Here is a 922,746-nt window from a genome sequence, read left to right as displayed (position 1 = left end):
AAAGCCACTTAAAAGGTGGTCGTCAGGATATTCCTGAAAATCTGTGTGACCTCGAATACGGAAAATCCGTGACCGATGGATGCATTGACTGGGAAACCACTGAAAAAGCCCTGCTTGAAATGCATGATGCCTTAAAAGACATACTGCCAAATCGCTAAACAGTGAAAAACGCCATCGTCATGATGGCGTTTTTATTTTATAGTGGAGGTTATTACTTTAGAACAACATGCCATGAATGAGATTGAAAACAGTCTTTGCCAGATTAAAAAATTCCAGTTTATACACGAACACCTGTTTACATCCGGTCAGCCAACAGCGGAACAGCTGAAACTGATTAAAGAATATGGTGTAAATACCATCATTAATCTGGCATTAACCGATGATGAAAATCATCTGCTCCACGAAGACCGTAATTGCCTTGAAGTCGGACTGCACTATATTCAGGTACCAATTTCATGGGATACCCCATCAGATGACCAGTGCCTGCTTGTACTGGATATGATAGACCATCTGGTTCAGGAACAGACCGTCTGGCTGCACTGTACAGAAAATCATCGTGTTGCCAGCCTCATGTATCTGTACCGACAGTATTACATGGATATAGAAATGCCGGACGCTCAGGAGCAACTGCATAAAATATGGGAACCTAATGAGACCTGGACAGGTTTAATCCATGCCGTATCCTTACAGTTACAGGGTCGTAAAGCCACACGTGAACTTCAGCATTCCTTAATGCATGCGGATCATTTTTCCTGAGAACTCTGGACGAGCTGAACAGATTTCCCAGCCACATTTCCGTTCAATAAAAACCCTTTACTTAAAAAGGGTTTTTATCATCAATCCAGCACAGCCCGAAAGTGACTCTCATGCATGCGAGATCAGAACGGTTGCTGTGGAGAGAATTCCTTCCTGACGTCCTGTAAAGCCCAGCTGTTCAGTCGTCGTTGCTTTTATACTGATCTGATTGATATTTACATTCAGCACATCCGCAATACTCTGTCTCATTTCAGCATTATGCTTTGCCAGCTTTGGGCGTTCACAAGCCACAGTAATATCAGCATTATTCAGCACATATCCTCTGTCCAGAATCAGCTGATACACATGTTTCAGCAATACCCGACTGTCCGCACCTTTAAAAGCAGCATCTGTATCTGGAAAATGCTGTCCGATATCTCCCAGTGCCAAAGCCCCCAGTAAAGCATCACACAGTGCATGCAGCACCACATCACCATCAGAATGTGCTTTTAAACCATGGGTATGCGGAATTTTCACGCCCGCAAGTGTGACGAAATCTCCTTCCTCAAAAGCATGAACATCAAGTCCCTGACCTATTCTTATCTGTGCGACCACTGTTATTTCCCTCAGAAATATATGATTGAAATCTTGTATTCAAGCTCGCTGATTCGCTATAGTTAGCTCAGCACAACGTAGTGAAAGTATAAGCGATCATGCTGTTGAAAACCGACTTTAAAATCATCAAATCTTTAGGTACTTTGTTCTTTCTGGGCTTTTTATGTACCAGCCAGGCGTACAGTCAGGAAATTGACTGCACAGATAAAACATCTTCTGCACTTAAAAAAATCTGTTCTTCAGAGTTTGATGAAATCCGTGAAAAACTTGCAACCCATTATCAGACTGCACTGTATGTCAGCGATGCGCCATTGCAACTTTTGCAGGACACTCACACTCTGTGGTTCAAGCGGCTTCAGCAATGTAAAAGTATGAGCTGCTTTAAAAATCAGTTCGAAATCCGTACCGATGATCTGAATTTTTATACCTCACTCAATCAGACACTGACTTCACACTATTTAAAGTTTGAACACGGACAGCTCGCGCCCTCACCTGTTCATATACAGGTACATCAGCTCAGTAAAGACAGCATTAAAATCGAAGGGCTCGCTTATCGCAGTCCCAACAACAAACTGGAAACACAGACTGTTTCCTTTCTTGCCTACACCACACCTGAAAAAAAGAACAATATTACAGACAATGAACATGACTGCGCTTATCAGTTCAATTACAGTAAAGCGATATTATCAATAAAAACAGAACAGAAAGGATGCGAGAGATTTGCAGGAGTCTACCGTCTGTATGACTAAGACCCAGGGAGACTGCAAATCATTGGTCAACTTTAATGGGGATGCCGTTCTCTATGGATGCTTTAACACATGAACTTTTCCATTTACTGAAACTTGAAAAAATAGACAGCTATCTTTTTAAAGCACCAAGCCTGCCCCTATTCGGTTCCCGTATTTTTGGAGGACAGCTCTTAGCCCAGTCTATTATTGCCTCATCCAGTACCTGCAATAAACCAGTACACTCACTGCATGCATACTTCCTCAAAGCCGGAGATGCAGACAGTACAGTCCTTTATGAAGTTCAGCAGCTCAGAAAAAGCCCGGCTTTTTATACTGCGCAGATCAGAGCATTTCAGCAGGGTGAAATCATTTTCTCAGCTTTTATTTCTCACTGTGATCCTGAGGATGCACCACATTATCAACAGGCTGAACCAGAAGCGGTTCCTCCAGAGGCTTTAAAAACAGAAGAAGAATGGAAAGCAGAATATGCAGATCAGGTTCCAGAGCCTTATCGCGAAATATTTCTGACACCATTCAATATTGAAATCAGACCTGTCAGTACAGCCGGTTTTGTTATTCTTCCACATGCGGTCACAGGGCATATCGAGTACTTAAAAACACTCGAAGATATACCACCAGAATTTAACCAGACCATGTTCCATCAGGCTATTGTTGCCTATATGTCTGACTATGAATTACTCACTGCCGCACTGAAACCACATGCAATGAGCTACCTGTCTCCTGGACTGATCAGTGCAAGCCTGGATCACAGTCTGTATTTTCATCAACCATTCGCTGCCGATCAATGGCTGAAATACAGTATTGAATCCACAATCAGTTCAAATGCACGGGGAATGAATTCAGGGCAGTTCTGGCAGAATGGTCTGCTTGTATGCAGCTGTACTCAAGAGAGTCTGATGCGTATTGCCATCACAAATAAATCCTGAAAAACATGATCTGATTCTGCAGAAAACATACGCAAATCGCTGTTTTCTGCATATCAGCTGAAATCAGACAGGATGATGACTGGCAACTTCCTGACTGATCATCACCGCTGTTGCTGCTGAAAGTGTCCATCCCAGATGACCGTGTCCTGTATTATAAAAAACCCGCTCCCGCTTTCCTCGTCTGACCACTGGCATCATATTGGGCATCATCGGTCTTAAACCTGCCCAGGGAACGCTGTGCTCAGTGGAAATATCAAAGTTTTTATTCACCCAGTCAATCAAAGGCTGGATACGGTCAGAACGGATATCTCTGTTATAACCATTAAATTCAGCAGTTCCTGCAACACGGAAACGGTTTTCACCGAGTCGTGAAGTGACAATTTTGGCACTTTCATCCAGCAGACTCACCCATGGAGCACCTTTTATACTTCGCTCATCATCAAGCTGGACAGTGATTGAATACCCTTTCACAGGATATACATTCACCCGATCTCCAAGTTTATTTGCCAGTTCATAACTACCAACACCACCACAGACGACAACAGCATCTGCCTGTAATTCTTCAAAAGCAGCAGCTCCACCCTGCATATTTTCCATACTTGCCCGATACTGAATGGTGACACCCTTTGAATGGTGCTGCACATCAACCACTTCCATACCAAATAAATATTTCACACCATATTTTTCGGTGGCTTTTGCAAGTCCCGTTGTAAATTTATGGATATCACCAGTGGCATCTCCTGGACAATAAAATCCACCATAATATTCCCCTGTCAGGGTCGGTTCGATCGATTTCATTTCTTCAGGAGTCACGGCATATCGCTCAAGCCCACCATCACAGAGCATATTGTTGACACTAGTCGCTACTGCATAATCCTGCTCGGTATGATAAAAATGCAAAATACCTTTTTTTTCCAGATTAAAATCAATCCCTTCCTGTTCAGCAATACTGAACAGACGCTCACGCGCTAACAGCGCCAGACGCACAGTTTCATGTGTGTTGGACTGATAATGTTTAATATTTCCAAGAAATTCCATTAACCATGCATATTTATGCAGATCAAAAGATGGGTTGAGCAAAAGTGGGGCATCTTTGCGCGACATCCATTTTATGCCTTTGAGCACCGTGGATTTCTGATTCCAGACTTCTGCATTACAGGCAGATAACTGCCCGCCATTGGCAAAAGAAGTCTCCATTGCAGGAAACAGATGTTTATCAATAACCGTAACCTGATAACCCAGCTGGGCAAGCTCATAAGCAGAAGTTACACCTGTAATTCCTGAACCAATAACGACCACATGACACATACGCACACTCCTTTGAAATGCATGGTTTTTATGCACTTTTTCAAGCATGCCCCATCTGTCATTGGTACCTGAGAGCTTCGGATGTTATTCAACTGATTTTGAATAACCCCATCCCCTTCGGTGAGCCATCTGTATGATTTACAGTGACTTCTCTCCAGATTTTTTGTAATTATTACAGTCCTTCTGCCTGAGAGTTTCCGGGGTCGTTGCTCCTTCGGCGAGTCTACAGAAGACTTCTCTCCTGCAATAATTCTTCCTTGTTGTATAGCAATGTATATGCCATATTTTGTACAAAGTGAAGTGTTATTTTCCGAAATGCAGATAATTCATCTGATCAGTTCTTAAGCCCTGCATCTTTTATCCTTTTCTTATTTCAATACGGCGGAATGTATTGATCTGATTTGAACAGAATATTCTGATCTGAACTCAATACTACAAATAAAAAAGCCTCATCAGAATGAGGCTTTAAAATATAACAGTCTACTACTTATGTGTATGTATGGACATCACAATCCCCATACTCGCCAGCATGGTTATCACCGCTGTTCCCCCATAACTCATCAGAGGCAATGGGTCACCAGTCACAGGTAAAATCCCACTGACCATACCTGAGTTTAAAAATACAAAGAAGAAAAATGTCAGACCAACTGCACCAGCATACAGACGTCCAAAATTATGAAAACAGTTCAATCCAATCATCAGACAACGGATAATAATGGCGGCAAACAGGCTGAATAAAATAAAAACACCAATAAATCCGAATTCTTCAGCATAGGTCGACATGATGAAGTCAGTATGATGTTCAGGTAAATACCCTAAATGTGACTGTGTACCGGACAGATATCCTTTACCCGAAATACCACCAGAACCAATTGCGATTTTGGACTGAATAATGTTCCAGCCCGCACCAAGTGCATCAGACTCAGGATCAAACAGTGTCAGCACACGCTTTTTCTGATATTCCTGTAAAAAGAAAATCCATAAAAATGGTGCTGCTACCGCAAGAGCAGAGAGCGAACCCAGAATCAGTGACCATGACATACCGCTTAAAAACAGTACAAAAATACCAGGAATAATCAAACCGATATTTAAGTCAGGCTGTAAAGCAACCAGTATAAACGGTACCAGCATCATGACCAAAGCAATAACAATATTGACAAACTTTGGTGGAAAAGCATATTTGGAAAAATACCATGCCATCATTAAGGGCAATGCAAATTTCATAAACTCACTGGGCTGCATACTGCCTATGCCGGGCAATGAAATCCAGCGTTTTGCCCCCATTCGTGTTTCACCGACAGCAAGAACCACGAGCAATAAAAATATCGCAATCATGTACAGATAAGGACAGATGGTCTGATAGACCTTGGGAGGTATCTGAGCGCAGATAAACAGCAGTGTAAAACCAACACCAAAGCTGATAGCCTGACGCATGACCATTGCAGTGTCGGCAGCTGTTGCGCTGTAGATCACCATCAATCCCAGTATCGAGTTCAAAATCAGAAAGCACAATAACCACGGGTCCAGGTGCAGTTTTGTCCACCGAGAAGAGTCTGTCTTTATGCTTCTTCCGTCACGCAAAGCCTGACGCAAAAAACGATACTGCTGTGAAGGGATCATCTGAAATATTTCAACAAAAACCAATCCGAAATTATAAAATTAAAATTACGGACTGAAAATCACAAAGCTTGATAATTTTGTGTCATCAAACAGGAAGAATCTGAGTCATACAACCTCAGTGCTGTGCACTGAGAATCAGATCCGCGAGTTCCAGATCATCTGGATAAGTAATTTTAATATTGTCTGACCGACCATGTACAATTTTTACAGGATGACCTGAAAACTCAAGCGCACTGGCTTCATCAGTAATATTTAAATCATTCTGCAATGCATGTTCAATCGCAGCTTTTAAAATACCAATTTTAGAAATCTGGGGCGTCTGTGCCTGCCATAAATGATCACGGCTCACGGTCTGCTGAATTTCATTCTGACTGGCAAGCTTAAGTGTATCACGGACAGGAATCGCAAGAATTGCACTGCTCTGCTCATGCTGTGCTGTCTGAACCATCTCTCTGAGACAGCTCTCGGTCACACAAGGACGGGCAGCATCATGAACAAAAACCAGATCATCGTCGGATGCAAACTGACTCAGATAATTCAAGGCATTCAGTACTGAATGAACTCTTTCCTGTCCACCTGAACAAAAATGAGCGCGCTCCTGATGACTGAATGCCAGCGTTTTTGCGAGCACATCATTTTCAGATATTGCAATCACATAACCCGTGAGTTCCAGAGTATTTAAACGCTCAATGGTATGTTCAAGAACAGTTTTACCCTGAATCTTCTGATATTGTTTTAACGCTGTAGCAGAGAAACGGCTTCCTGACCCTGCGGCAGGGACAATGCCCCAAAGATTACCACTCATCCAGTGGTGCCGCCAGTTCTGCCGAACCATCTTCATTGGTTCTTAAATCAACTTTGGAATTTGGATCTATATATATCGGTCGATACTGTGTACTGATCGTACTCATCTGAATAAATGTTTCATGTGGCTTAATCAAGCCGAGATCTAAACGGGCATGTTCCTCAATGGCTTCCACGCCATTTTTCAGATCATACACTTCTGCCGCCAGAACGCGGTTACGCTCCTTAAGCTCATTATTTAATTCTGTCTGTTGTTGTATTTTTTGAGAAAGTTGCTGGTGTTCGCGGTAACCACCTTCACCAAACCAGAAAAGGTACTGAAACCCTGCGATCAGAATGATCGCAAGGCCCAGTAACATTTTGCTCGCTGTGGAGCCGAAGACATTTAACATAAATGACATTCAATCGCTTAGTTCAAACCTTTGAACTCAGCTTTACCGCGATAAGCAGCATGAGTCAATTCTTCAATACGAAGTAATTGGTTATATTTTGCTACACGGTCAGAACGGCAAAGTGAACCAGTTTTGATCTGACCCGCTGCTGTACCTACTGCAAGATCTGCAATTGTAGAATCTTCAGTTTCACCAGAACGGTGAGAAATAACAGTAGAGTAACCATTTGCTTTCGCAAGATAGATTGCATCCAGAGTTTCAGTCAATGTACCGATCTGGTTGTATTTGATCAGGATGGAGTTACCCACTTTCTCATCAATACCGCGCTGTAAAATCTTAGGATTTGTAACGAACAGATCATCACCAACCAGCTGGATTTTATCGCCAAGAACAGATGTCAGATAAGACCATCCTTCCCAGTCAGATTCATCCAGACCATCTTCAATCGAGATGATTGGATACTGGTTTACCAGACCTGCAAGATAGTCTGCAAACTGGTTGCTTGTGAATGCTTTGTTGCCTTCACCTGCAAGGATGTACTGACCATTTTTGTAGAATTCTGAAGATGCACAGTCCAGTGCCAGCATGATATCAGAACCAGCTTTATAACCAGTCTGTGAAATCGCTTCAAGAATGACAGTGATTGCTTCTTCGTTTGAACGTAAGTTCGGAGCAAAACCACCTTCATCACCAACAGCAGTGTTTAAACCTTTTTTGTTTAAAACTGATTTTAATGAATGGAAAATTTCAGCGCCTGCACGTAAAGCTTCAGCAAATGATGTAAAACCTACTGGCTCAATCATGAATTCCTGAATATCAACGTTATTGTCCGCATGCGAACCACCATTGATGATGTTCATCATTGGTACAGGCATAAACAGAGTCGTCTGGCCACGTAAGTCGGCGATATACTGGAACAGTTCAGTTTTCTTTTCAGTTGCAGCAGCACGTGCAGCAGCTAAAGAAACCGCTAAAGTTGCGTTTGCACCTAATTTTTCTTTATTTTCAGTACCATCAAGCGCAATCATTTTGTCATCAAGCGCTTTCTGTTCAAATACGTTCTGACCTTTTAACAGGTCTTTGATTGAACCATTTACGTTTTGAACAGCAGTACGGACACCTTTACCTAAGTAACGTGATTTGTCGCCGTCACGAAGTTCCAAAGCTTCACGAGAACCAGTTGAAGCACCAGATGGTGCACATGCACGGCCAACAACGCCAGAGTCTAAGATTACGTCTGCTTCGATGGTTGGGTTACCACGAGAGTCCAAAATTTCACGTGCACGAATGTCAACGATTTGGCTCATGAACAATTCCTCGGTTGATTAATATAGACTGCGCAGTACGCAGCACAAGGTTAAATTTTTAGTGTGTATCCAGTTTTTTAAAGCCTTTGACCAACGTATCCAGTTCCTTGATCTGTGCCAGGAACGGTTCAAGCTGAGACAGGCGTAAAGCACAAGGACCATCACATTTTGCATGCTCAGGATCTGGATGTGCTTCAAGGAACAGACCCGCAAGTCCTGTTGCCATTCCTGCGCGTGCCAGTGTTGTAATCTGCGCACGACGGCCACCGGCAGAATCTGCACGACCACCTGGTGTCTGTAAAGCATGTGTTACATCAAAGAAAACCGGTACTTCCATTTCTTTCATGATGTCAAAGCCCAGCATGTCCACAACAAGATTGTTGTAGCCAAATGCAGAACCACGCTCACAAAGAATCAGCTTGTCATTGCCTGCTTCCAGACACTTATGCAGAATATGGCGCATTTCATGTGGTGCAAGAAACTGTGCTTTTTTGATGTTGATAATGGCTTGCGTTTTTGCCATTGCTTCAACAAGGTCAGTCTGACGGCTTAAAAAAGCAGGAAGCTGAATAATGTCAGCAACTTCAGCAACAGGAGCTGCCTGATATGGCTCATGTACATCCGTAATGATCGGTACATTAAAATGTTTTTTAATGTCCGCCAGCCACTCTAAACCTTTTTCAAGACCTGGACCCCGAAAGGAATGCAGGCTTGAACGGTTAGCTTTATCAAAGCTTGCTTTGAACACGTAAGGAATTCCTAAACGTGTGCAGATATCCACATAAGTTTCTGCAATTTCAAAAGCTAAATCTTTTGACTCGAGTACATTCATTCCGCCGAATAATACAAATGGCAAGTGGTTTGCCATCTGTATATCGCCTAAACGTACAATTTCCTGTGCTTTTAATTGTGACATTTAAACTTCCTGGTTTAATGGGCTAAAAGCTTATTTGCCTTTCTGATACTGTTTTTTCGCAGCATCAATAAAGCCTGCAAATAATGGATGTCCATCACGAGGTGAACTTGTAAATTCCGGATGGAATTGTACAGCAATAAACCATGGATGGTCAGGAATTTCTACTGTTTCAACAAGATGCTGCACAGGAGAATAACCTGAAATTTTCATGCCCACTGCTTCAAGCGCAGGAATGAAACGGTTGTTCATTTCATAGCGATGGCGATGGCGTTCAACAATTTCCGCTTTGCCGTAAACTTCAGCAGTTTTTGTACCTGCAACCAGTTCAGACTTCTGAGCACCCAGACGCATGGTTCCACCAAGGTCAGATTCTACTGAGCGCTGCTGTACTTCACCACGTTCATCCAGCCATTCTGTGATCAGACCAATCAATGGTGATTTGGTTGAACGGTTGAATTCCGTTGAAGTTGCATCCTTGATACCTGCAACATTACGTGCATATTCGATCACAGCCAGCTGCATACCTAAACAAATACCTAAAAACGGTACTTTGTTTTCACGTGCATACTGGATTGCCTGCATTTTACCTTCAGTACCACGTTCACCAAAGCCACCAGGTACAAGAATCGCATCAGCATCTTTCAATACTTCAGCAGGGTTCTGGCTTTCAAGTTCTTCAGCGTTGACATAATCAATCTGAACTTTCACACGGTTTTTAACGCCGGCATGTAAAAGTGCTTCATTGACAGATTTATAAGCATCTGGCAGTTCCACATATTTACCGACCATCGCAACACGAACGGTATATTCCGGGTTCAACAGTGCTTCTACAACATTGTCCCAGTCTGTAAGATCAGCTTCTGGTAAATCGTTATAGCCGAAACGTTCACAGATTAAATCGTCAACATTCTGCTCATAGAAAGTACGTGGAATCTGGTAGATTGAACGGGCATCTTTACAGACGACAACTGCACGCGCTTCAACATTGGTGAACAGTGCAATTTTACGGGTTGTGTCAGCATCAACATCGTGCTCAGTACGACAGATCAGAATATCTGGCTGAATACCGATAGACAGCAGTTCTTTTACAGAGTGCTGAGTTGGCTTGGTTTTAAGTTCCGCAGCAGATTTGATGTATGGAAGAAGTGTCAGATGCATAAGCATAGTACGCTTATGACCCAGTTCAACCATTAACTGACGTACAGATTCCATGAATGGGAGAGATTCAATGTCACCTACAGTACCACCGATTTCCACGATAGCCACGTCATAGCCTTCGCCTGCGCGAAGAACACGTTCTTTAATATTATCCGTAATATGGGGAATAACCTGAACTGTACCACCCAGATAGTCACCACGACGTTCTTTATTCAGAACATCCTGATACACACGACCTGATGTGAAGTTGTTCAGTTTGGTCATTTTCGCACGACGTAAGAAACGTTCGTAATAACCCAGGTCAAGATCTGTTTCAGCGCCATCTTCAGTGACGAATACTTCACCATGCTGGAATGGGCTCATAGTCCCAGGATCGACATTAATGTATGGATCCATTTTGACCATGGTTACTTTTAAACCACGGGCTTCTAAAAGTGCAGCAACAGAAGCAGCTGAAATACCTTTACCCAGCGATGATACAACACCACCAGTCACGAATATAAAATGGGTCATTAAGTTTCTCGTACAATGGAGCCTAAATTGGCCTACAATGTTGTGCGATTTTACTTTACCTTGTACCAGGAAAGCAAAGTCAATTCACATCAATTCATAGAACAATAAACAATTGGTTATTCTATCAGCATTTCCGATAAAAAAACTGCACAAGCTGTGATGATTTTCATATTCTATTTTGCTGTTATACTACGGACATCGTTTTACAGCTTTAGTTTAAGTGCAATTATGAATAAGAAACTTTTAATTTGTGGCGCAATTGCCACGGCTCTTCTTTTTACAGCATGTGTTAAGAAAGAGACACCTAAGGATGACGAACAGGAACAGGTTGAAAATCAACAGGCTGCTGCTTCTGAACCTGCTCAGTTTGAACCGCTTGAATCTGTAGACCCGGAACCTGCTGCTGAGATTCCTGAGCATGTAGAAGTGGAACGTCATGAAACTGAAAACACGACAACTGAAATCCGTCGTGAAACACGACCTGCACAAACAGAAGCCAATGCAGCTGAGCAGACAAGACCTACTGTAAAAGCTGAAGCTGTTAAAGCAGAAGACAAACCAACTCAGGCGATACAACCTAAACCAAACAATTCAGGTGCTCAGACTGAGGATGATGCTGTCGCTGCTGCAATTGCTGCTGCAACACCTGCACTGGATAACTGATCTTTATATATCCTGTAAAAAAACCGACAACTGTCGGTTTTTTTATCGGTCATAAAAATAACAGACCCTTACGTTACAGATAGGATTTCAGTTTTTCAGCGAGAAATTCAATAAACAACCGCACTCTTTTCGGTAAATGTTCACGCTGATAATACACAACATGTATTTTTTGATATTCAATTTTGATCTGATCTTCAAGCAATGCGACCAATCTGCCTGAGTTTAAGTCATCCTGTACCAGAAAGCGTGACAGACATGTGATCCCCAGTCCTTCCAAGGCAAGCTGACGTACTGTTTCACCATTTGAAGCTTTAATCGCAGGTCGTGCTGTATATGGCATACCGTTTAACTCAACAGGCCAGGTATTCAGATGCAGAGACTGACTGAAACCAATCAGAGAATGCTCAACAAGCTCTTCTGTTTTTGAAGGACGCCCATGCTGCTCTATATATTCAGCACTTGCAACCAGATAAAGTCTGCTTCTGCACAACAGCTTTGCATGTAAACTTGAATCATTCAGTTCACCAAAACGAATCGCAACGTCTGTTTTATGTTCCAGTAAATCAATGATCTGATCATGATTATTCAGTTCAATTTCAATTTTTGGATATTTCTGCATAAATTCATGCATCAGCGGCACAATGACATGCAGAATGAATGGCGTAGCGGAATCCACCCGAATCAGCCCTGAAATATCCTCATCCGATTTCTGCAATAAATCTTCAGCTTCTGCCAGATCATGTAAAATTTTACGTGCTTTTTCAAGAAACAGCTGCCCTTCCTGAGTCAGTTTCAGTTTTCGGGTTGTACGCTCAATCAGAGTCACTTTCAGTTTGGTTTCCAGTCGGCTTAAAGCACGACTTACACCAGAAGTTGTCTGGCTCAGATGCTCCGCAGCAGCAACAATCGAACCACTGTCCACGATAGTTACGAAAGCCTGTAATTCTTCAAATGTTGATTTCATTGATTCATTATTGAATTTTAGTCAACAATATTTTGCAGATTAACCCATTTTTAATCAAGTTAAGAAAATGCAGAATTGCGTCATTGAAAATTTGTACTGAGTTTAAAACATGATTCTTCCAAAAACTGGCGTTGGTACCTTCAGACTCACAGGACAGACTGTCATTGATTCTGTAAAAATGGCACTTGAAATGGGTTATAACGCCATTGATACCGCTCAGATTTATGGCAATGAAACTGAAGTTGGACAAGCCATTCAGCAAAGCCATATATCCCGTGAAAAGCTCTTTATCACCACAAAAATATGGACGGAAAATCTCTCAGCTGAAAAACTGATTCCGAGTTTAAAAGACAGCCTGCAAAAACTGCGTACAGATGCAGTCAATCTGACCTTAATCCACTGGCCGGCACCTAAGTCTGGAATTTCTGTTCATGACATGATGCAGAATCTGCTTGAGGCAAAAAAACTGGGACTGACTGAATATATTGGTATTTCGAATTTCAATATTGAACTGACACAACAGGCAATAAACAGTGTTGGAGCAGAAAATATTGCCACCAGTCAGATTGAACTGAGCCCTTATCTGCAGAATGAAAAACTGAGTCAGTTTCTGAAGTCACAGCAGATTGATGTAACTTCCTATATGACACTGGCGTATGGAAAAGTACTGAACGATCCTGTGCTTCACAGTATTGCACAACAGCATGAGGCATCCACAGCACAGATTGCCCTCGCCTGGGCCTTACAGAAAGGTTATGCCGTTATTCCTTCTTCAACCAGACGCGAACACCTGGCTGCAAATCTCAAAGCTGTGGACATTCAGCTGAGTACCGAAGAAATGCAGTTAATTGCACAACTGGAGCGTAATGGCCGGGAAGTCAATCCTGCCGAACTGGCACCTGAGCAGTGGGACTGATATGAAAATCAATTATCCACTTCTCGCGCTTGCCATTGGTGCATTTGCCATTGGAACCACTGAATTTTCACCAATGGGCTTTTTACCTGAAATTGCTTCAGATCTTTCCATTTCCATTCCTCAGGCAGGACTGCTGATCAGCGCATACGCTACAGGTGTGATGATTGCTGCACCTGTCATGACGTTATTACTGAACAGGTACTCCAAACGTACTGCTCTGATATTACTGATGGGTATTTTTACTGTCGGCAATATCTGTGCGACGTTTGCACCTGACTTTTTAAGTCTGATGGCAGCACGTATCCTGACCAGTCTGAATCATGGTGCATTTTTTGGAATTGGCTCCATTGTAGCCGCAAGTGTCGTTCCTAAAGACAAACAGGCATCGGCTGTTGCGACAATGTTTATGGGACTGACGATTGCCAATATTGGTGGTGTTCCACTTGCGACCTGGATAGGTCAGAATATCGGATGGCGCATATCATTTACAGCTATTTCCCTGTTGGGCGTACTGACTATGTTTTCAGTATGGAAAGCCATTCCAGAAGGTAAAAACACCGAAAAAACAGATATTCTGTCCGAGTTAAAAGTACTGGGACGTAAACCTGTTCTGCTGGCACTGCTGACTACGGTCATGAGTGCGGGTGCTATGTTTACTTTATACACCTACATTGCGCCCAGTCTGAAAACCTTTACTCATGCCTCTCCTTTGCTGATAACCCTGATGCTGGTATTGATCGGTATAGGTTTCAGTGTGGGTAATCACCTGGGTGGTAAGTTTGCAGATCTGTCTGTCAATAAAACCCTGATCGGTTTTCTGTTGATGCTCACTGCGATGATGCTGCTGTTTCCCTTACTGGCAACGACTGCAACTGGAGCTGCAATTGCACTGATCTTATGGGGTACAGCAGCATTTGCTGTGGTTCCACCGTTGCAGATTCGGGTAATGGCGGTTGCCCACGATGCTCCAGGTCTTGCATCTTCTGTCAATATCGGCGCATTTAATCTTGGAAATGCTTTAGGTGCTGTGGCAGGCGCATACGTGCTGAATCAGGGCTTTGGCTATCACATTGTTTCATTTACTGGTGCAGGACTCAGCCTGGCTGCATTGATCCTCGTTTTTATTCAGATGCAGCATGAAAATGTAAGTACAGCTTCATTACAAAAATGTACTGAATCATAAAAACACCACTGAACATTTATCCTAAAAAATAAAGTCTGTAGAAACAGACTTTATTTTTAACACTTTTGAATCAGTTTTAAATCAATATAACTTTAAAAAATCTGCCATTAACTTCGATGCCCATGAACGGGTATGTAAGCCCTCGTAAAAACCACAATGACTGCCTTTACGGGTGGTAACAACGACAATATTTTCCATCTGCTGTACGGTCTGCTTAAACGGCTCAAAATTTTTGATCGAACAGACAGGATCATCTTCAGCATTTAAAACCATTAAAGGAATTTTTACATTTTCAAAAACATAAATAGGGTTGGTCGCCTGAGAATACTGCTGATAATCAGTGAAACCTGCCATTTCATAATATTCATTCTGAAATTCTTCAAGCGTTGTTGTTTTCAGCACAGCCTGAACTGAACTGACCTTTTTCCAGGTCTGCTTATAGGGTTGAATAAATGCCTTGACCAGTTTTTTAGTCATAATTTTGGTATAAAAAGGATGAACATTTTTAAAGCCAAGCTCAGTGTCATAACCTGGACACATGGCAAAAGCAGCTTTAAACGGAGTATCGAGTCCCTCCTCACCGAGATAACGCACCAACAACCCCGTACCTGCCGATGAACCAACAGCATAAAGTTCTGACTGAGGGAATGTCTGCTGAATAAAATCAAGTTGTTCCCGTAAGTCTGACACTGAACCAAAAATCGACATCTGCGGCACAGGCATCGGCAAACCCGCATGACCACGGCGCAGGCAAAGCGCAATTCTCCATCCTGTATATTCGTGCAGATCTCTTACCAGTTCACGCATACTTTCAGGCGTCCCTGTAATGGTATGCATAATCACAATAGTCGGGACATTCTGCGGTAAGTCATAACCCAGCCAGGTGACTGCTGTAACACCACCATCCTGCATGGTCAGCTGGTCTGTACGGTCATACTTCAGTTTGATGGTTTTCTTTTTAATCACATCAAAATACAGCAAATGCACGTGAGAGTTGCTTAACCACGGTGTAGGTCGATATTTCTGGTGCAATTGTGGCAGATGATCAAGTACATGCTTAATCTGTCCATGCGTGTTGTAATAAAGTTTCGGTTGCTCTGCTCCTGTGATTTGATCCAGTACCGCCTGGGTAAATTGATTAAATTTATTCAAAATAGGCATAACAATATCTCTGACTTTGTACACAAACGCACGGTTTTAACTTGGTTTACAACGCTTCACCCTGACATGATGTACATATCAGGATGATACAGGTGAACCGTTCAGCCTGGACTTAACTTAGGCTATTTATTCAATAACAGCACTGTTAGGGCTGATACTTTGCTATACGTTCGCCCATCTGAGCCCCAAGTGCCTGTAAACCACTGAGTGGACGAATCATGACTTCAAATTCAACAATCTGCCCCTGTTCATTAAAACGAATCATATCAATGCCTTTCAGTTGCTTTTCTGAAACAACTGCTGAGAACTCAAGCACCACACTTTGCTCATCTTCGGTAAAAAATTCACGGTGATAAGTAAAGTTTTCAAAGACCTGAATTACGTTGGTCAAAATAAAGTAAACCACCTGTTTACCTTCATAAGGCTTAAATGCCACAGGTGAACGAAACACCACATCATCAGCAAGCAGTTCATTTAGGATCGACATGTCACGGTTGGCAATCATATCGTGCCATTTTTGAATGGCTGGTTTGGTATTTGGGTAGTTCATTTTAATGTCCTTTTAAATTTAGTTCCCTCTCCTTTCAGGAGATGAGATGTACTTCACAATGAAAGCTCCTTCTCCCTTTGGGAGAAGGTTTGAATGAGGGGATGCTAAGTTCAAAAGCACCTATCCCTAACCCTCTCCTTGAGCCATATATGGCGCAAGGAGAGGGAACATTCATTAAATAATTTAATATGTGAATATAATTAATTTTTAAATCACCATCGCCAGTTCAGCACCCTGACGGATGGCACGTTTTGCATCCAACTCGCCTGCTTCTTTCGCACCGCCAATCAGATGCACAGACTTACCATCGGCTTGAAGCTGATCAAACATTGCTGTAAACGGTTCCTGCCCTGCGCAGATCACCACATTATCGACATCTAAAATCATGGTTTTTTCACCAACCGTGATATGTAGACCCTGATCGTCAATTTTGTCGTAGCTTGCACCTGGAATCATATTGACATGACGATGTTTTAAGCCTGTACGGTGAATCCAACCTGTGGTCTTACCTAAGCCTGCACCAACGGAATTGGTTTTACGTTGCAGTAAATAAATTTCACGTGGTGACTGCTCAACTTCTGGTGCTTTTAGACCACCGACATGCTCATAAGTGGTATCAATACCCCATTCATCATAGAATTTCTGAGGATTTAGACTGCCACTTTCACCTTCATGTGATAAATATTCTGCGGTATCAAAACCAATACCACCCGCACCAATAATCGCGACTTTTTTACCGACTGGCTTACGGTCACGTAACACTTCGATATATGACAATACTTTTGGATGATCAATGCCTTCGATATTTAAATGGCGTGGTGTTACACCTGTTGCAACTACAATGTCATCAAAATTTTCAGCACTGAGTTGTTCATACGTTGCAGTATGATTCAGCACCAGTTTAATGTTTGGTTGCAGTTCAATTTTACGTTTGAAATAACGTAAAGTTTCATAGAACTCTTCTTTACCTGGAATGGTTTTGGCAATATTGAACTGACCACCGATTTGATTTGATGCTTCAAAAATCGTGACTTGATGACCACGATCTGCAGCATAGGTTGCAAAACTTAAACCCGCAGGTCCTGCGCCAATTACTGCAATATTTTTCACTGTTGCAGTATCTTTAAAGATCAGCTCCGTTTCATAACATGCACGTGGGTTAACCAGACAAGTGGCTATCTTCATAGAGAAAATATGATCCAGACACGCCTGGTTACAGCCGATACAGGTATTGATTTCGTCTGCACGACCTTGTTCAGCTTTCGCAACAAAGTGTGAATCTGCAAGCATTGGACGTGCCATTGAGATCATGTCCGCATCGCCCTGAGCGAGAACGTGTTCCGCCATTTCAGGAGTATTGATACGGTTAGAGGTGATTAAAGGCACACTGATAGAGCCTTTTAATTTCTTAGTGACCCATGTAAATGCTGCACGAGGAACTTTGGTCGCAATCGTCGGAATACGTGCTTCATGCCAGCCAATCCCTGTATTGATAATGGTTGCACCTGCTTTTTCAATCTCTTTAGCAAGTTGAATCACTTCTTCAAGCGTTGAACCACCCTCAACCAGATCAAGCATAGATAAACGATAGATAATGATGAAGTTTTCACCCACTTCTTCACGGGTACGGCGCACAATTTCAATCGGGAAACGGATACGGTTTTCGTAGCTACCGCCCCATTCATCATCACGATGATTGGTACGTGCAGCGATAAATTCATTGATCAGATAACCTTCTGAACCCATGATTTCCACGCCATCATAACCTGCAATCTGCGACATTTTTGCGCAATTGGCAAAGTCAGCAATGGTTTGCTGTACTTCCGCAGACGTTAACGCATGTGGTTTAGTTGGGTTAATCGGCGCTTGAATTGCAGATGGCGCAACGTTTTCAGGCTGATAAGAATAACGCCCTGTATGCAGAATCTGTAATGCAATTTTCCCACCCGCATCGTGTACCGCCTGGGTAATCACTTTATGTTTTTCTGCTTCTTCGACTGTATCCAGTTTAGAACCACCGAAAAATGTCACCCCATGATCATTCGGTGAGATACCCCCTGTCACGATTAAACCCACACCGCCTGCTGCACGTTCTGCATAGAAAGCAGCCATACGATCATAACCACCATCGACTTCTTCAAGCCCTACATGCATAGAACCCATTAACACTCTGTTTTTTAATGTGGTAAAGCCTAAATCTAAAGGCGCAAGTAAATGCGGATAATTTGACATGTGTACTCCCTTGGCTTGCGATACGCTTGCTCATGTTCAATTGTATTTTTGCTTAATGCAACTTGTTGCATAAATTCATGTGTTATTTATAAGCGAGATTTGATTTTTATGCAACATATTGCATAATGACTCAAGCTTCATTTTTTGTGAAATATTACAGCCATGTCTTTAGCCCATGTTTTACTGACCAGTCTGATGGAAAAACCGAGTACAGGTTTTGAACTTGCACGACGTTTTGACCGTTCCATGGGTTTCTTCTGGAATGCAACCCATCAGCAGATTTATCGTGAACTCAATGGCATGCAAAAAAAAGGATGGATTTCCACGCTGGAAGATGAAGCCGATACCGGACGTAAAAAAACATATCAGGTGGAACAACCAGGTCGTATCGAACTGACCGAATGGATGAGCAAACAGGGACAGCCTGCCCAGTTACGTGAAGAAATTATGGTGCGCCTGCGTGCTGAGGCACAACTGGGTGGAAACAGTATTTTGCCTGAACTGCACAGACACCTGAAAATTCATCGTGACAATTTAATTGTCTATGAACAGATTTTTGCCAAAGACTTTGCTCATGCAGATGAACAAAATAGAACATTATTTATTCATAAAATGATCTTACAATTAGGAATTGATCTGGAGAAAGGCTGGATTCACTGGCTTGAACAACTTATTCCTCCGCTTCAGAAATTCGCTGAAAATGACCCGAAATAGGTAAGCTATGCCATATTACAACATGCCTGATGGTGAAAAATTATTTGTCCGTGAAATTGGACAGGGAGAACCTGTACTTGTACTTTCTGGTTTAGGTATGCAGAGCTGGCAATGGATTCCATTTTTACTGCCTAACCAGAAATATAAATTTATTATTCCTGACTGGCGTGGTTTTGGCGGATCAAACCGCTGTGCGATTCCTGACATGGATGCAATTTCCAGCCACTGGCGTGATATTGACAGCCTGACCACACAGATGGAACTGCCATCTTTTGCCGTCATTGCTTATTCGATGGGCGCGACAACTGCCATGCACGGCATGCAGTATGGTAATTTTGGCAATAAAATTTCCCATTATCTGCATATTGACCAGACTCCAAAAATTCGTGTCGATGAAACATGGAATTATGGTCTTTTTGGTAAAAAGCAGTTTGAATTCCGTCACTTGCTTAAAGAAATATCTCAGCTACTCAACGCACACACAGACAAAAAACTGCTGAAGGAACTGGATGACACTGACCGCAGAAGTCTGGTTGAATTATGGCTCGATTTTATTAAACTTCAGGCGAGCAATAAAGTTGCTCCTTATCTGTTTGGTATCGCATTGAACCGTCCAAAACTTCAGCCTTACATTCTGCCTGTTCAACGTTTGGATTATTTAAAGTGGTATGTAAACAATTATTTACATCACAATGAAGATTATCGGAGTGCCATTTCCACCCTGACCTGCCCAACAACGTTTTTTACAGGACAGGAATCAGTTTTATATCCGGCAAAAGGACAGAAAATTATTGCTGACAGTATGCTGAATGCACGACAGGTGATCTTTAAAAAATCCGGACACACACCTTTGATTACTGAACCTGTAAAATTCCGTTTTGAAATCTCCAGGTTCTTAAAGTCAATTGCCTAATCCATCAGGACAAAAGGTGATCTTTAATTCAGTTTAAAGATCACTTATAAAATCACACGATCATATCTGATCGCCTCAAGATCATATACCTGATATACACAGTCCAGGAGCGCACGGATATCTTCGCTTTCATCCATATCCCTCATGGTCAGAAAAATAGGGCTGACCGCTGCATCTTCAAGCAACGGCACATAGCTTAAATGCCTGAAATGCATCATCTGGGCGCTTTCCGGAACAATACAGATTCCCTCTCCTGCAGCGGCAAGACCTAAGGCCAGCTGTATTTCCCTGACCTCCCGTAAATGCCTCGGTTCAAGACCATATTCTGTAAATAATGCTTTGACCTGAGAGGAATATCCCGGACCATTGGTTCGTGGATATAAAAACACACTTTCATTGATCAGTTGCTCAAGTGAGACACCGCCCTGCATTGAAGCCACTTCATGACTTGAATGCACAGCCACCATTAAGCGTTCTTCCCTTAACAGCACCCGCCGAATGGAGGGGTCGGAAAGGCGTGTCCGGCTGAACCCTACATCAATGATGCCCTCTTTAAGTGCCTGAATCTGTTCCCTTGCGGTCATTTCAACAAGTTCTGTCTGGATATTTGGACGCTGCTGTCTGAGTAAATGAATAATCCGTGGCAGTAATCCATACAGCAGTGAGCCCACAAAGCCTATGTTGACTGTGCGTTCCTGTAAGGCAACACGCTTTGCCATAGATTTGCTTTCTTCAGTCTGTGACAGGATTTTCAATGCCTGTTTATAAAAATAATGACCTGCTGCTGTGGTCTGTAAAGGTCTGCTTCCCCTTTCAAACAGCTGAATCCCCAGTTCACTTTCAAGGTTCTGAACCTGACGGCTTAAAGGTGGCTGAGCAATAAACAGTTTTTCTGCGGCACGTGTGAAACTCTGCTCTTCAACAACAGCAACAAAATATTTGAGATGCCTGAGTTCCATGCCTGTTTCCGCTTCATTTAATATGAACGCGACGTTAGCATGGATGCTGAATGCAGCAATTGTACTAAATGCTACAATTTTCCAGAAAAACTGAACTCATGGGTTTCCAAAAAAAAAAACGGATTCATTTGAATGAATCCGAAAACGGGAGCAACCATGATTGACCTTGTGTATTTAAAAAGTCATTAAACTTCTGCATTCTGAGCCAAACGCTCTATTACTCCCTGGTCATACAGATGCTGTACTTCCTGCTCATTACGGTATCTTGCCACTATCTGTTGTGTATGTTCACCCAGCTGAGGAGGAGCATTTTTATATTCCACCGGTGTATCTGAAAGCTTGATCGGCGAACCAATCACGGTAAATTCATCATTCAGCACATGGGGGACATTTGCCACCATGTTTCGATGCAAAACCTGAGGTTCATTCAGTGCATCTTCAATGGAATTGATAATACCGACTGGAACTTTGACTGCATGAATGGCATTGACCCAGGTTTCGGCTGTATCAGTTCTGAACCAGCCATCCAGCAACTGAATCAGAGTCTCACGATTACGTACTCTGTCCTGATTTCGGCTGTAACGCTCATCTGCTGCAATCTCAGTCAGACCGATTGCATGGCATAAGTCTTTAAACTGCTTATCGTTTCCACAAGCCAGTATAAACTCCTTATCTTTCGCCTTAAAGGTCTGATATGGCACAATATTAGGGTGTTTATTTCCCATTCTTTGCGGTGCTTTACCTGAAGTCAGATAATTCATCCCCTGGTTTGCAAGTGTTGCAACCTGGACATCCAGTAAAGACATATCAATATACTGTCCACGACCTGTATGCTGGCGAGCAAGCAATGCTGCCTGAATGGCAACCGTTGCATACAGCCCCGTCTGTATATCCACAACAGCCACACCAACTTTCTGCGAGCTACCTCCCTCGTTTTCAGGCTCACCGGTAATACTCATCAGTCCTGACATGCCCTGAATAATAAAGTCATAACCCGGTTCTGCCGCACGGGGTCCTGTCTGCCCAAATCCAGTGATGGAGCAATAAACCAATGATGGATTCAAAGCACTCAAAGACTCATAATCCAGTCCATATTTTTTTAATGAACCTGCTTTAAAGTTTTCTATAATGACATCTGAATCCTGAGCAATTTCACGGATCAGCTGCTGTCCCTCAGCCGTTGTAATATCAACTGCAACTGAGAGTTTATTTCGGTTGGCACACTGAAAATATCCAGATTCACGGGTTAAATCGCCATCGTTGCTTTTCATCCACGGCGGACCCCACATACGGGTATCATCACCCACCTGAGGTCTTTCAATTTTGATCACTTCAGCACCAAGATCTGCCAGTATCTGACCACACCATGGACCTGCAAGTACACGGCTCAAATCAAGCACTCTGATTCCTTTTAAAGCACCCATTGCCAAATCCCTATCCTTTCTGGTTTCTTAATGAAAAAAATTGTTCTATTGATATGAATGGCGGAAAACCACCATTCATTTTTCCTGAAAAATCAGTTCGCAAATGCAGCAATACCTGTCTGCGCACGCCCAAGAATCAAGGCATGAACATCATGTGTACCTTCATAAGTATTGACCACTTCAAGGTTAACGAGATGACGGGCAACCCCGAACTCATCACTGATGCCGTTTCCACCCATCATGTCACGGGCAACACGGGCAATATCCAGTGCTTTTCCACAGTTATTACGTTTGATCAGTGAAGTCCCCTCGACAGAGGCAATCCCCTCATCTTTCATACGACCAAAACGCAATGCCAGCTGTAAACCCAGGGCAATTTCAGTCTGCATATCGGCCAGTTTTTTCTGAATCAACTGATTTGCCGCCAGTGGTCGACCAAACTGTTTACGATCCATGGTGTACTGATGCGCTGTATGCCAGCAGAACTCAGCTGCTCCCATTGCTCCCCAGGCAATACCGTAACGGGCACTGTTCAGACAGGTAAATGGACCTCGGAGACCTCGGATTTCAGGAAAGGCGTTTTCTTCAGGGACAAAAACATTGTCCATGACAATTTCACCTGTAATCGAAGCCCGTAAGCCTACTTTTCCATGAATTGCAGGTGCTGAAAGCCCTTCCCAGCCTTTTTCCAGAATAAAACCACGGATCTCACCGACATTACCCTCAGCAGAGACCTCTTTTGCCCACACCACAAAAACATCTGCAACGGGACTGTTGGTAATCCACATTTTTGCGCCTGTCAGACGGTAGCCACCATCGACTTTTTTCGCACGTGTGATCATGCTGCCAGGATCAGAGCCGTGGTCTGGTTCAGTCAGCCCAAAACAACCGATATACTCACCCGTTGCCAGTTTCGGTAAGTACTTCTGCTTCTGTTCTTCTGACCCAAACTCATTGATAGGAACCATCACCAGAGAACTCTGTACACTCGCCATAGAGCGATAGCCTGAATCCACCCGTTCAATTTCACGTGCAATCAGACCATAACTGACATAATTCAGCCCCGCGCCACCATATTGCTCTGAGATAGTCGGACCAAGCAGTCCAAGCTCTCCCATTTCCCTGAAAATGGAAATATCTGTTTTTTCATGACGGAACTGATCCAGCACGCGTGGCATCAGCTTACCCTGACAATAAGCCTGAGCCGAATCACGGATCATGCGCTCTTCTTCTGTCAGCTGCTGTTCCAGCAGAAATGGGTCCTGCCAGTTAAACTGTACACGTGCTTTTTTTGCTGAATTAACCATTTGATTCATTGCTTCCTCTGCAATATCTTCTGTCATTTATTGAATCTGATGGTAAGTGTGATTATTCATTCTTTCAAACGATTAATTTGCATTCAGATATTCCATTTACGCATAGCTTAAATCTCCCGCCACTGTCAAACTCATACCCAAAACACTAAAAAACCTGAGTAGCTGAATTATTGATATGAAATCCACAATTGCTCTGCTAATCTTCATATGATCTTTTGAGATAGCATGTATAAAAGGACTCATGTCATGCGCCGTAATATTCCTTCACTGCAAAGCCTGATCTGCTTTGAGTCTGCTGCCCGTCACTCAAGCTATACACATGCTTCTTTAGAACTCTGCATTACACAGAGTGCAGTCTCCAGACAGATTCAGCAACTTGAAGATTTCCTGGGAATCAGCCTGTTTACCCGTACCCGTCACGGCGTTGAACTGACCTATGCAGGACAGCAATATGCAAAAAATGTCCGTCCTTATCTGACAGGTCTTGAAAAAATGACCTCCGATATGATTTCTCATAAAGGTCAGGGAGGAACACTGAAACTGGGCGTTGTTCCTACCTTCGCAACCCGCTGGCTGTTGCCCAGACTTCATCGTTTTAATGTCCGTCATCCTGAAATTACAGTTCACCTGGAAACCAGTACAAAACCGTTTTTATTTGATGATAATATTTTTGATGCTGCCATTTACACAGGGACTCAACAACAGATTGATCACTGGCCAGGAACACAGGCTCACTTTCTCATGCAGGAAGACCTGGTTGCAGTCTGTTCGCCTCAGCTGATTCAGCAACACTTTCCGGATGCAGTCATGAATGGTAACGGCAGTTTCAACCTGACGCCTTCAGAACTGATACATTTACCACTTTTACAGCAGACCACACGTCCTGCGATCTGGCAGGAATGGTTTCAGACACATCAGACTGAGCATCCCAGACCACATGATGGGCAACGTCATGAACTGTTTTCCATGCTCTCAGTCGCAGCCAGTCATGGGATGGGTATGGCGCTGATTCCACAGATGCTGATTGAACAGGAACTGACAACAGGTCAGCTTGTGATTGTATCTTCAGCGAAACTTCAGGGCAGCCGCTCTTATTATCTGGTTCACGCGGTACAGCAGTCTTCTCCTCTGATCCAGAAGTTTACAGCCTGGCTGAAGTCCGAATTACATCCATCCGATTCAGTCAATGATCTGACCGACTCTTGTTCCGCCTTAAAGGATTAAATCATGCAAAAACTTGTCGTATTTTCAGGTGCGGGAATGAGTGCTGAAAGTGGTATCAGTACGTTCCGTGACAGTAATGGCTTATGGGAAAATCACAATATTCATGATGTTGCCACCCCTGAAGCCTGGCAGAAAAATCCTGAGCTTGTTCAGCGTTTTTATAATGAAAGACGTAAAAATATTCTGACTGCAACACCCAATCCGGCACACAGGCTGATTGCTGAACTGGAAAAATATTTTGAAGTGCAGGTCATTACACAGAACATTGATGATCTGCATGAACGTGCCGGAAGTTCAGATGTGCTGCATCTGCATGGAAATATCAGGCTTGCCAAAAGCTCAGGTCCTACAGCTCAGTACACCACTGAATTTTATCCTGTTAAAGGTGACAGCCTGTTGCTGGATCAGAACTTTTGCAAAGATGGTTACCCACTTCGTCCACACGTTGTATGGTTTGGAGAAGCTGTTCCTGCATATGATGATGCACTTGAAATAATCCAGCAGGCAGATATTTTTATTGTGATCGGTACAAGCCTGGTCGTTTATCCTGTTGCAGGGCTGGTTCATGAAATACCGCCTGCATGTCAGGCATATTATATAGACCCTAAAGCAGATCAGCAGCAGATGCCCGCACAATACCAGTGTATTGCACAGACCGCTACTGAGGGCTTACAGGTACTGTTCTCAGAACTCTGCAAAACGCATAAAAACTGATGCTTACTGCTGCATGATTCCTGCTTTTCCATCAGTTACGAAAAAAGCAGGAATCACACCGTACTATTTAATTTTGCTCAGGAAAGGTTTCAGCACTCTGTACAGTACATATAAAATCAACACTATCAGATACAAAGGCCAGACTGTAATCAGAATCACCAGCAGATCCAGAACAAACTGCCAGCCATACTGAACACCATTCCATGCACGTTTCCAGAAACTGTCACCATTCAGTCTTGCAACAGCATCGACGTCTACATCTATTCTTTCTCTGACCGTTGAAGGCTGATTCACTATCAGGCTGATGGTACTGTAACGAACCCGATCCTGAACTTCCATCTGAGTCAGACGTGCAATTTCACTCAACTGCGAATTGCGCGTATCGGACGGAACACTCTGAGTCTGTGCAATTTTTTCTTCCAGCAGTTTCAGCTCATAGCGTTTTGCAGAATACTGCTGCTGATTGAGGAAGTACATCAGGGGCAACAGTTGATTGACAAAGCCTGCTGCCTTTTCGCTTGGCACTCTGACCACAATCTGAGCCACAGGATTTACTTTTTCAAATACTCTGATTTTTCCATCAGAAATACTTTGTGACTGTGTATCCAGCACCTGAAAATCAATATTCTTCTGCTCTACAAAACCACCAGCTTCATAGGTCAGTTTATCAATTGCCAGACCTGTTTTAATCACATCTGTTGCAGTAAAGTCCACACTCGCTTCACGCACCATACGACGTGCAGATTCAGCACTGTTAACCTGAGTATTCAGAATAACGTCAGGCTTCTGCTCAGTCTGTGGCGTTGTGTCAGGTTCATGCTGAGCTTTGGCTTCTGATTCCATACTCACAGCGCTGTCAGCCGCTACCGCTTCTGTCGATGCTTCAGCGGGAGCTTCTTCCATTTTTTTTGAACAGCCATTTAAAAGCAGGCTGCATAAAATAAGTGCTGATATTTTTTGATTCATGACATTTTCACTTTTTATTAAATTTAAAACATGTCTGTATATGGCTTGTTTTGATGTATTACTCAGACATCGACAAAATGATGGAAGAATAAAAATGAGTCAATATAAAAAAGGTAGCCAGCCTGTGCCTGCTACCTTTTTATAATGAATGTACCGCAACGAAATAATATTCAGATCTATCCTGCACGTTCAACTGACAGCACATCCCCACCTGGACGTTCAATTTCTGAAATCATATTTTCAAAAGAAAATATCTCATCCAGCTGAGCCTGAGTCAGTAAGTTCTGCTCCAGTACAACCTGCTGAATGGTTTTGTTCTGCTCTATACACAACTTACCGATTTCATCGCATTTAGCATGTCCAAGTAATGGATCAAGCAGGGTAATAATACCGACACTGCGCATTACAGCATTATAACAGGTCTGTGTATTTGCCTGAATTCCAGCAATACACTTGCTTTCGAGTGTATCCATGGCATGAGTCAACAGCTGAATGGATTCATTGATGGATACAGCAATGACCGGTTCCATCACATTTAACTGTAACTGCCCTGCTTCTGCCGCCATGGTCACGGTCAGATCATTTCCGATCACCTTAAAAGCAACCTGATTGACAACTTCCGGTATCACAGGATTGACTTTTGCCGGCATGATGGAAGAACCTGCCTGAAGCTCAGGTAAGCGGATTTCAGCCAGACCCGTCCGTGGACCTGAACTCAGTAAACGCAAGTCATTACATATTTTGGACAGCTTCACCGCCAGGCGTTTCAGCGTACTCGATAAAATAATGAAGACACCACAATCACTTGTGGCTTCAACATAATCCTCAGTTCCCTGCAAATCAAGCCCCGTAATTTCATGCAACACTTTAACCACTTCATGGGCATATCCTTCAGGTGAGTTTACCCCTGTACCAATTGCAGTCGCCCCCAGATTGATTTCAAGTAAAAGCTGACGGGTTCTGTCGATCAGTTTCAGATCTTCTTTGAGCAAAGTTGCAAAAGCACGAAACTCCTGTCCCATTGTCATCGGTACAGCATCCTGCAACTGTGTTCTTCCCATTTTCAGAACAGTCTGAAATTCGGTTGCTTTGGTATAAAAACTGTCAATCAGTTTTCTGAGCTGAACAAACAGATCATCCAGACTGTAATACGTTGCAAGTCTTAAAGCAGTTGGATATACATCATTGGTTGACTGTGATTTATTGACATGGTCATTCGGATGAATAACGCTGTACATTCCTTTCTCATAGCCCATCTGCTCAAGGGCAATATTTGCCAGCACCTCATTGGTATTCATATTAATGGAAGTACCCGCACCTCCCTGATAAACATCCAGAGGAAATGAGTCTCTCCAGCCCTCAGCACTCTGAATCAGTTCATCACAGGCACGCTGAATAGCCAGACTGATGTCCTCACTGATTTTAGAAAACTGAAGATTGGTCTGAGCCGAAGCTTTTTTTACCTGAGCAAGCGCACGTATAAAGTGCAGATTTTCTCCCACTTTCTGACCTGATATCTGAAAATTTTCCAGTGCCCGTAAAGTATGAATTCCATAATAACAATCTGAAGGTACTTCTTTCACACCCAGCAGGTCTTTTTCTATTCTTGTTTTAACCGTTTGAACCGTAGACACAATCTATACTCACCGTAATGCACTGAATCCGTGCACCATCATCATAGCTGTTTTATACAGAGCAACTACATGACAATTTATCATGTTTGGAAATGGTTTATTACGGTTTCAATACGCTCTGTTGCTTATGTAACTCTATGTAAATAAAGTTATGATTTCATCCATCATGTTTTTTATAATTCAGTAACTGCCCAGAACTGGCAGAATAAGTCAGGCACACTTTTTATGCGCTGGCGCAACGTTTTAATATCATGTTTTTATTCAATAAATTCTGATTGTATCTAAACGTACATTTAGATACACAAGATCATCATAAATTACTCTTAAATGTTACAGATGGTAATTTTATTTTTATGTTTGAATCAGCACCTTGCTGACAGTGCATAAAAATTAACCCTGGACAGGTTTATCCATAAGGACATAAGGATGGGCATATGAGTCAACTGAACCCCACATTAATCACTTTTATTTTCTATATCCTGGCAATGGTTGGTATTGGTTTATATGCCTATAAAGCAACCACTGACTTTTCCGACTACATTCTGGGCGGACGCAGTTTAGGGAGTGTCGTTACAGCCCTTTCCGCGGGCGCATCTGACATGAGTGGTTGGTTGCTCATGGGCTTACCTGGTGCAATTTACCTGGCAGGGTTATCTGAAGCCTGGATTGCCATTGGGCTAATTATTGGTGCCTGGCTGAACTGGCTGCTTGTTGCAGGTCGTTTGCGGGTACATACCGAAGTGCAGAATAATGCACTGACATTACCGGATTATTTCACCAGCCGTTTTGGTGACAGCAAAAAAATTCTGCGTATCATTTCAGCCATCGTTATTCTGGTTTTTTTCGCAATTTACTGTGCTTCAGGCATGGTTGCCGGTGCGCGTCTGTTCGAAAGCCTGTTTGGCTGGTCATATACAACAGCCTTATGGATCGGTGCTATAGCCACCATCAGTTATGTCTGTATCGGTGGCTTCCTGGCGATCAGCTGGACAGATACTTTTCAGGCAGGCTTAATGATTTTTGCCCTGCTGCTGACTCCAATCATGACGTATCTGGCACTGGGTGATAACAGCACTCACTTTGCAGGTCTGATTGAACAGGCCCGTCCACATGCCACCAATATGATTTCGGGTCTGAGTTTCCTTGCGATTATTTCATCCGCAGCATGGGGACTGGGTTATTTTGGACAGCCACACATTCTCGTCCGTTTTATGGCTGCTGACTCCGTCAAATCCATCCCTGCTGCCCGTAAAATTGGTATGAGCTGGATGATTCTCTGTCTGGGCGGTGCTGTAGGTACAGGTTTTATCGGTATTGCTTATTTCCAGCTGCATCCTGAGCTGGCTGCTGCTGTAACCCAGAACCCTGAAACCATTTTTATGGAACTGAATAAAATTTTATTCAATCCGTGGGTTGCTGGAATTATTCTTGCTGCAATTCTTGCGGCTGTCATGAGTACACTCAGCTGTCAGTTACTGGTTTGCTCAAGTGCGCTGACTGAAGATTTATACAAAGCATTCATCCGTAAAAATGCCTCTCAGAATGAGCTGGTATGGGTTGGACGTGTTATGGTACTGGCTATTTCTGTTCTGGCGATTGCGCTTGCCATGAACCCTGACAGTAAAGTTCTGGGTCTGGTTGCCTATGCCTGGGCAGGTTTTGGTGCTGCATTTGGACCATTGATTATTCTGTCTCTGTTCTGGAAACGCATGACGCTCAACGGTGCAATCATTGGTATGATCGTTGGTGCTGTAACTGTGATTCTCTGGAAAAACACGATGGCACATACAGGCTTATACGAAATTGTTCCTGGTTTTGTTCTATCTTTCATCAGTATCATTGTGGTGAGCCTGCTGGGCAAAGCGCCATCTGCTGAAGTAACTGAGCGTTTTGAAAAATCAGATGCACTGTATAAAAGTGAAATGGCAAAACTGAAATAAATCCTGACCACATTTTCAGTTCCACCATTCAAGTAAAGAGGGTTCATCCCTCTTTACTTTTTTGCAGATAAGTAGAAGCGAAATAACGAACCTCCTGCGTTCAAGCATTCCCACTCAGTTTAACCACTTATACCGCTTTGTTCTGATATTTCAGTTTGATCTGTGAGCTTTCCTTAATCACTTCCATAACAGGATAACTTCGGGTTTCTTTCACCCCTGGTAACTGCCACAGCACCTGCCCTGATATTTTCCTGAACTCTTCCATATTTGCACAGCGGATTTTTACAACAAAATCAAAGCCACCACTGATCATATGACACTCAACAATTTCAGGGTGCTGAAGAACTGCATCGCTGAATTCTTCAAGCACATTAGGCGTTGTTTTATCCAGCAGGATTTCAACAAAAACCACAAATGCAGCATTCAGCATTTCAGGGTTCAGGCGTGCTTCATACCCTGTAATGAACCCATCTTTAGACAGTTTCTGCACGCGAGCCAGTACAGCTGTAGCTGACAGATTCACCATTTCAGCAAGCCGTGTATTTGAAATGCGTCCATCTTTCTGAAGAATATCGAGAATTTTAATATCCGTTCGGTCAAGGCTAAGAATTGGGTTGCTCATCTGAATTATTCTCTAAATTTTAGGCATATTATAGTGAGATATTCGGCATTTATTCTGTAATGATTCATTAAATAAAGCTCCCCTAAAAAATCATCAGTCACAGGATGTTGGCATGAATACGATGAACACTGAAGCGCATTTCAGCGATAAAGAACTTACTTCTGAATATATTTCTGAATTCCGTGAAAAAAATGAATATGAAATTCAGATCAATACAGCATGGCGCCGTGCTGAGCCTGAATGCGTTGAAAACCTGCTAGAACACAGCCAGATTCCTGATGAACTGAATGACCAGATTCATAACACTGCATTTAACCTTGCTCACACCTTACGTGAACGGAAAAGCTCATCAGGTAAAGCGGGTATCGTACAGGGACTACTTCAGGAGTTTGCACTTTCCTCACAGGAAGGTATTGCTCTGATGTGCCTGGCAGAAGCGCTGCTTCGTATTCCAGATGCTGCAACCCGCGATCTGCTGATCAAAGACAAAATAAACCAGGGCAACTGGAAAGAACACATTGGTCAAAGCAGCCTGATGTTTGTCAATGCAGCAGCATGGGGACTCATGCTGACCGGCAAGCTGATGGAAACACCAAAACAGAACAGTCTGTCGGGTATGCTGACGTCTCTGCTCGCCCGCAGTGGTCGTGGTGTGATCCGTAAAGCTGTCGATGTTGCCATGCGTATGATGGGTGAACAGTTTGTAACAGGTGAAACCATTCAGGAGGCACTGAAACACGCTGAACCTCTTGAAGATAAAGGCTTTCGTTACTCCTACGACATGCTGGGTGAAGCTGCCCTGACTGAACATGATGCAGAACGCTATTATGAAGACTATACCAATGCCATTCATGCTATTGGCAAGGCTTCTGCTGAAAAAGATGTTTATGATGGTCCTGGTATTTCCATCAAATTATCTGCCTTGCACCCGCGTTATCAGCGTGCCCAGATCGGTCGTGTTCACAATGAACTTTATGGAAAAATTCTTCAGCTGGCACAGCTTGCAAAACAGTACAACATTGGTCTGAATATTGATGCCGAAGAGTCAGAGCGTCTGGAAATTTCACTGGAACTGCTGGAAAGACTCTGTTTTGAACCCTCACTGAATGACTGGAAAGGCATTGGCTTTGTGATTCAGGCTTATCAGAAACGCTGTTTTTACGTGGTCGATTATATTATTGACCTGGCAAAACGCAGTGAAAAAAGACTGATGATCCGCCTGGTCAAAGGCGCATACTGGGACAGTGAAATCAAAAAAGCCCAGATGGATGGCATGACTGATTATCCGGTATTTACCCGCAAGGTTCATACGGACCTGTCATACATTGCCTGTGCAAAAAAACTGCTTGCTGCTCCCGATCAGATTTATCCGCAGTTTGCGACGCATAATGCACAGACACTTGCCACGATTTATCAGCTTGCAGATCCTGCACAGTACTATACCGGTCAGTATGAATTTCAATGCCTGCATGGTATGGGCGAACCGCTTTATGAGCAGGTGGTCGGTAACCGAAGTGACAACAAACTGGGCGTTCCCTGCCGTATTTACGCACCTGTAGGTAACCATGAAACATTACTAGCTTACCTGGTCAGACGTTTACTTGAAAATGGTGCAAACACCTCATTCGTCAACCGTATTGCAGATAAAACCATAGAAATTGATGATCTGATTGAAAACCCTTACATTACCATCACTGAAACTGCACAGAAAGAACAGATCACTGGTCAGAAACACCCTGCCATTCCTCTACCTGTAGAGCTTTATGGTGATGTCCGTAAAAACTCAGCCGGTTTTGATCTTGCCAATGACCTGGATCTCAGTGTTCTGAATCAGACCGCTGTTCAGCTGGCACAGCACCAGTGGCATGCCACACCTATGGGCAAAAATCTGACTGTGACCGATGGTTCAACAGCCAATAAAATCCTCAATCCATCCAGTCATCAGGATGTTGTGGGCAGTGTTCAGGAAGCCACGGCGGAACAGGTCGATCAAGCCCTGGAAAATGCAGTACTTGCACAGCAGAACTGGTCTGAACTGAGTAAAAACAAACGCGCTGACTGCCTGCTTAAAGCCGCTGATCTGATGGAATCACGTCTTCAGGAACTGATGATCCTGCTCAGCCGTGAAAGTGGTAAAACCTATTCAAATGCAATTGCAGAAGTACGTGAAGCAGTAGACTTCCTGCGCTACTATGCAGCTCAGGTGATTGATCTGAGCGATGACTGTGTTCTTCAGCCATTAGGTACAGTACTGTGCATCAGTCCGTGGAATTTCCCGCTGGCTATTTTTACGGGTCAGATTGCTGCTGCCCTGGTTGCAGGAAACACAGTGATTGCTAAACCAGCTGAACAGACGCCCTTGATTGCCTCTGTTGCTGTCCAGATGTTATGGCAAGCCGGTGTTCCTGAAGATGTTATTCAGCTTCTGCCTGGTCGCGGTGAAACTGTAGGCGCACAGTTAAGTGCTGATGCCCGTATTCAAGGCATTATGTTTACAGGCTCGACTGAAGTTGCTGTGATTCTGAATAAAACCCTGGCAGCTCGTATCAGCGCGGATGGTCAGCCTGTGCCACTGATTGCTGAAACCGGTGGGCAGAACGCAATGATTGTTGATTCTTCTGCATTGACCGAACAGGTGATTCTGGATGCCGTCAGTTCAGCTTTTGACAGTGCCGGTCAGCGTTGTTCAGCTTTGCGTATTTTATGCGTTCAGGAAGACAATGCCGCCAGTGTCGTGAACATGCTCAAAGGTGCCATGCGTGAACTTCAGGTCGGTAACCCTGCGCTGTTGCAGACGGATATTGGTCCGGTCATTGACACCGATGCAAAGAACATTATTGAAGCACATATTCAGAAAATGAAAGACAAGGGCTATCCTGTTCACCAACTCATGATGGATCAGTCACAGGATCTCAGTCAGGGAACATTTATTGCTCCAACTTTAATTGAACTGCCTGATTTAAATGATCTGAAACGTGAAGTGTTCGGACCAGTGTTACATGTCATTACCTATAAGTATGGACAGCTGAACCAGCTGCTCGATCAGATCAACAGCAAAGGCTATGGTTTGACTATGGGGCTTCACACACGTATTGATGAGACGATCCATAGCGTTGTTTCCACAGCAGAAGTTGGAAACCTGTATATCAACAGAAATATTGTAGGTGCAGTGGTAGGCGTACAGCCTTTCGGTGGTGAGGGGCTTTCAGGCACAGGTCCAAAAGCTGGAGGTCCGTTATATCTGTACAGATTAATCAGACAATGTTCCGATAAAAAACTGCGTCAGCCATTTTCAGCTCAGGCACTGACTGAATACTCTGAAACTGAAACATTTATTCAGTTTAAACAATGGCTCAATACCCGTTTCAGCCAACTGAACATTACTCTGCCTGAGCCTGTATGCAGCCGACAGCAGTTCCTGCTGAAAGGTCCTACAGGTGAAAGTAATGAATATACCGTTCTGCCTCGTAAACATGTGCTCAGTCTTGCGACCTCCGAATCCGATCAGATCCAGCAATTACTGACTATCTTTTTAGTCGGCAGTCAGCCGGTTGTACTGGCGGAAAACCCCTTTGTTCAGAAATACCTGAAAAGCATGCCAAAAGAAGTATCGGACAGTTTTATCTTCATTAATGATGTCACTGAAGGTGAGTTTGATGCTGTACTTCATCATGGCACTGACGAGCAGTTACTGAAACTTCAGCAGCAGATGGCAAACCGAAACGGTCCTATTACAGGCATCAGTCACATGAAACCAGGCAATGCATTTATTCCTGCTGAACGCCTGCTGATTGAACGTGCCGTCAGTGTAAATACTGCAACAGCCGGTGGTAATGCCAGTCTGATGACACTGGACTGAAATCACAGCATGACTAAGCTTTTCCAGACACCTCTTTATCAGACTGACATCTCCCTTTCACTGTCAGTCTGATTTTTTATGTTCTGTATGTATCTGACTGCATTTAAAACTCTGCATCCCAGATTCACTGCTTCCTGCCTCAAAGCCACTATTTTTGCAGTTTTCAAATCAATAACTTTAGGCATATCCATCAAACTTTGTTACCATCCTTTCTTTCAGTGTGTTTGTGAAATTTTCGCTATATGACTTCATCCTATCAGCAGCAACTTAATGATAAAGTTGAACGTATTTCTGCCCAGTTTAACGAATTTAACCCTCCAGAACTGGAAGTATTTGAATCTCCAGCTTCCGGTTACCGCATGCGCGCTGAATTCCGCATATGGCACACTGAAAATGATATGTTTTATGCAATGTTTGAACGCAATGACGACCAGCAGAAACAGGTCGTTCGTGTAGATACATTTGATATTGCTGATCAGAGTATCAATGATTTAATGCCTGTCCTGCTGGATGCGCTGAAAACTACACCGCAGCTTTCAAACCGTCTTTTCGAAGCTGACTTTCTGGCAACCCTCAGCGGTGACATGCTGGTTACCCTGATTTATCATCGTAAGCTTGATGAAGAATGGGAAAAACATGCCCGCGCACTTGCTGAACGCCTGAATATTAAAATCTATGGTCGTAGCCGTGGACAGAAAGTAATTATAACGGACGACTACGTGGTCGAAAAACTGACTGTAAATGGTCAGCAATATGCTTATAAACAAATTGAAAGCAGTTTCACTCAGCCTAACGCAATCGTATGTCAGCACATGCTTGAATGGGCATGTAATGCAGTTCAGCCGACTACACGTGACCTGCTTGAACTGTATTGTGGTAATGGTAATTTCACATTACCGCTCTCTACACGGTTCAATAAAGTACTGGCAACAGAACTGGCAAAATCTTCGGTCTATGCCGCTCAGTGGAATATCGAAAAAAATGCGGTCAACAACATTCAGGTTGCCCGTCTTTCCGCTGAAGAATTTACTGAAGCATTCAATGGTGACCGAGAGTTCCGTCGCTTACAGGAAGCTGAAATTGATATTTCTGCATACGACTTTGAAACCGTTTTTGTCGATCCACCCCGTGCCGGTATTGATGCAGAAACACTGAAACTGTTACAGCGCTTTGAGAAAATTATCTATATTTCATGCAATCCAGACACGCTGTATGACAACCTGAAAACCCTGGCCCAGACACATAAAATTGTAAAATTTGCATTATTTGATCAATTTCCTTTTACACACCATGTTGAATCTGGTGTTTTACTGGAAAAGATTTAAACAAATTATTTCCAGTATTCAGTACATTTTAAAGAGCAGATTTTTCTGCTCTTTTTTTATTGGCTTTCAAATGAATGATTTATCTTCTTTTTAAACACATGCTTTTATAATACCGTTAAACCTGACAGTTACCATCGGAAAATATAAAGACTGAACGATGCTTTTATCACTCATACGGACTTGCATTATTTACAGGAATGGTTATATTTCGATCTATGTTAGGTTGCAAATGAAGGCTCTATGAGTTTTTGGCAAAAGCTGTTTTCTGCGAATCAACAGCTGAACGAGCATAAAAATCAAATTGCTTGTGTTGAAAATGATTGCTCCTGTAAAACTGATGATCAGCTTCTGGATTTACTTGTTAAAGAAACAGATGAAGACATCGTTGCAGGAATTAAAAAGGTTTTACTTTCCAGAGGGTATAGCCGTAAAGAGTTAAACGAACTTAAACATTTTCCTATGCAGTAGGAAAGAAAAAAGCATTCAGGAGACTGAGTGCTTTTTTAATGTCTGAACATCACCATTCATCTAAATCCCCTTCCGATTAAAATATGAAAATGCTTTACTGTATCTGAATACAACTCTAATAAATGCTCCTATAAAAAGTAAGAAAATGACGGGGAAAAATATGAAATATCATGCTCCACTCCTGATGGTTTTCTGTAGTGTTTTCACAGCCCACAGTTTTGCTGCCGCCATGGATCAATCCGGTCAGTCCATACTGCCTTTTCTGGAAAACGGTCACTATTTTGAAGCTTCAATATCTGCTGCTGACCCTGAAGTTTCTGGACGAACGCTTGATACACGTCCTGATTACGTTATTCCAGGCGTCACTGACTATTCAACAGATGATATTGCACAAAGTTTTCAGTATTACAGCGCGGCACTGAAACTGCAGCTTACACCCCTGTTGTCTTTTGGGATTTTATATGACCAGCCTTTTGGTGCTGATATACGCTATAAAGTCAAAGAAAACGGCAGTTTTTCCGATCCTGTCATTTCCAGTGAAGGGACGATAGCCAATGTGGATACTGAAAATCTGGCGATGCTTTTTGGTATTCAACCCACCAGAAATTTAAGTCTTTTTGCAGGTCCAGTCTACGAAACAGTGAAAGGTGAAGTTTCACTTCGCGGTCTGGTCTATCTGGATTTTAATGGTTATGACGCTCAGTTCAGTAAGGACAGCAGTCCTGGATGGCTTGCAGGTTTCGCATGGCAAATTCCAGATATCGCTTTAAAAGCCGCAGTAACATACCGTTCTGAAATCAAACATGAACTGGAAGCGACTGAAAGTATATTCGGCACACCGCTTGTATTTACAGATGAAAGTAAAACAAAAATCACTACACCACAGTCTGTCAATATCGATTTCCAGACCGGTGTTGCCGCTGATACGCTTTTATACAGCAACATCCGCTGGGTCAACTGGAAAGATTTTTCCATCCGTCCTGTGCAGTTTGGTGCAATGTCTGAAATGGCAACCACACTGATCAGTGGAGGGCTGTATACAGGTGGTTTCAATCTGGATGACTACAATAAAGACCAGTGGTCAGCCACTTTAGGGCTTGCCAGACAGTGGAACAGACAATGGGCAACTGCAATTGATGCAGGCTGGGACTCAGGTACCGGTGAACCTGCATCCATTTTAAATCCAACCAAAGGCTACTGGAGTGCAGGTCTGTCTTTTCAGTTTAATCCTGAACCCAGTTATTTCATCGCCGCCGGTGTAAAATATTATTGGCTGGGCGACACTGAATCTCAGGATGGAACCTACTATCTTCCTCTGCCAGGCGCAGCTGAAACTGCCCGGGTCGGTGATTTCGAAAATAACAATGCCATTGGTTACGGTTTAAAAATTGGCTACCATTTTTAACAGTTTAGCCGCCAGTATTTGAACCAGAAGCGGTTCAGCATTTTTTTCCGCTTCTGGCTCCACATATGTATTCAGTTTTACTCATTCCGAACTTTTAATATATCTAAACAAAATTAGCTGTTATTTCATAGCTTTAATTTTATTCAAATGATGATCCCGCATGAACTGCCTAGATTTTAATTAAAACGCATTCTTTCTCTGTTATCATTCTCAGCTCAAAACAAAATTATTTAAATTAAAATAAAGGTTTAATTCATGAGAACTATCAAAATTCTGAGTCTGATCACCGTCATACTAAGCCTGAATGCCTGCAGTAAAATTCCTGAAGAATGTGCAGATTCCTGGTCAAAAATGGAAAAACTTTCCAGACAGATGGGGCTGACAGATGAACAGATCAAAAGTCAGAAATCAAAATTTGAACATGAAATTAAACAGATGGATAAAGCCCAGGCCACTGAAATGTGTAAGTCACAAAGTACTTTACTGGGCGTGGTCGGTCAGTAAACCACCATTTTTATTCTCTGTTCAGAACCGGAAGAACACTCCTGTTTTTCCAGGGATAATCCAACATATCTACAGCTCTGCCCTGTTCAGTATTCAGCGTTGAACAGGGCTTCATATCAGCAGACTGATAAATCTGGTCACAATCGGAATAGCTGAAAATGTGACTTCAATTGGCTTATTTAACTTTAAGGCGTTAGAATAGATATAAAATACACTTGTTAGTTATTGGTCAAACGTCACAATGCAGCAGCAGAAAATACGGTTTCCTCTAGGCTCACATCTGATCGTCAAACACTTTGGATATTCACATCATGGTATCTATGTCGGACGTGGTCGTATCATTCACTATTCGGGTTTTGCACATCTGTTCAAAAAACGCCCCATCGAAATAACGTCTTTAGAAAAATTCAGTTATGGCAAAAACATCACGGTTCAGACCTACCATAATCCACGGTATTCTGGACGTAAAGTTGTGCGCCGTATGCGTTCCCGGATGAATGAAAACAACTATCATCTGATTGTAAACAACTGTGAACACCTATGTACCTGGGCAATTACAGGTGTTGAAAGCAGCCCACAGGTCATTCGTATGATGAACAGACTGACGACCATTGGTTATGTCAGCTCTATCATGAGTTATATGAACAGTATGCTGCTGACCATTACAACAACCAGTTTTGCACTGGTTCTGTACATCAAGAAAAAACTCAGGGATAAATCACGGACTCAGATGGCTGATGTTTTCCTTGAGAAAAAACAGCATAAAAACTGAATATTCAGTATTTACACTGTATTTCTTCATTTCATGCTTTAAAGGGTGGAAATTTATCTTCTACAAGGCTCAGCTGAATGCCCTGCTCAAGCCATGCCTTGGCTCCATCTACAACTGTTGTAAAACCGCCAGTACTGTCAATAATAAATGAAATAAGTTCCGCCCCCTGTAAAGGAATATCATAGTTTCTTATTTTTAAATAAGTCTGATTTTCAGATACTTTTTCAAATATAAAATCCACCGTCGTTTTAGGTGCACCCCATTTAATCTGAATCCGCTTATCAGTGACCACTTCAAGCACTTCAACCTGAGCTGTAAACTGGTACTTCTGCCATGTCCATTCAACCGTTGTTCCTTGCTCAAGTCTGCCCGTTGCAGAACTGAACCAGAATTTTGCTGTAATGGATGGATCAATAAACGCCTGAAAAACCTCTGTAACCGGCTTGCGGATCAGCATCTGAACTTCAATGGTTGGGTTCATAACAGTGCCCCTCGAATTGATCTTTTATGATTGTATTTAAATACAGATACCACAACTTTACAGATTGAGGCTATCTGTAAAGTGTGAGCAATTTTTAATTTTTCTTATAGCGTATACTGAGAATCCACCACAGATCTGAAGCGCTCTGAAAACTGCCCATTCCAGTAGGGATAACAGGGGTAAGGCGGATAAACTGCACTGACATCATTCAGTCTCTGAATCTGATCTGGACTGAGAACCAGCTGGCTGGACTGTAAGTTTTCAGCTAACTGCTGCTGATTCCTGGCACCAATCAATACCGTTGATACCGTTGGTCGCTGCAATAACCAGTTCAAAGCAATCTGAGGAATACTGTGTCCGGTTTCCTGTGAAATCTGCTGTAAAACATCAATCACCTGGTACAGATATTCTTCATTCACAGGCGGAGCAAACTGCGCAGTTTCATGTAAGCGGCTGTTTTCCGGTAATGAATGATTTCGGTCAAACCGACCCGTCAAACGCCCCCATCCTAAAGGACTCCATACAATGCCACCAATATTCTGATCATGATTCAGCTGCATCAACTCCCACTCATAATCCCGCCCAATTAAAGAATAATAAACCTGATGTGCAATAAATTTTTCATAGCCATAACGCTCAGCAACAGACTGAGCTTTCATCAGCTGCCATCCAGAGAAATTCGATGCCCCAATGTAGCGGACTTTACCACTCTGAATCAGGTGATCCAGTGATTTCATCAACTGTTCGGGTGCTGTAAAACTGTCAGACTGGTGCAATTGTAAAACGTCAATATAATCGGTATTTAAACGCTTCAAAGACTGCTCTACAGCATAAATAAGGTAATTACGTGAATAGCCCACATGATTGATCTGTTCACCCGTGCGAATGCCCACTTTGGTTGAAATAATGACATTCTGACGCTGCTGCAACAAAGCTTTACCGAGCATACGTTCAGACTCTCCATCTGAATAGACATCGGCAGTATCAAAAAAATTAATTCCAGCATCCATACATGATGCAATCATCTGGCTGGCTTCGGTCTGCCCCGCCTGCCCCCATGCAGAAAAAATCTGTCCTTTCCCACCAAAAGTGCCTGCACCAAAACCAAGCTCTGAAACGCGTAAACCAGAATTTCCTAGAAAGTTATATTTCATGATCTTCACTCGCAAATAAATATGATCACAAAATAACAATTTTGTTTTGTCTGAAAAATCAGGACAATCAAAAAACATTTTTTCGATTTTATGGATAATGAATACTGAAGATTTCCATTTTTTTCTGCGTGTTGCAGAGTCAGGCTCTATCACTCAGGCAGCAAAAGAAGAAAATATTGCGGTGTCGGTTGCCAGTCAACGGATTCAACGCCTTGAAAATCAATTAAAACTCAGGCTCTTTTACAGAACAACAAGACGTTTAAGTTTAACTGAAGAAGCAAGAGTCCTGATTGAGCAAGGACGACCCTTGCTTGATGGTTTTCACGCATTGACAGAAAACTTACAGCAGAACCATCCGATTTTATCAGGCACAATTCATATGACTGCCTCGGCCACCTTTGGTGCTCATATTCTTGTGCAGATTATTGCAGAGTTTTTAAAACTGCACCCTGAGCTTAAAATCAATTTAGATATGAATGATCAGAACGTCGATCTCGTTGCACATGGGCTTGATCTTGCGATACGCATTGGAAAACTGAAAGATTCTTCTTTGATTGCCAGACCTTTGTGTATAAACAGGCGCTTGCTGTGTGCGTCCTCTGAATATCTTCAGAAATATGGTCATCCAACGTCCCTGCAGGATTTAAAACAACACCGCTGTATTATTCAACGCCATCAACAGGGCATCAGTAATACATGGCATTTTGTAGATCAAGCAGGACGGAATACTGCTATTGAGCTTGAAGGAAATTTCATTACCAATTCAGGTGAAGGAATCCGTCAGGCATCGCTGGCAGGTCTTGGAATATCAAACCATTCTTTGTGGCATGTACAGCAGGATTTAAAGGATGGGAAACTTGTTCAGGTGTTACCTGATTTTACGGTTGAACCTACTGCTGTTTATGCTGTGACACCTGATAAAAAGTTTGTATCCAGCAAGGTAAAAGTACTGATCGAATTCTTACAGCATCATTTTCAGCAATCATTATAGGTTTTATCTGACACATCCCTATAAAACTGAGATTCAGAGCTCCAAATGACAGATATAATCAACAACCTCACTCGACTGCATACTGAAACGACAGTTTTCAGGAATATTCAGAATCTCACCTTCAACCAGGGTTTTAAATTCACCATCACCAACTCTGATCAGACATTTTCCTGAAATAATTTCAATACGCTCAGGTACATGGGTTTCAAAAGTCAGCGGTTTTTCAGTTGGCAGTAACACTCCCAGTGTTTTCTTTGAACCATCTTTAAATTCAACCAGATAACTGATGGAACGACCATTAAAATGAATATTTGGCTTTTTATGAATGGATACAGAATCAAGTTGCTGTGACATTATTACATCCCTGCTGTCATTCTGTTTTCCAGTATATCTGTTTTTATAAAAAGGAAGCATGACAGTTTGAAAAAATTTATTTCAGCCTGAAAATAAAAAACCCAGCCTAAGCTGGGTTTTTTAATGACATATTACTTACCAGGTTTAAAGCTGTCTCTTAAATCCAGAATGCGGTTAAACACAGGTTTTTCACTTGTGTGATCATACTGGTCAGCAACAAAATAGCCTTCACGTTCAAACTGGAAGCGATCTTCAGGTTTTGCATCTGCTAAAGCAGGTTCAATAATTGCCTGAACTACCTGTAAAGAATCCGGATTCAGATTTGCCAGGAAGTCATCGCCCACTTCTGGATCAGACTCAGTAAACAGACGGTCATAAATACGGACTTCAGCAGGAATACCTTTAGTCGCAGAAACCCAGTGAATGACACCTTTCACTTTACGACCTTCAGGGTTCTTACCTAAAGTTTCAGGGTCAATTGAACATTTCAGTTCAACCACTTCACCGTTTGCATCCTTAATCACTTCATCGCACTTGATCACGTAAGCATGGCGTAAACGTACTTCGCCCTCAGGGATCAAACGCTTAAAGCCTTTCGGTGGCACTTCTTCAAAGTCTTTACGGTCAATATAAATCTCAGAAGTCAAAGGAATAATACGATCGCCCATATCCACGTTTGGATGACGTGCATGCAGCATATCCATAGCTTCAGGTAAATTCGTCAACGTCACTTTTAATGGATTCAGTACAGCCATACCACGCGCTGCGGTATTTTCCAAAGACTGGCGGATACAGAACTCAAGCATTGCCACATCAACAATACCGTCTGTTTTGGAGACACCGACACGTTTACAGAAATCACGTAAACCTTCAGGCGTGAAACCACGACGACGCATACCAACCACTGTTGGCATACGTGGGTCATCCCAGCCATTCACATGATTGCCTTCAACCAGTTTACGCAATTTACGTTTAGAGGTAATGGTGTAATCAATATTCAGACGGCTGGATTCATACTGATGCGGTACTGATGGTGATTTAACCTTTTGCACAACCCAGTCATAAAATGGACGGTGATCCTGAAATTCCAGAGTACATAAAGAATGCGTAATGCCTTCGATTGCATCAGACAATGGATGAGCATAGTCATACATTGGATACATTTTCCATTTATCGCCAGTCTGATGATGTTCTGAATGCAGAACACGGTACAGAATTGGGTCACGCATGTGTACGTTAGGTGAAGTCATATCAATTCTGGCACGCAGAACCGCCTGACCTTCACCAAGTTCACCATTATTCATCTGTGCAAAACGGGCAAGGTTTTCTTCAATGGATGCATCACGGTATGGAGAGTTTTTACCTGGTTCCACAAAGTTACCGCGGTTCAGCTTAATTTCTTCAGGAGACTGTAGATCGACATAAGCATCGCCCTGTTCAATCAGCTGAATTGCCCAGGTATGTAACTGATCAAAATAGCTCGATGCATAACGTGGCACACCATCCCATTCAAAACCCAGCCATTTCACATCATTAGCAATACCATCCACATATTCCTGCTCTTCAGCATCAGGGTTGGTATCATCAAAACGCAGGTTACATAAACCTTTATATTCATTTGCAATACCAAAGTTCAGGCAGATTGCCTTTACATGACCAATATGCAGATAACCGTTCGGTTCTGGTGGGAAACGTGTTACAACAGACTGCACACGACCTTCTGCAAGATCGTCGGTAATCACCTGACGGATAAAGTCCAAGCCTGCCTGTTGTTCCTGCTGCACAGCATCGACCGATGTACTGGTTGTCGGGTTTTTTGGCAGGTCTGAAACAACATCATTTGGCTTCATGGTAGTAAAATCACTTCTATTGAATAAAAATCAGGAGAATAAAAATACGCTTTATACTTTTTTAACAAAAGTTTTTCGTATTTTTGCTTGCTATGTAGTTTACAGTTTGCTTATGCTTCTCTCAACCAAAAACCCATGGCTTTTTTGTCATGATCAGGAGATTACACAATGAGTTTTCCTCAAGTCGAATTAAACACCAATAAAGGGCGTATTGTTCTTGAACTGAATTCTGAAAAAGCACCTAAAACTGTTGCTAACTTTTTAGAATATGTTCGTGATGGTTTTTATGATGGCGTTATCTTCCACCGTGTGATTGATGGCTTCATGATCCAGGGCGGCGGCATGGACGAAAACTTCAAAGAAAAAGCAACACGTGATTCTATTGAAAACGAAGCAGACAACGGCTTAAGCAATGACGAAGGTACGATTGCAATGGCTCGTACACAAGCACCTCACTCTGCTTCTGCTCAGTTCTTCATTAACGTGAAAAACAACTCTTTCCTTAACCACACTGGTAAAACAGCACAAGGCTGGGGTTATGCAGTATTTGGTAAAGTGACTGAAGGTCTGGATATCGTTGAAGCAATCAAAGGTGTTCGCACTGGTAACCGTGGTTATCACGCTGATGTTCCTTTAGAAAATGTTGTCATCGAATCTGCTAAGATTATTTCTGAATAATTTTTAAATCCTCCCCAACCCTCCTTTAATAAAGGAGGGAGTAAAAGCCCAAATATAAATGGGTGGAAAGTCCCTCTTTCTCAAAGAGGGATTTAGGGAGATTCTAAAACAGGTAAATTAAAATTGTGACCCATCTGTTTATCGCCGATTTACATTTGTCACCTGATCACCCTCGACTCATTCGGGGGTTTTTAGCTTTATTGGAACAATATCAGAACAACCATGCCACAAAACCAACTCAGCTCTATATTTTAGGCGACTGGTTTAACGCCTGGATCGGAGATGACTACTCTGCACCATGGCTGGATGAAACAGTCAGTGCACTGAAACAGTTCACTGATGCAGGCAATCAGATTTTCTTTTTAGTGGGTAATCGTGATTTTGCCTTAGGTCAAAAATTCCTCAATCTATTCAATGGCAAACTCCTCCCTGATGTTTATACCTTAAACATTGGAAATAAAAAATTCAGAGTTGAACACGGCGATGCCCTGTGTACCGATGATGTGTCATATCAACGTTTCAAAAAAATCATCCGTAATCCCTTTATACTGGGTATTTTAAAAAGTACCCCGCTCAGTTTTAGACAAAAATTGGCTAATGGATTCCGTAAAAAAAGCCGTGAAGCCAGTCAGAGCAAAAGCTATACCATTATGGATGTCAATGAACAGGCAGTGGAAAATGCCTTATCTGATGTGGATGTACTGATTCACGGACATACACACCGCCCTGAAATTCATGATGTCAATGGTAAACCACGAATTGTATTGGGCGACTGGCGTGAACGTAGCTCCGAAGCAATGATCCTCGAAGTGGATGATAGAGCTCAATGCCACTTCTTTAAATGGCCTATTCACTGATCACACAAATCTGATTATCCGTCATGATCTGGATACAGTTACCTGATTCAAAAAAACGACCATTTTCATGTTTATTTACGTTTACTGGATTCACATTTTGTTTTTTAAGAATATAATAAATCGAAAATATTCGATATAAGAGTCACAGATATGGATTCGTTAAACGCTTCAAAATCAAGATATGCCACGAAAGCTTATAACCCTGAGAAAAAAATTCCTCAGGAACAGTTTGATCGCTTACTCGAAATCTTACGGCTTGCACCTTCTTCCATCAATATTCAACCATGGCATTTTTTTATTGCCGACAATCAGGCAGCAAAAGAACGTATTGCTAAAGCACTGGTCGGCAAATATGCCTACAATGCTCCCAAAGTCATGGATTCTTCGCACACCATTCTGTTCTGTACCCTTGAAGATATTACAGAGCAGCATCTTGAAGACCTGTTGAATCAGGATGATGTCAGCGGACGCTTTAAAGATGAAAAAGCAAAACAGGGACAGAAAGACACCCGCACAGGCTATATTGACTTTTATCGCAATGAAAAAGGCGATATTCAGCGCTGGGCTGAAAATCAGACCTTCATTGCACTGGGGCATTTACTGTATGCAGCGGGTCTTGAAGGCGTTGACGCAACTCCAATCGGTGGTTTTGATGAAGCAATCATCAGTGAAGAATTAGGACTGGCTGAGAAAGGACTCATTCCTTCTGTTATCATGACTTTAGGTTATCGCAGTGAAAGTGATTTCAACGCAAAACTTCCAAAATCACGTTTAAACAGCAAAGAAATCTTTACCAAGCTCTAATTTATAAATAAAACCGACGAAAGGGGTTAAAAACCCCTTTTTATGTCATTTTGGGACTTATTTAATGACAGAAAATCAGGTATATTTGCGCAAATTTTAAACGGTGCAATGACCATGCCTACTGTATCCAATATGCCTATTAAATTTGAATGCCATCACTGCCAAAAAATCTACATGCAGAAATATTCAGCTGAGGCGCTGGTCAATTATCCGCACTGCCCTGATTGTGATACCGCAGGTATGCTGCTGGGTTCGGTTGAAACTGAAGATATTTTAAAACACCCAGTGACTTTTATTAAATCATTTTTTAACCTGCCATTGCTGAAGCAAGGCACATAACACCCACAATTCCCATAATAAGACCTGCCACTGTTGCAGGTTTTATTTTCTCTTTAAAAAGCAGCATTCCACTGAGTACACCTAAAAGTACAACCAGAATATTCATACCTGCAAATACAACTGCAGGACTGTCTTTTAACAGCATATGCGCTTTTACATACAGTGCAATATTGGCAATATTCAGCACTCCAAGCAACAGACCTGCACTGATATTTTTAACGGAAGGCCATGTTTTCTGAACAAGAAAAGCATGCATTAAGGTTATAAAAAAAGCACAGACAAACATCAGATTCAACACCACGCTGAACTGCAATCCCAGACCGGTTGTATATTTAAGTAATACATCAATCAGTGCATACCCCGCCCAGACCAGGATCAGATAAAGAATCCCCCACTTATTTCTGGAAGCTGCTCCATCACCTTTCTGCGCATATAAAATACAGACCACAGCCATAAAGCCCAGTACAATCCCAATGATTTTAAGAGTACTGAACTGTTCATTGAAAATTAACCAGGCCGCACAAAGAGACAATACAACTGAAAGTCGCTGCGCTATTTCTGTTTTTAAAATACCTGCCGTCTGTAGTGCTTTTGAAAGACATACAAAAATAGTCGGCAGCAATATACCCAGACTGATGATCAGCCACCAGGGAGTCTGTTTCACTGAAACATGAATCAGATCAGGCTTGAACCATAGATAGCAAAGCACCGAAGCAGATGCATAATTCCAGGTGATCATCTGAATGATACTGAATCCACGGGTACTGCATATTTTGATCAGTACAGAAACCACTACGCTGCAAAGTGCAGCAGCAAAAATCAGTTCCATGAGCCACTCTTATCCATTTTTTGGTTTATTTTCCAGATATAGAAAAGCCCACAATAAAGTGGGCTTTCTTTTATAAATCATTCAATATGAATTATTTATAACGATCAACCATTTTCTCTAAAGAAACTGGACGGATCTTGTCTGCATGACCCGCTGTACCGAACTGTGTATAACGGTCAACACAGATCTGTTTCATTGCATCAACGGTTTTAGCAAAGAATTTACGTGGATCAAATTCGCTTGGCTGTTCTGCCATCATACGACGCATCGCACCGGTAGATGCTAAACGTAAATCTGTATCAATGTTGATTTTACGAACACCGTGTTTGATCGCTTCAACCAGCTGTTCAACAGGAACACCATAAGTTTCTTTGATGTCGCCGCCGTACTGGTTAATGATTGCAAGCCATTCCTGAGGAACAGAGCTTGAACCGTGCATAACAAGATGTGTATTCGGAAGTGCCGCATGGATTTCTTTAATGCGGTCAATCGCTAAAATATCACCTGTAGGTGGACGTGTGAACTTGTACGCACCGTGTGAAGTACCTACTGCAATTGCCAAAGCATCTACATTGGTGTCTTTTACAAACTGAGTTGCTTCTTCAACAGAGGTCAGCAGCTGAGAATGGTCCAGAACGCCTTCAGCGCCTACGCCATCTTCTTCACCAGCCATACCAGTTTCAAGACTGCCTAAACAGCCGATTTCACCTTCAACAGAAACACCACATGCATGCGCCATCTGAACTGTACGACGAGTCACATCAACGTTATATTCATAAGTCGTTGGTGTTTTACCGTCTGCACCTAATGAACCATCCATCATTACAGATGAAAAGCCCAACTGGATAGAACGCTGACATACGTCTGGGTCTGTACCATGATCCTGGTGCATTACCACAGGAATGTGTGGCCATTCTTCAATTGCAGCTAAAATTAAATGACGAAGGAATGGTGCACCTGCATACTTACGTGCGCCTGCCGAAGCCTGCACAATTACAGGTGAATTGGTTTCGTCTGCGGCTAACATAATTGCGCGCATTTGTTCTAAATTGTTTACGTTAAACGCTGGAACGCCGTAATTGTATTCACCGGCATGATCCAAGAGCTGGCGCAATGAAATAAGAGCCATAATATCCTCCCAGGTAATGCCCCATATTCTACATGCCTAATTATTTCAATTCAGCAACAATATGTAGTATTTCAAAAAAAATCCCTGCAAGTGCAGGGATTTTTAAATAAAAAACAAAATCAGTGAGCTGTTTCAGCCGCAGCCTCTGCTTCAGTTGCTGGAGTGGCAGCATCTGCAGGTGCATTTGCGATATCCGCAGGTACGTCAGTATTTTTTTCATCCAGAACAGGTTTATCAATGGCGTCGATTGCTGCCTGCTGTTCAGGAGTTACTTTCTCTTCCACAACAGCTTCTGATGCTGCACCTTCAGTTTTAGCCGCATCATCTTTCTTTGCACAAGCTGTTAAAGCTAATGGAGCAATCAGTAAAGCTGCCAGTGTCAGTTTTAAGTTCATCACATTTTTCCTACAACGGGTGATTTATTATTTTTAAGTTTATTGCAGATATATTTCATTTTAATGACGCAAAAATGAAAAGGGCTGGCTTCATGCCAACCCCTTTCATTATTCTGAAATCTGATGCTTATTCAGCACGTTCCAGTAACACAGCAACTGCCGGTAAAGTCTTACCTTCTACAAATTCAAGGAATGCACCACCACCTGTAGAGATATAACCGATTTTGTCTGCAACTTCATATTTATCAATTGCAGCTAAAGTATCACCACCACCTGCGATCGAGAAGCCTTCAGATTCTGCAATTGCCAGTGAAAGTGCTTTTGTTCCTTCACCGAACTGATCAACCTCAAACACACCTACAGGACCATTCCATAAAATGGTTTTAGAAGTTTTTAAAATTTCTGCAAATGCTTTTGCAGTTTCTGGACCTACATCCAGAATCATATCGTTGTCAGTCACATCTGCCACGTTTTTCACAACGGCTTTAGCCGCAGCAAGTGAACCCAGGAAATCATCAAAGTTGATTTCTGAAGCATCTGCAACAACAACATCTGTCGGAAGTGGAACAGAAACTTTTGCTGCAATTGCTTTTGCAGTATCAATCAGATCATGTTCACACAGAGATTTACCTACATTGAAACCTGCTGCAGCAAGGAATGTATTGGCAATACCACCGCCCACAATCAACTGATCACAGATATCAGAAAGTGAAGTTAAAACATCAAGCTTAGTCGATACTTTTGAACCGGCAACAATTGCAACCATTGGTTTTTCAGGTGTCTGCAATGCACGACCTAAAGCATCCAGTTCAGCAGCAAGTAAAGGACCTGCCGCAGCTACTTTTGCTAAACGTGCAACACCTTCAGTCGATGCTTCTGCCCGGTGTGCAGTACCGAAAGCATCCATAACAAACACATCACAAAGTGCTGCGTATTTTGCAGCAAGCTCAGGATTGTTTTTCTTTTCACCCGCATTGAAACGGCAGTTTTCAAGCAGTACAACCTGACCAGGCTGAACTTCAACACCATCCAGATAATCTGTAAACAGTTTTACTTCCTGTCCCAACGCTTCTGTCAGATAATCAGCAACTGGAGCAAGAGACTGTTCAGGTTTTGGCTCACCTTCAACAGGACGACCCAGATGTGAATACACCATCACAGCTGCACCTTTCTCAACTGCAGCTTTAATTGTCGGTAATGCAGCACGTAAACGTGCATCACTGGTAATCACACCGTTTTTAACAGGAACGTTTAAATCTTCACGGATAAGTACACGTTTGCCTGCTAAATCGAGGTCAGTCATACGCTGAAAGTTCATGTATAGCTCACTTTATAGATATAAAAATCGCCCTGATTTTAAATGATTATGCAGAAAAAGGTTAGCTTCTTTTGCATAAAAGCTGTCGAAACCGAAAGTTTTGATTATGATAGTGAAAAGACTTCACAATGATTCAGTACTATGTCCATTCATCCTGATCCTAAAATCAATCGTTTAAATGTTTTAGGCGAACCTCTGGCAAGCTGCTGCTTTGACCCGATCACGGGATATTTCCGAAACGGCTTCTGCCATACAGCAGCATCAGATATTGGTCAGCACACTATGTGCGCGCAGATGACCTCTGAGTTCCTTAACTTTTCCCAGAAAGTGGGGAATGATCTGATCACACCAGTCCCTGAAGTTGGCTTTCCCGGTTTACAGCCTGGTGATTTCTGGTGCATCTGTGTCACCCGCTGGGTTGAAGCTTACCAGGCTGATCAGGCACCTCCGGTTAAAATTCAGGCATGTCATCAGGCAGTTCTGTCTTATGTCCCACTTGATGTACTGATGGAATACGCAGTCTGAATATGTCTACTTCAAATAACCACCCACAGATCATTCTGGCATCCAGCAGTCAGACCCGCAAAGATCTGATGGATCGTCTGCATCTTCCTTATATCTCCGTTGTTCCTGATGTTGATGAATCGCCTCAGGGTGAAAATCATGCAGATATTCTTGCACAGCGGCTGGCTTATGAAAAAGCTCGGATCATCTCTGAACAGTATCCTGATGCCATTGTGATCGGTTCAGATCAGGTTGCCTGGCGTGAAGGTGCGCCTGATATTTTTATTGGAAAACCACTGACTGCTGAAAAAGCGGTTCGGCAGCTTCAGGCTAATTCCGATAAAATTGTCTACTTCAGCACAGCGCTGAGTGTGCAACAGAAGTCTACAGGCTTTGAAAGCACCCTGGTCGAACATTACAAAGTAAAATTCCGCAAACTGACACTGGCTGAATCAGAGCGCTATGTTCAGGTGGAACAGCCCCTGCACTGTGCCGGCAGCTTTAAATGTGAAAGCCTCGGGATCAGCCTGTTTGAAGAAATGAATGGACTGGATCAGACCACACTGATGGGTATGCCCATGATCAAGCTCTGTCATATTCTGCGTGAATTAAAAATACTTGTGCCATAATTACTGGAAGTGTTTTTAGTTGATTCCCAACAAATTGAACGGCAGCCGATGTTGCCGTTCAATACTGAATATTAAATTTAACAACAGCATTAATATAATATACGACCAATCGCTCAAAGCTTTTTAGACTAATTTGCTGAGAGATAAGCTTGAATGAGTCGTTTAAAGTACATTCGAATTAATAAACTACGGTATAGCGTAATCAACATAAAAAGAATAAGAAAGAAAAATAGACTAATATTATTAGGGTCAAAGCTACTCACACTTTCCCTGTGTCTAAAGAGATATTTGACAAATAACAATGCCAATACCAAATAGCCATACCACATTTATTATATAGCGGATGATCTTCAGCAAGGCTTCTGGCTTGTCTAAAAAGTAAGATATGCTGATATTGCGGTACCTTAGCCAAGTTTTTTGTTTTATATATCCTATCAATTGAGGATGATTGTTTCGCTAATCTGGACTGACTTTTCTCTCTTTCTTTTTGCAATACCTCATTTCAGCATCTTCTTCACTTAACATTATTTTTCTTCGCCATATTTTAAACTCTTTATGCTAAAAAAATTTTGATGTATGCAACCATAACGACTCAGACAAATTCAACCCATTTAAATCAGCCAAGCCATTTAAATAAATCTCACGATACTTGCACTTAGGCTTTCGATCATAAGACAATAGTCACAATATTGTTTTAAATTTGCTTAGGCTATTTTCATGTCCCAATCCCTAGATGTTTTAGGCGGTATTACCGCTGAACAGTTTCTTAATGAATACTGGCAAAAAAAACCGCTGCTGGTTCGTAATGCCCTGCCTGAAATAGCCAGTCTGCTTGTTCCTGATGATGTTATGGAACTGGCAATGGATGAAAATATCACGGCGCGTCTGATCAAACAGCGGGATAAAAATCCAGATCAATGGTCAGTCAAGTCTTCACCGTTAAATAAAAGTGACTTCCAGAAAATGCCTAAACTCTGGACACTGCTGGTTCAGGCTGTGGATCATTACTCATTTGACCTTGCTGAATTATGGAAAAAATTTCCATTTATTCCACAATGGCGCCGTGATGACATTATGGTGTCCTATGCGCCACAGGGTGGTTCAGTCGGTAAGCATTTTGATTTCTACGATGTATTCCTGGTTCAGGGTTATGGTCAACGCAGATGGCAACTGGGACAGATGTGCGATGAAAACACTGATTTTGTTGCAGGACAGCCATTAAAGCTGCTTGCTGAAATGGACGTTCATTTTGATGAGGTTCTGTCTCCAGGTGACCTGCTCTATGTCCCACCAGGTCTTTCACATTATGGTGTTGCTGAAAATGACTGTCTGACCTATTCATTTGGTTTCCGCATGCCAAATGTTTCAGACATGATGGATCGTGTTGGCGATAAATTTTCCGACAATCCTGTCTTAAGAAATCCTTTGGTCGATATTGTAAGAGATACGGTATCACGTGCGGGTGAAGTTACAGTTGATGAGCTTGAATACCTCAAAGCAGAAATCATGGCACAGTTGCAACAGACCAATGTTCTTGAAGATGCCATTATGAGCCTGCTGTCTGAGCCTAAATATCCTGATAGTATTCCAGAAGCAGATGAAATTGGTACGGGTGATCTCGAAGAAGCGCTTGAAGCGGGTTATCTGCTCATGCTTGAACCTGCATCACGTCTGCTTTACAGCGAACAGGACGGTGATGTGATGTTCTGGGCAAATGGTGAAGGCATCTGTATATCCGAACAGTTTACAGACAGCTTGAAAAAACTTGCAGATGGGCAAACTGTGCCCCTGGATCTTTCACTGATGGATGATGAAATTCTGGAAGATATTGCAGAATTACTGAATGACTCAGTACTGATGCTGGTTCCAGCATCGTCTGACTGAGCCAAATGCTTATAAAAAAGAAGGCTGTATGCCTTCTTTTTTATTGTCTGTAATTTTTTCAGTTCTTCACAGTCTGACTGGCATAATGGCGCAGATTACTGTCCGACCTGCCTGCGAAGACATCTGAAGTGAAGCACCTATCTTTTCCAGACGGAGCTGCATGCTTCGCATTCCAACACTCATCCCCTGCTGCAGTACACAGTCCACATCAAATCCAACACCATTGTCCACCACAATCAACACAATCTGAGTGGAATCAGGTATATCCATGACCACCTTAACTTCTGTTGCATAACTGTGTTTCACAATATTGGTCAGGCTTTCCTCAAGTACCCGAATAAGGGTAAGGCACTGCAGTGCTGTTGGCTGAATCTTCCACTGAGAGGGCAATGACCAGCTGGAATTTATATCCATTTCATCCATCAGCTGACTGAAACGGTGACGTACAGGTGCGATCCACAGTAAAGGATTTTCAGGAACAGCAACCCCTGCCGATGAGCCACTGTCTATAATCTGCCTTAAGTCATCACGAAGTAACTTCAGCATCGACAGAAAATGCTGGTTTGAGAAATTTTCTTTACTTTGGTCAACCATAATCATGGAGCGGACAATGGATGCTCCGAGCACATCATGTAAATCATGAGACAGATGTATTCTTTCCTGTAAACGTACATTTTTCAGCTCAAGCCCGTGTTTTTCCATCAGACTCGACTTTAAATCATCGCTCACATGTTCAATTTTCACTTCCAGTTCATGATTAAACAACTCAATACGCTTAATACTCCGGGTCAGGCGCATGGATAAAACCACCACAATAAACAGTGTGATCACCGAAGATGTATATGGCACCAATGGTGGTAAATTTTTAAAATGATTCAGGGTGAAAATTCCCACATCCACACAACCAATAATCAGAATCACCAGCATCGCCAGCGACAGCAGTATGTATTCCAGTTTTCGTGTTCTGATTGTTATATAGAAAACATACAAAATGCAGAGCAACAACAGCACTAAATAACATAAAAAAATCAGACTGTGAAAACTCGCTGTATTATCCATATCTGTAAAAAGCAGCCCTAGAATACTAAGACCTGTCAGTACAGCTATACCTATTTCAATGCGGGGGAATTTTTTATCTATAAAACGCATAAGATACAGGCAAAATGAACAGATATAACAGACAAGCACTATCATGGTGAACTGTGCATCCTGTAGCGTTGTCATCAAAGGCAGTGTTTCAGTCCTCAGGACACTTGAAATAAATAAAATCCACAGAAATGAACTCAGTGCAAACAGCGCAAATGTATGATCTTCCCGTCTGAACAGCCATATCACAAAACAGAAGACCCCAAGTGTTGCAGACATGATGATGCTGATCAGAAACATCGTCCGCTGGTTCCACACCCGATCCTTATGGATTTCATAATTTTTCTGGACGTTATTAAATTCAACCACACCAAGACCGGGCCGCTGAAATGCGTAGCCCTTTATAAATATCAGAACCTCATTCTTCCCCTGATTCAGTCCTGCAATCGGTAAAATCCAGTAACGAGGCATATTCCAGCTTCTGGATAAAGACCCACTCAGATATTTATCTGACCACAGCAGATCACCATTCAGAAATACTGCTCCAGCCGAATTGATTGATTTTACTGAAAAAACAACAGGCTCCTGCAGATGTGCATCATGATCACAATGCCAGTCCCATTTAATCCGATACCACACAGCACCATTATAATTATGCCATCGCTCACTCCATGTGTCTGGTAAGCTGACTTTTTCCCAGCCTGAAGCAGGCACATGCTGTATTGAATCTGTACGGACCGCGTCCATTGCATGAACACTGACACGGCACTGTTCATTAACAGGGAACTGCTGTGCAAAGACAGAACTGTAAATCCCTGAAAAAAAATAAAACAGAAACGCACAGACAAAACGCATTCAGATCAGACCCAAAGACCGGGCTGTGCTTACTGCTTTCGTCCGCTTGGTCACAGAAAGTTTTCGATAGATATGTTTGATATGACTTTCCACGGTATATCTGGACACAAACAGCATTTCAGCAATTTCACGGTTACTCAAACCCTGAGCAACCAGTGTCAGAATTTCCCTCTCTCTGTTGGTCAGCGCTTCAATGTATTCTTCACTGCCGGTTTCTTTATCTGAAGGATTCTGTGTGTCTTCAACCGGCAGCCTGCTTAAAATTTCACGTGCAATAAATGGATCAATTGGTGCACCGCCACGTAAAATACTGCGTATGGCAATCATCACTTCTGCATCGTCACGCTCCTTAAGCACATAACCTGTTGCACCCGCCCGTATTGCTTTAAACAGGCTCTCCTGGGTACTCCATGCAGAAATCACCAGAATCACAGCCGAAGGATCTTTGCAGCGTAACGCTTCAATCAGTTCAATGCCATTACCATCAGGTAGCCCAAGATCGACCAGTGCAAGAGAGACTGGATGATCTTCAATTAAACTCAGTGACTCTTTTAAAGTACTTGTAAAAATCAGCATATCATCCTGATATCCCAATTCCTGCAAAATACACTTCAGGCGACTTTGTATAATGGACTCATCTTCAAGTATCAGTACTGGAACAGGTAAAATAATATCTTTGTCTGCCACCGTTTTTCCCCATTCAATACACTAAAGAAATAATATAGATTTACAGTCGATGAATTACTATCACTAAAAATAAGGAATTTAAGGATTTTTCCTGTTTTCTGTTCAAATCTACAATGAAATTTAATGACTGAAACAGATTATTCAAGCCGATTAATCATTATACCGTGCTGTTTACTTTTAAAACCCATATCGAATCACACTTTTATACTTGTACTGACTGACCAATCCTGAGACATTTAAAACTGTACTTCCAAGGAAATATATTAAGAATGCCAGGTCCAGCCCAATCAGTCAGACATAAACTCTTAAATACCTTCTTTTCACGTCACTCTGTCTGGTTTTTATGTATTATCATTGCGGTCTCTCTTGCGTGGTTCCGTTTTTATCATGCACCGCATTATATCTATTATTTTATTTCAGATACGCTTTTAAACACACTGTTGTTAATCAGCACACTGTTAAGCCTGGTCGGGTTATATGACATTGTTCAAAACAAACATTCCATATTAAAAAACTACCCGATCATGGGTCATTTCCGCTTTATTTTCGAAGATTTCCGACCAGAAATACGTCAGTATTTTATTGAATCTGACCAGGATGCTTTACCATTTTCAAGAATGCAGCGCAGCCTGGTTTATCAACGTGCAAAAAATGAAAATGCCGATAAACCTTTTGGCTCAATTATTGATGTCTATCAGGAAGACTATCGTTTTATCACTCACTCTCTCACCCCCTGCAAACCAGCTGATCCCGAATTATTCCGTATCACTATCGGAAATGAACAATGCAGACAGCCATACAGTGCCTCAATTTTCAATATTTCTGCAATGAGTTTTGGAAGTTTAAGTGCAAATGCAATCCGCGCACTGAACAAAGGAGCACAGAGTGGCAATTTTTATCATGATACCGGTGAAGGAAGCATCAGCCCTTATCACCTGGAAAATGGTGGCGATATTGTCTGGGAACTGGGCAGTGGTTATTTTGGCTGTCGGACTTTAGACGGAAAATTTGATCCTGAAAAGTTTGCTCAACAGGCAGTATTACCTCAGATTAAAATGATTGAAATAAAACTGTCCCAGGGAGCTAAACCCGGACACGGCGGTATATTACCCAAAGATAAAATTTCTGAAGAAATATCACAGATCAGAGGTGTGAGCCGTGATCAGGACTGCATTTCCCCTGCACAGCACTCTGCATTCAGCACTCCTGTGGAAATGATGCATTTTATCCAGCAGTTACGTGATTTATCCGGTGGGAAACCGGTAGGCTTTAAACTCTGTATTGGTCAGCCATGGCAGTTTATGAGCATAGTCAAAGCAATGCTTCAGACCAAAATCATTCCGGATTTTATAGTGGTCGATGGTTCAGAAGGTGGCACAGGAGCTGCACCGGTTGAACTGATCAACCACGTCGGCACACCGCTGCGTGAAGGATTACTGTTTGTACACAACACCCTGGTCGGTGCAGGATTAAGAGGCAGAATTCGTATAGGTGCCAGTGGCAAACTGGTCAGTGCCTTTGACATTGCAAGTACTATGGCAATCGGTGCAGACTGGGTCAACTCAGCCCGTGGCTTTATGTTTGCCGTCGGCTGTATTCAGGCACAGAGCTGCCATACCAATCAGTGCCCTGTTGGAGTAGCCACACAGGACAAGGAAAGACAGAAAGCGCTTCATGTTCCAACCAAAGCAGATCGGGTTTATCACTATCACAGGAATACCCTGCATGCCCTTTCTGAGCTGATCGCTGCGGCTGGTTTACAACACCCAGAAGACATTAAAGCTCACCATCTGGCTCAGCGTGTCAATGACCGTGAAATCAAGAACTATGCTCAGCTTCATTTCTGGCTGAAACCGGGAGAGCTGCTCAACTGTGAAAACAAAGATGACGAAAACTTCTATTTCCGCATGTGGAATATGTCGAATGTAGAATATTTTTAAGTCTGATCATCATAAAAAGAGGCGTCATGCCTCTTTTTTTACATGAGCATCAAAAAAATATAAATAGCTGTTTTTAATCATAATAAAAATAAATTTCTCATTATACTTTACCCTTTATTTTATTTTTTTACATAAAAAAACGTCATTGCTCAAAATCAGCTCAATTCAGCCCTTTAAAAATATCTCCACCATCCCTATTTATTATTTAAGCGTGATTAAGGAGTATTTCCGTGAAAAAAGTCGTAAAAGCTAAAAATTTAATTGCTTTCCGTATCTGGCTGGAAAATATTGGCTATTCAGTCAAAACACTTGCCGATAATAAAGGTTTTACATTCAGCTTTAAAAAAGAATATGGCTTAGTCACCTGCGATCTTTCTGGCAACCATCTGGCAATGCAGTTAGGCGAAGAGTTTGAAGATCACCTGAAAGCTTAAGTATAAAAATCCATGCACAGTATCACCCACATGACAGGCATCAGTAAGGATCACTGCATGCCTGTAAGATCAAATATGTGCAACCGTATGAGCTCAAAACAACCTGGCTGACTTTTATTCAGAATGATGTAATTTCAGGTTGGTGTCATTGGAATGAAATATCGTTCAGATATAAAAAGATAAAGCCAGGACATAGCCTGGCTTTATAAAATATGGTGGGGATGAAGAGACTCGAACTCTTACGCTTTGTGGGCGCTGCGACCTGAACACAGTGCGTCTACCAATTCCGCCACATCCCCGGTCATGTGTAATAATTCAACTGTTAAAGCTAAACTCTAACAATCAAGCAGGTTACACACCTGCTTAAATATGGTGGGGATGAAGAGACTCGAACTCTTACGCTTTGTGGGCGCTGCGACCTGAACACAGTGCGTCTACCAATTCCGCCACATCCCCGGTCAGTGTAACAATCTAAATAAATTTTTAAGTCTTAAAAGACAAGTAAGTTACACGCTTACTTATGATGGTGGGGACGGAGAGACTCGAACTCTCACACCTCGCGGCGCTGGAACCTAAATCCAGTGCGTCTACCAATTTCGCCACGTCCCCATCAGGGTACTGACCTGAGTCAGATTTTTTAAAACTGGCAGAGGATCAAGGATTCGAACCTTGACGAACGGTTTTGGAGACCGTCATGCTACCATTACACCAATCCTCTGTTACCTTATCTTCAAATATATTTGAAGAATCAGTGGTGGGGACGGAGAGACTCGAACTCTCACACCTCGCGGCGCTGGAACCTAAATCCAGTGCGTCTACCAATTTCGCCACGTCCCCGATGGCTGTGTATATTATAGAGATCACTTAATCATGACAAGCCCTTTTTATTAAAAATCCACTTGTTTGTTTAAATAAGAAACAAAACCCGCTTTTCTGTATTTTTCTTAAACGTTTTCAAGCATTAAGCTGTATTTAATCTGTTCAAAACATACAAATCTGTGATCTTTTTTCTTTGAAAGCATTTTTTTAATAATCTCTGAATAAACTTGAAATTGCACAGGAAGTTCAACCTTGAGTGTCTGACAGTGCAAAACAGCCCATTCCTGATAGGTTTTTGCACTTAGCCTTTGCTGTGTCAGCCATTCAAGCAGGATAATTCCTAAAGCATAAATTTCACTCTGCGCACTTTTAACGTCACCATGAAAGAGTTCGGGTGCCATATACCGGGGAGTTGCCGTCAGTTTCAGGGATTGCTGTTCAAATTGAGGGATGATCTGTTCAAAATCGATCAATGCATTTTTTCCAGCATAATGAACAAAATGTTCTGCTTTTAAATCCGCATGCAGATAGCCCCGTTTATACAAACCATCCAACAGTTCAAGCACACTCAGAATATGGAAGTGAATTTCACTGGCACTGAGCTTTTCAGGATGCGGGTCAAAAGTTGAAATAGCATGGGGTAAAATCAGAACACCAGGATAATAATGCTCCTGATACCTCTGAAATAATGCATCGCCCCACTCCATTTGGCTGAAAGGCAGTGAAAAGTCTCCAGCAACTGCTATCTGCTGATAGAAATCCATTTCACGCAGAAAACCCTGTTCCACATCTTTATGTGTATTTCTGATCTGTGCCTTGAGCCAGTACTGTTGCTCATCAAAACTGAATGTATAGAGTCGCCGACCAAACATCTGGCTGCGTGGCTTGGTGACCAGTTTCAGATCCAGTGATGTGATCTGCTCCTGGCTAAACTGAAATATGCTCGGCTTTGACATGTTCAGCTTTATTTTGCTGGTAATTTAGAAGCTCAAGACAGTGCTGTATGGTTTTCCCAACCCTGGCATGTGTTTCAATGGCTGATATTTTTGGCCAGGTTGCACGTTCGCCTTCACGTTGCAGCAATTTAAACAGAAATGGTCGCGGGTTCTGAAGCATATAACCATAATGTTTAAAACTGTAATTACCGACGATATTCAGGTCACCATAATATCGCTGATCTACAATGCCGTAGCCATGATCCATTAACCTGCGCAGTGCATTGACGTTGCCCATTCTCTGCCGCGTAAAGTCCATCACTCCTTTGGAAATAACTTTCCCCTGCCTTCTGGCAATTCTTTCAGGCCAGCTGAGCATGTCGCTTCTGTAACGCTGCTCATCGGTCTGCATAAAAGGAACGATATGAGGGTTGACCTGGCTTGCGATGGTGTAGTTGATATTGTACAGTCTCGCCATTTTTTCCTGAGGGAAGTCACTGCGTACACTTCCATCCACCCATCGCGTTGTTGCCATATAAGGTGTCTGCTCACCATCATAGCGTTTACTGGTGAGTCTGACCGGTGGAAACAGGACAGGCACTGCACATGAAGCCAGTACAGCACTCCATACCAGTAAATCAGGAGAAGTATAGGCATTCATAATCCGTGCATCCTGAGATGCATCATAAGGTGCCACGGCGACATTGATATGCAGACCCGAAGTTTTGAATGCCTCTGCAAAAGTGACATCCCCCAGGTTTTCCACCAGAAATTTTTTCAGATAGCGAACATCTGCGATACCGCCATCACCTTTCAGAATCTGTCCAATTTTCCTGAAATGAAATGCTTCACTGAAAAAATTCTCACCACTCAGAATCCCAGTCACATCTGAGGGCTTTGAAACACCCAGCATGGCGGTCATGATCGCACCTGCACTGGAACCCGAAAGAACCTTAGGCATCAGATCCTGTTCCATGAGTGCTTTACATACCCCTGTATGAAACAGCCCCAGTGTTGCCCCACCGGAAAACATAATGGCTGGCTGACCGTAAGCTGTTCTGCACTGCTCAAAAAAATCCAGTTTTTCCTGCGCAGAAAGTGACTGACATTCATTGGATGCCACAAAAGCAAGACTCTTACTGACTTCATCAATATAGTCTTCAATAATTTTTTTTGTTCCCACATAGGTGGCAGTAAACAGCAATGGATGTGCAATATTGGCAATATCGTAGGTCAGACCTTCCCGTAATATATACATCAGGTCACGGGTACGCTCAGACGTTCTGTAACGCCTGAGCAGGTTTAAACGGTGTGAAATAATTTCTGCATCAAAATAAGCTGAACTGTTGTCCAGTTTCCATTCCTGAGCACCCGACTCTTCATCTATTTTAAGTGCTGTGAATTTCCATTCTTCATACGACTCAGCACGTTCAAGCTGACGCTTCAGTTTCTTTATACGGTATGCCTGATGTGGATTCATATCCTGGGTCAAATCTTTGAACAGCATAAGCACATCTTCCTTATTACATAAATTTTTTATACGCAGTACAGATCTAAAGAAACTTTTAAACTATGCAGAAAACTTTATCTGTCTTTCAATTGCAAAAGCAATGAATATATTGGCAAATACTGACTGAGTGGTATAGAGTTCTATATCAGCACAAAACAGAACCAACATTTTGCAATCATAAGCTGAACATCATGGCCAATATAGATTTACCTGATAACATTCTGCAATCTCTCTCCACTGTACTACAACAGCTACAGCAAAGTCTCCCAGCCGTCAGACAGGAGACAGATTTTTCTGCTGTTGCCTATAAATGGCAGAATAAACAGTTAATCCCTATTTTAAATCCTAAGGATATTTTCCTGGATGATTTAAGGGGTATTGAACGACAAAAAGAAAAAGTCATACAGAATACCTTACAGTTCCTGAAAGGCTTACCTGCAAATGACGTACTGCTGACAGGCTCACGCGGTACCGGCAAATCCTCCATTGTCCGTGCTTTACTCACCAGGTATGCAAAAGATGGTCTGCGTCTGATTGAAATTGAACGTGATGATCTTTCTGAACTTCCTGAAATTCAGAAACAGATTGCGCATCGTCCTGAAAAATTCATTGTTTACTGTGACGATCTTGCTTTCAATGCCGAAGACGAAAATTACCGCAGTCTGAAAAGCGTGCTGGATGGTTCATTACAGTCAGGTTCAAGCAATTTTATTATCTATGCGACCAGTAACCGACGCCATCTGTTACCTGAATTCATGCACGAAAATACACCCGTCACCAAAGTTGATGTTCCTCAGTACAAAGAACTGCATCCTCAGGAAGCGATTGAGGAAAAAATTTCGCTTTCAGACCGTTTCGGTCTGTGGCTGTCTTTCTATCCAATGGATCAGCAGCTTTACCTGGAAATTGTGGAAAGTTATCTGAATAAATCTGACATGCCTATGACAGATGAAGCTCGCGCTGAAGCATTAAGATGGTGTCAGTCCCGTGGTCAGCGTTCTGGGCGGGCAGCTTATCAGTTCTCTAAACACTGGGTCGGATCACAGCAACTGAATCAACTCTAAGCCTCGCTCCGAACAGAGTAAAAGACAGTCTATTTCTTTTACTCTGATGACCAAAGCTCAGAACCAAACATTTTCAATACAGTTCTGAGCTTTTATTTTCCTGTATCAATACCACCAATAATATATAAGGTATTGGCATCAATCACTTTTTTATCTTTATCCAGATACTTCTGCTGCATAACACCATCTGTTTCTGAAAAAGAATAATCATCGTCATTCAGTACAGCCAGATGATGTTCATCAATGACCCACAGACCTTCAACTTTATCGTGTGGATAATGCAGCTTCTCTATAAGATCAACCACCAGTGTTTTTGCTACAGGAACAATGCCAACATCCTGAAGCCCTTGCCATCCCGCCTGAAGAACGAACTGCTCCAGAGTTAAACCATCTATCAGTAAGCCTGTTTTTTCATCCTGTTCAAACTGATCACTGTTTTCAATCTGTTCCAGATCGGTTGCATCGGTCAGATTAATTTTATAGACCCGTTTAAAAGCCTGCGGATTATCCATATAAAAATCATCATCCCGCTCTGCAACCAGAAACTGCTGCTGATTTAACGCCACAATCGCGGTACAGGAATAGACCTGATCTCCTCCCTCCTGTCGGTACAGATACTGGGATACCGCTTTTGTTTCCAGATCAATCATCACTATACGAACAAGGTCAGACTTTGTAACAGAAGGATCTGGATTACTCATTGTAGACTGTATAATACCCACCAGTTTTTTCTGATCGGGCGTTATGGTCAACCCCTCCATCCCTCTGTTCTGACGACGGTTAGCATATTCCAGTGGCAATAAATATCCGGACTTTCTGCGCTCATCATGCTCATAAGCATTGATCCGATCAATCTCCACACCGGATGCATCAAAGTGAACAATATGAGGACCATATTCATCACTTACCCAGAAGGTTCCATCCTGTAATGCCACCAACCCTTCAGAATCCAGTCCGAATTCATCTGTCCCTTTTTCAAGGACTTTGCCATGCTGATCATAAGCAATTTCTTTGGTTGCACCAAAATGCTGATTGGGCAATCCTGTAATGGGTTCACCATCCGGATTTTTCAGTAAGATTTCTTTTAGTTTGCTGATCGTTCCATCTGAGTTCAGCTGAAACAATCCAATTTTTGGCGTGTAATCAGGTTTCAGGAAAATTTTTCCTTTATCGCCGTTCACATCGTATGTCGTATTGGGACCACGGTCAGTCAGCGCGTAAAACTGATGCTTTTCTGTTGGATTTGGCGATATTTCCGAACCGAATCCTCCACAGTGGATCTCAATAAAATGCCCTTCTTTTGCACCATCTGGAATGTCATGAATATCCAGTATGTCATAAGGAAGCTGAACGCCCCGAGAAAATTTCTGATAAACAGTACTGCTCAGTATTTCTGATTTATTTGACATTTTATTCTCTCATTCCGACTTTTTTAATTTTCTGATATCACTCCGCATTGCAGATAAATATCCATTTCCAGTTTACATACTGAATCAATCTAACATGTAAACACCTCTGAAGACAGAATCCCTTTTTCCGTGTTTTTATGCTTATAATCCCTCCAGGATTTACTTTCATAATGTTGATATAAAGATGTATACAGGAATTGTTTCAGGAACTGAACGTATTCATTCCATCACTCATGGCAATGGTTACGACACTATTTTCATCACGAATCAGCATGGCTTTATGGACGATGTTTTTACAGGTGCAAGCGTTGCTGTTGATGGAACCTGTCTGACGGTTACACAGATTCTCAAAGACAAAAATCTGGTCGCTTTTGATGTCGCAGATCAGACTAAAAAACTGACTACATTAGGACATCTGAATCCCGATCAGATGGTCAATATTGAGCGTTCTTTCAAAATGGGACATGAAAACGGTGGTCATAATATTTATGGGCACATTGAAGGAACTGCACAGATCAGCGCACTGGAGCATATTGGTGAAACACTGCACCTTGACATCCGGATTCCCTCAGAAAAAATGAAATATTTTTTCCTTAAAGGTTTTATTGGTCTACATGGATGCAGCCTGACCATCAACCATGTCGATAAACAGCGTAATGAAATATCCGTGGATTTAATCCCTGAAACCTTACGCCTGACCAATTTTAAAAATGTTAAACAGGGTGATCTGCTGAATTTTGAAATTGATCAGACCACACGGACACTTGTAGATACCATTGAAGGTATTTACCAGAACCGACTAACTGAGCAATAAAAACAGCAAATAAAAAAGAGGCAGAAGCCTCTTTTTTATTTCACACAGACTGTTCTGACAATTACTCAGGTTTTGTCAGTTCAGTCATAGGCCAGCGCGGGGTTGTAGTCACAGACAAACCATCCTGCTGCCCTGCTTTTAAGCGCTGATAACCTGCAAATGCAATCATTGCACCATTATCTGTACAGAGTGCAGGTTCCGCATAATAAACCGTAGCCTTAATTTTCGCCAGATCTGCCTCCAGACGCTCACGCAGACGTTTATTTGCACTCACGCCACCTGCGATCACAAGACGTTTCAAACCTGTCTGCTTCAGTGCCTTGACCGATTTTTTGACCAGAGTCTCAACCAGCGCTTCTTGGAAAGATGCAGCGATATCGGCTTCATAGTTTTCCGGTGCGATATTTTCATTTTCAAGCTTTTTCAACTGAACGGAAACAGCAGTTTTCAGTCCGCTGAATGAAAAATCCAGTCCCACGTGCAACATTGGACGAGGAAAAGCAAAAGCTTCACGGTTGCCCTTATCTGCAAGTTTAGAAATATTCGGTCCACCCGGATAAGGCAGCCCCATCATTTTTGCAACTTTATCAAAAGCTTCACCCGCAGCATCATCAATTGACTCGCCCAGAATTTCATATTCACCAATGCTGTGCGCAGCCATGAGCTGTGTATGTCCACCTGACACCAGTAAAGCAACAAACGGAAATTCCGGTGGTGTTTCCGATAAAAGCGGTGCCAGCATATGACCTTCCATATGATGCACACCAATAGCGGGTTTATTTAACGCAAATGCCAGTGTACGGCCAAACAGCGCACCGGTCATCAGTGCTCCCATTAAACCTGGACCACGTGTATAAGCGATCGCATCAATCTCGGACTTTCCAACCTGACTTTCTTCAAGCAACTGATTAATCAAAGGAATCATTTTCCGGACATGATCCCGCGAAGCCAGTTCAGGCACCACACCGCCATATTCTGCATGAAGTTTAATCTGACTGTATAACACCTGTCCTCTTAAGCCGACTTCACTGTCATAAAGTGCCAGACCTGTTTCATCACAGGAAGTTTCCAAGCCAAGAACGATCATTAAACTGCCTTTTACCCGTTTCAAATTATTGCTGAGGCTATTATAGACTTGTGATATGAGATGTAAATGAGTAAAATACTGCACTTCACTTGTGATCAAAGGCAATTCAGCCCAGATCTTATCCATAACTTATGAGGATTCTTCATGCCACAAGTTAAATTGAAAGAAGGCGAACCAGTTGACGTAGCTATCCGTCGTTTCAAACGTTCATGCGAAAAAGCAGGTGTTCTTGCTGACGTTCGTAAACGTGAATTCTACGAAAAACCTACTCAGGAACGTAAACGTAAAAAAGCTGCTGCTGTTAAACGCTACCAGAAGAAACTGGCTCGCGAATCAGTACGTACAACTCGCCTTTACTAAGATTAATTTGTGATTGATTGACTACCGGACAATATAAATGACTACTTTAAAAAACCAGATTACAGACATTCTGAAAGCCGCTATGCGTGCTAAAGAAATGGATAAGTTGACGGTAATTCGTGGTCTCCAGGCAGCAATCAAGCAAATCGAAGTCGATGAACGCATAGAGCTTGACGATAATCAGGTTCTTGCGGTCATTGAAAAGCAAATCAAACAACGTAAAGAATCGGTCAAAGCCTTTGAAGGTGCTGGCCGGGAAGATTTAGCTGGTAAGGAACAAGCTGAAATTGAAGTTTTATCTCAATTTCTACCAGAAGCTATGACTGAGGAAGAGCTTGATTCCATCATTGCACAGACAATTACTGCGCAAGAAGCTACCAGCATGAAAGATATGGGTAAGGTGATGAACTCTCTGCGTCCGCTCATAGCCGGGCGCGCCGATCCTGCTCAGGTTTCTGCTAAAATTAAAGCGAAACTTTTTTAATATAAAGTTTATTTTTCAGATCACATCTTTAGCGTTGAACTGCCTTTCATAAAAGACAGTTCAAACCTGTTCATTATTTCAAATCACATTTCACGTTGTATTTTTTCAGCATCTGCATTTCTTTAGATGTTTCCACCTGCTGAATAACATCCTGCTTTGTCAATCCACTGTACTGTTTATCCAGAAAAGCTCTGTTTTCATCAGCAGCCTGATAAAGCCCATCAACATATTTTCGTACAATTCCACAGAACTGTTCCTGCTGAACCTGGCTGAACCCTTTCTGATATGGATCAAGACCATTAAAAAATGCACGGGTTTCCTGTCTGTAAGTATCTTTGATTGCTTCCACAGACTGAACATACTGCTCAATACTGCCCGCATGAGCACTCTGATAAACCGCAAAACTTCCCGCAAATAAAATAAATAACAGCTTTTTTCTCATGGACAATTTCATTTGATCTTTAAAGTTATAGCGCCACAACATTGTAGCATTGAAAAATCACAGCACATATCCATCAGCCTTCCACTTTCATAAATACTGGTCTGTATTGTATAAATGCCTGCTCAACCGGAGCAGGAATATGTCCTTGCGTCACTGTCCCGAGTCTAAGCCGAACGATATCAGGCAAATCCACCCGATATGAATAGATTGGACTTCCGCATTCCTGACAGAACACACGTGCTTTATTGGGACTATGAAAATATTCTTTCAGATATTTTATACCACGTACAATTTCAAATTTATTTTTATCTACAGGACTGTTCCAGCCACACATTGTTCCCTGCGCCCGCTGACAGTGCTGACAGTAGCACAGAATGGTTTTTTCAAGTTCGGCATGATAAATGTAACTGACTGAACCACAAAGACATTGTCCTTCTATCACTTTACTCTCCTTATTTTTATGACAGAAAAGGGAGTGCTGAACAACCAATCATCTTTTGTTATATTTTCAGCTGTCGCTCATTCTGCATTTCTGTTAATCGTACTTTTACCTGCGATGATACAACATCATCATTTTTTGCCAGTCTTTGTGCATGCAATAAAGATTTAATCGCATTTTCTTCATTACCCGACCAGTACTCTGCCTCCGCACGATAGCGCAAGACGTTGACTACTCTTAGTGAAGACTGCTTCTCAAGGTTTGCTGCCTGCTGCATCAACCGCCAGGCACTGATGTCCCTGGAGTTTCTATCAACAAATCGCTGAACAATATTTTTCGCAGCCTGCGGTTCACCACGTCGAATATAGACTTCAGCCAGCTTCAAATTCAAAGCTCTGTTTTCCGGCATGATCTGTGCATTTGAAACCACTGTTTTTAATGCATCATCAAGCTTATTCTGACCTAAATATATGTCAGTTTGAGTCAAGGTCAATAGATTATGTGAATTATTTTTTATTTTCGCCCGATCCAGTGCCTGCTGAGCAAGCACATAATCACCCTGACGGACATAGAAAACAGCCAATCCCAGCAATGCAGCAAAGTCCCCTCGGTCAGCAAGTATTTTCAGTTGCTGTTCAGACATCTGGGAAGAAATGACTTTTGAATACATCTTCAGCACTTCAAACCCTTCGTCCCTTAAGCTGGATTTGACCTGTGGCAGCTGATTTGCCCTTAAACGTGCTTCACTCATACGCTCTGTGGTCAAAGGATGGGTATACCAGAAGTCCGGTAAAAAACTGACCCGACTGGTCGCTCTGTTCATTACCTCAAAAAAGTCAGCCATGCTCTGTGGGTTGTATCCTGCTGCATACATATACTGCATACCTATACGGTCAGCTTCCCGCTCCTGATTCCTGCTGTAGGACAACTGCTTATCAAGCAGTGCTGCCTGAGAGCCCAGCATCACCGCTGCACCCGCATCTCCGTCTGCCTGTGAAGCGACCAGCGCACCCACCAGAATACCCGCAAGCGCAAGCAAACCCTGCCCCTTAAATTCTTCCTGTGATCGACTGTAATGACGCTGTGATACATGGGCAATTTCATGCGCCATCACCCCTGCCACTTCGTCCATATTTCTGGCTGAAATCAGAAGTCCAGTATTCAGTGCAAACAGACCACCAGGAACAGCAAAAGCATTGATCTGAGGGTCGTTGATGACCACCAGTCCAACGGGCTGACCAAGCTGAGTCTGACTTAATATATGAGAGAAAATCCCTGACAGCTGATCTTCAAGCCAGGGATTCTGAATAACCGGCATCTGCTTCTGAACTTCGCGAAAAACCTTTTCACCAATCAAGCGTTCTTTCTGCTGATCTAGTAAACCGATTCCCCTGCCAATTTCAGGCACACTGAACTGTGGTGATACGGTATATGCTTCAGATCGTGCCTGGTTCATGATTGTAATGATGCTCAGACTGCACGCAAAAATAAGCCTTTTCAAATCTGTTTTCCAGCAGTGAGTGGTTCAGTCATATCGAATATACCACTGAAAAAAGGAGAAATTTGCAATGATGTGTTATCAATTATGATCAAATAAAGGATTAACCGTCGCTTCAGCCAAAGTCCCATCCAACACTGAAACAAGGTTATCATAAGCAAGTTGCGCCATCTTTTTACGGGTTTCTGCTGTAGCTGAACCTATATGTGGCAATGTCACGACATTTGACAGGTCAAACAGCTCAGATTCCTGCAATGGCTCCTTTGCATACACATCCAGCCCAGCTGCAAATATCTGTTCTGTTTTCAGAGCCTGAACGAGCGCATTTTCATCAACGACCGAACCTCGGGCGATATTGACAAAAACAGCATGCGGCTGCATAAGTGCAAACTCATCTTCCCCAATCAGTGCTTTGGAGTCAGTATTCAGGTCAACTGCTACTACAATAAAATCAGACTTTTTCAGCAACTCTGGCAATGTACAGTACTGGGCATTAAATACCTGAGCCGACTCAGGCTTTTCATGTCTGTTGTGATACAGAATATTCATGCCAAATCCATAGTACCCACGTTTTGCAATCGCCGCACCAATATTCCCCAGACCAATAATTCCCAGTGTTTTCGCATGGATATCCTGTCCGAACTGCGCAGCCGCAACTGTACGCTTCCATTGCCCACCTTTGGTCCACCGATCAAGCTCAGACACCCGTCGTGCCGCACTCAACATCAGGGTAAATGCCAGATCTGCTGTCGTCTCAGTCAGCACGTGAGGGGTATTACACAACCATATTTTCTTACTATTGAGATAGTTCAGGTCGTAATTGTCATATCCAACACTGACACTGGAAATCACTTTTAAACGTTCAGCCGTATGCAGATTGGTTTCATTCAGCAAACGCCCTGCTCCAATCATTCCATCAGCATTTTCAACCAGTTTTAAAATCTGCTGATTCACATCACCCTGTCTGGGATCAACCAATGCGACTTCATATTTCTGCTCGAGCTGAGTTAATATTTCCCGATCCAGCTGACTGAAAACAACCACTTTTTTATCCATGACTCATCCATGATCTGATACTGATTTCTGCATAAACTGCCACAACCGTTTTTTCAGTAACGGACGTTCCAGCATACTCTGCAGATCCGCCAACTGAATTACTTTCGATGCAGAACAATGCGGAATTTCTCCGAGCGAAAGCAGATTTTTATCTGAAGATACTGCATCCAGGAAACCCTGAACATAACTGGCAACCCCACGACCATCCTGAATTTCCACCAGAGGAAATGGCCATTTCAACTCATAAAACTGAGCACTGCATGCATTCTGAATATTTACCCATAACTGCTGTTCAGCCTGAGAAAGCACAGTTGCATTCAATACCACCGCACAATGCTCCAGACTGATCGCCTGAAGGCAAAACGGAGGAATATGAACAGGTTCAGCTATAGAAATAACCTGTGGCAGATTTTCCTGTACCGCAGTGTCTAACTTAGGCGTCAAAACCACATCAGGCTTTTCTGTTTCACGTGATTTTACAACTGATTCAGGAATGTCTGAACGACCAGGTTTAGGTAAAGAAATCTGAGGAAATTCAATCATCTGATCAACAGCAACAGGTTCGGACTGATCACGCCAAAGACTGAATTCCGGCATTTGCTGACATGCATTCTCCCGTGGAATCCATACATCTATTCCAAGGTTTGCAAGTATTTCACGCGTTTGCCCTATCATCATTCTTTCATCACAATCTATTCAAAGAATATTCTAACTGTATAAAGAACTTTTGCCGAGCTTAATTCATACATTCGCTCAGGCTTCATTCAATATGCATTAACCTTATACGATCATAATGCTGTTTTTCTTCTGCATCTGCTCCACAATATCATCGCTTTCAAAACCCAGCCGCCAGTACAGCAACTCAAGCACATCCAGCTCATCCTGCGTAATGATACGGTCATTCCATAAACATATTTCAGCAATCCCCAATATGCTCAAACGGTCACGCAACAGTAAGCCTGCCATATCATTCAGTATTTCCGAAAGATCAATTGGCTCATCAGAAATTTCTTCATATATTTCCAGTTCCTCAACACTCAGAACCCGCTTAAGGATCAGTTCACGGACTTCCAACTGGTTTGCCGAGTTGATCTGCTGTACATGCAGTAAAGCATCTATAAGACGTACAATCTGAGGCTTAACCTCATCCAGTGCGGTCGGTGTATGTAAAGGCAGCAGATGCAGCTCTGCTTTTACCCGCTCAAGCAATAATGCATCAAGCAATCCAATCTCACCATCTTCCTGGATAATTCGGGCAAGTTTAGTCAGAAACTGTCTGGCGATTGTGGCTGGCATTCCACCAATATTTTTACAGGCTTCATGAAAAATTGAAATATGGACACGACCATCCATATTCAGCAAAGAGTCTACAATTGCACGACTGACTTCTGCCTCAGGCGGAATAAACTCCCGATACTGGCGAATCATCAGAATAGCAACCATGACCTCCCGTGATCCTGTAGCAGTCTGCAATGCACGCTGAATCAGCTCAGGTCGCTGCATATTCCCTCTGACTTCAGAATTCAGTGGTTTGATCGCATCATTGATTGCAAAACTGATTGGTGAAAGCCGCAACAAAGGTAATGGCTGTGGCGAACTCCACGGATAGTGATACTCACTGTTCACTTCCTCCAGTGAACGAAAAAGACTGAACAAGGGCTGATTACGGAGTTTTTTCAGATTTTCCAGCTGAAGATCCTGAACCAGCGCCGGATTCAGCTCAAAGATGCGTCGCTCAATACTCGGATGAATATTCATCCAGCTTTGCGGGCTTAAAGAGTTTGCAAAACACATATGAGAAATGGATTCTGAGTACTCACTGTGAATCTGAGAACCCGCATGGTGTACATATATTCGCAACAGTGTCTGAATATTGGCATTGTTCTGAATCAGACGACGGGTTTTCAGATCATTTTTAAAAGTTCGCCCACCGAGTGTCAGATATTTAATAAAACGGGTAATCAATATCCCAAGACTTCCTATCAGCCAAATTACCCCACCAACAGCTACAAATGATGTCGCAAACTTATGTTCCTGATTCTGTCCATGTTTATTGAAACCCAGTTTGGAAATTTTACTGCCCCACTGACTGAAAGTGGTCAAGCCGCTGTACAGAATTTTTAATCGGGTATTTTCAGTCGTCTCACCACTTAAAATCTGATTGAACTCATGACTGAGTAAACCATAAAGCTCCTGCTCATCCAGGTTCTGCAGAGCCCCCCAGGTCAGAATAATCACAATATCCTTTGGATAAAACCCAGCTGTCAGTGCATTTACACCCACTTCATCCGGCAGAACATAAACAGCAGGTGTGTCAATCAGAAAAGTTTCAGCCAGATATTCAGTAATTTTCAGAGCCGCACTTTCCTCAGGCGTACTCTCAATCAGACTTAAACGCCTGGCTCTGAGCTGTTTTGCCAAAGAATGTCCACCTGAGCGGAATACATAAAACTCTATCAGTACGGAAGCACCCATAACAGAAAGCAGGAGTACGATTAGATAAGGACTGAGCGCATGCCACAAAATAGATTGTGTCTGATCAACATAAAAGACAAGCAAACCCAGCAAGGTATTCAATATAAATACCGAAAGTATGACCGCAAGCAGACAGATACTCGCAGACCAAAGCATATTTTTGTTTTTAATAAATGAATAGCGCATTTGTCTAAATGTAATATCCCTGACTTACATTGTATTTCATGTCCCTGCCATCATAAATGAAAAAAGCGGGAATTACCCGCTTTTCACATTGAATCGAAGATGTTTATTACTCTTCTTTCAGACCGGTCAGATCTACTGATGATGCGTCAATATTGACATCAATATAACCATCTTTTTTCTTTTTAGCAGATTCACTTCGACTCTGCTCCAAAGCTTCAAGATACTGCTCATCAATATCACCTGTCACATACTGACCATCAAATACAGAACAGTCAAACTCAGCAACTTCAGGTACTTTACTTGTACGTACCGCATTTTTAAGATCTTCCAGATCCTGGAAAATCAAACGGTCAGCACCGATAATTTCACGAATTTCTTCAACACTGCGATGAGAAGCAATCAGCTCAGCCTTTGCAGGCATATCAATACCGTATACGTTTGGATATTTCACCATTGGCGCGGCGGAAGCAAAAAATACTTTTTTCGCACCAGCATCACGTGCCATCTGAATAATTTCATTACATGTTGTACCACGGACAATGGAGTCATCCACAAGCAGTACATTTTTACCTTTAAATTCAAGCTCAACAGGGTTCAGCTTCTGGCGTACTGATTTTTTACGCTGTTGCTGACCCGGCATGATGAATGTACGTCCGATATAACGGTTTTTCATAAAACCTTCACGGAATTTCACACCCAGAATACCTGCAAGCTCAACAGCAGAAGTACGGCTGGTATCTGGAATTGGAATCACAACATCGATATCATGATCTTCACCCCAGTCTTTCAGGATTTTATTTGCCAGTTTCTCACCCATTTTCAGACGGGCTTTATATACTGAAATTCCATCAATCGTCGCATCTGGACGGGCAAAATAAACATACTCAAAAATACATGGATTGTATTGAGGAGCAGCAGCGCACTGCTGTGAAAACAGCTCACCATTTGAGTTGATAAAAATCGCTTCGCCAGGTTTAATGTCACGCTCAACTTTAAAGCCCAGTGCTGTAATCGCTACAGATTCTGAAGCAATAATATATTCAGTACCAGCTTCAGTTTCACGGGAACCGTAAATCAAAGGACGAATACCGTTCGGGTCACGGAATCCCACCAGACCATGCCCGGTAATCATCGTAACAACACCGTAAGCACCTTTACAACGCTCATGTACACGACTTACAACATGAAAAACATCTTCTGGCATTGGCTCAAGTTTGCCACGCTTTTGCAGCTCATGTGCAAAGACGTTCAGCAGCACTTCTGTATCTGAATCCGTATTCATATGACGTAAATCTGTTTTGAACAGATCATCATGAATTTCTTCAGCGTTTGTCAGGTTACCGTTATGTGCCAGAGTAATACCATAAGGAGAGTTCACATAAAAAGGCTGTGCTTCAGCACTGCTTGAAGAACCTGCTGTAGGATAACGCACATGACCTATACCGAAATTTCCAAGCAGAGCACGCATATGACGCGTATGAAAAACATCACGCACCATGCCGTTGTCTTTACGAAGAAACAAACGCCCATTATGGCAAGTCACTATCCCAGCTGCATCCTGTCCACGATGCTGCAACATCGTTAACGCATCAAACAACATTTGGTTAACAGGTGATTTACCAGCTATACCAACTACTCCACACATAGCAACCTCGCAAACAAGCTAGGATTAATAAAAAGGATTATTTGTTGATTCATCTGCATGCTTTCGATTTTTCTGCACGGCGTCAGATGAAGGTTCAACAGAAGGCTGTGCATCTGTCGAGCGAATATGATCAAGTGCTTCATGAGCTGCATCTTTAGACAGCTCACTCGCCAGTGGCGCATAAGGCAGCAGCGTCTGAACTGCTTTTGAGTTTTTCCAGTGCGGAGAACTTTCCACAAATGGACCAATGCCCTGCATACCAATCAGAACCACCATCAACCCTTTGAGTGTGCCAAATGCACCTCCCGCCAGACGGTTTAAAGGGCCGAGTTTCAATGTCTTCAATATACTGTTCAGTAATGCTGTTACCAGCCAGGTCAGCACAACAATAATCAGAACAATAAATGCAAATGCTGCAATTTTCTGTACCACAGGATCTTCACTGAGCGTGACCATCAGAGGTGCCATTGCTGTAGCGTATTTTGCAGCAACAATCAGTGCAAAAATCCATCCTACAAGATTGGCAAAGGCTTTCACAAATCCATGTCTCAAGCCGTTCAACCCTCCGATCAGCAATAATATCAGTATGAAGATATCAAGGGCGTTCATGTCGAAAATGCGTCTACGCAGTCTTTTACAAGAGTCGGTCCTGTATATATGAGGCCACTGTAGATCTGTACAAGGTCAGCACCTGCTTTTTGTTTTGCCGCAGCCTGATCACCTGACAAAATCCCGCCAACACCGATCAAAGGTATTTCACCTTTTAATTCAGCAGAAAATGCTGCAAGACATGCGGTACTTTTTTCAAATACCGGCGCACCCGAAAGACCACCCGCTTCATTGCCATGTTTCAGGTTTTCCACACCTTCACGGGACAGTGTCGTATTGGTAACAATCAGACCATCGATTTTAAACTCAATCAGCTGAGCTGAAATAAACTGAATATCTTCTGCTGTCAGGTCAGGCGCAACTTTGAGAACCAAAGGAACATAATGCTGAAACTCTTCAGCCAGTTCCAGCTGACGCTTTTTCAGGGTCTGCAATAATTCAGTCAGCGCATCACCACTTTGTAGGCTACGCAGATTTTTAGTATTTGGTGAGGAAATATTGACTGTAATATAAGAAGCGTAGTTATAAACTTTTTCAAGACAGATCAGATAGTCAGAAACTGCATCTTCAACCGCTGTATCCGCATTTTTACCGATGTTGATACCCAGTACACCCTTAAATTTTGCAGCTTTTACATTTTCAATCAGCTGATCAACACCGTCATTGTTAAAACCCATACGATTGATGATCGCTTTGGCTTCAGGTAAACGGAAAAGACGTGGATGAGGGTTTCCAGCCTGTGGACGCGGGGTAATGGTACCAATTTCAATAAAACCGAAACCCAAACCTGAAAGTGCATCAATATATGCACCATTTTTATCAAGTCCTGCTGCCAGTCCAACCGGATTTGGAAATTCAATTCCCATACAGGTGACAGGCTTAGGTTCAACATTCTGTCGCATCATACCCATTTTATGGGCAGATTTCAGCATGGACAATGTCAGCTCATGTGCACGCTCTGGTGCTAAACTAAACAACAAAGGGCGAGCAAGAGAATACAACATATCTGGAAAAGTCTACTGCTTTTTAAGTCGCCACATTATAGGCATAGCCCACACAAAACACCATGCCTGAAACAGGATAATTTCCTGACTTTATTGTACAGTCGCCGTTAATTTAATCTGACCGGCTTCAGAAATTAATTCCATTTTTTCTATACTTAAGCCCATCTGCGCCAACTGAGTCAAAAAAACAGCCAGTACTGAGTAATTCTGATGCGTCACCACCAGCTGGATCTGATCGCCCTGCTGCTGAGATGCTACAGACAATCCCTGCTGTTGCGCTATACGCTGTACCTTATCTGAAGCACTTAATTCAAGATCTGTAGCCGGTTTCATCGTGACTGCATTACTCTGCATCCACACCACGGTATCCTTCAGCTCACGAACTCTGTCCTGTTGCTTTTCTGCAGCTGTATACATTGCCCAGATAGCAGACCCCACACCTACCACCACAACAAAAATACAGGTGAATATGACAAGCAGGCGTTCACGCGTGGATAAGCTATCCAGATAATCGCTTATTTTTTCAGACCAGCTGCCCAACTGCTGCTGTAATTTATCAGTTGCTTCCATTACTGTATTTTCACCAATCCTATAACACCTGCACCATCAGGCTGAATATTTCCAAGTTCAACCTTAAATCCCTGCTGATTCAACTGCTGTGTCAGATTCTGAAGAACTGTCGATGAACCTGCTTTCAGTTCCATACTGAGCATGGATGCATCATAATTCACTCTTTGAGCCACGATCTGATTCTGCATCAGAACAGGGCCTATTCTACTGAGCAACTGTAAAGCCTGAGTATTTGCAGCCTTACTTTTCTCAAGCTGCGCCTTAAACTGACTTTTAATATTCTGCTCAGTCACAGGATAATTCTGCCCAAACCAGTACTTAAACTGATCAGTTGCCTGTAGCGCAGTCTGATCTGCAACTTTTTTCAGCTTAAACCATCGCACAGCATCATAACTGAACTGTATTGCCAGCACGCTCAACAGAACAGCTGCACAGGCTTTCCAGTAACCAGAAACACCTCCCTCACGCGTTGCTTTAGGCAGAAAATTAAAAGGATGATTTTTACTTTTTTTCAGCACCACAAACTCATACTGAAAACTTTCCAGTAATTCCTGTGTCGCTGCTGCTTCAACTGTACTCAGCTGTTCATCTGTAAAGCCTGAAATTCGGTATTTTTTTGATTTCGGCTGGTAATCCAGAAACAAGGAAAGATCATCTATGGAATTACCCAGAAATTCATTTTCACGAACCAACAGACGACCGTTTATGTTGACAATAACTGTTTCATCCTGCGCAGGAACTGGCAGTATAAGAAAATCAGGCAATAACGAAACAATTTTAACAGGGATCAGATTCAGCGCATGCTGCATCGTTTCAACCGCACCCTTTGAGACACCGAGCACAGTTAACTGATCAGGGCTCTGAAAGTGATTCAGCACTTTCATTGCATCCATAGGGAAAATTACAAATTCCTCCAGCAGATATTTAACACCATCCGCGCCCAGCTGTTTATACTGCGCTTTAGGCAACTGCTGTTGCAGAATCTGCAAATTTCGGGATGGAAAAAACACGATCGCCTCTTCCCCATGGTAGCCCTGGATATCCTGAATCAGCTGTTCAAGCGATACAGCCTGATTCCAGTGCTCTCCAACAGACCAGTGCCAGGCCCCGCTTGTCTCTGGCATCCATAAATGCAACATTGTTATTCTTCTGCCATTTTAAAAATTGAAATTAAGATTCTGGTATAAATGCAGTGGTTTTTACAGACAGACCAGGTGCAATAACAGCCTGCTCATACAGTCGTGCTTCTGCCAGTGCAAAAGGATGGAAAGATTCTTCAATCAGTACAGATTCCATATATGCCACAACATTCATATGACATACAACCACAACTGACTCATACGGCAAATAAGACAGCCATTCCACTGCAACCCGCCCATCATCATCTGGTTTCACCGCATTGCAGACAACCACAGGAACATCAGGAAAATTTTTCTGAATATAACTTAAGGTTTCCTGTGCCCGCAAAAGTGGGCTGACAACAAATACATCTGGCTGAATTCTGTTTTTTAAAAACTCAGCTGTTTCAGCAGCCTGCAAATGTCCACGCTCTGTCAGAGGACGCTTGATATCATTACCGTCCACAGGCGGAACTGCCTCACCATGACGAACCAGTGTCAGTTGCATAAAATTTCCTTATCCGTTTTACAGCCATAATAAACAGGCTTTATGACAGTTCAGATTCTTTAAACCATCATAAATGATCAATATTTTATAAATCAGACAGCATGATGAGGAAGTACAAACTCTACATCACTGCGATGCCCATTTTTCATCAGAGAAACTGCAATGGACATGGGTGGCGCACCATCAAAAATCACATCGTATAAAGCACAGGTGATTGGCATGTATACATCCAGATCCGCTGAGCGTTTCTTTACCTGAACAATGGTGTTGATCCCTTCAGCAGTCTGCCCCAGTTCTTTAGTCGCCTGCTCCAGACTTTTACCTTTGCCTAAAGCATATCCAACCTGATAATTACGACTTAATGGACTGTTACAGGTTGCAAAAAGATCACCCACACCTGACAACCCAAGGAAAGTCAGAGGATTCGCACCAAGTTTGACAGCAAAACGACTCATTTCGGCCAGTGCCCGGGTCAGAATCATACTTTTTGTATTTTCACCCACATTATAAGCAGCAGCCATCCCCATCGCGACAGCATAAATATTTTTCAGCGCGCCGCCCAGTTCCACACCATGAACATCATCACTGCCAAATACACGAAACAATGCACTATGCAGTGCCTGCTGTACCGCATAACGAACCAGTTCAGAATCACTGGCAATCACTGTACCCGCAGGTTGACCTGCAACAATTTCTTTTGCCAGATTTGGACCCGACAGTACCCCATAAGGGATTTCAGGCAATTCTGCACGAATGATATCACTCATAAAACTGAAGGTTTCCGCTTCAATACCTTTGGTCAGTGAAACAACAGCCTGAGATGTAATGAACGGTTTTATCTGTTTCAGAACATCGCGGAAAGAATGACTCGGAATCGCAACCAGAATAATATCCCGGTTACATACAGCAGTTTCAATATCAGAAACCGCTTTCAGTGCAGGCTCCAGTGGAAAATCCGGTAAATAGCGTTTGTTGATATGCGTCTGATTGATTTCATTTGCCGTTTTTTCATCACGGATCCAGATCATGGTATCGCAGCCGTTTCTAACAGCAGTATTAGCCATCGCTGTTCCGAAACTTCCACCACCAAGTACAGTAACTCTTAAAGCTGTTTTCTCATTGACAGCAACAGGCTCGACCAGATCTGAAAACTTTAACTCTGACATTATTTTTATATCCCAATCACAAATTTAAAAACTATTTCTTCCAGTCTGATACATAATCCTGGATATTGATTTCACCACGTGGAGGAATTGCTTTAGCCGCAGTACCGACATAAATAATGCCAGAAACAAGATCCTTTTCCTCAAGCCCCAGTGCTTTCTTAAACAATCCAGACTCCACAACAGCCCCACTGCGCCACATCGTTGCAAACCCCTGAGCCTGCAATGCCAGCAGAAAATTCTGTACAGCAGCACCTGTACTTAAAGTCTGTTCAAAATCAGGAACTTTTGCATGCTCCTGAAATTTAGTCATTACCACCACCAGCATAGGCGCGCGAAATGGATGCTGCTTTACTCTTTCAAGCTGTGCAGCCTCAGTTTCACCTAAGTCTGCCATCGCTTCAGATAACAGACTGCCAAAAGCTTCCCGCTGATCTCCGGCAATCACAACAAATCTGGTTGGCTTTAAACGATGGTGATCCGGTGCTGTTAATGCAGCATGAAACGCAAGCTCCAGCTGTTCAGCATCAGGTGCAGGTTCAATCAGATGACCAACCGACTGACGATGGTGAATATTTTGAAGTACTGTATCTACTGCTGTATCCGTCATTGACTTGTAAATTTTAAAATTCCAGTTGAGTGCAAGATTAGCATACTCATGAAACTGAACTCTATTACTATTTACAAGCACAACATCCCCCATAACAGGCATTTCACACTCAGCAACCATGAACCACTAAAAAACCAGCATAAGATGAATTATCAGAAAGCTCACCCTGCACATGTAATGTCACTCTCAACTCTGATGATCTTCACAAAGTGACAATACAAAACTGCATTTTGCATACACCGCCTACCAGGTTAAACTGAAAAAATATGTTTAATTAAATTAAATACATCCTCAACAGGAATACTATGAAAAAATTATTATCTCTGACAGCAGTTTTAACCACTGCCTTAGTTTTGACTGCCTGTGCATCAAATCCAACCAGCTCTCTGGCGATCCAGAAAGAAAACAATCAGTTTGAAGTTACAGGGGTAGGCAAAAGCAATCTGATTGCAAAAAACAATGCAGTTGAAGCTGCCAATAAAACCTGTGGCAACAAAGCAACAGCTGTAATTACTGATGAAAAAACTGAATACAATGGCGCCCTGAAAGGCGTGGTTGATGAAAAAACCGGACAGATGATTCAGGCTGCAGCGGGTGTACTTGGCTCAATTACTGGCAAAAGCACAGGCTTAAACAGTGATGAAGACTATCAGACCGTTCTGAACTTTTACTGCAAAGCAAAATAAAAACTGCCTGATACAAAAAAAGCCCTTTCAAAAGGGCTTTTTACTTCAGATCAAATATCAGCAATAACCATCCAGACGGGTCAATGGTAATTTTTGTCCGATTGCTTTTTCAATTTCCGGCAGATAAAAAGCATCATCCTCAGAAAGAAAACTAATACTGACTCCACGAGTTCCTGCACGACCAGTACGACCAATACGGTGTACATAATCATCGGACTGCTCTGGCAAAGTGAAATTCACAACATGTGACACACCATCCACATGAATACCACGACCAGCCACATCTGTTGCGATCATAATATTGTGCTGACCGTTTTTGAACTGATCAAGCATTTTCAGGCGTTTGTCCTGAGCTATTTCACCCGAAAGCATAACAACCTTATAACCATCTCTTTTCAGATGATCATAGAGCTTACGCACCTGATCACGACGGTTGGCGAAGATCATCACTTTTTCAATCGGTTCATCACGTAAAATATCACGCAAAAGTCTGTATTTATCTGAACCTGCAACCATATAAACCCGCTGTTCTACGTCAGCATTGGTTTTTTTCTCAGGTTCAATTTCCACTGTAACCGGCTCAAACAGCCATTGCTGCGCAAGATTCAGTACGTCATAGCTGAACGTTGCAGAGAACATCAGTGTCTGGCGCTGTTCTTTTCTTGGAGAGAAACGAACAATACGCTTAACCGATGGAATGAATCCCATATCCAGTAAACGGTCTGCTTCATCAATAACCAGAAATTCGATACGATCCAACCAGACTTCTTTCTGCTCAACAAAGTCAATCAGTCGACCAGGGGTTGCAACCATAATATCGACGAATTTTTTGTCCAGCTGAGCTTTCTGTTTATCGAAGTCAACACCACCCAGTAAAGTGACCAGATGCAGATCTGTAAATTTTGTCAGATCCTTTGCATCACTTTCGATCTGTAATGCAAGCTCCCTTGTTGGCGCAAGAATCAAAGCCCGAGGTTCTCCTCTGAAGCGTTGATCTGTAATGGGATTATTCAAAAGATCATTAATGACACTGACAAGGAATGCAGCTGTTTTTCCCGTACCAGTCTGTGCACGACCAATTGCATCATGTCCAGCCAGAGTAAATTTCAAAACCTTCTGCTGAATCGGAGTCATTTCCTTGAAACCGAGAGCATCAATAGCCTGTTTCAGTTTCGGGTGTAAATTTAAGGTTTCAAAACCAGATGACATAAAAATGTGCTCTAACTTAAATCATCACAAAAAGATGCGCCATTATAAACGAAAAACGCCCCAATATACATTGGGGCGTTTTTCAGGAAACTTCAGAATTAGTCTAAAGGTTGAACTTCTTCAGCCTGGAAACCTTTCTGACCTTTCACTACGCTGAATTCAACGCGTTGACCATCACGAAGTGAACGGTGGCCATCACCCATAATTGCACGGAAATGAACGAATACGTCATCGCCGCCATTACGTTGAATAAAACCAAAACCTTTAGTGTCATTGAACCATTTAACAACGCCTTGTTCGCGAGCTGTCATAAGTTAATCCTCATTGTTTAAAAAAGAAGGACCACCCGGTGTTGCAAACAGCAGAGCAAACAAGAATTGAAATTATTATTTCTAAGCTTGTAATCATTCTGTATTACTATTAACAAAATCCCGGTTACATCCATTTGTAGCATAGGATTTTAAAACAAAATTGTAGTAAATCCGCAGTACGCAACGAGCTTAACACGGGTTGCTCACAAATAATAGATTTTTTTTAACATATCGTCTGTAAAGTTAATCTTATTTTCAGAAATGCTTATATCTCCTTTAATATCAGCAAGTCTGGTTAAAAATTAAGTTTGGGTTAACGGCATGTCTTTGTTAAAATAGACCAGAAATGAATGCTTCCAGAACAGACTGCTTTATGAATGAGCAACCGCTTCCCCCTGTTATTGATGCCATGGGTAAACCCTGCCCTATGCCACTGCTGATGCTGAAACGCGCTTTAAAAAATGAGCAGCATCAGATACTGTTATTAAAATCATCTGACCCACACAGCCAGCAGGATGTTCTGCGTTATTGTCAGATTCATCAGATTAAATGTGAACTGCTGAAAATTTCTGAAACTGAATACCATTACTTAATTGAATCTTAATTATTTTCATTTAATATATTATTTTTCAAATCTGCATAATTTTTTACATTTCTCTACCCAATTTTCCTTAATTCCCAGGAACATTGGCTTTAAGATGAAAAAACCTGGTAAAAAAACCATTATCCCTATATTAAGGAGTACACATGAGTGACAGCAGCAATCAGTTGATGCCCCTGTCATTATCGGCACCTGGCGTAAATCTTGGTGCCTATATCAGTACTGTCAATCAGATTCCCATTTTAACTGCTGAACAGGAAAAAGAGCTGGCCGAACGCTATTATTATGACCAGGATCTTGATGCAGCCAAAATGCTCGTAATGTCGCATTTGCGCTTTGTTGTACATATTGCCCGCAGCTATGCAGGTTATGGCTTACCTCAGGGCGATCTGATCCAGGAAGGTAACCTGGGGCTGATGAAAGCCGTTAAACGTTTCGACCCAAACATGGGCGTACGCCTGGTGTCTTTTGCGGTTCACTGGATCAAAGCTGAAATTCATGAATATGTGATCCGGAACTGGCGGATTGTCAAAATCGCAACCACCAAAGCACAGCGTAAACTGTTCTTTAATCTGCGCAGCTTAAAAAAATCCAGTAAAAAACTGACACTCGAAGAAGCAAAGTCCATCGCTAGAGACCTGAATGTCACACCAGAACAGGTTCTTGAGATGGAGGGTCGTCTGACTGCCTATGATGCAGCTTTTGAGGCTCAGGGCGACGATGATGATGAAGGTTCAACTCATGTTGCACCGGCACTGTATCTTGAAGATAACCGCTACGATCCTGCTGTTCTGGTTGAAAATGAAGACTATGAAGAACAGAGCACCTCTGCACTTCATGAAGCAATGGATCAGCTGGATGACCGTTCACGCAACATTCTTCAGCGCAGATGGCTGGATGATGACAAATCCACACTGCATGAACTTGCAGCAGAATATAATGTTTCAGCTGAACGTATCCGTCAGCTTGAAAAAAATGCCATGGAAAAAATTAAAGTTGCCATGTCTTCCAACTGATGTCATACATACGAAAATAAAAGGGCGATTTCTGCCCTTTTATTTTGCCTGTAGTTCAGGTGCAATTCAGCATTAACCTGCCATAAAAACTATGATAAGGTAATGCGCAATTTTCAACAGTTCATCTTTGCTATGTTCATTGCCATTTCAGCGCTTAACCTTGCTCTTGCAGTCATTCTTGGTGCTTTTGGTGCACATGGTCTGAAAGCTCACGCAACAGCAGCACAATTAAACTGGTGGCAAACTGCTACTGACTATTTTTTCTGGCATGCACTTGGCTTAATGGCACTTTCCATTATTGCCCGGGTCAGCCCTCAGATACCTGTCAGAAACAGTTTTATCCTTATTCAGTTGGGTATACTGCTGTTCTCAGGCTCTCTGTATATTATGGCGCTCGGACTTCCACGCGGACTGGGTGCAATCACACCTATGGGTGGTGCTCTGATGATTGCAGGCTGGTTATTACTGGCATGGAATGCTGCGAAACACGGTAAATAAAGAGAAATTCTGTATGCTGATTTATCTGAATGGGGAAGCAAAAGAAACCCATTGCTCCAACCTGCTTGAATTAATCCAGGAAATGTCCCTCGAAGGCAAGCGTTTTGCAGTGGAAAAAAATGAAATGATTATTTCCAAAAGCAAACTTGAACAAACCCCTGTCTGTGATGCAGACCGAATTGAAATCATTCAGGCCGTTGGTGGCGGCTGAACTGGAGCTCCCATGGAAGACACCCCCCTCATTATTGGTTCACGTACTTTTAAATCCCGCTTACTGGTGGGCACAGGCAAATACAAAGACCTTCAGGAAACAGATCTGGCTATTCAGGCAAGTGGTGCTGAAATCGTGACGGTTGCAATCCGTCGTGTCAACATTGGTCAGCATCCAGACCAGCCGAATTTACTCTCTGTGATTCCTCCTGAGAAATACACCATTCTTCCGAATACTGCCGGCTGCTTCGATGCAAACAGCGCAGTGCGCACCTGTATGCTTGCACGTGAACTGCTGGATGGACACAACCTCGTCAAACTGGAAGTTCTTGGGGATGAAAAAACACTGTATCCTAATGTTGTAGAGACACTCAAAGCAGCAAAAACTTTGATTGATGATGGTTTTGAAGTGATGGTCTATACCTCAGACGATCCGATTGTTGCTCAGGAACTTGAGAGCATGGGCTGTGTTGCCATCATGCCATTAGGCAGTCTGATCGGTTCTGGTTTAGGTATTCTGAATCCTCACACAGTTTCCATTATTAAAGAAAATGCAAAAGTTCCTGTCCTTGTAGATGCTGGTGTCGGTACAGCAAGTGATGCTGCGATTGCAATGGAACTGGGCTGTGATGGTGTTCTGATGAACACAGCGATTGCAGCAGCTCAAAATCCTGTATTGATGGCTTCTGCAATGAAAAAAGCAATTGAAGCTGGTCGTGAGGCTTTCCTTGCAGGTCGTATGCCACGCAAACGCATGGCCAGTGCAAGCTCACCTGAAACTGGTTATTTCTTCAAATAAGAAAACAGATTCAATAAAAAAGCAGGCAATCATGCCTGCTTTTTTATTACATAAGTCAGTCGATTCTTTAAGGAATCAGTCCTTCATCACGCATGGCAATCTGTACAGACTGACGCGAACCTACTTTTTCACGCAGTGCATTAATATTTTTATACGCGCTGAGATCATGACCAATCATAGAAGACCAGTTGGTCAGTACAAACAGATAAGCATCTGCAGGACCAAAGTGATCATTGACCAGATAATCATAATCTGACTCCTGAAGATACTTTTCGGTATATTTCAGAATTTTATCTATAGTTGCATAAGCACGCTGTTTTTCTTCAGCGGATAACTCAGGACCAAAAAATACCGCATAGGCATCATGCAGTTCAGAGTTCAGGTAACCAAGCCATTCAAGAACTTTAGCACGCCCAAGACCCGATGGTGGGATTAGATCCTGTTTAGGGTCATGTTGTGCAAGAAAAGGAAGAACCGCCACATTTTCTGTCAGAATCAGACCTGGATTAATTTCCAGTGCCGGCACATAACCCTTTGGGTTAATTTCGTAATAATCCACACCTTTTTCTGTTGTATGTGTTTTTAAATCTACCCGAACCAGGTCAAAGTCCACATTGATTTCATTTAAAATAATATGAGAAGCCAGTGAGCACGCACCTGGAGAATAATACAACTTCATAAATAATCCTTGTTATATAACTCATACTGTTTTAAATGGCTTCAGCACGTTTTGCAAGATGTGAACTGCGCAAAATTGCAAGCAAGCGTAAAAATAAAAACAGACCCACTGTTGTTTGCTGAAATTTAATCCACTTTTCATTGAAAAAATCTCATGCGCTTTTATTTATGAATGGATTAACATAGCCGCTTTCAAAAAAGCGATAAGGTCAGTTGTGATTCACCTGAAAAAAGAACAGTGGTTTTCCAATATCAGAACAGATGTACTAGCAGGTTTAGTGGTCGGTTTGGCGCTGATTCCTGAGTCCATTGCATTTTCAGCAATTGCAGGTGTCGATCCACAGGTGGGTTTATACGCTTCTTTCTGTATTGCAGTCAGTATTGCTTTTTTTGGTGGTCGCCCTGCCATGATTTCAGCAGCAACCGGTGCAATGGCTTTACTGATGATCACCCTTGTTAAAGAACATGGCTTACAGTACCTGCTTGCTGCAACAGTGTTAACAGGAATAATTCAGCTTGTTGCCGGTTATTTTAAAATTGCAAAGCTGATGCGTTTTGTATCGCAGGCTGTGGTTTACGGATTTTTAAATGCACTCGCGATTTTGATTTTTGCAGCGCAGCTCCCTGAAATAAACAAAATGAATGGCTTAGGCTATTTATTTATCGCAGCAGGCTTAGCCATCATTTACCTGTTTCCTTATATCCCTAAAATCGGAAAGCTTCTGCCCTCACCGTTGATCTGCATTATTGTGCTGAGTACTCTGACTCTTTTACTGAATGCTGATATGCGTACAGTCAGCGACCTGGGACAGCTTCCTGATACATTGCCTGTTTTTCTGATCCCTCAGATTCCACTAAGTTTTGAGACTTTACAGATCATTTTTCCTTATTCCATCACTTTAGCCACTGTGGGTTTACTTGAAACCATGATGACCACAACCGTGATTGATGAGATCACGCAAAGCGAAGGTGACCGTCATCAGGAATGCCGTGGTCAAGGGATTGCCAACATCATCAGTGGTTTTATGGGAGGAATGGCGGGCTGCGCCATGATTGGTCAGTCCATGATCAATGTATCATCTGGAGCGCGTACACGCCTGTCCACACTGATTGCAGGTGTCTTCCTGCTCTGTCTTGTTGTTTTTCTGAAAGACTGGCTGGCTTATGTTCCAATGGCAGCACTGGTTGCCATTATGATCATGGTGTCCTTTACAACGTTTCAATGGGCATCTGTCAGACAGTTCAGACAGCACACGACCTCCTTTAATATTGTGATGATTACTGTTGTCATTATTGTACTGAGTACTCACAATCTTGCTTTAGGCGTACTTTCCGGTGTGCTGCTCTCTGCGCTGTTTATGATCAACAAACTTGAAAGCAGTGTCAGAGTTGAGTCTTCACTGAATCAGAACACCCGTAAATATATTGTTTATGGACAGATATTTTTCAGCAGTTCAGAAAAATTTTATCAGTTTTTTGATTTCAAAGAAGCGATTCTGTCTGTTGTCATAGACCTGACGCATGCACACATCTGGGATATCACCTCAGTCAATATGCCGAACACTGTCGTACAGAAATTTGAATCTCAGGGTATTCAGGTCAAAGTCATCGGTTTGAATGAAGCCAGCAGTCTGCTGATTGAGCGTATCAACACTTAGGTAAAAACACAGGTTTTTCAGTAATACAAAGGCGATATACAAGGTTTATGCTGATTGTACATACGCTATGAATCTTGTCTGAATTTTCACAGAAATTTCATTAAATATCGCTGTATATCTGTTCATAAAAAAACTATAATTTTTAGATTAGTCTTTGATATTAAATATTTATTTTCGACTCACCAGTATAGTCATGATGTAGCGGGAAACACGTGTAATGATGCAGAAATCCACTCAATATTCATTTAAGTTCAGTACAGATACTGTTATGACGGTACTCTTCATGTGCTTTATGGTGTTCAGTGGACTTTGCAGTACAGCGTCTGCATCCATTCCCTCACAGAATCCAGCTGATTCGTGCCAGATAAGAGTACAGCAGATTGAAGTGGCAAAAGGCAACCTGAATCAGCCGATGCAGAAGCCTACAGATGGGTGGATCAAGCTTGAAAAACTGCCTGACCGATGGGAAAAACGCTGGCCCGACTTTCATGATATGGCATGGTACAAAGTCCAGTTTGATTATGCATGTAAAGACCCGATCCAGGCTCCGCTGAGTTTCGCCCTTGAAAATATAACCCAGAGCGGCAGAATTTTTATCAATGATGCATTGCTCTGGAGTGATTTATCCTTACAGGAACCTGCTTCACGTAGTCAGTATATGCCTCGCCAGTGGAACATCGCTTCTTCCAGCATAAAGGAAGGTCGAAACATTTTATGGATACAGGTTTATGGCAGTCTTACACAAAAATCTGGCTTAGGTCGCCTGGAGATGGGAATAAACCAGCATGTTTATCCCATTTATAAAAACTGGGTATTAGAAAAACGCACCCTGGCAATCTTCAACGTCATGATCTGTTTTGTGGTCGGTATTTTCTATTTATTGGCATGGTTCACCAACCGAGAAGAACGAAGTTTTTTCTGGTATGGCATTATTAATTTCTGCTGGATTCTATACAGCACATGCTATTTATTGTCCGATCCATTGTTATTTTCAACTACAACACTGGACCGCATTCAGAATATTATTTTCTGTTTTTATACCGTAGCTGGCTGTGTTGCAGCCTGGACCTTTGTACATCTCAGTTTTGCCCGCCTGGAAAAGATTTTATGGAGTTTTTTCTTATGTGCTTCAGTCTGCCTGAGCCTTTCACCACTGTCTCAGCTAAATAGCGTTATACAGATATTTTTTGCGATTGCCATGCTGATTTTTTTAGCAAAATGCATCTGTTTTCCGTTCCTTGCCTATCGTTCAAAACTTCCTGAAAGTTATTTAATGGCAGGTGTGTATTTAATATTTATACCTATTGCTCTACATGATGCACACTTTGTCATTACAATGGAAGGACACCCTCTTTCTCCATATACAGGTCCTTTTACAACTTTAGCTTTAGGTGCGGTTTTAGCATTACGTTTAGCGCGTAACAGTCGTCAGATCAAACAGTTTAATAAAACCCTTTCGGAAAATGTATATCGCGCCAGAGCTGAACTGACTGAATCCTTAGAAAAACAGCATCAGCTTGCACTTGAAAATGTTCGCCTGCAGGAACGTATACATCTTTCCCACGATCTGCATGATGGCTTAGGCGGTTCAATTGTCCGTTCCATGCTGACCCTGGAACATAATGAAAAAATAGAAAAGCCTCAGGTTATGTCCATTCTGAAACTGCTCCGTAACGATTTACGGCAAGTCATTGATTCAGGCTCAAGTCTGACCTCCAAAATTCCGGCCACACCAGTGGAATGGGCAGCACCAATCCGCCACAGATTTGTACAGCTGTTTGAAGAAACAGATATCCGTTCAAAATGGCATTTTGAACAGCAGTGGCAGACTCAACCCAGTGCACTGTACTGCATTACCCTTACACGTATTGCCGAAGAAGCCCTGACCAATATTTTAAAACACAGCAAAGCCACACAGGTTTACGTCACACTGCGTGAAAATGAAAATGGCTGGCTGGTGCTTCAGATTGAAGACAATGGCATCGGCTTTTCTCCTGCTGAAGTGGACTCAGGACTGCATGTCGGACTGCAAAGTATGCGTGCGCGTATAGAACGTATCGGTGGTCAGTTCCAGGTTGAATCACAGCCTGGGCGTACAGTCATTGAAGTTATGCTGCCATTCATACCCGATATTCAACAGACCTGATAATCACTGCTGAATTTCAGTTTCAGTTGCTGTAACAAAGCTTAAAACAGAAGATCCACTGAACTGTTTTATACATAAATTCAGGGCAAAAGGTTTGACTTGTTCAGCTCAGGACTTAAAATACCGCATTCTGAATTTTTAGATTTGCCAAAGTTATGTCAAATGATCAATTAGACCAGCAGGTCGTGGAACTGGATAATCTGAACGAGCACCGTGAAATTGTGACGTTTATGCGCCGTTCTTCTCCACTGAATACTTCACAGCGTACTGCTCTGGAACAATATGGTCATATGATTCTGGAATACCCAGTGGGTGATCTGCGCCAGTACTTTGAGCACCCTGAACGACCACTAACTGTTGAAATCGGTTTTGGTATGGGTCGTTCGCTGGTACTGATGGCAAAAGCCAACCCTGAACGTAACTATGTCGGTATTGAAGTTCATGTTCCAGGTATTGCACAGTGTGTCTATGAGGCTGGCATAGCAGAACTGAAAAACCTGCGTTTACTGGATGCTGATGCGATTCAGGTTCTACGTGAAATGCCTGATAACAGTATTAATGCTGTTCAGCTGTATTTCCCGGATCCGTGGCAGAAAAAGCGCCATTTCAAACGCCGTTTTGTTTCGCATGACCGCATGCCTCTGGTTGAACAGAAACTTGAAATGGGTGGAACATTCCATTCAGCAACGGACTGGGAACCTTATGCAGAGTGGATGCTGGATGTACTAGACAACCGCCCTCGCCTGGAAAATATGGCAGGCAAAGGTAACAGCTATCCTCGCCCTGAATGGCGTCCTCAGACTAAATTTGAACGTCGTGGTCTTGAAGAAGGTCACAAAATCAATGATTTTCTTTTCAAAAAAATTCAGTAATCCTGCTTCTTAAAAATAAAAAAAGCGTTAACTCAGTTTAACGCTTTTTTTATTGGTCACGGATTCAGTTCTATTTCTGAAGCTTTTTTACCGTACCGATAAAGAGCTTATAAATCCACTGCTGTATGGCTGTGCCATAAGGTGGATAAACCAGTTTCATCATGCTGAATTTTGGTCGTTCAAATACAGATTTAGCATGACTGAATGTCTTAAAGCCTTCCACCCCATGATAATGCCCCATACCTGATGGACCAATGCCACCAAAAGGCATATCTTCCTGTCCAACATGCAGCAGCGTTTCATTCAGACATACCCCACCACTGTGTGTATGGTTCAGAACCCGTTGCTGTTCTGCTCGATTATATCCAAAATAATACAGCGCCAGTGGTCTGTCATGTCCATTAATGTACTCAATCACCTCATCCATGGACTGATACGCCACAACAGGTAAAACCGGTCCAAAAATTTCATTCTGCATGAGCAACATATCATCAGAAACTCCTGTCACAATCCTGTGTGCCATACGCCGCTGACTGTCTTCACCTTTTAACAGAATGACATTTGCTCCTTTCTGCTCGGCATCAGTCAGATAACTCTGTAAACGCAAAAACTGCCGCTCACTGATAATGGCAGTGTAATCAGGATTGTTCTGAATATCTCCAGGATAAAACTGCTCAAGTGCCGCTTTGTAAGCAGTAATAAACTGCTCCACCTGAGAGCTGTGAACAAATGCATAATCCGGTGCAACACAGGTCTGCCCTGCATTCATTGCCTTACCAAAAACAATCCGTTTAGCCGTTTCAACCAGTTCAGCATCCGAAGCAACGACTGCAGGAGACTTCCCGCCCAGCTCCAGCGTGACTGGTGTCATATTTTCCGCAGCTGCACGCAACACATGCTTGCCAATGGACGTTGCTCCCGTAAACAGTAAATGATCAAAACCCAGTGCCGTAAAACTCTGAGCAACCTGCGCATCACCAGTAACCACACAGATCTGATCATCAGCAAAATTTTCTGCAATCAGACGCTTAAACAGTGCTGAAAATACAGGAGTAAATTCACTCATTTTCAGCATGACACGATTACCCGCTGCAATCGCCTGTGCCAAAGGACCCACCGCTAGGAACAATGGATAGTTCCAGGGAACCACAACGCCGACAACACCTACAGGCTGATAACAGATATAGGCTTTTGCAGGCTGAAACAGTATCCCCACATCCCTTTTTTCAGGTTTCATCCATTTCTTTAAGTTCTTCAGACTGTGCTTGATACCCGAAATACTGGTCATCAGTTCAAATAGCAAAGTTTCATCTTTACTGCGGTTTGAAAAGTCCCGACTGATTGCCTCAGCGATTTCGTCCTGGTGTCTGACCAGCAGTTCCTTTAAAGTCAGAAGCTGTGCCTTACGTTGCTCAAGCGATGGATAAGGCTGCTGACTGTATGCTTCTTTCTGCTGATGAAAAATCCTTTCCAGCTCAAGTGCCTGATCATCCATGGGAAGTATGGTATTCATATGCATTTCCTTTATTTGATGAAACATGCGTTCAGCGGAGCATATTATTTTTCTCAGCTCCTGCCGAACATCAGCTTCAACTTCAGTATCACTTTATATGCAGTATTTTCAGATTATGCCGATTCTGCCTGCTGTACTGCAAGCTGTTGAGTTTTTCTGATCATATCGACAGCTTTCTCAGCAATCATGATCACCGGTGCATTTGTATTGCCATTTACAACGGTCGGCATAATGGATGCATCCACCACACGCAGATTTTTTATGCCATGCACCCTGAGCTGTGGATCAACCACGGCCATTTCATCCATACCCATCCGACAGCTACCCACAGGATGATAGACCGTATCCGTCCGCTCTCTGAGAATCTGCCTGATTTCATCATCTGTCTGAACATTTTCGGTAAACAGATCTTTTTTACAGTGTTCCGCAATGGATTTTGAGTTTAAAAGCTGACGGGTGATTTTATACGCTTTCACCATCTCCTCCAGATCCTGCTCCTCCGCCAGAAATGCAGGATCAATCAACAGCGGATCTTCAACCTTAGAACCGCTCAGTCTGACTGTTCCGCGACTCAGAGGATTCAACAGGCAGACATGGCAGGAAATACCATGACTGGCGTGAAATTTTCGGGCATGGTCTTCCACAATTGCCACAACAAAATGCAGCTGCAGATTAGGCACTTTCTGTTCTGGAGAGCTTTTAATAAAACCACCGCATTCAGCAAAATTGGATGTCAGCTTACCTGCCTTTTCTTTACGGTATCTGCCAATCTGCTTGAACATATCCAGTGTGCCAGGTATGGAAATTCCAAAAGTGTCCTGCGTATCTTTAGCAGTAAATCCAAAAATAAAATCCGGATGATCATGAAAATTTTTACCCACACCAGGCAGATGTTTTTTGACTTCGATCTGATGCTGATTCAGCTCTTCTTTATCACCAATACCCGACAGCATTAAAATCTGGGGCGACTGAATCGCACCGGCACTGAGCAGAACTTCCTGGCGAGCTTTAATCTGCACAACGCTGCCACCCTGTTTAAACTCAACCCCAGTGGCAGTATTATTTTCAATGATGATTTTCTGAGTCAGAGCTTCAGTAATGACGGTCAGATTTTCACGTTCAAGATGAGGAAACAGATAGGCTTTTGCCACAGTACAACGTTCTCCGTTGACCTGAGTCACCTGATAAACACCCAGTCCTTCCTGTTCTTCACCGTTGAAATCATCCAGAATCTTATAACCTTGCTCTCTTGCAGCCGCAACATAACGCTCATGCCAGATATTGTCCGTTCTTAAATCTGAAACGGACAGCGGACCATCATTGCCATGAAATGCATTGCGTATCCGTTCATTGTTTTCAGATTTTATAAAATAAGGAAGAACATCATCGTATGACCAGCCTGGATTACCTAAAGATGCCCAGTCATCATAATCAGCTTTATTCCCCCGCACATAAACCATCGCATTGATATTGGATGAACCACCAAGCCCTTTTCCACGAGGCTGATAACCCTTGCGACCATTTAAACCTTTCTGAGGAACGGTTTCAAAAGCCCAGTTATTAATTTTAGTGGGTATACTCACGACTGCTGCTGAAGGCACATTGACCGTCCAGCTGTTACCCTTTCCACCTGCTTCAAGCAGACATACAGTGACATCAGGGTTTTCACTCAGCCGACCTGCCAGCACACTTCCTGCACTGCCACCACCAATGACAATATAATCAAATTCTTTTTGTTCCATATTGACCTTATTTGTATTTTTATTTGTGCAGGATCAGTATTGCACTTTCATGCTGTCTATAAAATAGCTTCAGTGATAATTAAAGCAAAGAATGTGAAATAAAAAGCCATCACTTTTATCTAAATAATCCAGATGTGATCTTTTATCTGTATACGTAGAATGTCATGAAGTATATATGAAATGAAAAATCCGGATCTGTACCCGATACAGCTACATTATTTTTTTATTTGAATAAAACGGTACTACTTTTACATCAGACGGATATCCGAAAATGAGTAACAGTAAATCAATACTGTTACTCACGCCATGATCAGAAACGGTAACCTACACCGACATAAGTGATCACTGGGTCAATATCAATTTTAGTCGTTGCATGAATCAGTTTTTCACTGGTGTTTTTATTCATCACATCAATGGTCACTTTATTGTTCAGTTTTGCGTAGGACACAGATGCTGTTGTAAACCATGATGGTGTAATATCATAAGTGAAACCAGCAGTTACAATTGGTGCAATGGCATCACTGGCATCCACTTTGACACGCATATCACCTGAGGATATTTTACCATCCAGTGCAGCACCTGCTTTGCCATCATGAATGTTCTGAATCATATGACCAGCCGCAATCAGATCTGATTCAATACCTTTATTCAACTCGATATCATTAAAATAAGCATACATTAAACCTGCGCCCACAAAAGGTCTGAACTTGTCTATGCCTGGCTTACCAAACTGATACTGTGCTTCAAGTGCAGGTGTCCAGGCACGTGCAGTTGCAGCTTTACTATATGAGTTCAGATTGGTAATTGGTACTGCATAATTCAAGGGTAAATCCTTGTAAAGGATACCTGCTATTCCACCGGGTTTTGCACTTCCAGTCAATGGTGCCGTAATTTCACCTTTTCCTTTAATATCAACTTTAGGTGGAATACCACCTATCAACTGTAGAGACACTTTATCATTTAGATAATAGTTAAACATCAAACCCAATGTATCTATATCTTCAGCCTCAAGCCCAGTACCCTTCGCTCCCCATGATTCCAAACCATCAATAATCGCAGTACCCGCAATATTTTCCCTGATATTACCCTCAGCATCCTTTAATGATCCACCATTACTCCCTAAAGGACCGTTCAATAGTCCCTCCAGCTGATTTTTCAAGTTAGAACCTGTCCCAGTTACAGCATCAGAATCAATTGCTTTAAGAAATCCATCCTGAGAAATTAGACCTACTTTAGCATTGGTACCACCTTTCACTGCTGTATTAATATTAAATGGATTGGCTTTCCCCTGAGGCATGACATGCAACCAACCCGCCGATACAGAAAAACGTTTACCATTTTCTGGGGCAGCTGCTGCATTCTGCATTGCACATACGAGTGCCAGAGGTACTGCTAAATATCCAGGTTTCATCGTCCAACTCCTTGTCTGACTTTTAATTTATGTTACGAATTTTTATTTATAACCACACTTATTAAGTGATTTGTATACATTCAACGTATGTTTGTTTGCAAGTTTTTTTACCACGCAGTAAACATATTTTTGTAATTTTAGTCATTAAAGGTCAATATTTATCACAACAAAGGGAATGCATCACAGTTTTGTTCTTAAATAAATAAAATAATATTAAATATATTATTAGCTTTATTTAACAAATAATTAATTCACTTTTCTCCTATATATTTCAATCTTTCACTATAACTATTAAGATCAGATAAATTCTTTTAAATAATCTGATAAGTTAATGAACATTAATCAGGAACAGTTATCCATTTTTAAGACTGTCATGGAAACAGGCTCATTTTCAGCTGCCGCAAGAAAGATCGGAAAAGTACCTTCAGCTGTCAGTATGTCCATTGCCAATATGGAAATAGATTTAAATCTGACACTGTTTATCCGCCAGGGTCGTGAACCTGTGCCGACTGCACAGGCAATTGCACTGTATGAACGCACACAGAATCTGCTGATTGAAATCAATGAATGGAGACAATATGCACTTTCACTCAGCTCAGGGCTGGAGTCATCACTGAATATTGTGGTCGTATCTGAATTACTGCATACCAACTGGACTGATTATATTGCCCTGCTGGAAAAACAGTTTCCTGAACTTCAGATCAATATTTATTCTGCTCCACAGGAAGATGCCCAGAAAATGCTGACAAATCAGTCAGCTCAGTTTGCCTTGATGTTTGAACGTGAGCAGCTGGAAAGCAGTGAACAGTTTGTTGAGTTAAAACGTGAAGCACTGGTTCCCGTTGCATCTGTTCACCATCCGCTTGCTGCATATGATCAGGTCAGTTTTGAACAGATTCATCAAAGCAGACAGATTGCCGTTGCCAGTCGTGATAAAAGCATCAAACCTGAACTTCTGTTTTCAAAACATCACTGGCGAACTGACAATCATCATTCCGCCTGCAGCATGATTATGCAGAATCTAGGCTGGGGAGTTCTCCCCCTGGAAATGTTTAATGAAAACCCTGAACTTCAGCAACACTTAAAAGTACTGAATTTTCTGGATTTCACACCCAAATTTGAATATTTTGTCGATCTGGTCTGGAACAGGGAAAGTGAACTGGGTTCAGCTGCTCGTTTTTTGATTAATCACCTCCGAAATTTACGAAAAGACGCAATTTAAGCTGCTTAGAATGCATACAGATACTTGGGTTGAGTAAACTTTGTGATATAACTGAATTACAGGCAATAACTTTAAGAATCTGATTTAAATGACACAAACAGCTTTAGACCAACTAAAAAAACTGACTACCATTGTTGCTGACAGCAGTGATCTGACTGCCATTGAAAAATTCCGTCCTCTTGATGCAACAACAAATCCTTCATTGATTACCGCTGCTGCAAGTCAGCCTGAAAGTCGTGAGCTGATCGAAGAAGCTTACGAACAGGCACTCAGCGAAGGATATACTTCAGATCTTCTGGTCGAACGCACGATTGATATTCTGACTGTTAAACTGGGTGTTGAAATCCTTAAACTGATTGATGGTCGGGTCTCAACCGAAGTCGATGCAGCACTTTCATACGACACTGAAGCCACTGTTGCGAAAGCAAAAGAGCTGCTTGCTCTGTATAAAGAATATGGGGTGGATCAGAACCGTATTCTGATTAAAATTGCATCCACCTGGGATGGTATTCAGGCAGCTAGACAGCTTGAAGCTGAAGGTATTCACTGTAATCTGACACTTTTATTCGGTCTGCATCAGGCTCAGGCATGTGCAGATGCAGGTGTTACGCTGATTTCACCATTTGTAGGTCGTATTCTGGACTGGTTTAAAAAAGCTGAAAATGTTGACCATTATCCAGTAGATAAAGATCCTGGTGTATTGTCTGTCAAACAGATCTATCACTTTTACAAACAGCACCAGATCAAAACCGAAATTATGGGTGCAAGTTTCAGAAGTGTTGAACAGGTTCTTGGGCTGGCAGGTTGTGACTTACTTACCGTTTCTCCAAATCTGCTTGCAGAACTTGAAACGGATGATCGTGAAGTTCAGGCTCAACTTTCTCCAGAACATGCTCAGGCGCATGTACAGCATTTTGTAGAGGTTCTGAATCACGACACTTTCAAAACTCAGCTTGAAAATGACCTGATGGCTTTTCAGCTGCTCCAGGGTGGAATTGATGGATTTATCAAAGCACGTCAGCAACTGAACAGCTTATTGCGTCAGTCCTTCGGTCTGGATGCAGAAATTCAGGATTAATGCACTCCAACAGTGCACCTTTAAGGCTGATATTGTTATAATTCTATATCAGCCTTTTTATTTGAGAGTGTCCCGTGTTTGGCATTACAGACGTCACCACTTATATTATTGGGACTATTTTAATTGTCATTCTACCAGGACCTAACTCACTATATGTGATGTCCATTGCCTCCCGTTTTGGTATTAAAACAGGTTATCTGGGGGCACTGGGCGTTTTTACCGGCGATCTGATCCTGATTCTGTGTACAGTATTGGGCGCAGCGTCCCTGCTGCATGCTTTTCCCTGGCTTTTTACCATCCTTAAAGTTTTTGGTGCTGCTTATCTTTCATGGCTGGGCATTAAACTCCTGATTGCCAGTGTCCGTACATGGTCAAATACACCTCAGAAAATGACTTCAGATACAGCTTCTGAAGCCTCTACTGAAGTACATGCCTATCGGACAGCACTGACCATCAGCGTGCTGAATCCCAAAGCAATCTTCTTTTATCTGTCTTTTTTCGTACAGTTTGTTGATCCTGCCTATCCTTATCCTGCGATCAGTTTTGCCATGCTTTCTTTTATTCTGCAGATCATCAGTATGGGCTATCTAACCATTCTGATATTTTCCGGTGTAAAACTGGCAAGCTTTTTTAACAGCAGATACAAATTTGCTGCAATCTGCGTTGCCTGCGTAGGATTCCTTTTCTGTGGATTTGGACTGAAACTTGCTACATCCACGTTATAAAAAAGGAAGATTTATCTGTATATGAGAATATTCATACATTATGTTTATTTCCGATCAACGCTTTTCGCTTACCACAGGAAAGCGTATGATTCACATATTTCTCCAACATCTGGTCAAATAAAAGCAAAGGATCATGCAAAAATTTCTACAGGACTTTTCCATTCCTGCTGTATTCGCAGGTTTTATTACATTTCTGATTGGTATCAGTGTTTCAGCGGTACTGGTGATTCAGGCTGCGCAGATTCTTGGTGCATCTGCTGAACAGATCACTTCATGGTTCTGGGCACTGGGACTCGGTATTGGTCTTTCAGGCTTAATTCTGTCATGGAAATTTAAATATCCCGTTGCAACTTCCTGGTCCACGGCGGGTCTTGCTCTGATTATTGCAACCGGCAGTGGTTACAGCCTGTATGAAGCAATAGGTGCATTTCTGGTCTGTGGTGCAGTCACTGCTGTACTTGGATTTTTAGGAATCTTTGAAAAAGTCCTTTCCTATATTCCACAAAGCCTGACCAGTGCCATGCTTGCAGGTGTATTGCTCAAGTTTGGAATTACGCTGTTTGCGAGCCTGCAGAATGACTGGGGCTTTATTCTGTCATTACTGGCAGTCTATATTTTTTCAAAGCGTCTTTCACCGCGCTACAGTATTGTCATCACTGTGATTGCAGGTCTTATACTCTGTCCATTGTTTATGGACTTTCATACGCCTGCCATTCAGTGGCATCTTGCTGCTCCCGTATGGATGACGCCGGATTTCACCTGGTCTGCACTGTTTGGTCTGGCACTTCCTTTATTTGTGATTAATATGGCATCGCAGTATCTGCCAGGTCTTGCCATGATTAAAAGCTATGGTTATGAACCCCATGTGAACCAGCTGATAGGATGGACGGGAACCATACAGGCAATTCTTGCCCCATTTGGCTGTTATACCGTCAATATCGCTGCAATCAGTGCTGCTGTCAGCCTGGATGATCAGGTACATCCTGATTCATCAAAACGCTACATTGCTGGGATGAGCTGTGGCTTTTTCTATATTCTGATGGGGCTGTTTGCAGCAACGCTGACCAGCCTGCTGATGTCATTTCCACACATTTTCATTGTTGCGCTTGCGGGTATCGCTCTGTTCGGTACCATTAGCCACAATATTGCATTGGCGTTTCACAATGTCGGCGATCGTGAAGCCGCATTGATGACGTTTCTGTTCAGTGCTTCGGGTGTCCAGTTTTTTGGTATAGGCTCTGCTTTCTGGGGGCTTCTGTTTGGTTTTGCTGTCTCTGCTGTTTTAAAATTCAGAGCCCGTTAAATGATTGCGATGAAGCAGGATAAGTTCTTGAAATCAGTTCCTGCTTCATTTTTATAAAATCTTCTGCCAGTTTCATTTCTGCAAATCCGGTCAGCCAGACCCCATCTGCTGCATAGCGCAATATCTTCAACTGCACAGACTGATCCGTATCTGCATGAATGGACAGTCTTTTCTCAAGCCACTGTGCCCAGATTGCGTTTAAATCCGGTTCAGTCAGCATGGTCATGGAAATTGCATCCCAGTATCGGCTTACAGCTGTCGCATTGGCATTCAGCGTAATCTCGATATATGCACGGGTAAAACAGCCATAGCTTTCAGTATCGGCACAGATCAGTTTTTCTGTCTCTGCATCAATCTGACTCATGACAAAATGAAGCATGGCTTCCAGTAATGCCTTTTTATTTGGAAAATGGTGAAAAACACCACCTTTGGTGACTCCGGCCATTTCAGCCACTATCTGTATTGAAACCCCACTGACACCTTTTTCAGCTGCAAGAATCATGGTGTTTTCAAGGATCAGTTTACGGATATGTTCCGGATCTTTTTTCCGCTGATATGCATTGACCATCTTAATGTCCTGAAGAAGCTGAAAACAGATTGATGACCATCACACCCGCGACAATCAGCCCAATACCCGCCATTGCGGGTAAATCCAGCTGCTGGCGGAAAAAAATGAATCCTACAACAGCAGTCAGAACAATGCCAACCCCTGCCCATATCGCATAGGCAATTCCCAGCGGTATAACCTTGATCACCTGAGCAAGCAGATAAAATGCAATCACATAAAGTACAACAACAACAAGCGTCGGTACAGGTTTAGTAAACCCTTCGGATTTGACCAGAAAAGCCGAACCGATCACTTCAGTGACGATAGCACAGGCCAGCAATGCATATGCTGTATAAACAGGATTCATTTTCTCATCCGGAATAAAGATACCAATCGGTTGGTATCTTATAGATTCCAACATAAAAGACAAGGTGTTCAGCTGAAAATCTACAAAAAATATATTTTTAAACCTGGAGTCCCCCCTGCCCCCCCCTGAAAATTGACTGAATCAGGCATGACTCAGACTTAATCAATCAACTACTCTTTAGAAATGTAATCAATAGTATGAAAAACAGAATTTCGGCAATCAAACCTTTATATCGACTGAATCAAAATAGCTTTCATAAATAAAAAAACACACTGCATCACCTGGAATTATCTGTGTCTGCAGACACACTTTTTTAATGAATTTTACGGAATTAAGAGGGCTTAAATTGAACTTGGCAAGGCTCTGTGCTATCAATGAATTGAAAGGCAATGTATATAAATGATAAAGGAGACACCCATGTCCTATAACCATATTCTAGTTCCTGTCGATGGTTCACAAATCTCCTTTTCTGCTGTCCGCCACGCTGCAGAGATCGCAAAACAGTTCAATGCTCAACTCAGTTTAATCAGCCTGGTCGCTGAAGACCCATTCACAGACGTCGATTTCTATTATTCTTCCGCTATTATGAAAGAGTACTTTGTGCAGGCATATCAAAATGCTGAAAAAGCTCTTCAGGAAGCATTGAAAATTGCAGATGATGCAGGCGTCAGCGCACAATCTAAAATTACCAAAGGCGAAGTCTCTGCTGAAGGGATTGTTGATGCAGCAAAAGATCTCAAGGCTGACCTGATCGTGATTGGTTCACATGGTAATAAAGGTTTCAAAAAGTTTCTTCTTGGCAGCTTTGCACAGGATGTACTGGGTTCAACTGAACTTCCGGTTATGGTCATTAAAGCATAACGCTTCAGCCTTACACTTTTCTGAACACTGTTACAGCTCAGTGTTCAGAACCTGATCATGATATTAAAGAATACAAAAGCATAACTTTCACAGGAATATCACCATGACTTATAAACATATTTTAGTACCTGTAGATGAATCCCCTATTTCTTATGCCGCAGTTGAACAGGCTCTTTCCCTTGCTCAGGAACTGAAAAGCACGGTCACTGTTATGAGTGTCATTGCTGTAGACCCATTTGTCGGGGTGGATTTTTATAAAGTTGCTCCCGCAATTACAGACTATTTTATGCAGGCAGAAAAAAATGCTCAGGACCGACTGGCAGAAATTAAGCTGTCTTTTGACCGTGATGGCATTACTGTAAATACACGAGTGGTTCGTGGTGTTGTGCCTTCTGAAGGTATTATTCAGGTTGCTGATGAAGTGGGAGCTGATTTAATTATTATGGGCTCACATGGCAGAACCGGCTTCAAAAAGCTCATGCTTGGAAGTGTAGCTCAGAATGTTCTGACTCAGTCCCCTGTTCCGGTACTGATCGTCAAAGTCTGATCAGCCAGAACTGTAATAAAAAATCCCTCTGTACCGAGGGTTTTTTTATGCATTTATTTTCGGTAACAGATCAGCCCATTTGCCTGTATACATCAGACACCACTGACTATCCACCAATCGCCTTATTCAGGGTAAACAGATAACTTTCTGCTTCAATTCCATTATCAAATTCTTTCTGATACAGACCTGTGGTCTGTACACTGTTTGGTGTGTATTCAACCTGAACATTGAATCGACCATTGGCTGCACTTTTTTTAATTTTGACAGCGATAATATGCTGAGAATTTAAATAAAACCCATCTTCAATTTTTACTAACATATCAAGCTCCAAACAGATTTCATTTCAGATATTTAATGCTCATATATTGGATACAACACCATTGAGCCAAGTCAGTCATATCTGAATTTATGTGATAATTTTAACTTACTTATTGTGTTTAATTGCGGTAAATAAACATTTATTCATTTTCTTTGATTAATTTAACAACAAAACAAAAATAAGATCTTTTAAGTTTTGTTAATCAATACTGTTTGTCACGGATATAAGAATCATTTCATTGCAAAAATTGAAGGACTGAAAATAAAACAGCCTGCATAAGCAGGCTGTTTTTATACTGAACCAGTAAGAGTAAATTAAATACTCAGCATACTGTTCAGTGTTTCACTGACATTCTTTGATTTAACCTGAGGCTTCAATGCTTCAAGTGCTGTTTTCACTTCACTGCGCTGAGGTTCAGCCAGTGTATACCAACGGCTCAGAACCTGAAGTAAACGTGAACCTACGATTGGATTTTTCTCATCCAGGTATTTTGCCAGCTGAATAAAATGCTGAACACCAAAACTCCAGGTATTTACAGGATTGGCATTCAGGCCACCACTGACAGAACGGATACGGTTCGGTGTACTCAGATCATAATCAGCATGAGAAGTTAAATACTGAACCGTCTCTGCTGTTGCCTTTGGATGTGCTGCCTGAATCATAAACCACTGATCCAGAGACAGTGCTTCATCTTTGAAACGGGTATAGAAATCCTGCAATGCATCTTTAGCCTGAGCCGCATCATTCCATACCAGTACTTTCAATGCACCCAGGCGTTCCGACATATTGCCTGTCTGCTGATATTGCTGATAAGCCAGATCAAAGACTTCCGCATCACCCTGACGAGCCATTAAACTGAGCATGATATTTTTCAGCGCACGAACGCCCATTGCCTGTGAAAACTCTTTCTGTTCTTCAGGCTGAAGTGACAGATACGTTTCTTTCACAAAATCACCCAGATTTTTTGCCAGCTGATTCAGCAGTGCTTCCCGAGCTTCATTTACGACTGCCGGATTATAATTCTGGTCAATACGGCTGCCTAAATAGCCCTCAGCTGGCACATCAAACAGACGTGAAGCCAGTAACGGATCTTTTGCAATCACTGCCGGTAAAGTCTGCTGAATTGCATTCAGATAAATCTGTGCATCATGGCCATTCAGTAAAATGCGCTCAAGTAAGGTCTGTGTTGCCTGCCACTGGTTAAAACCGTTGGTTTCATACTGCAACAGAAATGCCAGTTCTTCATCAGAATAATTAAACTCAAGATTTACAGGTGCAGAGAAATTACGTAACAGTGAGGCAACAGGTTTTGCAGACACACCTGTAAACTCAATCGTTACTTCTGGCTGATCAAACAGATAAACACCATCTTTCACATTATTTTCCACAATAGCTGTGGAGTGCAGTGTTTCCTGCTCGCCTGTCTGTGCATTGAACAATGCCAAAGCCACAGGAACAGGTAATGCTTTTAAGTCTGGATATTTTGGATGTGTTTTCAGACTTTGTTTTAAATGAAGACGATACGTCTGATTTTCAGCATCATATTCACCTTTGGCTTCCAGTTTTGGTGTACCCGGCTGGTTATACCAAAGCAGAAACTCAGATAAGTCCACACCAGAACCTGCAGTCAGAGCAGCAACCCAGTCTTCAACTGTAACCGCCTGACCATCATGGCGTTTAAAATATTCATCCGTTCCCTTACGGAATTTTTCCTTGCCCAGTAAGGTCGCCATCATACGGTTAATTTCTGCGCCTTTTTCATAAACAGTCGCTGTATAGAAATTATTGATTTCAACAAAATGATCCGGACGTGGTGGATGCGACAGAGGCCCTGCATCTTCAGGGAACTGATGCGCTTTTAATACCGCAACATCATCAATGCGCTGAACCGCTGCTGACTGTAAATCTTCAGAGAACGACTGATCACGGAAAACAGTTAAACCTTCTTTCAGACACAGCTGGAACCAGTCACGGCAGGTAATACGGTTACCTGTCCAGTTATGGAAATATTCATGGGCAATTACAGACTGTACACGCATGATCGCTGCATCTGTGGTGTATTCCTCATCTGCAAGTACGCATGAAGTATTGAAAATATTCAGCCCTTTATTTTCCATTGCACCCATGTTGAACTGACTGGTTGCCACAATCATGTAGTTGTCCAGGTCATAAGGACGACCATAATGCTCCTCATCCCAGCGCATGGAATGTTTTAAGGCTTCCATAGCAATATGGCATTTTGGAATGTCTTTTTCTTCTGCATAAATTTCCAGCGCCACGTCACGACCTTCAGAAGTCGTATAACGGTCTTTCAGCACAGCCAGGTCACCGATCACACAAGCAAACAGATAAGATGGCTTTTTAGTCGGATCTTCCCAGATCGTATAGTGACGTCCTTCACCCGCTTCACCCGCTTCAATCAGGTTACCGTTGGCAAGCAGAACCGGATATTTTTTATCTGCTTCCACACGCGTGGTAAAAACAGACAGTACATCTGGGCGGTCTGGGTAGAAGGTAATTTTACGGAAGCCCTCAGGTTCATTCTGAGTCACAAATAAATCACCACCTGCCAGATACAGTCCTTCCAGCTGAGTATTGGTCTCAGGATGAATCACCACTTCTGTTTCAACAACAGCTTCATCCGGTGCATCACTGATGCTGAGCTGTTCAGCATCGAGCTTATACTCACTTTCAGACAGTTGCTTACCATTGATACTGATGGATTTCAGTTCCAGATCACGACCCAGTAATACCAGGTCTCCAGGGGTCTGACGCTGCATTTTCAGTGTTGCAGTAACGAGTGTCTGCTCCGCAAAAACACGGATATCCAGCTGAATGGATTCAACACTGAATGTCGGCTTCTGATAATCTTTTAAATAAACAGTCTGATCTGCTTCAACCACTGGATGTGCTGCAATATTCATATAATGTCCTGATTCTTCCGTCTGACGCAGACTGAGTGTTGTGAAATGAACCGATCAAAGATCAGATTCCACAATTTGTCTGTTCTGTTGCTTTACCTTTCAATATGGGTCTTTATGCAACGGTTTTCAATCCATGCCTGTAAAAAACCACTCAGGCAGATGAATATTTGCACAATACTTAAAGCGATATTGATAAATGAATGATTAAGCAGGCTATATGTACTGAACCGAAAAAATAAGCTCTTGATTGATATCTGTTTGGCATTGTTGCTGTACAGATTTAAAAATTTTTCTTCAAAACAGATACATTTTGAGCACATTTTTTGCTTGTTATCTTCTGTGCAAAGCGCACTATAAAAATCTACCTATATAAATGAGGTGCAGCATGTATTTAAAAGAACATATCGTCCGTGTTGAAAACATCAGGACCATGAAAGCACTGGATGCAGCAAACATTGATCACAAAGTGATTGCACTTTTTATGAGCTGCGAAGGAATTCCAATGAAACCTGGTGAAGTCAGTGCCATTCTGAACAGTTATGACACACTCGGTTCCAGAAAAATTCTTCAGAAAAAAGTCCGTGCTCTACTCAATGCAAAACATGATGGACTGGAGGATGAATCATTACCCTGTCCTGCCGCCTATTGATTCAGCTCATTTATTCTTCATCTACACGAGCAGCTCAGGCTGCTCTTTTCATATTTCAATACCACTGCATTTATCATGGCAGACATGTGTATAATCAATCCTGTGCTTCAGATTTTTCAGGAAAAAGCTCCATGCTTCCATTACATATTCTGCAAAAACAGCTCGATGAAAGTGCATTTTGCCCATTATGTAAAGGTTCGATGTACTGGATTGAAGCAGAACAATACGACCGCGAACTGAATTTTCATGAATGCAGTTACTGTGAACACCGTATTTATGCAGATCAGAAACAGAGCTGCCATTGCGAAAGCTGTGAGAAAAATAAACGCAAACTCATCAAGGAAGCGCTGTCCAAAGAAAGCTACAACCTGAAAAACAAAGGTAAAGATAAAGACATGGTTGAGCATAAACTCAATCAGCTCAGTTTTATTCAAAAACTGTTTTTACTTTCCATACTGGATGATCAGGTTTCTGAAAGTTCACATCACCATGAATACATTGACTGGGAAAAGATTAAATACGTTCCTTTTTCTCCCAACTATCAGTATCAGAAAAGACTGATCAATCAGATGCTCGACCAGCAGATACTGATCTCAAGAGATTCTGCTGACACGGCGGGTCAGTACTATATTAATGTACGTCTCGATGGTTATTCAGAACCGAGTCTATACAGCATCACCTTCCGCTTAAGACAATGGTTTTACGAAAATCTGTCACAGGGCATTCCCTTTAAAAGTGCCGATGAAGTAAAAGATGCGATTTATGAACTGCTGTATGAAAAAATTGTTCAGTTCATGCAGTACTACTGTCGCTTATGGCAGGTACAGATTTCTGGAAACAACAGCTTTAAAGCCTTGTGTTACCGCCTGCTGGACAGCCTTGCCTGTGGACAGATTTTCTATCTGGTTCAGACCGCTCTGGATTATCTGCATTCCAAAAAACTTCTGCAGCTCCGTAACGAAAAATTCATCAATACCAATCTGCTGAAAAAAACAGTGGAACAATACCGTGAACGTGGACTGCAGGAAAAATGGATCACGACAACCTTGCCTCACCCTCCGCAGATTCCATTCAGTGGTATGGCAGAAATCCTGTTCTTCAGATTTCTGGGCTATGATGAAATGATTTTTGTACAGCCCGTCTGGAAAATCTGGGAAAAAATAGAACCACGGCTTAAGTTCTATGCACTGAAACGCTGTATGCATTGTGGTTCAGATGAACTTGATATTGAATATGATGCACATAACCATATTTCGCTGTTCTGCAGAACCTGTAAACAGCAGGATCATTATTTTACACGATAGGTCTGCACATGAATCATCCTGAACATTTAGAAAATATCCTGACAGATACCTTAGTGACAGAACCCGATGCTTTACTGCAAAAAGTTACAGAGGCATGGCGACAGCTTCAGATTCAGCAGCCTTTAGTGCAGTGTATAACCAATTCTGTTGCAGCCAACTATGTTGCCAATATTTTACTGGCAGCAGGTGCATCTCCTGCCATGATTGATAACCCTTTTGAAGCAGAAGCATTTGCACAGGTGGCTGCTGCCGTCAGCCTGAATACAGGCACACCGACATCTGAACAGATGGAGGCCATGCGCATTGCTGCACGTACTGCTCACCAGACGGGTACGCCCTGGGTTATTGACCCTGTAGGTTACAGCCCTTTACTCAAATGGCGTTCTGATCTGGTCAATGAAGTTTTACAGTACAAACCTGCCGTTATTCGTGGGAATGCTTCCGAAATCAGTACGCTGGCAGGGAATCAGGTCAACAGCAAAGGTGTGGACAGCACGCTCAGCAGTAATGAAGTCTACAGCCAGGCAAAAGTTCTTTTGAACCATGCCGAATGTATCGCAATTTCTGGCGAATCCGATTATATACTGTGCAGAAGTACTGAGCAGATTATCAAAATTAATGGCGGTTCACATTTACAGCCTAAAGTAACGGCTACAGGCTGTGCACTGGGGGCATTGATTGCAGCCTATACCGCCATCACTTCAGTTGAGATTGCGACCATTGCTGCGCATGTCCATTTTGCCATAGCAGGCAAACTGGCTTATGAAACGTCTCAAAAAACTGGAAGTTTCAATGTTGCATTTATGGATTATATCAACGGAATGAATGCTGAACTGATTCAGCAATATGCGGATATCGAACTGGTATCCTGATGAGTCCTTAAAAGATGCTTCAGCTCTGAACAGGCTTTTGGGACTCAGCTCAGGCGTCTGTCCAGAAACACATTCATTGCGGTTTCTGTCAATGTTCTGCCATCGAGTTTACACAGACAAATCATTCCCTTTCCATAAAACCAGTCTGGAGCATGTTTCGTAAAAAAAGCACTGTGACTGTCAGGAACAATACCGCAATGCATCAGCTCATCGGCAGAAGGTACCGGTAAATTACAGTCCTGAATATAAATATCCTCGCCCCGCTGTTCTACATCAGGCTGTCTTTGGGCAATAAAATTCAGCATTTCCCTGTATTCCCTAGGGCTGTTCTTATCTTTGCGTGGAAAAAAATGTGATGATCGTGAAGCAAACAGCCCATACAGTCTGGGTTGAGCCAGTGTCGTAACAAACCAGTAAGGCGTAAATGGATATTTCATTCTATGGTTCATAATGAGCCGTACAGCCCCATTCAGTGTCTGATCCAGTTTTCTGTAGTCAGGCAGAAAACCTGCACGTGATGACACAATCAGAACCATACCCGTTTCTGTTTCAAGCTTCAGAATCGGAATAATATTCTGCCCGATCAGCCTGTCTTCGCAGAAATACTGAATCACATAAACTGAAATTGCTGCGGGATCATAAACAAAGTCCATGAAGCTCTGATCTGTCGTTTCAGGAAAAATCTGCTTATCCAGTTTCAGCATATCCTGAAATACGCAGTTTTGTTTTAATAAGGATATTTTCTTTAAATCAAATACAACTTCTGAAACATACATGATGGTTATTCCATTTCAGAAAATGGCATCTTATTTTTTTTGAATCCCTGTGAATATCCCTGAAATCAGGTATTTGTACTCAATGGTAAAGTGGTGGAATCCCACTGTAAATCATAACATTTACGATAAAATACTGATTATTTAAAGAAATTCAGCCCATCCATTTTATATAAACATACATTTCATAAAAATAATTTTATGAAATCATAATTTTTTATTATAATTATAATTCCTCCTTTCTTCTCATCTCCCCTTTCAGAATTGGTTTTCAATGTCAGCACGCAACAACAGCCAGCTTAAACATGGACTGAGCAACCGTCATATTCAGCTTATTGCTTTAGGTGGTTCCATTGGAACTGGATTGTTCCTTGGTATTTCTCAGACCATTAACCTGGCAGGTCCTTCCGTTATTTTAGGTTATGCCATTGCCGGTTTAATTGCATTTTTTATGATGCGCCAGCTCGGTGAAATGGTGGTGGAAGAGCCTGTCAGTGGTTCATTCAGTTATTTTGCTTATAAATTCTGGAGTCCCTTTGCCGGCTTTATGTCGGGCTGGAACTACTGGGTGCTGAATGTGCTGGTATGTATGGCTGAACTGAGTGCAATCGGTTTATATATTCATTACTGGTGGCCTGAGATTCCGACCTGGGTTTCTGCACTGGGATTTTTTATTCTGATCAATGTCATTAATCTGACGCATGTGAAAGTCTTTGGCGAAATGGAGTTTCTGTTTTCCATCGTTAAAATTGCAGCCATTATCGGCATGATCGGATTTGGTGCCTGGTTACTTGCCAACGGTCAGGCAGGTGAAACCGCTTCTGTCAGTAACTTATGGGCTTTAGGTGGATTTTTTCCACATGGTCTTTCTGGACTGGTGATGGCTATGGCCATTATCATGTTTTCTTTCGGAGGGATTGAACTCGTTGGTATAGCCGCAGCTGAAACCAAGAATCCGACTCAGACCATTCCTAAAGCGGTTAATCAGATTGTCTATCGGGTGTTACTGTTTTATGTGCTGACTATTTTTATTCTGCTGTCTTTATTTCCATGGAATCAGATTGCAGAAGGCGGTAGCCCATTTGTACTGATTTTTGACTCACTGGGCAGTCAGGGCGTTGCCACTGTTTTAAACTTTGTGGTACTGACGGCAGCCATTTCTGTCTATAACGGCACCAGTTACGGCACCAGTCGTATGCTGCTTGGGCTGGCAGAACAAGGCAATGCACCCGCATTTTTAAGCAGAATCAATAAACGTGGAATCCCTTATGCGGCAATTTTATGTTCTGCTGCAATTACACTGATCTGTGTGGTACTGAATTATATCTTTCCGGACAAAGCCTTCAAACTGCTGATGAGCCTGGTTGTATCAGCAATTGTGATTAACTGGATGGTGCTGTCACTGACTCATCTTAAGTTTAAGCGGCATCAGCTGAATTTAAATAAAAAGACACTGTTTCCAGCAATTGCTTATCCGTGGACAAATTATATCTGTGTCGCCTTTATGCTCGGCATTCTTGTTATTATGTGGAATACACCTGATATGCAGATTGCAGTGATACTGATTCCTGTATGGATTGCGTGTTTAAGCCTGGCTTACTGGTTTAAACAGAAAAAAGGTAAAACGGCTGCAGAAAAATAGTCGTGGCTGTATTTATAGGTCTAAGATAAGTGCATGGACAGCATCTTTAATGGCACCCTTCCGCTAAAGATGCTGTCCATAGAATCAAAGCCAGTCTCCCAAATGTCTTTGATTCAATAAGATTATTTTAACTTGGTTTAAAATAAAATGTTTCCCGTAATAAAACGAATTGTTGTTTGTTTATGGAATAATATTTCAGAACTTCACTACTTTTCGGAATTTTTTCCTGTGGTATAGCTTATGAACGATAGTCACTACACATTAGATAAGATTGACCGCAAAATTTTATCTGCACTCCGTAAGGATGGTCGTCTTACCGTTGCACAGCTTGCAGATCTGGTGGGGCTGTCTTCTTCTCCCTGCTGGACTCGGGTCAAGCGTCTGGAAAATCTGAATATTATTGAAGGCTATACCGCAAATATCAATCCTAAAGCCATTGGTATCAATGAGCTGTTTTTCATCGAAATCACTCTGGAAAGACACGATGATGATATTTTACAGCAGTTCAGTGAAGCCCTTGCAGAAATGCCTGAAGTTGTAGAGGCTCATCTGGTCACAGGTGATTATGATTATCTGGTAAAAATAGCGGTAAAAAATGCTGAACACTATGAACGCTTTTTAAGAAAGAACCTCTATTCAATGAAAGCTGTACGCCATACCCGGTCTATTTTTGCTCTGCGTTCGCTGAAACTGGCAAACACAGCTGACCTGCTGCTGATAGAGTGAATCGGGTTATTCCTTTGATTATCCATACCCTTGCTGAATCATGTGAAAACTTCATGTGCAAAGACAACAGACACATAAATGAAAAAGGCTGAACAATCAGCCTTTTTCATATTTTAAACAGTCAAAGATCAACTTTAAATATTTCAAAACAGCTGAAATGCTCCTGAAGCCCAGCCACGTGCAGACTTACTGCCCACCGATGGCAATGGCTGCCCACCATAAATAACCCGCCCCTGTCTATCCTGATAACTCAACCATGCCTCAGTCTGACTGAAACCAACAGGTGCTTTTGTATAATCACAAACGCCATCAGGGAAAACAGCTTTAAGACGTTGCAGCTGAGCATCTGTAAAGCGGACTTTATTGCCATAATCAGAGGTATTGAGCGGTTTCAACTGACATTTATTTGCATAGGTCGTCATGCTGTCGCCTGCAACCATCCGAGGGGTTCTATGAACAGGTAACAGTGTGGTTGAACACAGTTTTGAACGGTCAATACCACCCACTCCATTCATACACGAGTCTTTTATATCGGCTGGTTTATTTCTGGTCAGCTTTTCAGCCAGAGGAACTGCGCTGTTATCCTTTTCCACCTGAGCCAACCAGCGGTCCATATCGGTAAAGCTGACTTCCAGACACTTCGGATCTGCAACCAGCGCCAGAATTCCACCATAAATAACATGGTTGTTATAATTTCCATGTGCTTTTTCAAGTCGTGCCCGTACAGCAAAGGCTCTGTAGGCATCATGGAATAAACCTTCATCTGGACCACGACAGTCAATAATTGCCACTTTATCCAGGTGATTGGCAACATTGATCAGACCGGTACGGTAAGCATTTCTTAGTGCACCTTCGTTTGCTTCCAGGCGCTGAGGTACATCTTTGATGTCAATATTGACTCCACCCAGACGCTCATTCAGCAGTACAAATTTTTCCGCACTGATCACGCCATTCATCACACTGTCCAGTCCGTACTGCACTCCGACATTGTCGATCGGTAAACCTGCAAAACCACGTCCGAGCCTTTTTTCATTGTCCGACCAGATCTGCTCTGGGCGTGGCGCCAGCATATTGATGGCAGCATCTGTAATGGAACAGCGAACACCCGCAGGATGATTCACAGGATGATAACGCTGACTTTCAGAAATTCCATTACATACTCCATCAGGGCGGGCAACTTCAAACTGTGCAAGTTCACTGATATAACTGTTTAACTGAGATACATGTCCTTCAACATGGGCAATTTCCCATTCAGCCCATAACGCACCGGTCTGTAAGGGTTTTGAAAAATAATTGATCATCAGATGGTAGTCAGCAAACTGTGATGCTGTGCTCCAGGCATCAGGGAATGAACAGGTCGGTAATATTCCCTGATAAATTCCAGGATATGCATTTGCAACCCACTGAGCTGCCAGCGAACCGCCTGAACAGCCCTGCCCAATGGTATATCGCAGTTTTCCATACTGCTCAACAAAACGTTCTTTTGCCATGATCAGTGATTCTGCCTGAACAGCTAAATTACAGTTATGTCCACTGTTGGAAAGTGCTGTAGACATGACAGCAAAGCCTCGTCCCAGCGCAGTTACCGTTATGTCCGGTAAAATAGCTGCAGAAGTTGCAATCACGGTTGGAGATGTTCCACTTTGATAATCTGTTCCACAGCTGGAACCATGCGTCACCACCAGTTTATGATTGAACTGTGCCTGGGGTTGCAGGGCTGTCCACGGTCTAGATGGATCAAAAAGCACCGCATAGCGGTATTCATCACGGTTCTGATAACCTACTTCTTCGCGGATAATAAAAGGAACCGTTACACCTGCATCCGTTGTTGCCGTAGCAATCAGACCTGCTGCCGGCGGTTTTGCAGTATTGTATTCCTGAATCAGACCGACCTTGTCTTTATAGTAATAATTGTACTGCACTGGCTTATTGCAGGATGCATCCGTTGACCCATTTGTACATGTCCACGGATTTAACTGAGGTCCTGATAAAACTGGTCCATCTGTACTGTGATTGGTCAGCACCAGATTCTGAAAGTGTTTAGCGGTACTGACATTCAGCTGATTGTCCCCTTGCCTCAGCCCCTGAAGCAAAGCAGCTTTGTCAGAATTATTAAAAAGTGATGTGATGTCTTTACCGTTTAATATGACCTGATACTCAGATGAAGCCACATCAACAGGCAGATCCAGTGCTATCAGCACATCATTGTCTGTGACCAGATCAGGACGCGTAGATAAAACTTCCACCATTTCTTTTTCAGTTTTTCCATTTTCAGCAGCAGAATTTCCCTGACCAGAACCACCGCCGCCCCCTCCACCACAGGCACTCAATAAAACTCCACAGACTGCCAGATTTAAGGCATGTAATGTATATTTACTGCTCATAACTCAACCATCCATTGCTTTATTTGTTTTAAATTAATTATTTATATTGTTCGCTTATTAAGCATAATAAGTGCGTTAAGCAATCGTGCTTTTTTATTGTTATTTAATGTAATAACTCATTTTTTATTTAATAGGCAAAATAAATCACATTTATGATCACTTTTAACGCTGTGACTGAGCAAATCGGACAATTCAGACCGCCCCAAAAAATTAGAATTATTAAGTGAAAAATAATATATGCAAAATAATTATGTTTTTCTTTATTACAGTTCTGTTACTTTGGTTGTTTTTTAATCCAGATAATTATCAGATCCGTTTTCTCTAAGCGTAAATCCTCAGCCTGATCAAAATTATGCAGCAGGAAGTTAAATAAACCACCTGCTGAAAAACTGCTCCTGATGACTTACTGGAACAATTGTGCTTTAATATACTCAGTATGAGATGAGCCTTATATGAGTATCACGCGAGTGGTACGATCAGCCCCTGAAATATGGGGCTTTTTAATGCCTGAAATTTATAATCTGCAAATCAGAAAGTTAAAAAAACAGATATTGTATTTTCAACACAATATCTGTTCTGAAGTCCTGACAGTACAGTTTATTCTTCTGTTTCCAGTTCCCTGGAAACACTGTTTAAATCATCCATACTGATTTTAATATTCTCAATATCATCACCATCCATCATTGCACGACTTACTGCCTTACGTGTCGCACGTGTCACCAGTGAACTCAGATCACGACCTGACAACCCTGCTGTGATAGCAGCCAGATTTTCTGCCTCAGTTACAACATCAAAATCCACAGGCTTGTTTTGCAACAATAAAGCTAAAATTTTAGCGCGTGAACTTTCATCCGGCAGACCGATTTCAATTTTTCGCTCAAAGCGGGAAAGCAAAGCAGAATCAATATTGTCAGGGTGATTACTCGCTGCCAGTAAGAAAACTTGCCCAGCTTTGCTGGCTACTCCATCAATTTCCTGAAGCAACTGCCCAACGATCTCCTGAACAAATCCGTCCGAACTGCCGCCTCTTGAACCTGCAACGATATCAATTTCATCAATAAATACGATACAAGGTGCCTGCGAACGTGCACGCTCAAACAGTGCTTTCACTTTTGAACCAGACTGCCCCGTATAATTTGCTTTTAAGTCTGAAGTTGCTGCTGCAATAAATGAAAGACCAGACTGACCTGCTAGAACACGTGCGATCTGAGTTTTACCTGTTCCTGGCGGACCATAAAGTAAAATACCTTTAGGCGTGGAAATCCCCATTTTTTCCAAACGTTCTGAGTTGCGTAATTCTTTGCCGAGGTTCATAAACTCATTTAATGACTGCTCCGGCAAAATGATATCTTCCCAGGATAAAGTCTTGATCTGCGTTGAAGACTTGCCTCTCAGCTTGCGCACCTGCTCAACAATTTTATCGGTATCCAGGTCTGAATTGAAATTTTCAGCAACCAGGGTCGCAACCAGCGTATGAATATCCCGTCCAGACATTCCGGTCGTTTCTGTTACAAGCTCATCGGATACTTCAAGCTTGAAATCAGCCTGGTTGAATTCATTTTCCAGAATTTTTCGACGCTCTTTATCACTTGGTAGGCCAATTTCAACAGTTGATGTGAAACGGGACAATACCGCGGTATCCAGAATATCAAAACGGTTGGTTGCACCAATGACAAAAACCTGACCTGCTGCCTGATTAAAACCATCCCATTCAGAAATAAAAGTCTGAACCAGTTCATTACCGAAGCTGTCATTATCGACACCGCCACGTTTTGCAAATGCACTTTCACATTCATCTACAAACAATATAGTCGGCGCATTTTCACGACAGCGCTTCCAAAGCTCTTTCACTTTTGGTGCAGTCTGACCAATGTGCCCGGCTTTTAAATCTGCAATATTGACAGCTTCAAAATGACAGTCTGCATGTTTTGCCAGCTTACGGGCAATCAGGGTTTTACCTGTTCCAGGTGGACCATACAGCAATACACCTTTAGGCGATGGCTTACGCCCTGAAATAAATAAATCAACCAGTTTTAAAATACGGTCCAGTGTTTCTTCTTCAATTGAAACATCTGACCAGTTTATTTCAACTTCTTTTAAAGTTTTAATACGCTGCAATAAAGCATCAACCTGCTGCCCTGCGCGACCACTTTCTTCGGCATGTTCAGCATAGCTCTGAATCGCTTTGATCTCATCTCTGGCCTGAGTACCCAACTGCTCCATAAGCTCACAGTATAAAGACCAGTCCCAGCCATCCGTGTTGGCTCTAACACCAATAACCTGTGGTTTCCCCTGATTTTCAGGTATATGAACAAAAGCAAATTCACTGTTTACGGATGCTGAAGAATTGATCACAAGAAAATCTGCATTTTTCAGATCGCCATACTGTTTGTCCATTTTCCAGGTCGTCGTATTACTCTCACCCTCCTTTACCGGTGCGCGAACAGCCAGATATGGAAATGTGCTGTCACTGCTTTCTTTATCAGAAAAATGCATCAGTAAAACTGGAAACGTACTCAGTTTTTGAATAGATTCACGTTGCTTCGCTGTATTTAAGAGTCCCTGTTTTTTCATTCCAGTTCTTACAAGCCAGACATATATACCAATGCTTACAATCAGTCCGAAAAATTTACCCAGAAAATAAGGGATTCCGAAAAGCAGAATCAGTCCGACTACAAAGGCTACAAATGGATATTTGCATGCAGGTACCAGAGTCAGAGATTTTGTTAAACTTTCACTGCTGGCCTGTTTAACCAGATCAGCACTTTTTTGTTCGCATAAATTTTTCAGCTTATGCTCAGCACTGCGTGCTGCCTGCTCAACTGCCGGTAAATACTCTTTTGCTTTAGCTTCAAGTTCATAGTATTTTTTTGTCTGTACTTCCAGTTCAGCGACAGCTTTATCGTACTGCTGAGTCAGATATCCCGTCTTTTCCGTATCTAAATTTGTCATTTTTCAACCGATAAAATATTATTCCCCATTGTAATAATATGTGAAAATTTACGCTTTTCACAGCTTAATATACTTATTTTTCAATTATTTAATTTATCTAAATCATCGATTAAAAATATTTAATCACTCTTTTAAAAAGAGGCCATCCTTTCCCCTTTTTATAAAAAACAGGGTTTATATTCTGCATAAAGTGAGCTGTATACTTTCCTGCATCAGCAGTTTTTCAATATTTCTCTTGTTCAAAAATAACCTATATATTCCAATTATTTAGTTTAACTTAAACACATTGCCTACATAAGTTCACAATTTATACGCTTTCTGTTTATTATTATTTACAAACTATACTCAGTCACTAGCTGCCATAAAAATGAAGAAATTTTTAAAATACCTGATCATTTTGATCGTTATTTTTCTCCTGCTCGGTCTTGTCTTCCTGTTTCGCCCTATTGCCTCGAAAACCGTTACAACTAAAAATGATGAACCAATTGTAGATGTGGTTCTGATTGGTGGCGGGATCATGAGTGCAACCTTAGGGACTTATCTGAATGAGCTGGAACCTGATTGGAAAATCCAGATGTATGAACGACTGGACCAGGTCGCTCAGGAAAGTTCTGCAGGTTTAAATAATGCGGGTACGGGTCACTCTGGCTTTATGGAAATGAACTACACGCCTGAAAAAGACGGTAAAGTCGATATTAAAAAAGCCATTGATACTGCATCACAGTTTGAAGTCAGTAAGCAGTTCTGGTCTTATCAGGTTAAAAATGGCGTTTTAGATGAGCCTAAAAGCTTTATCAACCCTGTTCCTCATATTGCATTTGTTTGGGGTGACAGCGTTCCTTATATGAAAAAACGCCACGAAGCGATGCTTCAAAGCCCGATGTTTGAGGGTTTAAAGTATACTGAAAACCCTGCTGAGATTAAGCAATGGGCACCTTTGGTCATGCAAGGTCGTGATCCAAATCAGAAAGTTGCTGCAACACGTATGGAAGTCGGTTCAGATGTAAACTATGGTGCGATTACCTCTCAGTTAATTAACCATTTACAAAAACAGTCTAACTTTAAAGTTGAAACTTCAACTGAAGTAACCGGTATCAGTCCAAATGCGGATAAGACCTGGACAGTTTCATTTAAAAATCTAAAAGATAAAACAGAAAGTCACGTGAAAACCCGTCATGTATTTATTGGCGCGGGTGGTGCTGCGATCAGACTTCTACAGATGACGGGTCTGGAAGAAACCAAACAATATGCGGGCTTCCCGATTGGCGGTATTTTCCTGATGACGGATAATCCAGCGGTGACTTCACAACATACTGCAAAAGTTTATGGTAAGCCTGAATTAGGCGCGCCTCCTATGTCAGTTCCACATATTGATACACGTTATATTGATGGCAAAAAATATGTTCTGTTTGGACCATTTGCAACTTATTCAAACAAGTTCCTTAAAAATGGTTCTCAGTTTGATTTGATGGATGCAACCAATAAAAATAACGTGATTCCAATGGCAACGATTGGTATGGAAAATCTTGATCTGGTGAAATATTTAGTCAGCCAGGTTGCGATGTCTCAAAAAGATCAGTTTAATGAGTTGAAGAAATATTATCCTGATGCGAAGTTTGAAGACTGGAAATTAAACCAGGGTGGTCAACGTGTTCAGATCATTAAGAAAGTTCCAGGTAAGGATGCAACCTTACAGTTTGGTACTGAGATTTTTGCTTCTAAAGATGGTTCAATCACTGCGTTGTTAGGTGCTTCACCTGGTGCTTCAACTTCTCCATATATTATGTTGAATTTGATGGAAAAAGCTTTCCCTGAACAGGTTAAAGGTAAGTGGAATCCTAAGTTGCATGAGATTGTAAAATCGTATCAACAGGATTTAAATGCAAACCCTGCTCTGCTTGATCAGGTTCGTACTTATACCAGTTCTACACTTGGTTTGAATTATACGCCTGCGCGTAAAGCTGCCAATGATGCAACTGTCAGTACTCCTGCTGTGGCAAATGCTCAGTAATATATAAGCCTTTCAATAAAAAAGATGAGCAATTTGCTCATCTTTTTTTACTTCTTAAGTTCACTTTTAAAATTTGCTTTTAAAATGCTTACTCTATGTCATAGACCCATTTTTTAGCGTCTAAATCACTGGTTGTTTCACAGACATAGTAATCATGATCCCAAGCATCCTGATTGAAAATTTCTTTTTTGAAATAAGTGATTTGTTTACCATTTTCGATACAGACAAAGCTGTCGCCTTGGTCTTTGACTTGTGTTCCGTTGAGGAAACCGCCTATACAGAGGAATCGAGATTGTTTGGGCACTTGATTTATTCCAAGTTAAAATCTAAGGATAATTCTTTATATGGATATTACTGATTAATTCACCTGTTTTTAACATAATGATATGCTTCAACCGAATCTAAAGCCTGAAAAGTTTTTTTTGAAATATCATATATACATACTTTCTTAATCCATTTGATAGGAATATCCTCAAGAAAAGCTGCTTCCACTTTGGGTATAAATTTAGCACTATCTCGATTTTTCTCATTCCATTTTTCATAAAGTTTATTTCGATTTAAATATTTTCCACTTTTTAGCGCATCAATAATAATCCAAATAGAGATACCATCATTACTTTCATGACTTGGTATAAATTTATATAAATCAGCAGACAATACATCCCATGATTCTTTTGTATAAGTATCATAATCCACTTGTGAAAAATTTTTAAAATCAAAAACACTTATGCCTTCTAACTCTTGAACATAAGTTTGCTTAGTTTCACCTACTCTAATCCCGTGTCTAGAATATTTTTGATTACATGAATCAGGATTAACCAAAATAAATCCAGTTTCATAGATATTAATAAAAGAGTGGGCAGTTGTGGTGTGGCAAACTTCATTCAATAATTCTTTTGGTATCTCTATCTCATCCATAAAATAGTAACCAGTTAATACATTCTTGTTTTTAACTCAAGTTAATTTATTTATCAATAAATTAAAACCTTAACCTCTATAAAAATTCTCACGTCCAACCAAACCACCCCATTCTTCTAAACTATAAATTTTTAAATTTTCCACTTTGGTGCCGACCAATAAAAAGCGATCATCCCACGTCAAAACTTCATTTAAATCATTCGGTTCGATCTTCGAAAAGACAGGAAACATTTCTGGCTTAAACACCATCAAACCACTTTCAAGCAAAATCTTCACTTCTCTTGGATTTTCAGGAATTAAATGAAAAATTGGAATTCTAGCTAAAATCTGTTCTGTAATTTCATTAATATCATCATATAAATCATCTAAATACCATTTTTGATCTGCACATTTCCATAAATATAAATCACATTTTCCCTGATGAATACTTAATGTTTCAGTGATTGCATCAGGATCTTGATACCAAGCTGAAAATTTCAAACTCTCAGTGAGCACAATTTTAAATTCGGGCAAAGACATATAAGAATAATTCTTTAAAATATCTAAGAATAATTTTCTTAAACTTTCTTTTAATAATTCAACATCTTTTGTATTACTCAATATTTGTAGGAGTTCAATTTTATAGTCTTGTAAATTTGGGATACTTTTCATTTTATTATCAAAAAATAAGGGCCGAATAATCAGCCCTTATTTTAACTACTTAATCAATTAAGACAATTGAGCAGCAGCAATTTTCTTAGTATCAACGTCTTTAGAAGCGTCAGTATACGTTTCCATTTTGTCGAAGCTTAAGTATTGATAGATGTCAGCAGACATGCTGTCAATCTGAGCTGCATACTGTTGATATTCTTCTGGAGTTGGTAATTTACCAAGTACAGCAGCAACAGAAGCAAGTTCAGCAGAAGCTAAGTAAACGTTCGCACCTTGACCTAAACGGTTCGGGAAGTTACGGGTAGAAGTCGATACACAAGTAGTGTTCGGAGCTACACGTGCCTGGTTACCCATACATAATGAACAACCTGGCATTTCAGTACGCGCGCCAGCTTTACCATAAGTATTGTAGAAACCTTCTTCCATCAACTGGCGTTCGTCCATACGAGTTGGAGGAGCTAACCAAAGACGGGTAGATAAAGAACCACCAGGAACTTTCTCTAAAAGTTTACCCGCTGCACGGAAGTGACCGATGTTAGTCATACAAGAACCAACGAATACTTCGTCAATTTTCACGCCCTGAACGTCAGATAACAGTTTCGCATCATCTGGATCGTTTGGACAGCAAAGAACTGGCTCAGTGATTGTAGCAAGGTCAATTTCATACACTTTAGTGTATTCAGCATCAGCATCAGCTTTAAGAAGTGATGGATTCGCTAACCATTTTTCCATGTTCTCAACACGACGAGCCATAGTACGCGCATCGCCATAACCTTCAGAAATCATCCATTTCAACATTGTAATGTTTGATTTAAGGTATTCAGCAACTTTCTCTTCAGAAAGCGTGATAGAACAACCAGCAGCAGAACGTTCAGCAGAAGCATCAGAAAGTTCGAATGCTTGCTCAACAGTTAAGTCAGTTTCCATTTCTGTTAAGTCGATCTCAAGGATACGACCAGAGAAGATGTTTTTCTTACCTTTCTTCTCTACAGTTAAGTCACCTTGTTGAATCGCAACATAAGGGATTGCATGTACAAGGTCACGTAGAGTGATACCAGGTTGCATTTTACCCTTGAACTTAACAAGAATAGATTCGGGCATATCAAGTGGCATAACACCAGTTGCTGCAGCGAACGCTACAAGACCAGAACCTGCTGGGAAAGAAATACCGATTGGGAAACGAGTATGTGAGTCACCACCAGTACCAACTGTATCTGGAAGAAGCATACGGTTTAACCAGGAGTGGATAATACCGTCACCTGGGCGTAGTGATACACCACCACGGTTCATGATGAAATCAGGAAGCGAGTGTTGCATTTGAACGTCAACTGGCTTTGGATAAGCAGCTGTGTGACAGAAAGATTGCATAACCAGGTCAGCAGAGAAACCTAAGCAAGCTAAGTCTTTCAGTTCGTCACGAGTCATCGGACCAGTTGTATCCTGAGAACCAACAGTCGTCATCTTAGGTTCACAGTAAGTACCTGGAAGTACACCTTGACCTTCAGGAAGACCACAAGCGCGACCAACCATTTTCTGAGCTTGAGTAAAGCCTTTGCCAGTCGCAGCAGGCTGAACTGGTGTACGGAACAGAGTAGATACTGGCAGACCTAAAGCTTCACGCGCTTTAGTCGTCAAACCACGACCAACGATCAGGTTAATACGACCACCCGCACGTACTTCGTCTAAAAGTACTGGAGTTTTCAGTTCAGCTTCTGCAATCACAGCACCGTTTTTAGATGCAGTTACTTTTGCAGCAGCGTGATCGATATTCAGAACGATTTCGTCACCCATGTTCATGTTCTGAACATCGATTTCGATTGGTAACGCGCCTGCATCTTCCATAGTGTTGAAGAAAATCGGAGCGATTTTAGAACCTAAGCAGTAACCACCGTCTTTTTTGTTCGGGATGTGAGCAATGTCATCACCAAAGAACCAAAGAACAGAGTTAGTTGCTGATTTACGGCTTGAACCTGTACCAACAACGTCACCAACGTAAGCAACCTGATTACCTTTAGCAACAAGGTCTTTAATCTGGTTTAACGGACCAACTTCACCAGGAACTTCTGGGTTGATACCGTCTCGTACGTTTTTCAGCATTGCATTTGCATGTAATGGAATATCTGGACGGCTCCAAGCGTCCTGTGCAGGTGACAGGTCGTCTGTGTTTGTTTCGCCAGTTACTTTGAAAACAGTAAGTTTGATTTCAGTTGGAACGTCTTTACGGCTAGTGAACCATTCAGCATCAGCCCAGGATTGCATAACTGCCTGTGCATTTGCATTACCCGCTTTTGCTTTTTCAGCAACGTCATGGAACGCATCAAATACAAGAAGAGTTTTCTTTAACGCTTCTGCAGCAAGACCCGCCAGTGCAGCATCGTCAAGTAATGCAACTAAAGGAGCTACGTTATAACCACCAAGCATAGTACCCAGTAAGTAAACAGCACGTTCTTTAGATACTAATGGAGATGCAGCTTCGCCTTTTGCGACAGCAGCCAGGAATGCAGCTTTAACATAAGCAGCCTGGTCAACACCTGCAGGAACACGGTTTTCAAGCAAATCAACTAAAAATGCTTCTTCGCCTGCTGGTGGATTTTTTAATAATTCAACCAGGTCAGCAGTCTGAGCATCGTCAAGTGGCTTCGGTGGGACTCCGAGTGCGGCACGTTCTTCAACGTGTTGGCGGTAAGCTTCTAGCACGGTGTTATTCCTCTTTTTTAAAAAATTGCCTGTAAATTCCAGCTTAGTAAAAGCTTTACATGCAATATGGACTGTCAAATTTTACTAAAAATCCAGTCAAAAGTTAATGCACAGAAAGTGTTTCTTTGTGATGCCCATTATTTTCTAACTAAATGATGCTCATCATAATTGCTGAATCTTAAGCAATTTCACCAAAACGGTCTTAACTTTTGACTGTATTTTTCATTCATTAAAAAAGGCAACCCATGTTGCCCTTTTTCTTCAGTTTAAGATATTCAACCTTAGTGTACTGTGCTTGCCTGAATGTACTGTTGTAATTTGTCTTTACAGCCTTCAAATTTTATTAAAATTTCATCATCGTGCAACATACTGTGCTCTGCACCTGCAAATGAAATCTGTACCTGATAGATATGTGCATCCTGATCTATGCACTGTCTGATCATGACTTTATCACCCAGACTCAGTACATAACTGCTGCCACCGATAATTGCCATACCCTGCTCACCCTCAAGAATAAGGTCAGCATTGTGTAAATATCCTATCACTTCCATAGCACTACTCCCTTTCACTCTGTATTGATTATTTTATGAGCACATCCACTGTATCACAATTACACTGGTGCGCAATATCAATATAAAAGGCGTGCATTTTCAGTTCAGCAATATGAATCCTGCATAAAAAAACCGTTCATCAGAACGGTTTATAATCAGGCATTTTTTTCGGATCATGTGGCGACTTAAGACACTGTTCAAATGCCTGCGCACGGAATTTTTCCTGTATCGCATTTCTGTCAGCTTTAAGCTCTGCTTCTGGTACAGCATAAATTTTTTCAAGATATTCTGTTACAAAACCTTTGGTGGTCGGGTCGGTAACTTTTGCTGCATAGTCAGCCGCTTCTTTGTACAGGATGCCATTCTGACGGTCCAGTACAATCGTACGTGCTGCATTGCCAATACTGGTACAGTAACCTTTCCAGATTTCTTCTGGTGTTGCAGGCTTTTTCTCAGCACACCCAGCAACCAGCACTAAGGCTGCCACCGTACTCAAGCTAATCAACTTTTTCATATATCTCTCCTGTTGCGCACTATCTTACTCAAAATAACGGGCAAATGAAGAATCATTATCAACTTTAAATACAATAAAAGCCCAGATCTGGGGTTTTATCACTGAAAAAATTAACCGCAACTGGCATGAACCACTTTACCAGTTTCAGGGTCAACCGTCACAGTGACACGGTCTTCGCGGTAATCCATGGTTACAGGCTGTCCTGGCTGTACTAAGCGTACTGTCTTCGCACCCGTTTTTTTCTGAATCTGAGCTTCTGTTAACTTTGGCTGACCAATCAGAGCTGTCGCCTGTTCAGAGACGCATTTACTCTGTGCTGCACGGAACAGTGTCCACTCTTCAACGACCTGACCATCTGGTAAATGACAATAACCTGTTTCACCCCTGGCTTCTTTTCTGATTTCCAGCTTACCACCCTGTTCAACACAGTATGTACTGGCAGGATTTGCCATCCCTAAAGCAGGCTTGTCTTCACTTTTCTGCACAGTACTGCAACCTGTAACAGCTGCAATCATCAATCCAAGCATTACGATTTTTTTCATAAAATATTTCTTATACTAAAATATTGACATAGCCAATATACTTTAAAAAAACCGCACAGGTTTTGCAAAATTCAATGTCATATAAAAAAGCCCATCTATTGATGGGCTTTATTGCATTGAAAACTGTTTTCCAAGTCATTTCAGTTAACGGAATGAATATCCAGTTCTTCATTCTTAGTTAAAACTACAGATGCTAAAATTGGAGCACCTAAAATGAATGGCATGGCAAAAATCCAAAAGACCACGGTATAGTGCGGATCAAAATAAAACTGAATAGCAAGAGCCACTAAAATTAGAACTGAAAATAAAATCGCTGCGAAACGCATTACAAATTTAACCGGCATGGTGAACATCACTCTGAATTTACATGTCCATTTACTATACACATACTTTTAGTATGGTTTTATTGATTTTAGGTATCCTGTCGCTGTTATTCATAGGTTTTCTTCATCCTGACAGATCGAATACTTCTCATCAATTGCTGTATTCGCTCCACTTTTAAGCCCCATGTTCTCAAAAAAATACAGCATCCTGACAATGTACAGCTAAGTATTCGCTGCAACATGTGATACAAAAGCATCTGCAACTGGGTTGTTATATTCTGGCATAAGTTCAGTTTCACTTCCGACATACGATCAATAATTTCCTCAAACTCAGCCTGCTGTACTGTGTTGATGCTTACTCAGATATCAATCTGTTGCAGAACTTCTTTTTCCAGTACATCGGGTATCCATATCCATTGATGGAATTCTTTGGCGATTGGTATGCGAGTCAATATGTATCCTCCAAATTCCAATAGAATCAGAAGAAAAAAATCTGTTTCAGATACAATTTCATTTATCGACTGTATTTTAATCAATTAAGCTTAAATATTATCCTATATATTTAATTCGTAACATTTTTTGAGTAAATTATACTCACCGAAAATTAAGATTAAATTTAGACATACATAATGCAAATTAAACCACTTTTATTGTTAGGATTGTCCGGCATATTAACTGGATGTCAGGTTGTAGAAACGGCAGATAATAAAAAATCCGTCTCCATGTTACCCCTGTATATCCCTAAAGAAACCAGATACCTCAATATTCCAGCAAATGCTCCTCTTACTGAAAAGCGTGAAGCATACGCAAATCAGCTGATCAGCCCAGAGCAAAAATTTGCCACAATCAAAACTGTTCCATACGAGTTTTTTCAAGGCTCAGGCTCACTGAGTGCATATCCTTATACTGTATATACTTTTGATCAAAAACGAGTAAAGTTTGTCGAAAACGCGCTGTTAAGCCCATCCACAGTTTTAACCAGATTTGACCACTCACAGGTCAAACTTAAACTACCTGTTGGTCAACACGACATTGTTTTCGTAAGTGGTGCTGGCAGTCACAGTTATTTTACAGAAATTAAAAACGTGACACTGGAAGAAAATAAGGATTATGTGATTGGCATAGATAAAATTCCAAATGCCAAATCACGGGTATTTATTGCTGAATATGAAGTCGATCCAAAATTTAAAGCGACTGAGCCAGAATCCATTGTCATTAAAAAACGTATTGTTGAAGGTGTTGAGCATGCAAATCTTAAAAAAGTCAAAGTCTATTAAAACTGCTACCACCTTAGGGTTATTCACTTCGCTGTTATTACTCCAGGGTTGCGTAAGAATGATCCTTCCAACGTCCGATGCTGAACTGATGACCAAGTCAATTAATGGTGGTGGTTCAATAGAAGTACCTGTGGATTATGTACAAGCTTATGCAAATCTAAAGCAAGCATACCTCAAATGTATGGCATACCGAACTGTTAATGATTCCCTGAAAATTGATTCCAGTCTGGATCGTGAAAATAATATCGGGACTTTTTACGGTAGACCACCATACGGAACTTATACTTTCAAAACAACCATTACCCCAATAAATTCAAATACATCAAAACTTACACTCTATACAATCAGAGCCGGTTTATTAACAGATAATGCTAATCAAAATCTATTAAATAAACGTTTAGAGCAGGATAAAGTTCGTGCTTTGGGTCAGGACGCTAAATGCAATAAAGACTGATCATTTCAGACTTAAACTAAGAATACAGAGCGTCGCACGGCGCTCAGTTTATACATCATTTTGAACCAGTTTCTTTATTACTGGCACTGATACCATCCTGTAATTCATAGATCATACTGCATCTGTAAACTCCCCCTGCACTCAGTTGAACCACCCCTTAAACGAATTGCCATATCGGCGATACCCTTCCCCATTTAAGATACGGAACAGACAGGCATAAAAAAACCGCCTGGAAGGCGGTATAAATTTTAAATCTGGACTACGGTCAGCTAAGCACTAAGCCATCTGCCAAAGCTCATAATATTCCTGAATATCTGAGTTTAAAAACTCATCATTTTCAGCGTCATAGTTAAATGGCTTGTTTTCCAGAATATCTGTGCTGTTCACTGAGCTTAAGTATTTCTTTAAGAACTTCTTAAAAGACTCAATCTTTTCAGGAAAAGTATTTTCTTCATCCCATAAAATTGTATCCATCTCAAAATCCTCAATACATAACAAAGTTTGCGCATTATATTGACAACAAACAAACTAATCAACACTTAAAAGTGAATTAAATCACAATATTAACTGTATGCAAATTCATCTCACCTTTCTTATCTCATTAGCCGACAACAACTTCAGTATTCACTTCCCCCTTATATTTATTAATAAAAATTAAACATGAAACTTATAATCACTTAACCAACCGGCTGTACAGGCAAACATAAACCACATGGATATCTACACCCCAGTTCAGTAACGAAAAACTTCAGTGGATACCCCACTCTGACCGGATAGCCTGTAATATGCATACAGTCTAAAATCATTCTTAAAGAAAAATATCCCATCCTCCCTGAAGATTTGCATATTCCTGATGGCAGAATGTTGTACCGTTTTTAATTGTTATTCTGCTGAACATATCCCCAGTTCAGCACTACCAGGAACACCACGGCATGCATCTTCCCATGATGGCATAATGATTCCGCTCGCAACTTACGCTAAACTGTTCATCTTTCTGAATAAAAAATATATAGATTTAAAATGTTTGCTATATTTTGCATTATTGCTGTGATTGCAGTGTTTTTCTTCGACCTGTATCTCCGTAGAAACTACATGAATATAGGAACTGGCGAGTGGTTAATTTACCTTGTTATATTCATATTTTTATTCATCGGTTTAACTGAAGATGGTTTTCTCACCCGATTATTAAATTTCGAACAGCAAACTAATGGATAGTTTTTGAAAATTTATTAACGACCGACGATCAAATTACGTTCAGATCTCAGACATTAAAAAAGCTCCATAGAGATCTACGGAGCTTCGCCTTTATCATTTGCGCTGATACAGGATGCTGTTAAGCAGGCTATAATTATATATACCTTCAATAAAAATGTATATAAAATATATCTTATATTGTTACTCATGCATAAAACCACCCAAGGTGGTTTTATATTCAGTATCCAATAAAGTATTTATCCACCCTGTTTGCGATTGTCCAGTCATCCGGTAAAGATGCTGCAGAATTTGTTAAGGAACCTAAATATTTTTTAGCTACTGTAATTTTACAGGCAGCTTCATTACCAAAACCATCAAAACTCAGATTCTGGAAATTTTCACAAGCCTTAAAAACATTCACATAAATTTTTCTGTTCTTTATCAGATTATCCTTTTCATACTCATTCGCTTTTTTGTACGCCAACTTATACTCGATATCTGCTTTACCAATAAAATCATCTGCCGCCTTGAGCAAACAGGCATTGTATGCAGCAGAAAATTTATTATTTTCAGGATCTTCCAGACATTCAACCAATTGATTACGTACTTGTACTTTATACTGCTCATATGACGAATCTGCCACTGCATTTAAAGAAAATGCGGTCAGCAAACAGCCTGATAATATTGCCTTCATATCTTTTCTCAACTATCAGATATCAAAAAGATGGTGTTTCAAAGGCTTTGCATGATTTTTCTAAAATTGATTCACCAATGGAGTTCGGGATAACGTCTTTCATCGTGACATAAGAATTATGATCTGAATTCAGCAACTTGCCGCTCTTTTTATATTCATTGTATGACTTCATGCCTATAGTCAATTCATTACAATTTATATGCCACAACGATATTGAATAATCATCCACACTTAAACCATCTTTGCTAATATCATTATAGATAACCTGCTTCCCCCAGACTTTCAGGTAGCTTTTCCCATACTCTGAGGCTTTCCGGGTTTTATCCGTATCAACATAATAATAATATTCATCACTGCTTCCGACTCTTTCCCAGTCAGCATTTACATTCGTCGAAAGAATACCCGCTACTAGCACACCCAAAAAAAATTTCAACACAACAACCCCTGAAAAAGTATTTTATTAAAAAATACAAAGGATTATACAACACAAAATCCAACCTAACCAATTCCGGTTCAACAAAAAAGCCCATCTTTCAATAAACTTTAAGACTATTGACAGCTAAACCAGGACGCTTAGCTGTACTTATTTTTATAATATTTTTCAAGTTTCTTCTGTCATGCATACCAAAGTGAATTCTTCACTGAACTGTTATATGGCTTGTTTAAACTGTTCAGTAAATCTGCTCACCTTCGCTTAGTGAAAAATCAATAACGACCTGGACTCACTTTGCTCACTCATACAGCAGCATCAACATTCGTCATGTCGAATCTCATATCAATTTTAACCTACAGATTCGACACCTGTTTTTTAAATCAGAACGCTTTCAACAGCCTGTATTCAGGCTACATAAACTTTACTTATGCAGACTGAATATGCTTCAAAGACCTGAATAAAAATGACTTATATCAGAGCCTTGTTCTACACGACTGGAATTTCCAGTTATAAAAGCTGTATTTCATTAAATACTATTTCCCCATGCATAGGCTTACTGTCTTTATATAGATCTATAATAACATCGGCATAACCAGCACCAATTTCTGATGTCTTAACATCAAGTCGCATCTACAGACCTTCAACCACACTTTTTATGAGCGCTATAAAAAACAGCAGCATTTATGCTAGGTTATTCAGCAGTTAAAACACAAAAAGGACTGAAAATTGAGAACATGGCAAGAGTCGCTGAATATTTTACGGAAAGGCAATGCACGCTTTATTCAGCATAAAATGAATAATGTTTTGCACCATGACCTCCAGACGCTTTCGGAAGCTCAGAATCCTTATGCTGTTATCCTTTGCTGTTCAGATTCCAGAGTTTCTCCAGACATCATTTTTGACCAGAGCCTGGGGAGTCTGTTCGTCATACAGAACGCCGGTAATGTCAGTGATACCTCTGTGCTGGGAAGTATTCAGTATGCGATACAGCATCTGAAAACACCTTTGATTATTGTTCTTGGTCATACCTGCTGTGGTGCGGTGACAGCTGCTCATGAAAATAAAAAAATGAAAGGTCCATTACAGGATCTGATCACCCAGATTGATGAAAATCTGATCCTTAATGGTACAGCTGAAGATTCCATCAGAAACCATACATTAGCTACAGCGCGGCTCCTGAATACTGCCCTCGAAACACATCAGGCTAAAATTGAACAGGATGCTCAGGTTCTTCCTGCCATCTATGACATTGCCAGTGGCTACATTACATGGATGGATTTAGAAAAAGATATTATAGCTACACCCCAGCCAATTACACTGTAAATTCAGTAAGATCACTTAAAATTGATGAATTAAATCCTGTTCATAATATTCAACGTATGGTAAAAAATATACAAATGGGGAGAATTTAATGCATTTTAAATCTTATTTATTTTTTTCAATGGCTGTCATTTTCAGCCAGGTTACCACCGCCGGCAGCTTTTCAGACACATTTCAGGGCTCACCAAAACTGTATATCAACCTGTATGCATTTGCAGCGGATGTGGATGGTTCAATTAACCAGGGTCATATCAGATATGATGTGGATCAGCCATTTAAAGAAACTGTAAAAGAACTGGACAGTGCTTTTATGGTTCATGCAGATATCAGTAAAGGATTATGGGGATTTTATACCGATAAGCAGACTGTTAAAACATCACAGAATAAACATGCCCTGCAATTACCTGTCGCATTGAATACAAAGCTCAATCAGGACAGATACGGTATTTATTATCAGGCCTATATATCTCCAGAAACAGCACAGAATAATCAGCCGAGACTGATCGTTGAACCCACAGCAGGGATTCACCACACAGAGGCTAAAGCAACACTCTCCGTTTCAAATCAGTCCGTAAAAGCGGATCAGTCATGGGATGAATTTTTCTGGGGTACACGTTTTAAATATAATTTTAACAGTCCATGGAATCTGGCATCTGAGATTACATTCGGCACTGAAAACACAGTTTCTGCTCATGCTTACGTCGGATACCGTATTCCTGTCATGAACAGGCATATCAATCTGAGAGCAGGTTACCGTTACCTGGAGCAGGATTATAAGTCAGGTAATTTTCACTGGGACATTATTCAGAAAGGGCCTGTCATAGGCATTAACTTACCAATTTTTTAATAAAGGGTTAAATAATGAATAAATCTTTAAAAAAAACACTCCTTGCAGCGGGGCTTCTTATTGCAGCAGAGCTGACCATGGCATGTACACGTGTTGTCTATCTGGGCAATAACGATATCATGACAGCCCGATCCATGGACTGGAAAAGTGATGTCGGAACCAGTTTATGGATATTGCCAAACAACGTGAAACGTACAGGTATGGCTGGTCCAAAATCCATTCAGTGGACGTCAAAATATGGCAGTGTCGTTGCGACCGGTTATGACATATCCACCACAGATGGAGTCAATGAGAAAGGTCTGGCTGCAAACCTGCTGTGGCTGGTTGAATCAGAATATCCAGATGTAAAGAATAATAAAAAACCACCTCTGAGCATTTCCCTCTGGGCACAGTATGTACTGGATAACTTTGCAACAGTCGACGAAGCGATTAAAGCGCTGGAAAAAGAACCCTTCATGGTTGTAACTGATCAGGTTCCTGGTGAAAAACGTCTGGCAACACTTCATCTGTCCATTTCAGATGCAAGCGGTGACAGTGCAATTATTGAATATATCAGCGGTAAACAGGTCATTCACCATAACCGTAAATACCAGGTGATGACCAACTCCCCGACTTTTGACCAGCAGCTCGCTCTGAATACTTACTGGGGGCAGATTGGTGGAACAACCATGCTGCCAGGAACAAACCGTGCGGCAGACCGTTTTGCCCGTGCATCTTTTTATATCAATGCCATTCCAAAAGATGCGACACCTGAACACTCACTTGCCAGTGTATTCAGTGTGATACGTAACACTTCAGTTCCTTTTGGTCTGAACACTGAAGAAGAACCCAATATTTCCTCTACCCGCTGGCGTACAGTCGTCGATCACAAAAGACAGCTTTATTTCTTTGAGTCTGCGGTATCACCGAATGTTTTCTGGGTTGATTTAAAAGACATCAATTTCAGTGATGGCCAGACGAAAAAGCTTGAACTTGGCCCAGATCAGGCTAAAGTATATGCAGGTAAGGCGAATGCTTCTTTCAAAACAGCTCAGCCATTTCAATTCCTGGGTATACAGTAGAACTTAATTATGATGAATAAACTATGGTACTTACCAGTCAGTATGCTGCTCATTACAGGCTGTGCGACCACTCATGTTCAGGACAGCAACAATCTGGGGACTAAAGGACTGCTGATCTGTCAGCCAGCTGAACTCTGCCCTGTATTGACAGTCGTGTGGAACGAAACCCACAAAGATGTGCTGAAAGTGAAAATAAGCCTGAATGATGCACATACTTCCTACAATATTCAGAAAGTGGTATTTACCAATGGTGAGAAGAGCCTGCCATTTAATGTGACAGGTCCTACTGAGATTGATCGGCCATTTAAAGCGAACAGATCACGCAACAGTGTTCTGGTTCCAGTCAACCTGGTTGCACAGCTTGGTGGTTCTTCCAGCATCTTAATGAACATTCATACTGATAAAGGTGTAATTTCAAGACATATTGTTAAAGATGATGTCAAAGCACCAGTCTTTCAGGAACTGGTCAAATACTATAAAGCCGACTGATCCCTGATAAAAAAACCCTCATATTGATGAGGGTTTTTTTATATCAGATGCCTACTGTCTTCTTTTTTTTCCTGATGGCTTTAAAAAACCGATTCCTCATCATTAACAAAGTTTCATGTCTGAGAATCTGTACTCGCTATTTTCTTCAGGACTTTGCATGGATTCCCTACAGCAACCACACCTGATGGTATGGATCGGGTGACCACGCTACCCGCACCAATCACAGTATCATCACCAATCGTTACACCTGGCATGATGGATACGCCTGCACCGATCCAGACATTGTTACCGATATGAACCGGTTTTACATACTCGAGTCCCTGATTACGCAAGTCTTTTTCAAGTGGATGCCCCGCAGTATAGATACCTGTGTTTGGAGCAATAAATACATTATCCCCTATCGTAACTTTTGCACCGTCCAGGATTACCAGATTGACATTGGCATAGAAGTTATCCCCTATTTCAATATTGAAACCATAATCACAATGAACTGGACCTTCTATCACAAAACTGCTGCCAATTTTCCCAAACAGACTTTTCAAAATGCTGTTTCGTTCTTCCTGCTTCTCAGGGGGAGTCTGATTAAACTCAAACAAAGTCTGTTTTTTTTTAACCGCATTTTCAGAATTTCAGGGTCAAAATTTGCATCATATAAAAGCCCCACAGCAGCTTTCTGTATTTCGTTCATTTCCACTCAATCTCTGACTTAATCAGGCTCATACTCATGAATCTGCTGATAAGTAAAATGGAGAAAAATCATAAAATATAACCGTCACTGATTAAAGTTAGGGTTATATCCCATCAGAATTTCCAGTTATAGAACACATCAATCGCACGTTCCAGAGACTGACTTGCCTCCAGGTACATCCGTTTGTTCATCTGATAACGCAGCGTCAGTTTATTTACCGGAGTAAAGACACCCACACCGTAACGGATAAACAGATCAGGCGTGATATATCCTGTCACGCTGACCTGAGTATCATTGCCTGTTCCCTGTGCATCCAGTGCAAGCCCACTCAGACCAAAAGTCCGACCAATCTGATTGGTCAGTGCCCTTGTTCCACCGAGCCCCATACTGATACCGGCAGCAGCAATTGTATTATTTACATCAGACTTAAAGCCTTCTGTCTGACTGATACCGCTGGTTCCTTCATTAATACGACCGGTCAGCATGGCATTTAAGGCTTCCTGTTCTGACAGTCCTGCATCGTTATAAATCTGGATATTTGGACCCGATGCAGTTCCTGTAACACGAACACCAATCGTACTGCCCTGAACATTTTTATTGGCTTCAATATCCAGTGTCGGATTTTCCAGTGGCCCATTGAAACGGGCAATTGCGCGGTTCAGATCAAGACTCTGACCATAAGCTTCAATTTTGACTTTCTGACTGACACCTATGGCACCATTGGCACGCATAGCGGTTTCCAGTCCCCGCTGAGATAAGTACAAACGCCCAATCAATGGAATACGACTGTCAAAGCCCTGAAAAATCACCTGATTTCCTAAGCTAACGTCTACATCTGCCCGAATATCCCAGGGTTTCGCCGATTTCAGAATCGCTAACTGATTCTGACCTTCCTGGACAATACGGACATCTGAAGAAACGTTGACCACGGGTGCAGATGCTTCTGGCATTGAAATAAGCGCACGAGGTACATCCACTTTACCCTTCAGAACCAGTTTTTTACTCAGCGGTAAGGCTTCAAGTGTGAGATCCGGTTTGATTACAGCTGTGATCAAAGGTGCCTGACGAATCAGCATATCTTCACCTTTCAGAGACAACTGAATACGTGGATCACCTTTCCAGTCTATATTACCGGTCAGATGCCCAACACCCCGACCACTGTTGAATGCACCATTAATGGTTGCGCTGTCCTGACGGATGGATGAGTAAATCTGTAAATTTGTCAGATTCACAGGCAGGGAAATCATACTGATCGCACCATCTTTCAGGCGCATTTCACCATTGAGCAATGGCTGTGTCAGTGTACCGCTGACCTTACCGGCAAATGACAGCGTACCACCCAGTGAACGGACGTCCTGAATAAAAGGCTTGAATACTTTCAGCTGTATTTCATTAAAGGCGATTTCCCCACGCATAGGCTTGCTGTCTTTGTAGGGGTCTATAATAACGTTGGCATAACCTGCACCGATTTCTGGTGTTTTAACATCAAGTCGCATCTGCAGACCTTCAGCTACACTTTTTGCAACAACCGCAATCTGGTTATAAGTCAGAGCCGATGCTTTTTCCTGTGGATCATCTGCCGCAAGACCAATTACACCATCACGGGTCACCAGTCTTGCATCAATTTTAGGTTTTGAACCCTGTGCCCAGGATGCTTTTGCATAGCCATTCACTTTACCTGTCACCGCAAGTCCTTCCGGCATAAATGCAGCAAAGTCATTCAGATCAAGGTTCTGTGTGACAAAAGAAACATTTCCTTTGGTTTTACTGACTGTTATTGGCTGATCAAAACACAACTGACTCTGCATGCTCATCCAGCAGTGTGCACCAACAAAAAGCTCAGTTCGGGCAGAATTATAAATAACGGAAGCATTCTGACGCTGAACCAGACGGGTTCTTAATGAGTCAAAATCACCTTTCTGGATCTGCCCAAGCCAGTCATTGCTGTTATTGAATCCACCTGCAAGCTGGACATAAAATTTGGTCAGACTGTTTTCTGCCTGGACTTTGAGTAAATGGGCTTTACGTGTACCAGCCAGGGAAATTTCCCCCTTACGGATTTCACGGTTACCATTCATCAAACCTTCCATACTTGCTGTCATCAGCGTCGGTGTTGTTTCAGATGTTGGCAACTCACCTTTGAGGCGCATTTTACGGATACTGACCAGATCATTAAATCTGAAATCATCCACAGCAAGATTGGCTGTCGCTTTGAGACGTGGCTGTGCCTGCAGGTTTAAATAACCATACACCCGACCACGTAACCCACCATACAGCTCATACAGCGCAGGTGCATTGACTTTTACTCTCAGGTTCTGGGCATTTCCAGTTGCCTGAATCTGATTTGCGGCATAAGACAGAAACAGATTGTTTGCCTCAAACTGCTGAGGAATGAAACCCTGCTGATCTGAATTGAGAATAACCGCCAGATTACCTGTCCCACGTACTGGTTTATTATTCAGCATACCTGCAAGGTTCAGTTTCTGAATATTGATCCGTTTCAGTTTGTCCGACCATACACCCTGTGTTTTTACATTACCGGACAGTTCACCCCGCACACTTGATACAAAATAATGCGGTTTAAAACGAATGAGAGATGCATTGATATCCCATCCCAGTCCATTTTTAAGATCCACCGCACCACTGGCAAGAATCTGACCCGCAGCACCATTATGTTTTAACTCTGAAATTCGGATAAGTTCAGGTGTTCCGGAAATACCGAGTTTCAGCACACCCTGACTGGCAGGTACAGCCGAAGCATTTAATGCACCATCATAATTCACAGCAAAACTTTTAAAACCACCACCCTGCGCAGAATTATGGAACAGCACAGCTGCGGTACTCTTTCCTGTCAGATGGATAGTTTCATTCTGTCCCGCCATTTTTCCTGTCAGATTGATCGCATTCAGCTGAATGATCTGTTTATCCGGCTCTGCATAACCGCTGGCATTGATCTGACCATTCAACAGATTGACTGGTGCTGCTGTTGCAACAGTCTGTGGATTGAAATCTTTGGCAGTTAACAGTGCTGACCATTTCAGCAGACGCTTTTCATGAGGTAACTCAACTTTCGCATGCCCACTCAGACTGCCTTTATCAGCCATGTAGCTGAAAGAAGGAACATTTAAGTTGTTGTTTTTCAGATTTAACTGAGCCTGATACAGACCGGCAGGCAGGCTGCTTTTTTCATGACGGGTAATTTTTGTTACAACATGGATATTCTGCTGACCTTCAACCAGTGCCATTTTGACATTACCAGCATCACTGGTCAGCCACCCCACATACGGAACAGCCCGATCGATCTTCTGCCAGCTGACATCCATCAGCATAGGTGCAGCTTTTTCAGCTTCAGGCTGATTCTGATCCAGTTTGACATTCCAGCTTTCATAGCGGTCAAAATCAACCTGTGCATTTAAATGCATCCCATCTTTCAGCTCGCCTTTAGACGCAAGCGCTGCATCAAGTGCTGGAGGTAAAAAGTCCTGAACCACCTGAGGAATGAGCTTATCTTTCGGGTCAATACCATCCATACGCCCCTTGATATCCCAGTGAACTTTTTCATTCCATCCTACCAGCCCACTCAGGTTGACTGAACCTTTCATTAACTGACCATTCAGACTGGAAATATTCAGCTGATTGACCAGGTCCGTGTCCATCACTGCGTTATACTGTCCCTGCGGGATATTTTTACCACTTAAGTCCGTCACAATATTCAGATTCAGTTTCTGAATATTGCCATCAAATCTGGCTGTACCTTCTTTGGAAAGCAGTTCCTGGTCCTGCATTAAAGGCCAGTGATAATTATTAAATTTTAAAGCGCCTGACATAGGTACGTGAGGACGTACAGGATGAACCACCGCCCACCCCATCAGCAGGTCAGGCGTATTTGTTGCCACACCGGCCTGAATGGTATCGAGCGTACCTTTGGCAACAACTGAAATATCATGGACATTCAGACTTTCACGTAAAGCAGGTAAATTAACCGTCGCTTTGATGTCCAATGGATATTTACCTTCAAACTTCATGGTTCCTGTGGCATTACGTACGCCCAGATAGCCCATATCGACATGCGAGTCTTCAAACTCCAGCTCTGTACCTGACCACAATGCATTGTTCAGCTGAATATCGTAAAAATCCACACCTGCACTGGAAGTTTTAATCGCCAGATGATCAATTGCAGCATCATCCACTCTTAAAATAAAAGGCAGTTTAATCGGGCTGAATTTAAAGGGTTCATCAGAAGGAGGCGATTTACTGATCACCTGAACATTATTAATATCGGCGTGATTCAGATGGATTTCTTTATTGAGAATAGCCCGCCAGCCCAGTGTTACATCAGCCCGGTCAATTTTTACATCTACAGGAGCCAAAGTGACCAGCACATTCTTCAGAATAATGCCTTTGAGCAGATTGCCACCCTCATACTCATATTTAATAATACTCTGAGTCTGCAACACCCGATCCAACAGAAATTTACTGCCTTTGTCAGTCGAAAACATCAGAGCCAGTGCAGCTACAAGCGTCAGAACTGCGAAAAGCAAAGTCAGCAGTATACTTTTCAGCACCTTCCTTTTTTTCGGAGGCTGTTCTGGAATCTGTTCCTGAGGTGCCTGTTGCTGTTCTGTTTCAGCCATAACTCTTCCAACGCCCGAATTTTATAATTGTGAACCAATAAAGAAATGTAATCGTATAGGATGATTTTCGTCTGAAAGACCCGATGCGACATCTATACGGATTGGACCAATCGGTGATGCCCATCGAATCCCGATACCGGCACTGTATTCCAGATCATTACTGAATTTTTCATCATACGCATTACCAAAGTCACTGAATACAGCTGCGCGCCAGCCTTCCTTGAACTGATAATTATATTCAAGTGAACCTACAGCCAGAGCCTGACCACCCACTTTAAATCCATCCACTTCAGGCGAAAGACTCTTATAGTCAAAACCACGTAATGACTGATCACCACCTGTAAAGTAGCGTAGATTATACGGAACCTTATTGAAATCCTGAGTAAAGATATAACCAGCCTGAGTACTTCCGACAAACTGATGATTATTGTTCTCGCCCAGTGAGTAAATAAAATGCCATGCAGCATTTACAATTGCCATATCTGCATCAGACAGTAATGATTCACTGCCCAGTTCCAGCTTATAGGTCTGTTTAAAACCACGTGTCGGGTTGACCCGTTTATCACTGTCAGTACGTGAAATTTCATAACCTAACAGTAAGGATTCCTGCTCTGAATTACGGTTTGCCAGGAATGCATCCGGTATATCTTCTACAGCTACAACTGTTCCACTCTGTGTTAAACGATCCAGACGGTAACGCAAACCAAATGTATGCTGCCAGCTGCCACGAGGGTTTTTAATCACCCGGTCAGCACCTGCAACAGCAGATTCAATCATCAGATTGACACCCTGACCGACATCATCACGTTCTTCACGTTCATAACCACCTACCAGGCTGATGTAGTCATTCAATGGGTGGTTATAAGGAATATTATAACGACCATCAATGGACTGCCTGATCTGTGACAGTTCCATATTGGCATCAAATGAGTGTCCACGACGGTTTACAATGGCACGGCGATATTGTCCACGCAGACGTGCGCCAGTATCTGTACCATAACCGACACCCACTTCAGCATTGTTCAGCTTGTCCGCATTCAGCGTCACAATAACGGGAATTTTCTTTTCTTCACGTGCCTGCTCTTTACGCAGATCTTCTTCACTTAGTTTATTCTGCTGTTCAGCCTGCATGGTTCTTAATTTTTCACTGTCCTGTACCGAAGCATTTGCACCGGCAAACTGTTTTTCATCCACGACATTCTGAGTGACTTCCGTTCTGGATGCCACCGTTTTTCCTGCATTTTCAGTCTGTGGCATGACGTCCGAACGTGACAGTTTATCCTGATCCACAAGCTCCTGCAGGTCAGGTGGCAGCTCTCCAGGAACTTCAATCGGATCTGGTTTTACAGCATCCACCAGTGTGTAGTTGAAATAGCGGGAGTTGGTCAGGTTGTTTGCTAAAGAATTTACCCGCCAGAATGCATAATCTGCACCATCTTTCCATGACACCATGCTTTGCAGTACATCCAAATCAATGGGCAGCTCTTTGGATGGATCACTCATTCTGAATTCTACAGCACCCAGTTTATAGCGCTCACCTGTTGCATAACGCAGGTTAATGTCTGCCGTGTTCTGAGGCTGAGCCACCTTAACATCATGCAAGCGCCAGTAACCATCAAAAAATCCGTTATTGGATGCCGCTTCATTAATCCGGCTTTTGGTCTTTTCATATTCACCGTGATTCAGAATATCCCCAACCTCAAGATCGGGCAGAACGCCAATCACCTGGAACTGTGGCTGATTTTCACCACCGCCACTAAATTCGATATTCTGCGTTTTCACTAAAACTGGAGCATTTGGGGTTACGTTGACACGCACCTTACTTTCACTGATTTTTTCAAAGCGGAAAACTGCATTATAAAAACCCAGTGCCTGAGCTGCCTGGTTAGACATCGTTCTTAACTGAGGCAAAGCCGAAGGAAAATCTGAATAAGATTCCTGAGTAAAACTGGACAGTTTACCCTGTATATTTGCTTTCAGGCTCTCCAGTGCTGCGGCATAGTCCTTATCAGAAATTTCCTTACTATTCTGAGTGGTCGATGTAAAAACCACCTCCGCTTTGATTCGGGGTACTTTCGAAACAGTGGCTTCACGTGGCGGTCTGATTTTATAATACCAGCGTTTGAATAAACCAGGCTCTTCCTTATTTTCAGGCTCTGTAACCAGTCCAAGTTCTGGTAAGGAGCGCCCCGTTTCATTGGCTTCCACTACAATTTTACTGTCAGCCTGAATCGAACTCATCAGCTGATCCACATTTACAGGTGCCTGGTTAATTTCTGCCAGTTCCTGCTGACTGGCATCAGTGACAACTATTTCCTGTGTCTGACCTGCACGGTACTGTTCTGCTTCCTGTTTTGCTACAGATGCTTCTTTGAAAATTTCATCTGCTATAGTCTGATCGACAGGGGCAATGGGTAAGTCCTGAAGGTCTTCAAATTCTATCGGTTTAAACTCTGCCAGTGGCTGTACCGAAGTTTCCTGCTGTTGCAACATCGCCATACTGTCAGGCTGAGCAGGCTGTTCTGACTGGGACAGTTCTATTTTCTGTAACTGTTCAGCACTGTCCATGCCCTGTTTAACAGCTTCGCTCTTGAGTTGTTCTGTTATTTCTGTTTGAGTAGGCTCAGGTTGTGTCTGCGCCAGTTCAGTCAGGTTATTCTGTGCAAAACCATGTTGAGCAAGTACACTTAAAAAGACCCCCATGCAGATACTGCGATGATTCCACAGACTGATGGAACTCATACTCAGACAAAGCACTGACTTTTTAAAATTCTTTCTGGCAAGCATGGATAACTCTGAACAATATAATATTTTTGATGGAAATATCCCAACAAAAGGTTTGCTAACAAACTCAAATGTATTGGATTTTTCACTGAAATACAGGCTAAAAATATCATACATGATTTTGCTTGCTGTTTTACCAAATGAACACATTTCTTAATAAAACTTTATGAAGTCCCGAACTATGAAGAAAAATGAACATCTGTTAGGTACACGGCGGTTTTTACCGATGTTTATCACGCAGTTTTTTGGTGCTTTAAACGACAACGTTTATAAACAGGCACTGCTGCTCGTGATGACATACGGATGGATTCATCAGCAAGGGGTAAACATCAGCACACTGAACAACCTGGCTGCGTTGCTGTTCATTTTACCTTACTTCATTTTTTCTGCGACAGCCGGACAGATTGCAGATAAGTTTGAACGCTCAAAACTCATCCGTGGCATCAAACTTCTTGAAATTATCATCATGCTGATCGGTACAGCAGGCTTTTTACTCGGTAATTTATGGCTGCTGTTACTGGCACTGTTCATGATGGGGACACACTCCACCTTCTTTGGTCCAATCAAATATGCAGTACTGCCTGAAATACTGAAACCCAGTGAACTGATGTCTGGAAACGCACTGTTTCAGTCAGGCACATCCATGGCAATTCTGATCGGTATGATCCTGGGGGGTGCTGTGATTTCAGCCTCTCAGGGAAACCTGATCTGGATCAGTCTGACCGTTGTCACCATTGCTGTACTGGGTTATATCTCAAGTACTTTTGTTCTGAAGCAGAAAGTTACCGCACCCGACATTAAAATTGACTGGAACTTTTTCAGAACCAGTTATCAGACCATCTGCTATGCGAAAAGCCTGCCTGCTGTTTTTCTGATTTTACTGGGCAATTCATGGTACTGGTTTTATGGAGCAACTTATCTGACTCAGATTCCTCAACTGACTCAGCAGAATCTGCATGCATCAGAAAACGTAGTCAGTCTGCTGCTGACCTTTTTTTCAGTCGGTATAGGTGTTGGATCTCTGCTGTGCAGACGTTTTGGCGGTTCTGAAGTCAATCTGAAAATGGTTCCCATTGGAGCTGTCGGTCTGACACTGTTTGCTTTATATCTGGCAGCAAGCCTGAGTTTTGTTCCAGAAAAAACAGGTGCCTTGATTGGTCTGTCTGAGATATTCCATCAGGGATGGAGTTATTATCATGTCATGATTGCTGTGACGCTGCTCGGAATCAGTGGCGGTTTTTATATTGTTCCGCTGTACGCCATGATGCAGGCTTATTCTCCACGTTCACACCGTGCGCGGGTCGTAGCAGCAAATAATATCCTGAATGCTGTTTTTATGGTGTCATCTGCAGTTTTTTCCATTATCATCTTGAGCGTACTGAAGATTGATATCAAAATACTTTTCTGTATGACTGCTGTACTCAGTGCAATATTTACCACCTGGTTACTGATCAGGCTGAAACCTGCACTTCACTCTGCCAAAGACTCACTGGAGGAATAATTTCATGCGCCAATATTCAGGTATGGACAAACTCATTCATTCATTTGATCAGGCATTACGCAGTCTTGTTCCCGGAGTCACCACTGCTCAGCGCAGTAACCCAGGAAACACCTCTGAGACTCAGCTGGCAGTCAGTGAAGCCCGTCATGTGGCGGGTCTGATGCGTGTAAACCACAGTGGTGAAGTCTGTGCCCAGGCGCTTTATCATGGACAGGCACTGACCGCAAAACTGCCCAATGTCCGCAAGGAAATGGAACAGGCTGCTGTAGAGGAACAGGATCACCTGGCATGGTGTGAAGACCGCTTAAAAGAACTGGACAGCCACACCAGCCTGCTGAACCCTGTCTGGTACGGACTGTCTTTTGGTATGGGTGCACTTGCAGGGATTGCTGGTGATAAATACAGCCTGGGTTTTGTTGCTGAAACAGAACGTCAGGTCAGCCTTCACCTTGAGCACCATATCAGTCAGTTACCTCCTCAGGATGACCGTTCACGCAAAATTCTGGTACAGATGAATGAAGATGAACTGCATCATCGTGATACGGCTTTAAACGCAGGTGGTGTTGATTTACCTTTACCGGTACGGATCACTATGACCGCTATTTCTAAACTGATGACAAAAACCAGTTACTATATCTGAGTCAACAGGTTCAGTTCTGTTTTCATAAAAAGCCCCTGAATATTTTCCCAGGGGCTTTTTTAATAACTCAGCCAGAGCTTACAACCACAGACCAATGACAATAAAGCAGAACTAGTAACGGAATCAGACTCAGAGTCCAAGGGCTGATTTTCCTGTAAACCTGAGACCAACCCCAGGTTCGGTCACAATATAACGGGGATGCACAGCATCATCTCCCAGTTTACTTCTCAGCTTCGCCACCAGTATCCGTAAATAATGCGTATCTTCCTGATGTGTTGGTCCCCACAGGTCTTTTAAAATCTGAGGCTGAGTCAGTAACTGCCCCTGGTGCATTGCCAGCATATTTAACAGCTGAAACTCTTTTCGGGTCAAAGAAATCAGTTCTTTATTCAGATAAACCTGTCTCTGTGCAAAATCTATTTTCAGCTCACCATCATCATATACTGCCGACTCAGTCGTAACAGGCGTGTTTCTGAGCATGACACGGATCCGTGCCATCAACTCCTGAACACTGAAAGGTTTGGTCACATAGTCATTTGCTCCTGCATCCAGCAATGTCACTTTTTCTTCTTCGTCTGCACGTACTGAAAGTACAATCACCGGAACATGAGACCACTGCCGTAATTCAGTCAGCACTTCACGACCATCCAGATCAGGCAACCCTAAATCAAGAATAACAAGATCAGCTCCATGTAAAGCCAGTGCTTCCAGTCCCTGCTGACCGGTTTCTGTCAGTTCTGTTCGGTAACCCTGAGCCCGTAAAGCAATATCCAGGAATTTTCTGATCTGATTTTCATCATCAATGATCAGGATGTTCGCTGCATTACTCTGTAATTTTACATATTCCAAAACGCAGTCCTCTGTTATGCACCGTGGCTGATCGGCAAAGTCATTCTGATACAGGTGCCTTTACTGTTTTGTGCTGATTCAGCAGAAATCTGTCCCATATGCGCACCAACAATTGCTTTCACGATAGTCAGCCCAAGACCTGTTCCATACTGCCCACGGTCACCGCGCTGCATGGTATAGAACATATCAAAAATACGGTTACGCTCATCTTCAGGAATACCTTCACCCTGATCTGATATGACAATCTGTATCTGCTCCTGATTGAGCTGAAGCACTTCAACTTCTACAGGTACACCTTGTGGCGAAAATTTTGCAGCATTTTCAAGCACATTAAAAACAGCCTGTTCAATCAGTGCCGCATGAACAAACAAACTGACGGGTTCTGCTGGTAAAGTCACGCTGACCAGCGTCTCAGGCATATAGCGTTTCAAACGACGGACAGCAGATCCAACCAGTTCATCTGCTCCGATCCAGTCCCGTTTCAGACTTAAGCCTTCATGTCCCAGACGGGTCATATCCAGCAGATTCTGAATATAACGGTCCAGTCGTTCACCCTCAATATGTATCGCCTGCAGAAGACTGTTCTGGTCTTCATCATTCATGTTTTGACGATAATGCATCAGTGTATCTGCCGAACCAATCATGGAAGCCAGTGGCGATCTTAAATCATGAGAAACTGAAGACAGCAGTGCCGAACGTAATTTTTCTGTTTCAGAATTTACATTGGCAATTTCAAGCTCTTTGGTCAACTGCGTCCGATAAACCGCCTGAGCAATATAATCGACCATGGATTCCATCAGATGCTTCTGTTCACTGTTCAGTGCAGTAACTGCGGCAGGATATTTTATACCTGCGACTCCCAGTGATTCCCTTGAAGTCAGCAAAGGAAGAAACATCCATTCATTTTCCATGAGTGTCTGAGTAAAACGACCCGATGGCTGATGATTCTTACGTGTCCATTCTGCCGAGATTTTTTCTTTTTCTGTCAGAAGTGATAAATCACTGCCTGTTTCCGTACTGTCTGAAAGACTGATCCAGATCTGTGCATGGAGATGCTGTTCGAGACTTTGCTGTCCATGCTGTATCACCTGCTCCAGATTTACAGCCATAGACAGCTTCTGTCCAAGATCCTGCATGATACTGTTATGACTGTTGGCAGTTTTTAAGGCAACCACCTGCTCCCTTAAACGCGATGCCAGCCGACTGGCTATCAGAGCAGCGGCTAAAAATGCAATGACTGTCACCACACCCTGATGTGCTGATATCTGTAAGGTAAATTCAGGACTGATAAAGAAAAAATTATAAGCCAGAAAAAACAGCAGTGCAGAACTGACAGCAGCCAGCATTCGGGTCTTTGACGCAACGAACACTACAGCGGTGATAAAAATAACCGACAGTTCTTCTATTCCCAGAAAATATTCTCCGACCCATGCAATCGCAATACTCACACATGTTGTCAGCACAACTAACAGGCTTTCTTTCACATTCAAAAATGAACCTTTTAAGTGCTGTTTGTCCGCACTTCTGTCTTTCTGCCGAACAGGAACAATACTCAACTCATAAGAAGGCTGTTTTTTCATCAGCTGCTGAGCAATGGATGGATTCAGATGGTTCAGAACAGTTGTTTTCTGTTGTGGCAACATTAGGGTCGCAATACCTTTAGTCACCGCAAAATCATTTAAAATTCGGGCTTTTTCCTGACCATACAATGTTTCGGTCATTCCTCCCATCTGTCGGGCAAGATTAAAAGCATCGTCCACGGCTTTTACGTGTGCTGAACCATTGCGCTTATCTGCTGCAAATGCAACCACAGTCCATTGAGCTGCTCTTTTTTCAGCAAGCCGACAACCTGCTCTGACCATTGCCTCGGGCTGAACTGTTTCCTCAAGCAGAATCAGTACATGGTTATTTAAAGGGACAGGCATCTGTCCCTGCACCATGAAGTTTTCACGGACATCCACATCTACGTAACCGGCAACCGTCTGAATCGCAAGTTCACGCAAAGCAGTCAGATTGGAAATATTGAAAAAACCCTGCAGTGCCTGTGCTGTCTGCTCAGGCACATAAACTTTGCCCTGATTCAGCCGTTCAAGCAGTTCATTGACCGGCAAATCTATCAGACGAATATCCCTGATGCGCTCAAGCACCCGATCTGGTACGGTTTCTTTAACCCTGACACCTGTAATCTGATAAACCACATCATTCAGACTTTCAAGATGCTGAATATTCATGGTGGTAAAAACATCTATGCCTGCATCCAGCAGTTCACTGACGTCCTGCCAGCGTTTACTGTGTCTGCTGCCAGAGACATTCTGATGGGCAAATTCATCTACAAGTACAATCGCAGGTTTACGTTTCAGAACAGCATCTATATCCATTTCAACCAGTGAATGCCCCCGATAGCTGATCTGTTTAAGCGGAATTTCGGACAGACCATCTCTCAGACTTTCAGTTTCAGTCCGACCATGCGCCTCAACATAACCAATAACAATATCCTGCCCCTGATGGTGCAGATCACGCGCCCGCATCAGCATGGCATAGGTTTTACCGACACCCGGTGCTGCACCCAGAAAAACCGTCAGACGACCTGACTGATAACGCTGCACGTGCTGTAATAAGGTATCTGCTTTTATATTTCGATGTTCTGTCATTGTTCTGCCATTTCTCATGACTGGCATGAAAGTATTTTAGTTCTGCTTATATCCGACAGGATATCCTATTCAGATACGGTTCAACAATTGTCATAAAATTTGTGATCAGGGCAGATTCTGCAGATACAGAATCCACCCATTCAAGCTCTAGACTTTGCCATACTGCTGATCAAGCAACAGATTCAGTTTCAGTACATTGATCCGCGCAGTGCCCAGCAACCCAGCCGTTGGATACCGTGTATGCTGAGCAATCAAAGTCAGAATATCCTGCTCCGAAACATTGCGTCTGGCAGCAATTCTTTTTGCCTGAATCATTGCAGCCTGCACACTGATTTCAGGATCCAGTCCGCTACCCGATGCGGTGACCAGATCCTTAGGAATCTGATGCGGTGACACGACATTTAAAGTTGCCTGCTCTGCAACACGCTGCTGAATGGTCTTTTGCAGTTCTGGATTGGTTCGTGCCATATTACTTCCTGCTGCAGCCATTGGATCATAAGCTGAAGCTGATGGACGTGAATGAAAATACTCCATTCCCTGAAAAGGCTGTGCAATCAGCTCAGAACCTACAATCTGTTCATTCTGCACGATCAGACTGCCATTTGCCTGATGTGGAAAAATCAACTGTCCTGCACCCGTGGCAACAGCACTGTATAAAAAACCACAGATTCCCAGGCTGATCACTGTCAATCCCAGCGATGCTCTGACAACTGTACCCAGAGCACCTGTTTCAACGGTCTGTACATTCTGTATATTCATGTGTCTGCTCCTGTATTTATACAGACATAATCTGAGTAATCACCATATCAATGGCTTTAATGGCTATGAACGGTAAAATCACACCGCCGACACCATAGATCAGCATATTTTTTCTGAGCAGCTGAGTTGATGTGGAGGGTTTAAATTTCACACCTCGCAGTGCAACTGGAATAAGTAAAGGAATCACAATGGCATTGAATATCAGTGCAGACAGAACTGCACTCTGTGAACTGCCCAGCTGCATCACATTCAACACCTGCATTTCTGGAATCGCCACCACAAACAAGGCAGGTAAAATGGCAAAGTATTTTGAAATGTCATTTGCCAGGGAAAAAGTGGTTAATGCGCCACGGGTAATCAGCTGCTGTTTCCCAATTTCCACAACCGCCAGCAGTTTGGTTGGATCAGAATCCAGATCCACCATATTGCCCGCTTCTTTAGCAGCCTGGGTGCCTGAGTTCATTGCCAGTCCGATATCTGCCTGTGCAAGTGCCGGTGCATCATTGGTACCATCACCCACCATGGCAACCAGATGCCCACTTTGCTGCTCTTTACGGATACATTCGAGTTTGTCTTCAGGTTTTGCTTCAGCAATATAATCATCAACACCTGCTTCAGCAGCAATTGCCGCAGCGGTTAATGGGTTATCACCTGTCACCATGACTGTTTTAATACCCATTTCACGTAAACGGGCAAACTTTTCCTTAATACCGTGTTTAATCACATCGGACAGTTCTATCACACCCAGTAAAGTCTGATTTCTTGCCACAACCAGCGGAGTTGCACCTTTTGATGCGACCTGTTCCACACGGGTTATCAGCTCAGTATGATCTTCTTTCTGACCGACAAATTTAAGAATGGCATCCATCGCCCCTTTACGGATCTGCTGTCCTTCCTGAAGATTTACCCCTGAAATCCGTGTTGCAGCATTAAAGGCAATAAATTCAGCATTTACAGGCTCATTTATACGATCTCCAAGCTCTTTCGCCAAAGCAACAATAGATTTCCCTTCAGGTGTCGGGTCTGCCAGTGAAGTCATGACCGCTGCCTGACGAAGCTCAGATTCAGATACTCCTGCAACCGGATAAAATGCTGTTGCCTGGCGGTCACCATAGGTAATCGTGCCTGTTTTATCCAGCAGCAACACATCAACGTCCCCAGCCACCTCCACTGCCTTACCTGATTTTGCAATAACATTGGCTTTTAAAGCCCTGTTCATACCAGCAATACCAATTGCAGGCAATAAACCACCAATCGTTGTCGGAATCAGACAGACCAGCAAAGCAACCAGTAAGACGGGATCAATGCGGATACCTAGAAAGTGGCTGATAAACGGTAAGGTCACAACCACCAGTATAAAAGTCACTGTCATTACGGTCAGCAGGATTCCCAGTGCAATTTCATTGGGTGTTTTCTGACGGTTTGAACCTTCCACCAGTGCAATCATACGATCCAGAAAACTGTTCCCTGCTTCTGCTGTGACCTGAACCACAATGCGGTCTGTCAGAACTTTTGTCCCTCCTATCACCCCAGAGTGATCAGTACCAGCCTCACGTAAAACAGGTGCAGATTCACCTGTCACTGCTGCTTCATTGATGGTAGCAAAACCCTCAATGATTTCACCATCGGACGGAATAATTTCCCCAGCACGGACTTCGATCAGATCATTCTTTTTCAGATCTGTTGCTGCAATCTGAACAGCCTGAGTATCATGAACTGATGAAAGTCTTCGGGCAGTCAGATTCTGACGGGCTGCACGCAGTGAAGATGCCTGTCCCCGACCTTTGGCTTCAGCAACAGCTTCTGCATAATTGGCAAACAGTACGGTAATGAACAGAATCAGTGTCACTGACAGTCCAAACAGTAAATTTACCGCGCCCATCAATGTGCTGAAAAATGTAATCAGCGTACCCAACCATACTATCGCCATTACGGGATTTTTGAACGCATGCTGGGGCAATAATTTAATACAGGCATTTTTCCAGGCTTCAGGCTGTAAAAATGCAGAGGTATTTTCTGAACGGATCTGTTTATTCATTTTTCTGCTCCTTAACCCTGAACAAGCAACAAGTGATCTGCAATTGGACCGAGAACCAGCACAGGCATGAACTGAAGTAATGTCAGCATGACTACAATGGCAATCAGTGTCAGAGCAAAGGTTGGAGTTTCAATTTTCAGACTGCCTGAACTTTCAGGTGCCTGTCTTTTAGTTGCCAGTCGTGCGGCGATGAACAGCGGAATAATCAGTGCAGGGAAACGTCCCAGCAGTAATGCCGCCGAACAGCTGACATTCCACCAGATGGTGTTATCCGCCAGTCCCTCAAACCCTGAACCGTTATTGGCATAGGCAGAAACATATTCGTACAGTACCTGACTGATTCCGTGATAACCTGGATTACTGTTTCCTGTCAGGGACGGAACAGCCAGTGTAATTGCTGTAAAGCCCAGAATCACCAATGGCTGAAGTAAAATCAGTACCGCTAGCAGTTTAATTTCGGCAGCTTCAATTTTCCGCCCAAAAATTTCAGGTGTTCGTCCTGTCATTAATCCTGCAATAAATACCGCCAGGAACAGATACACCAGAAACTGCTGTAACCCACAACCCACACCACCCCAGATAGCATTGATCATCATGTCTGACAGGCTCACAAGTCCCGTCAGCGGTGCAGATGAATCGTGCATCATGCCCACAGAGCCGTTGTTGACCTGAGTGGTTACCGCTGCCCACAGTGCAGAAGATGATTCACCAAAACGGACTTCTTTTCCTTCCATTGAGGACAGCTGATTTGCAGTAGATGAAAGACTTTCTGACCAGATCGCTGCTGTTGCAGAAACTACAGACATAAACAGCATGGAACCAAACACCAGTCCTGCAAATTTTGCACGCCGTGTGAAAAAACCAAGCATGAAAATCACACTGACTGGAATCAGTAAAATCGCCATCATTTCCAGGAAATTGGATAATGGGGTTGGATTTTCCAGCGGAACAGTACTGTTCGGTCCATACCAGCCGCCACCATTACTGCCAAGCTGTTTTATGGCAACCATGGAAGCAACCGGACCTAAAGGTATTTTCTGTGTCTGCATTTCTGAAGTCGGTTCAAGTACCTGTACTTCAGGACCGCCCTGAAAAGTGGATGGTACACCCTGACCTGCCAACAGCACTGACCATACCAGGCAAAGTGGCAGTAAGAAACGGAAGGTTGGACGGATGACATCAGCCCAGTAGTTTCCGACATTAATTTCACTCAGGCTTTTTTTCTCAGCAGACTGCGGTTCTGGTTTATAAAACAGCGCACGGACTGTAGCCACCACCATTGCCAGTCCCATCATTGGGGTAATCACCTGCATACCGACTATCCCGACCATCTGTGACAGATAGGAAAGTTGAGCCTGACCTGAATAATGCTGCTGGTTGGTGTTGGTCAGAAACGAGATCATGGTGTGCAGTGCCAGATCCCATGACATATTGGGTGCATTATTGGGATTGAGGGGTAATGCTGCCTGAACCATAAACAGTAGCCAGGTCACCAGTCCCAGAAATACACAGCTGACAGCAAAACTTAAGGCATAAGTTCTGGCATTCATTCCTCGTGAGGGATCAGTTCCAAGTAAGGCATATAACGGCTTTTCAAACCAGCTGAACAGCAGATCTGTTTTCATGGGTCTGTTCTGCATGACGGCAGCAAGATATTTCCCCAATGGAACAGCAAGCACTATGACTACTGTCAGGAGCAGTATCATTTCAGTCATGATGCACCTCACACAATGAAGGTGTATTCAGGACATTCAGGTTATAGACAACCTGATCTGTATTATTTGTTTTAAGCGTAATTAAGCATGATTGATGCTGTATCAGCAATTGATGCGCTTGTAATTCAGCAGACATCTTTTTTATCCTTTACATCGGAGATATTCCACATGCAAGTATGAAAAAGACAGGCGTAAACTCTCTATGCGGGAAAACTGGATTGCCGTAAATATGCCGTAAATTTTTTATTTTAATCTTTAATCAGAATCTGTAAGTCGGACTGTTCTTTATTCTGCTGAATCATGGATGGATTTCCTGGATAGGTGTGTCCATCAAATTTTAACAGGACATTCCCTGTACCTTTACTGTAAACACTCAGCGACTTCCATCCATTGATAGGTTTATCTGAAACATCAACAGGTGTATTCACCAAAGTCGTTTTACTGACCAAGTCAAAGCCCAAAGCCGTTCCTTTAAATATCAGCAATGTACATCCACCTGAACCACACCAGTCCATACCTTTCAATAGAACTGCAGCGTCATCCACAGCATCTGCATTCAGGTCAGTCAGTGCAAAGTCGTATTGCGCAGTCGTTTGAGTATAGGCATAGACCGCCTGCTGTAACTGTTGTTCCTGTATCTTGATTTTCTGTTCAGGCTGATTTGCCTGCCCCCTAAACTGGATATTTCCCAACCCAGTATTTGTAGTGCCGCATCCAGAGAGAAATATGACTGTTGAAACCACACTGTAAAATAAGGTTCTGACCATTCAATTTATTTCTCACTGAATGTTCAATGAAACCTGTGGAAAATCATGTTCAGCATGTCTGAACTGATCATCCTGCCAGATCTCCATCATTGGGATTTTGACATCCAGCGCCAGGGGAAGTTTTTTAGGATTAAACGTCATGGCAGTTAAATCCGCCCCCCAGGCAATCAGATCAATATCCAGTGAAATATGATGCGATGGACGCACCCGCCCAGAATCTGCTTCCATTTTTTTCAGAATGGCAGTCATTTCATCTACCGTTAACTGACTTTTCAGCAGACAGGCAGCATTCCAGTAATCTGCACCGATGCCATCCCGACAGGGAATCAGATATACAGCTGAAAATACGGATGTGCCCATACGCTGAATCTGTGCAAATGTTTTCTGAAAATTAGGTTGTGAATTGCAATTACTCGCCAGAGCTAGGGCGAAAATCGTTTCGGTGGCGTTCAAGACGAATTCCTACAGAATTTGCTTGCGCGATAATGGCAGGCTTACGGATGGTTATGATAATGGATTCAACAGCAGGAAAGGTAGTAAAAAGAACCTTTAATACAAGGTGTGCTGCATGTTCAATCAATTCTGGCTGTGCCTGCTGGATAACCTGAGCCGACAGCTCACAGATTTCTGCATAATTCAGTGTATCGTTCAACAGATCAGACTCTGCCGCATTTTTCAGACAGGTATTGACCGTCAGATCCAGCATCAAAGGCTGAATAATCTGTCGTTCCCAGTCAAAACAGCCAATCACTGTCTCAACTTTTAAACCTTCAATAAGAATTGAATCCATGTTTTGCCCTATCAGAATCTTTCATTTGAATATTCCGCATTTTAATGAAAGAAATACAGCAGGGATAACCCTGCTGATCATTATATATAAATACGGAATGACTTAATGCTTCAGCCCAGGAAGACTGTTCTGTACCATCTGTAAACGCTGGTCTGCATAGATATCTGTATATGGTGCCAGAATGCGCATAAAACGGTCGAAATAAAGCATCTGTTTAAACAGTAAAGCAAAGTCACGCGGGAAACGGATACCATGACGCTCACCAACACCCACCATATCCATCATGATGTCATTCAGATCAGCTGGGTTTGAAGACAGAATTTGCTGAGGATCAGCCATCAGCACTCCACTGAACAGCCTTTCCAGATCTTCTGCCAGAACTTTGGTATCAATCTTCTGACTGGTTGCCCCCATGTGCAGCATATTTTCAGCCATAGCTGTATAATCAGTCCGCTGTAAAGCATCCATAAATGCCATACATGCCTGCCATACCTCAGGTTTCAGCTGTCCAACAATTCCAAAATCAATAAATCCAACACGACCATCTTCAAGCAGCATCAGGTTGCCGGCATGCAGATCAGCGTGAAATGATTTACAGAGCATTAAGCTGCCAAACCATGTGTTCATTGCTGTAATCAGAACCTGAGACGGATCTTTAGACACTTTTTTGACCACTTCAAAATCTGTCAGTGGTACACCATACAGACGCTGCATGGTCAGTACACGGCGGGTTGAATGCTGGTGATAAACCTTTGGCGCAGTTGCTGCTGTATTCTGAGAAACATTCAGATAATTCACAAAATCATCCAGATTCTGTGCTTCCTCAATGAAATCCACTTCACGCACCATACGCGTTTTGATTTCTTCCACAATATCGGCAAGTGATGCAAATTTAACTTTAGGAACAGCACGTTCCAGCAGTTTTGTTGCCCAGTGCAGAACATTCAGGTCAGTGTAGAGAATCGTTTCCACCCCTGGTTTCTGCACTTTGATCACCACATCTTCACCTGTGACCAGTCGGGCTGCATGAACCTGAGCAATAGAAGCTGAAGCCAGTGGCTTTTCATCAATGGATGCAAAAATTTCACCCAGATCACGCCCTGCAAACTCAGAAGCCAGCACACCCTGCACATAGCTGAAAGGCAAAGTTGGCGTCTGATCCAGGCATCCCTGAAATTCTTCTACATATTCGCGAGGAAACAGGGATGGCGTGCTGGCAATAAACTGCCCAAGTTTGATATAGGTAGATCCCAGGGACTCAAAAGTCTCACGCATCAGTTTTGCGTTGCTGGGTTTCTCTGTGGCATATTTAATACCTGCTTTTGCAGCAATGACTGCCGTTTCCCCAACACGGGCAACCGACCGCAAGCCGTCCAGCCAAATATTGTTTTTCATAATATCGTTGTATCTTAAAATTTTCACAAGTTTAGCAAAAAAAGCTGCTCAGAGGCATTATCCTGCCTGACAACAGCTGCAAGCCTCATCTTTTTCAAAGGAAAGAATGCGCTGTTTCATATTCAGCCCATCCCATAACAACAGTTTCTGTCTGAGCGGTGTTTTGCCCAGTCCCAGATACAGTAAGGCATGATGTGCCTGAAGAGTTGCCATGACATTTGGTGTTGTTGCAAGAACTCCCGAATCTGCACATCTGAATCCTTCATTGTCATGGGCTTCTTTAGGAAACAGGCATTCATAACACGCAGTTGTAGCATCCACCATCAGTAACTGCCCCTGAAAACCGATAGCCGAAGCACTGATCAAAGGAACTGCATATCGGTTACAGATACGGTTAACCAGGTAACGGGTACTAAAATTATCACACCCATCCAGCACCAGATCCTGTCTTTCAACAAACTGATCAGCGTTTTGCTCAGTCAGATGGCAGCTATGGCTTTCCACCTGAATATAAGGATTGATCTGTCTGAGTTTTTCTGCGAGTTTTTCCGCTTTGTAAAACCCGACATGCTCATAACTGAAAGCGGTCTGTCTCTGTAAATTACTGATTTCAACTGTATCTGCATCGAGCAGCGTAATTTTGCCGACACCTGCCCGAGCCAGTAATTCTGCTGCTGTACAACCGATACCACCACAGCCGACTATCAGGACATTTGCCAGTTTAAGTTTTTCCTGTGCATCAATATCCCAGCCATCCAGCAGAATCTGTCGGCTATACAGATGCATTTCATCATCACTCAGTTCAAAATCTGCATCAGACGGTATACTCAATTGCGTTCCTGCATCCAGTTTTACATTTGCATCGATTATAGTAAAAAACTCAACATCAGTTCATTGAATCCTGGCAAATTTTCCTGTTTTACACTGCCTTTGCATCTTTTTCATCAAAATTAAGTTTAAACATCGGACTGACACTGAAATCTGTCATTTAAAACTTGAGTGCAGTCATCTTGCTCATTTAAAATATATAAAACAAAAATTTACAGGTTTTTTATGTGGGGAAAATTATTTTTACTTTCATTCATAACAATCATGATCAATACATCGGTACAGGCGGTTGAAGTCAACTCCATGCGGATCAATGGCAGTATTATCAGTATTGGAGATTCCGAATCATCATTACTGAAAAAAGCTGGAAAAACCTCCATCAGGCACTCAGTTCATATCAACAGAAATAACCAGTCCTGCTCTGCCCGTGAATATAACTATCGGATTGATTTACAGGAATATCGTGTCTATATCTGCTACAGCAAAGTGTTTCAGATAGACCGTATTAATCTTTAAATCCATATTTAACTTTATTCAAAATAAACATGCCATTTTATTCAGGGGATCCAATGCATAAATTTCTTATTCCATTTTCTTTACTGGCACTGTCCAGTAGCACTATGGCAAATCAACCACTGAATCCTGTGCCACTTTCGGCTCAATCCAGTTATTCAGCAACTCCTGCTGTGTCACTTCCAGGCAGACAGACTCCTGGCTTAGGACTTTCAGTATCTGCGGAATATTCAAATTTTGAAGCCACTCTGGATGACCGCTCTAAAATTGATCTGGATGGTGTTGCCCTGGCTGTTTCAATTAACCCACATCTGACCGGTTTTTATGGAAAGTTTGAAGCGCTGAAAAATACCGAATTTGATGCCGATTATTACGAATTTATCATGGGCGCACAGATCAATTTCATCAACTATCTGGGACTGTATGTACTTGGACAGGTCGGGGTGGGATATGCATGGGCAGAAACACCTGAAATGTACAATACCGTCAACTTTATGTCTTTGCCTGTAGGGCTTGAAGTCGGGCTTTCCCTTACACCTGAACTGTCAGTTTATGGTGGTGTCGGATATAAATGGTTATGGGATACAACATCTGAAAGTGTCTGTAACGATGGCAGTCCAAGTAACAGCACAGGAAATGGCACATGCTACTGGCATGGTGGTGTAGCATACTATAATGATACTTTCGGGGATGCTGAAGGTCTGACTTATAAAGCGGGTCTGCGTTTTAACTTCTAAAATGTAATGACAACAACAGCTCACAACTTCTGCTCAGACAACCAAGCTCAGGCTCGATATTCAGTATTAAAAATGCAAAAAAAAAGCACCCTTTCGGGTGCAAGAGCATAAACGTTTAAATCTATCAGAAACAGTTCAGTTTACTTTTTCAGTTTCCTGTGCTTTGGCGATCTCCTGCTGTTTCAGAAGATTACGCTGAATTTTACCGCTTGAGGTTTTTGGCAGACTCTCAACAAATTCGATCTCTCTTGGATAGGCATGCTTTGAAAGACGTGAACGCACATAGTCCTGGAGTTTCTGCATTAAGGCTTCAGAGGCAGATGGCTGATACTGTGGCTTGAGTACCACAAAGGCTTTCACCAGTTCTGTGCGTTCAGCATCCGGTTTCCCGATAACCGCAGACTCAAGTACTTCTTCACATTCAAGCAAAGTACTTTCCACATCAAATGGTCCGATCCGATATCCGGATGTTGTAATGACATCGTCAGCACGCCCTACAAAATCCACACCTCCATGTTCATTTAATCTGACTGTATCCCCTGTCAGATAATACTTTCCAGCAAATGACTTACGGTTACCACCACCATAACCTTTAAACCAGGTCAGCGGTGATTCTGAAAAATCAATCGCCAGTGTTCCAATTCCACCCTTTTCCAGTTCCTGATGATTCTGATCCAGAACAGCAAAACGGTGACCTGGATTTGCAAACCCAGCCGAACCGACTTTAATCGGATGCTCAAGTGCATGATGATTACCAATCACCATACCAAGTTCAGTCTGTCCATACTGATCAAAAATATTGACATTCAGATCATGATTGAACCAGTGAATCACTTCAGGGGTTAATGGTTCACCTGCACTGCTGACCGCACGTAAATGTTCTTTAATGGATTCATCAAACTTTTCTTTAAAGCCAAAAAACATACGGAATGCTGTCGGAGAACCTGTCAGATTACTGACCTTATATTTTTTAATCAGATGTACTGCATTGTCCACACTGAAGGCGCATTCATTCATGATAATGCTGTGCCCAAGTCCAAGTGGTCCTGTGATTCCGTAATATAGACCATAAGCCCAGCCTGGATCAGCAAGATTCCAGAATGAATCATTGTCACGCAGATCCACAGCGTGACGCATATATTCCTTAAATGCCAGTATCGCCTTTAAAGGAACCTGTACCGATTTTGCAAGACCTGTGGTTCCTGAAGTAAACATCATCAGGAAATCATCTTCAAAAGTCAGCATGACAGGTTCAAATTCCGTCTGATATTTTTCCAGTTCAGTCCAGAAGTCATTATCCTTTTTTTCAGCATTCTGCGCTGAATGAACCGTCAATATATGAGGAACAGCAATACTGTTCAGTTTCGGTCTCTGTTCTTCACAGGTCACGATCAGTTGCGTAGCCGCTGTCTGCACACGGTGCTCAATCGCTTTGGATTCAAATGCTGTAAACAGTGGCTGATAAACCGCACCGATTCGCCATGTTGCCAGAATCGTAATCAGCAGCTCAGGAGTTCTTGGCAGTAAACCTGCAATGCAGTCACCCTTTTTGATGCCTATGGACTGTAAATAATGAGCCATCTGAGCGGATGCCGCAGCAAGCTGATCAAAACTCCACTGCTGAAACTCTCCGTTTTTTCCTTCCCAGATCAGTGCTGTTCTGTCCTGCCCTGTATAACGTCCGCAACATTCCACATAGGCATTGATTGCCTGAGGTGAACCGCTTAACTGTTCTTCAATCAACTGCTCAAGATTAAAATCCTGGTGTGCCTGTTCCAGTGTCTTCATCACGATGAACTCCTATCCCTTGTACAAAACGTCACTGTTCTGTCTGTCCATTTTTCACTTTGTTGTTGTTCCGGAACATTCACTGTATGCAATGTTCATTTTTCTGTTGCTTTAGATAACCATGAATATCTGCGATCGACAATTTCCAAAAACCTCAGCTGTACTGCTTTTTTTGGGTATAAATCCATCAGCCTTTTTAAACACCATACTTACCCATAGTATGTTTATTACTTTTAGTTTGTTTGAAAAATAAAATCATGCCTAGAACCACTAGATTCAATCTTTTTGGCTGACTACTTGCCATTCACGCCTTAGGGATCAGTTATATTCGGGACATGATCAGACAGACACCATTTAACCCGAGCTGGTTTTTTAATATGTTGAAGTTTCGTGTATAACCGTTCAGGCAAAATACCGTCTGCAATTTTTATTTCCTGTGTCGTTTTATAATTTTCGACTTTTCAAAAAAAAATGGTACTGCACAAGATGATTTCCCTGTGCAGTACCATTTGTATTTTTCAGAAATAAAAGAAACTGCCAGTTGTCAGCTTAACTGATACACATAGCTGTCTTAGAGCATGATCTATGGAAAATCAGTCCGATTTATCCATGAATGACTTCACGGGCAATCACCAGACGCTGAATATCAGATGCGCCCTCATAAATCTGACTGACCCGCACATCCCTGTAAATACGCTCCACAGGAAAGTCGGATACATAACCATAACCACCATGAATCTGAATGGCATCTGAACAGACTTTTTCTGCAATTTCAGAGGCAAACAGTTTTGCCATGGAGGCTTCTTTCAGACATGGCAATCCTGCGTCTTTCAGTTCAGCAGCATGGTAAATCAGCTGTCGGGCAGCCTCAATCTGAGTCGCCATATCTGCAAGGCGGAATGCAACAGCCTGATGCTGTACCAGTTCAACACCAAAAGCCTTTCTTTCTCTGGCATATTCCACGGCGGCATCGAGTGCGGCCCTAGCCATGCCTACGCACTGCGTTGCAATACCTATTCTGCCGGACTCCAGATTTGCCAGTGCAATTTTATATCCTGCACCCTCTGTTCCTAGCAGGTTTTCTACGGGTATTCTGCACTGATCAAAAACGATGGTCGCAGTATCAGAACAGTGCTGACCCATTTTGTCCTCAATACGTGAAACCACATAGCCTTCTGTGTCTGTTGGTACAAGAAAACAGGAAATTCCTTTTTTCCCAGCCGATCTGTCCGTCACTGCAAATACAATTGCAAGCTGTGCATTCTGTCCTGATGTAATGAACTGCTTGGTTCCGTTCAGTACCCATTCATTACCATCTTTTTCTGCACGGCACAGAAGTGCGCCTGCATCAGATCCTGCCTGCGGCTCAGTCAGACAGAAACAGCCCAGCCATTCTCCCGTTGCCAGCAGGCCCAGATATTTCTGTTTTTGCTGTTCCGATCCATATTTCTGAATAATTCCACATGGCAGAGAATTCTGAACACTGACAATGGTGGAAATGGCTCCATCGCCCGCAGCAATTTCCTCTATAGCTGCCACAAGTGACACATAATCCAGTCCTGCACCGCCCCATTCCGCAGCAACGGTCATGCCCAGTGCTCCCAGTTCGCCAAGCTCTTTGAGTTCCTGGGCAGGGAAGCGTGAAGTTTTATCACGCTCAGAAGCTGTAGGCTTAAGCCTGCTTTGCGAATAATTCCGCAGCATGTCCTGAACCATTTTCTGTTCTTCATTTAAAATCATAAAAGTTCCTTTTTTATTCAGTTGCAGGATGTCAGGTTGACTGAATGATATGACTTCCCCTCAGAACCTGTTTACAGGCTCTGAAAGAAGTTAAAACTGTATATTTGTGGAATAAAAGTCTGATCAGACAGCCTGATTATTTTGGCTGCATACGGATTGCGCCATCCAGACGGATGGTTTCACCATTTAAATACGCATTTTCAAAAATATGCCCCACCAGATGCGCAAATTCTTCAGGTTTTGCAAGGCGTGGAGGAAACGGTACCATCGCTCCCAGTGCATCCTGAACTTTTTCAGGCAGTGCTTTAAGCATAGGCGTTTCCATAATGCCTGGCGCAACAGTCATCACACGGATTTTTTCACGTGCAAGTTCCCGTGCCAGAGGTAAGGTCATCGCCACCACTGCACCTTTAGAGGCAGAATAAGCAGTCTGTCCGATCTGACCATCAAATGCAGCCACAGAAGCAGTATTGACAATAACCCCACGTTCTTCTTCGCCTGCTTTCAGCTCATATTTTGCAATCACACTGGATGCAAAGCGCAGCATATTAAATGTACCGGTCACATTAATATTTAAAACTTTCTGAAACAGCGCCAGTTCATGAATACCATCCTTACCCAGCACTTTTGCTGAAGGACCGATACCTGCACAGTTCACCAACCCATTCAGCTGACCGTATTTTGCTTCAACCTGTTCAAAAAATGCCTGTACAGCTGCTTCATCAGTCACATCCAGCTGAACAAATTCAGAATGCTCCCCCAGTATTTTCTGAAGTTCTTCACCCATCTGCTGGTTCATATCCACCATAATGACTTTCGCGCCCTGCCCCACAAAATGCGTGGCGGTAGCAGCACCGAGACCCGAAGCTCCACCAGTGACAACGATAACTTTTCCTTTAATATTCATTTTATTTTCCTGTTCGTTATATATAGGACATCCGACTTAAGATGCAGAGTAATTGCAGTCCTGCTCAAGTACAATTTCCAAATATTGCATTTTTAATGATGTATTTGGACAATGACCGTCTTCCACAAATTAATGGATTAAGATGTGAATAATCAACTGCTGCAATACAGTAAAGGAACCATTTCCATTGCGCTGGTGCATGAAGCCCTGAAACCTGCACAGCTCAAAGGCTTCAGTATTACGGATATTCTGCACAAAGCAGGTATTGCAGAAGAAATCCTGCATTCTCCCCTTGCCCGTGTTTCAGTTGAAGCCTATGCGCAGCTGTGGATTGAAATCGCCAACAGTATGAATGATGAATTTTTTGGTATGGATACACATGCCATGCGCCGGGGCAGCTACAAGCTGTTATCCAGAATGGTGATGCATGCAGAAAACATGGAAACCGCTTTAATTCAGATTTTACAGTTCATGAATGTTGTGCTGGACGATTTTCAGAGCAATCTTTTTTCTGAAGAAAACTACAGTTATATCGTCATACATGATCAACAACCCAAAGGCATGTTCTGCTATGCCACATACCTGATGCTGATTCATGGTCTGATGTGCTGGCTGACCGGTCAGCGTGTGCCGATTAACCACATTGAACTGAAATGCGCACCTCCAGCAGATGATACCGACTATAAAGTACGCTTCTGTGAGAAAATCAGTTATCTGTCTGAGCGTAATTACATTCAGTTTGATGCCACATGGTTAAAAACTACCATTAAACAGGATGAAAGCTCATGGCGTCAGTTTATTCGTCAGACACCTCACAATCTGCTTGTCCGTTTCAAAAATCCTTTCGCACTCAGCTCCATCATCCGTAAACATCTGATCAACCGCCATCCTTCCGAATGGCATGAACTGAGTGAACTGCCACAGTATCTGAACATTTCTGAAGCAACCATACAGCGTCGCCTGAAAAATGAAGGCAGCAGTTATCAGCAGCTTAAAAATGAAATCCGCAGAGATACAGCCATTGAACTGCTGACCCGAACAGATCAGTCACTGCAGGAAATCAGTGATGAGCTGAATTTTCAGGACCCAAGTGCTTTCCATCGCGCTTTTAAAAAATGGACGGGGGTCAGCCCTGGCATTTATCGGAACAAGAGTGAAAGCTGAACGACTCAGTCATTTTAGACATTTATGTCATAGCTCCATGATTTAAATCACAATAATAAGATATTTTACAAATCATGACTGATGCTGCGCCTGCATTACATCTGAATCCATTTGCCATTCATTATAAAAAAGGTTACTTTTCAATCAATTTATGAGCATTTTTGCTCCTGCAGTTACAGCACCCTCTCCTGAATCACCTTATAGGTAATGACATGCTTAAGATGATTGATGTATTCGGACCCCGTCTGGTACAACATTTTTCCAGTTCTGTTTCAACCCAGCCCGAACAGTTTACTGAACTGTTGACTCAAAGCATCAACAATGCTGAAGATGCAGATCTACACAAGGCCGTGTCCCATTTTTTCAACCAGCAGGATGCTGTCAGTATTGCAGATGCACTGGATATCAACCCAGAACGTGTTCAGACTTTACTGTCTGCCACTTCACTGAAAGATGAGATGTATCTTGAAGATACAACCCGTATCATTACACTTTGCCTGGCACTGGAAACAGATGTTCTCCACCAGCTGGAAGTCTCAGATTTACTGGAAGATTATCCAGTTTAATTCACAAAAAAAGCGATCATGACATGATCGCTTTTTTTACATCTGGATTACCAGTTTTCACCCTGTTCCAGAGCAACATCCATCCACTGAGCCAGTGTGACACGGTCATTGCCGCCATAGTCCTGAATGGTCTGAATTTCACAGAAACCTGCATTCAGAAAAATATCACGGACTGCCTGTCCCTGATCATAACCATGCTCAAGTGCGATCCATCCATTTGGATTCAGCCAGTCCCGTCCCTGATAAATAATAATTTCAATATCAGACAGTCCTTTACCCGCAGCGACTAAAGCACGCTCAGGCTCAGATACAAGTGCAGGCATATGTTCATCATCTGCATCTATATATGGCGGATTGGATACAATCAGGTCAAAGCGCTGATCTGCAAAATCCTGCTGAAGCGCACTGAACCAGGCACCACAAGCAAATTTCACTCTGGACAGTTCATATTTTGCTGCATTTTCCTGAGCAACCTGCAAAGTCGGCAAATATATATCGGTTGCTGTCACCTGCCACAATGGTCTTTCACTGCTCAGAGACAATGCAATGGCACCTGTTCCAGTCCCCAGATCTATTACAGATGCCTGTTCCGGCAATTCAAGATTCAGACACTGTTCCACCAGTACTTCAGTATCCGGTCTTGGCACCAGTGTATCACGGGTCACTTTCAGATCAAGCGTCCAGAAAGGCTGTGAGCCGGTTACATAAGCAAGCGGTTCACCTTTTTCAAGCTGTGCCAGTCCTGCCAGAAAAGCCTGTTCCTGTTCGACTGACAGCTCTTTTTCACTCTGAAAACGCAGTTCCAGCGCACTCAGTTTTAAAAGGTGTTCGAGTAACCAGTTGGTTTCCTGGCGTTCATAGCTGTCAGCTTCACCGCGTATACAAAGCGCCTGTGCAATATTCATCAGCCACCATTCTGCTGAGCAAGCATCGCCAGCTGATCTGCCTGATATTCACGTTGCAGACTGTCCAGCAGTTCCGTCAGATCACCTTCCATCACCGCATCCAGTTTATATAAAGTCAGATTGATACGGTGATCTGTCATACGCCCCTGCGGGTAGTTATAGGTACGGATACGTTCAGAACGGTCGCCTGAACCCACCAGATCACGGCGCATTTCAGAAGTGGCTGCATCAGCTGCTGCACGTTTGGCATTTTCCAGTCTTGAAACCAGTAAAGCCATCGCTTTGGCTTTGTTTTTGTGCTGCGAGCGTTCATCCTGACATTCCACCACTGTTCCTGTCGGTAAGTGGGTAATACGTACAGCCGAATCAGTTTTGTTAATGTGCTGACCACCAGCACCTGATGCACGGTAAGTATCAATGCGTAAATCTGCAGGGTTGATATCCACTGTGGTGTCTACATCTATTTCAGGAAGAATTGCCACTGTACAGGCAGAAGTATGTACCCGCCCCTGTGACTCAGTTGCTGGCACACGCTGTACACGATGCGCACCACTTTCAAATTTCAGGCGTCCATAAACAGCTTCACCACTGACCAGACAGATAATTTCCTTATAACCGCCATGTTCCCCTTCATTTTCAGAAAGGATTTCTACACGCCAGCCCTGTGTCTCTGCGTATTTGCTGTACATACGGAACAGATCACCTGAGAAAATCGCGGCTTCGTCACCACCTGTTCCTGCACGGATTTCCAGATAAGCCGAATTTCCATCATTCGGATCTTTAGGAATCATGAGAATGTTCAGACGTTCTTCAAGCTGCTCAATCAGTGCTTTATTGTCCTTGATTTCTTCCTGAGCCATTTCCTTAAAGTCAGGATCTGTCAACATGGCTTCAGCAGTTTCAATGTCTTCTTCAGCCTGTCTGTACTTTGTCCATACTTCTGTAATTTCGGACAGGTCGCTATGCTCACGTGACAACTGACGGAAACGCTTATTATCAGAAATGACTTCAACATCAGCCAGAAGTGCATTTAATTCTTCGTGACGGTCAGAAAGTTGATCCAATCGTAAACGTAACGATTCTTTCATTTTACAAAATATCTCTAATACATGGTCAGCCAACGGGACTGACTCAAAAAATTGCCTGTAGTTTACCGTTTTAAGCATTTAATTGACATCATTATTCTTCATCAGCCACGGAGCCATACGCTACAGACGCCCTGTCTTACCCACTTTTAAAATTCTGCTTTCCCCACTTTCTCTTCACAATTCAGTTCATGCTTTAGCCAAAGCAGCTCTTTTGTACACAGTATTATTAAATACCGTACAAAGCAGACACATAAACAATAAATTAAGCAGAAATCTCTCCATATTTAGCCGCAACATTTTTGTTACATTTGCCTCAACGAAACTGATATATAACAGTCCCAGTTTTTTGGCGACATGGAGAATCATTATGAAACTTAATACAGTTCTGTTCAGTGCAGTGCTTGCGGCATCATCCATGATGGCCGTCAGCACACATGCAGACAGTACAACCCGTGTTGCAGCGGCAAGTGCTTTAGGCAGCGTAGTCGGTACTGCTGTTGGTAAAAACATGGGGGGAACTACTGGTGCAACCGTTGGTGCAGCTTTAGGTGGCGCAGGTGGTACAGCAGTTGCAAGTAACAAACGCAACCGTACCGAATCTGCCATTGGTGGTGCATTAGGTGGTGGAGCTGGCTATACCGTAGGTAAAAGCATGGGCGGAACCAATGGTGGTTATATCGGTTCCGCACTAGGTGCAGCTGGTGGTGCAGCACTGGGAAATAAGATTTCCAAAGATAAAGACTATGACCGTTCTCAGGAACGTAAATGGAAAAAACACCGTCGTCATCGCCACTGAACTGATCAGATATTCAGTGATAAAAAGCACCTTTTAAGGTGCTTTTTTATTTCCAGATCAAAGCTGATCCATCACCGGTTTATTTCTCAATAAAAACAGAACGGTTTTACTGATTCACTCAGATGCCCTGCTGTCTTTAACAGAACTGACTCAGCAACGGTAACATTTTCAGCCACTGAGCCATGCATAATCATGAAGAAAAATGGCAGATCATTAAACAATACAGCAACAGCCATATCCATATTTAAATCGCAGTCATGCAGTACATTAACCCTAAGACAGATAAATCAAAGAAACTTCAAAAAGGAGTTTGATATGAAATACCGTAATTTACTCATGACTGCCCTGATCACTACATCAGTATTAGGCGTTGCAAATGTTCAGGCAAACAGTGATACCCGCGTAGCGATTACTTCAGCACTGGGTGGTGTTGTCGGTGCAGCCATCGGTCAGCAAATGGGTGGTTCTACAGGTGCCATGATTGGATCTGCAATTGGTGGCGCAGGTGGCGCAGCAGCATCTGCCAGCAAACGTGACCGTAATGGCGCAGCGATTGGTGCAGCCCTGGGCAGTGCCGGTGGTTATACTGTAGGTCGTAATATGGCTGGCAGCAATGGTGGTTATATTGGTGCTGCTGTTGGTGGTGCAGGTGGTTCAGTCCTCGGACGCCAGGTCAGCGATGACCGCCGTTATGATGACGAACGTTATGACCGATATGACCGTTACGACAACCGCTATGGCTACCGTAACAACAATTACCGCTATAACAACCGTAACTACCGTCATAACAATGGCAATCATTATGGTCAGTATAAGAAAAACCGCTGGAATGATTAATCCATATTTCTGATTCATCCCTTTAAGCACCTTCGGGTGCTTTTTTTACGTCTGTATACAAATATCGAAATTATTCGATATACAACTGATTTAATATATCGTATTATTTCGATATATAGATTGTAGAGAATTTTAATGCGTAATCTTCAGGATATAAGTTTTTCCATTCTTGAACTGGCGCCTGTACGTGAAGATCAGGATGTAAACTTCTCCCTTCAACATGCGCTGGAACTCACCCAGCATGCAGAAAAACTGGGTTATGAACGCCTATGGCTGGCTGAACACCATAACATGGATGGTATTGCCAGTTCTGCAACCGCTGTCCTGCTGGGCTATTTACTGGCAAATACCCAAAAAATCCGCCTGGGTTCTGGCGGTATCATGCTCCCCAATCATGCGCCACTGGTTGTCGCTGAACAGTTCGGTACACTGGAAACACTTTATCCTGGACGTCTGGAACTCGGATTAGGTCGGGCACCTGGCACCGATCCTGTCACCATGCGGGCTTTAAGACGTGGCCGTCAGGAAACCGAAGATCAGTTCCCTCAGGATGTTCTGGAAATTCTTCAGTATTTTGGAGACAGACAGCCTGGTCAGCGTATCAGTGCAACCCCTGGTCAAGGTACACATATCCCTGTGTGGTTACTCGGCTCAAGCCTGTTCAGTGCGCAGCTTGCAGCACGACTGGGACTGCCTTATTCATTTGCTTCACACTTTGCCCCACGTATGCTTGGACAGGCAATTCAGCTGTACCGTGAAAACTTCCAGCCCTCTGAATACCTGGACAGACCTTATGTCTCCATGGGCGTACCGACTGTGGTCGCTCAGACAGATGAAGAAGCTGAATACCTCGCAACCAGTGTTTATCAACGTATTCAGGCTCTGCTGACAGGTCAGAGTCTGAAACTGAAACCGCCTGTAGATGGTATGGATGGACGATGGACAGCTTCAGAAAAAATTGCGGTGCAGAATTTCCTTGCAATGGCACAGATCGGCTCTCCTGAAACCGTTAAACAGGGACTGAATAAAATACTGTTGAACTATGATGTTGATGAATTCATCTTTACCTGTGATATTTATGACACAGATAAGCGCCTTGAAAATTTCAGCTTATTGATGGATATCAAACAGTCTGACTAAGCTATACAACCTGTTCAAAAGCCGCAATTAAATACTGCGGCTTTTTCATTATTAACCACTGTATATTGATTCAAATTGCCATCCTGTTCTGAACATGCATAATGGAAAATACAGAAATCGAATTTAAAAGAACAAAGGCAAATAATGAATCATTTAATGAATAAGCCGACCCCTGCTTTTATTGCTGCCAGCTGGGTCGCTTTACTTGCTGGAGCAGCAGCTTACTGTGTCGGTCTGTTTAATGCTCAGATGGCACTGAATGAAAAAGGTTACTATCTGATCCTGATTCTTTACGGCCTGTTTTCCGCTGTTTCATTACAGAAAGTGGTTCGGGATAAAATTGAAGGGGTTCACGTTACGCCAATCTACTTTGGTCTTTGCTGGGCTTCTGTAGTCATCTGTCTGGTTTTGCTGAGCATCGGACTATGGAACGCATCCCTGGATTTAAGTGAAAAAGGCTTCTATATCATGGCCTTTCTATTAAGTCTGTTTGGTGCTGTTGCTGTACAGAAAAATATCCGTGATATGGACTATTTAAGAAAGCACCATGTCTCCAGCAATGATCCTATGCCTGCTATTTCCAGTGAACCGTTTGATGATAATCAATCCTGATACAATCCTGTAAAAGCATCGCTGCTGCATTATATTTATGGTTAATCCGTCAGTTAACCATAAATTCTGCACACCTTTTTTCAGTGTGAATAATCTGCTGTATCTCTGTGATAAATTTTGTCCTGAACTGATATTGGGACTAAAGTTATTTTCAACACCTCTTTATTTTTCACTTTATAAATCAGCTAATTAATAAATTGACAAAATACATCATTTTAGTTTGAGCATTCCAGCAAGTCACAACATTCTGCAAACTCATAAACTGTTTCAGACAAACATAATCCTGCTGGATGTAAATTATGGCTTCTATTGATCTTGAACGTATGCTGGATAAAGTCAAAAACTCCCAATGGACTTTATCTGACATTGACTGGGATGCTCCAGGTCGTGAGCTGGTCACTGCTGAACAATGGCCGAAACTGAAAGACTTCATGGCAGATCTGATGTGGATTGAACATGAGGAGCCCGTGCATTTTCCGCAATGTCAAAAAAAGCACCGACTGAAACACTCCGTGAAATGTATGCCATTTTCCATGCTGAAGAACAGCGTCATGCCAATGCTGAAATGGCACTGATGAAACGCTGGGGCATGCTTGAAGGTGACATTCCCAGACCCAATAAAAATCTGCGTTTAATTATTGAATGGCTGGATACCTATGCAGATGATATGCCCTTTTATGTATTAGGTGCTGTGATTCCTATGCTGGAAGTTGCCCTCGATGGCGCGCTGTGTACATTCCTGCTTGATACCGTTGACGATCCGGTCTGTCACCAGGCTTTTGAATTGATCAATGGTGATGAAGCACGACATTTAGGTGTTGGTTTCAGTGTCATGGAAACACAGGGCATCAATAAAACCGTGATAGAACTGGGACAGATGGCAGCCCGTGTACTTGATCCACGCATGCTGTTGGGTATTCTGGCGTATCTTCCTCTCATTAATAAAATGCGCGATAACGTGATTAAACTTGGCTTACCAGAAGAAAAACTGTACGCCGCGATGAATAAATTTTCCCGCATCGGTGGTCGTACTGCTGAAGGACGCCGTAACCCCTGGTTCCAGATTATTCAGTTCCACGGTAAAAATGTCGTTGACCGTAATAAAAAATGGTTCCACATGCCAATTGATGCAATGGTAAAAGTGACTGACCAGATTCCAGAAAAATCTTTACCTGAGATACCATCCTGGATATATGAATTAACAGCTGAACCAAAAGCAACGCAATAAAACAAAAATGATGACAGGAACGATCATGGCCATAAAAAAACAGGAAGTAAATGTGCACGGAATATTTCAGAACACTGCCGAATTTTTTGAGCAGTTCAGAGGTAAAATCATTCCCTCACATGACATCAAACAGACGGACTTTAAAGATAAAAAAGTTGCCGTCATTGGTGCTGACCAGCATACAGTCACTCACCTGGAACTGATCAGCCAGTCTGCTCAGTTCATCAAAGTGTTTCAGATCACACCACATTTTGTGCTGCCCAATACCGAACGGGGACTGCAAAAACTGATCAATCATCCTTTAGTGATCAAAAACCGAAGACTGTTCAACAGCCGTGTCAAAAGTCTGCTCGCTTTACGCTATCTGGATTCACAGGTTCAGGATGCCTGGACCAGACGTCAGTTGACGCCAAATGTCGCAGCTGCAAATAAGGTTTTTCTTAAATCGGACAGCTATTACACCGCTCTGCAAAAGGAAAACTGTAAACTGATCACCTGGCCTGTGGTTAAAATCAGCGCAGATGCAGTACAGAGCATGGAAGGCATTGAGCACCTGGTTGATATTATTATCACCACCTATTGATTCAACCACTTGCCAGTATCTCAGTGGAACAATAAAAAAGAGGCAGATAAATGCCTCTTTTTTAATACCATCAATACCTGATTTTTTAATACAGCAGCAGATCAACTGAACTGCCCTTTTCGGACTTTATGTCATTTTTATAATGATCAATCTGAATCATTCAGAGCTTCAATATTAAAATTTCGCTTAATGATTTAAATAAAAAATGAGCAACCATCTACAGAATTATTATTCCACTGTTCACAAATCAGACAGACTTTTTTAAAGCCATTTTTTACGGTGCAAATTTCAGACAGTTTTTTATACATTATTTATCTGACTGATGAATATTTTATTAATCAATCTGCCAGGACAAAATAAATTTTGCCCTGACACCGAAAGCCATCCTGACAATCAAAACAGGCTTATCCAATACGACGTTTCAGACCTGTCATCTGTAAAATACGGGTTGAAATTTCTTCAATCGACATCTCAGACACATTCAGATATTTAATACCTTCTGAAATATAAATACCCTCAATCGCTCTCAATTCCATCTGGCACTGGCTGAAACTGGCATAACGGCTGTTCGCTTTACGTTCAGTACGGATTGCCACAAGACGCTCAGCATCAATCATTAAGCCAAAAAGTTTATGCTTGTGTGCCTTCAGAACGGCTGGCAGACGGTTATCGTCCAGATCTTCTTCAGTCAGAGGATAGTTCGCCACACGGATACCGAACTGTAATGACAGATAAATTGAAGTCGGAGTTTTACCCGAACGTGATACCCCAATCAGAATCAGATCGGCTTTGTCATAATGACGTGTACGGGCACCGTCATCATTATCCAGTGCAAAATGAACAGCATCAATTCTTGATTTATAAGACTCAGAGTCAGTCACTGCATGCGTCTGTCCGACTAAAGTTGTAGGAGCAGTGCCCAGAACATCAGACAATTTACTAATAAGACCTTCAAAAACATCAAGATTTACCGCTTTTGCCGTATTGATGATTTCACGGACATCGGGGTCTACCAGGGTATCAAATACAAGGGGTAACTGACCATCTTTTTCAGCCCGCTGATTGATCTCTGCAACCACGTTCATTGCAGCCTCTTCCGAGCTGATATAAGGGATAATATGAATGTCAAAATTAACATTTGGAAACTGTGCTAACAGCGAGTGTCCAAGGGTTTCAGCGGTAATGGCAGTACCATCGGAAACAAAAAATACACTTCGCTGAATCTGTTTACCTTCTGACATTAAAATTCTCCTTAAATATTTGTCTAAGTGCTATATAATCTTTATAGTAAACTGATCTTAGATAACTGTCCCCTGGTAAAAGCAAAAAGCCGGGCGAATTTGTTATAATTTAATGCCAAGATAGTGATTAATACTGCAAAAGTGGAGTAACAACTTTGGAAGCGCGCGTAATTGGTCTGGAAAAATTAGGGAAACACGACGTTGAACTCGTAGGTGGGAAAAACTCATCACTGGGTGAAATGATCAGTCACCTGTCAAATGCCGGTGTATCAGTACCAGGTGGTTTTGCTACCACTGCTGATGCGTATCGTGAATTTCTCGAGCAAAGTGGCCTGAACGCTAAAATTAATGCTGAACTTGCTGCACTTGACGTTGAAGATGTCAACGCACTTGCAGAAACCGGCGCAAAAATTCGTAAATGGATTGTAGACACTCCACTTACAGCAGAACTGGAAAAAGAAGTTCGCGAAGCTTTCACTGCGCTTTCAAGTGGCAACGCTGACATTGCGGTTGCTGTACGTTCTTCTGCAACTGCAGAAGATTTACCTGATGCTTCTTTTGCAGGGCAACAGGAAACCTTCCTGAACATCCGTGGTATTGATAACGTATTAATCGCGATCAAGGAAGTTTTTGCATCACTGTATAATGACCGCGCCATTGCATACCGTGTGCACCAGAATTTTGCACATGACATCGTTGCCCTTTCTGCTGGTATTCAGCGTATGGTTCGCTCTGAAACAGGTGCGGCTGGTGTAATGTTCACACTGGATACAGAATCAGGCTTCCGTGATGCTGTATTCATTACCGCTTCTTATGGTCTCGGTGAAATGGTTGTACAGGGCGCTGTCAACCCAGACGAATTCTATATTTCAAAACCACTTTTAAAAGCTGGCAGACACTCGATCCTGCGCCGTAACCTTGGCTCCAAACATCAGAAAATGATTTATGGCGAAGAAGGTTCAGCAGGTAAATCTGTTGTAGTTGTTGACGTTGAAAAAGCTGATCGTCAGCAGTTTGCATTAAACGATCATGAACTTCAGGAACTGGCTAAACAGGCACTGATTATTGAAGAACATTACCAGGCTCCGATGGATATCGAATGGGCAAAAGATGGTGATGATGGTCTGATCTATATTGTTCAGGCTCGTCCTGAAACTGTAAAAAGCCGTGAAAATGTCGGCACAATGGAACGCTACCTGCTGAAACAGAAAGGTACTGTTCTGTGTGAAGGTCGTTCAATCGGTCAGCGTATCGGTTCTGGTAAAGTCCGTATTGTGACTTCCATTAAAGAAATGGACAAAGTACAGCCGGGTGACGTTCTTGTATCAGATATGACTGACCCAGACTGGGAACCAGTGATGAAACGTGCCGCAGCAATCGTCACTAACCGTGGTGGTCGTACCTGTCACGCTGCAATTATTGCACGTGAATTAGGCGTACCTGCAATCGTTGGTTGCGGTAATGCAACTGAAGTACTGACTGATGGTCAGGAAGTGACTGTATCCTGTGCTGAAGGTGACACAGGCTTTATTTATGAAGGTTCTCTGGATTTTGAAATCCAGCGCAACTCTATTGAATCCATGCCTAAACTACCGTTCAAAATCATGATGAACGTGGGTAACCCTGACCGTGCATTCGATTTCGCTCAGATTCCTAACGAAGGGATTGGTCTTGCACGTCTTGAGTTCATCATTAACCGCATGATCGGTGTTCACCCTAAAGCATTGCTGAACATTGACAGCCTGCCACGTGAAACACGTGCTGCTGTTCTTGCCCGTACTGCTGGCTATGCATCTCCAATCGAATTCTATGTAGAAAAACTGGTTGAAGGTATTTCAACTCTGGCTGCTGCATTTGCTGACAAACCCGTCATTGTCCGTATGTCTGACTTCAAGTCAAATGAATATGCGAACCTGATTGGCGGTAAACTGTACGAACCTGAAGAAGAAAACCCAATGCTGGGCTTCCGTGGTGCGAGCCGTTATGTATCAGATAACTTCCGTGACTGCTTCGAACTTGAATGCCGTGCACTGAAAAAATCACGTGATGAAATGGGTCTGACCAACATTCAGATCATGATTCCATTTGTACGTACTGTTTCTGAAGCTAAACGTGTCATTGAATTACTTGGTCAGAACGGTCTTAAACGTGGCGAAAATGGCCTTAAAGTAATCATGATGTGTGAACTGCCAACCAACGCGTTACTTGCTGAACAGTTCCTTGAACACTTCGATGGTTTCTCTATCGGTTCTAACGACCTGACTCAGTTAACACTTGGTCTGGACCGTGACTCTGGTATCGTTTCCCACCTGTTTGACGAGCGTGATGCTGCTGTTAAAGCATTACTTTCCATGGCAATTCATGCATGCCGTAAAGCAGGAAAATATGTAGGTATCTGTGGTCAAGGTCCTTCTGACCATCCTGATCTTGCAAAATGGTTAATGGAACAGGGTATTGAATCTGTTTCACTGAACCCAGACTCAGTTTTAGACACATGGTTCTTCCTGTCTGAAGAAAAAGCTCAACAAGCTTAAGAATCTGTGTTAAAAAAAGACCCACATCTGGGTCTTTTTTTTCATCTATACTCTTATTTACGTTTTTGAGATTTTAGTTTTATGCATATTTACCTGGCACGTAACAATCAACAAGCTGGACCATATACCCTTGAGCAGTTAAATCAGATGCTGGCAAGTCAGCAGATTCTGTTAACTGATCTTGCATGGCACCAGGGGATGACTGAATGGAAGGCGCTGGGTGAACTCACTCAGGGTAAACTGGTCTATGAACCTGTCATGCAGACAACTACTGATATTTTCAGCCAGCAGAATATTCCATCAAACAGCGAAACTGCACAAACCAGTTCAACCACAGGCAGATTCAGTAACAGACCAGCAGCAGAAAGCTCTGAACTGGCATCCATCAACTCCAGAGTACTGGCAAAAATTATAGACCTGTTTCTCTGGTTCCCTGCCTTTGCTATTCCGTCATTCTTTTTCAAGCCCGAACAGCTTGAACAGTTAACTGCTCTGCAAAAACAGATGCAGTCAGCAACAAACTCCGAACAGGCTGTACAGTTTCAGCATCAGCTGATTGCCATGATTCCGAATGAAGCTTTCATCATGATAGGTATTTATCTGTTCATCATGCTGGCTTTACAGGCTTTTTTACTTGCCCGTCAGGGACAAAGCATCGGGAAAAAGATGCTGCGCATTAAAATTGTAGATGCAGATACAGCCGGTCAGGTCAGCCTGATGCGGGTATTTACCATCCGGACAGTTCTGTTTATTGTACTGAACCTGTTCCTGGTACCCTTTATCACAATTGCAGATTATGCATTTGGACTTGGGCAAAAACGTCAGACGCTGCATGACCGACTGGCTAAAACAAAAGTTATAAAACAATAAAAACACAGCTGTATTTCAGGAGAAAAGCCATCTCCTGAAATACACACTTAATTGATATTACAATAAAATTCTCATAAAAATTTTTAATTCCGAGTAAAAAAATCAGGTTTTATAACAGTTATTTAAAGCGTCTTTATGTATAGCTTAGTTTGTCGATATAAGGCATAATCCCCTACAACGTAGCGGTGTCTCATGATTGGGAAGGTTTTTCCGTGTTTACAGAAAATACATTTCCAATCATGCGACACTTTAATCGCTATCCCATATTTATATAGGGAATGGGACTCTTCACCGAGGTTGTAAAATGAGACAAACGATTTTAGCTGTATTGTCTTTATCTACGATTGCTGCACTCTTAACTGGGTGTGGTGGTGATATGGTACTTCTAAACTCTAAAGGTCCAGTTGCTGAAGGTCAAAGTAACCTCATGATGACTGCGATCTACCTGATGCTATTGGTCGTAATTCCGTCAATACTCATGGCTGTTTGGTTTGGTTGGAAATATCGCGCGTCGAATAAAGATGCAGACTATAAACCTACCTGGGCACACTCAACTACTATTGAAATCGTAGTTTGGGGTATTCCCGTCATTATTATTGCTATTCTTGCTTACTTAACATGGAAAGGTTCACATGAATATGATCCTTACCGTCCGATTGAGTCAGAGAAAGCACCACTAACCGTTCAGGTTGTTGCTGAGCAGTTCAAATGGATCTTTATCTATCCTGAACAGCAGATCGCAACTGTTAACGAAGTTCGTTTCCCTGAGCAGACTCCTGTCAATTTCCAGATCACTTCCAACTTTACAATGAACTCATTCTTCATTCCTAAGCTGGCAGGTCAGGTCTATGCAATGGCAGGCATGAAAACTCAGCTGCACATGCTGGCAGATGAAACCGGTGTATACCGTGGTTTCTCTTCCAACTACAGTGGTTACGGTTTCACGCAGATGCGCTTTAAAGCACACAGCGTCACTGAAGCCGACTTCAACAACTGGGTTGCAGCTGTTAAAGCAGGTAACGGTACTACTGTAAATGCAGAAGCAGTACAGAAACCTGTTTTGGATCAAGCAGAGTTGGCTGCGCTTAAAGATGGTGACCGTTCTAAGCACCAGATTGAAGCTATGGTCAAAAATGCTCACACCCCAGAAGAAAAAGCCCTTGCAGAAGAAGCTGAACGTAAAGGTCCATTCCCTACTAAGCCTCATCCTGTAACTTATTATTCTTCAGTTGAGCCTAACCTGTTCGATGGCATTATCAGAACATACATGAGTAACTACCATGGTGATGACCATGCTGCTCATGGAACTGCCAATGCTGCTGAACATGCAACTGCTTCAGTAGAGGAATAAGACATGTCAGTATTATTCGGTAAACTAAACTGGGACTCTATCCCATACCAGGAACCTATTGTACTTATTACCATGATCATCATGGCAATTGGTGCGATTGCAATTCTTGGTGGTATCACCTATTTCAAAAAATGGGGATACCTATGGAACGAATGGTTTACTTCTGTAGACCATAAAAAAATCGGTATCATGTATATCCTTGTTTCTGTAGTCATGCTTGTGCGTGGTTTTGCAGATGCAATCATGATGCGTCTTCAGCTGTTCCTTGCTAAAGGTGGCGGCGAAGGTTACTTACACCCTGACCATTACGATCAGATCTTCACTGCGCATGGCGTAATCATGATCTTCTTCGTGGCAATGGGTCTTGTTGTAGGTTTGATGAACATCTCTGTACCTCTTCAGATTGGTGCACGTGATGTAGCATTCCCATTACTGAACTCCCTGAGCTTCTGGCTGTTTGCCGGCGCTGCGGGTCTGATGATGGCTTCTCTTGTACTGGGTGAATTCGCTGCAACTGGCTGGATGGCATATCCTCCTCTTTCAGGTATTCAGTATTCTCCTGGTGTGGGTGTGGACTACTACATCTGGGCACTTCAGGTTTCAGGTCTTGGTACGCTTCTGACTGGTGTTAACTTCTTCGTTACCATCATTAAAATGCGTGCGCCTGGCATGGGTCTTATGGACATGCCTATCTTTACCTGGACTGCTTTATGTACAGCGGTACTGATCATTGCATCATTCCCTGTTCTGACAGCAACGCTTGCAATGCTGACTCTGGACCGTTACTTCGACTTCCACTTCTTCACAAATGACCTGGGCGGTAGCCCAATGCTGTATGTGAACCTGATCTGGACATGGGGTCACCCAGAAGTATATATCCTTGTATTGCCTGCATTTGGTCTATACTCTGAAATCGTTTCAACTTTTGCACGCAAAACGTTGTTCGGTTACAAATCAATGGTGTATGCAACCATCGCGATCACAGTACTTGCGTTCGTAGTATGGGTTCACCACTTCTTTACAATGGGTGCTGGTGCCAACGTTAACGCGTTCTTCGGTATCATGACCATGGTTATTGCGATTCCTACTGGTGTGAAAATCTTCTCATGGTTATTCACTATGTATAAGGGTCGTATTACATTCACATCACCAATGTACTGGACACTGGGCTTCCTTGTGACTTTCGGTATCGGTGGTTTGACTGGTGTATTAATGGCTGTTCCGCCTGCGGACTTCCTGGTACACAACTCTTTATTCCTGATCGCTCACTTCCATAACGTTATTATTGGTGGTGTAGTATTTGCAATGTTTGCAGGTATCACTTTCTACTGGCCGAAAATGTTTGGCTGGAAACTGAATGAGACCTGGGGTAAAGCATCTTTCTGGTTCTGGTTCTTCGGTTTCTACTTTGCATTCATGCCGCTTTATATCCTTGGTTTCATGGGTATGACCCGTCGTCTGAATACATATGACAACCCAGAATGGGATCCGTACCTTGCTATTGCACTCTTCGGTTCTGTCCTTGTTGCAATTGGTATCTTCTGCTTCATCATGCAGGTTGTTGTAGGCTTCTTACAACGCGAACAAAACATGGATCACACAGGTGACCCGTGGGATGGCCGTGTACTTGAATGGGCTACTTCATCCCCTGCTCCATTCTATAACTTTGCTGAACTTCCAAAAATCAATGGTATTGATACTTTCTGGAACGACAAAGAGAATGGTGTAGCATACGCTCGTCCAACGAAGTATGAAGATATTCATATGCCGACTGACCGTGCTGCTGGCTTCGTAATTGCAATGTTCATTACTGTAATGGGTCTTGCTTTAGTATGGCATGTGTGGTGGTTGGTTATCGCTACGTTCATTGGTGCTATCATCAGCTTCATCGTGAGTTCTTTCACGAAAAAAGTGGACTACTATGTTCCTGCAGCTGAAGTGGAACGCATCGAAAACGAACGTTATGCTTTACTTGAAAAACACTTGAAGAAGGACTAAGGATATGGCTGAAGTACTTCATCACGACAACCATGGACATGACGATCATCATCACGATGATACTGATCTGACCGTCTTTGGTTTCTGGACCTACTTGATGAGTGACTTGATTTTATTCGGTACACTCTTCATCGCGTTCGCTGTATTAAGTGGTCATGTTCCACCAGGTACGCCAAGTGCAAAAGAATTATTTGGTGAGTCTTTAGGTTTCGTTCTTGTAGAAACTTTTGCACTCCTGATTTCTTCTGTAACATTTGGTTTTGCAGTTCTTGCTTCATATAAGAAAAATGTCAGCCAGGTGATTATGTGGCTGGCAATTACATGGGTATTCGGTGCAACCTTTATCGGTATGGAACTTTATGAATTCAATCATTTAGTTCACGCTGGTCACGGTCCTAGCACAAGTGCATTCCTGTCTTCGTTCTTTGCGTTGGTAGGTACACACGGTATTCACGTAACTTCAGGTCTTGTATGGATGCTGGTATTGATGTATCAGATCAAGAAAAATGGTCTGACACTTCCTAATACCCGCCGTCTTGCTTGCCTGAGCTTATTCTGGCACTTCCTTGACATCGTTTGGATCTGTGTATTCAGCGTAGTTTACCTGATGGGAGTTCTCTAATGAGTCATGAACATAACGCAGCTGGTGCTTCGCACGGCAATGTAAAGCAATACACTATTGGTTTCATCCTATCTGTCCTGTTAACCATCATCCCTTTCGGGATGGTGATGGCAGGTGGTATTGACCGCGGTGTTGTAGTTGCAGCGATTGCAATTACTGCTGTTGCTCAGGTTCTTGTACAGTTGGTTTTCTTCCTGCACATGAACTCATCATCCGAACAGCGCTGGAACGTAATTGCATTCGTTTATACGATCATGTGTATTGCGGTTCTACTGATTGGTTCTGTATGGATCATGAACTACCTACATTCAAACATGATGCTCTAGGGTGTCATGTTGAAAAAATATCTATTCCTGACTAAGCCAGGAATTCTCTTTGGTAACTTCGTTACCACTCTGGGCGGCTTCTTCTTAGCCGCTCAGGGGTCTGTAGATTTCCTTCTTCTCCTTATCACACTACTGGGTACAACCTTAGTTGTTGCATCAGGCTGTGTCGTCAATAACGTCATTGATCAGGATATTGATCAAAAGATGGAACGGACGATGAATCGCGCCCTGGTCAAAAAAACCATCAGCCCATCTGTTGCTTTGACTTTCTCAGCAATACTTGGAATTGCAGGCTTTGCCCTGCTGTGGTTTTTTGTCAATGCATACGCTTTTGGTTTTGCTGCTCTTGGTTTTGTGGTTTACGTTATTTTTTATAGCCTGTGGAGCAAGCGCACCACCATTCACCAGACAGTGATTGGCAGTATTTCTGGTGCAAGCCCACCTGTCATCGGTTATACCGCTGTTTCCAATGAATTTGATGTTGCTGCACTGCTGATTTTCTTAGCTTATGCACTATGGCAAATGCCACATTCATGGGGAATTGCTGTTTACCGTTTCAATGACTATAAAAATGCAGGAATTCCTATTCTGCCTGTTGCCCGCTCCATCCATCGGACCAAAGTTGAAAGTCTGATTTATGTTGTGCTTTTTGCAGCAGTGTTGAATGGTCTATATTGTTTTGGCTATACCAATATATTTTTTCTGATTATTTTTAACCTGATGTGTGCATACTGGGTCTATCTGTCCATCATTGGCTTCAAAGCTGAAAATGATCAGATCTGGGCTAAACGCTATTTCTTATACTCTGTCATTTTAATTACAGCACTAAGTTTCAGCTTCAGCTTCAGTTATGTCTCCCCTGCACCACACTTACCTATTTTTTAAAAAAAGATAGAGTCCGCTCTATCTTTTTTATTTACAATCCAGTTTTCAGCTCAAAATAACTCAAACACTGCACTTACTTTTCCGATCACTCCACATGAACCTCTCCATATAATCGGCTGCTTCTATCTGTACAATGCCATCAGAATTTGAGATATACATTTTTGAAACCAATGGCTCTGAGTTAATGCATACTCAAACCTGCAATAACTTCCAGATGCTCATAAAAAGTTTAAACATGTGATCAAATCCCCCCAGATACAGTACAAGCTACAGGTACTTCACTCAAAGAAATAAAATCATCAGATCCCCCTTCAGTGAAAATCTGAATATCCTGCTTAAAATACAGATATCACATTATTTATCTGATAAAAAAATACCAGATCCCATGTGTAATTGCTGGCGAAATTAAGACAGAAATCCAAAGCCACATTAAGCCTTTCTTATTAAGAGCCTCAATGATTACAATATAAAAAGAAAAGACAAACATAATATAAAAAATGATTGCAAACCATTTGACGAAAAAGAACCAGACACCCAGTTCATTGAGCTGATCCACCTCGGTTAAGTACGAATGAATACTGGTGCTGAAATAAAGTGGTTTATAAAAAATATAGTGGAATATAAGTAAAATATGGCGCGTAACAGGCTCAAATTCATCCCATCTCTTTATTACTTCCCATACAAAGTAACCAGCAGTACCTATTACTATCAGCTCTATAGGAATCGCGGGTTGAGCCCCGCCAGAATGATAATTTCCAGCATCTGAATTACGGTTCGACCTTAAACTCTCCTGATCTGCAGCCTGTTGCCGTTTATAATTTATATGACTTGAGGCACAATTTGCTGCACAATAGTTATCATTCATACTGACCGAATAGAAATGCTTTCCACAACCCTTACAATAATGAGAATACATAAATCACGTTAAGTTTTTGATACAAAATCAATTTTATACAAATTCAGTTTAAGAATTAATTGTAAAAAGTGACTATTCCAGTAATTCCCCCCACATAAAATTATGATTTTTTAAGGAGTTACTCTTATTTTTTTCTTATGTAGCCGATCAAATATATGTGCCTTAATTTAAAAACCGGCGACATTTATGCTGACAAACAGCAAAAATTAAAATCCTGTCACCTGACCGGTTTTATTTCTCTCCATAACTCACACAGTACTGACTGATCATCAGATGTATCCTGCACAAATACCTGACAATAATTTACACACAAAAAAGCTGAAATAAAAAAACCCACTAATAATTAGTGGGTTTTAATATACTGATATACCATCAAATTCTGGTAGGTTTAACCAGATTCGAACTGGTGACCTCTACGATGTCAACGTAGCGCTCTAACCAACTGAGCTATAAACCTAATGTGAGAAGCATGATATTCAGTTTTATTTTTTAAAACAAGCTTTTTCCTGACTTTTCAGAACGTATGTGCATCTTTTAATCAAAATCTTAAATTTCTTTTCTTTTCTGATGCTTATATCACCAAATTTGTTTTCAGCATAAACAGATGCTGCTTCAGCAAATATAGCTTTATCACTTTCTACGACCTCTTGTGCCAGTCTGGTCAGCCATTGTGTCACCGTTTCAGCTGGCAACCGCTGGTATGGCTCAGACAATGCATTGGACAGATTCTGCACCTGCAGATCATCTGAACTCAACTGTACCCGACTTTTAAAAAAAATAAATGCTGCGTAAATTAATGCGAGTAAAGCAACTGCTGTTACTAAAATACCGGCTAATGAATAAGATGAATGCAGTCCAAACCGCTGTAACCAGCTTTGTTGAGCTGCTGCATCATACCCGACAACTTTGCTCTGCCACTGATAGCTCGCATAATCACTCCAGATTCTGATATTCCGTAAAATTTGAAGCTGCCGATATTTCCATTCAGCCGTTCCTTCTCCCAGTATCTGTCTCTGATCACTGATTAAATTCTGCATGCCCTGATCTATACGCTGCGGAGCAATAATAGCGGTTGGATCAAATCGCACCCATTTCCCATGCAACCAGACTTCAGTCCATGCATGAGCATCCATCTGTCTCACCTCCCAGCTTTTCAGATCTGGTGCTGCTTCACCGCCCTGGTACCCAACCACAATCCTGGATGGAATACCTGCATAACGCAGCAACATTGCAAAACTGGATGCATAATGCTCGCAAAAACCCTGTTTAGTTTTAAACAGAAACTCATCCACACGGTTCTGTCCCAGTCGCCCTGGACTCAATGTATAGACAAACCTCTGCGTCTGATACCATTTCAACACATTGCTGATATAAACCTCAGGATCATTTCCACTTTGCTTAAACAGTTTTAATGCAAACTGTCTGGACTGCTCATCACCAGCAACAGGTACTGCAGTAGCAGTTCTAAGCATCATGGCATTGGCAGTTTCACGTGATGCAGTATTATTTCCCTGTGTACCAATCCAGATCAGAGGAATAGATTTTGTGGCACCCCGCAGTCCTGACGGGCTGATACTCCAGTCCTGCTTCAACTGATATCTGTCCGTAGCCGGTAATGATTTTTCCAGCCCCATAACCCAGTTCTGCTGTGGGTCTGCGGGAATATACTGATACTGCAACAGATTCTGGGTCGGCTGTTCAATCAGTCTCATGGGCTGCTGATTGATAAACCCCGATGTCCAGGTCACTCCATCATATTCGTCCAGTACCATTGCCCGCCAGTACAGCTCATGTCGAGGCGGCAGTTTCTGAATATTTCCACTGATACGGAATGCAAGCTCACTCGACTGAGAGAGTTCTGCAATATCTCCAGGTGACATTCTGTCACTCAGACCCGTCACCCCTTTGGAATCTGGAACGGGGATATACCACAGCGGCGGAAGTCGAGGGAAAAACAGAAAAAGCAGTAAAAAAAATGGAAATGCAAAGCCAATAAATTTAAGGATATCTTTCAGATCCTGGTGAAATGTATGAGTCCCCTTTTTTAGCTGAATAAATTCCGTGGTCTGAATTCTGTACAGACCGATCAGACAGCTGACCAGGCACAACACCACCATAACAGCCATCCACATCGACTGACTGTATAGAAAATAACTGGCACAGACAAAAAGTGCGAAATTAAACAGAATAATCAGATCCCGTCTATTCCTTGTTTCCAGTGCCTTTGCAAAAAGAAAAGTGGTTAAGGTCGCAACACCGGCATCGACACCTAAAAAGCTTTTATAACTGAAAAAAATACTCAGCAATGCCAGTACAGTCAGCAGATAGGTCCATTTTTTTGAAATATGGCTATCCTGTTTACGCTGGCTGTAGTAGAAATACAGACTCATCAGCACCAGTATCAGGCTGAATATCCAGGGACTGAACATGACCTGAGCCAGCAGAATAAGCACTAAAGTCAGAGTCGCGGAGTTTCTTATTGATAAATTCATGTTTAAGCCTGCGCCAGTAGCAGCTTTGCCTGATTCAGCTGATTCAGTCCCACACCTGCAGCAAGCTCTGCTTTCGGCAGATACATGGCATAAGCATGCTGCTCCTGCTCGCATTGCTCTACTATACCCATCATCATACTGAGCTTTTCTTCATGTGAAAAAGCCGGCATCTGCGAATAATGAATTTCTATTTTTCTCTGATCCTCATACTGCTCAAATACCTTGATGTACAGCCCCTGACCACGTGCCGCCTGTTTCCAGGAAACAGCCTGTAATGAGTCGCCATCCTGAAAAGCACGCAACTCACGAAATTCATCCATATCTGGCTGAAAGCTCTGACGGTACTTTTTATTTTCAGTACTGTGACTGAGTGGTTTCGGAGCAACCCATGTTTCAGCCTGTATAAACAGATAGGTCCATGCCCTCACCAGTCCGAGTGGATACAGTGAATACAGACGGATATCCGGATATTGAAACAGACCTCTGTCTGCTGCATGAAAATGAAGTTCTATATGCTCACTCAGCTCGGATATTTTTATTTTTTCAAGCTGTTCACCTGCCTGTATCCACAGATAACGCTGCTGTAAGCGTGGCTGTTTAAAATAGAGTGTCATTATCACTGGCTGACCGACCTGACTGACATCCATTGCTTTCAGTTCTATCTGAAGCTCATGCAACTGTTTAAAAGTCAGATAGAAACTGACACATAAAACAGCACTGATCAGAAAGCAAAAGCCTAGAATCAGGTTATTGGCATAATTTACACCTGCAATAAAAGTAATCAGAATCAGTACCAGGTATAAAAACCCCTGCTGCCAGATAAAAACAAAAATATCATTCTGCTTTAAAACTTTATGATCCTGTACCTGAAACCGGCCTGAGATCCACTTTTGCCATCTGCGCTTTAACATGACTGCACCCTAGCTGACCGAAACCCGCTGCATCAGCATTTTTGCTTCATCATCTGACAATCCTGTTCTATGTGCAGTCACTGCAACAAATACTGCCTGAATATCATCTGCTGTCACAAAGGTTCTCTGCTCAATCAATGCATGCGCCTGAGCTGCCCTCTTCAGTGCCAGCACACCTCGGGTCGATAAGCCATGTCTGTTCTTACGACTCTCCTCGACAAGATTCAGCAGATAATCCAGTGCGGCATCGCCGGTATAAATCTGTTCAGTCAGTGTCTGAAGTTCAAGTATTTCCTGCTCATTAAATACATGAGCCAATGCAGGAATTAAATCATGGCGTTTACCCTGCTGAAGAAGCTGTTTCTCTGCGGCTCGGGATGGATAACCCAGTGATAAACGCATCAGAAATCTGTCCAGCTGAGACTCGGGCAAAGCATAAGTTCCACTTTGAAATAATGGATTCTGAGTGGCAACCACCCAGAATGGTTTTGGCAGGACATGCCGTTCACCATCAACAGTCACAAAACCTTCTTCCATTGCTTCAAGCAAAGCACTCTGAGTTTTCGGGCTGCAACGGTTAATTTCATCAGCCAGTAGAATCTGGGTAAACACAGGGCCATTTCTGAACTCAAACTCATGCGCTTTCTGATTAAACATATTTACCCCAATGACATCACTGGCAAGCATGTCATTGGTGAACTGAATCCGCTGGAACTTCAGCCCAGCCAGACGAGCCAGCGCACTGGATAATGTTGTTTTCCCTAAACCCGGTAAATCTTCAAACAGAATATGACCACCAGCAAACAGACAGCACAATGAAAGTCTGGTCTGCTTTTCCTTATCCAGAATAATGGTGTTGATTTGCTGAAGAAACTGCTGAATACGAGGTGCATATTGATCTACCTGCTGTTGCAGCAGATGCTGCCCATCTATGGATTCCTCTTTATGAACCCTGTTTGCGCCCCAGATCACAATATTCCCCAATAAAAAAACAGTGCATGTTCAACATACACTGTTTTCTGTTTTTTCCAAAGAAATCAGTTAATTTACAGACTGATTCCCAGGCTTAACAAGGGCATTTTTTTAATGTCCCACCAGCTGAAGGATATCTGGCATCAACACAATAGCGGTGGAAAGTTTTTTCATCCATCGGGCTTAAATCAGGATGATGCTTTTTCATATGCTCAACATAGTTGGCATAATCAGGCACACCCACCATCAGTCGGAAGCTCTGCTGTAAACGCTGCCATATCAACTGAATTGTTCGGATGCCATTCAGCATTAAAAACTTTTTCGGTTGTGCAAGCAGTGTAAATTTAATGATTTTACCTACAGCCAGTTTCTGACGGATCTGCTCTTTCAGTTTCATTTCACTTCTCCAGCAACAGGTATTTCATCGCTGTATATTGCTTCAGCTTCATTTACCGTAGGCTCTGGATTTGCCAGTGCACGGCGAATGACACCAATTGCAGCCAACAGCATAACAACCGCAACAATCATGAAGAATGCACAAAGTACCGCATTGATCTGGTTGGAAATCACAATCGTATGCATTTCCTCAAGTGTTTTCGCAGGTTTTAAAATTTCGCCTTTAGCAATTGCATCGGAAAATCTGTTTGCCTGAGCCAGGAAACCGATTTTAGGATTTTCGTGAAAAATCTTCTGCCAGCCAGCCGTCATACAGGTGATGAAAAGGAAAACTGTAGGCACAATAGTAACCCAGACATATTTTTCTTTTTTCATCTTGAACAGAATGACTGTACCCAGAATCAGTGCCATTGCTGCGAGCATCTGGTTACCGATACCAAACAGTGGCCATAGGCTGTTAATACCGCCCAATGGATCGACCACACCCTGGTAGACGAAGAATCCCCACCCTGAAACAGCGACCGCAGTCCCGATCATATTCCCCACAAAATTGTGTGAATTTTTCAGTGCAGGTACAACAATACCAACAGTATCCTGAACCATAAAACGACATGCACGTGTGCCTGCATCCACAGCAGTCAGAATGAACAGTGCTTCAAACAGAATTGCGAAGTGATACCAGAATGCCATCATTTCACGGCTGTTAAAGATTTCTGTAATGATATGCGCCATACCGATTGCAAACGTCGGAGCACCACCTGTACGGGACAGAATAGTCGATTCACCCACTTCTTTTGCAAGTAAAGTCAGCGCTTCAGGGGTCACAACAAAGCCTAAATTTCTGACTGCTTCTGCTGCGCTTTCCACCGTTGTACCCAGTACTGCGGCTGGCGCATTGATTGCAAAATAAACACCAGGCTCAAGCACGGTCGCACAGATCATTGCCATGATGGCAACAAATGATTCCATTAACATGCCGCCATAACCGATGACACGAATGTTTTTCTCATTATCAACAAGTTTAGGTGTGGTTCCAGAAGATACCAGCGCATGGAAACCGGAAATCGCACCACAGGCAATGGTAATGAACAGGAATGGGAACATTGAGCCTGCAAATACAGGGCCTGTACCATCAATAAAATGCGTGACTGCCGGCATTTTCATTTCAGGCAGTGCAACAACAATACCGATCGCCAGTCCAACAATGACACCAATTTTCAGGAAGGTTGACAGATAATCACGCGGTGCCAGTAACAGCCAGACCGGTAAAACTGAAGCAACAAAACCGTAAATAATCAGACACCAGGTCAGCTGTGTACCTGTCAGTGTGAAGAATGGTCCCCAGTAAGGATGCTGTGCAATATCACCACCAAAAATAATGGCTGCCATCATCAGAACAAAACCGATAATGGAAACTTCTGCAATTTTACCTGGACGGATAAATCGCATATAAATTCCCATAAACAGCGCAATCGGAATGGTTGCGGCAATACTGAACACACCCCATGGGCTGTTTGTCAGTGCTTTGACAACCACAAGTGCCAATACCGCCAGGATGATAATCATCACACCTAAAGCACCCAGCATGACCACTACACCGGCAAATGACCCCAGTTCCTGCTTCGCCATTTCACCCAGTGAACGTCCATCACGACGGGTTGAAATAAACAGAACCAGGAAATCCTGTACCGCACCAGCCAGCACTACGCCCACCAGTAACCAGATCGTTCCTGGCAGATAACCCATCTGAGCTGCCAGAATTGGACCAACCAGTGGACCTGCTCCTGCAATTGCAGCAAAGTGATGTCCAAAAAGTACATACTTATTGGTCGGTACATAATCCAGACCATCCGCCAGACGCTGCGCAGGCGTCAGTCTTCTTGAATTCAGTTCAAAAACGCGGGTTGCAATAAACAGACTGTAAAAACGATAAGCAATACTGTAGACACAGGCTGCCGCTAAAACCAGCCAGACCGCATTTACATGTTCACCACGGCTGAGAGCGAGAATCCCGAACGACACTGCTCCCACAATTGCGACTAAAAACCAGATGATTTTGGCTGTCATACTGGATTTTGTTTGAATAGATTCCATCTCAATCCCTCATATCTGTTGCATCAAATCAGCTTGAAATTCTTATTGTTCGAGGTACCGCTGTTTTTCCTTTGCGAATGTACTCCTTATACTTTACTTTTCACCCAATACTTTGGTATGAAAATCTTCTGAATGCTTATAATTAACACAATCTCCACATGATAATTTCAATATATTTCTTGTTGTTTACATTTTATTAAACAGATCATTCCTTCTCGAAATTATCTTATCCCACACATTATTCATCTAATACTTTAGTATTAAAAAAGGGATGATTTTCATCATCCCTTCTGTCTTACCTGAATCAGCATGCATTAAGCACGTTCAAGGTAATCACCTGTACGGGTATCAACACGCACACTTTCTTCCTGCTGAACAAAAAGTGGGACACGGACAACCGCACCAGTTTCAAGTTTTGCAGGTTTACCGCCACCGCCAGAAGTATCACCACGGACACCTGGATCAGTTTCAACAATTTTCAGTACAACAAAGTTTGGTGCACTTACGTTTAATGGAACGCCATTAAACAGCATAATTGTACATTTTTCATTGGAGTCGTCTTTCAGCCATTTAGCAGCATCGCCCATTGCAGTTTTATCTGCTGCAATCTGTTCAAAGCTTTCTGGATCCATGAAGTTCCACAGCTCGCCATCGTTATAAAGATAATCCATCTCTACTTCAACAATATCTGCTGCTTCTAAAGATTCGCCAGATTTAAATGTTTTTTCTAAAACTTTACCTGAACGAAGGTTACGCAATTTTACGCGGTTGAACGCTTGACCTTTACCAGGTTTTACGTATTCATTTTCCATGATTGAACATGGGTTTCCGTCAAGCATTACTTTAAGGCCTGACTTGAAATCATTTGTAGAATAATAGGCCATGAATGGCACACTCCAAACTTACTGGTTTAATCTATGGACGCGAAGGAATATTGCTGATTTACCAGCTGAGCGACAGAGAGCATCTGTGCTGAAACCACCGCGTGAGCAATGTTTAGTATTCTAAATAAGCAACACACAGCAAAGCAATATAAAAAATGCCCCTGAGCCTTCGGCTTACAGGTAAAATGTCTGAGCAAGGTTCGCAATTTCTGACCATGGTAACATCAATGGCAGGTTTCACACCTTGTTCTGAACAATTTTTCCAACAACGCATCAGGTTTCAGAAATTGCCTGCAATCCCTGACCCAACATTATTTAACACGTGGCATGATAAACTATTTGTACCAAGAGCAAAACTGGCAATCTCAACTCAGTGATCTGATCACAGACCCTCTCGAATTGCTTGAACAGCTCAGACTCTCCCCTGAGCAACTATTATCAGGTGCAATTCTTGCTTCTGAACAGTTTAAATTACGTGTACCGCGAGCGTTTGTCGGAAAAATGGTCACAGGTGACCCACTTGACCCACTGCTCCTCCAGGTTCTCCCTCATCATCTTGAGCTGGAGGAACATCCTGACTTTGTCACAGACCCACTTGCTGAAGAAAATGCAAACCAGCAACCAGGTGTTCTGCACAAATATAAATCCAGATTTTTACTGACATTAACAGGTGCATGTGCCGTACATTGCCGTTACTGTTTCCGCAGACATTTCCCCTACCAGGAAAACCTGCCAAAAAATGAAGACTGGCTTAATATTAAAGCTTATCTTGAAAGTCAGCCCGACATAAATGAAGTGATTCTGAGCGGTGGAGACCCACTGACACTCTCAAACCGGAAACTTGCGTTGTGGATAGAGCGACTTGAGTCCATTCCTCAGTTAAAATTTTTGAGAATTCATTCACGGGTTCCTGTTGTAATCCCCAACAGAGTCGATGAAGCACTGATTTCCATTTTAAAAAACAGTAGGCTACGCATAATTCTGGTGATACACTCAAATCATGCATCAGAGCTGGATGATTTTACCTGTTCCAGACTGAAGGAGCTGACTCAGCAACAGATCACTGTACTGAATCAGGCTGTTTTATTGAAAGGGGTAAATAATTCAGCTCAGGTCCTGACCGACTTAAGTTACCGACTCTTTGATGCGGGTGTAATGCCTTATTATCTTCATGTGTTAGATAAAGTAAAAGGTGCTCACCATTTTGATCTGATGCCTGACAGCATTGATCTTATTTATAAAGACGTTTTAGCGAACCTGCCAGGCTATCTGGTTCCTAAACTCGTCAGGGAAATTGCGGGCGAAAAAAACAAGACACCGCTTTTTGGGGTTTCAACTTATTGAGTTAAATAACAACGATGACTACGAATCCTTCAGACATCTTCCAGATTCCAACCGAATTACGGCGTGAGAAACTGAGTTTCTGTCAGAATACCGTCAAAAGTGTGCAGGAATGGTCTGCGGGTCTTTCCATTCTGCAGCTTGGTGATTCTTCAAAAACACTGTTCAATGCTCTGCTCGAAATATCTGAACTGCAATGCCAGGAAACCTTACGTTTTGATCTGATTCAGTCCATCCATCCTATTATTGAAAATATTCTGAGCAGCCTTGAAAAGCATTTTTTCAATCAAGGCTTGATTACCAATGACCGTAATGAACATATCATTGAACTTGCTCTGTTGCTCAGATGCTATTTTGCAAAGATTTATATTGATATAGCCCGTCGCAGCAATTATCAGCTGAATAACAATAAGTTTTTATTTTTTGCATTTAATCAGAAAAAAAATCTGCACACAGCCCGTATCGTTTCTTCATACTATGCTCTTCAGCAGCTGGCGCTCTTACTGTATCAACAGCAGATTCAGTACAGCGCACCCTTACCTGGACAGTGGCTGACCATCAATCAGCTCATGGACTGTGCTCTGCAGAACCACTATGACCATACCAATATTAATCAGTTACTGGGGACACAGCATCAGCTTCAGTCTGTCAATCAATCCTATGCCCAGCTGATTTTACTTGAAATTTTCAATACCCATCAGATCCGCCCTTCTGAAATTCAGGGACTGTATCTATGCAGTTTTGACTGGGCTAAACTGGTACAGGTACTTCCAAAAGAAACCACGCTTTCACGTTATATTGTCGATACATCAAAAGATCATCCTCCCATTTATAACGCTCACCAGTCAGGTAATTTCCAGCCTGGAATTTATATCTCCACACAGGATCTGCTTGAGCACCTGAACAATGCTCAGGGTAAAAATGGCGAATACCTGTCCAGAAATGAAAAACTGTTCCTGACTCCAGCACTGCATTTTCACATCCATAACCTTCTGACCAACAGCGCTGAGCGACGTCATGAACGTTATGAATATTCTGCACAGCTGAAAATCTGCTTTGGCTTAACTGTTGCACATTTTTATCTATCCAAAGGTAAAAATTTCAAAGAAACTTTAGAGCTCGATGCAGGAAACTATCAGTTCCAGAATGAAAGTCATTTCATTAATTCAATGAGTGCCAATATTCCTGTTGAAATGAACACGTCCAGAACACTGGACCGTGAAACCAAACAGATTTACTCCACAGAAGTACTGGATATCAGTGTCAATGGTTACCGTATCAAATGGACAGGCGCAACACCTAAGAACCTGAAAACCGGTGAATTTATTCTTGTCCAGGAAAATGCGCAGAGTCAGTGGCGAGGTGGTGTCATCCGCTGGATTAAACAGTCTGCAGAGAAGAGCCTTGAGCTTGGACTTGAAATGCTGGCTCAGGATATTTACCCATGCTCAATCTACGTCAAATCTGATCGTAATCATGGCAATTATCACCCTGCTTTGCTGGTTCAGACCACTCAGCTCGATGAAGTCAGCAGCAGCCTGATTCTTCCTGGGCTACAGATGCTTCGCGACAAACAGACCGTAATGCTCAGACTGGGGACAGAAGAACTGAAAGTTTACCTTGTAAAACCCTTACTTATTACTCAAAGCTTTATGCGCTTTGACTTTGAGCTACTGAATGATCAGAAACAATCTGTGATTGATGCTTACATCAGCAAACAAGCCAGTGAAATTAAAAATCAAGATTTATGGGAATCATTGAAGTGAGAAATCCATTACTATCCAAAAAACTGAAACGTACTGAAACACGTTTACTCATTATCGACGATAACCAGATCCGTTATAACAAAATCTGTGAACTGCTACAGGAAAGTGATCATCAGGTACATGCTTATCTGCTTGATGATCTTAAAAATTTTGAAAAACAGCTTCATCTGAACTGGGATTTAATTCTGTTTGGTCAGGCCTATGACCTGAAAGTTGAACAGGCATTACCACTGATACGCTCATCAAAACAGCCTAATTTACCTTTATTATTATTAAAACCAAGCGACTATGAAGCTGAAAAATACACCTCATATATCAGAAAAGGTGTGTTTGACATTCTGAACCTGGAGTACACAGACCGCTTTTATCTGGGATTGATCCGCGCACTGTCTTTCAGCCGCCTGCAACAGGCTCAGGAACACCTGATGGAAGAACTGGAAACGGCTCAGACTCAGGCACAGTCACTTGTTGAAGACAGCCATAAAGCAGTTGCTATCATTCAGGAAGGGATTCATGTCAATGCAAATCCTGAATACCTGGAGCTTTTCGGTTTTAAAAATGAAGATGAAATTATTGGCCTGCCATTACTGGATCTTTTACAGCCCAATGATCTGAATGACTTCAAATTACGCTTTAAAAAGATTTCTCAGGGTCAGTTCGATTTAGGTCGCTTTGATATCAGTACTGCAAATGAACTGGTTGCAAGCCATAATCCTCTGAAACTTGAATTTTTACCGTCTTCTGATGATGATGCCTTACAGATCACTATTGATACTGCCAGCAGTACAGAGTCTGCCTCAGGCACTTCTTCTCCTGATCATGCACAACAGAAACCTGTCATCTTCCAGCAGATCAACCGAACCGTAACAAAACAGCCATCTGATATCAATGCACTGGTTATTTTTTCATTAAACTCATGTCCTGATGAAATTTTTAAGAGTGACTGGCTCACTTCTAAAAACTATTTCAAAAACATGAAAGAGTTTATCAAAGAACAGACCAATGTTCCTTTGTTCAGCATAGATACCTCGGTTGTTGCAGGACTTTTCCAGGCGGAAAGCAAAGCCCGTCTGGAATCAAAACTGATCGGTCTCAGCTCACTGGGCAAGCCACAACTTCTCAATGTCAATCAGGCAACCTACCCCTTAAATTTAAGAATTGGTTATACCCTGCTGGAATCTGAAATAAAGGATGAACATCAGTTTGAACAACTGATTGCAAAAGCCTACACCACCGCATTACCGCAGAATCAAGGGTCTGAAGAAACACTGAAAATTTCCCTGGATACTTCAGATATTGAACTGTTTGCTCCTCAGATTCAGCTTACTCCTGCTTCACAGGATTCAACCCTGATCAAATCTTTACGCAGCTGTCTTGAAAAAGGTGATATTCACCTGAAATATCAACAGCTGTATGATAAAGAAGATAGCAATTTATACACCTATGAAGTAACCAGTGGCTTTATTTTTGAAAATACACTAAAACCACTTTCAAGCTTGATGGAGCTTGCTGAAGACCCAGAACTGTCCATTAAACTTGATCGCTGGATACTGGTGGAATCCTGTAAGCAGCTGCATAACTTCATCACTCAGTATCCTGATGCCAAACTGATCGTCAACCTGAACAAACATGTGTTGTTACAGGACAAAACTTTCCCTGAATTTATCGCAAAACTGATTACGATTATCGGAAGTAAACAAAGCCATCCGCTGATTTTACAGTTTGCTGAAGAAGATATTAATCAGCATCAGATTGAAGCACAGAAACAGATTATTCAGTTGAGACAGCATGGTGCTGAAATTGCTATCCGTGATTTTGGGAACTCCATGTACAGTGAGACTATTCTTCAGCAGATCGAAGTAAATTCTCTGACTCTGCACAATGCACTGACAAAAATGCTGCAAAGTGAAAAGACAACGGAAGAGTTACAGGAAAAACTGACCCGTTTCAATGAAATTAAACCTGTTCAGATTATGCTGCGCGAGCTGAATGACATGACTTTATTCGCCAATGCATGGAACGTCGATGCTCGCTTCATCCAGGGTGATTATTTCCAGAAGAAACTGGATCATTTAATTGATGTACAGGACCAGTAAGGTTCTGTACTTCTGACACTGAAATTTTTAAATATCTGCGTACATCAGGCACTGTTTAAAAATTTCAGACATAAAAAAACGGGCAATTGCCCGTTTTTTACATCCTGATGGATCAGTCGCGTTTGATAGAACGAGACATACCAGCAAAACGCTGTTTGAATTTGTCGATACGACCGCCAGTGTCAACATTCTTCTGTTTACCAGTATAGAATGGGTGGCAAGCTGAACATACGTCAAGATAAATAGTTTCTTTACCTAACGCAGAACGAGTTTCAATTACGTTACCACATGAACAAGTAGCAACCAGTGTTTCATATTTTGGGTGAATATCGGCGCGCATGGTCGATTCTCCTAAGTTAAGAAAGGTTTCGCTGTCATCGCAATTGATCACTCTCATAAATATGAGGAAATAAGCGCATTATTCAGATGATAAATCCAGAACAATGTGCAGACCAACACCACAACAGACCATTTCTTTTGGCCCACCGAGACGGCTTCCGTCAGAGCTAAGCACAACAAGTGGACAGTATTATACAGCCAATTCCAACAATATGCGAGTAAAACTCACCATCCGCCATCATCACTCTGTTCAGTATTCTGCTTTGACCAGTAATTGGCAATAATGCCGCAAACCATCAACTGAATCTGATGGAAAATCATAATAGGCAGAACAATCATACCCAAAGGCTGTCCGGCAAATAAAATCTGAGCCATAGGCACACCACTGGCGAGTGTCTTTTTAGACCCACAGAAAAATACCGTAATCTGATCTTCTCTGTTAAAGCCCAGCCATTTTGGAATATACAATGCAAGCAACATAATCACGGTCAGGAACAGCGAACAGATGACCGTTAACAACAGCAGTGTCTGCCAGCTGACCTGATGCCACAAACCTGCCACAACAGCACCACTGAATGCTCCATAGACCACCATCAGAATGGTGCCCTGATCAAATGCTTTTACAATACCCGGAATTTTCACCATATAAGGGAAAACCAGCGGTCTTAACAGCTGACCTGCTATAAACGGCAACAGTAACAGCAAGGCAATTTCCAGGATGGAAGATGTTGCATCGTATTCATGTTTACTCTGTCCAAAAATAAACAGACTGACCAGTACTGGGGTAATAAACATACCCACAAGATTTGAAAAAGATGCACTGCATACTGCCGCTGCCACATTACCCTTAGCAACTGAAGTAAAGGCAATGGAAGACTGAACTGTTGATGGCAAAAAGCACATGAACAGAAAACCCCAGTAAAGTTGTTGTCCCAGTAAAGGTTCAATGACAGGTTTCAGCAGTAAACCTATAATGGGGAACACAGCAAAGGTGATGGCAAAGACCACACCATGCAGTCGCCAGTGCAGTATCCCCTGCACAATGGCTTCCCGCGAAAGTTTTGCCCCATGCAGGAAAAACAGTATGGCAATAGCAATATTGGTCACAACCCCAAAAATACTGGCTGCCTGTCCATACACAGGTAAAAATGTTGCCAGTATGACCATCACGATCAACAGAATTGTGAAACGATCAAGTGCAAGTAATTTTAATATATTCATATTCAACATCCTGTCGTGTTTCTGATTTTTCTGAGCAGTAAAAAGCCCAGAAGATGGTTTTACCACAGGGTAAATATTCATCATACTGGGCTGTTTCAATTAAGCTAGTTTCTGAGAAAAATGTTCACTATTTATTTCAGACACTTAAACTTTTACTTAATTGTTCACTTAAATTTAAATCAGACATGCTTAACAGCTGACCTTTTTCAGATCAGTTATTGCGTGCATCCTGATCCTGCTGGATCAATTCCACTTTATATCCATCCGGATCTTCAACAAAGGCGATAACTGTTACACCGCCTTTCATAGGACCCGCTTCACGAACGACATTGCCACCACGTGCTTTGATTTCTTCACAGGCTTTATAGGCGTCATCCACACCGACTGCAATATGACCATAAGCATTTCCCAGCTCATAATGATCTGTATCCCAGTTATGCGTCAGCTCCAGCACTGTATTGTTTTCTTCATCACCATAACCCACAAATGCCAGGGTAAAGCGACCTTCTTCATAATCACGTTTACGAAGTAAAGTCATACCAAGGACTTCAGTATAGAACGCCAGTGAGCGTTCCAGATTGCCTACACGTAACATGGTATGCAGCATACGCATAATATTCACCTATCTTGGGTTTAATATTTTAAATTATGGTGTTTTGTGATCACTTAACAGCTTAGCAACCCAAAGCACCAGCAGGAAGATTGGAATTCCCATCAAAAAAGTGATGAAGAAAAAGTTTGAATATCCAAAACTGGTCACAATTGTACCCGAATATCCACCAATCATTTTAGGTAAAAGCAACATTAATGAACTGAAAATTGCATACTGCATCGCTGTAAAAGACACACTGGTCAGACTGGACAGAAAGGCAATAAAGACTGCACCAGCAAGCCCCGATGCCAGATTATCAAAAATAATCCCCATCACCAGCCAGACTTTACTGTAGGGCACAATCACTTTACCTTTCAGTTCCACCTGTTCCCGCTGATCTATATTGACCGATGGAATATCTGCCACAGATAAACGGTACTTTGGCTGCAGCTTATTGCTCAGATTCTGATACGCATGCATCTGGGTCAAAGTCTGAACCTGTCCCGCATGCTGATATTCTGCCTGAACGCTGATTTTATCCTGCTGTGCCAGTTGTGCTCCAGGAATGACCGCACTCCATGAACCATTTTCAATTTTAGCATCTACAGCTTCTGCACCCTGAACACTGACCTGAACTTTTTGAACGGTAGCCTGCTGTGGCAAATTCACCAGTGAACCCAGAACAATCACATCTTTTTTCAGTTCATCCTGATGTAACTGATCATCTCCACCAATCGCGCGAACGATGAGCTGTGGCTGAGCACCAGCATGATATACAGAAACCGGAACTGTCAGCGCCATTGCCTGATCTGTATCTGAAGGATGTGCCTGAATTTTCAACTGAGGAGATGCCGCAAAATCTTTTGCATCCACTTTAATATTCCAGTTCCCTACCTCATCAGGATGAACCGTATACTGCCTGGTTCCTACAGAAAGCTGAACATCATTGATCGTGGAACCCGATTTGACCAACCCGACAAAAATCAGGTTCGTACTACTGGCAAGAACAGCCCCCAGCAACATCATTTTCATGACATTGTAGCGCTGCGCCAGTAAACCACCTAAAAAGCCACCGAGTATCACAAAAAAGATTGCAAAAAACTTATTGAACCAGGCGATTTCTTCTTTATCAAAGTTCAGATCCAGATAAAAAAGATTTGCCATGACACCTGCAACAATATCTGAAATACGATAAAAACCGATCAACAACAGGATTGCCAGGGCTACTTTCAGCCCATAGCGTTTAAAGAAATCCAGAAATGGAGCAACCCATGTATCAACAACAATTTTGCTGTCGACCAAAGGAGTCTGAACCAGCAGCATAACCACTGCCACGGCGCAAAGTACACTTCCTACAAATCGTATGACCTGAATGACAAAACTCAGAAATGCATCTTCAACAGCCAACAGACTCAGCCATTGTCCCAGATAAATGAATGCTGTAACAAAAATCCCCGTTGAGACAACAAATACTAAAAATAACTGAAGATATTGCGTGCTTTTATAATGATCGCTCTGGCGTTTTACCACAGGTTCATGAATGACAAAAGTTGTAATGACACCCACAATCATCAGACCCGCCATGACCAGATAAGTGGTCTGCCATGCCTGATAAATATAGTTCCCAACAGCAGTTCCAAGCGAGGCTGCAAACAGCAAAGCGCCCAGCTGGGTGATAATAGTGGCAATCCGATAACCTGCGTTATAGGTGGATGCCAGTACTGTCTGCACATCAGGATCATCTGCCAGTTCAATCCGGTAGGCATCCACAATAATGTCCTGAGTTGCGGATGAAAAACCCAGAAATACAGCTGCCATTGCCATAAAAGTCAGGCTGCTGACTGAACCAAAAGCCATCGTATTCGGATCTGGATTGGTCATTGCCATTAAGCAGATTGCACAGATGACCAGCAACTGGGAAATCAGTAACCAGCTACGGCGTTGCCCCATCATTTTAGTCAGAAGTGGTATAGGTAATTTATCTATCAGAGGCGCCCAGATAAACTTAAATGCATAGGCCAGTGCCGCCCATGAAAACATGGTAATGGTACTGCGGCTGATACCTGCCTCAGTCAACCAGAAAGACAGCGTAGAGAAGATCAGAAAAATGGGGATCCCCGATGAGAACCCCAGGAAAAGCATAATTAATGCTCTACGATCCAGAAATGCAGTAAAGGCACTTTTCCATCCTTTGGAATGGTCTTTAGATTGAGTTGTCATTACATTATTTTTGTCTAAAAATGAATATGGTTATTCAAACGCTTAATGCAACTGGTTTCAACAATATTTATGAAATGATTATTTTAAATTGCAGATAAATGCAGCATATCGGCTTGAAATTTTCCTTTAAACCTGTATACCTTTAAACTTCAGTCAAAAGCATGTTCCGGATTATCAAACAGTGACCCAAAAACTCGATCAGATTAACTCTTCTTTATCATCCACCACTCAAACATCAGAAAACTCAAAAGATATACAGAACAGTTTACTTTCAGCATTTGATCAAACAGAAATTCAGGCAACGCTGACCAAAACAGGACTTCAGGCTTCTCAACTGACTCATATCCCTGCACTGGATAAAATTCCTGCGTCCACAAAGCGCATTAAACCACTGAATAATTTCCTGGGTCAGGATCGTGCCCGTGCTTCTGTTGAGGCTGGGATCGCCCTGCCTTATTCAGGTTATAATATTTTTGCAGTAGGCACGGCTGGACTGGGCAAACGTACAATGGTGAAGCGCCTGTTACAGCAGCACGCTAAAACCATGCCTACACCAGATGACTGGGTGTATGTCAATAATTTTAAAAACCCAAGGAAGCCAATTGCGCTGCAACTCCCTGCCGGTCAGGCAGCCAAATTTCAGGCACTGCTTCAGCAGTCATGGCAAACCATTCTTAAACAGCTTGAACGTCGCTTTACAGCAGAAATCTATCACAACCGTATAGAGATGATCCGTCAGCAGACAGGTGACGAACAGCAACTCGCACTGGCGGAACTGACCCGTGAAGGTGAAGAACTTGACCTTAAACTGATTTCCAGTAATGAAGAACACTGTTTTATACCTGTACATCTGAAAGACGATAAATTTCAGGAAATGTCTCAGGATGAAATCAATGCACTGAACAGCAAAGAGCGTGCAGAAATTGCATCCAACATGCGGTATATGGACAAAAAACTGGAACGTCTTGGGTTACACCTTGGTGACCTGGAAGATGATGCCCGTGACAAAGTTCAGTTGCTGAACCGTGATATTGCCAAACAGGTGGTCCTGCCTCGGACAGAAGCCATTCTGAACAAATTCAGTGAAGTCAGTGGGCTGAGTGAATATTTAAAACATTATGCAGAAGACATTATCAATAATGTTGAAATGGTTCTGGAACAGGAAGAAGATGACTTTACTCCTGGTCTGTTCAGCCGTGTCCCATCGAGATACCAGGCCAACATTGTGGTCACTCATAAGCCAAACTCCGGTGCGCCTGTTATTTTTGAAGACTTTCCAACGCACTACAACCTTTTGGGTCATGTAGAGCAGTTAACTCAGAATGGTACTATTACAACGGATTTTTCTCTGATCCGCTCAGGCACACTGCATAAAGCCAATGGTGGTTTTATGATGCTCGAAGTTGAACAGTTGCTTGAACAGCCTTATGCCTGGCAGGGTCTTAAACGGGCACTTAAATCAGGGCATCTAAAGCTGTCTTCTCTTGAACATATGCTGACGCTGACGGGCAGTATTTCGATTGAACCAGAATCCATTCCACTGAATATAAAAGTGATTTTACTGGCTGAACCAGAAATTTATTATGACATTCTGGAACTTGAACCAGAACTGGGCAGTATTTTTAAAATCCGCGCTGATTTTACAGACACTCTGCAACGTAATGATGCCAATGAACAGGCATATATGCAGCTGATCGCAGATTATGTCCAGCAGGATAAGCTGCTGCCATTTGACCGTTCAGCACTGGCAGCGCTGCTGACGGATTCAAGCCGTCAGGCGGAAGACCAAAGCTCACTGTCACTGCATGCATTAACACTCGGCGATCTGATCCGTGAGGCACACCATCATGCGGTTCAGGCAAATGATAAAATTGTGTCCGACCGTCATATTGATACTGCCCTCGACCATCGTAAATACCGTCTTGGATATCTGCGTGAACTGTACTGGCAGGATCTGTCCCGTGGCACCCAGCTCATTGAGACTCAGGGACACCGCCTGGGACAGATCAATGCCCTGTCCGTCATCCATTATGCAGATGTTGAATTCGGTCTGCCTTCCAGACTGACTGCATCGGTTTATCAGGGGGGTGGCGACATTCTGGATATTGAACGCTCTGTGGAGCTTGGTGGCTCACTGCATGCCAAAGGTGTGCTGCTGATGTCCAGTTTCTTAAAAGCACACTTTGGGCGTGAACAGATGCTGCATTTTTCTGCGGCACTTGCCTTTGAACAAAGCTATGGTCAGGTCGATGGTGACAGCGCAACAGTCGCTGAACTTTCGGCTTTAATCTCTGCCATCAGTCAGTTACCGATTGACCAGTCCTGGGCTATTACAGGTTCCATGAATCAGCTGGGTCAGGTTCAGCCTATCGGTGGTGTAAATGCTAAAATTGAAGGTTTCTACGATGCCTGCAAACTGCAGGGACTGACCGGCAAACAAGGGGTGATTATTCCCCGTCAGAACATGCAGCACCTGATGTTACGCAAAGATATCACTGAAATGGTGGAAGCTGGCAAGTTCCATATTCATGCCATTGAAACCATTGATCAGGCGCTTGAAATTCTGATGGCTCGTCCGGTCGGCACTCTGGATAAAAAAGGACGCTATACCAAAGGTTCTGTTTATGCAGCAGTTATGGCGCAGCTGGACTACTGGCAGGCACTTGAAGATGGTGCTGAGATTACAGTCGAGCCTAAGAAAAAGAAGAAGAAAAAGAAAAAAAGTGCAAAGTCAGTGAAAGAAAAAGCTGAAACCACAGATCAGCCTGAACTGTCTGCAAAAGCGCATAAAAACAGATAACTCAAATCGGCAGCATTTAGATTTTCAGGTGCTGCCGAAATGCTCATGTTATTTCAGTCATAAAAAAAGCACCTCATAAAAGGTGCTTTTTTACATCATCTGTTACATGACTTATGCTTCAGGCGCTGGGCTATACTGCTCAACCAATGGTTTTAACTCACCATTCTGGAACATTTCAAGCATGATGTCGCTACCGCCGATCAACTCACCATTGATCCACAGTTGTGGGAAAGTTGGCCAGTTTGCAATCTGCGGTAAAATAGCGCGGATATCCTGATTTTCCAGAATATTCACATAAGCAAAAGGACGACCAATCTGACTGAGTGCTTCTACTGCGCGCGCAGAGAAACCACATTGTGGGAATTGCGGTGTACCTTTCATGTAAAGTAATACAGCATGTTTAGCAATTTGGTCACGAATTAACGCTTCAGTATCACGTGCTTGTTCAGTCATTGAAAAATCCTCAACTAATCTGTCGTGCATTATACCCAAAACTCGACAAAACAGTATCTCTAAAGCAATATTTCCAGTTTTATTTACAATCGGACTTTTATTCCTGGGTATATTTTGCTTATATAGAGTTTGCTGAGCAGACCTGTAAAATATGGCGCTCAGTTCTTTTTTCAATCCCACTGACAGATAAGAGTTAGTCATGAACAACATTACCCTTGCCCCTGTACAAACTGATCAACCATCACATTTGATGCCTGTATTTGGCCGTCAGCCGATCAGCTTTGTCCGAGGACGAGGATCTTATCTCTACACAGCAGACGGTACAGAATATCTGGATGCACTGACCGGTATTGCGGTCTGTGGTCTGGGTCATGCACATCCTGCTGTGACTGAAGCAATTGCTGATCAGGCTGCAACCCTGATTCACACCAGCAACCTTTTTGAAGTTCCATGGCAGACGGCTGCGGCTCAGAAACTGGCAGAAGTTGCCGGCATGGAAGAAGTCTTCTTTTCAAACAGTGGTGCTGAATCAAATGAAGGTGCAATCAAAATTGCCCGCAAATTCGGTCATCTTCAAGGTGTTGCCAACCCTAAAATTATTGTCGCTGACCATTCTTTCCACGGTCGTACCCTGGCAACACTGTCAGCTACAGGCAATAAAAAAGTTCAGGAAGGTTTTGCACCGCTTGTTGAAGGATTTATCCGTGTTCCGTTTGGCGATATCGAAGCCATTGAAGAAGCTGCAATCAACCATCCAGACATTGTTGCCATTCTGATTGAACCGATTCAGGGCGAAGGTGGTGTAAATACTGCACCTCAGGGCTTCAGCTATCTGGAAGACATCCGTCGTATCTGTAATCAGCACAACTGGTTAATGATGCTGGATGAAGTTCAGACCGGTAATGGCCGTACAGGTAAATTTTTTGCCTACCAGCACACCAGTATTGTTCCTGATGTAATCTCTACAGCCAAAGGACTGGGAAATGGTTTCCCGATTGGTGCTGTCATGACTCAGGGACGTGGTGTTGGTGTACTGACTGCCGGAAATCACGGTTCCACCTACAGCGGTACAGCACTGGGTTCACGTGTGGTTTACACTGTAATTAATACCATTCAGAAAGAACAGCTGGTTGAAAATGCAGCCTCAATGGGTGCTTATATCGTAAATCAGTTTAAAGAACAGCTGGCTGATCAGAATGTTACTGTCCGTGGCTTTGGTCTGATGATCGGCATTGAATTGCCAAAAGCATGCGGTGAACTGGTCAATATTGCCCGTGACGAATACAGACTGATTCTGAACGTAACTGCTGGCTCAGTCATCCGTCTGTTGCCACCACTGAATATTGATAAGGCTCAGGCTGATCAGCTCATTGAACGCGTTGTTAAAATGGTGAAAAAGTTTCTTGCCTGAAACTTTTTCCTGGTTTAAAAACACGAAAAGCCGCTTTTAGCGGCTTTTTTTCATATACAGGCTTTTATGAAGCTTCTTGGTATATTCTGCCACCTGGTAGCTGGCAAAAATATTGTTTTAATGCATCCAGGCAACGATGCACTTTCATCGGTTGCTGTTCGCTTTTTGAAGTAATGGCGTACAAAGTGAAAGTTGGCAGTTTCCACTCAGGCAGGACTTCCATCAAAGATCCATTGACTAAATCTTTCTGTACATCCAGATATAAAATACGGGCTATACCATGTCCATGCAGACATAATGACTTTGCAACCAGTACATTATTTGTGGTCAAACGTGTATTCATTTCCAGTGAAACCGCTTCAGCTGTTACACCGTGAGTAAATGAAAAATGTTGATAATTTTTCATCAGGTTCACAGGAATCAGATCATGATTTTTTAAATCTTCCGGACGCGAAACCGGAGCTGACTGATTCAGATAACTTGGTGAAGCGACCAACACCTGCTCCACTCTCGCAAGCGGAATAACATTCAGGTTACTGTCTTCAATTTTTGAACTCATTCTCAGTGCAATATCAATGCGTCCTTCAATCAGGTCAATATACTGATTGTCTGCTTCGATCTGTACTGAAAGACCACGATGAGCCTGCATCCAGTGAGACAGTGCAGGTATAACATGATTTGCACCAAGTTCCGGGGTCGTTGCAATCCGTAGATCACCTACAAGGTCATCACGTAATTCATTAATGCGTATTTTTCCACGCTCAGCAGCAGCCAGCATTTCCTTGCAGCTATGAAAAAAGGCCTGTCCTGCTTCTGTCAGACTCAGCTTACGCGTGGAACGATGCAGAAGTGTGACTTCCATCTCCTGTTCCAGTGAACGTATCTGCTGACTTACAGCACTTGTAGTAATACCCAGTTCGCGGGCAGCACCACTGAACGAACTTTTTTCAACTACACAGGCAAATACTCCCATTGCCCGAAGTTGATCTAACATAAATTTCCCTCTGAACTTATGAGTGCTCTTATCTCCCAATAAAAGCAACTCATTGTATTATACGGTGAAATTCGTGTTTTGTATCAGCTAAATTCAGTTTATTGGTAAAACATTCGCAGGATTGATCGGTTTCCCGTTCAAACGTACCTGAAACTCAAGCATTGTCCGGCTTGCGCCCGTCGAACCCATCTCAGCAATTTTTTGACCAGCCGTTACATTTTGACCACTACTGACCAGCATTTTACTGTTATGGGCATAAGCCGTAATATAACCATCAATATGTTTAATCAGAACCAGATTGCCGTATTCCTTTAAGCCATCTGCAGCATATACAACCTGCCCATTCGCTGCTGCAAAGACTGGATCCCCCTGGTTGCCACCATATCGGATACCTTTCACATTTGCTGCAGCATTGAAACTTTCAACAACCGCACCACTGGATGGTTTAACCCATTTCAGACTTGAAGCTGCGGATACTCCAGCCGGTGCTGCAGGAGAAACAGGTGTCACAGGAACAACTGGCGCTGTCTGACCAGCAGGCAATGCAATTGTCTGGCGCTGAATAGGTGCAGTCTGAGTAACCGCAGCCGTCGATGCTGTTTTACGGGCACCTGAGCTTTTCAGTCGAATGGATTGCCCCACATAGATTCTATAAGGTGCAGCAATATCATTCATATCTGCAACACTGGTATAGCTCAATCCGTAACGGGCAGCAATTCCACTTAATGTATCCCCTGAGCGTACTGTGTAGTAATCAGGTGCTTTAGCGTAACGGGTTGGATTATTGACCTGCGGCTTCGAAGCACAACCGCTCAAAATGACGGTTGAAATCACAGCAGAAGACAGTACAACAGTCTTGAGCATAGCCGAAGATACTGTAAATAAGCGATATTGTGACACCAAAGGCATTCAGCTTCCTCTCTGCATTTCTGTATATTTAGGTTTTGCGGTTAGATTAGCAAAAAACATTCATAAAATAGCGTCAACATGCGTATTTTCACAAAGTTATAACATTAATTGGCGTTATTTACTCAGCTGAGCACTCAATGTATTCAGAATTTCATAATTTGTGGCATCCATCTGTATAGGCGTTATACTGACAAAGCCATTTGCCACAGCAAAAAAGTCTGACTCAATTCCGTTCAGCCCTTCTTTCTGCTCTGCAACAGACTCTCCCGAAAGACCGATCCAGTACACCTGACGACCACGTGGGTCTACATGACTGGTGATGGGTTTTGACTGACTTTTACGTCCCTGATAAGTCACTTTTGCACCTTTGATTTCCGCAATATCCGGAATATTGATATTGAGAATATGACGCTGTGGCAGTACAGGGAGTCCTGCAGCAATAAAATCATGTACCCATTGTGCAGCAACGGCATACTGTTCAGGCTGGGTATATGAACGGACATCAGGTCCTGACATGGAAACCGCAACCGCCGGCAGTTTCATTAACCGTCCTTCAAATGCCGCCCCGACAGTTCCTGAATAAAGCACATCATCACCCAGGTTTGCACCACTGTTAATACCGCTGACCACTAGATCAAACTCAAAATCAAACAGCCCGTTCATGGAAAGATAAACACAGTCTGCAGGTGTTCCATTGATTGCCCAGATATCTTCTGCAATCTGTACAGGTTTTAATGGACGGTCCAAGGTCAGTGCGCTGGAAAATCCACTGCGTTCACTCTCTGGCGCGACGATGACAACCCGCCCTAAAGGACGCAATGCCTGTGCAAGTGCCTGAATACCAGGAGCAAGCACCCCATCATCATTTGCAATTAAAATATTCACTATACAAAAATCCTGCTGTAAAAAACCATGACTGATCAGATCATTCAATTGAAATATATGAGAAATTATATATATTTAGCATCAACTTCCATCATAAAAAGTGATTCGCATGAAATACACAACTTTCTTCCGCAGTTTATCGGGGTTCATCTTTGCTGCTGTACTGACTCAGGCGGTTTCAGCCAGTGAGGGTCTCAGCCAGGAAGAAGCAAACACTATTGCCAAAGAAGATATTGCGGCTGCACAGATTATGAATGAAGTTTGCCCTGCCGTTACAGGAAACAGTGCAAAAATTGCAACAAATGTAAAAAGTCTGATCGACAGCTACCTGAAAGAATACTCAGATAAGTCCATGACCTATGAAAAACTGCAAAATGACACTGAGTACAAAACCATTTTGCAGGAAGCCCGCAAAGATGCTCAGGATACATCTAAAGATGAGCAAAAATCTGTCTGTGATGATGTTCTGAACTATTCAGAATAATCCTCCACACAATTCAGATCCTTTGATTAAAAAAGAATTTCCTAACTGAAGTTCTTTTTTTATTTTCTACATATCTTCTTCACGATTCAGCACTCCCTATACATTTTTACTGTTTTATTTACATAAATTCAGGTTACCCTTAAATCCGCTTATGTTTTATCAGTAATTATTCAGGTTTATATTGAAATGACTTTATCTGTTCTAAAATCTTTTGCATTGACAGCACTGACAGCATGTTCAGTCATCTCCACTTCTGTTTCTGCAAACAGCCCAGCCGATGAAAATATTGAAGTTACACCTGTACAGAAAATCACACAGGAAGAACTGGCTGCTATTTATGTGCTTTCTGAAGTCTGCCCATCCATTGTAGACAACAAAGAAAAATTTGCAGCGGGCTATCAAAAACTGACCAAAGAATATCTTCCGCAGGAAAAAGATTCTGTTTCAGCCCTGGCTGACCTGAGCAAACAGAAAAAATTTCAGAGCTTTCTGAAAGAAGCCCGTTCAGATGCTAAAAACGCTGGCAATGCCGGCAACCTTAAAATCTGTCAGGAACTGACCAATTACAGCAAATAAAACGAATTGGTTACAAATACTTTTAAAATAAGCCGATTTCTACCGTGGAAGTCGGCTTTGCTTTATCCTAAAATGCTAGGCTCTTTGTGCTATATCAAAATATTGGAACCACCCAGCATGATCCGAAAAAGCGCCCTTGCTGCCGCATTACTATTACCATGTTTTTCCCATGCAGCAACTGTCCTGGCTTCTCCACCAGAACTTAATAATAAATCCTATGTACTGATGGATTATGAAACAGGACAGATACTGGCTTCAAAAAACGAAAATGAAAAACTGGCCCCTGCTTCAATGACTAAAATGATGACCAGCTACATCATTGAACAAAAGTTACTGAAGGGTGAACTCACGGAAGATGAAAAAGTACGGATGAATGAATCTGCATGGTGTCGTGGCAGCAGCACCGAATCATGCATGTATGTTCCTCTGAATGGAACAGCAACCGCACTTGAGATGCTTCGTGGCATTATTGTTCAGTCTGGTAACGATGCTTCCAAAGCAATGGCTGAGCATATTGCCGGAAATGAAGGTACTTTTGCACACATGATGAATGAAGAAGCAAAGCGTATTGGCATGATCAATACCAGCTTCATCAACTCAACAGGTATGCCTGCTGAAGGTCATTATTCTACAGCTAAAGATATGGCGACACTTGCTCAGCACATTATCCATGACAGCTCTAAATATTACCCGATCTATTCTGAAAAAGAATTCACCTTTAACGGCATCAGACAAGGTAACCGAAATGCATTGCTCTACACTGACCCAAGTGTGGATGGTTTAAAAACAGGTCATACTGAAGAAGCAGGTTTCTGCCTGACCACCTCTTCAAAACGTGGTCCAATGCGCTTGATTTCGGTTATTTTTGGTGCGCCAAGCATGAATCAACGTGCTTCTCAGACACGCGAAATTCTGGCATGGGGCTATGCAAACTTTGAAACAGTCAAAGTACAACCTGCAAACCAGGTACTGGCTAAAGCCAAAGTTTACTTCGGTAAAGAGAATGACGTACAGATCGGTCTTCCTGAAGCGTTTAATGTCACTATGCCTAAAGGTCAGGCAAATGCCATTAAAACTCAGCTGGTTGTTCAGCCTAAGCTGACTGCTCCGTTAAAAGCAGGTCAGGTTGTAGGTAAATACGTTGCCACATTCAATGGTAAAGTTATTGCTGAAAAACCACTGGTTGCATTAAAAGCAGTTGAAGAAGCCGGTTTCTTTGCCCGTATGATTGATCATATCAAGCAGTTCTTTGCTAACCTGTTCTAAAATCTTTCCAGGCTGATTTTCAGCTTAGACTAAAGCATCCCAGCCTCGGCTCGGATGCTTTTTTATTTTATACTCTACGCTATATAAAGTTTTGCAATGGAATGTCATGAAAAAGAATATCCGCCCATATCTGCATCATCATCCTAAAATTGATTCAACCTGTTACATAGACGAACTTTCTGTCGTCATTGGTGAAGTGACCCTTGCCGAAAATGTGTCGGTGTGGCCCTTCGCAGTCATCCGCGGTGATGTCAACCATATTAAGATCGGGCGAAATTCCAATGTCCAGGATCACTGTATGTTGCACGTGAGCCATAAAAATGATGCAAAACCCAATGGTTCACCTTTGATTATTGGTGAAGATGTGACGATTGGTCATCATGTGACTTTGCATGGCTGTACCATTGGCAACCGTGTTTTGGTCGGTATCAATGCCATTATTTTAGATGATGCTGTGATTGAAGATGATGTAATGATTGGTGCGGGTTCACTTGTTCCACCACGGAAAGTGCTGGAAAGCGGTTACCTGTATGTGGGCAGTCCTGTACAGAAAGTCCGTCCTTTAACCGATAAGGAAAAAGAGTTTTTGCCCTACTCTGCTCAGAACTATGTAAAAGTGTCGAATAATTATATGGAACAGGCTTAAGTCTGTTTCATATAAAAAATTTAAGCTAAGCATAAATATACTGTACGCAAGGCATCCTTATTTAAATATCTATGATTGTCAGATTTTAATGATATTTACTATTTAGTTGCTTGTAAAAAGTACTTAAACGAATAATAAGATACAGTCTTACTTTTGTCATAAACATCAGTGCTGTCGTATACTGATTGTCAATCATGCTAAATTATGCAGCTTTGTAAATGTGTGTGATGTTTATTTTATATCTCAAGAAAACTTAGTAATTTTATTATGATCGAAATACGTGAAATTGATAAAGACAACTGCTTTGATGTCTGCGAACTTACAGGAAATAAAGATGGTATAGGAACAATCTTTGAAGATTTTCTTTGTTGTAATGCTATTTCTTTAACAGAATCAAAATTCTATCCGGAGTGTAAGCCAAAAGCCTTATACAGTAACGATACTCTGATTGGATTTTTTATGTATAAGCAGTTCTCTCCCGAAGATACGGAAGTAGAAGTTTGCCGCTTTATGATTGACCATAAATATCTTGGAAAAGGATATGGCCGACAATCATTTGCAGCCATTTTGGAATTTTTTAAGTCTAATGGTATTAAAACCGTGAACATCATGATTGATGATGACAATATCATTGCTAAAAAATTATATACTTCTTTTGGATTTACCTTTACAGGTAAAATTCTAAAAGAAGAACTCTACTATCAACTAAATTTATAAGTGTGAACATGTATAAAGTTGATGATTTTGTCAATTCTGAATTAAACCGCCAAAAGATACCAGGAATTGCTGCTGGTATCTTTAAAAATGGTAAGCCATTACATTTGAAAGGTTATGGCTTATCGAATATTGAACACAATGTTCCCGTACTAACCAATACAGTTTTTCAAACCGCATCCATTGGTAAAATGTTTACTGCAATGGCTGTGATGATTCTTGTAGAAGATAAAAAATTAATTCTTGATGAATCTATTAAAAATTACTTACCGAACGCTCCTGCTGATTGGCAACCAATAACTCTGCGACATTTGCTCACCCATACTGCCGGTTTAGGCGCTACTGATATAGATGTGAAACAAGAATATTCTGACGAAGAGTACCTTGAACAACACTACTCCACCCCTATTGATTTCCCTGCAGGTACACGCTGGTCGTATAGTAATACTGGTTACTCAATATTAGGTTTCATTGTTAACAATGTTGCCAATTTAAAGTATTGGCAAATTCTTGAAGAGCGGATTTTTAAACCTGCAAGTATGCATACGGCTCGAATATTGAGTGATACCGATATTGTTATGAATCGTTCAGCTGGCTACGAGAGCATTGATGGCGAATTAAAAAATCAACAGTGGACATCAGCTTCAGCAAATACATTAGCTGAAGGATCTCTCTATATGTCTTTAGAAGACTACCTGAAATGGAATGCAATAATTTCTACTCGAGGAATATTATCTCAACAATCATGGGATCAAATATTGACACCAGTGCAGCTAAATAATGGACAGAGTTATCCCTACGGATTCGGATGGGATATTCAAAGCATAAATAACCAGTTAGTAATCGGGCACGAAGGATCATGGCAAGGTTTTCGTACTGCATTTCTACGATATGAAAAAGACAATATAGCTTTTACTGTTCTTGCAAATTCAAGTAATGCAAATGTTGGAGAAATCTTGAATGGTATCGCTGAACGTTATGATTCCAACTTTAAACGAAATAATGACTGCTTAATTTATGATGAATTCCCTTTACTGACCTTGGAGTTGGTAACAGAAATTGAAAAAATTGCTGATCATGGTGTTTCCGATAAAGTTGAAACAAATATTGATGGTATCTCTTTAGTCAAAGCCGCGATTTTATTGAAGAAACAAGGAATACTGAACCAGTTAAAATTAATCCAAAATCAACCGAATGGAAATCATTTCGATCGAGTTTACAAAGCTAATTGCGTTAATAATGTCATGACAATTTATGCAAGCTTCGATAAGGATTTGATGCAAGTTCATTCTATTTTCATTTATACGGAGGAACGTCAGATATAGCTATCAATAGGAATAGTCTATTAAAGACCACAAGAGAGTATATTCTAAAAGAGGAAATTTCTACTCGGAATAATTTAATTATCTTTAAGCTACCATTTTATTATTACACATTAATCAAAGATATTTTAAACCAACTGTAGCTAACATCATACTTATTATGGAGAGTCTTAAATTTCACCCTCAACATCTTACGTAAATCCATTCCACTAAATCATGCACTGGAACGGATTTTCATTGATTTTTTACATTCCACACCCTGTATTCAGACATTGTTTCATAGCTCTACTTCATTATTCCAGATCCAATACCAGTTCACTTCCATATTAGACCGCATTATGAAATTTCAGCCGATGACTCAAATAATCACATCCATCGATTCAATAAAACATCAAGCAAAGAAGCTTTAAACATCTCACCGTGTTTTAAGTCAGGATAAATTAAAAATTTCGCATCTACACCCTGAACTTTAAACTTCGACAAAACTTTCCGATTATTATTAATACTAGACGTATCAAAGTTACTGCTTTGTACCGTTCCCACTTGCGTTGTTATATCCCCCTCCATCAGTAACAGCTGCTTTTTTTCAGGAAATGGAACTGCTGTCGTTTCTATTTTCTGTATCATCCGCTGATCTGCCCACGATAAAGATGGACTCGCTGCAAAATAATGACTGAAATAGGTTGTTGTCAACAGACTGTCCAGCACAAACAATCCGCCATAAGAATGCCCCCAGAGCGCACGGCGTGAAGAATCAAGTTTGATCTGTTGCTCAACCCACGGTGAAATTTTCTCGGTTATTATCTTTTTAAATTCTGAACTTCCACCACTCATTCTCTGAGGAGAACGTGGATCTGCCGCAGGTAGTCCTGTCCTTAAATCTGCCGGAGTATAATCTAGAGCACGTGAAACGGTTTCGAAAGGAAGATTAGTTTCATACCCTATAGCAACAAGCACAGGTGCATCCCGCTCGCTTAATTTTTTCAGTATCTGATCATCCAGGTGAGACATTGCAGCATTACCATCCAGCATAAATACTGATCTGTACAGATAACCCTCTTTTTGTTGTAAAGGATTCAGCTGAGTCGGTATACCCAACCAGACTCTGTACTTCCGTTTTTTATCAGTAGATTCAAAAGTCTTTATACTGAAACGGTAATACTCAGAACCAGTCTCAGCGATATTAGGTGCAAGTGGCTTAATCTCAGGTTTGGCGAAAGTAATATTCGGAGAAGCTGAAATCAAAACTGCTCCCAGTACAGACAAAAAAAGCTTTTTCACGGACTCATCTCTATTCATTTCTGCATTGCAGTTTATTTAAATAAGAATTATTTCCATTTACAAGAAAAATTATCAGTTATTCATATTCACTTTAAAATCCGCCAGACAGTATCTGAGCACAAAATCAAAGAAAAAATAGAGCGTCATAGCCACCACCTCCAAAATTTTGTAGAATAGCGCTTTACTTCCCACGGTGCTGGTTATGACCTCCTGGACGCCTCACGTTACTGTCGCAACTGTTGTTGAAAGAGATGGAAAATTTCTTTTTGTAGAAGAACATACAGAAGGTGTGACGCATACTGTATTTAATCAGCCGGCAGGTCATGTTGAATGTGGTGAATCCGTTATTCAGGCTGCAATCCGTGAAACGATGGAAGAAACGGGACATGCGGTAGAAATAGATTCACTGCTTGGTATTTATACCTATACCCCGCCTATGTTTCCTGACCGTACCTATTTCAGATTCTGTTTTCTGGCTCATGTTCTGGAATATTTTCCGGAAGCTGAACTCGATACAGGAATCGTAGGTCCAAAGTGGATGACACTCGAAGAATTACTTGAAACAGCCCGTGCCCGCAGTCCATTGGTGATTAAGGCTGTACAAGATGCACTTTCTGGGCAAAAATACCCGCTTTCGCTCGTTTATGAGCACCAAAACTCTCCTTTAATTTCAAATCTGGATGCCTGATCCTATGCAACAACGTGTCATCGTCGGTATGTCTGGTGGTGTAGATTCGTCTGTTTCTGCTGCACTTTTACTTCAACAGGGTTATCACGTTGAAGGTCTTTTCATGAAAAACTGGGAAGAAGATGACGGCACGGAATACTGCACGGCAATGGATGACCTTGCCGATGCACAGGCTGTCTGCGATAAGATCGGTATTAAACTGCATACTGCAAATTTTGCGATGGAATACTGGGATCGTGTATTCGAGCACTTCCTTGCAGAATATGCCGCTGGTCGTACACCTAACCCTGATATCCTCTGTAACAAAGAAATCAAATTCCGTGCTTTCCTGGATCACGCTGTGAACTTAGGTGCAGATTTTATTGCGACTGGTCACTACTGCCGCCGTGGTGAAACTGCGACCAATTCACGTGATGAAGAGTATGCACCTTTACTGCGTGGCGTAGACAATAACAAAGACCAAACCTATTTCCTGCATGCCGTACATGGTCGTGAAATCAATAAAACGCTGTTCCCTGTCGGTGAAATTGAAAAACCTCAGGTACGGAAAATAGCTGAAGAACTCGGGTTAGTCACTGCTAAGAAAAAAGACTCAACGGGTATCTGTTTTATTGGTGAACGTCGCTTTAATGATTTCTTAAAACAGTATCTGCCCGCTCAACCTGGTAAAATCGTACTGGATACAGGTAAAGTCATTGGTGATCATCACGGTTTAATGTACTATACGCTCGGTCAGCGTGGTGGTATTGGTATTGGCGGTTTAAAAGGTGCTGAAGAAGGCGCCTGGTTTGTACTGCATAAAGATATCGAAGGTAACCGTTTAGTTGTCGGTCAGGGGCATGAACACCCGCTTATGCAAAGTACTATTTTATGGTCAGAAGCCATCGACTGGGTTGCTGGTGAACAGGACATTTCTGAAGCAGGTTTCCGATGCACGGCAAAAACCCGTTACCGCCAGGATGATCAGCGTTGTACAATTTATAAAGATGCAGATACCCCAAATGGTGTCCGTGTAGAATTTGATGAACCGCAACGTGCTGTCACACCAGGTCAGAGTGTTGTGTTTTATGATGGTGAAGTCTGTCTGGGTGGTGGTGTGATTCATCATACCAATGCTCCAAAACCAGACTTTCTTGAATAATCTGCAATCCATTTTCTAAAGGAATCCAGGCATGGTTGAGTTGCCCTTTCAACAGCCTCAGACTTTAAACCCGCGTCAGAATCGGGCGCTGGCACTGGCAGGTGTATTTCAGGCCACTCAACTGACTCATATGACTGCACTGACAGGCAGACAAAGTATTGGTGAAAGTGGAAATTTTTATCTGGAACAGCTGATCAAAGCCAGCCTGAATATCCGTCCAGCAGGCAAATGCTCCTGCCAGACCCTGGATTTCTTTACCCAGTTAGCCGATATTTCCCTTGGATTAAAAACACTGGAAAGCAGCATTAACGAACCATTTACCGTATCACCAAAATCCAGACTGCCTAAACTTGCAAACACCAAACTGCCAATGTCATATGCCATGGCTTTGCTGCAGCTTGAAAAGAAAGTCTACAGCAATCCGGAATTTGTCAAAATCATTGAACAGTCTCAACAAAAAATTCTGAAGCAGCTGTCTTTTTTTGATAATAATTATTTACATCCAAGCATTATTGCCAATCTGGCTCAGACTTATGTCGAGACTGCTGGACAGATTAACCCTCGGATTATGGTTCGGGGGAATGCAGAAGCCTTTAAAGACAGCTCTCATACCAACCGGATTCGCGCATCTCTTTTCACTGGTCTGCAAATGGCGCATTTATGGCGTCAGCTGGGAGGAAGCTCCTGGGGCATGATTTTCAGTAAGCGCAAACTTCTTCAGGATATTCAGGATTTAGCTCGCCTGCAGTATCAGGTGGTCTGACCACCATGACACAAATTACTTTACGTTTAATTCCAATGTTTAAGGAATCGCTATGAACGCTTTAACCGCACTTTCGCCATTAGATGGACGCTACGCAAGCAAATGTGATGCGCTGCGCCCTTTCCTCTCTGAGTTTGGTCTGATCCATGCTCGTGTGACTGTTGAAGTACGCTGGTTACAGGCACTGGCTAACCATCCTGAAATTACAGAAGTTCCTGCATTTTCTGCTGCAACCAATGCTGCACTGGATGCAATTGTTGCAGACTTTTCTGAAGACAATGCAAACCGCATTAAAGAAATTGAACGCACAACCAACCACGATGTAAAAGCAGTTGAATACTTTTTAAAAGAACAGATTGCTGATATTGAAGAATTAAAAAATGCCGGTGAATTCATTCACTTTGCATGTACTTCTGAAGACATCAACAACTTATCTCATGCATTAATGCTGAAAAATGGTCGTGCTGTTCTGGTTGAGTCCATGCAACAGATCGTTGATGCGATTGCTGCACTGGCTGAAACTCATGCAGAACAACCAATGCTGTCCCGTACACACGGTCAGACTGCAAGCCCTACAACACTGGGTAAAGAAATGGCAAACGTGGCATATCGCCTTGCTCGCCAGATCAAACAGTTCAACCAGGTTGAATTACTCGGTAAAATCAACGGTGCTGTAGGTAACTACAATGCGCACTACTCTGCTTACCCAGAAATCAACTGGCCTGCGCACTCACAGGCATTTGTTGAATCTTTAGGTTTAACATTCAACCCGTATACCACTCAGATCGAGCCACACGATTATATCGCTGAAATGTTCGATGCTTTACGTCGTTTCAACACAGTACTGATCGACTTTAACCGTGACGTCTGGGGTTATATCTCTTTAGGTTTCTTCAAGCAACGTTTGAAAGATGGCGAAGTTGGTTCTTCAACTATGCCACATAAGGTAAACCCTATCGACTTTGAAAATTCTGAAGGTAACCTGGGTATCGCAAATGCTGTACTTGCACACTTAGGTGAAAAACTTCCAATTTCCCGCTGGCAGCGTGACCTTACTGACTCTACTGTTCTTCGTAACATGGGTGTTGGTCTGGCGCAAAGCTTAATCGCTTTTGAAGCTTGCTTAAAAGGTATTGGTAAACTTGAACTGAATGCTGCACGTATTCTTGAAGATCTTGATCATGCTCAGGAAGTTCTAGCTGAACCGATTCAAACTGTTATGCGTCGTTATAACGTTGAAAAACCATACGAAAAATTAAAAGCATTAACTCGTGGTCAAGCAATGACACGTGACATGATGGTTGATTTCGTCAATGGTAATGAGCTTGAAGCTGTACCTGCTACGGATCGCGCACGTTTAGCTGAAATGACACCTGCTACATATACAGGTAATGCTGCTGAACAAGCAAAACAAATTAAAGATTTGATTTCTAAAATCTAATCTAAATTTGCTTAAAGTAAAAAAACGAAGCTTAGGCTTCGTTTTTTATTGGCTTTTTAAATCCTCCCCTTGCGGAACATGTTCCTCACCTTTTCCAAAGGAGGGGGCTTTTCAATACTAAAAATTATTTTAGTTACAAGAAGTTCCCCTCTTTTTCAAAGATGAGAAGCTAGCTTCACAAGAGGGGAGATTTAGGAATCTATCCAATCATTTTGCTTAACTGATCAGCATCAAAGCTTAGGCTTCGTTTTTTTACATCTATAATTTTTATTCAGATATCGGACAATAACGCTTCCAATCCGCCTTCATTTTCTTAAGCTCCTCACCCGTCAAAATATCACTGAAATAAATATAATACGTCGTATCAGGATATTGAATCTCATGCCGATACAGCATTCCACGTAAGGACACATAAAGCTCTTCAGGAAAGTCATCTGTCAATTGATACAGTTCTTCAAAATCATAATTAAAATAACAATTTTGCTTCGCCTCAAATGCCTCAATCACCGCCATGCCTGATCTCTAAAATTTTAAAAATACAGTTTAGCGGATTTAATCTGTAAATATCCTGATTTATCAGTTAAAACACCTGATCCATTTACTGCTCAGCTCTGAAATGATCATCTGTCTGGAATTAAATCAAGCATCAGTCACAGTGTTTTGACTTCGCATTTTTTTGCATTTTGATTACAATATCTGTAATAAATTTAAGAAAAAAGACTTAATGATTTATCATTCTCTCACTCAAAAACACTGGCTGGTTCTTGCCGTACTCGCAATCGCGATTATTTTAGCCAGCATCAATCCCCTGGAATTTCAATCTTATCTGTTGCATCAAGTCGGCACAGTACTGATGCTCATTGCCCTGTTTTACTGCTTAAAAAAAATCGGACTGAGTTTTTCTTCATTTGCACTGTATACTGGTTTTTTACTCATTCACGTCATCGCAGCGCATTACCTGTATTCCTATGTGCCTTATAATGACTGGGCAATCAAATACTTCGGTTTTGATTTAAATCAAGCCATGGGCTGGACACGCAATATGTTCGACCGCTTTGTCCATTTCTTCTACGGGCTATTCCTTTACCCATTTTTCTATCGCCTGTTCCAGGTCTGGCTGCCCAGTTTAAAACCCAAAGTATTATTTTTATTAATTATTCAGTTTGTCATGGCAAGCAGTTTGTTTTATGAATGGATTGAATGGTGGATCGCCATTGGTTTATCCCCTGAAGAAGCTGAAAACTATAACGGTCAGCAAGGTGATATCTGGGATGCTCATAAAGATATGTTCCTGGCAACCATTGGTGCAATCATTACAGGCATTTATATGCTCATAAAAAAAGCACCTACAGAGTAAGTGCTTTTCTGTGTTTCCGCTTATATCAGAGGGATATTCTGATTCAGCAACTCATTCAGATCAATCCTGATACTGACCGTCACAGGCTCTGTCTGAGTCGGTGCTGACTGACCCTGACTGGCTGCCATTGCATTTTCCGGCAATACAGTCGATAAATCTATCGTACCTGCATCTGAACCAGAAGCAGTGTCTTTAAATAACTGCTGTATCTGGAGCGTCTCAGAATTAAGTGGGCTCTGATCTTCCGCGATGCTGAATGAGTCCATAACAGGAACGGGAGCATTAAGTAGTTTGGCAAGACTCTGATCATTTACAGTGTCGGCAGTCTGGTCAGAGGACACAGCTGAATCATGACTTTCAAGTGCAGCTGTTTTAACAGTAGATTCCACAGTAAATTTAAACGGATCACTTTCCTGACCATTCAAACCTGATTTATCTACCTGTCTGAATGTATAACTATAACTGCCAGGCGCCAATTCATCTGTCGTATACGTCCATTTACCATTTTCATCGACTTTTACAGAAGCAACAGGTTTTCCATCCTGATAAATGTATACCGTTGCACCCGCTTCACCCTTGCCTTCAAAAACTGGCGTACTGTCTTTGGTTTTTCCATCATTTCCAATATTTAATTTTGTTGAACCTGTATCATCATACGCCTTTACTTCTTCCACTTTACCAGGAGGAATTGTATCTTTGGTGCCTTTAATTTCAGTTGCTGAAGACTGATTTCCAGACTTATCTGAAGCATAGACTTTTGCCAGTGTATTATCCGTCAGAGCTTTGGATAAGGTAAGCGTATAAGTACCATCATCTTTAACTTCTGCATAACCCAGTAAAGTACCATCTGCACTGCTTCGCACCTCAATCTTGCTACCTGGCTCTGCCTTACCCGTTACAATTGTTCCTTCATCATTCAGCACAGCTACTGGCGCATCAGGGGCAATATTATCCTTACCTGCAATCACTTCCATTGATTTGGACTGATTACCTGCTGCATCCTCAACAACAACTGTACCTTTTGCTTTATCGGTCAGTGGCGGATTCAGTGTCACTGTAAAATTACCCTGGTTATCCGCTGTTGCCTCCCCAATGACTTTACCCGCTGCATCCATTACTTTTACTTTTGCTCCAGCCTCCACAATCCCTTTAATCAGATCACCTTTGTCACTGACGGTCACTTTTGGCTGATCGGGTGGTAAAGTATCCTTTCCAACTTCCACTTCAGCAGCCTCAGATCTGTTACCAGCGCCATCTTCTACGACCACCGTTCCTTTTTCACCGGCTTTCAGTGCAGGAGTTACCGTTACGGAAAACTTTCCATCACTCGCCACTGTGACAGGTCCACCAATCACAGTTTTACCATCTGGACCATAGACATATATTTTTGCCCCAACTTCAGCTTTACCTGTGACAATTGAACCACTGTCACTCGCCTGCGCCTGGGCTTTATCTGGACTGACAGTATCTTTAGTGCCTGTCACAACAGTTTGTTTTGACTCATTTCCTGCCTGGTCTTTAGCTGTAACAATAACCTTAGCGCCATCTGTAACAGCCTTATCCAGCTTAATTTCATATTTGCCGGTACTGTCTGCAACCGCCTGACCAAGAATATTTCCCTGCAGATCTTTTACATAGACTGTTGAACCCACCTCTGCTGTACCAGACATTACTTTTCCATCAGTATCCAGAGCAGCGACAGGAGCAGCAGGTGGTGTCAGATCTACATTTGTGTTGTCTTTATCTTTGTCATCATCTTTATCAAATGCAACAAGGTAAACCGCTTCTGCCCCCAGTACAGCCAGTCCTGTTTTTAATACCGACGACCACGCGATTCCACCGTCATCCACACCATCAGTGACAACAGCGGTCTGCTGAGTTTCAGTCAATCCTGTACTGTTTATCGAGCTGCCCAGCTGACTCAGATGATCTACAGGATTATATTTAATCAGCTTGCCTGCTTCATCAAACTCCGCAACCAAAAATTTCCCTGATTTATCAGGGAATGCCAGTGAGTGAGGACTTCCATTTTCAGTAAAGAAATTTTCCAGGACAATTTTTTCACCATTTTTCAGGGTAATCTGAAGACTGTTACCTGAACGAACCATTGAGGAAATATTTTCTTTTGCTATTCCAATCTGAATAATGGATGGCTGTTCCAGAACCACGCTTCCAGCCTGTGTATCCTGCAACAGACTCATTTTTTGCTTGGAAGCCACTACAATTCTTGTCATGTAATCCTCATTAAGAATATTTTTTATATGCTTTTTAAAATAAAAAGTGTTTGAATTAGAATTATTTTTAAATTACCAAAACATGAAGCTTCATACAATGAGCAAATTGTGTGATTTTTTTCACAATAACTTACAGAACTGCTTCTCATAAAAAAAACCAGCCGAAGCTGGTTTCTGATATTCACAATCAATTTAAAATTTTGGGTCTCGCACCTGTACCAGGTCAGCATTTTTCTGACTCAGTACATCCACTAGTTTATTCACCAGAGACGGCACAAGACTGTCTGCAATCTGAGCAGCCTGCAAGCCAAGTTTTTCGCCCAGTGACGGTTTACGGCGCGTTGTGATGACATATACATCATGCTGAGGCAATAAACCCAGCAGGTATTCATCTGAAGTCTGAATTTTGTCAATCAGATTCAGGCTCTGTGCATCCTGACCATACCAGTGTTCCCCTGTTGCAACACTTTCAATATTCAGCTTTGGTCGGTACTTTTCCACAAAATGTTTGAATAACCGATGTGTCTGCTGAAGTTCTTCTTCAAATTTAGCTTTGCCCTCAGGTGTGTTTTCACCGAACATGGTGACTGTCCGTTTAAACTGACCCGCTGTATACAGTTCAAAATCCACATGATGCTCTTTCAGCAGGCGGTTAAAATTTGGAACCTGAGCGACAACACCAATTGATCCGACCACAGCAAATGGCGCAGATACAATTTCACTGCCTATACACGCCATCATATATCCACCGCTGGCAGCAACTTTATCGATACAAATGGTCAGATGAAAGCCTGCATCACGCAGACGTACCAGCTGCGCAGCAGCAAGCCCATATCCATGAACCATACCACCTGGGCTTTCAAGACGCACCACTACACGGTCACGACCTGACTTTGCAGTTGCAAGAATTAAAGTAATTTCTTCACGTAACTGCTCTACAGCTGATGCTGCTGTATCACCCTTAAAATCAAGAACAAATATCTTCTGATTATTTTTTTTACGGCTTCTTGCTTCTTTTGCCAGCTGCTGTGCAAGCTGTAGCAGCTCCAGTCGGGATGCAGTCGTCTGAGCGATTTTCTTTCTTTGTTCGTTGATGCGTGCATTTAAATGGCTGATACGGATTTCAGCAGGCAGCTTAGGATTATGAAACAGCATAAAGGCATAAACTCATATAATTCATATTTATGCTGTATAAGATGTGGGTTATATTCCAGAAATTCAATGGAATATTTGCAAATAACACTCATTGCTTGATAAAAACAGCTAAATCTTTGATTAAATTACAAATCATGATTTGAATCATTTTCCTGCGGCTTTTCTTTTGATATGGTTTTTTGTGCCAGACCTGCTTTCAACGGCCTTTCTGCTTTAAGTTTCATTTTCAGAAAATGCACACTCATATCTTCAACAATGAAAATAGAAAGAAAAACATAAATCCGGCTGCAATACAAACATGCAATCATCACGGCATTAATCGGCCATCAGGTTAAAATCCAGTAACATGTTCCGTACCGAATAATGCAGTATATCTAAGTTTTTTAATGTCTTCGGACGAATGCTGGATTTTTGAATTTTCCATTCTGTTTTTTTAATATCGCCTCATAAGCACAATAAAAAAACAGAGCATTAAAGCTCTGTTTTTATTAATTTTTAAATTGATACTGAAATCAACCAAAACGACCTGTAATATATGCTTCTGTCAGCTGATGATCAGGTTGAGTAAAGACTTTTTCAGTCGAGTTCACTTCAATCAGATCACCCAGATGGAAGTAAGCTGTACGGTCAGAAACACGTGCCGCCTGTTGCATCGAGTGAGTTACAATCGCAATGGTGTACTGGTTGGACAGCTCAGAAATCAGTTCTTCCACTTTTGCTGTTGCAATAGGGTCAAGTGCTGAACAAGGCTCATCCATCAGAATCACTTCTGGCGAAACAGCAATGGTACGTGCAATACACAGACGCTGCTGCTGACCACCTGACAGACCTGTACCAGGCTGATTCAGACGGTCTTTCACTTCATCCCACAGACCTGCTTTACGCAGACTGTTTTCCACAATTTCTTCCATGTCATATTTATCACGCGCCAGTCCATGCAGTTTAGGACCATAAGCCACGTTATCAAAAATAGACTTTGGAAATGGATTCGGCTTCTGGAACACCATACCAACCTGTGCGCGTAGTAATACGACATCCAGGTTCGGGTCATAAATATCCTGGTTATCCAGCGTCACTTTACCCGTAACACGACATGATTCAATCGTATCGTTCATCCGGTTCAGTGTCCGCAGGAAAGTTGACTTACCGCAACCCGATGGTCCAATAAAAGCAATTACTTCATTTTCATAAATATTTAAATCAATGCCTTTGATCGCTTCAGATTCACCATAGTACACATGTACATCGGAAGTACTGATTTTAACATCTGCTGTCTGCTTTTGATTTTTTGCAGATGGCTGCGTATCAAACTGAGAAACAAAAGAAGTGCTGCGTTTCTGCTCAGTTTCAGGCGTTGTGGATTGTGTTTGTTGTTCTGAATTCACTGACTTATCCTGTTTCTGGGTGTTTGTAACTACTGTGTTCATATTGTGCCCTCTATTACCAGCGAACTTCAAATTTCTTACGTAACCAGATTGCAAGACTGTTCAGTCCCACCATCAAGGCAAGTAAAACGATAATGGCTGCAGCTGTACGCCCTTCGAAGAAGTTACGCAGCTCATTGCCCTGCCACAGATAAACCTGAACAGGTAATGCTGTAGACTGATCCAGAGGAGACATCGGAATATTCGCAACGAATGCACTCATACCAATCAGTAATAATGGCGCAGTTTCACCTAATGCATGTGCAATACCAATGATCGCACCTGTCATGATACCTGGCAGCGCCAAAGGTAATACATGGTGAAATACAGTCTGAATACGTGATGCGCCAATACCCAGTGCTGCCTGACGGATCGAAGGTGGTACCGCTTTCAAAGAAGCACGTGTGGTAATAATAACCGTTGGTAAAGTCATCAGACTGAGGACCAGACCACCGACCAGGGGTGCTGAAATCGGTAAATGCATCCATCCGATAAAAATAGCCGCACCAAGCAAACCAAAGACAATCGAAGGTACAGCAGCCAGGTTGTTGATGTTGACTTCAATAATGTCTGTAATAAAGTTCTTTGGTGCAAACTCTTCCAGATAGATCGCACTTGCCACACCCAAAGGAATGGAAATTACAATAACAATCAGCATCATAAACAGTGAACCCATGAATGCACCTGCCAGACCCGCCGTTGCTGGCGAACTGCGTGAATCAGGGTTGGTAAATAACTGAGTGTTGAATGTTCTTTCAAGCACACCTTTGGCTGCAAGATCATCTGAAAGCTGACGGACTTCAGGACTTAACTGCTGTTGATCATCAGGCAAGGTACGGTCAATATTACCTGAGAGCCAGACATCAATATTGGCATCCGCAAGAAGATTCAGCTCAACTTTTTTACCTACAAGAGCAGGATCTTTAAATACCATGTCACGGATACGATAAGCTTCTGAACTGGTGTAAAGACTGCTCAGTTCATCACGTTTACTTTCCAGTGATGGATCTTTAGCAATCAGACCATTTGCAATCAGTGCATCCCAGTCCACCATACCCATCTTCGTCTGCCACTCGACAAACCGTTCTTCAAAATGCGCTGGAGACTCACCGGTAGTCTGAACAGGTCGAGGTCCTGCATCAATGATTTTAGGATCAAAGAAGACCGGAACAGTCATACTTGCCTGCCAGAAAGCAGGCATACCTTTGTACATGATGCTGCCAAACAGTAAGGCTACAAATGCAAGACCAACAATCACTGAACTGAAACCAAAGAAACGGAATGCCTTTTCTGTGCGGTGTCTTTTCGCAAGTGAACTTGCGACTTTCTGTTTACGTTTTTCACGTAATTCTGCTGCAACCTGAGGATCAAATACATTTTGATCCGCTGGAGATGTATTTGATGTACTCATTCGTATTGCTCACGATATTTACGCACAATGTAGAGTGCAATAATGTTCAGACACAGCGTAATGACAAACAGTGTCAGACCCAGTGCAAAGGCAACCAGTGCCTGCGGACTTGCGAAATCAGTATCACCTGTTAACTGTTTGACAATGGTCACCGTCACTGTTGAAACTGCTTCAAGCGGGTTCGCATGCAGTAATGGACTGTTCCCTGCTGCCAGTACCACAATCATAGTTTCGCCTACTGCACGGGACACCGCCAGCAGGAATGCACCTGTAATACCAGGCAAAGCTGCCGGTAAAACCACACGGCGGATCGTTTCAGACTTGGTTGCGCCCAGACCCAACGAACCATCACGTAATGAACGAGGAACCTGAGTAATAATGTCATCAGACAATGAAGATACAAAAGGAATAATCATAATCCCCATTGCAAAACCTGCTGTTAAAGCACTGGTCGCATTGACTTCAAGACCGATGGCATCGCCAATAGACTTGAAAAATGGACCAATCACCATGATGGCGAAAACACCATAAACAATGGTTGGAATACCCGCAAGCACTTCAATGGTCGGTTTTGCCCATGAACGAAAGCGCGGTGAGGCATACTCAGCCAGATAGATCGCAATCATCAGACCCAATGGAACTGCAACAAGTAAGGCAATACCACTGACCATGAGTGTTCCCCACAGTAACGGTAACAGACCATAACTTCCTTCTGCATTTCCTGATGTACTGAAACCTGGATTCCACTCAGTACCAAAGAAAAAGCTCGCTGGACTGACAAACTGGAAAAAGCGGAGTGCTTCGCTGAACATTGACATCACAATGCCGACAGTTGTCAGGATCGCGACACTTGAACACAGGATCAATGCAACATTAATTGATTTTTCAACCTGATTACGGGCACGATATTGTTGAGATACTTTTTTTCTCGCCCAGATCAGACCCAGAATTGCAACACAGATAACGATTGCAAATTTAGCAAAAGAAGCAATCCTCTCGAATCCAGCAAGCTGTTCAGCTGCTGCGACTTCATAAGCAGTCGGTATATCTGTTACCCCAAAGCCTGATGCAATAGCCTGCACCCGGTCTACAAGTACATCTACGCCTGCTTCATCAAGACCACCTACAACACTGGCAGGTACATTCTGTAATATAAAGTGCTGTAAAACGCTCGGTTCAACAAGATTCCAGACAATCAAAATAAAAAATGCAGGAATACCACACCATAAAGCCACCAGCGAACCATAATAGCCCGGGCGGGAATGTAATATCGCTGAATTGTTTCCATCACCTGCCAAATTTCTGCTTTTACGCAGACCAATTTGATATGCGATTGCGATCAGTGCCAACAGGATGCCTACAAGAAGCAGATTCATGTTATCTCCATCGTTTTTTCTGCTTTATTCTTAGAAAAAACTTTACTGAACAAAAAGACTGATGGCAGTTTACCGCCATCAGTTTTTTAAATGACTGTCAGATTATTTACCAGCTTTAAATGTAGCCAGTACTTTTGCACGTTCTGTATCAGACAGAGAAATCAGACCTGCTTTATCCAGTTTTGAACCTTTACCAGATACTTTCTTGCTCAGGAAGTATTCAGTAAATTCTTTCAGACCCTTGATTGATTTAATGTGCTCACCTTTCACGTAGAAGTACAGTGGACGCGATACAGGATAAGAACCATTTAAAATCGTCTGTTCAGAAGGAACAACGTTATTTACTGTTGCAACACGTAACTTGTCACGGTTCTGATCATAGAAACCTAAACCAAATACACCTACCGCATTCGGTGAAGTTTTCAGACGTGCCAGTGTTTCTGTATAGTCGCCTGCAATTTCAATCACTTTTCCATCTTTACGGAAAGTTGAACATGCTTTTTTCTGAGCATCTTTATCTAACTTTTTATAATAATCGTAAGCTTCACAGCCTGCTTCAACCATTTTTTCCTGGAACACTTCACGAGTACCGTGGTTAGATGCAGGAATCACCAGAGTAATTGCTTCATTCGGCAGTGATTTGTCAATCTGATTCCAGCGGGTATAAGGGTTTGGAACCAGTTTACCATTTGATGGCAATTCAGCTGAAAGTGCTGCAAAAACGTGCTGTGGACGTAATTTATAAGCCGCTTTAGTCGAGTTGGAAGCGAAAACAATACCGTCATAACCGATTTTGATTTCCTGGACTTTATTTACACCAGCTTTTTTACACGCTGCAATTTCTGTATCTTTAATTTTACGTGAAGCATTTGCGATGTCGATCGTGTTATCACCCACGCCTGAACAGAACTGTTTCAGACCTGCTGAACTACCGCCTGAACCAACAACCGGTGCTTTAAACTGTGGGAAAGTATTACCAAACTCTTCAGCAACAATACTTGAAAAAGGCAGTACAGTTGAAGAACCAGCAATCTGGATAGTATCACGAGCTGCATTAGCTGTAGTCGCTACAGCTGCCCCTGAAACCGCTAAAGCAAGTGCAATATGATTAAAGCGCATTCTTTTCTCTCTTAAATAAAGCCGTTATTTTGAAGCACGCCACTTTTGTTTGTTGTGTTGTACTTTTCGGATAACTGCATTTTGATTTTAAAATATGACAAAGAAGTTACAGCTTTATGACGCTTTAATGATAATTAATGTCTGGTATTTGATTTATTTAAATTTCTTTAAAATTCAATATGTAAAATACTGTGAAAAAACATCTTCAAACTTAGGCAGGAAGATTTTAAATGTAATATTTCATTTAAATGTCATAATTACTGAACATCGGTATTACCTTGCCCTCAGTAAAACACATTATTTCAGGCTGACTGTCACAATAATCACAGATCAAAAAAGAGGTCACCAGGACCTCTTTTTATGTTTGATGCTGTCTGTTCAACCAAACGGTTGATCAGTCAATCGCAGGCGTATACGTACCATCCGCGATTGCATCTTTGATACGGTCAGCTTCAGCAAGCACGAGTGCAAGCAAATTCTGTACGTTTTCCAAAGTTGCAACAGGGCTTAAAGTGGTCATTTTCAATGACTGAACATTGCCGACTTTAGTCACGCCGATATTCGCTTCACCACGGGCAAACAGTTCATCTGCCACATTCTGGTTCAGGGTATCAAGCAATTCCACAGGATAGCCTTGCGGAATCACACGGAACAATACTGATGCAAACTGTGGATCAACCAGCATTTCAAGACCATCTGTTGCATTGATATAATCTGCAACTTCACGTGTCAGTTTCACACCGTGATCGATCATTGAACCGTAAAGCTCTTCACCTAAGTTCTCAATCGTCATCCACAGTTTCAACGCATCAAAACGACGTGTTGTTTGTAGAGATTTAGATACCAGGTTCGGTACACCATGCTCTTCATCATAAGCTGAGTTTAAATACTCTGCTTCATAATGCATGAAACGATAGTTCGCTTCATCTTTGAGCAGGAATGCACCACAGGAAATGCTCTGGAAATAATGCTTATGGAAATCCAGTGTGATCGAATCTGACAATTCAATACCATCCAGCATTGAACGGTAATCATTCGACAGAATCAATGCCCCACCCCATGCCGCGTCGATATGCATCCACGCGCCAAATTTAGTGGTAATTTCACGGATTTTTTTCAATGGATCAATTGCACCTGCATCAGTTGTACCCGCAGTTGCAACCACACATGCCACGATTTTGCCTTCAGCTTGAAGGTGTGCCATGGTTTTTTCCAGTGCATCAACGTCCATCTGTGCATTTTCATTCACAGGAACCGTCACAACAGACTGGAAGCCCATACCCATCATTGCCATGTTCTTTTGCACCGAGAAATGTGCATTTTCAGAACAGATGACTTTGACATTACGCATTGCTTCATTTGGCACGCCATCACGCTGTACAGACCACGGATTACCGTTTTCGTCTTTCCAGTTTTTCGCAATACACCAGTCACGTGCAAGCAGTACACCCATCAGGTTCGACTGTGTACCACCTGAAGTGAACACGCCTGCCTGACCTGCACCATAACCGACTTTCTGGCGAAGCCAGTCAATCAGTTGCACTTCCATCAAAGAACCCGCTGGGCTTTGATCCCATGAATCCATTGATTGGTTAGTAGCATTAATCAACACTTCAGCGATCTGGCTTGTCACCATGGTTGGGCAGTGCAAATGTGCTAAAGAATGCGGATGATGTACTTTTAAACTTTTATTGAGGAAAAGTTCCACCATACGCTCAAGCGACTGATGTAAACCTAAACCTTCTTTCGATGGGTTAAAAGAAATCGCCTGGCGAAGTTCTTTAATACTGCCACCTGTATACATTTTATCGTTCTGCAACCATGCTGCGACCGCTTTGGTCGCCTCACCCATTGCTGACTCATAGTCAGCAATTGACTCAGCATCATTGCAGAGTAACGCTTTACGGTGTTCTGCAAAATCTACCATATTTTATGCGCCTCGAACCGCAACAAGAGCTTCAGCAAGTGCTTTCTTAAAGCGTGCAACTGCTTCCACACATTCGTCCTGAGTAATAATCAGTGGACAAAGCAGACGGATTACCGTACCACCACGACCACCTTTTTCAAGCAATAATTTATTGTTGAAACATGCTGTCTGAATCGCAGCTGCAAGCTGAGAATCGGCAGGTAATGAACCCATATGATCTGCTGGCTGACGCTCATCAACAATTTCAACACCAATCATTAAGCCACGACCACGCACATTACCAATACATGGGAATTCAGCAGCTAATTTTTTCAGTTCAGCCTGTAAAAATTCACCACGGTCATGTGCATTTTGCGCAAGATTCTGTTCTTTAATGGTTCTGATCGTTGCAAGACCTGTGCCCATTGCAAGCTGGTTACCACGGAAAGTACCCGTGTGACCTGCTGGCTGCCATGCATCAAACTTACGCTTAATTGCAAGTACGGCCAGTGGCAGGCTACCACCCACCGCTTTAGACATTACGACTACATCTGGCTCAATACCGGCATGCTCAAAAGCAAACATTTTGCCTGAACGGGCAAAACCAGCCTGAACTTCATCCAGAATCAGCACAATGTTATGACGCTCAGTCACTTCGCGGATTTTTTGCAGCCATTTTGCAGGAGCTGTAACAACACCGCCTTCACCCTGAATCGCTTCAAGAATCACGGCAGCAGGTTTTGTAACACCACTTTCTACGTCTTCGATGAAGTTTTCAAAGAAATAAGTCAGTGCATTTACACCAGCTTCACCACCAAGACCTAATGGGCAACGGTATTCATGCGGATATGGCATGAACTGTACGCCTGGCATCAAGCCATTGACTGCATTTTTCGCAGACAGGTTACCTGTCATTGCAAGCGAACCATGAGTCATACCGTGATAGCCACCAGAAAAACTGATAACTGTACTGCGACCCGTATATGTTTTCGCCAGTTTAATTGCTGCTTCTGTACCATCTGCACCAGATGGACCACAGAACTGTAGACAGTACTCTTCTTTGCCACCAGGCAATTGCTCGAGTAATGCTTCAGTAAAAGCATCTTTTAAAGGAGTTGTTAAATCCAGAGTATGTAAAGGTAAACCACTTGCTAAAGTGTCCTGGATACTTTGAATCACCGCAGGATGATTATGGCCTAATGCCAGTGTTCCTGCCCCAGCCAGACAATCAAGGTACTCAGTACCTTCTACATCAGTAACCCAACACCCTGAAGCTTTGGCTATCGCTAACGGCAATTTGCGTGGATAGCTACGAACATTTGACTCCATCTGACTTTGGCGAGTCAGGTAGTATTCGTTAGTAGAATTAGGGGCAGGATTTACAGAAGAAACGCTCATATCGAATTACCATCTCTGATATGGGTTGAAAGAAATAAGTCGGGTGACTTGCGGTCCTTTGACTCGGTGCTTTATAGAGTTTCTGGTCAGAAAATCGCTTTATTTATTCATAACCAGGAGCGCGATAATACAGTTTTTTTTAAGAAAATAAATATCTTTTATGTACTTATCGACAATCTGTTGATTGAAAAAAACATTCATCTGACCACAAACCTGAATTATTATCATACTATGTGACAAAGAGAAGAAAATCATGAATTTTTCGCTTTGTTCATATTTTACTGAAATTTTACTTCAGCCGGACTTAACCGATTCCAATATCACAAATAAGAATTTAATATTTAATTGTATTTTGGGAGGTTATAGATTACGTCTTTTGTACAGATATTACAAATGCACCACAATTTATCCCTCAGAAATCCCAGTCCCGCATTTAGTATCAATTTATGTCAATCAAATGCTCAATCTCTTCATTAAAGGAAATCTCATGCGTTATTTCACTCTACCTTCCATTATATTAGGAACAGCGATCAGCACCATGACCTTTGCAGCAGAAACCGAAACCTTGAATTACAATCTTGTCAACGTTCAGGCGGAAGCCACCCGCCAGGTATCCAATGATGAAATGCATGCTGTTTTATATATAGAAAAGAGCAATAAACAGCCGGCTGAACTTGCAGCGCAGATCACTCAACTGATGAATCAGGCGATTGCAACCGCAAAAAAATATCCTGATGTGAAAATTGAAACGGGTTCACAGACCACCTACCCTGTCTACGATAATGATAGCCGTAAACTTAAAGAATGGCGTGGCCGTGCTGAAATCAATATTGAAAGTACCAACTTTAAATCGGCAAGCCAGTTGGTCAGCGAACTGCAACAGAATTTCCAGACACAATCCATCAATTTCAGTGTGTCCGATGCACAGCGCAAAAAAGTGGAAAATGAGCTGATGATTGAGGCTTCAAAAAACTTTCAGCAACGCGCACAGATGCTGACTCAGGCATGGAGTAAAACAGGCTACAACCTGGTCAATCTGAACCTGAATACAAGCAGCAACTATCCGCAGCCTGTTATGATGCGGGCAAGCATGGCTAAATTTGCAGCTGAAGACTCTGCTGCACAGAATGTCGCTTCAGGCGAATCCAAAATCACTGTAAATGCAAACGGTACAATCCAGTTCAAATAATATTTGCACATGCAACACGTAAAATTTTCGTAAAAAGACTGTTTCCGGACAGTCTTTTGCATTTACTCCATCCCATTTTATTTCTACAGTAAGCTTCCTTCATTTACTTCCTGTCTTCAAAATGATGACGCTTTCTGAACTGAATCTATATCTTTTTAAAATAATAAATGCCTCACCACAGGCTTCAGATTTTATGATTAACCTTGCCATTTTCATCGCAAATGATCTGCTCTATATCATGATTGCAGTATTTGCCTGGTTCTGGCTCAGAGGTGGTTATACTGTCAAAAAATATATTCTGAAGGCTTTCATTTTTACTGTGATGGCTGTACTGATCAGCCAGTGTATTTCACAGTTTTTTTATCATCCAAGACCTTTTGTTATGGATGTTGGTCGAACTCTGATATATCACGTTCCCAATGGTTCATTTCCCAGCGACCACATGTTGATATTCAGCAGTATCGCATTTTCTTATTTCTTTTCCATTCAGCGCAGAACAGGCATTTTCCTGATCGGACTTGCCTGGCTGGTTGCCTGGTCACGTGTCTACTTAGGTGTACACTTCCCGCTGGACATGCTTGGAGGCTTCCTTCTGGCATTCTCATTGAACCTTCTGGGTCTCTCAGTATGGAACCGTTATAAAAACAGTCTTCTGCATTACGTACTGTATATGTACGAATACCTGTTCAGAAAACTGATTGAAAAAGGTTTTGTCAGATAAAAAATGCCCACATCATGGTGGGCATTTTTTATAAATCAGGCTTTACAGATTTTGTGGTTCAGTAAATTACAATATATAAAAAACTTAAGCAGTTGCTTTAATCCAATTATTTTAATTGATATAAGTGTCAGCTTCCTGTTTAAGCTCTCTATATATTTCTACCACATCCTGTTATAGGCATGATCATTTCCACTGCGCCCAAAATTAAATGCCCTTACTGACATATCATTAAAAAAGTAAAAAAAGCTTGATATCCCGTCATCATTTTATGTGCGTATTTATTCTATTTCCCGACTATCGCAGAACTCACAATTCTTGTAAATGACAGGGAAATCACTCAACGCTATATTTTCTTATCAAAGATGAAGTATTTTATTACACACGTTACCCAAAGGTTTCTCCCTCATAAAAATCATATCTTTTTTCAACAATTTAACTTAAATTAAATAACTTTGATTTTTAAATTACTCACATTTTATTTACCTTCAATGGGGCGCTAATATGTCATGGATACAAAATCTTTTAAGCGAACTATCCATAAACTCGGCTTCAAATTTCTGGACTATTTTCATTCTATTGGGCGGTGCGGCATATGCCGGTAAATTCTTCTTTAAAAACCATAATCCCACCTTTAGTGATGACCAGGCAAAAATCGTACTTGGCGCAATATTGTCCCTGTTGGGTTTACTTATAGGCTTTGTACTCTCGATCTCTATTAATGGATACAACGACAGGCAAAAAACAGAAGAAAATGAAATGCTCGTTATCGGCTCAGCACTGCAGCGTACTCAACTTTTAAATTCACCTCAGAAAGATCAAGCTGAAAAACTTTTGCATGAATATTTAGATGCCAGAATTGAATTTTTTAATGCTGATAACCTTCTTGAAAATAAAAAGTGGCGAACAACCTCTACAGAAAAGCAAAAACAACTTTGGGAAATCGCTGTTACTGAGGCAAGAGAAGCACCTAATCCTGTCATTAACTCTGTTCTAAGCTCATACAGTGATTTATACCTTGCTCAGGAAAAAACAAGCGTCAGCTGGCGTGATCAGATTCCTAAGATCGTATGGGCTTTACTTATCTTCTTTGCAGTCGTATCCAATATTTTGATTGGCTACAATGCCCGACAGGAGCAGAAAATGAATCTGATGATCCTGGTTTTACCATTTTTAATTACTCTATCCTTATTTATCATTTCAGAAATTGATGTACCAGGAAAAGGGGTTATCCACGTAACCCCTGATGATCTTTTATCATTAAAAGAAACATTGGTTCCTGTTGCGAAAAAATAATATTTTTATTCCGAGAACAACCTTACAGATAATTTTCGACAGCTCATAGCACAGTAAAAAGGCTCAACTCCTTACGGAATCAAGCTTTGGTGCTATGTTCAGTTATGATACGTAATTACTAATAGATCGCCATATGATTTCGGTGAATCATTTCAAGAGAACGGGCTTCTCCAAGTACCTGATGCACTTTGTCAGATGCCAGACCTTTAACGATTTCTGCAGAACGGGAACTGAAATTGACCCGCCCCACAGCAACACGATGTCCATCCTGATCCACACATTCAACCACATCACCACGCTCAAAGTGACCTTCAACCGCTTTCACACCCACAGGTAAAAGGCTGCGGTGATTTTCTTTGATTGCTTTTACAGCACCTTGATCAATCACCAGACGTCCAGCGGTCTGCAGATGTGCAGCAAGCCACTGCTGATGAGCTGTCATTCTGTCATTGTCTGTGATAAACAGCGTACCCAGCATCTCACCACCCATCAGACGGGAGAGCACGTGATCACTGTCACCACTGGCAATCAAAGTTGGACAGCCTGACTTGGCGGCCAGACGGGCAGCACGAACTTTGGTCAGCATACCGCCACGTCCAAATTTTCCACCGCCACCTGCCATATCAAACAGGCTTTCATCAAGCGCACGAACGGTATGGAACAGTTTAGCGTCAGGGTTGGAACGTGGATCTGAATCAAACATTCCCTGCTGATCTGTAAGAATAATCAGCAGATCGGCATGCACCTGCCCTGCAACCATCGCAGCCAATGTGTCATTATCACCAAAGCGGATTTCATCTGTAGATACAGTGTCATTTTCATTGATCACAGGTATAACCCGCCATTCAATTAAATGCTGCAAGGCATCACATGAGTTCAGATAGCGACGACGGTCAGCCAGATCATCATGAGTCAGTAAAACCTGAGCTGTCTGAATGCTGTGTTTATCCAGCACACTGGACCAGGTGTGGATTAACCCCATCTGACCAATGGCAGCACAGGCCTGAAGACTGGGTAGATCGGTGGGTCGGTTTTCCAGCTTCATTCTGACCATCCCTTCCGCGACAGCCCCTGATGAAACCAGAATGATTTCATGACCTGCACTGTGCAGGTCTGCAATCTGTCTGGCCCAGTGCGAAATCGCATCCAGGTCCAGACCTTTGCCATTTGCTGTCAGTAAAGATGATCCGATCTTAACTACGATCCTTTTACAATCCTTAAGCTGACGCTGCCCATCCACCACTTCTATCATCTTGTCCTCAGTGACTTTTTTTATACCAGGAGATTAACGTACGTAATGTACTTCCACTTCGCCGTCATCTTCATCATCGAAGTCATCATCATCATCCTGCCCTGCAAGGCGTTGCTGACGACGCATTTCACGATACGCTTCTTTTGCAGCAATCGTCTGTTCACGCGTTTCAACTTCAAGCTGATCACGGAATGCTTTCACTTCTGCTGCGTATTCCGGATCTTCCTCTTCACGCTCACGCTGCTGTTCAATCTGATCCATCAGGTAGTAAACAACCTGTTTGGTTCCTTCTTCGAGCAGACCAGATGTTTTAAATACAGGTCCATCCCATTGAAGTTCATCCAGAATATGCTTACACCACTCTTCACGGCTTTCTTCTGCAATCTGATCCAGCTTATTCAGCACCAGTACAACAGGCAGTTTCGCCAGTGTCGGAGAGAATTTTGCCAGCTCAGCAACAATTGCCTTAGCATTGTAAGCGGAGTCTGAACCATCAATTGGCTGAACATCCACAATATGCAGAAGAATACGGGTACGCGCCAGATGTTTAAGGAAACGGATTCCAAGACCAGCACCCTCAGCTGCACCTTCAATCAGCCCTGGAATATCAGCCATAACAAATGAACGGTGACGGTCCGCATCCACCACACCCAGATTTGGTACCATGGTTGTAAATGGATAATCTGCAACTTTAGGTTTTGCAGCCGAAACAGCACGGATAAATGTGGATTTACCGGCATTCGGCATACCCAGAAGACCAACATCTGCCAGAACTTTCAGCTCCAGGCGAATTTCACGGAATTCACCTTTAAAGCCATGTGTACATTTACGTGGAGAACGGTTTGTGGATGATTTGAAATGAGTATTACCCAATCCACCATCACCGCCCGCAGCGACCAGAACTTTCTGACCATCTTCAATCAGGTCACCAATAATGTCGCCAGATTCTGTATCTACGATGGTTGTTCCTACTGGAACTTTCAGAATCACGGATTCACCACCACGACCAGCACAGTTTGCGCCTGCACCATTTTTACCACGTTCAGCGCGGAATTTACGGGTATAACGATAATCTACCAGTGTACTGGTGTCGTCTTCAGCCTGAATATAAATGCTGCCACCACGACCACCATCACCACCATCTGGACCACCAAACGGTACGAACTTCTCTCGGCGAAAACTGGCTACGCCATTGCCACCGTCGCCAGCCTCTACGGTAATGACTGCTTCATCAACAAAGCGCATATTGCCAATCCTCTAAAAACTTTAAAAACCGCCTATTCTGCCATATTTTAAAGTTTTTCTCGAATAGATTTATTCAGCTCAGACTGAAATATGATTCATTTTATTTATTTTTATCTGTTTTAAATTTTTATGAACGCCATTTGACTGAACAAAAGTTCACTCTGACTTTTTGAAAATGCCCCACCTGATGATAAAACAGTCTCTTTGCAGTAAAAATCATTCGAATAATATTCAGAAGCAGTCATCCAGCTGCCCATACTGTTCAGTCATGCAACCTAAACAGCTGTTTTATTTCATTAACTGCGCTTTATTATTTAATATTTCAGGTAAATTCCGTTCTATCCAGCTGATCAGAATATTCACTTTTTCTGCCGTCTGAGAACCGGTAAACGTCAGCTGATACTCTACTTTTGGTGGAACAACGGGATACACTGTTCGCAGCACCAGTCCATCCTGTTCAAGTACTTTCAGGGTCTGCGACAACATTTTTTCACTGACACCATCAATTTTCTGTTTCAGCTCACTGAAACGATGAACCCCCTGACTTAAACAATGTAAAACCAGCAATGACCACTTACTGGTAATATGTTCAAGCAACTCTCTCGATGGACACTCACTGGACAAGACCTGCCCAAGTACCTGACTTGTTGCATACTGGCTCATAAACTGATTCTCATTTGATTAAAATGCTTACTTTTAAATATAAACTTTCAATAAGTAAGTTAAATGATTATTTTTTAAACATCAAGCTGAATTATGATTATTTTTCCTACTGTTTAAGGATGGATATTACGCACAGGTAATGCCATCTTCATCTCCAGTGCAGCAACAGTATCCCGTACATCATTTGTCATTACAGCATTAAAACCTGCAATATTATGCATACTGACAGGATCATTGAGAGTCAGACGCGGCGCAAATTTATGCAGCACCGTTAAACTTACAGGCTCATCGAACTCCAGATCAACCGGACCATCAAATGCAATTCTGATCGGAACCTGATAGGTTTTCTTTAACTCAAACGGCACGTCCAGTCTGACTGGAATATCGAGATTTAAAGGAAACTCAGGTAAAAGCCTGTTTTGATAAATCAGGTCCGTCGTTGTGTTCAGTGGCATACTCTGATTGATATGAATGGTCGTCTGATAATCAATCTGCACAGAAACAGGAACTTCCACTTCAAAGCCCAGTTTTGCCCTGTATTTTCCTTTTAAAGGCAACAGTAACTTTTTATCCACCGTCAGTTGAGTATCCACCTGTCCAAGCGAAGTTGCCTGTAAATGATTAGCCACATTGATTCTGACCGGTAAGGAATGCGGTAACTGAATATCTGCCTGCTGAGCACTGACATGCATGGAAGCCACAACATTCAGATACAGCCAGAATAAAAAAGCAATCAGCAATCCTGTCAGAATAAAACTGATCATCCACAGCTTCGGAGAAGAAAATATTCGCATATCACTTTACCTGTACAGGTTCAGTTTCAGCATTTTTTAATGTTGCTATACGCACTGAATTTAATGGAATACGCAGCTCACCCTGCCTGATTTTGACTGGAAGTGTATTCTGAACATCAACCGAAGCATTCAAGGCAGATTTCACCGGCACATTCAAATGACCACTCACAGGAACTATGGTTTTCAGTGTCGTCTTTAAGGGAATATGCAGATTTTCCTTTAGCTCCACTCTGACAGGTGCATCAAACTTCAAATGTACTTTTTGTGCCAGAGGGACATTCAGCTCAATCGGAACATCCAGCTGGATCGGAATGGTTCCTTTCAGTGGCAAAGTAATCTCTTTACCCAGCACTGTCGTCTGTACTTTGGTATTGACTGCCATATCCTGCCTGATTTTTAAGACCTCACGGACTGGTATCGTGGTTTTAATCGGCACCTGATTATCAAAATATACACGAGGAGTCAGAGTCTGCTTCAGTGGAATATTCAGTTTTTCATCAATCGGAATTTCTGCATTGATCCGACCTGATATATCCACATCCAGTGCATCTTTGACATGAACCTGAGCCTGGAGAGGTTCCTGTAAATCAATATTGACCTGCTGATTCTCTAAAGGAATATAAATATTGAAATGCTTAAAAGCCCAGATTCCCAGCACAATTCCACAGATACTGGTCAGCAGAATAAATACAATAATGCTCAATACATTTTTCAGTTGCAAAACTTATCCTTAAGTTCCATTTCCTTTCATTATTTTAATTATTATTGTGAATTGAATCGCTTTTTTATGTATAAGAGTCTATTACATTTGTACACTCCTCTGTTTTACTCTGAATAACTGATTTTCTGAATCTCCCTGTCTCAGCCCGTATACCTCAGACATACGCCATATTTTTATTCATAAAAAACGGGCAAAAAAAAGAGCCTCCGAAGAAGCTCTTTTTTATTTAAAGATTATGCAGTTTTTTCTGCAGGAATCTTAGGATAGCTTACACCGCCCATCTGTTCTGCAATACGCAGTACCTGGCAGCTGTAACCTACTTCATTGTCATACCATACATAAGCAGTCAGACGGTTGCCTGAAGTGATTGTTGCCTGAGCATCAAATACACCTGCTGTACGTGAACCAATAAAGTCAGAAGATACAACTTCAGTTGAGTTGGTATAACCAATCTGACCCTGAAGGCTTGAGCTGATAGAAATCTGACGGATGTATTCGTTCACTTCATCACGATCAACTTCTTTATCCAAAGTTAAGTTCAGAATAGCAAGAGATACGTTAGGTGTTGGAACACGTACTGAGTTACCAGTCAGTTTGCCCTGAAGTGCAGGAAGTGCTTTAGCAACTGCTTTAGCCGCACCTGTTTCAGTGATTACCATATTCAGTGTTGCAGCACGGCCACGACGATCAGCTTTATGATAGTTATCAATTAAGTTCTGATCGTTTGTGAACGAGTGAACTGTTTCAACATGACCATTCAATACTGTGTATTTATCATGTAAAACTTTCAGAGTTGGAGTGATAGCATTGGTTGTACAGCTTGCTGCTGAAATAATCGCATCTTCATCCAGGATGTCTGTCTGGTTTACGCCATATACAACGTTCTTCATATCACCTTTACCAGGTGCAGTCAGAATAACGCGTGCAGCGCCAGGACATTTCAGATGCTGTGCAAGACCTTCTGAATCACGCCATTTACCTGTGTTATCAATCACAAGTGCATTTTCAATACCGTAAGCTGTGTAATCAACTTCAGTCGGGTTGGATGCATAAATCACTTTAATGAACTGACCGTTAGCAATAATTGCTTCGTTTTCTTCATCAACAGAAATAGTGCCTGAGAATGGACCGTGAATTGAGTCACGACGTAACAGTGAAGCACGTTTTTCCAGGTCACCATCAGATGACTTACGAACAACGATTGCTTTCAGGTTTAAGCCACGACCAAGACCAGACTGACCAATCATCAGACGAGCCAGAATACGACCGATACGACCAAAACCGTAAAGTACAACATCACGACCTTCTACAGAAGTCGCACGACCTTCAACTGATTTAACTGAAGTTGCAACAAAGGCATCAACATCGCCACCTTGCTCTTTGAAAGCAACGGCTAATTTGCCCAGATCAATCTCAGCAGTGCCAATATTTTCAATTTTAGCCAGCGCTTCAAGAATCGGGAATGTATGTACAACTGAAAGTTCAACATCCATCATACGGGTGAAACGATGCGCTTTAAGAATCTGGATTACTGAACGGTTAACCAAAGAGCGTCCAAACACTGAAACCACAATATTTTTTTCACGGTAAAGCTGACCAATCAAAGCGATCATTTGTTCCGCGATTTCTTCACGGTTTTTCCAACGACCCTGGTGCTCTGCGTGTAGGGCGATGATAGTCTCTTTGCTCACAGAAACGTCCTCTAATTAATTGTAAATCTAGGCATAAAATTCAAAACCCGACAATTGTAATGGAATTATCGAAAAGTTTGAATCAAAAGCTGTTCAAGCGGTGCTTATTTTCCCATATATTCACTATAAATTTTAAAAATACTTGTAATTATTTTTATGATTTTCATATACCAATCATTTTACTGTTTTTTTCATACTTCCATGTCATCAAAAAAAATCTGATCCAACAGAACCAGGAATCTATCAGGACATCATGCTGTCTGACTGATTCTGTATTTCTTTTTCAACCTTTGAGCCTTCAGAAAAATTCAGTTCATAATTAAATTTTGCATTGAAGACTTCTACATCAAAATCCAGGAAAGATTCAGGCAGTTTAATCACAACCGGCAAACGACTCAGCCCATTCTCCCCACATGGAAATGCAAAATGACGCGCAGTTTCAGTAAAGCTCAGCATACTCTCTGTTTCCAGATGAATCATGTTACGTCGTGTGGCTTCAAGCAACCGACGTATGTCGGTGAATATCTGCCTTTTCAGTAACTGCATTTCCTCACTGATCTGCTGTATATCTTTTTCATACTGGTCGCTTTTAATCATTCTTTTAAACAGAGAATTTCTAGCTTCTGAAAGCTCTCTCCGCAATTTATTCAGGCGGATTTTCAGTTCTCTGTATTCTGGCAAGCAGATATTCATGATCTGAATCATGCCCTGAACAGGTCCGGTTGATTCGCTGTGAGCATTCTGCCATTCAGATGCAGTCGCAACAGAAAAAATCTGCGCACGGCGCTTTTGCAGTAAACGCACCAATGAGACAAACTTATATTCAAATGCTTTTATTCCCTGACTGGACTTTAAAGCAGGCTGGGCACAGAACACCCGATAATAAGCATACATTTCTGTAAACAGGCGGTTCAGATTCCAGTAAAGCACGGCTGATTCTTCAGCAGAAAATATATTTTCTTTCAGCTGATCTGCCAGTGGAATCAGCAATTTTTCAGTCAAAGTGTTTTCCAGCTCTTTCAGATGCTGCTGTACGAAAACATCCGAACTTTTTTCTTCCAGATGTACCGACTCAGTCAGTAAAGGAAAAATGGTCTGTTCGCATATTTCATTCATCTGCTGAATCTGCTCAAAAGCTTTCGGGCTCAGTTTTGCAACACTTTCTGGGATCATCTGCAATAATGACTGAAATCTCTCCATATAATCATTTTCAAGTGATTTTTCGAGATCCAGCACAAGTACACAACATTCCATACCTTTTGTTCTGTCTGTTTCCCTGAGAAAACGGCTGATTGAATAAGGGTTCTGTTCAATATCGGTACTCGGTGCAATGACAAAAATATAGTCGGCGGATCTGATCAGTTCTACAGGTTTCAGCTCCTGTTTTCTGTTCAGGGAATAACGGAAAAAAGGGTGCTTTTTCAGCTCCTGAATTTCTTTGAACTGTGGTTTTATAGAGGGTACCGGCAGCTGGTAGCGCAGAAAAACATCAACAATAAAATGCCTGATCTGATCTTCGGTCAGCTCTCTCAGACCTGTAGGTGGTACTATTGTCATGGCAAGAACAATCTGTGCTGCCTGAATCAGGTATGTTTTCAGCAACAGGTTTTTTTCCCGCCATCCTGACTGATCTTCCTTCATCTGCAATTGTCTGATTGCTGCAACGCCCTGTTCCAGACACGATGCAACTGCCATAGCATCTGAACTGAGTTTCATTGCCTCAAGATCCTGGTTCAGCTGATCCGCGAGCAATTGTAACTCTGTATTATTGACACAATGTTTAAGAATATTTAAGGCAGTCGTAAAACTGTAACTGAAACTGTTGTCTTCCCTGTCCCAGACAATTTCCTTAGCCTTTAAAAACTGCTGATTCAGCATATCCTGAATGGCTGAATCCTGTTCTGAAAAAACACTTTCAAGCACACTTTGCCAGCCAGGTTCAAAACCTGGCTCAAGTTGTAATAATTTTTCCCGGATATGAAATGGGATCATTGCTGGCTGCATATTAATTTATCCCCGGCTGAATTATTTTTAGATTATCTTTTTTAAATATATTCATCATGTTAGTGAATCAATTGCTTATTTTCAATAAGCAATAAAACACAGATTCTTCTATCCAATCAAATAGCACAATGAATGGCTTTTTGCTTTATTTTTACGACAGAATGCATTTTCCTGACGACACAAGGTATTTCAGCTAAACCCTTAATTTATTTATGACTTTTCATTTACTGTTCAGTTCTGTTTATCCAGATACTTAACCGCTTTGCATTCCAGTTCCTGTGATTTCTGTCTTTGCCTGAAAATGTGCAGAACACCCTCAATAACCAGCAGTAAAACAGCAAACCAGATTGGAATATACGTCAGCCACTCACCTGCTTCCACCCGCTCACCCAGAACGATTGAAGCCAGTGCAAGTAACACAGGTTCCAGATAACTCAACAATCCAAAAATGACAAATGGCAGATAACGACTGGCGAGGATATAACTTCCCAGTCCCAGCGCACTTAAGAAACCAAGCACAATAATTGCCCAGATCAGATGTGGAAAGGCAGCAATCAGTCCGGTTGAATCACTCAGGCTGAACCCAAGATAGACCGCTACGGGCAGAATCAGAAACAGATCCCACCAGAAACCACCTAAATGATCTGTTTTAAAATAACGTCTTAAAAAGAAATACAAAGGATATGCCAAAGCCACATAAACCGTTTCCCAGGCAATACTGCCAATACGCCATATTTCATGCGCAACGCCAAGCACTGCAAAAACCACAGCCGCAAGCTGCCATCTGGACAGTTTTTCTTTGTAAACCAGGCAACCGACCAGCACCATAACTAAGGGCAATAAAAAATAGCCCAAAGATACCTGAAGCCCCCGTCCATTGATGGGACCCCATAAAAAAAGCCACAACTGAGTCGTACAAAGCAACGAGCTGAAAAGCAACCAGATTAAAAAGACCGGCTGATCCAGTATCCGCCTGAAAATGGACTGGATATTTTTAAGATCGCCTGACCACCACATAAACAGGGTCAGAAAAGGAATTGTTGCAAACATTCGCCAGGCAAAGGTCTGCTCACTGTCCATCGGTTTCAGGTACGTTGTAAAAAAATACAGAATCCCAAAAGTTACAGATGCCAATACAGACAGCGCTACGCCTTTATACATCTTTGACTCCTGAGATATGGGGCAGATCAGTATAATGGCTTTAAAGCAACTAAAACATGAATATTCAATTTAAATTATATTCCAGGCAATAAAAGCACCTGAATATAAATCAATCAATTATTAAAACTACTGCTCTGTTTCCTTCAACAGTTTCAGTGACTGTTTTGTCCTGATCAGATCTTTGATGTTATAACCCAGCGACTGAGCATACTGCAGGTATTCGTTGAGCCTGGCTTCATTCAGATCCGGTGTTCTGGACAGCACCCACATGTATTTACGCTTAGGCTCTCCCACCAGTACAGTCTGATAATCATCATCAATCTTCAGAATCCAGTAATCCCCTCTGGCAACCGGCAACCAGCGAACCACTTCGGGCAGAAAGCTGACTTTTAGCTTACTGTTAAACGGTGCATTCTGAATAAAAGCTTCACCTTTGACCTGGTTGACTGTGCCATCCTCACTCAGACAACGATTCAGCACATCCACATTACCATTTTCGTTTAAGGTATAGGTTGCCGTGACATGACGGTCACACTGTTTCTGAAAATACATGGGTTTACGGGCAATTTCATACCACACCCCTAAATAGCGGTCTATTTCAATTTTATCCACGGTTGTTAAAGGTCTGGACTGTGCATAACTCACTGCAGCTATTCCAAGCCCCGCTAGCAGCACGCCACCAACCGCAATTTTTGCCAATGTATAACCTGCACGAGGAATATTTTTCGTTATCATGATATTACCTGTCTGATCCCAGCTTATTTAAACTGATGTAACTATCATTAAAATAACGATTATTTTTTCCTCATACTGTATTGTTATGTAAGATGTCTGACAATCTGAAAATTATTGCAGCATCTGTGCTTTCAGGCGGACAATTTCATCCCTGAGTTGAGCTGCCTGTTCAAACTGCAGCTCTCTGGATGCTTTAAGCATATCTTTTTCAAGTTTTGCAATATGCTTCGCAAGCAGTTTAGGATCTGAAAGCAAGTGTCGTTCATCTGCAGTGAGCACATTGTTCTGCTCTAAAGCCCCAACTTCGATCTGTTCATCAGTCAACACTTCGCCCGTATCAATTTCCTTAATAGCCTGCCGTTTTGCACTGCGTGGAATGATGCCATGCTCTTCGTTGAACTGAATCTGTTTCGCTCTGCGACGGTCAGTTTCATCAATTGCTTTCTGCATCGAATCCGTCACACGATCTGCATACAGAATCGCTTTACCTTTCACATGACGTGCGGCACGACCAATGGTCTGAATCAGTGAGCGTTCCGAACGTAAAAACCCCTCTTTATCTGCATCCAGAATAGCAACCAGGGATACTTCAGGCATATCCAGACCTTCTCTTAACAGGTTAATGCCAACCAGCACATCATGCACACCTGTCCGAAGTTCATGAATAATTTTGACACGTTCAACAGTATCAATATCTGAATGTAAATAAGCTACTTTTACACCGTATTCCTTTAAATACGAGGTCAAATCTTCAGCCATACGTTTGGTTAAAGTTGTAACCAGTACACGTTCATCCAGTTCTTTACGGATATTAATTTCTGAAAGTACGTCATCGACCTGAGTAAGTACCGGGCGAATTTCAATAACAGGATCAACCAGACCTGTTGGACGTACCACCTGCTCTGCGACCTGCTCGGACTTTTCCAGTTCATAAAGGGCAGGCGTTGCACTGACATAAATCGTTGACGGTACAATCCGCTCCCATTCTTCAAATTTCATTGGACGGTTATCCAGAGCACTGGGCAGACGGAATCCATAATTGACTAAGTTTTCTTTACGTGAACGGTCACCTTTATACATAGCACCAATCTGAGGAACCGTCACATGCGATTCATCAATTATCAGTAAAGCATCATCAGGAATATAGTCAAACAGCGTTGGCGGTGCTTCACCAGCCGGTCGTCCAGACAGATGTCTTGAATAGTTTTCAATCCCGTTGGTATAACCCAACTGTTGCATCATTTCCAGATCATAGCGGGTTCGCTGTTCAATACGCTGCAATTCAATCAGTTTGTCATGTTCTTTAAAAAATACCTGACGCTCTTTCAGTTCTTCTTTAATTGTGCCTATTGCCCGTTCAAGATTATCTTTGGGCGTGACATAGTGACTTTTAGGATAAATCGTCACTCTTGGCACTTTACGTACCAGTTTACCGGTTAAAGGATCAAACCAGCGGATCGAATCCACTTCATCATCAAACAGTTCAATCCTGATGGCATACTGGTCAGATTCAGCAGGAAAAACATCCAGTATTTCTCCACGGATTCGATAAGTACCCCGCAAAAATTCCAGTTCATTCCGTGTGTACTGCATTTCCACAAGCCGACGGATCAGATCATCACGGTTGATTCTGTCTCCTTGAACCACATGCAGCAGCATGCTCATATAAGCATTCGGATCGCCCAGACCATAAATGGCTGAAACCGATGCGACAATAATGGCATCCCGTCGTTCCAGCAGTGACCGGGTCGCTGAAAGACGCATCTGGTCTATATGATCATTAATGGCTGAATCTTTTTCGATAAATGTATCTGAAGATGGCACGTAGGCTTCAGGCTGATAATAGTCATAATAACTGACAAAATATTCAACAGCGTTATTTGGAAAAAATGCTTTAAATTCACCATAAAGCTGAGCTGCCAGGGTTTTATTATGCGCCATGATAATGGTTGGTCGCTGTGTTTGCGCAATGACATTTGCCATGGTGTAAGTCTTACCGGATCCTGTCACACCCAATAACAATTGATCGTGTAAACCTCTGTTTACCCCATCAACCAGTTTTGCAATCGCCTGTGGCTGATCCCCTGCGGGTTGATAATTTGTCACAAGTTCAAAAGGTTGGTTTTCACTCACAATAATTCACTCTTTGACCAGGCTAAGAAGCACAGGATAGTTTAACAGAATGTCACGCAAACTACGGTTTACACTGTTTTTTAATGGGGCTTTTTACACAATATTCAACAAATACCCTTGACCCTTTTTTATTTCGATAGCAACATTGAAACAAGCCGGCTAAAAGATTGAAAACATGACTTATCAATATCATGATGAAAGCATAATCAAAGATTTACCTGAAGATACAGTCTTTGTCTTTGGAAGCAATATGGCGGGTACTCACCAGGGGGGGGCTGCAAAAACAGCACTGTTACACTTTGGTGCGACCAAAGGTGTCGGACGGGGCTGGGCAGGACAAAGCTTTGCCATTCCAACCATGAATGAACATCTTCAGCAGATGCCGCTTTCGCAAATTCAGCATTATATTGATGATTTTAAAATCTATACCAGAAACCATCTCAAAATGAAGTATTTCATTACTTCAGTTGGTTGTGGTGTTGCAGGCTACAAAGTTGAAGAAATCGCTCCAATGTTTAAAGGAATTTCACGTAACGTAATCTTCCCTGTTTCCTTTCGTCCATTCGTGGAAAAAACCTTACCGAAACTGACTCAGAAATTTCTGCAAAGTATTCTCAGCAATGAAGTGATCTTTCATGCAGATGTCGAAGAAAAAATTCAGACTTTAGATTTAAGCGATGCAGAAAAAACCCTTGCAACGATTGTGATCAATATCCCGATGTATCCAACGGACAGTAATGGTCGGGATCGCAGTTACGAAATCAGCGATATTTTAAATACACTCAAAAGCAAAAATGTTTTAACAGATGACATTCAGAGTGATGAAACCAAGACTTTAGGTGGTGTGATTTTAGCAATTTTAGAGTTGTATAATATCAACGAGCATGATTTTATAGAAACGTGGAATGCTCAAAAAGAAGTGATGCCACCAAAAGCTGCACATCGTGCAAAAAAATAACTGATACTGATAAAACGGTTTGAACAAAGCAGTTTTAACAATAAACAATACTGGTGAGAAGGAAGAATATTATGGAGGAAGTCGATTTATCCATTTTTCACCTATCTCCCATGGCGATGTGGATTCAGGACTTCAGTGCTGTCAAAAAAATCTTTCAGCAATGGACAGATGAAGGCATTGAAGACCTGGAGCAATATCTGCTTGAAGACCCCGAACGCTTACAGCCCTGTTTAATGGCAATCCAGACCATACAGATCAATCAAAGTACCCTTGATCTGTATGAAGCTTCAGATTTAAATGAAATATTACAAAGCTTTGCAAGCTTACATGCAGAAAAAGTCAGTATAGAAAAAGTTAATTTTTTTATTGCCTTATGGAACCGAAAAACCCAGTACATTTGCCCTTCAGTCAATTACACTTGCAAAGGCAAACAAATTGATATTCAGCTTAAAGCCAGTTTTATGCCTGGACATGAAGATGACTGGGAACGTCTGTTACTCACGACTGAAAATATTTCCGATTATCAGAATGCCCGTAGATTTGCGGAGTCCTTATTTTTACACTCCCCTACAGCATTGTGGGTCAGAGATTACAGTCAGATCAAACTGATATTTGATCGTTTAAAGCAACAAGGAATCAATGATTTAGACAATTATATGATCCGACATCCTGACTTTGTCAGAATGTGCTTTGAAAGTGTTCAGAATATTGGTGTAAATCAGGCACTTTTAGAACTGTTTAAAGCCGACAGTAAGCAAAGTTTCCTGCAAAATTTATGGCAGATTTTACGTGAATCAAGTCAGCAGAATTTCCATACCCAATTACTGGCACTCTGGAATGGTGAACACCAGCAAACTCGTGAGTGTGAATATCAAACCCTTGACGGTGATATTCTCAATATACGCGAGCAACTGGTGATCTTTCCTCATTCTCACCATAACTGGGATACAGTGCAGATCGCCTTTACAGATTTCTCAGAACGTAAAAAATTAGAAAATCATTTACTTCATGTCAGTAAACATGATCATTTGACCCAACTCTATAATCGTACTTTTTTTAATGATGAAGTCATTAATATTCAGGCGAAAAAGGATCATCCTGTTTCCTGTATATTTTTAGACATTAATGGCTTAAAAGAAATTAATGATGTCTATGGGCATGACCAGGGCGATCAGATATTAAGACGGTTTGGTAAAATTTTAAAAACATCACTTACACAGACAACTTTTTCAGCTTCACGACTGGGCGGTGATGAATTTGTCATTCTGATGCCCAAAGCGAAACAGACTCAAATCATTCGATTATTAGATCGGATTCGCTGTGAACTTGAAATTGACCAGATCAAACATCCTGATTTTCCAATTCATGTTGCGATGGGTTATGCAACTACACAACAGGATGAAAGCATAGAGGAATTACTCAAAAGAGCTGATGCAATTATGTATCGCAATAAACAGGCTTTCTATAACGCATCTTTAAAAGATTAATTTTGAAATTAAGAGCTACTCTTAAAAACTCAGATATCCAATAAATCATTTAAATAAGAGTCAATTCAAAATTAAAGCAAAAGACGCCAATTTGTAATTATATGACAACCTGAAAATATTTTAGCTCCAGACTTATAGATCTTCTTTGCATAAAAATAGGCGCATTCAGCACCTATTTTTAATTCGCGTCTAAATTAACGCTTGCCCATCGAACGACGTGTACCTCTTGGAGGCATCCATGTCCGGTCTGCATAACGCTGTGGCTTTGGACGCATATCTTCAATTTCCTCGTCCGCAGGTGTAGCATCATTCACTTTCTGCACTGGAAAAGGTAAGTTAACCAATGGCTTTTTCTTGGGAGTATTTTGGGTGGTCATGTGATTCACTCAATTTCAGCTCGCTGTATTGTACGTAAATTTGCATCCTGATGCGAGTCAGGCGTGCAGTAATGGATAAATTGATTTTTTGAAACAGATTTTTTCCATTTTGATTCATTTTTTTAAACATTTCTTCATATATTGGGCGACGTAACACACCGTTTTAGGCTAAGATAGTGTGCTTTTATTTTTTTATCCCTATAAGAAGGAATATTGCCGTGGACGTACGTCTCTCTGATCGTGTAAATGCCATCAAACCGTCCCCAACACTTGCTGTTACCAACAAAGCTGCTGAATTAAAAGCAGCTGGTAAGAACGTAATTGGCTTGGGCGCCGGCGAACCAGATTTTGACACTCCGCAACACATCAAAGATGCTGCTATTCAAGCAATTAACAACGGTTTTACAAAGTACACCGCTGTAGATGGTACGCCAGGCCTTAAAAAAGCAATTATTGCTAAATTAAAACGTGACAACAATCTTGAATATGCTGCAAACCAGATCCTGGTTTCATGCGGTGGTAAACAGTCATTCTTTAACCTGGCACTTGCTCTGTTAAACAAAGGTGATGAAGTCATCATTCCTGCACCGTATTGGGTAAGCTATCCAGATATGGTGATCATCGCTGAAGGCGTACCGGTTGTTGTGAAATGTGGTGAAGAACAGCGTTTCAAAATTACTCCTGCGCAACTTGAAGCTGCAATCACTGACAAAACCCGTTTAGTAGTGTTAAACAGCCCTTCTAACCCTACAGGTATGATCTACACCAAAGCTGAACTTGAAGCTCTGGCTGAAGTACTTCGTAAATATCCTGAAGTATTTATTGCTTCTGACGATATGTATGAGCCAATCCGTTGGGATGATGAGTTCTACAACATCGCAACTGTTGCTCCTGACCTTTATGACCGCACGATCGTTTTAAATGGTGTGTCTAAAGCGTATGCAATGACTGGCTGGCGTATTGGCTATGCAGCGGGTCCTGCTAAACTGATTGGCGCAATGAAAAAAATCCAGTCTCAATCAACTTCAAACCCAACTTCTATTTCACAGGTTGCTGCTGAAGCTGCATTGAATGGTCCACAGGACGTTCTTCAACCTATGATCGAAGCGTTCCACCGTCGTCATGACTTAGTGGTAAATGGCTTGAATGACATTAAAGGCATTACTTGTCTTCCTGCTGATGGTGCATTCTATGCATATGCGAACATCCGTCCATTGATCCGTGCAAAAGGTTTAAAATCCTGCACAGAATTCTCTGCATGGTTACTGGAAGAAACTGGTGTTGCTGTTGTTCCTGGTGATGCATTCGGTTTAGGCGGTTATATGCGTATTTCTTATGCAACTGCTGATGAAGTTCTTGTAGATGCACTTGCACGTATCAAGAAAGCTGCTGATTCAATCGAAGGCGTTGATGCTGCAATTGCTTCAATTGCTGCTGAAAAATAATCTGATTTAAATATCAGATTTAAAAAACCCGCGAATATCGCGGGTTTTTTATTAACAGACCTGAGATAACCTTACTTCAACTTCTTTTACAAACCTGTCGAATCAGCCGAAACCGTTTTGTTCAAATGCTGACTGTCGGATGAAGACCTGATCACCAAAGCAATCCCAGCCAGAACAATGACTGCAGAAATAACAACTCTGAAACTCAGTGCTTCGCCAATAAACAAGGCTCCCCCCAGAATAGCCAGACATGGTACTGACAGTTGCACACTGCTGGCTGTCACACGATCAATCTGCTTCACTATGGCGTACCAGAGTACATAGGCACCACTGGAAGCCAGACCGCCCGACAACAGTGCTAAAAGCACACCCTGCGGTTTGATAAAGCTCTGTGTGTAAAAAACCAGATATACCAGCAATACAAAAGGAATCGCAAGTACAAAATTCCCCAGGCTGCTTGCCAGTGGGTTATGCATATTTTTTCCTGCGATACTGTACATTGCCCATCCTATACCCGAAAGTACCATCATTGCAGCATAGCCCAGATGAGGTGCGGATGCTCCAGGCAATAACAAAATCAGAATCCCCGTAATCGCAATGACCAGTCCCGTACCGCGACGCAGATTTATCCTCTCACCGTGGCACAAACCATAGCCGACCATGCTGAGCTGAACTGTACCAAAGAGAAGTAATGCCCCCACACCCGCATCAATATGTAAATAAGCAAGAGAAAAAGCGGTGATATATAAGGCGAGAAAAAATCCATTTTTCACGCTCCATTCGATCTTTGCCTGGTTTGAAGAAAACTGATAAAGTCCCCACAATACTGCTGCACCACTGCATACACGGATCAGACTGAAACTCATAGGATCAATCTGCTGTTCAGCCAGTGCTAAACGGCACAATACAGAGTTTGCAGCAAATGCCAGCATGGCAATCACTATTTTAAGCAGCATGTCTGAGCATCCTTATTCAACAGTCTGCTTTAGATATATCGAATATATCTTATTAAATCTATAGCATTTTTCTCATCAAACTTATCAATAGTACTGATGTAAAACACGGCTTTAGCATCACCATCAACTCCTTCTCTTATTGATCCGAAGAAAACAGCGCAACCACCTCCGCCTCAGTCATCTTTTGAGTTCTGTTTGAAAATGAATAAAACTCAGGTTTATTGTCAATATAAATTTCCATATCAAGCCTCAGATCCTCAGGTGCTTCTTCTAAAGAAAACACATTAATATTGCAGTAACTGTGATCTTTTGTCCGCCAGAAAAGATTAGTACCACAGGCATTACAAAATCCGCGCTCACCCCAATCAGAAGAACTGTATACAGACAAATATTTCTGTTTGTCAAAATTCAGACTGCCCTGAACCGTATCCACAGTCATAATGACACCACTGGTCTGCCTGCGACAGATTGAACAGTGACATACATGCACATTATGGTCTTTCAGCGTAACGGTAAATGCAGTCTCACCACAGACACACTGTCCTTTCATTTTTATTCTCAACTGTTTGATATTCATATCAGTAAATTACAACAACTATGCTCATCCTCCAACAAATTAAATTTGCTGAATAAACAAAAGTAGATTTCATTCCATTTCGCTGAAAATATATTCCTGTTGTAAATAAAGGATTCAGCCTAAAGCTTAGGCTATTTAAAATTCAGCTTAACCATGAATCTGCACTTTTAAAATACTGGCTTTTTAAGTCTGCTGAAACCCATACAATCCTCCTATATACAGCCCTTTCTGTCAGTAAATAATCAAACAGGCTTTTTGATTCATTTTTTATTTGAAAAATAAAATAATTTGCTTTCTAATAAAATTACAATAACTTAATTATAATATCTGGAAAAAATATGCGTTATAAAATTATTGATGTGTATCCTTTAAATAATATCCACCGCTATATTGCCAGATGCCTGAAAAATCAGACACCGCAGTTCATTGTGATAGAGACATCAAGGACGCTGTGCAAAGAGCTGGATATTATTGATGTTGATCTCAGCGATTCGAGTGCAACCTGGGCTACAGGTGAAAAAATTGAGTTAAAAATTATTCATCGCTCAGATCATATCGAAAAATTTTATCAGATGAATCACTGACCTATTTTCCATCATAATGGAAACAGTTTTACGATATAAATCAATGTATTTTTCATTTTTAATATAAGCAGCACTCACAAAATAAATTGACAGACAGATCTGTATCTCCTATTTTTGTTAAAAGGTTCCTTTTTAGAACTTGCATAAGGATAGCAGCATGAAACACCCAAAAGAAATGACTGGACTTGAGTTTTTACAGGCAATGATTGATGGTCATATCCCCAGAGCCAGTATCAGCGAAACCATCCCCATGGATTTGCACTCTATTTCAAAAGGTGGAGCAAGCTTTAACGTCAAGGCTGACCAGCGACATTTAAATCCGCTCGGTGGGGTGCATGGTGGCTTTGCTGCCACCGTGCTTGATTCTGTAACCGGTTGTGCTGTACATACCACACTTGAAGCCGGTGTCGGATATGGCACGATTGATCTGAATGTAAAAATGTGTCGCCCAGTACCCAAAGACAAAACGCTGCTGGCAGTCGGTAAAGTCATTAATTTAAGTAAAAATCTGGCAATTTCAGAAGGTCAGCTGATTGATGAAGATGGCAAACTGTATGCACATGCCACTGCAACCTGCATGATTATCCATCCATAAATTTACTGTTATAAAGGGAAGGATAATACTTCCCTTTTCCCCTTGGAAAACTAAGCAATACCGTTTAAAAATTGCTGTATATACTGAAGAACTTCTGCTGTTTTTTCTTTATGCGGCATATGAAATGCCCCTTCAACTATCCGTACTTCAGTCTGAACCGGAATCAGTTCTGCATATCTTTGTGGATGCAGCAATGAACCATACTCGTCATGCTCCCCATGTATGACTAAAGCGGGACATTGAACCTGCTGTAACTCAGTATCTATCGTCCACTCTGCAAACGGCTCAGACAGCCAGGTATCCACCCATGCACTCAGTACCCACTGAGCTTGTCCGCCATGGTGTTTTTCCAGTCTGGAGAACTGTTGCTGATCCTGAAATGCTTCATTTGCCAGAATAATGCCTTTACGTGTCCTGTCTTCTACAAAAGCCTGCGCTGACATCGTCACTAAAGCCATACAGCGATCCGGATACTGTGCCGCACAGCAGACAGACATTCCACCACCAACGCTATGCCCCATGACAATAAATTTTTCAATTTCAAAAAACTGACAGACCGCATGAAATGCTTCAGATGCTTCAGTCCTTACAAAGTCGGTTCGTAATGGCTCCTGGCAGGCACTTGAACGCCCAAAACCATAACGGTCATAAGCCACTACATTTCTACCCGTTGCCTGTGCAAGCTGTTCTGGAAAATCACGCCACAATGCTACACAGCCAAGTGAATCATGCATTAATACAATCGGAACTGTAGTCAGATCTGTAACCTGCCATCTCCTGGCAAACAACTGACCTGACTGAAAAGGAATCTGAAAATCTGTAACTGACATATCCATGTCGATGTATTCCCCGCAATAAATTTAAAGGCTCAAACCAGCTTAATCAGTTGTCTGCTCTGTTTCAAGCTGACTTTCTGTACCGTTGGTTCACGCTGTCAAACTGACTGCAGACAAAATAAAAAGAGACTATCTGATATGCTGAAGTTTTTCAGTTTTAAATAAGCCATGCTGAACAGATACTTCAGGTCGTTTTAAAGCTTTATATTCACATAGCGTTCTGAATATAGATGCATGAGATTCTGATATCAGCTGCTGATCCTGCCATGCATCGGCACGCCCTTCTCCCGTGAGGAGATTGCCCGTGATTTTAAACAGCAGACCATCCTGTTTTGAAAACCTAGCAAGATAATCCTGTTGATGAACAGCTTCAAAAAAGTGAATTTCAGGAACATTCAGGCACCACTTTCTGGAAAACCATAACTGAAGCAGATCACCAAGAAACAACTGTTGCTTTTTCAAAGGCCATAAATTGATATATGCATCTTCAACAGGTGTAAAATACCACTCTGAAGTTGCAATGATTTCAAGATACTGGGATTGATAAATATGAAGATTTTTAATAATAGACGAAATAGTCAGCGCATTCATTCGCTTTCTCCTGTTTAGCCATTTTAGTGCTGGCAAGTTGGTTTAAATCCACACTGTCTGAAGTTACTCAGATACTATTTATGAATTAAATCTAACAAGCCTGACAGGACTGTGCAAGTTTTTTTAACAATTTCACCATTCCTGCTCAAATAAAAAGCATATGCAACAAAAATGAAGTCCTGATGACACTTTTAACTTGACCCCTCCCAAAATCTGCTTATAATCGCATGCAGATTCTCCAATAGCTCAGTCGGTAGAGCGACGGACTGTTAATCCGCAGGTCCCTGGTTCGAGCCCAGGTTGGAGAGCCATATTTTAAAAAGCCCACTCATAATGAAGTGGGCTTTTTTATGCCTGGAATTTATCATGTTATCGGTATCTGAAAAATAAGATAAATCACATCAATGCGGTATTTGCTGACTGATGAATTGCAGTCAATGCAAGTTCGCAACTCCTGAAAATATCCCATAAAAAAAGGCTGAATATTAATTCAGCCTTTTAAAATACAAGAATAACTTAAACAGGCACACCGCTGTGAAAACGGAAAGTCTCATCAGGGCTTTGAATCAGATTTTTTTCAACTTCACGGATATGTTCAATCCGCTGCTGGATATCTTCTTCAGGATTTTTGAGTTTTGCTGTTTTAGCAACATCCAGTGCCAAAGCAAGATAATCCTCATAGTGCCGTGATTCAGACTTCAGCAGATAACGGTAATAACGTCCCAACTCATCATCAACCACAGGAGCAAGTGCGTAAAAACGCTCACAGGAACGCGCCTCCACAAATGCACCGATTACCAGCACATCAATCAGCGCTTCAGGTTCGTAAGTACGGATTTCCTTACGTAATCCACCTGCATAACGCCCTGCACTCAGCCCTTTCCATTCCTGACCACGTTTGGTCATAAATTCAAGAACCTGCTCATAATGCAGCATTTCTTCGCGCACCAGTTGCGCCAGTTTAACCTGCAGATCAGTAAAAAAGCTGTATCTGAACATCAGGTTCATTGCTGTACCTGCTGCTTTTTTCTCACAGTTGGCATGATCCTGCATCAGAATATCAAGATTCTTCAATGCTTCATCAAGCCACGCCTGGGGAGTTTCACAACCGAGGAAACCTTTGACAGGTTTCATCAGTTCATCATAATCAATCGTAGACATAATCTAAAAACAAAATTAAAAAATTAACGTGCAGCCTGAATAGCTGCTTTCATTTGCTGAACTGCCTGAGCAAGCCCCACAAACACAGCATCTGCAATAATAGAATGACCAATGTTTAACTCGTGGATCTGTTTGATCTGAGCCACTGGTGTCACATTTTCCAGATTCAGCCCGTGACCTGCATTCACCACAAGCCCTTTGGATGCAGCATATTCAGCTCCCTTAATAATGCGCTCAAGTTCATGCTGCTGTGCTTCTGCTGTTTCAGCATCCGCATATGCACCAGTGTGCAGTTCAATCGTAGGTGCGCCACACGCAACCGCAGCATCAATCTGAGCAATATCAGCATCAATAAACAGCGATACATCACAGCCAATCGCTGTCAGCGCCTGAGTCGCCGCTTTGACATCTTCAAAATGCCCAACAACATCCAGACCGCCTTCAGTGGTGATTTCCTGGCGTTTTTCTGGAACAAAGCAGACATGATGCGGTTTGATTTCTTTTGCAAACTCAATCATTTCAGCTGTAACCGCTATTTCCAGATTCATACGTGTTTTCAGCAATGGACGCATACGGCGCACATCATCATCCTGAATATGACGACGGTCTTCACGTAAATGCAAAGTGATGCCTTCAGCACCTGCCTGTTCACAGATCAATGCTGCATTTACAGGATCTGGATAAGCAGTCCCGCGCGCCTGACGCAATGTCGCAACATGATCAATATTTACACCCAGTAAAGCAGCCATAACAATTTCCTGATTAAGATTGAGTATTCTGAATCCATAATTGCCGACTTTTCAGTGGACGGTCACCCAGTAAGGAGCTGATCATCTGTCTGTACAGTCGGGACAATAATTGTAACTGTTCCTGATTGAAATCAGTACCCTTTTCATATTTAAGCATGGACAGAATCAATGCTCCCGAAAAAGCAGATCGGTTTTGCTGAATAACAGGAATGAATCCCTCATCCATCTGAAATACATAATACTGAGCAGGATCTATTTCCTGCTGAGCAGTATCCGAAGCAAAGTCCAGATAAAATCCAAGCTCTTGCAGTAATTCATGTTCAAATTTTCTTAAAATCTGCCGGAGAAATAAAGCTGGATTTTCCTGTTCAGACATCCGCTGCAAATCAGACAAGGTTGAAGCATACTGGAGAAAAGTCTGCGGCATTTCCACTTCCGCAGGACATAATCTCAGCACAATTTCATTCAGATAAAAACCTGAAAAAAAAGCATCACCAAAGAAAAATACAGGCTGATTCACAATTTCCAGCTGGCTGAAATTTTTCAGCTCAGACTTTCCTGATGCCTGCACACAAACTGGCTGATACTGAGGAGGAGGTGTCTGACGCAAAATACCGTCAACACGGCCATATTCCTGAGTAAACAGATGTACAATATGACTGCGTTCACGGTATTTACGATGATGAATCAGATAACCATGCAAAATTTCATTGCGCATGATTCAGATAATCAATCCTTTTTCTGATCTTTGTCTTCATTTTCTTCGTCATCCCCATCTGGAATGACAGCCCCAACGACAGCAGCAGTACCTTTCACCACGCCTTTCGTTGTTTTATAGGCAACTTTAACAGGAACGGTCACAATTTTATGAATGCAGCCCTGTAAAAACACGACACACGCAATTACAGCCAGAACTTTAATCATTTCCGCTCCTGTTTAAGATCATCAGATATCGCTGTACCCAAGGCTTTTCAAAGCACGCTCGTCATCAGACCAGCCACCTTTTACTTTCACCCAAAGTGTCAGCATAATTTTCTGTTCAAACATTTTTTCCATATCAACACGAGCATCCATACCGATTTTTTTCAGCTTGGCACCCTTTTCACCAATCACAATTGCTTTCTGTCCAGGACGGTCAACAAAGATGGTGGCATCAATATACGTACAGGCTGCTTTAGGGCGACCCGTTTTTTCGTTGATTGTCGCTTCTTCAGTTTTAAACGATTCAATCTGCACGGTCAGATCATAAGGTAATTCCTCACCTAACTGACGCATGATTTTTTCACGGATAATTTCAGAAGCCAGGAATCTTTCAGAGCGGTCAGTGACCTGATCAAGTGAATACAATGGTGGTTGGAATGGCAGATACTTTTCAATGGTATTGCGTAAATGATCCAGATTTGCACCACGTAAAGCAGATACAGGAACAATTTCAGCAAAATTCATTAATTTTGCACGTTCCTGAATCAATGGCAAAGCATGGTTTTTATTTTCCAGTGTATCAATTTTATTGATCACAAGAATCACTGGCATCTCTGCATTTTTCAGTTTTTCCAATACCAGTTCATCATTCTGTGTCCACTTGTCTGCATCAAGTACAAACAGAACCAGGTTGACATCACGCAACGCCGAATGTGCCGCTTTGTTCATCATTTTATTGATGGCACGCACTTCTTTTTTGTGCATACCTGGGGTATCCACAAATACAGCCTGAGATGTTTCTCGACTGTCAATTCCCACAATTTTATGGCGGGTCGTTTGTGGCTTACGTGAAGTGATGGATAACTTCTGTCCCAGCAGGTGGTTCATCAATGTCGATTTGCCGACATTTGGACGACCTACAATTGCAACAAAACCACTTTTATAGTCCGCAGGAATTTCTGTTCCCTGTGAACTGAAGAATTGATTAATTAAGTCATTGCCACTGTTTGTCTGTGGCTCGTGATCAGCATCGTTGTGATCGGAATTTGTGGTCATGCAGATTACTGCTCCAGTAATTTTAAAATATCTGCCGCAGCTGCCTGTTCAGCAAATCTACGACTTAAACCTTCACCTTTAAAGACCGGCATCCCCTCAACCGCACATTCAACTTTGAAATGCTGGTTTGGAGCATCGCCCTGAATATCCACCACTTCATAAACTGGAAGAGGTTTTTTACGCGCCTGCAAATATTCCTGTAGACGCGATTTCGGATCTTTCAGCTGGTCCGTTGGTTCCATATTGTCCAGATAAGGCTCGTACCATTTTAACACGATTGGTCTTAAAACCGTGAGGTCTTCACAATCGACAAAAATAGCACCAATGATTGCCTCAACAGTATCAGCCAGGATGGATTCACGGTGATGTCCGCCAGACTTCAGTTCACCTGTACTCAGAATCAGATTCTGACTGAGTTTCAGGTCATTGGCAATTTTACCCAATGCTTCCTGACGGACTAACGTTGCACGCATTCGCGTTAAACGTCCTTCATTTTCATGCGGATATGCATGATAAAGATGGTTGGCAATAATCATGCCCAACAATGAGTCACCCAGAAATTCCAGACGTTCATAATTGTATTTATGGCTCACCGATCGGTGTGTCAGCGCAAGCTGCAATAATTCAGGCTGTTTGAACTGATAACCGATACGACTTGCCAAGCGAGCATCACTTAGCCGGGAGTGAGCTTTGATCAAAACTTTTCTCGAACTTTAACACTAAATCAATATTCAATAAGAAAGGTTTTCTTATTTCATATGCTTTTTTAACCTGTAAGCCCTCAACATTTGTGACCTGAGCAATTTCCTCGAATTTTAGATCGCGGACATTGTTCATATCCAGACGCTGACTCATCTGACCTACAAACTTAGAAGGAGCGATATTTTTCGGACTACTTTGCATAAGCTCTGTAATCTGAGTATCCACCACTCGATCATCCCAATATGGTCCCCAAACTGCAATTGCGATTTTTGCAAGAAACGCAAAACCAATAATTGCAATTAAAATAGCAATATACGATGCACCTTTTTGATGTTGACGCATTTATTATTTTCCTGATTCGCTATTAATCAATTTTTCCGTTACGACTGAATGATGGTATCCGGAATCCAGGTTCCTTGTGCATCCATACATAGAACGCACGACCAGTCAGATTTTCTTCAGGAACAAATCCCCAGAAACGACTGTCAGCACTTTGATCACGATTATCCCCCATCGCAAAATAGTGCCCTTTTGGAACGGTCACTTCCCAGTATAAACCATTTTCAGTTGAGTATTTACCATTTTCAACATAATTGATAAATGGCGCCTGACGGGCAATATTCATACCTTCCAGCTCACGCATGGTAAAAGTATGCTTACCCAGTGTTTCCTTATGATAAATAGAAGTCGGTGTATCCTGACTGTCTTTTTCACGACTGAACTGAACAGGTGCTTTTGGCACTTTCTGACCATTGATACTTAACTGACCATGATCATAAACAATGTGATCCCCAGGTAAACCAACCACACGTTTAATATAACTGATGGTTGGTTGTGGTGGATAACGGAATACGATCACCTCACCACGCTCCGGCTCACCCACATCAATAATTTTTTTATTGATAATCGGTAAGCGGACACCATAGTCAAACTTATTGACCAGAATAAAATCCCCGGTTTCAAGGGTCGGAACCATTGAATCTGAAGGGATGTTGAACGGCTCATACAGAAAAGAACGCAGCACTAACACAACAGCCAGTACTGGCCAGAAGTCATATGCCCAGGTAATGATAAAATTTTCATTTCCTCTGCCTTTGGTCTGTCTTTGTTTAAAAACAAACTTATCCAGCAACCACACCAGAAAGAATACCAGCGTGACGGGTACGAGGATTAAATTAAAATCAAAATCCATGAGCTATGAGCCCTCCAGTTTTTTTATCTGTCTACTTTCAATACAGCAAGGAACGCTTCCTGTGGGATTTCAACACTACCCACCTGCTTCATGCGCTTCTTACCTTCTTTTTGTTTCGCCAACAGTTTCTTCTTACGTGAAACGTCACCACCATAACACTTCGCCAGTACGTTTTTACGCATCGCTTTTACAGTTGAACGTGCAATCACCTGTGCACCAATGGCAGCCTGAATCGCGACGTCAAACATCTGGCGGGGAATCAGGTCTTTCATTTTTTCAACGAGGGCAATACCACGATGACGGGCATCCTGACGGTGACAGATCATGGCTAAGGCATCGACCTTATCGCCATTAATTAACACGTCAACCTTAACCAAAGATGAACTCTCGAAACGTACAAAATTGTAATCCAGTGATGCAAAACCACGCGAACAGGATTTCAGCTTATCAAAGAAATCCATGACTACTTCCGCCATTGGAATTTCAAAGGTAATGGAAACCTGATTTGCCATAAACTTCATGTCTTTCTGCACACCACGGCGCTCTACGCACAATGTCATGACATTACCCAGGTATTCCTGAGGAACAAGAATGTGACATTCAGCAATTGGTTCACGCAGGTCTTCAACAGTCGAACCATCAGGCATTTTTGACGGGCTATCAATATATTTCGTCTCACCGTTTTTCATGAATGCTTCATAAATTACGGTTGGAGCAGAACTGATCAGGTCAAGATCGTACTCACGTTCTAGACGTTCCTGTACAATTTCCATGTGCAGCATGCCCAGGAAGCCACAACGAAAACCAAAACCTAAAGCATCAGAGCTTTCAGGTTCAAAGAACAATGCCGAATCGTTAATCTGCAGTTTGTGTAAAGCTTCACGGAATGGTTCAAAATCACTGGCATCAATTGGGAACAAACCAGCATAAACCTGCGGTTTAACCTTTTTAAAACCAGGTAATGTTTCAACTTCTGGCGTAGTGGATAAGGTAATGGTATCACCCACTGGCGCACCAAAAATGTCTTTAATCCCTGCAATCACAAAGCCAACTTCGCCCGCTTCAAGCATGCCGGTTTCAGTATGTTTTGGATTAAAAATACCCACAGAAGTAATGATGTGCGTCTGACCTGTTGATTTGACCAGCATTTTATCGCCTTTACGCACGCGCCCCTGTTTAACACGTACTAAAGACACAACGCCTAAGTAGTTATCAAACCACGAGTCCACGATCAGTGCCTGTAAAGGCGCGTCACGATCACCTTCAGGTGCAGGAATGACATTGACCAGTGTTTCCAATACACCTTCAATGCCCAAACCGGTTTTTGCAGAACACGTCGGCGCTTCAGTTGCTTCGATCCCGATAATGTCTTCAATTTCCTGAATCACACGCTCAGGCTCTGCCTGCGGTAAATCAATTTTATTTAAAATCGGAAGAACTTCCAGACCCTGTTCAATCGCGGTATAGCAGTTAGCAACAGACTGTGCTTCCACACCCTGTGCGGCATCCACAACCAGCAATGCACCTTCACACGCCGCCAGAGAACGTGACACTTCATAAGAAAAGTCCACGTGTCCTGGGGTATCAATGAAGTTCAGCTGATATTCCTGACCATCTGGATGTGTGTAGTATAAAGTCACAGAAGTGGCTTTAATGGTAATCCCACGCTCACGTTCCAGTTCCATTGAGTCGAGAACCTGAGCCTGCATTTCACGATCCTGTAAACCACCACAGGTCTGAATAAAACGGTCAGCAAGTGTCGACTTACCGTGGTCGATGTGAGCAATAATCGAGAAGTTTCGGATATTTTTAATATCGACAGATTTTTTAGCTTGCGCCATGGGCTACCTTGAACAAATAAAGTGCGCTATGTATGAAACTGCATTACATAGCAAAAGCATTTAAGAAATTGCCGTGGATTATAGCAGATGGTATTTTCAATGTATTCATATTAATGAATCCACCCAAGAAAATATCTTCCATGCAAAAAAGTGACCGCATGCTGTTTCTGAAGCATTCAGAGCACAGCATCAGGGATTGTTTTCACAGCAATTGCAGTCGTTTTAAGCCATCATATTTTAATATGCTCTGATACCGCATGGCATCTTTATAGATACACTAAGAAGTTTAGAGCTGAAACGGGTCAATATCTGAATTCAGTGGCTGATACGCCTGCATAAAAGTCGGTGACATCCGTTTTGCTCTTCCTGTAGAAATTTCCACACATGCCCATTTTGTCGTTGCGGTAAACAGCAGGCTTTTGTCTTCCTCCTTAAAAAAAGCATACTGTCTGAATGAATACAGCGCATTGATATCATAAAACCAGGTCCTAAGAATAATTTCATCTCCCAGCACAGCTGCCTTACGGTACTGCACATGATGTTCCACAGCAACCATAGCATGATTCATTTCCAGATACTGCTCCAGCCCCAGACCTGTTTCGCTGATATGAGCAGTTGCTACATCCTGCATCCAGCCAACATAGACCACGTTATTTACATGACCCAGTACATCAATATGTTCAGGCTGAACAGTGATCTTCATATCAAAAACAGTACTCATTTCATTCCACTTCTTTTGTTTCGCTATACAGTATGATGGGGTGTTCTATTAAGTCCTGCTGATCAGCTCTGTCAGAACTGAGTCTTATAAAAGTACCGCCATTTAAAGTACAGTCTACGCATTTACAGCCAGGCTGCAAATTGCAAAATATAAAAAACCACTCTGAATCGAGTGGTTTTTTACTGATGTTTCATTTACTCAGGAATACGCATACCCAACATGGCACGCTGCCCCTGACGCACAATGGTCACTCTGGCAACTGTGCCCTTTTTCAGCTCAGAAACAACGCTGACAAACTCATTGGTATTATTGATTGCTTTGTTGTTGATCTGAATAATAACATCGCCAGGCAGGATTTTAGACTGAGATGCCAGTCCACCACGGCTGACTTCCTGAATCAGGATTCCACCTTTAAGATCCAGCTGACTCAGTTCAGCAGCAGTCAGATTACGGATTGCAACACCCAGTACCGGTCCTTTGGTTTTTGCAGGACTGACTGTTTTAGCTGGCGTATCATCTGGTGCTGTTTCAAGGGTTGCAGAGATAGAGCGGACTTTATCGTCACGTAAAATTTCCAGCTGAATGGACTGTTTAGGTACAGTTCTGTTCAGATAGTTCAACAGATCTGAAGTTCTGGAAATAGCGGCGCCATTAAATTTCAGAACAACATCACCAGAACGGAAGCCGGCTTTATCGGCTGGAGAACCCGGTGTGACCTGAGTAATCAGCGCACCTTCAGGTTTTGGCAGTTTATATGAATCTGCCAGATTTCTGTCAATATCCTGAAGCATAACGCCCAGATAAGAACGGGTGACTTTACCGTTTTTCTTTAACTGATCAGCTACATCCATCGCAACATCAATCGGAATAGAGAACGAAAGCCCCATATAACCGCCTGTACCACTGAAGATACGGGAGTTCACACCCACCACTTCACCTTTCTGGTTGAACAGTGGACCACCTGAGTTACCTGGGTTCAGTGCAACATCGGTCTGAATGAATGGCACTGATGTCTCACCCATCATATTCCGCATTTTCGCACTGACAATACCTGCAGAAGCAGAATAATCAAAACCGAATGGCGAACCAATGGCAAGAACAGGTTCACCTACACGCAGACGATCAACATTACCTGTGGTCAGCGCAGGAAAGTTATTTCCATTCACTTTCAGCAGTGCAACATCTGTACGCTCATCACTACCTACAACAGTTGCGTCTATTTCACGGCGGTCATTCAGTACAATCGTAACTTTGGAAGCATCTTCAACAACATGGTGGTTGGTCAGCAGATAACCGTCTTTAGTAATAAAAAATGCACTGCCGTAGCCCGTTTTTTCCTGTGGGACCTGCTGCTGTGGAACAATCACCTGATTTCCAAAAAAGCGTCTTAAGATTTCAGGCACCTGTTGCTGCAGTAACTCTTCCTGAGTCATTTTTTTCACAACATTGACACTGACCACAGCTGGACTGACCTGCTCAACCAGGTTGGAAAAATCCACCGAGGAAGCCTGTGTCTGTACCGCAGCCATGGTGAATACAGCTGCATATAAGCCCTGTTGTAAATAGCGATTTTTCATTTAATGCATTCACTCAATTGTTTTAAAATTTGAACAATCTTTTTTTATCACAATCCAGGTATATCTTGCGTAATAATATGTTTGATTATGTTCTGTCAAAACAACCGTTTAAATATTTTATTAAAATAATGTGACTTATTTGCTTTTTATCATAAATACACTGCTTTTTGGCTATTGCCTTTTTTATAAAAAAGGGGTGTCATTATCGGACTTTTTTCAAATTAGCTGATGGACATGTCTAATTTAAGCACAACTCATCATTTTGATGTGATCATTGTGGGTAGTGGTGGCGCTGGTCTCAGTCTGGCTTTATCTTTGCCACAGCATTTCAATATTGCCGTTCTTGCAAAATCAACCCTGACGGATGCCAGTACATACTTCGCTCAGGGTGGTGTTGCCGCTGTACTGGATGAAACAGATTCCATTGAACAGCATATTGATGACACAATAATTGCAGGGGCACATCTATGTGAGCTTGATGCGGTTAAACATACAGTGGAAGGTGGGAAACCCTCAGTCGATTTCCTGTTGAAACATGGTGTTCAGTTCACTTTGGATGAACAGGAACAGTTGCACCTGACGCGTGAAGGCGGGCATTCTCAGCGCCGTATCATTCATTCAGCTGATGCAACAGGTAAAGCCATTTCAACAACCCTGGTTCAAAGAGCTCAGGAAAAGAACAATATTCATATCTTTGAAAATTACATCGCGATTGATCTGATCACATCGCATAAACTGGGACTTAAGCAACAGGATAACCGTGCGGTTGGTCTCTATGCTTTAGATGAAACAACTGAAACAGTCCATACTTTCCTGGCACCCTCTACAGCACTGGCCTGTGGTGGTGCAATGAAAGCCTACCTTTATACCTCCAATCCTGATATTGCAACCGGTGATGGTATTGCCATGGCGTACCGTGCAGGTTGCCGTGTTGCAAATATGGAATTCAATCAGTTCCACCCGACCTGTCTTTATCATCCGCAGGCAAGATCATTTCTGATTACTGAAGCCATGCGCGGTGAAGGTGCATATCTGCGACTTCCTGATGGTGAACGTTTCATGCTGCGCTTTGATGAGCGTGCTGAGCTTGCACCACGTGATATCGTTGCCCGTGCAATTGACTTTGAAATCAAACGCCTCGGCATCCGTCATGTATGGCTGGACATTACCCACAAATCGCCTGAGTTCGTGAAAGAGCACTTCCCTACACTGTATGCACGCCTGCTCGAACTTGGCATTGATATTACCAAAGACATGATTCCTGTTGTACCTGCTGCACATTACACATGTGGCGGTGTCATGGTTGATGCAAACAGTCAGACCGACATTGATGGACTGTATGCGATTGGTGAAACCTCATATACAGGTCTGCACGGTGCGAACCGGATGGCGAGCAATTCTCTGCTGGAGTGCTTTGTGTATGGTATGAGTGCAGCCCGACATATTGAACAGAATTTCAGTGCAGATTATAAATCCCCTGCTGTTCCTGCATGGGATGACACTCAGGTTACAAACCCGGATGAAGATGTCGTCATTTTACAGAACTGGGATGAACTGCGTGCCACCATGTGGAACTATGTCGGAATTGTCCGTACCACCAAGCGCCTGGAACGTGCCCTGCACCGTATAGAAATGCTGAAACGGGAAATTACTGAGTATTACCAGGACTATCAGGTCAGTAAAAACCTGATTGAACTGCGTAACCTTGTCCTTGTTTCAGAAATGATTGTGCGCTGTGCCATGCAGCGTAAAGAGTCCCGAGGACTGCACTTCACTCTGGACTATCCTGAACTCTCAGGTGAACTGCGCAAAACTGTACTGACCCCACCTGACTTTAAAGTCGAACAGCCACTGGTCAATACCGATCAGGCTGAATACAGCATGAATTAAATCAAAAAGCCGGATGCACTGTCATTCGGCTTTTTTTATACGGCGTAAAAGACATCCAGAGCTGCATCAAAGGTCTGTAAATGCAGACGGACCAGGTCTTCCAGTGGCTGATAGCCCCCTGCCAGAACAAACATGATGGGAATATCATGCTTTTTTGCCAGACTGAAAACCATTTCATCACGTTTGTGCAGTAATTCAGAGCTGAACCATGCCGATCCAAAAGGATCAGCCTGATGGCAGTCCATTCCCGCCTGATAAATAATCAGATCAGCCTGCCACAGTGAAGCTGTTCTGAATGCTTCATGAATTGCCATGGTATAGCGTGCAAAATTTCCCTGTTCACGGTGAATGTGTCGGGTTTCTGAACGTTCATAAGTGGCACAGTCACATGCAAGCCCATAGATACTGAAATTAAAAAGATTTTCGAGTCTGCGGGTAAATTCTGCCGTGCCATCTCCTCCATGCTGATCGCAGTCCAGTACAAAGATACGTTTATCTGGATATTTCTGAGCCACCAGTGCCAGCCCGTTAAAAGTACAGAATGATCCGCCATATTCATACTGTGCATGATGAAAGCCCTGTGCAATATTGCCTGAAATGCCATATTCCAGAGCCAGTTCTGCGGCAAGAAGCTGCCCTCCATTGATCTTCAGCACCGCATTTTTCAGCTGTTCATTCCACGGTCTGAACCCTGCAAAGGTGGCAAGTTTTTCAGGATAGCCTGTTAAAAAAGCATCGACATAAGCGGGGTCATGCAACACGTACAGCAGTTCGGTACTGACGGCTTCAGGCTCATTCCATAAAATTACAGAAGATTTTTTAAGTGCATCAGCAACTGCTTTTAATTTTTCCATACTATTGGTATGTGTCTGAGCAAAATAGTCAGGTGAATAACAGACATTGAGCATATTTCATCACCTTATCTGAGCCTGAGCCACATCTATCAGCTGCTGGAGCTGAGTCACACCTGGACTGAACAGTCCGTTTGCGACCTGCTGCTCAAAATGTGTGGTAAACGCACGTTTTCGGTTTTCAGGTGAAATTGCCAGCGTTGTAAAACGCAAAAACCAGAATCCACTTATTTCTGAAAATGGCATTACAAACCCTGTATACTCTCTGTTCGGTATTTTGTTCTGTATCAGATCACGGTCATAATCCACTGAAAACAGTGACCCAGGTGGCAACTGTACGCCATTCATTAACAGAGGTTGCAGACTGATACATGAATGATTATCACCCATATTCATTTTTTCAAGCAGTAAAGGTCGCTGCTCAGCATCGACAAATACATTCAGCTCGCCCTGACGTAATACCCGTCTATGTGCAATTTTCAGAAAAAACTGTTCAGCCATTGGGCAGGAACCGACTTTCGGTTTTTCATCCAGCGGTTTAAGTTCTACAAGACCTGAACTTTGTGATGTTTTAGGTAAAATAACATCCTGAATCAGACCACATAACAGTTTACTTTCTTCGAGACTGACTTCTAATGCAGTCTGTCTGAGCAAAGACTGAAAATCCGACTGCTGTTGCAACAGGTTTTTCAGCTCACCGTCTCCTATGCTGTGAATAAATGCCTGGACTTCACTGTTGATATCCAGGTTATGCCAGTCCTGTAAACTTAAGCCTGAAACACGGGACAGCTCCACTATCCGTTTTAAGGGACGGATGTCGTAATCCAGGAAAAGTTTCAGGTCTGAATAATCATCTGCGTTTCGGGAAACATTGATATAGCCTGCAAGCAGTCGGGTTGACTGAGTATAGCCACACCCTCTGCGCTCAGTCCGATGTATATACAGTTCATTCAGCATATCTGTGAGTGTGGCAGACAGCGCAAAGCCCTTTGCCTTATACAGGCTGATAATTTCATGATCCTGTGTCATTCCCCTACCCCTGTCATTTTTTATAGAAATAAAGCTTCTTTTTTCTGATTTTTTTAATTTTATAATACGGTTTTGCAGCACAGATGCTTTTGCCCTGTACTGCATAAAAAAACTAGCGCGGTGGAATGGAATATGTCCCGACCACATGCGCAATCGGTTCATCACTGCCTAGCGAGTAAAGCCAGACATCACCCACTGCCAGAGCCTTGCCAACTTTCATCAGGGTACATACGCCCTTGATATCCTGATTGGCTGTCGGTTTTCTTAAAAAGTTGATACTGAGATTGGTTGTTACCGCAAGACCCACAATGCCAATTTCACCCAAAATAGCGATATACAAAGCATAATCAGCAACTGTCATCATGGAAGGTCCTGAAACTGTTCCGCCTGGTCTCAGATCATGTTCATCCACATGATAAATAACCGTTGCTTCCCGATCTGACACAGATTCAATTTCACATTTTTTTAAACTTTGTGGAAATTCCTTTTCCAGGAAAGCATTGATTTCATCTTTTGAACTTTTCATAAATCCTTTTATCTACGCTCATATGATTGACTTAATATAAATCGCTGACCTGACAAATAACAAGCACCTTATTGTTTTAGATACTTTTTAGGTGGGCTTTTCATAATTTTTTTAAACATGGCAATAAAACTCGAATCGCTTTCATAACCGAGTAACTGAGCCACGATCTGAACAGGCTTGCCTTCATGCAGCCATTGCAGCGCAAGCAGGATATGCAGCCGCCTTTTCCAGTCATTCAGTGACAACCCAGTTTCCTTCAGAAACAGTCGGGTCAGTGTCCGCTGACTGATATGACACAGGTCAGCTGCAAGTTCCAGACGCAGCTCCATATCCGGCATTCGGATTAATTCATCAGTCAGTTTTTTCAGACGTTTGTCTTTAGGAACTGGTAAATAAAACCACTGCTGCTGTGCCTGAGCAATTTCATCAACAACGACCTGCATCAAACGAATATCTTCTTCAGTCTCATACAGCTGCGGTATATCAATGACCCGCTCCAGCAGCACATTCAAAAATGTACTGACCTCAAGCACGGTACACAAGCGCAGATGTTCAAAAACAATCTCAGAATCAAGAAAAACCACAATCCCTTTAGACAGACCAAAACTGGTGACCGAGTGACTCACACCCGCAGGTATCCAGATGGCTGTCCGTGGTGGAACGACCCACATGCCTTCCGCTGTACCCACTGTCAGCATACCGGACTGAGTCACCATAAGCTGAGATTTAAGATGAGTATGCGCCCCCATTTCCCAGTCAGGAATTTCACCACCCATTGCCATCACTGCCACAGGTCGCGCAATCGAATCCGGTTCTGTAACACTGAAGGGTGGATGGATTTGACTCATTTTATAATTCGGAACTCAGGCAGATAATAAGCTTTGAACAGTCTGGTTCGCCTGCTCTGCATTTTCAACCATGATCATGGGATAACCCGAAAATTTTTCATAGTTTTCTGCAAATTGTCTCAAAACAGCCTGGATGGCTTTATCAGGCTGAATATAAATCATTGCCTGAACAAATGCTGTCAGTTCCGCTTTATGCGCTTTCACCCATAAAGCGACTTTTTTACGGTCTTCATGGCTGTTCTGTTCGTCCTGAAATGAACCCGAACCGATAAAGACAAATGGCTGCTTACGCAAAAGCAACTCTGAAAAAACAGCCAGTGACTCATCGACAGGCATAGACCTGGAACAGTCGATTTCAACAACAGGAAAATTTTCAACGCGATGAATGTACATGAATCCCACCTTTATCAATAATAATTCTCATTTATTGTATCAATGTAGAAAACTCATGATTGATTGATTCAGCCATAAAATATCGCAAACAAGCCAGTTCAAATAAAAAAAGCTGACTCAGGTCAGCTTTTTTTATTCAGTTATCTTCAGAGCTTAAGTTGAATCAGCTCAAGGGCATCCTTAAACACCTGTTCAGGTGTCTGAGTTGCATCCAGACGCTTCATTCTTAAAGGCTCATTCTGATAAATCTCTGCAAAGCCTGAACGGACTTTTTCAAAAAAGCTGACTTTTTCCTGTTCAAAACGATCCAGTGCACCTCGCTCACGTGCCCGACTCATGCCAAGCTCAGTAGGTGCATCAAGCCAGAAGGTAATATCAGGCATTTTCACCACAAAATTATTGTTCAATAACTGCAGTTTTTCACGACTGAGACCACGACCTGCACACTGATATGCAAAACTGGAATCGGTAAAACGATCACAGAGAACCACTTTTCCTGCCTGCAAAGCAGGAAGAATCACCTGCTCAAGATGCTGTGCACGTGCCGCATACATCAGCAGCAATTCGGTATCATTGCTCATCTGTTCATCATGATTGACTGAAAGCAACAGAGAGCGGATCTGTTCAGCCATAGGTGTTCCACCTGGCTCACGTGTCAGCACCACATCCTGTCCCTGCTGCTGAAAATATTCATACAGACTGCGAATGAGCGTTGTTTTTCCTACACCTTCAGTGCCTTCAAAACTGATAAACATGCAGATTCCTTAATTTTTTGAACGAATGACTGAAAGATAATCCTGAACCGCCTTATTATGCTCTGCTAAACTGGCGCTGAATTTGTGTCCACCGTTTCCTGTGGCTACAAAATAAATATTGTCTGAGCTGTCCGGATGCATAGCAGCCTGAATTGCTTTTGCACCAGGCAACGCAATCGGTGTAGGCGGAAGTCCATTTATAGTGTAGGTGTTATAAGGCGTTGGTGTCCTTAAATCCTTCCGCGTGATATTACCGTTATAACGTTCACCCATGCCGTAAATCACGGTTGGGTCTGTCTGTAAACGCATCCCCATTTTCAGACGACGGACAAACACACCCGAAACCTGTTCCAGTTCACTGTCCAGGCTGGTTTCTTTTTCAATAATGGAAGCCATAATCAGCGCTTCATATTTATCTTTATAAGGCAGATCTGAGGCACGGTTTTCCCATGCTTCATCCAGTGCTTTCATCTGACGTTTATACAGATCTGTCAGAATCTTACGGTCAGATTCACCTTTGGCAAAAAAATATGTATCCGGTGCAAAGAGTCCTTCAGGATGACTGTATGGAATATCCAGTGCTTTCAGCATCTGATCATAAGGCAAGCTGATCACTTCTTTTTTGACCAGATCATCTTTTTTCAGTGCATCGACCAGCTGTCTGAATGTTGTCCCTTCAATGATCAGTACCCGATTCATCTGAGCATTATTTACATCTGAGATCATTTCCAGTACCTGGCGGATACTCATGCCTGCACGGACTTCATAGACCCCGGCTTTCATCGTGTCATGAATCATCAGCTTTCGATAAAGCTTAAGCACCGCAGGAAAACTGACTTTATTTTCCTTTGCCAGCCGGTCAATAAAGCCTGTATAGGTATCTCCCGCACCCACTGCAAGCATCTGTTTTTTACCCTCTACAGGATAGTCCTTAAACAGACTCAGCTTTAAAATCACAATGATCATCACTGAAAATATTGCACAGGCAATCAGCACACCTTTCATACTGAAAGGAAGACCTGCTGCTTTTTTCTGAGCGTTCTTTCTGGTTTTCTTTTTGGGTGTGGACATATCAATGAATCTGATTCAGTTGTAAAACATTAAAAAGGTCAATACACGGCTGTACTTCCAGCTGGCGCTGATTCAGTTCCGCTGCAATTTTCATGGGGTGAAGCGCATTACAGAAAAACAGACTCTGTATCTGGCGGATTTCATCCATATCGACATAACGCTGTTCACAGACAATCGAAGACTGTTGCATCCGCTCCAGTATTTCTGCACGCATCACGCCATGTACGCCATTATAGCGGAGTTCTGGTGTAATCCATGTATCGTTTATACGCATGAAACAATTACTGCTCACACCTTCAACAACCGCACCCTGTACATCTGTGACCAGTGCTTCCTGCCATCCGTGCAGGTCTGCTTCTGTTTTAAGCATCACCTGTTCCAGGCGGTTTAAAGATTTCAGTCCCACCAGTGCTGGCATGCTTAAGCCCAGGGACTGTTTCAGCACACCCGTCGTCATACTGTCATGAGTAAATTCAAGCATCTGAGCCGGATAATAATAAACCCATACATCAGCCGGATGATCAGGCAGGCTGTAACCTCTTTGCCCCTGACCACGACTGATCAGAATTTTCAGCGTTCCAGTAACACTTTCCTGTGTCTGCGCCAGTAATTCAAGGGTCTGTGTGATGTGTTTCAGATCTGCTTTCAGAGCGAGCCGGCTGCAACTGTCTCCAAGGCGGGTAAAATGCCGTTGCTGCATTTCAATCAGACCATTACGTATCCTTGCTGTTGTAAAACAGCCATCACCATAATGAAATGCCCGATCAAGCACATGAATGTCACTGACCTCTTTACCATTTCTGAAACATCGCATACCGGAAAGCTCCTGCTGAATCCGCCCATAGTGTAAAAGAAAATCATGAAATCTTATATTTCATTTTTATTCATATAAAATTCATTTTTTATTATTTTTTATGCAAAGTAAGCAGATGTATTCTTGCCTCACGTTACAAAACATTTAAAAAATTTAAAATTTCCGAGGTATGAACATGCAATTCAAAACATTAAGAACCGGGGTTCTGGCAGCAGTGATTTCAGCGGTATCTTTTGGCGCAGTGGCTAAAGATTTCCTGAATGTATCTTATGACCCAACACGTGAGCTTTATGACAACTTCAACAAACAGTTTGCAAGCTACTGGAAATCAAAAACCGGTCAGGACATTGATTTCAAACAGTCTCACGGCGGCTCAGGCAAACAGGCACGTGCTGTCATTGATGGTCTGAATGCCGATGTTGTAACACTGGCACTGGCTGCTGATATTGATGCGATTGCAGAAAACAGTAACCTGCTTCTAAAAGACTGGCAAAAGAAATTTCCACAGAACTCGACACCATATACGTCCACCATTGTATTTTTAGTGCGTAAAGGCAACCCAAAAGGGATTAAAGACTGGGGCGATTTAGTTAAACCAGGTGTGGAAATTGTAACTCCCAACCCTAAAACTTCAGGCGGTGCGCGCTGGAACTATTTAGGCGCATGGGCATGGGCTAAACATAAGTATGGTTCAGATGCAAAAGCACAGGACTTTGTACGTCAGATTTATAAACAGACAAAAGTCCTTGACTCAGGTGCCCGTGGTTCAACCACCACTTTTGCAGAGCGTGGCATTGGTGATGTTCTGTTGGCATGGGAAAATGAAGCATTCCTGGCAACCCGCGAACAACCGGGTAAATTTGAAATCATTACCCCGTCTCTGTCCATTCTGGCTGAACCGCCTGTTGCGATTGTAGAAAAAAATGCGCAGAAAGACGGAACACTGAATCTTGCCAAAGCCTATCTGAACTATCTGTATTCACCGGCAGGTCAGGAAATTGCGGCAAAGAATTTCTACCGTCCACGTAATGCAGCTGTTCTGAAAAAATATTCAGCAACGTTCAAGCCTTTAAAACTCGTCACAATTGATAAAGAGTTTGGTGGCTGGGCAAAAGTTCAGAAACAGCATTTTGAAAACGGTGGTGTTTTTGACCAGATCGTCAAAGCCAACAGTGCCAGCAAATAATCTGACCTGAGATCAGCAAAGGAGTCATGGACATGATACATACCGTAATTGTACCTGGTGTAGGTGGTAGTGAACACGATCACTGGCAGTCAGTTTTACAGCGTCAGCTTGTGTCCTGCTCCCGTGTTGAACAGAAGGACTGGAATCTTCCTGTTCTGAAAGACTGGATCGCAGAGTTTGTAAATACTGTAGATGCCGTTCAACAGAATATCCAGATTGTTGCACACAGTTTTGGCTGTCTGACCACAGTTGCCGCACTGGCACAGCATCCACGCTTAGCAAAAAAAATTAAGAGTGTCATCCTGGTTGCACCTGCAAATCCTGCAAGATTTGGAGAAGCAGGTTTTGCCAGACTGAGTCGGACGGATTATCAGGCTTATTTTCATAATCTGAAGATTCATGTTCCGACCACCCTGATCATCAGTGAAAACGATCCCTGGCTGAATTTTTCAGATGCACTGCAACTGGCTGACGCCTGGGATCTGACCCCTGTAAATATTGGGCTGGCAGGTCATATCAATGTGGCTTCTGGTTTTGGAACATTCCCGCAACTTCAGAATTTCCTGATTTCAGAAAATTTTCTGCCTTATATCAGCAATACTGATGATAGGAAGTATTTATTTAAATTTGCAATTTAAGAGCTGCAAATTATGCTTGTGCCGAAATTGAATTTTATCTTCACTGACCGACTTCGGTCAGTATTCTCTCTCTGAGGAGTAATCATGTCGCAGCGATCCCGAGTGCTGCCTGGATTTGGTCTTTCACTGGGCTTTACCCTTGCGTATTTATCATTAATTGTTCTGATTCCTTTATCTGCGGTTTTTATTAAATCTTTAGGTATCGGATGGGATGGTTTATGGGAAATTCTCAGCTCAGAACGTATTTTAAAATCTTTGCAGTTAAGTTTCAGTGCAGCACTTATTGCTGCGTTTATTAACGTCATTTTCGGCCTGCTGCTGGCATGGTGTCTGGTTCGTTACAGTTTTCCCGGAAAACGTATTGTAGATGCACTGGTGGATTTACCCTTTGCCCTGCCTACAGCCGTAGCCGGTATTGCTTTAACGTCTCTTTACGCACCGACAGGCTGGCTGGGTCAGTATCTGGAACCGATCGGAATCAAAGTTGCCTATACACCTATCGGGATTACCCTTGCTCTGATTTTTATTGGTATTCCTTTTGTGGTTCGGACAGTTCAGCCTGTTCTGAGTGACTTTGAAACAGAACTTGAAGAAGCTGCATCTGCCTTAGGTGCCAACCGCTTCCAGATTATTACCAAAGTCATTCTGCCTGTACTTTTTCCGGCACTGCTGACAGGTTTTGCCCTGGCATTTGCTCGTGGCGTTGGTGAATACGGTTCTGTAATTTTCATTGCCGGTAACCAGCCTTTTGAAACAGAGATTGCTCCTCTCATGATTATTTCCCGACTGGAAGAATATGACTATGCAGGTGCAACCACAATTGCTGTGGTTATGCTGGTCATCTCCTTTGCCATTCTGTTCCTGATTAACCTGGTTCAGGCATGGGCAAGCCGTCGCACAGGGAGGACTGTAAAATGAGTCTGAATACAAACAGCAATGCATTAGCCCAGAAACTGCAATCCCGTGATGCAACACGTGAACCGGCATGGGTACGCAATACTCTGATTATCATTGCACTGATCTTCTTTATCAGCTGCCTGATTCTGCCATTGGTACTGGTTTTTGTTGAAGCATTTAAACAGGGTGTCGGTGTTTATTTTCAGGCACTGGTTCATCCAGATACACTGTCCGCAGTGAAACTGACTCTGCTGACCGCTGTGATTGCCGTTCCACTGAACGTTGTTTTTGGTGTTGCCGCTGCATGGTGTGTTGCAAAGTTCAACTTCCGTGGCAAATCCATTCTGACCACAATCATTGATATGCCCTTTTCTGTTTCTCCAGTCATTGCAGGCTTAATGCTGGTGCTGATTTTCGGTACGCAAGGCTGGTTTGGCGGATGGCTCATGGACAATGACATTAAAATTCTGTACGCCGTTCCTGCTATTGTTCTTGCAACTGTGTTTATTACCGTTCCTTTTGTTGCCCGTGAACTGATTCCTTTAATGGAAGCACAGGGAACTGAAGAAGAAGAAGCTGCCATTGTACTGGGTGCTTCAGGCTGGCAGACTTTCTGGAAAGTTACCCTGCCAAATATTAAATGGGGTCTCATTTACGGTGTCATTCTGTGTAATGCACGTGCAATGGGTGAATTCGGTGCTGTTTCTGTTGTTTCAGGACATATTCGTGGCGAAACCAACACCCTGCCACTGCATGTAGAAATTCTCTACAACGAATATACCTTCAGCGCAGCATTTGCCGTGTCTTCACTGCTTGCATTACTTGCAATTGTGACACTGATTCTGAAAACCTGGGTTGAGTTACGCCAGGAAAAACAGAACGCCCGTAATGATGATTCAACAGCTTCTTAAGGAATGACCTCATGAGTATTCAAGTTAAAAATATTGAAAAACACTTTGGTGCATTCCATGCACTGAAAAACATCTCTCTGGATTTTCCAGATGGACAGCTAGTTGCCCTGCTTGGACCATCGGGTTGTGGAAAAACCACACTGCTACGCATCATCGCAGGTCTTGAATCTGCTGATGGTGGTCAGGTTATTCTGGAAGGCGAAGATGCAACCAATGTTCATGTCCGTGAACGTGAAGTCGGTTTCGTATTTCAGCACTATGCGCTGTTCCGCCACATGACCGTTTTCGACAATATTGCTTTTGGTCTGCGTGTACGCCCACGTGCAACCCGCCCAAACGAAGCTGAAATTAAAAAACGTGTCACCCGTCTGCTGGACCTGGTTCAGTTAGGCTTCCTGGCTGACAGATACCCTGCACAGCTTTCCGGTGGTCAGCGTCAGCGTATTGCACTGGCACGCGCCCTGGCTGTAGAACCACGGGTATTACTGCTGGATGAACCGTTTGGTGCTCTGGATGCCAAAGTCCGTAAAGAATTACGCCGCTGGTTACGTACACTGCACGATGAACTGCATATTACCTCTATTTTTGTGACTCACGATCAGGAAGAAGCGCTCGAAGTTGCTGACCAGATCATCGTAATGAATAAAGGAAATGTAGAACAGATTGGTTCGCCACGTGAAGTTTATGAAAAACCGGCAACACCGTTTGTTTTTGACTTTTTAGGTCAGGCAAACCGTTTTGAGGGACAGAATAACTCCGGCACTGTTCAGATTGGTCAGGACACCATTCAGCTCGCTTCAGCTAAAAATGCAGCTCAGGGTTCCGTGATTGCTTTTGCCCGTCCTGATGAAATGCAGATTCATGCTCAGCCTCAGGAAAATGCCATTCAGGCGACCTTCCTGCGTGAAGTCTGGATTGCAGGAAAGGTACTGGCTGAACTGACTGACCGTCAGGGCAATCTGATTGAAATCAATCTGTCGGCTGAAGAAGCAAAACTGCATCAGTTCCGTCCGAATCAGACCGTCTGGATCAGTCTTTCTGCATTACATTTATTCGCAAATGAAGTAGCATAAAAATATGCCGATGGGGGCAACTCCCCCATCCAACCAGAGTAATAAAATTATGAATTTCCAACAACTAAGAATTATACGGGAAACAGTGCGTCAGAATTTTAACCTGACAGAAGCATCGGCAGCACTCTATACATCTCAGTCAGGCGTCAGTAAACATATCAAAGACCTCGAAGATGAACTGGGCGTACAGCTGTTTGTCCGTAAAGGTAAACGCTTACTGGGTCTGACAGAACCAGGACAGTCGCTGCTCGGCATAGTTGAACGCATGCTGGTCGATGCAGACAACATCAAACGCCTGGCAGATGACTTCAACAAAGTGGATGAAGGTACACTGACCATTGCCACGACACATACGCAGGCACGTTATGTGCTTCCACCTATTGTCAATGCATTCAAAAAACTGTTTCCAAAAGTTCATCTGATTTTACAACAGGCAAGCCCTGTGGAAATCACAGAAATGCTGTTACTGGGTGAGGCCGATCTGGGGATTGCAACCGAATCATTAACCACAGAAGAAAATCTTGCCAGTGTGCCTTATTATCAATGGCAGCACAGCATCATTACTCCTGAACACCACCCTCTGGCGACCAAAGACAATATCAGCTTGGAAGATCTCGCTGAACACCCAATTATTACCTACCATGGTGGTTTTACAGGACGTTCCAAAATTGATAAAGCATTTGAAGACGCGGGCGTAGATGCAGATATTGTCATGTCTGCTCTGGATGCCGATGTCATCAAAACCTATGTCGAACTTGGCATGGGTGTGGGTATTGTCAATGCTGTCGCCTATGACAAAGAGCGTGACTACCGTCTGAAACAGATTCCAACAGATATTTTTGGGGTCAATACAACCTGGATTGCAGTCCGTAAAGGTCATCTGCTGCGTGGCTATGGCTATGAATTTATCTCTCTGTGCTCACCAGAAGCAGATATTAAAGCCCTGAAAAAAGTCGCATATCCTGAAGACTAAAAACTTAAGGACAATAATGAACAGCATTATTGTCCTTTTTTATAATATTAATAAAATCAATCATATTCACCAGTAAATCCAATCATGCTTCATCTTGTACCGAAATGAGAATTACAATACATTACATTCGGATTTATCAAAATTCCTCCAAAAATAATTAATTAATCACATCGCCGGGGTCTACACATGAATATTTCAGCACTTGCTGTGTCTGGAGTTTTACTGTTGTTCGCACAGACTTCGTTTTCAGCGGGTATGGAAAAATCAAGCCAGACAATCATGCCTTTTCTTGAGTCAGAGAATTATGCAGAACTTGGGATTGCACAGCTTAAAGCTGACATTTCAGGTCAGGTGCAAAATCAGGATTCCCTCGCACAGATTGGTATTTCAGACTTTTCCACTGGAAACCTTGTCAACAAAAACTATCTTTTCATTACAGGGGCAGTAAAACTACAACTACGTCCTGATCTATCCGTCGGATTCCTGTTTGACAAACCTTTTGGAACTGATCTGGACTATCGTTACCGCCCAGAAACTGTCATCGGGCCTTTAGATATTGAATCCGTCAGGGTCAAATTTGACAGTAACAATATCAGCATTCCTGTTGGGTATCAGCCAGATGCTCACTGGAACTTTTTTGCAGGTCCAGTCTTACAGACGCTGAAAGGAGAGGTTGAACTGGGCGGACAGAACTATTATTTACTGAACGGATACACCTCTGACCTGAAGCAGGATTTTTCAATGGGCTGGCTGGCTGGGCTCAGTTATCAGATTCCTGAAATTGCATTCAGAACCAGTCTCAGTTACCGCTCTCCTGTCAAACATACTTTTGATGTTCAGGAACAGCTGCCCATAGCCACACCAGTGACACTGACAGGTAAGACCACCGTCAAAACACCTCAATCCGTCAATTTTGATATTCAGACTGCGGTCAGTACAACCGATCTCATTTATGCATCACTAAGATGGGTGGAATGGAAAGACTTTTATGTTCAGCCACCAACCTTTCAAGAGGTTCTGAATGCTTACTCAGTCTACGATTCCTCATTAAAAAACGTCAGCATGATTCAGTACAATCAGAATCAGCTGTCTGCCAAAGCAGGTCTGATACACAAGTGGAATTCAGACTGGTCCACTGCACACGAGCTGTCATGGGATTCTGGGACAGATGATTCATTATCCACACTCAACCCAAGTAATGGCTATCTGGGCATTGGAGGAGGATTGATCTATCATTACAATGAAAAAATCTTTCTCGCAGCTGGACTGCATTACATCAGATTCAGAAAAGCTTCCAGACAAAAAAGTACAGATTCAAATGTAATCGCCTCTTTATCTGAAGCTGAAAATAACCACGCCATTATTTATGGTTTTAAAACAGGCTTTCATTTTTAATAAACTGCAGACATAAAAAAACGAGCCAAAGCCCGTTTTTTATACTGAATGAATCAGTGTTGAACTTACCAGTGGTAGCTCACACCAACTTTACCAACTGGTAACCATTCATATTTATCTTTGTTACGGATTTTATCTTCAAGACGATCCGCTGCTTCAGCACCAGTACCAGTACCACCAACTTCTTTCAAGCCAGTTGCAGTCAGATTTACAGATGGATTACCTGTATAGTATGCGCCAATTTCACCGAATAAACCGAAGTTTTTGTTGATTTTAGGTGCAAAACCTAAACCAACGTATGGAGCAAACTGGTTATCATAGTTCATTGAGCCCTGGATGCTACCGCTACCAGATGGAGCATTGTAGTTTTTGCCATCAATTTTAATCACGTCATTTGAATTGTGCAGTGATTTTTTCAGGCCGTATTCGTTATCAACATAACCAACACCTGCTGCAACATACAGACCTTGAGCCAATACATTGTCGCTGGCACCCCAAGGACGAATCTCAGCATTTAAATATGCAAGTTTGTTGTCCATATCCATGTCATATTTAGTGCCGTCAATAGACAGATCGTCAGACCATGAAATGTCGCCACCATTATAACCAAGCGCAAGACCTACGTATGGGTTAGCAGTCCAAAGGAATGCAGCACCATAACCTGTTGTACCAACTTCAGCACGTACACCTGTTGGAACAAGCTGGTTTGGTGCAAACTGATAACCATCTTTCACTACAGATGAATCAGCCATTGCTGTGCCAGCTGCTGTTAAAGCGGATACAACTAAAAGAGTACGTAAAGCTTTCATTGTGTTTCTCCTCAAAAAAGGTTTTTAAACTTATTACTGGTTTTTCTATATGGCGAACTATAATGCAGAACCTGATCACTGTTTATTCAAATTTTGCTTAGTTTTTGTTATTTTTTGATACAATTTCACTTTTCCGCTTGAAAAATCACCTGTTTTTTAGAACAGGTTTTAAATAATGAAGAAAAAACATGCTGTAAATACAGGATAAATCAACCTGGCTTGATTATATTTTTTCGATCTTCTGTGGTTTTTTCATCTATCTCCGTCACAATTTAGTGTAAAATCTTGAAAATTTTTTTGGAAGGACGACCATGACTCAGCTTTCTACTATCATCGAACAGGCGTTTGAAGACCGTGCAAATTTCACAGCGGCTGATTGCCCTGCTGAAATCCGTCAGGCAGTTGAGCAGGCTATTGCTGGACTTGATAACGGTGCACTTCGTGTAGCAGAAAAAATTGATGGTGAATGGATTGTTCATCAATGGCTTAAAAAAGCAGTGCTGCTGTCTTTTAAGTTAAATGACAATAAGCCGATCGAATCATGTGATCTTCAGTTCTATGATAAAGTAGACACTAAATTCACCGGTTGGACTGAAGAACAGTTTAAAGCCGCAGGCGTGCGTGTAGTACCGCCAGCTGTTGCCCGTAAAGGTTCTTTCCAGGCGAAAAATGTGGTGCTGATGCCTTCTTATGTGAACATTGGCGCATATGTAGACGAAGGCACTATGGTTGACACATGGGCAACTGTTGGTTCATGCGCACAGATCGGTAAAAATGTTCACCTGTCTGGTGGTGTAGGTATCGGTGGTGTTCTTGAACCACTTCAGGCAAACCCGACCATTATTGAAGATAACTGCTTCATCGGTGCGCGTTCTGAAATTGTTGAAGGTGTTATTGTCGAAGAAGGTTCTGTGATTTCAATGGGTGTGTTCATTGGTCAGTCCACTAAAATCTTTGACCGTGAAACTGGTGAAATCCACTACGGCCGTGTACCTGCCGGTTCTGTGGTTGTTTCTGGCAGCCTGCCTTCCAAAGACGGTACCTGCAATCTTTATGCAGCTATTATTGTTAAAAAAGTTGATGCTAAAACACGTGCTAAAACCAGCCTGAACGAACTTCTTCGTGAAGACTGATTGATTTCACCCTTTTCTGCGGAACTGTAAAGTTCTCATCTCTACGGTCAGTCATGGCCGTGGGGATTTTTGTTTTTAAGAAGTATGGTAAATATTGCTATGAATTCGCTCCGATCTTCCGCTATTCCTGTTTCTGATCCGTCTGCGGGGTTACGCATTACGGAGATTTTTTATTCGTTGCAAGGTGAAGCCAACGCTGCCGGCTTACCCACTGTTTTTATCCGTCTGACGGGCTGTCCCTTACGTTGTACATACTGCGACACGACGTATTCATTTGAAGGTGGTGAACGGCAGTCCCTCGATCAGATTATTGAAACTGCGCTGAATTTCAAAACACCTTATATCTGTGTAACAGGTGGTGAACCCTTAGCTCAACCCAATGCCCTGCCTCTGATGCAGCGACTGGTAGATGCCGGCTGCGAAGTTTCCTTAGAAACAAGTGGAGCACTTGATGTGTCCCGGGTTGACCCGCGAGTGTCTAAGGTCTTAGACTTAAAGACACCAACCTCTGGCGAAGATCACCGTAATCTGTTGAGTAATCTGGATTATCTGACACAGCATGATCAGATCAAATTTGTGATCTGCAACCGTCAGGACTATGAATGGTCCAGACAGCAGCTCGAACAGTATCAACTGAATGAAAAAGTAAGCACAGTGTGGTTTTCCCCTGCTTTTGCTGTCGAAAAAGGTGCTGTAAAACTGCCTCAGCTTGCCCGTGATCTTGCACAGTGGATTCTTGAAGACCATCTCCCTGTTCGCTTCCAGTTACAGTTACATAAACTGTTGTGGAATGACGAAACTGGTCGTTAAACCCTTTTGATTTCAATTTTCTGGAGATTTCAGTATGCGCCCACGTGCCATCGTTTTATTATCTGGCGGCCTTGACTCAACCACCTGTCTGGCATGGGCGCAGGCTCGTTACGAATGTATTGCTCTGAGTTTCATGTACGGTCAGCGTTCAACAACTGAACTGGATGCTGCACGCGCACTGACAAAACAGGCTGGTGTAGAACATCGTGTCATTAATATAGATTTAGGTAACCTGGGTGGCTCTGCATTAACAGACCATAACATTGAAGTACCTGATCACGAGCAGGAAGGCATTCCTGTTACTTATGTTCCGGCCCGTAACACCATCTTTTTATCTTATGCCCTGGCAGCGGCAGAAGTATTTGATGCACAAGCAATTGTTATTGGTATTAATGCTGTGGACTATTCGGGTTATCCGGACTGCCGTCCAGAATTTATTGACGCTTTTGCCAACATGGCACGCCTCGCAACCAAGGTCGGTGTTGAAGGAAAACCTCTTAAATTTGAAACACCTCTGTTACATTTATCCAAAGCAAATATCATTCGCTTAGGTATGGAACATGGCGTAGACTATGCCAATACAGTGTCCTGCTATCAGGCAGATGACCAGGGGCGAGCCTGTGGTAAATGCGACAGCTGTCGTTTACGTAAGCAAGGTTTTGCTGATGCAGATGTTGCGGACCCGACTCGTTACATACCGAATTAATAAGGTAGTTTTTATGAATATTTTAAAATCAAACATTATTATGTCTGCTTGTTTTTCAACTGTCGCTCTGTTTGCAACTGCGACTCATGCAGCAGAATCCAATAAACTGCAGGAAGCTTATAAAAGCTCCAATGTAAAAGCAGCGCTGATTAATGTTTGTAAAGATGAAACAGCTAAAGGCAAAAAACTTTCTGCTGCTGAAGTCAGTAAATACTGTTCATGTGCTGTTGAAGCGGATGGCCGTCTGACCAATGCTCAGAAATGGGAAATTCAAAGCACAATCAATCAGAAGAAAAGCCCTGCAACTTTAGCTTTTGTACAGAAACAGAATAAAGATTTACAGGCATGCTTTGGTCCTCAGTTAACAGGTAAACTGAAAAACCTGACTGAAGAAGCAATGAAAGCTGCTCAGGCTGCACAAGCGAAAAACTAAGTGTTCAAATATAAAAAAGCCTGCAGAATGCGGGCTTTTTTATGCTCAAGCACATGGTATTCACTGCCTATCCGTTTAAACCTGAATAAACTCAAAATACATCATGTATGAACAATGCCACTTCAAAGCAATTTTTCATATAAAGATGATATTCTTGGTTCTGAAAAATACTTTTAGCATTCATTCATCGTCAAAATGAACATGAAGGATTATTTATATGTCTGACAGCATTCAACTTCCAGATCAAATTTTTCCAACAACAAATGGAGAAATCAATCTAGCAACATCAGCTGCCGAATGGTTGATTATTTATTTTTACCCCAAAGACAATACCCCAGGCTGCACCACTCAGGCAGTTGGTTTTTCATGTCTGAAAGATCAGTTTGAAGCACTGAACTGCCATATTTATGGTGTATCCCGTGACTCTGTCAAAGCTCATCAGAACTTCACTGAAAAGCAGAACCTGAGCATTGATCTGATCAGTGATAAAGAAGAAGTTCTGTGTAAGCACTTTGATGTGATTAAAGAAAAAAATATGTATGGCAAAAAAGTCATGGGCATCGAACGCTCAACTTTCATTTTCCATCAAGGTCAGCTGGTGAAAGAATACCGTAAAGTTAAAGCAGCAGGTCATGCTGAAGCAGTACTGGAAGATCTAAAAGCTCTGCAAAACGCATAAGCCCTACAGTTCTGAAAAAAGCGAAAAATATCTTTCGCTTTTTTTGTGTCTGTTCAGCAGATGTACCGTTCCCTTCCATACAGGTACTGAGTTTATATAAGCAGTGAAACTGCGATTGACCACATCACAACACCTATCAGAAAATCCAGTATTTTCCATGCTTCTGGATGTGTAAATACAGGTTGCAACCACCTGGCGGCATAACCCAGACTGAAAAAGAACAACCAGGAAGCCGTGATTGCTCCTGCTGCAAAAGCCATCTCCTGCCCTACAAACTGAGTGGACACCGTACCAATTAAAACAACTGTATCCAGATAGACATGCGGATTCAGCCAGGTTAAAGCCAGACAGATCAGTAACAACTCACTTAAATGCTGCTTGTGAATACCACTTTCCTGCATCACAGCACTATGCTTAAACGAATGATAAAAATGCTGTGCGCCATATACGATCAGAAACAAAGCACCTGCAAATTTACTGATCTGCACAACCGCAGGATACTGAATCATGATCCGAGCAAAGCCCATAACCCCTGATAAAATCAGTAATGAGTCTGACAGCGCACAGACCAGACAGATCCAGAAAATATGCTGCTTTTTCAGCCCCTGTTTGAGTACAAAAGCATTCTGTGCCCCTATCGCTACAATCAGGCTGAGCCCCACCAGAAAGCCTTGAGTCACTGCATTTAACATGATTAATTCATCAATTTTACAATGCAGCCATTATCCGTAAATTTTCATCATATTAAATATTTTTAAATAAATATCAGTTAAACTAAATTTTTTTTAGTTTAAAACCCGTCATGTCTATATTACAAAGCAGGCAAAGTGAAGCCTTTCTGGCACTTGCAGAGTGTGGCAGTTTTGAGCAGGCGGCAGACAAACTGCATATCACAGCTTCCGCAGTGACTTTACGTATCCAGAATCTGGAAAAACAGCTGGGACAGGTACTGATCGTGCGGGATCGTCCCTGCCGTGTAACTGCTGCCGGACAGGAACTGTTGCAGCATCTGCAACAGATACAACTGATGGAACAGCACCTGACTCAGCAGTTACAGGGAAAGTCTTCAGACTCTGCTTTTTATCAGCTGAAAATTGCCAGTAATGCAGATTCATTGGCCACCTGGTTACTCCCTCTGCTGAAGCAGACACTTATCCAGGAAAAAATCACATTGCATTTTCATGTGGATGATCAGTCTGAAACACATCACCTGCTGGAAGCCGGTCTGGTCAATGCCTGTGTCAGTGCTGAAGCCAGTGCCATGAAAGGCTGTGTCGCGAGTCCATTGGGCACCATGCATTATCATTTTTGCTGTACACCTGAATTTGCACAGCAATGGTTTAGCCACGGCGTACACAGGGAGACTCTCCGCGATGCTCCAGCCGTTATTTTCAATGCAAAGGATCAAATGCATACCGAATACATACAGCGCGAGTTTGGATTGCATTCATCGCAATACCCACATTTTTTTGTACCGTCATCCACTGCTTTTGTTGATGCAGTTACAATGGGACTGGGTTATGGCTGGTTGCCTTTTCACCAGGCAAAATCATATTTTCAGGATAAAACATTACTGGAAATTGCCCCTGAACTTTGCATTGATCTGCCTTTATACTGGCATCACTGGAAACAGCAGTCTGCACCATTACAAAGCCTGACTCAGTTACTGACCACGCAAGCCAGGTATTTCTTAAATGGCTGATGGTTTATTTCCATCAGATCAGTCAAAACCTGTAGACAGAAAAAATGGCGAACAGATTCATTCGCCATTTTCAGGTTTTTCATTGAAAATTACTGAGCTTTCCATTGTCCTGAAACATCAATACTGACTTTTTCACCAACACCACCCACTGCTTTTTTCATACCGAAATCACTGCGCTTAATCGTGGTGGAAGATTTAAAATCCATCACACTGGCATCTGCCACAACAGGTTTAATGGTTGCAGTAAAAGTAACCGGTCGGGTAACTCCCCTTAAAGTCAGATAACCCTGAATGTTGTAATGATGACCACCGAGGGGCTGAAATACAGTACTTTTAAAACTGACGGTTTTGTATTTCGCAGCATAAAACAGATCCTGCCCCATAATCATATTTTTCAGAGATGGTTTGTTCACACTCAGACTGTTTACATCCATGACAAAAGAGGTTGAAGCATTCTGTGGCGCTTTCACATCAAAATTCAAAGATGACTGAACTTTACTGAACTGGGCTTTCACAATATTGACACCCATGGATTCAATGTGAAAGCCAACATGACTGTTTTGAGCCAGTGTATAAGTCCCGGCATTTGCTGATGTTAGCAGGCTCAGCACCATCAGAGTTACAGCACTGTTCAATAACATATTTTTTTTCAAAAACTGAATCTTCCGCATAAACAATTCATTTCTTCATGAATGAAAATCAATAAAATACCTTAATTGTCTACTGAAAATGAGTCTGTATCTGTTCATTGAATATTTTGTAATGAAACACTTTGGAAATAATCCACCATTGCCGATCCATATAAATCAATGTCAGCACATCATAAAAATATCTGGGTGCAATCACACATTCAAGCGTTATCACAGCAGTGGTTTCACTTAAAATCTGAATAGAGGTGATTTGATCCTGTCTCTCCTGCCCTAAAGACTCAGGAGAGGTTCTCTGTTCAACAATTTTAAAATATTCAGGAACAGACAGAATCAAAGGAGGTGTTTCAGTCGCCGTGACATAGCGTGCATCGGGATGAAAAATCTGACTGAGCAATGCAACATCACAACGATACAGACCATCAAAATAATGCTGTATCAACTGCTGAATTTCTGAAATGCTGTTGTTCATATCATTTTACTCACGGCATGTAATTCCACACATCATGAATGATTTTAACAACCCGTTCTGTTAATTCTGATGATACAGATACAAATTTTACTGACCGCTATTTGAGTCTTTATAAATTTGAAGCATCACCGCTCATAAACTTATTTTTAAGTTCAAGATAAGTCTCAGTTTTCTGAAATTGCTCCAAAAAACTGATCGTTCCCTGCGGAAATTCTGCCCGCATGATTTCACCGCGATAATACGCTTCGCGTAACGGTGTCGCTGAAATTGAGCCTTTCAGACTGTCCAGTTCAACCAAAGGCCATTCTGGAAACAGCGCAAGATAATAAGAGGAATCATCTTTGAAATGTCCAATCAATCCTACCCGATCAGAGGGTTGAACCACCTCTGCAATCAGCGATTTAACCTGTCTGACCCATTTCACATCGTTATAGACATCAATCACATGAACAAAATGAATACGTTTCTGCATATCTTCAGAAAAATTTGAAAGAATCATCTGTTCCCGTTCAGATGCCGAAAATGGATTTTTGACATTACGTTCATCCTGAGCGGAACCCAGTGCCAGAATAATATGCTGCCCCTGTTGCAATGCAATATTGATGGTCTGCATATGCGCCAGGTGAAAAGGCTGGAAGCGTCCAATATAAACAAGATAATCAAATGTATAGTTCATGGATTCATTTTTTATGAACTCACCAGTTGTGCCACGTTATAAAATATGCGACATAATGAGGGCATAAAATCTAATTAAGATTGAAGCAAGGATAGTACGATGACACTCAGTTGTATTCAACAACCACATCAACATTTAAACGCAAATCTTGAAAATGGCATTCTTACACTCGCCATTAACCGTCCAGAAGCTAAAAATGCTCTGTATGGTGAATTATACTTATGGATTGCTAAAGCACTTGATGAAGCCGATCAGGATCGTGATGTCCGTGTCGTCATTTTACGTGGTGCAGATGCTGATTTCAGTGCCGGCAATGACATGAAAGATTTTATGGCATTCATCTCCCAGCCTTTAGTGGGCAAAGAAGGTGATGGTCCTCCTTTTGTACTGTTGAAATCTGCTGCACGACTGTCCAAGCCACTCATCTGTGCGATCCGTGGTGTTGCAATTGGCATTGGGGTGACGATTCTTCTTCATGCAGATCTTGTTTACAGTGACTCAACCGCACTGTTCCAGATTCCGTTTGTCAGCTTAGGGCTGTCACCCGAAGGTGCTTCCAGTAAACTGCTGATTCAGCAGGCTGGCTACCATAAAGCAGCTGAACTGTTACTGACAGCTCAGAAGTTCAACAGTGAAAAAGCACTGGCAGCAGGTCTGATCAACAGCATTGAAGATGATGTCTATGGTCATGCACTGCGTCAGGCTCAGACTCTGGCTGCACTACCACTGGCATCTCTGGTACAGACCAAAAAGATGATGAAACATAATCTGGAAGAAATCATTCAGTGTGTTGATGATGAAGCTGTCATTTTCATGCAGCGTGTCAAGTCACCTGAAATGGCTGAAGCCGTTGCTGCATTTATGCAAAAACGGAAACCTGATTTTGCTCAGTTCAACTGATTCTGTTCATTGAGATAAAAACCACTTAGCAGTACGTGTTAAGTGGTTTTTTCATGTTTGATCCCCATTAAAACTTCAAATCCTTTCGTGAATATATAAACCATGACTGAACAAGCTAAAACCGAAAAGAAACGCTATTTTGAAGCAGCACCGACAGACATAGATGTTGAAAATTTCAAAAAAGTCATTCAAAGCCGCCGCTCTGTACGTAAATTTACTGACAAAGCAATTCCTGCTGAAATTCTGGATGAATGTCTGGACCTTGCCCTGCTGGCACCCAATTCATCCAACTTACAGCCATGGACATTTTATGTGGTGCAAAACCCTGCTAAAAAGAAGCTGCTCGTAAAAGCATGTCTAGGACAGCTGGCTGCAAAAACTGCGGCTGAACTGATCGTCTGTGTAGCACGTACCGACCGTGTCGATGAAATGGCAAAGCGTAATATTTCAGAATTTCCCTTTCCTGAAGCTCCTGCTGCAGTGCAGAAGTATTACAGGTTTATTCCATATAATTATAAAACAGGTTACTTCAACTCACTTGGTAACTTTAAGAAAGTAGCTTTCAAAGTTGCACGTACACTTGATAAACAATTGCCTGTGACTGCTTTTAATCAGGCTGATGCTAAATTATGGGCAAGCAAAACCACTGCGCTTGCCTGTGAAAACCTGGTTCTGGCTTTACGTGCTTACGGTTTTGACAGCTGTATGATGGAAGGTTTTGATTAACCACTGGTGCAAAAGATTTTAAATCTGAATGATCAGCAATATCCTGTGATGGTGATTGGAGCTGGTGAACGTGCAACTGATGGTGTGTTCTTTCCGCAGTATCGTTTTGACCGTGATTTATTTATTCAGAAGGTTTGATTTAACATTTCCGCCTATCAACATAATTGGATACGCGTAAGGCGACATGGATGTCGCCCGTTAGACTGTGGGACAGGACGTCCCATCAGTCTAATAAAGGGCTTTTGTTACTTTTCGCCCGTGAAAAGTAAAAATCATCTACACTCAAATAGGAAATTAGAGCAGCAGAATCAATGATATTGGCTTAAATCATTAAAAATGAACTTCCACGGTTTGAATAAACTCAAAAGCAGGTTCCTCATAAGGATGACTCGCCTTTAGAGCCCTTGCCACATCACCTGCTTTATTTTCAGGGACTATCGTTTCCACCCGCCATTCAGGAACACTCTCCAAAGTATCCAGTTCACCTATAAACGGATTGGCTCCTTTTACAGGTTTAAACTGCCCTGTACCTAAAACCTGCCAGGCACAGTGTTCATAATTACCGATTCCACCTGCACCCGCTGCAAATATCGCAAGTTTGGTGGGTTCAAGATGTGATTCAGGAACATAGTAAATGAGTTTAAGCATATTTACCCTCTGTAACAGCATGATCCTGTTTTAAGGCTTTTATGATCAGATTCAGCGCGGTATTTCTGGTATTTTTAGCATAGCCTGCATATAAACCAAGCTCAGGTAAAACTGTATCGGTCTGAATAATTTTAACCTGAGGATTTAAAAATTTTAATAAATATTCAGGTACAAAACTAAAGCCCATTCCCATATTAATCAGGTTTAAATGCTGCATCACATTGGTCACCCACAACATCTGATCATGGCTTTGCTGATCAAATGGAATAATGTCATTCAGTTCTTCATAAAAAACTGGTGAAGCATTTTGCTCACACATGATCAGGGTATGATTTTTCAGTTCCTGGAGTTTCAAAGGACGGTCTGCTGGATGCAAACTGTCCAAAGCGACCAGATAAATCTGCTCACTCATTAAGTGAATATTTTCATAATCAGGATGCCTCAACTCATAACGGGTAAAGCTTAAATCCAGTTCCGCATTTTTCAGTCCCTGGATTTGCTCTGAACAGGTCAGACTGTGCAGATGAATTTTTAAATCAGGAATGGTTGTTTTCAGCTGTGCCAGAATACCTGGCATCAGTTTAATTTCCGCAACATTTAAAAAGCCAATATGAATCTGATTATTCTTTTGTTGTGCCACTTGCCTGGCAGCTGCCACAGCCAGTTTACTGCTCTCCAGAGCCTGTTTTGCATGTATGAGAAAAGCCTGCCCTTCATCCGTCAATATAACTTTCCGTGCTGAACGTTCAAACAGCGCGACACCCACTTCCTGCTCCAGATCTTTAATCTGCTGACTCAGAGATGGCTGAGCCGTAAACAGTTTTTCCGCAGCTCTGGTGAAGCTTTGCTCTTCAGCAACCGTTAAAAAGTAACGTAAATGACGCAGTTCCATCGTACAACCTATTCATTATTTCCCTCATCATCAAACGTATGCAGAGGAAATCCATATACACCCAGACTTAAAACCAATACGCATTTCATAACCCGAAGTTCTTGCATAGACTCAGGTGCTGCACCAGTCAAAGACTGCACTGGATTTTAAAAAGACGGATTTAAGTATGACACAAGCATATGATACCGATGTATTAGTCATTGGTACGGGACCTGCGGGCTCAACCCTGGGCTTAGCACTGGCAGGTTATGGAGTGAGGGTTCAGCTTTTTACTCAGTTTAACTGGTTAGCCAACAGCCCACGTGCGCATATTACCAACCAGCGTGCCATGGAAGTATTACGTGATTTAGGCATTGAAGAACAGGTTAAGGAAATTGCCACTCCCTGGGAACAGATGGGGGAAAGTCTGGTAACCACTAGTCTGGTTGGTGAAGAAATTGCCCGTTTAAGTGCCTGGGGTACTGGAGATGAACGTCACGGGGATTATATTAAGGGCAGTCCTTGTCCATTGGTGGATTTAATCCAGCCCAAAATGGAAGCATTACTGGTCAAAAATGCGGGTGAACGAGGCGCAATCTATAACTTCAACACTGAATATTTATCGCATGTCCAGGATGAAAATGGTGTTACTGCAACCTTTTTAAATCATATCACCAATACCGAATTCAGCTTGCGTGCCAGATATTTAGTGGGCATGGATGGGGCTAAGTCACGTGTTCTTGAACAGCTTGATTTACCACTTGAAGGCGTGATGTCCCGTGCAGGTACAGTTTATGTGACTTTTAAAGCAGATCTATCCAGATACGTTCAGCATCGCCCTGCTATTCTGCAATGGATTGTCAATCCTGAAGCAAGTTTTGGTGACTTAGGAATGGGCTTGCTGCGTGCCATAACGCCATGGAATGAGTGGATTATGGGTTGGGGTTTTGACATATCCAAAGGCGAACCACAAGTCACAGAAGCGCAGGTTCGTGCTCGTCTCAATACTTTTGTGGGTACTGAAGTTGAAGATGTCGAAATCCAGAAACTGTCATACTGGTACGTTAACCAGACCTGGGCAACCGAATATTCCAAAGGTCGTGTATTCTGTGGCGGTGATGCAGTACACCGTCATCCACCCTCCAGTGGTTTAGGTTCAAATACCTGTATGCAGGATGCCTTTAACCTGGGCTGGAAACTCGCATACGCAGTGAAAGGCTGGGCTCAACCTGCTCTGCTTGACTCTTATACACTGGAGCGTGCTCCTGTTGGCAAACAGATTGTAGCGCGTGCCAACCAGTCACGCTTTGACTACAAACATCTCAAAGAAGTTTTTGGCTTTGACCAGGGTGTGACCACGCAAAAACAAATGCTGGAACGTATCTTCGCTGAAAATGAACAAGGTGCTGAAATCCGTCAGAAACTGTATCAGGCACTGGAAATTAAAAACTTTGAGTTTAATGCTCAGGGTGTAGAGCTGAATCAGCGTTATGCTTCAAATGCAGTGATTGTTGAGTCTGAACCTGAAGTGTTTGAAAAAGATCAACAACTGTACTTACAGGCAACCACACGTCCAGGTGCAAAAGTACCGCATGCCTGGCTGGTTAATGCCGGAGGTCAGAAACTTTCAACACTGGATATCAGCGGTAAAGGGCATTTTACCTTAATCACAGGACTGTCAGGTAAAGGCTGGGAAAAAGCAGTTGAAGCATTGGATTTACCTTATATGAATGTCATTCAGATTGGCTCACGTGACTACCGTGATGTTTATGGCACATGGAATGCAATATCTGAAATTCATGAATCTGGTGCAGTACTGGTGCGCCCTGATGGCTATGTCGCATGGCGTTATCAGGACAGCACAAATGATGCTTTTGACTATGCAAATACATTGAAGGCTGTATTGGGGCAGATTCAATTATCTGTTTGATCAATTTAAACCACCTTCGGGTGGTTTTTTTATTAAAGTACAAAATTTAGCTGTCTTTTTGCTAATCCATACAACAAATCTATGCAAACAAATAAGCCGTTAAAATCATAAATATTTGTAAACACATGATAATCCCAAACCACAACCAACCTTTTTGGCGTAATGCGACCCGATCTATACTTTGATAATTGACTGTTTTTATCATTTTAGCACCCTCATTTATTCTTCACTGAATTGATAAGATATGGAGCAAAAAATCTATCCTTATCTAAACAATTTAAATGAAGCAAAAAATAAACCAAGGTTTCAAATGTAACAATATTTATTCATTTTTTAAATTTCACGATGAAAAAAGAAAAACTGCCATAGTGCCTGCCAAGTTCACAGCTAATTCTGCATGTCTTGCAGATGGTTTAAAATTTTTCTTTCCTTGACCATGTGCATCCCCTACTTTATTTCTTAAAGCACCTAAACCTTCCACAACAGAATTACAACCACCTAGAATTTGTTTAAAAACTTTTTCTGTATGCTGCGATGGAGCAAGATTTAATTCATTACTAACTAAACGGTAAAGATGATTTATTTCAGGTGCATTACCATAATCAATTTGCATATCATCAAGGATATGTTTACATGTAGATTCTAATAGTGAACGAGCTATAGTAATTGCCCCCTCAGGATCAGAGTTCCTACGCTCTAGTGCTTTTTGCCATATCTGATGAATATAATCTGAACTAAGTTTATCTAAAGTACTTATTACCAGTTGATCCAGAGGAGTAGTATCTAAGTTTTCAAGCACATCAAATAGTTCATTAAATTCGTTATAAATTAGATTTTTACAATCTTGATAACTATTAAAATTATATTTTAAATACTCAGAAAATTGATCTAATGAACGTGAATTTTTTAGTATGCTAGGTATATATTGACTTAAGCTTTTAATTGCAATTATCTCATTACGCAGTTCTAAAAATGTGTCATTCGCTCCCTGATGATGTTCATCCATAGCACGAGCAATAAGAAGTTCTTGTATTGACAATACTTTTTCAATTAATTCACTCATATTTTTAAAACCATATTTCATATTAAATAGTTTAAGCTAATCACATACAAAAAAGCCCCTTTCGGGGCTTCTTCAAATCAATTGATAACTAAATCAATCAACCAATAAACTTACGTGCATTACGGAACATACGTAACCATGCACCATCTTCAGTCCATTCTTCAGGTTTCCACGAATGCTGAATCGCACGGAAATTACGCTCAGGATGCGGCATCATAATCGTTGCACGACCATCTTTTGAAGTCACACCAGAAATCGCTTCAGGCGAACCATTCGGGTTCATCGGATACTGTTGAGTTGCATTACCCTGACTGTCTACATAACGTAAGATCACCTGATTACCCGCATTCAACGATGCAAAGTTTTCAGCAGAAGTATCTGCACGACCTTCACCATGCGCCACAGCGATTGGTAAAATTGAACCTTCCATACCTTCTAAAAGAATAGATGGAGATTTTTCAACTTTAACGTTCACAACACGCGCTTCAAACATTTCAGACGTATTGCGACGGAAACGAGGCCAGTTGTCTGCACCTGGAATCAGTGGAGCAAGCTGTGCAAGCATCTGACAACCATTACAGATACCGACAGAGAAAGTATTGTCACGGTTAAAGAATTTTTCAAACTGATCACGCAGTTTTGGATTGAACAAGACTGATTTAGCCCAACCTCCGCCTGCGCCCAATACGTCACCGTAAGAGAAACCACCACACGCCACTAAACCTTCAAAGTCGTCTAAATCAATACGACCTGAAAGTAAATCACTCATGTGAACATCGACAGTGTTAAAGCCAACTTTATCAAATGCAGCAGCCATTTCTACATGACCGTTTACGCCTTGTTCACGTAAAATCATCATGTTCGGACGACGTTCATTGATATACGGCGCTTCTACAGGCTCATTCAAATCGAATGTTGGTAATGCAATGATACCTTTATGATTTTTATCAGCAATCAATGAATATTCAGAATCAGCTGTTTCAACGTTATCACGTAAGCGTTGGATTTGATGTGAAACTTCAGTCCAAGCTTGTTGTAATTCAGCACGTTCAAGTACTAAACCATTCACAGACAATGTGTCTGAATCACTCACTGTACCGACAACAGCAATCGCATCTTTCAAGCTTGAAGCAGCAACTTCATCAGCCAATGTTGCCCAGTCTGCTTTAGAAATCTGCAATACTGCACCAATTTCTTCTGCAAATAAGCTTTCAGTCGATTGATTTTCAAGTGCTACACCTAAGCGTGAAGCAAACATCATTTCTGCAACAGTTGCGAGTAAACCACCATCACCAATGTCATGGTACGCTTTAATCAAGCCACGGTTGTTCCAGTCCTGAACCAGTGCAAAAAATGCTTTGAAATCGTCAAAACTGTCGACATCAGGTGTCACTGAACCGATTGCTTTATAAACCTGTGCAAGGATCGAACCGCCTAAACGGAACTGACCTTTAGATAAATCAATGCGAACCAGTACTGAATCTTCATTTTTCAATTCAGGTGTTAATGTTTTACGTACATCTAAAACAGGTGCAAATGCAGTGATCACGCCAGACATTGGTGAAGTTACAGATTTGTCTTCGCCTTCGTCATTCCAGGTGGTACGCATAGACAATGAGTCTTTACCGACTGGAATTGCGATACCCAGTGCAGGACACATTTCCATACCGATGGCTTTTACGCCCTCGAATAATGCCTGATCTTCACCTTTCTGACCCGCAGCCGCCATCCAGTTTGCAGACAGTTTAATGTCACTGATCTGTTCGATGTTGGCACACATGATGTTAGAAATGGATTCAGCAACTGATAAACGAGCAGAAGCCGCAGGATTCAACAATGCAACAGGTGGACGTTCACCCATTGCCATTGCTTCACCTGTATAGCCTTGTAAGCTTGTGGTTGTTACAGCAGCATCCGCCACCGGAACCTGCCAGCGACCCACCATCTGATCACGTGCAACCATACCTGTGATTGAACGGTCACCAATGGTGATCAGGAATGATTTAGATGCAACCGTTGGATTTTTTAAGACACGGAAAATCGCATCTTTTAAATCAGTTACTTGTGCAGCAGTAAAATCATCGCCTTTACGTTCAACAGTTTCATATGAACGGCTCATACGTGGAGTACCACCAAGCATTACCTGCATTGGCATATCCACAGCTTTGTTATCAAACAATGGATCGTTTACAGTCAACTGACGTGCTTCAGTTGCTTCACCAAGAACGGCAAATGGGCAACGTTCACGCGCACAGATGGATTCAAACAATTCTAAAGATTCTGGTTTGATCGCAAGGACATAACGTTCCTGAGCTTCGTTTGACCAGATTTCCATTGGAGACATGCCAGGCTCTAAGGATGGAATCTTACGAAGATCAAGAATTGCGCCTAACTCGTGATCATTAACAAGTTCAGGCATTGCATTGGAAATACCACCCGCGCCGACATCATGTACAGATACGATTGGGTTGAAATCTTCCATTCTCCAGCAGGCATCAATCACTTCCTGGCAACGGCGTTCCATTTCTGGGTTTTCACGCTGAACTGAAGCAAAATCAAGGTTTTCACCGAGTTTACCGCTGTCTACAGAAGACGCTGCACCACCACCTAAACCGATAAGCATTGCAGGACCACCGAGTACGATCAGTAAATCGCCTGGTTGAATTGCATCTTTTTCGACATGATCAGGACGGATGTTACCGTAACCACCTGCAATCATGATTGGTTTATGGAAACCTTTCACATCACCATTGACATTTTGTTCAAATGTACGGAAGTAACCGTTCAGTGCAGGACGACCAAATTCGTTGTTAAATGCTGCACCACCTAAAGGACCATCTATCATGATCTGTAAAGGTGAAGCCATACGGGATGGTTTACCGTAGTTGTCTTCCCAAGGTTGTTCAAAACCAGGAATGTTCAGGTTAGAAACAGTGAAACCTGTTAAACCCGCTTTTGGCTTACCACCACGACCTGTTGCGCCTTCATCACGGATTTCACCGCCTGAACCTGTCGCAGCGCCTGCAAATGGTGCAATCGCTGTTGGATGGTTGTGGGTTTCCACTTTCATCAGGATGTGAGCGGCTTGGCTCTTGTATTTATAAACGTGGTGACCTGTCGCTTCGTCTTTTTTCGGATAGAAACGTTGAGTATCAAAGCCCACGATTACAGAAGCGTTGTCTTTATATGCTGACAATACGTCAGTAGGAGATTCTTTATACGTATTTTTAATCATCTGGAACAATGACAATGGCTGAACTTCGCCATCAATTGTCCATTCAGAACCAAAGATTTTATGACGGCAATGTTCAGAGTTTGCCTGAGCAAACATCATCAGTTCGATGTCATGTGGGTTACGACCCAGTTTATTGAATGCCGCAACTAAATAATCAATTTCTTCGTCAGACAACGCAAAACCAAACTCAGAGTTTGCTTTGACTAATGCATCTTTACCTTGACCTAAAATATCAATTGAATTTAAAGGTTTTGGTGCAGTTTCAGAGAATAATGCAGCAGCATCATCAATCTGAGCAAAAACACTTTCCGTCATACGGTCATGTAAAACCTGTTTAACTTCATCAGATACGTCAGAAATACCCTTTAAAGTAAACAAAACACCGCGTTCTAGGCGGTGTACAGGTGTATTACAGTTGGCAAAAATATCAGTTGCCTTTGATGACCACGGTGAAATTGTACCGACACGAGGTGTCACTAAAATCTGGACTTCATCACTTGCAGCCTGACGAACTTCAAACGATGCGCCATCGTTTAAAAGCTGTAAAGCAGATTGCTGTTGTTGCTCGTTGAGCGCTTGGTCGAAAAGGTAAACCCATTGGCTTTCTATTGATTGAACAGAACTGATTGACGCCAGGCGTGCTAATAGTTGTGTTTGCTTAAAAGAAGAGTGTGCAGGTGCACCGGCAACGATAAACATGCTGTTTTTGGCTCCACGGGCAGGTCGAAAAGATCCCACCGCAATGTGACTTGAAGAGAGCGCATATTCTACTGTGTATTACTCAAATCAGCTAGATGGAAAATCACGAATCTGCAAGCTAATCGTATAATAGTTCAAAGAACTGCTTTGTTTTCAGATAAAAGTTTTGAATCTACAGCAATAGAAAGGCTCAGACTGTTTGTATCCAGATAATTCAGGAACACCGGCTGCATATCTGAATGAAACCGTCTTTATGAAATATGATCTATTGCATAAAAAGCAGGACTGAAACATCTGCTGGATGATTCAGTCCTGTCCTATTGAAAATCAGATTAAAAATTTCAGTACTAAGCTATATTTTTACGGTCTTCGAGATCAATTTCTTTCAGTGATTTATGCTTGGATTCTTTCAGCAGGAAAATAGCAATCATCGACATCACACTGATACTCATAATATAAATAATAACCGGTAAAGTGCTGCCGAACTCTTTCCACAGCATTGTAGCAATCATTGGTGCAATTGAACCTGCCAGAATACCGGCAACCTGATAGCAGAACGAAACACCTGAATAACGCATGCGGGTCGGGAAAATTTCCGCCAGTACTGCGCCCTGTCCTGAATACGTCACGCCCTGGAAAAATAAACCGACACACATTGCAAACAGAGTGACCGCAAAACTTCCCTGATCCAGTCCATGAAAATAGAATGGCATCCACAGTAAAATACCGACATAGCCAAACATCATGATATTTTTACGACCAAACTTATCAGACAGATGACCACCAAAAATCATGGCAAAAAAATGGAAGGTATTGGCACACAGGAGCAGCAAAAGCATGGTGGTATAACCAATATGATGCTGAACCGACAGATAGGTGATCGAGAAAACCACAATAATATAATAAGCCGAGTTTTCACCCACACGCATCAGCATGCCGCAGACTGCCTGCTTTGGATAATATTTCAGTACTTCTTTAAGACCGGCTGAGGATTTTCGGGTCGCTTCCTGCTTTTCAAGTGAAGCTTTAAAGACGTCCGATTCTTCTACATTCTTACGGATATAATAACCAATGATAATAATGACTGCTGAAAGCCAGAAAGCAACCCGCCAACCCCATGCCAGGAATGATTCTTCTGGAAGTGTCATAGAGAGTGTCAGCAGTACCAGACTGGCTGCAACACTTCCCGCAGGTGCAGCTGCCTGTAGAAAACTGGAGTAAAAACCACGACGCTTTTCATCGCTGTGCTCACTGACCAGCAGCATTGCACCCCCCCATTCACCACCGACAGCAAAGCCCTGTATAAATCTTAAAATGACCAGCAGTACGGGTGCCATATAACCAATCGAGGCATAACCTGGTATACAGCCAATCAGAAATGTTGAAGCCCCAACCAGGATCAGACTGATCTGCAAAAGTTTTTTACGACCGTATTTATCACCAAAATGACCAAAGACCAGACCACCGATTGGTCGTGCAAGAAAGCCCACGGCATAGGTTGCAAACGCGGCAATAATCCCGTCAAATACAGAAACCCCAACCCCACTGGATGGGAAGAAAAGTTTGGAAAATACAAGCGTACTTGCAATCCCGTAAATAAAAAACTCATACCACTCAGCCACTGTGCCTGCCATTGAGGCGCCAACCACTTTCCGAATGGATGCTTTATCCTTTGCTGCACTTTCCAGTGCAGCAGACTTATCTGTTGTCAATTCCATTTTATTTTTCCCTTCTTCATTTCCATAAAACAGCAGCTGAATTTTTTAGAACCGTTTTCAGCAAAAACTGTTGATTTTTATGTGATATTCCCTACACATACATATTTAATTTCCAGATAGTCTTCCAGACCGTATTTTGCTCCCTCACGTCCCAGTCCTGATGCCTTAACACCACCAAATGGCGCAGCTTCATTGGATAAAATGCCTGTATTTACACCAACCATGCCGTATTCCAGTGCTCTTGAAACCCGAATAAACCGGTTCAGATCCTGAGTAAAGACATAAGAAGCCAGTCCAAACTCAGTATCATTTGCGTACTGCACTGCTTCATCTTCAGTTTCAAATACAAAAACCGGTGCCAAAGGTCCAAAGGTTTCTTCTTTTGCACACAGCATGTCCTGACTGACATTTTTCAGTACAGTCGGTACGCACCAGTTCCCAGGCTGCTGCACAACTGTACCAGTAACCAGCTCTGCTCCTTTTGCCAGTGCATCATCGATCTGCTCCTGAACTTTCAGTGTGGCTTTGGCATTAATCAGAGGTCCAACTGTTGTTGATTCATCCAGTCCATTACCCACTTTTAACTGCGAAACTTTCTGTGCCAGTTTTTCCAGAAATTCATCATAAATTCCACTTTGCACATAAATACGGTTGGCACAGACACAGGTCTGACCTGCATTTCTGAATTTACAGTCCAGTACCTGCTGAACTGCCAGCTCAAGATTGCAGTCATTAAAAACAAGTACCGGTGCATTCCCCCCCAGTTCAAGTGACAGTTTTTTAATGGTCGGTGCAGACTGTTCCATCAGTTTTGCGCCAATCGGTGTAGACCCTGTAAAACTCAGCTTTTTAACCACAGGACTTTCAGTCAGGATTTTTCCAATCAATGTCGAAGAACCTGTCACCACATTCAGAACACCTGCAGGCACCCCTGCTTCAGTGGCCAGTTTTGCCAAAGCCAGTGCGGTTAAAGGTGTTTCAGATGCCGGTTTTAAAATCATGGTGCAGCCCGCAGCCAATGCAGGCGCGACCTTACGGGTAATCATGCCCGCAGGGAAATTCCACGGTGTAATTGCTGCACAGACCCCGATTGGCTCTTTAAAAACAAGGACTTCTGAGCTGTCCGCAGAAGGAATAATGTCCCCATACGCTCGCTTGCCTTCTTCTGCATACCATTCCAGATAACTGGCAGCGTAGGTCATCTCACCTCTGGACTCTTTCAAAGGCTTACCCTGCTCAAGAGTCAGTAAAGTCGCCAATTCGTCCTTATGATCATGCATCAGGTTGAACCATTTCTTCAGAATATCCGCACGCTGCTGTGGAGAATATTTTTTCCACAGCACCTGAGCTGCCTGTGCCGTCAGAACACTCTCATGAATCTGAGCTTCAGACAGTACAGGCACAGAACTGATCAATTCCCCTGTGGCAGGGTTTGTAACGTCTATTCGCTGCCCAGAAGCTGTTTCCCCTGTTTCAATCCATTGACCATTAATCAGACAGCGGTTTTCAAATACCGATAACGCCGTAACATCCATTTTCTTACTCCTGAAACTGTATTTCCCTGTTTCCCTGCTCAGTGATGCTTAGGGTTCATGCTTATAACGGGCTATTTTTTTCACCAGGGTGGACTGATCCACCCCAAGTGCCATCGCTGCCTGACGCATTGAAGAAAACTTACTCATGGCTTCAATAATCAGGCTCTTTTCATAGGCAACCATGCGATCTTTCAAGGATGTGGATACTGCTTTTTTTAATCCAAATTCAGTAAATTCTTTCGGCAGATGATTCAGTGTAATCATCCGGTCTGTACTGGATACGAGCAGCCGTTCCACAAGATTAATCAGCTCTCTGATGTTACCGGGCCAGTTCCAGCAGGAAAGAAACTCCAGTACTTCAAGTTCAATCTCCGTATTCAGCCCATATTTCTGATTAACGTGATTTTTATAAAACTGTATGAGTGGAATAATTTCTGTCCGTCTTTCTCTTAAAGGTGCAAGCTCCAGCTCCACCACATTTAAGCGATAATACAGATCTTCCCTGAACTCACCTTTAGAAATCTGAGTTTTCAGATGCTTATGTGTGGCTGAAATAACCCGGATATCAATAGTTTTATATTCCGTCGCACCGACCGGTATAAACCTTTGTTCTTCAATAACCTTTAAGATTTTGACCTGTAATGGCAACGGCAGATCACCTATTTCATCCAGAAAAAGTGTGCCTTTGTGTGCAATTTCAAGCAGACCTTTTTTGCCTTTGGCAGATGCTCCTGTAAATGCACCTGCGACATAACCAAAAAGTTCTATTTCAAGTAAATTTTCAGGAATACCGGAACAGTTCAGCTCCATAAACACTTCAGAAGCCCGAGGACTGCAACTGTGTATATAGCGAGCCAGTTTACTTTTCCCTGTTCCTGTTTCGCCCTGAATCAGTACTTTGCAGTCAAACTGAGCAATATGCGTTGCCTGGTCAAAAACAGCCTGTGACTGTCGGGAAATAATAAAATCAGTGTCACTGCACTGCACTTTATGCTGAGACTTGGTTTTATAAAGATTTTCCAGCTGTTCCTGAGCATGTTTTGCAGCAACAAGTTCGGTTACATCCCGCACACTGCTGATGATGTAACTGACATTTCCCTGTTCATCAAAAAGCGGACTCCCTGTTACCAGTATTTTCTGATTCTGATTGATGGTCTGGACAGTGGTGACCACTTCCTTTTTTCTCAGAACATCCGCACTGATCGAGTTGGTCAGATACCCCTGGGTCACAATTTCATCCATACTGCGACCGATCAGCAGTTTCCTGTCCAGACCTGTAATCCGCTCATATGCTTTATTCACAGTAACCGTGATTGCATTTTTATCAGTGATGTACAGACCATCCTGAATAGCTTCAAGAATCGAGTTCACCGGTTCAGAAACAAAGGCATCATCAGACTTACAGAAACGAATCAGTTTTTGCCCTAATTCCTGCACAGAATCAGTTGAAAGTTGTTGCATATAAAGTTCCTTTTAATATGCTTCGCGGTAAATTTCCTCAATATCTGAAAGACTCAAAACTCGGGGATTATTCTTTAAAAGCCTTTTAACATTGATAGCTTCTTCTGCCAGATATGGAATATCTTCAAAAGGAATATTTAGAGTTTTCAGACCTGAAGGGATATTTAAATTACGACAAAAATCATGCAAATAAGCAACTACTTTCTGAACGTTTTCTGCATGATCTGCTGAAACTTCCAGCCGCATTGCAACCGCAATATCTGTAAAGCGTTCTTCACATCCCTGAGCATTCCACTTCATGACATAAGGCAGCATTAATGCATTACTGACCCCATGAGACATTTTATATTTTCCACCCAGTGGATAAGCCAGTGCATGTACTGCACCTACACCACCATTACCAAAAGCCAGCCCTGCTATCAGACTTGCCGTTGCCATTTTTTCCCGGGCTGTCAGGTCTTCAGGGTTGGTATAAGCCTGCGGCAAAAACTCACAGATCAGTTGAATGGCTTTCAATGCCAGACCATCGGTAATTTCTGATCGGTTCAGTGAAATATAGGACTCAACTGCGTGTACCAGAGCATCGACACCACTTGCAGCCGTCACAGATGCTGGACAGGTTAAAGACATATAAGGAGAAACAATCGCAATATCCGGCAGCAGTGCTTCAGAAACAAAGCCTTCTTTCGTCTGTTTTGCGGTATCTGAAAGGATTGCCACATTGGTCACTTCGGAACCTGTACCTGATGTGGTTGGAATTGCAATCAAAGGAATATTGCGTGAACTGATGGTGTCCAGACCAATATAATCCCTGACCGTCCCAGGCTTGTCTGACAGTGAAGCAGTACATTTTGCAACGTCCATTGCACTGCCACCGCCCACGGCGATCAGCACATCATTTTTCTGCTGATGAAACAACTCAATACAGCGTTCAACCTGTTCCAGCTCAGGCTCTGGATTGACCTGATCATAAATATCAAAAGGAATATTCAGCTTTTCCAGCACTCTGTTGATCGTTCCAGAGTTCATAACACCCTGATCAGTAATAATAAATGCACGTTTTGCATTCATTTTTTCAAGCACACTCTGTAGACTGTCCAGCGCATCCCGTCCTGTCACCAGTCTTCCGGCACTTTTAAAAATAGATAAATTTGGCATGCTGTACTTCCCTTCACATATTCAAAAATCTTCAAGACCGCTGATGGATTTCCTGTCCATCTTTCTTTAATCAGTCTCCGACCTTTCATATATCAAAATGCATGCCAACCATTAAAATCAAAACAACCAACTGTTTTTATTCATTTATTTTGTTTAACACTCAAAAAGCAATGATGATATTCAAACGGAATGATGAAAAAATTCATCATCAGTCCCCTAGGAGTCAGCACATCTGCTGAATCACACCGAAAAACATCCCTGGAAAGCCTGAATGTCGCCCGACAGCATCCGCAAATGACTAAAAATGAAGAAAAGACATGACAACTGATGTCGCACTCCACTGGTGCTTTACAGTGAAATTTGGCATGATGCAAAGCAGTAACAGAAACATTCAGTGAATAACGATAAATGACTCAGATGCGTTGGTTAGAACTGCTGTCCACAGTTCGTTTAGGCAGTAAAAAACAAAGTACAGAACAGGCACGCAGCCCATTTCACAAAGATTATGACCGCATTATATTTTCACAAAGTTTCCGGCAACTGAACCGTAAAACTCAGGTTCACCCTCTGACGCAACATGACGGTATTCACACACGTTTAACCCATTCCCTTGAAGTGTCCTGTATTGGGCGATCACTCGGGATGCTTGCTGCCGAAAAAATTCAGGATGAATTACCCGTATGGATTTCCCCTGCCGATGTTGGGGCAATCATTCAGGCAGCCTGCCTGGCACATGATATTGGCAATCCACCTTTTGGACATGCAGGTGAATATGCAATCCGTGAATGGTTTGATGATGCTTCACATACCGATTTTCTGAAAGATTTAAGCCCTGAACAACAGGCTGATGTCCGCCAGTTTGAAGGCAATGCCCAGGGTTTAAGACTGCTTACTAAAATTGATTACCATCCCAATGATGGTGGTATGCGTCTGACTTACGCAACCTTAGGGGCTTACTTAAAGTACCCATGGTTATCCAGAACCATTGAATCTCAGGGTAATACGCCTGCAAGCAAACGAGCCAAATTTGGCTGTTACCAGGCTGAAAAAGACATTCTTGAACAGATTGCCCAGCAGCTGGGGCTGATACAGCTGGGTGACTTCCACTGGTGTCGCCATCCACTGACTTATCTGCTCGAAGCAGCTGATGACATCTGTTATGCGCTGATTGACCTTGAAGATGGCATTATTCTAAACATGCTGTCCTATGAAGAAGTGGAACCGATATTCCTTGATCTGCTGGGCGATTTTGGTGTTCCTGCTGAACTCAATATGCCTTACACCACCTGGCAGCAAAAAATTGCAGCCCTGCGTGGTCGTGTAATGAAACGCCTGGTGGATGAGGTAACCACAGCATTTGCCAGACAGCATTTTCAGATTTTATCCGGTCAGCTCAAAGGCTCTTTACTTCAGTACTGCTCCGAAGATATTGAAAATGGCATCAACCGTGCAAAAAACCTGGCGCGTGAAAAAATATTTGAACATCCGCAAAAGTCTGGTCTGGAAATTATTGCACATCAAAGCCTGCAACATATTCTGGATGCCTTCATTCCACTCACCACACCCCATAAAACCCTGAGCTTCAAAGATGGGCGTCTGTTATCCATACTGGAGCGTTTTGGCGCACGATTCAGCCATGATCACTATGACAATATTATGCAGGTGCTGGATATTGTCAGTAAATTTTCAGATCATCAGGCGTATCAGCTTGCTCAGGAATTACAAGGCAATAAAGCTGGATTTTTTTAAAACGATCAAGTCCTGAATGATTGGTAATTTTTCAGGCTTCGTTATACTCTCAACCCATTTGAACACATAAAGACCCTGCTTTGTATCCATACGAAATCAAAGCATAAAGAACTAACTGCATAGAAGTGAATATACATAATGATCGGATGTCTGATTGGTGAAGTCTTAGCTCTGGAAGCACCGACTGTACTTTTAAATGTAAATGGCGTGGGCTATGAAATTGACACCCCACTTTCAACCTTCTGCCAGCTGCAAAAAGGTCAGAAAATCACGCTATGGACGCATTTAGCCGTTCGTGAAGATGCCCAGCTTCTGTACGGTTTCTTAAATCAGCAGGAAAAAATCATTTTCCGCACCTTACTCAAAGTGAATGGTGTCGGCCCTAAAATGGCTTTAGGTATTCTTTCCACTTTAAGCGTGGAAATGCTGATTCATACTGTTGAAAATGGTGATGTTAAAACACTGGTCAAAGTTCCTGGTGTCGGTGCAAAAACTGCTGAACGCCTGATGATAGAATTACGTGATCGTTTTAAAGCATTTTCTGCGGGAACATCATCCACTTCAACTGCATCACAGATCCAGTTTACTGGGAACTCTGCGGTTGCTGAAGCTGAAGCAGCACTACAGTCATTAGGTTACAAACCTTTGGAAGCTCAGAAACTGGTCAATGCTGCCAAAGGTGATTTTACTGAAGCCAGTGATATTATCCGTGCAGCACTTAAATCGATGAATAAGTAGTTTAAACTATAAACTTCTAGCAAATATTTGATACGCGTAAAAGTCATCCGCAACTGTCTGAGGCATGAGCCAGTAAAGGCGCAAGTTTTGAAATAACATGTTTCTGCGATATATTTGAAACAGTTCGGTAGTTGACGAGTTTTGCGGTGAGGAGCATCGCTCCGCAAGGTGCTTTTCTTGCGAAGCTTCGCTTCTCATTTTGGCGAATGAGAAATATATTTCGCAAGGTAAGGTGAACCGCAGGTTTAACCTAAAATTTAAACTTTATCGATAAGACTCCTCAGTAATGACCATTATCAAAATTCATAATGGCATTATTATCAAAACAATTCCGGAAATTAGATTTATAAACGCTATGCAAGACCGTTTAATCAGTGGTTCTGAAAAACCCGAAGATCACTTTGATCGTGCCATCCGTCCTACCTCACTCGATGACTATATCGGTCAGCCGGTCGTCCGTGAACAGATGGAAATCTTCATTGGTGCAGCCCGTGGTCGTGCCGAAGCACTGGATCATACACTTATCTTTGGACCACCAGGTTTAGGTAAAACCACACTCGCCAATATTATTGCCCGTGAAATGGGTGGAAATCTCAAATCCACTTCAGGTCCAGTACTGGAACGTGCAGGCGATCTGGCAGCTATGCTGACTAATCTTGAAGAAGGCGATGTACTGTTTATTGATGAAATTCATCGTCTTTCACCGGTAATTGAAGAAATTCTCTATCCAGCTATGGAAGATTACCAGCTGGATATTATGATCGGTGAAGGTCCTGCTGCTCGCTCCATCAAACTGGATTTACCTCCATTTACACTGGTTGCAGCGACCACACGTGCTGGTCTGCTGACTTCACCTTTACGTGACCGTTTTGGGATTGTACAGCGTCTCGAATTTTATTCAGTTGAAGACCTGACGCATATCGTAGCGCGTTCAGCATCACTCATGGATGTTCCAACCACACCGGATGGTGCTTTGGAAATTGCCCGTCGTGCCCGTGGGACACCGCGTATTGCCAACCGTTTATTACGTCGCGTACGTGACTATGCTCAGGTCAAAGGGACTGGTGAAGTCACTCAGGAAATGGCTCAGCGTGCGCTGGATATGCTCAATGTTGATAAAGATGGTCTAGACACGCTAGATCGCCGTTATCTGAGTATGTTACTGGAACGCTTTGATGGTGGTCCTGCTGGTGTTGAGGCTTTAGCTGCTGCAATGGCAGAAGATTCAGGTACACTGGAAGATGTGATTGAGCCTTATCTGATCCAGCAGGGTTATGCCATGCGGACTGCCCGTGGACGTATTGCAACCAATCAGGCCTATTTACAGTTTGGAATGACTCCGCCTGAACCTAAAGCCTGAAGCACGGACACTCAAAAAAAAGAGCATTGAATATAAAATTCCATGCTCTTTTTACATCCAGATGATCTATCTTAAAGTCTGAAAAACCTTACTGGAAATGCTTTGCCACCAGACTCTGGAAATATGCAATGCCGTGTTCAGAAATGCCTGAACGCTGCTTGTCAGTCATGATACGTCCCTGACCACGGTAGCCTCGTGATTTCAGACCACGCTGTACACTTTCCACAAGATTAAGGTCTTCTGGACGGAAAACATGGCGGTACCATTCGATCAGATCTTTCTGTTCCTGAGTCAGTTCTTCATTTAAGAAGTAAATATCATAATGTTGCAGTGTAGTTTCTTCATCTACAGGAAACTCATAAATCACCGTCATGAAATCTGCACCTGGTGGTACATTAAACATGGTGCTTGGCCAGGTCCAGAAACCATTGAAAGACGGATCAACCACTGAAGGGTCGAGCTTGAAAGATTTCTCAGAAGAACGTGCATAACCAAACTGCAAAGTCCAGTTTTCATGCAATGTATGCCAGTATTTATCCACCTGCACGGAGTCTGAAAAACCTGGATGAGCAGGTCCACAGTGATAACATTCCATATAGTTATCAACAATGACTTTCCAGTTGGCAGGCGTTTCCGTGATAAAACGGGCTGCCAGTTTCAGGTCTTTAACCACCTTACACGCTTCACCGAGTTTTTCTGCAAAACCTGGAAGCTGATCTGCAACACAGGTCGCCTCTGGATCCATATTGATAAAGATAAAACCTCCATGCTCTTCAGCTTTCAGTGCTGCCAGGTTTGAGTTTTCTTTATCAAAATTTGCAACATTTTCACAGTTACGTGCAAGCGCCAGGCTGCCATCAAGTTTGAATGTCCATGCATGGTATGGGCAGGTAATTACATTTTTGGACTTCCCTGCTCCTGTCAGCAACTCATGACCACGGTGTGGACATACATTGTAAAATGCCCGAAGAACATTATCCTTACCACGGATGACTATAATATTTTCACCAATCACCTTGCGGGTAAAATACTGATTGGCACTGGCAGCTTCGCTGTAATGACCTACACAGATCCAGCTTTTAGAAAAAATTTCTTCTTTCTCACGTTCAAATACACTGCCGGAGGTATAAAAAACTTTTGGCAAGGTCCATGCATTTTCCGGGTCTGTACAAAAGTTTTCAGGTACTTTTTCCATCTGTCTCACAACTGTTTTCTCCAATTTTTAAATTTTTACTTTTATCCTGATGTTAATCAAGCATTTTACCAATTGCCTGTACCATCTTTTGGTATAAGGTCTGAACTTCAGGACACTCAGTCAGTGACCTTAATCCACCATGCAAAAGTCCTTTTGCTTCAAAATAGCTGTATTCGATGCCAGCCTGCTGCAGATGTTCCGCCAGTACTTTGCCATCATCACGCAGGGGGTCATATTCTGCGACAGAGATAAAACTGGCGGGCATATCTGAAAAGTCTGCTGCATTCAGCGGTGCAAGTCGGGTGTCCTTCCAGTCCTTTTCATCCGGTGCATAGGTTTTCAGGTAAAAATGAACATCTTCAGTACTGAGCAATGGCGCATGGGCATGCTCAACATAAGAAGGAAGATCACACCCCGTGTTCAGACCTGGATAAATCAGTGCCAGTCCCTGAGCCTGCTGACCTGTATGCTGCAGGTTGACCGCCAGAGCTGTGGACAGATTTCCACCGGCACTGTCACCTGCAAGAATCACTTTTTCAGGGTTAATCTGCCACTGCGCGGACTGAGTTTTGATCCACTGATAGACCGCCATGCAGTCATTGTAGGCAGCAGGAAAAACATGCTCAGGTGCCAGTCTGTAGTCCACACTGACCACTGAAACTTTCAGGTCTGCACACAAATGGCGGATAAAAAACTCATGTGAATCCAGCCCACCCACAACATACCCACCGCCATGCATATACAGAATACAGGGCCATCCCTGCTCAGGCACACTCTGCTGTTCAGGGAAATACAGACGTACTGGAACATCATATTCTGCAGTATGCACAACATGATCCTGAATTTTAACCAGCCCATCCCGCTCAGGCGTGTAGTATTCACACATTGCATCATAGGCAGCACGTACAGACTCAATATCCTGACCGGCAGGGGTATAAACCCCACTCCAGTAAACCAGATTCTGCATTGCTGGACTCAGCTCATAAGATTTCATGTTCATGAAGCATCTCCTTTTACAGATGGTGCAACCGATTCAAAGACCTGTTCATTGGCAGGCTGAGAGCTTTCAGTTCTGTGCTGTAACGCCTGCATATTGTCAGACATCTCTACAGGATCAGCATGCTGCTGTTCAATCAGATGTGCAGGTATATTGGAATAGTCTTCTTTTAACCACTTAATCAATCCATAGGTCTGAACCAGAATGATCACAATAAAAGGCAGTGCCGTCACAATGGTCGCTGTTTTCATGGTATCCAGCGGTGCATGAGAGAAAATCATCGCAATCGGGACCAGTGTCAGCATGACACACCAGAACAGACGTGCATTCGGTGACGGATCCTGCCCTTCTTCCAGTCCGCGTGTACAGGTTGCTGTAACAGCATAACCAACAGCATCCATATGGGCAGCAAGGAAAATAACCATCACGATCAGGAAGAACCACATAACCAGTTTACCCATTGGCAACAGATTGAGCAGCTGTCCTATCGCAACTTCTCCACCCTGAGTACTGAGAATATTCGGAACATTGACCAGTCCGTGGATGAAACTGTAAACACTGTAATTTTCAAAAACACCGAAAATAAACCATAAACCTGCACTTCCGCCCAGTACCATGGCAAAAATAACTTCTTTAATGGTTCTGCCTTTTGAAACCCGTGTAACGAACAACGCAACACCAGGTGCATAAGAAATCCACCACAACCAGTAGAAAACAGTCCATTCACGAGTGAACTTTCCATCGCCCATAGGATCTGTAAACAGGCTCATTTCAACAAAGTGTGAAGCCATCAGCCCCAGGCTCATCATCGTATTGTTCAGAATAAATTCAGTTGGACCAAAACACAGTACATATACAGCAAACAGCAACACGCCAAGGCAGACCATATGGCTCAGACGCTTCATGCCGTTTTCCATCCCGACATAGGAACTCAGCGCAAACACCACTGAAACAGCCAGAATAATAATGACCTTGGTCATAAAGGTATTTGGAATACCTGTCAGCAAAGACAGAATATTGGTAAATGTGACGGCGGTCAGTACCAGTGAAATTGTCAGTGCACCAAACATACACAACAGGAACAGTACATCGACAACACGACCGACCACTCCGGTTGCTTTATAGCCTGTCACAGCTTCCACAATGGCAGCCAAACTCAGACCTTTATTTTTCCGGACATGAAAACTGTAGCACAATGAAATGGAGGCAAGTGCATAGATGGACCATGCGCTGACACCTGAGTGAAAGAATGAGTATGCAACACTGTATTTCAGTGCATCCTGAGATTCAGGTGCAAGTCCCAGCCCTGGTGTCTGATAATAATAAGCCCAGTCCAGGAACCCCCAGTAAAGACTGGATGAGCCAATACCTGAGAGGATAAACATAAAGATCCAGCTCATGGTGCTGTATTCAGGTTTACCTTCACCGAGTCTGATTTTTCCATATTTACTGAATGCCAGTGCAATCGTAAAAATAATGGACAGAAAGGTAAATAACAGCACAGGCGTTGTAAAAACTGATGTCGTCCAGTGCATCAGTTTTGCAGCAAATTCAATAGATGCCGATGGAAACATCGCCAGTCCAGCAACAAGGATAAAGACAAACGAGAGACTCGTGACTGCCAGTACCTTGTCTGTATAGATTTTTGTTGTTTTGCTATCCATATCCACAAATCCATATAGAAAAGGGATACTTCTTCATGAAGTATCCCTTGATTGTCAAAGTTGAGTAATCAATGTTGCGATTGCCTCACCCATTTCAGTTGTTCCCGCGCTTCCACCTACATCAGCCGTTTTCGGACCATGAACAAGTACATATTCAATAGCCTGCATAATGTCCTGACTGGCTGCATCAAACTGCGGATTTCCATCCCCCAGGAAATCAAGCATCATGGCGCCTGACCATATTACTGCCACAGGATTTGCAATATTTTTCCCATAAATATCCGGTGCAGAACCATGTACAGGTTCAAACAGTGATGGAAATTTACGCTCAGGATTCAGGTTGGCAGATGCTGCCAGTCCAATCGTACCGGTACATGCCGGACCAAGATCGGACAGAATGTCACCAAAAAGATTGGATGCTACAACAACATCAAAACGCTCTGGCTGAAGCACAAAACGTGCTGCCAGAATATCCACATGCTGTTTATCCGCCTGAATGTCAGGATACTGCTTTGCCATGGCATCTACGCGGTCATCCCAGTACGGCATACTGACGGCCAGACCATTGGATTTGGTGGCAGCGGTAATTTTTTTAGCATCACGCTCGCGGGCAAGCTCAAAAGCATATTTCAGAATACGGTCTACGCCATGACGGGTAAATACCGCTTCCTGCAATACAAATTCACGCTCAGTCCCCTCAAAAGCTTTTCCTCCAATAGCAGAATACTCACCTTCACTGTTTTCACGGACTACGTAAAAATCAATATCCCCAGGCTGTTTGTCTGCAAGTGGTGACTTTACCCCTGGCATCAGACGTACAGGTCGCAAATTGACATACTGATCAAAACGGCGACGGAACTGTAACAGTGAACCCCATAAAGAAATATGGTCAGGCACTTTGTCAGGCCATCCGACCGCACCAAAGTAAATGGCATCGTACTGCTGTAAGGTTTCAAACCAGTCATCCGGCATCATTTTTCCATGCTCGAGATAATAATCACAGCTCGCCCAGTCAAAAGCATCAAACTGAAGATCAATGCCGTGCTTTTCGGCTGCAGCCTTTACTACCCGAATGCCTTGTGGTAAAACCTCTAAACCAATGCCATCGCCTGCAATTGTCGCAATCTTAAATTTCTGTGTCATCACTTGTATCTACGCATCCAGTTGTTTTTCCCTAACCTGTTTAAGATGCTTTTCCCGACACGGTTGATCAACCAGCAAACTATCAAGCCATTGGACACAGAGTGTGAAGAATCTACCTAATCTTGCGGATTTAAAAGTTTTTTATGAAGTTGCTCTGAACCGAAGTTTCGGTAAATCAGCTGAAGAACTGGGCACTTCACCTGCCTATATCAGTAAACGTATTCATATTCTGGAACAGACCCTCAACTGCAAACTGTTTCACCGCAATACACGGCATGTCAGTCTGACTGACAACGGCAAACTGATTCTGGATAAAGTAGCTGAGTTATTAGGATGTTATGATGACATCAGTGATCTGCTGACCAGTACAGCGGAACATCCGTCCGGACACCTGGATATCGTCTGCAGCTTTGGGTTTGGCAGAAAACATATTGCTCCCATTCTTTCTGAACTGTTACAGATTCACCCTGGACTGTCAGTAAATTTTGATCTGCTCGACAACACCCGAAATCTGATTGAACACAGTATTGATCTGGATATCCGCATTGGTAATGACATTGCACATAACATGATTGCACGTAAGCTGATGTCCAACTTCAGAATACTGTGTGCATCCCCTGCCTATCTACAACATTACGGTCAGCCTGAATCCATTCATGATCTGAAAAATTATCACTATCTTGGGATCAGTGAACGTGATCAGGCTTCAGTGGTTCTGAAATTAAAATCCCGCACAGATGAAAGCATCACACACATTGAGCCGCACTTTATTTCCAATAACGGTGAAATCATCCGTCAGCTCGCACTGGATGGAAAAGGTATTATTTTACGTTCCATCTGGGATGTCGCAGAAGATCTTAAAACTGGAAAACTACAGCATATTTTAACGGATTACTGGCAGGATGCAGATATCTGGGCAGTCTATCCATCACGCCTGCAAAGTTCCTCCCGCCTGCAGGTCTGTATAGAATTTATCCGTGAGCAACTACAAAACCGTCTTGAACCATTAACCAGTATAAAACCAGGCACACCCATTCCTTAAAAATCAGTACAACACTGAAGCATAACTCTCTGCATTTCATCTGATATTTCATTGAGTTCAGCCTGCGGATGCCTTGCAGCACTGCATTTTCAATCAATCGTAAACAGTGTATTTCTGCTTAGGATATTGATCGTTCTACCTCATCCAGGTCATTTTCCAGGCTCTGACAACAAGGAAGCTCAGGATGAGAAAAATTATTGCATTGATTGGACTTAGCACGGCGCTGATCAGCACACTTACACCCGCGGGGACTCTCCATATTGGAAATGCAGACACAGCAACAGGAAAACTGGATATTTCCGGTGCTGTACGGACACGTTATCTCTATAAGGATTATGCAGATTCTGCAAACGAAGGCTCTGCCAATGGGGACTGGAAACTTGCCGATATCAAACTGGTGGTTGCTTATGAAAATCCAGACTGGATTGCCTCAATGGACACCCGCTGCTACCAGTATGAACGTCTGTGTGATGCAATCTTTCTGAAAGATGCCTGGCTGGGTTATAAATTTTCTGATCAGCACCGACTGAATGTGGGGTTACAGTCTGTAGATTTTGGTTATGCCAGACTATGGGGCAACAGTTATTATGAAACTATTCTCAATACTGTCGGTATCGAAGACATCCAGAACACCGGTATAAAATATCAGTACAACGATGATAAAAATCATATTACGTTGGGGTTTTATCCACGGGATGGAGGAAATTATAAAGGTCCAACCAAAGATTCCAGCCGCTATTCAGGCAATTTTGTTCAGGCAGATGATCTGTCCACAGGCACTGACATAGAAGAAAAAAATATGTGGATTGGACGTATTTCAAGGAATATTTCCATCAATTCTGAACAGAATTTTAAAACAGAAATAGGGGCTTCCTACTGGTACTCAGAACTTGAAAATCAGATCGGCCCTCAGGATGGACACCGCAAAACATGGAATGCCTTTGCTGTTACAGACTATCAGAACTGGCAATGGATGCTGAGTATTGGGGAACAGGATATTCAGACCAATGATCCCAATCATCCTTTTGACTCAACCATCGGTGCTTTTGACTACCCTTATCAGGTGGCAAACAAAGCCCGTTTTGCTGCAACTGAAATCAGTTACTCCATCAAAGAACCTTTTAAAAATATCAGTGAAATTAAGCCTTATCTGACTTACAGTACCTATAACAAGCAACAGTCTGGTTTTATTGACTCAGATCGTCTGAATGCCGGTTTTTACTTTTTTTATAAAAATTTAGGCATACAGGCAGAATATATACGCAGTAAAAATGACCCTATGACAGGAGGCAGCAGTCTGTCACTTGGACAGGGAGATCACAACAAAGCCAGTCAACTGTTCTTTGTATCTGCCGGTTATTATTTTTAAATCCTGATGTCTTTATCTTTGAGACACTGATATTTGTTATATATTTCACTGTAATTTAACCTTAAATTACAGTGATTTTTTATCTATAAAACAATATTCTTTCTTTATCCTTCAAAATCCGTCTGAAAATATCATTCTGTTGGACTTCCCCTCACCCATTCACACTAGAAACATCTATTGATTTTTCACACAATATTACAACACCCGTCCGAATAAGATCCTGAGTATTGATCTGTTGTGCCATAGGCGTCAAAAGGCGTTATGGTAAACTGCACACTTGCAGAAACCTGACCTTCCACTGAATTCTGAGTCATAGTCATGACCTCTTTCAGTATGAAACAGGACTCAAAACTTCAAAACAGAAACACAGTGGAACAGCATCATGGCGAATAAGTTTGAATTTCAGATCCGTGTATATATTGAAGATACCGATGCAGGTGGTATTGTCTATCACGCCAACCATATTCGCTTTATGGAACGTACCCGTACCGAATGGCTGAGAGCATCAGGTATTGACCATTACTGGCACCAGAAAGATTATAATTTTGTCGTACATAAAATAAATGTGAAATATTCACGCCCTATATTGATGGATGATCTCATCACTGTTACTGCACGTGTAGTTTCATGTAAAGCTACGTCATTTGTATTGCAACAAAATATTTATCGTGGTGAAATTATGCTAGCTTCTGGCGAGGTTGAACTGGCTTGCATCAGCAATGAAATGAGACCGAGCCGAATTCCTGATGAAATCCGTGATCTGATTCAGCGAGAACTCGATCACGAATAAAAATTACTACTGGCACATGTAACTATGGCAACTCAAATAGAATCCACGCTTCACATTTCAGATCTTATTTTACAGGCAAGTCCTGTGGTTCAGCTGGTTATGCTGATTTTACTTCTGGCATCACTCTACAGCTGGTATCTGATTGCCAGGTTACATATGAGTTATAAAAAAGCCCAGACCGATGATGATCATTTTCAGAAAATGTTCTGGTCTGGCGCTGAACTGAATACTCTTTACAACAATGCTCAACTCAATTCAAAACGTCGTGGACTGGAAGATATTTTCTATCAGGGACTGGGTGAGTTTCTTAAACTGAAAAAACGTAATGCACCACAGACTCAGACTATTGAAGGAACTGAGCGTATTTTACGTGTGGGTCTCAGCCGTGATCAGTCCGGTCTTGAACAGGGTCTGGGGGCACTTGCAAGTATCGGTTCAGTTGCTCCTTATATCGGTCTGTTCGGTACTGTCTGGGGGATTATGAATGCGTTCATTGGTCTGGCAGATGTAGAACAGGTTACCCTTGCAACTGTAGCCCCTGGTATTGCAGAAGCGCTGATTGCCACAGCAATCGGTCTGTTTGCTGCTATTCCAGCTGTACTGGCATTTAACCATTTCACATCTAAAGGTGAAGGTGTTTATTCTGACCGTGCCCTGTTTGCCGAAGAAATGGTTGCACTGCTGCAACGTCAGTCCCTGGACAGCACAAAGGAACAGGACTGATGGCTATTCAGCGTTCAGGACGCTTTGAGCGTATAAAAAAACCACTGAAAAGTGATATGAACGTCGTACCCTATATTGACGTTATGCTGGTTCTGCTCGTCATTTTCATGGTGACAGCCCCAATGATTACCACTGGGGTCAAAGTTGACCTGCCTCAGGCAAACAACAATCCGATTCAGTCTGAAGACCGCCCTGCTATAGTCACTTTAAAAGACGATGGCACGCTTCTTCTTGAAGATAAAAACCACCCAAATGACGTCATGACACTGGATGAACTGAAAACAGTTCTGTCCGAAAGTCAGGAACAGGCTCAAGCGAGTAAAAAGCAGCTGACTGTACTGATCAACGGCAGTGAATCACGCCCATACGGTGAAGTCATGCAACTCATGTCTGCATTACAGGATGCTGGTTTAGGCCAGGTAGGTTTACTGACCAAGTCAGAAAAGTAATATGAAATATTCCAAAAAACCGCCGTTTAAACAAAATGCTGTTGCCATCGGATTTACCCTCGGGGTACATCTGATTGCAGTCGTGGGTTTTCTGTATCTCGGCATGAGTAAACCTCCAGTTCCACCCAAACAGATCAAAACTGTGCTGGTGAAACCTGAAGATTTACCGCCACCTGAACCCAAAGTACTGGAACAGACTGACTCTGCGGAAACAACACATACCAATACAGCTCCTGAAATTACTCAGACAGCCGAACCTGTAGAAACACCTGCACCTCAGGTTCCTGTGACGACTCCAACCGAATCAGCTGCGGCACTGAATGCACAAAAAGCGGCACTGGCTGCAAAAGCTGCTGCCGAAGCTCAGGAAAAAGCGGAGAAACTTGCAGCAGAACAGGCTAAACAGCGTGCTCAGGCAAGTGCTGCTGAAAAAGCGAAGGCAGATACCAAAGCAAAAGCGGATGCTCAGGCCAAAGCCCGTACAGAAGCAGATGAAAAACGCAAAGCGGAAGCTGCTGAAAAGGCTAAAGCAGATGCCAAAGCTAAAACGGATGCTCAGGCTAAAGCCCGTGCGGAAGCGGGTTCAAAACGTAAAGCGGAAGCTGCTGAAAAAGCCAAAATAGATGCCAAAACAAAAGCGGACGCTCAGGCTAAAACCCGTGCTGAAGCAGATTCAAAACGTAAAGCAGAAGCTGCTGAAAAAGCCAAAGCAGATGCCAAAGCTAAAGCGGACGCTCAGGCTAAAGCCCGTGCCGAAGCGGATGCTAAACGTAAAGCGGATGCAGCTGAAAAAGCCAAAGCAGATGCCAAAGCTAAAGCAGACGCTCAGGCCAAAGCCCGGAGTGAGGCGGATACTAAACGTAAAGCTGAAGCTGCTGAAAAAGCGAAGGCAGATGCCAAAGCTAAAGCAGACGCTCAGGTTAAAGCCCGTAGTGAGGCAGAAGCAAAACGTAAAGCAGATGCAGCTGAAAAAGCGAAGGCAGATGCCAAAGCTAAAGCAGACGCTCAGGCTAAAGCCCGTAGTGAGGCAGAAGCAAAACGTAAAGCAGATGCAGCTGAAAAAGCAAAAGCTGCTGCAGAAGAAGAAGCCCGTGCATCTTCTGCTAAAAAAGCTGCTGAGGAAGCAGCCAACAAAAAGGCTGAAGCTAAAAAAATTGCATCCTCTGCAAAGCGTGATTTTCAAAAACGTATTTACAGCGTCTGGGAAGTTCCTCCAGCTTCACGCGGTCAACAGGCTACCGTACGTGTTACTTTAAGTGACAGTGGTGCTGTATTATCCGTTGTAGCTACATCAAATGATCCTGACCTGAAAGCCAGTATAGAGGCGGCTGTCCGAGCTGCTGCGCCGTACCCAATGCCTTCAGATCCGGATGCGCGACGCGAGGCACGTTCCTATACATCTGTAATGAATGCTGCGAAGTAATTTTTTGAACCACAGTTAATCCATTTGCTGTGGTTCTTTATTTAAGAATTCAGAATTTAAATAAATTTTCGGTACAATCAGCTTATTTATTCACTTTTTCACAGTGTTATAACAGTTCAGTCATATTTTGGTGCTTTAAATAATCCATAATCATGCCATTATGTGACCCAATGACACAGACAATAACTCACAGCTTCAGAGTGAACAGCGAATGATGGAAATGACGCGCAAACATCTACTTTGTTTAACCATTTTAACTGCACTGAGCCCAGTACTGATCACTCAGTCATATGCTCATCTGTACCTGGAAATCACCAAAGCGCCAGAAGAAGCGCCTAAAATTGCAATTTTGCCTTTCAGTGGTGATCAGAACATTTATCCAATTGTAGAAAATGACCTGAACCGTTCTGGTAAATTTACAAGTTCATCAAAAAACCTGCCAGCAACTGCTGATATGAACAACCCAAATGCTGCTGCATGGCAAGCTGCGGGAGTTCCTTACGTTGTTACAGGTAATGTAAAACCGGCAGCCGGTGGTGGTTTTGAAGTTCATTATCAGCTGTACGATGTGCAAAAACAGCAGTATTTACTGAATGAACTGCTGACTGTTCCAGCATCCCGCGTCCGCCAGGCAGGACATATGATCAGTGATGCTATTTTTGAAGCTTTGACGGGTATCAAAGGCGATTTCAGTGGTCGTATTGCATATGTACTGCGTAACCCTGCTACCCCCGAACAACGTTATACCCTTCAGATTGCGGATACTGACGGTGAACAGCCTAAAACCATTCTGACCTCACGTGATCCTATCCTGTCCCCTGCATGGACACCTGATGCCAAAAAAATTGCCTATGTTTCTTTCGAAACCAAACGCCCAGCAATTTACATCCAGGATCTTGCCAGTGGCAGTCGTGAAAAAGTAGCCAGTTTCCGTGGTCTGAATGGCGCACCAGGTTTCTCTCCTGATGGCAAAAAAATGCTGTTTACGGCTTCCATACACGGCAACCCTGAAGTTTATGAAATGGATCTGGAAACCCGTAAACTGGAGCGTATGACCAATGACAGTGCAATTGACACTGAAGCCCGTTATGCCCCAAATGGTAAATCCTTTATCTTCACTTCTGACCGTGGTGGTTCTCCGCAGATTTATACTTACAGCTTTGCTGATGGCAGTGTAAAGCGACTGACTTTCCGTGGAGCATTCAATGCCCGTGGAGCACTCAGTGCAGATGGTAAAAAGATTGCACTGGTTCATCGTCCGAGTGGCAGCAACTATAAAGTTGCCATCCAGGACATCAACACCGGTATTACCAATATTCTGACCCCAACCAGTCTGGACGAATCTCCAAGTTTCTCTCCAAATGGACAGATGGTGGTTTATGCAACACGTGAAGGAAACCGTGGACTGTTGTCCATCATGTCACTGGATGGTCGTTTCCGTATGAATCTTCCGAGTGAACAGGGTGAAGTCCGCGAACCTGCATGGGCACCAAAATAATTTCAACAGATCAATCAATAATTAACTTTCATGGAGATAATAATGAAAGCAATCAAACTGTTTGTACTACCCGTTCTGGCAACAGCACTGGTAATGACCGGTTGTGCCAGCCGTAAACCGGCTGGTGTTGTTGAAGCTGCTCAGAACCCATCAGGTTCAGGCACAGTCAACACTGAAGGTCTGAGCGAAGATGCCGCAATCAACGCACAAAATCTTGCAGGTGCTTCATCCAAGGGTGTTACCGCTGCAAATAAAGCATTTCTTGCTAAACGTGTTGTTCATTTTGATTATGACAGCAGTGATCTGTCCAATGACGACTATCAGACTTTACAGGCACATGCTCAGTTCCTGATTGCAAACGCCAACTCTAAAGTTGCGCTGACTGGTCACACCGACGAACGTGGTACCCGTGAATACAACATGGCTTTAGGTGAGCGTCGTGCTAAAGCTGTTGAAAGCTTCCTTGTGACCAACGGTGTGAAACCACAACAGCTCGAAGCTGTCAGTTATGGTAAAGAAATGCCTGTCAATGCCGGTCATAATGAAAGTGCATGGAAAGAGAACCGTCGCGTAGAAATCAACTATGAAGCTGTTCCGCCGCTGTTGAAATAATTCACAGGCATTCTCTTCACTCTGATTAAAGTGTTGAGATAAAAAAAGCACCCACTTCAGGGTGCTTTTTTTATCAGACTTTTTCTGATTCTACCGGTTGAGTCTGTAAAGACTCAATCAGATCATGTTTGTTGAAATCTTTGTATTCTGCTTTGGATTCGTACCCTTTCCAGGCTTCTTTCACCTTATCATCAGAAATTTCATCAAAGTTGATCCCCTCATTCGGGGTTGGAGTCGCATCAAATTTCTTCGTAGTCATTTCTGTGCTCCTGACTGAAAATTAAATCCTTTCCATCAACATAGCATTTTCCACAGGACTTGCAAGGGTAAAATCACGACAAATAGTCCAGTTTAATTTTTCTTTTAGCTCGTTCTCATCTAAAATAGAGCGCATTGATTTTTTATTCATTTTGATTCGTTTTGACCTCGGAGCCATCCAGTTATGTCTAACCTCAGCCTTTCCCAGTTTCTACAACAACAAAGCGGGAACTTAACGCCTGAACTTTCTCAAGTAATTGAAACAATTGCAGATACTTGCAAGACGATTGATCAGGCTCTGCAAAAAGGCGCACTGGCAGGCGTACTGGGAAGTGCTGAACATGAAAATGTTCAGGGTGAAACCCAGAAAAAGCTCGATGTCATTTCCAACGATTATCTTATTGATGCGCTGAAAGTACATCCACACGTTGGTGGTCTTGCTTCTGAAGAGCTCGATGATTTTACCCCTGCTCAGGAAAATGGTCAGTATCTGGTTCTGTTTGATCCACTTGATGGTTCAAGCAACATCGACATCAACATGTGTGTAGGTACGATTTTCTCTGTTTTACCTGCTAAAAATGCAGTTACTCAGGCAGATGACTTCATGCAGGCAGGCACTCAACAGGTTGCTGCAGGTTATGTACTGTATGGTCCATCAACCATGATGGCGCTGACAGTGGGTGCCGGCACAGTGTTTTTCACCTTCGATCCTGAAACTCAGCAGTTCCTTCTGACAACTGAAAACATTCAGGTAGCCACTGACACGAAAGAATATGCCATCAATGCATCTAACGCACGTCACTGGGAAGCACCGGTTAAACGTTATATTGATGAACTTGAAGCGGGTAAAACAGGTCCTCGTGAAAAAGATTTCAATATGCGCTGGGTGGCATGTATGGTAGGCGATATTCACCGTATTCTTTGTCGCAGCGGTATTTTCATGTACCCATATGACACAAAAGATCCACAGAAAGCAGGTCGTCTGCGTTTAATGTACGAAGCAAATCCTATGAGTATGCTGATGGAACAGGCTGGAGGTTCATCCACCACAGGTCGTATCCGTATCATGGACATTCAGCCTACTGAATTACACCAGCGTGTACCTGTTGTGATTGGTTCAAAAAATGAAGTCGAACTGGTCACTTCATACCATCACTGAATCAGACTCTGAAGCTGAGTCACCAATACACTGAACACGGCATTATTCAGCAATGTTCATATTCGGGGTTGTGTCATGCACAGCCCCGACTTACTTAAGATGGATACCTTTCCCATGCCCACGATTTTTTTAGAATCACGTGATAACCCTAAAATTAAGCATCTACGAGGCTTGATTGAGCAGAACACTTACCGCAAAAAACAGGGACAGACCGTTCTTGAAGGTACTCACCTGGTGATGGCGTGGCTTGAAAAAGACCGTAAAATCAATTCCATATTTACAACCGAGCATGCGCTTGCACATCCTGATTTTGAGGAAATTTTCTCTCATTATCCAGGGACTGTTTTTGTACTGAGTGAATCCCTGTACAAAGATTTAAGCACACTGGGTACATCACTCGCCTGCCTTGCTATTGTAGACCTGCCAACCAATACACCTGCCCTGAACTTCACTGAAGATACGCTGATTCTGGAAAACATTCAGGACCCTGGAAATGTTGGAACACTGCTCCGCTCTGCGGCTGCGGCTGGAATTGAACAGGTTGTCTGTACCAAAGGTTCTGCATCACTATGGTCACCTCGTGTTCTACGTGCTGCAATGGGTGCGCATTTTTCATTGCATACCTATGAAAACATTGAGCTGGAAGACTTTCTGAAACAGTTCAAAATACCGGTCTATGTCACCAGTTCCCACGAAGCCGAAAGCCTGTACTCTAAAAATCTGCGTAAACAATGCGTATGGATTTTAGGAAATGAAGGTCAAGGCGTATCCGATTTTGCACTGAAACACGCCGATGCGGTCTGTATTCCTCAACCAGGTGGACAGGAATCACTCAATGTAGCCGTTGCAGGTTCAGTCTGTTTCTTTGAAATGGTCAGACAACGTCTTTAAATCGTTATTTTATTTTAAACAGGCTCGCCTTGCCTAAAAAATAGATTACACTAGAAAAATAATCACAAATATTGTCAACCCAACCATTATTTTCAACGTTATATGTATATGAAAATGGAAATAATGGTGGGTATCCGATGACAGGATTTTCCATCTCTATGGATTTAGCGCCAAAACAGTCAAAATCAGAAGATTTGAGTGCTCTTAAGAGTACGGCTGAACAACGCCTGAAAAATTTCATGCAGGATGTGACTGGACGTGCCCTGGTGATGATGGAAAGTGCAACCCAGGGTCAACAGGGTATTTCCATGGATCTGGTGCAGGAAGCCTTTATTTCCCTGCACAAATCCTACTCAGACAAAACCACTGAAGAATGGTACCCCCTTTTCTATACCATACTGAACAACAAACTGCAGGACTGGCGCAGAAAGGAAGTTCGCAGAGCTCAACCTCTGTCATTTTTCCGAAAAGTCAGTCTTGATGACGATGACATTGAACTGAACGATGTTATTGATGAATCCACACCTGACCCATCTTCCTTCCTGGATCAGGCTGTAACCGCAGAAGAAATACAGGAAGCGATTGCAAAGCTCCCTGTCCGACAGCAGCAGGCATTTATGCTGAGAGCATGGGAAGGTTTTGATACACAGACCACGGCACAGATTATGAACTGTACTGAAGGCAGCGTAAAAACACATTATCACCGCGCCATTCAAGGTCTTCGAACTTATTTAGCACATTTAAACCCATATTTGGGAGGGTCATCAGAATGAAACAGGATGATTTCTTGAAACAGGTTACTTCCAGACTTGACGGACTGGCACACAGTCATAAAGGCAAGCCTGTCGTGATGAACCACGTTCTGGACAAAATCCAGGACCGACAGACTTCACGTTATGGTCTATGGAAAATGTCTGGATTTGCATTGGCTGCCGCAATTGCAGGTTTTGTTGTACTGCCAAATTCTGCAGAAATGACGGTTAAACCACAGAATCAGGTCACATTAACACCAAAACTTTCACCTCAGATGGTGGAAGACATGGAAATGCTGATGGTTCTGGGTGAGGACAAAAATCCACATGGCAGCTAAAAGATTAGCACTCGCTTTTTGTGCTTTAGGTTTTCTACAGACCAGTTTTGCTGGTTTTGAACGTTTCTGGATTTTCTCCAAAGATGCCGATACTCAGATCTCTGAAACATGGGACTCTCTTTCGGATGCGGAACAGGCTGCTCTGATTAAACGCTATCAGTCTTTAAAAGAAATACCCGATGAGCAAAGCAGTGCCTTACAGCAACGTATGGACTGGTTTACTCAGCTGCCTGATCAGGAAAAACAGAAAATGCGTGAAACCTGGCAGAAAATGAGCAGTATGGAACGTAAAGATTTACGTACCCGTATGCTCAAAGCGGCCCCAGAAGACCGTGCAGCAATCCGCGAAGAATATATCAACAAATATATACAGCCAGGTACTGCAAGCCACTGAAAGTCATGATGTAACAGTCAAATCAGCTGCTGCGTACCAGCATGATCTCAATAAAAAGCCTCCAGACTGGAGGCTTTTTATTGTCAGTTACTTCTGTTTACGCCGGAATGTCCTGAATGCTGCCATTCCGATCAAACCGAACACACCTAGCACTCCAGCACTGCCTCCACCACCACCATCTGCTTTGGTATTTGAGTCAACAGAGGTATTGTTCAGATAAATCTTCGCCGTCTTGGTTGACTGTAATCCTTCAGAATCAAAAATATCGTATTCAATTGCATAACTGAATGGACTGAAATTATTTTTAACCTGAATATTCAGATTTCCACCATAACAGGTATCACGTATATAGTCCGTTGGACATGGACCACTACGATCAGCCTTAATCACAATACTGGATGGCTGATTCACAATTCGGATCGCAAGATCTTTACCATCTGCACCTTTGAAAAATGGTGGCTTATCTGGATTCAGCAGTGCTGAAACCGGACCATCACCATCATCACTGTCATTTTCCAAAGGATTTACACTTACAGCAAGATCAGAACCATATTTTATGACATAGGAATCATCTTTCGCTATAGGTGCAATATTGACAAAGTCTGCCTTTAATATACCCGTCGAAGTCTGATGACCCACTTTTGAGGTAATGGTGTATTTACAGTATGAAGAACCCAGACCGCCTGTAAGTTCATCGTCCAGTCTGTAAATCATAATCCGTTTAACTGCTGGAACCCACTCACACTTCATGTTTGGATCTTTGGTTCCTGTAAACTTAAACTCTTTCCCTTCTCCCGAAATACTGCCAACACCAATCGCTTCAGCAGTAATTGTATAATTATCAGTATTCAGTTCTTCAGGTTTTGCAATCACATTTCCCTGACTGTCGGTACTCAGAACTGCATTTGGCAGTGCCTGCGCAAATGGATCCAGATAAATCGCTCTGTATTTGGCATTTGCTTTTGTAGCAGCAAGTAATTCTGTATTTTCCTTAAGAATTTCAGTATATGCTGCTATCAGATCCTTATTTTCTACAGGATATTTTAAAATCTGAGTCGCATAGTCAATTTCAGCCTGATAATAATCTAATAAAGTCACATAAGAAGTATTCTTAAGACTTTTTAAGTCTGCAGCTGTCAGACGCATATTTTCGATTGAACCGATATCACAGGTATTCTTATCATCTGGATTAAGCGTTAAAGTACCGTTAGTCACACGCTCAAGGCCACGCTGATCAATACCACAGGTATCTCCACCAACATCCACCAGATCCGTTTCTGTTGAATGATTCACTGGATAGTACATTGGAAGATATGCATTGTATTCATTTGGAACAAGCATTGGAGTCAGGACATCACTCAACGACATTCCATTCAGCTTAATGTGCCTGAATTTCTTCTCTTTCGTTGATGTATCTGTATCGTAGAGCTGTGCATCAGGTAAATCACAGGCACCTTCAACACCATCAGTCTGAAATGCATTCTTAACCGCGCTTATACCTGCAGTGGTAATTTCTGCAACATCCCCACCATTCAGTGCATAGCGACAGGATTTTCCTGTATTAAATGCCAGTACATTATATACCAGTGCTTTAGACCCATTATCATCATACAACAATGTGCTGAATGCTTTATTGCTGACAATGGTATTACTCAGCAATTCCATTTTTGACGATGAACTTAAAGTATGTCCATCTGTTGAAATTGCTTTAATGATGCTCCCGGACTGAGGGTTAACTGTATTTTCAGCAATTGTACTGGAGCTGATTCTAACAGTCGCTTGTCCACAGATATCCATAATACTTGGATCTGCAGCCGAACCGTTGCGTATAATACTGCTGGCTGAAATGGTAATCGCTGATTGAGTATTCATTAAATCAGCACCGCACTCCATGGCAAGTACGCTACCCGCCTGATCTGCCTTATTCCCTTCCAGACGCGAACCTGAAATACTGATTTCTTTTTCAGTCTGTCTTGCAAATGAATAAACTGCACCGCCATTTTTTGCACGGGAGTTCAGGATTGCACCATCAATTACTGAAAACGGCCCTGCAGCAAAGACAGCACCACCATAGTCAGCTGAGTAGCCATCCGTAAGGGTAATATGTGTAAGCTCAACGCTTGTACCAGAGTTCGCTGTATTGAATATACGGCTTTTTCCACCACCACTGATGATTGTTTTCGTTTCCGTAAAAGCCGGATATTCGTGTGTAATAGGATCTTTACGCGTAAAGTCAACGGGCGCTTTGCCCCATATTCTGATTGTAGACTGAGGTTTCAACTCTTCATTCAGCAGATACGTTCCTGCTTCCAGCTGAATAATGTCAGTTTGTCCATTCGCTGTATTACCAGGAGTACAGCCACCAAAAGATTTATTATCTTTTGCTGTCTGTATTGCCTCCCGCAAAGAACAGTTTGCTGGGTTTTCACCATTTTCATCAGCAAAAGTATTGACATAAATAGTCTTATCCTGGGCTGCAATCAACGGCATTGCTGCCAGCACCGCCAGACATAATATTCCTTTTTTATAATTTTTCATGATCTTTCCCTGCTTATTTCTTAAAGCGGCGCAATCCTGCCAAAGCAAACATTCCTAACACTCCCAGCCACCCAAAAGAGCCACCGGAAGTTTTTACTTTGCTGCTTTCCATTACATTATCCGGCTCAACCAGAATATTGACATTTACGGGTACATATTTATCTGTCAGGTTAAATCGGGTTGCCGTGGTAATAACTTTAATTTTGAAGGTATCTGCACCTTTCCATGCAGAATTTGGGACATAAGTGATATTGCCATCATTATCAATACTGACTCGGCCTTTAGATGCAGTATGAGTTTGCTCAACCTGCATACAGCCCGCCTGCCATGCTTCGCCATCTGGTCTTTTCCCAACCAGTGCATCGCATTGATCCGCTGGTAGCAGATCTATATCACCCAAAGCTTCTGCAATACTCAGCTTAATGGTCTGTCCAGGTAAAAACTCATCGCCCAACGTGCCGAGACTTTCAGGAACAACAACTTCGATGGCACCACGGTCACATAACATATAATCAGCCTGTCTGTTGACTGAACGCTGATCAGTTCCCATGCAGGTGATAAGCGAATCCGTACCAATCTGAGCTTTTCCTTTATCAATAATGACGGATTCAGCAAGTGTTTTATAAATTAAAGGAATCCGTGGACGTAAGTAGCCAAGAAACATTTTGTCATTACGCACTAAAGGACATAACAGGCTTTCTTTATCTGTATAGACAGGATTACAGCTGCCTTCCAGTTCATCACCAGCGATCAGCTTAGTCCCTGACCAGATTTCATTTGGATATTTTGAACTGCCTGTTCCACAGCTTGCACCTGCAAGGTTGTTCTGAAGAATACTTTTATCACCGGAGACAACTGTACAGTCCACAGACTGTTTGACAGGATAAGGATTGCCCACAACAATACTGTTTGCCATGTATGCTTTACCGAATGGAGCATCCAGTAAAATCCCCCCGGTATTGGCGACAACTGTCAGGTTGTTCAGTCCCATTTCATCGCGGAGACGGATCAGATTTCCTTTATTGCGCATAAACGTTGTGTTTAGCACGTAATATTTCATTTTAGGGAAATCTTCAGTTTTATCATCGGCAGGCGATTTTTCAGTTTCAATTGCTGCACTGGCAGTACTGGTCGTTTCATTATCAATGACCAATGCACGCTGCATAATAAACAGAGGCACCATGGAGTAAAGAACTGCCCCCTGGTCTGCTGTGTTTTTTTCAAACAGGCTATCATTGATAGAAACCCGACTGAGAGTGCCGCCCTCTTTATAAGGTACAGCTACATTATAAATCGCACCACCTTTAGCCGCCTGTCCACCACTGAGTTTGACATATTCAAGTGTAAGCAGTTCATCATTATAAATCAGACCACCTTTATCCTGCTTGCACTTGCTGTCACCACATCCTTGCAGATTGACTTCAGTTAAATTGACCGACAGAATATTGTCGTAATCAATTTCGTTACCTTCTTTGTCTTCTGCTTTTTTAGTGTCTTCAATCTGAAAAATACGGTCTGTCCCCACCATCTGAAGTGTCGCATTCAGCAAGCCTTTAACCGGTTCTTCACCATTTTCAGTCGTGGAGGAATACACTGTCCGTATGCTCAGACTTTTTGAAATCCGAATCTGGCTGTTCAGTCTGTAAACTGTTCTGCTTTTAAGCTCAATGATATTTGCAGCGTCTTTTCCGCCACAGCCATAGTAGCCTTCCTCTTTCATTCCCTGATTAATATATTCAATCGCTTCGCGTAAAGAACACTCTTTATCATCCTTAACGACATCTTCAGTTGAGGTTACTGTGATATTGGCACTGTAAGCATGTCCCGCTATAAAAAGCGAACCGATAGCTATGCTCCGTTTGAGCATCTCCTTCTCCTTGATTTTTTAATGTTCTTTTTTTTCTTCAGTTGCAAAGTCCGTGCAACATGGAACAATTTTCCGTGTACTTTGTCATAGCTTGAGTAATTACTCAAGATTTTTTATGTTTTAATGATATTCATCAATCAAGGCATAAATCTGGCGGATTGTGGCTGTACTCAGCTTTGTTTTTTCACCTTTTAACAACTGTATCAGCTGTTCTAAAGACTGCAACAGAACAGATGCCTGATGCGGACCATGTAACAGCAGATAATCAGTTATCTGCTGATCAATGTGAATCCCTCTACGGTTCAGCACTGAAGTCACCAATGCATGTCTGTCTGCATACAAACTACCGTTCGGAACCTTAACACTGACAGCCTGAGTCAGGCGTGACTGAAGGTCCGGAAGTTCCAATTTCAGCTCAATTGGTGCAACCCGTGACGAAAACACAAGCTGTCCACCTTCTTCATTGTTATAATTAATGAGATGAAAAACTGCCTTTTGCCAATGCGGAACACCACTGATTGCTTCTATATCGTCCAGTGCAACAAGGTCATAACGCTCAAGTGAAGTAATGGCTTCCGTCGGAGCATCAAGCAACTCAAGTAATGAAACCTGAATTGCTGATTTACCAATTTCCAGATAGGAATCACAAATTGCTGAAAGCAGATGACTTTTGCCTGTACCTGCCCCACCATAAACGTAGAACCTGTTCATTAACCCGGCATGTAACTGGCGGATTGCATCGATGACATGTCCCCATCCTGGACCTGAGAAATCACTGATCCGGGCATCAAGTTGTGGTTCAATATCAAGCTGCAGTTGACGCATATATTCTGAATAGCCCTATTTATCTTTTTCATCCAATGGGTCAATCTTACTCGATTTTTCAGTATCTTTCAGACTTTTTACAGGTTCGGGTGTAATTTCAATATCCACATTCACCTTTTCAGTTTCCACACTGATACTTCCTGTTTCAGCATCCTGAGTAACAGCAAGTAAAGGCACTGAGTACAGACGACTCTGTTCATAACAGTCACGGGCATGTCTGAGCAGAACGACGATCACCGCTGCAACAGGAAGTGCAATCAGCATACCGAGGAAACCGGCAAGCTGCGCCCCGGCAAGGACAGCAAATACGACTGCAACAGGTGACAGACCAATTTTATCCCCCAGCAGAAACGGCTGAAGAATATAGCCTTCAACTGCCTGACCAATCATAAATACCACACCGACCAATACCAGCTGCATCCAGTCAATACCGAACTGAAACAGAGTAGCAATGACAGCAGCAATAATACCGACACCAAATCCGAGATAAGGAATGATACTGCACAGACCCGCCACCATGCCAATAATCAAACCAACTTCCAGACCAATCAGCTGTAAACCCACTGCATATACCACACCAAGCAGGAACATCACTAGAAGCTGACCTTTTACAAAAGCCCCCAGTACGCTGTGGCATTCACCTACAATATTTAAAGTATTTTTTTCATAACGACGGGGAATCAGACGACGCATACTGTCCAGCATACGCTCCCAGTCCAGCAGGAAGTAAAACGCAATCACAGGAATCAGTACAACCACACCGCCAATCTGAATGAAATTCAGACCAGACTGTGCAATTTTCAGTGCCATGGTCTGGATACTGTCTGCACTGTAGTTCGTCTGGACATAATCCATAACGACTTTAGAAATCTGATCCACATCAATTTCCATAGGTTGCAGGTTAAATGTATGCGATGCCCACGGTAAAAAAGTATAGTTGATCCAGTGAATACCGGCAGGAATACTGTCACGCGCATATATCAGCTGTTTCCATACCAGCGGCACAACGAACCATACCGCCCAGGTCAGTACAACACCAATGGCAACAAAGACAGTAGAAATAGCCAGCCAGCGCGGTAAGAGCTTACTCAGTTTCTGTACCAGGGGGCTGAACAGATAGGCAAGCAGGAAAGCCCCTATAAAAGGAATAACTACAGGCTTAAGTAAATATAAAATCCACAGAATCAGAGCAATGCCTGCCAGGATGAAAACGCGCTGTAAACTGCGGTCAACCATAAGAATCCGCCTTTTTTAAGTGTAATCGTTATGGAACATAAAATATTTTAGTAAAGATAGCATTTTAGCGCATAAATAACATAAGAGTTTCGTATATTCGGGTTATAATCCCCGCGCAAATGCGGAGACTTCATTATGAGCAACTCAACTTCTTCCCCAAACACTGGTTTAAGCTATAAAGACGCTGGTGTCGATATTGAAGCGGGCGACGCACTTGTCGATCGAATCAAATCTGTAGCGAAACGTACTTCCCGTCCTGAAGTGATGGGTGGATTAGGCGGCTTCGGCGCACTTTGTAAAATTCCTAAAGGTTATGAAGAACCTGTTCTCGTATCTGGCACAGATGGTGTTGGTACTAAATTACGTCTGGCACTGAATCTGAACCGCCATGACACCATTGGTCAGGATCTGGTTGCAATGTGTGTGAACGACCTGCTGGTCTGTGGCGCAGAACCATTGTTCTTCCTGGACTACTATGCAACTGGTCACTTAAATGTTGATGTTGCTGCCAATGTTGTTACTGGCATCGGCGCTGGTTGTGAACTCGCCAACTGTGCACTGGTCGGTGGTGAAACTGCTGAAATGCCTGGTATGTACGAAGGCGAAGACTACGATCTTGCTGGCTTCTGTGTCGGTGTTGTTGAGCAAAGCAAAATTATTGATGGCTCTAAAGTGAAAGCTGGTGATGTACTGGTTGGTGTTGCTTCTTCAGGCGCACACTCAAACGGTTACTCTCTTCTTCGTAAAATTTTAGACGTGAAAAACGTTGATCTGACTCAGATCGTTGACGGTCGCCCACTTGCAGATGTTGCAATGGAACCGACACGTATTTATGTCAAACCTATTCTTCAGTTACTGAAAGAAGTTGATGTTCACGCAATGGCTCACATCACAGGTGGCGGCTTACCGGGCAACCTGCCTCGCGTACTTCCAAACGGTGCTCAGGCTGTTGTTAATGAAGCATCATGGGAATGGCCAGAACTGTTCAAACTGCTTCAACGTGAAGGTGGTGTTGAACAGTTTGAAATGTACCGCACATTTAACTGTGGCGTAGGTATGGTTCTTGTGGTTGATGCAGCAGATGCTGACAAAACTGTTGAACTGCTGAACAGCCTGGGTGAAAAAGCTTTCACAATGGGTCACATTGCAGACAATGCTGAATCCGTTGAAGGTGCTGACGAAAAAATCCGTGTGATTTTTGCGTAAAACCTGATGATCAAAATTGCGGTACTGGTTTCAGGCAGTGGAAGTAACCTGCAGGCACTGATTGATGCAAATCTTTCTGGTGAAATCGTCGGGGTTATTTCCAACAGACCTGAAGCCTATGCACTTCAGCGTGCTGAACAGGCTGGCATTCAGACCACCGTTATTGAACATAAGCAGTATCCAAGCCGTCAGGCTTTTGATGATGTCATGCATCAGCAATTACTTGAATGGAATGTGGACCTGGTGATTCTCGCCGGTTTCATGCGGATTTTAAGCCCTGAATTTGTTCAGGCATGGGAAGGAAAAATGGTCAACATTCACCCTTCTCTGCTGCCTGCATACAAAGGCATGCACACTCATCTGCGTGTGCTGAAAACAGGTGATACACTGCATGGCTGTACGGTTCATTTCGTCACAGCTGAACTTGATGCAGGACAGGCACTGACTCAGGGTGTACTCAGCGTCAGTCATAAAGATACTGCTGAGACCCTGGCAGAACGTGTTCATGTACTTGAACATCTGATTTACCCTCAGGCTGTTGAATGGATCTGTAATGGAACCATTCAGCATCTGAACAACGGTCAGGTGCTCTATAAAGGACAGCCTTTAACCAGCCCTGTTCAGTTCTGTAACTTTTGATTCAGCCAACTTAAAAGCAAGATTTAAAACGCATCCCTGGATGCGTTTTTTATTTTCAGGCGCTCCTCCACCAAGCCACTGTTAATTGAAAACCTGAATATCTGTAAAAAAACAAACCATAAAAAAATGCATCCTGAGATGCATTTTTATAAGTTTCAGCTGAAACTCAGATCAGTTAAGACTGAATCAGACTTTTAATCAAAGCTACTGTTTCCACAGGATGTTCCAGCGGGAACATATGACTGCCTGGAACGACAGTATAAGGAACATTAAACTTTTTCTTCATCTGCTGTGGATAACGACGCCCGATAAAAGGACCTTTTTCAGCTGCAACCAGATGAACCGGAACTTTCAGTTCAGACTGAGGCAACCACCACAGTGATGGATTGGTTCTGAAAATACTGACTTCATCCATTTTAGGAATGGTCAGTTCCACACCACCACGCGCATAATCATCTGTCAGTGCAAAATCAATATAGGCCTGAAAACAGTCCGCATCAAAATCTTTATAAAAGCCCTTTGGGCGCAGTAATTCTGCTGCCTGTTCCCGACTGTCCCAGTGATCACGGCGACGAAGCGAAAGTGATGCAGGAGACATGGTATCGACCATTTTCAGTTTCAGCAGTTTTGCGATATGCAAGGCAACTGAATCCTTCCCCATAATCATAGGTGGATCGAGCATGATGACCTGAGAAAACAGCTCTGGACGCTGTTGTGCCGCTTTAAATGACAGCACAGCTCCCAGTGAATGTCCAAGCCCAATCACTTTACGTCCCTGAGCCTGCCGAACAATACTGTCAATGACCTGTCTGGTCAGGCTTTCCCAGTGATTATCCACTGGGTAGTTTTTATCAGGTCCAAGTAATGGCACATCAATCACATCATAATCATCACTCAGCAGATCAAACAGCTTCTGATAAACTTTTGATGGCACACCATTGGCATGGGCAAAATGAATTAATGGTTTCATCGTAACTCTGTTGCCTGTTCAGACTTGATCTGCTGTGAAACTGATGATGCAAAACCCTGACCTATGCTGCTTCCCATACGTCCAAGTACAGAATCCAATGGGTTATATTCAATGGTATAGTTGAGGGCTTTGTCTGTTTTCAGCTCACGTTTCAGTGTCTGTAAACTGCCGGTACGGTCTGCAATACCCAGTTTTACAGCCTGTTCACCAGTCCAGAACAGACCTGAGAAAATAGCTGGATCTGTAGATTTCAGTTTACTGCCACGACCTTTTTTCACAGCATTGATAAAATGCTCATGAACATTATCCAGTACACCCTGTACATGCGCTTTTTGAGCTGGATCGACCGGCTGAGTCATGGAGAGTAATGCTTTATTTTCACCAGAAGTCATGGTTCTGTCTTCTACGCCCAGTTTCTGCATCAGTCCATTTACCCCATAATTTGGCATAATGACACCGATTGAACCCACAAGACTTGATGGATTAACAATAATTTCATCCGCTGCAGAAGCAATATAATATGCACCCGAAGCCCCAGTATCACCAATAATTGCATACAGTTTTTTATCTTTATGCTGCTGTTTCAGATACTGAATTTCCTGCCATATTTCATCAGACTGAATCGGTGAACCTCCAGGTGAATTAATATTCAGCACCACAGCTTTACTGTTGCTGTTTTCATACGCTTTTTTCAGCGATTTAATCGTGTCTCTACTGTTTACACTCTGCTTATCGGCAGCAATTGTCCCAATAATATCCACGACCGCAATATGCGAACCTGCGGTTGAAGTCGCATCTGTAGTTGCTGTACTGCAACCTTTACCCAGCATCACCAGTACAAAAAGCACATAAGCAAAGGTCAGCAGTTTAAAAAAGATTCCCCAGCGGCGCGCTCTACGCTGTTCCTCAACCGAAGCGAGTACAGCTTTTTCAAGAATCTGCCATTCTTTGCCTGTAGGTTGCTGTCCATGGTTCTGGGCAGATGGCGTTTCGTTTTGTGGTTTTGGTGGCCAGTCGGACATAAAAACAATCCATTAATCAGTAAATTTGCTCTCATTATATACACAGGAATTGCCCAAACTGTTTAAACAGAATATTTTCACCTATAATATTTTCTCTTTTTTGCAATTTTTTTACTTCGACACAGCATAATGACAGATAAAAACCAACAGAGCTTAATCTATCATGTACTGAATTTCATCAGTCGCCAGCCTATTCAGATTTGCCGTTTTATTGCCCGCAACCTTGCGGGTCTCGTCAATGTCCTCAGAATTACAAAAACTTCTGAGATCATCCGTCTGAATTTAAGAATTGCCCTGCCTGATCTGACAGAGTCTGAACATGAACGGATCACAGCACAGACCATCCGTAATGAACTGACCTCGTACTTCGAGTTTTTCAGCATCTGGGGATCATCCAACGAGAAAAATATTTCCCGTGTTCACAGCATTACAGGTGAACAGCTGGTACACGATGCGCTGGCTGAAAAAAAAGGACTGGTACTGATTGTTCCTCATTTTGGAACCTGGGAAGTTATGAATTCTGTCATTGCCCAGCATACCAATATGACGATCATGTACAAACCTGTCAAAAATGCTGATGCCGATCAGTTTGTACGCAATGCCCGCAGCCGTGAAAATGCAACCCTGGTTCCTACCGATGAATCAGGCGTCCGCCAGATTTTTAAAGCATTGAAACAGGGTAGTACAACGGTCATTCTTCCTGATCATACGCCTCATCATGGCGGTGAACCCGTGCCGTATTTCGGCATTCCACTCGAATCGAGTAATTTAAGTGCCAAACTGATTCAGAAAACCAAAGCCCGTGCCCTGTTCCTGTATGCACTGAGAAATGACAACCATGGCTTTGATATGTTTATTGAACCCATGGATGAAAGCATCTATCAGGGAACAGCAAATGACGGCACACTGGTGATACATCAGGCAATTGAAAACCTGATTCAGCGTTTTCCTGAGCATTATCACTGGAGCTACAAACGCTTCAGAGCACATCCTGACTTAAGAAAAATTTATGATATTGATCGTGATACTGCACTTGCACAGGTCAATCAGGTCAGGAATACGGCTAAGGATCATTCTGGCTGATCATCCAGGGCAAGCTATCTCTGTAAAAATTCATCTGCATGGCTTTTCCTGGGACTGCTCTAAAACTGACTGTCCCCTTTTCAACAGTACTGTATAAGGGAATATTCAAGGCTTTCAGGCGCTGTATCACTTCCTGAGTCGGATGACCATAGCGATTATCCTTGCCTGCGGAAACAACTGCCACAGCAGGCTGATAATGCTTTAAAAAAGCATAGGCTGAACTGTGACGACTGCCATGATGCCCAAGTACCAGTACATCCACTTTCAGTTCAGGATACTGCTGTAAAAGCTGAAACTCTGTAGGCCAGCCAGCATCGCCCATCAGCAGAAAATTTTGTACCCCTATTGCCTGTCTGACCTGTACATACAGCACACATGAAGTTTCATTACGTTCCTGTGCAGCCTGAGCCAGCTGTTCACCTAAGGGCAATAAAACCTGTACGGTCACCCCCTCACCCATTTGCCACTGCTGTCCCTGACTGCAATATTCAAACTGTGTCTTTACAGGGACAGAAAGTTGCTCACTGGAGAGCAACTTTGTCACCAGAAGCCTGTCTTTAATATGTTCATAGGCACCACTGTGATCCTGATCCAGATGAGTCAGCACCATATAATCCAAAGTACGGATCCCCTTTACAGACAGAAACGGCAGAATGATCTGCTCACCAATACTGAACTGGGTTTCGTCCATACTCCCACCAGTATCCACCATAAGACTCTGATCCTGATTGCGGATAAACACCGACTGCCCCTGCCCTACATCCAGAATACTGAGTTCAAAACCATGCCGTGTATCATCATTCAAAAACACAGCCAGAAAGCACAAAGCTGCCCAGGTTTTAGGTAAAACACCCAATGGCAGGAAAAGTAGAATCAGCCCCAGGATCAGGCAGAACAACACCGAAGTATCCATGGCAATGGGAATCAGAGATGGATGAAACAGCATATCCAGCAGGTTCAGACACCAGAGTAACAATGCAATGCATTGATCATTCAGCCAGAAAACCGCACTGGTCAAAGGCTCACAGACAAAAAAACTCAGACCTGCAATGACATCAAGTGGCACAATCACCAGCCCAATCCATGGAATAGCAAACAGATTACTGAACGGTGTAATCCAGGCAATCTGCTTAAAGAAAATAATCATAAACGGCAGCAATGCAAAAAATATTTTCCATTGCGATATAAACAGAATGCCCAACATCCGCCTGATCTGTGACAATCCTGTATCTGACACTTCATGCTGTATTTTTTCTGAACGCTGCACCGTCTGATAAATTCTTAACAGTACAAAACATGCGCCATAGGACAACCAGAATGCTGCTGACAGAATACTGAATGGATCCATCAATAACAGAACAGACGCACTGAACAACAGAATACTCAGTGGTTTCAGCTTCTGCCTGAGCAACAGTACCACTCCAATAATCAGGCTGCTGAATAATGTCCTGAGAGCCGGTATTTCAAAACCGACAAAAGCACAGTACAGCACTACACAGCTGAGAAAAGGAACAATCACAAAATAGGGTCTGGGAATACGAAGATAGACAGTCACTTTATAACGGTTGATCAGCCAGATCAGACACCAGCAGACCATACTTGCCAGGATCAGCACATGAGGTCCCGAGATCGCAAGCAGATGGCTCATACCAAAACGCTGAAACTGAGTTTTAGTACTATCATCCAGCAGGCTTTCATCACCAGTCAGCAGTGCAAGTAATAATCCCTTGTTGCCAAATGAATGTTCCAGAATAAATTCACGTATTTCCAGTCGCTTCAGTTCAAACCATAGCAGCACACGGGAAGAGACTGAGCGTTGCTGATGCAGAAAATCTGCATGACCTGCCCTGTAAACATCCTGCTCAGTCAGCTCCTGAACAGCATGGATACTGAATCCCGACATGATGTTCTGTTGCAGATACCATTTTTCTACATCAAATGCGCCAGGCACGGCAAAACTGTGTGCCGGTCTGACAGTTCCTGTCAGATGATAATACCTGCCAGGATGCAGTGAGACAGAATCCTGTCCTTCTGATACCTCCCGTTTTCTGAAAGAAATCCACTGCACAGGCTGAGGGTGCCGCCCAAGTACTGTAATTTTCTGACTGACTGATTTTTCTTTCAATTCATTCAGGCGGTTTACATAGACAATTACATCTGTCTGTTCAGGCTTTTCTTCTTTAAATTTCAGTCTTTCTGTCAGTCTGTTTTCAGCATACTGATATCCTGCCAGCAGACTGCTGACCAGTATCATGCATGAGCAGACATATTTCAGTCCGAGATTTGCTTTATAGCGATGTGTAATTACCAGGGACAATACCAGTATGGTCAAAGATGCAGGTACAGGTAAGGCAGACAGACCAAAATCTGTCATGGATGTCCCCATGAAAGCAATTCCCAGTATCCACCCGATACAGATAAGCTGAACCATATCATTATTATCATTTTTATTTTGCGCAATAATAAAGCCCACCGAGGTGAGCTTCAATCAAGGATTACTTATCCACTATCAATGCATCAGCATCTCAGTCATCAATCCAGATACCATCCTGCATGTGTTTAATAACATCGGCCGCCTGCGCAAGCTGTTCATCATGCGTCACGATCAGCATTGCCATATTGAATTCTTTACGCAGTTCAGCGAGCAGCTCATAAATTTTGACAGCCGTTTTACGGTCCAGGTTTCCTGTCGGCTCATCTGCCAGCATCAATGCCGGTTTCGCAACAAGCGCACGTGCAAGTGCAACACGCTGACGCTCACCACCTGACAGTTCACCAGGCTTATGAGTCAGACGATGAGACAATCCTACACGATCCAGTAAAAACTCTGCCTGCTCCCTGACCTGTTTATAATGCGTGCCCTCTCTTAACATCAGAGGCATGGCGACATTTTCAAGTGCAGTAAACTCAGGCAGCAGATGATGGAACTGATACACAAATCCAAGATGCAGATTACGCTGATAACCCCGTTCTGCTTCGCTCAGATTATCAAATCGCTGTCCGTTTAAAAAAACCTGACCTTCAGTTGGACGATCGAGCCCCCCCAGTACATGCAACAGGGTACTTTTTCCCGAACCACTTGACCCTACTATGGATACAAACTGCCCAGCTTCCACCTCTAAATTCAGCCCCCGGATCACTTCGACAGTTGTTTTTCCATCGGTAAAATGCTTTGAAACATTTTTGGCTTCAAGTACATATTTACTCATAACGCAGTGCCTCCGCCGGCTGAATTTTTGCAGCACGTAATGCCGGATACACAGTTGCCAGGAAGCTCAATACCAGTGAAACCATCACGATCAGTGTGACATCCTGCCATCTTAAATATGAAGGTAAATAGTTAATAAAGTAAGCATCAAACAGATTCAGCCCAAGTACCGTGTTCAACCAGTCAATAATCGTACTGATACTTGAGGCAAAGATAATTCCAAGAATTGCACCTGAAACAGTCCCAATCACGCCAATCACGGTTCCCTGAACCATAAAGATACGGGTAATCGTGGCTGGTGAAGCACCCAGTGTCCGTAAAATTGCAATATCAGATTTTTTATCTGTCACCACCATCACCAGTGATGAAACAATATTAAATGCAGCGACAAGTACGATCAGGAACAGTAACAGGCTGACCATCGCTTTTTCCATTTGAATGGCACTGAACAGATTACCGTGAGTAAACGTCCAGTCAGATGCATAAAAGTTTCCAGGCAGATCTTTTACAATATCGTTGGCAACCTGAGGGGCAGCAAAAATATCATCCAGTTTCATCCGCACACCTTGCGCACCGTCCGGAAGTCGCAGCAGTGTCGAAGCATCATTCAGCGCAATATAGCCCATCATGGAATCAACTTCTGCACCAATACTGAAAATACCGACAATTTTAAAACGCTTGAAACGGGGTACAACACCTGCTGGAGATGGCGTCGCCTCAGGAAGGACCAGGGTAATGTTGTCATTCAGCCCTAAACCCATTGACTCTGCCATCTGCTTGCCCAGCACAATACCAAACTCACCTTTTTTCAGATTGTCGATACTGCCTTCAACCATATGATTCTGGATAATTGAAACCTTTTTCTCATATTCTGGTTCAATCCCCGTGACCATGATTCCAGCCACCTGCCCCTGCGCAGTCAGCATTCCCTGAAGCTGGGTAAAAGGTGCTGCACCTGTCACGTGTTCGTGCTGTTCAACTTTTTTTGCAAGTTGCGGCCAATCTGTTAAAATTTGTGTTGAAGAAACAGTGGCTTGAGGTATCATTCCCAATACACGGTTTTTCAGCTCCCGGTCAAATCCATTCATAACAGAAAGGACTGTAATCAATACAGCGACACCAAGGGTGAGGCCGATCATGGAAACGAGAGCAATAAAAGAAATAAAGTGGTTACTGCGCCGAGCGCGAGTATATCTCAACCCTATGTAAAGCGAGATTGGTTTAAACATACCATCTAGTCCGAGGTAATACATTATGGAAAATTTACAGCATCAAAACGCGGCGACTGAACGACGTGTGATGTCCAGAATCGATGCTGCCTTAAGAATCAACTATCAGATTATCTCTGATGAAGTTGCTCTGAATGATCCTTACGATCCTAACTTTGTTTTACCACGTTATTTTCTACTACTCGCAGAATTAGATCAATTTGATCATGCACTAAACTACGAATTAGAACAATTAACTGAAAAAGATCAACAAATTGCTCGAATCTTATCCTTATTCAACCAGAAATTAAACCTTATCACTGGGTCTTTATACGATGCAATTGTACAATCCATGTTACCAGTCCCTGAACAGGTCAACTTTTCAGAGAGCGGTTTAAGCTTTTACAGCGACCGTCTGATTGCTGAAGGAACCTATATTCACCTCACCCTCAGCCATCCTGAAAACTTTTTCCACATCGCTGCAACAGCTCAGGTTGTTTACAGCCGTGAGGAAGAAAACGGAAAATACCGAACCGGTGCATATTTCATCACGCTGCATCCGCAGGACCGTTCAAAATTAGGTGAATGTGTAGAACTGACTCAGAATAAACAGTAACAGTGCTGTTTATTTCCGGGCAGTTCTGCGTGCCAGTTCTCTGCTGGCTTTCAGATCACGGTAAAAATAAACAAACAGACCGAACAACAGCACAAACGCACCAGCAAATACCATGACCGATAACTGCTCATTATTCAACACAGCACCAATAAACAGTGCAATCATGGGAGTCATGACCGTTGTCAGCGAAAGTGTGGTTGCCTGAATATTCTGTACCAGTTTGAAATAACAGAACATTGCAATCAGTGATGCCATGATCACAGCATAGAACAGTGCCATTAAAGATTTAGCAGATGGAATATGGTCTGGAATATGCTGCCAGATAAACGGCAGCAGACAGATTGCAGCCACTGTCGAGACTAAAATTGAACCTGTTGCCTGCGCCATGGGCTCAACATCTGCATTAACTTTTTTGACCCAGAAGATGGACAGTGAATAAGTAAAAACACTCATCAGCATCAACCCAATACCAAAGGGCTGAATATGCTGATTTTCCCCACCAAAACAGATAATGCTCAGACCGGCAACTGCAATCAGCATCCCTGTCCACTGCATTCGGCTCAGATGTTGCTGAAATCCAAAACGACCGATTAAGCCTGCCATAATCGGTGCCAGACCAAACATCAGAGCAATAATGCCTGAACTGAGATAATCCGTCGCAATATAAGTAAAAATCTGTGAACCGATCAGACTGAAAGAACCTGCCAGATAACTGTGCAATGAAACTTTATCGACAGGAAAATGTATTTTTAAAATAACCAGAAGTACAGCAGCAATCGGCAATGCAATAAAAAAGCGCAATACCAGTGCCCACATCAGATGCAGGTCAGAAACACTCCATACAATGGCAAGTGGCGTAGTCGCCCATATAAATATTAACAGGATATAGGTGAACAGAATGTTCGATCTGGATGGCATGACTGACCTGATGAATTAAGCTGTTTTACGTTTCTGTTTCTGAATGGTCTGATCAAGAGAACCTGAAAACTCGCGTTTATCACGTTCAGAAATTGGAGGAGGTCCACCTGTCTGCACGCCCGCACCTCTTAATGTTTCCATAAAATCACGCAAATGCAGGCGGGCTTTAATATTTGCATCCGTATAAATTTCACCACGGGGATGAATTGCGATTCCGCCTTTTTCGATGACCTGAGCCGCCAGTGGAATATCCTGAGTAATCACGATGTCATGTTCCTGCATACGGTTCACGATTTCCTGATCCGCAGCATCCGCACCATGCATCACCTGAATGGAATTGATTCTGACTGATGGGGTGACACCCACATTCTGATTTGCCACAAAAGTCACTTCCAGCTGATAACGGTCAGAAGCACGTAAAATCACATCACGGAGAATTCTGGGCAGTGCGTCTGCATCCACCCATAATTTAAATGGCAGCACCTGAGTCTGATATCCTGTTTCAATATGCACCTATTCTATCAAATCCAGCCATCAGTCTGTATGACTAAATGATAAAGTCAGGCTTCCTGTCCCTTTTTCAGCCTCTGTTTTCATATCTAAGTCATGAAATTTACGCACAGGGACTTGAAATCTGACATTAACCCTCGATTTAATATATACATATAACCCAACATCAATTGTGCATATGAAAAATCAGAACAGACCAGAAGTTATCACCATTGAAGATCAGCACTTTGGCAGTCATGTAGAGCACTGGAGCCTTCTGACAGATCAACCCACACAGGATGTTCCCAAATGGTTAAGTCTGGCACTGGATGAACCCGTCATGCCAATGGGGTTATGCTCTGAAGAATGCGATATGGATGAAAGCAGCTGGTTTATTCAGGGACCAGGCAAATCTCCTGTCCAGCTCTCACAGGTCATTGCTGTTGAGAACAACCGTCCAAAATCAGTAAAAACTGCATTTCCGTGCTTTGAAAGCCCTTATAAAACCGTTGCAAGTATAGATCGTATCATTACCTGTCACACCAACACCCAGGCTGTGCTACAGCTGAATCTCGGCTCAAATACAGTGGTTTATGCATTTGACAGCTTATACAGCGTCAATCACGATCACTATGAAAAAAATCAGCAGTATACAGTTCATCTGAATGCATGGGCTTATGAGCTTGAAACAGTCGCAGAGCATGAACAGCTGGTTGTGGATGATCCGGCTTCCATTAAACACCATCGGGCACTCAATGATATTCTCGCTGCCAACAATGGTATTGCGCCTGAAAACCTTCAGGAACAGATTGATGCATGGGAACCGACATCTGAAGATGACAAAGCACCTGTAACCGTCGATTTTTCAAAAATGGTTGCTTACCTTTATGGAGAAACCCTCGGACAGGAAGATGAAGCCTGGTTTCAGGGCAATATCGTGGGTAAAACATCCATGCAGTTTATGAATGAGCAATACACGCTGTATGATGTCGCCCTGATTCATGAACACGATCAGGAAGCTGTGCTGATCCGTATAGCAACACGTGACCCTGCTTATGCAGACTTTGAGATTGGTCAGTTCATTCGAGGTAACATCTGGATTCAGGCTTATATCTACGCTAAAAAATCCTGATTTAAATTTAAAAGAATCCATTTCACAGCTCAGATTTATTTTAACTCTGAGCTGTTTTTTTATTATTTTTCCAGCAGTTCCCTTACCTCACCATATAAGTTATCCACAGAAATACGATTATTCAAATTTATTAAATTCATAATAAGCTACACTTATCCACAGTTTAAATTCAAAAAAGCCCGGATTTTATAATCTTTATCCACTGCCTGTTAAACCAGATGATTTTCAGTATAAATAAATAAAATTTTATATTTTCAATAGCTTATAAAATAAATAAAATAACCAGAATAAAAATGTATGTTTTATTATATTTAATTGCATTAGTACTTTATTTAATCAATTTTTTATGCATATAATATGTCCAAGAAATAGGATTTAACGATAAATAGATCGGAAAAGAGATATCTATGAAAATCGTACAAGAAGAAAACATGCAACAGGTTGAACATCATTTAATCAAGCGTTATCCGCTTGATCTACACTCCTGTCTGTTTTTTATATTAGGCATGATGATCTCAGGCTTTATTGCTCATCATTTTATTTTCTGAATATAACCAATAAAAAAAAGCCCATCTATAGATGGGCTTTTTTTTGACTGTCTGAATTAACCGTTGCGTTTTGCAAAGTCATCCATAAAGTTCACAAGTGCCTGTACACCTTCAAGTGGAACAGCATTGTAAATACTTGCACGCATACCACCAACTGAACGGTGACCAGCAAGATTTAGCAGATGATTTTCTTCCGCTTCTTTCAGGAACAGTTTATCCAGCGCTTCATCAGCCAGAGTAAACGGTACATTCATAATCGAACGGTTCTGTACAGCAATTGGGTTATTATAGAAATCGCTTCCATCAATATAACCATAAAGCAGTTCTGATTTCTGAAGATTGGTTTTGTGCATTGCATCCACACCACCATTTTCCAGTAACCATTCAAATACCAGACCAGATAAATACCATGCATAAGTTGCTGGTGTATTGACCATGGAATCGTTTTTAGCCTGCGAACCATATTTCAATAAACTTGGAATTTCAGGTTTTGCCTGATCCAGTAAATCGTCACGGACAATCACTAAAGTTAAGCCAGCTGGACCGATATTCTTTTGCGCACCTGCATAAATCAGACCAAATTTTGATACATCCAATGGCGTAGATAAAATGCTTGAAGAAAAATCTGAAACTAAAGGTTTATCTGTTTCAGGGATACCGGCAAACTGAATGCCACCAATAGTTTCATTATCAGCATAATGCACATAAGCTGCATCATTCGACAGGTTCCAGTTACTTTGATCGCTGATCGCTAATTTACCATCGATACTTGTGCCTGCTTCGATGATATTGATATCACCATAACGCTGAGCTTCTTTGGTTGCTTTTTCAGACCAGATACCCGTATGGATATAATCCGCTTTAGGATTTTTACCCAGCAGGTTTAAAGGAATAGCAGAAAACTGTAAGGATGCACCACCCTGTAAAAACAGAACTTTGTAGTTTTCAGGAATGTTCATCAGTTTACGAAGATCAGCTTCTGCCTTTTCAGCGACAGCCACATAGTCTTTGCTACGATGGCTCATTTCCATGATGGATAAGCCTTTACCCTGCCAATCCAGCATTTCAGCCTGAGCTTTTTCTAAAACGGCAGTAGGTAATGCAGCAGGACCAGCACAGAAATTGTACGCGCGCATGATTTTTCCCTTTTGTGAAGTGAAACGAATGAAATAGGCGCATTTAACCACAAATCAGCTATTCTTGCAGTAGCTTTGTCAGTCAATATTTTCAATATGAATGCTGAAATAGAGCTGATATTTCAATAAGAAAAACTGAATCAAAGAAGATTTTTCTCTGTATTTTTAGAATATTATGAACTGATTATTTCTGTATCCTGCACTGAAAATCTGAGTTTTCAGAATAAAATTCCATGACGTTTCACAGCTTCAAGCACAGAAAAATATGACAATCTGAATTTTTCGATGCTAAAAGCATGGCATACTACAAAATATATACATTTCAGTCCGAACCTTTAGATTATTTGCACTACATTTTTAAAGGTAAAATAATTTTAAATTTAATCAGATGCCGACAGCTTTCCGATGAAGATAAAAAGAGCAAATCATAAAAAAGTCTTATCAACTGCCGTACAGTTCTGCTTCTGTCTTGGAATCATTCCCTGCCTGTTGCTCAGCAGTTCCCTGCATGCTGAAAGTCTGAGTTATGTTCAGGCAGAACAACAGATTCTACAGGACTCCTATACCAGTCAGGCAAATCAGGCTTTACAGAAAGCTTCCGAACTTGAGGCTGATGCAGTCAAAGGACTGGGACTGCCCCGTGTAGACTTAAATGTCCGTGCTTATGCTTTTCATAATGAAGTCGATATTCCACTCGATTCATTTAAAAACAATCTGGAACATACGCTCTCTCAAGGGGTCAATGACAAAGTCAATCAATGGCAAACTGAACAGAATTTACCTTCAGGTATCGCTGATCCACTTAAACAGGGACTGAACCAGACCATCCACAGTGGTATGGGTTTATTTCCTGATTCAGCAAATGTCGTACTTGAAGACGAAGTGATCCGTCCCACTGTTTCTGTACTGATGCCCCTTTATACAGGAGGACTGACCACATCCGCCAAAGAAATTGCTGGAATTAAAGCCCAGAGAAGTCAGCTGACCACGAAACAGCAACAGGATGTACAGCGATTTGAACTGATTCAGGTATATTTTGGTGTACAGCTGAAAAAACAGTTGCTGCATTCAGCTCAGTTCAATATGAATGCAATGCAGAAACATTATAACAATGCTTTAAAATTGGAAAATCAGGGTTTCATCAGTAAAGGACAGCGGATGCAGTTTGAAGTTGCAAAAAACAATGCCGAACGAAATCTACAAAATACCCAGGCTGATCTGAAAGCCGGTCTGTTCCAGCTGAATAACTTAATGCAAAGCAGTCAGATCACCGATCTGAACACCCCTTTATTTATTAACTCAACTCAGAATCAGTCTTTAAACACTTTACTGAAAACCTATCAGGATCAATCTTCACTGATCCGTAAAATGCAGCTGGATACTGAACTTGCCAGTGCCAATGTAAAAGCGCAGAGTGCAGCCAAAAAACCGAATCTGTTCGCATTTGGTGAATACAGCCTCGATGAAAAACAGAACTGGATTGTAGGCGTTGTTGCACGCTATAACCTGTTCTCGGGTGTTGATAAAAACAAAAACATTCAGGCTGCTGAGCTGCAACGCTATGCCTCTCAGTTACTGACAGCACGCACCCGACAGGAAACTGAAAACATTATTTTTAAATCCTATACTGAAATCGCTACAGCACAGCAAAGTAACCTTTTGATTCAACAGAATATAAAAGCAGCTCAGGAAAATTTAAGAATTCAGGAGCTGTCATTTAAAGAAGACATGGGAACAGCAACACAGGTGGTTGATGCGCAGAACTCACTGACAGTTCTTCAGTCTGAACAGGCTTTAAATGCCTATAAATACATTCTTTCGCTCGCTGCGCTTTTACAGAGCCATGGTTCCATAGATCAGTTTCAGAGCTATGTGAATCAGACCAATACGATTTATATTCGCTGACCTGGAGAAGAAACATCATGACAAATGACTCAGCATCATCTGATCTGGACAACACTTCCTCCACTTCAGATCAACCGAATGAAAATTTAGAAACTGAAAATACTGAAACTGTGAATGAACCACCTTCAACAGAAAATGGACAGGCAGTTTCAGAAACAACCGAAGACAATCCAGGGTCCCCGCTGAAAAAAGTTGTCATTGCAATCATCATTATTGCCTTGCTGGGACTGATTGCCTTTGGACTGTGGAAAAGCTATCAGCCTAAAACCGTAGAATTACAGGGTCGGGTGGAAGCTGAAACAGTTCATGTCAGCACAAAAATACCCAGCCGTATTGAAGAACTTTATGTACATGACGGTCAGAAAGTGACTAAGAACCAGCCTCTTGTACGTCTGTTCAGTCCTGAAGTTGATGCAAAAAAACAACAGGCACTTGCTGCGCTTCAGTCTGCGCTCGCCCTTCAATCCACCGCAGAACGTGGCTCACAACAGGAAAATATAGATACACTGTATGCCAACTGGCAAAGCATGAAAGCGCAGGAACATCTGGCTGTCACAACCTTCCAGCGTGGAGAAAAACTGTTTAAGGAAGGTGTCATTTCACGGCAACGTAAAGATGAAATGCAGGCAGCTGCTCAGTCTGCAGCTCAGTTGACCGAAGCATCCTATCAGCAGTATGCCCGTGCAAAACGTGGAAGCACCCCTGAACAGCAGTCAGGAGCAGATGCTCAGGTTGCCATAGCCAATGCAGCTGTTGCGGAAGCAAATGCTCTGGAAGCAGAAACACGGCTGCTTTCACCTGTGAATGGAACCGTATCCAAAACGTATGGCAAAGTGTCTGAACTGGTCGCTACTGCTGTACCTGTGGTCAGTATTCTGCTTGACGATGATTTATGGGTCAGTCTGAATGTCCGAGAAGATCAGTATGCTCAGGTGTATAAAACAAAGACAATGGAAGGTTATATTCCTGCCCTGAAGAAAAACGTCAGTTTTAAAATTAAGCATATCGAAGCTGAAGGTGAATTTGCCACCATCAAAACCACCAGACAGACTGGGGGTTACGATATCCGCAGTTTTAAAATCCATCTTGAACCTGTCCAAGCTCTTCCAGATCTGAAAGTCGGCATGAGTGTACTCTTCAAAGTGCAGGAGTCCCGCTAGTGTTTGCTGCACTGTGGTCAGGAATTCTGCGTGAATTAAAATATTTGCGCAGTCATAAATGGGATCTCAGCCTGGTCACAGTTGTACCTGCATTCATTATTGTTTTATTCAGCTGTATGTTTTATCAGGGAAAACCTGATCACTTGCCCATTGCACTGATTGATCAGGATCACAGTGCCTTAAGTCAGACTGTTCAGAAATATATCAGTCATAACAACACACTGAGTATCTATATACAGACTGATAATTTAAAAGAAGCTGAACAGTTACTGAATCAGACCCGAATCTGGGGCTATGTCCTGATTCCACCTGGTGCGGAACAGCGTCTTGTTCAGGCAAAAGATGCTGAGATTGCAATTGCATTCAATCAGAGTTATTTCAGTGTGGGCAACACTATTTCATCTGCCATGCTGGTCAGTACATTACAGGCAACATCAGATTTTATGGGAAGCAGTTTTCTTGAACAGAAAATTCCTTTTATTCAAGCCCCTACCCCGCATGTCAAAATTTCAGCACTGTATAACCCAGGTTTAAGTTATGAGTTTTATCTTGAACCTTTTATGATTCCAGCCATCTTACATCTGTTGCTCTGCTGCTGTGTTGCTTTTGCTGTAGGACAGGAATTCAAATTTTCCACTCAGCATCAGTGGACAGCAGGTCAACCCCACTGGGGAGCTTTATTTTCCAAATGTATGACCTATGTGGTGATCTTTACACTATGGACCTGGTTATGGATGATCTGGCTGATCGAGTTTCGTGGGTGGTTCACCGCAGGTAGCTTATGGCTGATCATGCTGGCTCAGATTCTGTTTTACAGTGCTTACGCCTTTATCAGTGCGACTGTTGTACTGGTAACAGGAAATTTAGCTAAAACTTTCGGCTTTATTGCGGTTTATGGTGGTTCTTCCCTCAGTTTTGCAGGTGTTACCCTTCCCTTAAATAATGCACCCTTATTCACAAAATTCTGGGCGAATATTATTCCTTATACCCCTTATGCAAAACTGCAGACTGAACAATGGGTGATTGGCAGTCCGCTGAATATCTCTGTCATTCCTTTTACTGTTTTACTGTTTTACTGCCTGTTTTATTTTGCAGTCGCAAGCTTGGTTCTGAAAAAGAAAACTGAGGTGTAAGCAATGAAAAAAACAACCTCTTTCTTACACTTTTATATCAGAACATTTAAAGACATAGCCGCCAACAGTTCCATTCTGACGACTCTTATTCTTTCAGTTTTTTTCTACAGTTTTTTTTATCCCACCGCCTATAAAGCAGAACATGCAGAATCACTGCCGATCGTGATTGTTGATGAAGAACAAAGCCTGATGACTTCCACGATTATTCAGGAAGTCTCAAAAAGTCCCAATGTCCGTATTCAGTCCATTACAGGAAACTTTGCTGCTGCTGAGCAGCTGATCCGTGAGCAGAAAGCCGATGGCATACTGCTGCTGCCACATAACCTGTCCAACAGTATTTATCGTGGAGAAACCGGAGGAATAGGACTTTATCTGAGTGCCGCCTATTTTTTAAAAACCAAGCAGATTGGTCTCGGACTGGCAGGTTCAATTGAAAATGCAGTTGCAGAACAGGCTGCAAAATTTGGAAATATTTCCCACTTTTCGCCCGCTCTGTCCATCCATCAGATTCCATTATTCAATGTGCTTTCTGGCTATGGCAGCTATATTTTTCCTGCGATTGCTCCTCTGATTATCCATCAGACGATTGTGCTTGGCTTAAGTATGCTGATCGCAGGTTACCGTGAAAAAAAATGGCGACCGTCTCACACTGAACTGATAGGGATTTTTACAGCAATACTCACTATCGGCTGTCTGGGGTGCTTCTATTTATTTGGATTTACATTCTGGTTTTATGATTATCCGCATGGAGGAAACTTCTGGGGTATGCTGCTTGCTGTACCTGTCTTTATCAGCTGTATTATAGCCCTGACCCTGCTCATAGCTTCTTTTCTGGATATGCCCGAACGTGCAGGTCATGTCATTGTCTTCAGTTCCATTCCGCTGTTTTTACTGTCAGGCACCGCGTGGCCCCATGCTGCCATGCCCCAGTGGATGCAATGGTTGGGCAATATTCTGCCATCCACACAGGGCATACAGATGTTTATCCAGTTAAATCAGATGGGTGTGTCCACCAGTACCGTGATTCCCAAACTGATTTATTTACTGTGCTTTACAGCCTTTTGCCTGCTATGGGCAAACTATAGATTGCGACATAAATAATCATGGTCTGAGACCCAGACTGGTATTTCAAAATCAATGACATAAAAAAAAAGAGCACCGAAGCGCTCTTTTTTTACGTCTCTGAAAATCAGTCTTCTTCTGACTCTCTCAGATCTGACTCATTTTCAGTTGTATCGACAATGGTCTCATCATCCACGATATGCTCAGATACTTCTGTATTTTCATCTACAATAATATCTTCTTCCACCGCTTCAATTGCTTCCACGCCAACCAGTATTTCGTCCTGACCTAAACGGATCAGACGGACACCCTGTGCATTACGACCTGTTTCTGCGACTTCAGAAGCACGTGTACGAACCAGTGTTCCACCGTCAGAAATCAGCATCAGCTCTTTGCTTGCATCAATTGCAACAGCTCCAACAAGCGCACCGTTACGTTCTGATGTTTTAATTGCAATAACGCCTTTACCGCCACGTTTCTTGGTTGGGAAGTTGTCTACAGGGGTACGTTTACCGTAACCATTTTCAGAAGCACACAGTACTTCACCTGTTTCAGGAACAACAACCAGGGAAACAATACGACTGATAAATGCAGAATCGGAAGTATCTTCATCATCTGATTCAGTATCGTCAGCCTCTTCGACCTGAGCTGCTCCAACCGTTACCCGCATACCACGGACACCTTTTGCAGAACGACCCATCGCACGGACATCAGTTTCAGCAAAGCGGATTGCTTTACCTTCATTTGAGAACAGCATGATCTGCTGTTCACCGTCTGTGATCGCTACACCAATCAAGGTATCGCCTTCGTTCAGCTCAATTGCACGTAAACCGTTTGAACGTACATTGCTGAACTGTTCCAGTTCAACACGCTTAATCGTACCGAATTCAGTTGCCATAAAGACATAGAAGTTTTTACGGACATTTTCAGCACGTTCTGCAAACTCAGCAACCAGACTGTCATCACTGTCAGAAGCCGTCAGTTCAGCACTGAGTTCTTTCAGCTGGGTACGTAAAGCCGGAGAAAGATCATCCGGATTTTCACCCAGTTCTGCAAATGCAGATTTCAGCGCTTCATAATGTCCATCAATGATGGCATTTTCACGCAGTTTTTCAACATTGCTACGGACAAAACTACGGAATTCAACCAGGCGCTCAGTGAATTTCTTCGGCGCTTCAATCATCGGCAGAATCGCGGTGATGGTTTCTTCTGCATCCAGTGGCAACAGGTTCACCATCGGACGACCTTTCGCACCGCGGGAAGCCTGAGGTACTTCAAATACACGTAAACGGTAGACTTTACCGACATTGGTAAAGCAAAGTACGGTTGCATGGCTTGAAGTTACGATCAGATGCTGAATGTAATCATCTTCTTTCATTGAAGTTGCAGATTTACCACGACCACCACGACGTTGCGCTGCATAGTCAGACAATGGCTGAGTTTTAGCATAACCGGTTTTAGATACGGTCAGTACCATCTGCTCTTCTGGAATTAAATCTTCACGAGAGAAATCAATACGCGATTCAACAATTTCAGTTTTACGGGCATCGCCATACTGTTGCAGAACCAGTGAAAGTTCTTCTTTAATCACACCCATCAATAAATTGAAATCATTCAGGATTGCTGTCAGTTCCGCAATCTGACCTAAGATTTCAGTATATTCTGCGTGTAATTTATCCTGTTCCAGACCTGTTAAACGGTGTAAACGCAATTCTAAAATTGCACCAACCTGTGCTGGAGACAAACGGTAAATATCGCCATTCAGACCAAATGGTTTAGACGGATCTTCACCCTCAATTTCATCAGGACGAACTGAAACAGAACCTGCCGCAGCAAGCAAAGCAACCACTCCACCGCCTGCCCATTCACCCGCCTGTAAGCGTTCACGCGCTTCCTGAGGATTTGCAGAAGTTTTAATGGTTTCAATAATTGCATCAATATTTGCTAAAGCAACCGTCAGACCTTCTAAAATATGTCCACGCTCACGTGCTTTACGCAGCTCAAACATGGTACGACGGGTCACAACTTCCTGACGGTGACGGATAAATGCAGCAATAATATCCTTCAGATTCATTAATTTAGGCTGACCATTATCCAGGCAGACCATGTTAATGCTGAATGAGTTTTCAAGCTGAGTATTCAGGAACAGATTATTGACAATGACTTCAGCGTTTTCACCACGCTTCAGATCAATCGCAATACGCATTCCTTCTTTATCAGATTCGTCACGAAGCTCAGAGATACCTTCAAGTTTCTTTTCTTTCACCAGTTCAGCGATACGCTCAATGGTTTTAGCTTTGTTGACCTGATAAGGAATTTCAGTAAAGACAATCGTGCTGCGACCAGACTTCTGATCTTCTTCAATATGGTATTTACCACGGATATGCAGACGACCTTTACCGGTACGGTATGCATCGACAATACCCGATTTACCGTAAATAATACCGCCAGTCGGGAAATCCGGACCCGAAATATGTTCCATCAGACCTTCGATGGCAATATTTGGGTTTTCAGCATATGCAAGGCAGGCATGAATGACTTCAGTCATGTTGTGCGGCGCCATATTGGTCGCCATACCCACTGCAATACCTGTTACACCATTGACCAGCAGGTTGGGAATACGGGTCGGCATAACCTGAGGAATGCGCTCTGAACCGTCATAGTTGTCTTCCCACTCAACGGTATCTTTTTCAAGATCTGCAAGCATTTCATGCGTCAGTTTGCGCATCCGGACTTCGGTATAACGCATTGCTGCTGCACTGTCGCCATCGACCGAACCGAAGTTCCCCTGACCATCCACCAGCTGGTAACGCAAGCTGAAGTCCTGCGCCATACGGACGATGGTTTCGTAAACAGCATAATCACCATGAGGGTGATATTTACCGATGACATCACCGACAACACGGGCAGACTTTTTGTACGCTTTGTTGTAGTCATTGCCCAGTTCGTGCATTGCGAAAAGCACACGACGATGAACAGGTTTTAGACCGTCCCGAACATCTGGCAATGCACGTGATACGATCACGCTCATTGCATAATCCAGATACGAGTGCTTGAGTTCATCCTCAATGGCAATCGGTCTAATTTCCGATACGCTCATGCATACTCCTTGTTATACAAGCAGAATTCTGCCCGCATTTTATATCGTAAATTCAGTGAAAATTCAGCTCTTAAATCTGAGAGCCAAAATCAAAAATACAGTCGCACAGTATAGCATGGAACAGCGGTTTTTTGTGAGAAGAAGTCCCAACTATAACCATGATTTTTGTGTTTATTTCGACCAGAACAATAGATTGGACACATAAAAAACCTCTCTGCTGAGAGGTTAAAGAAAAACTGAATTTTACGTTGCTGCACAGAATAATTTTTTAAGCTTTACCTGCAGGTTTCATTTCCTGCTGCTGTTCATTCACAACAGAATGAGCAGCCTGCACCTCATTTTTCATCAGCTGAAAGGTCACCATGAATAACCCAAGAATGAGAGGAAATTCATAGAGTTCCTCTATCAGATCTTTATAACTCAGATCATGCAGAAAAACAGAATGAAAGAATCTGCCATGCTCCACGCCGTCAGAAATGATCAATCCCGCAACTGCCAGCATAAATGCCCACACTGGAACAGCCGAAGTTCTGAATTTGATGGCTATTTCTGAGCGTAATGCGCTTGAAAAAAGCATAAACACAACAGGTGCAATAAACAGTACCGAAAGTATATGGAAATATATCCGGGGCACTTCTGGGAAATAATCACGCCCCCAGCTTGTACTGCGGCCAAAAAGTAAAACCCACCACAGCACCGCCCAAAGCCAGAACTGTTTTTTACCTTCGGCTAAAGCAAATGGCTTTATATAAAAAAAACTGAATCCTGCAAAAAACAACAGCAGGATTGCCTGTATATCTTCCACAGAACGTACAAGCATGCCATCAAATAATGGAATATGCCAATCTGCAAGAAATGGAAATATAAAGCAAAAGACAATAATGACCACTACAGGCCAGGACAGTCGGGTATCAACCAGCACAGCGAACTCCTTACCCGTAGAACAGGGCATGCCTGATGAGTAAAGCCAAAAAAACTTCGCGGATAATATCACAAATAAATCAAATGCATAAGATTAGCATTTTTGTTAATAATAATTGACAATCTCATCACTTTTCTTGTTTTTTATCAGACTTTTATTAATAAAATCTCAACTTAACCCATGATGAGTAACAGTTTTTTAACTGAATATTTTCATTTTAAATAAGTATTTTGATGCATATTTCATGCATTTTTCAGACATTTAAATGATTATCTCATCAATGGAACACTCCGTTTCATATTTATCACTGTACAGACCATTCCCTTAAATTTTTCAACAAAAAAACGCCTCAGATCAATCTCTGAGACGTTTTTTGAAACGTTATTACAGAATTACAGTTTAGAAACCAGTTCTGGAACAACAGTATTCAGATCGCCAACTAACCAGTAGTCAGCTACAGCATTGATTGGTGCTTCTTCATCTTTGTTGATCGCAACGATCACTTTAGAATCTTTCATACCCGCCAGATGCTGAATCGCACCAGAGATACCTACAGCGATGTACAAGTCTGGTGCAACGATTTTACCAGTCTGACCAACCTGCATATCGTTTGGAACGAAGCCAGCATCAACCGCAGCACGTGAAGCGCCTTGAGCAGCACCAAGCTTGTCAGCAAGTGGATCAAGTACTTTGTGGTAGTTTTCACCAGAAGCTACACCACGACCACCAGATACAACGATACGCGCAGCAGTTAATTCTGGGCGTTCTGATTTCACGATTTCTTCAGAAATGAACTTGGAAATACCTGTATCACCTGTAGAAGCAGCAGCTTCAACCGCAGCAGAACCACCTTCAGCAGCAACCGCATCAAATGCAGTACCACGAACAGTTGCAACAACAACTGATTCGCCAGATTCTACAGTTGCAATCGCGTTACCTGCATAGATTGGACGTTTGAAAGTCTTAGGACCGTCAACAGCGATGATATCAGTGATCATGCTTACGTCTAAAAGTGCAGCAGCGCGAGGTAAAATGTTTTTACCTGTCGTAGTAGAAGCAGCAAGGATGTGAGAATAACCCGCACCGATAGAAGCAACTAATTTTGCAACGTTTTCAGCCAGCTGATTTGCATAAGCAGCATCATCAGCAAGTAATACTTTGCTTACGCCAGCAACTTTAGCAGCAGCATCTGCAACTGCCTGAGCACCAGAACCTGCAACCAATACAGTGATATCACCACCGATTTTCTGAGCAGCAGCTACAACGTTTAATGTTGCACCGTTCAGTGCTTTATTGTCGTGCTCAGCGATAACTAAAATACTCATGATTTTATCCTTCTGTATTAGATCACTTTCGCTTCATTTTTAAGTTTTTCAACAAGCTCGTCTACAGACTTCACCTGTACGCCAGCTTTACGCTCTGCAGGTGGCTCAACTTTAACTGTTTTCAGTTTAGAAGTTGCAGTCACGCCGTAATCTGCTGGAGATTTAGTATCAAGCGGTTTCTTACGTGCTTTCATGATGTTTGGAAGTGCCGCATAACGTGGCTCGTTCAAACGTAAGTCAGTCGTGATGATCGCAGGAGTGTTCAGCTCTACAGTCTGTAAACCACCGTCAACTTCACGTGTAACCTGTACTTTATCGCCATTTACAGTCACAACTGAAGCGAATGTACCCTGACCTGCGCCAAGTAAAGCACCAAGCATCTGACCAACCTGGTTTGAGTCGTCATCAATTGCCTGTTTACCCAGAAGAACCAGCTGAGGCTGTTCAGCTTCAACGATTCCTTTCAGGATTTTAGCAATTTCAAGCGCACCCAGCTGGCTGTCGTCAGCTTCAACCAGAATACCGCGGTCAGCACCAAGCGCCATAGCAGAACGGATCTGTTCCTGCGCTTCTTTAGGACCAATAGAAACAACAACGATTTCTGAAACAGTTCCTTTTTCTTTTAAGCGAACCGCTTCTTCCACTGCGATTTCATCGAATGGGTTAATTGACATCTTAACGTTAGTAAGGTCTACCCCACTATTGTCCGGTTTAACGCGAACTTTAACGTTGGCATCAACCACACGTTTTACAGCAACAAGAGCCTTCATGTAATCCTCGGCTGTTTTAGCAAATGTAAATGTTGAGAAAAGTTATAATAACTCTTCACTTAAAATTTTTTAGGTGTCCTATCTTGCAATGTGTATGGCATTTCGGTCAAGTCACAATTATCGAATACGCTGTAAAAATGCGTAATTTTCCCTGAACGATGCGTTCACACTTTTTAATTCGTGTTGTACTGATAAGAATTAAAGCATGATTCATTAAATTATTAAACATTGATTTATATTGTTTTTCAGTCAGATTTAAAACAAAAAAAGGCTGTTTTTAAGATTTGTTTCCAATAAGTAAATACACTCTTTCCTAATACCAGTATGTGTCAACATGGTGTTTACGAACTGTCATTTGAGATAGCTCTTTGCCCTTTTCAGGATGTTTTACTCACAAAAAATAACTATTCATTCCTCGATTCTGTAACAAATTACTTTTTTAAGCACATGAAGCACTTATGAGTTACTCGATACCGACTTTATTTCTTATCGTGATCCAGTCATTTATATCTGAATTTCTATCCCTTTTCAGGGCATTATTACGCAATTGATAACGGTAAAAGACACCATGAATTACAGTATTGAAACCCCACGACTTATTTTACGTCAGTGGAAGGACTGCGATTATGCTTATTTTTACAGAATGGGACAGTGCACAGATGTGATGAAATATTTCCCAGGCTTATTGAACAATGAGCAAAACAAAGCGCTGGCGGATAAATTCAGAACCATCATAGATACACAGGGCTGGGGGGTCTGGGCAATCGAGTTAAAAGCCAGTCGACAGTTTATTGGGTTTAGCGGTTTGCATGATCAGCCTGAACAGTTTTCATTTTCTCCATGTACGGAAACAGGCTGGCGCTTAAGTGCAGACTGCTGGGGACAAGGTTTTGCAACAGAAGCTGCAATAGCGTCTTTGCATTTTGCATTTGAAATTCTGAGAAAAACAGAAATGGTGGCTTTTACCGCCAGCCAGAATAAGCCTTCTCTGGCTGTCATGCACCGTTTAGGAATGGATTATGTTCAGGATTTTGATCATCCTGCATTACAGCAGGATCATCCATTAAGAAAACACTTACTGTATAAAATTACGCGTGAAGCGTTTCAAGAAAATCACGGTGAATATGGCTTAAATCAATCAGTTCGTATTGTGCAAGGTTAAAAATTTCCCAGACTTTCTGAAAATCTTCTTTGGTATCAATATGCATGACAGCAACCTTACGCAACTGCCACTGTAAGTCCGAAATCCAGATGTAGTTCTGTTGTGTACCTGCATTGACAGCCTGAAGTTTTCCTTCAGCATTTACACCCTGTACCTGAGTATGTTCAGGCAATACCGATTTAACCTTCGGCAAACTGATTTCAACGAAGTGTTTAATCTGTCTGAGACCATAACCGGCAAAAATGTCTTTTTGTGCCTGAGTAAGCTGATCGTATTTTTCCTGAATATCTGAAATCATTTTCTGCCTGCGCAATCTTCATTCTGTTACAGCGGGGCTGACAGGTTGAACGTCGTGACTGATACTCCGTTCTGAACTCATCACACCCTGTTTATGTTTATTGTTTATACCCTAAAAATGCTGTTTGTCTTATTCTACAATAGTTCAAAAAGCCATCTGATTTAATCATTTTCCAAGTCATTTAAACAAAAAATTGCTTGAATTATGTCCTTTTTACACAAAAATTCTAAAACAAGCAATTTTTGCTGACGGATATTTGTTATGTTTTTTTGTGCAGCTGTGCTCGGGGATGTGCCTGATCATAGACCTGCGCAAGATGGTCAAAATCGACATGAGTATAGATTTGTGTCGTACTCAGGTTACTATGTCCCAGCATTTCCTGAACAGCCCGCAGATCACGACTGCCCGACAGCATATGACTGGCAAAGCAGTGTCTTAAAAGATGTGGATGCAGGTCTACATTGACACCGGCTCTGAGAGCCTGATATTTCACACGGTTTTCAATCTGCCTCGCACCCAGCGGATTCCCTTTTTGTGTGATAAAAACATGAGCTGTTTTAACAAAGTCACCATTCCATAAAGGATAGACTTTCAGCCAGTGCATCACTGCATCTTTGGCTTTGCTGCCAAATGGAACTATACGGGTCTTGTTCCCTTTACCTGTGATACGCAGCAGCTGTCGGTTAAAGTCAATATCACCTATTTTAAGCCCCTGCACTTCTGCCAAACGCAATCCACTGGAGTACAACAGCTCCAGAATGGCTTTATCGCGGTACCACATCTGTTTCGGAATCTCGGCTTCAGGCTCAGCCTGATCCAGGATCTGATTCACTGTTTCAATATCAATCATGCCGGGTAATGGACGGGACTGCCTTTTCAGTTTGAAATCATCCGCTGGATTAAAGGCCAGATACCCACTTTCTTCCGCCCATTTCATAAACTGACGGATGGCAGACAACAGTCTTTGCAGGCTGCCTGGACTGAGTTGCTGATACTCTACTTTGTGCGCAAGATACTCACGTAAATCCGTACTTTCAACATCAGCAAGCTGAAGTTTCCGATCATCGCAGAATTTCAGAAAATCTGAGACATCACGGGTGTAGGCGTGCAAAGTATGAGGAGACTGGTTCTGTACCTCCCGCTCTTTCAGCCACATTGTTAAAAGTTCAGATGGGTTGATCTGCATATTCTGGTATTTAAAAAGATATTTCTGTCTTTATCATAACGCAGTACTGACCAAATCACGAATACAGATATACATGCCTGAAACTTAAATTTTATCTGTTCTGTATCAACTAATTACTTTTCATAATCCACTCATTCACTGTCATCAAAATCAAAAAAGCCCTGAACAGTCAGGGCTTTTAGAACACATTAAAATCAGCTCTGGAAATAACGCAGATCGAGACGACCTTCGTAAACGGTTGCTGTTGGTCCAGTCATCCAGACCACATCACCCTCTTTCCATTCAATCTGAAGTTTGCCACCTGCCAGCTCAATTTCAACACTGGAAGCCAGCAAGCCACGGCGCATACCTGAAACAGCTGCTGCACATGCACCTGTACCACACGCCATTGTTTCACCGACGCCACGCTCGAACACACGAAGTCGGGCATGTTTGTCATCCACAATCTGCATAAAACCAGCGTTTACACGTTCTGGGAATCGGGCATGGGATTCAACCTGAGGACCAATTTTTGCGACATCAGCTGTCAGTACATCTGACACGATGGTCACTGCATGAGGATTACCCATGTTAACGACATCAATCGTCAGTTTTTCATTGTCCTGAAGATCAATGTCATACAGAGACTCAGGTTCATCGGCTGTAAATGGAATTTCTTCGGGCAGAAATTTCGGGTAGCCCATATTCACACGTACCCAGCCGTTTGCACCCAGTTCTGGTTCCACAATGCCTGAACAGGTCTGAACCCGCAGTTTTGTTTTGGTTGTCAGCTGATGTTCATAAACAAAACGTGCGAAACAGCGGACACCATTACCGCACTGCTGAACTTCAGAACCATCTGCATTAAAAATGCGGTATTTAAAGTCTACATTTGGAAAATCAGGTGGTTCAACAATCAGCAACTGATCAAACCCGATCCCAAAATGACGGTCCGCCAACCGACGGATAGTCATTGCATCAAAGTAAGCCCGCTGGCTGATCAGATCGACAACCATAAAGTCATTGCCCAGACCATGCATTTTTGTAAATTCAAGCAGCATCTGTATTACTCCTCAGGCAATAAACTTTCTTTTTCCCACAGTGATTCAATCGTCTCACGCTGACGGATCAGATGTGCCTTTTCACCATCCACCATAACTTCAGCAGCACGACCACGGCTGTTGTAGTTTGAACTCATAACAAATCCGTAAGCACCTGCACCAAGTACAGCAAGGTGATCATTGACCTGAAGTGCAAGCTCGCGCTCTTTACCCAGGAAGTCACCTGTTTCACAGATTGCACCCACAATATCCCAGGTTTCAGTCTGCACGTCAGCTTTTGGTGCAACAACCTGGATATCCATCCATGCCTGATATAAAGATGGACGGATCAGGTCATTCATTGCAGCATCAATAATGGCAAAGTTACGGTGACTGGTCGGTTTCAGTAAATCCACTTTAGTCACCAGTACACCTGCATTTGCAGAAATGCTGCGACCAGGTTCCATATAAACTTTTAAACCCAGTTTTTCCAATGCAGGACGCATGGCATTTGCATATTCAACGACACTCGGTGGAGTTTCATCTTTATAGGTCACACCTAAACCACCACCGATATCAATATGTTTCAGCTGAATACCCATCTCTTTGAGACGGTCAATCATACTGATCACACGGTCAAGTGCGTCCACAAAAGGCTGAGTTTCAGTCAGCTGAGATCCGATGTGGCAGTCAATACCGACTACATCCAGATTTGCCAGTGATGCCGCATACTGATAAGTCTCAAATACGGCATCAGAAGGGATACCAAATTTGTTTTCTTTAAGACCTGTTGAAATATACGGATGTGTTTTTGCATCAACATCTGGATTGACACGCAGAGAAACTGGCGCTTTTTTATTCATCTGCGCTGCAACTTTCTGAATCCGGTCAAGCTCTGCATAGGACTCAACGTTAAAACAGGCAATACCGACTTCCAAGGCTTTCTGAATATCTGCTTCTGTTTTCCCAAGACCTGAAAATACAATTTTCGATGCATCGCCACCGGCAGCCAGCACACGTGCAAGCTCACCTCCGGTCACAATATCAAAACCAGAGCCCATTTTTGCAAGAACATTCAGTACCGCAATATTGGAGTTGGATTTCACCGCAAAACAGATCTGATGATCAATAAATTCAAATGCCTTATCCATATCTGAATAATGCTGTTCAAATTTAGCTTTCGAATAAACGTATAGCGGTGTACCAAATTGCTGTGCGAGCTGATCCAGTGAACACTGCTCTGCATGCAATACCCCATTAATGCGGGAGAAACTCATGAATGTATCCTTTCAATAAAAATTTAAAGCGAATTATTCAGTCACTGCTTCAGATGCAGCAACAACGTCAGCCTGACCGGCAGACTCACTGTTTTGAGGAGCCTTTTCTGCTGAGTCTGAATGTAGCAGGTATTTTGCCCGCTTATCATAATCAGGATCTGAAGGCAGTTGTAATGCACCTGTCTGACCACAACCTGCCAGGGCTGAAATCACAGTAATAAGACTCATACAGCAAATAACTGAACGCATCTGACCACCTATTAGTTAATTTTCAGGAAGTATAACCTGATCGGCTGTCTGACCAAAGTGCTAAACACAGTATTAGCTTATCGTGGGAATACAAAAAACGCCAGACTACAGCTGGCGTTTTATATTGGAATTAATACTGATGCTTATGATTATTTTTTCTTATAAAAGCAGACATAACCTATCGCCAGTATCAGTAACCATAATGGACTCACCATTAATGCCTGCATTGTGTCTTCCTGAAGTGACAGCACATAAATCACACCAATAAAGAATGTAATCACAACATAACAGGTCAATGGTCCACCAGGCAGCTTAAAGGTCGATTTTGCATGCAGTTCTGGACGGGTTTTATAGTAGACCAGGTAGCTCCACAGAATAATGATCCAGACCAGAATAAACAGAATCGTGGATAATGTGGTGGCCAGCGTAAATGCCTTTACTGTATCAGGTACAAAATACTGTAATGCAGCGCCTAACAGCAGACAGACCGCTGAGAAATACAGTGCATTTGCCGGTACTGCACGACGGTTCAGACGACCAAAAGGTTTTGGTGCCTGTTCTTCGCGGGACAGACCAAACAGCATACGGCTGGTAGAAAATACACCACTGTTCATGGATGACATCACCGAAGACAGCACCACCAGATTCATGATGATCGCTGCTGCTGCAATACCTGCCTGACTGAACAGATTTACAAAGGGACTGATATTTGGATCAATTTTATTCCACGGCGTAACAGACATCACGATCAGCAGTGCCAGTACATAGAAGATAATGATACGGATTGGAATTGAGTTGACTGCCTTAGGCAAATTCTTTTCAGGATCTTTAGTTTCCGCAGCCGTTGTACCGACCAGTTCCACCCCGACAAAAGCAAAAATCGCAATCTGGAACCCTGCCAGGAAGCCATCAGCTCCAGTTGGGAACATCCCCCCGTGATTCCATAAGTTTGTAAAGGAGGCAACCTGTCCCGCTTCTGAGGTAAATCCTGTAAAAATCATCCAGAGTCCGGCTAAAATCAGTACAACAATGGCGATGATCTTGATTAAAGCAAACCAGAACTCCAGCTCACCAAACAGTTTTACTGTCATGAGGTTTAAACCCATGATGAAAACAATGGAGGCGATACTGATCATGACCCCTTCCATAGGACTGAAAGGAACACCATGGTTAAAGAACTGCAGGTAATAAATAATCGCTGACAGATCCGCAATACCAATCGTAATCCAGCACAGCCAGTAGGTCCAACCGACAAAATATCCTGCCCATGGACCAATCAGATCAGTTGAAAAATCAATAAATGATTTGTATTGAAGATTGGAAAGCAGTAATTCGCCCAGCGCACGCATCACGAAAAAAACCATCAGACCAATAATCATATAAATAAACAGTATGGATGGTCCTGCCAGGCTGATGGTTTTTCCTGACCCCATAAACAGCCCTGTTCCAATTGCACCACCAATGGCAATTAACTGAAGGTGCCGATTGGACAGACTCCGCTTTAGATCCTCACCCTCTTCCTGGAGAGTAATATTTTCATTTGACATTATTTAATTCATCTAAGGAATTGATGACAACAAATTATCTTAAAACAATCAAAAATGACAAAACATTTTTATGACTATCAATTTTTCCTAACAGATCATTCAGATTTATTTATTTTTCTTATCTTTTATTACCCATCTGGGTGATTGACTATTTCAGGAAAATCATAATTCCACCGCATTTCTTCTTGTAATCGCCTCTTTTTCTGTGTCATAAATAGTGATCATTCACAGAAAAATGATGTGAATTAAAGGTCAGGAAGACCTGTTGTGGCACTGATTTTGCTTTTTGCATAAACATCAGCATTAAGCTGCTTTATAAACCGGAATATAAGAAGAATTTATTATGCAAAACATACAAAGTATTATGGAAACCTTAAGTGGATGGGTCTGGGGACCTTATATGCTGGTACTGCTGGTTGGTACGGGCGTATTCCTGACTCTTCGATTGATGTTTCTTCAGTTCAGATTACTGCCATTTGCCTTTAAACAGGTCTTTGGTAAACATGAAAATTCCAAGTCAAATGATGGTGACATTTCACACTTTGCAGCACTAATGACAGCACTTTCAGCCACCATTGGTACCGGTAACATTGCAGGTGTTGCAACTGCCTGTGTCCTGGGTGGTCCCGGTGCTGTGTTCTGGATGTGGATGACTGCACTTGCGGGTATGGCAACCAAATATGGTGAAGCTGTACTGGCCGTTAAATACCGTGTCAACAATGAAAATGGGCAAAAATCCGGTGGTCCGATGTACTACATTGAACACGGACTGAAATGGAAGTGGCTGGCTGTTCTTTTTGCGCTGTTCGGTACGATTGCTTCATTTGGTATTGGCAGTTCCGTTCAGTCCAATACTGTTGCGCTTGCCGTCCAGAACAGTATGGGTATAGAAACATGGATTACCGGCATTGTCATTACTGCTTTTTCCGCACTGGTGATTTTAGGTGGGATCAAATCCATTGCGAAAGCTTCATCCTTTATTGTACCAATCATGGCGATTGGTTATGTACTCGGTGGTCTGGCCATTATTCTGACCAACCTTGAACTTGTTGTTCCTGCACTGAAACTGATCTTTGTTGATGCATTTACAGGTCAGGCAGTTGCTGGTGGTGCAATCGGTGCAGTGATCCGTTACGGTGTAGCCCGTGGTGTATTCTCCAATGAAGCCGGTATGGGTTCGGCTCCAATTGCTGCTGCTGCTGCAAAAACTGACCACCCTGTGCGTCAGGGTCTGGTCTCTATGACAGGTACTTTCATTGACACTATTATTGTCTGCAGCATTACCGGTATCGTACTGGTGATGGGCTATCTGGTGGCGGGTAACACCTTTGGTACAGAAACAGGCGCTGTTCTGACCACACATATTTTTGACCGTCTGCTACCAGGTATCGGGGGCTGGGTCGTGACCTTCGGTATTATTTTCTTTGCTTATTCGACCATTTTAGGCTGGTGTTACTACGGTGAAAAATGTGCGACTTATCTGCTGGGTGAAAAGTTTGTTCTGATCTACCGTATTATCTATATCGCTACAGTGTTTATTGGCACAGTGGCTACGCTGGATCTAGTGTGGCTGTTTGCAGACACCTTCAATGGTCTGATGGCTGTACCCAACCTGATTGCTTTATTACTGCTGTCAGGGGTTATTGTCAAAGAGACCAAAGACTTCCTGGCAAAAAGGAAATCTGGCGAACTTTACTGATATTTTCCAGCCAGAAATTCAATCCGTCACCTTCGGGTGGCTTTTTTATGGGCAGATCATTCGGGTCTGCATGCTGAGGTTTCATTTCAGTTTAAATATTCTGTATGCTGTAGCCTGCTTACCAGACAACCAGACTCAGAAATATGGCCAAAGTCAAAACTGCTTACCACTGCGAACAGTGTGGAACTGAACATCCAAAATGGTCAGGTCAGTGTTCTGACTGCGGTGAATGGAACTGTCTGACTGAAGTCAGTATTCAACCTGCCGTCAGCCATCGTGCTGTTCCTAAAATGGGCGGCGGCTATGCGGGTCAGGCTGCTGCCATCACAACGCTCAATAAAATTTCAGTCTCCACTGAAACACGTCTAGCGACAGGTATCGGTGAGTTTGACCGAGTACTGGGTGGGGGTCTTGTGACAGGTTCAGTTGTGCTGATTGGTGGTGACCCTGGTATTGGCAAATCCACTATTCTTTTACAGACTGCAACCTATATGGCTGCTGCCAGCAGCTCAGCGCTGTATGTGACGGGTGAGGAATCACTTTCCCAGGTGGCATTACGTGCCAACCGACTTGATTTGCCGACAGATAAACTGAAAGTCATGGCAGAAACCTGTGTGGAACGGATCTGTGAGGTACTTGCACACGAACGCCCGGCAGTTGCCATTCTGGACTCTATTCAGACACTCTATACAGAAACTTTGCAGTCAGCTCCAGGTGGTGTATCACAGATCCGTGAATCTGCTGCTCTACTGACCCGATTTGCAAAAAACAGCGGCACTGCACTGTTTATTGTTGGTCATGTCACCAAAGAAGGTTCACTTGCAGGTCCCCGTGTACTAGAACATATGGTGGACTGCGTGCTGTATTTTGAAGGTCAGGCAGATTCCAGATTCCGTATGATCAGAGCTGTGAAAAACCGCTTTGGTGCGGTCAATGAACTCGGTGTCTTTGGCATGACCGATAAAGGACTGCGCGAAGTTGCCAATCCATCTGCCATTTTTCTCAGTCGTTATGATGAAGCCATTCCAGGTTCGATTGTCATGATCAGTCGTGAAGGTACACGCCCTCTGTTGGTTGAGGTACAGGCACTTGTGGATGATGCGCATGGTCAGCCCCGACGTGTGGCTTTAGGTCTGGAACAGAACCGTCTGAATATGCTGCTTGCTGTAATGCATCGTCATGGCGGTGTACAGACCGCCGGACAGGATGTTTATGTCAATGTCGTGGGTGGACTCAAAATTACTGAAACAGGTTCCGACCTGGCTGTCCTGCTGGCATGTGCATCCAGTCTGCGGGGGAAAGCCCTACCACAGCAACTGGCTGTATTTGGTGAAGTCGGACTGTCAGGTGAAATACGTCCTGTACCCAATGGACAGGAACGCCTCAAAGAAGCCATTAAGCACGGCTTTAAATATATTATTGTTCCCCGTGGTAATGCACCTCAAAAAGCCATTCCGGGAGTACAGATCATCTCGGTTGCCCGTCTGCACGAAGCACTCACTGAAGCCAGTCAGCTCAGTGATGAACTGAATTAGTGTCAGGAGATCATTTTTTACTCACCATCTGACCACATGAGAATACAGCAGTTTTATGAGGTCATTTCTACCGAATAACCCAAGCTATTCCCAATATACGAAAATCCTCAACACACCCATTTACATGAGTATTTTCATACAGTTATAACACGCTGATCAAAATTAAAAAAACATGCCGGATATTCGTTATTTTATGTGAATTTCTGGGCAAATAATTCGCAAAGCAATTGAAATTTACCTGAAAAGACTGCATATATATACCTGACATTTTATCTCTATACAGGAAATTTCAATGGAAGTTCGACAGCGCAGCTGGGTTGCAGGTCTTTTGATGGCTACACTGGTCATTGCACCAATGGCTGAAGCAAAACGTGCAGGTGGCGGTAAAAGCCATGGCATGAGCCGTTCAGCGACATCCAGCCAGTCTTATCAACAACCGCGTCAGGCTACGCCTGCTCAGCAGCCAGCTGCTCCTGCTACAACTCCACAGAAATCAGGTCCTGGTGTAGGTGGTATGGTTGCTGCGGGTGTTGCAGGTGCGGCTATTGGTGCAGTAGCAGCAAATGCCATGGCGGATGACCGTCCTGCCAGCGCTGCTGAAACAGCACAGGAAGAAAAAGGTGGAATCCCCGGATGGATCTGGATTCTTCTTGCAGCAGCTGTCGCCTTCTTCATTTTCCGTAAGTTAGGCGCAAAAAAAAAATTAGCAGCTAACAATCCTTTTGCACCAAACAATGGAGCAAATAATGCTCCGTTTGGTCAGAATGCAGCACCACGCTCTACCGGTGGTGACAATACCAATATTTTTGGTCAGTCAGTCGGTGGTTCGAATAATGGTTCAAATGCACCATTCGGTGCTGCGCCTGCGGGTGGAACAGCCTATACCAACAGTGGCAATCAGTTACCTGACGGTACTGAGCCAGCAGCATTCCTGCGTGTAGCACGTCAACGCTTCAACCATATTCAGTCCATGAACACTGCAAGTAACATCAGTGAAATTCAGCGTTATCTGACGCCTGATCTGTATCAGTCCATGTATAACGACATCATGGCAAATCAGGATCAGGACGTAGCAGAGTTTTCCAACCTGAATGCCATGATTGCAGATTCAGCAACTGAAAATGGTCAGTATGTTGTCAGTGTCCGCTTCACAGGAACTGTCAGCGAAGACCTGAACAGTCTGCCTCAGCCTTTTGCTGAAATCTGGCATTTTGTAAAACCTGCGGGTTCAAGCCAGGACTGGCTGGTTGCAGGTATTCAGCAAGCTGCTTAATACACGCATTTCAGGTTAAATAAAAAATGGAGCTTAATGCTCCATTTTTTTATTTGCATACATTCATGAACAATAATCTTTCCGCTGATCCCTGATCAGACTTAAAGCGGCATGCCATGCTGCCTGAATAATCGGTTCAGCAGCATCACTTTCAAACTGCTTCACCGTATATTCACAGACCTCTTTAGATGGTGTATGTAATTCAGCACTGCTCATTGCTTTAATCTGAATCTGACAGGCTCTTTCCAGAAAGTAAATTTCATGAAATGCGCGAGCAACACTGTTTCCCGTCGCCAGTAATCCATGATTGCGTAAAATCATACAGCGATAATTACCCATATCCTGAACCAGCCGCTCACGCTCATCCGTGGAAAATGCAATGCCTTCATACTCATGATAAGCAATATTGTTATAAAACTTCAGTGCATGCTGGGATAAAGGCAGCAATCCTTTTTCCTGAGCTGAAACAGCAACACCATCGGCAGTATGTGTATGAATGACACAGTGAATATTATCCCGTGCATGATGTAAGGCTGAATGAATGACAAAACCTGCGACATTGACCATTTTGCCCTGATCATATTTTTCAACAATATTGCCTTCATGGTCTATTTTGACCAGATCTGAGGCTTTCATCTGATCAAAAGTGACACCGTAACGGTTAATCAGAAAATGTTCAGGCTCACCAGGTACTCTCAGACTGATATGCGTATCAATTAAATCTGTCATGCAGTACCAGGCAATCAAGCGATATAAAGCAGCCAGTTCACAGCGGGCTTGCCATTCTGTTTTACTGATTTTTGCTGGTCGTTTTTTCACAGTACTTTCCTTGTCTGACTCATTATTAAAATTATTTCGTGCTTGCTTATACATTACTGAAAATTTATAAACTTTCAAACAGATGCTGATATAAATACGCCACTGTTGCGACCAGTCTTTACTGAATAAAAAAACACTCTGTTTATACAGAGTGTTTTAAGTCACTTTTGAATACCTGAACTTTATAAAGTCCGATCATACATCATATGGTTTGTCTTTAAAGATAAGTAAACTGCTATACATCACATCCAGAGAAACCCGTACTTAAATCGGCTGTTCAATTCAGATACGAAACAGATTAAAGCTTTATCAGCTCAACCCGTCTGTTTTTCGCTTTACCCTCAGGCGTATTATTATCTGCAACAGGCTGACTGTTTCCAAAACCCTGTGCCTTTAAACGCTTTGGAGCAATACCTGCCTGAGTCAGCAACTGGACAATACTCTTTGCACGTCGCTCTGAGAGCTGCTGATTGTACTGGACATCCCCGATATCATCTGTATGCCCATGAATTTGCAGAGCAAGATCAGGATGATCTTTTAACAGCTGAGTGATCTGATCAATCTGTCCACGGGATTCCGGCAAAACCTCTGCCGAGTTTGTTGCAAAATTGATGTCCAGGCGTACACGGTCATTGTTATCCAGCTGCTTTTTCATTTCTTCAGCAGCAATCGCCTGAGCTGTAATCTGAATTTTTTTGGTTTCGAGTACCATTAAACCTGCATTTTTATGGCTTGAATAATTTACCTGTACCCAAAGCTCCCGATCATGTAAAGGAACTTTATAGGTTGTGACTGGATGCTTCGTGATACCGCTGTAATTAGTATTGTATTTCATACGTAGATCTTCAGGCAGCTGTTCAGCAATATTTTGTGGAACAATACTTTGCGTGACCAGAACACCATTCAGCTTTTTAACGACCCCATCAATATTTTTCTGAATTTCCAGATAACTCGCCTGATCTTTATAATCTCGGGTTCCTGTGACATAGGAAGCCATCAGCCTCCCTTCAATCCACTCAAACTGCTGCCCTGTCCAGACAGGAATCCGGGCAAAACCTGTTTCTTCTTTTCGATGATATTCATAACCCCGAGGTAGACTCAGATAAGGAAATTCTTTCAGGACATCTGAGGTCTGCTCTACAGGCCTGGTTTCCAGAATCATCAGACTAGCCTGATTTTCTCCATCTTTGACAAGATGAACCCAGATACTTCTATCAGCCTGACGAATGATAAATGTCTGGGCAGGCTCGCCATAAATATTTCCCATCGCCTGGTAATAATCAATTTTGAATTGCCCATAATCCTGATCCACTGTTTCCTTAGGAATCGAGCTGTTTGTAATTTCAACACCGCCCATAGACTGAATCAGTGCTTCAAAATTACGCTGTATTTCCAGGAAACTCCCTTCATAGCCTTGCTGAGGCTGAATTTTCCCACTGAATAACCGTCCCTCAACCCATTCCACATGTGTACCCGTCCAAAAAGGTACTTTTTCATGCTCTGGCGTCTGTGACTGATTTTTAGTGAACTCATAGCCCTGTGGCAATCCCAGATAAGGAAATGCACCCAGGACATATTCTGACAATGGAATTTTGTTCAGATCAAAGGTCTGAACCTGAGCAATTTTTTTTTCTTCAGCCACAGGTTCATTGGTCTGAACCTGTTCTGCTGGTTCACTTTCAGGCTTTTTAGAACAGGCACTCAATACGAGTAACAAAGCCAGACTGTATAAGTATGTTCTTTTTGACATGATTTATCCTTATGCACGAGGGGCAAATTCATTGCTGAAACAGGAGTTTATGAAGTAATACAGAGTGCTTTCACAAAGGTATAAACGGCATCAGCATTTTTATGTGCAATACAATAAATGCACAGCTGTTAACCGCCTTTTTCATCCAGCACAATAAAAAATGATCCAGCTAAATTAAAATGCGAAAAAATCGCATTTAAAATATTATATATAAAATCCATATAAAAACAATGTTCAGACAAATACAGAATATTGAGCAGAATGTGCTGTACACATTATTTATGCAGTGATTTCAGAAATGATTCACACCAATCCATCAGTACAGTATTTAAAAAAACAGTTGTGGGAGCATAAAAAACAGATATTCCTGAAATTTTTAATTATTTTTAACAATGTTATTTATTATGTAAGTATCAATCTGTCTTTGCACAACCATTTCAGCCCTTAAACCTGTTTTTCATAGCGATAAAAAGGCTGAAATTATAATGCTCTGCTGAATGGATTTCTGTCTGACAGCTTAGGCTTGCCGATCAGTTGGTTTCCATGCGCATCTGAAAATCGATTTTTAAGGCAGCGCACTGGCTCTTTTGCCCATTTTCAATGAACATAGATTCCTCTCCATATGCCCAGTAACCATCCATTGCAAATATCGGCTCATAATTAACCTGATAAGGCTTAGATACACCAGGCAAATACCTCACTTCTGAGTTTTTTTCACAGATCGGACCAAATGGATACAACCTGCCTGGCGAATCCTTTTTATACAATACAGCAGGTATGTAACAAGCTGGCTGATGCTCAATCACTTCATCTGAGCCTGTATTTGTAATTGTCACCTGTACCCGCATCACATTTCTGATATCGGTCAGCTTTTTCCCCAACGCATAAGTTCTCGGTTCGTTGATCGGATCACCGTTAAAATCCAGAAAACGTATTTCCCGTGTCAAAGAACCACACTGATCAATAACTGGTGCTGGAACGGATAACATTAGATATTCATTCGGCAATCCAGGCTTCATTCCATCACCACCAGGCAGCGTATCAGGTGGATTACCCGTTCCCTCAAGGCTGACACCACCTACACTGAAATCACTGCCACATCCCGATAAAACAAGGCTTATTCCCGCTAAACAAATAAAGCCAGCATTTTTATTCATAATATTGATATACCCCAAAACGAAACTCCTTAACAGCATCTGCCTTGCCGTCATCCTGCTCGCATCGTTCCATTGCTAATTTCAAAAGCTGAAATGAAAATTCTTTCCATAGAATCAAACTTTTTTCATGCAGTAATTGAACTGATTCGACGGTCAGTTCATCGGCTCTTACGGCCTGTTCCAGATACGGTATTTCTTCGGGTTTAAACAGATTATGCAGTCCTGCCTGTAAATGACTGTGGACATTACGCGTCAGGATTTTACGTGCCTCATGCATGGCAGTATCAGGCACAAAACTGTATTGCTGTAAGGAAACCACGCCTTCATTTTCACTGACAATATTCAGTCTTTCCAGTTCACTTAAGACTGAACGTGGATGTCTTTCCACTGAAACACGGCGGACTAAATCTTCAAAACTGAACTGATCCTTATCACTGAAAGGTAACTGTTTTTCAAGTCCTTCAGCAATCCACAGCCCCACGACTCTTGAAGGTACACTAATCGGTTCTGAAACACTCGCCTGTGTCAGTGTCTGACCGGATTCGAGTGCTTTTTTGAATGCTGTGACATCTTTACGGTGTAATCCCGAAAGCAGACTGATTGAGGAAACTGTCTGTTTCTGTTCAATACGTTCAAGCTCATGTATGGCCTGCTGGTAAAAAACGGACTTTAAAGCTGCAGAAAAATCGTTATATCCCACACCTGAACGAATTAACCACTGCACAAGATCATCCATTAGCAGCAATACCTGCTGTAAATTAAATTCAGCATTACCTGTAGATAAATGATTCATTGGTTAAAACCCATGATTAGAGAACACAACTGATTTAAATGTAATCACCTCAGACTGAGTGATACTGATTACATTTAACGACCACCTTAGTGCAAAAAATCAGATAAGTGTAAATATTTATTTATATGAAATAAGTATTGAATAACACTGAAACCTTATAAGCTGCCTGTGAAAATTCTAACATTTTATCTGCTGAATTGCACAAAACCTCATACAGTCCAATGATTCAGGCTCTCTTTGTTCAGCTCTGCCCGGACAAAAAATACAAGTGTTCCTATCCATAAAAATAACAGGCTTTGTTTACTTTAAAGGATGATCACAGCATCCAGAACAGGAAAACAGCTTCCCCTTCTTGCATTTCCAGAATACTCAGTATACTTTATATGAAAATATTTATGCGAATTTTTCGCATTTTTAACAAAGCATCCACGGATAAATAACTCATGAATACATTATTTCAAAGTGGCCTTTTAGTGGCATCCGCCCTGCTTCTGACTGCCTGTGGCGGTGGCGGAGACAGCCAGACCCAATCTGCTCCACCAGATTCCCATACTCCTGTACCTGATCCAGGACCAGACCCTGATCCTGGTCCACCCCCTGCCCCAGAAACCGCAGATCTGTTTGTCGGTTCATGGTTACAGGGAAAAAGTACTTTAGGCTCTACAAACTGTATTTTGGATCAGATCGTACTCACCAAAACGGCAAAAAATGCCCTCCAGGGTTCCCTTGAAAGAACCCGTTTTGAGACACATAACAAACCGGACTGTACAGGCGGACTGGTCTCTGAGCGTAAATATGCAATTGATAATCTGAACTTAAAGAACATTCAGGCTGCTGAAACAGCGGATGGCTATACTTATCATCATGTGACGGCACAGCGACAGCCTTCACTTGATCCTGCTGCATATTTATTAGTCAAAACAGGCTCTGACTCTTTTTGTTTAATGCAGGGAAATCAGCCATCAAATATTAAAACCTGGATAGAAACCCAGAATACTCCACTTAAAAGCTATAATTGCTATACCCGCTCCAGTGAGGCTTTTACCGCCATAAAACCTGGTAAAAAAATTGATCAGCCCTTATATCTGTTTGAAAAAACTATAAATACTGACAATAAAACTCTTTTTGTAAACCAGCTGAATGAACTGGGTCGCAAAGGTTATGTCATGCTTGCTCATAACTGGCAGGGACTTCGGGAAAATTTTGGAACAGTATTTATTAAAGCTCAATCCAGCCAGGACACCTTCACATACGTTGCCAGTGATCTTACCCCTGCCGACAGTGCCAGCTATTATTTCGACTGGTTCAATCTACTGACTGCACAGGGTAAACAGGGATATGCATTTAATTATGGTGTGAACGTCAGCACTTTAAAATATATAGAATATTTTATAAAAAATGACCAGAAGCCAGCAACGTACAGCTATGAACGGACTTACTTCCAGCCGGTTACTGATGCAAATGACCTGATTGCACAGCTCAATGCACTTGGCTCAAAAGGGTGTCGTCTCATTGACTTCGGTCGTTACTATACTGGATCACATCCCGATATTTTCGATGGAAAACAGAATCAACCCAAAATTGCAACCTGTATGAACAGCAGTACCCATCATGGAAAATATAATTACCGGTTTTTCTCTTCCAGAACAAATACTCAACTGGACAGTCTGATCAATCAGCAAAGCAAAGAAGGTTATCGCCTGATCAGCAGCAAAATTTCACTCTCCAGTACGAGCAACGATAACCATTTATTTATGAAAGACAGTGAAGATACCTTTCTGCCTGAATATAAAGTGTTCAGTGACAGCATTGTCTCACCGGATCTCAACAGCTCAGAGCCTGTTCTGGCTGACATTAAAAATCGTTTGTCTGCGCAAAGTCAGCACGGTTGGTTTATGACCCAGAACCCGAATGTTTACAGTAACTCAGCTGTAGCCATTCAAACTGAACTCAATGCATCTATTTATCCTTAATTTTGATTCACTTATATTCCCAAGGGGCAAACTTATGAAAAAATATCAAACTCTTCTGATCGGCAGTCTATTTTTATTCACCACCTCCAGCCATGCAGGCTTTGCAGACTCAATACGTGAATTACGTAATACCATCGGGCAGCTTTCTGATACCACCAAAGAAATTACAGGTGTAACCAAAGAAGTGGGAGCACTGAGTGGAAGTGGTTCTGAGCAGGCAACCAGTGCTCAGTATTCATCTGGACAGACGCTTTATCCTAAGCTGAACAATGTTTCCCTGTATGAGTCAGCATCAAAATCTGCACCTGTCATTAAAAAACTGACCAAATCTACAGACCTGGTATTTACAGGAAAAACCCACAAAAGTGGATTTATTCAGGTGACTACTGAGTATGGTGATGGCTGGGTGGAATCGCACCTGATTCGCTGATTACTCTTTTCAGTCTGTCACCACATTTTGCTCATATTTTACACACTGAAGTATGGGCTTTTTTATTTTCTGAATGAAAAGCTGATATGTGCTGATAAAAACCTGGTAAACCCTGATTACATCTCATGTATCTACCATAAGCAAAAGCCTTACACCGTCGATTTTAAAACCGAAGCAATCAAAGTAATTAACAGCAATATTTCAAAAATACAAAATCAAATAGCTAAAGATTTTTACAAGTTAACTGCCTGAATAAAACTTCCCAAGTGAAAGATTCCGGTTAATTAAGAAAACATCAACCGGTTTACAAAGCTCGTCTCAATTTAAATATTCATTCAATAAAATTAACTTTCAATACGATACTGGAAAGTATTTTTAACATTCGATACGCTTGTCGGTTTACCATCGACTAAACGAGGCTGATATTTAAAAGCGAGTGCAGCCTGAATCGAAGGTCGTACAAACATCGGATGGCAGTCACCTTGTGCCTTTGGATTTTCTACCCGCCCTTTTTCATTCACACTGTACACCACCGTACAATCCCCCTCCAGCTTACGATCCAGTGCCGATTCAGGATAGGCAGGTGCAATTTTTGAAACAGGTTGATAATTTTTAACATCAAATGATTCAGGCTGAGTTTGTGTTTTAGATTCTACCGCTTTCTGAGTCTTCGTCTGAGTGGACGTTTCAGTCTTCACCTGGCTCTCAACAGCTTTCTTTGTTTCAATCGTTGTACTTTGCTCTTCCGTCACAACTTGCTGTGATTGTTTTTTTGCTGTAGTTGCAGTCTTATTACTCTGCGACTCTACAAATTTTTTTTGGGTTTTCTGCTGGGCTTCGGCAGGCATTTCTTTCTGTTTATGGGGGACAGGCGTATTTACAACTTTCTCTTCAACCATTGGTTCAGGCTTTTCAGGTTCAGGTTGTGGTTTGGCCGGAGGTGGTATTTGCACAAATTGTAATTGAATGGTTTTCGGTTTAGGTTCAACCAATGTTTCATGCATCTCAACCGTACATAACCATGCAATTAACGCAATATGCAATCCAGCCGTGACCGAAAGTGCCAGACCTTGATCGAGGAACCTGATTCTGGAGATAGTTGCCATCATGATTGTGGTTCCTCTGTCACCAGCCCCAGGTTCGTTACACCACTTTTTTGCAAGGATGCAATCACCTGAGCAACCAGTTGATAATCAGCATCCTGATCAGCACGTATATAAAACTGCAGGCTTTTATCTTTTTGAATCATTGGAATCAGCTTTTGTTGCATACTGGCTAAATCAATGGCTTGATCTGTGACTTTCTCGGTGTTCACTTCTGTACCAATATTCCAGTAATACTGACCATTGGCCTGGATCGACAATGTCACGATACGCTGCTGTTGTGACGCAGGCATGACACTGGCATCGACTTTAGGTAAGTCAATCTGAATACCTTGTGTCAGCATTGGTGCAGTCACCATAAAAATCACCAACAGCACCAACATGACATCAATATAAGGAACGACATTCATTTCAGCATTGAGTTTTAATTTTTGAGGACGCTTAATCATGGCTTTTGCTCCTTAACGCGAAGTGCGCTCAGTGTGCCCCAGCAAGCGATAAATACGTGTCTGCAACTCATTGGCAAAACCGTAATAACGGCTGGAAAGCTTGTCAGCACGTGCCGAAAAACGGTTATACGCCACCACCGCAGGAATAGCGGCAAATAAACCAATGGCTGTTGCAATCAGCGCTTCTGCAATCCCTGGTGCAACTGTATTTAAAGTCGCCTGTTCAACACCAGACAGTCCAATGAAAGCATTCATAATGCCCCAGACTGTTCCAAACAGACCAATATAAGGGCTGACTGAACCGACTGTTGCAAGAAAGGTCAGATTCTGCTGAAGCTTTTCTTCTTCTTCACTGATGCTGCTGAGTAAGCGTCGCTCTACTCCATCAATTACATCACTTGTGGTGAGTTGTTCATCTTTGATCAATTGGTTGTACTCATCCAGACCATGATGAAAAATGCTGACAACACCTTTTTGCTGTTCAGGCTGCTGGTAGTCCTGATGTAAAAGATTAAGATCTTTTTGCTGTCTAAAATTCTTTAAAAAGCGGTTCCAAAGCTGTTCCTGTCCACGAAGTAACATGCCATGACGCACGATTAAATACCAGCTTACGACTGAGGATAAAACCAAAATCAACATCACCACTTTAACCAATACACTGGCATGGCTGATCAACATCCAGACTGACATTTGATCCATTGTTGCTTGCATAACGCACTCCAATTTTTTTACTGCATTGTGCAGCACATATATTTTTAAAATGGGCTGGATTTTTTAGCAGCCCATGTACTCACCCAGGTACTGAAGCGTTATTCAGTCCAGGTTCAGGGCTTGAGCGATTTTGTCCCACGGCACATATTTGAAGTTCTGATTGGTTTCAGGCATGCGTTTACGTCCATCCTGTACCACCAATATGCCTTGCTTCCATTTGCCACCAAAATTCTGTGAACTCACATCCAGCCCATCTGTTTCAGACACAGCATCAATGCCTTTGTCGGTATTAATCCCGATACGAAATACACCGCGAACTGTATAAGGCGCATCAGCCTCCATCACCACAAAACTGTCATTGCCCTGGCTTGAAACCACCAGATAACTTTGATTTTTACCGTGATAAAGCCCCATGCCTTCAATGTCATCATGCATCACGTCTCCGACGCCAATCACCTGCTGCATAGGAAGCTGAGTTTTTGGATTGAGATCTTTTACCCACACCGCGACATCTTCTTCACCCAAGAAAATGCGTCCTGTAGCATCATCTACAACACAGCCTTCTGGTTGGGTTTTCACTGAAAAGCGTTGCACTTCTTCAGCGCTTAATTTTTGTTGTGTTGCCGTAATATGGTACTGAATGAAAGTCCCGTTTTTATCGTTTGGAATCGCATAGATTTCACCCTGAGCATCGCGGTACATGCAAATGCCATAGATATCTTCCAAAGTGGTTGGAAGCTCGCCTAGCACAGACACCTTGCCCGTTTTCGGTTGAATCGCAAAAACATGCAGGCTGTTATGATCTCGGTTTGATGCCACCGCCAGATCGACGGTTTGATTACCCCATTTAAAACCGTGGCGTACATCGACATTATTCAAGCGTCCTACAGGCAAGTACTGTACGGTTTTACCTTCTAAATCATTCACCTGTAAGCCACCTTGTTTATCTGTGGCTAAAATGCGCGATTGACTCGGCTGTGCTGCGTTATGCCAGATCGCAGGATCATCAGCTGCGTCACCTGTACTCGGCACACCTTCTGTCTGCACTTCTGCAGGAATGGTGATGATATTTTTAGACTTCGTATTTGCCTGTGTTTCCCACTCTGCCTCTGTCACTTTTACAGTTTTATCATCTAAAATCAGCAAGGATTTATTGCTAAAATCACCTCGGATACTGAGCGTCTCTGCTTCTTTTAAATGATCCAGTTGTAAAGGAGTTAAAGCTTTCCAGTGCTGATCCTGCTTTTGATAACGGTAAAGCAAAGGTTTTTCTGCATCCAGTACTGCGATCTGATTATCTGTGATTGCAATTGCAGACGGTGAACCCTGAATCGAACCAAAGGGTTGCACGAGATCCACTGCTTGGCGCACCATGTCAGCCTCAGAATGCGCTGGATATGCCCAGATGCCAGTATTCTCTTCATTAATGAACAGCTCCGCAGTGGCATCATTCACTTTGCACACAGTACTGGCAGGTGGAAAACTGAGACGACGTACCAACTGTGGTTGAGCCAGAACTTTTCCCTGCTTTGCCACAAGCCACTGTTCTCCAATGCCTTCTTCACCCACCAGAAAAGCAAAACTCAGCCCCTGAGCATCGGTATACAGACAGACATCTTCAGACTTAAATGAACGTTTTGGGATGAAGCCTGGTTTATCCCATGCTTTATTTTTTAAATTCATGCTCATCAATTGAATTTGCTGTTGTTGCAAATCCGATGCAGCAATCAATAAATGCTCCGAACCGATCCGATAATCAAAGCGTCCGAACTGACCCTGAATCTGATGAAGTACATTCTGTTCACTATCTAAAAACTGTAGTCCTTTGTTCTTACTACTCAGTAAAACTGAAACTTCTGGCCATTCACTCAAGTTCAACCATTGCACATCCTCAGTTTTCGCCCCATTCGTGTCGATTTCACGCAATTGCAGCTTAGGTTCGCTCGGCAGGTCAATCTGTACTTCTGCCGATGTGAGCGGATGACTGCTCTGCGTAGCTTGGGGCATATTGTGTTGACTACATGCAGTCAACAGCAGCAAACAACTGCTTAAAATGGACAATTTAAACAATGAAACATTCATAGAGATACTCAAAATCTGGCAAAAAATCCTCAAGGCTTTCTGCTGGAGAGAAAACCTGAGTACTGAAATTTAATTCGGTTTAAAAGTGGGTATAAGTCAGTGCCAGTTTGTAGGCTGGACCATACTCTTCGTATTGCGAGTTATGGGCTTTAGAACCCGCATAGTTGTAATAGCGTTCATCCGTGATATTTTGCACATCAAACTTGAGCTGTAAGTTTTTCGATAAATTCACATGACTGCTTAAATCGAGGAATACCTGATCATCGGTATAGATGTCTTTTTCAGGTGTATCAATGTCACCCAGTTCATATAAATAATTTGATTTATAGTTTGCTGAAAGACGGACACCAAAGCGTTCATTTTCCCAGCCAATCATGGCATTGCCCACAATATCTGATTGATTTGGCATATGAATACGACGGCTCAACAACTCACCATCTTTCATTGAATCAATATCTGCTTCTGACTTACTGAATGTGGTATTGAAACCTAACAGAAGACCATTCCATGGCGCGCTTAAATGCTCAAACTTTTGCGAGTAAGCAAACTCCATCCCATACAGTTTGGCTTGATTGCCATTTTTATAGGTAATCGCCTCATCAAAGTCAGCCCACTGCCCCGTGCCTGCAATATTGGTACTGTAAATAAAGTGATCAATATCTTTATAGAATGCATAGAAGCTCACCATGCTGGCTTTGCCAAAATACTTTTCTACCCCCAGGTCAAAATTGGAAGACTCAAGTGGTTTCAACATTGGATTACCAAATTCTGCTTCATCACCATCTATATAAACACCTGGCGCACTTTGTGCGAAATTTGGTCGCACGACACTGTTTGTCCATGCCGCACGAAGATAGGCGTTATCTACCAGCTGATAGCGTAAATGTAAGCTCGGCAACCAATGATCATAGTCATTTTCATATCTGGTTGCAGTAATCACATCACCATTAAATTCAAACCCACGTGCTTCAAAACTGGTGTTTTCATAACGCAGCCCCGCAATTACGCGCAGTTGATCAAAATCAACCGTATTCATGACATAAGCCGCCTGAATATCTTCATTCGACTTAAAATCGTTAATGATTGAGCCGTCTGCAACGACATAGTCGTTCGGCTTTAATCCGCTGATTTTGTCTTTGATGGCATTTTCGTTGATCGTGGGACCAAACTGACCCAGTTCATAATGACTGTTGTGATTAAAGTCTGAACCGGATGTACTTAGATCTTCATACTCCCACTCATCAGTATTACTGGTTTTTTCACGCTGACTGATCTTGCCACCGAACTTCAATGCAGCAGCATAATTTCCCAGCATATAGTCTTTTAAAAAATCTAATTTACCGTTGTATTCTTTATCGGTGGTTTTAGACTTTTCCCACGACACCGAATCCAGCTCATAGTTGGCAGCATCATAAAAATCCTGATCTGCGGTAATGACAGGTTTTTGGGTATTGTTAAAACCGACATTGCTGAATTCACCTTTATATTTTGCTCCAGAAATACCACCTGGATTTTCTTCCGATGCTTCGCTATAACCAAGCTGACCTTCTACCGTCCAGGTACCAAAACCTTGTTTTCCGCCTAGAACAAAAGACTGTATTTCCTGCGTTTCGACACGGCTTTTTAAAGCGCGAGCGGCTTCGGCATCACCCTGTTGCCCTGCAAGTTGTGGATCGGCAAATTCAGCAGACACTTCCTGACGCGATTCTGTATCTTTAAAACGGCTGTATAATGTTCTTAAATAGTATTCGCCTGTGTCATTCGGGCGGTAGTCAAAGTTTAAACCCGCACCGATACGTTCACGCTCGATGTCATACTGACGCATTGCGGTTTCTTCAAGTGCATCACCATCCCAGGCACCACCTGTCTCGACATTGTCTGAGCCAAATTTTCGGTTTTGATAACTGAGTGCCAATGCTACCCCAAGATTATCTTTTCCCTCACCGACACTGAAATGGTTACTGATAGCACCAGATGCTTTCGGGCTATATTTTTCCCGTTTTTCATCATAACCACCTTCAACCGTTCCTGTGTAAAACAAACCGTCATGGTCAAAAGCCGATAAACTTTCGACCTGAACCGTACCGCCTAATGAACTGGCATCCATGTCTGGTGTCAGCGTTTTCACCACAGCCAAAGACTGCACCAGCTCTGATGGTAAGACATCCAGTGCCACGCCACGGCGGTCACTTTCAGGTGCAGGAACCAAAGTACCATTGATGGTCACTGCATTCAGGTCTGCCCCTAAACCACGAACCGAAACAAAACGTCCTTCACCCTGATCACGTTCTGTAGATACACCAGGTATCCGTTGCAGTGCTTCTGCAGCATTGTCATCAGGTAACTGTCCAATGCCATCAGCATGAACCACACTACTGATCTGGTCAGCACGTTTCTGTTCTTTGAGTGCTTTATCCATACTTGCAGCTTGACCAATGACCTGTACATATTCCACCGCGTTATCTTCGGCATACAGTTGAGTCATGCTGAGCATTGACAGGACCAGTGTGCTGAGCTGGAAAGCCGCACGTTTATTTCTCACTGAACGGTTATTCGCATTTTTCATTTTGTGTATCCCCTCAAGCCAAAGTGGCATGGTTTGGAGGCACAATAAAAACTGAATATGAATATGATGTGACAGTCAAAATTTAAACCCTTCAATTTGCAGGTTTTCGAGGCTTTCTTCTGGGTAAATGAGCTGATTTGATCTGTACAGAGAAAAATTTGAGCTGACTGAATGCTGCATATTTACCGTAAAGGCAGGGTTTTTCAGCATTTCTCCCGACCAGAATTAAAAATAGTCTGATCTGTTTTGACTCCATCCCTTGCCATGAAACTGTCATCTGAATCTGTTTAGCTTGGGCGAAAATAAATCATTTCCCAAATGCTATGCCTAAATACTTTGCTTACTACCGTTGGCCTCTATGCTGTATAGCGATTGCCTGTAGTTTATCGCTATGGCTATTTATTCTGCTTGGTCAGGTCAAATCATTCGCTGAATGGAACTGGGTCGATATTTTAGGTGAAGGAGGGGCAACTGTTTTTATTGGCATCTGGATTTTCTTTATTATTAAAAGCCGTCCTTTGGGTCGTGTAACTAATTATATCTTTTATGGATTATGTTTTATTTTTTTCCATATGTGGATGGACAGTTTAGATGAATTTATTCGCATGCCCAAAGAAATCATGTGGGATGCATGGCTTGAGTCCATCCCTTTTCCAATTGGACTGTGCCTGTTTACCCTTGGGATTTATTTCTGGCATCAGGAAGAACTGGCAATTTCCAGACACATGCAGAAACGGGAGCGCATCTATCGGGATCACCGCCTGTTCGATGCACTTACGCCTTTGGCAGATGCACATTATTTTAAAACCCAGCTCAAAGTGGCAATCGAACACAATCTGCAAGAACCAGGCGATATGTCCGTTGTATTGCTGGACATGCGTAATTTTAATCATATTAATCAAACACATGGATTTAAGGAAGGCACATCCATTTTACAGCACGTTTCACAATTGATCAGTCTGAACTTACGCCCACATGATCTGCTCTGCCGCTTCGCTGGAGATCGTTTCATTATGCTTTTACCTGAGACCAGCCTCCAGCAAGCTGAAAAAATTGCTGCACAGCTTGAACGCATGCTGATGGCAAGTGCTTATTATCAACAGGATTTATCAGTACAGATTCCTTTAAAAGCGGTCACGACCAGTTGTTCAGTCGGGCAATATCAGTCTGTTCAGCAATTGTTAAGTACCTTAAATCAGCAATTAATCCAGAAGAAACAATACTACTCACCTAAGCGAGCGATGGTATGAACTTCGAATGCGACTACAGCTACATTCCTGCACATCATCAATTATCTATTTTAATTGATTTAGCAGCCAGCCATGAAGTCGATCATCACGTTCTACTCAGCGGTAGTGGTATTTTTCTGGAAGATATACTTTCAGGACAAAAGCTGATCAGTCAGCAACAGTTACAGCAGGTTTTAAAAAATGCAGAACTGTATTTCCGCAATCAGGACATCAGTTTTTTATTCGGTCAGCGCAGCTTGACCACCCCCTTTAATGATGCGATTAAATCCATGCTTTATGCATCGACCTTTGATGAAGCACTCAGCCGTTATTTAACATTTTCCGCATCTGTTTCACCGTGGTTATGCCCTCGACTCATGTATAGTCAAAGCCATATTCATATTTATTGGTTAGATGAAAACAAACCTGAAAATCGCTTTTTAATCGAAAGCGCAATGAGTGCAATACAAGCATTTAGCCGTCAACTGTACCAGGCCAGGTTAGCGTGGAAATTTGAATTTAACTTTTCTGAACCGGATTATATTGAACAGTACTGGACGCACTTAGGCAGTGCTTTAGAGTTTAATCGTCCTATCAATATGATGAGTCTTCCCCGTGACATCATCCATGAAAAACTTCCCAATGCTTCTTCAACGCTAGCAGCCATCAGCTATCAACACGCGCTGCAAGAAATGACAGCCCAGAATATTCAACAGAGTTTTTTACTCAGTCTGCATCAATACTTAATGCAGAATATCCAGAATAATATTCAACTCGAACAAACCGCTGACTATTTTCAGATGAGTTCAGCCACCTTAAAGCGCAAACTGAAAAAGCATCAGACCCATTTCCAGGCCCAGCTCGATCAAAGCCGTTTGCATACCGCTATCATTTTATATCGTGTGCATGGTTTTAAAACGGAACAGATTTCTCAGCATTTACAAATTAACGATGCCACCAATTTTCGACGTGCTTTTAAACGCTGGAGTGGCTTAACAGTACAAGCGGCTCAATCCTGAGCACTTATTTCCCCCCAAAAAAATCACGGATATTCCTGTTGTAACGCCTAAATTAAAAGTAAAAGCTAATCACTAAAGTCCGCATAGTCACGTTCGCTGTATTTTTCTGTTTGCGTCCAGGGTGCAGCAACCTGTTGGTCAATTTTTCGCACAGTAAAGGTTTTGGTATAGCCCGATGCTGGTTTAAGCAATTCATATTTTTGAACCAGCTGATCCTGTTCATTCCATATTATATTCAACGTTTGACCCGCACTGCGTACCTGATAATGCGCTGATTCTGGATCACGTTGAATCAGTTGTGCCCGCTTTAAAATGTCAGGATGAATCAAACTGTATTCACAGCGCCAACAGCTTTTCAGCCCAAGCATTTCCTGGTCAACCTCCTGCAATTGCACCCGCATTTTTTCATCTGGCAAAATATAAAAACGCTGAAAGAGGCTTGCTGTGTTTGCTTGCCCGACAGCATCTTTGCGCTGCATCCACTGAATTGCACTGTCAAAACTTGCATGCTCATGGGGTGCTGTTCTGGCAGATTCCTGAGCATTGCCATGTGTATGGGCTTTGTCAGCATGCGTTTGAGTGTTTAAGCGTTCAATCCAAATATTTTGCGCATCCCGAATCATTTTCTCACTGTATTTTTGAATGGTCGTGACCCCATTGGCATCCTGCCGTTCAATCTGATAATCAATACGATATTCATCTGCCGACCATACCCATGGACTGAGCAGACTGAAAGACAACACTGAGAACTTCATTCTGAATCTGAACGGCCGTATTAATCCTGTATCCATTAAAATCCAAACGCCTTTTTCAATTGCTCAAATACCCATGTATTTTCCTGTGTGCCTTTGAACAGATTTGAATTCTTTCCTTCAGCAAACAGCATCACATCTCCGCCACCATGCGTTTCGCTTTTCGCCAGTTGCACCCCAACTTCCTGTTTATAGTCGTCGGCAAAGGCTTGCTCGTTGCTGATACTGTCACGAATATCCAAACGCTTGCCCGTACCATTTCCAAAAACGAGTGTCGTTCCTGTTGCCCCATTTACATCGCGGTATGGATTATGTACCTGACCATCAGCCAGCACTTTGCTGTAAGCATTTTGCTCTTTTGCAATATTATAGTCATAGCTCAGCCCCAGAATACCCGGATTAGTTTCCGTCGTTTGACCCGTTCGTGCGGCATAACCATTAAACGTCATCACATGGTCATGGTCTGCCGTCACTACAATCAAGGTATTACTCAAGTCCACTTTATCCAGTGCAGTTTGAATTGCATCATTAAATGCCTTGGTTTCCTGCAATGCCCGTTTGGCATTATTGGCATGTAGCGCATGGTCAATACGCCCACCCTCAACCATCAAAAAATAGCCTTGTCCATTACTCTGCGCTTGCAGTGCATCAATCGCTTTACTGGTCATCGCCGCCAGACTCGGTTCAGTCTCTATATTCTTCTTGAGTCGATCCAGATCATAATTTAAATGCGACTGTGTAGAGAATACGCCAAAAATTTTCTGAGTATTGACCGTCTGTGCCAAATCACTTTGGCTTAAAACGGTTTGATAACCCTGCTGTTTAAACTCTGCCAATAAATCACGGCCATCCAGGCGCCCTTTGGGGTTAGAGACTGCATCATAAGGCGTCCAGTGATTTAAGCCGCCTCCCATAAGGACATTAATGCCATCCAATAAGTCTGGATTATAAGCTTTACCTTTTGGAACCGCTTGAAGCGCGATATCGTACTGTGCATCACGATGACAGATATGTGCATAGGTTGCCGCAGGTGTGGCATGGGTGAGTTCAGTCGTCGTCACTACGCCAACCGCTTTTCCCTTCTTTTTTGCCAGTTCTAAAATACTTAACGCAGGCATCCCCGCAGCCAGACTACTGCCCTGTGCTGGACAACGGTTGATGGCTTTCGCTAAGCTTTTGCCATTCGGCAATTTTCCATCTTCAGGTTCGACCGCAACCGTTCCTGTTGTCATGGCAATCACTTCATTTTTATTTTTCTGCCCAGTCATATAGGCACCCATAGAGGGAGCGCTATCTGTGGTTTGACCATCCTCAGAATAGGTTTTAATCCGTGCTGCATGCTTCATGCTGTCCATGGCCAGTTTGCCATTTTCCCCCACAGCATAAATACGACTTGCCGTCACTGTGGTTGGTCCCATGCCATCGCCTAAAAAGAATATAACGTTTTTGGTCGGTGTAAGTGTGGTGTCAGCAGCATACAAAGTACTTGAAGAAATCGAAGCTGTAAGCAGAAGCATCATGTACGGGATGGTTTTTAAAGTAGGTTTCATGTGATATCCCTCTGCTATAAGCCTGTGATCTTACGAATGAGGTGATTGACCTCAATATTTTCAAGGCTACCTGAGAACTGATCGGCTCCCTGACCAATCGCACCTAAAAACACATCTGCACCGCCATGCGTTTCTTTATCTTTATAGCCCGTTTGAATCACAGCTTCCTGTTGGAAATCATCCGCAGCGGTGCCCGTACACCAACCCGTTTCAGCCAAAGGATAAGTGAAACTATATTTTTCGCCCTGTGGTGCTTTAGGTCCCTGTACAGGATGACAGACATCACTGTCTTTTAAGTTCTGCACCAGGTCATCCATACGGTTTTGAGTGGGGCGTTTTTTGCCTGTACCAAAACCGATAATCGGATAAGGTTGGCCATGAATGTCCTGAGCAAAGCCCGCCTGGTCATAGTTTTTTACCAATCCAAGCACACTGGTTTCCTGACCTTCGATATATTTTCCTGTGCGCTTGGCATAGCCATTTAAAACCATGGTGTGATCATGGTCAGCCGTGATGACAATCAGGGTATTTTTAAGTTCAGGATCACTTTGTTTAAGCTTTTGAATGGTTGCCTCTAAAGCATCATTTAAAGCAATCGTGTCCTGTAATGCGCGCTTGGCATTGGTGTCATGCAGGGCATGATCTATACGCCCGCCCTCCACCATCAGAAAAAAACCTTTTTTATTTTGCATCAAAATGTCTAAAGCAGACAGCGTCATTTGCTTGAGACTCGGTTCCACCAGGTTTTTCTTGGTGCGATCCAGGTCGTAATTTAAATGGCTGTGATTAAATAAACCCAATAATTTTTCATTTTTCGCCAGTTGCACTTGGGACAGCTGGTTTTCATCAAAAACCACGCGGTAGCCTGCCTTTTGCATCTCGGAAATCAGATTGCGCCCATCAGTACGTTCCCCACCTACATCTTTAGGCAAAAACTGACGCTTACCTCCACCTAAAACCACATCGACCCCATCTTTAAGTTTGAGGTTATAGCGTTGATAAGCATCACCTTTTGAACTCGGAACCAACTGTGATGCAATGTCATTTTCAGCATCACGGTGGCAAATATGCGCATAAGTCGATGCTGGTGTGGCATGCGTGATCCGCGTCGTGGTTACAACCCCGGTTCCCCAACCCTTTGCTTTGGCTAATTCGAGTAAGGTCTGTGTGTTTTGCTTATTTTTGTTTTGTGGGTCAGTCGCGCACTGGTTATTTCCTGCTGAGTCAGGTTCAACCGCAATCGTGCCTGTCTGCATCGAGATCACCTCGTTTTTCATCTTCACACCGGTCATGTACGCGCCCATCGAAGGTGCGCTATCCGTGACTTGGGCATCTTCAGAAAAAGTACGAACAAAAGCAGACTCAGGCAGCCGATCAATCGCCAGCTGACCATCTTCACCAACAGCATAAATACGTGAAGCGGTAAGCGTGGTGATACCCATACCATCCCCCAGAAAAAAGACCACACGTTTCGGTTGTTGTTCTTTTTGTTGTGTTGTATGAGTCGGCTGAGCTTGCATAACAGCAGTACTTTGACAGGCTGTGACCAATAAAGTACTGAAACTGATACATACCACACTGATTATTTTTAACTGGAATTTTTCAAGAAAACCGAGCATGGCTTCACCCCATCTAAAGATGGCTGAACCTTACACTTCGGATATTTAAATAAGATGACATATGAGAATTAACAGCGACTTATCAGAGTCTGTATTACACAAAAACACTTATGACAGTTTATTAAAAACTTAGATTTTGAGGTGAAGCACAACAAAGATTAATTTAGCAGAGAAGCAAGGAAATAGCATTTTTCTTCCAGGTTCACCCAGGTCGATGATTATATTGCTGTGATCATTACTGATTGAATCCACCAGGAAAAGACTCGGCTTTAGAAGACGAGGTCAGGTATTATTCCAGAAACATGGTGTTGCACTGTAAATATCTGTCCAGAATTTTATTTTTCATCACTGCTCTTTGATCAACCCAATACTTCATTACTGATATTAAAATAATCATATCAATATAAAATAATACTTCGATAAAATGAAACTTATACAAAACTCTGAACAGCGCCATTTTCTGCTCTAAAGCTGATCCTGTATTGCGTGTTCGGCTTGCTCCACAGTATTTCCAGTGAATCAAAAAATTATCATTTAATTTATAAACTTACATTCAAAACAATATTAAAATTAAATTCAGGAATATCTGTACTATAACAAGCATTTAAGCCAAAGCTTTTCAACATCAAAAGCGGTAATCCAGTTTTAAACTCAGGCTATGTTTGTCATAAGAATACAACCAGTCGATATTGCTTTTATTCTGATTAAACTGATAGCTTAAATTTGGTGTTATACCGTACTTTGTCCATCGAGGTGCACTCAGCACCAACGTATAATTCTGTTCTATATCCTGTCGCCGATCTTCCAGTATTGCATTGAATTTGTCATACTGGCGCCAGCGCAATGAGCTGAATACAGTAGTGCTAAAGCCTGCATCAAACTGTTTGCTTAATCCTAAACGCAGTCCTGTTTGCTGGTAAGCCGTGAAATATTGTTCCTGGCTGTTATGATCTACAAAATCCAGACCGCCAAAGACTGTCCAGCGCTGCGCTAAATTTTTCCATGCTGTGCCAAAAACAGCGTACTCCATACCGCTTTGATTGGTATATAAAACATTTTTAATATCTTTGACTTCTGTTTCCAGTTTAAAAGCTGTTTTTGGGTCAAGTACATGCATCCACTCAGCGCGACCACCCCAGGCATTGGAAAGGCTGGCATTCTGATATCTGCGGTGTTCAAAAACCGGTGCAAGCAAAAGTTGATTATTCTGGCTTTGATAACTGTAGCCAGCATTCAGACTGAGTGTCATTTCATTGTAATTTTTATAGTCATCATAAGCGCGCCCATAGCCAAAGGCTTTTAAAGCGATACCATGCTGTCCATTCACAGACCAGCGCTTATTTAAAGCTGCTTCATAATCCAGCGCTTTTGCATTGATGGCATCTTCTGTCTGTCTGGTAATCTGCTCCACAGGTATTTTATTGCCATCCTGGTCTTCTGCATACTTAATCCAGGTTGTACTTTGCTCAGATGTACTGTTGATATTTGAAGCATAGCGTGTGCCTATGCTGACTGACCCTTGCCATGCATCACGCTGTTTTAAACCGTTTAAATAGACATCGACTGTTTTTTGAATATTTTTAGCAATAGGGTCACTCCTTTGCTGCAGTTGCGCTTTGACTTGTCTAAATAACTGCAGTGCCTCTTTATTCTTCTGCCGTTCGGTCAGCAATCGGGCCAGTTCCAGTTGAACCATGGTATTTTCCGGTTGCATGCCCAGTGCATCTTTAAATAACTCTTCTGCTGCATCAGCCTGTCCATTTACCCGAGCAAGCGCGCCTTGTGCAAACCTTGCCAGTGTCACATCATACCCATCCAGCTTTATATATTGTTCTAAATAAATTCCGGCAGCCTGCCATTGTTTCTGCATGACTGCCAGATAAAGTGCCTGACCTAAATCATTTAAATTATTATTTATATTTATTTTTTCACCATCAATGATCATGACAGGCAATTGATCATTTTTTTGTTGCTGCTTAAGAGACTGCTGCTGTTCGCTGTTCTGCTGCAGTAAATTTTGTTCTAACCTAAGCCTCGTATCATTGTCATCTGCCGCATAAAGCAAAGATGGAATGAGCATAAAGATACTGAGAACTTTTATTTTTTGCACGGCGTTGTTATCCCGTCAGTCGTTCAAGGTGAAAGACTCGCCTAAGCGAGTCCTTTTTTTACAGGATTCAGTTTTTCACGCCGCCAAATGCAGTATCAAATTTGCTGTCCGCAAATTGTGAAATACCTGCTAACGTATCTGCATTCGCCCCAAAGAAATGCCCTGAAGTCACCCCAGGTTCAGTAGCATTCGCTGTTGCTGTCCCTGAAAAAGCTCCTGTACTGCTGGAAATTGCAGCATTCACTGCCAATGAAGTGACTGTGCCAGTAGCAGCTGTCAGTGTTCCATTTAAAGTACCTGTACTAAAATCCGCGTCAAATTTGCCAGCAAGAGTTACACCGTTATTAATACCTGCAACTGTATATACAGCCGTGCCGCTGGTCGGTACAGTACGACCTGTATTATCACCTGCATAATAAACTGTATGTGTTGAGCCAGTTACTGTATCCGCACTTCCCCACCATTCACCAAAATAAGTTGCAGGCAGACTGCCTTGACTACCTGAGGTTTCAAGCACTTGAGCAAAATTAAAATTACCCAAAACACTATGACTACCCGGCATAGCTGTTACTGGAATTGAGCTGACTTTTAAATGCAGGTCATCTGCACCTGTAACAGACACCGTAGTGTTGGTATTGGATGTACCAGAGCCTGTAAATGCGTTTGCCAACCCTTGCAGCGCACTGAAACCTAAATACCCATCATACGGTGTGCCAGCAGATACAACAGATAAAGCCGCTGTTCCACCTTGATGATTTTCAGGTGCATTTGCTCCTGCCTGCGCCGTACCAATTGCAATGTTAGATGGGTTGCTTGAAACACCATCAACGCCAGCATGTGCTGCTGCAATTAAACCAAGTGAAAGAAAAAGCGCTGAAGTAGTTTTCTTGAATTGCATATTTAACCTCATGATCGATTTTAATACAGTATTTAAGTTTTATGATCAAGATCAAAAAAATGATTCATTGACCTCTATAAAATGCATTCAATAATTAAAATAAATTGTTTTAAATTTATTTTCTTTTATTCATTCATCGTATTAAAAAGAAAATATATTTATTAAAAACAACTTAATAATAAATATTTAAGAAGCATTTAAAACCATCAAATACAAATGATAATCATTTTCATTTGATGGTTTTAAAATACAACAGAAATTATCAGTATGCAAGATTTTTTTAGTGAAAAATAAAATAATTAATTATTATAAAAAAGACATAGCGCATTATTACCTTAACAATGCGCTAAAATATTATAGTATTTTTTAATTATATAAATTTTATTTAAAATTTATAAGTCAGTCCCATTTTAATCGTCCTTCCTGGTGCAGCCATTGCACTACGCGTCAACGGATCAATATAATATTGATTAGTAATATTATTACTAACCAGTTCAACTGTGGCCTGCTCATTAATTCTATAATTTGCATAAGCATCAAACAACCAGGTATCATCCCAAGCCAAAGGTACATTTAAATAATATCCGGCGTTTAAATCCAGATCGCCATTTTTTCTTAAATAGCTTTCATAACCTTTATAATAAGTTGCCCGTGCGCCCAGCTCTAATTGCTCATCCAAAAGACGAACACCAAACAGTCCATTAAAACTTAGCTCTGGCGTTGCCATAGTGACCAGATAGCCATTGGGAAAACCATCATCTACACACTTTTTATAAACACCTGATGAAAAATATTGCTTGACTGCATTATCCTCATCACAGACTTTATTTTTTAAATTATATGCAAGACTTAAATCAGTAAAGAAACGCCCATTATCAAAACGGCTTTGTAACTCCAGCCCAGATAAAGTTTGCTGCTCCATATTAGTAAAAATTAAGTTTTTATCACGCTCAATTACATTTTCAGTCCTATGATGAAAATAGGCCAGTTTAATATCTGCATAGCGTGCTGTTTTAAAAAAATTACGAGCATCATAAATATAACCAAATTCAGTATTAAATGTATGTTCAGGTTTTAATCCAGAATATGGTAAGTTTGCAGAAAATCCAACCGTACTTTCAAATAAACTTGGCATCCGATATTCTTCTGCATAACGCAGATAAATACGATTATGGTCATTTAAACGAATCGCCGCACTCAATTGCGGTGCCCATGCGCTATCTTTTGTTTTAGTGACTTCAGTTATAGGAATGCTCTGTGTTAACGATCGCCCAGGGTTATTCAAAAGAATATAATCTTTGCCTTCCACACCTAAATTACTACTATTAATAACATTATCACTCCAATGCATTTTTCCATTTTCATCGGCAGACCAGTTTAATGTATTTTTTTGACTCCAAATTGCGTTATATAACGCTGAAGAACTAGCTGGTACTGACGTATAATCACCATTCCAGTCTGGATTGGATTTTTTATAGGCATTTCCAAATATTTGCAATTGTAATTGATTAAATGAACTGCGTACTTCAGGCATTGTGTAATAATCATAGGTATAGCCCAATAGCTGAGTTTTGTGCTTTAATTGATTTGATAAATTGGATGCGCCTAAGTTTTTATTCAAAAAATCATCAAATGCCCAGTAATTTCTGTAGCGCATTCCAGCTTCAAAAGTCAGCCAGTCTGTCGGCCGATAGTTAAAATTAAAGTCAAAATTCTTTTCCTCTCTGCGCCCAGCACGTGGTAGCGCCTGAAAAGTTGTGACATTTGTGCCATGTTCCTTATATATGTCATCTGAGCTTAACTTTTCCTTCAGTAAACTGGCACCTAAACTTAGATCCAGATTATTCAGAAGGTTTATTTTATTACTCAGATTCACACCCTTTCGCGTATTGTCCGAGTGCGCCACAGCTGTATTAGCAATAATTTTGGTTTCAGGTAAAATAACAGTCGGCCAGCCACCACGTGTATACGTATTGCTTTCGGTATCGGTTTGCCAAAGACTGGCAGCAAAATCAACCCAGCGGTTATCCTCAGGGTTATATTTATAATCAAGACTGTAAGCTTTTGAATCCACCACGCTTAAAGGCCATTGCGGCACACCAGTTTCTGGTGTTACAAACCATTGAATCCTTGATGGCAAAATTTCACCATATTCATTTTTAGTCTGACGATAGGTTAATTTCACACTTTGATCGTCTGTTGGACGGTATGTTCCTTTTAACAGCCATGATGTCATATGACTGGAGGTATTGGTGACTTCTCCGCCAGGCACATAGACATGCGCAAAATATGGAATATAGTCCATACTCGATGTTGGTTCTGCTTTATTATAAAAATCGCTGTTATGCGTACCTGAGAAATAATTGCCACGTTCGCGTTCTGCATATACCGCTAAAAGGTCAAATTTATCCTGCTTAGCTGCCAGTGCTATGCGTCCAGCAACATCATTGCCGGAGAAAAGCTTATTATCACTTTTTGTTTTCGTTTGTTTATAAATATCAGGATCATATAGCGCCCCGCCTATATTTGTCCAAGGCGGTATATCATTATAGTTCTGGCCTACATACTGCAATGTCGGTAAACTCGGTTTAACCGAATTATTTGAACCTTCAAGCTTAATCTCAGCGCCAAATGTCTTGCCTGAACGAACGATATCGTCTGCTTCAAGTGTCTTGACCAACACCCCGCCACCGACGGAAGTGGTTGCACCGCGTTCCAGTGAGGGCCCTTTAATCACTTCAATTCCACCAATCAGGTTGGGATCGATGTAGTTCCGGTTATTGACACCATTATAACCACGCCAGACGGCAATCGACTGCTCTGTTCCATCAATGGTTAATGGCACCCGTCCAACACCCTGAACACCACGTACACTCGGATCAAGCGCACCACTGTTGCGGGCATCGCCACTGTAGACACCAACCATGCCTTTGACCACATCTGCTGGATTTGTCCCTTTAAAGCGCTCTACATATTCTTTTCCGGCATAGACTGATGAGCGGTTTTTATCATAAACATTGTCATAACCCTGTGTATCGCGGTCTTTATCACCATACACAGTAATGGCTTCCATCTGCACGGCAGCCTGCCCATCAGGTACCTCTGATATTGAGGATGAAGCAGGATTTGCAGAAGCCAGAGGCACAGCTGTATTTTTCTCAACAATCACATAAATATTGGCTTGTTTTTTTACTGTGAGGCCAGAACCTTGCAGCATGGTTTCAAGCGCTTGATCTACAGACATATTGCCTTTAATTTTTGGCGCAGTCCTGGTTTGAACCTGTTGTGCAGCTGCAATAATTTCAATGCCACTTTGCCGCGCCAGCTGCTGAATCGACTGCTGTAAAGGCTGGCTGGGCAGATCCAGAACTACATTTTGTGCATGCAAAGCGCTGGAATACAACATAGCTGCCACCACAAAACTTAAACTGGTTTTTCTAAATTCTGGAGGATTTATTAACCGCTTTTTCTGCTGTTCCTTCAAAGCCATTGCCTAACGCCTTAATAAATATGATTCTTATTTACAAAGACGCCTCAGCTGTATGAAATGTAAACCTGAAGTTTTAATTTTTTTTGATAATCCATTGCTTCTCTGCAATTTGTTCAACTTTTACTGCTGCAATAGCCGGTAAAACCTGCATAAATTGCTGATAATTTTTTGTTTTAAACTGTCCTGTCACCTGCAACTGCGCCAGTTCTGGCTGCTGTATCTGCACCTCAAAATCAGCATAGCGCTGAAAATTTTCAATCACGGTGCCTAAAGGCATCTGGTTCAGCACCAGTTCACCCGACTGCCAGGCCTGGATGGCATACAAATCGGCTTGCCTGATCTGCCCTAACTGCTCACGGTAATTGCTCAAAGTTTGCCCATGAAGCAAATGAATCATCGCGTTCTGCGAACCGCGGATTTTCACTGCAACTTCACCCTCTTCCACCGCCACAGTTGCATCTGTTGCATTATGCTTTTGCACATTAAAGACTGTACCAATATCAATGATGTCCATTTTTCCTGCTGTGACGATAAAACTTCGTTCAAATAGTTTTTGCCATGCAGATGCAGAATGAGCCACACGAAAGCTGGCTTCGCCTTGTTTGAGTACAATTTCACGACTGCGCAAACGCTCTGAAACCTGTATCTGAGTATTGCTGTTCAGCCGAATAAGTGAGCCGTCTTTTAAAGATAACTGATCCTGTTGACCCTTCACCGTAAATGCATCAAATTGCTGGTACACTGGATTATACCAGTACAGACTGATACTCAGCCCCAATACGGATAAAATCGAAGCACCAAACGTTTTTTTCTTTAACTGACGCTGTTTAGCCCGCGCTAAAATTGCTTCTTTTGATGGCAAAAAAGGTAAAATATCGTCTTCAAAACAGGCCAGCTTACGCTGTACTTCCTGCAGATTTCCTGTTTCATTGCATTTATATGTTTTTTTCAAATTCATCCTGCTGTTATTCATTTGCAAATATCGGTACAAAACTTTGCAGCGCGCGCGTAAAATGCTTAATCACCATCGTGCGGGAAATGCCCAGCTGCTGCGCGGTTTCCACCTGTGTCATGCCATAAAACTGCAGCAATAAAAAAACATCCTGACAGGCTGGCGGCAGTGTGGAAATGGTACCTAAAATGATTTTCGCATACTGCTCACGTGCAAGACTTAACTCCTGTTCAGAAATATCCTGCATAGTGCTGTACAGCTCCAGTTCCTCTGCTTCGACAGCTTCAAAATATTTACCGTAATTTTTATCTTTTCTTAAATAATTAAAAGCAATATTGGCACTGACCGTTTTTAAAAACGCCACAGGATTAATCAGATTCATAAACTGTTCTGGACGCTGAAAAACCCGTATATACGTTTCCTGCACCACTTCCAGGGCAATCTGCCGGTTGCCGATTTTCATACTGATATAATCCACAAGCTCATCATAATGCTGAACCAGCTGACTGGTACTGGATTGTGCAGAATTCCCCATGTTAAACACCAGGTAAATAAAATGATTATCATTATCATTTAAATCCATATGTTTTACAAACTAATTCTGCATCTCAAACACAATCACAGGATTTCTTAAACACAAACCACAAGACAAAATGATAAAAGAAACTTCATATAAATCCTCTGCCTCTTGCGCGTAATAATACTTCTCTTTGTAAACAGAGAAAGAACGTTCATTGTGAATTCTGTACTGCTCAAAACATGACTTTGACAAAAGGTCTATTTATGCTTTGAACCACAGCCAAAGCTGTACTGCCAGCATGATCAATACAATACCGCCGACTGCCCAAGGATGCGGCACAGTAAAAATTAAAAGTGCAGCACCAATGCTCATACTGATTAAGGAAAAAACTTTTAGCTTCACAGGCAAAGTTCTGCTTTCGCCCCACTGTTTTAAAACAGGTGCAATGACTTTATGCTGCACAATCCAGCTGTGTAAACGCTTAGAACCCTTGGCGGCAAACAACGCCGCCAGAAAATAGAAATCAAAAGCAGGGAGACCAGGCAAAATAAGCCCGACAGTACCAAGCACTAAACACAGGCAGGCTAAACAGATGCAAATTAACCTCACAATCCAGGACCTGGCTAACTGAGGTGCTGCATGTACGCTTTCAGATGACTGTTTCGCTACTGATTCAGCATGTTTCATTGCTCTTGATCCCAGTTCCTTAAAGTCTTATTTAAGATTGTGTAAGTCCGCCAATAAGTCGCCAAAGCGTTTGAAACCCTGCAAAGCACCTTCAATAATCAGCTCCTGCTCTGCATCATTGAAGCCTGCTTCATCAATCGCCTGTTTAAAGCGCTTCCACACCACTGCACGTCCTTCTGGATAGGCAGCCAGATTGCGTGCAGCAAAATCAGCGCTGAAACCAAACTGAGCCTGTGCTTCTTTAAATAAAAATGCTGCACCCAGCGTTGAACCTTCTGACACATAAATCCAGCCCAAAGACTGTGGATACTCAATCGCATCCGTTACAATTACCTGCTGCTGTGGCTGCAACTTTAAATCAGCCAGATCCTGTAAAGCTGCTTCTGAACGGCCACGTATATCCAGATCAGGAATCAGCGCACTGACTTGCGGGTTCTGATAAAGATGCTCAACATCTTTTTGAAAGTAATATTGCGACAAAGTAAATTGCGCATAATTTTTTTCACTGGCAAAGACCTGCGACTGCTGCATCAGTTGCTCCATACGGTCGTGCTCAGCTGCCGTCGCCTGCTTTAGACGCAGCATCAAACTGTTTTGCAGCTGTTTTTCAGTTGAAGCGTTCATAAAAATTCCTTATACGAGGTTTAAAAAATTCAGTTTAAATAATGCCACTGGCTCAACGGTTTCTGCTGAGCTTGAGCTGAATAGGAAAGTCCACAATTACAGCAACTGCTTCGCCATTCATCTTATGTGGTTTAAATTTTGATTTCCGTATAGCAGCCATAGCCCTTTCATCCAGACTCTCCAGACCAGAACTCTGTTTGACGTGAATATTTACCGGCAGACCTTTAGCATTAATATGAATGGTCAAAACCACCAATCTTTGCTGGTTTTGCAGTTCACGGTCATCGTAAGTCAGTTTGCCTAAACTCAGTACATCAACCCGGTTAATCGGTATCGGCACTTTATCACTGGCTGCGGATACTGCACTGCTTTCAGATTGATGTCCGGAGTTTTGCACCGATGCTTTACTTTCTGATGCAGTACTACCAGTAGACTTTGTCGCTGTCGAAGTGCTCATGGATGACTCAGACATCTGCACGTTTTTTTCAGGGTTATCCTTTGTCTTTACAGCTTCTTTTTCCACCTGAACTGTACTGTTCTGTTGAGCTTGCTGTTTAGACGCATTTTTTTGAATCGGTATAACTGTTTTTCGTAAAGTATCCGTACTGATCACAGATACGTTGCTTTCCTGCTTTTTACTGACTTCTAAAGCAGTAGTCGGTTCTACAGTTTTTTGCGTATTTTTTAGAGCAGACTGACCGGATGACAAATCAGCAACCGGACGGACATCATTTTTTTGCGGTGCTATAAAGCGAATATTTATCGTATTCTTCGGGACTGCTGTGGCTATAGGCACCTGCACATCCGCACTCCAGATGACATATAAAACCAATAAATGTCCTAAACAAACTGTAGAAAGCGTGAAATACTTTCTGTAATCGTTTCGAAGTTCTATATCTGACAAAACATCCATATCATTTATACATCACGTTTTCGCAGAAGCAGCCTATAAAACTATGTTACTTTTGCGCTCAAAATATAATTTGAATCTGTACTGAAGCCATCATGCTGATGCTGCATAAATCAAATTCAGCGGTGTAAAAGAATTCATCTTTCTCCTATATAGACGTTTAAGCGTGACCAAATGTTCACTGCAGAATGTAATTTTTTTTGTAACTTCAAAAAAGTTCTTATAAGAGAAAATTTATGCTGAAGGTTTACAAGCCTGTTTTGAGAGCTTATTCGATCCCTCCTCCCTTTCCACCTCAAAGCCAGTATTTTACTACAGCCTGATCATGTCACATGATCCAGAGCCTCCTGAAGAATCCTGCAGCTTTCCTCTGTTGATCAATCCGTTTGACTGATGTAATTACTTTTTGCGAGTTGATGTTATGGTGGCTTTGTACACAAAGATTTTAAAATTAAGATGCCTCATATCCACTCAAATTTAAGTGACAAGCCAGCTATGTATATGGTCGACCTGATTCAATATTTCTTTCTATTCGTTGTACATTAATTTTTTTGGGGTAGGCTTCTTCATTTGGAAATTATATTGCTAAAGAAACCCTTAAAAATAATTTGTGCACAATGCCTTCCTGACATTCCCTATGAATACTCCTTAGGTTCAACCACTGCTCGAAGTTTATGCAGGATAAACCCATAGGCAATAAAAAAGCCCTTGTTTTCACAAGGGCTTTTTACATATCTGGCGGAAGCGGTGAGATTCGAACTCACGGAGGACTCGCGCCCTCGTCGGTTTTCAAGACCGGTGCATTAAACCGCTCTGCCACGCTTCCATGTGCGCAAGAATACTAAGCTTTTCCAACTCTGACAAGAGAAATATTGGCTTAAATCATTCAAACGCATATTGTTTCATCAAATGCCAGGTATTTGCTTAAAGTTTAGCTGCTATTTCAGCACCTTCACGGATTGCACGTTTTGCATCAAGCTCACCTGCCAGTTTTGCACCACCAATAATATGATACTGCGCCAGTGTTGTTTCACCCTCAGCAGGCATTAAATCTTTTACAGACTCCTGCCCTGCACACACCACAATCGTATCCACACGAAGCAATTGATCATGACCGTTGGTCTCAATCCACAGGCCTTCATTGGTCACAGCTTTATACTGCACACCACGCATCATACGCACAGCATGCTTTTTCAACTGTGCACGATGCACCCAGCCTGAAGTTTTCCCTAAACCAATGCCCAATGGCGTAGTTTTACGTTGCATCAGATAAATCTGACGAACTGGAGTTTCAACTTCTGCAGGTATCGAGCCACCTTCAGTCATATAGTTAGGATTTGGATCAACACCCCATTCACGCATCCAGTCAGCCAAAGGTTGCGGTTGTGGCTGATGTTCAGGCTTCAATAAAAACTCTGATACGTCAAAACCAATCCCGCCTGCACCGATCACAGCAACACTGTAACCTACAGGCTCACCACGCAATACTTCTGCATAAGACAACACTTGTGGTGCATCACTACCCTCGATTTTCAGTCCACGAGGTACAACACCTGTTGCAATCACAACTTCATCAAAGCCTTCACGCTCCAGCTGCTCACGGTTCACTTTGGTATTTAAACGTAAATCCACACCTGTTTTTTCAATCTGAACTTTGAAATAACGGATGGTTTCGTGGAATTCTTCTTTACCAGGGACGACTTTTGCCAGATTAAACTGACCACCGACTTCACTGGATGCTTCAAATAAAGTAACCTGATGACCGCGTCCTGCTGCAACTGTAGCAGCTGACATTCCAGCCACACCGCCACCTACGACCGCAATTTTCTTCGGCTTTTTCGTTTTCACATAAACCAGCTCAGTTTCATATCCTGCACGAGGATTCACTAAGCAACTTGCACGTTTATTCTGGAATGTATGATCCAGACATGCCTGATTACACGCAATACAGGTATTGATTTCATCGACACGATTGGTTGCCGTTTTATTTACCCAGTATGCATCGGCAAGTAAAGGACGTGCCATCTGTACCATATCCGCTTTACCGGATGCCAGGATCTCTTCAGCTGTATCTGGCATATTGATACGGTTCGATGCAATCACAGGCACCGACACATGCTTTTTCACTTCTGCGGTATAGTCCACAAAAGCCGCACGTGGTACTGATGTCACAATCGTTGGAATACGTGCTTCATGCCAGCCGATCCCTGTATTCAACAGCGTAATACCTGCTTTTTCCAATGCAATTGCAACGGTAATCACTTCATCCATGGTATTGCCATCATGGACTAAATCCAGCATGGACAAACGGAAACAGATAATAAATTTCTCGCCAACTTTTTCGCGGATCGCTTTCACAATTTCAACTGCAAAACGCATCCGGTTTTCAATCGGACCACCCCAGCGGTCTTCACGCTGATTGACATGACGGCTTAAAAACTGGTTCAGCAAATAACCTTCTGAACCCATAATTTCCACACCGTCATAGCCCGCTTTTTTTGCTAGGCTTGCTGTATCGGCATAGTCCTTAATGGTTTCAAGAATCAGTTTATCGCTCATTTCCCGTGGCTTGAACAGAGAAATCGGTGATTTGATCGGGCTTGCAGACACCACAAATGGCTGATAGCCATAACGCCCAGAATGCAGAATCTGCATCAGAATTTTGGCACCATGTTTATGTACAGCATGCGTAACCAGACGATGCGGAGCAACATCGCCCAGCGTATTCATGGTACCACCCGCAGGCAACAGCCAACCCTGTCTGTTTGGTGAAATACCACCTGTAATCAGCAGCCCCACACCACCTTTGGCACGTTCACCAAAATAGGCTGCAAGTTTTGGATAATTATAAAAACGATCTTCCAGACCTGTATGCATGGAACCCATGACTACACGGTTTTTAATGGTCGTGAAACCCAGATGAAGTGGTTTTAGAATATTTGCATAGCTGGTTGTCATGGCTAATCCTTAATTTATTGGCTTTGCAACTTGTTGCATAATACTTTATATACTTTTGATTATTTTTGGATGACTGTTCCAAATATTTTCAGCGTAAAAAAAGTCAATTCAGTAATCCCCAGACACTCCATTCCTGCCCGTTTTACGTGTTTACTATGGAACTCTCTGTTCAATATGCCTATGTTAATACCAACATTCCACTATAAATATGAGAATAACTGAATGAGCCATCCTGTATTTTTGACCAGCTCTCAACTCGGACATATGCCCATAGGCAGTCTGAATCAATGGCATGACTTTTATTGCTCTGCATCTTATGAACTGGAAGCAGATGGGTTTATTCCACTTTTATGGCTACTTTTGTTCAGTCGAGAAAATATTCAGTGGGCAAAATATTCAGATGACTTTGATACTGATCATGTAAATGCAGAGACTGATTTTACTGAAGTTCAGGATAATTCTGAAGAAAGTCAGTTCGCCTATCTCGTCATTTCCCAACAGCATGCCCTGGCAAATTTAGAATCGAGAAAGCATGAATTATTAAACGTGATGGGGAATGATTACGCATCAGAATTTCTCAACTTTCAGTCACTGATCAAGCAACATTTTCCTGCGTACATTTTGCTTCGTACCAGTGGTTTGCCATTAGATCTTGATGATGCCGAGTTTCTGGAAGTTCCCCTGTTTCACATAGAGACTCTGAGTCGTCCACAATCTTCCCTGACTGAAGATACCCAAGCATTCTGGGAATTTATCCGACAGGACATGCAACGCTATGAAGATAAAAAATATTTCCTCTATGGCAGTAATTCTGTCATGCTCACTCACCCAAATATGATGCCACATGAAGAATCCGCTATGACTGATCTGAACACATCTGAAACACCATCCATTCAAAACGCCCATTCCAGCCATATCAATGAACAAAATTCTGAACCTCAGTCAGCACTCTCGTCCTGGATGGTGTGGATCTGCACAGCAATTGTTGTTTTAGCCACTTTAGCCGTTTATTTTACGACACAATCAGCACTGTATTCAGCAGTTGTATTTTTTGTCAGTGCATTTATTTTAGGTTTTATTTCATCGAAAATGGGACTAAAAAATACAAAGTAGCCTGATTAATCAGACTGCTTCGACTTTCATACAAGCGTGTCTTAATGAACGATTATTTCCAGTTTTTTAACTTGGATGTATGCCCAATCCCGACATTAAAACTATTGGTCGGATCAAGTTTTTGATAATGATTTTTCAGTGCAGGTTTTGCCACATATAAATGCCCCACATTATGCTCCGCAGGATATTCCGCACCGCGATCATCGAGTAAATGCCACATTTCATGTTCCATTGCCAAAGGATCAACACCTTTTTGCACAATATAATCCTGATGAAACACATGACACAGGAAATGTCCGTAATACAATTTATGAATGATTTTTTCATCCATCGCTTTAGGCAAAGTTTCTACCCATTCACGGTCATTACGGCGTAGCGCAATATCAAGCGCGACAATATCTTCCACTTCTGAACGATGCGTATCACGATAACGAATCGCAGCGCCTGCTACCGCAAAACGGTGTAAAAAGGCTTTGCGCCCTTCTTCATCGGTACATTTAAAATAATTACCCGAAGTTTTATCTGAAAAATAGATTTTTAAATACTGCTCGACCTGATCAACATCCTGATTTTCAATACGAATCATCAAGTGATGTTCATACAAATCTCGAAATTCATTCATGCGCTGTGGTAAATGATTCGGTAACATTTTAGTGACTATCTGCAAAACCTTATCAGATAAACCACGTAAACCAACTTTTTCCAGATAACCATCGACTTTATCTTTCATCGCAAATGCAGCAGGTACTTTTGCCGTACCGAATTTTTCAATAAACATAAAACTGTCTTTGCCATATTCTGCACCAATATCATAAGCAACGCGGTGAATGTACTCGCCTGCAATTGGCAAACGTGGCAAATCTTTCAATAAAAAACGACGAATTTCAGTTAAATCATCCTGTGAATTTGTACCTACATAAAACACCTGACTTGGAATCTTTTCAAAGGTATCTAAACGTACCGCAAAGACACAAACTTTCCCTGCCGAACCTGATGCTTCAAATAGGCGTGATGGATCAGCATTAAAACGTGCAGGGGTATTTTCATCGACCTGTTTCACATCATGTGAATAGCGCTGATCGGAAGCACAGCAACTTGAATTATTGATAATGTCATTGCTTTGATAATTTTTATTTTCAAGCGCAGTCAAAATCTGTTCAGGTGTTTCACCCAGATTCACGCCTAAATGATTTACTAACTCCAGTTCACCTGAATCATTGACTCGTGCATATAACGCCAGTTCTGTATAAGCAGGACCACGGCGCACCAATGCACCGCCTGAGTTATTACACACACCGCCCAACACCGATGCACCAATACATGAAGAACCAATCACTGAATGCGGTTCACGGTTAAACGGTGCTAAATCTTTTTCAAGTTTATCCAGTGTCGCACCTGGTAAACAAATCACTTGCTTACCATCATTAATCACCTGAATCCCCACCAATCTTCGGGTACTGATCAACACCACAGGACGATCATAGTCATCACCAAATGGCGTTGAACCACCGGTCAGCCCTGTATTGGCAGCCTGCATGATCACCACACAATCCGCTTCAACAGCCGTTTTCAAAACCTGCCATTGCTCCAGTAAACTGCCTGGTGCAACAACAGCAAGCACTTGTCCTGCACCATAACGACGACCTTGTCGGTATAGACGTGTATCAGCATCGTCAGTTAGAACATGCTGTTTTCCAACGATGTGAATGAGGTTTTGAATGGGGTTTGAAGCTGATTGGGTTTGCATAGTCGATTCATTCCATTAAATGATAGATCGAAAATTTTCAATTAATAACGGCAGTTCCCTCTCCTCTTAGGAGAGGGTTAGGGAGAGGTCTTTTTAAATTAAATGAAGGAATAACTCCCTCCCCTCATCCCAACCTTCTCCCAAAGGGAGAAGGAGTATTGCCATTTGAATCAAATGGCATTTCCCACTTTTACAAAGGGAAGGATTCACTATCAAAAGTCATCACCTCACCAACTCTTTCTCTAACTTCACCAAACAATCCTCAGTAATATCTGCAATTGTTTTAGCACCTGTTAAAGTCATGGCTACACGCATTTCTTTATCAATCAAATCAAGCAGATTTGAAACACCTGCTCCACCTGCTGCACCTAAAGCATAGACAAATGCACGACCCAGCATACAAGTATCCGCACCTAAAGCAAGCATACGCACAACATCCAAACCATTACGGATACCCGAATCGGCTAAGATTTTAATGTCGCCTTTGACTGCATCCGCAATTGGAGGAAGCGCACGTGCTGAAGATAAAACACCATCCAACTGACGACCACCGTGGTTCGACACCACAATACCATCCGCACCAAAACGTACTGCATCTTTCGCATCTTCAGGATCAAGAATCCCTTTGATCACCATTGGACCATCCCAGAACTCACGGATCCACTCAAGGTCTTTCCATGAAATAGATGGGTCAAAGTTATTGCCTAACCAGCCAATATAATCTTCTAAACCTGTCGGTTTACCGAGGTATTTAGAAATATTACCCAAGTCATGTGGACGCCCCATCATGCCGACATTCCATGCCCAATGCGGATGGAAACATGACTGCATATAACGGCGCATAGCGGCATTCGGACCACTCATACCAGAGTGAGCATCACGATAACGCGCGCCAGGCACAGGCATATCCACGGTAAATACAAGTGTCGAACAACCCGCAGCTTTAGCACGTTCCAAGGCATTTTTCATAAAGCCACGGTCACGCAGTACATATAACTGAAACCACATCGGACGGTTAATTGCAGGGGCAACTTCTTCGATTGGACATACAGATACAGTGGATAAAGTAAATGGAATACCCTTTTTATCTGCTGCAACTGCCGCTTGCACTTCGCCACGACGTGCATACATGCCTGTCAAACCAACTGGTGATAACGCAACAGGCATCGATAAAGTTTCATCAAACAGTTTGGTTTCCAGACTGAGCTGTGACATGTCATTTAAAACACGCTGTCTTAACGCAATTTTTGATAAATCTTCTACATTACGCTTCAAGGTATATTCAGCGTACGCACCACCATCAATATAGTGGAATAAAAATGGCGGTAAACGACGACGCGCGGCTTCACGGTAATCATTCGCAGAAGAAATAATCATAACTATATCCTGTTCAATCGGCTGGCACGCTGACGACGGGCTTCTTCCTCATCAATCATCCGCACCTGCTGTACTACAAATTCTATATGTCCACAGACTGCATTCCGCGCAGCTTCTGGATCATGACGTTCAATTGCATCCATCACCTGAAAGTGTTGATCACGCAACTGATCATAGCGACGTGCTTCGGTATAAACTTTTCGTCGTCCCAAAACCACGTTGAATTGCAACAAATCAAATAAACCACGCATCATCTGAATCAGCACCAGATTATGCGATGCCTCAGCAATGGCAAGGTGGAACTCAGCATCTGCCATTGAGGCTTTATCATCATCACCCAGAGATTGAAAATGGGTAATCTGATCATAACAATAGCGAATTTTTTCCAGATCCTGCTCAGTTGCCCGTTCGGCTGCATACCATGCCGTTCCACCTTCCAGCACCATTCGAGCTTCCTGTACATCAAAGCGATAAGCAGGGTCTTCATCAATCAAATTACTTAATGGTTCAACAATCTGATTCTGCGACCAGTTCACAGGCAATTGCTGTAAAAAAGTCCCCGCTCCGACTTTGCTGACCAGCATGCCCGTACTGGTCAGTTGCGAAATGGCCTCTCTCAAAGAGGAACGGGATACACCGAGTTGCTCACACAACTTACGTTCTGCTGGCAGACGATCTCCGACTTGCATGCTTTTTTCTTCAATTAACATGCGAAGGTTCTGTACCACTTTGTCGGAGACTTTCATCTGCTGTCCTCAGTTTTTCATCAGGTCTGTGCAATACCGTGAAAATTCATCATCATCAAGATCATGGAATCATCCACGGGAACACATAGGCTTGTAGAGTAATGATAATACCAATCATCACGGTAAATGAAATACTGTGTTTTACCGTAAACCTGAATAAATCAGACTCTTTACCCACCAAACCCACTGCCGCGCAGGCAATTGCAATTGACTGAGGTGAAATCATTTTTCCTGTTACCCCACCACTGGTATTGGCAGCAACCAGTAACACTTCTGGCACACCAATTTGCTGTGCAGTGGTTGCCTGTAATGCTGAGAACAACGCATTGGCAGACGTATCAGAACCTGTCAGGAACACCCCTAACCATCCTAAGAATGGTGAGAAGAAAGTAAATGCCTGACCCGTATGTGCAAGTGCTAATGCAAGTGTTGCAGACATACCTGAATAGTTTGCGATGAAAGCAAAAGCCAGCACCATACCAATCGAATAAATTGGAATTTTTAACTCATTTACAGTTTCGCCAAATGTCACAATTGCTTCTTTTGGCTTCATTTTTAGGAAAATAATCGTAATGATCGCTGCAATGACAATCGCAGTCCCTGTTGCAGAGAACCAATCAAATTTATAGATCGCATCGTAGTCCTTAATTTCAGGAACGACAGGCGGCATCTTTTGCACCATCTGATGCAAAAATGGCACTTTGATCGAAATCACCAAGTCAGCTAATGCACCATCTTTAGCAAATAAATCTTTAAATGGCTTAATACTCCAGACCGTCACCATTGCTGTTAAAATTGCAAATGGAGACCATGCTTTCGCGATTTGTGCGATGGTGAATTTCTTCTTACGTTCTTCAGCTAAATCAATCGTTGGTGTACCTTCTTCATTTTCAAAACGGAAAATGTGTTTAGGCTGCCAGTATTTTAAAAGAATCGTTAAAGATACCAAGGATGCAATCGCAGCAGTAATATCTGGAAGTTCAGGACCTACAAAGTTTGAGGTTAAATACTGTGCCAATGCGAAAGAACCACCGCCCACAATCACTGCTGGCCACGTTTCTTTTACACCACGCCAACCGTCCATAATCGCCATGATCCAGAACAATACGATCGGCACCATGAATGGCAACTGACGACCCACCATCTGGCTGATTTCCATGGTGTCTACACCTGAAACCTGCCCTGCCACAATAATTGGAATACCCATTGCACCAAAGGCAACTGGCGCTGTGTTCACAATCAGACAAAGACCCGCAGCATAAAGTGGCTTAAATCCAAGTCCGACCAATAATGCAGCCGTAATCGCAACTGGTGCGCCAAAACCTGCCGCACCTTCAAGGAAAGTACCGAAAGCAAAACCCACGAACAGCATCTGTAAACGCTGATCTTCAGTAATCGACATGATCGAAGAACGAATAATATCGAACTGCCCTGTTTTGACTGAAACTTTATACAGGAATACAGCGCCAATGATGATCCAAGCAATTGGCCAAAGACCATAAAGAAAGCCATAGACCATTGAAGCAAATGCCATTGCGATTGGCATTTGATAAGCAAAAAGCGATACCAGTAAAGCCAGTACAACTGTAATTGTTCCCGCAACGCTTCCTTTCATGCGGAACACAGCGAGAGCTAAAAAGAAAAATACAATAGGAATGAGCGCGATGGCACTGGATACCCAGATATTGCCCATCGGATCATAAATCTGCTGCCAATGTTGAAGCATTGTCATCTCCTTGAAATGCTTTCAGGAATGTGGTCTGAGCGCATACCATTTTCATCTAAATTGGTATGACCAATTTTGGTTTAATTTCAAAAATATCGCTTAAAATCGACTTTATAGTAAATAAATAAAAATAAAAGAGCAATAATGGTCTGAATAACTTAATATTGGTATGACCAATATTAATGTGTTTTTGATTAAATAAATCACATTTCCACAAGTTAAAAATGTTCATTTTTCTTATAAAATTTATGTTTTTATTGAATATTTAAACGGATCATTTCAGAAAAATACAACTTTAGTCGTAATTCTGGTGTGATTTTTAAAAAGCAGATGAGATTCAGCTTGAGCTGTGGCTGGAACAAGCCGAAAAAGTGCGGATTCAGTCCACATAAAAAGTGTCCGGTCAGCATAACGAATAAGCATTTCAGAGCAAAAAAATACCCAGGAATGGATGAGCCCATTCCCAGGATTGATAGATTTACAGGTTCACTGCATCCTTTAATTAACTGATGACATCTGATGTTTTGAATGACCTGATTTTGACCGAACTGCAAACAATGCCTGAAAGGATCAGAACAGCACCAATTAAAATATTGACAGTCAGTGGCTCATGCCAGAATACATAACCAAAAATCAGACTCAGAACAGGAATACTCATAATGGAAATAGATGCAACAAAGGTATCCACCTGACTGACAATCCAGTTCCACATCACAAATGAAGCCCCTGTTCCAATCACCGAAATATAAAACAGAATGGAAACATTAAACGGAGTGGTCCAGACATTCAGATGAACAGGTTCCAGGATTAAAGCCCCGATCAGAATCAACCCACCACCGAGTAACATTTGCCAGATGGTCAGTTTCAACTTGTCATAGCTGGCAAAGTGCTTTTTCATATAGACCGTGGTCAATGCCCACATAAATCCAACACCGATCAGCATCCCCTGCCCCAGTAAAGCAAGATTCATGTGAATATGATGTAACTGCGGCCATAAAATTGAAATCAGTCCCAGTGCTCCAAAGACCAGTCCCAGTATTTTTTGTCTACTCAGATGCTCATTCAAAATGTAATGTGCCAGTACAGCAATAAAAATAGGCATGGTAAAAACCAGTACTGCCGATAAGCCTGAATCTACAAACTGCATTGCGAAAGTCTGAGCTGCATAGAACCCGACACAAAGCATCAGACTGGAAATAATCAGCTTATTCCAGTCCTCTCTGGCAGGAAGAATCGACTTTCCTAACATCCGCTGTACCACCAGCAATGTTAATCCTGCCAGAATCAAACGCGCAGCGATAAACAGAAAAGGTGGGAAAATCTGTAAGCTGAATTTCACCAGTCCCCACAAAGATCCCCAGATCAGGCATAGCACAGCAATGGCGCCGACTGTTTTCATATTCATTTTCTGTACTCAACAGATGCAATGTAGAGCGAGTTTAAAAAATAAATAACATCATGAATAATGTTATGTTTTAATATATCCATCATTATTTTTGATGTTAAATGTATTATTCCCCTGTCCTGTGCCATAGCTCAGTCTGAAATAATATATAAAGCTGAACAGCCTGCACCCTCCTGGAGTCGTAATGAATATTGATATCAGTGATATCCGGTCTTTTGTGAATGTGGCTGAAATGAAAAGCATAACAGCCGCGGCAAACAAACTGAATTATTTACAGTCCAACATGACTGCAAAAATCAAAAAAATAGAAAACCACTATAAACGTCAACTGTTTATACGAAAGCCCAAAGGTGTAGAACTGACAAATACCGGCATGCAGGTATATACACAATATAAAAAAATGCTGTTCACCTGGGAAGAAACTGAAAATAAAATCAATCAGCATGATCTGACTTTAAGATTCGGTACCAATACCAGCCTGGGCGGAATGCGTTTTTATCCTTCATTCAGTCAACTTTCAAGTACTTATCCTGAACTGTCCATTACCATGAAAACAGGTGCGACAGGCTTTCTGGAACAGGAAATTTTACAGGGACATATCGACTTTGCTTATGCACTGGGTCATCCTGAACAAAAAAATCTACAGTACATCCAGAAAGGTAAGGATGAACTGGTGCTGATCGGTAAAGACCTGATCAATCATGAACACATCAATCATGCACTGAATCAGCAAAACTTATTATTTACTTCGATGGAATGCTGTTATTCGTCCGTCCTTGAGCAGATGTATCAGGACAATCATCTGATCAAAGGCGAAATGACCCACATCAATGACTATGAGGCACTGATTCATTTTACGCAGCTGGGCATGGGTGTTTCCATGGTGACCCGATCCCTGGCTCAAAAATATGACGTGCAGTATCTGATGGAAATTCCGGAGCAATACAGACATATTGGCTTATATCTGATTGCACGGAGTGATCATATTTTCACACCGGTTGAAAAACAGTTTATTGCACTAAATGATGCACTGTAACAGTGGGATTGATTACTGTATCCATGACTTCATCAAGTATCTGAAAATTTTTATCACTTCAGATGATTGTCCGTTTCAATTGAGAGCTGTATTTCAATACCTTTATTCCATCCAAAACCTGTGAATATTTTCAAATGCGCTTTTGAACTGGGAAAAAAGTTTAATTAAAAGTGCTATAATACTGCGTTATAGAATTCTCCTTGGCCACCACATTTTATGGTGCCTATATTTGAAATAGTGAAAAGTTAGGACGAGCAATGACTGATAATGCAACCATCTTGCAGAATGTACCAGTAGGCAAAAAAGTAGGTATCGCCTTTTCTGGTGGTCTGGACACTTCAGCTGCACTTTTGTGGATGAAGCAAAAAGGCGCTGAACCTTATGCGTATACTGCAAATCTTGGACAGCCTGATGAAGATGATTACGATGCGATTCCTCGTAAAGCAGAAGCTTATGGTGCTGTAAAAGCACGTCTAGTTGACTGCCGTTTACAGCTTGCATTGGAAGGTATTGCTGCGATTCAGTGTGGCGCATTCCACATCAGCACTGGTGGCGTTCCTTACTTCAACACGACTCCTTTAGGTCGTGCAGTAACAGGTACGATGCTTGTTACCGCAATGAAAGAAGATGATGTAAACATCTGGGGTGACGGTTCAACCTATAAAGGGAACGATATTGAACGTTTCTACCGTTACGGTTTACTGACAAACCCTGCGCTTAAAATTTACAAACCATGGTTAGACCAGACTTTCATTGATGAGTTAGGTGGTCGTGCGGAAATGTCACAATTCCTCATCGACAATGGTTTTGACTATAAAATGTCGAAAGAGAAAGCATATTCAACTGACTCGAATATGTTAGGTGCAACGCACGAAGCAAAAGATCTTGAATACCTCGATGCAGGTATCAAGATTGTTGATCCAATCATGGGCGTTGCATTCTGGAAAGATGATGTAAAAGTTGAAGCTGAAGAAGTTTCTGTGACTTTCGAAGAAGGCTTCCCTGTTGCTCTGAACGGCAAACGTATCGAAGATCCAGTTGAGTTCATTCTTGAAGCGAACCGTATCGGTGGTCGTCATGGTCTAGGTATGTCTGACCAGATTGAAAACCGTATCATTGAAGCAAAATCCCGCGGTATCTATGAAGCTCCAGGTATGGCACTTCTTCATATTGCTTATGAACGCCTTGTAACCGGTATTCATAACGAAGATACCATTGAACAATACCGTATCAACGGTTTACGTTTAGGTCGTCTGCTTTATCAAGGTCGCTGGTTCGATTCTCAGGCATTGATGCTGCGTGAAACTGCACAACGCTGGGTTGCTAAAGCAGTTACTGGTACTGTGACTTTAGAACTTCGTCGTGGTAATGACTACACCATCATGAACACTGAATCTGAAAACCTCACTTATGAAGCTGAGCGTTTGACCATGGAGAAAGGTGATTCAGTCTTTACTCCAATGGATCGTATCGGTCAGTTAACCATGCGTAACCTGGACATTACAGATACCCGTGCAAAACTGGGTATCTATACAGGTGCAGGTTTACTTGCTGTAGGTACAGGTTCTGCTGTTCCTCAGTTAAAAGACAAAAACAAATAAGTTTCGACTTAAAAAAAAGCCACTGTAATCAGTGGCTTTTTTTATTGCAGCTTAGACAGGATTTCAGTAGTGAGCAGCCATCACCCGATCCCGTCCCTGCCGTTTAGCCTGATACAATGCATTATCGGCCTGATTTAAAAGATCATATTCACTGATATTTTCAGCCCCGGTATACACCGCCACACCAATACTTAAAGTCAGATACTCAGAAACACTTGAGTCTGCATGAGGAATACACTGTTCACGGATATCAGTCAGAATGCCTTCAGCCATCAGAACAGCATTCTGCATATCTGTATTTTTCAATACCAATAAAAACTCTTCGCCACCAAAACGAACTGCCACTCCCTGCTCACCACTGAAACGCTTCAGGGTCTGAGCAACACGGATTAAAGCAATATCACCATTCTGATGCCCATAAAAATCATTATAAAGTTTGAAAAAATCCACATCGATAAACAATAAAGCCAGTGGAGTCTGCTGTTCCTGTGCCTCCCTAAACAGCAGACTAAAGCGGTCTTCAAACCCACGACGGTTCATCAGTGCAGTCAGTGTATCCTGATGACTTAATGTATATAAATGCTGTCCAAGTAACTCATAAATCTGGCTGTCGAGTTTAATAATGATTGACTGTAAAAAACGGATTCTTTCGGTTGATATGGTTAAAACGGACAAACCCAGTCCAACCAGATTTCCAAGTAAAAATACATTGGAAAGTACAAGCGATGAAACATGCGTAGATACTGTTTTCAGATAGATCAATGTCAGCACAGCTGACAGCAGCCCTGCAAAAAGCATATTACGTGGGCGCAGACCAGAACAGAGATAAGCAAACATCAGTGCAATGATAATAATCAGCGTACCACGCCAGCTCATCTCAACCGACTGTACTGACAACAGTACACTCTGAACAACGGTCAGGCTGATACAGATCACGGTCGTTACAACGACAGAATAATATTTCTTCCATTGATCATTTCTGGACATGATAAAAATGGAAAATAACGCCAGCCACCCTGTTGTATATGAGGTCATAATCAATGAAATATCATGTCGACGAAACTCAACAGCCATACTGAAATAATTCAATGGCAAGCTGATCAATTCAAAAATCAGATAAAATACAGTCGCAGGAAAAAACGCCCTGACGATCAGGCGTGTAAGTCTGTCTTCCCTGTCTTTCCAGAACTTCTGCTCAAGCTCCACGGAAAAGATGGACTGCATACGATTGTGCTGTTGCTGCAACACGGCTTCTATTTTCTGCTTATCCCGCTGAAGCTCTGTGACTTGCTGTTCAATATCCATAATAAAAGCAAAATACCCACATCAGTCAGATGCTGCTGACCCAGTGCTGAAAAAACACATCATCAGGCAACCTGTTCAGTCTGCATGGACTGAAAATAAATCTGATTTCTTCCCAGTTGCTTGGCTCGGTACAGCGCCTGATCGGCTACTGATAAAAACTCATGTTCAGTTAAATCTGCTTCGCCACGGTAAACTGTAAACCCCAGACTGATCGTGACATGCTTTGACACAAGTGACTTTGCATGTGGAATAGCGAGCCTGTCTATCCCTTTATAAATATTGGATGCAACCGCATAAGCACCATGTGCATCGGTTTCGGGTAAAAGCACCACAAACTCCTCACCGCCATATCGCGCCACAAAATCCATATGGCGAATCGCATCTTTAATTGCACGTGCTATGGAGGAAATGACATCATCACCTTTCTGGTGCCCATAATAATCATTATAGTTTTTGAAATGATCGACATCTATAAACAGCAATGACAGAGCAGTTTTATTACGCTTTGCCTGATCGTAAAGAACATTCAGCATTTCATCAAAATTACGGCGGTTTGATATTTTGGTCAGTTCATCATGCTGACTTAAATGCAGTAATTCATTGGTATGAATAATATTGATCCGTTCACTGATTTTTGCCTGATGCATGATCAGGAAAATCATACGTTCACGGGTACACAGCATTTTACTGATCAGAAAACCCATCACACAGCTGCCAACCAGTACTCTGGACATGACCATGACATCAATCTTTACGAATGAAACCATCAGGATAATCAGTGCAATAATGGCAGCCATAAGCCCTGTCAGCAGCATATGAAACGGTTTAACACCTGTTAGCACATAGCCCATGATATAAATGGTACAGATAATCATCATCGCCTGATGTTTCAGTGCTTCAGTATGAACCGTCATGGTCAGCCAGGTCATGCTGATGACTGCCCACAGGACAATAGCCATGGACGCCCAGGGAAAAAACGGTTTCAGTTTTTTATAATGTGCGAAGAAGAACAATGCCAATAGACAGAGTGCTCCATTGACCAGTCCAAGCAGGCTATGAATAAAGTCATATCTGAAGTGTGTTTTATCAATAATCCAGTAATCACCCGGAACGATCAATAAAATAAAAATGAAATACGTCAGCACTCCTGACCAGAAGTACTGATTAATATTGTCCCGTGCCCTTTCCAGGTATTGCTCCCAGAACTCAAGTTCAAGCTGCTTTGGAAAAACCTGACCTGCCCGTCTTTTCTGACGTGAGATCAACCCCTCAATTTTTTCCTTGTCATACTGTAACTTGGCAAGTTTATATTTATATTCCATTCAGATAAAAATATAATTTTTATAATGGCTTAAAAATAGCACAGTTTATCTGGCTTAATTTAGCTTTATGACACCATTTATCTTTATTTAACGTTATCATTTTCACATTTATGCATTATCATTTGTTTTATTTCTAAGATCGGCATGACCTTGAACTCAATTACTCTTCTTCAGCCAGATGACTGGCATGCGCATTTACGCGATGGACTTTCCCTGCAACGTACTGTTCCGGACCTGGCAAATCAGTTTGCGCGGGCGATCTGCATGCCGAACCTGGTTCCACCGGTAAAAACCGTTGAAGAAGCCAATGCATACCGTGAACGGATCATGCAGCATGTTCCTGAAGGTGTAAATTTTGACCCACGCATGGTGCTTTATTTTACAGATCTGACCTCACCGGCAGAAGTTCTGAAAATCAGGAACTCTGAACATGTGAATGCCATTAAACTTTATCCTGCCGGGGCGACTACAAACTCAGATAGTGGTGTCAGTGACATCAGTAAAGTGTATGCTGTCATTGAGCAGATGGAAGAACATCAGGTTCCTTTATTGCTGCACGGTGAAGTCACTCATCATCATGTTGATATTTTTGACCGTGAAAAGCGTTTTGTCGATGAAGTACTGTCTCCTTTACTGCAACAGTTCCCGAAACTGAAACTGGTGCTAGAGCATATCACCACCAGTGAAGCGGCTCATTTTGTCCTGGAACAGGACCGGAATGTTGCAGCAACCATCACGCCACAGCATTTACTGTTCAACCGCAACGACTTACTGGTCGGTGGTGTTAAGCCTCACTTCTACTGTCTGCCTATTCTGAAACGGCAGTCTCATCAACAGACACTGCTTGAAGTGGCGACCAGTGGTAATCCTAAATTTTTCCTTGGTACAGACAGTGCGCCGCATTCAAAAAATGCCAAAGAAAATGCATGTGGCTGTGCTGGGTGCTACAGTGCTCCGACTGCAATTGAATTATATGCGCAAGCATTTGATCAGGTGGGTCGAATTGAACGCCTTGAGGGCTTTGCCAGTCATTTCGGTGCAGACTTCTATGGTTTGCCACGCAATACAAATACGATTACCCTTGTAAAAGAAGATCAGGTCATTCCTGAAAGTTTAGACTATCTGGATGGTGAACAGATTATTCCGCTGTATGCGGGTAAAACCATCCAATGGAGAAAAGTGTGACAGATGAAACCTTGCCAGTGATTGGTCAGCGTTTTCGTGGATTTCTGCCTGTAGTTGTCGATGTCGAAACTGCGGGCTTTAATGCTCAGACAGATGCCTTACTGGAAATTGCGGCAATTCCAATAGTATATGATGAATCTGGTCAGTTTGTTCCAGGTCAGGCTTATCATGCACATATCAATCCTTTTGAAGGTGCAAACCTGGATCGTCGCTCACTGGATTTTATTGGTGTAGACCCATTCAACCCTATGCGTATGGCAATGGCAGAAGATGAAAAATCCGCACTGAAACGTATTTTCAAAGCAGTTAATGAAGTACGCCGTCAGCAGAACTGCACTCATGCGGTTTTAGTCGGGCATAATGCACACTTTGATCTGGGCTTTGTACAGGCAGCTATTACGCGTACCGGTACCAAAAACCAGAACCCGTTTCACAGCTTTTCAGTTTTTGACACAGTGACTTTAAGTGCTGTCATGTTTGGGCAAACGGTACTGGCAAAATCCTGTATCCAGGCTGGAATCGAGTTTGATGGTAAAGAAGCGCACTCTGCACTTTATGACACGCAGAAAACAGCTGAACTGTTCTGCTACATTTTGAACAAACTCGCACCCCACTTACTTGACACAATGGTGGCGGATCAATAAGATACCGCCATCCTCAAAACGTCCCTATCGTCTAGAGGCCTAGGACATCGCCCTTTCACGGCGGTAACCGGGGTTCGAATCCCCGTAGGGACGCCATTATCTATACACCACTCCTTCTGTTATGTCTTTTTCAGACACTTCATTTTTTTCAATTGAATTCTGAATTTTAATTATATATTTTTATTGAAAATAATTCTCATTACTATTGATTACAATATTAAAGTTAATGATAATCGCTAGCATTAATATTTACACATTCTATACACTATGCGCCCTGCTCTATCTCCGCTCGCCTTTGCCATACTCTCCGTCATCAGCGCATCCATTTCTGCAACAACTGAAATACCCGCACCAGAACAAACCGTAGAAGTCCCACAGTTACAACCCATCAAAACCCAGGCAGAAAAGAGAAATACGGTCGGCAAAACCACGTATACCGAAGAAGAAATAAAAAATACGCCCAACAGCAGTAAGAACATCACTGATTTATTAAAAGTAAATCCAAATGTTCAGTTCGACAGAAAACAGCGCTCAGGTCGCCAGCAAGGTGAACTGTCCCCTGCTGAAATCAGCATTAATGGTTCATTGCCTTATGAAAATAAATTTCTGATTAATGGACTGAGTATCAACGACAATATCAACCCTGCCAGCAGCGCCTCGTCCAACAGTAATACCGACCTGATGGGTTCCAGTCAGACGGTCGCTGTCAACACCGACCTGCTGTGCAACGTGACTGTTCTGGACAGCAATGTCAGTGCCGAATACGGTGAGTTCACAGGCGGTGTCGTTTCAGCTGAAACCTGCGCACCACAGACCGCTGTTAACCAGTTTCATGGAAGTCTGTCCTATGACTACACTTCAGATAAATGGGCAACGCAGAATTATGCCAGTCAGGAAGAAGAATCAAAGTATGAAAACTCTGTGTCAGAGTCATACCAGAAGCGTTATACCAAACAGGGTCTCAGCGGAACACTCTATGGAAACTTAACAGACAGACTCGGTTTTAATCTCGCAGGTTCTCATCGCTGGTCGGATATTCCGCTGAAAACATCTCTCAACGATCCAACTCATGCCGAACAGGAGCGACAAGCCAGCAACTTCGCCCTGGAAACCTTTTACGCGCTCACTGATCAGACCCAGTTAAAATTTGGCATGCTTCTTTTTGAAGATAGCGGGGATTATTTTCAGGACAATGTAAAAAATTCGGCAACAACTCATACTTCAGACAGCCAGGCTTTTTATATCCAGATGAAAAATGAGCTGGATGCAGTGAAAATTGAACAGCAGCTGAACTATCAGACTCAGAACAGAGCACGGGATGGAAAGGATCATCTCTACAGCTGGTTAAGATCCGAATCCAAAAACTGGATCAATACCGGCACACTGGCACAGGAAGGCAGCTTTGGGCAGTTTGAACAGGAAGAACAAAAGCTGGAATATACCTTTAAAACCAGTTTTGCACCGATCAGCTTTGGCAAACTCCAGAACACCTTCAAAATGGGCGCGGGTTATGGTCATTATGAAGCATTCAATCATAGAGAAAATGACAGCTACTGGTATGTCAGCACTACCAATTTGAAAGGAGCATCCTGTTATTCGACAGAAGGTATCCGTTACGATGCATGTGATGAAGCAACCACAAATGCAGCAAAATACGATGGACAATATGCCAAAACGAGAACTGTCTATGGCGCAGGTGATATTGAAGTACGGCAGGATCGCTGGCATGCCTACCTGGAAAACAGAATGGACTACGACCGCTATTTTTCAGCGACACTGGGACTGCGCGCAGATTATGACTCACTCTCAAAAAATAATAATTTTGCTCCGCGAAGTTCTTTCAGCTATATGCCTTTTGGTGACAGTTCCCTGCGTTTTACCACAGGATGGAACCGCTATTATGGTCTGAATGCATTTGCCAATGAACTGCAGAACAGAAAAAGAATGCTGCAGTCCACTCAGACACGGAACAGTGTCAGCGATGCATGGACAGAGACAGCAGGCTCAAGATATGGAGCAATGCAGCTCAGCAATCAGCTGGATACCCCTTTCAGTGATGAGACTGTTTTTGCCATCAATGGGCAACATGCAAATATTGACTGGTCATTAAAATGGGTAAACCGTGATACTCAAGATATATTACGACAGACCCTCTATCAGACCGTACCTAAACCGACAGGATCAGGAACGTACAGTATTTATGAACTCGATAATTCAGGTTTTTCAAAGTCTGATATCTTCACGCTAAGCCTTAAAAATATTGAGGCTCTGCCATTTAAAAATACACTGCACCATTTCAGTCTGGGAGTGGATTACACTGACACACAGCGTAACTTCAGCTCTTATAATGATCGTTATGAAGATCCAAACAGCCTGATTTATTATGATGGAAAAACCATGCAATCCGGCAACCGTCCAGCCGACAATTTTAATCAGCCCTGGACTGTCCGTACAGGCTGGGACATTGCTCTGACTGATCTGCCCGTCCGAATCAGTAACTTCATGACTTATAAATATCATTATGATGCCATGAAATTGAAAGCCAATGGATACACAGATACTGACGGCAACATCTATGACAGTTACACCCCAGTAAAAAATGCCAGTACTTTTGCCTGGGACATGCGTGGAACCTACACACTGCCTGTTTCCAAAAACTACAGCACGGTCTTTGGACTGACCATCAACAATATAACCAATAAAAACAATGAATATATTGATTCAACTGGACAGGTAAATGCCGAATATGGTCGTCAGTTCATTGCAGATGTGACTTTTAAATTTTAAACAGTCCACTGACTTCAGTATATATTCACAATATACACAGGCAGATATTGTCTCCGGATGATATCTGCTGCAGCTCACTGTAATAAGCACTGCAGGATCACCATAAAAAATGAAGCCATCCTTTTAAATATTCACAACAATGATCGAAAACTGTTGTTGTTTTAAATTTATTTGAAATTTCATGTAATCAGCACTTAAAATACTGCTTTAAAATTCAGTTCATCTTGTTATGCATTCTCCCTCTCAACCTTCGCAGACAGATACTGCCGAGGAGCAAAGCCCTTCCCTGAAACGTGCCATGAGCAAACGGCATCTGATTATGCTTTCTTTGGGAGGGGCAATTGGTACAGGACTGTTTATGGGTTCTGGCGAAGTCATTTCACAGGCTGGACCGCTGGGTGCTGTGACTGCGTATATTATTGGTGGTCTGATCGCCTATATGGTCATGCTCTGTCTGGGCGAACTGGCTGTACATTTACCTGTATCAGGTTCTTTCGGTGCATTTGCCACCCAGTATATCGGTCCAGGTACAGGCTATATGGTGTCCTGGATGTACTGGCTGGGCTGGTCCGCAACACTGGGAACCGAGTTTACTGCTGCTGCAATACTAATGCAGGAATGGTTCCCCACCACATCCATCTGGTTATGGACACTTATTTTTGCAGCTGGGGTTTTACTCTCCAACCTGAGCTCCACTCGGACATTTGCAGAGTCTGAATTCTGGCTGTCCATGATTAAGGTTGCAACGGTACTGATTTTCATTTTGCTGGGTGCGGGTGCAATCTTTGGATTTATTCCATTTCAGGGCTACAGTTCTGCTCCACTTTTCAGTAATCTGACTGAACATGGCTGGCTGCCAAATGGTCTGATTCCACTGTTTACCACTCTGCTGATTGTAAATTTCGCCTTTAACGGTACAGAAATGATCGGTATTGCAGCAGGCGAGACAGAAAATCCTGAACAGAATGTACCGAAAGCCATTCATGCTGCCGTATGGCGCCTCATGATTTTCTTTGTCGGGACGATTATTGTCATCAGCTCCCTGTTACCCTACCAGGATGCAGGAATCAATGCACCAGCACATGGTGATGGCATCAGCAGCAGCCCTTTCGTTTCTGTCTTTAACCTGATGGGGATTCCTTATGCTGAAGACATCATGCGCTTTGTCATTATCACAGCCTTACTGTCGACTGCCAACTCAGGTCTGTATGCAGCTTCACGTATGATGTGGGCTTTATCTGCACAAGGGCAGCTGCCTAAAGTTTTCAGTAGAATTACACGATCTGGTATTCCGTATATAGCGGTACTGGTGACCATGATCGGTGGTCTGCCTGGTTTATTGTCAGAACAGTTCGGTGCCGATGTTATTTTCAAAAACCTGCTGGGTGTGGCTGCGTTCACCATGGTGATTGTCTGGATGAGTATCTGCTGGAGTCAGTTTAATTTCCGTCGTCAGTGGTTAAAGCAGGGGCATCAGCTCAGTGAATTAAAATTCAGAACGCCCTGGTATCCACTCGTGCCCATACTCGGTTTTGTCTGCTGTACCGCGACAGGTTTAAGTATGGCTGCTGACCCTGAAATGCTGTCTGGATTTATTGGATGTCTGTTGTTTATGGCTGCATGTTATGCCAGCTATTACTGGCTTTATCATCCAAAAAAATAATCTGATGATTGCCATAAATAAAAAAGGTACAGACTTTTTTCTGTACCTTTTTTTATGAAATAACACATTTTTTATCCATTTAAATCAGCATTATAAAAATAACATTCAGTTTGGTTTGACACTCTGTAAAAAAATCCATAATATACGCATCACCTCGCAACGTCCCTATCGTCTAGAGGCCTAGGACATCGCCCTTTCACGGCGGTAACCGGGGTTCGAATCCCCGTAGGGACGCCATCTATATCTTCTTTATTTTCTTTCGCTATTTATCATTATTACATTGCAGTATTGGCATTTTTCACTACAATAGCGCGCTTCATTACACATTTTCATTTTTTCAGTTATGCAGACAAGTCATAATACGGAAGATTCTGTATCACAGGACAGTTCCGCGCCATTAAAGCGTGCCATGAGCACCCGGCATCTGGTTATGATTTCACTGGGTGGGGCAATCGGAACAGGTTTATTCCTGGGTTCTGGTGAGGTAATTGCACAGACTGGTCCTGTTGGCGCTATCATTTCATACATTCTGGGCGGTGTCATTGCTTACATGGTTATGCTCTGCCTGGGTGAACTGGCTGTCCATATGCCAGTCTCAGGCTCATTTGGTGCATATGCCAGACAATATATCGGACCTGGCACCGGATATACCATCACCTGGTTATACTGGCTGACCTGGGCTGCCACACTGGGCACAGAATTTACCGCAGCTGCTTTATTGATGCAGGAATGGTTTCCCCATATTTCCGTATGGATCTGGACCATTATTTTTGCAGCATTTGTCTTTGCAATGAATATGAGTTCGACCCGCTGGTTTGCAGAGTCTGAGTTCTGGCTGGCGTTGGTCAAAGTTGTGACTGTGATTGCTTTCATCCTGCTGGGCTTGCTTGCCATTACAGGTGTACTGAGCTATCAGGATTATGAATCTGCGCCACTGTTCAGCAATCTGACTGCTCAAGGCTGGTTCCCTGAAGGTCTGTTTCCAATTTTTGCCACCATGCTGATTGTAAATTTTGCATTTTCAGGGACAGAACTGATTGGTGTTGCTGCAGGTGAAACTCAGGACCCCGCCAAAAATGTGCCTAAAGCAATCAATACTGCCATCTGGCGCCTGCTGATTTTCTTTGTAGGAACGATTGTTGTGATCAGTGCACTGTTGCCACATCAGATGGCAGGACTGGATGCAGAAGGTGTCAGCAGCAGTCCTTTCGTGACGGTGTTTGACCATATCGGTATTCCTTATGCAGAAGATATTATCCGTTTTGTCATTATCACGGCGCTGTTGTCAGCTGCAAACTCAGGGTTGTTTGCTGCATCCCGTATGATGTGGTCTTTATCTTATCAGAAGCAGTTACCTGCCATATTTTCCCGCGTAAACACGCGCGGCATCCCTTATGTGGCAGTTATCGTAACTATGCTGGGTGGATTACCTGGCTTACTTTCAGAAAAATTTGCACCGGAAACCATCTTTAAAAATCTGTTGGGAATTGCGGCTTTTACCATGGTGGTGGTGTGGATGAGTATCTGTCTGAGCCAGTTCAACTTCCGTCGCCAATGGTATAAACAGGGTAAAACTGCCAAAGACTTAGGGTTTGCAGCACCGCTGTTCCCTGTTGTTCCTGTTCTGGGTTTCCTGTTCTGTCTGATCACCTGTATCAGCATGGTTTTTGATCCAGAAATGCTGCCAGGTTTTATTGGCTGTCTGATTTTTATTGCAGGATGCTATATCAGTTACTACCTGCTTTATCACAAAAAATCCTAAAACAGTCCCGATACTTAAAAAGAGCAATTTTGACTGCTCTTTTTTTTATTTATAAAGTTCAATTCGCATCATTTGCCGATCTCAGAAAATGAAGTTAGAAGTACGAAAGAACTCTTAAATTGCTGTATTTTTATTCCATTTTTGCATAAGTGATTTATTTTCATACATCCAGTCATTTTTTTAAGTTTTATTCCCTGAAATGATTTGACACCCCCGTATTTTCAACCTAATATACGCCCACCTCTGAAACGTCCCTATCGTCTAGAGGCCTAGGACATCGCCCTTTCACGGCGGTAACCGGGGTTCGAATCCCCGTAGGGACGCCATTAATTGTTTCAGAAGTATTGCCTCATATAAGTCCCTATCGTCTAGAGGCCTAGGACATCGCCCTTTCACGGCGGTAACCGGGGTTCGAATCCCCGTAGGGACGCCATTTTCTCCAAAGCTCTGCATTCTTGATGTCGATTTCTTCCATCACTAAGCAGAGTGTTTGGTACTGATCAAACCCAACAAATTCAGCCATTTGCATGACTTGAATTGTGTTGGGTTTTCTTCTTTTTGCTCGCCAATCTGAAACAACTGATGGGGTTAATTCTAATTCCCATGCTAATTTTTCGTAACTCCCAAATCGTTCCTTGCACTTCTCAATAAGTTCGTTCAGCATTTTTCACCTCTTGATTTTTCGCAATTATGCGAAGTATATTCACTTCGCATAATTGTAAAGATTTTTTTTGCTTCCATCTTCGCATTTTTGCGAAGTTTGTTAAAAAAAATAGGATATCCCTGCATGCTAAAAATAATTTCTAAGATTTTTAATAGTAAATATTCATATGCAATACAGGGTTATGTTTTTGGGGTAATTACGGTTTTCTTAATCTGGTTTTATTTTGGTTCATTGGTCTGATTATTTCATTCTGACTTTTATGATTAATACGATCATTCCTATCAATATTAATAACCAATTTTTAGTTAAGAAACTTAGAAAAGAATTTGTAGCTACTTCATTTAAAACTTCGGGTGTCATATTCATCTCCACTCACTATGACATTTGAATGACTTAACAGGCTGTAACCTGTTAAGTCAATCTAATTGATTTTAGTCAAAAAATATACAAGGGGCTTTTATGGCTGATCTGAGTTTTAAAACTAAATCTGAATTTATTCAGGCTGCTTTTGATCAGGTCGCTAAGATTATCTCTGATCATGCTCAACCTTGCTTTGAAGCATTAACCCCTGCGATTTCTACTGAGAAGTGCCTTTCTCATCTTTCTACAGTTGCTCAAGATTGGTCCTACGATGCTTCAAAAATTGAGGCTTATTACCATATTACTAAGGCAACCAATTCAGAACTTATTGAAGCTTTTGGGGAAGATTAATGTCTGATTTTAATTACGTTTCCTATGGTCTTGGCGTTGTTCTTGGTTTTATCTCGGGCTACTTATTTGGTATGGGGGTTTGAATGAATACAATCCTTTCTCAAATTCAAGCTTTTGATTCAGCATCCTTATCGCTCGCTGAAATATTTGATCAAGAAAAAGAAATTTCTCATGAGCTTTATGCTCGTGCTGCATTTGGCGATCTCACACTTGCGGATTCTCAGATTTTAAGAAACATGCTTGATGGCATTACACGTAACAAGCTTTGTGCTTTTGAAAACACGTTGGTTAAACCGAAGAAAAAAGATGATCAATCCATTGCAGAAATATTTGTACAAAAAATAGCCATACCTGCACAAAAGACGGCAGAAAGCTCCCCTTTTTATAATATAGGGGTAGCGGATACGCAAAAAGCATCTGATTCATGGGCTTTTCCTCGGAACTTAGATAATTACAAACTGATTTCTACGCCACAAGGTGTTTTACCTGTTCTGCGTGCTGTTCCAATTGATAACTCTATTTGTGGTTTAGATTGGATTACCTTCAGTTTTTGTCAGAGTACATTCGGTGATAAATACGTAATGCTTACTCCAGAGCAGGTTAATGAATCTGTTGGTGATGCTATTGAGACTTGGCTTGATCAGCTTCTTTTTGAAATTTTTGGCTTTGGCATTTCACAGAAACGTGAAAAAGGAATGCACTGGAATAAATTTGGATATGACTTGCAAGATAACCTCGGCATTGTGCTTTATGGTCATAACAATAAACGTGTAACTGTTCAAATTAACGGTACTGGCTGTGCTTTAGCTCGTAAAGGTTGGAATGAACAGCTTTATAAATTTCTAACTGTACAGGCTGTATCTCCGAAGCTTAACAGGGTTGATATTGCATTTGATGACTTTGATAGCGAATGGGTCTCTGTTGATCTTGCCTATGAATGGGATTCTCAGAACCTTTTCTGGTGTGGTGGCTGTAATCCTGAGATAAATTGTCTAGGTGATTGGAAACGTATTAATGGTAAAGGGCGTACTTTAACTGTCGGTAATCGTTCAAGTTCAAAATTCTTACGTTTTTATGAACGTGGCAAAAAGGAAGGGGATTCTCTTAGTCTCTGGACACGTGCAGAGCTGGAGCTTAAGTCAACTGATCGGTATTTGCCACTTGATATTCTTTTGTCTCCGAGCACTTATTTTAAAGGTGCTTACCCTGCGCTTGAGATTCTTGCAAATCAACTAAATGATTTTGTTGTACCTGAAAAATGTGAGCTTATCGAAAAACAAGCGACTATCAATGTAGATAAAGCTTTAGATGTTCTTAAGCATCAATTCGGTAAATACATTCGTCAATTTCGTAAATTTATTAATGATGAAGATTTATTAAATCTTATTTCATCTGATAAGGACGTTGTTCCTAAACGCCTTGTTTTTTCACATTCTGCTGTTATGCAAGCTTTGCGTATCGGTGAACCTATTCGAAACAAAACCATTAATGAGACACCTTTATTTGAGGGTGTGCCTTTTCTTACGTCTAAACATAACTTCTATGAGGGATTAACTCATGCAATTTAAATCAACAATGGTTGTACTTGGGGCTAAATCATCAAAAGGTGAGTTTCAGGGTCGCCCTTATGACTCGACTGTCATCTTTTACAAGGCTGATTTACAGGCTGGTGACAACTTCGTAGGTGAAGTTGGCGAACAAATTAAATGGGGTACGTCTGCAAATTTTGAAAAAATCAAATCACTCGATTTCCCATTGGTAGCTGATGTGACTATGGAGCAGGTATCGAACGGTAAAACTTCAGCACTTATTTTGCTTGACCTTTTGCCACAAAAATCTGCATCTCCAAAACCTGCTTGATTTGCTTAGGCTATTTATAGGGATAATAATCTCATGACCTACTACTTTGTACTTATCTTTTTTATATACGGTCTGGGTCGTTTCATCTTTTTTGATATTAAAAGTTTCTTCACTGTTCTGACAAAGTTCAGAAGGGGGAAAAATGAAAGTCTGCGAAACGATTCAACAGAATGCTGACACAGTTGTCAGATGTTTTGAATATGAATTATTGCCGACCTTCACTGGTGATATCCGTGATTCACTGCTGTATTTCACGATCTGCTGTTTTATCACGGTGTTCATTGTAAAAATGCTCAAACATTTATTTTTGGGCGCATAACTTAACTAAGGGGTAAAACCATGAAAAAAATCACTGCAATTACAGCACTTGGAAGTGCTTCACTTTTCACACAGTCTGCTTTTGCTTTGACTCCAGCTGATTTAACTACTGCTTATGCTGATGCAGGTGCTGAGGGTTTAATGGATCAGGGTTCATTAATCGTGATCGGTGCTGTCGTCTTTTTGATGTGTATCGGTCTGGTGATTCGTCTGTTTAAAAAAGGTTAATCGGGAGCTGAGAGCATGGATTTAATAAATTTGATCATTTATGTGGTTCTTGCTCTCAGTTTTTACAAAATGTTTTTAGATTAAATATCTGGAGTATTTTAATGAGATTTTTCAGATATTTAATTTTCGTAATATTCAGCATTTTTTCAGTTAATTCTTATGCTGAAGAATATATTTATTATTACTCTCATCTTGAAGCAAGGTCACCAAGTGGCGTTTGTGATCTACTTATTTCTGCTAATAATGCTTCAACGAAATATTCAGTTTTTTATCCTAATTCTGGTCCAGATCATTATGGTTATTGTCAGACTAAGAATAGCGGTAATTACGTGATGAATGGTTACTACATTTATAGAAAATTAGCACCGGCAGAGTGTTGGCATCCAGACTACAAAGTTGTTCAACAGTCTGTGAACACAAAAATTAAAAAAACGATTTGTGTTCCGAATAATGGAGTGCTTTGTAAATATACTGGTAATGTTGCAAATGCTCCTGTAATTAACGGCTATATAACGTCTACCTTCAGTTCGGTTTCAAAAACACCTGATCCTAACTGTAAAGAAGAGCTTTTGAATCCTCCATGTGATCCGAAAGATCCGTATGGTGGCTGTTATACCCCTCCTGATGACAATTGTACTCGTCAGCATGATGGCTCAATTCTTTGTCCAGATGATGAAGTGCCTCCGATAAAACAGGGTTGTAGTAATGGTGCTACATACTGCAAAAGACCTCCACAAGGCTGTGGTCCTGGCTATGTTTCTGGAAACTGGAATGGTGAGGAGATTTGTATTAAATCATCCCCTCCACCAGAAACAGGTGGCGGTGCTTCTGAACCTGAGACTGGAGGTGGTGACGGTGGTGGTGACAATCCCCCGACTGGTGGCGGTGCTTCTGAACCTACTGGCGGCAATCCCCCGACTGGTGGCGGTGGCGTCGATTTAAAAGGCGTTATTTCTGCAATCAATCAAGTTACTTCAGCTGTTAACCATGCTCGTTCTGAATTGAATACAACTTTGAATACTATTAGCAGGAAGATTGATGTTTCAAATGAAAATTTAAAAGATATCAATAAATCAACTGAATCTATTGATTCAAAAATGACGACTTCAAATAACAGACTTTCAGAGATTAGTTCTGATACAGCTCGTATTAATGACTCATTGAATGCCATTTCTGATTTATTGACTTCAATTAAAAATAATACTGCAGCCGGTTCTGGATCTGGTGGGAATGGTACAGGCAATGGTGACGGTTCAGGCACATCACTTAATCGTTGTAAAGAAACTGATTTTACTGATGACAATCTTTCAGACTTGTTTGCTCCTGGTGAGTGTCGTGGTGAATATCACAAGGCTTTAAACGACATTAATAAAAAAATGGATGACCAGGCTGAATTCGATAAGAAATATATGGAATGGCTTCAGAGTGATGGGAAAGTCAAATCTGATAACGATTCTGTTTTTAAAGAACAGGATGCTGGTGCTTTATCAAATATGCTCGATGGCAGCTTATTCGGTTCATCAAATGCACAATGCCCTGCCCCTTGGGTTGTTCAAACTAAGTTAGGTTCGATCACTCTTACTTTTAAATATATATGTCAGTTCGCTGTTCAAATTCATTTTGTATTCATTTTCATCGGTACTTTCTTTGGAATTCGTGAATTTCTTTCTTATGGCGTTACGGGGAAATAAATATGCCTGCATTAATCGCTGTTTTACAGTTTTTTGCATTTAACCTGGTTGGTTGGGTTCTAGCAGGTCTCGGTCTTGCATTGATCTCATACACTGGTGTCGATTTTTTAACACAGAAAATCATTCAATCGATAAATGAACAGTTTCAATCATTACCTCCGGACGCTTTGCAGGTCATTAGGATGATGGGTATACCTACTGCGCTCTCTCTTTGGCTCTCTGGCTCATTAACAGGGATGGCTGTAGGTATGGCACAACTCAGATTAGTTAAGCGTTAAAACAAGCCTGTTTCGCTTCGGAGGAGGCGGAGGAGGTGCGACGACAACGACGACATTGGCGAAACAGGCTAGAAAAACATGACACAGACTCTTATATCTGCACCACCACGTACTGGTAAAACTCAATACGCTGTATATTTGATTGATCAGCTTTCAAAAAAATATCCTGATCGCATCATTTTTACAAACATCATCGGTATGAATTACCCTGGTGTTGTTTCAATTAGGTCGACAACACATAAACCTTTTGACTGGAGAGATTTGCCAAATGGTTCTATTCTCTTTTACGATGAATGTCATGAGCATCCTGCTTTTTCTGATGAAGATCTTCTTAAAGATATGACAGTTGATGTCTCAGAATATGATTCATTGATCAATAAAGTCGGCAATGGAATTGTTGATAATTATGTACTTCAATTACTCACTGATTATCTTTCATATAATGATTTTGATGACGATTCTAAATCAAAACTTAAATCTCAGATTTTGCATGAAAAATCAGTTCCAAGAGAAATACGGAAAAGCTTGATTGATCATGTCAACGTCTGGAAAAAAAGAAAACTGATCAGAGCTAAAGAAGCTATTTTGGATATTGGTAGATCATTAACGCTTCACGGTCATTTTGGTATCGATATCTATATGATCACTCAGGATGTTAAACGTGTGAACTCAGCTATCAAATCAGCAACTTCTTTGCATCTTGTTTTACGTCGCATGTATGGCTGGCAATGTTGTTTTATTTTTGAATATCCTGAAGTCCAGACTTATTTTGGTTCATCAAATCGAAAAAATGCTACGTCATGGCGTGTTTTCAGATATAGAAAAAATCTTTATAAATACTATATTTCAGCTGAACAGCATCATACAAAAGCACGTATTCCCCTCGGATTGGCTTCTGTAGCAGCTATTCCTTTTGCACTCTGGGGTTATGCTTATTACGATGCTAAACAAAAAAATACCCTGGGCATTTTTGGAGAAAAAGAACCCATATCAGCAACTTCAAAAGATCAGTCTCCAGGGGGCTATTCTGTCCATTCAGAAGAAACTAAAACAAAAATGATTGTTGAAAAATGTATCGAAGATAAACAAATGACAGCTGAACAATGTCGTGTCTCATTTGATCCTGCATATTCAGCACAAAGAAACAATGCTTTGCAACAACAGACGGGCAATTCAATGCAACAGGTTGTATTTGACTATAATCCGAATAAGCCTTATGACGCTAATTTCACTGCAAACTATAACCCTACTGATTTTCCTCGTTTGTCAGCTACGATTATCTACAATGGAAAATGCCATGCTTATAATCAGCAAGGGACACAAATGTATGATATATCCGATGCTGATTGTATGCGTTTTGCTTCTGGTGATCGTCCATTTGATTACTTTAAACAGCAGAATCTAAATACTCAAAATAACAATACGATGAATCAACAGAATGTTAATCAGAATATTTCTACTGTTTCACTATCTCGTGAAGAATTAGCTAAATATCAGCTCGCTAAAGAACAAGGCTTAATATGAATCTAAATGAACATCGCTATATCATTATTACGGCTTTTATCTTATTCCTCATGGTTCTTTCAATCTTAATTGATCTCTTTCAAAAAACTTCTTGAGCTTAAGTTAATGATTATTTTAAAGATAAGTCATATTTTAGAAAATTAGTAAATAACTATGTCATATCTTTGATATGTCATAGTTAATTAATCTGATTTACGTTAAGAAATATGTCTTAGCTTTTAAAAATAATTTAGACATTTGAAAAATATTTTCCAAAATCTGACTGTCAATATTTTTCAGACTGAACGGTGAGCTTAAGCTCATCGGCTCATCTGAAAACATATTGATCAGCAGACATTGAAAAGCACACTAATTCAAGGGGGGTGTTCACAAAGTGACATCCCCCCTTGCCACTCTGGCGAAGAGATATGAGGTTTCCAAAGGGGGTCACCCCCTTTGGTGGGGTTTGGGGCAAAGCCCCATTAATCAATATAATTCAATGCCTTATTTTAATTAGTTGATATATTTTAATTTCCATTATATTTAGGTGTGTGTATTTATGAATATTAAAGAAATTATAGATTTTTATGTGCGAAATGGTCTTTTTGACTCTAAATATATCTATTCAGATAAAATAATGCATCTTCAATGGTTCTATGAGTATGATGATATTACAATTGAAATTGTAAATGATTATTGTGCTTATCGAAAATTATGCGGTGTTAAAAACAGCACTATTAATAGAGAATTAAATGTAATTAAGTCTGCTTTCAATTACTATTTAAAACATAAAAACGTCAATTTTAAAAATGTATTTAATGGGTTTAAATTATTCGAAGAGGATTATATACCTAAATTTCTAAATGCAACTGAATGTCAAAAATTATTATCATCTGCTAAGCGTTATAATAACTATGTTTTACATGATTTTATATTATTAGCATTAAATACTGGTTGTCGTGCTTCTGAATTAACCACATTAACATGGGATAATGTTTCATTAAATGATCGCTTTATAATTATAAGGAACTCATTGTCAAAGAATAAAAAGACAATTTATAAACCTCTCAATGATACTTCATTTGATGCATTGCTTAGACTTAAATTGCATCGTAAATATGTCTTTTATAATCCTAAGACTAATCATCATATAAAGAGTTTTCGTCGTGGCTTTCAGTGTTCAGCCGATCGTGCTGACTTGGCTCCGCTTCGAATTCATGATTTACGTCATACATTTGCAAGTTTTTTAGTTAAACAAGGTGTACCCATTTATCATGTTTCAACATTATTGGGACATTCTGATACTCGTATCACTCAACGTTATGCACATTTAGCACCTGAGAATTTACATGAAGTTTTAAAATGTTTACCCTCCTTAGTATAACTTTACAAATATTTACAATTATTTTCATAAATTGGATGCTCGCCCTTTCACGGCGGTAACCGGGGTTCGAATCCCCGTAGGGACGCCATATTCTGAAAGTATTTATCTTTCATAAAAAAGCCTGAGCATTAAGCATCAGGCTTTTTTATTTTCTTAAATCTGTATATGAAAACCGAAACATCTTTTCAGTTATTTACACTTACCGACCGTTCCATTAATACTGCTCATATTTGCCTGTAACCTGGTTGCAGAAGAACAGTAAAGTTTTCCTTCAACAGACGATTTATCCACTTTCAGTAAACCCGTAACACCTGCTGTTCTGACATCGCCTTCAACTGCAGAATTGATCAGTTGAACCGACTTTGCTGCATCAGCCTGAATACTGCCACTGACCGAAGAATTATGCAGTACCAGTGAACCGCCTTTCTGTACATTCACATTACCATCGACAGCAGTACCATTGATAATACAGGTCGCATTTGCAGGGACACTCAATCCCCCCACTGCATTGTTTTGAATCTGACTGTTACAGACTGCTGCCATACTCAAACCTGAATACAGTCCAAGTGAGATCATCAACATCCATTGCTTTGCTGTTATTTTCATTTTTGCTCCATTTTTTACAATTATTATTTTGCCTGCTTATCATAAGAAACTCCGGCATCTGCATGTGTGACTATTTATTATTACTTTAATAAGCTTGAACAGGCTTCTGTTGCAGTTGTGTAATTCTTCAATCATCTTTCACAGAGTCATGCTTTAGCCTCAACACCTTTCTCTCTTTAAATTTTCATTCAACCCGATTCAGTCTTTTTTGACTGAATTTTCTATATCACTGATTCAATATATTTTTTTAAAATCAGCCCTGTTAATTATTAATGATAATTGATATCATTTGCATTATGTTTCAACAAATCTTCTCCGCTCATGAACAATCCGACTGGACTTGATGTCAGTACATCCGTTCCTATTCATTCTCAGCCGAAAAAAACCGTGACCACTCTCAATCAGTACCGAATCATGATTTTCTACAGATTTGTACTCGCTTTTGCAGGTGGTTATGCACTTTCTGCACTTTCTGCCATCGTGATTGCACAATACTTTGCTGAATATCGGGCTGCTGCTGTCATGTCTGCAACCTTAATTGCATTCTGCGTTTATTGCGCTACTTTTATCTGGATCTTCATGGTCAAAAAAACCATGAAAGCAACTTTAGGTATTGTGCTGCCCTGCCTCATTTTATTTGCACTCTATAAAATGATGGGGAACTGATATGCGCATAGATGACAAAACAGAAGGGCCACGCCAGTCCATGTCCTGGCTGCATACCTGGGCAAGTCTGATTTTAGGATGGTTACTGTATGCGATTTTTCTGACAGGTACACTGAGTTTTTTTCAGTCTGAAATTTCAGTCTGGATGAAACCCGAAAGCCATCAGTCCATTCCAGCAAAATCACAGATTGAGCAGACTCAGGTGGCGCTGAACTATTTACAGAAAAACTATCCTGATGCTGGCAGCTGGACTGTTCAACTGCCCAACTCACGCCAGACCACAACAGAACTGAACATCCGTAAACAGGGGGAAGATCTGCAGGCACGCCGTGGTGGGGAACGCATTACCATAGACAGTGCGACAGGTGAAAAAATCGAAAACCGCGAAACACGCGGGGGAAGTTTCCTGTACCGTTTCCATTTTGAACTGTATGGAATGGATCGTATTTGGGCACGCTGGATTGTGGGGCTTGCAACCATGCTGATGCTGGTGGCAATTATCAGCGGTATCATTACCCACAAAAAAATCTTTAAGGACTTCTTTACTTTCCGTCCTGGCAAGGGACAGCGCTCATGGCTCGATGCACACAATGCAACGGCAGTCTTTGCCCTGCCTTTTCACATCATGATCACATTCAGTGGACTGCTGTTGCTGATGTTCACTCTGATGCCCTGGGGGATCAATCAGGTCTACGAAAGCCGTCAGGAGTTTCTCCAGGATCAGCGGGCGGGTTTAATTCAGCAGAATCCTGACAATGCACAAAAAAATCATACAGCGCAGTCTGAGCTGAAAGGCAGATCAGAACGCCGCAGCGGCGGCCGTGGCGAAGGTCGCAAGCGAAAGAAAGAAGAAATTGGTCAACCGGCAGCACTGACAGATCTTGCTCCTGTTATCCGCTATACCCAGTCGCAGTGGAAAAACAACCCGATTGCATCTATCAGTATCATTGCACCCAATACCAGTCAGGCAAAAATTGAACTGCGTGCATTACATGCGGAAAGTGTGGCACATCGTAACGTTTATGCCAGTCTGAAATTTGATGGCGTTACAGGTCACAAAACCAGTAAAGACGGTGAAAGCCTTGCCAACCCATCCATTCCTGCCGGAATTTATAATGTTGTAACCGTCCTGCATGAAGCACGTGGAGTCGATCTGGCTCTGCGCTGGTTACTGTTCCTGTCTGGCGTTGTAGGTACATTAATGATCGCAACCGGTCTGATTCTGTGGTGTGTTAAAAGAGCACCACAACAACAGAAACAGGGCTATAAATCTTTGGGTTACCGTGTGGTGGAAGTGACCAATATTGCAGCCATCATTGGTCTACCGATTGCCTGTGCAGCCTATTTTTACGCAAACCGCCTGATTCCTGCTGAAATGGACATGCGTCTGAACTGGGAAATCCGCAGTTTCTTCACTGTCTGGCTCATCACACTGCTCTACGCCATGATCCGCAGTCACCGTCAGGCATGGCTTGAACTGCTGGCATGTGCAACTCTCCTTTTCGCTTTACTGCCCGTCCTGAACTTTATGACAGGTGGTCAAGCCATATGGAACAGTATCGCCAATGCTCAGTGGATGATTGCCTCATTTGACCTCATCATGTGGGTACTTGCCCTGCTGTTTGCATACAGTTTTTATAAAGTAAAAAATCACACTGGACTACCTGTTAAAAAAACCAGAGCTAAAATAGAAACAGCACAGGAGGCTCAGACATGATGTGGTTTTTATTGATCTGGTCGCTGTCCTGTCTTGGATTTACAGCGCTGGCCTGTTCCATGTCAAAACATCAGAAGCAGTTTTTTGGGGCGGAATTAACACCATTTCAGACCAGGTCTGCCAGCTGGGCAGGATGGAGTCTGTTACTGTTTTCATTGATTCCCTGTCTGCTAAAAGATCACTGGAGTACAGCGATCAGTTACTGGGTCGTTGTGCTGACCTTCTCTGCTTTATCTGTTGGACTGGTCACCAGTTATCTGGCAACCCGTCTGAAATGGTTTGCTATTGTCATGATTATCATCAGCCTGATCAGTGCAGTGTTCAGTTTTATGTAAATGCAGAAGTTACTTTAGCCATGATGCATTCCTGAATCCGATTCTGTCCTATCCCATACAGACCGGATTCAGGCTATAATCAGCAACCATTCAAGGTCAGTCCATGGACTGATTTTTTCATTGCTGATCTTCCTTTTATTATCTTGTGGATTTTTTATGGCTTCAATCATCATTTCTGCTGAACTTCTCAATCGTGCAGCTATGGGAAACCCAGCAGCTCAATTTGAACTTGCTGAAATTTACATGGAAAGTGATGACGAAGATGATAATCAGCTGGCAGAAGAATGGGCACTGAAAGCAGCTCAACTCGGTCATGTAGAAGCCATGTACTGGCTTGGTGAAGGCTATCATGCTTATGCAAAAGACTTACGTGAAGAAGACCCTGAAGAAGCCAAAGTCTGGTTTGAACATGCACATCGTTGGTTAGGGCAAGCAGTTAAGCATCGCCACCCTGCTGCTATTCTGGAGCTTTCCAGTTTTTATCGTCGTGGTGATGTCGTTGAAAAAGATATAGAGAAATCTGTACAAATGGTGATTCAGTCTGCTGAGTTAGGCGAAGTGCAAGCCATGCGTGATCTTGTTGCAATCTATGAACATGGTTTAGGTGTCGACGTAGATGAAGACAAAGCAGACTTTTGGGCGGAAAAAGCAAATGCTGCTGAAGACTCTGCCGAATAAAGCAAAGCATCAAACTCATACCATATGAGTTTGATGCTCACTTTCTTTAATTGCGTAAATATACATAAATAATATCCAAGTCCTGCTTAGGAACAAAGTTCTTCTCCACCATCTGAAACTGTGTTGGACTAATTTTGCTGACTTTCCCTTTCCAACAAAATGACACCAGTTCTTTTGGATCACGTTCAATGGTTAATTTAAAATTTTCAATCGGTTTTGCCCAATTCGCCCCTGTCGTTAAAATATAGCCCAATGCACTGAATGAAGAATTTTCTGACTTCGCCTTTTTCAAACCTTTTTTAAAGTTAGCATCCATACAAAATTGATGATTATATTCATCTTCATACAGTGCAACTGAACCACCAACCAATGGTTTATATTGGTGCTTCACTTGTGTAACTGAATTGGCTTTAAAAGTTTGCTTCCAGCTATAAATAACTTGCCCTGTCCAGTAAATTTCCTGATCTTTTGTATAACCTTGTACAAGTTTTTGAGTTTTTGGCATTTTACAATTATAAATTTTGGATGAAAAAAACTTACTCTCAGAAGCATCCATCCAAGGCGTCAATAAATCTTTTTCAGAAAAACCACAACGCTTAAACTCTTCTGTCACATCTATTTCTTTTGCACGCTCATCGACTTCACCATTTTTTAATGGTTTCATAAACGCTCGGACATGCATTTGAGGCACTACAGTTTTCCCATTCACCTGAACTCTAAAACTTTTTAATAATTCTTCGGTATGAGCAAAGTCACCATCACGATAATTATCTAATTGAGGTAAAGGAAATAAGATAGTTTCAGTAATATCCTGCTTGCTGAGATTTTTAAACTGATAATCGACTTTAATAATTTTTTTACTGATAAATAAGTCTTCGCTTTGCATCGCGATATTTTTATTCTTTAAATATTCAATTCCCCCTGTTCCCACATAGCCTGTAGAATCATTGGCATATGTCAGAGTTGAAACACACAAGCTCATGAATATCGTTAATTTTTTCATTATCATGTTCCAATTTTTTATAAGCTCAGAATTTTATAATCTCAGATATTAAGGTACGGTTAAATACTAAATTCAAGGTGAATTTTTGATATACATAAATAAAATCCAACCCGCAAATAATACACTCCATGCAATGATAAAGAATACAGCAATGAATAAATATCTTTTAGGTTTAGACCATGTTTGAACCGTATTGTGCGGATTAATGATCTTTTTCACTCCAATACCAATAACAGCTAATACACTCAAGCCCAGTAAAACTTGCAAAATCACTAAAAACTCAGAAATCCACGAACCTCTAATATCAATGATGTCCTGACTGTAAAAAAAGATGGACTGTGATGGGTCTTTTGAATTTATCAATACAACATTCTGCTCTTGTGGAAATGACTGCCGAATTTTAGATTCAGTCAGCTGATACAGTTCCGAAGCATCATCACTCATCCACAAAGTATACTGCCGAGCTACATCACTCTGTTCAGTACTATAAATTTGCCCATCAAACTGATACTGATAAATCAGAATCCCGTAAGTTGAATTAATACGTCTTGAACCTCGATGAGCATCCAGTTCAAGTGAGACCAACTGAACATCGCTCCCTCGTTGCCAGCCAGGATGCGTCCATTCAAATTCTTTTAACTGCAACAAAGGCGAAGATCGGAAAATGATCTGCAAAAAAATATAAAGCACAAATGGCAATACCAAGTACAGATACCAAGCTACTTTCTTCTTAAAATAAAATTGACTGCTCAATAAAATAATCAAAGAAAGTACAATACTATAAGGAACAATCCGAAGATTTTCGTTATCAAATAAGCTCAACCAAAGCCCAAAAGCAACAAGAGGGACACCCAAAAATATCACTAGATTGTCTTTTAATTTATGTATGAATTTACTCAATTTTTATTTTCCAATACTCATTTAATTCATTTTTTTAATCCTTGTTCTAAGTTTAAAGCATTTAAAATACCTTAAACCTTAGTTGATACGTTTTTATACAATCTACATTGGAACAAAATTAAAATATCGGTACAATAGTCGCCAGTCGAGGGATGCTGCGACTTTCTTACGGGCTGATTTTTCTAGATTGGTCAAATAGTCATGTAAGATCGCTAGGCTCGACCATCGGTATTCTGCTCAGAGTTATCAACTCAGAACCACCAACAACGGCATCCGCGAGCATAATGATCAATTATTTATTTTAAGGAGATCGTGATGAACGCGGTTAATGCTTCATTTACAGATTATAAAGTTGCCGATATTTCACTTGCTGACTACGGCCGTAAAGAAATCAAACTTGCTGAAGCAGAAATGCCTGCTTTGATGGGTCTTCGTAAACGTTATTCTGCTGCGAAACCACTTGCTGGTGCAAAAATTTTGGGTTGTATTCACATGACAATCCAGACTGCAGTTCTTATTGAAACTTTGGTTGAATTAGGCGCAGAAGTTCGTTGGACATCTTGTAACATCTTCTCTACTCAAGACCACGCTGCTGCTGCAATCGCTGCTGCGGGTATTCCAGTATTTGCCTGGAAAGGTGAAACTGAAGAAGAATACAACTGGTGTTTAGAACAACAGATCAATGTAAATGGCACACCTTGGGATGCCAACATGATTCTGGATGATGGCGGTGACTTAACTGCACTTGTTCACGAAAAATATCCTCAAGTAATTGCTAAAATTCACGGTATTACTGAAGAAACAACGACTGGTGTTCAACGTCTGTATGAAATGCACCGTGATGGTACTTTAAAAGTTCCTGCAATCAACGTAAACGACTCAGTAACGAAATCTAAAAACGACAACAAATACGGTTGCCGTCACTCACTGAATGATGCCATCAAACGTGGCACAGATATGCTTTTATCTGGTCGTCGTGCGCTTGTAATCGGTTATGGTGATGTAGGTAAAGGTTCTGCTCAATCACTTCGTCAGGAAGGCATGATTGTACGTGTAACTGAAATTGACCCAATCTGTGCAATGCAAGCATGCATGGACGGTTATGAAGTTGTTTCTCCATACAAAAATGGCGTACAAACTGGTAAGAAAGAAGACATCAATCTTGACCTTCTTCAAAGTACTGACTTGATCGTAACAACGACTGGTAACTATCACGTATGTGATTCTGCAATGCTTGATTCATTAAAAGCGGGTGCGGTTGTTTGTAACATCGGTCACTTTGACACTGAAATCGATACTAACTACTTACGTGGTTACAAATGGGTTGAAGTTAAGCCACAAGTACACCAAGTGTATCGTACAGAAAATGAAAACGATTATTTAATCCTTCTTTCAGAAGGCCGTTTAGTGAACCTAGGTAATGCGACTGGTCACCCTTCACGTATTATGGATGGTTCATTTGCCAACCAGGTATTGGGTCAAATGCATTTATTCGCTGAGAAATTTGCTGATCTTCCTGAAGATCAAAAACAAGCTGCGATCCGTGTAGAACTTATTCCTAAGAAACTGGATGAAGAAGTTGCTGCTGCAATGGTTGTTGGTTTTGGCGGTGTCTTGACTCAATTGACTCAAGTTCAAGCAGATTACTTAGGTGTAACTGTTGAAGGTCCGTTTAAGTCCGAGTCTTATAAATATTAATTGATATTAACCCTCTCCCTAACCCTCTCCCATAGGGAGAGGGAACATTCATTATCAAATGTATGTCATCGAGGGTAAGTCCTCTCCTTTCAGGAGAGGATTTAGGAGAGGTAAAATCAATCAAAAAATATTGATAAAAAAGGATTTAACCATGACCAAACGTGTCCCGATTTCTTTTGAGTTTTTCCCGACCAAAACCGATGCAGGTGCGGAAAAGCTCAAAGTTGTTCATCAAGAACTTCAGCTACTGAATCCTGAATTTTTCTCTGTAACTTATGGTGCGGGTGGTTCTACCCGTGAACGCACCTTGTCTACACTGGATGATTTCAACGGCAAAGGCACGCCTGTTGCCCCTCACCTTTCCTGTATTGGTGACAGCAAACAACGTATTGCTGAATTGCTGGATTTATATAAATCACAAGGCATTGACCGTATTGTTGCACTGCGTGGTGATTTACCATCAGGTCAAGTCGGTTTAGGTGAACTGCCTTATGCAACTGATCTGGTTCGCTTCATTCGTGAACATTCAGGTGATCATTTTCATATCGAAGTTGCCGCATATCCTGAAATGCATCCGCAAGCAGACAGCTTTGACAAAGACATTCAACGTTTTTGTGATAAAGCCCGTGCAGGTGCAAATGCAGCACTGACTCAATTCTTCTTCAATCCAGATGCGTATTTCTACTTTGTAGACCGTATTCAAAAAGAAGGAATTGATATTCCAGTTGCACCAGGGATTATGCCGATTAACAATGCTAGTAATCTGATTCGCTTTGCTGATGGTACAGGTGCAGAGATTCCACGCTGGATTCGTAAGCAACTGGCAACTTATGGTGATGATTCTGCGAGTATCAAAGCCTTTGGTCATGAAGTGGTCGTGAAGCTATGTGAACGCCTGATTGCAGGTGGTGCGCCAAGTCTGCACTTCTATACCATGAACCATACCGAACCAAACCGTCAGCTTGTACTTGACCTTGGTTTAGCATAATTCAAAATTAAATCACCTATTTTGCGAGTAAGACTGAATGCCCCGTTTTTATATTGAAACTGATTTAGCTGTTGATACTACGGTTGAACTGACTGAAACAGTTTTCCATCACTGGGTAAAAGTCTTACGTGCGCAAGTCGGTGAAAAAGCCACTTTGTTCAATGGACAAGGTGGTGAATATTCAGTGACATTAGTTGATGTTGCGAAAAAATCTGCTTCTGTTTCAGTTGACGCATTTAATCCTGACAACCGTACACCACACTTCACCGCGCTACTTGGCCAAGTGATGAGTAAAGGTGACCGTATGGATTATGCGATTCAAAAGGCTGTTGAACTTGGTGTTTCCAGAATCCAGCTGTTGACTTCTGAACGCTGTGAAATGCGTTTAAAGTATGACCGTGACCAGAAGAAAATTGATCACTGGCAAGGGATCGCAATTGCTGCCTGTGAACAATGCGGAATGAATATTGTTCCTGAAATACTTGCACCACTCAGTCTTGAGCAATGGTTACAAACAGAATTACCTGCAACAAAATTAGTTCTCGCACCTGAAAAAGAACAGACGGATGTGCTCAAAGATGCAAGCAAAGATATTGTGTTGCTGATTGGTCCAGAAGGTGGTCTGAGTGAAGCTGAAATCAGCCAGGCAAATGACCACGGATTTAAAAACTGGTGTATTGGAAACCGTGTTTTAAGGACTGAAACTGCTCCAGTCGTCGCATTATCCATTCTTAATTACAACTTAAACATGTAACTCATCTATATTTTTAAAAAACCTGTCTTAATTTATTGATTTTTATCATTGACATGATTAATCTCTATACATTAATTCAACAGATTATCTGTTGATTTAGCACCTTAGCAAAATATTTGGAATTGCTGTTTTCTTTACTACAGAAAAAAAATAAGGTTTTTGGGGATTCATGTCAGACATTAAAGATGAGCTATTGGAGCAGCATATCCGTGCGGCTCAAATAACCAATACCATTCGGTTTATCCGCTTGTATCTGGTCAGTATTTTTATTGCCTGTATTTATACATTCTGTCTCTATCAGTTTTATTTTTCTCAGACTTCGGTCTATTTCAATTCCTGGTTTATCATTACTGCTGTTTCAGTCAGCTCCATGCTGATGATCACCACACTGTATTTCAAAAAAGGACAGTTCAGCCCGCAGACAGGGAATTACTGGCTGAAGTTTGTCTGTCTGATGACAGGTATCCTCATCGCCATCGGCATCGCCCTGCTGTACTACTATCTGCCGAGTATCAACCCTGATTTCAGTGAATTCCACGCCTTAATTCTTTCAGGCTTGCTGATTCTGGTGTCACAGACATTTGCACTGACTTATCTGACGCAACGCCTCAGCTTCTTTTTACTGGTTGCCGTTCCTACGGTCTTACCTTATGTGGCTTCTCAGATATTTATGACCAGTCAGTCTGATCCGCTGTTTCATCTGGTGACCAACTTTATTCTGATCATACTGCTCTTATGTGCCAATGCCATCATGAATATGCACAGTCGTCTGACCGGCATGTACTATCGGAACAATGTACTGAAAAAGAATGCAGAGCAACAGGCAAGCTGGTCTGATGAGCTGTGTCAGCAACTCCAGTCGGAAATGAATAAATCCAAAGACATCGAGTTACAGCTACAGCTGAATAACCAGTTACTGGAACAGAAAGTCCGAGAGCGTATCTATGATATTGAACTGATGCATAAAAATCTTCAGGAACAGCAGGACAATTTAAACCTCGCTCATGAAATTGCGGGGCTGAATCCCTGGGACTGGAACATCAAAGAACGGCATTTTTCCATTACCAACGAACAGCAACAGACCCGAAAAATTGATGCCCGCTCACATCAGCTGTTACTCCAGAATAAAATCCATCCAGATGATATTACACACCTGAAAACTTCCATGAAGCACCATCTTCGTGGAAAAACCGAACGCTATGAAACAACATACCGTCTTCAGAACACCAAGGAAAAATGGTATTGGGTGCATGATACCGGGAGAGTCATTGAACGTGACCCACAGTCTGGAAAACCGCTTCGCATGGTGGGTATCCGACGCAATATTCATCAGGAGCGTACAGATCAGGAACGTCTGCGTCTTGCTGCAAGTGTCCTTGAACAGGCTGCCGAGGGCATATTCATACTCAATGAAGATCTGTGTTATATCGACACCAATCCATTTTATGAAAAAATCAGCGGTTTCAACCGTGAGCAGATTCTGGGTAAGCATCTGTTTGACATCACTGCAAATTACAAATCACAACAGCGCTCAAAACATAATGAAATTGTACAGCAACTGCTTGAAACACATAAATATGATGCTGAATTTAATGAAAAGTTCCTTTCGGGCAAAGAGCTTTCCATCAGACTTCATATCAGTGCGATTAAAGATGAGCAGGATCGTATCATTCATTATATTGGTATCGTCACAGATCTGACCGAACGAAAACTTCAGGAACAGCGTCTATCCTACCTGGAAAACTATGATCCACTGACTGATCTGCCTAACCGTTTTTATTATAACTACCAGCTGCACCAGTATCTGGTCAGTCAGGAAGATTCAATCAATCAGTTTGCCATTATCCGGTTGAATATAGACCGCTTCAGACCACTGAATGAATACCTGACCAATAATGGCGGTGATGAACTTCTCCGTCAGGTTGCACAAAGATTACGTCTGACAAATACAGAAGCACTGTTCCTCGCGCATCTCAATGGTGATGATTTTGCAATCGTCTATGAAATCTCACATATCAGAACATCGGTTCAGCAGCACTGTGAAAGAATAGCAAAAGCATTTTCCATGCCTTTTAACATTTCTGGACAGGATCATATTATTACACTGTCCATGGGGGTATCGTTCTATCCTGAACATGGTCGCCAACTGGATTATCTGAATAACTGTGCTGAACAGGCATTGTCAGAAGCAAAACGCCTGGGTGGCAATACCATCAAATACTATTCCAAAGAAAATACAAAATTACTCGAACAGGGTATTTATCTGGAACGGGATTTACGCCATGCCATTCAGAACAATGAACTGATTGTCTATTATCAGCCAAAAATCAATTTCCGTGATCAGCAGATTTACGGTTTTGAAGCCCTGGTCAGATGGAATCATCCCGTCAAAGGTATTATTCCACCTAATATGTTTATTCCTTTAGCTGAACAGACCAGTCTGATTTCTGATATTGGCAGAATCGTTATTCAGCAGACTGCAAAACAGATTCAGGAATGGAATAAAAAAGGTTTTAAGAATATCTGCGTCTCAGTCAATATTGTTGCTCAGCAGCTTCAGCGTGGTCAGCTTATTGAAGACCTCGATGCCGCCATCAGCACCTACAACATTTCAGGTGAAAGCCTGGAACTGGAAATTACAGAGTCATCCCTGGTTGAAAACTCTGAATCAGTCAAAGATGTTTTACAGAGTATCAAACAACGGAAAATTCATATTTCACTGGATGATTTTGGTACAGGCTATTCTTCATTATCCTACCTGGCAGACTTTCCAATTGATATTCTGAAAATTGACCGCAGTTTTGTTTCCAAAATCGGACAAGCCAAACAGGAAGCTATTGTCAGTGCTATGGTGGCAATGGGTAAAGCCATGGGCATGACCGTTGTTGCAGAAGGCATTGAAACACAGCAGCAACTGAACTATCTGCAATCACTGGAATGTGACATTGCTCAGGGCTATCTGTTCTCCCGCCCACTCCCCGAACAGGATGCAACCATTTACCTTGAACAGAATATGCAAAGCCCTACTTATACATAACACCTATAAGTCCATTGACCTGAAATCTAAGTTTGTTTGAAAAAGAGTCATGTCTGACTGTGATAAGCAGGCAACTAATGGTATATTCGATCAAATTTAGCAAAAACTATCAGCGTCGCTGGTAACTTAAGTAACAATCGAGATTCAGATGGACGATCAATCATTAAAGCAGCAAGCCCTTTACTACCATGAATTTCCAACACCGGGGAAAATCAGCGTCACACCAAGCAAGCAGCTGGTCAACCAGCACGACCTTGCTCTTGCCTACTCTCCTGGGGTCGCAGCACCTTGTTTAGAAATTGAAAAAGACCCATCAAAAGCAGCATTGTATACTGCGCGTGGAAACCTCGTCGCAGTGGTCAGTAACGGTACAGCCGTTCTGGGTCTGGGCAATATTGGTCCTTTAGCATCAAAACCGGTTATGGAAGGTAAAGGCGTACTGTTCAAGAAGTTTGCAGGCGTTGATGTATTTGACATCGAGATTGCTGAAAATGATCCAGATAAAATTGTTGATATCGTTGCAGCATTAGAACCTACTTTTGGTGGTATCAACCTGGAAGATATTAAAGCGCCAGAATGTTTCTACATTGAGCAGAAACTTCGTGAACGCATGAATATTCCTGTATTCCACGATGACCAGCATGGTACATCCATCATTGTAGGTTCAGCACTGATCAATGCTTTACAGCTGAACGGCAAAAAAATTGATGAAATCAAAATTGTCGCTTCAGGTGCAGGTGCTGCTGCCCTTTCCTGCCTCGATCTGCTGTGTGCAATCGGTGCGAAAAAAGAAAACATCGTTGTTGCTGACTCACGTGGTTTATTAACCACAAAACGTGAAGGTCTGGACGAATCCAAAAAACGCTATGTACAGGATATTGAAGGCTCGCAGATTGCAGATGTGATCGCTGGCGCGGATATGTTCCTGGGGCTTTCTGCGGCAGGTATTCTGACCAAAGAAATGGTTAAAGTGATGGCGGCTGATCCAATCATCTTTGCATTGGCAAACCCGGATCCAGAAATTTTACCTGAACACGCACATGAAGTTCGCCCTGATGTGATTATGGCGACTGGTCGTTCAGACTACCCTAACCAGGTAAACAACGCACTTTGCTTCCCGTACATTTTCCGTGGTGCTCTGGATGTTGGTGCAACCACCATTAACGAAGAAATGAAGATTGCCTGCGTACATGCGATTGCTCGTATGGCGCACGTGGAGGCAGATGCCGCTTCTTATGGTGAAAAATCTGCGTCTTTTGGTCGTGACTACCTAATTCCACGTCCACTTGATCAGCGTCTGATTCTTGAAATTGCTCCTGCTGTTGCTCAGGCTGCAATGGATTCAGGTGTTGCAAGCCGTCCTATCACTGATTTCTCTGCGTACCGTCAGCGTCTGTCTGAGTTTGTTTATAACTCTGCACTGATGATGAAACCAATTTTTGCTCAGGCAAAATCAGATCCAAAACGTATTGCATACGCTGAAGGTGAAGATCTTCGTGTACTTCGTGCAGTACAGATTGCGGTGGATGAAGGTTTAGCCCTGCCAATCCTAGTTGGTCGTACAGCAGTCATTGAAGCGAACATCAAAAAACTGGGCTTACGTTTGGAAAATGGTGTGAACATCACTATTGTTGATCAGGAAAATAACCCTGATTATGAAACTTTTGCAGATGATTACTACACCATCATGCAGCGCAAAGGTGTTACTCCAGAATACGCTCAGCGTGAATCACGCCGCCGTTCAACCCTGATCGCTGCAATGCTGGTCCGTCATGGTTCGGCTGATGGTATGTTGTGTGGTACTTATTCAAGCTATGACATCCATCTGGATTTCGTGCGCAATATCATTGGACTGAAAGAAGGTCGTAATAACTTCTTTACTCTCAACGCGCTGATGCTTGAAGACCGTAACCTGTTCATTGCCGACACGTATGTAAATACTAATCCTACTGCTGAACAGCTTGCTGAAATGACCATTTTAGCAGCTGAAGAAGTTCGCCGTTTCGGTATGACACCTCGTGTTGCTTTACTGTCTCACTCAAGTTTTGGTTCTGACCAGACTGACCCAAGCGCACAGAAAATGCGTAAAGTATTTGAGATCCTGACTGAGATTGCACCTGAACTTGAAGTGGAAGGTGAAATGCATGCAGATGCTGCGCTGGACGAAAACATCCGTCACTTTGCATTCCCGAACTCGCGTTTCAAAGGTTCTGCGAACTTACTGATCATGCCAAATCTGGATGCTGCAAATATTTCGTTTAACCTTTTAAAATCCACTTCTGGTAACAATGTGACCATTGGTCCTATTTTACTCGGTGCAGCGAAACCTGTGCATATTCTGACACCTACAGCAACAACCCGTCGTGTAGTCAACATGACTGCGCTGACAGTTGCTGAAATTCAGGAAACGGAGAAAGATGCTCTTTAAGCACTTGCTTAATTTGCAGACTTGATCACATCTTGTCACTTGAGAAAACCTCTGTTCTGTTGCATGATGGCAATAAGAATAGAGGTTTTTTCATGCGAGTTTATTTAGTAGGTGGTGCCGTCAGAGATCAGTTGCTCGGACACCCCTATCACGAAAAAGATTATGTCGTTGTCGGCGCTACGCCAGAACAGCTGATTGCACAGGGCTATATGCCTGTGGGGAAAGATTTTCCTGTTTTTCTACATCCTGAAACCAAAGATGAATATGCTCTCGCCCGTACTGAACGTAAGTCTGGGCATGGTTATCATGGTTTTGAGTTCTATACCGCCCCTTCTGTCACACTTGAAGATGACCTGATCCGACGTGACCTGACCATCAATGCCATAGCAATGGATGATGATGGCAATATCTATGACCCTTATAATGGGCAGACAGATTTAAAACAGAAAATTTTACGTCATGTTTCTGATGCTTTTGCAGAAGATCCTCTGCGCGTCTTGCGTGTTGCACGTTTTGCTGCCCGCTATGCAGCTTATGGTTTCAGTGTTGCTGAAGAAACCGTTGCCCTGATGCGCCAGCTGGCAGAATCTGGCGAATTACAGGCACTGACAGCAGAACGGGTCTGGAAAGAAACAGCACGGGCACTGATGGAAAATCATGCCAATGTGTATTTTGAAGTATTGCGCAGTTGTGGTGCTTTAAAAATTTTATTTCCTGAAATTGATGCGCTGTACGGTGTACCACAACGCCCAGAATATCATCCAGAAATAGACTGCGGCATTCATACCATGATGTCACTTCAGCAGGCATGTAAAGCCGGTTATTCACTGGATGTACGTTTTGCAGTACTTGTACACGACCTCGGGAAAGCTTTAACTCCTGTCGATGAATTACCCCGTCACATCATGCATGAAGAGCGTGGGATTGCCCCTGTGACTGAAGTCTGTGACCGTTTGCGTGTGCCTACAAATACAAAACAGCTGGCTCTTGCTGTATGTAAGGAGCATTTAAAGTGTCATCAGGCATTTACATTGAAAGCTGGTACTGTATGGCGTTTACTGCAACGTCTGGATGTACTGCGTCGTCCTGAGCGTGTAGAGGCTTTTGTTCAGGCATGTGAATGTGATGCGCGTGGTCGTCTGGGACTGGAAGAACGTGCTTATCCTCAGGCTCAGTATCTGCTGGATGTCATGCAGAAAGTCCGCAGTATTAAAGCATCAGACTTACCTTCTGATGTGAAAGGTCCTGATATTGGAGAGATGCTGATTCAGAAACGGATTGAAGCGATTGCGCACTTAAAACACGAACTGGGATATCACAGTCATACAGCATAAATGAAGAATCCTCTCAGTGATGGGAGGATTACATTCATTATTGGCAATGATTTATAACTACCTAATGTTGGTTTACGTGAAACAATGAAATTTCATATAAAAATACCCAACTTTTCCAAGTCAGGCACTTTATCAACTTCAAGTTATTGAAATTATTTAACTCATACAATACCTTTCTTATAAGGTGTATTATGTTAATTTTAGAAAGTCTCTATTGCTTATTGAAGTCCTCTACAAGCATTAATTTTGCTTGGGCATGCCCATTATTTGCTGCTTTTTTTAACCAGTTCAGGGCTTGTGTACGGTTTTTCTGTAACCCACCACTACCATTTAAATAATTTATACCAATATTAAATTGTGCCATCGCACTTCCATTGTTTGCTGCTTTTAAATACCATTCATTTGCTAAAGTATTATTTTGGCTCACACCCTGTCCGTTTTTATACATCGTTCCAAGATTATTTTGAGCAGCAGCATCTCCCCGAGAGGCGGCTTTGCTGAACCATTCAAAGGCTTTGGCATCGTTCTGTGGCACACCCTGACCTTTTTTATACATCAGTCCAAGACTATTTTTAGCAGCAGCATATCCTTGGGAGGCTGCTTTACTGAACCATTCAACGGCTTTGACATCATCCTGTGGCACGCCCTGTCCTTTGTAATACATCACTCCAAGATTATATTGAGCAGCCGCATCTCCCTGATCCGCGGCTTTGCTGTACCATTCAAAGGCTTTGGCATCATTCTGTGGCACGCCTTGTCCTTTCTTATACATTAATCCAAGATTATATTGAGCAGCCACACCTCCCTGATCCGCGGCTTTGCTGTACCATTCAGCAGCCTTGGCATCGTTCTGTGGCACACCCTGTCCTTTGTCATACATTAGTCCAAGGTTATATTGAGCTTGAGCTTGCCCTTGTGATGCAGCTTTGTTATACCATTCAACAGCTTTAATATAGCTTTGTGGAATGCCCTGTCCTTTCTTATACATTAATCCAAGGTTAAATTGTGCACCAGCTTGCCCTTGCTCAGCGGCTTTACTGAACCACTCAATAGCTTCAGCATAGTTCTGTGAAACGCCTAGTCCTTTGTAATACATCCATCCAAGGTTAGTTTGTGCAGGAACACCCCCCTGATTCGCGGCTTTGCTAAGCCACTCAGCAGCTTTGTCATAGCTCTGTGGAATGCCTTGTCCGTTGTAATACATCATGCCAAGATGAAATTGTGCACTAGCTTGCCCTTGCTTAGCAGCTTTACTGAACCACTCGATAGCTTCAGCATAGTTCTGTGGAACGCTCAGTCCTTTGTAATACATCCATCCAAGGTTATTTCGTGCCTCTGCATTTCCCTGAAAGGCGGCTTGCTGTGTCTGATTAAAATCAGGTGCCTGAGCAAATGAGGCATGAACTAAAAACAACAACATCAAAGGTAAAAAAATATTTTTATTAAGCTTCATAATTAAAATTTAAATATAATAAATATAGCTTAATTTACTTTATAAATAGTAAGAATTAAATAGACTCTATTCTTACAAGTTTCTGCTTAATTAAATATGATGACCGTTATGTAAAATAAAAAATATTTAAATAAAATTCTTAATTATTTAACAATCATTATTCATCCTTAAAAAAAGCGATTTGGCAATAAATCGCTTGGTTTTTTAGTAGATTGGATATATTTCGCCAATCAAATTGAGCAGTATACGATCAAAATTTAATTCCCCCCTGATTTCTCAACAAAGAGATGGATCCGTAAATTTGAACAACTCCTATAAGTGATATTCTGCTCCTCAAATGATGTTATAAACATCAATATATGGAGTATTTTATGGCACGTAGACCAAGAAGAAATCATTCAAATGATTTTAAAGCTAAGGTAGCACTTGCTGCGATTAAAGCAGAAAAAACACTTGCTGAATTGAGTGCTGAGTTTGATGTTCATCAAAACCAAATTATTGACTGGAAAAATCAATTGATCTCAGCTTCCTCGCAAGCTTTCGATCAATCAAAAGCTCCAACAGAACCACCCATCGATCTAAAAAAACTACATGCAAAAATCGGTGAGCAGGCATTAGAAATTGATTTTTTAGAAGGTGTGTTGAAGAAACTGGGCCGCTTCAACCACAAAAGTTAATCGACGACTCACTTCAGATTTCAGTATCTAAGCAAGCTAAGCTGCTGAAAGTCTCCCGTGGTTGTTATTACTATCGCCCAAAACCTGTGAGTGCATCAGATCTGAAGCTGATGCGATGTATTGATGAATTACATATGCAATATCCTTTTGCAGGCAGTCGTATGATGCGTGATTTGTTGAATCGTCAAGGACATCATATAGGACGACGTCATACACGTACTTTAATGAAGAAAATGGGTATTCAGGCGTTATATTGCAAACCAAATTTAAGCCAGGCTAATCAAGCTCACCGTAAATATCCATATCTGCTCAAAGGGTTGGCTATTCAGCGCAGTAATCAAGTGTGGTCTACGGATATAACGTATATCCCTATGGCAAAAGGCTTTGTTTATTTATGTGCTGTGATTGATTGGCATAGCCGCAAGGTACTTGCGCATAGGGTATCGATTAGTATGGAGGTGGATTTTTGTATTTCGGCTTTAAATGAAGCGATTGAAAAATATGGTCGACCTGAAATATTTAATACAGACCAAGGCAGCCAGTTTACCAGTGATGCATTTATTGATGTATTGAAATCAAATGGCATTCAAATCAGTATGGATGGTAAAGGTCGATGGGTAGATAATGTGATGGTTGAACGATTATGGCGGAGCGTTAAATATGAAGAGGTGTATCTCAAAGCTTATAGCAGTGTCACAGATGCGAAAAAGCAATTAAGTGCATATTTTGAGTTTTATAATTTGAAACGACCTCATTCGAGTCTAGACAAAATGACACCAAATGAGTTTTACTATGATCAGCTACCCCAACAAAACAAGGTGGCTTAACTAGAGCGGAATATCACTTATAAATACGCTTTTAGTTGTTCAAACAAGTGGGACCACCTCTACAATCACATTTCCGAAACCATCCGCATTTTCTACAAATGAAGCTAAAGATAATTTTTCTGCAATTTTATGTACTTAAATGTAACCCGATTTAAACTTTTTCGAACAGATTCTCTATCAAACACTGTCATAAAGTGGCTTCCAGTAGGATTCATTAGAGAGTAGGCAATTGAAATAACGAGGTATATTAAAAAATATAATCGGTATTTTACCTCAAGTGTTAAACAAGAAAATGGCAGACTTTTTATTCACATCTATTCATAGATTCTCAGATAAAGTATAAAAAACCCTCAAGAACTGAGGGCTTTTTTGATCTGAACAGCTTTAAAATAGATTAAGCAGATTTTCTGGAGTTCACACGCCCCTGAATAACCGCTTTGACATTATTTTTTGCATAATGGAAGAACACTTTTAATGGCGAAAGTTTAGGGTTTGGCTTTTTACCTTCACCGATCGCTTTGAACTGAGCGGCATACCATAAAATTTCCATAATGGCCATTTTGTCCACCATTGGAATTCCTGTTTTAATCTGTTCAACCGCATAACGGACATCCTGACCTGCAATCAGACGGTCAGTCAGATCAGTTTCTACTGCCAGCGGACGGGCAATCCCGATAAACTCACAGGCACCACTGTCCAGCGCAGCATTCATGCCCGAAACTGTACGGAAACCACCTGTCACCATAATGTGGCATTTAACTTCCTTACGGACTTTTTCTGCAAAATCGAGGAAATATGCTTCACGTGCAATGGTACTGACTTTACGTTTATCTGCTTTTGCACCCGCCATTGCCGGTGCTTCATAAGTACCACCTGAGACTTCAATCAGATCAATGCCTGCATCATCAATTGCTTTAAAGACCTGAATCACTTCTTCTTCTGTAATACCACCACGCTGGAAATCTGCCGAATTCAGTTTGACTGAAACAATAAAGCTTTCTGAAGTTGCTGCACGGACTGCTTTATAAATCTCCAGCAGAAAACGCATACGGTTTTCTATGGAACCGCCCCACTGATCCTGACGCTTATTGGTCAAAGGAGACAGGAACTGACTGATCAGATAACCATGCGCACCATGAAGCTGAACACCTTCAAAACCGGCTTTTTCACAGATACGAGCAGCTTCAGCAAAACGATGGATAATATCCAGAATTTCTTCTTCACGAAGTTCACGTGGTGTACCAAAAGTCGTTGCCAGTAATGGACTGAATGGCACAGCAGATGCAGAAACAGTTTCTTTATTCAGCCCTTTTGGACACTGTCGTCCTGGATGAGACAACTGTATCAGCTGCACCATGCCATATTGTTTACCAATATCAGCCCATTTTTTCAGTGCAGGCAAATCACGCTCTGTCTCTACGACAACAACACCAGGTTCATTTTTCGCACGGAAATCCACCATGACATTGCCTGTAATGGCGCAGCCCAGTCCACCTTTTGCCCATGCCTCATATAACCCGAAGTGCAGATGGTTGGGTTGCCCTTCGTAGTTCGCCAGTGCCTCACTCATTGCACCTTTTATGATTCGGTTCTTGAATGTGACATTACGCACTGATATCGCTTCAGCAAGATGGCTCATGATGTATTCCTGTTTTTTATTTCTATAGAGTATTTACTCTAAATATTTTATTCGGTACGTCAAGTTATTTTTGACAATATATTATGTCAAGTTTGCGACTTTAAGTATACTGACTCGCCTCAATCAGCTTCTGGACATATTCAGTCTCAGGTGAACTGAACAGTTTTTCAGTTTCCTGGAACTCAATAACCTGGGCATGCCTCAGTACCAGTACCTTTTGGCACAGCGCACGAACCACCTGAAAATCATGACTGATAAACAGATAGGCAATATTGTGCTGTTCCTGCAGTTTTCGCAGCAACTGAACAATTGCACCCTGTGTAGTCCTATCCAGTGCAGATGTCGGTTCATCCAGAATCAGTAAATCAGGTTGCAGTACCAGTGCTCTTGCCAGAGCAATCCGCTGTCTCTGCCCACCCGAAAGTTCATGCGGGTAACGATGCAGAAAACTGACAGGCAGTTCAACTTCACCGAGAGCAACAGTCACAGCCTGTCTGATTTCTTCTACGGTCAGATTTTTCAGCCCGAGACCTTCACCAATAATCTGCTCCACGTTCATTCGGGGGTTCAGACTGCTGAACGGATCCTGAAAAACAATCTGGAAATTTTCTCTGAGTGGTCTTAACTCTTTTTCAGACAAACTGTTCAGTGAATGTCCTTTCAGAATGATCTCTCCCTGGCTTTTGATCAGTCTGGCAACAGCCAGTGCCAGTGATGATTTACCTGAGCCGCTTTCGCCCACAATTCCAATGGATTCTCCACGTGAAAGAGACAGATCAAGGGGTTCTACTGCTGTGAAATAATCCTGAACCCGATTCAGCCATCCACTTTTTAAAGGATACTTCACCTCAAGCTGATGCAATTCCAGTAAAGGCTCTGCATTGATCTGGGCCAGTGCAGAACCAAAGTTCTGATCAAGCAGATCCTGGGTATATGCCTGCTCTGGTGATGTAAATACCTGCTGGACTCTTCCCTGCTCAACCACTTCACCCTGACGCATGACAATCACCTGACTTGCATAACGCTTCACAAGTCTAAGATCATGACTGATCAGAATCATTGCCATATTACGGCTCTGTTGCAGGCTTTTCAGCAGATCAAGAATCTGTGCCTGTAAGGTTACATCCAGTGCAGTTGTCGGCTCATCTGCGATGAGAATTTCCGGATCCTGTGCCAGTGCCATAGCAATCATCACACGCTGACGCTGTCCGCCTGACAGCTCATGCGGATAGCAGCGTAATTTTGTTTCAGGCTTTACTATGCCGACATCTTCCAGCAGCTGTATCACTTTCTGTCTGACCTGCTGTCTGCTCATTCCCTGTAACAAAAGCATTTCACCGACAATTTTTTCAACTCGGTGCAAAGGATTAAGTGCCGTCATCGGCTCCTGGAAAATCATGGCAATTTTCTGTCCACGAATTTTCTCCAGTTCACGGGCTGACAGCTGAAGTAAATCCTGTTGCTCAAAAACAGCTGATCCCTCTATCTGTAAGTCCTCTGGAAGCAACCCCAGCAATGCCAGACTGCTGACAGATTTCCCTGAACCGCTTTCTCCAACCACAGCAACCGTTTCACCAGCCTTAAGCTGAAAACTCAGATCATGCACCAGAAATTGTTGCAGATGCTGAACGCTCAGATGTTCAACTTTCAGTAAAATCTCATTACTGACGTCGTGGGTCGAATGCATCACGTGTCGCCTCCCCAATATAAATCAATAATGACAGGACAATTGCCAGTGTAAAAAACCCGGATAATGCAAGCCACGGCGCGGTCAGGTTCTCTTTCCCCTGAAGCAACAGTTCCCCAAGTGAGGCAGCATCTGGAGGCAATCCATAACCTAGAAAATCCAGAGCAGTCAGTGCCGTGATATTTGCCGTTAGCATGAATGGCAACTGAGACAGACTGGAACTCATGGCATTGGGCAAAATATGCCTGAATATAATCTTCTGATTACTGACACCCAGTCCTTTTGCAGCGCGGACATAATCCAGATTCCTGGCACGTAAAAACTCAGCTCGAACCAGTCCAACCAACGCAGGCCAGCCAAACAGCAACATAATCAGAAACAGCCAGTAAACGCTGGGCGTAAACATACTGACCAGCACCATGACCATAAACAGCATGGGTAAACCACCCCATACTTCAATGATCCGCTGACCGATCAGATCCAGCCATCCACCATAATAGCCCTGCAAAGCACCAATGATCACACCCACCGTTGCAGATGCCAGTGTCAGTGCAAACCCAAACAGCAAAGACACCCGCAGACCATAAATAATCCTGGCAAGAACATCACGCCCCTGATCATCTGTTCCCAGCCAGTTCTGTGATGTGGGTTCAGAGGGTACAGGCACTGCTAGTTCCAGATTCGGTGTATTATAGGAAAAGCGGATCAGAGGCCAGACCGCCCAGCCATTGTCACTGATCAACTGCTGCACCACTGGATCTTTATAATCGGCTTCAGTTTCAAACACACCGCCAAAAGCCGTTTCAGGATAAGTTTTCAGAACTGGTACGTACCATGAGTTTTTATAACTCACCAGTAAAGGCTTATCATTGGCGATAAACTCTGCTGCCAGCGAAACGGTAAAAATAATACTGAACAGGATAAAACACAAATATCCAAGTCGGTTCTGTTTAAAACGCTGTAGACGACGCTGCATTAAAGGAGACATTATTTCATCTCCTGTGATTCAAAATTAATCCGTGGGTCAATGACCTGATACAGCACATCACTGACCAGTCGTAAAATTAAACCCAACAGTGTAAACAGAAATAATGTTCCAAAAATAACAGGATAATCACGCTGAGTAATCGCTTCAAAACCCAGCAGTGCCAAACCATCCAGATTGAAAATCACTTCAATGAACAGATTGCCGACAAAGAAAATTCCAACCAGTGCTTCAGGTAAACTTGCTATAACAATCAGCATGGCATTTCTGAATACATGCCCATACAGCACCCTGGATTCTGACAGACCTTTAGAGCGGGCAGCCAGGACATACTGACGGCTCAGTTCTTCCATAAATGAATATTTGGTCAGATAGGTCAAACCTGCAAAACCACCAATAACCATGGCAAATAAAGGCAAAGCCATATGCCAGAAATAATCAGCCACTTTACCCGACCAGCTCAGCTCATGAAAATTTTCTGAAACCAGTCCCTGTAAAGGAAACCACTGAAAATATGAACCGCCTGCAAAAAAAACAATCAGCAGTACTGCAAATACAAAAGAAGGAACCGCATATCCCACTGCAATCAACAGGGATGTGGATTTATCTGAGAAACTGCCGTGCTTTCTTGCCTTATGAATCCCCAAAGGAATAGAAATCATATAAATCAGCAAGGTACTCCATAACCCCAGTGATAATGACACAGGCAGTTTTTCCAACAACAGCTGAGTCACCGGCTTATCTTTAAAAAAACTGCTTCCAAAATCCAGGCTGAGATAGCTTTTCAGCATGATCCAGAAACGTTCATGAGCAGGTTTGTCAAAACCATACTGGGCTTTAATTTTTTCCACCATTTCAGGACTTAGCCCAATCGCACCCTGATAAGGTCCCTGAGGTGCAGATTCAGCACCTGTCCCCACACCCATTCCCTGAAATGCTTCTGCCTGCTGTATCGCCTGCTCCACTGGTCCACCAGGGGCAATCTGAACCACAATAAAATTGATCAGCAGAATAAAAAAAAGAGTCGGAATAATCAGCAGTAACCGCTTTAGAATGTATTTTCCCATCAACTTCCCCTGTTCTGCTGATTATTGTTTTCTTAAGTATGCAGAAACCCGCTTTGCCTGAGCTTCATCAACCCACCAGTAATCTATACCTGCATTCAGTTTTGGTCTGACTGCTGGCATACGGTACATATCCCAGTAAGCATACCAGTTTTCACCTTTGCCATAAGTCAGAATCTGGTAGTATCCGGCACGTAACAGTCGGTCCAGTACATGTGTTCTCTGTACAAGCTGCTGACGGTCTGGCGCACGGATCACCATCTGAATCACATCATCAATAACCGGGTTTTTAATTCCGGCATAATTGTAGTTACCTGGCTGATCTGCGGCAGAACTTCCCCAGAACTGTGCCTGTTCGTTACCTGGATTGAGCGACTGTGGCATCGCATCGGTGGTCATATCAAAATCAGCTTTACGTTTACGCTCAATATACTGAGGTACATCAACCTGACGTATGGACACCTGCACACCAAGACGCTTCATATTGCGGATGAAAGGCATCAGCGTTCGGGTCAGCCCATCCTGATGAATCAGAAACTCAAGTTTTACAGGTCGTTTCTTTTTATCCAGCAGTAGTCCCTGATGATAGGAATAACCCGCTGTCAGCAAAATCTGACGGGCTTTTAACAGACTGTTCCGATTAAACCCACTGGCATCAGACACTGGATACTGCCACTGACTGAGCACTCCCTGTCGCTGTAAGGGATGCAGTCTGTTCAGATACGGTTTCAGAATATTCAGCTCGCCTGCGGATGGCTTTCCTCTTGCTTCCAGCTCACTGTTACTGAAAACACTCTGCAAACGTTTGTACTGACCATAAAACAGAGCTTTATTCTGCCATTCGAAATCATAAGCAAGTGTCGCTGCCTGTCTGAAATAAATATCATCCATTGGCGCACGACGGGTATTGAAGACAAAACTCTGTGTGGTCACAGGATTCTGATGCTGAAACTTATATTTCACCACCATACCTGCTTTCACAGCAGGGAAATTATATTCAGTCACCCACTTTCGGGCAGTAAACTCTTCATGCAGCGTATACTGACCTGACTTAAACCCCTCAAAAGCAATATCCAGACTGCGGTAATAAACAAATTTCAGTCGGTCAAAATTATATTTACCTTGATTGACTGCCAGATGACGTCCCCAATAGGTAGGATTGCGCTTATAGGTAATACTGCGACCTGCATCAATCCGATCAATCAGATAGGGACCAGAACCCAGAATCGGAACCAAAGTCACTCTGGTAAAATCTTTCGTCTGCCAGTCCCGTTTCGAATAAATCGGCATCTGAGACAGAATCAGAGGCATTTCGGTATTATTGTCTGACTTAAATGTCATTTTGACCTGATGTCGGGACAATACTTCGGTTTTTTCCAGATCAGCCAGATACATCTGTAAACCAGGATTGGCTTTTGTCTGATAGGTATCAAAAGAAAATTTAACGTCTTCTGCGGTCAGGGCTGTTCCATCACTGAATTTTGCAGCAGGATTCAGATGAAAAATAACGAACTTGGTCTGTTCAGGATCATAAGTCACCTTTTCAGCCAGCAATGGATACATCACTGCTGCCTCATCCAGCGAACTGCTCATGAGTGTATCAAACAGATAATTCACCCCTTCTGTCGCAGTTCCTTTGCCATTCATGCTGTTCAGGTTATCAAAAGTTCCGACACCTGTCTGGCTGAGTAACCCACCCTTCGGTGCAACAGGGTTGGCATAAGGCATATGTGCCCTGCCTGAATACTGTGGGGTGGCATGGATGGCAATATACGGTGTGGTCTGTAAAGCTCCCCACCCCGTAACTGACAACAAAGGTAATCCCAACAGCAAGCTCAGTCTTGCTGCACTGGACAATGACATGAATGCGCTACTCCCTGCGGACTCAGAATAAAGGTTACAGGTTTGGAACTTTAATGACATCACCTATACGCAGTTGCGTATCTGTTTTTAAATCATTCATTTCCGCAAGCTGACCTGCATTGAGACCATATTTACCTGCCAGACCAATCAAGGTGTCTCCACGTTTGACCTTATATTCTTTCACTGTTTTAGGCAGTACGATGGACTGACCCACCTGTAAACCGGCACGTGGACTTAATCCGTTCAGTTCAGCCAGTGCCGCAACGCTCATTCCCGCACGGGCAGCAATCACATTCAGAGACTCACCAGACTTCACTGTATATTTATCCGTCTCGCGTGAAGATACCGCTGCTTTTTTAGGTGCAGACTCAGCTTTGTTTTCAGCTGATGGCACATCACCTTCAGTTTTCAGCTTCTGACCCACACGTACAGAGGCATTACGGGCTAAACCGTTCAGATCAGCCAGATAGCTCAGTTGCAGATGATATTTACGTGCAATACTGCCCAGGGTCTCACCTGATTTCACGGTATGAATCTCTGAACTGACTTTTTCATCGCTTTTATCGGCTTTACTGTCAGTTCTGGCATTCTGTTCTGGTACATCACCTGTCAGTTTCAGCTTCTGACCCACACGCAGACCTGCGTTACGGTTTATGCTGTTAAGACCGGCAATATCATCCATACTCAGATTGTATTTGGCTGACAGAGAAGTCAGGGTATCTCCTGACTGTACCGTATAAGTATCCGGTACAGTTGCGCCTGCCGGAACTTTCAGCACCTGACCTGCCTGTAAACCTTTTGCAGCTGAAAGACGATTCAGTTCAGTCAACTCAGAAACTGAAATTTTTGACTGACTGGCAATACTGTATAAGGTATCGCCACGCTGAACTCTGTAGCTCTCTGTTTTATAAGCAGGTTCAGATTTAGCTGTATCCACTCTGGATGTAACTTTTTCATCTGCTTTAGGTTCAGCTTCAACTTCATTCAACGGAACATTGATTTTTTGCCCCACCATAAGGCTGCTGCCTGCACTTAAACCAGGGGTCAGATCAGCAAGTTCCTGATTTGAAAGTGCATAACGGTCTGCAATCAGTTTCAGATATTCGCCACGCTTCACCACATAACTTTTCGTTTTGATTTTTGCAGTTTTTTCAGCAGGCTTCACTGAGTCAGCTTTCACTGAACGGCTGTCAGCAGCAGGCTCTTTCAGTGTCAGTTTCTGCCCGACATTAATCCCACTGGTTACAGAAAGATTATTATAGTCTGCAAGCTGTTTAACGCTCAGTCCAAACTGGCTGGCTACTCCGGTCAGACTGTCATTTGCCTGAACCACATAACTGTCCGGAACAGTTTTTTTAGCCGATGCTTCTGCACTGACCTGAGGTTTAGCATCATACAGATAAATACTGGTACCGACATACAGCGTCGAAGAAGGATCAATCTGGTTCCATTTCGCCACATCACGCCAGTTCACGCCATTTTTCATGGCAATCACCGCCAGCGTATCACCAGGCAATACAGTATAGGTACTGCGCTTGCCTTTCGGTGGAACCACCACAACTTCTGAATCTGTTTTTACAAAGTTTTTACCCTGATTACGTTTTGCCTCATCCGAGTCTGACTGGGTATTTTCTGCCACACCTTTAGGATATGAGAAACCTTTGGTCAACTCTTTACCCTGCTGATCTGCCACGGACTGACTGGTCTGAATAGCCGTCAGTTTAATTTTTCCATCGAATGGATCAACAATTTCAGTGCCCTGTGGTGCAATCTGTTTCAGTTCTGCCACCACCTGCTCCTGTTCTGCTTTTGAAGCAACAGGACGCAACACTTCGTCTACGGATTTAGTCTGTCCTTCTGCACGAACAGCAGCCTGAATCTGCTCACGCTCTGCCACCGAAATTGGAGGTTCAACCTTAACCGGCTGGACATTTGTTGCCTGTGTAACAGCAACAGGAATACGTGGTGCGCTCGGCACATCAGAACCTGAAGCAAATGCAGCCAGTGCAGCTGAACCCTGCGGTGTCTGCACAGGACGTGAAGACGCTGTGAGCGCTTTGCCAGGTTCAGTTTTAGCAGTAACTGCAACAGCTGGTTTAGTATTGGTTGCTGCAATGGCAGGCGGTGTTGTTTTAGATGGTAAAATCACTGCACCACCCATTGCAGGTGGTGTGGATGCAGATGGATTTACAGTGGTACTTGCCCACAGACTGCCTGACGATGACGACTTCAGACCTTTCAGTTTTGCATCAGTGGCTGGACTTAAATCAGCAGGAATCAGAATACGCATTGGACTTGCAGCATCAATCTGTTCACCACGGTGTCCAGGGTTCAGTGCGTACAGTTCTGCACGACTCAGACCTGTTACAGCCGAAATATCATTCAGACTGACAGCTCCAACAGAAATTTCCCTGAAGTGAGGACGGTTGGCAATCGGCGGTAAACTTACGCCATAAGCATTCGGATTTTTAATAATCTGAGCCACTGCAAGGAAACGCGGCACATAGTTCATGGTTTCCTGAGGCAATTTCAGTGACCAGTAATCGGTAGGCAGTCCTGCCGCACGGTTACGGTTGATTGCCTGCTGAATCCGACCAGGCCCTGCATTATAGGCAGCTAAAGCTAGCTCCCATGAACCAAACTGGTTGTACAGACTGCCCAGAAACTCATAAGCTGCACGGGTAGATTCAACCACATCACGACGTCCATCGTATGAACCTGTCTGGCGCAGACCATAAATACGACCCGTACTTGGAATAAACTGCCAGAGACCTGCTGCGGCTGCGCTACTTGTTGCCGCAGGGTCATAAGAACTTTCAATCACCGGTAACAGTGCCAGTTCAGTCGGCATACCACGGCGTTCAGCTTCTTTTACAGTATGATAAAGATAGCGTGATGCACGCGCACTCAAACGTTCGATGTAAGGCTGACGTGAAGCAAACCAGCCACGTTGCGCTTCAATTCGCGGATCCCAGTGATTCAGATCCATTTTAAAACCAACCGTCATCCGTTTCCAGACATCACCATGTTTCAGAATCTGAAGGCGGTCTCCTTCCACTGCACGCATATCGGTTGCAGACAGCAGATCTTCCAGTCCATCCAGACCACTGGCGTCCATCATGCCTGAGCCAGCCATTTTTGATTTGGAAGTTTTAGATGCGCCAGGTGAGGATGTACATCCCGTCGTGAGCCCCAGAGCAGCAATTGCAGACCCTAATACAGTAATTTTAAAAAGTGCAGAGACTGAAGGCTGCCACAGAAGCGTGGTTGGTTTATACATAAGAAATCCAGACAACTCGTATAAATTTATTTTTTAGATATGCCATTGTAGTGAAGCATGTCGGAGACACAAGGCAATAATTCAGCCCTATTTCAGTATAAATGTTACAAGAAATTAAAAAATAAGCACTCGATACACTTCCTGAGTGCAATTGCGTTATACAATACAGCACTCTTTTTTGTTTCAGCAGATCCTCTGGAAAATAAAATATGTCTCAGACCATCACACTTTATGTTGACGGCGCATGTCGTGGCAATCCTGGCTTAGGTGGCTGGGGAGCTTACATCATTACGGAAACAGAAGAACACAAACTGTGTGGTGGCGAGCCTGAAACAACCAATAACCGTATGGAGCTGACCGCTGCCATTGAAGGTATCCGTTTCTGCCCTGCCGATGCCAGCCTGATTATGTGGACGGACTCCAGTTATGTGCAGAAAGGCATTACCGAATGGATTCATGGCTGGAAAAAGAAAAACTGGAAAGATGTTAAAAACCCTGATTTGTGGAAAGAGCTTGATGCCCTCTGCCAGGGTCGTCAGATTGAATGGAACTGGATCAAAGGTCATGCAGGTCATGCAGGCAACGAAATGGCTGACCAGCTTGCCAATCTGGGAGCTGATAAAACCCAGGCGCAGATGCAGACTGACTCAAAAAAAAAATCTGAACCCGACTGGTTACTGGACGACCCCTTCGGACTTGATCTGACCGATACCGATGACTCTGCTGAATCAGAAATACCTGAAGACATTGAAGAACAGGATGAAATCAGTGAAGTCCTGTCTGCTGATGCTGAAGAAACATCTGAAACCAATCCATCAGTTGCAGCACACCCTCACATTGTCATTACACCTGCCAGAACCGATCTAAGCGGTCCACGGCAGCTGATTCTGGATACAGAGACAACAGGTTTTTATTTTCAGGACACTGACCGGATCATTGAGGTGGGTGCCATTGAAATGATTAACCGGAAACTGACCGGTAGCTCTATTCATATTTATATCAATCCTGAAAAACCGGTCGGTGACTCTGAAGCCATTCACGGTATTACAGATGATTTCCTGAAAGATAAACCGAAATATGCAGAAATTTCAGATGTTCTGTTTGACTATCTGAAAGGTGCGGAAATTATTGCCCATAACGCCACCTTCGATATGAACTTCCTGGATATGGAGTTCAGACGTGCAGGTTTACAGGCTTTATCAGAAGTCTGTGAAGTGACCGACACATTGGCAATGGCAAAATCCAAGCATCCAGGACAGAAAAATTCACTCGATGCCTTAGTCCGTCGTTATGAGATTCCTCAGCGCGACCGTACTTTCCACGGCGCATTACTGGATGCCGAAATTCTCTCCGATGTCTATCTGGCAATGACCGGTGGACAGGTCTTACTGGATATTGATGCATCTTCCTCCGAAGAAAATAATGGATCAGGTCACCGCAGACAGGTGGAAATTGAATTACCCGTGATCCTGCCATCTGCAGATGAACTGGAGGCACATGAGAACTGGGTCAAACAATATGAAGAAAAGCATGGAGAACCCTGCTTTTTTGCCAAATAAAATCTGCACTTTTTGTGTTTTTTTGTATTTAAACATCCGACAGTTAAGTTATAGTTGAATGCAAACCGTCATGCCTGAATTTCAGGCGACAGTAAAACAGATAAAACACTAGGAAAGGTGCAGATACATGTCTTACCAAACCTCAATTCATTTTGATCCGACTGCATTGCTGATAATAAAAAATGAGGTTGATAACTCAATCAAGCTGGTGGAATCAGCTGTGAGTGCCCTGGCAGAAGACCAGACCTTACCTTTCGGAATTGATGACGCATTAAACCAGTTTGAACAGTGTGCTCAGGTTCTTGCATTGATTGACATGCAAAGCCTGGCAAAAATTGCACAGTATTCAGCTGAACTCATGCGCAGAATCATGGCAAACCCGACTCAGATCAACACCGATGAAGTGGTTGCGCTCAGTGAAGGTACAACCATGCTGCGTCGCTATATCGAATTCATCTGTCTGCGCGAAGTCAAGATTCCACAGTTTCTGCTAGATACCCTGAACCGCCTGGAACGCACGCTTGGTAAACCGATCACCTCTGAAGGTCAGCATATCGAATCACTGCTGGACTGTATCACTCCAGAATTCTCACTGCCGACGCCACCAGTACTGGAAAAATCACAGTATGTACACCGTCTGTATAAACTGTCTTTGAACCGACTGATCAAACAGGAAGAGTCCGAGTTCGATCTACAGGCACTTAAAGTGGTTGGTGCTTACCTGGCAGCTGTTTCAACTGAACATACTTCAGGTAAATACTGGAACCTTGTTTATGTTGCATTTGAACAGATTGAAAATTTACTGCTGAATGAACCCCGTCTGCGCACGCTGATCAGTATTGAACGGAATATCGCAGAATATTTCAGCGCACCTGAAACATTCAAAGCAGAAATTCAGGATTTAGCCAACATCCTCAGTCTGTGCATCAGCCAGGAAGACAGTATTTCTGAACATATCCGTCAGCAGCTGAACATTGGCGATGACATGCTGACAGACACACAGTTACAGGTCTTCAGCCGTCAGCTGTATGGTCCTGATTTTGATACCATGCATACCATCAGCAATCTTGTGACTGATGAAATGGCTCAGATCAGAAATGATATTGAATACAACTATCAGAACATGTCTCCTGAAAAAACAGTTGAACTTCAGGACAAACTGAAAGGCATGGCCAATATTTTCCGTGTCCTCAACCTGAATGAAGCCTGCAATGACCTTTTCCGTCAGGCAGAATCATTGAATCAGGCTGAAGTGCTCAAAGATGAAGGCTTCGCACAGCAGCTGATGAACTGCATCCTGTCTGCAATGAACTCCATTGGTGTTCTTGAGCGCCACCATACGTCCAGCCGTTTACAGTTACGTGTAAACAACATGAATATTTCACTGGATCGCCTGGATGATGCTCATGCCACATTACTGACGGAAACAAAAACCCAGATCGAAAACAGCAGTCAGCAACTTGTACAGTACCTTCAGGACCACAACCTGAAAGCTCTGGAGCAGATGCCTGCACAGCTGGCTGAAGTCAGTGGAGCACTGTTGTTCCTGAACGCTCAGGATGGACAGAAAGCTCTGAAAACTGCATCAAATTTTGTTCAGGACAAAATTGCAGCTGAAGCTGTTATTTCTGCTGAAGAAATCAATCATCTGCTCGACACGCTTGCCAGTGCCGACATGTTAATTGACAATTTAAAGAACAAACAGCCTGTCCTGCGCTCGATGTTTGATGTAGCATTGGTCAGTAGCGAAAAACTGAAAACTGTAGCCTGATGACTGAACTCTCACTTGCTTATCTGTTCCAACAACAACAACTGCTGGTCGATGAAAACTTTCAACTCCCTAGAGTTGAAAGACTGGCAAGTGATTTAAATCTTAATACGGGTGATCAGGTGATTGCCCGTGATCTTCAGGAACATGAACCCATCCCTGAGGGTTTTCAGCTAGTTCCTATCCGACAGCTCCTTCCACTCTGGAACACACAGCAGTTTGAACATGCCAGCCGTGCCATTCAGTTACTGGAATGGCGTCGCAATCATAAATTCTGTAGTCACTGTGGTCATGAGACCGAAGTACATCCCACCGAATATGCCATGGTCTGCCCTGCATGCAGATATCATCAGTACCCACGGGTTCAGCCTTGTGTCATAACAGTCATTACCCGCGGTGATAATGAAATCTTACTGGCAAAAAATGCCCGTAATAAAAGCAATATGTATGGTCTGATCGCAGGTTTCGTTGAGGTCGGTGAAACACTTGAAGAAGCAGTGCGCCGTGAAACTGAAGAAGAAGTCGGTTTAAAACTGAAAAATATTCAGTACCTGGCAAGTCAGCCCTGGCCTTTTCCAAGTAACCTGATGCTGGCTTTTAAAGCAGAGTATGCTGCGGGTGAAATCGTGCTTCAGGAAGATGAAATCAGTGAAGCACAGTTCTTTAAATTTGATGAACTGCCTGAAATTCCATTTAAAGGCAGTATTGCTTATGCCATGATCATGCATGTCACTCAGGGGCATCCTGTTGCAGATGACACCCGTGAATGGCTGTAATCAATCCATCTGACGCAGTTCTGTTAAAACATCCATAAGCATTTTTCGGGTCTGAAAATAACGGCTGAACAGCGTCGAAACAGACCCCATCACTGTCAGATGTCCAGTTTTGGGTACATCCAGAATCTGACTGTGATTACCCTTTTCTTTCAGCATCTGATCCAGATCGACCGCATTGCTGCGATGAACAATTCTGTCATTTTCAGCAGTGAACAGATAATGTCTGATGGTATTGCTTTCAACAAAATAAAAAGGCATAACCTGCTGAAACGGCACCTGCTGATCAAATGCATCTTCACACAAAGGATCACCTTTATAGTCAAAATGATAAGGTCCTGCCAATCCAATCACAGCACGGATTTCAGTTTTACAGATCAACTCATAAGGCTTTGGGTTGTACAGCGCAGACATAATATTGAAAGCACCCGCTGAATGCCCCATCAATACAATTTTCTGTGCACTGATTTTCAGACGCTGTTTTTGCTGTGCCAGATAGTTCAGAGCCAGAGTCAGGTCATCCACAGAACTTGGAAAAATATGCTGTGGCGCTAGATGATAATTAATGACTGCCACATCAAAACCTTCACGGGCAAAAGACTCACCGACAAAGCGGTAATCCTTTTTGTCACCATGTGACCACGCACCGCCATGCACAAAAACAATCAGAGGATTTTCACCTTTCTGCTCTGACGCATACAGATCAAGACGGTGTCGGGCTTTCAGTCCATAAGCAACATTGTGCTGTACACTGTATCCTCTACGCGGAGTCAGCCTGTTCAGCGCATAACTGCCTGCATCATACAGACGAAAATCCCTGTACAGGGATTTTGCCTTTTCTACACGATTTTTCAGTAATGCTGCAATCTGTTGAATCTTATTGAACATTGCTTGGTTCAGCCTGATCAGGATCAATGGCAACAGGCGTCTGCACATCAGGTACCGCGTTCATCATCGGTGTTGCTACAGTCCCAGACACAGTTGACTGTCGCTGATCAATATTATCCACTAAAGTTACAATGCGGGTGACATTGCCAACCCGCTGCAGGACCTGATTCAGATCATCCACTTCAGCATTGTTCAGTCGTCCCATCACATAAAGTACACCATCTTCAGTATGTACACGGACTTTACTGTCAGAAACAACCGCAGCTTTCATAATCAGACCACGTGTGTTTGCTGTTACTGTTGTGTCCTGCATAATGGTTGAATAACCAATCTGATCGCCAACCGTTATATAATTATGTACGGTCTTTACATCACTCATTGCACGAACATTATCTTCTGCCAGCTGCTTCAGATGCGCATCAGGCACCTGCCCGGTCAGCAGAACATTACCGTGAAAACTTTCAATATTGATACGCGACTGTTTGAATCTTGCATCCAGTTTATACAGATTGATTTTCGCAGTTCTTTCAATGGAAGAATCAATAAAAACCTGCCCCAGCGAACGTGCGCCACTTTCTGTCCCTACAGGTGCAGAACCAGTACCACCGGAAATAAAACTTGCACAGCCTGATAAACCTGCTACGCACAACACTGTCATTGCAATATGCTTAAACACTCAGCAAGACTCCTAATGATTTAAACCAAATTATTTTATATTTCAGACTTTGGTCTGGATGATGATTAGAGATTAATAAACTCCAGATCAAAAGTAAAAGCATTTTCAATCCATTGCAGATCATAAGGGAAACTGGAAAAGTGATACTGTACTGTTTTTGCAAATTGTTGAGAAAAATCAAAACAAATCACATCAAATCGACAATAAAAGTCAGCATATTGTGGATTTTTCTGTAGAAAGTACAATGCCGTTTTCATCAGTTTACGCTGTTTTGATAAAGTCACCACCTCAGATGCATGACCATAAGCCGTTGCTGACCTTGCTTTGACTTCCACAAAAATCAGATCCTGCTGCTGCTCAACAATAAGATCCACTTCGCCATTTCGTGAATGATAATTTACAGCGACGACCTGAAAGCCTTTTGCTTCAAGAAATTTACGGGCTTCCAGTTCAGCCCATTGCCCCATTTGCATTTTCATTGGAATTTTACAGCTCATTATTTATTTTAATTTTTTCACAACAGCTTCATGATAAAGCCTCAAGCAACGGGATTCATTTCCCATGATACAGTCCAATTCAGGTAGAATAACCCTTTTACGGTCAGTTAAAAATCAACTGACTGAAATACCATCCTGTGCAGGGAGAAATTGCATGAATGCCCAGTTGTTTGTTGTGTCCACCCCCATCGGGCATCTTGATGATATCACCTATCGCGCAGTCGAAGTCCTTAAATCTGTACAGATTATTGCTGCTGAAGACACCCGTACTTCTGCTCAGTTGCTGAAGCATTTTAATATTTCCACACCACTGACTGCCTGCCATGATCACAATGAAAGCAACAAAACAGATCAGCTGATCCAGCGTATTTTAAACGGTGAAAATATGGCACTGATCAGTGATGCAGGTACTCCTCTGATCAGTGATCCTGGGTTTAAACTGGTCCGTGCAGCTCAACAGCACCAGATTCGTGTCGTTCCTGTACCTGGAGCCTGTGCTGCAATCGCTGCACTGAGTTCTGTGGGACTTCCAAGTGACCGCTTCAGCTTTGAAGGATTTCTACCCTCCCGACAGTCACAGCGCATTGCAGCCCTTGAAAAACTCAAAGATGAAACTCAGACGCTGATTTTCTATGAAGCACCGCACCGTATTCTTGAATGTGTAAAAGATATGGCAACCGTTTTTGGCGCTGAACGCCCTGTCGGTTTTGCCCGTGAAATTACCAAGACCTTTGAAACCATAAAAAAAATGTCACTGTCTGAACTGGTCAGCTTTATCGAAAATGATCATCATCAGCAAAAAGGTGAAATTGTGCTGGTGATTGGTGGTGCAACTGAACAGAAAGACCTTGAACAGGAAGCACTGGATAAACTGCTGCTTCGCCTGTTACAGGATTTATCGGTTAAAGCAGCATCACAACTTGCAGCAGACCTGACAGGTATTAAAAAGAAAGTGGCTTACCAGCGTGCGCTTGAACTGACAGACAAAAAACAGGACTGATTTTTTATATCTGAACTTCAACCTGTTTACTTTACCTATTGACTAACTTTCAGTAAGAGGCTGTAGATATATCACTCAACGTTGTTTTTCAAACAGCAAACTGTTCCTGAAACAAAAAAATAAAAAAGCATCACCGTAGTGATGCTTTTTTATTAATCCTCAGCAGATGCGTCTGGAGGAACTTCAGTAATCTTGCCGCCTCTGGCAAGAAAAGCAGCCACTTCATCTTCGAGTGCCTGACGCTGCTTCAGCTTTGCTGTTACAGTCAGTGTTTCAGCTTCTGCCATATCACCTTCAGCAGCGCTATCTTCAGCGCTACCAGCGCCTTTTTCAGCAGCCTGTGCTTCATCCTCATCTACAGTTGAGTCTTCTGCGTCATCGTAATCGTTCATATCCGTCATCTTTCATTTCCCCTCAGACTTGCCCAGTATAAAACTGGTTCCGAATTACGAAGAAATTTATCAATCTCTTTGCATTTCGCATAGAGTAAAATGCAAAAAAAACGTATTTTTTTTGATCAAAAACGTAATTAAAGTTAAATGAATGGCTAAAATTCAACAATTTCAGGAAATCGCATAGCGTGTATGACTCAGTGAAGACAGTCCATTTGCCTGAGCCATAAACGTATCCTTGAGAATTTCATGCTGTTCAACCTGCTTCAAAGCAAAATTACGTGCCCAGACCACAGGAAAAATTTGTGCAGTTTCCGTCCAGCCAATGATGGACATACTGTGCATCATGGCATCGTTCTGACCTTTGCGCTGATGCTCATAACGCTTCAGTGTCTGTTCATGTGCCCACACACCACGCTTTAAGTCATGCAGCAGAACATCACACAGCACAGCAGCATCCAGACAGCCTATATTGACCCCCTGACCTGCAAGTGGGTGAATCACGTGAGCTGCATCACCAACCAGTGCCAGACCTTCTGCAATATACCGTTTTGCAGCGCGAGCCTTTAATGGAAATCTTACTTTGGAAGTGGCTTCAACGACTCCCCCCAGCATGTGGTGGCTCTGTTCAGTAATCAGCTGACAGAATGCTTCATCACTTAAAGCGGCATATTCTTCTGCAAAGTCATCCGGCAAAGTCCACACAATGGATTGCCAGTAACCATTCTCAGCAGCATCAAGACCTGCCATAGGCAAATAAGCCAGTGGACCTGTTTCAAGAAATATCTGTCTGGCTACGTGTAAATTTGGTTCGCGGGTGCGGATGGCACAGGTCAGACCCGCCTGTTGATAATCCAGTACATCCAGTTCAATAAACGCCTGATCACGTACAAATGAGTTAGCGCCGTCTGCACCGATCAGCAGTTTTGTTCTGAGTTCAGTGCCATCAGCCAGCACTATATGCCAGACACCGACACCTCTCTCAACACGGATAACTTTTACCTGCGTTCTGTAATCACGGATCTGCTCCAGCAGCTGTTGCTGTATCGCAAGATTCAGAATACTCGGTTCAACCATTGAACCGAGTGTCTGCTCAGGTGCGGGTGTCAGTTCAGATGACTGACCAAAATTAATCTCACCGTAGCCGTTTTTATTCCACACCTGCATACCGCTGTATGGCATCTGGCGTTTCAGACCTTCCCAGACTTTTGCTGTTTTTAACAGATGGATTGTTGCCTGACTCAGTGCAAGCACTCGTGGATTTGAAACTGACAGTACACTTTGCTCATCCAGTACAGGGGCAGCATCCAGTACCGTGACCTCTACTCCACCCTGAGCAAGCAACAATGCAGTCAGACCACCCACAAGTCCACCACCAATTACCACTGCATCCAGTATATCCTGACTCATGCTTTCAACCCCATCGCATAGTTTGCCACCAGAGGTTTAATCCCTGGAATCACGTCAAAAGCCACCAGTCCTGTATTTCTGATCAGTTTAAGGACTGGGTTCTGATTACTGAATCCACGTACCACAGAATCACAGAACTTAATCACACGCTGCTGGTCGGTCAGTCTTGATTTTTCATAATCGAGGAGCATTGATGCATCACCTAAATCAGCACCAGCATTCACCTTCTCTTTTAAATAACGCAGTAATACATGAGCATCACGCATACACAGATTAAAACCCTGACCTGCGACCGGATGAATGGTATGAGCTGCATTACCCATTAAAACCACACGTCCTACCGCCTGTTTCTCAGCAAGAACCTGAGACAGTGGGAAACTGAACCGTTTACCGGTTTTCTGGAATTTACCCGCACGGTCTCCATAGGTTTGCTGTAAAGCATCCAGAAAATGCTGATCATTTTCATCCCCCAGCCATTCACCTTCTGTCCCTTTAGGCACAGGCCAGACCACCGAGCGACGGTATTCTCCCGGCAATGGCAACAGAGCCAATGGTCCTAAATGGCTGAACCGTTCAAAACCGACATGATGATGCGGCTTCGAAGTCTGTACTGTGGTGACAATCGCTACCTGATCATAGTCATGTACCGAAGCACCAATACCCAAAGCTTTACGACAGAATGAATCACGACCATCAGCTGCGATCACAATTTTAGCCTGCAGTCGGAGTGCTTTTTCACCACGCTGAGCTTCAATAAAGGCATGATCTGTATCCTGCGTTAATGATGTGACCTGTACACCATCAATCAGTTCAATCAAAGATTCTTTTTTTACTTCAGTCAGCAGTACCCGTCCCAACCAGGCGTTTTCAATCACCTGTCCAAAACTTTCAACTTTTTCCTGTTCTGCTTTTAAACGTGCCTTACCAAAACTGTCCTGTTCAGTAATATTGACTTCCAGGATAGGCGTTGCATGTTCCTGTAAAGCATCCCACAGACCCAGCTCCTGATAAATCTGTACCGTACGGCGTGACAGCGCACTGTTTCGAGCATCAAAACTTGAGTGATAAGGAGCAAGATCTGCATCATCATAATCAGGGTATCTGATCGCTTCGAGTAGCTTTACGCCAATTTTTGCTTTTGCCAGCATCAGTGCCAGACTGAGTCCGACCATACCACCACCCACAATGATGACTTCTTGTTGCATGCCTTGATCCTTCCATACGTATCCAGTCGGGCTGGACACTGATAATCTTGATTGAATTTATCTTACCGCAAAGTCATTTATTTTTATAATGAAATAGCACTGATGCTCTTAAGATGATGAAATCCTGATACTTTGAATAAAAACCGGACTGAAAAAACTGTTTTTTATCAAAAAGCCAGTGCAGCTTTTATAATCTGAAATAAACTGTGAATCGAACCACAACGACCCAATATGATATTTCATATTCAATCCTCATTTTCCTCAAGAATAAAAACAAACAACCAATTGATAATATTAAAAATAAAATCCATTTAGATTATATTGCACTGCTTTCAGACAATGTTCAGTGATTAACTGAAAGTGCATCATCTTTATTTGATAAAATCACGACAGTAATCAAAAAAGACCAGGACGATTTTTAATGAATATTCTCATTCGGGATGAACAACCAGCAGATATTCAAAGCATTGAAGAACTGACCAGAGCTGCATTTTTAAATGAAGAACACTCCAGTCATACTGAACAGTTTATTGTGAACAGTCTTCGTAAGAACGGGCAGCTCAGCATTTCCTTAGTCGCAGTTGAAAATGACGTTATTGTTGGTCATGTTGCCATTTCTCCCGTAAGTATTTCTTCAGGTGAAACAGGATGGTACGGTTTAGGTCCCATCTCTGTCTGTCCTGATAAACAAGGTCAGGGAATTGGATCACTTTTGATGCATGCATCACTGGATAAATTAAAACAATCCGGTGGAAAAGGCTGTGTTTTACTGGGAGATCCTGCTTATTACAGCCGTTTTGGTTTTAAATCCTATCCTGATCTTAATTTACCTGGTGTACCCCCTGAGTATTTTCAGGCACTCAGTTTTACTGACCATATCCCCCAGGGCAATGTCACTTATCATAAAGCCTTTGAGGCAACTGAATAGAACTTAAGCGAAGACTTCCGTACTGAAAACATCTGACACAGAGATCTTAGTCAATAAAACAGTAAGAAAATGATGGGAAATCAAGAATTTTTACTCTGCTCCCAGATAAAACCCAGTCAGTTTTGTACGCCTGGACGTACAGCGATTCAGGACTTTGGCGAATATACAGATCAACATCAATTTTCTATCATGGGGATATAGAGAGCAGGATGCTCCAGACAAAAATAAGAAAAGACAGCAATGGACATGCAGGTTCGACAGGAGTCAGACCAAAGCATCAAATACGTAAAAAAGCCTGACAGGATGTCAGGCTTTTTTATTGATGATTATGCTGAAAAATTATGCTGAATCAGACTTTTAAATATTTTCTGCGACAAAAATAACTGACTCGACACATAACCACTGACTTTCGGCAGACCATCATACATTTCATTAACATGCCGATGATAAAACACATGCCCTACAGCTTCAGGAAGCTGAGTTGAATCCGCTAAATTCATCGCGGGGACAAATGCAAATCGAGTAAATGGCGCAACCCACATCACACCAAATACAGGCTTTGCACAGGACTTACAAATCCCGCGATTCACCGCAGGTGGCGCACGAAATTTTTTAAATTCAACAGAGTCTGCTTCAAGCAATTTGACCGATTTTTCAGGGAAAATCACCACATCGGCAAAAGGCTTTTTATAAATGTCCTGACAAATCTGGCAGTGACAGATGAACCGAACTAATGGCGTACCCTCAACGCTAAAAGTAGATTGTCCACATGTGCAACTGCCTTGCTGAATGATAGGCGTATTTTTCATCATATTTCTTTACACTCCTTTATTCAGTATCCAGGTCTGCTTGATTCACCCAGTTCGAATGAAAACCTAAAGGAATATGCGTTGGTAGCTCAATGATTGCTACAGGTTCTTGTGTAATATCTTTTGCATCCAGAATCACCACTTTACTGTTTTTGCAGTCGATTGAATGTACATAAGACATTAACCAACCATCATCTTCAGTTTGAGCATGATCATTTGGAATAAAAATTACTTCACCTGTCACATAACTATCACCATAGTAATGTTGAGTGGTTTTTGAAGATTCTAAATCATGCTTTAACAGGTAATTCTCATGAATATCTGTCGGATTGCCCGGCTTACCTTCTTCACCTAAAGTAATCGTATAGGCATAACGGTATGGTTTTCCTGACAAACATTCATTAAAACGTGGGAATTCCTGAGGTGTGGTCGAAATAACCGTACGCTTGATTTCACCTGTTGCATATTGCAAATGCCAGCGTTCAAAACGTACCACTTGACCATCCGATGGACCTTGAATGGTGTTTTTAAAGGTTTCGTCATGCACCGCAGCATCTAAAATCACATCGCCATTTTCCAGATCATAAGCATTACAGCTGTGGAAAATAAAACATGGATCGACATTGAACCAACGGATTTCATCCGCATTACTGTTTTTAGGCAATAAGCCAATTCTTGCCTGATGTTGCTCATTCCATTTATATGGAAAATCAGCGCCACGCATGATATTTGACATTGAGAATGTAATCGGTAAATCAAAAATCACCATTTTACTCGCCGTCATATTGCAGTCATGCATCATTGGACCATGCTGTACAGGAATGCTGACACGGTTTTTCAGTTTTCCATCTTGATCAATCACGTGATAATGAATTTGATTCATCACCAATGCATCGTAGCAAATCGCATGCAAGTCACCTGTTTCATGGTCTTTATGCGGATGCGCTGAAAATGCAAATTTTTCGTCATCATTAAATAAACGATAACGCACACTGTTCAGCTCAGCATCCATTTCCACAGGAAGCGGTCCTGCTTCAACGATCGTCCAGATTTTCCCTGCATGCCCAATAATATTGGTATTGGTAATGTCTGCTACGCCACGTGGGTTGCCCTCGATGCGAGGACGTTTTAATTTGTCATGAACTTGATGCGTGCCAACATAGCGACTTTTACACCACAGTGCTTGACCATCTTTAAGGCGCAATCCATGTACCATGCCATCGCCAATAAACCAGTTATACAGCGTTGGATTTTTCACTTCCAATGGGTTTGGCCCCATGCGCAAGAAGAGACCATCAAGCTGTTTTGGAATCGTCCCAATCACGTTGAAATCATGATGAACGGATTCAGCGACAGGTGCAAAAGGGCCTTTTAGAAAGGGGTTATCATCCGCATAAGGGATGCGTTTTTTTGCAAGTTCGGCAAAGAAATTCAGAGTTCCCATGGCGAATCTGTTATTGGCTAGGTTATTCATGAAACTTGACATAATCAGACAATCCTTTTTGAGTTTTTATTGCTTGTTTCGTATAATTACTTCAATGTGTACAGCAGTCACATTTAATTTATAACATTAATGTTCACGGTGTCAACATTGAATAAAAAAATCGTCGATTCAATTTCAACGTATCATCATGGCAATCTGCGTGAAACTTTATTGACGCAAGGCTTGATTTTATTGGAGTCTTCTCAGGGAACTGAGTTCAGTATGCGTGAATTGACCCGAATTATTGGCGTTTCTGCAAATTCCGTTTATCGGCATTTTGCCAATAAAGAAGAATTATTGATCGCGATGGCGATTCATGGTTTTGAAAAATTATTAACTTTACAAGGGCAATCCATCCAACAGGCGCAGGATGCTAAGCAAGGATTTATTCTGTCTGGGAAACAATATATTTATTTTGCGATCAAGCATCCTGCGCTGTTTCGTTTAATGTATGGTCGTTTTGCTGTGACTCAAGCCGATGAGAATTTAAAAGCGATGGCAAATCTGGCTTATACAGGGATGCTATATGCGATTGCCAACACCTTAAATGTATCTGTAGATGATGCCAGAGCCAAAGTGCTTGCAGTTAAATCATGGAGTGTGGTGCATGGTTTAAGTCATTTACTGGTCGATGGTCAGTTTGATGACCTGTCTGAGATTGACCGTGAAAATATGATTGATCAGGTTTTGGCGACACTGGAAACGGGTTGATTTTTAAAAAACTGAGCTGACATGAAAAATTTTATAAATAAAAAGCCGGTCATCTGACCGGCTTTTTATTTCATTTCAGATTATTTCGCCATTAAGGCTTCAATCTCTTCTACAGATTTCACTACCGCAGCTGTTAAAACACGTGGACCATTTTCTGTCGCCACCACATCATCTTCAATACGGATACCGATACCACGCCATTTCACATCCACCGTTTCATCATCCGGTGCGATATACAGACCTGGCTCCACGGTGACAACCATACCCTCTTCATAGGCACGCCATTCACCATCCAGTTTGTATGTACCTACATCATGCACATCCATGCCAAGCCAGTGCCCTGTACCATGCATATAAAACTGACGATAAGCTTCTTTTTCAATAATTTCATCGATGTTGCCCTGCATAATACCAAGATCAAGCAAGCCCTGAACCAGGATACGTACAGCTACGTTATGCGGCTCTTTATATGAATTTCCAATCTGAACCGCATTGATCGCAGCAATCTGCGAATCCAGAACCACGTTATACAGCGCTTTCTGTTCAGAACTGAACTTACCGTTGACCGGAAAAGTACGGGTAATGTCAGAGGCATACAGCTGATACTCGCAGGCTGCATCAATCAGTACCAGATCACCGTCTTTCAGCACTTTATCATTTTCAACATAATGCAGAATGCAGGCATTTTCCCCACCACCCACAATGCTGTTATAAGACGGTACACAGCCGTTTTTACCAAAAATATAATTGAGTTCAGCTTCCAGAGCATATTCCATCATGCCTGGTTTTACAGTCTGCATCGCACGGGTATGCGCTTCTGCGGAAATATCAGATGCAATCTGCATCAGTTCCAGTTCCTGCTCGGTTTTATGCAGGCGAAGCTCATCAATAATACGGTCCAGCTGTACAATCTTAGCAGGTGCTGAAGTACCACGTCTGGATTCACCACTGGCTTTTGCAATCCATCCTGCGACACGCGCATCAAAGGCAGCCTGCTGACCAATACGATAAAAAAGTTTCGCCTTGTTCTGAAGTTTTTCCTGAATTTCCTCATCCAGCAGATCTATCGCATAGGCTTCATCTGCTTCAAAGTCATCCACAGCACCATCCACACCGGCACGGTAGCCATTCCAGATTTCCATTTCACGGTTACGTTCACGGCAGAACAGACTGTAGGTATAACCCTCATCTATGGATTCGTAAGTTTCAATGACAGCAACTGCCTCAGGTTCTGCAAATCCCGTCAGCCAGAAAAAACTGCTGTCAGCACGGAATTTATAATCGGCATCGCGGTTACGCATGGCAACAGGACTGGTTGCAATGACGGCAATACTGTGGGGACCCATTTCTTCAGCAAGGCGGTCGCGACGTTCCTTAAAATCTGCCTGAGTCAGTTTCTTCATTAAAGCACTTCATCATTTTTAAAAATTTAATATATATAGAGGAATAACCGGCCATATTGCAGACAGGTTATTCCATTCAGTTTCAGCTTGGTCGATGTGGCGTAAACATTTCCACCACTGCTGCTTTATCTTCAACAGCAACTTTAGATCTTGCAGAAAAGTTTTTCAGCAAAGAGCTTTCATCGACAGGAATTTTCTTGCGCCCCAAAGAAAGACTGACAGGAATCAGGCGTACAAACTCATACAGTTCCTGATAGCTTTCTTCGCCTTCTTCATCATTGTCACTTTCTTCAAATTCAACCGCTGCAACGTCCTGCAGATGTTCAATCAGTTCCATTTCATCCTGACGGATATGTCCTGAGGCCAGTCCAAATCCCAGCACTACGCCTGCACACCAGTCAGCAAGTGCCTGGACACGGTCAGCGAGCACATGTTCATCATCAGGTAACAACGGCAGATAATCCAGTTCATCTTCCGACAGTGCATGAGCAACATCTTCCGCTTCATCACTAAGGATATCCAGAGCTTCTTCATTCAGTTCCGGAACTTCAAGCGTATTTAATATCTGTTGCCACTCTTCTCTTGAAGGTGTATTTGTCACACAAACTATACCTGTTAACAGACCATGTAACTCACTTGGGCTTGAAATCTCCTCAATTGAGGAAAAATTGCGGTTCCATTCGGACCAACCTGAAATATCGTCTTGCATTCGCTTATCCAATCTCTATACTTCTTATATATTACCTTTGTTTGCAATACTGTGCGACCACGATATGTTAGAAGAATTACAGCGTCTACAGGCGCACATTGGCGTTTTAAAAACGCGACTTTCTCAGTATGAGAATGAAAACCGTACACTTCTGAACGATAAAGATACGTCTGCTGAGCAGCACCACAGCCAGATCGCTCAAAAGAACAGTATCATCACCCATAAACAGGAAGAAGTTGATACGCTGTCTGATCAGCTGAAAACCTCTCAGGATCAGCTGAAACAGCTCAATACAGATGCGACTGCGCTTGCAGACCGTTACAGTCGGCTTGAGAAAAGCTGCACTGACCTGAAAAACCGTTTCCAGGAAATTCTTGCTGAACGCAATGAACTGCGCATGCTTAAAGAGCAGATGCAGAATGAACAGCGTCATGCTCAACAGGAAATTCAGAATCTGAAACTGGAACGTGAAAGATTGTTACAAAAAAATGAACATGCCAAAGCGAAAGTTGAAGCCATTATTCAGCGCTTATCTATTTTAGGTACTGCTCAGGATCAGCATGCTCAGGAAATTCAGCAACTTGCCCATCCTGCCGAAGCCAATGAAGAGATAGAATCATGAGTGAACAGATTCCTGTAGAACTGCGTGTGCTTGGACACAGTTTCCGCCTTGCCACCACAGAAGATAAAAAACCTGAACTGGAACGTGCAGCGCAGTTACTGAATGAAAAATACGATGATTTTCGCCAGAAAGCACCTCGCATGGAACCAAGTAAGCTGATCATCATGGTTGCCCTGGAAATGATGCAGGACGTGTTATCCATGAATAAAACCATTCAGGAATACGAGCATTGCGAACGCCTGCTGAACACCATTCTTGAAGATGTAGAACAACTGACCTGAAACTGATCAAAGCATGTTCACATGAACATGCGACAGATAAATCATTTCCTCCAGGGATTTGCCTCCTGCTCAATACAGGTTATACTGAATGCAACTCTGGGGTGTTTGCCAGCGCGTCTATATCCCTGCCGATACTTAAACTTACGGATGTGTTCTGTATATTTAGAGCGTATGCCCATCTTCGTGTGGGAAACCCAGCAAGTATACGTCGCGTCCCCCTTGAACTTCTTCGGGTTCAGGGTAACGACATGCAGCGGCATCTCCGGAGTGCTTTTAAGTGATTGTCTTATAACAATCATGATCAAAATTTATCAAATCCCCACCCAATCAATTTTCATTTTTTAGACTTTTGTATACTCCATGTATACCGAAGTTCGCATCGCTTAATCCAGCTTGAAATTTTCGGACTGTATGACACGTGGTTGTAAGTCACGTATTAAATTATCCCTTTGTCCTCTTTAAACAGGGCATCTTCTTCTTTAAGTACAATTGATAACTCAATTTGACTATTGGTTTTAGTACCAACAAAGCCAGAAGTAGTCATTTCATGATACACACCTGATTGCTTTAAACCAGTTGCAGTTCCATCAAATCTGTTAGTTACCTGAGTTCCAACAAACCCACCATTTCTATAGATTTATGGATATTTACTTTTTAACCACACTACCATTCCTTGTGGTACTTTTGTTGCTATAGGAATATTGTGAAGAACATCTTTATACGCTTACTTCAATGCAATATCATCACCAATCAACTGTATATCCAATTCACACTTTGTCAAAAAGTGTACCGCAGGTATCAGTATCGTTAGGCTCTAATCGCTCAGATTTCAATGTTCCATCTTAGCGTATTTAATCAATCGTACCAGAAATGCCGGCGGTACAGTTGGTATTATGTACCCAAATCCCATTACGACCGATAAAATAGGTATGATTTTCCTCAACCTCTATATTATAAACAGGTACTTTTAACTCCCTATCCCAAACCCTGTTATTTTTATAATTATCAAAAAATTTCTCTGAAACTTCTAAATCATACTTGATTCGATTAGATTCCGAAATTTCATAATTTGACATATAATTTTTTTCAATCAATAAATTATCTTTATCAAACTGAATCAGCATGTCCAATAGTTGCTGTTCTCCCCCATAAGAAAGTTCATGACAACAACCTACTACAATATTTTCATCTTTATAACTTTTATAGACAGGCTCTATCGACAGAATTCGTAAATTATCCAGATTATCAATGCTCGATAATAACGTTCCAATTTCAAGATCGGAAGCGGGAATCCATTCTTTTAAAGATTCCACCCAAATCGGATGATTTGGTGTCATAAACTCAATATAAATAGGTGCATCCCACCCATCATATTCGCTGTCACGCTGACAACTTAATCTTATTAACTCATCTTCCCCTGAACAAAAAGCTCTTGTCACACGTTTATATTCCGTTGGCGCATCTTTCCCACCCCATTCAGGACGAGATAAAACCATATCTCCAACTTTAATATTTTGAATTGGAACTAAACCTTTATCAGTGTGTACCAAAGTTCCTGCTGGGAAGCATCGAATATGCTTGGTCTCTAATCTTAATTCGCTCATATTAAGTGCATCATCAATCATTTTCTATTAAGTGCATCACCGCTATATCCTTGTTTTGGTAACTATTTCTTTAACTACCTGCTGACAATTGGCATTGTGTACCCAATATCCATATTCCCCAACAAAATAAGTGTGATAGTCCTCTACTTCAATATTATAGACATAATCAGAAAATGGCTCACCAACTCCCTCCCCTGATAATGCATCATAAAAAATATGACTATAAATATCCTTTGCAACTTCACTATATTTATCAGGACTCAACTCATATAAATCACTAAATCCTTCATCAGAATATATATATTGTTGTTGGCCATTTCTAAAATCTATCAATGAAGCATGATTTTCACTTCTAATATTATAGTCATTTGATTCCAGACAAACAGCTACACCCTCTATAGGGGTAGGTAATAGATAAAGCCCGCCTATCTCATATAGATCTCGCCAATAACCTTTTCCATTTGTTACATACTGCGGATAATCATAACAGCCTGCACAATCCATACCAAGCGCATACACTAGATCTGTATTCATGTCTAGAATCTTAGCAGCTTTCCACCCTTCATCTTTTGTCCCAAATGGATGGTTATCCGTACAATAGATATCACCTACTGGCGACATAATTAGTTGTTTTTGTTTTGATTTAAAGGTTTTAACGACACGTTTATAGGCCTTGTCTTTAGTAGACCCACTTTCTAGCATAGACAATACCATATCGCCTACTTTAAGTTGCTCAATTGGTACCAAACCTTTATCAGTATGTACCACTGTGCCAGCAACAAAACATGATGTGGCATAAGGTATTTTTTGTTCTAATTGATTTCTATCAAATACATCATCAATCATCTTTTTCCACATTGGGTCGCCAAATAAATCATCCCTACTATGTTTGGTTATCAACTCTTCCAGACTTTCAATATTATTTTTAATATCCAGTGCAATCGAGGCTTTCTTATCATAAATACTATTTCGTGCAACCATTAAAATATCATTAAACAAAGTAACAGTATTTTTAGCCTGTTCCTCTAAAGACTTTGTTATATCAATGATAAATTTTGTTTTTTCAGTAACGATAAATTCATATTGCTTCTGCTCACCAGATTTTTCAATATTTCCTGTTATTTCATGTTTTCCTGACATTAAGTCAGCTGATAATAGTAACTTTGGTTCCAGCTGCTTAATTGTCCACATTTGTTCATTAACTGCATGTTTATTATTGCGACTCATCCCCCCATATTTTTAAAAATTTGTTTTAAAACAATGGTTTTATTAATATTATTGTAATTACCGTCTATTTATCAATCAATTTATTTTTAAGTATAATTATATCTATACGACTTTGTTACATAACCCTTTCTTGAAGTCTTACTTCAACAAAGCCCTTCCGATCCATAATTTTCATAACTGAAAATATATGCAGTACAACTGTGTCTGATCATTTCAGAATGTTTTACAATCAGGTCTGAGCTGAAATCAGCTCGTACATTATTTTTATACAGACACAGGCCAAACAGCTTCAATTATGGAAAGAACAGGAGTTTTATTTTGAACCGTAAATTGCTGACCGCTGAAGGTTATCAACGCTTACAGAATGAATTGAATGACCTGGTCCGTAAAGAACGCCCTGAGATCACCAAAATCGTGTCCTGGGCTGCAAGCCTCGGAGACCGTTCAGAAAACGCTGACTACCACTATAATAAAAGAAAACTCCGTGAAATTGACCGTAGAATCAGATTCTTAACCAAACTCTTTGAAGTCGCTCATAAAGTTGAATACAGCCCTGAACAGGATGGAAAAGCCTATTTTGGTGCATGGGTTGAGCTTGAAAACGATGATGGCGAAACTGTCAAATTCCGCATTGTGGGTGATGAAGAAATTTATGGGCGTAAAGACTATATTTCTTTACAGTCTCCTATAGCAAAAGCATGTCTGGGCAAAGCAGTTGATGATGAAATACAGGTTCATACCCCTCATGGCAAAAAAAACTGGTATCTGACTCAGATCATCTATGAAAAAACGTCATAAACAAGATTTGAAGCACTTATTTCAAAAAATATTTTTCTGTTTTATTTTTATCCCTGACCGCTCAGTCAACAGCATATTCAGTGAATAAAAAACACCCGTTTTCAGCAACCATTATCAGATCTACCAGATGCAGAATCATGGGGTGAAAATTATTTTTATCACCCCATCGCATCTTTTATGACACCCTTTAAATACAGTCTTTCCATACACTTTTCCAATATTCTTCTGCCTGTACTTAAGATGGATTACATGATGCATATTCCCTATCACTTCTCGGGCTTTTACAGGAAAAATAAACAACGTTCTTCGTTTATTCACAACCACCCTGTATAAACCTGTTTTATTATTATTTTTAATCGATTAAGTTACATGTTTCTCATAAATTATGTACAAAATTTGACAGAGAGTTTTTTCATCTTTATTATGCACTCACTATTTACTCTGAAATAACCTTTCATCTGTGTAGATTTACTACACAATCATCTTTCAACCCCATGTCATTCAGAATGACGTCATGACTGCCCACCCCTAATACTGGATTTATTCAACTTGAAAAAGATCAGACATGTTGTCTGCGCTTTTTAGGGCATAAATTACTTGTAGCGGAGACAACATGCACAGTAGTTCAACAACTGGGTCGAGGCTTTGCCTTAATACCTTTTCTTCTTCGATCGCGTTAAAAGCACTTGCTTTAAGTACTGTACTTTTTCCATTTCACAGCTTGAATGCAAGCAAGACAGCACATCAGTTTGATACTGTTGTGAACAGCAATAAACTGACTGTTGTTGCTGTTGAATCACCCACCACAGTATTTCGTGAAGGTCAGCACTTACACGGTTTTGGTTACGACCTGGTCCGTAACTATGCAGACAGCCTGAATGTTCAGCTGGACTTTCAGACGGTAGAAACCAATGCAGCCGCGCTGAAACTGGTTTCACAGGGTAAAGCCAGTTTTGCCATGACCACTGCCAGCATCCAGAGTATTGAACAGAAGCATCTGTCTTCTTTCTCTGCAACATGCGGTGAGTTTGTTACACTGGAAAAAAATGGTCTGAATACCGGATTAAACTGGGTATTCAAAAATGCTGACGATCCTTTATCTCAGACAGCCAATGCTTTCATCTGCCGTGGTAAACAGAATGGTTCAATCAACCAGCTGGCTTCTTTCTACAACCGTAACGTTGTAAAAGAAGAAGCATGGGACACTATTCAACAGGATCTGAAAAAGCGTATGCCTGTTTATAAGGCAAGCTTTAAACGTACTGCCAAGCAATATGATCTTGACTGGCATTTACTGGCAGCGATTGGTTATCAGGAATCCTATCTTAAACCCGACTCCATTTCTCCCACTGGTGTCCGTGGTCTAATGATGCTGACCAACAATACCGCCAAAGCAATGGGTGTCACAGACCGTAATGATCCATCCCAGAGTATTCAGGGTGGTGCAAAATACTATGATCTGATGCTGGACAGGTATGAGAACATTCCTTTCCCTGACCGTAACTGGTACGCCCTGGTTGCTTACAACATGGGTCCTGGTGCCGTTGGTCAGATTCAGAAGCGTCTGAAAGCTCAGGGGAAAAATCCTGATCAGTGGGTAAATATGTATGCTTACCTTGAACGTAACAAGGTCAGTAACTCACGTTACCGCCAGGCGCTCCAGTATGTAACCCGTATCAGGGCTTACCTGGAACATATTAAAACCACGCCTCAACTGGTCAATATCTAAAGCTGCAGGCACAAAAAAAGCTTACCGAATGGTAAGCTTTTTTAAATTCAGCAACTGAAAATTATGCAGTTGTCTGTTCCAGTACTTTTTTGAACAGGTCTTTCTGTTCCTGACTTGGTTTAGCAGTCTGTAATGCCATCAACTGAGACATATCACCCTGAACTTTTATTTTACCTGTCATGAATGCCTGCATAGCAGCAGCCATATCAAACTCAAGGAATACTTTACGAAGTGTTTCTGCATCCATATTCAGTGTTGTTTTCGCATTTGAAGACAAACCTTTTTTAATTGCACCGCCATCCAGTGCTAATTCTGTATTTCCAGATGCATCTGCTACAACAAGGTTAATTGCAAGGCCTGAAAGTGCTGGTGGCAGGTTCAGATCGCCCGCCTGAGCAGTTAAAGTTTCTACAGTTGAAAACCAGTCATCAGTTAAAAAAGCAGGCATGTTCTTTCCTCAATTTTTAGTTCGTTTTGTGTCGTCTCTCCAGACAACATCTGAGTAAGCAGTTGGCTCGTGACTTGTTATAGCATGTAAAGCCCGTTTAGGCATAAAGTTTTTTGTACGGAGCGTTCAATTTTTAATAATATTGTTTTAATTCAGTAAAATAATACAGAAACTGCCCTGCCGGCAGCTTCTGTACAGACAGATTACTCAGCAGCAAAGCCTAAATTGACCATATTGATCCGCTTGTCCTGTTCTGGATTTTCAGTTGAACAGCTTTCATTGAAATCAAACTCACGCTGTTCATCCAGTCTTTCAAAATCGAACAGTTCACGGTCAGCCAACTGTGATGGTGACACATTCTGCAGCGCACCAAAGATGCTGTGCAGACGTTTCGGATACTGTTTATCCCAGTCCCGTAACATGTCATTTAAAATGGCACGCTGCAGATTTTCCTGCGAACCACACAGGTTACATGGAATGATCGGGAACTTACGCATTTCTGCATATTTGATAATGTCTTTTTCTTCCACATAAGCCAGTGGTCGGATCAGAATGTTTTTCTTATCTGAAGACAGCAGTTTAGGCGGCATCGCTTTCAGACTGCCACCATGAAACAGATTCAGGAAAAAAGTTGCCAGAATGTCGTCACGGTGATGACCAAGCGCAACTTTAGTTGCCCCGATTTCCTGAGCAAAACCATAAAGCGAACCACGGCGCAGTCGTGAACATACGGCACAGTATGTCTTGCCTTCTGGTGTCAGACGTTTGGTAATGCTGTAAGTATCTTTTTCCAGAATATAATAAGGAATATTATTTTCTTCCAGATAACGGGGTAAAACATCTTCAGGAAAGCCCGGCTGCTTCTGATCCAGGTTGACCGCAACCACATCAAAGTTAATCGGAGCAATCCGTTTGAACTGAAGCATGATATCCAGCAGGGTATAACTGTCTTTCCCCCCGGAAATACAAACCATGACTTTGTCACCTTCCTCAATCATTTTAAAGTCACGGATAGCGTGACCCACCTGGCGACGCAGCTTTTTCAGCAGACGGTAATAGGCAGAGCTTGTAGGCAGTTCCGGTTTAAAATTAAATCCCTGAGTGGATTCAACTGGCGAATACATAGACGCGATTAACCCATAAAAAAATTACTGCGCAATTTTAGCCGATTCATCTTCGCTGCGCACCAAAAGAATGTAATTTTGAAAATGACAATTCATTTGTCATATAGCTGTATTTTTTGAAATGATAAAATGGACTTTCGCGTTCATTTTTTGCCCCAGATGCTTATCTTTTGGACTTTTCCACAGTTGTCCACAAAAGCTGTGGATAACTTTGTGGATTCTAAATCACTTGACAAGTTGCTGCCCCCTGCAAGTAAGGGTTTTATTTAAATTGATCATTTTTTGATCAATTTATTTTTGATTAAATATCAGCAACTTAAATGTGTCAAGTTATGCCGATTAAAAAAAATATTAATTTTTTTTTGATTAATTAGAAGACAAACAGACTTGATTTTTTCAAAGCAAGGGTTGACTTGGTGTGGATATATTTTTCATCCCCAGTTTTTCTGATACACTCCTTTTTAATGTTCGGGGACAGAATTTTATTCTTACTACAATGAAAAAAATTTTTGACTTTTCTTGTCTGTTTTTACTGGGTGCCAGTTCAGTTCTGTTTGTAACTGAAAATACGCATGCCGGTCAGATTTACATTTATAAAGATAAAAACGGCAGTACCCTGCTGACAAACCGTAAAAGTGCTGATCAGTCCTTAAAAAGGGTGAAAGTCACTTATTATCCGGACAGCAATATTCATTCTTACAGTAACTGGGGCTCAAGCGAAGCTTCTGTACTGCCCAGTTACAGCCGCAATAAAAATGCTTTTGATTCCATTATTAAGCAGGCAGCTTTACAGCACGGTGTTTCTGAGGGTCTGATCAAAGCTGTGATGCATACAGAATCTGGCTTTAACAGTAATGCACGCTCTCCAGTCGGTGCCCAGGGGCTGATGCAGCTGATGCCTGCAACTGCACGACGTTTTAATGTTTCAAATGCATACGACCCTCATCAGAATATTATGGGGGGAGCACGTTATCTCAGCTGGTTACTGAAACGATTCAACAACAACACTTCACTCGCTCTTGCTGCATATAATGCTGGCGAAGGCAATGTCGATAAATACGGTGGCATTCCCCCTTTCCGTGAAACTCAGGATTATGTACGCCGGGTGTCCAGCCGTTTAAGCAATCTGTATTCAGGCGGTATCATTTCCGCTTCAGGCGGCACAGCATCTCCTCAGATCATTGCTCAGTCCAGTCATAACTCGGAGAACACCAAAGCAGCCAGCTCATCACGAAATTCATCACAGCGTCAGATTATCGTTTCTGAAGATGGCAGTTTTACAGATGCGCCTGCAGGTTCTTATGCAACAGCAAATGCGATGGCATCTGCTAAAATTTCCATTACAGACTGATCCAGATTTTTATATTTTTCTGCTTGAATTTTTGGGTTTTACACCGCATATTGACCTTTATGATTTGTAATTAATAAATCAGATTATTTTTTTATCATAAGAGGGTTTTCTCAATGATGCGGATTGGTTTGTTTTTGCTAACCAACCTCGCGGTACTGGTTGTAGCTGGCATTATTCTGTCGCTCTTCGGTGTCGGTAGTTATCATGGCGCTGGTGGTCTGAATCTGGGCAACCTGTTAGTCATCTGTTTTGTTTTTGGTATGGTTGGCTCTTTAATTTCCCTGTTCATGTCTAAATGGATGGCGAAAAAATCAACTGGCACTGAACTCATTGACCCGAATGCTCCACGCAACCAGGCAGAAGCATGGCTCGTGCAGGAAGTTGCCCAGCTGGCGCAACGTTCAGGTATCAATATGCCTGAAGTCGGTATTTTCCCTTCATATCAGTCCAATGCCTTTGCAACAGGGTGGAATAAAAACGATGCACTCGTTGCCGTTTCCACAGGACTGCTTGAGCGCATGAACAAAGATGAACTGCGTGCAGTACTTGCCCACGAAATCGGGCACGTTGCAAACGGTGATATGGTGACACTTGCCCTGGTTCAGGGTGTGGTCAACGCCTTTGTAATGTTCTTTGCACGTGTAGTCGGTGACTTTATTGACCGTAACGTATTTGGTCGTGAAGATGGTGAAGCACCAGGACTGGCTTATTTCGGTATTACCATTGTCCTTGATATCGTATTCGGTATTCTGGCGTCAGCAATTGTGATGTGGTTCTCACGCTACCGTGAATACCGTGCAGATGAGGCAGGTGCACGTCTGGCAGGTAAACAGGCCATGATTTCTGCATTATTGCGTTTACAGGCAGAATCAGAAATGCCTGATCAGATGCCTAAAGAAATGAAAGCCTTTGCGATTGCGGAAGGTAAGGAACAGGGTTTCAGCCTGGCTGCTCTTTTCCAGACCCACCCTACAATTGAGCAGCGTGTTGCCGCTCTGCAGCAACTGAACTGCCCTTAAGTTATTATTCTGTTTGAAATAATAAAAAAAGCCTCAGTCTGAGGCTTTTTTTATTGCTGAATGCAGCGCAAAAGACTGCCATTCATATCTATAACACAGAACAGGCTGATTTCATCCAGATGTTCAATCTCTGTAATGGCTGCACCTGAAAAATTCTGCCACGCCACAGTTTTCCATTCCTGAAAATAATGTTCCATATTTTCCACACGGATACAGGCACTGTGCCATGACTGTTTCGGGTCAAGCTCTGGATGATGGAAAAATTCAAGCAACATGCCATCGCGGTTCATAATCATCCATTCATCTGAACGATAGTCACATTCAAATCCTAAGTGTTCATAAAAACGCTGTGTCTGCTCAAAATCTATTGCCGGTAAATTTGCTGTAATCATTTTCTTCCCTGTTTTTTAATTTTTGGAGATGCCTTCCATGACTGTCTGACTGTTTCAACACAGGATCTGTTCAGTTTATTTCACTCCCTGGTACCATTCCCATAACATGGAAATTCCAAACCATGCAGCCGCAGCTATACACACCAGTACAATCAGCCCCAGCAGATCCGGGATATGAAGCCAACACCATGCAACCACGGGGTTGCGCCAGAAGGCAGAATTCTGCTGTTTCTGTTCCAGTTTTTCATGCAGAAATGGATGAACAACATGGTCTTCGCTTTGAATCTGATATTCAGTCCGGATATGTTCATGAACAACATCCAGTGCTTTGCGGCTTGGACGGATAAAAATATCAAATATGGTTCCAACAAAGGGAATAAACCCAACCACAGCATCCATTGCTGCCAGTTTCATCACACCATTCAGTTTCGCCTGTGGCACACCGATCTGCTTTGCCTTGAACACGGCATAACAGGTCAGGGCAAAACCTGCGACATCACCGGCAACAGGTATCGTACTGAGTGCTGCATCTGCCCCTACTCCCTGTTTAGTAAATGGAATGCGGACTACGGAGTCCATCATATTGGCAAATTTTGCAAGATCCCGTTCAAGCCTGATCACTTCCTGGGTTGATAATTTTTTTTGCTGTAAAGGCTCTGGCATTCTTTTATTTCTCTGCATATTTCCTGTTAATTTTACTGAAAATTCAATAAATATCTGTATAAAAAAAATAATTCAGACAGAAACGCCTGAAAGAATCTGGGAAGCAATAAAGAGATAGACGAGTACGCCTGTTGCATCACAGATGGAAGTGACCAGCGGTGCAGAGGCACTGGCAGGATCAAGCCCGATTTTATTCAGCACAAAAGGCAGACTCATCCCAATCAGACAACCCAGCATAACGATTCCCATCATACTTAAAGCCAGAACCAGGGCGACCATTTCATCGCCACGGATATAACCGAGTACAGAGACTGCAAATGCCATTGTGCCACCTAAGCACAGTGCAACCAGGCTTTCTCTGCCCAGTAAATAGAACCAGTCTTTAAACTGAACATCACCTGTGGCTAGTGCTCTGACCATCAGGGTTGCAGACTGAGAGCCGGCGTTACCGCCACTGCCCACCAGTAAGGGCAGAAAAAACACCAGTACGATGTGCGCCGCAATAATATCTTCAAAGTGAGCAATCCCGATCCCTGACAGCAGACTGCCAAAAACCAGAATCACCAGCCAGTAAACCCGTTTCTGATACAGCTGAAACACAGGTGCAGTTTTCAGACTCAGCTTATCATCTGCCTGAATTGCCCCTGATTTTAAAAAGTCTTCTGTTGCTTCATCACTTGCAACATCCATTGCATCATCATAGGTTACAATTCCAAGCATAATGCCTGCATCATCAACCACAGGCAGTGCAAGCAGATCGTAACGGGCAATCAGTTTTGCCACATCATCCTGATCATCACTGACCTTTGCCTGAAGAATATCTGTGGTCATCAGTTCATTGATGTTCTGATCTTCCCGTCCCAGGATCAGTTCCTTTAAGGACAGTACGCCCAGCAGTCTGCGTAAATCGTCCAGCACATAAGCAAAGTAAATGGTTTCAGTATCGGGTGCTTCTTCCCGCAACATTCTGATTGCTTCCATCACGGTCATACCAGGTTTCAGCGTGGCGTATTCAGAGCTCATGATTGCACCAGCTGTCCCTTCTTTATAGGCAGCCAGTTTACGGATATCTTCACGTTCTGCCTGAGCCAGGACAGGTAACAGGGTGTTCTGCTGTTCGGTATTCAGCCGTTTAAAAACATCGACACGGCGGTCGGAGGGCATGTCTTCAAACAGGGACACAAGCAGTTTATGATCAAGCACTGCCATAAACCGAGCCTGTTCCACAGGTTTTAAATAACTGAAAATATAAGCCCGATCTGGCAAATGCTGAAGCAGCAGCAATCCGCTTTGCTGTGGCAGTTGTGTCAGTACATCTGCAAGGTCTGCAGCTTTAAATGTTTTAACAGCATCCAGTGCTCGCTGAATGTGCTGATGTTCCAATGCATCATTTAATAGAAATATGAAGTTGTTGTAGCTCATCATGTGTCCTTATTTTTGATCAACCAATCATAAGAACACTGTGATAATGGTTATACAGAGAATTCTTTGACGGTTGTCTTTATGGAATTTATGTTTGAAAAATCAGTTAAATAACTAAAATTACGACTATGACTGTCCATTTGCTGATGGAATCCTCTGTTTACCGTTTATACGGCGTGGCAATACTACAAAGATCAGACCGGTTACTCAACCTGAACTACAAAACTTTACTCAGCGTTCAGACAGATCAGTCATGATCTGTTGCCCGTCCAGCTTTAAATACTGTCCGAACCAAAACATACATAAATGGAATAAAAATCAGGACCAGTACGGTACCAAAAATCACCCCACCCAGCACACTGACCCCAATTTCCTGACGGCTTGCAGCACCCGCCCCAGATGCAATGACCAAAGGAATAACGCCTGCACCAAATGCCAGTGAAGTCATCAGAATTGGGCGTAAACGTAATCCCGCACCTTCAACTGCAGCCTGCAGAGCAGTTTTGCCCTGCTCCTGAGCCATTGCAGCAAACTCCACAATTAATATGGCATTTTTACAGGACAGTCCAATCGTGGTCAGCAATGCAATCTGGAAATAAATGTCATTTGGAAATCCAGCCACATGACTGAACAGGATATTACCGCCAATCCCCAGTGGAATTGAGGCAATCACTGCTGTTGGAATGGACCAGCTTTCATACAGTGCCGCCAGACACAGGAAAATAAACCCAACGGATATCAGATACAGCCAGATTGCCTGACTGCTGGATTTCTGTTCCTGATAGGACAGCCCACTCCAGGCGACATCTATGCCCTCGTGCGTGGCAACCATATTCTGGATATCCTTCATGGCAGTCCCTGAACTGGTATGTTTTGCAGTATCAGCTTCCATCTGCAAAGCAGAATAGCCCTGAAAACGGTTAACAACATCCGGTCCACCCTCCCAGTCTATCGTGGCAAAATTACTGAACGGAATCATCTGACCTGCGCTGTTACGTACAGTCCAGTACTGTAAATCTTCCGGTTTTGAGCGAAATTCTGCATCCCCCTGCATCATCACCCTTTTGATCCGACCACGGTCAATGAAGTCATTGACGTAATTTCCGCCCCATGCCGCAGACAGCGTACTGTTGATTGCCGCCTGATTTAAACCGTTAGCCATCGCCTGTTTCTGATTGACATGGATTTTCAGTTTCGCTTTATCTGGATTGGATTTTTTGTCCAGGTTTTCAAAACTTTTAAACTGTGCAGACTGTTTCTGTAATGCATTGAACTGCTGATCCAGGAACTGACGCCCCTGTCCATTGATATCCTGAATCCAGAATTCCAGACTGTTACTGTCACCCAGACCACTGACCGAAGAAGGCAGCATGACAGTAATGGTGGCATTACGGTTCTGTCTGAAATATTTTACAGCCCGTTCACGGATTGCCTGAGCAGAATTCTGACTGTCCGGACGCTCATCCCAGTGTTTCAGTGCAACAAATCCTGTGCCTAAGTTCTGTCCTGTTCCTGAGAAATTTCGTCCATAACGAATCAGTACAATTTCAACATTCTGCTTTTCCTGTTCCAGAAAATATTTACGGATGTCTTCACCCACTATCCGGCTGCTGGACATAGGAGCACCTTCAGCCAGCCTGAACTGCACACTCAGCACACCCTGATCTTCACTGGGAATAAAACTGGTCGGTAAGCCTCTATAGAACAGTGCAAAAACGGCAATCAATCCTGCAAACAGCACCAGGATCACCCATTTTAACTGCAAGGTTTTCTGTATAAGCGTCAGATAACGCTGTTTCAGACATTCAAGTTGCTGATTGAACCATACTGCCCATCTGGCAGGTTTAGGATCGGGTTTCAGAATCAAAGCACACAGAGCCGGTGTCAGCACCAGTGCCACCATTAAAGACAGGCTCATGGTTGTTACCAGCGTGATGGAAAACTGACGGTAAATCACTCCGGTTGACCCTGTAAAAAAAGCCATTGGAATAAAAACTGCAGTCAAAACCACGGTAATCCCAATCAGCGCACCCGTCATTTCCTGCATTGAAGCAATTGAAGCCTGCTTTGCAGTCATCTGCTGCTCATGCATCAGCCGTTCAACATTTTCCACCACCACAATCGCATCATCCACCAGCAGACCGATTGCCAGCACCAGAGCAAACAGCGTCAGTGTATTGATACTCATGCCTAAAGCGAACAGCACTGCAAATGTTCCCAGTATGACAATGGGTACGGTAATGGCCGGAATTAAGGTTGCACGCCAGCTTTGCAGAAAAACAAACATGACAATAACCACCAGCAGGATTGCTTCAAACAGGGTCTTTACGACCTCCTTGATGGATTCCTGAACAAAGGGCGTATTGTCTCGTGGATAAACAATTTTATAACCTTGCGGCAGTTTCTCAGAAATTCGGGTCAGTTCAGCTTTTATCTGAGCGGAGGTTGCCAGTGCATTGGCACCCGACGACAGTGAAATCCCCATACCTGAAGATGGATAACCGTTGATGGTGTTGAATGTCTGATAATTTTCTGCACCGAGTTCAACCCGAGCCACATCTTTTAAATAAACGTACTGTCCGCCTGTTGAAGACTTAATAATAATATTCTGAAATTCTTCGACTGTTTTTAAACGTGAACCTGCTGTGACTTTAGCATTCAGATACTGATCCTGCACGACGGGTAAATCACCGACTCCCCCTGCTGCCACCTGAGTATTCTGAGCTTCAATGGCTGCCCGGACATCTGAAGGCATTAACTGATACTGGCGTAGCAGATTCGGATTCAGCCAGATACGCATTGCATACTGTGAACCAAAAACATCCACCTCGCCCACGCCTTCAATCCGTGAAATCTCCTGCTCTATATGATCAGCAAGATAATCCCCCAGCTCAATATTGTTACTTTTACCTGTCTGGTCATACAGACCCACCACCATAAAAGTATCACCGAGCGATTTATTCACCGTCACACCCTGACGCTGTACATCATCCGGCAAACGGTTCATGACACCATTAATACTGTTCTGGACCTGAACCTGAGCGGTGTCCGGATCTGTTCCATTTTCAAAGCTCAGGCTGATACGGGCACGCCCTGATGAATCACTGCTGGAACTGAAATACAGCAGATGATCAATTCCTTTAATCTGCTGTTCCAGCACCTGCGTGACACTTTCTTCGACCGTAGCTGCATCTGCACCCGTATAAGTCGTGGAAACCGTAATCCGGGGAGGAGCAATATCTGGATAACGCTCTACAGGTAAATTCAGTACAGCAAAGATACCCAGTGCCATGACGATAATCGCCAGAACACCTGCAAAAATGGGTCGTTGGATAAAAAATTTAGACAGCATATGTCCCGTCGCAGTATAAGGTTCTGGAGAAAAATCAGATCAGCTCTATCCAGGAAAGCTTAACAAATTTTTAAGAAGATTCAGTGACTAAAGTTAAAAATAATAAGAATCACTTACATAATCACAGAAATATATTCAGATTATGGAGACAATATGAAGAAACTGCGTGACGTTGAACAGTAACGCTTTGTGTCTTTTTGCGAATTGTCATCTAAATGCAGTCTGCTCACATAAAACTGACTCAGGAATCAACACCAAACTTCCTGAAAACATTTTATGGACAGCACAATAATCATGAAAAAAAGAATTGCTTTAACTGTATTCAGCCTGGTCTGTCTGTCAGGCTGCAATGATGATGACAAAAGCGTAAAGGTCACCACCCCTGGTCAGAAATCTGAACTGCTGATCATTGGGCATCGTGGTGCCAGTGCCTTACGCCCAGAACATACTCTGGCAGCCTATCAGCAGGCGATTGATGATGGCGCAGACTTCATTGAACCGGATCTGGTCTCCACCAAAGATGGTTACCTGGTTGCACGACATGAAAATGAAATTGGTGGAACCAGCAATGTCAGTACACTTTCTCAGTTTGCTGACCGGAAACAGACAAAATCCATTGATGGTGTACCACTCACCGGCTGGTTTACTGAAGACTTCACGCTCAGCGAGCTGAATCAGATTAAAGCCCGCGAACGGATTCCTGAGCTCCGCCCTGACAATGTCAGATACAATGACCAGTTCAACATCCCGACACTTGATCAGATTATTGATCTGGCAGAAGCTCACTATAAAAAAACAGGAAAAATTGTTGGCTTATATATTGAAACAAAACATCCGAGTTATTTTCAGCAAAAGAAACTGGGGCTGGAAGATCCACTGTTAAAAACACTGGCACAGCATGCCTATACCCGTGATATTGCTCCTGTGTACCTTCAGTCCTTTGAAGTCTCCAATCTGAAATATCTGAAAGACCAGCTTGCCCTGCATAAGTCCATTAAAAATGCCAGAATTATTCAGCTGTTTGACAGCAAACTGTTACGCCCTGCCGACTTTGTGCTGAACGGTACTCCCCTGACCTATGGAGAAATGGCAACTGCTCAGGGACTGAAAGATATTGCAAAATATGCAGATGGTGCAGGACCGGCAAAATCCTATATTTTTAATGCAACCTATACCGCACCGTCTGATTTTGTCAAAGATGCTCATGCCGCTGGTTTAAAAGTACATCCTTATACTTTCCGCCCTGAAAATAACTTTCTTGCACCAGACCTGAAGTGCAGTACAGCACTTGCAGATGCATCAAAACGCTGTGAAGCAGGAGCCATGAAAGAGCTTGAGATGTATTTTAAAGCAGGTGTGGATGGGGTCTTTACCGATGATCCAGGACTGGGACGTAAGGCACTGAATAATTTTCAGAAAACTGCTCAGTGAGCCAGATACAGCTTTTCATCTTTAAATATGTCTAAAAACATTGAAAAATAAACTAAATTTAAGCCTTAATTAAGTTTAAAATACGACAGTATTTTAAACTTTTACTTTTTGGCTTATGAGCAACTATTCTCCCTACAAAGGCACAACGGGTTTTAAACGTATTCTGAATGCAACAGGTTATTCTCTTGCCGGTTTCAAAGCAGCCTATCAGAATGAAGCCGCTTTCCGTCAGATTGTCTGGCTCAATATTATATTGATTCCAATTACTTTTTTCGTTGATGTCACATCAGTTGAACAGGCTTTGATGATTGGTGTCTGTTTACTTGCAATCATCGTGGAACTGTTCAACTCTGCACTGGAAGCTGTGGTTGACCGTGTCTCTCTGGAACGCCACCCACTTTCTAAAAATGCAAAAGATATGGGGAGTGCTGCTCAGTTTGTGGCTCAGGCCATTATATTTTTTACCTGGTTGATCATTCTGTTGAAATAACAGCATTTCAAAATTAATGAATATGTTCAAAATTGGTTGTCGTGCCCATCAGTAAATGAATCAGCTGCGTCTGAGAACTACAGCCTGTTTTCGCATATATATACTTCATATAGGTTCTGACTGTGCTCAAAGTAATTTTTGCTGTATCTGCAATTTCCTCTATGCTATAACCATTAACCAGGTATTCACACAGTTCCATTTCACGCCTGGCAAGACCAAACATCTGTTTTAAATATGCTTTTTCAAGTGAATAACAGCGATCCACTTCAGTAAAAAAGATAGCAGCATGTTTCTCTGAGGTATCCATAACGGTATCTGTCAGATTCTGTGAATCATTAAATGGAAGAACACTGATCATTAAAGATCGCTCCACGCCATCAGAAATCGCGATGACTCCTCCAACTTCTCTGCCTGCATTCACCGGATTTATAAAGATTCCATTCACCAGCTGATCAAACTTTTCCTGCTGATGTTTAGGTACGATCAGTCGATTAAACCGATCCAGTGACAGAAGGTTGTATTTTTGCAGAATATTCTGAGCACACTGATTTGAATAAGTCAGACTGCGCTGTTCATCCAGCAACATGACACCTGTTCTCATATGATCAAGGAGCTTCTGTAAACTGTGATTCTGCTGCTTAACGATACTCAGCTGACGATGAATCTGAAGACCACGGCGCAAATGTTTGGAAATCCTATGAATAAATTCTACATTCTGCCGTTCAAAAGCAGGAGCATCCTTTGCACGATGCACACCGAGCACTGACCACCGCGAATGACCATGTTCCAGCAATACAGCACAAAACTGCCCAATTCCTGAAGGCCGCATACAACGTTCATAAAACAGATATTCATCAGTACCAGGCATCTCTGCATAATGCATCAGATTGAACTGCTCAGGCTCTCCCACCCCAACATCAAGCAGTTTCTGTGCATGAAGCCGCATATCAATCACACTGATGCGCTCATCCTGATAGGCAAGAATACTTTCAGCAGGAAGGTTGTTGCTGTAAACAAAATCATAATCTGAATACATCTGATCAACTGCGGTCAAAATGGCAGCTTTGCTCTGAGTATGCTCAACAATACGATCAATGACCTGCTGCCATACCGCAGCATTCATTGATGCATCATAAATCAAGCCAATAATTTCATTTTCACTTTCAGCATTCATGTTAACTGAATCACACAATCTCAATATTATTCACACAATAATATTATTTTAAATGCCTTGTCAAAATCATTATATATATTCATTTATATTTCATATAACAATAATTATATTTATAATTTTTTATTTTAAATTTATTATAAAAATACATTTAATTACAATAGTTTAAATTATATATTTTTTAATTTTTGTTTTAATTTTATTTCAAAACAATATAAATAAAAAATTTAATCGCCATAAAAATATATGCGCTTTTTTATTATATTAAACTCTATTTAAATATTTTTTATAAAAAGCAGACCAAAATAATTCATTCATTCATTCATTCAGTCTGCTCTGGTACATGATCATTCAGTCTGTTCAGGCTTTATTTACCACCAAAAACGTAGGAAACACCGACTCGACCACCCACTTCACCGCCACCAGCAACACTGAATGCACCACTGACTGAAGTCTGTCCATCAGCAAAGACACTGGCGACGCCTAAAGCACCTGCCGATTCACCCTCATAATGTCCAATGCCACCAAATACTGCATATTGCCCTGCTTTAATATTTGGCACAGGCTGCTGAGAAGCCATAGCAATGGCAACACCTCTGTATGCCGTTTTTTCGATATTATTCAGTTTATTGTTTAACTGTACAGCCCGGGAATCTGCATACGATCTTGCTGATGCCAAAGTATTTGCATCGGCGTCTTTCATCTGCTTCACGTTGACCGCATCTGTACTGGCCGTACCCGCTGCAACGTTGATCACCTGTCTTTCACTGCCACTTGCACCCACTGAAACGGTGTTATCACGGTCACTTGCCGAGCCATTGCCTAGGACAACTGCATTTTTTGCTTTTGTATTGACGTTATTTCCCATCACAAAAGTATTGTCCTGACTGATGGTATTATTATTACCAAAAGCATAACTTGCATTTCCTGTGACATTGTTTGGATCACCAAATGCACCTGAGTTATTTCCTTTAACAATGTTTCCTGTTCCAATGCTGATGGACTGTCTTCCTAAAGCCTGTGCATTTTTACCAATCGCAATGGCTTCATCTCCACCTGCTAAAGTATTAACCCCAATTGCAAGTGAATCTGCGCCCTGTGCTGTTGCTTTGGCAGTTTTATCTGCAGCATTGATCTGAACGTTGACCGAACCATTTGCATTGGCATCTGTATAAGCCTTTGCCTGAGCAATAATGGATGCACCCGTCTGATCTGTATGCTGTCTGGCAGCTGCAATTGCTGACTGCTCACTGTCTGTAATAGCTTTGTTGACTCTGGCTGTTTCTTTTGCGGCATCTGCTTTCAGCGCTGTTGCAGTATCTGCCGTGGTTTTATTTGCCGCAGCCAGTGTTGCTTTATCTCCATCTGAAACTGCTTTGTTGACACGGGTCGTTTCTGTTGCGGCTTCTGTACGGATCGCTGCTGCGGTGTCTGCTGTAGTCTCGTTTGCAGATGCAAGTGTTGCTTTATCTCCGTCTGAAATTGCCTGATTGACTTTCGTTGTTTCTGATGCAATTTCTGCACGGATGGCTGTTGCAGTGTCTGCTGTGGTTTTATTGGCTGATGCCAGGGTCGCTTTATCACCATCAGAAATTGCTTTATTGACACGGATTGTTTCTGTTGCCGCTTCTGATCGGATCGCGGCTGCTGTATCTGCTGTGGTTTTATTGGCTGATGCCAGTGTTGCAGCATCTCCATCTGCGATGGCTTTATTGACACGGGCTGTTTCTGTTGCAGCTTCTGATCGGATCGTGGTTGCAGTATCAGCTGTGGTTTTGTTGGCTGATGCAAGGGTCGCAGCATCTCCATCTGCGATCGCTTTATTGACACGGGTTGTTTCTGTTGCAGCTTCTGTACGGATGGCTGCTGCTGTATCTGCTGTGGTTTTATTGGCTGATGCAAGGGTCGCAGCATCTCCATCTGCAATCGCTTTATTGACACGCGTTGTTTCTGTTGCCGCTTCTGATCGGATCGCAGCTGCCGTATCAACTGTGGTTTTATTGGCTGATGCAAGGGTCGCAGCATCCCCATCTGCTATGGCTTTATTGACACGGGTGGTTTCTGTTGCGGCTTCTGTTCTTAATGTTGTAGCTGTTGACGTAGTGAACGCTTTTGCATCTGTCAGTGTCTGTGTAGCCGTGTCATTCATCTGTGTTAAATTGACAGCCTGATGCCCCTGATTTGCAGCGGCTACATTACTGATCTGAGTATTCTGAGCATCAATATTTTTCAACTGTAACAATCCCAGAACTTCCAGATCCTGAACCGTCACTTTCCCACTTACAGACAAATTACCATTAAAATTACTCAGCCCATTAAAGTTAAACAAACCTTGCCCATTTCCAGCATTTTGAGCACTGAATAGAACCGCCCCTGCCGGATCATTGACTGCAAACGCCTGGGTCTTAATGTCTGCGCTGACAATCTGATTTAAACCAGTCAGCGTTCCATTCACCTGAAGATCCGTAGTGGTCAGCTTTCCGCCCACTGTGGTATCACCGTAAATCGATGCATTACCCGTAGTAACACTGTCACCATTAACAGAAAAATGAGCTTTACCATTTCCCTGATCTGAAATAGAAACAAGATTACTGGTACCTGCCGCATTATTAATATTCAGACCACCATCCAGATGAGTCAGACCTGTAATCGTGCCATTCACCTGCAGTTCATTCGCTGTCAGCTTTCCACCCACTGTGGTATCACCATAAATCGATGCATTACCTGTGGTAACACTGTCACCATTAACCGAAAAATGAGCTTTACCATTTCCCTGATCTGAAATAGAAACAAGATTACTGGTACCTGCAGCATCCCTGATATCCAGACCACCATCCAAATGCGTCAGACCTGTAATCGTACCATTCACCTGCAGTTCATTCGCTGTCAGTTTCCCACCCACTGCAGTATCACCATGAATCCATGCATTACCCGTAGTTACACTGTCACCATTCAGCTGTAAATAACCCTTACCATTTCCCTGATCCTGGATAGAGAACAGTTGGGCAGTTCCCGCTATATCATTAACAGTCAGTCCACCATTTAAATATGAAAGCCCTGTAATCGTGCCATACACCTGAAGCTCACTAGCTGTCAGTTTTCCACCGACAATTGAATCTCCCTGGACTAATGAATCCCCCACCGTATGACTATTACCATTGAGATATAATGCACCTTTACCATTTCCCTGATCTGAAATGGAAAAAAGGTTAGCTGTTCCCGCTGCATCATTAACAGTCAGCCCACCATTTAAATATGAAAGCCCTGTAATCGTGCCGTTTACCTGAAGCTCACTGGCTGTCAACTTTCCATTAACTGTTGAATTTCCCTGGACTGTAGAATCTCCCGATGTATAACTATCGCCAGTAAGCTGCAAATACCCTTCGCCACTTCCCTGATCCTGTATAGAAAACAGTTGGGCAGTTCCCGCTGCATCATTAACAGTCAGCCCACCATTTAAATATGAAAGCCCTGTAATCGTACCATTCACCTGAAGCTCACTGGCTGTCAGCTTTCCATTAACGGTTGAATTTCCCTGGACTGTAGAATCTCCCGATGTATAACTATCGCCAGTAAGCTGCAAATACCCTTCACCATTTCCCTGATCCTGTATGGACATCAGGTTATATGTACCTGCTGCATCATTAACAGTCAGCCCACCATTAAGCTGTGATAAACCTGTAACAGCACCATTCACTTGAAGTTCATTAGTGGTCAGCTTTCCATTCACAATCGAGTTTCCACTGACACTGGAATCTCCATTTATATTGGCGTTACCATTTACAGTCAGGTTTGGTGTGGTTATATAATTCGGTGCATCGACATCATCAGTTATTGCGGCTTTTACTGCTCCAGCCTGCATGATTGTGCATATTGCCAGAGCCAGTGACGAATATTTTTTGTTCATTTTAGAATCCTTAATGTTATTTACTTATTGTTTTTAAATCTCCTGAACTATAATTTTTCAAAAACGCCAATTCCATCCCACAATTTAGGGATTGCTTTTAACTATTCATTAGAATAACTAAAATATCTGGTAAAAACCTTGACCACTTATAAAATTTAAATACATGAAAATTTTAAATAAAATACTTCGCACACCGACTTACACAGTATCAGTTCAATAAAAAAGGCCGCTCATTGAGCGACCTTTTTCATCGGAAATAAATGTGAGTAAAGGAATGAGTAAATGCAGATCAGATCAGCACATTATCATTCCGTCACAGACACTTATTTTGATACAGTGCAGATTACATCATTCCGCCCATACCACCCATGCCGCCCATATCAGGCATTGCTGGTTTGTCTTCTGGGATATCAGTAATCATACATTCAGTTGTTAACATCAAACCTGCTACAGATGCAGCATGCTCAAGTGCAGAACGTGTTACTTTCGCTGGGTCAAGAATACCCATTTCAAGCATGTCGCCATACTGTGAAGTTGCAGCGTTATAACCAAAGTTACCTTCACCGTTTTTCACAGCGTTGATCACAACTGAAGGCTCATCACCTGCGTTAGCTACGATCTGACGTAAAGGCGCTTCAATCGCACGACGTAAAATGTTGATACCAACGTTCTGATCATCATTTACACCAGTGACGCCATCAAGCGCTTTCGCTGCACGAACCAGTGCAACACCACCACCTGCGACCACACCTTCTTCAACCGCAGCACGAGTTGCATGAAGCGCATCGTCAACACGGTCTTTCTTCTCTTTCATTTCAACTTCAGTTGCAGCACCAATTTTGATAACCGCTACACCGCCTGCCAGTTTAGCAACACGTTCCTGAAGTTTTTCTTTGTCATATTCAGAAGTTGATTCTTCAATCTGAGCACGAATCTGAGTCACACGTTCAGCAATCTGGTTTGCATCGCCTGCACCATCAACGATTACAGTATTTTCTTTAGATACTGTAATTTTATGCGCAGTACCTAAGTCCTGAAGAGATGCAGTTTCCAGAGACATACCTACTTCTTCAGAAATTACAGTTGCACCAGTCAGGATTGCGATATCCTGAAGCATTGCTTTACGACGGTCACCAAAACCAGGCGCTTTAACCGCACATACTTTAATGATACCGCGCATGTTGTTCACAACAAGTGTAGCCAGTGCTTCGCCTTCAACATCTTCAGCGATGATAAGAAGTGGTTTACCTGTTTTAGCAACAGCTTCAAGCACAGTAATCAGTTCACGGATGTTGCTGATTTTTTTGTCAACAAGAAGAATGAACGGGTTTTCAAGTTCAGCAGTCAGCGTGTCCTGCTTGTTTGCAAAGTACGGGCTGATATAACCACGGTCAAACTGCATACCCTCAACAACGTCCAGCGCATCTTCAAAGCCTGAACCTTCTTCAACAGTGATCACGCCTTCTTTGCCGACTTTTTCCATTGCCTGAGCGATCAGTTTACCTACAGTCTCATCAGAGTTTGCAGAGATAGAACCGACCTGTTCAATGGCTTTGGTATCTGATGCAGGTTTTGCAGTCGCTTTGATTTCAGCAACCAGTGCTTTTACAGCAAGATCAATACCGCGTTTCAGATCCATTGGGTTCATACCTGCAGTTACAGATTTGATCCCTTCGTTCAGAATTGCCTGAGCAAGAACAGTTGCAGTTGTTGTACCGTCACCTGCGATGTCATTGGTTTTGCTTGATACTTCACGAACCAGCTGAGCGCCCATGTTTTCAAATTTGTCTTTCAAAGAAATTTCTTTGGCAACAGTTACACCATCTTTAGTGATGTGCGGCGCACCGAAAGAACGGTCGATCACAACGTTACGGCCTTTAGGACCTAAAGTTACTTTTACAGCATCTGCAAGTGTGTTTACACCAGCGATCATTTTTGAACGCGCTGAATCACCAAATTTTACGTCTTTAGCTGACATGCTAAACTCCTGAATCTTTTAAATTTTACAAATATAACCAGATGTATTAAGTCTCAACGGTAAAAGGATTAACCTTCCAGTACCGCTAAAATGTCAGACTCTTTCATAACAAGAAGTTCTTCACCTTCAACTTTTACTTTAGTACCAGCATAAGCACCAAACAGTACGTTATCGCCCACTTTAACATCCAGAGCACGTACACCGTTGTCAGTTACTTTACCGTTACCGACAGCAATCACTTCACCCTGAGCCGGTTGTTCAGCAGCAGAAGTACTCAGAATCAGACCACCAGCTGTCTTGGTTTCTTTTTCAACACGACGGATAACAACGTTGTCATGTAAAGGACGGATCTTGCTCATTTCTAACTCCATGGACATTGTTTCAATGTCATTCAATTGCACTGTGAAGATGACTTCTTATTCCTGGTCATCAACAAAATTTTTGATATGCCACTTTTGTGGGGATGGAAAAAAAGGTTTAAAGGGCTAACTGAAAAAATAATTCATTTTTTGTATTTTTTTCAGGCAAAATCATGATCTCTGCTGTTTTATAATTCATCGAGTACATTTGTCCGAAAGCGCTTCGTTCTGTCATCGAAATAATAATACTGAACCGTGCCATCATTCTGAATGACATTAAAGCTGTTACCGAACCCATGATGCAGACGATATGAAGTTGCTGTTCCTGCATGAATTTCAAGTACAGGATGCATGGCATTCAACTGATAAATATAATTCAGGTCATAAACTGCTGACTGATGCAGATGCCCATGCAATAAAGCAAAAAGTCCGTTTTTAGACCAGCTTTCCAGAGCAATCCGCCCCTGTACAGGACAATCCTTCACAGCGTGAGCATGCTGGCTGTCCACATAAAAAGGCTGATGAGTGACTACTATTTTTAGCTTATCTGCGGGAGCTTCAGCCAGCCTGTTGCTGACCCACTGAATCTGCTCCATGGAAATGTGTCCACGTGTGTGATATCTGCGGCGGATGCTGTTCAGACCAATCAGATAAAAATGTTCTGTTTCAAAAACAGAATCGGTATTTCCAAAAAAAAGTCTGTAACGGGTAAAAGGTTTAAACACCCTGTTCCACAGATCAAACAGAGAAATGTCGTGATTGCCTGGCACGGTCAGATAAGGAAGCTCCAGACTATCCAGAAATTTTTTACAATGCAGAAACTCAATGTATTTTGCCCGCTGGGTCAGGTCTCCGCTGACCACAACAGCTTCAGGCTGATGAGCCTGACAGAACTGGCGGATGGCATCCATACAGTCTTTATTCTCAGTACCAAAATGCAGGTCAGACAGATGCAGAATCATCAGGAACCATGACCTCCAGTGCATTTTTCAGAACGGATATCTTTAAAGGTGGTTTCATCTCCACCAGTTCTCCATCTATTGCCACGGTCAGTTTTTTACTTTTTGAATCAATCATGACCTGATCAGCTGAAAAACTGTAAACATCAGGGGCTTTGTCTATTTTCCCACGGATCAGTTGCCATAACAGTCTGAACAGCGTCCGTTTATCACTTTTGGCGACCACTACTCCCGCGACTTTACCCAGTGCAGCACATTCCGCAATTCTCAGTTTAAAGTCAGCAAGCTGTAGCTGATTATTTCCAAAAAAAATCAAAGGTGTTTTGACAGGATAGGTCTTTCCATCCACAGAAATCTCAAGTTTCAGCTCTTTTCTGTCCCTGATCAGCACATCCAGACCTGAACTGTAAGCAAACAGTGGAAAACGTCCAAACTTACTGTTCAGTTGCTCTCTTTTCTGAATAAATAAAGGATATAAGCCCAGACTGGCATTGTTCATATAAATCTGATCATTCAACTGAGCCAGATGTACAGCCCGCCTCTTTCCAGTTGCGATCACTTTTGCAGCCTGCATCAGTTCCAGTGGAATATCGAGCGCCCGAGCTACATAATTGAAAGTACCCAAAGGTAAAATCCCCATCGGAATATTCTGCCCTTTCAACCTTAAAGCAACGGCATTCAAGGTCCCATCACCGCCAGCTGCAACAATAATCCCTCTGTTTTGATGCTGAAGATGCCTGGTGATCACTTTCTGGAAAAGAACATCAAAATCAGGCTCAGAACTGATCTCATAAGACTGAATTTCAAAACCATAACGGGTCAGTTCAGCCACCAGCTGTTCGTAAATATCCTCTTTTCCCGATGCATGGAAACCCGATTTTTCATTATAAATGATGGAAAGAGGTTTAAGCTGTTCAGCCATTTTTTATACATCTTTAAAGTGTTTATTCTAATTTTGTCCAAATATCCGACAATTAAAAGCACCTTTATGTAAAATTCGAATTACCACCATTTATTTAATCAATAATAATTCTCATAAAAACATTAGCTCTAATATATTGTTTTTAAATAATATTATTAAAAAAAATAATCCTCATAAAAACAGTAAATATAAATAATAAACTTTATTTAAATACATAAATGATTGATTAAAAACAATATTATTAGAAATAAGCACAATATTCCATAAAAAGTCCATACTTCCTTTAGTCTTATTTTTTTTATGATTTTATGCTTTAATACAGCCACTTTTTTTTATATTTCATCTGGACAATGTATCACGTTGTTCAGATCATACTTTGTACAGCTTTAATGTACACATTTAGATAGGCCTCACCATGACCCAAGTGAACGCACCAGAATTCGTTCGTCATCCCAAGCTTATTGCATGGGTTGAAGAAATTGCTAAATTAACCAAACCTGCAAAAATTGAATGGTGTGACGGAAGCGACGAAGAAAATCAGCGTTATATCGACCTGATGATCGCTAACGGCACTATGCAAGCTTTGAATCAGGAAAAACACCCTGGTTCATATTTAGCGAATTCTGATCCGTCCGACGTTGCTCGTGTTGAAGGTCGTACATATATCTGTTCTGAAAACCAGGCAGATGCCGGTGCGACCAACAACTGGGAAGCTCCTGCAGAAATGCGTGCCCGTCTTAACGGTTTATTTGATGGCGCAATGGAAGGCCGTACCATGTACGTGGTTCCATTCTCTATGGGCCCTCTTGGTTCACACATTGCACACATCGGTATCGAAATCACTGACTCTCCTTATGTTGCTGTCAGCATGCGTAAAATGGCTCGTATGGGCAAAGCTGTTTACGATGTACTGGGTACAGATGGCGAATACATTCCTTGCGTACACACTGTTGGTGCTCCGCTTGCTGAAGGTCAGAAAGACGTTGCATGGCCTTGCAACCCTGAAAAATATATCGTGCATTATCCAGAAACCCGTGAAATCTGGTCTTACGGTTCAGGTTACGGCGGTAACGCACTGTTAGGTAAAAAATGCCTGGCTTTACGTATTGCATCCTCTATGGGTCGTCAACAGGGCTGGTTAGCTGAACACATGCTGATCCTTGGTGTAACGAACCCACAAGGTGAAAAACACTATATCGCTGCTGCGTTCCCATCTGCATGTGGTAAAACCAACTTTGCAATGCTGATTCCACCAGCGGGCTACGAAGGCTGGAAAATTGAAACTGTAGGTGATGACATTGCCTGGATCAAACCAGGTGAAGATGGTCGCTTATATGCAATTAACCCAGAAGCTGGTTTCTTCGGTGTTGCGCCTGGTACAAACACCAAGACCAACCCGAACTGTATGGCTACACTGACTAAAGATGTAATCTATACAAACGTTGCTGTCACTGACAACGGTGAAGTATGGTGGGAAGGTCTTTCTAAAGAAGTACCTGCTAACCTGACTAACTGGAAAGGTCAGCCGCACGTTGCTGGTGAAAAAGCTGCACATCCAAATGCGCGTTTCACTGTTTCAGCGGGTCAATGTCCTTCGATTGATGCAGACTGGGAAAATCCAGCGGGTGTTCCAATTTCTGCGTTCATCTTCGGTGGTCGCCGTGCAGACACAGTGCCTCTGATTTCAGAAGCATTTGACTGGGTTGATGGTGTTTACAAAGCTGCAACTATGGGCTCTGAAACAACTGCTGCGGCTGTTGGTCAACAAGGTATCGTTCGTCGTGACCCATTCGCAATGCTTCCATTTGCGGGCTATAACATGGCTGACTACTTCTCTCACTGGTTGGAACTGGGTGAAGAAGTTGGTGCAAAAGCTGCGGCTAACGGCAACAAATTACCAGGTATCTACAACGTGAACTGGTTCCGTCGTGATGCTGAAGGTAACTTCGTATGGCCTGGTTTCGGTCAGAACATGCGTGTTCTTGAGTGGATCATTGACCGTTGCGAAGGTCGTGCTACTGCAATTGATACACCAATCGGTCGTGTACCAACTTACGAACAGCTGAACTGGACTGGTTCTGACTTCACTAAAGAACAGTTTGATCTGGTAACTTCACAGGACAAAGATCAGTGGATCAAAGAACTTGAAAGCCACACTGAACTGTTCAACAAATTAGGTGACCGTTTACCTAAAGCACTTAAAGCTCGTCAGGACGAACTCTTAGAAGCTGTTAAAAAATCTGCTTAATCCCCTTTCAGATCCCTCTTTTATAAAGAGGGAATCAGGGAGATTTAAAAAAAGACCGCGATATCGCGGTCTTTTTTTATTGCTCTTAAACAGATATTTAAAATCTTTCAAAATACTTTAAGCCACATCCCGCTGGAATCTACGCTCATGCAATTCAGCCAGATATTGATCCAGCAGCAAAATTTCATCCAGACTGAATTCAAGATACAGTTTAGAGCGACGTTTTAAAATATCATCACTGTCCACTGCCCACTCTACATCTACAAGATAATCAACTTCCTGAGCATACAAACCATGCCCAAAATGCTGCCCCAGTTCATGTACAGAACCTGTGTGTTTCAGAAAGTTCCACACCCGACTCCCGTATGCATGTGCCCAACGCTGTGCTGTGCCTGTATCCACACCCTTTATTTTATTCTCAATCTCCGTGATCAGCTCATCCACAGATTTCAAGTTCTCAGCTCCAGGCAACAGTGCCTGTTCAGTCCATGGTTGTTTTATTTCAGGAAAGAACTTCTGTAAATGCTCCATCGCAGACTCAGCCAGCTTACGATAGGTCGTTAATTTTCCGCCAAATACAGACAGCAACGGCGCATCTGAAACATTTTCCTGCGAAAGCGCCAGAGTATAATCACGGGTCACCGCAGCTGGATTGTCTGACTCATCATCACACAGTGGACGCACACCTGAAAAAGTACTGACAATATCCTTTTCACTCAACTGAGTTTTAAAATGATTATTGGACACATCAAGCAGATATGCTGTTTCATCTGCTGAGATTTCCACTTTGTTCGGATCACCGGCATATTCCCTGTCTGTTGTCCCAATCATGGTATATTTTTCTAAATAAGGAATAGCAAAAACAATGCGCTGATCATCATTTTGCATGATAAATGCTTTATCACCCTCATACAGTTTCGGAACAATAATATGACTACCCTGAATCAGGCGGATTCCATAGGGTGACTGTAACTTCAGATCTTCACGAATGAACTGCGCAACCCACGGACCTGCGGCATTGACCAGTACTTTTGCCTGAATCTGAAAACGCCCCTGCTGGTTTTCCATATCCAGTATCCAGACCGAATTCATTCGCTGTGCTGAAATACAACGTGTTTGCGTCACAATCTGAGCACCTTGCTCACGCGCCTGCATTGCATTCAGAACAACCAGTCGTGAATCATCCACAGCACAGTCTGAATACTCAAATCCACGGGTAATATCTTTATTTAAAGGACTGTCCACAGGCTGAAAAGTCACATTATTTGAGCCTGCCAGTTTCTCACGCTTCCCCAGGTGATCATAGAAAAACAGACCTGTGCGAATGAGCCATGCAGGACGTAAATGTGGTCGATGTGGCATGATAAAGCGCATAGGGCGGATGACATGTGGTGCTTTAGCAAGCAATACTTCACGCTCGGCCAGTGCTTCACGAACCAGACGAAATTCTTTATGTTCCAGGTAACGTAAGCCACCATGAATCAGCTTACTGCTGGCAGATGAGGTATGGCTTGCCAGGTCATCCTTTTCGCAAAGGAAAACAGACAGACCACGACCTGCAGCATCATTGGCAATGCCTACACCGTTGATACCACCGCCAATGACCGCAACATCATAACATTTCAGAGTTTCATTCGGATTTGTCATACACATTTCACCTGTTCAGCCTGGATCACTCTTCACCCAAAGAATGATTAAATATTTTCTATTATTTTCGTATACGAACATAATAGGGTAAATATTAGTCATTTTCCATGACTGAACGATGAAATAATCATCTGTTTTGTAAATGTAACAAACATTTGAAGGTATAAACTGACTCAGTCAGCCACAACCAGTTTTACCTGATTATGCTGCATGATCTGCTGAAAATGCTGATCTGGTAAAACATCGGTATAAACACGCTCAACCGCATCCAGCTGTGCCAGGCGCATCATGGCATGTCGTCCAAACTTACTGTGATCTGCTGCAAGCCAGACACGTTTGGAATTTTCAATAATGGTCTGCGAAACCTTTACTTCCTGAAAATCAAAATCGAGTAATGTTCCATCTTCATCAATTCCACTGATTCCGATCAAAGCATAATCTGCCTTGAACTGGCTGAAAAATGCCGATGTTGCCTGTCCGATCACCCCACCATCGGGTCTGACCCGACCACTGGCAATCAGTACCTCAAAATCCTCCCTGGCACTTAAAATACCGGCAACATTCAGATTATTGGTAATCACCTTTAATCCCTGATGTTTCAGCAAAGCATGTGCAATCGCCTCTGTGGTTGTCCCGATATTGATAAAAATTGAGGCATGATCAGGAATATCCTGTGCCATTTTCTCTGCAATTTTTTGCTTTTCAGTCAGGTGCTGCCCTGTCCGCTGGCTGTATTCTGTATTAATCACACTTGAATCAAGTGCTGCACCGCCATGATAGCGCATCTGCCAGCTGATTGATATCACGGCGTAAAGTCTGCGGTGTGACCTCAAAATGCTGTGCCAGCTCATCAATACTGATATAACCACGCTGCCTGACGAGCTCTACAATCTGCTGATGGCGGATGATCATATTCATACATCAAACCCTGAAATTTTCGTATTCGAACATTTTAGATATAACATGATTAATTCCCCGAATTCCATAGCTGTTCATCTGTCTAAGCCCCGTTTTCAGGTTCTGTAAAGATTATTTTTCAGACAAACAGTATTTTTCACATAAAAAATAACAATGTTTAAGGGTTTCTCATTTTTTATTTCTATAACATAAACTTAAATTTAATATTCAAAAATTACAACAAAAACTTAACTATCAAACAGAGCTGAATAGATAATAATTTAACCATACACAAGACTAAAGTCTAATAAGTCATGCTGTAATGCAGGCGTATAAGGTGTTTTAAATTTTATTTAATTCATCTCCCATCTTCCCTGGTGAAACAATCTTTTAAATTTTCTACAGAATAAAGCTTGCCGAAAATTTAAAGGATGTGTTAATCAACTTTTCCTGGAGAATCGTTGTGTCTGATTCATCTGTTCAAACTGCCGCCCCTCAAGTGGACCGTAAAACACGAGTTAAATCCATTTTAGGCGGTTCAGCGGGTAACCTCGTTGAATGGTACGACTGGTATGTATATGCCGCCTTTACCCTTTATTTTGCACCACAGTTTTTCCCTGATGGTGACAACACTGTAAAACTTCTTCAGGCTGCGGCTGTCTTTGCCCTCGGGTTCCTCATGCGTCCGATTGGTGCATGGATCATGGGTATCTATGCTGACAGAAAAGGACGTAAATCTGGTCTTACCCTATCAGTATCACTCATGTGTGCCGGTTCACTGATTATTGCCTGCGCCCCGACGTATGCAAGTGTTGGTATGCTTGCACCTGCATTGCTGTTATTTGCCCGCTTACTTCAGGGTCTGAGTGTCGGCGGTGAATATGGCGCGAGTGCAACCTATTTAACGGAAATGGCAGGTAAAAACCACCGTGGTTTCTTCTCCAGCTTCCAGTATGTCACGCTTATTTCGGGTCAGTTACTTGCGCTTTGCGTACTAATTATTTTACAGCGCACGTTAACCGAAGGTCAGTTATCTGAATGGGGTTGGCGTATTCCATTCTTTATTGGCGCACTGCTTGCTGTGGTTGTGTTCTGGATCCGTCGTGGTCTGGTTGAAACTGAATCATCCAAACAGGCTCAGGAACAGGCAAAAAATGGGGGTGAAAAATCAGGAGCCCTGGCTTTATTCACCAAATACCCTAAACAGGCCTTTACTGTCATCATGCTGACAGCGGGTGGTACGCTTGCTTTCAACACATTTACCACTTATCTGCAAAAATATCTTGTAAACACCTCAGGCTTTGAAAAAACCACAGCAACTGAAATCACCACTGCTGCGATTTTTGTCTTTATGCTGCTGCAACCGGCTGTTGGTGCTTTATCAGATAAAATTGGCCGTAAACCGATTATGATCACCTTTGGTGTGCTTGGTGTGCTGTTTACTATTCCTATTTTTAATGGTCTTGGCTCCACTACCAACCCTACAACTGCATTCATGCTGTGTATGAGTGGTATGGTGATTGTGACTGGCTATACCGCAATTAATGCTGTGGTGAAAGCAGAACTGTTCCCTGCGCATATCCGCGCACTGGGTGTTGCATTGCCTTATGCTATTGCCAATACGCTCTTTGGTGGTACTGCCGAACTGGTTGCATTGAGCTTTAAAAATGCAGGACATGAAAACTATTTCTTCTACTACATTACATTTATGATTGGTCTGTCTCTGCTCACTTATGTATTTATGAAAGATACGAAAAAACATAGTCTGATTACTGACAATTAATCTTAAGCAATCCAAAAAGCCCTCTGAACAGAGGGCTTTTTATTGGAAATTTACATTTTGTAGCAAGCGACAAGATACAGCTTTGATGGCATACTCAATACAGATAACAACACCAGGAAATTTTAAAATGCAGAATTTATATAAAATCACTGGACTGATTCTGATTGCAGCAGGGCTTTCTGCCTGTCAAAGCGCACCAAGACAGTTTAATGGTCAAGTGGGGTATCAGATTGAAAGTAAGTCCGCAGACACGGCAACCCTCGCCTATACACTTGCAGGACGTCAGAATCAGCAGCTGGACAAAAATAAATTACAGCGTGCCTGTCAGAAAGTTCTTGGTACATCAAAACAGTACAAACTGTCGATATTAAGCGTTAATGAAATTATCAACCCTGCTGTGCAATCAGAACAGTTTGGTAAAACCCTGGGGAACTCCAGAACCAGTGTCGGTTTAAGCAACACCCCCAGTCTTCATGGCGGTGAAGACTATGCAACCCGACAATCCCTGGATACCCGTCCTGCAACACTGCGTGTAGTCCGCTACACCTGCTCTTAACTGATTATATTTATTTTTTTAAATGTCAGGCTCTGTTTTCAGAGCCTTTCAACGTTATCGCATCAGCCATAATCATATGAATATAAAAATGCATGCTGTCCGCTTCATCATCAGAAATAAAACAAAAATCATTCCGCATGATGACTATCATCGCCATGGATGTTGTCTGATTCATTACCAGACGCCTTTACTGAAGGATTGTTTTATTCTGTGTCAGGATACTCACCCACCCAAAGTGAGTGAAGATGATTTCATGCAGTTCACGCTATGCGAAGCTCAAAGACTCTCGAAGTAAATCACAAACTCACCTCAGAACTTTATCCTGATCATGAGTGGAGTAAATATCCGTAAAAGAGAAAACTGGCATGCTCACATTTTTATCGTAAAAAACCGCTGGCAAAAAGCATATGCGTATCAGCTGCTTGCAGTTAAAAACCTTTCACTTTCCCTTTACAGTTTTTTAACTAAAAAATAGATCATAAGGTCTTATAAAAACTGACATTTCTGAACTCTCTGGCTTCATCCAGGTCAGGCCAGGTCGTCGCACTACGCTCATCCAGTTTTTGATAATGCGGATGACTGAAGTTTTTCACACGACTGTCTGCAACCCACACTTCTGGAGCAAATTTTAAAAACTCATCCAGAAAGAAACGGTTGCACTGATCATAGAGAACATCAGCAGCAAGCAGAACATCAACCTGTTCTGCCTTATACAGATCATCCAGATATTCAAGTTCGACGTCATTCAGCAAGGCATTTTCACGACAGGCATCCAGACTGACCTGATCAATATCACAGCAGATCACCCGTTTCGCACCTGCCATTTTTGCCGCAATCGCAACCACACCTGAACCTGCACCAAAATCAAGTACAACTTTATCTTTCACATGATGCGGTTCAGCCAGTAACCATTGTGCCATCGCCAGACCTGAAGCCCAGCAGAAAATCCAGTACGGCGTATCATTCCAGATACGGCGGATCACTTCATCATCTAAACGGTCAGTTGGAAATACAGGCGGAACCAGCCATAAGGAGATCGGTGTTTCGGGTAACTGCTGTGCAAGCAGATCACAGCCTGGAATCACTTCATGTAAAGCATCAAGTAAGTGTTGCGGGGCTTTTTGAAGTTGGAATGTACAGCTCATATTTTTTTAATTCATTTTAATATTGAGAGTCCCCTCTCCTTTCAGGAGAGGGTTAGGGAGAGGTCTAACACCCCCTCATCCCAACCTTCTCCCAAAGGGAGAAGGAGCAAAAGCATTAACCCAGTTCTTTCTCAGCAGCTTCTACAGTCTGACGGATCAAAGTCGTAATCGTCATTGGACCTACACCACCTGGAACAGGTGTATAAGCAGATGCGATATCTTCAATACCAACCAATTGAATATCACCCACACCGCCTCCATCACGTGGATGGAAACCAGCATCAACCACCACTGCACCCTGTTTAATCCAGTCTTTCTGGATCAGCTCAGCTTTACCTACAGCACCAACGATAATGTCAGCCTGCTTCACAAAGCTTGCCAGATCCTGCGTACGGCTATGACAGATTGTCACTGTTGCATTTGCTTCAAGCAGCATTGCAGCCATAGGTTTACCTAAAATCGCAGAACGACCGACAACAACCGCATGCTTACCAGCGATTTCAATATTGTTTTCTTTCAGAATCGTCATAATACCAGCTGGAGTCGCTGAACCATAAGCGGCCTCACCCATCGCCATACGACCAAAACCAAGGCAGGTTACACCATCCACGTCTTTAGCCAGTGAAATCGCATCAAAACATGCACGCTCATCAATCTGTGCAGGAACTGGATGCTGCAGCAGAATACCGTGTACATCTGGATTGGCATTTAATTTTTCAATTTCAGCCAGTAACTGTTCAGTTGTCGTCTCTTTTGACAATTCAACTTTTAAAGAATCCATACCCACACGACGGCATGCATTACCCTTCATACGTACATAAGTTGCAGATGCACCATCATCACCGACCAGAATTGTCGCTAAAATTGGGGTACGACCTGTTTTTGCTTTTAAAGCTTCAACACGGGTCAACAAGTCTGCTTCAATTTGTTTCGCTAATGCGCGACCATCCAATACCAATGCCACGGCACATCTCCAAAGTAGATATGAATCAATTTCGCAAATAATACATGATTATTTAGACAATTTTATTCTATATGCCGAATTTATGTGCATCTGCATGAAAACTAGTATTGTTTTTTTTTCAGAGCTTGCTAATATGTGCATCACCAAGAGATGGTGGGATGGCAGAATGGTGATGCAGCGGACTGCAACTCCGTAAATGCCGGTTCGATTCCGGCTCCTACCTCCATATCTTGTAAAGCCCGAGTGGTGAAATCGGTAGACACAGGGGATTTAAAATCCCCCGCCCACAAAGCGTGCCAGTTCGAGTCTGGCCTCGGGCACCATTTAGTTACACAATTAAATGGTGTAATAAAAATTCTAGCATTATGCTGGTTTTTTTATGTCTTAATTTTAATAAATGAATAATAAATCCATATCTGCATACACCTCTTATATCTCTATATTTCTTTCATCTGCCATTCTACTTTCAGCCTGTGCACAAATATCTGTCAAATCAACAACATCCCAACCCCCAGCCACACAGAAACATATTTTTGACATAGATAACTTTAAGGAAGATTTTCCAGGTAAAACAGTGAATGATAATTTAGTTCCTCTTTTACCCAAAAGCCAATGGAATGCCTTATATAAAAAAGAGCTGGGACACATACTCATGATCAACATCAATCCCGATCTTTCCCGCATAAGTATGGCTTTGAATTGTAAAGATACAGATAAAATCTCCTTTTTCCTGATTGAAGACAGCGATGGGCTCGATATTCTATCTTCCTCACCTGACACTTCATATCAGGTGGATTTTATCCTGGATAACAAAACCATTAAGCAGCCTTTTAAGCATTCATCTTCTGCAAACTTTGAACGGTTTAAGCAGTTATTCTATACCGCCAGAGTGATTCAGATTAAAGCCTATGTATCTGAAGAATACTCAACAGACTCAGAACAGCAAAAGCACAGTCCAGTGCATGGCTTAAGGTTCCAGAACCGGTATGCCGAAATTCAAAAAGAACCATCCCCCATCTGCTCATCAAAAGATCACACTTAATTCAAATGCATTCAGAAAGTTGAGCGTTCCTGTACTTGCTGGCTGGTCAGTTTCACACGTACAATGCACCCCGTAGATGGCTCGCAACCCGAGCCCTATCCAGCCAGAACAGATATTGAATTTTCATACATGATTAAAACCCAGCAAGCGACCCTTTTTCTGCAACAACTGGAACAGCAGTATCCGCGTATTTTTAAACGCAACTTTCTGCTGTACGGGCAGATCAAAGCCAAAGGCATGCTTGACGATTACAAAGAATTCATTCCCTGGGGACTGGCTGTCATGATTTTTGTCAGCACAGCCTTTGCTCTGGATGAACTGATTTCAATGACATTCCCTCAGTTTGAGGGTGTGCAGTCTTTTGGAATTGGCATACTGATCATTATGCTGTTTCTGATGACGGCCGTTCCTTTCATTATCAAACAGATTAAACACAGCTCTACCCATCTGTATCAGCAGTTAAGCAACACACCGCTCAAACTGGCGGTTCTGATTATTCTACAAACGGTCAATATTGCTTTTGTACAAAGCAGCCTGTTGCAGAGTGTGCTGTTTTTCCTCACTTTAAGCTTTGGCTTCGTCAAGTTTTATAAAGAAAATATGTTCCGTGAAGCATCTTCAGATATGGATTATTATAATTTGCAGCAGGTGCGCAGAGCCTGTCTATGGAGTTATAAACAAACCCTGAAAGCACGTGCTGCGATGAAATTCATTCCAAAAGATTCTGATAAATTCAGCATTGCAGAACAGCATCTGGCAGAGTTTCTGGAACTGCATTTAAAACTGATCAAATACGAAAATGAACTTTCCAGAACCAACAAGTTTACGGATCTGGATGAATATGTTGACAGTCTGATGTAAACCTTTCGATATTTTCATATGGGCGACTGCCCGTTTTTATTTGTCTCACAGCCTGTTGCTGTTTTAACCTGTATTTTCCCCTGCGTTTTTTACTCATGAACATTAGAGTAAGCAGATGACCACTTCATTAAACGCTAATGACAGAATCATGAAATCGGTTTTGCTTCAGGAAAATCATTTTTATTTTTGAATATATGAATAACTGCATGAAAAGACAGCAAACTCACCAATTCCACCTTGCCAAGTGAATTATCGTCCTTTATTATTGCGCACATGCCCGAGTGGTGAAATCGGTAGACACAGGGGATTTAAAATCCCCCGCCCACAAAGCGTGCCAGTTCGAGTCTGGCCTCGGGCACCATTTATTTATATAATTAAATGGTGCAATAAAACTTCCAGCGATCGTTGGTTTTTTTATGTCTGTATTTTCAATACCTTTCTTTCAGACCCTATATAAAAAGCAAAATACAGCTCAGCATAATCATATATGCTCAGGTATTACAATATTTAAAAAATTCACCATGAAGCCCATAACAATATATTCAGCACTCCTGATCTGCCTGAGCTTTTCATCCTACAGCCTTGCTCAGAACACCGATACCAGCCCTGCAGACCTTTATACCGAAAATACTGCTTCACACCGTACTGAAAGCATAAGCAATACAAATGATGAAATTTTTGATTTATTTACAGGTACAGTCAGTCTTAAAAACTCACAAATACTCTTACATCGCTGTAGCCTGACAGCAGATGACTATGTGCTGAATTTCATAGATCCCGCTCAGAAACAGAAAGTTAAAAAACTCCTGTCATCTGGAGATAAGTTCTGGATCACGGTGTTGGGGAGTTTCAGTGAGAAAAATGCTGAATATCATCTGAAAGTCAGTGAAGTGACAGATATAAAAACAGGTTCATCCTGTCATTTAAAAGATCTGCTGGGAGAATAAAAACGTTAAGCAATCCAGCTTTGAAAACGAAACAGAGAGTGTTACCACTCTCTGTTTGATACAAGCTCTTCCATTTCAATATCCATATAGCCCAGATCCTGCACCACCATCATCATGGCTTCAGCAATATAATCTGCAGCCGTGTCATCCAGTGAAGAATCAAGGTCTTCAAACTGCGGTTTCATCTCATTGATTTCAACCACAGTCTGACCAGCGATATGATAAATTTCATGTTCAGAACATTCGTTTTTTGCGATTTTTTTCGCAAACAGTTCAATGTGTTGCTTAACTTCAGCAACAAGAATATCGGGATAATATTCATCATCGAACATAGGGAGAAGTAAATCTGCAAACATACAGTCACTCAAAGTTCATCAATTTAAGCACTGCGTATATAACATAAATTATACATTTCAACAAATAGATCGCTGAAAATTTATCATTTCACATCAGGCCTGCTTCATCGCCATCCACACATGAACCGCATCACTCATGGCTTTTACATCATGCGCCCGTACCATGCATGCACCCTGCTGAATACTCAACAAATGCCCTGCAACAGAGCCTACTGCGCGATGCTGAGCATCTGCACCATTCAAAGCCTCGCCAATAAACCGCTTGCGTGACAATGCCGAAAGAATGGGATATCCCATGTCATTCAGCTTATAAAGCTCCTGAAGCAGTTTTAAATTTTGCTGCGCATTTTTCGCAAAACCAAAACCTGGATCAATCATGATATTTTCAGCTTTTACACCTGCATTTAATGCATCTGCCACCCTTTGCTGTAATTCTGAAATCACATCCTGAGTCACATCATGATACTGATCAAGCTGATTCATCGTGGTCGGTTCACCACGCATATGCATAATGATCACAGGAACCTGTAGCTGCGCCGCCATCTGCAATGCCCCGGGTCGGGTCAATGCACGGACATCATTCCAGATATGCGCACCAGCCTTAACTGCGGCCTGCATAACCAGCGGTTCTGAAGTATCAACCGACAGAATCACATCATAGGCTGACAATGCCTCCACCACAGGTATTACACGGCGGATTTCTTCCTCTACAGTTACGGCTGAAGCGCCCGGACGGGTTGACTCCCCACCAATATCTATTACTGTTGCTCCATCAGCCATCATATCCAGAGCATGTGCAACAGCCTGATCCTTAGCATTATGCTTCCCACCATCACTGAATGAATCAGGGGTAACATTTAAAATTCCCATAATATGTGGTCGCGATAAATCCAGTGCCAATCGTCCACATTTTAATGAGCGCTGAGGTAATTCCATCAGTTGCATCTTACTGCCTATCATCCACAATTGCTGAACCGCTAGTTTAACCTGAGCGATGTTTTTATCCCTCAATTATTTTGGCATCATTATTTTTAAGCACAAAAAAAGAGCCTCATTTGAGACTCTTTTTTACATTACCCTGATCCTGATCTTCGCTTAATATAAAGCTTTAGCTCAGGTCGCCGGTAATGGCGGTGGAGTTGATGGACCATCAGTCGGAGTCACATCAATCACAGGGTTTTCTGCCACATACACCTTAGGTGGTTGTGGCTCACGCCCTTCCATAATGTCACGGATCTGATCACGATCAATCGTTTCCCATTCCATCAGCGCTTTAACCATGGCATGTGCGATATCTTTGTTATTTTCAAGAATATCACGGGCAACACGGTACTGTTCGTCCAGAATACGGCGAACTTCCTGATCAACCTGCTGCTGCGTTGCTTCAGAAATAGTGCGATTGCCCATATTTCCAAAGAAACCATTCTGGTTATCTTCTTCATAGACCATCACGCCCATTGCGTCAGACATACCATACTTGGTCACCATCGCACGCGCCATTTTAGTTGCACGTTCGAAGTCATTTGAAGCACCCGTCGACATCTGGTTAATGAAGACTTCTTCTGCAATACGACCACCAAACAGGATTGAAAGTTCATTCAACATTTTTGATTTGTAGTGACTGATCGCATCCTGCTCAGGAAGCTGCCAGGTCACACCCAACGCCCAGCCACGTGGCATAATCGTTACTTTATGCACAGGGTCTGTACCTGGAAGAATTTCAGCAACAATGGCATGACCCGCTTCATGATAAGCAGTCGCACGACGCTCTTCGTCACGGATGACCATTGATTTACGCTCAGGTCCCATATAAAGCTTGTCTTTCGCATCTTCAAAGTCATGCATATCGACAGTGTTTTTGTTACGACGAGCAGCAAACAACGCAGCTTCATTCACAAGGTTTGCAAGTTGTGCACCAGAGAAACCAGGTGTACCACGTGCAAGAACTTTTACATCCACACCTGTTACTGAAGGTAATTTTTTCAGGTGTACATTTAAAATCTGTTCACGGCCTTTAATGTCCGGCAGACCAACCATCACCTGACGATCAAAACGTCCAGGACGAAGTAATGCTTTATCCAGTACATCTGCACGGTTTGTCGCAGCAATGACAATAATACCTTCATTCCCTTCAAAACCGTCCATCTCGACAAGCATCTGGTTCAGCGTCTGTTCACGCTCATCGTGACCACCACCCGTACCTGAACCACGGTGACGACCGACCGCATCAATCTCATCAATAAAGATGATACAAGGTGCGTGACGTTTCGCCTGTTCGAACATATCACGGACACGGGACGCACCCACACCCACGAACATTTCAACAAAGTCAGAACCCGAAATACTGAAAAACGGAACTTTTGCTTCACCGGCAATCGCTTTAGCCAGTAATGTTTTACCCGTACCAGGAGGACCAACCATCAGTACGCCTTTAGGAATCGTTGCACCGAGACGTTTGAATTTAGCAGGATCTTTCAGGAAATCCACGATCTCCACAACTTCCTGTTTCGCTTCATCACAACCCGCAACATCCTGAAACGTCACTTTGATCTGATCTTCCGACAGCATTTTCGCTTTGGATTTACCAAAACTCATCGGACCATTTTTACCACCAGCTCCGCCACCCATGTTACGCATAAAGAACATAAACAGCAGAATGATTAGAAGTACAGGAAAACTTGCGATGAGTAGTTGCATCAACAAACCCTGACGCTGAGGTGCAGTACCTTCAACGACAACGTTATTCTTGATCAGGTTAGGCATAAGCTCAGGGTCCTGAACAGCAGGACGAATGCTTTCAAACTCAGTTCCGTTTGCTTTTTTGCCAATGATTTTTTCACCATCAATTGTGACTTGCTTAATCTGGCCTGAATTCACCGCTGTAACGAACTCGGAATAGTTCATTGCAGTTGGCTTCTCACTGCCATTGATGTTACTGAAAATAAGAATCAGCACACCAAGTATAATGAGCCACAATACGGCATTCTTGAAGAGATCGCTCAAAGCTTTATTCCCATATCAATCTAATTTGATCATTGCCCTGTTACGGGTGACCCTAATATTAACGCTGAAGAACAGCTGTTCATTAAATTTTAAAAATGTACAAAATGCACAATTTTTAACGGCTTGGCAAGTAAACTTTATTTCGAAGCCTTTTTCCGCCCCTGCCCGACCAGAAATACCTCTTTGGAACGTGCACGGGATGCAGCCGGTTTGATTGTTTTCATGACATCAAAACTGTCCACCACCTGCTTACGGAACTCGTCAAAGCCTGTTCCCTGGAACACTTTAACAACGAACTGTCCATTTGGTCCCAGTACCCTGTTGGCAAAATCGACTGCCAGCTCGCACAGATAAATCTGTCGAGGCTGATCTACAGCCTTATTACCTGATGTATTGGGGGCCATATCAGAAATTACAACGTCTACAGTACGTCCATTTAAAATATTTAACAATTTTTCGAAAACTTCTTCTTCACGAAAATCGCCCTGAAGGAAAGTCACGTCAGGCAATGCATCCATTTCAAGAATATCAGATGCGATCACCAGTCCTTTGTCGCCCACCAGTTTACCTGCGATCTGCGACCAGCTGCCCGGGGCTGCACCCAGGTCAACAACTGTCATTCCAGGCTTAATAATTTTATATTTTTCCTGTATTTCAAGAAGCTTATAAGCTGCACGTGCACGATAACCCTCTTTTTGTGCTTTTTTCACAAAATGGTCATCGAGATGCTCTCTCATCCACGCACGACTACTTTTGGACAATTTCTGGTTGGTAATGCGTGTAGCCATAACTCTCTAAATAAAAAAAACTTCTAATTTACAATTGTACGTGAAAAACACACTTTTTGCAGTATACAAGTGTATCCTTATCGCACCCTGACACTGTTTTTTTCAATGATCTGTATCGGAACTTTTCGCATACCATACAAAGCTTCTGCATGTCCTCCTGGAAAATATCTCAGTCTGCTTCATTTATTTTACAAACCAGATCAAAGATGCTGAATTTATCAATATCAACTGGGCATGCAAATTTGCTATAATAGGTCGTTTTTAAAATCAGGTTATCTTTAATATGGCGGCTTTATCTATTCAGGAACGTAAGCGTTTACGTCAAATCGGTCATGCTTTAAACCCAGTTGTTATGATTGGTGATAAAGGTTTGTCTGAAAACGTCGTTGAAGAAACCAACCGCGCACTGACAGATCATGAACTGATCAAAATCAAAGTTTCCGGTGAAGACCGCGAAGCCCGTGCCGCTGTCATTGCTGAAATTGCAGATACAACTGCATCTGAAGTCGTACAGACCATTGGTAAAATTGCATTGCTTTATAAAAAGGCTGCAAAACAAAATCCAAAACTGTCCAATCTTGTTCGTCACGCTCATCTGTCCAACTGATTTTTAAGATTATTCAATTATGGCCAGTTACGAGCTCAGCGATTCTGATCGTCGTTTTCAAAGTATTTCAGTGGTCGGTGCAATTGAACAGCAGGCACCTTACACTTTAAATGTAGGCTATTGGGTACGTGATCCGAATCAGCTGATTGAATATCCTGCTCCTATTTCCTCACATCCCCGTCAGGACTTTCTGTGGGAACAGACTTGCTTTGAAATCTTCATCGGTGTACAGAATGAAGATTTTTATCGGGAAATCAATCTCTCCCCGTCTGAAGCATGGCAGGTCTATCAGTTCGAAGAATACCGTTACCCAGAAAGCATGCCACCTCTGACTGCAGATGATATTGAGCTGAACCAGCTGAAACGGATGCATTATGGATTGAATGTCAGCCTGGACTTAACAGAATTTATGCTGAAACATAAACTCAAATGGTCTGATCTGTTTATTGGGCTGACCGCAGTGCTGAAAACATCCCAGGGGGAACGTTTTTATGCCATGCAACACAGCGGACAACAGGCAGACTTTCATAACAAACGTGACTGGCTGCATACCTTCTAGCATTTGATCCGTTCCATATCCTGTATTCCAAAAAAAGTGAGACCATCTGTCTCACTTTTTTATGCCTGAACCGAACAAAGCTGTTCAAAACAGGCTATGAATCCTGCAGGATTATTATTTTGCAGAAACTTTGTTCCATGCTTCAACGGTATTTTCTTTTGAGCGTTTAAAAGTTTCTGTGAGCTGATCTTTATGCTTCACAGTAATCTGTCCAACGTCATCACGAATTTCTTTTGACAGGCGGGTCAGTTCTTCAAGCACACTGCTCAGCTCATTTTTAACAAATTCACTGATCTCAGCCAGATCACCCTGTGAACTGTTAATCTGCTTTTTGATCACTTCAATACGACCCACTACTTCCTGCTTCAACTGACGAAGCTGTTCCTGAATACCGGCATTCAACTGTTTCGCTTCCTGTTCAATCTTCTCACAGCTCTCAGTGACAGCATCAATCGCCTGATGCTGTGCCTGATGAACAGCTTCCACTACCTGCTGTCCGGCATCTTTAACATGCTGTCCAGCCTCCTGAACGGCTTCAACTGCTTTCTGCTTTACACTCTCAACGGTTTCAACAGAATCAGTACCGGCATCTGCTGCATGAACGGTACTTTTTACGGTCTTAACAGGTTTTGCTGTCACGCTTTCTTTTTGCTCAGTCGTCATGAAATTCCCCTTAGCTGTTTATATATAATAGTTATGTTGTTACATTTTTAAGTTTAATCAATTTTGATAAAATTTAAGTTCTGATTTGTCAGACAATTCTTAAATGCTTACATTTCTCACTCAGATTTTAAAAGCAAAGTTATTTGCAAAAATCAAGGCATTTATCTTACATATTCTCAGCTTTCTGAATGGACTTTTCCTGTATGCATGCGTATAATGCTCTGTTAAGTTACAAGCGAACAGACACGAGGAGGGTAGGATTTAATTAACCTTCCTTTTTTTTCGTCTGTTCGCTTTTTTACAGCCCTATTTTTGTGGTTTTAGATCAGGAGCTTTGGTTTGAGCACCCCCGCCATTTTAGCCCTTGCTGACGGTACTATCTTTAAAGGTACATCGATCGGCGCTACGGGAAGTACGACTGGTGAAGTCGTTTTTAACACAGCAATGACTGGTTATCAGGAAATTTTAACTGACCCGAGTTATGCACAGCAGCTTGTGACGCTAACGTACCCGCACATCGGGAACACAGGTTGTAATGATGAAGATGCAGAATCAGGTCGAATTCATAAAGTATGGGCAAATGGTCTGATCATCCGTGATCTGCCGTTATTACACAGCAACTTCCGTGCAACTCAGTCTCTGGGCGAATATCTACAACAGCACAATGTGGTTGCCATTGCAGATATCGATACCCGTAAACTGACCCGTATTCTGCGTGACAAAGGTGCACAGAATGGTTGCATCCTTGCCGGTGAAAATATTACAGAAGAAAAAGCACTGGAAAAAGCGCGTGCATTTGGCGGGCTGAACGGTCTGGACCTAGCGAAAGAATGCTGTGATCCAAAAGGCTTTGAATGGACTGAAGGTTCATGGACTTTAGGCAAAGGCTTCTCCCAGCCTGAAGCGAAATTCCATGTTGTTGCATATGATTACGGTGTCAAAACCAACATCTTACGTATGCTTGCAGACCGCGGTTGTAAACTGACCGTTGTTCCTGCTCAGACTCCTGCAGCTGACGTGCTTGCACTGAATCCAGATGGCGTGTTCCTGTCAAATGGTCCTGGCGATCCAGCAGCATGTGATTATGCGATTGAAGCAGTGAAAACCATTGTTGAAGATGCGCGTAATATGCCTGTATTTGGGATCTGCTTAGGTCACCAGATTCTTGCACTCGCATCTGGTGCTAAAACGGTGAAAATGCCGCATGGTCACCACGGTGCAAACCACCCTGTTCAGAACATTGAAACAGGGACTGTGATGATTACTTCTCAGAACCACGGCTTCGCTGTAGATGCAGATACATTACCTGCAAACTTAAAAGCGACGCATAAATCATTGTTCGATCAGACTCTTCAAGGGATTCATCGCACAGACAAACCAGCCTTCAGCTTCCAGGGTCACCCTGAAGCAAGTCCTGGTCCACATGATTGCGCACTGTTGTTCGATCATTTCATCGAACTTATTGAAGCATCTAAGAAGTAATTGAGGAGCGATCATGGCTAAACGTACAGACATTAAAAGCATCTTAATTATTGGTGCAGGTCCGATTGTCATCGGTCAGGCATGTGAGTTTGACTACTCAGGTGCGCAAGCGTGTAAAGCCCTTCGTGAAGAAGGCTACCGTGTTATTTTGGTGAACTCTAACCCAGCGACCATTATGACTGACCCTGCAATGGCAGATGCAACGTATATCGAACCGATTACTTGGCAAACTGTTGCTGCAATCATTGAGAAAGAACGCCCAGACGCTGTTCTTCCGACAATGGGTGGTCAAACCGCATTGAACTGTGCGCTTGCACTTGATGCCAACGGTATTTTGAAAAAATACAATGTTGAATTGATTGGCGCGACCAAAGAAGCAATCGAAAAAGCGGAAGACCGTAAACTTTTCGATATTGCAATGCGCAAAATCGGTCTGGAATGTCCACGTGCTGACGTTGCAGAAAGCATGGAACACGCGCTTGAAATTCAAGCTCGCTTCGGCTTCCCTGTGATTATCCGTCCATCATTCACTATGGGTGGTTCAGGCGGTGGTATCGCTTACAACCGTGAAGAATTCATTGAAATCTGTGAACGTGGTTTCGATCTTTCTCCAACCAAACAATTATTGATCGATGAATCTTTAATTGGTTGGAAAGAATACGAAATGGAAGTTGTTCGTGACAAAAACGACAACTGTATCATTGTATGTACCATCGAAAACTTTGACCCAATGGGTGTACACACAGGTGACTCAATCACTGTTGCTCCTGCGCAAACATTGACAGACAAAGAATTCCAACTGTTACGTAATGCATCTTTAGCGGTTCTTCGTGAAATCGGTGTGGAAACAGGTGGTTCGAACGTTCAATTCGGTATTAACCCGAAAGACGGTCGTATGGTTGTGATCGAGATGAACCCACGTGTTTCTCGTTCATCTGCGCTTGCTTCTAAAGCAACTGGTTTCCCGATTGCAAAAATCGCTGCGAAACTGGCTGTTGGTTATACCCTTGATGAGTTGAAAAACGACATCACTGGCGGTACAACTCCTGCGTCATTCGAACCTGCAATCGACTACGTTGTAACCAAGATTCCTCGTTTTAACTTCGAGAAATTCCCACAAGCTGATGCAACTTTGACTACACAGATGAAATCTGTGGGTGAAGTGATGGCGATTGGTCGTAACTTCCAAGAATCTGTGCAAAAAGCACTTCGTGGTCTTGAAGTTGGCGCATGTGGTTTTGACGAAAAAATTGCTGTTGGTACTGAAGGCGCGCGTGAAAAGATCTTGGTTGAACTTAAAGTTCCAGGTCCAGAGCGTATTTGGTATGTCGGCGATGCATTCCGTCATGGTTTCACTTTAGACGAAGTTTTTGCTGCAACGAATATCGACCGTTGGTTCTTGATCCAAATCGAAGACATTATCAAATCTGAAAATGAAATCAAAGCTTTAGGTTTTGGTGATTTGAATGCGGACAATATCCGTTCATTCAAACGTAAAGGTTTATCAGATCTTCGCATTGCGAACTTGATGGGCATTTCACAAAAACAATTCCGTAAACATCGTTGGAACTTGGGTGTAACCCCAGTTTACAAACGTGTAGATACATGTGCTGCTGAGTTTGAATCAGATACAGCGTATATGTACTCAACTTACGATGAAGAATGTGAAGCGAATCCATCCAGCCGTGACAAGATCATGGTGATCGGTGGTGGCCCTAACCGTATTGGTCAAGGTATCGAATTCGATTACTGCTGTGTACACGCTGCTCTTGCAATGCGTGAAGACGGCTATGAAACAATCATGGTGAACTGTAACCCTGAAACTGTTTCAACGGATTATGACACTTCAGATCGTTTGTACTTCGAACCGATTACACTTGAAGATGTTTTAGAAATCGTACGTATCGAAAAACCAAAAGGTATTATCGTACAGTACGGTGGTCAAACTCCGCTTAAATTGGCTCGTGCGCTTGAAGAAGCGGGTGCGCCAATTATCGGTACATCCCCGGATGCAATCGACCGTGCAGAAGACCGTGAACGTTTCCAGCAAATGATTCAACGTCTACAACTTCGTCAACCAAACAACAGCATTGTTAAATCTGCTGAAGAAGGTATGGCTGAAGCCGCGAAAGTTGGCTATCCATTAGTTGTACGCCCTTCTTATGTATTGGGCGGTCGTGCGATGGAAATCGTCTATAACGACGAAGAACTTAAACGCTACTTACGTGATGCTGTACAAGCGTCTAACGAAGCACCTGTACTGCTTGACCGTTTCCTCGATGATGCGATCGAAGTTGACGTGGACTGCGTATCTGACGGTAAAGACGTTGTGATCGGCGGTATCATGCAGCACATCGAACAAGCGGGTATTCACTCAGGTGACTCAGCATGTTCAATTCCTCCTTATTCTTTATCTAAAGAAATTCAGGACGAAATGCGTCGTCAAACCATCGCAATGGCGAAAGAACTTGGCGTTGTTGGTTTGATGAACGTTCAATATGCTGTAAAAGGTAATGACGTTTACATCTTAGAAGTGAACCCACGTGCATCTCGTACAGTGCCATTTGTTTCTAAATGTATCGGTGAGTCTTTAGCGAAAGTTGCTGCACGTTGTATGGCGGGTCAATCTTTAGAATCTCAAGGATTCACAAAAGAAATTATCCCGACTCACTTCGCAGTGAAAGAAGCAGTATTCCCATTCAACAAATTCCCAGGTGTTGACCCAATCCTTGGCCCAGAGATGAAATCTACAGGCGAAGTGATGGGTGTAGGTACTACTTTTGGTGAAGCGTTCTATAAAGCTGTATTAGGCTCAAATGATCGTTTACCTGGTAAACCAACTGAAGGTGAAATCAAACACGTATTTATTTCTGTACGTGATTCTGATAAACCTCGTGTTGTACCTATCGCACAACAACTTGTTGATCTAGGCTTTAAAATTATCGCAACTGGTGGTACTTTTGATGTTATTCAACAAGCGGGTATTGAAGTTGAACGTGTGAATAAAGTCACTGAGGGTCGTCCAAATATTGTCGACCGCTTGAAAAATGGCGAAATTCACCTCATTATCAATACAACTGAAGGCAAACAAGCTCAGCAGGATTCATTCTCAATCCGTCGCTCAGCGCTTCAAGGTAAAGTGTATTACACCACTACCCTGAACGGTGCTGATGCTGTATGCCAAGCTTTAGCAATTAAATTGCCAATGGATGTATATCGCTTGCAAGATTTGCAAACACTAGGTTAATTCGTTTCCGAGAAGTCCCGTCACCTCTCGGTGGCGGGCTTTTTTTCATTTTATAAACCTGTATTTTTTAATACATCACAATTTTAGAGGGACAACAATGCAACGTTATCCTATGACTCCAGCAGGCAAAGTTGCACTGGAAAAAGAATTATATCAATTGAAATCAATTGATCGTCCACGTATTACTGCGGCTATTGCTGAAGCGCGTGAACATGGGGACTTAAAAGAAAACGCAGAATATCATGCTGCGCGTGAGCAACAGGGTTTCTGTGAAGGCCGTATTCAGGACATCGAAGGTAAACTTGGTGCTTGCCAGGTGATCGATGTTAAAGAGCTTGAACAGACTGGTCGTGTTGTTTTTGGTGTGACTGTGACCATCGAAAACTTAGATACCGAAGAAAAGAAAACTTACCAGATCGTTGGCGATGATGAAGCAGATTTTAAAATTAATAAAATCTCTGTGAACTCACCGATTGCACGTGGTCTTTTGGGTAAAAATGAAGGCGATGATGCCAAAATCACGACACCTCAAGGTGAAGTGGAATATGAAGTTGTGAGTGTTGAATATCTTTAATCTCTTAAAGATTCAATTCCAACCCCTCTTTTGAGGGGTTTTTTTTACCTGCTATAAGCGTTTGCCCTCTTAGTTTGACGATTGATGCACAGCCTCAGTATTCAGCGAATTTTTCATATTTCTGAGTCGCATATTTTGCCAGTACACTCAGCTTTTCTGTCATTGCTAATTTTTCCAGTTCCCTTAGAGTAAGAAAAAACAGGAAAGAGTTCCCATATATTATGAAAGCAGGACAAGCCAGCAGAACCGCAGAAGCCGCAGCTGCATTACGTGCAAATCATCATCTCCATGCTCAGAATCCTGTATTTTCTGACCCATATGCCCTGCAAATGACCAGTGCTGAATGGCGTAGATTATTGTCCATTCCCCTGCTGCATAAAGCTATGAACTCAAAGTCACTGATCCGGATACTCGGCTTACTGACGGCACAGGTGGTTGCCCGCTCCCGATTCACTGAAGATTTACTTATTGAAGCCATTGGACGTGGATTACAGCAATATGTACTCGTAGGTGCGGGACTGGATTCATTTGTTCTAAGACTCGCACACCAATATCCTCAATTAAAAATTTATGAAGTGGATCATCCTGATACGCAACGACTAAAAATAAACAAACTGAAAAGAATAAGTTTAAGCAGTGAACTTCCTTCAAATGTTGAGTTTGTCTCTATAGACTTTGAAAAAGAACAGCTCTCCGATGCTTTGAATCGCAGCAGTTATCAGCAGCATCTGCCCGCATTTTTTTCATGGTTGGGCACAACTCACTATCTCGCACCAGAGACCACTCTGACAACCCTGCGTAACATTGCCAGTTTTGCCGCTCAGAACAGTGAACTGGCAATGGATTATTCTGTTGACTTCAGAGAACTGCAAGGCATAGAGAAAATTGGCAGTTATGCTGTCTCACAATTTACCCGCCTGTTAAAAGAGCCTTTGATGGGTGCATTCAGCTCACAGCAATTACATTGTGAGGTTGAAGCAATGGGCTATGCCGTAGTGGAAGATCTGTCAGGTGATGATATTACGGAACGCTATTTGAAACACCGTACTGATCTGATTCGTCACACAGCAGCGACACACCTGATTCAGCTTAAAATTGCTTAGGCTATTTGATTCATCTTTTAGCTTAAGTCATATAAAATGGTGAAACCACTCGCCTGTTGCTTTTTATATGACTGATTCCATTAACTCACCTGTGAAACACTGGTGTGAATTTGAGTTTATTTCCAAAACTGTGAACAATCCAAATATTCATATCAAAGGGAATTATTCTTATTATTCAGCATACTGGGATCAAGGTTTTGAGCGTTGTGTGGTGCGCTATTTGCATGATAAGCCATCGACGCCTGAAAAGCCGATTGATCAGCTGTATATTGGTAATTTTGTCTGTTTTGGTGCTGAATGCGTCATCATGATGGGTGGCAATCAGTTACATCGTCCTGACTGGATTTCGACCTTTCCTTTTGATACACGTAGTTTTTTACCTGCGGGTGATACAATTATTGGTGATGGTTGCTGGATTGGCAGTCGTGCCATGATCATGCAAGGTGTGACTTTAGGTGAAGGTGCTGTGGTGGCAACAGGTGCTGTGGTTACGAAGGATGTTCCGCCTTATGCCATCGTCGGTGGTGTTCCTGCCAAAGTGATTAAGTATCGTTTTTCTGAGGAAGATATAGAAAAACTGCTTTCCCTCAAACTCTATGAGATGGATGAAAAGCAGTTTTTAAAAATGCGGGAAGATTTGCAGACTAATAATGTAGCTGATTTATTGAATTTTAACTCTCAATAAGAATACAATCCCCATTATTTCAAACCCCATCAAATAGTTATCAGTTATAGAGTTATTGAATTTTTCTCCCAAAAGGCATCAACACTACACTATGCTTTTTGACTTTCTTGAATTTTTCAGTCTTACCAGCATCCCAGGTAAAATCCGTATAGTTCAACGTCCATTGATAATACGGCTTTCCAACATCCTTAAACTGAATCGACAGGGTTGAACCACTTTCATCATGACAGTGCGGTGAGGTTTTATAATCTTTCTCAGAAAAACATGCTCTGATCCTTTCGGACAATGAAAACGGAATGGAAGACATAGCTGGTTGATATTTCCCATTTGATTCCAATGCAACAAAGTCTGCAATGGATTCCTCTCTTCCTCCACCAGAATATCCTGCATACCATTGACTCACCAAAGCTATAGCATCAATGTCAGCACTTATCGGATAAAATGCAGGATAAACAGACATTCCTCCAGAATTAAATTCATCATCTCCATATTCAGTTATCGAATGAGAATAATTTTTAAATTTCCAATGATTAAGAACTGCTAATTTTTCTCCAACCTTTTTTAACTGAACCAGTTCCAGTCGATCTGTCAATAAATACAAAATCTGATCGTGCGTATTTTTTACTTTCCATAAGCTACTGCCCATATCATTGCATCGGACTGATGCTTCACGGCAGATTCGGCTCAATTCTTCTTTTTCTATTTTAATTTTGATCCAAGGTCGAGCCACAATATTTTCCTTAGCTTCACATAGCGAAACACAAAACAAGCTAATGGTGGAAAATAAAATATATCAATTTATTCATTATAATATCCATTCATTTGTATTTATTGAATAAGTGAAAGGTCACTCCAGTTGAAATTCAGTTGATTAACTTTATTATTTTATGTACTGACCTATATTTTTTAAAAATATAAATTTTTCAATATTTTAATTGATGCTATTCATATAAATTATTATAACTTAGAAAAAATAAAATAACTTTAATCATCACAGCCCTGACCAGTCAAAAATTGTTCAAAAATAATATGTATCCAAAACTTTCAGATACCGCAATCCTGTTGAAATCCGTACTCAGACTTTAGTGTATAGGTGCATATTAAATAAACAATTTGTGCTAAGTTAAACCTCAGCACATGAGTATTTTTAAAAATTATCCCTATGAAATTACTATGTTTTATTTGTTGAAGAACAGCAGTATGATAAAGAGAGGCTGTAAAGTACTCCGTAATTCATAGTGATAAATACTACATCTTTGAAATAATGTTAATGGAGAGAAAAAATGTCCTATCAAAATATTTTAGTCCCTGTGGATGGTTCAGAAACTTCTTATTCAGCAGTCGCAAAAGCTGTTGAATTTTCAAAAGCTTTTGGCAGTAAAATCACAGTTGTCCAGGTTCTTGCCCTTGACCCTTACATTGCTGCTGAATACATCACATCCACTCAGACAAATGAGCTGATTGAACGTGCTCGCTCATCCATCATTAAAACACTAGAAGAAGCTGCTGAAAAATTCAAAGCAGAAGGTGTTAATGTTGAATCAAAACTGATCGAAGGTCAGGTTATTCATCGTGAAATTGTAAATGCAGCTAAAGAAATCAATGCTGATCTGATTGTCATTGGCTCGCATGGCCGTACAGGTATCAAAAAACTGTTCCTGGGCAGCGTTGCTCAAAGTGTACTTGGTGAAACAGAAATTCCAGTACTGGTAGTACGTCAGTAAACTGTTCAGAACTTCGCTCCTCACTGCAGATGCAGTGAGGAGTTATTTCAGTAATTTCACTGCATCCATCCATATTTTTTTAAATCTACTTTTCCATTGATCACAGGCACATTTTCCTGCATCAATTTTATCTGCTGTAGATTTTCACCTGTTTCATTTTCCTTAGGCAAACTGATCTTTCCTTGTGAATTAATCACTCTATACCAGGGAATATCTGAAGCATTGTCCAGATTTTTCAGCACAAAACCAACCAGTCTTGCATGCCGGGGTAAACCTGCCAGTTTTGCAATCTGCCCATAGCTTGCAACTTTTCCATAAGGGATCTGTGTAATCACTGAAAGAATCTGCACTGCCAGTTCATTTGTACTTTTACTAAAATTGTCTGCCATATTGACTCAAAAATTAACCATTATTCATTTTAGGCAAATGAAATTAATACCAGCTTAATCTAAGCTTAAACAGGACACTAACAACAAAAACTGAGAATATCAATGAAAGGAATCTTCAAAAAACTATTACTTTCCACAGCACTGGCTGTCGGTACAGTAAGTGCATTCAGCCTGCCCTCAATAGCGCTTGCAGGTTCCATAGATATACAGAGTGTACTGCAACAGGAAAGAGCCTGGGCAGGTATGCAGAGTAAAAAACTTAAAGTTGGCGATATAGAATGGGCTTACAGTGAAGGTGGACAAGCTGGTAAACCGACATTGATGCTTGTACACGGTTTAGCTGGCAGCCGTGATAACTGGAACCGCTTAGCCCGATATCTGACACCGTATTATCACGTTATTATTCCAGATTTACCTGGGCAGGGTGACAGCAAAGTTGCAGCGGACTTTGATTATTCCATTCCCAATATGACTGAAAAACTGCGTCGTTTTGCTGAAGCGGCAAAGTTTGAAAATGGATTACATGTTGCAGGACATTCGATGGGGGGAGCTATTGCCCTGCTCTATACTGCTCAATATCCTGTAGATACAAAATCACTGTTCCTTATAGATAGCGCAGGTGTGTTTAAATCTGCTAATACGCCCTATCTGAAAGATCCAACAACACTCAGAAATATGCTGGTTGCAAAACCAGGTGATCTGGACAGAATCTTAAAAATTGCGACGAACTTACCTCCATTTATTCCGAAAGAACTGAAAGAGTCTCAGGAAAAAATGATGATTTCACAATCAGCCAATACCTCAAAGCTGATTGAACAGCTGATTGTAATGGCAAAAGTTTATACACCTGATACTTTTGCTTTGGCTGCCCGATCTGTAGATCAACCGGTACTGATCGCGTGGGGAGACAAAGACCAGGTCATAAATGTTGAAGCTGCTGCTGAACTGAAAGGATTACTCAAAAATGCGCAGGAACCTGTCATTTTAAAAGGTGTGGGTCATATGCCAATTATGGAGCAGGAACAGTTACTGGTGAAACCATATATGGATTTCTTAAATAAAGCGAAATAAAACCGAAAAGGCAACAGCTGATGAGCTATTGCCTTAACCCTATTCATCAACTGAGTGTTTCAATCATATAATTATAGAACTTATTCAACTGCCCTTTTTCCTCATCAGACAATGCACTGAAATCCTCTAAAAATTCACTTTTAAGAGGAATTTCTCCTAAATTGTCAGACTCAATAAACTCCTCTCTTTGACAGTGTACATACCGTGTTTTAATGCCACAGGCGACAATGTGTGAGCTCATCAAATGCTCTGCTGCTCTGAGATGTGTATAGTCATCAAAAAAATCAGCATAAATCAGTTTATTGAAATGAAGTGCAGTTTCCCAGATCATCCCTATTTTTTTAATTGAAGCCTGGCTACCTAATGAAAAACGGTCACAAAATCCGAGATTATGATCAAAATAATTGATATATAGGTAGTTATCATGTTTGGACAGCACTTTGAAATGGTCAGACATATCAAACTTAATATGATTTTTCATATCAGGTCGTTTTCTCAAAACCACACGCGCACCAGAAAATGATGGAATAGAATGATAAAAATGATAAAACATTTTTGCCTGATGCAATCTTGAGCCTATCAGAAACCCCTGCTGTGACTCATACAATGTATTAAATGCTTTCTCATCAACAATACGATATTCAACATCTGCATTTATTTTATTCAGGGTTTCAAGGTTAAGCTCAATACCTTCAGAAGAAAATATTTTTTTTGACAGCACAGGAAACTTTTGCTGGAAAAATCCAAAATGCCTGAACGGTTCAGGGAGTAATCTAACAGCAGAAAAACCAAGAATGCGTCCTAAAGAATATAACCTTGGTGGAAACACAGGCTGAATGTTCCATGTCGAGAAGAAAACTTTTTTGAAATTGTAATTTGATATCAGTTCATTTATATCATTGATAGAGTTCAATCCACCACGCATCTGCCCAGCCAGATTCAAATCAACAAATTCATTCTTACCATCAGATACGATCTGTGAAACTTTAAAAACAATAAAATTAATAACTTCCTGTGTCTTTTCTGAAAAATCCTGTATTTTTTGTTCAAAATCAGCTGTTGAAACTCCTGCTTTTAAAGCAAGTGAATATTGTCTACAGAAATCAAGACTATAAGGCTTTATCAGATTAAATTTTAAAGCCTGATCATAGGTGATTAAGCACTTATCTTCGTCCTGAACAAGTGAGTTCAGCTTGATTATAAAATAATACAGCCTGTTTCTCTGATATTCATTTACGAAAGGATCACAGATAATATTCGTAACATCGATATTTTTAAAGAAATAAAAAACATGTTCATAAAATTTACGAAATATCAGATTATGGGCATATTCCAACAAAAAGTTGGCATCATTCCGAAAGTGTAAATATGCCTGCTGATTAAAAAAAATCTGCCTCAAACCTGTATAAACTTCACCTTCATAAGTTTTACATGCATACTGGAAATATAACATCGACCGCTCACCTTGATGATACAGTCTCCATATAATATCCATTATTTTTTCAAAATCAGCTTTTGTATATATTGAATGCAAATAAATCAAGTCAGAAATTTTATATTTTTTATAATCAAAAAAAACACGCTTTATAGAGTTCTTTAAAATTGCAAGGAGTTTTTCCTCAAAGTTATCGAATAAAAAGTCATACCATTCATAATTTCTGGTTCGAATTAAAAAATCAATATATTGTTTTGATGCACGTTCACTGTTTAAAAGAATTGGAATATTCGCCTGGCAAAGATCAATTAATTTATTATATTCAGCCAATCTAAGATACAACTCAAAAATTCTTTCAAAAACCAAGATATTTCGACTACGTTCCATGTAAAAAACTTTTTCTATTGCCAACTGTGCATCAAGAAAGAAACCCAGTCTCAGTAATGCATCAAAATTTAAAAGCTTAATTTTTAAATTATTAGGAAAAACCTCTATCCCTTTTAAAGTACATGCAGAAACTTCAACAATTTTATTATCAGAAAACAGTTTTTTTATTTTAGATATAAAATCCTCTTCTGAATCATTAAATTCAGATAAATTATTATAATAACCTCTGATTTCTTCTACTATCGGGTCATCTCTTAATAAGTGCATAATTCCCTCCAGATCAATTCAGCATATAGACTTTATATAACCTCAAAGCATTTATAAGCATTGCTTTCTGCCTGTCCGGCCTATCTGCATGTAATGGAAGCATTGACATAAACAAAAGAATAACCAAGGGAATGATATCCTGAACTGACAAGCCACTAACCTTAAAATTCTGCATATATTGAGATATAACTTTTTCAATGCGCTCATCTATATCAAAAACAATTTCTATAGATCCATTTGCTGATTCTTCAATTTTATAATAACCTGAAATAATATAATCATAAAGACCAACTATTGAATGTGTCAGCTTTGCAAAATCATATTTAAGGTCACCAAATACTGTAAATTCAGCTTTATAATTTAACCCACGAGGATCAATAACTTTAATCCGATCGCCTCGTGAATCGTATAAAATATTACTAAAGCAAAGATCTCCATGCATAACACCATGAACAATTTCTATCCGTAATACTTTTTCTATACATTCTTCCATAATCTGGTGTACAGAAGGCAACTTATTATTCTTATAAATAAAACTTTTTTGCAGATCAAAATTCATTTCTTCAGAATATTCTTTTAATCGATCACGTGTTTTATCTGTAATAAGTTTAAATGCATCCTGATTAATATCTCTTTTACTGTTTTCATCCATATCATTCTGTATGGAAATATTAATATACTCATCAAGTTTACGTATAATTTTATTCCATTGCAGTATTTCATTTTTACCATGAACAAACAATTCATTCAGTGGAATATATGGAAGATACTCAAGTTCATAATAATATCCTTCATTACGCTCACCGTGATTTAATAAAACAGGTGTAAATTTTTTAAGTGCTGATGGAATATTTTCAAACCATAGTGCTTCAGCCTGAATCTTGACATCAGGTTTTCCTTGCTTACTGACTATACCATCAATAATTTTAAGATCATTAAATGCACGTTGTGTCGTTATATTTGCCCTGGAATTGAAATAGGTATTTGAATGTCCTAAATCATGCCATTTATCGGTTTCAATCAGAGATAATTCGTGTTGAGTGCTGTAATATTTTACTGCATTGACATAATCATTACGGTTTAATGTTAGTGATTTCAGTAAATAACTGATTGATGAAAAAGAAAAAAAACCACTCCAGACCAAAGCATGTTCATTATTCTGTTTAACAACTTCCCAGGTATAACTATCATAAGAGCGTGATACTGAAATAATATTTTTATCTTTTAAATTATCAAAATCAGAGATGAAGGTATCACCATGCAACAGATAAAACACTTCATCGGCATTTATTTTTTCATTTGTATTTAATACATATAATAAAGAGTCACACAGATTAAATTGATCCGGAGTTTTAACCACTGTCAGGTTCAGAGCATCTATAATTTTATTTTCAGATGAAGAGAGTTCATAACTTTCAGGTAATGACAGATAAATATCCTGATTATTAAATGTCTTTCTAATTGCAGATACCTGCAGCTCAAGTAACTTTTTATTCCCTATAGGTAACAGACATGGTGGAATTTTTCCAAGCTCCACCTGAAATTCAGATATAACATATGCGCCTGATGCAATCAGAATCATCACTTTACTCCCAGAATTTTATTTAAAGTTTCCTTATACTCAGCTGGAGTTCCACAAAAACTGATATCTGTTTCATTAACAAGTTTATATTTAATATTCAAACCATCTTCAATGTAATTATTGTACAAAGGAGCAATATAAATTTCATTTCCACTAAAACCATCAACTTCTTCTTTCACATATTTTTTAAAAATACTGGATGATTTAAAATAATATAATCCATTACTGCACAAACTGGAAATTCTATCTTTTTCTGTTGTTTTCAATACCTGGTTATTTTCACCAGGTAAAACAAAAGACCAATGCTCACCATCTCCATTAAATACTTCAAGGTAGCCATCAAGATTTTCATAATCTGTAAATTTAGTAAACTTTTCCAGTCGTGAGTCAATATTGAAGATATAAATATCTTCATCCTGATCCACTTCTTTCAGTCCCTGAAATACAGTATCTGCCTGTCCAAGTGTATGTTCAGTCAGGGTAACAATTTGATAATTGGAAATACCCATTTTTTTAACCTGATTTTTAACGAAATCAGCTGTATTAAAATGATCAAAAACAATGAACAGAAACAAGTCGGATGAATAATATTCCTTAAATGAACTGACAGACCATTCAAAAACAGTTATCCCATTTAAATCAAGCATATACTTAGGCATTGTATACCCTTCTTTAAAGAATCTGGAACTTAATCCTGCCATTGGAATTACAATCATTTTATACCTGTTCTTTAGTTGTAAGTTTAATTATTTCTTCATATGATAAGTTCACAAACTCATCTGGTCTTATTGCTTTATCATCCACATAAAACCCTTCAAAACCACACCATGGTTTAGCTATATAGATTTCATCATATGGAACATTATGTTTATTTAGCCATTCAATCAGAATCGGCAATGTATTTGCTGCAATTTTACCGCTGTTTCCACTATAGGTTTTCATATTTCTACTTGTAGAAAGACAGATTTCAAAACCTTGCTGCTTATAATCCCACATTTTTTCTATTACTGAAGTAATAGGTTTTGAGTTCTTATAATCACCATTGACAGTCGTACAGATCGTTTCATCAACATCAAATATTAATCTTTTCATTATAATCCCTGCTTCGCGAATGAATGATAATAATGAACTCTGACAACAGAATCTTCAATATCAAGAAAATTTGAACCAGGATAAGTATTTACTTCAAAAAGCTTTAAATTACCCTCTTTATCCAACCCTATATCAATACCTAAAGCATCAAGATCATAATTATAAAACTTCTGAAAATATGGAGGAAAATCTCTTGCAAACTTATTTAATTTTTTCTGAATTTCTTCATAATCTTCATAATTATTTTTCAAAAAACCTACAAGTTTTGAAATAGAACCACCTTGACTGATATTAGATGTTACATTCTGATTAATTCCAATTCTTGGATAAACCTTAACTACATTCCATTTTTTATTTAAACCTCTTCGCACATGGATACGTATATCAAATGGAAGATTATTCTTACTCAATGAATTTACATATTCCTGTTGAATATAGCCCCTAAAATCATGTTCATCAAACCATTTTTTCAAATTAGATAAATTTATTATCTCACCATCCGTTTCAACTTTATAATCATTTCCAATTTTAGAAATTTTTATAATATTACGCCCCATGTTTCCGCCATTAGGTTTTAAAATTACGCTTTTCATTCGATTTAAAAAATGATCAAATTTTTCAAAACCTTCGACCTCCTCTGTTTCAATCAAAATATGAGAAAATTCTCCATCTTTTTCAAGAATGTTCTGTACCTTTTGTTTATTCCCTATTCTAAAGCACATAAAAGGTACATATTTTGTCATTTCATCATAAAAACTACGATACTTAGCTATAGAAGGTGCATTATCAATCAAATCAGGAAAATCTGTTTCTCTGTATTCCCAATTTTCATTAATAAAAAAACGACCATTAATTTTCTTTTTCTCAAAATCAACGTCTTCAGGTTGAAAGTAAAAAAAATCAATATTATGGTAATGACATATATATGCAATTGCTCGAACTTTTATTGTCGGATTTTGATCAAACCTTAAAAAACCTACTTTCATATTCCACCTTAATTTATATAATCTTTTAAAACCACTTTCTCATCCATTTTTAAATTATTTTCTGAATAAAATTTTAGTATATTATCTTTACTAAGTGAACTTTTTTCATTCATATCAATCAAAATAGAATTCAACAAATTAATATCCAAATCTCGTAAATCATTTTTTCCATTTAAGACAGATTCAAGGCTTCCTATATAATCTGATTGATTTTCAAAAAACACCACACCATAATCTCGTAATACAGATGAGAAAAGTCTATTTAAATTTATTTTTGGATTTAAAATCTTACCCTCTTGAATTAATTGAAAATATTTATATGCTATTCTTGTTGTGTTTTTTGTACTTAATTCTTTTGTTACAGATATGTTTAAATAAAATTCAACAATTCTGATTACTTCAGCAATATTTACTTCAGAAATTCTATTATTATACAACATATCCAATAATACATACGTAGCATATTCTATACCTGTTTTTGCAACCGGTAATAACATTTTTTCAGTTGTTATTGATTTTGGACATTGAATAACAAGCCATTTCCTCCATAATTCTTTTTCAATTGATAAAGTATCAGATAACTCACTCCATAATTCAATATCACATTCGATGCAATTCAATACTTTAACATCATAATCTTCTTTATAATTTATTTCTATTTCAAGTGGTTTTGTTTTTAATGCTTTATACCATTTTACTTCATTATTATCACAATATATTTTTTGATTAACAAAATCTTCAAGATTTTTCAAATCTTCAAAATTATATTCAAAATATACTGTATTCCCATTACTTCTAAGTAAATTAATTTTCTCCATAAAAACAGAATAACTTTCTGATGGTTTCAATTTACCTTCGACTGCATACTTCAGTACATTTTCATTTCTTATTGAAGTCCCCAACCCTGTTGAATATAAATTATTTCCAGGCGATGTACTAAAAAACTGATAAAAACTTGTATTTTCCAATGTACTATCATCCACCCTCCCCATGTATAATATTTTAAAATGTGTATGCATAATCAATAGATATATAGCATATACTTTATAGTATATTTCAGGAAAAATAGACTCTTCTTTTTTTTCATCTACATATTTCTTTAATACCTGAATCGTATTTTTAAATACTGTAAAACGCATATAATCACGAATTACAGGAAATTCCTGAATGAATGGCTTCATAAACCATTGAGCATTTGCAACAATCTGCTTCTGGAACATCAATTCATTTACATCAAAATTGATCAACTTATATAAATCTTTATGGTATCCCAAAAAAACAAAATCGATCATATGCATAAGCCTGACCATTTTAGGTGCAAATACAAAAAGCTTATACTGAAAAACTCTTGGAAATTGTCCGAATTGAATAGATTCAACTTCATAATTATCAAAAACACCCAGTTTTTCCATCTGATTAATATAATTCAGACTTCGATCTGTTCTAACTCTCAGAATAAAGCTGTCTTTGGGTATTAAATCAAGTGCACCTATCAGTTGCCTTGACTGTCTCCAAAAATTTACTGCATCAGTTGCTGCTGTCTGTAAGTCATCAGAAACAGGGAAACTTTCAAGTAAATAGACATCAAGATTTTTAAGTGCTGTGCGTAATCCATTATATTTATCAATTTCTCCACGCCATGTTGAAAGCATAATATGCTGTATTTTTTTTTCAGAACGAAGTTTTATCAATTTACTTAATGTTAGTTTGAAATCCAGTTCATCACGTATATTTCCACAGATAACAGCCCACAGATCTTTTTTCATTCAGCACCACCATTTCGATGAAAATGATTGATATACGCCACATAACCTGAAAGATTATGTTCCTGATCATCAATCCTTGTCCGAAGTCTGTCATGCCGAACATTAAACGCATTCAGAATGCGTTCGGGTTTAGCCAGATACATAGCAACCTCTGGATAGAAAAATCCTGAACGCTGATACTCGGTACGATATTCGATCAGGTCTTCAAGCTCTTCAAATTTAGCCTGCGCAAACAGTTCGGTATAACCCTGATCACGCATACGAACGACCATCTTATAAGCTGACATCATCATTTCCAGGAATGTTGCATAAGCCGTTTTTCGATTTCTGATAAAGTCCATATGCTTTAAATAGTTATTCATGCCAAACTGAAAATATTTTTCTTCAGGACAGATTTTTGTCAGCTCATTGCTGCAGTAACTTAACCAGTGATCATGATATTTATCGTAATCTTTCTCTATAAAATGCTCAAACATCAGCTTTACCGTATCCAGTAAAGCTGGATTGTCATTCAGTTGATACAGGCGCAGCAATCCAAGCGCAGCTTCACCATCATAGTAGACAATACGAAACTGTTCTTTTACATCCAGTGATGGATAACTTAAAACATGTGTTGTTTCGCCTTTATCATCCACCATATAGCGGATACCTTCGGCCAGCTTTTCTGCATAAGCAATATACTGACTGTCTTTGGTAATTTCCTGATATTTCGCCAACATGAAAATAGCAGCAGCATTTGAACCCAGTTTAATTTCCTGATCAGGTTCATTGCCATCAATCAAAAATGCTTTACCATCCATTTCTTTATAGAATGTATTAATTGCATACTGAATGGATGTTTTTATTTTTGGCAAATAGGCATCATTGTATTCAACTTCCAGTGTTTCGAGCAGTGCATAAACTGCTGTACAGTGCCGGACGGTGTTATAGCTTTTAATTTCACGGTCAAATGCAGGGAAATAACCATAGATAAAGCGTCCATTTTCCTGAATTTGCCCATGCAGAAATTCTGCGTTTTTAAGTACAATTTCTTTAATATGCGCTTTTTTATCACCTTCAATAAACCTTATACCGTTGAAAGCCCCACCACTCTGTAATGCCAGAAACTTTTTATTTTCATAAATTGCAGAGATGGTATCAAACACCCAGGCCGTCTTTAATTTTGAAAGTTGTATATTCCCTTTAAAGTTTGGATTTTTTTTCTTTAATGTATCGTTCAGATTTTTTTCATCAAAAAAATTGGGTTCATTATAAACCACACCTTTGATAATGGACTTTCCATAAATTTCCTGTTCGAGGAAGCACTGACCGAAACTACTGTCAAAGCTGATACCTTTTCTGTAATGGTTATTATGTATCTGTCCTATCACTTCTGCATTGATATTAGTCCAGTCTCTCTTTTCAATATTGACCGCAATATCAAACTTTAAATATTCTGGTAAACCACGGTTCTTATCAAAAAGCTGTTCACAGAATTTAAAGGTTCTTTTGATGATAGTCTGAGCATCTTTGTCTGCTGTGGACCAAACATTACACCTGTTTTTACGAGTACCGTAAGAGAAAAAAACCACATAAATATCCTGAGCTTTTTCACTCAGCTCACTATTTAACCATTTCCCTAAATTTTCTTTAAATTCAGTAAGTTCCGAAAAAGTATTAACTGTCATTTTTTCACACGTTATATAAAAATTGTTATGTAGTTCACAACAAATATAGCATAAGTTTTCTTTCTGTTAAGACCTTATTTATATGTTTTTAGTAATTGATTTATATAAAAAAGAGGACCCTGGGGTCCTCTTTCTTTTACTGAATTATGTATTCAGATCAGAATAACAGCTGGTTGTTCTGCAGCAGCTCAGCCAGTGTCGTGTTGGTATTTTTCAGTGTCAGCAGATCCGCTGAACTGTAATTTGCTCCTGTGCCGTCACGGTCAATACTGATCACAGTATCTGTGCCGTTATAAGCCACTTTCACATAATTACCGATATTACCCGCATTGACGCCTGTCTGGTCAGACAGCAGACCCTTGATATCAACGATGCTGTGCTGTTCCGAAGCACCTGCAACCGTGAATTCAGAGACAGTATCATGACCATTACCACCTGTTGCATCTGCTGCATCAAGTAAGTTGTAGATCACAGTATCTGTACCATTACCAAGAGTAATCTGGTCATCATTTTCTGTAGAAGTTACAGTATTTCCAGCATCGGCATCTACAGAATCAAAATCAGCTACCGCAGAAGCCATTTTGAGCGAAGCTACCGTTGCTCCTGAAGTTGTACCAATATCAATGGTCAGATCTGCAGTATCTTCTTTGCCTGTGACCGGATCGGTTACAGTGTAAGAGAACACATCAGACTTACCTATATTGGCAAGATTTGCATCTGGTTTATACGTATAACTACCATCTGCATTAATCGTCAGTTTACCGTAAAGTCCAGTAATCACTGTTGCACCTGAAACTGTATCACCATTCACTTTGGTCACTACAGAACCTGCTGCCAGGTTGTCTTTACCTGTTGAAGGATCAACATCAGTAATCACATTACCAGTTGCTTCACCTACTGTCGTGATAATAGGTGTCTGAGAAGTATGATGCTCTGTAATCGCAATGTCAGTTTCAACATAACCTGGCAAGGTAAGCATGTTAAAGCTGGACATATCGATCTTATAACGACCAGCAGACAAATCATCCAGATTCACCTTGGCAACTTCACCAAAGACACCAATGAAGTCAAAGATCCCTGTTGAACTGTTATCAGCTATCTTATCCCACTGACCAGTAGATGGATTGTATTTGGATAATACAATACTTACCTGATCAAGGAAGGATGCCCACGAACCGGACTTGATCTGCAATTGAACATCTGCAGTTACACCCTGACCAACTGTAAATTCAGTTGAGCCTTTAGTAGTACCAAGCACAATACCAAATGCACCCAGTAACCAACTGTATGTAATGGCATTATCAAGGAACTTCTCTGTCACTGGATAATCGTATTCGATATTCACTGTGTCTGAGTTGTCCTGAGCATCCATTGGAACATTTGGAGCTGTTACATTTGTTGGTACAGACTCGTTACCTGCTGAGTCAGTCTGAGTAACTGCTAATGACTCACCATCCGTAAATGGTTTTGTCAGATCAGCAGTATAGTTACCACTTGCGTCAACAACCGCTGAACCAACCGTGTTACCGCCCTGGTCTTTCACAAGAACTGTCGCACCAGGTTCGCCTGTGCCGGTCACTTTATTGCCCAGTGTCTGATCAATTGCTGCTGTCGGTGCATCAGGTGGAGTCTGATCAGAAGCCTTAGCATTTGCAGGAGCAGATTCGCCACCTGGATCTTTCGCCGTCACCTTCACATCTTCGCCATTCAACAGCGGAGTAGCCAGATTCACTGTGTAGTTACCGCTTGCATCTGCTGTTGCAGAACCAAGTACAGTAACGCCATCAGCTGCGTAAACAGTCACTGTGGAGCCAGGCTCAGTTGCACCTGTTACTTTGTCACCAGCCGTCTGATCAACAGTCGCTGTCGGTGCATCAGGTGCAAACAGGTCAGGAGCTGTTGCCTCAACCGGAGTTGATTCGTTGCCCGCTGCATCGGTTGCAGTCACATCCACTTTCTCACCATCTACAAGAGGTGTATCCAGCGGTGCACTGTAGTTGCCGCTTGCATCAACCACGGCTGAACCGATGGTGTTGCCGTCCTTGTCTTTCACAAGAATGGTTGCGCCAGGTTCGCCCGTACCCGTCACTGCTGTGCCGTCCGGTGTCACTGTGGCTGTCGGTGCATCAGGTGCGGTGCTGTCAGGAGCTGTTGCTTCAACCGGAGTTGATTCATTGCCCGCTGTATCCGTTGCAGTCACATCCACTTTCTCACCGTTGGTCAACGGAGTATCTAGCGGTGCACTGTAGTTGCCGCTCGCATCAACCACGGCTGAACCGATGGTGTTGCCGTCCTTGTCTTTCACAAGAATGGTTGCGCCAGGCTCACCTGTGCCGGTCACTGCTGTGCCGTCCGGTGTCACTGTGGCTGTCGGTGCATCAGGTGCGGTGGTGTCAGGAGCTGTTGCCTCAACCGGAGTTGATTCATTGCCCGCTGCATCGGTTGCAGTCACATCCACTTTCTCACCGTTGGTCAACGGGGTATCCAGCGGTGCACTGTAGTTGCCGCTTGCATCAACCACGGCTGAACCGATGGTGTTGCCGTCCTTGTCTTTCACAAGAATGGTTGCGCCAGGTTCACCTGTGCCGGTCACTTCTGTGCCATCCGGAGAGATGGTCGCAGCAGGAGAGTCAGGAGCTGTCAGGTCAGGAGCTGTTGCCTCTGTCGGTAAGGATTCATTACCGGCAGCATCTGTTGCCGTTACATCAACCTTCTCACCATTTTTCAGGGCAGGATTCAGATCTGCTGAGTAGTTACCCGATGCATCTGTAGTTGCAGAACCGATGACATTGCCATCTTTGTCTTTAACTTTAACAAGAGAACCAGGTTCAGCTGTACCCGTGACTTTGGAACCATCGGCATTGAACTGTGCAGTAGGTTCATCAGGTGCATCTGTATCACTGTCAGAGCCATCAGAATCGCTGTCAGAGTCGGAATCGCTGTCAGAGTCAGAATCGCTGTCAGAGTCAGAGTCGCTGTCGGAATCAGAGTCGCTGTCAGAGTCAGAATCGCTGTCAGAGTCAGAATCGCTGTCGGAGTCTGAATCGCTGTCAGAGTCAGAATCGCTGTCAGAGTCTGAGTCGCTGTCAGAGTCTGAGTCGCTGTCAGAGTCTGAGTCGCTGTCAGAGTCTGAGTCGCTATCAGAGTCAGAATCGCTGTCGGAATCAGAATCACTGTCAGAGTCTGAGTCGCTGTCAGAGTCAGAATCGCTGTCAGAGTCAGAATCGCTGTCGGAGTCTGAATCGCTGTCAGAGTCAGAATCGCTGTCAGAGTCTGAGTCGCTGTCAGAGTCTGAGTCGCTGTCAGAGTCTGAGTCGCTATCAGAGTCAGAATCGCTGTCGGAATCAGAATCACTGTCAGAGTCTGAGTCGCTGTCAGAGTCAGAATCGCTGTCGCTATCAGAGTCGCTGTCGCTGTCAGAATCACTGTCGCTATCAGAATCGCTGTCGGAGTCAGAATCGCTGTCAGAGTCAGAATCGCTGTCAGAGTCAGAATCACTGTCAGAGTCAGAATCGCTGTCGGAATCAGAATCGCTGTCGGAGTCAGAATCAGAGTCGCTGTCAGAGTCTGAATCGCTGTCAGAATCAGAATCGCTGTCGGAATCAGAATCGCTATCAGAGTCAGAATCGCTGTCGCTATCAGAGTCGCTGTCAGAGTCAGAATCGCTGTCAGAGTCAGAATCGGAGTCGCTGTCGGAATCAGAATCGCTGTCGCTATCAGAATCACTGTCGCTATCAGAATCGCTGTCGGAGTCAGAATCGCTGTCAGAGTCAGAATCGCTGTCAGAGTCAGAATCACTGTCAGAGTCTGAATCGCTGTCGGAATCAGAGTCGCTGTCGGAATCAGAATCGCTGTCGCTGTCAGAGTCTGAGTCGCTGTCAGAGTCAGAATCACTGTCAGAGTCAGAATCGCTGTCGCTGTCAGAGTCTGAGTCGCTGTCAGAGTCAGAATCACTGTCAGAGTCAGAATCGCTGTCGCTGTCAGAGTCAGAATCGCTGTCGCTGTCAGAGTCAGAATCGCTGTCAGAGTCAGAGTCGCTGTCGCTATCAGAGTCGCTGTCAGAGTCAGAATCACTGTCAGAGTCAGAATCGCTGTCGCTGTCAGAGTCACTATCGCTGTCGGAATCAGAGTCGCTGTCAGAGTCAGAATCGCTGTCGCTGTCAGAATCGCTGTCGGAATCAGAGTCGCTGTCAGAATCGCTGTCGGAGTCAGAATCGCTGTCAGAGTCTGAGTCGCTGTCGGAATCAGAATCGCTGTCGGAGTCAGAATCGCTGTCAGAGTCTGAGTCGCTGTCGGAATCAGAATCGCTGTCGGAGTCAGAATCACTGTCGCTGTCAGAGTCAGAATCGCTGTCAGAGTCAGAGTCAGAATCACTGTCGCTGTCAGAGTCGGAATCGCTGTCAGAGTCAGAATCGCTGTCGGAATCAGAATCGCTGTCAGAGTCTGTCAGAGAATCGCTGTCAGAGTCAGAATCGCTGTCAGAGTCAGAATCGCTGTCGCTGTCAGAGTCAGAATCACTGTCGGAGTCAGAATCGCTGTCAGAGTCAGAATCGCTGTCAGAGTCAGAATCGCTGTCGCTGTCGCTGTCAGAGTCAGAATCACTGTCGCTGTCAGAGTCGGAATCGCTGTCGCTGTCAGAGTCAGAATCACTGTCGCTGTCAGAGTCGGAATCGCTGTCGCTATCAGAATCGCTGTCGGAATCAGAATCGCTGTCAGAGTCTGAGTCGCTGTCAGAGTCTGAGTCGCTGTCGCTGTCAGAGTCTGAGTCGCTGTCAGAGTCAGAATCGCTGTCAGAATCAGAGTCGCTGTCGGAGTCAGAATCGCTGTCGGAGTCAGAATCGCTGTCGGAATCAGAGTCGCTGTCAGAGAGTCAGAATCGCTATCAGAGTCGCTGTCTGTCGCTGTCGCAGAGTCAGAATCGCTGTCAGAGTGTCGGAGAATCGCTGTCAGAGAGTCAGAATCGCTGTCAGAGTCAGAATCGCTGTCAGAGTCGCTGTCGTCAGAATCGCTGTGTCGCTGTCAGAATCAGAATCGCTGTCAGAGTCTGTCAGAAGTCAGAATCGCTGTCAGAATCAGAAGTCAGAGTCAGAATCAGAGTCGCTGAATCGTCTGTCGGAATCAGAATCGCTGTGTCGTCTGAATCGCTGTCAGAAGTCGGAATCGCTGTGTCGCTGTCAGAATCAGAATCGCTGAATCAGATCAGAGTCGCAGAGTCAGAATGTCAGAGAGAATCGCTGTCAGAGTCAGAAGAGTCGCTGTCAGAATCGCTGTCAGAATCGCTGTCGGAATCAGAATCGCTGTCAGAGTCAGAATCACTGTCAGAGTCTCAGAGTCGCTGTCAGAGTCGGAATCGCTGTCAGAGTCAGAATCGCTGTCAGAGTCAGAATCACTGTCGGAGTCGGAATCGCTGTCGGAATCAGAATCGCTGTCGGAATCAGAATCGCTGTCAGAGTCAGAATCACTGTCAGAGTCTGAATCACTGTCGCTGTCAGAGTCGGAATCGCTGTCGGAATCAGAATCGCTGTCAGAATCAGAATCGCTGTCGCTGTCAGAGTCTGAGTCGCTGTCAGAGTCTGAGTCGCTGTCGCTATCAGAATCGCTGTCGCTATCAGAGTCGCTGTCAGAGTCAGAATCGCTGTCGCTGTCAGAGTCAGAGTCGCTGTCCGAGTCAGAATCGCTGTCGCTGTCAGAGTCGCTGTCGCTGTCAGAATCGCTGTCGGAATCAGAGTCACTGTCAGAGTCTGAATCGCTGTCGGAATCAGAGTCGCTGTCAGAGTCAGAATCGCTGTCAGAGTCAGAATCAGAGTCGCTGTCGGAATCTGAGAGAGTCTCGCTGTCAGAGTCAGAATCAGAGTCGCTGTCGGAATCAGAATCGCTGTCAGAGTCAGAATCGCTGTCAGAGTCAGAGTCGCTGTCGGAATCAGAATCGCTGTCAGAGTCAGAATCAGAGTCGCTGTCGGAGTCAGAATCGCTGTCAGAGTCAGAATCGGAGTCGCTGTCGGAATCAGAATCGCTGTCGGAATCAGAATCGCTGTCAGAGTCAGAATCGCTGTCAGAGTCAGAATCGGAGTCGCTGTCGGAATCAGAATCGCTGTCCGAGTCTGAATCGCTGTCGCTATCAGAGTCACTGTCGCTGTCAGAGTCTGAGTCGCTGTCGCTATCAGAATCGCTGTCAGAGTCAGAATCGCTGTCAGAATCACTGTCAGAGTCAGAATCAGAATCGCTGTCCGAGTCAGAATCGCTGTCGGAGTCAGAATCGCTGTCGCTGTCAGAGTCAGAGTCGCTGTCTGAGTCAGAATCGCTGTCTGAGTCAGAATCGCTGTCGGAATCAGAGTCGCTGTCGGAATCAGAATCGCTGTCGCTGTCAGAGTCAGAGTCGCTGTCAGAGTCAGAGTCGCTGTCTGAGTCAGAATCGCTGTCTGAGTCAGAATCGCTGTCTGAGTCAGAGTCGCTGTCGCTGTCGCTGTCAGAGTCTGAGTCGCTGTCAGAATCAGAGTCGCTGTCGCTATCAGAATCACTGTCAGAGTCAGAATCACTGTCAGAGTCAGAATCAGAGTCGCTGTCGGAATCAGAGTCTGAGTCGCTGTCAGAGTCTGAGTCGCTGTCAGAGTCTGAGTCGCTGTCAGAATCAGAATCGCTGTCGGAATCAGAGTCGCTGTCAGAGTCAGAATCACTGTCGGAATCAGAGTCACTGTCAGAGTCGGAATCGCTGTCGGAATCAGAATCACTGTCAGAGTCAGAATCACTGTCGGAGTCGGAATCGCTGTCGGAATCAGAATCGCTGTCAGAGTCAGAATCACTGTCGGAGTCGGAATCGCTGTCGGAATCAGAATCGCTGTCGGAATCAGAATCGCTGTCGGAATCAGAATCGCTGTCAGAGTCAGAATCACTGTCAGAGTCTGAATCACTGTCGCTGTCAGAGTCGGAATCGCTGTCGGAATCAGAATCGCTGTCAGAGTCTGAGTCGCTGTCAGAGTCAGAATCGGAGTCGCTGTCAGAATCAGAATCGCTGTCGGAATCAGAGTCGCTGTCGGAATCAGAGTCGCTGTCAGAGTCAGAATCACTGTCGGAATCAGAGTCACTGTCAGAGTCGGAATCGCTGTCAGAGTCGGAATCGCTGTCAGAGTCAGAATCACTGTCAGAGTCAGAATCACTGTCAGAGTCAGAATCACTGTCGGAGTCGGAATCGCTGTCGGAATCAGAATCGCTGTCAGAATCGCTGTCAGAATCAGAGTCAGAATCACTGTCAGAGTCTGAATCGCTGTCGCTGTCAGAATCGCTGTCAGAGTCAGTTTCCGGCTTACGATCATCATCGTCATTATTTGCAGCAGCTGCAATAATACCTACACCACCCGCACCCGCAACCCATGGCAATAAAATGCCTGCCAGATTGTCGTGATACAGCAGTGGTTCAATTTCTTCTATAGCCTGGTATTTTATTGTTTCAGCTATTGTGCCATCGGCATTTGTGAAGTTGGCCCAAAACAATGAACCATCATCACCTTCAAACACGAGACTGTTGTCCGGGGTCTGTTCACTGAAGAACCCTTCTACTACAACAACTTCGCCATTTTTCAAGGTAATAATTGCATTATTACCATCACGTGTGATTGAAGCAACATCCTCTTTCGGGATTTTGACTACAATGACCGAGTTTTCTGTCACACCCACCTTATCTGCATTGACCTGCGATAATAACTGATGCGTTTCTTTTGATATAACCGATATCTGCGGCATGCGGCACGCCCTCTTATCTTTAAGATTTTGGCATTTTTTGTAATGATTTGTATCTACAATTCATTAAATAAAGCTCTGAATAGTGACTTTTATCACACTTTTTAATCTTTATGCTTAATAAAACATGACGAAAAGAGAGAGGCTCTTTGAAATTTCAGCCTAATCGGTAAATATCCACTGAATAACATCAACTTATTTTCAGCAATTCTTAAAAAAATTTTTGTAACCATCCTCCTGTTATATATTTGATTTTTTCACAATTATTTCATAAAAAAGACAAAGGGGCATTTTCGCCCCTTTTTGATGCATTCAGCTCAAAATCAGAAACTTTGAGGGTTTTCGAAACTCTTGACTTGCTGAACTTTTTCAGGATCATGCAATACCGCGACCCCATCTTCTGTCTTTTTGTCTATCAGTAATTCAGGTTTATAGACTGTAATGGTCTCATTACCATTGACATCCTCCCCGACAATATACTGATAACCCTTTCTGTTCATCCTGTGACATAAACGCTGATACCATCCTTTGAACCCTTCTTTTTCTTCATTTGGATTGTAATAAAAAGCATTCATCACAGCCGGCAGTCCCAGCCCACAGACCACACCGGATAAAAGTACACTGATAAATGTATAACCAATCAGGATACTACTGTACTGACTCAGCTGAGGAATATTCGCGACAGCCAGAATCAGTGCCAAGGAAATACCTCCCCGAACGCCACCCCAGGACAGTATGGTCAGACTGCCGTTATAACTTTTGTGTCTGAAACTTGGAAAAAATGAAAAAGACAGATAATTTGCCGCAAATCTTGAAACATGCAGAATCACAAATGCAACCATTCCCCCAAGAATGAGGCTGATACTTAAATCCAAAATAAACAGTTCAAGCCCGATCAGGGTAAACAGAAAAGAATTGATAATTCCTTCAACTGTATGCCAGAAGTGATTCACTTCTCTGATTTCACGTTCCTGTAAAATCTCTTTCCATTTATTACCGACAATCAGTCCACCAATTACACAGGCAATTGGAGCAGAAGCATGAGCGAACAGTGCAACCAGATAAGAACCACAGGCAAGTAAAGCCGTCGTCAGAATCAGTGATTCCATCTCATGCTTTCCACGAAGTATGCGCAGAATGCCCAGACCAAATGCCCAGCCAATAATCACAGCTACAACAATTTCGTAAAGTAAGGTTTCCAGCGTCCCAATCAGAGAAAAATGCTCACCCTGCAGTACATTCAGTAAAGTCATGAACACGGCGATACACATCGCATCATTGAACAGAGATTCACCTTCCAGTTTTACAATCAGATGATGCGGTGCTCTGACAGAACTTAAAACACCTTTAATACCGATCGGATCTGTTGCACCCAGTGCAGCCCCTAACAGTAAAAGCACGAGCAGATCCACCTGCTGACCAATCAGGAACTGATAGCCATACAGCGTCACACCAAAAAATACTGCACACAATACAAGCGCAATACTGGCGAGAATACTGATCGGCTTCCAGTGGTACTTTAAATCAGAGACTTTAAATTTCAGCGCAGAAGATGTCAGAATAAAACAGATCACACCATTGATCAGGAAGTCATAAAAATCAATATGCCGGACTGCTTCTTCAATATTATGAATATTGATGGTAATAAACTGATTACCACTTAAAAGGCTGGCACCCCACTGAAGTAAAAATACGAAAACGGCTGAAACAAGCGGAACGCCGATTGCCTGAGGAAAGCCCAGTATCCGTTTATTAAAAATTGTTGTTGCAATGGATAAGGCAAAAATGACCGTCAGCACTTGCAGAAAAAAATAATTTCCCATGAAACTTCCTGGTGTTCGTTTAAACATGGAATAAATGCAGATATATGAACTATTTGATTAGAAATAAAAACAGGGAAAGCATTTATCTTCTCAGTAAACTTTCAGCATACGGATTCTCCTGATCTGACAATACAGAGCAAAGAAAATGCGGAAAGTCAGATAATTCTAAACTTATTTAATTTAAGTCCCTATAAAAAATAATTTTTCTTAACATAAAAATTGCCTGGAAATAAAAATAATCCTGTATCACCCAAAACTCACATCAAAAAAAAGGAGCCTTGAAAGACTCCTGATGAATAAGAACAGCTGTATTGCTTCAGATTGCGTTATTAAAAGTATCACAATCGTTAATGTTGCCTGAATTCAGTCCCAGACTGAACCACTTCATACGCTGCTGACTGGAACCATGCGTGAAGCTGTCCGGTACAACCTGCCCTGTGGCTCTTTTCTGTAAATAGTCATCACCGATTTTATGGGCAGCATCCATTGCTTCCTCGATATCCCCTTTTTCAAGAAACTGTGTACGCTGCTGAGTGTGATTTGCCCAGATACCTGCCAGACAGTCGGCCTGTAATTCCTGACGAACTGACAGCTGATTACCCTCTGTCTGACTCGACTGTGAACGTGCTTTATGCACCTGATCAGAAATTCCAAGCAGGGTCTGAATATGATGACCCACTTCATGCGCAATCACATAAGCCTGAGCAAAATCTCCAGCCTGATCCTGACGGGTCAGCTCAGTCTGGTTCTGTTCCCCAGAAATCCCCATCTGCTGACGCATATCTTTAAAAAATGCGGTATCAATATAAACTTTTCTGTCAGCAGGACAATAAAACGGTCCCATTGCAGACTGCGCAGTTCCACAACCTGAATTGACCACTCCGCTGAACATCACAAGTTTGGGTGGCTGATACTGGGTATTCAGCTGTTCCTGAAAAACTTTATTCCAGGTATCTTCTGTATCGCCCAGTACAGTTCCTACAAATTCCATCGCTTCCTGCTGTTCAGGCGTTGGATTGTCCAGACCTGAGGTTTCCGCAGACTGAGTATGCGATGTCACCTGTTTGGTAGCCTGATACGCCTGCTGCGGATCGACACCAAAAAACTTCCACGCCACAAAAGCAACCACTATCCCCAGAATACTGATACCACCTGCTTTTGCACCACCACCGCCACCACGGCGGTCTTCCACATTCGCACTGACGCGACGTCCTTTCCAACGCATAGTGATGTTCCTTCAGTTTTTATATTTACATTAATCAATCTGCAGGTCGTACTGATTCCAGTACTACTGACCAGCTTCAGACTTCGGCCAGAATTTCTGAATAACAGAAACCACAACCACAACCAGCAACCCTGCTATTAAGCCCGTCAACAGGTTAATAAACGTTGGTGTCACAGCACCAATGATACTGCCTACATTTGGAATAAGCTCTGCCTGATGGACTGTATCTTCAGTGAAGTGATGAAAAAATGGAATGGCATGATTAATAATACCGCCACCCACCAGAAACATCGCCAGTGTTCCAACCACAGTCAGTGTTTTCATCAGTTTGGGGGCAAATGCCAGTAAACCACGTCCGATTTTCTGTTTCAGCGCGGATGCCTGTTCAGTCAGATACAGCCCAAGATCATCAATTTTCACAATCATGGCAACAAACCCATAGACCCCAACCGTCATCAGAATAGCAATGACTGACAGTACCATGACTTTTGTGCCAAAGCTTGCCGCTGCGACCGTACCTAGAGAAATCACCACAATTTCAGCTGAAAGAATAAAATCGGTGCGTACAGCACCTTTAATTTTATCTTTTTCAAATGTTTCCATATCTGTTTCTATTTCTTTCAGTTCTGTCTGAGCTTCTTCCGCAGTTCTGGCTTTTTTATGATGCAGACTGTGGATGACTTTCTCTACGCCCTCATAACATAGAAACAGACCACCCAGCATCAGTAAAGGATTGATTAACCACGGTGCAAATACACTGATCAAAAGTGCCAGTGGAACCAGAATCAGTTTATTGACAAATGACCCTTTTGCCACACTCCAGACAACCGGCAATTCTCTGTCGGTACGAACACCGCTGACCTGCTGCGCATTCAGTGCTAGGTCATCACCCAGTACTCCTGCTGTTTTTTTTGCTGCCATTTTACTCATGACTGCGACATCGTCCAGAACTGCTGCAATATCATCAAGTAATATTAATAGGCTACTCGCCATTATTATTTTCCTTTTATCAGTAATCTGTGCATTCTAAATGTGTCTGCAAAAAAATTCTGTACTTGCTTCATTAATAGCAGCAATATTTTTAAATTACGACATTTCATTTTTATTGTGCTGACATAAAAAAAAATTATGCCGTACAATAACAGCCAATTTAAAACACAGTCATAGTGCGATTACTGCTGGAAAAGATAATGAGCAATCAAGACAATCGCCCTGTTATTCTGACAGGCGACCGTCCGACAGGACAACTTCACTTAGGTCATTTCGTTGGTTCTTTACGTTCCCGAGTCGGTTTACAGGATTCTCACCACCAGCATCTGTTGCTGGCAGATGCTCAGGCACTGACAGATAATGCCGACAACTTCGAAAAAGTCCGTCGCAACATTCTGGAAGTTGCAACAGATTATCTGGCTGTCGGTATTGATCCGACCAGAACCACCATCTGTGTTCAGTCCTGCCTGCCTGCGCTGAATGAGCTGACCATGCTCTATCTGAACTTTGTTACTGTTTCCCGCCTGGAACGTAATCCAACCATTAAATCTGAAATCCAGATGCGTGGTTTTGAACGTGATATTCCTGCGGGATTCCTGTGCTACCCAGTTGCTCAGGCTGCTGACATTACCGCATTTAAAGCGACTGTCGTTCCTGTGGGTGAAGATCAGATTCCAATGATTGAACAGACCAATGAAATTGTGCGTCGTATCAACCGTCAGATTGGTCAGGATCTGCTGCCTGAATGTAAAGCACTGCTGTCAAATATGAGTCGTTTACCAGGCTTTGACGGCAAAGCAAAAATGTCAAAATCACTGGGTAACACCATTGTGCTGGATGCCACTGACAAAGATATCAAAAAAGCGGTCAATGCCATGTATACTGATCCTAATCACCTCCGTGTGGAAGATCCGGGTCAGGTGGAAGGTAATGTCGTGTTTACCTATCTGGATGCTTTTGATACCAATAAAGAAGAACTTGAAGAACTCAAAGCTCATTACCGCCGCGGTGGACTGGGTGATGGAACTGTCAAAAAACGCCTTGAAGGTGTGCTGAAAGAGCTGATCGGTCCTATCCGTGAACGTCGTATTGAACTGGCTAAAGATCCTGATTACATCATGGATATTCTTAAGGCTGGAACAGACAAGTGCCGTGATATCACTCAGCAGACACTCGATGAAGTTAAATCAGGTTTAGGTGTATTCCACTTCTGATTGAATTTGCGTTGCTGAAAAGAAAAAAGCTCTTAATATTTTAAGAGCTTTTTTCTATATAAAAGTCTGAAAATTTTAAACTAACATATTGTTAGTAACGTGATCTTACATGTCTTTACGTGAAATATCATGAAGTAATGCCCCCATTCATTTTATGATGATCAGCAATGAGAGCTGAAGCAATTCTTCATTCATTTCTCCTTTTCCATGTCTGTGTAAGCAGACCGCTGGTTCAACGCAATGATCACCCCAGTCATTGCGTATTTTTTTGTCTGAAGAAAAGTAGATTATTACCCGGTATTTTTAGACTTAATTACAGACATCATGTTATCTTTAAAGCTGTTTACTTTTACAACAAATTTTTCAACGAAATAACAATAGAGAAAATATGCAATGTGGGAACTGATTACCCATCCGTCCAATTATGCCTTCAGTATCAGTCTAAGCCTGATGTTCATGCTAGGTATTCTGGAATTAATGCTGCTGATTGCTGGTGGAGGCTCTCAGGGTCTGCTGGATCAGTTTTTACCTGATGACCTGTCCTCTTCTCCTCAGCATGCTGATACTGGCATGGATGGCAGCCCAAACCTGTTTATTCAGTTGCTGGACTGGTTGTATATCGGTCGTGTGCCCCTGCTGATCTGGCTGATTATTTTCCTGACCATCTATGGTCTGACAGGTCTGATCGCACAGACAGTTTTTTATCAGTTTACATCACATTATTTTTCTGCCTGGATTATTGCTCCTGCCTGCCTGTTTATCTGCATGCCTCTGGTCAGATACAGCAGTATGCTGATTGCAAAAATTTTACCCAAAGATGAAACGACTGCTATTTTCAGTGAAGAGCTGATTGGCCGGACAGCCGTTATTATTCTTGGTGAAGCAAAACAGCACTCCCCTGCACAGGCCAAAGTCAAAGATCAGTTTGGTCAGATCCATTACATACTCGTCGAACCTGAAGAAGATGAAATCTTCAGTCAGGGACAATCCGTTATTTTATCTGAAAAGACCAGTATAGGCTTTCTTGCAGTATCTGTATAAATTTTTATTAAAACCTTTGGAATAATAAACAATGCTGAACTCAAACCTCATGAATATTTTAATTATTGCAGGTGTCATCCTTGTCGCCTTTGTGGTTATTGGAATAGTAATCGCCAGACTCTATCGCCGCTCAAGTAAAGAAATTTCTTTTGTCAGAACCGGTTTCGGTGGTGAAAAAGTCATTCTGGGCGGTGGTGCAATCGTTCTCCCTGTTTTACATGAAACCATCCCTGTCAACATGAATACTTTACGTCTCGAAGTCAGACGTGCAGATGATCAGGCATTAATTACCCGTGACCGTATGCGTGTTGATGTCATGGCAGAATTTTATGTCCGTGTAAAACCAACCGCAGAATCCATTGCAACCGCAGCTCAGACTCTCGGTCAGAAAACCATGTCACCCAATGAACTAAAAAACCTGGTTGAAGGTAAGTTTGTAGACTCACTGCGTGCCGTTGCTGCCGAAATGGCGATGGAAGAACTGCATGAAAAACGCGTCGATTTTGTCCAGAAAGTTCAGCAGGTTGTATCCGAAGATCTGTTTAAAAATGGTCTGGAACTTGAAACTGTTTCACTGACCGGTCTGGATCAGACTGGATTTAAATATTTTAACCCTCAGAATGCTTTTGATGCTGAAGGTCTGACCAAACTGACTGAAACTATTGAAGACCGCCGTCGTAAACGTAATCATATTGAACAGGATACGGATCTGGCGATTAAAACTAAAAATCTTGAAGCAGAACAGGCTCGCTTACAGATTTTACGTGAAGAAGAATATGCAAAATTACAGCAGGAACGTGAAATTGCTGTCCGTCGTGCTGAACAGTTATCTGAAATTGCAGCGCAGGAAGCAGCAAAAAAACGTGAAGCAGAAGAAGCTCAGATTGCAGCTGAACGTGAAGTTGAACTGAAACGGATTGCTTCTGCCCGTGATGTTGAAAATGAAAATATTCAGAAAGCCCAGCTTATTCAGAAAGCTCAGGTTGAGCAGAAAAAAACCATTGAGCTGGCTGAACAGGATCGTGCAATTGCCATTGCAGAAAAATCCCGTGCCGAGTCTGAAGCCAAAGCTCAGGCTGACCAGGCACGTGCTCAGGCGGTAAAAGCAGAAGAAGAAGTTCAGACCGTTCGTGATACCCAACGTGCAGAGCGTGAAAAAGCGGTTGAACTGGTCGCTGCAAAACAGGCTGCAGAAAAAGATGCCATTGCCATCACAGTTGCCGCAGATGCAGGTAAAAAAGCTGCTGCAGATGAGGCTGAAGCCATCCGTATTTCTGCCGAAGCTGAAGCTGAAAAAGTCCGTTTGAAAGCCAAAGGTGAAGCAGATGCCAAAGTCCTGCTGGCTCAGGCGATGGAAAAACAGTATCAGGTCGATGCAGAGGGTACACGTGCGGTCAATGAAGCCAACAACGTACTTTCAAGCGAACAGGTTGAAATGCAGATCCGTCTTGCCCTGCTTAAATACTTACCTGAAATTATCCGTGAAAGTGTTAAGCCTATGGAAAACATTGACGATATTAAGATTTTGCAGGTCAATGGTCTGCATGGTGCAGGTATTGCATCTTCAGGAGAGGCTCAGTCTGATAACAGCAATATTCCGCTGTCCGATCAGGTGGTGAACAGTGCATTACGTTATCGCTCTCAGGCACCTTTGATTGACAGCCTGATGAATGAACTGGGCATTCAGGGCGGAGACATTAATGGACTGACCCAAAGTCTGAAGCCACTGCATAAACCTGAGTAATCACATACCAATAAAAAAGCCCTCTTATGAGGGCTTTTTTTACAACTTAAGATTAAGCCAATCCTTGCTTTTTCAGAACTTCAAGCATGGTGGAACCCAGCTCTGCTGGACTGCGTGTATATGCCATACCCGCTTTTTCAAATGCAGCAAACTTCTCTTCTGCTGTACCTTTACCACCAGAAATAATCGCACCTGCGTGACCCATACGCTTACCTTTCGGTGCAGTCACACCTGCAATATAACCCACTACAGGTTTAGTCACATTGGACTGAATATATTCAGCAGCTTCTTCTTCCGCAGTACCACCAATTTCACCGATCATAATGATGGCTTCAGTCTGTGGATCTTCCTGGAACAGTTTCAGACAGTCAATCTGGTTCATCCCTGGAATTGGATCACCACCAATACCAATACATGTAGACTGACCTAAACCAAGCTTGGTCGTCTGGGCAACCGCTTCATAGGTCAATGTACCTGAACGTGAAATAATCCCGATTTTACCGGACTGATGAATATGCCCAGGCATAATTCCGATCTTACATTCACCCGGTGTGATAATCCCTGGACAGTTAGGACCAATCAAACGTGCGCCATTACCATAGGTTTCCAGGTAACGCTTAGCTTTCAGCATGTCTAAAGTCGGCACACCCTCAGTAATCACCACAATCAGTTCAATACCAGAATCAATCGCTTCAACGATTGAATCCAGCACAAATGGTGCAGGTACATAAATAGAGGTTGCATTTGCGCCAGTTGCTTTTACAGCTTCACGCATGGTGTTGAATACAGGTAAATCCAGATGAGTTGTTCCACCCTTGCCTGGCGTTACCCCACCCACCACTTTTGTTCCATAATCCAGTGCCTGTGCTGAATGGAAAGTACCATTTTTACCCGTAAAGCCCTGTACCAATACTTTAGTGTCTTTATTAATTAATACGCTCATGATTGATACTCCTTACGCTTTCACTGCAGCAACAACTTTTTCTGCAGCATCGGCCAGACCGTTCGCAGAAATCAATTTCAAACCTGATTCATCCAGTAATTTTGCACCTAACTCTGCATTGTTCCCTTCCAAACGGACAACTACAGGTACAGTTACATTTACTTCCTGAACCGCTGCAATAATGGCTTCAGCAATCATGTCACAACGTACAATACCACCGAAGATATTGATCAATACACCCTGTACAGATGTATCTGAAAGAATGATTTTAAATGCTTCAATCACACGGTCTTTGGTTGCACCACCGCCAACGTCCAGGAAGTTTGCAGGCTGACCACCATACAGTTTAATGATATCCATGGTTGCCATTGCAAGACCTGCACCATTCACCATACAACCAATGTTACCTTCGAGAGCAACATAGTTCAGGTCAAATTCAGATGCTTTCAGCTCACGTTCATTTTCCTGAGATTTATCACGCATCGCTGAAATTTCAGGAAGGCGGTATAACGCATTTGAGTCGATGCCGATTTTTGCATCCACACACAGAATTTCACCATTTTCACGAACAGATAATGGGTTGATTTCAAACAAGGCAAAATCATTTTCAACAAATGCCTGATATGCACCTGTCATAATCGTGACAAACTGAGCAATCTGTTTATCTTTCAAGCCCAGCTGGAATGCAACATCACGTGCCTGGAACGGCAATAAACCGACCAGTGGATCTACTTCTACTTTAATAATTTTTTCAGGAGTTTCTTCTGCAACTTTTTCAATTTCAACACCGCCTTCAGTCGATGCCATAAACGTTACACGACGGCTTGAACGGTCTACCACTGCACCTAAATAAAGCTCACGCTCCACAGGATAAACATCTTCACACACCAGAATACTGTTTACAGGCTGACCATTAGCATCGGTCTGATAGGTCACTAAATTTGTACCAATCAAGTTTCTGGCATATTCAGCTGCTTCATCGGCAGATTTTACAACTTTAACACCACCTGCTTTACCACGTCCGCCTGCATGAACCTGAGCTTTCATGACTGCAAATTTGCCACCGATCTGGTCAAATGCTTTCGATGCTTCATCGGGTGTTGTGATTAAAATGCCTTCCTGCACTGGCATACCATATTTTTTTAACAGCGCTTTCGATTGATACTCATGTAAATTCATTTTTTACCTTTTACTACTTTTCACGTTGTTATTACCTGCCAATATTTAGGCATACGCCATGTCAAACCATTGGCAATTATTAAAATTTGTTCTTTTATTTTTAGATGATTGTTCTTTTAAAAACAACCACCATTACGTAAAAAAGAGCGGTATAAACCGCTCTTTTTGTGATCTTATTTGCGTTTACGCTGAATCGCGTGAATCGCACGTCCATCCACTGCAAGTGCAGCCTCATGAACCACTTCTGAATACGTTGGGTGACCAAAAGTCATCAGCTGTAAGTCTTCAACAGAAGATACAAACTCAAGCGCAATCATACCCTGGTGAACGATGTCAGATGCGCCAGGACCAATGATGTGCATACCCAGTAAACGATCCGTTTTCGCATCAGCAACAAACTTCACGAAACCAGCAGATTCATTGGCAGCTAAAGCACGACCATTCACCGCAAATGGGAATTGACCTGTTTTAACTTCATGACCTTTTTCTTTGGCTTGTTCTTCAGTTAAACCTACCCACGCCGCTTCTGGGTGTGTGTAAATTACGCTGATGATGGTGTCATAGTTGATCTGAGCCGCATGACCATGCATACGTTCAACAGCCATTACACCTTCTTCCATTGCTTTATGTGCAAGCATTGGACCACGAACCAGGTCACCAATTGCATATACGCCTTCAACAGAAGTTGCACACCAGTCGTTGACTTCAACAAGACCACGTTCAGTGAGTTTAATACCTGAATCGTCGCTCAATAGACCTTCTGCATACGCTTTACGACCTACACAAACGATCAATTTATCGAAAGTCTGAGTTTTGTCTTCGCCGCCTTGAGTATATTGAACAGTCACTTCACGACCGTTAATCTCAGTACCCGCAACTTTAGCGCCTACACGAATGTCTAAACCCTGTTTAGTCAAAAGTTTCTGGTAGTCTTTTGCCAAAGCTTTGTCTGCCATTGGTAAAAATGCATCCAGTGCTTCAAACACAACAACTTCAGAACCCAGACGACGCCATACAGAACCAAGCTCCAGACCAATAACACCTGCACCGATTACGCCAAGACGTTTAGGCACTTCCTGGAATTCTAATGCGCCAGTTGAATCAACGATTAAGTCTTCATCAACTTTTGCTACAGGAATGTTTACAGGTACAGAACCTGTCGCAAGAATTACGAATTTAGGTTCTAAAACCTGAACATCACTACCTTCTAATGGTGTGAATTCAACTTTTTTACCTGCAAGTAATTTACCAGTACCCTGTAACCACTCAATGCCGTTGCCTTTTAATAATTGAGCAACACCACCAGTTAAGTTATCAACAACTTTGTCTTTACGCGCAAGAAGTTTTTGAAGGTCTAATTGAACATTTTCAACTGAGATTCCGTGTACATCCAAGCCATGAAGTGTATCTTCATAGTGATGTGAAGAATCAAGCAATGCTTTAGAAGGGATACAACCTACGTTTAAGCAAGTACCACCCAGAGATGGTTTACCTTTGTGTACACGTTTTTCGATACACGCAACTTTGAAACCAAGCTGTGCAGCACGGATCGCTGCTTCATAACCACCTGGCCCACCGCCGATTACTACTAAATCAAACTGAGACATGCTATCTCCAGAAACGGGCTAGAGGATCACCCTAAGCCCGTATTGTTATTCGTAAGAATTAAAGATCAAGGATTAAACGAGCTGGCTCTTCAAGCAATTCTTTAATTGCAACAAGGAAACCTACTGCTTCTTTACCATCGATTAAACGGTGGTCATAAGAAAGTGCCAGATACATCATCGGCAGAATTTCAACCTGACCATTTACAGCCATTGGACGATCCTGGATTTTATGCATACCCAGAATAGCTGTCTGTGGTGTGTTCAGAATAGGCGTAGAAAGTAATGAACCGAAAGTACCACCATTAGTAATAGTGAATGTACCGCCAGTCATATCTTCGATACCCAGTTTACCGTCACGCGCTTTACCAGCATATGCACGGATACCGTTTTCAACTTCTGCATAGTTCATGCGATCAGTATCACGAAGTACAGGTACAACCAGACCACGCTCAGAAGAAACCGCTACACCGATGTCATAGAAACCGTGATAAACGATATCTTCGCCATCAATGGAAGCATTTACAGCTGGGTAGCGTTTCAGTGCTTCAGTCGCTGCTTTAACAAAGAAAGACATGAAACCTAAACGAGCGCCATGGCGTTTTTCAAACGCATCTTTGTACTGTGCGCGCATTTCCATGATTGGCTTCATGTTGACTTCGTTGAACGTAGTCAGCATTGCAGTTTCCTGAGTCGCTGCAAGCAGACGCTCAGCAACACGCTTACGAAGACGTGTCATAGGAACACGTTTTTCAATACGCTCACCAACAGCAACGCTTAAAGGTGCAGCAGCTGGTTTAGCCTGATGATTTGCAACATCTTCTTTAGTGATGCGACCACCACGACCTGTACCCGCTACGTCAGCAGCTGCAATACCGGTTTCAGTTAATGCTTTACGTACCGCTGGTGCCTGATCAGCAACTGGCTGAGCACGCTCAACAACAGGTGCAGCACCTGCCTGAGTATTTGAAGCAGCCTGTTCAACTTTCTGTTCAGACTGAACAGCTTCAGTTGCAGCAGCGCCAGAAACAGCACCTTCTTCAAACTGTGCAATCACTTCAGATGAAAGAACTGTATCGCCTTCATTTTTGATGATTGCAGAAATAGTACCATCAGCAGGAGCAACCACTTCCAGAACAACTTTATCAGTTTCAATATCACAGATTACTTCATCGCGTGATACAGCTTCACCTGGTTGTTTGTGCCAGGTCGCAATCGTACCGTCAGCAACTGACTCTGGAAATACCGGTGCTTTAATTTCGGTTGCCATTATTTAGTTTCTCCTGATTGATCAGCTACGATCGCAAGTGCGTCAAATACGAGCTGAGCTTGTTGTTTTGCGTGCAAGTAAGGTGAGCCACAAGCAGGTGCAGCTGAAGCTTCACGACCTGCGTAGCTGATTTTAATTTGTTGACCGGATTTCATTACGCCTTCGTATAAACGAGGTGCGATAAACAGCCATGCGCCCTGGTTCTTCGGCTCTTCCTGACACCATACAAGTTCTTTGATGTTTGGATAAGTAGCCAGTACTTCTGCAAGACGCTGTTCTGGATATGGATACAACTGTTCAACACGGACAATTGCAATATTCAGATTTTCTTCACGACGTTTTTCAAGCAGATCGTAATAAACCTTACCACCACACAGAACCAGACGTGTTACGTCAGCTTTGTTAATGTTATCCACTTCATCAATCACAGTCTGGAATGTACCTGTCGCCAGTTCATCCAGAGTGGATGTCGCAAGTTTGTGACGAAGTAATGACTTCGGTGAAGTCACGATCATTGGCTTACGGATTGGGCGGATTGCCTGACGACGCATCGCATGGAAAATCTGAGCTGGCGTAGTCGGAGTGATCACCTGCATATTTTCTTCAGCACATAACTGAAGGAAACGTTCAAGACGTGCAGATGAATGCTCTGGACCCTGACCTTCAAAACCATGTGGAAGAAGCAGTGTTAAACCACACACACGTTCCCATTTGGTTTCACCAGAAGAAATGAACTGATCGATCACAACCTGCGCACAGTTTGCAAAGTCACCGAACTGCGCTTCCCAGATAATTAAACTGTGTGGCAGTGTCGTTGCATAACCATATTCAAACGCAAGTACAGCCATTTCTGACAACAGAGAGTCATAGATTGCAGTACGTGGCTGATTTTCTTTGATGTGGCAAAGTGGGATATAAACCGAACCATCCACCTGGTTATGCAGTTTTGCATGACGGTGTGAGAATGTACCACGACCAACGTCTTCACCAGTCAGACGTACAAGGTAACCATCGTCCAGAATGGAAGCATAAGCTAAAGTTTCAGCTGCGCCCCAGTTCAGTGGCATTTCGCCTGTCTGCATTTTTAAACGGTCATCAATGACTTTTGAAACTTGACGCTGCATCACGAAGCCTTCTGGCAACTCACGCATTTTTGTGCCAAGTTCTTTCAGGCGTTCGATCGGGAATGTTGTATCCCATACATCTGTATATTCGTGACCTAAATACGGTGTCCAGTCCACGAACATTTTCGTATTTGGCTCAAGAACAAGTGCATTGGCAACATGGTTGCCTGCTTCAAGGTCTTCACGGTATTTTTCAACCATTGCATCAGCAGCAGCACGGTCAAGTACATTCTGCTGTACAAGCTGATCTGCATAAAGCGTACGTGTTGTCGCTTTTTTGTTGATCACCTGATACATCATTGGCTGAGTTGCAGCTGGCTCGTCTGCTTCGTTGTGACCACGACGACGGTAACAGAACATATCAATCACAACATCCTTACGGAATGTGTGACGGAAGTCGTGAGCAAGCTGAGAAACAAACAGAACAGATTCAGGATCATCACCGTTCACATGGAAAATCGGTGCCTGGATCATTTTTGCGATATCTGTACAGTATTCTGTAGAACGTGCATCGCGTGGATCAGATGTTGTGAAACCAACCTGGTTATTGACAACAATATGAACCGTACCACCGACTGTGTAACCACGAGTCTGTGACATCTGGAAAGTTTCCTGGTTCACGCCCTGACCTGCAAAAGCAGCATCACCGTGTACAATCACCGGTAATACGTCATCACCACCGATGTCTTTACGACGAACCTGACGTGCACGTACAGAACCTTCAACTACAGGTCCAACGATTTCAAGATGCGATGGGTTGAATGCCAGTGCCAGGTGAACTTCGCCGCCTGGTGTCATTACGTTTGAAGAGAAACCCTGGTGATACTTAACGTCACCAGAACCTTTTTTATGCAGTGATTTACCTTCAAATTCACCAAAAAGGTCTGCCGGGTTTTTACCCATGATATTTACAAGCAGGTTCAGACGACCACGGTGTGGCATCCCGATCACAACTTCTTTACAGCCTACAGAACCTGCACGCTGAATCAATTCGTTCACCATAGGAATGAAAGATTCACCACCTTCCACACCAAAGCGTTTAGCACCAACGTATTTATTGCCCAGGAATTTTTCCAGGCCTTCAGCAGCTGTCAGACGCTCAAGTACGTGTTTCTTCTGCTCTGCAGAAAAACCAAACTGACCACGAGCACCTTCAAGGCGTTGCTGAATCCAGCGTTTTTCTTTGGTATCAACAATGTGCATGTATTCAACACCAATAGAAGCACAATATGTTGCTTCCATCGCGTTAACCATTTCACCTAAAGTTGCTTCAGTTTTACCAATTGCAAGATTACCGGCATTAAATACAGTATCAAGATCAGATTTAGTCAAACCATGTGCAGCAAGATCAAGATCAGGCACGTCTTCACGTTTAGCCAGACCTAATGGATCCAGTTTTGCTTTTTGATGACCACGGTTACGATATGCTGCAATTAACTGCAATACACCAATCTGGCGACGTTCATGTTCAGAACTGACTGCGCTTTGAACAACTGGCTGGACACGGCTTGAATTACGACCCAGTAAAAGGAATTGCTCACGTACATTGCTGTGTGGCTGGTCGCCTTTCGGGAATTTATCGAAGTATTCACGCCAGTCAGCACCTACTGAGTCTGGAGCCGTCAAATACTGCTCATAAAGTTCTTCAATATACGCTGCACTATCAGCGGAAAGTTCAGTGTCAAGACGCAGTGCGTCAGCAACTTCTTGCATTTGTGGACCCATTTCCTATTGCAAAAACATTTTTCAGGATGCTTTTTAAGCACAACCCATGATTAATAATGTCAAATTGGTAATATGACATTAGTCCTCATCTGACATAAGCCATGAGGCGTTATCACCACACTGGCGTTACCCAGTATGAATAATGAATCATAACGCCCTCAATGGCATCATCACTCATCAATACCCAACCCAGGCTGGGCAATTTTTTGCAAATCGACTTAGAAAAAGTAACTGTTCTGATTTACCTTTTCTAAAGCGATTACTGAATATTTATATACTGTTTGCTGATTTGCAAATGTTGAGAAAATGTACATATAACGGGCACATTTTTCACATACAGCGATATGTCAAATCGTAACATGTTCTCAACTCTCAATTGATTTAATTGACACATACCTCCCATAAACCAGCTAAATACATACATCATATTTTAATCTAACATATGGTGCTTTATTCAAAAACTGCTTGCAAGAGAGACTAAAGTACAATTAACCATCAAATTTTCCATAATAAAAAAGGACACTGCTCGAACTGTCCCCTGATATCGTTACATCATAACATTTTTATTCAGAATTTTCAGACAATCTAACCGTCTTACAACACATAAAAAAAGCACATCCTGAGATGTGCTTTTTTTGATCCGGAAAAATTAACCAGCCATATCAAGCAGCATGCTGCGGATGTGACCAATTGCTTTTGTAGGATTCAGACCTTTAGGGCAAACTGACACGCAGTTCATAATACCCTTACAGCGGAACAGAGAGAACGGGTCATCAAGACGGGATAAACGATCCTGAGTTGCTGTATCACGCGAATCAATAATGAAACGGTATGCATTTAACAATGCTGATGGACCCAGGAATTTGTCCGGGTTCCACCAGAATGATGGGCATGAAGTTGAACAACATGCACAAAGAATACATTCATACAGACCATCAAGATGTTCACGGTCTTCAGGAGACTGTAAACGCTCTCTAGCAGGCGCTGGCTGGTTATTGATCAGGAATGGCTGAATTTTGTCATACTGATCGTAGAACTGATTCATATCCACAACAAGATCTTTTACAACAGGAAGACCTGGTAAAGGACGGATTGTGATTTCATTCGGTAAATCATTCAGGTTCCAGAGACAAGCCAGACCATTTTTACCGTTAATGTTCACACCATCAGAACCACAGATACCTTCACGGCAAGAACGACGGAACGTTAAAGATTCATCTTCAACTTTCAGTGCCAGAAGAGCATCAAGCAACATACGGTGCTTATCTGTCAGTTCCAGTTTAAAAGTCTGCATGTACGGTGCTTTATCCTTATCAGGATCGTAGCGGTAGATATTAAATGTACGAGTACCTCTACTCATCTTACTTCTCCTAATTAGAATGTACGTGGTTTAGGTGGAATTGGTTCAACAGACAGCGGGTTATAACGCACTGGCTTGTACTCAAGATGGTTATCAGCAGAGAACCATAATGTGTGTTTCATCCATTCATCATCACGACGGCCATAAGGATAAGCTGGGTGATCTGGTGATTCTTCAAAATCAACCACTGTATGCGCACCACGACATTCTTTACGGGCAGCTGCTGAAATCAGAGTAGCTTTCGCAACTTCATACAGGTTTTCAACTTCAAGTGCTTCAACACGTGCAGTGTTGAATACTTTGGATTTGTCTTTCAGATGGATGTTACGAACACGCGGCTCAATTGCAAGAATCTGCTTAACACCCTCTTCAAGCAATGCAGATGTACGGAATACACCAGCGTGATCCTGAACGATGTCACGGATTGCATCTGCAACTTCCTGAGCATTTTCACCTGAAGTCGAATCATCAAGATGACGGATACGTTTCAGCGTGTTTTCAAGCACAGTTGTTGGCAGTGGCGTATATTCATCACCATGATGCTTGGTTACATAATCAATGATGTGTTCACCAGCAGCTTTACCAAATACAACAAGGTCAAGCAGTGAGTTTGTACCTAAACGGTTTGCACCATGTACAGATACACATGAACATTCACCGATCGCATAGAAACCTTTTACAGGCTTAGTGAAGTTACGTTCACCCGCATTGTGTGAATAAACACCGGTATCTTTATCGTAGTTCGCTTCAAATGCTACAGTTTCAGGGCTTTCAGGCAGAACAACCTGACCATGAATGTTTGTAGGAATACCACCCATCTGATAATGGATTGTAGGAACAACTGGAATCGGCTCTTTAGTGATGTCCACGTTCGCAAATTTCTTACCGATCTCAAATACAGACGGCAGACGTTTCATGATCGTGTCAGCACCCAGGTGCGTCATATCAAGCAGAATGTAGTCTTTCTTAGGACCACAGCCACGACCTTCTTTAATTTCCTGGTCCATTGAACGTGATACGAAGTCACGCGGTGCCAGATCTTTTAAAGTCGGCGCATAACGTTCCATGAACGGTTCACCAGAATCGTTACGAAGGATCGCACCTTCACCACGACAGCCTTCAGTCAGCAGTACACCTGCGCCTGCAACACCTGTCGGGTGGAACTGCCAGAATTCCATATCCTGTAATGGAATACCAGCACGGGCTGCCATACCAAGACCGTCACCAGTGTTGATATAAGCATTTGTAGATGCACGGTAAACACGACCTGCACCGCCTGTAGCGAACAGTGTAGCTTTACCCTGGAATACAGCAATATTACCAGTTTCCTGGTCAATCGCAGTTACACCCAGTACATCACCAGCTTCGTTACGGATCAGATCAAGCGCAATCCATTCAACAAAGAACTGTGTACCCATTTTCACGTTGCTTTGATAAAGCGTGTGAAGAAGCGCGTGACCTGTACGGTCAGCAGCTGCACAGGCACGTGGAACTGGCTTTTCACCGTAGTTTGCAGCGTGTCCACCGAATGGACGCTGGTAAATCGTACCATCTGCGTTACGGTCAAAAGGCATACCCAGGTGCTCAAGCTCATAAACAACCTGAGGAGCTTCACGAGTCATATACTCGATCGCGTCCTGATCACCTAACCAGTCTGAACCTTTTACAGTGTCATAGAAGTGGTAGTGCCAGTTGTCTTCCTGCATGTTACCCAGGGAAGCACCAATACCACCCTGCGCCGCAACAGTATGAGAACGTGTTGGGAATACTTTGGTTAATACTGCAACTTTTAAACCAGCTTGAGCAAGTTGGTACGAAGCACGCATACCTGAACCACCACCACCAACGATGACTGCATCGAAAGTCTGGTGTGGAATATTTGTGTAATCTTCTTTAGGGGTTATAGCGCCCATGATTTTTTCCTATCAATTCGCCCAAAAAATCTGGATTGCCCAGATTGCGTATGCAAACACAGCAAGAATAACTGCTGAAGTCAGAACAAGACGCAAGCCTGATGCTGAAGGACCCATCTGACGGGTAGTCACGTAGTCAGTGAATACCTGCCACATACCAATCCATGCGTGTGCAACAAGTGATAAGACTGCCAATAAAGATAAAATCTTCATTGGAACTGTCATCATGAAGCCAAACCATTGCTCGTAGTTGAAACCACCATTACAAAGGATCCAACCCAGAACAACAACCGTATAAACTGCCAGAACGACAGCACTTACACGCTGGATAAACCAATCGCGGGAACCTGAACCGGTTAAACCTGTAGCACTTTTCATCAGAGAACAATCCATACAAATGATGCGATAACAGAAATCGCAGCCAGGATCAGTGCAACAGTAGATGCTACACGACCGCTTTGCAGTTCCTCTGCAAAACCAAGGTCTGCAAGAAGATGCTTAATACCCATAATGAAATGGAACAGTAAGCCGGCTACGAATACCCATACGATGAAACGTACTATAAAGCCACCGAAGATTGCCTGAACCTGAGCAAAACCTTCAGGCGAAGACAATGACTTATCCAGAAGCCACAGAAGTACAGGTACGAGTAAAAATACGATGACACCAGAAAGACGGTGTAGAATTGATGCAATAGCCACAGGGGATTTTAAGTTTACATCTAAAACTTGACCCATGGACAAATTGACAGGTCTGTTGCTTTTCACAGCGGGCATCCTGTAAGTAAAAACTCCATCCGGAGTTTGTTGGAATTAATTCGAAGGAAAGCTGGCATTGTTCGGGCTACTGCACCTACTTCAGCAGTACCTGAACTTAAAACGACACTGAATTATAAAACGTGAACTGTCAAAATACAAACAATGACAAATCTGTTTTCAATAAAAAGTCTTTAAATAAGAATCATTAACAATTAAAACAACACAAAAGCACGCACTCAGTCTCAGGCTAAACCTACCTATACCATTGGTTTTTATGGATTAAAGACTTCACAAGTTCAACACATAAATGATAAAAAAAGAGATATACAATAGACTAAAGGCGAACAAAAAAGAAATTTCATCACGCATCAGCACGCTACATTTATTGTTATTTTTCAGGATGCTGTATTTAGTAATTAAATACAGACCATCACAAAATTCAAATAATATCTCAATATCACCAAATGAAATAATAACTTAGTATGTGAATAACTTTAAAACAGTCCAGGCTTGCGATTAATCTTTAGTCGAATATATTTGTTTCACAACCACTCATGATTATTTCTTAATCAACAGATGCAGTTCAATCAGTCATTTTTTAATCAGTCAGTTCACATTAAAAATTATTATTAATGATAAAACTCCAGTATTTTCCGAGCCACACAGAATCACTCACCTGTCTCTAAGTTATGAATAATATATAAATTTAATTTAATTTTTCTGTCTTTTAGCTGCAAAGTTAATATAAAAGCCCCTGTTTAAAATTACTTACAATTAAAACGATACTTATATTTTTTTATGCACCTGTAACCCTATTTAACTTATTATAATGCGTCGGTGCTGTGATTTTATTCATTTTTTATGTGAATATTTTATGACAAAACTTCTTTTGATAGTGTCATTTTTATCCATAAGTATAATTGACAAAATTTCAGTACTCACTAATCTAGTAGCAAATTTTCGATCCGTCTGATTCGCGCATTAAAAGATTAGTACTACGAGTCAGATATACATTCACCGGGACAGGAGATCTATTGAATGTCTGAAGCAACTGGCAAGAAAGCCGTTTTACAGCTTGATGGCAAAGAAATTGAATTACCAATTTACAGCGGCACATTGGGCCCAGATGTAATCGACGTTAAAGATGTGTTGGCCGCAGGTCACTTCACTTTTGATCCTGGTTTTATGGCTACTGCTGCGTGCGAGTCTAAAATCACTTTCATCGATGGTGGTAAAGGTGTTCTTCTGCACCGTGGTTATCCAATTGACCAGCTTGCAACTAAAGCAGATTACCTTGAAACCTGCTACCTGTTGTTAAACGGTGAACTTCCTACTGCTGAACAGAAAGTAGAGTTTGACGCTAAAGTACGCAACCACACTATGGTTCACGATCAGGTTAGCCGTTTCTTCAATGGTTTCCGTCGTGATGCTCACCCAATGGCGATCATGGTTGGTGTTGTAGGCGCACTTTCTGCGTTCTATCACAACAACTTAGACATTGAAAATGTTGATCACCGCGAAATTACAGCAATTCGCTTAATTGCTAAAGTTCCTACGCTTGCTGCGTGGAGCTACAAGTACACTGTTGGTCAACCATTCATGTATCCGCGTAACGACTTAAGCTACGCTGAAAACTTCCTGTATATGATGTTTGCTACACCTGCAGACAAAGACTACAAAGTTGACCCAATTCTTGCTAAAGCAATGGACCGTATCTTTACGCTTCATGCTGACCATGAACAGAACGCATCTACGTCTACAGTACGTTTAGCTGGTTCTACTGGCGCTAACCCTTATGCATGTATCGCAGCTGGTATCTCTGCACTTTGGGGCCCTGCTCATGGCGGCGCGAACGAAGCTGTTCTTAAGATGCTTGATGAAATCGGCACTGTAGAAAACGTTGCTGACTTCATGGAAAAAGTGAAGACTAAAGAAGTTAAACTGATGGGCTTCGGTCACCGCGTTTATAAAAACTTCGATCCACGTGCGAAAGTAATGAAAGAGACTTGCGACGAAGTGCTTAGCGCGCTTGGTATCAACGATCCACAACTTGCTCTTGCAATGGAACTTGAACGTATTGCGCTTTCTGATGAATACTTCATCAAACGTAACTTATACCCTAACGTAGACTTCTACTCAGGTATCATCCTTAAAGCGATTGGTATCCCAACAGAAATGTTTACTGTAATCTTCGCTCTTGCACGTACAGTTGGCTGGATCAGCCATTGGTTAGAAATGCACAGCGGTCCTTACAAAATCGGTCGTCCACGTCAGCTTTACACTGGTGAAGTTCAGCGTGACATCCAGGGTCGTTAATTCCTCGGAATGATCTGATCTGAAAAGCCGCCCTTTTTGGGCGGTTTTTTTATTGGATTGACGGAACAGCTTCTGATTTTATGCACGCAATCATTGATGAATCATCAAAGCTGCGACCATAAAAAAGCCCTGAATCATGTCAGGGCTTTAAAAGATTGCGCTTTTTCAGTTATGAACCAATATTGTACTGGTTCAGATCCATTTCTTTCAGACGGTTTTTCAACTCAGTCAATGACCACGGCCAGGCTGCAAAGTTACGACCATTCTGATCCAGATAATAAGACTTACAGCCACCCGCATTAAATACGGTCGTTTTCAGGTGTTTCTGAACTTTCAGGTTGTGGTAACGCACTACATCACGTTTAATTTCAAAACGGGTGAATTTCTGTGCTTTCATTTTCAGCAGACCATTGACGATATAATCAACCTGCGCCTCTGCAATTCCAATAAACGAGTCATATACAAGAATATTTGGACCCAGTACCAGGAATGCATTCGGTACATTTTCAATGCTCGCACCCAGGTATGCTTCAGGTGAACTGTCTTTCCAGCGGTCTGCCAGGACTTGACCATCTGCATCGTAAACACGCTTACCGATTGGAGGATGTGATACTTCAAAGCCTGTCCCCAGGATAATCACATCAACTTCATGACGCTCACCATTGGCAGCAATGACAGTATTACCATCAATCTCAACCAGACCATGTGGAATCAGGCTGACATTGTCCTGCTGTAAAGCCGGATAATAGTTGTTTGCAAACAGCAGACGCTTACAGCCAATATCAAAATTCGGAGTTACATTTTTACGTAATTCATCATCACTGATCTGAAGTTTCAGAAGCTGACGGCTCAGGAAATTTACCGGTTTCAGCACTTTTGGATGACGCAGACCAAAGTTAATGCCATTTAAAATCTGCACAATACTCTGACGCCATGTTTCCTGAATGACCGGAAATTTGCCAATCACACTTTTCGCGGTCTCATTCAGATCCATATCTGCTTTTGGCAATACCCACGGCGCAGTCCGCTGGAACACCAGCAGCTGTTTTGCCAAAGGCTGTACCTGAGGAACAAACTGGATCGCTGAAGCCCCTGTTCCAATCACAGCAATACGCTTACCGCTTAGATCATAATCATGGTTCCAGCGGGCTGAATGGAACATTTCCCCTTTAAAGGTTTCTATTCCTTTAATTTTTGGTGTGGATGGCTCAGTAATTGGCCCCGTTGTAAAGACAACTGTTTTCGCCTGATACGGACCTTTGGATGTTTCCAAAGTCCAGATATGTTTCGATTCATCCCATCGGGCACTGATCAGCTCGTTGTTCAGTTCAATTTTTCCGCCTAAATCAAACTTCTCCACAACTTCTTCAAGGTAGCTCAGAATTTCCGGCTGCTTGGCAAAAAGATGGCTCCATTTGTGACTCGGCGAAAAAGAAAATGAATAAACAGCAGAAGGGACATCACAGCCACAACCCGGATAGTTGTTATCACGCCATGTACCACCGACACGTGCGGCTTTTTCCAGTACGATATAGTCGTGATAACCCGCCTGATTCATTTTATAAGCAGCAGCAATCCCTGAAATACCTGCACCGACAACAATAGTGTCATAGACATGCACAGGAACCTGTTTAGCTTCGGTGGCTGTCTGCTTTGGCTCAGCGACTTTTTTAGCAGTTACTTCAGGTGCAGCATCCGCTTTTTTCTCTGGCTGTGCTTCCTGTTTCACTTCAGCTTTGACTGGTGCTTTTTTTGGCTCTACAGGAGCTTTGTCAGCTTTTACCACTGGTTTTTCCTGAACAGGCTTTACTGCTTTTTCTTCAGCAGCAGGCTGAGTCACCTGTTTTACTTCTTCAAGTGTGGTCTGAGTCGATTTTTTTGTTGCCTTTTCTTCTTCTGGCAAAACGTCCAATGTGGTTTCAGTTGTCATCTTCTTAATCTCAATCCATATTTTATTTCATAAATTTATTAAAAACGGGATACCCGATACCCAGCATTTTGGTATACATCCCAGGCGAAGCACGTTTCATTAACCAGAACAGTTTGGCATCAGGCTGCGGAATGGTATAAAGCTTTCCAGCATCCAGATTATTCAGCGTTTTGATCACAACTTTTTCACTGGTCGTGAAAGCATGATTCATGAGTAAATCATCTGCGATGCCTGCATACTGACCCGGTAACCGACCATTTTTCATAATATTGGTTGGAACCAGTGTCGGGCACAGCACATTGACACGGATTTTATCTTTGCGCAGTTCAGCTGACAGCGTTTCAGACAGTGCAAGCACACTCGACTTGGTGACGTTATATGCTGTCATTTCAGGTGCAGCGGTATAACCTGCTGCTGAAGCAACATTGATAATCGCGCCATAACCCTGTTTTTTAAATTTAGGCACGAAGTAATGACAACCGTGGATCACTCCCCACAGGTTGACATTCATACACCACTTCCAGTCATCCAGGGACACTTCATCAAACTTCCCACCCAGACCGACACCTGCGTTATTAATCATAAGTGTCACAGGATGCCCCATCAGCTGTTCAGCCTGTTCTGACAATGCCTCGACCTGCTCTTTAACACCCACATCACATTTCAGTGCATAAGCCTTTGCAGAAGTCTGAGACTCAATCTGCTGTACAGTTTCCTTCGCTGCATCCAGGTTAATGTCCGCACAGACTATAGTTCCACCCCGTTTTGCCAGCTCCATGGCAAAACTGCGACCAATTCCGCTTCCTGCACCTGTTACAACTGCATAAGCATTTTGCGACGGTTTAATTTTTTTTGTAAAAAGTCCCATTTACTACATCCATTTAATTAATTTTTTAAATACGTAAAGAATTTTTAAATACGTAAAGCAGGAATAAATTCCTTGGTCATATAAGGCGTCAACAAGCCCGTTTCCGGATGCAGCAATTTTTCCTTATAGTATTCAAGAAAATCTGTTGTATCGTGGTCATTTGGATGGAAGTCAGGACGTAAATAATCAAAGATATGTTTAAAGCTACTGCCATAAACACCATCTTTCAGTCCAAAAATAAGTCTGAAGTTATACGGAATTTCCTTCCAGTATTTCAGGCTGATCAGATTTTTTGGGTTACGGTAAAACGGCACAATAAATGAAGCCGCAGAAATCAGGACAAGAATGGTGATCAATGCCGGGAAGAATCCTGCTATACGCAATGCATAGTTGTTGGACAGATGCTGAAACACATCAAAGGCAATATCTTTATGTTCAGACTCTTCAAGCATGTGCCACATCCAGATGGCGCGCTGTTTTTCATCGGTTGAACGGAAGAATATTTCTTCGTGATTCATCATGTATTCTGCAAGTACCGCAGTAAAATGCTCAATCCCTGCCATCAGTGACAGTTTCATTGGCTGAGGCAGACGCTCAAACCCATATTTAAAAACATAGCCCGCCAGAAAACGGAACAGCTCGACCGGCAGATCACGCTCTCTATAGGCATCATTCATTTCTTCATGCATTTTTGAATGAATCGCTTCCTGACCAATCAGAGATGTTACCCGCTGCTTTAACAGTGGATCATTAATAAAGTCACGATGATAACGCGCTGTATCAATCACAAGGTCTTCACCACGGGTCAAAAAAATGGATAAAGATGCAAAATAGGCACTTGCCAGCTCAGCATTCATATAAAACTTTGGATCCAGTTTCTCTGGTTCAAAGTCAAATTTCATATGACGGATTGGAATAATAGGAGACTGCTTATCCAGACTGAATGGTGCTGCTGCAAAAACTTTTGCTGCTGCTTTTTTTAAAGGTTTGGCTAATAACATGGCGCATACTCTTCATTTAATTTATGGAAATCCGTTCCTGCAAAATGAGTCTCAGATCACCTTTTTTTGAGTAAAACTCTACTTTGATGAAATCAAATTAAAGGATGTTTTGTCCATTTCCATTAGCAATAAAAGCCATTCAACTTGCAATTTATGACATCCCAACATTCCTGTCAGACAATTTTTATCGCAACAAACCTCTATTAACAAGAAATGTCCCTTATGCACATATCTGTTGTTTTTATTCATTTAAAATTTCATTTTTATTGTGTATTTCTTTCCAAAAACTACAGTGAAAATAAGTCAGTTTTATGAAGATTATCAGGCACAGCCTCATGCTCAAAGAGCAGCTGATATCAGAAAAATCAACGAAGCGATCCTATAAAATCAGCATTGAAAACCTGCCTGCGCAACCAAACAGAATGACATAAAAAAGACCGAAGCACTTCTGCTTCAGTCTCACGTAACAACAGTCAAAACCCTAAAGTTTAAGAGCGCAGTGCCGGAGTAAATTCCTTAATAAAATATTCAGCCAGTAAACCATTTTCAGGATTCAACAGCTTTTCTTTATAGTACTCCAGGTACTCTGTCGTATCATGATCGTTCGGATGAAAGTCAGGACGTAAATAATCAAAAATATGTCCTAAAGAGCTGCCAAATACCCCATTTTTCAGACCAAACAGCAAATCCCAGCTGCCTTTAGCTTCTATCCAGAAATCGGGGCTGACTACATTGAATGGACGACGCAGAAAAGGTAAAAACAGTGCCCCTGCTCCAACTCCCAGCCCTAAGGTCACCAGAGCAATAAAGAAGCCTGCGACACGCAATGGATAATTGGCTGACAGCACCTGATAGGTATCATAAGCAATATCTTTATGCTCAGATTCTTCCATCATATGCCATAACCACAGCGCACGGGTTTTATCATCAAGTGAGTGATTGAATATCTCTTCATGCGTCATTGCATATTCAGCAAATACAGCCGTGAAATGTTCAATTCCTGCCATCATGGATAATTTAAGTGGCTGTGGAAATTTTAAAAATGTCCGGTTGAACACCTGCTCAGCCAAAAAGCGGTACAGGCGCACAGGGATATTGTTGGGAATCATAATCTCGTTATATTCATTATGAATCTTTGAGTGAATCGCCTCCTGACCAATCAGACTCGTCAGCCGCTGTTTCAGAACAGGGTCCTGGATCTGATCACGGTGATGCCGTGCGGTCTCAATCACCAGATCTTCGCCATACGTCAAAAAAATGGATAAAGCCGCAAAGTATGCAGTCGCCCATTCTTTCTGCATGAAAAATTTCACATCCAGTTCTCTGGGCGTAAAATTAAATTTAAAATGACGGATAGGTACAACAGGTGTCTGTTTTTCCAGATCAACAGATACACCCGCATGTACAACTCTGGATATAAGCGATTTAATCGGCTTTGCTAACAACATGTCTGCATACTCATTTTTTAAATCATGGTTCAGACCCGAATAAATCAAAATAAATAATGAAAATTAACTGATTCATTGAAGTCAAATTTATTAGAAAAATTACACTATGCACTGATCTGCTCAGTTAGCAAAACTGATCATTTCACTGGCATCTTGTGCCTTTACGCGGGTATTTTGAGCTGTTATTCCCTGAACTTTCTTCTATTGATACATTCTGTCCTTAAATGACTTTTTAAGATTTTTTTATGAAATTCAATACATTTATCCAACCGATAAATACAGCTCCAAAAAATGAACTGGAAACAGACTCCATAAAACTGAAAGTGCTAAAATACCCAGCGTGCAGAATCAGTTTTTGAATGGTGAATTGCTGAATGTTAAAAATTTATAGCTTGCTGTTCAGGCTGTTCAGAATGGAACAGTTCAAGGTTCGTCATCTCACGCCAGGTGAAATTGAAATCAGTCAGCAGGTTTTTGGCAATCTGATTGATTATGCTCAGGTCAGAGTCATGAATCACCCATATTTACCCTGGCAACCCGTCGGTATATTTATGGCTCCAGATGGATATATTCACTTAAAAGATGCTGATTTCTGTGAGGATTTTTCCTGCTTAAGCCTAGGCTCTCAAGCAGTGTTCATTCATGAAATGGCGCATGTCTATCAGTATCAGCGTCAGATCAATGTGCTGCTTAAGGGTGCTTTTTTACAGTCTGCACTCTACCTCAGTTTAGGCAAATACAACCCTTATCACTACACCCTGAAAAAAGGGAAAGATTATTTTGACTACAACATTGAACAACAGGGCGATATTGCGAAAGATATTTATTTAAAACGGATTGAAAATATTATTCTGAATAAAGATAAATCACCCCATTCATCATGAAATAATCCAGGCTTAAAAACACAAAATGTGACTTGATTCACACAAATATCTCAAAGCTTTTCTTTTCTGATACATACGCAAAAATTATTGAAAAATCAAAAGTTTCCATCAAAAAAATCACCAGATTCATGAGAGCTTTGACGCTATCAGGAATAAACTTGATGAACCACTGGATTATCATGTTTTTTTAGTTAAAATACTCATTGTCTGAAATTTTTGCCTTGCAAGAAAATAGAGATTTTCTAATCATTCTTTGATGATTTTATAGATTCGCCTTTTGGCAATATATGTGATGTCTGTATATGCTTTTGTTGGATAACTATATTACATAAATCAACAGATTGTATATAAATCAACCTATTGGAACAGGATCCTGTTTAAATGAAAAGTTTTAAAATTGCTCTCTCGCAATTCTCTCCATACACTGGTGATATCGACGCTAATGTTCAGAAAATGATTGGACTAGCTAATGATGCAAAAAAACAGAATGCTGATCTGATTATTTTTCCTGAGCTGTCCACGGTAGGTTATCCAGCAGAAGATCTGCTGCTGCGCCCAAGTCTAGCTCAACGTACGCAACTGGCTTTTGATCAGCTGAAAACGGTAAAAGACATTGTCATGGTATTCGGTTTTGTCAATCAGACTGAAGATGGTCAGCGTTATAATGCGGCAGCCGTGATGAAAGATGGACGGATCCTGGGTGTGTATAACAAACAGAATCTTCCAAACTATGGCGTATTTGATGAAAAACGCTATTTTTCAGAAGGTCATCAGCACCTGGTTTTTGAATATCTGGGACATAAATTTGGTGTCCTCATCTGTGAAGATGTCTGGTCCTTAAAAACAGTTCAGCAACTTGCGCAACTGAATGTGGAAACAGCACTGGTTCTGAATGCATCACCTTATGAAGTCGGTAAACCTCAGCACCGTATTGACACGATGTCAGCACTGGCAAAAGAGCTGAACATCAATGTCGTCTACACCAACCAGGTAGGTGGACAGGATGACCTTGTATTTGATGGCACAAGCTTTGTAATCAATCAGAACGGTCAGGTGGCTGTACAGGCACCCTGCTTTGCTGAAAGCCTGTATTTCGCTGAATATGATGCTGAACAGAAAGCATATAAAACAGGTGAAATCACTGCTGTACCTGGCACCATGGCAGAAATTTACCAGAGCCTGGTGCTGGCAACCCGTGACTATGTTCAGCGCTCTGGATTTCCAGGTGTGATATTAGGTCTGTCTGGGGGGATCGACTCAGCTCTGACACTGGCAATTGCAGTGGATGCGATTGGGGCAGATAAAGTTCAGGCAGTCATGATGCCATACACCTATACAGCTCAGATCAGCGTTGAAGATGCTGCTGAACAGGCTAAAAGTTTAGGCATCACTTTTGGTATTGCCGAAATTAATCCTGTGGTCAACAGCTTCATGCAGACGCTTTATCCATTTTTTGGAAACAGCCCTGCGGACGCAACAGAAGAAAATCTGCAGGCGCGTACCCGTGGCACACTGCTGATGGGTTTATCCAATAAATTTGGCAACCTGGTTCTGTCCACAGGAAACAAATCAGAACTGTCCGTCGGTTACTGCACGCTCTATGGCGATATGGTCGGTGGCTTTGCGGTACTGAAAGATGTCTATAAAACCATTGTGTTTGAACTGGCTAAATACCGTAACAGCATTTCAGAGACTCCTGTAATTCCTGAGCGTGTCATAACCCGCCCGCCTTCTGCTGAGCTTCGCCCAGATCAGAAAGATCAGGACTCATTACCGCCTTATGACGTACTCGATGCCATTCTTTATGCTTATATCGAAGAAGATCAGAGCCAGGATGACATTATTGCCAAAGGTTTTGAACGTGAGATTGTTGAGAAAGTCATTAAACTCGTTGACCGTAACGAATATAAACGCCGTCAGGGAGCAATTGGTCCACGTATCACTTCCCGCGCATTCAGCCGTGAACGTCGTTATCCAATCGTAAATGGATGGAAACCAGGTGTCTGAGGCCCAGGGCTTCGCTCAGAAACTTGCTCAGGCACTTTTGCTTGAGCAGGTTCGTTTCAGCCGTGAAAAACTGCTGAATTCGAATGATCCTGCATATATTCATCAGTTTATAAAGCAGATCTATACACATTCAGATCAGATACAGCTGAATCAGATCATTCAGGTCAAAACCCTGCATCAGGTTGTTCAGAAATATGCTTTTGAACTGAATCTGGGTGCAGATATTCTTGAATTTATCGGTGCAGTAGCACAGAAAATTCACCATTACGCCAGCAACAGCCCCAAAGAATTCAATGACTTTCTTTCTGATGAAGTCTTTGAACTGTGGATGCATAAAATTCTGGAATTACACCAGGTACGCCACTATATTCAGGAAAACTTACAAACCAATCCTCAGGTACAACAGGTCAGCCTGCAACTCGCCAATCAGATTCTGGAAAGTAATACCCCCTGGCTGGACTATTTACGCAAACTGAATATCAAAGAAAAAGGACTGGGTTCCAGAGTCATCAGTTTTATTCAGGACCAGCAGCAGCAGTTTGAAATTAAACTCGAACAGCAACTGGCGCATACCCTGGTGAAACAACTCGGGAAAATCATTCTGCTCCCTGAAGAAGAACTGGCAGACATTACACTGCATATCTGGTCGGATATCAAAAAGCGCACGCTGAAGGAAACATTTTCTCAGTTTCAGCCCATCGACTTTGAAGAGTTTTTCATTCTGGTCTATGAAACATGGAAAGAATTACGTGAAACGGAATACATGCAGCAGTTAATTCTGAACATTGTCGATGCGTTTTATGAATATTTTGGAGAATACACACTACAGGAAATGCTGCATGCAGTCGGTCTGACACTGGATGATCTGTATGCTGAGGCAGAGCGTTTTTTACCGTACAGCTTAAAAGCACTGCATGACAAAAACCTGCTGGACGGTATTATTCAGACACTGATTCAGCCCTTTTATATGGATGAGCAGACACATAAATTCATTGAAAGATTTATGGCTGAAAACTCAAAATAAACGCCTGATTTTTTTATATTTATATTAAGCACAAAAAAAGAGACCAAGCTGAGAGCTTGGTCTTTTAAAATGGTGGCTATGACGGGACTTGAACCTGTGACCCCCGCATTATGAGTGCGGTGCTCTAACCAACTGAGCTACATAGCCATAAACTGTGTGCGCATTATCTTAAGTTACAGCACTATCGTCAAGCCAGTTTTTACTTCAATGCTCAGACTTTAAACAAAAACCATTCTTTTGATGAAAAATAAAACACATTTCATTAATTTTATTAGGCAATATAAACATTTAGCCTGAGGGGTCTGTATGAAACTTAAATTCCTGTCTTTGCTGCTTATGTTGCCACTGGTGACAGCCTGCCAGCTCATCAGCCCAGTATTTGTTGACTATAACGGTGTCCGTATGGATGTTGCCCGATGGATCAACACTCAGACCCTGCTGAGTATGCAGCAGAAAAGAAGCCTGGTTCAGCTCAGTAAGGCGCAACAGCGGCTTTACCGTATAAACGAAGCATCTGAAAGCATACAGCAGGAAATCGCCATACAGAATGCTGTCGCATTTCAATGCGCACGGCGAAACGTATCAGAGCGGAAAATCAGACAACTGCAGGATCAGGTACTGGATGAAAACAGACAGCAATACCTGAAAGTTCTGAATCAGCAACTGGATGGATTAAAACTCGACCCGACTACGGTTCATTGTGAATAATTTTTTATTCTGTCCATCTGATCAGGCCGTAAATGCCATCCATTACAGTATTCATCAACAGGTATAGCCCAATAAGTGATAATCACCGTTAGAAACCAAAAGGAAAATATGGTATCTGGAATACAGACTCAAAGTTGTGTTCGATGAGCCTGCCCTTCATCATAAACAACATGGATTTTACAAATGTATGCATATTGAGCTGATCACAAAAGATAGAGCTGTACGCATACTCAGTATTTTTAAACCCCTGAAAATCACTTTCAATGATGATCACCAGGAAGACTATCAGATCAACTCAGCCCTGATTTTGAATGGCTATACAATTTACTGAAACTGAAAGATATGAAGAACGAAGACATTCATTTTAAACAGCTTTGCTATGATGTAAGTGCAGAATAACTTATAAAAAGTAAGTGCAAAAAAGGCGAAAACTTACACATAAATCAGATACTCAAAGAGAAACTGAATTTAAAGATAAAAAAAGACCACGTTTAGGAACGTGGTCTGAAAAATGGTGGCTATGACGGGACTTGAACCTGTGACCCCCGCATTATGAGTGCGGTGCTCTAACCAACTGAGCTACATAGCCAAAAACTGTGGGCGCATTATCTGCTGATATTAAATCAACGTCAAGCATTATCACGCAGTATTTGTATAAAATTTAGTGAAGTGAACCGATAAGCCGGGTTCTGTCGAGAACGATCATTCCTCTAGGCGTACAATCACTCATACGCTCAAGCAACCTACCCGGATCCAGCATGGGCCATGCCTATAGGATCCCTATTTGGTCTTGCTTCCGGTGGGGTTTACCATGCCATGAACTGTTACCAGCCATGCGGTGCGCTCTTACCGCACCCTTTCACCCTTACCTCCCATTTCTCCGAAAAGAAACGATATGAAGGCGGTCTACTCTCTGCTGCACTTTCCGTCGGCTCACGCCGCCCAGGCGTTACCTGGCACCTTGCCCTATGAAGCCCGGACTTTCCTCCCCTGCTTCAATCACGGAGATTTCCACAGCAGCGATCGTCTAGCTCACTTCGGGGCGTATCCTAACAAATTTTCCAGCTAATTGCTTGCGCTTTTTTGAGCAATCAGTCTTTTGTACTTTTCCATCAGGTCATCCTGACTTTCCACATGATCAGGATCAAGCGGAATACAATCGACTGGACAGAAAATCTGACACTGGGGTTTATCATGATGTCCAACACATTCTGTACATAAGTCAGGATGGATCTCATAGATCACATCCCCCATAAAAATGGCCTCATTGGGACATACAGGTTCACAGACATCACAATTGATACATTCATCAGTTATATATAAAGACACTCTACCAACCTTGTTGATGCTTACGCTTAAAGGCTTCGACCACCCCCGGTGGTACAAATTTAGCAACATTACCGTTTAAGCGTGCAATTTCCCTGACCATTGTAGAGGAAATAAAGGAAAACTGCTCAGATGGTGTCAAAAACACCGTTTCAAAATGATGATCCAGCTGTCGGTTCATGTTCGCAAGCTGAAACTCATATTCAAAGTCAGAAACAGCCCGCAGACCACGTAATACTGCTGTTGCATTCTGTTCACGGAAAAAATTGACCAGCAGTCCATCAAAACCGACAAATTCAACATTGGGTAAATGGATGAGGGATTCTTTCGCGAGACTCACCCGTTCTTCCAGACTGAATACAGGATTTTTATGATGACCAATCGCAATAGCCACAACCACTTCATCAAACATTTTTGAAGCACGTGCCACCAGATCTACGTGTCCATTGGTAATCGGGTCAAAAGTTCCCGGATATATCACACGAGTTTTAGACATCCATTTGTACTCAGATTTATTTTGTCAGCGCTCATTTTAACAAAAACTTGTTTTTTTGGTGAATAAACTCCATAAATTTGAAAAATCTTCACTATTAAGCCTTTATATCTGATTTACAGTGCGCTCAGACACAGCCTGTACATTTTTAGAGCAACATCCTGATAATTGAATTGTCAGTATGAGCTGTCTGAGGCACAATAGTCTCAATACTGGAATTGATTGATTATGGCGAAAGCAACTGTAGTTAAAAAAAATAATGGCGGCACGATCGCACTGAATAAACGTGCTCGTCATGATTATTTTATCGAAGAAAAATTTGAAGCAGGACTGTCTTTGCAGGGCTGGGAAGTCAAATCCCTGCGTGCAGGACGCATGACACTGGTCGAAAGCTATATTCTGTTAAAAAATGGTGAAGCTTTCCTCTTTGGTGCTCAGATTCAGCCTTTACTGTCGGCATCCACACACATTGTGCCAGAGGCAACCCGAACCCGTAAATTATTGCTGAACCGCAGAGAAATTGAAAAACTGATGGGTGCAGTCAACCAGAAAGGTTATTCCTGTGTGCCACTGGCATGTTACTGGAAAGGTCCTCTGGTTAAACTTGAAATTGCCTTAGTGAAAGGGAAACAGCTGCATGACAAACGTGCGACTGAAAAAGACCGTGACTGGCAACGTGATAAAGCGCGTATTTTTCACAAATAAAATCATTAAAAAAACCTCCTTTTCAGGAGGTTTTTTTAATTCAGACTTCAGCTCAGCAGAACCTCATTCCTCCAGAGCAGTTAGGTGCAAAAGACTGTCCGTTCAGAGTCAGGTTTTTGACATTGAGCTTTAGCGGTGTACTACTCAGATTTAAAGTTCCTACATTGGCTGTCAAGGCTCCAATCCCCAGAAGACCACCAAGATCGTTTGTCTTGGCAGGATTTTTATCCAGGTACTGACTGACTGCCGTAGCGATCTGAGGAAAAAGCTGGTCAATCACGATCAGATCCTGAGGAATAACATCACCAATCTCCACAGGATCTTTTGCAGAAAGCCACCAGCCCCGCTGTGCTGTATCAGCCGCATCTGTTCCTGCCCATTTCACAGCCTGCTTCTGCAGACTTAAGGACATGGCAGAGCTGATCGGGAGGTTATGTATCAGACCCAGTGACTGCTCAAGGGTCAGATCAGCAGTAATACCGGTAATTTTTCCACTCATATAGACATTTTTGAACTGCGAGCCTTTCCCCGCAATAGCACAGGCAAACCATTTACAGGAGGTTACTTCAGCGGTTACTTTGCCTCCTAAACTGTTGATCCCGGTTGGATTACCTGTAACAGGGTCATAAGCTACTGTACCACTTTCCGAAAACCCACTCGAATCATCTCCCAGAATAATATCTGGTACTTTGACCTGAGTAGTCAGCGTGGTGGAAGTCTGGCGTTTACCGTTTACAGCGATTGCAGCAGTAGTGAAAGGATTGTGGAGGATTTCTGGAATATTAAAACCACCAGCTGTGGTCTTAAATGATACTTCAGCAGCTCCCCCAAGTCCTAATGCCTGTAACCTCCCTGTGACAGCGAGATTTCCATACTGGCTGGAACCAAACAGGTTATATCGTGTAGCGGCTGTACTGGCGAGACCATTGATTTTCTGGCTGTTGTCAGACTGTACTTTCATAAATCCAGACAGACTGTTTATACCATTAGGTGTTGAAGTGTTTTCAGTACCTATGGTCAGTAAACCGACCACTTTATCAGCACTTAAGCGAAATCCTACAATTTCCCGGGTTGCTGCGCTGCCCGGATTTTTAACAGCAAACTCCACAAAAGGATTGGTTAACTGAGCAGAAGAACCCACCCGCCCATCACTGGTATTGCTCAGTCCACTCAGGCTGACATTTTCAAGATCAATGTCACACCCTCCTGCACCATTTACCCCTCCACATCCCAACTGAATACGCTTGATATTGGCATTCAGCTCCATCACAGCATCCAGTCCCATTTTATAAAAGCCGATATTTTCAGCTTTCATGGAAGCATGTGCATTTGCAGGATCTGTATAAGTCAGGTTCATCAGTGCAGCGCCATTTATTTCTGACAGCTCTGTATCATTTAACCTGACCAACCCCTCACTGGCATGCACGTGTGCATAAGACATACAGGCTAAACCCAATGTCATGATTACTTTTTTCATTGTTTTATTCCCAACTCAAGTGGACGTCCTTCCTGGATATCTCACTGTTGAAGAATAAAACAATCATTCAATTGAAAAATATAGTTTTTCTGACAGCAACTTAAGAAAACAGGTCAATTACTGCTCAATTGATTAAAAAACATACTGTTTCTTTATTTTTAACAGAATCTCATCCCACCACTACAGTTCGGTGCAAATGACTGTCCATTTAAAGTCAGGTTTTTAACGTTCAGTTTTAACGGCGTATTGCTCAGATTTAAAGTCCCGACATTGGCTGTCAAAGCTCCGAGCTTTAACAATCCTCCGAGGTCATTGGTCTTGGCTGGATTGGTCTCCAGATACTGACTGACCGCTGTAGCGATCTGAGGAAACAGCTGATCAATCACGATCAGATCCTGTGGAATAACATCCCCAATATTTACAGGGTCTTTGGCTGAAAGCCACCAGCCCCGCTGTGCCGTATCAGCAGCATCAGTTCCTGCCCATTTTACAGCCTGCTTCTGCAGACTGAGGGACATTGCAGAGTTGATAGGTAAATTATGAATCAGGCCTAAAGACTGCTGCAGGGTCAGATCGGCGGTGATACCGGTAATTTTCCCACTCATATAGACATTTTCAAACTTGGAACCTTTACCAGCAATCAGACAGGCAAGCCAGCTGCATGAAGTTACCTCAGCGGTCACTTTACCCCCCAATGCCTGAATACCTGTCGGATAGCCTGTCGCTGGATCATAAGTAACCACTCCTCCTTCAGGATAACCACTGGAATCATCTCCTAAAAGAATATCAGGTACTTTCACCTGAGTTGTCAGTATTGTAGAGGTCTGGCGTTTACCATTGACTGCAATCGCAGGTGTTGTAAATGGGTTACGTAAAATTTCAGGAATATTGAAACCACCGGCTGTGGTTTTAAAATCAACTTCAGCAAAACCACCCAGTCCCAACGCCTGTAACCGACCTGTAACGGCAAGATTTCCATATTCGTTTGAACCATACAGGTTATAACGTGTGGCAGCAGTATTCGCGAGACCATTGATTTTCTGACTTTTGTCGTCCGACTGTACTTTCATGAAACCTGAAAGACTATTGATTCCGTTTGGTTTTGACGAATTTTCTGTTCCAATGGTTAACAGCCCCACCACTTTATCCGCACTTAAACGAAAGCCGACAATTTCACGGGCTGCTGCACTGTTCGGATTTTTAATTGCAAATTCCACAAAAGGATTGGTCAATTGTGCCGAGGAGGCAACTCGTCCTGCGCTGGTATCACTGATTCCACTTAAGCTGACATTTTCAAGATCAATATCACAACCACCTGCACCATTGGCTCCACCACAACCCAACTGAATCTTTTTAATATTGGCATTCAGATCCACTACTGCATCGAGACCGAGCTTATAAAATCCAATATTTTCAGCTTTCATTGTCGAGTGTGCATTGGCAGGAGCGGTATAGGCAAGATTCAACAATCCCTTACCCACAACACTGGAAAGCTCAGAGTCATCCATGCTGATTAAGCCTGTCTCTGCATGAGCATATCCAGTCAATGCCAGACAGCATGCAACAAGAGTTGTTTTTTTCATTTTATTATTTAGCCCTTCTACCTGACAACCATCTTCCTGATGGTATATTTCAGCTAAAGACTAAACCACTAAAAAACCACATTCAACAAAATATATGTGACATAAAACACACAATAACTCGGTAAAAATTTCTAAATATCACTTTTACTATACTTTTATACTTATAAATCAGAATACTTATCTGTTTCTACACACCTTTAAAACCTTACTTTTATTTAAAAAATATTAACAATAATACAACAATGGAAGAATTTCAGATTTTCCTGATTTCACTCAATGTGAGTCGAGATGTTTAAGCATTAACAGTACCTGAGTCCACCATAGCAGTTAGGGGCAAAATTCTGAGTTGCCAACTGTAAGTCTTTAATTGGGAAATACAGTGGTTTTGCGGATGAAAGGTCAACCTGTCCTATACTCAAACCTGTAATGAGACAGGTGAACAGCGTACAGGACGGAGCATTTTGTGTTAAATAATCACTGATCTGCGGCACAACCTGCTTCAGGATATCATTGGTCACATCAATGGGATTGGATGGAGTCACCTGACCAATATCAATTTCATCCTCGATTGCCATCCACCAACCACGCTGTGCGGCAACCTCAGCACCAGTCCAGTGAATCTGCTGTTTCTGTAATGACAGCGAGAACGGGTTATTCAGTGGTAATTTATGAATAAAGCCCAGGTCTTCATCAATATCAAGATTTGCTTTCAGGCCTGAAATATAACCTGTTGCATTAATATTGACAGGCAACCAGGATAACAAAGGGTTCTGTACCCTTGCTGTAATTGAACCTCCAAAATTCAGATCTTTAATATCTGCAGTACCCGTCAGTTTGGCTGAAGTCATACGGTTACCAGACAAGGTTGTTCCATTTACTTTTAACGTTGCCTGCGCTGCATCAAGTTGTAAATTATAATTATCCGTTTCAAAGCCATCACGCCATAAATTTCCAATAAATTTAATTTCACCCTTAATTTTCATATTTGTATCAGCATATGACATACCACGTGCTTTTGTTGTGGCAGCACCAGTAGTCTCTTTTATTTTAATTGCACCACTTAAGGTATTGATCCCATTTGGCTGATCAGAGTTTTCTGTACCTGCGGTCAAGAGTCCCATCGCTTTTTCTGCACTTAAACGGAAACCCATAATTTCCCGGGTTGCAGCAGACTGGGGATTTTTAATGGCAAACTGAATAAAAGGATTGGTCAGTTGAGCTGAGGAGTTTACCCTATCGGCACTGGTCTCACCAGGACCACTTAAACTTAAGTTATCAATATCAATGTCACAGTTGCCTGCGCCATTGATACCGCCACAACCCAGTTTCAGACTTTTAATATTGGCATTCAGCTCTACAACAGCATCCAGCCCAAGTTTATAAAAACCGATATTCTGACTCGTCATTGTAGAATGTGCCTGAGCTGGAGTTGTGTATTCAAGCTTAAATAAAGCGGCACCTTCGACCTGAGAAAGCTCACTGTCACTGAGTCCAATTAAACCTGTACCAGTACTTATATCTGCATAAGAATAACCTGAAATAGCCATGCAGCATGCTAACAATGCTTTTTTCATTCCTGCTCAGTCCTTTTTATTTTATATATTCACCATCATCCCGACAGTGCTCAAAAAACAAACTAGACCAATATGAAATCACATGCAACATTCAGTTAAGTGACTAAAATCACTAAATATTGGTATTTTTTGCCAATAAATCTTTTTTTAATCATTAAAAACAATGGAGTAGAATTGCACTAAAACAGCGCAACAATGTTAACTAATTTACTCTTCTTAACAATAGCGCAACATATTCCCCAAACCATTGCGCTGTTTCCAGATCACCAGAAGGTGGTGTGATATCCACAGGTGCATTATCAGACTGCGTCATCAATCCCAGGTAACCTGCCATGCGGTTCAGGTCGGTGGGCTTAATTCCAGTTGGCATCAAGGGTAACCCACTCCACAGCATGCCATGTTGCATAGCAAAGATATTGATCTGCTGAAGAACGGAGAGCTTGTCACCACTCAAACCACCTGAGTTGGTAAAAGCGGCAGCCAGTTTGCCTTGCCAGTCTCTATTTTTCCATCGTCTGGAAGTGGAATCCATGAACATTTTAAAAGGACCAGTCACACTTCCCATATAGGTTGGACTGCCAAAAATAATTGCATCTGCCTGATCCAGGGCATCCCAGTCAATGTGCTCAATATCCATTACAGACACCTGGATACCTGTTTTTTCTGCACCCTGTGCAATAAAGGAAGCAACTTTAGCGGTATGCCCATAAGGACTGTGGTAAACAATGGCAAGAGATTTTGCAGACAATGACATATCAGTTAAAACAGACAAATTTTGTCAAGTTTAACATCTATTCATATTTAAACAATTCCTGAAGTCGCTGTGTATTTCAGTACTAAGTAATTCAATTTTCAGTCTTTCATGATCTTAGGAGTCGTTCAGTTTTTATTTCCCATAAAAACAAAGGTTGCCATACGTCCAGTTTTTGCATGTCTGCGATAGGAAAAATACTCATCAGACTGACGGTATGAACACTGATCACCACCAAGTACAGTCTGTACTCCATGTGCCTTCAGGATAAAACGGGCAATTGCATACAGGTCAGCATAATATTTGCCTGCCTGATCACCCGGTTCAAAGGCACTTTCAAGTTCGGCGTATTTTGAACAGAATGCTGTTTTGACTTCAGTTCCAACTTCAAAACAGGGCTGACTGATGGCAGCTCCCAGCCATGCCCAGTCTGGAGCTGACTTCATTTCAGCAATGGTATTTTCAATAATTCCACCTGCCAGTCCACGCCATCCTGCATGAAGATTGGCAATTTCACTGCCTTCAGTATTCCCCAGAACAACAGGCAGACAGTCTGCGGTCATCATCATCAAGGCATGACCTGCGGTCTGAGTGACCAGTCCATCCCCCTCAGGTGCATCAAAGTAAATATTATTGTTCACAGTACGGCAAATGGTACTGTGTGTCTGAGTCATCCATGTAATTTTTGTGACGCCATAACCGGCAAAGTCTTTGAGCAGTGTCATTCTGTGCTGCTGAACCCGAAGTGCATTGTCACTGACATGCAAGGCAAGATTAAAACCCTCAAGTTCAGGCTGTTCTGAAGGACATGTTTCAGGATGATGCACCCGAGTCTGACCGACATAGATGCCTGCTGGTAATCCCTGCACAAACTGCATATTCAACTCCATTTACCGTCATTTTTACTTTTACACTGGCTGACAGAAAAGGCTGAGCTTCCCTGTCAGTACTGTCTGGTTTTTTGCGCAATCAATACGCTGCATTTTCTGAACGAAGTACATTGACCAGTTCAGCAAAATCTTCAGACCACGGCGCTTCAAACATCATTTCTTCACCTGTACGCGGGTGAATCAAGCCAAGTTTTGCAGCATGTAAAGCCTGCCGTTTAAAGCCACGTAAAGTATCACTCAACAGCTCAGATGCCCCTGCTGGCACCCGTACACGTGACATATAAACAGGGTCACCAACCAGACCAAAGCCGATATAACTGAAATGAACACGGATCTGATGTGTACGTCCTGTTTCAAGACGCGCCTGAACACGGGTAAAATGCTGGAAGCGTTCTTTTACATTGTAATGTGTTACTGCATCACGTCCGCCTGGCAGAATTGCCATTTTTACGCGATCTACAGGATGACGCTTGATGGGTTCATCAATCGTTCCACCTGCAATCATATTGCCATAAACCACCAGGTCATAGACACGGTACACGGACTTACGTGCCAGCTGTTTACTTAAAGAAAACTGGGATTCAAGATTTTTAGCCACCACCAGCAGACCACTGGTGTCTTTATCAATACGGTGTACAAGCCCGGCACGGGTCAGCTCCGCAGATTTCGGATAATGATGCAGCAGTGCATTCACCAGCGTACCGGTATGATTACCTGCACCTGGGTGAACCACCATACCAACCGGTTTATTAATCACAATAATATCATTGTCTTCATAGACAATATTCAGTGGAATATCTTCCGGCTGACTGGCAGTCTGCACTTCCAGTTCAGTTTCAAGTGTCAGCAGTTCATGCCCTTCACACTTATATTTAGGCTTAACAGTGTTACCATTTACCAACAAATGACCTTCTTTCAGCCACTGTTTCAGTTTTTCCCTGGAAAAATCACTCCATACGATGGCAGCGACCTGGTCGATCCGCTGGCCAAGAAAGCTTTCATCCAGTTGAAATTGCAACGATAAACGTGTTGCAGTTGCCTCTGAATTATGATTATCTGCATCCTCAGAATCTTCAAATACATTCAGATCAGTTTCAGGGATAATGGAATTGGAAGATTGTGCTTGGGTCATTTGATCATTCAGACAAAAGTGGTTTAATAGCGCAATTGTAGCTCATTGCCCATATTAACAGAGGAATTTTTATGTCGCTGCCACATTATAAAATTACAATGCTGGTCCTGTCTTTAGGCATTGCATCTGCAATGGTGGGCTGTAGCAGTAATCCAAAAAAAGAAGTGGTGGATACAGGACCGCAGTCCAGTGAACAGGTTTATATGCAGAAAGCAGAAAAAGCCCTGGAACGTGGACAATATACAGATGCTGCAAAATATCTGGAATCGGTGGATACGTATTATCCGACTGGGGACTCTGCACAACAGGCTCAGCTTGAACTGCTGTATGTCAAATTCCAGCAAAAAGATTATGAGGGTGCTGTTGCACTGGCTGACCGTTTTATCCGTCTGAACCCTCAGCATCCAAATGTGGACTATGCTTACTATGTCCGTGGTGTAGCCAATATGGAACAGAATTATGATGCCATTCTGCGTTATACCTCGCTGAAACAGGCTCACCGTGATGTCAGCTACATGAAACTGGCGTATCAGAATTTTGTCGATTTCATTCGCCGTTATCCATCCAGTACCTATGCTGTAGATGCAGCACAGCGTATGAAGTTTATTGGAAATGAACTGGCAGAAAGTGAAATGAATGCTGCCCGTTTCGCCATTAAACGAAAAGCCTTTGTTGCTGCGATTGAGCGTTCACAATGGGTGATCGAACATTTCCCACAGACACCGCAGATTCCTGAAGCACTGGCAACCATTTCTTATGGTTACAGCAAACTCGGAGATCAGGCAATGGCTCAGCAATATGCTGATGTACTGAAACTGAACTATCCGAACCTGGTCAAATCTGATGGAACGGTAAATTTACGTGCAGCCCGTAAAGAAGGCAGCTGGTTCAACCGTGCAACACTGGGAATTTTTGGTCGTGAGGCAAAAAACTCATCTGAAGCTGAAGCAGAGCAACAGTCCGTAACAGAAGAACGCAGTCTGACCAACCGCCTGAGTTTTGGTCTGCTTGACCGTCCTGAAAAGTCAAAAAGTATTCCAGCGCCTGTAGAGGATGCTGCACCAACTGATGCGGCAGCACCTGCGCAATAAATTCAGCTGTACAGTGCATTTTAAGCAAGGGCAAGTTATCATACTTGCCCTTGCTGTTTCTGTACTTTCAATTCTTTTTAAGGTAGCTTAAAAGTTGTACTGAACTGAGAGTAACAGTCTCTCACAGCACCCAGATTTTCAGTTTTCATGCAGCGCGACAGAACTATGGCCATTCCTCAGCACACCATTGATCAGATTCTGGATCGGACCGATATCGTCGATCTGATCGGTCAGCGTGTGAAACTGAAAAAAACAGGACGGACCTGGTCAGGCTGCTGCCCTTTTCATCAGGAAAAATCACCGTCTTTTCACGTCTACCGTGATAAACAGTATTTTCACTGTTTCGGTTGTCAGGCAAACGGTAACGCCATCCGTTTTTTAATGGATATCGACAACCGTAACTTTATTGATGTCATGAAGGATCTTTCCAGTCAGACTGGAATTGAGCTGCCCAAAGACAATCAGGACTCCAAGCGTCTCAGCTATAAAAAAGAAGCCCAGAAACCTGTCAGCACTCCTGCCGCTCTGAACAATCCTGCTCAACAGAAAACTCAGCCGACAGTATCTGTACCAGACACATCCATAGATCCTTTTGCAGAAATTCTCCCGCCGTCTTTCGATGACAGTGCCTATCATTTCAATGATCCTTTCATGCAGTTTGATATCGCTGCTGCTGAAGATACTGCTCAGGAAGGAAACCTGTACGATCTGCTGGAAAGTGTGGCTCAGTATTATGAATCACAGCTTCCAGGCAGTAAAACCGCGCAGCATTATTTTAAGCAACGTGGTCTCAGTGCTGAAACCATTCAGTTCTGGCGTTTAGGCTATGCACCTGAAGACTGGCAGCATCTTGAAAAAAAATTCCCACAGGATGTTGAGGGTTTAAAACTGCTGGGACTGATACGGACCAGTGACAATGGTCGGGCTTTTGACCTGCTGAGAGACCGTGTTATTTTCCCGATTCGGGACAGTAAAGGTCGTGTGGTAGGTTTTGGTGGTCGTGCGCTGAATGATGAAATCAAACCTAAATACATCAACTCCCCTGATTCCGAAGTCTTTCATAAAAATCAGCTACTGTACGGTCTGTATGAGGGACGTAAGCTCAAAGCCCATGACTGGCTAATGGTTGAGGGCTATATGGATGTCATTGCCTTACAGCAGTATGGCATCAATGGTGCTGTTGCAACTCTCGGAACAGCCAGTAACACCGAACATCTGAATATTCTGTTTAAACAGAATAACCGCATTACCCTTGCATTTGATGGTGATGCTGCAGGACAGAAAGCTGCCCGCAGAACACTGGAAATTGCTCTGCCGTTGCTGAATGACGGTCGTGAACTGAAATTTTTTGTTCTGCCCAAAGAACATGATCCTGACTCACTGATCCGCCAGGAAGGCATAGAAAACTTCCAGCGTTTACTTCAACAGGCACCGCTACTGTCAGATTTTATCTTTGCGTATTTAACACAGAATCATGACATCACCACCCCAGAAGGCAAAAGCCTGGTTATGGCTGAACTGCGCCAGTTGACTGAACTGTTGCCTAAAACAGGCTCATTCCGCTATCTGCTGAGTCAGTCTTTTAAAGAAAAACTGGGCTATGGTCGTCGCTGGACCCCACAGGTCAGCAATGATGCATCGCTTTCTTTCAGTATCCGTACCCGTGATGAAGATTTTGCACTTGCAATTCTGATGCACCATCCATTTTTATATATACATTTTGAGACTTTAAGAGCTGTCGTTCCGCAAAATGAACTGCTGGCTGAAGTTCTTCGACTGATGAATATTGTGTTTGAAGAACTGCCGGATGACCAGGAACTGGCAACCTATTATGTGCTGGGTGCCTGCAGCAGTTATGCACAGGAAATCGCCGATATTATTCAGCGCACAAATATTGAAGCCCTGACTCAGGCACCAGAAATGGCGGATAAACTGGCAACCGAATATGCCTTAGCTTTGCAGGAAAAATATTTAAGAAACAAAATGAAATCCCCTGGTTCGTTGATTGAATCCAGAAATTTACGACAACAGCTGAATGAGCTGACCAAAAAAATCAGTTTAAGACTGGTGTCCTGAACTGATTTTTCTTTCTGCTTATTTTTTACTTTTGCGCCGCTTTTTGTAGACGTCATCCAGATTGTTTTTAATGGATTCAAAAATGGAAGGATCTTCTTCTTTTGCTGTTTCACGCAACAGAATAGAAGCAGGATGCAGCAGTTTCTGAGTCAGTCTGTGTGAAAACTCCTGCATGACCTGTTCAGGATTTTCACCTTTAGCAATACGCTGCATCGCTAAAGCAAGCTCTTCCTCTCTCAAAGTTTCACCATGCTGACGATATGCATGAATGGTCTGACCGGCCTGATTCACTTTCTGCTGTGTCACCAGTTCCGTCGCCAGCTGGTTGACCATGATCTCAGCTTCAACCGCTGCCTGTCGGCGCTGCGCCAGATTATCGTCAATTACAGACTGAAGATCATCCACACCATACAGATACACACCATCCAGGCTTTCAACCTTAGGGTCTATATCACGCGGAACAGCCAGATCCACCATCAGCATCTGCTGATAACGGCGCTTCTTCAATGCCGACTTTACATCTGAAAATGCAATGACCTGATGCAGACTGCCTGTACAGCTGGAAATCACATCTGCACGATGTAAGTTTTCAGCCAGTGCAGAAAAAGGAACAATTTCAACATCCACACGATGTGCAATTTCACGGGCAAGTGTTTCCGCACGTTCCTGTCCACGATTACAGATCAAGACCTTTGCAACTCCCATTTCCGCCAGGTGTTTTGCCACCAGACTGTTCATCTCACCTGCGGCAACCACCATTACGGTCAGTTTTTCAGGCTTACTGAATACCTGCTGTGCCAGCTGCGCCACGGCATATCCCATGGATACAGCATGACTGCCAACCGCAGTTTCAGAACGTACACGTTTAGCCGCATAGAAAGCATATTCAAATATTCTGTTCAGATCAGGAGAAACTGTTGCTGCATCTTTGGCCAGTGACAGTGCCGATTTGACCTGCCCTAAAATCTGTGGCTCTCCCAGCATCAGGGAGTCGAGTCCACTGGACACCCGCATCAGGTGAGTAACAGCCTGAGCATTTTCATAACGGTATACATGATTCAACAATTGTTTTACATCAATACCATTGGCACGGGCGAGCCAATCCAATACCTTATCCGCATCTTCGGACATGGCATAGACTTCTGTACGGTTACATGTAGAAACGACCACCATATCATTCAGATCATGATGTTCGCTTTGCTGTGCGAGTATTTCACTTAACTTTTCAGGGTTAAATGCAATCTGCTCACGCAGTTCTACAGACGCGGTTTGATGGTTGACACCCAATGCAAAGAAAGACATATCAGATCATCATTTCGCTAAATTTATGCTATTGTGCAACATCGGTGTCATAAAAAGCATTACTTGGATTCAGAAAAATTGCGTCAAACAAACAGCCGACTCAACGGCGCGACAATTAAGCAATATTCTACCACATTCTTACTGGTCGGTAGCATGGCTTCCTCAGCACAAGTTCGTGCTGCTGGAGAAATATACCATGCCGATTCAAACTATAATGCCATAAAACAAAGCATGATTGCCGAATTTGCCCTGGCTTATCATGATTTTCCAACTGCTTTGCACAATTACACCGTTCTTGCCATCAAAAGCAATTCAACCGCGGTCAAACAAAGAGCCTTAAATATTGCAATTGAACAGGACAACCTGCAGGCAGCACTGGATATTGCAACACACTGGGTAGTTCAGGAACCCTCAGATGTTCCAGCCCTGTTTTATCTGTCGCATATTGCGCTTAAAACACATGAATATGAACTTGCAGCTGAAACACTGGATAAAATTTTAAAGATTGATCCAACCGCTGACCTGGAAGAGATTCTAGCTGGCATTTCACCCGAATCCGAAGAAGACCGTCAGTATCTGACCAGTGCTCTCAGTTCAAGCAGTGAACGTGAAAATCCATCCATCCTTGTGCTGATTGCAGGTCTTGAAGCGCAGAACGGTCAGCTGAAACAGGCACTTGAAACAGTCAATAAAGCCTTAAAAAAGCGTCCTAAAGCAACCAGTTATATTTTAATGAAAGCCAATCTCCTGAATGCAATGGGAGATGATAATGCGACACGGGCATGGTACGAAAGAGCCAGCCGAAAAAACCGCAACAATCTTGAAATACGGCTCGCTGAAGTCAAATACCTAATCAAGAAAAATGAATCTGAACTGGCACTCGAGCACCTGGAAACCATTCTGAAAAAATGGCCTGATGCCGAAGAAGCACTGTTCATTACAGGTCTGACTGCGATTGATCTTGAGAAATATGAAATTGCAGAAAAATACCTGGTCGAACTGCGTTATTCAGCTCAGTATCAGAATGAAGCCTATTATTACCTGGCGGTCAATGCTGAAAGAAAACAGCATTTTGAAACAGCCAAAGCCTACTATCGACTTGTAGATGGAAGCCTGTATACGGTTTCCAGACGCAATATGATCTCAATCTTTGCACAGCAGAACCGTCTGAATGATGCACTGCGTTTTCTGACACAGGAACGGGTCAACTATCCACAGCATGCCAGTTTTCTCTATCTTGCACAGGCTGAGATCTTAAAACGAACCAACAATAAAAAAGCAGCATTGCGCATTCTGGATGAAGCCATCAAAAACCTGCCCGATGATCCAGAACTGATCTATGCTGAAGTCCTGTTACTCGACCCTTATGAATCCAGAGACAAACTGGACAGACTGCTGAAAAAACTGCTTGAGATTGAACCCAACAGTCCTACCTACCTGAATGCTTACGCCTATACCCTGGCATTACAGAACAGACGGCTGGATGAAGCACGGAAGTACGCAGAGCAGGCACTGGATAATGCACCCGAGCAGGCATCCATCCTGGACACACTGGGCTACATCACTTTTTTACAGAATGACTTCAAAACATCTGCCCAGGTACTGCAAAAAGCCTATTCCATCAGTAAAAGCATAAAAATTGGTGTCCGATATGCACGCGCCCTGTACATGCAGGGTGAACTGAATCAGTTCAACACAGTGTTACATCAGTTACAACAAAATCATCCAGATGATCCACAACTGGATCAACTGACTTCATTACTGTTACCTCAACAGACTAAAAAGAGTTAACCCGATTCATGCAATTATTCTCACGTTTCAGCACTGTTCTTGTGACCTCAGGATTACTGATGCTGACTGGTTGTCAGCAGTACACCAAACCTCAGTTACCCCCTGAAGCACAGCTACCGGAAGCACCGAGCCAGTTCAGCCTTCAGGGTAAAATCGGTGTCCGCACACCTCAGCAGAGTGGCAGTGCATTTTTTACATGGATACAGCAGCAGCAGGAATTTGACATAGAGCTGAGCGGTATCCTGGGTGTGGGTAAAACCCAGATCACAGGAAAACCAGGTGAAGTGTCTTTAAACAGCGCTAAAACTGGTCTGATTACTGCTGAAACACCTGAAGAACTGCTGGAAAGAGCAACGGGCTGGCAAGCACCGATTACACATTTAGTCAGCTGGGTTCAGGCAAAACCTGCAACGACTTCTGCTGAAATTAAAAAAGATGAACAGGGACGGATTGAACAGCTGAATGAAGATGGCTGGGCTGTCAGTCTCAGCTACAATGAAGCTACCCTTCTTCCCAACAAACTGATTCTTAAACAATCACTTGAATCTGGTCAGGAAAACCGTATTACAATGATTATTCAGAACCGTTAATTCATACCACTTATGATCCGAGTACAGTCCCCTTCCAAATTAAATCTGTTTCTGCATATCACCGGTCGCCGTGAAAACGGTTACCACGAACTGCAGAGTATTTTTCAGTTGACTGACCTGTCTGACTGGCTGGAGTTCACCCAGACAGATACTCAGGATGTTTCAATTGACGGATTAAACAGCGTTGATTTACAGCAGAATCTGATCTTCAGAGCGACTGAAATCTTAAAACCATATGCTCAACAGCCAGGTGGTCTGCATATCCGTATTGAAAAAAATATTCCCATGGGTGCAGGTTTAGGTGGTGGTTCCTCCAATGCAGCAACCACCCTGATTGTGGTCAATCAATTATGGAAATGCGGTTTAAACACTGAGCAGCTGGCAGAACTGGGTCTGAGACTTGGCGCTGATGTCCCGATTTTTGTTCATGGACGGAACGCATGGGCTGAAGGTATTGGCGAACACTTAACATTCATAGACTTAGATCAAAAACAGTACATTGTGTTAAAACCTGACTGTTTTATCAGCACTCAACTGCTTTTTTCACAAAAAACATTGACAAGAGACACTAAGCCTACTAAATTTTGCGCCTATCAGCTTAAGCCATCCGATTTCATAAATAACTTTGAGCCAATAGCAAGAAGTCTATATCCTGAAGTCGATGAAGCGATGCGGTATCTGAATCAGTTCGGAACTGCAAAACTTACAGGTACAGGTGCCTGTGTTTTTGTTGAAGTCACTGAAGATATGAATACTGATGAGATTTTAAAACATTCACCATGTAAATCCTACATTGTGAACAGCTTAAAAGAATCACCACTCATTCATTTCAAAGTGTAATGATAGGGGCGTCGCCAAGTGGTAAGGCACCGGGTTTTGATCTCGGCATCCGTTGGTTCGAATCCAGCCGCCCCTGCCATCATTTTCATCTGTAAGATGTTTGTTCATCTAAGTAACAGGGGCGTCGCCAAGTGGTAAGGCACCGGGTTTTGATCTCGGCATCCGTTGGTTCGAATCCAGCCGCCCCTGCCATTACTTAGCATACTGAACAACACATCAATTAGGGGCGTCGCCAAGTGGTAAGGCACCGGGTTTTGATCTCGGCATCCGTTGGTTCGAATCCAGCCGCCCCTGCCATTTTCTCAAAAAAGACAGAACATGGTATTCACTGTTTTTTGCCAGTTTACCTTGACAAAAACAGTTGGAAACACTAAAATTCTGCCGCATTAGGGGCGTCGCCAAGTGGTAAGGCACCGGGTTTTGATCTCGGCATCCGTTGGTTCGAATCCAGCCGCCCCTGCCATATACTTTCAAATCTGCCAACCGCCAAGGGTGCTTCATGCCCAATCTTGTCGTTTTTAGTGGGTCTGCGCATCCACAATTCGCCCAAAAAGTCGTTAGCCACTTGCATATCCCTCTGGGTGCTGCCGCTGTAGGTAAATTTTCTGACGGTGAAATCACTGTTGAAATTACTGAAAACGTGCGTGGTAAAGACGTATTTATCGTACAGCCTACTTGTGCCCCTACAAATGATAACCTGATGGAAATCTTAGTAATGGCTGATGCTTTGCGTCGCGCAAGTGCTGGTCGTATTACTGCTGTGATTCCTTACTTCGGTTATGCCCGTCAGGATCGTCGTCCTCGTTCAACCCGTGTTCCAATTACTGCTAAAGTTGTTGCAGATATGCTGACAACTGTAGGGATTGACCGTGTTGTAATGATCGACCTGCATGCTGACCAGATTCAGGGTTTCTTCGATATCCCTGTAGATAACATCTACGGTACTCCTGCATTGCTTGCTGACTTACGTCAACAATCACATGACAACTTGATGGTGGTTTCACCTGACGTTGGTGGTGTAGTTCGTGCACGTGCTGTTGCTAAACAAATGGGTGATATTGACCTGGCAATCATTGATAAACGTCGCCAGAAAGCGAATGAATCACAAGTGATGCATTTGATTGGTGATGTGAAAGATCGTGATTGTGTCATCGTCGATGATATGGTTGATACAGCTGGTACATTGTGTAAAGCTGCTGATGCATTGAAAAAATTCGGTGCACGTAAAGTTGTAGCTTATGCAACTCACCCAGTACTTTCAGGTAAGGCACTTGAAAACCTTAAAAATTCTGTGATTGATGAATTAGTTGTAACAGATACGATTCCTCTTTCTGATGAAGCTTTAAATCTTGGTAAGATTCGCCAGGTTTCAGTAGCAAGTATGGTTGCTGAAACAATTCGTCGTATTAACAACGAAGAATCTATTAGCGCAATGTTCGATTCTTATCTATAATATAGCGCTGAATTTAAAAGCCCTGCCTTTTGGTGGGGCTTTCTATCACTGAACTGGTCGAAGGTTCAGTCAATTAAACTTAAATTAGGAATGTCTGTCATGGCAAACTTCGTATTAAATGCAGTAGCACGTGAAGAAGCAGTTCAAGGGAAAGGTTCGAGCCGCCGCCTTCGTCTTCAGAACAAAGTACCAGCGATCATCTACGGTGGTGAAGCTGCTCCTGTTGCTGTAACTTTAGAACTTCGTGAGCTTGTTAAAGCTTTAGAAAGCAACGCTTTCTTTGAAGAAGTTGTTGAAATCAACATCGACGGTAAAGCTGAAAGCGTTAAAATCCAGGCTTTACAGCGTCACCCAGCTAAAAACACGCCTATGCACGCTGACTTCAAACGCGCATAAGTGTTAATGGTGTAAATTAGTGTCAGATATTTCACTGATTGTAGGTCTGGGTAATCCTGGAAAGGAATATGCCCAGACCCGCCATAATGCAGGCTTCTGGTTCGTTGAACGCCTTGCAGATCAATATGGCATTTCCCTCAAAGCTGACCCAAAATTCAACGGAATCAGCGGTCGCGGTAATATTGAAGGTCAGGACGTTCGTCTGCTGTTACCTACAACCTTTATGAATGCCTCTGGTAAAAGTGTTGTTCCCTTCGCAAAATTCTATAACATTGCCCCATCATCCATGCTGATAGCCCATGATGAACTGGATATGAATCCAGGTGTCATTCGCCTGAAAACAGGTGGCGGTCATGGTGGACACAATGGTTTAAAAGATATTGTTCCCCACATCGGTCCTGATTTCCATCGTTTACGTATAGGAATCGGTCATCCAGGTTCAAAAGAACGCGTATCTGGACATGTCCTTGGCAAAGCACCTTCCTCAGAACAGACTCTGATGGACGATGCGCTTCATCATGCATTATCCCGCATTAAACTGCTGGTCAATGGTGATGTACAGCAAGCCATGAATCAGATCAATGCTTACAAACCGAACTGATAAATTCACGAATTGTTGAACAATAGCGCTTGCCTTGACGTTTATTTCAGAGCAAAATGCGTTTGCGCTGAACCCTGTCCAGGACGAAGCTATTTGATTCAACCATAAGATAAAACATCTTAGGTCCACTAAGGAGACGCTAGCCATGCTATCTCGTTTATTAAAATGTAAAATTCACCGCGCTTTCGTTACTCATGCAGAACTTCATTATGAAGGCTCCTGTGCGATTGATGGCGTTCTGATGGATTTAGCTGGCATCCGTGAATATGAAGAAATTCATGTCTGGAACGTGACAAATGGTAAACGCTTCACAACTTACGCGATTCGTGGTGAAGATAACTCAGGCATTATTTCTGTCAATGGCGGTGCTGCACACCAGGCAGATGTTGGCGATATCGTGATTATTGCAACATTTGGTGACTTTACCAATGCAGAAGCGGATGCACATAAACCGCGTCTTGTGTATGCAAATCCAGACAATACTGTGAACCACACAGCGAACTGTATTCCTGTCCAGGTGGCTTAATTCAGTATCAAAGATTCTAAAAAACCCGCTTAATGCGGGTTTTTTCTATTCAGACTTAACCTTTATATGAAGATAGGTCAATTAGCACCCCACCACTTCTTATGATTCTCACAACCTAAAGCATTTAAATCACCGCCACGCAACGAAGCAAGAATAGCATTGCCCTTTTCATCGACTTTAAATTCGGCATACTGAGCCTCTTGATAACACTCAGCCAAGCCCTCTGCAAACAGAAAGCTGTTCGAAGCAGGATAAAGCCGATCCAGACGATTATCAGGATTTTTAAGCACGATACGATGACTGGCGGATGGAGACATTTCCAGTAATTGTGGATCCAGACTGGTTTTCACCAGACGACGCTGTGCATCGAGTGCGACATAAGCAACAACCGAAGACTTATTTTTAATTGCAGTAGCATTCATGGGAATATGTGGATCACCCTTTTGCACAGCCACATCAGAAAAGCTTAGATCATAATTGAGCACCATGTAGTCCCCCTGGATTAAAGAGCGCGGATCTACGGGTGCAAGCTGAATATAAATACTGTCACTGTGTTTTAAATGTTGCTCATTTTTCAGGATCAGGCCAAGAAAAAATACAACACTCAGAATGGCGATAACCAAAGGGATATTTTTTTTCATTGTGCTATCCCCTCTTTATTTTTTAAAACGCACTAAACATAGACTCAGCAATAACAGCGTGATGCCTGAAATAAAGATACTCAGGCTTTTCACCAGAAAAGTCACTTCCAGTGAATAATATAAGCACCATAAAATAACCGTAAAGGTCAACAATGCAAAAGCAGAGATGAATTTATCATGCTTCATCAAAGCCCATGAAAGTACAGCTAATACGTTAAATATTTCAAAACAACCATAATAAATCAGCACAGCGCCAAAGATAGCTAAAACACATTGTGCTAAAAAATTGAACTGATTCTGTATATGCAGAATTAAAAATAATACACACCACAAAATCGGAAGACCAAATGTAAAGGCTGGAATAAGCTGAATATCAGCGAATTCACTTTTTCCTAAAAAAGCGTAAAAACCAACAGAAAAAACAGTAATCACTAAATTAGAAAGCATCAAACTTCTTTGATATTGTTGCGGTTGAATTTTCTGAACCCACAGCAGCGCCGTATAAAAAACATAAGTCAGCAGCGTCAGATAAGCAAAATTTTCAACATTTCCCATCCAGAAATGTGCTGCATTGTCATGCCAGATCATCGCAACACCCAAAGCATAGAGCGCAGACAATTGAACAAAAACAAAGAACCAGTGCGTTCTGACCCAATATGCGACGATCAGCCCAACAGCCTGAATCAACAACAGTGGATAAATCTTCTCCGTTAAATCATAAGTATGAAACAGGATTGCGACCTGCCCTGCGACAAATAAACAGTAAGCAAGCTGTCTTAAAAATAAATTCTGCTTTATTTTGAGCATATAGGCTGCGAAAGCCACAAAAATGATGCCCATAATTAAGGAAAAATTCCCCCAGAATGTCAGCATTAATGAAGACAGTACAATCCCTGAAATCCACGCACCAACAGCCAGAGGAATATTATTGAATCGGCTGTTCGGAATAAACTTAATCAGTAAAAAAGTAATCAATGCAAACCATGCAAAAATAATTACCGCAATGATCAGCAGCCCCAAGATTTCAGACTGTCTGAATAAATTATCAAGCCATTTCACAATGATTAAGGTGAAAGTAATCCCTAAAGCGACCGCAGACAGTACACTGCACAACTGATCATTTTTCTTATAGAAATAAATAAATGCGATGCTCAATAAAATCAATGAACAAATAAAATAGAGCAGTCCCTTATCCATATATAAGAACATCACCATGCACCATACAGAAAGCATAGCGAACCAGATGATGAATAAATACCTTATTTTTGGATAATATCTGATACAGAATAAAAACTGTAACAGTGCCAGGAGATGGACTGACAGTAAAAAAACGGTTGGAGATTCATCTCCCCAGAAAGTTTGAATAAAGAATAAAAATAAAGCAATCTGACTCACAATACACAGCAGAAAAAAAATGCCAATACTGGAGCGGTACAGCCAGGGCAACAGCAGCACAGACCAGATGAAAAACAGTAAATAACTGTCTGCACCTGTCTGATAAACCTGTCCAATAACTGCCATACACAGCCCAGTCATCAAGCCACAAACAGCATGTAAACACTGGACTAAAGAATCATTTTTGACCAGGAAAACACTGGACAGCGCACTCAGTAACAATAAAATTTGTGGGATCACTAACTGTACAGACTGAGGCAACATAAACCAGTTAGCTGCAATCAGATATAAAACACTGACCGCAATCAATGTAAAACCAAAGATCTGTAAATGCTGTATAAATTTCTGATCCTGCCATGAAAATACTGTCTGCTGAGTTCTGATCAATGCCTATACCCCATCTTTATTTTTCATTATTCAACATTTTATCCACTATGCTTTAGCACAGATTGTTCTATTCATAGTACTGATCATTCTAAACAAAAAACATATCTACACTGTAAAACAGTCTATAATGATCTTACATCGCTTCAGGGCGGGGTGTAATTCCCCACCGGTGGTAATCTGAATCATCATTCTACCTTGATGTTTCAGTAGCCCACGAGCCAGTCACTTCTCCAGTGATTCGCAGATTTGGTGAGATCCCAAAGCCGACGGTATAGTCCGGATGAAAGAAGACGACGTCACAGTAAAAATTCCAGTGCCCTGCATTGGAAAATGTTTTGTAGCGCCACTATTTCACATGTCCTGAAATGTTCAACCGTATTTATTTTTTACGAGAGCGTTTCAATGTCCAGTTTAATTCAACCTGAAATTTTCTTTTCGGCACTTTCCCCTGCTGAGCAACGTATTCAACAAGCTTTAGAAGATATGCGCCAGGGCAAACCTGTCCTGGTCATGGACGATTTTGATCGTGAAAATGAAGCTGATCTGATCGTTGCTGCCGAAACCCTCAATGTCGAAACCATGGCACGTATGATCCGTGACGGTTCTGGAATAGTCTGTTTAACACTGACTGATGAACTTGCCGATCATCTTGAATTGCCATCAATGGTTCAGGATAACTCCAGTCAGTTTAAAACGGCATTTACCATCACCATTGAAGCTGCTGAAGGCGTAACCACTGGCGTATCGGCAAAAGACCGTACCACAACGATTCATGCTGCAATTAAAGATGGTGCCGTTGCCAGTGATCTAAACCGTCCTGGGCATGTCTTTCCTTTACGTGGTCGCAGTGGTGGTGTACTTACTCGTCGTGGACATACTGAAGGTTCAATTGATCTGGCACGTTTAGCTGGTTTAAAACCCGCAGGTGTGCTGTGTGAAGTGACCAATCCAGATGGCACAATGGCATCAGGTATCCAGGTCCTGGCTTATGCTCAGACACATGATCTGACTTTGATCACCATTGAAGAACTGGTTCAGTACCGACTGACTCACAACATATAATTTTTTGCTGTTTCTAGTTTAATTTAAGCAACAGGAAAAACTCCCAAAGATTCAATCTATGGGAGTTTTTTAGATTCATTAATGTTTAACAACCACTGAACATCAGAAGTTTTTTAATCCTGAATACAGTCCAAAAACTGCAACAGCCATCAAAATACAGCCACAGGCAAGCAACAGATAACGATAAATACTAGAGCCTGACAGTTTATTAAACCCAAGATAAACCACCGAAAGCGTGGCAAAATCCAGAACAATCCAGCTGAAAGTCAGAATCATAAGACTGATATTGAGATCTGATGTGATATGAATGAACTGTGGAAAAAATGAAGCAAAGAAAATAATGTCTTTAGGATTTGAAATCCCAACCATAAAACCCTGGACAAAACCGCCATCTGAACTCTGAACATCCCCAACAGCAGGATGCACTTCCGTCCGTGCTTCTCTTATGATCTGAATACCAAGCCAGGCAATATAAGAACTTCCCAGAATCTGCACAGTACTGAGCCATTGTTCATTAATATGAACCGCGCCTTTAATAATCAGTACAGACAATGTAATCAGAACCAGGGACGCAAGATTGGTTCCAGTAATGGTTTTGAATGCCTGAGCATAACCACCCTTCAGACCTGCACTCGCCACCAGCATCATTACAGGACCTGGTGTGGCAATCATAATCACCACAGCAAAACAATACAGCAGATACTCAGCCACTTTTATGTCCAGCAACAGTATGTTGTTCAGAATAAAATCCATTGATGATCATTAAAGCTCCTGCTCTTCATCCATCTGCAACAGATGATGACTGATCCCATCCGCTCTTAAAAAAGCCAGATCATAACTTGCTGTTGCCAGTGCCAGTACACGCCGTTCAAACTCCTGCCAGATCGGTTTGACCTGCTTCTGAGTGATTCCAAGACCGCTGTCTTCAGTAAAATTTTTATTCTTTTCACATATTTTTAACGCATGATAAAGTTTTCGTCCTTTAGACGCATCATCACGCAAACGGACTCTGCGTGAAAGTACAAAACCTTCTACATGACGTAAGTCCGCCAATGGCAACATCGGTATCAGAATCTGATCCAGCTGTGCATCCAGCCGTTTCCAGACGGCACTGTGTTGCTCTTCCGTATAAGTATTCCATTTAATCACTTCGTGATTAAAGCGGCGGCAACCACGACATACTGAATCACCAAATACCGTTGAACAACGCCCTGCACATGGGGTTAATGAGGCAATTCGACGATCAGTACTCAAAACAGACTCCTGTAAAAATAATTCATCCTGTAATACTGACATTAACGTCCATACACAGTTCATTCAAAATATGACAGCATCATACCCATACTGCAAAGATTTGAAAAACCCATTTTTTCAATAAGGTTTTCTCGCAAACCTGAGCAAATCACGTTAAAATGTGCGCCTTAAATTTTATCCTGTATTTACACATTTGGAGTACTCCATGAACGCTACTGTAGAACAGCTTGCACCTGTAGAACAGCAAGCGACCTCTGGTTGGGTTGTTGCCGCACTTTATCAATTCAAAGAAGTTCAAGATTCTGCCGATCTTCAACAACGTCTTTTAGACCTGGTAAAAACCATCAACCTGTGCGGTACTCTGATTGTTGCAGATGAAGGTATTAATGGAACAGTTGCGGGCGACCGTAAAGCGATTGATGTGATTCATCAGTTCCTTTTAGATGAAGGCTTCACGACGATGGAATATAAAGAATCGCACAGTGAAGAAAAACCGTTCCGTAAAATGAAAATTAAACATAAAAAAGAAATCGTGACTTTAGGCGTTGAAGTTAAACCACGTGACCTGGTTGGACACTATCTTGATCCTAAAGAATGGAATGACCTGATTGCACGTGACGATGTGATCCTGATCGATACACGTAATGATTATGAATATAAAGCAGGGACTTTTAAGGGTGCGATTGACCCTAAAACTGAAACTTTCCGTGAATTTCCAGATTACGTGAAAAAAGAGCTGGAACAGCATAAAGATAAAAAAATCGCGATGTTCTGTACCGGCGGTATCCGTTGTGAAAAATCGACTTCATTACTTCTTCAGGAAGGCTTTAATGAGGTTTATCACCTAAAAGGCGGTATTTTAAAATACCTCGAAGAAACCCCTGCTGAGGAAAGCATGTGGGAAGGTGAATGCTTCGTCTTTGATGGTCGTACTGCGGTAACGCATGGTATGGAAGAAGGCGAAAATACCAAATGTCACGCATGTGGTTGGCCTTTGGTTCCTGAAGAAGTGGCTTTACCTAGCTATGAGCATGGCGTGTCTTGTAAGTACTGCATCGACAAAACTTCTGAGAAGCAAAAAGAAGGTTTCCGTATGCGTCAGTCACAGATTACAGCAGCTAAACGTAAACGCCTGTAAACTGGAAATATTATTTTAAGTAAAAAAGGGAGATTCAGATGAATCTCCTTTTTTGTCGCATAAAATTAATACAATTTATATATACATAATAATCCGCTCAATTAAACTGTTAAAAAATCTGACTGAACTTCAAATATGACTGAATGGATTATTTCCATTATGGAGCAACTTGGCTACTTCGGTATTGCCTTGCTCATGTTCCTGGATAATGTATTTCCCCCAATCCCTTCTGAAATTATTATGCCTTCAGCGGGCTATACCGCTTCCAAAGGACAGCTTCTTCTGACAGGTGTGATTATCGCAGGCAGTCTCGGCTCACTGATTGCTGCCGCAGTGCTGTACTGGGCTGGAAGAAAAATTTCACATGACAAACTGTTTGGTCTGGTTGACCGTTTCGGTAAATATCTGTTCATCAAAAAAGAAGATGTGGAAAAAGCCCTGGAATGGTTTGAACGCTACGGACACCGTATCGTTTTCTTCGGTAGGATGATTCCCGCTGTACGCTCACTGATCAGTATACCCGCAGGCATGAGTCACATGCCCTTCTGGAAATTCATGCTGTACAGTGGATCAGGCACCATTATCTGGACGACTTTTTTAGCTACTGTTGGTTATTACTTTGGTGAAAATCAGGCACTGATGCATCAGATTTTCAGTCGGGTCGGCTATATCATTGTGGCAATCTGTATTGCATTTTCTGCTGTATGGCTATACCGTAAATACAGTCATAAGCCACTAAAATGAATAAAAAAATTATTCATAGAGTAACCTGAACGTGAAACATTATCTGCTTTATTTCGCATCCGTCTACAGCATTGCACTGGTGCTGCTGACCACCATACTGATCATTGCTTTAAATTTAAGTGGTATTACCCTGTTGCCTGCTTTGATTGCCTCAGCCTTCATTGCAGCAGGACATTTTGTAAAACGGGAAAAACGCCTGCCAACTCCTGAGGAAAAAGTACAGCTGATCTGGGGATCATCTGCTGTTGCTATTATTATTGGCAGTCTGTTTGTCTTTTTTCTTGTGATGCTGAATCCTGATGCTGAACAGATTTTACAGGCAGCTGATCAGGCAGGAATAGGTCTGTCTGCTGTGATCATGCTCTGCCTGATTGCCATTCATGGTGCAGTTTTTCATGTTGCATATCACTGGTATGCCAAGCGCTGTCTGAACCGAATCAATATCTCAGACTGATCACCCAGACACGTTTCATCAAGGCAATAAAAAAGCACCATAAGTAAGGTGCTTTTTTATTGCTGAACAGATTATTTAGCTGGTGTATGGAACATCAGATAAATTTCATTCAGATTTTCAGGAATTTCTTCTGCAATTTCGTCCATTAACTGACCATTGCGACGGAAAGACTCCATTTGCGGATCTTCATCATCGACACCACTGAAAACCATCATTGGTAAGGTCAGATCAACCACCTGCTCTTCAAATTCAGGTGTGAACCATCCATCTTCATTCAGGAACATTGCATCCACAAAACCGACTGCCCAGTCGCCCAGACTCGATTCAACATCCGCTTCTTCAATTTCAAAAGGAAATTCAATCCCTTCTTCATTTGAAAGTTTCTGACGCAGGTCTTCAAGCCACAGTTTAATCTGCGCTACGATTTCTTTCGGTGCTTTGCTCTGATTTCCCTCAAACAGCTCTTCAAGCCATTTGTCGAACTGAGGACCAACTGCTATGGCACATAAAAAGCCATGTGTCGCAGCAAAATCGAGACCATATTCATTCTGGTCCCCATCAAGATAATCACTTAACAGATCTAAATCCAAAGCACTCATGTTATTTCCAGGCGGTTTTCATCAGTGTGAAAGCATAGCATCGAAAGCCAGCTTGCCCAATGACTTTTTACTCGTCGTCAAAATCGTCGTCATCAATATCATAATCGAAATCTTTCAGCTCACGTTCAAGGCGACGCTTTGCGAGAAGGTCATCAATCAGACGGCGCTTTTCGAGTGATTCTTTAGCACTGATTTTACTTGATGCCTCTTCGAAATTAACATCATCATCACCGTAGCTATCATCCAGTTCGAAATCTGTAGAAGACACTAAAACTACCTCATAATGAAAAAATTTGAATGGGTCTAGGCGCTATTTATCTTTCTTACAGTTTCCTGTCAAGTTTTATTTGATTTTTTATACCAATTGCATATTATCCTCTTGCATACACCTAATAAAATTGTGTATTTATAATCGGTTATTTTTCAGTTTAAACCACCCTGTAAACATCAAAGTGTGAAGCTCGAACAGGGACAGGACTTGAAAGTTTTTATATTGCCCCAATACTGTTAAGCAGTTGTTAAATCAAACTACATAAATTCACTGCTGACTGATCAAATCAGAAAGTATTTTGAGCGAATTGTGCTATCATGCACGGTTTTTTACCGCCACAGATTCAATGAAGAGTAAGCAAAGATGAGCGATATGACTTCCCCTACTTCACAGGTAGCGGCGCTGATTAGCCGAGGCAAGGAACAGGGTTACTTAACTTACGCTGAAGTTAACGATCATCTGCCGGACTCAATCACAGAAAGCGAGCAGATTGAAGACATTATTCAGATGCTTCAGGACGTTGGTATTCCTGTACACGAACGTGCGCCTGAATCTGACGATACGATGTTCGGTGACAACGCGGAAGCAGCCGATGAGGTTGCAGAAGAAGAAGCCGCTGCGGTACTTGCATCTGTTGAAAATGAACCTGGTCGAACCACAGACCCTGTCCGTATGTATATGCGTGAAATGGGTACCGTTGAACTGTTGACCCGTGAAGGCGAAATCAGTATTGCAAAACGTATCGAGGAAGGTATCCGCGACGTTCTGAACTCGATTGCCTACTGGCCAAATGCAGTGGAAGTGGTTCTTCAGGAATACAAAGAATACGAAACCGGTGAGCGCCGTCTTGCCGATATTTTATCAGGTTATTTAGACCCTGAAACAGATGAAGATATTCCAGAAGTACTGGAAGACAGCGCAGAAGAACTTGAAGACGAAGAAGATTCATCTAAAAAGCCAACCAAGGATGTAAAACTGGATGACGATGATGAAGAGGAAGAGTCTGAGGGTGATGATGACTCTGAAGGCGAATCAGGTCCGGATCCTGAAATTGCAAAAGCACGTTTTGAAGAACTGGAAAATGCCTGGAACACTGCGAAACAGGCAATTGCACAGCATGGACGAAACAGCGCTCAGGGTACTGAAGCGATGGAGGCACTTGCCGCTGTCTTTATGATGTTCAAATTCACTCCACGTCTTTTCGATATTATTTCAGAAATGATCCGTGGCACACATGAACAGATCCGTACTTCTGAACGTGAAGTGATGCGTTATGCGGTCCGTCGTGGCCGTATGGACCGTACTCAGTTCCGTACTTCTTTCCCAGGTCAGGAATCAAATCCTGCATGGCTGGATGAGCAGATTGCCAAAGCGCCTGCTGAACTGAAAGGCTATCTTGAAAAAGTTCGCCCTGATGTACTGGCATTCCAGCAGAAAATTGCAGATCTTGAGAAAGAACTTGGCTTAAATGTAAAAGACATTAAAGACATTTCCAAACGTATGGCGGTTGGTGAAGCAAAAGCCCGTCGTGCGAAAAAAGAAATGGTCGAAGCCAACTTACGTCTGGTGATCTCAATTGCGAAAAAATACACCAACCGTGGCTTGCAGTTCCTGGATCTGATTCAGGAAGGTAACATCGGTCTGATGAAAGCCGTGGATAAGTTTGAATACCGTCGTGGTTATAAGTTCTCAACTTATGCAACATGGTGGATCCGTCAGGCAATCACGCGTTCAATCGCGGATCAGGCACGTACAATCCGTATTCCAGTACACATGATCGAAACGATCAACAAGATCAACCGTGTATCCCGTCAGCTGCTTCAGGAAATGGGTCGTGAGCCTACCCCTGAAGAACTGGGCGAACGCCTGGAAATGGACGAAGTGAAAGTACGTAAAGTGCTTAAAATTGCCAAAGAACCGATTTCCATGGAAACGCCAATCGGTGATGATGAAGATTCGCATCTTGGTGACTTCATTGAAGACAGCAACATTACATCTCCTGTAGATGCTGCGACTTCAGAAGGCTTAAAAGAAGCAACCCGTGAAGTCCTGGAAAACCTGACTGAACGTGAAGCAAAAGTTCTGAAAATGCGTTTCGGTATTGATATGCCAACTGACCATACTCTCGAAGAAGTAGGTAAACAGTTTGATGTGACCCGTGAACGTATCCGTCAGATCGAAGCGAAAGCGCTGCGTAAATTACGTCACCCTTCCCGCTCAGAACACTTACGTTCTTTCCTGGAAAACGACTGATTTCTGATACTCCGATGGAGGCTTGAAAAATTATTGAAAGTCTCCATTAAGTAATCAAGAGAACCACAACAGCGCCTGCACTCATGCAGGCGTTTGATATAAGGGGGACTGACTCTCATGACTATGCCAGATCGCACACCATCCCGCGAATTACAGGAACATCTCTGGGTTTTTCCAATGGACTACCCAATTAAACTCATTGGTAATGCTGGTACAGAACTGCACGTTGCAGTCCTGGAAATTTTAGTGAAACATTTCCCTGAGTTTGATGGAGCGACTTTATCAGTTCAGCCTTCGCGTACAGGTAAATATCACTCCATTACTGCGCAGCTCCGTTTTGAAGAACTGGAACAGGTACATCAGCTTTATGCCGATCTTGCAGCCTGCCCTCTGATTAAAACAGCACTGTAATCTGCTTTAAAAACACGCCTGCTGGCGTGTTTTTTTATGTCTCCACAGTCTTTTTCAGCTCCACAGTTCAGTTGAAAAGTCTATAATTGGACAAACAGTTTTGACGAAAAGGATACCTGTTCTGTGAATGATACTGTTCTGAAACCCAAGCTGATTATTCGACACTTTGAAACAGCGGTTGAATATGCTGACCGTTTTCAGGCAATGAAAAACCTGACAGAAAACCGTGATGAAAATACACCCGATGAACTGTGGATTTTGCAACATCATGATGTACTGACACAGGGACAGGCAGGAAAACCTGAACATATCCTGACACATACGGATATTCCTGTGGTTCAGAGCGACCGCGGCGGTCAGATTACATGGCATGGTCCTGGTCAGATGGTGGTCTATTTCATGTTTGATTTAAACCGACTGAAATGGAATGTCCGCAGTCTGGTGTCCTATGCTGAAAATCTGATGATTGAACTGCTGAAAAAATATGGCATCACGGCATATGCTAAAGCAGATGCACCAGGTGTATATGTTGATGAACGTAAAATTGGGTCTCTGGGTTTTAAAATCCGTAAAGGACGTAGTTATCACGGCTTAGCGTTAAATATTGACTGCGATCTGACCGGATTTCACACGATTAATCCATGTGGTTATGCAGGACTTGAAATGGTCAGAGTCATGGATCTTATTCCTGAAACTTATCCACGTTTTGAAAACTTCTGTGCAGATGTGATTGAATCTTTAAAAGACAGCGGTTACTTTAATGACGTAGAAGTCATAGAACAATAAAAGACTTTGCATTTCACACAAAAACAAATTAGAGTATTTGCTCTAATTTATAATTATTTTTACAATAGGGACTCGCGAGTGATTACAAGTAAATCTGTAAAACCCGCTCTGCAACAGGCTTATGTCAAACTCATGATGGATGTGATTGGCAGAGGTCTGGTTATGGCGAGCCAGGTCGATGAAGAAATTAAACAGGAAGTTGCAAAATTTCCTACAGGTTTCGTTCTGTCCATGAATGTATTTCTAGATGGTCCTGCATTCATTGCCAGAGTCAGTGAACAGAAACAGCTGGAGCTGCTTGATACTGCACAGCAGAAACCGGATCTGACCATTACGTTCAAACATCTGAGCCATGCATTTCTGGTCTTTTCATTTCAGGAAAGTACGGCTTTGGCATTTGCACATGACCGTATGATTGCAGATGGCGATTTAGCCCATGCGATCCGGCTCGTCCGCTGCCTCAATAAAATGGAAGCGCTGATTCTGCCGAAACTGGTTGCAGAACTGGCAGTAAAACAGTACCCAGGCGATTTAAGCCTGAAAGAAAAATTAACAGGAGCTGCCAGTATTTATCTGAAAGTAGCTCAGTCCTATCTGAAACGGAGTGCATAACATGGCTAAGCCTTATTACGAATTTTTCTGTCCAGTCAAAGTCATTGCTGGTCATGCTGCACTCGAGCACATTCCGTTTGAACTTGCTTCACTGGGTTCAAAACGTCCAATGATCATTACAGACAAGGGTGTCCGCGCAAATAACCTGCTGGCACCTCTTGAAGCTGCTTTTGAATCCACCAATGTAGAAATTGGTTTTGTCTTTGATGATGTTCCACCAGATTCAAGTCTTGAAACAGTCCGCGCTGCAGCTCAGGCATATCGTACCAACAACTGTGATGCGATCATTGCAGTAGGCGGTGGTTCTGTTATTGATACATCAAAAGCAACCAACATCCTGGTGACTGAAGGTGGAGATGATCTGCTGAAATATTCAGGTGCGCATAACCTGCCTAAACCGCTGAAACCTTTCTTTGTGATCCCAACCACTTCAGGTACAGGCTCAGAAGTGACCATGGTTGCCGTGGTTTCAGATAATCAGAAGCACGTCAAAATACCTTTTGCATCCAATTACCTGATGCCAAATGCTGCCATTCTTGACCCGCGCATGACACTGACCCTTCCACCACACCTGACAGCAATGACAGCGATGGATGCACTGACACATGCCGTTGAAGCCTATACCTGTATGGCTGCCAACCCAATTTCTGATGCCTATGCAACAGCTGCAATCAAAAAAGTATGTGGCAGCCTGTTCGATGTGCTGGATAATCCAGCTGATGAACACGGTCGTCTGGAACTGGCTCAGGCTTCCACTATGGCAGGCATTGCATTTTCAAACTCCATGGTCGGGCTTGTCCACTCACTGGGTCATGCATTAGGTGCTGTTGCCCATCTGCCCCATGGCTTATGTATGAACCTGTTCCTGCCGTATGTACTTGAATACAACAAAGAAGTAAATGGCGATAAAATCGGTGACTTACTGTTGCCACTGGCAGGACCTGACATTTATGCTCAGACCCCTGCTCATTTACGTGCAGACAAAGCCGTATCCACCATCCTGGCCATGCGTGACCGCCTGTTTACTCTGACTAAACTGCCCCGCACTTTAAGCGAGACTGGAAAAGTAACTGAAGCTCAGCTGGATGATGTCGCTGAAAAAGCGCTGAATGATGGTTCGATTATTTATAACCCTAAAGAAGCGAACCTGGAAGACCTGAAAAACATTCTGAAAAAGGCTTGGTAATACACTTTAAATAAGCCAATATAGATCCACACAGAGCCTGGTGATTTTATATACACCAGGCTTTTATCATATCAATAACCCTGTAAGACATTTTTTCAGCAGACTGGCTTAAGTTCTGCTAAAAAAAATCACAAAGTTACTGACAAAAGGTACCAATCTGGTATAGATTGGCGCACTTTTGTTTTATTCGTAGGGGGGATCGTTCGTCTCAAACGATCCTTGGTATATATGACTGATCCTTGATCAACGATTAAGAGGATAACGCCGTTGACAAATATCTCTGGGACTCAATCGGCAGCTAAACTGCAAAAAACGCTGGGCTTCTGGCACATTATCATTATTGGTTTAGCTTATATTCAACCTATGACCCTGTTTGATACTTTTGGTTTAGTATCTGAAGAAAGTCATTTTCACGTTCCAACATCTTATATTATTGCGCTGATCGCAATTTTATTCACTTCCATCAGTTATGGGCACATGATCCGCCGTTATCCGTCTTCGGGTTCTGCGTACACCTATGCTCAGAAATCCATTCACCCAAATGTCGGGTTTATGGTGGGATGGTCATCCTGGCTGGATTATTTATTGTCCCCAATGGTCAATATTATTCTTGCTGTGATTTATCTGGAAGCACTGTTCCCTGACGTGAATCACTGGGTATGGGTTGTCGGCTTAACTGCGGTCATGACCGGGGTTAACCTCCGTGGTGCCAAGTTTGTTGCCAACTTTAACAGTCTGATTGTTCTGGTTCAGCTTGCAGTGATTGCATACTTTACCTGGATGGTTTACCAGCTGCTTGCAGGTGGTGTAAATGCTGACGGTACACTGGTCAATGCAAAATACCAGTTATGGAGTCTGGAGCCGTTCTGGAATGAAATGACAAGTCTGGGTGCACTGATTACTGGTGCGACCTTACTGTGCTTCTCTTTCACAGGATTTGACTCTTTAAGTTCACTAGCAGAAGAAACAAAAGACACTGAAAAGACCTTGCCTCGTGCAATTTTCATGACTGCGTTATTTGCAGGGATAATTTTTATTATCAGTACTTACTTCATGCAGATTTACTTCCCGAACGATCCAAAAACTTATTTTGAAGATGTTGCTGCAACTCAGCCCGATATTTTACAGGCTGTAGGTGGTGTCGCATTCAAAACTGTGGTGCTGTATTTTGCAATTATCACAGTGATGGCTTCGGGTATTTCAGCGCATGCAGGTGTATCACGCCTGATGTATGTCATGGGTCGTGATGGCGTAATCAACAAAAAGATTTTCGGTCATATCAGTCCAAAGAACTTTACACCTTCTTATAACATTCTGATTGTTGGTGTTGTTGCCCTGACTGCCGGTTTCATGGACCTGGACATTGTGATTTCAATGATCAGCTTTGGTGCGCTGACTGCATTTACTTTTGTGAATCTGTCGGTTATTTCACGCTATGCTTTACGTGATGGACGTACCAAGAGCTTCAAAGAGATTCTCAGCTTTGTCATTATTCCACTGCTTGGTTTTATCAGTATCTTTGCCATGTGGCTTGAAATTGAAGAAACTGCACTGAAATTCGGTTTATGGTGGGCAATGTTCGGTATCCTTTATCTGGGATACAAAACCAAGGGCTTTAAGCACCCTGCGCCACAGCATAATGAGTTTGATGACAGACTCTGATACCTCGGTACACAGACTGCTTTCATCATCAGTAAAAAAGACGCTTCAGCGTCTTTTTTACTTTTAACAGAAATTCTGAAACATATAGCTTTAAAGTTTCATTTAAAAGATTCTGCAATCAAAACCCATTTCAGTTTTTATAATGCCACCCTCAAATCCAAGCTTCTGAATAAACAGTGGTCTGTCTGCAACAATTTTGCTTTCTTCCTCATTCAGCCTGTGTCTGTTATTCAATGCCAGCTGGTAAGTTTCATCCACCACGAACTGAAAAATATTACAGACTTCCTGCTGTTTGGCTGGTTTTAAAGAGGCCTTACCTCGAACAACATTAAAATCATCGCGTTTTAAATTGTTGCCCCACTGGTCTATCCTCTGACTGAAATTATTATTCATATTTTTCAAAGCCACTCTGATTTCTTCAGGACTGACTTTCTCTACAGCATCTACAGGTTTTGCCACCTGTTCAGCAAAAACAGGCATGACCATACTGCATGACAACAGCAGCATGAGTCCCTTTACACAGGTTTTCAGATTCAGTTGAACAGACATAGGCTAATAATAAATTGATTTACTTAACTTACTTTATACAGGCTGAGTTTTAGATCATAAAGCCGCATTAAAATACGCTTACATAATTCTGTTGCCACAGAACTGATCTGCATAAAAAAACCATCCTGACGGATGGCTGTTTAGATTTTTATTTCAATTCCTGAAAACCCTGCTGACGCCAGGCTTCATACAGAATAACTGCCGTCGCATTGGATAAATTCAAACTACGGGAATTCGGTGCCATTGGCAGACGGATCCAGTGTTCCTGAGGGAACATCATGCGCACATCTTCAGGCAGACCACGGGTTTCAGGACCCATCAGTAAAGCCACAGGACGATTTAAATTCGAGGTATGGGGTGTTTCTGAACCTTTGGTAGTTAAAGGATAGATTGCTTCCAGATCAATCCCTTGCGCTTTTAAATGCACAAGACATTCTGCAAAGTTTTCCCACACTTTCATGTGTGCCCATTCATGATAATCCAGTCCGGCACGGCGCAATTTTTTATCATCCAGTTCAAAACCTAAAGGTTTAACCAGATGCAACTGCGCACCTGTATTGGCACATAAACGGATGATATTCCCTGTATTTGCAGGAATTTCAGGTTCAAATAAAACAACATGTATCACGTATTTTCTCTACTGCCCTTAATCTCTCCTATCCTCCCTTTTCAAAGGGAGGAACTCCCCTCTTTTAAAGAAGGGGTTGGGGAGATTTTATCGCCATCTTAACTGTTCACGTAAACTGACCACTTCACCAATAATGGTTAAAGTCGGTGCCTGAATATGATTTTCTTCAACTTTTGAAGCGATATCTGCCAAAGTACCCACCACGACTTTCTGATCAGGTGTTGTCCCTTTGGAAATCAATGCCACTGGCATATCAGGACGCTGACCATGCGCGATGAGTTTTTCACAGATTTTTTCCAATCCAACCAAGCCCATATACAGAACCAGTGTCTGATTTTCATAGACCAGTTCATGCCACGGCAACTCAGGAGAACCTTCTTTTAGATGCCCAGTAAGGAAGCGGACGCTTTGTGCATAATCACGATGGGTTAACGGAATACCTGCATAAGCAGAACAGCCTGATGCTGCGGTAATTCCAGGCACAACCTGAAAAGTAACACCTGCTGCAAACAGTTCCTGAATTTCTTCACCACCGCGCCCAAAGATAAATGGATCACCACCTTTCAGACGGCAGACACGTTTACCCTGCGAGGCATATTCAACCAGTAAAGCGTTTATACCATCCTGTGGCACAGAATGATTGGAACGCGCTTTGCCCACATAGACTTTTTCAGCATCACGGCGACAGAGTTCCATAATCGCAGGTGACACCAGACGATCATATATGACCACATCAGCCTGCTGCATTAAACGCAGGGCTTTTAGGGTCAGTAGCTCAGGATCACCAGGTCCTGCACCCACCAGATAGACTTCACCTTTCGGTTTTTGCCATTCTGTCAAAGCCTGTTCAATCAAACGGTCAGCTTCAGCCAGACGATCATTGAACACCTGTTCTTTCAGCGGACTTGCATACAGATCTTCCCAAAAGATACGGCGCTCATCAGGATTACTGATCTGCTCCTTCACCACTTTACGCCATTTACCGGAAAAATCAGCCAGCTTACCCATCCCATGTGGAACAGCAGCTTCAAGTTGAGTACGGATCTGACGCGCCAGTACAGGCGAAGCACCATTGGTTGCAACCGAGATCACCAATGGCGAACGGTCAATAATTGCAGGCACCATAAAGCGACAATGCGGAGGATCATCCACACTGTTGACCAAAACATTCAAATCTTCACAGGCTTCAAAAACTGACTGATTGACTGCTTTATCATTGGTCGCTGCAATCACCAGACGATAGCCGCTCAGACCGATGTCGGTATTGAATTTTTCAGCATGAAACTGCCCATGTGTAGAATGAACAATATCCAGCAGGCCTTCTTCAATTTCAGGTGCAACCACATGAATGACTGCACCCGCTTTGGCAAGTAAAGTTGCCTTGCGCAAGGCAATGCTTCCACCACCGACAATCAGACACGGTTGCTGTTGCAACTTTAAAGAGACTGGAAAAATATCCATGGGAACCTCAATTGTTTATTTCTGATTGTCTAAAGCAATTTTCATGCTCAAATGAGATCAATAAACGTCTTTCATCTGTAATCAGATGAGGACATGATACTGTCTGATTCAAAAAGCCTGCGCTATATGACTACAGAGCAGGCTTTTTAACTTAGTCGATGTACGTTGTACCCGCCATATACGGACGCAGCACTTCAGGAATTTCAATCGAACCATCTGCACGCTGATAGTTTTCCATCACAGCAAGCAAGGTACGACCAACCGCCAGACCTGAACCATTCAAAGTATGAACGAATTCAGTTTTCTTCTGGTCTGCACGGTAACGTGCTTTCATACGGCGTGCCTGGAAATCCCACATGTTTGAACATGAAGAAATTTCACGATAAGTTTCCTGGCTTGGCACCCAGACTTCCAGATCGTAAGTTTTGCATGCGCCAAAGCCCATGTCGCCACCACATAACACGATTTTACGGTATGGCAAACCGAGTGCCTGCAGGATACCTTCTGCATGACCTGTTAAATCTTCCAGAGCCTGCATAGAGTCTTCAGGTTTTACAATCTGAACCATTTCAACTTTGTCGAACTGGTGCTGACGGATCAGACCACGGGTATCACGACCATAAGAACCTGCTTCACTGCGGAAACACGGCGTATGTGCTGCATATTTCAGTGGCAGACGTTCAGGATCAACAATTTCATCACGCACGAAATTGGTGACTGGAACTTCAGCTGTAGGAATCAGGTAATATTCTTTTTCACCCTGTAATTTGAATAAATCTTCTTCAAATTTAGGCAGCTGACCTGTACCACGCAGTGAATCTGCATTGACCAGATACGGTACATAGGCTTCTGTATAGCCATTTTTAAGGGTGTGGGTATCGAGCATGAACTGAGTCAATGCACGTTGTAAACGCGCCAATGGACCTTTCAATACGCTGAATCGTGTACCTGTCAGTTTGGTCGCAGTTTCAAACTCCAGACCACCCATCATTTCGCCCAGGTCAGTATGATCTTTGATTTCAAAATCAAACTGGCGAGGTGTGCCCCATTTTAAAACTTCAACGTTGTCACTTTCGTCTTTACCTTCAGGTACCGACTCATGTGGCATGTTTGGAATAGACATCAGTTTTGCATCAAGCTCTGCCTGAAGTTCATTCAGTTCAGTTTCAGCAGCTTTAATTTCATCACCAATGGCAGACATACGCGCCATGATCTCAGAGGCATCTCCGCCAGATTTTTTAATCTGACCTACCTGTTTAGCGCCACTGTTACGCTCTGCCTGAAGATTTTCAGTGCGGGACTGAATTTCCTTACGACGTGCTTCCAGTGATGCCCATTCTTCTACGTTGAGTTGCACACCACGTTTTGCTAAGGCTAAATTTACAGCCTCAATATTATTTCTGATTAATTTAGGGTCGATCATAGCCAGTCTTTTAAAGGGAAAAACTGGCTATAGTGTAAGCTCTTCACTGTAAAAAATACAGTGACAGACTTTGCAGCTGAATCTTAATAAAGCAATATTGATATAAATTTAAATTAAGAAGCTGCGTACTGAGGTAATTCAGGCAGATATTCCGGCTTGATCAGTTTCTTAACAATATGATAAGGCAAAGTCAGTTCAGACATTCCTTCTGCATAGCTGGCCAGTTCATATAATGGATACACAAATACAAGACCGTTTACACCATAGTAATAATTATCACTGAGCTGTAATTTTGATTTTTCAATATTGTGTTCACTCAGCCACATCGTATTGGACTCATAGATTGCATCACGTATTTTCTGCTCTGCTCCTTTAACCAGAATATCCTGCAATGCAAGTCGTTGCTGGCTGATCAGGTCAAAATTCACATATTCCACATGGTACATACCATGTGCTGCGCCTGCGCTGTAGTTATACGTACTGAGAGCAAACGTTGCAATATTATAGTGCTGCCCGATATAACGGATATCGGCTGAACTGCTGCTCAGCCCCTGCTCATCTGTTTTATCTTTTTCTTCAGCCGGGTTCTGTACAGCAGCATCCTGATTGAATACAACAGGGTCTGCTTTTTTCAGCCGATCCATAAAATAGTCGTTGATCCAGCTGACATTGGTTTCAACAGTCTGCAGGTCATAACGGGTACAGCCCTGATTGTCGCAGATTTCTGATTTCGCAAGTTTTACAGGAATGATTTTTGACTGAATCAATGGTACACCTGTGGCTTCCACTGCTGCCTTCTGTTCAACCGCAGGTTTTTCCTGGCACCCTGAAAAAATCATAACAGATGCAACAACTGGGACTGCCACCATCCACTTTTTATACTTTTTCTGTGTCATGCCTGATACCCCCGAGTATTCAACTTTTAATGTCTTTCACTATACAAAGTAGGACTTTATAATAAAATTTTAAAATGTATCTGACGTTTGTTTTTCACCCACTCGCAAGAAAAAGATCAATAAAACAGCACTGACTGAGCTGATTTTTTTATTCCGTCGACAGATCAACCACGTTGCCATGAAAACAGCACCTGATGCAAAAACCTGTGCCTGTCTCCCTCCATGGATACACTGCTCCATTAATTCTTCAGAAGAATCACGGTTACTGACTCCGTAAAATGCCTTATGAGCCTTTGTGCTCAATGCGAGATAGATCTCCACACAGCAGTTTTCCATGCAAAAAAGAGCAACTTCCGTTGCTCTTTTCCGACCTCATATAGCTGTAACAGATCTTTTACTGATCAATAATATCCGTGCCCTTAGGTGGCGCAAAATTAAATGTTGCTGCCGGGATAGCAGGGTTCACTTTTACATTGGCAAAACGCACATAGGTTGTCTGACCCAGTGAGTCTTCAAGAATCATCAGATTAGGTGCTTTATTTGTACCGAAGCTGATGGTCAGGCTTTGAAATGCCCCCTCACTGTCTTTAGGGAACAGCGTGTAATACGTTTTCGCACTGTTTGGCTGTGTTACACGATAAGACTTCATGATCTGACTGGTATTTCCTGACAGTAACAGTGCAGGTGTGTTTGCCACCTGATCATCCAGACTCTGACGCACTGCCTGTTGCAGATCCGGATCATAAATCCAGACTGTTTTACCTGTGGTCACAATGGTCTGTTTTGCAGGACTGGTGGTTTCCCAGAAAAACTTACCAGGTCTTTCCACCTTCATTGTACCTTTGAAAGTCTGATTCATATGCTGAGCGGTTAAACCTTTCTTTGGCGCAGCTTTACCACCGGTTGCCTTAGTCGTCTGTTCAAACGATGCTGACAGACTGCGGATACCGCTGAGCTGCTTAACCAGGTTTGACGTCGCCTGTTGCTCCGATGCAGCTGCAGCTGCAAAAACCGTTGTGCTCATTGCAGGTGCGAGCACAGCTGCACTGATTGCTACGACACCCATCGTTTTACGAAGCATATTCATGTATTCACCTTTTATATTTGCTTAAGTGCAATTTTTCAGATTTCTCATCTTAAACCAGTTTAAAGACTCAAAAACTGAGAAAATAAGAAGTTTTGTATTGTTATTTATGCTTATTTATCCAAAGTATCCATCATGATGGAGAACTCTGTTTATTTTTCAGCCAGTCTTTGGGTATAAAAAAGCCCGCAATTAAGCGGGCTTTTCCGAACTGTTAAAACTTACACTTCAACAGATACATAGCGACGGCCAAACTGACCCTTCACTTCAAATTTGATTACGCCGTCAGCAGTAGCGAACAAAGTATGGTCACGGCCCATACCTACGTTTGCACCAGCGTGGAATTCTGTACCACGTTGACGAACGATAATGTTACCAGCAGTCACAGCTTGACCACCGTACATTTTAACACCTAACATTTTAGGATTCGAGTCACGACCGTTTTTAGTCGAACCACCGGCTTTTTTAGTTGCCATGTCTATTTACTCCTAGTGGATTAGCCTGCAATCGCAGTAATTTTCAACTCAGTGAACCATTGACGGTGACCTTGTTGTTTACGGTAATGTTTACGACGACGCATTTTGATGATGCGGATTTTGTCGTGACGACCGTGACTAACCACTTCTGCAGTTACTTTAGCGCCAGCTACAACTGGAGCACCGATCTGAATGCTTTCACCGTTAACAACCATTAATACATCATCAAATGTAATAGTTGCGCCAGTTTCAGCTTTCAACAATTCTACTTTAAGGGTTTCACCCTCAACTACACGGTGCTGTTTACCACCGCTCTGGATTACTGCGTACATAACGTACTCCATCATACCCGTGTTGTCGTGCCGGTAAAGGGATATACCGATCTTAAAACGATCGCCACTGGGGTCACACATAAGGGGACATATTTTAGGTGAAAATCATAAAAACAACAAGCATATCCCCTAAAATTTATACAGGATAGCCCCGATTATTTTTTCAGCACTGAAAAATATGAACAATAATGCAACCATATACCTTTGATTTAATCCTTCGGGATAGATTTTCAAATACAATTCGCTACTATAGACTACGTAAAACCGAACCATACCTACATCTTTTACAGGACTTAGGCATGCGTTCCATGGAAAACCATGCAGATGCAGAGAGCTGTAGACATAACCGCCCTGTACAGCAGGTCCTCCCGAAAGTATAAACAGCCAGCATTGCTGTATCTGAAACGGTCAGCAATATACAGATAAAGGGGTTTCTCTTCACATGACCATCGATTTTAAGCAAGACATTCTCGCTCCGGTTGCTACAGACTTCGCCGCGATGGACAAATTTATCAATGAAGGGATTACTTCCAAAGTTGCACTGGTTATGGCGGTCAGCAAGCATGTGGTTGAAGCAGGCGGTAAACGTATGCGCCCGATCATGTGCCTGCTTGCTGCCAGAGCCTGTGGTGCGGATGAAATGGAACCCTACCGTAAACTTGCTGCCATTATTGAAATGCTGCATACCGCAACCCTGGTGCATGATGACGTTGTCGATGAATCCGGTCTCAGACGTGGACGCCCAACTGCCAATGCAACCTGGAACAATCAGACGGCTGTTTTAGTCGGTGACTTTTTGATTTCCCGCGCATTTGATCTGCTGGTTGATCTGGATAACATGACTCTGCTGAAAGACTTTTCCACTGGAACCTGTGAAATTGCTGAAGGTGAAGTGCTCCAGCTTCAGGCTCAGCATCAGCCTGATACAAATGAACAAACATACCTGGATATTATTCATGGTAAAACATCCCGACTGTTTGAACTGGCTACCGAAGGTGCTGCCATTCTTGCGGGCAAACCTGAGTACCGTGAACCGCTGAGACTCTTTGCAGGACACTTTGGTAATGCTTTTCAGATTATTGACGATATTCTGGATTACACCTCAGATGCAGAAACATTAGGTAAAAATATTGGTGATGATCTGATGGAAGGTAAACCGACTTTACCTTTAATCTCTGCTTTAGCGAACACCACAGGTCATGAACATGAAATCATCCGTCGCAGTATTGCAACCGGTGGAACATCAGATCTGGAACAGGTCATCAGCATCGTTCAGTCTTCTGGCGCACTGGACTACTGCCGTAAACGGGCACACGAAGAAACCGAGTCAGCTGTTTCGGCTTTGCAGAAACTGCCTGAGAGTGAATACACACAGGCACTGTATAATCTGGCACAGCTTGCATTACACCGAATTCAATAAAATTATATTTTGCCTATGCAGTTACAATTTAACGATCTTTTCCTGAAAATGCAGCAACAGCTTGAGACTTCTCAGGCTGTTCTGTCTGATGAGTTACTGATTGAGCTGGTGAATCGAATCCGCCCTGGTGACATTAAAAACAATGAAGAAATACATCAGAAATTTCAGGCACTGATTCAGGCCCTCCTGCTGACACCCAATGCTGTTTCAACTCTGCAACGTTTTTTACTTCAGCTGATCAGCCGATACAAACAGTCTTCTTTATATGCCGATACAGGCATTCTGTCTCTGGATGGTTTCTGGAATCAGCTGTTTCAGCGTTTAGGGGCACATTTCCTGCCTATGATCAACGATGAAACCCAGCTGCAGGATCTGGTGCGTCGGGTATTCCATCAGCGCAGTGATAAAGACTGGCTGATCTGCATTCACAGTTCTGAATGGCAACAGCTGTTCAGCCTGCTGAACACAGGGCATGGATATCAGCATGAAAAACTGGAAATCAAACGTGAACTGATCAAAGCCATTACTGTCCTGTCCTATCGGATCAGTGGTATTGGTCTGTATCCTGAGTTTATCAGTGCCTATCCTGAGCTGACCGAATATGAATCTCCATTCCTGGTTCAGAACCGGGAAATTATTGAGTTTATCGAAGCCTATAAAAAGCTGCACCGCAATGCAGACGAAATCAATGTTCAACCTCAGCCTGATGCCTCACAGGCACTGGTGATGATTGAGCAGTGCCGCGATGTGGTTTTAAAAATCCGTCGTGCAACCCGACGCATTGGTGTCAGTATCAGCCTGACTTATCTGCTGTCCCTGCTGGAACAGTGTCTGGATCGGATTGAAATACTGCTGAACCTGATCACAGAAGAAGATGAAATCCGGTATGAGTCTCTGGGCACGCTGCTGGAAGATGTAACCGAAGCCATTTACAGTGAACAGAGCGTCCGCTCACTGCTGACCACCAACAGTGAACTGATTGCTTTACAGGTCACAGAAAATGCCAGTAAAACCGGTGAACATTATGTAAGTACAGATAAGCAGGGTTTCCTGGGCATGTACAAAGCAGCAGCAGGTGCAGGTGTCATCATTGCACTGATGGCCACCTTTAAAATTCTGGCTGCCAGACTGACCCTTGCCCCGATGATGCATGCATTTATTTACAGCATGAACTACTCACTGGGCTTTATGCTGATCCATGTTCTGCATTTTACGGTTGCAACCAAACAGCCAGCCATGACCGCTGCTGCACTTGCTTCAACCGTTCAACAGCGCAGAGGCTCCAAAACTGCTCAGATTGCAGAACTGGCTGCCTTGATTATCAATATTATCCGTACTCAGTTTGTGGCGATTCTTGGCAATATATCCATTGCCATTCCTACAGCTGCAGTGGTTACATGGCTCTGGCAAGTGACCATGCACGAACCTTTACTTGCACATACCAAAGCCGCTGCCCTCCTGCACAGTCTGAATCCATTTACATCACTGGCAGTTCCACATGCAGCCATAGCAGGCGTATGCCTGTTTCTGTCTGGCTTAATTGCTGGATATTTTGACAATATGGCGGTTTACAGAAAAGTGGGACCACGCTTAAAAGCCCATGTCCGACTGAAAAATCTGATGGGACAGGAACGTCTGAATAAGTTTGCCGGCTATATAGAAACCAATCTGGGCGCACTGGCAGGTAATTTCCTGTTCGGTATCATGCTTGGAAGTATGGGAACCATTGGTTTTATTCTGGGATTGCCACTTGATATCCGCCATATTGCTTTTGCTTCGGCAAACTTCATACAGGGCTTGATGAGTATCAATGGTACACCTGAAATTGGCTTGATTATTGTGTCCTTTTTAGGGGTACTGATGATTGGGATGACCAACCTGTTCGTGAGTTTCAGCCTGACCATTATTGTGGCTTTACGTGCCCGCCGTGTCCGTTTCGAACAGTGGAAACCGCTTGCAAAACTGGTTCTGACTCACTTCCTGACCCGCCCAAGTGATTTTTTCTGGCCGCCTAAAGACCCTTTGGTTGTGAACGATTCTTCACAAAACCACAAGAATACCCACTGATTTTTTTGTTATATTTATATTGTTTTATGTTACAGATACACAAAAACAAATCAGCATAATTTACACGCACTTGAAATAAAGTGTACTGATGAGTACACTTTAGTCCATTAAATAACCGTGCTCTGATCGGTTAAAATGACAAGGATTCCGACATGCCTTATCTGCTGTTATCGGTCGGTTGTTTTTTGTTTATTATCAGTATGTTGCTTTTGTTTATTCCTGCTTTTCATGTCCATGATCTGAATGCAGTGATATGGATGAGTCAGCATCGCACTGATTCGATGAACAATTTTGCAACTGTATTGTCGACAATAGGCGGCATGCCAGGTGTATTATTTTTAGCCACTCTATGGTGTTTGTGCCTGACCTGGTATAAAAAGTATACGAACATTGTTTTTATCGTTACAGGACTGTCAGGAAGTTTTGCAACTGCATGGCTGCTTAAATTCGTATTTTCAAGACCCCGTCCTCCTGAAATGTACCACCTGGTTGAAAGTTACGGTGCGTCATTTCCAAGTGCTCATAGTTTCTATGCAGCAACGCTCGGATGTCTTGCAATTTACCTCAGCATGAAACATACAGCACATAAACTGATTTTCCTGTGTGCATTGATATGGATACTGATGATGGGTGTTTCAAGAGTTTATCTTGGTGTTCATTACCCTACGGATGTCCTGTCGGGCTGGAGCATTAGCTTCATTTGGATTTCGCTGCTTTATCTGCTGTTTACCCAAAACAGTAAAGTGCAAACAAATGATTAAAATTTTAGATATAAATCTAACTGAGGTGGAATAATGATGTCTGCAAAGCTTTGGGCTCCGACCCTTACTGCTTGCGCATTAGCAACAAGTATCGCACTTGTTGGTTGTAGCAAAGATCCAAAAGATGCACAGCAAGCTGCTGCTGCTCAACAGATGCCTCCCACAGAAGTAGGTATTATTGTTGCGCAGCCACAGAGTGTGGAACAGTCTGTCGAACTGTCAGGCCGTACCACCGCATTTGAAGTTTCAGAAGTTCGTCCACAGACCAGTGGTGTGATTCTGAAGCGTCTGTTTACTGAAGGCAGCTATGTTCGCGAAGGTCAGGCACTCTATGAAGTTGATGCCCGTACCAACCGTGCAAGTGCCGACAGTGCTCGTGCTGCTTTGGCTCGTCAGCAAGCAAATCTGAATGTATTACGTGTGAAAGAAGGTCGTTACCGTCAGCTGGTTGGCAGTAATGCAATTTCAAAACAGGAATATGATGACATCGTGGCTCAGGTAAAACTGGCTGAAGCTGATCTTGCAGCGACTCAGGCAGAACTGAAAAATGCTGAAATCAACTTAGGTTATTCAACTGTCCGCGCCCCAATTTCAGGTCAGACCAACCGTTCTACTGTGACGGCTGGTGCTTTGGTGACAGCAAATCAGGCTGATCCACTGGTGACAATTCAGCGTCTTGATCCAATTTATGTAGACATGAATCAGTCAAGTGCTGAACTGCTCCGTCTGCGTCAGCAGCTGAGTAAAGGCAGCCTGGACAGCAGTAACAACACTAAAGTCAAACTGAAACTTGAAGATGGCAGCTACTATCCTGTTGAAGGACGTCTTGCCTTTTCTGATGCCAGTGTAAATCCTGAAACAGGTACTGTGACTTTACGTGCGGTCTTCCCTAACCCGAATCATCTGTTACTGCCTGGTATGTTTGCCAATGCTCAGATTGTTCAGGGTGTGATTCCAAATGCATTCCTGATTCCTCAGGCAGCAATCACCCGCACACCAACAGGTCAGGCAATGGCTATGCTGGTCAATGCAAAAGGTCAGGTTGAAACACGTCCTGTGACGACTGTCGGTGTTCAGGGCAAAGACTGGATCGTGACTGAAGGTCTGCAGGCCGGTGACAAAGTCATTGTGGATGGTATTGCTAAAGTAAAACCTGAACAGCCGGTGACTGCAAAGCCTTATCAAGCTCAGCCTGAAGCACAACCAGGTCAGCCTGCTTCGAAACAGGCTCAGTCAGCTCAACCTGCTCCTGCGAGCAAAACGACTGAAGAAAAAGCTACTTCACACGCATAAGGGGTAGACTTCAATGGCTCAATTTTTTATTCATCGCCCGATTTTTGCATGGGTGATTGCATTGGTCATCATGCTGGCGGGTGTACTCACGCTGTCAAAAATGCCAATTGCACAGTATCCGACCATTGCTCCACCAACAGTTTCCATTTCGGCAACTTATCCTGGTGCATCTGCTGAAACTGTAGAAAATACAGTGACTCAGATTATTGAGCAGCAAATGAACGGTCTGGATGGCTTACGTTATATTTCATCCAACAGTGCCGGTAACGGTCAGGCTTCCATTACCCTGAACTTCGAACAGGGTGTTGATCCTGATATTGCACAGGTTCAGGTGCAGAACAAACTTCAGTCAGCGACAGCGCTGTTACCTGAAGATGTTCAGCGTCAGGGTGTGAAAGTCACTAAATCAGGTGCCAGCTTCTTACAGGTACTTGCATTTTATTCACCTGATGGCAACCTTTCAGCAGATGACATTAAAGACTATGTAAACTCCAATATTTCTGAACCCCTCAGCCGTGTGGCAGGTGTGGGTGAAGTACAGGTGTTTGGTGGTTCTTATGCAATGCGTATCTGGCTTGATCCTGCAAAAATGACCAGCTTTGGTGTTACACCAAGTGATATTGCTGCAGCGATCCGCTCGCAGAACTCTCAGGTTGCAGTCGGTCAGTTAGGTGGCGCACCAGCAGTTGAAGGTCAGGTTCTGAATGCAACTGTCAATGCACAGAGCATGCTGACTACACCTGAACAGTTTAAAAATATTTTCCTTCGTAATACTTCAGATGGTGCTCAGGTACGCCTGGGTGATGTAGCCCGTGTTGAACTGGGTGCAGATACCTATCAGTTTGATTCAAAATACAACGGCAAACCTGCCGGTGGTGTTGCAATTAAACTCGCAACCGGTGCAAACGCACTGGATACAGCTGAAGCAGTTGAAGCCCGTCTGGTTGAACTTCGTAAGAACTATCCGACAGGAATGAAAGATGATCTTGCATTCGATACAACGCCATTTATTAAACTTTCAATTGAAAGTGTAGTACATACGCTGATTGAAGCTGTCATCCTTGTATTCTTTGTGATGTTCCTGTTCCTTCAGAACTGGCGTGCAACCATTATTCCAACCATGGCAGTACCGGTTGTTGTACTGGGAACATTTGCTGTCATCAACATGTTCGGTTTCTCGATCAATACGCTCACCATGTTCGCCATGGTACTCGCCATCGGTCTGTTAGTGGATGACGCAATTGTTGTCGTGGAAAACGTTGAACGTGTGATGGTCGAAGATCATCTTGATCCTGTTGAAGCCACTGAAATCTCCATGAAACAGATTTCTGGTGCCTTGATTGGTATTACCTCTGTACTGACTGCGGTATTCGTACCAATGGCTTTCTTTGGTGGTACAACAGGCGTAATTTACCGTCAGTTCTCCATCACGCTTGTGACAGCCATGATTCTGTCACTGATTGTGGCTCTGACCTTCACCCCTGCCCTGTGTGCAACGATTCTGAAACAGCATGAACCAGGCAAAGAAGAAAGCAACGGTGTTTTTGCCCGCTTCTTCCGCTGGTTCAACAATGCCTTTGACCGCACTGCTGATAAATATCAGAACGGCGTAAACCGCATGACACATCACAAACTGTTCTCAGGCGTGATTTATGCAGTCGTTATTGCGCTGCTGGTGGGTGTGTTCATCAAAATGCCGAAATCATTCCTTCCTGATGAAGATCAGGGTGTGGTAATGACGCTGGTACAGTTACCGCCAAACGCAACGCTTGACCGTACAGGTAAAGTCGTTGATACCATGACGGACTTCTTCCTGCATGACAAAGCCAATGCTGTACAGTCTGTGTTCAGTGTTGCCGGCTTCTCATTTACAGGTATTGGTCAGAACGCAGGTCTTGCTTTCATTAAACTGAAAGACTGGAGTGAGCGTACAACGCCAGAACAGCAGATCGGTGCTGTGATCCAGCGTGGTATGGCACTGAACATGATTGCAAAAGATGCCTCTTATGTAATGCCGTTACAGTTACCTGCAATGCCTGAACTGGGTGTAACCGCTGGTTTTAACCTTCAGCTGAAAGATCCAGGTGGTCAGGGTCATGACAAACTGATTGCTGCACGAAATGCAATTCTGGGTATGGCATCTCAGGACAAGCGCCTGGTGGGTGTACGTCCGAACGGTCAGGAAGATACACCTCAGTATCAGATTGAAATTGATCAGGCTCAGGCGGGTGCAATGGGTGTCAGTATTGCTGATATCAATTCAACCATGAGCATGGCGTGGGGTGGTTCATACATCAATGACTTCGTAGACCGTGGTCGTGTGAAGAAAGTTTATGTCCAGGGTGAAGCGGATGCACGCATGATGCCGGAAGACCTGAACAAATGGTATGTCCGTAACAACAAAGGCGTGATGGTTCCATTCTCTGCATTTGCAACAGGCAAATGGACATATGGTTCACCTCGTCTTGAACGTTATAACGGCGTTTCATCTGTGAACCTTCAGGGTACTCCAGCACCTGGTATCAGCTCTGGTGATGCAATGAAAGCAATGGAAGAAATTGTTGCCAAACTGCCATCCATGGGCTTACAGGGCTTCGATTATGAGTGGACAGGTCTGTCACTTGAAGAACGTGAATCTGGTGATCAGGCTCCATTCCTCTATGCACTGTCTCTGCTGATTGTATTCCTGTGTCTTGCTGCACTGTATGAAAGCTGGTCTATTCCATTCTCAGTCCTGCTGGTTGTTCCATTAGGTATTCTGGGTGCTGTGTTGCTGACTTATCTGGGTATGATCATTAAAGGTGACCCAAATCTGTCCAACAACATCTACTTCCAGGTCGCAATGATTGCCGTAATTGGTCTGTCTGCGAAAAACGCGATTCTGATTGTGGAATTTGCCAAAGAACTTCAGGAAAAAGGCGAAGATCTGTTTGATGCAACGCTTCATGCTGCAAGAATGCGTTTACGTCCTATTATCATGACTACACTTGCTTTCGGTTTTGGTGTACTGCCTCTTGCGCTTGCAAGCGGTGCAGGCGCAGGAAGCCAGCACTCTGTAGGTTATGGTGTACTGGGTGGCGTAATCAGTTCAACACTGCTGGGTATTTTCTTTATCCCTGTGTTCTTCGTATGGATCCGCAGTATCTTTAAATATAAACCTAAAAAAATTAACACTCAGGAGCAATCATCGTGATGCAGAATATATGGTCTGTTTCAGGTCGTAGCATTGCGGTATCTGCACTTGCGCTTGCTTTGACTGCATGTCAAAGCATGCGTGGCCCAGAACCCGTAGCGCAGACAAATCTGCCAACAAGTTATATCAGTAATGCATCGGGTACATCTGTTGCAGAACAGGGTTATAAAGATTTCTTCTCTGACCCTCGTCTCATTCAGACGCTTGATCTGGCACTTCAGAATAACCGTGATCTGCGTGTAGCAGCACTGAATATTGAAAAAGCGCAGGAGCAATACCAGATTACGAAAACTGCGCTGTTACCCTCTATCGGTGCAAGCGGCAGTGTATTGCGTCAGGTATCCCCTACCCGTGATCCAAACAACCCATATTCAACCTATCAGGTTGGATTGGGGATCACGGCTTATGAGCTGGACTTCTGGGGACGTATCCGTAGCTTACGTGACAACATCCTGGACACATACTTAGCAACTGCCAGTGCCAAAGATTCCACTCAGATTGCACTGATTGGACAAGTGACACAGGCATGGCTGAACTATTCTTTTGCCAGCTCTCAGTTGAAACTTGCAGACCAGACACTGAAAGCTCAGCTTGAATCCTACAATCTGAACAAAAAGCGTTTTGATGTTGGTATCGACAGTGAAGTTCCTGTCCGTCAGGCACAGATTTCTGTTGAAACAGCACGTAATGATGTTGCCAACTATAAAACACAGGTTGCACAGGCTCAGAACCTGTTAAATCTGCTGGTTGGCCAGCAGCTGCCTGCAAATTTATTGCCTGCACAGCGTGTCACAAAAATTACCAATACCACGGTACTCCAGTCAGGTCTTCCAAGTGATCTGCTGAATAACCGTCCTGATGTTAAAGCTGCAGAATACAAACTGTCTGCTGCCGGTGCGAATATTGGTGCTGCGAAAGCCAAAATGTTCCCGACCATCAGCCTGACTGGTAACTTAGGTTATGCTTCCACTGATCTCAGCGATCTGTTCAAATCAGGTTCATTCCTTTGGTCTGTTGGACCAAGTCTGGATGTGCCTTTGTTTGACTGGGGCGTGCGTAAAGCAAATGTAAAAGTTTCAGAAATTGACCAGAAAATTGCTCTGGCTGATTATGAAAAATCCATTCAGTCTGCTTTCCGTGAAGTCAATGATGCACTGGCTGTCCGTCAGAATATCGGTGACCGTCTCTCTGCACAAAAACGCTTAGTCGAAGCAACAAATACAACCTATAAACTGTCCAATGCCCGCTTCCGTGCCGGTATTGACAGTTATTTGACTGTACTGGATGCACAGCGTGCGTCTTATGCAGCTGAACAGGGCTTACTGTTGCTGGAGCAGGCAAACTTAAACAACCAGGTTGAAGTTTATAAATCCCTCGGTGGTGGCGTAAAAGTCAATACAGGCGATGCGACACTGCAGCAGCCTTCTACAGCTCAGCGTCAGGCTGACAGCAAATAATATCAGCACTGATTTAAAAGCTCACTTCGGTGGGCTTTTTTATTGCTTTTTAAACAGGCTTTGCCTATCTTCAGAGACAGTTTCCTTATGAATACAGACTATGCAACTCAGTAATTTAGAAAGCGTTCCAGGGCATCACATCACTAGACAGCTGGATGTCGTCTATGGCAGTACAGTCCGCAGTAAGCACGTTGGTCGTGATTTTATGGCAGGGCTGAAAAATATCGTGGGCGGTGAACTGAAAGGTTATACCGAACTGCTGGAGGAATCCCGTCAGGAAGCAATGGACCGTATGATTCAAAAAGCACAGAGCATGGGTGCAAATGCAATTGTCGGTATCCGTTTTTCAACCTCCAATATTGCTCAGGGTGCATCAGAACTGTTTGTTTACGGCACAGCGGTCATTGTAGAACCCAGCAGACCACACTTACCCGATCCATTTCCAGCAGGATAATACAACATGGATGGGTTAATTTTTAAAATCGTCCTGACGCTTGTTCTGTTCATCATCGGGTGGGCTTTTGGTCGTCATATCGAACACAAACATCTGAATGAGCTTGAACACAAAGAACAGGCGCTGGCGCACATCCGTATTGATACCAATAAATTTCAGACCTCAGAGCACCCAGGTCTGCTGATCGAAAGCAATGTGGTCATTTCGCATGATTATTTCAAATATATCATTGCTCAGATACAGAATTTCTTTGGTGGTCGTTTGACGACTTATGAAAGTGTGGTTGATCGGGCACGGCGAGAGGCCGTTGTACGTTTAAAACAGAAAGCAATGGATGCAGGCGCGACACAGATTATGGGCTTACGTTTAAGTACCACTGAACTGGGCATGCAGGGCGGAATGGTAGAGGTCTTTGCTTATGGCACAGCCATCCAGAAACCGTACTCCTGAACATATACAGCCCTGGAGCATGCAGATATCCACACTGAAATGAATGAATCACTTTCGCTCAGGTATGGATAAGCTGCCAATATCAGGAAATATTCGGGGTTAAAATGAAATGGTTGCTGATTAACGAGCCATTTCACATACCCATTTTCCTTTTTTCTCAGTACAGCTTTGCATAGTCAAAGGATAAGGTGTCAGTTCTGTCTGGTGAAAACCCTTCTGATCAAAACGGATTACCGACTGGTAAGTCCCATCATCCATTTTTACTTCCAGACCCTGATCGTAAATGCGATACATGGTATTACCAACAGCTTTTCTGAAACCATCAAAATAATGGAAGTTGATCTGATTGTTCTGAATGCTTAGAAAACCAATCCCACCATAATACTGTGACTGATGATTACGCATGTCGATGATATGTACACTGTGGTCAGCGTAAATAAAACGCCCCACTTCTTTTAACCAGCTGCTGTTTAAGATGGTCAGCTGATCAGAAAAAATATGACCATTGAGCAGAATACAGCGTACAGGACACTTAGCTGCATCTGCCGAAGGTGTTTTTAAGTACTGTTGATGGTTCAGTATTTCAAAGCGATAAGGAATCTGACGGGTATCCAGCTGTGCAGTCGGTAAACGCTGATCAGTGCTTTTAGCAGAAGTCCTGGCTGATTTCTTAGTATCGTAAAATTCAGTTTTCAGCCATTTTTCCGCATCAAAAAAATGCTCACGGGGTCGCCAGCCCTGCTTCTCTTCGTCCGATGGTTCTGCATAAGCCCATGCCTGCGCAGCCTGTTGCTGTACCTGTCTGGCATGGGAACTGACTGAAAATATCAGAATGCACAGGCAAAGAACCAGATGCTGAGATAATCTGAACTGATGCTGAATCAACACTGCCTGTCCACCCTGCGCAATGTGCTAAAAATAAAGACTGAAATAAAATAACTTACAAAGACTTATTTAACTTTCATTTTTCGGATCATTTTATATAAGGTCGTTGGTGATAAACGGGAAACCAGTACACCCAGTTTTTCTTTGCGACCACCAATCACGATATATTCCTCACCTTTCATCAGGGCTGCAACCGTCTGTTGAGCGAAGTCCTCAGCATCCAGACCATTTTCAATAGCTTCGTCCTGATGCCCCTGTGGTTTACCCTCACCATCCAGCGCATTGAATGACACATTGGTACGTACAAAACCTGGAAATATAACCGAGACATTGACACCATTCTGTGCCACTTCAGCCCGCAGACTGTTTGCCCACATGTGGATCGCGGCTTTGGCTGCTGAATAGGATGCCCGATACTGTGTTCCAAGCAACCCTGCCACGCTTGAGACAAATGCAATACGACCAGATTTCTGAGTCAGGAATGTCGGCAGAACCAGTTTTGTTAAAAAAACCTGTGAAAAATAATCCACTTCCATAATGGCACGTTCAGTCTGCATGGTCGTGTCAGCAATCAGTGCCCGCTGGCTTAATCCCGCATTATTGATCAGCAGATCAATACGCCCCTTCTGAGCCAGCACCTGTTCATAAGCATGTCTGACCTGACTTTCACTGGTGATATCTGCCGCTACAGATATATGACGTTCAGGATGCATTAATGTCACACGGACATTTTCCAGCTCATCCAGACGACGGGCTGTCAGTACAACCTGTGCGCCCTGCAAGGCACATTCCTTTGCCAGTGCTTTACCCAGTCCCGAAGATGCACCCGTAATCCAGACAACCTGTCCTTCCATCATCTTAATTTCCTTATATTTTACCGTTAAACCTGATGAATGAATTTAACAAAGTGTTCAGCATAATGCTTCGTTTTTTCTATATTTTTCGCGTCAAATTCATCGGCAACTTTTTCAAGCCGTTTATAACCTGTACTGGTCACCATATTGATGACACCGTTCAGCGTTTTATCGACCACAAAATTAAACTTCAGTAATGTTTTGGGATCACGGATAAACTCAGAAACCCCTAAGTCCACAATCTGAATCAGATTTTTAATTGTAGCCGGAAACACCTGTGCATTTCCCTCAATCAGCTTCTGAATATTAGTGTACGCCTGCTCACCCAGCTGATTGTCCAGCTGATAATACATCACCACCTGCTCGGCATCAGAAGGTTCAAACTTTTTCAGGATATGATTGGCAACCGGTTTTAAACGGTCATTGCTGAAAAATGAAATTGACCACGGCATGTATTTCTTGAGTGCGCCCTCAATCTGGTCAAAAATCTGTTCTGCTTCTTTAAGTTTTTTCAGGCTTTCAGGCGTCAGATCCTTGTTACTGCGCTGTTCATTCAGCAGCTTACCGAACACCTGATCCAGCACCTGACAGGACATATCTGTAAATGCCTTGCCCAGACGTTTTGCCACGTCCTGCTTTTCACCATGATTAAGATGCTGGGTTATTTCCACCAGCTCGCGATATGTATTCTGATTTATCAGCAGATCAATTTTATATGTCATTTATATGTACAACCCTTTGACTGATTTTATTTGAATAATTGTTCCATGCTCAGCATCTTAGCAAAGCACTCTTATGGCTTCATTGTCTTTTTCAACCTATTACATAAATTAATATTTTTTATAAAAACACTCTGAATCAACTGCATGCCCATTCCTGTTGTAATTCTGCCCTCATGATGATGCACTGGTGTAATTCACAAAGCCTGGAACAGACAGAATACCGGCACAGACTGAGACATGATTAAAAATCAGTACTGGAGCTGTCCGGAACAACATCGTCTGCAAATATTTTGCTACAATAGATGCAATTTTTTACTCACTTTTGAACTGTTTTTACTATGACTGATTCAGCGCAAAATATTGCTACGACCTACGATCCGACTGAGATCGAAAAAAAATGGTACCAGACCTGGGAAGAGAAAGGCTACTTCAAGCCATCCGGTGAAGGTGATTCATTCTGTATCATGATTCCGCCGCCGAACGTCACTGGCAGCCTGCACATGGGTCATGGTTTTAACAATGCCATTATGGATGCGCTGACCCGTTATAACCGTATGTCTGGCAAAAATACCTTATGGCAACCAGGGACAGACCATGCGGGTATCGCAACCCAAATGGTGGTTGAACGTCAGCTTGGTGCGCAAGGTGTCAGCCGTCATGATCTTGGTCGTGAAAAATTCATCGAAAAAATCTGGGAATGGAAAGAACAGTCAGGTGGCAATATTACCAACCAGATCCGTCGTCTGGGTTCTTCTGTAGACTGGTCACGTGAACGCTTCACCATGGATGAAGGTTTATCAAATGCAGTAAAAGAAGTCTTCGTTAAATTACACGAAGATGGTCTGATCTACCGTGGTAAACGTCTTGTAAACTGGGATCCTAAACTACAGACCGCCCTTTCTGACTTAGAAGTTGAGTCTGATAAAGAAGAACAAGGTTCACTGTGGCATTTCAAATATTTCTTTGAAGATAAATCACTGCGTACCCACGATGGTAAAGATTACATCGTAGTTGCAACCACTCGTCCTGAAACTCTGTTAGGTGATACTGCTGTTGCAGTTGCACCTGATGATGAACGCTATGCACCATTGGTCGGTAAAAATATTATCCTGCCAATCACAGGTCGTGCAGTTGCGATTGTCAAAGATGAGTATGTAGACAAAGAATTCGGTACAGGCTGTGTAAAAATTACCCCTGCTCATGACTTCAATGACTATGAAGTGGGTAAACGCTGTGAATTGCCAATTATCAACATTTTCAACAAAAATGCTGAAATTCTGGCTGAATTTGAATACATCGCGAAAGCGGGCGAACAGATTTCTAAAACCATCGCAGCACCTGCTGATTATGTTGGTTTAGAGCGTTTTGCTGCACGTAAAAAACTGGTTGAACAAGCTGAAGCTGAAGGCTGGCTGGATCAAATCCAACCGTACACATTGAAGCCACCTCGTGGTGACCGTTCAGGTGTAATCGTTGAGCCGTTATTGACAGACCAGTGGTATGTAAAAATTGCGCCACTTGCTGAACCTGCAATCAAAGCGGTGAAAGATGGCGACATCAAATTTGTACCTGAGCAATACAGCAACATGTACATGGCTTGGATGAATAACATTCAGGACTGGTGTATTTCACGTCAATTGTGGTGGGGTCACCGTATCCCTGCTTGGTACGATGCTGAAGGCAATATCTATGTCGGTCGTAACGAAGAGGAAGTTCGTGCGAAGAACGACATCGCTACTGATGTTGAACTGAAACAGGACGAAGACGTTCTGGATACATGGTTCTCATCTGCACTTTGGACATTCTCAACTTTAGGCTGGACTGGCGATGCTGAGAAAGATAAAGAAAACTATTTCTTAAATACGTTCCACCCAACTGACGTACTTGTGACTGGTTTTGACATCATTTTCTTCTGGGTTGCACGTATGATTATGTTTACGCTGCACTTCATGAAAAATGAAGATGGTACACCACAAGTTCCGTTCAAAACTGTGTATGTACATGGTTTAGTCCGTGATGGCGAAGGTCAGAAAATGTCTAAGTCTAAAGGTAACGTCCTTGACCCATTAGATTTGATTGATGGTGTTGATCTTGAAACTTTGGTACAGAAACGTACCACTGGTTTGATGAACCCGAAAACTGCGCCAAAAATCGAAAAAGCGACCCGTAAAGAATTCCCTGAAGGGATTCAGGCTTATGGTACAGATGCGGTTCGTTTCACATTCTGTGCATTGGCAAACACTGGTCGTGACATCAAATTCGACATGAAACGTGTTGAAGGCTACCGTAACTTTGCCAATAAAATCTGGAATGGTACACGTTTCGTTCTGATGAATGTTGAAGGTCAGACTGTTGGTCAGACTGCACGTCCTGATCTTTGGGAATTGCCTGAACAATGGATCGTGAGCCGTTTACAGAAAGCGGAAGCTGCGGTTCAAACTGCATTTGCAACTTATCGTTTGGACCTGGCTGCACAAGCGATTTATGAATTCATCTGGAATGAATACTGTGACTGGTATGTAGAGCTGACTAAGCCTGTTCTGAATGATGAAAATGTCGCTGAAGAACGTAAAGCTGAAGTACGTCGTGTGCTTTTATCTGTCATGGAAGCTGCGTTACGTCTTGCTCACCCGTTAATGCCGTATTTGACTGAAGAAATCTGGCAGACGCTTGCGCCTATGATCGGTATTCAAGGCGAAACCATCATGTTGGCGAAGTACCCTGTTGCTGACGAAGCGAAGATCAATGATCAAGCGGAAGCAGATATGCAATGGCTTCAAGGTTTGATTGGTGCGGTACGTAATATCCGTGGTGAAATGGGCTTAGGTAATGCACGTTTATTGCCTGTGTTGCTTCAAAACACCACTGATGCTGAAAAAGCACAGATTGCTCGTATTGAACCGTTGTTTAAAGCATTGGCTAAAGTTGAAAGCATTACTTTCCTTGCAAATGCTGAGCAACCGCCATTGTCATCATCGAGTGTAGTTGGTCACGTGTCTGTATTCGTTCCGATTAAAGGCTTGATTGATCCTAAAGCTGAATTGGGTCGTCTACAAAAAGACTTTGATAAGGTTCAAAAGCAACATGACCAGATTGCCACTAAACTAGGTAATGAAGGTTTTGTAGCAAAAGCTCCTGCTGCTGTGGTTGAGGGCGAGAAAGTGAAACTTGCTGAGTTTGCTGATCAGTTAGCGAAGATTAAAGCGAATATGGAGCAGATTGCGGCGCTTTAATTAATTAAACTATAAAAAAAGCCCATCATTGGGCTTTTTTTATGCAAAAAAACAACCTATATTAAAATAAACCTAAATAATATTGAGTTTTTAAATATGATAATACTTAATCACAGTAATAATATAGCCGATAAATATTTTGAAAGATTAAATCACTTTGGTTTGAGTATCATTGTCCCTGTAACAATAGGTCTATTTTTTGCAAAAGGCTCACATTTTAGCGCACAAGATATACAACTTGTTAGCCAGTTTTTTTTAATCATTAGCATTATTTATCTTGTAATTGACTCATCAGAATGCACAAAAAATTATAAGCGAATAGCCAAAGTATATTTTGAGAAAAATAGCCATTTAAGACTAACCCTAAAAACACTAGTTTTTCTAATTAGTTACTGCTTTTTAGGGTCATTAGCCGTTGGGTTAATTTAAAGATATGTTTTAATAGTTCGATCTAATTTGGTTGAAGACGAGAAAGTAGAACTTTCTGAGTTTACTGACCAATTAGCGCAAATTAAAGCGAATATGGAGCAGATTACGGCGCTTTAAGGTGTTGATAGAGAGATGGATCCGTAAATTTGAACAACTCCTATAAGTGATATTCTGCTCCTCAAATGATGTTATAAACATCAATATATGGAGTATTTTATGGCACGTAGACCAAGAAGAAATCATTCAAATGATTTTAAAGCTAAGGTAGCACTTGCTGCGATTAAAGCAGAAAAAACACTTGCTGAATTGAGTGCTGAGTTTGATGTTCATCAAAACCAAATTATTGACTGGAAAAATCAATTGATCTCAGCTTCCTCGCAAGCTTTCGATCAATCAAAAGCTCCAACAGAACCACCCATCGATCTAAAAAAACTACATGCAAAAATCGGTGAGCAGGCATTAGAAATTGATTTTTTAGAAGGTGTGTTGAAGAAACTGGGCCGCTTCAACCACAAAAGTTAATCGACGACTCACTTCAGATTTCAGTATCTAAGCAAGCTAAGCTGCTGAAAGTCTCCCGTGGTTGTTATTACTATCGCCCAAAACCTGTGAGTGCATCAGATCTGAAGCTGATGCGATGTATTGATGAATTACATATGCAATATCCTTTTGCAGGCAGTCGTATGATGCGTGATTTGTTGAATCGTCAAGGACATCATATAGGACGACGTCATACACGTACTTTAATGAAGAAAATGGGTATTCAGGCGTTATATTGCAAACCAAATTTAAGCCAGGCTAATCAAGCTCACCGTAAATATCCATATCTGCTCAAAGGGTTGGCTATTCAGCGCAGTAATCAAGTGTGGTCTACGGATATAACGTATATCCCTATGGCAAAAGGCTTTGTTTATTTATGTGCTGTGATTGATTGGCATAGCCGCAAGGTACTTGCGCATAGGGTATCGATTAGTATGGAGGTGGATTTTTGTATTTCGGCTTTAAATGAAGCGATTGAAAAATATGGTCGACCTGAAATATTTAATACAGACCAAGGCAGCCAGTTTACCAGTGATGCATTTATTGATGTATTGAAATCAAATGGCATTCAAATCAGTATGGATGGTAAAGGTCGATGGGTAGATAATGTGATGGTTGAACGATTATGGCGGAGCGTTAAATATGAAGAGGTGTATCTCAAAGCTTATAGCAGTGTCACAGATGCGAAAAAGCAATTAAGTGCATATTTTGAGTTTTATAATTTGAAACGACCTCATTCGAGTCTAGACAAAATGACACCAAATGAGTTTTACTATGATCAGCTACCCCAACAAAACAAGGTGGCTTAACTAGAGCGGAATATCACTTATAAATACGCTTTTAGTTGTTCAAACAAGTGGGACCACCTCTATAGTTTGATGCAAAAAATCCCCTCAGTTGAGGGGATTTTTTATAAAATTTTCCATTTTTTTTTGATAGTCTTTAAATTCTTGATTATCATTTTCTACACTTAACACATAATTTATTTTTCCTAACAAAGATAATAAATATGTAGGGTTTTTATTTCGTATTTTAGATAAATGCGACATCAAACCATATTTATTAATATAATAAATTTCTTGTCTAATTTTTTTCTTATAAGTTTTCGGAATTTTTATTCCATCATTTACGACAACAATACCAGTAATAATATTTTGAGTTTTATTTTTTCTCAATTGAGTTTTAGACTCATTTAAAGTCAAACCGAAATCACCAACAATTGATTCTACTAAACTATAAAAACCCTTTGTAATTTTTTCACCTGAAAATACTATATCATCAGCATACCTTGTATAAGTAGATTCATTTTTTTTAGCCAAATTATTTAAACGCTTATCTAAAGAAAAAAGTAGTAAGTTTGACAAAAAAGGACTGGTAGGCGCGCCTTGACCTAACCCTTCCTCATAGCAACATAGCCTTGCAAGATAAAAAGAAATTTTTTTAGGATAACCAAGTTCATTAAAATACCGAACAACCCAATTCAATGAAATACTAGGAAAGAAATTTTGCAAATCTAATTTTAAAAAATCGCGTCCTCCTATATGTGCTTTAGCATTAGTAATAATTGATTTTTTTTGTATAAAACCGTGAATATTACTATGGCAAGTACACTTCAAAAGTATATTTTTATATATCCATCTTTGGATTAATAAAAGTGAAGGGAATGGTACAACAATTTTTCTACGCCCACCTTTTTTCTTCTTAATATAAAATTCATGATAAAAACTCTCAGGCGAGAATATCATTTTATATAAAATATTTAACTCAATACCTACAAGCTTTGAAAACTGTTCAATTTCAAAAATAATAGGTAATTTTTTTTTTGACAATTTGGAAATTATTTCAAGATACTCATCAATATATTGTTCAGAAATACCAATATCTTGAAAGTAAGTTTCCCATTGTGATAATTGCATAAGATAAAAACCTATAGAGATTACTTTCTTTACTTGCTCTGTGATAAACAAAATTGATTTTGCGTAGAGCAAAAGCTATTTTGTTTATCACTGTGAATCAGCGATAGCTGTTCACGACTTAAACGAGAAAATTGATAAATTTTCGAGATTAAGTCCAGGTCATTGAGACCTTAACACTAGAAGCGACTTCACTTCAATTTGCTAATCTCTATAGGCGTATAGAGTATACAACATTACATAAGACTTCTTCTAGGTACATAAAACTCATTTAATGAAATCTTTCCTTCCCTTAAAAAATCTTTAGGTATTTGTCTGATAATAGTCTTATGTTTTTTTTGAGATAAAATCAGATAGAAACCCGATTGTGTTAACTCAATAACAGCTCCATTTGTTTTTAGTAAGTTCATTTCAGATAGTACAGATATAGTGTCTAAGAATTTTGAAAACGGTAGTATTACCCTTTGACTTAAAGAAAAAGCCTGTAATCTATAGTTAGAAGCTTTAAATAATTCAATCAAAACTCTATGCTCGATTTGTGAAAGTTTTTTCATTATGCATCCACCATAGCCCGATGAAGAATAACTGGGCGTTTAGACGTATTTTTATAATATTTCCACCAAAAAATTGGTAGGACATTATTTGGGGTATTTACATCCTGAATAGCTAAAGCAACTTGCCCATCACTGTATCCAAGACTATGAAGAGGTCTGCCTTCAAAATTTTCTAAAAATTTTGACTCTATATTCCGAATTTTTTCTTTGAAAAAATTCGCCTCGTTAACATCATAAAAACCATCTATTACTTTTTTCAAAAGTTCATGGACAACGAAAACCTCTACTTCCTCACTTTCTAGACGAGTTTTTCCAAACTCAGTACAAAAAAGCACTTTGACACATATTTCTATTTCCTGTGCACTATACTGTGACTTAATCCTTTGGATACGTCCTAGAACAGTATCCCCTGACCCTATAAAATTATCGACTAGAATAATTTTTTTATGATTAAATCCTTTTTTTGATGCCTCTTTATAAGAATGGTCATAGCGATTTACGAATAAATATCCATCCCAATCCTTTTGAGCTAAAATTGATTTCAAACTATAAATTACTGCCTGTGCGCTATCTGCACCAGAATCACCTGTCATTGCCACAATCTGTACTTTAGAGGGATCAGACTCCGTTTGTATTATATTTTCTGCCAAATCCTTCAATAACACATTATATTCAACATCTTTTATATACTTTATTTTATCAATTAGTTGCATTACTATATTTCTTGTTTCAACATCTTCACAATCAACAAATAGTAAATGTGATAAAGCTTCCTTCTTCTCACTTAACCACTGATGCTTCATGCAAATATCAAATAAGATATTAAATTCGGATCGTTCCATATAGTAACTAACCAAGAAAATAATTTTTTGTATCCAACTAAGCCAAAGATAATACAATAAAATTTTATGATTTTCATTCTAACTTTTTATTTCTTGCTCACTAAAAATATTTATATAGCGATCAAATCAATTTCATGACAGAAAAAATCCACAATATACGGTGCAATCACATGCTGTCGACGGAATTTTAGATTCATAAATTGTTTATTACGGAGGATTTTCCACATCAAGTTTTCAGCATCTGTAGCTGTGTGGTGCATAGATTTGGCAAAGACATAGAGTTACAGGTCTATCATTTTTCTTATTACCTCTCCCTAGCCCTCTCCTACAAGGAGAAGGAATATTCATTATTAAGCTGATTGACGGTATTTAATTAGATGCAACTCCCTCTCCCTTTGGGAGAGGGTTGGGGTGAGGGAAAGGTGATTTTAAGGGAGAAAAGCAAACCTTATAGCACCCCATTATTCCCCAACAACATCTCCAATCCTTTCACTTTCCCCATGTATTTCAATCGTTCTTTTTCCCACTTCACCTGCTGTTTCAACGCAGAAGTATCTTCATCAATCTGTGCATACAGATCAGAAATCTGTAGCCTCCCTTGCGCTTTACCTACCTTTATTTTGGCTTTTTCAGACCAAACCAAAGCATCAATCAGTTCAGCCAGTTGATCTGCCAGTTTCTGACTTTGACTGTCCAGTGCCATTTTATAAAACTTAAGCTGTTCATCACCTAAGCCCTTTTTATTTGAGCCATTACCCTGCTCAATCTGTATTTGTAATTTTAGTAAAGCAAACAAATCCTGCTGTTCATAGGCAGCGTTTACATGTTGAAAAATTTCTGTTTTTTCCTGTTTTTTAGCTTCATCAGGTTCACGGTCAGGGTGAATAGTTGAAGCTAATTTTAGATAGACTGTTTTTAAAGACTGCTCCGCCATTTTTTCAGCATGCTGTTTTTTATCCTGCTGTCTTTTGAGTTTAGCTTGCTCACGAAGTTGCTGATATTGCTCCTGATCCCAGTCCTCAGTTTCAACAAATACTTCATGATCATTTTGAGTGTTCAAATCAACAATATTCGTTTGATCTGCTGAGGCTTTCTTTTTCTTAGATTTATGATGTTCTAGTGATTGCTGATAGTACTGATACAGTGTATTTACTTTATCCTGCTGTTCACTGGCAAGTGATTGTGAGCTTTTTAAATACTGTGCAAGTGACTGAATTTTATTATCCAGTAACAGAGCATCTGCTTTGGAAAAGTCGCCGTGACTGAGGTGTTCCCAAAGCTGTTGTAACTGACTAAATAAAATGTTGTGTAATTCCTGATAGACTGGAATTAAATGTTTACGGGTATATTCTAAAACTTCATCTTTTGCCTGTTGCCACTTTGCCAGTTCAAGCTTCTGCTGTTCAATTTTTTCAATCAGGCGATACAGTTTTTTCTGCTGTAGACTGGACACTGTATCTGGCTGAAGAATGGTTTTTAACTCGAAAGACATAACGCATCAAAACTGAAAAAAAGGCAATCATCCCAATCTTAACCTGTTCAGCAGAAAAATAGTTGATGTACCTGGCTCAGAAGTGTTGCACCCCATGCTCCATAACTGAACTTCAGGTTAAAAATGACCACGTTTTGCATCCATCTGGAACAGAAAAAACAGCAGTTCATTTTTTACTGCCAGATACGTTCTGCTTAAACTTCTAATTCTTAATATGATATTTCAGGCAGCTTAAGCTTTTGTCCAGTCATGCATCATTTTCCGGCTGTATGGCATACATTATGCTTAATTATTCATGTGCATTAACATGTATTTTTTGAAATAAAAACTGTTTAATTCATAACCATTTAGCATTAACAAAACCCTAAAAAATATTGCTTGAGGAAATGAGTGAATCTCTATTAAGATGAAATATGACGTGTTTTTACACCTATAAAAGATGTCATTATTTTCATAAAAACTGACGGTTCAAAAAGCAATAATATTTGCAGACATAACGATACAAAAGGAGTTTTGTACATGACACATAAACGCACCATGACTTCCCTGCTTTGCGCAAGTGCCCTGATGTTAGGATTAAGTGCCTGTAGTGACAACAAAGCACCTGCTGCTGGCGAAAAAGCCCAAAGCGGCGCAGCGGCTTCGGGTACATTAGATAAGATCAAGAGCTCAGGTACGATTGTACTGGGCTACCGTGACTCCTCCATTCCATTTTCCTATATTGCAGACAACCCAAACCAGCCTGTGGGCTATGCACATGACTTACAGTTAAAAGTCGTCGAAGCGGTGAAGAAAAAACTGGAACTGCCAGACCTGAAAGTTCGCTATAACCTTGTAACCAGTCAGAACCGTATTCCTCTGGTTTCAAACGGTACGGTAGACTTAGAATGTGGTTCAACCACAAATAACAAAGAGCGTCAGCAACAGGTTGATTTCTCTTTAGGTTTCTTTGAAGTCGGTTCAAGACTGCTGACGGCAAAAGACTCTGGTGTGAAAGATTTTGCTGATTTAAAAGGCAAAAAACTGGTCACGACCGCAGGTACAACATCTGAGCGTTATATCCGTCAGCACCAGCAGGAACTGGGGATTGGAGAAATCATTTCTGCCAAAGACCATGCTGAGTCTTTCCTGATGCTGCAAAACGGACGCGCTGCTGCATTTATGATGGATGATATTTTACTTGCAGGTGAAAAATCCAAAGCCAAAGATCCGAACAAATGGGAGATTGTAGGTACTGCTCCAATCCATGAAATTTATGGCTGTATGATGCGTAAAGGCGATACTGGCTTTAAACAGGTTGTGGATGATGCAATTAAAGCAACTTACGGTTCTGGTGAAATCAATAAAATGTATGAAAAATGGTTCCAGCAGCCAATTCCACCTAAAAACATTAACCTGAATTTTGCCATGTCTGACCAGCTGAAAGCACTGATCAGTACTCCACATGACCGGGATCAGTAATTTTTTAGTCTTAATAACAATAATATAACCGCAGACAAGGGAAACGATGGATGTTTCCCTGACTCTGCCCAGGAGTTGCTATGACATATAGTTGGAACTGGGGAGTTTTGTGGCAGTCCACAGGTGTTGGAGATACCATTTACCTGAACTGGATTTTAACAGGCATCGGATGGCTTGTTGTCATTGCTGTTGTGGCATGGTCAATTGCCATGGTTCTCGGCAGCATCCTCGGTATTATGCGCACACTCCCCAACCAGACTGCCAGAGCCATCGGCACAGCCTATGTGACCGTTTTCAGGAATATTCCTCTGCTGGTTCAGCTGTTTATCTGGTTTTATGTTGTCCCGAATTTTCTGCCTGGACCCATCAAAAACTGGTGGATGAATGATCTGGGTGCAAACACCACTGCTCTGATTTCTGCAAGTGTCGGTCTTGGGCTGTTTACCGCTGCCCGCGTCTGTGAACAGGTGCGTACCGGTATTGAAGCTCTGCCTAAAGGTCAGATCAATGCAGGCTATGCAATGGGTTTTTCGACTGCGCAGCTGTACCGCTATGTTATTTTACCGCAGTCATTCCGCACGATTTTACCGCCATTGAGTTCTGAGCTGACCAACTGTGTAAAAAACACTTCCATTGCCTCGCTGGTGGGTGTTGCAGAAATTATTTCTCAGATGAAAACCATCAGTGAATATACCCAGAACACCATCGAAATTTATACCTATGTCACTGTCATTTTTATTGTGATCAATATCTGTCTGATCAGTGCCATGAATCTGCTGGAAAAAAGGCTGCGGGTTCCTGGATTAATGAGTGGAGGTAAATAATATGGAATGGATTACCTCTTTTCTTCAGGACTTACAACAGTCTGGTCCTGCACTGTGGCATGGTTTCAGCATTACCTTGAAGGTCGTGGTCATTGCGACTGTAGGTGGTATTTTTATCGGCACACTGCTTGCACTGATGCGTCTGTCTTCAAGCCGTATTTTAAATACGCTGGCACAGGCCTATGTCAATCTGTTCCGCTCCATTCCCCTGCTGCTGGTGCTGATGTGGTTCTATTTTGCTGTTCCGTTTATTTATACGGGTATCACTGGAAAATATCTGACCATTGATACTGCACTCGTTTCAAGTATTGTGGCTTTCATGCTGTTTGAAGCTGCCTATTTCTCTGAAATTGTCCGTGCGGGTATTCAGTCCATTCCCAAAGGACAGAGTGCAGCTGCCTACGCACTGGGTATGAGTTACAGCCAGTCTATGCGACTGATTATTCTGCCTCAGGCATTCAGGAAAATGACACCTCTGTTACTGCAACAGACCATTATTCTGTTCCAGGACTCCACGATGGTTTATGCCATTGGACTGCTGGATTTCTTCCGAACCAATTACGTCCGTGGAGACCTGATGTCTTTACTGACTCAGTATATTCTTTTTGCAGGACTGGTCTATTTCACCATCAGTGCCATCGCTACATTTTCAGTTAAACGGTTACAACGGAGGTTTCGTGTATGAGCGACAATAAAGTAATGATAGACCTCCAGAATGTCAGTAAGTGGTATGAAAAGTTTCAGGTTCTGACCGACTGCACCACTCAGATCTGCCAGGGTGAAGTCGTGGTGGTCTGTGGACCGTCCGGTTCAGGTAAATCGACTCTGATTAAAACGGTCAATGGACTGGAACCTTTTCAGCAGGGCAAAATTTTTGTGGATGGCATTGCAATCCATGACCCTAAAACGGACATGACCAAACTGCGCAGTCGTGTAGGGATGGTGTTTCAGCACTTTGAGCTGTTTCCGCATCTCAGCATTACGGAAAATCTGACCATTGCACAGGTCAAGGTACTGGGACGTTCTGAAGCAGAAGCCAGAAAAAAAGGACTGGCTTACCTGGATCGGGTCGGTCTGAGCGCACATGCAGACAAGTTTCCAGCGCAGCTGTCCGGTGGTCAGCAGCAGCGAGTTGCGATTGCCCGTGCGCTGAGTATGGACCCTATTGCCATGCTGTTTGATGAACCGACTTCAGCACTTGACCCTGAAATGATCAATGAAGTACTGGATGTGATGGTCGGACTGGCAAAAGAAGGGATGACCATGATGTGTGTGACTCATGAAATGGGCTTTGCCCGCCAGGTTGCCAACCGTATTATCTTTATGGATCAGGGCAAAATTGTAGAAGACTGCTCCAAAGATGAGTTTTTTGGAACACCCCGTGGTGAACGTGCCCAGCAGTTCCTGGATAAAATTCTGCATTGAGACAGTGCAAAACAGAAATACAGCAAAGGGCAGATCGCAGTATCTGCCCTTTCTCTTTTCCCCTTGGTCATTTCAGCAGACTGAAAAAAGTGCATGTTCTTCAGGCAGATTCAGAAATAGAAGAAGTCTTTCAGACCTCAGATCATTTCCATTTTCAGTCAAAGGACTGTATGCACTGAAAAATCATCAGTATCTGAATATTTTCGATGAACTGATAAAATGTATATTCATTTAAAATTAAAATACAAACGTATTTTAAATAAATTATAATTATTATTTTTCATATATTTACATTATTTAAAGCATTCTTTATGTGCGCTACTCCTGTGCATAAATTCCATAATGGTGCAGTGCTGTGCTTTATATCGGGTCTTGTTATATTTTGTCCTGAGTTGATCAATATTTCCCTCTTTGCACCCTCTTTTAGAAATCAGTGACATCGCTATACTGAATTTCATTTTGTGACACAGTGCACCTAAATGGAGCCAACACATGCAGAATATTGATTTGTTATTTCTTCTTATTGGTGCAGTCCTGGTGCTTTCCATGCATGCAGGTTTTGCATTTCTTGAACTGGGAACAGTCCGACATAAAAACCAGGTCAATGCCTTAAGTAAAATTCTGACCGACTTCTCGCTGTCTGCGATTGCCTACTTTTTTGTGGGTTATTATATTTCCTATGGTCATCATTTCTTCCAGACAGGTGCAGAGCTTGCACAGGATCATGGCTACAATCTGATGCGCTGTTTTTTCCTGCTGACTTTTGCAGCAGCTATTCCTGCCATTATTTCAGGGGGAATTGCTGAACGGGCAAAAATGCGTTCGCAAGCCATCGCAACGTTATTACTGGTCGCACTGATCTATCCTTTCTTTGAGGGCATCGTCTGGAACGGCAACCTCGGTTTACAGAAATGGCTGGAAAGTACTTTTGGTGCACCATTCCATGATTTTGCAGGTTCTGTCGTTGTCCATGCTATGGGCGGATGGATTGCCCTTGCTGCTGTATTACTGCTGGGTGCGCGTAATGGTCGCTATAAAAAAGATGGTCGTGTCAGCGCACACCCGCCCTCTTCCATTCCATTTCTGGCTTTAGGCTCATGGGTGCTGATTGTGGGTTGGTTCGGTTTTAATGTCATGAGTGCGCAGCGGCTGGATGCCATATCGGGTCTGGTTGCAATCAACTCACTGATGGCACTGGTGGGTGGAACACTGGCAGCCAACTTTGTCGGTAAAGATGACCCTGGCTTCCTGCACAATGGTCCGCTGGCAGGACTGGTGGCAATCTGCGCTGGCTCTGATGTTGTTCATCCTGTGGGGGCATTGGTGATCGGTGCAACCGCCGGTATGATCTTTGTCAGGCTGTTCACTTATACCCAGAATAAACTGAAAATTGATGATGTACTGGGTGTGTGGCCATTACATGGTGTCTGTGGTGCTTTTGGAGGCATTGCTGTCGGTATTTTTGGGCAGTCCTGGCTGGGTGGTTTAGGCGGTATTTCCATGATTTCACAGTTAGTCGGGACATTGCTTGCCATTCTGATTGCGGTTTCAGGTGGTTTCATTGTCTATGGTCTGTTGAAATGTACCCTGGGAATCCGACTTTCTCAGGAAGATGAGTTTCGTGGTGCTGACCTTTCCATTCATAAAATTTCTGCCAACTCTGAAGAAAATATGTTTTAACAGCCCTCAAGCAGGAAATTTCAACATAGGCGGCTCAAACTGAGCCGCTTTTTTATGTCCGTTGTAAATTTCATCCATTCTGTACTCAGTAAACTGACGTTCAGCATCGATGTTTAAGTCTTTTTTAAGCTGATATTGCTCAAATAACATGAATTTTCATTTCGAATAACACCATGTATGAACAACAGCGTTTTTTTCTGATTCAGGTCTGCTTATTACTGATCAGCTTTTGTGTACTTTGGGTATTTTTTCCAGTGGGTGGCAGTATTGACCTTGCTCTGATTCATCCGTGGATTAATGAAACAGGTCTGTTTCCTCTTAAAAATGACTGGTTTCTTGCAAAACTGAATCACAGCTATGTCAAAACCATGATTATTGGAGTTTACAGCCTGTTTTTTCTTTGCTGGCTGGCGTCTTTCAAAATGGAGCAGTTAAAGCCACGGCGTACAGAGTTCGGATATTTTTTCTGGGTTTCCATGCTGTGTACCATCAGTATTGGTGTACTCAAATCGCATTCTGCACATGCCTGCCCGTGGAGCATGATACTCCCCTCAGCTGAAGGATTTTACTGGGACTTTCATTCCACACAGGGACACTGTTTTCCTGGAGGACATGCTTCTGCCGGTTTTGCATTAATGACAGGATATTTTGTCTACAGGCAGAAACAGCCTGCACGTGCCGTCTTTTTTCTGATCTCAGGTCTGATACTTGGTTTTTTGATGGGATGGGCACAGATGATGCGTGGAGCTCACTTCCTGAGTCATAACTTATGGACAGGCTGGGTCACCTGGCTGATTAACTGTGTGGTTTATGCCGTTATGCTTAAAATGGGATATACAGGTGCAGCACCTGCCACGTTTATGAAAAAAATCCTATAGGAATCAAACACTGTAACAATCATCAGGATCACTATGGCTTGCTGCATCTGACAAAGAGGTACAAATAGTATACAATTCACGTTTATTGTATCTTTTAACGGTGAAACTATGCACAGTAATTTCACTGATCTGCTGAATCAGTTCTCCTCCAGTCAAAACCGGACAGTTCAGTCCTACATCATCAAAAACCAGAAAGTCTGGTTGAAAAAAGCATCCGAACGCCATTCAGGCTGGATTTATATCCCTCTAAGATGGGTCGCTGCTTTGTTTCGTCTGCACATGCTTGCTCCTGTACCGAACAGAGGAGGTATGGAAGCTATTTTATGTGAAATCAGCCGAATCAAAGAACTGCAGAAACTTGGCATACGGGTTCCACAAATCCTGGCAGAGAGTAAGTCTGCCATATTACTGGAAGATGCCGCCAATAATGGTCAGTCCAGACAGCTGGATCAGGCTCTGATGACTGCAAAAGATAAAGAATGCCGCCTTGAAATATTCAATCAGGCCGTAGCAGCAATACAGGATGTACACAGTAAAAATGCTTACTTAAGTGAAGCTTTTTCCAGAAACATTCTGGTCGATCAGAAGCTCCAGTTCAGTTTTATTGACTTTGAAACAGACCCAGGCGAAGTGCTGTCTTTACGCAACTGTCAGATCCGTGACTGGTTATGTTTTATCTTTTCAACAGCCTATCGCCTTGAAGAAAATGAACTGCAGGAAGCCAGTCAGTTTCTTTATGAACAGCTCAGCGATAAACCAAAAATTTATCATGAAATTTGCCGTGTCGGACATAAACTTCACTGGTCGATGTTCTTTAAAGTCGAAAAACTTGGCAATGATGGTCAGCGTGTCAAAAAATGCATGCTGTTTCTTCAGAAACTGGCATTACATCAACCGCTTCCAATGATTTAATCTGCTGTTGATTTAAATACTGCTGATTTAACCGTCTGTTCTGCTGCTGTCCTGTGGCAGACTGACATTCACCTGTAATCCCCCCAGCGTTTCACTGCGCTGAAAGTCAAGTGTTCCCCCTAGCCGTTCAGTAGCTTTATCCACAATGGACAATCCCAGTCCGCTGCCAATCTCAGCATGATTTAAAATACGGTAAAAACGTTTTTTGATCTGTCCATACTGGGACTCATCTATGCCAGGACCACTGTCTTCCACCTGGATGATGATCCGACTGTTTTCCTGAAATACGGACACATTGATCACCCCATTTTCAGGCGTGTACTTAATGGCATTGTCTATCAGATTGGAGATAATGGACTGCACAGCAGACTCCTGTCCCATCATCTGCACCTCTTCGGCACGTACCATGCCCAGGTCTATATTTTTCTGCATGGCAAGATGAATCAGCTGTTCAACACAGTTCACTGCAATCTGCCGGATATCTATACTTTTTGAAGTTTCAGTTTCCAGAATGGAGGCATCCTGTTTTGCCATACTCAGTAACTGACTGACCAGATGCTGAATCCTGATCAGACCTTTACTCAGATTCTGTAAGGAATCATCCTGCGGAAAATTCTGTAATAAAATACGGGTCTGTAAATTCAGTGCGGTGATCGGTGTTCTCAGCTCGTGAGCTGCATCAGCGACAAACTGCCGCTGTTCCTGCTGGGCATGGGAAATACGCTCAAATAAATGATTCATTTCCTGAATGGTCGGCACAATTTCTTCGGGATAATCTCTGGACTCTATCGCCCGAAGCTCATTTGCACCCCGGTTTGCCAGTTCCTCCCTGAAATCTTCAAGAGGCTGAAGATTCCTGCTGATGACCCAGCCAAGTCCCCACAGCGCAAAAGGCATAAACAGCAGATAGGGAATAAACATGTTGGCAGCAAGTTCCAGTGCCAGACTCTGACGCACTGAATTCTGCTGACTGATCTGAATCTGATAATCTTCCAGTGGCAAAACATAGGTATGCCAGACATCTGTCGCTGTTTTATGAGTGTAGAAGCCTGCTTTCGTGACCGGATGAACGAGCATGTTCTGTTTATGGTTTTTGTGATCCTGCGATGCATAAGACCATACATCCACGAACAGATCCTCTTCATGATAACGCCGATGATTATCAAAAGTACTCTGTACCGGTTTAGGATCATGTTCAGCAACACGCTCTGCCAGATTCCGCATCTGTGCATCCAGGATTTCATCAATTTCTTCGAGTGAAATACGGTATGCAGAAAATATCAGCAGACAGCCAAGTACCACACTGAATGCCGATACATAATAAATCAGACGTTTTTTCAGCGAATATTGCCCCTGCGGCATATTCGCTTTCATCTCAGTTCTGCCCAAGTCGGTAACCTAAACCACGTATGGTGCGGATAAAGTCCTTACCCAGTTTATTGCGCAGATGATGCACATACACTTCAATGGTGTTGCTGTTGATTTCACTGTCGAAATCGTACAGCTTGTCTTCAAGATTGGCTTTGGAAAAAATTTTGTTCGGATGACTGACCAAAGGAATCAGAATCGCCCACTCGCGGTTGGACAGATCCAGCGGTTCACCTTTAAAGCGGGCAATATGCTGCTCTACATCTAGCACCAGTTCACCGTATTTAAGCAGCTGAGTGCTCTGACTGAACTGTGCAGCACCACTTCTGCGCAGTAATGCCTGAATACGGGCAATCAGCTCATCAAACTCATAAGGTTTGATCAGATAGTCATCTGCTCCCTGATTCAGCCCGTCCACTCTGTTCTGAAGCTGGTCACGGGCAGAAATAATCAGAACAGGCAAAGCAGCCATCTGCTGACGGATCAGCTTTAACACCTGCATGCCGTCCATCTGTGGCAGTCCCAGATCCAGCAGAACCAGATCAAATTTTTGCTGATTCAGCTTTTTAAGACCATCCAGTCCGTTATTGACCCATTCCACATCATACTGATGCTGTTTCAACAGCGTCATGGTGGATTCAGCAATCATGAAATCATCTTCAATGATCAGTAGTTTATTCATGTTTAAATGCTCAGGTACCTTCTAATGTTGAACATTGAGCCAACAGATTATTGTCAGGATCAATCACCTGGGTATCCCCCCCCAGTAAAGTTAACAGACTGGGGAACAGATTGTCCTGACTCAATTGTTTGCTTTTTTGACTGTTTAAGCAAGTGATCTGATTTGCAGCATGCTGTTTCCATACAGGTGAAAACCACATCAGCATCGGCACATGAGTCTGCTGACTCGGTGCAATCGCATAAGGTGAACCATGCAGATACAGTCCGTGCTCACCAGTGGATTCACCGTGATCGGACAGATACCAGAAACCGGTCTGATAATTCTGTACATTTTTCAGAACATCAATCACGCTGCTGAGCACATGATCTGTGTAGACAATGGAGTTGTCGTAACTGTTGATCAGTTCATCAGGCTGACAGCCCTGAATGGCATTGGTGTTACAGGTCGGCTGAAATGGCTGATATGGTGCAATGGAGCGTTTAAAATAAGCAGGTCCATGACTGCCCATCTGATGCAGAACAATCAGTCGGGGTGTCCGGTCATCTTTCGGCACAGCAGCCAGATACTGTTTCAGGCTGTCCACCAGTATTTCATCATGACATTCACCATCTGCATCACACCATTTCTGACGGATTTCTTCCGGAATCTGATACTGCTCTACACGGTCACAGGTTCCTTTACATCCTGAGTTGTTATCAATCCAGGTGACTTTATAACCTGCACGCTGAGCAATATCGAGCAGCCCTTCACGATGCGAGGCAAGCTGTTCATCATATTGTTTCCGTGGCATACCCGAAAACATACAGGGAACCGAAACCGCTGTTGCAGTTCCACAGGAACTGACCTGACTGAAATTGATGATGTCCTGTTTCTGAAGTTCTGGATTAGTGTTTTTAGCATAGCCATTCAGTGAAAAACTTTCGGCACGCGCAGTTTCACCGACCACAAGAACCATCAGCTTAGGTGGAGTATGACTGACCAGCTGAATCTGATGCGCATCTTCACCATAAGTCACTAAAGGCAGGTTTTTCTTAGGTGCTGTTTTATGATAATAAGAAGCAGCCGATGAAAAAACATTCTGCGGTGAAATCATCCCTTTTAAGTCACGGTGTTCTCTGAAAATTGCTGCAAAATCCACATAAAACACAAACAGTAAACCCGCTACGACAAACAGAGATGCCAGACTGTTCAGCAGTTTTTTCATCAGTGATACTGTCAGCTTTTCAGATTTGATCCGTATGCTAAACAGAACCAGCAAAGGTATCAGTACAAAAAACAGGGTCCAAACGAGCAGTCTGAAAGACAGCAGATCATTCATCTCTTTGACATCAGTCTGTACCATGTTCTGTATCTGATCTGGAGAAATGATCACTCCCAGACTGTTAACAAAATATGCGCTGAAACCACCAACAATGATAAAAACACCGGCAAACAATTTTACATTCCATTTCCACTGAAACAGCTGAAAAATCAGGTTATAAGCTGCAACCACCACAAAAACACTGGCAGTGAGAAACAACAGGGCTTTGAACCCCTGATAAGGTGTCAGCTGCTGAATCTGCTCATAAAATGCAATATTCAGCACCAGACCACACCACACAGCAAGCAGTAAATTAAAGATACTCAGCGGGATTGGACTGATTTTATCCTGCACTTTCCTAATCAGATACAGCATGTTATTCATCACTACAGTTAGCGGGACATGTGCTTAGTCTGGAAAGTTATTCTTAAAAATCACTTAAATAAAAAAGACGATGCACTTACATCGTCTTTTTATCATGATAAATCAGTTGCTTAATTTAGAATTTAAATTCAAGCCCTGTTCCAAGTACAGGCTGTTTATCTTCTTTATTACCCTGCTCCAGGGTCAGATAACCTGCGTGCCCATATGCTTTCACCTGCTTGCTTAAAGCATAGTCCACCCCGAGCAGAATCTGCTGGGCATCAAAATCAGCTTCACCTGTTTTAAAAGCGGTACTGTTGTTACTGTACTGTGCTTTGAGTGTCCAGGCTTTTGCAGCTGGCAGGTTATATTCCGCTCCCACCAACCAGCCATTTGCATCATCTATGTCTGCGGCACGACCTGGATTTCCTTCCGCTCTTTCCACTTCTGAGTTCTGATACAGTGCTTTCAGTGCCAGTCCATTGTCCAGATTAATCCGTCCAATGGCACGGATTGTATTGCTTGCAGCAAAGATAGAACCACCTGGAATTTCAGGTTCAGCAGCATTGTTGAAACCACGTCCCAGGAAATTTCCTGGAATGGCTTTGTCATAGCCCAGTCCCACAATCACATTCTTTGCGTCATACAGCAGTGATGCAGACCATGCATCGCCCAGCCCTCGTCCAGCCACTTTGGCACCGCCTTTACTTTTTTTGATCCCTTCAGCTTCACCGGTTGCCAGTAATGCCGAAGCTTTCAACTGACCTGCACCGAGTGTAATGCCTGGGCTTTCATAAACAAGTGAGTTATCAATACGGTTTTCACCACTGAAAATACCTGTGATATCTGCTTTGTTATCAATGTAGTTATTGAATGTGTCCACCACAGATGACAGCTGTTTGACCGGGGTATCTATTTTACCGACTTTCAATGTACCGAACTGAGTATCCTTTAAACCCAGTGAAAGGTTACGGGGTACAAAAGTATCTGTGCCGTTTTCACCATCATCCACATAAACAGTAAATTCAGCCTGATACACAGCAGTCAGACGATCAGAAATTTTCTCATCACCTTTCAGCCCAATAAACGAGTTGTTTGAGTTCAGCTCCACCACGTCACGGTCTGCTCTGGATGCATTATTTTCAGGCAGATAATCCAGGCTGACATCAAACTCACCATAAAAAGCAGGAGCAGCGACAGCTGAACCTGCAAGCAGGCTGATTGCAATAGCAGTTGCGATTTGTGTTTTCATCTTTAAATATTCCATAAACCATTTTGTAATGGATGTTACGGTTTCGTAATATTTAAAAAAATAATTTAATTATTATTAACTTATCACTTTTGCTTCATAGGATAATTGAACTTTCATGCATTTATTCACAGTTCCCAGCCCTCGTCTGATGCTGAGACCATCTCAGTACAGGAATCAGACACAGACAGCCAATGAGGCAGATCAGCCCCAGGAAAACGGTATACCCCAGCAGGTCGCCCAGTATGCCGCCAAGCATGTACAGCCCCCCACTGACCGTAGCCATCAGGGCAACCTGAAAGGTGAAATCTGTGCCTGCCATTTGCTTGCGACTGTACTGCATAATCAGGGTCAGCATCACCACCAGCAGCATGGATGAAGTCAAATCTTCAAAAGCATTGATCAGATAAATCATGAGATGTACAGGATGCTGTCCTGTTTCGTACTGATATGCCAGCCAGGCAAACGCCAGCAGGCTGAATATTTTCAGTATGGAAAACAGAATCAGACACTTCGCTCTGGACCAGAACCTGAATACAGCGCCTGCAAGCCCTGCCCCAAGCAGTGCTGCCAGTGCTCCCATCATGGTGACGTACAGCCCGATATCTGAAAATGACAAGCCCAGATCAACCATTAAAGGTTTCAGTAATGGACCTGCCAGTCCATCGGCAATTTTAAATGTCAGCAGAACCACCAGCCATTTTTTCAGCGTCTGAGTCTGCCCAAAATAATCCAGATACTTACGGATGGCAGCAATACTGAAAACAGGTTTTTGAACATGTTGTTTCACAGCGCGGACAGGTTCGCGAAACAGCAGTACCGGCAAGGTATTGAGCAAAACCAGTGCTGCCAGCAGCAGAAATGTGTTCTGCCACTGCAGCCAGTCCAGTGCCCACAACACTGCTCCACCACCCACAATAAAACCCAGCCGTGACCCAATCACCTGAAAAGTATTTCCCCAGTGCTGCTGATCAGCTTTCAAAATACTGACTGCCAGCCCATCGGTTGCCACATCCTGTGTCGCTCCAGTGGTATTCATCAACAGTAATGCAATAAAAAACGCCAACAGAAATACAGGCTGATCCAGCGAAGCGATAGGTAGAAACGACAGAAAAACCAGTACTGCAACGCTCAATAACTGTGTCGGAATAATCCAGCTCCGATAATGTCCCCGCGTCACTGAACCCAGCCGATCCACCCACGGTGCCCAGAACACTTTCAGTGACCAGGGCAGCATAAGCAGACCAAAACCACCAATATGAGCAAGCGACACCCCCTGCGACCTCAAAATCACCGGTAAAGCATGCATCATGAATCCAACGGGTAAACCCTGTGCCCAGTACAGCGAAAATAAAATCACATAAATATTCCGCATTGGGCATCCTTTTGAGTTACAGCGGGTGGCTTGAGAAGTATCTTTACAGACATTTTTATACGCGTTATCAGAAATTCTGCCAATGAATGTGGTTTGACAAAGTCATAAAATTCCCTCAATCATAGTCATAACATTAAATGTCAGGAAGACGAATTAAAACAATGTCTGAAAATTTTCCAGTATTGCCCGATCAGGTACCCTCCCGTGGCACAGCGTTCAGTCACGAACTTTTTAAAAATATTTTTCTCGTTCAGGGATGGAAATTTGATGGTGAATTTCCCAATCTTCCGAAAGCCGTCGCCATTATTTCCCCTCATACCTCCAATATTGATGGATGGTTCGGATTCACAGCACTGCTGGGACTGGGGCTGAAAATCACCATTTTTGGAAAACATACGCTTTTTGAAACGCCCCTGAAGTCTGTTCTTGAATGGGTCGGTGTGATTCCTGTCAACCGTGATGCACCGCAGGGGCTGACACAGCAGATTATTGAGTTCATCCACAGTCAGGATAAAATCTGGATTGGTATGGCACCAGAAGGTACACGTAAGCAGGCTGAAACCATCAAAAGTGGTTTTTACCATATCGCTCACGGCGCCCAGATTCCCATTGTGATGTTCTGCTTTGACTATGAACATAAACTGATCCGCTGTCTGGGCGTGTTTCAAACCACTGGCAATTATGAACAGGATCTGGAAAGTATTTACAGCAACTACATTGGAAAATTTTCCCCTAAAAACCCAGGCTGGTTAGCAAAACCCTTACAAAAGCTGTGGAAAAAAGACTAGGCAAAGCGGTCATTATCTGTTGAGATGTGGGCACTTTTATTCTGTTTAAATATCATTCATCTTTAATTATGAAAGTTGCTCACTGTTCCATCATTGCCTTAATGGCTTTCAGCCTTGCCAGCTGCGACAAAACAACAAAAACACCCGTCAACACCACTCCTTTACAGGCTCGTGAACCTGTCATTGCAATCGCCCTGGGTGGCGGTGGCGCAAAAGGTTTTGCCCATATTGGCGTTCTGAAAGTTTTAGAATCTCACGGCATCAAACCACGTATCGTCACTGGAACCAGTGCAGGCAGTTTTGTCGGCAGCATTTATGCCAGCGGCAAAACACCTTTTCAGATGCAGCAGATTGCTCAACAGCTGAAAGAGTCCGATTTACGTGACCTGACCTTGAACAGTCAGGGTATTGTTCAGGGACAGAAACTGCAGAATTACGTCAACAGACAGATCGGCAATAAACCGATTCAGCAGTTCCCTATCCGCTTTGCCGCGGTTGCGACACGACTGGACAATGGCTCAAAAGCCGAATTCATTAAAGGCAATGCAGGACAGGCTGTCCGTGCATCATGCAGTATTCCAAATGTGTTTGTTCCGGCTGTGATTGGCGGTGTCAAATATGTAGATGGCGGTCTGGTCAGCCCGATTCCTGTGAAAACAGCCAGAGATATGGGTGCTGATATTGTGATTGCAGTGGATATCTCCGCACGTCCAGAAGGCAGCAAAGCAGTGAATATGTGGGGTCTGCTCGATCAGACCATTAACATTATGGGACAGCAGAGCATCAATGAAGAACTGCGTCAGGCAACCGTGGTGATTCAGCCTAAAGTAGGTCACCTGGGCACACTGGATCTCAAAGCCAGTAATGAATCCATCCTTGAAGGAGAAAAAGCGGCTCAGCTGAAAATCCGTTCAATTGAAAAGGTCATCAGTGACTTCAAAAAATCTCCTGCTGCCTTTAAACCAGCACCGAAACCGAAATTCTGATTGATAGAATTTTTTGATATCCACAGCACAAATCATCTGCTACATTGATATGGATGCATCGTTATTCATATCAATTCAATAAAACCGGGTAGATGTATGGAATTAGTTTTAGAACCCTGGCACTGGTTTGTATTAGGTGTCCTTCTGATTCTTTCAGAACTGGCGCTGCCCGCTTTTGCAGCCCTGTGGTTTGGTATTGCCGCAATCTGTGTCGGCATTATTTCATGGATATTTCCATTTATTGGGCTGACTGCTCAACTCGTGATCTGGATTATCCTTTCTGTACTGTGTACTTTTTTATGGTTTAAATTTATTAAACCACTTTCGATTGATAAAACAAAAGCTGGGCTGTCCCGTGAAGCCACAATCGGTCAGGTCGGTATGGTCATTCAGACCAGTCTTGAGCATGACCTGATCAAGGTTCGCTTTCCTGTACCTGTTCTGGGTTCAGATGAGTGGAACTGCCGTACTCAGGCAACAGTGCAGGTCGGTGACCGTGTCCGTGTGGTCGATATTCTGGGTAATGACCTCGTTGTATTACCCCATCAGTCCAGTACATCAGCCCTTTAACGAAAAATGAAAAGTGAGAAAAAATTATGTCTGGTGCTTCAATTATTGTTTTAGCAATCCTGCTGTTTGCAGGTGTAACCATTTTTAAAGGGGTGCGGATTGTACCTCAGGGTTATAAATGGATTGTTCAGCGTCTGGGTAAATATCACACCACACTGAATCCAGGATTAAACTTTGTCATTCCTTATGTGGACGAAGTTGCTTATAAAGTCACAACCAAAGATATCGTTCTGGATATTCCATCTCAGGAAGTGATTTCCAGGGATAATGCGGTCATGGTAATGAATGCAGTTGCCTACATTAACCTGACCACGCCTGAAAAAGCCGTCTATGGTATTGAAAATTATACCTGGGCGATTCAGAACCTGGTTCAGACTTCACTACGGTCTATTGTCGGTGAAATGGATCTGGATGATGCACTGTCTTCACGTGATCATATCAAAGCTAAACTCAAAGCCGCAATTTCTGATGATATTGCAGACTGGGGAATTACCCTGAAAACTGTTGAAATTCAGGATATTCAGCCATCGCATACCATGCAGGCAGCCATGGAAGCTCAGGCTGCAGCTGAACGTCAGCGTCGTGCAACGGTTACCAAAGCTGACGGTGAAAAACAGGCAGCGATCCTGGAAGCTGATGGTCGTCTGGAAGCCTCACGCCGTGACGCAGAAGCTCAGGTGGTACTGGCAGAATCTTCTCAGAAAGCCATTTCCATGGTGACTTCAGCTGTGGGCGACAAAGAAATTCCCGTGGCTTATCTGCTGGGTGAACAGTATGTAAAAGCCATGCAGGATATGGCTAAATCCAGCAATGCTAAAACTGTGGTACTTCCTGCCGATGTATTAAGCACCATCCGTGGCATCATGGGTCGCAACGGCTAAAATACGCTTTAAAACTGAACAGAAACAGGCAGCCAACAGGCTGCCTGTTTTTTGCTGTCTCAATAAAAGTCAGCAATAATTATTAAATTATGATTAAATTTCACGTTATTTTTAAAATATGTCCTGCTGAATTCAGCACAGGCATTCAGATCCGCTTGTCCAACGCATAAATGGATACCGTATGAGCTCCCTCAATCCCACATTAATTACTTTTCTGTTTTATATTGTCGCCATGATTGTCATAGGGCTGATTGCCTATCGCGCAACCAGCAACTTTTCTGACTATATTCTGGGTGGACGACGCCTCGGAAGCTTTGTGACTGCGTTATCAGCAGGTGCTTCTGATATGAGTGGATGGTTGTTGATGGGATTGCCTGGTGCAATTTATCTATCAGGTCTTTCTGAAATGTGGATTGCCATTGGTCTGATCATTGGTGCATGGCTGAACTGGCTGCTGGTTGCCGGTCGTCTGCGTGTGCATACCGAAGTACAGCACAATGCCTTGACCCTGCCCGATTATTTCTCTAACCGTTTCAATGATCAGAAGAAAATTTTACGTATTGTTTCGGCTTTTATTATTCTGATTTTCTTTGCAATTTACTGTGCCTCTGGCATGGTTGCCGGAGCACGTCTGTTTGAAAGCATGTTTGGTTATTCATACAGTACCGCTTTATGGATCAGTGCTATAGCAACCATCAGCTATGTCTTTATTGGTGGGTTCCTGGCAGTCAGCTGGACTGATACCATTCAGGCCAGTCTGATGATTTTTGCCCTGATTCTGACTCCTGTGGTGACTGTCCTGAGTTTTTCTGACCTGCAGCAGCTGAATCTTGCCCTGGAAGCAGCACGGCCTGAAGCCATGGATATTTTTGGCAATCTCAGTTTTATTGCCATTATTTCCCTGCTTGCCTGGGGACTGGGGTACTTCGGTCAGCCTCATATTCTTGTCCGTTTTATGGCAGCAGATTCTGTCAAATCCATTCCCAATGCACGCCGTATCGGCATGGCATGGATGACCTTCTGTCTGGGTGGTGCTGTTGCCGCAGGTTTCTTTGGTATCGCCTATTTTCAGCAGCATCCTGAGCTTGCAGGAGCGGTCACTGCAAACCCTGAAACCGTCTTTATGGAACTGACCAAAGTTCTGTTCAATCCATGGATTGCAGGTATTGTGCTGGCAGCGATCCTGGCAGCCGTAATGAGTACGTTGAGCTGTCAGTTACTGGTCTGCTCCAGTACCTTGACTGAAGATTTCTATAAATCATTTTTACGGAAAAATGCCTCACAGAAAGAACTGGTGTGGATTGGACGTCTAATGGTTCTGCTGATTGCATTACTTGCCATCTGGATGGCTGGCAACCCAGAGTCGAAAGTCCTCGGACTGGTGGCTTATGCATGGGCAGGTTTCGGTGCAGCATTTGGTCCACTCATCATTCTGTCTCTGTTCTGGAAACGTATGACTTTAAATGGTGCGCTGGCAGGTATGATCACGGGTGCTGTGATTGTGATTGCATGGAAGAATCTGTTTGGATACACTGGTATTTATGAAATTATTCCAGGATTCATTGGTTCTTTAATTGCAATTATTGTGGTCAGCCTTTCAGGCAAAGCACCAGGCAAAGATGTGACTGAACGTTTTGAAGAAGCAGACCGCTTATATAAAGCAAAATAAAGTCTATCCGTACAGTGGTGTACTGGATGCTCAATTGAGTAAAAAAAAGTTCATCTGACTGACACAAAAAAAGCACCTTGAGGTGCTTTTTTTGTGGATGATTCATTTCAGCCATCTGTTTTAAACTTTCTTCTTTTTTACAAATCTTTTTGCAGGCCAGCTCATAATAAAACGTGCGCCCCCCAGTTCTTCACTGCGGTCAACTTCAATCGTTCCACCAAACCAGTAAGCAATTCGACTGACAATGGAAAGTCCCAGTCCATAACCACCTGAAGCACGAGTCCGGCTGTCATCCAGTCGGGCAAATGCTTCAAAAACCTTCTGTCTGTCTTCTTCAGCAATACCCGCACCATCATCTTCCACGCAGACAAAAGCCATGCCTTCTGCATTGATACCCCCACTGATCCGAATTTTTTCGTCACAGTAGCGGACTGCATTTCCCACCAGGTTCTGAACCACACGGTGCAGATAACGGTATTCAGCATCGACTTCAACACTGCCAGACAAAGGTTTCAGCTCGATCTTTTTCTGTGTTTTCAGTGCTTCGGTTTCAGTCGCCACCTGTTCAAGCAGATCCACCAGTACGATTTTTTCAAAATCCAGTGATGGTGTACCCTGCTCCAGCTTGGCATAGGTCATAATCTCATCAATCAGATTGTTCAGCGCTTCAATATCTTTATCAATCATCTCGACCTGCTGAATCCGATAGTCATAATCATCTTCTTCAGCCAGCATTTCCATACCAAAACGGATACGTGCAACGGGTGTCCGCAGTTCATGCGAAACCGCACGCATCAGCTCACGCTGTGCTTCAATAAGCCGCTGAATATGGTCGGACATGCTGTTATAGCTGGATGCCAGACTGCCCATTTCATCAGTCCCATCGACAGGTAAGCGCAAACCAAGATCACCTGATTTCATACGGTTCAAGGCAAAATTCACCTCTCTGATCTTACGCTGCATCGGTAAAATCAGACCATAGACCCCTAAGCTCAGAACAAACATACTCAGCAGTGTAATACCCGCTGCCAGCTGAAAAGGCATCCAGTTAAATAATGGAACAGGTCCCATCACCAGGACATCTGAAGCTGCACCCGGAATCGGTGAAACAATGGAAATGGTTGTACCGCGGACGGTCGCGCTGTCTCTGTACAGAATAATGCTGTGATCGAGTCTTAGACGACCAATCTGTTCAGAATCCAGTGGCAGATCCTGAACTTTCTGAATTTCAACAGGATAGGAAAAGTGAGTGCTGATTTTTTCGAGATATTCTTTTTCCTGCCCAGGGTAATAAGCAAGATAATCCAGAATAAAAATAGGCAATGCCTTCATCTGACGTTCAGTCATTTTATCTGCTTTGACATACAGATAATGCGTCGGATCATTTTTCAGCCCGACAATGATATAAGCATTGCTGTTCTGCGCATCATAACGGACTGCTGCCTTTCGCTCACTGATCCTTTTCAGCTCAGTCCGCGACAAATCAACCTTATCCGCTGTGACATAATATATAGGCAGCTCAAGTAAATCTGCAGCATCCGAAATCCAGTCCATCTTCTGCTGCTGATTTGGCTGTCTGGCAATGCCTTCACTGATAATGAACGCAATTCCATCAGTCAGTGATTCACGATATTCCTGCGCACGCTGATAGTTGATGATCTGGACAAGTAAATATCCAAAGGCTGCAACAAGTACAACCAGAACCACCAACCCTGCATAGATGCGCAGAAATATACTGTGTTTAAACACGGATGTGTTCCCTGTAATTTAACCCGTATTACATTCCGTTTGTTTCTTTTACAAACAGATAACCTTTACTGCGTACAGTTTTAATACGTTTAGGATTTTCCGGATCATCACCGATTTTTGGACGGATACGGGAAATACGTACATCAATTGAACGGTCCTGACCATCGTATTCAATACCACGCAGACGCTCAAAGATATCTTCACGGGATAAAATACGTCCGGCATTTGAAGCCAGTAACCACAACAGGTCATATTCTGCGCTGGTGAAATCCACCAGTTCTCCATTCAGTGTTACCGAACGACCACCATTATCAATCACCAGGTCATCAAACTCGATACGCTGCGCCACTTCATCTTCAGGTGCTTTATCTGTACGGCGTAACAGTGCGCGGATACGGGCAAGCAGTACACGAGGCTGAACCGGTTTAGCGACATAGTCATCCGCTCCCATTTCCAGTCCCAGCACCTGATCCATATCTTCAGTACGTGCAGTCAGCATCAGAATCGGCTGATGATAATGTGGACGTACTTCGCGGCAGATGGTCAGACCATCAGCACCAGGTAACATCACATCCAGTACAACCATATCCGGCTGTTCTGCAATGATACGGCGGATCGCACGGTTACCATCCGGTTCAACCCCAACTTCAAGTCCGTTGCGGATCAGATATTCCTGAGTCAGACGGGCAAGACGCTCATCATCTTCAACAATTAAAATTTTAGGTAATTTTTCTTCCTGGCTCATAGACTGCCCCTTATTTGATTGAACGTATCCTTTTAAAATCCACAAGATACGTCTAAATATAATCAGCAATATACACACGTTTACATTGTAAACAAGATGCTGTTCACCAAACTGATACATCAAAGTAGCATTTTGTTATCTTTTTTTATGAACTTTTGAACCTGTTCATATTTTATCCATAATTCAAAAAAGCCACCCAGTAAACAACACCATTTGTTACAAAATGGATAAAAATAAACCAATACAACCCTTTGGCGAAATTATGACTGATTAATTCATTACTTTTAAACTTATCCACAAAGTTATCTATAAGCACTTAAAGCTGGCTTTGCTATGCTATGCCCTTGCCTGATAAGGCTTATACAAGAAAGATAAAAACAGGGATCTTTTTGCAAGGGAACAGCACCTGACATCAGAAAAATTTTTAGCAGAATGTCAATATTGATCTACCCTGAATTTTCCCGTATCTTGTGTTCAATTCAATTTTAAACCACTAAGTCTTGTGTTTATTCCTCAAACACTGTGGCCGGTTTCCGCCCAGTTCAAACGGTCCATAAACATAACAATAGATGACAATGGAGCTATGCTGACATGAGCGTAATCACATCAACCCCAGGACAACTTCAGGTGATCAAACGCACCGGTGATGTTGCCGCTTTTGATGCAGAAAAAATTGCTGTTGCAATTGGTAAAGCTTTTCTGGCGGTGGAAGGTCAGCAAAGTGCTGATTCCAGCCGTATTCATGACCGCATTTCACAACTTACTGAAATGGTTCTGAATACCTTTAACCGTCGCCTGCCATCTGGCGGAACCATTCATATTGAAGAAGTTCAGGATCAGGTTGAGCTTGCCCTGATGCGTACCGGCGAACAGAAAGTTGCCCGTGCTTATGTGATTTACCGTGAACAGCGTGCAACTGCCCGTCAGCAGACAGGTGCAAACCATCACCCTACATTGCAGATCACAGCTACAGACGGTCAGCTTAAGCCACTTGATCTGGGTGCTTTAGAAGCAAGTATTGTAAAAGCAGCTGAAGGTCTTGAAGGTATTGACGTTCAGGCGATCATTGATGAAACAGTTAAAAATTTATATAACGGTGTAAAAGAGTCAGACATCTCTACAACGATGATGATGGCGACCCGTACCCGTATCGAGCAGGAACCGAACTATACGTATGTAACTGCGCGTTTACTGCGTAATGACCTTGTTGCGACCGGTTTAGAATTTTTAGGTTTAGCTGCAGACACCAATGAAGGTGATGCACTTGAAACTTTCCTGCAGAAAGGGATCGAGCTTGATCTGATTTCACCAGACCTGCTTAACTTTGACCTTGCAAAACTGGCTGCTGCGATCAAACCGGAACGCTCTAACCAGTTTACCTATTTAGGTCTACAGACATTATTTGACCGTTACTTCATCCACTCTGATGGCGTACGCTTCGAATTACCTCAATTGTTCTTCATGCGTGTTTCAATGGGTCTTTCACTCAATGAAAAAGACAAAGAAGCAAGTGCAATCGAGTTTTATGACCTGCTGTCCAGCTTCGACTACATGGCATCTACGCCTACCCTGTTTAACTCAGGTACGCTTCGTCCTCAGTTATCAAGCTGTTATCTGACGACCATTGATGATGACCTGTTCGATATTTATGGCGCAATGCGTGATAACGCGATGCTGTCTAAATGGGCAGGCGGTTTAGGGAATGACTGGACACCTGTTCGTGCACTGAACTCTTATATCAAAGGTACAAACGGTAAATCTCAGGGTGTTGTGCCTTTCCTTAAAGTTGCCAACGATACTGCTGTTGCAGTTAACCAGGGTGGTAAACGTAAAGGTGCAGTTTGTGCATACCTTGAAACCTGGCATCTGGATATTGAAGAATTCCTGGAACTGCGTAAAAACACAGGTGATGACCGTCGTCGTACGCATGACATGAACACAGCCAACTGGGTTCCTGATCTGTTTATGCAGCGTGTATTTGAAGATGGTGAATGGACACTGTTCACACCTTCTGAAACACCTGATCTGCATGATCTTACAGGTACAGAATTTGCTGAACGCTATGCTTACTACGAAGGCATTGCGAAAGAAACCAACATGCTTCATAAGAAAATCCGTGCGAAAGACTTATGGCGCAAAATGCTTTCCATGCTGTTCGAAACAGGTCACCCATGGATCACATTCAAAGATGTATGTAACTTACGTTCACCACAGCAACACGTTGGCGTAGTTCACTCATCCAACTTATGTACAGAAATCACTTTAAATACCAATAAAGATGAAATTGCAGTCTGTAACTTAGGTTCGATCAACCTTGTACAACACGTTCAGGGTGGTGTTTTAGACCGTGAAAAACTGGCTCGTACTGTTAAAACAGCAGTTCGTATGCTCGACAACGTGATCGACATCAACTACTACGCTGTTCCTCAGGCTCGTACATCTAACCTGAAGCACCGTCCTGTTGGTATGGGTATCATGGGCTTCCAGGATGCTTTATATGAAATGAATCTTGCCTATGGTTCAGATGCAGCTGTAGAGTTTGCTGATGAATCTATGGAAGTGATCAGCTACTACGCAATTTCAACATCAAGTGACCTTGCTGTTGAACGTGGTGCTTACGAAACATTTAAAGGTTCATTGTGGGATCAGGGCATTCTGCCAATCGACTCTTTAGACATCGTGGCTAAATCACGCCCAGACCGCATGTTTGAAGTAGACCGCACTCAACGTTTAGACTGGGACACTTTACGTGCCAAAGTTCAAAAAGACGGTATGCGTAACTCAAACGTGATGGCAATTGCTCCGACAGCAACCATTTCAAACATCTGTGGTGTGTCTCAGTCAATTGAGCCGACATTCCAGAACCTGTACGTAAAATCCAACCTGTCTGGTGAATTTACAGTCATCAACCCTTACCTGGTTCGTGCGTTGAAAGACCGTGGTCTCTGGGACTCTGTAATGGTCAATGACCTGAAACACTTTGAAGGTTCTGTACAGAAAATTGCACGTATTCCTGAAGAGCTTAAAGCCATCTTTGCGACTGCGTTCGAAGTTGAACCACGCTGGATTGTGGATGCTGCATCACGTCGTCAGAAATGGATTGATCAGGCTCAGTCTCTTAACCTTTATATCTCTGGTGCAAACGGTAAGAAACTTGACATGACCTACAAAATGGCATGGTTACGTGGTCTGAAAACGACTTATTACCTCCGAGCTTTAGGTGCTACTTCTGCTGAAAAATCCACCATCAACACCGGTGCATTGAACGCAGTTAAACCAGCTACCGTTGCGGCTCCAGTTGCAGCTGTGGCTCAGGAAGTAAAACCTGAAGTTCCTGCTGAAGAAGATGGTTTTGGTCAGGCGGCTCCAGTGCCACAGGCATGTTCAATCGACAATCCTGATTGCGAAGCTTGTCAGTAATTTAATTTACCTCCCCTAGCCCCTCCTGAAAGGAGGGGGATTTACCGAAAGATCTATTAAGGTGATAAGTCCCCTCTCCTCCAAGGAGAGGGTTAGGGAGGGGTCTTCAAAGAGGCTAAGAAATGTTCCATTTAAGTCATAACTATGAGTTAGGCGTAATCGCACTGATCTTAGCCTTTTTAATTTTTTACGTACCTGCGGTCTATGCATTCTTTGCAATCCGTAAGCAACACAAGCGTAATCAAAATAAGTAGTGTGGCTTCAAGCTTTTGAACAAAGTTAAAGCTTTTATCGGCAAAACTTAATTTTGCTTACACATAATGAGCGTATAGTAGTGACATCTTCGATTGTGAGATGTCAATAACAGATATAAAGCAACGAAGAGAGAATAAACATGTCTATCCTAAGTTGGGACGATTTCGAAGATGATGAACAGAAACCGGCTGCACAGCCTGACCAGTCTGCGCCCGTCGAACAGAAGAAAGCGACTGATTCGCAAGTGGTATCTGATGCACAGCAATCATCGCAGAATCTGGCAACTGCACAACCCGCTGGAACCGGTCAAAGAGCCACAAAACATTCAACCGATTCGATGGCAAGAGCATCTGCAGCCTTAGAAACTCTGGATGTTGCACCAGGCTTAGAAGAGCTTGAAATGGGCGCACAACGTGTTCAGGTGGATGATAAAGCCATGATTAACTGCCGTGCTGACTTAAATCAGCTGGTACCGTTCAAATACGAATGGGCATGGCAGAAATACCTGGACGGATGTGCAAACCACTGGATGCCTCAGGAAGTCAACATGAACCACGACATCGCGTTGTGGAAATCTGAAAATGGCTTGACTGATGATGAACGTACCATTGTGATGCGTTCACTGGGCTTCTTCTCTACAGCAGATTCACTGGTTGCAAACAACCTGGTACTGGCGATTTACCGTCACATTACTAACCCAGAATGCCGTCAGTACATATTACGTCAGGCATTTGAAGAAGCGATTCATACACATGCGTACCAGTACTGTATTGAATCCCTGGGTATGGATGAAGGCGAAGTCTTCAATATGTACCGTGAAGTTCCATCAGTAGCACGTAAAGCTGCATGGGGTCTGAAATATACACAGTCTTTAAGTGATCCTACTTTCAAAACTGGAACACCTGAAAACGATCAGATATTACTTCGTAACCTGATTGCTTTCTATTGCGTACTTGAAGGGATCTTCTTCTACTGTGGTTTCAGCCAGATCCTGTCTATGGGTCGCCGTAACAAAATGAACGGTGTTGCTGAGCAGTTCCAGTACATTTTACGTGATGAATCCATGCACCTGAACTTCGGTATCGATATGATCAACCAGATCAAGATTGAAAACCCAGGTTTATGGACAGCTGAATTCCAGGAAGAAATCGTTCAGATGATCCTGGAAGGTACAATGCTTGAAATCGAATATGCACGTGACACCATGCCACGTGGTGTATTGGGTATGAATGCAGCAATGATGGAAGAATATCTGAAATTTATTGCCAACCGCCGCCTGGCGCAACTTGGTTTACCAGAGCAGTTTGCCGGTGTAAACAACCCATTCCAGTGGATGTCTGAAATGATGGACTTGCGTAAAGAGAAGAATTTCTTTGAAACGCGTGTTACAGACTATCAGACCGGTGGTGCGCTCAGCTGGTAAGTTACCCCGCGTAACACATAAGTTATCATTGAGAAAATAGAGCTATCCAGCTCTATTTTCTCATTAAATGCTCAGATAATGTGCTGTATAGATTAATTTAAGTGTCTAACAAGATAAAATATATAAGACAATATAGCTAATCTAAAATCATAATAATAAAGAGTAGAATATCATTATCTATATTATTACAAAAAATACTCACTAGCTCCAAAGTAGCATTCAAATTTATTGATTGATAAGCATTAATAGCAACTCTGTATATGTACCGCAAAAGTACTAACTATATTGATATAAAAATCCGTCACACATAAAAGATTTTCAGACCAGTTTAACTAAATAAAACATAGATTTTTTACATTTGGACAAAAAGTAAAAAAATCTTTAAAATTTAAAAAACTTTATACATCAATAAGCTATACTTCATATCTATTCATCAAATAACGATTGTTTAGGTAACTTTTTAGAAAACTATTTTACGAGGGAAATATGGAAATTGGTGAGGCTCGAGTCAAATCAGTTATTCTACATAAGGTCGGTAATCGACTTCGAGAAGAGCCTCTAGTATTGGCTGAGGAATGTTTATCCATTACTGAAGATATTGCTAATATTTTATTGTACGGATATCTTCGTGGAATAGTACGTATTAATAATCAATTTACACTTTTTCATGAGACAGATGTTACTCTAAATGAGATCTCTCATCATATTTCAAACTTTGAATCTGAAAAAATTGATTTTATTGAGCTATCAAAAAGATTGGCTACTCACCTTTATAGCTCGACACATCATCCCAACATTGCTTCTGGTGATCTATTTATTATCTTATTCGACAAAATAAGAATCAAAGACAAATATAAATCAGCTATTGGCATTTATAAAGTTGAGTCACAACAACAGTATCTATCAGCACACTCCGAAAATGGAACTCAAAAACTTGAAGTTCTTCAAGGTATAAACCCTGAGCTTATTGATAAAGGCGCACTGGTAATTGAAGGTTCAAATCAAGTTTATGCTGTAGATAGACTTAGCAATCGGACAAAATATTGGATTGAAGATTTTCTTCAGGCAAAACAGATACCGAATGAACGAGTAAAATCTGCAATTGCTCTAGGTCTAATCACAACAGTTAACAATAAGATTGAGAATCCTATTGAACGCCAGTCTTTTGGGCAAGAAATCTCTGCTCTATGTACTGGACAAGAATCAATCTCAGGGATTGAGATTAAAAATATATCGGAGAAATATGTTCCCAAAGAAACTTGGAATTCAGAATTCCAACGACTAAATGATTTAAAAGGAGAAGTCGAACTTCAAGAGCTAGTTCTACCTGCTAAAAAGTTTGAAAATAAACTCCAAAAAGTTCTAAGTAAAATTAATTTAGGTAAAGATATTTCCCTCATATTACCCAATGATTTTTATTTTAAAAACATGACTTTGGATGAAGATAAGAAACAGATATATATAAATATAGTATTGGAGAAATCAAATGGGTGAGCTATCAAAAACTTCTGGTGAAAATGGTGAAAAGTTAACTGAGGAACTTCTAAAACTGATTGGTTGGAAGAGTTTTATGCGAGGAATTAATGTTCTTTGCAATAAGCCACTGCATGATAAGCAAACTCATGGAAATGATTTTTTTTATATCTATAATAATCCTCTTCACGATCAAAAGACTGATATTGTTTATATATCAACAAAAAATTCAAGTAAAGGATACCCAGCAGGTGCACAAGGTACCAGAACCCAACTAAAAAAGCATTTATTGGAATTGGAAAGCATTATTGACTGTTCTAAAGTTAGCCCTCAAATCAACAGTGCAATTAGCTCGTTCACTTGTCAAAAGCAAAAGCGACACTTTGGCGTCCTTTTTTGGTGGCATGGAAATAAAGAACAAATAGATAGAGATATAAAACAAGACCTCAGCGCAATGCAAATTGAATTGGGAGCGAAGCACCCTATCTATCTAGTTGACATGGCTAGAGCAACATTTATCAAAGATGCTCTTACACATTTTAAATCCTCTATACATGCACCTTATAATTTTTACTATCCAAAACTTGGAAGTATTGTCATATCAAATGATGAACGATTCGGTCCTATATTACCAATAGAACTCATCGCCTCTGATATCATACCGATAAAGTTCATGATTGGTGATCAACCAGCTCTATGCTTATACGCAAAACAGAACTTCTCAGATGAAGTATTAAAAAAACTTTGTAGTCTAGCTTTGGATTTTGCCGATGCATGGGTTAAAAACATATTCATTGGATTAGAAAATTATCATCCCGCTGATGATAAAAATAAAAAGGATGAAGTTTTAATGAGCTTTGATAAAAGGGAAGCAGACATCAAAGTATTTTGCTACAAGGAATCTGTTCTGGACTTATTGGAAGTGTAATATGCAATCGTATGCTAAACAGTTTGACTTCGATAAAGCTATACTCTGGGGAGATCATCTTCGAATTCTCCTAAATAGTGATCTAATTAGTCCAGGAGAGATAACTGAAACTCTTAAAGAAAAAGGTATCTTTATTGGTAGTTCAGAAAAAGCTGATACAGTTCCTCTATTAAGCGCCTGTCTACTCACACCAGATGAGTTTTCTAAATTAATTGAAAAATCTTTCGTTAGAGAATCTGGTCAAAAGTACTCATCAAGTTCATTCCAGTTATCCTCTAGCTCAATGGATTGGAAAACTCCATTAATTGATGACTTTTCATCCGTCATCGATGGCATTCAACTTGATGATGGTCGTGAATTCGCATCTAGCCCTACCCTTACGGTAGAACCTAATGGTGAACTCAAAATCACTTATACTGTTCGAGTTCTTGATTTTAGTAAAGATTGGATTCAGCAAGAACTTGTTTACCCAGCTGAAATTCGACTAAAAGAATCAAGTAGTGGATTTAAAATCGAAGTTGATCGATATAGAACCTCTAAAGATACCGATCATTTAAATGAAAAAATTACTAAAGCCATTGGTAAATTTTATAAATCCCAAAATATTACAGTGGACGAAAAACCTTTCTCTATTAAATTTGAAGACTTTGATAATATTGATCGTATTCGCTTTTTGATCCTAGACAAAATAATGGACAGCACGTCCCTCTAAAGATAACGTAACTTTAATCTTTGGAGATTCAAGAAATGGCTAAACGTTTTAGTCCCGAATTTAAACAGCAAGCGATTGATTATGCACTTTCAAACTCACACGAGTCTGTAGCTGCAATCGCCCAGAAATTAGGTGTGGGTTATTCAACATTAGATAAATGGATTCGTGAAACCAATCCGGCAGGTTCAAGCAAACGTCAACTTTCACCAGAACAACAGCGGATCGTGGAATTAGAGAAAGAAGTCAAACAGCTCAAGGAAGCCAATGACATCTTAAAAAAAGCGCATGTGTACTTTCTAACAGATCATGCCAAGAAAAGTACACGGTAATTCAAGATCTAGATATGAATGAAGTCACCGTATCTTCTGCCTGTAAATACCTAGGTGTCAGCACTTCAGGCTATTATGCCTGGCGAAAACGTCAAGCCAATACGGCACAGAAATATAATGACTTAAAAGCCGTATATTGGCAGCATCATGCACGATTGGGTGCACCTTCATTAGTACATGACATGCATGATTTAGGTTACAACATGAGCGAACGTACTATTGGAAGGATGCTAAAAAAGCTTGGTTTACGTAGCAGGATTGCACGTAAATACAAGCATACGACTGATTCAACCCATCGTTTGCCTACAGCACCCAACTTGTTGGATCGCCAATTTACAGTTACTCAGCCTAATAAAGTCTGGACAACAGACATTACCTATATCCGCACTAAAGAAGGTTGGTTGTATTTATGTGTGATGCTAGATTTATTTAGCCGTCGTATCGTGGGGTGGCAAACCAGCCATCGAATAGACCGCCAGTTGGTGTGTGATACGTTTAACTATGCAATGGCTCGTCAGGGTTATCCAACTGGTGTTATGGTTCATTCGGACCAAGGCTCACAGTACTGTAGTCGTGATTTTAGAGCGCTGTTACTGAAAAATGATTGTACTCAGAGTATGTCTAGACGTGGAAACTGTTGGGATAATGCAGTGACTGAAAGCTTCTTTCATACATTAAAAGGTCATGTGGTACATGGCAGTGTGTTTTCGACTCGAAAAGAAGCGAATGCTGTCTTGTTTGACTATATTGAAATTTATTACAATCGAGTCAGAAGACATTCTGCAAACGGCTGGTTAAGTCCAGAAGCCTTTGAACAGAAATATATTAAAAGTTTAGAGGGGCTGGTTGTCCACGATACTGTCTAGGATCATTTTTCTTCAACTCACCTCGGCTTCTGATACAGAATTTACCTATAAAGAAGTCGGTGACTTTGAAATTATTCGAGATCAAGAAGCAGGAGCCCTACCAAAGGATCCTCAGATTGAATGGATGGAAGGTCGAGTTAGTAAAATTAACGTAAATGGAAAAGATCTAGGGAAAGTCTTTCTATTACACGATTCTAAATATTACCCTTTTTATTTTCTCATAAAAATGAAAGTAATCTATACTTTCAAATTCGGGACGAATATTGGCGATTGTGGAATAGAGTTTTTATTTTCAGGTAAATCAACCAAAGACAATGACTATTCTGGAACCATCTTTAACTTCAGTATAGAAAAGTTATCTAGGCTTGAAAAAAATAGCCAACAAGAGGTTAGAAAAAAAATCATTAGCAAAGTTCAAGAGATAAGAGATAGAGCTTTTAACTTTGTTTTAGCTAAGAAATAGCTTATAAAAAATGCTTTTAGAAAATGACAACTTACGTGCCACGAAACTCAGATTATGACACTACTTGTGTTGCAGAAGTTGTCATTATATGTCACAAAGACTACTAACTTATTGATTTATCCTGCATACAATGACAGCTTATGCATCAATGACGAGTAACACATAAGTTATCATGATAAAACCGCCATTAATGGCGGTTTTTTAAAGATGCAATCCAGTTTTTAATTAAATATTTATATTACACATAGATGCTAAAGCAATGAAAAGGCTAAAATACTTATAAAATTAAATACATATCAGAGACGAGTCTATTTAAATAAATCACACCTTAACCCGATCAACTGTTTTAATCTTTTCTAATTTTAAAGAAGCCTATTCACCCAATTGTATTCCATTTTCCTCTATATAATTTTTCCAATGCTCATATTTTTCTTTATTTTTAAACTGATCTGACTCCCCATAATAATGAAGCAACCTGTTCAGCGCGTAGTGATACTCAGCATAATTCAGTGACTGCTCAAAGTACTGAATAGCTTTTTTGGTATTCTGTTTCAGCTCTATTCCACCTTCATGCATTAAAGCAAAATATATAGCCGTATAACCTTCATCGTTATCACGCTTAATTATTTTCAGGACTTTTTTATAATCCTGTACATCATAATACAGATCAGCAAGCTGTTCCCCACAGAAATAAAAACGCTTTTCTGCCTGCTCATAATACCGCGTTGCAAGCTCAACATTTTTTTCTACATCTATACCGTCATAATACAGCCCTGCCAGGTTTTTATAAGCCTGCCCATTACCCAACTGCATACTCTGTTCAAAACACATCACCGCCTGAGCACTATCTTTTACAACACCTTGCCCATTTAAATACAAACAGCCCATATTGTTCCAGCCCCATGAGTTGCCCAGCTGTGCTGCCTGTTCATAGCATGAAAAAGCCTGCGCTTTATTGCAGAAAGCTTCATGATCATCATAAATCAACCCTGCTTCCACCATGCTTTCACTGTGCCCTTTACTGGCTGCAAGCTGAAAATACTGAAGTGCTTCGTCTATACAGTCTTTTTCCTGATACTGTTTTGCCATCTGAAACAGGGTGTCTGCATCAAAAAATTTCAGATAGGCTGTTCCCTGTGCTTCAATCCACTGCTGATAAAACCGTTCAAAAAACTTCAGGTCTTTCCCACGAAAATTGAAGCGCTTTAAATAATACTGCCCAACCTGCTCCGCAGTCAGTTGCTGTACTTCTCTTTGTAAATTAATCGTATACAGCTGTGTACCTTTATAAAGCGTCAGCTGACTGAATTCAGGAAAGTAGCGATCCAGCGCAGGGGCAATATAATCAAAGAGATCACTCAGGTATTTCTGTTCTGCATCGTAATAGCGCATGCCATCTGTAGCTGTGCAACGGAAAAACTCTGTATCTGTATATTCAATTTTGCTGAAGTTATTTTCCAGTGGGATCAGCCACTGATGTTGCTGCGCATCATACAGACCATACTGTCTTGCATTTTCAAACAGATACACATCTTTCAGAAAATGAATATAAGCGTCATTCAGCAGTTTATCGCAGCCTTCGGGCAGCAGAAATGACTGACTGACGGTGTCATACACATGCCATTTTTTCTGTTTCCTATAGACAAAACTGCGGTAGTGATCTGACCACATCTTCAGTTCATCCACCTCATCAAGCAATACTGAACCATCGGCATTCAGAACAGATATTTTACGCTGAAATTTATGAGGGCTGACCTGTATTAAACCGGGTGATAGTGCTGAAAGTATATCTTCCATATACTCGCCAATATTTCACCATTGCTTTGAAAATAATGTCTTTTGGCACTGCCTTTCTGTTTACAGAAATACAGATGAGCATCAGCACTCAGATAGTGCATTTCAAATGGCACAGCGGATGACTGCTGAATAACCTGTTCATTCTGAAAATTTCGCAGCTGATACTGATCATCCAGCAGTACATTGAAACAGTCTGTATATGCCAGCTGGTCTACAGCATCATATACAGGTGGAAGCATCCACTTACCCGTATCCGCACAGATCAACCCCTGCTTTTCAGGTGCATGCAAAGGCTGAACAACAGCATAGTTGATGGATTCATGTGAGAAGGTATCGAAAGCCTCAGAAAATTGTGCCTCCAGCACAATCTGCCCTGTATCACGGATATAGCCATATTTTTCATCTTTCAAAAAAACAGCAATACCTTCATCATTAAATGCCCAGAGCTGACTGAACTGTGGTTCCAGTATCACTTCACCCTTGCGGTTTTTCAGCCCCCACAGACCATTGCTCTCAAAACTTTCTGCTGCATGCTGATACAGTGATTTTTCCCAGTAGCCAAGTCCATACTGAATCCAGTCAGTTTCCAGCATGTCACGAAAACTTTCATAGCCTGTTTTGGCCACTTCTTCATTCAGCAAAGACAGGTCACGGCTTTCCTGTGCCTGCTCTTTATGGCTTTCCTCATTCATATTAAAAACATCAGATGCATCCATTTCAAAACACGCAAAAGGCAGATTTTCCAGCACTTCAAACATTTGCCTGCGTGGTTCATAAAAACAGGCTTTATAAGTCAGCTCATAGCTTTCACCCAGTAAATCATAAAAACGATGCAGATTTGCTATCCCTGCTTCACGGTCAAAATACAGTAAACTTCCTTTCACCCGCGGACTGGCAAAAAACAGCGGCATCAGCAACAAGGGAATCACATAATTCCATTCAGCAAGCAGTTCTGAATATTTTTCTTTGCCATTTTTACTGACGTTATAGACATAAATACGATGTGCCATAGAGGAAACCCTGGTTTATTTTTGCAAAATCTGTGCCGTACTTTTTTATAGTGAAAATAAATATTCAGCTGCATATTTACGTAGATACTTCACTCTTTTTTCAGTTTTTTTTCATATCCGGTAGACTGACTACAATACAACGCGCTGACTTGTCTATACAGTATTACTTCTTTCATTTTGCTGTATCTTTTCAGCTTTTAACCTGCGATACCAGAAAGACTTCCAGTCGCCACATTAAGTGGATAAACTACCAAAATTACAACAACTTAAAACATGAAAATGCTCAAAACTGCTCTTCAAAAACATCCGAACGCCTTATATATTCAAATTTACAGCAATAAAATGCAGTTACTGGCACATGACGGTTCCATCCTTGCAACTGAAATCCCATCCACAGCTTACTGTCACAGTAGAAGTATTATTGGCAATTACGATGCAGCTGAACAGACATGTAAACAGCTGCTGAAACACAGAACCCATTCAGTTTTCAGCACTTCTCCATATGTTATTACAGAGATTATGGAACAGACTGAAGGCGGACTGACTCAGGTGGAAATCAGGGCTTTAGCCGAAATGATTTTTAACGCAGGTGCACGTGATGTGCAGATTTACAGCAGAGATTCAGTTTCAGCCCAATGTGGGAATGTTTCTCTATATGACTCATCTGCACGGCGTACTGCATCCAGATCTCAGGTCAGACTGGTCACGGCTGCTGTTCTGATTTTCAGCCTGCTGGCTGTATTTTTTCTGGTGATAATGCAGGGGAAATGATAGTGGCAACATAGACTGAACAAGCCCAGTTTCTGTGCTCGGTGCGCTTTTCACCTGTATGCTTGTTCAGCAATACTCTTTATTGGTACTGTAATCCTGATAAAAATTTCCCCAGACGGTTTCTACAACATCAGTGATACAGTAAGCCTGTTTGTTTATGAACTGAATCAGCACCCGGTTGAACGCTTGATACTGCTTGTTGCTATGACTGCATGTATGCTGATCGTCCATATAAAACTCATAGTCAGCCACAATGATTCTGCACAGTCCAGGATGTGTCTGAACCTGCTTATTCAGCGTGAAAAATACAAGACTTAAGAATTTATTCGTCGCATGTATCAGGACGAATATTACGCCTATTATTTCACACCATCTCCATCCTGAGTTCCAAAAATCAATGGAGCTTCAGTCGTACAGGTTTTGTCCTCAAAACTGAATACCGAAAAATTTCCCACTGAAACTGAAGCATCAACTCAAATAAAAAGGCGCATATAGCGCCTTTTTAAAGTCTGTTGAATCTCTCAGATCAGAACAACAGTTGCTGATTGTTTAAAAGCTCCTGCAAAGTAGCATTGGTATTTTTCAGAACCAGCAGATCAGTGGATTCATAATCCGTTGCTTTACCATCTCTGTCTATTGCAACGGTTGTATTTCCTGATGCCTGATCAAAAGTCACTTTGACATAATCTGACAGATTTCCTGCATTGACCTTTCCATCATCCAACAATGCATGCAGATCAATTTTATCCGCATCTGGAACTGAAGGTACATGACCTTTTTTAAAGTCAGTCCAAGTATCCGTACCATTTCCGCCAGTTGCATCTGCAGCATTCAGCAGTTTAAATATCACGGTGTCTGAACCAGACCCCATGGTAAATGTATCCGCTGCGCCGCTGCTGCTGACACTGTCATTATTTGCAGATGCAGTCAGATTCATTCCTACATCTATAGTCAGTTTGGCTGTATCTCCTGAACCTGCTTCAGATTTAATGGTGTATTCGAAGGTTTCCACACCATAAGCCTTACCAGATGGCTTATAGGTGTATTCTCCTTTTTCATTGACAGTTAAAGTCCCATAGAGCCCCTGAACTGTAATGGTTTTAGCAACGCCTAGCGCTGAAACTGTCTGACCTGCCACACTGTAAGATGCAATAGTGCCTGCTCCTAGGTCGTTACTGATCAAACTGCCTTTGACTTCTGCTGGCACTCCCTGACTTTCAAATTCATTGAAGAAGGTTTTTTCAGCCGTTCCTTTGAAATTATAGATATTTCCTAAAAAAGCTGTCGATTTTGCCTCAATGGTATAATTGCCCGCTTGCAGCCCCGTAAATTTAATCTCATAGTCATCACTGTCCAGGGCTTTAATCTGTGCATTTGTCTGGATGATTGTTCCTGTTGAATCCTTCAATGTAATCGTCACATTAAGAGGTGGTCCCACTTGTTTGAACAACTAAAAGCGTATTTATAAGTGATATTCCGCTCTAGTTAAGCCACCTTGTTTTGTTGGGGTAGCTGATCATAGTAAAACTCATTTGGTGTCATTTTGTCTAGACTCGAATGAGGTCGTTTCAAATTATAAAACTCAAAATATGCACTTAATTGCTTTTTCGCATCTGTGACACTGCTATAAGCTTTGAGATACACCTCTTCATATTTAACGCTCCGCCATAATCGTTCAACCATCACATTATCTACCCATCGACCTTTACCATCCATACTGATTTGAATGCCATTTGATTTCAATACATCAATAAATGCATCACTGGTAAACTGGCTGCCTTGGTCTGTATTAAATATTTCAGGTCGACCATATTTTTCAATCGCTTCATTTAAAGCCGAAATACAAAAATCCACCTCCATACTAATCGATACCCTATGCGCAAGTACCTTGCGGCTATGCCAATCAATCACAGCACATAAATAAACAAAGCCTTTTGCCATAGGGATATACGTTATATCCGTAGACCACACTTGATTACTGCGCTGAATAGCCAACCCTTTGAGCAGATATGGATATTTACGGTGAGCTTGATTAGCCTGGCTTAAATTTGGTTTGCAATATAACGCCTGAATACCCATTTTCTTCATTAAAGTACGTGTATGACGTCGTCCTATATGATGTCCTTGACGATTCAACAAATCACGCATCATACGACTGCCTGCAAAAGGATATTGCATATGTAATTCATCAATACATCGCATCAGCTTCAGATCTGATGCACTCACAGGTTTTGGGCGATAGTAATAACAACCACGGGAGACTTTCAGCAGCTTAGCTTGCTTAGATACTGAAATCTGAAGTGAGTCGTCGATTAACTTTTGTGGTTGAAGCGGCCCAGTTTCTTCAACACACCTTCTAAAAAATCAATTTCTAATGCCTGCTCACCGATTTTTGCATGTAGTTTTTTTAGATCGATGGGTGGTTCTGTTGGAGCTTTTGATTGATCGAAAGCTTGCGAGGAAGCTGAGATCAATTGATTTTTCCAGTCAATAATTTGGTTTTGATGAACATCAAACTCAGCACTCAATTCAGCAAGTGTTTTTTCTGCTTTAATCGCAGCAAGTGCTACCTTAGCTTTAAAATCATTTGAATGATTTCTTCTTGGTCTACGTGCCATAAAATACTCCATATATTGATGTTTATAACATCATTTGAGGAGCAGAATATCACTTATAGGAGTTGTTCAAATTTACGGATCCATCTCTTTATTACCCAATAGATTGGTAACAGATGACCTCACAGTGAAAGTAACATCAGCTGATTGTCCCTCACTGATACTGAATGTTTTTGTCTTTGAAGTTGACCAGCCTGTATCGTATGTAAAGACATCTTCAGTAACGACTTTATTACTGACATTAACCGGACTTACATTTATATCATCTATGGCAGACAGCGTATCTATCTTGATATTCAGGGTTTCAACACGGACTTTGCCATCTGCTCCACGCACCAGATAGGTAAATGTTTCAACCTTGCCATAAGGCGGTGTCCAGCTACCTGTGCCTGTTGGTGGAGTGACTGTATATGTATATGTTCCATCTGCCTGAATCACCAGCTGACCATACACACCATTAACTGTAACTGAACCACCTGAGCTGACAGCCTGGTTATCCACCTTAATCACTGTATCAGTGCCAGTCTCAGTGGCATCTCCTGTGACCTGACCTGTAAAACTGCTGACATCAGGTTTACTGTAGTCATAAATTTTGTCTTTGGTCACTTCAATAGATGCACCCTGCAACAGCCCCACCCCAGTAGCACTGCCCAACATTGCAACATATTCCCCCTCAGGGAAACCGAGTGTGATCGGATCGGAAACACCGCCCAGCAACCAAACGCTGAACCAGTCTTTCACAACTTCATACTGGACGTATTTACCTGTAACTTCATCTTTTTTATAGATATACAGGTCATATATAGCACCAATAGTGATTCCGCCTGCATCCCCCTTAAAGGTCAGTTCACGTACTGTATTTGCACCAACATTAAACTTCATCTGTTGATCAACATTCACAGCATTTGCATCCAGAATTGGCCCCAGCAAGCCCAGTTTCAGTACATCAAAATTGGTTTTCTTCGGAACTCCAGGTCCTGCGTATTCAGATGGTGTTACACCCAGAATGACTGTTGCATCTATATCAGGCGGTGCAATTTCTATAGGCATGTTCTCCAGAGTAATGACCAGATCAGCTGTATCTGCCCGACCACCAGATGTCACCTCATAGGTAAAGACTTCCTTGCTGCCAAATGGGCCTTTAAAAGTTGGATCAATCACATAACGGTAACTGCCGTCAGCTTTGACAAACAGTGAACCATACTGACCTTTAATTTCAGTTTCTGTAGAGGCTGTAGCTGTATCAATCGCTGTACCGTTGACTTTTCCAATGACAGAGCCTGTCGGTACTGCATCCACACCATGGTTTATATCCAGGTCGGTCAGCATATTGCCAGACACACTTCCAAATACATCCACAGGGTTGCTGTAGTCGAGTACCACATCGGCAAGTACTTTCAGGGTATACCCTGTCAGCGCAGTCACACCAACAGATGGTGAAAGCAGAACGAGATAATCTCCCTCGTTGAAGGTCATGCTCAGTTCATCAGATACGCCCCCCAGCAGATAAGCCTTTAACCATTGAGCGCTCTTTTCATGCAGATTCCATGCGCCTGTCGCAGGGTCTTTTTTATAGACCAGGAAGTCGTACATGGAAAGTACCTGAACGCCACCTGACTCACTCTTAAATGTCATCTGACGTTGTGTATCAGCATCTACATGAATTGAAATTGCTTCCTTAAGAACACTGGTCAGAACATCTGCACCGAGTACAGGTCCCAGACCAGCTGAAACAATCACACCATTGGTTTTTTTCAGTGCATCAAGCTCTGCTGCTGTAGACTCTTTTACTGTTGGAGTGACTGTTACTGCAAAATCAACTTCATTATCTGCCAGACTGAGTGCCAGATTCGGGTCATTGGGTGCTGTTACTGTGGCATCCTGAGATTTATTTCCAGCTGCATCTGTCAGATACGCCTTCACGGTTTCACCCGCAATCAGAATTGGAGATACTGCGACACTGAACTTACCAGAAGCATCGACTATTGCGCTATAGGTTTTTCCTCCCACCACTTCTATGGTCACTACAGCACCAGCTTCACCTGTACCATTTATACTTGAACCATTCGGTACAATATTTACAGATGGTGCTGCTGGTGCTGCTGAATCCACAGTAATCGGTCCCAGATTTTTAACTTCTGAGTTACCTGCTGCATCGGTCTGTCTGACCTGAACATCGTATTTTCCATCTACAGTGCTAAAGTCACTTCCGGTTCCTGCATTCCAGGTTTTACCACCATCCAGACTGTATTCCCAGGTTGCACCTGTCTCCAGACCGCTGACCAGGATTTTTCCATTGCTGGTGATACCATCTGTAGCCGAAACACCTGTATCCTTTTCAAGCTGTGCCATCAGCCCGACTGGTGCAGTTGCATCAAGCGTAAAACTGTCTGTGACGGGTGCTGGATTTTTATTTCCTGCTTTATCTTCTGAAACAGCTTCAACGGTGTACTGGCCATCGGTGAGTGCCGATGACGGAGTATAACTCCACTTTCCATCCGCACCTGTCTGTACTGTAACAGGAGTCAAAGCACCTGATGATCCTGTTATCGTCAGTGTTACCGTACTACCTGCTTCAGCTGTACCTGAAATGGCTGGTAAAACGTCTTTGATATAACCGTTTGCATCGGCAATTTTATCAATGCTGACAGGACCTGCAACGGTATCCAGCACAAAATCCATTGGTAATGACGGTACACTCTTTGTACCCAATGCGTTTACAGCACCTGCCGTTACGATATATTCACCATCCGGACTGAGTGCAGTCTTCGGTGTATAACTCCAGCCGCCATTTGCTGGATCAAGCACAGCATCACCAGTATCAACTATCTTGCCTGCTTTATCTTTTATGGTGACAGTGACTTTGACAGCACCATTAGGCGCTGATCCTGTAATTTCAGGTGTAGCATCATTGGTGACATCAATATCATTAATCACCACTGCATCAAGCAGGGTTGCTGAAACAGTCAGCCCCCCTGAAAGTGTAGCATTACCCTCATTTCCTGCGGCGTCTTTTGCTTTTGCAGTGACTGTATAAGTGTCATCTGTAAGCGGACTGTCAGGTGTCCATGTCCAGTTGCCATTGGTATCCACCACAACAGACCCAGTAACAGCATTACCTTGCGAGTCTTTCACCTCAACGGTAACTGTCGCATCTTTCTCCACCGTACCCTTAATCTCAGGCGTAGCAGTATTGGTCGTGGATGGACTGGTAATCTGAATATCTGGTGGAACTGTATCCACTGTTACACTGACAGAGTTTGATGGGTCACTGGTATTGCCTGCCTGATCTTTTGCAGTCGCGGTCACCGTATATGTACCATCCGGCAAGGTTACTGATGGTGTAAAAGTCCATTTTCCACTCGCATCTACTGTTGCGGGTCCACTCTCGATGACCTTACCTGTGCTGTCTTTAATGATGACTGTAACCACAGAACCGACATCTGATATGCCCTTAAGTTCTGGCGTATCGTCATTTGTAGGTCCAACAGGGTCAACCTGTACAGGTTTTGGCGGTGTAGCATCCACCTGCATGGACTCACTGACTTCTGTACTGTCATTCCCTGCTTTGTCTTTGGCTATTACAGATACCGTATAACTTCCATCTGGAAGCAGTGTACTGGGTTTATACGTCCAGTTACCATTTTGATCAACAGAAGCGGTACCTCTTTCCACCTCTGTATCAGCACTGTTTTTAATGATAACAGTTACCGTCGCATCCTTTTCTGTGGTCGTACCAGTGACGACAGGTGTACGATCAGTTACAAACGGACTGAATGGTTTTATGGTGACCACAGGATCAGTTGCATCCACCGTTACATTTGCAGGTACAGAAGGAGTGCTGGTATTGCCTGCTTTATCTGTAGCAGTCGCTGTGACCTGATAGGTTCCATCAGCAAGGTCTGTAGATGGTGTATAACTCCAGTTACCACTGGAGTCAGCAGTAACCGTACCTGAAACATCTTTACCGCTGCTGTCTTTTATAGTGACTGTAACTGTTGAGCCTGGCTCTGCTGTACCACTGATGGTCGGTGTTTTATCATTGGTCACCGTAGGAGCATTCACCACTACAACACCAGGTGCTGTAGCATCCACTGTTACATTTACAGATGTAGATGGACTACCGGTATTGCCTGCATTGTCTGTAGCCGTTGCTGTCACCTGATAGGTTCCGTCAGCCAGGTCTACAGTCGGTGTATAACTCCAGTTACCGCTGGAGTCTGCAGTAACCGTACCTGAAACCTCTTTACTGCTACTGTCTTTGATGATGACTGTAACCGTCGAACCCGGCTCTGCTGTACCACTGATGGTCGGGGTCTTATCATTGGTCAGTGGGAGCGGATTAACCACTGCAGGATCGGGTGCTGTTGCATCCACTGTTACATTTACAGGTACAGAAGGAGTGCTGGTATTACCTGCTTTATCTGTAGCAGTCGCTGTGACCTGATAGGTTCCATCAGCAAGGTCTGTAGATGGTGTATAACTCCATATACCACTCGCATCTGCGGTGACCGTACCCTTAACCTCTTTACCACTGCTGTCTTTTATAGTGACTGTAACTGTTGAGCCTGGCTCTGCCGTTCCACTGATGGTCGGTGTTTTGTCATTGGTCACCGCAGGAGCATTCACCACCACAACACCAGGTGCTGTGGCATCCACTGTTACATTTACAGGTACAGATGGATCGCTGATATTGCCTGCATTGTCTGTAGCCGTTGCCGTCACCTGATAGGTTCCGTCAGCCAGGTCCACAGTCGGCGTATAACTCCAGTTACCGCTGGAGTCTGCAGTAACCGTACCTGAAACTTCTTTACCGCTGCTGTCTTTGATGGTGACTGTAACCGTCGAACCAGGCTCTGCTGTACCACTGATGGTCGGGGTTTTATCATTGGTCAGTGGGAGCGGATTAACCACTGCAGGATCGGGAGCTTTGGTATCCACTGTCACAGTTGCTGGCGCAGATGGAGCACTGACATTGCCTGCTGGGTCTGTAGCTTTCACCTCGATATCATATTTGCCATCAGATAAAGCTGTATCAGGTGTATATGTCCAGTTACCGTTGTTATCTACTGTTGCTGTACCTTCGGATACTACATTTCCTTTGTCATCTTTAATGACAACATCTACTTTGGTTCCTGGTTCTGTTGTTCCTGTAATAGTCGGTGTTGAATCCTTGGTCGGATTAGTCGGTGTGACTTTTGCGGGATCAGGAGCAAGAGTATCTACATTGATCTGCAAACCGGAAGACTGTGGACTTTCCACACCATTTACCGTCTGTGTTGCAGAGAAATTATGCACCCCATCTTTTACCCCAGACGGCAGCTCAACTTCCCACTTCCCACTGGTATCTGCCGTTGTGGAAGCAATCAGTGTATTTCCATCATAAATTTTGATCAGTGCTCCTGCGACAGCACCCGTACCACTGAATGTCGGTTTATTATCATCTGTAATATCACCATAACTCAGTACTTTCTGCACACTGCCTACATTGTCATAAGCCTGTGGAGCAAAAGGCAAGGGAGCTGTCCCTGTACCCGAATTTCCATTCTGTCCATTCTGCCCATCTTTACCATCACTGCCACCACCGCCCCCTGCAGCGGCTGCAATCCCACCAATCAAGGCAGCACCACCCACCCACGGCCATATCCCCATACCTGAATCATGGTAGAGCAGCGGTTCCACTGAATCCATCAGATGGTACTTGATCGTTTCTGCAATTTCGCCATTGGCATTGGTAAATTCAGCCCAGTACAGATCTCCTGATCCATTATCAAACACAATATGGTTATCAGGCGTTGTGAAAAAATTATCAATCTTAAGGACTTCACCATTTTTCAGCTGAATAATGGCAGTATTGCCTTCGCGGGTAATAGCAGCAACATCCTCTTTACTTGCTTTAATACTGATCACTGAGTTCTCAGTCAGTACCACCCCATCTGCGTCAGTCTTATCGATGACTTTTCCGCTGCTTTTAGAAATTACAATTATTTTTGACATAGCGATTTCCCTTTTTTCAATATTTTTCATGCGTTTTTCGTTCTTATGTGGTTATTTTTACCACTGCTTCGCAGGAAATCGAATAGCCAAAACTGACTTGAATGAAAGTTCATATAACTTAAACTGATTGTTATATTTTTTTTAATAAGTAATTTTTAAATCAGATCATTATTATGGGTTTTATTTGTGCTATACATCACATTAAATTTTATTTAATTGATTTAATTTAGTTTATTTTTACCCTTAAATTGAGTGATTTTTGTTCGTTTATTTTTGTAACTTGTTGTAAGTATCCGCTTTTTATGTGATTTTAATCAATAAAAAAGGCGCAAATGCGCCTTTTTTATATAACTGTGAATTATTGAGGGATTCGCAGTACCTGACCTGGGAAAATGTCATCTGCATTTTTCAGTAAAGGACGGTTCGCTTCAAAAATTTTATTGTACTGGTTTGGATCACCATAATATTCTTTTGAAATTTTAGACAGGTTATCACCAGATTTTACCGTATAGAACTTACTTTCAGGCTCTGGTGTTGCAACTGTAATCTGATCATCAACCTGTGCAACATGGTCAATATTACCCACAGCAAGAACAATCTTCTCACGGTCTGCCTGGCTCTGTACCTGACCTTTAATCGTTGCAAGATCTGATGCACCGTTATAACTCACGGACAGACCCGTAACAGGTAAACCTAAAGCTTTAATATGTCCCAGCAGCTTATTTGCAATTTCCTGAGCAGATGGTTCAGCAGGAGTTGCCGGTGCAGCCTGTGGCTCTGCTGGAGCCGTATTTTTCTTACCAATGCCTTTTACAAAATCAAAAAGACCCATTTTTATTCTCCAGTTATGATGGTTTAGCCAATTGTAGTAAAAATCAAAAGTTTATTTTATATCCAATAAATAGCAGAGAAAGAGTTTGCATTGGTGATAGAAACGTAAACATATGTAACAACACGCAGAACAAAATTTCAGGCAATAAAAAAGCCACCGGATGGTGGCTTTTTTTTCAGCAAAGCTGAAAATCATGAATTAACCCAGTTTCTTGGAAACATAGTCAATTGCAGATTGAACAGTTGTGATTTCGTTAGAATCTTCATCAGGAATCGTAATATCGAAATCGTTTTCGAAAGACATTACAAGTTCAACCAGGTCAAGAGAGTCTGCACCTAAGTCATCCATGAAAGATGCTTCGTTTTTAATTTCTTCAACTTTAAGACCAAGTTGTTCAGCTACTGCCTGTTTAACGCGTAGTTCGATATCGCTCACAGGAATTCTCCTCATTGCTTGTGGCGTTTTTAATGCCGATAGTTTAATTGAATCTAAATCTTTTTGAAAGTTTATACTGAACCTTAGTTCATGTATAAACCGCCATTTACATGTAACACAGTACCTGTAATGTAACTGGCCTTTTCAGAAGCCAGGAAACCTACAGCATTTGCGATATCCTGAGGATCACCTAAGCGGTTAAGTGCTACCTGATCACTCATTTTCTTACGAATTTCTTCGCTCAACTGTTCTGTCATTTCTGTTGCAATAAAACCTGGTGCAACAGAGTTTACAGTAATCTGACGGCTGCCCATCTCTTTTGCAAGACTGCGGCTGAATGCTTCAATACCGGCTTTAGCAGCAGAATAATTAGCCTGCCCTGGGTTTGCAAAATGTGCAACCACTGAACTGATATTGATAATGCGCCCAAATCTTGCTTTGGTCATGCCTTTTAAAACACGTTTGGATAAACGGTAAACTGCTTTCAGGTGGATGTTAAGAATATCATCCCAGTCATCTTCTGACATACGAAGTAACAGATTATCTTTAGTAATACCTGCATTGTTTACCAGAACCAGGACAGAACCATAGTTCTGTTCAATCTCTGTAACCAGTGCATCTATTGCAGCACCGTCACGGACATCCAGTACTTTGCCTGTACCCTGTTCAGCAAAAGCTGCTGAAAGTTTTTCAGCACCAGCTTCTGATGTTGCAGTACCGACAACAAAAAAACCATCCTGTATTAACTGCTGAGCGATGGCTGCACCAATCCCTCTGCTTGCACCTGTTACCAATGCAACTTTACGTTCCTGTGTCATGCAATTTTTCCTTCTGCCACCAGAATGGCATTCAGAGCATCTTCCATACGACTGCGCGAATCCAGTGGAAATGCTTTTTCAATATTTGGCAAACGTTTAGCAAGATTGGCAAGCACGTTACCAGGACCACATTCTGCAATATACTGAATGCCTTCATCCTGTAACATCTGCATGGTCTTCGTCCACTGGACTGACTGATACAGCTGTGCTGTCAATGCCTGACGTAATTCACCCACGTCTGCCGCGACTTTCGCGTTGACATTTTGTATTACAGGTAGATGTGGCATCTCAATGGCGGTTTCTTCCAAAGCCTGAGCAAACTTTTCTGCCGCAGGTTTCATCAAAGAACAGTGTGACGGCACTGAAACAGGTAATGCAATTACTTTACCCCCCTGTTCTTTCGCTGCTGCCATAACGGCTTCAACCAACAGTTTGTCACCTGCGATGACCACCTGTCCCTGAGCATTATAATTGGCAGCCTCGACTGAACCGCGCCCCTGCATATTGATCTGTTCACACAGTTCAAGCACTTTGGCATCGTCCAGTCCAAGAATTGCCGCCATGCCGCCCATCCCCTGAGGAACAGCAGACTGCATCAGTTTCCCACGCAGATTGACCAGCTTTACTGCATCGCCCAGGCTCATTGCACCCGCTGCAACCAGCGCACTGTATTCCCCAAGTGAATGACCTGCAAGATATTTTGGAGCCACACCACCCAGTTCAAGCCATACCCGCCACAGCGCAATACTGGCTGTCAGAAGTACAGGCTGGGTAAATTCGGTCTGATCAAGCCCTTCACCGCTCTGTGCAATATGCCACAGGTCAAATCCTACCGCTTCAGATGCTTCTGCAAATGTTGCCTGTATACCTGAAAATTGCTCTGCAAGCTCTGCAAGCATCCCCACTTTCTGAGAACCCTGTCCTGGGAACACAAAAGCTGTTCTGGTTGCCAGAGCTGCCTGATCAAGTCGTTTAGCAGACATAAAAAATCCTTTCGTAAGGGCTGAATAAAGTTCATCGTTGCAAAAACTGACAGATCTAAACTCTCAGACTTTGCCCTGTTTTTTCACTGAATAAATATCAGTAAATAAAGCAGTTTCCGGACAAACCCTTTTCTGCTCCTGGTCTTTACTCTTTTATGGGGCAAGAATTTAACACTTAATTTATGCTTTGATAATTGCCAAATACAACAAAAATCGCAATAAAAAAAAGGGAGCGTAAGCTCCCTTTTTTTCTTAAGCGCGATGCTTAATTATTCACTTATTATTCAGCATCAGCTGCTTTAGCGAATAATTGACGACCACGGTAGAAACCATCTTTAGTCACGTGGTGACGACGATGAGTTTCACCAGTTGCCTGGTCTACAGTTAATGCATTCTCGGTTAAAGCGTCATGTGAACGGCGCATGTCACGGCGAGAGCGACTTTTACGGTTTTGCTGAACGGCCATGATGGCTCCTTACAAATCGAAAAAAAGGATCAGAACAAATTTGGTTGTCTTATACTTCACAGTATAACACAAAAATCAGTTAAGTTTACCCTTCAAGCTGGACAGAATATCAAACGGGTTATCCCGCTTCTCTTCTTCAACTTCCTGAACGGCAGGCTGATGCTTATGCTCACAGGCATCATGCTTAGGAGACAAAGGCACCAGCAGTAACAGTTCATCTTCCAGAAGTGCGAGTAAATTGACAGTTGCAGGAGTAGCAGTTGCATAATCTCCTTTGGTTGTCGCTTCACTTTCACCCAGAACGATGAAATCAGCATCCTCATCCAAGCGCTCTATCAGTGACTCATCATCTATAAGAGCAAGATGAAAATCTGAAACGAGAGCTATTTCAACAGAATCCAGACAACGCTGACATTCCATTGGAACTTTCGTTTCAACATGACCATCAAGCCATACAATACGATGATACGTATCGAGTGACAGCTTACAGTCTATGTTAATCAATTGATCATCAATTGATCCAACAGCTTCACGGGCAATACGAACAAAACGCGATAATGGCAGGGTACCTGACCATGTAAAGCCCTGTTCAGCCCATTTAAACGGCTCAATCTGTGCCGGAAAGGTATTTGCTGACATAATTAAGGCGGCAATTCTACAAATTCATCAGTACTCTGTCAAAGATTAAGATACAATTTTGCACTTATTCAGACAGACCTATTGGGTAACTCAGTCATGCATCTGTTGCAGCCGCAAACAGAAGTGAATATTTCATCACTTATTCGCACACTTTCAACCACTGATTCTGATGCTGCTCCATTTCAGCTGCAACGCATGGAATGGATGACTGCATGGTCAGAAACACAGCAGGTTGACTGGCTCATCTTACACTTTAATCACTGGTTTTCCCACTTAAATGTGATCCTTGTGCGCGGAGACTTTGAACCTGAGTACTTTCCTGCGACCGCTGCTGAACCCGCACGCATTCAGTTTGCTCATGGTTTTTTTAACAGCGCACTGCATGAAATCAGCCACTGGACCATTGCAGGTGAGCAAAGGCGGTTACTGCCAGACCTCGGCTACTGGTACGCACCCGATGGACGTACAGCGGAACAGCAGGCGCTTTTTGAACAGGTAGAAATTAAACCTCAGGCGATTGAATGGCTGTTTGCCGTTGCTTTTGGACGGAAGTTCCGCGTTTCACTGGATAATCTCACAGGTGAAGGGGGGGATGGTTCTGCGTTTAAAGACTATGTTTTTGCACAGGTTCAGCGTTATTTCTCTGGTGAGGCAGTACTGCCCCGCGATGCCGCTCATTTTATTCACTGTATCTGTGCCTGCATCCGTCAGGGAAAACCATTACAGCTGAATGAATTTAAACGTGAAATACTTGATTAATTTACACAAAAAGATCTGTATAACCCAAAAGTATGGTTGTACACTCACAGGATAATCAGAACAATCTGTATCAGGAGAAAGACTATGCTTCATTTAAGAATACATCCTGAGAACCCACAACCCCGCCTGATCAGCCAGGCTGTGGAACGTATCCGTGCTGGTGATGTTGTTGTTTATCCAACAGATGCCGCTTATGCCATTGGCTGCCAGATTGGAAATAAAAATGCAATGGAACGGATTGCTCAGATCCGTGGTTTAAGTGCAAAACATCAGTACGCAATTATTTGTGCCGATTTATCGGATATTGCCACCTATGCCAAAGTGGACAATGCCATGTACCGCTTACTTAAAGCCAATACGCCCGCTGTAACCACTTATATTCTTCCGGCTACAAGTGAAGTTCCCCGCCGTCTGATGCACCCCAAAAAGAAAACCATTGGTTTACGTGTTCCTGGAAATACTGTCTGCCAGCTGCTGCTCAAAGAACTGGGCGAACCCCTGTTGACCAGTACACTGATTCTGCCAGGTCAGGACACACCACTGGATGATCCATATGACATTGAACAGCAGCTGGAAAAGCGTATTGATGTGTTTATTGACAGTGGACTCGGTACTTTAAGCACCACCAGTATTGTGGATTTATCCGGTGACAATCCTGTTGTTGTCCGTCGTGGTGTAGGCGATGTCAGTGCTTTTGAATAAGCACTGACATGCGCTGTGCCGCCTCTGAATCTGTGGGACTGGTCTTTGACTGAAAACTAAAGATACAGTCCTTCCAGATGTTTATAATTTTCACAGTCTGCCAGTACCTGACTGACTTTGTGAATTTCTTTTTTAGCTGAGTTCTGAACAATATAAGACACAGCAACACGGTCTTCTTTGAATACATTCAGATGCGCTTTAATAAAGTCTGCCTCCTCTCCTTTCAGCCGCTCAACCATTTCACAGCCAATTGTGGACATCTGCTCTTTCATTTCAGCAGGCAGGCTCTCTTTCTCATAGTCCTTTAAATGCATAAATGTCACAATCATCGGATACTGATTCAGAATATCACCCTCAATACGGTATCCCGATGCGCTGATCTGTGCTCGCATTGCATCCGTCATTTTGATGTTTTTCAGACCCGAACGTGCCTGTTCCTTAAATGTATGCTCCCAGTAGCGCTCACTTCCCCAGAATAATCCAGCAATAATCAGAAGCCCCACCACAACAAATTTTATATTCACCCCAGTATCCTTCAGTTTTATTCAGAACCGTTTCGGATATCATATTCAAAATCTTTAAAAAAAATTAAATAATATTTATCAAATGATTAATTAATAAAACACCGTTTCAAAAACTCTTAACCCGATCATTTAAATCGTATAAAAATACCCAAAAACCATATTTCACTGTTATGCATACAGCACTGTAAAGACTTAGAGGGTGGAGATAAGCTGCTCTGCAAAAGCACTAAGTGTTGATTTCTGCCGACCATTTTCATCAAAATTATCCGGTTTTAACCAGCTCTGATAAGCTGTCTGCAAAATACGCCACTCATCGTCCAGCATGGAAAACCAGGCGGTATTTCTGTTGCGACCTTTGCTGATCCTGTCCTGCCTGAACAGTCCCTCATACTGAAATCCAAACCTGAGTGCTGCCCGTTTAGAGGGTTCATTCAGGTTGTCACATTTCCACTCCACCCGACGGAAACCCTGCTGAAAACAGGACTGTAACAACAGATACAGCACTTCAGTTGATGCCCTGGAACGTTTCATTTTCTGAGAAAAATAGACATTACCAATTTCCAGTGCCTGACTGTCCTTGCGGATATTCAGCAGTGCAATCCACCCACAGCACCTCCCGTTCACTTCAACCAGATAATGAACGGAGCCCGGAAAATTAAAATGCTGTGCCAGGGTTTGCATCAACTCGGCTTCACTCAGAAAAGCGTCATAAGGCAGATAGGTCCAGCAGGACGGATCAGGTTCAGCGCATACAGCTGCCCACAGTGTCTGAATATTTTGCTCATTCAGTACAGTCGGATTTAAAGGTAATAAACGAACCGCGTCGCCTTCAAGTACTGTTGCTTCATACTGAACAGGCTGGGTGGGCTGAAGTTTCTGACCTACTGTCTGCCCCAGATCATTCAGTTCAGTTTTAAGATAATTTCTCATGATATTTTACAATTGAACAATATTTAATCAAAACAGTATTAAGCGGTGGTAAATCATAAAGTTTTCAGCTGAACTGTCATCACACAGAAAAATATTCCCTATTTATTTTCAGGTTTTTTCATGATTTCATGCTTCAGGTAATTTATTCAAAATCATTTTTCATTTAAACTAAGCCTAATCCATTTTATGTACATGATCTGTAAATTTCAGACATTTTCTCTGAAAGCTCTCAGACAGTACTTCATGCCTTTGAAAATTCGCGTGGCTCATAACTGTAATGAATCAATCAATCCATAACACCATGGAACCTGTTCCGCACATCCGTGTTATGGATGAATGGCAGGAAGCACTTCCTGAAGATCTGTATATTCCACCTGCTGCTTTCGAAATTCTGCTTGAACATTTTGAAGGACCACTCGACTTTCTTATTTATCTGATTCAGAAAAACGGTTTTAATCTGCTCCAGGTCGATATTGCCCCAATTGCGTCGCAATATCTGTCCTATATGGATGCTATGAAATCACTGAATATAGAGCTGACCGCAGATTATATGGTGATGGCAGCCCTGCTTGCAGATCTGAAATCCCGTCTGTTACTGCCAAAACCACCAAGTATCAGTGCAACTGAAAAAGATCCTAAGCAGGAGCTGATTGACCGCCTGGAAACGTATCTTCGGATTAAACAGGCGGCTGAACGGCTTGGACAGATGAGTGTTCTTGATCGGGATACCTTTGAAACCAATGTTGGCTTAGGCTATATTGCACAGACCAATGATGGCTACTCCGCAGATTTATTGCGGGATGCACTGTTATGTGTCTTTAACCGTCCAGAACCGGTTATCCACCAGATTCTGCAGGAACCTGTGCTGCTCGAAGAGCGCATTGCCTATATTGAAAATATGGTACAGTCTGGTGAAATTCTGAACTTTGAACAGTTACTGAAACCATCGCAGGGTCGTATGGGCATGGTCGTCACCTTTATGGCCGTACTTGAACTGACCCGCCAGCAGAAAATCAGTATTGTTGCATCTGGCGTGGAAGCTCCGCTTGCAATTCAGGGAGCTCAAGCATGAATGAAACACAGTTCACATCAGTGACTGATGGTGAAATCCGCCATGAAACACTGATGCAGCTTGAAGCCATCATTTTTGCAAGTGATGCGCCTGTATCCATTGCCCGCCTGAAAGAAGCATTTCAGGATAAGTTTTCCAAAGCAGAACTGCGTGCTTATTTACAGCAGCTTTCTGTACTTCAGCATGGACGTTCCATTGAGCTGGTTGAAACCGCTCAGGGATACCGTTTTCAGGTTCGTGCGAAATACCGGAATATTATTGCTCAGACCTGGCCTGAACGTCCTGTGCGACTTTCGCCGTCACTGCTCGAAATACTTTCCGTTGTTGCTTATCATCAGCCCGTGACCAGAGCTGATATTGAACAGATTCGTGGAGTTTCAAACAACAGCCAGATGTTACGCACATTGTTTGACTGGAACTGGATTAAGGAATCCGGCTTCAGGGAACTCCCTGGAAGACCCGCGTTACTGGTTACAACGCCCCACTTTTTAAATGCATTTGGTCTATCCGATTTAGGCCAGCTGCCTCCCCTGCAGGATGCCAAGGAAGCTTTCATGGCGCTTGATGCTTTAGCATCAAAGTCGTGAACAGGTGAACTGTCGATGATAATTTCTAAGGTTATGCTGTCATGAGTGAAAAATTGCAAAAAGTACTCGCACGAGTTGGCTTAGGCTCCCGCCGTTATATGGAGGAAGTCATTGCTGCTGGTCGTGTCAGTGTTAATGGGCAGGTTGCTCAGGTAGGTGAACGTATTGAGCCAACAGATGAGCTTCGTATTGATGGTCGTAAAGTTCAGTTTCAGATTGAAGATGAAATCCGCCGTCGCGTACTGATTTACTATAAACCTGAAGGTGAAATCTGCTCACGCAATGATCCTGAATCACGCCCGACTGTATTTGATAATTTACCGACGATTGCCAATGACCGCTGGGTTATGGTGGGTCGCCTGGATATCAACTCTACAGGTCTGTTGCTGTTCACAAATGATGGCGAACTGGCGAACCGCCTGATGCATCCATCGAATGAAATCGAACGTGAATATGCTGTTCGTGTCATGGGTGAAGTGACACCTCAGTTACGCAACAACATGACCAATGGCGTTGTACTGGATGACGGCCCTGCAAAATTTGAATCATTTACTGAAATTGGTGGTGAAGGTATCAACCGCTGGTATCAGGTTGTGGTTAAAGAAGGTCGTAACCGTGAAGTACGCCGTATCTTTGAATCACAGGGTCTGAAAGTCAGCCGTCTGTTACGTACACGCTATGGTACAGTCATTCTGCCACGTGAGCTGCGTACAGGTCGCTGGATGGAATTGGACAAAAATGACATCGACAACCTGGCAAAAGCTGTAGAGTTAAAACCACGTCAGGGTACAGGTCTGTTCGGTATGGCTAAACGCCGTAATGACCGCATGCAGGAAAAACCAATGGCTGCACGTCGTGGCGGTTATCTGCGTCAGCAGCGCCGTGACGAAGGTGAACAGCACTCGGAAGAGCAGCAACAGCGTAACTATCGTGCAATGGGTGACAACAACCGTTTTGACAACCGCAATAACGATAACCGCTTTAACAACCGTGCTCCTCGTCAGGAACAAAGCGATACCCGTGGCGGAAACCGTTTTGAACGCAATGATCGCAGCAATGGCAATCGTTTTAACAGCGAACGCTCTGAGCGTCCTGCAAACCGTTTCAATGCAGATCGCAACAATCGCGGTTATGACAACCAGGAGCGTGGCGAACAGCCTGAAAAACGTAAACCGGTTGTAATTCATAGAGGTTTTAAAAAGTTTTAATTAAAACCTGAATAAAAAAGCCACTGAAAAAAGTGGCTTTTTTGTGCATAAAATAGAACTGATTCCAACTTCACTAAGACTGTTTTGCCTTCCAGAGCGGATACAGTGCCGTTTCCTGCTCAGGCTTGAGCTGAATAAAACTTAAACATGTCTGATCATGCGGATCTTCTCTTAAACTTTCCGCGATTTTCGCTGTAGATAATCCAAAAGGCTCAGCATCCGCATTGGAATAGGCATAGACGATCTTTTCCACACCTGCCATACGCAATGCCGCCAGACACATTGGGCAAGGCTGTCCACTTGCATAGACCACACAATCTTTCAGCGAAGTACTTTTTAGATTTTGCGCTGCCTGACGCAGTGCATTGAGTTCCGCATGTGAGGTTGGATCACCTGTGGTAAGGATCTGATTGACACCTGTACTGATCACTTCGGCATTTTTGACAATCACTGCACCAAAAGGACGACCGCCCTGTTCAACATTGCTCAGTGCCAGTTCCACTGCCTGCTGTAAAAATTTCTGATCACTCATAAAATACCTATCGAACCCACATGTTCAAAACCCAGATGATTCTCAGAATTAAAACACAAAGCCGCGCTGAAATGAGCATCTCTATTTAGCAGAATGACTTAAATACTGACAATTGAACACCGTGCAATAAACATCCATCAACTAAATATCCTAGCTGTTCGACTGACTGAAACAACGCTCTGCTACAGATAACGATAACCTATCGTTTCCACAGCCTTTTTCACTGTTTCTGTTTCATCTACAGGATGCAACATAAATACATAACTGTCAGAATCCATATCCACAAAACCAAGCTTTAAACCCTGTTTCAACAAGACTTGATGATACTGCTCAAAAACACCATCCTCTGAAACCACGGTATCGTCACCCAATAGAGCAAGATCAGGTAATGTTAATTCCAGTTGCCAGTTATCCTTGAGCATACTTTGTAAATGCCACTCCAGATCTGTCACTTCCTGCTTCCAGTCCATAGAAACAAATAAACGGATATTTTCCTGCCATAAATCATCTATCAACTGCCCGATACTGCTGAAAAAATCATCGTCTGTATTTTTCATCTGATGAATATAATCCAGTGCGACACTTTTACGTGGATGCTGTTTCAGACAGATTTCAGACAGTTGCACATACGCCTGTTTCAGATGTTCATCCAGTTCAGAATACTCTTCAGAACATTCATCAGAATCTGCCTCAAGCTCTGACTGCTCAAGCAAAGGACGATTTGCAAACTCAATGGCGGTTTTTTCCTTTAAAACACTCAGGCTGTTTTTAACTTTATGAATAATTTTCTGATCAGTCACTTCATCATGTAAATCAGGAATCTGAAACCATTGCACACCTTGACCTGCCTGACACTGGCGAAGTTCAAGCTGATCACCCAGTTTCGCAATAAAGTAAAACAGTGTAGGAAAACTGGCATCATCCACATCATAAAAAATCAGTGAAACAGGTAGAAAAAAGCTGCCTTCCCGCGTGGTATAGGGAATACCATCCTTAGAAAGTTGCACATAGCGAAAGCAGGCGTTGTCTTTCCCAAACAGTCGCTGAAAAAAACCTGATTCAGGTGTGGAAAACTCATAAAGTCGATGTTCAGCCTGAGTGAAAATTTCATCAAACTCAGATGAACTCAATATCTTCTGATCCAGCACCTGCCCTGCAAGCTGTTCAGATTTATAATAAATTCTGGGCATTTCAGTTAACTTCTGTACTTTTAACTCCCAAGTTAAACAGAAATATCAGGAATATCTATCCATACACTGTGTGGAAAATGTTTTGCCAGATATGTTTTTAAATAATCCGCAGTATCTTTGGAAATCAGCGCGTCCTGAGACTCATCTTTTAGGTTATACGCAAGTGCATAGAGTTCCAAACCACGACTTTTCAATGCTTCCAAACTCAAGATCGTATGGTTAATACTGCCCAAACGCCCTGAGGTCACGAGAATCACAGGCAATTTTCTCTCTACCACATAATCAATTGTGAGCAATTCTGTAGTCAACGGCACCATCAAACCGCCTGCGCCTTCGAGTAATACAACCTCATATTTTTCAGCAAGTTGAGCTGTGGCATTTTCTATTTTTTGAAAATCAATCTCACGACCATCAATTTTGGTCGCCAGATGTGGCGATGCAGGATAAGTAAAAATCTCAGGCATGGTCAGCTTGCTTTCATCTTCAGGAAACCAACCCATGCCCATAATTTCACGGTGCTGTTCAATGTCTTCGGAAATATCCACATTGCCCGTTTGAATCAATTTTTGCGTAATGGTTCTTTTGCCTTGCGCATTCCATAACTTTGCCAGATAGCCTGTGGTATAGGTCTTGCCAATGCCTGTGTCGATTCCACTGATAAAGTAAACTGAACCTGTCATGGCATTCTCCGCGCGATACAATAAATCGGATGATAAGACAAAGGGTATGATGTTTTACCCAATTCACCCTGTGTTAAAAACTGCTGATAATTCAGATAAAAATCCTGCAAACTTTGCTTTGTCCAACGAAAGTTAGAAGCCGTAGCCGTGACACCTGTGGCTTTTAAATGTTGCAAGATTTGCTTTGGATGTTCGAAATTTAAAGCTTCAATCTGTTCTGAAATATGCAGAATTTCAAAACCATTTTTTAGTAGCTTTTCCTGAATATTTTCAAGGCTTAAATAATCCAAGCCCTGCCCTGTTAATGCCTTAATTTCCTGTAAATTCTGCTGACCAAACGTCAAAAAACATAACAAGGCTTGAGGATTTAAACTGTGTCGTGCTTTGGCGAATACAGCGTCCAAATCCCCCATCCATTGTAGAACAGAACTTGAGGCAATCAGGTCGTTATTTTGAGGAAAGTTCAACTGTTCAATATCACCAATCAGAAACTCAATCTGTTGCTGAGTTTGAATCGCTTGAATCTGATCTGACTGAAAATGCTGCTGAACTTCTGAATAGAGATCATTTAAAATCAGATGCTTGATCTGAAAATTTTCAATGAGTAAATGGCTTAAATTACCCGAACCACAACCCATTTCAAAAACCTGATTTAACTGCTTAGGACAATATTGTCTAATTAAATCAAATAATTGCTGTGCAATTTTGCGTTGCACAATGGCATGTTCAGGATAGCTTTGCCCTGCTTGTGCAAAACGCAACGCCACTTGAGTTTTATCAATACGTTGTGGATTTTTCATTGCAATATTCATCATCAGTTCACAACAATGTCACAAGTTGCTCAAGCTCAGATTGCTTGATTTGTGCAGTGAGTGAAATGCGTAAACGTGAACTGTTTTGTGGCACTGTCGGTGGTCGTACAGGCATGATGTAAAAACCAGCATCCTGCAACGCTTTGGCTTTTGCCACTGTTTTGGTAGATTCACCAATAATCACAGGGATAATATGCGAACTCGAAGGACAGTCAAAACCTTGATTAATCACAGCTTGCTGTAAATATATGCTGATCTGTTGTAGATGCTGACGTTGTGAATTTAAATTCAGCACTTTGTGAAAAATAAAATTTGTCCATGCCATACAGATCGGCGGTTGTGCGGTACTAAAGATCAATGGACGCATCGCATTGATCAAATAATCCCGAATAATTGCATGACAAATCAAATATCCACCGACTGAGGCAATCGCTTTACCAAATGTCCCAACCAAAAGATCAATATCGTCAATCACGCCATATTGTTCTGCACAGCCTAAACCTTGCTCACCACGCACACCGATTGCATGCGCTTCATCAACATAGAGCATCACTTTGGAAAATTGCTTTTTGATCCGAACCAGTTCAGCCAAATCCGTTTCATCACCATCCATACTGAAAATGGATTCAGTCACCACAATGATCCGATCAAAGGCTTCATCATCATGATATTTCTGTAAAAGTTGAGTCAGATGTACCAAATCATTATGACGATAACGCACATATTTCGCAGTGGATAATCGGATGCCATCAATTATACTTGCGTGAATCAGTTTATCCGCAAGAATCAAAGTTTTACTGTCAGCAAGTGCAGGTAAAATCCCGATATTCATGTGATAACCACTGTTAAATAACAGTGCAGCACGACCATGAAAAACCAGACTCAAACTCGCCTCAAGCTGTTCGTATTCAGGAAAATTCCCTGTAAGTAAGCGTGATGACGTCGAACTCATCCAGCGTTGATCATTCAGTGTTTCATCAAAAAACTGTTCACGTAATTGCAGGTCAGAATTTAAACCCAAATAATCGTTCGATGCGAGATTCAACATGCGTCGATCATTGATTTGAATATAACGATCCTGCTGAATATTGTTGGTGAATTGACGAAAATTGCCCTGTTGTTTCAGTTGATCCAGTTGTGCTGAAAAATGCTCCAGTAAATGACTCACGATGCATTCTCCATACTGCTTTTCATATTTTTAACGACTTCAACCAGTTGTTCTAACAGTGTTTTTAATTCATTTTCAGAAATAATATAAGGTGGCATCACATAGACCAGTTTGCCGAATGGACGAATCCAGATCCCGCGGCGTACAAACTCTTGTTGCAGGGTTTTCATATCGACACTGAAGGTCAATTCCACCACGCCTATTGCACCCAAAACACGTACATCTCTAACAAAATCGAGCTGTGCCAAAGGCTGTAAATGACTCGATAATTGCTGTTCAATACGTTGAATATTGCTTTGCCAATCCTGTGAAATGAGTAGTTCTGTACTTCGTACCGCCACCGCACATGCCAAGGGATTTGCCATAAAAGTTGGACCATGCATAAACACGCCTGCCTCGCCCTGACTGATGGTTTCCGCTACTTTTTGTGTGGTCAGCGTTGCAGATAAAGTCATATAACCACCCGTCAAACCTTTGCCGATGCACATGATGTCAGGCTCTACGCCAGCCCATTCCCAGGCAAACAGCTTACCTGTACGTCCAAAACCTGTGGCGATTTCATCGAAAATCAGCAGAATATTGTATTTTTCACAGAGCAGTTTGGCTTGACGTAAATATTCAGGATGATAAAAACGCATACCGCCTGCACCCTGTACGATCGGTTCAAGGATTAAGGCAGCAACGCTTTGATGTTGTTCTGCTAAAGTTTTTTCGAGTTCAGCAATATCTAAAGGATTCCATTCTTCATCAAAAGCCGTTTGTGGTGCAGGAACAAAAATTCGGTTCGGTAAACTTGAGCCAAAAATCTGATGCATGCCAGTGACAGGATCACACACAGACATCGCATTCCAAGTATCACCATGATAGCCCGAGCGCGGTGTAACAAAATTAGTTTTCTCTAATTTTCCGAGTGATGACCAATATTGAACTGCCATTTTCAAAGCCACTTCAACTGCAACTGAACCTGAGTCGGCAAAGAAAATTTTATCTAAACTCGGAGGCGTGATTTTAAGTAATAATTTTCCGAGTTGAATCGCAGGATCATGGGTAAAGCCACCAAACATGATATGCGACATATTCTGTAATTGATCAGTCACCGCCTGATTCAGTTCAGGATGGTTATAACCATGTATCGCACACCACCATGACGACATGCCATCAATCAACTGACGACCATCTTCAAGTTCAATGATTGCGCCTTGCGCCCTTTTCACTTTAAAGGTCGGCAAAGGATGAGTCATAGAAGTATAAGGATGCCAGATGTGTTGTTGATCAAATGCCTGATCACTAAATTGATCATTCAACGAATCACTGAACGTTTGATTTGATTCAGTATTTGAATCGGTCATCCTTAACTTCCTTTATCTCTCACAACAGGATTAAAACTTTTCCTCATTCACATCTCTTTCTCTCCCTATGAAAAATAAAGGGGGATTCAACAAAGATGGAAAGTTTTATTTGAATGTTTTGAATCTTAAACCTGCATGAATGATAAATAAATTGCGAGATGCACCACTTATCAGGATGTTTGCTTTATTTTTTGTAAATATTGGCAGATTTTGTCAGTAATTAAGTCAATTTGGAAAACAGGCAAGCCATGTGAGCCACTGATTAACTCAGCGTCTAAAAACTTTGCATCTAAATTTTGAAGATTATCCAAAACTTTGTAACTAACTAAGTAATCCTGCTTTCCAAAGATATGGTACTGATAACCTGCATAATTATTCAATATATTGACAAGATTTAAACCCTCTAACAGGTTTAGTCCATCCTGTAACAGTTCTATTTTCTGCGCCTGAATCAAACTTTGCAACTTTACAAAATCTGCTTTGGTACTTTCCACACCCTGGCAGACCATGTAGCCAAATTTCTTTAAGGTCGTGATAGCGTCAGTTTCAAAGGATTGTTTAAAACTTTGGAATGTCGCTTGTGGCATTGCAGTTTGCCACACATCATTGGCAACAAAACATGGATTGGATGCTAAGGTAATCAATACTTTGTGTTGTTGATATTGTCTGGAAATCTGATCAACCAACAGCGTCGCAAGTTGCCCACCCAAAGACCATCCAATAATCACATCAAACGCTTTGGCTTTTTCAGTTTGCTGTTGTAATTCTGCATCATCCAAAGCATTAAAAATATTGATCAGTTCAACTTCATGTCCCTGATTCTGTAAAGCCTGTTGTAAGGCGCTGAGTAGTTTAGTACCACCGCCCCAGCCTGTAATGAGTAAAATTTTTTGGTTCAAAGTGACTCCATTATGAAAATGATTAACTATTTTCAGCACAGCCTTAACTTACCAATCTAATTTTGATTAAGACTGCGTAGGCAATGCCTCACTTTTGAAGGATCAAAAGTGACAAAAATCCTCTGTTAGACATGAGCAGTATTACTGTGCAAGATATCCATGATACCCTTGTCTAACGGCGACATCCATGTCGCTTAACGCGATAGCAATTTTCTTCAATCAAAAAGATAGTTACATACATACCGTCTTAAATCTATCCATCGTAAATACCAGCATTTCGCATTTCACATTTCACATTTCGCATTTCGCATTTCGCATTTCGCATTTCGCATTTCGCATTTCGCATTTCGCATACGATCTAAAATTTGCTAAGATCAAAACAGCTTAAATGTAGGAAAAACCTGTGATGAAATTCGTTAAACTCGTAAGTATGAGTCTACTTTCCATTTCTACATTAGGCATGTTCAGTTTCGCCCAGGCTGAAAACTCGGTCTTTTCCAAAGCAGATTCAGATCAGAAACAATGGGTAGGCAAACCTGCACCAGCCTTTAAACTCCAGGATCAAAATGCAAAATGGCATGAACTGAGTCAGTACAAAGGTAAATGGGTCGTACTCTATTTCTACCCAAAAGATAACTCACCAGGTTGCACCCAGGAAGCCAATCAATTCAAAAACTTATATCCACAATTTATCAAAAATAATGCAGTGGTTTTAGGCGTAAGCCTGGATGATGTCCAGTCACATCAAAAATTCTCTGAAAAATTAGGGCTGAATTTTCCAATCCTTGCAGATAACAATCATCGACTCGCACAGCAGTTTGGCATTATCCGTAATTTAGGAATCGCTAAAATTGCAAAAAGAGAAACTTTTCTGATTGATCCCCAGGGAACAATTGTCTACCACTACAGCAGTGTAAATACACAGACGCATGCTGGACAGGTTCTGGCAGATATTCAAAAGTTTTCGAAAAAATAGCCCATAAAAAAAGCCTTTAGATTGATCACCTAAAGGCTTTTTTCACCTCGTCTTAACTTTTTCCTCAAGGAAAATAAGCAGACGAAAGAATCTTACATCTGAGACTGAATATAGTTCTGTAGACCAATCAACTCAATCAAGCGCATCTGCTTTTCCAGCCAGTATGTATGATCTTCTTCAGTATCCGACATTTGCTGACGAAGCATATCACGGGTCACATAATCGCCATGTTCTTCAGCAAGTTTTACACCTTTCGCCAGTTTGTCACGGACATGATATTCAAGTGCAAGGTCAGCTTTCAGACATGTCACAACATCGGTACCGACTTCGATGTCATCACGATCCATGTTTGGCGTACCTTCAAGGAACAGTACACGGCGGATCAGCGCATCAGCATGAGAAGCTTCTTCCTGGCTTTCATGGTCAATACGTTCGAAAATTTTGCTTAAACCCCAGTCTTCATACATACGGGAATGAATCAGGTATTGATCACGAGCAGCCAGTTCGCCACCGATCAACATGTTTAGATAGTCTATGACTTCTGGATTGCCACGCATTTCAAAAACTCCATACCCTTTTGTATTATTATGGACAACTTTCGACTGTTTTGCAAAATTTAATATGTGTAAGTTTATGATTTTTATAAAATTAAAATGAGAAACATACGCATTTGCAGTTTTAATAAACAATTTTCCATATAAAAAATAAACCTTTGCAGAATCTGATTGAATCTGCAAAGGCATTCTGGCTCAAAAATTGTGATTGATTCTTTTTGTAACTATTAACAATGCTTCTTATTCACCGCACCTTGTGTAATTAAAAATGCCTTAATCACGCTTTGCTGCCCACAGTGAGCCAGGTTCTGCATGTCTCATCCGTGTATTTGCCTGCTGATAAAACCGTATAAATGCCAGCGCAAAAATAATGGCAAAAATATCAATCCACCACAGAAAGGAAGATGTTACCCATAGCCCAAGGTCAGGCATGATCAATGCCACAACCGATGTTAAAGGAATCAGCAACAGGATCACTGCAATCATCAGATGCAAGTGCGGTAATGCACGTGCAGCACCTGCGACAAAACTGTAAAGCAAAGCCAGTAAAAACACCGCATAGTAGCTGTATATAAACCAGTGGTTCAGACTGCCAGGGTTTGCCGTAAAAACATAAGCCCAGCGTCCAAGCAACAGACTGACAGAAACTGCCAGTACACAGCCCAGACAGGCACCGATGGTCAGACTCGCCACAAAACGGACATCCTTGCGCTGTTGTGGTACGGGCAGATTCGGATTCTTCTGTCTTCTGATACGTGACTCTATCCATAGAATATTGCCTGAATAAAACAGAAATGCGCCACCAATTCCCAGGATGACATACATCCATCGGGTAATGTCACCCCCATAGTTACCAAAATGCAGACTGAACATGGAGCGGATGACTTTATCCATAGCAGAACTGTCTGTGTTCAGGTTACGAGTACTGAAAGGCTTTTCCTGATAAGGATTGAACATCATGACATCAAAACGGTCACCCCTTAACATCTGATCAGGACTGTACAGACTGGCTCTGGCAGATGCTTTTTCAGGATGATCCAGGTGATTAAAACTGATGGAGGAAATCTCATAACCCGGTGCCTGCTGCTGGATTTTTGCCAGTATTTTTTCCACATCCAACTGTGGGGCAGGTTCTGCAATCTGTGCAGCAGGTGGTCGTTCAAACAGCGGCTTACCCTTACTGACCAGTTGCCCAATACCATCATAAAACAAGTCATGAAATGCAAAAACAATAACCGTAACACTGATCAGAATATGAAAAGGTAAACTGGTGATTCCCACAACATTATGCGCATCCAGCCAGAAACGTTTCTTGTTTTTACCCTTACGGATGGCAAAATAATCTTTCACCAGTGTCGGCAACAGCACGATCAGCCCAGTCATGATTGCAAGAAAATACAGAACAGCAACCACACCCATGACATACACACCCAGAGTGTGGTGTCCGAGCATGCCAGGTATGCCACCCGTTTCATGCAACTGCTCAATGAGCCAGCCAGCTTTGGACAGATCCTCCTGCCTGACCTGTAAGGAACCATCAGGATTCAGTGTCGCAAGCATACTGTTCTGATGCAGATCAAAATCATGATCATCCCTCTCAGCTTTTTTGTCCGAAATCCACTGGATGGGTGCGTTATAAAATTCTCTGGAATTTACATTAATCTGAAAACTTTTCTTTGCTTCAGGATACTTCTGCTGAACCTGCTCAATCAGTTCATTGTACTGATTCTGATGTACAGCACTCAGGCTTTGCTGAGGAGGAGTCGCCCATTTACTTAAGTCATGCTGAAACATGCTCAGCCCACCTGCAAAAAAGCAGATAAACAAAAGAATCCCTGCGCTGATGCCGACCCAGGTATGCAGCTCTTTGGACAGTCGAAGAATATCGGTACGGACTTTCATACAAACTTAACCCCTCAACCAGAACACAAGGCTGTACGCAATCACATTCAGCAGCAGAAAAATCAAAATCGCCTGCCAGCCGCGTGGAATATAGTAAGCCACAAAAAACAAAGGCAACCAGATCCAGGGAATCGACCACATACCAAGCTGAGGCGCAATGCCCTTTTCAATGTGGTTCAGCCCCCACATGGTGATCAGAGCAGAACAGGCAAAAGCAAAACTCAGCCCCAGCAATGCGCCTGCAAAGGTTTTACTCCACCAGTCAGGTTGAATCTTTTGCTGAGTCAGCGCTTTCATGAGGAACATACCTTTTGAACAGAGGAATAAAGGGAAGAAATGACCATGCCACCAGTAAAGTCATGAGCCACATGCAGACCGCCACAAGTTTCGGCAGTACAAATAAAAAGACTGGCAACGCCAGTAAAATAAAAATCAGACCTGTATAGCGGTATGATCGTGGCAGAAACTGCCTGAATATCTGCTGATTGGGATGACTGAGATAGATCAGCAGACTCCCTGTGAAACCCAGCAGGAAAGCAAGTATTTTCATGTTGATTTTCCATCAATACATACAGCTGAAAACAGAAAAAGCCCATTACATGGTAATGGGCTGATCAACATCAGAAATCGAAAGTAACACCGACTTTATAGGTACGTGCACCACCTACAACCACGTAGTCAGGGTTGAAAATACCTTCCCAGTATTTTTTATTGGTGACATTATCAACATTGGCAAGGAAGGTTGTATTCACCCCACCCACTTTTGTTTTATAACGGGCACCTAAGTCCCAGATGGTGAAATCAGGCAGCTCCAGGTTATTGCGGTTATTTGTGTACTGTTCACCCACGTAACTGGCACGGGTATTTACACTCAGCCCATCCACAAATGGAACTGCATAATCCAGACCCAGTGTCGCAGTCCATTCAGGTACGCCATAAATTTTCTTACCTGAAACGTCTTCGTCCTTGCCTGAAATTTTCGCTTTACCCTTGGTGTACTCTGCGTCGGTATACGCCACACCACCCATCAGACTGAGATCTTCCAGCACTTTACCTGAAAATGCCCACTCGACACCGCGTGAACGGGTTTCCACACCATCTGTTGTCTGCTGTGTTTTACCATTGGCATCTTTAGGAATACTGACCGTCATCACACCCGGTTTTTCAATCTGATATAAAGCAAGAGTATTTAACCAGCTGCCTTTCTGATATTTCGTACCGAACTCATACTGCTTGGTCTTAAACGGTGCAAAGGTCACCTTGTCATTAACATCATTAACATTGTTGACTGTTGAACCTTCGGTCAGACCTTCAACATAGCTGGCATAAAGGGACAGATCTTCTCCAAATGGTTTAACAACAATACCCAGGCTTGGTGATACTTTATCTTCGTTATAGTTTGTTTTATTAACCAGGTTGCGGGTATCAATGTCCTGATAACGCAGACCTAAAATCAGCTGAAGTTTATCATCCAGTACAGACAGCTGATCGGTCAGGCTATAACTGGTATATTCATTGTCCGCCAGCGGCACAATATTTGGTTTTGTCAGCGGCATATTACCCTGGCTTGAAGGGTTGTAGATATTGGTCTCAAAATCAACCTGTGCAGCCCCACGCCCTTCATGCTGGTTTACTTTGCGCTTTAAATAATCAGTTCTCAGTCCAACCGTATGTTTGATTGCACCCGTATTAAATTTAGACTCAATCCCTGCATTGGCAGCCGTATTTTTTTCATTTGCACCGACACGGTAATACTGTGAAGTTGCTGTACCATCTTCCTTACCAACAATCATCCTCGTTCCGAACAGGTGTCCTGCATATTCTTTTTCTGCATAACCCACCCCTGCATAAGCTTTCAGGTCAGGTGTAAAAGCATACTCTCCTGACAATCCTGCAAATTTACTGTCCGTGTTACCGCTCAGATGTGGAAAATAGTTCAACCCACCCTTTGGTGCAGCCAGGATATGGTCCACACTGCCATACTTATTTTTTACATCGGGTCCCATTGCAATCATTGCCGGTGAACCACCTTTACGGTCTTCACGAATTGCGTAGGAATCAAAATTGATTTTTAGTTTGTCTGTGGTGTAATCCGCTGCAAGAGCACCAGAAGCATGGCGGTCTTCCATACCCTCAATGATATGCTCACCGTCTCCATAGACACCATTTACACGGACACCGAACTCTTTGCTTTCACCAAAACGACGTGAAAAATCAAAGCCCGATTTATAGTAACCACCATCTTCATACATGGCAGAAACCTGTGTACGGTCTTTGTCTGCACGTTTAGAGTTTGCAATCACAACCGCGCCTACACTGCCGGTTGGTGGTACACCCGCTACAAGCGCATTAGGTCCTTTAAGGACAGTGACTGTTTCAAGAAACTCCGTCGGAACACGACCATAAGGCGCCATGCCATAAAAACCGTTGTAATTCATGTCTTCATGGTTGACATCAAAACCACGGATTTTAAAGTTTTCGTTTAAATGCCCCTGATTTGAAGTAATCCGGATACTGGCATCATTTTTCAGGATCTGCCCAACCGTTGCCGCCTGCTGCTGTTCAATCAGCTCTTTCGTATATTCAGTCACGGTATAAGGTGTATCGACAACCTTCCGCTCACCAAGAATACCCAGTTTTGTTTTCTCAGCCAGTTTGCCATCTGCAAAACCCTGCGGATCTGCCTCTGCTTTTGTTTTAATTACAGGCAGTACATGCCCCTCATCTGCCCAGATCATCTGACTGAAACAGCCACCCATCATGATCAGCCCAACAGAACTCACCAATATTTTTTTAGAGAATACTTTCATACCAGAATAATTTACGAGTAATAATGAGAATGATTATTGTATACATAATCACCTTTGTTAATAATTGTGTTTTTTAATGTTATTTTAAGGTTTGATCTGTTTTGCAAATGATTATTATTCTCAATAACATATATTAAAAAACTCAGCATTCCTGCTGAGCTTCCATAAAACTTAAATTTGACAAAAAAAATCAGTTCTGTCCGTATTCCTGCATCAATGCCAGAAACTCCTGTTCATTCAATACAGGAATACCGAGTTTTTCAGCTTTTTCCAGTTTTGAACCGGCTTTTTCACCAGCCACAACACATTTCGTTTTTGCTGAAACACTGCCACTGACCCGAGCTCCCAAAGCCTGCAGCATCTGAGTCGCATCATCACGTCCCATTGTTGCCAGTGTTCCTGTAATCACCCAGCTTTCACCGTTTAAAGGCTGACGGGTCGGTGCAACCGGTGCATCCCAGTGAATGCCCGCAGCAATCAGACGATCCACAACTTCCAGGTTATGTTCAGCCTGGAAAAAGTCAATAATCCACTCCGCTGTAATATCTCCAACATCCGGCGTTTTTTTCAGGGCTTCCAGATCAGCATTGCGCAGTGCATCCAGCGTCTGGAAGGTATTGGCAAGCATACGTGCTGTTGTTTCACCAACACCGCGTATTCCCAGGGCATAAATAAAAGCAGCAAATGTGGTCTTTTTGCTCGCTTCAATGGAGTCAATCAGGTTCTGAACTGACTTTTCACCCATTTTTTCAATGCTGAGCAGTTGTTCACGATGTTCATGCAGATGATAAATATCGGCAACATCCTTGAGTAAATCCAGGTGCAGCAATGATTCAGCCCAGCGGTCTCCCAGACCTTCAATATCCATAGCTTTACGGGAAACAAAGTGCCGAATCGCTTCTATCCGCTGAGCAGCACAGTACAGTCCACCCGAGCAGCGTGCCAGTGCCTCACCCTCAGGCATCACGACTGGTGAAGCACAGACAGGACACTGAGCAGGAAGTTCAACCTCGACGGCATCTGCAGGACGGAATTCAGGCCAGACTTTTTCAACTTTAGGAATCACATCACCACTGCGGTAGACACTGACGGTATCGCCAATACGCACATCCAGGCGATGAATTTCTCCAATGTTATGCAAAGTCACATTGGAAACTGTAACGCCACCCACTGCAACCGGATTCAGACGTGCTACAGGAGTAACTGTTCCGGTCCGTCCTACCTGCCAGTCAATATTTTCCACTGTGGTCAGTGCTGCAACTGCAGGGAATTTATAAGCCGTTGCCCAGCGTGGTTCTCTGCTTAAAAAGCCCAGCTGTTGCTGTTGCTTTAAATCATCCACTTTGATGACCATGCCATCAATTTCCACCAGCAGCTCAGGACGTTCACGGTTGATCTGCTCATATTTTTCCTGCACCTCCTGGATGGAGTCACAGACAAAATGACGCTCTCCGACAGCAAAACCAAACTGAGTCAGCCACTCCAGGCTGGCAGACATGGATGTCAAACCATGATTGGGTTCACACTGAGCGATACCATAAGCATAAAATGCCAATGGACGGGATGCAGCAACCGCAGGATCAAGCTGACGCAGACTGCCGGCTGCGGCATTTCGCGGATTAGCAAAGGTCTTTTCACCTTTGGCTTCATTTTCTGCATTCAGCTTCTCAAAACCTGCCTTAGGCATCAGCACTTCACCGCGGACTTCGAGTAAGCGTGGTACATCCACTTGATCTGAACTTAAGACTTTAGGCAGATTACGAATGGTCTTCACATTCTGAGTAATGACCTCACCCGTTTCACCATCACCACGGGTCACACCACGAATCAGCACACCATTTTCATACCACAGCGAAATCGCCAGTCCATCAAATTTCAGCTCGACATCGTACTGAATCTTCTGGTTGGGCAGGCGTTCCTCAATACGGCGGGCAAATGCAAAAAGTTCTTCCTGATTGAATACATTACCAAGTGACAGCATAGGTACGGTATGGGTAATGTTTTCAAATTTTGATAAAGGTTTCCCCCCAACCTGGCTGACAGGTGAGTCAGGCTGAACCAGTTCAGGATACTGCTGTTCCAGCACCTTTAATTGATGAAAAAGCTGGTCATATTCACTGTCTTCAATCTCAGGCTGATCCATCACATAATAAGCATGATTATGCTTTGCCAGCAACTGAATGAGCTGACGCATCTGTTGAATGACAGGATTCTGTTCCATATATATTTCACCATTAAAAAAGGGCGGTTAGTTCCGCCCCTGAAATCTTTACTGAATACTATTATAAAAGTGCTGCTTCCACTTTCAAACCTGTTCAGGCAATTGTTTTCTGTCCTGAACGGTCTTTTTGTCCATGGCGGTAGTCAATTGCCTGATGACGCCAGTGTTCACGTAACTGTGGCGTAAATTCAAGATGATTCTGATCGTAGACCGTTCCATCAATTTCACGGGCAATCAGACCTGAAATGCTGATCATGGTATCAAATGCATTCTGAACATCCGAATGTGGCAATGCCAGGAAAAATGCCAGTCCTTTAACCTGCTCTGTCGACAGGTTTTCCAGGTCAAAACCTGCCGCACCTTCATCAGTAATCTGCAGAACAGAAAACAGTAATTTTGTACCGTCTTCATTATAACGGTGAAAACACGCCATTTCACCAAAACGCAGACCATATTTCAGCAGAACTTTCAGCGCTTTGTCCCCTGCCAGTACACGTCTTTCAGGATACATATTCAGCGCAATGAAGTCCTCTGCTGTAGATAAGGCACTTTCCTCATCCACAATCCGCTGCTCATAGAGATGCGCATCCAGAATGCTGCTTTCATCATTAAATTCTGTAATTTCAGCTTTTTCAACATGTTCATTCAGGCTGAATTCTGAAGATTCTTTCTCAGCTGTATCTGTTACTGTCTGATCTGTTTCAGAAATGGTCTGTTCAGTTTCTGTCTGAGATGCAACAGCCTGTGTTTCAGTTTCAGACTCTGCTGAATCTTCTTTTGGTACTGCATTTTCAGACAATGCCGGTTCAGATAATACTGCTGCATCTTCGGTTTTCTGAAGTGAAGTTAGATCAGATTCATCTGAGTTTTTCAGTTCTGCTTTTAACACTGAAGCATCTTCAACCGCTGCAACTGTTTCAGATGTTACAGGCTTGGGTTCAGGTTTCTGATCTTCCTCACTGAGCTGAACATCAGCTGTGTTAAATACAGGTTCCACCCGTTCAGCTTCAGCTGTATCTGTCTGTAACTGATCACGGACATGTCTTGGAATGACCGGTTTCTGGCAGTCCTCATTGATATGAAGTTCCGAGTCGAGCGAAGGCGCTGCATCGGATGGCTTCTTCAGTATCATCCGCAACCCCAGGAACATAATCAGGATGGCAACAACAATGCCAATAATCGTAGTAATTTCCATTTATGCCTCCGCGACCAGACTGTATTCTCTTGCTTCTTCCAGATTGACTGCCACCAGTTTTGAAGTCCCCGGTTCAGGCATGGTCACCCCCAGCAGATCAGTAGCCATGGTCATTGCAACCTTATTATGTGTAATGTAAATGAATTGAACCTGTTCAGACAGCTCTTTTACCAAATTACAAAATCTTCCTACATTTGCATCATCAAGTGGTGCATCAACTTCGTCCAGTACACAGAATGGTGCCGGGTTCAGTCTGAATATTGCAAAGACCAGTGCCAGTGCTGTCAGGGCTTTTTCACCACCTGAAAGCAAAGCAAGTGAACTGTTTTTCTTACCTGGTGGTCTGGCCATCAGTTTTACACCTGATTGCCAGTCATCTTCAAGACTTAAAGTGGCTTCACCGCCATTAAATACCTTTGGAAACAGTTCCTGCAACTCAGTATTGACCTGATCAAAGGTAGACATGAACAGTTTGCGGGTTTCCTGATCAATGCTCTTCATGGCTGCCTGCAACTGATCAACCGTTTTCTGTAAATCTTCCATCTGATGGCTGAGTTCTTCAAAACGGCGGGACACATCTTCATATTCTTCTGATGCTGCCAGATTGACAGCCCCCAGTTTTTCAAACTGTTGCTGTGATTTTTCAAGTTTCTGCTGATGTGAAGTCAGTTCAATACTTAACCCTGTCTGCATTTCTGCATTCATTTCCTTGAGCTGATCTGAATAATGCTGTAAATCAGACTTTGCGGACTGCCAGGATAATCTTTTTTCTTCCAGCTGAGTCCGCAGTTTTTCATCACGCTGTTGCTGTAGATGACGCTGTTCCGTCAGGGTTTTCTGTTTTTCCTGAACACTGTTTAATTCATTCTGCCATTCGCCCCAGGTTTTCTGCAGTTTTTCAGTCTGAGTCAGCTGTTCAGTGAACTGTGTTTCGAGTGCTGGTAATTCCAGCTGAACAGGATCTACAAACTTTTTAGCCTGCTCCATCTGAGCCTGTGTCTGGCGCTGCTGTTCTTTCAGAAATGAGGCATCTTTTTCAAGCAGTTCAATCTGCTGACGAATCTGTACTGACTGCCTGCGGATCAGTTCAAGTTCCTGCACGGACTGCTGTGACTGCTGATGAGAGCTTTCCAGCTGTTCACTGAGTTCATCCGACTGGAACTGCATGGTTTTGTAGCCTGGCAGCAACTGTTCCAGTTTTAAGGACAGTGAATGCAGATCAATTTCCAGATCATCTTTCTGCATTGCATCTTCTTCAAGCTGTTCATCCAGCTGCTGAAGCTGATTCTGAAGCTGCTGCTGCTGAAGGGTAAATGCATGAACAACTGTCTGAGCTTTTGCAAGCTGAACATCCAGATGCTGAACTGATTTCTGTAACTGTTTCTGCTGTTCCTGACTGCTCTGCAGGGCTTTCTGCACAGCCGTAATATTCAGCTGTATTTCAGGCAGTTTCAGGTTTTCAAGTTCAGCTGATGGCACTTTCTGCGCCAGGACTTCCTGAATTTCTTCCAGACGGATACGGTGACTGAGTGCCCCCTGTCCTGCCTGTGCGTCTTCGTCATACAACAGCCCGATCACCCAGTCAGAACCGACATGATAACCATCCAGACTCAGAATGGACTGTCCCGGCTGTAACTTTGACTGACATTCCAAAGCATCTTTAAGATTTGCTGCAACTGCAACCTGTTGCCATAAAGAATGCTTCGGTTCTTCAATCCACTCAGCAAGGCTTTTCATTCCATTGAGTGAAAATACTGAACTGTTACCGGTTTCTTTCAGCTGTCTGGCTGTTTCAGGTTTAAATTCAGCATGTTCTTCAACGATATGTGCTTTAAGCCATTTAGACAGCAGACGTTCAATCAGCTCAGCATGCACTTTTGCATCTGCACTTAACTGCAGTTTCTGCATCAGTTCCACATGATCTGTTGTGGCAGGGCTATGCCTGATCATCAGCTGATTTAAATTTTTCTGTTCAGATTCGAGTACCTGAATTTCAGATTTCAACTCTGCACACAAGGCTTTCTGTGCTGTCTGTGCCTCCAGCAACTGATCCAGTTCAGCTTTAGCAGATAATATCAGTTGCTCCAGCTGTTCCAGCTGTTGAACTGCCTGTAAGCGTTCCTGTTCCAGCTGTTCTGTTTCTTCCTGCTGGAACTGATTTTTAATCTGCACAGCCTGCTGTTTTAAGGTCTCTTTCTGCTGTTCAATCCGTGCAATATTTTTTGCCAGCTGTTCACTCTGAGCCTGCATCTGCAGTTTTTGCTGCTGTTGTTTCTCCACCTGCACACGGATCTGTTCAAATTCCTGCTGCACCTGCGCCTGCTGCGCTTTCAGATATGAATAGCCCTGTACTTTCTGCTGACTCTGACTTTCCTGATTCTGTAGCTGTTCAGTCAGTTCTTCATTCTGGTCATGCAGCGTTTCCAGTTGCAGCTCAAGCAGCTGAAGTTTCTCTTTGGTCTGAGTTTTCTGTGTTTCAAGCTGAGAAAGCGTCGTCGTGTTCTGCTGAAAAAGCGACTGTTTCTGCTCCAGCATGACTTTCAGTTCAGCCAGTTTTTTTTCTGCCTGCTGCCATTCATTCTGTAAAGGCGTGGACTGCTGAATCAGACGCTGAAACAGCTCACTGGTTGCTGTCAGGTCATGCTCAAGGGTATTCAGTTCTGAACGGACCAGTTTAAAGGTTTCGCCCAGTTCATTCATCTGCACAGTATATTCCTGTTGCAGCATCATGCTCTGTTCGCACTGAAAAGACAAAACTTCCACTTTGATGGTTCTGATCTGCTTTTCAAGTTCACGGTACTGAATGGCAGTTTCGGACTGTCTTTTCAGGGTTTTCAGCTGAGATTTCAGCTCTGAGGCAATATCATCCAATCGGGACAGATTCTGAGTGGTATGTTCAAGATGCTGCATCGTTTCACGGCGGCGTGCCTGATAACGGGATACACCCGCAGCTTCTTCAATAAAGACCCGCATTTCCTCAGGTTTGGCATCCACCAGGCGGTTAATCATGCCCTGTTCAATAATCGCGTATGAGCGCGGCCCCAGACCTGTTCCCAGAAAAATATCGGTAATATCCCGACGACGGCACTTTGTCCCATTTAAAAAATATTCAGACTTGCCGTCACGGTTCACCTGTCGGCGCACCGCCAGCTCATTATAAGCATTGTACGCCCCACCGAGTTTGCCATACGTGTTATCAAACCGAAGTTCCACACTGGCAACACCCACAGCCTTACGCTTTGCTGTCCCTGTGAAAATAACGTCCTGCATACTGCCACCACGCAGCTGACGGGCACTTGACTCCCCCATCACCCAGCGAATGGCATCTATGACATTTGATTTTCCGCACCCATTCGGACCCACAACAGCGGTTCTGTTTGCTCTGAAATTTAATGTTGTACTGTCGGCAAAAGATTTGAAGCCGGAAAGTTTTAAGCTGCTTAAACGCATAATGTCCTGATTAACGACGCGAACGTCTTGCCCACGCAAGTTCGATTTGTTTCATCCGTGTCAGAGATTCCAACACAAGGTTACGCAAGTGTCGACAAAAATCTTCCATAAATAAAGTAGCTTGTTGTGATTTTCGGATTAAAATTGCATCGGTCACCAGTTTAAACAGATCAAACGACTCCTGAAGCTCACGGCGTGAAGTGTTTAAGGTCAGAAAATAACTGCGTCTGACCGAAGGAAGCAGCTCCCTGTAAAACTTCATCAGATAAGGATTTGCAACCATATCCTGCTGACGTGACAGCCCCTGAAAAATCAGATCAAAAAACTTTTCAGTATTGCCCTGACGGCACTGCTCCGCCAGCTGTTCAAGCAACTGCTGCAACTCCTCTGCTTCATGTGTCCGCCAGGTTTCAGCAATCCGCTGTACCATCTGCCCCAGCAGCAGTGCACAGGTATCAAACAGTGCCCGAACCTGCTGAGCTGACATTTCAGAAACAATCGCGCCACGGCGCGGAAAAATTTCAATCAGATGCGTCCTTTCAAGAAGTAACAGTGCTTCACGGACAGAACCACGACTGACGTCCAGTTCTTTGGCGATACGTAATTCCTGAATACGCTCGCCCTCAACCAGTTCACCACTGATAATTTGTTCACTGATATGTCGTGCAATCTGCTCCGACAAACTGTCTGTATCTTCCTGTTGCATACTGTACCTGTCTTGTTTTTATAGGATTGACTCAACATCCAGTCTTTCATTTTTTTCTTTTTACTCAGTTTTGCAAAAAAATACCATGTCATTGTCGGACAATTTACTGTCTTTACAGTCAGTACCCACAGGAGATCAGACAACCCTGGCTGTTATAAAAATACTTTGAATCCCTGATAAATAAAATAAATTCCGACCACTGTCAGCAGACAGGCAAAGCATTTTTTCAGCATAGCAGGTGACAGCTTATGTGCCACTTTTGCCCCCTGCTTTGCCGTAATGAAACTCATGACACTGATTCCAATAAAGGCATAAATATGTACGTAGCCGATCGTACCAGGAATGCTGATATCAGACTGTTTACCGAACCACATAAAACCCAGTGCGCCTGCAATGGCTATAGGCATGCCACAGGCCGCTGAAGTTGCCACAGCTTTCTGCATCACCACGCCATTTCTGTTCAGATAAGGTACCGTCAGACTTCCGCCACCGATACCAAAAATAGCGGAGGCTATACCAATTCCCCCACCTGCAAGCATCTGCATTCCTGTAGATGGTAACTGTTTAGCCGTATCGACAGCGACCGCAGCACCTTTAAACATTTTAAATGCCACCCAGACCGCGAAGAACCCGATCAGCAACTGTAAACCCTGTCCTGACAGATAGTCCGCTATACCTGCTCCAAGAAATGCACCGATCACAAGCCCAGGCGCCAGATTCTGCACCACCTGCCAGAGCACAGCCCCTTTTTTATGATGCGCACTGACCGAACTGAATGAGGTGACAATAATCGTTGCCAGCGACGTTCCCAGTGCCAGATGCATAATCACCGATGGATCATAATTCAGCTGGGTGAACACAATATACAGAATAGGAACAATAATCAGACCACCGCCAACGCCAAACAGTCCTGCGGCAAAACCTGCGATTGCACCGATCACCAGATATATGATTAACTCCATAAACATTATCCCACTACGCTTAAATACAGATGGACATAGAAACCCGACAGTTGCAGCAACTCCTTTCGGAAGCCGGTCAACAGCCTGAAGTTCTGCTTCTTAAACCCGTCACTGAGTCAACCAATGATGATGTCAGGGAAATTGCACTGAAAGGTGTACAGAGTGTACTTGTATGCAGTACGAGACAGACTCAGGGGCGAGGACAGCGCCAGCGGCACTGGGTATCTCCGGAAGGAAACATCTATTTAAGCACAGTCGTAAATACCAGAATAGCCCTTGATGGACGTCTCGCCCTGGAAACAGCATTAAATATTCTACAGATGCCGGGACTACAAAACCTGGATATTCAGGTCAAATGGCCAAATGATCTGTACAGCCCTCAAGGAAAATGGGGCGGTATTTTAATAGAACCCATCAACAGCACTCAGGCTGTGATTGGGGTCGGAATCAACCTCGCTCCCGTGCCTAAAGAACAGATTGACCAGCATGTCACTTCACTGGCTGAACTGGGACTGCAGCATATCAGCCGTATCCAGCTGATTGCTGAACTGTATCTGGCTATACAGCAGGCAGGAGAATGGTTCAGTCACAACAGCGCCAATCTTGCACAGCGTTTTAACCATCATGCTGCATTTATGGATCGTGCAGTTGCATTTACCCAGAACAGTGAAATCACCACAGGCACCTTCAAAGGTATACAGAATGATGGTGCAGTACTGATTGAAACAGTAAACGGCACTGTTCCTTATTATCAGGGAAGCCTGAAACTGTCCGGACATGCAGAGTAAATCAATGAAAAAACTATGGCTGGATATTGGTAATACACGCTTAAAATACTGGATTACTCAGGATCGTGACGTCATTGAACATGCGGCTGAACTGCATCTGCAGTCTCCTGCCGACTTACTGCTGGGTCTGATTCATCATTTCAAGGCATTGAAGCTCAGCCAGGCAGGGGTTTCCTCTGTACAGGATAAAAAAAGCAATCAGCGTATCCGCGAGATTCTGAAAAAACTGGAAATACCTGTCATCTTTGCACAGGTACATGCTGAATATGCAGGACTGCAATGTGGCTATCAGGAAACATCTCAGCTCGGAATTGACCGATGGTTACAGGTGCTCGCAGTTGTGAGCTCAAGTGATCAGAATTACTGTGTGATCAGTTGTGGAACCGCTTTGACCATAGACCTGGCGGATGGATTTCAGCATCTGGGAGGCTATATTCTGCCTAATCTTTATCTGCAAAGGGACTCCCTGATTCAGAACACCAAAGGCATCAAAATCCCCGATGCAGCTTTCAGTGAACTGAGCCCTGGCAGAAACACCATTGACGCTGTTCATCATGGCATTTTACTCGGGCTGATCAGCACCATTGAAAAAGTCATGCAACAGACTCCCCGTCAGCTGATTCTGACGGGTGGCGATGCTCCCCTGTTTGCACAGCATCTTCAGCAGTTTAATCCGACAGTGGAGTCAGATCTCCTGCTCAAAGGCTTGCAGCATTATATTGCACATGCCACTGAACAGCCCTGATCAGTTAAAATACAAAAGGTGATCCATCAAAGTGGATCACCTCTCATTCGACTTTTTGATTATCCTCAGTCACACCACTGTTCAGTAGAGGTTGCAGCAGTTCCCATAACTGCTGAAATTCAGCATAACCATCTTCTTTCATAAAATGTCCCGCCTGCCTGACTTCTTTCATCTGTGCATTCAGAAAATGTCCAAACTGCAATGCCAGTGGTGGTGGGACATAGCTATCATTGCTGGAAATAAACTGAACTGATGCCGGCAGGCAGTTCTGAAGAATACTGCCCTCCACTCTGACCTGTCGGATAAAATCATTCAGTTCTGGAATCGCAGGCAACGGTGACAGAAACCCCGCCACAAAAAAACCAGCTCGGATTCTTCCTGGACGCGATTTAAAGGTACTGTTCAGATAGTGCAATGTCGCACAGCAACCCAGACTGTGAGCAACAATAATCGTATTTTCATTCAGGTTCGGAATCTGCATTTTCAGACATTCCTGCCAGGTCTGAAAATCAGGTGCGGCTGAATGCGCCATAACCACACGTTTGGAAAAGTGTCCTGCCTGCTGAATTTTCTGGCTTAACCAGGCAAACCAGTGATCATTTGGCGAAGCCCGATAACCGTGAACAATATAGACTTCCATTTTTTTCATTGCATTCAGAATATAAAATGAGTTCTCTTAAAACTACTGTTTTTTCTGAATAAAACGATATAGTGTTTTTGTAGTCGGTACTGTTTTTTATGAACCTGATCCATGCTTCAATCGACAGTTTAATCAAAAAATGACAACAAAGAATGTTTTGCTGAATTTTAAAATTCCCTTAAACTCAGACCAGTACATTTTTCATTTTCCCGATAACAATTTTAACAGTCAGGATGCTTTATGAACTTTAAAAATATTTTTTGCTTATCTGTTATTTCCTCACTCCTGTTTCTCAGTGGATGCTCTACAACTCAAGGACTGAAATCTGGACAGATCCCGACGGAGTTAAAATCCCAGCTGAGCAGCCAGCAGGCAATTGTGGGTTATTTCAGCCGCACAGAAAATGAGGAAGACTGTGGTTGTGCATCACAGATAGACTCCACCTATTCAAAAACACCGGTAGAAGACGGTTACTACCGTGTACTGCTTGGACGCAATGCAAAAGGTGATTTCCTGGTACAGGATTTTTACCAGAAAACAGGACATCCTCAGTCATCTCCTGCCTGGGTCACAGATCCACTGAAACTGTTCAGTTTTGATGGCAGTGACGTGGAAGGTCCTGTCACCCTGTATTATCCTGATGGTAAAGTCGCTGCAAAATTTACCAATAAAGACGGTGAAGCCATTGAGGGTGAAGACTATTATACCAACGGTCAGTTGGGCTCATTATTTAAAACAGATGATCAAGGGAACTCTGAATACCGTCTATGGTATGCCTCAGGTAAAAAAGCGGTCGAATACACCCTGAACAAAAATCAGGAAACCACCAGCTCTCAGGCGTGGAATGAAGACGGTTCTGACAATGAAGATATCGAAGGTGTTTTCAAAAAGATTTATGACCTGCTTGATCCTAAGTTCCAGGAATAACACCTGACTTTCTGATCAGAAAAATAAAATAAGCAATAAAAAAAGACCCTGAACAGGCAGGGTCTTTTTTTATGGAACAACATGATCAGACATTATTTTTTCTGATCACTGTTTCCAAACAATGGTCCCATACCACCGCCACCACCGAACTGCTTCTGCATATTGCCCAGTGATTTCATCATTTTTGCCATACCTGATGGATTGGCAAATTTTTTCATCATTTTTGCCATCTGAGCATGCTGTTTAATCAGCTTGTTCACTTCAGATACATCCATACCACAACCTGCTGCGATCCGTTTTTTACGGCTCGGGTTCATCAGGTCAGGGTTACGGCGCTCCTTGATGGTCATCGACTGGATAATCGCTTCCATCTTTTTGACCTGCTTCTCTGGGTTTGCCTGAGCAATGGCATCCTGGATGCCTGCATTGCTCATACCCGGAAGCTTGTCCAGGAAGCCCATCATGCCACCCATATTATTCATCTGTTCAAACTGCATCAGCATGTCTTCAAAGTTGAAGCTGCCACCTTTCTGCAGTTTTTTCGCCATTTTTTCGGCTTTTTCTTTGTCGACTTTACGTTCAAGTTCTTCGACCAGAGAAAGTACGTCACCCATACCCAGAATACGCTGTGCAACACGTTCAGGATGGAATGGCTCCAAGGCATCGAGTTTTTCACCCATCCCCAGGAATTTGATTGGCTTGCCTGTGATGGCACGGACAGAAAGTGCTGCACCACCACGCGCATCACCATCAGTTTTGGTCAGGATCACACCGGTTAAAGGCAGTGCATCATTGAAGGCTTTGGCTGTATTTGCCGCATCCTGACCTGTCATTGCATCAACCACGAATAGAGTTTCAGTTGGCTTGATTGCCGCATGAAGTTCTTTGATCTCGTCCATCATGTCGTCATCAACATGTAAACGACCTGCCGTATCGACAATCAAAACATCAGCAAACTGAATTTTAGCCTGTTCAATTGCACGGGTTGCAATGGTAATCGGTTTTTCATCAGCACTCGATTCAAAGAAAATCGCACCAACTTCACCTGCAACAGTCTGTAGCTGTTTGATTGCGGCTGGACGATAAACGTCGGCAGACACCATCGCTACTTTTTTCTTTTGGCGTTCCTGTAAAAAGCGGGCAAGTTTTGCAGCAGTTGTTGTTTTACCTGCACCCTGTAAGCCTGCAAGCAGGACAACAACAGGAGGTTTCGCTGCAAGATCAAGGCTTTCATTTGCCTCACCCATCATTTTTGTTAATTCGTCATGCACGATTTTAACAAATGCCTGACCCGGAGATAACTGAGTCATGACTTCCTGACCCAATGCCTCTTCCTTAACTTTCGCGATGAACTCACGAGTTACAGGTAATGCGACATCGGCTTCAAGAAGTGCCATACGTACTTCACGTAAGGTATCTTTAATATTGTCTTCGGTTAGCTGCCCAGAGCCAGTAACATTTCTTAAACTCTGCGTGAGTCGTTCCGTTAAGGTATCAAACATTGCAAAATCCGCTTAAAATTGCCAGTTGCAAAAAAATCTTTCTTAAAATAGAAAATTTATGCATAAGATGCTATAGGATACTGTAGTTCTCGCTGAATTTATATAAATGAATATTCATCATCCTGAAAAAGGTTTGACATGATCAGTCTTCCCCTGGTTTACACCATCCTTTCATTAGTTGCTTATACCACCTCATTCTGGTATCTGTTCATGCACTTAATGTCAAAAAGAGATGCAAACCACTGGTTTATTGGCATTCTGCTGGCATTAGGGCTTATGCTGCATGCAGGTGTGCTTTACAGCGATATGCTGACACCTTCCGGTGTGAATTATGATGTTTTTAACATGATGTCATTCACATCAGGACTGATGCTGCTGTTGAGCCTGCTGTTCAGTACTTACCGCCCAGTACTTGCGCTGAACCTGCTGGGTATCCCTGTTGCAGCAACCGGACTGATTCTGGGTTTTGCCTTCAGCAGACAGAATCAGTTTATTGAACAGCATTCCATTGGTCTGGATATTCACATTATTCTGTCACTTTCAGCTTATGCCGTACTGTTGATGGCAACCATTCAGGCTGTCATTTTATGGTTTCAGGACAGAGAACTGAAAAAGAAACAGAAAACCCGTTTCTGGGTCAATCTCTTACCGTCCTTCCAGGCGATGGAAACTCTTTTATTTGATCTGATCATCACAGGTTTCCTGCTGCTTACAGTGGCTTTGGGTTTTGGCTTCTTTACCATTGATAACTTCTTTGCACAGCATCTGGCACATAAAACAGCTTTCAGTATTGTGTCCTGGTTTGTTTATGGCGCCCTGCTGATTGGTCATTACAAATTTGGCTGGCGTGGTCAGAAAGCCATCCGCTTTACCATTACCGGTTTTTTCCTGCTGGCAGTCGGTTTTATTGGCTCCAAGTTCGTACTGGAAATGATTTTAAACCGTTAATTTTTAAACCTTACTGTCTTATACAGTATTCATCAGAGTCAGCAACTCACATCAGCCCTCTCTGTATTCGGAAGTTTACAGAAACAGCTGATCAACCGTTTCTGCAACAATAAAACCTGATCGTATATCCACAAAAAAGCCCGAATGATTCGGGCTTTTTTTGACTAAATTATTTACTGCCAATAATGGTTGACCATGGAAGTGTCGAAAGCTCTTTTCCATTCAGATAAACCGTCGCACTCAAAGCACCAGGCGTGGTCTGTTTCACCTCAATTTTCTGTTTAAACCCATCAATAATCTGCAGTGTCCCTTCTGAAGGCAGATGTTTATAGGCATTCAGCAGCGTCTCATCCATTTTAAATGGCGCAGTCGTATTAAAATTAAAACTGTAACGGAAGCCCGCCATATAAGGCTGACCAATCACCATGCCTGCACTGCTCAATGTTCTGACTCCATTACTGCCACTGCCGTAATCATCCACCAGACTATAAACATAATTACGGACCTGCAGGTACTCCTTGCTCAGAGCATCATAAGCGGTGCTTCCAGCCGGTGCATCCTGACGTTCAGCAATGCGCTGGAACTCAAGCTTATCCACAAAATAACTGACAGACTTACCCGCGGGACTCTGACTGGTGGTATAGGTAATACTGCCTGATATCAGATAATCATCTGTCAGACTGAAGTCAAGATTGGAACCATAGCGGACATTACTGAAAGTCAGTGTCGTGTTATCACCACTGACACTCTTTGTAATCACAGAACCTTTTCTGTAAGTCTTATCCAGGACAATACAGTTTTCCCTGTCTGCCTTAAGCGTCAGTGTCTGGATATTTCCAGCAGTCTTCACTTCAGAACACAGTAAATTTGGATATTTGACACTGTTATTTCCCAGATTGTAAATCTGTACAATCCGCCCAGTGCGCCCCACAGGATAGTCAGCAAACACCTCACCGATCATATGCCCTAAAGCAACGTTATAGTCGGTACCATTACTGGTTTCACCACTAATCAGGTCTTTGATTTTATCGATGATGTTCTGATCTTCAAAAGGTACAAACTCCTCTGACAGCTCAGGAGAAATTGTGCCGGATGGCACATTTGGCGGGGTTGTTTCAGTCGCTTTATCAGAACCTCCCCCACCACCACAGGCAGTAAGAAACCCCGTAAGCAAAGCCACCCCAATCAATCCAGAATTCTTTTTCATATTATTTCATCCTCTGATTTTACAAATTACATCCAGTGTAAATCAGGCATTGTTTGTTTTATTGTGATGTAATCCGCATTAAATAAAGTTAAAAGCTAAATATAAATCACTTTTAAATATATTCTGCCTAAAAAGTTCATTAATCAACCACACTACTGACATGATTCAAATAATAAAAAGTAATATTCAATCAATTAGTTAATATTTATTTTTGAATTTTTAATAAAAATATAAATCACAATCCAATAATCACAACGATATTTAAAATAATATTTCCCATGATATTTATATTTATTTTTAAACATTTTTAAATTGTTATTTTTCGTATATTTATTCACCACATTATTATTAAAATATGCTCAAATTAACACAATATCAATATTGAGATAACTGGTTTGAATTTTAATACAACTTTACACCATTCCTGCTTTTACTGGACAAGTTCTTTAAAAATGCGTATAACGCAATTTTTATAAAAACCGAGCTGCGCACTTGAAACTCATTCTTGCCCCTATGGAAGGTTTAACCGACCCAATTATGCGTGATGTCCTCACTCATGTCGGAAGCTTTGACTGGTGTGTGACTGAGTTTATCCGTATTACCGATACGGTTCTGCCTGATCATGTCTACGAGACTTATTGTCCCGAACTCTGGCATGGTGGGAAAACTGCAGCCGGAACACCTGTGCATGTGCAGTTTTTAGGGAACAATCCTGAGATGCTGGCAGCCAATGCTGTCCGTGCCGTAGAACTTGGCGCCCCTGCAATTGATATGAATTTCGGCTGTCCGGCAAAAACAGTGAACCGACACCGTGGTGGTTCAGTGCTGCTGGATGAACCAGAAGTGGTGCATGAACTGGTGAAAGCTGTTCGTGATGCAGTTCCTGAGCACATTCCTGTCTCTGCAAAAATGCGCTTAGGCTATATGGACAGAAACTTTACGCTTGAAAATGCGCATGCCATTGAAGATGCCGGTGCGTCCTGGGTCACTGTACATGCCAGAACCAAAGCAGATGGCTACACACCTCCTGCCTTCTGGGATTTGCTTCATCCGATCCGTGAAAGCATTAAAATCAATGTCATTGCCAATGGTGAAATCTGGACCAATGCCGATGCTAAACAGTGTCAGCTGGAGTCTGGCTGTGAAGATCTGATGATTGGTCGCGGTGCTGTGACCACACCCGATCTGACTCAGTGTATCCGTCAGAATACAGATCAGCCGCTGATGAACTGGAATGAGCTGCAGGTTTTACAGCTCCGTTTTTTAAGCGGTCCATATAAAAAAGAAATCAATATGGTCGGTCGCTACAAACAATGGCTTGGAATGATGTCCAAGCACTATCCTGAAGCAAAAGCACTGTGGGATGAAGTCAAGCGACTGAAAAAAATTGATGAAGTGGTTGAAAGACTCAACCTGTCCATTCATTAAACTTTCGGTTTGAAATACATTAGCGCGCCAAGCCTTTTACTTCAGCAATCACAGTCGGTAAATTCCAGGCACCTCCTGCAAAACCTTTGCACATGCCTGTCGTTGCATCCAGTGTCTGAACAAAATGCTGACCGTTCCAGACCCAGCTCTCCATTGACCAGCAGTCACCTATCCCACGCCCTTTATGGTTTGCATATAAAACAGTTGTCTCATCTTCACTGACAGACTCACTCACCATCTGCAACACTTTGGTCAGCTCACGGTTCACAACCCATGCACCAGAGCCAAAATTATAAGCACCGCTCCAGCAAGGTGAAGTGACCAGGCTTTTATCCCGTGTTAGGGGTGTGACAGTTAAGCGATCACTTTCAAAAGATTCTCCACCAAACAGTATCGGACAGTTATCTTCATGCGTTGAGCTTTTTAAAACTGACTGTATACGCTTCGCCTCAGCACTCTGCAGTTTATATTCCGTCTTTTTCCCTTTGATTGCTGCCTGATGCACTACGACAGGCATCGGTACAGCTTTCAAAACATTCTGCTCAGACTTATTCCCTTTTTTAATCAAAGCTGAAGGTGTTCCAATCCGTTTCTGAAATTCATCCATTTTCAACAGCACAGCACTTAAACCCTGATCCGAAAGCACCCGACTGTTCTTTCCTGCATCAAAAACAATCTTAGTGTTTGCTTTTGCACTTTTGATTAAAGCCTGTACCTGCTGGGGATTTAAAACAGTTGTATCATCCCGATCATTCAAAACTTTGCCATAGGACTGACCATTGATTTTTAGGGTATATTGCTTAGGAATCACGGTTTTTTCATCATCAACCGTCATTGCAAATTCACCCTGTACAAGTGTGCCCGCACCAGCTTCACGGGTCAGTAAAACACTGACCATATTTTCAAAATCATCGTCAGACTGATAACCTGCTGCACGGCATGTTCCTGTATTGTCACAGCTTAACTCCCAGTCACCATGACTGAATGACTGCCCCTGAACAGCAGCTGATACACACGGCGCTATCAGGCTGACACATAGACCCGCCAGTCCCATAAGTTTTATCTGATACATCTCATTATTCTCTGATATTGCTGTTCTGAACAAAATTTAAAATGCCCGACTGTGTACCTGCCCCTCAAAATTCAGGCAGTCCTGAACCCTGATTTTCTGTACATGGGATAACTCATTCATATTAAACCAGCGGTATTCAGAATGCTCATCACTTAATGTAATCTGAGCATCCGTAGCCAGATGACACTTAAAAATAAAAGCATGCGATGTCACAGCTGAATGAAAATAAACACCCGACAGATAATCAATCTGCACATCACAACCCAGTTCTTCACGGCATTCGCGCTGTAAAGCCTCATGAATGGTTTCCCCCAGATCTAGCCCACCGCCAGGCAGCCCCCATGCACAGTCAGCATAGGTGGCTTTCAACAACAGAATCTGCTCCTGATCATTGCTGATCACGGCATGTGAGCTCATCCGATAAAAGTCATGAAAACCCATGATTTAACCCTATCGTGCCAGATAGCACTTTGAAAAAAACAGTCGTAGAGCATACACAATGGAGATGGCAAAAACACTGTAACCAATGTTGAATCCGAGCGCAGGAATACTCAGCACCACGACTGTAGTCAGTGGATAGAGCCATTTTTTTATGCCATGCAAATGATGAGCTTCGTGCAGAATCCATAAACTGGCGGTATAGACGACCAGTGGGATCGCCACCAGCCATCCTGAAAGCTGATCAGAAATCTCTGCCTGACCTGTTGCCACATCCACTGCAGCAGATAAACTGGCACCTATAGCTGCGATACTGACAAAAATAAAATAGTGTCCATAACCCCAGCTGAAAGCAATATTCTTCTGTTCCAGCCGCTCTGCAATTTCATGATCAAAATACGCCCACCACATTGTGAACATTAAAGTCAGTCCCCCCACCATCAGAAACAACAGTTCGATACTGAACAACTGATTACTCAGTGCATCCGTAATTGCGGAGTAACATCCAACAACAGACTCTCCAAGTACAATAATGGTCAAGAGTGAATATCGTTCAGCAATATGATGCGGATGCCACGGCGTTTTTGCAGCTGCTTCTGCCCAGACAGGAACAGCCAGTTCAGCTACAACCAGTGCCAGAAAGGTCATCACACCCCATTGAACAGGAATAAAATGGAACATGATCCAGGCAAACTGAACTGCAACAATACCGGTAATATAACGCAGAGCTGTGCTTCTTCGCCCAGGATCATCCACGGCAACCCTGACCCACTGAACGACCATTCCCATCCGCATGATGACATAGCCAGCAATAATGACATCAAAATCATGATGCTGAAAAACAGCAGGAATACCCGCTGCAATCACCAGTGAACCAATAATCTGAACAAAAGTCATAATGCGGTAAAATGCATCGTCATTGTCATAAGCCGATGCAAACCAGCTGAAATTGACCCACGCCCACCACAATGCAAAAAACACCATCAGATAGTTGAGCAAGCCCACACCGATATGATTTTCGACCAGACTGTGATGCAGCTGTTGCCCAGCCGTTGCTATTGCAATCACAAAAATCAGGTCAAACAGCAGTTCAAGGGGTGTTGCAGCACGATGTGACTGCCTGGAATCCCTGGGTAATAATGGTTTGATCCAGTGTTGTGGAAATCTTAAAAAAGGCATCTGAGTATTCTCTTTTTATTCATTTTATCTTTTGAAGTTTAAATTGAATGATAAAAAAAGCAGACGTCTGATTCTGTCTGCTTTTTGCATTTTTGATCATTCAGCCATGAGGCATTTAAAAATGCAACATCACGGCTTTTTGAGTATGAAAATCAACAGGCATTGAAATATGCTGATGTACGACTTTCCATTTCCCATCCAGTTTTTCAAAACACAATGTTGTTCTGCACCAGGGAACCTGATTGTCCTGTTCTATCTCGATCTTATCCACCTTTGAGTAACATCGCAGAAATGCAAGATTCGGCTGTGCATATACTTTGATTTCCCGGCGGTAGACCCGGATATTGTCATGAAAATAGGGACGATACCTTTCCCACATTTCCTGATACGCCATAACACCTTCAAGTTGTGAACCAACATCAAACAGGGTCACGTCTTTTGCGCACAACTGAATAATTTCTTCAATATTCATTCGGCAGATCGCATGATCCCACTGCTTAATTTTAAACAGCACTTCCTGAGCTGACTGTTCATCTCCGGTTATTTCAACTGTCATCACTGTCTCCTGTTTCACCTGCATTTCTCTGTTCATTTTAGTGCTGGAGAAATGTCAGGACTTTCTGCCTGAATGACAAAAAGCCAGACCTGAGGTCTACTGATTACATAAAACTGATGATATTTATTAAAGTGATACATTTACCAAATAAACCAAATAAAGAGATATTTATCTCAATTAAACTATACACTTAAAAAAACTGACAGAGAAGATCACGAAACTTTCGGCAGATGAATGGCAACAATATTCCAGCTTAGACCATCACGTTTCAGTTCAAATTCAGTAAAAGTACCTGGGTTCGCTGGAATCTGAATAACGAACCGATTGAATGAATGGTAAGAGGCATGAAACTGAGGAGAGTTCACTGTCGTTTTTATGGATTCAGATAAATTCTCAGGCTGAGACTGATCCCGTATTCTGAGTTCAGTCAGCACTGCATTTTTGCCCGATACCAGTGAATCCTGAAACCCTTCGGTCAATGCTTTTCCCTGCATTAAAAAAACCACACCGTCAGGCGTCACAATCTGTTCAACCAGCTGTTTACTGAGTTGTTCATTCAGCCGTGCACCAAATTTTTCAATAAAGTTATCAGGCTGAGCTGTTCCCAGCTTCTGATTCAGCATCGCCTCCACCTGAGGTTGCAGACTGGAGCGCACCGCTGGGAAGTCAATGTATCGTGAAATTTTTCCAGGCTGATTCTGATCAACAGCCTGCTGAATCTGATAGACCACCCAGTAAGGCGAAACGAACCAGCTAAAAAGAAAAACAACCGAAAATACAATAAAAGACCACTTCACTTTATTCATGTGTAATCCTGAATCACCTGCCAGACATACTGGAATGGGGCACCCATTATAAAGACTGGCTAATCAAAGGCAACTTTGTTTATTTTTGTTATTTTTTTAATTCAGATACAGATATTGATCACGATACTTTGACCAGCGCACGTTTCAGTTTCGGAAAAACAGTCAGTTATCTGAAAAGCACAGATAAAAATAAAGCATGTATGACAACATGCTTTATCAGTATTCAATATAAAAGTGTCAGACGGTCTGATCCTTGATGGTTGTAGATGCACCATTGTTTTTTACGGACTCAATGCCTTTATCCCTTGACTGCTCACTGGCATAAAACTGACTGGTTCCAATAATCTGATGGTTTGCTGCTTTCAGGTTAAAATATGGTTTGCCGTTCTTTGCAGTTAAACGCTCGTAACGACCATCTTCTCCACTGTTTTTCTGTACCGACTCAATACCATTGACAGCTGATGCTTTCGCCTTATAAAGCTCACTGTTGATAATGATCTCTCCATTACCTGCTTTCAGTACAAAACGGTACTGTCCATCTTTGGCTTGTGAAATTTCATACCATCCTGACATATTGAACACCCCTCATCTGTTTTCAGTTCTTATAAGACCGTAACTGTTTAAAAATTACGCTGATAATTAAGAATATAAATGAGTTTCATACAATTAAAAAGATGGTTTTCATGCAAATAACAAAATTGATATTTTATGCAAACATCCACAAACAAAAAGCAAATATTGAAATAAAAAAAGCAGGCTGATTCACCTGCTTTTTTTATACTGAAACCGATCTGAAAAAATCTTTAAACAGATCAGCGTGCAGTAATCACAGCCTTGGAATAACTTTCCTTTGGCATTTCAATAATTTCCACACAGACCTGCACGGTCAGTCCTGTCTGTGCAGGCAGATTCTGCTGTAATACCTGTAAAATCTGCTGAGAGATCTGTTGCTTCATTTCATTACTGCGACCCGACAACAGCGAAACTTTAGCATGCAGATATGCCTGGGGTTCCTCACCCAGTCCCACCATATAGACGGACTGCGCGACAGCCCGGCTTTTTACATCACTGGCAGCACTGACATAGCCCCCATCAAACATGCACAGATTGATGGCTTTTAAGACTTTTTCAGGTTGAAGATTCTGCAGGTTATCGGAATATTCAAGGTGAATATGTGGCATGACTTTAACTCTTGAGCAATTCAACTGTTAGAGGTTATAGCATAATCAGCTCATTCGATAATGCTGAATTCGGCATGACCGTATTAACACTTTGAAAGCAATACAGCCTTATGCCTTACGGACAAATTCAGATTTAAGCTTCATTGCACCAAAGCCATCCACTTTACAGTCAATATCATGACCATCACTTGCATCTGTTAACAGGCGGATGTTTTTTGCCTTGGTACCCACTTTCACAACTGACGATGAACCTTTAATTTTCAGATCCTTAATCACAGTCACGGTATCTCCGTCTGTAAGCACATTCCCTACAGCATCTTTAATCACAGCTGAAATTTCTGCATCCGATAATTCACCCTGTTTCCATTCATGTGAACATTCCGGACAGATCAGCAGCTCTCCATCTTCATAAGTATATTCTGACTGGCATTCAGGACAATTTGGTAAAGACATAAAAAGCTCAGATAAAAATCAAAAACGCACTATAGCATTTATATAAATTTCATAAAGTTAAATCACATAAACTTTGTAAGGAAAAATCCTCACTGATCTGCTGATCCCTCATTTTATACTGCCATTGTGATTATTCTGATCCGCCTGATTCGAGCACCTGTTTAAGCACAGTCAGGTGATTCAACCCCTCATTTTTAGCCGATGTCAGCAAGGTCAATGTCTGCTTTGATGCAAGTTGCCTCAGTTCATTTAAGGCTTCAGTCTGTTGCTTTAATTCTGCTGTATAACGCTGTCGGAATTCTTCCCAGCGGTTTTCCATATCTTCGTGGTACCACTTCCGGAGCTCACTGGAAGGTGTAATTTCTTTCGACCACAGATCGATTTTTGCATTCTCTTTTTTAATGCCACGAGGCCATAGACGATCTGCAAGAATCCGCAGACCATCCGTTTCAGATGGTGCATCGTATATTCTTTTTTGCTGGATATTCATCATTTTGTACCATCCAAAACAGACGCTGACTGAAAACCTTTCCGGCTTCCGATTTCACAGTAAAAATCATTTACAATCAATCATAAATGGACTGAAATTCCGCGCAGATCCAGTCCATTATTCATCCGGTATATTCGGTGTCACCAGTAAAGCCAGCTGTTGCAAAGATTCCTGCCATCCCAGATAACAACCATCCTCAGGAATCACATCCGGCAGATCAGACTGAGTGATAAAAACTTCAGTTCCAACCGAAACAGCACTGAACTCAACAGTAACCTGAATTTTTCCAGGCAATGCCGGATTTTCAAACTCGTCGGTATATCTCAGCAGTTTTTCAGGTATGACTTCGTTGTACACACCATGAAATGCGTGCTGAGTTCCTGTTGAAAAATTGGTAAATGACATCCGGTAGGTTCCGCCCTCCCGAACATCCTGATGATGTACCTTTGCGGTAAAACCATAAGGTGACATCCATTTTGCCAGTGCATCCGCATCTGTAAATGCCTTATAAACACGATCTACAGGTGCACAGAACACCCGATGTAAGCGAACCTGACTGGTCATTTTATTCTCCTTTTTTTTATTTTTCACAGAACATTATTGAGCAAATACTGCTTTGTTTTTTTCATGCTTGATCCAGCACAGACAGATGTCTTAATGCAGGAAAAGCTCCCTGTATTTCAGTTTACGCCTGCCTCAGAATCTGTCTGTATATATTTCATAACGGCACGACTGAAGTGACCTGAACAGATGCAACAACTTTTCAGTTCCATATAAAAAAAAGCCTGAATCAGTTCAGGCTTTCAGTGATGCTGTTATTTCAGTCATCTTCTTCGTCTTCAATGTCATACACGTAAGTCATACAGCCCCAGCCATCATACTCACCCCCAAATTTTTCAGCGATTTTAGTAAACCACTCTTCCAGGTCCACAACATCTGCATATTCAGGTTCCATATTTACAAATATGGTCACGATCCATTCCGCAGGTTCCACTTCTTCATCTGCAAACAGGGTGATTTTCTGCTCTTCATGGAGTAGATAAAGCGCGCAGCGTTCTGCCTGCTCCTGTGAGCTGAATGCAATTGAATATTCAATATCATGCAGTTCGGTCAGATCATCACCATCTTCATGCATCTGCCAGAGTACATCACCGTTATCATCATCAGGAAACAGTTCATAATTACGTGTCATGTGAATATCCTTCCAGTCCATTTTCTGTTCTTTTCAAAATCAGCTTAACTTAATTTTGTTTCAGTTTGGAGTTTTTTTAAGCAACGGGAAAATTCATGGTCAAAACCACCTGATCCAGACAACGGATACCATTTTCATATATTTCTTCTGGATAGTCTTTGAATACATCCTGTTCAATAGCGGTCATGCGGAAACCCACTTTCTGATACAGCGCCAGCTGATCCAGACTGGAGTTTCCTGTCTTTACAGTCAAAGTCTGAAGCTGTTGCTGGCGGGTCCATTCAATGACATGTATCAGTAGCTTTTTTGCCAGTCCCTGCTTCTGAAAAGCAGTGTCCACACTTAGATTTTTTATTTCAGCGGTATCTGTCTGCCGAAAAAGACATAACTGCGCAACCATTTGCTGCTGCTCGGAATGCAGTATAAAAATCAGACTGTCTTCAACATACGACTGTATCTGTTCCCATGACGGATCTGCTGTCAGCAACAATGCTTTCAGCGAGCTTTGAGCTTCAGAGCTCAGCTGTGTCCAACCGCTTGCAGTGATCCGGTACATTCTGTTTTTCCTTCATCAGCACTGCATGGGTTAAAATGGAATACTGCCATTTATTTCAACATCAATACCACTTAAAGGTTGTCTGAATGACAGAAAAGATGCATGCAGAGCCATTCTGCCGAGTGTACTCTGAGCAGCATCAGGGTGATAAAGCTGATCACCTGTAATCGGATGCCCGATATGCATCATGTGTACCCGTAACTGATGAGAACGCCCTGTGACCGGAATCAGCAGCGCACGACTGACGTCCTGAACTGCATCATAATCCATCCGTCTGTACAGGGTTTTTGCAGATTTCCCAAGTTCAAAATGCACGATCTGACGCGGACGGTTTTCCCAGTCGGTAATCAAGGGCACATCCACACTGCCCTCCTCATCCAGTTTACCCTGAACAAGGGCTACATAATTTTTGGTAACCGTTCTTGCCTGAAACATTTTACTGACTGCCACTTCAGCATCTCTATGTTTGGCAAACATCAGAATACCAGAGGTCGCCATATCCAGCCGGTGCGTAATTTTTGCCTGCGGATACTGCGCCAGAACTCTCAGATATGCACTGTCCTGATGTTCCGGCAACCGACCAGGCACAGAAAGCAGACCTGCAGGTTTATCAATCACCACAAGATCCTCATCTTCATAAACGATCACCAGTTTTTCCTGTGGAGGCATATAAACAAATGGAACTTTGGAGGACATAGCAGACAGCAGCGCGATAAAACGCGGAAAATAACAAGGGAATCCAGGTGTGTCAATTCCCCCTACTGACTGTTGCCACTGCTCCAACTTTGCAGTATTTAAATCAGTTTTTAGCTGCAAGACCCGCCTGCATGGCTTTCACCATCGTATCCAGTTTGTCTGAAAACATCAGTTTCCATGAATCCTGATAAGGCTTTAATGTCACAATCTGCACGGAGCTGAATTCCATACTGTTCATATGCGCAAACTGTCTGACCAGTAAATGTTTCAGCTCTCCTTCCTGCACACTGCCCAGAATTTTAGAGTCATCAAAATGAATATCTTCAGTTTTCAGTATTTTTGAAAGTGTGCCAAACATCTGCTCAGTAAACAGATCTGCCGGCATCTTTTTCAGTTCGCTGACTGAGATATTTTTTCCGAAAAAAGCCTGAATCATCTCTTTGTTCTGTGTACTTTCAAAAACACTCACAAATGCAGATTTAAATTTATTCAGTTCATCCGGATGAAAATACTGAACCGTACCCGGTAGACCTTTCTGATTCACCGCAGTTAAATACTGCGCTGTAACGTCTTCAGCTGTCTGACCCGCAAACGAATACTGTGTGAGTAATGCACAGCTCAGACACAACCCCATTATCAATTTTTTCATAAGTGATTATTTTCCCTGAAACATATCATATTCATGACATTCAAAATGTATTCTGCAAAATTAACAGAGATCGGACAGATCAGGAATATAAAACTGAAGAATTACCGGGGACTGGATAAACAGGAAGACTGAAGAAGGTTTTTATGATTTTCGTTGTTATTTTATGGAGCAATACAGAATTTTTCAGGGTGAGCAGGGAAAACAGCACTGGTTTACTTCAACTGTTAAAACTTGATAAATTTTAACCCTATTGCCTATAAACTTCTGGTTTATAGCGTCCTAAGCCGAATCGAGACCTTTTGGGTAAGTACTGTACTCACGTTGTACGCAACTGACAGCAATCTACTCTTTTCGATCCCTTTCACACCCTTGAGACATACTTTAACCAGCTGGCTTCGGAATTATTTTCCTAAGATTCAGTTTTTTCCAGCCATAGCAGAAAAAATTTCCATAGATTCCCCCATAAAAAGGATTATTTCCCAAATGGATAAATTTTCCGAATTTTTATTGCATAAAACACATGATTCCGGGAATTTTTCCTGATGGGTTCACAATATCTTTGGCATTAAAAAAGGGCATAACTGCCCTTTTTCTACAGCTGCAACTAAGTCCGATGCACCTGCATATCATAAGCGGTATGCATGATGGCATGTTCAGGTTCATACAGATAACAGTTCCGGATATATTCCAGATCACCTTCTGTAAAAGCTTTCAACAGAACACGGGCTCTGGTCAGACTTAAATGTTTAAAGGAAATATATTCACGCGTCTTGCGGGTAATCAGTCCGAGCATCAGCTTCTGCGGAATAACAATTTCAATATCACTGACCAGACGGAACTCAGGTTGCTCACTGATGCTTTCGGCATCCAGGATCAGCCTTAAACTGTAATCCGTTTCGCAGTCTGTCACAGTAAAATCCATCTGCCCCTTTACATCCTGCAGCTGTGAAACATGCTTTTCTTTCCAGGAAACCGTATCAAAACTGTTCAATACGCCTTCTGCCTGAACAACATCTTTCTCTGCTGCTTCCCCTGCTCCATAATGTTGCGGATTACGGATTTCCAACTCAAAATTTTTCATTATTATCGTCTCACGTCCAAATGTGATATTCAGATATTAACAGCTGTTTTTACTGAAAATAAGATTATTTTTTAAGCACAATATGAACCCAAAAACACTTCCAGACAAAAACAACAAACATATCACAAAAACACCTGATTCTTTAGTCTGAATTTCAGATTTTGATACAAATTATGCTTTTCCAGAAAGAAAAATGAACCGAGAACTTCATAAAAATTAAACAATGAAACAACTTTTTCTAATATTTCATTAATTACATCGCATTTATAAATATACGGTATCTTCAGAGACTGAACAGATCTGCTTTACTTATTCTGCTGATATTTCTGAGTTAAAAGCTCCACCTGTCCATCCACAAAATTTTTCAGATATTCACGAGCCTGATCCTGGTTCAGTTTCTTAAATGCCACATAATCTTTAATCTTTCGGTTCAGCAGACCAAACATATCTTTCTTTGATGTCACGATTTCAATATCACTTTCCATACGGAATTCGAGCTGATCCGAATCTGTATAAGCATTCATGGTCAGGCGCATGCTTTGTCGGGGTTGTTGCCCCGTTATTGTCAAAGAAGTACTTGAACCTTCCATACGCAACTGTTGCATCTGTAAACGACGCCATGGAACTGCATCAAACTGTGACAGCACATCTTCAGCGGTCATTATTCCGAGCTGCTCCGCATCACTGGCATTCAGATGCTGCGGGTAACGGATTTCCAGTTCGAATTTTGTCATTGCCTGAAACTCATAGTCCAATAAAACCTCATGATTTTATCAATATAAGAGAAACATAACATGTGATTTTTTAAATTTAAGTGACTGATGATTATAAAAAAATCACCATTTTTATAGACAGGATTCACAACTTTAAATGAAAATATGATGCGGTATTAAAAGTACTGAAAAAGCTGATCATTATAATTTTTAAAAGGTGGTGGGAATGACTTCAACCATCAGTACTTTGTAAGTTCTGAATTTCAATAAAGATGGATAATCTTTAGTGTTCCAAGCTGAATTGAGACCTTTTGGGTAAGTACTGCACTCGCGTTATACACAGCTGGCAGCAAGCTACTCTTTTCTGATCCCGTTCACCCTTGAAACATATATTAGTAAAATACGGCTGGAATGAGTTCCCTAAAATCAGGCAATTTATTTTAAATTTTAAAAATAATTTTCACATTTTTTAATTTTAATGAAATTTATTTCCACATTTAACCTGATTTTGATTTTTAATTGCGTAAAAATCACTTTTTAGAGAATTATTTTTACAGCTTCCTTCAACTTCTGCTCATTGAGAGCTGAATATATAAAGCCAGTCTGGTGCCCCCTTTCAGGAACACCAATGAAAGGATTAAATAATGTTCTATGATTATTCAGCGCAACAGCTACGACAGCGGCTAATTTTCTCACCCGGCCAGTTCATTTTTGCACGCTTAAACGCCAGCTCACTGTTTGCAAAAAAGCCCAGTTCAAAACGGTTTTCCGTAGCAGGCATATGTTCACAGCCTTGCGTTGCATTATGAATTTCATGATCCCCATTTGCCTGAGTGTTCTGATTGATAATAAATCTATCCATTTATAGTCCCCTGAAAAATATAAAAAAATAAAGGATACAAAACCTTATAAAAATTATGTGTTTCACAAATCCCATAATAAAAGTATGTCTTTATTGAACAAAAATCAACCTCTATTTTTGAATTTTAATCACTGAAAAAACCCGCTTAAAATTCTGCTCATTATTTTATATATCAGGTAGCTGAAACGGCATGAGTATTCAAATCCAAAGCTGAAGCAGTGACAGTTTTACAAATGGTCACTTGTTTAAAAGATCTTAATTTTTCAATATCGGTACAGTATCGACAAAACTATTTCTTCACTGATAGAAAAAAACATGGAATAAAATAATGAATACTCTGAGCTATTTTGAAATTCAATCTTCAGATCCTGAACGGGATGTCAGGTTTTATCGTGAAGTGTTTGGCTGGTCTTTTACCAAGGTGGACGGTCTGCCGATTGACTATTATCAGATTCAGACTGCGACCCTCAGTGGAGGTTTACTTGCTCGACCTGCACAGACTCCGCCGACTCACTGTGGAACCAATGCATTTACCTGTTCTTTTGAAGTGACCGACTTTGATGCAACAGCAGAAAAAATTCTGGCACTCGGCGGACAGATTGCAATGGAAAAATTCGCCATCCCAGGGAAATGCTGGCAAGGCTATTTTCTTGATGCTAATCACAACACCTTTGGGCTGGTACAAGTCGATCCTGATGCAGAATAAACATGGAAAAATCTTTAAATAAAGGAAAATAATATGCAAAAATCAATATTTATATCATTCATCGCAATCATTTTAACCGCCTGCCAGACTCAACCCCACAAAACACTCAATACAACAGAAAATGTAGAATCTATTGTCGTAAAACCCTGTACTGGAAACGATACTGAAGTTTGCCAGGAAATCCCTGACTCAGATACCAAAGATAAAGTTAAAAAAACATATACCGATAAAAATGGCTGTAATATTACAGAATATGAGAGCGGCTTAGCTGAAGGCACATGCCCCTGAATCATGACCTAGCTTCATAGCGACTAACCATGTCGCCATAACGATGAATCTGATCTTTTCAGTTTTAAAACATGCTAAATTACACAGGGCATTTCAAAGACTTGAGTTCACATGACTGTACGCTTTTTTCATACTTCGGACTGGCATTTAGGGCAATTTTTCTATAACCATTCCAGACAGTATGAGCATGAACAGTTTTTAGCATGGTTACTCACACAGATTAAAGAAAAACAACCACATGCTTTACTGATCGCAGGTGATGTTTTTGATGTGATCAATCCTGCATCATCGGCACAGAAACAGCTTTATCAGTTCCTTGCCGATACTCATGACCTTGCTCCACACATGCAAACCTTGATGATTGCAGGTAACCATGACTCAGGTTATCGCATCGAACAGGTTGAACCCTTACTTGAAAAATACCATGCTAAAACTGTCGGTGTGATTCATAAAAATAGTGAAGGTTCAATTGATTTAGACCGTTTACTGATCCCAATCCATGATGAAAATAAAAATACAGTCGCATGGTGTTTAGCCCTACCTTTTTTACGCCCTGCGGAAATTACGGGGCTAAACGAACACACCACCAACAGTCAAAATGCGATTGCCTATGTGCATCAGCAACTGATTTCAGCAGCTAAGCAACGTAAAACTGATGATCAGGCACTGATTCTGATGTCACATGCCCACATGCAAGGCGGTGAAACTTCGGACTCAGAACGCCCGATTATTATTGGTAATGAAGAAGCGCTTGCGACTGCACTTTTTGATGATGTGATTGACTATGTTGCACTTGGACATTTGCATAAACCGCAGAAAGTTGGTCAGGAACATATTCGTTATAGTGGTTCACCAATTCCGCTCTCGTTCAGTGAAATAAACTATAAACATCAGATTGTTGAAGTCACGATTGATCCAGCCAAAAATGATGAATCACGTTTTCACTATGATGCAATTGCCATTCCACGCAGTATCAAACTGCATAAAATCAAAGGCGAACTGAATGAGGTATTTACACAGTTAAAAACCTTAGCTAGTGGTGAAATTGACGATATTGATCAACGCGAATATGTCGATATTGAGTACCACACCCATGTTCCGCCACAACCCAATTTAAGACAACAGTTTGAAGATGCTTTGCCACCGAACCGCTACCGTCTGGTGCGTATTTCCCGACAGTATTTAACTACAGAAAAAAATGGTGATGATGTAATTCAAGTCAGTTTAGAACCACCAACACCTGAAAAACTGTTTCAACAGATCTGGGAAAAAAATGGTTATGCCAATGATGATGCTGTGCTGAAAGATTTTTTAAGCCTCGTTCATGAAGCCGAAAAATCACTTGAAGATGAGCACAAAGCATAAGGAGTTGCCATGAAAATCTTATCCATTCGACTTAAAAATCTGGCATCGCTTTCAGGTGAACATTTTATTGATTTTGAATCTGAACCTTTGGCTTCGGCAGGTTTAGTGGCGATTGTCGGGAAAACAGGTGCTGGCAAATCCACCATTTTAGATGCGATGTGTCTTGCCCTGTTTAATAAAATTCCGCGTTTAAAAGACAGTGATGGCAAACTCACTGATGTTGATGGATCAGAATTATTGACTAATTCACCACTGACTGTTTTACGTCGTGGCACGGCGCATGGTTTTGCTGAACTGACCTTTGTGGCACAGGATCAAAAGCACTATCTGGCACGTTGGGAACTGAAACGTTCACGTGAAAAAGCTGATGGAAAATTACAAAGTGTACAACGTTATTTAAAATGCCTAACCGATGGTATCGTTGTTGCGGATAAAGCCAAAGCTGTAGATGCAAGTATCCATCAAATCACCCAACTCACATTTGAACAATTCACCCGTGCAGTGCTTTTGGCACAATCTGAAGTGACTGCATTTTTAAAAGCCCGTGATAATGAACGTGGTGAATTACTTGAATATTTAACCAATTCATCAATCTTCGCCAGGATCGGTCAATTAGCATTTGAACGCACCAAAGCCGTTGCCGTAAAACGTAAAGAACTTGAAAACCTGCTTGGACATATCGAGATCCTTTCAGATGAACAGGTCACTGAATTGTCCGATCAATTTCAACATGTTAATGCTGAATATCAAAAACTGGATACTGAAAAAGTACAGCTTGAAAAGCAACGTCTATGGTTTGAGCGCAAACAAAAATTTGACCAAGAGATTATTTTAAAACAGCAAACGGTTGATACGCATCTTCAAGAGCAACAAAACTTAGCACCTGAACGTGAGCGTTTAACCCGTTTGGAAATATTCTCCGAAATTCGTCCACATGTGTTTCAGCAACAACAGTTGATCAAAGCTGAACAGGAACTCGCACCGCAAATTCAGCAACAGCAAAATAGATTTAATGAATTATCTACTCAGTTTGAAACTCAAAAATCTCATTATCTACACGCTGAAACTGCGCTGACTGAGATTCAAAATTTTGAAAATAAAAATCTAAGTAAAATTAATGCAGTACGTGACTGCAATACTGAACGTGATCGTATCGTGATTGAGTTTAAAACAATTCAAACAAAGCTTAATGAATTGGAGCAAACTCAACAACCGTATGCACAACAAAAACAGCAACTTGAGCAACAGATTCAGCAAATTCAACAACAACAAGATCACGTGAATGGACAACTGTTATCTACCCAACAATTTACAACTTTAGATAAAGGCTTATCTGCTCACCTACAGCAACTCACGCAATTTATTCAGCATTATCAAAGTATTGAAAATCAACTCGGTAACTCGGTGCAAGCTGAGCAACAGCTCAATGCACAGAAAACTGAATTACAACAAGCTATTACGCAGTCTGGAAATATTGAGCAACTTGAAAAACATCTTGAAGATGGACGACAACAACGAGAATTAAAACTCAATCAAGCTAACCAATTGGATGTGATTCAACAAAAGCTTAATCAATACTTTGATTTAAAAAATGAATCTTTGCAGATTCAAGAAAAATTTAGCCATATCACGGCGCAATTACAGCAAACTAAAAAAAGCACCTTAATTGCAGAACAAAGCTACCAATTAGCAAAAGACGCATGGTTGAAATTGCAAGAAATTCTGCAACAGCAACGCTTACTCCACACAGAAAATGTAAAACATTTACGTGCAGAATTGACCGATGGCGAACCTTGTCTGGTCTGTGGCAGCACTTCACATCCCTATAAAGTTGATGATTCTGCAGTGTCCAAAGCATTATCTGATCTGCATCAGCAGCAGGAACAACAAGCGACAATTACAGAGCAAGATGCTTTAAAAAATTGGCAGCTGTCACAGCAACAGTTAAGTAAACTCTCTGCTGAACATGAACAGTTAAAAGCTGTGATTCAAAGCAATTCTGAGAAAACTGCGCTAACTGTAAATGCTTTAAATGAGCAGATTCAAACAGCGAATATTCAACTGGATCTGAACTTATCATCTGCTGAAATCACGAAAAAATTCCAACACTTTACTCAGCAGAATCAGCTCGATTTACATTATCTTGAAACACAGACCAATAAGTCGATTGTGAATATTAAACAACAGCAACAATTGATGCAGAATATCCAACAGGCTGAACATTTACTGCAAAATGCACATAATTTACAACAGCAAGTTTCGCACCTTGTCACCTGTTTATCTGATGCTGAAAAAGAACAATGGCAACAACAGACCACTGCACAAGCACAGCAGCTGCATACACAACTTAAAAACCGCTTACTACAGATTGAGCAATTTGAACTATTAAAACAACAGCTTGATCAAGCATCACAAGAGCTTCACTCGACACAATTAAATCTTGAAAATACGTCGAAGCAAATTGCTGAAATGACTGATAACTTTAATGCGATCAAAATCAAAGGGCAACAAAACACAGAAAAAGCCAATCAACTGATCTTAGAAATGACAGGTTTAACTGACATTAAACCGAATGAATGGTTGGCTGAGCATGATACTAAACGTCAAAATTCACAAGTACATTATCAGCAACTGAAACAGCAGTTTGATCAATCACGCAGCCAATACGATCAACAAAAAAGCCGTGTAGAGCAATTACAGGCTCAACAACAACAAAGCCAAAACAGCCTGAATCAAGTAAATACTGATATTCAGAATTGGTTGAATGTTCATACAGATTTTCAGGTGAATGATCTGGCTGAAATGGCACAGATCACGTCTGCACTGGAACAGCAGATTCGTCAGAATTTACAAAACACCGAACGTTTACTGCATGAAGCAAATTCAGTACTCAAAACCATTCAGGCGCAACTGGCAGAGCATGCTTTACAACAACCTGAACTTGATTTTGCACAATTACAGCAATTAATTGCAGAGAATATTGAAGCTCTTAAAGCGCAATCTGAAATTCGTGACCAAATCAAAATTGATCTAGCAAAACATGACAGTAATGTGCAAAAGCAGAAACAATTTGCCGATCAAATTTTAGAGATTCAACAGGAAGAACATCGCTGGAGCAAAATTTCAGGCTTAATGGGTGATTCGACAGGGAAAAAATTCCGTGATTATGCACAGCAATTTAACCTCGATATTTTACTTGAACATGCCAATCAACAACTGGCGATGTTATCGCAACGCTATACCTTAAAACGTCTCGATAACTCTTTGAGTTTAGCGATTATTGACCACGATATGGATGGTGAAACCCGTTCTGTAGCTTCGCTGTCAGGTGGTGAATCATTCCTGACTGCCCTCGCCTTGTCTCTGGCAATTGCCAATATGGCATCAGGTTCGATGAAAATAGAATCGTTATTTATTGATGAAGGCTTTGGTACGCTTGATGCTTCGTCATTGCACATGGTCATGAATGCACTCGATCAATTGCAGAATCAGGGTCGTAAAGTAGTCTTAATCTCACATATCCAAGATATGCATGAACGCATTCCTGTACAGATTCAGGTGCGTCCACTGGGTGCAGGTGCGAGTACCATTGAAGTGGTGAGTTGAGTTATTCAATCACCATTTATTGGTCTTTGATTTTATCATATTCAGATTGAGCAACTTCACAACTTGCTTTTTGTTCCTGTTCAAAATTTTGCATTTTTGTTAATAGTGCATCATAACTGCTTTGTTCTTTAAGAAGCTCTTGATTAAATTCATCCTTATGTTTTTCATTATTTTTAAGCATCTGAATTAATTTATGATTAATCACACAGCGCAAATACATATAGGTATCAATACTTTCAGCATCACCATTCGATATTGAACTCCTTTCTGCGAGCATGAAGTCTAATCCATACTGAAAGTTTTCTCTGAAGTCCTGATATGTCTGTTGTTCTGAAGTGTCGACATGATCAAGGTCAGAAGCATTCGCCTGAACAAAAGCGCTAAACATTACAGCTAACATCAATATAGATTTAAAAATTTTCATTATTTTCCCTCATCATAAAATAAAAGAAGCACTCAAAATAAGTGCTTCTCTAATGATCTAAATTAGCGATCTGCAGGAAAAGCATTGGGTGGTGGCGCATATTTACTGACAGGTCTTGCCTTTTCCGCAGGTGCTTCCAGTTCATACACGACAGTTCCAATAACACCTGTATTTTGAATAGATCCACTGGCTGTATTGGCAGCATAGGCATCTTCAGGTTTACTGAATGTAAATGAAGCCACAGCACTGTTACTTTTACGGAAACCCTCAATTTTCAGTGTGTTGTGGGCATGTAAGACATAACCTGCATTTCTGCGTGAAGCCTGACTGCCATTTATCACATCAACGCCATCAACACTGGTCACCACTTCAAAAGTTTTGCCTGTATTATTTTCATAACGCAGCTGATAACTCTGCCCCTGACGACCTGCCAGATAATAATTCTGTCCAACGCGATAGAGGGCAATTCGATTCCCCTGATCATCCACGACAGAGAAACTGATTTTTCCGGCAGCAATCGAAATGGAGTTGATGACTTTGCCCTGATAGTTTTTATCAGCATAGCGCACCAAGGTTTCATCAACAGGAGTATATGACTTTCGCTTTAAATCGACCTGAGTGACATGGGAGTCAATTTCATCTCCCCACTTTGTTCCGAGTTTTTCATCTGCTCTGACTGAGCTGTTGGCAAGCTGAGCTCCTGCTTCGGCAGAAACGGCTTTAGAACTGGAGATTTCACTTCTGCTTTCCTGTTTACTGCAGGCAACCAGAAAAATACTGAACAACAGGCTAAATAAAATACTGATTATTTTCATCATGCTTACCTCTTCAATAGATAGACCTGTAAAAGTCCATTTTTTCATTTTATAAATGACTGAACAGGACGGCTTTTCTGAACAGTATCAGATGCAGAATATCCCTGAGCACACAGACATACCAGGGATGATTTTTATATATTTGTAATAATATAACACTTTAAAACAAGAGCCTGTTCTGACGCTTATTTTAAAAATATCTTATGATCCTGACATAGGTCTTAATGTCAGAATCTGCTCACTGCGCCCAAACGGGCCATTCACATCATGCAGTATCGCACTCGACAGCCCTATCCCATCTGAACCATACTGCTGTACAGCTTCAATCCCCAGCCATTCACCCTCAGGCATTCTATAGAGATGAATCTGTAAATCCAGATTTGGAAAGCCCCAGTCAAATGGTCTTTCCTGTCTCGGTACAATTCCGTTTGCCATATCTGACATACTCACCAGTCGAACAAAAGGCGATGTTGACTGTCCCTCAATCATATCCACATCAGTTCTTAACCACACCAGTCCTTTGCCATTTCTTTGCTGATTTGAACGTGCTTCAAGGGTTTTGGTATATTGACCGCGCCATTGATGTACACCGTCAAATACAGGCATATTTTCAGGCGTTTCCACCACACTGTCTTCCAGACCGGCAATCGCTGAGGTATCAGAAGTCAGCATACGCCATGTATGTGCAACCACTAAGGTTTTACCTTTGCCCTGCATGGTGGATTCAAGCAGTTCAATCGTTTTACCGGCACGGATCACACGGGTTCTGATTTCAATTTCACCCAGTTCAATCAGACCGTAAATATCCAGACTGATGCGTCCAATACGCATGTTTTCACGCGGCGAAAACTGCTCCAGTTCAGCACAGATAATGCCGGTGGCCGGTGCCATGTGCTGTTCATTCGGATTCCATGCACCCTGTGCATTGAGTGTTGAATGATAATGGGCTGTTACGCATCCCTGATCATCTGTTTCGCGGTGAATAAGCTGATAATATGCAGACATAAACTTCCCTGTGGCTTCAGTACGTGAATAATAAACTAACCAGTCCGGGTTATTTTTGTACTGAACTTTAGTGGCAAAGTCCACGATTCCCGTGAAATCTGACCTCATGGGTTTTCAGATTTGCATTCAGTCCTGCTTTTTGTCATGACACGGTCAACTCATGAATTTTCACCGCTTAACCTGAATAATCCCTGGCTCCAAACAAAGCGGTTCCCACCCGAACCATGGTTGAGCCAGCCTCAATCGCCTGTTGCATATCTCCCGACATTCCCATACTCAGTGTGTCCCAGTCCCCTGGATGTACATGCTGTGATTTCACCTGTTTAAACAAAGCACTGGCATCAGAAAATGCCTGCGTATGTCCTGGAGCAGGGATCACCATCAGACCACGCAACTTTAAATTTTCCAGTCGGCTGATCTGAGCAACGAGTTCAGCAACGTCTGCTGGCTGACAGCCATCTTTGCTGTCCTGTGCGTCAATATTGACCTGAATACAGATATTTAAAGGAGCCTGATCTGCTGTTCTCTGATTTGAAAGACGCTCAGCAATAATCAGACGGTCCACACCATGCACCCAGGCAAATTTTTCCGCCAGATGCCTGGTTTTATTACGCTGCACATGTCCAATAAAATGCCATTCAATCTCAAGATCAGACAGTTCTTCAATTTTATCCAGCGCTTCCTGTAAATAATTTTCACCAAAAGATCGCTGTCCTGTCGCATACATCTGCGCGAGTATCTCTGCCGGATGCGTTTTAGACACCGCAAGCAATGAGACCTCCTCAGCTTTTCTGCCTGCCTGCTGACATGCATGTTCAATCTGTTCCAGCACCTGGTTTCTTGCTGCTTGAAGCGTATTCATTGACGGGTTTCTCATTTCATTCATCTTTTTTTGCTTTGTGATTCAACTAAGTGTTGGTTAAGCGAATGGAAAGCCTTATTATTCTATCAAAATAATTAAGATTTATTCATATCGGGGAACTCATGGATATTACAGAATTACTGGCATTTTCTGCGAAAAACGGGGCTTCAGACTTACACCTGTCTTCAGGCATGCCGCCACTTATTCGTGTGGATGGTGAAGTCCGCCGCATTAATCTGCCTCCCCTGGAACACAAAGAAGTTCACAAGCTGATTTATGACATCATGAATGATAAACAGCGTCGTGACTATGAAGAAAATCTTGAAACTGACTTTTCTTTTGAAGTTCCAGGCGTTGCCCGCTTCCGTGTGAACGCATTTAACCAGAACCGTGGTGCAGGTGCTGTATTCCGTACCATTCCATCCAAAGTTCTGACGATGGAAGATCTCGGTATGGGTCATATCTTCAAAGAAATCTGTGACTATCCGCGAGGTATTGTACTGGTGACTGGACCAACGGGTTCGGGTAAATCCACCACACTGGCAGCAATGATTGATTATATTAACGATAACCGTTATGACCATATTCTGACGGTCGAAGACCCTATCGAATTTGTGCATCAGTCAAAAAAATGTCTGGTCAACCAGCGTGAAGTCCATCGTGATACTCATGGATTTAACGAAGCATTACGTTCTGCACTGCGTGAAGACCCTGACATTATCCTCGTCGGTGAGATGCGTGACCTTGAAACGATCCGTCTTGCTTTGACCGCAGCTGAAACTGGTCACCTTGTTTTTGGTACTCTGCACACCACATCTGCTGCAAAAACCATTGACCGTGTGATTGACGTATTCCCGGCTGAAGAAAAAGACATGGTTCGTGCCATGCTTTCAGAATCCTTACAGGCTGTAATTTCTCAGACCCTGTTGAAAAAGAATGGTGGTGGACGTGTGGCTGCTCATGAAATCATGATCGGTATTCCTGCGATCCGTAACTTAATCCGTGAAAACAAAGTTGCGCAGATGTATTCCGCAATCCAGACAGGTGCCAACTATGGTATGACCACACTGGATCAAAGCCTTAAAACACTGGTCAGTAAAGGTGTTATCAGTCCTCAGACTGCCCGTACTATGGCGAAACAGCCTGAATCCTTCCTGTAAGTATTCATGGGATTAGGAGACTGATATGGATTTTAATGATTTACTGAACCTGATGATTCAGCAGAAAGCTTCGGATCTGTTTATTACAGCAGATGTTGAGCCTTCAATGAAAATTAACGGTCAGATTGTGCCTGTAGCAAACACAAAGCTGACTGGAGATATTGTTGGGCAGCTGCTCAACAGTATTATGAATGATAAACAGCGCAAAGAATTTGCAGATACCCGCGAATGTAACTTTGCCATCATGAACCGTGATAAAACTGCACGTTTCCGTGTCAGTGCATTTCAGCAACGTGACCAGCCTGGCATGGTTTTACGTCGGATTGAAACCACGATTCCAACCATGGATGACTTAAAACTTCCACCGATCTTAAAAGAACTTGCCATGACCAAACGTGGCATCATCATTTTCGTTGGTGCGACAGGTACAGGTAAATCCACATCACTGGCTTCCATCATTGGATACAGGAATCATAATTCAAAGGGTCATATCATTACCATTGAAGATCCGATTGAATTTGTTCATGAACATGCAGGCTGTATCATTACGCAGCGTGAAGTCGGTATTGATACAGATTCTTTTGAAATTGCACTGAAAAATACACTGCGTCAGGCACCTGATGTGATTCTGATCGGGGAAATCCGTTCCCGCGAAACAATGGACTATGCCATTGCATTCGCCGAAACCGGTCACCTGGTATTTGCTACACTGCACGCCAACAACGCCAACCAGGCGATTGACCGTATCATTCACTTCTTTGAAGCAGACCGTCACAGCCAGCTGTTCATGGATCTGTCCCTGAACTTAAAAGCGATGGTTGCACAGCAGCTGATTCCAACACCGGACGGTAACTCCAGACGTGCTGCTATTGAGATTCTGATTAACTCACCTTTAATTTCTGACTTAATCCGTAAAGGTGAAATTCATGAAATTAAAGATCTGATGAAACGTTCACGTGAACTGGGAATGCAGACGTTTGACCAGGCCTTATATGATCTGTATAAAGCCAAGCAGATTACCTATAAAGATGCACTGAAACATGCAGACTCACCAAATGACCTGCGCTTACAGATCAAACTTTCTGAAGAAGGTGCTGACCGCCTGATGAGTGCAGGTTCTCAGATTACCTATGACGGACAATAATCCTTAAAACAGAATAAAAAAACAGGCTTCAATTGAAGCCTGTTTTTATTTTCAGATCAATACCAGAACCAGAAATGGATCAGTATCTCACCGCAATAAAACATTATTTTTTACGCAAAGCTTCCTGGCATTCAGCCGCATCACAGTAACCATAAAGGTTCAGTGAGTGACCTGTCAGGGTAAAGCCATAGTTTTCAGCAACATGATGCTGTTCCTGCTCAATAACATCATTACTGAATTCAACCACTTTATTACAGTTCTGACAGACCAGGTGATCGTGATGTTCTTCCTGCATGATTTCAAAAACAGAATGATTGTTTTCAAAATGATGACGCTGGATAATCCCCGCAGCTTCAAACTGTGTTAACACACGGTAAACAGTTGCGAGACCGACATCTTCGCCCTGTTCAAGTAAAGTCTTATAAATGTCTTCCGCGCTTAAGTGATGTTGTCTTGAATTTTCAAGTAATTCCAATATTTTTATTCGAGGAAGCGTAACTTTAAGTCCAGCTTTGCGTAAATCTTGGTTTGAAATAGGCATGAAAAAAGGTCTCTCAACAAATTTAAAGTTGGAATATGCAACAAAGTTAAGATGCAGTATGATCTATCCCTGGATCAAATGCATCATAATTAATTTGGGATAGTGTAGCAAAATGCAAAAAATCATGTTGGCGTTATTCGCCACTTCACTGCTCGCAGGATGTTCAGTCCTGGGCGTATATAAAGTGGATATCCCACAGGGCTCTCCGCTGACGCAGGCTCAGGCCGCACAGATTCATGTCGGAATGAGTCACCAGCAGGTTCGCTTTTTACTGGGTAGCCCAACAATTACAGATCCGATGAATCCATTGCGCTGGGATTATGTCTACAATTATATCCCCGGCACATATGCTAAAAAAGCGAAGATTCCTGCTGCAAAAGGTCAGCACCTGAAAGTTTTCTTTGACCAGAACGGTATTGTAAAAGAAATTCAGGGGCTGGAAACTATTCCAGAATCACAACCAGGCTTACCAGGCTCCAAAGAAGCCATCCTGACTGCGCCCCCACTATAGTCAGTTTGAAACAAAAAGAAACCCCTGCTCCAGGGGTTTTTCAAATTACTTCAATTGTTTAAAGCGATTACCTTTTTCAAAGCGTCCTACAGGGTGCTTTTCGGCTCTTTTCCGACGAATGTCTTTAGGATTAATGGTCAGATTACGATAAATTTCGACCCGATCCCCTGCATTGAGCTGTTGTGACAGTTCCTGCAACCGCACACCAAAGATGCCCAGCTTTAATGGCTCAGGCAATTCAGTCTGTTCACGGATACCACTTTGCTCTACCGCATCCATTGCAGTCATACCTGCAACGAAAGGGACTGAAATCAGAAACTGTTGCTGTGGAGCAGCATACGCCACCCACACATTCAATGGCTCGCTCATCCGATCAGCTGTCCTGCAACTGCAATGATTGCAGTCACAATAGCCAATGGCAGTACAATACGGACCATAATACGCCAGATATTATAAAAAGCTTCGCTGCTGAAATTCATTGCTTTACGTAAATGACTGATTTTCATGATCCATCCCACAAAAATGGCATAGATCAGACAGATAATCAGCCCCCAGAGCATAATCAGTGTATAGAAAAACGATGATGCCAATGGAATAAACCACACAAGAACCGCTGCAAGTAAAATCAGCCACTGAACAATAATACTCAACTGACGCTGCTGTAACTGTTCACGTGCCATCTGCAGTAAAAATGCCGCAGTCATGACTACTGCAACTGTCAGTACAATCACCGGAATCTGTGCATTGGCTGCGAAAAAGCTGAATACGACTACAGCAAGCAACTGAGCAATCCAGATAGGAAGTACTGTTTTAGTTGCCTGATCCTGCTGACTGAGCTGTGCCAGAGTGGACTGCCAGTACAACCCCATCCCCAGACCACTTGCGACCAGTGCAAGAACAGTTGCATTTCCCCATTCAGAGAACTCTACAGGTGTCAGTTTCCATGCCTGTACCGGTGTTCCCATGATCTTGGATAAAACCACCGCAGCAATCACCGCAGCTACACCTACCAACACCAGTAACTGTCTTGACAGAAAAGACAGCAGAAATGCAGCAACAGATACCCCTGTCAGCAGAATTGGGAGCTGAACACCCTGAGCAGTAAACTGTTCAAGCAGTACCGCTGAAGAATTCAGCATGCCACCTGCCATAAACGGTATAAAGACAACCGCAAGCCAGCCAACGATTCTCCAGCGCTGAGAAGTATCAGCATCACGGGTTAAACCTGACAAAGCCTGTAATGCAGTTGTTTTTGAACGTTTTGCCAGCGCAATTTCCAGGTAGCACAATGGCAAAGCCAAAATCAGCATCGTTCCAAGCCACAACAACCAGAAATCCATCTGGCGCTCAACCTGAATTCCTGTTACAGGTGCGAGCGTAGCAATAATGATGAAAGACAGACAAAATGCCATCAGAGGTGATAACCATCGTGACACTGCAATATCCTGCATGATGTGTTCCTAATTAAAATCTGTTGCTATTTTGCCTTTGTCATTGCTGAAAATCAAAGCTAATAAAGAAAAAGCAAACTATCTTTTCAGACAGTTTGCTGCGCTTAGTGTATTCCTGTTTTATTTTTTATAATCCCGTTTATCCTTTTTATGAGAAGAAACGAGCAAACCAGTTCTTACCTTTTTTCTTTTCTTTCTCTTTAATGATGCCCATCATGTTTTCTTTCACAGCACCCACATAGTCAGCATCATCGTGCTGAATATGGTTAATCAGCCACTTAGACAGCACTTCATGCAGTTCTGCTTCAATTGAATGCCCCATCTCAAAACGGTCACGATAGGATTCAATTTTTTTAATAAACAGATCATGAACACGTTTATGTGGTACACGATATTTATAACCGGCTTCTTCCTGAAGAGATTCCTCAAAAGTAAAATGCGACTGCGTATAATCAATAATATTTTCAAGAATCTGCTTAACACGCTCACGGTCAGTGTTCACGTTTACATCATCAATTTCATTAATATAATCAAGAATTCGCTTATGCTGATCGTCAATCACATCGATGCCAGTATTGTATTCTGGTATCCATTTCATTTTCATTACGACCACCCCTGATTCAGTTCAACTATCACATAATTAGATAATATATTGATTTACAACAAATAAAAATCTAGTAAAACACCTGGGATTAAGTGTAAATACACAATAGAGTCACAAGCCAATGATTTATATGACTTAATTAATTAAACCCAACCAAAAGAATCAGTTATTTTTTAACCAATGTTAAATATTAGACATGAATATATTTATGTTTTATATATTATTTTTTACGAAATAAATTCAGATATGAAATTAATACTTATCTGCAAGGGTGACCCTTTTCAGTTCAGGATTTAATCTTTCCCGTTCCAGTCTCTCAATATGGGTCAGGGTTCTTTTTACAGGCTGACCATGCTGAAACAGAATCATTTCGCCTGGCTGAAATGCAGTCCAGACTTCATTCTGTGTCAGTGGTTCAGTTGTGATAACAGCAACACGGTCTTCTGGTGTGGTTACTTCACTGAAATCGACCTCCACATCCAGATCAATCAGCTGAGCCGGTTTAAACGGATACTCACGAACCAGCCAGTGCAGTTTGGTCACTGCATAAGTAAACAGTGCCTGACCATTGGAAAGACAGAAGTTAAACGTTCCATGTTCAGCAATAGACGGAGAGATTTCAGCCAGCGCATCAAAGATCTGTTCCAGTGAAGGTTCAGTAAAACCGAACCTGGCAATCAGATGATCCAGCAGATAACAGAATGCTCTTTCACTGTCGGTATTACCTACAGGCGTATAACGCCCTGACAGTTCAGGTGTAAAGTCGTGCAGATCGCCATTGTGCGCAAAAATCCACTGTCGTCCCCACAGTTCACGAATAAAAGGATGTGAATTTTCCAGGTTTATTTTGCCCTGAGTTGCTTTACGGATATGTGCAATCACATTTCGGGCTTTGATCGGATAATTACGGATCAGTTCTGCAATGGGAGATTCCACTGCAGACTGATTATCCACAAAAAGACGGCATGCTTTATCTTCGAAAAAAGCAATACCAAAACCATCACAGTGATCTGAAGTCACACCTGCCCGCTGTGAAAAGCCACGGAATGAAAACGTAATATCCGTGGGGGTCGCACAATTCATTCCAAGCAGTTGGCACATAATCTTTGTCATACAGCATTTATTCTGATGTAACTATTGTGCATGAGTCCGTTATAGGCTGTAAATCACTAAATTCAATACCCTTAACTATTTTATGGATTAACGGTGGATATTTTTCTTCAGGACAAAGTTTTTAGCGATTTCATTCACTTCAAGAAAAACAAAATAATCCAGGCAGTTAAAGTCTTTATCGTAATAAGCTTCACGTGAAAGTTTAGCCTGCATTTTCAGATAGACATCAAACAGTTTAGGAATCTTTTCATCCTGCGGAAAACTGTATTCAGGATATCCAGGTTCATACGCTTCTGTTGCCTGAATATCGCTGGCTTTATGCGCTGGCATATTTTTCATAAACTGATGTGTATGGTAAGCACGTGATTCATTACCATCCATACGGATGCTGACACAGCCAATCAGATGCTTTGCACGCATACCCCACAGTACTTTAGGTACCAGATTCAACCATAAAACCGACAGTGCTTTACCAGAACGATAGCGTGGATGTACACAGGTACGACCTATTTCCACAATATTGGACAGATGAGCAAATTTATCTGTGATGTTGAATTCCTGCGCACTGTAGCTTTTTGACAGCTCATGCCCCTGGAACAGTTTGAGTCGCGTATACGCCACAATTTCATTGCTCATTCTGTCGCGTAAAACCGCATGTTCACAACCGAAGTCATAAATGTCCTGATCGAGACCATTTTCAAAGTCTATGCCAAACTGCTGGGAAAACTGCTCTGCTCTGAACTTCTGAACTTCCTGAATCTGTTTGATGTCTTCCGCCCATTCAAAGCGGTACTGAGTCTGTTCTGATGATTTTTTATTTAATGGAAAACTGAGGTTTTGTCTGTACTGATTCAACTTTGCCAGCATCTGAGTATCCTGCTCTATGTTTATCTTCTCTTTAAGGTAGGCAAAACATGTGACAGGAAAATGACTGTTTTTTAAGCATTGATATTTCATCATAAAGAATAAAAAAGCCTCCGTCACAGGAGGCTTTTTTATTGATCAGAATCAGTGACGGGCACGGTTGGTAATCAGTGTTCCAACACCATGATCTGTAAAAATTTCAAGCAGTGTTGCATGTGGAACACGCCCATCCACAATATGCGCACTGACAACACCACCTTTCACAGCATCCAGCGCACAGCCGACTTTAGGAATCATGCCGCCATAAATCACGCCGGTTTCGATCAGTCTGTCCACTTCCTGGGTACTGAGTCCAGTCAGCAGGTTTTTATTTTCATCGAGCACACCCATGATATTGGTCAGCAGAATCAGCTTTTCTGCACCCAGTGCTTCAGCGACTTTACCCGCAACCAGATCAGCATTGATATTGTAGGTGTTACCTTCTTCATCCACACCCAATGGCGCAATAACAGGAATAAAATCACTCTGGGTGAACATTTCAAGGACGTCAGTTTTTACACCTACCACTTCGCCAACCAAGCCAAGGTCGATCTGTTGCAATGAGCCGTCTTCAGCCGTTTTTGACATCAACAGCTTTTGCGCACGGATTAAATTGCCGTCTTTACCTGTCAGACCAATGGCACGACCACCATGCTGGTTGATCAGGTTAACGATGGATTTGTTGACACTGCCACCAAGCACCATTTCAACAACTTCCATGGTTGCAGGGTCAGTCACCCGCATACCATCAATACGGTCAGATTCACGCCCCAGCTGCTTCAGAAAAGAGTCAACCTGAGGTCCACCACCATGAACCACAATCGGGTTCAGACCTACCGTTTTGAGCAATACAATGTCACGTGCAAATGAGCTTTCCAGTTCAGGATCAGTCATTGCATTGCCACCATATTTCACCACCAGCGTTTTACCTGCAAAACGTTGAATATACGGCAAAGCCTCTGTCAGAATCTGTGCTTTGTCTATGCCGGTATGCTGATGTGGCATACGTCTCTCCTTATTGAGCATTTAAAATGTCTTGTGCAATCTGCGGATACCGATCACTTAACATGGAAACAAATGTGTGTCGGATATCATCCAGCCGTGCTGGATTGTCTGCATCAAAACGGATTGTAAAGTATTCGCCAGTATTTGATGCTCGAATAATGCCAAATCCATCCTCAAAATCAAGTCGTACACCATCAATTTTACTTAACTGAGCGCCATAACGCTTAGATTTAATTTCAACATCACTTAAAACAACGCGCGGTTCTATGCTGTGCGTACTGATATACGTGTCTTCTGTGCTGCAACGTTCAGGATAAGCGGCAAACAGCTGAGATAACGTTAAATCAGCTGACTGGCTCAGATATTCAAGTATGCGCAGTGCCGCATATAAACCATCGTCATAACCAAATCCACGCCCATCATTAAATACATAATGACCGGCATATTCTCCACCAAAGACAGCTGTCCCTCCTGACTGAGCAAGATATTTGCGCAGGAAAGTGCTGCCCGTGCGGATCATATGGGGGGTTCCCCCCAGCTGAGACACTGTGTTTTTCACCATTGTGGAACATTTCACATCAAACACCACCTGATGACCAGGATGCGTTTTCAGGCACATTTCAGCAAATAACGACAGCATACGGTCAGCAGAAATCACTGTTCCACACTCATCAATCACGACCAGTCTGTCACCGTCTCCATCCAGTGCAACACCGATATCTGCACCTGTTTTCAATACAGCATCACGGATCTGAATCAGATGTTTTTCCTGAGATGGGTCGGGGGCGTGATCCGGGAAATTTCCATCTGCTTCACAGCGGATCGCAGTCAGTTCACAACCCATTTTTTTCAGAACCAGGGCAGCACAGCGACCAGCCGAGCCGTTCATCCCATCCAGCACCACTTTAAATGGTCGCTCCAGTTTTACATCCTGCAAAAGCTCATGCTGATACGCCAGACAGTAAGGAACAACCAGTTCATGCTCCAGTAGTGGAATTTCAGCTACCGGTTCAACTGCAAATTTCAACTGAGCTGCAACAGCGACCTGCTGAATCATTTCAGGGCTTGGAGGCTCTCCCTGTATAATCCACTTGATACCGTTATCACTGACGGCGTTGTGACTTGCAGTCACCATGATGCCGTTGCCCGCCGCATTTCTGGCACTATAATACATCAGTGGTGAGGAACAGCATCCCAGCGGGATGACTTCAAATCCATGCTGTTCAAAAATCTGTTGCAGTAACCATGCATACCCTGGACTGCTCAGGCGGGCATCATACCCGATGACAATTTTTTTCTGCCCTGCCTGCATATATTGCTGACAAAGACCACAAGCGATTGCCTGAACAAGTTCAGGGGTAAAAGAGCTGACTGCGCCTCGAATATCGTAGGCACGAAATAAATGCGAAGGAAACGGCTGTTCTGAAAATGTCATTCAATGTTCTACTTTATGACAGCACTTTAATCATGCTTTGAAAAATGATTTCATCAGGTTTTATTTATCACCATACTTTAGCTCGTGCCCTCAATGCCTAAAGTATGATGTGTATTATACATTTGTAAAATATCTTAATACTGTAACAGAATATTTAAAATATTTTACCAAACAATAAATACTCAACAAAATACCTGACAAGAAAAATTTCATATAAACCAATAACTCATTGGTGGTTAATAAAAGAATTATTCGCAATGGAAAGAAATGTTTATTTATTTTGCAATGTTTTTACTTGACAGAATATCCCCTGTTCTGGGTATTTTTTATAATTAAGACAAAATGTGAAAGCCTGATGAATATTTCATCAGGCTTCTGGTTCAGGATCAGTTCTGACCTGTGTGACCAAATCCACCCGCACCACGTTCAGTTGCGACGAATTCATCCACAAGTTCAAACTGTGCCTGCATCACAGGTACCAGTACATACTGAGCCAGACGCTCACCTGGCTCCAGTGTAAATGCTGTCTGACTTCTGTTCCAGACGGACACCATCAGTTCACCCTGGTAGTCTGAATCAATCAGTCCAACCAGATTGCCCAGTACAATCCCGTGCTTATGACCCAGCCCTGAACGAGGCAGAATCAGACCCGCAAAACCAGGATCTGCGATATAGACAGATAAACCTGTTTTGACAAGTACGGTCTGTCCCGGTTCAATTACAGTCGCTTCATTCACACATGCACGCAGATCCAGACCTGCTGAACCGGCAGTTGCATACGCAGGCATTGGCCATTCGCCGCCCAGTCGTGAATCAAGTACTTTTACCTGAACTTTCATACAATAATTTCCTTTGGTTAAATTTTTCAATCAGCGTTTAATCAGATTGCGTAAGTTTTCTAAATACTGCTGCGCCTGGAGTTTCGGATCGACGTCGCCTGCCAGTTTTTTCTTACGTCCCAGCCAGTCCAGTTCATCCTGCGGTAACTCATCCAGAAAACGGCTTGGCGTCATCTGTTTCATCTGACCACCCGCTTTACGCTGTTCTGCCAGAGTAATAGTCAGACCCTGACGCGCACGGGTAATGCCTACATACATTAAGCGACGTTCTTCCTCTACTGTTTCAGCGGCAATTGAGTTTTTATGCGGAAGAATTTCTTCTTCAAGTCCAATCAGATAGACGTAAGGAAACTCCAGACCTTTTGAAGCATGCAGGGTCAGCAAATTGACCTTATCGGTATCTTCCTCTTCCTGCTGCTGCTCCAGCATATCCAGCAGCACCATTTTGCGGATTACACTTTCAATGTTTTTCTCATCAACATCTTCAGCCCGGTTAATCAGGCTTTGAATACTGCTGTAAAGGATTTCAATATTGTCGAGTTTGGTTTTTTCCTGCGCCGGCGTTGCAGCAGACTCTTTGACATAGTCAATATAACCGGCTTCAACCATCATCTTACGGATAATGGGTACGGGTTCATCATCTTCAAGCAACTCACGGGTAAACGTGGTGATGAAGTCTGCAAACTCTGCCAGCTGCGTCGTCGCCTTTTTAGGAATGACCATGGTCAGACGCTGATCGGCTGCCGCCGCCAGCAGTGCCAGATGATTTTCCTGAGCAAAAAGCCCCAGTTTTTCAAGGGTCACGGGACCAATCGCACGTTTAGGTGTATTGATAATTCTTAGAAATGCACTGTCATCTTCAGGGTTAATGATGAGCCGTAAATAACTCATGATGTCCTTGATTTCAGATTTGGCAAAGAATGACTGTCCACCTGAAAGCTTATAAGGAATCTGCATCTGACGCAGCTGTGTTTCCAGAATACGCGCCTGAAAGTTTCCACGGTATAAAATCGCGTAATCTTTCCAGTTTTTTCCGTTCATCAGCTTGTGAGTTAAAAGGTCTTTAACCACACGCTCTGATTCATCGTCATCATTACGGCAGGTAATGATGCGGATCACCTCACCATGTCCCTTATCTGACCATAATTTTTTATCAAAAATATGCGGATTATTTCCAATGACCGTGTTCGCAGCTTTCAGAATACGACTGGTTGAACGATAGTTCTGTTCCAGTTTAATCACTTTCAGATTGGGGAAATCTTCTTTCAGCAGCGCCATATTTTCAGGCTTTGCACCACGCCATGCATAAATGGACTGATCATCATCCCCAACGGCAGTGAACTGCCCCATTACCCCCACCAGCATTTTGACCAGAATATACTGCGCGGTGTTGGTATCCTGATACTCATCCACCAGCAGATAACGTACACGGTTCTGCCACTTATCGCGTACTTCTGCATTTTCCTGAAGCAAACGGGTTGGCATCACAATCAGATCATCAAAGTCCACTGCATTGTACGCACGTAAGTTACGTTCATAGAGCTGATACAGATGTGCAAACTGAACGTCTTCGGCTGTTTCACAGGTTAAATGTGCCTGCTCAGGTGGAATCAGATCGTTTTTCCAGTCTGAAATCATCTTCATAGCTTTGGCGATCAGCTCTTTGCTTTCAGCACCAGAAAGATTGTCGCGATGCATCAGATCCATCAGGATACGTTTACAGTCATCTGCATCCAGAATGGAAAAATTGGCTTTTAAAGGTGTATTTTTCAGCTCAAGACGCAACATATTCAGACCGAAAGTGTGAAATGTCGAAACCGATAAGCCTTTTGCTTCTTCACGGGACAGCAGTTTACCGACCCGCTCTTTCATTTCACGGGCAGCTTTATTGGTAAAGGTCATGGCTGTAATACGATGCGCAGGAATTCTGCACTGCTGAACCAGATAAGCAATTTTCCGGGTGATCACCGATGTTTTACCCGAACCTGCCCCTGCAAGTACTAACAAGGGTCCTTGAGTATATTTCATGGCTTCAAGTTGCTTGTCATTTAACTGACTTGCCAGTGACATAGTTATTCCTCTTCTCTGTCCTTGCAGGATTATAGTCATCTATGCATGACTTTCATAACCCTAAAACTGATTTCCCGTTCATAAAAAAAACCACCCTGAGGTGGTTTTTTGTGTTCAGCCCTTTCAGACTGAACTGTACAGAATTATTGTACTGCGTAGATGCTGATTTCAACACGGCGGTTCTGTTCACGACCCGCAGCAGTTGAGTTGTCAGCGATAGGATTTGCAGAACCCTGACCCTGAGTGTTGATACGTGCAGTAGAAACCCCCTGACCAGCAAGGTAGCTTGCTACAGACTGAGCACGAGCCTGAGACAGAGGAATATTGATCGAGTCATTACCCGTGTTGTCTGTATAACCTGTTACAAGAATACCGCTCTTGTTGTCTTCAGTCAGCGTCTGCGCAACTTTGTTCAGCGTTGAATAGAAGTTAGGTTTGATGTTTGATTTGTTCGTATCAAATGTAATGCTGCCTGGCATGATCAGACCAACAGAACCATCTGGATTACGGTTAACTTCAACACCGGTACCCGCCATTTGCTGACGAAGTTTCTTCTCTTTATTGTCCAGATATACACCTGTCGCACCACCTAAAACAGCACCGATTGCTGCTGCACGGTTGTTCTGACGGCTGGTGTTGGCATTACCTTTAGATACACCATAACCTGCTGCTGCACCGATTAAAGTACCCAATGCTGCTTTGTCGTATTCAACGCCACCGATGTTATTACCTGTAGTCTGGCAACCAGATAAAACCAATGCCCCTACGACCGCTGTAACTGCAAGTGCACGCATTGCATGCCTCCTTAAGAATGAGTCTTGTTGTTTATGTATCAGATGATGAATTAAAAAAAATGGTTAGACCATTGATTTTTTGTTAATAATAAAGCTTTAACTTACATTTTGTAATAATTAATTCCACATTTATCGCTTAGTACATCACAATTTATTCACAGTTGCACTTCAATACTTTTTAAAAGTCGCAGATGTCTTTATAGTGGAATCCATTACAAGTCTATGAGTTTAATGCAGGGATCGCTTTATGTCATCTCAATCAAATAAAGAACCATTATTAAAAAAAATTTCACGTGGTCTTACTGTCGGGTCAGTCATTACAGGCAGCACCTTCTTTCATGGTCCACCTGTCCTGGCACTGGGACTGACCAAACTGGTGAAAAAATCAAAAAAAGTGGATGAAACCAACATTCAGATCACCAACAGCTGGCTGAGTGTCAACAACTGGCTGATTGATCATGTTCTTCCTGATACAAAATGGGATATCAGCATAGATGAAAACCTGAATCTCAGTATGCAGGGTCGTTATCTGATGACCTGCAACCATCAGAGCTGGGTGGACACTACAGTCAATCAGTATTTTGGTCTGACCCGTATGCCACTGACCCGTTTCTTTACCAAATGGGAGCTTATCTTTATTCCTTTTGTTGGTCAGGCATTTAAAATCCTGGGTTTCCCTATGATGAAACGTCACAGCAAGGAACAGATTGCGAAAAATCCTGAGCTGAAACACAGAGATATGGATGAAGCACGTAAAGCCTGTGAGCAACTGCTGAGTCAGCCCTTTACTTTGCTGAACTACCTCGAAGGAACCCGTTTCAGCCCTGAAAAGCATGCACAGCAGCAATCCCCTTTTAAAAATCTGCTTAAACCGAAAGCTGGTGGTCTGGCGCTTGCTCTGAATATTCTGGGTGATCAGATTGATGCTCTGGTGGATATGACAATTGTTTATCCTGATGGCGCACCTGGTTATGGTGAGTTCTGGCTCGGTGAAGTTCCCCGTATTGCTGTCAATTTAAGAAAAATAGAAATTCCTGCCTGGGTTCATGGTGGCAACTATGAAGATGATCCTGAGTTCCGTGAACGTTTTCAGCAATGGGTGGATAAACTCTGGACTGAAAAAGATCAACTGATCACAGACCTAAAAGCAAAATATCAGACTCATAACGTGGCATAACCAGCATGAGCACAGAAGGCAATGCAAGTATGAAACCAGACGATACAATAAAAAAATCAAAATACCAGCATCTTGATCCTAAAAGTCTGTCATTCAGAATCTATCTGATTTATGACATTTTTATGGTGTTTATTATTGTATTTAACCTGTTCTGTCTGGCAACCAACTTTTTCCTGATGAGTAATATCGGGAGCTGGTTTTTTCATGCAATTCATCTGCCCGCTGTTCTCGATTTTTACAAAGAGCATCTGCATCCGTGGGTAATCACGACAGAAGCCTGGTTTATTATTTTTCTGATTGCAGAATTACTGATCCGATGGACGATCGCTATTGTTCAGAAACATCATCGTCGCTGGTTTTTCTTTCCGTTTATTCACTGGTACGAAATTCTCGCGATTGTTCCGCATCTGCGCTTTCTGCGTCTGTTCCGTGCGGGCGTTATTGCTTACCGACTGTATGAAATGGGTTATCAGGTTGTTCCTCCATCCATTCAGAAACGTGCCCTGTTTTACTACAGCATTGTGATGGAAGAACTGTCTGACCGTGTTGTTCTGACTGTGCTGGATGGCGTGAAACATGAACTTGCCACCAGTTCAACGCATAAAAAAATCATTCATGACCTGGTTGACCATCACCGTGTCATGTTTGCACAGGTACTGACTGAGATTCTGCAGGAAGCCCTGGCAACTGAGCTGAAGAAACAGCAGTACAACATTTCGACCAGTGTAGGGAATATTGTCAACCAAGCCATAGAAGACACACCTGAACTGACTCAGTTACTGCGGCTTATTCCTATTGTAGGCAGTCGTATAGAACAGCAGATTCAAAGTATTGGTCAGCGTTTAGGGGAAAACATCACTGAAGGTCTGATTGCTCCATTCGTTGCAGGCAACCCACAGCAGCCAAATGCAGCCTATACATTGATTGCCGACAGGGTCAGTAATCTGAGTATTGATAATGCTGCTCTGGAACAGCTGGTTGAGTCAGTCGTTTATGAAAGCCTGGATGCAATCCGTGCTCAGGTCAAAGTAAAACAGTGGATCGAAAAAATGGAACAGCATGAGCAAGACAAAGAATAAACATCAGAATAAAAATGTTGTGCAGTACAGTAGAGAAATCCCTCAAATTGTTCTAGCATTTGCCCTATTTACAATATTGTTTTGACAGCTCACTGAACAGGTCAGAAATCCTAAGGAATAATTATGGCTGATATACGGATAACAGGCAGAATGGTTAACTTTACACGGTTAACCCTTGATACAGATGATCATGCTGCCATCCGCCAGCAACTTACACAGATGCTTCAGGAGACCGGTTCTCAAGGCACACCTGTCATCATTGACAGTACAGTTGAACAGGAACTGATTGCCCTGATTCAGTTACTGATCAGCCTGGATTTACAGCCTATGGCGGTTATTGATGGACTGCTTGGTGACGAAGCCCGTGCCATTCAGTTCCCTGTTTTACCTGCGGACCGTCCTTTACAGCGGATTAAACCCACCCAGGAACAGGCAGCAGAACCAATAGCTGCCACAGACCAGCAGGATAAGAAAAATGCTAACCCTGCTGAACCTGTTAAAAACAGCCTGACTCAAGGTCATATTACCTCTTTTCATAATGAAATATTGCGTACAGGTCAGTGCCTGGTCCAGGATCACGGCGATATTATCAGTACAGCGGGCATCAACAGTGGCTCAGAAGTCATTGCTTCAGGAAATATACATATTTATGGCAGTGCTCGTGGTAGAGTCATAGCAGGTGCAGGTGGTAACGGGGCAGCACGCATTTTTTGCCACTCCCTTGAAGCCGAACTGGTTTCCATTGCAGGAACATATTGTGTCGCAGATGACATTCCTGCATATGCAGTAAAGAAAGCAGTTCATATTTACCTGAATGATCATCAGGAGCTTGTCTTTGAAGCTCTCGAATTTTAATGTATAAATAAACACCAAAAGCCCCATTTAATTTAAGGGGACGACCATAACAGGAGTGGATTCGGTGGCGAAAATTGTTGTCGTAACATCAGGCAAGGGTGGCGTGGGCAAAACTACGACAAGTGCATCTTTTGCAACAGGTTTAGCCCTTCGTGGCCACAAAACTGTTGTTATTGATTTTGACGTAGGCTTACGTAACCTTGATTTAATAATGGGGTGCGAGCGTCGCGTTGTTTATGATTTTGTAAATGTGCTGAATAACGAAGCAAGATTACAACAGGCATTGATCCGTGATAAGGACATTGAAAACCTTTATATCCTGCCTGCATCTCAGACACGTGATAAAGATGCGCTGACTGATGAAGGCGTAGCACGTGTAATGGATGAACTGTCTCAGGAATTTGATTACATTATCTGTGACTCACCTGCGGGTATCGAGCGCGGTGCGATTCTGGCAATGTATCATGCTGATGAAGCCATCATTGTAACCAACCCTGAAATTTCATCTGTACGTGACTCAGACCGTATTATTGGTATGCTGGACAGCAAAACCAGAAAAGTGGAAAACAATGAAGGTCGCATCCGTAAGCACCTGTGTATCACACGCTTCAACCCAGAACGTGCGGACAAGCAGGAAATGCTGACCATTGATGACATTTCCAAAGATATTTTACGTGTACCAACCATGGGTGTAATCCCAGAATGCCCAAGCGTTCTGCAGGCGTCCAACGAAGGTAAACCGGTCATTCTGTTTACAGAATCAGAAGCTGGTCAGGCTTATGATGACCTGGTTGCCCGCTTCCTTGGTGAAGAACGTCCTTACCGTCATATCTCGGTAAAACCTAAAGGCTGGCTGGCACGATTATTTGGAGCATAAACATGGCAGGATTCTGGAGTAAACTTTTCAGTAATGATGATAAACCTTCAAGCGCTCAAACCGCGAAAGACCGTTTAAAAGTCATTGTTGCTTCTGAAAATGGCCTGGGCAAACGCCTGAGCCAGGACAAAATTGACCAGATGAAGAAAGAAATCATGCAGGTGGTCAACCGCTATGTCCGCGGTGTGGATGAACAGCACATTCAGATGTCTGTCCGTTCAGAAGCAAATATTGAAATGCTTGAAATGAATATCAATTTACCTGAAGAACGATAATTTTATTATTGATTAGTCAGCTGAACTGATTCAGGGCAAAATATGCGGCAGCAGGAAATACTGTATTTCCATGTCACAGAATTTTGCCCTTTTTTGTAGACTGATTTCAGCCAGACTTTGCAGTTTTACTTATTTAAGAAAAGCTCAGAAGTTTTTTATAATGAAAAATATGTCCATTAATTTTTTTGAGGAGATGCTGTTATGGCACTTTCACAGCCAGCAACGTTCAATGAAGAATGGTCAGACGAGCGTGTATTTGCCTATTTAGAGCAACTGCCTCCTGAAGGCGTCAATGCAGATTTTCATGTTCTGTATCATGCTTTCAAACATATGCGCCCTTTTGACTATGAACGTCTTTTAACAAAGTTTGTTGCAGATGGACGCGATGTAAATGCCACTGATCCTGAAGGACAGCGCATTCACGATGTGATCGCTAAGTTTCCACGTCAGAAAGACGGTTTCCTGGAAGTCCTGGCAAAGTTTGCTTAATAAAATACAATGCTACAAAAAGCCTGCGTAAGCAGGTTTTTTTATTAAATTCAATAAAATACCCCCTCTCTGCACCAGTAGAATCATCAATGAAACAGCACATTTATTGTAAAAAAGGCATAGAAACTACTCACAGTTATCCTATTGTTGAGTCTATATTTAAAAATATCTGTGATTTTATTGAACTTAATGAAACATCTGATTTATTAAATAAAACCCATATACATGGTGCAACCAGTACCGAAATACAAAATATTTTAAATATAAAGCTCGAAACTCTAGGTTTCACAAGTGAAAAAAAGGGACTGTTCAAACAGTATATTTCGAGTAATTTGAGACCTGATTTTTTCAAAAAAATTTCAGAAAATGATGGAATTATTGTAGAGGTTGAACGTGGAAAAACCTTAGATAACAATATGGATTTACTTGATATATGGAAATGTCATATCTGCAAGGATGCCAACTATCTCTTTCTCATTATCCCTGAATTTAAAACCAATCAGAAAGGTTCAAAGCAGAAAATATTTGACCGAACCATCAACAGACTTGCTTCATTTTTTGAAGAGGATAATTATATTAATGTAGATGCTGTATTTATTCTCGGTTACTGATCAAAACAGAGGGCTAATAAATTAGCCCTCTGTTAATTTCACACCAGAATATCACGCTTACCATTGGCACCCATGGCACCAACAATCCCGTTCTCTTCCATCTGATCCACAATACGTGCCGCACGGTTATATCCAAGGCTGAACTTACGCTGCAAGGAAGACACCGATACTTTCCGTGTTTCCAGTACAAAGGAGACACACTGATCATACAGCGCATCCCTGTTCGGATCACTGTCACCATCTTCAAAACCACGTGAAGTCGGTTCTTCATCATACGGCGTCAGAATTTCATCGACATAATCCGGATCACCACGCTCACGCCAGGCATCACAGATGCGGTTGACTTCATCATCGGAAATAAAAGCACCATGTACACGTTCCGGTTCAATCTTACCTGGTCCGAGGAACAGCATATCACCATGCCCCAGCAGATCTTCTGCACCGCCTGCATCCAGAATCGTCCGTGAATCCAGCTTGCTGTTTACACGCAATGCCGCACGGGTTGGAATATTGGCTTTAATCAGACCTGTCACCACATCCACTGTCGGTCGCTGGGTGGCAAGCAACAGATGGATACCTGCAGCACGGGACTTCTGTGCCAGTCGGGTAATCATTTCTTCTGCTTTTTTACCCACCTGCATGATCATGTCTGCAAACTCATCGGCAACAATCACAATCAGCGGCATAGGCTGCAGACGTGGCGCACGACTCTGAGTCGCTGTGTCTTCTGGCTTCCAGGTTGGATCAATCAGGTCTTCACCATTGGCAATTGCTTCTTCAACCTTACGGTTATAGTCCGTCAGTTTACGCACTTTCAGCATCGACATCAGTTTATAGCGACGTTCCATTTCATTGACACACCAGTTCAGAGCACTGACTGCATCTTTCATGTCTGTTACCACAGGGGTCAACAGGTGTGGAATATCATTATAATTTGCCAGTTCAAGCTGCTTCGGATCAATCATGATCAGACGCAGCTGTTCTGGCGTGTACTTCAGTAACATCGACAACAGCATTGCGTTTACCGCAACCGACTTACCTGAACCTGTTGTTCCTGCGACCAGCATATGCGGAGCTTTAGCCAGGTCAGCCAGAACCGGATTCCCTGAAATATCTTTACCCATCGCCATACTGAGCAGTGCATCAGGATCTCTGTATGCAGGTGTTTCCAGCAGTTCAATCAGGCGTACCATTTCGCGGGTACTGTTCGGCACTTCAATACCGATATAAGGTTTTCCAGGAATAACCTCCACCACACGTACCGATGCCATGGACATGGAACGTGCAAGATCACGTGAAATATTGGTGACTTTAGATGCCTTGACCCCAGGTGCCAGATCCAGCTCAAAACGGGTCACGACCGGTCCAGGCTGTGCTTCGATGACCTTCGCTTTGACATTAAATTCCTGAAGTTTAATTTCAAGTAACTCTGAAAGTCGGGCTAACTGCTCTGCAGTAAAATTGACCTTTTTATTTGGATCAACTTTATCCAGAATATCCAGTCCAGGCAAAGGTGACAGATCAAGGCGTTTCCGTGCAACCTGCATTGCCCGTGACATTGGACGACCAAAAGCATCTTTCAGCGGTGCATCCAGATCAAAATCATCTTCTTCAATCTGTTGCTCAGGCTCTGGTTCAGCAACGCCTGCCGTACCCTGCCATGCATCCCTGAACGCATCCTTATCTGAAGCAACACGCTGTTTCTCTTCATCTGAAAAACTGGATACAGGAACAGCTACAGTCTGTAAGTCCGTCTGAATATCTGCTTTTACAAATGCAGAAGACTGGGCATAACTGCCAGCAGTCCGCTCTGTTTCAATATTTTCAACAAGCAGATCATCCAGCTCGTCAAATTCATCAGTCTGCATCTGATTTTTAGGAGTATTGGTATGAGTTACGGGTGTGCTGACTGTTCGGCTCTGTTCTGCAGTACTGTCCTGAATTGTCTGTACAGGATTTTCTGTACGCTCAGAATTGAACGATGTATGAATATCGGTTGCTGTTTTTGTACCTGGTACAGCTGCAAGCAGTTCATCAAAAATTGCGTCATCATTCCAGTCCATCGACTCTTTAGTTTGAGTCTGTGACTGAACACCTGCTGCAGGATGAACCACTTCATCAAAATGATGTCCAGGTTTAATCGCATCATCTTCTTCTGCTGCACGCAGCAATGCATCTATTTCTTTCTTATGGTGATTTTCATCTTCAACTTTCAGAGCACGCCAGACTTCACCTGAACCGACAATTTTCTGACTGTCCTGCTCAAGCTGATGTGCTTTTGCAATCGTCTGTTCAAGTTCCTGCTCATCTTCATCATCCCACTGTAATTGCTGAGATTTCTGCTCACGCTCAACCATATCATCAAACAGACGCTCTGCCGCATGATGATGCCGGGATACCCTGATCTCAGGAACTGCTTCTTCATGTTCAGTAAGGAAAGATTTATCTGAGGCAGGAGTGACAGCTGCCTGTTCATGCGTATTTACAGCAGGTGTAGTCCGGTCAAAAGCAGACTCACTGACGGGAACATTTTTATAGAATAAATCCTGCAGATAAGCAGGAGTCGCTTTCAGCGTTGCCCATGTTCTGTTCCATTTGACACCAAAAGCCAGTGTAAACAGTAAAACCCAGAACAGAATCAAAAATACCGCTGCGCCATAAACCGTCAGAATCTGTGACAGACTCTGCCCCAGTTCATAGCCAATGATACCGCCTGATGCATTTTCCAGTGTATCTGCCGGCGTATCCCAGAACAGAAACAGCAGACTTGCTGTAGCCAGTAAAATAAAAAACTGTGCTGCATAACGGAACGGTTTATTTAGAAAACTGTGTGGCCACCAGACCTGCACGGCTTCCATAAACAAAAAAACCGGTATCAGAAGACTCGCCCAGCCCAGAAAACCGAACAGCAGATCTGCAATCCATGCACCAGCGACACCACTGGCATTGGAAACCTGTTGGGTATCACTGGAAATGTGCATCCAGCCCGGATCAAATGGCGTATATGTCACGGTCGCAAGGAACAGATAAATTCCAAACGAAATCAAAAATAATGTCATGATTAAGCGCTGTGCATAGGCACCCGACATCGCTGTCATATACTGTCCTGTAACCAATTTTTCATTCATATTTTTACTGGAAACCTGCATCAGATGCAGAAGTGTTTTAAAACCATATATTATGCACCTGTTCATAAAAAAAAGATGCAGGATTGTTTAAGTATGTTGTTAAGTTATGCTATATAGCTCAAACCGATTTATGTCATCAATATTATCTACATTAATCACGTCCAACAGCATGGCTGTTTCACGTATAATTTCACAAATTTCGATATAAAAAAAGGATGCTGCGAATGAGCGCTCGTCATTCACGACTGATTATTTTAGGTTCAGGTCCTGCAGGATACAGCGCCGCTGTCTATGCTGCACGTGCCAACTTAAAGCCTGTTCTGATTGCAGGTCTGCAACTGGGCGGACAGCTGACCACAACCACTGAAGTGGATAACTGGCCAGGTGATCCAGAAGGTCTGACCGGACCTGCCCTGATGGAACGTATGCAGGCTCATGCTGAACGTTTTGGTACTGAAATTGTTTATGACCATATCAATGAAGTCGATCTGAGTGTCCGTCCATTTATCCTGAAAGGTGATATGGATGAATTTACCTGTGATGCACTGATCATTGCAACCGGTGCAACTGCACAGTACCTGGGTCTTGAATCTGAAGCTGCCTACATGGGTCAGGGTGTCAGCGCATGTGCAACCTGTGATGGATTCTTCTACAAGAATCAGAATGTCATGGTGGTTGGTGGTGGTAACACAGCTGTTGAAGAAGCACTTTACCTTTCCAATATTGCTGCCCACGTAACCCTGGTTCACCGTCGTGACAGCCTGCGTTCTGAAAAAATCCTGCAGGATCACCTGTTCGAAAAGGAAAAAGAAGGCAAAATCAGTATTATCTGGAACCATCAGGTGGATGAAGTACTGGGTGAAGCATCTTCAGGTGTTACAGCTGTACGCTTAAAATCCACTCAGGATGACTCTACACAGACTGTTGACGTTTCAGGTCTGTTCGTTGCAATTGGTCACAAACCAAATACAAGCATGTTTGATGGTCAGCTGGAACTGCGTAACGGCTATATTCAGGTGCACAGTGGAACTGCCGGTAATGCGACAGCAACGTCTGTTGCAGGTGTATTTGCAGCGGGTGATGTTGCTGACGATGTATACCGTCAGGCAATCACTTCTGCAGGTTCAGGCTGTATGGCAGCACTGGATGCAGATAAATATCTGGATTCACTGAATGACTGATCTGAACATCCTGTTCATCTGAATCAAAAGCCATCCTTCCTGGGTGGCTTTTTTATGTATGATAGAAACAGCTGTTCTGGAATTTTAACAATGTCTGCACTTCCTCCGTCTCAATTTATTTTCCCCGATCCTGTCGAAAGTGATCCAGAGGGTCAGGGATTAATCTGTATTGGTGCTGACCTTGACCCATCCACTCTGTATGAAGCCTATACACACGGACTGTTTCCCTGGTTTTCAGAAGGAGAACCCATCTGCTGGTGGTGTCCTGAACCCCGCTGCATTATTCGTCCGCAGGATTATCATCCCAGTAAATCCCTGCTCAGAAATATGAAAAAAATGGACTACAGGATGACCGTCAACCAGGCTTTTGAAACAGTGATCCGATCCTGTGCCCTCCCCCGCAGTTATGCCAATGAAACATGGATTTCAGAAGATATTATCCAGGGGTACTGTGAACTGTTTCATGCAGGATATGCCTACAGTATAGAGGTCTGGGAAAAAGATCAGGTCATTGGGGGACTTTATGGAGTGACCATTGGGCAAGGCTGCTTTGGTGAGTCGATGTTCAGCACACAAACCGATGTCTCTAAAATGGCTTTTTATGCACTTATGCTGATTGGTCAGAAAAATAATCTCCCCTGGATTGACTGCCAGCTGGTCAATGATCACCTCTTAAGCCTGGGTGCCTGTACAATTTCACGCCATCAGTACCTTAATTCGTTACAAGATGTTGTAAAACAGCCCTCCATCAATTGGAAAAAATATCAGGAAGGTGTATTTTCAAGTAAAACAATAGCGTTGCACTCGCGATTAATTCAATGAAAATAAGAGAGGGATCTTGTACATGAATTCATATCACCCAAAATCCCTGCTGAACGATTTACAGTATTACATTACGCCACCACACGATTGCAGTTATCTTGAAAACAAATCTGCACGTATGGTTTTTTTAGATCCGGTTCACCGCATTGATGTAGTGACACTGTCGGAACTGTCACGCATGGGATTCAGACGAAGTGGGGACTTCGTTTACCGTCCTGAATGTCACCTTTGCAGACAATGCCTGTCCAGCCGTGTTCCTGTGCATGAATTTCAGATGAACAGCGTTCAGAAAAAATCATGGAAACGTAATCAGGATCTGACTGTTAAAATCACATCTACCCGAAATGCAACAGATCAGCATTATGCATTGTATGAGCGTTACATCAATGAACGACATGCAGATGGCGACATGTTCCCGCCCAGTCAGGATCAGTTTGAAAAATTCCTGGTTCACAGCTGTACAGACAGTTTTTTTCTCGAATTATGGAAAGATGAACAACTGATTTCAGTTTCCACCTGTGACTTGCTCGATGATGGACTTTCTGCGGTTTATACTTTTTTTGATCCGGATGAAAGCCGTCGCTCTCTGGGTGTATTTGCAATACTCAAGCAGATTGAATATGCCCGCAGTACAGGTCTGAATTATGTGTACCTGGGCTACTGGGTGCCACACTCAGAAAAAATGAATTACAAATCTCAGTACATTCCCCTGGAACTGTTGATAGATGGGCAATGGCGCAGACTGAATCATTCATTGTCTAAAATTGAAATCACTCAGTTGGGTGACTCACTGATGACGACACTGCCCTCGGGCTGGAACAACCCTATTATTAAATAATTATCCTGAAATACCTGCTATCAACTGAACAGACTGGCAAAATCATCACTGCAGGATTTCACCATAATAATCGCATGCTCCCGGGTACCGTCAGTATTCGGGTAGTAATTTTTCCGCAGATCAATCTGATGAAAATGTGCCTTTTCATACAAAGCAATCGCAGCTTTATTGGATTCTCTGACTTCAAGAAAAATCTGAACGGGATTATTTTTCAGCATCTGAACCGACTGATCAAGCAATTCATAGCCCATACCCTGCCCCTGAAAGTCAGGATCAATCGCCATCAGCAACAGATTGGCTTCATCCACCACGGCCTGCAATATACAGAAACCCACCACCTGACCATTTTTCTCAATCACAGTGCTGAGATAGGAATCGACTGATTCCTGAAACTGCTTGTGTGTCCATGGATGGCTCTGTACCAGATTTTCAATTTTAACTACTGCTGAAACATCAGCCTGTTGCATTAAACGAACCATCTTCGTTCATCTTTTCAAAAAACAATGTGCTGAATTATAGGCATTTCGCCCTGATAGGCAAATATAAAAGACCGCTGTAGCAGCAACAGTTTTTAATAGCGCAATCTTCATAATAAAATCAGGATAATGCATACACAGGACTCTCTTTAAATCCGCTTTATCTTTATTTTTCAGGCAAAAAAAGAGGTGATTTTCATCACCTCAAAGAGTCAACCGATTTTACAGCCCCAGTTTTGCTTTCCAGGTTTCAAGCAACTGAACTGTATCCAGATCATTCGGGTGAAAGCCCGGTTTAAAATAAGCCAGCATTTCTTTGGTCATGCCTGCAATGATGCCTTTAGATGGACTATAGGCATATTTATAAATCATGCCCAGTTCTTTCAGATTCAGTTTCCCATCTTCTTTTAATAATCGGATCACAAATGAAGACTGTGCCAGGAAAATTAGCGTCATAGCAAAAACCAAAGCCGTGGTACGTAAACTGTACGCCTTTAAACCTTTACCAAAAACACCCTCATAAACATCAAAAGCCACTGCTTTATGTTCATTTTCCTCAACCGCATGCCAGTACCACATATATGACATGGTCGGATCAGTCATTAACTCCTGAATGTGTTCATTGATCAATAACTGTGAGGCAATTGTGGCTGTGAAGTGCTCAAGTGCTGTTGTTGCTGTTAAATCCACCATTTCCTGCGTCATACCAAATGGTTTAACAACTTTTGCAAATGATTTACGTGCAAATTGAATCAGACGACCCGTTTCACGCTCGTATTGATCGACCTTATGACCAAATTTCCTTGCTGAAGCATTAAAGTTTACATGCTCCTGAGTATGCATCGCTTCCTGTCCAATAAATGCACTGATCTCTTTCTGCAATGCCTCGTTGTCTTTAATACTTGGGTGATAACGTACAGCACGTACAGAATCAATAAAAAGTTTTTCCCCATCCGGAAACAGCGCAGACAATGCGGTCATGAAGTGAGTGATACCCGCAGATTCACGTGCCCAGTATTCAGGTACATCATCAAAACTGAAATTCATACGGCGGACTGGGAAGCTTGCACCTGCACGGTTAGAAATATTTACTTTTGCATTCATTGCGGTTACTCCTATATCTGCTGAACGCAGATAAAATCTTATGCTTGTTTTTCTTAATTCTTATATTACGGCTTTATTAAAATGCGATAAGTGCAGTTTAGGACATGCAAATATCAGTTAAGGACAGCTTATGCAAATATTGTCCTACAAAATATTTATTTAAATTATAAATCTGATTTCCATAAAAAAAGCGCTCCAAAGGAGCGCTTTTTTTACATCAGTGCAAAATTATGCAGTTACTTTCGCAACAACACCAGCACCAACTGTACGACCACCTTCACGGATCGCAAAACGTAGACCTGGGTCCATTGCGATTGGGTGGATCAGTTCTACTGACATTTCAACGTTGTCACCTGGCATAACCATTTCAACGCCTTCTTTAAGTGCAATCGCACCAGTTACGTCAGTTGTACGGAAGTAGAACTGTGGACGGTAACCGTTAAGGAATGGAGTGTGACGACCACCTTCTTCTTTAGAAAGTACATATACTTCCGCATCGAATTTAGTGTGTGGCTTGATTGTACCTGGTTTAGCAAGTACCTGACCACGCTGAACGTCTTCACGTTTAGTACCACGAAGAAGAACACCACAGTTCTCGCCCGCACGACCTTCGTCAAGAAGTTTACGGAACATTTCAACGCCAGTTACAGTTGTTTTAACTGTATCTTTAATACCAACGATTTCGATTTCTTCGCCGACTTTAACGATACCAGACTCAACACGGCCAGTTACTACTGTACCACGACCTGAGATAGAGAATACGTCTTCGATTGGCATAAGGAATGCTTTATCGATAGCACGCTCTGGCTCTGGGATATAAGTATCAAGCGCTTCAACAAGAGCAAGAACAGCTGGAACGCCGTACTGGTTGTCTTCACCGTTAAGTGCAGAAAGAGCTGAACCACGGATAACTGGAGTGTCATCGCCTGGGAAGTCATAAGTAGAAAGAAGTTCACGAACTTCCATTTCTACTAATTCAAGTAATTCTTCGTCATCAACAAGGTCACACTTGTTAAGGAATACAAGAATATAAGGTACACCAACCTGACGTGAAAGCAGGATGTGTTCACGAGTCTGTGGCATAGGACCATCAGTCGCAGCACATACAAGAATAGCACCATCCATCTGAGCAGCACCAGTGATCATGTTTTTAACATAATCGGCGTGACCTGGACAGTCAACGTGCGCATAGTGACGGATTGGAGAATCGTATTCTACGTGTGAAGTATTAATTGTAATACCACGTGCTTTTTCTTCAGGTGCAGAGTCAATTGCAGCGTAGTCTTTCGCTTCGCCACCAAAAGTTTTAGCACATACAGTTGCAATAGCAGCTGTTAAAGTTGTTTTACCATGGTCAACGTGACCGATTGTGCCCACGTTAACGTGTGGCTTATTACGTTCGAACTTAGCCTTAGCCATGAGATCTTCCTTTTAAACTACTCATGGGGGCAAACCCATGAGCTTGGTTTTTTTAACTATGAATTAGTTTGGGCTTATAGTAATCGAAAGATTACTCGTCGTCACCTTTTTTACCGCCATTTTGGAATTTAGAAATGATGCCTTCAGCCACGTTACGTGGAGTTTCAGCATATTTAGCAAATTCCATAGAATATGTCGCACGACCTTGAGACATAGAACGCATTTGAGTCGCGTAACCAAACATCTCAGCAAGTGGAACTTCAGCACGGATCGCTTTAGTACCGCCAGGTAAATCGTCCATACCCTGAACCATACCACGACGACGGTTTAAGTCACCCATGATATCGCCCATGTAGTCTTCTGGAGTTTCTACTTCAACTTTCATGATAGGCTCAAGCAGGATAGGATCCGCTTTCATGAAACCATCACGGAAGGCATAAGAACCTGCCATTTTGAACGATAATTCGTCAGAGTCGACATCGTGGTAAGAACCGTCGAATAATGTCGCTTTGATACCCACAACAGGGTAACCAGCCAGTACACCATTCTTCATACGTTCCTGAATACCTTTGTCAACCGCACCAAAGAATTCTTTAGGTACTACACCGCCAACAACTTCTTCAGCGAATTCGTAGTCTTTACCAGCATCTTCAGCAAGCGGTTCAAGACGTACGTATACGTGACCGAATTTACCTTTACCACCAGTCTGACGAACAAACTTACCTTCCTGTTCAACCGATTTTTTGATCGTTTCACGGTAAGAAACCATTGGTTTACCAATGTTCGCTTCCACACCGAATTCACGCTTCATACGGTCAACAATGATGTCAAGGTGAAGCTCACCCATACCGGCAATAATCGTTTGACCAGATTCTTCATCTGTACGAACGCGGAATGATGGATCTTCTTTTGCAAGACGACCTAAAGCAACTGACATTTTTTCCTGGTCAGCTTTAGTTTTAGGTTCAACTGCAAGTGCAATTACTGGCTCAGGGAATTCCATGCGCTCTAATGTAATTACGTGATTTTCATCACAAAGTGTATCACCAGTTGTAGTATCTTTAAGACCTACACACGCTGCGATGTCACCTGCACGAATTTCTTCGATGTCATGACGATCGTTTGCATGCATCTGCACGATACGACCAACACGTTCACGCTTCATTTTTACTGGGTTATAACACGGGCTACCCGCTTTAAGAACACCAGAATAAACACGTACGAACGTTAAGTTACCAACGAATTTGTCGTTCATGATTTTGAACGCCAGCGCAGAGAATGGTGCTTCATCAGACGCTTCACGAGAACCTTCAGTTTCGTCTTTGTCGTCAAGAATACCTTTGATCGCTTCTACGTCAGTCGGTGCAGGCAAGAATTCAATTACAGCATCCAACATACGTTGAACACCTTTGTTTTTGAATGCAGAACCACACATCATTGGCTGAATTTCATTCGCCAGAGTACGTGTACGGATACCAGCAACGATTTCTTCTTTCGTTAACTCGCCTTCTTCCAGGTACTTGTCCATCAGGTCTTCAGATGCTTCAGCAGCAGCTTCAACCATGTTTGTACGCCATTCCTGAGCAAGTTCAACCAGATCAGCAGGAATCTCACCGTATTCAAACTTCATACCTTGAGATGCTTCATCCCAGATAATCGCTTTCATTTCGATCAGGTCAACAACACCCTGGAAGTTTTCTTCAGCACCGATTGGAACAACGATAGGCACTGGATTTGCACCCAGGCGAGTTTTCATTTGTTCAACAGCACGGAAGAAGTTCGCACCTGTACGGTCCATTTTATTTACGAACGCAATACGTGGAACTTTATATTTATTTGCTTGACGCCATACAGTTTCAGACTGAGGCTGAACACCACCTACAGCACAGTAAACCATGCATGCACCGTCAAGAACACGCATAGAACGTTCAACTTCGATTGTGAAGTCTACGTGTCCCGGGGTGTCAATTACGTTAATACGGTGTTGTTCAAACTGGTTACCCATACCAGACCAGAAGCATGTTACTGCTGCTGAAGTAATGGTAATACCACGTTCTTGCTCTTGCTCCATCCAGTCTGTAGTTGCAGAACCTTCGTGAGTTTCACCGAGTTTGTGGCTTTCACCTGTATAAAACAGAATACGTTCAGACGTAGTTGTTTTACCAGCATCGATGTGGGCAGAAATACCAATATTACGATAACGAGAAATTGGGGTTTGACGAGCCATGATTTCTTGCATTCCTAAATTTTGTTGTTTAAAACAGGACGCTTTAAGCTGCATAGCAACTTAAAGCGATTCGATGACAGTTCTGTGAAAACAGAACTGCCACCCTCCTGAATAGGGGCTGTTTTATCCGCTTAGAAACGGTAGTGAGAGAAGGCTTTGTTGGCTTCAGCCATACGATGCACATCTTCACGTTTTTTAATCGCTGAACCTTTACCTTCAGCTGCATCAAACAACTCACCAGCAAGACGTAAAGCCATTGTTTTTTCAGAACGCTTAGCAGCAGCATCTACTAACCAACGCATAGCCAGGGCAGTACGACGGGATGGGCGCACTTCCATAGGTACCTGATAAGTAGCACCACCAACACGGCGTGCTTTTACTTCGACCATTGGACGAACTTTTTCAAGCGTAGCTTCAAAAAATTCAACTGGATCTACTTTATTTTTTTCCTGAACGCGGTCTAAAGCACCGTAAACGATACTTTCAGCAATAGATTTTTTACCATCTTGCATTACGTGGTTCATGAATTTAGCGATTGTTTGGCTGCTGAACTTAGGATCCGGAAGGATTTCACGAGCAGCAACTACGCGACGTCTTGGCATTTTAAACTACCTATATATATGACACTTCAGGTTAATCCAGCCGTAGCACAAAGTGTCATGTGCTTTCGCTGGCCTTACTACACGTCGCTTGAATTTCACAAAATTAATGCAGAAATCAGACAAGCGAGACGATAAAGGATTGCAGTTCTACAGTCTTAAGAGCTAATTCTTAACGAATTATTTCTTAGGACGTTTAGTACCGTATTTAGAACGTGACTGGTTACGGTCTTTCACGCCAGCACAGTCTAAAGAACCACGAACGGTATGGTAACGTACACCTGGTAAGTCTTTAACACGACCACCACGGATAAGAACAACACTGTGCTCTTGCAGGTTATGACCTTCACCACCGATATAGCTTGATACTTCAAAACCTGAAGTTAAGCGAACACGGCAAACTTTACGCATTGCTGAGTTAGGTTTTTTAGGTGTAGTTGTATAAACACGTGTACAAACACCACGACGCTGTGGACAAGCCTTCAACGCAGGAACTTTTGATTTTTCAACCAAAGTCGTACGACCCTTGCGGATCAACTGATTTGTTGTTGCCATATGGCAATTCTCCCGTTAATAAAAAGCCTCAAAAAATTATCACTTTTTGAGGGCAAACAATTGTAAAGCAGGATGCAAAAATGGTCAATATCCTGGCACCCAGAAGATTGACCACATATCGATTAGGCGGTTTTAAATTTCAGCCTTTTCAGCTTTCAGTATCCGTGTCTTTCACTGTTTTAACAGCTGTTCTTCGGCGGGTGGTTTTTGCTGTTCCTGCTGTACTTTTTTTCACAGGTTCTACTGTAGCTGAAGCAGATTTTTCTTTAGCTGAAGCTGCAGTATTCTTTGTAACTGCCGGTTTCCGCACTGATCGCTTAGGCTCTGCAACGGTATCTTTTGCTGTTGTCTCTGCTTGTTTCTGAGCGACTGCACTGGATTCACTGTCAGGAGTCACATCTGTTTCAGCTTGCTGGAGGCTCTTTTCCTGTTTCACTTTTTCAATCTGTCCGATCAGTTTGGGTGCAGCCTGACTGATCAGCTCCAGTGATTTTTCATAGGCAGCAACAGGAGACAGACCGGCATCTTTATGATCAATGAGATAGGCTCTTGCGCCTGAAAATACCTGCTGTGCTTTAACATTGACATCCTCAACCAGTTTCCAGCTGTAAACGGCACTGACTGATGCACTGATCAACGGGGTCAGTTTCCCCAGCACAGATACTTTTGGGATATTGTTCAGCCATGCCCATTTCAGCTCACCTTCATCAGTAGTCAGCCATTTTTTCAGAGCTTCAAGATCATTACCTGACCCCAGTAAAAGCTGTAACTGCTGAACATCATGAGTTTTCAGCACATTGGACACTGCTTTCAGTCCAAGCAGCATTGCCTGTTTTTCAGCAATCAGTCCCAGATCAACCTGTCTGAAAATAAACTGCACAATATCCTGCTCTGTTTCTTTATTCAGCTCAAATCCATAAGAACGCCCAACCTGATAAATTGTGCGGAGTGCCAAAATAATGGATGCGGGAATATCAACTGCTGATCCAACCGCACCTGTTGCTCCAGTTAAAGCACCCTGCACAGATGCAATCCATTTATTCTGCTCTGCAAATGCCTGACTGATGCGGCGGGAACGGTCCACATCCTGAGTCAGCTCCTCAAGATCACGGATGCCGGCCTCATCCAGCAATGCATCCACAGAGCTGATATCTGAACTGAAAGTATTCAGCTGTTCAAAAAAATAGTCAGAAATACGGTCCGACAACTGAGGTGACACAAAGTGTGCAACCTGATTGACTTTGCCATAATGTCTGCCGAGCACCTGCCGTGAAACCTGGGGTAAATGATCTTTCAGCATCTGCTTCGGGTCTTCATATTTCCGGGCTTCGAAAGCACCCATTTTTCGGGCACTGCCCTCTACAACCTGATGACCCACCAATGGCTGAGTGATGCGTGTGACACTGTCAGGTGCAACCTGATTCAACAGCTGAATCCCTGTAGAACTGAGCTTTTTAGCCACTCCAAAGGCACTGGAGATGATTCCGCCTGATTGTTTATTTTTAGTATCCGCCATTCCTTACCCCTCTGTTCCCAATGCTTGCTTTTATTGATAAATACTAGGTGCTGTCTCAGTTTATCTCAAGTTGAATGTAGCGTGTTAATCGCTGTCCAATTGTATACAGTTGTAAATTTCCACAGACCGAAATAGGCATAACATTTGCCATAAGAATTCAAAAGTCTTTCTGCTATCATGAGTTCAGCTCAAAACAGGAATCCAGCTCAGATTTTTTCAATCTGTATACAGCTGAGACTCTGTAAAATCACCATATAAGGGAACTGTAGATGAAACGTGTTGTCATCACCGGTATGGGTATTAACTCATGTATCGGCAATACATTGGAAGATGTCACTCACTCTTTAAAAAACGGTATTTCAGGTACTCGCCATAATCCAGCTTATGAAGAATTAAATTTCAAAAGCCATGTCAGCGCTGCTGCTGAACAGAACTTTGATGGCATTGACCGTAAACTGAAACGTTTCATGGGTGTCTGTGCAATGTATGCCTACAATGCCGCTGTTGCAGCAGTAGAACATGCAGGTTTAACAGCTGAACAGATCGGTGGAAATCCACGTTACGGTATTGCAGGCGGTTCAGGTGGTGGTTCAACAGCTTCCGTGATTGAAATGAAAGAACTGCTGGAGACTAAGGGTGCCCGTAAAGTAGGTCCTTTCTTTGTACCGCGCAATATGTCAAATACCATTACCGCTAACGTCGGTGTGGCATTCAAATTACAGGGTGTAGCTCACTCGATTACCAGCGCATGTGCAACTTCTGCCGATGCAATTGGTTATGCATACAACCTGATTCAGCTGGGCAAACAGGATCTGATGCTTGCTGGTGGCGGTGAGGAAGATCACTGGTCACAAAGTTTACTGTTTGATGCAATGGGTGCGTTGTGTTCTAAATACAACGAGACTCCTGAAACTGCATCACGTCCTTACTCTGCGGATCGTGACGGCTTCGTGATCGCTGGCGGTGGTGGTTTTGTGGTACTTGAGTCACTTGAACATGCGCAGGCACGTGGTGCCAACATCCTGGCTGAAGTTGTAGGCTATGCAGCCAACTCTGACGGTGCAGACATGGTTGCTCCATCAGGTGAAGGCGCAACACGCTGTATCCTGATGGCACTTGAAGAAGCAAAACAGCATGGCGTAGAAAAAATTGACTATGTAAATACGCATGGTACATCTACTCCTGCAGGTGATGTGACTGAACTGCAGGCAATGGGTCGTGCTTTTGGTGAAGGCAATGTGCCACCACTCAGCTCAACCAAGTCCATGACCGGTCACAGCCTGGGTGCTGCAGGTGTACAGGAAGCGATTTACTCTGTACTGATGATGCAGAATGACTTCATTGCACCAAACATCAACGTGACTGAACTTGATGAAGGTACAAAAGGCTATGATGTCGTACTTGAAAAACGCGACGCAAAACTGAATACTGTCATGAGTAACAGTTTCGGTTTTGGCGGTGTAAATGCCTGCCTCGTTTTCAAAAAATGGGAAGGCTGATTTAAGTAATTCTGATCATTCACAGTATCAGACTGTGAATGATCAAATTCTGACACTGCCCTTTAAAGGGTAAATTGATGGACGCTCCTTCAGAAGCTTTCCTTTGGGTCAAAGCACTTCATATCATTGCAGTTGTTTGTTGGTTTGCTGCATTGTTCTATCTCCCCCGCCTGTATGTCTACCATGCCATGAGTGATGATGCTGTGAGTCATCAACGCTTTGAAGTCATGGAACGTAAGTTGTATCGTGGCATTATGTGGCCTGCGATGGTCGCAACCTTAATCACAGCACATTTCCTCGTCGATTGGGGCGATGCAAGTCGTCATTATCATGAAGCCTTATGGTTTTACCTCAAAGTTGCTTTGGTTGGTCTTCTGGTGATTTACCATTTTGTCTGTGGTTATTACCGTAAAAAACTGATTGGCAATGCACACTACAAATCACACAAATTCTGGCGTTTTTTCAATGAAATGCCGACACTCATTTTAGTTGCCGTGATTATTTTAGTGGTGGTTAAACCGACTTTTTAGATGATGACTGTCAGATATTAAAGCCTCCACATGGAGGCTTTTTATTTATACAAAAGAATGATTTATTCTTTCCAATATTTGATTTTTTACTGATTCGGTAATTCCAAGCATTGAATCTATTTGTATCCAACGATTTTTTAAATTATTGGGTAGTTCATTTAAACTTTTATCATCATCAAGAATTAAAAATTCAGCAGCGCTGTTCTTTAAAAACCATTCTTCAATTTCAACATTTCTATTCTTAAGGTCGATTGCTTTTTTTGCGTCATTTATTTTTGATATTTTACCAACATTTATTCCTCTTAATTCAAAAATTTGATTCCATTCTGTTAAGTTGTAATTAATTCTATGAGTAGTTGTCAAAATGATTTCTGGATTTATTTTATCAATAATTTCAATGAGGTATTTTTGAGCATGTTCATTGAATTTATAAAAATTGTCTTCCAGAAATTCTGGTTTTTTCCAGGAAGGAGAAGTTTCTAAAACTCCATCAATATCAAGAAGTAAAATCATTATAAAAATAAATACTTTGTTAGTTTTTAATTGCTACCTACTATAACATGATCGAAATTCATTACGTTTAAGATCGAATGAATTTCTTTCGAATCCAACCATTCAACGGCATTGAACAATACTTTCAATCGCCCCGTTCAAGATAAAGATCAGGATCAAACAAGTCCGTTCCAGCCTTAATGATCAATGAGCCTGTTTATTTCCAACCTGAAGATATAAGTCCTCCAGGCTTTGAATCAATACAGAACTGGCAGGTTGCAAAGGAAACATGAACTCATTTTTTATTTTTCCATGCGATGCCAGTAAGCCTTTCACAGGTGCAGGATTGGGTTCAGCGAACAGACCTTTAATCAAAGGAGTCAGAGAACTGAAAATACGCTGTGCCTGCTCTAACTGCCCTGCCTGAATATATTTTTCCATCTGTACATAATGTTCAGGATAGAAATGAACAGCAGCACCTATTGCACCACTTCCTCCCATACATAATGTCTGAAAGATATTAAAATCCTCACCTGCCAAGACTTGCAAGTTACCATCAGCGATCAGCGCCTGTGTGATTTCTGGCGAACCCGCACAGTCTTTAATTGCCTGAATATTGGGGTGCCGAGCCAGTGTCAGTAAAGAGGAAAGCTCAAGATGGACACCTGTACGATAAGGAATTTCATAAATAATGACAGGGAATGGACTCAGCTCAGCTATTTTAAGAAAATACTCAATCAATCCTTGCTGAGAGGGTCGAATATAAGCAGGCGAAGACACCAGTATCCCTGCCAGATTAAAACGTGATAACTGCTCTAATCGCTGCTGTATTTCAGTAAAATTACTTCCTGTCAGTCCTGCAATCACAGGTAATCCATCTGCAGCTTCAATGGTGGTTTTCAGTACCAGATCCTGTTCTTCTGAACTGAGCAGATTTGCTTCACCAGTCGTACTGAGACTGACAAATCCTGCAATCCCTGCAGAACGGTATTCAGTCACCAGTTTCTGAAGGGTGTCACTATCCACAACCTGTTGGCTGAAGGGTGTAATTAATGGAAGCCAGATACCTGAAAAATCAAACATCATGATTTTACTCACTTTAAAAAGACGACCGTCTTTGAGTTCAATCAGATGGAGGGAAAATGTATTTGATAAGCAGGGGTTGTACACTGTTCCGTCACAATCTGACGGAACAGTTGCCCCGGTCAGATAAGCAACTGTTTCTTATGTTTAGATTCTGTCTGAAATACCCACAACTGATCGCCACAGCAAAATGTATGGTTCAGAACAGTTGTCGAAAGGTTCATCAAAATCGTCATTTTTAGAATTTAACTGAAAAATTAAACCAAAACAAGCCGTATTCGTTCAATTAAAAATAAAATTTTTCCTGCCTTAGACCACATTCTTTCAGGGTAAATCAGGCTAAAACCTATTCAGATTGAATAAGCCCTTTTCGTATAGACCTGTTCAACGGCGTCGAATAATACTTTTCAATCGCCCAACTTAAGATAAAAACCAAAATAAAATAAACAGGCAATAAGATCAGCTTTTCAGCAGGCAAGGTTTCTTTGGGAAAATAAAGCACTTTAAACAAGCCAAGAATAATCAGATGAAACAGATACATTTCATAACTGCGCTGACCAATCCACACCATAATTTTTGCAAAGAAGGATTGTGCATGAGCTTGTGGGTTCTGCGCAAAACAGAACATCAAAACAGCCGATAACAAAGCAAATGCACTGATGCCCCATGTGCTGACTTCTTTGATTGGCGCATAGAAATACAATGTAATCATTAAGGCTGAAACGATGCCAATGATCAGGTTTTTATTAGGCAATGTACCTGAATACTTTTGAACGATGAGTGCCGTTATACAGCCAATCGCAATACCATCAAAACTTGAAAAATAATGATAGAGATATGCCCCACTTTCTTCACCAAAATGCAAAGAGCGGAAATACGGTGCATAACAAATCACAGCAAGCAGAAAGAGAATAAATCCTTTACTACGGCCTAAAAGTACACACAAAATCGGAAAAGCCACATAGAAGACTTCTTCCACAGACAGTGACCACAGCACACCCAGCGCATAATTGACCCAGCCATTTTCAATGATCAGGACATTCATCCAGAAGGTAAATGCAGAAAATACGGTCAATCCATAAGACACTTCAATATCATTCGGTGCCTGATTCATAAATGGTTTTAAACCGAAACTGCCTAACACTGTGACCATTGCCACCAATAAAACCAGACAGGGAATAATCCGTGCAATACGACGTATATAAAAATCTTTGAGATTGATCTGCGCTAAAGAAGAACTGCGTTGCAAAGTATGTTGCGTGATCAAAAAACCTGAGATCACAAAGAACATGGTGACGCCATAATTACCATTTCGAGCGGTCAGGGTACTCAGGCTTTCACCAAAAACCTGAATCCCTAAAAAGGTATCGTGCAATTTATATGGAATATTGAAATGGTGAATCAACACCAAAAGTATGGAAATGCCACGTAACACATCTATTTTATAATTTCGCATAATGCTCGTATTCGTTTTAACTGCGAGTATTAAAATAGATTTTTTTAGTGATTGATAATAATTTGTGAAGGCTTTTCAATTCAAATTGTGAGGAAATGTTCAGGAGATAACATTTCGGTATCTCCTGATATTGTAAAAAAGAATGATTTATTGCAGTTTATTACGCTTTTTCATACGTGGTTTATACAGTAGCTGATAAGTCACTGCGAGGATAATCACCCAAAGCGGACTGATCATCAGTGCTCTTAAAGTATCAGGCTCTAAACTCAGAATCACCAAAGTGAATGCAAGGAAAATCAGTACAACATACGACATCCATACGCCACCAGGCATTTTAAAGTTTGATTTTTCATGCAGTTCAGGACGCAATTTACGATAGCGGATATAGCACACCATGATTATGCTCCAGATACTGATAAATAAAATCACGCACAATGAGGTTGCCAAAGTGAATGCTTCAAGTGTATTTGGCACAAAATACTGCAATGCCGCACCAGCCATAATGAAGCTGCAGGAGAACAACAAGCCTTTTGCAGGAACAGCACGTTTAGATAATTCCGCTAATTTTTCAGGCGCCTGACCTTCTTTTGCCAGACCGAAAAGCATACGACTGGTCGAGAACACACCGCTGTTCATTGACGACATGACTGAAGACAGCACCACCAGATTCATGATAATCGCAGCTGAAGCAATACCTGCATGCATAAACAGAGTCACGAATGGACTTTGATCAGCAGGAATCTGATTCCACGGCGTCACAGACATCACGATAAATAATGCTAAGACATAGAACAAAATAATGCGTGTAGGGATCGCATTGACTGCTTTAGGCAGGTTTTTCTCAGGATCTTTGGTTTCAGCTGCCATAGTCCCGATCAGTTCAACCCCAACAAAGGCGAATAAAGCGATCTGGAAACCAGCGAGGAAACCACTGCCACCTTTCGGGAACATGCCACCATGCGACCAGACATTGCTGAAACTTGCATACGAACCACTTGGCGCCTGAAAATGGCTGAACACCATAAAACCACCAATCAGAATCAAACCAATAATGGCGAGAATTTTGATCAAGGCAAACCAGAATTCGATTTCACCGAACAGTTTAACGGTCAGTAAGTTAATACCCAGAACCAGTAAAACACAGCCCGCACTGATCATGGCTTGTCCTATGGGGGTAAATGCCGTTCCCTCAGGTAGCCAGAAATTCAGATAATTAATAATGGCGGCAAGGTCAGCAATCCCGACCAGAATCCAGCCGAGCCAGTATGACCAGCCAATATAATAACCAGCAGCAGGACCAATCAGGTCATGTGCCATATCAATAAATGATTTGTAGTGGAGATTTGAAAGTAGAATTTCACCCAATGCGCGCATCAGGAAAAAGAACATTGCACCAATGATCATGTAAATAATCAGAATAGATGGACCTGCAAGAGAGATGGTTTTCCCAGATCCCATAAACAGACCTGTTCCAATCGCGCCACCAATCGCAATCAACTGCAAATGACGGTTGGAAAGTTTTCGTTGTAGCTCATGTGGCGACGATTGTGCGTCATCTGAATGGCTTGAAGTTGTCATAAAATATCCTTTTCGACATTTTTAAGGTCAAACCCGCTTTTGGCGTCAGAACATCCTCGTTCCTGTGTTTGATCCAGACCAACTCAGCAATATGGGTGACATAGCGCTGAGTCGAATTATATTTACAAAAAATTAAGCCTGCGCTGCCGTGACTGCAATTTCAATCAACCAGTCTGGATTAACCAGATCTGCCTGAATCGTTGCACGCGCAGGCGTTACACAATCTTTCAGCCAATCAATCCAGACGGTATTAAAGATCTGGAAATCAGAAAGGTTCTTAATATATACATGTGCAGACAGTAAGCGAGTCTTATCTGTCCCTACTGAAGCCAACAACTGATCAATTGTTGCTAAAACATCCAAAGTCTGCCCTGTAATATCAGCATCGGTATTTTTAGGCACCTGTCCTGACAGATAGACCACTTTGTTAAATACTGTTGCAGCACTCATCACCTGAGTTGGGTTGATATTTTGAATATCGTGATGCTGAGTCATTGTTACTTCCTTATTTTCAATTAATGATTTACTAAAAAATGCATTCTCAATACGTATTTTTAAACTTTAATTTTCAAGCATGAACGGGACACGTGCAGTCACACCACATATCAGTTCATAACCCACTGTGCCTGAACTTGCCGCCACATCATCAACAGGCAACACCACGCCATTTGAAGATTTGCCCCACAACACCACTTCACTGCCGACTTCGGCTGTAGGGATATGAGTTAAATCCACAGCCAGCATATCCATGCTGACGCGACCAATGGTTTTAGTCAGAACATCATTGACTAAAATCGGGGCATCTATGGAAATACGTTGATAACCATCTGCATAACCACATGCCACGATGCCAATTTTCATGGTTTCTGTTGCAGTGAATTTAGAGCCATAGCCCACGGTTTGCTCCGCTTGAATCTCCTGAATTGCAAGAATTTCACTGCGTAAGCTCATGGTCGGTTTGAGATTCCAGTCCTGAATGGAATGGGTAGGGAAATCTGGCGAACTGCCATAGAGCATGATGCCACTACGCACAGTATTTGAAAGAAGCTGTTGGGAATGTCTTAAAATAGCAGCACTGTTGGATACTGTACGATCTCCTGGAAGATCACGAATAGTTTCTTCAAACACGCCATATTGATAATCAATACCTGACTGCCCCAGACGCTCACCATCTGCATCCGAAAAATGCATCATGTGGGTAATGGATTTGATATTGCTGAGTTGATTGAGCTTTTCCCATGCAGCACGGTATTGTTCAGGTGGAAAGCCTAAACGGTTCATCCCACTGTTCATTTTCAGGTAAACATCAAACTTTGCAGGCTGTGAAAATTCAGCCAACCACTGAATCTGATGTGTACTGTGAATGGTAAAACTGAGATTTAAATCCAGACAGACCTGTAAATCCTGCGCTGAAAAAATACCTTCCAAAAGCAGAATTTCACCTGTCCAACCCAACTGTCTAAGTCGTTTGGCTTCATCCAAATCCAGTAATGCAAAACCATCAGCCGATTTAAATGCCTCATAAACACGTTCAACACCATGTCCATAGGCATTGGCTTTCACCACAGCGAATACTTTGCTTTGTGGTGCATATTGCCTGGCAATATTCAGGTTATGTTGCAGTGCATCCTGATGAATCACTGCACAAATCGGTCTAGGCATTTTATTCGTCCCTGAATAAGTAAATGGTTGTCGCGAATATCAATTACGCAGCGTGTGGATAGCGTTTGATTGATAAACCTTCTGTGCTGATGTCAGTTTTATGATTCAGGACTAGATCACTGATCAATTTTCCTGAACCACATGCCATCGTCCAACCGAGCGTGCCATGACCTGTATTCAGGAACAGATTTTTAAAGCGTGTCGCACCGATAATTGGCGTACTGTCTGGGGTCATAGGACGTAAACCTGTCCAGAATGAAGCCTGAGCCAAATCACCACCTGGGAATAAATCCTGTGTGACCATTTCAAGTGTACCGCGACGATCTGTATTTAAGCCGTGATTAAAACCACTCAGTTCAGCCATACCACCAACACGGATACGCTGATCAAATCGAGTAATCGCAATTTTGTAGGTTTCGTCTAATACAGTTGATTGTGGTGCATAGTTTGCATCGACGATAGGAATCGTCAGTGAATAGCCTTTGACTGGATAAACAGGTAAGTTCAATTCAAGTGGTTTTAAGAAGTCACGGGAATAGCTACCAAAAGCCAGTACATAACGGTCTGCTGTCAGAACTTCACCATTGACCACGACACCTTTAATTTCATCAACTTCAACCACTAATTTTTCTACATTCTGGTTGAATTTAAACTCAACGCCTAAATCTTTAGCCAGGTTTGCCAAGGCATTGGTAAATAAGTAGCAGTCACCTGTTTCATCATTGGGTAAATGTAAACCACCAACCAGTTTATCTTTTGCATGTTCAAGTGCTGGTTCAACTTTGGCTAAATCATCTTTGAGGAGTAATTCATGTGGAACACCACACTCCTGAAGTACCGCAATATCTCGTTGCACCATTTCAAGTTGTGCTTCGTTACGGAAAACCTGTAGTGTTCCTTTTGAACGGTTTTCATAACTGATGCCTGTATCTTTACGTAGCTCACGTAAACAATCACGGCTGTATTCTGCAACACGGGTCATACGTTCTTTGTTGATGGCATAGCTTTCTGCATTGCAGTTTTTCAGCATTTGCGCCATCCACTGCAGTTGCCACATGCTGCCATCAATATTGATTGCCAGCGGTGCATGATGCTGAAACATCCATTTCACGGCTTTGAATGGAATACCCGGAGCAGCCCACGGTGTCGAGTATCCAGGAGAAATTTGCCCTGCATTACCAAAGCTGGTTTCTTCAGCTGGTCCTGCCTGACGATCTAAAACTGTAACTTCTGCTCCCTGCTGCGCGAGGTAATATGCACTAGCTACACCAATCACACCACTACCCAATACGATTACACGCATTTCTTATCCTTTACACACATAACAGTTTATTTAACTAGTATATTTGTGGATAAATAGTTTATTTCACTGTTTTTAACGCTATAATTCAGGTGTTTTAATCTTTTGTCGTGAAAAAATAACAAAAAGAGGAAAATATTCATGCGCAAATTAGACCGTATTGATCGGATGATTTTAGAAATTCTACAGAATGAGGGGCGTATTGCCATCAGCGAACTGGCTGCCCGAGTCAGTTTATCCACCACGCCCTGCTCCGAACGTGTAAAACGTCTTGAACGTGATGGTGTGATTATGGGTTATCACGCACGACTCAATCCAAAGCATTTAGACCGCAATTTACTGGTATTTTTAGAGATCAGTTTATCGGCAAAGTCAGGGGATGTTTTTGAGCAGGTTGCCAAAGACCTGGTGGAAATTCCCGAAGTACAGGAATGTCATTTGATCTCAGGTGATTTCGATTATCTGGTCAAAGCGCGACTCAAAGAAATGACCGCGTATCGTCGCTTATTGGGCGATTTACTTAAGAAACTTCCATCGTCTGCTTCATCTCACAGTTATATTGTGATGGAGGAGATTAAGGAATGTTTGTATCTGGATGTGGAATAAAGGCTGTTACTGCAAATTTATTCAGCATAAATCCCCTTATCCTCTTACGGAGTCTTCACTCCTCATGCCTGAGCCATATATGGTGTAAGAGAAAGGACTTTTAATATTCATTTTATTACTGAGTAATCATGACTTTTGATCCGCTCAGTAAATATAAGAATAATGTAGAGATGCATTTTTAACCCCATCTCTACACATTTCATCAAACCCAGTTTAACAGTTCTGAAAACCTGGAAATTCTCGCTTTTGGCTGTGCTTCATCCAGTTCTTCTTTTGAACCATAGCCATATTCAACGGCAATGGTTTCAATCCCATTTTTACGAGCACCAAAAATATCATGCTCACGGTCACCGACCATTAAGCATTCTTCAGGGTTTAACTGCTCTTTTTCTAAAATATAAGTAATAAGTTCGCCCTTATTGGTACGCTCACCCGTTAGTTCACTGCCGTATGGGTAGTCGAAGTATTTCAGTAAATCAAAATGATCCAGAATCTGACGTGCGTATACTTCAGGTTTAGCCGTCGCTAAAAACAAACGATAGCCCTTGTTTTTCAATGCCTCCAGCGTTGCCGCAACATCATCAAAAACATGGTTTTCATATAGCCCCGTCACTGCAAAACGCTCTCTGTACCCAAGCAAAGCCTGCTCTGCCAGCACATCATTGACATCGACATTCAACAGTTTTGCCAAAGAGGCTTTCAATGGTGGGCCAATAATCCAGTCTATATTTTCACTGTCAGGAATCGGATGCCCAACTTTATTCAGCCCATAACGCGCAGAAGTGGTAATGCCCACTTTGGGATCAGTCAAAGTCCCATCCAGATCAATTAAAAGATGCTTAATCATGAGTTCATCCTGCCATTACAGAAAATATGACTTTTACTGAAAACACTGTTTTACAGAAATCAGTGTCGAGAGTTGCTTCAAAGTTGCCTATACTAACGCAAATTATGATTTTAAGGACATGGCTGTGCGCCCAACCGTACTTTGTTTTTCAGGTCTTGACCCTTCTGGCGGTGCAGGAATACAGGCAGATATTGAAGCTATTGGGCAAAGTGGTGCACATGCAGCCATCGCCTGTACCGCACTGACAGTTCAGAACTCTCAGCAGGTCTTTGGCTTTGAAGCGACTTCAAAAGAATTATTACTTGCACAAGCCAATGCTGTAGTTGGTGATTTACCAATTAAAGCGATCAAATCTGGTATGTTAGGTACTACCGATAATATCGCAGCCTTGGCTGAGTTTTTACGGGAACATTCAGATTATCTGTATGTGCTTGATCCTGTTTTAGTCGCAAACAGCGGTGGTTCACTGGGTAATCAGGAAACATTGGTCAAAGCCTTTGTAGAACTGATTCCTTTGGCTACAGTTTTAACTCCAAATACAGTGGAGCTTCGTGCTTTAACAGGTGAGCAAGATTTAGAAAAAGCCACAGCAAAACTGTTTGAAATGGGTGCAAAAGCAGTTCTGGTCAAAGGCGGTCATGAAGATACACCTGACTATATCCGCAATGCGCTTTATGTGAATGGTGAAATGGTTTCCGAAACCAAATGCCCGCGTTTAGACGGTGAATATCATGGTTCAGGCTGTTCGCTTGCAAGTTTTATTGCAGGTCGATTGGCTTTAGGTGATTCATTACAAGTTGCTGTAAATCATGCAGAAGCGTGGTTATTTGGTGTATTGAAAAATGCAGAAACACCTGTTGAAGGTGGTCAGAAAATTCCAAAGCGGTTTTGAGTTGAATTGCTTTTAGCTCCTTCTCTTGCTGGTGAGAAATGAAACTCCGCAAGAGAAGGAGTTTCATAGCCCCTCATCCTCTTGCCGAGTTACCTCCTCATCCCAAAGGGAGAAGGAGCTTTCATTATTAATTTAGGTTCAAGTTAGTAATTTTTTAATCACTTAAATAAATACAAAGAATTAAAGTCCTTCTTATATTTCGCTATTTGTCTCATACCACTTTCAAAATTAGAGTGATTACTCTAAAATATTTTTATCTACGATTCAGAGCTGATGACAGCGAATAAAAAGTTACAAAGACAAAGTTAAGAACAAAATAATTGAAAAGGAATTTCCAATGAATTACCGACAATATCAAGATGATCTGAATAAACTGTTAGAGTCTGAAATCTTTGGTGAAGCTGTTTTTCTTACTGCGGCAAAATACACCAAGTCTGAAGAACATAAGCAAAAATGGATGGTTTTAGCAGCTTTGGAAACCCAGACCCTTGAACGTTTTCAGGCATTTTTAAAGCAGAATAACTTAAAAGCTACATCTCGTTTGCATATCAAAACTCAAGGTAGTGCCACAGGTTTTGTATTGGCTAAAATGCCGTGGAAACTGGCGATGTTTTTAATCAAAGATGGTACTCAACCTTTTATGCAAGCCTTTGAACGCTTATGTAAACATGCTGATCAGGATACTCAGATGTTTTTTGAATATGTGCTGAATCATGAAAAAAGTATTTATGAGTTTGCCGATAAAGAGTTGAAAAAGCAAAAGACTACGTCATTGGACAAAGTGAAATATTTGCTTGATTAAGAAGTAGCTTCTTAATCACTAAGCTAGTTTTAATCAAACGGTTTTATCAGCATGGCTATTTTGAAGATTTTGCACATGCTGACGATTAGTTTTCCAAGATTTTTCTAATACTTCTTTTTCAATTCTGAGCTGAATACGTTTCAGTTTTGTCGATGGAATCACTTCATCTTTAAAGCCTTTGACATAATCTGTCAAAGCTGCGCCACGAAAAACATTGCTCGGCATTTGTGTTTTAAACTCACAATCAGGCATAAAAACTACAACTGAATGAATCAATGTAGAATCAACAATATCAGTCAAAATATTTTCTAAAACCTTTTGATGTTTATAGTTTTGATGCAATGGGTTTTGGAATTTATAAGAATTTTTATAAATTTTCTGTGTCCAAGTTTTTTGACGCTCGCCACCAAAAATCCAACCTTTATAATTCTTGGTTTCGACCACAAAAATACCATAAGGACTCAGTAAAATATGGTCGATTTGTGATGTTTGGTTCAGTTCATCGGGCAACGTACAGTCATTGAGTAAAGTATATTTTTCTTTGTCTAAATACAATTTTACATGCACACTGACAGCAAACTCCCCCCATTTTCCCTTTTTAAAAAGGTTTAAATGCATTGATTGCCCCAACAATCAGAAATAAAGGAATCATCCACCACAATTGTGAAAATAGTGGCGCTAACATTTGTGATGTATTCATTTAAAATTTTATATTTCAATAATTTAAATTAGTCTATTGTAATTTCTCAATTTTTAAAAGAATACCCTTATTCTCCAACCCACCTGCAAAACCCACCAATTTCCCATTTGCACCAACCACCCGATGACACGGCGCAATAATCGAAATCGGATTTTTACCATTAGCAGCACCCACCGCACGAACTGCTTTGATATTCCCAATCTGTTCTGCGATCTGCTTATAACTACGTGTTTCACCAAAAGGAATAGTTAACAACGCTTGCCAGACTTTTTGCTGAAACTCAGTACCCTCAAAGTCTAAAGGCAAATCAAAAACCTGACGTTGCCCTGCAAAATATTCATTCAACTGCTTTTGCGTTTCGAGCAAAATTGAATGCTGAACATTTTCAATCAATTCTGCCAAACGAACACGATTGGGATTTTCATTTTCCCAAAGTACTGCCACCAAAGCTGTTTCAGTCGCAACCAACTTAAGTTGACCTACAGGAGAAGCCATTTCCATAAAAGATAGTTTCATCGACTTCTCCTTAAAAAAATTCATATTAAGATGATGAGAGTTTCATCAATACTAACCCAGAAATGATTAAAACTGCTGCTAACATTCGCATAGCAGATGCAGGTTCACCTAAAAAGAATATCCCGACGGCAAATGAACCCACTGCACCAATACCAGTCCATACTGTATATGCTGTGCCAAGCGGTAATGTTTTCATGGCATAGGACAATAAAGCAAAGCTTGCGATCATAAAAACAATCGTCAAAATACTTGGTGTCAGTTTACTGAATCCATCAGACACTTTCATAAAATATGCCCAGACCACTTCCAGTAAACCCGCAACAACCAACAACACCCAAGCCATAATTTATTCCTTACATACGAAAAACAGTAAGGCGAATGATTCAACCTTACTGTCCAAAATTAATTTACATTTAAACTTATGAAGATGAGAGTTTCATCAATACCAGACCTGAAATGATCAAAACCGCAGCAAGCATACGCATGGCAGAGGTTGGTTCACCTAAAATAAAGATCCCGACCAGAAATGAACCAATTGCGCCGATTCCCGTCCAGATGGTATAGGCTGTCCCTAACGGTAATGTTTTCATGGCATACGCCAAAAGACCAAAGCTTAAGATCATGAAAAATATTGTGATAATGCTCGGTGTGAGCTTTGTGAAGCCCTCGGACATTTTCATGGTATATGCCCAAACGATTTCAAAGACACCTGCAAAAATAAGAACAATCCAAGCCATGACGACCTCCAAATTTTAATTAGAGTCAGGTCGTCCTGACGATTTTTCCTGGTGCAGTTTTTAGAAATAAAGCACGAAGGGAGGTCGTTCCTCCTGCGAATGGTTTCATCATAGCTGATTTTTAGGACAATACAGCACTGATTTACAAATTTTGACCCAAAATACACCTATAAAAATTAGGGCTTTAATGATAAAAGCCCTAAAACAGTTCAAAATTATAAATACAACCTGACATATAAAACTTACAGTAATCATTGAAATTGAATTAACCCAAATAAGAAATTTCTTAATTGTGGTTTCAATGCCGTTGATGCTGTCACGTTAGGCGACATGGATGTCGCTGTCAGGCAAAGGTATATGGACATACCTTTTGCCTGACAAAGGATTTTTGTCACTTTTCATCCCTGAAAAGTGAGGCACTGCCTACACAAATTAATCCAGCTTTTGATAAAATATGAGGCAGTGTAAACTCAGATTTAATGAAAATACGTTTAATTCCTAAAGAATATAAAAAAACTTATCAAAATTTGAACCTCACCCCTGCACCATAGAGCCAACCCTTTTCAGAGCCACTTTCCACTTGCCACGGTGTTGCATCATTACCTTTGGAATATTCATAAGCAATATCCACATAAGGCATGACTTTTTTACTGATCTCATAACGGGTTTCAATGCCTGTTGTGACAGTACTTAAACCTGATTTTTTGGCATATTTAGAATCATCTGAAAATACTACATCGACATTCAAATACGGTTGAAAAATCAACTTCTGTGTCAGCAATAAATCACGTTCAGTTTCCAGACTGAAGCCCGAATAATTGTCCTCACCTGCATAGAGATAAGCATCTGTTTCAAAGAAATACGGTGCCATTCCATGCAAGCCAATCACAGCATCCAGTTTTTCTTCTGTATCAGTACCGCGCTGATCACGTTCAACTTTTTCCACACGATAGCGCGCACCGATTTGCGCATCCCAAAAGTCTGAAATCATGCGACTGTAGAGCATTTTAAAATCATACTCAGCATCATGCGATTCATGTTTATCTATATGTGCTTTAAGGAAAATCTTATTTTCATCTGTCCCGATGCGGGTTTCAATTTCAGATTTTAAAGCACCCTTGCCATCTTCATTCAGCAACCATTTATTATCCACCGTAGTCACCGCATAAATTTGCGCGCCATGTTCTTTACGGTGATCATGCCCTTGATGTGCTGTATGATCTGTCGCTGAAGCCGTTTTTTGCTGATGTTGTGAATGATCCATTGCGCCATGATTCATAGATGCGTCATTCATATTTTCATGACTCATCTGTGAATGGTTCATTTTGGAATGATCCATTACAGGCATCGTAGTCATTTGAGTTTCAGTCGATGTATCTGAATGATGCCCCTCATGTGCTACAGCCCAAGCACTGACTAAAAATAAAGAACTTGCCAATACTGTTTTTGGAAATAACTTAGTGATGTGCATGATTATCTCCTTTCACGTTTTTATTTTTAGAATCAGTTGATCCTTTTTGATCCTCTTGATTTTTCGGTTGAACTGTTTGGCAATGTGCTACATGTTCAGCAGCATTCATATGCGCATGCTCACCTTGACGATGTGGTGTACATTCTGCTTCTGACATCGTTGCATGACTCATCGCATGATCTTGTGGCATTTGCTGATTTGGCATTTGATGGTGAGACATATGCTGATGTTCAGCATGTTGCTGTGGCATACCATGCGCATGTCCTTCATGTGCCATCGTCCAAGCACTGACTAAAAATAACGAACTTGCCAATACAGCTTTTGAAAATAACTTAGTAATGTGCATGTTGATCTCCTTGCTGTACCGCATTGCTATTTTTATCTATATTGCTGTTTGAAACATTTTTTTGAATTGGGGTCGTGGTGGTTTCACCCTCTGAAACATTGGCAACGATCAGCTTATTCATCATGCCTGCGCTCATGTGATACAACAGGTGACAGTGAATCGCCCATTCACCCAATTCATCCGCAGTGAGTAATGCCGTCATTGTTTTTGCAGGTGGCACAACGATAGTGTGTTTGTTCGGCATATCCACTGCAGGCTGACCATTTTCCAGTTGCATAAACATGCCATGTAAATGCATCGGGTGCGCCATCATGCTGTCATTGATAAATTTGATTCTGATGCGCTCGCCATATTTCACTTTTAATGGCTCTGCATCGCTGAATTTTTTACCATTAATTGTCCAGATATAACGTTCCATCGTACCGCCCAAACGAACAACCAATTCACTTGTCGCTTCACGGGTATCAGGTTGTGGAGTTAACGATTTTAAATCACTGTATTGCAGGGCTTTATCACCTTGTGGCGTTGCAGCATTTGCCCAACCCTCTACAACTGCATCAGATTTTTGTGCTGTTTTTGCTGCAGGCATTTGATGTTGTGAATGATCCATACCCTGCATTTCGCCATGATTCATCTTGGAATGATCCATACCATGCATCGCACCATGATCCATCTTCGAATGATTCATTTTTGAATGATCCATGCCCGCATGTTCAGTACCATGCCCCATATCATCCATGGTTAAAATGGCACGTGGGCGCGCTTGTGGCATGTGAATACCATGCGTATGTGGATTTAATTCATTGTGCAATGTGCCAATGGCAAAACCTGAGCGGTCAATTGACTCGGCTTCGATCTGATAATGCCCTGTCTTTGGCTCAACCACGACATCGTAGGTTTCTGCCGTACCAACACGGAACTCATCCACAGCTACAGGTTTCACAGGCTGTCCATCTGCACCCACCACCGTCATTTTCAGATTTGGAATACGCACATCAAAGAACGACATCGCAGAGGCATTGATAAAACGTAGACGCATTTTTTCATTCGGCTTAAACATGCCTGTCCAGTTCTGCTCAGGCGTTTTACCATTGATCAAGTAGGTATAACCTGTAACATCAGACATGTCTGTTTTTAACATGCGCATCTGATTCCACATTTTGCGATCAGACCACGTGGCTTTTAAACCATCACGTTTCACCCGTTTCCATACATCGCCCAAAGTTTCACGCTGATCCTGATAATATTCAGCGGAAATTTTCAGATCTTTTTGAATCTGGTCGCTGGTTTTTTCATGGAAATCCGACAGCATCACCACATAGTCACGCTCAGTTTTTTCATGCTCAGCAAGTGGTTTCTTGTCCTTAGGATAAATCACCAAAGCACCGTATAAACCGTCCTGTTCCTGACCTTTGGAATGCGCGTGATACCAGTAAGTTCCGCTTTGACGCACTTTGAATTTATAGACAAAATCACCTTTCGGTTTAATGCCATTAAAACCGTTAAAGCCCGGTACGCCATCCATCAAACCTGGCAATAACAAACCGTGCCAATGAATCGAAGAATCCTGATTTTTTAAATTATTATGTACATGAATCACAGCATCATCCCCTTCCTCAAATTCAAGTAGAGGCGCAGGGAATTTGCCATTTACGGTGATACGTTTTAAGGACTTGCCTGTAACATTGACCATTCCTTCATCAATGGTCAGATGATATTCCTTGACTGCTGCAAAGCCCCAGGTAGACGAGAATAAAGCAACAGCGACGACGATGCTTTTTGAAAATTGAATAGACATAACTCAACCTTAATTTCTGAATTTATTTAAAAAATAATGCTTCGGAAAATCAGATTAAGCTTTAGGAGGACGTAGAATTTCCTGCCAATGCCCTGCGAGATGCTGAGCTTGGTAATAAATTTTTGGGGAGTAGTGTTCAGAATTATCTTGCGGAACAACTAATTTTGGAATATCGGTATTGAACCAGACAATTGAAGACTGACAAGAGAATAAGGCACAGTTTTGACAATCCGCATGTTGTACATGCTGAGATTGAATCAGTTGATTATGACAATCTGTTAAAGATTGCGCAGTATCATTATTCTGCGCTTCCAGATCTGCACAATGCTGTTTCATATCCTGTACTGACATGTTTTGCATCATGGTTGCATGATCAACACCGATCTGATTCTGTATCTGCTCATGTTGCATCTGCATACTGATCTGCATGGTTTTTACAGAAGCAACAGACACACTGCTCCACCCTATGGCGAAAACCATAAGACAAACAAACCAGGCCTGTTTGCAGAGTTGTGTGAACACGTCAGAATCTATCCGCGAATATGAATAACTCTTTTAAGCATATCCTGTAATACCATGATTGGCAAATTACAAAAATGTAATTCAGGTTTACACAGCAGATACACCCGAATACTTTCCAGCCAGTATATTTTTATAGCTGTGCTGAACAATCCATCAGTACAGATCAATATTTAAATCATAAAAAAAGAGCCCATTTGAGCTCTTTTTAAACATAAAACGATGAGTTGATAAACGATTGATCGCTATTTGATTAATCTATACTCAGCTTATCCATATACTTATCAACATGGTTATCCATAGAGTTATCTACAAAGTTATCCACAATTCATGAATAACTTATTCAAAAAATGCTAAACGGTCACTGCACCGACTTTTGCCAGTTCAGAACGCATTTCATCAATCACCGCTTTATAATCAGACTTGCCAAAAATAGCTGAGCCTGCAACAAACATATCTGCACCAGCTTCAGCAATTGCATGGATATTTGCCGGTGTTACACCACCATCCACCTCTAAACGGATATCACGACCTGAGGCATCAATGATTTTGCGTGCCTGACGCAGTTTATCCAGAGTTCCAGGAATAAATTTCTGACCACCAAAACCAGGGTTCACACTCATCAGAAGCACCTGATCGACTTTATCTAAAACATAGTCTAAATAATGTAAAGGTGTTGCAGGGTTAAATACTAAACCTGCTTTAGCACCACCATCTTTGATCAGCTGTAAAGATCGGTCAATATGATGTGTTGCTTCTGGATGGAAGGTAATAATATCCGCACCTGCTTCCAGGAAATCACCAATCATACGATCTACAGGTGACACCATGAGATGCACATCAATCGGTGCTTTAATACCATATTTTTTCAGAGCCTTGCACACACCTGCTCCAAAAGTTAAGTTTGGAACATAGTGGTTGTCCATCACATCAAAATGCACAACATCTGCACCTGCTGCTAATACATTGTCGACTTCTTCACCCAGACGGGCAAAATCGGCAGAGAGTATTGAAGGGGCTATTAAGAATGGCTTGGACATGAAAAAACCTGGCTGGCTGTTATCGGATAAATTCCATTATAACAAATCAGACCAGGTCCGTCAGAATGTAAATACAGACTCAGCAATCAATGAATAAAGCGATCTCAGGCTGAACCTGTATTTGCCCTGTTACTGCGTTTGCAGTTGTTTTTCAAATTTTTTGACCTGTGCGATACGCTCTTTCGTTGCTGGATGGCTGGATAAAAATTCTGTGACTGCATTACTGCTTTTCTCTTCACTGTTTTCTTCAGACAGGCGCTGTAGAAAATCTGAAAAATATTTCACAGGTACATTCTTTTTATGCATCTGCTTTAATGCATACAGGTCAGCTTCTGACTCAAAATCACGTGAATAACCTGCGCCAACAAGTGCCACCGGCAGTGAACTGAACAGATCGGAACTGTCACCTGTGACAGCAATTAAAATTGCACTGAAACCCAGACTGGCAATCGCCTGCTGCAGGCTGTGACGTTCCACAATATGCCCCTGTTCATGTGCAAGCACACCCAGTATTTCACGGTTATCTTTGGTCAGTTTAACCAGTTCATCGGTCAGAATAATTGTATTGTTTGGCAATGCCAGGGCATTTGCACCGATTTCACCACCAGCCCGAAACAGTAGCTTTGCCGGCTTCCCTTCTGCCACACTGTCCAGATACTGCTTACGGATCTGTTCCTGTCTTGCAGCCGGTAACGTTGATTTTTCTGTCATCCGGAAGACCTGCTTTTCAGCTTCTTCACCCAGCTGATTCATGGTATCAACAGGTAACACACGGGCTATATGATGGGATGCAAAAGGAACACCCCATTTCACTACAGCAAAGGCAAATACAGCGACAAAAACGATACTGAACAGAATCAGTGAGGGAGAACGCTCAAGCTTCCAGATGGAATGGTAGGTCTTTTTATTTCCAATCATAAACCAGTCAGGCAAAGCCTGCTGAAGCTCAAGCCTTGCATCATCCTTCATTTCAATGATCGGTTTTATTTTGCCAAGCGCACCAATCAGCGTCATATCTTCATACATATAACGCCGTTGATTTTCATACTGATCACCATAACGGATCAGGACAGACTGTGCATCTATAGGACTGATCCGTGCAGGCTGCGGTCTGGATACAACGCCATCATAAAAAACTGCTTCGACAGATGAAACCATATCCATTTGCTCCATTTTTACAGAGAAATATCAAGATCAAAAATATCACTGATCTCTTCTGCCAGCGCACTGTGATCCTGCTGAGCAATGTTATACAGCTGATCGGGATCATCCACCATATTCAGGGTCAGATTGTCCACCTTATAACGATAGCTTCGAACCGCTGCCCATGGACTTAAAAAACCGACTGAAACAATACGGGCAAGAATATTGGTCCCTTCAATCCAGGCATAGCGCCACTGATTACAGTTGGTATCGAACTTACTGTTGCCTAAAGTCACGTTTTTCCAGGTCGCAATATAAATTCGTGCAGCAATCAGAGGAAACAGGAAAAAAATAGCCAGTGTATAAATCAGACCAAAAACAGCCATTGCACCTGAACCGATAGCTTCAAGTCCTGAAGACATGGAAATGCCTGAAACAGCAACCAAAGCCACCACAATAATGATAAATGCAAGCAGGGGTAAATAAACTGCTCCCATAAAAGTCGTCCATTTGGTATGGATGGTAAATGGAAGCTGACCTGCAAACAGGTGGTTGAAGGTATAGCGTTTATACAACCAGATGGCCACAGGGAAAAATAGCCCAAGCGTCACAATGGTCAGCAATAAAGCCAAAAAGAAAACAATATATGCTTTCAGCGTTGAACCGCCAAAGTAAAAGCGGCTGTTGCCATACTTACTGTTTCTGGCAGTAAAGCGGATGGTTGCTCTTAACAGCCACGGTACAGCCAGATAGATTAAAAGTGCACCAATTCCAGCAATTTTAGGAGAATATCCCGCAGCAAGCGAGATACCGATATACAGTCCAATCGCAATCAGACGACCGATCAGGATTTTGCGTGGGATACCCGTAAAATCAAACTTACGGTTATAAAATTCAGTATTGCCATAAAAATAACGTAAGCGTCTGACTTTTGCCCAGGGTGCATACAGGCTCAACGTAACAATCGTCAGCAGAATGTTGACGATCCAGATGCCGAAATACTCAGAAGCACTGCCATGGAACTTAAAACCCAAAGTTTTTGCATTGCCTGAGGAATGAGTAAACGAAGGAATGACTGGCGGTGTTGTGACTGATGGATCAACAGGAATAATTCCAGGTTCTGTGTTTTGCATTTTTTACCTTAATATTTATTTTAGGTTGAATTTTTAATATTCAGATTTATCTTTTAAAAGAAAGCTCCTCAGCCGAAACAGAGAAGCCCGTGTTCTTTATATCATATAAAATTCATGTGTAATATGCAGGAATTTTAAGCACCCAATTGTACAGCATGAAACTGTAAATGTTCATCTATAAATGACTGAATGAAATAATAGCCGTGGTCATAACCCTCATGCTCACGCAGTGTAAGTTTCTGACCTGCTTTTTCACATGCAGCCTTGAACAGTGCAGGATTAAGCTGAGCATAGAACTGATCTTTCAGTCCCTGATCAATCAGAATTTCACTGAAAAGTGCACCTTTGGACTGGATCAGTTCCACAGCATCATGCTGCGCCCATACTTCCTGGACATTTCCCAGATAATTCGTAAATGCCTTGATTCCCCACGGACACTGAGATGGCGCACAGATCGGAGCAAATGCTGAAACTGAACTGAATTTTTCAGGATATTTCATGGCAAGTGTTAAAGCACCATGACCGCCCATGCTGTGTCCCATAATTCCTGTTTTGTCAGTATGTACCGCAAAATTTCTGACAATCAGATCATACAGTTCAGAAGCAATGTGGTTTTCCATCTGATAATGTGCTGACCACGGAGATTCTGTTGCATTGATATAAAAACCTGCACCCTGACCGATATCCCAGTGATCGCCCTTTGCTACATTTTCACCGCGCGGAGAAGTATCAGGAGTCACCAGGATCAACCCTAGCTGAGATGCCATTTTCTGTGCATGTGCCTTAAGCGCAAAGGTTTCTTCGGTACAGGTCAGCCCCGCCAGGAAAAACACTGCTGGGCACTTCTGTCCATCAAGTGCCTGAGGTGGCAAAAAAATACCAAACCGGCTTTCACCGTTCAGTGTTTCTGAGCTGAAACTGTAAATTCGCTGCTCACCATCGAAACATTTATTATTCTGTACCAGTTCCATGATCAGTCCTTTAAAAATAGTGATATTTGATCAGTGCTGCACTGCTGCTGTATGTGATGTCAGTTGTGTTTCTGCTGCAGGAGCATCAACCTTTGCGGATGGGAACAGATGCTGTTCCAGCTGAGGAAGCATCAGCTCCATATTTTTTCCCATCGACCATTGTGGTTCTGAGGGATCAAAACCCTGCGCCTTTTCCCATTTTGCAACCGTTTCACTTGCCTGAACAAAAGCCTGGCGGATGCTTGGCTGCTCGCGCATTGCCTGATCAAAGAATGCACGTCCAAAATAGGTATAATCCGCTTCATTTGAACAGCCGAAGGATGCACGATCCGCTGCTGAAGCTGTAATGATCAGTGTATTGTCATCCTGCAGCGCAGAAACAAAACTTCCAGAATAACAAGCAGATATTACAATCACACGCCAGCGTACACCTGAACGGTCCAGTGCATCTTTAAGCCATTTTGGATCGACCTGAGTCAGATCAAGGGGCGCATTTTCCATTTCAAAACGGTTCGGCAGACCATGTGATGTCATATAAAGAAACAGCACATCACTCTCTCGGTTCATCTGCTGCCCGATTCTGCGCAATGCCAGTTCCATACTGGTTGTCGATGCAACAGGCAGGCTCAAACGTGTGGACGGATTATTTACAAGTGCAATCGAACGCCCGAAAGTTCCAAAACGGGTATCAAACTGTTCCCGTATCCGCTCGATTTCGGACATAAAGACATCCTGATAACCTGCACCTGCCACCCCCATAAAGTACCAGTGTGACTGCGCAAACTCACCCAGCTGAATGGTTTCAAGGGCTTTATTCAGCAACCTGTTCTGAGCATAAAATGCATCTTCTTCAAAAACCGGTGGAGACTCCTCCACTTTCCAGATAGGCTGGTTTTTGACGGACATCTGCCAGACCACCAGTGTAAACAGAGTCGCAGCAATAATCAGCGCACGTTCCCACCACGGCCAGTGCAGTTCACGTGCAAACACCCAGACCACCGCCAGACTCTGCCAGACAAACAGCACCATAAATACGGTCGGCAGATAGTCATACAAAGCATAAGGTAAAACATCAAGCAGACCGAGGTACTGAATCAGGCTTTGCAGCAGTGCAATATGCGTATCCAGCACCAGCCACAGTAAAGCCGGAACAAGCATTAAACGGGGATTGTTAATCCGCTGGGACAGGAAAATACCGACAATGAGAGCAATAAACGGCCACAGCGCATAACTGACCAGTCCCTGAGAGTTGAACTCCCCCACTTCACCAGCGCTGAGCCAGCTGAACAGTGTATTGGCACTGCCGCCCAGAATCCCCCAGAACACAAGCTGCATAATGGATGGACGTACAATCTGTAATGAACGTCGTGATCCAAGAAAAAGCCACATCCCAGCCGTCTGGTTGCTTTTAAAATCATGCCAAAAATTGATGGAGGGTTTGAAGTCAATCATAGGGGTTTCGGTTCAGCTGAGAGCTTGCTTGAATGCTCTCTTAGTTTATTCCTGATGCTGTTTTTAGCAATGATGTTTTTCAACTATATAACAAATCGTTGCCGATTATTAAATCATTCACCAGCAATTATCCTAAAGTCCTGGCTGAAAATATGCATCAAAACGACAGGCATCGCCTGACCACTGATAAGTGGTTGATTCATTATTCAAAAACACTGCCAGTCTTGGGCGTTTTACAACCACCCGTTTTGCAATCTGCTTTGCCAGTGGCAACAGCGCATCACCAAGATCCATTTCACCATCTTCAGGCAGCAACATATGCAGTAACTGCATCTGTTTTTTAACCTGAGCCTGTTTTTTAACAGCCTGCTGATTCTGATCACGCTGTGGAAACATCGGATCCAGATAAACAACATCCACCGTCTGGTTCTGATCATTCAGCTGCTTCAGATATTCTGCCGAATCTGAAAAGACCAACTGAATGGAAGCCGTCACCTGACTCAGATAAGCATCCTCTTTTGCTCTGTTCAGACTGTCTTCAAGTAAGCTAAACAATACAGGATGACGCTCAACCAGGGTCACTCTGGCACCCAGGCATGCCATTAACAGACTGTCATGCCCAAGACCAGCTGTTGCATCCACCAGTACAGGTTTTTCAGAAAGATTACAGGCTCTGGCTATCAGTTCAGATTTTAAGGATGCTCTTTTCAACCGTGGAACTTCTGCTACCCAGTCGGGCTGCATTTTCATACCACTGGCACACAACCATAAGCCTGAACCATCCACACATAAAGCCAGTTCAGGATTCAGACGTAAAAATCGCGCATTCAGCTTTTCGACCTGAACCATACTGACCTGAACCCCACGTGAAAAAAGCACAGCAGAATACTGCTGTGCTTTTTCCTGAAATTCAGACTCGGAATATAAGCGTATTTCGCTTACCATAATTTCCAGCCTGTTAATGCAAACAATAAAATAATCAGTCCAGAGACAATCCGGTACCATGCAAAAACCATGAAATCACGTTTTGCCACATAAGCCACAAGAACACGGATTAAAATCAGTGCTGACACAAATGAAACCAGTGTACCGAAAGCCAGTACGGTCCAGTCCTGTGTACTTTCAAAGACATGATAGCTCTGATATAAGTCCAGCAAGCCTGCACCCACAATAACAGGAATACCCAAAAAGAATGAAAACTCAGTTGCTGCTTTACGTGAAACACCCAGCATCATTGCACCAATAATGGTTGCACCTGAACGTGAAGTTCCTGGAACTAAAGCTAAAACCTGAATCAGACCAATATAAACGGCTTCTTTAATTGAAATATTTTCAACTTCCTGCGCATTCACTTTCGGTGGATTCTTTTCCACCCACCAGATGATCACACCACCAACAATCAGACCTAAAGCAATCGAAATATCATTGAACAGATATGCTTTTACAGTTTGCCCCAAAGTCAGACCAACCAGCATGATTGGAATGGATGCCAGGATTAAGCCTATCCCTAACTGACGCCCTTTCGGTTCACCAGATACAAGCCCTGTTGCAGCACCCCAGAGCTTTGCCCAGTATTCATAAATAACCGCAGCAATCGCACCCATCTGAATTGCGATCACAAAAACATCACTTTTTTCTTTGGTCCAGAAGTTCATTAATTCAGAAGCAAGAATTAAATGTCCTGTACTGGAAATTGGTAAAAACTCTGTTATACCTTCAACAATACCCATGATTGCTGCTTTAAGCAGCAGTAAAAGATCCATAGAAAATCCTGATTATGGTTTGCCCTGTTCTGGAATTTTTTTCCAGGCATTATCACGTAAATAGACAGGCAATGCCTGCTCAGCACTGACCCACTTTTTCTGGCTTGCATGCTCGCGTGCAATGGTAGCAATATCATTTGCTGTTGCATTCAAGTCTTTGTATTGTATTTGTTCTTGCTTAATTAAATCTGAACCCGAACCCACCAGCTGAAACTGAACCTGTTCAGCAGCTCTGGCGTAATCCAGTAAATATTCTTCTGAAACTGCCTGCATGATGCCCTTATCATTGAGCTGATAGCTGGCGATGTACACTTCCTGCATACGTGCATCCAGTACGGCTGTCACTGCTGTCAGCCCCGCAATCCGATAAGCCGCCTGCGCCAGTGCCTGCAATGTGGAAACAGGGATAACCGGTAAATCATTTGCCCATGCCAGCGCCTGTGTCACAGCAGCATTGATCCGTACCCCACTGAACGAACCTGGTCCACGACTGAATGCAATTGCCGTTAAATCGGCAGCAGCAGTTCCCGTCTGGCTAAAACCTTGCTCAATCAGCGGTAAAATAGTTTGTGTCTGCGCTTTCGCTCTTGCATCCAGCTGAAAATAAAGCTCCTGAGTTTCATCCACGATAGAAACAGAACACTGCTCATTGGCTGTTTCCAGTGCCAGCAATTTCATGCACAACCTATTTTTCAAATAAATAAACGGTGACTATGATACTCCACTCAATCTCAGTTCGCGAGCGCAGAAACTGTTATTAAAAATAAAGCCGGATCAACGTCCGGCTTTAAAACAGAATATTCTGTGCTGTTACAGGGTTACAGCTTCAAGCTGCTGAAAGTTTTTAAAATGCTCTGCATAATGCATGGCACTCATTTTCAGTCGGAATTCCGCATTTTCATCCAGCGTTTTGACCACTTTTCCTGGTGATCCCATCACCACTGAATTATCTGGAATCACCTTACCTTCAGGAATTAAGGAGTTTGCACCAATAATGCAGTTTTTACCGATCACAGCATTATTTAACACCACAGCATTAATCCCGATCAGACTGTTGTCTCCCACCGTACAGCCATGCAGCATGGCTTGATGCCCGATGGTGACATAATCTCCAATATGCATGTCTATGCCGGCATCTGTATGCAATACCGCGTTTTCCTGCACATTGGTAAAATTACCCAGATGAATTTTGGCATTATCACCACGGATAACAGCACCAAACCAGACACTGACCTGAGTCCCCATTTCGACCTGCCCAATCACAGTCGCATTATCAGCAACCCACCCATCCCAGGGCTGATTTAAAGCGCGTGGCGTAAATTCCTTAAACTTATACAACATGATGCAACATCCTTATCCTGTAGCTTATCTGTGACTTTTGACTTTAAATGCAGGTGAATTCAGTAAAAATGGCCAGTCTTTCTGATAATTCAGACCATACTGAAACAATGACACCAGCATTCTTGCGGTTAAACCCCATACCACCTCATTTTCCACCCGCATACTTGGAAAATACAGCGACTGATGTTCAAAACGGACTTCGTAAGGAACAGGTGGTGCATCCATCAGATTCTTCAATGATGCAAAAAATATCCTATCAATTTCAGTAGGTTGGGCAGTCAGCTGAACCTGTGGTGGAATCAGCCCAACCACTGGCTTTACCAGCATTCCATTTCGTGCTTTCTGCATAGGCAGATCCCCTACCAGCTGCACATCAAATGGACTCAATGCGGTTTCTTCATGAGCCTCACGCAATGCAACAACAATATTACTGGTATCCTGTGGATCACGCTTTCCACCTGGAAATGAAACCTCACCTGCATGATTATTCAGATATACAGAACGTCGTGTCAGCAATACTTTTGGGTCATGTTCATCTGTGATCGCAATCAACACAGCTGCGTGAGCTTCTTTGACCCGCTTTGAAAAACGCAGATTTTTTTGCAGCACATGTGTCAACAACCGATCTTCCATAGATTATTTATCCATTTTCATGAAATTTTATCATAGCCGAATTTTCAGCCATGCGGTGAGAAATGATGCCAAAGTTCAATTTTTCAGTTATGCTGACAAACACTCTGATCATTGATGATGACTATGAATTTTTGTGCAAACTGTGGCCATGAAACAACCGATAAAATCCCTTTGGGCGACCATCAGACTCGCCAGGTTTGCACACATTGCGGCAACATTCATTATGTCAATCCCAAAGTCATCTGTGGCGCACTCGCCTTATGGGAAAATAAAGTACTCCTGTGCAGACGTGCGATAGAACCCCGTTATGGTCTATGGACACTGCCTGCCGGTTATATGGAACTTTTTGAAACCATGGAACAGGGAGCTGCCAGAGAAACACGCGAAGAAGCCGAAGCAGAGATTAAAATCGAACAGCTCTACTGTATGTACAACATTCCTCGTATTGGTCAGATTTATGCGCTGTTTAAAGCTCAGCTGATTGATGGAAAATTTGGTGCAGGTGAAGAAAGCATTGAGTGCCGACTGTTTGACGAACATGAAATACCATGGACTGAACTGGCTTTTCCAAGTGTTGAGCGGACATTAAGACATTATTTTGAAGATCGTAACAAAGGTCACTTTGAAATCCATCTTGAAACACTGGGTTCACGACTGGATCATACAGGCTGATTTTCTGATCTAAATTATGATTTTATAAAATTTAAAATATCTGAAAATATAATACCGCTGTATCAGGAAACAGATTTCACCTGAGCATTTATTTTTCGGGTTCAGGTATCTATTTACAGCACTGTTCTGAATACCTTCATAAACATAAAAAAAAGCAGCCTTACGGCTGCTTTTTTAAGTCAGAAGTCAATAACGAATTATTGAGCTGCTTGACCAGGCTGTACAACTACAGTACGGCTACCAGAAATAGTCGCGAATACACGACGGTTCATAGCACGGCCTTCTTTAGTTTTGTTGTCAGCAATCGGTTGATCCCATGCGAAACCTTGAGTAGTCAGACGAGCTGGATCTACGTTATATTCGTTTACAAGAGAAGTTTTAACCGAGTTAGCACGAGCTAAAGATAAACGTTCGTTCAGTGCACGTGGACCAGTGTTGTCTGTGTGACCTTCGATGCGAGCAGTAGCGTTTGGATATTCAACTAACTTCTCAGCAACTTTAGCGATTTCAGGCTTGTACTGATCTTTGATGTTTGACTTGTTAGTGTCAAAGAACACACGAAGTTCCATGTTCAGGTCTTCAGTCAGTTCCTGTGGAGCAGGCTGAACTGGAGCAACTGGTTCAACTGGAGCAACTTCAATTACTGGAGCAGCTGGTTTCAGGTGACCACCAAGAACAACGTTCAGACCTGCAAGAGCTGTATAGTTCCAGAAATCTTCATCGATGTTATAAGTAGCACGAGCTTCTGTACGAAGAGACAGAGCATCGTTCAGACGCCAGAAAGCACCCAGACCTGCGTTACCTAAAGTACCTTCGTCATCTTTAAGTGCAACACCGTCATACTCATATTTGTAATGACCAGCACCTAAAAGAACGTATGGCTTGATTTTGCTGTCGTAGTTTTTAGTGATCAGATCAGAAGTAGCATAGAAGTTACCGTTGATCTGAGTCTGTTTGTATTCAGCACCAGCTGCAGCGTAATCAATGTCGCCTTTAACCTGGTTGTATTCAGCTTCGAAACCTAACCATGGAGTCAGTTCAACACCAAGCGCTGCACCAACAAACAGATCGTCCTGAAGTTCACCGTCAGAAGGGTTCATCAGGTGATCTTTTGCGCTGTTATTGTGTTTAGTGTCTTGGAAAGTGTAACCAAGCATTAACGGAGTAACAGTTACGCCTGCGTTTGCAGCTGCTAATGGAGCAGCTACCAGCATTGCTAAAGCAATACGACTCATTTTCATGGATTTATCCTCCAGAGATAACAATTGTTGTTCAAGCTCAAGCCTAAAATTTTTGGCTATCCTGAGATAGGCTTTATAAATACCCCAGATCTATTTTTAAGCTAGTCACCTCGAATCATACAAACACTTTATTTGTTTTCCAAGTGCTTGATAATTTTAATCAAGTAAATTATTGACAAAATTACTTACAATTTCCGTTGTAATTCGGTAAATTTTTACTCAACGTGGCTGTATGAATAGCTTATTTACTCTTGTCTTTCATTTTAACAGCTTTCTGAACACTTGAGTAATAAAATCTTAGTGACAAGAATAATCGACTAAACAGAACCTTAGCACAGCATTCTGTACAAATTATTAAAAAAAACAAGGGGAATATGATGTTTTTAAAGAGAAAAAATGGATTCACTTTATTTGAACTGATCGTAACCATTGCCGTTATTGGGATTATCGCTGTCCTTGCCGTTCCCTCATTCAAAAATCTGATGGCATCTCAGGAAGCTAAAAAAAATGTCCAGATTCTTAATTCAGTGATCCAGCTGGCAAAGTCACAATCTGTTACACATCGTACAAATACCGTACTTTGCTCCAGCGCTGATGGCAGCAGTTGTCAGGCGAACCAATGGGCAACAGGCTATATTCTGTTCCTGGACAGAAATAAAAATGGTGCAGTGGATAGCGGTGAAAAAGTCATCCAGTCGGAAAAGACCGGACTCAAATATGGCACCCTGACCTGGGCGGGTTCCGGGTCTGTTGCATATCTGACATTCAGAAAACCCAATGGTTTACCAATCGGAAGTAATGGAACATTTACCTATTGCTCCAGTGTGGGATCACAGAATCACTATAAGGTGATTCTGAATGATATGGGGCTGACCCGACAGGAACGACCATCGAGCTGTTGAGAACTTAGCGGTCTACAGTTTGGAACTGGGGATGCTTTATTCCTGAGCAAATTTCAATATACTGCTTAAATCCGGAATTCTGATAAATCCAATATGGAGAAAACAATGACTGACATCGTAATTGTAAACGGCGCACGTACCGCTATGGGTGGTTTCCAGGGAAGCCTGGCAACTGTCACTGCACCAGAACTGGGTGCTGTCACTATTAAGGAAGCGATTGCCCGTGCGGGTCTACAGGCTACAGATGTTGAAGAAGTCATTATGGGTTGCGTACTGCCGGCAGGCCTGAAACAGGGTCCAGCCCGCCAGGCAATGCGTCAGGCTGGCTTACCTGATTCCACCGGTGCTGTCACCATCAACAAACTGTGTGGTTCAGGCATGAAAGCGGTCATGCAGGCTGCCGATGCCATTAAAGCAGGTTCAGCTCAGGTGATTGTTGCAGGCGGTATGGAATCCATGACCAATGCACCGTATCTGTTACCAAAAGCACGTGGTGGCTACCGTATGGGTCATGGCGAAGTCAAAGATCATATGTTCTTTGATGGCCTGGAAGATGCAGAAACAGGTCGCCTGATGGGATCATTTGCTCAGGATATGGCAAATACCCGTAACTACACCCGTGAACAGATGGATGAGTTTGCAATCCGTTCACTGAAACGTGCGCAAAAAGCCATCACTGAAGGTTATTTTGCAGATGAAATCGTCCCTGTCACTGTTTCAGGTCGTAAAGGCGATGTGATTGTTGATAAAGACGAACAGCCGTTCAATGCCAACATCGAAAAAATTCCAACGCTACGCCCTGCATTTGCCAAAGACGGTACGATTACAGCTGCCAATGCCAGCTCAATTTCAGATGGTGCATCTGCTTTAGTACTGGCTTCTGCTGAACTTGCGGCACAAAAAGGCTTAAAACCATTGGCAAAAATTGTGACTTATGCATCTAACTCACAGCACCCGTCTGAATTTACCATTGCTCCTGTTGGCGCAATCCAGAAAGTCCTGAACAAAACCGGTTGGGATGCTCAGGACGTTGATCTATGGGAAATCAATGAAGCATTTGCCATGGTGACGATGTGCCCAATTGATGATTTCAAACTGGATGCTGAAAAAGTCAATATCAATGGTGGTGCATGTGCACTGGGTCATCCTGTTGGTTCTACAGGTTCGCGTATTATCCTGACTTTAATCCACGCTTTAAAACGTACAGGCGGTAAGAAAGGTATTGCAGCTCTGTGTATTGGTGGCGGTGAAGCAACTGCGGTTGCCATTGAAATTCTTTAAAATCTAAAGCATTCCCCTTACATTTCAAAAAATGTAAATTTAAAATCCCTCAGCTTTGAGGGATTTTTTATCACGGTTCATTACAAATTTTTCAGCAAAAATTAAGCAATACACTGCTAAATTAAATATTCAAAATAAAAATGGACTGCTGTCATGCAACCGAATCACTATCTTAATTTTCAGGGTGAAACCGAAGCTGCCTTTAACTTTTACAGATCAGTTTTTGGTGGAGAGTTTTCTTTTATTAAACGCTATTCAGAATTACCCGATGCACAGATTTCAGAGAAAGAAAAAAATTATATCCTGCATGTTTCTTTGCCAATTAATCCATTTACCGTTTTGATGGGTTCGGATACCACTGAACAGTTCTGCGCCCCGCAGAGTGCGCCTTTCAGTAAAGGTACCAACCACTATATTTCCATCAATCTGGATGCAGATGAGCAGGCTGAAGCACGACGCCTGTTTGATGCTCTGTCTGAAAATGGTCAGGTGGAAATGGCTTTGGAAAATACTTTCTGGGGTGCGCTGTATGGTGCATTTACCGATCAGTTCGGGATACGATGGATGGTGAACTGTCAGCTTGAAACTGAATAGCAGAATACCAAAAATGCAATATAGCCTGTTGAATCAATTCAGGTTATATTGCACTCATTAAAAATACGATTGATAAGAAATGATTCCAGGCATACCTCATACCATTCTGATCATTATCATCACGATTCTAACATCGCTGGCAGCGTGGCAGCATCGGAACATTATGAATCGTTTGATTTTCAATATTTCAGCGATTAAACATGGGCAATATGATCGCTTTCTGACGCATGGTTTTATCCACAATGATGGAATCCATCTGTTTTTCAATATGTTCACCCTGTATTTCTTTGGGCGCAGTATTGAATGGTTTTTCCGTGACTATTTAAATGGAATGGGCTTCGTCCTGTTTTACTGCAGTGCCGTTATTATTGCTGCGATTCCCAGTTATTTACAGAACCGGCATCTGAATTCTTACCGAAGTTTAGGTGCTTCTGGTGCTGTAAATGCAGTACTGTTCAGCTCGATTTTATTTAATCCATGGGGAATGATTTATATCTATTTTATTCCCATCCCTGCAATACTCTTTGGCACAATTTACCTGTGCTACAGCATGTATGCCATTCGCTCTGGGCATTCCCCACTGATTGACCATCGTGCTCACATCGCAGGTGCTGTTTATGGTTTCTTATTTCCTTTATTGCTGGAACCTGGTTTAGGAAGCGCTTTCTTTTATAAATTTTTAGCAACACCTTTTTCTTAAAGACTTAAGCAAAACATTGATTTTTAATACCCTTTAAACATCAATATTTGAGAACTGCGCAATAATGGTCAAGCCAACCGTAATAAAGGCAATGCCGAGCCACCCTGCCAGGTCAATATGCTGCCCTAAAAATGCTTTTGCCAGCAATGCCGTTGCAATCACACCGATACCAGACCAAAGCACATATAAAATACCCGCCTGCATAAACTTGAGTGCATAGGCGGCACAGGCAAAAGAAATAATATACAGAATCAGGGCAACTCCCTGATCTGCTTTATTGACCAAACCATTACCTTTGGCAGAATAAAACGTTGAAAGTACATCTGTGGCAATTGCGATCAACAGCCAGATCACACCTGGATTTATTTTTGCAAGCAATAAAGACATGGTTATTTTCATTTATCCAATCATGGGCGGATTTTAGCTCAAGTGCCTTTAAACCACTAGCATGCCCTGTATCTCAATCATCTTCAGACACCAATTTACAGTGATAAAAAAAGGCGAATCAATGATTCACCTTTTTGCTCAACAGACTGAGAGGTCTTAGAGTAACTCTTTACGAAGTTGCTCAGGAGTTTTCATTGAGAGTAAACCTGGTGCAACATCAAATGCAGTTTTCGCACCGTACTGCTGCATCTGATTTAAGCGATAACATGCACGTGCATAGGCAACCAGTACGCTCGCTGTAAATTCAGGATTACTGTCGAGTTTTAATGAAAACTCAACAACCTGATTCTGTTCATCGCTGGTGTTTCCACTGCGGATCACAAAGCCACCATGTGGCATCTTCTGGTGATCTTGCTTCAAAGTCGCTTCATCAATGAAATTTACAGTGGTGTTATAGTCAGCAAAATAGTCAGGCATGGTCACGATCGCCTGCTCAACCGCTTTTGCATCTGCACCCTCTGCAAGAACCACATAACATTCACGCTGATGTTTTTCTTTGGTCGTTAAAACAGGACGTGCGCCACTGCGAACTTTTTCAATCGCATCCGTTGATGGGATGGTATATTGCACACCTGCTTTCACGCCATCCACACGGCGGATTGCGTCTGAATGCCCCTGGCTTAAACCTTTACCCCAGAAGGTATATGTTTCACCATCCGGTAATAATGCTTCACCGAATAAACGGTTAATTGAGAACATGCCTGGATCCCAGCCAATCGAAATCATCGCTGTTTTCTTATTTGCTAATGCAGGTGCATCCACCGCAGCAAAATATTCAGGAATACGTGCATGAGTATCAAAACTGTCCACGGTATTGAACTGAGCAGCCAACCGTGGACCCTGCTGTGGCAAATCATCTTTCGAGCCACCACATAAAATTAATACATCAATTTTATCCTGAAAATCACTCAGACTGTCCATGTGAAAAACCTGAGTGGTCGCAAAACATGGAGAAACTGTTGCAGGATCACGTCGGCTGAAAATACCAACAAGCTGTAAATCCTGATTTTTCTGAATCGCAGTTTCAACACCACGCCCAAGGTTGCCGTAACCGGCAATACCTACACGAATAGAATTTTGCATAAAAACAATGTCACTTCTGAATAAAAAGTCTGAATACCCTACCACCCAGGGAAATGATTCTGTTCATTTCCCTGACAGATATTTTACTTCTGAAAAAAGATGAGTACTGATCTGTATCAATGATACTTAACGCTAAATACCTTAACATATTAAATTAAGTTAATATAAAACATGCAGATATAATTTTTAATTTTCCATTCATTTACACAATAAAAAAGCCTGCATGATGCAGGCTCCCGACAATCAGACAGGATTATGCACCTGTCTGATAATGCGCTTTCGGTACAGCAGTCGATGCCTGGTAAGGGTTAGTAAAATCACCCAAACCTGCCGCAGCTTCAGCAATATCTTTACCTTCTTTAATCACGAAAGTATCGAAACCTGAACGCTTCATATAATTTAAAACGTCTTTAAATACATCACCTGTTGCACGAAGCTCACCCTGATAACCCTGGCGGCGTAACAATGCAGCAAATGAATAACCACGACCATCGTTAAAGCCTGCAAAATCAATGAAAATTGCATCCAGCTGATCCAGTGGAAACTGATTCACTTCCGGCGAAGCATCCACAGTGATGAATAAGGCTTTTTTACCTGAAACATTGCCAATCTGATCCAGTTGCTCAACAGTCAACAGCACATCACCTTGTGGCAATACACCATCTTCAGCAATGATCTGATAAGTATTGTCTGTGATCGTGCCATCTTTAGAAAGGACTTGAAGTGCTGTATTAAGCATATGCTCGCTCCTTAAATGGCTGGATGCCGACACGACGATAAGTTTCGATAAATTCTTCACCTTCGTTACGAAGATCAAGATAAGTATTTAAAATTTCATCCACAATATCAGGTACAACTTCAGCTGCGAATGATGGTCCTAAGATGTCACCGATTGAAGCGTCGTGGTCTGCATTTCCACCCAAAGTGATCTGGTAGAATTCAGCACCTTTTTTGTCCACACCTAAAATACCGATGTTACCCACATGGTGATGACCACAGGCATTCATACAACCTGAAATATTCAGGTCAATATGTCCCAGGTTATACACAGTATCCAGGTCATCAAAACGGCGTGAAATCGCTTCTGAAACTGGAATGGATTTCGCATTTGCCAGTGAACAGAAATCACCGCCAGGGCAGCAGATAATATCGGTAATAAAACCGATGTGCGCACGGGCAAGGTTGTTCTGATCAAGCGTCTGCCACAGTTCAAACAGATCTTTCTGTGGTACATCGACCAGTGAAATATTCTGTTCGTGCGTGGTACGAAGTTCACCGAAAGTATATTTGTCTGCAAGATCAGCTATCAGATTCATTTCTTCGGTGGTCATATCACCCGGTGCAACACCTGCACGTTTCAGTGAAATCGTCACGATACGATAGCCTGCAACTTTATGTGCATTGGTATTGATATTGAACCATTGTTTGAATTTTGGATGCTCTGCAAACAAAGCATCAAAGTTTTCATCTGCATAGTTCTGATAATTAAATGGCGTGAAGTTCTCATCCATTTTTTTCAAAGTATCTGCATCAACTTTTAATGTTTTGATGGTTTCGGCAAATTCTGCTTCAACTTTCTCAGCAAATACTGCAGGAGTTAAAGCTTTTACCAGGATCTTGATACGTGCTTTATATTTGTTATCACGGCGACCATGCAGGTTATACACACGAAGAACTGCTTCAAGATAAGCAATCAATTCTTCACGTGGTAACCATTCACGGATCATGGAACCAATAATTGGGGTACGACCTAAACCGCCACCGACTTTGATTTTATAACCGAGTTCACCCGCTTCATTACGTGTCAGATACACACCGATATCATGGAATGAAGTCGCCGCACGATCCACTTCTTCAAGCGCAGAAACTGCAATTTTGAACTTACGTGGCAAGAATGCAAATTCAGGATGGAACGTTGACCACTGACGGATCAATTCACAGGTTGGACGTGGGTCAGCAATTTCACCTGCAACCACACCTGCATACTGGTCTGTTGTCGTGTTACGGATACAGTTACCTGAAGTCTGAATGGCATGCATCTGAACCGTTGCAAGCTCCTGCAGCATATCAGGTACATTTTCAAGCGCAGGCCAGTTGAACTGAATATTCTGACGTGTGGATACATGTGCATAACCACGGTCATATTCAAGAGCCAGTTCAGCCACTTTACGCAGCTGATTTGAGTTCATCAGACCGTAAGGCACAGCGATACGCAACATTGGCGCATAACGCTGTACATATAATCCATTTTGCAGGCGTAATGGGCGATACTCATCTTCAGTGAGTTTACCCGCTAAATAACGTTCCGTCTGATCACGGAATTGTGCAACACGTTCATTAACCAGTTGCTGGTCAAAATCAGTATATAAATACATGGCGTACAGCTAGTAGATTCATTATAACGACGCACAATATAACGACTATTGATGTATCAAAGAAATGCGTTTTTTACATATTTAATAGCGGTTTTATTGATAAGCATGTTTCCGTCACGCTGTTATCAATGCCTAAGCTCCTTTCACAGCAGTTTATTGTTATATGGATGAATTTATTCAATACTTATCATATTTTTTAATATAAGCACTGAATTGTCTTTTCCTGGACCACTTTGCTCACCACCTGTATTACTGAAAGCTGAATATTTTGCCTGGACAAAGAAAAAGCCTGACGGATCAGGCTTTTTCTTCAGGTTTATTTTTTAATCCGGCAGTGCATAAGCCACCAGCGAATCGCCCATTTTAGTTCCAAACGAACCATGACCACCCGCCATAATCACCACATACTGTTTACCATTCATTTCATAAGTCATTGGTGTTGCCTGACCACCTGCCGGTAAACGACCTTTCCACAGCTCATCACCATTGGTAACGTTAATGGCACGGATATAATTATCCTGTGTTGCACCCACAAACATCAGGTTCCCTGCTGTGGAAATAGGACCACCGAGCATTGGTACACCCATTTTGAACGGTGGTAATGGAATACCTGGCAGACTGTCACGGATTGTCCCAATACGGCGTTTCCATGCAATGTCATGTGTTTTCAGATCCACACCTGCAACATAGCCCCATGCAGGCTGTTTACAAGGCAGTCCAAATGGTGATAGGAATGCACTGATTTCAACACCATAAGGCACACCATACATGGGTTGTACACCTGATTCTGTCCCTGCACCTTTCGCAGTTTTTTCACGGTTCGGATCAGTTGGGATCAGCTTGGTCACAAATGGCAAGCCAATAGGGTTCATAACAGCAACCTGACGGTCAGGATTGACAGACATTCCGCCCCATTCAAACACCCCTAAGTTACCAGGAAAAACCAGAGTTCCATTTTCTGAAGGCGGTGTATAAATACCGTCATAATTCAGTTTATGGAACGCCACACGACAGATCAGCTGATCAAACATGGTGGCACCCCACATCTGTTTATCAGTCAGCTTATCCTTCGGTGCAAGATTGAAGTCTGAAAAAGGCTGAGTTGCAGCATAGAACTCACCTTTGGTCTGTGGACCACGTTTCACGGTCTGTGGTACAGGTTTTTCAGTCACAGGAACAATCGCCTCACCGGTACGGCGGTCCAGTACAAATGCATTCCCTGTTTTGGTCAGTACATAAATAGCAGGAACAGTTTCTCCTGCTTTGTTTTTGATATCCGCAAGGGTTGGCTGTGCCGGCACATCCATATCCCAAAGGTCATGATGTGTGGTCTGGAAATTCCAGATCAGCTGACCTGTTGTTGCATTGATCGCAAGCATGGAGTTTGCATAACGTTCATGCAAAGGTGTGCGGTTTCCACCCCAGATGTCGGGCGTACCCACTCCGGTCGGCACATAAACCATATCCAGTTTAGCGTCATAAGCTAAAGGTGCCCAGGCATTTGGAGAGTTCTGAACATACTTCTGACCTGGTCCTGGAATTTTATTTGGATCTTCTGCACCTGTATCGAACACCCACAATAACGCGCCTGTATTGACATCATAGCCACGGATCACACCAGACGGTTCTTCAGTTGAATAATTGTCTGTGGTTGAACCCGCAATAATAATAGTCGTTCCTGTAACCACAGGCGGAGAGGTTGGAATGTATCCGCCTGGATACGGAAATGGCATGTCTTTCTGTAAATCCACTTCACCATTATGTCCAAAATCAGAGCAGGCTTTACCCGTGTCAGCATTGACAGCAACCAGACGTCCATCATTGACAGGTAAAATGACCTTACGTGGACATTCTGTGGAAGTCGATTTCTTTGTTTCCAGACTTGCAGCAAAACCTGTGGTATTGGCTGCATCATAATAAGAAACGCCACGACAGGTCAGATGCTGAAAAGTATGATCTGCTTTCAGCTTCGGATCGAACTTCCATTTTTCTTTACCTGTTGCCGGATCAAGTGCCACAAGGAACTGATGCGTTGTACAGATATACATATTGTTGCCAACTTTAATTGGCGTCACCTGATTGGTTGTTTCACTCGAATCCTTATCTGTTTTAAAGTCATTGGTGTGATATTCCCACGCGACTTTCAGGTCTTTAACGTTTTTCTCATTAATCTGGGTCAATGGAGAATAGCGCAACCCTGACTGAGTACGCCCATAGGCAGGCCAGTCTGAATCAGCAATTCCTTCAATCGGTGCAGGTGCAGGCTGTTCTGCACTTAATGTCCCACGGATTTCCTGAGGATCATTAAAAATGGAATAGATCATGACTGCAATTGTGATTGCCAGTGTGCCTGTCAGTGCCAGTTTTGCACCTTTACTGTCCCTGAAACCACGGGTCACAGCAGGAATGAGCAACCACAGTCCAAATACACCCAGTATGTCCAGTCGTGGGGCAAGTGCAAAAAAGTCAGAACCCACTTCCCACAGCCCCCAGATCACTGTCCCCAGTACCAGTGCAGCATAGACCAGTAAAGCAGAGCTTTTCAGCTGTCGAAGCAGAAATGCAGTCGCAAGGAAGAGTAATCCGGCAATGATGTAATACCAGGAGCCGCCCAGTACGGCAAGATAAATCCCGCCTGCAAACAGAACCAGTCCAACGACTGCTGCAATAACAACGGTCAGTGTCCGGAAGCCTGATGCCGAAGATGGAGAATTCATAATGACCACCTATATTTTAATGTATTGAATCCTCAGTGCTCTTTCATAGAAACCATGAGGCTGTTTTAATTATTTTCAGTTAAAAAACCATGTTCTTTTCAAAGTTGTGAATACACCCATTTTCCAGCATTCACGTCCCTCTAAAGCAATGGCTTTCAAGCTAAAAACTAGAATGCTGTCTGTAATTTAATACCACCCACCCAGGCGCTTTCACCATTTTTATAAGCACCGACATGACGGATATACTGAATATTTGGACGTACCGTCAGCCAGTTTGCTGCATGTATACCGTAATAAATTTCAGCATCGTATTCTTCGTTTTGCTGTACCAGCCCATTCGCTGCCTGCAGGTCACGGACATCATCATTGATGGCGATACGTGCTACACCCACACCAAGATCATCTTCAGGACGGGCATCGAGCAGCCCTTTATAGACCAGTCCTATATTCTGCATATTGCTGACATTATTTGTATCTGAGTCATGCACTGTCAGATTGACAAAACCACTCAGTCCACGGCGGGCATCATCTGCATGTGAGGTCAGCTGTTGCTTTGCAACAACCCACATTCCCTGCTTATGGGAAGTTCTGGAAGGATGTTCTATTTCGGTTGCATCAGCGGTACTGTAGTAATAACCCAACCGATATTCACCAGGCAGTTGTGCTATTGCGGACTTCGGTTGCCAGACCACTTCAGCAGGAATAATCGCACCATGTGAGCCATCTGTACTTAAGTTAAATCCCTTACTGCGTCTTAGGTTCTCAGGGTTATATTCATAAACACCCAGCTGTGCATAAAGGTCAGGTTGCAGATTGTATTTGACCCGTACAGCCCACTGACTCACAGGCCAGTTGTACCACTGATCGCCGACCCAGTTACCGACCTGAGAACCGCACAACGCCAGGTTCTGAAAATCGCAGTCAAAAACGTTGAAGTCTTCGCCTTCACCGAAACGTCCCACTTTAATATCCAGTTTCTGATCCAGAAATTTTTTCTTGATCCATAGATCAGTCAGACGCCAGGTCTGACCACGCCCCCACACTTCCTGGGCAGAGCTGAGGTGTCCTGCGAGTGCATCAGAGGTCTGAGAGAGAGAATGTCCATTACGCTCTGTAATAGTGATCTGAGCTTCTGTGTCCTGCCAGCCCAGAATTGTGCCGAGGTCTAAATGTGCACCCAGAGCGAACTGGTCTGCATATTCAGTACCGTGACTGGAATGATGTTTTGAATCGAGCAGACTTGCCATTTCACCTGTATAACCCAGGCTGAAATCGTATCCCTGTTTTTGTAATTCTGTACGCTTACCGTTCCAGTCACCCAGCATCCAGGGACTTTGAACATCAAATGGTTTTGCAGCAAAAGTAATCTGAAAACTGCAGCTCATCGCAAGAACGCTGATCACCGAACAGAATTTTCTACATACTCTATCCATAAAGCGCAACCTATATATTATTCTGTTAATACATACAGGTTACGCTCGATGTTTTTGTTTAAAAGTGTGTTTTTTGTTGCACTTTGTATCATCAGACTCAGAACAGAAAAATCACAGTTCTGATTCCCCCAGTTTTTGTCCAATAAATGAATAATTTAACCGTGATCTTGAAAATTTGATCGGGCATGCCAGCTGTGCTTCTGTCTGCTCAGAATTTTCACTCAAAGGTACATTCACGACCCAGCCACGCTCTTTTGCCAGTTGTGAATCAAGCGCTTCTTCCAGTTTCAGAACAGGTTCCACACAGACATCCAGATCAGAAAACAAAGACTGCCAGTAGACAAATGACTGTGTTTTCATTTTCTCAGCAATCGCCTGTTTCACTTCTTTTCGGTCATCAGGATCAAAAGATGCCCCTTTTGCCATTAAAACAGGTAATTCCAGTGCTGTTGCCAGACCCGCCATAAACTGAGGTTCCAGACTGCCGACTGACATATAGCGACCATCCTGAGTTTCATAATAATCATAGAATGTTCCACCATTCAGGTGTTCATTTTCCACCTGCTGATGCTGTTCACCTGCCAGACTGGCAGACGCTGCCATATTGTTCATGGTCACAACACAGTCCGTCATGGAAATATCAATATACTGCCCTTGCCCACTGACCTGACGCTCAATCACTGCAGACAGGATTCCAATCACTGCATGTAAAGAACCTCCGGCAACATCAGCAATCTGAATCCCCATAGGCGGCGGTCCACTCTGCTTGCGACCACTGTGCCCTGCTATTCCTGACAGAGAAATATAGTTGATGTCATGTCCTGCTTTATCTTTATAGGAACCTGACTGACCATAGCCTGTGATGGAACAATAGATCAGTCGTGGATTGATTTCTGCCAGTGTCTGATAGTCCAGACCCAGCCGCTGCATGACTCCAGGACGGAACTGTTCGACCACAATGTCATACTCAGATATTTTCTGTTTAATCAGTTCAATGCTTTCAGGATTTTTTAAATCGAGTGCAACAGACTGTTTATTTCGGTTCAGATAACTGTGTGAAGTTGCCTGCCCATTTGCATACGGAGGCAGCAGACGCACGAGGTCTGGGCGGGTTGGCGATTCAACATGAATCACTTCTGCACCCAGGTCAGCCAGATATAAAGTCGCAAATGGACCTGGTAATAATGTAGAAAAATCGAGAACTTTCAATCCGTTTAAAGCCGATGTCATACTAATTTACACTCGTTTAATGTTGATTTTTTATTCATATTAGAAATATAAATGAGGCTGAACAATGTCATGTTCAGCCATTTACCTTGATCATTTCGGCAATTTAACATGTAAAAAGGGCAAAACCTTTATTGTAAATTGCCAATTGAATTATTTTTAGCGTCATTTAGGTCAACCCAAGTGAATATAAAAGAGTCTGAAGGATTTAACATGAGCCGCGATACGATCAGTATCCATTTCGTCAATGCAGCTCTTACCGGGGTTAAACGCCTGGGCATGGATGTGGAAACCCTGCTGTCCCATGTTGGCATTGAAGCTGAATTACTTCGCCAGCCTAAAGCCAGGATTTCTCCTGAACAATATACCCGCTTCATCAAAATGCTGTGGATGGTCACCCAGGATGAACACGTCGGCTTTGACATTCAGCCTCGACGCCTGGGCACTTTTGCCATTATGTGTCAGTTGATTATTCATGCAAAAACGCTCGGAGATGCACTGGAGCTGTCTTCTCAGTTCTACAAGCTCTTTGGTGATGAATGGTCTGTCAGCCTAGAACGGGATAAACATGAAGCCCGCCTGGTGCCTCTGATTCCAAAATCCATGGACCCTGATCACTTCATTACTGAAAGTATGCTCATGATCTGGCATGGTCTTGCCTCATGGCTGATTGAACGCCGCCTGCCACTTGAGCGTGTACACTTCGGTTACCCTCGCCCAAATCATGCAGAAGAATATGATGCACTGTTTTTTGCACCCGTGATGCAGTTTGATGCTCCCCGTACAGAAATTACCTTTGCAGCGGATTATCTGGATTTACCGATCCGTCAGGATGAAGCCGCACTGGAAGAATTCCTGAAAGCTGCACCTGCTCAGTTACTGGTTAAATTTAAAAATACCAACTCCCTGACCTCACGTATCCGTGATGTACTGAAGAGTCAGATTGGTGAGGAAATGCCAACACTGAATGATGTGGCATCCATGCTGTATCTGTCACCACAGACACTGCGTCGCCGTCTTGCAGCTGAAGGAAAAAGCTACCAGGGCGTGAAAGATGCTTTGCGCCGTGATGCAGCCATTCACCTGTTGCTCAATCCAGGATTGACCCTTGAAGATGTGGCACAGCAGGTTGGTTTCAGTGAAACCAGTACATTCCACCGTGCATTTAAAAAATGGACCGGAGTTACACCAGGACTGTACCGTCAGTTACATGGCTATCATTAATCTAGCTGTTTCCAGTATTATAAAAACAAGCCCTGCCACAATGACCGGGCTTGTTTTTATTTGCAGAATATAAAATTATTATAAATATGCCTTTTACTGCCAACACAGAGTCTTTTTAGCCATACGTATTCATCTGTTGTTTCCCTCCTGCTGCTGACTGAAACTGATTTGCGCGACTGACCAAAAATATCAGGCGACTCTCCCGTTCTCGTCATTGAACTCTGTACTTTATGAAGTACACTCGAAGCACCATAACAAATTTAAAGTCATAAAAAGGAACAGCTATGAGCGAGGCTTACATCATTGATGCCATTCGCACACCACGCGGAAAAGGAAAAAAAGATGGTTCACTGTACAGTGTCAAACCGATCACTTTACTCACAACATTACTCAATGAATTAAAAGATCGTCATCAGTTAGATACTTCTAAAGTCGACGACATTGTTCTGGGCTGTGTAACGCCTATTGCAGACCAGGGTGGGGATATTGCCAAAACTGCTGCGATTGCTGCAGGTTGGGACAATGATGTTGCTGGTGTGCAGATCAACCGCTTCTGTGCATCAGGTCTTGAAGCTGTCAATATGGCAGCGCAAAAAGTCCGTTCAGGTTGGGAAGATGTTGTGGTTGCTGGTGGCGTAGAGTCAATGTCACGCATCCCGATGGGTTCAGATGGTGGACCGTGGGCGCTAGATCCTGAAACCAACTTAAAATCCAACTTCGTTCCGCAAGGCATTGGCGCAGATCTTATCGCAACTTTAGATGGTTATACGCGTTCCGATGTGGATGAATTTGCTGCAAATTCACAGCGTAAAGCAGCTGCTGCACAAGCGGCAGGTCATTTTGATAAATCCATCGTGGCTGTAAAAGACAAAGCAGGCGTAGTAATTTTAGATAAAGATGAATTTATCAAACCTACAACAACTGCTGAAGGCTTGGCAAAACTTAATCCAAGTTTTGAAATGATGGGTGGCATGGGCTTTGATGCTGTGGCATTACAACAATATCCTGAAGCGCAAAAGATCAATCACGTGCATCATGCAGGTAACTCATCAGGTATCGTAGATGGTGCTGCGGTTGTACTGCTTGCTTCAGAAAAAGCGGTGAAAGAACAAGGCTTAAAACCACGTGCCAAAGTTTTAGCAACAGCACTTGTAGGAACAGACCCTACAATCATGTTGACAGGTCCTGCGCCTGCTGCACGTAAAGCATTGGCGAAAGCAGGCTTAAGCATTGATGATATTGATCTGTTCGAAGTGAATGAAGCCTTTGCATCGGTGGTGATGCGCTTCATTAACGAATTAAATGTTCCTGTAGAAAAAGTCAATGTGAATGGTGGTTCGATTGCCATGGGGCATCCATTGGGCGCAACAGGTGCAATGATTTTAGGTACTTTGCTAGATGAGCTTGAGCGTCAGGGCAAAAAACGTGGTTTGGCGACATTGTGTGTAGGTGGTGGCATGGGTATTGCGACCATTATTGAGTTGGTATAAGGAGAATAAGAATGAGCGCAATTCAATACGAAAAAAATGCGGATGGTATCGTTATTCTGACTATGGATTCTCCAAACCAATCTGCCAACACCATGAATGCAGATTTCCAAAAAGCCTTGACTGAAACTGTAGAAAAATTCAAAGCAGATTCAGGTGTGACAGGCGTTATTTTCCGTTCAGCGAAAAAGACTTTCTTTGCAGGCGGTGATTTGGATGACTTAATTCAGGCTCGCCCTGAAGATGCTAAAGAATTCATGGCAATCGTTGAGCTGATGAAAAAAGAACTGCGTTACATCGAAACTTTAGGTGTGCCTGTGGTTGCAGCATTGAACGGTACAGCGCTTGGCGGTGGTTGGGAAATTGCTCTCGGCTGTCATGCACGTATTGCCTTAAATGATCCAAAGTCTAAATTTGGTTTACCTGAAGTGACTCTAGGTTTACTGCCAGGCGGTGGCGGGATCGTGCGAATGGTACGCCTGTTGGGCTTACAAAATGCATTCCCATTCCTGATGGAAGGCAAGCAGTTCGGTGTTGATAAAGCCAAATCTTTAGGTTTAATCCATGACACGGCAGACTCAATTGACGAATTGATGGAAAAATCAATTGCATGGATCAAGTCCAATCCGAAATCACAACAACCGTTTGATGTGAAAGGTTATAAAATCCCAGGCGGTGATCCTAAAACCCCTGCGGTGGCTCAGATTCTTGCGATTGCCCCTGCAATGCTGCGTGATAAAACCAAAGGTTGCTATCCTGCGCCTGAAGCGATTATGGCTGCTGCGGTTGAAGGTGCTCAAGTCGATGTTGATACAGCACTGACCATCGAATCACGTTATTTCACTTATCTTGCAACAGGGCAAGTGGCGAAAAACATGATCGGTACATTCTGGCATGGTCTGAATGCGATTAAAGCGGGTGCAAGCCGTCCGAAAGATGTCGCTAAATGGCAAGCGACCAAAGTCGGTGTATTGGGCGCAGGTATGATGGGTGCAGGTATTGCCTATTCAACCGCTTCAAAAGGGATCGCTGTCGTACTGAAAGATGTTTCTGTTGAAAATGCAGAAAAAGGCAAAGCGTATAGCCAGAAACTCCTGGACAAAAAAGTGTCTCAAGGTCGCATGACGGCTGAGAAACGTGACCAGATCTTAAGCTTAATCACTGCAACGGCTGATGCTGCTGATCTGAAAGGCTGTGATCTGATTATCGAAGCGGTCTTTGAAAATCAGGAGCTCAAAGCCAAAGTCACTCAGGAAGCAGAAGCATTCTTGGCTGATGGTGGCGTATTTGCATCAAATACTTCGACATTACCGATTACAGGTTTGGCAAAAGCTTCTAAAGATGACAAAAACTTCATTGGTTTACACTTCTTTAGCCCTGTCGACAAAATGCCTTTGGTTGAAATCATCAAAGGACAAAATACTTCGGCTGAAACTTTAGCGAAAGCTTACGATTATGTTCAGCAAATTGGTAAAACACCAATCGTGGTGAATGACAGCCGTGGTTTCTTCACCAGCCGTGTATTCGGTACCTTTGTGAATGAAGGTTTACGTTTACTTGCAGAAGGCGTACACCCTGCACGTATCGAAATGGCAGCACTTAAAGCAGGTATGCCAGTTGGGCCATTGGCGATTCAGGATGAGGTTGCATTGACGCTGTCTGAGCATGTGACCAATGAAACCCGTAAGGCTCTGCAAGCTGAAGGTAAAGACTTGCCACATTCTCCAGCTGAAGATGTACTGAAAACCATGATTCATGAGTTTGGGCGTAAAGGTAAAGCGGCAGGTTCAGGTTTCTATGATTATCCAGAAGGGGGCAAAAAGCATCTTTGGGATGGTTTGAGCCACTGGAAGAAAGATGTAGATATTTCTGAACAGGAAATGATTGACCGTATCTTGTTTGTTCAGTCACTCGACACATTACGCTGCTATGAAGAAAACGTCCTTGAGTCTGTGGTCGATGCCAATATCGGTTCGATCTTCGGGATTGGTTTTGCGCCGTGGACAGGTGGTGCGATTCAGTTCTTAAACCAGTATGGTTTAGAAAAAGCGTTACTGCGTGCCAACACATTGGAAGCCAAATATGGTGAGCGTTTCAAAGCACCACAATTGCTTAAAGACAAAGTTGCAAACGGTAAAATTGACTGATTTTAATGTCCAGTCATTCAAATAAGGGGCTTATTGCCCCTTATTTTTTTTAAACTGATCACCCGATGTTATGCCGTAGCCGACACTGGAAAAGATGTAAAAGCTTTGATTTCCTTAAGCACAAACATGCTTTGCATTTCCTTAATACCAGGTAACCTGCGAATGACCGACATGGAAAAATCAGCATAAGTATCCAGACTCGGTGACACCACCTGAAGTAAAAAGTCTGCATCTCCTCCAATGCTGTAACATGCCACCACAAAATCCAGCTCCGCCACTTTTTCTTCAAATTTTCGTGCTTCAGCTTCACTGTGACTGTCTATGGACACCCGGATAAACACCATCACGCCCAGACCAATTTTTTTACGATCCAGGTGAGCGCCATATCCCCGAATCAGCTTTTCATCTTCAAGTCGCTTAATCCGACGCCAGCACGGCGATGCAGACATTCCGATCTGATCGGCAATCTCCTGTGTGGTACTGCGCGAATCTTTCTGTAATATCTCCAGAATTTTCGCATCTGTTTTATCCGTCTGCATAAGGGTTGTTTTAACCTTTTTATTAAATAATAAAGAAAATATATACCCTATATTTGTTTAAATACAATCAAAACAGACCATTTTCACCCTGAGATTTACTGAACAATACTGTAAAAATATTTACGGTAATTTCTCATGGACTCAGCTTCTCAACTTTTTATGTATGCAGTGGCACTCGGTATTGCTGCATTCATTCCAGGGCCTGGCATGACCGCTTTACTGTTCAGTACGCTCAGTCGTGGATGGCGTCAAAGCTGTCTGATGTTGCTGGGGCTGATCACGGGCGATTTCATCTATCTGAGTTTAGCGCTGTTCGGTCTGTTTCAATCCAGCGATTTTTTGCAAGGGATTTATTTTAAAGGGCTGATGATGCTCTGTTGTCTATATCTGTTCTATCTGTCCTGGAAATACTGGCACTTTAACCAGAACCTGTTGCCTGCTGATCTGCCTGAAACAGCACAGCAATCGAAAAACAGCTATATACACGGACTCTGGCTGACGCTGTGTAACCCCAAAACCATGTCATTTTACCTCGCACTGGTTCCTGTCAGTTTTGGCAATCAGATTCTCATTGAACTCACAGCGAAGATCTATCTCATCACCTGTGCCGTCTTAGTGCTGGTGGGTAGTTTTTATATCGGTTGCTCATTTCAGTTCAAACAGTATATGAACAACCTTTTTATTCAACGGCTACTCTTAAAAAGTGTGGCCCTCATCATGAGTGGGCTTGCTTTAAAAATGATGTTCAGTGAGTTCAGCTGACTGAATCAAGCAGATTTTCTGCATTTTCCTGCCTGAGATTAAATCCATAAAATATTCATGGCTTTTACATATTTTTTATACTCACAGTCAAAAATCATGTTATAAAAAGCGCCATGTTCTGATTCTTTTTCCTTTGGAATACTCCCATGTCTGATGCTGCTCAATCTGAAAAAATTGCGAATGAAAAGAAAGGCTGGAAAGGTCTGCTGATCGGTTTTATCCTCAGCGCATTTTTCCTCGGATTCTTTTATCTTGCGGTAAGCAATGAACCTGACTATATGCCGAGTCAGAAAAATAAACAGACTGATTCTTCCCAGCAACCTGCTGCCACACATGCACATGAAGACATGAAAATGTCTGATGCTGAAATGAAAAATATGCAGCACGGCGAAGCACATACCGAACATGCACACTGATTTCTGCTGAAACATAAAAAGGGCGTCATGCCCTTTTTTGTTGTCCTGTATTTCATATTTTCAGATAAAAACTCAGACTATCCGAAATATTCATGCTTAGAGCAAAGAGGTTTTCACGCATAACTGCATGGTTTTTTACTTTATTCAACCGCATTTATTTTTTTAAATTTCTACAGCTACCAAATCAGGAAAGTAAAGCCAGCAACTCAGCCCAGCAGATCAATTAAAGCACTCAACTCACTGAAATGATGCATATTCAGATCTGCACCTGAAAAATGTACAGTCGGATCTGGATGAAAGAAAATACTTTTCAGACCTGCCCTGTTCGCTCCCTGAATATCTGCAATATCATTGTCACCTACAAATACGCACTGCTCTGCTGACCGTTGCAGTTGCTGACATGCTTTATGAAAAATAGCACTGTCAGGTTTTCTCAGCCCAACCGCATCAGATACCAGTATGACTGAAAAGAACGTACTTAATCCCAGAGCCTGAAAATTATGTTCCTGAAACGGAGTTTTACCATTGGAAATCAGTCCGATCTGATAACCCGACTGATAAAGCTCTGAGACTGCCGCGGTGACACCCTCAAATGCGACTGAAAATTTATTCAGATCCTGAATGTAGCATTGCAGTAACTGCGTCATTGAATAATGACGAATACTGAATTCCTGAATCAGCTGTGTATAAACCACATCTTTCCATACTGAACCATTGGCATCCAGTTCAAGAAATCTGTGGATAAACTGATCTTTATGCACAGCCGGAACAAGCTGATAAAAATTGATCTGCCAGTTCAGGAATCTTCGGAGTGTCTCTGTCCGATTCAACAGGGTCTGATCCAGATCAAAAAGAACCGCTTTGATTTTCTTCATCCTTCACTCACCTTCAGCCCAAACCGATCAGGCTATGCTCAGAGTTCCATCGACATATTTTTATGAGGGATACCACAATCAGGATATTCTTCACCATAAGCTGTAAAACCCAGGCTTTCATAAAATGCAATCGCATAAACCTGAGCAGACAATCTGACAGATTTACGCTGTTCATCCCGGGCATGATCAATAACAGCCTGCATGAGTACCTTCCCCAGTCCAAGCCCACGACTGGACTTCAGTACAGCAACACGACCAATACTGTTATCCATTAACAACCTGGCTGTTGCAACAGGCCGCTCATCTTCATACATCACAAAATGCAGTGAAACTACATCCTGTTCATCCCATTCATCTTCAGCAGCAATCTGCTGTTCCTGAATAAATACCGCTTCACGGATCTGCATGGCATGCTGTGCCAGGTCTGACCATTGTCCCGAACGGATTTCACGGCTCATTACTTATTCATCTCCAAAACAAAACCACTTTACTGTCCATATCATATTCAGACAGCCTTAAGAGCACACAAGCAGATCTGTACTGCTCAGCATTTACATCCAATGCCCTGCATATCCCAGGCATCGTTCAGCAACAGTTCCAGTGAATGCTTCTGAATACCATACATTTCCTTCAAAGCCTGAATCTGAGCAAGAACCGTTTCATCCACCTGTTTAAAATCTTTACGCTTTGTTGCCAGGATCATTTTATTTTTACTGGTGTGTTCCAGTGCCACAAATTCAAATACTTTGGTATCGTAACCATAGGCTTTTAACAGCAGCGCACGGATTGTGTCTGTCAGCATTTCAGCCTGCTGCCCAGCATGGATACCAAACTGAAGCATTGGAGAAAGTACTTTTGGACTCTGCAACTGAGGGCGAAGTTCCTTATGACAGCACGGCGCACACATGATCATCTGTGCATTCAGGCGGATTCCTGTATGGATCGCAAAATCTGTCGCAACATCGCAGGCATGCAGAGCGATCATGACATCCAGTTTTTCAGGATGATATGTCCTGACATCGCCCTGAAAAAAGTCCAGCTGACCAAATTCAGACTGCTGTGCAACATCCTGGCAGAAGCCCACCATTTTTTCATTCAGCTCAACCCCGGTCACAAATGGCGTCTGCCCCTGTTTTGCCAGATAGTCATACAGTGCAAAAGTCAGATAACCCTTACCAGAACCAAAATCAACCACTTTTAGAGCTTCATCAGAAGTCTCTACCTGGCTGAGCGCACCTGAAAAAATTTCTACAAACTTATTAATCTGTTTCCATTTACGCGCCATGCTCGGAATGATCTGTGCTTTAGCATCCGTAATCCCTAAAGGCTGTAAAAAATAACTCTGCTGATCCACATAACGGTGCTTGGCTCTGTCGTGCCCCTGTTGCACAGTCGGATCTGGGCGGTTCGATGATGGTGCTGCACCAGAGGCTTTTTTACTCACAGTCAGCATGGCCTTTTTCTTGTTCTTTTTAAACTGATATTCCTGATCTGCCGTAAACAGATTTGCCTGTTTACAGTCAGCCAGTAAATGCTGAACGATACTGACTGCATCTGCCAAAGGATGGTTTTTGGTCACATCATTGGTTTTATAACGATACAGACAGCTCAGCACGTCCTCATTCTGAAGTGAAATGACTCGGCAGGTGATTTTTTCCAGATCTGCCAGTTCGCCTTTGTACTGACTGAGAATGATTCGATCAAAACTTTTATTTTCAACAGCTTGAGAAAATTCATTTAAGAGCTGAAGTTCCTGGGGAGTGATCGTTTCCAGTATGGACATGAGTAAAGCCTGATTTAATTTACCCTTGAAGTTTAAAGCGTCTTACCCTGAATTCAAAATTACATTACTATACAGACGTATATTTTATTGAATAAACATAAAATGAATAATGCACCGCTTCTTCCCGACTACGATGCAACAGAAGAAAAACTGAATTATCTCAGCCATGGTGCAGGCACTGCACTGGCACTGCTTGCGGGCATACTGCTGATTATTAAAGGGGCTGATCTGCCCACAGGACAATGGATCGGACTCTGGGTCTACGCACTGAGTATGGTTTTGCTCTTTGGTGCTTCCACGCTCTATCACATGTCCACCACAGCAGACAGACGCTACTGGTATAAAAAACTGGATCACACTGCCATTTATTATTTAATCGCCGGTACCTATACCCCATTTCTGTCCATTGCCATTCCAACAGCAAAAGCGCACGCTTTACTGATAGCCTTATGGCTGATTGCGCTAATTGGAACACTATTCAAGTTAATATTCATTAATAAATTTCAGAAAATTTCTTTAATTGCCTATCTCGTCATGGGATGGTTAGCCGTGCTGGTGATGGACGACATGCAGCGCTACCTAAGTGCTCAGGCTTTAACCTTACTGATCACAGGCGGACTTGCTTACACAATTGGTGCATTGTTTTATGCACTGAAAAGAGTAAGATATACGCATGCTATCTGGCATGTTTTTGTTCTGATAGGCGCTGGATCACATTTCTTAGCGATCTATCTTTACGTGATTTAACCTCCTCATTCTTCATTTCAGCGACCCTGAGCAAGTAGAATCAGAGTGGGTATTTCGTTGTTTTTTTAAGAAATTACGCCTTTTTTAAAAAGATTACGCTTTTAAAACTAAGCTTTTTTATTTTTAGTAAGTGTAAGGTTCAACATGGCGTCATCTGCTCCAGCTGCTCCACAGGAAGTAGCAACAAACTCTAAATTCCGTGTACTTACCGCCAGCCTGGTGGGTACGACCATTGAATTTTTCGATTTTTATATCTATGCCACCGCGGCTGTGATTATTTTTCCTCATCTGTTTTTCCCTGCAAGTACAGACCCAACCACCGCAACCATTCAGTCGCTTGCAACATTTGCCATTGCATTTATTGCCCGCCCAATTGGTGCTGCGCTGTTTGGACATCTGGGTGACCGTATCGGGCGTAAAGCCACACTGGTTGCGGCATTACTGACAATGGGGATTTCCACGGTCTGTATCGGTTTACTGCCGACTTATGCCCAGATTGGAATTATGGCTCCGTTGCTGCTTGCTCTGTGCCGTTTAGGTCAGGGACTGGGACTGGGGGGTGAATGGTCTGGTGCTGTTCTGCTGGCCACTGAAAATGCACCTGAAGGTAAACGTGCCTGGTATGGTATGTTCCCTCAGCTTGGAGCACCAATCGGTTTTATTTTAGCAACTGGCTCATTTCTGACCCTGGGTGCATTTATGTCTGAAGAAGACTTCATGCAGTGGGGCTGGCGTATTCCATTTATTTCAAGTGCGCTGTTGGTCATCATGGGCTTATGGATCCGTCTGAAACTGCATGAGACCCCTGCTTTCCAGAAAGTGCTGGATAAACAGAAAGAAGTGAATGTTCCTTTTAAAGAAGTCCTGACCAAACACTGGGGCATGCTGATTCTGGGAACCATTGCAGCCATCTGTACCTTTGTTGTGTTCTACCTGACAACTGTATTTGCACTGAACTGGGGAACTACACAGTTAGGCTATACACGTGCAGAATTTCTTGAGTTACAGCTGGTCGCAACGCTGTGTTTTGCCGCATTTATTCCACTGTCTGCCGTATTTGCAGAAAAGTTTGGACGTAAGGCAACCTCCATTGGGGTATGTGTCGTCTCTGCCCTGTTCGGTCTAGTGTTTTCAAGCATGCTGGAATCCGGCAGTACTGTGATCGTGTTCCTGTTCCTCTGCCTGGGACTTGCGATTATGGGGCTGACTTATGGTCCTATCGGTACAGTACTTTCTGAAATTTTCCCGACTTCTGTCCGTTACACAGGTTCAGCACTGACCTTCAACCTGGCGGGTATTTTCGGTGCTTCTTTTGCACCACTGATTGCAACCAAACTTGCAACCACTTATGGTCTGTATGCCGTCGGCTACTATCTGACTGCAGCATCCATTCTGTCACTGCTGGCATTCCTTGCTATCCGTGAAACAAAAAATGACGATGTAAACAATCAGGTTTAATCTGATCTGAAAATAAAAAAACCAGCGCTCTGTGTGCTGGTTTTTTTATACCGAATATTTTTCAGCAACTAATCTTCCAGCTGCATCTCCCCCATCATCAGCTCATAAGTATCACTGTACACTTCACGATCACCTCCTGCCCGATAATAAGCAGGAACTATATAAGTCACCAGATCATGAAATTCTTCAGTAAAATACAGATGACTGATCAGCATTTCACGCTCTTCTTCAGAAATCCCCAACCCACTGGTCAGTTGTTCAAATTTAGCTGAATATTGCTGTGCAAACTCATCATTTTCGACATCTACAGCCTGATTAAATTCTGCATCCAGTGCTTTTAAACCCTGTTCAAGCTGATCGGACTGTTGTGCTGTCAGACCGAATGGTCCCCCGACTTCATGATGAAACGCCATATTTTTATCCCCCTGTAATTTTTATAAATCCATCCATATCAGTATCAGATTTTTTTGCAGTTTCAGTATGGACTGATCAAAATATACTCTTAAAAAATGACAGAAAAAACAACTCTTTTATTTCAAATTTTATAACAGACGTTCTATTTATTTACAGCTGTAAAAACAGCACTGATTTTCCATCCAGTGCTGCTGGTCAGGTTGTAGCTATCAGTGAGAAATGAAGCTGATCTGAAAATCAAATAAAGTCAGATCAGTTCAATGATATCAATGGTCGGTGGAACACGGAAACGGAAAGGAACACCGACCATGCCTGTCCCGACCGTGACAAACACACTGGCATTTTCATGCTGATACAAACCTTTTTTATGCCCAAGGATGGAAACCTTTTTCATGACATAATCCGTCAGCCAGGGAAGTTCAACCTGACCACCGTGAGTATGTCCTGAGAGCATTAAAGGGCGGGTCGGTAACTGTGGCACCATATCCACCGTATCTGGATTATGGGAAAGAATCACCCAGGGTTTGTCCTGAGGCAATTCGGGCATATACCGCATATCGGTTTTTCCTGCCCATAAATCACCCACGCCCAGCAGTCTGAATTCATCAAATTCAACAATCTGCCCTTCAATATCCATGACATCATTACTGCTCAGTGCATGCGCCAGTAAGTCCTGAATGGGTGGTCCCGGATACTGTTCATCATGATTGCCATTGACCGAATAAACCGGAGCTTCAATCTGCTTTAAGATTGCCAGTTCTTCAGCCAGTTTATTTTCAGGTTCATAGGTCCAGTCACCAGCAACCACAACCAGATCAGGCTTCTGCTGATTGATTTTACGGACAATGATATTCAGCTGGCGTTCATGTCCTGAAAACAGACCGATATGTAAATCTGCGATCAGAGCAATTTTAACCGGTTTCTTCAGCGGCTGATTTTCAAGAATCGGATACTGCATAGTCTGAACTTTGACATGATGCGGCTCAATAAAACGCGCATAAACCAGCAGACCACTGATCAGAAATGTAAAAACAGCCTCATGCAGCGAGTAATAGCCACTCCATCCTGCATAAATACTGAATACAAACAAAGGAATAAGCAGATAGGAAAGATAAAAAGCCAGCAGATGTACAAATGCTTTAAATGGATGGACTGTTTCTGTCCTTGACTGACTCAACCATGCCTGAGACACTGCCCATACGGCAAGTAACCCAAAACAGACATAGAAATATACAACGATTGAGTGCGTTTCCCACATATTTTTACTCTACAGTCTTACAGTGTTTTTCAACTGTTCTTATATTTATCTTTTCACAGCTCACAATTATACTCAAACCAAATTTCGGCTATATGAATAAATTATGACATATCCTCACAGCAACAATACAGGACAATTCAGGACTTCCACAGGACAAAAGGGAATGTTGCTGATTTCGTGCTGCCTGCTGCTGGGGGCTCCAGGTTGCAGTACTTTACCTAAACAGGAAGCTCACCCTGTTGAGTTTGCCTTCAATACCGATACCGCACAAACTTCACTTGCCAGAATTGTTCTACCATTAAGAGAAAAAAATCCTCAGCTGACGGGCTACCATGTTCTTTACGATCCGTTTGAAGCGATTGCTGCCCGTCTGCACTTAATAGATAAAGCCGAAAAAACCCTGGATCTTCAGTATTACATATGGGACAACGATAAAATTGGGGCGCTGGCACTGCATTCAATTATCCGGGCAGCAGACCGGGGCGTCAAAGTCCGCCTGCTCATAGATGACAACAATGCAAAAAAAATGGAAGGAATTTACCTCGCGCTGAATCAGCACACCAATATTGAGGTCAGACTGTATAACCCTTACCGTTTCAGACATTACCGTGCCATGGATATGCTGCTGGATTTAAAGCGCATCAACCGCCGTATGCACAATAAAAGCTTTATTTCAGACAATCAGATTGCCTTGATTGGTGGTCGCAATATGAGTAATCAGTATTTCAATGTCAGTGACAACTACCAGTTTTCTGATGTTGATGTGATGCTTGTGGGAAATGCTGCCGATGAAATCATCCACTCTTTTGATGAATACTGGAACGATGATTATGCCTTTCCTGTACAGGAACTGGTGAACCCTAAGCACTACACCCTGCGTTTTGACAGTCTCAAGCAACAGGTGGAAGAACATTATCAGGAAGCCACTGTTCAGAACTATCTGGATCTGACCAACCGCTCTCAGGCATTTGAAAAATGGCTGAACCAGAGCATCCAGCTGGACTGGGTCAAAGCCGAAGTGGTCAAGGACTCACCGAGCAAAATTAAAGCAAAAGCAAAAAAAGAACAGCATCTGAATTTTCAGCTGATGGAACACTTGGAAAAACCACAACACAGTATTGATATTATTTCAGCCTATTTTGTCCCTGAAAAGAAAGGCGCTAAACGTCTGTCTGAACTGTCTGATGAAAATGTTCAGGTCCGTGTACTGACCAACTCATTTAAAGCCAATGATGTTCCACTGGTACATGCTTTTTATGGTAAATACCGTCAGCAGTTACTGGAAAATGATGTACAGCTGTACGAGTTTTTAGCCGCACCTGAAGCCAGTAACCTGAATGTCAATACAGAAGAAGTGGCTAAAAAAGCCAAAGTCAGCCTGAAAGGTCTGAGCCGTTCCAGCCTGCATGCAAAACTCATGAGTATTGATGAAAAGCAGGTTTTTATTGGTTCTTTTAACTTTGATCCACGCTCAGCTTATTTAAATACTGAAATCGGTGTGCTGCTGAACAGCCCTCAGCTGGCAAAAGCCGTACACCACACCATGGATGAAAACCTGAGCAAATATGCCTACAAACTGGTGCTTGATGCAAACAACAGTATTGAATGGCAACTGAAAAAACACGATGGCAGTGTCAAAACCTACACAAAAGAACCACGGATGAAATGGTGGCAAAAAGCAGGAGTCAAGCTGATGTCATTCCTGCCGATTGAAGGCTTTATGTAATTCTGACAGTGAGCGGGGCTGATCCTGCTCACTGGTTAAGTAGATGACCGTCACTTTCTGAGTATAAATTATGGTGCTTCAGCAGTATTTACAGGCTGGACCAACACCATCTGCTGAAGTTTTTCCAGCCCCTCTACCATTTTTTCCTGAACTTCTTTTGTCAGACTGTCCACAGTATGCCCCTGAACATCAATGGCATCCAGCGTCATCAGGTGTGCAGTCACTTTCGGCATTTCAAGCACATTCTTTACGTGCTCTACAAAAGTCATATTTCCAATAAAAGGTGCAACGGTATCCATCTGCCCATGCTGATTGACATAACAGATCAGACAGATCTGAACCGGTTTACCCGCTTCAATTGCCGCGCCCAGTATCCGACCATGCACTTTTTTGACTTTAGTCCCATCGGTGGTGGTCGCTTCAGGGAAAAACAGAACTGGAATATCCTGCTTTAAAAACGCAGCAATCTGTTCACGGATTTTGACTGAGTCGCCAGAACCACGCTTAATAAACAGTGTACCGCCACCTTTGGCAAGATTTCCCAGTACCGGCCATTTTTCAATTTCTGCTTTGGCAAGAAAGAAAACCCGTGCGCCTGAACCCAGTACTGCCACATCCAGCCATGAAATATGATTGCTGACCCACAGCGCAGGCTGGCGTGGAATTTCACCATGCACCTGAACCTCGACATTAAAAACCTGACTGAGCTGTCGACAGAAATACTGCACATATCGGGTATTTTTTGGATTGTTCGGATCTTTATATAAGCGATGGCGATAAACCAGATAAAACCCATTACTGATTGCGCCAATACCTGCAATCAGTTTTCTGGCATATAGAAAAAAACGGGAAATACCCTTTAATGAGGAGCTTCTGGTCTCAGATACTTGGTTCATAGGTTTTTCATCAATCACAGGCTTTACAGCTTTTAATCATTTATTTTGTCTCATTCTATACTGATCAGTTTTAACTTGCATTGATATTAAAAACTCAAATTTCTGCTCTGTAACCAGTGCTGCATATTGAGTGAAGTCTGAATTTTCATGATTTCTGTTTCAGTAACTTTTTGCAAATCAGGGTTAAACAGCGCATCCGACGAAATATCGCTGTATTCCTGCCTTCAGCATGTTTTAAACTAAAACAAATATTTTCCATGAGTAAGCCATCAGTGATCGAACTTCAGCAAAAAAAGCACAGTGAAAAAGTCATACTGGTCAGCGTTGCTGTGCAAATGCTCGAAGATCTCGACACAGAAGAATTTGCCCTGCTTGCACATTCAGCAGGTGCTGACATTCTTCAGCATCTGCATATTCAGAGAAACCGTCCAGATTCGCGGTTTTTCATCGGTTCAGGTAAAGCCGATGAAATTGCAGAGCTTGTTTCTGAACTGGAAGCTGAACTGGTGATCTTTGATCATACACTGACGCCCTCCCAGGAACGGAACCTGGAAAGAATCCTGAAATGCCGTGTAATAGACCGTACAGGGCTGATTCTGGATATTTTTGCGCAACGTGCAAGAACACATGAAGGGAAGCTCCAGGTTGAACTGGCTCAGCTGGATCATCTGGCTTCACGTCTGGTCCGTGGTCGCAGTAACCTGGACAGCCAGAAAGGTGGTATCGGCCTGCGTGGTCCAGGTGAAACCCTGCTGGAAACAGACCGTCGTTTACTGCGTATCCGCATGGGACAGCTGAAAGACAAACTTGAAAAAGTCCGTCTGACCCGTATTCAGGGGCGTGCTGCCCGACAGAAAGCCGCTGTTCCTACAGTGTCACTGGTCGGTTATACCAACGCAGGAAAATCCACCCTGTTCAATATTCTTGCAGGCTCAGATGTTTATGCAGCCGATCAGCTGTTTGCCACACTGGACCCAACCCTGAGACGACTCGACTGGGATGGAATCGGGGCACTGGTACTGGCAGATACCGTTGGATTTGTCCGTAACCTGGCACACTCCCTGGTCGAATCATTTAAAGCGACTCTGGAAGAAACACTTGAAGCGACACTGCTTTTACATGTCATTGATTCCAGCTCGCCCGATATGATGGAACAGATTGAAGCCGTTGAAAAAGTATTAAAGGAAATTGGAGCTGATGCCCCTGTTCTTCAGGTCTATAACAAAATTGATGTTACAGGTGAAGATCCTAAAATTATTTATGCAGAACCAGACTGTCCAGGACGTGTCTATGTTTCTGCACATTCATCCCAGGGGCTGAACCTGCTGAAACAGGCGGTTCAGGAATGCTTAACCGGACAGATTCAGAGTTTTGACCTGACCCTGAAACCTGCTTATGGAAAACTCCGCAATCAGTTATATGCCCTCAATGTCATTCGGACTGAAAGTTATGATGATGCCGGTAATTTACTGCTGAATGTCAGGATTTCTCCTCAGAAACTTGAACAGTTAATCCGCCAGGCTCACCTTCCAATGGAGGAAATACTGGGGAACAAAGCTGAATATTTCAAAAGACCACTTGAAGAATTTGAAATCAAAAGCTAAATCGGTTAAAACGTGATAAGTATAATTTTAACATCAGATCAAAAATGGACTGGATCAAAAATATCGACTGGACAGCCTGGATAGGTACAATCTCGCTGATTATTATTTTCCGCGAAGCATCTGTATGGATCATGGCACAGTTTCATCATCCAGAACTGGGCAATCTGGTCGGGTTGCTCAGCTTACTGTCTGTGCTTTTACTCTGGCGGAAATTCAGAAAAATTCCAGCTCGGCTTGTAGATACCAACAACAAAATCATGAAAGAAAGTGCTTTTGCATTTTTACCCATCAGTGCAGGCTCACTGATCATGATGGTACATATGGGTAAAGAAATTCCTGCATTTCTGCTTGTGCTGTGTATCAGTACACTCATCCCGTTATGGGTCTATGCAAAAATGGCAAAAAAGTGGTTATAGGAGAAGCACATGATCGCAGTTTTATATGGATTTCTCATCACCCTTGTTGCCTACCTGCTGGCTAAACCGCTGAACCGGCGTATTCCTCAGATTCCCATCATTGTTTTTGGCATGTTCTTTATCATTGCCCTGCTCTTTGTTTTTGGCATTCCCTATGAAAACTATATGAGTCAGGTCAATCCGGTTTTCAACAATCTGCTTGGATATGTCACCGTTGCTCTGGCCATACCACTGGCTGCCATGCGTTACGACGACCTGCCATTAAAAGCAATGGTCGGTATTCTGGTTTTTGCAAGTATCAGTGCTGTCGCCATTCCGATGGGGCTTGCATGGCTGCTGCACATGTCAGATGCATCCATCATGGCATTTGCAACACGGGCAGTCACCACACCGATTGCTATCAATATCGCAACACTACTGCATGCACCGATCAGCATGGCTATTCTGATTGTTATTCTTTCTGGCGTACTTGGTGCTGCATTTTCTCCGTGGATACTTCGTCATATCAACGATGAACGGGCTTCGGGACTTGCTTTAGGGCTTGCAGCTCATGCCATTGGAACAGCGCAGGCATGGCAGCGTGGCAGTGTTGCAGGGCGCTATGCAGCCTTTGGCATGGCGGTAAATGCGGTGTTCACTGCAATATGGCTGCCAACCTTCATACTGTATTTACAGAAAATGTGATTGATCAGTCACATGTAAACAGTTGTATAGTTTAAAAAATAATCCTAAGATGATTTTGGGGATTTTAAATTATCAGAAGGAACGTTCGGATGGGGAAGATTAAACTTGCTGCTGCAATTGTGTTTTCAGCGCTCAGTTGCACGGTTTTTGCTGAAGATATTTCGGGAACATGGAAAAATATTGATGACAAAACAGGTTCATCAAAAGCAATCCTGGAGATTCGCCGTGAGGCAAATGACACCTTTACTGCCAAAATTGTAAAGGTGACACCTCGTCCTGGTTATACACCAAGAGAGACCTGCGTAAACTGCCCTGCACCTTATACAGACAAACCTATTTTAGGACTGGATGTTCTTAAAGGACTTAAAGATACCGGCAATGGTAACTTCAGCGAAGGGAAAATCATTGATCCTTTATCCGGTAAAATTTACAGTACCAAAGCAAAGCTCAGCAACAATGGAAAACGTCTGACTTTACGCGGTTATGTCGGTGTATCTGCGCTGGGTCGCAGCCAGACCTGGATCAAAAGCGATTAAAAATAATCAAGAGTCACCTGTGTGTGGCTCTTTTTATTTCAGCCACATAATTTTTTAAAAAGGTGATCTTTAGCAGGAAATTATGTTGACTATTTAACCAACAGGCATAATATAGTGATAAATATTAAATAATTAAATAACACAATCAAAGGAACTGATATGAAAAAAAATATATTCCTGGCTGGGGTAGCTGGTCTGATTTTAAGTGGGAACCTTTTTGCTGCAGACCTGACAGGTATATGGCAGCAGATTGATGATAAAACCGGCTCACCCAAAGCACTGATTCAGATTTCCAAAGACAGTAACGGTACATTCAGTGGCAAAATTACCAAAATCACCCCTCGACCTGGTTACACGCCTCGGGAGACTTGTGTAAACTGCCCAGCACCTTATACCAATAAACCCATCCTTGGGCTTGAAGTATTTAAGGGGCTGAAACTCGAAGGTGAAAACAGTTATGATGACGGTCGTATTCTGGATCCACTTTCAGGCAAAACATACAGCCTGAAAGGTAAACTTTCTCAGAATGGAAAGCGTCTGCATTTAAGGGGATATGTCGGTATCGCTGCAATTGGACGCACTCAGATCTGGATCCGTCAGGAATAATTCATCTTTGGCACGTTTCAACATGATTTAAAGCTAATTTATAATTCCGGGGAATTTAAGCTACTCATGATTAAACAGTTCAAATTTATATCAGCAATATGTTTTGCTGCAGCCTGCGGCTCAGCATCTGCAGAAGATATTTCTGGGGTATGGCAACAGATTGATGATAAAACTGGAGCAGCCAAAGCCATTATTGAGATTAAAAAAGAATCCAATAATACATTCACAGGCACGATTGTAAAAGTGACACCACGTCCGGGTTATACCCCACGTGAAACCTGTTACAAGTGCCCTGCTCCTTATACCAATCAGCCGATTTTAGGAATGGAGATTCTGAAAGGTCTGCAGCATGTCAGCGGTACTGACAATTATGAAAAAGGTCGGATTATGGACCCACTTTCAGGCAAGCTGTACGATGCCAAAATGCGTCTGAATGCATCAGGAAAACGTCTGACTTTACGTGCCTATATGGGTGTTTCAACCCTGGGGCGTAATCAGACCTGGATCCGCAGAGATTAATTTTTTTCCTTTCTGAAATAAAAAAAGCCACTTCAAGTGGCTTTTTTTATGGTCTGTTTCACATCACAGGATTAGGTACGCTGAACGATTGTCTGTCCTCAAGGCGATAGGCAATCAGCTTATGCCCCCAGACACAGCCGCCATCAACATTCTGTATGTTCGGACTGATAGTTTTTCCTTCCAGTGCAGCCCAGTGCCCAAAAATGACCTGATGAGTTTCTGCTGCCTGTGATGGATACTCAAACCACGGCTGAAATCCTTCCGGCATAGGCTCATCCAGTGCATCCTTGAAACTGAATTCCAGCCGCCCCTCTGCATCACTTAAACGCATACGGGTCAGATAGTTGGTAATACAGCGCAAGCGGGCATTTCCTGTCAGATCTTCAGACCAGAGATCAGGCTCTGTGCCATACATCTCTTTCAGAAATTCATCCATCACTTCAAAATCGTCATGTCCAATCACTGCTTCCACTTCTTTCGCCAGGAGCGCTGTCTGCGCAGCGGTCCAGATATTCGGCACACCGGCATGCGTCAGGATGGTCTGTTCATTCGGAAATAAACATAAAGGCTGATGACGTAACCACTCAATCAGATCATCACTTTCCAGTGCATGAATCACATCATCTATACGGTCTTTATCTTTGAGTTTTTTAATACCCCGTGCCACGGCAAGCAAATTTAAATCATGATTGCCCAGCACAGTAGCAGCCACATTTCTGTCGACCAGTTTTTTAATGAAACGGATAGCTCCGACAGAATTTTCACCACGGGCAACCATATCACCTGCAAACCAGATAAAATCCTGATCTGCATCAAACTGAATTTCCTTAAGCAAGGCTTTCAGCGCTTCAAAACAGCCCTGAACATCACCTATCACGTAGTTATAACGAATATCTGAACGGTTCATATCCTGCGCCATTTAAGCCACCATCTGATCGGATAATGCAACAAACTGAGCCAGTGTCAGCGTTTCTGGACGTGCCATCGGATCTACACCCGCATTTTCAAAACCTTCTTCAACCAGCATGCCTTTTAAGCTGTTGCGCAAAGTTTTACGACGCTGAGTAAACACATGTGAAACCAGACGTGCCAGTGCTTTTTCATTTTTTGCCACAATCGGTTTAACCGCATATGGCTCTAAACGGAACACCGCAGAGGTGACTTTAGGAGGTGGATTGAACGACCCCGGTGGTACTTCAAACAGGAAAGTCGGTTTACAGTAGTACTGAATCATCACAGACAGGCGACCATATTCTTTCGTATTCGGATCGGCGGTGATGCGGTCAACCACTTCTTTTTGCAGCATGAAATGCATGTCTTTCACTTTGTCACCAAACTCCAAGAGATGGAACAAAAGTGGTGTCGAGATGTTATACGGCAGGTTACCCACCACACGCAGCGGACGCCCTTCCTGAAACAGCTCAGTAAAATCATATTTCAACGCATCAGTTTCCACGATGGTCAGACGTTCAGGATGCGGTACACGACCAGGCAAACCTGCTGCAAGATCACGGTCAAGCTCAACCACAGTCAGCGCTTCACACTCACCAATCAAAGGTGAGGTCAGTGCCGCAAGACCAGGACCAATTTCGACAATATTGTCGCCAGAACGAGGATTTACAGAACGTACAATTTTGGCAATTACACGCTGGTCATGCAAAAAGTTCTGACCAAAACGCTTACGCGTATGATGCCCTTCATCTTTTGGGTTTAAGGCATTAATCTGATACATAAAAGAGTTTCCAACGTGTATTAATTGCGGGCAAGTTCAAGTGCTAAATCCACTGCCACATGCAGACTTGAACTTTTAGCCAGACCAGTACCTGCAAGGGAGAGTGCAGTACCATGGTCAACAGAAGTACGAATAAAAGGTAAACCTAAAGTGATGTTGATTGCTTCACCAAAGCCCTGCGATTTTAACACAGGTAATCCCTGATCATGATACATCGCAAGTACCGCATCAGCATCTTTTAAATGCTCAGGGGTAAATAAAGTATCCGCAGGCAGACTCAGACTCATATCCACACCCTGACTGCGATAACTTTCAAGTACAGGATTGATTGTATCAATTTCTTCATGTCCGAGATAACCACCCTCTCCTGCATGGGGGTTCAGACCACAGACCAGAATACGGGGATGTTCTTTTTTAAATTTACTTTTTAAATCATGGAGCAGAATATCAATCACCTGGTGAAGACGCTCTTTGGTAATGGCATCCGCAACCTCACGTAAGGGTAAATGCGTAGTCGCCAGTGCAACCCGTAAAGTTCTGGTTGCCAGCATCATGACCACACGCTCAACACCTGCAAACTCCTGATAATATTCAGTATGCCCACTGAAATGAATGCCGGCATCATTGATTACAGACTTCTGCACTGGCGCTGTTGCAACACCGACACTCTGTCCCTGCATTGCATAAGATGCAGAGCGGCGCAGCTGTTCCAGTACATAGGATGAATTTTCAGGATTCAGCTGACCCAGCACCACATCATGATTTAATGGTACATGTTCAACATATAACTGCCCTGTTGCAGATGACTCAGACTGCCCCTGATATTCAACGAACTGCACATCCATTTTCAATACGCGGGCACGCTCATGCAACATATGAATATCCGCCAGCACAACAAGTGGGCGTTCATCCACACGATCCGACAGGCTTAGGCAGATGTCAGGACCAATCCCTGCTGGTTCACCACTGGTGATATATAAAGGCAGCATAGAAGAACTCTTAAATTAGCACTAATCACCATTATACAGCCTCAACCAGATAAATCGGTGCTTCTGTTTACAGGATCAGCAGCAAACATCCGCAAAATCTTAATATCCTGTTTCCCCTTATCTTTTTACCTATTCAATCCTATAAAACCCGTGCTTAGTCTGTGACAAAGAAACGGTTCCATTTCAAAAACCAGGCAATACAACTCACTGAATAATTTTTTATAGTCATAAAACTCTTATATTTTTCATCTTTTCCTGTTCAATATTTTTCTTATTTTCCATCTGTGAATATGTGGTTATTCACATAATTTCCCACTTTAGCTCAATCAGAATTAAAAATATACACCCCTTTCACAAACCTGAAAACTGCTTTAGAATACGGCGCTTGAAATACTGCATTTCTATTGTGATTTTATCTGATTTCAGGTAGAATTCGCTCTCCTTTTGTTTGGACAGATTCCATAGTCCAAACCAACTATAATAGGTAGTGGTTTAATGAAAACTCTCAGCGCTAAGCCTGCTGAAGTTCAACACGACTGGTACGTTGTTGATGCTTCTGGCAAAACTTTAGGTCGCCTTGCGACTGAAATCGCTCGTCGTTTACGCGGTAAGCACAAGACATCTTATACTCCTCACGTAGACACTGGCGATTATATCGTTGTGATCAATGCTGAAGAAATTCAAGTGACTGGTAAAAAAGCACTTGATAAAAAATACTATCGCCACACTGGCTTCCCTGGTGGTATCCGTGAGACTAACTTCGAGAAGTTAATTGCTCACAAACCTGAAGCAGTTTTAGAAAAAGCTGTAAAAGGTATGTTACCAAAAGGTCCTCTTGGTTATGCAATGATCAAGAAAATGAAAGTGTATGCAGGTACAGAGCATCCACATGCTGCTCAACAGCCACAAGTTTTGGACATCTAAGGGATACAGCACATGGCTACTAATTATGGTACAGGTCGCCGTAAGACCGCAACTGCACGTGTTTTCTTGTCAGCTGGTACAGGCAAACTCGTAATCAACAACCGTACTCTTGAACAGTACTTCGGTCGTGAAACAGCTCGTATGGTTGTTCGTCAACCGCTTGAGCTTTTAGAAGTTACTGAAAAATATGACCTTTACATCACTGTTGCTGGTGGTGGTATCGGTGGTCAGGCTGGCGCAATCCGTCACGGTATTACTCGTGCACTGATCGCTTCCGACGAAACTTTAAAACCTGCTCTTCGTCAAGCTGGTTTCGTTACTCGTGATGCTCGTGAAGTTGAACGTAAGAAACTTGGTTTACGTAAAGCTCGTAAACGTCCTCAATTCTCTAAACGTTAATCCGTTTACCGAATCGGACAGAAAACCTGGCTTATGCCAGGTTTTTTTATGCGTAAAATCTGCCGTCAATATTGCTCTTCAGCCTGACTGCAGCTGCCACGGATATCTCATAACAAATTCAGCATAACCATCGGTCTTTATATTGATTAAAACCAGAAAAACTCTCATATAAGCATTAAAAGTGCCCGTGATTTTATTGTCTAAGTTTAGTATCCTAACCTATTCCATATTGCCTTGTTTTCAGGATTTATGTCAGTCGAAAATACTCATTTACAAGGGATCACGCTGTACAGTCATGCGGATGACTTCCGCTCACACTGGATTCGCTATATCCTTGCTGAAAAACAGATTAAATATAATCTGATTATTGTAGATGAGGATGATGAAGATCTAAGCTCACTCAACCCCTACAATCAGCTACCCATGCTTGTTGAAAATGAATTGAAGCTTTACCGCACTGATATCATTTCTGAATATATTGATGACCGCTATCGACAGAACAAGCTTTATGCTGATGCACCGGTTGCAAGAGCCGAACAGCGTCAGTATATCTGGCGCTTTAATCAGGACTGGTTAAAAATGGCAGATCTGATCCTCTGTCATCCAGACACACTGAATGAAACAGCAAAACAACAGGCACAGAAACAACTTAGAGATACGCTTATCTCTCTGACACCACTGTTTCAGCATTATCCCTATTTTATGTCTGAACATTTCACCATTATTGACTGTATGCTTGCCCCAGTATTTATACGCTTAAAAACCATGGGAATTGAGCTCCCTGCACAGCATTGCCGTCCAGTTTATCTATACTTTCAACGTATATTCAGCCGTCCTGCATTTATTAAATCTCTCACTTTGCAGGAAAAAAACAGATACAGCGAATTTCTTCCAAATCAATAGAGCCACGACTATGTCCGAATCTGAATTAAATCTGACCCCTACCCGCCCATACATGGCGCGTGCAATTTATGAATGGATTCTTGATAATAAGCTGACACCACACATCCTGGTTGATGCAAAACTACCTCATACCAGTGTTCCAGAACAGTTTGTTCAGGATGGTCAGATTGTGCTGAATATTGCTCCACATGCTGTACAGGCATTTCAGATGAGCAATGAAGCTATCAGTTTTTCTGCCCGGTTTGGTGGTGTTTCACGTGATCTGTATATTCCCGTTTATGCATTAATGGGAGTTTATGCACGTGAAAATGGACAAGGACTGTTCTTCGATCCATCTGAATATGAACATATCAAAATAGACACAGATAGATTACAATCCGCAGCAACAGAAAAAACTGATACACCAAAGAAAAAACCGGGGTTACGAATCCTGGACTAAAATAACTTAGGAGAGTTGCATGGCTTTTGATTTAGTACAATATTTTGCTGAGCAGATTAAACTTCAAAAGCCTCAGCTTTTTAATCAGTACCCGGCGCAGGAAAAAAATCAGTTTATCTCTGAAATCAATGCACTGACACTTGGAAAACTGATTACATTAATACAGGAAAATGAAAATTCTATTTATCAGGAAATCCAGAACCAGGATGCTTTATATATCCAGGAAATTTCCAGACATTTAACCACTTCAGCACATAATCAGTCAGAACTGAATAAATCTGAACTTGAATCAGCGATTACAGAAATGCTGTCTCTTCAGTTAAACGAAATCAAGCAGCTCGACACAACAGGCAGCCTGGGTCACTCTGGCGTAAAAGAATTGCTGATCGGACAGATTGAACATTTTTCTGGTTATGCAGAAGACTGGGTTTGGTCAACAAATAACCTGTTAGAGCTAAAAGGTTCTAAACCTCTGATTCAGGAAGAGATATCATTAGATGAAACAATGAAGGAATTTAATCTTATGGTACATCAACAACAGACTGACCACGCAGCAGCTTCAGACCAGGCTATCGAGGCAAACACATCCATTCCAGCATGGGCCAAAATCGCTGAACCATTGGTGGCTTTAGTCATTCTATGGATTCTTTATCAAGCAGCCACTCAAATGTTTAGCTGATCCAGTTGAATAAAAAAACCACCTGATCCAGGTGGTTTTTTTTATTCAACCCTTTAAAGCTACTCTCACCAGCAAATTACTGTGTAATTTTTTGTAAATAAAATTTACAGAACTCTATTTTTTACATTTTGTTACTTTTGCTAAAACTTCCAGCCTGGTCGTTTTTCACTCACAGTCAATCATATTTTCATAAACAAAATGAAGAATGCATCACATTAAAATCAACAAAAAATACCATCTATTCAATAAAAACCAGCCTTAATTTTAAACCTGAATTAATTCGATTGATTAATTTTGTGCTCAGTATTTAGAATGAAGCTAACTTGTTAACTACACAACAAAACAAGTCAAAAATTAAAATTCAACCACTTTATAACGACAAAAGGCGAGAAAACTATGGCTAAAGTATCATTAGAAACACTGACAAGCATTGATGGCTTCGTTGCAGCAGCATTAGTGGATGGGGAAAGTGGTTTGGCACTTGCAACACAGGGTGGCGGTGGAATTGATCTTGAACTGGCAGCTGCGGGAAATACCGAAGTGGTCCGATCCAAGCGCCGTGTAGCAAATGCATTGAATCTGAATGACAGTATTGTTGATATCCTGATCACGCTGGGCAAACAGTATCATCTGATTCGCCCACTTGAAAACAACGAAAATGTTTTCCTGTACCTGGTACTGGATCGCGCTAAAGCAAATCTTGCTATGGCTCGTCACGAACTCAAAGCATTCGAGAAAAGCCTGGACTTCTCTTGATTAATATTCTGAAAGCCCTTTATATCAATTGAATATAAAGGGCTTTTTATTCCCTGCCAATCAAAAAAGTACCATGTATTTACAGAGAAAATTATGAGTAAGCAATATATCAATATTGCGATTGCAGGACTCAGCCTCTCTCATTCCGAAGAGCTGAAAAACCAGTTACGCAATATGATACCTCAGGATTATATAATTAAATGGATAACCGCAACTGATCCTAATATTGACTGCCTTTTTATTCATGAAACATTTTATGAAACCGAGGGTATTCAAAGAATAATTAATAAAAAATGTTTCCCTTGGCTAAAAATTACAAAACATCACCAGCAACAACAATTAACGAATAATGTATTAAATTTTCCGGTAAGCAATCATGATGAGCTTACTCAATGGCTCAATCATCATGTTCTGAATCAGGAGCAGATACCTGAAGCTGAAACTGTAAATCATATTGAAGCACATGAAATAGATGAAGAATATCTGAGTGAAGTACTTAATCCTGAAAACCATGCAAAACTGCATCTGTTTGACGCATATGGCTCCATTGGCATAGCCAAACCAGATCTGAATACAATATGGATCATTCTGGAGCGTAAAAAGACAGGGACAGACTCATCCTTTTCATATGATCTGGCGAATACAGATGATTTTATGAAGATTTACCGTAAGGAAAAATATATCTTACAGGACTGGTTATGGAATTTTTACTGGAATTCACCTGAACTGCTGAAAATGATTGCCCCTGATGATGGTCATTTTAAAATTTTAAGCTGGCCAAAACCGAGTGATATACAAAATAAGAAACTGATTTTCCAGCTTTCAGCTGTCTTTATACAGGGAGCAAAAATTTCAAAAATTGCAGATCATTTTAATATTTCACAGCAGCTGATTATCCGCTTTATTGCAACAAACCTAGCAATGAATAATGCAGTAAAAATTAATATATGGGATAAACATTTCACCCCACCAACTCCTGAGATTCAAGATAAAAAAGATGATCAAAGTTTAATAAAAAGTTTTTTTGGAAAAATACGGAAGAAATTTGGATTCTAAGGAGTATCTATGATTTTACAACAATATAAAATTGTTTTTGCTGGCACCATGGGTGCAGGAAAAACCGAAGCTATCCGATCACTTTCAGATATCCCTGTCCTTCTGACGGAAGCATTTAACACGGATACTCAAAGTCACCAGAAAATGGAAACAACCGTTGGTATTGATTATGGCGAAGTAACGCTTGAGGATGGTGTAAAAATTGGTCTTTATGGCACTCCGGGACAGAGTCGATTTGACTTTATCTGGTCAGTTATCTGTAAAGGTGCGATTGGTGCAATCATTTTAATTGATCACAGTATCGAAAACCCTTTGCATGAACTTGAGAACTACCTCGATACGTTCCAGAACTATACTGACAATATTGCTATTGGGATTACCCATACAGATCTTGAATCAAAACACTCAACCAATATTTATAAAAACTGGCTGGTTCAACAAGAGCTGTTCTCTCCTTTGTTTTTCATTGATGCGCGTAAAAAAGAAGACGTTCTCCTTTTACTCGAAGCGTTAATCACTTCAGTTGAAGTTAACTATAACATTACAACTTAGGAGCTATACTCATGTTTGCACTGAAAAATAAACTGCGGAATGCGCCAACTGAACTGATTCAGCAAGCGAAATCAGAAATTGAAGAAATCATCAGGAATGTCAGGGGGATCAATTTCATTATGCTGTGTTCTACAGATGGTTTTGAACTGGCATCCATTCATAAAAAGGACATTTACAATAACAGTAAACTTGCTGCCGTATGTAGCTCAATCCTTGCTATGGTCGCTGCATTTATGCAGGAAATTCACCTTGATGGCTGTCAGACCATTACTCTGGATGCGGATAATGGCAAAGCCATTTTAACAGCAGTAAACTCTGTAAATCACCCGATGATTATCGTTGCGCTCGCAGATAAGGACATCCTGTTAGGACAGTTACTATATTCCCTGAAGACAGCCAGCAGTAATATCCGATCGCATGCAGAAGCATTTCAGTCTTCCTGATTCCTTTTCCTTTCATTCCGACGAGAAAAAGCCCCCGCAGTATTAACTGCGGGGGCTTTTTAGAATAATGAGCTGGCGATGACTTACTCTCACATGGGTAACCCCACACTACCATCAGCGCAAAGAGGTTTCACTTCTGAGTTCGGGAAGGGATCAGGTGGTTCACTCTTGCTATTGTCGCCAGCACAACTGTTTATGGATACTTGCTTTGGTCTTATTTAGATGCCAATGCTTTTTCCAAATGAGTTATTAACAGCTCTATCTGAGTTGGAACATTGTCATACTGTTGCGATTCTGAATCAAGTCATTCTGATGAATATCGAATCAACTGAGCTTTATACAACAACTGTTTGGGTGTTGTATAGTCAAGCCTCACGAGCAATTAGTACTGGTCAGCTTCACACGTCACCGTGCTTCCACATCCAGCCTATCAACGTCGTAGTCTTCAACGGCTCTTTAGAGGACATAAAGTCCTAGGGAAATCTTATCTTGAGGTAGGCTTCCCGCTTAGATGCTTTCAGCGGTTATCCCTTCCGAACATAGCTACCCGGCGATGCGACTGGCGTCACAACCGGTACACCAGAGGTTCGTCCACTCTGGTCCTCTCGTACTAGGAGCAGATCCTCTCAAATTTCCAGCGCCCACGGTAGATAGGGACCGAACTGTCTCACGACGTTCTAAACCCAGCTCGCGTACCTCTTTAAATGGCGAACAGCCATACCCTTGGGACCTGCTTCAGCCCCAGGATGAGATGAGCCGACATCGAGGTGCCAAACACCGCCGTCGATATGAACTCTTGGGCGGTATCAGCCTGTTATCCCCAGAGTACCTTTTATCCGTTGAGCGATGGCCCTTCCATACAGAACCACCGGATCACTAAGACCTACTTTCGTACCTGCTCGACTTGTGGGTCTCGCAGTTAAGCGCGCTTTTGCCTTTATACTCTACGCGTGATTTCCGACCACGCTGAGCGCACCTTCGTACTCCTCCGTTACTCTTTAGGAGGAGACCGCCCCAGTCAAACTACCCACCAGACATGGTCCTCGTCCCGGATAACGGGACAGAGTTAGAACCTCAATATTACCAGGGTGGTATTTCAAGGATGGCTCCATAGCAACTGGCGTCACTACTTCAAAGCCTCCCACCTATCCTACACAGGTAAGATCAAAGTTCAATGTCAAGCTGCAGTAAAGGTTCACGGGGTCTTTCCGTCTAGCCGCGGGTACACCGCATCTTCACGGCGAATTCGATTTCACTGAGCCTCTGCTGGAGACAGCGCCCCCATCATTATGCCATTCGTGCAGGTCGGAACTTACCCGACAAGGAATTTCGCTACCTTAGGACCGTTATAGTTACGGCCGCCGTTTACTGGGGCTTCGATCAAGAGCTTCGCTTACGCTAACCCCATCAATTAACCTTCCAGCACCGGGCAGGCATCACACCCTATACGTCCACTTTCGTGTTTGCAGAGTGCTATGTTTTTAATAAACAGTTGCAGGGGCCTGGTTTCTGTGGCTGCTGGCCGCTCATTCCGCAAGGGAAATCACCGCCGGCAGCGTACCTTCTCCCGAAGTTACGGTACCATTTTGCCTAGTTCCTTCAGCAGAGTTCTCTCAAGCGCTTTGGTCTACTCGACCTGACCACCTGTGTCGGTTTCGGGTACGATTCCTGTGTAACTGAAGCTTAGAGACTTTTCCTGGAAGTATGGTATCAGCCACTTCACTGTACAAGTACAGCTTGCTATCAGATCTCAGCATAGAGTACCCCGGATTTGCCTAAGATACATGCCTACATCCTTCCACCTGGACAACCAACGCCAGGCTGACTTAACCTTCTCCGTCCTCTCATCGCATTACACACAAGTACTGGAATATTAACCAGTTTCCCATCGACTACGCCTCTCGGCCTCGCCTTAGGGGTCGACTCACCCAGCCCCGATTAACGTTGGACTGGAACCCTTGGTCTTTCAGCGAACGGGTTTTTCACCCGTTTTGTCGTTACTCACGTCAGCATTCGCACTTCTGATACCTCCAGCAGACTTCTCAATCCACCTTCATCGGCTTACAGAACGCTCCCCTACCACTTGCAATAAATTGCAAATCCGCAGCTTCGGCATATAGTTTTAGCCCCGTTACATCTTCCGCGCAGGCCGACTCGACTAGTGAGCTATTACGCTTTCTTTAAAGGGTGGCTGCTTCTAAGCCAACCTCCTAGCTGTCTATGCCTTCCCACATCGTTTCCCACTTAACTATAATTTTGGGGCCTTAGCTGGCGGTCTGGATTGTTTTCCTCTTGACTACGGACGTTAGCACCCGCAGTCTGTCTCCCGGATAGTACTCATTGGTATTCGGAGTTTGCATCGGTTTGGTAAGTCGGGATGACCCCCTAGCCGAAACAGTGCTCTACCCCCAATGGTATTCGTCCGAGGCGCTACCTAAATAGCTTTCGGGGAGAACCAGCTATCACCGAGTTTGATTAGCCTTTCACCCCTATCCACAAGTCATCCCCTGGCTTTTCAACGACAGTGGGTTCGGTCCTCCAGTTAGTGTTACCCAACCTTCAACCTGCTCATGGATAGATCACCCGGTTTCGGGTCTATACCCAGCAACTGAACGCCCTATTAAGACTCGGTTTCCCTACGGCTCCCCTATACGGTTAACCTTGCTACTGAATATAAGTCGCTGACCCATTATACAAAAGGTACGCAGTCACCGAACAAGTCGGCTCCCACTGCTTGTATGCATGCGGTTTCAGGATCTGTTTCACTCCCCTCACAGGGGTTCTTTTCGCCTTTCCCTCACGGTACTGGTTCACTATCGGTCAGTCAGGAGTATTTAGCCTTGGAGGATGGTCCCCCCATATTCAGACAAGGTTTCACGTGCCTCGCCCTACTCGACATCATCATATAAGCCCTTTCGCGTACAGGACTATCACCTACTATGGTTGCACTTCCCAGAGCATTCCACTAAAGCTTATATGACTTAATGGGCTGTTCCCCGTTCGCTCGCCGCTACTGAGGGAATCTCAATTGATTTCTTTTCCTAAGGGTACTGAGATGTTTCACTTCCCCTCGTTCGCCTCGTAACACTATGTATTCATGTTACGATACCTGCCTTATAGCAGGTGGGTTTCCCCATTCAGAAATCTCCGGATCAAAGGATATTTGCCGCCTCCCCGGAGCTTATCGCAGGCTATTACGTCTTTCATCGCCTCTGACTGCCAAGGCATCCACCACATGCACTTAATTACTTGACTATACAACCCCAAACAGTCGTTCATCCCTACAAGTAGGATGAGCAACAGATCGCGACGATTTCTCATCACTCTCATACAGTTGGCGTCTGTGAAATTAATCACTGTACAGCTTCAATTAGATTCATATACCAAAACGCTTGATTCAGTTTAATCGCTAGTTTCTCATTTCCTGTAGTTGCCTACTTGAAACGAGTATGAACAATTTATTTCAACTCAAATATATGCTGTTAATGATTAACTACCGCCTCGTCAGCAGGTAGCAAACTGTGATAAATCACAGAACTTAATAAACTGAGATCAGATGATCGTCATATTCACTAAATTCTATAATTCAGAACTTCACTTAATGTGATGGTGGAGACTAGGAGAGTCGAACTCCTGACCTCCTGCGTGCAAAGCAGGCGCTCTACCAACTAAGCTAAGTCCCCAGTTAAGATCCCGATATATCTGTTTCTGTGCTGATTCGTCAGAATGGTGGGTCTGACAAGACTTGAACTTGTGACCCCACGCTTATCAAGCGTGTGCTCTAACCAACTGAGCTACAGACCCTCAGATACATCAATGAAGAACAACTTGTTGTGGATTCTTACCAATCGTCAATCTTTCGTTAAGGAGGTGATCCAGCCGCAGGTTCCCCTACGGCTACCTTGTTACGACTTCACCCCAGTCGTCGGCCACACCGTGGTAAGCGTCCTCCTTACGGTTAGACTACCTACTTCTGGTGCAACAAACTCCCATGGTGTGACGGGCGGTGTGTACAAGGCCCGGGAACGTATTCACCGCGGCATTCTGATCCGCGATTACTAGCGATTCCGACTTCATGGAGTCGAGTTGCAGACTCCAATCCGGACTACGATCGGCTTTTTGAGATTAGCATCCTATCGCTAGGTAGCAACCCTTTGTACCGACCATTGTAGCACGTGTGTAGCCCTGGTCGTAAGGGCCATGATGACTTGACGTCGTCCCCGCCTTCCTCCAGTTTGTCACTGGCAGTATCCTTAAAGTTCCCACCCGAAGTGCTGGCAAATAAGGAAAAGGGTTGCGCTCGTTGCGGGACTTAACCCAACATCTCACGACACGAGCTGACGACAGCCATGCAGCACCTGTATGTAAGTTCCCGAAGGCACCAATCCATCTCTGGAAAGTTCTTACTATGTCAAGACCAGGTAAGGTTCTTCGCGTTGCATCGAATTAAACCACATGCTCCACCGCTTGTGCGGGCCCCCGTCAATTCATTTGAGTTTTAGTCTTGCGACCGTACTCCCCAGGCGGTCTACTTATCGCGTTAGCTGCGCCACTAAAGCCTCAAAGGCCCCAACGGCTAGTAGACATCGTTTACGGCATGGACTACCAGGGTATCTAATCCTGTTTGCTCCCCATGCTTTCGTACCTCAGCGTCAGTATTAGGCCAGATGGCTGCCTTCGCCATCGGTATTCCTCCAGATCTCTACGCATTTCACCGCTACACCTGGAATTCTACCATCCTCTCCCATACTCTAGCTTCCCAGTATCGAATGCAATTCCTAAGTTAAGCTCAGGGATTTCACATCCGACTTAAAAAGCCGCCTACGTACGCTTTACGCCCAGTAAATCCGATTAACGCTCGCACCCTCTGTATTACCGCGGCTGCTGGCACAGAGTTAGCCGGTGCTTATTCTGCGAGTAACGTCCACTATCTCCAGGTATTAACCAGAGTAGCCTCCTCCTCGCTTAAAGTGCTTTACAACCAAAAGGCCTTCTTCACACACGCGGCATGGCTGGATCAGGGTTCCCCCCATTGTCCAATATTCCCCACTGCTGCCTCCCGTAGGAGTCTGGGCCGTGTCTCAGTCCCAGTGTGGCGGATCATCCTCTCAGACCCGCTACAGATCGTCGCCTTGGTAGGCCTTTACCCCACCAACTAGCTAATCCGACTTAGGCTCATCTATTAGCGCAAGGTCTAATGATCCCCTGCTTTCCCCCGTAGGGCGTATGCGGTATTAGCATTCCTTTCGGAATGTTGTCCCCCACTAATAGGCAGATTCCTAAGCATTACTCACCCGTCCGCCGCTAAGATCAGTAGCAAGCTACCTCTCTCCGCTCGACTTGCATGTGTTAAGCCTGCCGCCAGCGTTCAATCTGAGCCATGATCAAACTCTTCAGTTTAATACTTGCTAGCACCTTAAAGGGTGCCAATCTTGGCTCATCAATTTTCTGACAAATTCTCTCAAATAAACTTCGAGTAATTTAAACCATTCAATCAATGAAAATAATTTCGATCGATCAATCAGTAAAAATCCACACAAGTTGTTCTTCATATTCTCTTAATGATCTTCTCAATGCTTCGTCAGCATCAAGCTAGGTCGGCTATATTACTCTGAATCTCTTCAAAGTCAACATGTAATGTAAATTATTTTAAACTTTCTTTCTAAAACCCAGCTTAACCATTCTATGCTAAGCTACTGTTTTATCAGAAGTTTTAATCTTCATCACCGCCGATGGATGTGCATTCTACAGCATTTCACACCAGACACAACCCCCTCAGACATCTTTTTTTTGTTTTTCTTCTTGTTTGGTGGGTTTTTAGACATTTTTCTCATTTATGTCTGTTTTACCGTCATATTCTTAACTTTGTTATTTCATTTTTTCTGGTTAAACTAAACGAGGTCTCTTTTTTATAATTTAATTTGAAATGAATCACGTATTTAAAAAAGTCTGTGCGACTTTTTGGCTGGTGCTTATATGTGTTACAGCGCATGCAACACCCGCTCCCAGCGTGCTCAGCATTACTTTCTCCATTTTAAGTTATGCAAAATGGACTACAGCCGTGCCTGAAATCTGTGTCATTAATAACAATAATATGGCATCTCAGTTTAAGAACTACCTATCATCCAATGATGAATACAATTATTCAGTCAAATCCATAGATAAACAAAAAATCCGATCAGAGCGTTGTGAAGTTCTTATCTTTTCAACATTTACCCCTGAAGAAGAACAGAGAGTGCTGAACAGCAGCGTAGAGTTTCCTGCTCTGTCTATCAGTTCAAGTAATACTGAGTGCGAAATTGGAAGTGCTTTCTGCCTGTACCGAAAAAATACAGGACTGTCATTTAAAGTAAATATGGACAGCCTGACCCAGTCTAAAGTCAGAATTGATCCACGGGTTTTACTTCTTGCTCGGGCAACGGAGTAAATCATGATTACACGTCTATATAATACAAAATCGCTGCATCTGATTTTTAAACGTTCACAACTGGCTGTTTTTGCACTGACCTTCACCGTGTGTACTGCAATTTTTATTTCTGTATCTGCTTTCGCCCTGAAAGCTTATGCAGACAGCAGCCTGAATGTTCTTTCAGAGGCAATCAATGAACGTATTCAGCCCGCTGTTGTTTTCAGTGATACCGTTACCCTGAATCAGATTTTAGCCGAATATAATCATAAATATCCGATACGCTCCATGCAGGTCATTGATGAATACAATGTCGAACTGGCCCGCTCAGTTCAGAATGAGACTTCAGATTATTCACTACAGCATTTTCTTGACCGTATTTTTTTCAATTATCCTGTTATTTTAAATATTCAACATCAGCATCAGTATTATGGTCAGCTGATTATTTATGGCAATTCATCCACCATTGTCGATTTTTTTAATAAAATTATTTTTGGTCTGATTATCGGTTTCCTGATTATTCTTGCAGGACTGCTGTGGTCTGTGCATTCTTTCTATCGCTATCTGATGAAATCCATTCATCCTATCGTTGCAACAGCCAACACCATCAGTGAAGAAAAAAACTATGGTTTGCGCTTTGCGCAGTCTGAGATTCAGGAATTACAGGATATCAATACTGTTTTTAATGAATTACTTGAAAAAATTCAGTTAAATGACCAGCACCTGAGAACTGAAAACGACAAACTGAGTCATCAGGCTCACCACGATGCACTGACACAACTCCCGAACCGCTATTATTTCTACCAGCAGTTACTGCATATATTTGATTCAAGTTTACGTGAACATTCAGCATTGCTGTTCATAGACAGTAATGATTTTAAAACCATTAATGATCAGTATGGTCATCAGGCAGGTGACTCTGTCCTGCAGGAAATTGCTGTAAGACTACAGAGCCAGCTGCACCCTGACGATTTTATTGCCCGCTTAGGCGGTGATGAATTTGCCATTCTGATTCACCATGTTCATCACACCGATGAACTGAACACAATCTGCCAGCAGCTGTCTGAATGTGCGGATCTTCCACTGTATTTCGGTGACGTTCAGATTTCTTTCAGTTTCAGTATTGGTGTTGCTCAAACCCGTTTTGCCAGCTCCCCTGAAGATCTGATTACTGAAGCAGACAATGCTATGTATAAAGCCAAAAAACTGCCTGAACACTGGTTCATTGCAGGTAACGATATTAACAATCAGGTTTAAACTCATGTTAAGAATAATTTTTAAATCTCTCGGTTTACTTACTTTCACTCTGATTTTAACGGCCTGTATGGGACAGGGAAATCTGAATTACAAACAGTCACGCATGCTCAAAAATGAAGGATTTATTCTGGAAAATAATGAGTGGACGCTTGCACTGCCTGAACGTCTGTTATTTGAGTTTGATCAGTCATCCATACCGGCAAATCAGAAACCACGTTTAGTTCGCCTGTCCTCTCAATTGAAAAAATACAATCTGGATAAACTTACATTTACCGGTCACAGTGACAATATCGGTCAATCTGAATACAATCTGGCACTGTCAGAAAAACGCGCACAGAGTGTCGCTCAGGTTTTTCTGGACAATGGTTTTCAGTCACAGAATATTAAAATCAGAGCAAAAGGTGCATCGCAACCTTTAGTAAAAAATGATTCTGATGAGCATCGGGCCATCAACAGACGGGTAAATATCACCATCATTCCTTAATTTTTATTTTTCTACAGCAGAATCAATAAAAGCCTCTGACTGGAGGCTTTTATTTTCAATACACTTTTTTCAGGCATAAAAAAACCGCAGTTAAGCGGATTATTTACTTTAAGCTGGACTTAAAATGGTCGGAGCAGTAGGATTCGAACCTACGACCCCCTGGTCCCAAACCAGGTGCACTACCAGGCTGTGCTATGCTCCGAAATTGGGGTGAATGATGGGATTCGAACCCACGACAACCGGAATCACAATCCGGGGCTCTACCAACTGAGCTACATCCACCGTCACACTTAAGTTTTTCAGGTTTTATTGACAAGCTACCATAAATGGCGCGCCTGACAGGATTCGAACCTGTGACCATCCGCTTAGAAGGCGGATGCTCTATCCAACTGAGCTACAGGCGCATAACGTATGATAAAACTTATCATCAGTACCTTTGCCTTGAAGAATTGGTCGGAGCAGTAGGATTCGAACCTACGACCCCCTGGTCCCAAACCAGGTGCACTACCAGGCTGTGCTATGCTCCGATTCATCTCAGCTTTTCGTATCGCACATCGTGCGGTACGGTGTGCATTCTAGGCGTGACGTCGATTGACGTCAACACCTATATTTAAAAAAATCAAAAAAAACGCTTCAAATGTATATTAATCAAGCATTTCAGATATTTTTTATACAAAAATCAACGTTTCAGGCTCGCACTGAAATCCAGCATACGGTCTAAAGGTAATTTTGCACGTTGTGCAAGTGCTGCATCGACAAAGATTTCCTGATCAGCGTGCTGAAGTACATGCAGTATGCCATCCAGTTCGTTCATTGCCATCCATGGACAATGTGCGCATGAGCGGCATGTTGCGCCCTCACCTGCTGTTGGAGCTTCCACCAGAATTTTTCCAGGTACAGCCTGCTGCATCTTGTAAAAAATACCTCTGTCAGTTGCGACAATGAGACGCTCATGAGGCAAGGTCTGCGCAGCCTTGATCAGCTGGGAGGTACTTCCTACAGCATCAGCAATATCCACCACCGATTCCGGTGATTCTGGATGAACCAGTACTGCTGCATCAGGGTACAGTGCTTTCATCTGTGCAATACCTCTGGCACGGAATTCTTCATGCACAATACATGAACCATCCCATAGCAACATTTCCGCACCGGTTTTCTTCTGAATATAACGCCCCAGATGCTGATCTGGCGCCCAGATAATCTTTTCGCCCAGGCTGTCCAGATGCTCTACAATTTCCACCGCACAGCTGGAAGTCACGACCCAGTCAGCACGTGCTTTGACTGCTGCAGAGGTGTTTGCATAAACCACAACGGTATAATCCGGATGCGCATCACAGAATGCAGTGAACTCATCGACAGGGCAACCCAAGTCGAGCGAACAGGTTGCTTCCAGGGTTGGCATCAGTACTCTTTTTTCTGGTGATAAAATTTTTGAAGTTTCCCCCATAAATTTCACCCCTGCCACGACCAGTGTCTGTGCTGAATGATCGCGCCCGAAACGTGCCATTTCCAGGGAATCCGAAACACAGCCACCTGTTGCTTCTGCAAGTTCCTGAACTTCAGGATCGCAATAATAATGTGCAACCAGTACAGCATTCTGTTTTTCAAGCTCTGCTTTAATCTGGGCAAATTTCAGCTGCTTTTCCTCAGGACTCAATGTATTGTCCTTTGGCTCCCCTAAACGGTCCAAATGTGCTGTGACAATTGATTTTGCTTCATTGGCAATTAAATTGGTCGCATCATTCATACGAGGTCTTCTCTTTCCTTAATCGCTGGCATTGTGCTGGCGTTATACGCAATTGTGAATTCATTGTACATAAATCCACCACCAAAAATTCATTTATTATAAAAAAGCCTCACGAATGAGGCTCTGTTTTTATCACTGTATTATGAACGGTAATCTGCATTGATCTTGACGTAATCATAGGACAGATCACAGGTATAGACTGTGTCTTTTGCCTGCCCTCGTCCCAAATCAACCCGAATGGTAATTTCAGATTCAGCCATCACCCTTGCACCTGCTTCCTCGGTATAGTCCTCAGCAGCACCGCCATCACGGCAGATCTGCACATCTCCAAGCCACACCTGAATTTTTTCCACATCCAGGTCTTTCACACCGGCATAACCGATAGCAGCAAGAATACGCCCCCAGTTTGGATCTGAAGCGAAGAGCGCCGTTTTTACCAATGGTGAATGGGCAATGCTGTAGGCAATATCGCAACATTCCTGGGTATCATTTCCACCCTCAACTGCAACTGTAATGAATTTTGTTGCACCCTCACCATCACGGACGATCAGCTGTGCAAGGCGTTTCATAACACGGGTCAGGACATCCAGCACGACACTGTAACGGGCATCATCCACTGAACTGATTTCTGTACCACCTGCCTGAGCTGTCGCAGCAAAAATACAGGAGTCATTGGTCGATGTGTCTCCATCAATCGTAATGCGGTTGAAGGACTGATTCACTGTTGTTTTTAACAGCTGCTGTACCAGTTCACGGCTGATCGGTGCATCAGTTGCCACAAAGCTGAGCATGGTTGCCATATTCGGACGGATCATGCCTGCACCTTTGGAAATACCGGTCATGGTATAAGTCACACCATCCAGTTCAAACTGTTCTGATGCTCCTTTAGGTGTTGTATCTGTGGTCATAATGCCTGTAGCAGCATCAGCCCATGCACTGTCTTTCAGAGAGTCCAGTGCCGGCTGCAAGCCTGACAGCAGACGTTCCATTGGCAACTGCTCACCAATAACTCCTGTAGAGAATGGCAGGACTTCCGACGCTTCAACCTGAGTAAGCTCCGCCAGCTTATAACAGGTGGCTTTGGCATTTTCCATACCTGGCTTGCCTGTACCTGCATTGGCATTACCGGTATTGATCACCAGGTAACGTGGATTGCCCATTTCAAGGTGCTTTTTAGAGACATGTACAGGCGCTGCACAGAAGGCATTCTGCGTGAACACACCTGCAACATTTGTCCCTTCTGCAAATTCAAAAATAACCAGGTCACGTCGGTTCGGGTAGCGTACATACGCTTCCGCTGAACCAATTTTTACACCTTGCACCACATGCATGTGTGGCATAGACACGTCACCAACTGCCATTTTGAACTTCCAGTAAGTTTAATAAATTGAAAAATACAGCTTAGTTGAAAAGAAATAAAAAATCGAGCACACAACTCATGCAATTCCGTGAAACATAAGCTTTGGACATAAAAAAACCAGCCATAGTGACCGGTTTTTTTATTAAGACTTAAAAATCAGTTTTTCGCAAGCTGAGACGCTTCAGTCAACAGTGCCTGTTTTGCTTTCTGCTGGCTTGCTGCAGAAAGAGCAGGATTTGATGCAACAATACGGTCAGCATTTGCAGCATTTGCCGCTTTAATCGCTGCTGTATTTAAAACAACAGGACGCTGCTGTGGGTTGGCAAATGTATAGCGGATACCCGTACGTGGGCTCTGTACCGTAATATTGCCGTCATTCTGAACAGCTGGTGCAGTCGTTGCACCAATAGCCTGTTGTACTTTTTCAGGCGTTGTTGTCAGTGGTGTGTCTGCAAAAGTTAAAGCTGGGATTGCCAGAACTGCAAGCATCAATGGTTGTAATACTTTTTTCATTGTCTATTCCGCTTTTCGGGTTTCCATGAGCAACTAAATAACATTTAATTGCCTGAACTGCAAATGGATTTCACATCCTGAAAAGATTTATCCAGTATTTATATACGGATCTTTCAGGAAAAAAAGCAGAACCTCTGTTCTGCTTTTTTCGGTTAGATCTTACCGTGGCACTGTTTATATTTCAGACCCGATCCACATGGACAAGGTGAATTCCGGCTTTCAGGCGCGACGACCGCACCACCTGCCGCAACAGGACTGAATACAGCATCCACTTCAGCTGAGTCATTCAGTAAACCATCAGCTTCTGCATGTGACAGATTCAACTGCATGGATTCAGCCTGAGCCTGTTTCTGAGCTTCCATTTCTGCAAGCTCCTCAGCTGTAGGAACATGTACACGTGATAAATCAGTCACAACATCTGATTTGATAATCGCAAGCATGTTGACGAACAGGTTAAAGGCTTCTTTTTTATATTCCTGCTCTGGGTTTTTCTGAGCATAACCACGTAAATGGATGCCCTGACGCAGATAGTCCATCGCAGCCAGGTGATCTTTCCAGTGACGGTCCAGTGAGTTCAGCATGAAGTGACGCTCCAGCATGGCTGCTGATTCATCCCCCATCTGTTCACGACGGTTACGGTAACGTGCAACAACTTCGTCAGAAATACGTTCCACCAGTGCTTCTTCATCAAGACGGCGGTCTTCTTCCAGCCAGACTGAAACAGGCAGATCAATACCTAAATCTTCACGCAGTGCACGCTCAAGACCATCAATATCCCATTGATCATGAATGGATTCAGGTGGGATATAGTTTTCAATCACCCCTTTAATCACTTCATGATGCATTTCTTCAATGTAATCCTGCAAAGTGCTTTCAGCCAGGACTTCATCACGCTGAGAATAGATGATCTTACGCTGTTCGTTATTTACATCATCATATTTCAGCAGGTTTTTACGGATATCAAAGTTACGTGCTTCAACTTTACGCTGAGCATTTTCGATAGAGCGCGACACCATTTTGTGCTCAATCGCTTCATCTTCCTGTAAGCCCATTGCACGCATCATGCCCACAACACGATCACCTGCGAAAATACGCATCAGATCATCTTCAAGGGACAGATAGAAACGTGATACACCAGGGTCACCCTGACGACCGGCACGACCGCGTAACTGGTTATCAATACGGCGTGATTCGTGACGTTCAGAACCAATAATATGCAAACCGCCTGAGTTCAGTACCATGTCATGGTTCTGTTCCCATTCTGCCTTGAGCTGAGCTTCATCTTCAGCAGTCGGATTTTCAATTTTTGCCAGTTTTGCTTTCCAGTTACCACCCAGCAGAATATCTGTACCACGACCTGCCATGTTGGTAGCAATGGTGACAGCACGTGGTGAACCTGCCTGAGCAATAATGTCTGCTTCACGCTCATGCTGTTTGGCATTCAGTACTTCATGCGCAATACCCGCTTCTTTAAGCTTGTCTGAAAGGATTTCAGAGGCCTCAATCGTGGCTGTACCAATCAGGATCGGTGCAACACCCGCTTCGTGGACACGCTGAATTTCCTGAATGATGGCATTATATTTACCATTACGGTTCAGGTAGATCAGATCGTTCATGTCCTGACGGATCATTGGGCGGTGAGTTGGAATGATTACAACATCCAGTCCATAGATTTCTTTCATTTCAGCAGCTTCAGTATCTGCTGTACCGGTCATACCGGAAAGTTTTTTGTACAGACGGAAATAGTTCTGGAATGTTGTGGTTGCCAGTGTCTGGTTTTCTGGCTGAATTTCCAGACCTTCTTTGGCTTCAACTGCCTGATGCAGACCTTCTGACCAGCGACGGCCAGGCATGGTACGACCTGTATTTTCATCGACAATAATCACTTCACCATCATGAATGATGTAGTGAACGTTACGCTGATACAGGAAATGCGCACGGATAGCAGCAGAAACATGATGCACCAGATTCAGATTGGCTGCTGAATACAGGCTTTCACCTTCGGCGAGCAGCCCCATTCTGATCAGTTCTTCTTCCACAGTCACATAACCGACTTCGGTCATTTCAACCTGACGCTGCTTTTCATCAATCCAGAAGTGACCGCCATCTGGGACTTTTTCTTCTTTCTGAGGGTGCAGTTTTGGTGGAATCGTATTGATTGCAGCATAAAGCTGTGATGAATCATCACTCTGACCAGAAATGATCAGTGGTGTACGTGCTTCATCAATTAAAATAGAGTCAACTTCATCAATAATGGCATAAGTCAGACCACGCTGTTTTTTCTCAGCCATGGAAAAGACCATGTTGTCACGCAGATAATCAAAGCCGAATTCATTGTTGGTACCGTAGGTGATATCAGCTTTGTAGGCTTCTGCTTTTTCTGCCGGATTCTGCATGGAGTAAATAATACCGATGCTCAGTCCCAGGAATTCAAACAGTGGTCTGTTCAGTTCAGCATCACGCTGTGCAAGGTAGTCATTGACCGTAATGACATGCACGCCCTGCCCACTTAAAGTATTGAGGTAACAGGCCAGGGTTCCCATCAGGGTTTTACCTTCACCTGTACGCATTTCTGCAACCTTACCTTCATGGAGGGTCACACCACCAATCAGCTGTACATCATAGTGCCGCATCCCCATGACACGCTTTGCCGCTTCACGACATACAGCAAAAGCTTCAGGCAATAATTTATCAAGGCTCTCGCCTTTGTTATAGCGTTGTTTGAATTCTTCAGTTTTCGCGGATAAGTCTGCATCACTTAAAGCAGATATCGTCGGCTCGAGCGCATTGATCCGGTCTACGATTTTACGCATGCGTTTGAGTTCGCGCTCATTTTTGGTACCGAAGATTCCTCCGATCAGACTTGCCAACATGAATAGACTCTCTAAATCTTGCTTATCAAATGAATAAATTTTTTCTCAGTCGTTATTATGGTGCCAGAAATTGGAAGTACAAGGGTTTTGCACAAAACCACTCAAAAAATCTGATCGCTGGTGCCAGTACATGGGACTTAAGGTGAAGTAATTTAGCAAATTTTAAAACAGCTACATAGAGAAACATTCATTCTTTTCCGCATGTTTTTTATGCTCCAAGCCTGGCTTTTATTCTTTTTATTCATAAATAAATACAAAAACCCTATTTTTATTTGCAAAAGAATTCAGCAATAGTGGTCATATAGAACATCGTTTTTAAATAATGAGGCAAAAATATGAGTTTACGTCTGGGCGATACGGCTCCTGATTTTGAACAGGAATCTAGTGAAGGTTTAATTAAATTTTATGACTTTTTAGGGGACAGCTGGGGCGTACTGTTTTCACATCCCGCAGATTACACACCCGTCTGTACAACTGAACTTGGCTATACCGCCAAACTGAAAGATGAGTTTGCCAAACGCGGAGTTAAAGCAATTGCTCTTTCTGTGGATGATGTCGAATCCCATAAAGGCTGGATCAGTGACATCAATGAAACGCAGAACACGACAGTCAACTTTCCTATCCTGGCTGACAAAGACCGTAAGGTTTCCACTCTGTATGATTTTATTCATCCCAATGCCAGCGAAACTGTCACTGTCCGCTCACTGGTGATTATTGATCCAAATAAAAAAGTTCGTCTGATTATTACTTACCCTGCTTCCACAGGACGTAATTTTCACGAAATACTTCGCGTGATTGATTCTTTGCAATTGACTGACAACTATAAAGTGGCGACTCCTGCCAACTGGCAACAGGGTGAAGATGTGGTTATTGTGCCATCCATCAAAGATGAATCTGAACTCAAAGAACGCTTCCCAAAAGGCTATACGGCGGTTAAACCTTATCTTCGCCTGACCCCTCAACCCGATAAATAAGTCATACATCCACAATACATCAACCTGTCTCCGGACAGGTTTTTCGTTTCTGTCTATACAGCTTTCATTTTCATACTTTGTATTCTGCTCTTATCTCAGCTATAAAGAGAACAGATTTCATGCAGAATAATCACGATGATCTATAAAATACATCATTTACACTGTGGCACCATGTGCCCTGTTTGCGGTCCATTATTTGGACAGAATGGCTTTAAAGCACACCTGGTCTGCCATTGCCTGCTGGTCGAAACAGACAGAGGACTGGTACTGATTGATACAGGGCTTGGTGTACAGGACTATCTGCATACACGGGCAAGACTGGGACGGATTATTGAAAAAACCGGTGGGATTCAGCACAACCTGGATTTAACTGCTATTGCTCAGATTCAGCGGCTTGGATTCAGCCCCAGAGATGTAAAACATATCATGGTGTCTCATCTGGATTTTGATCATGCCGGTGGAATTTCTGACTTTCCTGAAGCCACCGTTCATATTCTTTCTACAGAATTCAACGCTGCACAACGTGCAGCAACACTTAAAGACAAAGCCCGTTATAAATCAGCACAGTTTAAAAATCATCGCTACTGGAACTTTATTGAACCAGCTCAGGGTGACAGCTGGTTCAATTTAAACTGTGTACAGGGGTTTAACCTGTTTCATGATGAAATCCTGATGATCCCACTGCATGGACATACTGAAGGGCACTGTGGCATTGCCATTAAACAGAACAATGGATGGCTGTTCTTTTGTGGTGACGCCTATTACTCACATCGTCAACTGAATCCAGACATTAAACTGAAAGCCTTAAACAGAACTGAAATGCTTTTCGCCGTAGACAATAAACTCCGCCTGGAAAACCTGCATAAAATTCAGCAGCTCGCTCAGTCTGAAAAAAATATTGAACTGATCTGTGCACATGACCCCGTAGAACTGGAGCGTTACAGTTCATGAAAATCCATCTGACTCTGACCATCAGCACTCTGATTCTGACAGGCTGTATCACCACACCCGCACTGAATGCTGAGCACCGCCCTGCTGAATGGGGAAAAACCCTTCATCAGGCCCATAACTTCCATCAGATCAGCGACACGGTCTATCGAAGTGAACAGCCTGACTCTGCGCTGTCTACGCTGATGAAGTCGCAGGGAATTGATATTGTGATTAACCTTCGCTCCAGAAATAAAGACCTTGAAGTATTATCAGGACAAGGTTTTGAACTGAAACATATTCCAATCCACACCTGGGCAATTTCAAAAGAAGATATGCTGGAGGTCATGCAGACCATTCAACAGGCAAAAGCCAGAAATCAGCAGGTACTGCTGCACTGTTATCACGGCTCTGACCGTACTGGTGCCAGTGTTGCCATGTACCGGATTATTTTTGAAGGATGGTCCACCGAAGAAGCAGTCAGGGAAATGAAACAGGGGGGCTATGGTTTTCATCCAGTGTGGCAGAACATTGACCGTTTATTCCGCCCTGAAAATATAAAATGGATTCAACAGCAACTGTCGAATCCATCCTGATATGCACTGAGCAGAAAGCGATTAACGCTTATCGAGCGGAACCCAGTCAATCACCCAGGCTGATTTCATATTCAGACTTGGGTCAGTTGTAATTTTCTTACGGGCGGCATCTGCAGCTTCACGATTTTTGGAAGGTCCGACCATAATCCGAACCCCTTTGGAGGTTGGGCTCTTGGTGACTTTATACCCTTTCGCACGAAGCTTGGATGCAAGCGCATCAGCATTTGCTTCATTTGCAGCCAGAGCCACCTGAACCATCCACTGTTTATCGCCATTTTCAAGCAGATCACGGGCTTTTTCAGCTTCAGCTTTTTTCTTTGCTTCCTCTTTACGATCAGCTTCAGCCTTTTTAGCAGCCTCAGCTTTACGTTCAGCTTCCGCTTTTTTCTTGGCTTCTTCCTTGCGTTCAGCTTCGACCTTCTTCGCTGCTTCAGCCTTACGCTCATCTTCTGCTTTTTTCTGAGCTTCGGCTTTACGTTCTGCTTCCGCTTTTTTCTGGGCATCAGCTTTACGCTGTGCTTCTACATCTTTTTTGTCAGCTTCAGACTTTTGCTGTGCCTTCAGCTGATCCTGCTTTTTTTGAGCAGCCAGCTTTTCTTCAGCCAGTCGTTTCTGCTTTGCTTTTTCGTCTTCAATCAGCTCAGGCGGAATATTGTCTGAACTCTGCTGTGCTCCAGTACGGTGAGCATTCAATGCAGCGTATTCTTCAGCAGCCTTACGGGCAGCCTCAGCTTCTGCTTTCTGCTGTGCAGCCAAGAACTCAGCCGCACGGGCTTCCTGCTCAGCAACCGCTTTTTCACGGGCACGGCGCTGCTCATCCAGCAGACGTTTTTCTGTTTCCACATCCACAGTCAGTGGCTGTAACTGAACCATCTCACCTTCAGCATTTTTATTTTTTTGCTGAGCCAGTTCTGCTGACTCTGGTGTTTTGATTTTATTCTGATGTATTTCTTCTTTGCCTTTAAGAAGCAATGCTGCCAATAAAACTCCACCACCTAATAAAACAGCACCACCCATCCAGCGCTGTTTGTTATTCATTGACATTCTTCCAGATACTCCCAAACTGCTTCCAGGGTATGAAATGAACCACATACCAGAATCAGCTGATTATTTTTTAATTCGTTCAAAGCTGATTCAAAAGCTGACTGCACACTATTGAAATGCTGCACGTTCTGTCCCTGCAAAGCCGTATCCAGCTGTGCAATATCTGCTGCGCGCGGCACAGTTAACGATGCAATTTTCCACATTAAAACAGTATCTTTCAATAACTGCACGACAGAATTGATATCTTTGTCTGACAGCATTGAGAAAACACTGATTACTTCTGTGTACTGTTTATTGTATTTCAGGAAATTTCGCAATTGCTTTAACAAAAAATCAACGCCATGCGGGTTATGTCCCGCATCAAAAATGACTGTTTTGCCCTGAATCTGGCGGATTTCAAAGCGTCCCTGTAATTTAGCCTGCACAATCCCCTGCTCAACAGCCTGCTGGGAAATCTCAAGCCCGCTCACCAATGCAGCTGCTACTGCTGTAGAAATGTTTTCAACAGCCAGTGAACCCAAAGGCAGTTTCAGGGTTGTGCCCGAAGATGCAAATAACCAGGACTGACCATCTTCAGCATACTGATAAAAATAATCACGGTTCAGAACGTGCAGTTTTGCCTGACACTCCTGAGCCTTTTGTGCAATGGCTTCCGGCAGCTGTTGTAGGCCTCCGAAAATCACCGGTATATCAGGTCTGATAATTCCTGCTTTTTCATAAGCAATTTTTTCTATGGTGTCGCCAAGCCAGTCGGTATGATCCAGTCCAATGTTCGTAATAACCGCAACATCGGGATCTACGACATTGACCACATCGAGTCGTCCACCTAAACCCACTTCCAGCACCCAGACCGGACACTGCTCCTGTCTGAAAATAACAAAAGCAGCCAGTGTCGTCGCTTCAAAAAATGAAAGTGTCAGACCGCAGTCTCTGCGTGCCTGATCCACTTCAACAAAAGCATTCACTAAGGTCTGGTCATCCACCTCAGTTCCAGCAAGCTTGACCCGTTCGTTGAACCTGTAAATATGCGGAGACTGATACAACCCAACTTTGTAGCCCTGAGCATTCAGGATTGCAGCAAGTGTGGTTGAGGTTGAACCTTTACCGTTTGTACCTGCAACGGTCAGCACTGTGGCATCTGGTCGGGTCACGCCCAGCTTTTCAGCAACGGGAATCACCCTTTCCAGCCCTAAATCAATGCCTGTAACGTGAACATGGCTCCAGTAATCGAGCCATGTATTTAACGGGTCTGTTGCAAGTGGAGCACTTTTGTTCAAGATAAATTCATCAATTTCGCCACAATACGATATACAGTATCACGTAATGCATGACGATGAACAATCTGGTCGATTACACCATGATCAAGCAGGTATTCTGCACGCTGGAACGGTTCTTCCAGTTTTTCACGTACTGTCTGCTCAATTACACGTTTACCTGCAAAACCAATCATGGCTTTCGGTTCAGCAATATGCACATCACCCAGCATCGCCAGGGAAGCTGTCACACCACCGTATACAGGATGAGTCAGAACCACGATATATGGCAGACCTGCATCCTTCATTTTCTGAATAGCAGCGGAAGTACGAGCCATCTGCATCAGCGACAGCATACCTTCCTGCATACGCGCACCACCAGAAGCTGCAAAGCAGATCATTGGCTGTTTCTGTTCAATAGCACGTTCAGCTGCCTGAACAAAGCGGTCACCGACAACAGTACCCATTGAACCACCCATGAAATCAAATTCAAATGCAGTTGCAATCATTGGGATCCCTTTTAGCGTTCCCTGCATCACCACAAGTGCTTCGGTTTCACCCGTTTTCTTTTGCGCTTCAGACATACGGTCTGGATAAGTTTTGCTATCTACAAATTTAAGAGGGTCACCTGCTTTAAACTCCAACCCCATTTCGCCCTGAACCTGGTCGAAAAACCAGTTCAGACGGTCGCGGGCTTTCATACGCAGATGTTCATCACACTGTGGGCAGACATAAGCATTGAAAGACATTGCTGTACGGGTCACCAAAGCATGACATTCAGGGCATTCAATTGTTGGCTCAGTAAATGTTGCCTTTAAAGCCTGCTGCTCGTCTGGTACATGAATACCTGGCACACTGCGTTCAGTCCATGGCGTCGATGGGCTAAGAACTTTCCCTGATTTCACTTCTTGATTCATACTAACTCATCGAGCGCTGCTCGAAGCTCCTTGACTTTATTAACCGTTTCAACAACAGCTTGTTCTGGTGCATGGGCTGCAAACTGCTTAACAAAGGCACTGCCAACGATCACTGCATCTGCCACACCACCCATCGCTTTTGCAGAGGCAGCATCACTGATACCAAAGCCAACACCGACAGGAATATCTGTGAAAGATTTAATTTTCTGAATCCGGGCAGCAGCTTCTGAAACATCCAGTGTTGCAGCACCCGTCACTCCCTTCAGAGAAACGTAGTAAATAAAGCCACTTGCCTGATTCACAACATGCTTGATCCGCTCATCAGTGGAAGTTGGTGCAAGCAGGAAAATCTGATCCATTCCATATTTTTTCAGAACTGCATCAAACTCTTTTGCTTCTTCTGGAGGTAAATCCACCAGCAGGACACCATCTACTCCACACTCATTTGCGTATGCAGTGAATTTTTCATAACCAATCACTTCAACAGGATTCAGATAACCCATCAGTACCACAGGAGTTTCTGTATCCTTTTTACGGAATTCACGAACCATATTCAGTGCATCCAGCGTACTGGTTCCACCTGCCAGAGCGCGCTCTGCTGCAAGTGCAATCACAGGGCCATCTGCCATAGGATCGGAAAACGGTAAACCCAGCTCAACGACATCCACGCCAGCATCCACCATCTGATGCAGCAGAGCAACGGTTACTTCTGGATGTGGGTCACCCGCCATCACATAGGAAACTAAAGCCTTACGCTGTTGAGATTTAAGCTGTCCAAATCGAGTGGCTAAACGTGACATAGAGATGTGCTTTCCTTGAATGATTAATACTGAGAAGTTAATGTTATAGAAACACAGGAGGAAGCATTGTAACGCTATTTTTTACCCATTGAACAGAGTTCAGAAGCGCCACCCTGTATTTCATGTGCAGACCCATTATTTTCAGAACAATCCAAAGACTCCATTTACCGATATTCAGCATTTTTTCTCAATGATCAAAGATACCTAATTTCATCAGAGCTACAGATCTGTATTTCAGAAAAAACCACTGCAAATAAATAAATTATAATTTTAAAACAGCACTTTATACCTTAACCCACAAATACATGCATTATTGCAAAAGCTGATTTGATTCAGGCTGAAAGTCTACGGCTCATACCATCAGCAGATATCAGCTTTGTCTGAACTGCTGTTTCCGTTGCAGTAGAGTCTGTCCTGCATAGGCTTTATATGCCCGTGCCAGAGCAGACTGATCTGAATAGCCCAGCCGCATGGCAATATCTGTCAGACTGGCATCGTCACCGAGCAACTGCTCACAGCGTTTCATGCGTTCAGTTTCAACAATTTTCTTAAAGGTGGTATCAAAATCATTCAGCTGCCGCTGTAAAGTCCGGGTGGAAATATGCAGCTCCTTTGCAATGTCTTCAATACGGGGAGCCTGTTCTTTCAGTTTTAAATATTCAGCAACAATCAGCTGCAGTTTCTGTACCAGGGTTTCATAGCGGGGTTTTGATGCCAATGCTTCTTCTGCCTGTCTGACCAGAAGTTGCATCAGAGAGGGGTCTGCCTGCTGAATCTTCAGATTCAACCCTTCCAGCCCCAGTACAAAACGATATTCAGGCTGATTAAACAGGACTTCACATGCATAAAACTTCTGATAGTGATAAATGGCTTTCTGAGGTGCATGGGCAAAATGAACACTCTGCAATGGAAACTGATCCGCAGGAACTATTTTGCGGGCGAGATGCATCATCAGAGCATTGGTAAATTCATTGATTAAAATATAACGCTCATGGTGAAAGGGCCAGATCAGGTGTACATCTGAGCCCTGCTGAACCATTTTCATCGGAAGAATTTCATCACCATCAATCACCAGCCGGCTGAAACGTAAAATATTCTGCAACGCTTCTGCCACAGTGGTACTTCGTGAAGCCATATATCCCAGCACACCAAAATGTTCTGGACGGACATATTCTGCAATTTCAAAAACCAGCTGAGGGCAGTCCAGAGCCTGTCGGGTCTTTTCCATGAGCTGATGAAAAAACAGATAGGATGACTGTGTGTCTATAGGCAGAGATAAAATTTCAAGCAACCGTGCTTTTTCGTCAGGATGCAGAAAATCGAGTGTCGCAATTTCCATGCCCCGTTCAGACATAAACATCTGCCAGAGATGAAAATAACCATTCGGAATCTGTAATTCCTGCATTCTGCTACTCGTCCTGTCTTCTTTTCATTCTATAAACTGATGCTGTAGAACACATCTTTCTGACATTATGAATTTTCATTCTGTCGTAAAATGTATAAAAAATGGCAACAACTGTCAAAACAAAATTATGCAACACCGACATACTGAAATCATGAAAGGCTATGCAAGTAAAATAAAATGAATGCTTTAGTCAAATACCAGGTTGACCCTGTTGTTCGGACAAAACTGGATTTTAAACTGGATGAAGTACCACGCTTCTGGTTTGGTGGTGATCCGTTCCGCACCCGTATGTTTGATGCTTTAAGTCTGACTTTCCCAGATGGCGAACGCTATTTTATAGAATCTGTCCGTCTGTTCCGTGACAAAATCAAAGATCCTCACCTACAGCAGCGTGTGGCTGATTTTATCCGTCAGGAAGCACAGCATGGTCTGGCACATGACAAAATGAATCAGGTCATGAAGGACCAGGGGATGCCTGTAGATCAGTTCATCCAGTTCCTGCACAAAATCTTTAAATTTGAACTGACGAAACGCTCACCTCAGTACAACATTGCCATGACTGCCGCGGCTGAACATCTGACCGCACTGATGGCAGAAACCTTTTACAGTAAAAAAGAAACACTGGCCGAAGCTCACCCTTATGTCCGCGCCTTGCTGGCATGGCATTCCATTGAGGAAATGGAGCATCGTGATGTAGCCTTTGATGTCATGAAGCAGGTCGGTGAAGTTCCCGAAAACACCCGTAAGTTTGCTCTGGCATTTACCACCGTCATGATGTTCAACTTCACCATGTACCGTGCCAGTGTCATGCTGAAAGCGGATGGTTTCAGCCGTATGGAACGCTTAAAAATGGTTGCAAAAGGCTTGCCCTGGTTTGTTGGTAAGCAAGGGATTTTTTCAAAAATGCGTTCCCAGTATATGGACTGGTTCAAAGCCGATTTTCATCCGGGTCAGCATCCGGTCATTCACCAGTATCAGGTCTGGGTTGATACACTGGCAGCCACAGGTGATCCGATTGCAGCGGGTGAAGCCTTCTGGCAGGCTGGTCATTAACCCCTGAAGCGATAAATAAAAATAATCAGATTGTGAGTATATAAACATGAATGCTTATGTTCAGCACCAGGTTGATCCGGTCGTCCGCAGCAACCTTGATTTTAAACTCAGTGAAGTCCCCCGTTTCTGGTTTGGTGGCGACCCTTTCCGTACCCGCCTGTTTGATGCCCTGAGCCTGACGTTCCCTGTTGGTGAACGTTATTTTATTCAGAGCGTCCGGCTGTTTCGCGATCAGATTACCGATGCAGATCTGAAACAGCGGGTTGCTGATTTTATTAAACAGGAAGCACAGCACGGCATTGCTCATGACAGAATGAACGATGAAATGAAACGTCAGGGCATGCCTGTGGATGCTTTTGTAGACTTTCTGGGTGAACGTTTTGAATACCTGCTCAGCAAGCGCTCACCGCAATATAACCTTGCCATTACTGCTGCATCTGAACATCTGACCGCACTGATGGCTGAAACCTTTTACAGTAAAAAAGAAACTTTGCAGGATGTACATCCTTATGTCCGCGCACTGTTTGCCTGGCATGCCATTGAAGAAATGGAGCATCGTGATGTTGCCTTTGATGTCATGAAACAGGTCGGTAATGTTCCAGAAATGACCCGTAAAGCAGCCCTTGCCATTACCACCTGTCTGATGTTCGGCTACACTTTTTACCGTGCCGATGTCATGCTCAAATACGATGGTTTTTCACGTCTGCAACGCCTGAACATGGCACGCAAAGGTTTACCGTGGTTCTTTGGACGAAACGGGAAACTCAGTGCAATGAGCAGTCAGTTTGCCGACTGGTTTAAAAAAGATTTTCACCCAAACCAGCATCCTGTCATTCGTCAGTATCAGGTCTGGGTCGATACACTTGCAGAAACGGATGACCCAATTGCAGCAGGTGAAGCATTCTGGAACGCAGGGCTTTAGGAGCCTGTACACTCCAGCAAAGACTTTAAATACAGCATCGACCATGATGCTGTATTTTTATGCATCTGTTTTAGCCCTATCAGCACCCATGCACTCATTTATTGATGCCCGCTCAAACCTGCAATGCTTTCTTTCATCGGAATTTATGACAGATCAAGAATAAAACCAGTGCACCATTTCCAGCAGCATTTCAGAGCTGTTCAGGAATTAAGCAATATTTTTTTTAAAACGATTGATATATCATAGCCATCATTTTGCAGACAGCGACGAACATTCCCAACCTGTTGGTCTCACTGTATTTCAATCATTCCGATGAAGCGCTTTTATGTCTTTCAAATCTTCTTTTAAGTCCAGGCTGCATGTACTTGGCTACATGATCATGATCAATGCTGTCATTGCCATGCTCATTGCCTGCCGCTATTTCGTATTTTTGCCTGAGTTCCCAACCGATACTGCCGGCTTAACATTTCTGATCACAGGCACATTCTCCCATATGGTCATGTTAAGTGCCCTCGGTGGTCTGCTCCTGATACCTGTGCTGCTGTTACCTCAGCTGCCACGCCGCCTGATTATGGCTGTGGTCGCAACCCTGGGACTGATGGCGCTGTTTATTGATACCGTGGTTTATGCACAATACCGCTTTCATATCAATGCAGTGATGCTGGATCTGGTGATGTCGAGCCAGATTGTCAGTTTCCCGCTGTCTTCATGGCTTATGGTCATAGGTGGCTTTCTTGCTGTCTGCGCTGCACAGTACTTTCTGATCTGCTGGCTTGAAAAAGGGATTCCTCTGGCAAAATGGAAAATCGGTAAAAAGTTTGCCTGGTTAAGCGTTCTGACCCTGTTGCTGTCCAATGCAATTCATATCTGGGCAGCAGCGCATGTTTATCAGCCTGTGACTGTGACCAAGCGTTATTTACCTGTGTTTTACCCAATGACATCCAATAAAACCATGAAAAAATACGGATGGATTGATGAGGCTGCAATAGAAAGACAGAAAGCGATGTCACTTGAGCGCAAAAGTGATGTGCACTATCCACTGAATCCGATTCAGGCGAATGCTCCGGAAAAACCGGTCAACATTATGCTGATTGTGGTCGACTCATGGCGTGCAGACACTTTTAATGCCGATAACAGCCCAAACATGTGGAAATATGCACAGTCTGGAAAAGTATTTTCTCAGCATTACTCTACAGGAAATGCGACCCGTACAGGAATCTTCGGACTTTTTTATGCCATTCCTGGAACGTACTGGCATGGTATTCTGGTGAACCGTCAGAGCCCTGTGCTGATTGACCGTTTACAGGCAATGAATTATCAGCTCGGTATTTTTGCTGCAGCAAAACTGACCAACCCTGAGTTTGACCAGACAGTCTTTTCAAAAGTTCCCAACCTTCGAATCGGCTCCAAAGGTGATTCACCCTCAGGTCTTGATGGAGAGATTACCCGTGACTGGTTACAGTGGTATGACAAACGGGATAAAAGCAAACCGGCTTTCTCATTCCTGTTCTACGATGCACCGCATGGCTACGACTTTCCGGCCGATTATCCTCACCGCTATGAACCAATGCTCAAAGAAGTCAATTACCTGAAACTGAGCAATAAGACTGACCGTTCCTTAATGATGAACCGTTATAAAACCAGTGTTCATTATGTAGACAGCCTAGTCAAACAGGTATTGGATAAACTGGAAGCAACTGGCGATGCAGACAATACAGTCGTGATCATTACAGGCGATCATGGTCAGGAAGTGAATGACAATATGGAAAACTTCTGGGGACATAACGGCAACTACACCGATCCACAGATTAAAGTGCCTTTTGCCATGATTGGTCCAAAAGTTTCTGCTGAAACCACCTTATGGCCGGGCAATATGCTGACCAGTCACCAGGACGTTGTGCCGACCCTGATGAAAAACTACCTGGGCGTGCAGAATGATGTTAAAGACTACTCTGTTGGCGAGGATTTACTCGGTAAACCTGTACACAGAGACTGGATTCTTGCATCCAATTACAGCAGCTATGGAGTAATCACCAAAGATAATATTCTGGAAGTTGGTGCTGTGGGTCAGTATGATCTATTGGATAAACACAATAAACCGATCAAAGGACAGCAGCCTAATTTTGAATACTTACAGGGTGCACTGGAACAGATCAGCCGTTTCAGTAAATAAGTTTAAACCCTAAAAAAAGCAGGCTTGATTGCCTGCTTTTTTATTGCTGAAAGATCACGGATACAGCATTACCATTTGGCATAATGCTGTTCCAGCAGTCCATATTCATTTAACATAACAATTTCACGATCATCTGTCTGTACTGTTCCTGAAATCACCGACTGCCACTGACTGAACTGGCTGCCGACCAGTCGGAGATTCAGATTTTCATACCGTCGCCAGCCTGTTTTCACGCTCAGATTCAGTTTTCCGTCTCTGGAACGGACACTCCAGCAGTCTTCACTTTCCTGCTGAAACAGCACATCATCCACAGCAAAAAGTACACCATTGACCCACAGACAGTTTTCATTGCCATAACTTTCATTGACCCCTGAAGCCAGATTTAAACCTATCCTGTTATTTTCTGCATCCCAGAAATTACAGGACAGCCAGAACCAGGCCGTTTCAGGACGCAGAAAACCACAGGTATCATCCAGTGCTGCAAATGTCCGGTCACTGAACTGAATCAGCTCTCCCTGTTTATTTACAAATGAACCCTCACAAGTCAGTGTGGTCAGCTTCTGGGTATAGGTCCATCCATTAATTCCTGTTGGACTGCACATACTGAGCGGATCAGTTCCTGCACAGAACATACGGGCACTCAGCTTAATTTCACCATGTTTCGTGACCCGAATATAACGCACACCGTTGGCATGCTGCATTTCGACCTGAAACGGCGAATGGGTAAAAAAACTCTGATTAAATAAAGGCTGCTCATCCAGCAGGGTATTCCGTGCCAGGATATTGATTGCATTCCATTCCTGAACTTCTTTGGTCTGATGGTTATAAATATAGAAAAAACCATGCCCAGCCCAGGCAATGTCTACAATTGCGACACCGATACTGTAATGTTCATGCTGAATACTGCAGAATTTAAATTTTTTATATTTCAGTCTTTTCCGCCAGCCTGCCAGCTTTTCACCATAAGGCGTTTTATAAATATATTTGTGATAATCAATTGTTTTTGGAAGATCGCTGAACCGACCATAATGAGGTTGCCCATTTGGTTGAATTAAATCCATTTACCCGTTTCCATCCTTGAGCAATTTATAATCCCTGTAACTTATTATGCCTATAAATAGGCACATGGAAAGTATAAAAACATGCATTTCATCCAAAAAAGCATAAAAAATGAGACTATTCCCCTTTCTTTTAATACCTATAATTTTTATTTATAAATTAATTTATTTTTCAATAATATCAACAGAATAAAAAATCACATCTTCTGTTCGCATATCTGCCACAGAATTGCTTTTAAATTCTCAGATAGGTGTTTTCCCATATTTTTTCCTGAAACCCACCTTCAACCAGTTGCACATAACGTCCATGCACATGATCAACAGCAATGCAGTCATCCACATCCAATACTCTGTCTGTGTGCTGTTTCTGCCATTGTTCAGAAAAATACTGTTTTCCTTTTATTTTTGCTTCAGCTGAATCCTGAGCGACCACCAGCACATAGCGATGCAGCTCTCCAAATTCATTAGCATCATAGCCCCCAAGATTAATCAGAAACAGTTTTGCATCAGTTTGCTTGGGCTGTGCATCAGTAAAATGTATTTGATAGTTTTTATTTTCAAACTCCAGCCCATCTATTTTTGCCCATGCATCGATATGCAGTCCGTTTTGTTCACCAAACCATGCATTTTTCAGTTGTGGTGTGATCTCATCCAGAGAATCACCAACCGCAAGCACCACATCATGTACTTCTGTATTAGCTCGGGCATAGCGACCACCGAGCATGACTATGAATAAATTAGACATTTTTAGCTCTATTCATTAAAAAAAACCTCTGTAAAAAAGTAATGCTGATCAGTTAAGCAAAATTATTGGGGAAATTCCTAAAATCCCCCCTAACCCTGAGCCATATATGGCGCAAGGAAAAAGAGGGGAACTTCTTGTAACTAAAATGATTTTTAGTAATTTTGCGTAGCTGAGCTACTCATCCCTCCTTTGAAAAGGGTGAGAAACATGTTCCGCAAGGGGGAGGATTCAAAAATTCTTAACTGACTGGCATTACTTTAAAAAAGAGGATTTAAGTTCATAAAAAGAAAAGCCTTTCAACTTCCGTAACCAAACCCTCTCCCCAAGGAGAGGGCTCAGTCAAGGCTCTTACATCTCAACCATTTCTACGCCATCAATACGGGCAACCGTCATCAAATCTTTATCACCACGACCTGAAACAGTCGCAATGATGATCTGATCTTTATCCATGGTCGGTGCAAGTTTAGTCACATAAGCCATCGCATGTGAACTTTCAAGCGCAGGAATAATCCCTTCGATATGGGTTAAATCACGGAAACCTTGTAGTGCTTCAGTATCATTGATTGGCACATAGTTCACACGGTGCATATCTTTTAAGAAACTGTGTTCAGGTCCCACACCAGGATAGTCCAGTCCTGCTGAAATACTGTGAGTTTCAATGATCTGCCCCTGGTCATCGGACATCAGGTAAGTACGGTTACCATGCAATACACCGACATGACCTGCATTGAGTGGTGCAGAATGTTTACCTGTTTCAATCCCCAGACCAGCGGCTTCCACACCGTACATTTTCACATCCTGGTCATTTAAGAACGGATAGAACAAGCCCATTGCATTTGAACCACCACCTACACATGCAACCAGTGCATCAGGTAAACGACCTGCCTGTTCCTGAATCTGTTTACGTGCTTCACGACCAATGATGGACTGGAAATCACGTACCAGTTGCGGATAAGGATGAGGCCCTGCAACTGTACCGATCACATAGTAAGTTGAGTCAACATTAGTCACCCAATCACGCATCGCCTCGTTCATGGCATCTTTCAGTGTTTTTGAACCGCTTTCCACCGGCACAACGGTTGCACCCAGTAAACGCATGCGATACACATTCATTGCCTGACGTTTCACGTCTTCAGCGCCCATGAATACCACACATTCAAGACCTAAACGTGCTGCAATCGTAGCGGTTGCAACACCGTGCTGACCTGCACCTGTTTCTGCAATAATACGTTTTTTACCTGAAAGCTTTGCAAGTAAAGCCTGTCCGATGGTGTTGTTGACCTTGTGAGAACCTGTATGGTTTAAGTCTTCACGTTTTAAGTAAATCTGCGCACCACCCAGCTCTTTTGACCATCGTTCAGCATAATAAAGCGGACTCGGACGTCCGACATAATAAGCGAGATCGCGGTCGAATTCTGCCAGGAACTGGGCATCATCTTTCATTCGGAAATAAAGCTTTTCCAAATCCTCCAAAGCTGCCATTAAAGTTTCTGACACAAAACGTCCGCCATGGATACCGAAATGCCCGTTTTGATCTGGGAACTGGGTATAGTCAATCACACTGTTCTGTTGATTACTTTGCTGATCCACGTTGGACTCCTTGCATAAATTTTTCAATGAGTTGCTGGTCTTTAATACCTTTTGCGGATTCTACGCCACCGCTGACATCAACCGCATAGGGCTGAGTCATTTTTATTGCATCTTCAATATTTTCAGGTTTTAAACCACCTGCCAGTATTAAAGGAATATCCAGTTTCGGGAACTGCGACCAGTCAAAGCTGTGCCCTGTTCCACCTTTCAGTTCAGGATGCCATGCATCCAGAAGCATAGCACTTGCACCTGCCTGCTGGTATTGCTGAATTGTCGAAATAATTTCTGTATCTGTTGCATCAGGCTTCACCTGAATCGCTTTATACCAGCGGCGTTTATTATACTGTGCTATCTGCTGGCATTGTTCCGCAGTTTCATCGCCATGAAACTGAATAACATCCAGAGGAACCTGTTCCAGCACCTGAGCAATATCTTCCTGAGTGGCATTTACAAACAAACCCACAATACTGACATAAGGGGGAATCAGCCTGGCCAGTTGCTGTGCCAGCTCTGCATGGACATAGCGTGGGCTCGGTTCAAAAAATACCAGGCCAATCGCATCTACACCTGCATTGACAGCAGCCTGGATATCCTGTGGTCGGGTAATTCCGCAAATTTTGGCACGGGTTCGCATGTTCTGGACTCAAATGTATTCTTTGTTTTCAACACTGATTTTCAATATTGAAGGCGAATCATTGTAATGCAATTTAATCAAAAGTGCTTAAACCTGTTTATGTAAATAAATAAAATCTAGTTCAGCATGAATTTTTTCAGTTTTAAACTTCTGATAACCAAGCTTTTCATAGAGCTTTATATTCTGAATGCTTTTTTGGCCTGTAAATAACTCATAACGCAGGCATTCAGATTCCTGTTCTATTTTCATCAACAACTGACTCCCAATTCCCCGTTTCTGAAAATCAGGATGAACGATTAAGCGACCAATATGTAAAGTGCCTTGATCCACACGCCCTCTTACTGAACCAACAATTTCATCATTCAACTTTGCGACAAGAATCTGATGATTTTCAAACTCAAGCTCCAATTGATGCAATGTTTGCAGTAAAGGTGGAATATTCCAGTCCTGATATAATTCAGCTTCACGCTGATAAGCAATTTTTTGTAATTCTAAAATCTGTTGAGCTTCATCAAACTCAGCATCCTGAATTGTGATCGCCATTTTTACTCCTGAAGTCAGTTCAATTCATTTTTTATACGTTGTTTAAACGATCATCAGACTCTATACTCCGCACAAATGCAACGAGTCATAGCTTTGGCTTAGGGAAACTGGTGAAATTCCAGCACTGCCCCCGCAACGGTAACAATGAAATTCTGTTCAGTTTAAATTGAAAAATTTACACCACTGCAATCTTTTTGTGGGAAGGTGGAACAGTGAATCCAGCTTTTACAGACTGTATTCTATATTGAAGTCCGGATACCTGCTTGTTGTGCCCTTCAACTCAATCATTCACGGGGAGTGAATGTATGGAGCATATCATGTCTGCTTTTTCTAAACCTAAGGCTTTTAAACCTACTGCACTTGTAGGTGCTGTCGCTGTTGCAATGGGGTTCTCTTCTTCAGTTTTTGCTGAAACCACCGCGACTGAACAGAAAATAGCTGTTTCACCACTTGAGACGATTGTTGTTACTGCAACTCGTTCTGAAGAAAAGATTGAAAATGTGCCTGCACTTATTTCAGTTATAGACAAAAAAACCATCGAACAGAATCCTGCTGTAAATCTGTCAGATTTAATTCAACGCGATCCTTCTGTTTTTGTAAAACAAAGTGGTGGTCTGGGGCAGATCACTGAAATTTCTATCCGTGGTACCAGACCTAACCATACCCTGGTATTAAAAGACGGTGCCCATTTAAACAGTCAGAATCATATTTCTGCTTTATACCCATCCTTTATTGATACTACAGATATTGGACAGATTGAAATTCTGAAAGGTCCTGCATCAGTTCAGTATGGTACAGATGCAATCGGTGGCGTTATTCAGATGAAAACAGCGACACCTGTAAAAAATGGCGGTTTCATTACAGGTATATATGGCGAAAACAACACATATAAAGCAATTGCTGGCGCAGATTTAGTTCAGGATAATTTTTATGCACAAATTCGTGGTCAACGCCTGGAAAGCGATGGGACACGTATTCTGGATAATCAAAGTAAAGATCAAAAAGCCAGTTATGATCAAAAAGGTTATAGTGCAAAAGTTGGTTATGACAACAAAAAAGACTTCAAAGCTGATTTAGCAATCAGCCAGAATGAAGGCTTAAGTCAATACTATAACTATATGACCGATAAAAATGATGCTGAACGTATTTTTGAAAACCGTCTGATCAACTCAAATATTCAGTACGGCATCACTGAAGACTTAACTCTATCAGCACGTTATTCAAATTTTATTGATAAACAGCAGGTAAAAGACAACAATCCGAATCACTTTGATACTGAAAATAATGAAGGTGATCTTAATTTAAAATGGAATGTTAATACTGAAAACAGTCTTTTAATTGGTGCAACGTACCTTGAGTCAGATTTCAAAAGTAACGATATAAAAAATAAAAAACAAAGCATTGATTCTGTTGGGTATTATGTTCAGCACCAATATCAGACGGAAAAACTGAATACCCAGTTGGGTGTCAGAACTGAAGATAATGAAATGTTCGGCACACATACGGTTGGTCAGGGTGCTGTTCGTTATCAGCTATTACCTGATACAAGTATTTATGCCAATATCGGTACAGCTTTTAAGGCACCTTCTCTGACAGAACTGTATTACTTCACTGAAGGAACATATGGAAACACTTATGGTAATCCAGATCTAAAACCTGAAGAAAGTATTTCTTATGAAATTGGTTTAAATCAGAACATTGGACAACACTTAACAGCATTTTTATCTGCATACCAGACTGAAGTAAAAAATCTGATCAGTTATAAGTATGGTTCACCGAATTCAACTTATATCAATATTGATAAAGCTGAAATCAAAGGTGGAGAACTTGGTTTTAAATGGAAAAAAGATGATTTGTTTTTAACCACAGAATATGCTTATGCTGACTCTGTAAACAAAAAAACTGATCTCAAAATTGCTTATAGACCAAAACAGACTTTGACATTCACCACAGGACTTGAAAATGCAACTTATGGGATCAGTACTTCCCTGATCGCACGTTCAGATATTTATGCTGATGGTGCCAACAAGGTCAAAGCACCTGGTTATGCCACAGTTGATCTGAATATGTACTGGAATATCAATCCTAATGTGAAAGTATTCAGCAATATTATCAACATGGGTGATGTCAATTACAGAACAGCCGATAATTTTGGTAATGGCTGGTACGTTGATGGCGGTCGTGAAGCTTCTGTAGGTATTACTTTTAAATACTAAAAGATTCAATATTTAAATACACGAAACTTTAAGGATAATGTCATAACTATGGCATTATCCTTTTTAATTTCTCAAGACCATTTTCTCATTTCAAAGGGACAACAACATGGGACACCGTTTAAGTAAAATCTATACCCGTACTGGTGATGCAGGTACAACCGGACTCGGCGATGGCTCCCGCGTTGCAAAAGATGATCTGCGTATAGCCGCCTTAGGTGATGTGGATGAGCTCAACTCTGCTGTCGGTATTCTGCGTGCTCAGATCACTGCAAGCAACATTACAGACAAAGCTTCATGGGATAAATCCCTGAGCCTGATCCAGCACTGGTTATTTGATCTGGGCGGTGAAGTCTGTATTCCAGGCTATCACATGCTTCAGCCTGTCTGTATTAATTTTCTGGAAAAAGAAATTGATCAGATGAACGAAGCACTGCCAATGCTGAAAGAATTTATTCTACCCGCCGGCACATTATCCTGCAGTTATGCTCACCAGGCACGTTCAGTCTGTCGTCGTGCAGAACGCAGTTTAATGACCGTACACACCCGTGATCAGAATATTCAGCCTTTAGCATTGCAGTTACTGAACCGCCTTTCTGACTGGCTGTTTGTCGCTTCCCGTACCTTACAGCGCGCAGAAGGTGGCAGCGAAGTGCTTTGGCAAAAAAATATCAATGAAACGATTTGATTCAAACTGTACAGAACGATTCTTTTTCAGTTCTGTACACTGCATTTAAATCCTTGATCAACACCATTCACAACCTGACCGAAATTTAATAAATAAAGTTTCTGCGATACATTGAATAGATTGATATTATTAAACAGGTTTTGTGAATGGTGATGTTTTGGTTACTTTTTAAAAAGTAACACCAATGAGCTCCAGTCATTAAGATGAGTGAACGATAAGACTCCCTGATGTAGCAAATCATCACAACGTCCATAAAATTACAGAATAGGTAGCGTTTAAAATATAGGCAACACTATGAGAATCATCGGACATCGTGGCGCACGTGGCGAAGCCCCAGAAAACACATTGGGTGGTTTCCAGCATATCCATGACTTAGGTATCCGTGCAGTCGAATTTGATGTCCGTCAGCTCAAAGATGGTGAACTGATCATCATGCACGATGACAATTTTCTCAGAACCACGGGCATAGATCAGAAACTGTATGATCTGAAAAGTACAGAACTGGAACCTTACAACCAGGCAAATATCTGGATGGACTGGGAAAAACAGATTACTCCCACTTTAAGCCAGAGTCTGAACATCATGCAGGACTTCGAGCATATTGAAGTTGAAGTCAAAGCGGTTGAAACAGACGAACAGGCTGAAAAGTTAATCATCGAATTGCAGAAACAGCTGAAAGGCTTTGAACAGACAGCCATCATCACCAGTTTTGATTTAAAAATTCATCAGGCTCTGCTTCAACAGAACAGTCACTTTAAACACGGCTTACTCATTGAAGATGACATTAAGGAAAAAGCCATAGAACAGGCACTGGCATTAAACTGCTGTCAGATTGGATGGATGAATCAGCTTGCAACAGATGCTTTAATCAAGGCAACACAGAATGCAGATCTGGCGATCAGCATCTGGACAGTCAATGACACTGAGCGGGCAAAATATTTACGTGACCAAGGCGTTCAGGGACTCATCACCGATTTTCCAGAACTGATGCAGAAAGCCCTGAACCAGACCCAGTAAACATGGAGAAATGAGACAGGTGTCAACAAGCTTAACCAGCTGAAATATAAACCAATAAACAACCCGTTTAACCTCATAAAAAGACTCGACCATTGTCGGGCTTGTGGTCGTTTATTTTTTTCGATTAAATCCACAAAATTCATGTTTTATTCTGTTACTGTTTTATACAATACACATGTACACTAATATGGTGAACACCTGTTCGCCCATGCTACTATCTGAAACTGTATAGCCTGAAAAAATAAAGAAGCTATGCGTTCAATTTTACCTGTTTAAAGGTTCTTAGGAGTGCTGTTGGAGATGAATGCTCCCTTGCCAAAAGCCCCAATTAACTGGATCGGTGTATTTGCACTGGTCTTTCTTCCTGTTGTTGCAGTGATTGCAATTCCTTTGTATGCCTGGCATCACGATTTCAGTGCCGCAGCATGGGTCAGCTTATTTGTTTTACTCGGTTTAAGCAGTTTAGGTATTACTGCGGGCTATCATCGCCTGTGGGCACACCGTGCCTATGAAGCGACATTACCGCTACAGATTATTCTGATGATTATGGGTACTTTTGCAGTACAGAACAGCATCCTGTTCTGGGCTTCAGGTCACCGTACCCATCACCGTCATGTTGATGATGTGGATCAGGATCCGTATTCAATCAACAATGGCTTCTGGTATGCTCATATTGGATGGATGCTGCGTAACTACCCTGCATCTGAGCCTAATTATAAAAACGCACCAGATCTACTCGATAACAAACTGGTCATGTTCCAGGACAAATACTACATTCCTCTTGTGATTGCCGTTCATGCAGGTATTTTATTACCGATTGGCTGGGCTGTAGGCGACATGTGGGGTGTATTGCTGTTGGGTGGTCTATTACGCCTGATCTTCAGCCATCACGTGACTTTCTTTATTAACTCGCTGTGCCATATGTGGGGCAAACGTCCTTATACAGATGAAAATACAGCACGTGATAACTTTGTCCTTGCAATTGCAACCTGGGGCGAGGGTTATCATAACTATCACCATATTTTCCAGTACGACTACCGTAACGGCGTGAAATGGTGGCAGTATGACCCAACCAAATGGCTCATCTGGAGCTGTTCAAAAGTTGGTCTGGCAAAAAATCTACGCCGCATTCCAAGCTTCAACATTAAAAAAGCTGAACTGGCAATGCGTTTCAAATACGCACAGCAGGACTTAGCCGTTTATGGTCATGACGTAAATGCAGATATTGCAGCAATGAAACAGAAAGTTGCTCAGGAATATGAAGCATTTACCAACACATTGAACGACTGGGCTGCGCTGAAGGAAGAAGAACTTCAGGCCAAGAAAGCTTCTGTTGCTGAAAAACTGCATCAGATGGATGCAAAGTTAAAAGTGGATTTCCAGCTGGTTGAACAGAAACTTGCATTCCACCGTGAACGCCTGGAAACACTCATGCGTGGCATTAAAAAGAATGTTGTTTCTTAATCAGAACTGAATAAATTGAAAAGCTCCAGAATGGGGCTTTTCTTTTACCACTCAAAAATCTTCTCCCCTTTTGAAAGATGAATATCCGCCCAATAGATTCCAGGTCTGTAAAGGAGAAGTTTTCCATTGAAAGCATCCTTTCCTCTTACAGAATAAAATTTACATCAATCAGAGAATAAAAAATGAACCTGAACAACATCCCATTTGGTACTACCAACTGGACAGAAATTCCTACAACCCGTCATGAAGGTGAGCAAGGCTATGCACTCTGGCGCACCCAACAGTTTGATCATATCCGTGTCAGAATGGTGGAATATTCTGCAGGTTATCTCTCCGACCATTGGTGCTCTAAAGGACATATCCTGTTATGTCTGGAAGGTGAATTACACACCGAACTGGAAGATGGCAGAACATTTACCCTCACAGCAGGAATGAGCTATCAGGTTGCAGATCATGCCGAAGCACATCGCTCATCCACGGCCACGGGGGCAAAATTATTTATCGTTGATTAAGCCGACTGAAACAGTAGGTATTCATCCCCATAGCCTGTAAAACTTTGCTATAGTTTCAGCACAGCCATTCTGATGTTCTGCTATGAAATTCACTCCACGCTACCCTTCACTGAACCCAAAACTCTATCATGAGCAAATGCCTGCCCCCCTCAAAGGTGCAAAAGCAGGACACTTCAATGAAGCACTGGCAGAGGAGTTACAGTGGAGCGAACAGGACAAAGCTGAATGGGTCGAAATCTGTAGCGGACAGAAAACCTTTGCTGAATTTCATCCACTTGCCATGGTTTATGCAGGACACCAGTTCGGTCAATGGGCAGGACAGCTGGGTGACGGACGTGGCTTACTGATTGCTCAGATTCTGAATAAAAACAACCAGACCATTGATCTGCATTTAAAAGGTGCAGGCTCAACGCCCTACTCGCGTATGGGCGATGGTCGTGCCGTTCTACGCTCTGTGATTCGTGAGTATCTCGCAGGACATGCCTTAAATGCTTTAGGAGTACCATCAAGTAATTCAGTCGGTTTCACTACATCTGAGCAAGGAGTACAGCGTGAGAAGCTTGAACCTGGTGCAATGATGCTCCGTACTTCAGACTGCCATATCCGCCTGGGTCATTTTGAATGGATCAATCAGTATCAGCCTGAATTACTCAAAGAATTTACTCAGAAATGTATTGAATGGCACTATCCAGAATGCCTTGAAGCTGAAAATCCAGTTTTAGCCTTTGCCACCAGAGTCATTCAGAACACAGCTGTGATGATTGCCAGATGGCAACTAGTTGGCTTTGCACATGGCGTGATGAATACAGACAACTTAAATATTACAGGTTCAACTTTAGACTTTGGACCATACGGCTTTATGGAGCGTTTCCGCCCCAACTGGATCAACAACCACAGTGATTACAACGGTCGTTATACCTATCAGAACCAGCCAAGTATTGCACACTGGAATTTATGGAACTGGTTGAACAACTTAATTCCATTGGCTACACCTGAAAATAAAGAACAGTTCAAACAGGAACTTGCTGACTGTCTGGAATATTTCGAACCGACTTTCCTTGAAAATTATACGCATGGTCTTTGCCAGAAAATGGGCTTACCGGCATTTCATAAAGACAGTTTTGAGTGTGGTATGGCATTTCTAAGAATCATGCAATCAGAACAGCTGGATTATACGAACAGTTTTATCCGCTTACAGAACAAACAGTATGAAGCCATTAAAGATGATTGTTTAGACCGTCGTCAGTTTGAAAGTTTTCTGACCCAGTATGAAAACATCCGTGAAAATCAGGACACTGATACGCTGGATGCTGAAATGCTGCATGCCAATCCCCTTTATATTTTGCGTAATCACATGGCACAAAAAGCAATTGAGCAGGCTGAACGAGGTGATTTTTCAGAAGTTGAACGACTGTTTACATTACTCAACCAGCCGTTTACCAAGCAACCTGATGTGGAACGGGCTGAAGATCTGGCACCATTGGCAAGTGATGTACCCGAAGTAATGGTGAGCTGTTCTTCTTAAAAATAAAGCGGAGTCTATACTCCGCTTTATTTAATGGAAATTACATTCAAATTTTGAATTACCAAAAATATTGTGCATATAAATATGTACTGAAACGATGTGCATCGTTGGTCGCTAAATCATCAGTGAGATACTTCAAACCAAAATTTTTATGTTGTACAGACAAACCTAAAGAGTTCGTTTGTGGCTCTATATGCACGCCATATTTAAATGACGCATACTGCCAGAAAGCATTCATCTGGACCAAAGTAAGATACTGAGTTGAAAAACCCGTTAAACTTAAACTCCATGGTTGATCATCCCGTGAATACATCATTTCAGAACTGATTTTATACGGTAATTTCTGGGTATATTGCTGGGTCTTACTTAATTGCCCAGCCAGATCCATACGTGGGCGACTGTTCTGATCATAACGAACACTATATTTTGTAAAAGGTGCGTTGTCCCAATATAAATAACTGAAAATATCTTCCGCTTGTACAGTAATATCCCAGTTTTTACCCAGCTTAGCCTTTATACCCAGATCCAGGGCATAACCATAACCTCTATTGGTTCGACCATCCCAACCGAGCTCATCTTCTTTCAATGCCGGTTCATCATAACTATAGTTTAAATGACCATTTAACCATTTAACCCGATCCATCAGTTCAGGCATGTTGCCAGTTTGACCCTGGGCTTGAAATACACCATCGACATAATGCCGACCAATCAATGCTGTTAATCCTGTCACTATTTTCCAGTCAGGGTTTATATTCCAGTCATAGCCAAATCGGGCACCCACAGTGTCAACATGTTGTGCTTCCAGTTCCAAAGCATAATCTGAATTTGCATCAATCAACTGATCATTTTTAATTTGATAATACAGCTTTGCCATATCTTCACTGAAGCGTAGCTGATAGTCATACGACCAGACCCATCCCATCGTCCAGTGATCCTGCTGGGTTTCGAGTTTCATTTTTCCAGAAGCAAAAGCATTCCTGCCTTTTTCCAGACGTGGCGTATCCCAGTCATTCAAAAAGGCATGTACCGAAACAGGATCACTGTATAATTCGGCATTCAGTGACAATCTGGCTGACTGTTCAGCAAAGCTGAATGAGGGTAAACATATTAGAAATATCAGATTTTTATTCATTAAATATAAAAGAAGACAGCACATACTGTCTTCTTCTCACTCATTTAAATTAAGGTGTAATGTAAACAAAAGTATTATCAGTAAACTTAACAGCGTATTGACCAGAAGAGGTTTTGGTTATTGTTCCATAACTTGTCGTACCCACTTTCACATCAGCCTGTTTGAAATTTTTAATATCCTTAATTTGCACAAAAGCACCATTATTATGCTTAATCAAACTATCAACAACGGGTTCTTCAACAGTAATATCGAGTGATTCAAAGGCAATCTCCAGAGCATTTTTATCAACAGCGACTGCTACGTTTGCTATCCCTTTTAAATACTCAGCACGTTTCGCTGTAACATTGATGCTGAATGGTGTCGGAGCAGCATTGGCACCTTTCAGTTTACCTGATAATTTCACGGCCAGATCCGCATTGATAAAGTTCAGTGAAGTTTCGCCTTTACTGATATCAATCACTTTGGATAAGTCATTATTTAATTTAATGCTCGCATCGAGATCCAGCACTTCCTGCAGATATGCAACCTGACCTTTTAATGTCAACTGATATGGAATAAGTTGTTCACTGGTCAATTGACCATTACTGAATTTAACTGCTTTAGCATCAAAAGAGACTTCACTTAACGTTGCTTTCACATCTCCACTTTCAAATATGAGGCCTTTTAAGACTAAAGAGGCCTGCGTTGGCTCTGTCTCCTGATTTTCCAGCGTAGCCACTACCGGATGTACCAATTTAGCCGTACTATCTGCAGTAAAGCTAAATTTAGCTTTTTTATTTACTGCATTAGTAACTTCGATCGAGCCACCATTTGCAATTTTAAAATTATAAGTACTCTGGCTTGCAACAAAAGGAGCTTCAATAAGCAAATTAGTCACATTGACCTTTGCCTGGTTGGCATAAACAAAATTATTTTTATCTGTATACCAGTCAGGATTTCCCCAGTCCCAGGAATTAGGTTCTTTAAATGCATCCCAGTAAGCAACATCAGCAGAACCAGTAACTTTTACAGAATCAGCACTCACCTGGATCTGTAATGTATTATTTTTCAGGTCATATCCAAGTGGATAATCATTATTAATGGCATCATTTTTTAATAATAACTCCAGTTCAGCCCCATTATATTGTTTCGTCTGCCCCTTTGAATCTTCCTGTGCCAGCTCTGCTAAAGTGAGAATAATGTCTGCACCACGGCTTAAATCTGAAGCTGTATTGTTAATAACTTCAACAGGTGTCTTATAGTTGTCCGCAATGTCCTGGAAACCATCGTAATATGAAATAATTGCTTTTGTTGTTTCAATTAATTGCTTCGCTTTATCAAGATCTGATGCTGGCGTAGTAACACTTCCACCATCTGAACCACTACCATTTGAACTATCATTTGATGATCCTCCCCCGCCACACGCCACTAAAGCCGAGCTACACATCAACACAAGCAATGTTTTTTTAAATAACATGAGATACCCTTTTTTTATAAATGAATTAAGAATAATTTTTTTGTAAATATAAAGCCTTATTAAAATATCTTGCAATTTTCATATTTTCAATAAAATTCAGATTGAATTTATAAAAACATTCCAGTAAAAAATATTTAAAAATCAATACAAATACGTGAAATATAAAATAAATCTAAATGATAATCCAATATGCATATTACTCATTACACAATGAAACACTATTCATAAATACGACATATCAATAAATTCCAGGTTTAAGCCACATCTGTTTAAGCCTGAATAAAAAATAATTCTGAACAGTTCTAAAATTTCAAAGCATTCGATTTAAACAATCAGGCAAATATAAAGAGTAAAATTACTGCCCGATCAAACTTACCCACAATTTCTGTGGATAACTATGTGCCTATGCACAGGATAAGTTCACAGTCACAAATCAGCTACAGCTTTTCGTATTATTCTGCATAAAATTTAGTCATTACATTGTTTTAGAAGAAATTCGAATACATACCATACATGAATAAGAAAACTGTTTTATGCCTTTTAGGCCTGTGTGTGCTGATCACGGGACTAAGCTATGCCTGGTCAAAATACGAAAAATATATTCCCACCGATTCGGTTTTAAATTTTTCCAGCAGACCATCAGACAAACTGCATGTTCAGCATTTTACTGCTGCTGAAATTCAGCAGATCCGTACATCCACACCCATCACCCAGGTGAAAGTCTATAAAAGCGACCGATTAGTCCGACTGATACACCGCAATCAGGTCATACAGACCTACCCCATGCGACTGGGCTTTAACCCCGTTGGGCATAAAGTTCAAGAAGGTGATGGAAAAACGCCAGAGGGACGCTACCTGCTGGACTGGCGGAATCCGAACAGTGCTTTCTACAAATCCCTGCACGTATCCTATCCCAATGCGCAGGATAAAAAGACCGCACAGGGGCTTGGCGTTTCACCAGGTGGGGATATCATGATTCATGGCTCAGCAACAACGGCTCAGGTGAAAAAACTGCCAGGTCTGATGAATTACATGCCCAAAAATGACTGGACCTGGGGCTGTATTGCTGTCAGTAATATAGATATGGACGAAATCTGGCAACTGGTGGATGATGGAACTCCCATCGAGATTTATAAATAATTTCGATCTGTACAGATTTAAATACTGAGATCATTTATGCAGGGAAAAGAAATTCAGCAATATGCGCTCCAGATTGCTACGGGTACTGCGCTGGCAGAACTGTGCTATCCCTTTGGAGATGATATTCCTGTGGTTAAAATCATGGGCAAGGTCTTTCTGCTGACATCCAGTAAAGATGGAGAGATTTTTGTCAATTTAAAAGTCACGCCTGAACATGGTGATATGTTACGTGATATCTATTCTTCCATTCATACCGGTTATCACATGAATAAACGGCACTGGATTTCGATATATTCAGGTGATCAAATCAGTAAAGAACTGATCGAAGATCTGGTGCTGAACTCTTATGCACTGGTCGTACAGACCTTAACCAAAGCTCAGAAACAGACCCTGGCTATTCATTCAAGTCTTTAAAAATGACAGAAACTCTTTTCGGCTGTCGTTTTAATCAGCATCTGATTTGAAGTTATACCCAGTTACCCACAAAAACTGTGGATAAACTTGTGTTTATCCACATAACTATCGCTTTTATGCAGAAAATTTAATCTTCTGGATATTCAAAGCGATAGCCTACTCCATAAACAGCCTGAATCCATTCATGACGGTTTCCAGTTTCAGCTGCATCTGAAATTTTACGACGTAAGTTTTTGATATGACTGTCAATAACGCGGTCAGCGACATCAAAACTGTCCGGGTTGATATGGTCTAAAAGTTGTGCACGTGAATAGACCTGCCCTACATGATCAAGGAACAGTTCCAGCAGGCGGAATTCAGTTGGTGTTAAATTCAGCGACTTTTGTTGATACCAAATACGCTGTTGTGCTTTATCCATGCGGAACAGCGTATTTTCTTCAGGTTCAGCTTTACGCTCAAGACGACGCAGTACAGCCTGTACCCGTGCCACAAGTTCTTTCGGACTGAATGGTTTACAGACGTAGTCATCTGCTCCCATGTTCAACCCCAGCACACGGTCAATTTCTTCAGTACGGGCTGTCACCATAATAATCGGCAGATCGGACTGCTCACGTACTTTACGGCAGATGGTCAGACCATCCATACGGGGCACCATTAGATCCAGTACCATCAGACTGGGTTTACGCTGTAAAAAGCTGTCATAGGCTTCCTGACCGTCATGAAACATACTGACTTCCAGTCCAGCAGCTTCCAGATAATCCCGCACCAGTTCTGCAAGTTCCACTTCATCTTCAACCAGCATGATATGTTTCATTGTTTCATTACTTCCTTTATTTATTCATCTGTTTCGGGAATGTCAGTCTGCAGCGCAAACCACCCAGTGGTGAATGTTCAAAATGCAGTGTACCACCCAGAGCCTGTGCAATTTTAACTGAAAGTGCCAGTCCTAATCCTGTACCACCTGTACTGCGCGTCCGTGAATCATCCACTCTGTAGAAACGCTCACCCAGTTTCGCAAGCTGTTCATCACTCAGTCCAAGCGGGCTGTCATCGACAATCACGCTCCAGCTGTGTTCATTCTGTTCTGTATGGATACGGACTTCACCGCCCTTTTCGGTATAACGGATGCTGTTACCCAACAAGTTCACCATAATTTGCTTAAAGCGATCTATATCCAGTTGTAATCTGACCGATTCACCCTGAGCAGAGACCTGAAGTTCAGCCTGTTCAAATTTAGGCTTAAAACTTTCAAGCTCATGCAGCACCACAGCCCAGGGATCAATCTCTGCCATATAACAGGTCAGTTGCTGGGCTTCTGCCTGTGCCAGATCTGCAAGATCCTGAGTCAGTTTTTTCAGACTGGTGACCTGTGCCAGCATGGCATCAAAATGCTTCGGTGTCGGTTTACGGATACCGTCCTGCATAGCCTCAATCTGTGCCTGTAATACCGCCAGCGGTGTTTTCAGCTCATGTGAAGTGTCTGCGACCCATACACGGCGTGAGGTCTCATGCTGATCCAGAATTGTTGCAAGCTGATTGATTTCAGTGGATAAATCCCCCAGTTCATCATTACGCTTCACGGTAACCTGATGCTGAAAGTTTCCTTTGGTCAGTTCACGGGTTGCATTCAGCAATCTCTGAATCGGTTTCTTAAAATAGGTCGCAAGTAATAATGCTGCAACCAGACTGGCAAAAAAAGTCAGTCCATACACCAGCAACAGATAACGTTTCTGATTACTGAAAAAGTTGATACTGAGCGCATCATCCTTATCCAGTACCGGTTTCAACCCCAGATAACCGACGGTTTTACCATTCACCACAATCGGCCGATACGACACCTGATCATCTGAAGGTTCACCCAGTACAAACTGATGTCTGGCATCAAAAAGAGACAGACGGGAACTCAGTCCTAAACGGTCAGGCATGGAAATAAACTGTTTTTTACCTGTTGTTTTTGGTGGTGGTTCGCTGATTTCTCCATTTTTCTTTGGTGGTCTGAATGCTGCCTGATTTGAACTTAATGGGAACTTCAAGCCCTCAAAAGGCTGAAACTCTGAAGGAAGATTCCGTTCAATCCATCGAAGTTCTTCCACATCAGGAATATGTCCATTCATATTTTTCAGACCGATATTCGGTGCCAGATTCAGCGAAGCGGTCTGTTCTTTGAAATAACGCTGCTGCAGAGCAATATCGTATTGTCTGCGTAGCCACCACCGGGACAGTTTGTCGTAATCATCCGGTGCAGCCTTTCCTTCAACCTGTAAAATCTGTGCCTGAATTGCATTTCCCCAGTCACTGTACGCACCATAGACACCTGCCAGATTTTCAATCAGGTGATCAAGTTTCTGCATTTCAACATCTGCGACATAGCGGGCAAAGTTTTTCTGCATAGTCCAGTGCAAAACGCCCAGACTGACTGTTGTAATGACCAGTGTGGTTAACAGTACGGTCAGAAACAAACGCAGGGCGATAGGAATACGGTGTTTTTTCAAGCAACGGTCTCTATTTTTTATTCATAATAAGCATTGTATAGAACACTGATTTAAAAAGCCCTCCATTGTTTCTTCATCATTATTATTTAATCTTTAATCAATGAATTTTACATCTATTTTTTGTGGAGTTGATGATAATGAACAAAATGACAAAAATCGCACTGGTTACAGCAGGTCTGTTCAGTGCAGGTGCTTTAACTGCCTGTCAGTCCACTGCACCATCTAAAGGGGCTGATGCTCCACGACATATGCACGACGAACGTCAGATGCATAAAATAACTCCTGAACAACGTGAGCAGATACAACAGAAACGCGCAGAACGTCAGGAAGTCATGCAGCAGATCAGACAGGCCTGCGATGGTAAAACCGCTGGACAGTCAGTTCAGATTAAAGCGGGTGATAAATCAATTGATGGAACCTGTCAGACTGTTTTCAAAGCCGATCATAAAAAACGTGATGCCCAAAGAGCTCAGGCTGATGAACGTCATCACATGAAAATGCACGACCGGTCAGCACACGGAATGAACCGTGGTGAAGTACTGACAGATGCTAAACGTGCAGAGCTGACTAAAGCTTATGACCAACGACTGGCAGAACGTCAGGCACGTCAGCAGGCAATTCTGAAAGCCTGCGAAGGACAAAGTAACGGTAAAGCAGTGCAGATTAAAGTCGGCACTCAGACAGTGGATGGCAAATGTGAAGTCCGCTTCCAGCCTGCACCAGCTGCTGTAGCTCAGGCGAAAGCTGCTTAATCCCGCAATCCATATTCATTAAAAGGCGCTGAATGCGCCTTTTTTTATGACTCAATTTTACTGCCTGCACCGCAGTTGCCCGATCTTCAGGTAATACAGCTCTGTATAAATCACTTAAAAACAATAATCTTTCAGCACATGTACCAGTATCCCAATTTTGGGATATCTGTGACTTTGCTCAGCAGATTAGAATGATCTGCATATCTTTTTAATGATTTTCACGGATGAACTTCACAATAAATCCGAACAGCCTTTCAGCATTAAACAGCTGAAGTTTCATTTAATTACAAAGATATATCTACTGTACTTCAAAAAATTGACTTTATAACTATAAACGGGGTCTTCGGTCCATGAAATATAAATTAAGCCTACTGACTGCCGTGATATGCAGTCTGCATCTGAGTGCCTGTGATGGCGGTGGAAAGTCCGGTTCAACGGTGCAGGATGATCAGATCGCTGCCCAGCTCGACGTTATGGGGAAGCGTGTTCCCATTACTGTACAGCTGATTGATGCAGCAACCGGTCAGCCTGTGCGTTCTACAATAACGCTCAGTGCGGACGACAGCATTTCCGGTCAGAACGTCTATGAGGATGCCAGTATTGGTTCTGCCATCAGACACGGTACTGCAACTGTCTATTTAAAAGAAAGCGCAACAAAATCTGCAAGTGCAAACACTCCGGTCACCTTCCGACTGACGGCCAGTTCAGATGATTATTTCAGTTCAGGCATCACCATCAGCTACACAGGAGCAGCACCTGCTGTTCAGAAAATTTATCTGATCAGTAAAACGGCTCCACCTCAGGGAGCAGCTGTTCAGCAGCAGAATAATCTGACCGCTTCTGCTGGGGTACTGTCAGGCGCAATACAACTGACTGCAACAACTGCTGACCCTGCCTCTCAGGGCGCAAGTGGCAGTTTCAGTCTGCCTGCCGGAAGCCAGCTCAAAGATGCACAGGGCAAAGTCCTCGAAGGAAAACTTCGTGTCAGTGTCGGTTATTTCAGCCCGGTCATGCCTGATATTGAAAAATTCTTTCCAGGAGGTCTTAACCAGGCAGCCGTACTGATGAACAATGGTTCAGGTCAGACTGAAATAGCAGGTAAATTTGTCACTGCAGGCTTGCTGGCAGTGGATATTGTGGATGAAAAAGGACGTAAAGCACATTTGCTGAGTAAGCAAGGCAGTATGACCATTCAGACTCCTTTTGGTGTCATCAACCCTGAAACAGGTGCTCCTGTTCGTGCAGGTGAAACGATTCCGGTATGGAGTCATAATGAACAGACCGGTCTCTGGCAGCAGGAAACCATCGGTCAGTTTGTCCAGAATGCAAACGGTTCTTACAGCGTCAGCTATCAGGTGAACCATCTTTCCATATGGAACCTGGACTGGATCATTCCTGAAGCGCAACCAGCCATCTGCTACAATACCCGTGTCCGCTTTGAAAATAATTTTTATCAGACTGAGCCACTGACCTTAGAGACTTATGTGAGTGGGCAGTTTGCTCAGCGCGCCATGGTGACTGGCCCTGACAGTTTTATTTATTCACTGGGTACATTTATCAGTAACAATGTTGAATATCAGGTCAAAGACACCTCAGGCAAAACGGTAGGTCAGGCTTCACGTGCAGCAGGAAAATGTGCTGACACTGTAACTATAAAAATGACTCAGGAATTTCTGGATCAGAATCCTCCTGCTGAATACTGTCCAAATGATGTTCAGATGCATTTCCCTCAGCCATTCCATTATGACGATGGGCATCTTTATGTGTATGAATCCAGTAACCGCTTTCAGGCTCTATTGATAGAAAATGAGTCCCGGGTACTGAGTCAGATACCTAAAAACAGAGCGGTCACGCTGAATGTTTATGCAGGTGGTCTGGCACCACAAAACAAAGTTGCATCTGTGCAGAAACCTGCAGGTTCATGTTCGGACGTCACCGTACTGCTGGATGAACAGTTTATTGCGGCTTATCCTCCGCTGGAATACTGCCCTGACAGTTTTCAGATCAAACCATCCACACCGTTTTTTGCAGGTGATTACTGGACCACCAGCACAATCACTGCATTCAAAGCAACGCAAAGCTATCTTTCATTTTTCAATTATTACCAATGGGACAAAACAGCTGAAAAAATTGTCGCGTCACCACTGACTGTCACAGGCATACCTAAAAACAGAAAACTGGATCTGAGTTTTGCTGGCAGAGTCCAATCAAAACCACTGAACTCATGTGCAGATGTCACGCTTGATACATCAGGTCTGGCAGGTTCAGGACGTACCGTCACCATTCTGCCGAAACTGAAAATCAATCAGTTCCTCAGTTATAAAGATATGAATACACTGGTCAACAATATGGGACTCAGCTCTACAGCAAAAACTGAACTGCTGCAATACACACATCCAGATGGTGTTTCATCTCCTGTTTTCCACCTGAATGCAGAAAGTTACCAGTACATTCTGAACAAATGGCTGAACAATCAGAAAAATAATCTGTTGCGCCAGCTGCAGCTGCTGACACTGACTCCAGCCAATGCCAGCCTGTTGATTACGCATTCCTATATTCCAACTTCCAATGGCGGTGAAAATTATCCAGTTTATGGTGATATCAGCACTGTGGTTTCAGACAATGGTCAGGTCAAAGTTGAACTGCCAGACAGAGCACTGGAAGCAACGATGTTACTGGGTGGTTTCTACGGCAATAAATGGCATGAGGTCAGTCGGACCATCAACATTCCAGCTGACAGTAAACAGGTTACTGTGGAATTTGAAGATACTGAAACGCTTCAGGATGCCATCGCTTATCTCGAACGTTACTGTAAAGATGGGAAACCGATCAATCCACAGGCAAAACACTGTGGTCTGTTTCTCTGATCAGAACCCATCATCATAAAAGCACATAAAAATAAGGCTCTGAAATAAGAGCCTTATTTTTTACAGGGTTATTCCCTCTCTTTCGGACAACCGAACCTGAACAGCATTTATTCTGCTTTATGGAGCATTCACATCTTCTTACGTTTTTTGACCATTTGTGTCATGGAAAACACCACAAAACTGTTTACACTCAATACACTTAGCTGTTTCAGGATAAAAATCTTTGACTTAACAGTCACCAGTAAATACACCTGAAATGCTTGTACCTGATCAGAAGATGTTGCACGATTGAACCATTCTCATACGTGTCAGTGAAGACACGTGAAATATTTATTTAAGATTATAAATCTGGTTTAACCAGTATTGAGGAAACCGATATGCCACAATACAAAGCGCCCTTACGTGATATGCAATTCGTTTTGCATGAATTATTAAATGCTGAAGAGCACTATTCAAAACTTCCTGCTTTCCAGGACACAGTAAGCCGTGAATTGGTGGATCAATACCTTGAAGCTGGTGCAGACTTCTGTGAAAACGAACTGTCTCCACTGAACCAGACCGGTGACCGTGAAGGTTGTACCTGGAATGATGGCGTAGTTACAACTCCAACAGGCTTTAAAGCTGCGTATGACAAATATGTAGAGCTTGGCTTCCCTTCTCTTTCTGTTCCTGAAGAACATGGCGGTCAAGGCTTACCTGGTTCTTTAGCAACTGCTGTTTCTGAAATGGTCGGTTCTGCAAACTGGGCATGGGGCATGTACCCTGGTCTGTCTCATGGTGCGGTACGTACCATTGAACATCACGGTTCTGCTGAACAGAAAGCAACATATTTACCAAACCTGGTTTCAGGCGTATGGACAGGCACCATGTGTCTGACAGAATCCCATGCAGGTTCTGACTTAGGTATTATCCGTTCTAAAGCTGAACCACAGGCTGACGGCAGCTATGCAATCTCTGGCGAGAAAATCTTTATCTCTGCTGGTGAGCACGATATGGCTGAGAACATTGTTCACATTGTTCTGGCACGTTTACCGGGCGCGCCTAAAGGTACTAAAGGTATCTCACTGTTCATCGTACCTAAATTCAATGTCAATGCTGACGGCACTGTAGGTGACCGTAATGGCGTACGTTGTGGTTCAATCGAACACAAAATGGGTATTCATGGTAACGCAACATGTGTCATCAACTTTGATAACGCTAAAGGCTTCCTGATTGGACCTGAAAACAAAGGCTTACACTGCATGTTCACATTCATGAACACTGCACGTATCGGTACTGCTGTACAGGGTCTGACTGCTTCTGAATCTTCATTCCAGGGTGCTTTAGCTTATGCCAAAGACCGTCTGGCAATGCGTTCACTGTCTGGTCCTAAAGCACCTGAAAAAGAAGCTGATCCAATTATCGTTCACCCTGCTGTCCGTAACATGCTGATGACTCAGAAATCATTTGCTGAAGGCGGTCGTGCACTGGTTTATTTCCTGTCCCAGTATGCTGATATTGTTGAACAGGGTGCAACTGAAGAAGAGCGTAAATTTGCAGACAACATCCTGTCCCTGCTGACTCCGATTGCTAAAGCATTCTTAACTGAAACAGGTTCTGAATCTGCGAAACACGGCGTACAGGTATTTGGTGGTCACGGCTTTATCTCTGAACACGGTATGGAACAGATTGTTCGTGATACCCGTATTTCATGTCTGTACGAAGGTACAACTGAAATCCAGGCACTTGACCTGTTAGGTCGTAAAGTACTGGGTACTCAGGGCGCTATGCTGAAAGACTTCACTAAAATCATCCATAAATTTGTAGAAGCAAACAAAGACAATGCAGGCTTAAAAGAGCTTGTAGAGCCACTGGCTGCTTTAAACAAAGAATGGGGCGACCTGACCATGCAGATCGGTATGCGTGCAATGCAGAATCCTGATGAAGTCGGTGCTGCTGCTGTAGACTACATGTACTTCTCAGGCTATGTAACACTTGCATTCCTGTGGGCACGTATGGCACTTGTTGCTCAGGAAGCACTGGCAGCAGGTACAACAGATGTAGACTTCTACAATGCAAAAGTAACGACTGCACGTTTCTACTTCAAGAAAATCCTGCCACGTGTACGTTCACACGTTGATGTGATCTCAGGTGGTTTAGAGCCTATGATGGCCCTTGATGCAGAACATTTTGCTTTCTAAGTAAACTGCTCCGGTCTGTGCAAACAGATCCGGACTGCATAAAAAGCTGAACTCATGAGTTCAGCTTTCTGAAAAGGACAGTCATAGCATTGACTGTCCTTTTTCTTTATAAAGACACACAATATACCGATACATATTCAGTCTGAGTCGTCTGATTTATGACATATAAATACAGTAGACTGACGGATATCAACAGATTTAAAAAACAGACAGGTGGACAAACATGCCAATTTATAATGCACCTCTTGCAGATATGAAATTCATTCTGAATGACGTTTTCAATGCTGAACAGTTCTGGCAGAGCAATGAAAATCTTGCACATCTGGATGCAGCAACAGCTGAAGCCATCCTTGAAGAAATGGCAAAATTTGCACAGAACGTGACCCTGCCTCTGAACCGTACAGGTGATGAAGAAGGTGCTCACTATGAAAATGGTGCAGTCACCACGCCTGTTGGCTTTAAAGAAGCATTTAAACAGTATGCCGAAGGTGGCTGGATTGGTCTGGGTGCGGATGAAGAATGGGGCGGTCAGGGCATGCCAAAAATGCTGACCGTACTGTCTGATGAAATGCTGTTCGCCACCAACCCATCTTTCATGCTCTACCCGCTTCTTTCTGTGGGTGCAGGTATGGCGTTGAACAGCTATGCATCTCAAGAGCAAAAAGAAACCTATTTACCGAAAATGTATACAGGTGAATGGTCAGGTACCATGTGTTTGACTGAACCACATGCAGGTACTGACTTAGGTATTATTAAAACAAAAGCAGAGCCAAATGCTGACGGTACTTACAACATCACCGGTACAAAAATCTTCATTACGGGTGGTGATCACGATCTGTCAGAAAACATTATTCATCTGGTACTGGCGAAAACTCCGAATGCTCCAGCAGGTTCACGTGGTATTTCCCTGTTCATCGTACCTAAATTCATTGTCAATGCGGATGGTTCACTGGGCGAGCGCAATACAGCAGGTCCTGGTTCCATTGAACACAAAATGGGGATCAAGGCTTCTGCGACCTGTGTCATGAACTTCGATGCAGCAAAAGGTTACCTGGTCGGCAAAGAGAATGAAGGTCTGGCAGCAATGTTCGTGATGATGAACTACGAACGTCTGTCTATGGGTATTCAGGGTTTGGGGGCTTCTGAATATGCCTACCAGAATGCAGCACAGTATGCGACTGACCGCTTACAGGGTCGTTCTGCTACAGGTGCAAAATCACCTGAAAAACCAGCTGACAGTATTTTAGTACACGGTGATGTACGTCGTATGCTGTTAAATGCCCGTGCAAACAATGAAGCATCCCGTGCATTTGCTGTTTATGTTGGTCAGCAGCTGGACATCACCAAATTCTCTACAGACCCTGAAGCTGTTGCTGCTGCCAACAACCGTGTTGCCCTGCTGACACCAATTGCAAAAGCATATTTAACTGATACAGCATTTGATGCAGCGATTGATGCTCAGATGGTGTTTGGTGGTCATGGCTTTATCCGTGAATGGGGTATGGAACAGTGTGTCCGTGACCTGCGTATTGCACAGATTTATGAAGGTACCAACGGTGTTCAGTCTCAGGATCTGATCGGTCGTAAAACCATTAAATGTAACGGTGAATTCATCGCTGAATATATTCAGGAAATCCGTGACTTTGCCAACGCACTTGATGCTGACCTGAATTTCATTAAAGATGCAACGCTTGATGCTGCAACTGAAGTTGAAGATGTGACCCGTTACATCCTGGCTCAGGCAGCTGAAAACAATGAGTTCCCGAACTCTGCTGCTGTCGATTATCTGCATGCTGTCGGTCTGCTGAGCTTCTCATACATGTTTGCCCGTATTGCTCAGGCAGCAAAATCAAAAGATGGCGAGTTCTATCAGAACAAACTGGCACTGGCACTGTACTTTGTACAGCGTATTCTGCCAGCGCTGGCACTGCGTATTACCAAAGTGAAAGCAGGTTCTGAAGTGATCATGAACTTCTCTGAAGATTATTTCACTAATCAGTCTTAATCTTTAGCCAGCCATGCGGTTAAAAATGCCCTGAATGGATCCCATTGAGGGCATTTTTACTTTCAGAGTCTTCTGTTTATTCTGATGAAATTTCAAACTTTCTGTTCATTATTTTCAGTGCTCCTGTTCCTTAATACAGTCAGAAACAGCCAGTAAAAAAAGCCCGAAATAAGTGCTGTAATTATTGTAAAACCATGATTAAACACTTCTTCCCAATGCCCCAATACCTGCCCTGTATGACCCCATATCACAAGAATAAAAAAAGCGGTGGAAATAACCAGTGAACTGATACAGATAGTAAAAAAGTTAAGTGCTGAATAATGATTCAGCCCGATAGAAATCAGAAAAGTAAAGGGTACCGTTAAAACACAATAAGCCAGATAAACAAGTGCATGCCCTGCAAAAATCACAAAAACTGAATCCAGACGATATTCACTGTTCACAATCATAATGGACAATGCACTCAGTAAAATCAGCGGTAATGGAGCAAGCAGCAAAGCGTTGACTATTGTTTTTCGGCTATATTTCATCGCCACGTTTTACCCCGACTGAGAAATGTTGAACGGCCAGCAGTGCAGGCATTTTTATTTATGGCTTACTGAAGTTTAGGGTCTGGAAATGGTAATTTATCCTGAGACTCACTCGGCATAGCAACCCATTTACCCTTTTTCTGATAAAAATCAGATTGTGTTTCATTGGTCGCTGCTCCCAGTCTGATTGTCAGAGTACAGGCAATCTGACCTGGATGAGTCGGTTTAACGGCAAAAATACATGTTCCCAGTTTCAGCTCCGAAATCATTGCACCTATTTCTTTGCCCAACAGTTCCACTGTTGCCTGTTTTACCTCAGATACTGTGGGTATCCTGATAGATTCTGCATGCAGCAATGGAGAACACAGTACAAAGCTGGCACTCAGGATCATTGGTCTTATTTTCATCCTTTTATCCTTTTCAGCAGTCATCAGGTTTGAAAAAACTTTTTCCCATTTTGAACTTACCACTGACAGTGGGCTAAAAATGTATTATTTCAGCAATCAAACTTCAGGATAATATTTACGGATCGACTCCGACATTTCGGGATTCCTGTCTTCCAAAGCAGTCGCCACTCTTTCAGCATCTGCTGCACTACGATTCTGACTGACTTTGAATTTCCCGATGATGGAATCCATTTCAATTTCTACTGCCTCAATTTTCTCTAACTGTTCCTGAATAAAGTCTTCGGGTGCATCCCCCATTTTCCAGGGAAGCTCCTGAGTAGCTTCATGTGTTCGAGTCAAACGAGCCAGTACCCCCCGTAAGTATCTGTCATCCTCGACTTTACGGATCGTGCCTTTAACATGCACTACCCGATAGTTCCATGTCGGAACGACCCGATGATGCTCCTGCTTGCCCTCGTACCAGTTGGGTGAAATATAGGCATGATCGGCATGAAAAATCACATAGACAGGCTGTGGATTTTCAAGCAACGTAAATAATGGATTGGCTTTGGCAATATGCCCACGCAAAACGCCATACTCACCTACAGAACGATCTAGCTCAAAAGGAAGATGACTGGCTTCAATCTCTCCCTCATGTATCACCATAACACTCGCCAGTGGATGATGTTCAATCAGCTCAAAAAGCTCGGTCAGATTTTCCTGTTTGAAATGGGTCGGCATATACATTTTTATTGTCATCAGATTATGTGTGCAGAAATAACATAACATCAAAAATGATGATTTTTAAATCCAGCAATATTCATTTCTCTTTCATGTGCATGAAATTTGCATGGTTTTTAATGTGATTAAACTTTTAATGCATTGAGAACATCATAAATGGAGGATGGAATGAACAAAGATCCGCGTATAGAGAAAATAGAAAACCTCCTCGACAAACTGGGCAATATTGCAGTTGAAGCCTTTCATTATATTGCCCTGTTTATTATTGGCTGTATGATTGCCTGGTCAGCCATACATACTATTATTGAAATTCTGACCATCAAACAATACGCAAGTATTGATGACATTCTATTGTTATTTATTTATCTGGAACTGGGTGCAATGGTGGGCATCTACTTTAAAACCAACCACATGCCCGTGCGTTTCCTGATTTATATTGCCATCACTGCCCTGACCCGACTGCTTATTTCAGATATTCAGCATGACCATAAAGCCGATATGGATCAGGTGATTATCACAGGTTCGATTCTGATTCTGGCGGTGGCTGTTTTAATTGTGCGTTATGCTTCATGGACCTATCCATCTGTTATACGTGACAAACACACTGAAAAACCGCTGCCACATGGAAAAACACCGCGTCCTGAAGATGATGAACTGGCCTGATAAAAAATCCCCCTGAAATGGGGGATTTTTTTAATTCGTCGGCACCAGTATATATCTGCCGTTTTCAAAACCCCAGTACATGCCTCGGGGTGGCGCAGGTAAGCCACGGTTCTGCCAGTCCACAACCACAGAATGAGTGGAGCTGTGAATTGAACTGCCCACCGGATCACCATTTACAAAGCTATAGCTTTGCTGATCATGATAAACCGTAGTTGGTCCCTGATAAGTGATGGTTAAACCCGGTCTGACCGATGGCTGCCCCCAGTAAGATGGATGTTGAGGATAATGCTGAGGCGGTCTATGAGGGTACACGGGTCTGTTTGGCGGATAATGCTGTCCATGATACTGACGGGTCGTATCCACACTGCCATAACTTGCCCAGCGGTTTGTTTCTGCCATTGCTGACATGGACGCTCCCAACAGCATCATGCTACTGACCGCAGATAAAACTGACACTTTCATTTGAAAAGCCTCCATCACAGTAGGTATATCAGAAGTGTACCTGTGTGTTCTGAATAAAAAATGGATAAAAAACATTCTATTGAAAATATTTGTAAAGGATAAACAGATGTCCTGCAATTTCCCTCAGACCATCGGTATCAAAAATCGGTTATGCTAAAATCAATTCTTTTTTACTGGATCATACAACGTGTCTGATTTAAGTTTTGACCGCTTGCACCAATTTTTCTGCAAAGTTCCGAGCGTACAGAAAAACCGGATTGATGCCTATGGTTCTGATGGTAAACACGCATGGTGGTTCAAGTTTCAGATTGATACCGAACATCCGCTGGCATGGCAGACTGTACAGGAACTAGGGCATGTCCTGAATTATATTTCTAAAAATGAACGCCTGCCGACTCAGTTTCTGCCTGTATCACCACCACCATATATGAATGGTGATGCAAAACAGTTTCTGTCCTGGGTGATTCAGTGCAATCATGCAGATTTTCCACCGGATATTATCTGTGACTGGCTCGAAGCCCGTTTACCACAGCCTGTAGATGATGACAGCAGCTGGAAAATTAAAACCGATATCAAAGAACTGGATCAGATGTCAGATAAAGACCTGGATACTTTGGTTCCGCCTAATCCAGAACCATAATCAGCCTCATCCCAACCTTCTCCCTGAGCTGTTACAGCGCAAGTGAAGAAGCTCCCTCTCCTTTCTGGAGAGGGTCAGGGAGTGGTCATTAAAAAGTCGACAGCCCACTCCACTCCATAAAACGATATACACAGTACTTCAACCTGGATTCATCCGCATATTTTGCATAATCCACACTCATCTGACGACCATTCAAATTGGACCAGGCCGTATTAAAATACTGATCTGCATCCACAAAAACCTGCTGTTGGGTATTTCCAAGCATGCGTAAATCAGTTTCCAGATTATAATTTTTCAGATTACGTGCCGTGAAGTTTGCTGAACCTAAAATCATTTCCGCAGATTGCACATGACGTTTTACGATCATTTTGCTGTGGCACTGTTCACCCTGAGTATTACACCAGCGGACATCAATCCCTGCATCATGTAATTCAGACGCCACCTGTCTGTTTGGAATACCATTTTTCTGACGTCCGAAAGCATCTTTATTGGGATCAAGTAAAACCCGCATCTGCACGCCCCGCGCTCTGGCGGCAATCAGCGATTTCACTATATTCCGTTCTGACAGATAGAACATTGCCAGGTCAATGTGGTCATTTTTATCCGCAGATTCAATCAGCTTCAGTGTCGCATCCAGAATTGCCTTTTCGGTCAGTACCTGTACCTGAGGCAAAGTTTCAGCGCCATCAAACTCTCCCGCAATCACCACAGGCATGTCACCGCCAGATAGATGGGCAACCGTCTGTTCAGTTTTCAGAATATCCAGTGCCGTCTGACCATTTACCACCAGTGCAACATTGGAATGACGTGAACTGCCGTCATGGGGGTTCATGGAGGTCACCAGTGTTTCCCACCCGTTCGGAGTATCCACAACCAGTGTTTTTCGATGATTGGCTTTGAAGTTAAACAGATTCAGGTAACTGCGTAATGTGACTTTTTCTGTGCCAAGAGGATTTGGTAACCAGCCTTTTTCTGCATTATTGCCAATATCCTGACAACAGATATACCAGAAACCTGACCATACTGGATTTGAAGCTCTTAAGGGAACCAGGTTGGTTTCCATGACATCCACACCTGCCTGACGTAACTGACGGTAATGCTCAGGCGCAACACCGCCATATACCGAGTTGACAGGATCTGTAATGACTTTAATTTCAATGCCTGGCGTGGTCAGTCTTTTACTGATCAGTGCATCTGTAAGTTGCTGAGTCAGTTTTTCCTGTTCCAAACCTGATGCACCGACTTCCTTGTTGAACAGGAACATATCCAGCACGATCGTGGTTTGTGCATCATCAATCATTTTCAGCATTTTACTGAAAATCTGGTGATTCATCTGCTGCTTCCCCTGGCTGTCGATCCAGGTCTGATCTGCAATAAACTGAACATCAGCATGTCGGAGTTTACCCGTGACATTCAGTCCTTCAGGTAATGGTTTGTAGACATGATAAACCGCAGAAGAAAAATAGCCGAGAGCAAGCAACCCAACAATCACACCGACATAACGTCTGCGTGACCAGTTCAGCTGCTTATGAATCCGTTGAAAAATACGCATAAGAAAAAACCCAGTCCAATGTACTCAGACTAGGTTTTATCACCTGATTTTTCAAGAGGAATTCTGTGACAGGCAGGTTTCAGCCCCTGTCACAGTCACCATTCTCAGAACCCGAGTTCAACACCGACGGTAAAATTGCGACCAACCTGAGGAATACTGGATAAAAAAGATGTATGTGAATAAACCTGATCATCCAGCAGATTGTTTGCACGGAAGTACATGCGGTAATCATTGCCCTGTGAGAACTTTCCTGCGTAGGAAACACCCATATTCAGCATGTTATATCCATCTGTTTCAGATTCCCATACAGCGATTTTGTCCTGCTTGAATGCATGGTAAAACTCTGCCTGACCTGACCAGCCATCGGTGAATTTAACATCTGCCCGTGTTCCGATACGTCCACCAGGGACACGAGGAGCATTGATACCGTCAATTTTCCCGCGGACATAATCTCCGGACAGCCCCAGCGTAAACACAGGGTTAAAGGCATAGCTCGCTTCTGCCTCAATACCATAAAACTTCGCCTTATCCTGGGTATAATCTACAAGCCTGAAATTTTCATAGGCATAAGTAGTTGCTGCATAGATATAGTTGTTGAACCAGTTATGATACAGATGTGTATGCCACTTCAGCTGATCTCCTTCATAATGCAGACCTATTTCCAGATTATCTGATTTTTCAGCATCCAGGTTTTCATTTCCCCGTTCATAGGTATTGGTTGCCAGGTGCTTACCCTCCGCATAAAGTTCCTGAGCCAGTGGTAAACGCTCCTGATGCGATGCATTCAGTGACAGTTTATAAGATGGAATAAACGCCCAGTTCACAGCTCCAGAATACGACAGCGCATAGTCATCATAGTTTTTCAGGTCAGAGTCAATCTGAATTTTCTGCTGATCCAGCCGCGTCCCAAGTTCCACGTGGAAATCTCCGAACTGCTTATGTTCCAGTGCAAACAAACCCCATTTCTGGGTTTTATTCTGATCAAGAAAAGATTCTTCGCCTGTAATATTCAGCTTCTGCTGGCTGTACTGCATGCCAAGCACACCTTCCCAGTCGGCTACCGGGTTATGAACAAGCTCCAGTCGGGCATCATATCCTTTACTTTTAAACGTGGTTGCAACTTCATTTTCTTCAAGCTCATCATGCTTATAATCTGTATAGCCAGCATGTACGCGTAACTTTTCAAAACCTGCAAATGGCTGGTTCAGTTCAGTACGGAAGTCGTAACGCTCAGACTTCAGATCCACCCAGGGACCGGCATGATCTTCTTCATCATGTGCATGTGCAGAATGATCATGACCATCGGCATGGTCACTGTGTCCATCACAGTGCAGATGGTCATCATGCGGATGACAGGACTCATATTCATGACTGTGTCCTGGCAAACCATACTGATCTTCACGGCGGCTATAGGAAACGCCGACAAAACCACGATCATGAATCCATGACAGTCCTAAACCTGTACTTTCACCTTCGGCAAAGGTATTGCTGACTCTGCGATGTTTTTCGCTGTGTAACTCGTGAATATGGTTTCCACTGGCATCTTCAGACTCATGCATATGCTCAGTGACATAACCAGGCGCGATATAATCATTTGCCTTTCGTTTCAGCCCCTCAACATGTACAGCAAACTGATCACCAAGTGCGGCTGTTACAGATGCTGCTGCAAGCTTTTCATCACTACCTGAGTTATAACGCAGTCCCACCTGCCCTTCATATCCCTTTTCAGGCATCTGCGTCGGGATTTTCTGATCCGTGACATTGACCAGTCCTCCCACAGTTCCTGCACTGTACAGCAGCGTCGAAGGACCACGAATCACTTCCACCTGCTTCGCCAGAACAGGATCGACTGTTACTGCATGATCGGGTGACAATGCCGATGCATCCATTACATCTGCCGTATTCTGCAGAACTTTGGCTCTGACACCATCCTGCCCACGGATAACTGGTCGGCTTGAACCTGAGCCGAACTGATTACTGTAAATACCAGCTTCCTGTCCAACAGCATCCCCAATCGTGACCCCTTTTTCCTGTAACTGTTGATGTTTCAGCACAGTATCAGCCACAGCAAAATCGGCGGCACTCTGTTCAAGTGGATGTGCTTTAAAGCGTAAAGTTTCCAGTTGCTGTGCCTGTCTGGATGGTTCATCAGCGAAAACAGCCTGTGCAATCATTGCAAAAATGGAAAGCGTAATCAGATTCTTATAAAACATGAGCGGTCAGAATGAATAATTTAAAGTAATGTTATAATATAACATAAACATTATTTTGCAATAAAAAACAGCTTATTCATTTATCTTTCATTTATGCTGTTCAGCTCACTTCTATCTTTCATGATGTATTTCAAAGATTTTTTAATGCCGTTTACACTTTCTCATGCCGTGCTTGCCCCACCACTTGCCAAACTCAGCCGGTATACCTTACCGACCGGAGCTTTGGCTATTGGTTGTATGGTGCCCGATTTAATCCGCCTTTTTATCAATGATCACAGTGGCTTTACCCACCTATGGCGCTCTGTTCTTTATATTGACCTGTGGATCGGGCTGGCATTCTGCGTACTGTGGTATGGGCTTTACCGACCTGTTGTTTACCGTTTCCTGGGCATACAGCACAGTCTGAATCTGAACAGTTTCAGTACACTGCTGAAATTCAGTGCAGGGACGGTCATTGCCATCATTGTGGGAACGGCAACACATATTATCTGGGATGGTCTGACTCATGTGGATTTTCGGACTTTTGCCTTCAGGGAATTTCTCAGTCAGCCTGTAACACTGTTCAATGTAACCTACCCCATGCATCGTGTTCTTCAGATTGGAACGTCCTTTGTGGCTTTGCCCTTTTTACTGTGGATGTGTGTTCATTATTATAAAACTTACCGTCAGTACCGACCTGTTCAGTCCAGAGTTAAATATTATGCCCGCTGGCTGATCATACTGAGTGTCTGTACAGGCAGTTTTTCGGTATGGGATTATGCACAGTATTTTTCATCTGAACTGTGGCGTTCTGATCTGTATTTCTTTACAGGAAAATCCATTAACGAATTTACTCAGGCAGCTCTGCTTGTCTTCAGCTTTGGCTCTGCACTGTTTCTGTTCCTGGATAAAAATGGCTACCTGGACTGAGTTGCAGCAATACAAGCTCACTCCCCGTTTCCATTCTGAATATCAGGCACACCATAAAAACACAGCGACCTGTATCCCGATCAGGAATAGCTCAGCAATTTTTGCGTTTTATCACAGTTTTCCCCTTTGCTCCTTGAGACTGAACGTTCAAAGAGGCATAATCGTACCTTATTTTAAAGGCGATACGCTGTTTACGTACCCGCTTCCTTAACCCATATAGTTGGATTTCTAACGCTATGATGCGAACTCATTACTGCGGCTCATTGACTGAAGCCCAAATTGACCAGACCGTAACTTTATGCGGCTGGGTACACCGTCGCCGTGACCACGGTGGTGTAATCTTCCTTGACATGCGTGACCGTGACGGTCTTGTGCAGGTCGTGATTGACCCTGATACCCCAGAAGCATTTGCAACTGCGGACAAAGCACGTTCAGAATTCGTATTAAAAATCACTGGTCGTGTACGTCGTCGCTATGAAGGCACCGAAAATGCCAATATGGTGAGTGGTCAGATCGAAGTTTTAGGTAAAGAAATTGAAGTTCTTGCTGCGTCTGAAACTCCTCCATTCCCATTGAATGATGAGAATGCCAACATTTCTGAAGAAGTACGTCTGAAATATCGCTTCCTTGATATCCGTCGTCCTGAAATGATTGACCGTTTACGTTTCCGTTCAAAACTAACCAACCTGATCCGTAACTATTTCGAAGAAAATGGTTTCCTGGACGTTGAAACACCAGTATTAACACGTGCTACACCTGAAGGTGCGCGTGACTATTTAGTTCCAAGTCGTGTATCTAACGGTAGCTTCTATGCACTTCCACAGTCACCACAGCTGTTCAAACAGTTGTTGATGGTCGGTGGTATTGACCGTTATTACCAGATTGCTAAATGTTTCCGTGACGAAGATTTACGTGCTGACCGTCAGCCTGAATTTACTCAGATCGACGTTGAAACATCGTTCATGAGTGACGATGACATCATGGATCTGATGGAACGTTTAACAGTGAAGATGTTCAAAGAACTTCTAAACGTTGAATTCGACAAATTCCCTCGTATGACTTATGCAGACGCAATGCGCGACTATGCATCTGACAAACCGGATATGCGTATTCCTTTGAAACTGGTTGACGTTGCAGACATGATGCAAGACGTTGAATTCAAGGTATTCGCAGGTCCTGCTAAAGATCCTAAAGGTCGTATTGTTGCACTTCGTGTACCAGGTGCAGGTTCGCTTCCACGTAGCCAAATTGATGAATATACTAAATTCGTTGGTATCTACGGTGCAAAAGGCTTGGCTTATATCAAGGTCAACGAACTTGAAAAAGGCATCGAAGGTCTTCAGTCTCCTATCGTTAAATTCATCGAGCCAATCGTGCTTGATCTGTTGAAACGTGTTGGTGCTGAAAATGGCGACATCGTATTCTTCGGTGCAGACAAAGCTAAAGTTGTGAACGATGCAATGGGTGCTTTACGTATCAAAGTCGGTCACGACATGAAACTTGCAACCTGTGAGTGGGCACCACTTTGGGTTGTTGACTTCCCAATGTTCGAAGAAACTGACGATGGCAAATGGACATCTGTTCACCACCCATTCACACTGCCAAAATCAAGTGTTGAAGAAGTGAAGAACAATCCTGGTGCTGCACTTTCTGTTGCCTATGACATGGTACTGAACGGTACTGAAGTCGGCGGTGGTTCACTGCGTATCTTCAATCTTGAAATGCAAAAAGCCATCTTTGAAGCGCTTGGCATTGGTGAAGAAGAAGCCGAAGAGAAATTCAGCTTCCTGCTTAACGCTCTGAAATTCGGTGCGCCTCCTCACGGTGGTCTGGCATTCGGTCTTGACCGTTTAGTGATGCTGATGACTGGTTCATCTTCGATCCGTGACGTGATTGCATTCCCGAAAACCAAAACAGCTGAATGTCCATTGACACAAGCGCCTGCACCAGTTGAACCAAATCAGTTGCGTGATCTTGGTATTCGTTTACGTGAAAAACCAAAAGCTGAAACAAAAGAAGCTTAATTCTTTCAGATCAGTAAAGACCCTGCCATCGTGCAGGGTTTTTTATTGATCACACAACCGGACTGATAACCAGTAAACATATTTCAGAAATATAAATGCATAATGATATATTCAGATAGCTTATTTAAAAAAAATTAATGTATGATCAATCCCTTATACTCATTCAATGACAACTTATTTCCTTACTGCTTTATCAGTTCGTTCCAGCTGCTCTTTCAGTAGATGAATAGATTTTATCTCATTGTTTCATATCAACTTTAATATATTTTTTAAAACACTTTTCTGAACATTCCCTGCGCTGTCGCATCAGATGGGCTTTATATCCGTGTTTTATCAAAAAAATATGTGCCGTGCAGGCAATTTTATTTATGTATTTTTTCCTTAAACTGATTGCACAGTTACCCCTGAACTTTTTACAGTCTTTTGCGACTGCTTTTGCCTGGTTACTGTATCGCACTAATTCCAGCATGTGCAGAGTCACGACTGTCAATCTGCAGATTGCCTATCCTGAACTAGATCAGGAACAACTCCAGCAGCTGGTTCAGGCAAATCTAAGCAGCCAATGCATGACTTATCTTGAGTTTATTAAATGCTGGGGAAATTCTGCCGAATACAGCTTAAGTCTGTTAAAAACAGTTCATGGTGCCCATTATTTTGAAGAGGCGCTGGCGAGTAAAAAAGGAGTCATTCTGGTCGTTCCTCACCTGGGGAGCTGGGAATTACTGAATGCCTGGATTAATGTATTTGCCAATCCGGTTATCATGTACAAACCTGCAAAAGAGGAAGGCTTTAACCGCTATATGCTGGAAGCCCGTCAGAAATTCAATGCAACACTGGTACCTACAGATGATACGGGTGTCCGGGCTATTTTTAAGCACCTGAAACAAGGGGGCGTAACGGTCATTTTACCCGATCATATTCCTAAGGCTTCGGGTGGCATTTACTCAGATTTCTATCGTCAGCATGTTTTATCCACTACACTGGTATCCAAACTTGCCAGTAAAACTCAGTGTCATGTTCTTGGTTTAAGCTGTCTGCGCAATGCTGACCGATCAGAATTTACTGTCCACTGTCGACCACTCTCTGATGAAATTTTATCTAAAGACCTGCAGCTTTCGGTCGATACATTAAATGCTGAAATGCAGCAGATGATTGATGTTGCACCGGAGCAGTATATCTGGGGTTATAGACGCTTTCGCAATATTGAGGGTCAGCAAAACGTTTATCATCGTCCCTCTGAAAAATAAAGTCTGGTCAATCATATTTCCACATACAATACCGTACAGCTTTTAATTTGAGATCCGGTCTCTAAAATGACATAATGAGCGGGTTAAATTCAGAGGTGAAACCACATGGCCATGCGTCCTGCTGTCCTTCGTCATACCATTATTATTATTGTATTCTCAGTTGTACAATGGGGTTTCATGCGTTATATCCTGAACCATCAGTTGTTTAACCTGGATACTTACCAGCGCATTCTTTATTTCAGTATGAGCAGTTTTATTGCAGGTTTCTTTATTATTGCCGCACTGATTTATCTGGTACTGAAAGGCAATACCGAGACAAACTAATCTCTCATCTTCTCATATAACTTTTGAAGATCTGTGACATTCACCTTATAATCCGAGTGAATGTCCTGCTCATCTGCCATCTGATCAGTCATTACAAATCTCAGATCACATTCAAAAATTTTGGCTAAAGATGAAAATACTGAAAACTCAGACAGTTTTTCAGGCAACCAGCTGATCCCCTTACACCCTTTCTGACAAAAAATCAGATTTGACCACGCGGCACCACTTGGACCAACAATAAACTCTGCTGCGCCAAATAAAGCAATTTGCTCATCAAATGAATATTCCTCCAGATATACCGGTTGGAATCCTTGAGTCATGAAATAGCCAAGTACTTCATCCTGATTATAAAGCCTTGCCTGAGTTTCCTTTCTCGCGAGAAAAATTCTGGAATATGCTGCTTTTTCTGGCTTTACAGACTGAATCAGAATATTTTTGGTTTCTGCCAGTAAAGATGGTGAAAAATGGGAGTATTGAACCGATGACAGTTTATCAACAGTATTGAATACAACATTGTTCATATTACTGATATAAAGTACTTCATCAGCATATACCTCATCATATTTATCAACAAATACAATGGGTAAATCAATTTTTGCTACAGCAAGCAGGGCTTTCAGTATTTTCCTGAATGACGCTGTATTTTCAATTGCTGAATCACAAACAATACAATCCACCGGATAATCTTCCAGAAGCTGTTCATTTAAATATAATATTTTAGGTGCCAGCTCAATGATCCAATGATAATAGTTAAAGCAGCCATTTCCTCCTAAAAAGAGTACTCTGTTCAGCTTAATTTTTTTTCTGTTTAATCTGATTAATGCATAACTTTCACTATGCATCCGTATAAAACCTGCTGAATAATCACAGTAGTTCAAAGATACTTCAGGTAGTCTCTCCAGAATAAGAGTATCACTCTCCAGCAAAAGAAAACCTGATGATCGGATGTTAAACAGTACATTGCTGAAATGATAAAAAGAGGTCTTAACCTCTACGCTGTGTGCCTTAACAGCATCAACAGAAGAATCAATAGCGGGTGAATAGCTGACACAGGGATGAACAGCACAGTCTACTTTTCTGTGGCTATGATCCAGCTGATCCAGCCAGACCACCCTTTTTTTATAAATTTTTTTGAACTTCAATAAAGTAAAGTAAAGTCCTGGGAGATTAAACCCTTTAAACTTTACATAATCAACCAGCCACTGCCCTAACATATACGAAGAAAACCCTGTTATTTACTGATACTTTTAGCCAGATAAAGAAGTGTATATTTCAGTCTGAACCACAAATACAGCAAATAACTTTTTTCTTTAGCAGGTCTGATTTTATAAAACTTAAAAACTTTATATTCAGCATAAGGAAAGCCTTTTTTATCCTTATACCTTTGTACAATATTAAACACTTCATTAAACATCAAGGATTTATCTTTGCTTAAGTTATTATCGTGCATTCTGTAGCCAACAATAACATCGGGTATATAAACCAGCTTAGCTCCACTTTCTGTTAATCGAAGCCACAAATCCCAGTCCTCAACTTTTGTGTTTTCATTATACCCTCCGATATCCCTCAGAGATGAAAGTCGAATCATCTGTGATGATGCAGGGATATCATGCTGATGATAAAAGATCTCCTGAAAACTGAACTCTCTGTATGCTCCTTTTTTTACACTGACGACCCTACTTTCATCATCAATATACTGATGTGCACCAAAAACAGCTGTAATTAATGGATCTTTTTTAAATACATCCAGCTGAGTTACTGTTTTTTCAGGCAACATGATGTCATCAGATGCAACTGTACTGAAATAGTCTCCGTGTGCAAGGCTCAACCCCTGATTCAGGGTTCTGCTCAATCCTCTGTTTTCTCTGAAAATAAACTGGAAATGCTCAAACCTGCTTTCACAGGCAGACCTCATTTCTTCAATTTTCTGTACAGAATTATCCTTTGACCCATCATCAATAACAATCAGTTCCATACGTGAATAGGTTTGATCTATCACAGACTGAATGCTTTCCTGAATAAATTTTTCATGGTTATAGCAAGGAATGATAACTGAAACCAAAGGTAATTCTGAATTTTTCATTTTTAAGACTTAAATGCATTACATAAATTAATAACCTGCTGAACACTTTCAATATCCAGCGTTGGTCCCATAGGTAAACTCAGTACCTGCTGATGAATTTCTTCCGTTAAAGGATAACTGAGGTGATTCATTTCCTTATAGGCTTGCTGTTTATGAGGTGGCACAGGGTAATGAATCAGCGTCTGAATGCCTGCATCGAGTAAATATTTTTGCAGCTCATCACGCTTTTCACAGCGTATAACAAACAGATGCCATACATGCTGTTCATATTCGGTTGCATTCACACTCTGTTGTAGAGGCAATGTAATTAAAGGATTCTTAATTCCTTCCATATACATAGAGGCAATCTGTCTACGATGACTGATCTCTGCTTCAAGGTATTTCAGCTTAACATCAAGCATTGCTGCCTGAATCTCATCAAGACGACTGTTTACACCTGGTACAAGGTTCTTATACTTTTCATGTGAACCATAATTACGCAATGCTTTAAGCATATCTGCCAGTGCAACATCATTTGTTGTGACAGCACCTGCATCGCCCAGTGCACCCAGATTTTTCCCTGGATAAAAACTGAAACCTGAGGCATGCCCCCAGTTACCGGCTCTGACTCCATTTTTTGAAGCACCATGCGCCTGAGCAGAATCTTCAAGCACCAGCAAATTATGTCTGTCAGCAATCGACATGACTGAAACCATATCAGCGAGCTGACCATAAAGGTGAACTGCCAGAATAACCCTAGTTTTATCCGTGATAACTTTTTCAATAGACTCAGGATCTATATTAAAACTTCCAGCATCTGGCTCTACCAGCACAGGTGTCAGATTATTTGCCGTAATTGCAAGAATGCTCGCGATATAGGTATTCGCTGGTACAATGACTTCATCACCATCTTTAAGCTTACCCAGCTCTTTCCATGCACGAAGAACAAGTATCAGTGCATCAAGACCATTCGCAACACCAATTGCATATTTTACACCACAGAATGCTGCAAAATTCTGCTCAAATTTTTCAAGTTCATTACCGCCAATGTACCATCCTGAGTCAATCACACGCGTGCATGCTTCAACCAGTTCTGAACGATACTGCTGATTTATCTGTTTTAAATCTAAAAATGGAATTGTCATCTGATTATTCACCTGGAATGTATAACTCTGCTGTCCCAGCTATACACGTTTTACCATTAATAAAAGCACGGGTCTCAAATATCACTTTTTTGCGTTCACTGTTAATCTCAACGACCTCAACCTGATAGTCCACAATGTCATTCAGATAAACAGGTTTCAGAAATTTATTTTCTGATTTCAGATATATACAACCAGGACCTGGTAAAGTGTTTGCAAAAATAGTAGAAAAAATACTGGAAGCAAGCGCACCATGCACAATTCTTGAACCAAACATCGTATTTGATGCATATTCCTCATCAAGATGTACAGGATTAATGTCTCCTGACAGTCTGGAAAATGCTGTTACTTCTTCAGCACTGAAACAGCGCTGTAATTCAGCTTTATCGCCAACTTTAATATTTTCAATCTTTAGCGTCTGCATGCCTTAACCCAGAAACTTCTGATATTCATTCAGAATTTCATAATATTTTGAAGACGGATAAATATAAAAATTATCCAGCTCATTTCCATCAATATGCTGAGCACCCAGTCTCATATGGAAGTTATGTACGCCGGTATTTTCTTTACGCACATCAAAATGAGACTGTTCAAATTTCAGTTGCTCAAATGCGAACTTATATACCAGCAATGCACTTTCAATGGCAGCAAAGCGTGGTTTGTTCTCATTTAATATCCAGCTTCCCCAACAGAATGATTTCTTCGGGTTTAGCTGAAAGTCATATAATCGGATCGTACCCACAGGAAGATTGTTATCATTTCTACAGATGATAAAGTAGTATTCCTGTCCAAGATTTTCCCTGTTTTTATAAGTCTTAATCCATGCTCTTTGCTCATCAACGACAGCTGACGACTGTGAGATATGCTTATTCAGTACAGGATTATTTCTTAAGCCACAAATGAAAGCAGCATCTTCTTCTTCCACCAGCCTGAAATGAACTGTTCCAGCTCTCAGTTGATCAAATTCTATTTCCATTCTGCACTGCCTTTAAAAAGTCCTGATAATCCCGAATATAATCTGCTTCGCTGAAATGTTCACTTGCAAGTACCAGGAGAACACAATCTTCAGAAAAATCATGCATTTCCCGCCAGACAACTCCATCAATATATAACCCCTGTAATGGGGTATCCAGGAGAATTTCTTCTTTTGACTTACCATCATCGAGTATAAAACGACAGCTTCCTTTAAGACATATCGCCAGCTGCTTCAGCTCTATATGTGCATGAAAACCACGGGGTCTGTCCGTTGTATTAAAAATATAATACAGTCGCTTGACTTCAAACGGGACCGACTGGTTTGACTCAATTGCAACCAGACCGCCTCTGTCATCTCCCAGATCAGGTAAATCAATTAACTTTATAAGACTCATCATTACTCATTCACCAAAGAGATCAGATACTGTCCATAGTCATTTTTACTCATGCTCTGCCCAATGGATAACACCTGCTGCTTACTCAACCATCCGTTATTGAGTGCGATCTCTTCCAGACAGGCGACTTTATAACCCTGGCGTTTCTCTATCGTTTCAACAAACTGTGCTGCTTCAAGTAGACTCGAATGTGTTCCAGTATCCAACCATGCAAAACCACGTCCGAGCAACTCAACATTCAGATTACCTTTTTCCAGATAGATCTGATTTACAGTTGTAATTTCCAGCTCACCACGATCAGAAGGCTTCACCTGCTTCGCAATCTGAATGACTTCATTATCGTAGAAGTAAAGCCCCGTTACTGCAAAATTGGACTTCGGATGTTCAGGTTTTTCTTCAAGTGAAACTGCCCGTTTCTGCTCATCGAACTCAACCACGCCAAAACGCTCAGGGTCTTTAACCTGATAACCGAACACTGTCGCACCCTTTTCCCGTGCAACTGCCTGACGTAACATTGGTGTGAAACCCTGACCATAAAAAATATTATCGCCAAGAACCAGGCAAACGTTACTGTCACCAATGAAGTCTTCACCAATAATGAATGCCTGCGCTAAACCGTCTGGGCTGGGTTGAATTTCATAATGTAATTCAATACCAAACTGTGAGCCATCACCCAGTAACCGCTTAAATCCATCTATATCGTCTGGAGTACTGATTATCAGTACTTCACGAATACCTG

The 922,746-nt window shown here is 42.5% G+C and carries 833 protein-coding genes, 27 tRNA genes, 3 rRNA genes, 2 other RNA genes, 9 pseudogenes and 3 riboswitches (2 of these 877 only partly in view); of the genes and pseudogenes, 372 read left to right on the top strand and 502 right to left on the bottom strand.

All coding sequences use genetic code 11. The features are described 5' to 3' along the window. Positions 1 to 158: the final stretch of a 3-deoxy-7-phosphoheptulonate synthase gene (locus CDG60_RS08175; RefSeq protein ID WP_087511636.1), read on the top strand. It extends 934 nt beyond the left edge of the window; 158 of the gene's 1,092 nt are visible here — the last part of the coding sequence; its start codon lies beyond the left edge, outside the window; its stop codon occupies positions 156 to 158. Positions 159 to 231: 73 nt separating this feature from the next. After that, positions 232 to 756 (top strand): protein tyrosine phosphatase family protein, encoded by a 525-nt coding sequence (locus CDG60_RS08170; protein WP_087511635.1) that lies wholly within the window; start codon positions 232 to 234, stop codon positions 754 to 756. Positions 757 to 864: 108 nt separating this feature from the next. On the opposite strand, the gene ispF is transcribed toward CDG60_RS08170, so the two are convergent. Further along, positions 865 to 1,350 (bottom strand): 2-C-methyl-D-erythritol 2,4-cyclodiphosphate synthase, encoded by a 486-nt coding sequence (ispF, locus tag CDG60_RS08165; protein WP_087511634.1) that lies wholly within the window; start codon positions 1,348 to 1,350, stop codon positions 865 to 867. A gap of 98 nt (positions 1,351 to 1,448) precedes the next feature. Between ispF and CDG60_RS08160 the strand changes: the two genes are divergently transcribed. Both CDG60_RS08160 and CDG60_RS08155 read left to right on the top strand, forming a co-directional pair. After that, a complete protein-coding gene (locus CDG60_RS08160) occupies positions 1,449 to 2,099 on the top strand; it encodes an A1S_1983 family putative colistin resistance protein (protein WP_087511633.1) in 651 nt (216 codons plus the stop codon). 53 nt (positions 2,100 to 2,152) lie between these two features. Further along, the gene (locus CDG60_RS08155; RefSeq protein ID WP_160117003.1) at positions 2,153 to 3,025 is read left to right on the top strand and encodes an acyl-CoA thioesterase; all 873 of its coding nucleotides are present in this window, start codon (positions 2,153 to 2,155) and stop codon (positions 3,023 to 3,025) included. Between the two features lie 63 nt (positions 3,026 to 3,088). Here the strand turns inward: CDG60_RS08155 and CDG60_RS08150 are convergent, their stop codons facing one another. The 7 genes from CDG60_RS08150 to pyrG form a co-directional block, all read right to left on the bottom strand. Beyond that, the gene (locus CDG60_RS08150) at positions 3,089 to 4,381 is read right to left on the bottom strand and encodes a D-amino acid dehydrogenase (protein WP_118868737.1); all 1,293 of its coding nucleotides are present in this window, start codon (positions 4,379 to 4,381) and stop codon (positions 3,089 to 3,091) included. 117 nt (positions 4,382 to 4,498) lie between these two features. Then, positions 4,499 to 4,587, bottom strand: a riboswitch (glycine riboswitch). A gap of 229 nt (positions 4,588 to 4,816) precedes the next feature. Beyond that, complete coding sequence (rodA, locus tag CDG60_RS08145) at positions 4,817 to 5,953, bottom strand: rod shape-determining protein RodA (RefSeq protein ID WP_087511726.1); 1,137 nt, start codon at positions 5,951 to 5,953, stop codon at positions 4,817 to 4,819. 115 nt (positions 5,954 to 6,068) lie between these two features. Continuing rightward, on the bottom strand, positions 6,069 to 6,788 hold the full coding sequence (gene ispD, locus CDG60_RS08140) for a 2-C-methyl-D-erythritol 4-phosphate cytidylyltransferase (RefSeq protein ID WP_406565310.1): 720 nt from the start codon (positions 6,786 to 6,788) through the stop codon (positions 6,069 to 6,071). After that, positions 6,748 to 7,149 (bottom strand): septum formation initiator family protein, encoded by a 402-nt coding sequence (locus CDG60_RS08135; RefSeq protein ID WP_087550358.1) that lies wholly within the window; start codon positions 7,147 to 7,149, stop codon positions 6,748 to 6,750. The genes ispD and CDG60_RS08135 overlap by 41 nt, the downstream gene beginning before the upstream one ends. Before the next feature lie 17 nt (positions 7,150 to 7,166). Next, positions 7,167 to 8,456: a phosphopyruvate hydratase gene (gene eno, locus CDG60_RS08130; protein ID WP_087511629.1), complete on the bottom strand. Its 1,290-nt coding sequence runs from the start codon at positions 8,454 to 8,456 to the stop codon at positions 7,167 to 7,169. A 58-nt stretch (positions 8,457 to 8,514) separates the two neighbouring features. Further along, positions 8,515 to 9,372 (bottom strand): 3-deoxy-8-phosphooctulonate synthase, encoded by an 858-nt coding sequence (gene kdsA, locus CDG60_RS08125; protein ID WP_087511628.1) that lies wholly within the window; start codon positions 9,370 to 9,372, stop codon positions 8,515 to 8,517. A gap of 30 nt (positions 9,373 to 9,402) precedes the next feature. Continuing rightward, a complete protein-coding gene (gene pyrG, locus CDG60_RS08120) occupies positions 9,403 to 11,043 on the bottom strand; it encodes a CTP synthase (protein WP_087511627.1) in 1,641 nt (546 codons plus the stop codon). Positions 11,044 to 11,271: 228 nt separating this feature from the next. Between pyrG and CDG60_RS08115 the strand changes: the two genes are divergently transcribed. After that, on the top strand, positions 11,272 to 11,706 hold the full coding sequence (locus CDG60_RS08115; RefSeq protein WP_087511626.1) for an internalin: 435 nt from the start codon (positions 11,272 to 11,274) through the stop codon (positions 11,704 to 11,706). A gap of 73 nt (positions 11,707 to 11,779) precedes the next feature. Here CDG60_RS08115 and CDG60_RS08110 read toward each other — a convergent pair whose 3' ends face one another. After that, entirely contained in the window at positions 11,780 to 12,670 is an 891-nt protein-coding gene (locus CDG60_RS08110; protein ID WP_087511625.1) for a LysR family transcriptional regulator, read from the bottom strand. 109 nt (positions 12,671 to 12,779) lie between these two features. Between CDG60_RS08110 and dkgB the strand changes: the two genes are divergently transcribed. Both dkgB and CDG60_RS08100 read left to right on the top strand, forming a co-directional pair. Further along, positions 12,780 to 13,586, top strand: coding sequence for a 2,5-didehydrogluconate reductase DkgB (gene dkgB / locus CDG60_RS08105; RefSeq protein WP_087511624.1), 807 nt, complete (start codon positions 12,780 to 12,782; stop codon positions 13,584 to 13,586). Position 13,587: 1 nt separating this feature from the next. Continuing rightward, positions 13,588 to 14,769, top strand: a complete 1,182-nt coding sequence (locus CDG60_RS08100) for an MFS transporter (RefSeq protein WP_087511623.1) — start codon at positions 13,588 to 13,590, stop codon at positions 14,767 to 14,769. An 81-nt stretch (positions 14,770 to 14,850) separates the two neighbouring features. Here the strand turns inward: CDG60_RS08100 and CDG60_RS08095 are convergent, their stop codons facing one another. The 3 genes from CDG60_RS08095 to CDG60_RS08085 form a co-directional block, all read right to left on the bottom strand. Continuing rightward, entirely contained in the window at positions 14,851 to 15,930 is a 1,080-nt protein-coding gene (locus tag CDG60_RS08095) for a YheT family hydrolase (protein ID WP_087511622.1), read from the bottom strand. 145 nt (positions 15,931 to 16,075) lie between these two features. After that, positions 16,076 to 16,480 carry a nuclear transport factor 2 family protein gene (locus tag CDG60_RS08090; RefSeq protein WP_087511621.1) on the bottom strand — a complete coding sequence of 135 codons (405 nt, stop codon included), beginning with the start codon at positions 16,478 to 16,480 and terminating at the stop codon, positions 16,076 to 16,078. A 207-nt stretch (positions 16,481 to 16,687) separates the two neighbouring features. After that, a complete protein-coding gene (locus CDG60_RS08085; protein WP_087511620.1) occupies positions 16,688 to 18,712 on the bottom strand; it encodes an NADPH-dependent 2,4-dienoyl-CoA reductase in 2,025 nt (674 codons plus the stop codon). A gap of 162 nt (positions 18,713 to 18,874) precedes the next feature. On the opposite strand from CDG60_RS08085, the gene CDG60_RS08080 reads away from it, so the two are divergent. Together CDG60_RS08080 and CDG60_RS08075 are read left to right on the top strand one after the other, a co-directional pair. Next, the gene (locus CDG60_RS08080; protein WP_087511619.1) at positions 18,875 to 19,426 is read left to right on the top strand and encodes a PadR family transcriptional regulator; all 552 of its coding nucleotides are present in this window, start codon (positions 18,875 to 18,877) and stop codon (positions 19,424 to 19,426) included. A 7-nt stretch (positions 19,427 to 19,433) separates the two neighbouring features. After that, a complete protein-coding gene (locus CDG60_RS08075; RefSeq protein WP_087511618.1) occupies positions 19,434 to 20,339 on the top strand; it encodes an alpha/beta fold hydrolase in 906 nt (301 codons plus the stop codon). A gap of 44 nt (positions 20,340 to 20,383) precedes the next feature. On the opposite strand, the gene CDG60_RS08070 is transcribed toward CDG60_RS08075, so the two are convergent. The 3 genes from CDG60_RS08070 to CDG60_RS08060 all read right to left on the bottom strand — a co-directional run bounded on the left by CDG60_RS08070 (position 20,384) and on the right by CDG60_RS08060 (position 24,038). Further along, positions 20,384 to 21,298, bottom strand: coding sequence for a LysR family transcriptional regulator (locus CDG60_RS08070; RefSeq protein WP_087511617.1), 915 nt, complete (start codon positions 21,296 to 21,298; stop codon positions 20,384 to 20,386). Between the two features lie 185 nt (positions 21,299 to 21,483). After that, a complete protein-coding gene (locus CDG60_RS08065) occupies positions 21,484 to 22,722 on the bottom strand; it encodes a CaiB/BaiF CoA transferase family protein (protein WP_087511616.1) in 1,239 nt (412 codons plus the stop codon). A gap of 92 nt (positions 22,723 to 22,814) precedes the next feature. Next, on the bottom strand, positions 22,815 to 24,038 hold the full coding sequence (locus CDG60_RS08060) for an acyl-CoA dehydrogenase (RefSeq protein ID WP_087511725.1): 1,224 nt from the start codon (positions 24,036 to 24,038) through the stop codon (positions 22,815 to 22,817). 246 nt (positions 24,039 to 24,284) lie between these two features. Here CDG60_RS08060 and CDG60_RS08055 point away from each other — a divergent pair, with 246 nt between their 5' ends. Beyond that, entirely contained in the window at positions 24,285 to 25,262 is a 978-nt protein-coding gene (locus CDG60_RS08055; RefSeq protein ID WP_087511615.1) for a LysR substrate-binding domain-containing protein, read from the top strand. Positions 25,263 to 25,265: 3 nt separating this feature from the next. Next, positions 25,266 to 25,976: an SIR2 family NAD-dependent protein deacylase gene (locus CDG60_RS08050; protein WP_087511614.1), complete on the top strand. Its 711-nt coding sequence runs from the start codon at positions 25,266 to 25,268 to the stop codon at positions 25,974 to 25,976. Between the two features lie 63 nt (positions 25,977 to 26,039). Here the strand turns inward: CDG60_RS08050 and CDG60_RS08045 are convergent, their stop codons facing one another. After that, positions 26,040 to 26,942 carry a DUF4349 domain-containing protein gene (locus tag CDG60_RS08045; protein ID WP_087511613.1) on the bottom strand — a complete coding sequence of 301 codons (903 nt, stop codon included), beginning with the start codon at positions 26,940 to 26,942 and terminating at the stop codon, positions 26,040 to 26,042. A gap of 176 nt (positions 26,943 to 27,118) precedes the next feature. Beyond that, complete coding sequence (gene aspA, locus CDG60_RS08040) at positions 27,119 to 28,576, bottom strand: aspartate ammonia-lyase (RefSeq protein ID WP_087511612.1); 1,458 nt, start codon at positions 28,574 to 28,576, stop codon at positions 27,119 to 27,121. A gap of 434 nt (positions 28,577 to 29,010) precedes the next feature. Between aspA and putP (CDG60_RS08035) the strand changes: the two genes are divergently transcribed. Continuing rightward, entirely contained in the window at positions 29,011 to 30,516 is a 1,506-nt protein-coding gene (gene putP, locus CDG60_RS08035) for a sodium/proline symporter PutP (protein WP_087511611.1), read from the top strand. A 127-nt stretch (positions 30,517 to 30,643) separates the two neighbouring features. Here the strand turns inward: putP (CDG60_RS08035) and CDG60_RS08030 are convergent, their stop codons facing one another. Continuing rightward, positions 30,644 to 31,138, bottom strand: coding sequence for an Lrp/AsnC ligand binding domain-containing protein (locus tag CDG60_RS08030; RefSeq protein WP_087511610.1), 495 nt, complete (start codon positions 31,136 to 31,138; stop codon positions 30,644 to 30,646). A 112-nt stretch (positions 31,139 to 31,250) separates the two neighbouring features. Between CDG60_RS08030 and putA the strand changes: the two genes are divergently transcribed. The 6 genes from putA (at position 31,251) to CDG60_RS08000 (ending at position 39,471) form a co-directional block, all read left to right on the top strand. Beyond that, complete coding sequence (putA, locus tag CDG60_RS08025; RefSeq protein WP_087511609.1) at positions 31,251 to 34,997, top strand: trifunctional transcriptional regulator/proline dehydrogenase/L-glutamate gamma-semialdehyde dehydrogenase; 3,747 nt, start codon at positions 31,251 to 31,253, stop codon at positions 34,995 to 34,997. Positions 34,998 to 35,239: 242 nt separating this feature from the next. Further along, positions 35,240 to 36,322 (top strand): tRNA (uridine(54)-C5)-methyltransferase TrmA, encoded by a 1,083-nt coding sequence (gene trmA / locus CDG60_RS08020; RefSeq protein WP_087511608.1) that lies wholly within the window; start codon positions 35,240 to 35,242, stop codon positions 36,320 to 36,322. A 240-nt stretch (positions 36,323 to 36,562) separates the two neighbouring features. Next, positions 36,563 to 36,790 carry a hypothetical protein gene (locus CDG60_RS08015; protein ID WP_087511607.1) on the top strand — a complete coding sequence of 76 codons (228 nt, stop codon included), beginning with the start codon at positions 36,563 to 36,565 and terminating at the stop codon, positions 36,788 to 36,790. Between the two features lie 160 nt (positions 36,791 to 36,950). Then, positions 36,951 to 38,195 (top strand): transporter, encoded by a 1,245-nt coding sequence (locus CDG60_RS08010; RefSeq protein WP_087511724.1) that lies wholly within the window; start codon positions 36,951 to 36,953, stop codon positions 38,193 to 38,195. A 255-nt stretch (positions 38,196 to 38,450) separates the two neighbouring features. Next, a complete protein-coding gene (locus tag CDG60_RS08005) occupies positions 38,451 to 38,699 on the top strand; it encodes a hypothetical protein (RefSeq protein ID WP_087511606.1) in 249 nt (82 codons plus the stop codon). Between the two features lie 241 nt (positions 38,700 to 38,940). Further along, positions 38,941 to 39,471, top strand: coding sequence for a lecithin retinol acyltransferase family protein (locus tag CDG60_RS08000; protein ID WP_087511605.1), 531 nt, complete (start codon positions 38,941 to 38,943; stop codon positions 39,469 to 39,471). 31 nt (positions 39,472 to 39,502) lie between these two features. Here CDG60_RS08000 and CDG60_RS07995 read toward each other — a convergent pair whose 3' ends face one another. Both CDG60_RS07995 and CDG60_RS07990 read right to left on the bottom strand, forming a co-directional pair. Continuing rightward, positions 39,503 to 39,952: an SRPBCC family protein gene (locus CDG60_RS07995; RefSeq protein ID WP_087511604.1), complete on the bottom strand. Its 450-nt coding sequence runs from the start codon at positions 39,950 to 39,952 to the stop codon at positions 39,503 to 39,505. Between the two features lie 104 nt (positions 39,953 to 40,056). Further along, the gene (locus CDG60_RS07990) at positions 40,057 to 41,106 is read right to left on the bottom strand and encodes an aldo/keto reductase (RefSeq protein WP_087511723.1); all 1,050 of its coding nucleotides are present in this window, start codon (positions 41,104 to 41,106) and stop codon (positions 40,057 to 40,059) included. Between the two features lie 97 nt (positions 41,107 to 41,203). Between CDG60_RS07990 and CDG60_RS07985 the strand changes: the two genes are divergently transcribed. Beyond that, positions 41,204 to 42,097: a LysR family transcriptional regulator gene (locus CDG60_RS07985; protein ID WP_087511603.1), complete on the top strand. Its 894-nt coding sequence runs from the start codon at positions 41,204 to 41,206 to the stop codon at positions 42,095 to 42,097. A 33-nt stretch (positions 42,098 to 42,130) separates the two neighbouring features. Here CDG60_RS07985 and CDG60_RS07980 read toward each other — a convergent pair whose 3' ends face one another. Together CDG60_RS07980 and CDG60_RS07975 are read right to left on the bottom strand one after the other, a co-directional pair. Beyond that, the gene (locus CDG60_RS07980; protein WP_087511722.1) at positions 42,131 to 42,451 is read right to left on the bottom strand and encodes a pyrimidine/purine nucleoside phosphorylase; all 321 of its coding nucleotides are present in this window, start codon (positions 42,449 to 42,451) and stop codon (positions 42,131 to 42,133) included. Between the two features lie 131 nt (positions 42,452 to 42,582). Further along, the gene (locus tag CDG60_RS07975) at positions 42,583 to 44,301 is read right to left on the bottom strand and encodes a glutamine--tRNA ligase/YqeY domain fusion protein (RefSeq protein ID WP_087511602.1); all 1,719 of its coding nucleotides are present in this window, start codon (positions 44,299 to 44,301) and stop codon (positions 42,583 to 42,585) included. Between the two features lie 168 nt (positions 44,302 to 44,469). Here CDG60_RS07975 and CDG60_RS07970 point away from each other — a divergent pair, with 168 nt between their 5' ends. The 4 genes from CDG60_RS07970 (at position 44,470) to CDG60_RS07955 (ending at position 46,979) form a co-directional block, all read left to right on the top strand. Then, positions 44,470 to 44,979 (top strand): peptidylprolyl isomerase, encoded by a 510-nt coding sequence (locus CDG60_RS07970; RefSeq protein WP_087511601.1) that lies wholly within the window; start codon positions 44,470 to 44,472, stop codon positions 44,977 to 44,979. Between the two features lie 125 nt (positions 44,980 to 45,104). Next, positions 45,105 to 45,836 carry a UDP-2,3-diacylglucosamine diphosphatase gene (locus CDG60_RS07965; protein WP_087511600.1) on the top strand — a complete coding sequence of 244 codons (732 nt, stop codon included), beginning with the start codon at positions 45,105 to 45,107 and terminating at the stop codon, positions 45,834 to 45,836. A 150-nt stretch (positions 45,837 to 45,986) separates the two neighbouring features. Continuing rightward, positions 45,987 to 46,640, top strand: coding sequence for an oxygen-insensitive NAD(P)H nitroreductase (nfsB, locus tag CDG60_RS07960; protein WP_087511599.1), 654 nt, complete (start codon positions 45,987 to 45,989; stop codon positions 46,638 to 46,640). A 108-nt stretch (positions 46,641 to 46,748) separates the two neighbouring features. Further along, the gene (locus CDG60_RS07955) at positions 46,749 to 46,979 is read left to right on the top strand and encodes a hypothetical protein (protein ID WP_227542945.1); all 231 of its coding nucleotides are present in this window, start codon (positions 46,749 to 46,751) and stop codon (positions 46,977 to 46,979) included. Here the strand turns inward: CDG60_RS07955 and CDG60_RS07950 are convergent. From CDG60_RS07950 to CDG60_RS07935, 4 genes are all read right to left on the bottom strand, one after another. Further along, on the bottom strand, positions 46,948 to 47,808 hold the full coding sequence (locus CDG60_RS07950; RefSeq protein WP_087511598.1) for an EamA family transporter: 861 nt from the start codon (positions 47,806 to 47,808) through the stop codon (positions 46,948 to 46,950). The genes CDG60_RS07955 and CDG60_RS07950 overlap by 32 nt on opposite strands. A 91-nt stretch (positions 47,809 to 47,899) precedes the next feature. Further along, on the bottom strand, positions 47,900 to 48,937 hold the full coding sequence (gene fba / locus CDG60_RS07945; protein ID WP_087511597.1) for a class II fructose-bisphosphate aldolase: 1,038 nt from the start codon (positions 48,935 to 48,937) through the stop codon (positions 47,900 to 47,902). Between the two features lie 119 nt (positions 48,938 to 49,056). Then, positions 49,057 to 49,332 carry a hypothetical protein gene (locus CDG60_RS07940; protein WP_087511596.1) on the bottom strand — a complete coding sequence of 92 codons (276 nt, stop codon included), beginning with the start codon at positions 49,330 to 49,332 and terminating at the stop codon, positions 49,057 to 49,059. Positions 49,333 to 49,459: 127 nt separating this feature from the next. Then, the gene (locus CDG60_RS07935) at positions 49,460 to 50,650 is read right to left on the bottom strand and encodes a phosphoglycerate kinase (RefSeq protein ID WP_087511595.1); all 1,191 of its coding nucleotides are present in this window, start codon (positions 50,648 to 50,650) and stop codon (positions 49,460 to 49,462) included. A gap of 141 nt (positions 50,651 to 50,791) precedes the next feature. Here CDG60_RS07935 and CDG60_RS07930 point away from each other — a divergent pair, with 141 nt between their 5' ends. The 3 genes from CDG60_RS07930 (at position 50,792) to CDG60_RS07915 (ending at position 53,667) form a co-directional block, all read left to right on the top strand. Continuing rightward, positions 50,792 to 51,175: a DUF2237 family protein gene (locus tag CDG60_RS07930; RefSeq protein WP_087511594.1), complete on the top strand. Its 384-nt coding sequence runs from the start codon at positions 50,792 to 50,794 to the stop codon at positions 51,173 to 51,175. A 2-nt stretch (positions 51,176 to 51,177) separates the two neighbouring features. Further along, a complete protein-coding gene (locus CDG60_RS07925; RefSeq protein ID WP_087511593.1) occupies positions 51,178 to 51,783 on the top strand; it encodes a Maf family protein in 606 nt (201 codons plus the stop codon). Between the two features lie 717 nt (positions 51,784 to 52,500). Next, the gene (locus CDG60_RS07915; protein ID WP_087511592.1) at positions 52,501 to 53,667 is read left to right on the top strand and encodes a ribosomal protein uL16 3-hydroxylase; all 1,167 of its coding nucleotides are present in this window, start codon (positions 52,501 to 52,503) and stop codon (positions 53,665 to 53,667) included. A gap of 66 nt (positions 53,668 to 53,733) precedes the next feature. Here CDG60_RS07915 and CDG60_RS07910 read toward each other — a convergent pair whose 3' ends face one another. Both CDG60_RS07910 and CDG60_RS07905 read right to left on the bottom strand, forming a co-directional pair. Next, on the bottom strand, positions 53,734 to 55,608 hold the full coding sequence (locus CDG60_RS07910) for a sensor histidine kinase (RefSeq protein WP_087511591.1): 1,875 nt from the start codon (positions 55,606 to 55,608) through the stop codon (positions 53,734 to 53,736). Further along, positions 55,609 to 56,295, bottom strand: a complete 687-nt coding sequence (locus CDG60_RS07905) for a LuxR C-terminal-related transcriptional regulator (RefSeq protein ID WP_087511590.1) — start codon at positions 56,293 to 56,295, stop codon at positions 55,609 to 55,611. It abuts the gene before it with no gap. Between the two features lie 269 nt (positions 56,296 to 56,564). Here CDG60_RS07905 and CDG60_RS07900 point away from each other — a divergent pair, with 269 nt between their 5' ends. Then, complete coding sequence (locus CDG60_RS07900; protein ID WP_087511589.1) at positions 56,565 to 58,235, top strand: FMN-binding glutamate synthase family protein; 1,671 nt, start codon at positions 56,565 to 56,567, stop codon at positions 58,233 to 58,235. Between the two features lie 230 nt (positions 58,236 to 58,465). After that, positions 58,466 to 58,669, top strand: coding sequence for a hypothetical protein (locus CDG60_RS07895; protein ID WP_087511588.1), 204 nt, complete (start codon positions 58,466 to 58,468; stop codon positions 58,667 to 58,669). Positions 58,670 to 58,882: 213 nt separating this feature from the next. Here the strand turns inward: CDG60_RS07895 and CDG60_RS07890 are convergent. From CDG60_RS07890 to CDG60_RS07860, 7 genes are all read right to left on the bottom strand, one after another. Further along, positions 58,883 to 58,968 (bottom strand) — tRNA-Leu (locus tag CDG60_RS07890). A 71-nt stretch (positions 58,969 to 59,039) separates the two neighbouring features. Next, positions 59,040 to 59,125: transfer RNA gene (locus tag CDG60_RS07885), tRNA-Leu, on the bottom strand. 68 nt (positions 59,126 to 59,193) lie between these two features. Further along, positions 59,194 to 59,278: transfer RNA gene (locus CDG60_RS07880), tRNA-Leu, on the bottom strand. 35 nt (positions 59,279 to 59,313) lie between these two features. Further along, a tRNA-Trp gene (locus CDG60_RS07875) sits at positions 59,314 to 59,387 on the bottom strand. Between the two features lie 34 nt (positions 59,388 to 59,421). Then, positions 59,422 to 59,506, bottom strand: a tRNA-Leu gene (locus CDG60_RS07870). Between the two features lie 107 nt (positions 59,507 to 59,613). Then, entirely contained in the window at positions 59,614 to 60,444 is an 831-nt protein-coding gene (locus CDG60_RS07865; protein ID WP_087511587.1) for a protein kinase domain-containing protein, read from the bottom strand. Further along, positions 60,416 to 61,930, bottom strand: a complete 1,515-nt coding sequence (locus tag CDG60_RS07860) for a DUF3336 domain-containing protein (protein ID WP_087511586.1) — start codon at positions 61,928 to 61,930, stop codon at positions 60,416 to 60,418. The genes CDG60_RS07865 and CDG60_RS07860 overlap by 29 nt, the downstream gene beginning before the upstream one ends. 194 nt (positions 61,931 to 62,124) lie before the next feature. On the opposite strand from CDG60_RS07860, the gene CDG60_RS07855 reads away from it, so the two are divergent. Beyond that, positions 62,125 to 62,997 (top strand): ATP-binding protein, encoded by an 873-nt coding sequence (locus CDG60_RS07855; RefSeq protein WP_087511585.1) that lies wholly within the window; start codon positions 62,125 to 62,127, stop codon positions 62,995 to 62,997. 92 nt (positions 62,998 to 63,089) lie between these two features. Here CDG60_RS07855 and CDG60_RS07850 read toward each other — a convergent pair whose 3' ends face one another. After that, positions 63,090 to 64,406, bottom strand: coding sequence for an esterase-like activity of phytase family protein (locus CDG60_RS07850; protein ID WP_087511584.1), 1,317 nt, complete (start codon positions 64,404 to 64,406; stop codon positions 63,090 to 63,092). A 184-nt stretch (positions 64,407 to 64,590) separates the two neighbouring features. On the opposite strand from CDG60_RS07850, the gene CDG60_RS07845 reads away from it, so the two are divergent. Beyond that, positions 64,591 to 65,220 carry a riboflavin synthase subunit alpha gene (locus CDG60_RS07845; protein WP_087511583.1) on the top strand — a complete coding sequence of 210 codons (630 nt, stop codon included), beginning with the start codon at positions 64,591 to 64,593 and terminating at the stop codon, positions 65,218 to 65,220. Positions 65,221 to 65,281: 61 nt separating this feature from the next. Here CDG60_RS07845 and tsaD read toward each other — a convergent pair whose 3' ends face one another. Further along, positions 65,282 to 66,307, bottom strand: a complete 1,026-nt coding sequence (gene tsaD / locus CDG60_RS07840; protein ID WP_087511582.1) for a tRNA (adenosine(37)-N6)-threonylcarbamoyltransferase complex transferase subunit TsaD — start codon at positions 66,305 to 66,307, stop codon at positions 65,282 to 65,284. Positions 66,308 to 66,451: 144 nt separating this feature from the next. Between tsaD and rpsU the strand changes: the two genes are divergently transcribed. Together rpsU and CDG60_RS07830 are read left to right on the top strand one after the other, a co-directional pair. Beyond that, positions 66,452 to 66,667: a 30S ribosomal protein S21 gene (rpsU, locus tag CDG60_RS07835; RefSeq protein ID WP_001136722.1), complete on the top strand. Its 216-nt coding sequence runs from the start codon at positions 66,452 to 66,454 to the stop codon at positions 66,665 to 66,667. Positions 66,668 to 66,704: 37 nt separating this feature from the next. Then, complete coding sequence (locus CDG60_RS07830) at positions 66,705 to 67,151, top strand: GatB/YqeY domain-containing protein (protein WP_087511581.1); 447 nt, start codon at positions 66,705 to 66,707, stop codon at positions 67,149 to 67,151. Between the two features lie 73 nt (positions 67,152 to 67,224). On the opposite strand, the gene CDG60_RS07825 is transcribed toward CDG60_RS07830, so the two are convergent. The 14 genes from CDG60_RS07825 to CDG60_RS07760 all read right to left on the bottom strand — a co-directional run bounded on the left by CDG60_RS07825 (position 67,225) and on the right by CDG60_RS07760 (position 80,474). Further along, on the bottom strand, positions 67,225 to 67,593 hold the full coding sequence (locus tag CDG60_RS07825; RefSeq protein WP_171405439.1) for a hypothetical protein: 369 nt from the start codon (positions 67,591 to 67,593) through the stop codon (positions 67,225 to 67,227). 73 nt (positions 67,594 to 67,666) lie between these two features. After that, entirely contained in the window at positions 67,667 to 68,035 is a 369-nt protein-coding gene (locus tag CDG60_RS07820) for a GFA family protein (RefSeq protein WP_087511580.1), read from the bottom strand. A 58-nt stretch (positions 68,036 to 68,093) separates the two neighbouring features. Further along, on the bottom strand, positions 68,094 to 69,533 hold the full coding sequence (locus CDG60_RS07815; protein WP_406565299.1) for a M48 family metalloprotease: 1,440 nt from the start codon (positions 69,531 to 69,533) through the stop codon (positions 68,094 to 68,096). A gap of 78 nt (positions 69,534 to 69,611) precedes the next feature. Next, positions 69,612 to 70,586, bottom strand: coding sequence for a 2-hydroxyacid dehydrogenase (locus CDG60_RS07810; protein WP_087511578.1), 975 nt, complete (start codon positions 70,584 to 70,586; stop codon positions 69,612 to 69,614). Positions 70,587 to 70,589: 3 nt separating this feature from the next. Then, positions 70,590 to 71,261 carry a hypothetical protein gene (locus tag CDG60_RS07805; protein WP_087511577.1) on the bottom strand — a complete coding sequence of 224 codons (672 nt, stop codon included), beginning with the start codon at positions 71,259 to 71,261 and terminating at the stop codon, positions 70,590 to 70,592. 105 nt (positions 71,262 to 71,366) lie between these two features. After that, positions 71,367 to 73,247 carry a M48 family metalloprotease gene (locus tag CDG60_RS07800; protein WP_171405438.1) on the bottom strand — a complete coding sequence of 627 codons (1,881 nt, stop codon included), beginning with the start codon at positions 73,245 to 73,247 and terminating at the stop codon, positions 71,367 to 71,369. A gap of 106 nt (positions 73,248 to 73,353) precedes the next feature. Then, a complete protein-coding gene (purF, locus tag CDG60_RS07795; protein WP_087511576.1) occupies positions 73,354 to 74,892 on the bottom strand; it encodes an amidophosphoribosyltransferase in 1,539 nt (512 codons plus the stop codon). Between the two features lie 24 nt (positions 74,893 to 74,916). After that, positions 74,917 to 75,501 (bottom strand): CvpA family protein, encoded by a 585-nt coding sequence (locus CDG60_RS07790; protein WP_087511575.1) that lies wholly within the window; start codon positions 75,499 to 75,501, stop codon positions 74,917 to 74,919. After that, positions 75,498 to 76,505: a quinone-dependent dihydroorotate dehydrogenase gene (locus CDG60_RS07785; protein WP_087511574.1), complete on the bottom strand. Its 1,008-nt coding sequence runs from the start codon at positions 76,503 to 76,505 to the stop codon at positions 75,498 to 75,500. Before CDG60_RS07785 ends, CDG60_RS07790 begins: the two co-directional genes overlap by 4 nt. A 90-nt stretch (positions 76,506 to 76,595) precedes the next feature. Beyond that, the gene (locus tag CDG60_RS07780) at positions 76,596 to 77,075 is read right to left on the bottom strand and encodes a type II secretion system protein M (RefSeq protein ID WP_087511573.1); all 480 of its coding nucleotides are present in this window, start codon (positions 77,073 to 77,075) and stop codon (positions 76,596 to 76,598) included. Continuing rightward, complete coding sequence (gene gspL / locus CDG60_RS07775; RefSeq protein ID WP_087511572.1) at positions 77,075 to 78,214, bottom strand: type II secretion system protein GspL; 1,140 nt, start codon at positions 78,212 to 78,214, stop codon at positions 77,075 to 77,077. Before gspL ends, CDG60_RS07780 begins: the two co-directional genes overlap by 1 nt. A 31-nt stretch (positions 78,215 to 78,245) precedes the next feature. Then, on the bottom strand, positions 78,246 to 78,701 hold the full coding sequence (locus CDG60_RS07770; protein WP_087511571.1) for a phosphoglycerate mutase family protein: 456 nt from the start codon (positions 78,699 to 78,701) through the stop codon (positions 78,246 to 78,248). Positions 78,702 to 78,793: 92 nt separating this feature from the next. Further along, entirely contained in the window at positions 78,794 to 79,867 is a 1,074-nt protein-coding gene (locus CDG60_RS07765; RefSeq protein WP_087511570.1) for an NAD(P)H-dependent glycerol-3-phosphate dehydrogenase, read from the bottom strand. 31 nt (positions 79,868 to 79,898) lie between these two features. Then, positions 79,899 to 80,474: a nitroreductase family protein gene (locus CDG60_RS07760; RefSeq protein ID WP_087511718.1), complete on the bottom strand. Its 576-nt coding sequence runs from the start codon at positions 80,472 to 80,474 to the stop codon at positions 79,899 to 79,901. 305 nt (positions 80,475 to 80,779) lie between these two features. On the opposite strand from CDG60_RS07760, the gene CDG60_RS07755 reads away from it, so the two are divergent. After that, positions 80,780 to 81,160 carry a hypothetical protein gene (locus tag CDG60_RS07755; RefSeq protein WP_087511569.1) on the top strand — a complete coding sequence of 127 codons (381 nt, stop codon included), beginning with the start codon at positions 80,780 to 80,782 and terminating at the stop codon, positions 81,158 to 81,160. A 57-nt stretch (positions 81,161 to 81,217) separates the two neighbouring features. On the opposite strand, the gene rhlB is transcribed toward CDG60_RS07755, so the two are convergent. Then, positions 81,218 to 82,369, bottom strand: coding sequence for an ATP-dependent RNA helicase RhlB (gene rhlB / locus CDG60_RS07750; protein ID WP_087511568.1), 1,152 nt, complete (start codon positions 82,367 to 82,369; stop codon positions 81,218 to 81,220). Positions 82,370 to 82,467: 98 nt separating this feature from the next. Next, positions 82,468 to 82,680 (bottom strand): cold-shock protein, encoded by a 213-nt coding sequence (locus tag CDG60_RS07745; RefSeq protein ID WP_086177837.1) that lies wholly within the window; start codon positions 82,678 to 82,680, stop codon positions 82,468 to 82,470. 373 nt (positions 82,681 to 83,053) lie between these two features. Here CDG60_RS07745 and CDG60_RS07740 point away from each other — a divergent pair, with 373 nt between their 5' ends. The 5 genes from CDG60_RS07740 to CDG60_RS07720 all read left to right on the top strand — a co-directional run bounded on the left by CDG60_RS07740 (position 83,054) and on the right by CDG60_RS07720 (position 85,804). Continuing rightward, positions 83,054 to 83,284: a sulfurtransferase TusA family protein gene (locus tag CDG60_RS07740; protein WP_087511717.1), complete on the top strand. Its 231-nt coding sequence runs from the start codon at positions 83,054 to 83,056 to the stop codon at positions 83,282 to 83,284. A 143-nt stretch (positions 83,285 to 83,427) separates the two neighbouring features. Next, positions 83,428 to 84,297 carry an RNA polymerase sigma factor RpoH gene (gene rpoH / locus CDG60_RS07735; RefSeq protein WP_087511567.1) on the top strand — a complete coding sequence of 290 codons (870 nt, stop codon included), beginning with the start codon at positions 83,428 to 83,430 and terminating at the stop codon, positions 84,295 to 84,297. Positions 84,298 to 84,429: 132 nt separating this feature from the next. Continuing rightward, positions 84,430 to 84,795 (top strand): DUF423 domain-containing protein, encoded by a 366-nt coding sequence (locus tag CDG60_RS07730; protein ID WP_087511716.1) that lies wholly within the window; start codon positions 84,430 to 84,432, stop codon positions 84,793 to 84,795. Positions 84,796 to 84,808: 13 nt separating this feature from the next. Next, positions 84,809 to 85,006: a sulfur carrier protein ThiS gene (gene thiS, locus CDG60_RS07725; protein WP_087511566.1), complete on the top strand. Its 198-nt coding sequence runs from the start codon at positions 84,809 to 84,811 to the stop codon at positions 85,004 to 85,006. 12 nt (positions 85,007 to 85,018) lie between these two features. Then, positions 85,019 to 85,804, top strand: coding sequence for a thiazole synthase (locus tag CDG60_RS07720; RefSeq protein WP_087511565.1), 786 nt, complete (start codon positions 85,019 to 85,021; stop codon positions 85,802 to 85,804). 67 nt (positions 85,805 to 85,871) lie between these two features. On the opposite strand, the gene CDG60_RS07715 is transcribed toward CDG60_RS07720, so the two are convergent. Beyond that, positions 85,872 to 86,483, bottom strand: a complete 612-nt coding sequence (locus tag CDG60_RS07715) for a glutathione binding-like protein (RefSeq protein ID WP_087511564.1) — start codon at positions 86,481 to 86,483, stop codon at positions 85,872 to 85,874. Positions 86,484 to 86,697: 214 nt separating this feature from the next. On the opposite strand from CDG60_RS07715, the gene CDG60_RS07710 reads away from it, so the two are divergent. The 3 genes from CDG60_RS07710 (at position 86,698) to trmB (ending at position 91,158) form a co-directional block, all read left to right on the top strand. Beyond that, entirely contained in the window at positions 86,698 to 88,140 is a 1,443-nt protein-coding gene (locus tag CDG60_RS07710; RefSeq protein ID WP_087511715.1) for a SulP family inorganic anion transporter, read from the top strand. Between the two features lie 217 nt (positions 88,141 to 88,357). Next, the gene (locus tag CDG60_RS07705; protein WP_087511563.1) at positions 88,358 to 90,286 is read left to right on the top strand and encodes a sensor histidine kinase; all 1,929 of its coding nucleotides are present in this window, start codon (positions 88,358 to 88,360) and stop codon (positions 90,284 to 90,286) included. 155 nt (positions 90,287 to 90,441) lie between these two features. Continuing rightward, a complete protein-coding gene (gene trmB / locus CDG60_RS07700) occupies positions 90,442 to 91,158 on the top strand; it encodes a tRNA (guanosine(46)-N7)-methyltransferase TrmB (protein ID WP_087511562.1) in 717 nt (238 codons plus the stop codon). A 70-nt stretch (positions 91,159 to 91,228) separates the two neighbouring features. Here the strand turns inward: trmB and CDG60_RS07695 are convergent, their stop codons facing one another. The 3 genes from CDG60_RS07695 to CDG60_RS07685 form a co-directional block, all read right to left on the bottom strand. Further along, entirely contained in the window at positions 91,229 to 92,671 is a 1,443-nt protein-coding gene (locus CDG60_RS07695) for a coniferyl aldehyde dehydrogenase (protein ID WP_227542944.1), read from the bottom strand. Between the two features lie 113 nt (positions 92,672 to 92,784). After that, positions 92,785 to 94,413 carry a GMC family oxidoreductase gene (locus CDG60_RS07690; RefSeq protein WP_087511560.1) on the bottom strand — a complete coding sequence of 543 codons (1,629 nt, stop codon included), beginning with the start codon at positions 94,411 to 94,413 and terminating at the stop codon, positions 92,785 to 92,787. 310 nt (positions 94,414 to 94,723) lie between these two features. Beyond that, complete coding sequence (locus tag CDG60_RS07685) at positions 94,724 to 95,824, bottom strand: OmpW/AlkL family protein (protein ID WP_087511559.1); 1,101 nt, start codon at positions 95,822 to 95,824, stop codon at positions 94,724 to 94,726. Between the two features lie 331 nt (positions 95,825 to 96,155). On the opposite strand from CDG60_RS07685, the gene aceR reads away from it, so the two are divergent. From aceR to CDG60_RS07665, 4 genes are all read left to right on the top strand, one after another. Beyond that, positions 96,156 to 97,046, top strand: a complete 891-nt coding sequence (aceR, locus tag CDG60_RS07680) for an HTH-type transcriptional regulator AceR (RefSeq protein ID WP_087511558.1) — start codon at positions 96,156 to 96,158, stop codon at positions 97,044 to 97,046. Positions 97,047 to 97,134: 88 nt separating this feature from the next. Further along, complete coding sequence (gene tal, locus CDG60_RS07675) at positions 97,135 to 98,124, top strand: transaldolase (RefSeq protein ID WP_087511557.1); 990 nt, start codon at positions 97,135 to 97,137, stop codon at positions 98,122 to 98,124. A 74-nt stretch (positions 98,125 to 98,198) separates the two neighbouring features. After that, positions 98,199 to 98,849, top strand: coding sequence for a leucine efflux protein LeuE (gene leuE, locus CDG60_RS07670; protein ID WP_087511556.1), 651 nt, complete (start codon positions 98,199 to 98,201; stop codon positions 98,847 to 98,849). A 133-nt stretch (positions 98,850 to 98,982) separates the two neighbouring features. Continuing rightward, complete coding sequence (locus CDG60_RS07665; RefSeq protein WP_087511555.1) at positions 98,983 to 100,152, top strand: benzoate/H(+) symporter BenE family transporter; 1,170 nt, start codon at positions 98,983 to 98,985, stop codon at positions 100,150 to 100,152. On the opposite strand, the gene CDG60_RS07660 is transcribed toward CDG60_RS07665, so the two are convergent. Together CDG60_RS07660 and CDG60_RS07655 are read right to left on the bottom strand one after the other, a co-directional pair. Beyond that, on the bottom strand, positions 100,139 to 100,720 hold the full coding sequence (locus CDG60_RS07660) for a TetR/AcrR family transcriptional regulator (protein WP_087511554.1): 582 nt from the start codon (positions 100,718 to 100,720) through the stop codon (positions 100,139 to 100,141). The two genes, CDG60_RS07665 and CDG60_RS07660, sit on opposite strands and share 14 nt — an antisense overlap. 1 nt (position 100,721) lies before the next feature. Next, positions 100,722 to 101,066 (bottom strand): SMR family transporter, encoded by a 345-nt coding sequence (locus tag CDG60_RS07655; RefSeq protein WP_087511553.1) that lies wholly within the window; start codon positions 101,064 to 101,066, stop codon positions 100,722 to 100,724. 417 nt (positions 101,067 to 101,483) lie between these two features. Between CDG60_RS07655 and CDG60_RS07650 the strand changes: the two genes are divergently transcribed. Both CDG60_RS07650 and CDG60_RS07645 read left to right on the top strand, forming a co-directional pair. After that, entirely contained in the window at positions 101,484 to 101,927 is a 444-nt protein-coding gene (locus CDG60_RS07650) for a universal stress protein (RefSeq protein ID WP_087511551.1), read from the top strand. Positions 101,928 to 102,030: 103 nt separating this feature from the next. Further along, positions 102,031 to 102,474, top strand: coding sequence for a universal stress protein (locus tag CDG60_RS07645; RefSeq protein WP_087511549.1), 444 nt, complete (start codon positions 102,031 to 102,033; stop codon positions 102,472 to 102,474). Positions 102,475 to 102,580: 106 nt separating this feature from the next. On the opposite strand, the gene CDG60_RS07640 is transcribed toward CDG60_RS07645, so the two are convergent. Continuing rightward, positions 102,581 to 102,793 (bottom strand): hypothetical protein, encoded by a 213-nt coding sequence (locus tag CDG60_RS07640; RefSeq protein WP_087511547.1) that lies wholly within the window; start codon positions 102,791 to 102,793, stop codon positions 102,581 to 102,583. 314 nt (positions 102,794 to 103,107) lie between these two features. Then, positions 103,108 to 105,717 (bottom strand): aminopeptidase N, encoded by a 2,610-nt coding sequence (gene pepN, locus CDG60_RS07635; RefSeq protein WP_087511545.1) that lies wholly within the window; start codon positions 105,715 to 105,717, stop codon positions 103,108 to 103,110. A gap of 385 nt (positions 105,718 to 106,102) precedes the next feature. Here pepN and CDG60_RS07630 point away from each other — a divergent pair, with 385 nt between their 5' ends. The 3 genes from CDG60_RS07630 (at position 106,103) to thiM (ending at position 108,542) form a co-directional block, all read left to right on the top strand. Then, positions 106,103 to 106,366 carry a hypothetical protein gene (locus CDG60_RS07630; protein WP_087511543.1) on the top strand — a complete coding sequence of 88 codons (264 nt, stop codon included), beginning with the start codon at positions 106,103 to 106,105 and terminating at the stop codon, positions 106,364 to 106,366. A 131-nt stretch (positions 106,367 to 106,497) separates the two neighbouring features. Continuing rightward, positions 106,498 to 107,670 (top strand): hypothetical protein, encoded by a 1,173-nt coding sequence (locus CDG60_RS07625; protein WP_087511542.1) that lies wholly within the window; start codon positions 106,498 to 106,500, stop codon positions 107,668 to 107,670. Between the two features lie 8 nt (positions 107,671 to 107,678). Continuing rightward, positions 107,679 to 108,542, top strand: coding sequence for a hydroxyethylthiazole kinase (gene thiM, locus CDG60_RS07620; protein WP_087511540.1), 864 nt, complete (start codon positions 107,679 to 107,681; stop codon positions 108,540 to 108,542). 44 nt (positions 108,543 to 108,586) lie between these two features. Here the strand turns inward: thiM and CDG60_RS07615 are convergent, their stop codons facing one another. Continuing rightward, on the bottom strand, positions 108,587 to 109,318 hold the full coding sequence (locus CDG60_RS07615) for a hypothetical protein (RefSeq protein ID WP_087511539.1): 732 nt from the start codon (positions 109,316 to 109,318) through the stop codon (positions 108,587 to 108,589). 271 nt (positions 109,319 to 109,589) lie between these two features. On the opposite strand from CDG60_RS07615, the gene CDG60_RS07610 reads away from it, so the two are divergent. Together CDG60_RS07610 and CDG60_RS07605 are read left to right on the top strand one after the other, a co-directional pair. After that, complete coding sequence (locus CDG60_RS07610) at positions 109,590 to 110,957, top strand: amino acid permease (RefSeq protein WP_087511537.1); 1,368 nt, start codon at positions 109,590 to 109,592, stop codon at positions 110,955 to 110,957. A 240-nt stretch (positions 110,958 to 111,197) separates the two neighbouring features. Further along, on the top strand, positions 111,198 to 111,683 hold the full coding sequence (locus tag CDG60_RS07605; RefSeq protein ID WP_087511535.1) for an Lrp/AsnC family transcriptional regulator: 486 nt from the start codon (positions 111,198 to 111,200) through the stop codon (positions 111,681 to 111,683). A gap of 143 nt (positions 111,684 to 111,826) precedes the next feature. Here CDG60_RS07605 and CDG60_RS07600 read toward each other — a convergent pair whose 3' ends face one another. Both CDG60_RS07600 and CDG60_RS07595 read right to left on the bottom strand, forming a co-directional pair. Further along, on the bottom strand, positions 111,827 to 114,067 hold the full coding sequence (locus CDG60_RS07600) for a DUF6351 family protein (RefSeq protein WP_087511534.1): 2,241 nt from the start codon (positions 114,065 to 114,067) through the stop codon (positions 111,827 to 111,829). 597 nt (positions 114,068 to 114,664) lie between these two features. Continuing rightward, a complete protein-coding gene (locus CDG60_RS07595) occupies positions 114,665 to 117,019 on the bottom strand; it encodes an AAA family ATPase (protein WP_087511532.1) in 2,355 nt (784 codons plus the stop codon). 367 nt (positions 117,020 to 117,386) lie between these two features. Here CDG60_RS07595 and mqo point away from each other — a divergent pair, with 367 nt between their 5' ends. Further along, positions 117,387 to 119,030, top strand: coding sequence for a malate dehydrogenase (quinone) (gene mqo / locus CDG60_RS07590; protein WP_087511531.1), 1,644 nt, complete (start codon positions 117,387 to 117,389; stop codon positions 119,028 to 119,030). Between the two features lie 88 nt (positions 119,031 to 119,118). Here mqo and CDG60_RS07585 read toward each other — a convergent pair whose 3' ends face one another. The 8 genes from CDG60_RS07585 to CDG60_RS07550 all read right to left on the bottom strand — a co-directional run bounded on the left by CDG60_RS07585 (position 119,119) and on the right by CDG60_RS07550 (position 125,247). Continuing rightward, on the bottom strand, positions 119,119 to 119,334 hold the full coding sequence (locus CDG60_RS07585; protein ID WP_087511529.1) for a hypothetical protein: 216 nt from the start codon (positions 119,332 to 119,334) through the stop codon (positions 119,119 to 119,121). Between the two features lie 59 nt (positions 119,335 to 119,393). Continuing rightward, positions 119,394 to 119,948 carry a hypothetical protein gene (locus tag CDG60_RS07580; protein ID WP_087511528.1) on the bottom strand — a complete coding sequence of 185 codons (555 nt, stop codon included), beginning with the start codon at positions 119,946 to 119,948 and terminating at the stop codon, positions 119,394 to 119,396. 69 nt (positions 119,949 to 120,017) lie between these two features. Further along, positions 120,018 to 120,599: a hypothetical protein gene (locus CDG60_RS07575; RefSeq protein ID WP_087511527.1), complete on the bottom strand. Its 582-nt coding sequence runs from the start codon at positions 120,597 to 120,599 to the stop codon at positions 120,018 to 120,020. Between the two features lie 57 nt (positions 120,600 to 120,656). Then, a complete protein-coding gene (locus tag CDG60_RS07570) occupies positions 120,657 to 123,296 on the bottom strand; it encodes a bifunctional aconitate hydratase 2/2-methylisocitrate dehydratase (RefSeq protein ID WP_087511714.1) in 2,640 nt (879 codons plus the stop codon). 281 nt (positions 123,297 to 123,577) lie between these two features. Beyond that, positions 123,578 to 123,847: a hypothetical protein gene (locus tag CDG60_RS07565; RefSeq protein WP_087511525.1), complete on the bottom strand. Its 270-nt coding sequence runs from the start codon at positions 123,845 to 123,847 to the stop codon at positions 123,578 to 123,580. Positions 123,848 to 123,986: 139 nt separating this feature from the next. Beyond that, positions 123,987 to 124,361: a hypothetical protein gene (locus tag CDG60_RS07560; protein ID WP_087511523.1), complete on the bottom strand. Its 375-nt coding sequence runs from the start codon at positions 124,359 to 124,361 to the stop codon at positions 123,987 to 123,989. Positions 124,362 to 124,471: 110 nt separating this feature from the next. Beyond that, positions 124,472 to 124,903, bottom strand: coding sequence for an I78 family peptidase inhibitor (locus CDG60_RS07555; RefSeq protein WP_087511521.1), 432 nt, complete (start codon positions 124,901 to 124,903; stop codon positions 124,472 to 124,474). Positions 124,904 to 125,043: 140 nt separating this feature from the next. Continuing rightward, the gene (locus CDG60_RS07550) at positions 125,044 to 125,247 is read right to left on the bottom strand and encodes a hypothetical protein (RefSeq protein ID WP_087511519.1); all 204 of its coding nucleotides are present in this window, start codon (positions 125,245 to 125,247) and stop codon (positions 125,044 to 125,046) included. Positions 125,248 to 125,855: 608 nt separating this feature from the next. Between CDG60_RS07550 and CDG60_RS07545 the strand changes: the two genes are divergently transcribed. Together CDG60_RS07545 and CDG60_RS07540 are read left to right on the top strand one after the other, a co-directional pair. Then, a complete protein-coding gene (locus CDG60_RS07545; RefSeq protein ID WP_160117001.1) occupies positions 125,856 to 126,503 on the top strand; it encodes a hypothetical protein in 648 nt (215 codons plus the stop codon). Further along, positions 126,472 to 126,957, top strand: a complete 486-nt coding sequence (locus tag CDG60_RS07540) for a hypothetical protein (protein ID WP_227542943.1) — start codon at positions 126,472 to 126,474, stop codon at positions 126,955 to 126,957. The genes CDG60_RS07545 and CDG60_RS07540 overlap by 32 nt, the downstream gene beginning before the upstream one ends. Before the next feature lie 276 nt (positions 126,958 to 127,233). Here the strand turns inward: CDG60_RS07540 and CDG60_RS07535 are convergent, their stop codons facing one another. The 4 genes from CDG60_RS07535 to CDG60_RS18525 form a co-directional block, all read right to left on the bottom strand. After that, the gene (locus tag CDG60_RS07535) at positions 127,234 to 127,431 is read right to left on the bottom strand and encodes a hypothetical protein (protein ID WP_087511513.1); all 198 of its coding nucleotides are present in this window, start codon (positions 127,429 to 127,431) and stop codon (positions 127,234 to 127,236) included. A gap of 958 nt (positions 127,432 to 128,389) precedes the next feature. Next, complete coding sequence (locus CDG60_RS07525) at positions 128,390 to 128,857, bottom strand: hypothetical protein (protein ID WP_160116999.1); 468 nt, start codon at positions 128,855 to 128,857, stop codon at positions 128,390 to 128,392. A gap of 10 nt (positions 128,858 to 128,867) precedes the next feature. After that, positions 128,868 to 129,281: a surface-adhesin E family protein gene (locus CDG60_RS07520; protein ID WP_087511507.1), complete on the bottom strand. Its 414-nt coding sequence runs from the start codon at positions 129,279 to 129,281 to the stop codon at positions 128,868 to 128,870. A gap of 504 nt (positions 129,282 to 129,785) precedes the next feature. Next, a complete protein-coding gene (locus CDG60_RS18525; protein ID WP_264757149.1) occupies positions 129,786 to 129,908 on the bottom strand; it encodes a hypothetical protein in 123 nt (40 codons plus the stop codon). Positions 129,909 to 130,004: 96 nt separating this feature from the next. On the opposite strand from CDG60_RS18525, the gene CDG60_RS07515 reads away from it, so the two are divergent. The 4 genes from CDG60_RS07515 (at position 130,005) to CDG60_RS07500 (ending at position 132,995) form a co-directional block, all read left to right on the top strand. Then, entirely contained in the window at positions 130,005 to 130,601 is a 597-nt protein-coding gene (locus CDG60_RS07515; protein WP_227542942.1) for a carbonic anhydrase, read from the top strand. Between the two features lie 88 nt (positions 130,602 to 130,689). After that, entirely contained in the window at positions 130,690 to 131,445 is a 756-nt protein-coding gene (locus tag CDG60_RS07510; protein ID WP_087511504.1) for a hypothetical protein, read from the top strand. A 14-nt stretch (positions 131,446 to 131,459) separates the two neighbouring features. After that, the gene (gene bsh / locus CDG60_RS07505) at positions 131,460 to 132,506 is read left to right on the top strand and encodes a bile salt hydrolase (protein WP_087511502.1); all 1,047 of its coding nucleotides are present in this window, start codon (positions 131,460 to 131,462) and stop codon (positions 132,504 to 132,506) included. 9 nt (positions 132,507 to 132,515) lie between these two features. After that, positions 132,516 to 132,995 carry a hypothetical protein gene (locus CDG60_RS07500; protein WP_087511500.1) on the top strand — a complete coding sequence of 160 codons (480 nt, stop codon included), beginning with the start codon at positions 132,516 to 132,518 and terminating at the stop codon, positions 132,993 to 132,995. Between the two features lie 113 nt (positions 132,996 to 133,108). On the opposite strand, the gene CDG60_RS18595 is transcribed toward CDG60_RS07500, so the two are convergent. The 3 genes from CDG60_RS18595 to CDG60_RS07485 all read right to left on the bottom strand — a co-directional run bounded on the left by CDG60_RS18595 (position 133,109) and on the right by CDG60_RS07485 (position 141,104). Beyond that, positions 133,109 to 133,249: an LbetaH domain-containing protein gene (locus tag CDG60_RS18595; protein ID WP_406565309.1), complete on the bottom strand. Its 141-nt coding sequence runs from the start codon at positions 133,247 to 133,249 to the stop codon at positions 133,109 to 133,111. A gap of 547 nt (positions 133,250 to 133,796) precedes the next feature. After that, a complete protein-coding gene (locus tag CDG60_RS07490) occupies positions 133,797 to 138,317 on the bottom strand; it encodes a translocation/assembly module TamB domain-containing protein (RefSeq protein WP_087511498.1) in 4,521 nt (1,506 codons plus the stop codon). 21 nt (positions 138,318 to 138,338) lie between these two features. Further along, positions 138,339 to 141,104 (bottom strand): autotransporter assembly complex protein TamA, encoded by a 2,766-nt coding sequence (locus tag CDG60_RS07485; RefSeq protein ID WP_087511712.1) that lies wholly within the window; start codon positions 141,102 to 141,104, stop codon positions 138,339 to 138,341. Positions 141,105 to 141,282: 178 nt separating this feature from the next. Between CDG60_RS07485 and CDG60_RS07480 the strand changes: the two genes are divergently transcribed. Both CDG60_RS07480 and coq7 read left to right on the top strand, forming a co-directional pair. Further along, positions 141,283 to 142,602: an MFS transporter gene (locus CDG60_RS07480; protein ID WP_087511496.1), complete on the top strand. Its 1,320-nt coding sequence runs from the start codon at positions 141,283 to 141,285 to the stop codon at positions 142,600 to 142,602. A 4-nt stretch (positions 142,603 to 142,606) separates the two neighbouring features. Continuing rightward, the gene (gene coq7, locus CDG60_RS07475) at positions 142,607 to 143,242 is read left to right on the top strand and encodes a 2-polyprenyl-3-methyl-6-methoxy-1,4-benzoquinone monooxygenase (protein WP_087511494.1); all 636 of its coding nucleotides are present in this window, start codon (positions 142,607 to 142,609) and stop codon (positions 143,240 to 143,242) included. A 129-nt stretch (positions 143,243 to 143,371) separates the two neighbouring features. Here coq7 and CDG60_RS07470 read toward each other — a convergent pair whose 3' ends face one another. The 11 genes from CDG60_RS07470 to CDG60_RS07425 form a co-directional block, all read right to left on the bottom strand. Beyond that, the gene (locus CDG60_RS07470) at positions 143,372 to 144,091 is read right to left on the bottom strand and encodes a response regulator (protein WP_087511493.1); all 720 of its coding nucleotides are present in this window, start codon (positions 144,089 to 144,091) and stop codon (positions 143,372 to 143,374) included. A 14-nt stretch (positions 144,092 to 144,105) separates the two neighbouring features. Further along, positions 144,106 to 146,742 (bottom strand): ATP-binding protein, encoded by a 2,637-nt coding sequence (locus CDG60_RS07465; protein ID WP_087511491.1) that lies wholly within the window; start codon positions 146,740 to 146,742, stop codon positions 144,106 to 144,108. A gap of 147 nt (positions 146,743 to 146,889) precedes the next feature. After that, positions 146,890 to 147,501, bottom strand: a complete 612-nt coding sequence (gene kdpC / locus CDG60_RS07460) for a potassium-transporting ATPase subunit KdpC (RefSeq protein ID WP_087511489.1) — start codon at positions 147,499 to 147,501, stop codon at positions 146,890 to 146,892. Positions 147,502 to 147,517: 16 nt separating this feature from the next. After that, the gene (gene kdpB, locus CDG60_RS07455; RefSeq protein ID WP_087511487.1) at positions 147,518 to 149,539 is read right to left on the bottom strand and encodes a potassium-transporting ATPase subunit KdpB; all 2,022 of its coding nucleotides are present in this window, start codon (positions 149,537 to 149,539) and stop codon (positions 147,518 to 147,520) included. Positions 149,540 to 149,550: 11 nt separating this feature from the next. Further along, complete coding sequence (kdpA, locus tag CDG60_RS07450) at positions 149,551 to 151,254, bottom strand: potassium-transporting ATPase subunit KdpA (protein ID WP_087511485.1); 1,704 nt, start codon at positions 151,252 to 151,254, stop codon at positions 149,551 to 149,553. Further along, the gene (locus CDG60_RS18155) at positions 151,247 to 151,390 is read right to left on the bottom strand and encodes a hypothetical protein (RefSeq protein WP_160116997.1); all 144 of its coding nucleotides are present in this window, start codon (positions 151,388 to 151,390) and stop codon (positions 151,247 to 151,249) included. The genes kdpA and CDG60_RS18155 overlap by 8 nt, the downstream gene beginning before the upstream one ends. Before the next feature lie 112 nt (positions 151,391 to 151,502). Next, positions 151,503 to 152,021 (bottom strand): COG3650 family protein, encoded by a 519-nt coding sequence (locus CDG60_RS07445; RefSeq protein WP_119023826.1) that lies wholly within the window; start codon positions 152,019 to 152,021, stop codon positions 151,503 to 151,505. A gap of 12 nt (positions 152,022 to 152,033) precedes the next feature. Next, entirely contained in the window at positions 152,034 to 152,474 is a 441-nt protein-coding gene (locus CDG60_RS07440) for a 2-amino-4-hydroxy-6-hydroxymethyldihydropteridine diphosphokinase (protein ID WP_087511481.1), read from the bottom strand. Further along, the gene (folB, locus tag CDG60_RS07435) at positions 152,431 to 152,811 is read right to left on the bottom strand and encodes a dihydroneopterin aldolase (RefSeq protein WP_087511479.1); all 381 of its coding nucleotides are present in this window, start codon (positions 152,809 to 152,811) and stop codon (positions 152,431 to 152,433) included. Before folB ends, CDG60_RS07440 begins: the two co-directional genes overlap by 44 nt. A gap of 102 nt (positions 152,812 to 152,913) precedes the next feature. After that, on the bottom strand, positions 152,914 to 154,206 hold the full coding sequence (locus CDG60_RS07430; RefSeq protein ID WP_087511478.1) for an ABC1 kinase family protein: 1,293 nt from the start codon (positions 154,204 to 154,206) through the stop codon (positions 152,914 to 152,916). A gap of 57 nt (positions 154,207 to 154,263) precedes the next feature. Next, complete coding sequence (locus CDG60_RS07425; protein WP_087511711.1) at positions 154,264 to 154,992, bottom strand: HesA/MoeB/ThiF family protein; 729 nt, start codon at positions 154,990 to 154,992, stop codon at positions 154,264 to 154,266. A gap of 267 nt (positions 154,993 to 155,259) precedes the next feature. Here CDG60_RS07425 and CDG60_RS07420 point away from each other — a divergent pair, with 267 nt between their 5' ends. Both CDG60_RS07420 and CDG60_RS07415 read left to right on the top strand, forming a co-directional pair. Beyond that, positions 155,260 to 155,550: a hypothetical protein gene (locus CDG60_RS07420; RefSeq protein ID WP_087511476.1), complete on the top strand. Its 291-nt coding sequence runs from the start codon at positions 155,260 to 155,262 to the stop codon at positions 155,548 to 155,550. Between the two features lie 53 nt (positions 155,551 to 155,603). Further along, positions 155,604 to 156,284: a DUF3761 domain-containing protein gene (locus tag CDG60_RS07415; protein WP_087511474.1), complete on the top strand. Its 681-nt coding sequence runs from the start codon at positions 155,604 to 155,606 to the stop codon at positions 156,282 to 156,284. 135 nt (positions 156,285 to 156,419) lie between these two features. Here CDG60_RS07415 and CDG60_RS07410 read toward each other — a convergent pair whose 3' ends face one another. The 3 genes from CDG60_RS07410 to CDG60_RS07400 form a co-directional block, all read right to left on the bottom strand. Next, positions 156,420 to 158,072 (bottom strand): AMP-binding protein, encoded by a 1,653-nt coding sequence (locus CDG60_RS07410; RefSeq protein ID WP_087511472.1) that lies wholly within the window; start codon positions 158,070 to 158,072, stop codon positions 156,420 to 156,422. Between the two features lie 603 nt (positions 158,073 to 158,675). Then, positions 158,676 to 159,812, bottom strand: coding sequence for an acyl-CoA dehydrogenase family protein (locus CDG60_RS07405; RefSeq protein ID WP_087511470.1), 1,137 nt, complete (start codon positions 159,810 to 159,812; stop codon positions 158,676 to 158,678). Between the two features lie 136 nt (positions 159,813 to 159,948). Further along, entirely contained in the window at positions 159,949 to 160,719 is a 771-nt protein-coding gene (locus tag CDG60_RS07400) for a 3-hydroxyacyl-CoA dehydrogenase (protein WP_087511468.1), read from the bottom strand. A gap of 144 nt (positions 160,720 to 160,863) precedes the next feature. Between CDG60_RS07400 and CDG60_RS07395 the strand changes: the two genes are divergently transcribed. Both CDG60_RS07395 and CDG60_RS07390 read left to right on the top strand, forming a co-directional pair. After that, positions 160,864 to 161,883, top strand: coding sequence for an AraC family transcriptional regulator (locus CDG60_RS07395; RefSeq protein WP_118868736.1), 1,020 nt, complete (start codon positions 160,864 to 160,866; stop codon positions 161,881 to 161,883). Between the two features lie 212 nt (positions 161,884 to 162,095). After that, positions 162,096 to 162,449 (top strand): hypothetical protein, encoded by a 354-nt coding sequence (locus tag CDG60_RS07390; RefSeq protein WP_087511466.1) that lies wholly within the window; start codon positions 162,096 to 162,098, stop codon positions 162,447 to 162,449. 47 nt (positions 162,450 to 162,496) lie between these two features. Here CDG60_RS07390 and prmC read toward each other — a convergent pair whose 3' ends face one another. Beyond that, positions 162,497 to 163,354 (bottom strand): peptide chain release factor N(5)-glutamine methyltransferase, encoded by an 858-nt coding sequence (gene prmC, locus CDG60_RS07385; protein WP_087511464.1) that lies wholly within the window; start codon positions 163,352 to 163,354, stop codon positions 162,497 to 162,499. Next, on the bottom strand, positions 163,354 to 164,442 hold the full coding sequence (gene prfA / locus CDG60_RS07380) for a peptide chain release factor 1 (RefSeq protein WP_087511462.1): 1,089 nt from the start codon (positions 164,440 to 164,442) through the stop codon (positions 163,354 to 163,356). Before prfA ends, prmC begins: the two co-directional genes overlap by 1 nt. A gap of 367 nt (positions 164,443 to 164,809) precedes the next feature. Here prfA and CDG60_RS07370 point away from each other — a divergent pair, with 367 nt between their 5' ends. Then, the gene (locus CDG60_RS07370; RefSeq protein WP_087511458.1) at positions 164,810 to 165,238 is read left to right on the top strand and encodes a glycine zipper domain-containing protein; all 429 of its coding nucleotides are present in this window, start codon (positions 164,810 to 164,812) and stop codon (positions 165,236 to 165,238) included. Positions 165,239 to 165,324: 86 nt separating this feature from the next. Here the strand turns inward: CDG60_RS07370 and CDG60_RS18150 are convergent, their stop codons facing one another. Further along, positions 165,325 to 165,480 carry a hypothetical protein gene (locus CDG60_RS18150; RefSeq protein ID WP_160116996.1) on the bottom strand — a complete coding sequence of 52 codons (156 nt, stop codon included), beginning with the start codon at positions 165,478 to 165,480 and terminating at the stop codon, positions 165,325 to 165,327. Between the two features lie 73 nt (positions 165,481 to 165,553). Between CDG60_RS18150 and CDG60_RS07365 the strand changes: the two genes are divergently transcribed. From CDG60_RS07365 to CDG60_RS07345, 6 genes are all read left to right on the top strand, one after another. Continuing rightward, entirely contained in the window at positions 165,554 to 166,075 is a 522-nt protein-coding gene (locus CDG60_RS07365) for a YMGG-like glycine zipper-containing protein (RefSeq protein WP_087511456.1), read from the top strand. 135 nt (positions 166,076 to 166,210) lie between these two features. Next, positions 166,211 to 167,215 carry an LLM class flavin-dependent oxidoreductase gene (locus CDG60_RS07360; protein WP_087511453.1) on the top strand — a complete coding sequence of 335 codons (1,005 nt, stop codon included), beginning with the start codon at positions 166,211 to 166,213 and terminating at the stop codon, positions 167,213 to 167,215. A gap of 144 nt (positions 167,216 to 167,359) precedes the next feature. After that, positions 167,360 to 167,827 carry an inner membrane protein YiaA gene (gene yiaA / locus CDG60_RS07355; protein WP_087511451.1) on the top strand — a complete coding sequence of 156 codons (468 nt, stop codon included), beginning with the start codon at positions 167,360 to 167,362 and terminating at the stop codon, positions 167,825 to 167,827. Positions 167,828 to 168,126: 299 nt separating this feature from the next. Next, positions 168,127 to 168,402: a hypothetical protein gene (locus CDG60_RS18520; protein WP_264757147.1), complete on the top strand. Its 276-nt coding sequence runs from the start codon at positions 168,127 to 168,129 to the stop codon at positions 168,400 to 168,402. Further along, the gene (locus tag CDG60_RS07350; protein WP_264757146.1) at positions 168,309 to 169,055 is read left to right on the top strand and encodes a ferritin-like domain-containing protein; all 747 of its coding nucleotides are present in this window, start codon (positions 168,309 to 168,311) and stop codon (positions 169,053 to 169,055) included. The genes CDG60_RS18520 and CDG60_RS07350 overlap by 94 nt, the downstream gene beginning before the upstream one ends. 25 nt (positions 169,056 to 169,080) lie before the next feature. Continuing rightward, on the top strand, positions 169,081 to 169,638 hold the full coding sequence (locus CDG60_RS07345) for an NAD(P)/FAD-dependent oxidoreductase (protein ID WP_087511449.1): 558 nt from the start codon (positions 169,081 to 169,083) through the stop codon (positions 169,636 to 169,638). A gap of 404 nt (positions 169,639 to 170,042) precedes the next feature. Here CDG60_RS07345 and ppsR read toward each other — a convergent pair whose 3' ends face one another. Continuing rightward, on the bottom strand, positions 170,043 to 170,879 hold the full coding sequence (gene ppsR, locus CDG60_RS07340; RefSeq protein ID WP_087511447.1) for a phosphoenolpyruvate synthetase regulatory kinase/phosphorylase PpsR: 837 nt from the start codon (positions 170,877 to 170,879) through the stop codon (positions 170,043 to 170,045). A gap of 155 nt (positions 170,880 to 171,034) precedes the next feature. On the opposite strand from ppsR, the gene ppsA reads away from it, so the two are divergent. From ppsA to cyoE, 7 genes are all read left to right on the top strand, one after another. Continuing rightward, a complete protein-coding gene (gene ppsA / locus CDG60_RS07335; protein ID WP_087511445.1) occupies positions 171,035 to 173,413 on the top strand; it encodes a phosphoenolpyruvate synthase in 2,379 nt (792 codons plus the stop codon). Positions 173,414 to 173,494: 81 nt separating this feature from the next. After that, a complete protein-coding gene (locus CDG60_RS07330; RefSeq protein ID WP_087511444.1) occupies positions 173,495 to 174,283 on the top strand; it encodes an RDD family protein in 789 nt (262 codons plus the stop codon). A gap of 304 nt (positions 174,284 to 174,587) precedes the next feature. After that, a complete protein-coding gene (gene cyoA / locus CDG60_RS07325) occupies positions 174,588 to 175,634 on the top strand; it encodes a ubiquinol oxidase subunit II (RefSeq protein ID WP_087511442.1) in 1,047 nt (348 codons plus the stop codon). Positions 175,635 to 175,637: 3 nt separating this feature from the next. Further along, positions 175,638 to 177,632 (top strand): cytochrome o ubiquinol oxidase subunit I, encoded by a 1,995-nt coding sequence (cyoB, locus tag CDG60_RS07320; protein ID WP_087511440.1) that lies wholly within the window; start codon positions 175,638 to 175,640, stop codon positions 177,630 to 177,632. Positions 177,633 to 177,636: 4 nt separating this feature from the next. Continuing rightward, positions 177,637 to 178,254, top strand: a complete 618-nt coding sequence (cyoC, locus tag CDG60_RS07315) for a cytochrome o ubiquinol oxidase subunit III (RefSeq protein ID WP_087511438.1) — start codon at positions 177,637 to 177,639, stop codon at positions 178,252 to 178,254. Continuing rightward, positions 178,254 to 178,580, top strand: a complete 327-nt coding sequence (cyoD, locus tag CDG60_RS07310; RefSeq protein ID WP_087511437.1) for a cytochrome o ubiquinol oxidase subunit IV — start codon at positions 178,254 to 178,256, stop codon at positions 178,578 to 178,580. The genes cyoC and cyoD overlap by 1 nt, the downstream gene beginning before the upstream one ends. Positions 178,581 to 178,586: 6 nt before the next feature. Continuing rightward, positions 178,587 to 179,465 carry a heme o synthase gene (gene cyoE, locus CDG60_RS07305; protein WP_087511435.1) on the top strand — a complete coding sequence of 293 codons (879 nt, stop codon included), beginning with the start codon at positions 178,587 to 178,589 and terminating at the stop codon, positions 179,463 to 179,465. 358 nt (positions 179,466 to 179,823) lie between these two features. Here cyoE and CDG60_RS07300 read toward each other — a convergent pair whose 3' ends face one another. From CDG60_RS07300 to efp, 8 genes are all read right to left on the bottom strand, one after another. Then, positions 179,824 to 180,330 carry a hypothetical protein gene (locus CDG60_RS07300; protein WP_087511433.1) on the bottom strand — a complete coding sequence of 169 codons (507 nt, stop codon included), beginning with the start codon at positions 180,328 to 180,330 and terminating at the stop codon, positions 179,824 to 179,826. Between the two features lie 431 nt (positions 180,331 to 180,761). Continuing rightward, positions 180,762 to 180,838: transfer RNA gene (locus tag CDG60_RS07295), tRNA-Val, on the bottom strand. Positions 180,839 to 180,863: 25 nt separating this feature from the next. Then, entirely contained in the window at positions 180,864 to 182,873 is a 2,010-nt protein-coding gene (locus CDG60_RS07290; protein WP_087511431.1) for a transglutaminase TgpA family protein, read from the bottom strand. Positions 182,874 to 182,875: 2 nt separating this feature from the next. Beyond that, positions 182,876 to 183,784 (bottom strand): DUF58 domain-containing protein, encoded by a 909-nt coding sequence (locus tag CDG60_RS07285; protein WP_087511429.1) that lies wholly within the window; start codon positions 183,782 to 183,784, stop codon positions 182,876 to 182,878. Between the two features lie 9 nt (positions 183,785 to 183,793). After that, a complete protein-coding gene (locus CDG60_RS07280) occupies positions 183,794 to 184,717 on the bottom strand; it encodes an AAA family ATPase (protein ID WP_406565308.1) in 924 nt (307 codons plus the stop codon). A gap of 133 nt (positions 184,718 to 184,850) precedes the next feature. After that, positions 184,851 to 185,153: a YbdD/YjiX family protein gene (locus CDG60_RS07275; RefSeq protein ID WP_087511427.1), complete on the bottom strand. Its 303-nt coding sequence runs from the start codon at positions 185,151 to 185,153 to the stop codon at positions 184,851 to 184,853. Further along, complete coding sequence (locus CDG60_RS07270) at positions 185,150 to 187,246, bottom strand: carbon starvation CstA family protein (protein ID WP_087511425.1); 2,097 nt, start codon at positions 187,244 to 187,246, stop codon at positions 185,150 to 185,152. Before CDG60_RS07270 ends, CDG60_RS07275 begins: the two co-directional genes overlap by 4 nt. 314 nt (positions 187,247 to 187,560) lie before the next feature. After that, positions 187,561 to 188,130 (bottom strand): elongation factor P, encoded by a 570-nt coding sequence (gene efp / locus CDG60_RS07265; protein ID WP_087511423.1) that lies wholly within the window; start codon positions 188,128 to 188,130, stop codon positions 187,561 to 187,563. Positions 188,131 to 188,457: 327 nt separating this feature from the next. Here efp and epmB point away from each other — a divergent pair, with 327 nt between their 5' ends. Genes epmB through CDG60_RS07250 form a run of 3 tightly spaced genes read left to right on the top strand, consistent with a single transcriptional unit; the run spans position 188,458 to position 193,333 of the window. Next, on the top strand, positions 188,458 to 189,474 hold the full coding sequence (gene epmB, locus CDG60_RS07260) for an EF-P beta-lysylation protein EpmB (RefSeq protein ID WP_087511421.1): 1,017 nt from the start codon (positions 188,458 to 188,460) through the stop codon (positions 189,472 to 189,474). 14 nt (positions 189,475 to 189,488) lie between these two features. Continuing rightward, positions 189,489 to 191,237 carry a cyclic-di-GMP receptor FimW-related protein gene (locus tag CDG60_RS07255; protein WP_087511419.1) on the top strand — a complete coding sequence of 583 codons (1,749 nt, stop codon included), beginning with the start codon at positions 189,489 to 189,491 and terminating at the stop codon, positions 191,235 to 191,237. Continuing rightward, positions 191,219 to 193,333 (top strand): EAL domain-containing protein, encoded by a 2,115-nt coding sequence (locus CDG60_RS07250; protein WP_087511417.1) that lies wholly within the window; start codon positions 191,219 to 191,221, stop codon positions 193,331 to 193,333. Before CDG60_RS07255 ends, CDG60_RS07250 begins: the two co-directional genes overlap by 19 nt. 112 nt (positions 193,334 to 193,445) lie before the next feature. Here the strand turns inward: CDG60_RS07250 and rpmE are convergent, their stop codons facing one another. From rpmE to CDG60_RS07230, 4 genes are all read right to left on the bottom strand, one after another. Further along, positions 193,446 to 193,673 carry a 50S ribosomal protein L31 gene (gene rpmE / locus CDG60_RS07245; protein WP_087511415.1) on the bottom strand — a complete coding sequence of 76 codons (228 nt, stop codon included), beginning with the start codon at positions 193,671 to 193,673 and terminating at the stop codon, positions 193,446 to 193,448. 224 nt (positions 193,674 to 193,897) lie between these two features. Further along, positions 193,898 to 194,893, bottom strand: coding sequence for a bile acid:sodium symporter family protein (locus CDG60_RS07240; RefSeq protein ID WP_087511709.1), 996 nt, complete (start codon positions 194,891 to 194,893; stop codon positions 193,898 to 193,900). A gap of 211 nt (positions 194,894 to 195,104) precedes the next feature. Further along, entirely contained in the window at positions 195,105 to 195,506 is a 402-nt protein-coding gene (gloA, locus tag CDG60_RS07235) for a lactoylglutathione lyase (protein WP_087511413.1), read from the bottom strand. 33 nt (positions 195,507 to 195,539) lie between these two features. Beyond that, positions 195,540 to 197,705: an AmpG family muropeptide MFS transporter gene (locus tag CDG60_RS07230; protein WP_087511412.1), complete on the bottom strand. Its 2,166-nt coding sequence runs from the start codon at positions 197,703 to 197,705 to the stop codon at positions 195,540 to 195,542. A gap of 181 nt (positions 197,706 to 197,886) precedes the next feature. On the opposite strand from CDG60_RS07230, the gene CDG60_RS07225 reads away from it, so the two are divergent. Further along, positions 197,887 to 200,505 (top strand): Lon protease family protein, encoded by a 2,619-nt coding sequence (locus CDG60_RS07225; RefSeq protein WP_087511411.1) that lies wholly within the window; start codon positions 197,887 to 197,889, stop codon positions 200,503 to 200,505. Between the two features lie 111 nt (positions 200,506 to 200,616). Here the strand turns inward: CDG60_RS07225 and grxD are convergent, their stop codons facing one another. Beyond that, on the bottom strand, positions 200,617 to 200,958 hold the full coding sequence (grxD, locus tag CDG60_RS07220) for a Grx4 family monothiol glutaredoxin (protein ID WP_087511409.1): 342 nt from the start codon (positions 200,956 to 200,958) through the stop codon (positions 200,617 to 200,619). Positions 200,959 to 201,157: 199 nt separating this feature from the next. Between grxD and CDG60_RS07215 the strand changes: the two genes are divergently transcribed. Beyond that, the gene (locus CDG60_RS07215) at positions 201,158 to 202,369 is read left to right on the top strand and encodes an aspartate aminotransferase family protein (protein WP_087511408.1); all 1,212 of its coding nucleotides are present in this window, start codon (positions 201,158 to 201,160) and stop codon (positions 202,367 to 202,369) included. 64 nt (positions 202,370 to 202,433) lie between these two features. Here CDG60_RS07215 and CDG60_RS07210 read toward each other — a convergent pair whose 3' ends face one another. The 3 genes from CDG60_RS07210 to surE form a co-directional block, all read right to left on the bottom strand. After that, complete coding sequence (locus tag CDG60_RS07210; protein WP_087511407.1) at positions 202,434 to 203,363, bottom strand: LysR family transcriptional regulator; 930 nt, start codon at positions 203,361 to 203,363, stop codon at positions 202,434 to 202,436. A gap of 93 nt (positions 203,364 to 203,456) precedes the next feature. Continuing rightward, entirely contained in the window at positions 203,457 to 204,272 is an 816-nt protein-coding gene (locus CDG60_RS07205) for a peptidoglycan DD-metalloendopeptidase family protein (protein WP_087511406.1), read from the bottom strand. Between the two features lie 114 nt (positions 204,273 to 204,386). Then, the gene (gene surE / locus CDG60_RS07200) at positions 204,387 to 205,157 is read right to left on the bottom strand and encodes a 5'/3'-nucleotidase SurE (protein ID WP_087511708.1); all 771 of its coding nucleotides are present in this window, start codon (positions 205,155 to 205,157) and stop codon (positions 204,387 to 204,389) included. Between the two features lie 109 nt (positions 205,158 to 205,266). On the opposite strand from surE, the gene CDG60_RS07195 reads away from it, so the two are divergent. The 6 genes from CDG60_RS07195 to CDG60_RS07170 all read left to right on the top strand — a co-directional run bounded on the left by CDG60_RS07195 (position 205,267) and on the right by CDG60_RS07170 (position 210,168). Beyond that, positions 205,267 to 205,641 (top strand): MCR_0457 family protein, encoded by a 375-nt coding sequence (locus CDG60_RS07195; RefSeq protein ID WP_087511405.1) that lies wholly within the window; start codon positions 205,267 to 205,269, stop codon positions 205,639 to 205,641. A 186-nt stretch (positions 205,642 to 205,827) separates the two neighbouring features. After that, positions 205,828 to 206,217, top strand: a complete 390-nt coding sequence (locus CDG60_RS07190; RefSeq protein WP_087511404.1) for an MCR_0457 family protein — start codon at positions 205,828 to 205,830, stop codon at positions 206,215 to 206,217. Between the two features lie 117 nt (positions 206,218 to 206,334). Beyond that, on the top strand, positions 206,335 to 207,483 hold the full coding sequence (gene dacC, locus CDG60_RS07185; RefSeq protein ID WP_087511403.1) for a D-alanyl-D-alanine carboxypeptidase PBP5/6: 1,149 nt from the start codon (positions 206,335 to 206,337) through the stop codon (positions 207,481 to 207,483). Positions 207,484 to 207,589: 106 nt separating this feature from the next. Beyond that, positions 207,590 to 208,129: a gamma carbonic anhydrase family protein gene (locus tag CDG60_RS07180; protein ID WP_087511401.1), complete on the top strand. Its 540-nt coding sequence runs from the start codon at positions 207,590 to 207,592 to the stop codon at positions 208,127 to 208,129. Between the two features lie 267 nt (positions 208,130 to 208,396). Beyond that, positions 208,397 to 208,846: a GNAT family N-acetyltransferase gene (locus CDG60_RS07175; protein WP_087511400.1), complete on the top strand. Its 450-nt coding sequence runs from the start codon at positions 208,397 to 208,399 to the stop codon at positions 208,844 to 208,846. An 8-nt stretch (positions 208,847 to 208,854) separates the two neighbouring features. After that, a complete protein-coding gene (locus tag CDG60_RS07170; RefSeq protein ID WP_160116994.1) occupies positions 208,855 to 210,168 on the top strand; it encodes a serine hydrolase domain-containing protein in 1,314 nt (437 codons plus the stop codon). A 363-nt stretch (positions 210,169 to 210,531) separates the two neighbouring features. On the opposite strand, the gene CDG60_RS07165 is transcribed toward CDG60_RS07170, so the two are convergent. After that, the gene (locus CDG60_RS07165) at positions 210,532 to 211,431 is read right to left on the bottom strand and encodes an alpha/beta hydrolase (protein ID WP_087511707.1); all 900 of its coding nucleotides are present in this window, start codon (positions 211,429 to 211,431) and stop codon (positions 210,532 to 210,534) included. A 217-nt stretch (positions 211,432 to 211,648) separates the two neighbouring features. On the opposite strand from CDG60_RS07165, the gene CDG60_RS07160 reads away from it, so the two are divergent. From CDG60_RS07160 to purB, 4 genes are read left to right on the top strand one after another with little or no spacing between them, the layout of a single operon-like run. Further along, on the top strand, positions 211,649 to 212,134 hold the full coding sequence (locus tag CDG60_RS07160) for an NUDIX hydrolase (RefSeq protein ID WP_087511397.1): 486 nt from the start codon (positions 211,649 to 211,651) through the stop codon (positions 212,132 to 212,134). A 4-nt stretch (positions 212,135 to 212,138) separates the two neighbouring features. Then, on the top strand, positions 212,139 to 213,275 hold the full coding sequence (gene mnmA, locus CDG60_RS07155; protein ID WP_087511396.1) for a tRNA 2-thiouridine(34) synthase MnmA: 1,137 nt from the start codon (positions 212,139 to 212,141) through the stop codon (positions 213,273 to 213,275). A 31-nt stretch (positions 213,276 to 213,306) separates the two neighbouring features. Beyond that, positions 213,307 to 214,038 (top strand): high frequency lysogenization protein HflD, encoded by a 732-nt coding sequence (hflD, locus tag CDG60_RS07150; RefSeq protein WP_087511395.1) that lies wholly within the window; start codon positions 213,307 to 213,309, stop codon positions 214,036 to 214,038. A gap of 52 nt (positions 214,039 to 214,090) precedes the next feature. Further along, on the top strand, positions 214,091 to 215,479 hold the full coding sequence (purB, locus tag CDG60_RS07145) for an adenylosuccinate lyase (RefSeq protein WP_087511394.1): 1,389 nt from the start codon (positions 214,091 to 214,093) through the stop codon (positions 215,477 to 215,479). 267 nt (positions 215,480 to 215,746) lie between these two features. On the opposite strand, the gene CDG60_RS07140 is transcribed toward purB, so the two are convergent. Then, positions 215,747 to 215,992 carry a hypothetical protein gene (locus CDG60_RS07140; protein ID WP_087511393.1) on the bottom strand — a complete coding sequence of 82 codons (246 nt, stop codon included), beginning with the start codon at positions 215,990 to 215,992 and terminating at the stop codon, positions 215,747 to 215,749. A 211-nt stretch (positions 215,993 to 216,203) separates the two neighbouring features. On the opposite strand from CDG60_RS07140, the gene CDG60_RS07135 reads away from it, so the two are divergent. Next, a complete protein-coding gene (locus tag CDG60_RS07135; RefSeq protein WP_087511392.1) occupies positions 216,204 to 216,836 on the top strand; it encodes a DUF2238 domain-containing protein in 633 nt (210 codons plus the stop codon). A 20-nt stretch (positions 216,837 to 216,856) separates the two neighbouring features. On the opposite strand, the gene CDG60_RS07130 is transcribed toward CDG60_RS07135, so the two are convergent. The 8 genes from CDG60_RS07130 to CDG60_RS07085 form a co-directional block, all read right to left on the bottom strand. Next, positions 216,857 to 219,070, bottom strand: a complete 2,214-nt coding sequence (locus CDG60_RS07130; protein ID WP_087511391.1) for an Ig-like domain-containing protein — start codon at positions 219,068 to 219,070, stop codon at positions 216,857 to 216,859. 192 nt (positions 219,071 to 219,262) lie between these two features. Next, positions 219,263 to 220,225: a protease SohB gene (sohB, locus tag CDG60_RS07125; protein ID WP_087511389.1), complete on the bottom strand. Its 963-nt coding sequence runs from the start codon at positions 220,223 to 220,225 to the stop codon at positions 219,263 to 219,265. Positions 220,226 to 220,737: 512 nt separating this feature from the next. Then, a complete protein-coding gene (pstB, locus tag CDG60_RS07115) occupies positions 220,738 to 221,652 on the bottom strand; it encodes a phosphate ABC transporter ATP-binding protein PstB (protein ID WP_087511384.1) in 915 nt (304 codons plus the stop codon). Between the two features lie 13 nt (positions 221,653 to 221,665). After that, positions 221,666 to 223,060, bottom strand: a complete 1,395-nt coding sequence (pstA, locus tag CDG60_RS07110) for a phosphate ABC transporter permease PstA (protein WP_087511382.1) — start codon at positions 223,058 to 223,060, stop codon at positions 221,666 to 221,668. After that, a complete protein-coding gene (pstC, locus tag CDG60_RS07105) occupies positions 223,057 to 224,436 on the bottom strand; it encodes a phosphate ABC transporter permease subunit PstC (RefSeq protein WP_087511380.1) in 1,380 nt (459 codons plus the stop codon). The genes pstA and pstC overlap by 4 nt, the downstream gene beginning before the upstream one ends. A gap of 102 nt (positions 224,437 to 224,538) precedes the next feature. Beyond that, a complete protein-coding gene (locus tag CDG60_RS07100) occupies positions 224,539 to 225,555 on the bottom strand; it encodes a substrate-binding domain-containing protein (RefSeq protein WP_087511379.1) in 1,017 nt (338 codons plus the stop codon). A gap of 394 nt (positions 225,556 to 225,949) precedes the next feature. Next, positions 225,950 to 227,482: a pyridoxal phosphate-dependent decarboxylase family protein gene (locus CDG60_RS07090; protein WP_087511375.1), complete on the bottom strand. Its 1,533-nt coding sequence runs from the start codon at positions 227,480 to 227,482 to the stop codon at positions 225,950 to 225,952. Between the two features lie 3 nt (positions 227,483 to 227,485). Next, the gene (locus CDG60_RS07085; RefSeq protein WP_087511373.1) at positions 227,486 to 228,859 is read right to left on the bottom strand and encodes a diaminobutyrate--2-oxoglutarate transaminase; all 1,374 of its coding nucleotides are present in this window, start codon (positions 228,857 to 228,859) and stop codon (positions 227,486 to 227,488) included. Positions 228,860 to 229,397: 538 nt separating this feature from the next. On the opposite strand from CDG60_RS07085, the gene CDG60_RS07080 reads away from it, so the two are divergent. The 3 genes from CDG60_RS07080 (at position 229,398) to CDG60_RS07070 (ending at position 232,062) form a co-directional block, all read left to right on the top strand. Beyond that, on the top strand, positions 229,398 to 230,048 hold the full coding sequence (locus CDG60_RS07080) for an SIMPL domain-containing protein (protein WP_406565307.1): 651 nt from the start codon (positions 229,398 to 229,400) through the stop codon (positions 230,046 to 230,048). Positions 230,049 to 230,172: 124 nt separating this feature from the next. After that, the gene (locus CDG60_RS07075) at positions 230,173 to 230,769 is read left to right on the top strand and encodes a phosphatase PAP2 family protein (protein ID WP_087511706.1); all 597 of its coding nucleotides are present in this window, start codon (positions 230,173 to 230,175) and stop codon (positions 230,767 to 230,769) included. Between the two features lie 501 nt (positions 230,770 to 231,270). Beyond that, a complete protein-coding gene (locus CDG60_RS07070) occupies positions 231,271 to 232,062 on the top strand; it encodes a bestrophin-like domain (protein ID WP_087511369.1) in 792 nt (263 codons plus the stop codon). A gap of 118 nt (positions 232,063 to 232,180) precedes the next feature. Here the strand turns inward: CDG60_RS07070 and proB are convergent, their stop codons facing one another. The 10 genes from proB to uvrB all read right to left on the bottom strand — a co-directional run bounded on the left by proB (position 232,181) and on the right by uvrB (position 244,461). Further along, positions 232,181 to 233,314: a glutamate 5-kinase gene (proB, locus tag CDG60_RS07065; protein WP_087511367.1), complete on the bottom strand. Its 1,134-nt coding sequence runs from the start codon at positions 233,312 to 233,314 to the stop codon at positions 232,181 to 232,183. A gap of 33 nt (positions 233,315 to 233,347) precedes the next feature. Then, positions 233,348 to 234,559 carry an Obg family GTPase CgtA gene (cgtA, locus tag CDG60_RS07060; RefSeq protein ID WP_087511365.1) on the bottom strand — a complete coding sequence of 404 codons (1,212 nt, stop codon included), beginning with the start codon at positions 234,557 to 234,559 and terminating at the stop codon, positions 233,348 to 233,350. Positions 234,560 to 234,847: 288 nt separating this feature from the next. Continuing rightward, positions 234,848 to 235,222, bottom strand: a complete 375-nt coding sequence (locus CDG60_RS07055; RefSeq protein ID WP_087511363.1) for a winged helix-turn-helix transcriptional regulator — start codon at positions 235,220 to 235,222, stop codon at positions 234,848 to 234,850. A gap of 113 nt (positions 235,223 to 235,335) precedes the next feature. Then, positions 235,336 to 236,010: a hypothetical protein gene (locus CDG60_RS07050; RefSeq protein WP_193853184.1), complete on the bottom strand. Its 675-nt coding sequence runs from the start codon at positions 236,008 to 236,010 to the stop codon at positions 235,336 to 235,338. Between the two features lie 7 nt (positions 236,011 to 236,017). Beyond that, complete coding sequence (locus tag CDG60_RS07045) at positions 236,018 to 236,737, bottom strand: MFS transporter (protein WP_087511359.1); 720 nt, start codon at positions 236,735 to 236,737, stop codon at positions 236,018 to 236,020. Positions 236,738 to 236,970: 233 nt separating this feature from the next. Further along, positions 236,971 to 238,428: a glyceraldehyde-3-phosphate dehydrogenase gene (locus CDG60_RS07040; RefSeq protein WP_087511357.1), complete on the bottom strand. Its 1,458-nt coding sequence runs from the start codon at positions 238,426 to 238,428 to the stop codon at positions 236,971 to 236,973. 243 nt (positions 238,429 to 238,671) lie between these two features. Next, positions 238,672 to 240,432 carry a hypothetical protein gene (locus CDG60_RS07035; RefSeq protein ID WP_087511355.1) on the bottom strand — a complete coding sequence of 587 codons (1,761 nt, stop codon included), beginning with the start codon at positions 240,430 to 240,432 and terminating at the stop codon, positions 238,672 to 238,674. Between the two features lie 231 nt (positions 240,433 to 240,663). Beyond that, positions 240,664 to 241,593: an EamA family transporter RarD gene (gene rarD, locus CDG60_RS07030; protein WP_087511353.1), complete on the bottom strand. Its 930-nt coding sequence runs from the start codon at positions 241,591 to 241,593 to the stop codon at positions 240,664 to 240,666. A gap of 126 nt (positions 241,594 to 241,719) precedes the next feature. Further along, positions 241,720 to 242,328 carry a lipocalin family protein gene (locus CDG60_RS07025; RefSeq protein WP_087511352.1) on the bottom strand — a complete coding sequence of 203 codons (609 nt, stop codon included), beginning with the start codon at positions 242,326 to 242,328 and terminating at the stop codon, positions 241,720 to 241,722. Between the two features lie 111 nt (positions 242,329 to 242,439). Then, positions 242,440 to 244,461, bottom strand: coding sequence for an excinuclease ABC subunit UvrB (uvrB, locus tag CDG60_RS07020; protein ID WP_087511350.1), 2,022 nt, complete (start codon positions 244,459 to 244,461; stop codon positions 242,440 to 242,442). A gap of 175 nt (positions 244,462 to 244,636) precedes the next feature. Here uvrB and CDG60_RS07015 point away from each other — a divergent pair, with 175 nt between their 5' ends. Next, positions 244,637 to 245,419 carry an A1S_2505 family phage non-structural protein gene (locus CDG60_RS07015; protein WP_087511348.1) on the top strand — a complete coding sequence of 261 codons (783 nt, stop codon included), beginning with the start codon at positions 244,637 to 244,639 and terminating at the stop codon, positions 245,417 to 245,419. A 71-nt stretch (positions 245,420 to 245,490) separates the two neighbouring features. Then, positions 245,491 to 246,906, top strand: a complete 1,416-nt coding sequence (locus CDG60_RS07010; RefSeq protein ID WP_087511346.1) for a GGDEF domain-containing protein — start codon at positions 245,491 to 245,493, stop codon at positions 246,904 to 246,906. A gap of 194 nt (positions 246,907 to 247,100) precedes the next feature. Here the strand turns inward: CDG60_RS07010 and CDG60_RS07005 are convergent, their stop codons facing one another. Beyond that, positions 247,101 to 247,283: a hypothetical protein gene (locus CDG60_RS07005; protein ID WP_087511344.1), complete on the bottom strand. Its 183-nt coding sequence runs from the start codon at positions 247,281 to 247,283 to the stop codon at positions 247,101 to 247,103. 218 nt (positions 247,284 to 247,501) lie between these two features. Here CDG60_RS07005 and CDG60_RS07000 point away from each other — a divergent pair, with 218 nt between their 5' ends. Continuing rightward, the gene (locus tag CDG60_RS07000; RefSeq protein ID WP_087511342.1) at positions 247,502 to 248,728 is read left to right on the top strand and encodes a pyridoxal phosphate-dependent aminotransferase; all 1,227 of its coding nucleotides are present in this window, start codon (positions 247,502 to 247,504) and stop codon (positions 248,726 to 248,728) included. An 86-nt stretch (positions 248,729 to 248,814) separates the two neighbouring features. Here the strand turns inward: CDG60_RS07000 and CDG60_RS06995 are convergent, their stop codons facing one another. Together CDG60_RS06995 and CDG60_RS06990 are read right to left on the bottom strand one after the other, a co-directional pair. Next, positions 248,815 to 249,684 (bottom strand): DMT family transporter, encoded by an 870-nt coding sequence (locus tag CDG60_RS06995; protein WP_087511340.1) that lies wholly within the window; start codon positions 249,682 to 249,684, stop codon positions 248,815 to 248,817. 136 nt (positions 249,685 to 249,820) lie between these two features. Next, positions 249,821 to 250,234, bottom strand: coding sequence for a GFA family protein (locus CDG60_RS06990; RefSeq protein WP_087511338.1), 414 nt, complete (start codon positions 250,232 to 250,234; stop codon positions 249,821 to 249,823). Positions 250,235 to 250,599: 365 nt separating this feature from the next. Between CDG60_RS06990 and CDG60_RS06985 the strand changes: the two genes are divergently transcribed. Next, on the top strand, positions 250,600 to 250,845 hold the full coding sequence (locus tag CDG60_RS06985; RefSeq protein ID WP_087511336.1) for a hypothetical protein: 246 nt from the start codon (positions 250,600 to 250,602) through the stop codon (positions 250,843 to 250,845). A 157-nt stretch (positions 250,846 to 251,002) separates the two neighbouring features. Next, positions 251,003 to 251,440: a PaaI family thioesterase gene (locus CDG60_RS06980; protein WP_087511334.1), complete on the top strand. Its 438-nt coding sequence runs from the start codon at positions 251,003 to 251,005 to the stop codon at positions 251,438 to 251,440. Between the two features lie 50 nt (positions 251,441 to 251,490). Here CDG60_RS06980 and CDG60_RS06975 read toward each other — a convergent pair whose 3' ends face one another. Both CDG60_RS06975 and CDG60_RS06970 read right to left on the bottom strand, forming a co-directional pair. Beyond that, positions 251,491 to 252,276 (bottom strand): alpha/beta fold hydrolase, encoded by a 786-nt coding sequence (locus tag CDG60_RS06975; RefSeq protein ID WP_087511333.1) that lies wholly within the window; start codon positions 252,274 to 252,276, stop codon positions 251,491 to 251,493. Between the two features lie 129 nt (positions 252,277 to 252,405). Beyond that, positions 252,406 to 252,867: a hypothetical protein gene (locus tag CDG60_RS06970; RefSeq protein WP_087511331.1), complete on the bottom strand. Its 462-nt coding sequence runs from the start codon at positions 252,865 to 252,867 to the stop codon at positions 252,406 to 252,408. Positions 252,868 to 253,102: 235 nt separating this feature from the next. On the opposite strand from CDG60_RS06970, the gene CDG60_RS06965 reads away from it, so the two are divergent. Then, positions 253,103 to 253,178 (top strand) — tRNA-Asn (locus tag CDG60_RS06965). A gap of 205 nt (positions 253,179 to 253,383) precedes the next feature. On the opposite strand, the gene CDG60_RS06960 is transcribed toward CDG60_RS06965, so the two are convergent. The 11 genes from CDG60_RS06960 to CDG60_RS06910 form a co-directional block, all read right to left on the bottom strand. Next, positions 253,384 to 254,028: a MiaE family protein gene (locus CDG60_RS06960; RefSeq protein ID WP_087511329.1), complete on the bottom strand. Its 645-nt coding sequence runs from the start codon at positions 254,026 to 254,028 to the stop codon at positions 253,384 to 253,386. Positions 254,029 to 254,051: 23 nt separating this feature from the next. Beyond that, a complete protein-coding gene (gene pdxJ / locus CDG60_RS06955) occupies positions 254,052 to 254,777 on the bottom strand; it encodes a pyridoxine 5'-phosphate synthase (RefSeq protein ID WP_087511327.1) in 726 nt (241 codons plus the stop codon). Between the two features lie 13 nt (positions 254,778 to 254,790). Beyond that, entirely contained in the window at positions 254,791 to 255,498 is a 708-nt protein-coding gene (gene recO, locus CDG60_RS06950) for a DNA repair protein RecO (protein ID WP_171405490.1), read from the bottom strand. 8 nt (positions 255,499 to 255,506) lie between these two features. Beyond that, a complete protein-coding gene (locus CDG60_RS06945) occupies positions 255,507 to 255,701 on the bottom strand; it encodes an NF038104 family lipoprotein (protein WP_087511323.1) in 195 nt (64 codons plus the stop codon). A 21-nt stretch (positions 255,702 to 255,722) separates the two neighbouring features. After that, positions 255,723 to 256,754: a GTPase Era gene (gene era / locus CDG60_RS06940; RefSeq protein WP_087511321.1), complete on the bottom strand. Its 1,032-nt coding sequence runs from the start codon at positions 256,752 to 256,754 to the stop codon at positions 255,723 to 255,725. Positions 256,755 to 256,759: 5 nt separating this feature from the next. After that, complete coding sequence (rnc, locus tag CDG60_RS06935) at positions 256,760 to 257,452, bottom strand: ribonuclease III (protein ID WP_087511319.1); 693 nt, start codon at positions 257,450 to 257,452, stop codon at positions 256,760 to 256,762. After that, positions 257,424 to 257,798 (bottom strand): DUF4845 domain-containing protein, encoded by a 375-nt coding sequence (locus CDG60_RS06930; protein ID WP_087511317.1) that lies wholly within the window; start codon positions 257,796 to 257,798, stop codon positions 257,424 to 257,426. Before CDG60_RS06930 ends, rnc begins: the two co-directional genes overlap by 29 nt. A 22-nt stretch (positions 257,799 to 257,820) precedes the next feature. After that, positions 257,821 to 258,648: a signal peptidase I gene (gene lepB / locus CDG60_RS06925; protein ID WP_087511316.1), complete on the bottom strand. Its 828-nt coding sequence runs from the start codon at positions 258,646 to 258,648 to the stop codon at positions 257,821 to 257,823. A 23-nt stretch (positions 258,649 to 258,671) separates the two neighbouring features. Further along, complete coding sequence (gene lepA, locus CDG60_RS06920) at positions 258,672 to 260,489, bottom strand: translation elongation factor 4 (protein ID WP_087511315.1); 1,818 nt, start codon at positions 260,487 to 260,489, stop codon at positions 258,672 to 258,674. 286 nt (positions 260,490 to 260,775) lie between these two features. Continuing rightward, positions 260,776 to 261,210: an acyl-CoA thioesterase gene (locus CDG60_RS06915; protein WP_087511313.1), complete on the bottom strand. Its 435-nt coding sequence runs from the start codon at positions 261,208 to 261,210 to the stop codon at positions 260,776 to 260,778. 194 nt (positions 261,211 to 261,404) lie between these two features. Further along, the gene (locus CDG60_RS06910) at positions 261,405 to 262,787 is read right to left on the bottom strand and encodes a Do family serine endopeptidase (protein ID WP_087511311.1); all 1,383 of its coding nucleotides are present in this window, start codon (positions 262,785 to 262,787) and stop codon (positions 261,405 to 261,407) included. A 228-nt stretch (positions 262,788 to 263,015) separates the two neighbouring features. On the opposite strand from CDG60_RS06910, the gene nadB reads away from it, so the two are divergent. Further along, entirely contained in the window at positions 263,016 to 264,677 is a 1,662-nt protein-coding gene (gene nadB, locus CDG60_RS06905; protein WP_087511310.1) for an L-aspartate oxidase, read from the top strand. Positions 264,678 to 264,712: 35 nt separating this feature from the next. On the opposite strand, the gene CDG60_RS06900 is transcribed toward nadB, so the two are convergent. From CDG60_RS06900 to pabC, 8 genes are all read right to left on the bottom strand, one after another. Then, positions 264,713 to 265,585 carry an arginase family protein gene (locus tag CDG60_RS06900; protein ID WP_087511308.1) on the bottom strand — a complete coding sequence of 291 codons (873 nt, stop codon included), beginning with the start codon at positions 265,583 to 265,585 and terminating at the stop codon, positions 264,713 to 264,715. 6 nt (positions 265,586 to 265,591) lie between these two features. Continuing rightward, entirely contained in the window at positions 265,592 to 266,557 is a 966-nt protein-coding gene (locus tag CDG60_RS06895) for a hypothetical protein (protein ID WP_087511306.1), read from the bottom strand. A 112-nt stretch (positions 266,558 to 266,669) separates the two neighbouring features. Then, the gene (locus tag CDG60_RS06890; RefSeq protein WP_087511304.1) at positions 266,670 to 267,083 is read right to left on the bottom strand and encodes a PaaI family thioesterase; all 414 of its coding nucleotides are present in this window, start codon (positions 267,081 to 267,083) and stop codon (positions 266,670 to 266,672) included. A gap of 68 nt (positions 267,084 to 267,151) precedes the next feature. After that, complete coding sequence (locus CDG60_RS06885; protein ID WP_171405436.1) at positions 267,152 to 267,931, bottom strand: AraC family transcriptional regulator; 780 nt, start codon at positions 267,929 to 267,931, stop codon at positions 267,152 to 267,154. Positions 267,932 to 267,946: 15 nt separating this feature from the next. Beyond that, positions 267,947 to 268,324 (bottom strand): hypothetical protein, encoded by a 378-nt coding sequence (locus CDG60_RS06880; RefSeq protein ID WP_087511302.1) that lies wholly within the window; start codon positions 268,322 to 268,324, stop codon positions 267,947 to 267,949. 146 nt (positions 268,325 to 268,470) lie between these two features. Then, entirely contained in the window at positions 268,471 to 269,079 is a 609-nt protein-coding gene (tmk, locus tag CDG60_RS06875; RefSeq protein ID WP_087511300.1) for a dTMP kinase, read from the bottom strand. Positions 269,080 to 269,088: 9 nt separating this feature from the next. Next, positions 269,089 to 270,150: an endolytic transglycosylase MltG gene (gene mltG / locus CDG60_RS06870; protein WP_087511298.1), complete on the bottom strand. Its 1,062-nt coding sequence runs from the start codon at positions 270,148 to 270,150 to the stop codon at positions 269,089 to 269,091. 1 nt (position 270,151) lies between these two features. Next, on the bottom strand, positions 270,152 to 270,964 hold the full coding sequence (pabC, locus tag CDG60_RS06865) for an aminodeoxychorismate lyase (RefSeq protein ID WP_087511296.1): 813 nt from the start codon (positions 270,962 to 270,964) through the stop codon (positions 270,152 to 270,154). A 175-nt stretch (positions 270,965 to 271,139) separates the two neighbouring features. Between pabC and CDG60_RS06860 the strand changes: the two genes are divergently transcribed. The 7 genes from CDG60_RS06860 to CDG60_RS06830 all read left to right on the top strand — a co-directional run bounded on the left by CDG60_RS06860 (position 271,140) and on the right by CDG60_RS06830 (position 278,037). Then, the gene (locus tag CDG60_RS06860; protein ID WP_087511294.1) at positions 271,140 to 272,150 is read left to right on the top strand and encodes a sulfate ABC transporter substrate-binding protein; all 1,011 of its coding nucleotides are present in this window, start codon (positions 271,140 to 271,142) and stop codon (positions 272,148 to 272,150) included. 32 nt (positions 272,151 to 272,182) lie between these two features. Further along, positions 272,183 to 272,788 (top strand): alpha/beta hydrolase, encoded by a 606-nt coding sequence (locus CDG60_RS06855; protein WP_087511704.1) that lies wholly within the window; start codon positions 272,183 to 272,185, stop codon positions 272,786 to 272,788. Between the two features lie 84 nt (positions 272,789 to 272,872). Then, complete coding sequence (gene cysT / locus CDG60_RS06850) at positions 272,873 to 273,706, top strand: sulfate ABC transporter permease subunit CysT (RefSeq protein WP_087511292.1); 834 nt, start codon at positions 272,873 to 272,875, stop codon at positions 273,704 to 273,706. After that, positions 273,703 to 274,596: a sulfate ABC transporter permease subunit CysW gene (gene cysW, locus CDG60_RS06845; RefSeq protein WP_087511290.1), complete on the top strand. Its 894-nt coding sequence runs from the start codon at positions 273,703 to 273,705 to the stop codon at positions 274,594 to 274,596. The genes cysT and cysW overlap by 4 nt, the downstream gene beginning before the upstream one ends. An 11-nt stretch (positions 274,597 to 274,607) precedes the next feature. Beyond that, positions 274,608 to 275,669, top strand: coding sequence for a sulfate/molybdate ABC transporter ATP-binding protein (locus CDG60_RS06840; protein WP_087511288.1), 1,062 nt, complete (start codon positions 274,608 to 274,610; stop codon positions 275,667 to 275,669). Positions 275,670 to 275,718: 49 nt separating this feature from the next. Further along, positions 275,719 to 276,642 carry a CysB family HTH-type transcriptional regulator gene (locus CDG60_RS06835; RefSeq protein ID WP_087511703.1) on the top strand — a complete coding sequence of 308 codons (924 nt, stop codon included), beginning with the start codon at positions 275,719 to 275,721 and terminating at the stop codon, positions 276,640 to 276,642. A gap of 186 nt (positions 276,643 to 276,828) precedes the next feature. Continuing rightward, on the top strand, positions 276,829 to 278,037 hold the full coding sequence (locus CDG60_RS06830) for an outer membrane protein transport protein (RefSeq protein WP_087511286.1): 1,209 nt from the start codon (positions 276,829 to 276,831) through the stop codon (positions 278,035 to 278,037). Between the two features lie 65 nt (positions 278,038 to 278,102). Here the strand turns inward: CDG60_RS06830 and carO are convergent, their stop codons facing one another. Continuing rightward, positions 278,103 to 278,846, bottom strand: coding sequence for an ornithine uptake porin CarO (gene carO, locus CDG60_RS06825; protein ID WP_087511284.1), 744 nt, complete (start codon positions 278,844 to 278,846; stop codon positions 278,103 to 278,105). 311 nt (positions 278,847 to 279,157) lie between these two features. On the opposite strand from carO, the gene dapD reads away from it, so the two are divergent. The 5 genes from dapD (at position 279,158) to CDG60_RS06800 (ending at position 282,607) form a co-directional block, all read left to right on the top strand. Then, the gene (gene dapD, locus CDG60_RS06820; RefSeq protein WP_087511282.1) at positions 279,158 to 279,979 is read left to right on the top strand and encodes a 2,3,4,5-tetrahydropyridine-2,6-dicarboxylate N-succinyltransferase; all 822 of its coding nucleotides are present in this window, start codon (positions 279,158 to 279,160) and stop codon (positions 279,977 to 279,979) included. 99 nt (positions 279,980 to 280,078) lie between these two features. After that, the gene (gene queE, locus CDG60_RS06815) at positions 280,079 to 280,789 is read left to right on the top strand and encodes a 7-carboxy-7-deazaguanine synthase QueE (RefSeq protein ID WP_087511702.1); all 711 of its coding nucleotides are present in this window, start codon (positions 280,079 to 280,081) and stop codon (positions 280,787 to 280,789) included. 34 nt (positions 280,790 to 280,823) lie between these two features. Then, complete coding sequence (queC, locus tag CDG60_RS06810) at positions 280,824 to 281,495, top strand: 7-cyano-7-deazaguanine synthase QueC (protein ID WP_087511281.1); 672 nt, start codon at positions 280,824 to 280,826, stop codon at positions 281,493 to 281,495. A gap of 13 nt (positions 281,496 to 281,508) precedes the next feature. Then, entirely contained in the window at positions 281,509 to 281,928 is a 420-nt protein-coding gene (locus CDG60_RS06805; RefSeq protein WP_087511280.1) for a hypothetical protein, read from the top strand. Between the two features lie 217 nt (positions 281,929 to 282,145). Beyond that, positions 282,146 to 282,607, top strand: a complete 462-nt coding sequence (locus CDG60_RS06800) for a peroxiredoxin (RefSeq protein ID WP_087511279.1) — start codon at positions 282,146 to 282,148, stop codon at positions 282,605 to 282,607. Between the two features lie 92 nt (positions 282,608 to 282,699). Here CDG60_RS06800 and CDG60_RS06795 read toward each other — a convergent pair whose 3' ends face one another. After that, a complete protein-coding gene (locus CDG60_RS06795; protein WP_087511278.1) occupies positions 282,700 to 283,299 on the bottom strand; it encodes a LysE/ArgO family amino acid transporter in 600 nt (199 codons plus the stop codon). 116 nt (positions 283,300 to 283,415) lie between these two features. On the opposite strand from CDG60_RS06795, the gene argP reads away from it, so the two are divergent. Next, entirely contained in the window at positions 283,416 to 284,309 is an 894-nt protein-coding gene (gene argP / locus CDG60_RS06790) for a LysR family transcriptional regulator ArgP (protein ID WP_087511701.1), read from the top strand. 89 nt (positions 284,310 to 284,398) lie between these two features. Here argP and CDG60_RS06785 read toward each other — a convergent pair whose 3' ends face one another. From CDG60_RS06785 to CDG60_RS06775, 3 genes are all read right to left on the bottom strand, one after another. After that, a complete protein-coding gene (locus tag CDG60_RS06785) occupies positions 284,399 to 284,950 on the bottom strand; it encodes a YceI family protein (RefSeq protein WP_227542958.1) in 552 nt (183 codons plus the stop codon). A gap of 79 nt (positions 284,951 to 285,029) precedes the next feature. After that, a complete protein-coding gene (locus tag CDG60_RS06780; protein ID WP_087511275.1) occupies positions 285,030 to 285,428 on the bottom strand; it encodes a nuclear transport factor 2 family protein in 399 nt (132 codons plus the stop codon). Between the two features lie 109 nt (positions 285,429 to 285,537). Further along, positions 285,538 to 286,104, bottom strand: a complete 567-nt coding sequence (locus CDG60_RS06775; RefSeq protein WP_087511273.1) for a nicotinate-nicotinamide nucleotide adenylyltransferase — start codon at positions 286,102 to 286,104, stop codon at positions 285,538 to 285,540. A gap of 99 nt (positions 286,105 to 286,203) precedes the next feature. Between CDG60_RS06775 and CDG60_RS06770 the strand changes: the two genes are divergently transcribed. Together CDG60_RS06770 and CDG60_RS06765 are read left to right on the top strand one after the other, a co-directional pair. Next, on the top strand, positions 286,204 to 287,004 hold the full coding sequence (locus CDG60_RS06770; RefSeq protein ID WP_087511271.1) for an enoyl-CoA hydratase-related protein: 801 nt from the start codon (positions 286,204 to 286,206) through the stop codon (positions 287,002 to 287,004). A 102-nt stretch (positions 287,005 to 287,106) separates the two neighbouring features. Next, a pseudogene (locus CDG60_RS06765) lies at positions 287,107 to 287,868 on the top strand (nitroreductase family protein). Positions 287,869 to 288,060: 192 nt separating this feature from the next. Here the strand turns inward: CDG60_RS06765 and CDG60_RS06760 are convergent. Together CDG60_RS06760 and CDG60_RS06755 are read right to left on the bottom strand one after the other, a co-directional pair. Beyond that, the gene (locus CDG60_RS06760) at positions 288,061 to 288,378 is read right to left on the bottom strand and encodes a YqfO family protein (protein WP_087511269.1); all 318 of its coding nucleotides are present in this window, start codon (positions 288,376 to 288,378) and stop codon (positions 288,061 to 288,063) included. Next, complete coding sequence (locus tag CDG60_RS06755; RefSeq protein WP_087511267.1) at positions 288,371 to 289,270, bottom strand: LysR family transcriptional regulator; 900 nt, start codon at positions 289,268 to 289,270, stop codon at positions 288,371 to 288,373. Before CDG60_RS06755 ends, CDG60_RS06760 begins: the two co-directional genes overlap by 8 nt. Before the next feature lie 166 nt (positions 289,271 to 289,436). Here CDG60_RS06755 and CDG60_RS06750 point away from each other — a divergent pair, with 166 nt between their 5' ends. Then, a complete protein-coding gene (locus CDG60_RS06750; RefSeq protein ID WP_087511265.1) occupies positions 289,437 to 291,179 on the top strand; it encodes an FAD-dependent monooxygenase in 1,743 nt (580 codons plus the stop codon). A 79-nt stretch (positions 291,180 to 291,258) separates the two neighbouring features. Here CDG60_RS06750 and CDG60_RS18515 read toward each other — a convergent pair whose 3' ends face one another. From CDG60_RS18515 to CDG60_RS06720, 7 genes are all read right to left on the bottom strand, one after another. Then, positions 291,259 to 291,384 carry a KGW motif small protein gene (locus CDG60_RS18515; RefSeq protein ID WP_264757143.1) on the bottom strand — a complete coding sequence of 42 codons (126 nt, stop codon included), beginning with the start codon at positions 291,382 to 291,384 and terminating at the stop codon, positions 291,259 to 291,261. A gap of 135 nt (positions 291,385 to 291,519) precedes the next feature. Further along, complete coding sequence (locus tag CDG60_RS06745) at positions 291,520 to 292,242, bottom strand: abortive infection family protein (protein WP_087511263.1); 723 nt, start codon at positions 292,240 to 292,242, stop codon at positions 291,520 to 291,522. A 97-nt stretch (positions 292,243 to 292,339) separates the two neighbouring features. Further along, positions 292,340 to 296,176, bottom strand: a complete 3,837-nt coding sequence (gene purL / locus CDG60_RS06740) for a phosphoribosylformylglycinamidine synthase (RefSeq protein WP_087511261.1) — start codon at positions 296,174 to 296,176, stop codon at positions 292,340 to 292,342. Positions 296,177 to 296,523: 347 nt separating this feature from the next. Then, entirely contained in the window at positions 296,524 to 297,894 is a 1,371-nt protein-coding gene (locus tag CDG60_RS06735) for an MFS transporter (RefSeq protein WP_087511259.1), read from the bottom strand. A 77-nt stretch (positions 297,895 to 297,971) separates the two neighbouring features. Further along, positions 297,972 to 299,429 (bottom strand): NAD-dependent succinate-semialdehyde dehydrogenase, encoded by a 1,458-nt coding sequence (locus CDG60_RS06730; RefSeq protein ID WP_087511257.1) that lies wholly within the window; start codon positions 299,427 to 299,429, stop codon positions 297,972 to 297,974. A gap of 48 nt (positions 299,430 to 299,477) precedes the next feature. After that, a complete protein-coding gene (locus tag CDG60_RS06725; RefSeq protein ID WP_087511255.1) occupies positions 299,478 to 300,890 on the bottom strand; it encodes a sigma-54 interaction domain-containing protein in 1,413 nt (470 codons plus the stop codon). Between the two features lie 12 nt (positions 300,891 to 300,902). Further along, positions 300,903 to 302,048, bottom strand: a complete 1,146-nt coding sequence (locus CDG60_RS06720) for an iron-containing alcohol dehydrogenase (RefSeq protein WP_087511253.1) — start codon at positions 302,046 to 302,048, stop codon at positions 300,903 to 300,905. Positions 302,049 to 302,456: 408 nt separating this feature from the next. Here CDG60_RS06720 and CDG60_RS06715 point away from each other — a divergent pair, with 408 nt between their 5' ends. The 3 genes from CDG60_RS06715 to ruvB all read left to right on the top strand — a co-directional run bounded on the left by CDG60_RS06715 (position 302,457) and on the right by ruvB (position 305,895). Next, positions 302,457 to 303,797: a deoxyguanosinetriphosphate triphosphohydrolase gene (locus CDG60_RS06715; protein WP_087511251.1), complete on the top strand. Its 1,341-nt coding sequence runs from the start codon at positions 302,457 to 302,459 to the stop codon at positions 303,795 to 303,797. A gap of 138 nt (positions 303,798 to 303,935) precedes the next feature. Beyond that, on the top strand, positions 303,936 to 304,535 hold the full coding sequence (gene ruvA / locus CDG60_RS06710) for a Holliday junction branch migration protein RuvA (RefSeq protein ID WP_087511249.1): 600 nt from the start codon (positions 303,936 to 303,938) through the stop codon (positions 304,533 to 304,535). A gap of 355 nt (positions 304,536 to 304,890) precedes the next feature. Next, on the top strand, positions 304,891 to 305,895 hold the full coding sequence (ruvB, locus tag CDG60_RS06705; RefSeq protein WP_087511700.1) for a Holliday junction branch migration DNA helicase RuvB: 1,005 nt from the start codon (positions 304,891 to 304,893) through the stop codon (positions 305,893 to 305,895). An 88-nt stretch (positions 305,896 to 305,983) separates the two neighbouring features. On the opposite strand, the gene cntA is transcribed toward ruvB, so the two are convergent. Genes cntA through CDG60_RS06685 form a run of 4 tightly spaced genes read right to left on the bottom strand, consistent with a single transcriptional unit; the run spans position 305,984 to position 310,894 of the window. Beyond that, positions 305,984 to 307,090: a carnitine monooxygenase subunit alpha gene (cntA, locus tag CDG60_RS06700; RefSeq protein ID WP_406565298.1), complete on the bottom strand. Its 1,107-nt coding sequence runs from the start codon at positions 307,088 to 307,090 to the stop codon at positions 305,984 to 305,986. A 52-nt stretch (positions 307,091 to 307,142) separates the two neighbouring features. Further along, complete coding sequence (locus CDG60_RS06695; RefSeq protein ID WP_406565297.1) at positions 307,143 to 308,090, bottom strand: alpha/beta hydrolase; 948 nt, start codon at positions 308,088 to 308,090, stop codon at positions 307,143 to 307,145. After that, a complete protein-coding gene (locus CDG60_RS06690; RefSeq protein ID WP_160116991.1) occupies positions 308,087 to 309,757 on the bottom strand; it encodes a BCCT family transporter in 1,671 nt (556 codons plus the stop codon). Before CDG60_RS06690 ends, CDG60_RS06695 begins: the two co-directional genes overlap by 4 nt. 48 nt (positions 309,758 to 309,805) lie before the next feature. Further along, complete coding sequence (locus CDG60_RS06685; RefSeq protein WP_087511245.1) at positions 309,806 to 310,894, bottom strand: tartrate dehydrogenase; 1,089 nt, start codon at positions 310,892 to 310,894, stop codon at positions 309,806 to 309,808. A 103-nt stretch (positions 310,895 to 310,997) separates the two neighbouring features. Here CDG60_RS06685 and CDG60_RS06680 point away from each other — a divergent pair, with 103 nt between their 5' ends. The 8 genes from CDG60_RS06680 to pal all read left to right on the top strand — a co-directional run bounded on the left by CDG60_RS06680 (position 310,998) and on the right by pal (position 318,800). After that, positions 310,998 to 311,936 (top strand): LysR family transcriptional regulator, encoded by a 939-nt coding sequence (locus tag CDG60_RS06680; protein ID WP_087511243.1) that lies wholly within the window; start codon positions 310,998 to 311,000, stop codon positions 311,934 to 311,936. A 184-nt stretch (positions 311,937 to 312,120) separates the two neighbouring features. Continuing rightward, positions 312,121 to 313,305, top strand: a complete 1,185-nt coding sequence (locus CDG60_RS06675) for a porin (protein WP_087511241.1) — start codon at positions 312,121 to 312,123, stop codon at positions 313,303 to 313,305. A gap of 382 nt (positions 313,306 to 313,687) precedes the next feature. After that, the gene (gene ybgC, locus CDG60_RS06670) at positions 313,688 to 314,095 is read left to right on the top strand and encodes a tol-pal system-associated acyl-CoA thioesterase (RefSeq protein WP_087511239.1); all 408 of its coding nucleotides are present in this window, start codon (positions 313,688 to 313,690) and stop codon (positions 314,093 to 314,095) included. A 24-nt stretch (positions 314,096 to 314,119) separates the two neighbouring features. Then, positions 314,120 to 314,818, top strand: a complete 699-nt coding sequence (tolQ, locus tag CDG60_RS06665; protein ID WP_087511238.1) for a protein TolQ — start codon at positions 314,120 to 314,122, stop codon at positions 314,816 to 314,818. Beyond that, positions 314,818 to 315,267 (top strand): protein TolR, encoded by a 450-nt coding sequence (gene tolR / locus CDG60_RS06660; protein WP_087511236.1) that lies wholly within the window; start codon positions 314,818 to 314,820, stop codon positions 315,265 to 315,267. The genes tolQ (CDG60_RS06665) and tolR (CDG60_RS06660) overlap by 1 nt, the downstream gene beginning before the upstream one ends. A 1-nt stretch (position 315,268) precedes the next feature. Next, complete coding sequence (gene tolA, locus CDG60_RS06655) at positions 315,269 to 316,690, top strand: cell envelope integrity protein TolA (RefSeq protein ID WP_087511234.1); 1,422 nt, start codon at positions 315,269 to 315,271, stop codon at positions 316,688 to 316,690. Positions 316,691 to 316,904: 214 nt separating this feature from the next. Next, positions 316,905 to 318,188, top strand: coding sequence for a Tol-Pal system beta propeller repeat protein TolB (tolB, locus tag CDG60_RS06650; protein WP_171405489.1), 1,284 nt, complete (start codon positions 316,905 to 316,907; stop codon positions 318,186 to 318,188). 42 nt (positions 318,189 to 318,230) lie between these two features. Next, positions 318,231 to 318,800, top strand: coding sequence for a peptidoglycan-associated lipoprotein Pal (gene pal, locus CDG60_RS06645; protein ID WP_087511231.1), 570 nt, complete (start codon positions 318,231 to 318,233; stop codon positions 318,798 to 318,800). A 73-nt stretch (positions 318,801 to 318,873) separates the two neighbouring features. Here the strand turns inward: pal and CDG60_RS06640 are convergent, their stop codons facing one another. Together CDG60_RS06640 and CDG60_RS18510 are read right to left on the bottom strand one after the other, a co-directional pair. Continuing rightward, on the bottom strand, positions 318,874 to 319,059 hold the full coding sequence (locus tag CDG60_RS06640) for an NF038105 family protein (RefSeq protein WP_087511229.1): 186 nt from the start codon (positions 319,057 to 319,059) through the stop codon (positions 318,874 to 318,876). A gap of 21 nt (positions 319,060 to 319,080) precedes the next feature. Continuing rightward, positions 319,081 to 319,209, bottom strand: coding sequence for a hypothetical protein (locus CDG60_RS18510; RefSeq protein WP_264757140.1), 129 nt, complete (start codon positions 319,207 to 319,209; stop codon positions 319,081 to 319,083). A gap of 33 nt (positions 319,210 to 319,242) precedes the next feature. On the opposite strand from CDG60_RS18510, the gene CDG60_RS06635 reads away from it, so the two are divergent. From CDG60_RS06635 to CDG60_RS06615, 5 genes are all read left to right on the top strand, one after another. After that, positions 319,243 to 320,217, top strand: a complete 975-nt coding sequence (locus tag CDG60_RS06635) for a class 1 fructose-bisphosphatase (protein ID WP_087511228.1) — start codon at positions 319,243 to 319,245, stop codon at positions 320,215 to 320,217. A 114-nt stretch (positions 320,218 to 320,331) separates the two neighbouring features. Then, on the top strand, positions 320,332 to 321,108 hold the full coding sequence (locus tag CDG60_RS06630) for a TrmH family RNA methyltransferase (protein WP_087511697.1): 777 nt from the start codon (positions 320,332 to 320,334) through the stop codon (positions 321,106 to 321,108). 158 nt (positions 321,109 to 321,266) lie between these two features. Beyond that, a complete protein-coding gene (locus CDG60_RS06625) occupies positions 321,267 to 321,881 on the top strand; it encodes an RNA polymerase sigma factor (RefSeq protein ID WP_087511226.1) in 615 nt (204 codons plus the stop codon). After that, positions 321,878 to 322,198: a hypothetical protein gene (locus tag CDG60_RS06620; RefSeq protein WP_087511224.1), complete on the top strand. Its 321-nt coding sequence runs from the start codon at positions 321,878 to 321,880 to the stop codon at positions 322,196 to 322,198. The genes CDG60_RS06625 and CDG60_RS06620 overlap by 4 nt, the downstream gene beginning before the upstream one ends. Beyond that, complete coding sequence (locus tag CDG60_RS06615) at positions 322,188 to 322,592, top strand: DUF3106 domain-containing protein (RefSeq protein WP_087511223.1); 405 nt, start codon at positions 322,188 to 322,190, stop codon at positions 322,590 to 322,592. Before CDG60_RS06620 ends, CDG60_RS06615 begins: the two co-directional genes overlap by 11 nt. An 87-nt stretch (positions 322,593 to 322,679) precedes the next feature. Here CDG60_RS06615 and CDG60_RS06610 read toward each other — a convergent pair whose 3' ends face one another. The 4 genes from CDG60_RS06610 to cxpE form a co-directional block, all read right to left on the bottom strand. Then, positions 322,680 to 325,130 carry a CSLREA domain-containing protein gene (locus CDG60_RS06610; protein ID WP_087511221.1) on the bottom strand — a complete coding sequence of 817 codons (2,451 nt, stop codon included), beginning with the start codon at positions 325,128 to 325,130 and terminating at the stop codon, positions 322,680 to 322,682. A 13-nt stretch (positions 325,131 to 325,143) separates the two neighbouring features. Continuing rightward, complete coding sequence (rbtA, locus tag CDG60_RS06605) at positions 325,144 to 326,997, bottom strand: rhombotarget A (protein ID WP_087511219.1); 1,854 nt, start codon at positions 326,995 to 326,997, stop codon at positions 325,144 to 325,146. A gap of 120 nt (positions 326,998 to 327,117) precedes the next feature. Then, a complete protein-coding gene (hda, locus tag CDG60_RS06600) occupies positions 327,118 to 327,822 on the bottom strand; it encodes a DnaA regulatory inactivator Hda (protein ID WP_087511218.1) in 705 nt (234 codons plus the stop codon). A gap of 15 nt (positions 327,823 to 327,837) precedes the next feature. Further along, complete coding sequence (gene cxpE, locus CDG60_RS06595) at positions 327,838 to 329,058, bottom strand: chloramphenicol efflux transporter CxpE (RefSeq protein WP_087511216.1); 1,221 nt, start codon at positions 329,056 to 329,058, stop codon at positions 327,838 to 327,840. 135 nt (positions 329,059 to 329,193) lie between these two features. Here cxpE and purM point away from each other — a divergent pair, with 135 nt between their 5' ends. Beyond that, complete coding sequence (gene purM / locus CDG60_RS06590) at positions 329,194 to 330,264, top strand: phosphoribosylformylglycinamidine cyclo-ligase (protein WP_087511214.1); 1,071 nt, start codon at positions 329,194 to 329,196, stop codon at positions 330,262 to 330,264. A gap of 6 nt (positions 330,265 to 330,270) precedes the next feature. Then, positions 330,271 to 330,903, top strand: coding sequence for a phosphoribosylglycinamide formyltransferase (gene purN, locus CDG60_RS06585; protein ID WP_087511212.1), 633 nt, complete (start codon positions 330,271 to 330,273; stop codon positions 330,901 to 330,903). Positions 330,904 to 331,078: 175 nt separating this feature from the next. Here purN and CDG60_RS06580 read toward each other — a convergent pair whose 3' ends face one another. Both CDG60_RS06580 and sppA read right to left on the bottom strand, forming a co-directional pair. Then, on the bottom strand, positions 331,079 to 331,873 hold the full coding sequence (locus tag CDG60_RS06580; RefSeq protein ID WP_087511210.1) for an alpha/beta fold hydrolase: 795 nt from the start codon (positions 331,871 to 331,873) through the stop codon (positions 331,079 to 331,081). Continuing rightward, positions 331,870 to 332,895: a signal peptide peptidase SppA gene (gene sppA / locus CDG60_RS06575; RefSeq protein WP_087511208.1), complete on the bottom strand. Its 1,026-nt coding sequence runs from the start codon at positions 332,893 to 332,895 to the stop codon at positions 331,870 to 331,872. Before sppA ends, CDG60_RS06580 begins: the two co-directional genes overlap by 4 nt. A gap of 129 nt (positions 332,896 to 333,024) precedes the next feature. Between sppA and CDG60_RS06570 the strand changes: the two genes are divergently transcribed. Continuing rightward, positions 333,025 to 333,978 carry a lysophospholipid acyltransferase family protein gene (locus CDG60_RS06570; RefSeq protein WP_087511206.1) on the top strand — a complete coding sequence of 318 codons (954 nt, stop codon included), beginning with the start codon at positions 333,025 to 333,027 and terminating at the stop codon, positions 333,976 to 333,978. Here CDG60_RS06570 and CDG60_RS06565 read toward each other — a convergent pair. From CDG60_RS06565 to CDG60_RS06555, 3 genes are all read right to left on the bottom strand, one after another. Beyond that, positions 333,959 to 336,409, bottom strand: coding sequence for a DNA internalization-related competence protein ComEC/Rec2 (locus tag CDG60_RS06565; protein ID WP_160116989.1), 2,451 nt, complete (start codon positions 336,407 to 336,409; stop codon positions 333,959 to 333,961). The genes CDG60_RS06570 and CDG60_RS06565 overlap by 20 nt on opposite strands. Before the next feature lie 94 nt (positions 336,410 to 336,503). Beyond that, positions 336,504 to 337,187, bottom strand: a complete 684-nt coding sequence (locus CDG60_RS06560; RefSeq protein WP_087511204.1) for an ABC transporter ATP-binding protein — start codon at positions 337,185 to 337,187, stop codon at positions 336,504 to 336,506. Then, positions 337,180 to 338,415 (bottom strand): lipoprotein-releasing ABC transporter permease subunit, encoded by a 1,236-nt coding sequence (locus CDG60_RS06555; protein WP_087511696.1) that lies wholly within the window; start codon positions 338,413 to 338,415, stop codon positions 337,180 to 337,182. Before CDG60_RS06555 ends, CDG60_RS06560 begins: the two co-directional genes overlap by 8 nt. A 25-nt stretch (positions 338,416 to 338,440) precedes the next feature. On the opposite strand from CDG60_RS06555, the gene CDG60_RS06550 reads away from it, so the two are divergent. After that, a complete protein-coding gene (locus tag CDG60_RS06550; RefSeq protein WP_087511202.1) occupies positions 338,441 to 339,010 on the top strand; it encodes a PilZ domain-containing protein in 570 nt (189 codons plus the stop codon). A gap of 9 nt (positions 339,011 to 339,019) precedes the next feature. On the opposite strand, the gene CDG60_RS06545 is transcribed toward CDG60_RS06550, so the two are convergent. Together CDG60_RS06545 and CDG60_RS06540 are read right to left on the bottom strand one after the other, a co-directional pair. After that, on the bottom strand, positions 339,020 to 339,928 hold the full coding sequence (locus tag CDG60_RS06545; RefSeq protein WP_087511200.1) for a DMT family transporter: 909 nt from the start codon (positions 339,926 to 339,928) through the stop codon (positions 339,020 to 339,022). A 15-nt stretch (positions 339,929 to 339,943) separates the two neighbouring features. Next, positions 339,944 to 340,411 (bottom strand): YaiI/YqxD family protein, encoded by a 468-nt coding sequence (locus CDG60_RS06540; RefSeq protein WP_087511695.1) that lies wholly within the window; start codon positions 340,409 to 340,411, stop codon positions 339,944 to 339,946. 205 nt (positions 340,412 to 340,616) lie between these two features. Between CDG60_RS06540 and CDG60_RS06535 the strand changes: the two genes are divergently transcribed. Both CDG60_RS06535 and CDG60_RS18285 read left to right on the top strand, forming a co-directional pair. Then, positions 340,617 to 341,549 carry a hypothetical protein gene (locus tag CDG60_RS06535; RefSeq protein WP_087511198.1) on the top strand — a complete coding sequence of 311 codons (933 nt, stop codon included), beginning with the start codon at positions 340,617 to 340,619 and terminating at the stop codon, positions 341,547 to 341,549. 407 nt (positions 341,550 to 341,956) lie between these two features. Further along, on the top strand, positions 341,957 to 342,097 hold the full coding sequence (locus CDG60_RS18285) for a hypothetical protein (protein ID WP_171405435.1): 141 nt from the start codon (positions 341,957 to 341,959) through the stop codon (positions 342,095 to 342,097). A 56-nt stretch (positions 342,098 to 342,153) separates the two neighbouring features. On the opposite strand, the gene serC is transcribed toward CDG60_RS18285, so the two are convergent. After that, entirely contained in the window at positions 342,154 to 343,233 is a 1,080-nt protein-coding gene (gene serC, locus CDG60_RS06530) for a 3-phosphoserine/phosphohydroxythreonine transaminase (RefSeq protein ID WP_087511196.1), read from the bottom strand. A gap of 405 nt (positions 343,234 to 343,638) precedes the next feature. Between serC and CDG60_RS06525 the strand changes: the two genes are divergently transcribed. The 4 genes and pseudogenes from CDG60_RS06525 (at position 343,639) to CDG60_RS06510 (ending at position 348,532) form a co-directional block, all read left to right on the top strand. Beyond that, positions 343,639 to 345,138, top strand: coding sequence for a TolC family protein (locus CDG60_RS06525; RefSeq protein WP_087511194.1), 1,500 nt, complete (start codon positions 343,639 to 343,641; stop codon positions 345,136 to 345,138). A 197-nt stretch (positions 345,139 to 345,335) separates the two neighbouring features. After that, positions 345,336 to 346,298 (top strand): annotated as a pseudogene (locus CDG60_RS06520) (HlyD family secretion protein); the annotation flags it as partial. An 11-nt stretch (positions 346,299 to 346,309) separates the two neighbouring features. Next, positions 346,310 to 347,431, top strand: a complete 1,122-nt coding sequence (locus CDG60_RS06515; protein ID WP_087511694.1) for an ABC transporter permease — start codon at positions 346,310 to 346,312, stop codon at positions 347,429 to 347,431. A gap of 3 nt (positions 347,432 to 347,434) precedes the next feature. Next, positions 347,435 to 348,532, top strand: coding sequence for an ABC transporter permease (locus CDG60_RS06510; RefSeq protein ID WP_087511190.1), 1,098 nt, complete (start codon positions 347,435 to 347,437; stop codon positions 348,530 to 348,532). 88 nt (positions 348,533 to 348,620) lie between these two features. Here CDG60_RS06510 and gyrA read toward each other — a convergent pair whose 3' ends face one another. The 4 genes from gyrA to CDG60_RS06485 all read right to left on the bottom strand — a co-directional run bounded on the left by gyrA (position 348,621) and on the right by CDG60_RS06485 (position 354,610). Further along, on the bottom strand, positions 348,621 to 351,593 hold the full coding sequence (gyrA, locus tag CDG60_RS06505) for a DNA gyrase subunit A (RefSeq protein WP_087511188.1): 2,973 nt from the start codon (positions 351,591 to 351,593) through the stop codon (positions 348,621 to 348,623). A 268-nt stretch (positions 351,594 to 351,861) separates the two neighbouring features. Further along, positions 351,862 to 352,515, bottom strand: coding sequence for a hypothetical protein (locus CDG60_RS06495; RefSeq protein ID WP_087511186.1), 654 nt, complete (start codon positions 352,513 to 352,515; stop codon positions 351,862 to 351,864). Between the two features lie 392 nt (positions 352,516 to 352,907). Beyond that, positions 352,908 to 353,840, bottom strand: coding sequence for an FAD-binding protein (locus CDG60_RS06490; protein WP_087511184.1), 933 nt, complete (start codon positions 353,838 to 353,840; stop codon positions 352,908 to 352,910). 17 nt (positions 353,841 to 353,857) lie between these two features. Continuing rightward, the gene (locus tag CDG60_RS06485) at positions 353,858 to 354,610 is read right to left on the bottom strand and encodes an electron transfer flavoprotein subunit beta/FixA family protein (protein ID WP_087511183.1); all 753 of its coding nucleotides are present in this window, start codon (positions 354,608 to 354,610) and stop codon (positions 353,858 to 353,860) included. A gap of 568 nt (positions 354,611 to 355,178) precedes the next feature. Here CDG60_RS06485 and CDG60_RS06480 point away from each other — a divergent pair. Then, positions 355,179 to 355,772 carry a GNAT family N-acetyltransferase gene (locus CDG60_RS06480; RefSeq protein WP_087511182.1) on the top strand — a complete coding sequence of 198 codons (594 nt, stop codon included), beginning with the start codon at positions 355,179 to 355,181 and terminating at the stop codon, positions 355,770 to 355,772. Here CDG60_RS06480 and CDG60_RS06475 read toward each other — a convergent pair. The 4 genes from CDG60_RS06475 to lysA all read right to left on the bottom strand — a co-directional run bounded on the left by CDG60_RS06475 (position 355,699) and on the right by lysA (position 359,525). Next, positions 355,699 to 356,070: a hypothetical protein gene (locus CDG60_RS06475; RefSeq protein ID WP_087511181.1), complete on the bottom strand. Its 372-nt coding sequence runs from the start codon at positions 356,068 to 356,070 to the stop codon at positions 355,699 to 355,701. The genes CDG60_RS06480 and CDG60_RS06475 overlap by 74 nt on opposite strands. A 259-nt stretch (positions 356,071 to 356,329) precedes the next feature. Further along, a complete protein-coding gene (gene xerA, locus CDG60_RS06470; RefSeq protein ID WP_087511179.1) occupies positions 356,330 to 357,256 on the bottom strand; it encodes a site-specific tyrosine recombinase/integron integrase in 927 nt (308 codons plus the stop codon). A gap of 194 nt (positions 357,257 to 357,450) precedes the next feature. Further along, positions 357,451 to 358,296, bottom strand: coding sequence for a diaminopimelate epimerase (gene dapF / locus CDG60_RS06465; RefSeq protein ID WP_087511177.1), 846 nt, complete (start codon positions 358,294 to 358,296; stop codon positions 357,451 to 357,453). 5 nt (positions 358,297 to 358,301) lie between these two features. Further along, positions 358,302 to 359,525: a diaminopimelate decarboxylase gene (lysA, locus tag CDG60_RS06460; RefSeq protein ID WP_394357258.1), complete on the bottom strand. Its 1,224-nt coding sequence runs from the start codon at positions 359,523 to 359,525 to the stop codon at positions 358,302 to 358,304. Here lysA and CDG60_RS18590 point away from each other — a divergent pair. Then, positions 359,521 to 359,571, top strand: a pseudogene (locus CDG60_RS18590) (hypothetical protein); the annotation flags it as partial. The gene lysA and the pseudogene CDG60_RS18590 sit on opposite strands and share 5 nt — an antisense overlap. Before the next feature lie 14 nt (positions 359,572 to 359,585). On the opposite strand, the gene lptM reads toward CDG60_RS18590, so the two are convergent. Further along, positions 359,586 to 359,801 carry an LPS translocon maturation chaperone LptM gene (lptM, locus tag CDG60_RS06455; RefSeq protein ID WP_087511174.1) on the bottom strand — a complete coding sequence of 72 codons (216 nt, stop codon included), beginning with the start codon at positions 359,799 to 359,801 and terminating at the stop codon, positions 359,586 to 359,588. A 149-nt stretch (positions 359,802 to 359,950) separates the two neighbouring features. Further along, the gene (locus tag CDG60_RS06450; RefSeq protein ID WP_087511172.1) at positions 359,951 to 361,348 is read right to left on the bottom strand and encodes an amino acid permease; all 1,398 of its coding nucleotides are present in this window, start codon (positions 361,346 to 361,348) and stop codon (positions 359,951 to 359,953) included. A 343-nt stretch (positions 361,349 to 361,691) separates the two neighbouring features. On the opposite strand from CDG60_RS06450, the gene CDG60_RS06445 reads away from it, so the two are divergent. From CDG60_RS06445 to CDG60_RS06435, 3 genes are all read left to right on the top strand, one after another. Continuing rightward, positions 361,692 to 363,047, top strand: a complete 1,356-nt coding sequence (locus CDG60_RS06445; protein ID WP_087511170.1) for an alanine/glycine:cation symporter family protein — start codon at positions 361,692 to 361,694, stop codon at positions 363,045 to 363,047. A gap of 143 nt (positions 363,048 to 363,190) precedes the next feature. Then, entirely contained in the window at positions 363,191 to 364,582 is a 1,392-nt protein-coding gene (gene radA, locus CDG60_RS06440) for a DNA repair protein RadA (protein WP_087511169.1), read from the top strand. A 292-nt stretch (positions 364,583 to 364,874) separates the two neighbouring features. Next, positions 364,875 to 365,855 carry a Tim44 domain-containing protein gene (locus tag CDG60_RS06435; protein WP_087511167.1) on the top strand — a complete coding sequence of 327 codons (981 nt, stop codon included), beginning with the start codon at positions 364,875 to 364,877 and terminating at the stop codon, positions 365,853 to 365,855. A gap of 63 nt (positions 365,856 to 365,918) precedes the next feature. On the opposite strand, the gene CDG60_RS06430 is transcribed toward CDG60_RS06435, so the two are convergent. The 4 genes from CDG60_RS06430 to CDG60_RS06415 all read right to left on the bottom strand — a co-directional run bounded on the left by CDG60_RS06430 (position 365,919) and on the right by CDG60_RS06415 (position 370,374). Continuing rightward, positions 365,919 to 366,674: a class II aldolase/adducin family protein gene (locus CDG60_RS06430; RefSeq protein WP_264757139.1), complete on the bottom strand. Its 756-nt coding sequence runs from the start codon at positions 366,672 to 366,674 to the stop codon at positions 365,919 to 365,921. A 298-nt stretch (positions 366,675 to 366,972) separates the two neighbouring features. Next, positions 366,973 to 368,424: an OmpA family protein gene (locus CDG60_RS06425; RefSeq protein ID WP_087511164.1), complete on the bottom strand. Its 1,452-nt coding sequence runs from the start codon at positions 368,422 to 368,424 to the stop codon at positions 366,973 to 366,975. Between the two features lie 530 nt (positions 368,425 to 368,954). Then, the gene (locus CDG60_RS06420; protein ID WP_087511162.1) at positions 368,955 to 369,581 is read right to left on the bottom strand and encodes a hypothetical protein; all 627 of its coding nucleotides are present in this window, start codon (positions 369,579 to 369,581) and stop codon (positions 368,955 to 368,957) included. Then, the gene (locus tag CDG60_RS06415; protein ID WP_087511161.1) at positions 369,574 to 370,374 is read right to left on the bottom strand and encodes a DUF6502 family protein; all 801 of its coding nucleotides are present in this window, start codon (positions 370,372 to 370,374) and stop codon (positions 369,574 to 369,576) included. The genes CDG60_RS06420 and CDG60_RS06415 overlap by 8 nt, the downstream gene beginning before the upstream one ends. Before the next feature lie 443 nt (positions 370,375 to 370,817). On the opposite strand from CDG60_RS06415, the gene CDG60_RS06410 reads away from it, so the two are divergent. Beyond that, positions 370,818 to 372,347 carry a PT dipeptide repeat lipoprotein gene (locus CDG60_RS06410; RefSeq protein WP_087511159.1) on the top strand — a complete coding sequence of 510 codons (1,530 nt, stop codon included), beginning with the start codon at positions 370,818 to 370,820 and terminating at the stop codon, positions 372,345 to 372,347. Positions 372,348 to 372,381: 34 nt separating this feature from the next. Next, entirely contained in the window at positions 372,382 to 372,777 is a 396-nt protein-coding gene (locus CDG60_RS06405; RefSeq protein ID WP_087511158.1) for a hypothetical protein, read from the top strand. 344 nt (positions 372,778 to 373,121) lie between these two features. Here the strand turns inward: CDG60_RS06405 and CDG60_RS06395 are convergent, their stop codons facing one another. The 5 genes from CDG60_RS06395 to CDG60_RS06375 form a co-directional block, all read right to left on the bottom strand. Beyond that, entirely contained in the window at positions 373,122 to 373,886 is a 765-nt protein-coding gene (locus CDG60_RS06395; protein ID WP_171405434.1) for an energy transducer TonB, read from the bottom strand. After that, positions 373,883 to 374,329, bottom strand: coding sequence for a protein TolR (gene tolR, locus CDG60_RS06390; protein ID WP_087511156.1), 447 nt, complete (start codon positions 374,327 to 374,329; stop codon positions 373,883 to 373,885). Before tolR (CDG60_RS06390) ends, CDG60_RS06395 begins: the two co-directional genes overlap by 4 nt. Positions 374,330 to 374,341: 12 nt before the next feature. Further along, positions 374,342 to 375,040: a protein TolQ gene (tolQ, locus tag CDG60_RS06385; protein ID WP_068974782.1), complete on the bottom strand. Its 699-nt coding sequence runs from the start codon at positions 375,038 to 375,040 to the stop codon at positions 374,342 to 374,344. Between the two features lie 102 nt (positions 375,041 to 375,142). Further along, on the bottom strand, positions 375,143 to 377,122 hold the full coding sequence (locus tag CDG60_RS06380) for a phytase (RefSeq protein ID WP_087511155.1): 1,980 nt from the start codon (positions 377,120 to 377,122) through the stop codon (positions 375,143 to 375,145). Positions 377,123 to 377,201: 79 nt separating this feature from the next. Continuing rightward, the gene (locus CDG60_RS06375; RefSeq protein WP_087511154.1) at positions 377,202 to 379,688 is read right to left on the bottom strand and encodes a TonB-dependent receptor; all 2,487 of its coding nucleotides are present in this window, start codon (positions 379,686 to 379,688) and stop codon (positions 377,202 to 377,204) included. A gap of 323 nt (positions 379,689 to 380,011) precedes the next feature. Here CDG60_RS06375 and CDG60_RS06370 point away from each other — a divergent pair, with 323 nt between their 5' ends. After that, positions 380,012 to 380,938 (top strand): diguanylate cyclase domain-containing protein, encoded by a 927-nt coding sequence (locus CDG60_RS06370; RefSeq protein ID WP_087511153.1) that lies wholly within the window; start codon positions 380,012 to 380,014, stop codon positions 380,936 to 380,938. Then, complete coding sequence (locus CDG60_RS06365; RefSeq protein ID WP_087511151.1) at positions 380,935 to 381,936, top strand: helix-turn-helix transcriptional regulator; 1,002 nt, start codon at positions 380,935 to 380,937, stop codon at positions 381,934 to 381,936. The genes CDG60_RS06370 and CDG60_RS06365 overlap by 4 nt, the downstream gene beginning before the upstream one ends. 65 nt (positions 381,937 to 382,001) lie before the next feature. Here CDG60_RS06365 and CDG60_RS06360 read toward each other — a convergent pair whose 3' ends face one another. From CDG60_RS06360 to CDG60_RS06300, 13 genes are all read right to left on the bottom strand, one after another. Further along, positions 382,002 to 382,679: a hypothetical protein gene (locus tag CDG60_RS06360; protein WP_227542939.1), complete on the bottom strand. Its 678-nt coding sequence runs from the start codon at positions 382,677 to 382,679 to the stop codon at positions 382,002 to 382,004. Positions 382,680 to 382,726: 47 nt separating this feature from the next. Then, positions 382,727 to 384,238, bottom strand: coding sequence for an alkaline phosphatase (locus CDG60_RS06355; protein ID WP_087511147.1), 1,512 nt, complete (start codon positions 384,236 to 384,238; stop codon positions 382,727 to 382,729). 14 nt (positions 384,239 to 384,252) lie between these two features. Continuing rightward, complete coding sequence (locus CDG60_RS06350; protein ID WP_087511146.1) at positions 384,253 to 385,857, bottom strand: alkaline phosphatase; 1,605 nt, start codon at positions 385,855 to 385,857, stop codon at positions 384,253 to 384,255. 625 nt (positions 385,858 to 386,482) lie between these two features. Beyond that, positions 386,483 to 387,967 (bottom strand): surface lipoprotein assembly modifier, encoded by a 1,485-nt coding sequence (locus CDG60_RS06345; protein ID WP_227542938.1) that lies wholly within the window; start codon positions 387,965 to 387,967, stop codon positions 386,483 to 386,485. A 67-nt stretch (positions 387,968 to 388,034) separates the two neighbouring features. Beyond that, on the bottom strand, positions 388,035 to 388,865 hold the full coding sequence (locus tag CDG60_RS06340) for a Slam-dependent surface lipoprotein (protein WP_087511142.1): 831 nt from the start codon (positions 388,863 to 388,865) through the stop codon (positions 388,035 to 388,037). Between the two features lie 385 nt (positions 388,866 to 389,250). Beyond that, positions 389,251 to 392,355 (bottom strand): TonB-dependent receptor, encoded by a 3,105-nt coding sequence (locus CDG60_RS06335; RefSeq protein WP_087511140.1) that lies wholly within the window; start codon positions 392,353 to 392,355, stop codon positions 389,251 to 389,253. 73 nt (positions 392,356 to 392,428) lie between these two features. Beyond that, complete coding sequence (locus tag CDG60_RS06330; protein ID WP_087511138.1) at positions 392,429 to 393,313, bottom strand: FecR family protein; 885 nt, start codon at positions 393,311 to 393,313, stop codon at positions 392,429 to 392,431. 7 nt (positions 393,314 to 393,320) lie between these two features. Beyond that, on the bottom strand, positions 393,321 to 393,842 hold the full coding sequence (locus CDG60_RS06325) for an RNA polymerase sigma factor (protein ID WP_087511692.1): 522 nt from the start codon (positions 393,840 to 393,842) through the stop codon (positions 393,321 to 393,323). A gap of 246 nt (positions 393,843 to 394,088) precedes the next feature. Continuing rightward, positions 394,089 to 394,514 carry a YbaN family protein gene (locus CDG60_RS06320; protein WP_087511136.1) on the bottom strand — a complete coding sequence of 142 codons (426 nt, stop codon included), beginning with the start codon at positions 394,512 to 394,514 and terminating at the stop codon, positions 394,089 to 394,091. A gap of 27 nt (positions 394,515 to 394,541) precedes the next feature. Further along, the gene (locus tag CDG60_RS06315) at positions 394,542 to 395,138 is read right to left on the bottom strand and encodes a biliverdin-producing heme oxygenase (protein ID WP_087511135.1); all 597 of its coding nucleotides are present in this window, start codon (positions 395,136 to 395,138) and stop codon (positions 394,542 to 394,544) included. Between the two features lie 52 nt (positions 395,139 to 395,190). Further along, positions 395,191 to 395,940: an energy transducer TonB gene (locus tag CDG60_RS18390; RefSeq protein ID WP_227542937.1), complete on the bottom strand. Its 750-nt coding sequence runs from the start codon at positions 395,938 to 395,940 to the stop codon at positions 395,191 to 395,193. 844 nt (positions 395,941 to 396,784) lie between these two features. After that, a tRNA-Ser gene (locus CDG60_RS06305) sits at positions 396,785 to 396,874 on the bottom strand. Positions 396,875 to 396,972: 98 nt separating this feature from the next. Beyond that, entirely contained in the window at positions 396,973 to 399,006 is a 2,034-nt protein-coding gene (locus CDG60_RS06300; RefSeq protein WP_087511133.1) for an NADPH-dependent 2,4-dienoyl-CoA reductase, read from the bottom strand. A gap of 222 nt (positions 399,007 to 399,228) precedes the next feature. Between CDG60_RS06300 and CDG60_RS06295 the strand changes: the two genes are divergently transcribed. Then, a complete protein-coding gene (locus CDG60_RS06295) occupies positions 399,229 to 400,119 on the top strand; it encodes a hypothetical protein (protein WP_087511131.1) in 891 nt (296 codons plus the stop codon). 52 nt (positions 400,120 to 400,171) lie between these two features. Here CDG60_RS06295 and dld read toward each other — a convergent pair whose 3' ends face one another. The 5 genes from dld to CDG60_RS06265 form a co-directional block, all read right to left on the bottom strand. Continuing rightward, the gene (gene dld, locus CDG60_RS06290) at positions 400,172 to 401,866 is read right to left on the bottom strand and encodes a D-lactate dehydrogenase (RefSeq protein WP_087511129.1); all 1,695 of its coding nucleotides are present in this window, start codon (positions 401,864 to 401,866) and stop codon (positions 400,172 to 400,174) included. Between the two features lie 222 nt (positions 401,867 to 402,088). Then, positions 402,089 to 403,243 (bottom strand): FMN-dependent L-lactate dehydrogenase LldD, encoded by a 1,155-nt coding sequence (lldD, locus tag CDG60_RS06285; RefSeq protein WP_087511127.1) that lies wholly within the window; start codon positions 403,241 to 403,243, stop codon positions 402,089 to 402,091. Positions 403,244 to 403,245: 2 nt separating this feature from the next. Continuing rightward, on the bottom strand, positions 403,246 to 403,989 hold the full coding sequence (lldR, locus tag CDG60_RS06280) for a transcriptional regulator LldR (protein WP_087511125.1): 744 nt from the start codon (positions 403,987 to 403,989) through the stop codon (positions 403,246 to 403,248). Positions 403,990 to 404,050: 61 nt separating this feature from the next. Beyond that, a complete protein-coding gene (lldP, locus tag CDG60_RS06275) occupies positions 404,051 to 405,721 on the bottom strand; it encodes an L-lactate permease (RefSeq protein WP_171405433.1) in 1,671 nt (556 codons plus the stop codon). A gap of 496 nt (positions 405,722 to 406,217) precedes the next feature. Then, positions 406,218 to 407,120, bottom strand: a complete 903-nt coding sequence (locus CDG60_RS06265; RefSeq protein WP_087511119.1) for a DMT family transporter — start codon at positions 407,118 to 407,120, stop codon at positions 406,218 to 406,220. Positions 407,121 to 407,304: 184 nt separating this feature from the next. On the opposite strand from CDG60_RS06265, the gene CDG60_RS06260 reads away from it, so the two are divergent. Together CDG60_RS06260 and argG are read left to right on the top strand one after the other, a co-directional pair. Beyond that, positions 407,305 to 408,156, top strand: a complete 852-nt coding sequence (locus CDG60_RS06260; RefSeq protein WP_087511117.1) for a LysR family transcriptional regulator — start codon at positions 407,305 to 407,307, stop codon at positions 408,154 to 408,156. Between the two features lie 257 nt (positions 408,157 to 408,413). Further along, positions 408,414 to 409,757, top strand: coding sequence for an argininosuccinate synthase (gene argG / locus CDG60_RS06255; RefSeq protein WP_087511115.1), 1,344 nt, complete (start codon positions 408,414 to 408,416; stop codon positions 409,755 to 409,757). Positions 409,758 to 409,820: 63 nt separating this feature from the next. Here the strand turns inward: argG and CDG60_RS06250 are convergent, their stop codons facing one another. Both CDG60_RS06250 and CDG60_RS06245 read right to left on the bottom strand, forming a co-directional pair. Then, positions 409,821 to 411,062, bottom strand: coding sequence for a GGDEF domain-containing protein (locus CDG60_RS06250; protein ID WP_087511113.1), 1,242 nt, complete (start codon positions 411,060 to 411,062; stop codon positions 409,821 to 409,823). Positions 411,063 to 411,124: 62 nt separating this feature from the next. Next, the gene (locus CDG60_RS06245; protein ID WP_087511111.1) at positions 411,125 to 412,384 is read right to left on the bottom strand and encodes a GGDEF domain-containing protein; all 1,260 of its coding nucleotides are present in this window, start codon (positions 412,382 to 412,384) and stop codon (positions 411,125 to 411,127) included. Positions 412,385 to 412,534: 150 nt separating this feature from the next. On the opposite strand from CDG60_RS06245, the gene pyrC reads away from it, so the two are divergent. From pyrC to CDG60_RS06155, 18 genes are all read left to right on the top strand, one after another. Beyond that, a complete protein-coding gene (pyrC, locus tag CDG60_RS06240) occupies positions 412,535 to 413,569 on the top strand; it encodes a dihydroorotase (RefSeq protein WP_087511690.1) in 1,035 nt (344 codons plus the stop codon). Next, positions 413,554 to 414,213 carry a ribonuclease T gene (gene rnt, locus CDG60_RS06235; RefSeq protein ID WP_087511109.1) on the top strand — a complete coding sequence of 220 codons (660 nt, stop codon included), beginning with the start codon at positions 413,554 to 413,556 and terminating at the stop codon, positions 414,211 to 414,213. The genes pyrC and rnt overlap by 16 nt, the downstream gene beginning before the upstream one ends. A gap of 20 nt (positions 414,214 to 414,233) precedes the next feature. Beyond that, a tRNA-Glu gene (locus CDG60_RS06230) sits at positions 414,234 to 414,309 on the top strand. Positions 414,310 to 414,480: 171 nt separating this feature from the next. Continuing rightward, positions 414,481 to 417,000, top strand: coding sequence for a TonB-dependent receptor plug domain-containing protein (locus CDG60_RS06225; RefSeq protein WP_087511107.1), 2,520 nt, complete (start codon positions 414,481 to 414,483; stop codon positions 416,998 to 417,000). 229 nt (positions 417,001 to 417,229) lie between these two features. Next, positions 417,230 to 418,663, top strand: a complete 1,434-nt coding sequence (locus tag CDG60_RS06220) for an amino acid permease (protein WP_087511105.1) — start codon at positions 417,230 to 417,232, stop codon at positions 418,661 to 418,663. A gap of 161 nt (positions 418,664 to 418,824) precedes the next feature. Continuing rightward, a tRNA-Glu gene (locus CDG60_RS06215) sits at positions 418,825 to 418,900 on the top strand. 106 nt (positions 418,901 to 419,006) lie between these two features. Continuing rightward, positions 419,007 to 420,425 (top strand): amino acid permease, encoded by a 1,419-nt coding sequence (locus CDG60_RS06210; RefSeq protein ID WP_087511103.1) that lies wholly within the window; start codon positions 419,007 to 419,009, stop codon positions 420,423 to 420,425. Between the two features lie 250 nt (positions 420,426 to 420,675). Further along, positions 420,676 to 420,751: transfer RNA gene (locus CDG60_RS06205), tRNA-Glu, on the top strand. Between the two features lie 31 nt (positions 420,752 to 420,782). After that, a tRNA-Glu gene (locus tag CDG60_RS06200) sits at positions 420,783 to 420,858 on the top strand. Between the two features lie 690 nt (positions 420,859 to 421,548). After that, on the top strand, positions 421,549 to 421,800 hold the full coding sequence (locus tag CDG60_RS06195) for a hypothetical protein (RefSeq protein ID WP_087511101.1): 252 nt from the start codon (positions 421,549 to 421,551) through the stop codon (positions 421,798 to 421,800). Between the two features lie 83 nt (positions 421,801 to 421,883). Continuing rightward, positions 421,884 to 423,368 carry a replication initiation factor domain-containing protein gene (locus tag CDG60_RS06190; protein WP_087511099.1) on the top strand — a complete coding sequence of 495 codons (1,485 nt, stop codon included), beginning with the start codon at positions 421,884 to 421,886 and terminating at the stop codon, positions 423,366 to 423,368. After that, entirely contained in the window at positions 423,358 to 423,660 is a 303-nt protein-coding gene (locus CDG60_RS06185; protein WP_087511097.1) for a hypothetical protein, read from the top strand. Before CDG60_RS06190 ends, CDG60_RS06185 begins: the two co-directional genes overlap by 11 nt. A 142-nt stretch (positions 423,661 to 423,802) precedes the next feature. Next, the gene (locus tag CDG60_RS18145) at positions 423,803 to 423,979 is read left to right on the top strand and encodes a hypothetical protein (protein WP_160116986.1); all 177 of its coding nucleotides are present in this window, start codon (positions 423,803 to 423,805) and stop codon (positions 423,977 to 423,979) included. Between the two features lie 20 nt (positions 423,980 to 423,999). Then, positions 424,000 to 424,206, top strand: coding sequence for a hypothetical protein (locus CDG60_RS06180; RefSeq protein WP_087511095.1), 207 nt, complete (start codon positions 424,000 to 424,002; stop codon positions 424,204 to 424,206). 101 nt (positions 424,207 to 424,307) lie between these two features. Continuing rightward, entirely contained in the window at positions 424,308 to 425,897 is a 1,590-nt protein-coding gene (locus tag CDG60_RS18140; protein WP_160116984.1) for a hypothetical protein, read from the top strand. Between the two features lie 2 nt (positions 425,898 to 425,899). Then, on the top strand, positions 425,900 to 426,175 hold the full coding sequence (locus CDG60_RS06165; protein WP_087511090.1) for a DUF2523 family protein: 276 nt from the start codon (positions 425,900 to 425,902) through the stop codon (positions 426,173 to 426,175). A gap of 78 nt (positions 426,176 to 426,253) precedes the next feature. Further along, positions 426,254 to 427,699: a zonular occludens toxin domain-containing protein gene (locus CDG60_RS06160; RefSeq protein WP_087511088.1), complete on the top strand. Its 1,446-nt coding sequence runs from the start codon at positions 426,254 to 426,256 to the stop codon at positions 427,697 to 427,699. 538 nt (positions 427,700 to 428,237) lie between these two features. Further along, complete coding sequence (locus CDG60_RS06155; RefSeq protein WP_087511087.1) at positions 428,238 to 429,062, top strand: tyrosine-type recombinase/integrase; 825 nt, start codon at positions 428,238 to 428,240, stop codon at positions 429,060 to 429,062. 189 nt (positions 429,063 to 429,251) lie between these two features. Here CDG60_RS06155 and CDG60_RS06150 read toward each other — a convergent pair whose 3' ends face one another. Further along, positions 429,252 to 429,668: a hypothetical protein gene (locus CDG60_RS06150; protein ID WP_087511085.1), complete on the bottom strand. Its 417-nt coding sequence runs from the start codon at positions 429,666 to 429,668 to the stop codon at positions 429,252 to 429,254. Between the two features lie 321 nt (positions 429,669 to 429,989). On the opposite strand from CDG60_RS06150, the gene CDG60_RS06145 reads away from it, so the two are divergent. From CDG60_RS06145 to CDG60_RS06130, 4 genes are all read left to right on the top strand, one after another. Beyond that, on the top strand, positions 429,990 to 430,334 hold the full coding sequence (locus CDG60_RS06145; protein ID WP_087511083.1) for a hypothetical protein: 345 nt from the start codon (positions 429,990 to 429,992) through the stop codon (positions 430,332 to 430,334). 1 nt (position 430,335) lies between these two features. Continuing rightward, positions 430,336 to 432,051, top strand: coding sequence for a PepSY domain-containing protein (locus tag CDG60_RS06140; RefSeq protein ID WP_087511081.1), 1,716 nt, complete (start codon positions 430,336 to 430,338; stop codon positions 432,049 to 432,051). Continuing rightward, positions 432,048 to 432,386, top strand: a complete 339-nt coding sequence (locus CDG60_RS06135; protein ID WP_087511079.1) for a DUF3325 domain-containing protein — start codon at positions 432,048 to 432,050, stop codon at positions 432,384 to 432,386. Before CDG60_RS06140 ends, CDG60_RS06135 begins: the two co-directional genes overlap by 4 nt. A gap of 156 nt (positions 432,387 to 432,542) precedes the next feature. Next, complete coding sequence (locus tag CDG60_RS06130) at positions 432,543 to 433,064, top strand: tetratricopeptide repeat protein (RefSeq protein WP_087511077.1); 522 nt, start codon at positions 432,543 to 432,545, stop codon at positions 433,062 to 433,064. 46 nt (positions 433,065 to 433,110) lie between these two features. On the opposite strand, the gene CDG60_RS06125 is transcribed toward CDG60_RS06130, so the two are convergent. After that, positions 433,111 to 434,067, bottom strand: a complete 957-nt coding sequence (locus tag CDG60_RS06125) for a DUF4424 family protein (protein WP_087511075.1) — start codon at positions 434,065 to 434,067, stop codon at positions 433,111 to 433,113. A 72-nt stretch (positions 434,068 to 434,139) separates the two neighbouring features. Beyond that, entirely contained in the window at positions 434,140 to 434,967 is an 828-nt protein-coding gene (locus CDG60_RS06120; RefSeq protein WP_160116982.1) for a hypothetical protein, read from the bottom strand. 315 nt (positions 434,968 to 435,282) lie between these two features. Between CDG60_RS06120 and ahcY the strand changes: the two genes are divergently transcribed. The 6 genes from ahcY (at position 435,283) to CDG60_RS06090 (ending at position 445,206) form a co-directional block, all read left to right on the top strand. Then, complete coding sequence (gene ahcY / locus CDG60_RS06115; protein WP_087511071.1) at positions 435,283 to 436,665, top strand: adenosylhomocysteinase; 1,383 nt, start codon at positions 435,283 to 435,285, stop codon at positions 436,663 to 436,665. A 151-nt stretch (positions 436,666 to 436,816) separates the two neighbouring features. Beyond that, positions 436,817 to 437,653, top strand: coding sequence for a methylenetetrahydrofolate reductase [NAD(P)H] (gene metF / locus CDG60_RS06110; protein WP_087511070.1), 837 nt, complete (start codon positions 436,817 to 436,819; stop codon positions 437,651 to 437,653). Between the two features lie 37 nt (positions 437,654 to 437,690). Beyond that, entirely contained in the window at positions 437,691 to 438,407 is a 717-nt protein-coding gene (locus tag CDG60_RS06105) for a 16S rRNA (uracil(1498)-N(3))-methyltransferase (RefSeq protein WP_087511068.1), read from the top strand. 169 nt (positions 438,408 to 438,576) lie between these two features. After that, the gene (locus CDG60_RS06100; RefSeq protein ID WP_087511066.1) at positions 438,577 to 441,444 is read left to right on the top strand and encodes an EAL domain-containing protein; all 2,868 of its coding nucleotides are present in this window, start codon (positions 438,577 to 438,579) and stop codon (positions 441,442 to 441,444) included. A gap of 148 nt (positions 441,445 to 441,592) precedes the next feature. After that, positions 441,593 to 443,872: an NADP-dependent malic enzyme gene (locus CDG60_RS06095; RefSeq protein WP_087511064.1), complete on the top strand. Its 2,280-nt coding sequence runs from the start codon at positions 441,593 to 441,595 to the stop codon at positions 443,870 to 443,872. A gap of 92 nt (positions 443,873 to 443,964) precedes the next feature. Next, positions 443,965 to 445,206, top strand: coding sequence for a multifunctional CCA addition/repair protein (locus CDG60_RS06090; protein ID WP_087511062.1), 1,242 nt, complete (start codon positions 443,965 to 443,967; stop codon positions 445,204 to 445,206). Positions 445,207 to 445,417: 211 nt separating this feature from the next. Here CDG60_RS06090 and CDG60_RS06085 read toward each other — a convergent pair whose 3' ends face one another. Further along, complete coding sequence (locus CDG60_RS06085) at positions 445,418 to 446,659, bottom strand: tetratricopeptide repeat protein (protein ID WP_087511060.1); 1,242 nt, start codon at positions 446,657 to 446,659, stop codon at positions 445,418 to 445,420. Between the two features lie 371 nt (positions 446,660 to 447,030). On the opposite strand from CDG60_RS06085, the gene CDG60_RS06080 reads away from it, so the two are divergent. After that, positions 447,031 to 448,163 (top strand): IS3-like element ISAba14 family transposase gene (locus tag CDG60_RS06080; protein WP_223155595.1). Its coding sequence is split into 2 segments (ribosomal slippage): positions 447,031 to 447,283 and positions 447,283 to 448,163, totalling 1,134 coding nucleotides; the frame shifts between segments, so codons are not numbered across the junction. Positions 448,164 to 448,557: 394 nt separating this feature from the next. On the opposite strand, the gene CDG60_RS06075 is transcribed toward CDG60_RS06080, so the two are convergent. The 6 genes from CDG60_RS06075 to CDG60_RS06050 all read right to left on the bottom strand — a co-directional run bounded on the left by CDG60_RS06075 (position 448,558) and on the right by CDG60_RS06050 (position 458,681). Beyond that, the gene (locus CDG60_RS06075; RefSeq protein WP_087513207.1) at positions 448,558 to 449,802 is read right to left on the bottom strand and encodes an NADH:flavin oxidoreductase/NADH oxidase family protein; all 1,245 of its coding nucleotides are present in this window, start codon (positions 449,800 to 449,802) and stop codon (positions 448,558 to 448,560) included. Between the two features lie 100 nt (positions 449,803 to 449,902). Next, positions 449,903 to 451,489, bottom strand: a complete 1,587-nt coding sequence (locus CDG60_RS06070; protein WP_087513208.1) for an ABC transporter ATP-binding protein — start codon at positions 451,487 to 451,489, stop codon at positions 449,903 to 449,905. Continuing rightward, positions 451,464 to 452,477: an ABC transporter permease gene (locus tag CDG60_RS06065; RefSeq protein ID WP_087513209.1), complete on the bottom strand. Its 1,014-nt coding sequence runs from the start codon at positions 452,475 to 452,477 to the stop codon at positions 451,464 to 451,466. Before CDG60_RS06065 ends, CDG60_RS06070 begins: the two co-directional genes overlap by 26 nt. After that, complete coding sequence (locus CDG60_RS06060) at positions 452,477 to 453,541, bottom strand: microcin C ABC transporter permease YejB (RefSeq protein ID WP_087513210.1); 1,065 nt, start codon at positions 453,539 to 453,541, stop codon at positions 452,477 to 452,479. The genes CDG60_RS06065 and CDG60_RS06060 overlap by 1 nt, the downstream gene beginning before the upstream one ends. Positions 453,542 to 453,562: 21 nt before the next feature. Beyond that, a complete protein-coding gene (locus tag CDG60_RS06055) occupies positions 453,563 to 455,401 on the bottom strand; it encodes an extracellular solute-binding protein (protein ID WP_087513211.1) in 1,839 nt (612 codons plus the stop codon). Positions 455,402 to 455,435: 34 nt separating this feature from the next. After that, the gene (locus tag CDG60_RS06050; protein WP_087513212.1) at positions 455,436 to 458,681 is read right to left on the bottom strand and encodes a LysM peptidoglycan-binding domain-containing protein; all 3,246 of its coding nucleotides are present in this window, start codon (positions 458,679 to 458,681) and stop codon (positions 455,436 to 455,438) included. Between the two features lie 209 nt (positions 458,682 to 458,890). Between CDG60_RS06050 and dnaQ the strand changes: the two genes are divergently transcribed. From dnaQ to nudC, 3 genes are all read left to right on the top strand, one after another. Then, positions 458,891 to 460,240, top strand: a complete 1,350-nt coding sequence (gene dnaQ / locus CDG60_RS06045) for a DNA polymerase III subunit epsilon (RefSeq protein ID WP_087513213.1) — start codon at positions 458,891 to 458,893, stop codon at positions 460,238 to 460,240. Between the two features lie 127 nt (positions 460,241 to 460,367). Beyond that, entirely contained in the window at positions 460,368 to 462,011 is a 1,644-nt protein-coding gene (locus CDG60_RS06040; protein WP_087513214.1) for a chemotaxis protein, read from the top strand. Next, complete coding sequence (gene nudC / locus CDG60_RS06035) at positions 462,011 to 462,784, top strand: NAD(+) diphosphatase (protein WP_087513215.1); 774 nt, start codon at positions 462,011 to 462,013, stop codon at positions 462,782 to 462,784. Before CDG60_RS06040 ends, nudC begins: the two co-directional genes overlap by 1 nt. Here nudC and CDG60_RS06030 read toward each other — a convergent pair whose 3' ends face one another. From CDG60_RS06030 to CDG60_RS06020, 3 genes are all read right to left on the bottom strand, one after another. Next, complete coding sequence (locus CDG60_RS06030; RefSeq protein ID WP_087513216.1) at positions 462,785 to 463,669, bottom strand: alpha/beta hydrolase; 885 nt, start codon at positions 463,667 to 463,669, stop codon at positions 462,785 to 462,787. Beyond that, on the bottom strand, positions 463,659 to 464,345 hold the full coding sequence (locus tag CDG60_RS06025) for a BON domain-containing protein (protein WP_087513217.1): 687 nt from the start codon (positions 464,343 to 464,345) through the stop codon (positions 463,659 to 463,661). Before CDG60_RS06025 ends, CDG60_RS06030 begins: the two co-directional genes overlap by 11 nt. Positions 464,346 to 464,410: 65 nt before the next feature. After that, a complete protein-coding gene (locus CDG60_RS06020) occupies positions 464,411 to 464,824 on the bottom strand; it encodes a YraN family protein (protein ID WP_227542936.1) in 414 nt (137 codons plus the stop codon). Positions 464,825 to 464,996: 172 nt separating this feature from the next. Here CDG60_RS06020 and rsmI point away from each other — a divergent pair, with 172 nt between their 5' ends. Beyond that, positions 464,997 to 465,842 carry a 16S rRNA (cytidine(1402)-2'-O)-methyltransferase gene (rsmI, locus tag CDG60_RS06015; RefSeq protein ID WP_087513218.1) on the top strand — a complete coding sequence of 282 codons (846 nt, stop codon included), beginning with the start codon at positions 464,997 to 464,999 and terminating at the stop codon, positions 465,840 to 465,842. Between the two features lie 152 nt (positions 465,843 to 465,994). Here the strand turns inward: rsmI and CDG60_RS06010 are convergent, their stop codons facing one another. The 3 genes from CDG60_RS06010 to CDG60_RS06000 all read right to left on the bottom strand — a co-directional run bounded on the left by CDG60_RS06010 (position 465,995) and on the right by CDG60_RS06000 (position 468,849). Then, on the bottom strand, positions 465,995 to 466,243 hold the full coding sequence (locus tag CDG60_RS06010) for a hypothetical protein (RefSeq protein ID WP_087513219.1): 249 nt from the start codon (positions 466,241 to 466,243) through the stop codon (positions 465,995 to 465,997). Between the two features lie 162 nt (positions 466,244 to 466,405). Beyond that, positions 466,406 to 467,644, bottom strand: a complete 1,239-nt coding sequence (locus CDG60_RS06005) for an FAD-dependent monooxygenase (protein WP_087513220.1) — start codon at positions 467,642 to 467,644, stop codon at positions 466,406 to 466,408. Beyond that, positions 467,641 to 468,849 (bottom strand): FAD-dependent monooxygenase, encoded by a 1,209-nt coding sequence (locus CDG60_RS06000; protein ID WP_087513221.1) that lies wholly within the window; start codon positions 468,847 to 468,849, stop codon positions 467,641 to 467,643. The genes CDG60_RS06005 and CDG60_RS06000 overlap by 4 nt, the downstream gene beginning before the upstream one ends. Positions 468,850 to 469,270: 421 nt before the next feature. Between CDG60_RS06000 and CDG60_RS05995 the strand changes: the two genes are divergently transcribed. Further along, the gene (locus tag CDG60_RS05995) at positions 469,271 to 469,777 is read left to right on the top strand and encodes a GNAT family N-acetyltransferase (RefSeq protein WP_087513222.1); all 507 of its coding nucleotides are present in this window, start codon (positions 469,271 to 469,273) and stop codon (positions 469,775 to 469,777) included. A 326-nt stretch (positions 469,778 to 470,103) separates the two neighbouring features. On the opposite strand, the gene CDG60_RS05990 is transcribed toward CDG60_RS05995, so the two are convergent. After that, positions 470,104 to 470,589: a GFA family protein gene (locus CDG60_RS05990; protein ID WP_087513223.1), complete on the bottom strand. Its 486-nt coding sequence runs from the start codon at positions 470,587 to 470,589 to the stop codon at positions 470,104 to 470,106. 16 nt (positions 470,590 to 470,605) lie between these two features. Further along, positions 470,606 to 472,072 carry a carotenoid oxygenase family protein gene (locus CDG60_RS05985; RefSeq protein ID WP_087513224.1) on the bottom strand — a complete coding sequence of 489 codons (1,467 nt, stop codon included), beginning with the start codon at positions 472,070 to 472,072 and terminating at the stop codon, positions 470,606 to 470,608. Positions 472,073 to 472,168: 96 nt separating this feature from the next. Between CDG60_RS05985 and CDG60_RS05980 the strand changes: the two genes are divergently transcribed. Next, positions 472,169 to 472,780, top strand: coding sequence for a TetR/AcrR family transcriptional regulator (locus CDG60_RS05980; protein WP_087513280.1), 612 nt, complete (start codon positions 472,169 to 472,171; stop codon positions 472,778 to 472,780). A gap of 80 nt (positions 472,781 to 472,860) precedes the next feature. Here CDG60_RS05980 and pepP read toward each other — a convergent pair whose 3' ends face one another. After that, the gene (pepP, locus tag CDG60_RS05975; protein ID WP_087513225.1) at positions 472,861 to 474,183 is read right to left on the bottom strand and encodes a Xaa-Pro aminopeptidase; all 1,323 of its coding nucleotides are present in this window, start codon (positions 474,181 to 474,183) and stop codon (positions 472,861 to 472,863) included. A gap of 82 nt (positions 474,184 to 474,265) precedes the next feature. Further along, entirely contained in the window at positions 474,266 to 474,892 is a 627-nt protein-coding gene (locus CDG60_RS05970; protein WP_087513226.1) for a UPF0149 family protein, read from the bottom strand. 64 nt (positions 474,893 to 474,956) lie between these two features. On the opposite strand from CDG60_RS05970, the gene CDG60_RS05965 reads away from it, so the two are divergent. The 3 genes from CDG60_RS05965 (at position 474,957) to ssrS (ending at position 476,067) form a co-directional block, all read left to right on the top strand. Continuing rightward, a complete protein-coding gene (locus CDG60_RS05965; RefSeq protein ID WP_087513227.1) occupies positions 474,957 to 475,514 on the top strand; it encodes a hypothetical protein in 558 nt (185 codons plus the stop codon). Beyond that, entirely contained in the window at positions 475,511 to 475,795 is a 285-nt protein-coding gene (locus CDG60_RS05960; RefSeq protein ID WP_087513228.1) for a cell division protein ZapA, read from the top strand. The genes CDG60_RS05965 and CDG60_RS05960 overlap by 4 nt, the downstream gene beginning before the upstream one ends. 90 nt (positions 475,796 to 475,885) lie before the next feature. Next, a non-coding RNA gene (gene ssrS / locus CDG60_RS05955) (6S RNA) lies at positions 475,886 to 476,067 on the top strand. A gap of 579 nt (positions 476,068 to 476,646) precedes the next feature. Here the strand turns inward: ssrS and CDG60_RS05950 are convergent. Together CDG60_RS05950 and CDG60_RS05945 are read right to left on the bottom strand one after the other, a co-directional pair. Beyond that, on the bottom strand, positions 476,647 to 477,420 hold the full coding sequence (locus CDG60_RS05950; protein WP_087513229.1) for an intein-containing protein: 774 nt from the start codon (positions 477,418 to 477,420) through the stop codon (positions 476,647 to 476,649). Between the two features lie 21 nt (positions 477,421 to 477,441). After that, positions 477,442 to 478,626: an LEPR-XLL domain-containing protein gene (locus tag CDG60_RS05945; protein ID WP_087513230.1), complete on the bottom strand. Its 1,185-nt coding sequence runs from the start codon at positions 478,624 to 478,626 to the stop codon at positions 477,442 to 477,444. Positions 478,627 to 478,944: 318 nt separating this feature from the next. Between CDG60_RS05945 and greB the strand changes: the two genes are divergently transcribed. Then, on the top strand, positions 478,945 to 479,424 hold the full coding sequence (greB, locus tag CDG60_RS05940) for a transcription elongation factor GreB (RefSeq protein ID WP_087513231.1): 480 nt from the start codon (positions 478,945 to 478,947) through the stop codon (positions 479,422 to 479,424). A 613-nt stretch (positions 479,425 to 480,037) separates the two neighbouring features. Beyond that, on the top strand, positions 480,038 to 481,153 hold the full coding sequence (locus CDG60_RS05935; RefSeq protein ID WP_087513232.1) for an MltF family protein: 1,116 nt from the start codon (positions 480,038 to 480,040) through the stop codon (positions 481,151 to 481,153). Positions 481,154 to 481,214: 61 nt separating this feature from the next. Here the strand turns inward: CDG60_RS05935 and CDG60_RS05930 are convergent, their stop codons facing one another. Both CDG60_RS05930 and ttcA read right to left on the bottom strand, forming a co-directional pair. Next, positions 481,215 to 481,601 carry an SCP2 sterol-binding domain-containing protein gene (locus tag CDG60_RS05930; RefSeq protein ID WP_087513233.1) on the bottom strand — a complete coding sequence of 129 codons (387 nt, stop codon included), beginning with the start codon at positions 481,599 to 481,601 and terminating at the stop codon, positions 481,215 to 481,217. Positions 481,602 to 481,804: 203 nt separating this feature from the next. After that, positions 481,805 to 482,725: a tRNA 2-thiocytidine(32) synthetase TtcA gene (gene ttcA, locus CDG60_RS05925; RefSeq protein ID WP_087513234.1), complete on the bottom strand. Its 921-nt coding sequence runs from the start codon at positions 482,723 to 482,725 to the stop codon at positions 481,805 to 481,807. Between the two features lie 496 nt (positions 482,726 to 483,221). Here ttcA and CDG60_RS05920 point away from each other — a divergent pair, with 496 nt between their 5' ends. Then, on the top strand, positions 483,222 to 484,076 hold the full coding sequence (locus CDG60_RS05920; protein WP_087513235.1) for a lytic transglycosylase domain-containing protein: 855 nt from the start codon (positions 483,222 to 483,224) through the stop codon (positions 484,074 to 484,076). A 113-nt stretch (positions 484,077 to 484,189) separates the two neighbouring features. After that, positions 484,190 to 485,095: a protease HtpX gene (htpX, locus tag CDG60_RS05915; RefSeq protein WP_087513236.1), complete on the top strand. Its 906-nt coding sequence runs from the start codon at positions 484,190 to 484,192 to the stop codon at positions 485,093 to 485,095. A gap of 50 nt (positions 485,096 to 485,145) precedes the next feature. On the opposite strand, the gene CDG60_RS05910 is transcribed toward htpX, so the two are convergent. From CDG60_RS05910 to CDG60_RS05895, 4 genes are all read right to left on the bottom strand, one after another. Next, positions 485,146 to 485,487 (bottom strand): DUF8817 family protein, encoded by a 342-nt coding sequence (locus CDG60_RS05910; protein ID WP_087513237.1) that lies wholly within the window; start codon positions 485,485 to 485,487, stop codon positions 485,146 to 485,148. Between the two features lie 75 nt (positions 485,488 to 485,562). After that, the gene (locus CDG60_RS05905) at positions 485,563 to 486,150 is read right to left on the bottom strand and encodes a DUF4112 domain-containing protein (RefSeq protein ID WP_087513238.1); all 588 of its coding nucleotides are present in this window, start codon (positions 486,148 to 486,150) and stop codon (positions 485,563 to 485,565) included. A gap of 72 nt (positions 486,151 to 486,222) precedes the next feature. Beyond that, the gene (gene mgtE / locus CDG60_RS05900) at positions 486,223 to 487,572 is read right to left on the bottom strand and encodes a magnesium transporter (protein ID WP_087513239.1); all 1,350 of its coding nucleotides are present in this window, start codon (positions 487,570 to 487,572) and stop codon (positions 486,223 to 486,225) included. A gap of 247 nt (positions 487,573 to 487,819) precedes the next feature. Continuing rightward, positions 487,820 to 490,924: a multidrug efflux RND transporter permease subunit gene (locus tag CDG60_RS05895; RefSeq protein ID WP_087513240.1), complete on the bottom strand. Its 3,105-nt coding sequence runs from the start codon at positions 490,922 to 490,924 to the stop codon at positions 487,820 to 487,822. Between the two features lie 294 nt (positions 490,925 to 491,218). On the opposite strand from CDG60_RS05895, the gene CDG60_RS05890 reads away from it, so the two are divergent. Continuing rightward, on the top strand, positions 491,219 to 492,355 hold the full coding sequence (locus CDG60_RS05890) for a glycerophosphodiester phosphodiesterase (protein ID WP_087513241.1): 1,137 nt from the start codon (positions 491,219 to 491,221) through the stop codon (positions 492,353 to 492,355). A 115-nt stretch (positions 492,356 to 492,470) separates the two neighbouring features. Next, positions 492,471 to 492,845 (top strand): diacylglycerol kinase, encoded by a 375-nt coding sequence (locus tag CDG60_RS05885; protein WP_087513242.1) that lies wholly within the window; start codon positions 492,471 to 492,473, stop codon positions 492,843 to 492,845. Between the two features lie 13 nt (positions 492,846 to 492,858). On the opposite strand, the gene CDG60_RS05880 is transcribed toward CDG60_RS05885, so the two are convergent. The 6 genes from CDG60_RS05880 to CDG60_RS05855 form a co-directional block, all read right to left on the bottom strand. Then, entirely contained in the window at positions 492,859 to 494,019 is a 1,161-nt protein-coding gene (locus tag CDG60_RS05880) for a LuxR C-terminal-related transcriptional regulator (RefSeq protein WP_087513243.1), read from the bottom strand. 364 nt (positions 494,020 to 494,383) lie between these two features. Beyond that, a complete protein-coding gene (locus CDG60_RS05875; RefSeq protein WP_087513244.1) occupies positions 494,384 to 497,923 on the bottom strand; it encodes a YadA-like family protein in 3,540 nt (1,179 codons plus the stop codon). Between the two features lie 343 nt (positions 497,924 to 498,266). Next, the gene (gene groL / locus CDG60_RS05870; RefSeq protein WP_087513245.1) at positions 498,267 to 499,901 is read right to left on the bottom strand and encodes a chaperonin GroEL; all 1,635 of its coding nucleotides are present in this window, start codon (positions 499,899 to 499,901) and stop codon (positions 498,267 to 498,269) included. Between the two features lie 68 nt (positions 499,902 to 499,969). Continuing rightward, the gene (locus tag CDG60_RS05865; RefSeq protein WP_067669103.1) at positions 499,970 to 500,260 is read right to left on the bottom strand and encodes a co-chaperone GroES; all 291 of its coding nucleotides are present in this window, start codon (positions 500,258 to 500,260) and stop codon (positions 499,970 to 499,972) included. A 188-nt stretch (positions 500,261 to 500,448) separates the two neighbouring features. Further along, positions 500,449 to 501,222, bottom strand: a complete 774-nt coding sequence (locus CDG60_RS05860; RefSeq protein ID WP_087513246.1) for a metallophosphoesterase family protein — start codon at positions 501,220 to 501,222, stop codon at positions 500,449 to 500,451. Beyond that, positions 501,203 to 502,141 (bottom strand): diacylglycerol/lipid kinase family protein, encoded by a 939-nt coding sequence (locus tag CDG60_RS05855; RefSeq protein WP_087513247.1) that lies wholly within the window; start codon positions 502,139 to 502,141, stop codon positions 501,203 to 501,205. The genes CDG60_RS05860 and CDG60_RS05855 overlap by 20 nt, the downstream gene beginning before the upstream one ends. Before the next feature lie 415 nt (positions 502,142 to 502,556). On the opposite strand from CDG60_RS05855, the gene CDG60_RS05850 reads away from it, so the two are divergent. Beyond that, positions 502,557 to 504,389, top strand: a complete 1,833-nt coding sequence (locus tag CDG60_RS05850; protein ID WP_087513248.1) for a phosphoenolpyruvate carboxykinase (GTP) — start codon at positions 502,557 to 502,559, stop codon at positions 504,387 to 504,389. A 117-nt stretch (positions 504,390 to 504,506) separates the two neighbouring features. Here the strand turns inward: CDG60_RS05850 and glpD are convergent, their stop codons facing one another. Next, positions 504,507 to 506,036: a glycerol-3-phosphate dehydrogenase gene (gene glpD, locus CDG60_RS05845; RefSeq protein WP_087513249.1), complete on the bottom strand. Its 1,530-nt coding sequence runs from the start codon at positions 506,034 to 506,036 to the stop codon at positions 504,507 to 504,509. Between the two features lie 173 nt (positions 506,037 to 506,209). Continuing rightward, positions 506,210 to 506,954, bottom strand: a pseudogene (locus tag CDG60_RS05840) (DeoR/GlpR family DNA-binding transcription regulator). A 442-nt stretch (positions 506,955 to 507,396) separates the two neighbouring features. On the opposite strand from CDG60_RS05840, the gene CDG60_RS05835 reads away from it, so the two are divergent. Together CDG60_RS05835 and CDG60_RS05830 are read left to right on the top strand one after the other, a co-directional pair. Beyond that, a complete protein-coding gene (locus tag CDG60_RS05835; RefSeq protein WP_087513250.1) occupies positions 507,397 to 508,716 on the top strand; it encodes an MFS transporter in 1,320 nt (439 codons plus the stop codon). 127 nt (positions 508,717 to 508,843) lie between these two features. Further along, positions 508,844 to 509,272 carry a hypothetical protein gene (locus CDG60_RS05830; RefSeq protein ID WP_087513251.1) on the top strand — a complete coding sequence of 143 codons (429 nt, stop codon included), beginning with the start codon at positions 508,844 to 508,846 and terminating at the stop codon, positions 509,270 to 509,272. A gap of 25 nt (positions 509,273 to 509,297) precedes the next feature. Here the strand turns inward: CDG60_RS05830 and CDG60_RS18135 are convergent, their stop codons facing one another. The 3 genes from CDG60_RS18135 to folD form a co-directional block, all read right to left on the bottom strand. Continuing rightward, positions 509,298 to 509,447 carry a hypothetical protein gene (locus tag CDG60_RS18135; protein WP_160116981.1) on the bottom strand — a complete coding sequence of 50 codons (150 nt, stop codon included), beginning with the start codon at positions 509,445 to 509,447 and terminating at the stop codon, positions 509,298 to 509,300. A gap of 301 nt (positions 509,448 to 509,748) precedes the next feature. Next, on the bottom strand, positions 509,749 to 510,417 hold the full coding sequence (locus CDG60_RS05825) for a class I SAM-dependent methyltransferase (protein ID WP_087513252.1): 669 nt from the start codon (positions 510,415 to 510,417) through the stop codon (positions 509,749 to 509,751). A 115-nt stretch (positions 510,418 to 510,532) separates the two neighbouring features. Next, positions 510,533 to 511,381 (bottom strand): bifunctional methylenetetrahydrofolate dehydrogenase/methenyltetrahydrofolate cyclohydrolase FolD, encoded by an 849-nt coding sequence (folD, locus tag CDG60_RS05820; protein ID WP_087513253.1) that lies wholly within the window; start codon positions 511,379 to 511,381, stop codon positions 510,533 to 510,535. Between the two features lie 152 nt (positions 511,382 to 511,533). Here folD and CDG60_RS05815 point away from each other — a divergent pair. From CDG60_RS05815 to CDG60_RS05785, 6 genes are all read left to right on the top strand, one after another. Next, positions 511,534 to 511,607 (top strand) — tRNA-Cys (locus tag CDG60_RS05815). An 11-nt stretch (positions 511,608 to 511,618) separates the two neighbouring features. Next, positions 511,619 to 511,704, top strand: a tRNA-Leu gene (locus CDG60_RS05810). Between the two features lie 251 nt (positions 511,705 to 511,955). After that, a complete protein-coding gene (locus CDG60_RS05800) occupies positions 511,956 to 512,423 on the top strand; it encodes a YfjT/YkfB family phage-associated protein (protein WP_087513254.1) in 468 nt (155 codons plus the stop codon). A gap of 129 nt (positions 512,424 to 512,552) precedes the next feature. Further along, positions 512,553 to 513,284, top strand: coding sequence for a hypothetical protein (locus CDG60_RS05795; RefSeq protein ID WP_087513255.1), 732 nt, complete (start codon positions 512,553 to 512,555; stop codon positions 513,282 to 513,284). Between the two features lie 275 nt (positions 513,285 to 513,559). Continuing rightward, positions 513,560 to 513,645 (top strand) — tRNA-Leu (locus CDG60_RS05790). A 160-nt stretch (positions 513,646 to 513,805) separates the two neighbouring features. Then, positions 513,806 to 514,231, top strand: a complete 426-nt coding sequence (locus tag CDG60_RS05785) for a hypothetical protein (protein ID WP_087513256.1) — start codon at positions 513,806 to 513,808, stop codon at positions 514,229 to 514,231. Between the two features lie 41 nt (positions 514,232 to 514,272). Here CDG60_RS05785 and CDG60_RS05780 read toward each other — a convergent pair whose 3' ends face one another. From CDG60_RS05780 to rlmE, 4 genes are all read right to left on the bottom strand, one after another. Continuing rightward, entirely contained in the window at positions 514,273 to 514,587 is a 315-nt protein-coding gene (locus tag CDG60_RS05780; RefSeq protein ID WP_087513257.1) for a DUF5713 family protein, read from the bottom strand. Positions 514,588 to 514,680: 93 nt separating this feature from the next. Further along, positions 514,681 to 515,532 (bottom strand): dihydropteroate synthase, encoded by an 852-nt coding sequence (folP, locus tag CDG60_RS05775; protein ID WP_087513281.1) that lies wholly within the window; start codon positions 515,530 to 515,532, stop codon positions 514,681 to 514,683. Positions 515,533 to 515,700: 168 nt separating this feature from the next. Next, on the bottom strand, positions 515,701 to 517,590 hold the full coding sequence (gene ftsH, locus CDG60_RS05770; protein WP_087513258.1) for an ATP-dependent zinc metalloprotease FtsH: 1,890 nt from the start codon (positions 517,588 to 517,590) through the stop codon (positions 515,701 to 515,703). A 137-nt stretch (positions 517,591 to 517,727) separates the two neighbouring features. Continuing rightward, a complete protein-coding gene (gene rlmE, locus CDG60_RS05765) occupies positions 517,728 to 518,378 on the bottom strand; it encodes a 23S rRNA (uridine(2552)-2'-O)-methyltransferase RlmE (RefSeq protein ID WP_087513259.1) in 651 nt (216 codons plus the stop codon). A gap of 283 nt (positions 518,379 to 518,661) precedes the next feature. Here rlmE and yhbY point away from each other — a divergent pair, with 283 nt between their 5' ends. Continuing rightward, complete coding sequence (gene yhbY, locus CDG60_RS05760) at positions 518,662 to 518,985, top strand: ribosome assembly RNA-binding protein YhbY (RefSeq protein WP_087513260.1); 324 nt, start codon at positions 518,662 to 518,664, stop codon at positions 518,983 to 518,985. A gap of 19 nt (positions 518,986 to 519,004) precedes the next feature. Further along, entirely contained in the window at positions 519,005 to 519,544 is a 540-nt protein-coding gene (locus CDG60_RS05755) for a DOMON-like domain-containing protein (protein ID WP_087513261.1), read from the top strand. A 114-nt stretch (positions 519,545 to 519,658) separates the two neighbouring features. Here the strand turns inward: CDG60_RS05755 and CDG60_RS05750 are convergent, their stop codons facing one another. Beyond that, on the bottom strand, positions 519,659 to 520,207 hold the full coding sequence (locus CDG60_RS05750; RefSeq protein ID WP_227542935.1) for a ribonuclease E domain-containing protein: 549 nt from the start codon (positions 520,205 to 520,207) through the stop codon (positions 519,659 to 519,661). Between the two features lie 339 nt (positions 520,208 to 520,546). Here CDG60_RS05750 and carA point away from each other — a divergent pair, with 339 nt between their 5' ends. From carA to CDG60_RS05725, 5 genes are all read left to right on the top strand, one after another. Then, positions 520,547 to 521,689, top strand: a complete 1,143-nt coding sequence (gene carA, locus CDG60_RS05745; RefSeq protein ID WP_087513262.1) for a glutamine-hydrolyzing carbamoyl-phosphate synthase small subunit — start codon at positions 520,547 to 520,549, stop codon at positions 521,687 to 521,689. A 13-nt stretch (positions 521,690 to 521,702) separates the two neighbouring features. Next, positions 521,703 to 524,936: a carbamoyl-phosphate synthase large subunit gene (gene carB, locus CDG60_RS05740; RefSeq protein ID WP_087513263.1), complete on the top strand. Its 3,234-nt coding sequence runs from the start codon at positions 521,703 to 521,705 to the stop codon at positions 524,934 to 524,936. A gap of 97 nt (positions 524,937 to 525,033) precedes the next feature. Further along, the gene (gene greA, locus CDG60_RS05735) at positions 525,034 to 525,510 is read left to right on the top strand and encodes a transcription elongation factor GreA (protein ID WP_087513264.1); all 477 of its coding nucleotides are present in this window, start codon (positions 525,034 to 525,036) and stop codon (positions 525,508 to 525,510) included. A gap of 221 nt (positions 525,511 to 525,731) precedes the next feature. Continuing rightward, positions 525,732 to 526,613 (top strand): class I SAM-dependent methyltransferase, encoded by an 882-nt coding sequence (locus tag CDG60_RS05730; protein ID WP_087513265.1) that lies wholly within the window; start codon positions 525,732 to 525,734, stop codon positions 526,611 to 526,613. Between the two features lie 67 nt (positions 526,614 to 526,680). Then, complete coding sequence (locus CDG60_RS05725) at positions 526,681 to 527,298, top strand: CatB-related O-acetyltransferase (RefSeq protein ID WP_087513266.1); 618 nt, start codon at positions 526,681 to 526,683, stop codon at positions 527,296 to 527,298. 52 nt (positions 527,299 to 527,350) lie between these two features. Here the strand turns inward: CDG60_RS05725 and CDG60_RS05720 are convergent, their stop codons facing one another. Then, positions 527,351 to 528,028, bottom strand: a complete 678-nt coding sequence (locus CDG60_RS05720) for a hypothetical protein (protein WP_227542934.1) — start codon at positions 528,026 to 528,028, stop codon at positions 527,351 to 527,353. Between the two features lie 553 nt (positions 528,029 to 528,581). Here CDG60_RS05720 and CDG60_RS05715 point away from each other — a divergent pair. After that, positions 528,582 to 529,022, top strand: a complete 441-nt coding sequence (locus CDG60_RS05715) for a universal stress protein (RefSeq protein WP_087513268.1) — start codon at positions 528,582 to 528,584, stop codon at positions 529,020 to 529,022. A 56-nt stretch (positions 529,023 to 529,078) separates the two neighbouring features. Here CDG60_RS05715 and CDG60_RS05710 read toward each other — a convergent pair whose 3' ends face one another. Continuing rightward, positions 529,079 to 529,411 (bottom strand): MGMT family protein, encoded by a 333-nt coding sequence (locus CDG60_RS05710; RefSeq protein ID WP_087513269.1) that lies wholly within the window; start codon positions 529,409 to 529,411, stop codon positions 529,079 to 529,081. 102 nt (positions 529,412 to 529,513) lie between these two features. Here CDG60_RS05710 and CDG60_RS05705 point away from each other — a divergent pair, with 102 nt between their 5' ends. Then, positions 529,514 to 530,482, top strand: a complete 969-nt coding sequence (locus tag CDG60_RS05705; RefSeq protein ID WP_087513270.1) for an alpha/beta fold hydrolase — start codon at positions 529,514 to 529,516, stop codon at positions 530,480 to 530,482. A gap of 46 nt (positions 530,483 to 530,528) precedes the next feature. On the opposite strand, the gene CDG60_RS05700 is transcribed toward CDG60_RS05705, so the two are convergent. The 15 genes and pseudogenes from CDG60_RS05700 to CDG60_RS05640 form a co-directional block, all read right to left on the bottom strand. After that, positions 530,529 to 532,571, bottom strand: a complete 2,043-nt coding sequence (locus tag CDG60_RS05700) for a hypothetical protein (RefSeq protein WP_087513271.1) — start codon at positions 532,569 to 532,571, stop codon at positions 530,529 to 530,531. A gap of 13 nt (positions 532,572 to 532,584) precedes the next feature. Continuing rightward, positions 532,585 to 534,153, bottom strand: a complete 1,569-nt coding sequence (locus tag CDG60_RS05695) for an RIO2 family protein (protein ID WP_087513272.1) — start codon at positions 534,151 to 534,153, stop codon at positions 532,585 to 532,587. Then, complete coding sequence (locus CDG60_RS05690; RefSeq protein ID WP_087513273.1) at positions 534,153 to 534,869, bottom strand: glycosyltransferase family 2 protein; 717 nt, start codon at positions 534,867 to 534,869, stop codon at positions 534,153 to 534,155. Before CDG60_RS05690 ends, CDG60_RS05695 begins: the two co-directional genes overlap by 1 nt. A 1-nt stretch (position 534,870) precedes the next feature. Beyond that, the gene (locus CDG60_RS05685) at positions 534,871 to 535,245 is read right to left on the bottom strand and encodes an HAD family hydrolase (protein ID WP_087513274.1); all 375 of its coding nucleotides are present in this window, start codon (positions 535,243 to 535,245) and stop codon (positions 534,871 to 534,873) included. Further along, positions 535,245 to 536,231 (bottom strand): YheC/YheD family protein, encoded by a 987-nt coding sequence (locus CDG60_RS05680; RefSeq protein ID WP_087513275.1) that lies wholly within the window; start codon positions 536,229 to 536,231, stop codon positions 535,245 to 535,247. The genes CDG60_RS05685 and CDG60_RS05680 overlap by 1 nt, the downstream gene beginning before the upstream one ends. 8 nt (positions 536,232 to 536,239) lie before the next feature. Beyond that, positions 536,240 to 537,997 carry a hypothetical protein gene (locus CDG60_RS05675; RefSeq protein WP_087513276.1) on the bottom strand — a complete coding sequence of 586 codons (1,758 nt, stop codon included), beginning with the start codon at positions 537,995 to 537,997 and terminating at the stop codon, positions 536,240 to 536,242. Beyond that, positions 537,994 to 539,664, bottom strand: coding sequence for a poly alpha-glucosyltransferase (locus CDG60_RS05670; protein WP_087513277.1), 1,671 nt, complete (start codon positions 539,662 to 539,664; stop codon positions 537,994 to 537,996). Before CDG60_RS05670 ends, CDG60_RS05675 begins: the two co-directional genes overlap by 4 nt. 157 nt (positions 539,665 to 539,821) lie before the next feature. Further along, complete coding sequence (locus CDG60_RS18650; RefSeq protein ID WP_160116980.1) at positions 539,822 to 542,257, bottom strand: BapA/Bap/LapF family large adhesin; 2,436 nt, start codon at positions 542,255 to 542,257, stop codon at positions 539,822 to 539,824. Between the two features lie 111 nt (positions 542,258 to 542,368). After that, positions 542,369 to 544,114, bottom strand: a pseudogene (locus CDG60_RS18645) (Ig-like domain-containing protein); the annotation flags it as partial. Then, on the bottom strand, positions 544,111 to 544,314 hold the full coding sequence (locus CDG60_RS18575; RefSeq protein ID WP_406565296.1) for a hypothetical protein: 204 nt from the start codon (positions 544,312 to 544,314) through the stop codon (positions 544,111 to 544,113). The pseudogene CDG60_RS18645 and the gene CDG60_RS18575, both read right to left, overlap by 4 nt. Before the next feature lie 668 nt (positions 544,315 to 544,982). Continuing rightward, on the bottom strand, positions 544,983 to 546,977 hold the full coding sequence (locus CDG60_RS18640; RefSeq protein WP_455550166.1) for a hypothetical protein: 1,995 nt from the start codon (positions 546,975 to 546,977) through the stop codon (positions 544,983 to 544,985). 112 nt (positions 546,978 to 547,089) lie between these two features. Further along, positions 547,090 to 547,401, bottom strand: a pseudogene (locus CDG60_RS18635) (BapA/Bap/LapF family prefix-like domain-containing protein); the annotation flags it as partial. A 320-nt stretch (positions 547,402 to 547,721) separates the two neighbouring features. Beyond that, positions 547,722 to 549,221 (bottom strand): cation:proton antiporter, encoded by a 1,500-nt coding sequence (locus CDG60_RS05650; protein ID WP_087513453.1) that lies wholly within the window; start codon positions 549,219 to 549,221, stop codon positions 547,722 to 547,724. A 316-nt stretch (positions 549,222 to 549,537) separates the two neighbouring features. Next, positions 549,538 to 550,446, bottom strand: a complete 909-nt coding sequence (gene ypfJ / locus CDG60_RS05645; RefSeq protein ID WP_087513454.1) for a KPN_02809 family neutral zinc metallopeptidase — start codon at positions 550,444 to 550,446, stop codon at positions 549,538 to 549,540. Positions 550,447 to 550,509: 63 nt separating this feature from the next. Continuing rightward, the gene (locus CDG60_RS05640; RefSeq protein WP_087513455.1) at positions 550,510 to 551,439 is read right to left on the bottom strand and encodes a DUF808 domain-containing protein; all 930 of its coding nucleotides are present in this window, start codon (positions 551,437 to 551,439) and stop codon (positions 550,510 to 550,512) included. 197 nt (positions 551,440 to 551,636) lie between these two features. Here CDG60_RS05640 and trpS point away from each other — a divergent pair, with 197 nt between their 5' ends. From trpS to CDG60_RS05625, 3 genes are all read left to right on the top strand, one after another. Then, entirely contained in the window at positions 551,637 to 552,650 is a 1,014-nt protein-coding gene (gene trpS / locus CDG60_RS05635; protein ID WP_087513456.1) for a tryptophan--tRNA ligase, read from the top strand. A gap of 393 nt (positions 552,651 to 553,043) precedes the next feature. Next, a complete protein-coding gene (locus tag CDG60_RS05630) occupies positions 553,044 to 553,691 on the top strand; it encodes a YqiJ family protein (protein ID WP_087513457.1) in 648 nt (215 codons plus the stop codon). 31 nt (positions 553,692 to 553,722) lie between these two features. Beyond that, positions 553,723 to 555,435 (top strand): flotillin family protein, encoded by a 1,713-nt coding sequence (locus CDG60_RS05625; RefSeq protein ID WP_087513458.1) that lies wholly within the window; start codon positions 553,723 to 553,725, stop codon positions 555,433 to 555,435. Positions 555,436 to 555,487: 52 nt separating this feature from the next. On the opposite strand, the gene sucD is transcribed toward CDG60_RS05625, so the two are convergent. The 9 genes from sucD to sdhC all read right to left on the bottom strand — a co-directional run bounded on the left by sucD (position 555,488) and on the right by sdhC (position 567,329). Then, entirely contained in the window at positions 555,488 to 556,378 is an 891-nt protein-coding gene (gene sucD / locus CDG60_RS05620) for a succinate--CoA ligase subunit alpha (protein ID WP_087513459.1), read from the bottom strand. Positions 556,379 to 556,390: 12 nt separating this feature from the next. Continuing rightward, positions 556,391 to 557,557 carry an ADP-forming succinate--CoA ligase subunit beta gene (gene sucC / locus CDG60_RS05615; protein ID WP_087513460.1) on the bottom strand — a complete coding sequence of 389 codons (1,167 nt, stop codon included), beginning with the start codon at positions 557,555 to 557,557 and terminating at the stop codon, positions 556,391 to 556,393. Positions 557,558 to 557,730: 173 nt separating this feature from the next. Continuing rightward, the gene (gene lpdA / locus CDG60_RS05610; protein WP_087513461.1) at positions 557,731 to 559,164 is read right to left on the bottom strand and encodes a dihydrolipoyl dehydrogenase; all 1,434 of its coding nucleotides are present in this window, start codon (positions 559,162 to 559,164) and stop codon (positions 557,731 to 557,733) included. Positions 559,165 to 559,222: 58 nt separating this feature from the next. After that, entirely contained in the window at positions 559,223 to 560,431 is a 1,209-nt protein-coding gene (gene odhB, locus CDG60_RS05605) for a 2-oxoglutarate dehydrogenase complex dihydrolipoyllysine-residue succinyltransferase (RefSeq protein ID WP_087513462.1), read from the bottom strand. Beyond that, positions 560,431 to 563,268, bottom strand: coding sequence for a 2-oxoglutarate dehydrogenase E1 component (locus tag CDG60_RS05600; RefSeq protein WP_087513463.1), 2,838 nt, complete (start codon positions 563,266 to 563,268; stop codon positions 560,431 to 560,433). Before CDG60_RS05600 ends, odhB begins: the two co-directional genes overlap by 1 nt. 661 nt (positions 563,269 to 563,929) lie before the next feature. Continuing rightward, entirely contained in the window at positions 563,930 to 564,640 is a 711-nt protein-coding gene (locus CDG60_RS05595) for a succinate dehydrogenase iron-sulfur subunit (protein WP_087513464.1), read from the bottom strand. Positions 564,641 to 564,654: 14 nt separating this feature from the next. After that, complete coding sequence (locus CDG60_RS05590; RefSeq protein ID WP_087513465.1) at positions 564,655 to 566,553, bottom strand: FAD-binding protein; 1,899 nt, start codon at positions 566,551 to 566,553, stop codon at positions 564,655 to 564,657. Between the two features lie 12 nt (positions 566,554 to 566,565). Further along, complete coding sequence (sdhD, locus tag CDG60_RS05585; RefSeq protein WP_087513466.1) at positions 566,566 to 566,931, bottom strand: succinate dehydrogenase, hydrophobic membrane anchor protein; 366 nt, start codon at positions 566,929 to 566,931, stop codon at positions 566,566 to 566,568. Continuing rightward, positions 566,931 to 567,329: a succinate dehydrogenase, cytochrome b556 subunit gene (gene sdhC / locus CDG60_RS05580; protein ID WP_087513467.1), complete on the bottom strand. Its 399-nt coding sequence runs from the start codon at positions 567,327 to 567,329 to the stop codon at positions 566,931 to 566,933. Before sdhC ends, sdhD begins: the two co-directional genes overlap by 1 nt. Positions 567,330 to 568,349: 1,020 nt before the next feature. Here sdhC and gltA point away from each other — a divergent pair. Further along, positions 568,350 to 569,627 carry a citrate synthase gene (gltA, locus tag CDG60_RS05575; protein WP_087513468.1) on the top strand — a complete coding sequence of 426 codons (1,278 nt, stop codon included), beginning with the start codon at positions 568,350 to 568,352 and terminating at the stop codon, positions 569,625 to 569,627. 169 nt (positions 569,628 to 569,796) lie between these two features. Here the strand turns inward: gltA and CDG60_RS05570 are convergent, their stop codons facing one another. The 4 genes from CDG60_RS05570 to CDG60_RS05555 all read right to left on the bottom strand — a co-directional run bounded on the left by CDG60_RS05570 (position 569,797) and on the right by CDG60_RS05555 (position 574,874). Then, the gene (locus CDG60_RS05570) at positions 569,797 to 571,557 is read right to left on the bottom strand and encodes an NAD(P)-binding domain-containing protein (protein WP_087513469.1); all 1,761 of its coding nucleotides are present in this window, start codon (positions 571,555 to 571,557) and stop codon (positions 569,797 to 569,799) included. A gap of 22 nt (positions 571,558 to 571,579) precedes the next feature. Beyond that, the gene (locus CDG60_RS05565; RefSeq protein ID WP_087513470.1) at positions 571,580 to 572,425 is read right to left on the bottom strand and encodes an SDR family NAD(P)-dependent oxidoreductase; all 846 of its coding nucleotides are present in this window, start codon (positions 572,423 to 572,425) and stop codon (positions 571,580 to 571,582) included. A gap of 44 nt (positions 572,426 to 572,469) precedes the next feature. After that, positions 572,470 to 573,426: a metal-dependent hydrolase gene (locus CDG60_RS05560; RefSeq protein WP_087513471.1), complete on the bottom strand. Its 957-nt coding sequence runs from the start codon at positions 573,424 to 573,426 to the stop codon at positions 572,470 to 572,472. A gap of 488 nt (positions 573,427 to 573,914) precedes the next feature. Next, complete coding sequence (locus tag CDG60_RS05555; protein WP_087513526.1) at positions 573,915 to 574,874, bottom strand: metal-dependent hydrolase; 960 nt, start codon at positions 574,872 to 574,874, stop codon at positions 573,915 to 573,917. 374 nt (positions 574,875 to 575,248) lie between these two features. Here CDG60_RS05555 and CDG60_RS05550 point away from each other — a divergent pair, with 374 nt between their 5' ends. The 3 genes from CDG60_RS05550 (at position 575,249) to CDG60_RS05540 (ending at position 578,789) form a co-directional block, all read left to right on the top strand. After that, positions 575,249 to 575,758, top strand: coding sequence for a hypothetical protein (locus CDG60_RS05550; RefSeq protein ID WP_087513472.1), 510 nt, complete (start codon positions 575,249 to 575,251; stop codon positions 575,756 to 575,758). A gap of 381 nt (positions 575,759 to 576,139) precedes the next feature. Beyond that, positions 576,140 to 577,765: an NAD+ synthase gene (locus CDG60_RS05545; RefSeq protein WP_087513473.1), complete on the top strand. Its 1,626-nt coding sequence runs from the start codon at positions 576,140 to 576,142 to the stop codon at positions 577,763 to 577,765. Continuing rightward, on the top strand, positions 577,758 to 578,789 hold the full coding sequence (locus CDG60_RS05540) for a hypothetical protein (protein ID WP_227542933.1): 1,032 nt from the start codon (positions 577,758 to 577,760) through the stop codon (positions 578,787 to 578,789). Before CDG60_RS05545 ends, CDG60_RS05540 begins: the two co-directional genes overlap by 8 nt. 70 nt (positions 578,790 to 578,859) lie before the next feature. Here CDG60_RS05540 and CDG60_RS05535 read toward each other — a convergent pair. After that, positions 578,860 to 578,936 (bottom strand) — tRNA-Met (locus CDG60_RS05535). A gap of 159 nt (positions 578,937 to 579,095) precedes the next feature. On the opposite strand from CDG60_RS05535, the gene CDG60_RS05530 reads away from it, so the two are divergent. Next, the gene (locus CDG60_RS05530) at positions 579,096 to 579,497 is read left to right on the top strand and encodes a hypothetical protein (protein WP_087513475.1); all 402 of its coding nucleotides are present in this window, start codon (positions 579,096 to 579,098) and stop codon (positions 579,495 to 579,497) included. A gap of 512 nt (positions 579,498 to 580,009) precedes the next feature. Here the strand turns inward: CDG60_RS05530 and CDG60_RS05520 are convergent. From CDG60_RS05520 to coaD, 4 genes are all read right to left on the bottom strand, one after another. Continuing rightward, a tRNA-Met gene (locus CDG60_RS05520) sits at positions 580,010 to 580,086 on the bottom strand. 73 nt (positions 580,087 to 580,159) lie between these two features. Then, positions 580,160 to 580,536, bottom strand: an RNA gene (gene rnpB / locus CDG60_RS05515) — RNase P RNA component class A. Positions 580,537 to 580,562: 26 nt separating this feature from the next. Beyond that, positions 580,563 to 580,826, bottom strand: a complete 264-nt coding sequence (locus tag CDG60_RS05510; protein WP_087513476.1) for a YfhL family 4Fe-4S dicluster ferredoxin — start codon at positions 580,824 to 580,826, stop codon at positions 580,563 to 580,565. A 1-nt stretch (position 580,827) separates the two neighbouring features. After that, positions 580,828 to 581,319, bottom strand: a complete 492-nt coding sequence (gene coaD, locus CDG60_RS05505; RefSeq protein WP_087513477.1) for a pantetheine-phosphate adenylyltransferase — start codon at positions 581,317 to 581,319, stop codon at positions 580,828 to 580,830. Between the two features lie 225 nt (positions 581,320 to 581,544). Between coaD and smpB the strand changes: the two genes are divergently transcribed. Beyond that, entirely contained in the window at positions 581,545 to 582,021 is a 477-nt protein-coding gene (gene smpB, locus CDG60_RS05500) for an SsrA-binding protein SmpB (protein ID WP_087513478.1), read from the top strand. A 52-nt stretch (positions 582,022 to 582,073) separates the two neighbouring features. On the opposite strand, the gene CDG60_RS05495 is transcribed toward smpB, so the two are convergent. From CDG60_RS05495 to rluD, 6 genes are all read right to left on the bottom strand, one after another. After that, positions 582,074 to 583,498, bottom strand: a complete 1,425-nt coding sequence (locus CDG60_RS05495) for a hypothetical protein (protein WP_087513479.1) — start codon at positions 583,496 to 583,498, stop codon at positions 582,074 to 582,076. Between the two features lie 158 nt (positions 583,499 to 583,656). Next, positions 583,657 to 585,081: a hypothetical protein gene (locus CDG60_RS05490; RefSeq protein ID WP_087513480.1), complete on the bottom strand. Its 1,425-nt coding sequence runs from the start codon at positions 585,079 to 585,081 to the stop codon at positions 583,657 to 583,659. Between the two features lie 299 nt (positions 585,082 to 585,380). Beyond that, a complete protein-coding gene (locus CDG60_RS05485; protein WP_087513481.1) occupies positions 585,381 to 586,655 on the bottom strand; it encodes a hypothetical protein in 1,275 nt (424 codons plus the stop codon). 202 nt (positions 586,656 to 586,857) lie between these two features. Further along, a complete protein-coding gene (locus CDG60_RS05480; protein ID WP_087513482.1) occupies positions 586,858 to 587,409 on the bottom strand; it encodes a flavodoxin family protein in 552 nt (183 codons plus the stop codon). Positions 587,410 to 587,534: 125 nt separating this feature from the next. Further along, positions 587,535 to 588,284, bottom strand: coding sequence for a peptidoglycan editing factor PgeF (pgeF, locus tag CDG60_RS05475; RefSeq protein WP_087513483.1), 750 nt, complete (start codon positions 588,282 to 588,284; stop codon positions 587,535 to 587,537). 91 nt (positions 588,285 to 588,375) lie between these two features. Further along, positions 588,376 to 589,428, bottom strand: a complete 1,053-nt coding sequence (gene rluD, locus CDG60_RS05470; RefSeq protein ID WP_087513484.1) for a 23S rRNA pseudouridine(1911/1915/1917) synthase RluD — start codon at positions 589,426 to 589,428, stop codon at positions 588,376 to 588,378. Positions 589,429 to 589,499: 71 nt separating this feature from the next. On the opposite strand from rluD, the gene bamD reads away from it, so the two are divergent. Both bamD and CDG60_RS05460 read left to right on the top strand, forming a co-directional pair. Beyond that, positions 589,500 to 590,519: an outer membrane protein assembly factor BamD gene (gene bamD / locus CDG60_RS05465; RefSeq protein WP_087513485.1), complete on the top strand. Its 1,020-nt coding sequence runs from the start codon at positions 589,500 to 589,502 to the stop codon at positions 590,517 to 590,519. Between the two features lie 165 nt (positions 590,520 to 590,684). Next, a complete protein-coding gene (locus CDG60_RS05460) occupies positions 590,685 to 592,595 on the top strand; it encodes a DNA primase (protein WP_087513527.1) in 1,911 nt (636 codons plus the stop codon). 18 nt (positions 592,596 to 592,613) lie between these two features. Here CDG60_RS05460 and hemA read toward each other — a convergent pair whose 3' ends face one another. Next, entirely contained in the window at positions 592,614 to 593,897 is a 1,284-nt protein-coding gene (gene hemA / locus CDG60_RS05455) for a glutamyl-tRNA reductase (protein WP_087513486.1), read from the bottom strand. Positions 593,898 to 593,975: 78 nt separating this feature from the next. Between hemA and CDG60_RS05450 the strand changes: the two genes are divergently transcribed. The 11 genes from CDG60_RS05450 to panD all read left to right on the top strand — a co-directional run bounded on the left by CDG60_RS05450 (position 593,976) and on the right by panD (position 600,094). Continuing rightward, a complete protein-coding gene (locus tag CDG60_RS05450) occupies positions 593,976 to 595,688 on the top strand; it encodes a tetratricopeptide repeat protein (protein WP_087513528.1) in 1,713 nt (570 codons plus the stop codon). A gap of 8 nt (positions 595,689 to 595,696) precedes the next feature. Continuing rightward, positions 595,697 to 596,278: a lipoprotein insertase outer membrane protein LolB gene (gene lolB, locus CDG60_RS05445; protein WP_087513487.1), complete on the top strand. Its 582-nt coding sequence runs from the start codon at positions 595,697 to 595,699 to the stop codon at positions 596,276 to 596,278. A 12-nt stretch (positions 596,279 to 596,290) separates the two neighbouring features. Then, complete coding sequence (ispE, locus tag CDG60_RS05440; RefSeq protein ID WP_087513488.1) at positions 596,291 to 597,118, top strand: 4-(cytidine 5'-diphospho)-2-C-methyl-D-erythritol kinase; 828 nt, start codon at positions 596,291 to 596,293, stop codon at positions 597,116 to 597,118. A gap of 4 nt (positions 597,119 to 597,122) precedes the next feature. Continuing rightward, a tRNA-Gln gene (locus tag CDG60_RS05435) sits at positions 597,123 to 597,197 on the top strand. 38 nt (positions 597,198 to 597,235) lie between these two features. Next, a tRNA-Gln gene (locus CDG60_RS05430) sits at positions 597,236 to 597,310 on the top strand. Between the two features lie 30 nt (positions 597,311 to 597,340). Then, positions 597,341 to 597,415, top strand: a tRNA-Gln gene (locus CDG60_RS05425). A 91-nt stretch (positions 597,416 to 597,506) separates the two neighbouring features. Further along, positions 597,507 to 597,581: transfer RNA gene (locus tag CDG60_RS05420), tRNA-Gln, on the top strand. A gap of 36 nt (positions 597,582 to 597,617) precedes the next feature. Then, complete coding sequence (locus CDG60_RS05415) at positions 597,618 to 598,571, top strand: ribose-phosphate pyrophosphokinase (protein ID WP_087513489.1); 954 nt, start codon at positions 597,618 to 597,620, stop codon at positions 598,569 to 598,571. A gap of 99 nt (positions 598,572 to 598,670) precedes the next feature. Continuing rightward, positions 598,671 to 598,967 (top strand): 50S ribosomal protein L25, encoded by a 297-nt coding sequence (rplY, locus tag CDG60_RS05410; protein WP_087513529.1) that lies wholly within the window; start codon positions 598,671 to 598,673, stop codon positions 598,965 to 598,967. A 19-nt stretch (positions 598,968 to 598,986) separates the two neighbouring features. Continuing rightward, positions 598,987 to 599,568: an aminoacyl-tRNA hydrolase gene (gene pth / locus CDG60_RS05405; protein ID WP_087513490.1), complete on the top strand. Its 582-nt coding sequence runs from the start codon at positions 598,987 to 598,989 to the stop codon at positions 599,566 to 599,568. 145 nt (positions 599,569 to 599,713) lie between these two features. Next, a complete protein-coding gene (panD, locus tag CDG60_RS05400) occupies positions 599,714 to 600,094 on the top strand; it encodes an aspartate 1-decarboxylase (RefSeq protein ID WP_087513491.1) in 381 nt (126 codons plus the stop codon). Between the two features lie 77 nt (positions 600,095 to 600,171). On the opposite strand, the gene CDG60_RS05395 is transcribed toward panD, so the two are convergent. Together CDG60_RS05395 and CDG60_RS05390 are read right to left on the bottom strand one after the other, a co-directional pair. Beyond that, positions 600,172 to 600,735: a GDYXXLXY domain-containing protein gene (locus tag CDG60_RS05395; protein WP_087513492.1), complete on the bottom strand. Its 564-nt coding sequence runs from the start codon at positions 600,733 to 600,735 to the stop codon at positions 600,172 to 600,174. A 15-nt stretch (positions 600,736 to 600,750) separates the two neighbouring features. Next, the gene (locus tag CDG60_RS05390) at positions 600,751 to 602,517 is read right to left on the bottom strand and encodes a DUF2157 domain-containing protein (RefSeq protein ID WP_087513493.1); all 1,767 of its coding nucleotides are present in this window, start codon (positions 602,515 to 602,517) and stop codon (positions 600,751 to 600,753) included. A 136-nt stretch (positions 602,518 to 602,653) separates the two neighbouring features. Next, positions 602,654 to 602,813: riboswitch (FMN riboswitch) on the top strand. Between the two features lie 106 nt (positions 602,814 to 602,919). Here CDG60_RS05390 and ribB point away from each other — a divergent pair. After that, a complete protein-coding gene (gene ribB, locus CDG60_RS05385; protein WP_087513494.1) occupies positions 602,920 to 603,579 on the top strand; it encodes a 3,4-dihydroxy-2-butanone-4-phosphate synthase in 660 nt (219 codons plus the stop codon). Between the two features lie 102 nt (positions 603,580 to 603,681). Here ribB and CDG60_RS05380 read toward each other — a convergent pair whose 3' ends face one another. Continuing rightward, positions 603,682 to 604,332: a LysE family translocator gene (locus tag CDG60_RS05380; protein ID WP_406565295.1), complete on the bottom strand. Its 651-nt coding sequence runs from the start codon at positions 604,330 to 604,332 to the stop codon at positions 603,682 to 603,684. 9 nt (positions 604,333 to 604,341) lie between these two features. Next, on the bottom strand, positions 604,342 to 604,833 hold the full coding sequence (locus CDG60_RS05375) for a DUF1289 domain-containing protein (RefSeq protein WP_087513531.1): 492 nt from the start codon (positions 604,831 to 604,833) through the stop codon (positions 604,342 to 604,344). Between the two features lie 205 nt (positions 604,834 to 605,038). Between CDG60_RS05375 and trhO the strand changes: the two genes are divergently transcribed. From trhO to CDG60_RS05360, 3 genes are all read left to right on the top strand, one after another. Next, positions 605,039 to 605,971, top strand: a complete 933-nt coding sequence (gene trhO, locus CDG60_RS05370; protein ID WP_087513495.1) for an oxygen-dependent tRNA uridine(34) hydroxylase TrhO — start codon at positions 605,039 to 605,041, stop codon at positions 605,969 to 605,971. Positions 605,972 to 606,106: 135 nt separating this feature from the next. Beyond that, on the top strand, positions 606,107 to 606,715 hold the full coding sequence (locus tag CDG60_RS05365) for a DedA family protein (protein ID WP_087513496.1): 609 nt from the start codon (positions 606,107 to 606,109) through the stop codon (positions 606,713 to 606,715). A gap of 31 nt (positions 606,716 to 606,746) precedes the next feature. After that, positions 606,747 to 607,169, top strand: a complete 423-nt coding sequence (locus CDG60_RS05360; RefSeq protein ID WP_087513497.1) for an ABZJ_00895 family protein — start codon at positions 606,747 to 606,749, stop codon at positions 607,167 to 607,169. Positions 607,170 to 607,240: 71 nt separating this feature from the next. On the opposite strand, the gene CDG60_RS05355 is transcribed toward CDG60_RS05360, so the two are convergent. Together CDG60_RS05355 and CDG60_RS05350 are read right to left on the bottom strand one after the other, a co-directional pair. Beyond that, entirely contained in the window at positions 607,241 to 607,768 is a 528-nt protein-coding gene (locus CDG60_RS05355; RefSeq protein ID WP_087513498.1) for a YecA/YgfB family protein, read from the bottom strand. Positions 607,769 to 607,835: 67 nt separating this feature from the next. Beyond that, positions 607,836 to 608,036, bottom strand: coding sequence for a PA3496 family putative envelope integrity protein (locus CDG60_RS05350; RefSeq protein WP_087513499.1), 201 nt, complete (start codon positions 608,034 to 608,036; stop codon positions 607,836 to 607,838). Between the two features lie 366 nt (positions 608,037 to 608,402). On the opposite strand from CDG60_RS05350, the gene rpoD reads away from it, so the two are divergent. The 6 genes from rpoD (at position 608,403) to CDG60_RS05315 (ending at position 614,949) form a co-directional block, all read left to right on the top strand. Then, positions 608,403 to 610,292 (top strand): RNA polymerase sigma factor RpoD, encoded by a 1,890-nt coding sequence (gene rpoD / locus CDG60_RS05345; protein ID WP_087513500.1) that lies wholly within the window; start codon positions 608,403 to 608,405, stop codon positions 610,290 to 610,292. Between the two features lie 123 nt (positions 610,293 to 610,415). After that, on the top strand, positions 610,416 to 610,703 hold the full coding sequence (locus CDG60_RS05340) for a YbeD family protein (RefSeq protein WP_087513501.1): 288 nt from the start codon (positions 610,416 to 610,418) through the stop codon (positions 610,701 to 610,703). A 123-nt stretch (positions 610,704 to 610,826) separates the two neighbouring features. Then, on the top strand, positions 610,827 to 611,489 hold the full coding sequence (gene lipB, locus CDG60_RS05335) for a lipoyl(octanoyl) transferase LipB (protein WP_087513502.1): 663 nt from the start codon (positions 610,827 to 610,829) through the stop codon (positions 611,487 to 611,489). Positions 611,490 to 611,567: 78 nt separating this feature from the next. Beyond that, positions 611,568 to 612,101: a hypothetical protein gene (locus CDG60_RS05330; RefSeq protein ID WP_087513503.1), complete on the top strand. Its 534-nt coding sequence runs from the start codon at positions 611,568 to 611,570 to the stop codon at positions 612,099 to 612,101. Between the two features lies 1 nt (position 612,102). Beyond that, positions 612,103 to 613,287: an iron-containing alcohol dehydrogenase gene (locus tag CDG60_RS05325; RefSeq protein ID WP_087513504.1), complete on the top strand. Its 1,185-nt coding sequence runs from the start codon at positions 612,103 to 612,105 to the stop codon at positions 613,285 to 613,287. A gap of 267 nt (positions 613,288 to 613,554) precedes the next feature. Next, a complete protein-coding gene (locus tag CDG60_RS05315) occupies positions 613,555 to 614,949 on the top strand; it encodes an APC family permease (RefSeq protein ID WP_087513505.1) in 1,395 nt (464 codons plus the stop codon). Between the two features lie 102 nt (positions 614,950 to 615,051). Here CDG60_RS05315 and CDG60_RS05310 read toward each other — a convergent pair whose 3' ends face one another. From CDG60_RS05310 to rplU, 8 genes are all read right to left on the bottom strand, one after another. Further along, the gene (locus CDG60_RS05310; protein WP_087513506.1) at positions 615,052 to 615,498 is read right to left on the bottom strand and encodes a hypothetical protein; all 447 of its coding nucleotides are present in this window, start codon (positions 615,496 to 615,498) and stop codon (positions 615,052 to 615,054) included. A 148-nt stretch (positions 615,499 to 615,646) separates the two neighbouring features. Further along, positions 615,647 to 616,126, bottom strand: a complete 480-nt coding sequence (locus tag CDG60_RS05305; protein ID WP_087513507.1) for a tRNA (cytidine(34)-2'-O)-methyltransferase — start codon at positions 616,124 to 616,126, stop codon at positions 615,647 to 615,649. Between the two features lie 87 nt (positions 616,127 to 616,213). Further along, on the bottom strand, positions 616,214 to 617,587 hold the full coding sequence (cysG, locus tag CDG60_RS05300; RefSeq protein WP_087513508.1) for a siroheme synthase CysG: 1,374 nt from the start codon (positions 617,585 to 617,587) through the stop codon (positions 616,214 to 616,216). A gap of 151 nt (positions 617,588 to 617,738) precedes the next feature. Beyond that, positions 617,739 to 619,010, bottom strand: coding sequence for a serine--tRNA ligase (serS, locus tag CDG60_RS05295; RefSeq protein WP_087513509.1), 1,272 nt, complete (start codon positions 619,008 to 619,010; stop codon positions 617,739 to 617,741). A 113-nt stretch (positions 619,011 to 619,123) separates the two neighbouring features. Then, positions 619,124 to 619,906 (bottom strand): RsiV family protein, encoded by a 783-nt coding sequence (locus CDG60_RS05290; RefSeq protein WP_087513510.1) that lies wholly within the window; start codon positions 619,904 to 619,906, stop codon positions 619,124 to 619,126. Between the two features lie 394 nt (positions 619,907 to 620,300). Next, positions 620,301 to 620,993: an outer membrane lipoprotein periplasmic chaperone LolA gene (lolA, locus tag CDG60_RS05280; protein WP_087513512.1), complete on the bottom strand. Its 693-nt coding sequence runs from the start codon at positions 620,991 to 620,993 to the stop codon at positions 620,301 to 620,303. Between the two features lie 218 nt (positions 620,994 to 621,211). After that, positions 621,212 to 621,466, bottom strand: coding sequence for a 50S ribosomal protein L27 (gene rpmA, locus CDG60_RS05275; protein ID WP_004828213.1), 255 nt, complete (start codon positions 621,464 to 621,466; stop codon positions 621,212 to 621,214). Positions 621,467 to 621,486: 20 nt separating this feature from the next. Beyond that, positions 621,487 to 621,798 (bottom strand): 50S ribosomal protein L21, encoded by a 312-nt coding sequence (gene rplU / locus CDG60_RS05270; protein ID WP_087513513.1) that lies wholly within the window; start codon positions 621,796 to 621,798, stop codon positions 621,487 to 621,489. Positions 621,799 to 622,240: 442 nt separating this feature from the next. On the opposite strand from rplU, the gene sdsA reads away from it, so the two are divergent. From sdsA to CDG60_RS05230, 8 genes are all read left to right on the top strand, one after another. Next, complete coding sequence (sdsA, locus tag CDG60_RS05265) at positions 622,241 to 623,218, top strand: All-trans-nonaprenyl-diphosphate synthase (protein ID WP_087513514.1); 978 nt, start codon at positions 622,241 to 622,243, stop codon at positions 623,216 to 623,218. Positions 623,219 to 623,233: 15 nt separating this feature from the next. Beyond that, positions 623,234 to 625,285 (top strand): site-specific recombinase, encoded by a 2,052-nt coding sequence (locus CDG60_RS05260; RefSeq protein ID WP_087513515.1) that lies wholly within the window; start codon positions 623,234 to 623,236, stop codon positions 625,283 to 625,285. Between the two features lie 152 nt (positions 625,286 to 625,437). Further along, complete coding sequence (locus tag CDG60_RS05255) at positions 625,438 to 626,046, top strand: phosphatase PAP2 family protein (RefSeq protein WP_087513516.1); 609 nt, start codon at positions 625,438 to 625,440, stop codon at positions 626,044 to 626,046. A 33-nt stretch (positions 626,047 to 626,079) separates the two neighbouring features. Beyond that, positions 626,080 to 627,339 carry an efflux RND transporter periplasmic adaptor subunit gene (locus CDG60_RS05250; protein WP_087513517.1) on the top strand — a complete coding sequence of 420 codons (1,260 nt, stop codon included), beginning with the start codon at positions 626,080 to 626,082 and terminating at the stop codon, positions 627,337 to 627,339. 13 nt (positions 627,340 to 627,352) lie between these two features. After that, positions 627,353 to 630,532: a multidrug efflux RND transporter permease subunit AdeJ gene (gene adeJ, locus CDG60_RS05245; RefSeq protein ID WP_087513518.1), complete on the top strand. Its 3,180-nt coding sequence runs from the start codon at positions 627,353 to 627,355 to the stop codon at positions 630,530 to 630,532. Next, a complete protein-coding gene (gene adeK, locus CDG60_RS05240) occupies positions 630,532 to 631,989 on the top strand; it encodes a multidrug efflux RND transporter AdeIJK outer membrane channel subunit AdeK (protein WP_087513519.1) in 1,458 nt (485 codons plus the stop codon). The genes adeJ and adeK overlap by 1 nt, the downstream gene beginning before the upstream one ends. A 100-nt stretch (positions 631,990 to 632,089) precedes the next feature. Continuing rightward, on the top strand, positions 632,090 to 632,443 hold the full coding sequence (locus tag CDG60_RS05235; protein WP_087513520.1) for a YbjQ family protein: 354 nt from the start codon (positions 632,090 to 632,092) through the stop codon (positions 632,441 to 632,443). Between the two features lie 6 nt (positions 632,444 to 632,449). Further along, entirely contained in the window at positions 632,450 to 632,893 is a 444-nt protein-coding gene (locus tag CDG60_RS05230; protein WP_087513521.1) for a YbjQ family protein, read from the top strand. Between the two features lie 120 nt (positions 632,894 to 633,013). Here the strand turns inward: CDG60_RS05230 and CDG60_RS05225 are convergent, their stop codons facing one another. The 3 genes from CDG60_RS05225 to CDG60_RS05215 all read right to left on the bottom strand — a co-directional run bounded on the left by CDG60_RS05225 (position 633,014) and on the right by CDG60_RS05215 (position 635,354). Further along, positions 633,014 to 633,781 (bottom strand): hypothetical protein, encoded by a 768-nt coding sequence (locus CDG60_RS05225; protein ID WP_087513522.1) that lies wholly within the window; start codon positions 633,779 to 633,781, stop codon positions 633,014 to 633,016. A gap of 62 nt (positions 633,782 to 633,843) precedes the next feature. Further along, positions 633,844 to 634,635 (bottom strand): SDR family NAD(P)-dependent oxidoreductase, encoded by a 792-nt coding sequence (locus tag CDG60_RS05220; protein ID WP_087513523.1) that lies wholly within the window; start codon positions 634,633 to 634,635, stop codon positions 633,844 to 633,846. Between the two features lie 23 nt (positions 634,636 to 634,658). Continuing rightward, on the bottom strand, positions 634,659 to 635,354 hold the full coding sequence (locus CDG60_RS05215) for a hypothetical protein (protein ID WP_087513524.1): 696 nt from the start codon (positions 635,352 to 635,354) through the stop codon (positions 634,659 to 634,661). 338 nt (positions 635,355 to 635,692) lie between these two features. Here CDG60_RS05215 and CDG60_RS05210 point away from each other — a divergent pair, with 338 nt between their 5' ends. Continuing rightward, positions 635,693 to 638,587: a valine--tRNA ligase gene (locus CDG60_RS05210; protein WP_087513525.1), complete on the top strand. Its 2,895-nt coding sequence runs from the start codon at positions 635,693 to 635,695 to the stop codon at positions 638,585 to 638,587. A 645-nt stretch (positions 638,588 to 639,232) separates the two neighbouring features. Next, a protein-coding gene (locus CDG60_RS05205; RefSeq protein WP_223155595.1) for an IS3-like element ISAba14 family transposase occupies positions 639,233 to 640,365 on the top strand; the annotation gives its coding sequence in 2 pieces (ribosomal slippage) (positions 639,233 to 639,485 and positions 639,485 to 640,365; 1,134 coding nt in all). Between the two features lie 84 nt (positions 640,366 to 640,449). On the opposite strand, the gene CDG60_RS05200 is transcribed toward CDG60_RS05205, so the two are convergent. From CDG60_RS05200 to CDG60_RS05180, 5 genes and pseudogenes are all read right to left on the bottom strand, one after another. Next, positions 640,450 to 641,472, bottom strand: a complete 1,023-nt coding sequence (locus tag CDG60_RS05200) for a retron St85 family RNA-directed DNA polymerase (RefSeq protein WP_087514273.1) — start codon at positions 641,470 to 641,472, stop codon at positions 640,450 to 640,452. Positions 641,473 to 641,705: 233 nt separating this feature from the next. Next, the gene (locus CDG60_RS05195; protein WP_087514246.1) at positions 641,706 to 642,023 is read right to left on the bottom strand and encodes a hypothetical protein; all 318 of its coding nucleotides are present in this window, start codon (positions 642,021 to 642,023) and stop codon (positions 641,706 to 641,708) included. Further along, a complete protein-coding gene (locus tag CDG60_RS05190) occupies positions 642,023 to 642,826 on the bottom strand; it encodes a phosphoribosyltransferase-like protein (protein WP_087514247.1) in 804 nt (267 codons plus the stop codon). Before CDG60_RS05190 ends, CDG60_RS05195 begins: the two co-directional genes overlap by 1 nt. 158 nt (positions 642,827 to 642,984) lie before the next feature. Further along, positions 642,985 to 643,125, bottom strand: a pseudogene (locus tag CDG60_RS05185) (endonuclease domain-containing protein); the annotation flags it as partial. A 188-nt stretch (positions 643,126 to 643,313) separates the two neighbouring features. After that, the gene (locus tag CDG60_RS05180; RefSeq protein WP_087514249.1) at positions 643,314 to 644,357 is read right to left on the bottom strand and encodes a J domain-containing protein; all 1,044 of its coding nucleotides are present in this window, start codon (positions 644,355 to 644,357) and stop codon (positions 643,314 to 643,316) included. 519 nt (positions 644,358 to 644,876) lie between these two features. On the opposite strand from CDG60_RS05180, the gene CDG60_RS05175 reads away from it, so the two are divergent. The 5 genes from CDG60_RS05175 to CDG60_RS05150 all read left to right on the top strand — a co-directional run bounded on the left by CDG60_RS05175 (position 644,877) and on the right by CDG60_RS05150 (position 649,747). Continuing rightward, positions 644,877 to 645,818 (top strand): transporter substrate-binding domain-containing protein, encoded by a 942-nt coding sequence (locus CDG60_RS05175; protein WP_087514250.1) that lies wholly within the window; start codon positions 644,877 to 644,879, stop codon positions 645,816 to 645,818. 80 nt (positions 645,819 to 645,898) lie between these two features. After that, on the top strand, positions 645,899 to 646,642 hold the full coding sequence (locus tag CDG60_RS05170) for an amino acid ABC transporter permease (RefSeq protein ID WP_087514251.1): 744 nt from the start codon (positions 645,899 to 645,901) through the stop codon (positions 646,640 to 646,642). 1 nt (position 646,643) lies between these two features. Further along, positions 646,644 to 647,327 (top strand): ABC transporter permease subunit, encoded by a 684-nt coding sequence (locus CDG60_RS05165; RefSeq protein ID WP_087514252.1) that lies wholly within the window; start codon positions 646,644 to 646,646, stop codon positions 647,325 to 647,327. Positions 647,328 to 647,341: 14 nt separating this feature from the next. Continuing rightward, complete coding sequence (locus tag CDG60_RS05160; protein WP_171405485.1) at positions 647,342 to 648,067, top strand: amino acid ABC transporter ATP-binding protein; 726 nt, start codon at positions 647,342 to 647,344, stop codon at positions 648,065 to 648,067. A gap of 492 nt (positions 648,068 to 648,559) precedes the next feature. After that, the gene (locus CDG60_RS05150) at positions 648,560 to 649,747 is read left to right on the top strand and encodes an ammonium transporter (RefSeq protein WP_087514256.1); all 1,188 of its coding nucleotides are present in this window, start codon (positions 648,560 to 648,562) and stop codon (positions 649,745 to 649,747) included. 6 nt (positions 649,748 to 649,753) lie between these two features. Here CDG60_RS05150 and CDG60_RS18125 read toward each other — a convergent pair whose 3' ends face one another. Continuing rightward, positions 649,754 to 649,897 (bottom strand): hypothetical protein, encoded by a 144-nt coding sequence (locus CDG60_RS18125; RefSeq protein ID WP_160116977.1) that lies wholly within the window; start codon positions 649,895 to 649,897, stop codon positions 649,754 to 649,756. A 23-nt stretch (positions 649,898 to 649,920) separates the two neighbouring features. Between CDG60_RS18125 and CDG60_RS05145 the strand changes: the two genes are divergently transcribed. After that, a complete protein-coding gene (locus CDG60_RS05145) occupies positions 649,921 to 650,625 on the top strand; it encodes a phosphatase PAP2 family protein (protein ID WP_087514257.1) in 705 nt (234 codons plus the stop codon). Between the two features lie 108 nt (positions 650,626 to 650,733). After that, positions 650,734 to 651,537, top strand: a complete 804-nt coding sequence (locus CDG60_RS05140; protein ID WP_087514258.1) for a protein kinase family protein — start codon at positions 650,734 to 650,736, stop codon at positions 651,535 to 651,537. A 27-nt stretch (positions 651,538 to 651,564) separates the two neighbouring features. Here the strand turns inward: CDG60_RS05140 and CDG60_RS05135 are convergent, their stop codons facing one another. The 5 genes from CDG60_RS05135 to CDG60_RS05115 form a co-directional block, all read right to left on the bottom strand. After that, on the bottom strand, positions 651,565 to 652,911 hold the full coding sequence (locus CDG60_RS05135) for a sensor histidine kinase (protein WP_227542932.1): 1,347 nt from the start codon (positions 652,909 to 652,911) through the stop codon (positions 651,565 to 651,567). 1 nt (position 652,912) lies between these two features. Continuing rightward, positions 652,913 to 653,587, bottom strand: coding sequence for a response regulator transcription factor (locus CDG60_RS05130; RefSeq protein WP_087514259.1), 675 nt, complete (start codon positions 653,585 to 653,587; stop codon positions 652,913 to 652,915). 10 nt (positions 653,588 to 653,597) lie between these two features. Next, on the bottom strand, positions 653,598 to 655,262 hold the full coding sequence (locus tag CDG60_RS05125) for a phosphoethanolamine transferase (RefSeq protein WP_087514275.1): 1,665 nt from the start codon (positions 655,260 to 655,262) through the stop codon (positions 653,598 to 653,600). A gap of 124 nt (positions 655,263 to 655,386) precedes the next feature. Further along, entirely contained in the window at positions 655,387 to 656,502 is a 1,116-nt protein-coding gene (locus CDG60_RS05120) for a porin (protein ID WP_087514260.1), read from the bottom strand. A gap of 121 nt (positions 656,503 to 656,623) precedes the next feature. Further along, a complete protein-coding gene (locus CDG60_RS05115; protein WP_087514261.1) occupies positions 656,624 to 657,874 on the bottom strand; it encodes an MFS transporter in 1,251 nt (416 codons plus the stop codon). A 161-nt stretch (positions 657,875 to 658,035) separates the two neighbouring features. Between CDG60_RS05115 and CDG60_RS05110 the strand changes: the two genes are divergently transcribed. From CDG60_RS05110 to putP (CDG60_RS05090), 5 genes are all read left to right on the top strand, one after another. After that, positions 658,036 to 658,662 (top strand): 1-acyl-sn-glycerol-3-phosphate acyltransferase, encoded by a 627-nt coding sequence (locus CDG60_RS05110; RefSeq protein ID WP_087514262.1) that lies wholly within the window; start codon positions 658,036 to 658,038, stop codon positions 658,660 to 658,662. A 68-nt stretch (positions 658,663 to 658,730) separates the two neighbouring features. After that, a complete protein-coding gene (locus tag CDG60_RS05105) occupies positions 658,731 to 659,648 on the top strand; it encodes a patatin-like phospholipase family protein (RefSeq protein ID WP_087514276.1) in 918 nt (305 codons plus the stop codon). Between the two features lie 96 nt (positions 659,649 to 659,744). Further along, entirely contained in the window at positions 659,745 to 660,218 is a 474-nt protein-coding gene (locus CDG60_RS05100; protein WP_087514263.1) for an NfeD family protein, read from the top strand. A 26-nt stretch (positions 660,219 to 660,244) separates the two neighbouring features. Continuing rightward, positions 660,245 to 661,099, top strand: a complete 855-nt coding sequence (locus CDG60_RS05095; protein ID WP_087514264.1) for an SPFH domain-containing protein — start codon at positions 660,245 to 660,247, stop codon at positions 661,097 to 661,099. 181 nt (positions 661,100 to 661,280) lie between these two features. Then, entirely contained in the window at positions 661,281 to 662,768 is a 1,488-nt protein-coding gene (putP, locus tag CDG60_RS05090; protein WP_087514265.1) for a sodium/proline symporter PutP, read from the top strand. Between the two features lie 120 nt (positions 662,769 to 662,888). On the opposite strand, the gene bfmS is transcribed toward putP (CDG60_RS05090), so the two are convergent. Both bfmS and bfmR read right to left on the bottom strand, forming a co-directional pair. Further along, a complete protein-coding gene (gene bfmS, locus CDG60_RS05085) occupies positions 662,889 to 664,517 on the bottom strand; it encodes a sensor histidine kinase BfmS (protein WP_087514266.1) in 1,629 nt (542 codons plus the stop codon). A 28-nt stretch (positions 664,518 to 664,545) separates the two neighbouring features. Continuing rightward, complete coding sequence (bfmR, locus tag CDG60_RS05080) at positions 664,546 to 665,262, bottom strand: response regulator transcription factor BfmR (RefSeq protein WP_087514267.1); 717 nt, start codon at positions 665,260 to 665,262, stop codon at positions 664,546 to 664,548. 591 nt (positions 665,263 to 665,853) lie between these two features. Between bfmR and CDG60_RS05075 the strand changes: the two genes are divergently transcribed. From CDG60_RS05075 to CDG60_RS05040, 8 genes are all read left to right on the top strand, one after another. After that, positions 665,854 to 668,682: a ribonucleoside-diphosphate reductase subunit alpha gene (locus CDG60_RS05075; protein ID WP_087514268.1), complete on the top strand. Its 2,829-nt coding sequence runs from the start codon at positions 665,854 to 665,856 to the stop codon at positions 668,680 to 668,682. A gap of 122 nt (positions 668,683 to 668,804) precedes the next feature. Further along, the gene (locus CDG60_RS05070) at positions 668,805 to 668,936 is read left to right on the top strand and encodes a preprotein translocase subunit YajC (RefSeq protein WP_087514269.1); all 132 of its coding nucleotides are present in this window, start codon (positions 668,805 to 668,807) and stop codon (positions 668,934 to 668,936) included. A 140-nt stretch (positions 668,937 to 669,076) separates the two neighbouring features. Further along, positions 669,077 to 670,360: a ribonucleotide-diphosphate reductase subunit beta gene (locus CDG60_RS05065; protein ID WP_087514270.1), complete on the top strand. Its 1,284-nt coding sequence runs from the start codon at positions 669,077 to 669,079 to the stop codon at positions 670,358 to 670,360. Between the two features lie 486 nt (positions 670,361 to 670,846). Next, a complete protein-coding gene (locus tag CDG60_RS05060) occupies positions 670,847 to 671,854 on the top strand; it encodes a nucleoid-associated protein (protein WP_087514271.1) in 1,008 nt (335 codons plus the stop codon). Next, positions 671,847 to 672,761 carry a GapS4a family protein gene (gapS4a, locus tag CDG60_RS05055; protein WP_087514272.1) on the top strand — a complete coding sequence of 305 codons (915 nt, stop codon included), beginning with the start codon at positions 671,847 to 671,849 and terminating at the stop codon, positions 672,759 to 672,761. The genes CDG60_RS05060 and gapS4a overlap by 8 nt, the downstream gene beginning before the upstream one ends. A 1-nt stretch (position 672,762) precedes the next feature. Further along, positions 672,763 to 673,473, top strand: coding sequence for a hypothetical protein (locus CDG60_RS05050; RefSeq protein WP_227542931.1), 711 nt, complete (start codon positions 672,763 to 672,765; stop codon positions 673,471 to 673,473). A 35-nt stretch (positions 673,474 to 673,508) separates the two neighbouring features. Continuing rightward, a protein-coding gene (locus tag CDG60_RS05045) for an IS3 family transposase (RefSeq protein WP_087514482.1) occupies positions 673,509 to 674,668 on the top strand; the annotation gives its coding sequence in 2 pieces (ribosomal slippage) (positions 673,509 to 673,743 and positions 673,743 to 674,668; 1,161 coding nt in all). After that, a complete protein-coding gene (locus tag CDG60_RS05040; RefSeq protein WP_193853174.1) occupies positions 674,649 to 675,131 on the top strand; it encodes a hypothetical protein in 483 nt (160 codons plus the stop codon). The genes CDG60_RS05045 and CDG60_RS05040 overlap by 20 nt, the downstream gene beginning before the upstream one ends. Before the next feature lie 372 nt (positions 675,132 to 675,503). Here the strand turns inward: CDG60_RS05040 and CDG60_RS18380 are convergent, their stop codons facing one another. Together CDG60_RS18380 and CDG60_RS18375 are read right to left on the bottom strand one after the other, a co-directional pair. Then, the gene (locus CDG60_RS18380) at positions 675,504 to 676,928 is read right to left on the bottom strand and encodes a tetratricopeptide repeat protein (protein WP_227542930.1); all 1,425 of its coding nucleotides are present in this window, start codon (positions 676,926 to 676,928) and stop codon (positions 675,504 to 675,506) included. After that, entirely contained in the window at positions 676,892 to 677,938 is a 1,047-nt protein-coding gene (locus CDG60_RS18375) for a WG repeat-containing protein (protein WP_227542929.1), read from the bottom strand. Before CDG60_RS18375 ends, CDG60_RS18380 begins: the two co-directional genes overlap by 37 nt. Positions 677,939 to 678,280: 342 nt before the next feature. Here CDG60_RS18375 and CDG60_RS05030 point away from each other — a divergent pair, with 342 nt between their 5' ends. After that, complete coding sequence (locus CDG60_RS05030; protein WP_160116975.1) at positions 678,281 to 678,709, top strand: hypothetical protein; 429 nt, start codon at positions 678,281 to 678,283, stop codon at positions 678,707 to 678,709. Between the two features lie 66 nt (positions 678,710 to 678,775). Here the strand turns inward: CDG60_RS05030 and CDG60_RS05025 are convergent, their stop codons facing one another. The 10 genes from CDG60_RS05025 to CDG60_RS04980 all read right to left on the bottom strand — a co-directional run bounded on the left by CDG60_RS05025 (position 678,776) and on the right by CDG60_RS04980 (position 691,494). Further along, the gene (locus CDG60_RS05025; protein ID WP_160116973.1) at positions 678,776 to 678,940 is read right to left on the bottom strand and encodes a hypothetical protein; all 165 of its coding nucleotides are present in this window, start codon (positions 678,938 to 678,940) and stop codon (positions 678,776 to 678,778) included. Positions 678,941 to 679,235: 295 nt separating this feature from the next. Beyond that, entirely contained in the window at positions 679,236 to 680,129 is an 894-nt protein-coding gene (locus tag CDG60_RS05020) for a type I secretion C-terminal target domain-containing protein (protein WP_087514466.1), read from the bottom strand. A gap of 65 nt (positions 680,130 to 680,194) precedes the next feature. After that, positions 680,195 to 681,327 (bottom strand): IS3-like element ISAba14 family transposase gene (locus tag CDG60_RS05015; RefSeq protein WP_223155595.1). Its coding sequence is split into 2 segments (ribosomal slippage): positions 680,195 to 681,075 and positions 681,075 to 681,327, totalling 1,134 coding nucleotides; the frame shifts between segments, so codons are not numbered across the junction. 72 nt (positions 681,328 to 681,399) lie between these two features. Further along, positions 681,400 to 687,321 (bottom strand): Ig-like domain-containing protein, encoded by a 5,922-nt coding sequence (locus tag CDG60_RS05010; protein WP_160116971.1) that lies wholly within the window; start codon positions 687,319 to 687,321, stop codon positions 681,400 to 681,402. Positions 687,322 to 687,679: 358 nt separating this feature from the next. Continuing rightward, positions 687,680 to 688,153 (bottom strand): peptidoglycan-binding protein LysM, encoded by a 474-nt coding sequence (gene lysM, locus CDG60_RS05005; RefSeq protein WP_087513436.1) that lies wholly within the window; start codon positions 688,151 to 688,153, stop codon positions 687,680 to 687,682. Between the two features lie 198 nt (positions 688,154 to 688,351). Continuing rightward, positions 688,352 to 688,588, bottom strand: a complete 237-nt coding sequence (gene acpP / locus CDG60_RS05000) for an acyl carrier protein (protein ID WP_067669528.1) — start codon at positions 688,586 to 688,588, stop codon at positions 688,352 to 688,354. A gap of 83 nt (positions 688,589 to 688,671) precedes the next feature. Beyond that, the gene (fabG, locus tag CDG60_RS04995) at positions 688,672 to 689,406 is read right to left on the bottom strand and encodes a 3-oxoacyl-ACP reductase FabG (protein WP_087513435.1); all 735 of its coding nucleotides are present in this window, start codon (positions 689,404 to 689,406) and stop codon (positions 688,672 to 688,674) included. Next, positions 689,403 to 690,389 carry an ACP S-malonyltransferase gene (fabD, locus tag CDG60_RS04990; protein ID WP_087513434.1) on the bottom strand — a complete coding sequence of 329 codons (987 nt, stop codon included), beginning with the start codon at positions 690,387 to 690,389 and terminating at the stop codon, positions 689,403 to 689,405. Before fabD ends, fabG begins: the two co-directional genes overlap by 4 nt. Before the next feature lie 280 nt (positions 690,390 to 690,669). Further along, positions 690,670 to 690,855, bottom strand: a complete 186-nt coding sequence (gene rpmF, locus CDG60_RS04985) for a 50S ribosomal protein L32 (RefSeq protein ID WP_000290730.1) — start codon at positions 690,853 to 690,855, stop codon at positions 690,670 to 690,672. Positions 690,856 to 690,930: 75 nt separating this feature from the next. Next, positions 690,931 to 691,494, bottom strand: a complete 564-nt coding sequence (locus CDG60_RS04980) for a YceD family protein (RefSeq protein WP_087513433.1) — start codon at positions 691,492 to 691,494, stop codon at positions 690,931 to 690,933. 96 nt (positions 691,495 to 691,590) lie between these two features. On the opposite strand from CDG60_RS04980, the gene CDG60_RS04975 reads away from it, so the two are divergent. Then, positions 691,591 to 692,253 (top strand): elongation factor P hydroxylase, encoded by a 663-nt coding sequence (locus CDG60_RS04975; RefSeq protein WP_087513432.1) that lies wholly within the window; start codon positions 691,591 to 691,593, stop codon positions 692,251 to 692,253. Positions 692,254 to 692,337: 84 nt separating this feature from the next. Then, complete coding sequence (locus tag CDG60_RS04970; RefSeq protein WP_087513431.1) at positions 692,338 to 692,955, top strand: L-threonylcarbamoyladenylate synthase; 618 nt, start codon at positions 692,338 to 692,340, stop codon at positions 692,953 to 692,955. Positions 692,956 to 693,011: 56 nt separating this feature from the next. Here the strand turns inward: CDG60_RS04970 and CDG60_RS18340 are convergent, their stop codons facing one another. Then, entirely contained in the window at positions 693,012 to 693,479 is a 468-nt protein-coding gene (locus CDG60_RS18340) for a hypothetical protein (RefSeq protein ID WP_193853171.1), read from the bottom strand. A 192-nt stretch (positions 693,480 to 693,671) separates the two neighbouring features. Continuing rightward, complete coding sequence (locus tag CDG60_RS04960; RefSeq protein ID WP_087513430.1) at positions 693,672 to 694,409, bottom strand: GNAT family N-acetyltransferase; 738 nt, start codon at positions 694,407 to 694,409, stop codon at positions 693,672 to 693,674. A 277-nt stretch (positions 694,410 to 694,686) separates the two neighbouring features. Between CDG60_RS04960 and CDG60_RS04955 the strand changes: the two genes are divergently transcribed. From CDG60_RS04955 to rluB, 3 genes and pseudogenes are all read left to right on the top strand, one after another. After that, positions 694,687 to 695,481 carry a segregation and condensation protein A gene (locus tag CDG60_RS04955; protein WP_087513429.1) on the top strand — a complete coding sequence of 265 codons (795 nt, stop codon included), beginning with the start codon at positions 694,687 to 694,689 and terminating at the stop codon, positions 695,479 to 695,481. Then, positions 695,478 to 696,068 (top strand): SMC-Scp complex subunit ScpB, encoded by a 591-nt coding sequence (scpB, locus tag CDG60_RS04950; RefSeq protein ID WP_087513428.1) that lies wholly within the window; start codon positions 695,478 to 695,480, stop codon positions 696,066 to 696,068. The genes CDG60_RS04955 and scpB overlap by 4 nt, the downstream gene beginning before the upstream one ends. A gap of 41 nt (positions 696,069 to 696,109) precedes the next feature. After that, positions 696,110 to 696,967 (top strand): annotated as a pseudogene (rluB, locus tag CDG60_RS04945) (23S rRNA pseudouridine(2605) synthase RluB); the annotation flags it as partial. Between the two features lie 382 nt (positions 696,968 to 697,349). Here rluB and CDG60_RS04940 read toward each other — a convergent pair. The 7 genes from CDG60_RS04940 to CDG60_RS04910 all read right to left on the bottom strand — a co-directional run bounded on the left by CDG60_RS04940 (position 697,350) and on the right by CDG60_RS04910 (position 703,906). Next, on the bottom strand, positions 697,350 to 697,808 hold the full coding sequence (locus CDG60_RS04940; protein WP_087513426.1) for a nucleoside deaminase: 459 nt from the start codon (positions 697,806 to 697,808) through the stop codon (positions 697,350 to 697,352). Positions 697,809 to 697,990: 182 nt separating this feature from the next. Further along, the gene (locus CDG60_RS04935) at positions 697,991 to 698,998 is read right to left on the bottom strand and encodes a DUF6630 family protein (RefSeq protein WP_087513425.1); all 1,008 of its coding nucleotides are present in this window, start codon (positions 698,996 to 698,998) and stop codon (positions 697,991 to 697,993) included. A 32-nt stretch (positions 698,999 to 699,030) separates the two neighbouring features. After that, positions 699,031 to 699,678 (bottom strand): dethiobiotin synthase, encoded by a 648-nt coding sequence (gene bioD / locus CDG60_RS04930; protein WP_087513424.1) that lies wholly within the window; start codon positions 699,676 to 699,678, stop codon positions 699,031 to 699,033. Continuing rightward, positions 699,675 to 700,478, bottom strand: coding sequence for a malonyl-ACP O-methyltransferase BioC (bioC, locus tag CDG60_RS04925; RefSeq protein ID WP_087513452.1), 804 nt, complete (start codon positions 700,476 to 700,478; stop codon positions 699,675 to 699,677). Before bioC ends, bioD begins: the two co-directional genes overlap by 4 nt. Before the next feature lie 19 nt (positions 700,479 to 700,497). Further along, on the bottom strand, positions 700,498 to 701,658 hold the full coding sequence (locus tag CDG60_RS04920) for an 8-amino-7-oxononanoate synthase (RefSeq protein ID WP_171405427.1): 1,161 nt from the start codon (positions 701,656 to 701,658) through the stop codon (positions 700,498 to 700,500). Further along, positions 701,655 to 702,899, bottom strand: a complete 1,245-nt coding sequence (gene bioA / locus CDG60_RS04915) for an adenosylmethionine--8-amino-7-oxononanoate transaminase (protein WP_264757153.1) — start codon at positions 702,897 to 702,899, stop codon at positions 701,655 to 701,657. The genes CDG60_RS04920 and bioA overlap by 4 nt, the downstream gene beginning before the upstream one ends. Positions 702,900 to 703,177: 278 nt before the next feature. Next, the gene (locus CDG60_RS04910) at positions 703,178 to 703,906 is read right to left on the bottom strand and encodes an alpha/beta hydrolase family protein (protein WP_087513422.1); all 729 of its coding nucleotides are present in this window, start codon (positions 703,904 to 703,906) and stop codon (positions 703,178 to 703,180) included. 406 nt (positions 703,907 to 704,312) lie between these two features. Here CDG60_RS04910 and CDG60_RS04905 point away from each other — a divergent pair, with 406 nt between their 5' ends. Beyond that, the gene (locus CDG60_RS04905; RefSeq protein WP_087513421.1) at positions 704,313 to 704,882 is read left to right on the top strand and encodes a peroxiredoxin; all 570 of its coding nucleotides are present in this window, start codon (positions 704,313 to 704,315) and stop codon (positions 704,880 to 704,882) included. A gap of 92 nt (positions 704,883 to 704,974) precedes the next feature. Here the strand turns inward: CDG60_RS04905 and ftn are convergent, their stop codons facing one another. The 10 genes from ftn to CDG60_RS04855 all read right to left on the bottom strand — a co-directional run bounded on the left by ftn (position 704,975) and on the right by CDG60_RS04855 (position 718,682). Next, the gene (ftn, locus tag CDG60_RS04900; RefSeq protein ID WP_087513450.1) at positions 704,975 to 705,439 is read right to left on the bottom strand and encodes a heteropolymeric bacterioferritin subunit Ftn; all 465 of its coding nucleotides are present in this window, start codon (positions 705,437 to 705,439) and stop codon (positions 704,975 to 704,977) included. Between the two features lie 270 nt (positions 705,440 to 705,709). Next, entirely contained in the window at positions 705,710 to 707,338 is a 1,629-nt protein-coding gene (locus tag CDG60_RS04895) for a PepSY-associated TM helix domain-containing protein (protein WP_087513420.1), read from the bottom strand. Positions 707,339 to 707,344: 6 nt separating this feature from the next. Beyond that, entirely contained in the window at positions 707,345 to 707,635 is a 291-nt protein-coding gene (locus CDG60_RS04890; protein WP_087513419.1) for a hypothetical protein, read from the bottom strand. Continuing rightward, a complete protein-coding gene (locus CDG60_RS04885) occupies positions 707,601 to 707,888 on the bottom strand; it encodes a hypothetical protein (protein WP_087513418.1) in 288 nt (95 codons plus the stop codon). The genes CDG60_RS04890 and CDG60_RS04885 overlap by 35 nt, the downstream gene beginning before the upstream one ends. Before the next feature lie 70 nt (positions 707,889 to 707,958). Continuing rightward, the gene (locus CDG60_RS04880) at positions 707,959 to 710,148 is read right to left on the bottom strand and encodes a TonB-dependent receptor (protein WP_087513417.1); all 2,190 of its coding nucleotides are present in this window, start codon (positions 710,146 to 710,148) and stop codon (positions 707,959 to 707,961) included. 190 nt (positions 710,149 to 710,338) lie between these two features. Then, positions 710,339 to 712,369, bottom strand: coding sequence for an NAD-dependent DNA ligase LigA (gene ligA / locus CDG60_RS04875; RefSeq protein ID WP_087513416.1), 2,031 nt, complete (start codon positions 712,367 to 712,369; stop codon positions 710,339 to 710,341). Between the two features lie 94 nt (positions 712,370 to 712,463). Next, positions 712,464 to 713,564, bottom strand: a complete 1,101-nt coding sequence (locus tag CDG60_RS04870; RefSeq protein WP_087513415.1) for a cell division protein ZipA C-terminal FtsZ-binding domain-containing protein — start codon at positions 713,562 to 713,564, stop codon at positions 712,464 to 712,466. Next, the gene (gene smc, locus CDG60_RS04865; protein ID WP_087513414.1) at positions 713,565 to 717,014 is read right to left on the bottom strand and encodes a chromosome segregation protein SMC; all 3,450 of its coding nucleotides are present in this window, start codon (positions 717,012 to 717,014) and stop codon (positions 713,565 to 713,567) included. A 10-nt stretch (positions 717,015 to 717,024) separates the two neighbouring features. After that, positions 717,025 to 717,720 (bottom strand): GntR family transcriptional regulator, encoded by a 696-nt coding sequence (locus tag CDG60_RS04860; protein ID WP_087513413.1) that lies wholly within the window; start codon positions 717,718 to 717,720, stop codon positions 717,025 to 717,027. 152 nt (positions 717,721 to 717,872) lie between these two features. After that, complete coding sequence (locus CDG60_RS04855; protein ID WP_087513449.1) at positions 717,873 to 718,682, bottom strand: sulfite exporter TauE/SafE family protein; 810 nt, start codon at positions 718,680 to 718,682, stop codon at positions 717,873 to 717,875. Positions 718,683 to 718,711: 29 nt separating this feature from the next. Here CDG60_RS04855 and CDG60_RS04850 point away from each other — a divergent pair, with 29 nt between their 5' ends. Then, a complete protein-coding gene (locus tag CDG60_RS04850) occupies positions 718,712 to 719,470 on the top strand; it encodes a biotin--[acetyl-CoA-carboxylase] ligase (protein WP_087513412.1) in 759 nt (252 codons plus the stop codon). Positions 719,471 to 719,474: 4 nt separating this feature from the next. Further along, a complete protein-coding gene (locus tag CDG60_RS04845) occupies positions 719,475 to 720,215 on the top strand; it encodes a type III pantothenate kinase (RefSeq protein ID WP_087513448.1) in 741 nt (246 codons plus the stop codon). 43 nt (positions 720,216 to 720,258) lie between these two features. Here CDG60_RS04845 and CDG60_RS04840 read toward each other — a convergent pair whose 3' ends face one another. Next, a complete protein-coding gene (locus CDG60_RS04840; RefSeq protein WP_087513411.1) occupies positions 720,259 to 720,864 on the bottom strand; it encodes an RBBP9/YdeN family alpha/beta hydrolase in 606 nt (201 codons plus the stop codon). A gap of 231 nt (positions 720,865 to 721,095) precedes the next feature. Between CDG60_RS04840 and CDG60_RS04835 the strand changes: the two genes are divergently transcribed. Then, a complete protein-coding gene (locus tag CDG60_RS04835) occupies positions 721,096 to 721,782 on the top strand; it encodes a toxin-antitoxin system YwqK family antitoxin (protein WP_087513410.1) in 687 nt (228 codons plus the stop codon). 92 nt (positions 721,783 to 721,874) lie between these two features. Here the strand turns inward: CDG60_RS04835 and ffh are convergent, their stop codons facing one another. Further along, complete coding sequence (ffh, locus tag CDG60_RS04830; RefSeq protein WP_087513409.1) at positions 721,875 to 723,284, bottom strand: signal recognition particle protein; 1,410 nt, start codon at positions 723,282 to 723,284, stop codon at positions 721,875 to 721,877. A gap of 138 nt (positions 723,285 to 723,422) precedes the next feature. Between ffh and CDG60_RS04825 the strand changes: the two genes are divergently transcribed. Then, entirely contained in the window at positions 723,423 to 724,232 is an 810-nt protein-coding gene (locus CDG60_RS04825; RefSeq protein WP_087513408.1) for a cytochrome C assembly family protein, read from the top strand. Between the two features lie 169 nt (positions 724,233 to 724,401). Here CDG60_RS04825 and CDG60_RS04820 read toward each other — a convergent pair whose 3' ends face one another. After that, positions 724,402 to 725,439 carry a hypothetical protein gene (locus CDG60_RS04820; RefSeq protein ID WP_087513407.1) on the bottom strand — a complete coding sequence of 346 codons (1,038 nt, stop codon included), beginning with the start codon at positions 725,437 to 725,439 and terminating at the stop codon, positions 724,402 to 724,404. A gap of 492 nt (positions 725,440 to 725,931) precedes the next feature. Here CDG60_RS04820 and CDG60_RS04815 point away from each other — a divergent pair, with 492 nt between their 5' ends. After that, positions 725,932 to 726,867, top strand: a complete 936-nt coding sequence (locus tag CDG60_RS04815; RefSeq protein ID WP_193853169.1) for a tRNA dihydrouridine synthase — start codon at positions 725,932 to 725,934, stop codon at positions 726,865 to 726,867. A 19-nt stretch (positions 726,868 to 726,886) separates the two neighbouring features. Here CDG60_RS04815 and CDG60_RS04810 read toward each other — a convergent pair whose 3' ends face one another. The 17 genes from CDG60_RS04810 to CDG60_RS04730 form a co-directional block, all read right to left on the bottom strand. Further along, positions 726,887 to 727,939 (bottom strand): DUF1176 domain-containing protein, encoded by a 1,053-nt coding sequence (locus CDG60_RS04810; protein ID WP_087513405.1) that lies wholly within the window; start codon positions 727,937 to 727,939, stop codon positions 726,887 to 726,889. Between the two features lie 36 nt (positions 727,940 to 727,975). After that, on the bottom strand, positions 727,976 to 728,380 hold the full coding sequence (locus CDG60_RS04805) for an NUDIX hydrolase (protein ID WP_087513404.1): 405 nt from the start codon (positions 728,378 to 728,380) through the stop codon (positions 727,976 to 727,978). A 9-nt stretch (positions 728,381 to 728,389) separates the two neighbouring features. Next, positions 728,390 to 729,556 (bottom strand): low temperature requirement protein A, encoded by a 1,167-nt coding sequence (locus CDG60_RS04800; RefSeq protein ID WP_087513403.1) that lies wholly within the window; start codon positions 729,554 to 729,556, stop codon positions 728,390 to 728,392. A gap of 115 nt (positions 729,557 to 729,671) precedes the next feature. Then, positions 729,672 to 730,112: a YybH family protein gene (locus CDG60_RS04795; protein WP_087513447.1), complete on the bottom strand. Its 441-nt coding sequence runs from the start codon at positions 730,110 to 730,112 to the stop codon at positions 729,672 to 729,674. 212 nt (positions 730,113 to 730,324) lie between these two features. After that, positions 730,325 to 730,918 carry a DUF2939 domain-containing protein gene (locus CDG60_RS04790; RefSeq protein WP_087513402.1) on the bottom strand — a complete coding sequence of 198 codons (594 nt, stop codon included), beginning with the start codon at positions 730,916 to 730,918 and terminating at the stop codon, positions 730,325 to 730,327. A gap of 237 nt (positions 730,919 to 731,155) precedes the next feature. Further along, positions 731,156 to 731,491, bottom strand: a complete 336-nt coding sequence (locus CDG60_RS04785; protein ID WP_087513401.1) for a YegP family protein — start codon at positions 731,489 to 731,491, stop codon at positions 731,156 to 731,158. Between the two features lie 239 nt (positions 731,492 to 731,730). Continuing rightward, positions 731,731 to 732,099, bottom strand: coding sequence for a 5-carboxymethyl-2-hydroxymuconate Delta-isomerase (locus CDG60_RS04780; protein WP_087513400.1), 369 nt, complete (start codon positions 732,097 to 732,099; stop codon positions 731,731 to 731,733). 108 nt (positions 732,100 to 732,207) lie between these two features. Then, positions 732,208 to 732,552, bottom strand: coding sequence for a zinc ribbon domain-containing protein YjdM (locus tag CDG60_RS04775; protein ID WP_087513399.1), 345 nt, complete (start codon positions 732,550 to 732,552; stop codon positions 732,208 to 732,210). Positions 732,553 to 732,682: 130 nt separating this feature from the next. After that, on the bottom strand, positions 732,683 to 733,042 hold the full coding sequence (locus CDG60_RS04770) for a DUF488 domain-containing protein (RefSeq protein WP_087513446.1): 360 nt from the start codon (positions 733,040 to 733,042) through the stop codon (positions 732,683 to 732,685). 117 nt (positions 733,043 to 733,159) lie between these two features. Beyond that, on the bottom strand, positions 733,160 to 733,606 hold the full coding sequence (locus CDG60_RS04765; RefSeq protein ID WP_087513398.1) for an SRPBCC family protein: 447 nt from the start codon (positions 733,604 to 733,606) through the stop codon (positions 733,160 to 733,162). A 256-nt stretch (positions 733,607 to 733,862) separates the two neighbouring features. Then, positions 733,863 to 734,234 carry a ribonuclease E inhibitor RraB gene (locus CDG60_RS04760; RefSeq protein WP_087513445.1) on the bottom strand — a complete coding sequence of 124 codons (372 nt, stop codon included), beginning with the start codon at positions 734,232 to 734,234 and terminating at the stop codon, positions 733,863 to 733,865. A gap of 76 nt (positions 734,235 to 734,310) precedes the next feature. After that, entirely contained in the window at positions 734,311 to 734,790 is a 480-nt protein-coding gene (locus tag CDG60_RS04755; RefSeq protein ID WP_087513397.1) for a GNAT family N-acetyltransferase, read from the bottom strand. Between the two features lie 30 nt (positions 734,791 to 734,820). Next, positions 734,821 to 735,486, bottom strand: a complete 666-nt coding sequence (locus CDG60_RS04750; RefSeq protein ID WP_087513444.1) for a pseudouridine synthase — start codon at positions 735,484 to 735,486, stop codon at positions 734,821 to 734,823. Between the two features lie 103 nt (positions 735,487 to 735,589). Continuing rightward, positions 735,590 to 736,135, bottom strand: coding sequence for a hypothetical protein (locus tag CDG60_RS04745; protein ID WP_160116968.1), 546 nt, complete (start codon positions 736,133 to 736,135; stop codon positions 735,590 to 735,592). Between the two features lie 604 nt (positions 736,136 to 736,739). Then, entirely contained in the window at positions 736,740 to 737,216 is a 477-nt protein-coding gene (locus CDG60_RS04740) for a hypothetical protein (protein WP_087513395.1), read from the bottom strand. Positions 737,217 to 737,521: 305 nt separating this feature from the next. After that, positions 737,522 to 737,950, bottom strand: coding sequence for a hypothetical protein (locus CDG60_RS04735; protein WP_087513394.1), 429 nt, complete (start codon positions 737,948 to 737,950; stop codon positions 737,522 to 737,524). A 634-nt stretch (positions 737,951 to 738,584) separates the two neighbouring features. Beyond that, positions 738,585 to 738,791 (bottom strand): hypothetical protein, encoded by a 207-nt coding sequence (locus CDG60_RS04730; protein WP_087513393.1) that lies wholly within the window; start codon positions 738,789 to 738,791, stop codon positions 738,585 to 738,587. 328 nt (positions 738,792 to 739,119) lie between these two features. On the opposite strand from CDG60_RS04730, the gene CDG60_RS04725 reads away from it, so the two are divergent. From CDG60_RS04725 to CDG60_RS04710, 4 genes are all read left to right on the top strand, one after another. Continuing rightward, a complete protein-coding gene (locus CDG60_RS04725; RefSeq protein ID WP_087513392.1) occupies positions 739,120 to 739,497 on the top strand; it encodes a VOC family protein in 378 nt (125 codons plus the stop codon). Between the two features lie 33 nt (positions 739,498 to 739,530). Next, positions 739,531 to 739,785, top strand: coding sequence for a hypothetical protein (locus CDG60_RS04720; RefSeq protein WP_087513391.1), 255 nt, complete (start codon positions 739,531 to 739,533; stop codon positions 739,783 to 739,785). 111 nt (positions 739,786 to 739,896) lie between these two features. Further along, positions 739,897 to 741,150 (top strand): exonuclease SbcCD subunit D, encoded by a 1,254-nt coding sequence (locus tag CDG60_RS04715; RefSeq protein WP_087513390.1) that lies wholly within the window; start codon positions 739,897 to 739,899, stop codon positions 741,148 to 741,150. Positions 741,151 to 741,159: 9 nt separating this feature from the next. Beyond that, a complete protein-coding gene (locus CDG60_RS04710) occupies positions 741,160 to 744,756 on the top strand; it encodes an AAA family ATPase (protein WP_087513389.1) in 3,597 nt (1,198 codons plus the stop codon). Between the two features lie 16 nt (positions 744,757 to 744,772). On the opposite strand, the gene CDG60_RS04705 is transcribed toward CDG60_RS04710, so the two are convergent. The 4 genes from CDG60_RS04705 to CDG60_RS04690 form a co-directional block, all read right to left on the bottom strand. After that, positions 744,773 to 745,180: a hypothetical protein gene (locus tag CDG60_RS04705; protein WP_087513388.1), complete on the bottom strand. Its 408-nt coding sequence runs from the start codon at positions 745,178 to 745,180 to the stop codon at positions 744,773 to 744,775. 62 nt (positions 745,181 to 745,242) lie between these two features. After that, positions 745,243 to 745,995: a hypothetical protein gene (locus tag CDG60_RS04700; RefSeq protein ID WP_087513443.1), complete on the bottom strand. Its 753-nt coding sequence runs from the start codon at positions 745,993 to 745,995 to the stop codon at positions 745,243 to 745,245. A gap of 201 nt (positions 745,996 to 746,196) precedes the next feature. Continuing rightward, on the bottom strand, positions 746,197 to 747,000 hold the full coding sequence (locus CDG60_RS04695; RefSeq protein ID WP_087513442.1) for a thioesterase family protein: 804 nt from the start codon (positions 746,998 to 747,000) through the stop codon (positions 746,197 to 746,199). A gap of 175 nt (positions 747,001 to 747,175) precedes the next feature. Then, positions 747,176 to 747,862 carry a YggS family pyridoxal phosphate-dependent enzyme gene (locus tag CDG60_RS04690; RefSeq protein WP_087513441.1) on the bottom strand — a complete coding sequence of 229 codons (687 nt, stop codon included), beginning with the start codon at positions 747,860 to 747,862 and terminating at the stop codon, positions 747,176 to 747,178. Positions 747,863 to 747,984: 122 nt separating this feature from the next. On the opposite strand from CDG60_RS04690, the gene CDG60_RS04685 reads away from it, so the two are divergent. Together CDG60_RS04685 and CDG60_RS04680 are read left to right on the top strand one after the other, a co-directional pair. Beyond that, positions 747,985 to 749,022, top strand: a complete 1,038-nt coding sequence (locus tag CDG60_RS04685) for a type IV pilus twitching motility protein PilT (protein ID WP_087513387.1) — start codon at positions 747,985 to 747,987, stop codon at positions 749,020 to 749,022. Between the two features lie 25 nt (positions 749,023 to 749,047). Continuing rightward, positions 749,048 to 750,166 carry a PilT/PilU family type 4a pilus ATPase gene (locus CDG60_RS04680; RefSeq protein WP_087513386.1) on the top strand — a complete coding sequence of 373 codons (1,119 nt, stop codon included), beginning with the start codon at positions 749,048 to 749,050 and terminating at the stop codon, positions 750,164 to 750,166. A 103-nt stretch (positions 750,167 to 750,269) separates the two neighbouring features. Here CDG60_RS04680 and fur read toward each other — a convergent pair whose 3' ends face one another. After that, positions 750,270 to 750,707, bottom strand: a complete 438-nt coding sequence (fur, locus tag CDG60_RS04675; protein WP_087513385.1) for a ferric iron uptake transcriptional regulator — start codon at positions 750,705 to 750,707, stop codon at positions 750,270 to 750,272. A gap of 112 nt (positions 750,708 to 750,819) precedes the next feature. Here fur and CDG60_RS04670 point away from each other — a divergent pair, with 112 nt between their 5' ends. After that, positions 750,820 to 751,218 carry an outer membrane protein assembly factor BamE gene (locus tag CDG60_RS04670; RefSeq protein WP_087513384.1) on the top strand — a complete coding sequence of 133 codons (399 nt, stop codon included), beginning with the start codon at positions 750,820 to 750,822 and terminating at the stop codon, positions 751,216 to 751,218. A 45-nt stretch (positions 751,219 to 751,263) separates the two neighbouring features. Here the strand turns inward: CDG60_RS04670 and CDG60_RS04665 are convergent, their stop codons facing one another. The 10 genes from CDG60_RS04665 to CDG60_RS04620 all read right to left on the bottom strand — a co-directional run bounded on the left by CDG60_RS04665 (position 751,264) and on the right by CDG60_RS04620 (position 761,432). Then, the gene (locus CDG60_RS04665) at positions 751,264 to 751,587 is read right to left on the bottom strand and encodes an RnfH family protein (RefSeq protein ID WP_087513383.1); all 324 of its coding nucleotides are present in this window, start codon (positions 751,585 to 751,587) and stop codon (positions 751,264 to 751,266) included. Beyond that, positions 751,584 to 752,669: a hypothetical protein gene (locus tag CDG60_RS04660; protein ID WP_087513382.1), complete on the bottom strand. Its 1,086-nt coding sequence runs from the start codon at positions 752,667 to 752,669 to the stop codon at positions 751,584 to 751,586. The genes CDG60_RS04665 and CDG60_RS04660 overlap by 4 nt, the downstream gene beginning before the upstream one ends. Before the next feature lie 148 nt (positions 752,670 to 752,817). After that, positions 752,818 to 753,273, bottom strand: a complete 456-nt coding sequence (locus CDG60_RS04655; protein ID WP_087513381.1) for a bacteriohemerythrin — start codon at positions 753,271 to 753,273, stop codon at positions 752,818 to 752,820. 252 nt (positions 753,274 to 753,525) lie between these two features. Then, complete coding sequence (locus CDG60_RS04650) at positions 753,526 to 754,374, bottom strand: class II glutamine amidotransferase (RefSeq protein ID WP_087513440.1); 849 nt, start codon at positions 754,372 to 754,374, stop codon at positions 753,526 to 753,528. A 99-nt stretch (positions 754,375 to 754,473) separates the two neighbouring features. Beyond that, positions 754,474 to 755,253, bottom strand: a complete 780-nt coding sequence (locus CDG60_RS04645) for a GNAT family N-acetyltransferase (protein ID WP_087513380.1) — start codon at positions 755,251 to 755,253, stop codon at positions 754,474 to 754,476. 141 nt (positions 755,254 to 755,394) lie between these two features. Beyond that, entirely contained in the window at positions 755,395 to 756,294 is a 900-nt protein-coding gene (argB, locus tag CDG60_RS04640) for an acetylglutamate kinase (protein WP_087513379.1), read from the bottom strand. Positions 756,295 to 756,304: 10 nt separating this feature from the next. Next, complete coding sequence (locus CDG60_RS04635) at positions 756,305 to 757,729, bottom strand: phosphomannomutase/phosphoglucomutase (protein WP_087513378.1); 1,425 nt, start codon at positions 757,727 to 757,729, stop codon at positions 756,305 to 756,307. Between the two features lie 386 nt (positions 757,730 to 758,115). Next, entirely contained in the window at positions 758,116 to 758,568 is a 453-nt protein-coding gene (gene dut, locus CDG60_RS04630) for a dUTP diphosphatase (RefSeq protein WP_087513377.1), read from the bottom strand. Positions 758,569 to 758,598: 30 nt separating this feature from the next. Then, entirely contained in the window at positions 758,599 to 760,638 is a 2,040-nt protein-coding gene (locus CDG60_RS04625; RefSeq protein ID WP_087513376.1) for a UvrD-helicase domain-containing protein, read from the bottom strand. 143 nt (positions 760,639 to 760,781) lie between these two features. After that, positions 760,782 to 761,432, bottom strand: a complete 651-nt coding sequence (locus CDG60_RS04620) for a YiaD family glycine zipper/OmpA-like lipoprotein (protein ID WP_087513375.1) — start codon at positions 761,430 to 761,432, stop codon at positions 760,782 to 760,784. A 247-nt stretch (positions 761,433 to 761,679) separates the two neighbouring features. Between CDG60_RS04620 and yihG the strand changes: the two genes are divergently transcribed. The 7 genes from yihG to CDG60_RS04585 all read left to right on the top strand — a co-directional run bounded on the left by yihG (position 761,680) and on the right by CDG60_RS04585 (position 766,795). Further along, entirely contained in the window at positions 761,680 to 762,609 is a 930-nt protein-coding gene (yihG, locus tag CDG60_RS04615) for a 1-acylglycerol-3-phosphate O-acyltransferase, YihG family (RefSeq protein WP_087513374.1), read from the top strand. 29 nt (positions 762,610 to 762,638) lie between these two features. Beyond that, on the top strand, positions 762,639 to 763,688 hold the full coding sequence (locus CDG60_RS04610) for a hypothetical protein (protein WP_087513439.1): 1,050 nt from the start codon (positions 762,639 to 762,641) through the stop codon (positions 763,686 to 763,688). 123 nt (positions 763,689 to 763,811) lie between these two features. Further along, on the top strand, positions 763,812 to 764,543 hold the full coding sequence (gene minC, locus CDG60_RS04605; protein WP_087513373.1) for a septum site-determining protein MinC: 732 nt from the start codon (positions 763,812 to 763,814) through the stop codon (positions 764,541 to 764,543). Positions 764,544 to 764,607: 64 nt separating this feature from the next. Beyond that, positions 764,608 to 765,420, top strand: coding sequence for a septum site-determining protein MinD (gene minD / locus CDG60_RS04600; protein ID WP_087513372.1), 813 nt, complete (start codon positions 764,608 to 764,610; stop codon positions 765,418 to 765,420). Between the two features lie 2 nt (positions 765,421 to 765,422). Beyond that, positions 765,423 to 765,695, top strand: coding sequence for a cell division topological specificity factor MinE (minE, locus tag CDG60_RS04595; RefSeq protein ID WP_087513371.1), 273 nt, complete (start codon positions 765,423 to 765,425; stop codon positions 765,693 to 765,695). Between the two features lie 201 nt (positions 765,696 to 765,896). After that, positions 765,897 to 766,184 (top strand): PA4642 family protein, encoded by a 288-nt coding sequence (locus CDG60_RS04590; protein WP_087513370.1) that lies wholly within the window; start codon positions 765,897 to 765,899, stop codon positions 766,182 to 766,184. An 89-nt stretch (positions 766,185 to 766,273) separates the two neighbouring features. Further along, a complete protein-coding gene (locus CDG60_RS04585) occupies positions 766,274 to 766,795 on the top strand; it encodes a hypothetical protein (RefSeq protein ID WP_087513369.1) in 522 nt (173 codons plus the stop codon). Between the two features lie 38 nt (positions 766,796 to 766,833). Here the strand turns inward: CDG60_RS04585 and CDG60_RS04580 are convergent, their stop codons facing one another. Continuing rightward, complete coding sequence (locus CDG60_RS04580) at positions 766,834 to 769,893, bottom strand: DNA translocase FtsK (RefSeq protein ID WP_087513438.1); 3,060 nt, start codon at positions 769,891 to 769,893, stop codon at positions 766,834 to 766,836. Between the two features lie 254 nt (positions 769,894 to 770,147). Between CDG60_RS04580 and trxB the strand changes: the two genes are divergently transcribed. The 3 genes from trxB (at position 770,148) to CDG60_RS04565 (ending at position 772,764) form a co-directional block, all read left to right on the top strand. After that, entirely contained in the window at positions 770,148 to 771,104 is a 957-nt protein-coding gene (gene trxB, locus CDG60_RS04575; RefSeq protein WP_087513368.1) for a thioredoxin-disulfide reductase, read from the top strand. A gap of 90 nt (positions 771,105 to 771,194) precedes the next feature. Continuing rightward, positions 771,195 to 771,926, top strand: a complete 732-nt coding sequence (gene aat / locus CDG60_RS04570) for a leucyl/phenylalanyl-tRNA--protein transferase (protein WP_087513367.1) — start codon at positions 771,195 to 771,197, stop codon at positions 771,924 to 771,926. 22 nt (positions 771,927 to 771,948) lie between these two features. Beyond that, entirely contained in the window at positions 771,949 to 772,764 is an 816-nt protein-coding gene (locus tag CDG60_RS04565; protein WP_087513366.1) for an arginyltransferase, read from the top strand. Between the two features lie 20 nt (positions 772,765 to 772,784). Here CDG60_RS04565 and rimI read toward each other — a convergent pair whose 3' ends face one another. The 7 genes from rimI to CDG60_RS04530 all read right to left on the bottom strand — a co-directional run bounded on the left by rimI (position 772,785) and on the right by CDG60_RS04530 (position 780,660). After that, positions 772,785 to 773,243 carry a ribosomal protein S18-alanine N-acetyltransferase gene (gene rimI, locus CDG60_RS04560; protein ID WP_087513365.1) on the bottom strand — a complete coding sequence of 153 codons (459 nt, stop codon included), beginning with the start codon at positions 773,241 to 773,243 and terminating at the stop codon, positions 772,785 to 772,787. 219 nt (positions 773,244 to 773,462) lie between these two features. Then, positions 773,463 to 774,344: a metal-dependent hydrolase gene (locus CDG60_RS04555; RefSeq protein WP_087513364.1), complete on the bottom strand. Its 882-nt coding sequence runs from the start codon at positions 774,342 to 774,344 to the stop codon at positions 773,463 to 773,465. A 228-nt stretch (positions 774,345 to 774,572) separates the two neighbouring features. Next, positions 774,573 to 775,763 (bottom strand): elongation factor Tu, encoded by a 1,191-nt coding sequence (gene tuf / locus CDG60_RS04550; RefSeq protein WP_118998476.1) that lies wholly within the window; start codon positions 775,761 to 775,763, stop codon positions 774,573 to 774,575. A gap of 91 nt (positions 775,764 to 775,854) precedes the next feature. Beyond that, positions 775,855 to 777,990 (bottom strand): elongation factor G, encoded by a 2,136-nt coding sequence (gene fusA, locus CDG60_RS04545; protein ID WP_087513825.1) that lies wholly within the window; start codon positions 777,988 to 777,990, stop codon positions 775,855 to 775,857. 131 nt (positions 777,991 to 778,121) lie between these two features. Then, positions 778,122 to 778,592 (bottom strand): 30S ribosomal protein S7, encoded by a 471-nt coding sequence (gene rpsG / locus CDG60_RS04540; protein WP_087513756.1) that lies wholly within the window; start codon positions 778,590 to 778,592, stop codon positions 778,122 to 778,124. Between the two features lie 177 nt (positions 778,593 to 778,769). Beyond that, the gene (gene rpsL, locus CDG60_RS04535; RefSeq protein ID WP_002050319.1) at positions 778,770 to 779,144 is read right to left on the bottom strand and encodes a 30S ribosomal protein S12; all 375 of its coding nucleotides are present in this window, start codon (positions 779,142 to 779,144) and stop codon (positions 778,770 to 778,772) included. A gap of 148 nt (positions 779,145 to 779,292) precedes the next feature. Then, positions 779,293 to 780,660, bottom strand: coding sequence for an EcsC family protein (locus CDG60_RS04530; RefSeq protein ID WP_087513757.1), 1,368 nt, complete (start codon positions 780,658 to 780,660; stop codon positions 779,293 to 779,295). Positions 780,661 to 780,929: 269 nt separating this feature from the next. Between CDG60_RS04530 and CDG60_RS04525 the strand changes: the two genes are divergently transcribed. Beyond that, positions 780,930 to 782,159 carry a beta-ketoacyl synthase N-terminal-like domain-containing protein gene (locus CDG60_RS04525; RefSeq protein ID WP_087513758.1) on the top strand — a complete coding sequence of 410 codons (1,230 nt, stop codon included), beginning with the start codon at positions 780,930 to 780,932 and terminating at the stop codon, positions 782,157 to 782,159. Positions 782,160 to 782,236: 77 nt separating this feature from the next. Next, positions 782,237 to 782,689 carry a protoporphyrinogen oxidase HemJ gene (gene hemJ, locus CDG60_RS04520; protein WP_087513759.1) on the top strand — a complete coding sequence of 151 codons (453 nt, stop codon included), beginning with the start codon at positions 782,237 to 782,239 and terminating at the stop codon, positions 782,687 to 782,689. Between the two features lie 45 nt (positions 782,690 to 782,734). Here hemJ and CDG60_RS04515 read toward each other — a convergent pair whose 3' ends face one another. The 7 genes from CDG60_RS04515 to CDG60_RS04485 all read right to left on the bottom strand — a co-directional run bounded on the left by CDG60_RS04515 (position 782,735) and on the right by CDG60_RS04485 (position 790,263). Then, on the bottom strand, positions 782,735 to 783,202 hold the full coding sequence (locus tag CDG60_RS04515) for an HAD domain-containing protein (RefSeq protein ID WP_087513760.1): 468 nt from the start codon (positions 783,200 to 783,202) through the stop codon (positions 782,735 to 782,737). A gap of 183 nt (positions 783,203 to 783,385) precedes the next feature. Further along, the gene (gene dapA, locus CDG60_RS04510; RefSeq protein ID WP_264757136.1) at positions 783,386 to 784,267 is read right to left on the bottom strand and encodes a 4-hydroxy-tetrahydrodipicolinate synthase; all 882 of its coding nucleotides are present in this window, start codon (positions 784,265 to 784,267) and stop codon (positions 783,386 to 783,388) included. A gap of 343 nt (positions 784,268 to 784,610) precedes the next feature. After that, complete coding sequence (locus CDG60_RS04505; RefSeq protein WP_087513761.1) at positions 784,611 to 785,720, bottom strand: acyltransferase family protein; 1,110 nt, start codon at positions 785,718 to 785,720, stop codon at positions 784,611 to 784,613. A gap of 147 nt (positions 785,721 to 785,867) precedes the next feature. Further along, on the bottom strand, positions 785,868 to 787,298 hold the full coding sequence (locus CDG60_RS04500) for an amino acid permease (RefSeq protein ID WP_087513762.1): 1,431 nt from the start codon (positions 787,296 to 787,298) through the stop codon (positions 785,868 to 785,870). Positions 787,299 to 787,430: 132 nt separating this feature from the next. Continuing rightward, positions 787,431 to 787,793, bottom strand: a complete 363-nt coding sequence (locus CDG60_RS04495) for a RidA family protein (RefSeq protein WP_087513763.1) — start codon at positions 787,791 to 787,793, stop codon at positions 787,431 to 787,433. Positions 787,794 to 787,859: 66 nt separating this feature from the next. Then, entirely contained in the window at positions 787,860 to 788,960 is a 1,101-nt protein-coding gene (gene alr / locus CDG60_RS04490) for an alanine racemase (RefSeq protein ID WP_087513764.1), read from the bottom strand. Positions 788,961 to 789,003: 43 nt separating this feature from the next. Then, the gene (locus CDG60_RS04485; RefSeq protein ID WP_087513765.1) at positions 789,004 to 790,263 is read right to left on the bottom strand and encodes a D-amino acid dehydrogenase; all 1,260 of its coding nucleotides are present in this window, start codon (positions 790,261 to 790,263) and stop codon (positions 789,004 to 789,006) included. A 138-nt stretch (positions 790,264 to 790,401) separates the two neighbouring features. On the opposite strand from CDG60_RS04485, the gene CDG60_RS04480 reads away from it, so the two are divergent. Continuing rightward, positions 790,402 to 790,866: an Lrp/AsnC ligand binding domain-containing protein gene (locus CDG60_RS04480; RefSeq protein WP_087513766.1), complete on the top strand. Its 465-nt coding sequence runs from the start codon at positions 790,402 to 790,404 to the stop codon at positions 790,864 to 790,866. A 202-nt stretch (positions 790,867 to 791,068) separates the two neighbouring features. On the opposite strand, the gene CDG60_RS04475 is transcribed toward CDG60_RS04480, so the two are convergent. Beyond that, complete coding sequence (locus CDG60_RS04475) at positions 791,069 to 791,713, bottom strand: HAD-IA family hydrolase (RefSeq protein WP_087513767.1); 645 nt, start codon at positions 791,711 to 791,713, stop codon at positions 791,069 to 791,071. 124 nt (positions 791,714 to 791,837) lie between these two features. On the opposite strand from CDG60_RS04475, the gene CDG60_RS04470 reads away from it, so the two are divergent. After that, the gene (locus CDG60_RS04470; protein WP_087513827.1) at positions 791,838 to 792,605 is read left to right on the top strand and encodes a hydroxymethylpyrimidine/phosphomethylpyrimidine kinase; all 768 of its coding nucleotides are present in this window, start codon (positions 791,838 to 791,840) and stop codon (positions 792,603 to 792,605) included. Between the two features lie 337 nt (positions 792,606 to 792,942). Then, positions 792,943 to 793,407 (top strand): hypothetical protein, encoded by a 465-nt coding sequence (locus tag CDG60_RS04465; RefSeq protein ID WP_087513768.1) that lies wholly within the window; start codon positions 792,943 to 792,945, stop codon positions 793,405 to 793,407. Between the two features lie 33 nt (positions 793,408 to 793,440). Here the strand turns inward: CDG60_RS04465 and CDG60_RS04460 are convergent. From CDG60_RS04460 to CDG60_RS04375, 18 genes and pseudogenes are all read right to left on the bottom strand, one after another. Then, positions 793,441 to 794,107, bottom strand: a pseudogene (locus CDG60_RS04460) (NERD domain-containing protein). 33 nt (positions 794,108 to 794,140) lie between these two features. After that, entirely contained in the window at positions 794,141 to 794,623 is a 483-nt protein-coding gene (locus CDG60_RS04455; RefSeq protein ID WP_087513769.1) for a methylated-DNA--[protein]-cysteine S-methyltransferase, read from the bottom strand. A gap of 25 nt (positions 794,624 to 794,648) precedes the next feature. Then, complete coding sequence (gene sugE, locus CDG60_RS04450; RefSeq protein WP_087513770.1) at positions 794,649 to 794,966, bottom strand: quaternary ammonium compound efflux SMR transporter SugE; 318 nt, start codon at positions 794,964 to 794,966, stop codon at positions 794,649 to 794,651. Between the two features lie 76 nt (positions 794,967 to 795,042). Further along, positions 795,043 to 795,360 carry a quaternary ammonium compound efflux SMR transporter SugE gene (sugE, locus tag CDG60_RS04445; protein ID WP_087513771.1) on the bottom strand — a complete coding sequence of 106 codons (318 nt, stop codon included), beginning with the start codon at positions 795,358 to 795,360 and terminating at the stop codon, positions 795,043 to 795,045. A 520-nt stretch (positions 795,361 to 795,880) separates the two neighbouring features. Then, complete coding sequence (locus CDG60_RS04440; RefSeq protein ID WP_087513772.1) at positions 795,881 to 796,831, bottom strand: copper resistance protein B; 951 nt, start codon at positions 796,829 to 796,831, stop codon at positions 795,881 to 795,883. Then, positions 796,818 to 797,177: a hypothetical protein gene (locus CDG60_RS04435; protein WP_087513773.1), complete on the bottom strand. Its 360-nt coding sequence runs from the start codon at positions 797,175 to 797,177 to the stop codon at positions 796,818 to 796,820. Before CDG60_RS04435 ends, CDG60_RS04440 begins: the two co-directional genes overlap by 14 nt. Beyond that, the gene (locus tag CDG60_RS04430) at positions 797,164 to 798,975 is read right to left on the bottom strand and encodes a copper resistance system multicopper oxidase (protein ID WP_087513774.1); all 1,812 of its coding nucleotides are present in this window, start codon (positions 798,973 to 798,975) and stop codon (positions 797,164 to 797,166) included. Before CDG60_RS04430 ends, CDG60_RS04435 begins: the two co-directional genes overlap by 14 nt. A gap of 54 nt (positions 798,976 to 799,029) precedes the next feature. After that, on the bottom strand, positions 799,030 to 799,428 hold the full coding sequence (locus tag CDG60_RS04425) for a hypothetical protein (protein WP_227542926.1): 399 nt from the start codon (positions 799,426 to 799,428) through the stop codon (positions 799,030 to 799,032). Positions 799,429 to 799,847: 419 nt separating this feature from the next. Further along, entirely contained in the window at positions 799,848 to 800,534 is a 687-nt protein-coding gene (gene rpe, locus CDG60_RS04420) for a ribulose-phosphate 3-epimerase (RefSeq protein ID WP_087513776.1), read from the bottom strand. Between the two features lie 129 nt (positions 800,535 to 800,663). Next, positions 800,664 to 801,692, bottom strand: a complete 1,029-nt coding sequence (locus tag CDG60_RS04415; RefSeq protein WP_087513828.1) for a M48 family metallopeptidase — start codon at positions 801,690 to 801,692, stop codon at positions 800,664 to 800,666. Between the two features lie 17 nt (positions 801,693 to 801,709). Next, positions 801,710 to 802,810: a YjgN family protein gene (locus CDG60_RS04410; protein ID WP_087513777.1), complete on the bottom strand. Its 1,101-nt coding sequence runs from the start codon at positions 802,808 to 802,810 to the stop codon at positions 801,710 to 801,712. Positions 802,811 to 802,944: 134 nt separating this feature from the next. Next, positions 802,945 to 803,781 carry an S-formylglutathione hydrolase gene (fghA, locus tag CDG60_RS04405; RefSeq protein WP_087513778.1) on the bottom strand — a complete coding sequence of 279 codons (837 nt, stop codon included), beginning with the start codon at positions 803,779 to 803,781 and terminating at the stop codon, positions 802,945 to 802,947. Positions 803,782 to 803,811: 30 nt separating this feature from the next. After that, positions 803,812 to 805,233, bottom strand: a complete 1,422-nt coding sequence (locus CDG60_RS04400) for a C13 family peptidase (protein WP_087513779.1) — start codon at positions 805,231 to 805,233, stop codon at positions 803,812 to 803,814. Between the two features lie 132 nt (positions 805,234 to 805,365). Continuing rightward, on the bottom strand, positions 805,366 to 806,178 hold the full coding sequence (locus CDG60_RS04395) for a class I SAM-dependent methyltransferase (RefSeq protein ID WP_087513780.1): 813 nt from the start codon (positions 806,176 to 806,178) through the stop codon (positions 805,366 to 805,368). Then, positions 806,172 to 806,996 carry an undecaprenyl-diphosphate phosphatase gene (locus CDG60_RS04390; RefSeq protein WP_087513781.1) on the bottom strand — a complete coding sequence of 275 codons (825 nt, stop codon included), beginning with the start codon at positions 806,994 to 806,996 and terminating at the stop codon, positions 806,172 to 806,174. Before CDG60_RS04390 ends, CDG60_RS04395 begins: the two co-directional genes overlap by 7 nt. A 12-nt stretch (positions 806,997 to 807,008) precedes the next feature. After that, positions 807,009 to 807,674: a tRNA (adenosine(37)-N6)-threonylcarbamoyltransferase complex dimerization subunit type 1 TsaB gene (gene tsaB / locus CDG60_RS04385; protein ID WP_087513782.1), complete on the bottom strand. Its 666-nt coding sequence runs from the start codon at positions 807,672 to 807,674 to the stop codon at positions 807,009 to 807,011. Between the two features lie 132 nt (positions 807,675 to 807,806). Then, positions 807,807 to 808,337 (bottom strand): gamma carbonic anhydrase family protein, encoded by a 531-nt coding sequence (locus CDG60_RS04380; RefSeq protein ID WP_087513783.1) that lies wholly within the window; start codon positions 808,335 to 808,337, stop codon positions 807,807 to 807,809. 24 nt (positions 808,338 to 808,361) lie between these two features. Continuing rightward, on the bottom strand, positions 808,362 to 808,970 hold the full coding sequence (locus tag CDG60_RS04375) for a CoA pyrophosphatase (protein ID WP_087513784.1): 609 nt from the start codon (positions 808,968 to 808,970) through the stop codon (positions 808,362 to 808,364). A gap of 123 nt (positions 808,971 to 809,093) precedes the next feature. On the opposite strand from CDG60_RS04375, the gene CDG60_RS04370 reads away from it, so the two are divergent. Continuing rightward, the gene (locus CDG60_RS04370) at positions 809,094 to 809,642 is read left to right on the top strand and encodes an NUDIX hydrolase (RefSeq protein WP_087513829.1); all 549 of its coding nucleotides are present in this window, start codon (positions 809,094 to 809,096) and stop codon (positions 809,640 to 809,642) included. Positions 809,643 to 809,839: 197 nt separating this feature from the next. Here CDG60_RS04370 and omp38 read toward each other — a convergent pair whose 3' ends face one another. Further along, complete coding sequence (omp38, locus tag CDG60_RS04365; RefSeq protein WP_087513785.1) at positions 809,840 to 810,883, bottom strand: outer membrane protein Omp38; 1,044 nt, start codon at positions 810,881 to 810,883, stop codon at positions 809,840 to 809,842. 374 nt (positions 810,884 to 811,257) lie between these two features. Here omp38 and CDG60_RS04360 point away from each other — a divergent pair, with 374 nt between their 5' ends. The 4 genes from CDG60_RS04360 (at position 811,258) to CDG60_RS04345 (ending at position 814,360) form a co-directional block, all read left to right on the top strand. Next, positions 811,258 to 811,785, top strand: a complete 528-nt coding sequence (locus CDG60_RS04360; RefSeq protein WP_227542925.1) for a GspH/FimT family pseudopilin — start codon at positions 811,258 to 811,260, stop codon at positions 811,783 to 811,785. A gap of 105 nt (positions 811,786 to 811,890) precedes the next feature. Then, entirely contained in the window at positions 811,891 to 813,066 is a 1,176-nt protein-coding gene (locus tag CDG60_RS04355) for a thiolase family protein (RefSeq protein ID WP_087513786.1), read from the top strand. A 153-nt stretch (positions 813,067 to 813,219) separates the two neighbouring features. After that, entirely contained in the window at positions 813,220 to 813,660 is a 441-nt protein-coding gene (locus CDG60_RS04350; protein WP_087513787.1) for a VOC family protein, read from the top strand. A gap of 79 nt (positions 813,661 to 813,739) precedes the next feature. Further along, a complete protein-coding gene (locus tag CDG60_RS04345) occupies positions 813,740 to 814,360 on the top strand; it encodes a rhomboid family intramembrane serine protease (protein ID WP_087513788.1) in 621 nt (206 codons plus the stop codon). A 33-nt stretch (positions 814,361 to 814,393) separates the two neighbouring features. Here the strand turns inward: CDG60_RS04345 and CDG60_RS04340 are convergent, their stop codons facing one another. From CDG60_RS04340 to CDG60_RS04310, 7 genes are all read right to left on the bottom strand, one after another. After that, positions 814,394 to 814,747: a DMT family transporter gene (locus CDG60_RS04340; protein ID WP_087513789.1), complete on the bottom strand. Its 354-nt coding sequence runs from the start codon at positions 814,745 to 814,747 to the stop codon at positions 814,394 to 814,396. A gap of 156 nt (positions 814,748 to 814,903) precedes the next feature. Next, entirely contained in the window at positions 814,904 to 815,890 is a 987-nt protein-coding gene (locus CDG60_RS04335) for a diaminopimelate dehydrogenase (protein WP_087513790.1), read from the bottom strand. 253 nt (positions 815,891 to 816,143) lie between these two features. Further along, a complete protein-coding gene (locus tag CDG60_RS04330; protein ID WP_087513791.1) occupies positions 816,144 to 816,629 on the bottom strand; it encodes a DUF934 domain-containing protein in 486 nt (161 codons plus the stop codon). Continuing rightward, positions 816,622 to 818,265, bottom strand: coding sequence for a nitrite/sulfite reductase (locus CDG60_RS04325; protein ID WP_087513792.1), 1,644 nt, complete (start codon positions 818,263 to 818,265; stop codon positions 816,622 to 816,624). The genes CDG60_RS04330 and CDG60_RS04325 overlap by 8 nt, the downstream gene beginning before the upstream one ends. 323 nt (positions 818,266 to 818,588) lie before the next feature. Beyond that, complete coding sequence (locus CDG60_RS04320) at positions 818,589 to 820,982, bottom strand: glucose/quinate/shikimate family membrane-bound PQQ-dependent dehydrogenase (RefSeq protein WP_087513793.1); 2,394 nt, start codon at positions 820,980 to 820,982, stop codon at positions 818,589 to 818,591. Between the two features lie 167 nt (positions 820,983 to 821,149). Beyond that, a complete protein-coding gene (locus tag CDG60_RS04315; protein WP_087513794.1) occupies positions 821,150 to 822,415 on the bottom strand; it encodes a carbohydrate porin in 1,266 nt (421 codons plus the stop codon). A gap of 111 nt (positions 822,416 to 822,526) precedes the next feature. Further along, positions 822,527 to 823,645 carry a CaiB/BaiF CoA transferase family protein gene (locus tag CDG60_RS04310; protein WP_087513795.1) on the bottom strand — a complete coding sequence of 373 codons (1,119 nt, stop codon included), beginning with the start codon at positions 823,643 to 823,645 and terminating at the stop codon, positions 822,527 to 822,529. Positions 823,646 to 823,855: 210 nt separating this feature from the next. Between CDG60_RS04310 and CDG60_RS04305 the strand changes: the two genes are divergently transcribed. From CDG60_RS04305 to CDG60_RS04295, 3 genes are all read left to right on the top strand, one after another. After that, a complete protein-coding gene (locus CDG60_RS04305) occupies positions 823,856 to 824,866 on the top strand; it encodes an AraC family transcriptional regulator (protein WP_087513796.1) in 1,011 nt (336 codons plus the stop codon). Between the two features lie 284 nt (positions 824,867 to 825,150). Then, positions 825,151 to 826,356, top strand: a complete 1,206-nt coding sequence (locus tag CDG60_RS04300) for an acetyl-CoA C-acetyltransferase (protein WP_087513797.1) — start codon at positions 825,151 to 825,153, stop codon at positions 826,354 to 826,356. An 11-nt stretch (positions 826,357 to 826,367) separates the two neighbouring features. Beyond that, the gene (locus CDG60_RS04295) at positions 826,368 to 828,500 is read left to right on the top strand and encodes a 3-hydroxyacyl-CoA dehydrogenase NAD-binding domain-containing protein (protein ID WP_087513798.1); all 2,133 of its coding nucleotides are present in this window, start codon (positions 826,368 to 826,370) and stop codon (positions 828,498 to 828,500) included. Between the two features lie 68 nt (positions 828,501 to 828,568). On the opposite strand, the gene CDG60_RS04290 is transcribed toward CDG60_RS04295, so the two are convergent. Further along, positions 828,569 to 829,039 carry an Lrp/AsnC family transcriptional regulator gene (locus tag CDG60_RS04290; RefSeq protein ID WP_087513799.1) on the bottom strand — a complete coding sequence of 157 codons (471 nt, stop codon included), beginning with the start codon at positions 829,037 to 829,039 and terminating at the stop codon, positions 828,569 to 828,571. 135 nt (positions 829,040 to 829,174) lie between these two features. Between CDG60_RS04290 and CDG60_RS04285 the strand changes: the two genes are divergently transcribed. Beyond that, positions 829,175 to 829,801 (top strand): LysE family translocator, encoded by a 627-nt coding sequence (locus CDG60_RS04285; protein WP_087513800.1) that lies wholly within the window; start codon positions 829,175 to 829,177, stop codon positions 829,799 to 829,801. A 146-nt stretch (positions 829,802 to 829,947) separates the two neighbouring features. Continuing rightward, positions 829,948 to 830,217, top strand: a complete 270-nt coding sequence (locus CDG60_RS04280; protein WP_087513801.1) for a hypothetical protein — start codon at positions 829,948 to 829,950, stop codon at positions 830,215 to 830,217. 206 nt (positions 830,218 to 830,423) lie between these two features. On the opposite strand, the gene CDG60_RS04275 is transcribed toward CDG60_RS04280, so the two are convergent. The 3 genes from CDG60_RS04275 to CDG60_RS04265 all read right to left on the bottom strand — a co-directional run bounded on the left by CDG60_RS04275 (position 830,424) and on the right by CDG60_RS04265 (position 832,875). Then, positions 830,424 to 831,092, bottom strand: a complete 669-nt coding sequence (locus CDG60_RS04275; RefSeq protein ID WP_087513802.1) for an HAD family hydrolase — start codon at positions 831,090 to 831,092, stop codon at positions 830,424 to 830,426. A gap of 38 nt (positions 831,093 to 831,130) precedes the next feature. After that, the gene (locus CDG60_RS04270) at positions 831,131 to 831,550 is read right to left on the bottom strand and encodes a GNAT family N-acetyltransferase (protein WP_087513803.1); all 420 of its coding nucleotides are present in this window, start codon (positions 831,548 to 831,550) and stop codon (positions 831,131 to 831,133) included. An 86-nt stretch (positions 831,551 to 831,636) separates the two neighbouring features. Then, positions 831,637 to 832,875 carry a class I SAM-dependent methyltransferase gene (locus CDG60_RS04265; RefSeq protein ID WP_087513804.1) on the bottom strand — a complete coding sequence of 413 codons (1,239 nt, stop codon included), beginning with the start codon at positions 832,873 to 832,875 and terminating at the stop codon, positions 831,637 to 831,639. Between the two features lie 102 nt (positions 832,876 to 832,977). On the opposite strand from CDG60_RS04265, the gene trhA reads away from it, so the two are divergent. Further along, positions 832,978 to 833,622, top strand: a complete 645-nt coding sequence (gene trhA, locus CDG60_RS04260) for a PAQR family membrane homeostasis protein TrhA (protein WP_087513805.1) — start codon at positions 832,978 to 832,980, stop codon at positions 833,620 to 833,622. Positions 833,623 to 833,766: 144 nt separating this feature from the next. Then, the gene (locus CDG60_RS04255; protein WP_087513806.1) at positions 833,767 to 835,080 is read left to right on the top strand and encodes an MFS transporter; all 1,314 of its coding nucleotides are present in this window, start codon (positions 833,767 to 833,769) and stop codon (positions 835,078 to 835,080) included. 68 nt (positions 835,081 to 835,148) lie between these two features. Here CDG60_RS04255 and CDG60_RS04250 read toward each other — a convergent pair whose 3' ends face one another. Beyond that, positions 835,149 to 835,493 carry a hypothetical protein gene (locus CDG60_RS04250; RefSeq protein ID WP_087513807.1) on the bottom strand — a complete coding sequence of 115 codons (345 nt, stop codon included), beginning with the start codon at positions 835,491 to 835,493 and terminating at the stop codon, positions 835,149 to 835,151. 248 nt (positions 835,494 to 835,741) lie between these two features. Beyond that, positions 835,742 to 836,752, bottom strand: a complete 1,011-nt coding sequence (locus CDG60_RS04245) for a metallophosphoesterase (protein WP_087513808.1) — start codon at positions 836,750 to 836,752, stop codon at positions 835,742 to 835,744. 163 nt (positions 836,753 to 836,915) lie between these two features. Between CDG60_RS04245 and CDG60_RS04240 the strand changes: the two genes are divergently transcribed. Beyond that, complete coding sequence (locus CDG60_RS04240) at positions 836,916 to 838,478, top strand: phospholipase D family protein (RefSeq protein ID WP_227542924.1); 1,563 nt, start codon at positions 836,916 to 836,918, stop codon at positions 838,476 to 838,478. Positions 838,479 to 838,546: 68 nt separating this feature from the next. Here the strand turns inward: CDG60_RS04240 and CDG60_RS04235 are convergent, their stop codons facing one another. After that, a complete protein-coding gene (locus CDG60_RS04235) occupies positions 838,547 to 839,374 on the bottom strand; it encodes a lysophospholipid acyltransferase family protein (protein ID WP_087513831.1) in 828 nt (275 codons plus the stop codon). Between the two features lie 257 nt (positions 839,375 to 839,631). Between CDG60_RS04235 and hflX the strand changes: the two genes are divergently transcribed. The 6 genes from hflX (at position 839,632) to CDG60_RS04205 (ending at position 843,739) form a co-directional block, all read left to right on the top strand. After that, positions 839,632 to 840,978 (top strand): ribosome rescue GTPase HflX, encoded by a 1,347-nt coding sequence (gene hflX, locus CDG60_RS04230; protein ID WP_087513810.1) that lies wholly within the window; start codon positions 839,632 to 839,634, stop codon positions 840,976 to 840,978. A 44-nt stretch (positions 840,979 to 841,022) separates the two neighbouring features. Then, on the top strand, positions 841,023 to 841,394 hold the full coding sequence (locus CDG60_RS04225) for a hypothetical protein (protein WP_087513811.1): 372 nt from the start codon (positions 841,023 to 841,025) through the stop codon (positions 841,392 to 841,394). 9 nt (positions 841,395 to 841,403) lie between these two features. Beyond that, on the top strand, positions 841,404 to 842,078 hold the full coding sequence (locus CDG60_RS04220; RefSeq protein WP_087513812.1) for an LrgB family protein: 675 nt from the start codon (positions 841,404 to 841,406) through the stop codon (positions 842,076 to 842,078). Positions 842,079 to 842,167: 89 nt separating this feature from the next. Further along, positions 842,168 to 842,614 carry a DUF2147 domain-containing protein gene (locus CDG60_RS04215; RefSeq protein ID WP_087513813.1) on the top strand — a complete coding sequence of 149 codons (447 nt, stop codon included), beginning with the start codon at positions 842,168 to 842,170 and terminating at the stop codon, positions 842,612 to 842,614. Between the two features lie 159 nt (positions 842,615 to 842,773). After that, complete coding sequence (locus CDG60_RS04210; RefSeq protein WP_087513814.1) at positions 842,774 to 843,220, top strand: DUF2147 domain-containing protein; 447 nt, start codon at positions 842,774 to 842,776, stop codon at positions 843,218 to 843,220. Positions 843,221 to 843,286: 66 nt separating this feature from the next. Continuing rightward, positions 843,287 to 843,739, top strand: a complete 453-nt coding sequence (locus CDG60_RS04205; protein ID WP_087513815.1) for a DUF2147 domain-containing protein — start codon at positions 843,287 to 843,289, stop codon at positions 843,737 to 843,739. Between the two features lie 58 nt (positions 843,740 to 843,797). Here the strand turns inward: CDG60_RS04205 and CDG60_RS04200 are convergent, their stop codons facing one another. From CDG60_RS04200 to pdxA, 3 genes are read right to left on the bottom strand one after another with little or no spacing between them, the layout of a single operon-like run. Further along, a complete protein-coding gene (locus CDG60_RS04200; protein ID WP_087513832.1) occupies positions 843,798 to 844,646 on the bottom strand; it encodes a symmetrical bis(5'-nucleosyl)-tetraphosphatase in 849 nt (282 codons plus the stop codon). Between the two features lie 12 nt (positions 844,647 to 844,658). Next, positions 844,659 to 845,471, bottom strand: a complete 813-nt coding sequence (gene rsmA / locus CDG60_RS04195) for a 16S rRNA (adenine(1518)-N(6)/adenine(1519)-N(6))-dimethyltransferase RsmA (protein ID WP_087513816.1) — start codon at positions 845,469 to 845,471, stop codon at positions 844,659 to 844,661. 20 nt (positions 845,472 to 845,491) lie between these two features. Continuing rightward, positions 845,492 to 846,460 (bottom strand): 4-hydroxythreonine-4-phosphate dehydrogenase PdxA, encoded by a 969-nt coding sequence (gene pdxA / locus CDG60_RS04190; protein WP_087513817.1) that lies wholly within the window; start codon positions 846,458 to 846,460, stop codon positions 845,492 to 845,494. Positions 846,461 to 846,955: 495 nt separating this feature from the next. Here pdxA and rplM point away from each other — a divergent pair, with 495 nt between their 5' ends. The 9 genes from rplM to CDG60_RS04145 all read left to right on the top strand — a co-directional run bounded on the left by rplM (position 846,956) and on the right by CDG60_RS04145 (position 852,611). Next, a complete protein-coding gene (gene rplM / locus CDG60_RS04185) occupies positions 846,956 to 847,384 on the top strand; it encodes a 50S ribosomal protein L13 (RefSeq protein ID WP_004695096.1) in 429 nt (142 codons plus the stop codon). A 12-nt stretch (positions 847,385 to 847,396) separates the two neighbouring features. After that, entirely contained in the window at positions 847,397 to 847,783 is a 387-nt protein-coding gene (gene rpsI, locus CDG60_RS04180; RefSeq protein ID WP_004695095.1) for a 30S ribosomal protein S9, read from the top strand. Positions 847,784 to 848,032: 249 nt separating this feature from the next. Beyond that, a complete protein-coding gene (locus CDG60_RS04175; RefSeq protein WP_087513818.1) occupies positions 848,033 to 848,686 on the top strand; it encodes a glutathione S-transferase N-terminal domain-containing protein in 654 nt (217 codons plus the stop codon). 10 nt (positions 848,687 to 848,696) lie between these two features. Then, the gene (locus CDG60_RS04170) at positions 848,697 to 849,125 is read left to right on the top strand and encodes a ClpXP protease specificity-enhancing factor (protein ID WP_087513819.1); all 429 of its coding nucleotides are present in this window, start codon (positions 848,697 to 848,699) and stop codon (positions 849,123 to 849,125) included. 19 nt (positions 849,126 to 849,144) lie between these two features. Continuing rightward, the gene (locus tag CDG60_RS04165) at positions 849,145 to 849,804 is read left to right on the top strand and encodes a hypothetical protein (protein ID WP_087513820.1); all 660 of its coding nucleotides are present in this window, start codon (positions 849,145 to 849,147) and stop codon (positions 849,802 to 849,804) included. 396 nt (positions 849,805 to 850,200) lie between these two features. Then, positions 850,201 to 850,560: a hypothetical protein gene (locus CDG60_RS04160; RefSeq protein ID WP_087513821.1), complete on the top strand. Its 360-nt coding sequence runs from the start codon at positions 850,201 to 850,203 to the stop codon at positions 850,558 to 850,560. 93 nt (positions 850,561 to 850,653) lie between these two features. Further along, positions 850,654 to 851,616 carry a hypothetical protein gene (locus CDG60_RS04155; protein ID WP_087513822.1) on the top strand — a complete coding sequence of 321 codons (963 nt, stop codon included), beginning with the start codon at positions 850,654 to 850,656 and terminating at the stop codon, positions 851,614 to 851,616. Between the two features lie 9 nt (positions 851,617 to 851,625). Continuing rightward, a complete protein-coding gene (locus CDG60_RS04150; RefSeq protein WP_087513823.1) occupies positions 851,626 to 852,168 on the top strand; it encodes a GTP-binding protein in 543 nt (180 codons plus the stop codon). Positions 852,169 to 852,179: 11 nt separating this feature from the next. Further along, complete coding sequence (locus CDG60_RS04145; protein WP_087513824.1) at positions 852,180 to 852,611, top strand: roadblock/LC7 domain-containing protein; 432 nt, start codon at positions 852,180 to 852,182, stop codon at positions 852,609 to 852,611. A 70-nt stretch (positions 852,612 to 852,681) separates the two neighbouring features. Here the strand turns inward: CDG60_RS04145 and rrf are convergent. The 5 genes from rrf to CDG60_RS04120 all read right to left on the bottom strand — a co-directional run bounded on the left by rrf (position 852,682) and on the right by CDG60_RS04120 (position 858,011). Then, positions 852,682 to 852,796, bottom strand: a 5S ribosomal RNA gene (rrf, locus tag CDG60_RS04140). A 176-nt stretch (positions 852,797 to 852,972) separates the two neighbouring features. After that, positions 852,973 to 855,866, bottom strand: a 23S ribosomal RNA gene (locus CDG60_RS04135). 352 nt (positions 855,867 to 856,218) lie between these two features. Then, positions 856,219 to 856,294 (bottom strand) — tRNA-Ala (locus CDG60_RS04130). A 44-nt stretch (positions 856,295 to 856,338) separates the two neighbouring features. After that, positions 856,339 to 856,415: transfer RNA gene (locus CDG60_RS04125), tRNA-Ile, on the bottom strand. Positions 856,416 to 856,474: 59 nt separating this feature from the next. Further along, positions 856,475 to 858,011, bottom strand: a 16S ribosomal RNA gene (locus CDG60_RS04120). The 16S, 23S and 5S rRNA genes sit together here with 2 tRNA genes alongside, the layout of an rRNA operon. Positions 858,012 to 858,672: 661 nt before the next feature. Here CDG60_RS04120 and yfiR point away from each other — a divergent pair. The 3 genes from yfiR to yfiB are packed head-to-tail and all read left to right on the top strand — an operon-like array spanning position 858,673 to position 860,758. After that, the gene (yfiR, locus tag CDG60_RS04110; RefSeq protein ID WP_264757135.1) at positions 858,673 to 859,038 is read left to right on the top strand and encodes a regulatory sequestration protein YfiR; all 366 of its coding nucleotides are present in this window, start codon (positions 858,673 to 858,675) and stop codon (positions 859,036 to 859,038) included. A gap of 3 nt (positions 859,039 to 859,041) precedes the next feature. Next, on the top strand, positions 859,042 to 860,274 hold the full coding sequence (dgcN, locus tag CDG60_RS04105; protein ID WP_087513199.1) for a diguanylate cyclase DgcN/YfiN: 1,233 nt from the start codon (positions 859,042 to 859,044) through the stop codon (positions 860,272 to 860,274). Between the two features lie 4 nt (positions 860,275 to 860,278). Continuing rightward, a complete protein-coding gene (gene yfiB / locus CDG60_RS04100; RefSeq protein WP_087513198.1) occupies positions 860,279 to 860,758 on the top strand; it encodes an outer membrane lipoprotein YfiB in 480 nt (159 codons plus the stop codon). Positions 860,759 to 860,883: 125 nt separating this feature from the next. On the opposite strand, the gene CDG60_RS04095 is transcribed toward yfiB, so the two are convergent. The 8 genes from CDG60_RS04095 to secA all read right to left on the bottom strand — a co-directional run bounded on the left by CDG60_RS04095 (position 860,884) and on the right by secA (position 867,251). Continuing rightward, positions 860,884 to 860,960: transfer RNA gene (locus tag CDG60_RS04095), tRNA-Pro, on the bottom strand. A 4-nt stretch (positions 860,961 to 860,964) separates the two neighbouring features. Next, positions 860,965 to 861,040 (bottom strand) — tRNA-His (locus tag CDG60_RS04090). 45 nt (positions 861,041 to 861,085) lie between these two features. Continuing rightward, positions 861,086 to 861,162: transfer RNA gene (locus tag CDG60_RS04085), tRNA-Arg, on the bottom strand. 46 nt (positions 861,163 to 861,208) lie between these two features. After that, positions 861,209 to 861,285, bottom strand: a tRNA-Pro gene (locus CDG60_RS04080). 152 nt (positions 861,286 to 861,437) lie between these two features. Next, on the bottom strand, positions 861,438 to 862,505 hold the full coding sequence (nadA, locus tag CDG60_RS04075; RefSeq protein ID WP_087513197.1) for a quinolinate synthase NadA: 1,068 nt from the start codon (positions 862,503 to 862,505) through the stop codon (positions 861,438 to 861,440). A gap of 140 nt (positions 862,506 to 862,645) precedes the next feature. Further along, a complete protein-coding gene (gene argJ, locus CDG60_RS04070) occupies positions 862,646 to 863,866 on the bottom strand; it encodes a bifunctional glutamate N-acetyltransferase/amino-acid acetyltransferase ArgJ (protein WP_087513196.1) in 1,221 nt (406 codons plus the stop codon). A 155-nt stretch (positions 863,867 to 864,021) separates the two neighbouring features. Then, positions 864,022 to 864,378 carry a hypothetical protein gene (locus CDG60_RS04065; RefSeq protein ID WP_087513195.1) on the bottom strand — a complete coding sequence of 119 codons (357 nt, stop codon included), beginning with the start codon at positions 864,376 to 864,378 and terminating at the stop codon, positions 864,022 to 864,024. A gap of 152 nt (positions 864,379 to 864,530) precedes the next feature. Next, positions 864,531 to 867,251, bottom strand: coding sequence for a preprotein translocase subunit SecA (gene secA, locus CDG60_RS04060; RefSeq protein WP_087513194.1), 2,721 nt, complete (start codon positions 867,249 to 867,251; stop codon positions 864,531 to 864,533). Between the two features lie 335 nt (positions 867,252 to 867,586). Between secA and CDG60_RS04055 the strand changes: the two genes are divergently transcribed. From CDG60_RS04055 to CDG60_RS04045, 3 genes are all read left to right on the top strand, one after another. Next, positions 867,587 to 868,225, top strand: coding sequence for a peroxiredoxin (locus CDG60_RS04055; RefSeq protein ID WP_087513193.1), 639 nt, complete (start codon positions 867,587 to 867,589; stop codon positions 868,223 to 868,225). Positions 868,226 to 868,360: 135 nt separating this feature from the next. After that, entirely contained in the window at positions 868,361 to 869,176 is an 816-nt protein-coding gene (locus CDG60_RS04050) for an MBL fold metallo-hydrolase (RefSeq protein ID WP_087513192.1), read from the top strand. After that, positions 869,173 to 869,748, top strand: a complete 576-nt coding sequence (locus CDG60_RS04045; protein ID WP_087513191.1) for a dual specificity protein phosphatase family protein — start codon at positions 869,173 to 869,175, stop codon at positions 869,746 to 869,748. The genes CDG60_RS04050 and CDG60_RS04045 overlap by 4 nt, the downstream gene beginning before the upstream one ends. Positions 869,749 to 869,769: 21 nt before the next feature. Here CDG60_RS04045 and CDG60_RS04040 read toward each other — a convergent pair whose 3' ends face one another. From CDG60_RS04040 to CDG60_RS04020, 5 genes are all read right to left on the bottom strand, one after another. Further along, positions 869,770 to 870,792 (bottom strand): SPOR domain-containing protein, encoded by a 1,023-nt coding sequence (locus CDG60_RS04040; RefSeq protein ID WP_227542922.1) that lies wholly within the window; start codon positions 870,790 to 870,792, stop codon positions 869,770 to 869,772. Next, on the bottom strand, positions 870,783 to 872,069 hold the full coding sequence (gene folC, locus CDG60_RS04035) for a bifunctional tetrahydrofolate synthase/dihydrofolate synthase (RefSeq protein ID WP_087513189.1): 1,287 nt from the start codon (positions 872,067 to 872,069) through the stop codon (positions 870,783 to 870,785). Before folC ends, CDG60_RS04040 begins: the two co-directional genes overlap by 10 nt. After that, positions 872,066 to 872,962, bottom strand: coding sequence for an acetyl-CoA carboxylase, carboxyltransferase subunit beta (gene accD / locus CDG60_RS04030; protein ID WP_087513188.1), 897 nt, complete (start codon positions 872,960 to 872,962; stop codon positions 872,066 to 872,068). Before accD ends, folC begins: the two co-directional genes overlap by 4 nt. Then, the gene (gene trpA, locus CDG60_RS04025; protein ID WP_087513187.1) at positions 872,959 to 873,762 is read right to left on the bottom strand and encodes a tryptophan synthase subunit alpha; all 804 of its coding nucleotides are present in this window, start codon (positions 873,760 to 873,762) and stop codon (positions 872,959 to 872,961) included. Before trpA ends, accD begins: the two co-directional genes overlap by 4 nt. A 370-nt stretch (positions 873,763 to 874,132) precedes the next feature. Next, on the bottom strand, positions 874,133 to 875,167 hold the full coding sequence (locus CDG60_RS04020; protein WP_087513186.1) for an AraC family transcriptional regulator: 1,035 nt from the start codon (positions 875,165 to 875,167) through the stop codon (positions 874,133 to 874,135). 177 nt (positions 875,168 to 875,344) lie between these two features. Here CDG60_RS04020 and CDG60_RS04015 point away from each other — a divergent pair, with 177 nt between their 5' ends. From CDG60_RS04015 to CDG60_RS04005, 3 genes are all read left to right on the top strand, one after another. After that, positions 875,345 to 876,220 carry a metal-dependent hydrolase gene (locus CDG60_RS04015; protein WP_087513185.1) on the top strand — a complete coding sequence of 292 codons (876 nt, stop codon included), beginning with the start codon at positions 875,345 to 875,347 and terminating at the stop codon, positions 876,218 to 876,220. Positions 876,221 to 876,266: 46 nt separating this feature from the next. Then, the gene (locus CDG60_RS04010) at positions 876,267 to 877,142 is read left to right on the top strand and encodes a metal-dependent hydrolase (RefSeq protein WP_087513184.1); all 876 of its coding nucleotides are present in this window, start codon (positions 876,267 to 876,269) and stop codon (positions 877,140 to 877,142) included. A gap of 325 nt (positions 877,143 to 877,467) precedes the next feature. Continuing rightward, the gene (locus tag CDG60_RS04005) at positions 877,468 to 879,315 is read left to right on the top strand and encodes a DUF3413 domain-containing protein (protein WP_087513183.1); all 1,848 of its coding nucleotides are present in this window, start codon (positions 877,468 to 877,470) and stop codon (positions 879,313 to 879,315) included. Positions 879,316 to 879,383: 68 nt separating this feature from the next. On the opposite strand, the gene CDG60_RS04000 is transcribed toward CDG60_RS04005, so the two are convergent. From CDG60_RS04000 to CDG60_RS03980, 5 genes are all read right to left on the bottom strand, one after another. Then, a complete protein-coding gene (locus CDG60_RS04000; RefSeq protein ID WP_087513182.1) occupies positions 879,384 to 880,376 on the bottom strand; it encodes a DUF2804 domain-containing protein in 993 nt (330 codons plus the stop codon). 232 nt (positions 880,377 to 880,608) lie between these two features. Continuing rightward, positions 880,609 to 881,118, bottom strand: a complete 510-nt coding sequence (locus tag CDG60_RS03995; RefSeq protein WP_087513181.1) for a DUF1543 domain-containing protein — start codon at positions 881,116 to 881,118, stop codon at positions 880,609 to 880,611. Positions 881,119 to 881,466: 348 nt separating this feature from the next. Beyond that, a complete protein-coding gene (trpB, locus tag CDG60_RS03990; protein WP_087513180.1) occupies positions 881,467 to 882,708 on the bottom strand; it encodes a tryptophan synthase subunit beta in 1,242 nt (413 codons plus the stop codon). Continuing rightward, entirely contained in the window at positions 882,692 to 883,342 is a 651-nt protein-coding gene (locus CDG60_RS03985; protein WP_087513179.1) for a phosphoribosylanthranilate isomerase, read from the bottom strand. The genes trpB and CDG60_RS03985 overlap by 17 nt, the downstream gene beginning before the upstream one ends. Positions 883,343 to 883,429: 87 nt before the next feature. Beyond that, positions 883,430 to 883,885, bottom strand: a complete 456-nt coding sequence (locus tag CDG60_RS03980; RefSeq protein ID WP_227542921.1) for a GNAT family N-acetyltransferase — start codon at positions 883,883 to 883,885, stop codon at positions 883,430 to 883,432. Between the two features lie 65 nt (positions 883,886 to 883,950). Continuing rightward, positions 883,951 to 884,166: riboswitch (cobalamin riboswitch) on the top strand. 24 nt (positions 884,167 to 884,190) lie between these two features. On the opposite strand from CDG60_RS03980, the gene CDG60_RS03975 reads away from it, so the two are divergent. The 6 genes from CDG60_RS03975 (at position 884,191) to CDG60_RS03950 (ending at position 891,304) form a co-directional block, all read left to right on the top strand. Beyond that, positions 884,191 to 886,101 carry a TonB-dependent receptor plug domain-containing protein gene (locus CDG60_RS03975; protein WP_087513178.1) on the top strand — a complete coding sequence of 637 codons (1,911 nt, stop codon included), beginning with the start codon at positions 884,191 to 884,193 and terminating at the stop codon, positions 886,099 to 886,101. Positions 886,102 to 886,207: 106 nt separating this feature from the next. Continuing rightward, complete coding sequence (locus CDG60_RS03970; protein ID WP_087513177.1) at positions 886,208 to 886,786, top strand: cob(I)yrinic acid a,c-diamide adenosyltransferase; 579 nt, start codon at positions 886,208 to 886,210, stop codon at positions 886,784 to 886,786. A 294-nt stretch (positions 886,787 to 887,080) separates the two neighbouring features. Further along, positions 887,081 to 887,803, top strand: coding sequence for a glycerophosphodiester phosphodiesterase (locus tag CDG60_RS03965; protein WP_087513176.1), 723 nt, complete (start codon positions 887,081 to 887,083; stop codon positions 887,801 to 887,803). Positions 887,804 to 888,103: 300 nt separating this feature from the next. Further along, the gene (locus CDG60_RS03960; protein ID WP_087513175.1) at positions 888,104 to 889,267 is read left to right on the top strand and encodes an acyl-CoA desaturase; all 1,164 of its coding nucleotides are present in this window, start codon (positions 888,104 to 888,106) and stop codon (positions 889,265 to 889,267) included. Positions 889,268 to 889,449: 182 nt separating this feature from the next. Further along, entirely contained in the window at positions 889,450 to 889,779 is a 330-nt protein-coding gene (locus CDG60_RS03955; RefSeq protein ID WP_087513174.1) for a DHCW motif cupin fold protein, read from the top strand. An 82-nt stretch (positions 889,780 to 889,861) separates the two neighbouring features. After that, the gene (locus CDG60_RS03950; RefSeq protein ID WP_087513173.1) at positions 889,862 to 891,304 is read left to right on the top strand and encodes a protein adenylyltransferase SelO; all 1,443 of its coding nucleotides are present in this window, start codon (positions 889,862 to 889,864) and stop codon (positions 891,302 to 891,304) included. A gap of 58 nt (positions 891,305 to 891,362) precedes the next feature. On the opposite strand, the gene CDG60_RS03945 is transcribed toward CDG60_RS03950, so the two are convergent. Further along, positions 891,363 to 892,370 carry a hypothetical protein gene (locus CDG60_RS03945; protein WP_319922613.1) on the bottom strand — a complete coding sequence of 336 codons (1,008 nt, stop codon included), beginning with the start codon at positions 892,368 to 892,370 and terminating at the stop codon, positions 891,363 to 891,365. Between the two features lie 115 nt (positions 892,371 to 892,485). Continuing rightward, the gene (locus CDG60_RS03940) at positions 892,486 to 893,892 is read right to left on the bottom strand and encodes a hypothetical protein (RefSeq protein WP_087513171.1); all 1,407 of its coding nucleotides are present in this window, start codon (positions 893,890 to 893,892) and stop codon (positions 892,486 to 892,488) included. 513 nt (positions 893,893 to 894,405) lie between these two features. On the opposite strand from CDG60_RS03940, the gene CDG60_RS03935 reads away from it, so the two are divergent. After that, entirely contained in the window at positions 894,406 to 895,032 is a 627-nt protein-coding gene (locus CDG60_RS03935) for a L,D-transpeptidase family protein (protein WP_087513170.1), read from the top strand. 36 nt (positions 895,033 to 895,068) lie between these two features. Beyond that, positions 895,069 to 895,446 carry an MmcQ/YjbR family DNA-binding protein gene (locus CDG60_RS03930; RefSeq protein ID WP_087513169.1) on the top strand — a complete coding sequence of 126 codons (378 nt, stop codon included), beginning with the start codon at positions 895,069 to 895,071 and terminating at the stop codon, positions 895,444 to 895,446. Positions 895,447 to 895,573: 127 nt separating this feature from the next. Here CDG60_RS03930 and CDG60_RS03925 read toward each other — a convergent pair whose 3' ends face one another. After that, positions 895,574 to 896,260, bottom strand: coding sequence for a response regulator (locus CDG60_RS03925; RefSeq protein WP_087513168.1), 687 nt, complete (start codon positions 896,258 to 896,260; stop codon positions 895,574 to 895,576). A 16-nt stretch (positions 896,261 to 896,276) separates the two neighbouring features. Beyond that, on the bottom strand, positions 896,277 to 897,938 hold the full coding sequence (gene baeS, locus CDG60_RS03920; protein WP_087513167.1) for a sensor histidine kinase efflux regulator BaeS: 1,662 nt from the start codon (positions 897,936 to 897,938) through the stop codon (positions 896,277 to 896,279). A gap of 137 nt (positions 897,939 to 898,075) precedes the next feature. Here baeS and CDG60_RS03915 point away from each other — a divergent pair, with 137 nt between their 5' ends. From CDG60_RS03915 to CDG60_RS03900, 4 genes are all read left to right on the top strand, one after another. Then, complete coding sequence (locus CDG60_RS03915) at positions 898,076 to 898,690, top strand: hypothetical protein (protein ID WP_087513166.1); 615 nt, start codon at positions 898,076 to 898,078, stop codon at positions 898,688 to 898,690. Between the two features lie 350 nt (positions 898,691 to 899,040). Then, positions 899,041 to 901,557, top strand: coding sequence for an alkaline phosphatase family protein (locus CDG60_RS03910; protein WP_087513165.1), 2,517 nt, complete (start codon positions 899,041 to 899,043; stop codon positions 901,555 to 901,557). A 377-nt stretch (positions 901,558 to 901,934) separates the two neighbouring features. Continuing rightward, positions 901,935 to 903,737 (top strand): acyl-CoA dehydrogenase C-terminal domain-containing protein, encoded by a 1,803-nt coding sequence (locus CDG60_RS03905; protein WP_087513164.1) that lies wholly within the window; start codon positions 901,935 to 901,937, stop codon positions 903,735 to 903,737. Positions 903,738 to 903,960: 223 nt separating this feature from the next. Next, entirely contained in the window at positions 903,961 to 905,742 is a 1,782-nt protein-coding gene (locus tag CDG60_RS03900) for an acyl-CoA dehydrogenase C-terminal domain-containing protein (RefSeq protein ID WP_087513163.1), read from the top strand. Positions 905,743 to 905,834: 92 nt separating this feature from the next. On the opposite strand, the gene CDG60_RS03895 is transcribed toward CDG60_RS03900, so the two are convergent. The 3 genes from CDG60_RS03895 to CDG60_RS03885 all read right to left on the bottom strand — a co-directional run bounded on the left by CDG60_RS03895 (position 905,835) and on the right by CDG60_RS03885 (position 907,405). Further along, complete coding sequence (locus tag CDG60_RS03895) at positions 905,835 to 906,272, bottom strand: hypothetical protein (protein ID WP_087513162.1); 438 nt, start codon at positions 906,270 to 906,272, stop codon at positions 905,835 to 905,837. A 65-nt stretch (positions 906,273 to 906,337) separates the two neighbouring features. Further along, positions 906,338 to 906,679, bottom strand: a complete 342-nt coding sequence (locus tag CDG60_RS03890) for a hypothetical protein (RefSeq protein WP_087513205.1) — start codon at positions 906,677 to 906,679, stop codon at positions 906,338 to 906,340. A 96-nt stretch (positions 906,680 to 906,775) separates the two neighbouring features. Next, positions 906,776 to 907,405: an FMN-binding negative transcriptional regulator gene (locus CDG60_RS03885; protein WP_087513161.1), complete on the bottom strand. Its 630-nt coding sequence runs from the start codon at positions 907,403 to 907,405 to the stop codon at positions 906,776 to 906,778. 162 nt (positions 907,406 to 907,567) lie between these two features. Here CDG60_RS03885 and CDG60_RS03880 point away from each other — a divergent pair, with 162 nt between their 5' ends. Further along, entirely contained in the window at positions 907,568 to 908,062 is a 495-nt protein-coding gene (locus tag CDG60_RS03880) for a phosphate-starvation-inducible protein PsiE (RefSeq protein ID WP_087513160.1), read from the top strand. A gap of 30 nt (positions 908,063 to 908,092) precedes the next feature. Here CDG60_RS03880 and CDG60_RS03875 read toward each other — a convergent pair whose 3' ends face one another. After that, complete coding sequence (locus CDG60_RS03875; protein ID WP_087513204.1) at positions 908,093 to 908,524, bottom strand: RcnB family protein; 432 nt, start codon at positions 908,522 to 908,524, stop codon at positions 908,093 to 908,095. 187 nt (positions 908,525 to 908,711) lie between these two features. Here CDG60_RS03875 and CDG60_RS03870 point away from each other — a divergent pair, with 187 nt between their 5' ends. Further along, a complete protein-coding gene (locus CDG60_RS03870; RefSeq protein ID WP_087513159.1) occupies positions 908,712 to 909,164 on the top strand; it encodes a hypothetical protein in 453 nt (150 codons plus the stop codon). A gap of 88 nt (positions 909,165 to 909,252) precedes the next feature. Here CDG60_RS03870 and CDG60_RS03865 read toward each other — a convergent pair whose 3' ends face one another. Further along, the gene (locus CDG60_RS03865; RefSeq protein ID WP_087513158.1) at positions 909,253 to 910,716 is read right to left on the bottom strand and encodes a phospholipase D family protein; all 1,464 of its coding nucleotides are present in this window, start codon (positions 910,714 to 910,716) and stop codon (positions 909,253 to 909,255) included. 104 nt (positions 910,717 to 910,820) lie between these two features. Continuing rightward, positions 910,821 to 912,929: a zinc piracy TonB-dependent receptor ZnuD gene (znuD, locus tag CDG60_RS03860; protein ID WP_087513157.1), complete on the bottom strand. Its 2,109-nt coding sequence runs from the start codon at positions 912,927 to 912,929 to the stop codon at positions 910,821 to 910,823. A gap of 144 nt (positions 912,930 to 913,073) precedes the next feature. Between znuD and CDG60_RS03855 the strand changes: the two genes are divergently transcribed. The 4 genes from CDG60_RS03855 to CDG60_RS03840 all read left to right on the top strand — a co-directional run bounded on the left by CDG60_RS03855 (position 913,074) and on the right by CDG60_RS03840 (position 917,433). Further along, the gene (locus tag CDG60_RS03855) at positions 913,074 to 913,838 is read left to right on the top strand and encodes a DUF4184 family protein (protein WP_087513203.1); all 765 of its coding nucleotides are present in this window, start codon (positions 913,074 to 913,076) and stop codon (positions 913,836 to 913,838) included. A 236-nt stretch (positions 913,839 to 914,074) separates the two neighbouring features. After that, positions 914,075 to 915,862 (top strand): aspartate--tRNA ligase, encoded by a 1,788-nt coding sequence (aspS, locus tag CDG60_RS03850; protein WP_087513156.1) that lies wholly within the window; start codon positions 914,075 to 914,077, stop codon positions 915,860 to 915,862. 368 nt (positions 915,863 to 916,230) lie between these two features. Then, entirely contained in the window at positions 916,231 to 917,109 is an 879-nt protein-coding gene (locus CDG60_RS03845; RefSeq protein ID WP_087513155.1) for a lysophospholipid acyltransferase family protein, read from the top strand. A gap of 105 nt (positions 917,110 to 917,214) precedes the next feature. Continuing rightward, positions 917,215 to 917,433, top strand: a complete 219-nt coding sequence (locus tag CDG60_RS03840; RefSeq protein ID WP_087513154.1) for a hypothetical protein — start codon at positions 917,215 to 917,217, stop codon at positions 917,431 to 917,433. Here CDG60_RS03840 and CDG60_RS03835 read toward each other — a convergent pair. The 7 genes from CDG60_RS03835 to rfbA all read right to left on the bottom strand — a co-directional run. Next, positions 917,430 to 918,275 (bottom strand): glycosyltransferase family 61 protein, encoded by an 846-nt coding sequence (locus CDG60_RS03835; RefSeq protein WP_227542952.1) that lies wholly within the window; start codon positions 918,273 to 918,275, stop codon positions 917,430 to 917,432. The genes CDG60_RS03840 and CDG60_RS03835 overlap by 4 nt on opposite strands. A gap of 389 nt (positions 918,276 to 918,664) precedes the next feature. Then, positions 918,665 to 919,516, bottom strand: coding sequence for a glycosyltransferase family 2 protein (locus CDG60_RS03830; RefSeq protein WP_087513152.1), 852 nt, complete (start codon positions 919,514 to 919,516; stop codon positions 918,665 to 918,667). 2 nt (positions 919,517 to 919,518) lie between these two features. After that, positions 919,519 to 920,640: a DegT/DnrJ/EryC1/StrS family aminotransferase gene (locus tag CDG60_RS03825; RefSeq protein ID WP_087513202.1), complete on the bottom strand. Its 1,122-nt coding sequence runs from the start codon at positions 920,638 to 920,640 to the stop codon at positions 919,519 to 919,521. 4 nt (positions 920,641 to 920,644) lie between these two features. Next, positions 920,645 to 921,061: a MaoC family dehydratase gene (locus tag CDG60_RS03820; protein WP_087513151.1), complete on the bottom strand. Its 417-nt coding sequence runs from the start codon at positions 921,059 to 921,061 to the stop codon at positions 920,645 to 920,647. A 3-nt stretch (positions 921,062 to 921,064) separates the two neighbouring features. Next, on the bottom strand, positions 921,065 to 921,613 hold the full coding sequence (locus CDG60_RS03815) for a GNAT family N-acetyltransferase (protein WP_087513150.1): 549 nt from the start codon (positions 921,611 to 921,613) through the stop codon (positions 921,065 to 921,067). Next, on the bottom strand, positions 921,597 to 922,010 hold the full coding sequence (locus tag CDG60_RS03810; protein ID WP_227542920.1) for a sugar 3,4-ketoisomerase: 414 nt from the start codon (positions 922,008 to 922,010) through the stop codon (positions 921,597 to 921,599). Before CDG60_RS03810 ends, CDG60_RS03815 begins: the two co-directional genes overlap by 17 nt. Further along, positions 922,010 to 922,746: the 3' portion of a glucose-1-phosphate thymidylyltransferase RfbA gene (gene rfbA / locus CDG60_RS03805; protein WP_087513148.1), read on the bottom strand. 142 nt of this gene lie beyond the right edge of the window; the window shows 737 of its 879 coding nt (coding positions 143–879); its start codon lies off the right edge, out of view; it ends in the stop codon at positions 922,010 to 922,012. The genes CDG60_RS03810 and rfbA overlap by 1 nt, the downstream gene beginning before the upstream one ends.

The sequence above is a fragment of the Acinetobacter chinensis genome (genome assembly GCF_002165375.2).
Taxonomy (GTDB): Bacteria; Pseudomonadota; Gammaproteobacteria; order Pseudomonadales; family Moraxellaceae; genus Acinetobacter; species Acinetobacter chinensis.
This window is presented reverse-complemented; position numbering and strand designations above follow the sequence as displayed.

Excerpts from the sequence above, each read along its gene's own strand:
- CDG60_RS08170 (WP_087511635.1), top strand. The coding sequence starts at position 232 with ATGAATGAGATTGAAAACAGTCTTTGCCAGATTAAAAAATTCCAGTTT.
- CDG60_RS08160 (WP_087511633.1), top strand. The coding sequence starts at position 1,449 with ATGCTGTTGAAAACCGACTTTAAAATCATCAAATCTTTAGGTACTTTG.
- CDG60_RS08155 (WP_160117003.1), top strand. The coding sequence starts at position 2,153 with ATGGATGCTTTAACACATGAACTTTTCCATTTACTGAAACTTGAAAAA.
- CDG60_RS08150 (WP_118868737.1), bottom strand. The coding sequence starts at position 4,381 with ATGCTTGAAAAAGTGCATAAAAACCATGCATTTCAAAGGAGTGTGCGT.
- rodA (WP_087511726.1), bottom strand. The coding sequence starts at position 5,953 with ATGATCCCTTCACAGCAGTATCGTTTTTTGCGTCAGGCTTTGCGTGAC.
- ispD (WP_406565310.1), bottom strand. The coding sequence starts at position 6,788 with ATGGTTCGGCAGAACTGGCGGCACCACTGGATGAGTGGTAATCTTTGG.
- CDG60_RS08135 (WP_087550358.1), bottom strand. The coding sequence starts at position 7,149 with ATGTTAAATGTCTTCGGCTCCACAGCGAGCAAAATGTTACTGGGCCTT.
- eno (WP_087511629.1), bottom strand. The coding sequence starts at position 8,456 with ATGAGCCAAATCGTTGACATTCGTGCACGTGAAATTTTGGACTCTCGT.
- kdsA (WP_087511628.1), bottom strand. The coding sequence starts at position 9,372 with ATGTCACAATTAAAAGCACAGGAAATTGTACGTTTAGGCGATATACAG.
- pyrG (WP_087511627.1), bottom strand. The coding sequence starts at position 11,043 with ATGACCCATTTTATATTCGTGACTGGTGGTGTTGTATCATCGCTGGGT.
- CDG60_RS08115 (WP_087511626.1), top strand. The coding sequence starts at position 11,272 with ATGAATAAGAAACTTTTAATTTGTGGCGCAATTGCCACGGCTCTTCTT.
- CDG60_RS08110 (WP_087511625.1), bottom strand. The coding sequence starts at position 12,670 with ATGAAATCAACATTTGAAGAATTACAGGCTTTCGTAACTATCGTGGAC.
- dkgB (WP_087511624.1), top strand. The coding sequence starts at position 12,780 with ATGATTCTTCCAAAAACTGGCGTTGGTACCTTCAGACTCACAGGACAG.
- CDG60_RS08100 (WP_087511623.1), top strand. The coding sequence starts at position 13,588 with ATGAAAATCAATTATCCACTTCTCGCGCTTGCCATTGGTGCATTTGCC.
- CDG60_RS08095 (WP_087511622.1), bottom strand. The coding sequence starts at position 15,930 with ATGCCTATTTTGAATAAATTTAATCAATTTACCCAGGCGGTACTGGAT.
- CDG60_RS08090 (WP_087511621.1), bottom strand. The coding sequence starts at position 16,480 with ATGAACTACCCAAATACCAAACCAGCCATTCAAAAATGGCACGATATG.
- CDG60_RS08085 (WP_087511620.1), bottom strand. The coding sequence starts at position 18,712 with ATGTCAAATTATCCGCATTTACTTGCGCCTTTAGATTTAGGCTTTACC.
- CDG60_RS08080 (WP_087511619.1), top strand. The coding sequence starts at position 18,875 with ATGTCTTTAGCCCATGTTTTACTGACCAGTCTGATGGAAAAACCGAGT.
- CDG60_RS08075 (WP_087511618.1), top strand. The coding sequence starts at position 19,434 with ATGCCATATTACAACATGCCTGATGGTGAAAAATTATTTGTCCGTGAA.
- CDG60_RS08070 (WP_087511617.1), bottom strand. The coding sequence starts at position 21,298 with ATGGAACTCAGGCATCTCAAATATTTTGTTGCTGTTGTTGAAGAGCAG.
- CDG60_RS08065 (WP_087511616.1), bottom strand. The coding sequence starts at position 22,722 with ATGGGTGCTTTAAAAGGAATCAGAGTGCTTGATTTGAGCCGTGTACTT.
- CDG60_RS08060 (WP_087511725.1), bottom strand. The coding sequence starts at position 24,038 with ATGAATCAAATGGTTAATTCAGCAAAAAAAGCACGTGTACAGTTTAAC.
- CDG60_RS08055 (WP_087511615.1), top strand. The coding sequence starts at position 24,285 with ATGCGCCGTAATATTCCTTCACTGCAAAGCCTGATCTGCTTTGAGTCT.
- CDG60_RS08050 (WP_087511614.1), top strand. The coding sequence starts at position 25,266 with ATGCAAAAACTTGTCGTATTTTCAGGTGCGGGAATGAGTGCTGAAAGT.
- CDG60_RS08045 (WP_087511613.1), bottom strand. The coding sequence starts at position 26,942 with ATGAATCAAAAAATATCAGCACTTATTTTATGCAGCCTGCTTTTAAAT.
- putP (WP_087511611.1), top strand. The coding sequence starts at position 29,011 with ATGAGTCAACTGAACCCCACATTAATCACTTTTATTTTCTATATCCTG.
- CDG60_RS08030 (WP_087511610.1), bottom strand. The coding sequence starts at position 31,138 with ATGAGCAACCCAATTCTTAGCCTTGACCGAACGGATATTAAAATTCTC.
- putA (WP_087511609.1), top strand. The coding sequence starts at position 31,251 with ATGAATACGATGAACACTGAAGCGCATTTCAGCGATAAAGAACTTACT.
- trmA (WP_087511608.1), top strand. The coding sequence starts at position 35,240 with ATGACTTCATCCTATCAGCAGCAACTTAATGATAAAGTTGAACGTATT.
- CDG60_RS08015 (WP_087511607.1), top strand. The coding sequence starts at position 36,563 with ATGAGTTTTTGGCAAAAGCTGTTTTCTGCGAATCAACAGCTGAACGAG.
- CDG60_RS08010 (WP_087511724.1), top strand. The coding sequence starts at position 36,951 with ATGAAATATCATGCTCCACTCCTGATGGTTTTCTGTAGTGTTTTCACA.
- CDG60_RS08005 (WP_087511606.1), top strand. The coding sequence starts at position 38,451 with ATGAGAACTATCAAAATTCTGAGTCTGATCACCGTCATACTAAGCCTG.
- CDG60_RS08000 (WP_087511605.1), top strand. The coding sequence starts at position 38,941 with ATGCAGCAGCAGAAAATACGGTTTCCTCTAGGCTCACATCTGATCGTC.
- CDG60_RS07995 (WP_087511604.1), bottom strand. The coding sequence starts at position 39,952 with ATGAACCCAACCATTGAAGTTCAGATGCTGATCCGCAAGCCGGTTACA.
- CDG60_RS07990 (WP_087511723.1), bottom strand. The coding sequence starts at position 41,106 with ATGAAATATAACTTTCTAGGAAATTCTGGTTTACGCGTTTCAGAGCTT.
- CDG60_RS07985 (WP_087511603.1), top strand. The coding sequence starts at position 41,204 with ATGAATACTGAAGATTTCCATTTTTTTCTGCGTGTTGCAGAGTCAGGC.
- CDG60_RS07980 (WP_087511722.1), bottom strand. The coding sequence starts at position 42,451 with ATGTCACAGCAACTTGATTCTGTATCCATTCATAAAAAGCCAAATATT.
- CDG60_RS07975 (WP_087511602.1), bottom strand. The coding sequence starts at position 44,301 with ATGAAGCCAAATGATGTTGTTTCAGACCTGCCAAAAAACCCGACAACC.
- CDG60_RS07970 (WP_087511601.1), top strand. The coding sequence starts at position 44,470 with ATGAGTTTTCCTCAAGTCGAATTAAACACCAATAAAGGGCGTATTGTT.
- nfsB (WP_087511599.1), top strand. The coding sequence starts at position 45,987 with ATGGATTCGTTAAACGCTTCAAAATCAAGATATGCCACGAAAGCTTAT.
- CDG60_RS07955 (WP_227542945.1), top strand. The coding sequence starts at position 46,749 with ATGACCATGCCTACTGTATCCAATATGCCTATTAAATTTGAATGCCAT.
- CDG60_RS07950 (WP_087511598.1), bottom strand. The coding sequence starts at position 47,808 with ATGGAACTGATTTTTGCTGCTGCACTTTGCAGCGTAGTGGTTTCTGTA.
- fba (WP_087511597.1), bottom strand. The coding sequence starts at position 48,937 with ATGGCTCTTATTTCATTGCGCCAGCTCTTGGATCATGCCGGTGAATAC.
- CDG60_RS07940 (WP_087511596.1), bottom strand. The coding sequence starts at position 49,332 with ATGAACTTAAAACTGACACTGGCAGCTTTACTGATTGCTCCATTAGCT.
- CDG60_RS07935 (WP_087511595.1), bottom strand. The coding sequence starts at position 50,650 with ATGAACTTTCAGCGTATGACTGACCTCGATTTAGCAGGCAAACGTGTA.
- CDG60_RS07930 (WP_087511594.1), top strand. The coding sequence starts at position 50,792 with ATGTCCATTCATCCTGATCCTAAAATCAATCGTTTAAATGTTTTAGGC.
- CDG60_RS07925 (WP_087511593.1), top strand. The coding sequence starts at position 51,178 with ATGTCTACTTCAAATAACCACCCACAGATCATTCTGGCATCCAGCAGT.
- CDG60_RS07915 (WP_087511592.1), top strand. The coding sequence starts at position 52,501 with ATGTCCCAATCCCTAGATGTTTTAGGCGGTATTACCGCTGAACAGTTT.
- CDG60_RS07910 (WP_087511591.1), bottom strand. The coding sequence starts at position 55,608 with ATGCGTTTTGTCTGTGCGTTTCTGTTTTATTTTTTTTCAGGGATTTAC.
- CDG60_RS07900 (WP_087511589.1), top strand. The coding sequence starts at position 56,565 with ATGCCAGGTCCAGCCCAATCAGTCAGACATAAACTCTTAAATACCTTC.
- CDG60_RS07865 (WP_087511587.1), bottom strand. The coding sequence starts at position 60,444 with ATGTCAAAGCCGAGCATATTTCAGTTTAGCCAGGAGCAGATCACATCA.
- CDG60_RS07860 (WP_087511586.1), bottom strand. The coding sequence starts at position 61,930 with ATGCTGTTCAAAGATTTGACCCAGGATATGAATCCACATCAGGCATAC.
- CDG60_RS07855 (WP_087511585.1), top strand. The coding sequence starts at position 62,125 with ATGGCCAATATAGATTTACCTGATAACATTCTGCAATCTCTCTCCACT.
- CDG60_RS07850 (WP_087511584.1), bottom strand. The coding sequence starts at position 64,406 with ATGTCAAATAAATCAGAAATACTGAGCAGTACTGTTTATCAGAAATTT.
- CDG60_RS07845 (WP_087511583.1), top strand. The coding sequence starts at position 64,591 with ATGTATACAGGAATTGTTTCAGGAACTGAACGTATTCATTCCATCACT.
- tsaD (WP_087511582.1), bottom strand. The coding sequence starts at position 66,307 with ATGATCGTTCTTGGCTTGGAAACTTCCTGTGATGAAACAGGTCTGGCA.
- rpsU (WP_001136722.1), top strand. The coding sequence starts at position 66,452 with ATGCCACAAGTTAAATTGAAAGAAGGCGAACCAGTTGACGTAGCTATC.
- CDG60_RS07830 (WP_087511581.1), top strand. The coding sequence starts at position 66,705 with ATGACTACTTTAAAAAACCAGATTACAGACATTCTGAAAGCCGCTATG.
- CDG60_RS07825 (WP_171405439.1), bottom strand. The coding sequence starts at position 67,593 with ATGAGAAAAAAGCTGTTATTTATTTTATTTGCGGGAAGTTTTGCGGTT.
- CDG60_RS07810 (WP_087511578.1), bottom strand. The coding sequence starts at position 70,586 with ATGGATAAAAAAGTGGTTGTTTTCAGTCAGCTGGATCGGGAAATATTA.
- CDG60_RS07805 (WP_087511577.1), bottom strand. The coding sequence starts at position 71,261 with ATGATAGGGCAAACGCGTGAAATACTTGCAAACCTTGGAATAGATGTA.
- CDG60_RS07800 (WP_171405438.1), bottom strand. The coding sequence starts at position 73,247 with ATGCGCTATTCATTTATTAAAAACAAAAATATGCTTTGGTCTGCGAGT.
- purF (WP_087511576.1), bottom strand. The coding sequence starts at position 74,892 with ATGTGTGGAGTAGTTGGTATAGCTGGTAAATCACCTGTTAACCAAATG.
- CDG60_RS07790 (WP_087511575.1), bottom strand. The coding sequence starts at position 75,501 with ATGAACGCCCTTGATATCTTCATACTGATATTATTGCTGATCGGAGGG.
- CDG60_RS07785 (WP_087511574.1), bottom strand. The coding sequence starts at position 76,505 with ATGTTGTATTCTCTTGCTCGCCCTTTGTTGTTTAGTTTAGCACCAGAG.
- CDG60_RS07780 (WP_087511573.1), bottom strand. The coding sequence starts at position 77,075 with ATGGAAGCAACTGATAAATTACAGCAGCAGTTGGGCAGCTGGTCTGAA.
- gspL (WP_087511572.1), bottom strand. The coding sequence starts at position 78,214 with ATGTTGCATTTATGGATGCCAGAGACAAGCGGGGCCTGGCACTGGTCT.
- CDG60_RS07770 (WP_087511571.1), bottom strand. The coding sequence starts at position 78,701 with ATGCAACTGACACTGGTTCGTCATGGTGAGGCAGTTCCGCCTGTGGAC.
- CDG60_RS07765 (WP_087511570.1), bottom strand. The coding sequence starts at position 79,867 with ATGTCAGAGTTAAAGTTTTCAGATCTGGTCGAGCCTGTTGCTGTCAAT.
- CDG60_RS07760 (WP_087511718.1), bottom strand. The coding sequence starts at position 80,474 with ATGACGGATACAGCAGTAGATACAGTACTTCAAAATATTCACCATCGT.
- CDG60_RS07755 (WP_087511569.1), top strand. The coding sequence starts at position 80,780 with ATGAAAAAATTATTATCTCTGACAGCAGTTTTAACCACTGCCTTAGTT.
- rhlB (WP_087511568.1), bottom strand. The coding sequence starts at position 82,369 with ATGTCATCTGGTTTTGAAACCTTAAATTTACACCCGAAACTGAAACAG.
- CDG60_RS07745 (WP_086177837.1), bottom strand. The coding sequence starts at position 82,680 with ATGACAGCTCGCGAACAAGGCGTTGTTAAATGGTTCAATGACACTAAA.
- CDG60_RS07740 (WP_087511717.1), top strand. The coding sequence starts at position 83,054 with ATGAATGAGCAACCGCTTCCCCCTGTTATTGATGCCATGGGTAAACCC.
- rpoH (WP_087511567.1), top strand. The coding sequence starts at position 83,428 with ATGAGTGACAGCAGCAATCAGTTGATGCCCCTGTCATTATCGGCACCT.
- CDG60_RS07730 (WP_087511716.1), top strand. The coding sequence starts at position 84,430 with ATGTTCATTGCCATTTCAGCGCTTAACCTTGCTCTTGCAGTCATTCTT.
- thiS (WP_087511566.1), top strand. The coding sequence starts at position 84,809 with ATGCTGATTTATCTGAATGGGGAAGCAAAAGAAACCCATTGCTCCAAC.
- CDG60_RS07720 (WP_087511565.1), top strand. The coding sequence starts at position 85,019 with ATGGAAGACACCCCCCTCATTATTGGTTCACGTACTTTTAAATCCCGC.
- CDG60_RS07715 (WP_087511564.1), bottom strand. The coding sequence starts at position 86,483 with ATGAAGTTGTATTATTCTCCAGGTGCGTGCTCACTGGCTTCTCATATT.
- CDG60_RS07705 (WP_087511563.1), top strand. The coding sequence starts at position 88,358 with ATGATGCAGAAATCCACTCAATATTCATTTAAGTTCAGTACAGATACT.
- trmB (WP_087511562.1), top strand. The coding sequence starts at position 90,442 with ATGTCAAATGATCAATTAGACCAGCAGGTCGTGGAACTGGATAATCTG.
- CDG60_RS07695 (WP_227542944.1), bottom strand. The coding sequence starts at position 92,671 with ATGAATACCATACTTCCCATGGATGATCAGGCACTTGAGCTGGAAAGG.
- CDG60_RS07690 (WP_087511560.1), bottom strand. The coding sequence starts at position 94,413 with ATGGAACAAAAAGAATTTGATTATATTGTCATTGGTGGTGGCAGTGCA.
- CDG60_RS07685 (WP_087511559.1), bottom strand. The coding sequence starts at position 95,824 with ATGAAACCTGGATATTTAGCAGTACCTCTGGCACTCGTATGTGCAATG.
- aceR (WP_087511558.1), top strand. The coding sequence starts at position 96,156 with ATGAACATTAATCAGGAACAGTTATCCATTTTTAAGACTGTCATGGAA.
- tal (WP_087511557.1), top strand. The coding sequence starts at position 97,135 with ATGACACAAACAGCTTTAGACCAACTAAAAAAACTGACTACCATTGTT.
- CDG60_RS07665 (WP_087511555.1), top strand. The coding sequence starts at position 98,983 with ATGCAAAAATTTCTACAGGACTTTTCCATTCCTGCTGTATTCGCAGGT.
- CDG60_RS07660 (WP_087511554.1), bottom strand. The coding sequence starts at position 100,720 with ATGGTCAATGCATATCAGCGGAAAAAAGATCCGGAACATATCCGTAAA.
- CDG60_RS07655 (WP_087511553.1), bottom strand. The coding sequence starts at position 101,066 with ATGAATCCTGTTTATACAGCATATGCATTGCTGGCCTGTGCTATCGTC.
- CDG60_RS07650 (WP_087511551.1), top strand. The coding sequence starts at position 101,484 with ATGTCCTATAACCATATTCTAGTTCCTGTCGATGGTTCACAAATCTCC.
- CDG60_RS07645 (WP_087511549.1), top strand. The coding sequence starts at position 102,031 with ATGACTTATAAACATATTTTAGTACCTGTAGATGAATCCCCTATTTCT.
- CDG60_RS07640 (WP_087511547.1), bottom strand. The coding sequence starts at position 102,793 with ATGTTAGTAAAAATTGAAGATGGGTTTTATTTAAATTCTCAGCATATT.
- pepN (WP_087511545.1), bottom strand. The coding sequence starts at position 105,717 with ATGAATATTGCAGCACATCCAGTGGTTGAAGCAGATCAGACTGTTTAT.
- CDG60_RS07630 (WP_087511543.1), top strand. The coding sequence starts at position 106,103 with ATGTATTTAAAAGAACATATCGTCCGTGTTGAAAACATCAGGACCATG.
- CDG60_RS07625 (WP_087511542.1), top strand. The coding sequence starts at position 106,498 with ATGCTTCCATTACATATTCTGCAAAAACAGCTCGATGAAAGTGCATTT.
- thiM (WP_087511540.1), top strand. The coding sequence starts at position 107,679 with ATGAATCATCCTGAACATTTAGAAAATATCCTGACAGATACCTTAGTG.
- CDG60_RS07615 (WP_087511539.1), bottom strand. The coding sequence starts at position 109,318 with ATGTATGTTTCAGAAGTTGTATTTGATTTAAAGAAAATATCCTTATTA.
- CDG60_RS07610 (WP_087511537.1), top strand. The coding sequence starts at position 109,590 with ATGTCAGCACGCAACAACAGCCAGCTTAAACATGGACTGAGCAACCGT.
- CDG60_RS07605 (WP_087511535.1), top strand. The coding sequence starts at position 111,198 with ATGAACGATAGTCACTACACATTAGATAAGATTGACCGCAAAATTTTA.
- CDG60_RS07600 (WP_087511534.1), bottom strand. The coding sequence starts at position 114,067 with ATGAGCAGTAAATATACATTACATGCCTTAAATCTGGCAGTCTGTGGA.
- CDG60_RS07595 (WP_087511532.1), bottom strand. The coding sequence starts at position 117,019 with ATGACAAATTTAGATACGGAAAAGACGGGATATCTGACTCAGCAGTAC.
- mqo (WP_087511531.1), top strand. The coding sequence starts at position 117,387 with ATGAAGAAATTTTTAAAATACCTGATCATTTTGATCGTTATTTTTCTC.
- CDG60_RS07580 (WP_087511528.1), bottom strand. The coding sequence starts at position 119,948 with ATGGATGAGATAGAGATACCAAAAGAATTATTGAATGAAGTTTGCCAC.
- CDG60_RS07575 (WP_087511527.1), bottom strand. The coding sequence starts at position 120,599 with ATGAAAAGTATCCCAAATTTACAAGACTATAAAATTGAACTCCTACAA.
- CDG60_RS07565 (WP_087511525.1), bottom strand. The coding sequence starts at position 123,847 with ATGGAAGTGATAGGATATTTACACAATGCTGACCTTATTCTTGAGGGT.
- CDG60_RS07560 (WP_087511523.1), bottom strand. The coding sequence starts at position 124,361 with ATGAAAAAGTTGATTAGCTTGAGTACGGTGGCAGCCTTAGTGCTGGTT.
- CDG60_RS07555 (WP_087511521.1), bottom strand. The coding sequence starts at position 124,903 with ATGAAAAAAATCGTAATGCTTGGATTGATGATTGCAGCTGTTACAGGT.
- CDG60_RS07550 (WP_087511519.1), bottom strand. The coding sequence starts at position 125,247 with ATGCCGGTTAAATTTGTAATGCGTTTCGCAGCGATTTTATTTTCAGTT.
- CDG60_RS07545 (WP_160117001.1), top strand. The coding sequence starts at position 125,856 with ATGCAAATTAAACCACTTTTATTGTTAGGATTGTCCGGCATATTAACT.
- CDG60_RS07540 (WP_227542943.1), top strand. The coding sequence starts at position 126,472 with ATGCAAATCTTAAAAAAGTCAAAGTCTATTAAAACTGCTACCACCTTA.
- CDG60_RS07535 (WP_087511513.1), bottom strand. The coding sequence starts at position 127,431 with ATGGATACAATTTTATGGGATGAAGAAAATACTTTTCCTGAAAAGATT.
- CDG60_RS18525 (WP_264757149.1), bottom strand. The coding sequence starts at position 129,908 with ATGCGACTTGATGTTAAGACATCAGAAATTGGTGCTGGTTATGCCGAT.
- CDG60_RS07510 (WP_087511504.1), top strand. The coding sequence starts at position 130,690 with ATGCATTTTAAATCTTATTTATTTTTTTCAATGGCTGTCATTTTCAGC.
- bsh (WP_087511502.1), top strand. The coding sequence starts at position 131,460 with ATGAATAAATCTTTAAAAAAAACACTCCTTGCAGCGGGGCTTCTTATT.
- CDG60_RS07500 (WP_087511500.1), top strand. The coding sequence starts at position 132,516 with ATGATGAATAAACTATGGTACTTACCAGTCAGTATGCTGCTCATTACA.
- CDG60_RS18595 (WP_406565309.1), bottom strand. The coding sequence starts at position 133,249 with ATGCCAGGTGTAACGATTGGTGATGATACTGTGATTGGTGCGGGTAGC.
- CDG60_RS07490 (WP_087511498.1), bottom strand. The coding sequence starts at position 138,317 with ATGGCTGAAACAGAACAGCAACAGGCACCTCAGGAACAGATTCCAGAA.
- CDG60_RS07485 (WP_087511712.1), bottom strand. The coding sequence starts at position 141,104 with ATGCTTGCCAGAAAGAATTTTAAAAAGTCAGTGCTTTGTCTGAGTATG.
- CDG60_RS07480 (WP_087511496.1), top strand. The coding sequence starts at position 141,283 with ATGAAGAAAAATGAACATCTGTTAGGTACACGGCGGTTTTTACCGATG.
- coq7 (WP_087511494.1), top strand. The coding sequence starts at position 142,607 with ATGCGCCAATATTCAGGTATGGACAAACTCATTCATTCATTTGATCAG.
- CDG60_RS07465 (WP_087511491.1), bottom strand. The coding sequence starts at position 146,742 with ATGACAGAACATCGAAATATAAAAGCAGATACCTTATTACAGCACGTG.
- kdpC (WP_087511489.1), bottom strand. The coding sequence starts at position 147,501 with ATGAATATACAGAATGTACAGACCGTTGAAACAGGTGCTCTGGGTACA.
- kdpB (WP_087511487.1), bottom strand. The coding sequence starts at position 149,539 with ATGAATAAACAGATCCGTTCAGAAAATACCTCTGCATTTTTACAGCCT.
- kdpA (WP_087511485.1), bottom strand. The coding sequence starts at position 151,254 with ATGACTGAAATGATACTGCTCCTGACAGTAGTCATAGTGCTTGCTGTT.
- CDG60_RS18155 (WP_160116997.1), bottom strand. The coding sequence starts at position 151,390 with ATGTCTGCTGAATTACAAGCGCATCAATTGCTGATACAGCATCAATCA.
- CDG60_RS07445 (WP_119023826.1), bottom strand. The coding sequence starts at position 152,021 with ATGGTCAGAACCTTATTTTACAGTGTGGTTTCAACAGTCATATTTCTC.
- folB (WP_087511479.1), bottom strand. The coding sequence starts at position 152,811 with ATGGATTCAATTCTTATTGAAGGTTTAAAAGTTGAGACAGTGATTGGC.
- CDG60_RS07430 (WP_087511478.1), bottom strand. The coding sequence starts at position 154,206 with ATGAAAAACAATATTTGGCTGGACGGCTTGCGGTCGGTTGCCCGTGTT.
- CDG60_RS07425 (WP_087511711.1), bottom strand. The coding sequence starts at position 154,992 with ATGCATCTGTATAGCCGACAGATTCTGCTGGATGGCTGGGATATTGAT.
- CDG60_RS07420 (WP_087511476.1), top strand. The coding sequence starts at position 155,260 with ATGTGGGGAAAATTATTTTTACTTTCATTCATAACAATCATGATCAAT.
- CDG60_RS07415 (WP_087511474.1), top strand. The coding sequence starts at position 155,604 with ATGCATAAATTTCTTATTCCATTTTCTTTACTGGCACTGTCCAGTAGC.
- CDG60_RS07410 (WP_087511472.1), bottom strand. The coding sequence starts at position 158,072 with ATGAAGACACTGGAACAGGCACACCAGGATTTTAATCTTGAGCAGTTG.
- CDG60_RS07405 (WP_087511470.1), bottom strand. The coding sequence starts at position 159,812 with ATGATTTTAAATGAAGAACAGAAAATGGTTCAGGACATGCTGCGGAAT.
- CDG60_RS07400 (WP_087511468.1), bottom strand. The coding sequence starts at position 160,719 with ATGAATATTAAAGGAAAAGTTATCGTTGTCACTGGTGGAGCTTCGGGT.
- CDG60_RS07390 (WP_087511466.1), top strand. The coding sequence starts at position 162,096 with ATGCTTAAGATGATTGATGTATTCGGACCCCGTCTGGTACAACATTTT.
- prmC (WP_087511464.1), bottom strand. The coding sequence starts at position 163,354 with ATGAATATTGCACAGGCGCTTTGTATACGCGGTGAAGCTGACAGCTAT.
- prfA (WP_087511462.1), bottom strand. The coding sequence starts at position 164,442 with ATGAAAGAATCGTTACGTTTACGATTGGATCAACTTTCTGACCGTCAC.
- CDG60_RS07370 (WP_087511458.1), top strand. The coding sequence starts at position 164,810 with ATGAAACTTAATACAGTTCTGTTCAGTGCAGTGCTTGCGGCATCATCC.
- CDG60_RS18150 (WP_160116996.1), bottom strand. The coding sequence starts at position 165,480 with ATGGATATGGCTGTTGCTGTATTGTTTAATGATCTGCCATTTTTCTTC.
- CDG60_RS07365 (WP_087511456.1), top strand. The coding sequence starts at position 165,554 with ATGAAATACCGTAATTTACTCATGACTGCCCTGATCACTACATCAGTA.
- CDG60_RS07360 (WP_087511453.1), top strand. The coding sequence starts at position 166,211 with ATGCGTAATCTTCAGGATATAAGTTTTTCCATTCTTGAACTGGCGCCT.
- yiaA (WP_087511451.1), top strand. The coding sequence starts at position 167,360 with ATGAATCATTTAATGAATAAGCCGACCCCTGCTTTTATTGCTGCCAGC.
- CDG60_RS18520 (WP_264757147.1), top strand. The coding sequence starts at position 168,127 with ATGGCTTCTATTGATCTTGAACGTATGCTGGATAAAGTCAAAAACTCC.
- CDG60_RS07350 (WP_264757146.1), top strand. The coding sequence starts at position 168,309 with ATGTCAAAAAAAGCACCGACTGAAACACTCCGTGAAATGTATGCCATT.
- CDG60_RS07345 (WP_087511449.1), top strand. The coding sequence starts at position 169,081 with ATGGCCATAAAAAAACAGGAAGTAAATGTGCACGGAATATTTCAGAAC.
- ppsR (WP_087511447.1), bottom strand. The coding sequence starts at position 170,879 with ATGTCAGAAGGTAAACAGATTCAGCGAAGTGTATTTTTTGTTTCCGAT.
- CDG60_RS07330 (WP_087511444.1), top strand. The coding sequence starts at position 173,495 with ATGCATATTTACCTGGCACGTAACAATCAACAAGCTGGACCATATACC.
- cyoA (WP_087511442.1), top strand. The coding sequence starts at position 174,588 with ATGAGACAAACGATTTTAGCTGTATTGTCTTTATCTACGATTGCTGCA.
- cyoB (WP_087511440.1), top strand. The coding sequence starts at position 175,638 with ATGTCAGTATTATTCGGTAAACTAAACTGGGACTCTATCCCATACCAG.
- cyoC (WP_087511438.1), top strand. The coding sequence starts at position 177,637 with ATGGCTGAAGTACTTCATCACGACAACCATGGACATGACGATCATCAT.
- cyoD (WP_087511437.1), top strand. The coding sequence starts at position 178,254 with ATGAGTCATGAACATAACGCAGCTGGTGCTTCGCACGGCAATGTAAAG.
- cyoE (WP_087511435.1), top strand. The coding sequence starts at position 178,587 with ATGTTGAAAAAATATCTATTCCTGACTAAGCCAGGAATTCTCTTTGGT.
- CDG60_RS07300 (WP_087511433.1), bottom strand. The coding sequence starts at position 180,330 with ATGAATGATAACTATTGTGCAGCAAATTGTGCCTCAAGTCATATAAAT.
- CDG60_RS07290 (WP_087511431.1), bottom strand. The coding sequence starts at position 182,873 with ATGAATTTATCAATAAGAAACTCCGCGACTCTGACTTTAGTGCTTATT.
- CDG60_RS07285 (WP_087511429.1), bottom strand. The coding sequence starts at position 183,784 with ATGTTAAAGCGCAGATGGCAAAAGTGGATCTCAGGCCGGTTTCAGGTA.
- CDG60_RS07275 (WP_087511427.1), bottom strand. The coding sequence starts at position 185,153 with ATGAAACTGAAAGAGCAGATCCGTCAGAAACTGGCTGTAGGTAAAATC.
- CDG60_RS07270 (WP_087511425.1), bottom strand. The coding sequence starts at position 187,246 with ATGGAATCTATTCAAACAAAATCCAGTATGACAGCCAAAATCATCTGG.
- efp (WP_087511423.1), bottom strand. The coding sequence starts at position 188,130 with ATGGCCTATTATTCTACAAATGATTTCAAGTCAGGCCTTAAAGTAATG.
- epmB (WP_087511421.1), top strand. The coding sequence starts at position 188,458 with ATGATAAACTATTTGTACCAAGAGCAAAACTGGCAATCTCAACTCAGT.
- CDG60_RS07255 (WP_087511419.1), top strand. The coding sequence starts at position 189,489 with ATGACTACGAATCCTTCAGACATCTTCCAGATTCCAACCGAATTACGG.
- CDG60_RS07250 (WP_087511417.1), top strand. The coding sequence starts at position 191,219 with ATGGGAATCATTGAAGTGAGAAATCCATTACTATCCAAAAAACTGAAA.
- rpmE (WP_087511415.1), bottom strand. The coding sequence starts at position 193,673 with ATGCGCGCCGATATTCACCCAAAATATGAAACACTGGTTGCTACTTGT.
- CDG60_RS07240 (WP_087511709.1), bottom strand. The coding sequence starts at position 194,893 with ATGAATATATTAAAATTACTTGCACTTGATCGTTTCACAATTCTGTTG.
- gloA (WP_087511413.1), bottom strand. The coding sequence starts at position 195,506 with ATGCGTATGCTGCATACCATGTTACGTGTAGGCAATCTGGAACGCTCA.
- CDG60_RS07230 (WP_087511412.1), bottom strand. The coding sequence starts at position 197,705 with ATGACAACTCAATCTAAAGACCATTCCAAAGGATGGAAAAGTGCCTTT.
- grxD (WP_087511409.1), bottom strand. The coding sequence starts at position 200,958 with ATGACTGAACAAGCACGTGATACTGAAGCGTTAATTCGTGACCAAATT.
- CDG60_RS07215 (WP_087511408.1), top strand. The coding sequence starts at position 201,158 with ATGAACAACATTACCCTTGCCCCTGTACAAACTGATCAACCATCACAT.
- CDG60_RS07210 (WP_087511407.1), bottom strand. The coding sequence starts at position 203,363 with ATGTTAGATCAACTTCGGGCAATGGGAGTATTTGCCTGTGTAGTTGAA.
- CDG60_RS07205 (WP_087511406.1), bottom strand. The coding sequence starts at position 204,272 with ATGCCTTTGGTGTCACAATATCGCTTATTTACAGTATCTTCGGCTATG.
- CDG60_RS07195 (WP_087511405.1), top strand. The coding sequence starts at position 205,267 with ATGAAATACACAACTTTCTTCCGCAGTTTATCGGGGTTCATCTTTGCT.
- CDG60_RS07190 (WP_087511404.1), top strand. The coding sequence starts at position 205,828 with ATGACTTTATCTGTTCTAAAATCTTTTGCATTGACAGCACTGACAGCA.
- dacC (WP_087511403.1), top strand. The coding sequence starts at position 206,335 with ATGATCCGAAAAAGCGCCCTTGCTGCCGCATTACTATTACCATGTTTT.
- CDG60_RS07180 (WP_087511401.1), top strand. The coding sequence starts at position 207,590 with ATGAAAAAGAATATCCGCCCATATCTGCATCATCATCCTAAAATTGAT.
- CDG60_RS07175 (WP_087511400.1), top strand. The coding sequence starts at position 208,397 with ATGATCGAAATACGTGAAATTGATAAAGACAACTGCTTTGATGTCTGC.
- CDG60_RS07170 (WP_160116994.1), top strand. The coding sequence starts at position 208,855 with ATGTATAAAGTTGATGATTTTGTCAATTCTGAATTAAACCGCCAAAAG.
- CDG60_RS07160 (WP_087511397.1), top strand. The coding sequence starts at position 211,649 with ATGACCTCCTGGACGCCTCACGTTACTGTCGCAACTGTTGTTGAAAGA.
- mnmA (WP_087511396.1), top strand. The coding sequence starts at position 212,139 with ATGCAACAACGTGTCATCGTCGGTATGTCTGGTGGTGTAGATTCGTCT.
- hflD (WP_087511395.1), top strand. The coding sequence starts at position 213,307 with ATGGTTGAGTTGCCCTTTCAACAGCCTCAGACTTTAAACCCGCGTCAG.
- purB (WP_087511394.1), top strand. The coding sequence starts at position 214,091 with ATGAACGCTTTAACCGCACTTTCGCCATTAGATGGACGCTACGCAAGC.
- CDG60_RS07140 (WP_087511393.1), bottom strand. The coding sequence starts at position 215,992 with ATGGCGGTGATTGAGGCATTTGAGGCGAAGCAAAATTGTTATTTTAAT.
- CDG60_RS07135 (WP_087511392.1), top strand. The coding sequence starts at position 216,204 with ATGATTTATCATTCTCTCACTCAAAAACACTGGCTGGTTCTTGCCGTA.
- CDG60_RS07130 (WP_087511391.1), bottom strand. The coding sequence starts at position 219,070 with ATGACAAGAATTGTAGTGGCTTCCAAGCAAAAAATGAGTCTGTTGCAG.
- sohB (WP_087511389.1), bottom strand. The coding sequence starts at position 220,225 with ATGCTGTTTCATAATCCTAAGCTGCCTGCTGAAATCCGTATCAGCCAT.
- pstB (WP_087511384.1), bottom strand. The coding sequence starts at position 221,652 with ATGAACACAGTAGTTACAAACACCCAGAAACAGGATAAGTCAGTGAAT.
- pstA (WP_087511382.1), bottom strand. The coding sequence starts at position 223,060 with ATGAGTACATCAAATACATCTCCAGCGGATCAAAATGTATTTGATCCT.
- pstC (WP_087511380.1), bottom strand. The coding sequence starts at position 224,436 with ATGAATCTGCTTCTTGTAGGCATCCTGTTGGCACTGATCGCAATCGCA.
- CDG60_RS07100 (WP_087511379.1), bottom strand. The coding sequence starts at position 225,555 with ATGCGCTTTAATCATATTGCACTTGCTTTAGCGGTTTCAGGGGCAGCT.
- CDG60_RS07090 (WP_087511375.1), bottom strand. The coding sequence starts at position 227,482 with ATGGTAGATTTTGCAGAACACCGTAAAGCGTTACTCTGCAATGATGCT.
- CDG60_RS07085 (WP_087511373.1), bottom strand. The coding sequence starts at position 228,859 with ATGAGCGTTTCTTCTGTAAATCCTGCCCCTAATTCTACTAACGAATAC.
- CDG60_RS07080 (WP_406565307.1), top strand. The coding sequence starts at position 229,398 with ATGACCTTTGCAGCAGAAACCGAAACCTTGAATTACAATCTTGTCAAC.
- CDG60_RS07075 (WP_087511706.1), top strand. The coding sequence starts at position 230,173 with ATGACGCTTTCTGAACTGAATCTATATCTTTTTAAAATAATAAATGCC.
- CDG60_RS07070 (WP_087511369.1), top strand. The coding sequence starts at position 231,271 with ATGTCATGGATACAAAATCTTTTAAGCGAACTATCCATAAACTCGGCT.
- proB (WP_087511367.1), bottom strand. The coding sequence starts at position 233,314 with ATGATAGAAGTGGTGGATGGGCAGCGTCAGCTTAAGGATTGTAAAAGG.
- cgtA (WP_087511365.1), bottom strand. The coding sequence starts at position 234,559 with ATGCGCTTTGTTGATGAAGCAGTCATTACCGTAGAGGCTGGCGACGGT.
- CDG60_RS07055 (WP_087511363.1), bottom strand. The coding sequence starts at position 235,222 with ATGAGCCAGTATGCAACAAGTCAGGTACTTGGGCAGGTCTTGTCCAGT.
- CDG60_RS07035 (WP_087511355.1), bottom strand. The coding sequence starts at position 240,432 with ATGCAGCCAGCAATGATCCCATTTCATATCCGGGAAAAATTATTACAA.
- rarD (WP_087511353.1), bottom strand. The coding sequence starts at position 241,593 with ATGTATAAAGGCGTAGCGCTGTCTGTATTGGCATCTGTAACTTTTGGG.
- CDG60_RS07025 (WP_087511352.1), bottom strand. The coding sequence starts at position 242,328 with ATGATAACGAAAAATATTCCTCGTGCAGGTTATACATTGGCAAAAATT.
- CDG60_RS07015 (WP_087511348.1), top strand. The coding sequence starts at position 244,637 with ATGACTTATCAATATCATGATGAAAGCATAATCAAAGATTTACCTGAA.
- CDG60_RS07010 (WP_087511346.1), top strand. The coding sequence starts at position 245,491 with ATGGAGGAAGTCGATTTATCCATTTTTCACCTATCTCCCATGGCGATG.
- CDG60_RS07005 (WP_087511344.1), bottom strand. The coding sequence starts at position 247,283 with ATGACCACCCAAAATACTCCCAAGAAAAAGCCATTGGTTAACTTACCT.
- CDG60_RS06995 (WP_087511340.1), bottom strand. The coding sequence starts at position 249,684 with ATGCTGCTTAAAATAGTGATTGCCATGCTGGCATTTGCTGCAAACTCT.
- CDG60_RS06990 (WP_087511338.1), bottom strand. The coding sequence starts at position 250,234 with ATGAAAGGACAGTGTGTCTGTGGTGAGACTGCATTTACCGTTACGCTG.
- CDG60_RS06985 (WP_087511336.1), top strand. The coding sequence starts at position 250,600 with ATGCGTTATAAAATTATTGATGTGTATCCTTTAAATAATATCCACCGC.
- CDG60_RS06980 (WP_087511334.1), top strand. The coding sequence starts at position 251,003 with ATGAAACACCCAAAAGAAATGACTGGACTTGAGTTTTTACAGGCAATG.
- CDG60_RS06975 (WP_087511333.1), bottom strand. The coding sequence starts at position 252,276 with ATGGATATGTCAGTTACAGATTTTCAGATTCCTTTTCAGTCAGGTCAG.
- CDG60_RS06970 (WP_087511331.1), bottom strand. The coding sequence starts at position 252,867 with ATGAATGCGCTGACTATTTCGTCTATTATTAAAAATCTTCATATTTAT.
- CDG60_RS06960 (WP_087511329.1), bottom strand. The coding sequence starts at position 254,028 with ATGTCTACGATTGATTATGATGAACTGATGAAACCTGTCAAAGGTTTC.
- pdxJ (WP_087511327.1), bottom strand. The coding sequence starts at position 254,777 with ATGGCTGCTTTACTGGGTGTAAATATTGATCATGTTGCGACATTGCGT.
- CDG60_RS06945 (WP_087511323.1), bottom strand. The coding sequence starts at position 255,701 with ATGATTAAAGTTCTGGCTGTAATTGCGTGTGTCGTGTTTTTACAGGGC.
- era (WP_087511321.1), bottom strand. The coding sequence starts at position 256,754 with ATGACCACAAATTCCGATCACAACGATGCTGATCACGAGCCACAGACA.
- CDG60_RS06930 (WP_087511317.1), bottom strand. The coding sequence starts at position 257,798 with ATGCGTCAACATCAAAAAGGTGCATCGTATATTGCTATTTTAATTGCA.
- lepB (WP_087511316.1), bottom strand. The coding sequence starts at position 258,648 with ATGGATTTTGATTTTAATTTAATCCTCGTACCCGTCACGCTGGTATTC.
- lepA (WP_087511315.1), bottom strand. The coding sequence starts at position 260,489 with ATGGCGCAAGCTAAAAAATCTGTCGATATTAAAAATATCCGAAACTTC.
- CDG60_RS06915 (WP_087511313.1), bottom strand. The coding sequence starts at position 261,210 with ATGAGTACTGTTTTTGATATGAAGATCACTGTTCAGCCTGAACATATT.
- CDG60_RS06910 (WP_087511311.1), bottom strand. The coding sequence starts at position 262,787 with ATGAAAAATCGCTATTTACAACAGGGCTTATATGCAGCTGTATTCACC.
- nadB (WP_087511310.1), top strand. The coding sequence starts at position 263,016 with ATGGACATGTCTAATTTAAGCACAACTCATCATTTTGATGTGATCATT.
- CDG60_RS06900 (WP_087511308.1), bottom strand. The coding sequence starts at position 265,585 with ATGCTCAATGTCTGTTATTCACCTGACTATTTTGCTCAGACACATACC.
- CDG60_RS06895 (WP_087511306.1), bottom strand. The coding sequence starts at position 266,557 with ATGACACAGGATCATGAAATTATCAGCCTGTATAAGGCAAAGGGCTTT.
- CDG60_RS06890 (WP_087511304.1), bottom strand. The coding sequence starts at position 267,083 with ATGAAAAGTTCAAAAGATGAAATCAATGCTTTCCTGGAAAAGGAATTT.
- CDG60_RS06885 (WP_171405436.1), bottom strand. The coding sequence starts at position 267,931 with ATGAGTCAAATCCATCCACCCTTCAGTGTTACAGAACCGGATTCGATT.
- CDG60_RS06880 (WP_087511302.1), bottom strand. The coding sequence starts at position 268,324 with ATGTACATTCATCGCGTTGAAAATTTTCCTGTTGTTGAAATCGACTGT.
- tmk (WP_087511300.1), bottom strand. The coding sequence starts at position 269,079 with ATGTTTATCAGTTTTGAAGGCACTGAAGGTGTAGGAAAAACAACGCTC.
- mltG (WP_087511298.1), bottom strand. The coding sequence starts at position 270,150 with ATGTCCACACCCAAAAAGAAAACCAGAAAGAACGCTCAGAAAAAAGCA.
- pabC (WP_087511296.1), bottom strand. The coding sequence starts at position 270,964 with ATGCGATGTTTCAGAAATGGTAAAGAGGTCAGTGACATTCATGTGCTT.
- CDG60_RS06860 (WP_087511294.1), top strand. The coding sequence starts at position 271,140 with ATGCAATTCAAAACATTAAGAACCGGGGTTCTGGCAGCAGTGATTTCA.
- CDG60_RS06855 (WP_087511704.1), top strand. The coding sequence starts at position 272,183 with ATGATACATACCGTAATTGTACCTGGTGTAGGTGGTAGTGAACACGAT.
- cysT (WP_087511292.1), top strand. The coding sequence starts at position 272,873 with ATGTCGCAGCGATCCCGAGTGCTGCCTGGATTTGGTCTTTCACTGGGC.
- cysW (WP_087511290.1), top strand. The coding sequence starts at position 273,703 with ATGAGTCTGAATACAAACAGCAATGCATTAGCCCAGAAACTGCAATCC.
- CDG60_RS06840 (WP_087511288.1), top strand. The coding sequence starts at position 274,608 with ATGAGTATTCAAGTTAAAAATATTGAAAAACACTTTGGTGCATTCCAT.
- CDG60_RS06835 (WP_087511703.1), top strand. The coding sequence starts at position 275,719 with ATGAATTTCCAACAACTAAGAATTATACGGGAAACAGTGCGTCAGAAT.
- CDG60_RS06830 (WP_087511286.1), top strand. The coding sequence starts at position 276,829 with ATGAATATTTCAGCACTTGCTGTGTCTGGAGTTTTACTGTTGTTCGCA.
- carO (WP_087511284.1), bottom strand. The coding sequence starts at position 278,846 with ATGAAAGCTTTACGTACTCTTTTAGTTGTATCCGCTTTAACAGCAGCT.
- dapD (WP_087511282.1), top strand. The coding sequence starts at position 279,158 with ATGACTCAGCTTTCTACTATCATCGAACAGGCGTTTGAAGACCGTGCA.
- queE (WP_087511702.1), top strand. The coding sequence starts at position 280,079 with ATGAATTCGCTCCGATCTTCCGCTATTCCTGTTTCTGATCCGTCTGCG.
- queC (WP_087511281.1), top strand. The coding sequence starts at position 280,824 with ATGCGCCCACGTGCCATCGTTTTATTATCTGGCGGCCTTGACTCAACC.
- CDG60_RS06805 (WP_087511280.1), top strand. The coding sequence starts at position 281,509 with ATGAATATTTTAAAATCAAACATTATTATGTCTGCTTGTTTTTCAACT.
- CDG60_RS06800 (WP_087511279.1), top strand. The coding sequence starts at position 282,146 with ATGTCTGACAGCATTCAACTTCCAGATCAAATTTTTCCAACAACAAAT.
- CDG60_RS06795 (WP_087511278.1), bottom strand. The coding sequence starts at position 283,299 with ATGTTAAATGCAGTGACTCAAGGCTTTCTGGTGGGGCTCAGCCTGATT.
- CDG60_RS06785 (WP_227542958.1), bottom strand. The coding sequence starts at position 284,950 with ATGTTATTGAACAGTGCTGTAACTCTGATGGTGCTGAGCCTGCTAACA.
- CDG60_RS06780 (WP_087511275.1), bottom strand. The coding sequence starts at position 285,428 with ATGAACAACAGCATTTCAGAAATTCAGCAGTTGATACAGCATTATTTT.
- CDG60_RS06775 (WP_087511273.1), bottom strand. The coding sequence starts at position 286,104 with ATGAACTATACATTTGATTATCTTGTTTATATTGGACGCTTCCAGCCT.
- CDG60_RS06770 (WP_087511271.1), top strand. The coding sequence starts at position 286,204 with ATGACACTCAGTTGTATTCAACAACCACATCAACATTTAAACGCAAAT.
- CDG60_RS06760 (WP_087511269.1), bottom strand. The coding sequence starts at position 288,378 with ATGCTTAAACTCATTTACTATGTTCCTGAATCACATCTTGAACCCACC.
- CDG60_RS06755 (WP_087511267.1), bottom strand. The coding sequence starts at position 289,270 with ATGGAACTGCGTCATTTACGTTACTTTTTAACGGTTGCTGAAGAGCAA.
- CDG60_RS06750 (WP_087511265.1), top strand. The coding sequence starts at position 289,437 with ATGACACAAGCATATGATACCGATGTATTAGTCATTGGTACGGGACCT.
- CDG60_RS18515 (WP_264757143.1), bottom strand. The coding sequence starts at position 291,384 with ATGATAAAAACAGTCAATTATCAAAGTATAGATCGGGTCGCATTACGC.
- CDG60_RS06745 (WP_087511263.1), bottom strand. The coding sequence starts at position 292,242 with ATGAGTGAATTAATTGAAAAAGTATTGTCAATACAAGAACTTCTTATT.
- purL (WP_087511261.1), bottom strand. The coding sequence starts at position 296,176 with ATGTTTATCGTTGCCGGTGCACCTGCACACTCTTCTTTTAAGCAAACA.
- CDG60_RS06735 (WP_087511259.1), bottom strand. The coding sequence starts at position 297,894 with ATGGAATTGACAACAGATAAGTCTGCTGCACTGGAAAGTGCAGCAAAG.
- CDG60_RS06730 (WP_087511257.1), bottom strand. The coding sequence starts at position 299,429 with ATGGATGTTACGGCGTTATCGGTATTTGAAAACCGCTGTCTGATTAAT.
- CDG60_RS06725 (WP_087511255.1), bottom strand. The coding sequence starts at position 300,890 with ATGCAACAACTTTCAACTGATTCTGTGCAGGAATTAGGGCAAAAACTG.
- CDG60_RS06720 (WP_087511253.1), bottom strand. The coding sequence starts at position 302,048 with ATGCCAAATTTATCTATTTTTAAAAGTGCCGGAAGACTGGTGACAGGA.
- CDG60_RS06715 (WP_087511251.1), top strand. The coding sequence starts at position 302,457 with ATGACTCAGATGCGTTGGTTAGAACTGCTGTCCACAGTTCGTTTAGGC.
- ruvA (WP_087511249.1), top strand. The coding sequence starts at position 303,936 with ATGATCGGATGTCTGATTGGTGAAGTCTTAGCTCTGGAAGCACCGACT.
- ruvB (WP_087511700.1), top strand. The coding sequence starts at position 304,891 with ATGCAAGACCGTTTAATCAGTGGTTCTGAAAAACCCGAAGATCACTTT.
- cntA (WP_406565298.1), bottom strand. The coding sequence starts at position 307,090 with ATGGAAAAAGTACCTGAAAACTTTTGTACAGACCCGGAAAATGCATGG.
- CDG60_RS06695 (WP_406565297.1), bottom strand. The coding sequence starts at position 308,090 with ATGAACATGAAATCTTATGAGCTGAGTCCAGCAATGCAGAATCTGGTT.
- CDG60_RS06685 (WP_087511245.1), bottom strand. The coding sequence starts at position 310,894 with ATGACACAGAAATTTAAGATTGCGACAATTGCAGGCGATGGCATTGGT.
- CDG60_RS06675 (WP_087511241.1), top strand. The coding sequence starts at position 312,121 with ATGAGAAAAATTATTGCATTGATTGGACTTAGCACGGCGCTGATCAGC.
- ybgC (WP_087511239.1), top strand. The coding sequence starts at position 313,688 with ATGGCGAATAAGTTTGAATTTCAGATCCGTGTATATATTGAAGATACC.
- tolQ (WP_087511238.1), top strand. The coding sequence starts at position 314,120 with ATGGCAACTCAAATAGAATCCACGCTTCACATTTCAGATCTTATTTTA.
- tolR (WP_087511236.1), top strand. The coding sequence starts at position 314,818 with ATGGCTATTCAGCGTTCAGGACGCTTTGAGCGTATAAAAAAACCACTG.
- tolA (WP_087511234.1), top strand. The coding sequence starts at position 315,269 with ATGAAATATTCCAAAAAACCGCCGTTTAAACAAAATGCTGTTGCCATC.
- tolB (WP_171405489.1), top strand. The coding sequence starts at position 316,905 with ATGGAAATGACGCGCAAACATCTACTTTGTTTAACCATTTTAACTGCA.
- pal (WP_087511231.1), top strand. The coding sequence starts at position 318,231 with ATGAAAGCAATCAAACTGTTTGTACTACCCGTTCTGGCAACAGCACTG.
- CDG60_RS06640 (WP_087511229.1), bottom strand. The coding sequence starts at position 319,059 with ATGACTACGAAGAAATTTGATGCGACTCCAACCCCGAATGAGGGGATC.
- CDG60_RS18510 (WP_264757140.1), bottom strand. The coding sequence starts at position 319,209 with ATGAATAAAAAATCAATGCGCTCTATTTTAGATGAGAACGAGCTAAAA.
- CDG60_RS06635 (WP_087511228.1), top strand. The coding sequence starts at position 319,243 with ATGTCTAACCTCAGCCTTTCCCAGTTTCTACAACAACAAAGCGGGAAC.
- CDG60_RS06630 (WP_087511697.1), top strand. The coding sequence starts at position 320,332 with ATGCCCACGATTTTTTTAGAATCACGTGATAACCCTAAAATTAAGCAT.
- CDG60_RS06625 (WP_087511226.1), top strand. The coding sequence starts at position 321,267 with ATGGATTTAGCGCCAAAACAGTCAAAATCAGAAGATTTGAGTGCTCTT.
- CDG60_RS06620 (WP_087511224.1), top strand. The coding sequence starts at position 321,878 with ATGAAACAGGATGATTTCTTGAAACAGGTTACTTCCAGACTTGACGGA.
- CDG60_RS06615 (WP_087511223.1), top strand. The coding sequence starts at position 322,188 with ATGGCAGCTAAAAGATTAGCACTCGCTTTTTGTGCTTTAGGTTTTCTA.
- CDG60_RS06610 (WP_087511221.1), bottom strand. The coding sequence starts at position 325,130 with ATGAAAAATTATAAAAAAGGAATATTATGTCTGGCGGTGCTGGCAGCA.
- rbtA (WP_087511219.1), bottom strand. The coding sequence starts at position 326,997 with ATGCTCAAACGGAGCATAGCTATCGGTTCGCTTTTTATAGCGGGACAT.
- hda (WP_087511218.1), bottom strand. The coding sequence starts at position 327,822 with ATGCGTCAACTGCAGCTTGATATTGAACCACAACTTGATGCCCGGATC.
- cxpE (WP_087511216.1), bottom strand. The coding sequence starts at position 329,058 with ATGGTTGACCGCAGTTTACAGCGCGTTTTCATCCTGGCAGGCATTGCT.
- purM (WP_087511214.1), top strand. The coding sequence starts at position 329,194 with ATGAGCAACTCAACTTCTTCCCCAAACACTGGTTTAAGCTATAAAGAC.
- purN (WP_087511212.1), top strand. The coding sequence starts at position 330,271 with ATGATCAAAATTGCGGTACTGGTTTCAGGCAGTGGAAGTAACCTGCAG.
- CDG60_RS06580 (WP_087511210.1), bottom strand. The coding sequence starts at position 331,873 with ATGAAACCATTAATTCATTTTGCCCATGCCAATGGTGTGCCATCAAAA.
- sppA (WP_087511208.1), bottom strand. The coding sequence starts at position 332,895 with ATGTCCGACTGGCCACCAAAACCACAAAACGAAACGCCATCTGCCCAG.
- CDG60_RS06570 (WP_087511206.1), top strand. The coding sequence starts at position 333,025 with ATGACAGATAAAAACCAACAGAGCTTAATCTATCATGTACTGAATTTC.
- CDG60_RS06565 (WP_160116989.1), bottom strand. The coding sequence starts at position 336,409 with ATGGTTCAGCTTATCTGTATCGGGTGGATACTGGGAATTGCTTTCATG.
- CDG60_RS06560 (WP_087511204.1), bottom strand. The coding sequence starts at position 337,187 with ATGAGTAAATATGTACTTGAAGCCAAAAATGTTTCAAAGCATTTTACC.
- CDG60_RS06555 (WP_087511696.1), bottom strand. The coding sequence starts at position 338,415 with ATGTTTAAACCAATCTCGCTTTACATAGGGTTGAGATATACTCGCGCT.
- CDG60_RS06550 (WP_087511202.1), top strand. The coding sequence starts at position 338,441 with ATGGAAAATTTACAGCATCAAAACGCGGCGACTGAACGACGTGTGATG.
- CDG60_RS06545 (WP_087511200.1), bottom strand. The coding sequence starts at position 339,928 with ATGCCATCCAGATCGAACATTCTGTTCACCTATATCCTGTTAATATTT.
- CDG60_RS06535 (WP_087511198.1), top strand. The coding sequence starts at position 340,617 with ATGAAAAATCAGAACAGACCAGAAGTTATCACCATTGAAGATCAGCAC.
- CDG60_RS18285 (WP_171405435.1), top strand. The coding sequence starts at position 341,957 with ATGAAAATCGTACAAGAAGAAAACATGCAACAGGTTGAACATCATTTA.
- serC (WP_087511196.1), bottom strand. The coding sequence starts at position 343,233 with ATGCGCGCGTACAATTTCTGTGCTGGTCCTGCTGCATTACCTACTGCC.
- CDG60_RS06525 (WP_087511194.1), top strand. The coding sequence starts at position 343,639 with ATGAAGATAAAAAGAGCAAATCATAAAAAAGTCTTATCAACTGCCGTA.
- CDG60_RS06510 (WP_087511190.1), top strand. The coding sequence starts at position 347,435 with ATGAAAAAAACAACCTCTTTCTTACACTTTTATATCAGAACATTTAAA.
- gyrA (WP_087511188.1), bottom strand. The coding sequence starts at position 351,593 with ATGAGCGTATCGGAAATTAGACCGATTGCCATTGAGGATGAACTCAAG.
- CDG60_RS06490 (WP_087511184.1), bottom strand. The coding sequence starts at position 353,840 with ATGAGTATTTTAGTTATCGCTGAGCACGACAATAAAGCACTGAACGGT.
- CDG60_RS06485 (WP_087511183.1), bottom strand. The coding sequence starts at position 354,610 with ATGAAGGCTCTTGTTGCTGTAAAACGTGTGGTTGATGCCAACGTTAAA.
- CDG60_RS06480 (WP_087511182.1), top strand. The coding sequence starts at position 355,179 with ATGAATTACAGTATTGAAACCCCACGACTTATTTTACGTCAGTGGAAG.
- CDG60_RS06475 (WP_087511181.1), bottom strand. The coding sequence starts at position 356,070 with ATGATTTCAGATATTCAGGAAAAATACGATCAGCTTACTCAGGCACAA.
- xerA (WP_087511179.1), bottom strand. The coding sequence starts at position 357,256 with ATGCAGATCAACCCATCTGAACTTTTAACAATGTGGCTGAAAGAGCGG.
- dapF (WP_087511177.1), bottom strand. The coding sequence starts at position 358,296 with ATGCTGCTTGAATTTACAAAAATGCATGGTCTGGGCAATGACTTTATG.
- lptM (WP_087511174.1), bottom strand. The coding sequence starts at position 359,801 with ATGCGTTCAGTTATTTGCTGTATGAGTCTTATTACTGTGATTTCAGCC.
- CDG60_RS06450 (WP_087511172.1), bottom strand. The coding sequence starts at position 361,348 with ATGTCAAATGAAAATATTACTCTCCAGGAAGAGGGTGAGGATCTAAAG.
- CDG60_RS06445 (WP_087511170.1), top strand. The coding sequence starts at position 361,692 with ATGCAAAACATACAAAGTATTATGGAAACCTTAAGTGGATGGGTCTGG.
- radA (WP_087511169.1), top strand. The coding sequence starts at position 363,191 with ATGGCCAAAGTCAAAACTGCTTACCACTGCGAACAGTGTGGAACTGAA.
- CDG60_RS06435 (WP_087511167.1), top strand. The coding sequence starts at position 364,875 with ATGGAAGTTCGACAGCGCAGCTGGGTTGCAGGTCTTTTGATGGCTACA.
- CDG60_RS06425 (WP_087511164.1), bottom strand. The coding sequence starts at position 368,424 with ATGTCAAAAAGAACATACTTATACAGTCTGGCTTTGTTACTCGTATTG.
- CDG60_RS06420 (WP_087511162.1), bottom strand. The coding sequence starts at position 369,581 with ATGAATAAAAATGCTGGCTTTATTTGTTTAGCGGGAATAAGCCTTGTT.
- CDG60_RS06415 (WP_087511161.1), bottom strand. The coding sequence starts at position 370,374 with ATGAATCATTTATCTACAGGTAATGCTGAATTTAATTTACAGCAGGTA.
- CDG60_RS06410 (WP_087511159.1), top strand. The coding sequence starts at position 370,818 with ATGAATACATTATTTCAAAGTGGCCTTTTAGTGGCATCCGCCCTGCTT.
- CDG60_RS06405 (WP_087511158.1), top strand. The coding sequence starts at position 372,382 with ATGAAAAAATATCAAACTCTTCTGATCGGCAGTCTATTTTTATTCACC.
- CDG60_RS06395 (WP_171405434.1), bottom strand. The coding sequence starts at position 373,886 with ATGATGGCAACTATCTCCAGAATCAGGTTCCTCGATCAAGGTCTGGCA.
- tolR (WP_087511156.1), bottom strand. The coding sequence starts at position 374,329 with ATGATTAAGCGTCCTCAAAAATTAAAACTCAATGCTGAAATGAATGTC.
- tolQ (WP_068974782.1), bottom strand. The coding sequence starts at position 375,040 with ATGCAAGCAACAATGGATCAAATGTCAGTCTGGATGTTGATCAGCCAT.
- CDG60_RS06380 (WP_087511155.1), bottom strand. The coding sequence starts at position 377,122 with ATGAATGTTTCATTGTTTAAATTGTCCATTTTAAGCAGTTGTTTGCTG.
- CDG60_RS06375 (WP_087511154.1), bottom strand. The coding sequence starts at position 379,688 with ATGAAAAATGCGAATAACCGTTCAGTGAGAAATAAACGTGCGGCTTTC.
- CDG60_RS06370 (WP_087511153.1), top strand. The coding sequence starts at position 380,012 with ATGCCTAAATACTTTGCTTACTACCGTTGGCCTCTATGCTGTATAGCG.
- CDG60_RS06365 (WP_087511151.1), top strand. The coding sequence starts at position 380,935 with ATGAACTTCGAATGCGACTACAGCTACATTCCTGCACATCATCAATTA.
- CDG60_RS06355 (WP_087511147.1), bottom strand. The coding sequence starts at position 384,238 with ATGAAACCTACTTTAAAAACCATCCCGTACATGATGCTTCTGCTTACA.
- CDG60_RS06350 (WP_087511146.1), bottom strand. The coding sequence starts at position 385,857 with ATGCTCGGTTTTCTTGAAAAATTCCAGTTAAAAATAATCAGTGTGGTA.
- CDG60_RS06340 (WP_087511142.1), bottom strand. The coding sequence starts at position 388,865 with ATGCAATTCAAGAAAACTACTTCAGCGCTTTTTCTTTCACTTGGTTTA.
- CDG60_RS06335 (WP_087511140.1), bottom strand. The coding sequence starts at position 392,355 with ATGGCTTTGAAGGAACAGCAGAAAAAGCGGTTAATAAATCCTCCAGAA.
- CDG60_RS06330 (WP_087511138.1), bottom strand. The coding sequence starts at position 393,313 with ATGAATTTGAAAAAAACATATAAATGCAATGAAACAGGAAATCTGCAG.
- CDG60_RS06325 (WP_087511692.1), bottom strand. The coding sequence starts at position 393,842 with ATGGGGAATTCTGCACAATCCAGTACCAGTCAGCTGGTTCAGCATTAT.
- CDG60_RS06320 (WP_087511136.1), bottom strand. The coding sequence starts at position 394,514 with ATGAAACATGCTGAATCAGTAGCGAAACAGTCATCTGAAAGCGTACAT.
- CDG60_RS06315 (WP_087511135.1), bottom strand. The coding sequence starts at position 395,138 with ATGAACGCTTCAACTGAAAAACAGCTGCAAAACAGTTTGATGCTGCGT.
- CDG60_RS06300 (WP_087511133.1), bottom strand. The coding sequence starts at position 399,006 with ATGACAACCAGCTATGCAAATATTCTAAAACCACTTCATCTGGGTTTC.
- CDG60_RS06295 (WP_087511131.1), top strand. The coding sequence starts at position 399,229 with ATGAGCCATCCTGTATTTTTGACCAGCTCTCAACTCGGACATATGCCC.
- dld (WP_087511129.1), bottom strand. The coding sequence starts at position 401,866 with ATGCAAACCCAATCAGCTTCAAACCCCATTCAAAACCTCATTCACATC.
- lldD (WP_087511127.1), bottom strand. The coding sequence starts at position 403,243 with ATGATTATTTCTTCTGCGAATGATTACCGTGAAGCCGCGCGTCGTCGT.
- lldR (WP_087511125.1), bottom strand. The coding sequence starts at position 403,989 with ATGAAAGTCTCCGACAAAGTGGTACAGAACCTTCGCATGTTAATTGAA.
- lldP (WP_171405433.1), bottom strand. The coding sequence starts at position 405,721 with ATGACAATGCTTCAACATTGGCAGCAGATTTATGATCCGATGGGCAAT.
- CDG60_RS06265 (WP_087511119.1), bottom strand. The coding sequence starts at position 407,120 with ATGAATATGAAAACAGTCGGCGCCATTGCTGTGCTATGCCTGATCTGG.
- CDG60_RS06260 (WP_087511117.1), top strand. The coding sequence starts at position 407,305 with ATGAATATTGATATCAGTGATATCCGGTCTTTTGTGAATGTGGCTGAA.
- argG (WP_087511115.1), top strand. The coding sequence starts at position 408,414 with ATGACTGATAATGCAACCATCTTGCAGAATGTACCAGTAGGCAAAAAA.
- CDG60_RS06250 (WP_087511113.1), bottom strand. The coding sequence starts at position 411,062 with ATGGATATTGAACAGCAAGTCACAGAGCTTCAGCGGGATAAGCAGAAA.
- CDG60_RS06245 (WP_087511111.1), bottom strand. The coding sequence starts at position 412,384 with ATGGAATATAAATATAAACTTGCCAAGTTACAGTATGACAAGGAAAAA.
- rnt (WP_087511109.1), top strand. The coding sequence starts at position 413,554 with ATGGAGAAAAGTGTGACAGATGAAACCTTGCCAGTGATTGGTCAGCGT.
- CDG60_RS06225 (WP_087511107.1), top strand. The coding sequence starts at position 414,481 with ATGCGCCCTGCTCTATCTCCGCTCGCCTTTGCCATACTCTCCGTCATC.
- CDG60_RS06220 (WP_087511105.1), top strand. The coding sequence starts at position 417,230 with ATGCATTCTCCCTCTCAACCTTCGCAGACAGATACTGCCGAGGAGCAA.
- CDG60_RS06210 (WP_087511103.1), top strand. The coding sequence starts at position 419,007 with ATGCAGACAAGTCATAATACGGAAGATTCTGTATCACAGGACAGTTCC.
- CDG60_RS06195 (WP_087511101.1), top strand. The coding sequence starts at position 421,549 with ATGGCTGATCTGAGTTTTAAAACTAAATCTGAATTTATTCAGGCTGCT.
- CDG60_RS06190 (WP_087511099.1), top strand. The coding sequence starts at position 421,884 with ATGAATACAATCCTTTCTCAAATTCAAGCTTTTGATTCAGCATCCTTA.
- CDG60_RS06185 (WP_087511097.1), top strand. The coding sequence starts at position 423,358 with ATGCAATTTAAATCAACAATGGTTGTACTTGGGGCTAAATCATCAAAA.
- CDG60_RS18145 (WP_160116986.1), top strand. The coding sequence starts at position 423,803 with ATGAAAGTCTGCGAAACGATTCAACAGAATGCTGACACAGTTGTCAGA.
- CDG60_RS06180 (WP_087511095.1), top strand. The coding sequence starts at position 424,000 with ATGAAAAAAATCACTGCAATTACAGCACTTGGAAGTGCTTCACTTTTC.
- CDG60_RS18140 (WP_160116984.1), top strand. The coding sequence starts at position 424,308 with ATGAGATTTTTCAGATATTTAATTTTCGTAATATTCAGCATTTTTTCA.
- CDG60_RS06165 (WP_087511090.1), top strand. The coding sequence starts at position 425,900 with ATGCCTGCATTAATCGCTGTTTTACAGTTTTTTGCATTTAACCTGGTT.
- CDG60_RS06160 (WP_087511088.1), top strand. The coding sequence starts at position 426,254 with ATGACACAGACTCTTATATCTGCACCACCACGTACTGGTAAAACTCAA.
- CDG60_RS06155 (WP_087511087.1), top strand. The coding sequence starts at position 428,238 with ATGAATATTAAAGAAATTATAGATTTTTATGTGCGAAATGGTCTTTTT.
- CDG60_RS06150 (WP_087511085.1), bottom strand. The coding sequence starts at position 429,668 with ATGAAAATAACAGCAAAGCAATGGATGTTGATGATCTCACTTGGACTG.
- CDG60_RS06145 (WP_087511083.1), top strand. The coding sequence starts at position 429,990 with ATGAACAATCCGACTGGACTTGATGTCAGTACATCCGTTCCTATTCAT.
- CDG60_RS06140 (WP_087511081.1), top strand. The coding sequence starts at position 430,336 with ATGCGCATAGATGACAAAACAGAAGGGCCACGCCAGTCCATGTCCTGG.
- CDG60_RS06135 (WP_087511079.1), top strand. The coding sequence starts at position 432,048 with ATGATGTGGTTTTTATTGATCTGGTCGCTGTCCTGTCTTGGATTTACA.
- CDG60_RS06130 (WP_087511077.1), top strand. The coding sequence starts at position 432,543 with ATGGCTTCAATCATCATTTCTGCTGAACTTCTCAATCGTGCAGCTATG.
- CDG60_RS06125 (WP_087511075.1), bottom strand. The coding sequence starts at position 434,067 with ATGAAAAAATTAACGATATTCATGAGCTTGTGTGTTTCAACTCTGACA.
- ahcY (WP_087511071.1), top strand. The coding sequence starts at position 435,283 with ATGAACGCGGTTAATGCTTCATTTACAGATTATAAAGTTGCCGATATT.
- metF (WP_087511070.1), top strand. The coding sequence starts at position 436,817 with ATGACCAAACGTGTCCCGATTTCTTTTGAGTTTTTCCCGACCAAAACC.
- CDG60_RS06105 (WP_087511068.1), top strand. The coding sequence starts at position 437,691 with ATGCCCCGTTTTTATATTGAAACTGATTTAGCTGTTGATACTACGGTT.
- CDG60_RS06100 (WP_087511066.1), top strand. The coding sequence starts at position 438,577 with ATGTCAGACATTAAAGATGAGCTATTGGAGCAGCATATCCGTGCGGCT.
- CDG60_RS06095 (WP_087511064.1), top strand. The coding sequence starts at position 441,593 with ATGGACGATCAATCATTAAAGCAGCAAGCCCTTTACTACCATGAATTT.
- CDG60_RS06090 (WP_087511062.1), top strand. The coding sequence starts at position 443,965 with ATGCGAGTTTATTTAGTAGGTGGTGCCGTCAGAGATCAGTTGCTCGGA.
- CDG60_RS06085 (WP_087511060.1), bottom strand. The coding sequence starts at position 446,659 with ATGAAGCTTAATAAAAATATTTTTTTACCTTTGATGTTGTTGTTTTTA.
- CDG60_RS06075 (WP_087513207.1), bottom strand. The coding sequence starts at position 449,802 with ATGAGCCATCTTGCTGAAGCGATATCAGTGCGTAATGTCACATTCAAG.
- CDG60_RS06070 (WP_087513208.1), bottom strand. The coding sequence starts at position 451,489 with ATGCATTCGACCCACGACGTCAGTAATGAGATTTTACTGAAAGTTGAA.
- CDG60_RS06065 (WP_087513209.1), bottom strand. The coding sequence starts at position 452,477 with ATGTCTCCTTTAATGCAGCGTCGTCTACAGCGTTTTAAACAGAACCGA.
- CDG60_RS06060 (WP_087513210.1), bottom strand. The coding sequence starts at position 453,541 with ATGGGAAAATACATTCTAAAGCGGTTACTGCTGATTATTCCGACTCTT.
- CDG60_RS06055 (WP_087513211.1), bottom strand. The coding sequence starts at position 455,401 with ATGTCATTGTCCAGTGCAGCAAGACTGAGCTTGCTGTTGGGATTACCT.
- CDG60_RS06050 (WP_087513212.1), bottom strand. The coding sequence starts at position 458,681 with ATGTATAAACCAACCACGCTTCTGTGGCAGCCTTCAGTCTCTGCACTT.
- dnaQ (WP_087513213.1), top strand. The coding sequence starts at position 458,891 with ATGTCTCAGACCATCACACTTTATGTTGACGGCGCATGTCGTGGCAAT.
- CDG60_RS06040 (WP_087513214.1), top strand. The coding sequence starts at position 460,368 with ATGTCTTACCAAACCTCAATTCATTTTGATCCGACTGCATTGCTGATA.
- nudC (WP_087513215.1), top strand. The coding sequence starts at position 462,011 with ATGACTGAACTCTCACTTGCTTATCTGTTCCAACAACAACAACTGCTG.
- CDG60_RS06030 (WP_087513216.1), bottom strand. The coding sequence starts at position 463,669 with ATGTTCAATAAGATTCAACAGATTGCAGCATTACTGAAAAATCGTGTA.
- CDG60_RS06020 (WP_227542936.1), bottom strand. The coding sequence starts at position 464,824 with ATGAAAATGCAAATGGGGCAATGGGCTGAACTGGAAGCCCGTAAATTT.
- rsmI (WP_087513218.1), top strand. The coding sequence starts at position 464,997 with ATGAATGCCCAGTTGTTTGTTGTGTCCACCCCCATCGGGCATCTTGAT.
- CDG60_RS06010 (WP_087513219.1), bottom strand. The coding sequence starts at position 466,243 with ATGACGGATATGAACGATTACGATGACGCAGAAGACTCAACTGTAGAT.
- CDG60_RS06005 (WP_087513220.1), bottom strand. The coding sequence starts at position 467,644 with ATGAGTCAGGATATACTGGATGCAGTGGTAATTGGTGGTGGACTTGTG.
- CDG60_RS06000 (WP_087513221.1), bottom strand. The coding sequence starts at position 468,849 with ATGCAACAAGAAGTCATCATTGTGGGTGGTGGTATGGTCGGACTCAGT.
- CDG60_RS05995 (WP_087513222.1), top strand. The coding sequence starts at position 469,271 with ATGAATATTCTCATTCGGGATGAACAACCAGCAGATATTCAAAGCATT.
- CDG60_RS05990 (WP_087513223.1), bottom strand. The coding sequence starts at position 470,589 with ATGATGAAAAATACGCCTATCATTCAGCAAGGCAGTTGCACATGTGGA.
- CDG60_RS05985 (WP_087513224.1), bottom strand. The coding sequence starts at position 472,072 with ATGTCAAGTTTCATGAATAACCTAGCCAATAACAGATTCGCCATGGGA.
- pepP (WP_087513225.1), bottom strand. The coding sequence starts at position 474,183 with ATGAAGAAACTGACTCAGGCAGATTTTAAGGAACGTCGCGACCGCCTT.
- CDG60_RS05970 (WP_087513226.1), bottom strand. The coding sequence starts at position 474,892 with ATGCAAGACGATATTTCAGGTTGGTCCGAATGGAACCGCAATTTTTCC.
- CDG60_RS05965 (WP_087513227.1), top strand. The coding sequence starts at position 474,957 with ATGTTAGAAGAATTACAGCGTCTACAGGCGCACATTGGCGTTTTAAAA.
- CDG60_RS05960 (WP_087513228.1), top strand. The coding sequence starts at position 475,511 with ATGAGTGAACAGATTCCTGTAGAACTGCGTGTGCTTGGACACAGTTTC.
- CDG60_RS05950 (WP_087513229.1), bottom strand. The coding sequence starts at position 477,420 with ATGATTGATGATGCACTTAATATGAGCGAATTAAGATTAGAGACCAAG.
- CDG60_RS05945 (WP_087513230.1), bottom strand. The coding sequence starts at position 478,626 with ATGAGTCGCAATAATAAACATGCAGTTAATGAACAAATGTGGACAATT.
- CDG60_RS05935 (WP_087513232.1), top strand. The coding sequence starts at position 480,038 with ATGCACAGTAGTTCAACAACTGGGTCGAGGCTTTGCCTTAATACCTTT.
- CDG60_RS05930 (WP_087513233.1), bottom strand. The coding sequence starts at position 481,601 with ATGCCTGCTTTTTTAACTGATGACTGGTTTTCAACTGTAGAAACTTTA.
- ttcA (WP_087513234.1), bottom strand. The coding sequence starts at position 482,725 with ATGTATTCGCCAGTTGAATCCACTCAGGGATTTAATTTTAAACCGGAA.
- CDG60_RS05920 (WP_087513235.1), top strand. The coding sequence starts at position 483,222 with ATGAAAAAAATTTTTGACTTTTCTTGTCTGTTTTTACTGGGTGCCAGT.
- htpX (WP_087513236.1), top strand. The coding sequence starts at position 484,190 with ATGATGCGGATTGGTTTGTTTTTGCTAACCAACCTCGCGGTACTGGTT.
- CDG60_RS05910 (WP_087513237.1), bottom strand. The coding sequence starts at position 485,487 with ATGATTACAGCAAATTTACCGGCAATAGATTTTGAGCAGACACAGCGT.
- CDG60_RS05905 (WP_087513238.1), bottom strand. The coding sequence starts at position 486,150 with ATGCCAGAGCCTTTACAGCAAAAAAAATTATCAACCCAGGAAGTGATC.
- mgtE (WP_087513239.1), bottom strand. The coding sequence starts at position 487,572 with ATGAGCTACAACAACTTCATATTTCTATTAAATGATGCATTGGAACAT.
- CDG60_RS05895 (WP_087513240.1), bottom strand. The coding sequence starts at position 490,924 with ATGCTGTCTAAATTTTTTATCCAACGACCCATTTTTGCAGGTGTTCTG.
- CDG60_RS05890 (WP_087513241.1), top strand. The coding sequence starts at position 491,219 with ATGAAAAAAAGAATTGCTTTAACTGTATTCAGCCTGGTCTGTCTGTCA.
- CDG60_RS05885 (WP_087513242.1), top strand. The coding sequence starts at position 492,471 with ATGAGCAACTATTCTCCCTACAAAGGCACAACGGGTTTTAAACGTATT.
- CDG60_RS05880 (WP_087513243.1), bottom strand. The coding sequence starts at position 494,019 with ATGAATGCTGAAAGTGAAAATGAAATTATTGGCTTGATTTATGATGCA.
- CDG60_RS05875 (WP_087513244.1), bottom strand. The coding sequence starts at position 497,923 with ATGAACAAAAAATATTCGTCACTGGCTCTGGCAATATGCACAATCATG.
- groL (WP_087513245.1), bottom strand. The coding sequence starts at position 499,901 with ATGTCAGCTAAAGACGTAAAATTTGGTGATTCAGCGCGTTCAAAAATG.
- CDG60_RS05865 (WP_067669103.1), bottom strand. The coding sequence starts at position 500,260 with ATGAGCAAGATCCGTCCTTTACATGACAACGTTGTTATCCGTCGTGTT.
- CDG60_RS05860 (WP_087513246.1), bottom strand. The coding sequence starts at position 501,222 with ATGATTCTGCATCTGTCTGACCTGCATTTTGGTACTGAGAATAAAGAC.
- CDG60_RS05855 (WP_087513247.1), bottom strand. The coding sequence starts at position 502,141 with ATGGCTGAACAGCTTAAACCTCTTTCCATCATTTATAATGAAAAATCG.
- CDG60_RS05850 (WP_087513248.1), top strand. The coding sequence starts at position 502,557 with ATGACCCAAGTGAACGCACCAGAATTCGTTCGTCATCCCAAGCTTATT.
- glpD (WP_087513249.1), bottom strand. The coding sequence starts at position 506,036 with ATGACAAATCCGAATGAAACTCTGAAATGTTATGATGTTGCGGTCATT.
- CDG60_RS05830 (WP_087513251.1), top strand. The coding sequence starts at position 508,844 with ATGCAGAATTTATATAAAATCACTGGACTGATTCTGATTGCAGCAGGG.
- CDG60_RS18135 (WP_160116981.1), bottom strand. The coding sequence starts at position 509,447 with ATGAATCAGACAACATCCATGGCGATGATAGTCATCATGCGGAATGAT.
- CDG60_RS05825 (WP_087513252.1), bottom strand. The coding sequence starts at position 510,417 with ATGAGCTGTACATTCCAACTTCAAAAAGCCCCGCAACACTTACTTGAT.
- CDG60_RS05795 (WP_087513255.1), top strand. The coding sequence starts at position 512,553 with ATGATTAAAACCCAGCAAGCGACCCTTTTTCTGCAACAACTGGAACAG.
- CDG60_RS05785 (WP_087513256.1), top strand. The coding sequence starts at position 513,806 with ATGAAGCCCATAACAATATATTCAGCACTCCTGATCTGCCTGAGCTTT.
- CDG60_RS05780 (WP_087513257.1), bottom strand. The coding sequence starts at position 514,587 with ATGTTTGCAGATTTACTTCTCCCTATGTTCGATGATGAATATTATCCC.
- folP (WP_087513281.1), bottom strand. The coding sequence starts at position 515,532 with ATGCAACTGATGGAATTACCTCAGCGCTCATTAAAATGTGGACGATTG.
- rlmE (WP_087513259.1), bottom strand. The coding sequence starts at position 518,378 with ATGGCTACACGCATTACCAACCAGAAATTGTCCAAAAGTAGTCGTGCG.
- yhbY (WP_087513260.1), top strand. The coding sequence starts at position 518,662 with ATGGCGGCTTTATCTATTCAGGAACGTAAGCGTTTACGTCAAATCGGT.
- CDG60_RS05755 (WP_087513261.1), top strand. The coding sequence starts at position 519,005 with ATGGCCAGTTACGAGCTCAGCGATTCTGATCGTCGTTTTCAAAGTATT.
- CDG60_RS05750 (WP_227542935.1), bottom strand. The coding sequence starts at position 520,207 with ATGACGACTGAGCAAAAAGAAAGCGTGACAGCAAAACCTGTTAAGACC.
- carB (WP_087513263.1), top strand. The coding sequence starts at position 521,703 with ATGGCTAAACGTACAGACATTAAAAGCATCTTAATTATTGGTGCAGGT.
- greA (WP_087513264.1), top strand. The coding sequence starts at position 525,034 with ATGCAACGTTATCCTATGACTCCAGCAGGCAAAGTTGCACTGGAAAAA.
- CDG60_RS05730 (WP_087513265.1), top strand. The coding sequence starts at position 525,732 with ATGAAAGCAGGACAAGCCAGCAGAACCGCAGAAGCCGCAGCTGCATTA.
- CDG60_RS05725 (WP_087513266.1), top strand. The coding sequence starts at position 526,681 with ATGACTGATTCCATTAACTCACCTGTGAAACACTGGTGTGAATTTGAG.
- CDG60_RS05715 (WP_087513268.1), top strand. The coding sequence starts at position 528,582 with ATGTCCTATCAAAATATTTTAGTCCCTGTGGATGGTTCAGAAACTTCT.
- CDG60_RS05710 (WP_087513269.1), bottom strand. The coding sequence starts at position 529,411 with ATGGCAGACAATTTTAGTAAAAGTACAAATGAACTGGCAGTGCAGATT.
- CDG60_RS05705 (WP_087513270.1), top strand. The coding sequence starts at position 529,514 with ATGAAAGGAATCTTCAAAAAACTATTACTTTCCACAGCACTGGCTGTC.
- CDG60_RS05700 (WP_087513271.1), bottom strand. The coding sequence starts at position 532,571 with ATGCACTTATTAAGAGATGACCCGATAGTAGAAGAAATCAGAGGTTAT.
- CDG60_RS05695 (WP_087513272.1), bottom strand. The coding sequence starts at position 534,153 with ATGATTCTGATTGCATCAGGCGCATATGTTATATCTGAATTTCAGGTG.
- CDG60_RS05690 (WP_087513273.1), bottom strand. The coding sequence starts at position 534,869 with ATGATTGTAATTCCAATGGCAGGATTAAGTTCCAGATTCTTTAAAGAA.
- CDG60_RS05685 (WP_087513274.1), bottom strand. The coding sequence starts at position 535,245 with ATGAAAAGATTAATATTTGATGTTGATGAAACGATCTGTACGACTGTC.
- CDG60_RS05680 (WP_087513275.1), bottom strand. The coding sequence starts at position 536,231 with ATGAAAGTAGGTTTTTTAAGGTTTGATCAAAATCCGACAATAAAAGTT.
- CDG60_RS05675 (WP_087513276.1), bottom strand. The coding sequence starts at position 537,997 with ATGAAAAAAGATCTGTGGGCTGTTATCTGTGGAAATATACGTGATGAA.
- CDG60_RS05670 (WP_087513277.1), bottom strand. The coding sequence starts at position 539,664 with ATGACAGTTAATACTTTTTCGGAACTTACTGAATTTAAAGAAAATTTA.
- CDG60_RS18640 (WP_455550166.1), bottom strand. The coding sequence starts at position 546,977 with ATGATGATCGTAAGCCGGAAACTGACTCTGACAGCGATTCTGACAGCG.
- CDG60_RS05650 (WP_087513453.1), bottom strand. The coding sequence starts at position 549,221 with ATGGGAAATTATTTTTTTCTGCAAGTGCTGACGGTCATTTTTGCCTTA.
- ypfJ (WP_087513454.1), bottom strand. The coding sequence starts at position 550,446 with ATGCGTTGGAAAGGACGTCGCGTCAGTGCGAATGTGGAAGACCGCCGT.
- CDG60_RS05640 (WP_087513455.1), bottom strand. The coding sequence starts at position 551,439 with ATGGCGAGTAGCCTATTAATATTACTTGATGATATTGCAGCAGTTCTG.
- trpS (WP_087513456.1), top strand. The coding sequence starts at position 551,637 with ATGAGCAATCAAGACAATCGCCCTGTTATTCTGACAGGCGACCGTCCG.
- CDG60_RS05630 (WP_087513457.1), top strand. The coding sequence starts at position 553,044 with ATGTGGGAACTGATTACCCATCCGTCCAATTATGCCTTCAGTATCAGT.
- CDG60_RS05625 (WP_087513458.1), top strand. The coding sequence starts at position 553,723 with ATGCTGAACTCAAACCTCATGAATATTTTAATTATTGCAGGTGTCATC.
- sucD (WP_087513459.1), bottom strand. The coding sequence starts at position 556,378 with ATGAGCGTATTAATTAATAAAGACACTAAAGTATTGGTACAGGGCTTT.
- sucC (WP_087513460.1), bottom strand. The coding sequence starts at position 557,557 with ATGAATTTACATGAGTATCAATCGAAAGCGCTGTTAAAAAAATATGGT.
- lpdA (WP_087513461.1), bottom strand. The coding sequence starts at position 559,164 with ATGTCTCAGTTTGATTTAGTAGTAATCGGCGGTGGGCCAGGTGGTTAT.
- odhB (WP_087513462.1), bottom strand. The coding sequence starts at position 560,431 with ATGGCAACCGAAATTAAAGCACCGGTATTTCCAGAGTCAGTTGCTGAC.
- CDG60_RS05600 (WP_087513463.1), bottom strand. The coding sequence starts at position 563,268 with ATGCAAGAAGTTGCTGACGCACTGCGTCTTGACACTGAACTTTCCGCT.
- CDG60_RS05595 (WP_087513464.1), bottom strand. The coding sequence starts at position 564,640 with ATGAGTAGAGGTACTCGTACATTTAATATCTACCGCTACGATCCTGAT.
- CDG60_RS05590 (WP_087513465.1), bottom strand. The coding sequence starts at position 566,553 with ATGGGCGCTATAACCCCTAAAGAAGATTACACAAATATTCCACACCAG.
- sdhD (WP_087513466.1), bottom strand. The coding sequence starts at position 566,931 with ATGAAAAGTGCTACAGGTTTAACCGGTTCAGGTTCCCGCGATTGGTTT.
- sdhC (WP_087513467.1), bottom strand. The coding sequence starts at position 567,329 with ATGCCCGCTGTGAAAAGCAACAGACCTGTCAATTTGTCCATGGGTCAA.
- gltA (WP_087513468.1), top strand. The coding sequence starts at position 568,350 with ATGTCTGAAGCAACTGGCAAGAAAGCCGTTTTACAGCTTGATGGCAAA.
- CDG60_RS05570 (WP_087513469.1), bottom strand. The coding sequence starts at position 571,557 with ATGACAACTGAAACCACATTGGACGTTTTGCCAGAAGAAGAAAAGGCA.
- CDG60_RS05565 (WP_087513470.1), bottom strand. The coding sequence starts at position 572,425 with ATGGGACTTTTTACAAAAAAAATTAAACCGTCGCAAAATGCTTATGCA.
- CDG60_RS05560 (WP_087513471.1), bottom strand. The coding sequence starts at position 573,426 with ATGTTATTAGCCAAACCTTTAAAAAAAGCAGCAGCAAAAGTTTTTGCA.
- CDG60_RS05555 (WP_087513526.1), bottom strand. The coding sequence starts at position 574,874 with ATGTTGTTAGCAAAGCCGATTAAATCGCTTATATCCAGAGTTGTACAT.
- CDG60_RS05550 (WP_087513472.1), top strand. The coding sequence starts at position 575,249 with ATGTTAAAAATTTATAGCTTGCTGTTCAGGCTGTTCAGAATGGAACAG.
- CDG60_RS05545 (WP_087513473.1), top strand. The coding sequence starts at position 576,140 with ATGAAAAGTTTTAAAATTGCTCTCTCGCAATTCTCTCCATACACTGGT.
- CDG60_RS05530 (WP_087513475.1), top strand. The coding sequence starts at position 579,096 with ATGAAACTTAAATTCCTGTCTTTGCTGCTTATGTTGCCACTGGTGACA.
- coaD (WP_087513477.1), bottom strand. The coding sequence starts at position 581,319 with ATGTCTAAAACTCGTGTGATATATCCGGGAACTTTTGACCCGATTACC.
- smpB (WP_087513478.1), top strand. The coding sequence starts at position 581,545 with ATGGCGAAAGCAACTGTAGTTAAAAAAAATAATGGCGGCACGATCGCA.
- CDG60_RS05495 (WP_087513479.1), bottom strand. The coding sequence starts at position 583,498 with ATGAAAAAAGTAATCATGACATTGGGTTTAGCCTGTATGTCTTATGCA.
- CDG60_RS05490 (WP_087513480.1), bottom strand. The coding sequence starts at position 585,081 with ATGAAAAAAACAACTCTTGTTGCATGCTGTCTGGCATTGACTGGATAT.
- CDG60_RS05485 (WP_087513481.1), bottom strand. The coding sequence starts at position 586,655 with ATGAAAAAAGCATTGTTAGCATGCTGCATGGCTATTTCAGGTTATTCT.
- CDG60_RS05480 (WP_087513482.1), bottom strand. The coding sequence starts at position 587,409 with ATGTCATTGTCTGCAAAATCTCTTGCCATTGTTTACCACAGTCCTTAT.
- pgeF (WP_087513483.1), bottom strand. The coding sequence starts at position 588,284 with ATGCAGTTTGTGCAGGGATTACCAGCAGGCATCTATGTCGGTCAGACT.
- rluD (WP_087513484.1), bottom strand. The coding sequence starts at position 589,428 with ATGACCCAAGCACAATCTTCCAATTCCATTATCCCTGAAACTGATCTG.
- bamD (WP_087513485.1), top strand. The coding sequence starts at position 589,500 with ATGTCGCTGCCACATTATAAAATTACAATGCTGGTCCTGTCTTTAGGC.
- CDG60_RS05460 (WP_087513527.1), top strand. The coding sequence starts at position 590,685 with ATGGCCATTCCTCAGCACACCATTGATCAGATTCTGGATCGGACCGAT.
- hemA (WP_087513486.1), bottom strand. The coding sequence starts at position 593,897 with ATGTCTTTCTTTGCATTGGGTGTCAACCATCAAACCGCGTCTGTAGAA.
- lolB (WP_087513487.1), top strand. The coding sequence starts at position 595,697 with ATGCAATTATTCTCACGTTTCAGCACTGTTCTTGTGACCTCAGGATTA.
- ispE (WP_087513488.1), top strand. The coding sequence starts at position 596,291 with ATGATCCGAGTACAGTCCCCTTCCAAATTAAATCTGTTTCTGCATATC.
- CDG60_RS05415 (WP_087513489.1), top strand. The coding sequence starts at position 597,618 with ATGCCCAATCTTGTCGTTTTTAGTGGGTCTGCGCATCCACAATTCGCC.
- rplY (WP_087513529.1), top strand. The coding sequence starts at position 598,671 with ATGGCAAACTTCGTATTAAATGCAGTAGCACGTGAAGAAGCAGTTCAA.
- panD (WP_087513491.1), top strand. The coding sequence starts at position 599,714 with ATGCTATCTCGTTTATTAAAATGTAAAATTCACCGCGCTTTCGTTACT.
- CDG60_RS05395 (WP_087513492.1), bottom strand. The coding sequence starts at position 600,735 with ATGAAAAAAAATATCCCTTTGGTTATCGCCATTCTGAGTGTTGTATTT.
- ribB (WP_087513494.1), top strand. The coding sequence starts at position 602,920 with ATGTCCAGTTTAATTCAACCTGAAATTTTCTTTTCGGCACTTTCCCCT.
- CDG60_RS05380 (WP_406565295.1), bottom strand. The coding sequence starts at position 604,332 with ATGGATTTTATTCTGAACAACATACTGTTGCTGGACATAAAAGTGGCT.
- trhO (WP_087513495.1), top strand. The coding sequence starts at position 605,039 with ATGAACGCTACTGTAGAACAGCTTGCACCTGTAGAACAGCAAGCGACC.
- CDG60_RS05365 (WP_087513496.1), top strand. The coding sequence starts at position 606,107 with ATGACTGAATGGATTATTTCCATTATGGAGCAACTTGGCTACTTCGGT.
- CDG60_RS05355 (WP_087513498.1), bottom strand. The coding sequence starts at position 607,768 with ATGAGTGCTTTGGATTTAGATCTGTTAAGTGATTATCTTGATGGGGAC.
- rpoD (WP_087513500.1), top strand. The coding sequence starts at position 608,403 with ATGAGCGATATGACTTCCCCTACTTCACAGGTAGCGGCGCTGATTAGC.
- CDG60_RS05340 (WP_087513501.1), top strand. The coding sequence starts at position 610,416 with ATGCCAGATCGCACACCATCCCGCGAATTACAGGAACATCTCTGGGTT.
- CDG60_RS05325 (WP_087513504.1), top strand. The coding sequence starts at position 612,103 with ATGGCTAAGCCTTATTACGAATTTTTCTGTCCAGTCAAAGTCATTGCT.
- CDG60_RS05310 (WP_087513506.1), bottom strand. The coding sequence starts at position 615,498 with ATGTCTGTTCAACTGAATCTGAAAACCTGTGTAAAGGGACTCATGCTG.
- cysG (WP_087513508.1), bottom strand. The coding sequence starts at position 617,587 with ATGGATATTTTTCCAGTCTCTTTAAAGTTGCAACAGCAACCGTGTCTG.
- serS (WP_087513509.1), bottom strand. The coding sequence starts at position 619,010 with ATGATCGACCCTAAATTAATCAGAAATAATATTGAGGCTGTAAATTTA.
- CDG60_RS05290 (WP_087513510.1), bottom strand. The coding sequence starts at position 619,906 with ATGACACAGAAAAAGTATAAAAAGTGGATGGTGGCAGTCCCAGTTGTT.
- lolA (WP_087513512.1), bottom strand. The coding sequence starts at position 620,993 with ATGAATATGCTTCGTAAAACGATGGGTGTCGTAGCAATCAGTGCAGCT.
- rpmA (WP_004828213.1), bottom strand. The coding sequence starts at position 621,466 with ATGGCAACTAAAAAAGCCGGTGGTTCGACTAAAAACGGTCGTGACTCG.
- rplU (WP_087513513.1), bottom strand. The coding sequence starts at position 621,798 with ATGTACGCAGTAATCCAGAGCGGTGGTAAACAGCACCGTGTAGTTGAG.
- sdsA (WP_087513514.1), top strand. The coding sequence starts at position 622,241 with ATGACCATCGATTTTAAGCAAGACATTCTCGCTCCGGTTGCTACAGAC.
- CDG60_RS05260 (WP_087513515.1), top strand. The coding sequence starts at position 623,234 with ATGCAGTTACAATTTAACGATCTTTTCCTGAAAATGCAGCAACAGCTT.
- CDG60_RS05255 (WP_087513516.1), top strand. The coding sequence starts at position 625,438 with ATGCCTTATCTGCTGTTATCGGTCGGTTGTTTTTTGTTTATTATCAGT.
- CDG60_RS05250 (WP_087513517.1), top strand. The coding sequence starts at position 626,080 with ATGATGTCTGCAAAGCTTTGGGCTCCGACCCTTACTGCTTGCGCATTA.
- adeJ (WP_087513518.1), top strand. The coding sequence starts at position 627,353 with ATGGCTCAATTTTTTATTCATCGCCCGATTTTTGCATGGGTGATTGCA.
- adeK (WP_087513519.1), top strand. The coding sequence starts at position 630,532 with ATGCAGAATATATGGTCTGTTTCAGGTCGTAGCATTGCGGTATCTGCA.
- CDG60_RS05235 (WP_087513520.1), top strand. The coding sequence starts at position 632,090 with ATGCAACTCAGTAATTTAGAAAGCGTTCCAGGGCATCACATCACTAGA.
- CDG60_RS05230 (WP_087513521.1), top strand. The coding sequence starts at position 632,450 with ATGGATGGGTTAATTTTTAAAATCGTCCTGACGCTTGTTCTGTTCATC.
- CDG60_RS05220 (WP_087513523.1), bottom strand. The coding sequence starts at position 634,635 with ATGATGGAAGGACAGGTTGTCTGGATTACGGGTGCATCTTCGGGACTG.
- CDG60_RS05215 (WP_087513524.1), bottom strand. The coding sequence starts at position 635,354 with ATGACATATAAAATTGATCTGCTGATAAATCAGAATACATATCGCGAG.
- CDG60_RS05210 (WP_087513525.1), top strand. The coding sequence starts at position 635,693 with ATGACTGATTCAGCGCAAAATATTGCTACGACCTACGATCCGACTGAG.
- CDG60_RS05200 (WP_087514273.1), bottom strand. The coding sequence starts at position 641,472 with ATGCAATTATCACAATGGGAAACTTACTTTCAAGATATTGGTATTTCT.
- CDG60_RS05195 (WP_087514246.1), bottom strand. The coding sequence starts at position 642,023 with ATGAAAAAACTTTCACAAATCGAGCATAGAGTTTTGATTGAATTATTT.
- CDG60_RS05190 (WP_087514247.1), bottom strand. The coding sequence starts at position 642,826 with ATGAAGCATCAGTGGTTAAGTGAGAAGAAGGAAGCTTTATCACATTTA.
- CDG60_RS05180 (WP_087514249.1), bottom strand. The coding sequence starts at position 644,357 with ATGTCTTTCGAGTTAAAAACCATTCTTCAGCCAGATACAGTGTCCAGT.
- CDG60_RS05175 (WP_087514250.1), top strand. The coding sequence starts at position 644,877 with ATGACACATAAACGCACCATGACTTCCCTGCTTTGCGCAAGTGCCCTG.
- CDG60_RS05170 (WP_087514251.1), top strand. The coding sequence starts at position 645,899 with ATGACATATAGTTGGAACTGGGGAGTTTTGTGGCAGTCCACAGGTGTT.
- CDG60_RS05165 (WP_087514252.1), top strand. The coding sequence starts at position 646,644 with ATGGAATGGATTACCTCTTTTCTTCAGGACTTACAACAGTCTGGTCCT.
- CDG60_RS05160 (WP_171405485.1), top strand. The coding sequence starts at position 647,342 with ATGATAGACCTCCAGAATGTCAGTAAGTGGTATGAAAAGTTTCAGGTT.
- CDG60_RS05150 (WP_087514256.1), top strand. The coding sequence starts at position 648,560 with ATGCAGAATATTGATTTGTTATTTCTTCTTATTGGTGCAGTCCTGGTG.
- CDG60_RS18125 (WP_160116977.1), bottom strand. The coding sequence starts at position 649,897 with ATGTTATTTGAGCAATATCAGCTTAAAAAAGACTTAAACATCGATGCT.
- CDG60_RS05145 (WP_087514257.1), top strand. The coding sequence starts at position 649,921 with ATGTATGAACAACAGCGTTTTTTTCTGATTCAGGTCTGCTTATTACTG.
- CDG60_RS05140 (WP_087514258.1), top strand. The coding sequence starts at position 650,734 with ATGCACAGTAATTTCACTGATCTGCTGAATCAGTTCTCCTCCAGTCAA.
- CDG60_RS05135 (WP_227542932.1), bottom strand. The coding sequence starts at position 652,911 with ATGAAAGCGAATATGCCGCAGGGGCAATATTCGCTGAAAAAACGTCTG.
- CDG60_RS05130 (WP_087514259.1), bottom strand. The coding sequence starts at position 653,587 with ATGAATAAACTACTGATCATTGAAGATGATTTCATGATTGCTGAATCC.
- CDG60_RS05125 (WP_087514275.1), bottom strand. The coding sequence starts at position 655,262 with ATGCTGTATCTGATTAGGAAAGTGCAGGATAAAATCAGTCCAATCCCG.
- CDG60_RS05120 (WP_087514260.1), bottom strand. The coding sequence starts at position 656,502 with ATGAAAACACAAATCGCAACTGCTATTGCAATCAGCCTGCTTGCAGGT.
- CDG60_RS05115 (WP_087514261.1), bottom strand. The coding sequence starts at position 657,874 with ATGCGGAATATTTATGTGATTTTATTTTCGCTGTACTGGGCACAGGGT.
- CDG60_RS05110 (WP_087514262.1), top strand. The coding sequence starts at position 658,036 with ATGTCTGAAAATTTTCCAGTATTGCCCGATCAGGTACCCTCCCGTGGC.
- CDG60_RS05105 (WP_087514276.1), top strand. The coding sequence starts at position 658,731 with ATGAAAGTTGCTCACTGTTCCATCATTGCCTTAATGGCTTTCAGCCTT.
- CDG60_RS05100 (WP_087514263.1), top strand. The coding sequence starts at position 659,745 with ATGGAATTAGTTTTAGAACCCTGGCACTGGTTTGTATTAGGTGTCCTT.
- CDG60_RS05095 (WP_087514264.1), top strand. The coding sequence starts at position 660,245 with ATGTCTGGTGCTTCAATTATTGTTTTAGCAATCCTGCTGTTTGCAGGT.
- putP (WP_087514265.1), top strand. The coding sequence starts at position 661,281 with ATGAGCTCCCTCAATCCCACATTAATTACTTTTCTGTTTTATATTGTC.
- bfmR (WP_087514267.1), bottom strand. The coding sequence starts at position 665,262 with ATGAGCCAGGAAGAAAAATTACCTAAAATTTTAATTGTTGAAGATGAT.
- CDG60_RS05075 (WP_087514268.1), top strand. The coding sequence starts at position 665,854 with ATGAGCGTAATCACATCAACCCCAGGACAACTTCAGGTGATCAAACGC.
- CDG60_RS05070 (WP_087514269.1), top strand. The coding sequence starts at position 668,805 with ATGTTCCATTTAAGTCATAACTATGAGTTAGGCGTAATCGCACTGATC.
- CDG60_RS05065 (WP_087514270.1), top strand. The coding sequence starts at position 669,077 with ATGTCTATCCTAAGTTGGGACGATTTCGAAGATGATGAACAGAAACCG.
- CDG60_RS05060 (WP_087514271.1), top strand. The coding sequence starts at position 670,847 with ATGGAAATTGGTGAGGCTCGAGTCAAATCAGTTATTCTACATAAGGTC.
- gapS4a (WP_087514272.1), top strand. The coding sequence starts at position 671,847 with ATGGGTGAGCTATCAAAAACTTCTGGTGAAAATGGTGAAAAGTTAACT.
- CDG60_RS05050 (WP_227542931.1), top strand. The coding sequence starts at position 672,763 with ATGCAATCGTATGCTAAACAGTTTGACTTCGATAAAGCTATACTCTGG.
- CDG60_RS18380 (WP_227542930.1), bottom strand. The coding sequence starts at position 676,928 with ATGGAAGATATACTTTCAGCACTATCACCCGGTTTAATACAGGTCAGC.
- CDG60_RS18375 (WP_227542929.1), bottom strand. The coding sequence starts at position 677,938 with ATGGCACATCGTATTTATGTCTATAACGTCAGTAAAAATGGCAAAGAA.
- CDG60_RS05030 (WP_160116975.1), top strand. The coding sequence starts at position 678,281 with ATGCAGTTACTGGCACATGACGGTTCCATCCTTGCAACTGAAATCCCA.
- CDG60_RS05025 (WP_160116973.1), bottom strand. The coding sequence starts at position 678,940 with ATGGACGATCAGCATACATGCAGTCATAGCAACAAGCAGTATCAAGCG.
- CDG60_RS05010 (WP_160116971.1), bottom strand. The coding sequence starts at position 687,321 with ATGTCAAAAATAATTGTAATTTCTAAAAGCAGCGGAAAAGTCATCGAT.
- lysM (WP_087513436.1), bottom strand. The coding sequence starts at position 688,153 with ATGGGTCTTTTTGATTTTGTAAAAGGCATTGGTAAGAAAAATACGGCT.
- fabG (WP_087513435.1), bottom strand. The coding sequence starts at position 689,406 with ATGACACAGGAACGTAAAGTTGCATTGGTAACAGGTGCAAGCAGAGGG.
- fabD (WP_087513434.1), bottom strand. The coding sequence starts at position 690,389 with ATGTCTGCTAAACGACTTGATCAGGCAGCTCTGGCAACCAGAACAGCT.
- rpmF (WP_000290730.1), bottom strand. The coding sequence starts at position 690,855 with ATGGCCGTTCAGCAAAACCGTAAAAGTCGCTCTCGCCGTGACATGCGC.
- CDG60_RS04980 (WP_087513433.1), bottom strand. The coding sequence starts at position 691,494 with ATGTCAGCAAATACCTTTCCGGCACAGATTGAGCCGTTTAAATGGGCT.
- CDG60_RS04975 (WP_087513432.1), top strand. The coding sequence starts at position 691,591 with ATGCATCTGTTGCAGCCGCAAACAGAAGTGAATATTTCATCACTTATT.
- CDG60_RS04970 (WP_087513431.1), top strand. The coding sequence starts at position 692,338 with ATGCTTCATTTAAGAATACATCCTGAGAACCCACAACCCCGCCTGATC.
- CDG60_RS04960 (WP_087513430.1), bottom strand. The coding sequence starts at position 694,409 with ATGAGAAATTATCTTAAAACTGAACTGAATGATCTGGGGCAGACAGTA.
- CDG60_RS04955 (WP_087513429.1), top strand. The coding sequence starts at position 694,687 with ATGAATCAATCAATCCATAACACCATGGAACCTGTTCCGCACATCCGT.
- scpB (WP_087513428.1), top strand. The coding sequence starts at position 695,478 with ATGAATGAAACACAGTTCACATCAGTGACTGATGGTGAAATCCGCCAT.
- CDG60_RS04940 (WP_087513426.1), bottom strand. The coding sequence starts at position 697,808 with ATGAGTGATCAGAAATTTTTACAGCAGGCAGTGGAACTGGCACTGAGC.
- CDG60_RS04935 (WP_087513425.1), bottom strand. The coding sequence starts at position 698,998 with ATGCCCAGAATTTATTATAAATCTGAACAGCTTGCAGGGCAGGTGCTG.
- bioD (WP_087513424.1), bottom strand. The coding sequence starts at position 699,678 with ATGACAGGTTCAGTTTACTTTATCAGTGGAATCGACACAGGCATTGGC.
- bioC (WP_087513452.1), bottom strand. The coding sequence starts at position 700,478 with ATGAAAAATCCACAACGTATTGATAAAACTCAAGTGGCGTTGCGTTTT.
- bioA (WP_264757153.1), bottom strand. The coding sequence starts at position 702,899 with ATGACTCATCCTTTGCCGACCTTTAAAGTGAAAAGGGCGCAAGGCGCA.
- CDG60_RS04905 (WP_087513421.1), top strand. The coding sequence starts at position 704,313 with ATGAAATTCGTTAAACTCGTAAGTATGAGTCTACTTTCCATTTCTACA.
- ftn (WP_087513450.1), bottom strand. The coding sequence starts at position 705,439 with ATGCGTGGCAATCCAGAAGTCATAGACTATCTAAACATGTTGATCGGT.
- CDG60_RS04895 (WP_087513420.1), bottom strand. The coding sequence starts at position 707,338 with ATGAAAGTCCGTACCGATATTCTTCGACTGTCCAAAGAGCTGCATACC.
- CDG60_RS04890 (WP_087513419.1), bottom strand. The coding sequence starts at position 707,635 with ATGAAAGCGCTGACTCAGCAAAAGATTCAACCTGACTGGTGGAGTAAA.
- CDG60_RS04885 (WP_087513418.1), bottom strand. The coding sequence starts at position 707,888 with ATGAAAATACTTGCTTTCCTGCTGGGTTTCACAGGGAGTCTGCTGATC.
- CDG60_RS04880 (WP_087513417.1), bottom strand. The coding sequence starts at position 710,148 with ATGAAAGTATTCTCTAAAAAAATATTGGTGAGTTCTGTTGGGCTGATC.
- ligA (WP_087513416.1), bottom strand. The coding sequence starts at position 712,369 with ATGGAACAGAATCCTGTCATTCAACAGATGCGTCAGCTCATTCAGTTG.
- CDG60_RS04870 (WP_087513415.1), bottom strand. The coding sequence starts at position 713,564 with ATGGAAATTACTACGATTATTGGCATTGTTGTTGCCATCCTGATTATG.
- smc (WP_087513414.1), bottom strand. The coding sequence starts at position 717,014 with ATGCGTTTAAGCAGCTTAAAACTTTCCGGCTTCAAATCTTTTGCCGAC.
- CDG60_RS04860 (WP_087513413.1), bottom strand. The coding sequence starts at position 717,720 with ATGCAACAGGAAGATACAGACAGTTTGTCGGAGCAGATTGCACGACAT.
- CDG60_RS04855 (WP_087513449.1), bottom strand. The coding sequence starts at position 718,682 with ATGGAGTTAATCATATATCTGGTGATCGGTGCAATCGCAGGTTTTGCC.
- CDG60_RS04850 (WP_087513412.1), top strand. The coding sequence starts at position 718,712 with ATGGACATAGAAACCCGACAGTTGCAGCAACTCCTTTCGGAAGCCGGT.
- CDG60_RS04845 (WP_087513448.1), top strand. The coding sequence starts at position 719,475 with ATGAAAAAACTATGGCTGGATATTGGTAATACACGCTTAAAATACTGG.
- CDG60_RS04840 (WP_087513411.1), bottom strand. The coding sequence starts at position 720,864 with ATGAAAAAAATGGAAGTCTATATTGTTCACGGTTATCGGGCTTCGCCA.
- CDG60_RS04835 (WP_087513410.1), top strand. The coding sequence starts at position 721,096 with ATGAACTTTAAAAATATTTTTTGCTTATCTGTTATTTCCTCACTCCTG.
- ffh (WP_087513409.1), bottom strand. The coding sequence starts at position 723,284 with ATGTTTGATACCTTAACGGAACGACTCACGCAGAGTTTAAGAAATGTT.
- CDG60_RS04825 (WP_087513408.1), top strand. The coding sequence starts at position 723,423 with ATGATCAGTCTTCCCCTGGTTTACACCATCCTTTCATTAGTTGCTTAT.
- CDG60_RS04820 (WP_087513407.1), bottom strand. The coding sequence starts at position 725,439 with ATGAAAAAGAATTCTGGATTGATTGGGGTGGCTTTGCTTACGGGGTTT.
- CDG60_RS04810 (WP_087513405.1), bottom strand. The coding sequence starts at position 727,939 with ATGTATCAGATAAAACTTATGGGACTGGCGGGTCTATGTGTCAGCCTG.
- CDG60_RS04805 (WP_087513404.1), bottom strand. The coding sequence starts at position 728,380 with ATGGGTTTTCATGACTTTTATCGGATGAGCTCACATGCCGTGATCAGC.
- CDG60_RS04800 (WP_087513403.1), bottom strand. The coding sequence starts at position 729,556 with ATGCCTTTTTTAAGATTTCCACAACACTGGATCAAACCATTATTACCC.
- CDG60_RS04795 (WP_087513447.1), bottom strand. The coding sequence starts at position 730,112 with ATGACAGTTGAAATAACCGGAGATGAACAGTCAGCTCAGGAAGTGCTG.
- CDG60_RS04790 (WP_087513402.1), bottom strand. The coding sequence starts at position 730,918 with ATGAATAAAGTGAAGTGGTCTTTTATTGTATTTTCGGTTGTTTTTCTT.
- CDG60_RS04785 (WP_087513401.1), bottom strand. The coding sequence starts at position 731,491 with ATGTCAGGATGGTATGAAATTTCACAAGCCAAAGATGGACAGTACCGT.
- CDG60_RS04780 (WP_087513400.1), bottom strand. The coding sequence starts at position 732,099 with ATGCCACATATTCACCTTGAATATTCCGATAACCTGCAGAATCTTCAA.
- CDG60_RS04775 (WP_087513399.1), bottom strand. The coding sequence starts at position 732,552 with ATGTCTTTACCAAATTGTCCTGAATGCCAGTCAGAATATACTTATGAA.
- CDG60_RS04770 (WP_087513446.1), bottom strand. The coding sequence starts at position 733,042 with ATGAATATCCAGCAAAAAAGAATATACGATGCACCATCTGAAACGGAT.
- CDG60_RS04765 (WP_087513398.1), bottom strand. The coding sequence starts at position 733,606 with ATGACCAGTCAGGTTCGCTTACATCGGGTGTTCTGTGCACCTGTAGAT.
- CDG60_RS04760 (WP_087513445.1), bottom strand. The coding sequence starts at position 734,234 with ATGACACGTAATTATGAACTGTTTCCTGATGATGATAACGGTGATGTA.
- CDG60_RS04755 (WP_087513397.1), bottom strand. The coding sequence starts at position 734,790 with ATGTACCGGATCACTGCAAGCGGTTGGACACAGCTGAGCTCTGAAGCT.
- CDG60_RS04750 (WP_087513444.1), bottom strand. The coding sequence starts at position 735,486 with ATGTCCTCCAAAGTTCCATTTGTTTATATGCCTCCACAGGAAAAACTG.
- CDG60_RS04745 (WP_160116968.1), bottom strand. The coding sequence starts at position 736,135 with ATGAAAAAATTGATAATGGGGTTGTGTCTGAGCTGTGCATTACTCACA.
- CDG60_RS04740 (WP_087513395.1), bottom strand. The coding sequence starts at position 737,216 with ATGAAAAATTTTGAGTTGGAAATCCGTAATCCGCAACATTATGGAGCA.
- CDG60_RS04735 (WP_087513394.1), bottom strand. The coding sequence starts at position 737,950 with ATGACAAAATTCGAACTGGAAATCCGTTACCCGCAGCATCTGAATGCC.
- CDG60_RS04730 (WP_087513393.1), bottom strand. The coding sequence starts at position 738,791 with ATGGATAGATTTATTATCAATCAGAACACTCAGGCAAATGGGGATCAT.
- CDG60_RS04725 (WP_087513392.1), top strand. The coding sequence starts at position 739,120 with ATGAATACTCTGAGCTATTTTGAAATTCAATCTTCAGATCCTGAACGG.
- CDG60_RS04720 (WP_087513391.1), top strand. The coding sequence starts at position 739,531 with ATGCAAAAATCAATATTTATATCATTCATCGCAATCATTTTAACCGCC.
- CDG60_RS04715 (WP_087513390.1), top strand. The coding sequence starts at position 739,897 with ATGACTGTACGCTTTTTTCATACTTCGGACTGGCATTTAGGGCAATTT.
- CDG60_RS04710 (WP_087513389.1), top strand. The coding sequence starts at position 741,160 with ATGAAAATCTTATCCATTCGACTTAAAAATCTGGCATCGCTTTCAGGT.
- CDG60_RS04705 (WP_087513388.1), bottom strand. The coding sequence starts at position 745,180 with ATGAAAATTTTTAAATCTATATTGATGTTAGCTGTAATGTTTAGCGCT.
- CDG60_RS04700 (WP_087513443.1), bottom strand. The coding sequence starts at position 745,995 with ATGAAAATAATCAGTATTTTATTTAGCCTGTTGTTCAGTATTTTTCTG.
- CDG60_RS04695 (WP_087513442.1), bottom strand. The coding sequence starts at position 747,000 with ATGTCTGCATATTATCAGCTTATTCACCGCGAAACAGATGATCAGGGA.
- CDG60_RS04690 (WP_087513441.1), bottom strand. The coding sequence starts at position 747,862 with ATGAATACGCTTCAAGCAGCAAGAAACCAGGTGCTGGAACAGATTGAA.
- CDG60_RS04685 (WP_087513387.1), top strand. The coding sequence starts at position 747,985 with ATGGATATTACAGAATTACTGGCATTTTCTGCGAAAAACGGGGCTTCA.
- CDG60_RS04680 (WP_087513386.1), top strand. The coding sequence starts at position 749,048 with ATGGATTTTAATGATTTACTGAACCTGATGATTCAGCAGAAAGCTTCG.
- fur (WP_087513385.1), bottom strand. The coding sequence starts at position 750,707 with ATGCCTATTTCAAACCAAGATTTACGCAAAGCTGGACTTAAAGTTACG.
- CDG60_RS04670 (WP_087513384.1), top strand. The coding sequence starts at position 750,820 with ATGCAAAAAATCATGTTGGCGTTATTCGCCACTTCACTGCTCGCAGGA.
- CDG60_RS04665 (WP_087513383.1), bottom strand. The coding sequence starts at position 751,587 with ATGAGCGAGCCATTGAATGTGTGGGTGGCGTATGCTGCTCCACAGCAA.
- CDG60_RS04660 (WP_087513382.1), bottom strand. The coding sequence starts at position 752,669 with ATGCAGGATATTGCAGTGTCACGATGGTTATCACCTCTGATGGCATTT.
- CDG60_RS04655 (WP_087513381.1), bottom strand. The coding sequence starts at position 753,273 with ATGAAAATGAAATGGATACCAGAATACAATACTGGCATCGATGTGATT.
- CDG60_RS04650 (WP_087513440.1), bottom strand. The coding sequence starts at position 754,374 with ATGTGCCAACTGCTTGGAATGAATTGTGCGACCCCCACGGATATTACG.
- CDG60_RS04645 (WP_087513380.1), bottom strand. The coding sequence starts at position 755,253 with ATGCTGGCAAAGTTGAATCAGTACAGACAAAACCTCAGTTTTCCATTA.
- argB (WP_087513379.1), bottom strand. The coding sequence starts at position 756,294 with ATGCCACATCAGCATACCGGCATAGACAAAGCACAGATTCTGACAGAG.
- CDG60_RS04635 (WP_087513378.1), bottom strand. The coding sequence starts at position 757,729 with ATGACATTTTCAGAACAGCCGTTTCCTTCGCATTTATTTCGTGCCTAC.
- dut (WP_087513377.1), bottom strand. The coding sequence starts at position 758,568 with ATGAAAGTTCAGGTAAAAGTACTTGATTCACGACTGGGCGGCGAATGG.
- CDG60_RS04625 (WP_087513376.1), bottom strand. The coding sequence starts at position 760,638 with ATGTCACTGGCAAGTCAGTTAAATGACAAGCAACTTGAAGCCATGAAA.
- CDG60_RS04620 (WP_087513375.1), bottom strand. The coding sequence starts at position 761,432 with ATGCGTGCACTTGCAGTTACAGCGGTCGTAGGGGCATTGGTTTTATCT.
- yihG (WP_087513374.1), top strand. The coding sequence starts at position 761,680 with ATGTCATCTCAATCAAATAAAGAACCATTATTAAAAAAAATTTCACGT.
- CDG60_RS04610 (WP_087513439.1), top strand. The coding sequence starts at position 762,639 with ATGAAACCAGACGATACAATAAAAAAATCAAAATACCAGCATCTTGAT.
- minC (WP_087513373.1), top strand. The coding sequence starts at position 763,812 with ATGGCTGATATACGGATAACAGGCAGAATGGTTAACTTTACACGGTTA.
- minE (WP_087513371.1), top strand. The coding sequence starts at position 765,423 with ATGGCAGGATTCTGGAGTAAACTTTTCAGTAATGATGATAAACCTTCA.
- CDG60_RS04590 (WP_087513370.1), top strand. The coding sequence starts at position 765,897 with ATGGCACTTTCACAGCCAGCAACGTTCAATGAAGAATGGTCAGACGAG.
- CDG60_RS04585 (WP_087513369.1), top strand. The coding sequence starts at position 766,274 with ATGAAACAGCACATTTATTGTAAAAAAGGCATAGAAACTACTCACAGT.
- CDG60_RS04580 (WP_087513438.1), bottom strand. The coding sequence starts at position 769,893 with ATGACAGCGATGTCGGGTGCCTATGCACAGCGCTTAATCATGACATTA.
- trxB (WP_087513368.1), top strand. The coding sequence starts at position 770,148 with ATGAGCGCTCGTCATTCACGACTGATTATTTTAGGTTCAGGTCCTGCA.
- aat (WP_087513367.1), top strand. The coding sequence starts at position 771,195 with ATGTCTGCACTTCCTCCGTCTCAATTTATTTTCCCCGATCCTGTCGAA.
- CDG60_RS04565 (WP_087513366.1), top strand. The coding sequence starts at position 771,949 with ATGAATTCATATCACCCAAAATCCCTGCTGAACGATTTACAGTATTAC.
- rimI (WP_087513365.1), bottom strand. The coding sequence starts at position 773,243 with ATGGTTCGTTTAATGCAACAGGCTGATGTTTCAGCAGTAGTTAAAATT.
- CDG60_RS04555 (WP_087513364.1), bottom strand. The coding sequence starts at position 774,344 with ATGAATGCAAAAGTAAATATTTCTAACCGTGCAGGTGCAAGCTTCCCA.
- tuf (WP_118998476.1), bottom strand. The coding sequence starts at position 775,763 with ATGGCTAAGGCTAAGTTCGAACGTAATAAGCCACACGTTAACGTGGGC.
- fusA (WP_087513825.1), bottom strand. The coding sequence starts at position 777,990 with ATGGCTCGTCAAACCCCAATTTCTCGTTATCGTAATATTGGTATTTCT.
- rpsG (WP_087513756.1), bottom strand. The coding sequence starts at position 778,592 with ATGCCAAGACGTCGCGTAGTTGCTGCTCGTGAAATCCTTCCGGATCCT.
- rpsL (WP_002050319.1), bottom strand. The coding sequence starts at position 779,144 with ATGGCAACAACAAATCAGTTGATCCGCAAGGGTCGTACGACTTTGGTT.
- CDG60_RS04530 (WP_087513757.1), bottom strand. The coding sequence starts at position 780,660 with ATGGCGGATACTAAAAATAAACAATCAGGCGGAATCATCTCCAGTGCC.
- CDG60_RS04525 (WP_087513758.1), top strand. The coding sequence starts at position 780,930 with ATGAAACGTGTTGTCATCACCGGTATGGGTATTAACTCATGTATCGGC.
- hemJ (WP_087513759.1), top strand. The coding sequence starts at position 782,237 with ATGGACGCTCCTTCAGAAGCTTTCCTTTGGGTCAAAGCACTTCATATC.
- CDG60_RS04515 (WP_087513760.1), bottom strand. The coding sequence starts at position 783,202 with ATGATTTTACTTCTTGATATTGATGGAGTTTTAGAAACTTCTCCTTCC.
- dapA (WP_264757136.1), bottom strand. The coding sequence starts at position 784,267 with ATGATGTTTGATTTTTCAGGTATCTGGCTTCCATTAATTACACCCTTC.
- CDG60_RS04505 (WP_087513761.1), bottom strand. The coding sequence starts at position 785,720 with ATGCGAAATTATAAAATAGATGTGTTACGTGGCATTTCCATACTTTTG.
- CDG60_RS04500 (WP_087513762.1), bottom strand. The coding sequence starts at position 787,298 with ATGACAACTTCAAGCCATTCAGATGACGCACAATCGTCGCCACATGAG.
- CDG60_RS04495 (WP_087513763.1), bottom strand. The coding sequence starts at position 787,793 with ATGACTCAGCATCACGATATTCAAAATATCAACCCAACTCAGGTGATG.
- alr (WP_087513764.1), bottom strand. The coding sequence starts at position 788,960 with ATGCCTAGACCGATTTGTGCAGTGATTCATCAGGATGCACTGCAACAT.
- CDG60_RS04485 (WP_087513765.1), bottom strand. The coding sequence starts at position 790,263 with ATGCGTGTAATCGTATTGGGTAGTGGTGTGATTGGTGTAGCTAGTGCA.
- CDG60_RS04480 (WP_087513766.1), top strand. The coding sequence starts at position 790,402 with ATGCGCAAATTAGACCGTATTGATCGGATGATTTTAGAAATTCTACAG.
- CDG60_RS04475 (WP_087513767.1), bottom strand. The coding sequence starts at position 791,713 with ATGATTAAGCATCTTTTAATTGATCTGGATGGGACTTTGACTGATCCC.
- CDG60_RS04465 (WP_087513768.1), top strand. The coding sequence starts at position 792,943 with ATGAATTACCGACAATATCAAGATGATCTGAATAAACTGTTAGAGTCT.
- CDG60_RS04455 (WP_087513769.1), bottom strand. The coding sequence starts at position 794,623 with ATGAAACTATCTTTTATGGAAATGGCTTCTCCTGTAGGTCAACTTAAG.
- sugE (WP_087513770.1), bottom strand. The coding sequence starts at position 794,966 with ATGGCTTGGGTGTTGTTGGTTGTTGCGGGTTTACTGGAAGTGGTCTGG.
- sugE (WP_087513771.1), bottom strand. The coding sequence starts at position 795,360 with ATGGCTTGGATTGTTCTTATTTTTGCAGGTGTCTTTGAAATCGTTTGG.
- CDG60_RS04440 (WP_087513772.1), bottom strand. The coding sequence starts at position 796,831 with ATGCACATCACTAAGTTATTTCCAAAAACAGTATTGGCAAGTTCTTTA.
- CDG60_RS04435 (WP_087513773.1), bottom strand. The coding sequence starts at position 797,177 with ATGCACATTACTAAGTTATTTTCAAAAGCTGTATTGGCAAGTTCGTTA.
- CDG60_RS04430 (WP_087513774.1), bottom strand. The coding sequence starts at position 798,975 with ATGTCTATTCAATTTTCAAAAAGCATCGTCGTCGCTGTTGCTTTATTC.
- rpe (WP_087513776.1), bottom strand. The coding sequence starts at position 800,534 with ATGTCCAAGCCATTCTTAATAGCCCCTTCAATACTCTCTGCCGATTTT.
- CDG60_RS04415 (WP_087513828.1), bottom strand. The coding sequence starts at position 801,692 with ATGGTTTCATCTGTCGAAGCAGTTTTTTATGATGGCGTTGTATCCAGA.
- CDG60_RS04410 (WP_087513777.1), bottom strand. The coding sequence starts at position 802,810 with ATGCAAAACACAGAACCTGGAATTATTCCTGTTGATCCATCAGTCACA.
- fghA (WP_087513778.1), bottom strand. The coding sequence starts at position 803,781 with ATGGAACTGGTACAGAATAATAAATGTTTCGATGGTGAGCAGCGAATT.
- CDG60_RS04400 (WP_087513779.1), bottom strand. The coding sequence starts at position 805,233 with ATGATTGACTTCAAACCCTCCATCAATTTTTGGCATGATTTTAAAAGC.
- CDG60_RS04395 (WP_087513780.1), bottom strand. The coding sequence starts at position 806,178 with ATGGTAAGCGAAATACGCTTATATTCCGAGTCTGAATTTCAGGAAAAA.
- CDG60_RS04390 (WP_087513781.1), bottom strand. The coding sequence starts at position 806,996 with ATGGATCTTTTACTGCTGCTTAAAGCAGCAATCATGGGTATTGTTGAA.
- tsaB (WP_087513782.1), bottom strand. The coding sequence starts at position 807,674 with ATGAAATTGCTGGCACTGGAAACAGCCAATGAGCAGTGTTCTGTTTCT.
- CDG60_RS04380 (WP_087513783.1), bottom strand. The coding sequence starts at position 808,337 with ATGTTGTATAAGTTTAAGGAATTTACGCCACGCGCTTTAAATCAGCCC.
- CDG60_RS04375 (WP_087513784.1), bottom strand. The coding sequence starts at position 808,970 with ATGGAAGATCGGTTGTTGACACATGTGCTGCAAAAAAATCTGCGTTTT.
- CDG60_RS04370 (WP_087513829.1), top strand. The coding sequence starts at position 809,094 with ATGAATTTTTGTGCAAACTGTGGCCATGAAACAACCGATAAAATCCCT.
- omp38 (WP_087513785.1), bottom strand. The coding sequence starts at position 810,883 with ATGAAAATGAGTCGTATTGCTTTAGCAATGCTGGTAGCTGCTCCATTA.
- CDG60_RS04360 (WP_227542925.1), top strand. The coding sequence starts at position 811,258 with ATGATGTTTTTAAAGAGAAAAAATGGATTCACTTTATTTGAACTGATC.
- CDG60_RS04355 (WP_087513786.1), top strand. The coding sequence starts at position 811,891 with ATGACTGACATCGTAATTGTAAACGGCGCACGTACCGCTATGGGTGGT.
- CDG60_RS04350 (WP_087513787.1), top strand. The coding sequence starts at position 813,220 with ATGCAACCGAATCACTATCTTAATTTTCAGGGTGAAACCGAAGCTGCC.
- CDG60_RS04345 (WP_087513788.1), top strand. The coding sequence starts at position 813,740 with ATGATTCCAGGCATACCTCATACCATTCTGATCATTATCATCACGATT.
- CDG60_RS04340 (WP_087513789.1), bottom strand. The coding sequence starts at position 814,747 with ATGTCTTTATTGCTTGCAAAAATAAATCCAGGTGTGATCTGGCTGTTG.
- CDG60_RS04335 (WP_087513790.1), bottom strand. The coding sequence starts at position 815,890 with ATGCAAAATTCTATTCGTGTAGGTATTGCCGGTTACGGCAACCTTGGG.
- CDG60_RS04330 (WP_087513791.1), bottom strand. The coding sequence starts at position 816,629 with ATGCTTAATACAGCACTTCAAGTCCTTTCTAAAGATGGCACGATCACA.
- CDG60_RS04325 (WP_087513792.1), bottom strand. The coding sequence starts at position 818,265 with ATGTATTTATATACTGATTTTGACCAGCAACTGGTTAATGAACGTGTT.
- CDG60_RS04320 (WP_087513793.1), bottom strand. The coding sequence starts at position 820,982 with ATGAATTCTCCATCTTCGGCATCAGGCTTCCGGACACTGACCGTTGTT.
- CDG60_RS04315 (WP_087513794.1), bottom strand. The coding sequence starts at position 822,415 with ATGGATAGAGTATGTAGAAAATTCTGTTCGGTGATCAGCGTTCTTGCG.
- CDG60_RS04310 (WP_087513795.1), bottom strand. The coding sequence starts at position 823,645 with ATGACATCGGCTTTAAACGGATTGAAAGTTCTCGATTTTTCTACATTA.
- CDG60_RS04305 (WP_087513796.1), top strand. The coding sequence starts at position 823,856 with ATGAGCCGCGATACGATCAGTATCCATTTCGTCAATGCAGCTCTTACC.
- CDG60_RS04300 (WP_087513797.1), top strand. The coding sequence starts at position 825,151 with ATGAGCGAGGCTTACATCATTGATGCCATTCGCACACCACGCGGAAAA.
- CDG60_RS04295 (WP_087513798.1), top strand. The coding sequence starts at position 826,368 with ATGAGCGCAATTCAATACGAAAAAAATGCGGATGGTATCGTTATTCTG.
- CDG60_RS04290 (WP_087513799.1), bottom strand. The coding sequence starts at position 829,039 with ATGCAGACGGATAAAACAGATGCGAAAATTCTGGAGATATTACAGAAA.
- CDG60_RS04285 (WP_087513800.1), top strand. The coding sequence starts at position 829,175 with ATGGACTCAGCTTCTCAACTTTTTATGTATGCAGTGGCACTCGGTATT.
- CDG60_RS04280 (WP_087513801.1), top strand. The coding sequence starts at position 829,948 with ATGTCTGATGCTGCTCAATCTGAAAAAATTGCGAATGAAAAGAAAGGC.
- CDG60_RS04275 (WP_087513802.1), bottom strand. The coding sequence starts at position 831,092 with ATGAAGAAAATCAAAGCGGTTCTTTTTGATCTGGATCAGACCCTGTTG.
- CDG60_RS04270 (WP_087513803.1), bottom strand. The coding sequence starts at position 831,550 with ATGAGCCGTGAAATCCGTTCGGGACAATGGTCAGACCTGGCACAGCAT.
- CDG60_RS04265 (WP_087513804.1), bottom strand. The coding sequence starts at position 832,875 with ATGTCCATACTGGAAACGATCACTCCCCAGGAACTTCAGCTCTTAAAT.
- trhA (WP_087513805.1), top strand. The coding sequence starts at position 832,978 with ATGAATAATGCACCGCTTCTTCCCGACTACGATGCAACAGAAGAAAAA.
- CDG60_RS04255 (WP_087513806.1), top strand. The coding sequence starts at position 833,767 with ATGGCGTCATCTGCTCCAGCTGCTCCACAGGAAGTAGCAACAAACTCT.
- CDG60_RS04250 (WP_087513807.1), bottom strand. The coding sequence starts at position 835,493 with ATGGCGTTTCATCATGAAGTCGGGGGACCATTCGGTCTGACAGCACAA.
- CDG60_RS04245 (WP_087513808.1), bottom strand. The coding sequence starts at position 836,752 with ATGTGGGAAACGCACTCAATCGTTGTATATTTCTATGTCTGTTTTGGG.
- CDG60_RS04240 (WP_227542924.1), top strand. The coding sequence starts at position 836,916 with ATGTTGCTGATTTCGTGCTGCCTGCTGCTGGGGGCTCCAGGTTGCAGT.
- CDG60_RS04235 (WP_087513831.1), bottom strand. The coding sequence starts at position 839,374 with ATGAACCAAGTATCTGAGACCAGAAGCTCCTCATTAAAGGGTATTTCC.
- hflX (WP_087513810.1), top strand. The coding sequence starts at position 839,632 with ATGAGTAAGCCATCAGTGATCGAACTTCAGCAAAAAAAGCACAGTGAA.
- CDG60_RS04225 (WP_087513811.1), top strand. The coding sequence starts at position 841,023 with ATGGACTGGATCAAAAATATCGACTGGACAGCCTGGATAGGTACAATC.
- CDG60_RS04220 (WP_087513812.1), top strand. The coding sequence starts at position 841,404 with ATGATCGCAGTTTTATATGGATTTCTCATCACCCTTGTTGCCTACCTG.
- CDG60_RS04215 (WP_087513813.1), top strand. The coding sequence starts at position 842,168 with ATGGGGAAGATTAAACTTGCTGCTGCAATTGTGTTTTCAGCGCTCAGT.
- CDG60_RS04210 (WP_087513814.1), top strand. The coding sequence starts at position 842,774 with ATGAAAAAAAATATATTCCTGGCTGGGGTAGCTGGTCTGATTTTAAGT.
- CDG60_RS04205 (WP_087513815.1), top strand. The coding sequence starts at position 843,287 with ATGATTAAACAGTTCAAATTTATATCAGCAATATGTTTTGCTGCAGCC.
- CDG60_RS04200 (WP_087513832.1), bottom strand. The coding sequence starts at position 844,646 with ATGAACCGTTCAGATATTCGTTATAACTACGTGATAGGTGATGTTCAG.
- rsmA (WP_087513816.1), bottom strand. The coding sequence starts at position 845,471 with ATGTATCAGATTAATGCCTTAAACCCAAAAGATGAAGGGCATCATACG.
- pdxA (WP_087513817.1), bottom strand. The coding sequence starts at position 846,460 with ATGCTGCCTTTATATATCACCAGTGGTGAACCAGCAGGGATTGGTCCT.
- rplM (WP_004695096.1), top strand. The coding sequence starts at position 846,956 with ATGAAAACTCTCAGCGCTAAGCCTGCTGAAGTTCAACACGACTGGTAC.
- rpsI (WP_004695095.1), top strand. The coding sequence starts at position 847,397 with ATGGCTACTAATTATGGTACAGGTCGCCGTAAGACCGCAACTGCACGT.
- CDG60_RS04175 (WP_087513818.1), top strand. The coding sequence starts at position 848,033 with ATGTCAGTCGAAAATACTCATTTACAAGGGATCACGCTGTACAGTCAT.
- CDG60_RS04170 (WP_087513819.1), top strand. The coding sequence starts at position 848,697 with ATGTCCGAATCTGAATTAAATCTGACCCCTACCCGCCCATACATGGCG.
- CDG60_RS04165 (WP_087513820.1), top strand. The coding sequence starts at position 849,145 with ATGGCTTTTGATTTAGTACAATATTTTGCTGAGCAGATTAAACTTCAA.
- CDG60_RS04160 (WP_087513821.1), top strand. The coding sequence starts at position 850,201 with ATGGCTAAAGTATCATTAGAAACACTGACAAGCATTGATGGCTTCGTT.
- CDG60_RS04155 (WP_087513822.1), top strand. The coding sequence starts at position 850,654 with ATGAGTAAGCAATATATCAATATTGCGATTGCAGGACTCAGCCTCTCT.
- CDG60_RS04150 (WP_087513823.1), top strand. The coding sequence starts at position 851,626 with ATGATTTTACAACAATATAAAATTGTTTTTGCTGGCACCATGGGTGCA.
- CDG60_RS04145 (WP_087513824.1), top strand. The coding sequence starts at position 852,180 with ATGTTTGCACTGAAAAATAAACTGCGGAATGCGCCAACTGAACTGATT.
- dgcN (WP_087513199.1), top strand. The coding sequence starts at position 859,042 with ATGATTACACGTCTATATAATACAAAATCGCTGCATCTGATTTTTAAA.
- yfiB (WP_087513198.1), top strand. The coding sequence starts at position 860,279 with ATGTTAAGAATAATTTTTAAATCTCTCGGTTTACTTACTTTCACTCTG.
- nadA (WP_087513197.1), bottom strand. The coding sequence starts at position 862,505 with ATGAATGATGCGACCAATTTAATTGCCAATGAAGCAAAATCAATTGTC.
- argJ (WP_087513196.1), bottom strand. The coding sequence starts at position 863,866 with ATGGCAGTTGGTGACGTGTCTATGCCACACATGCATGTGGTGCAAGGT.
- CDG60_RS04065 (WP_087513195.1), bottom strand. The coding sequence starts at position 864,378 with ATGAAAAAAGTATTACAACCATTGATGCTTGCAGTTCTGGCAATCCCA.
- secA (WP_087513194.1), bottom strand. The coding sequence starts at position 867,251 with ATGTTGGCAAGTCTGATCGGAGGAATCTTCGGTACCAAAAATGAGCGC.
- CDG60_RS04055 (WP_087513193.1), top strand. The coding sequence starts at position 867,587 with ATGAGTTTACGTCTGGGCGATACGGCTCCTGATTTTGAACAGGAATCT.
- CDG60_RS04050 (WP_087513192.1), top strand. The coding sequence starts at position 868,361 with ATGATCTATAAAATACATCATTTACACTGTGGCACCATGTGCCCTGTT.
- CDG60_RS04045 (WP_087513191.1), top strand. The coding sequence starts at position 869,173 with ATGAAAATCCATCTGACTCTGACCATCAGCACTCTGATTCTGACAGGC.
- CDG60_RS04040 (WP_227542922.1), bottom strand. The coding sequence starts at position 870,792 with ATGTCAATGAATAACAAACAGCGCTGGATGGGTGGTGCTGTTTTATTA.
- accD (WP_087513188.1), bottom strand. The coding sequence starts at position 872,962 with ATGAATCAAGAAGTGAAATCAGGGAAAGTTCTTAGCCCATCGACGCCA.
- trpA (WP_087513187.1), bottom strand. The coding sequence starts at position 873,762 with ATGTCACGTTTAGCCACTCGATTTGGACAGCTTAAATCTCAACAGCGT.
- CDG60_RS04020 (WP_087513186.1), bottom strand. The coding sequence starts at position 875,167 with ATGCAGGAATTACAGATTCCGAATGGTTATTTTCATCTCTGGCAGATG.
- CDG60_RS04015 (WP_087513185.1), top strand. The coding sequence starts at position 875,345 with ATGAATGCTTTAGTCAAATACCAGGTTGACCCTGTTGTTCGGACAAAA.
- CDG60_RS04010 (WP_087513184.1), top strand. The coding sequence starts at position 876,267 with ATGAATGCTTATGTTCAGCACCAGGTTGATCCGGTCGTCCGCAGCAAC.
- CDG60_RS04005 (WP_087513183.1), top strand. The coding sequence starts at position 877,468 with ATGTCTTTCAAATCTTCTTTTAAGTCCAGGCTGCATGTACTTGGCTAC.
- CDG60_RS04000 (WP_087513182.1), bottom strand. The coding sequence starts at position 880,376 with ATGGATTTAATTCAACCAAATGGGCAACCTCATTATGGTCGGTTCAGC.
- CDG60_RS03995 (WP_087513181.1), bottom strand. The coding sequence starts at position 881,118 with ATGTCTAATTTATTCATAGTCATGCTCGGTGGTCGCTATGCCCGAGCT.
- CDG60_RS03985 (WP_087513179.1), bottom strand. The coding sequence starts at position 883,342 with ATGCGAACCCGTGCCAAAATTTGCGGAATTACCCGACCACAGGATATC.
- CDG60_RS03980 (WP_227542921.1), bottom strand. The coding sequence starts at position 883,885 with ATGGCGATCACAATTCAGGATGCTGAGTTTGATGAAGCTCAACAGATT.
- CDG60_RS03975 (WP_087513178.1), top strand. The coding sequence starts at position 884,191 with ATGGAGCATATCATGTCTGCTTTTTCTAAACCTAAGGCTTTTAAACCT.
- CDG60_RS03970 (WP_087513177.1), top strand. The coding sequence starts at position 886,208 with ATGGGACACCGTTTAAGTAAAATCTATACCCGTACTGGTGATGCAGGT.
- CDG60_RS03965 (WP_087513176.1), top strand. The coding sequence starts at position 887,081 with ATGAGAATCATCGGACATCGTGGCGCACGTGGCGAAGCCCCAGAAAAC.
- CDG60_RS03960 (WP_087513175.1), top strand. The coding sequence starts at position 888,104 with ATGAATGCTCCCTTGCCAAAAGCCCCAATTAACTGGATCGGTGTATTT.
- CDG60_RS03955 (WP_087513174.1), top strand. The coding sequence starts at position 889,450 with ATGAACCTGAACAACATCCCATTTGGTACTACCAACTGGACAGAAATT.
- CDG60_RS03950 (WP_087513173.1), top strand. The coding sequence starts at position 889,862 with ATGAAATTCACTCCACGCTACCCTTCACTGAACCCAAAACTCTATCAT.
- CDG60_RS03940 (WP_087513171.1), bottom strand. The coding sequence starts at position 893,892 with ATGTTATTTAAAAAAACATTGCTTGTGTTGATGTGTAGCTCGGCTTTA.
- CDG60_RS03935 (WP_087513170.1), top strand. The coding sequence starts at position 894,406 with ATGAATAAGAAAACTGTTTTATGCCTTTTAGGCCTGTGTGTGCTGATC.
- CDG60_RS03930 (WP_087513169.1), top strand. The coding sequence starts at position 895,069 with ATGCAGGGAAAAGAAATTCAGCAATATGCGCTCCAGATTGCTACGGGT.
- CDG60_RS03925 (WP_087513168.1), bottom strand. The coding sequence starts at position 896,260 with ATGAAACATATCATGCTGGTTGAAGATGAAGTGGAACTTGCAGAACTG.
- CDG60_RS03915 (WP_087513166.1), top strand. The coding sequence starts at position 898,076 with ATGAACAAAATGACAAAAATCGCACTGGTTACAGCAGGTCTGTTCAGT.
- CDG60_RS03910 (WP_087513165.1), top strand. The coding sequence starts at position 899,041 with ATGAAATATAAATTAAGCCTACTGACTGCCGTGATATGCAGTCTGCAT.
- CDG60_RS03905 (WP_087513164.1), top strand. The coding sequence starts at position 901,935 with ATGCCACAATACAAAGCGCCCTTACGTGATATGCAATTCGTTTTGCAT.
- CDG60_RS03900 (WP_087513163.1), top strand. The coding sequence starts at position 903,961 with ATGCCAATTTATAATGCACCTCTTGCAGATATGAAATTCATTCTGAAT.
- CDG60_RS03895 (WP_087513162.1), bottom strand. The coding sequence starts at position 906,272 with ATGAAATATAGCCGAAAAACAATAGTCAACGCTTTGCTGCTTGCTCCA.
- CDG60_RS03890 (WP_087513205.1), bottom strand. The coding sequence starts at position 906,679 with ATGAAAATAAGACCAATGATCCTGAGTGCCAGCTTTGTACTGTGTTCT.
- CDG60_RS03885 (WP_087513161.1), bottom strand. The coding sequence starts at position 907,405 with ATGTATATGCCGACCCATTTCAAACAGGAAAATCTGACCGAGCTTTTT.
- CDG60_RS03880 (WP_087513160.1), top strand. The coding sequence starts at position 907,568 with ATGAACAAAGATCCGCGTATAGAGAAAATAGAAAACCTCCTCGACAAA.
- CDG60_RS03875 (WP_087513204.1), bottom strand. The coding sequence starts at position 908,524 with ATGAAAGTGTCAGTTTTATCTGCGGTCAGTAGCATGATGCTGTTGGGA.
- CDG60_RS03865 (WP_087513158.1), bottom strand. The coding sequence starts at position 910,716 with ATGCGTATTTTTCAACGGATTCATAAGCAGCTGAACTGGTCACGCAGA.
- znuD (WP_087513157.1), bottom strand. The coding sequence starts at position 912,929 with ATGTTTTATAAGAATCTGATTACGCTTTCCATTTTTGCAATGATTGCA.
- CDG60_RS03855 (WP_087513203.1), top strand. The coding sequence starts at position 913,074 with ATGCCGTTTACACTTTCTCATGCCGTGCTTGCCCCACCACTTGCCAAA.
- aspS (WP_087513156.1), top strand. The coding sequence starts at position 914,075 with ATGATGCGAACTCATTACTGCGGCTCATTGACTGAAGCCCAAATTGAC.
- CDG60_RS03845 (WP_087513155.1), top strand. The coding sequence starts at position 916,231 with ATGTATTTTTTCCTTAAACTGATTGCACAGTTACCCCTGAACTTTTTA.
- CDG60_RS03840 (WP_087513154.1), top strand. The coding sequence starts at position 917,215 with ATGGCCATGCGTCCTGCTGTCCTTCGTCATACCATTATTATTATTGTA.
- CDG60_RS03835 (WP_227542952.1), bottom strand. The coding sequence starts at position 918,275 with ATGCATAGTGAAAGTTATGCATTAATCAGATTAAACAGAAAAAAAATT.
- CDG60_RS03830 (WP_087513152.1), bottom strand. The coding sequence starts at position 919,516 with ATGAAAAATTCAGAATTACCTTTGGTTTCAGTTATCATTCCTTGCTAT.
- CDG60_RS03825 (WP_087513202.1), bottom strand. The coding sequence starts at position 920,640 with ATGACAATTCCATTTTTAGATTTAAAACAGATAAATCAGCAGTATCGT.
- CDG60_RS03820 (WP_087513151.1), bottom strand. The coding sequence starts at position 921,061 with ATGCAGACGCTAAAGATTGAAAATATTAAAGTTGGCGATAAAGCTGAA.
- CDG60_RS03815 (WP_087513150.1), bottom strand. The coding sequence starts at position 921,613 with ATGGAAATAGAATTTGATCAACTGAGAGCTGGAACAGTTCATTTCAGG.
- CDG60_RS03810 (WP_227542920.1), bottom strand. The coding sequence starts at position 922,010 with ATGATGAGTCTTATAAAGTTAATTGATTTACCTGATCTGGGAGATGAC.